The organism is Rhodococcus sp. DK176 (assembly GCF_038447315.2).
GTDB lineage: Bacteria > Actinomycetota > Actinomycetes > Mycobacteriales > Mycobacteriaceae > Rhodococcus_F > Rhodococcus_F jostii_A.
Genome location: NZ_CP118321.2, coordinates 3,663,538 through 4,573,652, shown reverse-complemented (window position 1 = coordinate 4,573,652; position 910,115 = coordinate 3,663,538). Strand labels below are relative to the sequence as shown.

Genomic DNA, 910,115 nt, shown 5'->3' with positions numbered 1-910,115 from the left:
CCGGGCTCGATGGTCGTGCCGGATCAGTTGGTCGACCGCACCAGCGGCCGCACGCAGACCTACTTCGACGGAGGCGGCGTGCACGTCCAGTTCGCCGACCCGTACTGCTCGGACCTGCGCAAGGCCGCCGCCCGACCGGGCACCGTGGAGGGCGGGGTGCTGGTGGTGGTCGAGGGACCGCGCTTCTCGACCAGGGCGGAGAGTCTGTGGTTCGCCCGGCAGGGCTGGACTCTCGTCAACATGACGGGCCACCCCGAGGCGGTCCTCGCTCGGGAACTCGAGATGTGCTACGCCACCATCGCTTTGGTCACCGACCTCGATGCGGGAATCGAGGCCGGCGACGGGGTACGCGCAGTGGACGTGTTCGCCGAGTTCCAGCGCAATCTCGGGTCCTTGAAGACGCTGGTGCGGTCCGCGATCGCCGCCGCCCCCGAGGGACCCTGTGAAGCCTGTCGCGTCCACGAGGGTGTGACACTGCCGATCGAGTTGCCATGATGGGAACACGTGTACTGCTCACGGGTGCAGCCGGATTCATCGGCGGCCACGTCCACGCCGCGCTGATCGAAGCCGGTCACGACGTCGTGGCCGTGGATGCCCTGCTCCCGTCCGCGCACGGTGCCGACCCCGAACCGCCGGACGGTGTGCGACGAGCCGACGTCCGCGACCGTCCCGCTCTGATCGAACTGTTGAGGGGGGTGGACGTCGTGTGTCATCAGGCCGCCGTCGTCGGCGCCGGTGTGGATGTGCGTGATGCGCCGGCCTACGCCAGCCACAACGATCTCGGTACGGCGACGCTGCTCGCCGCGATGCACGAGTCGGGTTGCGAGACGCTGATACTCGCGTCGTCGATGGTCGTCTACGGAGAAGGCCGGTACCGCAACGGGCGGGGCGAGTTCGTGGAACCGGCCGCCCGCCGGGCCGAGGACCTGGCGGCGGGGTTCTTCGACGAGACGGATCCCGACACGGGAGAGCCCCTCGAGTGGGCACTCGTGGAGGAACACTCGCCGCTGCGTCCGCGGAGTCTCTACGCCGCAGGCAAGGTCGCCCAGGAGAACTACGCGCTCGCCTGGGCACTGGCCACCGGTGGTTCCGTGACGGCTCTGCGCTATCACAACGTGTACGGCGATCGCATGCCGCGTAACACCCCGTATTCCGGGGTGGCCGCGATGTTCCGTTCCGCCCTCGAGAACGGCGATCCTCCGCACGTGTTCGAGGACGGCAGGCAGACGCGGGATTTCGTGCACGTCCACGATGTCGCGGCGGCGAACGTGGCCGCGGTCGAGGCGGCGCTGCCCGGATTCGCGGCGTTCAATGTGTGCTCGGGGCACCCGATCACGATCGGCGAGGTGGCCGCGACCCTTGCGCGTTCGCACGGCGGGCCCGAACCCGTCGTGACCGGCGAGTACCGCCCCGGCGACGTGCGGCACATCGTCGCCGACCCCTGGCTGGCCCGGGAGCGGCTGGGATTCCGGGCGCAGATCAGGCCCGCCGACGGGATCGCGGCGTTCGCGCACGCACCCCTGAGGGACGCGGTGCCGGCGGGACCTCCCCGTGTCTGAGCGCGTGCCGATCTCTGCGCGGGACGTCACCGTCGTGATCCCGTGCATGAACGAGGCCGGTTCCCTGCCCGGAGTGCTGGCCGCGGTGCCACCCGGCTACCGGACGGTGGTGGTGGACAACAATTCCACCGACGGCACCGCCGCGGTGGCGGGGGCGCACGGTGCGTCGGTGGTGTGGGAGCACGTCCCGGGATACGGTTCGGCCGTGCACGCCGGGGTGCTGGCGGCGCAGACTCCGGTGGTCTGTGTGCTGGACGGCGACGGCTCGATGGATCCGGGTGAACTGCCGCGACTCGTCGCTGCGCTGAACTCGGGCGCCGACCTCGCCGTGGGGCGGCGGCGGGCCGATCGGCGTGGAACGTGGCCGTTGCACAGCAGGATCGGCAACGCCGTTGTCGCCGCACGACTCCGGGGCCGGTACGGGCTGCCGATCCACGATCTCGGGGCGATGCGAGCCGTACGCAGACAGGACCTCCTCGACTTGGGTGTCGACGACCGCAGGTCGGGCTATCCGCTGCAGCTTCTCGTGCTCGCCGGCCGCGCCCACTGGCGGGTCATGGAGCGCGACATCACGTATCGGCCGCGCACCGCCGGCGCGTCGAAGGTGTCGGGTTCGCTGAAAGGCACCGTCGTCGCCGTCCACGACTTCTGGAAGGTGATCGGGTGAGCCTCGACGTCGCAGTACTCGTGGTCGCGAAGGCGCCGGTGCCCGGGTTCGCGAAGACCCGGCTCGCGCGGGACGTCGGCGACGCCCGGGCCGCCGACCTCGCTGCCGCCTCGCTGCTGGACACCCTGGACGCCGTCACCGGTGCCCGCGTCGCGCAGCGGGTGGTGGCGATGACCGGTGACCTCGGCCGGGCGGTCCGGGGCACCGACATCGCCTCGGCGCTGGACTGTTTCACGGTGCTTCCGCAGCGGGGTGAGAATTTCGCGGAGCGATTGGTGAACGCCCACGCCGACACGTTCGACACGTTCGGCCTGCCGATACTCCAGATCGGGATGGACACACCGCAGGTGACGGCGGGCCTGCTCGCGGAATCGGCGGACCTGCTCACCGAGCGGAAGGGCCGATGCGTCCTCGGACTCGCGGAGGACGGCGGGTGGTGGATCCTCGGAGTGCCCGACGCCGTGGCGACGGAGGCGATCGGATCGGTTCCCACGTCGGGTCCGGACACCGGACGCCTCACCCGGGAGGCCCTCCTCGCGGCGGGCGCCGAGGTGCTGTCGCTGCCGACGCTCCGCGACGTCGACTACGCGACCGACGTCGCACCGGTCGCCGCCCTCTGCCCGGAGTCCAGCCGCTTCCGCCGTGAGTACTTGTCACCCACCCGCGGTTGACGAGTACTCACGGGGCGTTGATGCGGGCGAGCGCGAGGTAGAGCGGTTCGGTGGGGTCGAGTTCGATCCCGTTGCGACGGAGGAACGCGTCGAGCACGCCCCACACGAGGGGCGCCACCTGGCCGACGAAGTACTCGGTGTCCGGTTTCGCGGAACCCTTCGACGACTCGAGCCAGAGGTCGGTGGTCGAGACCATGATCCCGACTGCGGCGCGGGCGGTGAACCGGACGTCGGAGACTTCGGCGGACACGGACTCGAAGATCGTCGACGCGACGCCGGCCAGCCGGTCGGTGAGGTCGCGCTCGACGTCGAGGGACAGGGCGGATCCCGCGCCGTCCTGTTTCAGCTCCCCGTCCGCCAGGAAGCGGAAGACGTTCGGGTGCTCGGCGACCACCTCTGCGTAGCCGGTGATGGCATGGTTCAGCGCCTCGTGCGGTGTGGTGAGCAGGAAGTTGAACTTGGGCGCCACCAGCTTGTAGACGTCGTGGGTGGTGCGGTCGGCGATCGCCTTGTAGAGGTCGGCCTTGTCTGCGAAGTGCCGGTACAGCCGGGGCTTCGTGGCCCCCGCTTCCTTGGCGATGTCGTTCATGCTCGGGCGTGGGCCGTGCGTGTCGATCACCCGGTAGGCGGCGTCGATGAACTCTTCACGGGCGCGTGCCCGCCGGTCCCACGACCGCGGGGTGTCTGTTTCTGCCACTTCGCCTGGACTCCGAATACTCGTTGGACCGCGTGCCGATACCCAGGGTACGGGACCGTGTTCCGACAACGGCAGTAGTGGTTGACACCGAAGTTCGCCGGTGTGACACTCGACTCGCACAAAACGTAACCGCGGGTAACGCTCATCGTGTCTCGCGGTACCAGCGGCCACGCGGCCGAACGGCGACCCTCGCCCGAAGCCGACTTCGAGGAGATCACTGATGGCACTGCGGAACGGAAAGAAGGTCGACGCGATCGACGTCGACCCCGGTGACGTGACCCTGCAGGCACGCAACGTGAAGTTCGACTGGTCCCGGACCCCGCTGCACTGGATTCCCGGCGAACCGATCGCCTCCCACACGCTCAGCGCGATCAACCTGATCCTCCCCGAGGGGGAGCGGTGGTTCTGCGCCACGTTCACCGAGGCGCTCCCCCTGATCAACGACGACCGGCTCCGCGCCGACGTCCGCGGGTTCATCGGGCAGGAAGCGATGCACGCCGAGACCCACAACGTGGTGCTGTACGAGTTCCTGGACGCACACGACGTGGATCCGCGGCCGTTCGTGCTGCAGTCGGAATTCCTCATGCGGAAGGTGCTGGGCCGCAGGGAGATGGGCAGCGCCCGCGCGCAGCGTCAGCAACTCGTCGAACGGCTCGCGTTCATCGGTGCGATCGAGCACATGACGGCATTCCTGGGTGACTGGATCCTGAACGCGCGCCTCGAGGACTTCGACGCCGACCCGAGCATGACCGACCTGTACCGCTGGCACGGCGCGGAGGAGGTCGAGCATCGCAACGTCGCTCACGACGTCGCCATGCACTTCGGGGTGGGGTACTTCCGCCGCAACCTCGCGATGCTGGTGTCGTATCTCGCGTTTCTCGTGGTGATGACGCGCGGGCTGAAGTTCATCGTGCACGCCGACCCGACCATGCGCGACCGCGGCTACTTCTCGCTGTGGATCGGGCTGTTCGCGGCGATGCGCCGCGGTTCCCTGCCCGGGCTGTCGAGCCTGTTCCGGGGCGCGCTCCGATACCTGAACCCCCGGTACTCGCCGCAGGCCGAGGGTGACACGGCGCAGGCGATCGCCTACCTGGCCAAGTCGCCTGCCGCGAGGGCGGCGGCGTAGTGACTCCGACGTATCCGGCACCGACCTCCGTACCGGGTGATCTGTGGGGGAAGCGGCAACGCGACCCGCTGCTGCGTGCCGTCGCCGGTGTCACCACCGCGTACATGCGGTCGTTACGCTTCCTCTACCGCACCGACCTCACCCCACCGGTTAGCGACGGTAGCCGGCGAATGCTGGTGTGTGAGCGCAGAGTGGTGGCGCACGACGAGAACGTCGTGAGCCTCACGCTGGCCGCGCCCAACGGCGGCGAACTCGACCGGTGGCGGCCGGGCGCGCATCTCGACCTCGAGCTGCCGTCCGGGCGGCGCCGTCAGTACTCCCTGTGCGGCGACCCCGCAGACAGTCGCGCGTACACCATTGCGGTGCGGCGCCTTCCCGACGGCGGCGGAGGCTCACTCGAGGTCCACGACACCCTGCACCCCGGAGCCTCGGTGAAGGTCCGCGGCCCGGACAACGCGTTCCCCCTGGCATTGCCCGGACACGGATCGACTGCCGACGGCCTGCATTTCGTCGCCGGCGGAATCGGGATCACCCCCATCCTCCCGATGGTGCGCCTTGCCCATCGCCTCGACCTCGACTGGTCGATGGCCTACACCGGCCGTAACCGCGAGTCGCTACCCTTCCTGGACCAGCTCGCGGTATTCGGCGACCGGGTGTCGGTGCGCACCGACGACGACGGCGGAATCCCCACCGCAGCAGAGCTGCTCGGCGCGGTGACCGATACGTCCGCGGTGTACTGCTGCGGACCGATCCCGATGATCGAGGCGATCGACGACGCCCTACCGCCTGGTGCCGAATTCCACTACGAGCGGTTCTCGCCCCCACCGATCGTCGACGGCCGGCCGTTCGAGGCCGAACTCGCCCCCACCGGTGAGGTGGTCGTCGTTCCCGCCGACCGGACTGCGCTCGACGCGATCTCCGACGTGCGTCCCGGGCTCGCCTTCTCCTGTCGGCAGGGGTTCTGCGGCACCTGTGCCGTCCGCGTGGAGCACGAGGGCCGGACCTCCGGCCAGATGCTGCTCTGCGTCGAACGAACCCAGGGCGAGCGCGTCGTCCTGGACATCTGACAGCACCTCCGAGGAGACGGTTCCTTCATGACAGCACTCGACAACAGGCACTTCGGGTTCGGCGACATCCCCGACCAGTGGGGCAGGACTGTCCTCGTCACCGGCGCGAACAACGGACTCGGGCTCCACGCCGCGACGGCGCTCGCCGGTGCGGGCGCGACGGTCCTGCTCGCGTGCCGCAATCCGCAGACCGGCGCCGCCGCGCTCACCCGGATACGCAAGGCGGGCAGCGACGCCGAGCACCACCTGATTCCACTGGACCTCACCGACCTGGCCTCGGTCCGTGACGCAGCGCAGCACGCCTGCGGGGTCGCACCGCGAATCGACGTGCTGATCAACAACGCGGGACTGATGGCCGTTCCCTTCGGCCGCACGGCGGACGGTTTCGAACTGCAGATCGGCACGAACCATTTCGGCCATTTCGCGCTCACCGGACAGCTCCTCCCGGCACTCCTCGGCGCTCCCGCACCGCGTGTCGTGACGCTCGCGAGCATCGCGCACCGCCGCGGCCGGATCGTGCTCGACGACCTGAACTTCGATCGCCGCAAGTACACCCGGATGGGCGCGTACAACCAGTCGAAGCTCGCCAACCTTCTGTTCAGTGGCGAATTGGCCAGGCGCAGTGCAGCCGCGGGTCTTCCACTTCTCTCGGTGGCGACGCACCCCGGCATCGCCGCCACCACTCTCTTCGACTCGATGGTCCCGCCGATCCCGGGGGCTCTCGCCGTGACCCACCTCGGATTGCGGATGGTCGGCAACGACGAGAAGGACGGCGCGCTCGGACAGCTGTACGCGGCGACGATGCCCGACGTCCGCACGGACGACTACCTGGGCCCGAACGGACTGTTCGGGGTTCGGGGACCGGTGGCGCGCTCGCCGCGCACCGGTGGGGCGCGGAACACGAAACTCGCGGCGGCCCTGTGGGAGAAGTCCGTCGAGCTGACCGGGGTGGAGTACACCCAGCTCGTTCGCGCGTAGCAGGGCCCCTCTGCTCCCGCGCGTACCATCGGAGTGGATGTCGGAGAGAATGACACGCCATCCGTCCACCGTGGCCGACTGGAGCAACGATCGCCGCAAGGCGCGTCTGCACGCGACACGGCTCGGTCACCAATGGCAGAAATTCGGTCGCACCCGGCGCTTCCTCGCCGCGGTCGCGCTCGGGACCGTCCCCCTGCTCCTGGCCGGCGGACAGTACTGGGTTCACGACGTGCAACCCGAACGCGAGCGCCTCGCGCTGACCCAGCCACAGATCCACGAGGTGTACGACGCGCAGTCGCCCGCCGACCACGACACCGCCGTCGTCGACCTGGTCGGACTGGGCAACAAGGATGCCACCGACACCGCCCGCACCCTGTCCTCGTACGACCGGATCGGGCGCGTATGGGCGGTCCAATACGACAACGGCGGTATCGACACCAGGGTGATCAGCGAACTGATCGCCACCCACGCGGCCGACGAGGGCATCGACAACATCGTCCTGTCCGGGCACAGCATGGGCGGCGTCGTCGCGCTGGAGGTCGCGCAGCACATCTACGAGGACACGGACGCCAACCTCATCGGGGTGGTGCTCGACTGCACCCCGGTGGACCTGCACGCCGTCCGGGCCGGGAGCCGTGACAGCGGCGAGGACATGCTGCGGTGGATCGGCTGGCTGCCCGGCGCGCGGGAGAGCCGGACGATGCGCCTGCTCGTGGAGACCGCGGCCCGGCAGAGCAGGTTCCTCGACACGAAGTCGGACTGGTATCCGCATGTCGACGTCGACGAGTTCCGCGACGTCGTCGACGAGGTCCTCACCGAGAAGGTCCTGTCGGAGGACGTGGCGAGCAACGGGCTGATCGAATCGCAGTTCAAGACCATCGTCGCGTCCGGTGCGATCGACAACCTGAAGTCGCTGGCGGTGGAGACGGAGGACAAGCCGCGGCCCGGGATCGTCTTCGTGCGTCCCCGAGCGGGGTGGAAGGACGCGGTGGTCGACGTCGATTACACGCAGAAGATCCTCGTCGAGCAGTCCGGCGGGACCGACGGCACGCTGCTGGTGGCGAAGCTCGACGGGACCGGTCACGCGAATCCGAACCAGCAACCGGTCGCGTACAACGAGGCGATCGTCGGTCGCATCCTGCCCTTCCTCCAGCCCATTCTCGACGAGGTGTCGGTCACCAGCGACGTAGCGGGCGGCCGGCGGTGACGGCCCGGCCGGGCCACGCCGTCGTGCGGGACTCCCACGCCCGTGCCAGCAGGATCGCCAGGCCCACGTACGCCCACCCCGCCAGCACGTCCACGACGTAATGCTCACCGCCGTAGACCAACACGAACGCCATGGCGAGCGGGTAGACGACCAGCAGCGTCCGCAACCACACGTTCTTCGCGAACGGCCAGAGAGCGACGGCCACGAGCAGGGCGAACGCCGCGTGCAGGGACGGCAGCGCGGCGACCGGGTTGCTCTGCGCCTCCAGCCACCGAGTACTGACATCCGTGGGGACCACACCGAAACCGAAACCGGCGACGCGGCCCACGCTGCCGGAGATCACGTCCCCCTCGGCGGCCAGCCACGGCGGGACGGACGGCAGCAGGATGTAGGTGACCAGACCGAGATACGACAGCAACAGCACCCGCCGCATGTACCCCGACCACAGGTCGCGCGAGTACACGTAGAAGACGGCGGCGACCACCCACGGAACGATGAAGTGGCTGGTGTAGACGATTCCCGTGAGCAGAGTCCACCACGGCAGCTCGCCCGTCGGGGGTAGGAGGGTGTCCTGCAACCAGACCGTGGGGATCGCGCCGCCGAAGAGCCAGCTCTCCACGGTCACCAGTTCCTCAGCCCGCACCGGCATCCCGAGTTCGTGGGCGACGCCCCGGCTGAGGTCGTACACCACGAGAGCGGCGATGAGTGGCAACCAGTCCCGCACCACGCGCACATGGTCCTGCCACGGCCGATCGATCGTGAAGGCGACGAGGCCGGCGACGATCCACGTCGCCTGGTAGATGCGGTCGGTGGGGAGCCCCAGCGTGTAGATCGTGACGGTCAGCGCGAGCAGGTACGCACACCACACCGCCCACCGGAAGTGCTGCCGCCGCCCGTGAGTACTTATTAACCGCCCGCCGTTAATAAGTACTCACGGGCGCAGCATCCCCATGCCTGCCTGCCCCGGCGGCGAAGCGTGCGGCACCCTCCACCGTTCCGTTGGCCAGAGAGATTGAGCCGTGCCGGAATTCGTTCAGCATGGCCTGATCCTCGGTTAGTCCCGCCTGCTCGAGCAGCGACAACCGATCCTGCCGCAGGCACACCTGGGGCAGGCCGGCGATCTCGGCGGCCAGCCGGCGGGCCGCGGTGAGGGCCTCCCCCGCCGCGACCTTCCGGTTGATCAGCCCGATACTCAGGGCTTCGTCGGCGTCGACGGGCCGCCCTGTGAGGACGAGATCCATCGCGCGACTTTCCCCGATGAGCCGCGGCAGGCGGACGGTTCCGCCGTCGATGAGTGGCACGCCCCAGCGTCGGCAGAACACTCCGAGGACGGCGTCCGCACCGGCTACCCGCAGATCGGCCCACAGCGCCAGTTCGAGCCCGCCTGCCACCGCGTGCCCGTCGATCGCGGCGATCACCGGTTTGGACAACCGCATCCGGGAGATGCCCATGGGTGCGTCACCGTCGGGCGCCACCCGGTTCCCGGTCCCCGAACTGATCGCCTTGAGATCTGCTCCGGCGCAAAATGTTCCGCCCTCGCCGTGGAGTACCGCGACCGACGCGTCCTCGTCCGCGTCGAATGCACGGAAGGCGTCGGCGAGCGCCTCGGCGGTGGGCCGGTCGACGGCATTGCGGACTTCGGGCCGGTTCAGGCTGATCGTCGTGACCGGGCCGTCCTTGCGAACGAGTACCACGTCGGAAGTCATCGAGTGCGCCTTTCCTCGCTGGTGTAGCCGACGCTAGCACCCTTGACGGAAGAACGGAACGGGTGTTCACTCCTTGAATATGGCCTACCGGCGCACACCCGCCGTCCAGGAACGCCTGGACGCTCTCCGCACCACCCTCATCGATTCCGCGATCGGGCTGATCGCCCGCCACGGGTACGCGGGGTGCTCGATCTCCGCGGTCGCGGCCGAGGCGGGCGTCGGCACCGGCACCGTCTACCGGCACTTCGCGAACAAGGGCGAACTGTTCGCGGAAGTCTTCCGCATCGTCTGCAGCCGCGAGGTGAGCGCCGCCGTCGAATCCGGCAACGCCGCCCGCGGCGCCGAAGGTCGGTGCGTCGCCGCGGTATCCGCCTCCGTCGGCACGTTCGCCGAACGCGCGCTGCGCGCACCCACCCTGGCGTACGCGCTGCTCGTCGAACCCGTCGACCCGCAGGTCGACACCGAGCGCCTCCTGTTCCGCGAGTCCTTCCGCGACGCCCTCGCGGTCGCGATCGCCGCCGCCGTCGAGGCCGGGGAGATCCCGGAACAGGACGCGTCGGTGACCGCTGCCTGCATCGTCGGCGCCATCGGCGAAGCGCTGATTCTGCCACTCGCCCGCGGTGCCGCCGACGGCGCGATCATCCCCGCCCTGCTCACCTTCACCCTTCGATCCCTCGGGAGCCCGACATGAGTGCCACACACGAGGTCGTCAACCAGGTGCCGCCACTGGTCAACTTCGACGCGGCCGATTACCCACCGATCCTCGAAGCGCTACAACGCGAGGGCGCCCACGACGTGCTCGAGGAACTGCACGACGTCGGACGCCTCGCCGGAAGCGAGGACGCGCAGCGCTGGGGTGATCTCGCCGAGGCGCACCCTCCCGTCCTGCGCACCCACGATCGTTACGGCAACCGCATCGACGAGGTCGAGTACGACCCCGCATATCACCAGCTGATGACCACCGCCGTCGAGATGGGCCTGCACGGCGCACCCTGGGCCGACCCGCACCCGCGCGCCCACCTGGTCCGGGCCGCGAAGATGGCCGTGTGGGGGCAGGTCGACGCCGGACACGGCTGCCCGATCTCCATGACGTATGCCGTCGTCCCCGCCCTGCGCCACAACCGTAAGCTGGCGCAACAGTACGAACCGCCCCTCACCGCCCGGGTCTACGATCCGGCGCTGCACCCTCCGCTGACCAAGGCCGGACTGATCGCCGGGATGTCGATGACGGAGAAGCAGGGCGGCTCCGACGTCCGCGCAGGCACCACCCGCGCGGTGCCGCAGTTCGACGGCAGCTACCTCCTGACCGGCCACAAGTGGTTCACGTCGGCGCCGATGTCCGACGTGTTCCTCGTGCTGGCGCAGGCCCCCGGCGGACTGTCGTGTTTCTTCCTCCCCCGGGTGCTGCCGGACGGCACCCGCAACCGGATGCACCTGCAGCGCCTCAAGGACAAGCTCGGCAACCATTCCAACGCCAGCAGCGAGGTCGAGTACGACGAGGCGGTGGCCTGGCTGGTCGGCGAGGAAGGCCGCGGCGTTCCGACGATCATCGAGATGGTCAACATGACCCGGCTCGACTGCACCATCGGCACCGCCACCGGCATGCGTGTCGGCACCGCGCAGGCCGCGCACCACGCCGTGCACCGCAGCGCATTCGGCGCCCACCTGGTGGATCAGCCGCTGATGCGGAACGTGCTCGCCGACCTCGCCGTCGAGTCGGAGGCGGCCACGACCGTCGCCCTGTGGCTGGCCGCGCTCACCGACCGGGCGACCGCCGGCGACGAGCACGCGAACACCCTGCGTCGCATCTCGCTGGCGGTCAGCAAGTACTTCGTCTGCAAGCGCGGCCCGATCCACGCCGCCGAGGCCCTGGAATGCCTGGGCGGCAACGGGTACGTGGAGGAATCGCGGATGCCGCGGCTGTACCGGGAGGCTCCCCTACTGTCGGTGTGGGAAGGATCCGGCAACGTCGCCGCCCTCGACACTCTGCGTGCGATGGCGAAACAGCCGGAGACGCTTCAGGTCTTCTTCGACGAACTCGATTCCACCGCGGGAGCCGACGCGCGACTCGACGCCGCCGTCGCGGATCTGAAGGCGAGTTTCGGCGATCGCGACACGCTCGAGCACCGGGCCAGGCGGGTCGTCGGCGACATGGCGCTCGCCCTCCAGGGGTCGCTGCTGATCCGCCACGGACACCCGGCGGTGGCCGACGCGTTCTGCGTCAGCCGGCTGTCCGGCGACTGGGGCACCGTGTTCGGGACGCTGCCGACCGGCGTCGACACCGCCGCCATCATCGACCGCGCCACTCCCAAGGTGGGGTCGTGACCGGCCGCGACGACCACGCCGGCACCCGTCCGGCGGCCTGGCGCGACGGCTGGGACGAGGGCGGCGACTCACTGTTCGCGGGCCGTGAACCGGACCGGGCGGACGACGCCGTGGAGTATCGAACCCTCACCTACGAGGTGACCGGGCGCATCGCCCGGATCACGTTCAACCGTCCCGACCACGGCAACGCGATCACCGCCGACACTCCTGTCGAACTCGCCGCCACCGTGGAACGCGCCGACCTCGATCCCCGCGTCCACGTGATCCTGCTGTCGGGGCGCGGGAAGGGATTCTGCGGCGGATACGACCTGGGCATCTTCGCCGAGAACGGCGGCCACGCCGACGAGGGACCGGACCGCACGACGGGCACTGTGCTCGATCCGATCGTTCAGGCGCGCAACCACGATCCGTTCGGCAACTGGGATCCGATGGCCGACTACGCGATGATGAGCCGGTTCAACCGCGGCTTCGCGAGCCTGCTCCACGCGAACAAGCCGACGGTCGCGAAGATCCACGGATTCTGCGTGGCCGGCGGCACCGACATCGCGCTGTACTGCGACCAGATCGTCGCCGCGGACGACACGAAGATCGGCTATCCGCCGACCCGTGTGTGGGGTGTTCCGGCGGCGGGAATGTGGGCGCACCGCCTCGGCGACCAGCGGGCGAAACGACTCCTCCTCACCGGCGACTGCATCACGGGGCGGCAGGCGGCCGAGTGGGGTCTCGCGGTCGAGTCGGCGCCCGTGGAGGAACTCGACCGTCGCACCGAGGACCTCGTCGAGCGGATCGCGAGGATGCCCGTCAATCAGCTGATGATGGTGAAACTCGCACTGAACAGCGCACTGCTGGCGCAGGGCGTCGCCAACTCGACGATGGTGAGCACCGTCTTCGACGGCATGTCCCGGCACACCCGCGAGGGGTACGCGTTCCAATTACGCTCGGCCACCGCCGGATTCCGTGAGGCCGTCCGCGAACGCGACGAGCCGTTCGGCGATCACAAGTCGCAGCAGTCGCAGCCTGGATCCTGATCGACCGCGCGACCACCGACCGGCGCGGGGCAGCAGGTGTCGCCCTTCCACGCGTCGACGCCTTCCCTGACGGCGATGACCGCGATCACCAGGGCGGCGATCGGATCGGCCCACGACCAGCCGAGGGTGCTGTTGAGCAGCAACCCGACGAGCAGCACCGCGGACAGGTAGGTGCACAGCAGTGTCTGCTTGGAATCGGCGACCGCCGACAGGGAGCCGAGTTCACGACCGGCCCGGCGCTGCGCCCAGGACAGGACCGGCATCACGGCCAGACTGGCTGCGGCCAGCGCGATTCCGACCGTCGAGTGCTGCGCTTCGCCGACTCCGAGCAGTGACCGCACCGCGTCGACGCTCACGTACGCGGCGAGCCCGAAGAACGAGAACGCGATGACTCGGAGCGCGACCTTCTCCCGCGACTCGGGATCGCGTCCCGCGAACTGCCAGGCGACCCCGGCCGCCGACGACACCTCGATCACCGAATCCAGGCCGAACCCGATCAATGCCGTCGACGACACCCGCGCACCCTCGGTGAGTGCCACGATCGCTTCGATCACGTTGTAGGAGATCGTCGCGGCGACGAAGAACCTGATCCGGCGGGACAGGACCTGCCTGCGTTCGCCGGACGGTCTGGTGGGCATGCCGAGTTCGGACGCCATCAGCAGCAGCCTTCGGTCTCCGCGTCCGGGCAGCAGGACGGATCGACCGCGAGGACCAGGCCGAGCAGGTCGTCGAGGGCACGTGCGATGCGTGGGTCGGCGAGTTCGTACCGGCTCCGCCGACCCTCCGGCACCGCGACGACCAGACCGCAGCCACGCAGGCACGACAGATGATTCGACAGGATCTGCCGGGACACCCCGAACTTCTCGGCCAACTCCGACGGATACCCGGGCCCGGACCGCAAGCTCAGCAGAATCTGCGTGCGGGTGGTGTCCGACAGCGCGTATCCGAAACGCGCGAGGGCGTCCCGGTGGACCAGTGTCTCCATGATTCTGACAGTACATCGATTTCTGTATTCAGGAAATCGTGAATCGATGGTCGAGACTCAGGGCTCGGCCTGCTCCGCCGCGGCGGCCGCGCGGGCCATGAGGAGGTTCCGTTCACGGCGCGTCGGTGCGGTCGCCGCGGCGTCCTCGAGCGTCCGGGCCGCCTCGCCGTAGCGGCCGAGGCGTTCGAGGACTTCGCCCCGCACGGCGCCGTAGAGGTGCAGGCGCGCCAGCCGAGGGTCGCCCCGCACAGCGTCGAGCGCAGCGAGCGCGGCCTCGGGCCCGTCCGAATGCAGCAACGCCACCGCACGATTGAGTTCCACCACCGGTGACGGCGCCACCTGCGCCAGCGCGTCGTACAGCGCGACGATCGCCTCCCAGTCGGTGTCCTCGAAACGTGGCGCCCTGGCATGACACCCGGCGATCGCGGCCTGCAACGAATAGGGGCCGAGCGGGCGGCCGAGCCCGACAGCCCGTTCCAGCGCGGCAGTGCCGTGCGTCAGAAGGGTTCGGTCCCAACGAGACCGGTCCTGATCCTGCAGCAGGACCGGCTCACCGTCGGCGCCCACCCGGGCGGCGAACCGTGAAGCCTGCAACTCGGTGAGCGCCACCAGTCCGTGCACCTCCGGTTCCCGGGGCAGCAGGCCGGCGAGGACGCGGGCGAGCCGCATCGCCTCCGACGCGAGGTCACGCCGAATCCAGTCCTCACCCGACGTGGCGGAGTACCCCTCGTTGAACACCAGATAGACCACCTCGAGCACCGCCGCCAACCGTGCCGGAAGTTCCTCGCGTGCAGGCACTTCGAACGGCACCTTCGCCTCCGACAGCGTCCGCTTGGCCCTGCTGATCCGCTGCCCCATCGTCGCCGAGGGGACGAGGAACGCCCGCGCGATCTCGTCGGTGCGCAGGCCCCCGACCAGACGAAGGGTCAACGCCACCCGCGACTCCCGGGGAAGCACGGGATGACACGCCACGAAGACCAGAGCCAGCAGGTCGTCCTCCACGCCGTCGACGGCGTCCGGCGCGGGCATGGCGCTCGGTTGCGCGGACGGGTCGACGGCGATCTCCGTGTACTTCGACTGCCGCGACCGGTCACGGCGAATGCGGTCGATCGCCTTGTGCTTGGCCGTGGCCGTAAGCCACGCACCCGGTTTGTGGGGAACGCCCTGCTCCGGCCACTGTTCGAGCGCGAGCACGAACGCATCCTGAGCGATCTCCTCGGCGATCCCGACGTCATGGACGAGGCGGGTGAGCGACGCGATGAGGCGCGGTGACTCCATGCGCCACACGGCCTCGACCGTCCGCTGGACGTCCACCGGACTCAGCCGTTCGGGTGCTGCTCACGGATCCGCTCCGCCAGTGCGGCTTCCTTCTCCCGCAGTTCCGGCGTGAACTCGTCCCCGAAATCCTCGGCCTCGAAGATCGGCCGCAGTTCGAGCACCTGACGCAATCCGCTGTCCGGATCGACGGGGCACTTCTTCGCCCACTCGACGGCCTCCTCGAGCGAGCTGACCTCCCACAGCCAGAACCCGGCGATGATCTCCTTCGATTCGGTGAACGGACCGTCGACCACCGACGTCGTCCCGCCCTCGAACACCAGTCGCGCCCCCGCACTGGTCGGCTTGAGACCCTGACCGTCGAGCATGATGCCCGCGTTCACCAGTTCCTCGTTGTACGCACCCATCGCCGCCAGCATTTCCTCGGTCGGGGCGATCTTGTCTTCGTCGGCACCTGCACCCTCGATCATCACCATGACTCGCATGATTTCCTCCTCGATTGTGGTCGGTCCCGGCCTTCGTGCCGTGGACTCACACAGTACGTCGAACGGGCTACCTCCAATTTCGACATTCGCGCCCCGTGAGTACTTATTAACCGCGGGACGTTAATAAGTACTCACGGGTGGGGACTGCAACACGATGCAACGCTTGCCGCCCGCCCCACTCCGGAGTGTGCTGTATGTCACATACCAAGCGAAGGAGAGGTACATGACACAGACGGTCCAGCCGGCTGCGGTGCAGACATCCCTGACACCTCAGGAACGAGTCGACCTGTGGTTGGCGAGCTTCGAATCCGCTCTCGCCGCGCGCGACGTCGACCGCGCCGCGGGCATGTTCGCAGTCGACAGCTTCTGGCGCGACCTGGTGGCGTTCACCTGGAACCTCAAGACGGTCGAGGGACGCGACGCCGTCGCCGCGATGCTGCACGCACGCCTGGACGACACCGACCCCGTCAACTTCCGCACCACCGAGACACCGGACGAGGCCGACGGCGTCACCTCGGCATGGATCGAGTTCGAGACCGCGACGGGCCGGGGCAAGGGACACCTGCGCCTGAAGGGCGACGAGGCGTGGACCTTCCTCACCACCATGCAGGAGTTGAAGGGGCACGAGGAACGCCGCGGACGGAACCGCGTCAAGGGTGCCGTCCACGGCTCCGGCGGCGACACCCTGAGCTGGGCGGAGAAGCGGGAGATCGAGGAGCGGGAACTCGGCTACACCCGCCAGCCGTACGTTCTCGTGATCGGCGGCGGCCAGGGCGGCATCGCGCTCGGTGCGCGGCTGCGCCAACTCGGGGTCCCGGCCATCGTCGTCGACAAGAACGAACGCCCCGGCGACCAGTGGCGCAACCGGTACAAGTCGCTGTGCCTGCACGACCCGGTCTGGTACGACCACCTGCCCTACATGCCGTTCCCGGACAACTGGCCGGTCTTCGCGCCGAAGGACAAGATCGGCGACTGGCTGGAGATGTACACCAAGGTGATGGAGATTCCGTACTGGTCGTCCACCACCTGCACGTCCGCGACGTTCGACGACGAGACCAAGGAGTGGACCGTCGTCCTCGACCGCGACGGCGAGGACGTGGTGCTCCACCCGAAGCAACTGGTGCTCGCCACCGGCATGTCGGGCAAGCCGAACGTTCCGTCGTTCCCGGGCCAGGACGTCTTCCGGGGCGAGCAGCATCATTCGAGCCGGCACCCCGGTCCGGACGCCTACGTGGGCAAGCGAGTCGTCGTCGTCGGTGCCAACAACTCGGCTCACGACATCTGCAAGGCGCTGTTCGAGAACGGCGCCGACGTGACGATGCTGCAACGGTCGTCCACCCACATCGTGAAGTCGGACTCGCTGATGGACCTCGGCCTCGGCGACCTCTACTCGGAGCGCGCGGTCGCGGCGGGCATGACGACGGAGAAGGCCGACCTGACGTTCGCGTCGTTGCCGTACAAGATCATGCACGAGTTCCAGATCCCGATCTATCAGAAGATCGCCGAACGGGACAGGGACTTCTACGACCGACTGGAAAAGGCCGGATTCAAGCTCGATTTCGGTGACGACGGCTCCGGTCTGTTCATGAAGTACCTGCGCCGCGGATCCGGCTACTACATCGACGTCGGCGCGTCCGAACTCGTCGCCGACGGCAGCATCCACCTCGTGTCCGGGCAGGTCGACCACCTCACCGAGGACGCCGTGGTTCTCACCGACGGGACGGAATTGCCGGCCGACCTCGTCGTCTACGCCACCGGCTACGGGTCCATGAACGGGTGGGCCGCCGACCTCATGGGTCAGGAAGTGGCCGACAAGGTCGGAAAGTGCTGGGGCCTCGGCTCCGACACCACCAAGGACCCCGGACCGTGGGAGGGCGAGCAGCGCAACATGTGGAAGCCGACGCAGCAGGAAGCGCTGTGGTTCCACGGCGGCAACCTGCACCAGTCGCGGCACTACTCGCTGTACCTCGCTCTGCAGCTCAAGGCCCGGCACGAGGAGATCCCGACACCGGTGTACGGGCTGCAGGAGGTGCATCACCTCAGCTGATCGGCCCTGATACGCAGCGGCGCCCTCACTCGACGAGTGAGGGCGCTGTTGAAACGTGATACCGCTTACCTCGCTTCGAGGACCCCGGTCATCTGTGTGACGGTTTTGGCCGCGAGCACCTCGAATGCGAGGCGGGCGACGGGGTCGGCGAATCGCGCCAGGCCGGTGAATTCGAGACGGGCGCGGTAGGTGATCGACGTCGAGGCGTCGTCCACCTTCTCGAACGCCAGATCGTCCGACGTGGCTGCGGTGCCGTTGCGACCCTCGAAGACGACGTGATCGGGGTCGTCGCGGGTCATGCGGTAGGTGAGTTCGGTGGTGCGGCCGAAGAACGACGACACGTTGTGCCATTCCGTGCCCACCGCCACCGGACCGAGGGTGGTCTGCTCGCACGTGTCGGTCCCGGGATCCCAGGCCTCGGTGTTCGCGAAGTCGCGCAGGTACGCGACGACTTTCTCGAGCGGTGCGGCGACGGTGAACGTTCTACTGACCTCGGCCACTCGGGCCTCTTATGCGCAGTCGCGGCAAATCAGCTGCCCGCCCTCTTCGGACGCGAGACGCGACCGATGATGGACCAGGAAGCAACTGCTGCAAGTGAATTCGTCGGCCCTCTTCGGAACGACGCGGACCGTGAGTTCCTCACCGGACAGGTCGGCGCCGGGCAGTTCGAAGGACTCCGCCGTGTCGGTCTCCTCGACGTCGACGACGGACGACTGTGAGTCGTTCCTCCGTGTCTTCAATTCTTCGAGCGAGTCCGCGGCGAGTTCGTCGTCGACGGTAACCCGTGGTGCGTCGTAGTCGGTTGCCATGACTTCCTCCCTTTGGCTCATGTTCCCCGTGTCGTGAAATTCCACACTTGCGGGGCACGGTTGCTAGACAACGCACCGATCCCGCGTTTTGTTCCCGGGCGGCCACAGCTCACCCGTGGTTGCGGGATGCCCGTTCCGGGTACCACTCAATCAGCCGATCGGAAGGTGGTCAGTGGATGACGAGTGCCCACGACGAGCTCGGCAATCCCGTGCCGGACCCGGAGCCGGTGCCGCCGGATCCGAGCCCTCCGCCCGTCCCGCCGACGCCGACGCCGCCTCACCCGTTTCCGCCCGAGCCGGGGCCGGAACCTGCACCTCCCGAGCCCGGGCCGCAACCGGGGCCGCCGGATCCGGGACCTCCGCAGCCCCCGATTCCCGAGCCGACTCCCCCGTTTCCGCCGCAGATGCACGGCCGGGACCCCTCCCCGTAGGTTAGCCTCACCTACAGGGAGGCATGTGGGTGCGAACGCTCGACCGTCGCAAGTTCCTGACCGTGAGCGCCGGGGTCGGCCTGGCCGGCGTAGCCGCAGCATGTTCCTCGGGAACCGCAGCAGACACCGAAGGCGGCACCCGGGCGGTGACGCACAAGAAGGGAACGACCGAAGTCCCGGACAACCCCCGGCGCATCGTCACGGTCGGCTACTCCGACCAGGACACGCTCCTCGCGTTCGGACGTCAGCCGGTCGGCGTCACCGACTGGTACGGCGACTACCCAGACGCCACGTGGCCCTGGGCCCAGGACGCGCTGAGCCGGACGCACCCCGAGGTCTTCAACCGCGGACAGTTCACCGGCGAGGCCAATTTCGCGTACGAGGCCATCGCGAAACTCGATCCCGACCTGATCCTCGCGCTGTACATCGACGTCGACGACGACGCGTATCGACGACTCTCGGCGATCGCGCCCACCGTGACGACATCGCCGGACTACCCCGATTTCGGCATGCCGTGGCAGGACGCAGTCCGGATCGTCGGCACCACCCTCGGTGAGGACGGGAAGGCGAACCACCTCGTCGCCGGTGTGGACGACTTGGTGGCGCAGCAGCGCGCCGCCCACCCCGAATTCGAGGGCAAGTCGGTCGCGGTCGCCGAACTGGGCGACGCAAGCACGTTCTACGTCCGCTCCCCGAACGACCCGCGTTCACGGCTGATGACGTCGCTCGGGTTCGTCGTCCCGGAGCGGATCGCGCAACTCGCAGGCGATCAGGATGCGTTCACCATCCGCAAGGAGCAGTTCGACACCTTCGACGTCGACGTCCTCGTCTGGAACGTGGGCAGCAGTCCCGGCGCCGAAGCGCAGATCACCGCCGACCCCGTCTATCAGTCGCTACCGGTGGCGAAGGCGGGACGGGCCGTGTTCGTCGACGACCCCACCGTCTCCGGCGCGCTCACCTGGGGCACCGTCCTCAGCCTCCCGTACGCCGTCGAGGCACTCGTACCGAAACTGGCCGAGGCCGCCGCCAAATCGGCTTGACGCCTCGCTCACCCGGACTGGTCTTCGAGCCGGGTGAGCGCCACCAGCGTTCGGACCCCGTGAATCATCGCGCGCTCGTCGAGGTTGAAACCCGGCTGGTGAAGCTCCTGCCGGGTGCCGGTCCCGTCCCACACCCCGAGTCTGGCCATCGCGCCCGGAACCTTCTCCAGATACCACGCGAAATCCTCGCCGCCGCTGGACTGATGAGCCTCGGCCAGGTGGTCGAAGCCGACGACCGATTCGATCGCCTCCCGTAGGTCGGCGGTGCAGTCGGGATCGTTGACGACGGGCGGGACGCCCCGCAGGTAGGAGAGTTCGTACCGCACGTTGTACGGTGCGAGCAGGTGGCAGATCGCGTCCGTAACCAGCGGTTCGAGCGACGCCCACGTCTCGCGGGACGCGCTGCGCAGGGTGCCCACCAGTTCACCCGACTCGGGCACGGAGTTCGCGACCTGCCCGGCGGCCACCTTCCCCCAGGTGAGGACGGTCGCGGTGCGGGCGTCGATCCGGCGGTCGAGTACGGACGCCAGTCCGGTCACCAGGACAGCGGTCGCGTGGATCAGATCGCCGGTCAGGTGAGGTCGGGCGGTGTGGCCGCCCGCCGACCACAACCGCACCGTGACGGAGTCGTTGGACGACGTGATCGGCCCCGTCCGGGTGGACAGTTTGCCGACCTCGAGGTGCGGGTCGCAGTGCAGTGCAAAGATTTTCGACACCCCGTCGAGTGCGCCCGCGGCGATCGTGTCGACCGCGCCGCCGGGGGTGGTCTCCTCCGCCGGCTGGAAGACGAGACGGACGCGGGTCGGCGGCGGGTATTTCGTCAGGACGGATGCCGCGCCCATCAGCATCGTCGTGTGGGCGTCGTGACCGCACGCGTGTGACACTCCGGGCACCCTCGACTCGAACGGGAGACCGGTTGTCTCGGCGACCGGCAGCGCGTCGAGGTCGGCCCGCAGCGCGATGCACTCGCCCGTCTCCGGACCGACGTCGCACCACAGGCCGGTTCCGCCGGGCATCAGGACGGGTTCGAGCCCGAGACCGACGAGATGATCGCGCACCACTCCGGTGGTCCGGCGTTCCTCGAACGACAGTTCCGGATGCGCGTGCAGGTCGCGGCGCCACTCGACGAGCTTCTTCTCGTCGAGCTCCGTCGACTCCGTCCAGGTCATGTCGGCGGTGTTGCCGCGGTCCCAGAACCTCGCGCTCCAATATCTCCGGGTCCGGCCCGCCCCGGTCGACTTCGGGCCGGGTTCGCGCGGCGGCGGCACTTCCACGTCGGGGAGATGCTCGGTGCGGCCCGCCGTCTCCGCCAGCAGCAGATCCACCACGTCGGTGAGCCGGCCTCGGCGACCGAGCGCCTGACGTTGCCGGGCGGCGGAACTCCCGTGGGCGGTCGCCTCGGCGGACAACTCCACCACGCGGTCCCAGTCACCGGTCTCCTCGAGCTGGGGGCGCAGCGAATTCACGAAGTCGCCGACGAGTTCCGACGCAGGACGTGCCTGCGGAACCGTCACGTCGACAAGTTCCTCCTCCAACCCCGACCGGGCCGCCCGCCACAGCGCCGCTCTCGTCAGGGTCGGGAGTACCTCGACGCCCTTCCTCCCGGCGCGCAATCCCTCCACCTCGCGTTCCACGAGCGCACGGAACAGGGCGGCGACGAGCAGGACCGTGTCCAGTCGCGGGCAGCTGTCGCACACCCGCAACTCCAGGGTCGGAAGCTTCACCGACGGCCGGACGTCGAAATACGCCATGCCGGGATCGCTGATCACCCCGCTGGCGACCAGGTCGTCGATCAGGGCGCCGTATTCGGCTGCCGAGGAGACGGGTGCGGCCGGACCCGTGCTGGGCCAGCGCAGCCACAGTAGTGTGCGCGCGCTGGCATAGCCGGTGTCCGCGCCATCGGACCGGAACGGGGAACTCGCGCTGAGCGCGAGGAGGACGGGCATGTGCGGAGCAACGCGGTGCGCGACCTGCACGGCCTCGTCACGATCGGGCAGGTCGACGTGAACCTGCGTGCCGCAGATCAACTGCTCGCGGGCGAGCACCTGATAGTCGGCGAGCATGCGCCCGTAGCGCTGCGTTCCCGTCACGTGCATCTCGGCGGGCAACGCCAGCGGCACCGAGCCCGCGGCCGCCACGCCGATGCCGAGATCTTCGGCCGCGTCGACGAGCAGCCTGCGGTGTCGCTCCAGATCGCTCCGCAGGCCGTCGAGGTCGGCATACACACCACTGTTGACCTCGACGACGCACTGCTGGAGTTCGTCGACGTACACGTCGTCGGGAAGTCGTGCCAGCAACTCCGGCGCGCGGGTGGTCAGGCGCCGGGTCTTCAGATCGATGAGGTGGAATTCCTCCTCGACGCCCACTTTCCGTGGGTCGCTGGCGAGCACGATGTGCCTCTATTTCTATTCTATTTCTCCGTGGCACCCTCGGTGTCGTCGAAGAACGCCCAGGTGCCGTCCTCGTCGACTTCCATCCGCCATCCGAGTTCGGAATTGTCCGCGCGAACGTCGACGAACCACGTGTGCGCGTCACCGGCGCTCGGAATCTCCTTCGTTTCGACGACACTGCCCTGGGGATCGATCACTCGGTATTTCGCCATGGTCGTCGGGTTCCCCGCCCACCCGGGTCTGAATCATCGGACGGAATATCCCGTCCACCCACGCAGTTACACCGCCTAATTGATGATTCAACTATCTAGAGCGAGGGTGTGCGATGGAACTCGGGTTGACGACGTTCGCGGAGGTCGGTTCCGGCGGGTCCGGGGTGGTGTCGCCGCGGCAGCGTCTGAAGGATCTGCTCGAAGAGGTCGTCCTGGCCGAGCAGGTCGGTCTCGACGTGTACGGCGTCGGTGAGCACCACCGCGCGGACTTCGCCGCGTCGGCACCCGCGGTCGTGCTGTCGGCCGCTGCCGCCCGGACGTCCCGCATCGCATTGACCAGTGCGGTCACCGTCCTGAGCTCCGACGACCCGGTACGGGTGTTCGAGGAATTCGCCACCCTCGACCTGATCTCCGACGGGCGCGCCGAGGTGATGGCCGGTCGCGGCTCGTTCACCGAATCGTTCCCGCTCTTCGGTTACGACCTGGCCGACTACGACGAGTTGTTCGTCGAGAAACTCGGCCTGCTACTCGCCCTCCGCGACTCGGAGACCGTGAACTGGTCGGGACGGCACCGGGCGGCGCTGACGGACCAGTCCGTCTACCCACGGCCCGAACGTCCCCTTCCCATCTGGGTCGGGGTGGGTGGCAATCCCGAGTCGGTGGCTCGCACCGGACTGCTCGGCCTGCCGATGGCGCTCGCGATCATCGGCGGACAACCCGCCCGATTCGCACCGCTGGCCGACCTGCACCGCCGTGCGGTGTCGGAGGGTGGGCACGAACCGCAGCCCATCGCCGTCCACGCGCACGGTTACGTCGCGGACACCGAGGACCGGGCGGTATCGGAGTTCTACCCGTCGTACGCCGCGGCCATGACCGGCCTCGGACGCGAACGCGGGTGGGCACCGATGAACCCGCAGGCATTCGACGGTCTGCGCGGACCCGGCGGTTCGCTCGTGCTCGGCAACCCCGAACAGGTGGCCGAGAAGATCGTCGGCATGCGCGACACCCTGGGCATCGAACGGTTCATGCTGCACCCCAGCGTCGGGCCGCTGCCCCACGACAAGGTGATGCGCGCGATCGAACTGCTCGGCACCAAGGTGGCCCCGCTCGTCGAACAGGCGTAATTCCTGCGGTGGCGGTGCGTTAACCCGTACCGTCACCCATCACCGCGCCCTCCCGTCGTGGGTCCGCGCCGCCGACCCACCCCGAGTCCTGACGCTGCAGCGCACTGAGCCCACTGGACTGCGGTGCGACCGACACCTGGTGACCCATCGCCCGCAACTGCACGATCAACGGGTCGTCGGCGCCGTCGTTGACCGCGTTGATGTTCGGATGCTCCCCGCCGACGCCGGTGACCGGGGTGTTGGCGGCCCCGAAGTCGACCGCCGACACCGCCTGCTGCGGGTTCAGACCCCAATCCAGCATTCCCACGAGCGTTTTCACGACGAACTGGATGATCACCGAACCGCCCGGCGACCCCGTCACGTACTGGACGTCCCCCAGCGACCCGTCGCTGCTGCGGTCGAAGACGAGCGTCGGCGCCATCGAACTGCGGGGCCGCTTGCCCGGTTCGACGCGGTTGGCGAGCGGCGTCCCGTCCGGCCCGACGGGCTGGGCCGAGAAGTCGGTGAGCTGATTGTTGAGAACGAAGCCGTCCGTCATGTGGAACGAGCCGAAAGCCGATTCCACCGTCGTCGTCATCGACGCGACGTTGCCGTACTGGTCGGCGATCGAGATGTGGCTGGTGCCGTGTTCCTTGTCCTGCGGCTGCACACCGAGCGGGACCGGACCGAAGTTTCCGGGTTGCGCGGTGCCCATGCTCTTGCCGGGGTCGATGAGGTCGGCCCGCTGCTTCAGGTAGTCCTCGTTCAGCAGCGTGTCGAGGGAATTGCCCGGCAGCGGAACGAAATCGGAGTCCGCGACGTACTTGTCCCGGTCGGCGTACGCCAGTCGTTCCGCCTCGGAGATGAGATGCACGGCCTCCGCCGTCGGCTTCCCGCCGTTGTCGTCGAGGTTCGTGGGCCCGTACTCCGACAGGTCGAAGTTCTCCAGGATGCCGAGCGTCGCCGCGACCGCCGTCCCGCCGGACGACGGGTTGGGCATGCCGCAGATCTCGTGGTCCCGATACGGCGTGCACAGCGCCGTGCGCTTCTTCGCCTGGTAGTTCGCGAGGTCGTCGAGCGTCATCTGTCCGGGGGTGCGCCCGCCCGACGCCGTCGCCGTCGCATCGACGATGCCCTGGGCGATGGCCCCGGTGTAGAAGGCGTCGGCACCGCCCGCCGCGATCGCACCGAGCGTCTTGGCCATGGCCGGGTTCGTCAGCTTCGTGCCCGCCGGCTTGGGGCTGCCGTCCGGGTTGAGGAAATACGCCTTCGACGGCTCGTCGAGCGCCAGATCGGGTGCGGACTCGGCGATCTGCCCGGCCATCCGCGGGCTGATCTCGAGTCCCTGGTCCGCGAGCGAGATGGCCGGGTCAAACAGTTCCCGCCACTCGTCCCGGCCGTGTTCGCGGTGCGCCAGCTCGAGCATCCGCACCACCCCGGGAACGCCGATGGACCGCCCGCTCGCCCGGGCGTCGGGCTTGGGCTCGGTGCGGTCGGTGTCGCTGATCCAGCGCAGGTAATTCTCCGTCGCCGCCATCGGCGCGACCTCGCGGCCGTCGTACGCCTCGACGCTCTGCTGCCCGGCGTCGTAGTAGAGCAGGAACGCCCCGCCCCCGATTCCGGAGGACTGCGGTTCGACGAGCCCGAGAACGGTCTGGGCCACGATCAGCGCGTCGGCGGCCGTGCCCCCGTCCCGCAACACCTCGCAGGCGGCCTGCGTCGACACGGGATTGGCGGTGGAGACCGCGTACGACGCCGTGTTCACCGGCACCATCCCGGAGCGGTACACCGTGGCGATCTCGGGGTTGGTCGCGAGGTTCTGGGTGGTCGGCGCCGGGCCCGGGGGCGGCGGCGCCTTGGCGATCGGGGTGCCGTTGGGAACGTCCGCACACGTGGCCGCCGGATCGCTCTGCGGTTCCTCGTCCGACGCGCACGCGGCCAGCATGCCGACGCAGAGAGCCGCGGCCAACGAGGCCCGAATTGCCGTTCCGATTCCCGTCACAGGACCCATCACCGAACCCTAACAGCGGGGATCCGGTGCCGACCGGCTAAAGACGAGGTCCGAAGTGCCGGGTGAGAATTCGGTAGCCGAGCTCGTGGAGGTGGTGGTGCTCGGGCCACCGGTCGCGGGTCCACGCCGGGTCGGTGTGGGCGGCGGTGATCGCGGCGGTGGTGGAACTGTGCAGATCGAACTCGAGATCCCGGCAGAGTTCCGCGACGGCGGCCGGTTCCCGCGCATCGCCGAGCCGCCCGATCGTCCCGGCCACCTGGACGTCCGCGTCGCGCAGGATCCGCCGGTACGAACCCGGAAGCACGGTCCACAGCACGAGGAGCGCCACCGCCACGCCGAGAACGGTCTCGAGAAGCCGGTCCCGGGTGACCGCGACGAGGTCCACGTGCGTTCCGAGACCGCCGAGAACCAACGCGAGTGGGGTGATGAACACCATCGCCAGGCCGTAATTGCGGACGAGGAAGGCTTCCGTCCCCGCCATCAGGAGCGCCACGACGAGTACCAGCGCGGCCGGCGACAGGTCGAGCGTCGCCAGCGCTGCGAACAGGGCGAGTCCGAGCACCGTTCCGAAGAACCGGTGCAGCCCGCGGTACGTCCCCAGCACCCGGTCCGGGCCCTGGTGCAGGATCATCGCCGCGGTGATCACCGCCCAGTCGGGGCGGGCGACACCGAGACCCAGCGCCAGGAGACCGGCAGCGGGGCACGCGACCAGCAGTCGCGCGACGATCGTCCAGGACCGGCCCCGGAGATGGGCCGCCCGCGCGAGCCGGTAGCGGATCGACGGCCTGGGCAGCGGGACCTGCGGCCGCAGGTCGTCTTCGTCGGAGGCGTGGTTCGCGTCGTGGCCGTCGACCACGGCGGCGCACCGCAGGTGAGCCGCACGCAACGTGCGGGTGAGCGGATGATCGCGGCCGACGAGGGCGGCGTCGTGGAGGCACTGCCAGGCGGCGTGCAGCGACCGCACCGCGTCCCGGCGGGCATTCGGTGCGGGCGAGTCGGCGAGTGCGGCGTCGACCGCGGCGACCGCGGTCGCGACCGCGGCCCGCTCGGGGGTGCGTGGACGCGCGAGCAGCCCCGACATCGACACGAGCAACGCCGACGCCGCACCGGCCGCCGCCCAGGACGTCACCTCCGAAACGGAGACACCGAGGGCGGGCAGCGCGGACGAGATCTCCACCGTGAGCAGTGGAAGGAAGGCACCGGGCGCCCCGAGCCGCAACCCGTCGACGACGAAGGCGCAGACGGCAACCACGACGGTCATCGAGAGGACGAGCGCCATCCCCCACAGCGGGGAACCGCCCGCCGCGGTCGCGCCGTGAACGAGCGCGCCGACCGCGGCGCCGACACCGGCGAGGAGCACCATCACGGCGGCGGCGATCGAGACCACCCGCCACCGCACCCGGTACGCCCTGCCCTCGCCGTAGACGACGGCGAAGGCTCCCACAGTCGCCGTCGCGGCAACCGCAGAGTGTCCGAGCGCTACCCCCGCCAGCGCGGGCAGACACGCCGCCACGCCGGCGCGGACCACTCCCGGCCAGCGCCGACCCTGCCCCGGCACCCCCAGAAGCAACGAGCGTGCCGGGGCCGGCGCAGGGATCGGCACACCGTGATCCCGCGATCCGGTTCCCTGATCCTGCGCTCCTGGCGACACGACCACACAGACTACGAGCGGTCGAGTCGCCCGAAACAGTCGATGAGGTGCATCTCACGTGGGGCCGCGGTACCGATCAGCCGTGCGGGTGACGGAGCGGGCGCCCGTACTCCGCGGCGAGCAGGCCGAGAGCGACGGCACCGGCGAGCAACCCGAAGTCGCGCAGTGCGACGTCGTAGTACCCGGACAGCGTGACCAGGTTCACGATGATTCCGGCCAGCCAGGCCGCGACGACCCAGGCGCCGATCCGCGGCGCGACGGCGACGAGGATTCCTGCGACCACTTCGATCACGCCGACGGCGTACATGCCCTGCTGCGCGGTTCCCGGCAGGATGCCGTCGATCCACGGCGCCAGGTAGGTCGGCCAGTCGGTGAGCCAGTTCGTGAACTTGTCCAGGCCGAACAGGATGGGCGCCACGGTGAAGACTGTGCGCAGCACGAGGAAGGCCTGATAGCCGGGGTCGGCCAGGGTGTGCGAACCGTGGCTGACCTCGTGGGGTGTGTTGGTAGCCATGACGACTCCTTCTAAAAACTATATATCTTGACTATAGAATTCTCGACGCAATTAAGTCAACGACTCCCGGTTTTACAATGGGTCCATGGACGACACTCCACGCTCGGACGTCTCGGCCGTCTCCTCCCTCGACGAGCCGGTGCGCAGGCGGGTGTACGACCACGTGCGCGCGCAGGCGACGCCGGTCAGCCGCGACGACGTCGCCGAGGCGCTGGGACTCGCCCGCTCGACGTCCGCGTTCCATCTCGAGAAGCTGGCCGACGAGGGGCTGCTGGCGGTCGAGTTCGCTCGGCGTGGGGGGCGCTCGGGTCCGGGCGCGGGGCGGCCCGCCAAGCTCTACCGACGGTCCGACCGTGAGTTCTCGGTACACCTGCCCGAGCGTGCGTACGCGCTCGCCGGCGAGTTGTTCGCCCAGGCTGTCGAGGACGCGGACGCCACCGGCGCATCACCGCGGGCGGCCCTCTCCGCGCGTGCCCACGACTTCGGGCGCGGCCTCGGCGCCGACACGGGCTGCACGGACGACGACCTGCTCGCGGCGCTCGCGACGTGCGGTTACGAGCCGCGCCGTAGCGACGGCACCCTCGTCCTGGTCAACTGCCCGTTCCACGCGCTCGCCCGGCAGCACACGGACATGGTGTGCGGAATGAACCTCGCGCTGCTGTCCGGACTGCTCGACGGCGCGGGATGCGAGGATCGCCGCGCCACACTGGCACCCGCCGACGGGTACTGCTGCGTGCGGATCGAAAGTGAGCAGCCACCCGCACGTGAGTGACAAAGCGTGCCCCGGGACGCTTCGGCACTCACCTGGGGTTGGCGCCGACGACGACGGTGGCGTCCATCTCGTCCGACGTCTCGACTCGGGTGATCAACCCGGCGTCCGCGAACGCCTCCGCGGTGAGCGGGGCCTGACCCGCACTGGTCTCGATCAGGAGATGACCGCCCGGTGTGAGCCAGTCCCGCGCCCCGAGGGTCATTCGCCGCTGGATGTCGAGCCCGTCCGCGCCGCCGTCGAGCGAGACCCGCGGCTCGTGGAACCGGGCCTCCGGCGGCATCAACCGGATCGCGTCGGTGGGCACGTACGGGGCGTTGGCCACCAGGACGTCGATGCCTCCCCTCAGCGCGGTGGGCAACGGCTCGTACAGGTCGCCCTCGAATACCCGGCCGGGGTCCGGGACGTTGCGTCGCGCGCAGCGGACGGCGGCGGGGTCGATGTCCACCGCATACAACTCGATGCCGTCGCCCGTCTCGGCGAGCGCCGCACCTACCGCGCCCGAACCACAGCACAGGTCGGCCACGACAGCATGCGGGCCCGCGAGGGCGGCGGCCTGCTCGACGAGGAACGCGGTACGACGACGTGGCACGAACACCCGCGGATCGACCGCGATCCTGAGCCCGCAGAACTCGGCCCAGCCGAGGACGTGTTCGAGGGGGACGCCTGCGACGCGGCGGTCCAGCATCGACGCGAGTTCGTCGGACGTGCGGGCCGCGGAGACGATCAAACGGGCCTCGTCCTCGGCGAACACACAGCCGGCGGCGCGAAGCCTCGTGACGAGAACGAATTCGAGGGACGGTGAGAGAGACACTGACATGGGAGAGCCTTCCGGAATGCCGATGGGCGCTCTCCCGGCCACCTTACGTCGGTACGACCGCGCGGTCGCGGAGTGAGAGCACCCGAACTGAACGAACGGACACAGGTCTCACCTCCTCGATACGGATCCTGCTCGGAGTCGCCACATTACCTCCATCCGCGGTCGCCGGGCATCCGAACAACCGGAAGTGGTGTGGACCGGAGCAGCGGCGGGTATCCCATGTGACCTGCCCGAATTGACCAGGCAGATCGATCGAAGGTGATGCTCGGACCGCTGCCTCCGCATGGTGGTGGCGGATACAATCGAGGTCTCCGCGCAACCAATGGCGGATCTCGGATAGGACCGCGATATGGCCGATCAGGCGAAGCTCCTCGACTATCTGAAGCGAGTCACCGCGGAGCTCTACCAAGCGCGGGAAAAGCTGCGCGAGGTCGAGGGTGTGAGCCGCGAACCGATCGCCGTCATCGGGATGGGCTGCCGGTTCCCCGGCGGGGTGCGATCGCCGCGGGATCTGTGGCGCCTGGTGGAGTCCGGCACCGACACCGTCGCGGGGTTCCCCGAGGACCGGGGCTGGGGCCTGGCGGACCTCTACGATCCGACGGCCGAGCAGGCCGGCAAGACATACACGGTGCAGGGCAGCTTCCTCGACGACCCGGCGGGGTTCGACCCCGAGGTCTTCGGCATCTCGCCGCGCGAGGCGCTGGCGATGGACCCGCAGCAGCGACTCCTGCTGGAGACGAGCTGGGAGACGTTCGAGCACGCCGGCATCGATCCGCGGTCGGTGCACGGCCGCCAGGTGGGCGTGTTCACCGGGCTGTCCGGCATCGACTACGCGGCGCGGGCGGGCGGCATGCCGCCCGAAGACCTCGAGGGGTACTTCATCACCGGCAACGCCATGAGCGTCGCGTCCGGCCGTGTGGCCTACAGCTTCGGCCTGAACGGTCCCGCGATCACGGTGGACACCGCGTGTTCGTCGTCGCTGGTCTCGATCCACCTCGCCATGCAGGCGCTGCGCAGCGGCGAGTGCGAGCTGGCGCTGGCGGGCGGGGCGACCGTCATGGCGACCCCCGCGGTGTTCGTGGAGTTCAGCCGCCAACGCGGGCTGGCCCGGGACGGCCGGTGCAAGGCATTCTCCGCCGCCGCGGACGGCACGGCGTGGGGCGAGGGCGCGGGGATGGTCGCGTTGGAACGCCTGTCCGACGCAGAGCGCAAGGGTCGCCGGATACTGGCCGTCATCCGCGGCAGCGCCGTGAACCAGGACGGCGCCAGCAACGGTCTGACCGCCCCTAACCGGCAGGCTCAGGAGCGGGTGATCGCGCAGGCGCTGGCCAATGCGGGACTCGGCCCGGGCGACGTCGACGTGGTCGAGGCGCACGGCACCGGCACGAAACTGGGCGATCCGATCGAGGCGTCCGCTCTGCTGGCCGGTTACGGCCGCGACCGCCCCGCCGACCGGCCGCTGTGGCTCGGCTCGGTGAAGTCGAACCTCGGGCACACCCAGGCGGCCGCCGGCGTCGCCGGGGTGATCAAGATGATCATGGCGATGCGGCACGGCGTCCTGCCCCAGACTCTGCACGTCGACCGGCCGACCCCGCACGTCGACTGGTCCGCCGGTTCGGTGTCGTTGCTCACCGAGAACCGGGAGTGGCCGGCATCCGATCGGCCCCGGCGGGCGGCGGTCTCGTCGTTCGGCATCAGCGGCACCAACGCCCACGTCGTCCTGGAGGAGTCCCCACCGGTCGAGCCGCCGGCGTCTGAATCAGACTCTCCCCCGGACGAAGTCGTGGCCTGGTTCGTGTCGGCCCACACCGAGCCGGCGCTGCGCGCCCAGGCCGAGCGGTTGCGCGACTACGTCACCGAGCACCCCGGCCTGACGCCCGCCGCCGTGGCAGGCGCACTGCTGGGGTCGCGTGCCACGTTCGACCACCGCGCCGCCGTGATCGGCGCGCGGCCTCAGGGCCTGCTGAACGGCCTCGACGCACTCAGCCGAGGCGCGCCCAGCGCCGACGTCGTCACCGGCGTGGCGTTGGAAGCCGGCGACCGGCCGGTGTTCGTCTTCCCCGGCCAGGGTTCGCAGTGGGTGGGCATGGCCACCGAACTCCTGGACACGTCGCCGGTGTTCGCCGACACCGTGCGGGAGTGCGCCGACGCGCTGGCCCCGTACACCAACTTCTCGCTGCTGGACGTGCTGCGCGACCGCGATCCCGCGGCGCTGGACCGGGTCGACGTGGTGCAACCGGCGCTGTTCGCGATGATGGTCGGTCTCGCGGAACTGTGGCGTTCCCACGGCGTCGAACCGGCGGCCGTCGTCGGACATTCGCAGGGCGAGATCGCGGCCGCCTATGTCGCGGGCGCGCTGAGCCTTTCGGACGCAGCGCTCGTCGTGGCCGCGCGCAGCAGGGTGATCGGCGCGTCGGCCCGGCGGGGCGGCGGGATGGCCTCGGTGGCATTGCCGGCGGACACCGTGCGGGAGAAGATTCAGCCCTGGGCCGGCGCCGTCGAGGTCGCGGCGATGAACGGGCCGTCCGCGACGGTGATCTCGGGCCCCGTCGACGCCCTCGACGCCCTGATCGGGCAGTTGCAGGGCGACGGCGTCCAGGCCAGGCGGATTGCCGTGGAATACGCGTCGCACTGCGCGGACGTCTCCGTCCTGCGGGAACCCATTCTCGACGTCCTCGCGTCGATCACTCCCCGCCGGTCGCGAATTCCGTTCTACTCGTCGGTGACCGGTGGTGTGCTGGACGGCACCGCACTCGACGCGGACTACTGGTACCGCAATCTGCGACGGACGGTCCGCTTCGAGCAGGCGACGAGATCGCTGGCCGCGGACGGGTACCGACTGTTCGTCGAGTCGTGCAGCCACCCCGTCCTGACCGTGCCGTTGCAGGAAACCCTCGACGCTGCGGGCGTCGCAGGCCGAGCCGTCGGCACCATCCGGCGCGACCGTGCGGGCCTGCGCCAGTTCACCGCCGCACTCGCCGAGGCGCAGGTGTACGGACTGCACGTCGAGTGGGACCGGGTGAGCTGGGCTCGGCACGACGATCGGCAGCAGTGGGTGGACCTCCCCACGTACGCCTTCCAGCACCGCCGCTACTGGCTGGAAAGTCCGGTGCCGCAGGGCGATTTCGCGTCGACGGGCATGGAAGCGGGTGGGCATCCGATGCTCGCCGCGTCGGTGGAGCTCGGGGACGGCCGGGGCGCGGTGTTCACGGGTCTGCTGTCGCCACAACGCCTTCCGTGGCTGAGCGATCACGGCGTCAGCGGCACGGTCATTCTGCCGGGCACAGCTTTCGTGGAACTCGCCCTGCACGCGGGGAACCGCATGGGGTGCGGCCGGCTCGAAGAACTCGCCATCGAAGCACCCCTGGTGATTCCCGCCGAGGGTGAGGCGGCACTGCAGGTGAGCGTGCTGGCCGACGGCGAATCGGGCCGATCCACGGTGTCGGTGCACTCCCGGCCTGCCGATGCCGCGCAGGACACCCCGTGGACCCGGCACGCCACCGGCACGCTCACGGCGGCCGTGGACACCGCCGACTCCCCCGAACAGCAATGGCCGCCCGCCGATTCGACGCCGATCGACGTCCGAGGTCTGTACGACGTACTCGACGAGGCCGGCTACGAGTACGGCCCGGCCTTCCGTGGTCTCCGCGCGGCGTGGCGGCGCGGCGACGACCTGTACGGCGAGGTGCGGCTGAGCGGAGAGGACCCGGCTGCGGCGGTCGCGGGATACGGAATCCATCCGGCGGTGCTCGACGCGGCGCTGCACGTGATTGCGCTCGGGGCCGCCCACACCGGTGTCCGGCTGCCGTTCGCCTGGGACAAGGTGCAGCTGCACGCCGTGGGCGCCACCGCCCTGCGCGTGCACGTCACCACTATCGGACCCGAGCGCTACCGGGTCTCCGCGTACGACGCGGCAGGCGGACCGGTGCTGACCGCCGATTCGCTGGCACTGCGGCCGCTCGGGGAAGCGGGCGTGCCCGCCGCCGGGGTCCGAGACAGCCTCTACCGCGTGGAATGGATGCCGGTGGGTGCGTCCAGCACGGCTCCAGCAGAGCTGATGCCGCTCGAGGAGGCGCTTGCCGGCGGTGATCCGGAAGGTCGCGTGCTGTGGCTCGACCGCGAACCGGGCGACGAACCGGACACGCCGGCCCGCGCGCACGCCGCCGCGGAGGCGACGTTGCGGGCGGTCCAGTCCTGGCTTCGCGAGGATCGCCTGGCCGAGACCCGGTTGCTGGTCACGACGAGGCTCGCGGTGGCGGTCCGCGACGACGATCCGGTCGACGACGTGTCTGCCGCCCCATCGTGGGGACTGATCGGCGCGGTGCAGAACGAGCACCCGGACCGCATCACGCTGGTGGACCTGGACGTACACGCCGGTGACCCTTCGCTGATCGCCATGGCTCTGGCCTGCAACGAGCCTCAGCTGGCCATCCGGGACGGTGTACTGCTGGCGCCCATGCTCGCCGCGGTGACGCCCGCCGCATCGGCACCCGAACCGGGACCGGCACGCTTCGGTCCGGACGGCACGGTCCTGATCACCGGCGGCACGGGAACCATCGGCAGACTGATCGCCCGCCACCTCGTCGCGCGGCACGGGGTGCGCCGTCTGGTGCTGACAGGCCGGCACGCACTCGATGCCGAGAGCGCGGCCGAACTGCGTGCCGAGTTCGCCGAGTCGGAGGCGGAGGTCAGCGCTGTCGCCTGCGACGTGGCCGACCGCGCCGCGGTCGCCGCTCTCCTTGCCGGCATTCCCGACCTGTCCGGCGTGATCCACGCCGCCGGGGTGCTCGAGGACGCCACCGCCGCCACCCTGACCGAGGACCAGTTGCACGCCGTCCTTCGTCCCAAGGTGGACGGCGCCTGGCATCTGCACGAACTCACCCGGGACCGCGACGTATCGGCGTTCGTGCTGTTCTCCTCGGCGGCGGGGGTGCTCGGCGGCGCAGGCCAGGCGAACTATGCGGCGGCGAACGTCTTCCTCGACGCACTCGCGCAGCACCGCCGTGCCCGCGGGCTGCCCGCGACGTCGATGGCCTGGGGACTGTGGGACCGGCCCAGCGGCATGACGTCCCATCTGAATGCGGCCGACCTCGATCGGTTGCAGCGCAGCGGCATCGACACCATCAGCCCGGAGTCGGGTCTGGCCCTGTTCGACGCTGCTCTCGCCGTGAACCGTCCGTTGATCGTGCCGATACGGCTCTCGACGAGGGCCTCTCGATCCGAGGGCGAGTCGCTGCCGCCGATCCTGCGCCGGGTGCTCGGCGTCCGTCGTCGCCGTGCCGCGGCGGCCGATTCCCCGACCGGCCTGGCCGAGGAGTTGCGGGCGCTGGATCCCGGGGAGCGGCACAACCGGGTGCTCGACATCGTCACCACCCACGTGGCGGCTGTGCTGGGTCACGAAGGCAAGGAGGCGATCGACCCGGAACGTGCCTTCAAACAACTCGGTTTCGACTCGCTGACCGCCGTGCAACTGCGCAATCAGCTGGCGACCGCCACCGGCGTGCGACTGGCCGCGACGGTGGTGTTCGACCACCCCACCGCGGACGCGCTGACCCAGGAGCTGGTGGCGCGCCTGCTCGGGGACGATGCGGCTCCGCAGCCGGCCGGGCCGACACGTGCCCGCAGGGACGACGACCCGATCGTGATTGTGGGAATGGCCTGCCGTTACCCGGGCAAGGTGTACTGCCCGGAGGACCTGTGGCGGCTCGTCCACGACGGCCGCAACGCCGTGGGCGCGTACCCCCACAACCGGGGCTGGAATCTCGACGAGGTGTACGACCCCGACCCGAACCGGGCCGGCACCACGTACATGAAGGAGGGCGGGTTCCTCTACGACGCAGACGAATTCGATGCCGCCTTCTTCGGGATCAGCCCGCGCGAGGCGATCGCGATGGACCCGCAGCACCGGCTGCTCCTCGAGAGCGCCTGGGAAGCCTTGGAACAGGCCGGAATCCGGCCGACCGCGCCCGGCCTCACCGACACCGGCGTGTACGTCGGGCTGATGGGCGGCGACTACGGCTTCCACCTGATGACTCAGCGCAACGTCGACGCCGAGGGCTATCTGATGACCGGGACGAGCAACAGTGTGGCGTCCGGCCGAATCTCCTACTCCCTCGGCTTCACCGGTCCCGCGGTCACCGTGGACACGGCCTGCTCGTCGTCGCTGGTGGCCATGCATCTGGCGGCGCGGGCTCTCCGCGACGGGGAATGCGCGCTGGCGCTGGCCGGCGGGGCGACGGTGATGGCCACACCCGGTGTGCTGATCGAGTTCAGCCGCCAGCGAGGCCTCGCCTCGGACGGACGCTGCAAGCCGTTCTCCGACCGGGCCGACGGCACCGGGCTCAGCGAGGGCGCGGGAATGGTGGTGCTGGAGCGGCTCAGCGACGCCCGGCGCAACGGCCACCGGGTGCTGGCGATCATCCGCGGATCGGCGGTCAACCAGGACGGGGCCTCCAACGGACTGACCGCCCCGAACGGGCCGTCCCAGGAACGGGTCATCCGCCAGGCGCTGGCCGACGCCTCGCTCGGCCCCACAGACATCGACGCCGTGGAGGCGCACGGCACCGGCACCACGCTCGGCGACCCGATCGAGGCGCAGGCACTGCTGGCGGCGTACGGGCAGGGCCGGGACGGCCGGCCGCTGTGGCTCGGTTCCGTCAAGTCGAACATCGGCCACTCCCAGGCGGCGGCGGGCGTCGCAGGCGTGATCAAGATGGTGATGGCGATGCGGCACGGGATCCTGCCCCCGAGCCTGCACGGCGACGTCCCCACCCGGCACGTCGACTGGACCGCGGGCGAGGTCTCACTGCTCGCCGAATCGGTTGCCTGGCCGGAGACCGGACGGCCCCGGCGGGCGGCCGTCTCGTCGTTCGGTATCAGCGGCACCAACTCGCACATGATCCTCGAACAACCGCCGGAGGACGCGGCACCGGAGGTCTCTCCGTCGACGTCGCCGCTGGTCTGGGTGATCTCCGGAAAGACCGGGGACGCGCTGCGGGCGCAGGCCACCCGGCTGGCGGAGTTCCTCGACACGAACGAGTCCGAACTCCCGGATCCGGCCGACCTCGCCTACTCGCTGGCCACCACCCGATCCGGTTTCACCCACCGCGCCGCGGTGATCGGAGAAACATTCGCCGACCTGCGCGACGGCCTCGCCCGCATCGTCACGGGGCGCCCCGGCGGCAACGTCGTCACCGGGACGAGCGCCCGCGGCAAGACGGCCTTCATGTTCACCGGCCAGGGTGCGCAACGCATCGGGATGGGCCGCGGCCTCTACGAGGCCTACCCGGTGTTCGCACGGGCACTGGACGAGGTCTGCTCCGCACTCGACGAACACGTGGAAACCCCGGTACGGCAGGTCATCTGGGACGAGTCCGACGGTGGCGGCGCGACGCTCGACAGCACCGAGTACACCCAGCCGGCACTGTTCGCCGTCGAGGTCGCGCTCTATCGGCTGCTGCGGGACTGGGGCATCACCCCCGACTACCTGATCGGCCATTCGATCGGCGAGATCACCGCGGCCCACGTCGCGGGGGTGTTCAGCCTGCCCGATGCCGCCGCCCTGGTGGGTGACCGTGGACGGTTGATGCAGTCGACCAAACCCGGGCTGATGATCGCCGTACGGGCACGCGAGGAGGACATCCTGCCGCGGATCGACGGCCGCGTCGATCTCGCGGCCGTCAACGGCGCCGAATCCGTCGTCCTCGCCGGCAGCGAACGCGACGTGCACGCCGTCGCGTCCGAACTGTCCGCCGCCGGACTGAAGACCACGAGCCTGCGGGTCGAGCGGGCCTTCCATTCGACCCTGATGGACCCCATCCTCGACCAGTTCGCCGCCGTGGTGGCGAGGCTGACGGCGCAGCCGCCGAAGATTCCGGTCGTCTCCAATGTCACCGGACGCGTCGCCACCGCCGACGAACTCATGTCCCCGGAGTACTGGACCCGGCACATCCGGCACGCGGTGCGTTTCCACGACGGCGTCTGCTCCCTCGACGAACTCGGCGTCACCCGCCTCGTCGAAGTCGGCCCGGGCGCGGCGCTGGCGGCACTGGCCGCCGAGGTCGTCCCGAACACGATCGCCACGCTGCCCGGGCGCGGAGACGAAACACACGGGATCATCGAGGCGGTCGCCGCCGCCTACGTGCAGGGCGCAACGATCGACTGGGATCGGGTACTGCCCGGTCGCCGCCGCGTGGCCTTGCCCACCTATGCATTCCAGCGCCGTTCCTACTGGCCGACGGCGGCCACCCGCCACACCGGCGATCCGACCGAGCTGGGTCTGACCCCGGCCGACCATCCGCTGCTCGGTGCCGCGGTGACCCTCGACGACGACGCGACCCTGTTCACCGGACAGCTGTCGCTGCACCGGGATCCATGGCTCGTGCCACCGACGATCGACGACGGCGACCAGCCGGCGGCCGGCGCAGCGAAGACGCTGCTGCCGGCGGTGCCGGTCGAACTCGCCCTGCACGCGGCCCACCACGTCGGTCTCGACCACATCGACGAACTGACGCTGGACCATCCGCTCGTCCTCCCGCCGTCGGGACTGGCCTCGATTCGAGTACTGGTGTCGCCGCCCGGCACCGACGGCGCTCGCACCGTCACGATCTCGTCGAAGTCGGGTGACCTCGACGGCCCGGACAGCTGGGTTCGGAACGCTTCGGCGACGATCGACGACGTCGTCGGCCCCGTCGCCGCCGTGCCGCAGCAGGACCCGGGCGACACCGAGACCGAGGTGCGTCTCGACGACGGCACCGACACGACTGGATTCGGCATTCATCCGGAACTGCTGCAGGCGGCGATCGAGCCCCTCCTCGGGTGGGACGGCTGGCCGGTGACCTGGTCGGGGATCCGTCTGCACACCGTCGGCGCGGAGGCGATGACCGCCCGGTTCACCCCCGGCCCGGACGGGCGGTACCGCGTTGCCGCCGTCGACCCCGCGGGTGAGCCGGTGCTGACCGTCGATGCGCTGCGGGTGGCGCAGAGGGCGGTCGACGGGCAGGACGCAGGCCGGTCGCCGTCCCTGCGACTGCACCGGGCGGCCTGGATCCCGGTGGAGGTGGCCTCGTCCGAACGGCCCCTCGGACCGGCGGTCGTCCTCGACGCCGAGGGGTTCGGCGACCCGGGTGTCGGTTCGACGTTCCCGGGTTACCCCGACCTCGAGACGTTGCGGACCGCGATGCAGTCCCGGCCGGACGACGACGATCTGCGTCCGTGGACGGTGCTGGTCGGCTGTGCAACCGAGGGCGACCACGGTCCGGACGCGGCCCACGACCTGTGCGCTCGGGTACTGCGGCTGCTCCAGGAGTGGCTCGACGACGAGGCCGTCGCCGACAGCCCGCTCGTGATCGTGACGCGCAACGCCATGGTCACCGACGACGGGGAGGACCACGACACCCGTCCCGACCTCGCGGCCGCGGCCGTGTGGGGTCTCGTCGGCTCCGCACAGAACGAGAACCCGGACCGGTTCGTGCTGATCGACCTCGACGACGAATCCGACGCCGAGACCGCGGTCACGTCGGCGCTGGCGAGCGGGGAACCGCAATTGGCGGTCCGGAACGGCACCTTGCGCGCACCGCGGTTGCGGCGCATGCCCGCCGTCGACGAACCGACACCGTTCGATCCGGACGGCACCGTCCTCGTCACCGGCGGCACCGGCACGGTGGGATCTCTCGTAGCCCGGCACCTCGTGACCGAGCACGGAGCACGGCACGTGCTGCTGACCAGCCGGCGCGGACCCGACGCCGAGGGCAGCGACCGGCTGCGCAGCGAACTGAGCGGTCTGGGCGCCGAGGTGAGCATCGTTGCCTGCGATACGTCGGACGCGTCGGCGGTCGCCGCGCTGCTGGCCGGGGTACCGCCCGAACACCCACTCACGGCGGTGATCCACGCAGCCGGCGTGATCGACGACGGCACCCTCGCGTCACTCACCCCCGAGCGGCTCGACGCGGTCCTACGCCCGAAGGTCGACGCGGCCTGGAACCTGCACCTGCTGACCGCGAACAGCGACGTGCGGGCGTTCGTTATGTTCTCGTCGCTCGCCGGCATCCTCGGGGCCCCCGGGCAGGCGAACTACGCGGCCGCGAACATGTTCCTCGACGCCCTCGCCCATCACCGCCACGCCCTCGGGCTGCCCGGGCTCTCGATCGCGTGGGGCATGTGGGCGACACCGAGCGCCATGACCGACAACCTCGGCGCGATCGACCTCGCCCGCGCCCGCCTCAGCGGAATGATTCCCATGCCCGCGGCCGACGGCCTGGCCCTCCTCGACAGCGCGCTGGCCGCCGGTGCACCCACGGTCGCGGCCGCACGGTTCGACCACTCCGGTTCGGCCGCACCGTACGTTCCCGCCCCGCTGCGTGGCCTGATCCGGGAATCGCGCCCGCACGCCGCGGGGTCGGACGCGGTCGTGACCGGAGCGAGCGGGTCCGGGCCGTCGGATTGGGCGCAGCGCCTCGCCGACCGGTCGATCCCCGAACAGCGGCACCTGATGCTCGATCTGGTGCGCGGCGGGGCGGCCACGGTGCTCGGCTACGACGCGTCGGACTCGGTGGACCCCGACCAGGCGTTCAAGGAACTCGGCTTCGATTCGCTGGCGGCCGTTGCGCTCCGCAATCATCTCGGCGCCGCCACGGGTCTGCGGTTGCCGCCGACCATGGTGTTCGACCACCCGAGTCCGCGTGCCGTCGCCGAGTTCCTGCGCTCCGAACTCGTCCCGGACCCGATGTCCGTCGCTCTGGCCGACGTCGACCGGCTTCGTGCGACCATCGCCGAACTCGGCGAGGACAGCGAGGCGCGGTCCGCCATCGCACAGCGTCTCGGAAGCCTGTTGGCCGAGGTCGGCACGTCCGACGATGCGCATGCGGCCGCGGTCGACAAGATTCACGCCGCGACGAGTGAGGAGATCCTCGATCTCATCGATCGCGGACTCTGACCCGAAACAGTGCGGGTGATCGCCGCCGGGAACACCGGCCCCGCAGGCGATACGATCGTCGCCGTCACAGGCCTCGAAAGGAATCACACGCCCCATGCGCCGCACCCTTGCTCTGACCGCCCTCACCGTCTGCTCCGCGGCAATCCTCACCGCCTGCGGTGGCGACAGCGACACCGCCGCCTCCGAGACGACGTCCGCCTCGGCTTCCGTGGCGGCGAGGACGACCGCCGCCACCGCCCCTGGCAGCCGCGTGTTCTCGGTCGCCGACGACCCGCAGACGGCCGCCGACTACCTGGCCTACCTGCGCGCGAACAATCAGACCGTCACCGACGACGACCTGGCGGTCCATCAGGCCGGGGAGATCTGCACCGCCCTCGACGCGGGCAAGCCCCTCGATCAGGTGCGTGAGGAGTGGACGCCGATGCTCACCAACGACGGCGTCTACCCGTACATCATCGGTGCGATCACGCGGTACTGCCCCGATCACGAGAACGTCCTCAACTAGTAGTAGGCGCTTCGCGCCCGTGCGCGGTTAACGAGTCTCTGCACTCGTCAACCGCGCACGGGCGGCGGAGCCGCTGCCTGGGGAATACCTGGACGCAGCCGGTGTTACACACCATGAAGTAGTTGAACAATCAATTACCTGAGTACGAGGAGACACCCCATGCCTGCCGTGACGGTCGACAACATCCTTGCCCTGCCGCGTATCGACGCACCCGCTCCCGGCGCCGTCGACCGCCCGGTCCGCTCGCTCACCACCGCACCCGTCGGATACGAGGGCGAAGGCTTCCCGGTGCGCCGCGCGTTCGCGGGCATCGACCTGCCCGCCCTCGACCCGTTCATCCACATGGACCAGATGGGTGAGGTCGACTACGCACCCGGTGAACCCAAGGGCACACCGTGGCATCCGCACCGCGGCTTCGAGACCGTCACCTACATGATCGACGGCATCATGGAGCACCAGGATTCCAACGGCGGCGGCGGGACCATCGGCGGCGGCGACACCCAGTGGATGACCGCGGGTGGCGGCATCCTGCACATCGAGACCCCGCCCGAGCACCTGGTGATGAGCGGTGGCCTGTTCCACGGCGTCCAGTTGTGGGTGAACCTGCCGCGCGACAACAAGATGGCCGCACCCCGATACCAGGACATCACCGGCCAGAAGGTGGCCCTGCTGTCCTCGCCGGACGGCGGCGCGCTCGTTCGCGTGATCGCCGGTGACGTGGACGGACACCACGGTCCCGGTTCCACGTACACGCCGATCAGTCTCGTCCACGCGACGATCGCACCGGGTGCGAGCCTGACGCTGCCGTGGAACCCCGAGTTCAACGCGCTCGCCTACGTCCTCGCGGGTGAGGGGCTCGTCGGTTCGGAGCGTCGTCCGATCCACATGGGGCAGACGGCTGTCTACGGACGCGGTGACACGCTGACGATCGCCGCGGCCGACACCCAGGATTCGCGGACCAAGGCGTTCGAGGTGTTCCTCCTCGGCGGCAAGCCGATCCGCGAGCCGGTCGCGATGGCCGGACCGTTCGTCATGAACACCAAGGCCGAGGTGCTGCAGGCGTTCGAGGACTTCCAGGCCGGCCGCCTGGGTTCCGTTCCCGCGGCGCACGAAACGCTCGACTGACCCCACGTGAGTGGCAAAGCGTGCCCGGGCACACAATGCCACTCACGTGCGGAAGACAGTGCGCGACAGACGGTCCGGCGTCCCACTCAGGGGCGCCGGATCTTCGCGTCGATGCGGTGGATACGCAGGTCGTCCTGCGGGATCCGGAACGTCTCGACCACCCGGACCGTCACGAGGGTGCGGCCGAACAGTCCGGCGTCGAGGAGGTAGTCGACGGTGACGTCGTCGCCGTCGACCGTCCACACACAGTCGCGGATCGCCCGGATCACCCGGTACTGAGGGCCGCCGGACAGGCTTCGGCGCAGGTGATTTCCGGAGAACGCCGTCTTCAGCCCCACCTCGTAGCGCACGGCGCGCGGCTCGATCGGCACCGAGTTGCCGTCGTGGCTGAGCAACGCGTCCAGGTAGGCCCGGGCGACATCGACCTGTGTGTTCATGTCAGTAGTCGAACATTTCGGCCGCAGCGAGCACCAGCGTTTCCGCGTCGTCGCAGCTAGGCGCGGACGCCGCCACGGACGCCGTCAGTCGATTCGTGCGTTTGTCCCGTTCGCTCACCGGACTCGACGGCAGGTTCGTGTCGAACACCGCACCCGGGTAGAAGTAGTAGTGGCATTCGCGTGTGTCCCGGAAGTACGTGAACGTCTTGCCGTCGAGTTCGACCGCTTCGGGGCCGCCGGTCTGCGACGGTTCGGGCGACAGGGCCAGTTGCACGGACGCCGCGTCGCCGCCGCGGAGAGTGAGGAGACACTCGTAGGGACGGCTGCCCGGGGTGAACGTCTCGACGCCCCGTCCGGACATCTTCTCGACCACCCGGCACGGATCCTGCTGCGCGAGAGGGATTTCCGAGCGCAACGGCACCGGGGTGCGCAGCCTGCCGGTGATCGATCCGAGCACGGTACGGGCCTCCGCGCAGTCGTCGCCGGCGGCGGAGTCACCCGTTCCGCCCGCCCCGTCGAGGTACGAGACGTGCCCCCATCGCCCCGGAGCGGTGGCGTCGTCCGCCGGCACTCCCGCAACCGGGGGCAGCGAGAAGTAGAGGGTGCACGTGCCCGGGAGTGCTCCGACCGCGGGACGCACCTCGATTCCCGCCGTCGCCTCGCCCGCACCGGTTTCTTCCGTGGGTTCGCGTTCGCCCACCGTCACCTCGACCCAGACGGGGTTGGCGGGCGTGCCGCGGGGAGGCACCAACTCGGCGTGGCACGTCGACAGATCGCCGACGGGACCGAACGCGGTGACTTGCCCGAGCGAGGCGACCAGATTTTCGTCGAGCAGTGAGCACGGGGCGATGTCGCGGGCCGCGGCGGCGGCGGCCAACTCGACGCGGCTGTGGTCGCTGACCGGCAGGCCGTAGATCGGCTCGCCGACCCCCGCCACGCTCGGCGCCCCCTCGACTACCCCGGCACACGACGCGAGCAGTACCGCAAAAAGTGCGGCCACCAGCGGTGATACCACCGTCGTGCTGCGGCCCACCGCTGTCTCCTCACTCGGACTTCGAACCCCGGCACGCGAACGATGGTGCCCGGAGTACAGTGCTGAGTATGCAGCGCGCACTCCTCCTTGGTTGCCGCGACGGGGTCTGATCCAGACTGGCTTCCCGTCGCGGGGTTTCTCGTGCGCCGGTCGACACAGCCGTTGGACTCAGAAAGTCCACATCGAATCTGGAGATCAATCCCATGTCCCCCGCTGACGCCTTTACCTCCGGAACGCGCACTATCACGCCGCCTTCCAAGCCTGCTCCCTCCGATCAGCCGGAGTGGAACACGCAGAAGAATTCGTCGATGCCGACGTTCCGCTACCGCTCCTTCTCCGAGGAAGTGGAGCCGGTGTCGCTGCCGGACCGCTCGTGGCCCGACAAGGTCATCGACCGCGCGCCGCAGTGGTGCGCTGTCGACCTCCGTGACGGCAACCAGGCGCTGATCGACCCGATGAGCCCCGCCCGCAAGCGCCGCATGTTCGAACTGCTGGTGCGGATGGGCTACAAGGAGATCGAGGTCGGCTTCCCGTCGGCGAGCCAGACGGACTTCGACTTCGTCCGCGAGATCATCGAAGACGGCGCGATTCCGGACGACGTCACCATCCAGGTACTCACGCAGTCCCGGCCGGAACTGATCAAGCGCACGTTCGAGGCCTGTGAGGGCGCGAACAAGGTGATCGTCCACTTCTACAACTCGACGTCCATCCTGCAGCGCCGGGTGGTGTTCAAGGCCGAGCGTGACGTGATCAAGAAGATCGCGACCGACGCGGCGACCCTGGCCCTCGAAGAGGCGAAGCAGTACCCCGACACGCAGTGGCGCTGGGAGTACTCCCCCGAGTCGTACACCGGCACGGAACTCGAGTACGCCAAGGAGGTGTGCGACGCCGTCACCGAGGTGCTGCAGCCGACGCCGGAGAACCCGGTGATCCTGAACCTGCCCGCCACCGTCGAGATGGCGACGCCCAACGTGTACGCCGACTCCATCGAGTGGATGCACCGCAACCTGGCCCGCCGCGACTCGGTGATCCTGTCGCTGCACCCCCACAACGACCGCGGCACCGGCGTGGCCGCCGCCGAGCTGGGCTACCAGGCCGGCGCCGACCGCATCGAGGGCTGCCTCTTCGGCAACGGTGAGCGCACCGGCAACGTCTGCCTGGTCACGCTCGGACTCAACATGTTCACCAGGGGCGTCGACCCGCAGATCGACTTCTCGAACATCGACGAGATCCGCCGCACCGTCGAGTACTGCAACCAGCTGCCCGTCCACGAGCGTCACCCGTACGGCGGCGACCTCGTGTACACCGCGTTCTCCGGCAGCCACCAGGACGCGATCAACAAGGGTCTCGACGCCATGAAGTTCGACGCCGACTCACAGGACGCGGACGTCGACGACATCCTGTGGGCGGTTCCCTACCTGCCGATCGACCCCAAGGACGTGGGCCGCACGTACGAGGCCGTGATCCGCGTCAACTCGCAGTCCGGCAAGGGCGGCGTCGCGTACATCATGAAGGCCGATCACGGGCTGGTGCTGCCGCGTCGCCTGCAGATCGAGTTCTCGCAGGCCGTCCAGCGGATCACCGACGGTGAGGGCGGCGAGGTGTCGCCCAAGGAGATGTGGGACGTCTTCCACGAGGAGTACCTGGCTCCGATCACGCCGCTCGAGCGGATGAAGCAGAAGGTCACGGCGTCCGAGGAGGACGGCGGCACCGACTCCATCACCGCGACCGTGAAGGTCGACGGCAAGGAGCACGAGATCTCGGGTTCGGGCAACGGCCCGCTCGCCGCGTTCGTCGACGCGCTCGCCACGATCGACTTCGACGTGCGGGTTCTCGACTACTCCGAGCACGCCATGTCGGCCGGTGACGACGCCCAGGCGGCCGCGTACGTCGAGTGCGCGGTGACCGCTCCCGACGGACGGAACACCGTGGTCTGGGGTGTCGGCATCGCGACGTCGATCACCACCGCGTCGTTGCGCGCCGTCGTGTCGGCGGTCAACCGCGCGCACTGACCGCTTCCCGACCCTCGCTGCCGCAGGCGCGCACCACGCGCACCTGCGGCAGCGTCGTTTCCGGCCCCGGAAAGCGACTCCCTCCGGCCGTCGGGTGACTACCCTGGTAACGGAGTCCACACCGGACCCGAACCGCCTCGGACCCTTCGGGGGGCGTCGTGAATCTGGCATTTCAACAGCATCGTCCGGTCCGTCCGTTTCCGGCCCGGCATCGCCCCAAGGGCAGCTTCTTCTACAAGATGATCACGACGACGGATCCCAAGGACCTGGGGATTCTGTACTTGATCACGTCGTTCGTCTTCTTCATGGCCGGCGGTCTGATGGCCCTGCTGATCCGCGGCGAGCTCGCCGTTCCGGGTATGCAGTTCTTGTCGAACGAGCAGTTCAACCAGCTGTTCACGATGCACGGCACGATCATGCTGCTGCTGTACGCGACGCCGATCGTGTTCGGGTTCGCCAACTACATCCTGCCGCTGCAGATCGGTGCCCCCGACGTCGCGTTTCCGCGACTCAACGCGTTCAGCTACTGGGCGTTCCTGTTCGGCGGCACCATCGCGATCGCGGGTTTCGTCACCCCCGGCGGTGCCGCGGACTTCGGCTGGACGGCGTACTCGCCGCTGACGAGCGCGCTGCATGCGCCGGGTGTCGGCGCCGATCTGTGGATCATGGGGCTTGCGTTGTCCGGTCTCGGCACCATCCTCGGCGGGGTCAACATGATCACCACCGTCATCTGCCTGCGAGCCCCGGGCATGATCATGTTCCGGATGCCGATCTTCACGTGGAACATCTTCATCACCAGCATCCTGATCCTGGTGGCGTTCCCGATCCTCACCGCAGCGCTGATGGGGCTGTTCGTCGACCGCCACCTGGGCGGCAATCTGTACGACCCGGCCACCGGCGGCGTGCTGCTGTGGCAGCACCTGTTCTGGTTCTTCGGCCATCCGGAGGTGTACATCGTCGCGCTACCGTTCTTCGGCATCGTGTCGGAGATCTTCCCGGTCTTCAGCCGCAAGCCGCTCTTCGGGTACAGCGGGCTCGTCTACGCGACGATCGCCATCGCGGCCCTGTCGATCGCCGTGTGGGCGCACCACATGTACGCGACGGGCGCGGTGCTGTTGCCGTTCTTCTCGTTCATGACGTTCCTCATCGCGGTGCCCACCGGGGTGAAGATCTTCAACTGGATCGGCACCATGTGGAAAGGGCAGCTGACGTTCGAGACCCCCATGCTGTTCTCGCTCGGCTTCCTCATCACGTTCATCTTCGGCGGTCTCACCGGCGTCATCCTCGCGAGCCCGCCGCTGGACTTCCACGTCACCGACAGCTACTTCGTGATCGCCCACTTCCACTACGTGCTGTTCGGGACGATCGTGTTCGCCACGTACGCCGGCATCTACTTCTGGTTCCCGAAGATGACCGGACGCATGCTCGACGAGCGTCTCGGCAAATGGCATTTCTGGACCACGTTCACCGGTTTCCACGGCACGTTCCTCGTCCAGCACTGGCTCGGCGCCGAGGGGATGCCGCGCCGCTACGCCGACTACCTGCCCTCGGACGGCTTCACCGTCCTCAACTCGGTCTCCACGGTGTTCGCGTTCGTCCTGGGCGCGTCGACCGTGCCGTTCGTCTGGAACGTCTTCAAGAGCTACCGGTACGGCGAGGTGGTCACTGTGGACGATCCGTGGGGGTTCGGCAACTCCCTGGAGTGGGCGACGACGTGCCCGCCGCCGCGGCACAACTTCACCGAACTGCCGCGCATCCGCTCCGAGCGTCCCGCGTTCGAACTGCACTATCCGCACATGGTCGACCGGATGCACCGCGAGGCACATGTCGGCGTGCGGGGCGCGGTGGCGCACGCGACCGAACCCGCAGGCGCCGACCCGAAGGTGAACCGCCAGTAACTTCCGCGTGAAAGTTCCCTTCCCCGAGGGCTTCTCGAGGAACCGGACGAAAACGACTCTGTGACAACGGGTTGCAGATACCTCTCCGGAGGACGCCCAGTTCGGCGAAATTCCGGCCTCATTACTCCGCCGTAGGGTCGACACGCAAGTCATTGAACGCTTGACAAGCAGATCGGGGCCTCGCAGAAGTTACGCGCGGGTACATATTTTCGACGTTATGCTCGCATTCCCCGAGCATCGGTCCCGCAATGGCGCAGGTCCGACGATCGCGTTCGGGGCGCCCCTGGAGGTAGTCAAGTGGGTTGTGCAGGGGTGCACGTGTCCGCGAAGGCGGCACCCAGTCCTCGGCGGACATGGCCTTGGCCATCGAAACACTCTGCGGATCAATGAGTTTTACGGAAACGGAGCGATAACAGATGTTCAAGCGAATAGCGATAGTCAACCGCGGCGAGGCGGCAGTCCGCCTGATTCGTGCGGTGCGCGAACTGAACGCCGAGCACAACTACGGCATCCGCACGATCGCACTGCACACCGAGGCGGAACGCCGCGCGATGTTCGTTCGGCAGGCCGACGAGGGTGTGTGCTTGCGCACAGTCAAGACCGGCACCGCCTACCTCGATCACGCCGAACTGGCCCGCGCGCTGCGCGAGAGCAAGGCCGACGCCGTGTGGGTCGGCTGGGGCTTCGTCGCCGAGGATCCCGCGTTCGTCGAGGTCTGCGAGCAGCTCGGCATCACGTTCATCGGCCCGCCCGCCGAATCGATGCGCCTGCTGGGCGACAAGGTGGAGGCCAAGCTCCTCGCCGAGAAGGTGGAGGTCCCGGTCGCGCCGTGGAGCGGCGGCCCCGTCGCCACCCGCGCCGACGCCCGCCGTCACGCCCAGGCCATCGGCTACCCGCTCATCATCAAGGCCCGCTCCGGTGGCGGTGGCCGCGGTATCCGCAAGGTGTGGTCGGAGGACGAACTCGAACTCGCGCTCGAGCGCACCCAGGGTGAGGCCCAGCGGTCCTTCGGCGACCCCGTCGTGTTCATCGAACGACTGGTTACCGACGCACGCCACGTCGAGGTACAGGTGATTGCCGACAACTTCGGCAACGTCTGGGCTCCCGGTGTGCGCGACTGCTCCATCCAGCGCAAGAACCAGAAGGTCATCGAGGAGTCCAGCTCGCCGCTCCTCACCACCGAGCAGGCGAACCATCTGCGCACCGTCTCCGCCGAGCTCGTGCGCGCCGCCGGCTACCGCGGCGCCGGCACGGTCGAGTACCTGTACCAGCCCGAGCAGAAGACGTTCACGTTCCTCGAGGTCAACACCCGCCTGCAGGTCGAGCACCCCATCACCGAGGCCACCACGGGCATCGACCTGGTGAAGCTGCAGATCCTCGTCGCCAGCGGTGAGCCGCTGGTCGGCGACTGCCCGCCCGAGTTCGGTCACGCCGTCGAGGCCCGCCTCAACGCGGAGGACGCCGCCAACGGCTTCGCTCCCGCGCCCGGCGCCGTGCAGCTGCTCAAGTTCCCGCTCGGCAGCGGTCTCCGCGTCGACACCGGCATCGCCCAGGGCGACGTCATCCCGCCCGACTACGACTCGATGGTCGCCAAGGTCATCGCCTGGGGTCGCGACCGCTCCGAGGCGCTGGCGCGTCTGCGCACCGCGCTCCGCGAGACCACGGTCGTGCTGCAGGGCGGCACCACCACCAAGTCGTTCCTGCTGGACCTGCTGGACCGCGAAGAAGTCATCTCCGCGTCCGCGGACACCGGCTGGCTGGACCGCACCGACGCAGGCACCTCCAACGTCCCGTCCCGGACCGCGGACGTCGCCCTGATCGCCGCCGCCATCGACGTCTACGACGCCGAGGAGAAGCTCGAGCGTGAGGCGTTCCTGTCGTCCGCTCGCGGTGGACGCCCCCGCGCCGGCCACGCCATCGGCCGCAAGGTGGAGCTCAGCTACCAGGGCCAGGCCTACGGACTCACCGTCACGCAGGTCGGCGCCCACAGCTACCGCGTCGACGGGGACGCCCCCGAGACCGAGGTCGAGGTCGACCGCCTCAGCGAGTTCGAGAGCCGCCTGGTGATCGGCGACCGCCGCCACCACGTCGTCTCGGTCGCAGGCCGCGCCCAGTACCTCGTCGAGGTCGACGGCATCAGCCACCAGATCAGCCAGGACGAGGCCGGCGTCGTCCGCGCACCGGCTCCCGCAGTCGTGGTCGCGGTGCCCGTGTCCGTCGGCGACGAGGTCGAGGTCGGCGCCACGCTGGTCGTCCTCGAGAGCATGAAGATGGAGACCGCGGTCCGCGCCCCCGTCGCAGGCCGGGTGCGGGAAGTTCTCGCCATGGTCAACTCCCAGGTCGACGCCGGAACGGCACTGCTGCGCGTCGAGGAGAGCTCCGAGGAGTCCACCGCTCCGAAGTCGCCGCGCGTCGAGTTCGATCTCGGTGCTCCCGCTTCGCACGGGAACACCCGGGCCGACGCCCTCGAGCAGATCGACGCACTCGCCGCACTGCTCACCGGTTACGACGTCAGCGCGAAGCGGGCCGGTGTGCTCCTCGCCGAGTACGAGAAGCTGCGCGCCGAGATCGCCGGCGACCCGGATCTCGTGCAGGCGGAGCTCGCCCTGCTGAACACGTTCGCGGACATCTGCGAGATCGGACGTAACCGTCCGACCGCCGACGAGGAGGACGGTGACGAGCGCGTCCACAGCCCGCGCGAGCACTTCCACACCTACCTCCACACCCTCGACGTCGAGCTCGAAGGCCTGCCCGAGTCGTTCACGACCCGGCTGTCGCGGGCGCTGCGTCACTACGACGTCACCGACCTCGAGCGCACCGCCGAGCTGGAGGAGGCGGTCTACCGCCTGTTTCTCGCGCAGCAACGCATGGACAACCAGGTTCCCGTCATCGCCGCCCTGCTCGATCGGTGGCTGAACGAAAAGAACGCTCCCGGCCGCGCACCCAGCGGACTCGGTGAGGTCCTGGACCGGCTGATCATCGCAACCCAGGTCCGTTACCCGGTGATCGGCAACGTCGCCCGCAACGTGCGGTTCCGGTTCTTCGACGAGCCGCAGATCCGCAAGGCCCGCGAGCAGGTCTACGACGGTGTCCGCGGCAGCCTCGAATACCTCGCCGAGCGTCCCGACGCCGCCGACTACCAGGAACGTCTCGAGGCCCTGGTCGCCACCCCGCAGTCGCTGACCGAACTCCTCGGGCAGCGGATCGCACGCAAGAGCACCACCGTCGGGCCGCTGCTCGAGGTCGTCACCCGTCGCTACTACGACATCCGCACGCTCGAGGACGTCACGTCCTTCGACCGCAACGGACGGCGTTTCGTCACCGGCAACTTCGATCTGCTCGGCGAGCGCCTCAACCTGGTGTCGGCCGTCGCCGAGTACGCCGAACTGCCCGGTGCGCTCGACGAGATCGGTGCCGTCGCCTCGGAGAACCCCGAGAACCTCGTCCTCGACCTCTACCTGTCGTGGACCGCACCGCCCGCCGACCCGAACACGATGTCCGAGGACCTGCGGAAGGCGCTGGCGGCGCTGCCGCTGGCCGCGACCTGCCGCCGGGTCACGGTGTCCGTCTTCGGCGGAACCGACGTGGACGTCCGCAAGTTCACGTACCGCCCGGACGCAGGTGTCCTCGCGGAAGAGAAGCTGATCCGGGACATGCACCCGCTCACCGGCCAGCGACTCGACCTGTGGCGCCTGAAGAACTTCGACGGCACCCGCCTCCCCGCGGTCGCCGACACGTTCCTGTTCAACCTGGTCTCGCGCGACAACCCCACCGACGAACGCCTCATCGCGCTCGCCGAGATCCGCGACATCACGCCGGTCCGCAACGAGGACGGCCAGGTCATCGGTGTTCCCGCCGCGGAACGCGTCCTGCAGTCGTGCCTCGACGGCATCCGCCGGGCGCAGGCCACGCGCGGCAGCAAGCGCAAGCTCGACGCCAACCGCGTCGTGCTGTACGTGTGGCCGAAGATCGATGTTCCGGTCGAGGACCTCGAGGCGTTCGCCCGGGTCGCGGCACCGCTCACCGCGGGCGCCGGACTCGAGGAGATCACCGTGATCGCCCGGCTCCAGGGCGAGCCCGGCACGGAGTCGCGGGAGAAGGCTCTGCGCTTCTCCTACCGCACCGGTGCAGGCGTGGTCGTCAAGGTCACCGAACCGCCGACCGAGCCGCTGCAGCCGCTCGACGCGTACACGCAGAAGGTCCGCAGCTCACGTGCCCGCGGCACCGTCTACCCGTACGAGCTGATCCCGCTGCTCACCGGCCGCGACGGCAGCTTCGTCGAGCACGACCTGGACGAGTCGGGCCAGTTGGTTCCCGTCGAGCGTCCGTACGGTCAGAACAAGGCCGGCCTCGTCGTCGGTCTGGTCACCGCCCGCACCGACCGGCATCCCGAGGGAATGACCCGTGTCGCGCTCTTCGGTGACCCGACGAAGGCCCTCGGCACCGTCGCGGAAGCCGAATGCGCCCGCCTCGTCGCCGGTGTGGACCTGGCCGAGAAGCTGGGTGTCCCGGTCGAGTGGTTCGCGCTGTCGTCCGGCGCGACGATCTCCATGGACAGCGGCACCGAGAACATGGACTGGGTGTCCCGCGGCCTGCGTCGCCTCATCACGTTCACGCAGAACGGTGGCGAGGTCAACGTGATCGTGGCCGGCATCAACGTCGGTGCGCAGCCGTACTGGAACGCCGAAGCCACGATGCTGATGCACACCAAGGGCATCCTCGTCATGACGCCGGACAGCGCCATGGTGCTCACCGGTAAGAACTCGCTCGACTACTCGGGTGGCGTCTCGGCCGAGGACAACTTCGGCATCGGTGGTTACGACCGCGTGATGGGCCCGAACGGTGAGGCGCAGTACTGGGCGCCGAACCTGCCCGCCGCGTGCGAGATCCTGTTCGCGCACTACGACCACGCGTACGTCGTTGCCGGAGAACGCTTCCCGCGCCGGGCGCAGACCAGCGACCCGATCGGGCGCGACGTGCGGTCCTTCCCGCACATCCACCCGTCCAGCGACTTCACCACGGTCGGCGACATCTTCTCCGCGGAGACGAACCCGGAACGCAAGAAGCCGTTCGACATTCGCACGGTGATGCGTTCGCTCGTCGACCAGGACCACGCGGTGCTGGAGCGGTGGGCCGACATGGCGGACGCCGACACGTCCGTCGTGTTCGACGCGCACCTCGGCGGTTACCCGGTGAGCGTCATCGGCATCGAGTCGCGGGCCATCGCCCGTAAGGGATGGTCGCCGGCCAACGGTCCCGACCAGTGGACTGCGGGAACACTGTTCCCGCAGTCGTCGAAGAAGACGGCCCGGGCGATCAATGCCGCCAGCGGCAGCCGTCCGCTCGTGGTGCTGGCCAACCTGTCCGGCTTCGACGGTTCCCCGGACTCGCTGCGGCACATCCAGCTCGAGTACGGCGCCGAGATCGGCCGCGCCATCGTCAACTTCGACGGCCCGATCGTGTTCTGCGTCGTCTCCCGCTACCACGGTGGCGCGTTCGTGGTGTTCTCCGGAGCACTGAACGACAACATGGAGGTGCTGGCGGTCGAGGGTTCGTTCGCGTCGGTCCTCGGTGGCGCCCCCGCCGCGGCCGTGGTGTTCACCCGCGAGGTCAACTCGCGCGTGGCCGCCGACCCGTCGATCCGGGAGCTCGAGGCCAACCTGGCGGGCGCCCAGAACGACGCCCAGCAGGCTCACCTGCGGGTGGAGCTGGCGGCCCAGCAGGCTGCGGTGCGCAACGAGAAGCTCGGTGAGGTCGCGGCCGAGTTCGAGGCCGTGCACAACATCCAGCGGGCACAGCGAGTCGGCTCCGTCGACGCCGTCATCCCGGCCGTCGAGCTGCGTCCGTACATCATCGGCGCGGTCGAGCGCGGCATGCGCCGGGCTGTCGAAGCAGGCAAGTAGTCCCCACCCGAACGGCCGCGGCACCTACCGGTGTCGCGGCCGTTCGGCGTTTCCGCCACCGCGGGTGGGGAGTCTGCACCGGCCGCATTTCACCTGTTTCGGATGACGCGGGTGCCCCGGCCCGGTGCGATAGTCAGCGCAGAGTGAATTCGACTGTGAATGGAGCGCTGCAATGGACTCTTTCTGGGACTTTCTCTGGGTGATCATCGTCACCTTCGGCTTCGTGGCCTACCTGATCCTGTTGTTCTCCATCATCACCGACCTGTTCCGCGACCATAAGACGTCGGGCTTGGCGAAGGCCATCTGGATCATCTTCCTGTTCTTCGTCCCCCTGTTGACCGCGCTGGTGTACCTCATCGTCAAGAGCGACGGCATGGCCCAGCGGTCGATGGCGGCCGCGCAGGAGGTGAAGCAGGCCCAGGACAGCTACATCCGTTCCGTGGCAGGCAAGTCCTCGGCCGAGCAGATCGCGGACGCGAAGGCCCTACTCGATGCAGGCACCATCACTCAGCAGGAGTACGAGACGCTGAAGGCGAAGGCGCTGAGCAGCTGAGTTCCCGATCCACAGGAAGGCCCGCCCACCCGGCGGGCCTTCGTCCGTTTCCGGCCCGATCAGTCCGCGATCCGCGCCGCGACGTCCCGGAACGCCTGCAGCACCGTCGCCACCGCGGGAACGTCGTCGGCGGCCGGCCGCCTGGCCAGCTCGTAGATGCGGGCCGCCCGCACCCCCGCGAGCGGCAACTGGACCACCGAGCGGTTCGTCACCGCATGGCGGGCCAGCAGGGCAACGCCGTGACCACCGGCGACGAGTTCCTCGATGACACGGAAGTCGTTGATGCGCATCACCACATGCGGCTGCACACCGGTCGCGGCGGCCACCGACATCAGCACGTCGTCGACGGGGAACCCACCGCGCACACTGATCCACCGCTCGTCCGCCAACTGGTCCGGGCGGACCGCATCCTGGCCGGCGAGCGGATGGCCCGGCGGCAGGATGAGGTCGATGGGTTCGCGCATCAGCCGTTCCGCCGTCACCCGCGGCGAGGACGTGTCCGGGGCCCGCTCGTCGCGATGGGTGAGGACCACGTCGTAATCGGCGAGCAGGGTGGGCACCGCGGCGGCGGGCAGGTCCTCGTCGCGCGCCTGCAGATCCACCCCACTGCCCGCGAGCGCGTCCAGCAGTCCGGGCAGCAGCAGCGCGGCACCGGACGGGAACAGCGCCACCCGCACCCGCCCGCGCGGCGAACCGCGGTAGGCGCTCATCTCCGCTGTCGCACGGTCCAGGGCGGCCACGACGTCGTCGGCGCGGACGACGAGTGCCTGACCGGCATCCGTGAGCCGCAGCCGGCGTCCGGCGGGTTCGAGCAGGGTCACCCCGGCCTCCCGCGAGAGGATCTTGAGCTGCTGCGACACCGCCGACGGCGTCATCGACAACGCCTGCGCGGTCGCCGCCACCGTCCCACGGTCCGCCAGTTCGCGCAGCACGCGCAACCGGGTCGCATCCATGTAGCAAAACTACATCGATGATGCACTTTAATGCGCTTGTCCTGATCATTTCCGGACCTCACGATGGAATGCATGACCTCCCGCGACCGGCTGCTCGGACTCACCGTCGTCGTCCTGTGGGGGCTCAACTTCCTCGCCATTCGCGCGGGCCTCGATCACTTCCCGCCGTTCTTCTTCGCCGCGCTGCGATTCTTCGTCATCGCGATCCCGGTGATCCTGTTCGTTCCCCGGCCCCAGGTCCCGCTGAAGTGGCTGCTGGTGTACGGCCTCGGGTTCGGCGTCGGCCAGTTCGCCTTCCTGTTCTGGGCCATGCACGTCGGCATGCCCACCGGGCTGGCGTCGCTGGTCCTGCAGTCGTCCGCACCGTTCACCGTGGTCCTCGGCGCGGTCCTGCTGCGGGAGCGCCTGCGGCCGGCACAGGTGTGCGGACTGCTGGTGGCGATGGCCGGAATGGCCCTCATCGGCTGGGACCGCGCCCAGCACGCCGCGCTGCTGCCGGTGGCCCTGACGCTGCTCGCGGGACTGTCGTGGTCGGTGGGCAACATCGGCAACCGCAAGGCCGCGTCGGACCAGCCGATGCGTCTGATGCTGTGGATGTGCGTCATTCCGCCCCTGCCGATGCTGGCGCTGTCGTTCGGCGTGGAGGGCCCGTCCGCGGGCTGGAACTCCCTGACGTCGTCGCTGGAGGGCACCGGCCCGCTCGCGCTCGCGGGCCTCGCCTACATCGTGATTCTCGGCACGGTCGCGGGCTCGGGTCTGTGGACAGCGCTGCTCAGCCGCTACCCCGCCGGGATGGTCGCACCGTTCTCCCTGCTGGTTCCGATCGTCGGGATCGGGGCATCCTGGCTGGTGCTGCACGAGGAGCCGAGCATGCTGTCGCTGATGGGCGGGGTCGTCGTCATCGCCGGTGCCGCCGCCACCCAGGTGAGTGGCAGAGTGCGTCCGAGCACACTTTCGCACTCACCTGCTCCCGCGCGAGTCGGCGTCTGACCGGACCCTGTGCAAAACTCGCGGAGTGAGTACTGGAACTGGGATCACGACGCGGGGCAAGCTCGCCCTGCGCGCAGCGGCAGCGGCCTCGTGGGCGTCACAGAAGGCGGGCCGGGGCAAGGGCTCGATGATCGGCGGACTGATCGCCCTGAAGATCGACCCGACACTGATGGAGCAGCTCGGCGCAGGCCGGCGCACCGCGGTGATCACCGGCACCAACGGCAAGTCCACCACCACCCGGATGACCGCGGCGGCGCTCTCCACCCTCGGTGAGGTCGCGACGCAGGCAGACGGCGCCAACATGGACGCCGGCATCGTCGCGGCGCTCAGCACCCGCGTCCACGCGCCCCTCGCCGCCCTCGAGGTCGACGAACTCCACGTCCCGCACGTCTCCGACGCCGTCAACCCCGAAGCCCTGGTGCTGCTCAACCTCAGCCGCGACCAGCTCGACCGGGTCGGCGAGATCAACATGATCGAACGCAAACTCCGCGCCTGCGTCGCCGCACACCCGGAGGCCGTCGTGATCGCCAACTGCGACGACGTCCTCGTCACCTCGGTGGCCTACGACGCGAAGAACGTCGTCTGGGTCGCCGCAGGCGGCGGATGGGCCAGCGACGCCGCCAGCTGTCCGCGCACCGGCGAACCCATCGTCTGGGAGGGCTCCCACTGGCGCAGCACCGGTTCCGACTTCGCACGCCCGACCCCCGACTGGTGGCTGGACGACGAAAACCTGTACGGGCCCGACGGTTTGAAGATCCCGATGACCCTCGCCCTCCCCGGGCGCGCCAACCGCGGCAACGCCGCGCAGGCCGTCGCCGCGGCGGTCGCGATGGGCGCGAAGGCGGAGGACGCCGTCGCCGCGGCAGCCACCGTCCAGGAGGTCGCGGGCCGCTACAGCACCGTCGAGGTCGGGTCGCACTCCGTGCACATGCTGCTCGCCAAGAACCCCGCCGGCTGGCAGGAGGCGCTGTCGATGATCGACCCCACCGTCGACGGACTCGTGATCGCCGTCAACGGGCAGGTTCCCGACGGCGAGGACCTGTCCTGGCTGTGGGACGTGCGGTTCGAGCACTTCGAGGGCGTCAAGGTGGTGGCCGCCGGCGAACGCGGCACCGACCTCGCCGTCCGCCTCACGTACGCCGGCGTCGAGCACACGCTCGACCCGAACCCGTTGCGGGCCATCGCGTCCTGCCCACCCGGACGCGTCGAGGTGCTCGCCAACTACACCGCCTTCCGCGACCTGAACACCGCCATCGCGAAGGAGGCGCGCAATGCCTGACTCGACCGTACGCATCGGCCTGGTGCTCCCCGACGTGATGGGCACCTACGGCGACGGCGGCAACGCCCTGATCCTCCGGCAGCGACTGCGCATGCGCGGATACGAGGCGGAGATCGTCGAGATCACGCTGAACGACCCGGTCCCGGAGTCCCTCGACGTGTACACGCTCGGCGGGGCCGAGGACTCGGCGCAGCGCCTCGCCACCCGGCACCTCGCCAAGTACCCCGGACTGCAGAAGGCCGCCGAACGCGGCGCCCCCGTCCTGGCGATCTGCGCCGCGATCCAGGTGCTCGGCAACTGGTACGAGACGTCGAGCGGCGAACGCGTCGACGGTGTCTCGATGCTCGACGTCACCACGTCCCCGCAGGCGACCCGTTCCATCGGTGAAGTGATCACGACACCACGGATGGATGGGTTGACGCAGCCGCTCACGGGGTTCGAAAACCACCGCGGCGGTACCACACTCGGCGCCGACGCCCGCGGTCTCGCCCGGGTCACGCACGGCGTCGGCAACGGCGTCGGGGACGGACTCGAAGGCGTCGTCCAGGGTTCCGTGATCGGCACGTACATGCACGGACCCGCGCTCGCCCGCAACCCCGAACTCGCCGACCTGCTCCTGAAGCGGGCGCTGGGCGTCGACGAACTCGCGCCGCTCGATCTGCCGGAGGTCGCGCAGCTGCGCCGGGAGCGCCTGCGCGTCTAGGCACGTGAGTGGCACAGCGTCGTCACCCGTAGACCAGCCGTGGACGGTCGGCCAGCTCCGCCGCGTTGTCGCGCCGACGGTCACGGAAGCGGGACTGTTGCGCGCTGTGATACTGCTGCCCGTCGAGCCGGACGATCAGCGGCACACCCGTGGGGCTGTAATCGACGTCCCCGTACAGAATCGGGCCGTCCACGACGTGCGGCATCTGACGTTTCCCGCCCGGCAGCCCGCACTGACGCCGTGCGCCCGGAGCTGTGCCGCGGTGACGACGCCGTCCTGGGCGTCGAGAAGGGCCTGCCATGAGTCGTGTTCCATGCCCGGAACGGTGTCGGCCCGCCCCGACAGGAACCGCCCCTTCCCACCATTTTTTCCACAGCCTGTGGATAACCCCTGTGAGTGCCGATGCGCATCCGGGTACACATCGGCACTCACGCGCCGAGCGCAACCAGAGGGTTGCAGAAAGACGAAAAGAGTGCAACCATGTAGTTGCACATCAACCGTCGTCGAAAAAGGTGAACCACCATGGACGCATCGAGCAGCATCACCCGGACCGTCGTCGTGAACGCCCCGAGATCGGCGGTGTGGGCGGCGATCACGGATCCCGACAAGATCAGCCAGTGGTTCGGGCAGCGCACGTCGCTCGACCTCAGCGTGGGCGGCAAGGCCGCCTTCACCTGGGACGAGCACGGCACCGCCCGCGCCGTCGTCACGGAGGTCGACGAACCGAACACCTTCGGCTTCCGCTGGGCCGCCGACATGGACGCCGATCCGGTGATCGGCAACTCCACCCTGGTGCGGTTCACGCTGTCCGAGCACGCGTCCGGCACCGAACTGACCGTCGTCGAGACCGGATTCGACACCCTCGACCGTGACGTGGCCGACCAGAAGCGGGCCCGCGAGGGCAACGTCCAGGGCTGGCACGCCGAACTCGACGAACTGGTCGCGTACCTGCACGGCGTGAAGGCATGACGGTGGGCACGTACGCCGAACTGGCCTCGGTGTTCGCGGCGCTGTCCGACGAGACCCGCTGGGAGATCCTCACCGAACTCGGGCGGGCCGACCAGTCGGCGTCGTCGCTCGCCACCCGGCTTCCGGTGTCGCGGCAGGCCATCGCGAAGCATCTGAATGCGCTGCAGGCCTGCGGACTGGTGGAGTCGGTGAAGGTGGGCCGCGAGATCCGCTACCGCGCGCTGGGCGCGGAACTCAACAAGACGGCGCGGACGCTGGAACGGATCGGCGCCGAGTGGGACCGCCGGCTGGCCGCCATCAAGCAGATCGCGGAATCGATGGAGGAGTAAAGACCCCAGACAGGGGTTCGGCCGGGAATGCTTCTGCATTCTCGGCCGGATCTCTGCTTCTCGAGTTTTCTCTGCTCACAGGTACATTTCCTCGATCCGCATCACTGACGATACACGCGAGTGATCTACGTCACAAGAGGCTCGATCGGACTTTTCTTCATCCGATCGTGCCCCGGCAGGGCCAGGGAAACTGCAAACACCAGCACCGCCAGCACCGCGCATACCCCGTAGGCGATCGAGAATCCGGCGGCCGAGGCGACACCGCCCACCATGCTCGCCGCCAGGACCGTCGCCACCACCGCGCTGCACATGGTGGTCCCCATCGTCCGCAGCAGCACGTTGACGCCGTTGGCCGCGGCCATCTGCGTGGACGGCACGGCCCGCACGATCAGCATCGGCAGCGTGCTGTACACCAGCGCGGTGCCGACGGCCGCGACCCCGAGCGCGGCGATCACCATCCACAACTCCTTGTGTGGCACCGTGTGCAGCGCGTAGCCGAGGACGAGACAGATCGCGCCCGACAGGATCGTCACCTTCGACCCGTAGCGTTCGGACACCCGGGCCCCGACCTGCGCGAAGACGATCATCGACAGACTCGTCGGCAGCTGACACACCGCGGCCTGGAGAATCGTCAGGCCGTAGCCGGAGTCCCCGCGGGGCGCCTGAAGCAGCTGGGTGGTGATGAGGGCGTTTCCGTAGAACGCGAACCCGACGAGCAGCGCCGTGACATGCGGCAGCAGCACCGACCGTCGCGCCGACACCCGCAGGTCCACGAGCGGGTTCCGGTTGCGCAGCTGCTGATGCCCCCACAGCGCGAACAGGAACACCGCGGACGCGAACATGCCCAGCACCGCGGGACTGCCCCAGCCCCACGAGCTGCCTTGGGTGATCGGGACGAGCAGGCAGACGAGGGCCGCGGTGAGACCGACGGCGCCGACGCCGTCGAACCGCCCACCCGACCGCACCTCGGACTCGCGGATGAACAGCACCGCGGCCGTGGTGACGGCGAGTCCGATTCCCGCGATGACCCAGAAGAGGACGTGCCAGTTGGAGTATTCGGCGACGGAGGCCGCGAACGGCAATCCGAGCGCGGTGCCGATCCCGAGGGTCGAGCTCATCATGGCGATGGCGCCGTTGACCTTCTCCCGCGGCAATTCGTCGCGGAGGATCGAGATTCCGACCGGGATGACGGCGGCGCCTGCCCCCTGCAGTCCCCGCGCGAAGATCAGGAACGCGATGTCGGACGTCACGGCGCAGATCAACGCTCCGAGCGTCATGAAGACGAAGGCGACGAGAAGCATCCGCTTCTTGCCGAACATGTCGGCGAGCCTGCCGAAGATGGGGGTGACGACCGCGCCGACCAGGAGGGTGGTGGTGATCAGCCAGGACACGGACGTCTGACTCGCGCCGGTGAACGTCGGCATGCTGGGCAGGAGGGGCACCATGACCGTCTGCAAGACGGCCTGGAACACGCCCGCGAACGCGAGAATCGGGAAGAGGTAACGCGATCCGCCGGCAGAGTCCGGCGGTGCGACCGGCTGATCCGCAAGCGCCGACAGTGGGCGCGGCAACGAGATCGTCAAGCGTCACCCCTTGCACAGCTGGTAAATGGTTGTTCACCACATTAGGTGAACAACCATTTACCCCGCAAGCCGGACAATCCGCCCTCAGCCGTCGAGCAACTCCTGCACCAGCGGGGCGTAGTGCGCCACCACCTCTTCCGGGGTGCCCGTCGCGTGCTCCTGCATCATCTTGCGACGCATGACGGCGAGACCCGTCAGCATCGACATCACCAGTTCGGCGCGCAACCGGGCATCCCGCCCGGGCAGTCGTTCGGCCAGCGCGTCGATCATCTGCGCCGAATAGTTGGCGCGAAGCTTGCGACTGCTCTCCTCGCTCGGCCCGCTCATGAACAGGATGTTCAGCGATAGCGGCTTATACGGCTCGAGTGGCCGCGCGAACATCGACACCATCCGCTCACCGAGACCGTCCAGCGGACCGCTGAACACGATCTCCGCGGCGGCACGGAAATCGACGAGCGCGTCGAACAGCTGCTCCTTCGACCCGAAGTACTTGATGATCAGCGGCGCGCTGACCCCGGCGTCCTCGGCGATGTCCTTGAGCGTGATCTCCCGGTACGGACGCGTCGCGAACGCCCGGCCCGCAGCGTCGACGATCAGCGACCGCGACTGCTCGGCCGTCCGCTTCACCGGCGCGGCAGTGCCCGGATCCGACGTCACAGCGTGCGTCTCCCCGACAACGCCCTGCCCAGCGTGAGCTCGTCGGCGAACTCGAGGTCGCCGCCCATCGGCAGACCCGACGCGAGCCGGCTGACCGTCAGCCCGGGGAAGTCCCGCAGCATCCGCACCAGATACGTCGCGGTGGCCTCCCCCTCGGTGTTGGGGTCGGTCGCGATGATCACCTCGGAGACGTCGACGCCGTCCTCCTGATTGCCGATGCGCGCGAGCAACTCCCGGATACGGAGCTGATCGGGGCCCACCCCGGACAGCGGATCCAGCGCACCGCCCAGAACGTGATAGCGGCCCTTGAACTCGCGGGTGCGCTCGACGGCCTGGACGTCCTTCGGCTCCTCGACCACACAGATCACCGTGCGGTCACGGCGCGGGTCGGCGCAGATGCGGCAGTGCTCCTTGTCGGAGACCGTGCCGCACACCACGCAGAACTGGACGCCGTCGCGCACCCGCTGCAGCGCATTCTTGAGCCGGTCGATCTCCGGCGGCTCGACGCTGAGCAGGTGGAACGCGATGCGCTGTGCGCTCTTCGGCCCGACGCCGGGCAGCTTGCCGAGCTCGTCGATCAGATCCTGAACCGGACCTTCGTACACGCCGCGCCTCTAGAAACCGGGGAGACCGGGCAGGCCTCCCCCACCGAATCCGCCCGCGAGCGGACCGAGCTTCTGCGCCGCGATCTCCTGCGCCTTGTTCGACGCGTCCTCGATCGCACCGATCACGAGGTCCTGCAGAGTTTCCACGTCGTCGGGATCGACGACCTTCGGATCGATCTTCAGACCGACCACTTCACCTGTCCCCTTGACCGTCGCGGTCACGAGTCCGCCACCGGCCTGCCCGGTGACCTCGGCCTCGGCCATCTCCTGCTGGGCGGCCATCAGCTGCTGCTGCATCTGCTGTGCCTGCGCGAGGAGCGCCGACATGTCGGGTTGTCCACCTGGTTGCACTGACGTGGTCCTTTCTGCTGTTTCCCCTGCCAGAGTAGACCGTGACCGTCAGTGCGGTCCGGCACCGACGCCGTCGTGGGACTCACGCCGACGGCGCCGGAGCGAACCGGCGTCGCGTCAGGCGAGTTCGCGCTCGAGGTTCGCCAGCACCTGCCCCTGAATCTTCTTCAGACCCAGCGGCGCGAACGTCTTCTCGAAGAAGCCCCCGATGCCGCCCGCGCCCTTCCACTCGGTGGTCGTGGTGACCGTGGAACCGCTGCCGCTCGGGGCGACGACCCAGGTGGTGACGAGCGACGAGTTCGCGTCCGTCTCCGTGATCGTGTTGCCCGCCACGGTGACCGTGGCCTTGATGTCGCGGGACCGCTTCTCGGTGGCCTTCAACGTCCACTGCGCGACGGTGCCGCCGCCCTGCCCACCCTCGAGGACGCGGTAGTCCAGGTACTGCTCCGAGAGGATGCGCGGACGCACCGTCTCGTAGTCCGTCAAAGCCGCGAGCGCCTTCTCCGGTGTGGCTGCGACGGTGATCGAACTGCTCGCGCTGACCTGGCCCACTGTTCTGACTCCTCTTGTACGATTTGTACGAAACTGCTTCCTCCTCTCATCCTGCCTTCCGTCGGCGAGTCCGGGCGATGACGTGGCAATCTATTGTGAGGTAGCTCACTTCGACGTGGTCACGACCCGCACGTTGATGAGACATTTGTGTGAATCTTCGCTCGACCGCGCCGATATGCGTGGCCTGAACCCGCGGAGAGGGATAGCGTCAAGGTGTGGCTGCCTCTTCGGTTGAACTACTGAAAAGCATGCGGGAGGGTGGACGCCCCTTCCGTGCGCATCGCACTCTGCCCGTCACCGGGATCGACGCTCACCGCGCCGGCGTCGAACGGCTTCTCGCGTCCTACCGCGCGATTCCCACGGACGCCACCGTGCGACTCGCGAAGAAGACGTCCAACCTGTTCCGGGCACGGGCCCAGACCAGCGCGCCCGGCCTCGACGTCTCCGGTCTCGGCGGAGTCATCTCGGTGGACGAGCAGGCCCGCACCGCGGATGTCGCCGGAATGTGCACATACGAAGACCTGGTGGACGCCACCCTGCCGTACGGGCTGGCGCCGCTGGTGGTTCCACAACTCAAGACCATCACACTCGGCGGCGCGGTCACCGGCCTCGGCATCGAGTCGACGTCGTTCCGCAGCGGGCTCCCCCACGAATCGGTCCTCGAGATCGACGTCCTGACCGGCAACGGCGACATCGTCACCGCGACACCGGAAGGCGAGAACTCCGACCTGTTCTGGGGATTCCCCAACTCCTACGGAACCCTCGGCTACTCCACACGGCTGCGCATCCAACTCGAGCCCGTCAAAAGGTATGTGGCACTGCGGCATCTGCGTTTCGATTCCCTGGACGAACTGCAGTCGACGATGGATCGCATCGTCACCGAGCGCATCCACGACGGCATCCCCGTCGACTACCTGGACGGCGTCGTGTTCACCGCATCCGAGAGTTACCTGACGCTGGGCCATCAGACCGACGAGGGCGGCCCCGTCAGCGACTACACCGGGCAGAACATCTTCTACCGGTCCATTCAGCACAGTTCCGTGAACCACCCCAAAACGGACAAACTCACCATCCGAGACTACCTGTGGCGCTGGGACACCGACTGGTTCTGGTGCTCGCGCGCCTTCGGCGCCCAGAACCCCACCATCCGCCGGCTGTGGCCGAAGAGCCTCCTCCGCAGCAGCTTCTACTGGAAGCTCATCGCCCTCGACCACAAGTACGACATCGGCGACCGACTCGAGAAGCGCAAGGGCAACCCGCCGCGCGAACGCGTCGTGCAGGACGTCGAAGTGCCCATCGACCGCACCGCGGACTTCGTCCGATGGTTCCTCGACGAGATCCCGATCGAACCGCTGTGGCTGTGCCCGTTGCGGTTGCGGGAACCCGCCCCCGCCGGCGCGTCCTCGCAACGCCCCTGGCCCCTGTACCCCCTCGAACCGAAACGCACATACGTGAACATCGGATTCTGGTCGTCGGTGCCCATCGTTCCGGGCCGACCCGAGGGGGCGGCGAATCGGCTGATCGAAGACAAGGTCAGCGACTTCGACGGACACAAGTCCCTCTACTCCGATTCGTACTATTCACGGGAAGACTTCGAACGCCTCTACTACGGCGGCGATCGATACACGGAACTGAAAAAACGCTACGACCCGAAATCACGATTACTGGACCTTTTCTCCAAGGCGGTGCAACGTCGATGACAACTCTGAAAGCTTCACGCTCCCAAGATCACAAGCTGACCATCGCAGAGATACTCGAAACTCTGTCCGACGGTATGCTCCCCCTGCGGTTCTCCGCCTACGACGGCAGCGCCGCCGGCCCGGAGGACGCCCCCTACGGTCTCCACCTCAAGACGACCCGGGGCACCACCTACCTGGCGACCGCCCCCGGCGACCTCGGCATGGCCCGGGCCTACGTGTCCGGCGACCTCGAGGCCCGTGGCGTCCACCCCGGTGACCCCTACGAGATCCTCCGTGTCATGGGCGACGAGCTGCACTTCCGTCGCCCGTCCGCGCTCACGCTCGCCGCGATCACGCGCTCGCTCGGCTGGGATCTGCTGCGCCCCATCGCCCCTCCCCCGCAGGAGCATCTCCCGCGGTGGCGTCGAGTCGCGGAAGGGTTGCGGCACTCCAAGTCCCGCGACGCCGAGGTCATCCACCACCACTACGACGTCTCGAACACCTTCTACGAGTACGTCCTCGGCCCGTCCATGACCTACACGTGTGCGTGCTATGAGAACACCGAGCAGACCCTCGAAGAAGCACAGGAGAACAAGTACCGCCTCGTCTTCGAGAAGCTCGGTCTCCAGCCCGGCGACCGACTGCTCGACATCGGTTGCGGCTGGGGATCGATGGTCCGGTACGCCGCCCGCCGCGGCGTCAAGGTGATCGGCGCCACCCTGTCCCGCGAACAGGCCGAATGGGCGCAGAAGGCCATCGCCGAAGAAGGACTGTCCGACCTCGCCGAGGTCCGGTTCTCCGACTACCGCGACGTCCCCGAGACCGGATTCGACGCCATCTCCTCGATCGGCCTGACCGAGCACATCGGTGTCGGCAACTACCCCGCCTACTTCGGACTGCTGCAGAGCAAACTCCGCGAGGGCGGCCGGCTGCTGAACCACTGCATCACCCGACCCGACAACCAGAGTCAGGCGCGCGCAGGCGGATTCATCGACCGGTACGTCTTCCCCGACGGCGAACTCACCGGCTCCGGACGCATCATCACCGAGATCCAGAACGTCGGACTCGAGGTGCGGCACGAGGAGAACCTGCGCGAACACTACGCACTCACCCTCGCCGGATGGTGCCAGAACCTCGTCGACAACTGGGACGCCTGCGTCGCCGAAGTCGGCGAAGGCACCGCACGCGTCTGGGGCCTCTACATGGCCGGGTCGCGGCTGGGCTTCGAACGCAACGTCGTTCAGCTGCACCAGGTCCTCGCCGTCAAGCTCGGCCCCAAGGGCGAGGCGCACGTCCCGCTGCGTCCGTGGTGGAAGTAATAGGCGGCTCCGCCGCCCGTGAGTGGTTAAGGAGTCTCTGCACTCCTTGACCACTCACAGGCCCGGCAGGGGTTGTCGCCGGGCCTCACCCACCCCTCCCGCACCAGCACGGTCTCCACTTCGCGGGCCACCACACACGGGTTCTTCGTCACCTCGTCGAATCCGTAGACCAGTCGAGGCCGCCCCTGCAGTTCCGCGGCATTGTCGCGTCGGCGGTCCCGGAACGCGACCTCCGCCATGGCGTGCGCGCGGCGTCCGTCGAGTCGCACGATGAGCGGCACACCGTGGTCGGAGTAGTCGCAGTCCTCGAAGAGGGTGCGCCCGTCCACGACCACGGGTGACTGCCGCCGCGCCCGCGGAAGCCCGTGCGCGTCCTCGACGTCGGTGGCGTAGCGGTACTCGAGCACCGACTGGACGCCGTCGGCGAGCAGTCGCACCGCATCCTCTAGCACCTTGCCGTACCGACGCGGTCGTCGCTCCTCCATGCGTCGCCGGATGTCCCGCAGCGGGATCCGCGCATTGGTCACGAGGGCGATGAGCCGGGTGTACGCGTCCCGGGCCGTGGGCTCGGCGACAGCTACATCCAGAGCCGTATCCGCCCTTGCCGTCCGGGGTTGGTCCGTGTCGACGGCAATGTAATCATGGGCCCTCGACCGGTGCACGACAACTCCCGGATGCACGACAGTTCCTTCCCGGTGGCACAAACTGACCGAAGCGAGGCCCGCACCGACAACGGTCGGAGGCTGGGTGATGGCCGATCGTCCATAAGGAACGGTGATGTGCACGGGGTGTGCGGGATCGACGCGAATCATCTGCCATTCCTCAGCGGCCGTGTGGTGGCTGAGGACTGCGCCCTAGCCCCCGAAAAGCAGCGCGGCTTCCAGCGACATCTCGCGTGTGATCGGTCCGTTGCTCACCGAATAGACACCGTGGAGCACTGCTTGCCACCGACCGGATTCGACGCGGTGCCGAACCCTGCTGCGGGGAAACCCGAGGGCGTGGAGTTGCGTGTGGCTGATCAGGCCGAACTGCGCGTCGGCGACGTCTTTCAGGGCGGCGAATTGCGTAGAGGTCATACCGGGCACGATCACCGAGACCCCCGACGGGTCTCGGTGTCGCACCTGGGAAAATGAATTGCCCTGTGGATAACCCACAGGTTGGGGATAACTCAGCCCGTGCGTGGTTAACGAGTCCAGAGACTCCTTAACCACGCACGGGCGGCGGAGCCGCCTACTTCAGCGAGGCCGGCGGGGTGAAGCGCTCACCGTACTTGGCGGCGAGTTCTTCAGCGCGCTTGACGAAGCCGGCCTGGCCGCCTTCGTAGCCCTGGATGTACTGCGACACACCGCCGGTCCAGGCGGGGAAGCCGATACCCATGATGGAGCCGATGTTGGCGTCGGCGGTGGTGAGGAGCACGCCTTCGTCGAAGCATTTCTGCGTTTCGATGGCCTCGATGAACAGCATGCGCTCGATGAGGTCCTGGAACGGGACCTCGAGTTCCTTGGAACCGAAGTTCTCCCGCAGCCCGGGCCACAGGCCGGTGCGCTTGCCGTCGGCGTAGTCATAGAAACCGGCGCCGCCGAGTTTGCCCTTGCGGTCGAACTTGTCGACCATCGTGTTGATGACGTCGCCTGCCGGATCGGCGGGCAGTTCCTTGCCTTCGGCCTTCGCAGCTTCCGCGGTTTCCTTGCGGATCTTCTGCATCAGCGTGAGGTTCAGTTCGTCGGACAGCTGCAGCGGTGCCGCCGGGTAGCCGGCCTGCATGCCTGCCTGCTCGATGGTGGCGGGCTCGATGCCCTCCGCCAGCATGGCGATGGCCTCGTTGATGAAGGTGCCGATGACGCGGGAGGTGAAGAAGCCGCGCGAGTCGTTGACGACGATCGGTGTCTTGCGGATGGCCTGCACGTAGTCGAAGACGCGCGCGAGGGCTTCGTCGGACGTCTTCTCGCCGCGGATGATCTCGACGAGCGGCATCTTGTCGACGGGCGAGAAGAAGTGGATTCCGATGAAGTCCTCTTGACGCTTCACACCCGTCGCCAGCCCGGTGATCGGCAGGGTCGACGTGTTCGAGCCGAGCAGGGCCGTCGGCTCGACGATGTCCTCGATCTCCTGGAACACCTTGTGCTTCAGGTCCTGCGACTCGAACACGGCCTCGATGACGAAGTCGACACCGGCGAAGTCGGCGGGGTCGGCGGTCGGCGTGATGCGGTCGAGCAGCGTCTTCGACTTCTCCTCGGTGGTCTTGCCACGCGAGAGGGCCTTGGCCTCGATGCCCTCGGAGTACGCCTTGCCCTTGTTGGCTGCCTCGATGGTGACGTCCTTGAGGACGACGTCGAAGCCGGCCTTCGCGGACACGTAGGCGATGCCCGCGCCCATCATTCCGGCACCGAGCACACCGACCTTGGTGATCGGGGTCTTCTCGATGCCCTCGGGGCGGGAGGCCCCGGAGTTGATGGCCTGCAGGTCGAAGAAGAACGCCTGGATCATGTTCTTCGCGACCTGGCCGGTGACCAGCGACGTGAAGTAGCGGGCCTCGATGAGGAGCGCGTTGTCGATATCGACCTGCGAACCTTCGACGGCGGCGGCCATGATGGCCCGCGGTGCCGGCATGGGAGCACCCTTGAGCTGCTTGCGCAGGTTCGCGGGGAACGCGGGCAGGTTGGCTGCGAATGCCGGGGTGGACGGGGTGCCGCCGGGGATCCGGTAGCCCTTCTTGTCCCACGGCTGGACGCCGCCCTCGGGGTTGGCCTTGATCCACGCCTTCGCGGCGGGTACCAGCTCCTCGACCGAGGACACGACCTCGTCGATCAGTCCGACCTCCTTGGCCTGCACCGGTCCACGCTGCTGACCCTGGAGCAGCACCTGCATGAGCGCGTTCTGCAGGCCGAGCATGCGGACGGTGCGCACGACGCCGCCGCCACCGGGCAGCAGGCCGAGAGTGACCTCGGGCAGGCCGATCTTGACGCCCTTCACGTCCGCGGCGACGCGGTGATGCGTGGCCAGGGCGATCTCGAGTCCGCCACCGAGCGCGGCACCGTTGATGGCGGCGACGACGGGCTTGCCGAGCGTCTCGAGGCGGCGCAGGTCCGACTTGATCGCGACGCTGTGGCTGTAGATCTCGTCGGCGTTCTCCGGTCCGACCTTGATCATGTTCTTCAGGTCGCCGCCGGCGAAGAACGTCTTCTTGCCGGACGTGATGACGACACCGGTGATGGAGTCCTTCTCGTCGACGAGGCGGTCGACGGTCGCCTTCATCGAGGAGATGTAGGCGTCGTTCATGGTGTTCGCGCCCTGGTTGGGATCGTCGATGGTGAGCACGACGATGCCGTCGGCGTCCTGCTCCCAGTTGATGATGTTCTGCTCGCTCACTGCTTCAAGTCTCCTGATGGTCCGGGCGGTCAGACGCGCTCGATGATGGTGGCGACGCCCATACCGCCGCCGATGCACAGGGTGATGAGGGCGTACCGGGCGTTACGGCGCTCGAGCTCGTCGATCATGGTGCCGGTGATCATGGCGCCGGTCGCTCCGAGCGGGTGTCCCATCGCGATGGCACCGCCGTTGACGTTGAGCTTCTCGTCCGGGATGTTCAGGTCCTTCTGGAACTTGAGCACCACGGAGGCGAACGCCTCGTTGATCTCGAACAGGTCGATGTCGTCGACGGTCAGACCGGCGGCGGCGAGAACCTTCTTCGAGGCCGGGGTCGGGCCGGTGAGCATGATCGTGGAGTCGGCACCGCTGGTGGCCGTCGCGACGACGCGGGCGCGCGGGGTCAGGCTCATGTCCTTGCCCGCCTGCTCGGATCCGACGAGGACCAGTGCGGCGCCGTCGACGATGCCGGAGCTGTTGCCGCCGTGATGGACGTGGTTGATCTTCTCGACCCAGTGGTACTTCTGCAGCGACACGGCGTCGAAGCCGCCCATCTCACCGACGCCGGCGAACGACGGGTTGAGGCCCGCGAGGTTCTCGAGCGTGGTGCCGGGACGCATGTGCTCGTCCTGATCGAGGACGGTGAGACCGTTGATGTCCTTGACCGGGACGACGGACTTGGCGAAGTAGCCGCCGGTCCACGCCTTCGCGGCGAGGTCCTGCGAGCGGACGGCGTACGCGTCGACGTCCTCGCGGGAGAAGCCCTCGATCGTGGCGATCAGGTCGGCGCCCACACCCTGGGGAACGAAGTAGTTGTCGTAGTTGGTGGCCGGGTCGAGCGCCCACGGTCCACCATCGGAGCCCATCGGCACGCGGGACATCGACTCGACGCCGCCGGCGATGACCAGTTCGTCCCAGCCGGAGCGCACCTTCTGCGCGGCGGTGTTGACGGCCTCGAGGCCGGACGCGCAGAACCGGTTCAGCTGGACGCCGCCGACGGTGTCGGGCAGTCCGGCGTCGTTGACCGCGACGCGGGCGATGTCCATGCCCTGGTCGCCGACGGGGGTGACGACGCCGAGGATCAGGTCCGAGATGCGATCCTCGTCGAGGTCGGGGAAGCGGGCGCGGAGCTCGTCGATCAGGCCGGTGACCAGCGAGATCGGCTTGACCGAGTGCAGCGAACCGGTCTTCTTTCCGCGGCCGCGCGGGGTGCGGATGGCTTCATAAATGAATGCCTCTGTGGTCACTGTGGAGTGTTCCTTCCTTATCTGCGTCGACGCCGACCGTGCACACGGCGCTCTGCACGGGGCATACCCCGGCACGTCCACCTTAGAACGTGTTGCAAAACGGAAGGAAGGACCGAAGCGATCCTGGATCGTGACCCAGGCGATCACGATCGGCCTGTCTGCGCCCTGCCCGGCCCGCCTTTTCGTACTGTAATGACGCGGCGCTCGACCCGACACCGAGCGGAGGAGAACACGCTGTGACCACCCGACTGTCCCGCCGGCAACTGTTCGGCGCCGAGGTCGTGGGTGCGGTGACCGTCCGCTGGCCGCCGGGGGTGGGTCACGCGCGCTGTCCGGCACGCGCATCGGGTTGCCGCGGGGTGTCGCCGACGACCTGCCCGGCCCGATAGAGACCTTGTTCGCCAGCTTCCTCGACCTCGTCCGCGCACTGGGCGGCGACATCGTCGACGTGACCGAGCCCGACGTCCCGAAGGCGGTTGCTGAGCGGCGACTATGCCGAGTTCGGCTCGTATCACCGGCAGTGCGCGGACCGACTCCCGGCGTACGGCCCGGAGTCGGCGCTCGCCGCCACCGCGGCGATGGCGAGCCTTGCCCTGCCCGTCGCGGACTACTTCGCTCTCGAACGCGCACGGCTGCCCTTCCAGCACGACTTACAACCGGATGTTCGCCGAGCACCGGCTGGATGCCGCGAGGTCAGGCGTCGAGGCCGAGACCCGCGTCCCGTGCCCGGACGATCGCGGCGGGACGGTCGGGCACACCGAGTTTGGCCAGCACGTTGGACACGTGGTTGCGCACGGTCTTCGGGCTCAGCACGAGTCGGCGCGAGATGCTCGCGTTGTCGTAGCCGCGGGCGACGAGGTCGAGGACCTCACGCTCCCGGTCGGTCAGCTCGGGAAACACCGTGGGGCCCACCCTGCGCGAGGCGGCCATGAAGCTCATCGCGCGGGCCGCGACCGCGGCGCCGAGGATCACCTCACCGTTGGCGACCGCCCGGACCGCCCGTTCCACCTCCCCCGGGTCGGCCCCCTTCACCAGGTAGCCGCGAGCCCCGGCACGCACCGACGCGACCAGCGATTCATCGTCCTCGTGCATGGTCACCACGAGCACCCGCAGTGCGGGGTGCCGCTCGACGAGCCGCCGGGTGGCGTCCACCCCCGAACCGTCCCCGAGTTCGAGGTCCATCAGCACAACGTCGACGTCACCGTCGACGACGTCGAGCGCCTCCGCGACGGAGCTGGCCTGGGCGGCCACCTCCATGCCGTCCAGGGTCGACAGCAACGCAACCATGCCCAGCCGGAACACCGGGTGGTCGTCGACGACGGCGACCCGGATGGACGAGGTGGTGGAATTCGCAGCGGCGCTCATGATGCGGTCAACGGTAGCCGGGCCGTGACCACCGTGCCTGTCGGACGGCCGGATTCGATGTGGAGCGTGCCGCCGAGTTCGTGGGCCCGCTCGCGCATCGACCGGGTCCCGACGCCGCCGCCCCCGGCCGGATCGAACCCGCACCCGTCGTCGTGGATGACGACGGTGAGCATCTCCCGCGCGAACGTGGCGTCGACCCGGCAGCCGTCGGCGCCACTGTGCCTGCGCGCATTGGTGACGGCCTCGACGACGATCCCGTACACCGCGGCGCTGATCTCCGCGCCCAGCCTCGGCGGCGGATCGGCCTGCACCCTCAGGTGGAATCCGCTGCGCGACTGGTTGGCCGCCAGTTCGTGCAGGGCCGGGATCAAGCCGAGCTCGTCGAGCACCGGCGGGAACATGCTGCGGGACAGCTGCCGGACGCCCTCCACCTGATGGTCGAGTTGCTCCTGCAGTGCGTCGATGAGTTCCGCGGCAGCGACCGGATCCGACCCGAGCAGGTTCCGGGCGCCCCGCAGGCCGAGTCGGATACCCGCCAGCGACGGACCCAGTCCGTCGTGCAGTTCGCGGCGAATCATCTGCCGCTCCTCCAGTCGCACGGACGCCAGCCGGCGTCGCGCCTCCTGCAGGTTCTCCGCCGACTGCAGCACGACGAGACCGGCCGTCACCACCGCCGACAGTTCGGTGAGCGACCGGCGGGTGCGCGCCCCCAGCGACTCCCCCGGCGGCGCCGTCACGACCATCGTCCCCAGCACCGCACCGCGGTGGACCAACTCCACCGACTCGGCGTGCCCCGTCGCCGAACCCCACACCGCGGCAACCCCGCTGGTGCGCCGCACGGATACGGATTCGAGCCGCAACGCGACGCCCACCCCGGCCGCGAGACCCTCCAGGAGTTGTTCCGGGGTCTCGGCACTGCCGAACTGCCGGCCCAGGGTCCGGACGGCCCGCGCCGGATCCGCGCCCTCGCCGTAGACGAGGCGGTGCACCCGCCGCTGCAGCCACAACCGGACCGGCTGCACCGCGACGGCGACGACACCCGCCGCAACCACCTGCGCCCCCACCGAATCGCCTTCGGGCAGCAGCGCCGCCACGGCCGTGGCCACCACCACGTAGAGCACCAGCAGCAGGACGGTGAGGGTGCCGGCCACCGTCGCGCGGCTGACGGCGAGGTTCAGCCCCCACATGCGCTGACGCAGGATGCACACCAGGATCGCGACCGGATAGAACGCCTGAACAGCCAAGTGCACCAACGGGTTGAGCACCCACAGTCCCGGCAGCGACGCGGGCAGCGCCAACGGAACGTATGCGGCCGTCATCAGCGCCGTGCCGAGGCACATCCATCCGAGCCCGACACGCTCGTCGGGTGGGCCGTGCCGCCACCGCCACCCGCAGTCCGCCGCCGCCGCGGAGCCGACGACGAGAACGGGCGCGATCACCCACACTGCGGGGATCTCCGTGAACGTACGGGACCAGAAGTACCAGGACGTCGCCGCGATGCCCGCGAGGACGCCGAGTTTCGCGCCGACGCCGAGCGGGTGGTCGCGGATCAGCCACGGCACGATGAGGAACAGGCTGAGCGTCCCCGGAATCCACGCGGTGTTCTGCAGCGGCGACAGCACGTCGACCCACGGCAAACCGGGACGCACGAGCGCGAGTTGCGAATAGCTGTAGCTCAGCGCGGCGACACCCACGCCGATCGCGGTGAGCCCCATGATGATCGGCACCGGGTGCACCCGCCGCGTGAGGACGATCCCCGCCACGGTCCCGTAGACCGCCGCCCCGACGACGTCCACCAGGAAGAACAGTTGGTTCGAATCGATGCCCGGATCGGCCCGGACGAACGCCACCACGGACAGGACGACCAGAATCCACGCGGACACCGCCATGACAGCAGCGGGTACGGGCGCACCGCCCGTACCTGCCGACCCCTCGGTCATTCGAGTGTCCTTCTGCTTCACCATGATGCGAACGAGTATCGCCTCTACTCGCGCACGGTGTCGGCGAAAGCGAATCCGATCGCGCTCACCAGCACCCACAGCGGTCCGGTGAACCCGGCGAGGTACTGCAGCGGCGAGACGCCGATGACGGCCGTCACCAGGCCCAGGACCAGGCTGACCCAGCCGATCCACCGCGGGCCCGCCTGTCTGCGCAGCAGCGCGACGGCCACCGCCAGCGCACTGACCCCGGCGCCCGCCCACAGCCACGGGATGGTGCCCATCCAGTGGCCACCGACCACCGCGAACTCCGGCACCAACTGGTCCGTGTCACCGAGACCGAACACCAACTCGGTGGTCAGGCCGGTTCCCAGCAGGCACGCCGCCGACGTCAGGACCAGACCGAACGCCGCGACCGACGGCAGGATGCTCTCGGCGGGCAACGCTGCCCGCAGCCGCTGGGACAGCCCGGCGGCGAAGACGAGGATCAGCAGCGCCGTGGTCATGATCGACACGTGCATGACGAGGATCCCGGTGCGCTGTTCGGCGAGGCCGTTCATGATGGCGACCGCGTCGCCGGCCGACGCCTCCGCGTAGACGGCGTCGATCGACATGCTCGCCTGGATGCCCACGATTCCGGCCACGCCGGCGAGGACCCCGACGTAGGCCCACCATCGGCTGCCACTTCGCGGTCGTGCGGTCGCCGGGACCTCGTTCTGCACGCCGTCTGAAACGTTCACTGTGCTCATGGGACGAGAATCGGCCACCCGGCGTCCCGGGCACCAGGGGCGGTTGTCCCGATGTGGCGGGACCGCCTTGACGGCCCCGTCGGGTCAGCCCTCGAGCTTCTTGGCCCCGAGCATGTCCTTGAGCAGTTCGAACGCCACGTCTTCCGGGTCGCGGCGCGTCGTGGGATCGACGGGTTCCGCCGCCTCCGCGAACATCTCTTCCTCGTCCTCGGGTGTGGAGACGGGTGGCGTGGTCGCCGAAGCCTCGTAGTCGATCGGCCCGGGATCATCCGGATAGTCGGGTGCCTCCGGCGGCGGGATGTCGTCGTCCGGTTCGGACGACGGACGTGCCTGTCCCGCAGCCGGACCCGCCGAATCGGAGCGCTGCGTGTCGGACTGCTGCTGCGGCGGGCGCTGTGCGGTCCGCTCCTGGCTGGGCCGGGAGAACCGCGGTGCGCCTGCCGGTTTCGTCGGCGCTGCGGCGGCCTTCGCGACCGGCGGCGGCGGCGCCGTCGGAGCGCCGGCCTGGTACTCCACTTCCCAGGTGCCGCCGAACATCTCGGCGAGCACCTCGGTGATCACCTGGGCGTTGTGCGGGGACGCGATGCGAGCGCCCAGGTTGGGAACGGGGTGCGCCAGGATCAGGCGGTAGCCCTGAACGTCGTGCACCGTCGCGGCCGACAACATGGCAGGCAGGATCTTGTTCCGCTGACTCACCTTTTCGCGCAGCGAATTCCAGGCTTCCCGCAGCGCGGCAGCATCCGGGCCGGCGGATGCGGCGGGCTCCGCCTCCACCTCGGGGGCGATCGGCGGCTCCGGCTCGGGTTCGGGAGTCGGCTCCGGTGCAGGGGTCGGCTCGGGCACAGGAGTCGGTTCCGGCACAGGGGTCTGCTCGGGTTCCGGCACAGGAGCGGGCGCCGGTGCGGGAGTCGGCGCGGGCTCGGGCGCGGGAACAGGGGCGGGCTCGGGCTCGGGCGCGGGCGTCGGTTCGGGAACCGGCGTCGGTTCGGGCTGCGGCTCCGGTTCGGGAACGGGCGTCGGCGCGGGCTCCGGAACCGGCCGCGGCATCGGTTCGGGTTCCGGCTCGGGCGGCGGGGGCACGGTGGCCGCCGCGGCCTGGCGCATCGACGGTCGCTGGAACTTCGGTTCCGGCTCCGGCTCGGCGGGTTGTTGCGGCGCACGCGCAGGAGCCGCCGCGGGCCGCTCGGCCGCGTCGACGGCCGGCGCCGACCCGGCGGGCGGAAGTCCGCGTTCGACCCGTTCGAGTCGCTGCAGCACGGCGGACTCCGCATCGGACGCCGCGGGCAGCAGCATCCGGGCGCACATCACTTCGAGCAGGAGGCGGGGGGCGGTGGCGCCGCGCATCTCACCGAGACCTGCGTGCATCACCTCGGCGTAGCGGGTGAGCGTGGCGGGACCGATCCGCTGGACCTGGGCGCGCATGTGCTCGAGCACGTCGCCGGGCGCGTCGACCAAGCCACGTTCGGCGGCGTCGGGCACCGCCTGCATCAGGATGAGGTCGCGCAGACGCTCGAGCAGGTCGACGGCGAACCGGCGCGGATCGTGTCCGGCGTCCATCACGCGGTCGACCGTTCCGAACAGCGCTGCACCGTCGCCGGTGGCGAGCGCGTCCACGGCGTCGTCGATCAGCGCGACGTCGGTGACGCCGAGCAGCGCGAGAGCGCGCGGATAGGTGACACCCTCGTCGCCCGCGCCGGCGAGCAGCTGATCGAGGATGCTCAGCGAGTCACGCGGCGAACCGCCACCCGCACGGATGACCAGCGGATACACCGGGTCCGCGACCGGCACACTCTCCTGCTGGCAGATCTTCTCCAGCAACCCGCGCATCGTCGCCGGTGCGAGCAACCGGAACGGGTAGTGATGGGTGCGCGAACGGATGGTCGGCAGCACCTTCTCGGGTTCGGTGGTGGCGAAGATGAAGATGAGGTGCTCCGGCGGCTCCTCGACGATCTTGAGGAGCGCGTTGAAACCGGCCGTGGTGACCATGTGGGCCTCGTCCACGATGAACACCCGGTACCGGGACTCGGCGGGCGCGTAGAACGCGCGGTCGCGCAGCTCACGGGTGTCGTCGACACCACCGTGGCTGGCCGCGTCGAGTTCGGTGACGTCGAGGTTGCCCGAACCGCCGGGGCCGAGCGCCACGCACGAGGGGCACTGGCCGCACGGCGTCGAGGTGGGACCCTCGACGCAGTTCAGGGATCGGGCCAGGATGCGGGCAGACGACGTCTTGCCACAGCCGCGGGGACCGGAGAACAGATACGCGTGGTTGATCCGTCCGGCGTCGAGAGCGGTGCTCAGTGGTTCGGTGACGTGCTCCTGCCCCACCACCTCAGAGAAGGATGCGGGTCGGTACTTCCGGTACAGGGCCACGCGGAAAGACTACCGGCGGTCCCCGACAGTCCGGGCCGGGTGGTCGAAGCGCCCGCTCGGCACTCGCTCGGGGCGCTACTCACAGGCGCAAGTCCGAACCTGACCGCATTGCGTAACACGTTCGCAACGCAGCGGCAGCACAGTCGAAACCGCTCGCGGTCATCGTGACTTTCCGCGCCGGGTTTCGTCCCGGGGTGTGAGGAGAATGTCGTGCCTGCAATCGACGCCGGAGCAACCGCCTGGCTTCTGATCAGTACCGCGCTGGTCCTTCTGATGACGCCGGGGCTCGCCCTGTTCTACGGCGGAATGGTCCGTTCCACCGGCGTACTGAACATGATCATGATGAGCTTCGTGTCGATCGCGCTGGTCACGGTCGCGTGGCTGGTGGCCGGGTACTCCCTCATCTTCGGTGACGACATCGGCGGCGGACTGATCGGCGGGCTGGAGCACCTGGGGATGGTGGGCATCGACCCCACCACCGTCCACGGGCAGGTGCCCGAGATCCTGTTCGCCACGTTCCAGCTGACGTTCGCGATCATCACCGCCGCACTGATCAGCGGTGCGATCGCCGATCGGGCCAAGTTCTCGGCCTGGATGATCTTCGTGCCCGTCTGGGCCCTCGTCGTCTACGCACCCGTCGCGCACTGGGTGTGGAACCCGCAGGGCTGGATCGCGCAGTTCGGTGCCCTCGACTACGCGGGCGGACTGGTCGTCGAGATCGTGTCCGGAGCGTCGGGCCTGGCGTTGGCGCTGGTCCTGGGCCCGCGTCTCGGTTTCCGGTCCGAGTCGATGCGTCCCCACAACCTTCCGCTGGTGTTGCTGGGCGTCGGCCTGCTGTGGTTCGGCTGGTTCGGTTTCAACGCCGGCTCCGCGCTCGCCGCCGACGGCACCGCCGCCGCGATCTTCCTGAACACCCTCGTCGCCGGGTGCACCGGTCTGCTCGGCTGGCTGCTCGTCGAACAGAAGCGGGACGGTCACCCCACCACGTTCGGTGCGGCGTCCGGCGTCGTCGCCGGCCTGGTCGCGATCACCCCGTCCTGCGGCACCGTGAGCATGGTCGGGGCACTCGTCGTCGGCGCCGTCGCCGGTGTGGTCTGCTCGTTCGCCGTCGGCTGGAAGTTCCGTCTCGGGTACGACGACTCGCTCGATGTCGTGGGAGTCCACCTGATGGGCGGCATCGTCGGCACCCTTCTGATCGGACTGCTGGCCACCGAGGTCATGACCGGCGGACCGGAAGGCCTCTTCTACGGGGGCGGGTTCGCGCAACTCGGTAAGCAGGTGCTCGCCGTGGTGGTCGTCGCCCTGTACGCGTTCGGCGTGACGTATGCGCTGGGCAAACTGATCGACCGGATCTTCGGGTTCCGGGTGAGCGCGGAGGACGAGTCGTCCGGCATCGACCTCGCGTTGCACGCCGAATCGGCGTACGAACACGGTGTGCTCGGGCACGGTCCGGGCGGCGGTGGTCAGGGCAACAGTGTCTTCCCGTGGATGCACGAGGCCGAACGCCGGCGGCACCTGGACGCCGAACGGAAGCAGAACCCCTCCGATTCCGAGTAGGGCTACTTCTTCTTCGCCGCCGCAGCCTTCTTCGCCTCGGCCTTCGCGGCCTTCTTGAACTCGCGGACCTCGTGGAGACTCGTGTCGTCCACGACGTCCGCGATCGAACGCCGTGAGCCCTCGGTGCCGTAGTCCCCTGCGGCCTCCCGCCAGCCCTTCGGCTCCACACCGATCTGCTTGCCGAGCAGCGCCAGGAAGATGCGGGCTTTCTGATCGCCGTACCCCGGCAGCGCCTTCAGCCGCTTCAGGACCTCTTTGCCGTCGGGGTCGCCGCTCGTCCACAACGCCTCGACGCTGCCGTCGTAGTTCTCGACGAGGAACGCGCACAGCGACTGGATGCGGGTGGCCATCGATCCGGGAAACCGGTGGACCGCCGGGGTCTGCGAGCAGACGGCCGCGAACTCCTCCGGATCCATCTCCGCGATGCGATGCACCTCGAGGCCGCCGAGCCGGTCGTCCAGCTTCTTCGGACCCGCGAACGCCGTCTCCATCGGCACCTGCTGATCGAGCAACATCCCGATGAGCAACGCCAGCGGATCACTCGCCAGGAGTGCGTCGGCGTCCGGATCCCCTACCAGATTCAGCGTGCGTGCCATGGTCCGATCCTGCCATCCCACGATCGGGCGGGTGCGCCCTTCACCTCGACGCGCGGTTTATTCACAGAGTTATCCACATCACTGCATTACCGGTCGGTACGCTCCAGCATCGCGGCCACGCCGGCGATCAGACCGTCGCGCCAGTGCAGGACGTCGTGGCCCCCGCAGAACTCGCGGTACCGCACGTCGTTGCCGGCGCCGGCCAACAGGTCGCGCACCTCGCGGTTGGGTTCGACGAGCATCCATTCGAGGGTCCCGACCTCCACACTGAACCGACTGGTCGACGGGGCCGCGGCGCGGACGCGGTCCTGGAAAGGGACTCCCGGTCCCGAGCCGGGCCACCAGAACGATCCGGACAGGCTGACGGCGCAGCCGAACACGTGCGGGGCCGTCAGCGCGAGGTGGCACGCCGCCAGTCCGCCCAGGCTGCAGCCGGCCACGATCGTCGACGCGGGGTCGTCGGTGGCACCCCATTCCCGCCGCAGCCAGGGAAGCAGTTCGCCGGCGAGACCGGCGGCGAACGCGGGACTGCAGCCGAGCTCCTGGGATCGCAGTTCGGGTCCGACACTGTCGACCATCACGACGAGCGGAACCCGGTGCCCGGCACGTCCGAGTGCGTCGACGGCGCCCGCGATCGGCAGGTCGACCGCCCACGTCCGGCCGTCCAGCAACACCACGACCGGACGATTCCGAGCAGCGAGTCCGGGCGGTTCGCAGACCCACACCGACCGTCGCGTACCCGACAGCGTGAACGTCGTCTCGTGAAGCGCGCCGCGGCCCGGCCGGTCCGTCCACCAGAGCTGCGCGGGCGCTGCCGGCATCACCGCCTCGGAGCTGTCGCCGGTCTGCACCACCCGCGTCGGCAGTGGGTTGAACGGGTCGGGTTGCGCGTCGGCGAGCACGCTCCGCCACCACTGCCAGCCCGGGGTGTCGCCGGGAACTGTCAGTGGTTCCGTCCGGGGAATGAAACGGTAAGCGCCCCGCCACTTCTCGGGGACCTCGATCGAGAGCGACCACAGGTCGGTGCCGGGTAGCCGCGACAGCGCGGCCTGTTCCAGGCGGGAGCGGTCGGTGATTCCGTTGGCGTCGAGGTAGACGTGCCGCGTGCGTGACGTGCGCTCGTCGCCGTCCGGATCCCGCCAGCAGAACGTGGCGATCACACAGCCGGGGTCGCCCCCATCCCGCTCGATGAGGGGACTGCCCACGGCGGTGAGACGGCCCCAGAACGCGGGGACGCCGTCACGCGTCAGGTCGTCGATCGACCGTGCGCGCACGACGCGACGCTCGGGTCCCGGCACTCGTTGCAGCATCCAACTCCCCATTCGAATGTAGGTAACGCTAACCTAAATCAGCTTCCTTACCCGTGCGAAAGAGAGTCCTACCGTGAAACTTCGTCGCTCACTGGCAGCCGTCGCTGTCCTCGCCGTCGGGATCGGCGCTGCCGCGTGCTCGTCCGATCCCGATTCCGACGCCGCGACCACCGGCACCACCGCCGCGTCCGACCAGAACTGGCCGCGCACCGTCACCGACGAGACCGGCAGCGTCACGATCGAACAGAAGCCCGAGCGGATCGTGTCCACCAGCGTCACCCTCACCGGCTCACTACTCGCCCTCGACGCCCCCCTGATCGGTACCGGCGCGCAGAGAGCCAGCGACGTCACCGACGAGAACGGTCTGTTCACGCAGTGGGCGGACATCGCCGCCGAGCGCGGCGTCGAGACGCTGTACCAGGGCGAACCCAACGTCGAGAAGATCACCGCCGCCGATCCGGACCTCATCTTCGTGTCCGCCACCGGCGGCGACTCGGCGCTCGATCAGGTGGACACGTTGAAGCAGATCGCGCCCGTCGTGGTGCTGCGATACGACGACAAGTCGTGGCAGGCCCTCAGCGGACAGATCGCCGCGGCCATCGGGGCCGAGGAGCAGGCCGACGCCGTCGTCGCGAAGTTCGACCAGCAACTCGACGACGCCAAGTCGGCGCTGGGCGACAGGGTCGCTGCGGCGAACCCGGTGAATGTGCTCGCATACAACTCGCCGGAGGAGTCGCGGATCTTCACCGCCGACTCGGCGCAGGGCATCCTGCTGGAACGCCTCGGATTCTCGCTTGCCGAGCTGCCGTCCGACCTCACCGCCGCCGACAAGGGCATCATGGCCGGCCGCAAGGACGTCGTGCCTGCCGGGCAGGAGAACCTGCCGCGTGCGGTGCCCGGCAACACCACGTTCATCGTGATCGGTGAAGCAGCGGACGCCGACAGGTTCCTCGCCGATCCGACGCTGCGGGAGACGCCGTCCGTGGAGAAGAAGCAGGTGATCGGGCTCGGGAAGGACAGCTTCCGCCTCGACTACTACAGCGCGTCCAACCTGATCGACCGGGTCACGAACACAGTGCGATAACGCTCACCCCGTGTCGGCGCGGCCCATACCGGGTACCTCTACGTGAAAGGGACTCCGGTCCGTTCGCACAACCCGAAGGACACCCGATGGCCCAGAACGAAACGAACCGAGCCAACGGGATGAGCCGCGCCGTCGACAGGGCAACCGACAGCAACACTTTCGAACGGGTCGCGCGCGCCGGCCACGTGATGAGCGGTTTCGTCCACCTGCTGATCGCGTACATCATCGTCCAGCTGGCGTTCGGCACCGGCGGCAACGCCGATCAGTCCGGGGCCCTCGGCGCCCTGGCCGCCAAACCCGGTGGCCGGTTCGTGCTGTGGGTGGCGATGGTCGCGTTCATCGCGATGGCGCTGTGGCGGCTCGCCGAGACCGTTCTCGGACCCCATGCCACCGAGAATTCCGGGGGCGACGGCGAAAAGACGTCCCTGCTGGACCGCGCGAAGGCGTTCGGCCTGGCCGTCGTCTACTTCGCGTTCGCCTTCTCGGCTTACCAGTTCGCGAGCGGCGGCGGGAAATCGAGCGGTCAGCAGAACGCCGGAATGAGTGCACGCCTCATGGAGTCCGGGGGAGGCAAGATCCTTCTCGTGGTGGTGGGTCTCGGCGCAATCGCGATCGGCGGCTACCACATCTACAAGGGGGCGTCGAAGAACTTCCTGGACGACCTGAAGGGCACCCCGTCGAAGCTCGTCGAGCCCCTCGGAGTGGTCGGCTACGTAGCCAAGGGCCTCGTCATCGCGGGCGCGGGCGTGCTGGTGATCGTGGCGGTCTTCAACGCCGACCCGTCCAAGGCCACGGGCCTCGACGGCGCGGTCAAGACCCTGGGTTCGGCGCCGTTCGGGCAGTTCCTCCTCGTCCTCGCCGGACTGGGCATCGCCGCGTACGGGCTGTACAGCTTCGTGATGGCGCGCTACGCCAGGATGTAGAGACACGTCCGGCCGCTCACCCGCCAAGGGTGAGCGGCCGGACGTCGTCTACTAGGACTTCGGCAGGTCCAGGCGTGATTCGGTGGCCGCGAGCAGCACGCACGTCGCGACACCGTTCATCGACTTGTCCAGATCCTCCATCGAGGGGAAGCTCGGCGCGAGCCGGATGTTCTTGTCCTCGGGGTCGACACCGTACGGGAACGCCGATCCGGCGGCGGTGAGCGCGATCCCCGCGTCCTTCGCCAGAGCGATGACGCGCTTCGCGGTGCCCTCGACGACGTCCAGGCTGATGAAATATCCGCCCTTCGGCTCCGTCCACGACGCCACCTTCGACGCCCCGAGACGATCCTCGAGAATCTTCAGGACGAGCGCGAACTTCGGCGCCAGGATCTCGCGGTGCTTCTCCATGTGGGCGCGCACGCCCTCGGCGTCACCGAAGAACCGCAGGTGCCGCAGCTGGTTCAGCTTGTCGGGACCGATGCTCTTCTTACCGAGGTACTTCTGGTACCAGGCCAGGTTCGCGGTCGAGGAACCGAAGAAGCTGACGCCGGCACCGGCGAACGTGATCTTCGACGTCGACGCGAACACGAGCGGCCGGTTCGGGTTACCCGCCTCTGCGGCCATCCCGAGGATGTCCAGCGACGGCGCCGTCTCGCCGACGAGCGGGTGGACGGCATAGGCGTTGTCCCAGAACAGCCGGAAGTCGGGGGCGGCGGTCGGCATCGACGCCAACGTCCGCGTGACCTCTTCCGAGTACACCGCGCCCGTGGGATTGGAGTAGTTGGGGACGGCCCACAGACCCTTGATCTGCGGATCGTTCGCCACCAGCTCGGAGATGACGCCCACGTCGGGGCCGTCCGGGCGCATCGGCACCGGGATCATCTCGATGCCGTAGGTCTCGGTGATCCCGAAGTGGCGGTCGTAACCGGGTGCCGGGCACAGGAACTTGACCTTCTCCTCCTGCGACCACGGGCGCGGGGAGTCGGGGGTGCCGTGCAGCAGGGCGAACACGACGTTGTCGTGCATGATCTCGAGGCTGGCGTTGTTGCCGGCGAGCAGGTTCTCGACGGGGATGCCGAGCAGTTCACCGAAGATGGCGCGCAGCTCCGGCAGACCGGTCAGCCCACCGTAGTTGCGGGTGTCGGTGCCGTTGCCGTCGCGGAAGTCGCCGTCACCGGGCAGTGTCAGCAGCGCCGCCGACAGATCCAGCTGCTCGGGCGAGGGCTTGCCGCGAGTGAGGTCGAGCGTGAGCTTCTCCGTCTTCAGCTGCGCGTAACTCGCAGTCTGGCGCTCGTGCTCCGAAAGTAGTTCCTCATGGCTCATCAACCCGATCTGGGTCTGGTTGGTCATCAGGAGCGGCCTCTCACCGACGTCGTGGGTCGGGTATGCGAAAGATAGGGGACCCCGCGCACCCGGCAGAGCCCGTTGACCCTTGCTGCCTTCCGGCCCTGGGGGAGTTCACAGGATGCGCGCCGCGCGGGATCCACCACAGAGTGTAGACGGCCCCGAGACGTGGTCGGGATCCACCCCGGCCCGGGCCCGACGCCGCACCTCTGACCACGGCCAGTGCTACCGTCGCCCCCGCATTCGGCCACCTTCGGCAAAGGATCGGGATGAAACTCAGAAGGACAGCACACGCGGTGACACTCGCCGCCGTCGTGGCAGCACTGTCGGCGTGCGGCGGAGGCAGCGACGACGCAGCCACGTCGGACGCGGTGAGCTGGGACGCGGCCGAGCCGTGCACGCTCGCCGACGATGCGACGCTCGCACCGCTTCTCACGGCAGGCGCCGGCGAGGGCACCGCCACCGACAGTCCCGAACGTCGCGCCTGCACGTGGGGCAAGCCCGAGGCACTGAACACCGTGACGATCACCACTACGAGCGCGCCGGAACCGGTCGACCCGCTGCGCACGATCGACGTCGGCGGACTCGAGGGGCGCGCACTCGCCGAGAGCAAGTACCAGTGCATCCTCGAGGTCACCACCGATGCGGGCACCCTGTCGATCGAGACGAAATTCGGTCTCGACGCCACCGCGAACCCGGACACGTCCTGCGACCGGTCCGTCCCCCTCGCCGAGCACGCCCTCACCCAGCTGAAGTGGGCCTAGAACGGGCGGCTACCTGGCCGTTTAACGGTGAGCCGCCGTCGTTGGGTATGCTCCTCCACGGAGGATTCGCCTAGTGGCCTATGGCGCTCGCCTGGAACGCGGGTTGGGTTAACGCCCTCAGGGGTTCAAATCCCCTATCCTCCGCCACAGGAACCCCTGTGAACTGCTGAGAAGCGGTTCGCAGGGGTTCCTTTTTCGGTCCTCAGAGCGACCACCGACCGGCTGCCGGAGCCGAAAGTCCTGGCCACAACGGGCGCAACCCGTTATCTTCCTGTTATCGTCGGCGGTGCAGCGTTCGCTGTGCTGTGTGTCGATTCGAGATAAAAGGACATTCGTATGGCGATTCGTCGCACCCGCGCACTGATCGTGGGTTTGGTCGCAGTGTTGGCATCGGGCCTCGTGTCCGTATTGGCCGGAACCGGCGTCGCCCACGCCGACTCGGCCCTGATCTCGGTGTATTCACCGTCGATGGACAAGGACATTCCCGTCAAGGTGCTCAAGGCCGCGGGCGGCGGCCCCGCGCCGACCCTGTACCTGCTCGACGGTCTGCGGGCACCGGACGACAACAACGGCTGGCTGATCGAGACCGACGTGGAGAGTTTCTTCGCCGGCAAGCACGTCAACGTGGTCATCCCGTTCGGCGGTGGCGGAACCTTCTACTCCGACTGGCAGCGCGACGACCCGAAGCTCGGCCGCGTCAAGTGGGAGACGTTCCTGACCAATGAGCTGCCCCCGGTGATGGCTTCCCAGTTCGGCAGCGACGGGGTGAACAACGCGGTCGCGGGTCTGTCGATGAGCGGCACCTCCGCGTTGAACCTCGCCACTCACCGCCCCGACTTCTACAAGGCGGTCGCGTCGTACAGCGGTTACCCGACGGCCAGCTCGCCCGGCTTCGCGCAGGGCATCCAGGTGTCCGTCGCCCAGATGGGTGGCAACGCGCTGAACATGTGGGGCTTCTGGCCGTCGGGTGCGTGGCTTCGCAACGACCCGCTGCTCAACGTCGGCGCGCTGCGCGGCAAGTCCGTCTACATCTCGTCGGGCGCAGGCTCGACGGCCAGCGATCCGACCGTCGACCCGGACAGCGCCTCGTTCGACCCGGTGAAGTTCTCGCAGACGGTCCCCCTCGAGACCGCCTCCGGTCTGAGCAGCAAGGTGTTCGTGCCCGCGGCGCAGCGCGCCGGCGCCAACCTGCAGACCCACATCACCGACGACGGCCTCCACACGTGGAACTACTGGCAGGACCGCTTGCACGAGTCCTGGGCCAACACGCTGGCGCCCGCCCTCGGAACCTCCTGAGCCAGGCGTCGTGAGCGCCTGACCTACGCCACAGTGGCCCCCGATTTCCGGATCGGGGGCCACTGTCGTCGGCTGCGGTGTTTGATGTGGAGTGTGCCGATCGACGACAGCAGGCAGATGCTCGCGCTGGCGGTGGTGCTGTCCACGCTGGCCGGTTACGTCGACGCGCTGGGATTCATCACGCTCGGCGGGTTCTTCGTCGCGTTCATGAGCGGCAACCTCACCCGGTTCAGTGTCGGGTTCGCGGACGCCGCGTGGGCGCACGCGGCGACGGCTGCCGCGGTGATCGGCATGTTCGTTCTCGGCTGCGCCCTGGGCGCAGTGGTCGTGCACCTGTCCGATCGTCGGCGCCTGCCCGTCCGGACGACGGTGCTCGCGGTCGTGTCGGGACTGCTGATCGTCGGCGCGGTGGCCGCGACTGTCGGGGCGAGCACGGTGGCCGTCGGCGCGATGCTGCTCGCGATGGGCGCCGAGAACTCCTTCTTCCAGCGCGACGGCGAGGTCACCATCGGTCTCACCTACATGACGGGCGCGCTCGTGAAGATGGGACATCGGCTGGCCGGGGCCCTGTTCGGCGGACCGCGGTGGGCGTGGCTACGGCACTTCGCGTTGTGGGCCGGTCTGGTGGTGGGAGCGGTGACGGGCGCCCTCGCGCACCACTGGATCGGGCTGGACGCCCTGTGGTTCGCTGCCGTCCTGTCGGCAGCGCTGACCGTCACCGTCCACTTGAGGATCGACCGCGCTACTCGCCGCCCGCAGTTGTCGTGACCGGGTTGCCTGCGGAGTCGAGGGTCCACCACACGCTGCCGACCGCCTGTCCGAATGCGTCACCGGGTTCGTTGTCGTCCTTGTAGCGGTACACGGGGCGGCCGTTGACGGTGAGCTGGTGGGTGCCGTCCGGCGCCGGGATGGTGTCGATGACGACTTCCTGCAGCCCCTGGACCGTCGGGTTCTCGGTGACGGAGGTGACCGGCGGCCACGATTGCAGGCAGGTGTCGCGGCACGAACTGGCGCCGGAACCGACCTCGTCGTTGTCGTACACGTAGACTGTCATGCCGCCGTCGTCGACCATCACCTCGCCGAGCGTCGTCGGTCCCATCTTCAGGACTGGTGTTCCGGGCGCGGCGGGCGGGGACGTCGGCGTCGGCGACACCGGGGCGTTGCCACCCGTGTCGCCGGAATCGGTGCTGTCGTAGGCGCAACTCGAGAAGGTCAGGCTGACGGCGGCGATCGCTGCCAGCGCCCATGTTCGTCTCATGGAGTCCTCGTTCTCTGTGACGGCGAAGTGGCGGGCCTCCGGGGAACCTCTGCGGACCCGTGCATACAGTTCACCTCGAGTTGCGTGCCGGTGCGGGCACTTCGGGCGATGTGACCGGCCCGCACGTGTCGGTCTGCGTGATTAGGCTCCTGTGCATGGGCTGGTACACGCCGACCTCACCGTCGCCCGACCTCACCGACACCCTGGTGTGCGGGTGGTCCGCGCGCACGCAGGGCGAGCATCTGCTGGTGCCGGACGCGTGCATGGACATCCTGTGGATCCGGGGGGTGGGAATCCGCGTGTGCGGTCCCGAGACCACGGCGTGGTCGTTCACGCTGCCGCCGGGCACCGAATCCGTCGGCGTCCGTTTCCGTCCCGGCGCCGCCTCGCATCTGCTGCGGACGTCGGCGGCCGAGGTCCGCAACATCCGGGTCGGTCTCGGGGACGTGGTCGGGTCCACGTGGGAACGGACACTGACCGACCGGCTCGACAATGCGCCCGGTTACGCGGAACGAATCGCCCTGTTCGAGAACGCCGTGCGCGCGTGGCGAAACCGTGGACCGGACGCCGACCCGCTGATCGGCACCGTCCGGCAGGCGCTGTCCCGGCACTCGTGGAACGTGGGCGCGCTCGCCGACGCCGCCTCCGTCACGGAGCGGCAACTGCAGCGGCGATGCAACGACGCGTTCGGATACGGGCCCGCCACCCTCCGCGGCATCCTGCGGCTGCAGCGGTTCATGGCGCTGGCGCAGTCGGGGACGCGGGCCGGGCTCGCCGACCTCGCCGCCACCGCCGGCTACAGCGACCAGGCGCACCTGTCGCGGGAATGCCGGCGGATCTCCTCGCTCACCCCGTCCGACCTCCTCGCCAGCGAGGCCCCCGACTGGCACGGGACGGAATCCGTCGTCGATGTCGGAAATGTTCAAGCCATCGGGCCCCGGACGGGAGAAGAATCGGCCGCATGACCTCGACAACCGAAACCCCCGCAGCCCATTACCGCGACCTTGCCGCGAAGTTCACGAAGCGCGTCGAATCCGTGCCCACGGAACGCTGGGACGACGCGTCCCCGTGTGACGGCTGGACGGCCCGCGACGTCGTGCGGCACGTGATCGACACGCAGCGCTACATCGTCACCGTCGTCGATCTGGAACTGCCGGTGCCGCCGTCCGTCGACGAAGACCCGGTAGCCGCCTGGGCGGCCACGCGCGACGGCATGCAGGAGATCCTGGACGATCCGGCCCGGGTGAGCCGCGAGTACGACGGGCACTTCGGCCGCACCGACCTCGGCAAGACCATCGACAGCTTCTACTGCTTCGACCTGGTGATCCACGGCTGGGACCTCGCCCGGGCCACCGGCCTCGACGAGACCATCCCGGCCGACGACCTGACCTGGGTGGGTGGCGTCGCGGAGCAACTGGGCGACAACATCCGCACGGCCGGGGTGTGCGGCCCCGCCGTGGACGTCCCCGCGGGCGCCGACGAGCAGACCAGGGTCCTGGCCTTCCTCGGCCGCAAGGCCTGACCCGAGCGCCTGCCCGGTCGCGCTTGTAACCTCGGGTCATGAGCGTGCCGGGCAGGGTTGCCGCGCTGACGGCGGTGTCACTGGCCGCTGCGCTGCTCGGCGGTGACGTGGTCGCGGTGGCCGATCCCGAACCCCGGGGCGCGTCCGGTCTGCCTGCGCGTGGCCTCGTCACCTCGGCGCCGATCGCGTCCGCGGTCATGTTCGCCGGGACCACCGGCGACGCCGCTCCCTCACAGCGGGTTCCGGGTGAGGAGTCGGACGGGCAGTCGGCCACCAGCCACCGCTTCGGCGAGTACCCGTACATGCGGTACGAGGTCCGGTTCGGTCCGGAGCCCGCAGGAACGGACGTGACCTGGCACGGACGTTCGGTGAATCTCGACGACCTCGCGATGCACGTGTGGGACGAGGAGGAGCAGAGCTGGGGTGAGCCGGTCGCGACGGCGCAGCCGTCCGAACCGGGCGGTCCGGTCACCCTGACCACCCGGATCGAGGGCGAGGACACCGCGCAGATCCTCGTCATCGACGGTCCGCGACGGGACCGGAGTTTCCGCGAGGCCAACGCGACAGCCGATCAGCAGTTCGCCGACCCGAACGCGTACGACTTCGCGCTGCAGCACATCTCCGACACCCAGTACGTGTCGCGGGACCGGCCGGAGGTGTACTTCGACATGACCCGCTGGACCGCCGAGAACGCCGCCGAACGCAAGATCGCCTATTCCATGCACACGGGCGACCTCGTCCAGAGTTGGATACGTCCGGGTGCACCCGAGTCCCGCGCCCGGCCCGAGTTCGAGGTGGCCGACAAGGCGATGGCGACGCTCGAAGAGGCAGGCATTCCCTACGGCGTCCTGCCCGGCAACCACGACAACCTGTGGAACGTCGGCGGACGGCTCATTCCCGGCGAACACGAGAAGAACCACGCCCTCTACAACGAGTTCTTCGGGCCGTGGCGGTACCGCGACCGGCCCTACTGGGGCGAATCCGTCACGGACACGGACAATTCGGCGCACTACGACCTGCTCGACATCGCCGGCGCGAAATTCCTGATGCTCTACATCGGCTACAACCCGCCCGAGCACGTACTGCAGTGGGCCGAGGACGTGCTCGCCGACCACCCGGACCGCAACGTGATGATCGGCAGCCACTACTACCTGGACGAGGACGGCTCGCTGCGGATGAGTGGGTTCGGCGACATCGGTAGCAGTGCGGGACAGCAGATCTGGAACCGGCTCGTCGTTCCGTTCGACACGGTGTTTCTGGTCCTCGCGGGACACGTCGACGGGCAGACGACGGTCACCGACCGGAAGGTGGGCGACACGGATCGGAAGGTTGTGGAGTTGCTCGCCGACTACCAGTACTTCACGGTGGACAGCCGCCGCGAGACCGGGTTCCAGCGACTCCTGCAGTTCGATCTCGACGGCGGAACGCTCGCCGTCACGACGCACTCCCCCACGCTGGACAGCTTCCGGGTGGAGGACTTCGATCCGCAGCGTCGCTACCAGCCCGGTGACGGGGACTTCGTCACCGGTGTGGAGTTGCGGGCCGATTTGCCGCGCGCCGTCATGCCCGCGCCCTGAGGTGTAGGTCGATCAGCTGCGCGACGAAACTGTCCACGTCGAAGTCGCCGACGATCACCTCGATGCTGCGGGTGGCGCGGAGGGTCGCCACCCCGTGCAGCTGGGTCCACAGGTTCAACGCGACCACGTGCGGGTCCGCGGAGCCGGTGTCCGCGACGAATGCGACGACCGTCTCGAACAGGGGTTTCGAGTGTTGCCGCAGGTCCTCTCCCGACCCTTCGAGCAGGTCGTGCCGGAACATCAACTCGAACAGGGTGCGGTGGGTGTCGGCGAAGGAGAGGTACTGCCGTGCCGTCCGCCGCACTCGTGCGAGGGGGTCCGACTCGGACGCGGTCGCCGACCGGAGCTCGTCGGACAGCTCGGCGAATCCTGATGCGGCGATCGCGGCGAGCAACGCTTTGTGAGTGGGAAAGTACCGCCGCGGCGCGCCGTGTGAGACACCCGCGTGCCGGGCGACGGCGCGTAGCCCGACGGCGTCGATGCCACCCTGGTCCAGCAATTCGCGGCCACTGTCGATCAGCCGCACGCGCAGGGATTGCACTTCTCCACTCATGTAGACAGTGTCTATCATGGCGTGAGTAGACAATGTCTACTCACGCTTCGGCGCCCAAGTGAGGAGTTCACCGTGTGGTACTGGATCTTCAAATACCTGCTGATCGGACCGGTGCTACGCATCTTCGGGCGCCCCACGATCGACGGTGCACACCACATCCCGGCGTCGGGTCCGGTGATTCTGGCGAGCAATCACCTCACCGTCGTCGACTCGTTCTTCCTCGTCCTGATGGTGCGCAGGCGCATCACGTTCGTGGCGAAGAGCGAGTACTTCACCGAAGGCGGCGCGAAGGGCCGAGCGAAACGCTGGTTCTTCACAGCGGCCGGCCAGGTGCCGATCGACCGGTCCGGGGCCTCCGCGGCGGAATCCGCGCTGAACACCGCGCGGAAGATCCTGGACGACGGCAAGGTCTGGGGAATCTACCCCGAGGGCACCCGGTCGCCCGACGGCCGACTCCACAAGGGCAAGACCGGAATCGCCCGGGTCGCGCTCGCGACGGACGCCCCGGTCGTGCCTGTTGCCATGCACGGCACCCGGCAGGTCAACCCCGTCGGATCGCGGATGTGGCGGTTCGGCAAGGTGACGGTGACCGTCGGCGAACCGCTCGATTTCACCCGATTCGCCGAGCTACGCGACAACCGGCACATCGTCCGGGCCGCGACGGACGAGCTGATGCACGCCCTCATGACACTGTCGGGCCAGGAGTACGTGGACGACTACGCGCTCAGGCGTCCGGCGTAGCGACGGCGCGCGTCACGAGATCGGCGACGAGCCGCTCCGTGTCGACCCCCTCGAGCACGCCGGGTAGCGTCAGGTGCTCGACGATGAGCGCATTCATCGCGAGGTAGAGCATCAGCACGGTGCTGCGATCACCGGGCAGTCCCGAGTCGAGGTGAAAACCGATGTCGCGCTTCAGATTCTCGGAGATCGTGCGCGTCAGCGTGGTCCGCAACTCGGGACGCCGGACCGCTTCGAGACGCAATTCCTGCAACGCGAGATAGCCCGTGCGGTCACGGGTGATCCTGCCGAACAGCCCCTGCATGTACTCGATCGCGAGCTCGAGATTCTGCGGCTTGCGCCCGCTTTCTTCGACGACCGAGGGGTCGGGACCCAGCCGCTCGTGAATCCGCTTGCCGACCTGGTCGAACAGGTCGTCGCGGCTGGGGAAGTAGTTGGACGCGGTCCCCTTGGGGACGTTCGCCTCGACGTCGACGGCGCGGAAGGTGAGGCCGCGCGCACCCTCGCGCGCAAGCACTTCGATCGCGGCGTTCACGAGAGCCGCACGTCGTTCCGGATTCTGCGCCATCGACACTCCTCGGCAAAGGACTTGCAACCACTGCAGCCATAGTACTACAAATGGAGTGGTTACCGATCACGGGAGGACTCACATGCGAAAGCTCGTCTACTACGCCGCCGCCACCATCGACGGATTCATCGCCGGCGCCGACGGCTCGGACCCCACCGGCACCATCTTCGAGATCGACGGCGATCACATGCCCGTGATGATCGCCGAGTACCCCGAGACGGTCCCCACCCACATGCGGGCACCGCTGGGAATCGATGCCCCCAACAAACATTTCGACACACTGCTCATGGGCCGCGCCAGTTACCAGCCCGGCCTCGACCTCGGCGTGACCAGCCCGTACGCGCACCTGCGGCAGTATGTCTTCTCGACCACGATCACCGAGTCGCCCGACCCGGACGTCGAGATCGTCTCGGGCGATCCGATCGAGAAGGTGCGCGAACTCAAGCGGGAGGACGGCAAGGACATCTGGCTGTGCGGCGGCGGCAAGCTCGCCGCCGCAGTGCAGCCCGAGATCGACGAGCTCCGGATCAAGCTCAATCCCGTGGCGATCGGCACCGGCATTCCGCTGTTCGACGGCGAATTCGGCCCTCAGCGGTTCCGGCTGGCCGCGAGCCGCGCCTTCGAGAGCGGGATGATTTTCCTGACGTACGTCCGCCGATAACCGAAGTCACACCCGCCACTCGCGGCAACACGGGCACCTGACGCATGTATTGATTCAATACGTCAGTAATGTTCGAGGCATGCGCGAACGCCGATACTCGTCCACCAGCCCCGAACGCCTGGCCGCGGCCCTGTTCGACGTCGCGGCCGAGTCGGGTCTCGAGGGCGCCAGCGTGCGCGAGGTCGCCAAGAGGGCGGGTGTGTCCATCGGAGCCGTGCAGCACCACTTCTCCACGAAGGACGAGATGTTCGCGTTCGCCCTGCGGACCCTCGTCGACAAACTCCTCGCCCGACTGTCGGAGGTCGAGCGCGGCGGGGATCCCGCCCGGGCCCTGTTCGCCGCGATGTCCCAGTTGCTGCCACTCGACGAGGCGCGGTCGCGGGAGGCGCACGTCATGGCGGCATTCGCCGTCCGGGCCGCGACCTCCCCCTCGCTCGCCGAGATCCGGCGCAAGACCCTGTTCACCATCCGCACCGGACTGTCCGCCGTGCTCATCGGGATCGGCACCCCCGAGGCGGAAACCCGTGCGGCGCTTCTCCTCGCCACCGTCGACGGCCTCGCGCTCGATGCGATCGGCAGTCCGGCGCTGTACCCGCCCGAGTACCTCGAGCACGCCCTCGACATTCAGATCGGCATGATTCTGCAGGGCGCCGACGTCGTGCCGTCGTCGTCGATCGAACTGGCCAGCTGACCCCTCGGCCGATGTCACATCCGTCTCGTCAGAGTGAACCGCTGTCACATCGGGCGGGGGGCGCGGGACGGTTCGCGCCCAGCCCGTCCGGCGACCTGCACCTCGGCAACCTGCGGACTGCCGTGCTGGCGTGGCTGTTCGCCCGGTCCACCGGCCGGCGGTTCCTCCTGCGCGTCGAAGACCTCGACCGCGTCCGCGAGGGCGCCCGGGACCGGCAGCTGGCCGACCTCGCCGACCTCGGCCTCGACTGGGACGGCGACGTCGTGTCGCAGTCGCAGCGACTGTCGCGGTACGACGCTGCCATCGCCGAACTCCACGCCGCCGGCCTCACGTACGAGTGCTTCTGCACGAGAAGAGAAATCCTGAAAGCCGCGTCGGCGCCGCACGCGCCGCAGGGCGCGTACCCGGGGACCTGCCGCAACCTGACACCGGACGAATGCGCAGACCGGCTCGCCGGCGGACGACCACCCGCGCTGCGACTGCGCGCCGGCGTCACGTCGTTCACCATCGACGACGTCCTGCACGGCAGCTATTCCGGCATGGTGGACGATCTCGTGCTGCGTCGCGGCGACGGGACACCCGCCTACAACCTCGCGGTGGTCGTCGACGACGCCGCCCAGGGAATCGATCAGGTGGTGCGCGGCGACGACCTGCTCTCGTCCGCGCCCCGCCAGGCCTACCTCGCGGGGCTGCTCGGGTTGACCGCCCCCACCTACGCGCACGTCGCCCTCGCGCTCAACGAGGACGGCAAACGGCTCGCGAAGCGCGACGGCGCCGTCACCCTCGCCGACCAGAAAGCGTTGGGACGCACCGCGAGCGACGTCCTCGGAGTACTGGCGACGTCACTCGGGCTCGCGGAACCGGACGAGGTCGTGGATCTCGGGATACTCCTCGACCGGTTCGACCCGGCCCGCCTGCACCGCGAACCGTGGGTGGTCAGGCTCCCGACGCCGCCGCAATCACCATGATCAGGAAGAACAGGATCCAGCCGATGACGTAGGCGCCGCCGATGGCGATTCCGGCGATCGCGAGTCCGCGGCCCTCCTGCCCGGACTGCTTGATCTGGCCCAGCGCAATGATGCCGAGGATGATGCCGACGATGGAGCCGAGGCCGTAGAAGCATCCGCCGACGATCGACGTGATCAGCGACGCGATCGCGAGACCGTTCGTCCCCAGCGGCCGCTGGTAGGGCGCGCCGTACGGGTTCGGTGCGCCGTACTGCGGGGCGGGACCGCCGTATTGGCCCGGAGCCCCGTACTGGTTGGGGGCGCTGTACTGATTCGGGGCGGCGTACGGGTTGGGCGTCCCGTACTGCTGGTTCGGAGCCCCGTACTGGTCGCCGCCGTACTGATTCTGATTCGGCGCGGCATACGGATTCGGAGAAGTCCCGTACGCGCCCGGCTGCTGATAGTCGGGGTACTTCTCGGTGGGCGCCGAATAGGTGGGATAACCGGATTCGTCGACCCCGTATCCGTCGCGCGGCAAGCCGGGAACCTCACCGTAAGTGGGTGGTGTTTGCCCGTTGTACGGATTCGAATCGTCCGATCCCCCAGAATTAGTCACGATAACCAGCGTAAAGCATCAAAACCGCAGGAGAAGAAGCAGACCAAAGGGAGGCGAGTAAAGGATTGTCCACGTAGTGTTTATTCGCACTGTCACGCGCGAGCATTCAACTCTTGCTGAGGGGATCACATGACGACTGGTGGATACGACCCTAACGACAAACCTGAAGGTGGTGACCAGGGCGGATACCCCCCGCAGGGCAATCCTCCACCGCCGCCCGGTGGTTATCCGCCGCCCCCGGGGAATTACCCTCCGCCGCCGCAGGGACCGCCGCCCGGCGGATATCCGCCACCGCCCCCCGGCGGTAACTACCCGCCCCCGCCCGGCGGAAACTATCCACCGCCGTCCGGCGGAAATTATCCACCGCCCCCCGGTAATTACCCGCCGCCGCAGGGCAATTACCCGCCGCCGCCCCAGGGACCGCCGCCCGGCGGATATCCGCCGCCCCCGCCGATGTCGGATTACGGCACGCCCGGGCAGACGCCGGGGCAGTTCTCCGTGGGCGACGCGATCGGCTACGGCTGGAACAAATTCAAGGACAACGCGCTCATCTGGATCGGCATCCTGCTGATCGCCGCCATCATCCAGGTGGTGCTGAACCTCGTCTTCGGCGGCTTCAGCACGTCGTCCGACATGAGCGCGGCGTTCTCGGTGTGGCGCATCATCGGCACGATCGTCACGACCATCGTCGGCTACCTGATCAATGCGGCTCTCGTGCGGGGCGCGCTGCACGAGGTGGACGGGAACAAGCCGGCGTTCGGTTCGTTCTTCCAGTTCACCAACGTCGCGGCGATCATCATCGCCAGCGTGATCATCGGTGTGGCCGCCACCATCGGTTTCGTCCTGCTCATCATCCCGGGCCTCATCGTCATCTTCCTGACCTGGTGGACGCTGCAGTTCGTCATCGATCAGAACGAGGACGCGATCACCGGCATCAAGTCGAGCTTCCGCGTGATCTCGCAGAACGTCGGCCCGGTGCTGCTGCTGGCCCTCGCTCTCGTCGGCATCAACATCGTCGGTGCACTCCTCTGCGGCGTCGGACTTCTCGTCTCGATCCCGATCACGATCATCGCGTCGACCTACGCGTACCGCGTGCTCACCGGCCGTTACGTCGCGGCCTGACCGCTCGCTCCCACGGGTGAGTGTGCTTCCTGTCCTTCGCGGACGGAAAGTACGCTCACCCGTTTTGCTACTCCCGTCACTCGAGTCACTCCCACCCCGTGCGTAAGGTGCTCAGGCGTCATCCGAGACATTCAGGACTCGAGATTCGAGGGGGAACACATGACTACCGGTGGATTCGATCCAGACCAGGGACAACAGCCGTTCGGCGGGCAGCAGTACGGGCAACCGCACTACAACGGGGCGGGGCAGCAGCAGTTCGGACAGCAGTTCGGCGCACCGCCGCAGTTCGATTCGGCGCAGCAGTTCGGCACCCAGCCGTTCGCGCAGCCGGACTTCGGGTTCGACGCGTCCCGTCCCGGTGAACTTCTTCCCCGCCTCGGCGCACGCGTGATCGACGGCCTGATCGTCGGCATCCCGATGGCCGTGGTCGGCACCGTCCTCGCGCTGGTGCTGGGCAACTTCCTGGGCAGCGTCCTCGGCGCGATCCTCACCGCGGCCGCCGCCGTCGGCTACTTCGTCTTCCTCGAGACGACGAGGGGGCAGACCCTGGGCAAGCAGATCCTGGGTCTGCGCGTCGAGGGCCCGAACGGCGGGTTCCCCACCCAGCAGCAGTCGCTGACCAGGAACGGCTTCTACGTTCTGTCCGCGCTCGGCGGGTTCCCGCTCCTCGGGTTCCTGTTCGGTGTGCTCGGCGTCGTCGCCGCGATCATCATCGGGGTGACGATCAACGGCAGCCCCACCAAGCAGGGCAAGCACGACGAACTGGCCGGCGGCACGCGCGTCGTCCAGGGCTAGCCCGAACCCGTCCTACCGTGCGGGTGAACGTACCTTTCGTCGCGTCAGATCGGACAAAAGGTACGTTCACCCGTTCCTGATTCGCGCACGTCCACCTGCAGGTGCTTGGATTGCGGCGTGACAGCCTCAGATCAGCAGACCAAGCCAGACGACCACGCGACGTTCGCGCACGTCAGCCGGGGGTACTACCCCACGTTCGTTGCCCTCTTCACCGCGACGCTGCTGATCTCGAATATCTGCGCGACGAAGGGCGTCGCATTCTTCGCCGATTCGTCGCTGACCATCGGGCCGCTGCAGATCCTGCCCGTCATCACCGACGGCGGCTTCTTCCTGTTCCCGCTCGCCTACATTCTCGGCGACGTCCTCAGCGAGGTGTACGGGTTCAAGTCGACGCGTCGCGCGATCTACCTGGGCTTCGGCGCCCTGATCCTGGCCGCGTTCTGCTTCTGGCTCCTCATCGAGCTGCCGTCCGCCGACTTCTACGAGAACCAGGAGGCGCTGCGGTCCGTCGTCGGCGTCTACCCGCGACTGCTGCTCGCCGGGCTGGCCGGTTACCTCGTCGGGCAGATGCTGAACTCGGTGACGCTGGTCCTGATCAAGGAGCGCACCAAGGAGAAGCACCTGTGGGCGCGGCTCATCGGGTCCACCATCGTCGGTGAGTTCGCCGACACCCTGATCTTCTGCTCCATCGCCGCAGGCGCGATCGGCATCAGCACGTGGAGCGATTTCGTCAACTACGTCATCGTCGGATTCCTGTGGAAGACCCTCGTCGAGGTACTGGTCATGCCGATCACGTACCGGGTCATCGCCTACGTGAAGAAACGCGAACCCACCTACCAGCTCTGACCCCCACGTGAGTGGGAAAGTGTGCCCGAGGGCGCTTTCCCACTCATGTGCGGTAGAAGCGGCCCAGGGTTTCGGCCTTGAACTCGTCGAAGTAGCCGCCTTCGATGCTGGCGCGGATCTGATCTACCAGCCGGACGGTGAAGCGTTCGTTGTGGATGGTGCACAGCGTGGACGCCAGCATTTCCTTCGCCTTGAACAAATGGTGAATGTAGGCGCTGGTGTAATTCGCGCAGGTGTAGCAATCGCAGTTCTCGTCGATGGGCGTGAAGTCACGACGGAAGCGGCTGGTGTTGATGTTGAACCGGCCGTCCGGGTGGTAGATCGCGGCGTTGCGCGCGACCCGCGACGGATTCACGCAGTCGAACGTGTCGGCGCCGTTCTCGATGGCCACGAAGAAGTCGTCCGGCTCGCTGATGCCGAGCATGTGCCGCGGCTTGTGCTCGGGAAGCTCCTCGTTGCACCACCGGACGATGGTGCCGAGGTTCTGCTTCTCGAGCGCCCCGCCGATGCCGTACCCGTCGAAACCGCGGCCGCTCTCCCCCGTGATCGACTCCAGCCCCCTGCAGGCCTGCCTGCGCAAGTCCTCGTACTGCGCGCCCTGCACGACCCCGAACAGCGCCTGGTACGGGCGATGGGCGCGCTCGGCGGTGAGCTTCTCGTGCTCGACGATGCAGCGCACCGCCCACGCCTGCGTCCGCTCCACCGACTGCTCCTGGTACCCGCGGGTGTTCAGCAGCGTGGTGAGCTCGTCGAACGCGAACATGATGTCGGCGCCGAGCTGGTGCTGGATCTGCATCGACACCTCGGGCGTGAACCGGTGCCGCGACCCGTCCAGGTGCGATTTGAACGTCACACCGTCGTCGTCGACGGTCGCGAGGCGTTCCTTGCCCTTCGCGATGACGTCGTCGGAGCGCACCCCAACGGCTTCCATCGCGAGGACCTTCTTGAACCCGACGCCCAGCGACATGACCTGGAATCCGCCGCTGTCGGTGAACGTCGGGCCGTCCCAGTTCATGAACTTGCCCAGACCGCCGGCCTCGTCGACGATGTCCGGCCCGGGCTGCAGGTACAGGTGGTAGGCGTTGGCGAGCAGCGACTGCGCGCCCAGCTCCTTCATGCTCTCAGGCAGCACCGCCTTGACGGTGGCCTTGGTGCCGACGGCGACGAACGACGGCGTCGCGATGTCGCCGTGCGGGGTGTGAATGGTTCCGGTACGACCCAGCTGCCCGTCGAGTCGGGTACCGACGGTGAAGAACGGATCGGGCGGGGTCGGGACTACGGCATTCACGGGTGTATCCAATCACGGGCGACATTTCCGGCGACACATCACTACTTCGTTCGAAAGTGGGTACAGAGAGTGTGACGATCCCACCCCTTCGACCGGAGGAACCGCCATGAGCGACGAGCAGGCCGGCCATCGGATCGACAGGCGAACGTTTCTCTCGGGTGCAGCGGTCGCCGGCGGGGTGACCGTGATGTCGGGCCTCTTCGACCGTCGGGCGGACGCGTCGGAGAAGCCGCTACACCGTCAGCCCAGCAATTACGTACAGCCCAACATCGTGTTCATCGTCGTCGACGAGATGCGGTTTCCCCAGGTCTTTCCCGCGGGGATCACTACTCCGGACCAGTTTCTGCAGCGGTTCATGCCCAACCTCTACACGCTGTGGGCGCCCGGGGTGAAGTTCACGCAGCACTACACGGCCGGGGTGGCGTGCAGCCCCGGCCGTGCGTGTTTCGTCACCGGGCTGTATCCGCTGCAGAACTGGATGTTGCAGACGCGGACCGGTAATCGGGCCTCCCCCGTCCCGTCGCCCGCGATGGGACGGGACTTTCCGACGTACGGCAAGCTGCTGCGGCAGGCGGGCTACGTCACGCCGTACGTCGGTAAGTGGCATCTGTCGCCGTCCCCTGACGAGGACTCGGGGCTCGCGCCCGGCTACCTCGAGGAGTACGGGTTCGACGGACTGACCATGCCCGACATCATCGGAATGAACGGTGAGGGATTCGAATTCGACGGGCACATCGCCGACCAGGCCGCGGCGTGGTTGTCGACGCGAAAACCCGGGGACGGCCCGTTCTGCCTCACGGCTAGCTTCGTCAATCCCCATGACCAGCAGTTCTTCTGGGCCGGAACGGAAGCGGAACGGTATCAGTCGCTGTACGCGAACAACGTTCCCCCACTCAGCCCCGCCCGGGCCTGGTCGGTGACCACCGGCGAGAGCGACCCTCCGCGGCTGGGTTATCCCTCGGTGCCGCCCAACTGGGAACCCGAGAAGGCACTGCAGTCGAAACCGAGCACCCAGGTGTTCGCTCGGGAGTTCCAGGCCCTGGTGTGGGGCGGCGTCACCGACGACATCCAGAATCTGTCGAACTACTACCTCCAGCCCTACGGTCAGGGCACCGATCCCGACCGGCACATCGCGTTCGCGCCGTACACCTACTGGGAGCGGGCCCTCGACAGTTACACCAACGTGCTGTCGATGGTCGACCACCACATCGGCACGGTGATCAACTCACTGCCGGAGGATGTCGCGGCGAACACCGTCTTCGTCATGACGTCCGATCACGGCGAATACGCCGGCGCGCACGGCTTCGTCGCAGGCAAACTGTCCACCGCCTACGACGAGGCGTTCCACATCCCGCTGATCGTCGCCGACCCGACCGGACGATTCACCGGCGACACCGACACCCCGCGCGGCCAACTCACGTCGAGCGTCGACGTTGCGCCGCTGCTCGCGACGCTCGGGCACGGCAACCGGAACTGGATGTCCGGGGACCTGTTCGCCACGTACGCCGAACGCGCCGACCTCATGCCGCTGCTGCGGAGCAACACCGCGGCCGGTCGCGACCACGTCGTCCTCGCCACCAACGAACACGCACCGCAGGGGGTCAACTGGAACAACTCCCCCGCCCACATCTACGTGCTCCGCACCCCCGAGGCGAAGGTCGCGGTGTATTCGAAGTGGTTGGGGCCCACCGCCTACGTCGACCCGGCGTCGTTCCAGTACGAGTTCTACGACTACGCCACCGAACGCGGTCGGGCGGAACTCGACAACACCTTCGATCACGACCCGCGCGGTCCGGCCATGGCCGCCCAGCTGATGACCCAGTACCTGCCGACTCAGCTCGCCGCGCCGCTACCCCCGGCGTTCGCTCAGCAGGGTGCCGACGCGATGGCCCGGTACCTCGCCTACATCCAGCTGATCAACCGGTACACACCCGGCGAGATCGACCGGGAGGGCATCGACAAGCTGACCGCGTTCGGGGAGGTGTTCTGACGGACATGACCGGGAAAGTCGTTGCCGCCGTATTGGTTCTGCTGCTGTGGTCCGGTGGCACCTCCCTCGCGTCCGCGGCGCCCCCACCGACCGCGCAGTGCGCGTGGCAGTTCATGTCCGACTCGACCGTACTCAACGTCGCCTTCCCCGACGCCAACGCGACATACTGGGTCCTGCCCTACACGTTGGCCCCGGGTGACACCATCGAACTGAGCGGCACCTACCCGGCCGCCCGCTACTTCTCGCTCAACACGTACGGGACGAACTTCGACACCGTCGACACATTGCGCGACAACCAGATCGGACCCGATCCCGGCAGCGGAAACCCGTTCGCCGACGCTACCGCCGGCGCCCTGCCCGCCACGCAGAAGCGCTGGCACGCGACCGTCGTGACCGGTCCGGCCGACCACTCCCGCAACCAGATTCAGGCCCTGCCCGCCGGGGCCGACACGCAGTGGGTACCCGTCGGCTTCCTCATCATCCGGGTGTACGTCCCCGACGACCCGGCATCGCCGACCGGTAGTGTTCCGCTTCCCGGCGTGACGCTGACGTTCGGGGGCCGAACGTCGCCGGTGCCGACCTGCGGAGCCGAATTCGATCCCTCCGCCTACGACGACGGCCCACTCGGACAGGTCGCGGAGGCCGCATTCGACCAGATCATCGCCGGCGCCGCGTCCGGTGCGTTCCCCGGCAACGTGCCCGAGGCGACGTTCGTGAACCCCGCGAGCACGTCGGGCCTGTTCCCCAACGGCGACAACAAATATGTCGGGGCAGGCCTGACGTACCAGCCCGGACGCATCGTCGTCGTACAGGGCCGGGCACCGACATTCCCCGACACCCGTGCCGGCCAGCCCGTCACGGCACCCGGCCGCCAGGTGCGGTACTGGTCGATGTGCCAGAACGATCAGGCGACGCCGTACCCCGTCGTCGCATGCGCCGCCGACTTCCAGACACGCACCGACGGCGACGGCGACTACACGTACGTCGTCGCCGCACCGCAGGACGTCCCCGCCCGCGCCGCGTCCGACCCGGCCGTCACCGTCATCCCCTGGGGCTCCACCGACGTCGCGAAAAAGGTCCTGTTCCTGCGGTACATGCTGCCGTCCGACGCCTTCTACCCACAGTCGGTGCAGGCCTCGCAGAACAATCACACCGACCCGGCCGCCACGATGGGTCCGTACTACCCACGCGCCGCCTACTGCGACACCGCCACCTTCGAAGCCGGGGGAAGCACTGCGTGCCTGTGAGTACTTCTCAACCGCCCGTGGTTGAGAAGTACTCACGGGTGGTCAGACTTCGGCGCCGACGAACTGGCTGTTGTAGAGGCGGTAGTACGCGCCGCGGGTGAGGAGCAGGTCGTCGTGGCTGCCCTGCTCGACGATGCGACCGTCCTCCATGACGACGATGAGGTCGGCGTCGCGGATGGTCGACAAGCGGTGTGCGATCACGAAACTCGTGCGATCGCTGCGCAGGACCGCCGTGGCGTGCTGCACGAGCAACTCGGTGCGGGTGTCGACGGAACTGGTTGCCTCGTCGAGGATCAGGATCGACGGCTGCGAAATGAACGCGCGGGCGATGGTGATCAGCTGCTTCTCACCGGCGCTGATGTTGCTGCCCTCTTCGTCGATGACGGTGTCGTAGCCGTCGGGCAGCGAGTGGACGAACCGGTCGACGTAGCTGATTCGTGCGGCCGCCTGGATCTCGTCCTCGGTGGCGTCGGGACGTCCGTACGCGATGTTGTCGCGGATGGTGCCGCCGAACAACCAGGCGTCCTGCAGCACCATGCCGATGCGGGACCGCAGGTCGTCGCGCGACATCTCGGCGATGTCGACGCCGTCGAGGAGGATCTTGCCGCCGTCGAGTTCGTAGAACCGCAGGATCAGGTTGACGAGTGTGGTCTTGCCGGCGCCGGTGGGTCCGACGATGGCGACCATCTGACCGGGTTCCGCCACCAGCGACAGGTTCTCGATCAGCGGCTTCTCCGGCGAGTAGCTGAACGACACGTCCGAGAACTCCACCCGGCCGAACGTATGGACGCGACCCGCATCACGGGGCTCGGCCGGCGTGGGCGCTTCGGCGAGGTCGGGTTCCTCCTCGTCCTCGTCGAGGATGGCGAACACCCGCTCGGCGGACGCCACACCCGACTGCATGAGGTTGACCATGGCCCCGATCTGGGTGAGGGGCTGGGTGAACTGGCGCGAGTACTGGATGAACGCCTGCACGTCGCCGAGGCTCATCGTGCCGGACGCCACCCGCATGCCACCGAGCACGGCGATGGCCACGAAGTTGAGATTTCCGAGGAACATGATCGCCGGCATGATCAGGCCCGAGATGAACTGGGCCCGGTAACTGGCCTGGTAGAGCGCCTCGTTCTGCTCCTCGAACCGGGCCTCCACCTCGCGGCTGCGGCCGAACACGGTGACCAGTTCGTGGCCCGTGTACGCCTCCTCCACGTGAGAGTTGAGCGCTCCCGTCGACTTCCACTGCGACACGAAGTGGGTCTTGGACCGTTTCGCGATCTGCGCGGTCACCAGGATCGACAGCGGCACCGTCAGCACCGCGATCAAGGCGAGCAGCGGCGAGATGACGATCATCATCACGAGGATGCCGATCACCGTCATCGCCGACACGATCAGCTGACTCATCGTCTGCTGCAACGACTGCGAGACGTTGTCGATGTCGTTGGTGACCCGGCTCAGCAGGTCGCCGCGGGAGTGGGAGTCGAAGTAGCGCAGCGGAAGTCGATGGATCTTCCGTTCGACCTCGGCGCGCAGATTCTTCACTACACCCTGCACGATGATGTTCAGCAGGAAACCCGACAGCCACATGAACACCGCCGACCCCAGGTACAGGGCCAGCACGATCGCCAGCACCCGGCCGAGCGCACTGAAGTCGATTCCGACACCGGGCACGACGGCCATGCCGGACACCATGTCGGCGAACGTGTTCTGACCGTCGGCCCGCAACGCGGCTACGGCCTGCTCCTTCGACATCCCGGCGGGCAACTGCGCGCCGATGATGCCGTCGAAGATCAGGTTCGTGCCCTGACCGAGCATCCGCGGCGCGATCGAGGTGAGCACCACCGACACGGCAGCGACCAGGATAACGATGCCGACGGCGATCCGGTGGGGACCCAGCCGCCTCAGCAGCCGCTTGGTGGACGGCCACAGGTCGTTCGGCTTGGACCCCGGGGCACCCGGAGCGACCGGTCCTGGAATACGCGGGCCGGCGGGCCTTTCGGCAGTGGTGGTGGTTGCGCGATCGCTCATAGTGCTTCCTGGACCGATCGTTGGGATTCGACGATCTCGACGTAACACGGACACGTCTCGAGCAGTTGGTCGTGCGTGCCGATTCCGACCACGGCGCCGTCTTCGAGGACCACGATCTGCTCGGCCTCCACGATCGTCGAGACACGTTGGGCGACGACGATGACGCACGCATCCGAGGTCTCGGGTTTGAGCGCCGCACGCAGCCGGGCGTCGGTGGTGAGGTCGAGGGCGGAGAAGGAGTCGTCGAACAGGTAGATCGACGGACGACGGACCAGTGCCCGCGCGATCGCGAGTCGCTGTCGCTGACCACCGGAGACGGTCGTGCCGCCCTGCGCGATCGGGGTGTCGAGACCCGCGGGCATCGCGCGGACGAAATCCGCGGCCTGCGCGATCTCCAGAGCCCGCCACAGTTCGTCGTCGGTGGCATCGGGTTTGCCGTACCGGAGGTTGGTGGCGACGGTGCCCGAGAACAGGTACGGCCGCTGCGGAACGAGTCCGATGCCGGACCGCAGGACGTCCAGGTCGATGCGGCGCACATCCGTGTCGGACACGGTGACCGAACCCGACGTGGCGTCGATGAGGCGCGGGATCAGCGACAGCAGCGTCGTCTTACCGGAACCGGTGCCGCCGATGATCGCGGTGGTCTTGCCCGGTTCGGCGCGGAAGCTGATGTCGCGCAACACCGGTGCGTCGGCACCGGGGAACTTGAACTGGGCGTCGCGCAGTTCCACCACACCGGGGTTCTCCAGCACGGTGACGGCGTCGACCGGCGGGACCACGGTGGAATCCGTGTCGAGCACCTCGCCGATGCGTTCGGCGCAGACGGTGGCGCGGGGCGCCATCATCGCGATGAACGACGCCATCATCACCGACATCAGGATCTGCATGATGTAGCTGAGCATCGCGGTCAGCGAGCCGACCTGCATGGTGCCGCTGTTGATCTCGTGGCCGCCGAACCAGATGACGGCGACACTGGTGATGTTCGCGATGACCATCACGAGGGGGAACATCACCGCCGTCAGCCTGCCGACCCGCAGGGCGGTCTGGGTGAGTTGCTCGTTCGCGTCGCCGAACCGCGCCACCTCGGAGCGCTCACGGACGAACGCCCGCACCACGCGGATACCGGTGATCTGCTCACGCAGCACCCGGTTGACCCCGTCGATTCGGGTCTGCATCTCCCGGAACGCGGGCACCATCCGCGAAATCACGAACCCCATGGACAGCGCGAGCACCGGCACGGTGACCGCCAGGATCCAGGCGAGCCCGGCGTCCTCGCGGATCGACATCACGACACCACCGACGCACATGATCGGCGCCATCACCAGGATCGTGCAGCTCATCACGACGAGCATCTGCACCTGCTGCACGTCGTTGGTGTTGCGGGTGATCAGGGACGGCGCGCCGAAGCGCCCGAATTCGCGGGATGAGAAGCTCCCGACCTGATGCATCACGGCGCGGCGCACGTCGCGCCCGAAACCCATTGCGGCGCGGGCGCCGAAGAACACCGAACCGATCGAGCAGACGATCTGCACGACGGTGACGAGCAGCATCGTGACGCCCGTGGACAGGATGTACCCGGTGTCGCCCTTGGTGACGCCGTTGTCGATGAGATCGGCGTTCAGGCTGGGCAGGTACAGGGCTGCCGCGGTCGCGACGAGCTGGAACAGGACGACCGCCGTGAGCTCCCGCTTGTACGGGCGGAGGTACGTGGTGAGCAGGGCATTCAACATGGGCAGCGATCCTGGCGGGTCATCATTATGTCCGAAGGTTACCAACAGAAACGACCGCAGGCCCGCGGATTTTCGGGGCCTGCGGCCCCGTGAGTGGTTGACGAGTCCAGAGACTCCTCAACCACTCACGGGCGCGAAGCGCCTACTAGCGATTCGTCCGCGTCGTGCAGGACCTTCTTCAGTTTCTCGCCCTCGATGTCGACGTTGGGCAGGATCTTGTCCAGCCACTTCGGCAGCCACCACGCCTTGTCGCCGAGCAGTGCCATCACGGACGGGATGATCACCATGCGCACGACGAAGGCGTCGAAGAACACGGCCGCCGCCAGGGCGAAACCGATCGACTTGATGAACGAGTTCGGCTCGGCGATGAAGGCCGCGAACACGGAGATCATGATGACCGCGGCGGCGCTGACCACCCGGGCACCGTGGTTGAAACCGACGGTGACGGCCTGCTTCGCGGTTGCGCCGTGGACGTATTCCTCCCGCATCCGGGTCACCAGGAACACCTGGTAGTCCATCGCGAGACCGAACACGACGCCGATCAGGAAGATCGGCATGAAGCTGACGATCGGCTGCGGGTTGGAGATGATGCCGCCCCAGCCCTCCTGGAACACCGCGACGGTGGCACCGAACGTGGCCGCGACGCTGAGCAGGAAGCCGAGGGTGGCCGTCAGCGGCACGAGCACCGAGCGGAACACCAGCAGCAGCAGGAGGAAGGCGAGGCCCACGACCACCGCGAGGTACGGGATCAGCGCGTCCTGCAGCGTCTCGGACACGTCGCCTTCGAGCGCGGTCTGCCCGGTGACGCCGTAGTTGACGCCGATCGAGTCGTGCAGGTCCGCCACCGCACCGCGGAGGTTGTTCACCAGATCCATCGTCGCCGGATCGCTGGGGGCGCTGCTCGGCGTCACCAGGATCTGCGCGGTGTCACCGGCCTTGTTCACGCCGACGACCTGCGCGTTGGACACGTCGTTCTGCGCGGTGATGGTCTTCACGACCTCACCGAACGCCTCCGACGGCGTGCCGGTGGTGACGTCCTTGGCGTCGACGACGACGAGCAGCGGACCGTTCTTGCCGGGTCCGAAGCCTTCGCTCACGAGGTCGTAGGCCTGCCGGGAGCTGGTGGCGGGGTCGCCGGTGCCCTCACTGGGCAGGGCCAGGCTCAGGCCGGTCGCGGGGATGGCGAGCGCCCCGAGCACCACGACTCCGGCGATCAGCGGAATCGCGGGCCTGCGGACCACGGCGCTGATGTACCGCAGGGCGAGGCTCGGCTTGCCCTCGTCGTCCTCGAGGTCACGACTGCTGAGGAACGGGATCTTGCCTGCGAACGCCTTCTTCCCGAACAGTCCGAGGATCGCGGGCAGGAGCGTCAACGCGATCGAGACGGCGATGAACACCGTGAACGCGGCGGCCGCACCCATGTCGGAGAGGAACGGGATGCCGACGACGCGCAGCGCGATCAGGGCGATGATCACCGTGAGACCGGCGAACACCACGGCGGAACCGGCGGTGCCGACGGCACGTCCGGCCGCTTCCGAGCGGTCGTCGGTGAGCGAAAGCTCGTGTCGGAAACGGGACACGATGAACAGCGAGTAGTCGATGGCGACGGCCAGGCCGATCATGATGGCCAGCGTGGGTGTCATCGAGCTGAGGTCGGTGAATCCGGTGGCGACGGTGATTCCGAGGCTGCCGATCATGATGCCGATGATCGCGGTGATCAACGGCAGACCCGCGGCGACCAGCGAACCGAACGTGAGCGCGAGCACGACAGCGGCCACGCCGATACCGACGAGTTCGGTGGCGCCGCCGGGCGGCTCGGCTTCGTTGGCGGCGGAACCACTGATCTCGACGGTCAGTCCGGCGTTGCGGCCGGCGTCGGCCGCGGCCGAGATCTGGTCGCGCAGAGCCTGGTCGACGTCGCCCATGCCGCCCTTGAACGGCACCTCGACGTAGCCGACGGTCTTGTCGGCGTTGAGCGGAGACAGCGCCTGCGCGTTCGCGAGGGCGGCGTCCTCACTGATTCCTTTGTCGGCCGCGGTGGACTTCGCCATCTCGACGAGCTGCTCGTTCGCGGTGACGGGGTTGACCAGTGCCTTCGCGGCGTCGGCGCCCGAGGCGGTGGCGGGATCGACCTTGGCGGCGTCCTGGACCTGTTCGATGCCGCGCACCTTGGCGAGCACCGCGTCCATCGCCTGCTGACTCTGCTCGCTCTCGAGGGTCTGCCCCTCGGGAGCGGCGAACACGTAACGCGCGCTGACGGCGTTCATCGGGTCACTGCCCGCGGCCTCGGGGAAGCGTTCGGCCATCAGGTCCTGCGCCTGCTGCGCGGGGGTGCCCGGGATGGAGAACGAGTCCTTCGTGGGCCCGGACAGCGTTGCCGCGCCGACGCCCATGAGGACCAGGATCACCAACCAGACGCTGAGGACCGCGCCTTTTCGCCGGTAGGCGAATCTGCCGATCCGATAGAGATAGGTGGCCACGAGAGGCTCCTTCTGAGTCGGTGGAACGAAGAGTGATTCGGGGCAGCCGGCTACGGCTGCGGGATTCCCTGACGGAGTTGACGCATGGCGTCGCGGACGAGTTCTTCGGGTCCGCTCGCACCGGACTTACCACTCATCCACAGGTCGAGCGACGCCTTGCACGCCGACCCGACCGCCAGGTGCAGCAGGTTGGGGTAGAGGTCGGTGTCGATGTTCGTGCCCGTGCGTTCGGCGATCACCTCACCGACCAGACGGGTGACGCGCAGGTGCACTTCGAGTTTCTTCGCGAGCAGCGCGGGGCTGGTCTCGACGAGTTCCATCATCACCGCGGTCTCTTCGAGCGGTTTCGCCGGATCGGTGACGATCTGGACCACCACGTGCTCGAGGGAATCCCAGATCGGCTCGTCCTCGGGGCGGGCGCGGAGCAGGTCCACCCAGTCGTGGACGGACTGCTCGAAGTGCGCGAGTACCGCCTCCTCCTTGCTGGAGAAGTAGTTGTGGAACGTCCGAGTCGAGACCCCCGCCTCGGACGCTATGGCGTCGGCAGTGACGCATTCGATGCCCAGCGCGCGGGCCAGGCGTGCGGCGGCGCCGCTGAGGGCTGCGCGCGTGGCGGCCTTCTTGCGGTCCCGCAGTCCGATTTCCGAAATCACTACACCGACGGTACAGAACTTGCAGGGCTCTGCAAATTTGCGCGAGAGTGCAACTTTTATGTTCTTGCCCACAGTCCGCGCAGCACTGTGTCGGGAGTCACCGCGGCGTTACGGTGGATTCATGTCCGATCCGACGGCGCCGCTGTCGTTCCGGGCGGACGAGATCGACCGCGCCGCCCTGGACCAACTCGCCGCCGTCCTCGACCTGCAGGCCGCGCGCCCGGGAATCCGGCGACTGCGCGAGTGGTCGCTTGCCGCCCTGCACGTGCAGCCGGGCGAGAGCGCACTCGACCTCGGATCGGGCACAGGGTCGGAGACGCGGGCCCTCGCCGCCGCGGTCACCGCGTCGGGTCGCGCGATCGGGCTCGATCCCAATCCCGGTATGGCCCTCCTCGCCCGGGAGCGGGCCGAGGAGGAGGGCTCGACGGCGCAGTTCGTAATCGGCGACGCCTACTCGCTGCCGTTCCCCGACGACCGCCTCGACGTCGTGCGGAGTGAGCGGGTTTTCCAGCACCTGAGCGAACCGGATCGCGCGGCGGCGGAGGTGGCCCGAGTTCTGCGACCGGGCGGGCGCGGCGTCATCGTCGACAGCGACTGGGGAACCGCGATCATGCACCCCGGCGATCCCGTGGTCCTGCAGAAGATCATGGACGTGATGCTGTCGCACACCGCGAACCCGCACTCCGGACGATTGCTCCCGGGGCAGCTCACCTCCGCCGGGCTCGTCGTCGAGGACATCGGCACGGAGGCGTTGATCCAGGATCCGGGCGACGTGACCGGCCCACTCGTCCAGATGATGACCGCGGCGGCGATCGCCGAGGGGGCAATCACCGACGCGCAGAGCGCCGCACTGCTGGACCAGTTGAACGCCGCCGCCCGCAGCGGCGACTTCCACATGTCGGTGACGATGTTCGCCTACCTCGTTCGCAAGCCCTGACGAAACCCTTCCGACATTCGGAAACCGAGTGTGGTGGATCACCTCCGGTGCCGCACAGTGGTGGAGACGACGCTGACGCACCACCGAGTCTGTCGTCACGAATAACGCAGCAGCCCAGCATATTCCGGAGGCCCCATGTCCACGATCGCCCGCAACCAGTGGTACGTCGCAGCCTACGGCCGTGAGGTCGGACGCGAACTGTTCTCCCGCACCATCTGCGAGGAGCCGATCCTGTTCTGGCGGACCGAGGCCGGCGAGGCCGTCGCGATGAGCGACCGGTGCGTGCACCGCCGCTACCCGCTGTCCGAAGCGCCGAGCCGGCTCGACGGCGACAAGGTGGTCTGCGGCTATCACGGTTTCACCTACGGCAGCGACGGCGGTTGCGTGTTCGTGCCCGGCCAGGCACGCGTCCCCCGCACCGCGCGGCTGCGCTCGTACCAGGTGGTCGAGCAGGACTCGTTCGTGTGGGTCTGGATCGCCGACCCGCAGAACCCCCAGCAGGGCGACCCGACGCGCATCCCCCGCGCGCCGTGGATGGATTCCCCCGACTACACCGTGGTCAGCGGCATGGAACCGATCGACTGCAACTACGGCCTGCTCGTCGACAACCTGATGGACCTGTCGCACGAGACGTACCTGCACGGCGGCTACATCGGCACCCCCGAGGTGGCGGAAACCCCGATCACCACGGAGATCGACGAGGACCGGAACGTCATCTACGTGTCCCGGCACATGGACGACGCCGAGTGCCCGCCGTTCTACTCCAAGTCCACGGGCATCGAGGGACGCATCACCCGCTGGCAGGACATCGAGTACACGCCGCCGTGCCTGTACCTGCTGCACAGCCGCATCGCCCCGATCGGCGCGCCCCTGCCCGGCGACGACGGCTCCGACCCGCACGCGTTCCACAGCGAGATCGTCTACGCGATCACCCCGTCGACGGAGAATTCCACCCTCGACTTCTGGGCCGTGGCCCGCGACTTCGCACTCGGCGACGACGCCGTCACGACGTTCCTCGCCGAGAACAACCGGACCGTCGTGATGCAGGACGTCGTGGCGCTGAACATTCTGCAGAAGGCGCTCGACACGGAGAAGGACGGCTACCAGGAGCTGTCGATCAACATCGACGCCGGCGGCCTCGGCGCTCGGCGGATCCTGAAGAAGCTGGTCGACGCGCCGCAGGCCGTCACCGCGGCGGTGGGCTGAGCCGTGGAACCGACGAGGATGCTCCGCGGGGCCAACGTGATGCGCATCGTCTGGCTTCCGGGGTCGGACCTGCTCGAGGGCGAGTGCCACTGCGGCGCGCGCCACGTGGCGGAAGAACCCGCCGCCCTCTGGGAGTGGTTGCTCGCCCACCCCGAGGGACACCACCCCGCCGATCCGCCGGCGCCTGCCACGCCGCTGCCCGCGGCGCCGGAATCCGCTCCCGTTCCCGTCTGACCCGGAGAGACCGCCATGCCTATCCCACCCGAACCCGTGCTCGAGCTGGAGCTGACCTCCAAGACCACCGGCGCCGACGGCGTCGTCGTCCTGGAGTTCCGCGACCCGTCCGGCGCCGCCCTGCCCGCGTGGACGCCGGGTGCGCACATCGATCTGGTGCTGACGCCGGAGCTCACCCGCCAGTACTCGCTGTGCGGCGACCCGGCCGACATCGGGACCTGGCGCGTCGCCGTGCTGCGGGAGGCGATGGGCCGCGGCGGCTCGCAGTTCGTGCACGACAAGCTGAGCGAGGGCGACCACGTCACGGTCCGGGGACCGCGCAACCATTTCGAGCTCGAGCCGTCACCGCGGTACGTGTTCGTCGCGGGCGGCATCGGGATCACGCCGATCCTCACCATGGCGCACGCCGCGGAGAACGCCGGCGCCGACTGGACCCTCGTCTACGGCGGACGCAGCCGCAGTTCGATGGCGTTCGCCGACGCACTCGCCGAGCGGTTCGGCGACCGGGTGGTGGTCCACCCCGAGGACGAGCACGGCCTCATCGACCTACCGGGGCTGCTCGGCGACGTCCGGGAGAACACCCTCGTCTACTGCTGCGGGCCCGCCCCGCTGCTCGACGCCGTCACCGGTCACTGCGACAGCTGGCCGTCCGGCACGCTGCACATCGAGCGCTTCGCGGCGAAGGATCTCGAGGAACCGGTTCGGGCCGAGGGGTTCGAGGTGGAGCTGAGGCTGAGCGGCAAGACCGTGACGGTGGCACCCGAGCAGTCGATCCTGCAGGCCGTCACCGCCGCCGGCGTCCAGGTCCTGTCGTCCTGCGAGGAGGGGACCTGCGGAACCTGCGAGACGGCCGTGCTCGGCGGTACTGTCGATCACCGGGATTCCCTGCTCACAGCGGACGAGCAGGCTGCCAACGACACCATGATGATCTGCGTCTCGCGTGCGAGCTGTCCACGTCTGACGCTGGAACTGTGAGACGGAGAACGAGCAATGGCGATCACCGGATCGGTGACCATTCGCTCCTTGCGGCTCCTCGAGCTCTTCACCCCGTCCACGCCGCGGCTGACCCTCAGCGATCTGTCGCGGAAGTCCGGGTACCCGCTGAGCACCGTGCACCGGCTGACCAGCGACCTCATCGAATGGGGCGCCCTCGAACGTGACAGCAGCGGCCGCTTCACGGTCGGGCTCAAGCTGTGGGAGATCGCCTCGCTCGCCCCGCGCGGCACGATGCTGCGCGAACTGGCGATGCCGGTGATGGAGGACCTGTCGCAGATCACGCGGGAGAACGTCCAGCTCGGCATCGCCGAGGGCACCGAGGTCGTGTTCGTCGAACGCATCGCCGGACAGAAGGCCGTGCCCGTCCAGACCCGCGTCGGCGGCAGGTTCCCGCTGACGGCGTCCGGCATCGGCCTCGCCCTGCTCGCGTACATGCCCGCCGACGTGCAGGAGCAGGTGCTGAGCAGGCCGATCGAGAAGTTCACCGACCGGACCGTCACCGACCCCGTCGTTCTGCGGCGGACACTCGCCGAGATCCGCCGATCCGAGGTCGCGATCAGTGATCGTCAGGTGACCATGGACGCGGTCTCCGTCGCGGCCCCGATCTTCGAGCGTCCCGGAGCGGCGGTCGCGGCTGTGTCGCTGGTGGTGTCGGCGGAGAACGCGTCACTGAACGCGCTGGTCCCGCTGGTGCGTGCGGCCGGCCGGACGATCAGCCGCGCGCTGCGCCCTCGTCAGCCGTCGTAGCCGGCCGGGTGCGACGCTCCCAGGCCCCCGGGTCGGACGTCAGGGTGGTGAGGAAACCCGGCAGCTGCCCGTTCGCCACGTCCGCGAGGCTCACGTTTTCGAGCACGGCGCGCAGGTTCACCCGCACCGCGATCCACACATCCTGCAGTTTGGCGGCCGGCCCGCAGTAGTCGACGTCCTCGGGGCGCTCCCCCCGCACCGACGCCAGCGGACCCTCGACGGTCCGGATGACGTCGGCGATCGTGATGTCCTCGGCGGGCCGGGCCAGCCAGTAGCCGCCGTCGGGTCCGCGTCTGCTGTTGACCAGTCCCCCGCGCCGGAGGTCGGCGAGGACGGCCTCGAGGAACTTGTGCGGAATGGTCTGCGACTGTGCCAGGAACTCGGCCTTGGACGGGGACGGCCCGGCAGCGGCGAGTTCGATCAGCGTCCGCACGGCGTAGTCCACCTTTGCGGTGATGTGCACACCGAATTCCTACCATCCAAGTATGAAAACGGGCAACTCACGCTTCGCCGCGCGAACCCAGGACGTCCAGGTAGTGCGGGTTGTACATGACGCCGAGGATGTTGCCGAACGGGTCCACGACGGAGGCGGTGACGAATCCCGACTCTCGTTCGGTGCGCGGCTCGTGCTCTTTCGCCCCCATCGACAGCAGCTTCTCGACGGCGGCGGTCACGTCGTCGACGTGCCAGAACACCACCACGCCGGACGGGCCGTCCGCGGCTCCGTGCGGGGCGTATCGACGGTCGATGATGCCGAGCTCGTGCTGGTAATCCCCGATCCGGTACTCGATGTACGCCGGGTTGTCGGAGTCGGGGCGTTCGAAGTACGGGGTGATACCGAGCAGGGCGCAGTACCACTCGCGGGCCGCCGGGATGTCGTCGGCGAAGAGGCTGACGGTGGTGAGTCCTCGCAACATGATGAGTCCTTTCGCCTGATCCGGTTCGTGCTGACGAAATTCATTCTTCGCGGCAAAGTGCGCATCTCATGATCACTTTTATTTCCCTGTTCGGATCGGGGCGGATAGTGATGCGTGTCACTCCGAGGTACATTGAACTGGACGATCGTCTTGTGTGGAGGAAGCAGCATGTGGGAGACCGTGACGTCGGCGTGGAATGCGGCGCTGCTGACGCCCCTGCACGAGCCGGTGACGCTGGCCATCCCGGCGTTCGTGCTGTTCCTCGCCATCGAATGGTTCGCGGCCCGGCACCTCGAGGACGCGACGTTCGACCCCGACGGACGGTCCCGCCCGGTGCGCGGCGGTTACGAGCGCCGCGACGCGCGGGCGAGCGTGTCGATGGGCGCCGTGTCAATCCTGACGACCACGTTCTGGAAGCTACTGGCCCTGATCGGGTACTCCGCCATCTGGGTGTACGTCGCGCCGTGGCACCTACCAGCGGACGCCTGGTACACGTGGGTGATTCTCATCCTCGGCGTCGACGCGCTGTTCTACGCGTATCACCGGATGGCGCACCGCATCCGCCTGATCTGGGCCACCCACCAGGCACACCATTCGAGTGAGTACTTCAACTTCTCCACCGCGCTCCGCCAGAAGTGGAACAACAGCGCCGAAATCCTGATGTGGATTCCGTTGCCGCTGATCGGCATTCCGCCGTGGATGGTGTTCATCGGATTCTCCGTGAACCTCGTCTACCAGTTCTTCGTCCACACCGAGCGCATCGACACGCTGCCCCGGCCCGTCGAGTTCGTGTTCAACACTCCCTCACACCACCGCGTTCACCACGGCTGCGACCCCGAATACCTCGACCGCAACTACGCAGGCATCCTCATCGTGTGGGACCGGATGTTCGGCACGTTCCAACCCGAAACCCACCGCCCCACCTACGGACTCACCACACCGGTGGGCACCTACAGCATCTGGAAGCTGCAGACCCGCGAATACGGTGCCATCGTCCGCGACTGGCGCCGGGCGTCGTCGTGGCGCGACAAGCTGGGCTACGTGTTCGGGCCGCCCGGCTGGGCGCCGTCAGGAACGCGCGAAGCTGACCAGGAAGTCGACCGTGCCGTTGCCGTCCACGGTCACGAAGCCCAGTGACGGCGGCGTCACACCGAAGTCCGTCCAGGTGACCGGGATGCTGCCCGAGGCGATGAGGTCGTCGCCGGAACGCAGCACGTCGATGTCGACCGTCACCGGACGCGACTGCCCCTTGAGCGTCAGCGTGCCCTGGGCTGAGACCGTTCCCACGGAGCCGTCCGCAGGCAGCCCGGACAGATCGACCGGGGAATCGACGGTGAACGTGGCGGTCGGGAACGTCCCGGTGTCCATGACGTTGCCGCGGAACTGGTTGTCGCGGCGGGACTGATCGGTCGCGATGGTCGCCACCTGCACGGTCACCTCGCCCGCGGTGAGTTTCTCATCCTCGACGGTCGCGTTGCCGGTCACGTCGGCGGTCGACCCGACCACCGTGACGCTCGCGCCGTTGAGGATCTCGTGGACGGTGTACCCCGCCGCAGTCTGGTTGGAGCCCTGACCCGGTGTGACGGTCCACTGCCCGTCGACCGATCCGGTGGCCGCCTCCGCACCCTCGGTCGACACCGAGGCCGCCGGTGCGTCGTCCTCTGCGATGAATTGGCCGTAGAACCACGGTCCCACCAGCACCGCGATCACGACGATGACAACTGCGCCGACCAACCACCACAGCTTTTTCATGAGATCAGGCTAGTTGCAGCTTCAATGGATGTCACTCGGTACGACCTGCGAGAGTGCTGTGAACCGGCGGTCACGGGACGATGGAATCGATGTAGCCGCCGTCGACCCGCACCGCGGCACCGGTGGTCGCCGACGCCTGCGCCGAACTGAGGTAGACGACCATGTTCGCGATCTCCTCCGGCTCGATGAGGCGCTGCAGCAACGACTGCGGCCGGTACTTCTTCATGAACTCGCGCTGCGCCTCGTCCCACGGCAGGTCCGTGTCGACCAGGCTGTAGACGAAATCCTCCACACCGCCCGTGTGGGTTGGGCCGGCCAGAACCGAATTGACCGTGACACCCGTCCCCGCCGCCTCTTTCGCGAATCCCCGCGAGACCGCCAGCAGCGCCGTCTTCGACATCCCGTAATGGATCATCTCGGCGGGAATGACGATCGCGGAGTCACTGGCGATGTCGAGGACCCGGCCCCAGGACCGTTCGACCATGCCGGGCAGGACCAGGCGGGTCAGCCGGATCGCGGACAGCACGTTCACCTCGAAGTAGCGCCGCCACTCGTCGTCGTCGATCTCCAGGGCCGGCTGGGAGCCGAAGATCCCGAGGTTGTTGACCAGGATGTCGACGCTCGGAACGATCTCCAGGACCCGCCGCGCGCCCTCGTCCGTCGTGACGTCGGCGGCAGCCGGAACGAATTCGCCGTCCGGGACCTCGGCCCGCAGTCGTTCGATCGCCTCGCCCACGGATCTCTCGGTGCGGCCGTTGATCGCCACCCGCGCGCCGGAGCGGGCGAGGCCCGCTGCGATCGCGGCGCCGATGCCCTGCGTCGATCCGGTGACCAGCGCCGTTCTGCCCGTCGAGTCGATGCGCATGTCGGTGCCCCTTCCCTCCAGGACACGCTAACGAACATTCCCGGCCCGGATACACAAAAACTCCCCACCTGCGTGTGCAGGTGGGGAGCTTTGGCGGTGGCGGAGGGATTTGAACCCTCGGACGGGGGTTACCCGTCACACGCTTTCGAGGCGTGCTCCTTAGGCCGCTCGGACACGCCACCGCCGGTGACTTTACCGGATGTGACGCCCGAGCCCGAAATCGCCAGGTGAAGCCGTTTAAGTCAGCTTGTCCTTGAGGTTCTTGGCGGTGTCCTTGACCTTCTCGCCGGCATCCTTCACCGCCGAGGACGCCTGGTCGGCCTTGCCCTCGTCGCGCAGGTCCTGATCGCCAGTGGCTTTGCCGGTGGCTTCCTTCGCCTGGCCCTTGAGGTCTTCCGCCTTGTTCGAAGCTTTGTCTGCGATTCCCACGAGATACCTCCGTGAATCCGATTTCGAACCCGGGGACGGGTCCGGCGGCGCCTCGTCGGCGCCTGTCTCCAGAGAAGCACGGGTCATGCGGACCCGGCCACATTGTGTCGAGTACCCCACGAAAGAGTTTGAAACCGGTCAGCGCCGCTCACGAAAGAAGTCTTCGAGGATGCCGGCGCATTCGTCCTCGAGAACACCGCCCCTGACCTGCGGTCGGTGGGTGAGACGGCGGTCGCGGACCACATCCCACAGTGAGCCGACGGCACCGGTCTTCGGCTCCCACGCCCCGAACACCACCCGGGAGATCCGGGCCAGCACGAGCGCACCCGCGCACATCGTGCACGGCTCCAGCGTCACCGCGAGCGTCGCCCCCTCGAGGCGCCACCCGTCGCCGTATACCCGCGCGGCGGCCCGCAACGCGATGATCTCGGCGTGCGCCGTCGGATCCGACATCGCCTCCCGCGAGTTCACGGCCCGCGACACCTCCACACCGTCGGCGTCGAACACCACCGCACCCACGGGCACGTCGGCGTCGGTGGCGGCGCGGGCCGCTTCGATCGCCGCGCGGATCATCCGCTCGTCGTCCTGAAGAGTCACGGCGCGTGAAACTACCGGGGAAGCTTGTCGAGAACCCCGGCCAGCTCCGTGGTGAACCCGAGCCGCTGCGCGATCATCCCGAGCTGCTCGTCGGGATACAGGTCCGTCTCGGACGTGATGACAGCCAGAACGGGTTCGGGCAGACCGAGGTCGGCGAGCAGCGACAGGTCACCCTCCTCCCACGGCTCGATGTCGTCGAGTTCGTCCGGGTCGATGTCCGGGACCTCGATGTTGAGCGCCTCGAGGACGTCGGCGGCGATGTCGTAGTCGATGGCCGCGGTGGCGTCGGACAGCAGCAGACGCGTTCCCGACGGCGCAGGCCGGAGCACGACGAAGAATTCGTCGTCCACGTCCAGCAGACCGAAGAACGCGCCCGCGCTACGGAGGGCCCGAAGCTCCTCCTCCGCGACGCTGAGACTGGTCAGAGCAGCCGAAGTGAGGGCCTTGACCTTCCACCGGCCGTCCTCGTGTACTACCGCGACACCGAAGCCCTCCAGATCCTCTGCCCGATCCGAGGAGGCGCTGTTGTTTTCCGCGCGCTGTGCACCCATGAGCGCAACGGTAGCCCGCGGGGTGCCGGTAAATGAAGTCCGCACTCGAATGTGCCAACCTGTTCGGGTGTCTGATACCCCTTCCGCACCTCCGGTGTGCGTGCTCGGCCTGGGCTTGATCGGCGGTTCACTGCTGCGTGCGGCGGTCCGGGCGGGCCGCGAAGCGTGGGGTCACAACCGATCCGCGCCGTCCGTCGACGCCGCCCGGGCGGACGGTTTCGACGCCGACACCGATCTGGTCGCGGTACTCCAGCGCGCGTCGGCCGAGTCGGCGCTGATCGTGATCGCGGTCCCCGTGCCCGCGGTCGCCGCCACCCTCACCGCGATCGCCCTGTACGCATCGAACTGCTCGATCACCGACGTCGTCAGCGTCAAGGCGGAGGTCGCGGCGGCGGCAGCCCGCCAGGGACTCGCCGACCGCTACGTGGGCGGGCACCCCATGGCCGGAACGTCGGCGTCCGGGTGGAGCGTCGGCAGCGCCGACCTGTTCCGGGAGGCCGTGTGGGTGGTCGGCACCGACGACGGCGTCGACCCCGCCATCTGGACACAGGTCGCGCAACTCGCGTTGGACTGCGGTTCCGTCGTCGTGCCCGCCGAGTCCGCCGAACACGACCGGGCGGTCGCGCGCATCTCGCACCTGCCGCACCTGCTGGCCGAGACCCTCGCGATCACCGGTGCCCGCGGCGGACCGCTGGCCCTGGGCCTGGCGGCCGGCTCGTTCCGCGACGGCACCCGCGTGGCGGGCAGCGCGCCCGGACTCGTCCGGGCCATGTGCGAAGGCAACCGGGACGCCCTGCTGATCGCCCTGGACGAAGCATTGGTACTGCTGCAGGACGCGCGGACCGAACTGGCGGAACAGTCGTCGACGGCGACGCTCGTCGAGGCCGGCCACACCGCACGCCTGACGTACGACAACCAGGAGACGTGGGAGATCACCGGCATCGTTCCCGGCCGCGAAGGCTGGATCGACGACATGCGTGATGCGGGTCGGCGGGGAGGGCGGCTCCGCCGCCTGTGAGTGCTCGACGAGTCCAGAGACTCGTCAACCACGCACGGGCGGCTGCGCCGCCTATATCCGTTCGGCCAGGCCCGGGTAGTCGATGATGAACCCGTCGCGGTCGACGGTCACCGAGGAACTCGACACCGGCGACAGCACGTGGATGCCGTCCGGACCGCTGCTGTAGGTGAGGATCGCGCCCTCGACCCGCAAGTCCAGGAGGTTCACGTAGACGACGGGGACCTCGACGTCCTCGGATCCGAGGTGCAGTCCGTACCGCCGGATGGGCAGGGCGTTGAAGAACGGGCTGAGCACCATGTCGACGTCGAGGGCGCCGTCGAACGTGGACCGCTGGTGGTTGGCGCCGTGCTCCACCATCCACGTGCCCTCTTCGTCCCGGCTGATCGACATCTGCCGTTCACCGGCCGCGACGGACGTCCGCAGCGACAGCCTGCGGGTGATTCCGCTTTCGTCGGTGACGAGGTCGTAGGACGCGCTGAACGCCGGATGCTCGGGGCACTCGCCGCCGATGATCCGGCCTGCTGCCTTGATGCGGTCGCCGTTGAGCTGGACGCGCACCGATTCCATTCGGGGTGCGTTGTCCGCCCGCCACGTCAGTACTGCGGGCCAGGTCGAGGCACCGGAGGCTTGGATGCTCACCTGTCTACGGTAAGCGACGACGGCTCCCGGGGTGGCAACGGGCCGAGTTTCGTTGTAGCAGAGTTGTCGAGAGCCAGTGCCCGGGCTCGTTCCGTGACCGCGATGCGCGACGAGAAGACAACGAGCGCGCCGAGTCCGACCGCCACGTTCAGCAGTGCCCCGAACTCCTGGGCGACGAAGTCGAACACCTCGGTGAGCAGCACCGTGACCAGGGCCGCGGCCCGCAGGAACTGCAACGGCCACAGCTTCCCGCTCCGCAGTCGCACGATCGCCGACCAGCACAGGACGAACGCGATCGCCGACCCGGTGAGCTGGCCGACCGTCGTGATGTCCGTTCCTTCGTCGCCGCGGAGGTCGTCGTCGAGTGTGATCACGGCACTGAGCAGTCCCAGGGTGGAGAACAGGGTGAGGAGCACGGCCGCGGTCCAGAGCATGCCGGGCCCCTTGGCGAACGCGGGGGTCGCGCGCCGGGCCAGCTCCCGCGCGGTGGGCACGGTCCGGCCGTTCCGGTCCGGGCAGTGGGCGAGCAGATCCCGGACCGAGGTCAGCGTCGCCTCGTCCGCGCCCGCGGCGGTCGCCCGGCGCAGCTGCGCCAGCGCCTGCTCCCGGCGTGCGCGGTCCAGACCACGGTCCAGGCCGGCGAGCGCGATGGCGGCGGCGTTGGCGACGTCCTCCGTCGGGGTCGGCGGCCGGACGTCGTGCAGCGACCGGTTGACCAGCAGCAACACGACGATCACCACATACATGATCGCGACGGACGGCCGGTAGAAGTAGTCGTTGGATTTGGTGACGAACTTGCCGATCTCGTCGAGGAACAACCCGAACCCGATGCCGCCGATCACGACGCCCAGGACGCGCGGTTTCATCCCGAGGAACGAGAACACCGTCACCAGCGCCACGACCATGCCGAGTCCGCCCCACAGGACGTGCGCGATGTGCAGCGACGAGCCCCCGACCTGTGGATAACCGGTGAGGTGAAGGTAGGCGCGGGTGAGCAGGATCGTGACGATCCCGATGATGACGAACGCTTCGACGAGGCCGCTGCCCTGGGCGTCGCGCAGGAGGTGCGGCCGGTTCCGGAAACCCGAGATCATGGCGCCTCCCTGTGCTCCCACCTACAGGAAGTCTATGTGGCTTCGCCACCCGTGAGTACTTGTTAACCCCCCGCGGTTAATAAGTACTCACGGGTCGTTGGTCAAAGCAGGCACAGATCTCGAGTAACGTTCTCGGGTGACTGGTTCGTGAGGAAGGGTGCCGTGACGTCAACCGGGAGCATGGTGGGCCTGTTCGCCGGTATCGGCGGGCTCGAGTTGGGTCTGAGAGAGCACGGCTGGAACACCGAACTGCTCTGTGAGATCGACCCGGGCGCCCAGGCGGTTCTGCGTACCCGATTCACGGACGTCCCTGTGCATTCCGATGTCACCAAGCTGCGTTCTCTCCCCCGGGACATCGAACTCGTCGCCGCCGGTTTCCCGTGCCAGGACCTCTCGCAGGCGGGCCGGACGGCCGGTATCACGGGTTCGCGTTCCGGCCTCGTCGACGAGGTGTTCCGGTTGGTGAAGCGGAAGAAGGGTCCGCGCTGGCTCCTGATCGAGAACGTGCCGTTCATGCTGCAGCTGGGTCGCGGGGCGGCTATGAGGCACATCACGGACGCTCTCGAGGACCTCGGCTACACGTGGGCGTACCGGGTGGTCGATGCGCGCGCGTTCGGGCTCCCTCAGCGCCGTCAGCGGGTCCTGATGCTCGCCTCGCGCACCGAGGACCCCCGGGCGGTGCTGTTCGGTGAGGACGCCGGGGAACGCCCCGTCGACGACCATGCCGACTTCCCGTGCGGTTTCTACTGGACCGAGGGCACCCGTGGCCTCGGGTGGGCGGTCAACGCGGTTCCGACGCTGAAGGGTGGTTCGTCCGTCGGTATCGCGAGCCCGCCCGCCGTGCGACTGCCGTCGGGCGAGATCGTGACGCCCGGGCTCGTGGACGCCGAACGCCTGCAGGGCTTCGACCCGGACTGGACGGCGCCCGCCGCGCTGGTCCCCGGATTGCGGAACAGTCATCGGTGGAAGCTCGTCGGTAACGCGGTGAGTGTGCGGATGGCGTCGTGGGTCGGTCGGCGTCTGCTCGAGCCTGCGGACTACGAGCGGGGTATCGAGACGCCGCTGAAGCCTGGCGACGCGTGGCCGGTGGCAGCGTGGGGCAGCAATCGTCAGGCGTTCCGGGTGCACACCTCGACGTGGCCGGTGCAGGAACCGTACGAGGATCTCAGCGGATTCCTCGAGGACACCCGGCTGCTGTCGGCCCGCGCGACCGCCGGTTTCCTGAAGCGGGCGCGGATGGGCAATCTGCGTTTCGTTCCGGGGTTCATCGACGACGTCGAGAGCCACCTCGACCGTATGGGCGGCTTCCCCGAGGCCGCCGCGTAGCGGACGGAGCCGCGATGCCCGCCACCGATCCCGCGACCAGCGCCCGGATGCGGGCGCAGCGGCGTCGCGACACCGCACCCGAACTCGCACTCCGCAGGGAACTGCACCGGCGCGGGGTCCGGTACTACGTGGACCGGGCGCCGATGAAGGGTGTCCGGCGGCGCGCCGACCTGGTGTTTCCGCGGCGGAAGGTGGCCGTGTATGTGGACGGGTGCTTCTGGCACAGCTGCCCGCAGCACGCCACGTTCCCGAAGAACAACGCGCAGTGGTGGGCCGAGAAACTCGCCGGGAACGTCACCCGCGATCGTGACACCGACACGAGGCTGACCGACGCCGGGTGGACGGTGGTGCGGGTCTGGGAGCACGAGAATCCGGTGGTCGCGGCGAACAGGGTCCAGGAAGCTCTCGGCGACGCGTGACCCCCGCTTCGCCGGCGGCGGCGGTCGAGGTGTTGAATTTTCCACCCCTAGGGGTATGGTCGCCCGCCGCCGATCGGTGCAGGATGGTGTCACAGCAACCATTCGAACCACCTTCGGAGGCGCATGATGATCCGCCGTATCGTCGCGGCGGCCTCCATTGCGTTTGCAGCAGCGGCCGTCCCACTCGTCGGTCCGGCGACCTTTGCCGTGGCTGCCCCAGGCGACACCTACATCAGCAACCCCCCAGCCAACCCGACGGACCAGAGTTTCTGCGACGACCAGGCCGCCCTCGCCAACAACCTTGCATCGAAGGGCGACTACGCGCGTGCCGACGGGGTCGTGTCGGCGGCGAACATGAGCGGTTGCCGCATCTACACATTCCCCAGCCCGTAGCCGGTTGCCGGCCTGCACCGTCGCCTGGCCGGAGCGGTCCGAGAGGCGGGCGGCTTCTCGTCGTCGGACATCACCCTTCCGATCCGGAGACGTCCGTCGGGCGGCCCAATGTTCCCGACATGCTGTTCACACCGGAACAGGTCGCTGCCGTACTGGACGCCGAGGAGTGGGACATCCTGGTGTCGGCGGCACCCTCGCGTGAGGCGCGCGACCCCGAGGGGCAATCCGTCACCGTTCACGACACCGTTCTGCACGCGGTTCGCCGGGCCTGACGACGGTCTACTGTGTGGGCACGATCTGTTCCGAGTGCCGAGACGAGGACACCGTGGCCGACTTGTTCGTGAAAGCCCTTCAGCTGCATCAGTTCGTCTACGAACGCAGCGGCGGATGGGTGGGGCATCGGTTGCTGTTCGGGATGCCGACCCTATTGTTGCACAGTGTCGGCCGCAAGTCCGGGAAGCCGCGGACGTCCGCGTTGACGTACGGCCGTGACGGCGCACGCTATCTGGTCGTCGCGTCGAAGGGTGGTGCGCCTACGTCGCCCGCGTGGATGCACAACGTGCTGGCCGCGCCGACCTGCGAGATCCAAGTGGGCCGCGACCGCATCACCGTGGTGGCGCGGAAGGTTGTGCCGGGCGACCCGGAGTACGACCGGATGTGGGCGACGATGAATGCGATCAACCACGGCCGGTACAGCGAGTATCAGAAGAAGACGGACCGGCCGATTCCCGTCATCGCGCTCACCCCGAACCGCTGACTCGGCCGGTACGACGTCAGCGGAACTCGTCGACGTGCGCCGACGCCCACTGCGCGAACGTGGTCGCGGGGCGTCCGGTGAGTTGCTCGACGAGCCGGTTCGCCTGCTGGGGAGCGTCGACCAGGCTCGCCATCCCTTCCAGGTACCAGCGGGCGTACTCCCCCATCGCCGGCGTCAGGACGTCGACGGCCTCGTCCAGCGACACCTGCCGGTACTCGATGTTCCGGCCGAGGGCGGCGCCGAGTTCTCGGACGAGCTCGGCGCGGGTGATCGTCTCGGGACCGGTGAGTTCGTACGACGCGCCGACGTGCCCGGACTCGAGGAGGGCGACGGCCGCGACCTCGGCGATGTCGTCCATCGCGATCGGCGCGTTCGCCGCCGTTGGGTACGGCTCACGCACGGTATCTCCCGCGGTGATCTGCGGTGCCAGGATTCCCGCGTTCTCCATGAACTCGCCGGGCCACAGGTGCGTCCACTCGATGCCGGACGCCTCGACGGCCCGTGCGACGTCACCCCAATGGCCGTCGTGGGGACCGGACAGGTCGACGACGTGCCGGACCCCGGCCTGCTTCGCCAGGGCGAGCGCGTCCGGGGCGGTGTCGGGAGTCGGTGCGAGGTAGAAAGAATCGACGCCCTCGAACGCCGCGGGCAGGCTGCCGAGCCTGCGGAGGTATCCCTCGACGACGGTGACCGAGTCCGGAAGTTGCGCTTTGTCAGGATGATTCGTGAGGGCCCGGACGTCCGTCGCACCCCGCGCGAGCAGGTGGTCGACGAGCATTCTGCCGATGTTCCCGGTTGCCCCCGTCACGAGAATCGTCATGCCCTGCACGCTACCGCCGCGGGAGGGCATGCGAGTGGCAAAGTGTGCTCGCGCACGCTTTGCCACTCACATGGGGTCAGCTCGTCGGCGGGGCGGACGTCGAGGACGTCGCCGGGGTCTCCGAGGGCGTCGGCGTGGCCGGGGTCGACGCGTCCGGATTCTGCACTCCGGCGCTGAGCTTGTAGATGTGTTCCGGCGAGATGATCTCCGTGACGGCCCCCGCCAGCGCGGTGCTCGGTTCGCTGCCCTGGTAGGGGACGTCGGTGTTGATCATGATCGCGAGGGTGGTCTCCTGCTCGGGTAAGTAGACGCAGACCGTCTGATACCCGGGGAGGCTGCCGTTGTGCCCGATCCAGCCGGCGACGTCGAAGATGCCCAACCCGTAGCCGACGTCCGATGCCAGACCCGGTGCGTTGACCGTCTCGAGCCGTTGCGCCTGTGTGGCCGGCTGCAGCAGTGTGCCGGTGGCCAGCGCGGGCGCCCAGATGTGCAGGTCGTCGAGGGTCGAGATCATCGCGCCCGCCGCCCATCCCCAGGACGGATTCCAGTCGGTGGCCACGGCTTCCTTGTCGTCCAAGGTCTGCTCGGTGTAGCCCTGCGCGTGCGGTTCGGGGAACGCGTTGGTGGTCGGGAAGCTCGTGTCCGCCATCTTCAGTGGCTGGACGATCTTCTGCGTCACGTAGTCCGGGAGCGGCAGTCCGCTGACCTTCTCGATGACAAGTCCCAGCAGGGTCGTGTTCGTGTTGGAGTACTCGAATCCCTGCCCCGGCGGGAACGTCGCGGGCTGCGCGAACGCGTAACCCAGCAGTTGTTGCGGGGTGAACGCGGCCTGCGGGTCGCTGAGCAACGCCTTCTGGAAGTCCTCGTTGGCGGAGTAGTTCGCCAGCCCGCTCTGCATCCGGGCAAGTTCGCGCAGCGTGATCTGATCACCCAACGGCACACCCTCCACGTACTTCGAGATGGGGTCGTCGAGCGCAACCTTGTCTTCGTCGACCAGCTGCAACAGTCCCGTGACCGTGAACGTCTTTGTCACACTGCCGATTCGGTGGAAGAAATCGGTCTCCATCGGCGCGCCCGTCGTCTTGTCGGCGACGCCGAACGCCTTCACGTAATTGCCGTCGGGCCCCCACACCCCCACGATCGCGCCGGGAATCGCCGCCATCGACATCGTCTTCTCGATCGCCTCGTCGAGTCGGTCCGCGACACCGGGGTCGATCTGCGCGTCGGCCCCGGCGTTCGGTGATTCCGCCTGCGTCGTCGTGGAGGTAGCGGAGGTGCCCGTGGAGGAGGAGTCGTCGGAGCACGCCGCGGGCACTACCAGCAGCAGTGCCGCTGCGGCCGCCGCGAGGCCTCGTCGCCGATTCGTCCTGGTCACGACCTGAGCTGTCATCGTGCGTCCCGTCGTCGAGGTGCCCCTCCCGGGAACTTACTCCGCGACCGCCGGGCGAATGTACCTTTCGGCGCTTCTGAGGCGACCGGCGATACATTCGCCCTACTGCGCTCTGTCGGTCGCGTATTCGGCCAGCAGTCGCTTCTCCTCGTCGCGATGCGGGTAGAAGAAGAACACCACCACGGCCCCGGCGCACACCACCAGGATCGCGGCGAGGTACGCGCGATCGTCGCCGTCGAGGAAGGCGTTGCGGGCGGCGGCGATGATCTGCTCGGCGTACTGCGGGTAGCGTTCCGCGAGCACTTCGGCGCTGGAATACGACTTCGTGAGCGCCGCTTGGGTTTCCGGGGTGATCTGGCTGGCGTCCGGCGACGAGGCGATGGTCGCCGACAGCGACTTCGCGTAACCGGCGGTGAGCACGGCGCCGAGGATCGACTGCATGATCGCGCCCCCGAGGTCGCGTTGCAGGTCGGACGTGCCGGACGCCATGCCCGCCCGCGACACCGGCACCGAACCGGTGAGCGACCGCGACGCGGGGGTCCCGGCGAACCCGACCCCGATGCCCACGAACGCGTACGCGAGCGCCACCCACCAGAAGGTTGCGTCTTCGTCCCACCACACCAGCGCGACAACCAGTCCGAGGACGACGAACAGGTAGCCGAGCAGCAGTGTGAACCGGGCGCCGTGTGATTCGACGAGTTTCGCGGAGCGGGGTGCGACGACGACCATCGCGACGGCGGCCGGGATGATCGCGGAACCGGCGGCGAGCGTGGAGTATCCGAGCACGTTCTGGAGGAACTGCTGCCCGATGAACATCGCACCCATCAACGCGCCGAACACGATCACCCCGCCGACGGCGGCCACCCAGAACGTCGGGCGGGCGGCGACGTGCAGATCGAACAGCGGGTGCGCCGCCCGTCGTTGCTGCAGGAAGAACGCGGCTCCCGCGGCGAGCGCGATCAACCCGAGACCGATGGCGAGCGCCCCGGAGCCGTCCACCGGCGCGAAATTGATCGCGAGGATGAGGGCGGCGATGAAGACGACGGAGATGATGCCGCCGAGATTGTCGACGGGATCGGTCGTCTCGTTGACGTGGGCGGGCACCCACAGGATGGCGGCGACGAGGGCGAGAGCGGCGAGCGGAAGGGTCACGAGGAACACCGAGCCCCAATGGAAATGCTCGAGCAGCGCGCCCGACACGATCGGCCCGAGCGAGGAGATCGCACCACCGAGGGCCGACCAGAGTGCGATCGCCTTGGTCCGGGGCGGTCCCGACCACAGTGCGGTGATGATCGCGAGCGTGGTGGGGAACGCGAGGCCGGCGGATACACCGCCGAGAACACGTGCGAGGAACAGTATTTCGAAGTTCCCGGCAAATCCCGCGATCGCCGACGCCGGCAGCGACAGCGCCATGCCGAGCACCAGCATCTGTTTACGCCCGTAGCGGTCGCCGAGTGCCCCCAGATAGAGGACCGACGCGGCGAGCCCGAGTGAGTACGCCACGGCGACGAGGTTCAGCTGCGTCTGACTCGCGTCGAAGGCCCGGCCGATGTCGGGGAGCGCGACGTTCGCGACCGACAGGTTCAGGTTGGCGACGGCGGCGACGAGGATCAGGGTCGCGAGGATCAGCGTCGCTCGGGCCGGCGCCTGCGTCGTTTCGGTTCGAGTCACTGCCTGCTCCCGGGGTTCTGGTCTCCTCGTGGACCCGCCGTATCGGCCGCCGGTTCGGGGCTCGACGCGAGCAGCGACGCGGCGAGCGGGAAGAGGAGGACGGTGATCGCGCCGGCCGCGACGAGCACGGAGGCGTTGGCGGACGTCATGTCACCGGAGTCGACGGCCACTCCGGTGACGGCCACGATCAGCGGCAGGCCGGTTCCCGCGTACAGCGCCAGCTGGGTGCGTTCGCGGGCGGTGAAGGGTGGATCCGTGCCGTTCGCACCCCGGTCGAACCTCCCGGCGACGTAGACCGGGCCTGCCCGGACCAGCAGGATCAGCAGGACGAACGCGATGAGGACGCCGGGTTCGGACGCCACCGCGGCGACGTCGATGGCCATGCCGGACGTCACGAAGAAGATCGGGATCAGGAACCCGAACGCCAGGCCGTCGAGCTTCTTTTCGAGCGTTTCGTCGCCTTCGGGTGTGGCCCGCCGCAGGATGAATCCCGCCGCGAAGGCACCGAGGATCGTGTCGAGCCCGAACGACGCCGCGAGCACGGTGAGCGCGACGAGGAGCAGCATGGTCAGCCGGACCGTCGTCTGCGACGTCGTCTCCGATCCCGACCGGATGATCGCGGTGATCCGGGAACCCTCCCGCCGCACGCGGGCGGGGATGAACGCGACCAGCACCGCCGCGGCCGTGAACAGTCCGAGGACCACGATGGACGCCACCGACCCTCGGGAGCCGAGCAGAACCGCCATGGCGACGACGGGTCCGAGTTCGCCGAACGCGCCGTGATTGAGGATCGTCCGGCCCAGCCGGGTGTCGAGGGCGCCCGCGTCACGAAGGATCGGGAGCAGCGTGCCGAGCGCTGTCGACGTCATGGCAATGGCCACCGCGGTTCCGGCGTCGACCACGTGGACGATGCTCAGCAGTGACACCACAGCGAACGCCAGGGCCAGCGAGACCAGCCACGTCAGCAGGGCCCGCCTGCCGCCGCGACCGGTGATCTCGGCCGTGTCGATCTCGTACCCGGCCAGCAGGAAGAGCAGACCCAGACCCAGGTCGCGCAGCAACTCGATCTCGCTGCCCTCGACCGCAATGTCGAAGACGTGAGGGCCGATGACGATCCCGGCGACGAGCAGAAGGACGACCTCGGGCACCAGCTTCCGGGGAAACATCCCGGCGAGCAGCGGTGCGATCACGGCGCATGCCACGATCCAGAACAGCGAGGCTCCCACGGAAGGCATGCATCACCCCGTCTCTCGAACCACCGGACAGCACTGCGTTCGAGCCTCACAGAGCAGGGGCGACGAGACATCATCCGTGAGGGATGAACGCCGGAAGCGTCAGTAGAACTCGACGGTGTCGACGCGGTTGATCAGTTCCTCGCCGTCGAGGAACCGGGTGGCGTTGCGCGCGAACAGTTCCGCGATGAGGCGATCCTCCGCGGGGTTCAACGCCGCGGTGTGCGGGCTGACCAGCACGTTCGGGTGAGCCCACAGCGGACTGTCCGATGCCAGGGGCTCGGACGCGAACACGTCCAGCGCGGCGAACCCGACCCGCCCGTCCTCGATCGCGGCGGTCATGGCGACCTCGTCGACGACGGTGCCCCGGCCCACGCTCACCACCGTGACTCCGGGCTTGACGGCGCCGAATACCTTTGCGCTGACGAGGCCTTCGGTGGCGCTGGTTCCGGGAAGCGTCACGACGATGCCGTCCGCGTCCCCGACCACGTCGGCCAGCCGGTCGGGGTGGACGATCTCGTCGACGCCCTCGACCGCGGTGTCGCGCCTGCTCGTTCCCACGACGGTGGCGCCGAGGGCCTTCAGCTTCAGCGCCGTCGCACGGCCGATGCTGCCCAGTCCGACGATGACGATGCGCTGCCCGGACACGGTTCCCATGGCCCAGCGGCCGCTCCACACCTTGTCACGCTGCTGGGCGAGGAGCCGCGGGAGGGTCTTGGCGCCGGCCAGCAGGCCGAAGACGGCGAACTCGGCCAACGGTTCCGCGTGCACACCGGCGGAGGTGCTGAATGCGATGCGGTCGAGTTGTTCGTCGGTGAGCCCGGCCGCCTTCACCTGGGCCCCGCCGCCGGCGGGCATCGTGTGCACCCAGCGGAGGTCGGGGTTGACGCCTGCCGTCCTCGTCAGTGCCGCGGGATTCTCGTCGGGCACGCCGTACAGGGCGTGCGCCGAATCGACCAGGTCGTCGAAGGCCTGCTGCTGCTCCGCGGTCCGGGAGTACGACGGATCGCCGGAGTGATCACCCGGGAATCGGGAGGGCGGCAGCAGGTCCTGCTCACGGATGAAGTCGATGCGCGGTTCCGCCCGGGTGACGAGACTGATGAGCTCTTCGCTGACGGGGGTCGCGGCGACGACGCGGAGTCGCCCGTCGAGTGGCTTCGGGTCGTGTGCGCTCACTGCAGATTCCTCCGGTACGGGCCGTTGCTGACCATGTGTTCAGATCAAAAACTCTGCACTAATCATGTGATTCAGTCAACACTTTCAGTTATGTATGACAAATAGCCGTCCGCGCGGTATCGTCCTCGACACGCCAGTGACCTGGGTCACTACACCGACCTGTTTGTGACCGCGCTCGACGTGGTCCCGTCCCACAACGGAGCAGAAGATGTCCCCAGAATCGAAGATTCAAGTAGGCGCAGACTCGAAGATGCCGGAAGGCAGCAGCCATTCCACCCCACCGGTGCGCGCCTCCGACGACCCGGAGTACGCCGCAAACCTCAAACGCGCGACGCTTGCCAGTTCCATCGGCAGCGCGCTCGAGTACTACGACTTCGCCCTCTACGGCCTGGCGTCGGCACTGATCTTCGGCCAGCTTTTCTTCCCCGCCATGGGTGCGTCGGCCGCCTTGATGGCCAGTTTCGGCACGTACGCCGTCGGCTTCCTCGCCCGGCCCGTCGGCGGCCTGTTCTTCGGCGCCCTCGGGGACCGCCTCGGACGCAAGGCCGTCCTGATGATCACGATCGCGATCATGGGCGGCGCGAGCACGCTCATCGGCGTTCTGCCGACCGGCGCGCAGGTGGGCATCTGGGCCCCGATCCTGCTGGTCGCGCTGCGACTGCTGCAGGGCTTCGGCGCGGGCGCCGAACAGGCCGGTGCCACAACGCTGATGGCGGAGTACTCGCCCACCGAGCGCCGCGGATTCTTCTCCGCACTCCCGTTCGTCGGGATCATGGTGGGCACCCTGATGGCGTCCGGGGTCTTCGCGATCCTCGGCCAGATCGATCGCGAACTCCTCCTCGCCTGGGTGTGGCGGGTGCCGTTCCTCGCGTCGGTCTTCCTCATCGCGGTCGCCGTGTTCATCCGGCTCCGCATGCAGGAGAGCCCCACGTTCATCAAGCTGGAGAAGCAGGATCAGATCAGTGAGAGCCCGTTCCGGGAACTGATCGGCAGCTCGATGCCCAGCGTGCTCCGCGGCATCGGCCTGCGGATGGCCGAGAACGGCGGCTCGTACATCTTCCAGACCCTCGGCATCAGCTACGTGACGACGGTGGTGGGTGTCAGCAAGTCGATCGGACCGCTCGCCATCGCCTGCGGCGCCGCCATCGGCATGCTCGTCATCCCGTTCTCGGGCGCGCTGTCGGACCGCTTCGGCCGGATGCGGGTGTACCGGTTCGGTGCGGCGCTGCAGCTCGTCCTCGCGGTCCCGTCGTGGTGGCTGCTCTCACTCGGCAACCCGTACCTCGTGGTGGCGACGCTCGCGGTCAGCTACGGGATCGGCGTCAACGTGATGCTCGGCGCGCAGTGCGCGGCCCTGCCCGAACTGTTCGGAAATCGCCACCGCTACATCGGCGTCGCCGTCGCCCGGGAGACGAGCGCCATCCTCGCAGGCGGCATCGCCCCCTTCGTCGGCGCACTGCTGCTGTCGCTGCTGAACAACTCGTGGGTGCCGCTCGCGATCTACGTTCTGATCCTCAGTGTCATCACGTTCGCCACCACGTTCGTGACACCCGAAACCCGTGGCCGCGGCCTCGGGCTGGCCTGGGATGCGATGGCCGACCCGGTCCACGGACCGGATGTCGCGGCCGCCGAGTCGAAGGCGCGGGTCGACGCATGAGACTGGCCCGCATCGCCACCGAATCGGGACCGCGGCCGGTGTGCCTGCGCGACGGTCGCTGGCACGAGGTGGCGGATCCGTACGCGGACACACCGACCTTCACCGGACCCGCACACGACCTCGACGGCGCACGGCTGCTCGCGCCCGCCGAACCGCGAGTCCTGCTCGGGATGGCCCACAACGGCGCACCCGGAGATCGCGACCTGCCGTTGCAGGCGTTCATGAAGTCGACGCGCACGGTGATCGGCCCCGAGGATCCGATCGTCGTCGACGAGGGGCTGGGGCAGGTCAACGTGGAGGGCGAACTGGCCGTCGTCATCCGCCGCACGTGCCGCAGGCTTCGCCCGGAGGACGTCCCGTCCGCGATCCTCGGGTACACGATCGGCAACGACGTCACCGCCGTCGAGCAGATAGCGCTGGACGACAAGCTCACCCAGGCGAAGCACGGCGACGGTTTCACCCCGCTGGGACCGTGGATCGAGACGGATCTCGGCTCCGGGGACGTTCCGATCACCGTGCGCGTCAACGGCGTGACCGTGGCGGAGGCGTCCACGCGGCAGCTCGCGTGGAACGTGTCCGAGCAACTGGTCCATCTCACCCGGTATCTGACCCTCGGGCCGGGAGACGTCGTGCTCACGGGTTGCCCGTTCACGCTCGCCCCGGTCGAACCAGGTGACCGTGCCGAGATCACGCTCGACGGTATCGGCACGCTGGCCAACCCGGTGCGTGCGCTGTGAATCTCTTCGATCTGTCCGGGCGCATCGCCCTGGTCACCGGTTCGAGCCGGGGAATCGGCTACGCACTCGCGCGCGGCCTGGCCGAGGCGGGCGCCACGATCGTCCTCAACGGGGTTTCGGGTGAGCGCCTCGCGCAGGCACGTGAGCGCCTCCGCGAGGAGTTCGGCGAGACCCGCGTCCACGCGTACGCGTTCGACGTCACGGATCCCGATCAGGTGACCGACGCCGTCGAACGGATCGAATCGGAGGTCGGGCCGATCGAGATTCTGGTGAACAACGCTGCGCTGCAACACCGTCAGCCGCTGCTCGACGTCACTCTCGACGACTGGAACAGGGTGCTCACCACCGACCTCACCAGCGCCTTCCTCGTCGGGCGCGCGGTCGCACGGTGCCAGATCGCCCGCGGGAGCGGGAAGATCATAAACGTCTGCTCGGTGCAGAGCGACCTGGCCCGGCCCACCATCGCGCCGTACACCGCGGCGAAGGGCGGACTGCGGAATCTGACCCGCGCGATGACGGCCGAATGGGCGGCGTCCGGGTTGCAGATCAACGGCCTCGCGCCCGGTTACATTCACACCGAGATGACGCAGGCCCTCGTCGACGACCCCGAGTTCGACTCGTGGCTCCGCGGCCGCGCGCCGGCAGGCCGGTGGGGCACCCCGGACGATCTCGTCGGTCCCGCGGTGTGGCTGGCGTCGGACGGTTCCCGGTACGTCAACGGTCAGGTGATCTTCATCGACGGCGGGATGACATCGGTGGTGTGAGGATTCACCGGCCGACAGCGGCCGGCACTTCCCCGAAAGTGCGGCGGGTGTGCAGGACGAGTTCGCGGAGCGCCGGACCCGCGAGACTCTTCCAGACCAGCGCGAGCACGGCCGGGATGTCGACGTCGTCCAGTGTGACCGCCGTCAACCGCCCCCGGTAATCCGTCGCCATCGACTCGCTGAGGATCGCGACCCCCAGTCCGCGGATCGCGAGGTCGGCGACGGCGTCGGGTGCACTCGCCTGCAACGCGATGTCGGGGCGGAGGCCGGCGGCCGCACACGCCTGGTCGAAAACCGTTCGGATCCCCGTTCCGGTCGGCATACATACGATCGCATGGTCGCCGACTTCGGCCAGGGTGACGCGGGAACGCCCGGCCAGCGGATGCCCGGCCGGCACGGCCGCGACCAGCCCCTCGCTGATGATCGGGAAGGCATCCAACCCGTCCGGCGGGGCGGTCGCGGTGCCCACGAGGGCGAGATCGATCGCACCGGCGCGAACCCGTTCGACGAGGCGGTCGGAGCTGTCCTCGGTCAGCGTGATCTCGATCCCGGGGTGCGCGACGTGGAACGCGGACAGCGCGTCGAACAGCGGCTTCACCGTGCAGGCGGTGACCATCCCCACGACGAGCCGGCCCCGGATCAGCTGGTTCACGTCGTCCACGGCCTGCCGCATCGCGTCGGCCGAGGCGAGGGCCGCGCGGGCGTGCACGAGCGCCGCTTCTCCCGCGGCCGTGAGCGTCGCCGTCCGGCTCGACCGGTCGATCAGCGTGGCGCCGAGGTCGTGCTCGAGCTGCCGGATCTGCGCGCTGATCCCCGACTGGCTGATGTGGACGCGTTCCGCGGCACGGGTGAAGTTCGCTTCCTCGGCGACCGCGACGAAGTACTCCAGCTGCCTCAGTTCCATAAGCAGAAATTCTAGTATTCAGCAGAACTATCTGTTGGACTTCCGGTTGAGGCGACACCACTCTGGTATGTGACAGCCGTTCACCCACGAAAGGATTCCCGTGTCCGACTACGAGAAGGCCCTGAACCCCGAAGATCTCACCCGACTGTTCGTCGAGCGCAGCAACGCCGGCGACGCGGCCGGAGTGGCCGCCCTGTACGAGGAGAATGCCGTCATGGCGTATCCCCCCGGCAGCCGGACCGTCGGCCGGGCAGCCATCCAGAAGTTGTGGGAGTCGGTGCTCGCGAACGCGCCGCACTTCGAACCGGAGGCGCCACTCCCCACGCTGATCAGTGACGACCTCGCCCTCACGTCCACGCCACCCAAGGACGGATCCGGCGCGCGGGCGCAGGTCGTCCGCAGGCAACCGGACGGAAGCTGGCTCCGACTGCTCGACCAGCCGGAGTTCGCCCCGCCCACCCGCTGAGGTCGCGGCTGCACCGACCCCTACACGGCATGAACTTCGTTGTCCACCATTGCATCTGCATTCGGATCGGTGGGACTATAGGGGTCATGCGCAGACCGCGTTGGCCGGCAGTAGCACCACCCACCACCGGAGGACACCGGGTGCACGGCCCCCTGCTCCTCACGGCCGAAGACCATCTCACGCTCGAGCTGTTCGAGGTGGTGGCGTTTCCGGACGGCCTCCACCTCCGGATGGCCCTGACCGCGACGGGCAGGCCCGCGGAGCTGGCGCAGTACGAGACCCGCCCGCTGTCCGACCCCGACGATCCCTCGACGCGGTGGTCCTATCTGTCGGTGCGGGCGCGCGTCGACGACGTCGAAGGCGAGGCCGATCCGTACCATCCGGCGGCGGCGGCGAAGCCGTGCCGGAGCGGGCCGCCCGAGTACCGCACCGAACCGCACTACTGGCTGGACGCGATACCCACGTCGGGATTCATCGCGGTCACCGCAGGCTGGCCACGGATCGGCCTCGGTTCGACTACCACCACGATCGGTCTCGAATCGAGCACGCGAACGTCGTGACCGATCCCGGGCGGTGTCAGGTGCAGCAGTTGGGGTCGAGGACCACCCGCAGCGCGTCGAGGGCGTCCGCCCGCGCACTGTAGAAGACGTTCATGCCGCGGCGGACGGACTGGACCATTCCCGCCTTCTTCAGCTGGCCGAGATGGTGACTGACGGTCGATTCGGACAGGCCCACGCCGGTCGCGAGATCGCACGTGCACACCTCGCCGTCGCTCGCGGTCAGCAGAATCGACATCAGCTTGATGCGGACCGGGTCGGCCAGCGCCTTCAGGCGCAGCGCGAGGTGCAGGGCGGCCTCGTCGGTCATCGGGGCGGCCGAGACGGGCGCACAGCAGATCGGCGCGGAGACATCTACGACCGGCAACGTCTTGGGCATGGCTCCATCCTCCCAGCTTCTTGACATATGTCAAAAAGGTGGGATTCTATGAGTGCAAGCAATTCGACATATGTCACACAGGTGGAGGTTGTCATGTCCCGCGCCCAACTCGCCCTCAATGTCGACAATCTGGAGGAAGCAGTCACGTTCTACTCGAAACTGTTCGATACACAACCGGCGAAACTGAAGCCTGGTTACGCGAACTTCGCCATCGCGCAGCCACCCCTCAAGCTGGTGCTGATCGAGAACCCCGGCGAGGGCGGCACCGTCAACCACCTCGGCGTCGAGGTCGAATCGAGCGCCCGGGTGCACGAGGAGATCGCACGGCTGACCGGGGAAGGCCTGTTCACCGACGAGGAGATCGGCACCACCTGTTGCTTCGCGACCCAGGACAAGGTGTGGGTCACCGGCCCCGCCGGCGAGAAGTGGGAGGTCTACACCGTGCTCGCCGACTCCGACACGTTCGGGTCGAGCCCTCGGCACCTCGACCCCGATGCCGAGGGAGCCACCTGCTGCGGCACCGCCGCGGACGGGGCGAAGGCCTCCGCGGGAACGTCCTGCTGCTAGGCGGCCACGGGCCGGATCGCGACAAAGAGAAACCCCGCCACCTGCATTACTGCAGTTGACGGGGTTTCTTTGTGCGCCCGAAGGGATTCGAACCCCTAACCTCTTGATCCGTAGTCAAGTGCTCTATCCGTTGAGCTACGGGCGCATGTTCTTCAGTTGTCTAGCTTGCACCGGCCGACTAGGCCCGGTGTGGCGGAGGCGAGAGGATTTGAACCTCCGGTCCCTCGTAAAAGGGACAACTCATTAGCAGTGAGTCCCATTCGGCCGCTCTGGCACGCCTCCCTGGGGTGGTTCCGATCCCTTCGGACCGCCGGTGCGAAAGATTACACACCTTTCCACCACAAAGGCAAAACGGCTGGTCAGAGCGTAAGGATGGCCGCTTTATCGCAGGTGGCTGTCGAACCAGTCGAAGATCCGCCGCTGTGCGTCGACGATGGCCTGGGCACCCGGGTCGTCGTCCCTGCCGTCGGGCACCTGAGGCGGTTCGTCGGCCCGGTGCGCGAGCCCGGCGTAACTCACCACGAGCCCCGCGACGTCGGATTTGGCGGTGGCGTCGCGCAGCAGCTCGACCTGATCGGGCGGCGTGGACGGATCGTCCTCCCCGTACAGACCGAGCCACGGGGCCTTCAGGTCGGGGGCGGCGTGCACCAGCGCGGGCGCGTCCTCCGACAGCGGCTCGACGATCCCGCGGGCGGCAACACTCACGGCTGCGCCGACCGGACGCGTCGTGGCAACGAGCAGGGCGGCGGTCCCGGCGTCGTCGAAACCCAGCACGCCCACGCAGTCGGCGTAGATCCCTCGCGCGAGCAGCCAGTCGAACGTGGCGTCGAAGTCGGCGAACAGGGCGTCGCCGAACACCTCGACATCGCTGGGTGCCGGGTCCCGGTGGAAGAGGTGCGGCGCGACCGTCACCCACCCCTCCATCGCGAGCGAGTGCATCAGATCGAGGAGAGGTTCGCTGAAGATACGCGACTCGTGCAGGACCACGATCCCGCCCCGCGCCGGACCGTCCGGTTCCACCGCGGTGAGCGGAACACGCAGCTGAGGGCTTTCCGGCGCGCCTCCGGACGTCCGCAGGGCTGCACTGTCCCTGAAGAATCCCGACATGTCCCTACCTTGGCACGAAGGGGGCGTCGGCGCAGTGGATCGGGAGGCGCATAATCGCCTGGTGACTCCGCGAACCAGGGCAGACCTCGAGACGATTCCGGCCTACATCCCCGGCAAGAACTTTCCGGGGGCGATCAAGCTGGCGAGCAACGAGACCACACTGGGCCCGTTGCCGAGTGTGCGCGACGCGATCGCGGACGCCGCCGCCAACGCCAACCGGTACCCGGACAACGGTCACGTCGCCCTGATCGCGGCGCTCGCCGACCACCTCGGGGTGGCCACCGAGAACATCGCCGCGGGTTGCGGTTCGGTGAGCCTGTGCCAGGAGTTGGTGCAGGCCACCTGCAACGACGGCGACGAGGTCATCTTCGCGTGGCGGTCGTTCGAGGCGTACCCCGTGGTCACGCAGGTGGCCGGGGCGACGCCCGTCAAGGTTCCGCTCACCGCCGACCACGGTCACGACCTCGACGCGATGCTGGCCGCGATCACCGACCGCACCCGGCTGATCTTCGTCTGCAACCCGAACAACCCCACCGGCACCGCGCTGACGAAGGCCGAACTCGAGCGGTTCCTCGACGCCGTCCCCGCCGACGTCCTGGTGGCCCTCGACGAGGCCTACTTCGAGTACAACCGGTCCGACGCCGACGGCATCGAACTGTTCCGCGGACGCCCCAACGTGGTGGTGCTGCGCACGTTCTCCAAGGCCTACGGCCTCGCCGGCATCCGCGTCGGGTACGCGGTCGCCGATCCCGCGGTCGTCACCGCGCTGACCAAGGTGCACATCGCGTTCGCGGTCAACGCCGTCGCGCAGGCCGCCGCCATCGCGTCGCTGGCCGCGTCCGGCGAACTGCTGGCACGCACGGACGGCGTCGTCGCCGAGCGGAAGCGGGTACGCGACGCTCTGCTCGCCGCCGGGTACGAGGTGCCCGAATCGGCCGCCAACTTCGTCTACCTCCCCTTGGGCGCCCACTCCGGGGCGTTCGCCGCCGCCAGCGCCGAGGCCGGTGTGCTGCTGCGCCCGTACGGCGACGACGGGGTACGGATCACGATCGGCGATCCCGCGGAGAACGACGCGTTCCTCGCCTTCGCGACGAGCACCGAGGCACGCTCGCTCGCGAACGTCGCGGTCCGGGCGTAACGCTCGAGACGTAAACGTTACCCACGGGTATAACGCCCGTGACTCCTTGTTGGCAGACTCAGTGAGGTTTTGCCGAAGGGAGCCCCCACATGCGTCGCCGCGCCGCGCTCCGCACTGCCGTGCCGGCTGCCGGACTGGCGATGGCTCTGGCGATCTCGGTGACGGCGGGGCTGTCCGTGGCGCAGGCGCAGGACACCGCGGTCTCCGTCCGGCTCCTCGCCTTCAACGACCTCCACGGCAGCCTCGAACCGCCGCCCGGCGTCCGCAGTCAGGTGAAGCACGCCGACGGCTCACTGGTCCCGGCCGGCGGTGCCGCCTACCTTGCCGCGTACGTCGATCAGCTGCGCGGCCAGGCCACGCATTCACTGCTGTATTCCGTGGGTGACAGCTGGGGGTCGTCGGCACTCGAATCCGCGATGTTCCACGACGAACCGACCGTGCAGCTGCTCAACAGGATGGGCGTCGACGCGTCCGCGATCGGCAATCACGAACTCGACGAGGGATACACGGAGTTCCGGCGGATGCAGACCGGCGGCTGCCATCCCACCGACGGCTGCCGCTTCGGAAACACGTTCGAGGGCGCGAACTTTCCGCTCCTCGCAGCGAACATGGAGTTCGACGACGGCGCGCCCGCGACCCTGCCGTTCACCGTCGACTACGTCGAGGGAATCCCGGTCGGGGTCATCGCGACCATGCCCGCCGACACCGCGACGATGGTGACCCCGGAGGGGGTGGGAGGGCTGCGCTTCACGGACGAACTCGCGGCCGTCGACCGGACGGCGGATCTCCTCGACTTCTTCGGCGTGCGGGCGATCGTGCTGCTGATGCACAAGGGAGCCGAACCCGTCGCCGACAACGGTCCCAATTCGTGCGAGGTGACATCCGGCCCCGCTCGCGACCTCGCGCTGCGGGCGTCCCCGAAGGTCGACGTCATCTTCACCGCCGACAGCCACCAGCAGTACAACTGCTCGTTTCCCGACCCGATGGGGAACCCGCGCGTCATGATGCAGGGCGCGTCGCACGGGCGCATCGTCTCGGTGGTCGACGTGTCGATCGACCGCACTACCCGCGACGTCCTGCGTGACCGCGCGTCGGCGTTCAATCAGGTGGTCACCCACGACATCCCGTCGGACCCCGACATCCAGGCGCTCGCGGACGGCGCCGCCGCCCAGGCCTCCGAGATCGGTGCGGCGCGCGTGGCGTCGTTGTCGGGCGACCTCACCCGCGACGACACCGGCAGCGGCGAGTCCACCCTCGGTAACGTCGTCGCCGACGCCCAGCTGGCTGCGGGGTCCGGGCACGGCGCCCAGGTGGCACTCACCAACCCGGGTGGACTCCGCGAGGATCTGCTGCGCGGCCCGGACGGCGCCGTCACCTACGGGCAGACCTACGCCGCCCAACCCTTCGGCAATACCCTCGAGGTCCTGGCGGTCACCGGCGCGACCCTGAAAACTGCCCTGGAGCAGCAGTTCCAGCCGCGCGGAGACGGCACGATCACGGAGCGGATCCTCGCCCCGTCGAATTCGCTGACGTACACCATGAACCGCTCGGCGACTGTCGGCGAACGCATCTCGGACATCCGGGTGAACGGCGACGCCGTCGTTCCCGAGGGCACCTACCGGGTGGCCGTCAACAAGTTCCTCGCCGACGGCGGCGACGGTTTCGACGCCTTCCGCACCCGCGCCGAGGCCGTGCACGCAGGTTGCGACCTCGACGCCTTCACGGCATATCTGGGAACGAAGTCACCGGTCGCGCCGCCGAACACCGACCGGATCACCGTGGTCGGCTAGAGACGCCGGTCAGACGCCGAGCGCGCCCTTCAGGACGGGCCACGACGTGCGGAGTTCGTCCTGCCAGTACGGCCACGAATGCGTGCCGAAGTTGCGGTAGATGAACGTCGCCGGGATCGAGAGCTGGGTCAGGCGCTGCTGGAACGTCTGCGTGCAGACGTTCGCCGCCGCCTCGAGTGGTCCGCCCACCGCGATCGTGGACGCAATGTCGCCGCTGATCTCGTACGGTCCGGGAAGCCCGTTGCCCGTCGAGATGTAGATCTGCTTGCCGCGCAGGGCTTCGGCGTTCACCGAGGGGTCGTGTGCGGTCCAGGCCGGATCGGTGTCGGGACCCCACATGTTGGCCGGGTTCCCGCCTTTGAACGCCACCGTGCCCCGCACCGAGTCCCGCGAGCTGGGCTGGGTGTTGTCGAGGCATCCGCTGTAGGCGGCGAGCCCGCGGTAGAGCTGCGGGTGCCGGGTGACGAGGTTGGCGGCGCCCATCGCGCCCATCGACACACCCGCGACGGCATTGACGCCGTTGCCGCTGAAATTCTTGTCGATGATCGGCGGGAGTTCGTTGGCCAGGAACGTTTCCCACTTGTTGACACCGAGCGTGGGGTCTGGCTGCTGCCAGTCGGTGTAGTAGCTGGCGGTGCCACCGACCGGGAGCACCACGTTGACCTTCTTGTCGGCGAAGAACTGGACCACATCCGTCTTCTGCGTCCAGGTGCTTTCCCGGAAGTCCGACTCGGCGCCCGCGCTGACCCCGTCGAGCAGGTACAGCGACGGCCTCGACCCGCCACCGGCGGGGTGCAGCACCTGCACCTGCACGACGCGGCCCATGGCGGGGGAATTGATGAAGACGGCACTACGGGTGTCGGTGAGCGGCACGATCTTGTCGACGCTCGCGACGCCGCTTCCCGGAGGCGCGACCGGAGCAGGCGCCGGATCGGCCACAGCAGTGAACGCCGGCCCCATGAGGGTCAGTGACACTGCCAGACCGACGGCAGCCAATGCTTCGCGACGCATAAAGAAATCCCTCTTCCCCGGACTGTGTGGACCCCGATTGCACAGTACAAAATGCGTCCGGTCAACAAGAGCTTAGAGGTTTTGTGACAGCTGTGTGCTCCGGCGTGATCGGGTTGTAGTCATCACGGTCCGCCGCCGGTCGTCCCGGCTCATCCGCCTCGGCAGACGCACCCGTTTCACGCAGCCGCACCCCTTCCGGGCCTGATACGAGTGCGGCTACGCAGAAGGGGTGTGTGTGGATGCCTTGCCGTTACTTGGACAGGGCGGACTTCAGCTGGTCGAGACCGTCGCCACTGAGTTCGTCGAGCGCGGCACGGCGACCCGTCATCGCCAGCACGAGCGCCAACATCGGGCCGGAGACCTCGGGCCCCGATCCGGTGGACCAGTCGGTGTCGGTCGCCCGCAGCGTCAGCCCCGCGACCCGGGACTTCGACCCGATCAGCAGGTTCGAGTCCTTGTAGAAGTCGGCGACGCGGACGACCGCGTCCATCGGGTACTCGTGTGCGATGCCGAGCGGTCGGCGGATGTCCTCGGCGTGGACGATGATCTCGCCCAGCATGGCGTCGATCGGGCCGGGCGGATGCGTGGAGTCACCCATGTGCGCCCGGAACTCGTCGAGTGACTCCGCCGGTGTTCCTTCCTCTTCGTGTGCGATGTCCTTCTCGAACATGGTGTTGATCCGGAATCCCGACCCGACGAGTTTTCCGACGAACTTCGGCGGCGTCATCTTCTCCGTCGCCGTGATGTGCGCGAACACGTCCCGCACGGTCCACCGCTCGCAGAGCGACGGCGTCGACCACTGTGTGTCGGTCAGCGGTTCGAGGTCGTCCACCAGTGCGCGGCGTTCGTCGTGAATCGTGGGCCAGGGGCTTGACGTTGTCATTTCTCACTCCCTCGTCGCCATGAATTCTCCCACCTCACGACCGCTGCGGCGAGATCCATTGCACAACGCGTTAGTCACGACTAACGTATTGGTCGTGCTCGATCAGTTGGAAGTCGCAGCTGAGCCCACCCGGAGACGCCTCGTGCAACTGCTGACATCAGGTGAACAGACCGTCAACAATCTCGCCGCACACTTCCCCGCGAGCCGGTCGGCGATATCGCAACATCTCCGGGTGCTCACCGAGGCCGGGCTGGTCACTCCGCGCAAGGACGGACGCTTCAGGTACTACCGGCTCGACCCACAGGGACTCGCGCAACTGCGCGCGTTGTTCGATTCCTTCTGGATCGACGAACTCGACCGCCTCGTCGCGGACGCCACCGAGGAAGCAGCTTCCAAAGGAGACAGCTGATGCCATTCGACAAGACCGTCGTCGTCCCGCTCGACCCGGACGCCACGTTCGACCTCGTCACCCGACCGGAACGCCTGCGGCGCTGGCAGACCGTCGCGGCCCGCGTCGACCTGCAGGCCGGTGGCGAGTACCGGTGGACCGTCGTTCCCGGACATTCGGCCGCGGGCACGTTCCGCGAGGTCGTGCCCGGCAAGCGGGTGGTGTACACATGGGGCTGGGAAGGTGACGACGAACTCCCACCGGGATCGTCCACCGTGACGGTGACGCTCACCCCCACGGCCGGTGGAACCGAGGTGCGACTCGTGCACGACGGACTCACCGACGAACAGGCCGTCCGCCACGCGGAGGGCTGGAACCATTACCTCGACCGTCTCGTCGCCGCCGCGCAGAAGAGCGACGCCGGACCCGACGAGTGGGCGGCCGTGCCCGATCCACTCGACGAACTGTCCAGTGCCGAGGCGACACTGGCCGTCGTGCAACGTGTCCTGCGCGACGTCACGGCCGCCGACATGTCCAAGCAGACGGCATGCGCCGAGTTCACCGTCTCGCAGCTCGCCGACCACCTCGTCGGTTCGATCACGGCCCTCGGCGGCGCGGCGGGCGCGACGTTCGAGGACGACCCCGGCAAACCCGTCGAGGCCAGAATCGCCGACCTCGCCCAACCCGCGCTGGAGGCGTGGCGCAGTCGCGGCCTGGACGGCACGGTGACGATCGGGACGAACCACCCTCCCGCCACCGTCGCCGCGGGCATCCTCTCGATCGAATTCCTGGTCCACGCCTGGGATTTCGCAGTCGCGATCGGAGGCGAGGTGGCCGTATCCGAGCCTCTCGCCGAATACGTGCTGTCGCTGACACACAAGATCATCACGCCCGAAGGCAGGAAGGTCGTCGGGTTCGACGACCCCGTACCCGCCCCGCACACCAGCGACGCGGTCACCCGGCTCATCGCCTACACCGGTCGCCGCCCCGTCCCGGCGGCCTAGACACCTCACACGGAAAGGTCCAGTCATGCCCATCAAGTCGGAATACGCCCAGGGAACACCGGACTGGGTAGACCTCCAAACCAGCGATCAGGACGCCGCCAAGAAGTTCTATGCGGAACTACTCGGCTGGGAATACGACGACCGGCCGATGCCCGAAGGCCCCGTCTACTCGATGGCCACCGTGCGCGGCGAGAACGTCGCCGCCATCGCGCCACTACAACCCGATGCAGCAGCGGCCGGGGCGCCGGCGAACTGGAACACCTACATCGCCGTCGACGACGTCGACGAGACGGTCGCGAAGGTCCCCGGCGCGGGCGGCCAAGTTCTGATGCCCGCGTTCGACGTGGGGGAAGCGGGCCGCATGTCCTTCGTCACCGACCCCACCGGGGCGGCCGTCGGATTGTGGCAGGCGAACAAGCACATCGGCGCCACCCTCGTCGGCGACCCGGGCGCCTGCCTGTGGAACGAACTGAACACCGACGACGTCGACACGGCGCTCGCGTTCTACAACAGCGTCTTCGGGATCACGTCGTCGAAGATGCCGATGGGACCGGAGTACACCTACACGCTGTTGGAGGTGGGCGACGACCAGGTCGGTGGATGCGGTGAGCCGATGAAGCCCGGCACCCCGAACCACTGGCGGGTGTACTTCGCCGTCGAGGACGTCGACGCCAGCGCCGCGAAGGCCGTCGAACTCGGCGGCACGATCGTCGAAGAAGCAATGGACATCCCCACCGTCGGTCGCATGGCCGCGGTCACCGACCCGCAGGGCGCGATCTTCAGCATCATGACGCCCGAGGAACGTCAGGATCAGTAGACCGTGAAGATGCCCAGACCCTCCGAGGAGGACAAACAGTTCTTCCGGTCGCTGATCCCCGACACCCCCGGCGTCGAGGTGAAGCCGATGTTCGGCAACCTGGGCGCGTTCGTCAACGGCAACATGTTCGCCGGACTCCTCGGACCGAAAGTCGGGGTGCGATTCCTGACCGAGCAGGCGAGGGACGAGCTGGCGTCGTCCGACGGCGTCGGCCCGTTCGGTCCGGGAGAAAAGCCGCTGCGCGAGTACCTGGCCCTGCCGGACCGGTGGCGCGACACCCCGGACCGCGCCACACCGTGGGTGGAACGCGCGATCGCCGAGATCGGCGCACTGCCGCCGAAGCGGCCGAAACCCCGGACGAGGTAGAGAGAGGACAACAGCCCTGACCTGGAAGAAACCAGATCAGGGCTGCCGGTCGTTGGCGGAAGCGGAGGGATTTGAACCCCCGGTCGCTTTCACGACGCTCGCTTTCAAGGCGAGTGCATTCGGCCGCTCTGCCACGCTTCCGTGGGCGATCTTATCGGTAGAGAGGCGTCGGCGGGCAACCGGTCAGCGGTCGCCGATGGCCTTGTCGACGCGTTCGAACACCTCGGCGAGAACCTTCAACTGAGACTTGGTGAGCAGATCGACGAGGTTGCTCCGCACCCCGGCCACATGGGTGGGGGCCGCTTCGGCCAGCCGGGCGCGACCTTCGTCGGTGATGACGGCGAGCACCCCGCGGCCATCTTCGAGGCACGTGTCGCGGGTGACCATGCCCTGCGCTTCCATCCGCCGGATCTGGTGGGTGAGGCGGCTGCGGGAGGACAGGACGCCGTCCGCGAGGTCGCTCATGCGCAGCGAACCGTCCGGCGACTCGGACAGCATCACCAGAATGCGGTAATCCGCGAGGGACAGATCGTGTTTCTCCTGCAGATCCCGGTTGAGGACGTCCATCAGCCGCTGGTTGCCGTCCATGTACCCGCGCCAGGCGCGCATCTCGGCCGGGGTCAACCAGTTGGTCGCGGCTTCGGCGTCGGAGGTTTCTGCTGTCACAGGTTCACAGTCTAGTAGTGCGACATTACTTTCCAGTAGCGTGCGGTCCCCGGGAATGCCGAGGGACCGCTGTAATCGCTCACATCCACCGGGCGCCGACGCATTTCGCTAGCGTCGTCCCCATGTATGCGATCACGATCGATCAACCGGGCGGCCCCGAAGTCATGAAGTGGGCGGAGCAGCCGGACCCGGAACTCCCACCCGGTCACGTTCTCCTCGACGTAGCCGCGACGGCCGTCAACCGCGCCGACCTGTTGCAGCGTCAGGGGTTCTATCCCCCGCCGCCTGGAGCCAGCGACGTCCTCGGGCTCGAATGTTCCGGCACGATCGCCGAACTCGGCGAGGGAGTGTCGGGGTGGTCCGTCGGCGACCAGGTGTGCGCGCTGCTCGCCGGCGGCGGATATGCGGAGAAGGTGGCCGTCCCCGCGTCGCAGCTTCTCCCGCTGCCCGAGGGGGTGGACCTGCTCGTCGCCGCGTCACTGCCGGAGGTCGCGTGCACGGTGTGGTCGAACGTCGTGATGGGCGCCGGACTGTCCCGCGGTGACGTGCTGCTGGTGCACGGCGGTGGCGGCGGCATCGGCACCCACGCCATCCAGGTGGGCGTTGCGCTGGGGGCCCGCGTGGCCGTCACCGCCGGCTCCGAGGAGAAGCTGGCGCGCTGCCGCGAACTCGGCGCCGACATCCTCGTCAACTACCGCGAAGCCGATTTCGTCGAGGAGATCCGCAAGGCGACCGACGGTCACGGCGCCGATGTGATCCTCGACAATATGGGTGGCTCATACCTCGACCGCAACGTCGACGTGCTCGCCGCCGACGGCCGGCTCGTCGTCATCGGCATGCAGGGCGGCCGCAAGGGTGAACTGGACCTCGGCAAGTTGCTGTCCAAGCGCGGCCACGTGACGGCGGCCGGACTGCGGGGGCGGGCCGAGTCGGGACACGAGGGCAAGGCCGACATCGTCGCCGACGTCCGCAAGCGGCTGTGGCCGCTGATCGCGGAGGGCGCGGTCCATCCCATCGTCGCGGCGGAACTGCCCATCACCGAGGCTCCGCGCGGGCACGAACTGCTGGACTCGGCGGACACCGTCGGCAAGGTGATCCTGACGATCCCGCGGAACTGACGGTCTGCCTGCTGCCGTCGTCGCCCGATGTGACATTCGTCCGTTCCAACGGAACGAATGTCACATTGGGCGCGGCGGGGCAGCGGGCGCGCAGCGGGCAAAGCCGGCGGCCGGCTCAGCCCAGGGTGGCGAGCTCGTTCACGAGCTGGTCGATCTCGTGACGGGTGGTGTACGGCGCGAGACCGATGGTGACGGCGCCGCCTTCGTCGTTGACGCCGAGCGCGTCGAGCAGCCGGGAGCCGCCGTGGACGCCGCTGACGGTGGCGATGCGCTTGTCGGCGAGGTGCGACGCGACCTTGTCGGCCGAGACTCCGGCGACGGTGAAGCTGAGCGTCGGAACCCGGCTGGGCGAGCGCCCGATGACCATGACCTGCGGCAGCCGCTTCAGCGAGGACATGAGGTGGTCGAACAGGGTGTCCTGGTAATTCTGCAGCGAGCTGATGGACGTCTCGAGTTTCTGACGCCGGGAACCGGTGGCCGATTCGTCGAGGTTCGCGAGGAAGTCGATCGACGTGGTGAGGCCGGCGAGGAGCGCGAACTGGTGCACCCCGACCTCGAGACGTTCGACACCCCGCGCATACGGGTTGAGCGACACGGCGGGGATGCGGTCGAGGAGGGTGGGGTCGCGGAAGACGAGTGCCCCGACCTGCGGCCCGCCCCAGGAGGTGGCGCCGACGGCGACGACGTCCGCTCCGAGTTCGTTGATGTCGACGTGCGCGTAGGGGGCCGCGCCGATCGCGTCGACGACCATCAGTCCCCCGACTTCGTGGACGCGGTCCGAGGCGACGCGGACGTCGGGCGCCGATCCGACGATCGGGGATGCGGCGGTGAGTGCGACGAGGCGCGTCGTGGTGGTGATGAGGTCCTGGAACTGCCAGCTGGGAAGTTCGCACGTCTCGATCTCGACCTCCGCCCACCGCACCTGGGCGCCGTAGCGGCTGGCGACTCTGAGCCAGGGCGCGACGTTCGCTTCCTCGTCGAGGCGGGAGAGCACCAGCCCGGTGCCGAGGCCGAGTCGCGTGCTCAGCGACTCCGCCAGCCAGGCGAGGAGAACGGATCGGTCGGGTCCGAGCACGACCCCGGCGGGATCGCCTCCGACCAGGTCGGCGACGGCTGCTCGGGCCGCATCGAGTACCGCCGCACTGCGCCGACTGGACACATGTCGCCCGGTCGACGAAGAGGCAGACGCCCGGAAGGCCGTGGAGACAGTGCGCGACACCGCGTCGGGAATCTGCATGCCGGCCTGCGGATCGAGATGGATCCAACCGTCGCCGAGTGAGGGGATGAGTCCCCGAACGCGGGCAACGTCGTAAGCCATGCCCGACACTCTAAGACCCCAAGTCAATACGGTCGAAGCCAGCCATCGATTGTTGTGGAGTGCAACAAAGGTGGAATGGGCCCAAATCGGACGCACCTTCGCACTGCCGACCGGGAACAGCCAAGATGGAGGCATGACGAACTCGGAGAATGAACACGTCGTTGTGATCGGCCCCGACGGTCAGCCCATGGCCATCCCCGTCGCCGAGGCCGAGACCAAGCCCGAGGGCTCCGGATCCGCCGCGGACGCGAACGCCAACGGCACGGAGTCGGTGGCCGACATGGTGGAGCAGCCGGCCAAGGTCATGCGCATCGGCACGATGATCAAGCAGCTCCTCGAGGAAGTGCGCGCCGCACCGCTCGACGACGCCAGCCGCAACCGGCTGAAGGAGATCCACAAGTCGTCGATCCACGAGCTCGAGCAGGGCCTCGCCCCCGAACTGCGCGACGAGCTCGAACGCCTCACCCTGCCCTTCACCGACGACACCGTCCCCACCGACGCCGAACTCCGCATCGCGCAGGCGCAGCTGGTCGGGTGGCTCGAAGGACTGTTCCACGGCATCCAGACGGCCCTGTTCGCCCAGCAGATGGCGGCCCGCTCCCAGCTCGAACAGATGCGTCAGGGAGCACTGCCTCCGGGCATCAGCATGGGCAACCCGCACGGGGCGCACAATCCCGATCCGGGGTCGCAGTCGAGCGGTACCGGCCAGTACCTGTAGCAACGGGCGAAACAGCATGGAACTCGACTCCCGGTAGGCTCGGTGCCCGTGTCAGCATCCGCTATCGAAACCGAGGCCGCAGGCGGCCCGCTCCCGGCGTCCGACTCGCAGACCTTCCGTCGCGCGTTCAAGGACCTCAGGGACGGCTTCGCTCAGCGCGAGCTGTGGCTGAGCCTCGGCTGGCAGGACATCAAGCAGCGCTACCGCCGGTCGGTGATCGGCCCGTTCTGGATCACGATCGCGACCGGCGTGCAGGCCGCGGCGATGGGCATCCTGTACTCCGCCCTGCTCGACATCCCGCTGGACGAGTTCCTGCCGTACGTCACCGTGGGTCTGATCGTCTGGAACCTGATCAGCGCGAGCATCCTCGAGGGATCCGAGGTGTTCATCGCCAACGAGGGGCTGATCAAACAGCTGCCGTCGGCGCTGAGCGTCCACGTCTACCGGCTGGTGTGGCGGCAGCTGCTGCTGTTCGCCCACAACCTGGTGATCTACGTGATCATGCTGTTCGCGTTCGGCGTGTGGCGGCACCTGACCTGGATGTCGCTGGCCGCGATTCCGGCGATCGCGCTGATCGTCGTCAACGCGGCGTGGGTGTCGATCATGTTCGGCATCTTCTCCACCCGGTACCGGGACATCGCGCCGATCCTCGGCAGCATGACGCTGCTGCTGTTCGTGCTGACACCGATCATGTGGACGACGCAGAGCCTCGAGGCGCAGGGTGGACAGGCCGCCGAGCGCGTCAAGCTCGCCGAGCTGAACCCGCTGTTCCACTACCTCGACATCGTGCGCGCGCCCATGATCGGTCAGGATCAGCAGGCGTACCACTGGTACATCGTGCTGGCCATCACCGTCGTCGGGTGGGCCGCCGCCATCCTCGCGCTTCGCAAGTACCGGGCCCGTGTGCCCTACTGGGTTTAGGGGTCTGAAGTAATGACAGAGCATGTGAGTATCGAGACGCGGGACGCCTGCGTCGACTTCCCGATCTTCGACGCCAAGTCCCGGTCTCTGAAGAAGGCGTTCCTCGGCAAGGCCGGCGGGTCGATCGGGCGCAACAACTCGGACGTCGTCGTGGTCGAGGCCCTGCGCGACATCAATCTGTCGCTGAAGGAAGGCGACCGGATCGGCCTGGTCGGCCACAACGGCGCCGGCAAGTCGACGCTGCTGCGGCTGCTGTCCGGCATCTACGAACCCACCCGCGGCAGCGCGAGCATCCGCGGCCGTGTGGCCCCGGTCTTCGACCTCGGTGTGGGCATGGACCCCGAGATCTCCGGCTACGAGAACATCATCATCCGCGGATTGTTCCTCGGGCAGACCCGCAAGCAGATGCTCGCGAAGATGGACGAGATCGCCGAGTTCACCGAGCTGGGCGAGTACCTGTCGATGCCGTTGCGCACGTACTCCACCGGTATGCGCGTGCGCGTCGCGATGGGTGTGGTCACCAGCATCGACCCGGAGATCCTGCTGCTCGACGAGGGCATCGGCGCCGTCGACGCGGAGTTCATGAAGAAGGCGCGCGTGCGTCTGCAGGCGCTGGTGGAGCGGTCCGGCATCCTGGTGTTCGCCAGCCATTCCAACGAATTCCTCGCCCAGCTCTGCGACACGGCCATGTGGATCGACCACGGTCGGATCCGGCAGCAGGGCGGCATCGAGGACGTCGTCCGCGCGTACGAGGGTGACGACGCCGCCGACCACGTCCGCCACGTCATCTACGAGTTGGACCGGGAGAAGTCCGGGGTCACCGCTTCGGCCGAACGGGACGCCTGTAGCGACAGATCGAACGAGCGTCCCGTTCGTACGGCCGCGGAAGCCGAGGCGGAGTCCGCGTGAGCGCTCCTGCCGAGCGGATCGTCGGTGTCGTCGTCACCCACAAGCGCCGCGAACTGCTGGCGGAATCGCTGAAGGTCCTCGGCTCGCAGACGCGTCCGCTGGACCATCTGGTGGTCGTCGACAACGCCGCCGAGGACGACGTGCGTGAGCTCGTCGAATCGTCCGGGATCCCCGTCAGCTACCTCGGTTCGCAGCACAATCTGGGCGGGGCGGGCGGCTTCGCGCTGGGCATCCTGTACGCCCTCTCGCTCGGCGCCGACTGGGTGTGGCTCGCCGACGACGACGGACGGCCCGAAGGACCGAAGGTCCTGGAGACGCTGCTCGACTGCGCGCAGCGGCACGGGCTGGCCGAGGTCTCCCCCGTGGTCTGCGACATCGACGACCCCGACCGACTCGCGTTCCCCCTGCGCCGCGGGGTGGAGTGGCGACGGCTCCGTTCCGAACTGTTCGCCGACGGCGACGACTCCGCCGACCTGCTGCCGGGTATCGCGTCGCTGTTCAACGGCGCCCTGTTCCGCGCGTCGGCGATCGACACGGTCGGCGTTCCCGACCTGCGTCTGTTCGTCCGCGGCGACGAGGTGGAGGTGCATCGCCGGCTGGTGCGGTCGGGGCTGCCGTTCGGCACCTGCCTGCAGACGGCGTACGTGCACCCGAACGGCGCGGAGGAGTTCAAGCCGATCCTCGGCGGCCGGATGCACACGCAGTATCCGGACAACGAGACGAAGCGGTTCTTCACGTACCGCAACCGCGGTTATCTGCTGTCCCAGCCGGGCATGCGGAAGCTGCTGCCGCAGGAATGGGTGCGGTTCGGGTGGTACTTCCTCGTCACGCGGCGTGATCCGCAGGGTCTGAGGGAGTGGATGCGGCTGCGGAAGCTGGGCCGCCAGGAACGGTTCGAGCGCCCGTAATTCGGTTGCGCCCGGGTTCCGCCGGGTGGGAGCATCGTGGGGTTCCGGTCGAAAGATCTCGCTGTGTTTCGATCTCGATGTGCTGCGAAGGAGTGAGTGTCCGATGACTGTCTCGTCGGTCGACGTCGTGTGCGTCCACTCCCCCTTCCCCCTCGCCTGACCGAACCCGCGCAGTGGTCCGGTCGGCGGTCATCGACCCGAGGATCACACCCACCATGTTCGACCCTGGACAACTCCTGCCCTACGGCTGGAACGACACACTTTCCGACACCTTCGACAACTACCCGGCCGACGGTCGGGAGCCCGGTCGGGTGATCCGCGTGGACCGCGGTCGCTGCGACGTCGCGACGCCCGCGGGCATCGTCCGCGCGCTCGCAGGCGAGCACACGCTCTGCACCGGCGACTGGGTGACACTCCACCGTCACGGCGACGACATCGCCGTCGCCGACCTGCTCCCCCGGCGCAGCGCGATCGTCCGATCGTCCTCGTCCGGCCGGTCGGAGGGCCAGCTCCTCGCGGCCAACGTCGACACGGTGGTGATCGCCGCCGCACTCGACACCGCCCTCGATCTCGGACGCATCGAACGCCTGCTGGCCTTGGCGTGGGAGAGCGGCGCCCAGCCGGTGGTCGCGCTGACCAAATCCGATACCGTGCAGGATGTTTCCCCCGCGACCGCGGAGGTGGCGGCGGTGGCACCGGGTGCGACGGTCCTCGCGGTGAGCGCCGACACCGGCGACGGCATCGACGTCCTCACCGCCGTCATCGACGGGACGGTCGCGCTCATCGGACCGTCCGGCGCGGGCAAGTCGACGCTCGCGAACGCGTTGCTCGGCGAGGACGTGCTCGCCACCGGTCGTGTCCGCGAGGGCGACCACAAGGGACGTCACACGACGGCGCACCGTGAACTCCTGCCGCTGCCTTCCGGGGGTGCCCTGATCGACACGCCGGGACTGCGGGGTGTCGGCATGTGGGACACGTCCGACGGCATCGACAAGACGTTTCCCGAGATCGAGGAGCTCGCGGCGCGGTGCCGGTTCGCGGACTGCTCCCACACGGCCGAACCCGGTTGCGCGGTGCAGGGCGCGGTGGAGCACGGCGAACTGCCCGAACGCAGGCTTGCCAGCTACCGCAAGCTGATTCGCGAGAACGGGTGGATCGCGTCACGCACCGACGCGAGGCTCCGAGCCGAACGCGAACGCGAGTGGAAGAGCATCGCCCGCTGGCAACGTCAGATTTACCGCAGTCGCGGTCACTGACACGGGCGTCCGACCGCATCCCGGTTCGAGCGGTGAGCCGGGATGCGGACTGGCAACATGGGTATATGTTCGATCTTCGGAGAAAGGCCCGTCTCAAGCTTCAACGTGCCATGTCCGAGGTGGTGGCCGAGTCGGATCGACGGTCCCGTGAGCTCACCGAGAACCAGCACGACCAGACCCTGGCAGAGCTGAGCGCGACCAATCAGGAACTCGCCCGGGTGCTGTCCGAGCTGTCCGATGCCCGCATGGAGATCTCCGACGTCCAGCAGCGGCTCGGCGAACTGGAGCAGCAGGCCCGCCGCGACATCACGCAGGCACTGGACGTGCGGGCCACGAACGAGGCGGCGGCGTTCGTGCTCGAACACATGCCGAAGGCGCCCGTGTTCTGGAATCCGCAGGACACGCTGCGCTACGGACTGTCGCAGGTGGAGGTCGAGGGGCTGGCCCTCGAGTTCGGGGTGGCGTCGGGCACCACGCTCCGGATCATCGTCGAACAGTTGAAGGACGCCGAGCACGAGGTATTCGGGTTCGACGTGTTCTCCGGTCTGCCGCAGACGTGGCGCACCGGATTCCCGGCCGGGGAGTTCGCGCAGGAGAATCTGCCGCAGGTGCGGGGCGCCCAGTTGGTGCCCGGACTGTTCGAGGACACCCTGTCGGGGTTCCTGGAGAAGCATCCGGGACCGGTGTCGTTCGTGCATCTCGACGCCGACCTGTACTCGTCCACGAAGTCGGTGCTCGACCGGATCGAACGCCGGCTGGTCGCGGGCACGGTGATCGTGTTCGACGAGTTCTTCAACTTCCCGGGCTGGCAGGAGCACGAGTACCGGGCGTGGGCGGAGTTCGTCGACCGCACCGGCGTCGGCTTCGAGTACCTGAGCTACACCGCGAACCACGAGCAGGTGGTCGTGCGGATCACCGCACCAGCTTCACCGCCTGCGTGACGTTGAACGTCGCGCGTTCGTCGATCCGCAGTCCGGACCGCGCGAGCGCCGCGAACGCCTCGGTGTCCTCGAAGTGGTACGGCGGCAGCGTCCACACCTCGTTGGACGTGTGCCGGATGACGCGCTCGGCGTCGCGTTCGTAGTCGGTGAAGAACCAGACCACGGAGCACGACTCGAGCTGGCCCGCGAGGTCCGGGACGGCGAGTTCGTCGTCCCACAGCGACCCCCGGCTCGCGGCCGTGGTCCCGAGCCCGATGTCGCGGGTGCCGTCGAATGCCGCCGGCCGCACGTTCTTCACGAGCCGCAGCGACGTGGGGTTCCAGGCCGGCTTGTCGAACAGCACGCAGTCGCCGGGGCGGAGGTGTTCCCCGGCGAAACTGTTGACGGTGCTGAAGTCCATGCCGCTGGGTTTCGCCCACTGCTCGCGCTGGTCGAGGTAGCTCGGCGATGCGGCCACCACGAACACCGCGAGCACCGCGGCGGACTCCCACCACTTCCGGGCCAGGGCGGCCAGGCAGAGTCCGCCGACGAGGGCCACCGCCGGCGTGGTGAACGTGAAGTACCGCGGCAGATACACCGGGCTGCGCAGGAGCGAATACGCGAGCAACGCCGCCATCGGCACGGCGATCCACGGCAGCGCGACGTACAGCACCGGGGGCACACGGCGACCGCGCACCAGCGCCACCACCCCGGCCACCACCAGGACGGCGAACAGCATCGCGAACCACGGTGCGCCGACGAACCACTGGTACTCGGCGACGGCCCGCGGCAGGTGCCCGTCGAGCGGCGGGATCCACGCCACCTGGACGGATTCCCGGCGCACCAGCGCCACGAACGGCGCCGCGACCACTGCCCCCGCCGCCGTGGCGGACGCCCATCCGAGCCAGGACCGCCGGACCTCGCGCAGCAGAAGGATCGTCAGCAGGTGCGCGGGAACGAGGGTGATCAGGTAGACGAACAACACGATCGACACCGCCAGGCCGGCGGCGTACAGCGCCCACAGCCACCGCCGCCGGAGCCTCAGTGCCGCAAGGAGAATCACGGTCAGCCAGACCGCGGCGGCAGCTGTGGCCGCGTAGCCGCGAGCCTCCCCGGCCGCCCACGTGACGCTGGGCAGGATCACGAACAGGATCCCGGACAGCACCGCCACCCGCCTGGTCGAGATCAGCGCACCGAGCACCACCACCCCTGCGCCCGCCGCGCCCGCGGCCAGGGCGCTCGGGAACCGGGCCGAGAACTCCGAGGCACCGAACATCGCGAACCAGTAGTGCATCCCGACGTAATACAACCCGTGCACGGCATCGATGTGGCCGAGCAGATTCGACAGGTCGGGCCGGGACCGCTGACTCGAGTACAGCGTCGCGACCTCGTCGTACCAGAACGACGGACGCCAACTCCACGCCGCGCCGAGCACCACACCGACAGCGAAGACGAGGAACGAATCCCGGAGCAGCCCACGCACATCGCGGGCCTGCAACGGTGCGGCCGACGTCACTTACCGTAGAGGCGAGCCCAGTTCTCCCGGCTGGTGAGCTGCGGCAACGCATCCCGGTACTGGCGCTGCGTCGACGCCGCATCCTCGCGGAACCGCTTCATCAGCTTCGCGGTCCGGGCCGTGAGCTCACGGGCCGTCTCCTTGTCGCGGCGGCGCACCCGCACCCCGGACTGGGAGGCGTCGGTGATGACGGCGGTGTCGAACAGCGACACGTGCCACCAGTGCGCCTCGGCCACAGGAATACTCGCGACACCGTGCTGGGTGCGGCCGAGCCACTGGTACGCGGCCCGCTTGGCGAGGACGAGGTCGATCCTGCTCTTGTCCGGCTCGAAACCGGCGTAACGGGTGACGAGGTCGGAGTTGCGGACACCGGGAATGTTCGACGCGGGGTGCTTGACGGTTTCGGGGAACCGCTTGCGCTCCTCACGGATCGACGCCAGCACGGCCTGACCGCCGTCCTCGAGGACCTTCGGGCCCTCGAGGAAGTCCTCGATACCGCGAATCATGGTGTACGCCAACCCGTACTGCATCGACACGAGGTACTGGGTGATCTCCCGCGTCATCCTCTTGCTCAGCGACTTGGCGTCGAAGTCACTGTGCAGCGCGGCCGCGATCAGCGAGTTGCGGATGCTGAAGTACTTGGCCCAGTCGTCGCGGTCCTTCCAGTGGAAGTCCGCGTGCCACACACCGGCATTGGGCAGGGTGACGGTGACGAATCCGGCGGCGCGGGCACGGATGCCGTACTCGATGTCGTCCCACTGGAAGAACATCGGCAGCGGAAGCCCGATCTGCGCGACCACCTCGGCCGGGATCAGGCACGACCACCACGCGTTGTAGCCGGCGTCGACGCGCTTGTGCTGCTTCTTCTTGAGCAGATTGATGTCGTGCCGCGACCCGGCCGCCCAACGTCCCGCCTTCAGCTTCGACAGGTCCGCTTCCTCCGCGCTGACGTGCAGGTGCTCCGGGTTCATCAGGTACAGCATCTGCGCGCCGACGAGCGTCGGCTCGGTGGTGACGTTGGCGAACGCATTCATCCGCAGGATCGACTCCGGCTCGCACAGGATGTCGTCGTCCATCAGGATCAGGTTGGCGTGCTCGTTGATCCCCGACACCTCGTACATGCCGCGGGTGAATCCGCCGGCCCCGCCGAGGTTCGGCTGCCGCAGGTACACGAGCTTGTCGCCCAGGATCTCGGCGACCTCGGTGAACTTCTCCCGGTCCGACACGTGGTCGCTGCCCTGGTCGACCACGTACACGGCGTCGATGCCGGATGCCATCGTCGAGTCGTTCGCGATGGCGGCGACGGTCTCGGCGCAGTCGTCGGCGCGGTTGAACGTGCAGATCGCGATCGCGGCGGGCCGGATCACCGACGGCGCGGCGACGGTCCACTCCAGTTCGCTCACGGCGAGGGGGCCGTCGACGGCGGTGAACTCCACCCACAGGGAACCGCCGTCGAGGTAGGCGTCGAGCTTCGCGGACAGCGTCGCCGTGCCCGAGCCGTCGATCTCCGTCGTCGCGAGGATGCGCGAGTTGCCGCCCGAATCGGAGCCGCGCAGCGCCACCACGGCCCGACCGCCGGCCTCGTGGTGGAACCCGACGGTCACGTCGGTGACCGTGGTCCAGCGCTGGTAGTAGCTGGCAGCGAACCGGCCGAAGTACGTGTCGGTGTCGACCGTCGCACCCTTCTCGAGGTGTACGACGTAACGCTCGCGGTGGGCGCGGCCCTTGACGATCCTGGCGTACAGGTCGTCCTTGACCCGGGTGGTCGGTCCCGTGAAGAGACCTCGCGCCACCACGAGGCGGTCGGGTGCGCGATGCTCGGTGAGAGCACTCCGTACCGCGGCCGTGCTCCCGTCCACAGGTGCTACCGACGCAGACTCGTTCATAGTGCTCCTACTGTTCCCCGCGAGAGGTGGGCTGGACCGCGCCACGGCGACGGCACGATCCTCTTCTCGGTTCGCAGGGTATCAACCTCGCGACGTGCTCCCCGACCATGCGAGGCGCCCTCCGTCCCGGTGACGGGCCCGCAGCCGGAACAGCCCCACCCCCATCGCGAGCACATCGCCCCTGGATATGCGGGTGTCGTGGCTGTCGTGATCGGCGCTCAGACGCACCGGGACCTCGACCGGCACGATGCCCGCCCGCTCCGCGAGGTAGACGAGTTCGGTGGTGAACAGGAACCCGGGCTCGACGAGGTCGGGAACCAGTCTTCGCATCAGGTCGCCGTCCATCAGGACGGTGCCCTGGGGGTCGCCGGTGCGCATCCCGAGAACCACGCGGCGCAGCGCCGCGAAACCCCACGTCAGGGTTCCCCGGAGCGCGCCGCGTTGCACCTGCGAGTCGGGGTGGGCCTTGGAACCGATCACGACTTCGGGCAGCCGGCCGTCGTGGCCGGCGAGCGTCTCGGCGCCGTCGAGGTCGTCGAACCCGAACGGCAGGTCGTCGGCGGTCAGCAGCACGTGCGCGCCGCGACTCGCCTCCGCTCCCGTCCGCAACGCGTTGCCCATGCCCTTCTCGCTCCGCAGCACGGTGAGCGACACGGGTCCGGGCGTCCACTCGGCGGCAAGGCGGCCGCAGATGTCCGCGGTGTCGTCGGTGGATCCGTTCTCCACCACGATGATCTCGACGTCGTGACCGGCCAGGCGTTCGGCCAGCCGGTGGACGGTCTGCTCGATGACGGCGGCGGAATTGTAGGCGGGGACGACGACCGACAGCGCCTTCGGCGCACGTGCGCCTTTCTGGTCGTGGGAACAACCGAAAAGGCGCACGGGCGCAGCCTAACTCGTAGGCTCGGAGTCCGTGGCACCCTCCGCGTCCGTGTCCTCGACGTTCACCCGATCGATACACCGCGTGCCCGAGTGGATGGTGGCATCGGCGGTCGCGGTGGCTGCCGCGGCAATCGCGACGATTCCCCGGATCGTGTACGACCGCTTCTACTACGGCGGCGACATGCTGGAATCGTTCGTGCCGTCCTGGCACCGGATCGGCACCGAACTCCTCGCCGGGCGGTGGCTCACCGTCAATCCCGACGCCTGGATCGGCGGGAACTATGCGGGCGAGGCCGCGTACGGCCTCTACAACCCGGTCAACCTGGCCAACTACATCCTGGCCGCGACATTCGAGAACCTGTCCGTCGCGGCGTTCGTGATCATGGCCGAGTTCCTCGCGCTGTTCGCCCTCGCCGCGTATCTGCTGTGCCGCGAATACGGCGCCCGCCGCGGTCCGGCGATCCTCGCCGGACTGACCATTCCGTTCAGCGGTTTCACCCTGTTCTACGAGGCGGCGGGCTGGCCGTCCGGGATGATGGCCGTCGCGTGGGTGACGCTGTTCTGGTGGTCGGCGCTGCGCCTCTCCCGCGGTCGCACGAACCCGCTGGTCACCTTCGTGATCGGCGTACTGACGGTGAGCATGGGCAACCCGTACGCCGCGCTGGGCGCCGTCGTCGTTCTCCTCGGCATCGGGATCGGCCTGCTCGCGCAGCGGCAGTTCTTCCGGTTGTTCGTTCTGGTGATCACCGGCGCATGCGCGGGCACCGCCGCGCTGGTGACCTACCTGCCGCTGTTCCTCAGCGTCGACGTCACCACCCGCGCGGGCAGCACCGGCATCTTCAACGACACGTTCCTGCAGCCGCAGATCGGCGGCCTCGCGGGAATGAGCAGCCCGTCGTATCTGCCCGTCATCATGACGTTCGGCGGGCCGGTCGAGGTGATCCCGTCGCTGTACCTCTCGTGGTTCGTGCTGCCACTGCTGCCGTGGCTGCCGTGGGGCCGGATCCGCACGCTGTTCGCGTCCACGGAGTTCCGTCGCGCGCACGGGCGACCACTGATCAGCCTGCTCGTGATCGCGGTCGTCTACTTCCTCTTCACGTTCGGACCGTCGAACGTCGGAATGTTCCGGTGGCCGATCCGGCTCGTCGAATACCTGTACCTGTGCGGGGTGATCGGCCTGGCGCTCGCGTTGTCGCTGGGCATCGCGCACGACCGGGTGCGTCACCGGGCGACGGCGTCGGCGGTGCTGATCGCGCTGGGCTTCTACCTGGCGTTCTCGTCCTCACCCGCCCTGACGCTGCGGCACACGCTGTTCGCGCTGCTCGTCGCGGCGCTGTGCGTGCTCGCGTACACCGCCTGGCGCACTCGGGGCCCGAATGCTCTCGTCGCCGCCCTCGTCCTGGGAACCGTGGTGGTGACCGCAGCGCAGGTCTGGTCCCTCACCCGCGACGTCGAACGCGACAGCCGCGTCGATCCGTCGAGCACGTCGGTGCTGTCCGCGCAGACGGACCGCTACCAGGGCACCGTGCTGCAACTCGCCGACCTGGACGACACGTCCCACGAGGACGTCAGCGCCGGCCGGATCCTGTTCGGCAACGAGATCATGGCGTCGTCCGCCGAGGGCAGCATCAACGCCTACACCGGCATCGGGTTCACCGAGTTCCAGGAAGCCCTGTGCATGGACTACCGCGGCGCCGTCTGCCCCGGGGTGTACGGGGCGCTGTGGCAGCCGGTGAACGCGGACATCCCGATCCCGCTGATCGACTACCTCCGGGTGTCGACGCTCGTCGTGGAGCACGGGCTCGTGCCCGAGGTCGCGACGGCACCGCCCCCACCCGGCTGGCACGTCACCGAGCGCAGCGACTCCCGGACGGTGTTGCAGCGTGACCGGCCGCTGCCCCTGCCCGGACGCGTGTCGTTCGCGTCCGACGGCGTCCGGGTGCTCTCGTCCGAGATGAGCGCGGCGACGGAGACCGTGCGGGTGGCAGGCAGCGGCGGCACCGTCTGGTTCGCGCGCCTCGCGTGGCCCGGCTACTCGGCCGCCGTCGACGGCGAGCCGGTGGAGACGACCGCGGGGTGGCACGGTCTGCTCGCGGTGCCGATTCCGCCGGGTGACCACGAACTGGTCGTGACGTTCCGCCCGCCTCGGCAGAACCTGTCCGTGGCGGCGTTCGGCGCCGCGACGGTCGTGGTGCTGATCCTGTCCGTCGTCGATCCGGTGGTGCGCAGGCGGAAGCTCAGCGCGGCGACCACTCGGACGACGTGAACGCCGACGCCTCGGTGGAACCGGACCCCGCGACCGCGGCGGACGACAACGCGTCGGCGATCAGCTGGTGGCCGATCTGGTTCGGGTGGTCGCCGTCGTCGGCCAGCAGCCCGGTGGGGTCGCCGTCGCCCCACGTGCCCTTGAACGTGCTGAACAGGTCGACGTACGTGGCGCCCTCCGCGCCCGCGACCTCCGAGATGACGTCGTTGGCGCGCAGCGTCAGCGCGGCGCTGTCCCGGAGGAACTGCGGCCCGTACAACTCGCGGGCCACGTCACCGTCCGGGAAGACGTCCCAGTACCCGGTGACCAGCACTGCGGTCGGCTGACCGGCCCGCAGTTCGGCGATGCGGTCGAGCACGGACGTCAGCGTGGTCTGCAGCTGCGGCAGGACGGGTTCGAAGCAGCCGAGCCCGTCGTCGCCACCGCAGTCGCCGTCCAGGTAGTCGTCGAGTTCGGCGTAGAAGTCGTTGGCGCCGATCGTGACGGTGACGAGGTCGGCGTCGCGGACGGCGTCGGCGTCGTATTCGCCGGGTTCGAGTGAGTCGAGCAGGTCGGCGCTCGTCCAGCCCCCGACACCCAGATCGGCCACCTGCACGGGCACCGCGTCGTCGCCGGACAGCTGATCACCGAACAGTTCCACGAACGGCGTGCAGCCGGGGCATCCGTCACCGGCCGGGATGGAATCCCCCAGGCCCACGAGGGTCGCGGTCGGCGGCGGCGATTGTGTCTGCGGCTGCGCCACGGGCGGTGCCACAGTCGTGGAACAGGCTGCGAGGAGCGGAATCACGACCGCTACGGGAACACCGAGAATCCAGCGTCGCACGGGGCCTCCCCATCACGTCCTGCGCCTCGGAGGGAGCGCTCGTCACCGGTCCGGACGAATTCTACCGACGGTCCCGCTCGGCTGCCGATCCCCGCGGGACGGTGCGGACGTGCGCCCGCTCGCCCTGGGGGCCGAACAGGCTGAGGATCTCCGCCGGTTGCGGTCCGGGGTTGCCGAACCAGTGCGGGACGTGGGTGTCGAACTCCGCGACCTCCCCCGGCGTGAGGATCACGTCGTGTTCGCCGAGCAGCAGTCGCAGCCGGCCGGACAGGACGTACAGCCATTCGTAGCCCTCGTGGACCTGCAGGTTCGGTATGCCGTTCGGGTCACCCGGCGGGATCACGTGCTTGAACGCCTGGATCCCGCCGGGCCTGCGGGTCAGCGGGATGATCGTCGAGCCGTTCCGCTCGAGGGGCCGCAGATGGACGCGGGGGTCGCCGGTGGCGGGTGCGTCGACGAGTTCGTCCAGGGGCAGCTGATGGGCGCGGGCCAGCAGGAGCATCAGCTCGAGGGTGGGTTTGCGCTGGCCGGACTCGAGCCGCGACAGGGTGCTCACCGAGATCCCGGTGGACTCGGAGAGCTGGGCGAGGGTCGCGCCGCGCTGCTGGCGGAGGGCTTTGAGCCGCGGTCCCACGGCGTCGAGGACGCCGTCCAGGTCGGGTACGTCGTCGTTCACACACATCATGTTGCCACGGCAGCAAACTTGCTTGCCAGTTTTGCGGGCTCACCGGACAGTGGACGTCACGAGGTCGACGAACGAAGGAGAACGCGATGGAAGACAGTTACGACGTAGTGGTCGTCGGCGGGGGCGCGGCCGGACTCGGCGGGGCACTGGCCCTGTCGCGGGCACGGCGATCGGTGCTCGTGATCGACGCAGGCGCCCCGCGCAACGCACCGGCCGGGCACATTCACAACTACCTCGGCCGAGAGGGCACCCCTCCCGGCGAACTACTGGCCATCGGACGCGAGGAGGTCGCCGGGTACGGCGGCGAGATCGTGACCGGCACCGTCACGTCGGCCGACAGGGTGGGGGACGGCCAGTTCCGGGTGACGCTCGCCGACGGCGCGACCGTGCGTGCGCGGAGACTGCTCGTGACCACCGGCCTCGTCGACGTGCTCCCCGACATCCCCGGCGTGGCCGAGCGCTGGGGACGCGACGTCCTGCACTGCCCGTACTGCCACGGCTGGGAGGTCCGGGACCAGCCGGTCGGCGTCCTGGCCGGCAGTCCGCCGGTGGTGCACCAGGCGCTGATGTGGCGGCAGTGGACCGACAACGTGACGTTGTTCCTGAACGACGCGAACGAACCCACCGGCGAGGAGTACGAGCAACTCGCGGCACGCGGTATCGCCGTGATCGATGGCGGTGTGGCCGGACTCGAGGTGCAGGACGACCGGCTGACCGGGGTCCGGCTACGCACAGGTCAGGTCTTCTCCCTCACCGCCGTGGTGGTCCCGCCGCTGTTCCGGGCCCGCGCCGACTTCCTCACCAGCCTGGGCCTGGACACCACCGAGATGGAGATGGCCGGACACGTGATCGGCACCGCCGTCGCCGCCGACGCGACCGGCGCCACCGCGGTCCCGGGCGTGTGGGTGGCCGGCAACGTCGCAGACCCGAAAGCGCAGGTGATCGTCGCCGCCGGAGCCGGCCTGAGCGCCGCGGCCGCACTCAACGCCGACCTCATCGCGGAAGACACCCGCCTGGCAGTCGCCGGAGCGCTCAGCCGGTAGCCGACACCGTCGCCTCGTGGACCACGCGATGCGCGGGCAGGATCGAGTCGCGTTCCGCGTCGGCGTCCCCCTCGCCGCCGATCAGCCCGACGTAGTGCGCGAGCTGGGCGGCGAGGGGTTCGTCGCTGTAGCGGAGGGTGGGGATCTCGATCACCGTCTGCTGCTTGTAGCCGTCGCGGTCGGCGGGCAGGTCGTCGTCGATGTGCCGGTAGATGGTGATGTCGCGGCGCAGGAGGTCGATCTCGATCAGGCGGTCCGGCTCCAGCAGCGACAACTGCCGGACCTTCCGCTGACTCACCCGGCTGGCCGAGATGGTGGCCACCGCACCGGATTCGAAACGCAGCACCGCCTCCGCGCAGTCCTCGGCCTCGTTGCGTCGCGAACTGTCGTGGAAGTACCCGAACTCGGCCTTCACGCCGACGGGCGGCGATCCGACGAAACCGATCGCGAGGTCGACGTCGTGGATCAGCAGGTCGGTCGCGACGCCGGTGGGGATGCGGGAGACGAACGGCGAGTGCCGGATTCCGTTGACCTGCCACACGTCACCGGCGAATTCGCGGGCCGTCCGGACCGCCGGGTTGTAGCGCTCGAGCAGGCCGCACATCAGCGGAACACCGGTCGCGGCCGCACGCTTCACCAGATCGGTGCTCTCCTCGTACGTTGCGGCGAGCGGCTTTTCGACCAGCACCGGCTTGCCGAGGTCGAGGATGCGGCCCGCCAACTCGTAGTGGGCGGGTGTCGCCGCCGCGACGACGGCGGCATCGATGCCGTCCAGTTCGTCGAAATCCGCAGCCCATGCGGTGTCGAACCGTGCGGCGACGTCCCGCCCGTGTTCCTCACGCGGCTCCACCAGCAGGGCGAGGTCACACAGCGGGGATTGCGCGAGAACGCGGGCGTGCAGCGAACCCATCTTGCCTGATCCGACGAGCGCGATCCGCGGTCGCGTGGACGTCATCACGCCTCCATCGCCTCACGCGCCGCGGCGACGATCCGGTCGACGTCGTCGGTGGAGAGTGCGGCGTGGACGGGGATGCTGAGGCACCGGCGGGCCACGGACGTCGCGACCGGCGTCGGTGAGGCGATCACCCGGGGATGCTCGCGGTAGCAGTCGTAGTCGTAAACGGTTCTCGGGTAGTAGACGCCGCTGCCGACGTCCCGTTCGCTCAGACGCTGCGCGAGGGTGTCGCGGTCGATCGGCGCATCGGGTGCGAGGATCACGGTGAACTGGTGCCACACGTGCCCGCGGCCCGCGAGTTCCGAAGGCAGAACGAGACCTTCGACGTCCTTCAGACCGGTCCGCAGCGCCTCCGCGTTGCGGCGGCGCGACTCCACCTGTTGCAGATAGGAACCCAGCTGCGGCAACCCGAGACTGGCCTGCAGATCCGTCATCCGGAAGTTCTGGCCCGCCATCTCGTATTCGTAGCGCCGTCGCATGCCCTGATTCCGCAGCACCCGCAACCGGTCGGCCACCGCGTCGTCGTCCGTCGTGACCATGCCGCCCTCGGCGGTGGTGAGATTCTTGGTCGCGTAGAACGAGAAGCAACCGAGCCCGAAGCTGCCCGCACCCTTGCCGTCGAACGTGGCACCGTGCGCCTGGGCGGCGTCCTCGACGACGGCGAGCCCCTCGGTCTCGGCCAGCGGCATCAACGCACCCATGTCCGCGGTCTGCCCGTACAGATGCACCGGCATCAGCACCCGGGTGCGCTCGTTCACGCACTCCGCAACGACGTCGGGGTCGAGCGCGAAATCGGCCTCTCCGATGTCCGCGAACCGGGCCGTCGCGCCGGAATCGAGAATCGCGTTGAGCGTGGCCACGAACGTGAAGGGGGTGGTGAGCACCTCGTCGCCCGGTTGAAGATCCAGCACCCGCAGCGCCGCGATCAGCGCGGTGGTGCCGCTGTTGACGGCCACGGCGTGCCGGGTACCGACGAGTTCGGCGAACCCCTCCTCGAACCTCGCGACCTTCGGTCCCTGCGCGACCATCCCGGATCGCAGGGTGTCGAGAACCTCGCGCTCGACGTCCTCTCCGAAAGAGATACTCGAGATCGCGATCACGGTTCCTCCGATAGATTGACGTGCGTTCACACCGTCTTCACAGATTGCACCCACTTGAAGGTTCCCACGGTCTGCACGGCTCCTGGAAGGAATCGCCAACTTTCATGACCATCGGTGAAAACTGCGAGATCCATCCGACCGTCGTGATAGGCGACGGCGTCACCGTCGGGGACCGGGTGAGCATCGGACCGTATGCCGTCCTCACCGGCCCTCTCGACATCGGCGACGACTGCTGGATCGGCGCCCACGCGACTCTCGGGGCGCCGCCGGAGTGGATCGGGAAGACGCATCCCCGCACGTGGACGGAGGTCAGCCCGCACCAGGGTGTCGTGATCGGCGCGGGCACCGTGATCCGGGAGATGAGCGCCGTCCAGCAGGGCGCCGAGCGGCCGACGACCATCGGGCGCGGCGGATTCGTCATGAACCACACGTCCGTCGAGCACGACGTCCGGATCGGCGAAGACTGCGTCCTCTCGCCGTCCAGCACCCTCGGCGGTCACGTGACCCTCGGCGACGGCGTCAATCTCGGCATGAGCGCGGTGGTGCATCAGCGGCGGGTGATCGGTGCGCGCGCGATGGTGGGAATGGGATCGGTCGTCGCCAAGGACATTCCGCCGTTCGCCACGGTGTTCGGCAATCCCGCGGCCCTGCGCGGCACCAACCGGGTGGGCATGAGCCGCGCCGGGATCGCCGACCGGGACATCGCGGCCGTGGCGGCGCTGTACGCCTCGGGGCGGCTCGACGCCGACGCGGAACTCCCGCAGTCGCTCGCCGGCGCCTTCGCCTGGTGGCGGGAGCTTGCGGTGAAACCGCTCGATTCCTGATCCGGCGCCCTCCGATTGCTATCGTCGGAAACGAACGCTGCACCGTCGCAGCGCACTGCCGGTGAGGGGGTGGTTCTCGTGGACGCCGATCCCGAGATCGTCCCGGAACGCGGCGGTCGCGCCGTCCTGATGACCGCGCTGCGGATCCTCGTCACCCTCGCGATCGTCGTCGCCGTCGTGTTCGCCGTGAAATCGCAGTGGGCCGAAGTCAGGGACACGATCACCCAGCTGGACTGGTGGGCGCTCGCCGTTTCCGCGGTGTTCGTCTTCCTCGGCATGGGCGCGGCGGTGCGCGCGTGGCAGCACGCGCTCGGCGCCCTCGCACACCCGATCCCCGCCTTCGACGCCGCCCGCTGCTACCTGGTCGGTCAGCTCGGTAAGTACCTGCCGGGCAGCGTGTGGGCGTTCGTCCTCCAGACCGAGCTGGTGCGCCGGGCCGGGGTGTCGCGGGCCAACGGATTCGTCGCCGTCCTCGTCACCGTCGGGCTGAGCATCACGTCGGCGCTGGTCGTCGGGCTGCTGGCGCTGCCCGCCCTGTTCCACATCAGCACCGTCGCGGCGGTCGCGGTGATCGTTCTCGTCCCGATCGCCCTCATCTGCTGCTATCCTCCGGTCCTCACCCGGCTGGTGAACCTGGCCCTGCGGATCCTGCGGCGCGCCCCGCTGCAGCGGCAGCTGACCATGCACAAGATCGCGCGGGCCCTCGGCTGGTGCGCCGTCAGCTGGGTCCTCTACGGCGTGCACCTCTGGTTCCTCGCGTCGAGTTCGGTGGGATTCGCGGCGGGCACCCTCATACAGTGCATCGGCGCGATCGCCCTCGGCATGTGCGCCGGCGTGCTGGTAGTGGTCGCGCCGTCCGGCATCGGGGTCCGCGAGGCCGTCGTCGTCGCGGCGCTGTCTCCGTTCATGGACAGCGGGGTCGCGCTCGGGCTGGCCCTCGCGTCACGCCTGGTGTTCACGCTGTGCGAGGTGCTCGCCGGGTTCGTCGCCGCGATCGCCGGTTCCCGTTCGCTGCGCAACGCCCTCGTCCACGAGGATTCCCGGGTGCCGCAGCCGTCCTGAGGAGACCGCGATGACGGACGCCTGGGAGATCGATCCCGCGTACGAGCTCTACATCGGCCGCTGGAGCAGGCTGGTCGCGTCGCAGTTCCTGCGGTGGCTGGCCGCGGGCCCGGGCGAGATGTGGTGCGACGTGGGTTGCGGGACCGGCGCCCTCGCCCACACCGTTCTCCGCACGGCGGATCCGGCCCGGGTGGTCGGCGTCGAACCGTCGCAGCCCTTCGCGGCGGCGGCTCGGGCCGGCACGGACGATCCCCGGTTCGAGGTCCGGTCGGGCACCGCCGAATCCATCCCCGCCGACAACGGCGTGTTCGACCGGGTGGTGTCCGGGCTCGTTCTCAATTTCGTTTGCCGCCCGATCGAGGGGCTCGCCGAGATGCACCGGGTCACGCGTGCCGGCGGGACGGTCGCCGGGTACGTGTGGGACTACGCCGAGGGAATGCAGATGATTCGCGCGTTCTGGGACGCCGCACGCGAACTCGACGAGGCGGCCGCGAACCTCGACGAGGGCGTCCGCTTCCCGCTCTGCCGGCCGCAGCCGCTCCGCGATGCGCTGTCCGCCGCGGGGCTGGCCGGGGTGGAGGTGCACCCACTCGACGTTCCCACCGTGTTCGCCGACTTCGACGACTTCTGGCGGCCGTTTCTGGGCGGGCAAGGGCCCGCGCCCGGATACTGCACGTCCCTGCCCGCCGTGCGGCGAGACGCGCTTCGCGACCTGCTCGATACCCGCTCGAGGCGCGACGACGCAGGCCGCATCGCACTGACCGCGAGAGCGTGGGCGTTCCGCGGAACCGTCAGCCGATGACGGATTCCGTGGCCGCGTACGCCTTCTCCGCGGATTCCTTCTGCGCCCGCCACCACGACTCGTTGTCGCGATACCACCGCACGGTGGCCTCGAGGCCGCTGCGGAAATCCTTGTACTGCGGCGTCCAGCCCAGTTCGGTGCGCAGCCGCGTCGAATCGATCGCGTAACGCAGGTCGTGGCCCGGGCGGTCGGTGACGAAGTCGAGGTCGTCGGCGTCGCGGCCGAACAGCTCGAGCAGCGTTCCGACGACGGTCCGGTTGTCGACCTCGCCGTCCGCACCGATCAGATACGTCTGACCGAGACTCCCCTTCTCCAGGATCGTCCAGACGGCCGCGTTGTGGTCGTCGACGTGGATCCAGTCGCGCACGTTCTTCCCGCTGCCGTACAGGCGGGGGCGCACCCCGTCGATCAGGTTGGTGATCTGGCGCGGAATGAACTTCTCGACGTGCTGGTACGGGCCGTAGTTGTTGGAACAGTTCGACAGGGTGGCCCGCACCCCGAACGACCTCGCCCAGGCCCGCACCAACAGGTCGCTGGACGCCTTGGTGGCCGAGTACGGGCTCGACGGGTTGTACGGAGTCGACTCGGTGAAGCGCTCGGGGTCGTCCAGTTCGAGGTCGCCGTACACCTCGTCGGTGGAGATGTGGTGATACCGGACGTCGTGGGCGCGGACGGCCTGCAACAGCGAGAACGTGCCGATCACGTTCGTCTGCACGAACGGCGTCGGATCGGCCAGCGAATTGTCGTTGTGCGATTCGGCGGCGAAGTGGACCACCGCGTCCGAGTCCCCGACCAGACGGTCTACCAGCGCGAAATCCGCCACATCGCCGTGCACGAACTCGATGCGATCGGACACCGGGTCGAGCGACCGCCGGTTGCCTGCGTACGTCAGCGCGTCGAGCACCGTCACCTGCACGTCCGGGCGCTCGGCGACCGTCTGGTGCACGAAATTCGCACCGATGAACCCGGCGCCGCCTGTCACGAGAAGCCTCATGTGCACCCACCCTAGTGGCGTACCCGAGTTTCTATCCGACGCGAACACTGGAACACTGCGCACATGCGCGGAATCATCCTGGCAGGGGGCACCGGGTCCCGATTGCACCCGATCACTCTCGGAGTGAGCAAGCAACTTGTCCCGGTTTACGACAAGCCGATGATCTACTACCCGCTCTCCACCCTGATGCTGGCCAACATCCGGGACATCCTCGTCATCACCACCCCGCACGACGCCGAGCAGTTCCGCCGGCTCCTCGGTGACGGCTCCCAGTTCGGGGTGAACCTCACGTACAAGGTGCAGGAGGAACCGAACGGCCTGGCGCAGGCGTTCGTGCTCGGCGCCGATCACATCGGCAACGAGTCCGTGTCCCTCGTCCTCGGCGACAACATCTTCTACGGCCCCGGTCTCGGTTCCCGGCTGAACCGCTTCGAGAACATCGACGGCGGCGCCGTGTTCGCCTACTGGGTGTCCGATCCCAGTTCCTACGGTGTGGTCGAATTCGACGACACGGGCCGGGCGATGTCGATCGAGGAGAAGCCCGCCACCCCGAAGTCGAACTTCTCGATCCCCGGGCTGTATTTCTACGACAACGACGTCGTGTCGATCGCGCGCGACCTGAGGCCGTCGGACCGCGGCGAGTACGAGATCACCGACGTCAACCAGGCGTACCTGCAGGCCGGACGGCTACAGGTCGAGGTGCTTCCCCGCGGAACCGCGTGGCTCGACACCGGCACCGTCGATTCGCTGCTCGAGGCGGCGAACTTCGTGCGCACGCTCGAACACCGGCAGGGCCTGAAGATCGGCGTCCCGGAAGAGGTCGCGTGGCGCCACGGGTTCATCACCGACGCCGAATTGTGCGCCCGCGCCGAAACTCTCGGCAAGTCGGGATACGGTGACTATCTCCTCGAACTTCTCGAACGCGGCAAGGACTGGTGACGTGGAGTATCGGGAACTGAAGGTTCCGGGCGCCTGGGAGATCACCCCGCGGCAGTTCGGCGACGACCGCGGCGTGTTCCTCGAATGGTTCAAGGGCTCGGAGTTCGAGGCCGCCGTCGGGCACAGCCTCGAACTCGCGCAGGCCAACTGCTCGGTGTCCGCCGCCGGGGTCCTGCGCGGCATCCATTTCACCGACAACCCGCCCGGACAGGCGAAATACGTCACCTGCGTCAAGGGTGCGTTCCTCGACGTCATCGTCGATCTGCGGGTCGGGTCGCCGATGTTCGGGCAGTGGGATTCGGTGCTCATCGATGACGCCGACCGCCGCGCGGTCTACCTTCCGGCCGGTGTCGGCCACGCGATCCTGTCCCTCGAGGACGCGTCGACCGTGATGTACCTGTGCTCGATCGAGTACACCCCGGCCCTCGACCACGACCTCCATCCACTCGATCCCGAACTGGGAATCGACTGGCCGACGGTGGGCCGGGACGGCAGCCCGCTGACGTTCCAGCTGTCCGAGAAGGATTCGGCCGCACCGTCTCTGCAGCAGGCCCTGGACGCCGGAGTGCTGCCCACCTTCCCCACGTGAGTGTTTTTGCGTGCCCGAGCACTCGATGGCACTGACGTGGGGTGGCAGGATGCGGACATGACAACTGACACCGGCGAGCGGTTGGAGGTCCGGCGTGCTGTCGCCGCGGACCCGGCGACGATCTTCGGCCTTCTCTGCGATCCCGCGGGACACGTGGCGATCGACAGTTCCGGGATGCTGATGTCCGCGGAAGGGGACCGCGTCACGGCGGCGGGCGACACGTTCGTCGTGCACATGGACCGCGACGCGTTGAACGACTTCGACCTCGGTCTCTACGACGTGACGGTGACGATCGAGACGTTCGTGCCCGACCGGGAGATCTCCTGGAAGGTTCTCGGGCAGATCCGGCCGCAGATCGGGCACGTGTACGGGTACCGGCTCGAGCCGATCGACGAGGGAACGATGGTGACGTCGTTCTACGACTGGTCGTCCATCGACCCGGTCTGGCGCGAGTCCGGGATCTTTCCGGTGATTTCTGAGAACGCCCTGCGCGCGACCCTGGGCATCCTCGCGCGCACGGTCGCCCCCGGACGTCCGCGACCCCAAATCGATCCACAGAATTGAAACGTGTTCTAGTATCGAGTGCGTGAACTTCGTCGTCGTCGACCACCCCCGGCCGGGCATCGCCCTGGTAACGCTCAACCGTCCGGAACGCATGAATGCGATGGCGTTCGACGTGATGATCCCGTTCCGCGACGCGCTGGAGGAGATCAGCAACGACAACGCGGTGCGCGCGGTGGTGATCACCGGCGCGGGCCGCGGCTTCTGCTCCGGCGCCGACCAGAGGTCGGCGGGCACGCTCCCCCACGTCGACGGCCTCACCCCGCCGACCGTCGCCCTGCGGGCCATGGAGATGCTCGACAACGTGGTGCTCTCGCTCCGCCGGATGCACCAGCCGGTGATCAGCGGGGTCAACGGCGCCGCCATCGGGGGCGGCCTGTGCCTGGCGCTCGCCTCCGACATCCGGATCGCGGCGGACGACGCCTACTTCCGGGCGGCGGGCATCAACAACGGCCTGACCGCGAGCGAGCTGGGCCTGAGCTACCTGCTGCCGCGGGCGATCGGTTCGTCCCGGGCGTTCGAGATCATGCTGTCCGGTCGCGACGTGCACGCCGACGAGGCCGAGCGGATCGGACTCGTGTCGCGGTGCGTGCCCGGCGAGGACCTCCTGGACGAATGCTTCGACCTCGCCGAGCGCATGTCGCGGTTCTCCCGGCCGGGCCTGGAACTGACGAAGCGCACACTGTGGTCCGGGCTCGACGCCGCCTCACTCGAAGCCCACATCCACCAGGAGGGACTCGGGCAGCTGCTGGTGCGGCTGCTGACCGACAACTTCGAGGAGGCCACCGCCGCGCGGAAGGACAAACGCGAACCCCGGTTCCGGGACCGGCGTTAGGGCAGAGACAGGCGTCAGGCCCGGGACAGCGCAGCGGCCGACGGCGCGAACTCGCGCAGGGTGATCGAATCCGACACGACCGCACGCAGTTCGGCGAGTCCCCCGGACAGCACACCGGCCGCCCGAGCCTGCACCAGGACGTTGCCGAGGGCGGAACCCTCGACGGGTCCGGCGACGACGGGCAGCCCGGTGGCGTCCGCCGTCAGCTGGCACAGCAGGGCGTTCTGGGATCCGCCGCCGACGATGTGCACCACGTCGATCGGCGTGCCGGTGAGCTCGACGAGCGACTGCACCGACCGCCGGTACGCGTCCGCGAGACTGTCGAGCACACATCGGATCACCTCGGCCGGATTTTCCGGCACGCGCTGACCCGTCCGCGCGCATTCGGCGGCGATGCGGGCGGGCATGTCTCCCGGCGGCAGGAACACCGGCAGGTCCGGGTCGACGACGGAGCCGAGGTCGGTGAGCGCTGCGGCGTCCTCCAGCAGTTCCTGCAGTGACATTGCGAGCCCGTCCGCCTGCCACTGCCGCATCGACTCCTGCACCAGCCACATGCCCATCACGTTCCGCAGCAACCGGGTGGTGCCGTCGACGCCGGCCTCGTTGGTGAACCCCGCCGCCCGCACGTCCTCGGTGCGCACCGGGCCGGGCAGTTCCCTTCCCACCAGCGACCACGTCCCCGACGCGATGTACGCGAACCGCGTGCTCGCCGCGGGTACCGCGACGACGGCCGACGCCGTGTCGTGGCTGCCGACCGCCACCACCATCGGGGGACGGTCCGTCGCGCCGATGTCTTCGGCGACATCGGGCCGGACGGGTCCGATCGCCGAACCGGGCTCCGCCAACGGCGGTAGCACGCGGTCGTCGAGACCGAGCCGGGTAACCAGCGCACGATCCCAGTCGCGGCTCACCGGATCGAGCAGACCGGTAGTGGACGCATTGGTCACCTCGCCGACGCGCACCCCGCTGAGCCAGTACGCCAGAAGGTCGGGGATCATCAGCAACTGCTCCGCCACGTCGAGCCGCTGCGCGCCGCTCTCGAGCTCGGCCAGCAGCTGGTACAGCGTGTTGAACGGCAGTTGCGCGATACCGTTGCGCTCGAACAACTCCCGATCCGGTATCGACAATCGCACCCCGGCCGCGACGCCCCACGTCCGCTGATCGCGGTAGTGGTACGGCATCCCGAGGAGCGAGCCGTCGCCGCCGAGGAGCCCGTAATCCACCGCCCACGTGTCGATACCGATCGACACGAGAACATCACCGCGGGCCTCGGCCTCCGTCGCCGCGGCCCGCAGTCCGTCCAGCACACCCCGGTACAGGCCGGCCAGATCCCAGTGCAGCGATCCGTCCAGCCGCACCGGGCGGTTCGGGAAGCGCGCGACCTCGTCGAGGGTGATCACGCCGTCGGCGACGCGGCCCAGCATCACCCGCCCGCTGGACGCGCCCAGGTCGATCGCGGCGAACGCATCCATCAGCGCAGGAACGCCGCAGCGACACCGGCATCCACGGGGATGTGCAGTCCGGTCGTGTGCGTGAGGTCGCCGCCGGTGAGCGCGAACACCGCGTTGGCGACGTGCTCGGGCAGCACCTCCCGCTTGAGCAGGGTGCGCTGCGCGTAGTACTCGCCCAGCTTCTCCTCCTCGACGCCGTACACGGCGGCCCGCTCGGCGCCCCAGCCGCCGGCGAAGATGCCCGAACCCCGCACCACACCGTCCGGGTTGATGCCGTTGACGCGGATGCCGTACTCGCCCAGCTCCGCCGCGAGCAGACGCACCTGGTGGGCCTGGTCGGCCTTCGTCGCCGAGTACGCGATGTTGTTGGGCCCGGCGAACACCGAGTTCTTCGACGAGATGTAGACGATGTCGCCGCCCATCGCCTGGGCGGTCATCACCCGCGCCGCCTCCCGCGACACCAGGAACGAGCCCTTCGCCATCACGTCGTGCTGCAGGTCCCAATCCTTCTCGGTGGTCTCGAGCAGCGGCTTGGAGATCGACAGTCCGGCATTGTTGACGACGAGGTCGACGCCGCCGAACGCCAGCACCGTGGCCTCGAACGCCGCGGCGACCTGATCGGCGCTGGTCACGTCCGCTGCGACGCCGACGGCGACGTCGCTGCCGCCGATCTCGGCGGCGGCCTCGGCCGCCTTCGCCTGGCCCAGGTCGGCGATGACGACGCACGCACCCTCCGCGGCGAGGCGCTGCGCGATCGCCTTGCCGATCCCCGACGCCGAACCGGTGACCAGGGCGATGCGGGTGGCGAGCGGTGCCGGCTTCGGCATGCGCGCCAGCTTCGCCTCCTCGAGGGCCCAGTACTCGATGCGGAACTTCTCCCGCTCGTCGATCGGCTGGTAGGTGGAGATGGCCTCGGCACCGCGCATCACGTTGATCGCATTGACGTAGAACTCGCCCGCCACCCGCGCGGTCTGCTTGTTCGCGCCGAACGAGAACATCCCGACACCGGGGACCAGAACGATGGCGGGGTCGGCGCCGCGCATCGCCGGGCTGCCCGGCTCCGCGTACTCGGCGTAGTACCGGGCGTAGTCCTCGCGGTAGGCGGTGTGCAGCTCACGCAGTCGCGCGGTGACGTCCTCGAGCGACGCGGTCGGCGGCAGGTCGAGGACCATCGGCCGGACCTTGGTGCGGAGAAAGTGATCCGGGCACGACGTGCCCAGCGCGGCGAGACGCGGATGCTCCTGCGCCGCCAGGAAGTTCAGCACCTCGTCGCTGTCGGTGAAGTGCCCCACCTGCGGGCGATCGGTGGACGCCAGTCCACGCAGCAGCGGGAACAGTGCGGCGGCGCGGCGGCGGCGCTCCTCGGCGGGCAGAGCAGCGTAGCCCGCGATCGCGGGACCGAACGGCTCCTCGCGGCCGTTGTCGGCGATGAACTGCTCGGCGGTGCGGATGATCTCGAGCGAACGCTGCTCGCATTCCTCGCTCGTCGACCCCCACGCGGTGATGCCGTGACCGCCCAGGATGCAGCCGATCGCCTGCGGGTTCGCCTCCGCGATGGCCGAGATGTCGAGGCCCAACTGGAAACCGGGGCGGCGCCACGGCACCCACACCACCCGGTCGCCGAAGCACTTGCGGGTCAGCTCCTCACCGTCCGCGGCAGTCGCGAACGCGATGCCGGAATCGGGATGCAGATGGTCGACGTGCGGCGCGTTCACCAGACCGTGCATCGCGGTGTCGATCGACGGCGCGGCGCCGCCCTTGCCGTGCAGGCAGTAGTCGAAGGCGGCGACCATGTCGTCCTCGGCGTCGAGGCCCGGGTAGACGTCGGTCAGGGCGCGGACCCGGTCGAGGCGCAGCGCGGCGAGACCGGCGGGCTTCAGCGTGCCGAGGTCACCCCCGGAACCCTTCACCCAGACGAGTTCCACCTCGGCGCCGGTCACGGGGTCGACGTCGGTTCCCTTGGCGGAGGTGTTGCCGCCGGCGTAGTTGGTGTTCCGAGCGTCGGCGCCCAGTCTGTTGGACCGTGCGATCAGTTCGGCGATCGTGCTCGTGGCGTTCACTTCGTGTTTCTCCCTCGAGATTCTTGACTTCAGACCCGGATGAATTCGATGCCGAGCAACTCTGCTGCGGCCTTGATCGCGCCGGCGCGGTGCCCGACGCACAACGCCCAGTGGTGACCGGTCCCGGTGGCACTCCACTCGTCCGTCCACTCCCCCGGATCCCGGCCGAAGTCGACCCGGGACGTGGTGTTGCCGATCGCCAGCAACGGGCCGGGAACCACTTCGCCCTCGGACGCGATGAAGGTGTACGAACCGTCGCGGTTCTGTCCGACCGCGAAGGTCGTGACGGGCCCGTGGGTCACGTCGAACTCGACGCTGACGCCGTACCCCCGCTTGCCGTGATAGACACCGAGACCGCGGAGCAGCGGTTCGGCGGACGAGATCTGCAGATGCGCAGGTCCGTCGTGACCCATTTCGACGACCCCGTCGCGGAAGTTCAGTGCCTGCAGTTCCGTGAACGATCCACCGGCGCCCATCCGGTCCGAGACCAGCATCGCGACCGCGGTGCGAATGTCGTACTCCCCGGCCAGCGGAATACCGCGGGCGGTGAGCAGGGACGCTCCGAGAATCATTCCGGCGCCGAGCTGTTCGTGCAGTTCACCGCCGAGCCCGCGGTGGTAGTACGCCATGGCGTCGAGCGCGAAGTCTGCGACGAGGCGGTCGAGACCGACGGAGACCCTGGCTCCCCAGGCGAGATCGTCCGCGTTCACCGAACTGTCGAGCGCGAAAATCTCTTTCGCGAGCGCGACGCGGTCTGCCGTCTCACGATCGGTGACCGCATCGACCCGCACCCGGAGGTCGTCGAATTCGAGCACCTCCACATGCGCGCCGAACTGCGACGACAACAGAGTCATGTCGGTCGAGATGTCGAGCATCCCCGGGTACAGGTGACCCATGAGTCCGAGCCTGCCGTGCCGCAGGGCGGCCCGTGCCGAGGCGGCACTCACCCAGGCGTCGATACGCCGCCAGGCGTTCTCGTCGTGCAGATACCCCGACACCGACCGGAAGTCGATGCCACTGCGCCGGAACACGTTCGCGACCTCCGGCAGCGGGCACTGTCCGCAGTAGGCCAGCCACGTCCCCGTGTCGGTGTTCGCGTGATCCATCGCCTCGGTCGGCTGCAGATCGATCAGCAGCACCGGAACGTTGGTCCGCTGCGCGATCGGCAGCACCATCGACGACGTCAGGTAGGTGGTCAGGAAGATCACCACCAGGTCGCAGTCGGCCTGCCGCAGCGTCTCGGCCGCGACGGCGGCCTCCTGCGGGTCCGAGACGAACCCGGCATCGACGACCTGACAGTCCTGCTCCTCGAATCGGCCCGTCACGTAACGGGCGGACTCCTGCAGGACCCCCAGGAGTCCGGGGAACTGCGGCCAGTAGGCGCCGAGCCCACCTGACACCAGCCCCAGCCGGGTCTTCCGGGGACGCACGCGGTCGAGGCGGGCGGGCACGGCGTCCGCCGTCGTCGCGGTCATCACGCGCCCCAGCTCGCCTGGTTTCCGCCGACCCGCTCGCGCTCGATCCGCTCCAGGTATCCGGAGCGCGCGAATGCGCCGATCGGGTCGGCTTCCCTGCCCTGCGATTCGCGCAGTTCCGCCAGCAGCGGCCGGACGTCGGTGTTGTACCCGTCCATCAATACCGCGTGGGCGCCGAGCACGTCACCCGACTGCTGGGCCGCCTCGAGTGCGTCGCCGTCGACGAGCAGTGCCTTGGCCGTGGCTTCCTGGACGTTCATGATCGACCGGATCTGGCCGGGAATCTTCGGCTCGATGTTGTGGCACTGGTCGAGCATGAAGTTCACCCCGGAATCCGGGAGGTGCGCTCCCGCCCGGACGATCTCGTGCATGATCCGGAACAGCTGGAACGGGTCCGCGGATCCGACGATCAGGTCGTCGTCGGCGTAGAAGCGGGAGTTGAAATCGAAGGCGCCGAGCCGTCCCTGCCGGATCAGCTGGGCGACGATGAATTCGATGTTCGTGCCCGGCGCGTGATGACCGGTGTCCAGGACCACCTGCGCCTTCTCGCCCAGCGCCAGGCAGTGCAGCAGCGACGTTCCCCAGTCGGGAATGTCGGTGGTGTAGAAGTACGGCTCGAAGAACTTGTACTCGATCAGCAGGCGGTGATCGTCGTCGAGTTCGGCGTAGATCTTCTGCAGCGAATCGGCGAGCCGATCCTGCCGGGCGCGGATCGAATCCTGGCCGGCGTAGTTGGTGCCGTCGGGCAGCCACAGCTTCAGATCCTTCGAGCCCGTCGCCCGCATGACGTCGATGCACTCGACGTGGTGGGCGACGGCCTTCGCGCGGATCTTCGGGTCGGCGTTGGTCAGCGACCCCAGCTTGTAGTCGTCGTCCTGGAAGACGTTGGAGTTGATCGCCCCCAGCGACACCCCCTGATCGGCGGCGAACGCGGCGAGCTTGCCGAAGTCGTCGACACGGTCCCACGGGATGTGCAGCGACACCCGCGGCGCCGCCCCGGTCACCCGGTGCACCTGTGCGGCGTCCTCGATCTTCTCGTACGGATCGCGCGGGACGCCGGCGGTGGCGAACACCTTGAATCGGGTGCCGGAATTCCCGTATGCCCAACTGGGCACTTCGATTCCGAAGTCGGCGAGGGCGGAGATGTCGCCGGCCGCGCGCCGAGTGTCAGTTGCCGTCATGGTGAATCATCCTTCGGTGGAGATCGTGTGGTCGAGAGGGGTGTGGAGCTGGGCGGCGTCCAGGTCGAAGATCTCGGTGAGGAGCGTGAATCCCTCGTCGGGGGCCACACCCTCGAGTTCGAAGAACGGCGCCATGTCGTGTTGCCAACGCCGATTGACGTCGGTGCGCGCCATGGCCGCCTGTGCCTGTTCGAGATCGGCCGCCTCGACGTAGCCGACGATCAGCCCGTCCGGCCGGATGTGCAGCGAATAGTTGTGCCACCCGCTGGCTTTCAGGGCTTCGAGCATCTCCGGCCAGACCTGGGCGTGCCGGCGAACGTACTCGTCGATCCGGTCCGGCCGGAGTTGCAGGGTGAAGCAGTACTTGTTCATCGGACGGTTCAGAAGTTGTACTGGTCGATGCTGTTCGCGTCGAACACGGTGGGCGGGCCGAGGACGACCTCGCCGCCGGCGCCGATCGTGTACTCGCCGAGCTTGCCTGCCGTGAACTTCTGCCCCTCGGCGCCGGTGATCTGACCGGATGCCAGCGCGGCACCGGCGTAGGCGGAGAGGTAGCCGATGTTGGTCGGGTCCCAGAGGGCGAATTCCTTGACGGTGCCGTTCTTCACGTACTCCCGCATCTGGTTCGGGGTGCCGAGGCCGGTGAGCACGATGTTGCCCTTGTAGCTCGACGACGAGATGTAGCGCGCCGCCGCGGCGATGCCGACCGTCGTGGGCGACACGATCGCCTTCAGGTCGGGGTACGTCTGCAGGAGGCCCTGCGTTTCCTGGAACGACTTCTGGTCGTCGTCGTTGCCGTACACCGTGGCCACCAGCTCGATGTTCTGGTACTCGGGCTTGCTCGCGAGCTCGGCCTTCAGCACCTCGATCCAGGCGTTCTGATTGGTGGCGTTGGGGGTGGCGGACAGCACCGCGATCTTGCCGGTGCCGCCGATCTGCTCGCTCGTCATCTTCGCGAGCGTCTCCCCGACCCCCTGGGTGGTGGCCTGGTTGATGAACAGGTCGCGGCAGTCCTCGGCCGCGTCCGAATCGAACGTCACGACCTTGATGCCGGCGTCGCGGGCCTGGTTCAGCGACGGGCACACGGCGTTCGGGTCGTTGGCCGCGATGTTGATCACGTTCTGGCCCTGCTGGATCAGCGTGTTGATGTAGGACACCTGCGAGGACGCGCTCGCATCGTTGGGGCCGACGAGCTTGTACTCGCCGCCGAACTCCTCCACTGCGGTCTTGCCGCCCCCGACCTCGATGTCGGAGTACGGGTTGTTGAGCTGCTTGGGGAGGAACGCGACCTGCAGGCCGTCCTGGATCGGCGCGTCGGGGTTCGCGGTACCGGTGGCGCGGTCGCCACCTCCCGAGTTCGACGCCGAATCCTGGGTGGTGCCGCCGCAGGCCGTCAGTCCGATCGAGACTGCGACGATCCCCGCCAGGGGAACGAAGGTCCGGCGGAATCGGGTCATGGTGGATCCTTTCCTCGTGTTCGCGTCACTGCGAACGCTGAAGTGAGAAAGAGCTGTGGAGCAGGAGAATTCAGGAGGCGTTCTGCAGCTTTCGACGCTGCGCGGACGTCCGCACGGTCTTCAGCAGATTCGGAAGCAGTACCGCCACGATCAGGAGAACGCCGGTGACGATGGTGAGCGCCTCGTTCGAGATGTCCTCGAGCCGCAGCGCATTCTGCAGCGTGGCGAGCAGCACCACCGCGGCGAGCACGCCGACCAACCGGCCCTTGCCGCCGAAGATCGACACACCGCCGAGGAGCACCGCGGCGACCACGGCCAGTTCGAGACCGGATCCGTTGTCGGCGCGGGCGCTCGAGTACCGCAGACTCCACAGCACTCCGGCGAGGGCGGCGACCGCCCCGCACACCACGTAGAGCCAGAACTTCAGCCTCGCCCCGTCGATACCGGCGAAGCGTGCCGCCGTGTCGCTGGCGCCGGTCGCGTAGATGTCGCGGCCGAGCGGCGTGGCCTGGAGGATCACCGCGAACACCAAGGCCACCACGACCAGCGGAATCGCGAGATTGGGGATGGACGTGCCCCCGACAGTTCCCGTCACCCACGACGTGTACGCGCGGGGGAAGTTGGACACCGCCTGGTCACCGAGGAGGACGAACGCGAGCCCACGGAAGAGGGCCAGGGTGCCGATCGTGACGGCCAGGGACGGCAACCCCAGCTTGGCGACCAGGAACCCGTTGAGGGCACCGAGGACGCAGCCGAGCAGGATGCACATCGGGATGATCATCTCGATGGCGAAGCCGTTGTTCCACATCCAGCCCATCGCGGCGCCGCTCAGCCCCAGGACGCTCGCCACCGACAGGTCGATTTCCCCGGTGATGATGATGAACGTCATCGGCAGTGCGATCAGGAAGATCGGCGCGAGATCGAGGACGAGGAACGCGAAGTTGCGGCTGCTCCCGAAGTCGGGGTTGGTGACCGAGGCGACCACCAGTACGACGACCGTGATGGCGATGATCGCCGAGTCCCAGCCGGCGAGCACCTCGCGGGCCCGGCCGACCGTCGACGTCCGACCTGCGGTGTCCGGCTGTGCGGTCGTCGCCGGCTCGATGGTGTCAGTCGACATGGGCGCTCCTCTTCCGAAGTTGCTGTGCGGCACGCACCGCGAGCAGCCGATCGGCCGCGATGGCGATGAGAATCAGCGCACCGACGATGGCCTGCTGCCAGAACTGGTTGATCTGGAGAACGGGCAGCGAACTGTTGATGGTGGTCAGGAGCAGCGCGCCGAGCGCGGCGCCCCAGACGGTGCCGACGCCACCGACCACGGCCACACCGCCCACGACGGCGGCCGCGATCACGTTGAGTTCGTATCCGGATCCGGCGGCGGCGTCGACGGTGCCGAAACGCGCCGCGAACATGACCCCGGCGATTCCGGCCATGGCCCCGGAGAACACGAAGGCGAGCAGGATGCGCTTGCCGACGGCGATGCCCGCGAGTTCGGCGGCATGGCCGTTCGACCCGATGGCGTAGAGGTCGCGGCCGCTGCGGTACCGACGGAGATACACCCCGGCGAGGACCACCGCCACCACCGCGACGACGACGAGCACCGGGACACCGAAAAGCGTTGCGGTACCGAGTGTCAGGAAGTTCGACGGCATCTCGTCGGCGGTGATCTGCTCGCCGCCCGCCCACAGGTAGGCGATGCCCCGGAAGATGTACATGGTGCCGAGCGTGACGACCAGGGCGGGAACTCCGCCGAACCGCACGAGCAGCGCGTTGGCGAGTCCGCAGATCGCACCGACCGCGATGCCCGCGAGAATCCCCACCACGATCGGTGCGCCGTCGGCGCCCTTCATGACACTGCCCGCGGCGAACGCCGACAGGCCGAGAACCGAGCCGACCGAGAGGTCGATGTTCTTGGTGATCATGACGACGGTCTGCCCGACCACCAGAACCCCGACGATCGATGCCGCCAGCAGGATGTCGCGAATACTTTGGGAGGACAGGAAATTGCTGTTCTGCATCGTGGTGACCACGATCAGAACGATCAGCGCGGCGAGGATGCCGAGCGACCGGACCTGCAGCACCTTCTCGATCGGGGACGGCCCCTCGTCCGACTTCACCGAGGGCTTCGCGGCACCTGCAGGTGCGACGCGGGTGGGTGCGCTCATGCGGCAGCCTCCGAACCCGTTGCAGCGAACATGATCTTCTCCTCGTCGGCCTCGGACCTGCTCAGTTCCGACACGATTCGTCCTTCCCTCATCACAAGGACGCGATCGGCCATTCCGAGCACCTCCGGCAGTTCGGAGGAGATCATCACGACGGCGACGCCTTCACTGGCGAGCGTCGAGATGATCCGGTGCACTTCGGCTTTGGTGCCGACGTCGATTCCGCGGGTGGGTTCGTCCACGATCAGGACGCTCGGCGCGGTGGCCATCCACTTGGCGAGCACGACCTTCTGCTGATTGCCACCCGACAGCACCCCGACGGGGTCGGTGATGCGCGCGTACTTGGTCTGCAGTTTCTTCGTCCACTCGTATGCCGACCGACGCTCCCGTCCCCCGAAGAGGAAGCCGAACCGCGCGAGAGCGGACGACCGCGTCAATGTGGCGTTGCGCTCGATCGACATGTCCAGGATCAGACCCTGCTGGCGACGGTCCTCCGGGACGAGCGCCATCCCGGCACGCATCGCGGCCTTCGGGCTGCCCTTGCGCAGGCTCTTGCCGCGCACCCGGACGTCTCCGCTGTCGCGGGGGTCCACACCGAACGCCGATTGCATGACCTCGGACCGGCCGGCCCCGACCAGCCCGGACAGCGCCACGATCTCGCCGGCCCGGACCTGGAAACTGATGTCGGAGAAGACCCCTGCACGCGACAGGTTCTCGATCTCGAGGACGACGGCGCCCGGTTCCACGTCGATCTTCGGGAACAGCGCGCCGAGGTCGCGGCCGACCATGCTGCGGACGAGGTCGTCGACCGTCAGCCCCGCCAGCTCCGAGGTCGAGATGTGCCGTCCGTCGCGCATCACGGTGGCCCGCTGGCACAACGCGAAGATCTCCTCGAAGCGGTGCGAGATGAACATGACCGCCGAGCCGGACGCGCAGAGGGACCGGGCGACCTTGAACAGCCGCTCCACCTCGTTGCCGGACAGCGCCGCGGTCGGCTCGTCCATGACGATGACGGTGGCGTCGGTGGAGAGCGCCTTCGCGATCTCGACGAGCTGCTGGTCGGCGATCGACAGTCCGCTGGCCAGCCGGTCCGGGTCCATCGGGACACCGAGACGGTCGAACAGCGCGCGGGCGGCGGTGTTCATCGCGCCGCGGTCGATCATTCCGAGCCGGGCCCGCGGCTGGGTGCCGATGAAGATGTTCTCCGCGATGGTGAGGTCGGGGAACAGCGTCGGCTCCTGGTAGATGACCGCGATGCCCCGGGCCTTGGCGTCCGAGGGTGACCCGAGCGACACTTCCTCGCCGCCGACGAGGAGCGATCCGGTGTCGGGGCCGTGCACGCCGGCGAGCATCTTCACGATGGTCGACTTGCCTGCACCGTTCTCTCCGACGAGGGCGTGTGCCTCGCCGCCGTAGAGCGGAAACGACACACCCTGAACAGCAGCGACGTTGCCGAAGGACTTGGTGACGTCCCGCACTTCCAGCAACGGCACCACAGGGGGGACGCTCATTCAGCACCTCCGATTGAAACGGTTCATTTCTCGTTCATGAAGCTAGAAGTGATAGGCGCCACAAGTCAAGAGGTTCGGCAAACCCGGTCACCACCGTGATCTTATCGTTATAAAAGCACGCCATGCCCATTACTGACCGCCCTGCATCGTCTCGCCTGGCAGCCGGCCTTGATTCCGCAACCACGGACGGCGATACTGGGACTGAAGCGATTCAAGAGCGCCGGATTGTTCTCGGGCACCGGCCGACGCGACAATGTGCGCAGTCGAACGAGCCGGCTGAAGGGGGAACCGAATGGCAGCGTCCATGCGCGAGGTCGCCGCACTCGCGGGCGTCTCGATGGGAACGATCAGCAACGTGCTCAATCACCCCGAACTGGTCTCCGAGGCGACCCGCCAGCGTGTGCATGCGGCCATCACACAGCTCGGCTTCGTCCGCAACGACGCCGCCCGCCAACTCCGCGCCGGCCAGTCGCGGATGCTCGCCGTCGTCGTCCTCGACGCGCGCAACCCCTTCTTCGTCGACGTCGCGTCGGGCGCCGAGGAAGTCGCCGAGGCGAACGAGCTGCTGATGGTCATGGTCAGCACCGGTGAATCGGAAGAACGCGAGAACCGGCAGCTCGGCCAGCTCATGGAACAGCGCGTCCACGGAATCCTGCTCTGCCCGACCGGCGAGAGCACCCCGATGCTCGCCAACCTCGACCGTCAGGGCACACCGGTGGTCCTGCTCGACCGCGGGTCCCGCACACCCGGCCGATCCTCCGTCGCCGTCGACGACGTCCACGGCGGCCGGATCGCCGCCCGCCACCTCATGGAGCAGGGGCATCGGAACCTCGTGTTCGTCGGCGGGCCCGACACCATCAGGCAGGTCCGCGACCGCCGGGACGGGGCGCTCAGCGCCGTCGCGGAATCGGCGAGCACCCGCATGCGCACCGTCGCCACCCGGTCCCTCAGCATCGAGGCCGGCGCCCAGGCGGCCCGCGAGATCCTCGCGATGGCGGGTGACGAGCGGCCCACGGCGGCGTTCTGCGCCAACGACCTGCTCGCGCTCGGAGTGCTCCAGGAGTTCATCCAGCACGGCAAGCGCGTGCCCGAAGACCTCGCAATCGTCGGGTACGACGACATCGACTACGCCGCCGGTGCGGCCGTGCCGCTGACCTCCGTCGCCCAGCCGCGGAACGAACTGGGACGGGCGGCGGCCGAACTCCTGCTCGACCAGGTCAACAACCCCGACACCCACCGGCACCAGCAGCTCTCGTTCACCCCGACGCTCGTCGTCCGCGAGTCCACGGCCGCCTGCCCCGTGCGGGGTTGACGAGCGCCGAGACTCGTCAACCACGCACAGGGCCGGAGGCCTTCGGAGTATCTTTCGGACATGTCGAAGCCACCTCTGACACCGAAAGCCGCCGAGATGTTCGCTCGGCCCAATTACGCCACCATCGCCTGCGTCCGACCCGACGGCCAGCCCGTGTCCGTGGCCACCTGGTACCTGTTCGAGGACGGCAGGGTGCTGGTCAACATGGACGCCGAGCGTCGACGCCTGGACTACCTGCGCGGCGACCCCCGCGTCAGCCTCACCGCGATGGACCCCGACGACTGGATCACCCACGTCAGCGTCCAGGGCCGCGTGGCCGAGTTCGTGGTCGACGAAGAACTCGCCGACATCGACCGCCTCGCCACGCATTACACCGGCAAGCCGTACCCCGTCCGCGACCGCAAACGGGTCAGCGCCTGGATCGAGATCGACACCTGGCACGGCTGGGGATCCCTGAAACAGTCCTGAACCCGACCCCGCGACGACGACAACCGGGCATGACGACGCCCCGCGCCGCAACGGTCCTCGCCGTGGCCACGGCGGTGATCGGCAGCCTGCTGCTGAGCGCACCACCGGTCCGCGAGCCGGGACCGCCCGCGGCGACGGTCGCCCAGCCCGCCGCGCCTCCTCCGCCGCCGCCCGTGGCCCTGGCCCCGGAGGAGGTCGAGGCCAGGGTGATCCCGGCGATCGTCACCCTCGTCGCGGATTCGGGCCTCGTCGAAACCGCGGGAACGGGGATCGTGCTCACCCCCGACGGCGTCGTCCTCACCAACCACCACGTGATCGACGGCGCCCTCGACATCAGCGCGGTGAGCCTGGGCGACGGTGCGGCGTACGTCGCGGACGTCCTCGGCTACGACAGTTCGCGCGACGTCGCGGTACTCCGGCTCCGGGGCGCGGGCGACCTCCCGGTGGCGACCCTCGCGAAGGACACCACCATCGGCATCGGCGACCCGGTTACCGCCGTGGGTAACGCGGAGGGAGGCGGAGTTCCGGTGGCGGCCCGCGGGTTCGTGACCGACGTCGAGCAGACGATCACCGCCCGCAGTTCCACCGACGGTTCCCGGAACCGGTTGAACGGGCTGATCCAGATCGACGCGGCCGTACGTCCCGGCGACTCCGGCGGCCCCCTCGTCGACGCCACCGCCGCCGTCATCGGCGTCAACACCGCGGGCAACGCCGACTCCGACCCCACGAAACCCGCTCCCGCTCAGCCGAGATCGTATGCGGTGCCCATCGACACCGCGATGACGATCGTCGATCAGGTCCGCGCCGGAACCACGTCCGCCACCGTGCACATCGGCGACACCCCCCTCCTCGGGATCAGTGTCACCGACGACGATCGGGGCGCCGAAGTGCTCTGGGTCAGCATCGGCACCCCCGCCGACGAAGCGGGCATCGAGATCGGAGATGTCATCACCGATTTCGACGGAACACCCGTCCGGTCCTCGGATGATCTCAGCGAACGCATGATCGGGCGGCACCCCGGCGACGAGGTCGCGGTGCGCTGGTTCGACGAGACCGGACAACAGCGATCGACGACGATCGTGCTCGAGAAAGGCCCGCCGCGGTAGTCAGGCGGTCTTGTCCCGGGCGACGCCGTCCTCCGGTCGCACACGTGTCGCGACGAAACGCGCGATACGCTGAAGCACCGCACGGCTTTCCGGCAGACCGGGCCACAACGCCGGGAACGCGTGCACCTGGCCGTCCCAGATCTGCAGCGTCGTCGGAACACCCGCCGCGCTCAGCCGAGACGCCATCAGCTCCGAATCCGACCGCAGCACCTCACCTTCCGCAGCGACCAGCAGCGCAGGCGGCAGACCCTCGAGAGTCCCGTTCACGGGCGACAGCGCAGGGTCGAGCACGCCGTCCACCTCGCCGCCGAGCTTGCCGATGGTGACGAGCGCCTCCACGGGCGCGAACACGTCGCGGGCGGCATTGGCGTGCACCAGCTTGTCGGCGCAGTCCAGGTCCAGCAGCGGCGACAGTCCGACCAGGCCGGCGGGCAGATCGACGCCCTCCTCGCGGGCCTTCAGCGCAGTCGCGAAGACGAGGAACCCGCCGGCCGAATCGCCGGCGAACACCGTCCCGCCCGCGCGGGCTCCGTTCTCCAGCAACCACTTGTACGCCGTCAGGCAGTCGTCGACCGAACCGCTGATGTTCGTGTCGGGCAGTTGCCGGTAGCCGACGTGCATCACCGGCAGCCGGGTCAGCTTCGCGATCGTCGCGACCACCGGCCGATGCGTGTTCAGCCCGCAACACAGAAACCCGCCGCCGTGCAGGTAGAGGACCACACCGTCGCCCAGATCGGGAGACACCCCCGGCGCGCGCACGATCTCCGCGTCGAATCCGGGCAGTCGCACCTTCTGGCGGCGAATACCGGACGCGGGACGGATCCCCGCCGCCAAATCCAGCAACGCGGCCCTGCGAATCGCCGATTCGTTGATCGGGGCCATCCGCACCACAGGCCGGAGAAACCACCTGCACGCCTGGTAGAGAACCTGGGATTCGATACTCGGCCCCGCGAGCCTCGCCCCCGAACGGTACTGGACGATCGGTGTCCCGCTCCGCTGCTGCGCGGACGGCTTGCGGTCGTTCGGCACAGATTTCATGCCTTCTCCCCTGGTCGCCGGTACCCGTCGCCGTTGACGGATACGTAACTTCAACCTTGGAGTACCCGCCGCGGTCGTGTGTCACTCATGGTGGCTTCGGCCCCAAGTCGTTATCCCCTCTGCCCGAATCGTTATCGCAGGCGCGGCAAGCGGGCCGTCGGGGGTCGGCTCAGCCGAAATCGAGCTCGTCGAGCTCGTCCACCACGGTGACCTTGCGCTTTCGTCCGCCCATCATCCTGCCGATGCCGCGGCGCCCGCCGGTGTCCGCGTTGGCCGAGGGCAGGATCCGCTGCGGCGCCACCCGGGGTCGTGCCACGTGCACGGGAGGAAGCGTCGCGGCCGGGGGTTCCACGGTGTCGGGAGTCGCTACGGGTGCCCGGGGCGGGAGGGGAGGCCGGGGCGGGAGTGGCGCCGGCACCGCGGCCACGGGCGGCGGCGGCAGGACCGGTTCGAAGACCCGCTCGCGGCGAGGCACGTCCGTGTCCCCCAGATCGAGGTCGTCGAGATCGACCACCCACCGCACCCGGTTCTCGAGGCCACGGTCCTGCAGCTCGGCCCAGATCTCGTCGTGCCACGTCGAGGGTTCGCCGCTGCCGAACGCCCGGGAGTTCGCAGTGACCCACACCACGTCCTCGGACGGGCGGCGATCGGCGATGTCCAGGACCGTCAGCCAGTTCACCGTGGCGGTGTAGCCGTGCCGTTTCTTGTCCACATAGGGCCGACGACGCTGCAACTCGCGACGGGCGATCTCGAGGTGTGAGGCGTGTGCCGGCTCGATCACGTCGCAGCCCATCGCCTCCAACTGCCTGGCGAGCGAGTCGACGTACCCGTCGGCCTTGGCCCGGGCGGCGTCGACGAAGACGGACAGGTCCTCCCGGAGCCCGAGCCGGTCGTACATCCGCGCCTGGACGGTCAGGGCGTCGATCATCGCGACGGACTCCCGCTGGTACCGGTGCGCGACCTCGACGAGGACGAGGCGGGGAACGAGTACCCGGCTGCCCTGGTCGAGGGCGTCCCGGACGAACGTCTCGAAGCGCGCGTCTCGTGTGACGGCCGAGGTGTCGAGAACAATCAGCATTGATCGATTCTCACCGAACACGCCTGCCGCGCCAGAGAAGTTGCTGAGTCGTTACCGAAACCCCCGGATCGGGGTCATCGCAGCACCCGCCAGGGCATTGCCGTGCGGTTGCCCGGCAGGCCCTAGTGGATCTTGAAGATCACCGCGCGCTGCACGACGAAATTGATGACCGTCGCCGTGCCCTGGGCGATGACGAACGCGAGCGGCAGACGCCACCATTCGTCGGGGAAAGCGTGATACATCACCCAGTTGAGGCCCACCTGCACGGCGAACGTGACCGCGTAGAGGATGACGACGGCCACGAAGCGGGCACGGCTCGGTTCGGCCTTGAACGTCCACCGGCGGTTGATCAGGTACGCGGTGGTGGTGCCCGCGATGAAGCTGATCGACTTCGCCACGTTCACGGGGAGCCCGACAACTTCGAACAGCAGGACGTACAGGCCGAAGTCGACGATCGCCGACAATCCGCCGGTCAGGACGAAACGGATGATCTGCGTCTTCAGGTCCAGTGCGTCGTCCGCGATGTTCTCGGTGACGGGGATCTCGACGGGGAGCGGAACGTGCGGTTCGTGCTCGTGACTCGGCTGGGTTTCTGACACGACGACGAGGCTAGCGCCCCGTGAGTACTTGTCGACCGCGTGCGGTGGATAAGTACGCACGGGCCCGCGGGGCCGGCCTCCGGGTACCCTCTACCTCGATGTCCACGACAGCAGAAGAGACGCCCACCCAGGCGCTCCCCACACAGACCCGCACCCTCACCGGCTGGGGACGCACCGCGCCCACTACCGCGCAGGTGCTGTCCACTCCCGACGTGGAAGTGATCGCGCGAGCGGTCGCCCAGGTCGCGGAGCAGAACGAGTCGAAGCCCGCTCACCTGCAGCGTGGGGTGATCGCCCGTGGCCTCGGCCGCTCCTACGGCGACCCGGCGCAGAATGCCGGTGGCCTGGTCATCGACATGAATGCGCTGAACCGGATCCACCGCATCGACCGCGACACCCACCTGGTGGAGGTCGACGCCGGCGTCAACCTGGACCAGCTGATGAAGGCGGCCCTGCCGTTCGGGCTGTGGGTTCCGGTGCTGCCGGGCACCCGGCAGGTCACCATCGGCGGCGCCATCGGCTCCGACATCCACGGCAAGAACCATCACAGCGCCGGCAGCTTCGGTAACCACGTGGTGTCGTTGGACCTGCTCACCGCCGACGGCAAGGTACGCACGCTGACGCCGAAGGGCGGCCGCAACGACCCCAAGGGCGCACTGTTCTGGGCGACGATCGGCGGCATGGGCCTGACGGGCATCATCCTCAAGGCGACCATCAAGATGACGCCCACCGAGACGGCGTACTTCATCGCCGACGGTGACGTGACCCAGACGCTCGACGAGACCATCGCGCTGCACAGCGACGGCAGCGAATCCAACTACGAGTACTCGAGCGCCTGGTTCGACGCCATCGCGGCGCCGCCGAAGCTGGGTCGCGCGGCGATCTCCCGCGGTTCGCTCGCGAAGCTCGACCAGTTGCCGGCCAAGCTGCAGAAGAACCCTCTTGCGTTCGACGCTCCGCAGCTGCTGACATTCCCGGACGTCTTCCCGAACGGCCTGGCCAACAAGTTCAACTTCTCGATGATCGGCGAGCTGTGGTTCCGGAAGTCCGGCACCTACCGCGACAAGGTTCAAAACTTGACGCAGTTCTACCACCCGCTCGACATGTTCGGTGAGTGGAACCGCGCCTACGGATCCAACGGGTTCCTGCAGTACCAGTTCGTGGTGCCGACCACCGCGGTCGAGGAGTTCAAGGCCATCATCCGCGACATCCAGAAGTCGGGGCACTACTCGTTCCTCAACGTGTTCAAGCTGTTCGGCGAGGGCAACCATGCCCCGCTGAGCTTCCCGATCCCGGGCTGGAACATCTGCGTCGACTTCCGCATCAAGCCCGGCCTGAACGAGTTCGTCACCGAACTCGACAAGCGGGTCCTGAAGTTCGGCGGCCGCCTCTACACGGCCAAGGACTCGCGGACCACCGCCGAGACCTTCCACGCCATGTACCCGCGGATCGACGAGTGGATCGCCACCCGCCGCAAGTACGACCCCACCAATGTCTTCGCCTCCGATATGTCCAGAAGGTTGGAACTCTAGTGATCAACGCTGTCGGGAACCCCCAGACTCTGCTGCTGCTCGGTGGCACCTCCGAGATCGGTCTCGCGATCTGCGAGGAGTACCTGAAGAAGGCGCCGATGCGGGTGATCCTCGCCGCACTGCCGGGCGATCCCGGTCGCGATGCCGCCGTCGCCCAGCTGAAGGCGGCCGGCGCCAACGCCGTCGACGTCATCGACTTCGACGCCGTCGACACCGAGAGCCACCCGAAGGTCATCGACGAGGCGTGGGCCAAAAGCGACGTCGACGTCGCCATCGTCGCGTTCGGCCTGCTCGGCGACGCCGAGGAACTGTGGCAGAACCAGCGCAAGGCCGTCCAGATCGCCGAGGTCAACTACACGGCCGCGGTGTCGGTGGGCGTGCTCGTGGGCGAGAAGATGAAGGCGCAGGGCTTCGGGCAGATCATCGCCATGTCGTCCGCTGCCGGTGAGCGCGTGCGCCGCTCCAACTTCGTATACGGATCCACCAAGGCCGGACTCGACGGCTTCTACCTCGGACTCGGTGAGGCACTGCGCGAGTTCGGTCCGCGCGTCCTCGTCATCCGTCCCGGCCAGGTCCGCACCCGCATGTCCGCGGACGTGAAGGAAGCCCCGCTCACCGTGAACAAGGAAGACGTGGCCAAGCTCGCCGTCACGTCGGCGGAGAAGGGCAAGGATCTCGTGTGGGCGCCGGGCGCCTTCCGCTACGTGATGATGATCCTGCGGCACATCCCGCGACCGATCTTCAAGAAGCTGCCCATCTAAGCTTCGCCCTCGTGACGGAAGCAGACGTAGCACCGGCCCGACGGTCCCTGTCGACAGCTGTCGAAATGCTGCTGGGGGCCGTCGTGGCCGCAGTGGTGGCGGCGGTCGGACTGTTCGCGTTCGCGCGGGTGCAGTGGCCGGCGTTCAACTCGTCCAACGTGACCCAGGCCGTCACCACCGTCGGCCAGGTCGTAGCCATCGCAGGTATCGCGGTGTCGGTGCTGCTCGTGCGACTGCACCGGGCCCCGCGCTTCGCCCGGCTGCTGTCGTGGGCGAGCCTGTCCGGGTTCGTGACCGTCACCCTCGGTCTGCCGCTCGCGGCCACCAAGCTCTACCTGCACGGCGTCTCCGTCGACCAGGAGTTCCGCACCGAGTACCTCACGCGGCTGACCGACTCGGCGGCGTTGCGCGACATGACGTACGCCGACCTGCCGCCGTACTACCCGGCCGGCTGGTTCTGGGTGGGCGGGCGCGTCGCCAACCTCCTCGGTACGGACGGCTGGGAAGCCTTCAAGCCGTACGCCATCGGATCGCTCGCCGTCGCAGCCGTCGTGGCACTGGTGTTGTGGAGCAACCTGATCCGCCACGACCTGGCCATCGTCGTGTCCCTCGCGACCACGGCACTCGTCCTGGCCTACGGATCACCCGAACCGTACGGCGCCGTCATCACCCTGCTGATCGGCCCCGCACTCGTCCTCGCCTGGGGCGGTCTGAACCGCGTCGACGGGCGCGGCGGCTGGGGCGCCGTGATCGGCACCGGACTGTTCCTCGGCCTCGCCGCCACGTTCTACACGCTGTACCTCGGACTCGCCGCCTTCGCGATCACCCTGCTCGCACTGCTCGCCGCGACCCTGCGGATACGCGCCCGGAAGTCGTGGCGGGCGGCGATCGATCCGCTGGTCCGGCTGATCGTGATCGCCGCAGTGTCCGGCCTTCTCGCACTGACCGTCTGGCTGCCGTATCTGCTGAAGGTCGTGGGCGGTTCGCCCGCGGCGTCGGGAACAGCGCTGCATTATCTGCCCGAGGCAGGCGCGCATCTGCCGCTGCCGATGATCCACTTCTCCCTCACCGGGGCACTGTGCCTGCTCGGCACCATCTGGCTCGTCGCCCGCGCGTCGACGTCGCGGCGCGCGCAGGCACTCGGCGTCGGGGTGGTGGCCATCTACCTGTGGTCGCTGCTGTCGATGGCGGTCACCGTGCTCGGCAGCACCCTCCTCTCGTTCCGGCTCGAGCCTGTGCTGATCGTCCTGCTCGGCGCGGCGGGTGTCTTCGGATTCGTCGAATTCGCAGGCTGGCTCGTGCTCGCGACCAGTGACAACCCGCGGGTCAAGGGGGCGGTCCTGGTGATCGGTGTGCTGGGCGCGCTGTCGTTCGTCCAGAACATCCCCAAGTTCCTCGACTCCGATATCGCCGTCGCCTACACCGACACCGACGGCAACGGTGAACGCGCCGACCAGCGCCCACCCGGCGCCGCCGCCCACTACGCGGCAGTCGACCAGCTGATCCAGGCGCGGGTCCCCCGCGACCGCGACGACACGGTGGTCCTCACCGCCGACACCAGTTTCCTCAGCTTCTACCCCTACCTCGGGTTCCAGGCGCTGACGTCGCACTACTCGAATCCCCTGGCGGACTTCGCCGGACGCGCCCGGACCATCGCGGACTGGAGCGAACTCGAGACGCCCGACCAGTTGGTGGCCGCACTCGACGCGGCGCCGTGGCGCGCCCCCGACGCGTTCGTGTTCCGGCAGGGCCCCGACGGGTACACCCTGCGGCTCGCCGAGGACGTGTATCCCAACGATCCCAACGTGCGCCGCTACACCGTCACGTTCCCGAAAGAACTGTTCGACGACCCCCGATTCACGGTGTCGGAGACCGGGCCGTTCGTGGTCGTCACAAGAAACTGATCGGTCTGTTCACGTTTATCTCGCCTACCTCGCGGGAACCCCGCAGCCAATCAGGGAGGCGGGTATTTTCCGCGCCCCGAGGGGAATTGTCGGGTCGTCGCGAGGAGCGGTCATGCCGGATGCAGTGGACCCTCGACGTGCCGGTAGCGGTGCCGAAGACTACCTCCTCGGCACCGCCGGCGGTGAGGTGGTGGTGCATGCCGGACTCGCCGTGACGATCGGAGCGATCGTCGGCGCCTACGTCGGGCACTGGATGCTTTTCGTGATCGCCTTGCTCGGTGCCGCCGCGTGGATCACAGGCGACGTCGTCGTCCATGTCAGTCGACAAAGGTCGCCGGACGTCAGTCCGGCGACCCCTGTCAGGCACCCTGTCGGGCGGGCTGCCTAGTTGAGCTTCTGCGGCACACCGTAAGTCATCACGGTGTCACCGTTCTCCGTCACGGCCATCGCGTACGGACGGATGGTGACCGGCCCGATAGCACCGGAGATGGAGCCATGAACTCCCTGCATCCTGACCACAGCGGCCGATCCGTCGAACTCCTGACCCTCGAGGATCGGAACGGTGGTGATTCCACCGGGCTCCAGGTCGATGTCGAGTTCCTGCGACGGAATGATGTCACCGGCGAGTTCCGCGTTGGTACCCGCGTTCAGGTCCAGCGTGAAGTCCGGAACGAGTCCCAGGTTGATTCCGTTGCTCGACCCGATCGCGAACCCGAGTCCGGGCGTGTTCAGAACGATCGTCGCGCCTGCCAGTGCGACCGGATAACCGATCTGATAACCGACCGTGAGCTGAGTCCCCTTGAACTCCTCCGCGTTCGGCCCGGTGATGGCGACCCCGGCGTAGCCGTTGTGGAAGAACTCCACGCTGGTGGGTACGCCGTCCAGCGGCGGTACGACCTGATACACCGTGTCGCCCTGCACGACTTCGATGCGATTTCCTCTTGCGTCGATCACGGAGCTGGAATTGTCCACGCCGGCCGACGCAGTGCCATTGCCCATGACCATGGCCAGCGCGGCGATGCCTGCGACTGCCACCGAGCGTGTGAATCGTTTGTACCCAAATCGAGATGTGCTGATGTCCGTCATGCCGACCCCATTCAGAGTGCACTGCAACCGATACGAAAAAGCATGCTGAGCGTAACCAGTGGGGCAGGAGAATATCCCTGTATTGATCAGAAGTTCACAAATCAACTTGATGTGATACACGCAACAATCACGCGATCGCAACCCAGGAAGCTCTCAGCGACCTCCGGTACCCTCGGTCGATTGACATCGACCCGAGAACCGGAGGCGCAGCTGCGTGACTGAGATACTCACCCAGGTCGAGACCACTCGCCAGGCATCGAGCACCAGCACCACTGCTCGCCCTCTCCGCTCCCGTCTCCGGCCGCACCCGGCCGATGTCGCGGCGGTCGTCTTCTACGTCGGCCTCGCGGCATTCGTGTTGGCCCGCCAGTGGAAACACCTCGGGACCGGCTATCTGGTGCGCAGCGGCCAGGACCAGACGATGTGGGAGTGGTTCTTCGCGGTCGCCGCCCGCTCACTGGTCCATCTGGACAATCCGCTCTCCAGCGACCTGCAGAACTACCCGCTGGGCGTCAATCTCATGGGCAACACGGCCATGTTCGGCATCAGCATCCCGCTGGCGCCGGTCACGTTGTTGTTCGGACCGAACGTCACCTTCACTCTCGCGCTCACACTTGGCCTGTCGGGCACGGCGATTGCCTGGTATTCGGTGTTTTCGCGGCATGTCGTGTCGTCGCGGCTCGCGGCCGCTGTCGGCGGCGGTCTGTGCGGTTTCGCCCCCGCCCTGATCTCGCACACCAACGGGCACCCCAACTTCGTCGCCCTGTTCCTGCTGCCCTTCATCGCGCTGGCCGTGATCAGGCTGGGTAGCGGTGTGCGCCCGGTGCGCGACGGCATCGTCCTCGGCTTGCTGATCGCCTATCAGATCTTCCTCGGCGAAGAACCGCTGCTGATCTACGCGCTGGCGTTCGCGGTTTTCGGTGCCGCCTTCGCGGCGTCACGTCCGCGTGCGGCATTCGCGGCGGCCACGCGCAGCATCAAGGGGTTCGCGATTGCCGGCGGCGTCGCGCTGGCCATCGCCGCCGTTCCCCTGTGGTGGCAGTTCTTCGGGCCCGACAGCTACCGGGCGATCGAACACGGCCCCGTCGGCAACGACACCGAAGCGTTCACCAGCTTTCCGACGTCCTCACTGGCAGGCGAGCCCGGGTCCGCCGAGTTCAGCATGAACGCCACCGAGGAGAACGCGTATTTCGGCTGGCCCCTGCTGATCCTCCTCGGCCTCTCGGCCCTGTGGCTGTGGCGCATGCCCCTGGCTCGCGCCGCGGCCGCGACCGTCGCAGTGATGGGCGTCCTGTCGCTCGGGACTTCGCTGACTATCGGCGGCTGGGACACCGGAATTCCCCTGCCGTGGAAGCTGATCTCACACCTGCCGCTCCTCGAATCCGTCCTCGAATCGCGCTTCGCGATGGGCTGCCTGCCCGCCGCCGCCCTGCTGCTCGCGCTGGGCACCGACCGCGCCCTGGCGTCCGCCCGCGAGGGCCAGCGGACCACCACCCTGCTGTGGGCCGGCTGGCTCGCGGTGGCGCTGCTTCCGCTGGCGCCCACGCCGCTCGCCGTCGTGCAGCGTGACACCGCACCGAGTTTCTTCGCCGACGGCACGTGGCGGGAGTACGTCACCGACGGCTCCGTCGTCACGGTGCCGCTTCCCTCCCCGGAGAACGCGCGGATGCTGCGCTGGCAGACCGAGCAGGATCTCGCATTTCCCATCGCCGGTGGGTATTTCGTCGGCCCGGCCGGCAGCGAGGACCAGGGCAAGTACGGGCCCGACGACCGCCCCACCGCACTACTGCTCGCGTCCGCACAGTCGTCCGGCCAGGTGCCTGCCATCGACGAGGCGGCGAAAGCCCAGGCACTGACGGACCTGAAGTTCTGGAACGCCGACGTCCTGGTCCTGCCGCACACCCAGAACGATCGCGTTCTGCGCGAGACGGTCCAGCAGCTCGTCGGGGCGCCCGCGAAGCCGGTCGACGGCGTGTGGGTGTGGGACGTGCGAGCACTGACGTAGGAAAGTCCTACCGCGTCAACACTTCCGGTCCGTCCTCACCGATGGCGACGGTGTGCTCGCTGTGCGCGGCACGGGCGCCCGTCGCCGTGCGGAGCGTCCAGCCGTCGGCCTCGTGCCGGTAGTCGTCGGTGCCGTCGCCGATGAGCATGGGTTCGATCGCGATCACCATCCCGGGACGCAACAGCATTCCCTTCCCGACGCGACCCTCATTGGGCACGTGCGGATCTTCGTGCATCTGCCTGCCGATGCCGTGCCCGCCGTGGTCGGCGAGCATCCCGTACCCCGCGCCGCGCGCGAACAGTCCGATGGCGGCACCGATGTCTCCCAACCGGTTTCCCGGCCGGGCGGCCGCAATGCCGTGCGCGAGAGCGGCTTCGGTGGCCTCGACGAGTGCGATGTCGGCGGGGTCGGCCGTTCCCACGACGAAACTCACGGCGGCGTCCCCGCACCAGCCGGCGAGCCTGGCGCCGCAGTCGATGCTGACGAGGTCACCGTCGCGGAGTCGGTATTCGCCGGGAATGCCGTGCACCACCGCGTCGTTGACGCTCGCGCAGATGACCCCGGGAAACGGGCTGGGCGCCCAGTTCGGGTGATAGTTCAGGAACACGGGCTCCGCCCCCGCGTCGCGGATCACCGCGGCGGCCACCGCATCGAGCCCCTGAAGCGTCACCCCGATCGCGGCCGCCTCGCGCACGGCGGCCAGGGCGTCGGCCACCACCCGGCCCGCCGCGCGCATCGCCTGCACCTCGGCCGCCGACTTCAACTCGACCACGGCTCACCCTCCACGTCGGGATCCAATTTCTATACCGGTATTACTATATGGCACATGGTGCGTGTGCCGTTGACAGCAGAGGAACTCGAACGCGGGCAGAGGCTGGGTGAGCTGCTCCGATCCGCGCGGGGAGACATGAGCATGGTCACGGTCGCATTCGACGCGGGCATCTCCGTCGAAACCCTGCGCAAGATCGAGACCGGGCGCATCGCCACACCTGCGTTCTTCACGATCGCCGCGGTCGCCCGGGTTCTCGACCTCTCCCTCGACGACGTCGCCGCGGTCGTGACCTTCGGTCCCGTGAGTACTTCTTAACCGCCGGGCGTTGACAAGTACTCACGGGTGGCGGAGCCGCAATCGCCTAACATCGTTCTGTGCCGTCCCAACCCCCGCCGCCTGACCTTCGGACCATCCGCACTTCCCGGCTCATCGCGATCGTCACCGGCCTGATCGGGTTCGTGCTCGCGCTGGCCACCCCGTTCCTCCCGGTGAAGCAGGATGCCGCGTCGATCGACTGGCCGCAGGACGGCACCCTGAACAGCGTCGAGGCGCCACTGGTCTCGTACACACCGCTGGACATGCAGGTGACCGTGCCGTGCTCGGTGTTCACGCAACTCGGACCCGACGGCGGCACCGTCGTCTCCACCCTCCCGAATCGCGCGCCCGACTTCGAGAAGAACGGCCTCGTGGTGAAGGGCGGTGCCGGCGGCACTGTCGACGTCACGATTCGCGGCATCTCCCTGATCTCGGCGGACGCCGCGGATCTCCAGGGCTGCACCGCCCTGTCGGTCACGTCCGACCACCAGCGGACGTCGGCGGAGATCACGGGCACCGCCGAACCGCTCGCCGGTTCCGTCGAGGGCGACCAGCGCCCGCAGATGGTCGGCCTGTTCACCGACCTGCAGGGTGCGGCGCCGGCAGGGTTGAACGTGCACGTCCACCCGGACTCCCGATTCTCGTCCAGCCCCACCCTGCTCAAACTGCTGGCGATGATCGTGTGCGTCCTCGCGACGCTGACGTCGCTGTACGCATTGCACCGTGTGGACGGCATCGACGGTCGCCGCGCGCGCCGCTTCCTGCCCGCGCACTGGTGGAAGTTCACCGGTGTCGACGCCGTCGTGATCGGGACGCTGCTGCTGTGGCACGTCGTCGGCGCCAACACCTCCGACGACGGCTACCTCCTCGGCATGGCGCGGGTGTCGGAGCATTCCGGCTACATGGCCAACTACTTCCGCTGGTTCGGTGTCCCCGAGGCGCCGTTCGGATGGTCGTACGAACTCCTCGCGGCGCTGGCGAAGGTGAGCACCGCGAGCATGTGGATGCGACTGCCGACGCTCCTCGCCGCCCTGCTCTGCTGGATGGTGATCAGCCGGGAGGTCATCCCCCGCCTCGGTGTGGCCGTGCGGCGCAACAGAACTGCCCTCTGGACCGGCGGACTGGTTTTCCTGGCCTTCTGGTTGCCGTACGACAACGGGCTGCGTCCCGAACCGGTCATCGCTCTCGGCGCCCTCCTCACGTGGTGTTCGATCGAGCGCGCCATCGCCACCGGACGACTGCTCCCCGGTGCCGTCGCCGTGCTCATCGCCGCGTTCTCGCTCGCGGCCGGGCCGTCGGGCCTGATCTGCATCGCCGCCCTGATCGCCGGTGCGCGGCCGATCCTGCAGATCGTCATCGCGCGGGGCCACCGGGTGGGATTCGCGTCCCAGATCCTGCCGATCCTCGCCGCGGGAACCGTCGTGATGGTGGCCGTCTTCGCAGATCAGACATTGGCGACGGTGCTCGAGTCGACGCGCGTCCGCACCGCCCTCGGCCCCAACGTGGCCTGGTTCGACGAGCGGCTGCGCTGGGATTCGCTCATGGGGATCTCGCCGGACGGCTCGCTGGCCCGCCGATTCGGCGTGTTCGTGATGCTGCTGTGCGTCGTGGTCTGCGTGATGCTGATCCTCCGCAAGGGGAAGGTGCCCGGCACCGCGATCGGACCGTCCCGCCGCATCCTCGGCATCGTGTTCGCGTCCCTGCTGCTGATGATGTTCACGCCCACCAAATGGACGCACCACTTCGGTGTGTACGCGGGTCTCGCCGGCTCCGTCGCGGTGCTCGCCGCGGTCGGGGTGGGGGCCGCGAGCATTCGCTCCAAACGGAACCGCACTCTGTTCGCCGCGGGTGTCCTGTTCATCCTCGCGGTCGCGTTCACCAGCTCCAACGGTTGGTGGTACGTATCCAGCTACGGCGTTCCGTGGTGGGACAAGCCGCCGATGATCGCGGGCAAGGGCTTCTCCACGCTGTTCCTGGGCCTCACGGTCCTCACGCTGCTCCTCGCTGCCTGGTACCACGTCCGCGAACCGTACGAGAACGGCAAGAAGCCCAACGGTAAACGTGCCCGGATGCTGGCGCCGTCGCCGCTGACCGTCGCGGCCGGTGCCGTCGTCCTGTTCGAGGTGCTGTCGCTGCTGAAGGGGGCTGTCGCGCAGTACCCCGGTTACTCCATCGCGAAGGCCAACATCGAGTCGGTGACCGGCAACTCGTGCGCGCTCGCCGACGAAGTCCTCGTCGAGACCGACCCCACCGCCGCCCTCCTCCAGCCGCTCACCCCGGTCACCGACCCGAACGGCGCAGGCGCGTTCGGCACGACGTCCGCGGAGGGCTTCACCCCCAACGGCATCGCCGACGACCTCACCGCCGACTCCGAGAAGATCGCCACCGGCGGCGCCAACACCGTCGACACCGAGACCGACGAGACGACGACGGGCACCAGCTCCGGCACCGGTGGCGGCACCGAGGCCACCGCCGGCGTCAACGGCAGCACCGTGACGCTGCCGTTCGGCCTCGACCCCGCCCGGACCCCGGTCCTCGGCAGCTACCAGCCGGGCGGGGAGCAGAAACCGGCCTCCCTCACCACCGGCTGGTACGGGCTGCCCGACCGCAGCGACGACGCCCCGATCCTCACCATCTCGGCCGCCGGACGCATCCGGTCGGTCGACGCGGACGGCGTCGTCACCCCCGGTCAGAGTCTGAAGGTCGAGTACGGGGTCACCGGCCCCGACGGTTCAGTCACCGCGCTCGGCACCGTCGAGCCGATCGACATCGGACCGTCCCCGTCGTGGCGCAACCTGCGCGTGCCGCTCGACCAGCTGCCCGCCGAGGCGAACACGGTCCGACTTGTCGCGGACGACCCGGACACCGACCCCGGCCAGTGGCTGGCGGTCACACCGCCCCGCGTGCCGACGATGCAGACCCTGCAGACCGTCGTCGGCTCCAGCGACCCCGTGCTCCTCGACTGGGCCGTCGGGCTCGCTTTCCCCTGCCAGCGGCCCTTCGACCACCGCTACGGCGTCGCCGAGGTCCCGCAGTGGCGTGTCCTCCCCGACCGCATCGGCGCCGAGTCCACCAATGCCTGGCAGGACAAGTTCGGCGGCGGCCCGCTGGGCTGGACCGACCAGCTGTTGTCGGCGAGCACGCTGGCCACCTACCTGTCGAACGACTGGGACCGCGACTGGGGCTCGCTCGAGCGGTACACACCGCTCGACGAGTCGGCGACGCCCGCACAGGTCGAATCCGAACAGGTGACCAGGTCGGGCACCTGGTCGGCCGGACCGGTGCGTTACTACTAGAAGTGTCCCTACCCTCTGGTAGGCGGCAATATGCCTACTCAGGTTCCTGACATACCATCGACAACCGTGCCCGACGCTCTGACAACTTCCGTCTCCGACGCCGAACCCACTTCGCCGCCTGCTCGCCAGGACCGGCGGAGTGAGTACCGGACCGCTCGTCTGATCGCCATCGTCACCGGACTCATCGGGTTCGTGCTGGCAGTGGCCACTCCGTTCATGCCGGTGCAGCAGACCACCGCAGCGGTGAACTGGCCGGAGAACGGCGTCGTCGGCGACCTCGAGGCACCGCTGATGTCGCAGGTCCCGGTCGATCTGTCGGCCGCGATCCCGTGTTCCGCCGTGGCCGGGCTCCCCCCGCAGGGCGGAATCCTGCTGGCCACCGCCCCCGCACAGGGCGAGGGTGCGGCATTGAATGCGATGTTCGTGCGGGTATCGGACAAGTCCGTCGACGTGCTCGACCGCAACGTCACCATCGCGACGGCGCCGCGCGAACAGGTGCAGTCGGGCGCCTGCACCGAGATCCGTATCACGTCGAACATCGACGCGACGTCCGCCGAGTTCGTGGGTCTGACCACTCCGACCGGTGACCCGATTGCCGGTTCCCTCACCGGTGACCTCCGCCCGCAGGTGGTGGGCGTGTTCAGCGACCTCCGCGACGGGGCGGCGCCGGCAGGCCTGTCGTTCACGATGAACGTCGACTCCCGGTTCTCGTCGAGCCCCACGCTGATCAAGCTCGTCGCCATGATCGTGGCCCTCCTCGCCACGGCCGTCGCCCTGGTCGCCCTCGGCCGCCTCGACGGCACGGACGGGCGCGGGCACCGCAACTTCCTTCCGTCGCACTGGTGGAAGTTCACCGGACTCGACACGATCGTCGTGGGCACGCTGGTGCTGTGGCACTTCATCGGCGCCAACACGTCCGACGACGGCTACCTCCTCACCATGGCCCGAGTCTCCGACCACGCCGGTTACATGGCCAACTACTTCCGCTGGTTCGGTGTCCCCGAGGCGCCGTTCGGCTGGTACTACGACGTCCTGGCCGCGATGGCGAAGATCTCGACGGCCAGCCCGTTCATGCGACTGCCCGCCCTCGTCGCCGGCATCCTGTGCTGGATGGTGATCAGCCGGGAGGTCGCTCCGCGCCTCGGCCGGTCAGTCCGGCGCAACAAGGTCGCGCTGTGGACCGGCGGACTCGTCTTCCTCGCGTTCTGGCTGCCCTACAACAACGGCCTGCGGCCCGAGCCCATCGTGGCGCTCGGCGCCCTGCTCACGTGGTGCTCCATCGAGCGTTCCATCGCGACCGGACGCCTCCTCCCCGCGGCTGTCGCCGTCCTGATCGGCGCGTTCACGCTCGCGGCCGCCCCGACGGGACTGATGTGTGTGGCCGCCCTGCTCGCCGGCGCCCGTCCGCTCGTCCGGATCGTCGTCAAGCGCCACCGCCAGGTGGGGACGCTGCCGCTGCTGGCTCCGATCGCGGCCGCGGGCACGATCGTCCTGGTGGTCGTGTTCGCCGACCAGACCGTCGCCGCGGTGATGGAGGCCACCCGGGTCCGCACCCTGATCGGCCCGAACCTCGAGTGGTACAAGGACTTCCTGCGCTACTACTACCTCTTCGTCCCGACCGTCGACGGTTCCGTGGCTCGCCGCTTCGCGTTCCTGACGATGATCCTGTGCCTGCTGACGACGCTGTTCATCCTGCTGCGCCGCAAGCGGATCCCCGGCGCCGCCACCGGACCGTCGTGGCGTCTGCTCGGTGTCGTGTTCGGCACGATCTTCTTCATGATGTTCAACCCCACCAAGTGGACCCACCACTTCGGGGCGTACGCGGGCATCGCCGGCTCCCTGGCCGCACTCACCGCCGTCGCCGTGTCGGCGTCCGCGCTGCGGTCGCGCCGCAACCGCACGATCTTCCTCGCCGGCTTGCTCCTCATGCTGGCCCTGACGTTCGCGGGAATCAACGGCTACTGGTACGTCTCGAGCTACGGCGTGCCGTGGTTCGACAAGACCGTCTCCATCGGCGGCCGCCAGTCCAACACGTTCTTCCTCGTCCTGTTCGGGCTGGCCGTCGCACTGGCCGCCTGGCAGTACCTGCGTGAGGGATTCGCCGCGCCACCTGCCCGCGCCAACACCGAGAAGGGCAGACGGATCAGGAAATTCGCGGCCGCCCCGCTCACCGTCATCGCCGGCATCATGGTGCTGTTCGAAGTCCTCTCACTCCTCAAGGGCGCCGTCTCCCAGTACCCGGCGTACTCGCTGGCACGGTCGAACTTCGACTCCCTCACCGGGCAGACGTGCGGACTCGCCGAGGACGTGCTCGTCGAAGGCGACACCAACGGCGGAAACCTCACGCCCATCAACGATCCCGCGCAGCCGCTGGCGAACCCCGCCGACCCGCTCGGCGGAGCCGATCCCGTCGGCTTCTCCCCCAACGGGGTGCCGTCCGACCTGACCGCCGACTACGTCGAGGTCAAGCAGGGCATGGGCAACACCGACAACCAGAGCGTCGGGCCCAGCTTCGAGACCGGATCGAGCGCTGGAACCAGCGGCGGCACCGGCAACGTCGGCGTCAACGGCAGCACCGCCAAGCTGCCGTTCGGACTCGACCCCGGCACCACACCCGTCATGGGCAGCTACCAGGAAGGCGTGCAGGAACCGGCGACGCTGTCGTCCAGCTGGTACGCACTCCCCGAACGCAGCGACGATGCCCCGCTGATCGTCATGTCCGCCGCAGGACGCATCTGGTCGGTCGACTCGACCGGCGCCCTCACCTATGGTCAGTCACTGCTCCTCGAATACGGCAAGCGTCGGCCCGACGGCACCGTGCAGGCCCAGGGCACCTACCTGCCCAAGGACATCGGACCCGCACCGTCGTGGCGCAACCTGCGCGTCCCGATCAGCGAACTGTCCCCCGACGCCGACTCCGTGCGGATCGTCGCGAACGATCCCAACCTCACCGGCGACCAGTGGCTGGCCTTCACCCCGCCGCGGGTTCCCAAGCTCGAGACCCTCAACTCGACGATCGGCAGCTCACAGCCGGTTCTGCTGGACTGGGCCGTCGGACTGCAGTTCCCGTGCCAGCGTCCGTTCGACCACCAGTACGGTGTCGCGGAGATGCCGAACTACCGCATCCTCCCCGACCGCCCGCTGGCCGTCAGCTCCACCGACACCTGGCAGTCCCCGGAAAACGGTGGCCCCCTCGGCTTCACCGAACTGCTCGCCAGCGCCACGGCCATCCCCACCTACATGCGGGACGACTGGGGCCGCGACTGGGGCTCCCTCGAGCGCTTCGACCGGTACTACCCGGACGCCACCGCGGCCACGGTCGACACCGAGACCGCCACCCGATCCGGACTGTGGAAGCCGGGCACCCTGCGGGTGTACAGCAGCCCGTAAGCCTGCCCGCTTGCGCCTGCTCTCTTGTGCCTGCCCTGCTTGCGTCGCCCGATGTCACACGCGTTCCGTCTGACTGAACGAACGTCACATCGGGCGCCGCGCCGGGCGGTCCGACACGGCGAAACAGCTCCGCCACCCGCGGAGTTGTCCACAGCCTTCCGTCCATCCACAGGGTAATTTCCGACGTGGGCTTTCCGGCGACGGTCCGATTCGCCCGCGGCATGCTCTGACCCATGCGACGAGGAACCTGGGCCGAAGATCTCTCTGCGATAGCCGCCGTCAGCCGCGACGGTGTGGTCCGCGCGGCCACCCTGGAACGGCTGGGTGTCGCGAAGGGCACCATCTCCTCACGCTGCGCCGACGGCGGTCCCTGGCAGCGGATCCTTCCCGGCGTGGTCCTGCTGCACAACGGGCCGCCGACGACGCTGCAGCGCAATCTGGCGGCGCTCGAATACGGCGGTCCGGACGCGCTGCTGTCGGGTCACGCCGCGCTCGCCGCGCTCGGCTACACCTCGTCGGCGGCCCGGAACGACGTGCTGCTGCTCATCCCGTCCACCCGGCACCGTCGGGACTGGGCGTACGTGAAGGTCGAGCGGACGTGGCGCATGCCCGCACCGGTCCACCGGGGGCTCCTGCGCCTCGCTCCCCCGGCGCGCAGCCTCCTGGACGCCGGACGCCGCACGCTTCAGGCCGACAGCTGCCGGGCACTCCTCGCCGGCGGCATCCAGCGCGGCGACGTGACCGTCGACGAACTCGTTCGTGAACTCGCGCACGGCAGCGACCGCGGAAGCCGCCTCCCCCGCGCGGTCCTGCGTGAACTGAGCGCCGACGCGCATTCCGTCGCCGAGGTGCACGCGCAGAAGGTGTATGCGACAAGCGGTCTTCCGCCGATGCGGCACAACGTGGACGTCCTGTCCGCTGCCGGGCTGTGGATCGGCCGTCCCGACGGCTGGCTGGACGATGTCGCCGTCGCCTGGGAGATCGACTCGCTGAAGTACCACTTCTCGCCAGAACTCCACGAGGCGACGATGAGGCGGCGGGCGCGCATGCAGCGCGAGGGCATCATCGTCGTGACGCACCTGCCGAAGCAGATCCAGGCCGACCCGGCGACGGTGCTCGCGGATCTCCGCACGGCACACACGCTGGCGGCGTCGCGCCCCCGGCCACCGGTGTTCGTCCACACCGAACCGAAGCTGCGGTCGGCATGAGTCACCTACAGAGGCATCAGATCGTGCTTGCGCGGGTTGCGCTGCACCTTCTTGTCGCGCAGCATCGTCAGCGCCTTGCGGATCTCGAGCCGGGTGGTGGCGGGCTCGATGACGGCGTCGATGTAGCCACGCTCCGCCGCGATGTACGGCGTCGCGATGTTCTCGTTGTAGAAGTTGATCAGCTGCCTGCGGACGGCGGGAGCGTTCTCACCCGCGGCCTCGATCTGCCTGCGCCCGATGAGGTCGACAGCACCCTCCGCGCCCATCACCGCGATGCGGGCGGTCGGCCACGCGAAGTTGATGTCGGCGCCCAGCTGCTTCGAGCCCATGACGGCGTACGCGCCGCCGTACGCCTTGCGGATCACGACGGTCACCTTTGGGACCGTCGCCGTCACGAACGCGAAGATGAACCGGCCGCCACGCTTGATGACACCGATCCGCTCCTGTTCGAGGCCGGGGAGGAACCCGGGCGTGTCGACCGCGAATACCAGCGGGATGTCGAAGGCGTCGCAGATGCGGATGAAATGCGCGGCCTTGTCCGAGGCCTGGGCGTCCAGCGCGCCGGCCGCGACCAGCGGCTGGTTGGCGATCACGCCGACCGTGCGCCCGTCCACGCGGGCGAAGCCGGTGATGATGTTCAGCGCCACCTGCCCACCGATCTCGTGGAACTCACCGTCGTCGAAGATCCGCAGCAGGATGTCGTGCATGTCGTAGCCGGCGTTGTCGGCGTCCGGGATGAACGTGTCGAGGTCGCGGTCGGAGTCCGTGATGTCCGGTTCGAGACCCGGGTTGACCACCGGCGGCTTCTCCATGCAACTCGACGGCAGGAAGCTGAGGTATTTGCGCACCCACTCGAACGCAGCCTTTTCGTCGGCCGCCACATGGTGCAGGTTGCCGTACTGGGCCTGGTTCCGGGCGCCGCCGAGTTCTTCGAGGCTGACGTCCTCACCGGTGATCTTCCGGACCACGTCGGGTCCGGTGACGAACATGTACGACTCCTCGGTGGCCACCAAGACGTCGGTGTTGATCGGCGCGTACACCGCACCGCCCGCGCACTTGCCGAGGATCATCGAGATCTGCGGGCACATACCCGACAGCGGTTCCTGCCGACGGCCGAGCTCCGCGTACCAGGCCAGCGACGTCACCGCGTCCTGCACACGCGCTCCACCGGAGTCGTTGATGCCGACGCAGGGGCAGCCGATCTTGGCGGCGAACTCCATGATCGCGGCGACCTTGCGGCCGAACATCTCGCCGACGGAACCACCGAACACGGTCTGATCGTGCGAGAACACCGCGACCGGGCGTCCCTCGACGGTCCCGTGGCCGGTGACGACGCCGTCGCTGTACAGGGCACCCGGGTCACCGGGCTGGCGCATCAGGCCGCCGACCTCGATGAAACTTCCCGGGTCGAGCAGCATGTCGATGCGTTCGCGCGCACTCGGAATGCCCTTCTTCGCGCGCTTGGCGATAGCCTGTTCGCCCGCGGGTTCCTTTGCCGTTTCGAGCTTTTCGCGCAGTTCGGCAAGCTTCTCTGCGGTCGTGGTTGTCACTGATGCGCTCCGGTTCCGGCGGCCTGGATCGCCGCCAGCTTCTTGGTGAGGTCGGCACCGACCTTCGCGATGTACGGCTCGTCGACGATCTGGATGTGATCGCCGCCCACGTGGATGATCTCCAGGTTCTTCACCGCGTCGCCCCAGCCGCCGTCCGGCTTCCTGGTCTTGAACGCGGGCTCCAGGTTCATCACGTCGTCGTGGTAGCGGTCGGCCATGTACAGGACGACGTCGCCGTCGTACTGCTCGAGCTCGGCGGTCTGGATGGCCCGGTTGTCGAGCCACGACGTGCGTTGGTGCTCGATGATTCCACCCGGAATCTTCGTGCCACTCAGTTTGAGCAGTTCCGTCAGGATCTTGATCTGCTCTTCGTCGCTCTCCGCCGCAGCGAGCTTGTCGTATGGCAGCGGGTAGTCCACGTTGTACGTCTTCTTCGCGAACGCGGCGTACCGCTGCCAGCGCTTACGGATCTCGTCCGGGGTGTCCTCGACCTTCTCACCGGCCATCACCGTGTCGATCAGGCCGACGATGCGAACGTCCGCGCCCGACTCGCGCAGCAGCTTCGCCACCGCGTACGCCAGCACACCGCCCAGCGACCAGCCGTACAGCACGTACGGTCCGTCACCCTGGATCTCGCGGATCAGCGGCAGGTACTCCGCCGCCCGGACCTCGATCGGACCCTCGGTGCGTTCGAACCCGTACATCGGCGTGCCCTCGGGCAGACGCTTCAGCAGCGGCTCGTACGCGACGGTCGAACCACCGGCCGGGTGGAACACGAACACGGGGACGGCGTCGGATCCTTCCGGGCGAGGCCGCAGCGCGCGGACCAGCCCGTCGATCTTGCCGGAATCCTCGAGGAATCCACGCACCACGTTGGCGAGTTCCTCGATGGTGGTGGAGTCGAGGACGTCGTCGAACGTGATCTCACCGTTCGCGCGTTCCGACAACCGCGCCGCCAGCTTCTCAGCCGTCTCGTCGTTCAGGATCGGCAGCGTGTTGAAGATGCCCTTGGCGGACTCGCCGGTGACGACGGCCCACGTGGCGAACGTCAGGCGCTCGGCGGCGTCGCGCGGCGGAACGTCGGAACCGGTCGCGTCGGCGAACGCTTCCTGGCTGTCCACGGCGGCTGCCTCGGGAGCCGCGGCCGTCTCCGGCACCGGGGTCGCCGCGAGGATCGCCTCGGCCTCGGCCTCCACGGACGTGTCCTCGGCGTCGAGCGGGGACGCAGCGACTTCGGAGTCACGAGCGGCCTCTGCGTCACGGTCGGCCTCCGCGGCCCCCGCGGCCTCTGCCGCCTCCTCCGCTTCCTTCTCGGCCTTCTGCTTGTCGGCCAGCGCCTGCACCTCTTCGCGGTTCTCGACCGCGTAGCGCAGGTACTTGCCGACCTCCATCAGATTCGCGTCCCGGACCGCCTGCAGCTGCAACTGCGGGATGTCGAACTCGTACTCGACACGGTTCTTGATGCGGACGGCCATCAGCGAGTCGAGGCCCAGCTCGATGAGCGGGATCTCGGCGGGCAGGTCTTCTGGGGCGTAGCCCATGGACTCGGCGACGATCAGCGCCAGACGATCCTCGAGGGTCTGCGAACCGTTCGGGTCCCACTTCTCACCGATGTCCTCGACGACCTCGGGCAGCTCCTCCACCGGGGAGGTCGACTGCACCGGCGGCGCGACGACGGGTTCGGGAAGCGCCGCACCGGACGTGACGGCGGCATCGAACAGCAGCGTGAAACTCGGGCCGCTCTTCGCGTGCACCTGCAGCGACGCGCCACCCGGATGCGGGTTGAGCGTGGTGGTGAGCGTGCCCTCCGCCGGAGCGTGGGCGTGCAGAACGGACGCGGCGAGCGTCACGTCCGACAGCACCTGCGACGCGGCGGCGGTGACCAGTGCGGGCAGGTCGGTGACCGCGCCTGCCTGGACCTCCCACACGTGGCGGCCGTCGGGCAGCGACACGTGCGCACCGGGGACGCGGGTGTTGCCGCTGGAATCGATGCGGGTCTCCACCCAGTACGGCTTGCGGATCCACGCGGTCCGCGGAACGGACGCGAAGTCGCCCTCGGGGAGCAGCGACGACAGGTCGACGGCGTGCCCGTGCACGTACAGCTGCGCGAGCGCTGCGAGAACACCGAGCGGCTCGTCCTCCTTGCGCTTGAGCGTCTGGATGAGCTGCATGTCGTGCAGACCGGCGTCGAACACGGTGGCGGCGACGGACATCAGGGCTACAGGGTTGGGCGCCAGCTCCACGAACGTGGTGTGCCCGCTGCCCACGGCGAGGCGGACGGCGTTGGTGAAGTACACGCTGTGGCGCAGACCCTTGGTCCAGTACTCCTCGCGGTGGATCGGCTCGTGGCCGGCGCGGTAGTACGTGTCCTGGTCGACCGACGAGTACACGCCCAGCTTCAACTTGGTCGGCTCGATGCCCGCCAGTTCCGCGGCCAGCTCGCCCAGCAGCGGATCGACCTGGGAGGTGTGGCTGGCGCCCTTCGTCTTGAGGACGCGGGCCATCTTCTCCTCGCCCTCGGCGCGCGCGACGATGGCGTTGACCTCGGGCTCGGGGCCACCGATCACGGTGTGCGTCGGCGCCGCGTACACGCAGACCTCGAGGTGCGGGAAGTCGGTGAGAACGGTCTCGATCTCGGACGCGCTGTACTCGACGAGCGCCATCAGACGGATGTCGTCGCCCTCGAGCGTGGCCTCGGCCTCTCCCATGAGGCGGGACCGGGCGCAGATCACCCGCACCGCGTCCTCGAGCGGCAGACCACCCGAGATGTACGCGGCGGCAGCCTCACCCATCGAGTGTCCGACCACGGCCTCGGGCTGGGCGCCGTGGTGACGCAGCAGGGCCGCCAGACCGATCTGGATGGTGAAGATGCCGACCTGGGAGGTCTCGACGTCGTAGTCGATCGCGTCGTCGAGGAACTTCTCCTTCATGGAGTAGCCGGCCTCGTCCTCGATCAGCGCGTCGACCTCGTCGATGGCGGCCGCGAAGACCGGGTTCTCCAGGTAGAGCTGCTTGGCCATCTTGCGGTGCTGCGAACCGAAGCCCGACAGGACCCAGACGGCACCCTTCGACGACGGCGAATCCGCCGAGAACACACCCTGCCCAGGCTTTCCGGCGGCGATGGCGCGGAGCCCGGTAACGGCCTCGGAGCGGGTCTTCGCCAGGACGACGGCACGCGAGCGGCCGTGGTTGCGGCGGGCGAGAGAGCGCGCGACGTCGGCGAGCGGAGTGGTGCTGCCCTCTTCGGTCTCCAGCCAGTCGGCCAGATCGGCGGCGGCACGGCGACGACGCGACGGCAGCGCACCCGACACGGCGAGAACGACCGTCTGCTCGACGGCCTCGGCCACCGATTCCTCGGCGGGAACAGCGGGCTCGGTGATCTCGGCCGCGTCATCCGCGGCAGGTCCGGTGTACTCGCGCACGACGACGTGCGCGTTGGTGCCACCGAACCCGAAGCCGGACACACCGGCGACGGCCGTGCCCGTGTAGCGCGGCCACGCCGCACCCTCGGGAATGACCTGCAGGTGCGCCTTGTCGAACGCGATGTACGGGTTGGGTCCGGCGAAGTTCAGCGTCGGCGGCAGGGTGTCTTCCTGCATCGACAGCACGACCTTGATCAGGCCCGCGGCGCCCGCGGCGGCTTCGAGGTGACCGAAGTTGGTCTTGGCCGAGCCGAGCAACGCGGGCTTGTCGTCGGCGCGTCCACGCCCGACGACGCGTCCGAGCGCGTCGGCCTCGATGGGGTCGCCGAGGATGGTGCCGGTGCCGTGCGCCTCGATGTAGTCGACGCCGGCGGGGTTGATGCCCGCGTCCCGGTAGGCGTGGCGCAGGACGTCGGCCTGCGCATCCGGGTTCGGGGCCGCGAGACCGTTGGAGCGGCCGTCCTGGTTGACGGCGCTGCCGGCGATGACGGCGAGGATCTCGTCCCCGTCACGCTCGGCGTCCTCGAGACGCTTGAGGACCACGAGACCGCCGCCCTCGGCGCGGATCATGCCGTCGGCGTCGGAGGAGAACGCCTTGATGCGGCCGTTGGGGGCCATCACACCCAGCTGGTCGAAGCCCAGCGTGGCGGGGGGCGCCACGAGCATGTTGACGCCGCCGGCGAGCGCGAGATCCGACTCACCGGACCGCAGCGAGCGGACCGCCTGGTGCACCGCGACGAGCGACGACGAGCACGCCGTGTCGAGGGCGATCGACGGCCCGCGGAAGTCGTAGAAGTACGAAACCCGGTTGGCGACGATGGACGTCGACGTACCGGTCAGCGCATACGGGTGCGCGTGGACGGGGTCGCTGACCGCGAGCAACTGGTAGTCGTTGGCCGAGCTGCCGATGAACACACCGACCTGCTCACCCTTGAGGTCGCTGGCCGGGATGCGAGCGTGCTCGAGTGCCTCCCACGTCAGTTCCATCGCGAGGCGTTGCTGCGGGTCGACGTTCGCGACCTCCAGCGGAGACATCGCGAAGAACTCCGCATCGAAGGTCTTCACGTCGTCGAGGTAGCCGCCCTGCGTGTTGGCCTTCTCGACGGCCGCCTTGATCTGCGGGTCGGAGGTGAACTCCTCCCAGCGACCCTCGGGCAGGTCGGAGATGCCGTCGCGGCCCTCCGCGAGCATCTGCCACATCTCGGCAGGAGTCTTACCCGCACCGGGGAAACGGGAAGCCAGGCCCACGATCGCGATGTCGTGCGCATCCGACGTCGGCGCCGACGCGTAGTACGCGGCGTCGGCCGAGTCGTCGAGCTGCTCGGGTTCGCCCTCGATGATGCGGGTGGCCAGCGACGCGATGGTGGGGTGCTGGTAGGCGACGGTCGCGGTGAGCGTGACGCCGACCAGTTCCTCGATCTCGCCACTGAGCGCGACTGCGTCGCGAGACGACAGACCGAACTCTTCCATCGGGCGGTCGTCGGTGATCTGACCGACCGGTTGCCCTGTTGCGTCGGCAATCCAGTTACGCAGCCACTCGCGTAGCTGCGCGACCGTCATGTCACCTGTGCTGCCGGTGACATTCCCCGTCGCTTCGCTCGCCCCGACCCGGTCATCATCTTTTTCAGCCATCAACTCACCAAGCTACCCGTCAGGAAGTGGACTATTCGGAAACGCTATCGGGGAAGGCCGTCTGCGTGTATCCGCCGCGCAGGGTGCCTTCGATGTAGCTCGCCTTGCACGCGCGGCGGGCGATCTTGCCGCTCGACGTACGAGGAATCGAGCCCGCGGGCACCAGCAGGATGTCGCGCGCGGTGACCCCGTGCCTGCTCGACAACGCCGCCCGCACCGTGTCGGCGATCGGCTGGGGGTCGGCCTTGCCCGCACCCGGTGCACGCTCGGCGACGATCACGAGCTGCTCGGAGGAGTCGCCCGCGTCGTAGTTCAGACCCGAATGTGTGTTCTCGAACACGACGGCGGGCAGCTGGTTGGCCGGGACCGCGAACGCGGCGACGAAGCCGGGGCGGAGCGCGGTGCTCGCCTCCTGCGCCGAGTACTCGAGGTCCTGCGGGTAGTGGTTGCGGCCGTCGACGATCACGAGGTCCTTGACGCGGCCCGTGATGAACAGCTCGCCGTCGATGTAGACGCCGTAGTCGCCGGTCCGCATCCAGTTGGCGTCCTCGGGCGTACCCTCCGCGTGGCTGCCCTCCGCGAGCCGGTTGGTCAGCTTGTTGTGGAAGGTCTCGGCGGTCTCGTCGGTGCGACCCCAGTAGCCGATGCCGATGTTCTCGCCGTGCAGCCAGATCTCTCCGACCCGGTCGTCGGGCTGCTCGATCCGCGACTCCGGATCGACGATGGCGGCCCACTGGCTGCGCGCGACGTAGCCGCAGGACACCTGCGGGATGGCGTTCTCGGCGTCCTGGTCCACCTTCACGACACGACCGGCGTTGAGCTCGTCGCGGTCGACGTAGATGACGCGGGCCTCGTCCGAGTGCCGGGTGGACGACACGAACAGGGTGGCCTCGGCCATGCCGTACGAGGGCTTGATCGCCGTCTTCGGCAGGCCGTACGGCGCGAACGCCTCGTTGAACTTGCGCATCGACGACGTGGTGACCGGCTCGCTGCCGTTGATGAGACCGATCACGTTGCTCAGATCGAGGCTCTCACCGTTCTTCGGCAGACCGCGGGCGGCCGCGTGCTCGAACGCGAAGTTGGGTGCGGCCGCGAACGTGCCCGCACCGTCGGAGACCGCTGCCAGTTCCTTGATCCACCGGTACGGCCGCTGCACGAACGCGCGCGGGCTCATGATGGTGATGTACTTGCCGCCCAGGGCGGGCAGGATGACGGTCAGCAGACCCATGTCGTGGAACAGCGGCAGCCACGTGACGCCGCGCGAGTTCTCGTTGAGCTCGATGGAGTCGACCATCTGCAGCGCGTTGGTGCCGACGGCGCGGTGCGTGATCTCCACACCGGCGGGCACACGGGTGGAACCGGACGTGTACTGCAGGTACGCGATGTCGTCGAGATCGATCTCGGGGCGCACCCAGGACTCGCCGACGCTGTCGGGGATGGCGTCGACGGCGATGATGCGGGGGCGCTGGGCGGCGGGGAGGGACCGGAAGAACTGTCGAACACCCGCGGCGGAGGAGGTGGCCGTGAGGATGGCGGCAGGCGTGCAGTCACCGAGGACGGCGTGCAGACGGTCGGTGTGGCCGGGTTCGTCGGGGTCGAACAGCGGCACCGAAATCGTTCCGGCGTGGATGGCGGCGAAGAAGGAGATGACGTAGTCGAGACCCTGCGGCGCCAGGACTGCGACACGGTCGCCGGGCTTGGTGACCTGCTGGAGGCGAGCCGCGACGGCGCGCAGGCGGTGGCCGAACTGTTCCCAGGTCAGCTCCTGTGCTTCGCCGTCTCTGTCCCGCGAATAGTCGATGTAGCGGTATGCCAGCTCGTCCGAGTTCTCCCGGGTGTGCCGCTGGACGTAGTCGACCAGCGTGCTTCCCGAGTCGAGCCTGATATGGCCCTTCTCGTCGATAAAATCATCGAACTTCGCGTTCATTCCATCTCCTCCGAAGCGATCACACAGGCATGCCACCGGCATGACTGCGCCCCAGACTTCCTTCGCCGAATCGGATCTTGTACAACTCGTGGGGAACGACGTAACACGCCACTCACCCGAATAAGTTCATCGATTCCAAACCATCGATATGTTACAGATTGGCATCGCCGCCCTCGGTACGCTGCGTCTACTCGCCCTTCAGTTGCGAGATGATCGGCGCGAACGCATCCATCTGTGTGGGGAACACACCGACGTAAGACATTGTCGTCTTTTCTCGCACCATACGTATCTGATCGGCGATCTCCTCGAAGCTTCCGATCGCGAGATACGGCGAGCTCAGGATGTCTTCGACGGACAGTTTGGTGTCGACCTCGATGTTCGGCGGGAAGCCCTGATCGAGTGCGGCGAGCGCCATCTCGGCGGTCTGCTCACGGTCGTCGGTGATGACGATGGTGGTGATCGTCCAGTTCAGTTCGATGTCGTCGAACCGGTCACCGGCAGCCTCCCGGATCCGGTCGACGCGCTCCATCGTCTTCTCGAGCGTGACACCCGAGAGCAGGAGCTTGCCTTCCTTGCTGGTCGGCGTCGCCACGGAGATGATGTCGGCGTACTTGGCCGCGAGCGCCAGCATCTTGGGGCCGCCGCCGCCGACGGCGATCGGGGGACGCGGGCCCTGCCGCGGTCGCGGGCTGCCGGTCAGGCCCTTGATCTGGTAGTACTTGCCGTCGAAGGTGCACTCCTGGCCGCGCAGCAGCACGTCGAGGATCTGCAGGGTTTCCTCGAGCTTGGCGATCCGGACGCCCGGGCGCTCGTAGTCGATGCCGCCCTTGTCGAACTCTTCCTTCATCCAGCCGGCGCCGATGCCGAGTTCGAGGCGGCCACCCGACAGGACGTCGATGGTGGCGGCGTCCTTGGCGAGGATCGCCGGGTGCCGGAAGCCGTTGGCCAGGACGGCGGTGCCGAGCCGGATCTTGTCCGTGGCGATCGCGAGTGCACCGAGAGCGGCGATCGGTCCCACCTGGTTCCCCAGGTGGTCGGGGATCATGAAGCTGTCGAACCCGAGTTCCTCGGCCTTCTGCGCGAGCTTGACGAACCGACGCGCGCCGCCCTCGTCCGCGTTGCCCTCTCCGCCTGCTGCGAATCGGAACTTACGCAACGAGCTGGCGTCGGAACTCATGAATAGCTTCTCCTGTGGTGAAACGCCCGCGTTTCAGGACGTGAACATCGGTGGGGTCGGGCACCGGTGATGCCGCAACAGTGCAGCACTCTACCGGTGCCGAGAAACGCACACTACCGGCCAGTACGCGTCTCGCCTATCTGTTTGGGACGTTTCACGGCTCACCGACCACGGTGAACCCATCCGCCACAAAATCAACTGTGTGCCGGGGCCGGGGCGGCCTCGATCTTCTCGGCAGCCCATCCGGCGATCCACTGCGTGGCCGTCGTGCCGGAGTCGTCGACGACGTACGAGTTGTACAGCGCGTGGACGGGGTTGTTGTTGTACTCGAGCAGACGCAGACCGCTTCCGATCCAGTTGCTCGGTTTCAACGCCTGCGCCGGGGCGTCGCAGATTCCGTCCGACGGGGCGCAGATCTCGACCGCCCGGTCGGTGAGATCACCGAAACCGCCGGGGCGGGGACCGGTCATCGTGATTCCCGGGATCTGCAGACCGGCCAGCGACAGTTCGGCTCCGACACCGGCGACCGGCTGCCCGATATTCGTGGCGGCGGCCGGGTCGCGGCGACCGTCGGCGATGAGCCCGACACCCAGTACGAGATCCGACGGAACAGGACCGTCACCTGCGCCGATACTCGACGCAACGTCGCCGGCGATGACCGCGCCCTGCGAGAAGCCGGTGAGCAGGAAGCTGGTCAGCGGGCACTCGGCGTGACGACGGATCAGGATGTCGTTGGTGGCGGCCGTGCCCGCGCCGCGGCTGTTGTTGTACGACTGCTGCCCGTCCGGCGGGAAGGCGACCGGGTTGGAGAACTGTGCGACGTACGGAACCGTGTACACGTCGGCGCGCGACGGCTCGAACTGCTCCTGCAGCGGCCGCGACACGTTGAGCATCAGCGACGCCGGGTTGGCCGTCGGGTTGTACGGGTCGTCGGCGGCGCTGGACTCCCACGTGCCCGGGACGACCACCACCTGGACGTCGGGACAGCTGGCCGGCTGGGCGTTGGGACGCTCGGGACCGGGCGGGGTCGGGATCGGCTTGGGCAGCCGCCCTGCGAGGAGATACCAGAGCGCGATCACTGCGACGAGAATCACCAGCAGGATCACGATCAGCACCATCAGCTTGCGCAGGAGGCTGCTCTTCTTCTTCCGCGTTCCGGTCAACGACATCGGCGTCTACTTGCAGTAGGTCGCGTGGGCGACATCCATGTAGGTCTGGGCGTTGGCCGTCGCCTGCTCCTGGGTCAGTTCCTGACCCGCAGCCGACGCCTCGGTGCCGACCATCGCTGTGACGAACACCATCGCTTCGGCGTCGCTCTTGCCTTCGGCCTTGGCCTGGCAGATGAAGTCGGCGGTGCTCACGGCCATGGTGCCGTCAGCGGCCGGCTCGATGCCCTTGCTCTTCAGCGCGTCGAGGAACTTCTGGCCTTCGGCGCTGACCGGGACCTCGGCGGGGCCGGGAAAATCACCCGGAACTTCCTCGGGCTGCTGCGGCGGCGCGGTCGCCGCCTCACCCGGGCTCGTCACCGGCGCGGAGGCCGAAGCCGAGGCGCTCGCGCTGGGCGCGGCGGACGCCGAACTCTCGGCGGAACTGGACGCCGCAGCCGACGTCGCGGCACTGGTGGACGGGTTCGACGTCGCCGTGGAATCGTCGCTGCCGCACCCGACCAACAATCCGCTTGCTGCGACGGCGAGCGCGCCTACGGCGATCGCCCGTCGGAAGGTGGTGCTGATACGTGAGTGCTGCGGCATCTATTTCCGTCCTTGCTTTCCAAGTCGTTGTCTCTCGACAGGGTACAGACGCAGATCGGGCGGAAGCCTGGTCCGCCGGACCCGGCCCCGCCCGCTGCGCGTGAGATTTCTAGTGCGGTCCGGCCATCAGTGAATCTCGGCCTTGTTGTCGATCACTGTGACGTAACCGGTCTGGAAGTTCTGCTGAACTCCGCCGGGGATGGCGAATTTGTCGCTGATCGGGAAGCCGAGTCGACCGCCCTCGTAGCCGGCGCTCTTCCAGGCGTCGAAGATCGGTCCGTTCTCCACGGCCCACGCACCCGACAGCGGGCTCCAGTAGATGTTGCCGCCCTCGAACTGGTTGAACCGGCCGCCGTCCTTGACCGCGATCTCGCTGGTCTTCGGGAATCCGAGCCACCCGCCCTCGTAACCGAGTTCGGCGTACTTGCCCATGATCATTCCCTGCACGCGGTGGGTGCCGTTCGCCGGACTGAAGTACATGGCGCCGATCTCGAAGCCCTGCACCGCGCCGTCCTTGCCGGGCGTGGGAACTTCCTCGGCCACCGGGTATCCGAGCGGTCCGCCTTCCCAGCCCTGACGTGCCCACTCGTCGCGGATCGCGCCGCGAACGGCGTGTGCCCCGGTCTGCGGCGACCAGTACACGGACCCGTGCTCGAAGTGGTTGAAGCGACCGCGACCGTCGGGGGTGGCCAGTTCGGGCGTCGTCGGGTAGCCGAGCGGCCCACCCGGACCACCGGTCGCCTGGTAGACGCCGCCGATGGCGCCGGCCACCGGCTGCGCGCCGGTGTCGGACTTGGCGAAGATCCGGCCGTTGCGGAAGTCCTGGACCGTGCCGCCAGCGAGGCTGTACTCGGGGGTGAGGCAGTCGCCGATCCACGGGTTCGCGCCGGCCACCCCGGCGATGGAACCGCCTGTGGCGCATACCGGCTTGTCGGGTTCGACGTCGACGGCGCTGGCGAGCTGCGGCCACAGCTGGTGGAGCTCGAACTGCCAGTACGGCCACGAGTGCGTGCCGGACGGCCGGTAGTTGACCTGGGCCGGGATGCCCAGCTTGTTCAGCTTGGTCGCGAAGGTCTGGGACGTGAGCCGCGACAGGATCTCGAGGCCCATCCCCGCGTAATTGGTGCTGACGCCGGGGATTCCGGACGGCTGGTCGTACGGGCCCGTGGTTCCGCTACCGCTGGAGATGTACAGGCTGACGCCCTTGAGCTTGTCGGCCAGCAGGTAGGGGTCGTGTTCCTCCCACGCCGCGCTGGTCGGGGGACCCCACATCGCGTCCGCGTCGAATCCACCCGCGTCGCTCATCGCGTACGCAACGGCCTGCGGCATGCCGAGCGCGGTGGTGGTGAGCATGCCCGACAGCGACGCGGCGAATTTGAAGAATCCCTGGTTGCGGGCCGCGAGGAACATCGCGGACGTGCCGCCCATCGAGAGTCCGATGACGCCGCGGGTCTGCGTGGTGCGCCAGTCGCTTTCGAGGATCGGGGGCAGTTCCTTCGTGAGGAACGTCTCCCACTGGTAGTTCTGACCGTTGTCCTGGGCCACCCAGTCGGAGTAGAAGCTGGACTGGCCGCCGACCGGGAGGACGACGTTGATGTTCTTGTCGGCGAAGAACGATTCGGCGTCGGTCTCGAGCGTCCAGCCGTTCTCGTTGTCCTGCGCGCGGAGACCGTCGAGCATGTAGACAGACGGGAACTTCTCGGTGGGCTTCGAGTTCCAGTCCCGTGCAAGCAGCATCTGCACCTGGATGGGCACACCCATCGACGGGGAGTTGATCCAGATCGCCACGCGACGGTCGGTGAGCCAGTCGACGTGATGGATCGTCGCGCCGCCCGGGGCCTGCGTGGCCACCGGAGCCTGCGCGGCGACGGGCGCAGCCGAGACGGTGGCGGTCTGGGCGAACCCGACCGCCACCGGCACCACGAGCACAGCGGCAAGCGAGGCCAGCGTCCGCCTTCGAACATTTCCGGCCGACGAACGCTGACGTTCTGCCTTGAACAGGCCTACTCGCATGACGTTCACTCTCTCTCTGCGCGTCGAGGCCAACACGGAGCACGGCCTCGCGTTCCGGTTCTTTCTACACGCAAACGACAGACGAGTGGGAGTGCCGCGCTGTTACAGCTGGTGCAATTGTTACTTCCGAGCTACCCGATCGTGTTGCCGAGGTCGCCGGCCAGATCGTGGATCTGCTGCTGCCAGTAACGCCACGTGTGGATGCCGCGGGGCGGGAAGCTGTAGGTGACGTTCTTCGCGCCGAGGGTCGCCATCTTGACCTGGAAGGCACGGGTGTTCGCCAGCGACAGTGCCTCGAGGCTCGCACCGGTGCTGGCGTTGAAGACGTCCATGAATCCGGTCGGTGCGGCTCCGCCGGGGGCGGGGATGCCGTTGGCCGCCGACACCCACAGGCGGGTGTTGTTGTCGCGAAGCTTGTTCGCGAACACGAACGGGTCGTTGCGCAGCCACGCCGGGTTCCACGGCGGGCCCCACATCGCGTCGACGTTGTAGCGGCCGGCGTCGAGCATCGCGATGCGGATCGCCTCACGCATGCCGGGAGCCGAGATGTTCAGGTAACCGGACAGCGAGCCCGCGTAGTTGAACTGCTCGGGGTGGTAGGCGGCGAGGGTCAGGGCGGCGCTGCCACCCATCGACAGGCCGATGACGCCGTTACGGGTGGACTGGAACCCGAGGCGGTTCGCCAATGCGTCGCGCAGTTCCTGAGTGAGGAACGTCTCCCACTTGTACGGCGTCTTCTGGCCGTTGAGGTTCGAGTTCGAAATCCAGTCGGAGTAGAAGCTGGACTGCCCGCCGACCGGCTGGACGACGTTGATGTTCTGCGAGGCGAGGAACGGGCCCGCGTCGGTGTTGACCTCCCAGCCGCTCAGGTCGTCCTGCGCGCGCAGACCGTCGAGCAGGTAGACGACCCGGTTGGTGTTGCCGTCGGCGGCACGCCAGATGCGGCTCTTGATCGGTCCCATGGCGGAGTCGACCCAGAAGTCCTGTGCGGCGGGGTCGAAGGCTGCGGATGCCGTTGCGCCGCCGCCCACCATGGTCACGCCCAGTGGCAGTGCGACCGCCAGAGCAATTGCGGCGGCGGTACGCCTGGCCCATCCGCTTGTTCTCGTCGAACCCCCAACTCGCATGAACTCGTCTTCCCTCCGCTTGATCCGTCTCGCGCCGCGGCCGCGGCAACCTCTCGATAACTCTCGTGAAAATCTCACGTACAGACGCCACCCGCGCAGCGCTCGCTGCGCGGGTGGCGTCTCGACGGGATCACCTTACTGACAAAACGTTCCGTTGTGCACTCCCGGGGAAGGGAATCCTGGGTTTTCCCTCACGTACCCGGCCGGGGCGCGGGCACCCCGGAGCGCACGAGTGCCGCCCCGCCGGATCGGCGGGGCGGCATTCGTCACGGGAGTGGTGTCAGATCACCAGGCGCCCAGTGTGTCCAGAATCTGGCCGCGGGCCTTCCACAGCTCGGCACCCCAGTACGGCCACGAGTGCGTGCCGTTGGCGGGGAAGTCGAAGGTGGCCGGGACACCGAGGGTGGCCAGACGCACCTGGAAGGCGCGGGTGTTGGCCAGGGCGAGAGCCTCGAGGCCCATGCCGTTCGCGGTGTTGTAGTAGTCGATCGGAGCGCGCGGGTGGTCGAACTCGCCGGGCAGACCGCTGGCAGCCGAGATGAACATCGACAGACCGTTCAGGCGCGGGGCGAACACGAACGGGTCGTTACGCAGCCACGCCGGGTTCCACGGCGGGCCCCACATCGCGTCGACGTTGTAGCGGCCGGCGTCGATCATCGCGACGCGGATCGCCTCACGCATGCCGGGAGCCGAGATGTTCAGGTAACCGGACAGCGAACCGGCGAACTTGAACTGGTCGCGGTGGTACGCGGCGAGGGTCAGGGCGGCACTGCCACCCATCGACAGGCCGAGGACGGCGTTGTTGGTGCGCGAGACGCCGTAGTTGGCGAGGAAGTCGGGCAGTTCCTTGGTCAGGAACGTCTCCCACTTGTACGTGACGGGCTGACCGTTGAAGTTGCTCGCCGAGTACCAGTCGGAGTAGAAGCTGGACTCGCCGCCGACGGGCATGACCAGGGTCACGTTGTCATTGCGGTACTGGTCGAACGCGTTGGTCTCGAAGCTCCACGCGTTGCGGTCGTTGCGGGCGCGCAGTCCGTCGAGCAGGTACAGCGCGGCGCTACCGCCGCGAGCTGCCCACTGGACCTGGACCTTGATCGGTCCCATGGAAGAGGGAACCCACAGTTCCTCGTAGCCACCGGCCGGCGCGGTCTTGGCGGGACCCGCGTGCGTCGGTGCTGCTGCGGCGGCGGCTCCACCAGCGATTCCTGCGCCCACAGGCAGTACCAGTGCGACGGCACCGATGGCCATCGCACGCTGCTTGAGGCGCTGAGACAACCTCGGTCTGGCAAAACGCATGAATACTGCTCACTCTCTTCGTCTGCGGACTCCGCCACTGGGCGGCTCCGGCGGATTCCGTCGGGGAACAGGCGACCTGCCGGCCCGGGCGTTGAAACCGGGTCGGCAGCGGACCTCTTCCAAGTCACACTGCGCTTGGTGGACTGTATGTCACACGAACTTCCCTGACAAACGCTCACGGAGCGTTTTTCAGGGAACTTCCAGACCACCGTCACCGATGACTCATCATCGACGTACATCGTCGCCGACAGTTCCAGCGTTACACAAACGAGATCTGATGTTCCGACATCGAGATCTGCCCGGGACGCCCCGGTGACACACGCACCGCCCGGTTCGCCCTATTTGGCCGGTTCCGGGAACGGTGGCTCGAGATTGCACCGCTGAATTTCATATGCGGGCACTCGCTCGAATCGATAACTCGCGAAATGCAGCGCATCCTTGAAATTCTGCTTGAATCGCGGCCACGTCAGTTCGGACCGGTACGACGTCAGCAGGTCCTGTGTCTCGGGGCACGTGAGCGCGACCCGCGCCTCGGTCACCCATTCCTCGTCGAGGAATCCGGGCATCCACGGGTGCTTGTCGATCATTCCCGTGTCCACCACGACCCAGTCGGGGTAGAGGGCCTTGTCGTGCCCGATACGGCCGTCGTCCAACCGCTCGGTGTGCGCCGCAAGCGGGTAGGCGAGACCCATCTGGTCAAGCACCCGCACGTCGAGGCCGACGTTCATGCTCGTCATGCCGAGGTTCAGGAAGTACACGGTGTGGCCTGCGCCGCCGTCCGGGATCGGAAGGGGCGGAGGAACGACGAACCAGTACGTGTAATCGGCGGACGGGATGAGCAGGCCGCCGTCGGGGGTGTCCGAGATGGTCTGGACCATGGCGCGCATCCGCGGGTAGTCCAGATAATCGTCCGCGCGAATCGGGTGCGCATGACCGGTGTTGAGAACGTAGAAGGCGCGTTCGTCGACAATTCCGGACCGTCCGATAACGACACCCTCCGGCATTCCCGTCGTGTTCGACGCGAAAAATGCCCACACGACGGTGCCGACCCACAGAGAAGCCATTGCGAGGAAAATCGACGATTCCCTATTACGCCCCCACGCGGCCCGGTCCGGAATTCGCACCGGAATTACGGCGACGGGAACGATGAAACAGAACAGAACGGGGAGAAGAACGCGGCCGTGCATGAAGTCGCCGCCGACGCGCAACGAGTACAGACCGAGGATCAGCCCGCTCGCGAGAATGAAGACGACGACGGCATTCTGCGTCCGCAGCCATCCGCGCTGACGCGTCAGCCGATTCCCCTCGGTGTGACGAACACCATCTCCGATGAACTTGTCCCGGCCCCGCCAGGCGATCACGGCGCCGGCGAAAAGGAAGACCAGCGGCAGCCACAGGAGGTACGGGCCGAGCAGATTCCAGAGGTAGGCGAAACCCTGCGACCACTTGGCGCCGCCGGCGTCCTTCGACACCGCGGTGTTGGGGTACGGGAGGGCGTAGTAGCCCATGCGCCAGATCTGGTAGCCCACCGGAACGATGCCGGCTACGAACACCATCGCCACACGCACCCCCCAGGTGAGACCGGGCGCGAGGAAGATCATGGCCAGCGACAGCACACCCAGGATCGCCAGTTCGGGACGCACGAGGGGCCCCATGCCCGCGACGAACGAGAGCACGAGCACCGAAGTGGTGGACGGGGTGGTCGCCTGACTCCATCGGACCAGCAGCAGCCAGAGCAGCGCGATCCAGAAGATGACGAGGCAGCTTTCGAGACCCGACGTCGCGAAGTCGCGGGCCGGGGGCACCGCGATGTAGACGAGCACACCGGCGGGCATCAGGAACAGCGTGCCGCCGCCGGCGAAGGACCCACCGCGGTACAGGCGCGCGGTGCCGAACATGGCGAGCACGATCGCCGCCGTGGACAGGATCAGCGCGATCGTCAGGACGACGTATTCGAGCCGGGCCTGGGAGAGCCAGCTGAACGCGTAGACGATGTACGTCCACGCAGTGCTGGTGTTGGCCTCGACACGCTCGCCCGAGTTGAAGACGGGACCGTTGCCTGCGAGGAGGTTACGGACCGTGCGCAGCACGATCAGGCCGTCGTCGGCAATCCATCGCCGTTCCCAGGCACCCCAGAACATCAGGAGAGCCGAGACAGCCACACCCCCGAGGAAGACCACCCTCGAGAGGATGGCCTTCCGGTGGCGTTCGGTGGTCCGCTCCGCGGCGGCGTCCGAGTCCTCGGCGCCTCCTACCAAGTCAGACGAGGTAGACAGCGACACCCACCACTCCGATCCAGGCAATCGCGAGGAGTTGGAGCACGCGGTCGCCCAGCGCAATCTCCTCGGGCTCCCCCGCCTCGCCACCGTCGACGTCCACGGCGTAACGCAGGATCGCGATGGTGAACGGCACCATGGAGATGGCGTACCAGTTGGTGGCCTTCAGGTCGTCCTGCTGGAACGCCCACAGTCCGTAGCAGAGCACGACCGCGGTGGCGCTGAGCGTCCAGACGAAACGCAGGTACGTCGTGGTGTAGTTCTCGAGGGACTTGCGGATCTTCGCGCCGGTGCGCTCGGCGAGCTGCAGTTCGGCGTACCGCTTACCGGCCGCCATGAACAGCGAACCGAATGCCATGACCAGCAGGAACCATTGCGACAGTGCGATCTCGGCGGCGACACCGCCTGCGATGGCGCGCAGCAGGAACCCGGACGAGACGATGCAGATGTCGAGGACGGCCTGGTGTTTGAGACCGAAGCAGTACGCGAGCTGGATGCCGATGTAGACGGCCATCACCACCGCCAGCTGCCAATTGGCGAGGAACGACAGGGCGATCGACGCACCGAGCAGCACGACCGCCATGCCGTAGGCCAGGTTGACGGGCAGCACACCGGCCGCGATGGGGCGGAATCGCTTGGTGGGGTGCGCGCGGTCGGCCTCGACATCCATCGCGTCGTTGACGAGGTAGATGCCGGACGCTGCCATGCAGAACACCACGAAGGCGAGTGCGACGGGAAGCAGGACGTCGGATTCCGTCGCCGTGCCCGCGGCGACGGGAGCTGCGAGGACCAGGACGTTCTTGACCCACTGACGCGGGCGAACGGCCTTGACGATGCCTGCCGCCAGGGATGTCGGGGGTCCGGTGACGACGGCCGGTTCCTCGCTCATTTCTCTCCAAACTTCTGCTCGGCCTTCAGCACCGCGACCGCAGAGGCGGCCCCCAGGGCAGATCCGGCGAGCACATCGGTCGGGTAGTGCACTCCCAGAACGAGCCGGGAGAGCAGCATCGGCGGTACCAACAACGCAGGCAAGGGTAGCCCGGTGAGGCGGCCGAGCAGCACGGCAGCTGCTGTCGTGGACGTCGCGTGCGACGACGGGAAGCTCAATTTGCTGGGCGTCGACACGTTGACCTGGATCGACGGGTCGTTCGGCCGGGGGCGGCGGACGATGCGTTTGATCACGATCGACGCGGCGTGGGCGCCGACGGCACCCACCGCGACTCCCGCCCATTGCCGGCGACGAGGCTTGTCGAGTGCCGCGCCGATGCCGGCGACGGCCACCCACCCGAGGGCGTGCTCACCGAAATGGGACATACCCCGTGCCGTCGAGACGACGCCGGGACGGCTCGCGATCGTCGACTGGACGGCCTGCAGGATCTGGACCTCACTTGATGCCGAAGACACGTTCCCACCTCTCCTTGCTGGTCAGGGCAGGAACGGCGTCCTGGTACTCGCGCTTGAGTTCGGGGAACCGCTGGGCCAGTTCGCGGCGCAGCCGGATCGCTTCCTTCAGCAGCGCGAGCGCCAGCTTGGGGTTGCGCTTGCGGTAGACCACTCCCCGCCCGTCCGCGGTGGTGACGGTGACGCCGTCCACCTGGGACAGCAGGAACCACCGCGCGTCGATGGTGGGCACGTTGAGCTGGGGACGCTCGTGGTGCTGCTCGTGCGCGGGCTTGACGTTGTGGATCAGGCCCTTGCCGAGGCGCACGATCTTCGCGAGCGGGTTCGTGGGCAGGCCGACCGCACCGACTTCCTCACCCGAGGGCAGCGGCAGGCTCGTCGACGACGGCAGGACCACCGCGTCCGGGTACTCCTTGCGCATCGCGTGGACGTTGCCGAGCGCGGTGGGGAGCAGTTCGAAGATGTGCTCGGGGCCCTGCAGGAAGTCGGCGATGGCCTGGTTCTGGATCGCGACGGTCGAGTATTCGAGGCACAGCAGGTGCTTGATCGTGGCCTTGACCGTGTTGATCACGAGGCCGCGGCCGTTGCCCGGCATGTGCAGGGACGCGACGACGAGCCGGTTCCGCAGGTGGAAGTACGCCTGCCAGTCGATGGCGTCGTCCTTGTCGCTCCACGCCATGTGCCAGATCGCCGCGCCGGGCATGGTGACGGTCGGGTAACCGGCATCGCGGGCACGCAGGCCGTATTCGGCGTCGTCCCATTTGATGAACAGCGGCAGTGGCTGACCGAGTTCCTCGGCGGCCTGCCGCGGGATCATGCACATCCACCAGCCGTTGTAGTCGACGTCGATCCGGCGGTGCAGCAGACGCGAGTTCTCGCGGTCGCTGAGCGGGTAGCGGGAGAAGTCGTGGTCGTACTCGACGTTCGGGGCGGCCGTCCACATGAAGATGGACCGGTCGACGACCTCGCCCATCGAGTGCAGGTGACTGCGCTCCTGGAGGTTCAGCATCTGCCCGCCGACGAGCATCGGCGTCTTCGCGAACCGCGACATCGCCAGCGCGCGCAGGATCGAGTCGGGCTCGATCTCGATGTCGTCGTCCATGAACAGGATGTGCTGGCAGTCGGTGGTCTTCAGCGCCTCGTACATGATCCGGCTGTAGCCGCCGGACCCGCCGAGATTCGCCTGGTCGTGGATGGCCAGCCGGTCGCCGAGCGCTTCGGCGGCCTCTGTGAAGCCGGGTTCGTCCTTGACCTTGCGGGTGCCCTGGTCCGGGATGATGACGGCCTTGACGACGTCCATGACGAGTTCGTCGGACGCCAGCGCCGTCAGCGCCTTGACGCAGTCGGTGGGCCGGTTGAACGTGGGGATGCCGACGGCGACGGTGGCCTCACCGGGGGCGTCGACCGGTGCGTACCAGCCGGCGCTCTCCAGGACGACCTCGGTGTCGGTCGTGATGTCGAACCAGATCCAGCCGCCGTCCTCGAACGGGGCGAGTTCGATCTCGAACTCCAGCGCGGCGTCACCGTCCTGGAACTCGCGGCCCTCGACGTGGATCCGCGACGAGTCGGCCTTCGAGCGGTACACGTCGATGCGGCAGTGCCCCGACAGCTCGAGACGCAGCACCACCGAGTTCAGGGTGCTCCACCGCCGCCAGTAGCTGGCCGGGAACGCGTTGAAGTAGGTGCAGAACGACGCCTCCGCCTCGGCGCCGACCGACAGCGAGGTGCGCGACAGCGAATGCGCGCGGCGGCTGTTGGTCTTCGCCTCCTCCAGGTAGAGGGTGCGGACGTCGAGCGGCTCACCGGCGCGCGGCAGGATCACCCGCTGCAGCAGCGACTTGCCGAGTAACGGGGCGTCCTCGGTGACCTTCTCGGATTCGAGCAGATGTCGGGCGCTCATTCGGCATCCCCCACGAGGGCCGCACCGGATTCGAAGTGCGGACGCAGGGAGTTGTCGAACATCGACAGCGCGCTGGCGATCGCCATGTGCATGTCCAGGTACTGGTAGGTGCCGAGGCGGCCACCGAACAGAACCTTGTTCGACGCCATCTCCTCCTTCGCGCGGTCGCGGTAGGCGGCGAGCATCGCGCGGTCGTCTGGGGTGTTGATCGGGTAGTACGGCTCGTCCTTGCTCTCCGCGAACCGCGAGAACTCCCGCATGATGACCGTCTTGTCCTTCGGGTAGTCCCGCTCCGGGTGGAAGTGGCGGAACTCGTGGATCCGGGTGAAGGGCACGTCGGCGTCGTTGTAGTTCATGACCGGGGTTCCCTGGAAGTCACCGGTCTCCAGCACCTCGGTCTCGAAGTCGAGGGTGCGCCAGCCCAGCTCGCCCTCGGAGTAGTCGAAGTAGCGGTCGAGGGGGCCGGTGTAGACGACGGGGGCGTCGGGGCTCTCGGCGCGCAGGTCGTCGCGGACGTCGAACCAGTCGGTCTCGAGCCGGACCTCGATCTTCGGGTCCTTCGCCATGTTCTCGAGCCACGCGGTGTAGCCGTCGACGGGCAGGCCCTCGTACGTGTCGTTGAAGTAGCGGTTGTCGAACGTGTACCGCACCGGCAGGCGGGTGATGTTGCCCGCGGGCAGGTTCTTGGGGTCCGTCTGCCACTGTTTGGCGGTGTAGTCGCGCACGAACGCCTCGTACAGCGGCCGCCCGATCAGGGAGATCGCCTTCTCCTCCAGGTTGGACGCAGATGCGGAGTCGATCTCGCTGGACTGCTCGGCGATCAGCTTCCGCGCCTCGTCCGGGGTGAAGTAGCGCCCGAAGAACTGCGACACCAGGCCCAGCCCCATCGGGAACTGGTACGCCTGCCCCTTGTGCAGCGCGAACACCCGGTGCTGGTAGTTCGTGAATTCGGTGAACTGGGTGACGTAGTCCCACACCCTCTTGTTCGAGGTGTGGAACAGGTGCGCACCGTACTTGTGGATCTCGATGCCGGTCTCGGGCTCGGCCTCCGAATAGGCGTTTCCGCCCAGGTGATGACGACGGTCGAGCACCAGCACACGCTTACCCAGCTGTGTTGCTGCACGCTCGGCGACGGTCAGTCCGAAAAATCCGGAGCCGACGACGATGAGGTCGTACCGGCCAGGGGCGGTTGTCTCTGGGGTTGCAGCGGTCACGATGAACCAGGGTAAGCGACTCCGCCGCCCGTGCGCGGCCAAGGGGGGCAAGCACCCCCTCGGCACGCACGAGGAGTTCTCCCTGTATTCACCGGTTCTGCAGACCTCGTTGTTCCCGCCGACGCGGCGATCGCGCTTGATGAGCGGGTGCGCATCGTCCAGCTGGCGAACTTCTACGGACCGCGGTCCGGTGGGCTCCGCACCGCCCTCCACAACTGGGGTCAGGGCTACGTCGAACGCGGACACGAGGTGATCCTCGTCGTCCCAGGTCAGCGCGACTGCGAGGAGCTGCTGCCGAGCGGGGTCCTGCGGATCACCCGGTCGGCTCCCACCATCCCCGCGACCGGGGGTTATCGCGTGGTCAATCCGCGGCGGGTGGCCGACGTGGTCAGCGGTCTGCGACCCGACGTCCTGGAGGTGTCCGACCGGCTCACACTGCGCGGTTTCGGGGGCTGGGCCCGCGCCCGCGGGGTGCGCAGTGTGGTCGTCTCACACGAACGCCTCGACCGGCTGCTCGGCCAAGTCGCTCCGCGCCGCGTGGCCCGCGGCTGGGCCGATGTCGCGAACCGCCGGATGGCCCGCAACTACGACGCCGTCGTCTGCACGACGGACTTCGCGAGCGAGGAGTTCACCCGCATCGGGGCCCCCAACCTGCACCGGGTCCCGCTCGGTGTGGACCTGACGATGTTCCACCCCGGCAAACACGACCAGGTGATGCGCGACTCGTTCGCCGACCCGGCGCAGCGTTTCCTTCTGCACTGCGGCCGGCTGTCGGTGGAGAAGCAGGTGGAACGGAGCGTCGACGCCGTCCGGCTGTTGCGGCGGCAGGGTCACGACGCCCGGCTGGTCATCGCCGGGGACGGTCCGCGGCGCGAGGCGCTGCAGTACCGGGCCCGGGGGCTCCCCGTGCACTTCACCGGGTTCATCAGCGACAAGGGCCGCCTGGCGTCGCTGTTCGCGTCGGCGGACGTGTCGCTGGCGCCCGGACCGCACGAGACGTTCTGCCTGTCGGCGCTCGAGTCGCTGGCGGCGGGGACCCCGGTGGTCGCGTCACAGTCGTCGGCGCTCGCCGAGATCATCACACCCGGCTGCGGCGCCCTGGCCCGGGACCGCGGTCCCGCGTTCGCCGAAGCGGTCAGCGGCATTCTCGCGATCCCCTCGCGTACGCGCCGGGCGTCGGCCCGCAGGCGGGCCGAGGACTTCGGCTGGGGCGAGTCCGTCGACGGGATGCTCGCGGTGCTCGAGGGAACCGGTCCTCGCTGCCCGGCCTAACTGCCGCCCGTCGGTAACCACTCGCGCAGCACGCTGGCGTCGATCACCTGTGCACCCAGCTTCTTGGTCCAGATGATGGTTCCGTTGGTGTACATCCGGAACTTCCCCGCCTCCGACGGCAGCATCAACTCGGGACCGATCGGCGCTCCCAGCGTGCTGTTGACGCCGCCGAGTTCCTTGTACTTCTCGGCGATCGGCGAACCCTCGGTGGTGCCGACGGTGTCCTCGTCCTCACCCGCGGACGCGAGGGTGGACTCGGGTTCGGGAGCGGCGGGCGGCGCGGGGACGCCGAGCCCCTCACCGACCGTGAACCAGTCGGACTTGAGCTTCAGCTTCGACCGCGCCTCGGCGCCCGTCGCCTCGGCGGTGCCCGACGATCCGACCACCTTCACACCGGTGACGCGCCCGCCGTCGACCCCGAAGTTGTTGCGGGTGACCACCTCGAACGATTCGAGGTCTCCGACGTTGAATGCGGACGCGATGTCGCCCGCGGTGAGGGTCACCGTCCAGTCGTGGTTCGGTGACACGGTGTCGCCCTGGTCCTCGACGGCCGGGAACTCGCCGCCCGCGGTGTATCCGCCTGTGGACGACGAGAATTCGGCGGCGACGGGCTTGTTGTCCTTCGTCAGGATCATGCCCTTGGTGGAACGGACGGCGTCGGTGGTCCGCGGGTCTTCCTTCGCGGAACCCCCGTACACCTGGCAGCTCTGGGTGTCGCAGGTCTTCGCCCACTCTTCCCGGTTCTCGGCGGCGGCGTAGGAGCGGGCCGCGACGGCCTGCGCCCGAAGCGCTTCGGCCCCACCGGTGTCGGCCCAGCCGGCCTTCGCCTCGGCGGGCACGACACCGAGGAGGTAGTCGTCCATGTCGAGGACGTTGACGGTGCGCACGGCGGCACCGTCGAGCGCGACCCCGAGGGCGCCGCGGTAGGGGGTGTCACCGGCGCACAGCTTGAGGTGCTCGTTGGCGGGACGGTCCGGGGCGAGGTCGACCGGGTCCACCCACGGGTGGTCGGTGGCGTCCTGCCACAGGACCTCGCCGGCACATCCGCGGGTGACCACGACGTTGGCGCCGCCGTCGGCGGTCGGCGTGAGGTGGACGGCCTCCCCCGGTCCGACGGGTTTGCCGGCGACGACGGCGCCGGCGTCCGAGTAGACGTCGAGCGGCTGATCGTCACGTGCCTGCAGCCGGACGCTGATCTGTGCGTCGGCGAGGGTCCCGAGCGTGGTGCCGCCGTAGTAGTGGCCGAGGATGCGCTCGGCCGCCCACCCCTGATCCTTCGCGTATCCGTAGGCGCCCCACTGGCCCATCCCGCGGCCGTGGCCGTTGCCGTGCCCGGAGAGCGTGAACGGCGTGTCGGAGGCGACGGTTTCCCGGACGTCCTGGCCGGAGGAGCGCAGTTGCACGACGACGCCGGTGACGGCGCCGATGACGAGGACGGGTGCGATGCCGAGCGCCGACGCGCGCAGAAGCTTGGCCCTGAATCCGCGCGGGGTGGGAGGGCCCGCGATGTACCGCCTCCTGCGGGTCCAGGCAGGTCTACCTGCACGAACCCCGAATTCGGTCTTCGCCATCACTGCACTCCTCATCGCTGAACAACGAGCGCCGAGACGGGGCGTGCACCTCGTCTCAGCGGGTCCGAGAAATTCGGGATAAAGTCTCAATGTAAGGTTGAGCGTTATGGACCTGTGTGACTAGTGTGGCAAGAGTGGTTGGAGTTAGCAACAACAGTCTCTTCAGTCACACGAGCATCACGAGTTGCAGACACGCGAGGTCGCTCGCAGGAAACTACAACTGAGGAGAGTCCCCCTTGCCGCACCGTCGACCGAAGCCCTCGATTGTCCTCGGGGCTGTCGCCGCTCTGGCTGTCGCAAGTCCCGTTGCGGTCTACGGCATCAGTAGCGCACCCTCCGACGTCAAATCCACGAACGAAACCTCCAACTCCGCAGTGTCCACCGAGATCGCGCAGGTCGTGCTGTCGCAGATCCCGGACATCGTGATTCCGCTGAAGGAACTGACCGGGCTGAACCTGCCCGACGTCAACATCGGCGATCTGCGGAACCTGAAGATCCCGCCGTACCTCCACATCCCCAGCAATGTGCAGCTCCCCGGCGGAATCCAGATCCCGAACCTGCAGATCCCGCTGAAACTCCCCGCCCCGGGCGACGTCTCCGACCCCGCGATCCTGCCCCCGGCCGATCAGCAGCCCGGCGCGATCGTCAAGGAACTGTCCCGCGACACCCCGTTCAGCATGGTGGCCCTCACCTCCGAGACCCTCGCGTCCGCGGAGTCGAAGGTCCGCGCGCTGCAGGCCGACGGAACGTGGGGACAGTGGGTGTCCCCCGACATGATCGACACGCGGCGCACGGACAAGACGGCGTCGGACGGCAAGGTCGCCACCGAACCCGTCTACGTCGGGCTGACGAAGGCGATCCAGATCCTGACGCCCACCTCGACGCCCGCTGCGGCCGGTGCACCCGCTGCAGTTCCCGCTCCCGCACCGGCACCCGAAGCCCCCGCTCCCGCACCGGCACCCGCCGCCGGAGGTGCCGCACCGCTCGGTTACACCCCCGCCGCCGTCAACACGCCGTTGCGGCAGCAGCCGGCACGCGCCGGCGCCGACGACGTCACGGCCGTCCTCATCGAACCGGGCAGCGGCCCCGGCGACGCAACGCTCGGCGACATCGCGAGCCCGCTCGACAGCGGCGGCCCCAAGGTCATCAGCCGCCAGCAGTGGGGTGCCGACGAGTCCATCCGGTGCCAGGACCCCGACTACGACGACTTCATCGGCGGTGCCACCGTGCACCACACCGCGGGAGCCAACGACTACTCGAAGGCCGAATCGGCCGAGATCGTCCGCGCGATCTACGCCTACCACGCGCAGACGCTGGGCTGGTGCGACATCGGATACAACGCACTGGTCGACAAGTACGGCCAGATCTTCGAGGGTCGCGCAGGCGGTCTCGACCGTCCGGTCCAGGGCGCGCACGCCGGCGGGTTCAACGAGAACACCACCGGAGTCGCGATGATGGGCGACTTCTCGTCCGAGGATCCACCGCAGGCTACCCTCGACGCCGTCGGCAAGTTCCTGGGCTGGAAGCTCGGCAAGGCCGGACTCGACCCACTCGGTGAGACGACGATGTACTCCGAGGGCACCGAATTCACTCCCTACGCGGAGGGTGAGGCTGTCGATCTTCCAGTGATCTTCGCGCACCGCGACGTCGGCAACACGTCCTGCCCGGGAGACGCGGCGTACTCACACATGGACGAGATCCGGCAGATCGCGGCGGCCAGCCTCGGCGGCGGCAACGCCTCGTTGGCCTCGGACGCACCCGCGGGTGAGGCTCCGGCGCCGTCCGGCGGACCCGGCACGGACGCCAGCGCCAGTCTCGGCGCCGGAATCCCCGCCCTGGTCAACGAGCTGCTGCGGCTCACCGACCCGTCGCCGGTCGCCCAGAAGTGGGTGGCGGAAGGCGGCGACACCGGCCGGCTCGGCCAGGCCCTCACCGGACTGCTGCAGGCCAAGGCCGGTAACTCGGGCGCACAGTTCGCCAACGGCGCCATCTTCACCTCACCCAACGGCGGTGTGTGGGCGGTCCTCGGCCAGATCTTCAAGACGTGGCAGAACCTCGGAGCGGACAACGGCGAACTGGGCCTGCCGACCAGTGACGAGTACCCGATCCCGGGCGGTCTGCGCACCGACTTCGAGAACGGTTCGCTGATCTTCAACGAGATCACCGGCATCGTCACCAAGGTGTTGAAGACCTACAACGACACATACGCGGAGGCCTACAAGAACGGTGCCCGGGTCGATGCCGCGGCCCCCGTCGCACCGCCCGCGGACCCGGCGCAGGTTCCGCCGGCCCCGGTAGAGCCGGCTCCGGCACCCGAACCGGCTCCCGCACCCGCTCCCGTCGAGCCGGCACCGGTTCCGGCCGGCTGATCGGGTTTCACCCTCTCGGGCGCTGGTGGTCTCAGGACCACCAGCGCTCGAGCACTTTCGCGACGCCGTCGTCCCAGTTGGTGGCCGTCACCTCGTCGGCGGCGGCCTTGGCGTCGGGGTGCGCGTTCTCGACGGCGACACCCCGGCCCGCGAGGTTCAGCATCGGAATGTCGTTGGGCATGTCACCGAAGGCCACGATCCGCGACGCCGTCACGCCGAGCCGTTCCGCCACCAGCGCGAGACCCGACGCCTTCGTGATTCCCGACGCCGACAGTTCGATCAGCCCGTTGTCGGTGGAGAACGTGACATCCGCCCGGCGACCGATGTGCGGCGCCAGCGCGTCGACCATCGCCTGACTGGACATTTCCGGCACCCGGATCAGCAACTTCACCGCGGGAGCCGCGACGACCTCGTTCTCGGACATCTCGGTGTTGTCGGGGTTGAGCCAGGCGTGCTGGTAACCGGGGGAGCTCACGAACTGCGGTGTCGCGGCGTCGTGGGCGCTGACCCCGACACGCTCGGCCGCGAGCCCGGCGCCGGGCAGCACGCGGAGCGCGATCTCCGACAGCCACGTGAGGGTGTCGACGTCGAGGGTCGCGGCGCTGAGCACGCGGTCGCTGTCGCTGTCGTAGATGACGGCGCCGTTCGCGCAGACGGCGAGCGGCGCGTAGCCGAGGCCCTCGACGACGGGATGGATCCAGCGCGGGGGCCGGCCGGTGGCCAGCACGAAGGGGGTTCCCGACGCGACCACCGACGCGACGGCGTCGCGGGTGCGGGCACTGATGCGCTCGTCTTCCCCGATCAGGGTGCCGTCGACATCGGACGCTACAAGGCTCGGTCGGTCTGGGCTCACCCAGCCATTCTGCCTGCCGAGTCTGCGGCGCCACCGGGCGGCCGTTACCGGGCCCGCCGTTCCTCGGCTTCGCGGCGGTCCATCTCGGTGGCCTCCTCGATGGTCGGCGCGCTGCCGCCGAGTCGCCGGGGCACCCAGTACGCGCCCGCCGGATGGTCGAAGCCGTCCTGCACCCGGCGCAGGATCGCGTCCATCTCCGTGTGCAGGGTCGCGGTGAGGGCCTCCGCCGGTTCCCGCGGCTCGATCGGCCTGCCGACCTCGACGGTGACCGGGAACCGATGCCGCCCAAGTTGTCTCGGTCTGCCCTTCGTCGCTATCCGCTGGGCTCCCCACACGATGACGGGCACGAGCGGCACCCGGGCGTCGATCGCCATGCGCGCCGCACCGGACTTCAGTTCCTTGATCTCGAAGCTCCGGCTGATGGTCGCCTCCGGGTATACACCCACCAGTTCGCCCTCGCGCAGCCGCTCCACCGCAGCGAGGTACGCGCCCGCGCCTGCGGTCCGGTCGACCGGGATGACCCCGCACCCACGCATCAGGAACGCCATCACCCTGTTGTTCGCGAGTTCGGCCTTGGCCATGAGCCGCAGTTTGCGGTCCACCGCACCGACCGCCAGTGCCAGTTGGACGAAATCCAGGTAGCCGGTGTGATTGACCGCGAGCACCGCACCACCCTCGGTGGGGATGTTGTCCAGGCCGACTCGCGTCATCCTCAACCCCTGGAACAGGGACAACGCCTTGGCCGTCGCCTCGACAGCCGCGTAGACAGGCTCCACCGCCACCTTCTCTAGCTGCCGGTCTCCCGGGCCCGACGGGACTGCGCCTTCGCCTCGGCGTCGGCGGCGTCCATCTTGTTCGCTTCGTCGAGCGTCGGAGCACTGCCCCCGAGGCGCGCGGGCACCCAGTACTCGCCCGCCGGGTGGTCGTAGCCCTGCTGGAGGTCGGCGAGCATCGTCGTCATCGTGGCGTGCAGCTTCGCGGTCAGCTCGGATGCGGGTTCGAACGGCTGGATCGGCTCGCCGACGGCGATCGAGATGGGAGTGTTCGTGCGGCCCAGCCGCTTCGGGAACCCCTTGGTCCACACCCGCTGCGCACCCCAGATGACCACCGGGATGATCGGCACATTCGCCTCGATCGCCATGCGCGCGGCACCCGATTTGAATTCCTTGATCTCGAAGCTCCGGCTGATGGTGGCCTCCGGGTACACGCCCACCAGTTCGCCGCGGCGCAGGAAGTCGACGGCCGCCTTGTACGAATCCGCGCCGGCGGCCCGGTCGACCGGAATGTGCTTGAGCGCGCGCATGATCGGGCCCGAGATCTTGTTGTCGAACACTTCCTTCTTCGCCATGAAGCGGACGTACCGCTTCACCCTGCGGGCCGGAAGTCCGGCGTAGGTGAAGTCCATGTAGCCGGTGTGATTGATCGCGATCACCGCCCCACCCGTCGACGGAATGTGCTGATCGCCCTCGACCGTGAACTTCAGCCCCTCGAGGGCGAATACGGTGCGGGCGATGCCGATGACGGTTCGGTAGACGGGTTCCACAATCGGCTAGCGTAGCCGGGTATCCGCGATCTGGCCCGCCGTCGGGGACGGACATTCGGTGGGGAGTCGAGAGAAAGGGCGCGCTGGAGATGGCTGGCAGGGGCAGGAGGGCGCTCATCGCGCCGGTCGTCGCGGTGATCCTCGGCGCGGGGGTGGCGTGCGATTCGCAGTCCGGCATCCCGACGGAGGAGCCTCCGGCCGACACCGTTTCCGCGCCGACGTCCGCGGCCGAGCCCACGACCACCGTGCCGCCCGCCCCGGTGCCTCAGGTGATCGTCGGCGAGGTGCCCGGCAACCCCGCAGCGGTCGACGCCGTCCGCGCCTGGGCCACCGACCTGGTCACCCGGCCCGGCACCGTCCCCGCGAAGTGCTGGACGCTGCCGCCCGCCCAGGCCGCCGGCCAGTACGCCGACACGTCCGCGATCCTCGGGGCGCTCGCCGGGCCCGGCGTCGACGGACAGTTCGCGGTCTCGTGGACCGGCGGCGGCACCACGGTGTCCGTCAAACGCAGCGAGATCGCCTCCGGCTACGCCTGCCCGCACGTCCACCCCGCCGGGACCGTCGACTTCTACACCCCCGCCGACGCCGAGTACGCCGTCACCCGTTTCCTGTTGCGGGAGTCGGGCGTGCCGGTGAACAGGGCGGACACCGAAGCCGCCTACCCGCTGATCTGCCCCGGATTCAGCCCCTGGGACCCGTCCGGCACCGGCACCGGCGGCAGGCCGCCGCTCCAGCTCGACCCCGACGTCCTGGCCGGGACCACGGCGTTCGCCGCCGACGCGATGACCGCCACCCCGGTCCGCGGCGACTACCTGGAAGTGTCCGTTCCGGTCACCGACGTGTCCGGTGTGACGAACACCAGGCAGGTCACGCTGTCCATCGGCCCCGACGGCTACTGCCTGGGCGAAGTGACCTGACCGCACGTGAGTGGCATGGTGTGCTGGAGCGCGCATTGCCACTCACCTGGGGGGAACGCCTACTCTGGAACAGTCGCTCAGCTCCCAGGAGGCATACCAGTGCAGGTCACCAGCGTCGGACACGCCGGATTCCATATCCAGACCGAGGCAGGCTCGATCCTGTGCGACCCCTGGGTGAACCCCGCGTACTTCGGGTCCTGGTTCCCGTTCCCGGACAACACCCAGCTCGACTGGGACGCCCTGGGCAACTGCGACTACCTGTACGTGTCGCACCTGCACAAGGACCACTTCGATCCGGAGAACCTGAGCAAGCACGTCAACAAGGACGCGACGGTGCTGCTCCCCGACTACCCGGTGCCGGACCTCAGGCGTGAACTCGAGGCGCTGGGCTTCCACAAGTTCTTCGAGACCGAGGATTCGGTCAAACACAAGGTCACCGGCCCCAAGGGTGACCTCGACATCATGATCATCGCGCTGCGCGCCCCCGCGGACGGTCCGATCGGCGACTCGGGTCTCGTGGTGTCCGACGGCGAGACCACGTGTTTCAACATGAACGACGCACGCCCCGTCGACATGGACGTCCTGCACGACGAGTTCGGCAAGATCGACATCCACCTGCTGCAGTACTCGGGCGCCATCTGGTACCCGATGGTGTACGACATCCCTACCAAGACGAAGGCCAACTTCGGCAAGCAGAAGCGTCAGCGCGGCATGGACCGCTGCCGCAGCTACATCGAGCAGGTCGCGGCTACGTGGGTGGTGCCGTCCGCCGGACCGCCGGTGTTCCTCGACGACGCACTGCGCTACCTGAACGACGACCGGGGCGACGAGGGCAACATCTTCCCCGACCAGATCACGTTCCTCGAGCAGATGCGGATCCACGGCAACGACGGCGGCGTCCTGATGATCCCGGGGTCGACCGCGGACCTGAAGGGCGGCGAGCTGACGCTCACGCACCCGATCCCGGACGCCGAGGTCGACAAGATCTTCTCCGACAAGGCCGCGTACATCGAGGACATGGCGAAGCGCATGGCGCCGGTCCTCGCTGCCGAGAAGGCCACGTGGGCCCCCGCCGAGGGTGAGCCGCTCCTCGAGGCGCTCAAGGCGAAGTTCGAGCCGATCATGAAGCAGTCCGACCTGATCTGCGACGGCATCGGCTACCCCGTCGGCCTGGTGATGGGCGACGAGACCGTCGTCCTCGACTTCCCGCAGCGCACCGTCCGCCCGCGCGGCGAGAAGGACGGCAAGTACCGGTACGGCTTCCGCATCGCCCCCGAACTGGTGCGAACGGTGCTGCGCGACGACGAGCCCGACTGGGTGAACACCATCTTCCTGTCCACCCGCTTCGAGGCGTGGCGCGTCGGCGGATACAACGAATTCCTCTACACGTTCTTCAAGTGCCTCACCGACGAGCGCATCGCCTACGCCGACGGCTGGTTCGCCGAAGCCCACGACGACTCCGCGTCGATCGAACTCGGCGGGTACGAGATCCAGCGCCGCTGCCCGCACCTGAAGGCCGACCTGTCGAAGTTCGGCGTCGTCGACGGCACCAACCTCACCTGCAACCTGCACGGCTGGCAGTGGGACCTCGAATCGGGGCGCTGCAAGACGTCCAAGGGCCACGAACTGCGGTCCACGAAGCTCTGACCCCGGCGGGCGAACGTACCCTTCGGCGCACCTGAGGCGTCGAACGGTACGTTCACCCGGCAGAGGGGGCGTCGGCTCGGACGGGCGGCAGCCACCGACGCACCAGGACCGCCGACAGCAGCACCGGAACGGCGAGTGCCGCGACGAGCGTCGTGACCGACAGCCACAGTGATCCGACGGCGATGCCCGCGTAGATCAGCACCGCGGCCACCTCACCGAGCAATCCGGCCACCGATGTGACGGTGGCGCGTGCGGGACCGGTGATCGCATCCTGCACGCGCGCTTCCGACACGATCATCGCGTTGCCGAGGATGCCGTAGCCGACGCCGAGTGCGAGGAATCCGGGGACACCGCTGAGCAGCGCTCCCCCGCCGAGCAGGATCGCGGCGAGGGCGACGGCCCGCCCCATCGTGAGGGCACGCATCGTCGCCGTGCGTCCGGCGAGGGCTGTGCCGACGACCTGACCGCTCACCGTGATCGCGACGAGCAGCGGAACGGACGCCGTCGATGTTCCGCCGTCGCGCGCGAGCAGCCCGAAGTATTCGTCGAACGCCAGGAACGCGATCAGCACCGCCGACAGCAGCACTCCGCGCCGGACCACCGCCTCGCGGGTCACCTCGCCGAGGCCGGCCCGAAGCATCGTGGCGTACCGGGCCGCGAGTCCCCGTCGTTCGTCCGCGGCTTCGAGAGTCTCGTCCGCCTCCTCGACCTTGGGTGCCGCGGGCAGCAGCAGGGCGAAGCTTCCGTGGACCACGGTCGCGCCGACGCTGACCCACCCGACCAGCGGATATCCGCCGATGATGTAGAGCGGCGCCGCCGTCAGCGTCGCGAGAAGGTTGCACACCATGGCGCTGGAGTTGGCGTAGCCGAGCAACTTCGCGAAGTCACCGGCAGCGCCGCGCGCCACGAGTTCGTCGTATAGCAGCGCCTCGAACGTGCCCGACTGGATGGCGCCGCTGATGCCCCACAACATGAATCCGGCGGCGAATCCCGCGTACGACGGCTCGAGGATCCACACGGTGAATCCGGCCGTGTACAGCACGGACGCGAACACGAGGAGGCCACGTCGAGACACGGTGTCGGCCCACGCGCCGGACGGCACCTCCGCGACGAAGGACACAACCGACCAGATGACGAACAGGGACGAGATCTGACCGACACTCAGTCCGTGGTCGGCGAAGAATAGGTCGTACAGACCGTAGAGCGGGATGAGGTCGCGCGTGGACACGTAGCCGACCACGCGGACGGCGAGAGAACGCTGCGAACTGGGTCAAGGCTGGGCGGCGGGATATCTCACGCGCCCAGTTTCGCACTCCGCGCCGGGGGTGTCACCCCGTTTTCGACCTATCCGACGGTCGGCGGCTGATCGACGAGCTGGGCCATGTAGAGCTGGTCGCCCATCTTGTCCATCAATTCGATCTGAGTCTCCAGGTAGTCGATGTGATCCTCTTCTTCCTTGAGGATCGTCTCGAGCAGTTTCGCCGACGTGGCATCGCCCTTGTCGCGGCACATCTGGATTCCCGGACGCAGTCGCTCGACGACCTCGACTTCGATGGCGAGGTCGGAATGGAACTGCTCGCGCAGGTCCTGCCCGATTCGCAGCGGCAGCAGCTTCTGATAATTCGGAAGCGCCTCGAGGAAAAGGATCCGGTCGGTGAGGATCTCGGCGTGGTTCATCTCCTCGATGGACTCGGCCCGAGTCTTGTCGGCCAGTTTGGTGAAGCCCCAGTTGGCTTGCATCTTGGAGTGCAGGAAGTACTGGTTGATCGCAGTCAGCTCACTGGTCAACTGCTCGTTGAGAAGAGCAATTACTTCGTCGTCGCCGCGCATGACTTCTCCGTTCGCCCTGGTTGAGGCGAACGTACCACCGGCAGTAACCGCGATGTCGAAGATCGCGGGATTCAGTTGTGCTGCGGTAGCGTCACGCGGCCACGCTGTTCGCGGCCGACCGCTCCAGAATCTCCTTCAACCGATCGACGCACGTCCCACATCCCCATCCGGCGCCGCAACGCTCACCGATGGCATCGGCACTGTCAGCTCCGGCGGCGCAGTGCTCGTGCACTTCGTCTTCCGTCACTGCCTTGCAGATGCACACGAACATGTGGAGCTCCTTACCGACTCGATTAGGTAAGGGTTACATCATTTCGGAATTCGCGCAAGGGTAGCCTTCCCAAAATCCTGGGCCTGCTTTTATGGCTTCAGGACATCCGTCCCCACGAACGGCACGAGCGCCTCGGGCACCCGGACGGTGCCGTCGGACTGCTGGTGGTTCTCCAGGATGGCGACGATCCACCGGGTGGTGGCGAGGGTGCCGTTGAGGGTCGCGGCCGTCTGCGGCTTCCCGTTCTCGTCGCGGTACCGGACACCGAGGCGACGCGCCTGGAACGTCGTGCAGTTGGACGTCGAGGTGAGCTCGCGGTACGCCTGCTGCGTGGGCACCCAGGCCTCGCAGTCGAATTTGCGGGCCGCCGACGACCCCAGGTCGCCGCCGGCCACGTCGATCACCCGGTAGGGCACGTCGATGGCGGCGAGCATCTCGCGCTCCCACGCGAGCAGTCGCTGGTGCTCGGCGTCGGCGTCCTCGGGCTTGCAGTACGTGAACATCTCCACCTTGTCGAACTGGTGGACCCGGATGATGCCGCGGGTGTCCTTGCCGTAGCTGCCGGCCTCGCGGCGGAAGCACGTCGACCAGCCTGCGTACCGCTTGGGGCCGTCGGCGAGGTCGAGGATCTCGCCCGAGTGGTACCCGGCGAGCGGGACCTCGGACGTGCCGACGAGGTACAGGTCGTCGTCGGCGAGGTGGTAGACCTCGTCCGCGTGGGCGCCGAGGAACCCGGTCCCCGCCATGATCTCCGGCCGTACCAGCACCGGTGGGATCATCATCTGGAAGCCGTTGGCCATCGCCTTCTGCGCGGCCAGCTGCAACATTCCCAGCTGCAACATCGCGCCGAAGCCGGTGAGGAAGTAGAAGCGGGCGCCGGAAACCTTCGCGCCGCGCTCCATGTCGATCAGCCCCAGCGACTCACCCAGCTCGAGGTGGTCCTTGGGTTCGAAGTCGAACGCGGGAATGTCGCCGACCGTCTCGAGGGTGACGAAGTCGTCCTCGCCGCCCGCGGGTGCGCCCTCCTGGACGACGTTGGAGATCGCCCGGTGCGCGGCGTCGAGCGCGGCCTGCGCCTCGTGCTGCTCGGCCTCGGCCTGCTTGACCTTGGCCGCGAGTTCCTTGGAGCCCTCGAGCAGCGCCGGACGTTCCTCCGGGGATGCCTGCCCGACCTTCTTGCCGAACGCCTTCTGCTCGGCACGCAGGTTGTCGCCGGCGAGAACGGCGGCGCGCCGGGACGCGTCGGCCTCGAGCAATGCGTCGACCAGGGCGGGATCTTCGCCACGGGTGCGCTGCGACTCGCGGACGGCGTCGGGGTTCTCGCGGAGGAACTTCAGGTCAATCACGGCTTCAAACCCTACCGGGCGCCGCTGAGCGGCTCACTCCGGTTTCGGTTCGAGCAGGCTCAGAAGGTCCTCGCGGCCGAACATGCGGGCGGCGTCGACGGCGGTCGGGTGGCCGGCCGTGGCGTCGGCGCCACCGGCGACGAGGGTCCGCACAACGGCGTCCTCACCCTTGAACAGCGCCCCTGCCAGCGGAGATTGCCCCTTGTCGTTGAGGCGGTCGACGTCGGCGCCGCGGTCGATCAGGACCTGAACGGTCTCGGCGTGACCGTGGTAGGCGGCCAGCATCACCAGGGTGTCGCCGTTCTGATTGGCCAGGTTCACCGGGACGCCCGCGTCGAGGTACGTGGCCAAGGACACGGCGTCACCGGATCGTGCCGTGTCGAACACGCGCCCGGCGAGCTCTTGCAGTTCAGGATCCACCGGCTCGGCGGACTGCTGAGGATCGTCACTCATGGTCGTCGAAGTTACGCCAGGTTCGAGCCGATTGCGGGAGTTGTTCTGCTTCCACGATCGGAACAGGCATTATGGAAATCGATGTCCTCAGATCAGTCGAACGGCGCCGAACCCCAGCCGAAGAATGCCGGGCAACCGGAGAAGGCGCCCCGCAGCATGTCCGCGACCACGACGCGTCGCGCGCTCGCGGCCGTCGCGGCAGGTGCCGTGGTGGCGGCGATCGCGACGTTCGCGATCGCCGGCGGTTTCAACCGCAGCGAGAACCTCCCCGCGCACTCGACCGGTGCCGGACCGCAGGCGACGGGTTCGGTGGAGGGCGACGCGTTCGCTTCGGCGGCGGCAGGCGACTGCCTCGACTGGACGCCGTCGAACGATCCGCAGGAAGACCGGAAGGACGTCGCGAAGGTCGACTGCTCGGAGGAACACCGGTTCGAGGTGGCGGCGCCGCTGGATCTCAGCGTGTATCCGGGTGCCGAGTTCGGTCCGGGTTCGCGTTACCCGGGTGCGCTGCGGTTCGCCGCGCTGCGCGACGAACACTGTGTGCCCGCCGTCGATACCTACCTCGGCGCGAAGTTCGATCCGTACGGCAAGTTCAGCGTGGGTCTCATGTTCCCCAGCGAGTCCGGTTGGGCGGCGGGCGAGCGCACACTGCGGTGCGGCCTCCAATTCTCCAGCACCGCAGGGACGTTGCTGCCGTTCGCCGGCAAGGTGGCCGAGCAGGACCAATCCAACATCTGGGATCCGGGCACCTGCATCGGCATCAACCAGAACGTGCCCACCGATCCCGTCGACTGCGCGCAACCGCACGCCTTCGAGGTGATCTCCGTCGTCGACCTGGCCACCCAGTTCCCCTCGTCGATGCCGACCGTCGAAGACCAGGACAAGTACCTCGAGGGTGTGTGCACGCAGGCCGCCAACGAGTACCTCGGTTCCGCCGACGCGTTGCGGAACAAGACGCTCACGCTGTTCTGGGACAACCTGGAACTCGACAGCTGGCTCGCGGGCAGCAGGCGGGTGAACTGCTCGGTGGGCAAGGAGACCGACGCCGGCGGTTTCTCGACCATCACCGGTTCGGCGAAGGGCGAGATCCTCATCAACGGCGCGGCGCCCGTGCCGCCGCCGCCGGTTCCGGAGGGCAGGTCGATGCCGACGCCGCTTCCCGGCGCAGCTCCGGTCCCCGGGAACTGATGTGGCGGTGAGCATGACGCCCGACCGATTCGAGGAATTGGTGGGCGACGCACTCGATCTGATCCCACCCCAGCTCGCGGCCGCGATCGACAATGTCGTCGTCCTCGTCGACGACCGCAACGACGAGGACCCCTATCTTCTGGGCCTCTACCACGGGATCGCGCTGACGGAACGGGACAGCCATTACGGCGGATCGCTGCCCGATACGATTACCGTCTATCGCGACGCCCTCCTCGAAATCTGCAGTTCGGAGGAGGAAGTCGTCCACGAGGTGGCCGTCACCGTGATACACGAGGTTGCGCACTACTTCGGGATAGAAGAAGATCGCTTGCACGAGCTCGGCTGGGGATGAACGGTTTTCCCGAGAAGAAATTCTCGGGATCGGGGGGAACCGAAGAGCGCGTTGCAGCGTCCAAGTGTGTAGGGACAGCTGCACATGCAGTTCGTTTGCCGGGGGGGCAACTGCCTTCCGCCTGCCTAGGTCAAGAAGGAGTTCGACGCCATGCCAGCTCTGCACGTCGCACCTGAAGCTCTTGTCGCCGCCGCCGTGGAACTCGACGCTCTCGCCGCGCGTCTCGAGACCGCGGTCGCTCTCAACTCCGCGGCCATCCGCGTGCTCCCCTCCGGGAGCGAAGAGGTGTCTCTGCACGCGGCCGGTTACTTCGACACCGTGGCCAACACGTTCACTCCCGCTGTCGCCCAGGGCATTCTCGAGATGCGCGAGACCGCGAACACGCTCCGCACCCAGGCCGCGCTGTATGTCGCCGAGGACCTCGCGCTCGGCGCGTCCCTCGCTGCGGGCATGTGACGGCCGGCGCCTCGAGACCACTAGGAGATCAAGCATGACCATGGGACTGACAGGTGTCATCTGGTTGCCCCGAGGGGCGACCGTCAACTCGACCACCCTCGCCGCAGGCGCGGGCCCGGTGCCGCTGAGCGTGGCGAGCGCGGCGTGGACTGCGCTGTCCACGAGCTTCGTCGACGCCAACCTCACACTGGTCCGCGTGATGGCCGAACTCGCGGCCGGCTGGCAGGGTGTCTCGGCGGCCGCGGCGCTCGCGAAGATCACGCCGTTCACGGTGTGGACCGCCGAATGCGCCGAGCTCGCCGCGGACACCGCAGCGAAGGCGGGGCTCGAAGCGGGCGCCTACACCACTGCCGCGCTCATCATGCCCAGCATCCCCGAGATCGTCGCCGTGAAGACCGCGAAGGCCACCGCGTATTCGACGGGTGGGGCGCTCAACGGCACCGCCGCGGCCGCGGAAGCCGCGGACCGCGCGATGGACATTCGCGCCGGTCTCGTGATGGAGGGTTACGAGGCCGCGTCGAACATCCTGGCGCTCGAGCGCACGTACAGGCAGCCCCCTCGGATCGTCACGAAGGCCGATTCGAAGGAGGTCGGGACGTTCGACGAAATCCCGTCCGACGGTGAATTCGATCCGACCCGTGCCGCGGCTGCCGCCCTGATGGCCGCCGGCCAGAACCCGGCCGTCACCACGGCCGCGTCGCAGGTCGGCAGCATCGCGGGCACCACGGTCTCCACCGCCACGTCGGCGGCGAGCAACATCGGTGGCGCGGCGCTGTCCGCGGTCACCGGTGGCGGCGTCACGCCGCTGGTGGGCGGCGCGCCGATGATGTCCGGTGGCGCGTACGGTGGCGGCTCCGCCTCGACCAGCGCTGCGGCAGCCCGTACCTCGGTCGGTGCGATCGGCGCCGGCGCCGCAGGCGGGGCGACCCTGCCCGAAGGCTGGGGCAAGACGGACGGCGGCCAGGGCGCGCGGCCCGGCGCACCGGCAACGGCACCCGGCGGGGTGATCGGAGACGTTCGCGCCGAAGTGAACCCGGCTGCGGCGGCGCGCGGCACCACCGGTAGCGGACCGATGACGGTCGGGCGCGGCGCGGCCGGGGCGGGTTCACAGGACGAGGACGAGCGGGAGACCCCCGACTACCTGAAGAACTTCGAGCACTTCTCCGACGGGCGCACCGTCATTCCGTCGGTCATCGGCGCGAACCCCGACCACCGGGAGTCCGGACGGTGATCGATCTGGGCACCCAGCCGGGCGTACCGACCCTCCCGGCGGTGACCCTGAGCCTCGACGAAATGGATTATCTCGTCGACACGCTCGCACTCGACGTGCTGCCGGTGGTGCTCGACGCCATCCCGCGGTACGACACGTACGACGCCAGGGACGCAGCGTTCCGCGGCGCCGTCGACACCCTCGCCGCCCGGGATCTGCTCCCGGGCGGTGGGGTTCACCCCGAACTTGCCGACCGCCTCCGGGTTCTCGCCCGACCGCTGTGGGAGATCGCCCTGCGCTGGTACGTCGACGGCAGCATCTCGAGGTTGTGCATCTCCCGGGGCGATACCCTCTCGGTGCTGGCCCTGCGCGCCGGTGACACGTACGTCGTCCAGGATGCGGGCGCCGACATCTTCGCCCCCGTCATCGGAGCACTGGGGGCCGCGGACCCGATGAACGTCGGCGTCGTCAACGCACCCACGGTCCAGCTCGGCGAAGTCTTCGATCAGGGCGGGGACGGCAAGTCGCTCGCCGCCGCCCTCACCGCACTCGGGGTGACGGCGGCCGACGCGACCGTCCTCGGCAACGGGATGGCAGCCTGCACCACCTACGCCGAGATCGTCGGAATCGTCTACGGCGACGGACGATACGATCCCGTGGGTGGGCCCGTCACGGTCTTCGACACGTCGGCGGGACGCATCGTCGGCACGTCCAGTGTTTCCGCGCACGGGGTGGCGTGGTCGTCGCTCAGCCCCGGCACCCCGCAGCGCCTGCGGCAGGCGCTGGAGTCGCTGACCGACCGGCTCCGCCGACCTACACCGGTTGCCGCTTCCACCATGCGCCGGTCTCGCGGCGCTCCTTCCTGGTGGTGAACTCGTACCGGTACATGCGCGCACGCACGTGTTTCGGCGGCTCCTCCGGGAACGGGTTGTACTGCAACAGCTTCAGAGTGTCGCGATCGTTCCGCAGCAGCCGCTCGACGAAACCCCGGAACCACGGTTCGGCGTAGCCGGGCGAGATCGCCGTGAACCAGAACAACCAGTCGAGCCGAAGGTGATACGGCGCGAACTGGCGCGGCCGCCGGCGAACGTCTCCCGGTTTCCCCTTGAACTCGTACTCCTTCCACTCGGAACGCACACTCGCATGTGCGTCCGACGTGCCCTCCACGATCACCTCGTAACGCACCCGGGTGATGCTGCCGAACGCGCCGTACGTGTTGACGAAATGCCACTTGTTGAACGACGCATTCATGCGCTGCCCGTGGGAGATCAAGTTGCGAATCGGCCAGTAGCTCAACACGACGACGAGCGCCGTCACCGCGATCACCGCCGCGACGAAGGGCATCGGCGCCGAGTCGCCGGCGGCCGGGACGTCGACAGGCAGCACCTTCTCGTACACGCTGTCCGGGATGACGGACAGTCCCAGCACGATGGTCGTCCAGTTCAGCCACGAGAAGTTACCGCTCGCCACCAGCCACAGCTGGGTGACGATCATGATCGTCGCGGCCACGGCAGCGACCGGTTGCGGTGCGAACAGCCCGAACGGCACCACCAACTGGGCGAAGTGGTTGCCGAGCACCTCCACCTTGTGCAGCGGTTTCGGCAGCCGGTGGAAGTACCAGCTGAACGGCCCGGGCATCGGCTGGGTTTCGTGGTGGTAGTACAGGCAAGTGAGGTCCTTCCAGCATCGGTCGCCGCGCATCTTGATCAGCCCGGCGCCGAATTCGAGGCGGAACAGCAACCACCTCAGCACGAGCAGCACGAGAATCGGCGGACCGACCGAGGCATTGCCCAGGAAGATCGCGAGGAAACCCGCCTCGAGCAGCAACGACTCCCAGCCGAAGCTGTACCAGATCTGGGAGACGTTGACGATCGAGAGGTACAGCACCCACAGGGCGAACCACACGAACATGCACGCCGCGAGCGGAATGACCTGTGTCAGACCGAGCAGCGCGGCGAGGGACAGTCCGGCGCCGGTCCAGCAGACCGCCTCGAAGAATCGGTCCGAGTAGTGGAAATGGAAGATGCTCGGTGAACGTCCGAACGTGACGGCGCGGAGAAAGTTCGGGATCGGCAGCATCCCGTTGCTGCCGACGAGCGGCCTGAACTGGTTTCTCGCAGCCACGAACGCGACGAGATAGATCGCGGCTAGCCCCTCGGTGACGAGCAGCCGACCGAGCGAATAGTCATCGCCAACGAACCAATCCACCGCCGTCACTCCTCGAGGACGGTTTCCTCCATCGTCGCGCAACCCCAGGGTGCACGCAACGACGTCACCCCATCGGGTCGTCGGCGCCGGGGATCACCCGGTGCTCGAACGGTGGCTCGACGGTTCCCCAGCGCACGCACTCCCAGCCGCCACCCGCGAGTGGTGTCAGCTCGACCGACTGTGTGTTGGCCAGATGATTGTTGGCGGCGAACAGCCCGGGCACCCCGGCGAGTTGCGCTGCCACGAGCCGGATGGCGGCGCCGTGGCTGACCAGCACGACGTCTCCCGATTCCGCCGGGTCGTCGAGGTATTGCTCACGCAGGGAGTCCACGACCGGGACATACCGTTCGAGGATGTCGTGGGCGGATTCCCCGCCGGGGACGCGGGCGTCCAGTTCGCCGGTGTGCCACAGGTGGAACGTCTTCATGAACAGCTTGTGCGACTCCTCGTCGCTGCGGTCCTCGAGTTCACCGGCCTGGGCCTCGTGCAGGCCCTCCCGTACCTGAACGGCGATGCCCGACGCGAGTTCGACGAAGCGCGCCGTCTGCCGGGCGCGCAGTGCCTGCGAGGACACGAGGGCGACCGTCGTCGCCTTCGCGGCGAGCTCGGTGCCCAGCCGTTCGGCCTGGGAGAGCCCTTCGGGTGTCAGCCGGGCACCGGGCAGCCGGGTGTCGAGCCTGCGCTCGACGTTGGCCTCGGTCTGCCCGTGCCGGACCAGGATCAGCTTGCCGCTCACGATTCCCTCTCTCCCTGACGGATTCGTTCGATCCAGTCCGCTGCGTCTCCGTCGGACGGCGGCGGCGGGCCGCTGGGGTTCGCCGCGGGCCAGGACCCGAGGAACCGCACGTGCGACTTGCGGTGCAGCGCACGGAACGCCTCGGCGACGAGCGGGTCGTCGATGTGCCCGATGCAGTCGACGAAGAAGCGGTACAAGCCGGGGGTGGTGCGCACCGGGCGCGATTCGATCCGGATGAGATCGATTCCGCGGGTAGCGAACTCGGAGAGCACACCGACGAGGGAGCCGGGGGTGTTGTGGGGTTCGAGCACGGCCGAGGTGCGGTCGCCGCCGGTGCGTGCGGGCACCTGGGTCGGCGCGGTGACGAGAACGAACCGGGTGCGGGCGCTCTTCTCGTCCGCCACCCCGTCGGCGAGGCTGCGCAGCCCGAGCCTTTCGCCCGCGAGGGCGGTGGACACGGCGGCGTCGGCGAGGCCGTTCGCGACGTCCTCGGCGGCGCCCGCGTTGGAGGACGCCGTCTGCAGTTCGGCGCCGGGGCAGTTCTCCTCCAGCCAGATTCGCACCTGACCGGCCGCCACCGGGTACGCCCGCACGGTGCGCACCTGATCGAGCCGCTCGATGCCGGCCCTGCCGAGGATCGTGAACGCCACGTCGAGCTCGGTCTCGGCCACGATCTGCAGGCGGTCGCCCAGCGCGAGCGAGTCGAGGGTGGGCACCACGGCCCCCTCGACGGAGCTCTCGATGGGAACGACGGCACCGTCGACGACGCCGTCGCGCACCTTGGCCAGGCTGGCGGGCGGACTGGTCGCGGCGACCCGCTCGACCGGGCCGTCGAAGGCACCCGCGGCCTCGAGCTGGGCGAGCGCCATCTCCGTGAAGGTTCCCGAGGGTCCGAAATACGCGATCTTTGGCACGCCTACGAGATTACGCACCGAGCGTTGACGGACCGGCGCATTGACGGTGAATGTTTACCGCAGACCCGCGTCCGCCAGCTCACGGGCGACGAGCGCCGGATCGTGTACCTCGACCCCCAGCAGGACCTCGCGGACGGCCTCCGCGGCCTCGGGGATCAGCGAGGTGAGCCTCGTCGGATCCGGTGCCGCGAGCGCCGCCCGCACGTCGTCGCCGCGCAGGGACGCGACCGTCCCGGACAGAAGCGCGAGCACCTCGGCCGTGTCCCGGGCCCTGGCCACGTATCCGACGTCCGCGTGCGCGAGGACGGCCAGGAAGTCGGCGACCTCGCCGATGGCGTGCCCGCTCGCGAGGCCCGGGATGCGGCCGGCGTCCGCGAGTTGCTGCGCCGTCTCGGCGAGACCGGGGTCGTCGCTGCCGTCTGCGGTGACGAACACCGCGAGCGGAGACGGCAGCCGGAGCGCGACCGCGTCGCCGAGTTGGTCCGCGGGGCAGTCGAGGTGGAACCGGACCGCCTCGTAGGAGGCCTGCTCGCTGGTGCGGAGAGCGGCGGGGTCGACGTCGAGACCCACGATGATGCGGCCGGCGTCGGTCCCGGCGGCGTCGAGCAGCGCGGACGCCGGAACGACCCGCGGTCCGAGTGCGCCGCCTGCGGCCGGGCCGGTGTCCTGGGATCCGCTGAGAAGTTCGGTGAGCAACGACTGCGGTTCGCGGGAGCGCGGGACACCGAGGGAGAGAGGTATAGCCACCTCCCCACCGTAATGCCCACCTCGTGGACCGGATTCGTCTCGGGGTCTTGCCATCGCCGACTCGCCCACATTAGGTTAGGGTTACCTCAGTATCGCGGAACCCTGAAGGAGGCTCCATGCCCGTCACGACCACCGGTCCGTCCACCGCCGAGCGTGTGCGTAGCTCGTGCGCACGGACCCAGGACGCGGTACTCGCCGTCGAAGGCAGCGCACCGACCGTCACGTCGGTACACCACCTGCGGTCCAGCGGCGACGTCGTGGTCGCCGTGCCCACCGAATCGGCGGCCGCCACGCTGTCCTGGCTCGCCGGTGGCGGCGGGATCCCCGCCGTGCTCGAGCTGACCGACAACTCACCGCTCGCGCTGCGTGAGCCCGTGCGGTCGCTCGTCTGGCTGCGCGGCAACCTCCACGCGCTCTGCGAGGCACACACCCGGACGCTGGCCGACGAGGTGGCGTCCGAATACCCGCACCCCGGACTTCTCGACGTCGGGCACGATGCGACGCTGCTGCAACTCCGCCTCGAGTCGGCGGTGGTCGCCGATTCCAGTGGCGCCGAACCCGTCGCCCTCGACGACCTGCTCGCCGCCCGGCCCGACCCGTTCTGGGAAATGGAAACCGCCTGGCTCCAGCACCTCGACGAGGACCACCGTGACCTCATCGACATACTGTCCCGTAAATTGCCGCCCCACATGCGACGCGGACGTGTCCGCCCGCTGGGCATCGACCGGTACGGACTGCGACTGCGCGTCGAGAACGATCACGGCGACCGCGACATCTGGATGCCGTTCTCCGCGCCGGTCGACGACGCCGTCGCGCTGAGCAGGGCGATCCGGCTGCTGGTGGGGTGCCCGTTCGTGAACGGACTCCGCGCGCGCGGCTGATCGGCATTCCGGTTCGGCGCGCGCTAGCGTGTGCCGCGTGATCTCGCGTGCAACGCTCGCCTCCTGGATACGGCCCGCATCACCCGAACCGGCCGCTCCGCCGGCCACCGGGAGTGAGCGGCGTGCCCTGTGGATCGAGATTACGATCGTGCTGCTCGTCACGTTCGGGACGAGCGGACTGTCGGGACTGCTGTCGCTGTCCGAATCGCTGCTGACCCCGGGCAACCTCGCCGATCAGGCCGTCGCCCTCAACGTCGCCCGCGCGGAGAACCAGATCATCGACGTCGCCCGGCAATTGCTCGGCGTCGTAAAACTTCTCGCCTGGGGCGCGCTGGGCCTGTATCTCCTGTGGCGCAGCGGCCTCGGGCCGCGCGCCGTCGGGCTCGGCCGACCCCGGTGGCGTCCCGACGCGACGCAGGGTGTCGGGCTCGCTGCCCTGATCGGTCTGCCCGGGCTCGGCTTCTACCTGCTGGCCCGCGCGATCGGCGCCAACCTCACCGTCGTGCCCAGCACGATCGGGGATCACTGGTGGCGGCTGCCGGCCCTGATCCTGTGGGCGATCGCGAACTCCGGCGCGGAGGAAGTGCTCGTCGTCGCATATCTGGTCACCCGGCTGCGGCAACTCGGGTGGAGCGAGAATTCGTCGCTGCTCGCGTCGGCGGTGCTCCGCGGGACGTACCACCTCTACCAGGGTTTCGGCGGCGGGCTGGGCAACGTGGCCATGGGTCTGGTGTTCGGCCGGTACTGGCAGAAGACTGGACGGTTGTGGCCTCTCGTGATCGCCCACGCCACCATCGATTCGGTCGCGTTCGTCGGCTACGCCGCCCTGCGCGGGCACGTCGGCTGGATTCCGTAATCCGGCGGGACCAGTAAAGTCGTGCGGGTGACCGGCGACGCCCCCTACCCTCCGCTGCCGCCCCGTCCGCCCCGGCGGACGCAGGGCGGGCCGCAGGTGCCGCCGCCCCCGAACCGCCGAATGCCGCCGCCTGACCAGCGGGTTCCTCCGCAGACGCGGCGGGTGCCACCGCAGGGTCCCCCGCAACAGGGACCTCCTGCGCCCCGCCCGCGACACCCCGCTCCCCGGCAGGGTCCCCCGGCGCCGCCGCCGGAGGGCACCCAGGTGATCCGCCGCGACGGTCGGGGCGCCCCGCCGCCGCCCCAGCAGGCGTGGTCGCAGGCCCCCGAACCGCAGTTGTCCCGGTCGGCGCCGCCGCAGGGTCCGCGCGGCTACGCGCCCACCCAGACGCCGCAGCCGTACCGCGACGCGCCGCCACCGCCGCCTCGGGTGCCCGACCGGCGTCCCCCTCGCACGCCACCACCACCCCCTCCGCTCGCACCGCCGCGGACCCCGGAGCCCCCGGCGCAGCGACGTCCCAAGCGCAAGCGGAACTGGGGCCGGCGTATCGGCATCCTGTTCCTGGTGCTGGTCCTGGCGCTCGCGGGCATGACGTACTACCTGGACAGTTCGCTGAACCGTATCGACGCGCTGGCCGACTACCCCGGCCGGATCGACGACACCCCCGGCACGAACTGGCTGCTCGTCGGTTCGGACAGCCGCACCGGGCTGACCCCCGAGCAGGAACAGGAGTTGTCGACCGGCGGCAACAGCGGCCCCGACCGCACCGACACCATCATCGTGGTGCACGTCCCCAGCGGCGGCGGCCCGGCGACGATGGTGAGCATCCCGCGCGACTCGTACGTGTCGATCCCCGGCTACGGCGAGGACAAGATCAACGCGTCGTTCGCGTTCGGTGGTCCGCAACTGCTGACCCAGACGGTCGAGGAGGCGTCCGGTCTGCACATCGACCACTACGCCGAGATCGGGTTCGGTGGTTTCGCCGGCATCGTCGACGCGATCGGCGGCGTCGACATGTGCCTGGACACCGCCATCGACGATCCGCTCGCGGGGATCAACCTCGCGCCCGGCTGCCAGGAACTGTCGGGGGCGCAGGCCCTCGGCTTCGTCCGCAGCCGCGCGACGGCGCTCGCCGACATCGACCGGATGAACCATCAGCGGATGTTCATGGCGGCGTTGATGTCGAAGGCCACCAGTCCCGCGACGTGGCTCAACCCGTTCCGCGTCTGGCCGCTCGTCACCGACAGCGCCGCATCGCTGCGTGTCGACGAGAGCGACCACATCTGGCACCTCGCCGCACTCGCCTGGGCGGTACGCGGCGACATGGTCACCACCACCGTCCCCGTGGGCGGTTTCGAGGACGTCGACGGTGCCGGGAACGTGCTGCTCTGGGATCACGAGCGGGCGTCCCAGTTCTTCGACGCGCTGGCGAACGATCGTCAGGTCCCGGCCGAACTGGTCACCACCGGACCGTGACCGACGCCCGTAAACTGACACCCATGTCTCAGTCGGCGCCGAAAGCACCCAGCGAGTTCCATGCCCTCCTGCAGCAGCAGATCCGCAACGAGTTCACCGCATCCCAGCAGTACATCGCGGTGGCCGTCTATTTCGACTCGCACGATCTCCCGCAACTGGCTCGCCGGTTCTATTCGCAGGCCGCCGAGGAGCGCGGCCACGCGCTGATGATGATCCAGTACCTGATCGACAACAATCTCCGCGTGACCGTCCCCGGCATCGACGACGTGGTCACCGATTTCGATTCGGTGCGCGGCCCCGTCGCTCTGGCGGTGGAACGGGAACGCGCCGTCACGGAACAGATCACCAAGCTCGCCCGCACGGCCCGCGACACGGGCGACTACCTCGGCGAGCGGTTCATCCAGTGGTTCCTCGAAGAACAGGTCGAGGAGGTCGCCAGCATGCACACGCTCCTCACCATCGTCGAGCGTGCCGGCGACAACCTGTTCGACATCGAGGATTTCATCGCCCGCGAGATGAGCGGGAACTCACCGATCCGTCCGGGCGCGCCGAAGAGGGCGGGCGGCGGCGTCTGACCCTTCCGGGTCAGCAGCGGGTGGGCGCCGGTTCGCCGCGGAACCGCGCGGCGACGTATTCGTACGCGTCCGGAAAGCCCACCACTGCCGTCGTCATGTGCTCGGAGATCTCGTACGGGACGAACGTCAGTCTGGCGCCTGCAGCGCAATAGCGGTGCGCGGTCTCGGCAACCGAATCGAACGGTGTCAGCCCGTCGAGCGTGCCGTGCCACAGGTAGAGAGGCGCGGTCGGGACACCCTCGAAATACCGCAGACTGTTGTCGCGCAACACCTGATGCGCACCCGAACTCGCCATGAGACTGGTCGACGCCGCCAGCTGTCCGGCGCTGCGGAAGGCGCCGTGAAACAGGAGGAACCGGCGGCATTCGTTCGACATCCACTCGCGCAGCCACAGCCCGGTCTCGTTGAGCTGCGACGAAATCGGTAGCTGGTCCGGGTATTCGCGTTCCAAGCCGATCGCGGCGGCGAACGCGAGCCCGAAGCCCGGGTGCGGATTGAAGCCCAGGCCCTGGGCCATCTGTTCGAGGTCCGCGGGAATCCCACCCGCCACCACCGCGTCGAGTTTCAGCTCCGGCGCATAACTCGGGGCCAGCGCGGCGGCCCAGGCACTGGCCATTCCCCCACCCGAATATCCGGCGAGCGCCACCGGGCTGTGCGACAACCCCAGTTCGGCCACCCGCTGCACCGCCCGGACGCTGTCGAGGGTGATCATGCCGCCGAGTTTCGCGGCACCGTACGCGCCGGTCGGGCCGAGATGGTCGGGCACCGAGACCGCCCAGCCGCGTTGCAGACCCAGATACAGGCCTGGCGACTCCTGCAGTTCCAGATTGAACAACGACCGCGACGGGGCGCACTTGGTTCCGAGCGAATTCACGATCGCCTGATACGACACGAGCGGAGGATTCGCGACACCGCGGGGAAGCAGCACCGTCGTGACGGCCAGGATCGGATGCCCCGTCGAGTTCGTCGACCGGAACGCGATCTGCCACCCGTCCGAGTTCGCGTACATCCAGGTGTCGATCCGCCGCGTCCGGACGACGTCGCCGGGACGAAGGACCCCGAGGTCGGGCGGAGCGAGATAGAAGGGGTCGGGATCCGGCCACGGATACAACGGTTCGGCCTGCGCCGGGGCGGGAATGGTCGCCCCCAGGAAAAGGGCACCGAGGATCAACGCGAGCCACGTACCGAATCGTCTCAACATGTGCCTGCCCCTCCGCACCGTCGGAACGCTGTGAATTTTATACACGGGCGGGCGCCCGCCGACGTGGTTTGCCCCGTTCCCGTCGAGCCTCCGCCGCCAGCTCAGGTTAGGAAAATGACATCAGAATGGTCCCGAAATTAGGTTGACTTTAGTTTGGGAACGCTTCCCAAAATTAGGTTGAACTTGGATGACACCCGCTCTGACCAGCGATATTATCCATTTCATGACTTCCGCTGACGCGCACAAGACGAAATTCCACGCTCTGCTCCACGACCAGATTCGCAACGAATTCAACGCGTCACATCAGTACATCGCGACTGCCATCTATTTCGACAATGCGGACCTGCCGCAGTTGGCCAAGCACTTCTACAAGCAGGCCGTCGAAGAGCGCAACCACGCCATGATGATCGTCCAGTACTTCCTCGACCGCGACATCTCCGTGGAACTGTCGGGTGTCGACGCGGCGAAGGGCCAGTTCGAGAACACACGCGAGCCGATCGCCCTCGCCCTGACGCAGGAGCAGACGGTCACCGAGCAGATCGTGCAGCTGGCGAGCACCGCCCGCGAGGAGGGCGACTACCTCGGCGAGCAGTTCATGCAGTGGTTCCTCAAGGAGCAGGTCGAGGAGGTCGCGAGCATGACGACGCTGCTGACCATCGCCGACCGCGCGGGCAGCAACCTGTTCGATCTCGAGGAGTTCGTCGCGCGCGAGATGAGCGGCCCCGCAGACACGTCCGGGGCACCGCACGCGGCCGGTGGTTCCATCTAGGCGGCTCCGCCGCCCGTGAGGGGTTGACGAGTCTCTGCACTCCTCAACCACTCACGGGCCCGTAGGGCCTATCGCAACGTGACCTGGCGGCCGCGCAGTCCGTCGCGGGCGCGACGCTCCTCGGTGGTCAGCGGCGCGTCGACGGCGAGCGCTTCGGCCAGTCGCTGACCGAGTTCGACGGTGGCGGCCGCCCACTCGTTCGCATGCTTTTCGCGGTCCAGGTCGAACACCGGGACCAGCAGGCCGTGTGTCCGGAACGACCCCGCGTAGCGCGAACCCTCACCGAGGTGCAGGCCGCCGGTCGCGTGCACGCGCGCCAGAGCCAGCATCAGATCGTCTTCGTTCTCCGGGCGCACCCAGCGGATGTGCGCCTTCTCTCCCGCATCGACCCACCACGCCGCGACGACACCTTCGGCCTCGACGCGCGCGGACGGCATGATCGCCGCATTCGCGTGCTGCACGGTGGTCGCGACCTCGGGGGCCGGCTCCACGCCTTCGGGAATCCACCAGTTGAAATCCTGGTGCACGGTGATGTCGAGCGGTGCGTCCGCGTCGATCACGTCGGCCAGTGCCGGGGTGTCGGATCCGGGGTTGGCGGAGGTCAGCGATTCGCCGGCCGCGGCGTCACGGACCCAGGCGACGGAGGCGGCCAGATCGGCGCCGAGATCCGCGGAATGCGCCTGGACCTGCACACCGACGAACCCGGTTGCACTGTCGCCCTCGTCGCGGACCAGCGCCGCGACGGCACCGGGCAGCACGGTCGCGAGGGTCACCGGACGGGACGAATCCTTGACGGGCAGCGGGGCGGTCGCCGACGGGACGAACTCGCGCAGCGCCACCAGATCGCATTCGGCGGCGAGGCCTTCGAACGGCCGGGTCACGGCCGCTGCGGCGCTCTCCCGTTCCGCCTGCCGCTGCGCGAGCTTCTCGGCGCGGGCACTACCGGGCTTCGGACCACTGTTTCTCTTGCTCTTCTTTGCCACGACGCCAAAACCTACACGCCGACGCCGGTCCGGTCAGGACGCCAGCCACTTCTTGGTGCGGCCGGGGTGGTTGGTGGCCACCCAGCTGACCCCGAGTTCGCGGCACAGTTCGACGTCGCTGCGGTTGTCGACGGTCCAGCAGTAGGTGGCTCGTCCTGCGGCGGCGGCCTTGTCGACCATGTCCGGGTGTTCGTGCAGCGTCTTCACCGACGGACCGACCGCGGTGGCGCCGACGGTGGTCGCGGCTCCCCCGCCGAGGTACCGGGCGGATTCGCCGAGCAGGACGGTCGGGAGCATCGGCGCCGACCGGCGGATCCGCCACACCGCTCCGGCGGAGAACGACATCACCACGGCGCGGGAGTGGTCGGCGGACGGCGGTGCGGCGATGCCGAAGCGTTGCAGTTCGGCGAGCACCTTGCTCTCGACGAGGCCGCCGAAACGCACGGGGTGCTTGGTTTCGATGAAGAGTTTCACCGGGCGCGCCGACCAGTCCAGGGTGAGCGCGATCAGCGCACTCAGCTCGAGGAGTTCGGCGGGCTCCTCTTCGGTGCCGTAATTGAACTCCGCGAGCTCCTCGAGGGTCATCTCGCTGACGACGCCGGTTCCGGTGGACGTCCGGTCGACGGTGCGGTCGTGGACGCACACGAGGTGGCCGTCGCGGGTGAGCCGCACGTCGCATTCGAGTCCGTCCGCGCCCTCTTCCAGCGCCAGCTCGTACGCCGCGAGGGTGTGTTCCGGCATGGCCGCCGAGGCGCCGCGGTGCGCCACGACCAGGGGTCCGCGCCGGTCGGGGCTCACGATGCGACGGCTTCCCGGTCGCCGGCCTCGGACGTCTTCTCCGCGGACTTCTCCGCGTCCGTCTGCGGCGGCGGGTCGGTGGCGATCACCCAGCGGGTGACGGGTTCCTTCGCCCCCTTCAGCGTCCGGCCCTCGAGTCGTCGGAGCACCATCAGTGCGAGTACGGCCGTCGCGGAGGCGACCAGCGCCGTGAAGGCGGCCAGCAGGACACCGTCCGCCATGGCCTGCAGTCCGGGCCTGGACCGCCAGAACCAGTTGAAGACGACGAGCACCGCCCCGAAAATCCACAGGCTCCACCAGGCTCGGACCAGTAGGACGGCGCGGGGGTCGCGGCGAATCACCTCGAGCAGGTATACCCCCGGCATCACCAGGTTCAGGCCCGGCACCGCGCAACCGACGATCACCTCGGTAGGGGTGCGCGGGTCGGACGTCTTGGCTCGGGCGAACGTGCGGCGACGCATCCGCAGCAACCAGCACACACCGCCGATGCCCGACAGCAGCGCGAGGAGCATCCCGCCGGCCTGGCCGAGGAACACCGCGATGTCGGACACGGCGAGCAGGGTGGGGTCGATCAGCCGCGTGCGGTTGCGGAGGAGGACGGCGTACCGGCCCAGTTCGGCGATCACGGCGAACGCGTACAGACCGGCGGTCAGGGTGAGGAAGAAGGCCGCCTTGCCGGCGAGCAGTTCCGGCCAGTCGCGCCGCGTAGCGGCGGTCTCGACGTGATCGTGGAGTCCCCAGCGGGGGATCTCGGTGTAGTGCGGGGTGGGGCTCGGCGCCGGCGGCTCGGCCGCGAGGCCACTCCGCCGCAGCGGGGATCGCGCGATCCAGCGGAATCCCCGGCTCGCGGGTGGCTGGTGCTGGTCGGTGCGGACGGGGGCGAGCAGCACGCCGTGGCAACGGGGGCACCACTGCGCCGGGGAGCCGAGGACCGGCCACCGAGCCGCGCACCGCGCGCACACCTGAACGACGACGCTCATCCCCTCCGCACCCACTTCACATTGCCGATTCTGTCACGACCCGCGAATGCGGGCAGCCCACGACCGAATCGTCCTTTTTGGGGAGAATGTGTGAGCTGCACCACGGAAAATGCGGAGTTATCCACAGTTTCCACAGGTTCATACACAGTTATGGACAGTGTGAGTAGTGCTCATACACAGGTCAGAGCGCATGGGAATCCGTGATTGTTGACAGCTTCTGATGAACGGTCCACAACGGTGGATGAATTTGACATCGCAGCTCGGTGAACAAATCGGTCTCGGTGACCGACGGCTCGGCCCGGAATTACCCCTCCAGTTCGGATCGCCCGCGAAGCGACCCGAGAACTCCGGACCGGCCGTCGTCTCCCCCACCTGTGCCGGGGCGAAAATGCCCCGACACTTGATCTGACGCAGCCCGGCGCGGTTTGGTTCCACCTGATCTGTAATCTCGGAAAACGATGACGGACGACGTCGGATCGCGGTGGCACCTCGGGCCCGCCCGTGTCCTCCAGGTGGCCGCCGCCCTCGTCGTGGTGCAACTTCTCGTGCGGACGTGGGTGGCCGCGAACAGCGACTTCTACTGGGACGATCTGATCCTCGCCGGGCGCGGCGGAAGCCTCCCCCTGCTCTCCGCCGACCTCCTGCTCTACGACCACGACGGTCACCTCATGCCCGGCGCTTTCCTGGTGGCGGGTATCGCGACGCGGTTGGCGCCGTACGAGTGGATCCTGCCGATGCTGACGATGATCGCGCTGCAGGCGGTGGCGTCGTATGCGGTCTTCCGGCTGCTTCGCACGATTCTCGGTCTGCGTCCGGTCCTGCTGGTTCCGCTGGCGATCTATCTGTTCTCTCCGCTGACCGTGCCGGCTTTCGCCTGGTGGGCGGCGGCGCTCAACGCACTGCCGCTGCAGATCGCGCTGGCGTGGGTGGCGCGCGACGCCCTCGAGTTGTGCCGCACCGGGCGGCGGCGGTACGCGGTGTCGGGCACGCTCGTGCTGATCGCGTCGCTGCTGTTCTTCGAGAAGTCGGTCGTGGTCCCGTTCGTCGCGTTCGCGACCGTGGCGCTGCTCGCATACGTCGGCGAGCGGGAGCGGCCGGTGCGGTCGACGCTGCGGCGAGGTGCGGCCCTCTGGGTCCCGTCGGCGGCGGTGCTGGCGGTCTGGGCGGCGTTCTATGTCTCCACCGTCGCGTCGCAGTGGGAATGGGCGGGCGCGTCGCGCGCGTTCGAACTGTTCCACCACGGCACGTCGCTCGGGTTGCTGCCCACGTTCGTGGGTGGGCCGTGGACGTGGGACCGGTGGATTCCGAGTCCCCCGTGGGCCTCCCCGTCGACGGCGCTGGAGGTGGTCGGCTGGGTGGTCCTCGTCGCGGCGGTCGTCGCGACGGTCCGGCTGAAGCGCCGCATCGGCTGGGTGTGGATCCTCACGGCCGCGTACTTTCTGCTGTCGGTGACGGCGATGGTCGTCACCCGCTGGGGCGCGGACACCACCTACGAACTCGCGCAGACGCTGCGCTACTTCACGGACACCGCCGTGATCCTCGCGATCGGCGTCGCGGTGATCGCCCGTGCACCCCGCCGACGCGCCGACCCCGTCCGGGTGCGGCCGCTGGTGGCCGTCACCGCCGTGGTCGCGTTCGTCGCGAGCAGCCTGTGGTCGACATACACGTTCACCCGCAGCTGGGAGGAGAACCCGACCACGGCCTACCTCGCGACCGCGCGTGCGTCGCTCGCCGAACGGGACGACGCGCCGATCCTCCAGCAGCCCGCGTCCATCTGGGTGCTGTTGCCGGTGGCGTACCCGAACAATCTGGTGAGCCGGGTGTTCGCTCCGCTGCGGGACCGCCCCGCGTTCTCCGACAGCACCCCCGACCTCCGGATGATCGACGACGCGGGTTCGGTGGTCGACGCCCAGGTCACGTGGGTGCGCGCGATCGAGCCCGGACCCGTCCCCGACTGCGGGAACCTGGTGGATCAGCGCAGTTTCGTGTCCCTCCCCCTCGACGGACCGCTGACCGGCTGGGAGTGGACTGCGCAGCTCAACTACATGGCCACCGCGGACGGTGAGATCGCCGTCGCGATGGAGGTCGGCAGCCCGGTGCGGGTGCCGGTGCAGCGCGGCCCGAATTCGGTGTTCGTGCGGCTCACCGGCGGCGGGCAGAGCGTGCGGGTGAGCACCCTGACCCCGGACCTGTCGCTGTGCATCGGCGCAGGCCCGGTCGGGGTCGTCGTGCCGAAGTAGTTACCGCCCGTACCGCGACCACGCGACGCGGGCACTGGCCGCACCGACGATCGCGGCAGCCACCTCGTCCCAGCTCGCGGCGGGCAGCCCGAGCTTCGCGAACAACGAGCGGCGCGGCCCGGTCATCTCGAGGGTCGCGTCGGGGAACCGCTTCTCCACCACCTCGCGCAGCGTGCCGATCCCGTCGACGATGCCGAGCTCGACGGCGCGGCGCCCCAGCCAGACGTCGCCGTTGAACAACTCGGCCCCGTCCGCCTTCAGCTTGTCCCCCCGGCGGCCCACCACCCAGTCGCGGAACTCGTCGTGGATACCTTCCTGGATCTGTTCGAGCCACTGCACGTCCTCGGACTTCTCCGCGAAGAACGGGTCGAGGCGGGCCTTCGCCTCGCCGGCCGAGTGCAGCCGCCGCTCGATGCCCAGGCGGTCGATCAGTTCGGAGAACCCGAAGCCCGCCGAGATGACACCGACGGAGCCGACCACCGACGTGGCGGTCGCGTAGATCTCGTCGGCCGCGCAGGCCAGCCAGTAGCCGCCGGACGCGACGACGTCTTCGCAGAACGCGAGTACGGGCAGTTCGTGTTCGGTGGCGAGCTGACGGATGCGGGCGGCGATGTATTCGCTCTGCGTCGGCGACCCGCCGGGACTGTTGATCAGCAGCGCCACCGCTTTCGCACCGTGCGTGGTGAACGCGCGGCGCAGCGGTTCCTCGACCGATTCCGCACTCAGCACGCGCCCGAAACCCGCTCCGCCGGACGCGATCATCCCCTGCAGCCGGACCACCGGCACCACGCCGGCGCCGGAGCCCCCGAACGCGTCGGGCAGCTTGTCGGCCAGCGGTTTCGGCAGGTTCAGTGGGATCTTGGCCATGAAATCAGCGTACCGATCACGGATCGGGCAGAGTGGTTCACATGGAGTTGCGAATCTTTACCGAACCCCAGCAGGGTGCCACCTACGACGATCTTCTGGCGGTGGCGCAGGCCGCCGAACGTTTCGGATACGGCGCGTTCTTCCGGTCCGATCACTACCTGGCCATGAACACCGAGGGCCTTCCCGGACCGACTGATGCGTGGATCACGCTGGCGGGTCTCGCCCGTGAGACGTCCACGATCCGCCTCGGCACCCTCGTCACGTCCGCGACGTTCCGGCATCCCGGACCGCTCGCGATCTCGGTGGCGCAGGTCGATCAGATGAGCGGCGGCCGCGTCGACCTCGGCATCGGCGCCGGCTGGTACGAGGAGGAACACCAGGCGTACGGCATCCCCTTCCCGCCGCTGAAGGAGCGGTTCGAGCGGCTCGAGGAAACCCTCGCCGTCATCACGGGGCTGTGGCGCACTCCGCTCGGTGAGACCTTTTCCTACGACGGGACGCACCTGACCGTCAAGGATTCGCCCGCACTCCCGAAGCCGCGGCAGCCGCAGGGTCCGCCCATCCTGATCGGCGGCACCGGCAAGAAGAAGACGCCAGCGCTGGCCGCGAAGTACGCGGACGAGTTCAACGTCCCGTTCCAGTCCGTCGACGAGACGCGGGACGTGTTCGAACGGGTCCGGCTCGCGTGCAAGTCGATCGATCGCGACCCCACCAGGTTGGTGTACTCCAACGCGCTCGTCCTGTGCTGCGGGCGCACCGAGGAGGAGATCGCGACACGCGCCATGAACATCGGACGCGAAGTGAGCGAGCTGCGCGAGAACGGACTCGCCGGGTCGCCCGCCGAGCTCGTCGACAAGATCGGCCGCTACGCCGAGGCCGGGTCGCAGCGGATCTACCTGCAGACCCTCGATCTCAGCGACCTCGACCACCTGGAACTGGTCGCCAGTGAGGTCGTTCCGCAACTGGGCTAGGCGAGCTCGAGTTCGGCGGCCACGACGACGGGCAGATTCAGGGGCAGCGCGGCCACCCCGATCGCCGTCCGGGCGTGGTCGCCGACGGCCGGGCCGAATACGTCGAGCACCACCTCGGAGAACCCGTTGAGCACCGCGGTCGTCTGGTCGTAGCCCGGCTCGGCGTTGACGAACCCCGTGACGGTGAGCCACGCACCGATGAGGTCGAGATCGCCCACCGCGCGGCGAACCCCCGCCAGCACCGCGAGGGCGGTGAGCCGGGCGGAGTGTGTGGCATCGGCGGCCGACACGTCGGCGGGAACGGACCCGAACGGTCCGGCGGGTGTGCCGTCCTCGGCGAGCGGCCCGTGACCGGACACCAGCACTCTGCGGCCGTGCACGCGTACCCAGCTGAACGGCAACTCCACCCCCGGCGGCAGCTGGACGGCGTGGGGCAGCACCAGCCCCAGATCACGTAGTCGGGACTCCGCGCCCATCACTCCTCCGCTCGACGGCCCGGGTCATTCGGCGTGCTCAGCAACATTCCGTTCCCTTTCCGGCGGTGGAATGCTCGAAGTACGACCGGAACGGCCGTGTCACTCGAATGCGCCGGAGGTTGTCATGGGTTCTGCGGAAGAAGCGGTAGTGCGTCGATTCTACGAGGAGATGAACAACGATCGGAAGAACGAGATAGCGGAGGAGCTGTTCAGCAGCGACCACGAGATGCACGATCCCCAGGTCCCGGGTGGGCCGGGTCCCGCGGGAATGGCTGCGGCGATCTCGGTCTATCAGAACGGGGTGGACGGGCACTGGACCATCGAGGAGATGTTCTCGGCCGGCGACCGCGTCGTCGTGCGCTGGACGGGCACGGGAACGCACGTCGGTGAGGTGAACGGGATTCCGCCGACCGGAAACAAGATCCGAGTGGATGCGATCTCGATCCATCGGCTGGCCGACGGCAAGATCGCCGAGACCTGGCAGGTGTGGGACACACTCGGATTCCTTCAGCAGCTCGGCGCGATCCCTGCGAGCTGATCCCGGCACACCCCCGGGAGGGTGCGATGAAATACGTGATTACCTGGACGCTGCGTGACGGTGGGTCCGCCGCCGAGAACGAGGCAGCTGCGCGGCGGAGCCTGGAAGTGTTCGCGAGATGGACGCCGGCGGAAGGGGCGACCTTCCATCATTTCCTCGGTCGTCTGGACGGAACCGGGGGATTCGCTTTCGTCGAGGCGGATGACCCGAACGACATCTTGGACGGTCCGACGAAATTCGGACCTTTCTTCGAGTTCCACGTCTACCCGGTCGCCGACATCGCCGTCACCACGCAGGCTGCGCAGCAGGCAGTCGAGTTCAGGGGCTCGATCAGCTGAGCGAGCTCAGTGCCGGGTGGTCGAATCCAGGAATTGGCGGAGGTCGCGGTCCCACTGCGCGTCGCGGGCGCGGTTCAGGGAGGCGCGGCAGACGAGGAAGCCGGACAGCGCGATCATCATCACCGCGAACCAGGTGAACAGGCCGGCGATCACGCCGGCGACTCGTGCCGCGGACGGCGACATCGGTTCGGTGGTGAGGTTGCCGTCGGCGTTGACCCAGATGTCTTCCTTCGTTCCCGAAGGCGTGGCGGGGTCGACGGTGATGTCGGCGTGGCGGGTTTCGTTGCCCCACGTCCACTCGGCGGGGGCGGTGTCGACGCCCGACGGTGCGACGTCGGAGGTGACGGACACGCCGGTGGAGTCGGCGAGCGTGGTGGCCGAGACGGTGCGGTAGTCCGCGACCTGCTTCTCCGCCAGCGTCAGCTGACTGTCGATGGTCCGGGCACCCACGAGGATGGCCAGAGGGAGCATCGCGAACGCGAGCACCACGACCGCGAGGGTGAGCATGTTCTCGATCCGGTCCGAGCGTCGGAGTAGCGGGTTGTGCCGCTGACGGGCCGACCGCTTACGCAGCCCCCGTGCTTGAGAGTTGTTCCACATTCCGGATCCGGTCCTCTCGCCGACAATTCCCTACCATCCAGGGTCGTACGCAAGGCAAACAAGATCAAGTTAATCCGGTGTGTCTTTGGGCACTGTGCCGTAATACACTCATCTGCTCCCCGCCATCTCACGATGCTCCTTGGGGCTCATTCCGCGCACGCGTTTGAACGCCGCACTCAGCGCAAATCCGCTCCCGTACCCCACCCGCTGGGCCACCGACGCGACCGTGGCGTCGGGTTCGCGGAGCAGATCCGCTGCCAGGGACAGCCGCCAGCCGGCGAGGAACGTCATGGGAGGTTCTCCTACGAGGTCCGTGAACCGTCGTGCGAGGGCTGCCCGCGACATGCCGGTTTCCGCGGCGAGCGACTCCACGGTCCACCGGCGTGAAGGGTTGTTCTGCAGGATGCGCATCGCCTTGCCGACCACGGGGTCGCTCTGCGCCCGCACCCACGACGGCGCCTCGGCCGCCGGCCGCGCGAACCAGGCGCGCAGCACCGCGATCAGCAGCAGGTCGAGCAGGCGGTCGAGCACCGCTTCCTGTCCGGGTTCGTCCCGCACCACTTCGTCGTGCATGAGGGTGACCAGCCGCGAGTCCCAGTCGGCGCGGCGCTGCACGACGAGTTCGGGGAGCGCGGTCAGCAGTCGCATGCTGATCTCGCCCGGGGTCTGGTACGTCCCGGTCAGCATGACCGTGCGGCCGTCCGCACTGTTTCCCCAGGTACGCACGCCGAGGTCCATCGCCTCGGCGAGTGGTTCCCCGCGGAGGGTCGTGCAACTCTGGTCGGGGTTGATGATCACGTGCGGCGGGGTGTCCGGATGGTCGGCGACGACGTAGCGCTCGGGTCCGCGAACTATCGCGACGTCACCCTCGGTGAGCTGCACCGGGTCGCCGGTGTGCGGAAGGATCCACGCCTCGCCCCGACCCATCGCGACGAGGCTGAGCGGCGCGTGGTCGTCGATCTGCAGCGACCACGGCGGTTCCATGATCGAGCGGAGCACGAACGCGCCTGCGGCGCGGGGACCACTGATGAGACCGGCGAGAGGATCCACACATCCAGCGTAGACGCTCGCGTATGGATCAGCGCGTTTCAGCCATGGAAAGTCTCAGCGCCGGCGTCTTGACTGAAAGACATGACAACGACACCGCACACACTCGTCCTCACCGGCACCGGCAAGATCGGCAGCCGCGTCCTCGCCCGGCTCGCCGCCGCGGAAGTACCCGCGCGGGGCGGTTCCCGCTCCGGCCGTCCCCCGTTCGACTGGGAGAACAGGGACACGTGGCGTCCTGCGCTGGAAGGAATCACCTCGGTGTACATCGCCTACTACCCGGATCTCGCGGTGCCGGGAGCGGCGGAGGTCGTCGAGGAATTCGCGGGCCTGGCCGTCGCGAACGGCGCCCGGCGACTCGTCCTGCTCTCCGGTCGCGGCGAAACCGAGGCCGAGCGCAGCGAACTCGCGATCCGCAAGGCGGGAGCCGAGTGGACGATCCTCCGGTCCAGTTGGTTCAGCCAGAATTTCAGCGAGAGCTTCATGCTCGACTCACTGCTCGCGGGCGAGCTCGCACTGCCCGTCGACGGGCACGTGCTCGAACCCTTCGTCGACGCCGACGATCTCGCCGAGATCGCCGTCGCCGGACTGACCGGGGACGGTCACGCCGGCGAACTGTACGAACTGACCGGGCCACGATTGTTGTCGTTCGGTGACGCCGTCGCCGAGATCTCGGAGGCAACGGGTCGCGAAATCCGGTACACACCAGTCACTTCCGAAGAGTATTCGACGGAACTCGCCGGGCACGGGGTACCGTCCGACGCGATCGGCCTGCTCACCTACCTGTTCGACGAAGTGCTGGACGGGCGCAACGCATCACTCACCGACGGGGTGGAACGCGCACTGGGGCGCGCGCCCCGCGACTTCACCGACTACGTCCGTGCCGCGGCAGCGGCCGGTGCCTGGAGGGTCTGACCGATGGAGCGTTATCTGACGATCGTCACGGCGGTGGGCGCCGGCGTGGTGGGCGGCGTGATGTTCGCGTTCTCCACGTTCATCATGACCGGGCTCGGTCGCCTGGAACCGGCCCAGGGCATCGCGGCGATGCAGGCGATCAACCGCGAGGCGCCGAACTTCTGGTTCATGACGGCGTTGTTCGGCACCGCACTGACGTCGATCGTGCTCGCGGTCGTCAGTGTGGTGCGGCACGACGGTTCGGCCGTCTACGCGGTGATCGCGTGCGCGCTGTATCTCGTGGGGATCGTCTTGACCATCGTCTACCACGTGCCGCACAACAACGCGCTGGACGCGATCGACCCCACCGCGGCCGACTCGGCGGCGTACTGGCGCGACTACGTGTCGGGATGGACTGGGTGGAACCACGTGCGCACCGTCAGCGCCGTCGCGGCGTCTGCGGTGCTCACGTGGTCCGCGACCCGCGGTTGAGACGGGGGACTACGAGGGCGGCAGGATGTCGGTTTGCGCCGGGACCTCGTCCTGCTTCAGCAGACCGACCGGGCAGCTGACGCCGGTGGCGTGCACGGGGCAGTAACCACCGGGGTTCTTCGCGAGGTACTGCTGGTGGTAGTCCTCGGCGTAGTAGAACTGCGTGAGCGGGGCGATTTCCGTGGTGATCGCCCCGTATCCGGCTTCGGCGAGCCTCTTCTCGAAGGCCTCACCGGTGGCCTCGGCGATCTCCACCTGCTGTTCGTCGATCGTGTAGATGGCCGAACGGTATTGCGTTCCCTGGTCGTTGCCCTGCCGCATGCCCTGCGTGGGGTCGTGGTTCTCCCAGAACTCCTTGAGGATCTCGGCGTACGAGATCACCTTGGGATCGAAGACCACGAGCACCACCTCGGTGTGCCCGGTGCGACCGGAGCACGTTTCCTCGTAGGTGGGATTGGGCGTGTAGCCGCCGGCGTATCCCACCGCGGTGGTGTAGACGCCGTCGAGTTGCCAGAACTCCTTCTCGGCGCCCCAGAAACAGCCCATGCCCACCACCGCGGTCTGCATGCCCTCGGGGAACGGGGGTTGCAGGGGGTGACCGTTGACGAAGTGCGTCGCCGGAACGGGAATCGGCTGACTACGTCCGGGGAGGGCATCCTCGGCGGTGACCATCACGGACTTAGCGGCTGCTCGACCCAGAAGCTCGTCGTACCAAGACATGATTCGATGCTACGCGCGGTGCCGGGGTGACCTCCCGCGCGAGCGCCGACTGCGCGCGCATCCGCTCGACGCGAGCCGTGACCCACCCCGTCGCGGGGATCTCCACCCACCGGTACAGCGCCTCCGACACCAGTGCCGTCACCACGAGGAATGCGATCACCGCCCCGGTCTCGCCGAACGAGCCGACCGTGTGCTCGTACACGCGGTAGAGGATCAGGGTGTGGACGAGGTAGATCGCGTAGCTGCGCGTCGCGGTCCACCGCACGACGGCCCAGTGCGCCGCGGGGCCGTCGTATCGGCCCACCAGCACGACGCACGCGGTGACGACGGCGAATGTCCAGAGGTAGTGGTCGCCTGCCCAGTACACGCGGAAGTCGGTGGCGAGGCGGATGACCTCGACCTGGGCCAGCCCGGCGACGACGATCCACCGGCAGTCCGCAAGTCGCGCCCAGCCGAGGTAGATGATCTGCCCGAGGAACACGGCCGGGAGCGTCGCGGCGATCTTGGACAGCATGGGGACCGTGTACGGCTGCGGCGCGTACAGGTTGTAGAGCAGGATCAACGCGCAGACCGCGGCCCCGGCCATCGGCATCGCGATGGGCAGGGTGCGCAGCACGGGGCGCGCGGCCACGCAGGCGAGGTAGAAGCAGATCTGCACGGCGAGGGTCCAGGTGACGCCGAGAACCGCCACCTCGGGTTTGAGGAAGAAGCCGCCGAGCACGAAACTCAGCGCCGCGTCGACATTCGACACCCCGTCCTGGCCGCTGAACATGCCGTTGATGCCGACGCGGACGAGCACGATCGCGGCGAGAACGGCCACCCAGAATGCGGGCAGGATTCGCCCGAGCCGGTTGAACAGAAATTGCCCGGGCTCGTGACGAATGGCCGAACGGGTGATCAACACCCCGGTCAGCATCATGAAGACGGCGACCCCGAGAAAGGACAGATGCTGGTTGAGACCGCCCCGCTCGATGAAGATTTGATAGACGACGTCGATGAACCACCATCCGGTTCCGAGGTCGTCGATCAGATAGAACGAGATGTGCGAGTAGATCACGGCCAGAACTGCGAAGAAGCGGAGCAGATTCGCGCCCGTGAGCTCCACACGCGGCGCGGCCGCATGCGAATCTGCAACAGGTATCAGCGAAGGCATCGCGTCAGCTTAAGGTTCCGTTCACCGGTCGGACGAATTCTCACGACATCCAGTGTCACCTCGTCAGCATTTTTTCGGGTGCCCGAACTTTCCTGTGAGGGAATCGCTCGGTGACCCCAACTGTTGCGCAGGGTGTACCAATGAGATTGGGTATATACCCGAGAACGATTCGCCAAAGGCGGGTGTCAGACGCGTGCCCACGTGTCGTCGGCACCCGGAAACACAAGGGCTCACACGCCCATAGATGAAGGGACCCTCGTGTCTGTTTACACGCTGCCGGAACTCCCGTACGACTACGCAGCTCTCGAGCCGCACATCTCCGGCAAGATCATGGAACTGCATCACGACAAGCATCACGCCGCGTACGTGACCGGTGCCAACACGGCCCTCGACAAGCTGGCCGAGCTCCGCGAGTCGGACACCCTGCCCGCCGTGGTCAACCTGCACGAGAAGAACCTCGCCTTCCACTTGGGCGGCCACACCAACCACTCCGTCTTCTGGAACAACCTCTCGCCCGACGGTGGCGACAAGCCGACCGGTGAGCTCGCTGCCGCGATCGACGACCAGTTCGGCGGCTTCGACGCGTTCCGCAACCACTTCTCGGCCAACGCCAACGCCATCCAGGGCTCCGGCTGGTCCATCCTGGCCTGGGACTCCATCGGCCAGCGCCTGCTCATCGTCCAGCTGTACGACCAGCAGGGCAACATCCCGATCGGCCTCACGCCGCTGCTGCTCCTCGACATGTGGGAGCACGCCTTCTACCTCGACTACCAGAACGTCAAGGGCGACTACGTCAAGGCCTTCTGGAACATCGTGAACTGGGCGGACGTCGCCGCTCGTTTCGAGAAGGCACGCACGCAGACCGCGGGCCTGATCGTCTAGTTTCTTCTTCGCAGCCATGGGCGCACGGACCACTCTCGGGTGTGTCCGTGCGCCCGTGCTCGTTTCGGGTCCGGAATTCCTTCCGAGCAGGCCGAGCGTCCAATAGGCTTCGGAAGTGACCGAGTTCAGCAACCCCGCCCGGGACGACACCGTCGTCCACGCATTCCGCGACGACGCGCTCGGCGACCTCGACGCCACCGGCCTCGCGGCACGGATCGCCTCCGGAGAGGTGTCGATCCGCGAGGTGACGGAGGCGGCGATCGCGCGCGCCGAATCCGTCGGACCCGCCCTGAACGCCCTGGCATTCGCCGACTTCGACCGTGCACTGACGGAGGCGGACCGCCCGCACGAGGGCGCCTTCGCGGGGGTGCCGACCGTCGTCAAGGACAACGTCGACGTCTCCGGCCTGCCCACGCAGCACGGCAGCGTCGCCTTCGCCGCGCAACCCGCCCCGGTCGACAGCGACTTCGTCACGCAGTACCTGTCCACAGGTGTGCTCTCGCTGGGGAAGAGCCGGCTCCCCGAGTTCGGGTTCAGCGCGTCCACCGAGTTCATGGACGCCGAGGCCGTGCACAATCCGTGGAATCCCGCGTTTTCGCCGGGAGCGTCCTCGGGTGGTTCGGCCGCGCTCGTCGCTTCGGGTGTCGTGCCGATCGCGCACGCCAACGACGGTGGCGGATCCATCCGCATTCCCGCGGCCGCGTGTGGGCTCGTCGGCCTGAAACCGTCCCGCGGGCGGACGGTCCCCGACGCCATGGACAAGACGTTGCCGATCCGGATCATCGCGCAGGGCGCCGTCACCCGCTCGGTGCGGGACACCGCACAGTGGATGGCGGCCGCCGAACGCTACTACCGCAATCCGGCGCTGCCACCCATCCGATTGGTCGAGGGGCCGAGCAGCACCCGGCTGACGGTCGGGGTGGTGGTCGACTCGGTCACCGCCTCCCGCACGGACGACGAGACCCGCAAGTCGGTCCACGCGACCGCCGATCTGCTGGCCGACCTCGGGCACCACGTCGAGGAGTGCCCGATGCCGGTGAACTCCTCGTTCGTCGAGGACTTCTGCATCTACTGGGGATTCCTGTCGTTCGTCATCTCCAGCAACGGCAAGCGGATGCTCGGACCGGACTTCGACCGCGACGCCACCGACAACCTGACGCGCGGACTCGCCGCGATGTACCGCAGGAAGATCGCGAAGACTCCGCGGGTGCTCTACCGGTTGCGGCGCACGTACCGTGAGTACGCGCAGATCTTTCAGAAGTACGACGTGATCCTGTCGCCCACCCTGGCTCACACGACGCCGGAGCTCGGATACCTCTCGCCGACACAGAGTTTCGAGGAGCTCTTCGACAAGCTGATCGCCTATACGGCGTTCACGCCGCTCAACAACGCTTCGGGCGGACCGGCCATCTCGCTGCCGCTGCACGAGACGTCCCGCGGCCTGCCGCTGGCGTCGCATTTCTCCGCCGACCACGGCGACGAGCGGACGCTGCTCGAGTTGGCGTTCGAGCTCGAGCAGGCCACACCGTGGCGTCGTATCCAGGACGCCCGCTGACGGTCAGGCCCTGCGCCGCAGGCCCATCCACACGACGGCACCCGCCAGCAGCACGGTGGTGATCCCGAAGCCGACGGCGAGGTGCTCGGCGGTGAGGAGCGGTGACGGCGCGGACAGTGTGCGGGTCACCGCGACCGGTTCGGCGAGCACCGTCGCCAACTGGTTCTGCTGAGCCGCCGTACGCACCGGCATCGCCGCGACACCGTTGTTGAGGTCGGTGGACAGCTGCCCCGACAACGTCTTCAGTTTCGCGAACCCGTCGACGATCTGCGAGGTGGCGCCTTCGAGCATCTCCGGTGCCTGATCGGCGATCGGAACGATGCCGTCGTTCAGTTGCCGTGCCCCGCTGCTCAGCTGATTGCTGGCGTCGGTGAGCTGACCCATCGCGACGCGCACGAGTTCGCCCAAGTCCGTGTCGGGGCCGACTCCTCCGCCCACCAGTCCGGGCACCGAACCCAGCTGTGCGGAGAAGAGTTCGAGGTCGGCACTGACCTGTCGGAGCGACGGGACCACGTCCGATGCAACGGGTGTGGCGTCGAGAACGCGGATCGCCTCGTCGATTCTGGTGCGCATCCGGGTGGCGCTGTCGTTCGCTTCGCCCAGCGTCAGGCCCAGCGCGCTCAACCGGTCCGCGAGGTCGTCGGCCGTTCCCGACGTCTGGTCGACCACACCGGCCACCTGGTCGGCGACGCCCAGCAGTTGCACCGAGCCGGAACGTGCCTTCTCGAGATACGGGAGGAGAGTGTCGGCGCCCTCCGTGAGCTGTTGCGCCGCATCGTCCGCCGCGGCCGTGCCGGCGGCGAGGAACCCGGCCGTCATGCCCGCCTGCTGGAACCGCGTCCGCGACGAGGACATGTCCGCCAGCAGATCCGTGATGCCGTCCGCGCCGATCTGGGAGGACACCACTCCGGAGAGTTCCTCTGACGCACCGGTGTCGGAACCCGCGACGTCGAGGTCGAGGGTCGCCTGCCGCGGCTTCGCGCCCCACACCGAGGACACCGCCTCGCTGAAGTCCTCGGGCACGGTCACCGTGGCGAACCAGTCGCCGCCCGCCGCTGCGTCCGCGTCGACCACCTGCCAGTCGAAGGCCTCGTTCGCCTCGAGCTTCTCGATGAGGGTGTCGCTCGCACGCACCGGTTTTCCGTCCACGGTCGCGCCGGCGTCGGTGTTGACGATGGCCACGGTCCGGCTGTCTGCCGCGCTGTCACCGAGGAACACGTACCCGAGTCCCCCCGCGGACGCCAGGACCAGGCCTGCCATCGTGGCCGCGGCGACGCGCCGCGAAGTGAGGACCTTTCGCGTCGACTCGGTTCGGGCGTGATTCGCGGAATTCCGTGCGCGCTCAGAGGTCATTCCGGTGAGGATAGGTGGCTTTCGTAGCGGCAGATTGTGGCGATTCTGAGGATTCTCTGAGATGCTCGCCCGCGTGAAGATCCTTTAGCACTCGCCTGCTCTTGTGTGCCAGGCACTGTCGGGCGCATTCTTCAAGTACCCAACGAGGTGTGCAGAACGAATCATGTTCGAAGCGTGTCATCACACCGAGGAGGCAGAGATGAACAGGGACGGCTACATCGGCATCTCGCCCTTCCAGGCCGCGGGTACTTTGCGGGGATTCGTCATTTCCGGGCGCTGGCCCGACACCACCAAGGAATGGGCCCAGTTGCTCGCGCTCGCCGTGCGGGTGGCGTGCGTTCCGGGGCTGCTCCACACCACGACCGTCTTCGGTGCGCACGAGGACCTGCCGGAGGAGCCCGAACCCGAGACCGTCGGCCTCGTGGTGGCCGAGGGCACAGTTCTCGGGGAGTTCGCGCTCGCTCCCGGCCGCTTCGCGGATCATCAGCCGCCGGCGCTGATGATGCTGCACCCGCCGTCCGAGACGACCCCGTCGCTCCCGGAGTGCGCGGGCGCCGCGTCGGGCTGCGTCCTGCTCCCCGGACTCCCCCACCTGGGGCTGGAACACCGGGCGGCGTGGGTGGAGGCAGAGGCGGACGGAACGGTGACGTCCATGGTCAGCCGGGTCGGCATCGACCCGATCAGCGATCCCGACACGGCCGTTTTGGCCATGCTGCTCGCCTCGTGAGGGTACCCGAAGTTTCAGCGGTCGGTGCCCCAAACTTATTGCCGCCTTTGCCTTTTCAAATAAGTCACGCTAACGTTACGGACATCGAAGGGGAGTAGCCCCCAATCGCCTGTGTCGACATACTGGCTCGTTGCTTCACCGCACCGGACCCGGCCTGGCGAACCGTCGCCGGATCACCCGGCGCCGGTGGGCGAGACCTTCGGCCGGACAGACGTACCCGCGTCTGCCAGGCCGGAGGAATCCACCCGTCATCCTCCGACCGACACAGGAGGAGGATGCCCGTGCTGACCGCAGCACTACTGAGCTTCGGCGTGATCTTCGTCGCCGAACTGGGAGACAAATCCCAGCTGATGGCGATGACGTTCGCCCTGCGCTACCGCTGGTGGGTCGTGATAGCCGGCATCACCGTCGCGACCACCGTGGTCCACCTGGTGTCCGTCGCCGTCGGCCACTACCTCGGTGTCGCGCTCCCGACCGCGGCGATCAGCATCGTCGGCGGTGCGGCCTTCCTGATCTTCGGTGCGTGGACGCTGCGCGGCGACGACCTCAGCGAGGACGAGCAGCTCAAGGCCGGACGGGCCACCCGCTCCGCATTCCTGGCAGTCACGTCCGCCTTCTTCCTCGCCGAACTCGGCGACAAGACCATGCTCGCCACCATCACGCTCGCCACCGACCACGACACGATCGGCGTGTGGATCGGCTCGACCGTCGGCATGGTCGCGGCCGACGCCCTCGCCATCGTCGTCGGCGCCGTGCTGGGTAAGCATCTGCCCGAGAGTGTCATCCGCATCGGTGCGGCCGTTCTGTTCTTCGCGTTCGGCATCTGGTTACTGCTCGAGGGCCTGCTCCCCGGCAACGTGGCCGGCCCGATCGCCGGCGCCGCCGTCGTCGTTCTGGCGCTGGCCGGTGCGGCCGGTCGCGCAGTGTGGTCGCGGCGCCGCCGCGGTGCCGCGGCAGAGCCCGAACAGATGCAGCACCAGGACTGAACCCGGTCGACAAAGACGCGCCCTCGGGCAATACTCGGAAGTCTTGGAGTACCTCGCAGTTCTCACGGACGAGAGGGCGTGTGTGAACCATCCCGTAGCGAGCGGCAAGCCTGCGATTCTCACCGTCGACGACGATCCCGGGGTCTCGCGCGCGGTCGCCCGCGATCTGCGGCGCCGATACGGCGAGAAGTACCGGATCATCCGCGCCGAATCCGGCGAGTCCGCACTCGACGCGATGAAGCAGATGAAGCTGCGCGGGGATCCCGTCGCGGCGATCCTCGCGGACTACCGGATGCCGTCGATGAGCGGGATCGAGTTCCTCGAGAAGGCCATGGACCTGTATCCGGTCGCGCGGCGCGTGCTGCTCACGGCCTACGCCGACACGGACGCGGCCATCGAGGCGATCAACGTCATCGACCTCGACCACTACCTCCTCAAACCGTGGGACCCGCCCGAGGAGAAGCTGTACCCGGTGGTCGACGCGCTGCTCGAGGCGTGGGCGTCGTCGGATCACCACCCCGCCGAGGAGACGAAGGTCGTGGGACATCGCTGGGCGCCGCGGTCTTCGGAAGTGCGCGAGTTCCTGGCCCGCAACCAACTGTCGTACCGCTGGTACATGTCGGACGAGCCGGAAGGCGGTCGGCTGCTCACCGCCGCAGGCGAGGACGGCCGGCGCCTGCCCGTGGTGATCTGCTCCGACGGCGAATGCCTGGTGGAGCCGTCGGACACCGAACTGGGCCGGCATCTCGGTCTCCGGACCGACCCGTCGGAGAACTTCTACGACCTCGTCGTCGTCGGCGGCGGACCGGCCGGTCTGGGCGCCGCCGTCTACGGCGCCTCGGAGGGTCTGCGCACCGCCCTGATCGAACGGACCGCGACCGGCGGCCAGGCGGGTCAGAGCTCACGCATCGAGAACTACCTCGGTTTCCCCGACGGGGTGTCCGGCGCGCAGCTCGCCGAACGGGCCCGCAGGCAGGCCACCCGATTCGGGGCCGAACTGATCACCACCCGCGACGTCGTGGCGCTCGAGGTCAACGGATCGGCGCGGACCGTCCGGTTCGCGGACGGCGACACCATCGACGCACACACGGTGATCCTGGCGACCGGCGTCTCCTACCGGCGTCATCCCGCGCCCGGAGTCGACGACCTCACCGGTCGCGGCGTCTACTACGGCTCCGCCGTCACCGAGGCCGCCCGCTGCACCGACCAGGACGTCTACATCGTCGGCGGGGCCAACTCCGCCGGACAGGCGGCGGTCTACCTGTCGCGGGGCGCCCGGTCCGTCACCATCGTCGTCCGGGCGCAGTCGCTCGAGGATTCGATGTCGTACTACCTCGTCCAGCAGATCGAACGGAACCCGCGCATCCGCGTCCGGCCCTGCACCGAGGTGATCGGCGTCGAGGGCGAGGGTCACCTCGAGAAGGTCCGGCTGCGCAACAACGCCACCGGCGACGAGGAGACCGTCGACGCCGGGTTCCTGTTCCTGTTCATCGGCGCCATCCCGCGGACCGAGTGGCTCGAGGGTGTCGTCGCGCGGGACGAGAACGGGTTCGTCGTGTCCGGACCCGACCTCGTCGTCGACGGGAAACCGCCGAGCGGCTGGCCCCTCGACCGTCTCCCCCATCACCTCGAGACGAGCGTCCCGGGGATCTTCGCGGCGGGTGACGTGCGCTCCGAATCGGCGAAGCGGGTGGCGTCGGCGGTCGGGGAAGGCGCCATGGCCGTGATGCTCGTCCACCGCTACATCGGCCAACCGTGACCAGGGGCAGACCATGAGCCAACTCCCGTGCAATCCCCCCGAGCTGAGGACGTTGTTCCTCTTCGAGAAGCTCACCGACCACCAGCTCGAGCAGCTGTGCGAGAAAGGGCACGTCGAACTGATCGAACCCGGCCCCGTGTTCGCGGAAGGTGAGGTTGCGACGTGCTTCTACGTGCTGATCGAAGGCGAGCTCGTGCTGAGCAAGCTGTCGGGCGGCGAGGAGATCGAGTTCAGCCGGACGTCCCAGCGCGGCGTGTACTCCGGGGCCTGGCAGTCGTATCTCGGTGACCGAGCACCCCAGACGTACACCGCGTCGATGCGCGTCACCGCCCCGTCGAGGTTCTTCGTCCTCGACGCCGACCGCTTCGGGCAGCTGATGCGCGAATGGTTCCCGATGGCCGTACACCTGCTGGAGGGGCTGTTCTTCGGCAGCCAGAACGCGAAGCAGGTCGTCGATCAGCGGGAACGCCTCCTCGCGCTGGGGTCGCTGTCGGCGGGGCTCACCCACGAGCTCAACAACCCGGCGGCCGCCGCGGTCCGGGCGACGGCGTCGCTGCGCGACCGGGTGTCGCACATGCGGCAGAAACTGAGCGTGATCGCCTCGGGCGTGTACGACCGGCAGGCGCTGGCCACGTTGATCCGGTTGCAGGAGGAGACAGCCGAACTGGTCGCGAAGGCGCCGACGCTGACCCCGCTCGAAGCGTCCGACCGCGAGGACGAACTCGGCGACTGGTTCGACGACCACGGCGTCTCCGGTGGCTGGGACCTGGCGCCCACGTTCGTGCAGGCGGGTCTCGACGTGCCGTGGCTCGAGCGGATCGTCGCCAGCGTCGACGACGAATCGATGGTCGAGAGCGCGATCCGCTGGCTCAACTACACCATCGAGACCGAACTGCTGATGAACGAGATCGCCGACTCGACCGCCCGGGTGTCCACCCTGGTGAACGCCGCGAAGCAGTACTCGCAGATGGACCGCGCCCCCTACCAGCGCGTCGATCTGCGGGAACTGCTCGACAGCTCGCTGGTGATGCTCGGCCGCAAGATCGGCGACTCCGTCACGGTGGTGAAAGAGTACGACCCGACGCTGCCGCAGATCCCGGCGTACGCCGCGGAACTCAACCAGGTGTGGACGAACCTCATCGACAACGCCGTCGCCGCCATGGACGGCCACGGCACCCTCACCGTCCGCACCCGCCGCGACGGCGACATGGCCCTCATCGAGATCGGCGACACCGGACCGGGTGTGCCCGAAGAGATCCGGTCGCGCATCTTCGAACCGTTCTTCACGACGAAACCCGTGGGTGAGGGAACCGGACTCGGCCTCGACATCTCGTGGCGGATCGTCGTGAAGAAGCATCGCGGCGACCTGCGTGTGGAGTCCGAACCGGGCGACACCCGGTTCCAGGTCCGCATCCCGATCGAACCCGAAGTCGCAGCAGCAGAAGGAGCCTCAGATGGGTGAGCTGGAGGGAATCGACCCGAGCGTGCCGCCGAGCGGAGAGGGGTGCGCCGAGTGCGACCGCGACGGCGGGTGGTGGGTGCACCTGCGCCGGTGCGCGCAGTGCGGCCACATCGGTTGCTGCGACACCTCCCCGGAGCAGCACGCCACCAAGCACGCCGCCGACACCGGGCACCCCGTCGTGCGGAGCTTCGAACCGGGCGAGAACTGGTTCTGGAACTACGCCACCGAGATTGCCTTCGAAGGACCCGACCTTGCCCCGCCGCAACATCATCCGATCGACCAGACCGTTCCCGGTCCCGGTCCACGGGTTCCAGCGGACTGGCAGGCGCACATTCACTGACGCGAGTGCGCAGAACTGCAGTCCCACACTCGATATTTCCCTGCAGAATTGCGCACTGAACGTGGTCAGAGTTGCTCGAGGCGGTGTGCCGTCGCCGCGTCCTGCTCGTCGTACCGGGCCAGCGCCGCTTCGAACGTCGCCTTCAGGTCCAGCGCGTAACGCTCGTGCGCCGCGAACGTCCCGACCGCCGAGTTCTCGACGGCGACGCCCGGGCCGCCGATCGCCGTCGCCCGGAACCGGGCCGCCAGGTCCGCCGCCGACCGCAGATGGGTTTCGCCGAGACCGAAGCTCTCGGGCGCGAGTTCGCGGTGCGCTCGCTCTCGCAGGTCCTGCATGTCGGCCGCCAACACCTCGCACGCGGCGATGCACCGCACCAACGCGTCGCGATCCACTTCGAGCCGGTCCTCGGTCATCCGTCCCCCTACGGTCCTGCGCGTCCCCTGATCCGCGCGAGAAGACAAACTACCCGCTCCCGTCGCCCGTGACGTTTCCCTCGCCTCTGCCGTCACACCGAGCGGGCGTTATGGTGCAGGTCACCAGGGTCGGCCAACGGAGGTCGCCGGGAAAGTAAGGATGCGAACTGTGGAAATTCAGGGAACCGCCGCACTGGTCACCGGAGCGGCCTCCGGCCTCGGCGCCGCCACCGCCAAGCGTCTCGCCGACGCCGGAGCCACCGTGTTCGGACTCGACCTGCAGCAGTCCATCGAGCGCGCCGGCGACAAGGTCCCCGACGGCGTGACCCTCCTCGCCACCGACGTCACCAGCGGCGACGAGGTCCAGGCCGCGATCGAGAAGATCGTCGAATCGGGTCTGCCGCTGCGCATCGTCGTCAACTGTGCCGGCGTCGGCTGGGCCGGGCGCATCCTGTCGAAGAAGGGCCCGCACGACCTCGAACTGTTCCGCACCGTCATCACGGTCAACCTGCTCGGCACGTTCAACGTCATGCGCCTCGCCGCCGACGCCATCGCCAAGACCGACACCGTCGACGAGTCCGGGCAGCGCGGCGTCATCATCAACACCGCATCCGTCGCCGCGTTCGAAGGCCAGATCGGGCAGATCGCCTACTCCGCGTCCAAGGGTGGCGTGCACGGCATGACCGTCCCCGCCGCCCGCGACCTCGCGCAGTTCGGCATCCGGGTCAACACCATCGCCCCCGGCATCATCGACACCCCGATGCTCGCTGGTGTCACCGACGAATACCGCAAGGGCCTCGAGGCCGGCGTCCCGTTCCCCTCGCGCCTCGGTCAGCCCGCCGAATACGCACAGCTCGCCCAGATGATCGTCGAACACGACTACCTCAACGGTGAGACCATTCGAATGGACGGCGCTCTGCGCATGGCGCCGCGGTAGGCGGCTCCGCCACCCGTGCGTGGTTAACGAGTCTCTGGACTCTTCAACCGCGCACGGGGCGCGAAGCGCCCTTCGCTGGGAGGTGGGCATGGGGTTCTACTCGGACCGGATCGTTCCGCGGCTCGTCGACATCAGTTGCGGGATGAAGTTCACGGAGCCGACGCGACGACGCGTCTGCGCCGGTCTGCACGGGCGTGTGGTGGAGATCGGATTCGGGTCGGGTCTCAACGTCCCGTTCTACCCGGCCGCCGTCGATTCGGTGAGCGCCGTCGAACCGGCCGACCTCGGCTGGAAGCTGGCGGGCAAGCGTCTGGCGGCGTCGACGACACCGGTCGAGCGGTCCGGCCTGGACGGCCAGTCACTCTCCTTCCCGGACAACAGTTTCGACACGGCGCTGTCGACGTGGACGATGTGCACCATCCCGGACGTCGATTCCGCACTCCGGGAGGTCCGGCGCGTCCTCAAACCGGGCGGCACACTGCATTTCGTCGAGCACGGCCTTGCCCCGGACGCCAACGTGCAGCGGTGGCAGCGCCGGCTCGAACCGCTCCAGAAGACCGTCGCCGGTGGATGCCACCTCACCCGCGACATTCCCACCCTGGTGACGAACGCCGGATTCGACGTCCGGGACCTCGACCGGTTCTACGAGACATCCGCGCCGAAGATCGTCGGCGCCTATTCCCTCGGAGTTGCGGCTTCGCCACCCGTGCGCGGTTGAGGAGTCCAGGGACTCGTCGACCGCTCACAGGCGGCGGCGCCGCCTGTCGTCGATGTAGAACAGCACGAGGGCTCCGCACAGGAGGGCGGCGGGGATCCAGGCGGCGGATCCACCGAAGTAGCGGGTGGCGAACGCTCCGACGACGGCCCCACCGGCGAAGCTGGTGACGATGGCGGCGTACACCCGGGTGTGCTGACGCGATTCGGGGACCTTCTCGATGAATCCGGCGTACGCCGACTCGGTGAAGCGCATGAGGTTGCCGGTGGTGGCGACGGCGATGTACGACAGCGACCCGATGGTGCGGAACAGGCCGAACTGCATGGCGGCGACGAACGCGATGGGAACGGTGACCAGCGCGTTGGGGACGTTGGGGGGAACGAACGCGACCGCGACGAGGACGACGATCTGCGCGACCATGGCGATCCGGATCGGGTGGTCGAAGACGCTGTGGGCGAGTTCGCTCTTGAGCAGGTGCGCGAACGCGACACCGACGATGAACGCGAGGATCGGCCACAGGTGTGCCCGGGCAGCGTGGAAGTGCCGCTCCGACAGGTCGATGGCCATGAGGATGACGTTGCCGGTCTGGGCGTTCGCGAAGACGCCGCCGCGGCTGATGTAGGTGTAGGCGTCGAGGAAGCCGCCTGCGGCAGTGAGGAGCAGAGCGAACCGCAGCGTCGTGGATGTCTTCGGCACCTCCACCTGACCACCCCTACCGAATCGGGCCTGCCTTGCAGCCTAGAGGTCGGACGCGAGCGGGATCTCCTTCTCGGCCCGATCCGACATCCATTCGCGCAGCACTTTCGTGGCGATGACGTCATCCTCGTTGTATTGCAGCAGTCGTTCGCGCTGGGTGAGGTCGGGTTCGCCGTCGTAGCCGACGGCTTCGCGGTACCAGCTCATCGACGCTTCGCCGCTGGCGTCGGCGTCGCGCCACCGGAATCCGGCGACGGGGGCGATCTTCTTGAGACCCTTACCGCCCGGGCAGATGAACTGGTCGCTGACGGCCTGGTAGATGTCGACCCATTGTGGGCTGTCGATGAATTCGCGGATGTCGGCTTCGGTAGGGATTCCGGGTGCCCCGGCGAACCGGCGGGCGGAGTCCAGCAACCACTTGTCCTCCGCGGACCGCGAATAGCAGTACGCGGCGAAGGTTCTGCCGCTCAGCGCCGCCGCTTCCCGCTCGGCCATCAGCCACGTCCAGAATTCCGCGAACGACCGTGCCTCGTCCTGCGTCGGCACCGGATCCCAGCTGACGAACGGCCGGTACGCCGACACCCCGTCCACATTGAGCAGCGTGCCCCACAGGTAGGCGCCGTGTTCCTGGTAGCTCTCCATGTCGACGTCCACCTCGACGTCCGCGCGGGTCACCCGGATCTCCGGGAACCGTCGCACCAGCGGTGCTCCCGCGAGCCACGCCTTCGCGGTGACGACGGCGTCCTCGAACGCGCCGTGCGGCCAGTCCTCGAGCGGTTCGCGGTCCCACGCCGCGAGGTCGTCGATGGTGTGGCAGCCCGCGTCGCGCAGCATGTCGGCGCGGGAACCGGTGGCCACCAGGCTCACGTCGTGTGTCTGGGTCAGCTGCTCCTCGCATCCGGGCCACCACGGGCAGGAACGGCATTCGCCGATCCTCGACGGCACGGTCGCCGATTCCCCGCGGGCGACGGCGAGCCGGTCGGCGAAGCGTTCGTCGTAGTCGTCGAGGATTGTGGTGAGGTCGTGCACGAAGATGACGTCGGAGCCGTAGCCGATCGCGCCGGCCACCAGGGCCGGACTCGCGAACCCGTGCCGCTCGAGCATCCGGTACACCTGCGCGACGCGCATCTGGTCGCGGACCTGGCTGCGCGGCTTCCGCGTCGCGTCCTCCCGCGGTCGCCACTCGAACATGTCCGACGTCAGCGCGCCGCGGCCGGGATCGGTGACCTTGTGATTGACGACGATCACGGGGATGTACCCACCGTGGTCCTCGTCACGGATGAGGATCTCGCAGCGCGCCCGCCTGCCGGCGTCCCGGTCGAGTGGGAGCACCGCTCCCCAGATGCGGTCCGCGCCTGCCTCGCACGCGGCCAGGGTGTCCTCGGCCCGCAGGCGCAGGCTCTGCTCGGTGTCGATCTGCACCCACCGTTCCGGTGCGTGGCCGGTGAGGATCCGGCGGACGTCTTCACGCTTGGCGGCGGCGGAATCCTGACGCTGGCGGACGCCCGGGTCCTCGGGCGCGGCCGCGAGTTGTTCGGGGAACGCCGCATCGAGGTGCACCCGGTGGCGGCACCGCGTCAGTGCGCTGGCATCGATCACCGTCCCCGACGCCTTTCCGGGAGAGGCGTCGGGTTCTGATTGCTGACCGATATGGGAACACACGATGACGAAGATTATGTGCTCCCCTAGGCTGATCCCGAAGCACCGGATGCAGTTGGTAGCGTGGGCTGCGCTGAAACACCAGGAAAAGGGGTCTTTTCGATGGGGTTGTTCAAGAAACGTAAGTCCCGAGCCACCCGCAAGGCGGAAGCCAAGGCACTCAGGCACAAGGCCGGAGTGGAGGCGAAGCTGAGCGCGAGGAACGAACGGAAACGCGACAAGCAGTCCGCCAAGGCCGGCCGCAAGCTCGAGGCTGCCGAGCTGAAGTCGCTGAAGAAGGTCGAGAAGGCTCAGATCGCTGCGTTGAAGGCCGAGGAGAAGGCCGCGGCCCAGAAGGGTTTCACGGTCGCCGCCGTCCGCAAGTACCTCGGTGTCGCACGCCTGCTGACGCCGGTGCTGCTGCCGATCGCCTACCGGGCCGCCACGGTCGTGCGCGGGCAGATCGATGCCCGCCGCGCCGACCGGATGGGCGTCGACATCGACCAGCTCGCCAACTTCACCGGGCACGGCGCCAAGCTCAGCGCCCGCATCGCCGGTGCCGAAAGCTCCACCACGGAGATCCTCGGGCAGAAGCCGGACGACGCGGAGACGCAGAAGTTCGCCGCCGCCATCCGTGACCGCCTCGGTGATCTCAGCACCGCCGTCCGCGCGGCCGAGCAGATGCCGCAGGCCCGCCGCAAGGCCGCTCATCACGCCATCTCGTCCGAACTCGACGGAGTCGAAGCCGATCTCCTCGCCCGCCTCGGCGTGCGCTGAACGACCCGACCCACCGCAATGTCCCCTGCCCGCCCCGCCGCGACTGCCACCCTTCGGGGTTCGGCGGTCGGCGCGCTCGTGGCCGCTCTCGCGGTCGCCGCGCACGGCGTCGGTGGGGGCGGCCTACCCGAATCCGCCGCGCTGACCCTGCTGCTCGTCACGTGCAGCGGTGTCGGTGCGGTCACCGCGCAACTGCCCGCCCGCTTCCACGGACCGCTCGCGCTCGCGGGTGTCCTCGGTGTCGGCCAGGTGGCCGGGCACTTCGCGCTCACGCTCACCTCGCACGTGCACTCGGTGGTCCCGGCCGTGCCGATGCTCGCCGCGCACGCGGCCGCCACCGCGATCTGCGCGCTGCTGATCGCGAACGCCGAGCGTCTGTACGGCCCCCTCGTCCACGTGTGGCGGGTGGTGCTCCGCGGTGCACCGCAGCCCGTCTCGGCCGCGACCACGGCACACGTCCCCGCGCGTCCCGCGAACCCCGTGGTCGCCCTGCTGCGCGCGAGCATTTCGCGTCGCGGTCCCCCGGTCCCGGTCTGACTCTCACCTCCTCTCCGTTCAGACCCTCAAAGGACCTTCGATGAATTCCCTCGTTTCCCGTGCCCTTTTCACGGCCGGTGCCACCGGTGGCGCCATGCTGCTCGCGGCCGGTGTCGCCGCCGCCCACGTGACCGTCGTCGCCCCCGGCGCCGAGCAGGGCGGCTACTCCGTCCTGACGTTCCGCGTTCCCACCGAATCCGAGACGGCGTCCACCACCAAGCTGACCGTCACGCTCCCCGACCTGAAGTCGGCCCGCACCACACCGCTGCCGGGGTGGACGTCCGTCGTCGAAAAGGACCCGACGTCCAAGCTCGCGAAGTCCGTGACGTGGACCGCCGACCCCGGTGTCGGTGTCGCGCCCGGCCAGTTCCAGCAGTTCGAACTGTCCGCCGGACCGCTGCCGGACCAGGACGAGGTGTCGTTCCCGGCCGCCCAGACATACAGCGACGGCGAGGTCGTCAACTGGGATCAGGCGGTCGGCGCCGACGGGGCGGAGCCCGACAAGCCGGCACCCACGCTCACGCTGGCCGCGGCGAGCGGTGAAGACCACAGCCACGACGCAGGCGGCGCCACGACGTCCGAGGAGACCGAGACGACGGCGTCCGGCACCGACGACACCGCCCGCTGGCTGGGCGGCATCGGCCTGGTCCTCGGCGCGCTCGGTGCGGCCCTCGGTCTCGGTGCCATGGTCCGGAGCCGTCGCTCATGAGAAGACGCACCACCTTCACGTCGGTGAAGGTGATCGCGGTCGGGCTGCTGACCATGCTCGCGAGCATGCTCGGGGCCGGCACCGCGGTCGCCCATTCCGTCGTGATCAGTTCGACCCCCGAGAACGGCGCGCAGATCGCGGCCGGCCCGGAACGGGTGAGCGTCACGTTCAACGAGGCGCTGCAGGAGTCGTTCGCGTCCCTCACCGTGGTGGGCCCCGACGGCAACCTGTGGACCAAGGGTGACCCGGCCGTCGAGGGCCCCACGGTCAGTGCCGAACTCGGCGAGCTGGGGCCGGCCGGTGTGTACACCGTCGCGTTCCGCGTCACGTCCGCCGACGGGCATCCGGTGAGCGGAACCCGCACGTTCACCCTCACCGAGGAGGGGTCGGGCACCCCCGGCGCCGCAGCGGACAGCTCGGGTGAAACCGGCAGCAGAGGAGTTCCGTTGTGGCCGTTCATCGTTGCCGGTGTGGTCGTGTTCGGCGGCGGGCTGTGGTTCGCGCTCCGCAAGCCTCGCGGCGAGAACTGAGCCCGGTGGGTACGGCGCGACAGTCCTGGCTGCTGTTCGCCGTACCCACATCGCTCGTCGGGGTCGCGTGCGGTTGGGCGTTGGCGCAACCGGAAGTCCCCTCACCGTCGAGCGCCGTCCGGGCGCTGTGCCTGGTGCTCGGTTCGGCGATGCTCGGACTCGCCGCGCTGGGCTGGTGGAGTCGCGCGGACAACCGTCCCCTCGTGCGGGACGAACGGCTGTGGCGGTTGTCGACCGCCGTCGCAGGCGCGTGGATGCTCGCCGAGGCGGTGCTGCTGTCGATGACGGCGGCCGAGGCCGACGCCCTGGGATTGTCCGAGCTGTCGGTCGGACGGTTCGGCGCGTATGTGACCGAGATCAGCGCGGGACGCGTCGACCTCGCCGTTCTCATGTGCACGGCGGCGGCCACCGCGTGGTCGGCGGTCGCGTTCCGCCGCAGCGACGCCCGGCTCCCCGTCCCGGTGCTGGTGCTCGCGGCGCTCGCCCTGGTGGCCCGCCCGATCACCGGCCACATGTCGCAGCAGGTTCTCGGCTCGGTCCTCGACGTCGTCCATGCCCTGGCCGCCGCCGTGTGGTTCGGGCTCCTCGCCGCCCTCGGTCTGATGCTCCGGTCGCGCGGGGACTGGTCGTCGTGGCTGCCGCGGTATTCCGTCGTCGCGTGGCGGTGCGTGTGGTTGCTGACCGCGACCGGGATCATCGACGCCGCGGTCCGGCTGGGCGGGGTGACGCCGCTGTTCGACACCGGCTACGGCCGCATCGTCCTCGCCAAGGCGGTGGCGTTGGCGGCGCTCCTCGGGCTCGGCTGGTGGTGGCGGCGAACGTGGGTCGGGCAGGCGGCCGCGCACCGGATCAGCGCCGAAGGGTCCCTGCGGCGGGCGATCGTGGAGGTGGTGGTGATGGCCGTTCCATTCGGTCTCGCCGCCGCCCTTGCCACCACCGCCTGACCCGTGAGTACTTGTTAACGTCCGGGGGGCTGTTGCGGAATTGAGTGAGGGCGGTCCGGGTGCGGGTGTCTCGTGCCGCGGTGGGTGCCGGTGCGGGGGTGGCCCCCGCCGGGTCAGGGGGTGGCCGGGAGCGGGGTGCCTCCGGTCAGGTGGGTGAGGATCTTGCCGAGGTTGTGCACGGTGGCGTGGAACGCCCATTCGCTGCGGGCGCGGTCGAGGCCGCGGCTGGTGAAGCGCCGGAATCCGAGGTTGTGTTTGGCGTGCCCGAACACGGTTTCGGCGATGGGTGAGCGTTTGCGGTAGGTGGCGATACCGGCCTCGGTGCGCAGCCGGTGGGTCATGGCCTGGATCGGATCCGCTTGCGGCGGTGGCGGTCCGGTGACCGGATCAGCGGTGGCGGCGGCCTCGAGGTGACGGGATTTGCCGGTGGCGATCAACCGGTCCGGGCCCGGCGCGGTGAGGTTCTCGCGGGAGCAGTAGCCGGCGTCGAAGAGCATCACCCCGATCAGCTCCTCCGGGCTCGTGCCGGTCGGTTCCTTCCCACGTCGGGTGGCGTCGATCAGGTGCGCGGCCGCCCCGGCCTTGTCGACCATCTCGGGGAAATAGTCGTAGTCCGCCGGGCCGGTCCCGACCCCGGTGGCCAGGATCAACCCGTCCTCGCTGGTGAAGGCCTGGCAGTTGTAGCCCTGCACCCAGCCGCCGCCGCGCAGCGGCTGCAACCGCGAGTCGGGGTCGGTGGTGTTGCGGCGCCGCTGCCCGGCGGCGGCGGCGCGCTCACCCTGTTTGCGGAGGGCGGTGTCGAGTTCGGTGCGCCGGCGCCGGACCAGGTGGTGCTCGTCGACCGGCTTCGGTGCGAACCGGGTGCCCCCGCCCCCGGCCGCGGTGCCACCCTGGAACCGCTCGATCACCGCCTGCTGGGCGGCGACCGCCTCGGCCAGACGCCGCTCGGCGGCGGCGACCTCGGCCCCGACCGGCACCCGGCCCATCACCGTCTGGCCCGCGTCGAGCCGGGCCAGATAGTCCTGTGCTTTCCCCTCCCGCTCGCACTGTTCGGCGTCCTTCTCCGCGTCGAGCTGGGCCAATGCCTCGGCGATCCGGGCCGAGCGGGTGCTGGGATCGGCCAACTCCGCCGGCACCTGTCCCGGGCCCGAATCGTCCTCGCCGTAGAGGTCGTCCTCGGCGTCATCGGTGGCGGCGTGCGCGGCCACCGCGGCGGCGGCGATCCGCGCGGCCTCGGCCTCGGCTGCCCGGCGCAGCCCGTCCTCGGTGCGGTTGGCGTCCTTCGATGCGTTCGAGGCGATCTTCACCCCGTCCAACGCGATCGTCTCGAGTCGGCCCAGACCCAACCGTGCGGCCAGGATCAGGACCTGCGTGAACAGGGCCTCGCAGGCGGTGTGGTTGTCCTTGCGGAACCGTGAGATCGTCACGTGATCGGGGGTGTCGCCGGCGCAGATCACCCGGTAGGACACCACCTCCGAGCAGGCCCGCTCGATCTGCCGCGACGACCGCACCCCCCGCGACCACGCCCAGATCAGCAGGGTCACCAGCATGTCCGGGTCGTACCCGGCGCGCCCGGCACCCCCGGTGCGGCGAGAGTCGTGAAAGGCGCTGGTGTCGAGATGGGTGTCGACGATCTCGATCACCGTCCACACCGGATGCGTGGGCGGCACCCACTCCCGCATGTCCGGCGGCAACAAAAACTGCTGATCACGATTCACCGGTCGATACCCCTTGGCCACCAACACATTATCCAAGAAACATCAGGTCGGGGCGCCGCGGCACGCGGACACCCCGACCCGGAAATTTGAAACAGCCCCCCGGCGGTTGATAAGTACTCACGGGCGCGTCAGCGCAAGAGGATCTTTCCGCGGCTTCCACCCTTCTCGCCGGCGCGCTGCGCGTCGGCAGCTTCGGTCAGCGGGAACGTGCGCGCGGGCGGGAGGGCCAGTTTCCCGTCCGCGGCGAGGGCGCCCAGCCGGCGCAGTGTCTCCGCGTTCCGGTCGCCGGCGTTGCCGGACGAAAACGTGATTCCCAGTCCGAACGCGGCACCGTCCGACAGCGTCACGATCCGGTCGGTGCCCCCGCGCAGGTCCATCGCCGCCTCGAGCCCGCCGAAGCCGACGTCGAGGACGGCGTCGACACCGTTCGGGGCCAGTTCGCGGACCCGGTCCGCCAGCCCCTCGCCGTACGTCGTGGGGGTCACGCCGAGCTCCCGCAGCGCGTCGTGGTGTTTCTCGCTCGCGGTGCCGATGACGGTGACACCCGAGTCCAGCGCCAGTTGCGCCGCAAGGGTTCCCACCGCCCCCGACGCGCCGTTCACCAGCAACGTCTCACCGGACTTCAGCTTCAGGAGCCGCAGTCCACGAGTGGCGGCCTCGCCTGCGACGGGGATGGTGGCGGCGTCCGTCCAGCTCAACCCGTGCGGCTTCGGCACGACGATCGAGGCGAGCGCGTATTCGGCGTAGCCGCCGGTGTCGGACCAGCCGAACACCTCGTCACCGACCACCACGCCGGTCGCGTCCGGACCGATCGCGTCGACCACGCCGGCGACTTCGCTGCCCGGGATCTTCGGGAACTGCACCGACATCACCTCGGCCATCGATCCCGACCGCAGCTTCCAGTCGATGGGGTTCACGCCGGCGGCCCGGATGACGAGGCGCACCTGGTTGCCGGTGGGTTCGGGCACGGGCACGTCGTGGGTCTCGAGCACTTCAGGACCGCCGTAGGACGAGCAGGAGACTGCCTTCATGGTCTGCTTCGGGTTGGAATTCGTCATGCCAACAATCTCGTCCTCGGCGGTCCGTCGCGCCAGCGATTCGGCTGGTTGATCACAGGGCTGCGGCGGCCTTCTTCAGATCGGCGACGAGGGCGTCGAACGCGTCGTCCCGATCGTCCGACGGTCCGCGGAGCACGGCGGACGGGTGGATCGTCGCGAAGACGTCCGGATCCACGTCGACGTCGACTTCGCCGTCGAGGTGCAGCAGCTCCCCGCGGTGTTCGGTGAGGCGGAACGACGGGCCGAGCAACGCCTGCGCGGCGGTGGCCCCGAGGCAGACGAGGACGTCGGGTTGGACCGCCGCCAGTTCGGCGATCAGCCACGGCCGGCACGCGACGATCTCGGTGCGGTTCGGCTTCTTGTGGATTCGACGCGTGCCGCGTTCGGCGGGGACGAACTTGAAGTGTTTGACCGCGTTGGTGACGTACGTGAGGTCCCGGTCGATGCCCGCCGCGTCGAGCGCCTTGTTCAGGAGTTTTCCCGCCGGACCGACGAACGGTTCACCGGCGCGGTCTTCCTGATCGCCGGGTTGTTCGCCGACGAGCATCATGCGCGCGGATCGCCTGCCCGCGCCGAAGACGGTCTGCTCGGCGTCGCGGTACAGATCGCAGCCGTGGCACCCGTCCGCCGCGTGGGACAGCGCCTCGAGGTCGACGGTGTCCGGCACGAACGGTGCGGCCGAGGGTTTCGTGGCTCGGGACATGGGCGTCGAGTACCCGTCGGGCGGAGCTTCATTCGCGCAACCCTGTCAATTAGTTTAGCGCTAAGATATAATCACCGCAGAAGCCCACCCAGAAAGCGAGCCTCCATGTCCCTCACCGAAGTCACCGCCCACCACCCCTACAGCCCGGCCGTGGTCGCGGGCGGACTCGCGTTCGTCTCCGGCGCACTCTCCGTCGATGCCGAGGGCACCGCCGTCCCGGGCCGCACCGAGGCACTCGACGCCGCCGTCGACCGGATGGTCGATCGCCTCGCCACCGTCGGCGGGCAGCTGAAGGACGTCGTGAAGCTCACCTACTACGTCACCGACCTGTCGCTGCGCGAGGAGGCGAACCGCCAATTCGAGCGCATCTTCGACGAGCCGCGTCCCGCGCGCACCTTCCTGGAGGTCAGCAGCCTCCCCTACGGCGCCATCGCCGAGATCGACGCCGTCGCGGCGGTCGAGGGACGCTGACAGCGCTCCCGTCCGGCAGCGCCGCGAGTCCCCGTTCCGAGGAATCGACGGGGACCCGCGGCGCGTCGCCGTCACCTATGCTTCGTTCGATATCTTGGTACTAAACAGATGAAACCCTCGAGGATCCAGGAGGTGCGCCCGGTGACGCAACGCCCCGTTCCAGATCGCGATGCCGTCGACGACATCGTCGACCAGTGGGCCCACCAGTGGCCCGACCTGGATGTGAGTCCGCTGAAAGTGCTGGGCCGCCTACACCGTTCGTATCTGCGCTACCAGACGTCCCTCGCCGCCGTGTTCGAGGAGCACGGCATCAACATGGCGTCGTTCGACGTTCTGGCCGCCCTCCGACGCTCGGGTCCGCCGTACCGGATGACATCCGGACAGCTGGCGGAATCCGCCCTCGTCACCACGGGCGGAGTCACGCTGCGCGTCGACCGCCTGGAGAAGGCGGGACTGGTGCAGCGCGAGCGTGACGCCGAGGACCGCCGCATCGTGCACGCGCAACTTACCGACGAGGGCCTGCGGGTGATCGAGAAGGTCGCGGAGGCCCACTTCGCCAACGAGTCGCAGATCCTCAGCGGGATGTCGAAGGACGATCAGGCGGCGCTGGCCGAATTGCTCCGCAAGCTCGAGCACTCGATCGTCGAGAACCAGGCCCCCACCGCCTGAGCGGTGGACTCAGCTGGCCGCGCGGGCGGTCAGGTCGGCAACCTCACCGAATCCGATGAACCGTTCGGACGCCGCCGTCATCTCCACGATGAAGCGTCGCTGCTCGTCCTGCGACGCACCGATCAGGCGCGCCGCACCCGTCCACTGCGCCTCGGACAGTTTGCGGGCGAGCTGGGCGGGTTCGGCGCACGGCGTCGCTATCCCGGCCTCGTTGAGCCGTTCGATGAACCGGATGTACCGGCCGAGGATCCGGTTGTGGGCCGCCTCGAGCTGTTCCCCGATCACCGGGTCGACGGCGGCGCGATCCTCGATCATCGTGAACAGGCGGCCACTGCTGTAGACGGTCTCGATGAACGCCGCGGTGGCCGCCCGCAGGACGCTGCGCGGGTCCGCGTCCGGCGGGACCGGGATGCGCTGAGCCTCGACGAACATGTCGAACACCGCGGCGGCGACGGCACGGAACGCGTCGTCCCGGGACGCGAACCGGGCGGAGAATTCGGCCTGCGACACTCCGGCGGCAGCGGCGATGACCGCCTCGGTGGTGCGCTCGTATCCCAGCTCGGCGAAGCACCGTCCCGCCGCCTCGACCAACGCGAGCCGACCTCGATCGTCACCGTTCGTAAGCACCGCTCGCGCCTCCTCGTACCCCGGCCGGCGCCCGACGTGTCGGCCGTCACACATTCTTAGTTGACATTTCATTCACGTCAACCCGGGCGACCCTACGCCTCCTGGAGTGCCTTCGCCTGGGCTTCGGCCTGCGCCCGGTAGAGCCGGCGGAGCCGGATGACGCCGAGGTCGTGCTGGTACAGGTTCTCCGCCTGGTCCGCGTCGAATGCCATCGCCTCGAGCATGGTGCGGTCCTGCTCGAGCACCGCCCAGTGCCGCTCCTCCAGCTTGGTGCGGTACAGGAACCGCCAGACGTCGCGTTCCCAGCCCTCGACGCGGCGGTACCGCCAGAAGAACACCGCGGTGGTCTCGGCGTCGATCGGCGTTCCCATGCCGACGATGCCGAACGAGCCACCCGGGCCCGCGGTCGGCGGGTACGGGATCTCGAGGTCCACCCAGTCGATCCCGGTCCGGCAGAATTCGACCCAGTCGAAGTTCACACCCCGCTGATCGGTTTTCTCGAAGAAGAACCCGCGATCGGTTTCGCGGATCCGGAACTTCGCGGACGTCTCGCCGCCGAACATCGAATGCGATTCGCGGTGCAGGAACGCTCCGTGCATCGGGTCGAGGAGGTTCTCCAGCGTGAACCGCCACGGCGCCTTCCACTCCGCGTAGCAGAGGAAGTGCGAGATGCCGTCGTCGGTGAGGCGCTCGGGCAGTTCCAGGGGCGCGGGCTCGGCGTCGGGGTCGGTGCCGAACCAGGCGAGCACGGCGCCGGCCACTTCCCGCACGGGGAGGCTGGTCACCAGCCGTTTGCCCTCGAGGTTGCAGCCGGGCATTCCGGGGACGGAGACGACGGTGCCGCCGCCGTCGACCTGCACGCCGTGGTACTGGCAGGCGACGCGATCACCGAGGTGCTGACCCTGCGACAGCGGGGCGCCGCGGTGCGGGCAGCGGTCGGCGAGCATGCGGAGGGTGCCGTCGGACTGACGGAACAGCAGCCAGTCCTCGCCGAGGCGCCGCACCTTCTTCATGTCGCCGCGCGCGACGAAGTCGGACGGGCACACCGCGTGCCACTGGTCGCGCATCCCGGTCGCGAAGATCTCGTCGCCGGTCAGTGCCGCCTTGTGCAGTCGGTTCACCATGTCAGGCCCCCATCCGTCGGATCTCGTCGGTGAAAGTGTCGGTCGTCCAGGCGTCGCCGCCGGGACTGTGGATGCCGAGGGCGTTCAAACCCTTCACCAGGCCTTCGAGGTGGTGCACACCGGTGCCGAAGACCTCTTCGATCGCACCGGCCAGCTTCCGCTCGTACGGGGTGGGTGCCGTGCCGGACTGGCGTGGTTGCAGATACAGGCTCATGGTTCTTCCCTTCTAGAGATCCAGCACGAGCTCGTCGGAGCGGGCGCGGGAAACGCAGATCATGATGGTGGTGCCGGACTCCTGCTCGGAGCTGGAGAGCAGGGAGTCGCGGTGGTCGGGGGTGCCGGCGAGCACGCGGGTTTCGCACGTCCCGCAGATGCCTTCGCGGCAGGAGTTGGGGACGTCGACGCCGGATTCCTCGAGGGTGTCGAGGATGGTCCGGTCGGGGGCGACGGTGGCCGAGATGCCGGATCGTTCGCAGATCACGCGGACGGGACGGTCGCCGGCGAGGGTGTCGGCGGGGATCTCCTTCGCCTTGAACCGCTCGAGCCGGATCGCGCCGTCCGGCCAGGAATCCGTGTACCCCTCGACTGCGCCGAGCAGACCCTCGGGGCCGCAGGCATAGACGAGCGTCTCCACTCGGGCGGTGCCGAGGATGCCGGCGAGGTCGAGGACGCCGTCGGTCTCCTCGGTGACGACGTGCACGCGGTCGCCGTACGCGGACAGTTCGTCGAGGAACGCCATCGACGCGCGGGCACGGCCGCCGTAGTGCAGTTCCCATTCGGCGCCCATGCGTTCGGCTTCACCGATCATCGCGAGGATCGGCGTGATGCCGATGCCGCCGGCGACGAACACGTAGCGCGGCGAGGGCAGGAGTTCGAAGTTGTTGCGGGGCGCGCTCACCGACAGGCTGTCGCCGGGCCGCAGCGTCTCGTGGACGTGCCGGGAGCCACCTCGGCCGGTCACCTCGTGGAGGATCGCGACGCGGTACCCGGTCTTGTCGTCGGGGTCTCCACAGAGGGAGTACTGACGGATGGTCCCGCGGTTCAGGTGCAGGTCCAGGTGGGCGCCCGGCGTCCACCGGTCGACCGCGCCGCCGTCCTGTCGTTCGAGGCGAAGCGACACCACGCCCGAGGACTCGACCCGCATCTGACGCACCATCATGGAGACGGTGTCTGCGTCTGTTGTCATCGCTCACTCCCAGGCTCAACCGAAGGCATAGTTCCTTAGTGCTCAATAATTTAGCACTAAGATGTATCGTGCGCCACAGTTGAGGGGAAATTCGTCGAGTACAGGCCGAGCTACTCCGCTTCGCGGTACCGCACTGTCTCGGCCGCGAGCCGCTCCTCGTACGCCTGTGCGAGGTCGTGCAGACTCTGCACGCAGTCACCGGTGAACACCGGCGCGTGCATCGGCGCCAGCAGCAGGGGTTCCAGGTCGGCGAGTCCCCGGATCGTGGGCCCGAGGGCCGGCGTCAGGCACGTCGCGTTCCCCATGTCCTCGGCCGCAATCGCCGGGCCGACGATCTCCTCCTCCGTGGCGGGCGGGTGATGACCGAACGCGGTGAACAGGTCGCCGCAGAACAGTGTCTGCGTGGTCTCCTCGAAAACCAGCCCGGCATCCCACCCGTGCGGAACATGCGGAGTGTCGAGGTGACGGACCCGTCTGGTGCCAGTCTCCATCACGTCGCCGTACTGCAGGGGACGCGGCCTCCGATCGGCGAGGTCGTTGACCTGCACGAAGCAACCCATCGCCCCGTGCGCGACCTCGGCATTCGGCGCGGCCGCCAGCCACGAGTTCATCGCGCCGCACTCGTCGGCCTCCACGTGCCCGAACGTGATCCACCGCAGCCTGTCGAGAGGAATCAGCCGCCCGACCGCCTCGGACACGGACGGGAAGAGCGCACGCTGACCGGTGTGGAACAGCAACGGTTCCTCACCGTCGACGAGAAACTGGTTCATGATCAGGTTGGGCTCGTCCAGATACGTGGACAACCGGTAGATGTCGGGAGCGATCTCGGTAATCGTGGTGTCCATCCCTGGCTCCGATCACGTCACGGTGTCGTGACATCCAGCCTTCTCGGGACAGCGGCGGCGCGCAAGATCCTGCGAGCCAGCGATGGCACTACCGTCGTTGCCCGACGCCGATCCGGACGAGATCGTGCCCGACTGTCACGGTGCCGGCGAACGTGGACTTCACGCCTCGTTCCCACTGGTCGTCGGTGACCTGCCGGGGGTCGCCCGGCCCGATGTGGGAGAGCACCACCTGGCGGACATCCGCGTCCGTGGCGACGCGCCCGACGTCCTGCGCGGTGGTGTGCGCCTGAATCATGTGCTCGACCAGTGCGGGACCCGAAGTCTGCGCGTAGAAGTCGACGTCGATCACCTCGTGGACGAGGATGTCGGATCCTCGGGCGAGTCGAACCACGTTCGGCGACTTCGCGGTGTCGCCTGAGAACGTGACCGCACCGTCCTCCGTGTCGAACCGGTACGCCAGCGAGGGATAGACCGGGCCGTGCGGAACCAGCGTCGCGGAACGTGTAGGACGGTGTCCCGCCGGGCAGCCAGAAGACGTTGACCAGGTCGGCGATGTGATCGCTGTGCATGTGCGTGACGAAGACGCCACCGAGCGAATCCGCGGCGATACCAGCCTGGATCAGCTTTCGGCTCGACCAGGGACCCGCGTCGATCAGGTACGGTCTGTCGCCGACGACGAGCACACTGGACGTGCCGCTCCGCCCCGGCACGGCGATGGGACCGGCTGCCGTGCCGAGCAGAATCAGCGTCGTCGCGTAACCGTCGACGTCACCGGACAACTCGTAGGCATCCGGTGGCGTCGCGCCACTCGGCTGCGCGTCCGAGGTGTGGGACGCGCAGCTCGTCGCGGCGACGGCAGTGGCGGCGGACCCCAGCAGGGCCAGCGCCCGCCGCCTCGACAGAGCTTGTCCGCCGACGGCTTCCATTCATGCGTCCGTTCGGGCGGCGGCCAACTCCAGTGGCACGTGCCAGGCGTCGTATTCGTAGACCCAGTCGCCGTTGCCTGCGACCTTCAGCCATTCGTTGGACCGGGAGCCCCGCTGGATGCGCGAGGTCCGCTGCAGTCGCGTGTCCTGGTAGGTCTGCAGCGCGACTGCGGGGTCGTCGAACAGGCTGAGGCAGCGGGACAGCACGACGGCGTCTTCGATGGCCATGCCGGCGCCCTGCGCCATGAACGGCATCATCGGATGGGCCGCGTCGCCGAGGAGCACGGAGCGTCCGTCGGTCCACGATGCCAGCGGGTCGCGCACGTAGAGAGCGGATTTCAGGACGTCGTCGCAGGCGTCGAGGAGGGCTCGTGCATCGGGGTGGAAGTCGCGGTACAGCTCGCGTAGTTCAGTGACGGATCCCGCCGTGGTCCAAGATTCCTCGGTCCACGCCTCCTGCGCGCAGGTGGCGAAGACGAAGATGTCCTTGCCCTGGTTGAGGGGGAACGTCACGATCTGCGTGGACGGATCCGGCCCCCACCACTTGGTGAAGCAGTCGAGGTTCGGCAGGTTGCCGACGCGTTCGGTGGGGACGACGGCGCGGAACGCCACGACCCCCGTGAACGTCGGCTGTTCCCGCCCGAGCAGCGAGGTTCGGACCGCGGAGTGGATCCCGTCGGCACCGACGATCACGTCTGCGGAAACCGTACTGCCGTCGGTGAACTCGATGCGGCCTTCGGCGACGCCGCTGACCCGGCGACCCATTTCGACGACACCCGACGGCAGCCGGTTCTCGAGCGCGGTCATCAGGTCGCCCCGGTGCATGGTCAACTGCGGTGCGCCGTACTGCTGTTCCGCGCTGTCGCCCATCGGCAGCCGGGACGTTTCGGCTCCCGTGTCCCACGTGCGGCTGATCCGGAACTGGGGCCGGGCGGCTGATTCGCGGATCGCCGGCCCGCTGCCGAGTCCGTCGAGAGCCCGGACCGCGTTGGGGGTGAGGTTGATGTCGGCGCCGACGCGCGCGAACTGCCGCGTCTGTTCGTAGACCGTGACGTCGAGACCGAACTTGCGGAGGGCGATCGCCGTCGCCAGTCCACCGATGCCGCCGCCGCAGACGGCGACCGTGGTCACTGTGCACCCTTTCCGGGCACCGTGACGGGAGGCGTGAACGGTGCCGGCATGTCGCCGTAGGCGGCGAGATCGACCTCGACGATCACCGGCGCCTGCCGCGACACGGCGTCGGCGAGCACGTCGTGGGCCTCGCCTGCGGCACCGATCCGCAGGTAGGGCACACCGATGGACTGCGCCAGCAACGGGAAGTCGGGGGTGACGAGATCGACGGCGTAGGTGTCGTCGCCGCCGCCCTTCTGCATGTTGCGCAGCACGCCGTAGCCGCCGTCATTGAACACGAGCAGCACCAGCCACGGCTTCTCCTGCGCCATGGTCAGGATCTCGCCGAAGTGGACGGCCAGGCCGCCGTCGCCGACGAGCGCCAGGGTTGGCCGGGTCTCGTCGGCCAGTGCGGAACCGATGGCCATGCCCAGGCCCTGCCCGATGCCGCCGCCGCGGGGGAAGACGTTGGACTTGGGGTCGAACATCGGCAGCAGCCGGTTGCCCCAGGAACTCGACGCGATGGTGACGTCGCGGGCGATCACCGAATCCTGCGGGAACGCGGCACGCACGGCGTCGCACAGCACCGCGTGATCGCCGAGTCCGGCGCGTTGCTTGCTGCGGACGAGTTCGCGGGTGGTGCGGGCACGTTCGGTCCAGGCGGCGTCGACGGGCGCGAGGCCCGACAGCTGCCGGAGGAACGTGGCGATGTCGGCGGTGACCCCGGCCTGCGCCGGGTAGACGCGTCCGATCGCGGCCGCGTCGATATCGACCTGCATGTGCACGGCGGGAACGGGCATGGAGTAGTCGCCGGTCTCGTTGGACCGGAAGTGGGTACCCAGCGACAGCAGCAGGTCGGCATCCTGGAGGAGTTCGCGCCCCACGGGGGTGTTGCCGTAGTTGCCGATGCACAGCGGGTGGTCCTCGGGCACGGCGCCGCGCCCGGAGTTGCTGGTGAGCAACGGGACTCCCCACCGCTCCACCAGTTCGGTCAGCTCGGCACCGGCCGTGGCGACACCGCCGCCCGCCCAGATCACCGGGCGTTCCGCCGACTGCAGCAGGGCGAAGGCCACGGCCAACTCGTCGACGTCCGGTTTGCGCGGCGACTCCGACACCGGTTCGAGCACGTCGATGACGTGTTCCGCGTACTGGAGGTCGATGGGCCATTCGATACTCGACGGGCCGCCGGGCGCGGCGAGCGCGGCAGCGACGCCTTCCCGCAACACCTTTCCGGCGCTGTCGGTGTCGAGAATGGTGGCGGCGTGCTTCGACGTCGCCGTCAGCATCCCCAGCTGATCCTTGGTCTCGTGGATGAAGCCGCGACCCGAGCCGAGGTACCGGCTCTCGACGTTGCCCGTCACGTGCAGCACCGACGTTCCGGCACTGAGCGATTCGATCAGTGACCCGGCCGCGTTGCCGGCACCGGTGCCGGTGCTCGTGAGAGCGCAGCCGAGTCCGCCGGTGGCCCTGGCGTACCCGTCGGCGGCGCTGACCGCGGTGGCCTCGTGCCGGACCGGAACGAACCGCAGGTGCTTGCTGACCGCCTGCACCAGGGGCTGGTTGTGGACGCTCACGATGCCGAAGACGGTGTCGACACCGGCCTCGCGCAGCACCTGGACGAGCAGGTCACCCCCATTACCCACCTGCTTGTCGTTTCCTGCAGACATGGTGTTCCTCTCAGACATAGCGCGCGACGCCTCCGCAGACGTCGAGGCTGGTGCCCGTCACGTAGGACGAGCGTGGGGACAGCAGGGTCACGATCATGGCGGCCACCTCGTCGGCGCGGCCGAACCGGCCGAGGCCGATACCGCGGTCCTGGGCGATCTCCGCCTCCCATTCGGCGAATGTGGCGTCGGTGCCCGACTCTTCGTAGCGGCGCCGCCACTGGCCGGTGTCGACCAGTCCGAGCGACACCGAGTTGACGCGGATGCCGTCAGCGGCGAGTTCGAGCGACAGCGACTTACTGAGGTTCAGCAGCCCGGCCCGGGCGGCGCTGGTGGTCACCAGCCGCGGCTCGGGCTGACGTGCGAGCACCGCCGAGATGTTGACGATGGACGCGGCGTCGGACTTGCGCAGCACCGGCAGGGCGGCCTCGACGGTGTTGAGGACGCTGGAGAACTTGAGGTCGAGTTCGTCACGCCAGTCGTCGAGGGTCGCCTCGCCGCGCGGGACCATGCGGGACTTGCCTGCGTTGTTGACCAGACCGTCGAGGCCGCCGAATCGGGCGACTCCGGCGTCGACCAGCGCGGCGACCGCGGCCGGGTCCCGGACGTCGCAGGACGCGGTGAGGACGCGGTCGCTGCCGGGCAGCGGCGCGATCACGGAGTCGAGCCGGTCGCGGTCGCGCGCGCAGGTGACGACGTTGGCACCCTCTTCGAGCAGCATCGCGACGGTGGCGAGCCCGACTCCCGAGCTTCCGCCGGTCACCAGGTGGGTGCGGTCTTTCAGTTGCAGGTCCACGACGTGGTCCCCTTCTCTAGTGCAGGACGAATCCGCCGTTGACGACGAGTTGCTGGCCGGTGATGTACGACGCCTCGGGTCCCATCAGGAACGCGACGGCGCCGACGAGATCCGACGGCTGCTGCGGCCGCTCGAGCGCACGACCCAGGCGGTACAGCTCGTGCCGGTGCTCCGGAACCTTCTGCGCCGATTCGCTTTCGGTCAGACCGGGCGAGACGGTGTTGACGGTGATACCGTGCGGGCCGAGGTCGCGGGACATGGCGCGGGTCAGCGCGGCCACCCCACCCTTGGACGCGATGTAGTGCGCGAGACGCGGCGAACCGTACAGGGCGGCGTCCGAGCCGATGGTGACGATTCGTCCGCCTCCGTTCCCGATGATGGAGGGAACGATCGCCCTGCTCACGAGGAACGTGCCGCGCAGGTTGACGCCCAGCACCCGGTCCCACTCGTCGATATCGAGTTCGTGAATCGGTTTGCCGCCCACGCCGTCCGCGAGGGCCGCGTTGTTGACGAGGCCGTACAGCGGGCCACCGGAGGTGACGGTCGCCGCCATCGCGTCGACGGACTCCGCGTCGCGGAGATCGACCCGGACGAACTGTGCCTTGACGCCGTCGGCGCGCAGGCTTGCCGCCGCGTCCTCGCCCCAGTCCTCGCGGATGTCGGCGAGCCACAGGGTGGCGCCGTCCTCGCCGAGCCGGCGGGCCAGGGCGAGACCGAGACCCCGCCCCGCCCCGGTGACGAGAATGCTGCGGCCGTCGAGATTCACGGTCAGTCCCGCGTCACGCCGTGCATGGCCGACGTCTCGGGGTACGTCGGGATCTGCGGCTTCTGCGCGCCGATGATGACGCAGAACAGAGCGTCCTTGTCGCCGTTGTTCTTCAGGCTGCGCGGAACACCGGCCGGGACGACGATCATGTCGCGGTAGCCGAGGGTGCGCTTCTCCACCTGGCCGTCGCGGTGAACACCGACCTCCACCTCGCCCTCGAGGACGAAGAAGGCTTCCTCGGCGTCATGGTGGGTGTGCTCCGGGCCCTCGGCACCGGGGGGAAGCAGCATGTTGGAGAACGTGAATCCGCGCGATCCGATCGTGCGGTTGTCGCTCTCGTGGTTACCCGTCGCGCCGGAGCCGACGTAGCGGATCTGCGCGCGCTTGAACTGGTCGCCGGCCTTGGCCTGGAAACCCAGGGTGTCCCAGTCCTCGTGGCGGGAGCCACGGGTGAGGATCAGCGAGTCGGTGAATTCCTTCAGATCGGCGGTGCCGTATTCGAGTGTCATGTCGTGCTCCTTCTCTAGAGGTGGTTGCGTAGGCGTTCGGTGATGTGGATGAAGGATTCGACCCAGGCGTTGAAGGCCTCCGGCCGCTCCTGGTTCGCGAGGTGTCCGGCACCCCGGATGGTGACGAACACGGCGCCCGGAATTCCGCCTGCGAGAACCTGACTCGCGGGAACCCCGGTCACCCTGTCCTCGTCTCCGCCGAGGACGAGCGTGGGGATGTCGATCTTCGGCAGATCGGCCGTGTGATCGGTGGCCGCCATCGACTCGGCGGCGTACCCGTAGCCGGGCAGCCGGATCGACGACGCCATGATCGCCGTGGCCTTCGCGGTCACGTCGTCGGCGGCGGTCCCGGACAACAGCCGCGGGGCCCGTTCGGCGGCAAAAGCTTCCGCACCTTCCTGCTCGAGCGTCGCGGCCCGGGCGCGCATCCGGCCGGCGGAGTCGCCGTCCGCTCCCGAGCCGACGGTGGAACTGCCGAGCAGCAGACTCCGCACGAGCGCGGGGTGCCGCATCGCCAGCCGGGTGGCGATCACGCCGCCCCACGACATTCCCAGGACGTGCGCTCCCGCGTCGCCGCACCGGTCGCGGATCACGTCGGCGGCGGCGTCGGCGTAGTCGTCGAGGTCGAACGGACGGCCGGGGTCCTCGCTGCGGCCGTATCCGGGAGCGTCCCAGGCCAGCAGTCGCAGCGACGACGACAGTTCGTCGAACTGCGGCGCGAAACTGTCTGCGCCGCCCCCGATCCCGTGCAGCATGAGCAGCGCGGGGCCGGAACCGGATTCGACGACGTGCGTCACGACGCCCGCCCGAGGTCGAACCGCTCGAACGCACCGGGGTCGGGGATGCCGGCCATGTGGTCGCGGACCTGCTTGGACGGCGGGCCCGCGGTGCCCCACAGGTCGGAGAGTTCCGGAACCCGGCGCCAGACCTTGCACAGCCACCGGTCCTCGTCGACCTGTGCGATGCCGGACGTGTACTCGCACACCAGCCCTGCCGGGTCGGCGAAGTAGGAGAAGGTGTTGTCGCCGGGGCCATGCTTGCCCGGACCCCACAGCGGCACGGTGCCGTGGTGACGCAGCCGGCCGATGCCGCGCATGAAGTGGTCGACGGTGGGCATCTCGTAGGCGACGTGGTTCACCGACGTCCACTCGGCCTGGTTGAACGCGATGCTGTGATGGTCGGTGTTGCAGCGCAGGAACGCCATCTGGTGCTCGGACCAGTCGGAGACCCGCATGCCCAGGACGTCGCAGTAGAACGTCACCGCGGCGTCGATGTCGACGGTGTTGAGGACGACGTGCGTGACGCCCACCGGGACGGCGTCCTCGCGACCGAGCTTCGGGACGGCGAGCGCGTCGGCGAGCAGTTCGACGACGCGACCCTCGGGGTCGACCAGGCTCACGCCGTAGCCGCCGCCGAGATCGTCGACCGGCCCCGGGCCGCTGACGACCGGAACGCCGCGGAGTTCGAGTCGCCGGGCGGCCTCGTCGACCTCGGCCGGCGTGGCGACGGCGAACGTGATGCGGCCGAGGCCGTTCCGCTCGGCCTGGGTGAGTTGCAGCGCGTGGTGGTGCTCACCGGTCCCCCGCAGCCAGGCACCGTCCGTGCCCTGCTCGACCACGCGCAGTCCCCACACCTCCGAGTAGAAGTCGGTGGATTCGATGCTGGCCTGTGTGCGCAGTTCGACGGAGCGCAGGCACCGCAGCCGGGCTATGGGTTGGTTCATCGCATGCCTCCAGTTGCTTAGGTCTCAATATCTTAGCGCTAAAGTAATAGGTCGTACAGAGCTGGCGAGAATTTCTTTCCGGACGCCCTACTACTCCAGCTTCCCCGTGGGCCGATGTGACAGCGGTTCAGTCAGACGGAACCCGTGACATTCGGCGACGCCACGAGCGGGTCGCTCATTCTGCCCATGGATTGGGTTCCTCGTCGAGGCCCCAGTAGATGCTCTTCTGCCGCGAGTAGGCGGCGATACCGCTGCGCCCCTTCTCCACCCCGAGTCCGCTCTCCTTGACGCCGCCGAACGGCGTCGAGATGCTGAACTGCTTGTAGGTGTTGATCCACACGGTGCCGGCCTGGAGCCGGCGGGCGAGTTTCCAGGCGCGACGGTAGTCGCCCGTCCAGATTCCGGACGCCAGTCCGAACACCGAATCATTTGCCTGGGCAACCAGATCCGCGTCGCCGTCGAACGGCAGGACCACCAGGACGGGTCCGAAGATCTCCTCCTGGCACGTGCGTGAACTGTTGGCGAGCCCGTCGATGATCGTCGGCAGGTAGTACGCGCCGTCGCGCAGTCGCTCGTCGTCGGGGATCGCCCCGCCGCACAGCACTCGTCCGCCCTCTTCGCGGGCGAGGTCGACGTACGCGGCCACGCTGTCGCGGTGCTTGCGGTGGACCATCGGCCCGACCTGAGTGCCGGGGTCGCGGCCGGGCCCGAGTCGCAGTCGCTGCGTCTTGGCCACCAGTTTCTGGAGGAATTCGTCGTAGATGCGGCGGTCGACGAACAGCCGGGATCCGGCGATGCAGCTCTGCCCGGTGGACGAGAAGATCCCGTACATCACGCCGTTGACGGCGGCGTCGAGGTCGGCGTCGTCCAGCACGATCGTCGGCGACTTGCCGCCGAGTTCCAACGATACGGGCATCAGCTTGTCGGCTGCCGCGTGCGCGATGGACCGTCCGGTGTTGGTGCCGCCGGTGAACGTCACCTTCCCGACACCGGGGTGGGTGACGATCGCGTCGCCGACCACCGAGCCCTTGCCCGGCAGCACCGACAGCAGTCCGGCAGGCAGTTGTGTTTGGTCGATGAGCCGCGCCAGTTCCAGCGACACCAGCGGCGTCCATTCGGCGGGCTTGAGGACGACGGCGTTGCCTGCCGCCAGGGCCGGCGCGATCTTCTGCGCGTCGCTGGCCACCGGCGAGTTCCACGGTGCGATGGCGCCGACCACGCCGATGGGCTCGAGAACGCTCATCGTGAGGAAGTTGCCTCGCGGGGTGGTGAGGTCGTCGTCCGCGGTTTCGAGGACGGCGGCGAAGTACCGGAACGTGCCCGCCGCGCTGCCGACGAGTGCCGTGGTCTCGGCGACCGTCTTGCCGGTGTTGTAGCTCTGCAGCAGCGCGAGCCGGGACGTGTTCGCCTCGATCGCGTCGGCGATGCGGTGCAGGTACTTCGCCCGCTGGTGCGGGAGCAGCGCGCGCCACGCCGGGTCGTCGGCGGCGGCGCGGCCCTTCCGGACCGCCTCGTCGGCGTCGTCGGCGGTGGCCTGGTGGATCACCTGCAGGGTTTCGCCGGTCGACGGGTCCGTGACCGCGAAGGCGGGGCCGTTCGCCTGCCGCCACTGCCCGGCGACGAGGATCCGGTCGGCGACCGGGACGAACTGCAGGGTGTGTGGTGCGGTGTCGAGAACGGTCACTGGGAGATCTCCTCGAGAGTCTTTTCGCGGGTTTCGACGGCGAAGAAGCCGACCACGAGGGCACCGATCATTGCGACCGCGGCGAACATTCCGAAGACGACGGTGAGTGTGCCGCCCCCGTCGAGGATGGCGCCGACGGCGAGGGGACCGACGATGATGCCGAGGCGTCCGCTCGCTCCGCCGATCGCGCAGCCGATGGCTCGCATCCGGGTCGGGTACAGCTCCGCCGTGTAGACGTAGAGCGCCATGTTGACCGCGAAGACGAACAGCGCGGATCCGGCCGACCAGAACAGGACCTTCGTCGCGGTGTCGGCGCCGGAGGCGGCGAGCAGGAAGAGCAGCGACGAGCACAGGACCATCGACGCGGTGATGCAGATGCGGCGACCGAGGTTGTCGATGAGGAACGCGACGAGGATGCAGCCGATCAGGCCGGCGACGCTGGTGACGATGCTGTAGTGCAGGGCGGTGTCGACGCTGACGTCGAATGCGGATCGGTACAGCGTCGGCAGCCAGGACGCGATGCCGTAGTTGACGAAGTAGGCGCAGCCCCAGATGGCCGCGAGCATGAGAGTGCGACGCAGGTAGATACCCCGGAAGGCCTCCGCGAAGGTTCCGCGGCGGGGATCGACGGTGACGGCGGGCAGCGGCTGCGGAGCCGGAAGCGTCTTGCCGTACTTTCCGGTGATCTCGTTCTCGATGCGGGTCATGGCATCGTGCGCGTCTTCGTAGCGGCCACGGGACGCGAGCCAGCGCGGCGACTCGGGCAGCTTCCACAGCAGCGGCAGGAGCACGACGGGCAGCGCACCGAGCGCGAACAGGATCTTGTAGCCGTAGTTCGGGACCACCCACGCCGACACGATTGCCGACATCACGAGCCCGATCGGGAAGATCACCTCGTAGAGCAGCACGAATCGTCCACGCTTGTGGGCCTTGGTGATCTCGCCGATGTAGCTCGCTGCCACCGGGACCTCGGCGCCGAGGCCGATACCCTGCACGAATCGGAAGACGAGGAAGAGCATCAGGCTGTCGGTGAACGCCATGCCGAGGCTCATCACTGCATAGAGCGCGAGCGAGAAAATGATGACGCTGAGCCGGCCGACGCGGTCGGCGAACCAGCCGCCGGCGAGGGCGCCGACGAGCATGCCGATGCCGCCGATGGCGATCACCCAGGCGATGTCGCCGGGGGTCAGACCCCACTTGGGGATGAGGACGGGGAGAGAGTACGCGATCATCAACTGGTCGAAGCCGTCGAAGAACGTGACGGCGCCGACGATGACGCGGGCCTTGATATGCCACCTGCTCATCGGCAGGCGTTCGAGTCGGGCGCTGATCATCTCAGCTGTGGCAGCCATGGCGGGCGATACCGTCGTCATGAGCATCCTCAGGGTCGGGTCGAGGCATTTACTTAAGCCCTCAAAGGCTTACCACTAAGATGTAATCTCACGCACATGAGAAACGTCAACCCTTGACTTTGGAAGAAACATGTTGTTCACACCTGTGCGTACTTATTAACCTTCCGCGGTTAACAAGTGCTCACGGGTGAGGGAGCCGTCGACTACGCGGTGGACTGCATCCATTCTGCACAGATGCGTGTGGTTGTGTGTCACCAGCAGCGTTGCGACCTCGCGCTCTCGCACGACACCGAGGATCAGATCCATGATCGCGGCGCCGCGTTCCTGGTCGAGCGCGCTGGTCGGCTCGTCGACGACCAGCAGCGACGGATCGTTCATCAGCGCCCGGGCCAGGTTCACCCGCTGCCGCTGCCCACCGGACAACTGCGCAGGCCTCTTCCCGGCGTGGTCTGCGAGGCCGACGGCGTCGAGCAGATCGCGAGCCTTCGCGCGCCCTGCCCGCCGCGGCACGAACAACCTCTGCCCGAGATGCGCCATCACCTCCAGTTGTTCGAGGGCCGTCAACGACGACACCAAGTTGGACTGCTGGAACACGATGCCGATCCGGTCGCGGCGCAGTGTGGACGCCGCGCGGCGGCTCAGCGCGGTGAGTTCGGTGGCGCCCAGCCGGACGGAGCCCGAGTCGGGCCGGATCAGCGTCGACGCCACCGCGAGGAGCGTCGACTTTCCGGAACCGGACGGACCGGTGATCGCGGCGATCTCACCCTGGCCGACGGTCAGCGATACCGAGTCGAGGGCGGTGACGCGTCCCGCGCCGTCGGGGTAGGTGAGGGTGACGTCGTCGAGGGTGAGGGCGGGTGTGGTCATCGTGTGTTCCCGAGGGCGGTGAGGGGGTCGGTGGTGAACAGGAAGCGGAGCGCGAACGCGGCGCCGACGAGGCCAAGCCCGACGAGGGCGGTGGCGGGCAGGGCAGTGGTGGAGATGTCGAGCACGAACGGCACCGCGTCGCCGATCATCGACCCGGCCACCGCCGCGATCCCGAGACCGACACCCACGCCGGCGAGCAGGACGACGAGCGCCTGCCCGAGCGCGTCCCGCACGAGCGACCCGGTGGACGCGCCGAGCGCCTTCAACGTCGCGACATCGGGGGTCCGCTGCAGGGTCCAGACCGTGAAGAACGCGCCGATCACCAGCGCGGAGATCGCGAACAGCATCACCGTCATCAACGTCAGTGATCCGTTCTCGGAGGCATAGGAGCCGATGGCGGAGAAGGAGTCGGCCACACTTCGGGAGGTCGTCCCCGCGACGGCGTTCGTGGCGTCGTCCCCGCCCGACACCGCGAGCACCGTCGCTGCACCCCCTCGCGGGTTCGCGTGCTGCCAGTCGGCGAGCGTCATCCACACGGCCGGGCTGTGGCCGTACCAGTCGTCGCCGCGGACTGCGGTCACCGCGAAGGTGATGTCGCCGACGGTGAGACGGTCGCCGGCGCCGACGCCGAGGGATCGCGCCGCGCCGGCCCCGAGGATCACGGTCCCCGGCGCGGACGGTGCACGGTCGCCCACACCGCCGTCCGCGCCGACCAGTGCCACCCCCTTCGCCGCTCCTCCTACCGCCGACGCCGAGCCTCGTCCGACGCCGATCGGCTGCACCGAGTCGGCGCTCCGCCGCCAGACGGCCACCTGCTCGGACGTCAGCGCGGACTCGTCGAACGACGGACCGTCGGCGGAGGCGGCGAAGACCACCGACTCCGCGTCGATGCGTTCCACGACGGACACATTCTGATGACGCAGTCCGGCCGTGAGACCGCTGAGAAACGTGACGAGTAGCGCAATCAGCACCACGACGACGGATATCAGCGCGAAGCGACCACGCGCGGCACGCAGGTCTCTCGATGCGACGAACACAGATGGTCCTCTCCAGATCACGACCGGCGCCGCAGTCGATGCGGGCCGGGGCGGCGCTCACGGCCTCCGAACTCACCGTGCCCCGGGCACGACACGGTTCCATCGCACGTGGGGTGGAATTCTCGGTGGTCGAAGGTCGGGTGCGCGTTCCGACTTTCGATGGATGCCGGGTTCGCTCGCGTCGATAAGCTGGGCGGGGTGCACCGCTCCCCTCTCACACCCGTGTTCGCGGGACTCCAACTGGGACTGCATGCGCTGATCGCGGCGCTCACTGCAGTCGTGATCTTGCGCGCCGTCCTTCCGGACGCACCGCAGGCACCGGCGATCGTGGTGCTGTCGGTGGCGTTCCTCGCGGTGTACGCGGTGGGAGCGACGCGTCGGCTGCGCGGGACGTGGTGGCTCGCAGCGCTGACGGCACTGTGGGTGGCGCTGATGGTCCTCGCCCCCGACGCCGCCTATCTCGCGTTCGGGCTGTTCTTCCTGTACCTGCATCTGCTGCCGCGACGCTGGGGAGTCCTTGCGGTCGCAGCCGCGACCGTCGTGGCGGTCGTGGGTACCGGAATGCACCGCGGCTGGAGCGTCGCGGGTGTCGTCGGTCCGGTGATCGGTGCGTGCGTCGCGGTGGCGATCGGCCTCGGCTACCGGGCGTTGTACAGGGAGGCCGTCGAACGCGATCGCCTCATCGACGAATTGACGCGAACCCGAGCCGAACTCGCCGAGCAGGAACGTGCCGCCGGCTCCCTGGCCGAACGTGAGCGGCTCGCACGCGAGATCCACGACACCGTCGCGCAGGATCTGTCGAGCATTCAGATGCTGCTCCACGCCGCCGAGCGCGCGGCCCCCGACCACCCCGCCCGGGACCGTATCCGATTGGCGCGGGAGACGGCCGCCGACAGCCTCGCCGAAACCCGGCAGCTCATCGGTGATCTCACACCCGCCGTCCTCGACGGGCAGTCACTCGCGGACGCGCTCGCGCGGATCTGCACGCAGGCGAGGAGCGACACGTTCGACACCATTGCCGTGGTCGAGGGGGAGCCGGTGCGGTTGCCGATGCCCGTCGAGGCGGCGTTGGTGCGGATTGCACAGGGTGCGGTGTCGAACGTGGTCCGGCACGCGCATTCATCCCGGATGGCGGTCACTCTCACCTACGACGAGGACGCGGTCCGGTTGGACGTCGTCGACGACGGCATCGGCTTCGATGCCGAACTCCTCGACCGTGAACCGTCGAAAGCGTTCGGGCTGAATTCGATTCGCCGTCGCGTCGAGCTGCTCGACGGGTCGATGTCGGTCGAGTCGGAACCAGGACTGACCGCGGTCGCGGTGTCCTTCCCGCTCGAGGTCGGCGCATGATCCGACTACTGCTCGCCGACGACCACGCGATCGTTCGCGCGGGCCTGCGCGCCCTCCTCGAGCACGAGGACGACATCGAGGTGGTCGGCGAGGCTGCCACCGCCGACACCGCCGTGGCGTTGTGTGCGACGACTCCGGTCGACCTCGTGCTCATGGACCTCCGGTTCGGCGCCGGCACCTCGGGCGTGGACGCCACCCGGAACCTGCGGTCCCTGCCGAACCCACCGCACGTGCTGGTCGTCACCAACTACGACACGGACGCCGACATCCTCGACGCGGTCGCGGCCGGCGCCGCCGGGTATCTCCTGAAGGACACTCCCCCGCCCGAACTCCTCGCCGCCGTTCGCGCGGCGTCGGCCGGCGACAGCGTCCTCTCCCCGGCCGTGGCATCGAAACTGATGACGCGTGTACGCCGACCTGCCACCAGCCTCAGCCCACGGGAGATCCAGGTTCTGACGTTGGTGGTTGCCGGGCGATCCAATCGGGAGATCGGTAAGGAACTCTTTCTCTCCGAGACGACCGTGAAGTCCCACCTCGTCCACATCTTCGGCAAACTCGGCGTCAAGTCCCGGACCTCCGCAATCGCCAGGGCCCGCGAGTTGGGCACCATCCCCAGGTGAGTGGCAATGTGTGCGGACGCCCACTTTGCCACTCACATGCGTTTACGCTGGGAAAATGGACCCACCGGCAGTCCGCTACGTGCAGCGGGACGGACATGCGCTGGCATACCAGGTGGTGGGCGCGGGTGAACGCGACGTGGTGTGGCTGTTCGAGATCAACATGCACCTCGACCTCATGTGGACGGACCCGCAGATCCACTACCTGATGGAACGGGGCAGCACGTTTGCCCGCACGGTGTACTTCCAGCAGCGGGGGCTGGGGCTGTCCGACCCGGTCGAACATCTGCCGACACTCGAGCAGCAGGCCGACGACATCGTCGCGATCATGGACGAGGTCGGGATGCGGCAGGCCGTGCTGGTCGGGGTGGCCAGCGGGAGCGGTGCCGTCGCACTCGTCGCCGCCCGCTCACCGGAACGGGTCACCGGCGTCGTCCTGATCCAGCCGTTCGCAGAACGCCTCCTGGGCGGTGACCACGATCCCTCCGGCTGGAGCGACGCCGAACGCGACAACTTCGTCGACGGGTGGCGAGCGGCCGCCCGGAACTGGGGGTCGGGCGGCACGGTACCCCTGTGGGATCCCCGGGAGGACTCGGCGTTCAACCGTCGGCTGATGGCGATGCTCGAACGCAGTTCCGCGACACCTGCGGTCGCACAGGCCCACCTCGAGTGGATCTTCCGGCTCGACTACTCCGACACGTTGCCGTCCATCCAATGCCCGGCGCGGGCGATACTGGTCCCCGGTAGTCCGGTGCCGGTGGCCGCCGCGCAGTACGTCGCGGACCGCATCCCGGGCGGCAGCTTCCACCTGTTGCCGCCGTCGCCTCCCGGCGCGTCGCTCGGGGAGGCCTGGAAGCCGATCATCGACCACGTCGAGCAGTTGGCCACCGGTGGGCACCCGGCATCCGACGCCGGCCGATACCTGGCCTCCGTACTGTTCACGGACGTCGTCGGGTCCACCGAGGTGCTCGCGCGGATCGGCGACGCCGCCTACCGCGACCTCCGGGCCGCGCACGAGTGGCAGGTCCGCGACGAGGTCGAGAAGGCAGGTGGTCGCCTCCTCAACGTCGCCGGCGACGGCACCTTCAGCATCTTCGACGGTCCCGCGTCCGCGGTCCGGTGCGCGCGGGCGGTCGTCGACGGCGCCGCCGAACTCGGACTCGAGGTGCGGGCCGGCATCCACACGGGGCAGGTCGAGCGCAACGGTCCCGACGTCAGCGGGATGACCGTCCACATCGGCGCGCGCATCGGAGCGACGGCCCGCGCCGGGGAAGTGCTGGTGTCACGTACCGTGCGCGATCTCGTGGTGGGGTCGGGACTGCGGTTCGCCGACGCCGGGGAACACGACCTCAAGGGCGTGCCCGACCGCTGGCCCCTCTACTCCCTCACCGACGCGGACCACGCGCCCCGGACCGTTCCGCGACTCGCGCCGAAGCTGGGGATGATCGACCAGGCCATCCTGCGCACCGCGAAGCGGGCGCCGCAGGCACTGCGCGCGCTCGTCGGCGCCGCCAACGCGAGGCAGCGCCGACTGTCCCGCTGATCTCCCGCGCGGTGCGAAGTGTCTTCTTTAGAGGACTACACCCGCTGTGCGTACGGCCATACCGTTTCACTCACTGTTGCCCCCGTCACACAGGAGTGATCATGAGCAAGTTGAAGTTCGGAACGTTTCTGGCGCCGATCCACACCCCGGGACAGAATCCGACGCTGCTGCTGCAGCGCGACCTGGAGCTGGTTCAGTTGCTCGACAGGCTGGGCTACGACGAGGCCTGGTTCGGGGAGCACCATTCGGCGGGCTCCGAGATCTACGCCTCCCCGGAGATCATGATCGCCGCAGCCGGCGAACGGACCAGTCGAATCAAGTTGGGCACGGGCGTGACGTCGGTGTCGTATCACAATCCCCTGTGGGCGGCCGAGCGCATGGTGATGCTCGACCATCTGACCCACGGACGCATCATGTTCGGCCTCGGTCCCGGATCTCTGCCGACCGATGCAGCGATGCTCGGTCTGTCGCAGATCGACACCCGTGAACTACTCGCGGAGAACGCCGACATCATCATGCGTCTGCTGCGAGGCGAGACCGTGAGCGCCAAGACGCGGACGCATGAGCTCGTCGACGCTCGAATTCAGATGGCACCGTATTCCTCGCCCCTGTTCGACGTGGTCGTGGCCGCGATCGCGTCGCCGACCGGGGCGCGGCTGGCGGGTCACCACGGAATCGGTCTGCTCTCGATCGCCGCGACGCTGACTGCGGACGGATTCAGTGCCCTGCAACACCATTGGGGAATGCTGGAGGAATTCGCGACGCTGGCCGGCCGAAGCGAGGATGTCGATCGCTCGAAGTGGCGACTGGTGGGCCCCTTCCACATCGCCGAAACCCGCGAACAGGCCTACCGTGACGTCGAGCACGGCATCGAGCACTGGTTCAAGTACTTGCAGCACGTTGCCGCGTTCCCTCAGATGGCGGTCGAGGGCGAGAACAAACGCGAGATGATCGACTTCATCAACAACTCCGGGATCGGCGTCATCGGTACCGCCGAAGAGGCCCGCGCGCAGGTTCAGCGTCTGATCGATCAGTCCGGCGGTTTCGGCACTCTCCTTCTGCAGGGGCATGATTGGGCCAATCCGCAGGCCACGGCGCGCTCGTACGAGCTGTTCGCTCAGGACGTCATGCCGTTCTTCCAGGGCCAGGCGCAGCCGCTGCTCGACGCGGACGAGAGGGCCCGCCGCGTACGGGAGGGGCAGGCGGACGAGCACCGGAAGGCCGTCGAACACATGACGAAGAAGTACGAGGCCGAGTTGGGCCGGGTGTAGACCGATGGCGGAGATCAACATTCACCAGCAGTTTCCCGTCGGCGCCGACACGGTGTGGGCCCGGGTCGGTGACCCCGGCGCCATCGCCGGATGGATTCCGTCGGTGGCGGCCTCCCGGATGGAGCAGGAGATCCGTCATATCGTCTTCGCGGACGGTCAGCCGGCCCGTGAGCGGATCGCCGAGCACAGCGACAGCGAACGCCGATACACCTACGAGTACATCGACGGCCCGCTTCCGTTGGAGCAGTACCGGTCCACCATCTCCGTGCTCGGCGTGTCGTCCGAGGAGTGCACGGTGGATTGGTCCGCGAACTTCTCCGCTGGCTCGGAGGCTGCCGAATCGGAACTGGCGACGGCGATCGAGTCGATCTATCGCGCTGCGCTCGACGAGTTGTCGATCATCGTCTCGAATCCCTCCATCCACGGATAGACCTCGGTCAGAGTCCGCCCCCTGTTCGGCGGGCTCTGACCATCAGCACCGAAGAAGGTACCGATGCGAACCCCCACCGAACCGCACATCACCGCCACCACCCCCGAAGACATCGCGGACGCCTACCGCACCGTCCTCGGGAAGTTCTGCACCGGCGTCGTCGCCGTCACCGCCCTCGACGACACCGGCAACCCTGTCGGACTGACCGTCGGTTCCTTCAGCTCCGTCTCCCTCGACCCCGCCCTCGTCGCCTTCTTCGTCGGCCGGGGCTCCACCACCTTCCCCAAGGTCGCCGCCTCCGGCCGGTTCTGCGCCAACATCCTCGCCGCCGACCAACACGAACTCGGCCGCGCCTTCGCCCGTAGTGGCACCGACAAGTTCCACGGAATCGACTGGACCCCCGCCACCACCGGATCACCCCGCCTCGCCGGCGCCCACGCCTGGGTCGACTGCCACATCGACCTCGTCCAAGCTGTCGGCGACCACGACCTCGTCGTCGGCCGCGTCGTCGAACTCGGCGCCACCGACACCCCCGACCCGTTGCTGTTCTACACCTCCACCTTCCACCAGCTCACCCCCGCGAGCCCCGCGTGAACACGGTGGAACCTATTCGGTCCGTCGCCCGCTGCGCCGACGCCGTCATCCCCACCGACCACGGCGCATTCACGGCCGTCGCCTACCGATCCGACACGGGAATCGAACACCTTGCCATGGTGTTCGGTCAGCCGGCCGGCACCACTGCACTCACCCGCGTCCACAGCGAATGTCTCACCGGTGACGTCCTCGGCTCACGGCGCTGCGACTGCGGCCCCCAACGTTCCGCCGCACTGGAACGCATCGCCGACGCCGGCTGCGGCGTCCTGCTGTACCTTCGCGGGCACGAAGGCCGCGGCATCGGACTGGCCGCGAAAATCGCCGCCTACCAACTGCAGGACCAACTGGGCCTCGACACCGTCAACGCCAACCTGCAACTCGGCTTGCCCGTCGATGCCCGCGACTACACCGACGCCGCAGCAATCCTCCGCGACCTCCGCATCGACTGCATCAACCTGCTCAGCAACAACCCTGCCAAGGCCGCCGGCCTCGCTGCGGCCGGTATCACCGTCGCCCACACCACGCCTCTCGAGACCGCACCGAAGACGACAACTCCCACTACCTTTCGACCAAGCGGGATCGGCTGGGCCACCGCCTCACCCACGCACTGCTCACTGCCCATCATTGATCAGCGTCAGGAGACCCCATGGAACGCTCCCCCTCGAGTCACGTGTTCGAGAAGATCTCGATTCTGCATTCGACCCCGCGCTGGGCGGGGACCTTCGACGACCTCACCGAGATCCTCGGACCGGCCGGCTTCAGCGACGGGCGGGCGTGGGCGAAGTTTTCGACCGACACCACGACGCTGTGCTTGTCCGACGAGACAGATGTCCCGCCTTGGTGCCTTCTGGGGAAGACACACGACGTCGACGCGGTCGCGGCACTCGCGCGAGAGGCGGGGTGGGATGCGGGTGAGCCGACCGTCGGCGACCACGAGTGCCGTGTGGTCCTTCGTTCTCCCCACGGACTGACGGTCATCGCCTACGCGCCGCTCACACCGTAGGTCGCTGTTCTCGCCGAAGCACGCACGCAGCCAACGAGGCTCGGTTCCGGATACCGGTGGTTTCGAAGATCCGGCTCACATACTTCTTGATGGTGAACTCGGACAGCGAGAGCACCCCGGCGATCTCGCTGTTGCTCAAACCGTCGCTCACCAGCTCGGCCACCTGCATCTGGCGTGGAGTCAGACTGCCCAGCGGATCGACGGTGCCGTCGTCCCCCACCGCCGCCAGCCGTATCGACCTGCTCTGGGCGCGGAGTTGGCGAGCGAGAACCCGTACCGCCAGAGTCTCGCTCGCATCCCAGCTCCGTTCACGATCGAACATGCCCACCAGAGCCTCGCCGTCGGCGAGCCGGAGGTGCAGCGCCGACGCCGTTCCCATCCCGTGCGGGTGCAGGTAGTCCTCGACGTACGAGCGTTGCGGCGCGGGCAGCGTGTGCAGGTGGTCCAGGGAAATGAACCCGGTATCGGTCAGCGAGCGGCGTGCCTCGGGAAGCGCGAAGATGTCCTTGTCCCGCCACCGGGCGTGATACTCGTGCAGCAGCGGAGAGGCGGCGCCCGTCAGCAACGGCTCCGGGTCGGCGAAGATGTCGGCGTACGTCGGCCCGAAGAAGAACGTGACATCGCGGACGCGGAACACCGTCGCAATGGATTCCACGACGGTCCGTTTGTAGTCGTCGGCGTCGTCGATCTCGCTGCACAGCTCGAGAACCTCGAGGATCCCGTGCAGCTGCGATCGCGACAGCACGTCCTTACAGGACTCGGTACTCATGTTCGCCCTCCGATCACAGGTGAGTGGCAAAGCGTGCGCCAGCACACTTTGCCACTCACGTCGCCTCACACCGCCACGGTGGACTGGCGGGCCGCCTGCTGGATGCCGGGCTTCGAGTACTTGCGGACGATCGTGACGAGGCAGAGCAACCCGACCGCTCCGGCGCCGGCGAGGAACGCGCCGACGCGCCAGGCGTTGGACGCGTCGCCGTTGATGAGCAGCACCATGACCATCGGTGAGAAGCCGCCGATGATGGCGGAGATCTGGTAACCGAGGGAGGCACCGGAGAATCGGATCTCGGGCGGGAACAGTTCCGCGAACAGCGTTCCCTGCTTCCGGTCTGGAACGACATGACGATCACGGCGCCGAAGACGGCGAGCGCGAACGGCCACAGCGTGCCCTGGCTCGAGTGTCCGATCATGAGCCACATGGGGATTCCCCACAGCAGCATTCCGGCGGTGCCGATTCCGAAGATCAGCTTCCGGCCGTAGATGTCGGAGAGGTATCCGGCCAGCGGGACCAGCGGAATCATCAGAACGCAGGCGGCGAGGATGAAGCCGAGCACAGTTGAGCGTTCGATCCCGAGGTACGTGGTGGCGAACTGCACGGACCCTGTGATCATCGTGTAGAAGAAGATGACGCCGATGGCGTTCGCGCCGGCCGCGGTGAGCACGGTGCCGGGATTGTTGCGCAGCACCTGCAGGATCGGCGACTTCCGCGCGACCGGAGCTTCGGCGAGCTTCTTCGACAGTTCCTGGAACTCGGGTGTCTCCTCCAGGTAGCGGTGGATGACGAAGGCGACCGGAAGCATCACGAGGCTGATCCAGAACGGGATGCGCCACGCCCACGCGAGGAACGACTCGGAGTCGAATACCGCTGTGATGACCAGGAAGACGACGTTTCCGAGCACGACGCCGATGGGCACGCCGAGCTGCGCGAAGCTGCCGTAGAACCCGCGACGTCCGGCGGGGGCGTTCTCGGTGGCGAGGAGGACGGCACCGCCCCATTGCGCTCCGACGGCGAGGCCCTGGCAGATCCGCAGGGTCACGAGGATCGTCGGTGCGAGCCACACGAGCTGGGTGTTGGGCACGAGGCCGATCAGCGAGGTCGCGACGGCCATCATGACGATGGCCGCGACGAGTACCGGTTTGCGCCCCACCTTGTCGCCGAAGTGCCCGGCGAGGACGCCGCCGATCGGCCGGGCGATGAAGCCGACCGCCACCGTGGCGAACGAGTTGAGGGCGGCGACGACCTGGCTGTCGGTCGCGAAGAACGTGGCGTTGAAGACGAGCGCGGCGGCGGTCGCGTAGATGAAGAAGTCGTACCACTCGAGTGAGGTCGAGATGGCGGCCGCGAACGAGGCGCGCGCGGCCCGGGGCTTGCCCGCGCGTTGTGTGTTCGAATCGGTGGGCATGGTGGTCTCCTGCTCAGTCTTGGGCAATGGAACCGAATGTGTCTCGGAGAACGCGTTTGAGGATCTTGCCGCTCGGGTTCTTCGGGAGGGAGTCGGCGACGATCACGTACTTGGGCACCTTGTATCCGGCGAGTCGTCCGCGGCAATGCTCCACGACGTCTTTCTCGTCGAGTTCGACGCCGGCGGCGGGGACCACGACCGCGGCGACCGCTTCGATCCACCGTGGGTGCGGCACCGCGAACACGGCGGCCTCACCGACGCCGTCGAGTTCGTAGAGTGTTTCCTCGACCTCCCGGGTCGGGACGTTCTCCCCGCCGGTCTTGATCATGTCCTTCTTGCGGTCGACCACCCACAGGTAGCCGTCCTCGTCGAGGTAGCCGAGGTCGCCGGAGTGGAACCACCCGCCCACGAATGCTTCCGCGGTCTTCTCGGGTTGTCCCAGATAGCCGACGGTGGCGTGCGGGCTGCGGTGCACGATCTCGCCGACCTCGCCCGCCGGAAGCGGCAGGTCCCGGTCGTCGACGATGCGTGTCTCCACGTTGAGAGCGGGTTTGCCTGCCGAACCACCGCGCGTCTCTTGATCTTCCGGCCCGAGAGCCGTCGCGAGTGACGCCATTTCCGTCTGCCCGTAGAAGTTCCACAACCGGATACCCGGCAACCGGCGGTTCATTTCGCGCAGGATCTCCACCGGCAGCGGCGACGCGCCGTAGTAGCCCTTGCGCAGCGAACGCAGGTCGGTGGTCGCGAACTCGGGTGACTGCAGCAGCGAGATCCACACCGTCGGCGGGCAGAACAGGTTGGTCACCTGCTCGGCCTCGATGGTGCGGAGCAACACCTGCGGGTCGGGCCCGTCGACGATGATGCTCGTCGCGCCGAGATAGATGTCGGTGCTGAGGAAGTTGTCGAGCTGAGCGCAGTGGTACAGCGGCAGCGCGTGCACCTCCACGTCGTCGCTGCTCATGCCGCCGGTGACGATGCAGCTGATGTACTGCCACATCAGCGACCGGCTGGTGAGCATCGCGCCCTTGGGCCGTGATTCGGTGCCCGACGTGTACATGATGCGGACCACGTCGTCGTCTGCCACGAACACCTCGGGCGGCGAACCGAATTCACCCTCCGCCCAGTCCCTCAACGAACGCCAGCCACCCGGTGTGGCCGTATCGCCGAGCGGGATGGTCGCCCGCACCCGGACGCTTCCCTTCGATTCCGCGAGCGCCTTCTCGGCAACGGGCACCAGGGCGTCCTCGACGACGAACGCGTCGGCTGCGCAGTCGTCGAGGATGTATGCGATCTCCCCGCCGGTCAGCATGAAGTTGACCGGCACGAGAACCACACCGAGCCGGGCGGTTGCGAAGTTCAGCACCGCGTACTGCCAGCAGTTGTGCGACAACAACGCGAGCCGGTCGCCGCGCGTCAACCCCTCGGAGTGCAGGGCCGCCGCGACCCTGTCGATCAGCGTGTCGAATTCGGCGAACGTGAGCCGGACGTCGCGGTGCACCACGGCGAGCTTGTCCGGGAAACGCGCCGCGGACCGCCGCGGAATGTCGCCGATGCTCTGCTGCCGGGCGCGCGTGGTGTCCTCGTTCACCCGCGGACTTCCTTCAGGACCGGGGTGGTGGCGAACTCGGCCCGGGCGAGGGAGCGGCGGTGCACCTGGTCGGGGCCGTCGGCGATCTGCAGGAACCGTGCCTGCGCGTACAGCACCGGCAGGATCGTGTCCTGCGACAGGCCGGCGCCGCCGAAGATCTGCATCGCGTCGTCGACGATCCGCTTGACCGTGAGCGGGACCATCACCTTTGCGGCGGCGATGTCGTGACGGGCCGCCTTCGTGCCCTCGACGTCCATCCGCCAGGCGGCCCGCAGCACCAGCAGCCGGGCGGCGTCGAGGTGGATCCGCGCGTCCGCGACGGTCGCCTGCACCACACCCTCGTCGGCGAGGGGCCTGCCGAACGCCACCCGGGTGCGGGCGCGTTCGGTCATCAGCGCAATCGCCCGCTCGGCCATGCCGATCAACCGCATGCAGTGATGGATGCGCCCCGGACCGAGGCGCGCCTGCGCGACGGCGAAGCCCTTGCCGCGCGGTCCGAGCAGGTTCGCCTTGGGGACGCGGACCTCGTCGAAGACGATCTCGCCGTGCCCGCCTTCGTGGCGGTCGGTGAAGCCGAGCACCGTCGTGGACCGGACGATGGTCAGACCGGGGGTGTCCATGGGAACGAGGACGATGCTGTGCCGGCTGCCGACAGGGGCACCTGGGTCGGTGACGCCCATGACCATCGCCACCCGGCAGTCGTCGCGCAGGGCCGCGGTGGACCACCACTTGCGGCCGGTCAGCACCCAGTCGTCGCCGTCCTCGGCGATCTCGAGGCGGACGTTGTTGGCGTCCGAGCTCGCGACGTCGGGTTCGGTCATCGAGAAGCACGACCGGAACTCGCCCGCGAGCAGGGGTTCGAGCCATTCCCGCTTCTGTTCGTCGGTGCCGTACAGGTGCAGCAGTTCCATGTTGCCGGTGTCCGGCGGGTTGCAGTTGAACGCCTCGGGTGCGATCAACGGGCTCCAGCCGGTGAGTTCCGCTAGCGGCGCGTATTCGAGGTTCGTCAGACCGGCACCCTCGCGCGCAGGCAGGAAGAGATTCCACAGGCCTTCGCGCTTCGCGGCCGCCTTCAGGTCGGCCACGATCGGCGGCGCACCCCAGTGGTCCGGCTTCGATGCCAGTTGCTCTTCGGCGATCGTCTCGGCAGGCAGTACCCGCTCCTGCATGAACTTCGTCAGCTTCGCTTGCAGTTCCAGCACTTTCGGGCTGTAGTCGAAATCCACTTCCGTGGCTCCAATCTCTTCGGTGGTGCCGCGGTCAGCGGCGGAGTTCGGACACGGGCGACACGGCGGCGAGGTCGAGTGCACGCTGCAACAGCGGGCCGACCATGTCGCCGACGTCGTCGAAACCCCCACCGACGGTGTCGCCCTGCGCGTGCCGGGCGTTGATGCCCTCGAGGATGACGGCGATCTTGAAGTCGGCGAACACCGTGTACCAATCGATGTCGGGGATCTCGATGCCGCGCCGCGTGGCGTAACGGTCGAGAAGTTCGGTACGGGTGGGGAATCCGTCGAGTCGGGCGAGCCCATTGGTCACCGGGTTGTCGACGGCGCCGGGCTGGTCCCAGAAGCTCAGCATGATCCCGACGTCGGCGAGCGTGTCGCCGAGCGTGGCCATTTCCCAGTCCAGAACGGCGACGATCTTCCCGGCGTCGTCGCGGGACGCGAGCACGTTGTCGAGTTTGACGTCGCCGTGGACGATGCCCGGGAAGTGCGAGGTGGGCAGCGCCCGGCGCAGCTTGTCGAGCAGCACGGACACCTCGGGCCGATCGGTGGTGCGCGAGGCCTCCCACTGCCGGGACCAACGGTCGAGCTGACGGTCGAGGTATCCGCCGGGGCGGCCGAACGAGCCGAGCCCGACCGCGTCGGGGTCGACGCCGTGCAGCGCGGCGAGGGTGTCGGCGAGATCGAGCCCGAGCCGGCGGCGGTCGTCCGGGGTGAGCGCCGACGCCTGCTCGACCGTTCCGACGGGCGTTCCGTCCACCAGTTCCATGAGGTAGAACGCGGCTCCGAGCACGTTCTTGTCCTCGCACAGCAGCACCGCGTCGGGCACCGGGACGGCTGTTCCGGCCAGTCCCCTGATCACGGTGAACTCACGCTTCATGTCGTGCGCGCTGGGCAGGACGTGCCCGTACGGGGGCCGCCGCAGAACCCATGTCCGGTCGGCGTCGGCGACGCGGTAGGTGGGGTTCGATCGGCCACCGCTGATGAGCGAGACGGCGAGGTCTCCGCGCACACCGCCGTCGAGTGCGCTGTCGAGGTAGTGGGCGAGAGCGGTGAGGTCGACGCCTGCCGAATCCTCCCGGTCCTCGTGGGTGTCCGCTTCGGCGTGGGACGTCGTCATCCGCTGCGTCCTTTCGAGTACTTCAATCTTCAGCCAAACGCTCGTTCGGCAGGTTCTCATCATCAACCGAGTGAACGTCGGAAGTCAATATCTCCGTATGCTGCGACTAAATACCCGGAACTGCCGAGAACGGCCCGCCACCCGAACACCTTGCCAATCGATCGTTCGCTTGGCATGATCCACGAGAAGTGATGCACGTCTCATCCGCCTCCGAAAGGTCAGGACACCAATGACGGACCAGTTGACCGGGTCTGCTGCCGCCACCGAATGGCGGACCGAAGACCGCATCCGAGCGCGCCGCGCCGCGATCGCGGGCGGCGTGGGCACCCTGATCGAGTACTACGACTTCAGCCTGTACGGCTACCTCGCGATCGTGATGGCCCCGCTCTTCTTCCCCAGCAGCGACCCGGCCACCGCGCTGCTGTCCGCACTCGCCGTGTTCGGCACCGCGTACCTCATGCGTCCGCTCGGGGGCATCGTTTTCGGGCACATCGGCGACCGGCTCGGGCGGAAGAAGGCCCTCCTCGCGACGCTCGTCTGCATGGGCCTCGGCAGCATGGCGATGGGATTCCTGCCCACCCACGCGCAAGCGGGGATCTGGGCCACCGTGCTGCTCGTCGTCGTGCGGATGGTCCAGGGATTTTCGGCAGGCGGCGAGGTCGGCGGCTCGGCCACGTTCATCTCCGAATCCGCGCCGCGGCATCTCAAGGCCACCTACGGGGCGTTCACCCCGCTCGGATCCACGATGGGATTCGCGATGGCCGCAGCGGTCGCGGGCACGGTGTCGGCGTTGACCACCGACGCGCAACTCGAGAGCTGGGGATGGCGGGTCCCGTTCCTGCTCGCGTTGCCGCTGACGCTGCTCTGCCTGTGGGCCCGCACCCGGGTCGAGGAAACCCACGGTGAGGACACCGATTCCGGGCCGGTCCAGGCGCCCGTCGTCGCCGTCTTCCGGCGGCAGCCGCTCGCCCTCCTGCAGTCGGTCGGAATCAGTCTGGCGTGCAACGGAACCGCGTACATCGGCCTCACCTACATGAGCATCCATCTCATGAAGAGCCTCGGCTACGAACGCACCCCGGTCTACTGGATCGCGACCGCGGTCATCGGTGTCGTCGCGCTCGCGATGCCGCTCGGGGGCATGCTCGCCGACCGCATCGGGCGGTTGCGGTTCACCGTGATCAGCCTCGCCGGATTCGCGATCATCACCTACCCCGCCATGGCCGTCATGCACCACAGCCTGTGGATCGCCGCGATCGCGTACCTGCTGATCATGGTCAACACCGTCGGAACCCAGGTCGGTTCGTACACGCTGATGCCGCTGCTGTTCGACAAGGACGTCCGCTTCACCGGTGTCGCCATGGGCTGGAACCTCGGCGTCGTCATCGCCGGTGGCACCGCCCCGTTCGTCGCCGTCTGGCTGGTGGAGAAGACCGGAAACGTCCTCTCCCCTGCCGTTTTCGTGATCGTCGCTGCGGTGATCGGACTGATCTCGGTAGCCGGTGTGGCCCGCCGGTCCAAGGTCGCGCAGGAGCAACTCGGCTGACGGCCGGACAGTGTCCCCCCTCGAGATCCCTCACGAATCGGAGTAACCATGTATCCCGGCGCTCACGCTGCCACCACCCCCGACAAGCCGGCCGTGATCATGGCGGGCACCGGGCAGACGGTCACCTTCGCCGACCTCGAGTCCCGCTCGATCCGGATCGCCCGCCACCTGCACGCCCTCGGTCTGCGCCGCGGAGATCACGTCGCGGTGCTGGCCACGAACACTCCCGCGATCTTCGACATCTATTGGGCGGCAATGCGTTCCGGTCTCTATCTCACGATGGCGAACTGGCACCTCACGCCACCCGAGATCGCCTACATCGTCGAGGATTGCGGTGCCAAGGCGTTGATCGTCGACGCCGCACTCGACGCGGTTGCGCATGACCTCACCGCCCTCACCCCGGCCACCGAGCACCGGCTCGCGTTCGGGGGAACCATTCCCGGCTACAACTCGCTCGACCGGGCCGCCGCCGCGGAGTCGGACGTCCCGCTCCCCGACCAGCCCCGCGGGGCGGACATGCTGTATTCGTCCGGCACCACCGGCCGCCCGAAGGGCATCAAACCGGAACTGCCCGTACGTCAGATCCACGAACCCGGCGACACGATGACCGGTATGAACGCGACGGTGTGGGGAGTCACGCCGGACACCGTCTACCTCTCACCCGCCCCGCTGTATCACGCGGCACCTCTCCGCACCTGCGCGTCGGTGCAGGCCCTCGGCGGCACCGTCGTCGTGATGGACCGCTTCGACGCCGAGAAGGCGCTCGCGTACATCGAGCAGTACCGCGTCACCTACAGCCAGTGGGTGCCCACGATGTTCGTCCGCATGCTGAAGTTGCCCGCCGAGACCCGGGAGAAGTACGACGTCTCCAGCCTGCGCGTCGCCGTTCACGCCGCGGCCCCGTGCCCGGTGGAGGTGAAGCGGCAGATGATCGAGTGGTGGGGTCCGATCCTGTCGGAGTACTACTCGTCCACCGAACTCAACGGCATGACCCTCGTGAATTCGGACGAATGGCTCCGCAAGCCCGGAACCGTCGGCCGCGCCGCGCTCGGCGTCGCCCACATCTGCGGCGACGACGGTGCCGACCTCGCACCGGGCGAGATCGGCACCCTCTACTTCGAGCGGGACACCCTGCCGTTCGAATATCACAATGCCCCCGCGAAGACCCGCGACGCCCAGCACCCACAGCACCCGACGTGGACCACCACCGGCGACGTCGGCTACCTCGACGAGGACGGGTATCTGTTCCTCACCGACCGGAAGTCGTTCATGATCATCTCCGGCGGCGTCAACATCTATCCGCAGGAGATCGAGAACACCCTCACCGAACACCCCGCCGTCCTCGACGTCGCGGTGATCGGGATCCCCGACGAGGAGATGGGGGAATCGGTGCTGGCCGTGGTCCAGACCGTTCCGGGTGTGATCGGGGACGACGCGCTGGCCGATGAACTCCTCGACCACGTGCGGGGACGGCTCGCCCGGTTCAAGGTGCCGCGGAACGTCGTGTTCAGCGACGACCTCCCCCGAACCCCCACCGGGAAACTCGTCAAGGGCACGCTACGAGATCGGTACGCCGCCGGGGTTCACGCCTGAACCGTCAGCCGTCGGCGGCCGGTTCGTGCCGGCGCCGGCGGTCGAGGAGGACCGCGATCGTGAGGACGATCAGTCCGGCGACGCCGAGGAGGGCGCCGACGGCGGCCGGGGCGGTGTAGCCGTATCCGGCCGCGATCACGACGCCTCCGATCCACGCGCCACCCGCGTTGGCGAGGTTGAACGCGCCGTGGATCAGCGTCGACGCCAGGGTCTTCGCGTCACCCGCCGCGTCCATCAGCCGCGACTGGACGGCCGGGAAGATCGCCGTCACCGCCATCCCGATGAAGAACAGCACGATCAGCGCCGTCACCGGGTTGTGTGCGGCGACGATGAACAGGGCCAGGACGCAGATCAGGGCGATCATGCACCCGAACAGCCCGGGGACCACCGCGTTGTCGGCGATGCGGCCACCCACGACGTTACCGAGGATCATCCCCGAACCGAACAGCATCAACGCCACCGGAACCATCGCGTGCGGCAACCCGGACACGTCGGTGAGCGTCGAACTGATGTACGTGTACACCGCGAACGAGCCGCCGAACCCGACCGTCGCGAAGATCAGCGTCATCCACACCTGCACCCGGCTCAGTGCCCCGAGTTCGGCCACCGGGTTGCTCACGTGCACCCCGGCCAGCGGCGGGACCAGACGTGCCAGCGCCACCAGCGTCACGATTCCGATGATCACCACGAGCACGAACGCGGACCGCCAGCCCAGGATCTGGCCGAAGAACGCCGTCGCAGGCACCCCGACCACATTCGCGACCGACAGACCCATCATCACGGTCGCGACCGCTTTGGCACGCTTGCCCGGTTCCGCTAGGTGCGCGGCGACCAACGCTGCGACCCCGAAGTACGCACCGTGGGGCAGCCCGGCGAGGAACCGGGCGGCCAGCAGCGACTCGTACCCGGGGGCGAGGGCGGTAGCGAGATTGCCGACGACGAACGTGGCCATCAACGCGATGAGTAGCGTGCGCCGCTCGACGCGCGCGGCCAGCGCCGCGATCGTGGGCGCCCCGACGACGACGCCGAGCGCGTACGCGGAGACGAAGTGCCCGGCCACCGGCTCCGACACCCCGGTCCCCGCGGCCATCGCGGGCAGCAGGCCCATGGACGCGAATTCCGTTGTGCCGATACCGAACCCGCCGAGGGCAAGCGCCAGCATCGCGCCCCGCCGACTCGGTGACGGAATCCGCGGACGCAGAGACGGACGAGCGGTGACCGCAGGTTCGGTGAGGTGAACTGCAGGCGGCGTCATGGCAGCAAGACTCCCGTCGGGCTGATCGTAGGATCGGCGAGCACGTCCAATGGACTCGCCTGAGGATGAACCGGGCCGAGATAGTGGCACACCGGCTCGTACCAGTATGGGCGAGGCTGCAACCGAATTGACAATTCACGCGGGGGTGATTCCACTCACCGGCGCGGTGTGTGGGTGCGTCGCCGTGACCTGGGGCGACGCACCGGAGCAGAGCGACCTACGTCACGTGATGTGTTCGAGGATGACCGTGTGCACGTGGTGGGCCTTGTCCATGCCACGGAAGTCGGCCTCGTACGTGGTGTCGGCGACGTTGACGGCGATGCTGCTGGAGGAGAAGAACTGGCCGGCCCACGACTTGTTGCTAAGGAACGAGACCGAGCGGATGTTCTTGTACGGGATGGACGTGATCGCGGTGCGCTTGCCGACGAAGCTCTTGTCCTGGATGACGACGCGGAGGTTCGTGATCCCGAGGAAGCCGGTACCCGCGCCGATGCAGTCGTACACGGCGATGATCGTCTCGCCGGGAAGGATGCCCTGCTGGACCTGTTTCAGTTGCTCCGACTTGTCGAAGATCGGATCGGTCATCGTTCCTCCTTCGACGGCGGCCCAGGCCTGTCCATCTTCGCAGAAACTTCGTCGAACGTGACGTGGATGCCCTCGTGCGGTACCGCGCGTTGCGCCTTCGCCTGGTCGGTGAACGTCCGTTTGTCGCCCTCCACGAGGTCGGCCTTGTCCGTGAAGGGCCCGAGCAGCGCCCGGGGGTGCAGCCGGTCGACGCGGACGACGTTGATCTCCACACACACCACGATCGCCGCGGCGGCGAGGAAGAGGAACGCCAGCAACCCCAGCACGACGGCGAACACCCCGTTCGTCACGGACGCCGTGCTGACCACCTTGCTCACGTAGTACGCCCCGAACGATTGGAGCACCTGCCACACCACGGCTGCTGCGACGGCGCCGGGCGCGACGTCGGCGACGGACAGCGGCCGGGCAGTGGCGAGCCGAAAGGCAAGGATGAAGATCGCCGAGTTGATCGTGATCGCGGCGAGCATGAGAAGCACGGTGAACGATCCGGACAGGTGCGTCGCGGCGCCGACCGCTGCCACCGCGGCCGTGCCGAGGACGGCGAGACCGATCGTGCCGAGTAGCAGCAGACCCCGCAGCCGGCCGCGAATGGGATCGGGCCGCATGTTGCGGGGTACCGACCACGCCGTGTTCATCGCGTTCTGGCTGGCCAGTGCCACCCCGAGGCCGCCGTAGAGGGCGCCGACGAGTCCGATCACCAGGCCGGTCACCCCGCCGCCGATCCGGTGCGGGTCCGCCAGGTCGGCGCCGATGACCGGGAACTGGCTCAGCGCCGAGTCGATGATGTCCTGCTGCAATTCCGGATGCCCCGACAGCACGAACCCGAGCACCGTCGAGAGCAGAAGCAGGAGGGGAAACAGTGAGATGAACCCGTAGTAGGCGATCAACGCCGCGAGGTACACACCCTGGTCGTCGAGGAATTTGTACGTGACGGCGATCGGGAAGCCCATCGCCGGGTACTTCTGCTGGAGAGCGTCGAGCCGTCTGGCGAACTTCATCTCACGCTCCGTTTCCGCGACACCCGCTACCCCGATTCTGCCCGGGCTGCGGCCACGGCGATCAGACGGTCGGTTTCACCATCGCCAGGGCGAGGTCGGCGTAGCGCTCGGCGAGTTCCTCGGGCTTCAGCGGACCGTCGGCGTGCCACCACGTGCACACCGATTGACCCATGTTGATGATGCCGCGGACGGCGTCCCGCGGGAATTCGGTCGCGAAGTCGCCCTCCTCGACACCACGCTCGACGACGTCGCGGAAGAGGTGCTCCTGTTCGTCGCGGAGGGCGACGACGAGCCGGCGGCCGGCGTCGTCGAGGCTGCGTATCTCGGTGGCGCCGACCATTGCGTCCAGTTGCCGGGTGGTGTGGAACATGACCCACGCCCGCATCAGCGCCTGCAACTGGTCGGCGGGGGCGCCACCCGAGCGCAGCAGGGCACCGCGGGTCATCGCGATGGCGTCGTGGAGTGCGCGCACCATGATGTCCTGCAGGATCTCCTGCTTCGACGCGAAGTGGTGGTAGATCGAGGCGACGGTGATGTCGGCGCCGCGGGCGATGTCGCGCATGGACGTGCCGTGATAGCCGCGTTCGTTCATGTTGGCCACCGCGGAGTCGAGGATCACCTGCCGCCCGGTACCCGTTGCCACGGCGGCCACCTTTGCAGCGCACATCCCTCGGTCTCCGTCCCCGATCCGATCGTCACACGACCACTCCAGGGTAGTGGGTCCCGTCACAGAACCCGCTCTAGCGATCGTTCGGTAACAATGTCATGCTGGGGCGGTGGATCACATCGGACTCGCCGTCGCGGACGGCATCGCGACGATCACCCTGAACCGGCCCGACCAGCTCAACGCGTTCACCACCACCATGGAGAACGAGCTGATTGCCGCCTACGACCAACTCGACGCGGACGATTCCGTCCGGGCGATCGTGCTCACCGGAGCCGGACGAGCGTTCTGTGCGGGCGCAGACCTGTCCGCCGGGGCCGCCACGTTCGATCACTGGCAGGACGAGGACGAGGGAGCCGACTCCCGCCGCGACGGTGGCGGTCGCGTGGTGCTCCGGATGTTCGAATCCCGCAAGCCGATCATCGCCGCGATCAACGGACCGGCAGTGGGAGTGGGCATCACGATGACCCTCGCCGCCGACTTCCGCCTCGCCGCCGACGACGCCCGCATCGGATTCGTCTTCAACCGGCGCGGCATCGTCCCCGAATCCTGCTCGACCTGGTTCCTGCCCCGCCTCGTCCCCCTGCAGACGGCGCTCGACTGGGTGTACTCCGGCCGGGTGTTCCCCGCCACGGAAGCGTTCGACGCCGGCCTCGTGTACAAGCTCTTTCCCCGCGAGTCCCTGCTCGACGAGGCGTACGCGCTGGCCCGGAGCCTGACCGAGCACTCCGCCCCGGTGTCGGTGGCGCTGTCGCGCCAGATGATGTGGCGGGCGCTCGGCGCCGAGCACCCGATGATCGCGCACCGCGTCGAGACACGCGGGATCAACATCCGCGGCATCGGACCGGACGCGCGCGAAGGCATCTCCGCGTTCCTCGAGAAACGACCGGCCGTGTTCCCCGACAGCGTGCGCGACGACCTGCCGGACGTGTTCGGCGAAGACCTCCCGACCCCGGCGTTCCGCGGATGACCGCCGAACTACCGGCCCGCCCCCGCGTCGTCGACCGCTGGCACCACGTCGTCGACCATCGCGACCTCACCGCCCTCGACGCCCTGATCGCGGACGACGCCGTGTTCTCCTCCCCCGCCGTGTTCACTCCGCAGGAAGGGAAGGCGAAGGTCCTCGCGTACCTCCGCGCCGCCCTGACCGTCTTCGACGGCACCGGTTTCCACTACGTCGAGGAGTGGTACGGCGACCGTTCGGCGGTCCTGGAATTCGCCACCGAACTCGACGGCATCCACGTCAACGGCATCGACCTCGTCCACTGGAACGACCGCGACCAGATCACGTCGTTCAAGGTGATGGTCCGCCCCGTGAAAGGCCTGCAGGCGCTCATCCCGCTGATGGCCGCCCAGCTCTCCCAGTCGTAAACCACTGCATCAAGGAGAAATTCATGAGCCTGCCCCCCATCCTGCAAGACCGGCTTCGCCTGCCCGTGGTCGCGTCGCCGATGTTCATCGTCTCGGGTCCCGACCTGGTGATCGCCCAGTCGATTTCGGGCATCGTCGGATCGTTCCCGTCGCTCAACGCCCGCCCGCAGCCGGTGTTGCGTGAATGGCTCACCCGCATCACCGAAGAGCTCGCCAAGCACGACGCCAACAACCCGGAGACACCGTCCGCGCCGTACGCGGTCAACCTGATCGTCCACAAGAGCAACGACCGCCTCGACGAGGACCTCGCGACCATCGTCGAGTTCGAGGTCCCGATCGTCATCACGTCCCTCGGCGCCCGCGCCGACGTCAACGAGGCCATCCACAGCTACGGCGGCATCGTCCTCCACGACGTCATCAACAACAAGTTTGCGAAGAAGGCCGTGGAGAAGGGCGCCGACGGCCTCATCGCCGTCGCGGCCGGCGCCGGCGGACACGCGGGCACCCTGTCGCCGTTCGCGTTGATCCAGGAGATCCGCGAATGGTTCGACGGGCCGCTCCTGCTGTCGGGCTCCATCGCTCACGGCCGCTCGGTCCTCGCCGCGCAGGCCGCAGGCGCCGACCTCGCCTACGTCGGCTCCGCGTTCATCGCGACCGAGGAGGCGAATGCGGACCAGGGCTACAAGCAGATGATCGTCGACTCCACCGCGTCCGACATCGTCTACTCCAACCTGTTCACCGGGGTGCACGGCAACTACCTGCGCGGCAGCATCGAGGCCGCCGGACTCGACCCGTACAACCTCGCCGTGTCGGACCCGTCCGCCATGGACTTCGGTGTCGGCGAGGAGGCGGACAACGCCGCGAAGTCGGAAGCCAAGCCCTGGCGCGACATCTGGGGCGCCGGACAGGGCATCGGCGCCGTCGACGCCGTCGTCCCGGCCGCGGAGATCGTCGAACGCCTCACACGCGAGTACGCCGACGCGAAAGCCCGCCTGCTCTAGGCGCTTCGCGCCCGTGCGCGGTTAAGGAGTCCAGGGACTCGTCAACCACGCACGGGCGGCGGAGCCGCCTACCGTGCCGCGATATCGCGGCCGATGATTTCCTTCATGATCTCGGTGGTGCCGCCGTAGATCGTCTGGATCCGGCTGTCGACGTACGCGCGGCCGATGGGGTACTCCATCATGTAGCCGTAGCCGCCGTGCAACTGGACGCAGCGGTCGACGACACGCTTCTGCAGTTCACTGGCCCACCACTTGCCCTTCGACGCGTCGACGGCGGTGAGTTCGTCTGCGTTCAAGGCGAGTACGCACCGGTCGATGTGCGATTCGGTCACCTCGATCTCGGTGAGCATCTCCGCCAGCGCGAACCGGGTGTTCTGCAGATCGCCGATCGGCTTGCCGAACGCCTTGCGCTCGAACACGTAGTCCCTCGTCCACTGGTAGGCGGCCTTCGCGGCGGCGATCGCGTTGACCGCGATCGAAATACGTTCGAGTGGCAGGTTTTCCATGAGGTGGACGAAGCCGCGACCCTCGGTGCCGAGCAGATTGCTCGCGGGCACCCGCACGTCCTCGAACACGAGCTCGGCCGTGTCCTGACCGGCCAGTCCGACCTTGTGCAGCTTGCGGCCACGGCTGAAACCGGGCATACCCCGCTCCACGACGAGCAGGGAGAAGCCCTTGGAACCGGCGCCCGGGTCGGTGCGCGCGACGACGATGACGAGGTCGGAGTGAATACCGTTGGTGATGAACGTCTTCTGACCGTTGATCACCCACTCGTCGCCGTCCCGCACCGCGGTGGTCTTCACGCCCTGCAGGTCGCTGCCCGCACCGGGCTCGGTCATCGCGATGGCGCCGATCAGCTCGCCCGCGGCCATGCCGGGCAGCCACCGCTGCTTCTGCTCCTCGGTGCCGAGGTTCACGATGTACGGGATGGCGATGTCGTCCTGGAGGGACAGTCCCGAACCGAACGACGTCGTCGCGGTGCGGGCGATCTCCTCGGCGACGACGTACCGGAACCGGTAATCGGTGACGCCCGAGCCACCGAACTCCTCGGGCACCCCGAGTCCGACGATCCCGGACTTGCCTGCCGCCAGCCACGCCGAGCGGTCGATGAGCCGCTCGGATTCCCACCGTTCGTAGTTCGGCTCGATCTCGCGGGCGAGGAATTCGCGCACGGTGTCCCGGTACGCTTCGTGATCCTTGTCGAAAAGGGTGCGCTGCATGGTCTCTCCTTGTCGCCGGGACGAGTTCGGCTCGGTGGACCCGGCGCGATGTCAGTGGGCGGGTAGATACCCGACGGTGTGTAGGGCGATGTCGACGTAGCGGCCTGCGACCTGCTCGGGGGTCAGTGCCCCGCCCGGCTGGTACCAGCGCGGAATGGACTGGCACATCCCGAGAAGGGCGCGCACGGTCTCGGGGACGTCCCCGCTGTGGAACACGTCGCGGGCGACGCAATCGGCGACGAGGTCGACCAACATCAGTTCGAGCCGCTTGCGGGACGCGGCGTAGCGGCTGCGGCTGTCGGCCGAGACGTGCCGCAACTCGGTGTCGAGGGAGACGTGCCGCACCCGGTACGTCATGTACAGGACGATCGCCTCGACGACGTTGGAGAATTGCGCCACCACGTCGTCACCGGCCTCGCGGGCGGCTGCCTCGGCGCGGTCGTTCAGTTCGCGCATTTGCAGTTCGAACAGGGCTACGAGAACGGCTTCCTTGCTCTCGTGGTGGTAGTAGAGGGCGGGGACGGTCACCCCGACACGACGGGCGATCTGCCGCACCGTCGTGCCGTGGTAACCGTTCTCGTTGAACAGATCCAATGCCTGCTCGAGGATGGGCGTCAGCGGCAGGGCCTCGAACGTCCGCCAGTCGGCGTACAGCGGCTCCGTCATGGTCGGCCCGTCCTCGCGCAGAGTCACAGGTCGCCGATCAGCGCGGTGCCATGCGGATGGCGCCGTCGAGACGGATGGTCTCGCCGTTGAGCATCGGGTTGCTGACGATGTGCGCGGCGAGCGCGCCGTACTCGGACGGGTCGCCGAGACGCGAGGGGTGCGGAACCTGACCGCCGAGCGACTGCTGCGCGGCCTCCGGCAGGGAGCCGAGCAGCGGCGTCTTGAACAGGCCGGGCGCGATCGTGTTGACGCGGATCAGCAGCGACGCGAGGTCGCGGGCGATCGGCAGGGTCATGCCGACGACGCCGCCCTTGGATGCGGAGTACGCGGCCTGACCGATCTGGCCCTCGTATGCGGCGACGGAGGCGGTGTTGATGATGACGCCGCGCTCGCCGTCGATCGGCTCGTTCTTCGAGATGCGCTCGGCGGCAAGGCGGATCACGTTGAACGTGCCGATCAGGTTGACGGTGACGATCTTGGTGAAGTCGGCCAGGGGGAACGCGCCGTTCTTGCTCACGGTCTTGATGGCGTTGCCGATGCCGGCGCAGTTCACGGCGACACGCAGCGGTCCGAGCGACTCCGCGACATCGAGTGCGGCGGACACGTCGGCCTCGCTGGTGACGTCGCCGGCAGCGAAGCGCACGCGGTCGCCGAGTTCCTTGGCGACGGTCTCACCGTTGGACGAGGGCAGGTCGATGATGACGACGCTGGCGCCGTCGGCGAGCAGGGCCTTGGTGGTGGCCAGGCCGAGGCCCGAGGCACCGCCGGTGACGAGTGCGACGCTGTCGTTGACGATCATGTCTATACCTTTCGGAAGCAGGGTTTTTCGGGGAGGTGGGTCAGATGCGTTCGATGATGGTGGCGTTGGCCATGCCCGCGCCCTCGCACATGGTCTGCAGGCCGTAGCGTCCGCCGGTGGCCTCGAGGTTGTTGACGAGGGTGCTGAGCAGGCGGGTGCCCGACGAGCCGAGGGCGTGTCCGAGCGCGATGGCGCCGCCCCACGGGTTGAGCTTGGCCGGGTCGGCCCCGAACTCGTGCGCCCACGCCAGCGGCACCGGCGCGAACGCCTCGTTGACCTCGTAGGCGTCGATGTCGTCGATGCTCAACCCCGACTTCGCGAGGATCTTCTTGGTCGCCGGGATCGGCGCGGTGAGCATGAAGACCGGATCGTCACCGGCAACGGCGAACGAGTGGAACCGGGCCCGCGGGGTCAGCCCCAGCTTCGACGCCATCTCTTCGCTCATGATCAGCGCCGCGGACGCGCCGTCGGTCAGCGGCGACGAGTTGCCCGGGGTGATGTGCCACTGCGCCTCGGGGAACCGGGCCGCGTACTTCTCGGAGTAGAACGACGACTTCAGCCCGGACAGTCCCTCGGCGGTGGTGGAGGCGCGCACGGTCTCGTCGGCGGTATGCGTCACCGTCTCACCGGCGGCGTTGGTCACCGAGATCGGGACGATCTCCTTGTCGAACAGGCCCTTCGACAGGGCGTCGGCGGCACGCTGATGCGACTGCGCGGAGAATGCGTCGAGGGTGTCGCGGTCGAACTTCCACTTGGCGGCGATCAGTTCGGCGGAGATGCCCTGGTTGACGAGTCCCTCGGGGTAGCGGGCGGCGATACCCGGGCCGGACGCGTCCTGACCGATGGTCGTCGTGCCCATCGGAACGCGGGACATCGACTCCACACCGCAGGCGATCACGATGTCGTAGGCGCCGGCGATCACGCCCTGCGCGGCGAAGTGCGCCGCCTGCTGGCTCGAGCCGCACTGGCGGTCGACGGTGGTGGCCGGAACCGAATCCGGGAATCCCGCCGACAGCACCGCGGTCCGGGAGATGTTGAGGGCCTGCTCGCCTGCCTGCCCGACGCAGCCGCCGATGACGTCGTCGACCTGTGCGGGGTCGATGCCGTTGCGTTCGACGATGGTGCGCAGCACGTGCGCGAGCAGTTCCACCGGGTGGGTGCCCGACAGCGCACCGCCGGGTTTGCCCTTACCGGAGGCGAGGCGGACGACGTCCACGATGACAGCGTTGGTCATGATGTTCCCTTTCGAGGAGGAGAAAGTGTGCGGCTGCGCCGCCTGTGAGTACTTATTAACCGCGGGGCGTTAACAACTACTCACGGGTCAGCGGCCCTGCCAGACCGGCTGGCGCTTCTCGGCGAACGCCGTCGGGCCTTCCTTGGCGTCGGCGCTGGTGAAGATGGTGGCGATGGCGGCGTTGTTCGCCTCCCACGCCCGGTCGCCCCAGTCGGGTTCGGTTGCGGTGCGGTGGATCATGGCCTTCGATTCGCGCACCGACAGCGGTGCGTTCGCGGCGATCTGCTCGGCGAGTTCGAGCGCGACGTCGAGGGCGGTGCCTGCCGGGGCGACACGGTTGACCAGGCCCAGTTCCTTGCCCTGCGCCGCGGTGATCGGTTCGCCGGTGAGTGCGATCTCCAGCGCGACCTTCTTCGGGATCTGCTGCTGCAGGCGGATCACGCCGCCGGCGGCGGCGAACAGTCCACGCTTGACCTCGGGAAGCCCGAGCTTCGCCTCCTCATCGACGACCGCGAGGTCACTGGCGAGGACCAGTTCGGTGCCGCCGCCGAGGGCGAAGCCGTTGACCGCCGCGATGGTCGGCTTGCTGATCCAGTGTTGCGCGTATCCGGCGAAGCCCCATTCGGGGTGCCCCTCCGCAGCGATGTTCCCGCCCGTGGAGAGGGCCTTGAGGTCGGCGCCGGCGCAGAACGCGCGGCCGGCCCCGGTCACGACGACCACCCGCACCTCGGGGTCGTTCTCGGCCTGGTCGAGCAGACTGCCCACTGCGGTCGACAACGCGCCGTTCACCGCATTGAGCGCCTTGGGGCGGTTCAGCGTGATGATGCCGATGCCTCCGCGCCGCTCCCACAGAGCGGCTGCCTCCGTCGTCTCCGTCTGTTCTGGCACGTCTCGTCCTCCGCCTCGGCATGATTACTGATCGCTCGTTAAAGTTAGTACCACGGCGTCATCGGCAGGGTCAATGGTCGAATTTATCTAGCGCCCGTTCAGTTGCGTCTGGTATGGATAGTCAGGGACCGACGGAGGAGATCACCACGTGTATGCCCAGCAATTGACCACCGCTTCCGGCCCTGCCGGAGTCCAGCTCGTCGAGATCGACGAACCCGACGGAACCGGCCGCGTCGTCGTGGATCTGCACGCCGCCGGAGTGTCGTTTCCCGACCTTCTGCAGACCACGGGCAGCTACCAGCTCGTCCGGGAACTGCCGTTCGTGCTCGGTGTCGAGGGCGCGGGCGTGGTCCGCAGCGCACCCACGGACAGCGGTATCCGTGCCGGGCAGCGGGTGGCCGTCCTCGCGTCGGACGGAGCATGGCAGCAGACCGTCGCGGTGGAGCCGGACTCGGTGTTTCCCCTGCCCGATTCGGTGTCGCTCGAGGCCGGGGCGGGCTTCCTGATGAACTACCTCACCGTGCACTTCGCTCTCGACGAGCGCGCCCGCTACCGCGCCGGAGAGACCGTGCTGGTGCACGGCGCCGCAGGCGGTGTCGGGGTCGCGGCCCTGCAGGTCGCGGCCGCGCTGGGGCTCGAGACGATCGCCGTGGTCAGCACCGAGGAGAAGGCCGGCATCGCGAAGGCCAACCGCGCCGATCACGTCGTTCTCCTGGACGGCTGGAAGGACCGGGTCCGCGACCTCACCGGAGGCCGCGGAGTCGACATCATTCTCGACCCGGTCGGCGGCGACCGTTTCACCGACAGCCTGCGCAGCCTCGCGCCCAACGGGCGACTGGTTGTCCTCGGCTTCACCGGCGGCGAGATTCCCACCGTCAAGGTCAATCGGCTTCTGCTGCGTAACATCTCCGTTCTCGGGGCCGGCTGGGGCGAGTACGTGCGCACCAACCCCGGCTACACGGGCAGGCAGTGGGCGACCCTGGGCCCGCTCCTCGAATCCGGTGCGCTGCAGATCGCCGAGCCCACCACCTACTCGTTCGAACACGCCGGCGACGCACTGCGGACGCTCGAAACCCGTTCCGCCACCGGCAAGATCGCCCTCTCCGTCCGCCCTTCCTGACAAGGATCCCCATGAGCTCCGACATTCCCGGCGTGGACACGACCGTCGACGACGGCGTCCTCCGCATCACCCTCGACCGTCCTTCCCGCATGAACGCCGTGACCACCGAAACCCTCGATGCCGTCGCCGACGCATTCGACAAGTACGCGGGCGACGCGGAGGTGCGGGCAGCTGTCCTCACCGGCGCCGGTCGTGCGTTCTGCACGGGTGCGGACCTGGGGGGCGAGAACGTCTCCGGCCCGCCGTCGTCCTCGACGATCGACGCCGCGAACCGCACGGCGGCCACGATTCGCGCGTTCCCCCGGCCGGTGATCGGTGCGGTCAACGGTCCCGCCGCCGGCGTCGGGGTGTCCCTCGCCCTGGCCTGCGACCTCACGATCGCCACCGCGTCGAGTTATTTCCTGCTCGCGTTCACGAAGGTCGGCCTGATGCCGGACGGTGGTGCCACCGCACTCGTCGCCGCGTCGGTCGGTCGCGCCCGCGCATTGAAGATGGCGCTGCTGGCCGAACGACTGCCCGCTGCTGAGGCTCTCGCGGCCGGGTTGATCGCCGACGTGGTCCCCGACGACGAGTTCGCCCTGACCGTCGACGCCCTCGCGCGACGTCTCGCCGACGGACCGTCGGAGGCGTTCCACTTCACCAAGGACGCGGTCAACGACGCCACCCTCACCGAACTCGACAACGCGTTCGCCCGCGAGCGCACGGGTCAGCTCGACCTCCTCGCCGCCCCCGATTACCAGGAAGGTGTCGCGGCGTTCCTGGAGAAGCGACCCGCAGTGTTCGGCCGCGGCTGACGGCATCACGATGACAGCGACGTCGAACGCTCAGCCCTTCGCCTCCCGGCGCAGGCACTGGGCCAATCATGTTGCCCGGCATGCGTTCGCGAAACCTGATGCGGTGGCGCTCCGGTTCCGGGGTACCTCGACCACCTGGCGTGAGCTCGAGGACCGCAGTGCGCGGACGGCGGCGGTCCTCGCCGCCCACGGTGTCGGCCGCGGCGACCGCGTCGTGCTGCTGCTGACCAACCGCCCCGAGTTCCTCGAGGTGATGCTGGCCGCGACTCGCCTGGGTGCGATCGCGGTTCCGGTGAACTTCCGGCTCAGTCCCGGCGAGGTGCGGTTCATCGTCGCCGACAGCGACGCCACCGTCGTGGTCGTGGAGGATTCACTCACCGGTCTCGCCGCGGAGGTCGACGAGAGCGTGCCGGTTCTCGTGGTCGGCAACGCCCCCGACGACGTCTCGCTCGAGACGCAGTTGCGCGCAGCCGATCCCGACGTCCCGATCGCGGACGTGGCGGAAGACTCCCCCGCCGCCATCATGTACACGTCCGGCACCACCGGTCGTCCGAAGGGCGCGGTGCTGTCGCACCTCAATCTGCAGGCACAGGCGCTGACCTTGATCCGCGGATGGCGACTGTTCGACACCGAGTCCGAGGTCAACCTGGTCTCGTCCCCGCTGTTCCACATCGCCGCCCTCGGCAGCGTGGGGCCGTTCCTGCTGATCGGCGCCACGATCGTGATCCACCCGACCGGTGCGTTCGATGCGGCCGAGCTACTCGACGCGCTCGAGCGCGAGCGGGTGACCAGTGTGTTCATGGTGCCCACCCAGTGGCAGGCCATCCTCGACGACGCCGGCCCCGACGGCCGGGATCTCGCCCTGCGGGTGCTGGGCTGGGGAGCCGCGCCGGCCACTCCGACACTCCTCGACCGCCTGTACGCCGCCTTCCCGGACGCCGCGATCGTCGCCTTCTTCGGGCAGACCGAGATGTCTCCGGTGACGTGCATGCTCGACGGCAAGGACGCCGTGCGCAAGATCGGGTCGGTCGGGAAACCGATCGACACCGTGGCGATGCGCGTGGTCGACGAGGCGATGAACGACGTGGCGCAGGGCGAGATCGGTGAGATCGTCTACCGCGGCCCGGGACTCATGGAGGGGTACTGGCGGAACCCCGCGGCGACCGCGGACGCGTTCGACGGCGGCTGGTTCCACTCCGGCGACCTCGTGCGGGTGGACTCGGACGGGTTCGTGTACGTGGTGGACCGCAAGAAGGACATGATCATCTCGGGTGGGGAGAACATCTACTGCGCCGAGGTCGAGAATGCCCTGGCCGCCCACCCGGACATCGTGGATGTCGCCGTGATCGGGCGGGCCGACGAGCGCTGGGGTGAGGTTCCCGTCGCGGTCGTCGTCCCGCGGGCCGGGGCGGCGCTCGAGGTCGACGCCCTCGCGGACTGGCTCGACGGCCGGGTCGCCCGCTACAAGCGGCCCAAATTCGTCGAGGTCCTCCCCCAACTGCCCCGCAACGCCAGCGGGAAGGTCATCAAAGGCGTTCTGCGCGAACAGTTCGGCACGGTCAGCGGCTAGCCGCGGGACGGAGGTGGCGGACGAGGAAGTCGGTCTCGTCCGCGACCACCCGCTCGAAGAGTTCGCCGAAGTAGGGGTCGAAATGACCGCCCGGGTACACGTGCACCTCGGCGCCCGGGGTCTTGGCCGCGGCCTTCTGCGCGCTGCGGGTGAACGTGACGACGTCGTGGTCGGCGATGGCGAAGAAGACGGGGCAGGCGATCTTCGCGACCGTTTTCGTCGGCCGGTACAGCGCCGCCTGCAACGCCACCCGCCCCGGTGTCTCGTTGCGCCATGTCGAACCGGGCGGATCCATCCCGTGATATCCCGCCTCCGCGTCGGGTGTGGTCATGGCCGCGAACGAACCCGGTGGCCCGACGACGGGAAACATGTACGGCGGCCGGTGCCGCAGCTGGGCAAACCGGTCCCGCAGGTAGGCGACCGCCATGCGGCCGAGGCCGGCCACGCCCAGTCGCGGAAGATTCGTCAGACCGTCGACGTACGGAACCTGCGACACGACCGCGGCCACCCGCCGGTCCCGCGCCGCCGCCGTCAGGACGAGCCCGCCGGACAGTGACGTACCCCAGAGCGCGACCCGGCTGGGGTCGATGTCCGGGCGGCTGCGCACGAACGCGACGGCGCTGTCCCAGTCGTCGAGTTGGCTGTCGATGTCGAGCAGTTGGCGGGGTTCGCCCTCACTGGCACCGAAATAGCGGTAGTCGAACACCAGCGCCGTGACTCCCGCGGCCGCGAACCGTTCCGCGAACGCGTCGAGCCTCTGTTCGCGCACCCCGCTCCAACCGTGCGCGAGCACGACACAGGGTGCTGCCGTAGGGGTTTCGGATTGGCGCCGGTACAGCCAGGCCGCGCAGCGCTGTCCCCGCGAGGAGAACCACACGTCCTCACGGCGGACGTCAGGGCACGACCGACCAGCTTCGACGGGTGTCGGCCGAGGATTCATGGGAGGCGCCTCCGAGAGGTGTGGACAGCGTCCAGTCTCGGGCCCTGCGCGCGGCGGCGACAGCCACCCTAGGGTGAAGAATCGGCACCCTAGGGTGGAAAATCAGCTCTCGAGGGCGACTTTCATGCGCTCGAGGGTCTGCCGCATCCCGTCCTGCATCAGCTGGTCGCGGTTGCTGCCCAGCACCTTCGACTTCTGCACCAGCCGTACCCACCATACGGGCGTCGCGTAGATCTCCCGGGTCTCGGTGACGAGTGTGCCTGCGCCGGAGGGTTCGAGGTGATACGTCCAGCGCGCCTTCGGCTCGTCCGCTTCGAACGAGAACTTCTGGCCCGGAACGCTATCCACGACGGTGCAGTGCGTCTTCCACCGCACCGGCCCGTGCCGGTTGGCGCCGACGAACCGCGCACCCACGGTCACCGGGGTGCCGGACGTCCAGCGCGCCCCGGTGTTCTCGGGGCTGAACCGGCCCATGCCCTCCACGTCGGTCACCACGTCCCACACCTTGCCGGGCGGGACGTCGATCAGGATGCTCGCGCTGTCCACGTCTAGCGGCCCGGAATCCACTGCAGCGCCTTCACGAAAGGCGGCATGATCTTGGCCCACACCTTCGGCGACAGTCCGCGCGGACCACCGAGGTTGAGGATGCGGGTGGTGGCGATGGTCTGCGGTTCGGTGTACTTGATGAGCCCGTCGTCGCCGTGGCGGCGACCGACACCGGACACTCCCATGCCGCCCATCGGCGCACCGGTGCTGCCCCATGCCGGGGCGTAACCCTCGTCGACGTTGACGGTTCCGGCGTGGATCCGTGCGGCGATGGCCTCGCCCTCCGCCTTGGTTCCCGCCCACACGCTGGCGTTCAGGCCGTACTCGGTGTCGTTGGCGCGTTCGATCGCCTCGTCCACGTCGGTGACGGGGTAGATGGAGACCAGCGGCCCGAACGTCTCGTCGCGGTAGCACTCGGCGTCCTCGGGAACACCGGTCAGGACGGTCGGCTCGTAGAACAGGGGGCCGAGGTCGGGGCGCGCCTTACCACCGGCGACCACGGTGGCGCCCTTGACGACGGCGTCGTCGACGTGGCTGGACACGGCCTTGACCTGTGCCTCGGACACGAGGCTGCCCATTTCGATGCCGAAGTCGTAGCCGGCGCCGAGCTTCATGTTGCGGACGCGTTCCCCGAACAACCGGGTGAACTCGGGTGCGATGGACTCCTCGACGTAGATCCGCTCGATCGAGATGCACAGCTGCCCGGAGTTGGAGTAGCAGGCGCGGACGGCGGCGTCCGCGACCTCACGGAGGTTCGCGCCTGCGGTGACGATCATCGGGTTCTTGCCGCCGAGTTCGGCGGAGAAGCCGATGAGACGGCGACCGGCCTGCTCGGCGAGGAGCTGACCCGTGGCCGAGGACCCGGTGAACATCAGGTACTCGGTGTTCTCGACGAGGGCGGTGCCGACCACCGAGCCCGGTCCGGGGACGACGGCGAACAGGTCGCGCGGCAGCCCGGCCTGGTACAGCAGGTCGACGCAGGCCAGCGCGCAGTACGGGGTCTGGCTGTCGGGCTTGAGGACGACGGCGTTGCCGGCGAGGAGCGCGGCGACGGCGTCGGACACCGCGAGGGTCATGGGGTAGTTCCACGGTGAGATGACGCCGACGACGCCCTTCGGCTGGTACCGCACGACCGTCTTGGTGAGACCGGGCAGCATGCCGGAGATGCGGCGGGGACGCAGCAGCTTGGGGGCGACGCGCGCGTAGTGGCGGGCGGTCATCGAGATGTCGAGGACCTCCTCCTGCGCGGCGGCGCGGGACTTGCCCGTCTCGGCCTGAGCCATGTCCATCAGGGCGTCGCGGTTCTCGAGGACCAGGTCGCGGTACCGGTGGAAGATCGCGGCTCGCTCGGTGACGGGACGCTTGGCCCATTCCTTCTGCGCCACCCGGGCGCGTGCGATCGCGTCCTTGGCGTCCTGAGCGGTACCGACCGGGACGGTGGCCAGTTCCTTACCCGTGAACGCCTCGACGACGGACCGCGTCGGGCGATCCGCCGCATCCGGGATGGCGATGAGGTCGGCGAGCCGCGCGAACGTGGCGGCGGATGGAACAGGCATTTCGGACCCCTACTGGTTAGTAGTTTTTGCGGTTACACATAACTTACCTGCTTGGTGTGCCAAGTCACAGGGGCGGGTGGCTAGTGCCGGTCTTCGAGCCCGACGGCCTCCCGCAACTTCTCCTCTGCCTTCCTCAGCTCGGGGTTGTCCTGGGCGGAGGAATCGAGCAGGGCGGCGAGCGCCTCGGCGATGACGTTCAGTTTCTCCTGCAGAGCCTCCGTGGCGCGGCGGCTGGCATTCTCGAGCAGGACCACGAGGAGCAACGTGAAGACGGCGCCGACGGTGTGGATGGCGATCTGCCACTCGTGAAGGTCCTTCCAGAGCGGAATGCTGACGACCCACAGCGCGACCACTCCGGCGCAGATCCCGAAGAACGGCGCCTGGCTGACCCGGAGTTCGATCTGCTCGACGAACCTGTCGAACGCCGAACGCTGATCGGTGGGCTGCTGACGTGCAGCCTTCGCGTTGCGCACCATCTTCGGAGTCTAGGCGCAGCCACCACTCCCGATATGCCCGTTTCAGCTGATATGCCCGTTTCAGGGCATGGCGACGTTCAGGGCGAGACCGCCGACGGGGTAGTACACCCGGTCCCGCGCGGCCGCACGTATCCCTGTCTTGGGCTTGCGTAGCGCCTCGTTGGTCACCTTCGACGGAATACCCGTGGTGAACAACATGAACTCGTGATTCATACGCTGGGAAGTCGACCGCGCCGACGGCGCCATCGACATCCTTTGGGACCTTTTCGAGGCCGAATTGGCATACGCCGAATCCCGGACCGAGGCCAACCGAGAACGGCTGATCACCGCATTCGATGCGGCCGCCACAGGTCAGACACGCATGCTGACGATGGGCGCGTACTGGGTCAGGCCAGAAACCTATACCGCCTTCGGTGGCGTCAACGTAAATCTTTTCGCGAACAGATACGGCGACGTTGCCGCGCAGCTCAACCTCGAGGGCAAGATCTCCGGTGAGGACTTCCTGGCCAACACCGAGACCGTCAGCGCCTGGCTCTCGTCCCGGGATTCTCCGTTCGACATGCCGCCGGAGCTTTCGCTGAGCGCGTGGCATTTCCATGCGATCAGCGACGCGCCACAGGCACCCGCCGACGACATCACAGCCGCCGCGGACGTCGAGTCAGCGGACGACGGTCCCGAGGCGAGACTGCGGGAAGTCGCATCGGAGTACGTCGTCGCCGACATCGTTGCCTATGGCTCTTTCCTCGACATTCAACTCCTGGAATCGAATGATCGAGGCCGTGAAGTCGAAGAAGAACATCATCTGGCAAGGGCCACCCGGAACCGGCAAGACGTGGCTCGCCCGACGCCTCGGCTGGGTGCTGTGCAACGAGCGTCATTCCGACCGGATGACCCTCCTGCAGTTTCACCCGTCGATGTCCTACGAAGACTTCGTCCGTGGGTTCCGGCCCGGCTCCGACGGCAAACTCACCCTGATCGACGGCCCTCTGCTCACCGCCGCCCAGAACGCCCGCCAAGACTTCCGAACACGACTACGTCGTGGTCATCGAGGAGATCAACCGCGGCAACCCCGCACAGATCTTCGGCGAGATGCTCACCCTGCTCGAACACGACAAGCGCGACCCCGAGAACGCGCTGAACCTCGCCTACCCGCGGGACGGGGAAGGACCGTTTCATCGGCCCTCGAACCTGCACCTCATCGGCACGATGAACGTCGCGGACCGGTCCCTGGCCCCGGTCGACATGGCGCTACGGCGGAGATTTGCCTTCTTCGATCTGGGGCCGGAGTACAACGATGCCTGGCGCGAGTTCGTCATCGAACGCGGCTACGACGAATCGGTCGTTGACCGCATCGCGGTACGGATGACCAGGCTGAACGAGGTGATCGAGGCCGACCCGAACCTCGGCAAGGACTACTGCATCGGCCATTCGTACTTCACTCCGGGATCCGTCGCCGCGACGGGCGAGTACTTCTCGGAGCGCTGGGGCGTTCGGGTAATCCAACTGGTTCGACAAGCCGCAGGTGGTTAAGGATCGCGGTGAATCTCGATCACGCGCAATGGGATATGCCGGCGGCGACTGTCACCGGGGCGGTGGAGTATCTGGTTCCCGCGGACCCTCTGTATGACATGCTGTGTACGCATCTCCACCACTTGGCCCGGACGGCCGCAGCGGCTCCGCTGCTTCTCGACCATCTCGAGTGCGCGACGGTCCGGCTCGCTCGCGTACTCGTCGCGAGCGCCGCCGACGACGAAGCACGACATCGGGAGTCACTCGAGCACAGTCTGCCGGCGCGACTTCGCCTCTACATCGAGTCGAACCTCACAGATCCCTGCTGTCGCCAGCCGGCGCCTCGACTGTGGTCTCCGAACGCATTTCACGCGTCGATTCCGCGACGCGTCGGCATGTCTTCACGCGATTGGCGGTGGCTGCCGGAATCGACCGACCGATTGACCGTCTGCCGGCGGTGCGCGGGGGTGAAAGGACGTGTGCGGCACGGGTGTTCGTGACCCGGGAATGCCGAAAGCCCCCCAACAAGGTTGGGGGGCTTTCGGTAACGGATGTTCGGCGGTGTCCTACTCTCCCACACCCTGTCGGGTGCAGTACCATCGGCGCTGGAGGGCTTAGCTTCCGGGTTCGGAATGGGACCGGGCGTTTCCCCTCCGCTATGGCCGCCGTAACTCTATGAAACTGTCACACGGAACATCAGCGAAGACACACATCACCATTGGTGGTGGGGGTGTGCTTCTTTCTTCTGTTCTGAAACGTGTGTGTTGTTTCAGATACTGCACAGTGGACGCGTAGCTTCTTTGTGGTAAGTCCTCGGCCTATTAGTACCAGTCACCTGCATCCGTTACCGGACTTCCAGTTCTGGCCTATCAACCCGGTGGTCTGCCGGGGGCCTTACCCCCTCGAGGGGGTGAGAAACCTCATCTTGGAACAGGCTTCCCGCTTAGATGCTTTCAGCGGTTATCCCTTCCGAACGTAGCTAACCAGCGGTGCTCCTGGTGGAACAACTGGCACACCAGAGGTTCGTCCGTCCCGGTCCTCTCGTACTAGGGACAGCCTTCCTCAAGTTTCTAACGCGCGCGGCGGATAGAGACCGAACTGTCTCACGACGTTCTAAACCCAGCTCGCGTGCCGCTTTAATGGGCGAACAGCCCAACCCTTGGGACCTACTCCAGCCCCAGGATGCGACGAGCCGACATCGAGGTGCCAAACCATCCCGTCGATATGGACTCTTGGGGAAGATCAGCCTGTTATCCCCGGGGTACCTTTTATCCGTTGAGCGACACCGCTTCCACTTGCCGGTGCCGGATCACTAGTCCCGACTTTCGTCCCTGCTCGACCTGTCAGTCTCACAGTCAAGCTCCCTTGTGCACTTGCACTCGACACCTGATTGCCAACCAGGCTGAGGGAACCTTTGGGCGCCTCCGTTACATTTTGGGAGGCAACCGCCCCAGTTAAACTACCCACCAGGCACTGTCCCTGAACCAGATCATGGTCCGAGGTTAGAGGTCCAATACGATCAGAGTGGTATTTCAACAACGACTCCACACTCACTGGCGTGAGCGCTTCACAGTCTCCCACCTATCCTACACAAACCGAACCGAACACCAATACCAAGCTGTAGTGAAGGTCCCGGGGTCTTTTCGTCCTGCCGCGCGTAACGAGCATCTTTACTCGTAATGCAATTTCGCCGAGTCTATGGTTGAGACAGCTGAGAAGTCGTTACGCCATTCGTGCAGGTCGGAACTTACCCGACAAGGAATTTCGCTACCTTAGGATGGTTATAGTTACCACCGCCGTTTACTGGGGCTTAAATTCTCAGCTTCGCCACCGAAGTGGCTAACCGGTCCTCTTAACCTTCCAGCACCGGGCAGGCGTCAGTCCGTATACATCGTCTTACGACTTCGCACGGACCTGTGTTTTTAGTAAACAGTCGCTTCTCACTGGTCTCTGCGGCCCCACCCAGCTCACACTGCAAGAGTGATCACCGGACGAGGCCCCCCTTCTCCCGAAGTTACGGGGGCATTTTGCCGAGTTCCTTAACCATAGTTATCTCGATCGCCTTAGTATTCTCTACCTGACCACCTGTGTCGGTTTGGGGTACGGGCCGTGTGAAAGCTCGCTAGAGGCTTTTCTCGGCAGCATAGGATCACTGAATTCGCCTCATTCGGCTATGCGTCACCTCTCAGGCTTGATGAACGGCGGATTTGCCTACCATTCGCCCTACAGGCTTACACCAGTATTACCACTGACTGGCTCAGCTACCTTCCTGCGTCACCCCATCGCTTGGCTACTACCAGATCAGGTCCCATGCATCCACATCCAGGGCCCCCGAAGGGGCGTAAGGACGCTTCAGGATGGTTAGTATCACTGATTCACCAGGGGCGCGTTCACACGGGTACGGGAATATCAACCCGTTGTCCATCGGCTACGCCTGTCGGCCTCGTCTTAGGTCCCGACTCACCCTGGGCGGATTAACCTGGCCCAGGAACCCTTGGTCATTCGGCGGACGAGTTTCTCACTCGTCTTTCGCTACTCATGCCTGCATTCTCACTCGTGTGGCCTCCACGGCTGGGTCACCCCGCCGCTTCCATGGCCACACGACGCTCCCCTACCCATCCACACCACTGCCCAAGACTCCGCAGAATCAAGGGGGTGCATTGTGTGAATGCCGCAGCTTCGGTGGTGTACTTGAGCCCCGCTACATTGTCGGCGCAGGATCACTTGACCAGTGAGCTATTACGCACTCTTTCAAGGGTGGCTGCTTCTAAGCCAACCTCCTGGTTGTCTTCGCGACCCCACATCCTTTTCCACTTAGTACACGCTTAGGGACCTTAGCTGGCGATCTGGGCTGTTTCCCTCTCGACTACGAACCTTATCGCCCGCAGTCTCACTGCCGCGCTCTCACTCACCGGCATTCGGAGTTTGGCTGATTTCGGTAAGCTTGTGGGCCCCCTAGACCATCCAGTAGCTCTACCTCCGGTGAGAAACACGCGACGCTGCACCTAAATGCATTTCGGGGAGAACCAGCTATCACGGAGTTTGATTGGCCTTTCACCCCTACCCACAGCTCATCCCCTCAGTTTTCAACCTAAGTGGGTTCGGTCCTCCACGACGTCTTACCGTCGCTTCAACCTGGCCATGGGTAGATCACTCCGCTTCGGGTCTAGAACATGCCACTACGGACGCCCTATTCGGACTCGCTTTCGCTACGGCTACCCCACACGGGTTAACCTCGCGACATGCCACTAACTCGCAGGCTCATTCTTCAAAAGGCACGCCATCACCCCCCACACCGAAGTGTGCAAAGGCTTTGACGGATTGTAAGCGCACGGTTTCAGGTACTATTTCACTCCCCTCCCGGGGTACTTTTCACCTTTCCCTCACGGTACTAGTCCGCTATCGGTCACCAGGGAGTATTCAGGCTTATCGGGTGGTCCCGACAGATTCACACCAGATTTCACGGGCCCGGTGCTACTTGGGTTTCCATCACGACAGTCATCATGTTTTCGTGTACGGGACTCTCACCCTCTACGACAGGCCGTTCCAGACCACTTCCACTAACACAATGATTTCTTACTGTCGGCCAACACGGCAGCATTGACAAGATGAACCCCACAACCCCACGAATGCAACACCTGCCGGCTATCACACATCCATGGTTTAGCCTCTTCCGCTTTCGCTCGCCACTACTCACGGAATCACTATTGTTTTCTCTTCCTGTGGGTACTGAGATGTTTCACTTCCCCACGTTCCCTCCACACACCCTATATATTCAGGTGCGGGTAACACGACATCACTCGTGCTGGGTTTCCCCATTCGGACATCCTCGGATCTCAGCTCGGTTGACAGCTCCCCGAGGCTTATCGCAGCCTCCTACGTCCTTCATCGGCTCCTGGTGCCAAGGCATCCACCGTACGCTCTTCATTACTTACAACAAAGATGCTCGCGTCCACTGTGCAGTTCTCAAACAACACACAACCAACCATGTCCTCGTCGCCACCGAACACCAGAAAAACCCGGCCGGTATGACCACCATGATCACTTGTAAGTTCTTGCCTAGAAAAAACACTCGCGTGTTCCCTCAGGACCCAACAGTGCATCGATATAACTCTTCTCCCACCGGCACTCGGGCCGGCAGTAGTGAAAAGAATGTTTGTCAGTGTTCCACCCATGAGCGTCCGCAGCCCTACTGATGAGGACTAAACGGTCTCTGCCAAGCCGCTGTACACCTGTGTGACAACAACATTGGAGATGTGCTCCTTAGAAAGGAGGTGATCCAGCCGCACCTTCCGGTACGGCTACCTTGTTACGACTTCGTCCCAATCGCCGATCCCACCTTCGACGGCTCCCTCCCACAAGGGGTTAGGCCACCGGCTTCGGGTGTTACCGACTTTCATGACGTGACGGGCGGTGTGTACAAGGCCCGGGAACGTATTCACCGCAGCGTTGCTGATCTGCGATTACTAGCGACTCCGACTTCACGGGGTCGAGTTGCAGACCCCGATCCGAACTGAGACCAGCTTTAAGGGATTCGCTCCACCTCACGGTCTCGCAGCCCTCTGTACTGGCCATTGTAGCATGTGTGAAGCCCTGGACATAAGGGGCATGATGACTTGACGTCGTCCCCACCTTCCTCCGAGTTGACCCCGGCAGTCTCTTACGAGTCCCCACCATTACGTGCTGGCAACATAAGACAAGGGTTGCGCTCGTTGCGGGACTTAACCCAACATCTCACGACACGAGCTGACGACAGCCATGCACCACCTGTATACCGACCACAAGGGGGGCCGTATCTCTACGGCTTTCCGGTATATGTCAAACCCAGGTAAGGTTCTTCGCGTTGCATCGAATTAATCCACATGCTCCGCCGCTTGTGCGGGCCCCCGTCAATTCCTTTGAGTTTTAGCCTTGCGGCCGTACTCCCCAGGCGGGGCGCTTAATGCGTTAGCTACGGCACAGATCCCGTGGAAGGAACCCACACCTAGCGCCCACCGTTTACGGCGTGGACTACCAGGGTATCTAATCCTGTTTGCTACCCACGCTTTCGTTCCTCAGCGTCAGTTACTGCCCAGAGACCCGCCTTCGCCACCGGTGTTCCTCCTGATATCTGCGCATTTCACCGCTACACCAGGAATTCCAGTCTCCCCTGCAGTACTCAAGTCTGCCCGTATCGCCTGCAGGCTCACAGTTGAGCTGTGAGTTTTCACAAACGACGCGACAAACCGCCTACGAACTCTTTACGCCCAGTAATTCCGGACAACGCTTGCACCCTACGTATTACCGCGGCTGCTGGCACGTAGTTAGCCGGTGCTTCTTCTGCAGGTACCGTCACTTTCGCTTCGTCCCTGCTGAAAGAGGTTTACAACCCGAAGGCCGTCATCCCTCACGCGGCGTCGCTGCATCAGGCTTTCGCCCATTGTGCAATATTCCCCACTGCTGCCTCCCGTAGGAGTCTGGGCCGTGTCTCAGTCCCAGTGTGGCCGGTCACCCTCTCAGGTCGGCTACCCGTCGTCGCCTTGGTAGGCCATTACCCCACCAACAAGCTGATAGGCCGCGGGCCCATCCTGCACCAGTAAACCTTTCCACCCTCAGCCATGCAGCCGAAGGTCATATCCGGTATTAGACCCAGTTTCCCAGGCTTATCCCGAAGTGCAGGGCAGATCACCCACGTGTTACTCACCCGTTCGCCGCTCGTGTACCCCGAAGGGCCTTACCGCTCGACTTGCATGTGTTAAGCACGCCGCCAGCGTTCGTCCTGAGCCAGGATCAAACTCTCCGTTGAAGACTCTAGAAATCACAGGCGAACCTGGAAATCAGTCATAGACATCGAGTCAAATCACTAGCGATCAAAAACTCAAAACTAGCATTTTCAAACACTGACCCCCCACCGACGGAAGAAGGAGAAGAGCCAGCAAATACCCACACCACACCTCACAACCAAACCCCAAGGACCGGTTGATCATCCGTGATGCGGAGTACCAAAAACATTTGGCACTGACATTCATCGACACACTGTTGAGTTCTCAAAGAACACGCACACACCATCACCTCTGGCACACTCGCCAGCCGCTCCGGGGCAACTTTTCCAGCTTATCTCATCGGACTGACCGGCGCAAACCGGCACCCGCTGAAGACATTCCGGGGTTGAAGCACAACCATACACGATGGTGAACTTCGGATTGGTCAGGCACTTCGTACAACCTCGTTGCATTCACCTTGCGGTGAATGTCGGTGTCCGTGTCGCTCTGACTTGGAATAAGTTACGCGAACCGTCCTCCGTTTTCCAAATCGCCTGGTCGCAGCGATTCCGTCCGCCGATCCTTCAGGATCTACCACTCGCGGTGACACCGACTCCTTCTATATAGGAACTCCTATATAGAAGGAGTCGCAAGACTGCGGCGGTCCTCAGCGACAGGTGCGCAGGACCGTCCGCCCCGTGTCCAGCCTGCGGATGTTGTCGGTGATGTCGCCGACCCGGCCGACGAACGTGTGGTCGGTGACGCCGGACGAGTGCGGGGTCATCAGGACGTTCGGCAGGTCGCGGAACGGCAGCGCGCTCGGGGCGCCGTGACCGCCGGCGTCGGGGTAGGAGTACCAGACGTCGATCGCCGCGGCCGCGATCCGGTGCGACGCCAGCGCGTCGTACAGCGGTTGTTCCTGGACGAGGGGGCCGCGCCCGACGTTGATCAGGATGCCGTCGGGGCCGAGCGCGTCGAGTTCCGCGCCGCCGATCATGTCGCGAGTGTGATCGTTCAGGGGTGCGGACACCACCACGACGTCGGACTCCGTCAGAAGCCGGAGCAGCGACGTGTTGCCCCCTGCCCAGGCGAGGCCTTCCGCGTCGGCGTCGAGATTTCCCCGCCCGGTCACGGCGCAGCCCTCGGACCCGAGCGCGCGCAGCACGTTCCACGACCGCCGGCCGATGTGACCGAAGCCGACGAATCCGACCCGCGCGCCCCGCATCGACCGGCACTGCGCGATCGCGTCGTCGTACACCGAGGTGGCCCACACGTCGCCACGGAGGGCGCGATCGTGCCGGAGGAATCCGCGGCGCAGCATCAGTGCCGCCGACACGATGTACTCGGCGATCGAGTCCTCGTGGTGGAAGGTATTGGCCACCAGGGTGGCCGCGGGGAGCGCGGCGAACGCCACGTTGTCGGTGCCCGCGCCGGCGACGTGCAGCAGGCGCAGCTTCGGCGCCGCGGCCGCCATCGCGGCGGTGAACCGGCCGCCCACATAGACGTCGGCGTCGGCGAGGTCCGCGACGATCGCCGACTCCTCGAATGTCCGATGCCACGACACCGTCGCACCGGACGGCAGCCCCGACTCGAACAGTTCGCGATGCGGCAGCAGGTTCCGGTCGCCGACGACGACCTTCATCAGGCGCGCACCAACGCCGGGCGCTTGCTGTCGAACGTCCAGCCGGGCACCAGGAACTGCATGCCGATCGAGTCGTCGCGCGCGCCGAGCCCCTTCTGCCGGTACAGCTCGTGGGCGGCCTCGACGCGGTCCATGTCGAGTTCGACACCGAGGCCGGGGGTCGACGGCACGGTGAGGTAACCGTCTTCGATCTCGAACGGGTCCTTGGTGATCCGCTGACCGTCCTGCCAGATCCAGTGGGTGTCGATGGCGGTGATGTCGCCCGGAGCCGCCGCCGCGACATGGGTGAACATCGCGAGCGACACGTCGAAGTGGTTGTTGGAATGCGAACCCCACGTGAGGCCCCACGCGTCGCAGAGCTGGGCGACGCGGACGGATCCGTTCATCGTCCAGAAGTGCGGGTCGGCGAGCGGGATGTCGACGGCGCCGGAGCGGATGGTGTGCCCCATCTCGCGCCAGTCGGTGGCGATCATGTTGGTGGCCGTCGGCAGTCCGGTGGCACGCTTGAATTCGCTCATCACCTCGCGACCGGAGAAGCTGCCCTCGGGGCCGACCGGGTCCTCGGCGTACGCGAGCACGTCCTTCAGCCCGCGGCAGGTCTCGATGGCCTCCGACAGCAGCCACCCGCCGTTGGGGTCGAGGGTGATCCGGGCGTCGGGGAACCGCTCGGCCAGCGCCGTGACGGCCGCCGCCTCCTCGCGGGGTGCCAGGACGCCGCCCTTGAGCTTGAAGTCGGCGAAGCCGTATCGCGCCTGGGCCGCCTCGGCGAGTCGCACGACCGCGTCCGGTGTCAGCGCCTCCTCGTGCCGCAGTCGCAGCCAGTCGTCGGACTCCGCCGCACCCGACTGGTACTCGAGGTCGGTCTTGTTCCGGTCGCCGACGAAGAAGAGGTAGCCGAGCGCCTGCACCTTCTCGCGCTGCTGACCCTCGCCGAGCAGGGCCGCGACGGGAACGCCGAGGTGCTGCCCGAGCACGTCGAGGAGTGCCGACTCGACGGCGGTGACGGCGTGGATCGCGACACGGAGGTCGAACGTCTGGTTGCCGCGGCCCGCGGCGTCCCGGTCGGCGAACGTGCGTCGCAGATCGGCGAGAACGCCGTTGTACTCGCCGATGCTGCGGCCTGTCACGATGGCGCGGGCGTCCTCGAGGGTACGGCGGATCGGTTCACCGCCGGGCACCTCGCCGACACCGGTGTTGCCGTCGGAATCGGTGAGGATCACCAGATTCCGGGTGAAGTACGGGGCATGCGCGCCGGACAGGTTCAGGAGCATACTGTCGTGTCCCGCGATCGGGACCACTCGCATGTCGGTGACGACCGGGGTGGTGCTCGTTGTACTCATCTCCGAAAACCTTCCTCCACAGCGCAGCGCCGCCCGTGAGGCGCCTCACAACCAAAACTCTAAGTGGCCCTATCGATACATGTCCAAGACTTGTTGAGCATCGAACGATGCAGACACTGCATCACAGAAGTTGCTGTCCGATCAGCATCAACGCACCCACGCAGGACACCGTGATCGACGCCCGGCGCAGGCGTGCAGCGTCCAGGTGGCGATTCACGAACCGCGACGCCACGTAGCCGAGCACCGTCGCCGGGGTCAGCAGCAGGAACATCACCGCCGACTCGCGGTGCACCGACCCCGTCGCGGCGAGAACGGCCACCGACAGCGTGGAGCCCACCAGGAAGAACGCGCTCATGTTGCCGCGCAGCTGCGCCCCCTTCGACCCCTGCATCACCAGGGCCATCGGCGGTCCGCCGATGGAGGTGGCCGTGCCGAGCAGCCCCGACGCGGCGCCGGCGACGGCGAGGTTCCGGCGCCGCGGCGGCGGTGCCCAGCCCAGCGTCGCGAAGACGACCCCGGCCAGCACCACGGCGGCGAGCAGCAGCGACAGCCCCCGTTCCGGCAGCACCACCAGCAGCAACGCGCCCGCGATCGTGCCCGGCACCCGGCCGGCCAGCGCCCACCCGGTGCCCGACAGATCGAGGGCGTCGCGTTCCCGCCACACCACCATCACCGTGACGACCGTCGCCGTCATGATCAGCGTCCCGGGCAGCAGGCCCGGGTCGACGAGCGCGACGACGGGTGCCGCGAGCATGCCCATCCCGAATCCGATCGAGGCCTGCATGCACGAGGCGAGGAAGACGGCGAACGCGATGATCGCGAACTCTGCCCCGCTCACCCGACCGCGACGGGGACGCCGAGTTCGACCGGACGCCGGGGATGGTGGCATTCGGCGACGTGGCCGCTCTCGCGCTCGTCGACCGCTGCAGGTGGCGCGGTGCTCGCACAGATGTCGGTCGCGTGGGCGCAGCGGGTCCGGAACCGGCAGCCCGACGGCGGGTTCAGCGGCGACGGCACTTCACCGTCGAGGATGATCCGCTTGCCGCGGGAAGCGGCGTCCAGCTTCGGTGCCGCCGACATCAGGGCCTCGGTGTACGGGTGGGCGGGACGGTCGAAGACTGCGTCCGTCGCACCGGTCTCCACGATCCGCCCGAGGTACATCACGGCGACGCGGTCGGCGACGTGCCGGACCACCGACAGGTCGTGCGAGATGAACACGTACGAGATGCCGAGCTGCTTCTGCAGGTCGTTCAGCAGGTTGAGCACCTGGGCCTGCACCGACAGGTCGAGCGCCGACACCGGTTCGTCGCAGATGACGACGCTCGGGTTCAACGCCAGGGCGCGGGCGATCCCGAGTCGCTGCCGCTGACCGCCGGAGAACTCCTGCGGGTACCGGTGCTCGTCGCTCGGCCGCAGACCCACCAGGTACAGCAGTTCCCGCACCCGCGCCGCCCGGTCGCGGCTCGTCTTGTACATCGACTTGTGGGTGCGCCACGGCTCGGCGATGATGTCGGCCGCCGACATCCGGGAGTTCAGCGACGCGTACGGGTCCTGGAACACCATCTGCACCCGGCGGCGCAGCGCGAGCAGGTCCTTGCCCTTCAGCGAGAACGGGTCGACGCCGTCCCACGTCACCGAACCGGAGTCGGGGCGCTCGAGCATCATCAGCGTGCGGGCGAGAGTGGACTTGCCACAGCCCGATTCGCCGACGAGCCCGAGCGTTTCGCCGCGGGCGAGGTCGAGGTCGATGCCGTCGAGCGCGCGCAACTGATCCTTGCCCGCCGCGTTGGCAGGCACCTTGAACGTCTTGGTGAGGCCCCGCACCTTCAGAATCGACCTAGACATGTGAGATCTCCTCGGGGAAGTGGCACGCCGAGCGGCGACCGTGGTGCGGACGAAGTCCGTCCGAAGCTGCCGAGCCGGCGACGTAGGCGAGCGGCGGGCGGGTGGTGCGGCACACGTCGCGGGCCAGCGGGCAGCGCGCCTGGTAGACGCAGCCGGACGGAATGGAGTGCAGGTCGGGCGGGGTGCCGCCGATGGATTTCAGGTCTTCGCCGCGGACCGCGTGCACGGGAACCGAATCGAGCAGGCCCTTGGTGTACGGGTGCTGCGGCGACGAGAAGACCTCGGCGACCGGGCCCGTCTCGACGACGTTGCCCGCGTACATGATCGCGACGCGGTCGGCCTCCTCCGCGACGAGCGCGAGATCGTGGGTGATGAGGATGACGGCCATGTCGTGCTCGGTGCGCAGATCTCGCAGCAGCGACATGATCTGTGCTTGCACCGTGACGTCGAGTGCCGTCGTCGGCTCGTCGGCGAGCAGGACCGTCGGGCTCAGTGCGACGGCCATCGCGATCAGCAGGCGCTGCCGCATGCCGCCGGAGAACTGGTGCGGGTAGGAGTCGACGCGCGATTCGGGCTCGGGAATCCCGACCCTCTCCATCAGCGAGATCGCCTCCCGTCGCGCCTCTTTCGAGGACAGCCCGCGATGGATGCGGAACGGTTCGGCCAACTGCTTGCCGACCGTGTACACCGGGTTGAGCGCGGTCAGCGCGTCCTGGAACACGATGGCGAGTTCGGTGGCGGCGAGGGTGCGGCGGATCCTGGCCTTCGCCGTCACGAGGTCGACGTCGCCGAGACGGACCGAGCCGTCGGTGATGTCGGCGATCGGTTCGAGCAGGCCGACGAGCGCCTGCGCGGTCATCGACTTGCCGCAACCCGACTCACCGAGCAACGCGAGGGTCTCGCCGCGCCGCGCGGTGAACGACACGTGGTCGACGGCCCGGACCGTGCCCGAGGGGGTGCGCAGGTCGACGGTCAGATCCGCGACCTCGAGGGCGACGCGGTCGGTGTCTGCGACGTCGGGCGATTCGACAGCCGGTGCGGGTGCACTCATGAGACGACCTTTCGGGTGGGGAACAGCCGGGAGCGGCGCGACCGCGGGACGGTCAGACGCCAGCGCTGGGCGGGGTCGGTGGCGATCCGGGCCCACGCCGCGAGCACGGTCGCCGACACGGTGGTGACCACGATGGCGAGGCCGGGGAAGAACGACAGCCACCACGCCGTCTGGAGGTACGTCCGGCCCTGGGACACCATCAGGCCCCAGCTGATGTCCGGCGGCTGGATGCCGATGCCCAGGAAGCTCAGCGACGACTCGGCGAGCATCACGTAGCAGAAGTCGAGGGTGGCGACGGTGAGCAGCGTCGGCAGCAGGATGGGGAACACGTGCCTGCGGATGACGGCCCCGCTGCGGGCGCCGAACGTGCGGGCGGCGTCCACGAACAACCGGCTCTGCAGTTCCGCCGACTCCGCGCGGGCGGTGCGGAGGTAGATCGGGATGCGGGTGATGGCCAGTACCAGGACGATGTTCGCGGCGCTGGGCGAGAACACGTAGAGGACGACGACGGCCATCAGCAGCGATGGGAAGCTCATGATGACGTCGGCGACGCGCATCGCCGTCGTCTCCCGCCAGCCGCGGTGGTAGCCCGCCCACATGCCGACGAGGGACCCGATGATGCAGGACAGCGCGACCGCGGGCAGCGCCACCAGGAGGGTGGTGCGGCACGCGACGATCAGCCGGGCGAGCATGCTGCGTCCGAGCGGGTCGGTGCCGAGGATGTTCATCCACCCGTTCGCCACGTGGAACGGCGCGAGGTTGGACTGGTCGAGGTTCTGATCCGTCGCAGCGTCGCCGACGAGCCACGGGCCGAAGACGGCGACGAGGAACACGAACACCAGGATCGCCGCCGCGACCGTGGCCATCCGGTCCCGCAGGAGCAGTCGCCACAACGGCGCCTTGCTCCGGGACGGTTTCGGTGCCGGAACGGTTTCTTCGACGGGGACCGCGACGGCGGGCGTCTCGTCGGGGCCCGGGTAGAGGTCGCCGGCTCCGTCCAGGCGGGGTGCGTTGTCTATGGACATGTCGGCGGCCTCCTAGACCTTGGACTTCTCACGGACACGCGCGTCGAGAAGTGCGTAGCCCGCGTCGATCAGGATGTTGAGCACGAAGATGCTGACCGCGGTCAGCAGCACCGCCGCCTGCAGGACCGCGAAATCGCGCTGCAGGATCGCGTCGATCATCAGCTTGCCGATGCCGGGCCAGCCGAAGATCGCCTCGACGACGACGGCGCCGTTGACCAGTCCGACGGTGAGGTCGCCGGCCACCGTCAGCGCCGGAGCCGCGGCGTTGCGGAGCGCGTGATGGGTGACGACGCGCAGATCGCCGGCGCCCTTGCTCCGGGCCAGTCGTACGTATGGTGCGGACAGCGCCGACACCATCGCACCGCGGACCACCTGGGTGAGCACGCCGAGCGGCCGGATCAGCAGGGTGGCGATCGGCAGGATCCACGACAGCGCGCTTCCGGTACCCGACGTGGGCAGCACCCCCAGCACCACCGCGAAGATCCACACTCCGGTGATGGCGAACCAGAAGTCGGGGATGCTGGCCGCGGTCATCGACAGCAGGCTCGAGATCCGGTCGGCGAGCGAATTCGGCCGGTACGCCGCCCAGCAACCGATCACGATGGCGCCGATGATCGCCAGCAGCATCGTGAAGAACGCCAGCTGCAGCGTGGCCGGGAACGCCCGCAACGCCATGGTCGCGGCGGATTCACCGGTGCGCAGCGACTCGCCGAAGTCGAGGTGGACGACCCCGGACAGGTAGTCGACCATCTGGCTCGGGACCGGCTTGTCGAGGCCGTTCTCGGCCGCGAACTCGGCGCGCTGATCCGGTGTCGCGGAGACCGGCAGGTAGAGGTTGGTCGGGTCGCCGGTGAGGCGGGCGAGCAGGAACACACCGAAGAGGACGACGAGGAGGGGTACGAGGCTGGTGTAGACGCGTCGGCGCAGGAAGGCGAACATGACTCACCGCCTTCGGATCGGGTTCGGTTGGGACATCTCAGTTCCTCCGGGGGGCTGGGAAGAGGGGTTAGCCGTTCGCGGATGTGTCCGCGTGGGTCATCTCGCTCAGACGCATCTCGTCGCCGGTCGCGGAGTTGGGCGCGTACTGCACGGTCGGGGACTTGGCGAGCACCGCGTTCATGTGGGCGATGTACGCGAACTGCCGGATCTCCTTCGGTTCGTTGGCCAGTACCGAGGCGAACGCGTCCTGACGGGCGTCGCCGACGAGTTGCTCGGCGGCGTCGATCTGCGCGTCGTATCCGGGCGAACCGAAGTAGCTCTGATATCCGTCGCTGCGCATGTACTGGTCGACGGTGAACTGCGCGTCACCCGCCTGGTTGCCGTGCTGGATCATCAGCAGAATCGGTCCGGTGCCCTGCGGGAACGGCCGGATCTGGTACTGCATCTGCCCGGCCGTGTCCATCATCTCGATCTTCACGTTCAGGCCGGCCTTGCTCAGCGAGTTCTGGATGACCTCGATGGTCTCGTTGATCTTCGGGAACTGGCCCGTGCGCCCGATCAGGCGGATCTGGTTGTCGACGGGAACGCCGTCGGACTTGGCCTCCGCCACCAGTTGCGCGGCCCGATCGGAGTCGTAGGGGGTCGGCTGCAGGTCGGGGTCGAACCCGACGATGCTGCTGCCGACGAGTTGCCCGGCCGGCTCGCCGAGACCCTGGAACAGTGCCTTGACGATCCCCGCCCGGTTGACGGAGAGGTCGATGGCCTCGCGGACGCGGTAATCGTCGAGCGGCGGTTCGGTGGCCATCATGCGCAGCGCCGTCGTCTCGTTGTTGGGGTAGGCGACACCGAGGTCGCCCGCGCCGTCCTCCGGACCGAGGTACGTGGCGAGTTCGGCCTCGTCGTTGGTGACCATCGCGGCCCGGACGCTGCCCTCGGTCCGCCACTGGTAGATCGCCCGCGTGTACTCGGGTGCCGGGCCCCAGTACGTGTCGTTGCGGACCAGCGCGAGTCGCTGCCCGTGATCCCAGTAGTCGATCTCGTAGGGGCCGGTGCCGATGGGATCGCGCACCTTGTCCTGCGCGTCGGTGGTGGAGGGCACCATCTCCACGAACGAGATCCGCAGCGGAAGGATCGGGTCGGCGACGGGAGTCTGCACCGTCACGGTCGACGAGTCGATGGCGTTCACCTCGAGTTCGTCGTCGCCGAAGACGTACCCGTCGACGTCGCAGCCGATGGTGGAGTTGACGGTGCGATCGATCGAGAAGGCGGCGTCCTCGGCATCGAAGACGCTGCCGTCGCTGAACGTGACGCCCGGACGGATCCGGAACGTCCAGACGGTGTCCGACGTCTGCTCCCACGAGTCGGCGAGCTTCGGTTCGAGATCGCCGGTATCGGCGTTGCGTTCCACCAGCGGCTCGGTGATGTTGGAGCGGACGACGACTCCGGTAGAGGTCAGTGACGCGTCGCAGGGTTCGAGCGTGGGCGGCTCCTGCGGGAGCACGATCCGCAACGTGTCGGGGCTGGCGGCGTCGCTGTGGCTCGAATTGGCCACCGAGCAACCTGTGACCAGAGCCGGCACCGTCAGTGCGGCGGTGGCCACGACGACGGCGCGGTAACGGGTTCCCTGCTGCAGCGAACGTGCAGGGCTCATGGTGTCCTCCGTAGGGATGTGTCGCGTACTCGACGCGAGTGAAGAGGGCCCGCCTGTGACGGTAGACACACGCTATGAGCGGCCCGGAGGAGCGTCAACAGGGGGAAACGGCCCGAAACAGCTCGTGAGGGCCGTCACACGCACAATTGATGGAGACTGCGATCACGCCGGCAGGCCCCTGACCGGCACATACAGGGAGTTTCGGCATCTGCGCACGTCAACGCGCCGCCGACCAATGCCGTTTGAGTATCGATCCATGTTATTTACGTGTTGGACAGGTATTCCGGGCGCCGCTTAACGTACGGGTAACCGGTGACGCGGAGAGTCGCGTCACCACTCGTCAGGAGGCACGATGGTGACCACTGAGTCGTCCGTGAAAGAAGCTGCTGTACAGACTGTTTCGGGAGGACGCGTCCTGAAGGTCGGGCCGCTGAAGCCGTCCCTCACCGCGACGCTCTCCGAGAAGTACGACGCACTCGACCTCCCGCTGGGCGAAGACCGCACCGGCTTTCTCGCCGAGCACGGCGAGTCCGTCACCGCGGTCGTGACGTCCGGTCGCACCGGAGTCGACGCCGCACTGATGACGGACCTACCGAACCTCGGTGCCATCGTGCACTTCGGAGTCGGTTACGACACAACCGATGTCGTGCTCGCCGAGGAACTCGGAATCGGCGTGAGCAACACCCCCGACGTCCTCACCGACTGCGTGGCCGACACCGCGGTCGGACTGCTGATCGACACGCTCCGCGGGTTCTCCGCCGCCGACCGCTTCGTGCGCGACGGCCGCTGGCCCGCAGAGGGCAACTTCCCCCTCACCCGGAAGGTGAGCGGCACGCGGGTCGGCATCGTCGGGCTGGGACGCATCGGCTCCGCCATCGCCACCCGCCTCACCGGCTTCGGCTGCACGATCTCGTACCACAATCGGCGCGAGGTTCCCGGCTCCCCGTTCTCGTACGTCGGCTCGGCCGCCGCACTCGCCGCCGGGGTGGATGTGCTGATCGTCGCCGCAGCAGGCGGCAAGGGCACCGAAAAGCTCGTGGACCGAACGGTTCTCGAAGCCCTCGGGCCCGACGGCTACCTGATCAACGTGGCGCGCGGAAGCGTCGTCGACGAGGACGCGCTCGTCGAACTGCTCACCGGACGCAAGCTCGCCGGTGCCGGACTGGACGTATTCGCCCGCGAACCGCACGTGCCCGAAGCGCTGCTCGCCCTCGACACCGTCGTCCTCCTCCCCCACGTCGCGAGCGGCACGACCGAGACCCGGGCCGCGATGGAGGCTCTCACGCTGCAGAACCTCGACGAATACCTCGCCCAGGGCACCCTGACCACTCCCGTACTCGAGCCGAGGTCACGATGAGCGTCATTCTCAGCTACGTTCCGACAGTCGAAGGTCGCGGTGCCCTGGCCTTCGGATTCGCCGAAGCCCGCATGCGCGCAACCGATCTCGTCGTGATCGCGGACGGCGACAGCGCCTCGAATCCCGGGTTCGGGGCCGAACTGCACTCCGCGAGGGAGGAAGCGGACGCCGCCGGCGTCGACTACCGCATCGCACGGAACGAACCCGACCGCTCCCACGCCGACAACCTCATCGACGCGTCCTACGACTCCGCCGCCGAGCTCCTCGTCCTCGGCATGCGACGACGCTCCCCCGTCGGCAAACTCCTCATGGGCAGCGTCGCCCAGCGTGTGCTCCTCGAGGCGCAGTGCCCGGTCGTCGGAGTCAAGCCGCCCGTCGCAGCAGAGGTCTGAGCGGCACGGACGTCCTGCCCTAACCCCGGCGGATCGCACAGTGACGGGTTGTATTCTTCCGGACACGGGCCAGGAGAGGACTTGCCGACGCGCCGATCACCGTTCACCCGCTCGTCCGTCGGGCGGTCGTCACGACCGGCCCACCACCCTCGCCACCGGCCTGGGCAACGCGTTCGATGTGGCGGTGTCCGGCGGGACGCACTACGTCACCGAGTTCGATTCGGGCACCGTGGTCGCCCTGCCCGCCGCCGGCGGCACCGTCCTAGCCACCGGACTCGACCAGCCGTTTTCTGTCGCGGCCGCCGCGGCATGCACGGGTTCTCTGTGCATTCCGTTCGGCTGTTAGGGCCGTGACGCCCTCGGCCCCATCCGCAAACCTGACGGCGCCGAATACCTGCCGTGGGACAGCCATGATCGATGGGCCTCAGCGCGCCGACGGCGCGGAACTGGGCGGTCGCCTCCTGACGTTGGTCGGCGACCGCGACTTCCACGCGCTCGCACCCGAGATCTCCCAGCTCGCGTGCGACCACAGCAGCGACCGGTCGGCGTTCACGGCGGTCGTGGCGTGGATCGTCACGACCATCGCCGACCTCATCGCGGATCCGGCCTCGAGCGTCACCGACGCCGTCGACAGCTTCATCAGCGTCGTACCCGTCGTGCACGACACCGCAGAGTTGAACGAGGAATTGCCCGCGCCCGCCGAGTGGCTGTTCACCGCCGTCGTGAGACACCTGCAGAGCAGGCACCGGGCAGGATCCGATCCCCCGCCGCCCGTGCCTGCCGACACCGCACTCATTCGCATGCAGGCCCTCGTCGAAGCCTTGCTCTGGCTCGACGCCCTGCTCGAATGCGACCACAGCCTGTAGGCGAGCGCAATTCCCCGACTCGGGGACGGTGCCCTCACAGTGACGGCCGTCACGAGTCGGAATAGCCCGACCCGTAGGCCCGTTTCCCCCAGTGGATCCCGATCCTGCGCGGCGGCACCGAGAACGGAGCTGCCGAACACGCCTACGGAAAGACCGATATCTGTGAATCTCTTCTCCCCCTTGACACTCGGCGAACTCGAACTGCCCAATCGGGTCGTGATGGCACCCCTGACCCGCGTCCGCTCCGGGCGTGACGGTGTGCCCGGACCGCTGGTGGTCGAGCACTACCGTCAGCGGGCCTCTCTCGGTCTGATCGTCAGTGAGGGCACCTACCCCAGCCACGCCGGCCAGGGCTTCCCCGGCCAGCCCGGGCTGGTGACACCCCAGCAGGTTGCGGGCTGGAAGAACGTCGCCGACGCCGTGCATGGAGCCGGTGGACGGATCGTCGCCCAGGTCATGCACGCCGGCCGCGTCACGCACGAGGGAACCACCGGCGGTCACGAGGTGGTCGGCCCGAGCGCCGTCGCCATCGACGGTGAGACCCGCACATACGAGGGGAAGGAGCCGTACCCGGTGCCCCGCGCGCTGCGTACCGAGGAACTCCCCGCCGTCATCGAGGAGTTCGTCCAGGCGTCGCGGAACGCGGTGGCAGCCGGGATGGACGGGGTCGAAATCCACGCCGCCAACGGCTACCTGCTGCACGAATTCCTCTCCCCGGCGTCCAACCTGCGTGAGGACGCGTACGGCGGCTCCCCCACGAACCGGGCACGCTTCGTCGTCGAGGTGGTCGAGGCCGTGGCCGACGCCATCGGCGCAGGCCGGGTGGGTATCCGCATCTCACCCGAACACAACATCCAGGACGCCCTGGAACTGGACGCCGACGACGTTCGGGCCACCTACGGCGCGCTGGTCGACGCCATTGCTCCGTTGAAGCCCGCCTACCTGAGCATTCTGCACAAGGACCCGTCCGGGCCCCTTGCGCAGGACCTGCGGACGCGCTTCGGCGGTCCGGTGCTGATCAACAGTGGTTTCGGAGCAGTCACCACCCGCGACGAGGCGCTGGCCATCCTCGACGACGGCCACGCCGATGCCGTCGTCGTCGGGCGTCCCGCGATCGCCAACCCGGATCTCGTGCGGCGCTGGCAGGAAGACCTGCCGCTCAACACCCCGGACCCCGAGACCTTCTACTCGGAAGGCGCGAAGGGCTACACCGACTACCCGGTGTTGCAGCACTGAGCCGACCCGCAGGACGACACGTTGTGGCCCATGACCCCAGGTCATGGGCCACAACGCTGTCCGGCGGACGCCCCCGTGTCGCGTATCCGGTTCCGGCACCGTACGGTTAGTCGTAGTTGAGTACACAGCTACCGCAGTTCACGGACCGCCCGACGCGTCCGTGCTCTGATCGGGCGTACCAACTGTGCACGCTGTGCCAGGACGCCCACCTCGAAGGTGGCCGACAGTGAGAGCACCACACCGCACGACGCTCTCGCAGCCGAAGCTCCCGACGAACAGCTTTACTTCTATCTTCTCGTGACTTGTCGGAGGAACTGCATTTTCGGACCACTGAACTCCGGGCCTGCTCTGCCGCGGCGACGCTCACAGAAGTTGAAAGGTGATCGTTCATGCCACTTACCGTGGAGCACACCACCCGTTACGCCGATGCCCTCATGACGCTGGCCCTGGCCGCGCACCGCCCAGCCACCGTCGTCAACACCGGCACCGGCTATGCCGTCCGGGTCGATTTCGAGCGCGGCATTCACCTGCTCGCCACCAACGCACCGGGGGATCTCAGTTCCGATCCGGACGCGCAGAACCCGTGGGTGGTGACTTTCTTCCAGAAGCAGCCCGCCGCCGAAGACACCCAGCTCGTGACGGTGACCGGGGAATGGCTCGTCGACGCATTCGATCAGGCTCTCGCCATGATGCCGATTTCGGGGATCGCCGACGACCCGAAGGCGCAGCCCGCCGAGCTGCGCCTCGTCGGCACCGACGTTCACGATCTCGCTCGGTAACACCGCCTGACGGGGCCGCGTCCATCCGTCACCGCCCGGCAGCAGACCGTCTACCCCCTCCGGGTAGGCGGTCTGCGAGTCTCCCCAGCCGCTCGACCGCGGGCAGCGCCTGCGCGATCTTCTCCGCGTCGCGGGCGATGATCTCGGCGCTCCGGTCGATGCCCTTTGCGCTCACGGCGAGCCCCTCCGCTGTCTCCGCGATCTGCTTGGCGGCGTCCAGCAGTTCGGACAGGTCGTCGAGCGCGGGCCCCAGACGGTCGATCAGCACCCCGATCTGGCGTACTCGGAGCATCACCGTCCTGAAGCCGCGTTCCCACTCGCGGATCTCGCTCGAGACGTTCTGCAGGATCTTGATGGGAGGCTCCTTTTCGGTGCTCGGCGGCCGGGCCTGGCGACGCGAATCCAACCTATCTGTTACTCCTAGTTTCCCATACCCTGCCTAGCCATTCAGATCGTGTCCGGTGGCCGCGCGCGCGTAGGAGTGGAGGCTGGCGATCACCTCGGCGCGGCTGCGACGGCCGGCCAGCACCTCCATCTGATAGCCGTCCTCCATGGCCACGAAATTCGCTGCGAGCAGGCGCGGCGGGTCGGTGAGCGTGAAGTGACCCTGAGTCTGCCCGATGACGAGAATGCCGTAGTAGACGGCGATTTGGCGCTCGGTCAGCGAACTGTCCAGGGCCGCCGCCTTGGCGTCGCGCAGCGATCGTGGCCAGCACTCGAACAGCAGTCGGACCAGTTCGTCGTCCGGTCCGCTCGCGACCCCGTGGTCGATGCAGGCCCGGAGGCGGTCGCGCGCGTCGGGGAACTGGTCGGCGACGCGCTCGCGCTCCTGGCTGAACCGTTCGATGGCCCGCTGATACGTCTCGTAGATCAACGCGTCCAGGTCGCCGTAGTAGAGCACCGCCGCAGGGGTGACCCCGGCCTGCTCCGCGATGTCACGAAGACGCACCCCCTCCAGTCCGCGCGCGAGCACCGCCCGCTGGACGGCCTCACCGAGTTCGGCCCGGCGGGCCCCCTGATCCTTCTTCCGCGCCACTGCCCTCGCTCCGCTCTTCCCCGGTTTCTATATGGAGATTTAGACAATACCTTCCCAGCTATTGACACGTAGATCACACTGTTCTTAAATTTCTGTTTAAAGAATCCGCCCCGATCTCAGGAGTCACCGTGTCGACCAATCCCACCGACGCCGAGACGAGTCTCGACCCACCACCAGCACCCACCGGAAAGGGACTGCGGGGCGGCTCCGTGGGTCTGCTCGCCGCAGTCGCGCTCGGCCTGTCCTCGGTCGCGCCGGCGTACAGCATCGCGGTCACGCTCGGTTTCGTGACGATGGTCGTCGGCAACCTCGCCCCCGCCGCCCTCCTCCTCGGTTTCGTTCCGATCCTTCTGACGGCGTTCGCTTTTCGCGAGCTGAACCGGGAGATGCCGGACTGCGGCACCACGTTCGTCTGGACCACCCGCGCGTTCGGTCCGCACACGGGATGGCTCTCCGGCGGCTGGGTGGTGCAGATCGCGACCCTCATCGCGATGACGGCACTCGCCCGCGTCGGAGCCGGATACCTCCTGACCCTGCTCGGCCTGGATTCGCTGGCGTCCGACAACGTCGCGGTGATCGTCACCGCGGTCCTGATCGTCGCCGCGGTCACCACCATCGCCTACCGCGGGCTGCAACTGGCCGCGTCCGTGCAGTACGTGCTGCTGGGGCTGCAACTGGTCGCCCTGTTCGGCTTCGGAGCGGCCGCGTTCGCCCGCACCGGCGCCTCCACACCGAGCCTGTCCTGGCTGAACCCGTTCGCATTCGGCGGCTTCGGCCCCTTCGCGGAGGCGGTACTGCTGTGCCTGTTCATCTACTGGGGATGGGACGCGCTGATCACCGTCAACGAGGAAACCCGTGACAGCGACCGCATCCCGGGTCAGGCCGCGGTGATCTCCACCCTCGTCCTGCTGGGCACGTATCTGTTCACCGGATTCGCCGCGATCAGCTTCGCCGGCATCGGCACCGACGGGCTGGGCCTGGGCAATCCCGACAACGCGGGCGACGTGCTCGCCACGCTCGGGCCGCCGGTACTCGGCGCGGGACTGTCGAAGGTGGTCGAACTCGCCATCTGTGTGTCGGCGATCTCGGCGCTGCTCACCTGTGTCATCGGCAGCTCACGCGCCACCCTCTCCATGGGCACCCACGGCGCGCTGCCCCGCGCCTTCACCCGAATCCACCCCACCTCCCGCACGCCCGCGTTCGGCACCGTGTTCTTCGGTACGACCGCCGCGGTGCTGCTCACCGCCCTCACGCTCGTCTCCGGCAACTTCCTCGGCGACGCGATCCTCTCGATCGGCCTCCTCATCGCGTTCTACTACGGTGTCACCGGTCTCGCCTGCGTCTGGTACTTCCGCCACCGTCTGACCGACTCGCCGCGCGACCTGTTCCTCCGGGGCATCCTGCCCGCACTCGGGGGCACGATCATGCTCGCCGCCTTCGCGCGCAGCGCCCACGACATGCTCGACCCGGACTACGGGGCGACCTCGTTCCACGGCATCGGCGGGGTGTTCCTGCTCGGTGTCGGTTCGATCGCCGTCGGCGCCGTGGCGATGGTGCTCGTCCGCACCCGCTTCCGCCGCTTCTTCCGAGACGGCCGCACCGCCGTCACCGAATTGACCGTCACAGAGGACTGAACCCATGCGCACACTGACCATCGCCGCCATCCAGACCGCCCCCGTCCCGTTCGACGTGGAGACCACCTGGCAGCGGTTCGCCGACCAGGTCCGCGCCGTCCGGGACACCTTCCCGCACGTCGAACTCGTCGTGGTCCCCGAACTCGTGCTGGCCGCGGAGGCGCCCCTACTGCAGGCCCGCGCCGACTGGATGGACAAGGTGGCGCTCCCACTCGCCGGCCCCCACATCGACCGGATCTGCGCACTCGCCGAGGAGACCGGCCTGTGGCTGGTGCCGGGAAGCCTCTACGAGCGCGGCGACGACGACAAGATCTACAACACCGCCATCGCCGTATCACCTCTCGGCGAGGTGGTGGCCCGCTACCGCAAGGTCTTCCCCTGGCAGCCGTACGAGCAGACCGCACCCGGCAGCGAGTTCGTCGTCTTCGATATTCCCGGCATCGGCCGCATCGGCCTGGCCATCTGCTACGACGGCTCCTTCCCGGAAACCGCGCGCCAACTGGCCTGGCTCGGCGCGGAAGTGATCATCCAACCGACCCTCACCACCACCCGCGACCGCGAGATGGAACTCGTCTGCTCCCGCGCCAACGCGTGGACCAACCAGGTCTACGTCGTCAACGTGAACGGCGCCGACCCGGCCGGAGTCGGCGAAAGCGTCGTCGTCGACCCCGAGGGCATCATCCGCCAGCAGGCAGGGTCGGGAGAAGAAGTCCTCGTCGACACCCTCGACCTCGACGCGGTGACCCGGGTCCGCACCTACGGCACGTTCGGCCTCAACCGCCCCTGGGACCAGATCGCCCGGTACGGCGAAGGGATTCGACTCCCGATGTACGAAGGCGCGGGCATCCAGACACCGCCGTGGCACGACGATGCCACGCAAATTCCCGCGTCCACGCCCAGCTGACTCGGTCTCCCGGGAGGGGGGGTCGCGAGAGCCCGCCCTTTCCGGGACAGGTCCTGGATAATTGCGAGGGTGAGGCCCCTCGCTGCTTCGTCCGTCGACACGGTCCTGCAGGACTATCAGCCGCGCATCCTGCGCCGCTACCTGTGGATCACGACTGCGCTGCACCTCGCGGGGTTCGTCCTCCCGCCCATGGTCGGGTTGTCGATCCGGCCGGAGACCGTCGCCGCTCGCACGGCGGGCATTCTCCTCGGAGTGTTCGCACTCGTCGTGCTGCACCGGGGCGGGCGCAGGCCGAGCCGACGCGCCTACCAGGTCTGCACGGCGGCGGCACTGCTCGCCACACCGATCGTCATGTCCGGTCTCGTTCTCGCCGTCGCCCAACTGCTCTGCGCGATCGCGGCGATGTTCCTGGCGATGTATTTCGTCGTGTTCTACCCGAAACGGCAGTCGAGGCTCCTCGTCGGGGGCCTCACCGGGTTGATGGTGGTCGGAGTCGTCGTCGCGCCCACCGCCTTCACGCTGGTGCCGGTCGAGGTGGACACGGTGACCGTGAAGGCCGCCGTTCTCGTCGTGGCCATCACCTGCGTACTCGGCGCGGCCGAAATGTTCGGATCCCTCACCCGGACCCTGATCGAATCGGCCAGCACCGACGGACTGACAGCCCTGCTCAACCGCGCCGGGTTCGAGCTCGCGTTCCGGCATGCGCTCGAAAGCGCGGGCACGGGACAGGTCTCCGTGACGTTGGTCCTCATCGACGTCGACCAGTTCAAGTCGACCAACGACCACTACGGCCACGCCGCGGGCGACGCGGTTCTCGTCGACCTCGCCAACTACCTCGCCGCGCACATGCCCCGCGGCGCCCTTCTCGCCCGGGTCGGCGGCGACGAGTTCGTCACCTGCGTGGTTGGCGAGCATCACGCCGAGCTGCCCGGCGTGACGGCGCAACTCGCCCGGCAGAGCCCTACCCCGTTCAGCTTCGGCGCCGCGTCGTGCACCGGAGAGGCCGACCCACTCACCGCGCTCTATCGACACGCCGACCGCGAGCTGTACTCGGCGAAGCAGCGACAGCGCCCACCCGAACCGCCCGCCGACGAGCCGTCGCTGCGGACGGGGTGAAACACGGGCAGGCGCCGCACCCGGGTCATTCGGCGATTCGGGCGGGCACCGGACGACGGTCCGCCGGCTTCACGTGGGTGACCATCCACACCGCTGCGACGACGAGCGCGCAGCCGGCGAACTGCCCGATGCTGGGTCGCTCGTGCACGATCACGATGGAGAACAGCATCGCCAGCACCGGCTGGAGCAGTAGCAACGTGGCGCCCACCTCGGCGGCGAGCCGCGGCAGGGCGAATCCGATGAGGACCCAGCCGAGTACCTGGCTGCTGAGCGACAGCGCCGCCAGCCATCCCAGCGCGGGCCATCCCGGCGTCAGGTCCACCGTTCCCCACAGTGATCCCACTGCGGTCCCGACGACGCCCGCGGCGATCGTCGACACGAACACCTGCGACGACGCCCGGTGTGCGGATCCGGCGCGGCCGATGACGAAGATGTAGATCCCGTAGGCCACGCCCGCCGCCAGCGACAGCAGAGTTCCGAGGAACAGCTGATCGCCGTCGCCGCTGCCGCCGAGGATTCCGCCGGCGAGCGCCACGCCGGCGAACAGGAAGGGGACCGCCACGACGAAACGGACCGGCACTCGTGCACGGAAGAAAACCCACGCGAGCAGTGGCACGACGACGACTTGCACGTTGACGACGACGGTGGAGATTCCGGCGCCGATCAGGTGGATCGATCGCGCCCACAGCGCGAAGTCGACGCCGAGCATCATCCCGCCGAGCACCTGGGCCGCGATCACCCGACGCGGAATCCCGCCGTACCGCCGAAACTCCTGCAGCGCAAGGAGACCGAGGATGGGCAGCGCCAGCACACACCGGAAGAACGTCGACGTGGCCGGCTCCACCCCGGACAGCTTGATGAGACTGCCGGTCAGCGAAGTCGCCACCGCACCCGCCAGCACCAGCAGTCGCGGATCCACGGACGCGACGCTGAACGAGGGGCTGACGAGGGCGCGGGGACGCAAACGGAGGGCGGTAGTCACACCGAGAATTCTCCGAGGCTCCAACCATTACAACAAGTGAATAGTCGTGTCATGAAAGCAGTAGCATTACTACTATGTTGAGTGTCGACCGCCTCCGCGCGCTGTGCGCTGTCGCCGAACACGGATCGATCGGCGCCGCAGCCCGCGCCCTGCACGTGACGCCGTCCGGGGTGTCGCAGCAACTCGGAAAGTTCGAACGGGAGGTCGGCGCCGCACTCCTGGTGCCCGCAGGCCGCGGCGTCCAGCTCACCGATGCGGGCCGGCTCCTGGCCCGTCGCGGACAGGAAGTGATATCGCTTCTGGCGCAGGCCGAATCCGAAGTCGTCTCCCTCGACCGCGATGTGGTGGGAGAACTGCGAATCGGGTCCTTCTCCTCCGCAGGCAGAGTCGTCGTGCCGACTGCCGTGGCGACGCTGCGCAGGCGCCACCCGCAGCTCGCGGTCAGCTTCTTCGCCGGCGAGACCGAGGACCTCATACCCGCGATCGTGCGCCGTGAAGTCGACCTTGCCGTCGTCGACAGCTGGGTCACGATGCCGCTGCACCTGCCCGAGGACGCAGTCCACACCCTGGTGCACCGCGACTCCGCCGACGTCGCACTGTCCCGGGACCATCCGCTGGCCTCTCGCGACCACGTCGACCTCGACGAGATCGCGGACATGCCGTGGACGACGTGGAAGAAGGGCGCGGTGTACCACACCTGGCTGGTGCAGACGTTGCGCAACCGCGGCGTCGAACCGGATATCAGGTACGAAGTGCCCGAATTCGCGGCTCAACTCGAATTCGTCGCGCACGGTCTCGCCGCCGCACTCGTGCCGCGCCTGGCCCGCGTCTGGGTGCCGGACAACGTGGCGATCGTCCCGGTGCGTCCCACACTCGAGCGCGAGATCTACGCGCTCCGCCGCGCCGACAACGACCGCCCCACGGTCCGGGCCGGGATCGAGGCACTGACCGAAGCCTTCACCGGCATCGGCGTTTGACAGCTCCCCCGTCGCCCGACCTGTCCCGGCGGGTCTGACGCGGCCACGCCGACCGCGCGCGAACACCTGCCAGAAGGCCCTACACGTGCAGCCGTTTCGGTTGCACAATGGTGGTGGGCAACCACCCGGAGGTGCGCGATGAGCGAAACGTGTGCAGCGCCGATACGCCTGTGGCGTCTGGGTCCATGGAGCCGCAACCCTCTCATGCGGGGGTGCGACCGGCTCCGATCCGCGATGGTCCTCATCGGGGTGTTCTTCGTGCTCATGATGATCCCACTGGCCGCGGCCTACGGAACCGAGACGTACTCGCGGCTCGACCAGCAGACGCGAGCCGAACTCGCCACCCAGCACCCGACACCCGCCACGCTCGTCGACGATTCCCGCACCGGGAGCGCAGGAGAACCCCTGCCCGCCTCACCCCAGTATCAAGCCCACGCACGGGTGCAGTGGTCGGCGAACGGGCAGACGCACACCGCCGACGTTCCGACCGAATCGGCCGCGAAGGCCGGCCAGACCGTCACCGTCTGGCTCGACCAGAATGGCGATCTCGTCCCGGCGCCGGAGACCGGTTCGCAGAACGCCGCCACGGCGGTGAGCGTCGCGTGCGGGATCTGGGTGACCGCGACCGGTGGGTACTGCCTCCTGTTCCTCGTCGTCCACTGGGTCGCGTCCCGCCGCCAGCAGGCTCAGCTGACGCGCGAATGGAACGAACTCGACCGTCCACCCGGGTGGCACGTCAGCTGACCGACGACGGAACCGAGCCGCGACGGCTACCGGCCGGGCGCCCCGTTCGGCGGCTGTCCGCCACCCCCACCGGGACCGCTCGGCGCGGACTGCGCGTTCGCCGACTTCTCGGCGACACCGATCGTGATCGAGATCGTCATACCGGTGGCGGGTTCGCCCGACACGGTGGCCAACTCGGCATCCCAGCCGTCCCCGAAGACGTTGTCCGAGTCCAGGGAGACCTTCGACAGGTTGCCGACACTGTTCGCGTAACCGCTGTCGTAGGCGAAGACCGTGGTGCACGCGTCCTGCGGCACAGCGATCTGCGACGTCAACCGGGCGTCCTCGCCCGCCACCGCAGATTCCAGTGAGTCGAACACCTCGAAGTGAATGTGCGGCCACCGTCCCGAGTAGCAGGCCGGGAAGATCGACGTGAACGACACCGTGCCCGCGGAGTCCGCCAACTGAACGCCGCGCAGGTAGTTCTGCTCGGTGATGCCCTGACCATAGAGCGAGTACTCGCCGTCCCGGTCGCAGTGCCACAGGTAGACGGCCATTCCCGCGCCGGCCGCGCAGTCCTTCGTCAGGTCCTGCAGGTTCAGTTCGATGGTCGTCGCGACACCCTCCGCCGTCCCGGTGTACGCGCCGAAGCTACTGCGAATGTCCTGCCGCACGATCCCCGACTCGACCAGCACGTTCGGGCCGTTGGACCCGTCGCCGGGATACGGTCCGGCCGTTTCCTGCGGCGCCGCCGCCACGCACGTGCCGTCGCTCACCGTCTCCCCCGTGGTCGCGGCCGCCCCTGTCGAGGACGACGTCGCCGTCGATCCCGCGGTCGAGCACGCGGCGAGCGCGGTCGCACCCGCCGCGCCGAACACGAACAGTGCGCGGCGACGCGACAACATCGATTTCAGGTCGTGGCTGAGGCCGCGATCGTGCTCGTGCACTTCGTCGGCGTGGTGACGCGGGCTGTTCGTCATGAGGACCTCTCCATTGGGCTGTTCGGGTTACATCCCATACAAGCGGTCGCCGGTGCGGGCACCCTCGAGCTTCGCTGTGGAGTCGCTGTGAACGCCTGTCGCCCAGCAGCGGTCCCGTGGGGCGTCTCGCGAGACGCGCCGGTCAGAGAGATTCGGCGCCGGCCGTGCCGGAGAGTGATTCGTTCTCGAGGTCGCGCACGAGGGGGATGCCGAGGGCAGCGAGTAGCATCCGGCAGTCTTCGGCATCGATCGAGTGGTGGGCGACGGTCCGCTGCGCCTTACGGACGGACTCTTCGTCGAGCTCGCGTTCGCTTTCGAATATAGAAGCATCCCGGTCGGACATGGCTCCCACCTTTCCTCGGCATCACCTGAATAACCCGGAGTGAGTCCACCGAAACCGACACGGCACAACGCGATCGGGTGTCGTCCGAAGCGGATTCAGCTCCGCCGGAGGTGAGGTGCGAGGCCTGTCGAACCGGCCTGCGGGAGGATCAGCGACTGTAGGTCGCGAACAGCCTGCGGATGCTCTCGTCCCAGTACTGCTGGCGGCGGCGTTCGACCGCGCGTGAGCACATCGCCCACACCGCACCCAGGATCAGCGCGCTCGCGGCGAGGGTGACGAGCACTGCCGCGACCGCGGCGCTGACGACGTCGGAGGTCGTGATCCGCGGGCCGGCCCAGCTTCCGTCGTCGCCGACGGCGATGGTCTTCGAGGTGCCCGCCGGGGTCCCCGAGGGGACCTCGATGCTGTCGGTGCGGGACTCGGAGCCCCAGGCCCACGTCGCCTTCACCATCGGGGTGGTCCGGACCGAGCCGCGGGGCGACAGGGTGATCGGGGCGTCGGCGCTGGTGACGGCCTCGACGAGGGTTGTGGTGGCGCGTTGTTGCGCGGCCCGCGCACTCTCCTGGTGGTACTCCCAGGTGCCGATCACGGCGGCGAGCACGATCGCGAGACCCCCGAGGGTGACGATGACGGATTTCAGGGTGGCCGCGAAGCGATCGACGGGTCGCGCGAACGGGTTGGACGGTCGACCCGACACCGAGTACACCACGGTTGCCTTCGAGCGCCCCAACACAATCCACCTCATTGTTTCGTCCACGTTAAATATCAGCTTCACCAGTGTCGCCACTGATCAGGCAACAGGGAAACCGAAATGGACAAACTTGACGAGTCTCACACTCCGCGGGCCGGAGTCGGCCCCGCTCAGCGCTGTGCGGGGCCGAGCGGCGTTCAGGGTTCGAGGTGCGGATCGGACTGTTCGCTGGATACCGTCCGGCTGCTCAGGTGCCCGCCGCCCCACTTCGAGTCGGTCCCGGCGTGGAGTGCGAGCAGGTCGTGCCCGAAGTCGTTGTCGAAGTCCCGCAGCACGGTGTGCAGGTGGTTCCCACCGCCGACGGAGTTGACCGCTTCGATGAGGTACCGGTCGGTGTGGACGCGGAAGTAGTGCGGTGCGCCGCGCTTCTGCGCACCGGCCCACGCGAAGAACACCCGGTCGATGCCCCCCTCTCGCAGCGCCTGCCGGTGGCGGTCGCCGGCTTCCTCGGGCAGTCGCTCGAGATAGCAGTCCACGATCCCCAGCAGCGTGTGCTGCTGGTCACCGGACAGCTTCGCGCCGCTGATCCCGGACGGCCGGTCGCGGACGAACTTCAGGGCGACCCGGTCGGCGTCGGTGATGGTGTACCCGGGCATGCCGAGGTCGTAATGGTCGGGGTATTCGTAGGCCCCGATCCGCGGCACCTGCCGGGTCACGAAGTCGGCGGGGGCGACATCGTGGATGACGGCGAGGCCGCGCTGCTCGTCGTCCAGGGAGGCCAGCAGGTCGAAGGCCAGGCCCTCGTCGTCGGCAAGGGGCTTGAGCACCCCGTCGTACTCGGTGGGCTGGGCGCCCAGCGCGACCGGGGTGGCGGAGATCCACCGCTCGTCGACGATGGTCAGGTTGAGGCAGACGTGGTGACCGAGGAAACGCAGCGTCCAGGTGTCCTCGAATCCCGGCCTGCCGAAGAACGTCAGGAAGTACGAATCCGAGGTGCGCCACGTCTGCAGTGCCGGTCCGAGGAAGTCCTGCTCGTAGTCCCGGAGCACGTGCTCGAGTTGCGGAATCGAGAGCACCTTCGTGAAGGTGCGCAGCGGCACCGCCATCCGGATCAGATCCCACACCAGCACCTTCTGGTGACGGTCCAACTGGTGGAGCGGGATGCCGGTGCGGTCCGGTTTGGGGATGATGTCCCAGTTCAGCCGCCGCGGGTCGTCGAAATCGTCGATGATCGCGGTCGCCCGTTGCCGGGGGTCGAACGTATCGATCAAACCCATGGCGGTCACGAGCAGCTTGGTCGCCGTCTGGGGCGCCTCATGGAGAGCAGACACGTGAATCTTCCTTCTCGAGTGTGGAGGTGGAGCGTCCGGCGAGGGGAGGTGTTCTCACCATCCTGCCGCGAGGTCGATCGCCTTCTCGGCGCCCGCGAGGTCGCCGCCCCGCCACGCCACGTGCTGGTCGGGTCGGACGAGGACGAAGGGGGCGCCGAGGAGACTGCCCAGAGATCCACCGGTGCCGGACAGCCGCAGCACCGTCAGAGGGACGCCGAGTTCCGCGGCCTTCGCCGTCAGCGCGTCGAGTTCGGCGGTGCGCCGCGAGGATCCCACGTCGTCCAGCACGACGAGGGTGTACTCCGGGCCGAGCGCGTCGTAGAGCGAACGGCCGTCGCCCAACCACGCGTGCGGCAGTAGCGCTCCGGGGCACGAGGTGGGCACGTACTCGACGGGATCTTCCGCCGGCGGCGTCGAACCGTCGGGCACGATGACGGGTGAGTCGGTGTAGGCGTAGCCGAGAACGAGTCCGAGCGAGTGGAATTCGCTCTTCTTCACGGCGAGCGCCTCTGCAGTGCGGCGGCGCGCCTCGTCTGCCGCGGGGCCGTACTGACCGATCTCGACAGTGGAGAAGTGGTGCGCCAGAGCCTTTTCCTGCGCTCCGGCTTCGGCGATGGTGCGGGCGGCGACGGGCCGGCGTTCGGCTTCGTAACTGTCGAGCAGTTGCGGCCCGGCCCAGCCGCGCAGCGTCGCCGCGAGCTTCCACGCGATGTTGACGGCGTCACCGATGCACGTGTTGTACCCGTGCCCGCCCCACGGCGGATTGAGATGCGCGGCGTCGCCGACGAGGAACACCCGACCCTTGCGGTAGCTGTCGGACAGCAACATTCGTGCCACCCACGGGTCGGTGGCGATGATCTCGACCGGGACCGGCTCTCCGATGAGGCTGTGCACGAGCGCGGTGGCGTCGACCTCCTCGTCCCGGACGTCGACGCCCTGCACGATCGCCCACCAGGTGTCCGATAGGTCGAGCCGGCCCACTATGCCCGCCGCCCCGGGTGCCATCACCCAGTGGTGGACGGCCCCGTCGAACGGCACCCGCTCGGCGAGGCCCGGCGCACGGAACAGGATGCTGAGGTTGGGGCGCTCGCCCGACGTGCCCTCGAACCGGGCGCCGATGGACTCGCGCACGATGCTCGCGCCGCCGTCGCACCCGAGGACGTAGTCCGCCACGACCGTTCGGGTCTGCCCCGGACCCTCCACCGTGGCACGGACGGTGCCGTCGGCGAGTTCCTCGAGCGACGTGACCCGCGCCCCGAGTTGCAGGGTGGCGAATTCGCTGCGCTGCAACACCTCCCGAAGCACGGTTTCCACGACAGGTTGTGGTGCCTGCTGGCCGCGTTCGGGCGCCAGCGTCGGGGTGGCGACGTCGAGCTGGAAGCCGTTCTCGAACCGGGTGATCTCGTGGCCCAGCAGAGTCGAGCAGAACACGATGTCCTGCGCCCACTCGACGGGAAGAGGCGACGCGGCACGCACCTCGTCGGCCAGTCCCCACCGCCGCAGGTGCGTCATGGTGCGGGCGTTGGTGGTCTTGGCGCGCGGGCGTTCGGAGTCGACGTCGACCCTCGGTTCGACGACCAGGCTTGCCACCCCGTGGTGGGCCAGCTCGAGCGCGGCCGCGAGCCCGGACGGCCCGCCGCCGACGATCAGTACCGGTATCCGGTCGACACCGGACGCGACGTCGGTCATGCGCCCTTCCTTCCGCTGGCATCGACGATCGGGGTCCGCAGGACGCCGAGCTTGTCGATCTCCACCTCGACGATATCGCCGGGCCCGAGCAGCCATGGTGGGTTCCGCACGTAGCCGACGCCCTCCGGGGTGCCGGTGGCGATGATGTCGCCGGGGTGCAGGGTGAACGTCTCGCTGACGAGGGCGATGATCTCGCCGACCGAGAAGATCAGGTCCCGGGTGTTGCCGTCCTGCACGACCGTTCCGTTGACTCGGGTCTGCACCCGCAGACCGTCGGACAGATCCCCGACCTCACCGGCGGGAACCAGCGGTCCGAGGGGGCCGGACCGGTCGCCGTTCTTGCCGAGTGTCCATTGCGCGGTCAGCTTCTGCGCCTTGCGGGCGGTGAGGTCGTTGAAGCAGGCGTAGCCGAGCACCCCGGCCTGGCCGGTGGCCGCGTCGACGCTTTCGAGCCGGGTGCCGATGAACGCGGCCACCTCACCCTCCCAGTCGAGGCCCGCCTCGTTGGCCGGCACCGGCGTCGGGGCTCCGTCGACGCTCAGCGACGGGGTCCACCGCCCGAACAACGTGGGGTAGGGCGGCGGGGTGAAGCCGCCCTCGGCGGCGTGGGCCTTGTAGTTGAGGCCGACGCAGATGACGCGGGCGGAGTCGGGCACCGGCGGCACCACGCTCACGAGCGTGACGTCGATCTCCGGCGATTCGAGGTGTTCCGCTCGTGCCACCCAGCCGACGGCGTCGCGCCAGAACTCCTCGAGCGAGGCGAGCGGTCGAACGAAGCCGTCGCGGAGGACACCCACGGTCACGGCGTCCTGATCCTTCTTGCGGTAGCCGACAATCTTCATCTATTTCATCCTTTTCGTCCGCCACCGTTCGGTGACGAGTTCTAGCGGGAAACTTCGGTGCTGCGCGCGGTGGTTGCTTCGAAATGGTTGTTCGCGGCGGCGGGGGTGGCGCGGGGGCGTCGTGGGAGGGTCGCCATCACGACGCCGCCGATCAGCGCGGGCACGGCGAACGCCAGTGAGCTGACGATGACGGCACCGCCACCGGCGACGAAGAACGCGCCGTACGTGGGGCCCGCGATCGCGCCTGCCCGTCCGATTCCGAGCGCCCACCCGAGCCCGGTTGCCCTGAACCGGGCCGGGTAGAACGTCGCGATGTGATCGTTGAGCATGTTCTGGGTGCCGAGGCCGCCGAATCCGGCCAGCGCCACCAGCAGCATCAGGACGGCGGTCGGCGGGTGCGTGCCCAGCAGCGCGAGAGAGACTGCGGCCGTGGAGAACCCGGTCAGGACCAGCGGCTTGGACCCGAACCGTTCGGCCAGCACGGAGGCGAGCAGCGTCCCGACGATGGCGCCGGCGCTGTAGACGAGCAGGAACGTCACCGCCGAACCGATCGGGTAACCGGCATTGCGCATGATCTGCGGCAGCCAGGTGGTCACCCCGAACATGGTGAGCATGCTGCAGATCGCGACGAACCAGATGCCGACCGTGGCCCGCCCCATCCCGTCACCGAAGAGTTTGGCGACCGGCGACTTCGACGCCCGGTCCTCGGAGGATCGTTCGGCGACGAACGCCCGCGACTCCGGCAGAAACGCGAACGCCAACGGCAGCAACGTGATCAGCGGAACCGCACCGAGTGCGTAGACCGGACGGAAACCGAACTCCTCGAGCAGCACCAGGGACGCCGTCGATGCGAAAACGCCGCCGAACGCCGGTCCGGTGAGCACCATGCCGAGAATCCGGGACCGGTAGGCCGGGGACGCGAACTCCGCCGCCATCGCGATGGCGGTGGGCATCAACCCGCCGATCCCCAGGCCGGCCACCAACCGGGTGGCGGCGAAGATCTCGAAGGTCGGGGCGATCGCGGTGACCAGGGTTGCCGTCGAGAAGAGCGTCAGGCACGCGAGGAACAGGCGGCGACGGCCCAGGATGTCGGTGAGCGTCCCGGCCGTCAGCGAGCCGATGAGGACTCCGACCAGGGCGGCGCTGCCCACGGTGCCTGCTGCCCCCGCCGTAATGAACCACGGGGCGTGCCCGATCAGGGCGGGCAGGGTGGCGCCGTAGACGAACAGGTCGTATCCGTCGCTGAGAAGGGCAGCCCAGCAGAGGACGGGCACGAGCACTCTGCCGCGGCCGCCGGGCGAGGACGTGGAGAAATTCATGCGGAACACTCCTGGTCAGTGGGGGGAGGATCAACTCCTCCGATAAACGGTTATAACCGTTATGTGTGATGGTAGCCACAGGCCACTGCCCCCTGTCAAGCACGGGAATCGAGAAAGACTGCGAGAAGTGATCGCTCAGTGAGCGTGCGCCTGAGCGGCCGCGCGGGCCCGGGCCGCGTCGCCGGACTCGATGGCATCGACCAGCGCACGGTGCACGTCGATCCGTCGCGCGAAGTACTCGCTGTTGCTGGCGCTTCGTTCGCGGCTCGCGCGCGTCGCGTGCTGCTCCACGTAGGTTTCCAGGCTCAGATAGGTTTCGCGCAACACCTGGTTGGGGCCGATCGCCACGATCCGGCGGTGCAGATCCCACACGGCACGGATGAACGCCTCGGGGTCGCCGGCCGAATCCGCGAGGACGGTCATCACCTGCCGCAGGTCGGCGACGTCGGCATCGGTCCGGTTCCGGGCGGCCAGCTCCGTCACGAGGGGTTCCAGTTCTTCCCGGACGGCGATGGCGTCGGCGACTCCCGCCGCGTCGCCCTCGACGGTCAGCAGGGTGCGGCCGAGCCGGACCACCGAGGACGGTTCGGCGACGAACAGGCCACCGCCGGGCCCGGGCCGGACGGTGATGACCCCCCGATCCTGCAGGAGCCGGACGGCCTCGATGACCGTTCCGCGGGCCATCCCCGACTCCGCCTGGAGTTCCTTACGGGTGCCCACCCGATCACCGGGCGCGAGTTCACCCGCGGCGATCCGGTCCTGGATGTGGGCGACCAGGGACTCTGCCCGGGTGACGGTGCTCTGGATCGCCATGGCACGAGTGTAGAGCTCAGCCCCTCCGGCGGTGTGCGCAGCGGGCGGGGCTCACCGTCCGTCGCCGCGCGCCGGCGGCGGCCCGACGACCTCGAGGTCCAGCTCCGCACGCGCCCGCGCGAACCCTTCGGCCGGGAACTGCATGTCGCCGCCCTCGGTGTGGACGTGCGCGTCCGTCGGGACGTTCATGTACTCGAAGAACTTCTCGAACACGCCCGTGGTCAGCAGGCCGAGCATCTGCGTGTCGTGGCTGTCGAACGCGAAACTGTGGATCGTTCCGGCAGGCGCATGGAGGAAATCACCCTTGGTCAGCATGATCTCCCGGCCGTTGGCGTGCAGGAGAATTCGACCCTCGATGCAGAAGAAGTTCTCGGTGTGCTCGCGGTGGAAGTGGCGGGGAATGTACGCACTCTTGCCGCCCATGGTGTGCATCGCGAAATACGTTCCGCCGGTGTTCCGCGGCCGTGCGAGGTAGGTGTTCAGCTGGTCGAGACTCGCCCAGCGGTCGCCTTCGCCCGCCTGCAGCACGTAGGGGGACTCCGCGGCGGGCAAGGACGTGCCGGTCACCGCAGGCAGGTCCGTCTTCTCGAGATCGTGGACCCGGACACCGAACCGGTCCGCGAGTTCGGATTGCCGCGCGTCCGACATCGGCGCAGCCTCGGCGTCGAAGACGTGTGATGGGGTGGCCTGCCCGGTGGCTTGCGACCACCGGTGCCCGTCGCCGACGGTGAGCCAGCTCAGGAACCGCGTCCGGTGCGCGAGCATGCGGTAGGCGTACGGCGTCCCGGCCGGGACGGTGACCGAGTCACCGGGCACGAGCAGGTGCGATTCGCCCGGCAACCAGATCTGCAGCCGTCCGTCGGTGACGTACAGGAAGCGGTGCTCGCGATCGTGGGCGAGAAACGGCGTCTCGGTTCCCTTGCCGCCGTACACATATGCGGCACCGAATTGCCCGCCGGTGTCTTCCGGCCGGGCGACGACGGTGATCAGTTGCCCGCCGAGTTCGTGGCGCTCGCCTTCACCGGCGGCCATGGCGTAGGGCACGCAGCGGCCGGGGAGGGCATCGAGTTGCGGAGCGGCAGCGCGGATCTCGTCGAGGACGGGAATGTCGAAAGTAGTCATGGTGTGCCGGTACCTGGTTTCAGTGTGTGCGAGAAGAAGGCTTCGACCGCGGCGAACGAGGCGGAGGGGTACCTCTCGGTCAGCGCGCGACCGACGTCGCTCACCGCGCGAGTCGAGGCGGGCGCCTGCGGATCTCGTTCGAGACGGCCTTGGTCGAGGGTCTGGTCGGGGCCGAGTTCGAGGACGTGGCCCGGGTTGAAGAACCCGTGCCCGAATCCCTCGATCAGGTAGAGAACGGCGTCGTTGCCGCGAGCGACGAGCGCGTCGTACAACGCGACGCTCTGCGTGAACGGCACCAGGTTGTCGCCGAGCCCGTGCATGACCAGAAACGGCGGTGCCCCGGGCGCCACCTGCAGTGCGGGGCTCGCGGATCTCGCGGCGTCCAGCCGGTCGCGGATCGCGCCGCCGAGCAACGAAGCCTCCGGGGAATGATCCTCCCCCGGTGTCCGTTCCGCGGAGAGGTCGACGAGGCCGGGTAGGTCGGCGGGCCCGTAACCGTCGACGACGGCCTGGACCGAGCTGTCGACGGTCGCGGGTTCTTCACCGGGCAATCGTGTTGTGCCCGAGTGCACTCCGGTCAATGCCGCGAGGTGCCCACCGGCGGACGAGCCCCACACACCGATCCGGTCGGGGTCGATGCCGTGGTCGGCGGCGTTGGCACGGAGCCAGCGCACCGCCCGCCGGACGTCGAAGAGCTGGCCGGGGTGGCAGGTTCCGGGCGCGAGCCGGTAGTCGATGCTGACCATGACATAGCCGTGCTGTGCGAAGTGTTGCACCAGATCTGGGCATGCAGTGCGGTCTTGAAGCCGCCAACCACCTCCGTGAATCCACACTATCGCAGGCAAGGGATGCTCTGCTTCGGCGGGACGGACGAGATCGAGTAGCAGATCGGGGGCGTACTCGACGGTGGATCGGCGGACGACGGTCGAAGCCGTGTCCAAGGGACTGAACTCCTTCGATGCAGGACCCGGGCCTGGGTCGCCGCTCGCGCGGTTGTAAGGCCCTTCCTTAGATCACTGTCTGTCGGGCACAGTAACAGCTTCGGCAACCGGAACGGAAGACCCGGATTCTCCCTCTGCCGCGCCGGTGAGCGCGGCGGTCAACCGGGCGGCATGTCCGCGGACACCCTCGACGATGTCGACGGCCCCGTCGCTGAGCACCCACTGCAACTGAAGGCCGTCGCTCACCGCAATGCATTCGCGCGCGAGCGCCGGGTAATCCAGCGAAGCCGGCAGCCCGTCTCGGTGCACCCCCTGACGCAGGCGATCCGCGAGGGCCTCGACGGCGCCGTCGTAGCGCTGCGCGAAGACGGTGTGAGCGGGACTGCTCGGATCGGCCGCCTCCGCGCTCACCAGCACGAACAGTTCGATGAGACCCGGCTGTCCGACGAGTCGCCGGGCCGCGTCGACCATCGCATCCAGAGTCGCCAGACCCGACGCCTCGGCCGGGAGGGTGTCCCACCACTCCGCCGACGTGTCGAGGCGGTACTGCGCAACGGCCAGAAGCAGGTGCTTCTTCGTCGGAAAGTGGTGCAGCAGACCGCTGTCGCTGATCCCCGCGTCGGCGGCAATGCTGGTCATGGTGGTCGCGTGGTACCCGTCCGCCGAGAATCGCCCCGCGGCGGCCTCCACGATTCGCGTGCGCCGCTCGATGCCCACCGAGTAGCTGCCACGCGCCCGTTTTCCCATGTCGCCACGATACGACAGCACAATTCTCGAATTGAAAACCGGATGAACCCGGTTTTCGTGTACGGTGCTGTGCATCACATTGCGACGTCCGCTGCGCACCACCTCGCCGCGCGGATCTTCACTTCACGGAAGGCGGAACGCCGATGGCTACCGTTCGCTCCACACACCCGTCCCCGGCACACCTCGGCCACCCCTCCGCGGTCACCGCGCCAAGTCCCCGCTACGTCGTCCCAGCCATGGTCGTCGGCGCATTCGGGGTGTACTTCGGCAGCCTGACCCCGACCATCATCACGCTGTCGATCCGCATCTTCGGCGTGGACGCCGAAGGCAAGACGCTCGGGCTGTCGACGGTCGTGGTGATCGGCGCCCTCGTCGCGCTCGCCTCGATACCGCTGTTCGGCTCCCTGTCCGATCGCACGACCAGCCGGCTCGGCCGACGCACCCCGTGGCTGATCGGCGGTGCTCTCGTCGCGTTGGCCGGTCTCACCGTGATCGCGCTGGCAACGAACGTCGCTGCGATCGCCGCGGGCTGGGCACTCGCCCAATTGGGTTACTCCGCGGCGCTGGCCGGGTTCGTCGCGCTCATCCCCGACTTCGTCCCCGACCATCTGCGCGCCCGGCTGTCGGGCATGATCGGCTTCGTCACGGCGTTCGCCGTCCTCGCCGGCGTCACTCTCGGGAGTCGCCTTGCCGACCACCCGGTGCCGATGATGATCATCCCCGGTATCGCCGCCGTCGTGTGCCTGGCGGTTGTCGCCGTGGTCATCCGAGGTGCCGACTCGGGTGTGGACCCGGCCACGCTGCAGCCCTACAGCTTTCGCGAGTTCGCGTCGAGCTATTGGATCAACCCGATCCGGCACGCGGACTTCGCGCTCAACTGGATCAGCCGGTTTCTGTTCGGGCTCGCGATGGTCGGGCTCACCACCTACGCGACCTACTTCCTGGTCGACGCGGCCGGGCTGAGCATCACGGACGCGGCCGCCGAATACGCCCACGCCACAGCCGTCACCACGCCCATCTCGATCGTGTCGTTCCTGCTCGCCGGATTCCTCTCCGACAAGCTGGGCCGGCGCAAGGCCTTCGTCGCCGTCGCGTCGTTCCTCACCGGCGGTGCGCTCGTGTACCTGGCCGTGAACCCGCACGTCAGCGGGTTCCTGCTGGCGTTCGTCGCCTTCACGATCGGTCAGGCCTGCTACCTCACGGTCGACATCGCGATCGCCGCCGCGGTCGTGCCCGACGTCCGGCAGACGGCCAAGGCGATGAGCGTGTACCAGGTGGCGGCCACACTCCCCTACGCAATCGTCCCGCTCATCGGGGCCGTGCTCCTCCCGCTCACCGGCAACAACTATGCGCTTCTGTTCTGCATCCTGGCCGCCTGCGCCGCCGTCGCCGGGGCAGCCGTTCTCTTCGTGCGGTCGATCCGATGACGACACCGACACACCTGCGTCTCGAACACCTGCGGCCCGGCGAACCCTGCGGCACGACCCACCCACGACTGTCCTGGCGGCTGCCCACCGGAAGCACAGGTCAACAGGCCTACCAGGTCCGGGTCGCGGGCGCCTTCGACCGCACGTCGAGCACCCTGTTCACCACCGAGATCATCGAAGGTCGCAACCACGTCCTCGTACGACCCTGGACGGCAACGCATCCGGCGCCGACCTCAGGCGAGGTACGCACCTGGCAGGTGCGGTGCTGGACGGATCTCGGACCGAGCGACTGGTCCGAGCCCGCGACGTGGGTCACCGGCCTCCTGCACGGCGGCGACCTCACGGCCGACTGGATCGAACCGTACGAGCCGGACGTTCCCCCGCTCGGTCACCGTCCCGCATACCGGTTACGCGCGTCCTGGCGACCGCGGGCGGAGATCGCCCACGCCTCGCTGTTCGCGACCGCTCACGGCATCTACGAGTTCTTCGTCAACGATGTCCGGGTCGGTGATCACGAGCTGACCCCCGGCTTCACCTCCTACCGGGCACACCTGCAGGTGCAGCACTTCGACGTCACCGACCTACTGCACCCGGAACACAACGACCTGGGAATCCTGCTGAGCGACGGGTGGTTCCGTGGACGGCACGGGTTCGAACGCCACGGCGACGGTTTCGGTGATCGGGTTGCCGCGCTCGCGGAACTGCACGTCCGGTATGCGGACGGAACGTCGGAACGCTTCGGCACCGGCGACGGCTGGACCAGCACACCGAGCGAGATCGACGCCGCCGACCTGATGGACGGCCAGCGGGTGGATCTGCGGCGGGTGCCCGCCGGGGAGGTACGCCACCCCGCGGTGGTCGCTCGTGGTGGACTCTACGACGATCGTTCCCGGTTGACGACCGGCGTGGCGCCCCCGGTGCGCCGGATCGAAACCCTGGCGGCGGTGGCCGTCACCGAGCCTCGACCGGGAACGTACGTCGTGGATTTCGGGCAGAACGTCAACGGATGGGTGACCGCGGCCGACCTCGGCCCGGCCGGGACGCACGCGACCCTCACCCACGGTGAGTCCCTGGCCGCCGACGGGAGCGTCGACACGGATCACCTGCGCGCCTTCGAGTTCGCCACCGGCACCGGTTTGCCGGCCGGTCAGGTCGACCACGTCGTGTCGTCCGGGCGCGCCGGCGAGGCATTCGAGCCGCGCCACACCACGCACGGATTCCGCTACGTCCAGTTCGACGGTCTCGCGACCAAACCGGGACCCGGCTCGGTCACCGCCGCCGTCGTGCACACCGACCTGGAACAGGTGGGGAGTTTCGGATGCGACAACGATCGTCTCGGGAAACTCCACGCCGCCGCGGTGTGGAGTTTCCGCGGCAACGCCTGTGACGTCCCCACCGATTGTCCCCAGCGCGAGCGGTCGGGCTTCACCGGCGACTGGCAGGTGTACGTCGAAACAGCCGCCTTCACACACGATGTCGCTGGTTTCAGCGACAAGTGGCTGCGCGATCTCGCCGCCGACCAGTGGCCGGACGGCACGGTTCCCAACATCGTGCCCAACCCGGCAGGCAATCAGCCGTCGGGGAACCATTTCGCCGACATCGCCAACGGCTCAGCCGGATGGGGCGACGCCGCCGTCATCGTCCCCTGGCAGCTGTGGCGACTGTACGGTGACGTCGAAGTCCTGGAACGCCAGTATGATTCCATGGCGCGGTGGGTCGAGCGGGCCGCCGGCGCGGCCCGGGACCGCCGCCATCCCGACCGCGCGCGGGCGCGGCCCATACCGGACGCTCACGAAGAATATTTGTGGGACACCGGTTTTCATTGGGGTGAATGGCTCGAACCCGACAAGATTCCCGCCCCCGATCCCGCCCGCGATCACAGTGTGGTCGCCACCGCGTACCTCGCGCGGTCGGCCGAACTGCTCGCGCAGATCGCCGGAGTACTCGGCCGCGACTGGGACGAGTGCCGTTATGCCGCGATCGCCGCGGGAGCCGTTCGCGCCTGGCAACGCGAATTCATCACTCCCGAAGGCACACTGACCCACCCGACCCAGGCGAACTATGTACGCGCCCTGGAGTTCGACCTCGTGCCGGCCGAAGGTCGCCGGCGGTTCGCCGACGAACTCGCACAGTTGCTCGTCGACAACGACTATCACCTCGGTACCGGTTTCCTGGCCACCGGCATGCTGCTGCCCGCGCTCGCACGCAACGGGCACCTCGACACCGCCTACCGGGTATTGCTGTCCACCGGCAATCCGTCCTGGATGGAGATGATCGACCGCGGCGCCACCACCATCTGGGAGCGATGGGACGGAGTCGACGAGAACGGCGGCGCCACCGCCTCACTGAATCACTACGCCAAGGGCGCGGTCATCTCGTTTCTCCACCAGTTCGTCGCCGGCCTACGCCCGGCCGAGACCACCGGCCCCCACACCGTCGGCTATCGCCGATTCGTCGTCGATCCGCGACCCGGCGGGGACATCAATACTGCCCACGCCGAGCACTGCAGCCCCTACGGCAATATCGCGGTGCGCTGGACGATCGCCGACGACGTGTTCACCCTGAGCCTGACCGTGCCGTCGGGCAGCGAATGCGAACTCCGACTGGGCGACACCACGGAACTCCTCCGGTCCGGGACCTACACCCGCACCTGCCCTGCGGCTCGCGTCACCCAGCGATCGTCGCGTGCATCTCCCACACGATGATCTCGGCGCCGGTGTCGGTGGTCACCTGTTGGCCGCCGCCACCGCTGAGCCGGACGGCGTCACCCTCGGCGAGGATGCCGACGCCTTCCATCGACGCTTCGCCGCGCGCGACGAACACGTGGAGGAACGGGGCGTCGGGCAGGGTGATCGGCGCTTGCCCGGGCTGCAGACGTGCGACGTGCATCGCGGCGTACTTGTTCTTGATCCGGATCGCCGAGTGGTCCGCGTAGTGCGGCATGCCCGATGCGACGGGCACCAGTCCCCCGGCGAGCAACTCGTGGTCGATCTCGAGTTGCTCGTAACCGGGTGTGATGCCGGCTTCGTCGGGCACGACCCACATCTGGATGAAGTGGACCGGATCGGTGTGCTCGTCGGCGTGCTCACCGCTGACGCCGTCCAGTCGCCAGGAGTCGTTCTTCTCCGAGTGCAGGATTCCGGTTCCGGCGCTCATGCGCTGGGCCAGTCCGGGGTAGATGACGCCGGAGTGTCCCATCGAATCCTGGTGCACCAGTGAACCCTGGAGCACCCAGGTGACGATCTCCATGTCCTGGTGGGGGTGGGTGTCGAAGCCCTGACCCGGGATGACGATGTCGTCGTTGTTGACCATCAGCACCCCGTGATGGGTGTTGGCCGGGTCGTAGTGGTTGCTGAACGAGAACGAATGCTTGGAATCCAGCCAGCCGGCGTCGGTCTTGAACCGGTCGTCGGCTCGGCGGACGTCGAAGCGGGGCGGGGTGATGGCGGCAGTCATGAGCGAATCCTTTCCAGGTTTCTCAGAGCCAGGTTTCTCAGAGTCGGGCTTCTCACAGAACGTGTGAGCCGTACATTTCGCCGAGCGGGTCGGCGATGAGTTCGAGACGGGCACCGTCGGGGTCGCGGAAGTACATCGACACCTCACTGTGTTCGACGAGTTCGACGCCGGCGTCGATCAATTTCGTGCGCAGGTGCTCCCACCGGTCGGGTTCGACGCTGATCGCGATGTGGTGGAGTCCGCCGAGCACCTCCTGGTACGGGCCGACGTCCAGTCCGGGGAAGTCGAAGAACGCCAGCAGGTTGCCGTTGCCGATGTCGAAGAAGAAGTGCGACGAACCGGCGTAGTCCCGGTTCTCGATCAGCTCGGTGAGCGGAAACTCGAGCAGGTCTTGATAGAACCGGACGGTGCGCTCGACGTCACTGCTGATCAGCGCGGTGTGATGGAGTCCGCGGGCCGAGGACGCGGGCCTCGCCGCCACCGGCTTCAGATGCTCGGCGCGGATCCGGTCGCGTTGCTCCGCGAACCTCTGCGAACGCTCCTGCTCGTCTGTGGTGCCCATTGCCCTGCCCCTCTCCGCGGAGCGCAGTGATTGCGCTTTCAACTAAATTCAGATTACAGCAAGTCGTTGCGCTGTCAACTACTTGGGCTATGCTGGTGCCGTGGAACCGACCCGATGGCTCAGCGCCGACGAACAGAACACCTGGCGCGCCTACCTGGACGCCACCCGCCTACTCATGCAGGCGCTCGATCGGCAGCTCACCCGCGACGCCGGCATCTCGTTCACGGACTTCGAACTGCTCGTCGTGCTGTCGGAGGCGCCGCAGCGGCAATTGCGGATGCGCGAACTCGCCGACGCGGTCACCACCACCCGCAGCGGTGTGACCAGGGCGATCAGCCGGCTGGTCGACACCGGCTGGGTGCGCCGCGTCGAATGCGAGGACGACAAGCGGGGAACATTGGCCGAGCTGACCGACGCCGGGGCCGAGAAGCTCGCCGCCGCCAGCCCCGGACATGTCGCGGAGGTGCGCCGCAACATGTTCGACCTGCTCAGCCCCCGCGACGTCGGCATCCTCGGTCACGACTTCAGCGAAATGCGCACCCACCTGCTGGAAAACCCCTGAGCCCGGAAAGGTCGGCCATGAGCAGCACGGCACCCGAGAACGAGTACGTCCACATCGACAAGCAGAGTCCGGCCGTCTATCAGGCGCAGATCGCCGTCGCCAAGGCCGTCCGTCATGCGACCACCGAGGTCGGGATGGACCGGCGATTCGTCGAGTTGATCAACGTGCGTGTCTCCCAGATCAACCGCTGCGCGTACTGCCTGGACGTTCACGTGGCCGCAGTACTCGCGGCCGGCGAGACCCAGCAGCGACTCGCGGTTCTGCCCGCCTGGCGGGAGACGACCCTGTTCTCCGACCGGGAGGTCGCGGCGCTGACCCTGGCCGAATCGATCACGACCCTCCCGGACGCGCATACCCAGGAGGCCGATTACGCGTTCGCGCGGCAGTTCCTCTCCGACCCGGAGATCTCCACGGTGAGCTGGATCGCCGTCACCATGAACGCCTTCAACCGAATCTCCATCGTCAGCCGCCATCCGGTCCGGCCGAAGCAGTAATACCGCCGTTCACCAGCGTTTCGCAGAATTTAGTTGACTTCGCAACGACATCGGCCTAACGTAGTAGTTGCAGATTCAATTACCTCGATTTCGAGTGACCGTTCCACAGCCCAAGGAGTTCACATGACCACCGCCACCGCCACCCTGCCCGACCTCACCGCCGGAACCTGGGCCATCGACACCGTCCACTCCACCGTCGGCTTCTCCGTCCGCCACCTGATGGTCAGCAAGGTCCGCGGCACCTTCAACGACTTCACCGGCGCGATCACCGTCGCCGAGGACGGCACCGCCGCCGTCACCGCCGAAATCCAGGTCGCGTCCATCGACACCAAGAACACCGACCGCGACGCCCACATCAAGTCCGCCGACTTCTTCGACGCCGAGCAGTACCCCACCGCCACCTTCACCTCCACCGCCGTCCGCGCCAAGGGCGACGACTACGTGGTCGAGGGCGAATTCACCCTCCACGGCGTCACCCGCCCCGTCGAGCTCGCCCTCGAGTTCAACGGCGTCAACCCCGGCATGGGCAACGGACCGGTCGCCGGCTTCGAAGCCACCACCGTCCTCAACCGCAAGGACTTCGGCATCACCATCGACATGCCCCTCGAAGGCGGCGGAGCCGTCGTCGGCGACAAGATCACCATCACCCTCGAGATCGAGGCCGGCCTGCAGGCCTGACCCCACCCGCACCACACGCCCCGTCATCCACCCGGATGACGGGGTGTTTCGTTGTTAATGCGACGCAACACTTTCGCTCGACGTGATCCAGGTCATTGTGATCTTGGGCGGGCTCGAGTGACCCTGGCCCCTTCGATGTAGGCGACTGCGAAACGAAGGTGACCACATGGGTAGCGACTCCGAACTCTCGTTCGCGCTCGACCTCACGCTGGACGAGGCGCGGCGGCGCACCGCTGTTCTCGAGGCGATCGGCGAGGATTGGGACCCCGTCGCCGTACTCGCGGAGGAGGAGCGGGCGTACGACATGCTGTACTCCGGTCTCGACCCCGAGCAGCAGCGCATCTACGACGAGCTGGTCCAGGCGGGTGTGCTCCCGGATCGGACGGTGGGCCGTGTTACCGATTGATCCGACCGCGGACTTCTCCCGGCGCGCCTGGTTGCCCTGCCCCGGCTGCGATCACGGCTCGGACTGCCACGACTGCGGGTCCGGCCGCAATTGCGACCGGCATTGGCAGTACCTGCTGAGCAATCAGGGAACCAACGTCCATCTGCAGTGCCCCGACTGCACCCACCTGTGGAGTATCGACACCCGCCACGGGCGACCGCAGCGGCGGCGGAAGGCGGCGTAGGCGCCGGCCCGCGGCTCGGTCATCCCCGGCTCCGCGGCCTGTCGGCGAGCAGTTGGGTGAGCCGGTGCGCCTGGCGGAGGAGGAGTTCTCCCAGTTCGCGGCGGCGCTCCTCGCGGAACCGGCTCTCCACCCCCGTGATGCTCAGCGCCCAGGCCGGTGATCCCTGGGCGTCGAAGACGGCGGCGCCCATCCCCCAGCTGCCCTCCACGAGCAGTCCGGGGTTGACGGCGTACCCGTTCAGGCGTGTCTCCGCGATGCGCTCGGCGATCTCGTCCCGCCGGTGCTGCGTTCCCCACTCGCCGGTGACGTCGGCGCGCGACAGGTAGTCGTCGATGTCGCGGTCCGGCAGGTGGGACAAGATGACCAGACCCGCCGACGCCACCCCGAGCGGTAGGCGGATGCCGACGTACAGCACGTGGGAGCGCAGCGGGAAGCTGCCCTCCTCGCTCGCGATGCAGACCGTTTCGTCGCCGCGGCGGGCGGACAGGAAGACACTCTCGCCGGTCTCGCGTGCGAGATCGCGCAGGATGTCGCGGGAGCGGTCCGTGATGTCGTACCGGCTGGCCGCGAGCGAGCCGAGCAGATACAGCTCGGGTCCCAGTGACCATTTCCCCGACTTCTGGTCGCGGTCCACCAGCCCCTCCTCGGCCAGCGAGACGAGGAGGCGATGCACGGTGGGGCGGGCGAGACCCGTCTCCCGCGCCAGGGCGGACGTCGAGGCTCCCGACGATTCGAGGGCGGCGATGGCCCGGAAGAGGGCTCCCACCCGCCGAATGACCTGCGGCCGCTGCGCGTCGTCCATGACCCCAGCATACGTTCACTGAGTGAACGCTCTTCGGCGCGACGTCCAAACCGCGAGCACTGTCCCCGAACCACTTGAAATGCATGCAGCTACCCCTTTTAGTGGAGCAGAGCTCATCGCACGAAGACGTTCACCAGGTGGACGATGTGATGCGGAAGACGGTATCGCCGGTACGGCGGCCAGGAGAAAGGATGCACATGGGATCGAGAGTGTTCGACACCCCGGAAGAAGCAGTCGCGGACGTGTCCGACGGCGCATCGATCGCCGTGGGCGGGTTCGGCCTGTGCGGAATCCCCGACTCGCTGATCCGCGCGCTCGCCGACTCCGGTGTCGGGAATCTCGAGGTCTTCTCCAACAATTGCGGTGTGGACGACCACGGACTCGGAATTCTGCTGGGCGCCCGCCAGATTCGGCGTGTCACCGCGTCGTACGTCGGCGAGAACAAGGAATTCGCCCGTCAGTACCTCTCCGGTGAACTCGAGGTGGAGCTGACCCCGCAGGGCACGCTGGCCGAACGCCTCCGCGCGGGTGGTGCGGGCATCCCCGCGTTCTTCACCCCCGCCGGTGTGGGAAGTCCCGTCGCCGACGGCGGACTGCCGTGGCGGTACGCCGCCGACGGTTCCGTCGCCCTCGCGTCGCCCCCGAAGGAAACACGCGTGTTCGGCGACAAACGCTACGTTCTCGAACTCGGCATCACCGCCGACTTCGCCCTGGTCCACGCACTGCGCGGCGACACCGCCGGCAACCTGGTATTCGACAAGTCGGCCCTGAACTTCAACCCCCTCGCGGCGATGGCCGGGAAGGTGACCATCGCGCAGGTCGAGGAACTCGTCCCCGCAGGCACCATCGATCCCGCCCAGGTGCATCTGCCGGGAGTCTTCGTTCAACGCATCGTCGAGACCGGCCCCCAGAACAAGCGGATCGAGAAGCGGACAGTCAGCAGCACGGAAGGAGCCACTCGATGACCGGCACCAACGGATGGACACGTGAGCAGATGGCCGCTCGCGCGGCCGCGGAGATGGTCGACGGCGAATACGTCAACCTCGGCATCGGACTGCCGACGCTCATTCCCGGATACCTCGGCACCGACGTCACCGTGACCCTGCATTCGGAGAACGGGATCCTCGGGACCGGCCCCTATCCCACCGACGAGAACGTCGACCCCGACCTGATCAACGCCGGCAAGGAAACGGTCACCGTCAACGCCGGTGCCGCATTCTTCGACTCCGCGCTGTCGTTCGGCATGATCCGCGGCGGCCACATCGACACCGCCGTCCTCGGCGGCATGCAGGTCTCCCGCACCGGCGACCTCGCCAACTGGATGGTCCCCGGAAAGATGGTCAAGGGCATGGGCGGCGCGATGGACCTCGTGCACGGCGCGAGCCGCGTCATCGTTCTGATGGAACACACCGACCGGGACGGCAATCCCAAGATCATCGACGCCTGCACCCTGCCGCTGACCGGCCAGGGCGTCGTCAACCGCATCATCACCAATCTCGCCGTCATCGACGTGGTCGGCGACGGCACCCTCGCTCTCCGTGAGGTCGCTCCCGGCGTCACCGTCGACGAGGTCGTCGCCGCCACCGGAACCCCCCTCGAGATCCGCGAATCCGCACTCGTCTGAGCAACATTCGTCACGACACCAAGGACAATCCCATGACTTCTCCCGCCAGGTCCGTCATCGTCGCCGGAGCCCGGACCCCCGTCGGCCGGCTGACGGGTTCGCTCGCGTCACTCTCCGGATCCGATCTCGGTGGCATCGCCATCAAGGGCGCCCTCGACAAGGCCGGGGTGGCACCCGAACTGGTGGAGTACGTGATCATGGGGCAGGTCCTCACCGCCGGCGCCGGTCAGATCCCGGCCCGGCAGGCCGCGGTCAACGCGGGCATCCCGATGTCGGTGCCCGCCTTGACCGTCAACAAGGTGTGCCTGTCGGGTCTCGACGCCATCGCGCTCGCCGACCAGCTGATCCGCGCCGGCGAATTCGACGTCGTCGTCGCCGGGGGGCAGGAGTCGATGTCCCAGGCGCCGCACCTTCTCCCGAACTCGCGGGGCGGTTTCAAGTACGGCGACACCACCCTCGTCGACCACCTCGCCTACGACGGCCTGTACGACATCTTCACCGAGCAGGCGATGGGTGCGCTCACCGAGGACCGGAACGCGAACACCGACAAGATCGGTCGCGAAGAGCAGGACGCCTTCGCCGCCGCCTCGCATCAGCGCGCCGCGGCCGCGTGGAAGAACGGACTCTTCGACGACGAGGTCGTACCCGTCACCATCCCGCAGCGCCGGGGCGAGCCACTCGTGGTCACCCAGGACGAGGGCGTCCGCGCCGACACCACCGCCGAGTCGCTGTCGAAGCTGCGGCCCGCGTTCAGCAAGAACGGCACCGTCACCGCGGGTTCCGCGTCGCAGATCTCCGACGGCGCGGCCGCCGTCGTGGTGATGAGCAAGGCCAAGGCCGAGGAGCTGGGGCTCGAATGGCTCGCCGAGATCGGCGCCCACGGCGTCGTCGCCGGACCGGATTCGACACTCCAGCAGCAGCCCGCCAATGCCATCGACAAGGCGTGCACCCGTGAGGGACTCGACCCCTCGGCGCTCGATCTCGTCGAGATCAACGAGGCCTTCGCCGCCGTCGGCATCGAGTCGACCCGGCAACTCGGAGTCGACCCGTCGAAGGTCAACGTGAACGGCGGCGCCATCGCCATCGGGCACCCGCTCGGCATGTCGGGGGCACGGGTCGTGCTGCACCTCGCGCTCGAGCTGAAACGACGCGGCGGTGGAACCGGCGCCGCCGCTCTGTGCGGCGGCGGCGGACAGGGCGACGCCCTGATTCTCCACGTCCCGGGCGAGTGATCACCACTCTCGCACAGTAGGTTTCGCGTCACCGGGTCATGATCGGCCCGATGCGAGCGCGGCGACGGCCGGCGCGAACATGGTGGACTTGATCGCGCCGAGCGTGCCGGCGTCCTTCCCCGCGAGCGGCGCGATCAGGTCGACAGCGGCGCCGAGGACCGCCCCTTCGGGGGCGGTCCCGTCGACCAGCCCACTCGTCTGAGCGTCGGGGCCGCCGTAGCGGCGGCCGGTGGTCATGGCGGTGATCGCGGTCTGTGGTGTCAGCTTGGCCTGGATCAGCGCGGCCATTCCCGGGGTGAACGGAATGTGGATGTCGACCTCGGGGAAGCAGTAGTACCCGCGGTCGGACCGCATCACCCGGTAGTCGTGGGCGATTCCGAGCATGGCACCGGCGCCGAACGCGTGCCCGTTGACCGCGGCCACCGTCGGCAGCGGGAGCGTCAGAATCCGGCTGAACAGGGCCTGTACCCGCCCGACGTACCAGTCCCCACGGTCACCGTTGGCCATCAGCCAGTCCAGGTCGAGGCCGTTGGAGTAGAACTTCCCGGTGGCCGTGGTGACCAGGGCCTGCGCGCCGTGTTCGTGGGCGTCGTCGAGGAGCCGGTCGACGGTGTCGAGCCACTCGGGGGAGAAACGATTCTCGTCGTCGCCGAGGTCGAGGACGGCGATCGTGTCCCGGTAGGTCAGGGTGGCGGTCATCGGGAACCTTTCGTGTTGCTGTCGTGACGTTTCCCCGGGGGCGGGGGGTCGAGTGTGAGGACGGCGCGGACCGCCGTCTCCAGGCGCAGGCGCATGGCGTCGTCCGGTTTTCGCCGGGCGTGTAGCAGCAGACCGGTGGGGAGCCCGACGACGCACGCTTCGATCACTTCGACCGCGCGACCGTCCTTGCGCCCCCACAACGCGCGGGCCAATCGGACGAACAGTTCGACGAGGACGGAGTCGAGGCGCGACAACTCGGCGGCGACGCCCTCGGGGATCTCGGATCCGAGCAGTTCGTCGCGGCGGACGGTGAGAAGGAGCCGCGACGACCGCGGGAACCGCTCGGCGAAGACGGCCGGGGTGTCGGCGGCCGCGACGACGGCGTCCACGGGACCGCGCCCCAGAGCCGCCTCGACCGATTCCTGTTGCAGGTCGAGAAATCGGTGCGCCGCCCGCAACCAGGCGCGCCCGACCAGCCCTCCCCGCGAGCCGAATGCGTGGTAGATGGCCCCGTTCGACATCTCCGTGGCCGCGGCGACCGCACGCAGGGTCACCGCGCTCGGCCCGCCCTCCACGGCCAGCCGCTCGGCGGCATCGAGCGCGTCGTCGAGGTCGTGGACTCGTGGCCTGGGCATATCGCGAACAATAACAGATCATGCGTTCTATTACTCGCGGGTAGGGGGCCGCCGATCGCGCTGCGGGAACCGCCCGATGATTGGCTTGCCGTTGTGCCCCGAGTCACAATGGGTTAGCTTTGTTCGGACATAAACACATTACGTGTTCTGTACATGGAATACGTCGAGGAGATGTTCATGGCCAGCGATCTCACCCGAACTACCGCCCCGTCCCAGCATGCCGACGCCCCCGGGCGGCACTCGCACAGACTCGGCATCATCGCCGTGGTCGCCACCTTCGGCGGCCTGCTCTTCGGATACGACACCGGAGTCATCAACGGCGCACTCGAACCGCTCGAGGAAGACCTACACCTCACCTCGTTCACCGAAGGCCTCGTGGTGAGCATCCTGATCTTCGGTGCCGCGATCGGCGCCCTGGTCGGCGGACGGATGTCCGACCGGTTCGGACGCCGGCACAACATCCTGGTGCTCGCGATCATCTTCATGATCGGGACGATCGGCTGCGTGCTGTCCCCGACGTGGGAGGTGCTCGCACTGTTCCGCTTCATACTCGGCCTCGCCGTCGGCGGCGCATCCGCGACGGTGCCCGTCTACCTCTCCGAGATCTCCCCCACCGAACGGCGCGGCAGCGTGGTCTCCCGCAACGAAGTCATGATCGTCGTCGGACAGTTCGCCGCATTCGTGATCAACGCCGTCATCTTCAACATCTGGGGTGAGCACGAGAACGTTTGGCGTTTCATGCTTCTGGTCGCCGTCATTCCGGCCATCTTCCTGTTCGCCGGAATGCTGCGGATGCCGGAGAGCCCGCGCTGGCTGATGTCGCAGGATCGGCACGACGAAGCGCTCGCCGTGCTTCTCCAGGTTCGGTCCCCGGAGCGGGCACGTGCCGAACTGGAGGAAGTCCGGGCGCTCGCCGAGGAAGAGAAGCTCTCACAGACCGGCGGGGCCGCCGACCTGTCGGTGAAGTGGATTCGCCGCCTCATCTTCATCGGCGTCGGCCTCGGAGTGTTCCAGCAGGCCACCGGCATCAACTCGGTGATGTACTACGGCACCCAGCTGCTCGGCGACGCCGGATTCTCCTCGAACGCCGCCATCGTCGCGAACACCCTCAACGGCCTGTTCAGTGTGCTCGGCGTCCTCACCGGCGTCGCCCTGATCAACCGGATCGACCGTCGGAAGATGCTCATCGGCGGCTTCACCCTCACCACCACGTTCCACGTGCTCGTCGGCCTGTCCGCGTTCCTGCTGCCCGACGGCACCCTCAAGGCCTACCTGATCCTGACGTTCGTGGTGCTGTTCGTCTTCTCGATGCAGGCCACGATCGGTCCCCTGGTGTGGCTGATGCTGTCGGAGATCTTCCCGCTGAAGATCCGCAGCTTCGCCATCGGCGTCTGCATCTTCGCGCTGTGGATCGCCAACGCCGTTGTCGCGCTGCTCTTCCCGCCCGTCGTGACCGCACTGGGAATCGGTGCGACGTTCTTCATCTTCGCCGGCCTCGGCGTGCTGGCACTCGTCTTCATCAAAACCCAGGTTCCGGAAACCCGCGGCCGCTCGCTCGAGGAACTCGAAGACCAGTTCCGGCACGACTACTCGTGACCGTCGCCGCACCACGTCCCCCTGAAAGGTTGAACCCATGACATTGCTCGTAGCCGTGACCGACTCCTCCGAAGGATCACACGCCCTCCTCGCCGGCAAGAAGGAAGCCGCGATGCTGGGTACCGAGCTCCTGGTGGTGAACCTCTCCCTCACCGAACCCGAAGACGTGCACACGCTCGCGGACGACGGCGTGACCGTCCTCGACCGGATCGGCCGTGGAGACCGCGATCCCGCGACCGCCGTGCTCGACCTGCTCGACGAACGACCCGACATCGAACGCCTCGTGATCGGCGTCAAACGCCGCAGCGCGGTCGGCAAGGCGCTTCTCGGCAGCGTGAGCCAGCGCCTCATCCTGCAATCCCCGATCCCGGTCCTCGCGGTCAAAACCCCTCAGTAGGAGCCGAGTTGAGCAAGCAAGGGAGCCTGCGACTGGTCGCGGGCATGGTCGGCGGCGGGCAGGGCGCCGACATCGGCAAGACCCACCGCTACGCGATGCGTCTCGACGACCGGTACGACCTGCACGCGGGGGTCTTCGGGCGGGACGGCGCATCGTCGGCGCGGATCGCCGAGAGCCTCGGTGTGCCGGCCGAGCGCATCTATCGCGACTACCGGGAGATGGCGGAACGGGAATCCGCCCGCGAGGACGGCGTCGACGTGGTCGCCGTGACCACGCCGAACGACAGCCACTTCGACATCGCGCGCACGTTCCTGGAGGCGGGCATCTCGGTGGTGTGCGAGAAGCCCCTCACGCCCGACTCGGCGTCGGCTGCGGAACTGGTCGCGATCGCCGAGTCCTCCGGTGCAATTCTCGCCGTCCCGCACTGCTATTCGGCGTACGCGATGGTCAGGCACGCGGCCCGGATGGTGCGCGACGGCGACCTCGGCCGGATCCGATTCGCCGCGGTCGAGCACGCGTCCGGGTGGGCCGCGGTACCCGTCGAACTCGGCGAGCACCGGCAGGCACGATGGCGTACCGACCCGGGCATCGCGGGATTCCCCAGCGTCGTCGGCGATCTCGGCACCCACGCCTTCCACCTCCTGCGGTACGTCACCGGACTCGAAGCCACCCGGGTGTCGGCCGAACTGGACACCCTCGTCCCCGGGCGGCGGGTGTTCGACAACGCCACCGTCCGCCTCACCCTCTCCAACGGGGCACCCGCGACACTGTGGGCGAGCATGGCCGCCACCGGCAACGAGCACGGCCTGCGGATCCGGGTGTTCGGCGACACCGCGAGCATCGAGTGGCGGCACGAGGACCCTCACCACCTGACGGTGCGCGACCTCGACGGCGGCACGACGACCCTCGCGCAGGGCATGCGCACGCTGTCCGAGGACGCCGGCAGGCTCACCCGTCCCGGCCTGGGACATCCCGAAGGCTTCCTCGAGGCGTTCGCGAACTTCTACCGCGATCTCGCGGACGAACTCCGCGCCCGCCGCGACGACACCCCCACCACCCTCCGCGATCTGTCCTTCCCCACCGGACGCGACGGGCTGATAGGCGTCCAGTTCGTCGAGGCGACGGCCGCCTCCCACGCCGCCGACTCCGCCTGGGTCGTTCCCGCTTTCGCACACGACAAGGTCGGTATCTGACATGCAACGATTCGCCCTCATCGGCGCCGGATTCATCGGCGGAGTGCACGGCGACAACCTCGCCGCGCACCCCGATGTCGACCTGGCCCTCGTCTTCGACATCGACCTCGCTCGCGCGACCGACCTCGCCAAGCGGCACGGCAGCCGTGCGACCACCGATCTCGCGGAAGTCTTCGACCCCACGGCAATCGACGCCGTTTTCATCGCGTCGTCCAGCAACACGCACGCCGAGCACCTTCGCGCCGCGGCGACGGCGGGGATCCCGGCCCTGTGCGAGAAGCCGATCGATCTCGATCTCGCGCACGCCGTCGACATCGTGCGCTTCGCCGAGACCCGCTCGTTGCGGGCGATGGTCGATTTCAACCGCCGCTTCGACCGCGACTACGCCGAACTGCAGCGGGTGGTCGCGTCCGGCGAGATCGGTTCGGTCGAGCTGATCCAGATGACCAGCCGCGGTCCGGCGATGCCGCCGCTCGAGTACATCGCGGTCTCGGGCGGGCAGATGCGTGACCAGACCGTCCACTTCTTCGACCTGGCCCGGTGGATCTCCGGGCTCGACCCCGAGTCCGTCTTCGCGACCGGTTCCACGCTCGCCGAACCCCGCCTCGCCGAGTACGGCGACGTCGACACGTCGGCGGTCACCCTGCGTCTGCCCGGCGGCGCGCTCGTCCAGATCGACTGCACCCGGAGGATCGGCTACGGCTACGACGAACGCATCGAGGTGCTCGGTTCGACGGGCATGGTAGAGGCGCGACGGCAGCGCGCCGGATCCGTCTCCCGGTACAGCGCGGGCCGCGTGGTCGACGACGGCTTGCACGCGGGATGGTTCGAACGGATCAGAGGCAGCTACCGCACCGCGCTCGACCACTTCGTCGACGCACTGGAGAACGGTGCCGCGATCGGCCCGACCCTGACGGAGGGGTTGAAGGCGCAGGCGATCGCCGAGGCCGCGACCCGCTCACTCACCAGCGGCCGGATGGAACCGATCGAGTACCCGGCCTGAAACCGATCACACGGGGTCACCGAGCACGACGACGTCGGCGCGGGCACGGCCGGGCGCGACCAACGCGGTATTGCGTTCGTCGCTGCGCCGCACCCACTCTCGCGCATCGCCGGGCGACTTGCCGAACCGGATGTGCCGCTCGACGAGCCGGGCGACGCGCTCCTCGTCGTCCGGGGCGAGGAACCATGCCTCGTCGAGCAGGTCGCGCACCCTCGCCCACGGCTGCTCGTCGAGGAGCAGGTAGTTTCCCTCGGTGATCACCAGCGGCACGTCCGGCGGGACGGCGATCGACCCGGCGTAGGACTCCTCGACGTCGCGGTGGAACTCCGGGGCGTACACCGTCTCGCCGTCGGGTTCACGTATCCGGCGCAGCAGCGCCACGTAGCCGGCGGCGTCGAACGTGTCGGGTGCGCCCTTGCGCCCGGCCCGGCCGAGGCGGACCAGTTCCGCACCCGCCAGGTGGAATCCGTCCATCGGCACCACCACCGCGGACGGTCCCAGCGCCGCGAGCACCGCCGCGGCGACGGTGCTCTTACCCGAGCCGGGCGGTCCGGCGATACCGAGAATGCGGCGCGTGCCCGAGTCGGCGAGCACGCGGGCGCGCGCGATCAGTCCCGGCAGTCCACCTTCATACCGCACCGGACCGCCCGGTCGTGCCCACTGCGTGCTCGTCGTCCATAAGCAGACCGTAGCTCAGCCGTCGTGGACCTCGATGCCCTCCGCCTGTCGCCCGTCGCCCAATGTCACCGCCGAGCAATCAGATTGAACTGTTGTGACATGGGGCGAGCGGCACTGACCTCACGTCCACGCCAGCCGTCACGTTCGTCGTCCTCTGCCGTCAGCCGGACACCGGCCACGAATTCCTTGACCCCGCCGAAGGACGCCGGGGTTCGGGTCTGCAGGCGCAGCGATCTGACGACGGCCTCCCTCGGGTAGCAGCGGCCCCAACGGCCGGCGGATGTCCTCACCGTGGACGACCTGGAGCGTGAGTGGTTCGACTCCATCCTGTCGCCGCGCACTCTCGTCGACGTGGTCCGGCAGCACCATCCTGGCGTCGACGGTCCGTACTCGTGGTGGTCGTGACTGGGGCAGTCGTTCGTGAACGACACCGGGTGGCGCATCGACTACTACCTCGCGACGCCGCGCCTGGCACAGGCTGCGGTCGCCGGCCGGCACCGACCGGGAGTCTGCGGCCGACCGGCGGATGAGTGATCACGCTCCGGTCGTCGTTGACTACGACCTCTGATCGGGGAGATTCCCGGGTTCGGGAATTTGGCTAACCGCCCCATCGCGGGTGGTGCGCGTGCAGTCATCCATTCATGCGCTGGTGGTCATGGTGTGGTGGCCGCGTTCTTCCTAGTGTTTCAGATCACAGACGCTCAGCGAGGTGCACGTTCGCTTCCCGCGGAGCCGTGGGAAGAAAGGACGGACACCGTGGCGACACTGCAGACGGTCCAGAAGATCGGGCCGGTGCTGGACCTGTTCACCGCAGCGCAACCGGAATGGGGGGTCTCCGAGGTCGCCGCTGCCATCGACGTCCCCCGATCGAGTGCGCACGCCTTGCTGTCGAGTCTCGTCGAGACCGGACTGCTCCAGTGCCGCACGCGTGGTCGCTACCGGATCGGGTGGCGGGTGATCGAACTCGGCGAAACCCTGCGGGGCACCGTCGACGTGCGGTCCTGCGCCGCGCCGGTCATCGAGAACCTCGTCGAGCGGTACGGCGAAACCAGTCACCTCGCGGTGATGGAACGGTGGCACGTGCTGTACGTCGACAAGGTGGTCGGTACGCACAACATCACCGTGCAGGGTGCACGCGTCGGCGCCCGTCTCGAAGCACACTGCACAGCGGTGGGCAAGGTCCTCCTGGCGAGCCTCGAGGAGAACGAACTGCACCGGTACCTGGCCGGTCGCCAGTTGCGCAGGCACACGCCGTCGACGATCACGAATGCCGGGGCGCTGCTCGACGCGTTGTCGGTGGCGCGGTCTGCCGGCCACGCCTACGACCTCGGTGAAGCCGTCTCGGAGGTCCACTGCGTCGCCGCGCCGGTGCGTGACGACATGGGTTCCGTGGTGGCCGCGGTGAGCATGAGCATCCCGGTCAGCCGTTTCGTGCCCCGCCGCGTCGAGTTCACCCGTGCCGTCATGGCGGCAGCCCGCGACGTCTCGCACGCGGTCGCGAACACGAACCACGCCACACCCACCACGACCAGGGACGTTCCCGAATCGGGCCGGCCTGCGCTGGCCTCCTGACGTCCCGTCACCCGAAGTCCGAACCGAATGACACAGAGCAGAGGTGCCATGGATACCGTCGCACGTAAGGCCGCCGACCGGTTGCTGGAGGTGTACCGGACGGGCGAACCGATCGACCCGCTGACCCCGGAGCATCCCGACGCGTCGATCGAACTCGCTTATCGCATTCAGCAAGTGCAGGTCGAGGAGTGGACGCTCGGCGGCGACGTCGTGAAGGGGCACAAGGTGGGCCTCGCGTCGCGGGCCATTCAGCGGCAGATGGGGGTGAACCAACCCGACTTCGGACATCTGACCGCGAGCATGTTCCATCTCGAGCACCAGCCCATACCGGCGGGGCGGTTCCTCCAGCCGCGGATCGAGCCCGAGATCGCGTTCGTGCTGGGCCGGCCTCTGTCCGGACCGGGTGTCACCGTCGCCGAGGCGGTCCGGGCGGTCGACTTCGTCCTTCCCGCACTGGAGATCGTCGACTCGCGGATCCGGGACTGGAAGATCGGCATCTTCGACACCATCGCCGACAATGCGTCGTCGGGCGGCGTCATCCTGGGCAGCCGACCGGTCGCGCTCGACGCGGCGGACCTGCAACTGGCGGGGTGCACCCTCCACATCGGCGGTGAACTCGTCGCGACCGGCGCGGGCGGTGCCGTTCTCGGCTCGCCGCTCAACGCGCTCGTCTGGCTGGCGAACACTGTCGGCCCGATGGGCGTGACACTCGAACCGGGCCATGTCGTGCTTCCCGGCTCGATGACCAAGGCATTTCCGGTGAATCCGGGCGATTCGATCGTCGCGCAGATCAGCGGGCTCGGCAGTGTGACAGCCGTCCTCGGCACCAAGGAGGAACAGTGATGGGTACCGACGCATGGAGCGCAGCACTCGTGGCGGAGCGACTTTTACAGGCGGAAGAAAGTGCCACGGCCCAGACGTCCATCAAAGCTGAGTGGGAGAGCCTCGACCTCGCAACGGCCTACGCCGCGCAGGACATCGCCCTCGGCATCCGGGTGGCGCGCGGTGAGAAGGTCACCGGCGTGAAACTGGGGGTCACCTCGAAGGCCAAGCAGCGTCAGGTCGGTGTCGACGCACCGTCGACCGCGTGGCTGACCGACCGGATGATCCTCCCGATCGGGGAGACCGTGCCCCGCGACCGCCTGATCCAGGCGCGGGCCGAACCGGAGATCGCGTTCGTCATGGGACGCCGACTCGAAGGTCCGGGCATCAGCGCAGCGACCGCCTTGGCCGCCGTGGATCACGTCGTGGGCGCGATCGAGATCATCGACAGCCGGTTCTCGGGCTACAAGTTCTCGATGATGGACGCGGTGGCCGACAACAACTCGTCCGGACGCTACGTCACCGGGCCGATCAGCCGGCGGCCCGAAGATCTCGACCTTGCGCTCGAGGCGTGCCTGCTCGAGGTCGACGGCGAAATCGTCGATTCGGCGACCGGTGCTGCGGTACACGGACATCCGGCCGAAGCGCTGGCGTTCGCCGCCAACACGCTCGCCGAACGGGGCCACGCCATCGAGGCCGGCTGGGTGGTGCTCACGGGAGGGATGACCGACGCGGTGCCGGTGGAGCCGGGCGCGCGGATTGCGGCGCACTTCACGAATCTGGGCACGATCACCGTGGCGGGAGGTCGCTGATGCCGATCATCGAGGTCACCATCGCCGAGGGCCGCAGCCCCGAGGAACTGCGCCTGCTGATCCACGAGCTCACCCACGCCGCTCACCGGGCGGTGGGGACGCCCGTCGCGAACGTCCGTGTGATCCTGCGCGAGACACCGAAGACGCACTTCGCGGCCGGCGACGTCACGCTCGCCGAGCGGGAGGAAGCGGCGAACATCCGGATATCCGGAACGGCCGCCGACGTCGGCACCTGAGGAGTCGGGCATTGCGATTCGACGTCGAGGCGAAAACCGGACCCGGGTTACACAGGGAAGGCACGCATGCCGTCCGTCTCAGGAGATCCGATGCCCCCCAACAGTCCCGTCACCCTCGTCGCGGAGGCAGCGCCCGCCTCGCCCGCCGTCGCGCGCATGTCCGACGAGTTGTATCATGACCTGTTGTCCCCGAACGAGGTTCGCGACCTTCGTCTGCGGGTGCGCGACTTCGCCACCCGGGCGATCGAGCCCGTCGCGCATCGCATCGCCGGCGGCGACGAGCGGCTCGACGGCTTCCCACGTGACGCGTTCGAATCGATGGCGGCGGAGGGACTGTTCCGGATCCCGTTCCCGCCCGACGTCGGCGGCGACGGTCTGTCGCATCGCGCCACCGCGACCGCAGTCGCGGTGGAGGAATTGGCGTATTACTCCAACAGCGTCGCGGCCATCTACGACGTGCACTGCATCCTGGCGGGCACCGCGCTCGACCAGGGCACCGACGAGCAGCGACGCCGCTGGCTGCGGCCCCTCGTCGAGGGGGAGATCGTGGGAGCCTTCGCGACCAGCGAACCGGGTGCGTCCAGCGACCTGTCCCCCGACGCCGTGTCCACCGAAGCGACCCCGGACGGTGACGGCTGGATCCTCCGCGGCCGGAAACGGTGGATCACCAACTCCGTCGTCGCTTGTGTGGTGGTGGTGCTCGCACGCACCGGTGACGACCTCACGACCTTCATCGTGCCCACCCACGCGTCGGGCGTCACGATCGGAACCCCCGACCGAAAACTGGGGAACCGCGGGCAGATCACCGCCGATGTCAATCTCGACGACGTCCGCCTCGGGCCGGATTCGGTGCTCGGACGGGTCGGGGGTGGACTGCGCCTCGCGCTGCAGACCCTCACCTACGGGCGCATCGGGATCGGTGCCGCGGGCGTCGGAATGGCGCAGGCCGCATTCGATCGGACTGTCGCCCATCTGAAGTCGCGGCACGCCTTCGGGGGTTCGCTCGCCTCGAAACAGCACTGGCAGTTCGTGATGGCTGACTACGCCGCGGATCTGGAGTCCGCCCGCAGCCTGTATCTCAAAGCGGCACTGCGGCTCGACGCCGGCGAGCGATTCCCCGAACCCGAGGCGGTGATGGCGAAACTGCGGGGCACGGACCTGGCCTCGCGGATCGCCCGAGATGCCGTGCAGGCCTTCGGCGGACTCGGCTTCGTCCGGTCGCTCGGCGCCGACGACACCGAGGGTCCGGTGGAGGCCATCTACCGCGACAGCAAGATCGGCGAGATCTACGAGGGAGCCAACGAGATCCAACGGTGGGTGCTGGCGCGTCAGATCTTCGGGCGCGACCACACCGGCTAGAGCGAAGAAAACCTAACGGTCCGTACGTGAACCGCCTTTCCCGCTGTTCTGTTCACGGAAATGCGCGGGGCTGACGCCGAACCGCTTGCGGAATGCGCGGCTGAAGTGTGAGACGTCGCGGTAACCGACACGGTCGCTGATCTCGGCGACGGTCGAGTCGGTGTCGAGGAGCTGCCCTCGGGCGCGGTCGAGGCGCAATTGGTACAGCCATGTGCGTGGGGTGGTGCCGGTCAAGCTGAACAGTTTGTGGATGTAGCGCAGGGACATTCCGAGTTCGACACCGATCTCGGCCGTCGAGTGGTCGGGGTCGTGCAGGTACCGCGTCATCGTCTGCTGCACCGTCCGGAGGTCGTCGTGGTGGACCCGTTTCGTCGCGGTCAGGGGGCGCGCCTGCTCGGTGAGGACAGAGGTGAGCAGCTCGACCGCGGACGCGGCCACGGATGCCGAAGACCCCACCGACAACCGGGCGTCGGTCGTTGCCATGTCGACGAGAAAACGGGAGACGAGGCCGCCCATCCCGGTCTGCCCGGAGATCCCCAGCCCGGCGACGCCCTCCATGGCCTCGGCGGAAAGCCGGGAGATCAATAGTTGGCGGGGTGCACGCAGGACGACCTGCTCGAATTCCGTCCGGCCGTCCACGACGAAGGGTGCGGCCGAGTCCAGGATCCCGAATGCTCCCTGCTCGAGGGTCGCACTCCGCGAATGCTGCTGGAGGGTGGCCGTCCCCCGAGTGATCAGACACAGCAGGTAGTCGTCGTTGGGGTCGGACCGGATCATCTCGGGCGTGCGCACGACCGTGTGCGGGTCTGCGTGCACCACACTCACGGTCAGGTCCCCGAAGGGCCGCACCGTCAATTCCGCGGCGAACCGGGCGTGTCTGTCGGGCCAGTCGACGTCCATCTCGCAGTAGGTGGAGTCGAGGGTGTCCGCCCAGCGCACGCGCCCTTCGGTCGACTCCAGCTCGCGCGTACTCAGCACCATCGACGCGGCGCTGTCGGTGCAGGCGGAGTCATCCTTCTGTGCACTGTCGGTCATGTTCGATCGCACCTCCGCATCATAGTGTTCCAGATCACAGGCACTCCCCGCGCGGACGATCCCCGAAAGGCTCCGGGCCGCGCTCACTTCGAATCTTGCGAACGACTTCAGAGGAGACAGCGCCATGACCACCAGCACCACGTGGATCGAATCGATCACCATGGAGGAACTCGACCGCGATCCGAACCCGATCTACGACCGGCTCCGGCGCGAGGCCCCGGTTGCGTTCGTACCCGCGGTAGGGATGCACGTCGTGGCGTCGCGCGACCTCTGTCTGCAGATCGCGCAGGATTCCGAGACCTGGTCCACGGTGATCGCGCCCTCGGGTGGACGAACCTTCGGGAAAGGTACCGTACTCGCCGCCAACGGTGAACAGCACGAGAAAATTCGTGAATGGATCGATCCCCAATTGCGGCCCAGTGCAGTGGACTCCTATGTAGAAGCGCTGGTCCGGCCGCAGGCGCGCAGCCTCCTGGAAGGGATCGAGGATCTGGGTGCCGCAGACATCCAGGAGGCCTACTTCGCGCCGATCAGTGTGCGTTCGGTTGGGGACCTGATGGGTCTCACCGAAATCCCTTCGGAGACATTGGTGCGCTGGTTCGAGACGCTGGCGCAGTCGTACGGGAACGCGGAAGTCGACGAGAACGGAAACTTCGCCAATCCCGGGCCGTTCGAGGCCGGTGACCGGGTGAAGGCCGAGATCGTCGCCGCTGTCGGCCCGATGCTCGACCACTGGACCGAACATCCCGACCACACCCTGATCTCGCACTGGCTGCACGACGGGATGCCCGACGGCCAGGTCCGCGACCGGTCCGAGATCTACCCGAACATCTACGTGTTCCTGCTCGGCGCCCTTCAGGAGCCCGGGCACGTCATGACGACCACCCTGGCAGGGCTATTCCAGCACCCCGACCAGCTCGAACGCGTCATCGACGACCCCACACTCATTCCGCGCGCCGTCAACGAGGGCGCGCGCTGGGTGGCCCCGATCTGGAGTGCCGCGGTGAAGGTCGCGGGCCGCGATGTCACCATCGGCGGCATCGACCTGCCGACGGGAACACCGGTCATGCTGGCATACGGTTCGGCCAATCGAGACGAGTCCGTCTGGGAGAACGCGGAGGCCTACGAGATCGACCGGCCCATCATGCCGCATCTGGCGTTCGGAGCGGGAAACCATGCTTGCGCCGGAACGTATCTCGGTACCGCGATCGTGCGGATCGCACTCGAGGCACTGTTCGAGACGATCCCGAACATCGAGCCCGATCCCGACCGCGCCCCGCAGTTCTGGGGATGGACGTTCCGCGGACCGCAGGGCCTGCACGTCACCTGGGAGGTCTGACCGATGGACCGTATGGTGACGGTGTCGGGGCAGGACGGGGCGTTCCCGGTCGCACCCGGCACGTCGGTCCTGGAAGCCGCCTTGCGGGCGAATCGCTGGCTTCCGCACGCCTGTTCACAGGGGACCTGTGGCACGTGCAAGATCCGGGTTCTCTGCGGGGAGGTCGACCACGGCGCCGCCGACGAGACCATCCTCTCCGCCGACGAACGCTCGTCGGGACTCGCGCTGGCCTGCCAGTCGAAACCGCACGGAGACCTGACCATCGCCCCCGTGAACGACGCCGACCCCGGCCGGCCGATGCACCCCCTCCGCGACTACACAGGCACAGTACGGGAACTGTCCGACATCGCTCGGCAGACCCGCAGGCTCGTCGTCGAACTCGACGAACCGATGGAGTTCGACGCCGGTCAGTACGCCGAACTGATCGTGCCGGGCTCCGGTGTCGCGCGCCAGTATTCGATGGCGAACCCGCCGTCCGAGCAACGGCTGCTCGAGTTCCACGTCCGGAATACGGCGGGCGGCCTCGCCACCGAGGGCTGGATCTTCGACTCACTCGCGGTGGGTGACCGCATCGATATGCGTGGACCGCTCGGCCAGTTCGGTGTCGTCGAACCCCGGGAGGAGCCGGCCATCCTGATCGGCGGAGGCACCGGGCTCGCACCGCTCAAATCGATTGTCCGGCATGCACTGGACCACGATCTGCTACCGGCGATTCACCTCTACCACGGTGGTCGCCGGGAAGCCGACCTCTACGACGTCGAGTGCTTCCGCGCGATGGAGGCGACCGATTCCCGATTCCACTATCATCCGGTCCTCAGTGAGGAGAACTGGGACGGGGCAACGGGAATGGTCACCGACGCCGTGCTGGGTGACTTCGCCAGTTGCCGTGGCCACAGCGCATACCTGTGCGGACCGCCCGCGATGGTCGTCGCCGCCGTCAAGGCCTTGAAACGCCGCCGCATGTCGCCGCGGTTGATCTTCAAGGAGGAGTTCACCGTGAACGCTCCGCGGCCGGCGGCCGAGGCCGTGTGATCCCACTGTCCCCCAACCCGACCTACGACGCCGAGAACAGGAATCTCATGTACCGAGTGAGCATCATTTACAACCCGCCGACCGACCCGGCGGAATTCGACGAGTACTACGCCACAAAACACCTGCCGCTGGTCCGGCAGGTGCCCGGGGTCGTCCGATTCGCCGCCGGCAAGTGTGAGACCCTCGACGGCACTACTCCCGCGGCGTACGCGCTCGCCGAGTTGTTCTTCGACTCCAAGGATGCCGCCGCGCAGGCTCTGTCGTCACCGGCTGGGCAGACGGCCGCCGGAGATCTCGCGAACTTCGCCACCGGTGGTGTCACGATGCTCTTCAGCAACGAGGACACCGTTCTTCCCTGACCGTACTTGTTGGCGCAGCACATCACGAAACTCTGCGCGCGTGCTCCTTCCGGTACAGGCCGGGGCTCGAGCCGAAGGTGCTGCGGAACAACCGACTGAAATGGGACACGTCGCGGAAGCCGGCGCACTCGCTGACGTCGGCAACGGACAGATCCGTGGTGAGCAGGTACTTTCGCGCAGCCTCGAGGCGGGCCTGGTACAGCCAGGCCCGCGTCGTGGTGCCTTCCGCATTGAACAACTTGTGCACGGTGCGCAGCGACATACCCGCTGCCGCGGCGATGTCCGACAGCGTGATGTCGGCGTCGTGGAGATTCTGTTCGATCACCCGCTGAACTCGCCTGAGGTCCTCCGTGCGGTGCAGGTCTGCAGCGCTGGTCGCCAACAGGCCCTCGGTCAGGGCCGTGGCAAGCATGTCGACGGCGGAGGATGCGAAGGACACGGCAGCACCTTGCGACATCGGCGCGTCCATGTCCGCGATATCGACGAACAACCGACCGACCAGTCCGCCAGCCCCGGTGTCGCCGTGAATCGAGCGCGCCGTGCCGTGTTCGACGATTCGTCCCGGAAGGCGCGACGTGAGCACCTCGCGGGGGGATCGAACCACGACCTGTCGGAACGGGGCGGGTGAGTGGAACACGAACGGTGCGGCGCAGTCGAGGAGCGCGAAGGAACCCGGCTCCACCACCGTGGCCCGGCCGGACTGCCGGACCTCCACGCTTCCGTCCGTGACGAGGCAGACCAAATACCCCTCCCCCGAATCGGACTGGATCATCGCCGGCGATCGGACGACGGTGTGCGCGTCGGCCCGGATCGTGCTGACATGCAGATCACCGAACGGCCGCCCGCCCCACTCCGCGTCGAAGTGACGCCGAGGCTCCGGCCACGCCACGTCCGTCTCGCAGTAGAGCCGCTCCAGCGTGCTCGCCCACTGCATACGGCCCTCCCCGGTATCGAGCTCCCGTGTTCGCAGAGAGACGATCGCGGGCACGTCGGTGCGCGCGGAGTCATTCGATTGTTCGCGCTCAGCCATGTTCCACCACACCTCCGCCTAATAGTGTTCCAGATCACAGGAACTTGGCGTTCGGGTCAATATACCCCACCCCGTCGAGTACGACACCGACAGCGGTGACCGAGGCGCGCCGACGTCCTCGCCTTCCGAAACAGGTTCCTGCCCAACGAGACCAGGAGTGACTCCATGACCACATCAGCATTCGTCGACGATCGCGTCGGAGTTCCGAACGACGTCCGGCCCATGACGGGCGACGAGTACCTCAAGTCGCTGCGCGACGGCCGCGAGGTCTACTTCCGCGGGGAGCGCGTCGACGACGTCACCACCCATCCGGCTTTCCGTAACTCGGCGCGGTCGGTGGCGCGGATGTATGACGCACTGCACCAGCCGGAGGCGAAGGGCGTGCTGGCGGTGCCCACCGATACCGGAAACGGCGGCTTCACGCACCCCTTCTTCAAGACCGCTCGTAGTGCGGACGACCTGGTGCTCTCCCGTGACGCGATCGTGGCCTGGCAGCGTGAGGTGTACGGCTGGCTGGGCCGGTCGCCCGACTACAAGGCCTCGTTCCTCGGCACGCTGGGAGCCAACGCCGACTTCTACGGCCCGTACCGCGACAACGCCCTGCGCTGGTACAAGCACGCGCAGGAGCGGATGCTCTACCTCAACCACGCCATCGTCAATCCGCCGATCGACCGCGACAAGCCGGCCGACGAAACCGCCGACGTGTGCGTGCACGTCGTCGAGGAGACCGATGCGGGTCTGATCGTGTCCGGCGCGAAGGTCGTCGCGACGGGATCGGCGATCACTAACGCGAATTTCATCGCCCACTACGGACTGCCGCTGCGCAAGAAGGAATACGGCCTGATCTTCACGGTGCCGATGGATTCGCCAGGACTGAAGTTGTTCTGCCGCACCTCCTACGAGATGAACGCTGCGGTGATGGGCACGCCGTTCGACTATCCGTTGTCGAGCAGGTTCGACGAGAACGACGCGATCATGGTGTTCGACCGGGTGCTGGTGCCGTGGGAGAACGTCTTCGCCTACGACACCGACACCGCGAACGGCTTCGTCATGAAGTCGGGATTTCTCTCCCGCTTCATGTTCCACGGATGCGCTCGGCTCGCGGTGAAGCTCGACTTCATCGCCGGCTGTGTGATGAAGGGTGTGGAAATGACCGGCTCCGCGGGATTCCGCGGTGTGCAGATGCAGATCGGGGAGATCCTCAACTGGCGCGACATGTTCTGGGGGCTGTCCGACGCGATGGCCAAGTCACCCGAACAGTGGGTGAACGGCGCCGTCCAACCGAACCTGAACTACGGTCTCGCCTATCGCACCTTCATGGGTGTGGGGTACCCGCGGGTCAAGGAGATCATCCAGCAGGTGCTGGGCAGCGGGCTGATCTACCTGAACTCCCATGCGAGCGACTGGGCGAACCCGGCCATGCGTCCCTACCTCGACCAGTATGTCCGCGGATCGAACGGCGTCGCCGCGATCGACCGCGTCCAGTTGCTCAAGTTGCTGTGGGACGCCGTCGGCACCGAGTTCGGTGGGCGGCACGAACTCTACGAGCGCAATTACGGCGGCGATCACGAGGCCGTCCGCTTCCAGACGTTGTTCGCCTACCAGGCGACCGGACAGGATCTGGCGCTCAAGGGATTCGCCGAACAGTGCATGTCCGAGTACGACGTGGACGGCTGGACCCGGCCCGACCTGATCGGCAACGACGATCTGAGGATCGTCCGGGGCTGAGTGGAACCGACGACGAGGAGCGCAGCCATGACCGAGACAGTGGGCGAACTCGATCCCGAGGTGACGCCGCTACACCTGCGGAAGGCGCTGGGACGGTTCGCCAGCGGTGTCACCATCGTGACCACCGCCGAATGTGAGGACGAGGACTCGGTGCACGGGATGACCGCCAATGCGTTCACCTCGGTGTCGCTGGACCCACCGCTGGTGCTCGTGTCCATCTCCACACGCGCGAAGATGGACACGAAGATCAGAGAGACCGGGACGTACGGCGTTTCGATTCTCGCCGGAGACCAGGAACCTGTGTCGTTGCACTTCGCGGGCGCGGCACACGAACCGGATCGGGTTCGGTTCGTGTGGCGCAGGGGCGTGCCGCTCCTCGAAGGCGCTCTGGTGCATCTCGCGTGCACCGTGGTCGCCTCGCACCCCGCGGGCGACCACACGCTGCACGTGGGCCGGGTCGAGCAACTCTGGTACGACGACGGGCACCCGCTCGTCTTCTACACCGGCAGTTTCCGGTCGCTGGAACTCCTCGGGCGCGACGAGCCCTGGGGGTTCTGAACCGAGTGCCGACGGCTGGGCGGCCGCGACGAATGTCGCGGCCGCCCATACGTATGTGTGGTGCACTCAGGGCACGGCCTGGGCACGAGCCGCGATCTCACCGGCACGGGTCGTGGCGGCCGCGGTCCCCGCGATCGTCCAGTTCGCCGGGTCGACTTCGATGATCTGTCCGCGCACGAGCGCACGCTGCGCACCGAGGATGTCGACGATCAGATCGGTGAACCGCGCCGCAAGTTCCTGACGTTGCGAGGCGGGGCGTCCGGCGAGCACGATCGCCGTGAAATAGGGCGCCGCGGGCGCGCCGTCTGTAACGGTGGTTCCCGCGACGGCGACATCGTCGGGCCGGTATCGCACGATGAACGCCCTTACGCGGTCCATCGGTGAGTCGAGAACCTCGGAGTAGCACCGACTCGCGGCGGTGAGCAGTTCTCGGTGCTGCTCGGCGGTGTAGGCACCGTCAACGAGGTGGAAATGGGCGACAGGCATAGGTGACAATCCTTTTCGGGAGTCGGTCAGTGGATTCCGTGGCGGGTTCCGGCATCGACGTTGATCACCGAGCCGTGCAGCACCGCGGCCTCCGGAGCGAGCAGGGTCTCGACGATCCAGCCGATCTCCTGGAGCGTCGGCAGCCGACCGAGGCTGGTCTTGGCGCGGTAGCGGTTCCAGATCTTCTCCGGATCCTGCCCGGTTTCGGCGGATTCGGTTTCGACGAAGGCACGCAGCCTCGGAGTGTCCACCGGTCCGGGAGCGATCGTGTGGGTGGTGACACCCTTCGGCCCGTAGAGGGCACTGAGTTGGCGCATGAGGTTGAAGACCGCCGCGTTCGCCGTGCCGGGCGCCGCATCGAGCGGACCCGGTTCGAGACCGAGGGAGCCGGCGATGGTGACGAAGCGGGAGCCGTCGACGAGATGGTCGCGGACGGCGTGCAGGAGGCGGACGAGCCCGCCCACCTTGATGTTCGTCGCCACGGCCAGATCGCCTGGTGGAATCGTGTCGACGGAACCCCGCACCGGGAGGCCGGCGGCGAACAGCGCCATCCGAACGGGCGAGTCGATACACGCAGAGATCGTGTCGATTGCAGTGTCGTCGGCGATGTCGGCCACGCACGGCGTGATCAGGTCGTCGGAGATCGCGAGCTTCTCGAGTTCGTCGCCTCTGCGGGCCACGGCCAGCACTCGCAGCCCGCGGCGGGCCAGTCGCAGGGTGATTTCGGTGCCCATCGCACCGGTCGCACCGACGACGACACAGAGGTCGGGTGTAGTCACAGTACAGTTCTCCTCGGTTCGGGAAGACGATGGCCGGGACGGTGGGTACCGCCCCGGCCACTGGTGGACGAGTTCGATCAGCTCCGCAGGCGGATGGTGACCGCTCGGGGCTCGGTGAAGAATTCGCGGGAGTACTGGCCGCCCTCGCGTCCGAGGCCGCTGCTGCCTTCGCCACCGAACGGCAGTCGGAGGTCGCGCTCGAAGAAGGTGTTGATCCACACCGTGCCGGCCTTCCACCGTGCGGCCATGCGGTGCGCACGGTTGAGGTTGTCGGTGAACAGAATCCCTGCCAACCCGTACGGCGAGTCGTTCGCGATGCGCAGCGCCTCGTCCTCGGTGTCGAACCCGAGGACGGTCTCGACGGGCCCGAAGATCTCCTCACGCGCGGTGCGCGAGTCGTTGGTGAGCCCGGTGATCACCGTGGGCGGGTAGTAGAAGCCTTTCGCCCGCGCATCGTCGGTGAGCCGCGACCCACCGGTCACGACCTTGCCGCCCTCCTCCTGGGCCAGTTCGACGTAGCCGTGCACCTTCTCGAGGTGTCTTTGCTCGATCAGCGGGCCGAGGAAATTCGACGGGTCTTTCGGGTCGCCGACGGTGAGTTTCTTCGCCTCCTCGGTGAACCGGTCGAGGAACTCGCCCATGATCGAGTTCTGCACCAGCAGGCGCGACCCGGACAGGCACACCTGCCCGTTGCCGCCGAAGATCGCCCGGATCGACATCGGAACAGCGACGTCGAGGTCGGCGTCGTCGAAGACGATGTTCGCGGACTTGCCGCCCATCTCCGCCGAGACCGGGGTGTGGTTCACCGCGGCGGCCTGGAGGATCCGCACGCCGGTGGCGCTCGAACCGGTGAACGTGATCCGGTCGACCCTCGGGTCCGCGGTGAGCGGACCGGCGACGGCCTCGCCCCCGAATCCGTGGACCACGTTGAGCACGCCTTCGGGAAGGCCGGCCTCGAGGGCGAGTTGCGCGAACCGGTGCGCGGTGAGCGGCGTCTGCGGTGCGGGTTTGAGAACGGTGGTGTTGCCGAAGGCCAATGCGGGGGCGATCTTCCACGTCGCGAGCATCAGCGGCGCGTTCCACGGGCTGATCGCCGACACCACCCCGGCGGGTGGGTACAAAACGTAGGAGAGCAGGTCGCCGTCCGGGTAGGCCTCGTTGGCGGCCATCGACACATAGTCGGCGAAGAACCGCAGATTGTGTGCCACCCGCGGGATCTCGGCGTGCAGGGACTGGTTGATGCTCTTGCCGCCGTCACGGGTCTCGATCAGCGCGAGTTCCTCACGGTGTTCGTCGACCTTGTCGGCTACTGCGTGCAGGATCTTCGCACGCTCCTTCGGCGACATCCGCGGCCACGGACCGTCATCGAATGCGGTGCGGGCCGCGGTGATCGCGGCCTCGCCGTCGTCGGCGGTTCCGCGGGGGACCGTCGCGAGCAGTGAACCGTCGTGCGGATCACGGGTTTCGAAGGTCGCCCCGTCCGAGGCGGCCGCCCAGTCGCCACCGATGAGGTGACGAACCTCGGTCACCCCGGGTACGGATTCCGTCGTGGTCATGGTGCTCCTTGCCTGTCAGACCCCGGCCGGGGCCGGGGTCTCGTAGGTGCGGCCTGCGAGTTCGGAGGCGACGTCGATGATCATGTCTTCCTGACCACCGATGACACCGCGACGACCGAGTTCCATGAGGATGTCGCGGGCGGGCACCCCGAACTTCTTCGCGGCCCGCTTGGTGGGGTGGAAGAACGTGGAGTACACACCGGCGTAGCCGAGGACCAGTGCGGTCTCGTCGACGATCTGCGGTTCCTTCATCAGCGGCGCGACGATGTGTTCGGCGGTGTCGATGAGCGGGAAAAGGTCGACCCCGGTGTCCCAGCCGGCGCGTTCGAACGCGGCGGCGAGGACCTCGGTCTGCGCGTTGCCGGCGCTGGCGCCGAGACCGCGCAGGGACCCGTCGATGAACGTGGCCCCGTTCTCCGCGGCTGTCAGCGCGTTGGCGATCCCGACACCGAGGTTGTTGTGGGCGTGGAACCCGATGTCGGCGGTGATGGCCTGCCTCAGGGCGGCGACCCGTTCACCGGCGTGCCGGGGAACCATGGCGCCGGCGGAGTCGACGACGTAGACGACGTCGGCACCGTACGAGTCGAGTTTGGCGGCCTGCTCGGCGAGGGGTTGGGGGTCGAGCTTGTGGCTCATCATCAGGAACGTCATCACCGTCAGGCCCTGCTCCTTGGCCCACTCGACCGGCTGCTGCCCGCAGTCGGCCTCGGTGCAGTGCACCGCGACGCGGACCGTTTTGATGCCGGCGTCGATGGCCTGCTGCAGTTCGGCGAGGGTCGCGATGCCGGGCACGTAGAGGGCGGCGATGTCGGCGTTCTCGACGGCGTCGACCGCGGCGCGCACGTAGTCGGGGTCGGTGGCGGCGGCGAACCCGTACTGGATCGAGGAGGCGCCGAGTCCGATGCCGTGCGCGACCTCGATGGTCGGCACGCCGGCCTTGTCGAGGCCGCGCGCGATGTCGGCGACGTTCTGCGGGGTGAACTGGTGCGACACGGACGACATGCCGTCCCGCAGGGTGGTGTCGACGATCGTGATCTTCTTACTCACTGTGCTGCTCCCTGGACGAGGTTCTGCTGGGCCATGACGTCGGCCACCTGGACGGCGGCGGCGGTGATGATGTCGAGGTTGCCGGCGTAGGTGGGCAGGAAGTCGCCGGCGCCGACGACCTCGAGCATCACGGTGACCAGGTCGCCGTCGACGTCGACCAGGCGCAGCGAGTAACCGGGGACGTACCGCTGGACCTTGGCGACCATGTCGACCACGGCGCGTTCGATGGCGGCCGGGTCGGGGTTGCGGACCTTGGCGTAGACGGTGTCGCGCATGTTCATCGGCGGTTCGGCCGGGTTGATCACCGAGATCGCCTTGGCGCGGTCGGCGCCGGCGACCTGGGCGAGGGCGCGGCCGGTCTTCTCGCTGAATTCGCTGAGGTTCTGCCGGGTGCCGGGGCCGGCACTGTGGGAGGCGATGGCGGCGACGATCTCGCCGTAGGAGGCGTCGGCGACCTCGTTGATGGCGTAGAGGATCGGAATGGTGGCCTGGCCGGCGCAGCTGACCATGTTCACGTTGGGGGCGCTCAGGTGCGTGTCGAGGTTGACCGCGGGGACGACGTACGGGCCGACCGAGGCCGGGGTGAGATCGATCGCGGTGATCCCGGCCTCGGCGTAGCGCGGCGCCGCGGCGGCGTGGATCTTCGCCGAGGTCGCTTCGAAGACGAAGTCCGGCAGTTCCGGCTGAGCGAGCAGCCAGTCGAGTCCGCCGGCGGAGGCTTCGAGGCCCTCCTGGCGGGCCCGGGCCAATCCCTCGCTGTCGGGGTCGATGCCCACCATGCACACGGGTTCGACGTGCTCGGACCGCAGCAGCTTGTACATCAGATCCGTACCGATGTTCCCGGATCCGACGATCGCGGCTTTCAATCGACTCATCTTCTAGGCCTTCCCTGGGCAGGCGGGGTGATGCGGTCGACGCTAGGAAGAATTCGCAGGTCCGGGACCGGCGATTCGGCTGTGCCGGACAGCGAGCGCCATCACGCGACCACTGTTCGGCTATCACGAAAAGCGCTGACCGCCCCGGACCCTGTCCGCCACGCTCGTGACATCGACCACAACCGGTGCAGCAGGCCCGGACGTCGGAAACCAGGAGAAGCCATGAGTGACGCTCGTTTCGACATCGCGCACCTCGCCCGTGCCGAACTGTTCAGCCCCAAGCCGCAGGAGACGCTGGACTTCTTCACGAAGTTCCTCGGGATGTACGTGACCCACAGGGAAGGGCAGTCGGTGTACCTGCGCGGATACGAGGACCCGTATCCGTGGAGCCTGAAGATCACCGAAGCACCCGAGGCCGGGATGGGCCACGCCGCGATGCGGACGAGTTCTCCCGAAGCGCTCGAGCGACGGGCCAAGTCACTGACAGACGGCAACGTCGACGGCACGTGGAGCGAAGACCAGTTCGGGTACGGCAAGACCTTCGAGTACCAGTCACCCGACGGGCACAATCTGCAGCTGTTGTGGGAAGCCGAGAAGTACGTCGCTCCCCCGGAACTGCGGAGCAAGATCCTCACCCGGCCGTCCAAGAAGCCGCTGCAGGGTATCCCCGTCAAGCGCATCGACCACCTCAACCTGATGTCGTCCGACGTGACCGCGGTGAAGGACTCCTTCGAACGGCACCTCGGATTCCGGACCACCGAGCGGGTCGTCGACGGCAACGTCGAGATCGGGGCGTGGATGAGCTCGAACCTGCTCGGTCACGAGGTCGCCTGCATGCGCGACATGACCGGCGGGCACGGCAAGCTGCACCACCTCGCGTTCTTCTACGGCACCGGGCAGCACAACATCGACGCCGTGGAGATGTTCCGCGACTACGACATTCAGATCGAAGCCGGCCCCGACAAGCACGGCATCACGCAGAGCCAGTTCCTGTACGTCTTCGAACCGGGCGGCAACCGCATCGAGCTGTTCGGCGAGGCCGGCTACCTGCACTTGGACCCGGACGCCGAGACCAAGACCTGGCAGATGTCCGACATCGACACCGGACTGGCCGTCGGAGGCGCCAAGCTGCCGTGGGAGTCGTATTTCACCTATGGCACCCCGAGCCCGCTGTCCCTGGACCAGCACATCGAAAAGTACGCCCACTTCGGGCCCGGTGCCCCCGATCCCGACGCCCTCGCGGCGGAACTCTCCGTCCCCGACGAGTTGGAGCACTCCCGCGCTGTCGCCGACGCGTCGCTCTGACGCACCCTCGGTGAGCGCCAGGGTGGTCGCGGCCTCGTGCCGTGACCACCCTGGCGTCGCGTCGTCTTCGCGATCGAAGACCCACCGGTGTCAGTTCACCCTGCAGCCCTCGGCGATCGGGGTGTCGTTCAACCGGTCGACGATGTAGGACACGGCACCGTTGGTGTCGTAGCCGTCGATGAGTTCGGGGCCGAAGTGGTTGGGGATGGTGGTGCCCGGTGCGGTGGGCGGAAGGTCGTTGGTGCGGGGCGTCGATGAAGGTCCCGGTGACCGCTGTCGGGGAACCGTCCTGCAGCCGCGACGTGTACATCACCCGCTGCCCGGCCAGGTGCCGTCCGTTCCGGGCACCGAGGCGAACAACGGCATCGGTTCGGTGCGGATGATCGACCCCGGAGCCGACGCGAATTCGGCCGGCGGAGTGTAGAAGTCGTCGCCGGGGGCGGCGTGTGCAGGATGAGCGCCGGCAGTGAGCGCGACCACGGCGGCTATGCAGCTGACGACGGTGAGGACGGCGACCCGGACAGCGTGCGGTGTGTGCGAGCGGCGAAGGCGAGAAGGGGTGGTGTGCATGGTCAGATCACCGTGCCGACGTCTCGGGCGACCAGGTGGTCCAGGGCGCGTTCGGCGACCGCGGCGATGGTCATCGACGGGTTGCATGCCGCGGTGTTGCCGGGCATCAGGGCACCGTCGAGCACATACAGTCCGCGCTGGCCGAGCACCCGGCCCTCGAGATCGCAGACCGAGCCAATCGATGCCCCGCCGAGCGGATGCCAGGTTGAGGGGAAGAGCGAATTAGTGTCCGTGAGTATGGATCCCGGCCCGGCGATCTTCCGCACCATCGGGTCGATGCGGCCGTTCTGGATGACGGTGTCGCCTTCCCGCGGCCAGCGCAGTACCGCGTCGTCGGTGGCCGAGTCGTACACGAAACTCCCACGGCCTTCACTGACGCCGTAACCGACGAGCATGGTGCTGCGTGCGTCGAGGGACAGTGGTGGCATCGACGCCTGGATGACCGTGACGGCGGTGGCGGGGTCGTCCCAGTTCAAACTGCCGTAGACGACCGGGCCGCCCTGCGGAGCGCCGAATTCTTCTTCGAGGCTCGTCCAGACATAGATTCGGTCGGCGTTGGTTCCCCAACCGGTTCCGAGTTCGTCCGGCAGATCCGGGATGCGGCCCGTCGACGCGGCACGCACCAGCAGCTTTGTGGTGCCCACGCTTCCGGCGGCCATCACGAGGGCATTCGTGGTGAGGATCTTGTTCTCGAGTACGTTGCCGGACGTATCGATCCGGTCGACGTATACCGTCCAGCGGCCGTCGGCGGCTCGCTCGACATCGGTGACCTGGTGCAGGGTTTCCACCGTCACCCGGCCGGTGTCTTCGGCGGCAGCAATGTAGGTGACGTCGACCGAGTGCTTGCCGCCGTTGTTGACACCGAGGGCGCCGTCGCCGTTGGTGTACGAGGGTTTCATCCGGCCGCGGAGTTCGTCGAGCGCGAAGTTCCAGTCGATCGGCATCGGGATCTTCGACACCGGGAGCCCGGCGCGCTGCACGTTCTGCGCGAACACCCTCGCGGCCTGGTAATTCGGGCTGTCGATCAACTCGTCGGGGGCGACAGCGAGCCGCAACATCCGCGCGACCCGCGGGTAGTGAACCCGGTCCATGGTGGCCCAGTCGAGCGCTTCGGGCAGGTGCGTGTTGAAGACGGCCTCGGCCGGTTGCAACGTCATCCCTTGGTAGACGAGGGAACCACCGCCGACGCCGGCGGCACACAGTGCGGTCATGTTGTCGCCGGGCACCGCCTCGAGCAGACCGGTGTACGGCTCCAGCGCCACCGGCTCACCGAACAGTTGCGGACTGGACCGGTACCAGAGGATGCGCTTGTCCGGAGCGGTCGCACGGGGAAAGGTGTCCGCGTCCGGCCCTGTGGGCCAGCGTATTCCACGCTCGAGCACCAGAACAGGCACGCCGGCCTCCGCGAGCCGGAGCGCCGCGACGCCGCCGCCGAACCCCGACCCGACGACGATGACTCGGTGATCTTCGCGGGTGAGCGGCACGGTAGTCCGGCGGCCTCCGGTCCCGGCCTGCGCGATGCGCGGACTCGCCAACGCGACCCCCGCGGCAGCGGCCCCGGCCAGAAAGGAGCGGCGATTGAGTGCAGACACAGATTTCCCCCAGATCACAGACGGACTCGGCGAGATGTCGAAAGATCAGCGTGGAGCATTTCTCTTAGGCGAGCTCAAACTAGACACTCTGAGCGGGATGTGTCAAGAAGTAACTGTGACTGCAGTTACGAGCTGGACGGCATCGCCGGCGCCAGCCAGCGGGTGAGAAACCGGCGAAGGTCGTCGTCGGTGTGAACGGCGTCGTCGTCGAAGAGGACGACCGACAGCGCCAGCCGAAGTGCGATCTCCACGATGTCGTCCAGGCTCGACTCCACGCCGGGATCGCGCTCGACGAGGGGCGCGAGCAGTTCGCGCGCTACGGGTTTCGCGCGGGACATCATGCCCGTGTCGAAGACAGGGTTTCCCCGTTCCGCCTGGAGCAGGGTAGCCAACACCGGATGCGCGCGCACGGCGGCCCGGCCCGCGACGATGAGTTCGACGACGTACCCGCACGTGGTGTCGGTGGCGTTCGATCGCGAGTGGATCCCGCCCAGCACCTCGACGGCGAGACCGGCGATCGCCTGCGACACCAGCTCTTCGCGCGACCCGAAGTTGGAGTACACGGTCTGTCGCGTGACGCCCGCACCCTGCGCCGCCGCCGCGATGGTGACCCCCTCGAAGCCGTCACTCGCGATCAAGTCGAGCGTGGCGTCCAAGATCTTCCTCCGCGACCGCATGCGACCATTATCGATCACGATCCCGTGGACCCGCACCGTCGCTATTCGTGCTGCGGATAGACCCTTTTCAGTTCGGTCTCGTCGGCTCGCCCGCAGCCGAATTGGCCGATGACTTGCCAGAGCCGTTCCGTGAATCGAGTTTGGCACATCCCGAAGTTGACGAGGGTCTCCTCCTCCGGGGGGCCGCCGAATGGTGCCCAGGCCCGGGCGAAGTCGAGGATGTCGTCGATCTCTTTGCCCGGTCTCGGCTGCCGGGCGCGGTGTCGTTCGGCTTCTCGTCGTCGATCGCGCCACCGACGGTAACGCCGGACGTCCACCTCGAACTGATCCGATTTCTGCGCAGGCACGGCTAGGTGGCCTTGCGGGGCTGGATCGGACTGTTGCTCACTTCGTCGGGCGGAACCGACAGTTCGGCGTCCACGTCGGTGGTGCCCAGCTGGGCAAAGAGATCGGGATCGCGTCGCGCGAGCCGCGCACCGAGCACCAGCCCGATCGCCAGGCTTACCGGTGTGACGGCGACGAGGACGGTGTTCACGGCGGGTCCCGCGGCCGTGAGCAAGTCCATCTTGGCCACGATCAACCACGTCGCATAGCTCAACATGGCGAGGGCTGCTGCCGGCGCTACCCGCACCCTCCACACCGAATGCCCGCGGCGATCCCGCCAGAAGAATGCGAGTACGGCTGCGGCTGCCATGGCCTGGAGTACGACGATGCCGACGACGCCGGGCGAATTCACCCAGAGCAGGAGCTGAAGGTAGGGGTCGGCGCCGGCGAGCGCGAATCCGACGATCACGACCATCGCAAGCAGACTTTGCACGGCGCTCGCCACGTACGGCGACTTGTAGACCGGGTGCAGTCTGCCGAGGACCCGGGGCAGTACGTGCTCGCGCGACAGCGCGAAGGCGTAGCGGGTGATCGCGTTGTGGAAAGCGAGCAGGCTGGCGAGGATGCTCGTGATGATCAGCAGTTCCATGAGCGTGCTCGCCCAGCCGCCGACGTAGTTCTCGATGGCGTCGAAGTACATGGCGGCGGGATCGGAGGCTGCGAGCGCGAGCGCCTGATCCGGGCCGAAGGCCTGGATGATGATCCACACCATGAAGGCGTAGAAGAGGCCGAGGAATGCGACCGCCAGGTAGGTCGCCCGGGGGATCGTCCGGGAGGGATCTTTCGCTTCCTCCCGATACAGGGCGGTCGCTTCGAACCCGATGAACGCGGCGAACGCCAGGGTCAGCACCCCACCCAGGCCGGGGCTGAAGACGTGGGCGGGAGCGAACGACTCGGCGCCGAGCCCCTCGGCGCCGCCCCGGAGAAGGACGGCGGCCGCGAGCAGGACGAGGATCCCCGTCTCAGCGGAGAGCAGCAGGATCAGGAACCGTGCGCCGACATGGACCGACCGCGACCCCAGGAACCAGACGAGCCCGACGCCGATAAGCGACCACAGTCCCCACGGAAGATTCAGTCCGACCAGATCCGCCATGGTGGACTGGGTGAAATACCCGAGGGCGCCGAAGATCCCGATCTCGAGGGCGTTGTAGGAGACGAGGGCGAGGACCGCGGCCGCGAGGCCCCAGCGGGGGCCGAGTCCGATCGAGATGTACGAGTAGAACGCTCCCGCGTTGTGGATGTACTTGCTCATCGCGGTGAAGCCGATCGCGAACACGCCCAGCGCGAGTCCGGCCAGGATGTACCCGCCGGGCGCCCCGATTCCCGCGACGTTCAGGGCCAGGGGAGCCACCCCCGCCATCACCAGCAACGGCGCGGCGGCCGCCACGACGAAGAACACGATGCCGGAGGTGCCGAGGGCGCCGCCTTCCAGCTGCGTGCCGGAGGCGGGTCCGGGTGCGGATTTCTTCATGAGGGACTTCTCCAGTCAGGGCAAGGGCGCGGCGGCGGGGAAACCGGGGGCGCGGATACGCGACGAGGTTCTAATCGAATGTGTTTCGATTAGACTAGAGCGTTGTGACCGGCGCCACAAGGGCATAATCGAATGAATTTCGATTGGAGAGGTGGGTGCACCGATGGGCAGACCTCGCGTCGCACGCCTGGACCGCGAACGCATCGCGGAGGCGGCGCTCGAACTGGTCGATCGTGACGGCGACTTCAGAATGCCGGACCTCGCCCGGCACCTGAACGTGCAGGTGTCGTCGATCTATCACCATGCCAAAGGCCGCGCGGCCGTCGTCGAACTGGTTCGCCACCGCGTCGTCCGGGAAATCGACGGATCGGCCTTCGAGCGCCTGCCCTGGGATGAGGCCTTCTCCGAATGGGCCCGGTCGTATCGGGCAGCGTTCAGCAGGCACCCCACCGCCATCCGCCTCCTGGCCACCGAGACGGTGCGCGATCCCGGCTCGCTCTCGGTGTACCACTCGGCGGCGGCCGGACTGCGCGGCGCCGGCTTCCCGGACGACCACATCATGGCCGTCATCACCGCCGCGGAGAATTTTCTCCTCGGGGCCGCCCTGGACGCGGCCGCGCCGGAGGTCATGATCGAAGCGGATTCGACGACGACCGACGACGCCCTGACGCGGGCGCTTGCCGCCGCACCCCGCGGCCCGGAGAGGGCCGAGCAGGCGTTCGAACTCGGCCTGGCGGCCCTGCTGGCGGGCTTTCACCACCTCCTGCAGGAATGCGGCGCGGTGCAGCGGTAGCGCCGAACCTCAGTGAACCTGCGTGCCGCCCAACCAGGTTCGGGTCACGGCAAGCTCACTGAGCGCCTGCGTGGACGACAGGTCGTAGGGGTCGACCGGCAGCTGAATCATGTCGGCCCGCATTCCCGGCCGGAGGCAGCCCCACAGGTTCTCCTCGAATCCCTGATAGGCGACGCCGGCCGAGTATGCGGCGAGGGCCCGTTCGAGGCCGACGCGTTCGCGCGGCAACCATCCTTCGGTCGGTACGCCGGACGGGGTCTGGCGGTGAATCGCGGTGGCAATTCCCTTGATCGGCTCGTAGGCGGTGATGGGCCAGTCACTGCCGAAGGCCACCCGTGCACCTCGCTCGGTGAGGGTTCCGATGCGATACTGCTGCGCGCTTCGTTCGGCCCCGATCCGCGGAATCGTCAATTCCGTCATCAGGGCGTCGAGCTGGGCCCACAGCGGCTGGAAGTTGGCGACCGCCCCGAGGGACGTGAACCGGTCGAGGTCGTCACCGTCGACCAACTGCAGATGCGCGATCGTGGCGCGCCGATCACGCGGACCGTTGCTGCGGTCGACGTGCTCGATCGCATCGAGCGCCATGCGTACCCCGGCGTCGCCGATGGCATGGATGTGGATCTGGAACCCGAGCCGGTCCACTTCGGCCGCAGCCCGAGACAGTTCGTCCGTCGTCCAGTTGCTGATGCCGTGGGAGTGCGGACAGTCCGTGTAGGGCGCGAGAAGCGCTGCCGTACCGGCCTCGATCACCCCGTCGGCGAAGAACTTGACCGTTCCCGCCCTGATCGCGTCGCCGCCCCGTTCCTCGACCTTCCGCCGCGCCAGGACGAACGCCTCCAAGTCGGCCTCCCAGGTCTCCGGGGTGGCACGAAACGCGAGGTTGGCACGGGTCGACAGCCTCCCGCCGTCCGCGGCGGTCAACCAGACCTCGACGTCGTCGAGTTCGGTCCACGCGTCCTGCACCCACGTGATGCCCGCGGCGGCCAGCATCTTCGACACCGTCGCCAGCGCATCGACCCGATCGTCGAGGGTCACCTCCGGCACCAGCGCGAGAACCGGATTGATCGCTCCCCATTCACGCAGGGTGCCGAGCAGCTCACCGTCGGCGGTCCGCACGATCTCTCCGCCTGCCGGATCCGGGGTGTCCCGGGTCAGTCCGGCACACCGCAGCGCCGCACTGTTGACCCACGCGGTGTGATGGTCCATCGTGCGCAGGACCACCGGCCGGTCCGGCACCACACTGTCGAGCCACCGGGCCTCGAAGCGCCCGCCCTCGGCGAGCGTCGGAGAAACCCCGTCGCCGAATACGCAACCGGCTCCGGGATTCTCGTCCGCCCACCGGCGCACCTCGCGCAGGACCTCGTCGACGCTGCCGCAGTCGCGGATCGAGGCGCCGCGCAGACCGAGCCCGCCCATCAGCGGGTGGACGTGCCCGTCGCCGAACGACGGCAACAACGCGCCCCCACGCAGGTCGATCAACTTGGTGCGGCTCGACTGCATGGCACGAGCCCGCTCCCCCAGCGCGACCACGCGCCCGCCGGCCACGGCGAGCGCGTCGGTGACAGGACTGTCGGGATGACCGGTGCGCACCGTGCCTCCGACGACGAGCAGTTCGGCGTCCACGGCACCTCCTTCAAATAATCGAATATGATTCGATTAAGCTAGGCCGCGCCCGGGCCTGCGTCAAGAGTTGCCCGGTCGCGGGGCGGAAACCCGGAGTTCAGCTGCCCCTCTTGCGAATCGTAGACCGGTCGTATACAACTGGTGCACAGCCTCTTCGTGATCGGCTTCACAGTCGGATGAAGGCAAGAAAAAGCGGGCTCGGCAGCTGTTGGAGCAGCCACCGAGCCCAGGCAGCACCATCTGCGCGACCGTTCGAGTCGCCTACTTGGAGGTAGGCGCAAGGACGTGCAGTTCGTCACGTAGCGACGATTCGACCTAGGAGTCGACTATGGCAACCGCCAACAACAAATCTATCAATCGCAGACCCCACACCAGTCTGCCCGTCATTGCAGGTTCGAGCCTCGCCGGTACCGCAGTCGAGTGGTACGACTTCTTCCTGTACGGAACAGCGGCGGCGCTGGTGTTCAACAAGCTGTTCTTCCCCACCGAAGATCCCCTGGTGGGCACCATGCTCGCGTTCGCCACCTACGCCGTCGGCTTCGTGGCGCGCCCCCTCGGCGCCGCGGTACTCGGGCACTACGGGGACGTCAAAGGCAGGCGGGCCACCCTGATCGCCAGCCTGATGCTGATGGGCGTGTCGACCTTCCTCATCGCCTTCCTGCCCACGTACGCGTCCATCGGCGTCGCCGCACCGTTGATCCTCGTGCTTCTGCGGCTGGTGCAGGGCTTCGCCCTCGGTGGCGAATGGGGTGGCGCAGTCCTGCTGGTCTCTGAACACGGCGATTCGAAGAGGCGGGCGTTCTGGTCCGCCTGGCCCAATCTCGGTCCGCCGCTGGGCAACCTGCTGGCGGCCGGGGTGCTGGCTGTCCTCGGCTCCACGCTGTCGGAAGACGCGTTCCTGTCCTGGGGATGGCGGATCGCCTTCGGGCTGTCTGCACTGCTGGTGATCATCGGTCTGGTGCTGCGGCTGTACGTCGCGGAGACCCCGCTTTTCGAGCAGTCCCGGGACACCGCGACCGCCGAGAAGAAGGGCATGCCGCTCGCCGCGGCCGTCCGGGGACACTGGCGCCAGATCCTCCTCGCGGCCTTCACCCGCTTCGGCGAGAACGCCGGCTTCTACATCTTCTCGCTGTTCGTCATCACCTACATCACCCAGATCCTCGAACTCGAGCGCAGCACCGGATTGAACGCCGTCATGATCGGCATGGTCGTCGCCCTGGTGACGATCCCGATGTTCGCCGTGCTCGCCGACCGGATCGGCCGGCGACCGATCTACATCGGCGCGTCCGCGGCCACCATCGTGTGGGCGTTCGTGTTCTTCGCTCTGCTGGACACGAAGAATCCGGCGGCGATCACCCTCGCGGTGGCGGTGGGACTGCTGATCTTCGCGGCCTACAGCGCCGTGATCGGCGCGTTCTTCTCCGAACTGTTTCCCACCGAGGTCCGGTACTCCGGGGTGTCGCTGGCCTACAACCTCGCGTCCGTCCTTGCCGGCTCGCTGGCCCCGATCATCGCGATCGCGCTCTACACCCGGTTCGGCACCGGATACGCCATCGGTGCCTATCTCGTAGCTATGGGAGTCATCTCCCTGATCGCCTCACTTCTCGCGCGGGAAACGCAGTCCGTGGATCTCGCGGCCGTGGGCGACGAGGCGATCTCCCGGACACTGGAAACGCCGGCGTCCGTCCACCACTGACTCTCCTCGAAGGGGCAAGCCATGACGACATCGAAGACCTCCGGGGCAACGGCACCGGAGCTGGCCTACGAGTGGCTGAAGAACACCATCATCACCCTGCCCCGCGACGAGGAGATGTTTCTGTCCGAGGCGCAGGTCGCCGCGTCCTCCGGAATTTCCCGAACCCCGGTGCGCGAGGCGCTGTTACGCCTCGAGGCCGAAGGCTTCATCCGGCGCGTGCCCCACAAGGGCGCCTTCATTCCGGCGTTGTCCGACAGCGACGTCGAAGCCATCATGCAGGCCCGCCGGGTGGTCGAGGAATGGTCGGTCACCGAAGTGGCGCCCCAGCCGGGCCTGGTACCGGATCGGCTCCGGATTCTCCTGGACCTCCAGGAGAACGACACCGACCCGGTCGACTTCATCGCGCACGACCTCGAATTCCACACGGCCATCATCCGTGCGGCCGGCAACCCACTGATGAACAACTTCTACAGCTCACTGCGGGACCGTCAGATGCGGATGGGTATCCGCATCGTCATGGCCGATGAAACCCGCAAGAAGCAGGTTCTCGTCGAGCACCGCGCCATCGCCGACGCGATCGCGGCAGGTGATCCGCAGGCCGCGGTACAGGCGGTGCGGGAACACCTCGACACCACCCTGCGGTCAATGAAACGGCCGAACATCTAACGGCACGAAGGAAACCCATGAAGATAGCCCTGGCTCAACTGGCGAGCCCCGATTCCGAGACCCCCGCGCATCGACTCGAGCGCGTACGCAACCTCCTGACCGGGCTCGCCGAGCGCGTCGACCTGATCGTTCTGCCCGAGCTGTGGCGCGTCGGATACAACCACTTCGACGACTACTCGACAGCTGCGGAAACCCTCGGCGGCGGTACCGTTCAGGTTCTGGCAGCCGTCGCCGTCGAACGGCAGTGCTACATCCACGCCGGCAGCATCGTCGAACAGGGTGAAGAGGGCAGACTGCGCAACACGGCGGTCCTGATCGGCCCGGACGGACAGATCCACCACCACTACAGCAAAGTTCACGTGTTCGGATACGACTCCCTCGAAGCGCAGCTCCTGCAGCCGGGGACGCAGATCCACACCACCGACACGCCCTTCGGCCCGATCGCCGCCACAACCTGCTACGACCTGCGGTTCCCCGGATTGTGGACCGAATTGGTCGCCGCCGGAGCGCAACTCGTCATCGTGCCCGCCGCGTGGCCGAAGGCCCGCAAGGAGCACTGGCGGCTGCTGACCTCGGCCCGCGCCGTCGACAACCAGGTCTTCGTGATCGCGTGCAACGCCACCGGCACCCACAACTCCGTCGAACTCGGCGGGCACAGCCGGATCGTCGACCCGTGGGGGACGGTGATCGCCGAGGCGGATTCGTCCGAGGGCATCACCATCGCCGAGATCGACCCCGCCGTGGTCGACCGCACCCGCGCCGAGTTCCCCGTCCTGAGGGACCGGCTCGACGACTACAGCTTCCTCAACCGCAGAAGGGTCCTTTCATGACCGGCGCCACCACGGAGGTGCTCACCTTCGAAACCCTCGATTCCTCCGAGATCCTGCAATTCGGCGACGGCCGAACCCTGGTCGCCGGGTACACCGGCCGCGACGAAGCAGCGGTGCAACATCACATCGACGAGCTCGCCGCCATCGGAGTCGCACCGCCGGCACAGGTGCCGATGTTCTACCCCGTCGAGATCGCGACGATCACGACCGCGTCGCAGGCCCCCGTCACCGGCGCGCACACCTCCGGCGAGGTCGAGCCGGTGATCCTGCGGCACCGCGGGCGGTACTACCTCGGTGTCGGCTCCGATCACACCGACCGCCAACTCGAGACCGTCGACATCGGTGACTCGAAGCGGGCGTGCCCGAAGCCGGTAGGCCCGGCCGTCGTCGAGATCGCGGACTGGTCGTCGTTCGACTGGGACGCGTGCCGGGCCCGCTCGTGGGTCGACGGGGTCCTGTATCAGGACGGAACCCTGGCCAATCTCCTTACACCGCAAAACCTTCTGCAGATCTTCGCCGACCGGATCGGCGACACCGGCGAGGACCTGCTCTGCTTCGCAGGCACCCTGCCGCTGCTCGACGGCAAGTTCACCCCCGGTCACCGGTGGGACCTCGAACTCACCCTGCCCGACGGCCGAACCCTGACCCACTCCTACACCACCGAAGGACACTGACATGCGCACCGGAGCCGACTACCTGGCCTCCCTGAACGACGGGCGCGTAGTGCTCGTCGACGGGGAGAAGATCGACGACGTCACCACCCATCCGGCTTTCGCGCCAGTGACCCGGACGATTGCCGAGATGTTCGATCTGGCCGCGGACGAGGCCAACGGCATGCAGTACGTCGCACCCGAAACCGGGAACGCGGCCAATCGGGTGTTCTCGATTCCCCGGTCGCGGGAGGAGCTCGCGCAGCGGCGGGAGGCGATCGAGCGGTGGGCGAAGCACACGCACGGCTGGATCGGCCGTAGCCCCGACCATGTGGGGACGTTCCTCGCCGCGTTCGCGGCGCATCCCGAGGTGTTCGCAGCCGAGGGTGGGCACGACTTCGGGGCGAACGTGTCCGAGTTGTACCGGCGGTTGCTCGACGAGAACCTCTACGTCTCGTACGCGATCATCCCGCCACAGGTCTCACGCGCGACGACGGCGTCGGGCTGGGAGGGTGAGTACCTGCAGGCCGGCGTGGTCGAGGAAACCACCGAGGGTCTGGTCATCCGTGGTTCGCAGATGCTCGCCACCGGCGGGGCGATCGCGGACGAAATCTTCGTCTCGTGCATCAAGCCGCTCGGCCCGGACGACAAGGACTTCGCCGTCGGGTTCGTGGTCCCGACCAACGCCCCCGGTCTCAAGCAGTACGTCCGCCGCCCGTACATCCCGGCCGCGACGAGCTCGTTCGACTACCCCCTGACCTGCCGCTACGACGAGCCCGACTCGCTCCTCGTCTTCGACGACGTCCTCGTGCCGTGGGATCGAGTATTCGTCGACCGCGACACCACCGGCGTCCGCCGGCAGTTCTTCGAGACCGGGGCCCACGTTCTCGGCAACTGGCAGGCTCAGATCCGCTTCGCGACGAAGCTGGAATTCATTGCCGGCGTGGCGCGCCGGGTCACCCAGGTCAACGGGGTGGACAAGATCCCCAGCGTTCAGGAGAAGCTCGGCGAACTCGCCGCACTCGTCAGCGGAGTCCGTTCCGCGGTGCTGGCCGCCGAGTACACCGCCGAGCCGGATTCGGCCGGGATGTGGCTGCCGGGCAGGCAGGCGCTGTACGGGTCGATGGGCCTGCAGTCGGAGATCTACCCGCGGGTGATCGCGATCCTGCGCGACCTCGTCGGCGGCGGTGTGCTGCAACTCCCGTCGAGCGTCAAGGATCTCACCAGTCCGCTGACGTCCCGGGACATCGAGCACTACGTCCAGTCCCCCGGTGTGCCGTCCGAGGAGCGCGTCAAGCTCTTCAAGCTGGCCTGGGACATCATCGGATCCGAATTCGCCGGACGACACCAGCAGTACGAGATGTTCTACGCCGGTGCCCCTTTCGTGGTAAAGGGCGCATACACGTACCGCAACTACGACTACGACAGCGCCGTCGCGGCAGTGCAGCAGTTCACCGACGGCTACAAAGCGGAAAGCGAGTAAACCCTCATGGCCAAGCCCGAATTCGAATTCTTCCCGGTCACCGACGTCGAGTGGACGGTATGTCCGGGTGACGATCCGAAGATCACCGAACGCATCCTCGCCAAGGACCCGGAAGGCAACGTCGCCACCCGGATCCTGCGCTACGAACCCGGCGCCGACTCGACACCGATGGGCGTGCAGAAACACGACTTCTGGGAGGAGGTCTACATCCTCGAGGGGTCGTTCACCGACCTGACCCTCGGCGAGACGTTCACCGCGGGAATGTACGCCTGCCGGCCGCCCGGCATGCCGCACGGCCCCTGGAGCACGGACGAGGGCGTCGTCACCTTCGAAGTCCGGTACCACAGTAAGTAGGCCCACGATGACCCTTCCGGCATTCCACGCCCCCACCCCGACGGACATGCGACGAAGCATGGGCCGGTTCACCACCGGCGTCGCCGTCGTCAGCGCCGACGACGGCGACGGCAGCCCCAGTGCCATGACGATCAGCTCCCTGACCTCGATCAGCCTGGACCCGGCGATCCTGCTCGTCTCGCTCACCCACGGCTCCCGCACCACCGAGGCCGTGGAAGCCGCGGGCTCGTTCGCTGTGTCCGTCCTCGGCTCACGCCAGGAAGCTCTCGCCCGCCGCTTCGCCACACGGGGCGGCGCCCGATTCGACGACCTGCCCTGCGATCGCAGCCGCTCGGGTCTGCCGCTGATCAAAGATGCTCTGGCCCAGCTCGAATGCAGGGTCCACAGCGCCCACGACATCGGCGACCACCGCGTCTTCTACGGCGAGGTCACCGACATGCGCTGTCGGGAGGGCACCGGCCTGGTGTTCTACTCGGGGCGGTTCGGCGACTTCCACGACTTCGGTCACGACGAGGTTCCCTGGTTGTTCTGATCCGGCCGAACGTGCTCACCGGCGCATCACCGACCGGTGCGCCGGCGAGCACGTGCATTTCGCCGTCCTCGGCATGACTACCGGGTGGAGCCCCGCACGACGAGGCGTCCGTGGAGGTGTCCCGGGGGGACCGGCCGGTCAGAGTTGTCGAGGCGGTTGACCAGCAGTGTGACGGCTACGCGGGCAAGGTGTTCGGGCTTCAGATCCACCGAGGTGATGGGGGGAACGGCGGATCGGGTGTGCTCCGAGTCGGAGCCGCCGACGATCTGCACGTCGCCGGGGACGTCGAATCCTCGTTCCCGGACCCGCGCGAGCACCCCCGCCGCGTGCCGGCCGGTGAGGCAGTACACCGCGTCGGGTGGATCGCTCCGGTCGAACAGTTCGTCCGCGGCGTCGCGTCCGCCGGCCTCACCCGTGGTCTCGGGCCGGATGGCGACCTGAGCGTCCTGACCGCGTGTCGCTGCCCACGCTCGGTAGGCGGCCTCGGCGCCCAGGTTCCACGAATTGGGATCGGTTCCGGCAACGAGAGCCACTCGCGTCGCCCCCGCGTCCTCGAGGTGCTGCAGCACTCGGTCGGTCATGAGTTCGGTGTCGGTGTCGAGCCAGGCGTCGTACGCGGCCCTCGCCGGATCCTTGCCGACGGACAGGAACGGCACACCCTCCCCGAGGAGCATCTCGATGAGGGGGTCGTTCGTGACGGGTTCCGTGATCAGGAACCCGTCACAGGCGAGGGCGGCGGCCGGCGACTCGTCGCGCGTCGGATCGGACACCAGCATGAGCCCGTATCCGAAATCCATCGCGGCCAGGGCCGCCGAACCCGCGAACCGCAGGAAGTAGTCGACGCCCTCGGGGAGAGACGAATCCAGTGTCTCGAGTGGCCGGAGCACGAGGGCGAGCACGCCGAGACGGTTGCTGCGCAGGCTCCTCGCCACCACGTCCGGTCGGTAGCCGAGGGATTTTGCGACCGAGCGGACACGCTCGCGCGTCGCGGTGGCGACGACGCCCTTGCCGCTGAACGTGTGCGACACCGTCGTGGTCGACACCCCCGCGTGCCGTGCCACGTCGGCGATGGTGGGCCGCGATCGCTTCTCCGTCACGCACTCAGGCTACCAACAGCCCGACCTGCACCAAATCGATTTGTTAATTCGCTTTCGCGACTCTTGTCCAAATCGATTTGGTTCCGTACGGTGACCGAGGTCACGCCAGATCGGCGATTGCGCCCACCAGCCGCACATCCGTGCTCATCTATCCGGAGGACCCCATGGCATCGACAAAAGCAGATCCGCGCGCGGTGACGCCCGGCGAAACACCGTCGGCCGATCGCGCCGGGCGGGTGGAGACACACGGCATCGACTTCATCCCCGACAGCGAACGGCACGGCCGCGCCCGGGACCTGTTCGCGGTGTGGGCGGCGCCCAACGTGAGCTACCTGGCCCTGGTCGTCGGCGGCGCACTGATCCTGATGGGCCTGTCCTTCTGGCAGGCGCTGGCGGTGATCGTGGCCGGCAACCTGTTCTCGATCCTCACCGGAATCGTCGCCGCCAGCGGACCCGCGTCGGGCACGCCCAGCGAGGTGATCACGCGGGCGATCTTCGGCATCCGCGGCAACCGGGTGAACATTCTCGTGACCAGCTGGTTCATCAGCGTCTGCTACCTGGCGCTGAACTGGGCGGCCGCGTCGTACACGGCCTTCCGGCTCGTCGAACGGTTCGGGATCGACGCGACCACCCCCGTCAAGGTCGTCGTCATCCTGGCGATCGCCGCCGTCACGCTGGCCATCGGCGTGTACGGGCACGCCACGATCGTGCGGCTCTACCAGCCGCTGGCCCTGGTGCTGACGTCGATCTTCGTGGTGATGGCCGGATACGTCCTCGGCAACGCCGACTGGGGCTACCAGCCGACGGAGGCACTCCACGGAATCGGACTGTGGGCGACGGTGGCCGCGGGTGTGTCGATCGTGGCGTCGGCCCCGCTGTCCTACACCAACAGCGCGGACTTCGCCCGCTTCGCCGGTGTCGGTCACCGCCTGGACGGCGCTCGGCGCGTTCGTCCCCAGCGTGTTGTTCACCGCGCTCGGCGCACTCGCCGGCACCGGACTCGACATGGCCGACCCGCAGATCGCACTCGAGGCCATCCTCCCCTCCTGGTTCACGCCGATCTTCCTGCTCGCCGTCATCGTCGGCACCATCGCCAACAACGCGATGACCGCATACAGTTCCGGGCTCGCGCTGCAATCGGTCGGGCTGCGCCTGCGACGCTCGCGCAGCGTCCTCCTCGACGGCTCGATGGGCGTCGCCATGACGCTGTACGCCCTGCTCGTCTCCAACTTCCTCGACACCGTCAGCAACATGATGCAGCTCGTCGTGACCGTGATGGGTCCCGTGATGGCCGTCTACGTCGCCGACGTCCTGTGGCGCCGCAACCGCTACGACGGCCTCGGGCTCGGCGACGAAACCAGCAGCAGCCCCTACTGGTACAGCGGTGGGTTGACGTCCTCTCGGCCGTGAACGACCGAGAATCCCCTCGAGACTCGCGTCCCGAGGTTCCTGTTTCACCGACAGTCGCCACCCCGCACGTTATGTGCGAGGTGGTCTCACACCGTCTCCGCAGGCTGCCACCGTCAGTCCGACGGCCAAAATGTTCCTTGCCGCGTTCACGTCGCGGTCGTGGACGACGCCGCATCGGCACGTCCACTCCCGCACGTTCAGCGGCATCGCCGAGGCGACCTCCCCACACACCGAGCAGGTCTTCGACGACGGACAGAACCGATCGATCACCACCACCCGCCGCCCACTCGAGCATCGACCGGAACTCGGACCACCCCGCATCCGAGATCACCCGAGACAACGACCGATTCTTGACCATGTTCCGCACACTCAGATCCTCGATGGCGATCACTTGGTTTTCGCGCACCAGTCGAGTGGAGAGCTTGTGCAGATAATCGCGACGCCGATCGGCGATCCGACCATGAATCTTCGCGACCTTCAGTCGGGCCTTGGCCCGGTTCCGGGATCCCTTCTGCTTCCTGGCGAGTGCTCGTTGCGCCTTCGCCAACCGCTCACGATCCGTGCGCTCGTGGCGCGGGTTGGTGATCTTCTCCCCCGTCGAGAGCGTGTAGAGGCTCGTGATCCCGGCATCGAGCCCGACCACCCGATCGACCGGCTCGAGTTCGGTGATCGTGTCCTCGACGAGGATCGAAACATGGTACTGGCCACGAGCATTGCGCGACACCGTCACCTGCGACGGCGTAGCCCCCTCCGGCAGCGGCCTCGACCACCGAATATCCAGGGGTTCGGACTGCTTGGCCAACCGGAGCTGCCCATCCCTGAAAATGAAGCAGTTCGAGTAGTAGGTCGCCGAATCCTTCGACCGCCCCTTCCTCTTGAACTGCGGGTAGCCGGTCTGCTTGCGCCAGAACCTCTCGAACGCGCCCTGCAACTGCCGCAGCGATTCCTGCAACGGCCCCTTCGACGGCTCCGCCAACCACTCCGCCTCGGCATCCCGCTTCCATCCGGTGAGCATCTTCGAGGTATCCGCATAGGTCACCCGCCGCCGCTCCTGCGACCAGGCACGCGACCGCTCCGCCAACGCCCGGTTGTAGACATCCCGGGTGCACCCGAACGTCCGAGCAAGCTGTTCCGCCTGCACCGCAGACGGATAGAAGCGAAACTTGAACGCCCGCTTCACCACCCTCCCCGCCATAACCCAGACACTAGCCACACAGTCCGACAAAACCAGATCGGCTCACCCGGACCTGAAGGACAGGGTTTGCGCCGAAAGACTCACGGATCAATTGCTCCACAGCTTTATTCACACAATCTGGATAACGAGGACGATCATGACCGAATCCACCACTGCCCGCCCTCACGTCTGCGTCGACGACACCCGGCCGCACGAACGCGGCATCGCCCGCGGCACGCAGCTGCGCACCGACCTGCCTGCGTCCGTGGAACTGTATCTGCGCCTGTTCGACACGGTCGGCGTCACCGAGTCCCGCACCCGCGACAGCGCGCACCGCCTCGCGGATGTCCTGGCGGCGTGGAGCCCCCGGTACCTCGAGGAGATCGAGGGCATCGCGGCCGGCGCCGGGCTCGAGCCCTGGCACGTGATGGCGCTCAACGGCCGGACGGAGATCCTGTCGCAGGCAACCGCGGCCCGTCCCGGCGAGTGCTCCACCATCGCCTACGCACCCGCGGATCGTCCGTCGGCGCCGTTCGGCGTCCAGACCTGGGACTGGCACGAGGAATTGGACCCGTACTGGCACACCCATCAGGTGCGCGGAACCCGCCACAGTTACGTGGGGCTGACCGAGCACGGCATCCTCGGCAAGATCGGCATGAACAGCGCGGGTCTCGGAATCTTCTTCAACATCCTCGGCCACCGCGACGACGCACCGGCCGGGGTGCCCGTGCACGTCCTGTCGGCGGCGGTCCTCGGTGAAGCCGGAACCGTCGACGAAGCCCTCGAACTGCTGCGCTCGGCACCGATCGCCACCTCGGGCGCATTGACCCTGCTCGACCCGGACACCGTCGCTTGTGCCGAGGTCAGCCCCGTCGGCGTCGCGACGCTCCGCCCGAGCGGCGGATTCCTGACGCACACCAACCACTTCCTCGACCCGGCCAACGCCGCCCGCGAGAAGACCGGTCTGTACGAGCCGGACTCGCAGGACCGCTACGGTCTGATCGCCTCACGGCAGCAGCGGTACGCCGAGCCGGCCGTCGCCGATCACCTCGTCGAGTACCTGTATTCCGATCCGGGGCAGCCCCAGCTGTGCTGCGTCCCCGCCCCGGACGCCGTCTTCGGTCAGCGCTGGGCCACCCTCGCGACAGTGCTGCTCGAACCCGGGCACCGCCGCGCCCGCATCCTCGCCGGCACACCGATCGACGCCCGCCGACGGGCATGGACCACACTCGACGCCACCGAGCCCGCGTGTGTCGTCGGCGGGTGACGCGGCGGCCTGTCCCGGGTACGTGACCGGCAAAGCGTGTGCCCGCACTCTTTCCCACTCACCTGGGTCAGGACACCAGATTCGCTGAGGCCCAGTCCATGTGCGCCTGAATCGCTTTGGCCGCTTCGTCGGCGTCGCCGGTTTCGATGGCGTCGACGATGGCGCTGTGGCGGCCGACGTCCATGTTGCCGACGGCGCGGTCGAGGCCGGCGAACATGATCGACATCCGGATCGATCCTTCGAGGGAGATCCACGAGTGCAGGAGTGTGTCGTTACCGGTCAGGGAGCACATGGTGCGGTGAAAGTTCAGGTCGGCCTCGATGCGGGCTTCGAGGACGGCGGTGTCCATGACGTCGAGGGCGGCGCGCAGTTCCGCGATGACGGTGGTGCGGTCGGCCAGGCCGGCGAGTTCCCGGACGGCCAGCGCCTCGAGTGCGGCGCGGACGGCGAAGATGTCGCGGATCTCCTTGGAATCGAGGTGCCGGACGTACAGCCGGCCCCGCGCGCCGGCGGAGATCAACCCCTCCTGCTGGAGTTGCCGCATCGCCTCGCGGAGCGTGCCGCGGCTGATCTGCAGCATCTCGGACAGTTCGGTCTCCACGAGCGGGCTGCTCGGCGCCAGCTCCCCGCTGGTGATCGCGACCCGCAGGGCGGCGACGGCTTGCTGACGGAGGCTGGTCTTCTCCAGCCCGAGCAGTGCGGCGGGTTGTCCGGCCATGGGTGCCTCCGTGGGGTCAGCGATCAACAGTCGACAGCGGTCTGTTGACAGCAATCTGTTGACAGCCATCGTACGGCCCGCGCCGCCCGGGCTGCGGCGTGGGCCGTACGCGCTGGTCATGCCAGTTCGCCCAGAACCTTGGCGACGATCCGGTCCGTGCTCAGGCCGTACCGCTCGTGCAGGGTGGGCAGGGCACCGGCGTCGAGGAACTGGTCGGGGAGAGCGATCGGCACGATCCGCTTGCCGAGCCCGGCCGTGACGACGGCGGCGGCCACTGTCTCGAAGAGACCGCCGATCACGGTGTGGTTCTCCAGGGTGACCACCAGTCGGTCGGTGTTCACCTCCGCGAGGACGGTCTCGGCGTCGAACGGTTTGATCGTCGGCGTGTGGACGACCGCGACGTCGACGTTGTGCGCGGCGAGTCGGTCGGCGGCCTGCAGCGCGCGCATCGTCATCAGGCCACTGGTGACGAACACGACGTCGTTGCCGCCACGGAGCACCTTGGCCTTGCCCAGTTCGAACGTGTAGTCGTACTCGTCGAGCACGGTCGCGACCTTCCCCCGCAGCAGCCGCAGGTAGGTGGGACCGTCGGAGGCGGCGAGCTGCGGGACGGCCTGTTCGATGTCGATCGAGTCGCACGGGTCGACGATGGTGAGGTTGGGGATGCCCCGGAAGATGGCCATGTCCTCGGTGGCCTGATGGCTGGGCCCGTAGCCGGTGGTCAGTCCGGGGAGCCCACCGATGATGTTGACGTTGAGGTTCGGTTCGGCGATGTCGAGGCACAGGAAGTCGTAGGCGCGGCGCGCAGCGAACACCGAATACGTGGACGCGAACGGCACCAGGCCGGTCTCGGCCATCCCGGCGGCGGCTCCGAGCAGCAGCTGTTCGGCCATCCCCATCTGGAAGAACCGGTCGGGGAACTCCTGCGCGAAGATGTGCATGTCGGTGTACTTGGCGAGGTCGGCGGACAGGCCGACGATCTTGTCGTTCTCCCGGGCGGCCTTCACCAGGGCGTGTCCGAACGGTGCGGACGTCGTCTTCTGCCCCTCGTCGACGAACGACGCGATCATGGCCGACGTCTTGAGCTTGGGCTTGCTGGCGGTGGTCATGTCAGGCGTCCTTGTGGTCGAAGCCGGCGGTGAGCTGGTCGCGGCAGATCTGCCACTCGTGTTCGTCGATGCGCATGAAGTGCGCCTTCTCCCGGGTCTCGAGCAGGGGCACGCCCTTCCCGACGCGGGTGTCGCAGAGGATGATCGACGGCTTGCCGTCGGATTCGGCGGCGGCGTGGTCGAACGCGCGCACCAGTGCGGTGACGTCGTTGCCGTCGACGCGTTCGACGTGCCACCCGCAGGCCGCCCACTTGTCGTGCACGGGTTCGGTGCTCAGCACCGTCGAGGTCGCACCGTCGGCTTGGAGGGCGTTGATGTCGACCATCGCGGTGAGATTGCCGAGCCGGTGGTGATGGGCGCCCATGGCCGCCTCCCACGTCGAACCCTCGTCGAGTTCGCCGTCGGAGAGGAAGTTGAAGACACGGGCGGTGGAATGCTGGTGACGCAGCCCGAGTGCCATCCCGACCGCGATGGTGAGACCGTGGCCGAGGGAGCCGCCGGAAATTTCCATGCCAGGGGTGTACGTGGACATCGCCGACATCGGGAGCCGGGAGTCGTCGGAGCCGTAGGTTTCCAGTTCGCTGCGGGGGATGATTCCGGCCTCGGCGAGCGCGGCGTAGTGGCCGATGGCGTAGTGGCCGGTGGACAGAAGGAACCGGTCTCGGCCCTCCCATGCGGGATCGTCTGCGCGGTAACGTAGTTGGTCGGCGTAGACGGTGGCGAAGATGTCGGCGGCTCCGAGCGCCTGCCCGACGTATCCCTGGCCCTGTTCCTCACCCATGTCGAGGACGTTGTGCCGCATGCGGTAGGCGAACTGTTCGACGTTCGCGATGCGCGACGCGTCACTGGTCGTGTCTTCGGCCGCGGTGGTGGCGGTTGTGGTGGTCACAGGAGTTCCTTTTCCTTGCGGATCGTGGGCGTGGTGCCGGTGGACGTCGGCGCGTCGACGCTTTTGGAATCGGCGCGCGCCGCAGCCTCGGCGGCGAGGCGCCGTTCGGTGGGTCCCCAGGTCTCCCTGGTGATCAACGCCGCCCACAGTCCGATCAGGGCGTACGTGCTGAACAGCAGCGCCGGACCCCACCAGCCGAAGGAGACGAACAGCAATGTGGTGACGAAGGGCGTGAAGCCGGAGACCATCGCCGAGATCTGATAGGCGAGGGACGCTCCCGAGGCGCGGCGTGAGGCGTCGAAGAGTTCGGGGAACCACGCACCCTGCGCTCCCGCCATCGAATTCTGGCAGACCGCGTAGGCGATCACGATGGTGGCGATGACCAGGATGAACAGGCCGGTGTTGACCAGAAGGAACATCGGGATTCCGAACAGTGCCGCGAAGGCGCAGGACGCGATGTAGAGGGGGCGTCGTCCGATACGGTCGGTGAGTCGGGCCCAGGCGACGGTGGCGAAGATGCCGATTGCGGACGCGATGCAGAGGGCGACAAGGGTTTCGGACTTCCCGGCGAGACCCTGGTTGTGCAGGTAGGAGATCATGTAGGTGATCGACACCGCGTAACCGGCCGTCTCGGCGACTCGAAGACCGATGCCGCGCAGAATGTTTCGCCAGTCGTATTTGATGGATTCGAGTACCGGGGACTTGACGATGTCGCCCTCGTTCTTGACGTCCTCGAAGACCGGGGACTCGGGCACCTTCGACCTGATGACCAGGCCGACCATCACCAGGACGATGCTGGCGAGGAACGGCACCCGCCAGGCCCAGTCGCCGCCGAGGTGCACGCTGAACAGGAACACCAGATTCGCCAGCAGCAGTCCGACGGGGAAGCCGGCCTGCACGATGCCGGTGAACTTGCCCTTGGACTTCCAGGGGGCGTGCTCGTAGCTCATCAGGATCGCACCACCCCACTCGGCGCCGAACGCGAGGCCCTGGACGACGCGGACGAGGACCAGCAGCACCGGCGCGATGAGCCCCACCTGCGAATAGGTGGGCAGCAGGCCGATCGCGAAGGTCGCGAGACCCATCGCGATCAACGACGCCACCAGCACGGGCTTGCGACCCAGCTTGTCTCCGAGATGTCCGCCGAGCACCCCGCCGAGCGGGCGCGCCGCAAAGCCGACACCCAGCGTCGCGAACGCGGCGAGTGTTCCGGTGACCGGGTCGGCGCCCGGGAAGAAGGCGGTACCGAAGTACAGCGCGGCGGCCGTGCCGAAGCCGATGAAGTCGTACGTCTCGATGACGGCACCCACCGAGGAGCCGATTGCTACGCGCTTCGCGTCCTTGGTGCCATGGACAGGACCTCGCATCCTGAGTGTTTCGGTACTCATGGGGACTCCTCTTCGAGCTGCCGGTTTCTACGATTGCCGCCGATTTGTTGACTGTCAACAGTGCGGTTCCAATAGTGTGATCCGAGCCACGTCAATATGTCAACCGTTACCCGCCGACGGTTGACTGTTAACAGTCGATCGGCTTACTGTGGTGGCAGTCACCTACCGCGCCGTCGACCTCCCTGTTCTCCACCGCATCGGACGGGACGCGCGATTCCAGCAACACGAGGAGCGATCATGTCGTCCATTCAGCGCACCGCCGTCATCACCGGCGCCACCTCCGAGCGCGGGATCGGTCTCGCCACCGCCCGCCGCTACGCCGAAGAGGGCTGGGCGATCGTCGTTCTCGACCTCGACGGGGAGAAGTCCGCGAAGGTCGCCGCCGAGATCGGCAACGAGTTCGGGGTACCGGCCTTCGGTCACGACATCGACGTCGCCGACGAGAACTCGGTCCAGCGGGCGCACGACGGTGTCGCCGCCGAAGTCGCCGGCGGCAACCTCCCCGCTGTGGGTGCGCTCGCGAACATCGCCGGCATCACCTCGCCGGTGCCGTTCCTCGAGACCACGCTGGAACTGTGGAACAAGGTGATGGCGGTCAACGCCACCGGCACTTACCTCGTCACCCGCGCGTTCCTGCCGGCCATGATCGACAACGGCTGGGGGCGTGTGGTGAACATGTCGTCCGTTTCCGCCCAGCGGGGTGGCGGCGTCTTCGGCAAGGTGCCCTACTCGTCCGCCAAAGCCGCGGTTCTCGGTTTCACCAAGTCACTCGCACGGGAACTCGGTGACAGCGGAGTCACCGTCAACGCCGTCACCCCCGGTGCGGTCGACACCAGCATCCGCGTGGGCAGCACCGCCGAACAGGAAGCCGCACTCTGCCGCGACATCCCCCTCGGCCGGGTCGCGACCACCACCGAGGTCGCCGCCGTCATCACCTTCCTGTCCTCGCAGGACGCCGCGTACCTCACCGGCACCACCGTCGACATCAACGGCGGCAGCCACCTGCACTGAGTCGGTGCAGCCACCGCGGTGGACGGTACCCACCGTCCACCGCCCGAATCCCCGGGACACCCGATGATCGACCACACGACAATTCACGACCTACCCACCACCGCAGACGAACGCTGGGGATGGCGGTACCGCGCCCACTGCCGCACCACCGAGCCCGCCGCCTTCTTCGCTCCGGACGGCGAACGACGCGGCGCCCGGATCCGGCGTGAACGACGCGCCAAACAGATCTGCAACGGGTGCGTCGTCGCCCGGCAATGCCGAGCACACGCAACCGAACACCGCGAAACCCACGGAATATGGGGCGGCACCACCGAAACCGACCGGCGCCGAGCCGGCCGGGCGCGATAGGTTCGAAAAAGATTTCGGCGAGTGTGTCGATCCATGTCACTCCCCGTTCGACCTGAGGATGAGAAGGTCCAAGAGGGACCCCGACATCCAAGGAGACGGAACCATGAAGTACATGCTGATCATGCGCGCCACCGACGAGACCTTCGCGGCGTCCCAGGACGTTGATTTCACCGAGATCATGGAAGCGATGGGCAAGTTCAACGACGAGATGATCCGCGCCGGCGTGCTGCTCGCGGCCGAGGGTCTGGACCCCGACCCCGAATCGGGTGTGGTGGTCGACTACTCCTCGGAAACACCTGTCGTGACCGACGGCCCCTACGGCGAGACGAAGGAGTTGTTCGGCGGCTTCTGGATGCTCAATGTCGCGTCGAAGGAGGAGGCTGTCGAATGGGCCAAGCGTGCCCCGATGGCTGGTCCCGGTTCCAAAGCAGAGATCCGCCGGGTCGCGACGATCGACGAGTTCCCGCAGGACAACGTGTGGATCCAGAAGGAGCGGGCGTGGCGCGAAGCGACCGGTCAGCTCTGAGCGGATCGACGGGTGACGGCCACACCAACCGTGAGGCCGTCGCCGCCGTCTGGCGGATCGAGTCGGCACGGATCGTCGGTGCGCTCGCGCGGTACACCGGCGATTTCGCGCTGGCCGAGGACCTCGCCCAGGAGGCGCTGGCCGAGGCACTCGTGAGCTGGCCACGCGACGGTATCCCCCACAACCCCGCGGGATGGTTGCTCACCGTCGGCCGGCGCCGCGCGATCGACGCGTTCCGTCGGCGCTCCGCCCTCGACGAGAGGTACGCCGTCCTCGCTCACGACCTGAGCGAGGGCGGCGCCGTCTCGGGCAGCGGGCCCGCCGATCCGGCCCGGGGCACCGGGGACGTGCTGTGGGATCCGGACCAGATCGACGACGACATGCTGGCGTTGATGTTCATCTCCTGCCACCCCGTGCTGTCGCGGGAGGCGAGGGTCGCGCTCACCCTGCGGGTGGTCGGCGGTCTGACGAGCGACGAGATCGCGAAGGTGTTCCTCGTGCCGACCGCGACCGTGCAGGCCCGGATCACCCGGGCGAAGAAGACCCTCGGGGCGGCCCGGGTGCCGTTCGAAGTGCCGCCCGCCGCTGAGCGGACCGGGCGACTCGGCTCGGTGCTCAGCGTGATCTACCTGATCTTCACCGAAGGGTCCTCGGCCAGCTCCGGTGACGATCTGATCCGCCTCGACCTCGCGAGCGAGGCGCAGCGCCTCGCTCGGGTGCTGGCTCGGCTGGTGCCCGACGAGCCGGAGGTGCACGGTCTGCTGGCGCTGCTCGAACTGACCGCGGCGCGGTTCCCGGCGCGCACCGGGGCGGACGGCGAGCCGGTGCTGCTCGAGGACCAGGACCGCCGCCGCTGGGACCGCACCGCGATCCGCCGGGGACGCGCCGCCCTCGCCCGCGCGGAGCAGGTCGGCCGCGGGCTGGGCGCCTACGGCCTGCAGGCGGCGATCGCCGAATGTCATGCCGTCGCGCCGTCCGTCGACGCGACGAACTGGGAGCGGATCGTCCTCATCTACGAGGCACTCGGTCGGCTCGCGCCGTCACCGGTGATCGACCTCAACCGGGCGGTGGCGGTCTCCATGGCCCAGGGACCGGCCGCGGCGCTGCCGATCGTGGACGAGCTGGTGGCCGCCCAGGCGCTGTCGAATTCGCACCTGCTGCCGAGCGTTCGCGGCGAACTGCTCACCCGCCTGGGACGCACCGACGAGGCGCGCACCGAATTCGAGGCGGCCGTGCGGTTGTGCGGCAACGAGCGCGAGCGGACGGTGCTGGGGCGTAAGCTCGCCGACCTGCGCTGACCCCGACCGGTGAGCATCAGAGTGGGTCCAGGCGAGCCTTCAGCAGGCAGAACTCATTGCCTTCGGGGTCGGCCAGGACATGCCACTGCTCCTGCCCTGTCTGGCCGATGTCGGCCGGGCGCGCACCGAGCTTCAGTAGGCGTTCGAGCTCGGCGTCCTGATCGCGGTCGGTGGCGTTGACGTCGATGTGCAGCCGGGATTTCCCCTTCTCCGGCTCATCCCTGCGGCTGAGGATGATCGTCGGCTGCGGACCGCCGAACCCTTCGCGCGGCCCGATCTCCACCGACCCGTCGTCCTCGTGATCGAGCACGACGAAGTCCAGGACCTCGCACCAGAACCGCGAAAGCAGCTCAGGGTCGCGGCAACCGAGCACGAGCTCACTGATACGACATGCCATGACGAAACCTGCTCTCAGCCCGGGAACTGCCGGGAGCCCACACACGAACCTCATGGGCTCCCAGCGGTGAAGACAATCCCGCGATCGTACCGGGCAGGGCCACCGGCCATCCAGTGGAAAACCGGCTTCGAGACCGACCTAGACGGGTGAGCCCAGAGTGGCGTGACGGTACGCCGCCGTCTCGAAGTCCAGGTAGCCGCCGAACGACACGGGATCGGCGAACGGCAGGACCTGGGTGGCCCAGTACCCGGCGATTCCGTTGCGACGATCGATCCAGTAGTACGAGTTGGCGAGCCCGGCCCACCCGAGCGACCCCCGGGGCCGGCCGGTGGGTGCGTCCTCTTCGTTCACCATGAACGTGTACGCCCACGACTTACGCTGTCCGGGAAAGAATTCGGCGTCGTTGGTGAGGGCGGGTATCACGGCAGGCAGCATCCCGACCTCTTGTCCCTCGAGGCCGTTGCACACGGCGGCCTGCACGGTGTCGGCCCGCAGCACTCGGCCACCGGGGGCGTCTCCGTCGTTCAGCCACATCCGCAGGAACTTCAGGTAGTCGCCCACCGTGGAGTAGAGGCCGTGCCCGCCCATGTCGATCTCGGGAGCCTGCGGCAGCACCAGATCCAAGGGAGTGAGCCGGCCGTCCTCCTCCCGCTGGTGAATGGTCGCGCGCCGGGCCGCCATCGATCCGGTCAGGGTGAAAGCTGTGTCGTGCATGCCGAGGGGCGCGAACACCCGCTCGGCCATCACCTCGCCGAGCCGCTTGCCGCGGATCGCCTCGACCACCTGGCCGGCCCAGTCGATGTTCGTCCCGTACTGCCACTTCTCGCCCGGATCGAAGAGCAACGGCGTGGTCAGCGACGCCCGGGTCGCGGTGATCACGCCGGGCTGGTCGTGCTCCACCCCCAACCGGTTGTAGGTCTCGTCGAAGAAGTCGTATCCGAATCCGGCGGTGTGCAACAACAGCATCCGCGTGGTGATGTCCCGCTTCGGTGCCCTCAGCACCGGATCGCCGTGGGCGTCGAATCCCTCGATGACCTGAATGTCACCGAGTTCCGTAACGTATTCGCGGGCGGGCGCGTCGAGGTCGAGCAGACCCTCTTCGACGCACTGCAGCACGGTGGTCCCGGTGATCGCCTTGGTGGTGGAGAAGATCGCGAACACGGTGTCGGCGGTCATCGGCTCGCCGTCGGCCAGGGACCGCACCCCGGCGGCGCCCTCGAACACCGTGCGGTCGCGATCGGTCACCATCGCCACCACTCCGGGCACCCTCGGCGCACCTTCCTCGGTCACGCTGTCGAGAACCTTGCCGAGCGCGGCGTTGAGATCGGACATTCCACTCTCCTGTCGTGTCTGTGGTCACTGATGGAACGTGACGCTATGACCGGGCGGAGGGTGGCGACGTCTCAGTTCGGCACCGCACGTCTCGGTTCGGCAGAATCCGCGTGGCGGGCGTCACAGTTGCACTGCGGCCCAATGCCGGCCACCGAACGCGAAAGCCCCCGGCGGCCGTGGCAACCGGGGGCACATCTCGACGAGCGCCTCGATCAGGTGCCGACGTAGGCCGCGAGGTGCTCGCCGGTGAGGGTGGAGCGGGCGGACACCAGATCCTCCGGCCTGCCCTCGAACACGATCCGGCCGCCGTCGTGGCCGGCGCCCGGGCCGAGGTCGATGATCCAGTCGGCGTGCGCCATGACCGCCTGGTGATGCTCGATGACGATGACCGACTTACCGGAGTCGACGAGCCGGTCGAGCAGTCCGAGCAACTGTTCGACGTCGGCGAGGTGCAGACCGGTGGTCGGTTCGTCGAGGACGTAGGTGTCGCCCTTGTCGGCCATGGCGGTGGCCAGCTTGAGCCGCTGCCGTTCGCCGCCGGACAGCGTGGTGAGCGGCTGCCCGAGGCTGAGGTAGCCGAGCCCGACGTCGGCGAGCCTCTGCAGAATCTTGTGCGCCGCCGGGATCCGCGCCTCACCGGAACCGAAGAACTCCTCGGCCTCGGCCACCGACATCGCGAGGACCTCGCTGATGTCGCGCCCGGCGAGGTGATACTCGAGCACCTCGGCCTGGAACCGCTTCCCCTCGCACTCCTCGCAGGGGGATTCGACGGTGGCCATCACACCCAGGTCGGTGTAGATGACACCGGCGCCGTTGCACGTGGGGCACGCGCCCTCGGAATTGGAACTGAAGAGCGCCGGCTTCACGCCGTTGGCCTTCGCGAACGCCTTGCGGATCGGCTCGAGCAGCCCGGTGTAGGTCGCCGGGTTGCTTCGCCGGGAACCCTTGATCGCGCCCTGGTCGATCGACACCACGCCGTCCCGCCCGGACACCGAACCGTGGATCAGCGAACTCTTGCCCGACCCCGCCACACCGGTCACGACCACCAGCATGCCGAGTGGAATGTCGACGTCGACGCCGCACAGGTTGTGGCTGTCTGCGCCACGCACCTCGAGCGCCCCCGACGGTGTGCGCACCGACTGTTTCAGCGACGCCCGGTCGTCCAGGTGCCGCCCGGTGAGCGTGTCACTGGACCGCAGCCCCTCGACGGTGCCCTCGAACACCACCTGGCCACCCTCGGTGCCGGCGCGCGGTCCGAGGTCGACGACGTGGTCGGCGATCGCGATCGCCTCCGGCTTGTGCTCCACGACCAGCACCGTGTTGCCCTTGTCGCGCAACTGCAGCAGCAGGCCGTTCATCCTCTGGATGTCGTGCGGGTGCAGGCCGATGGTCGGCTCGTCGAAGACGTACGTGACGTCGGTGAGCGACGAACCGAGGTGCCGGATCATCTTCGTGCGCTGCGCCTCTCCACCGGACAGGGTGCCCGACGGCCGGTCGAGGGAGAGGTACCCCAACCCGATCTCCGTGAACGAGTCGAGCAGATGCTGCAGCCCGGTGAGCAGCGGGGCCACCGACGGTTCCTTCAGGCCGCGGACCCAGTCGGCGAGGTCGCTGATCTGCATCGAGCAGACGTCGGCGATGTTCTTGCCCTTGATCTTCGACGATCGCGCCCCCTCGCTGAGTCGGGTGCCGTCGCAGTCGGGGCAGGTGGCGAACGTGATCGCCCGCTCCACGAACGCGCGGATGTGCGGCTGCATGGCGTCGACGTCCTTGGCCAGGAACGACTTCTGGATCTTCGGGATCAGACCCTCATAGGTCACGTTGACGCCCTCGACCTTGATCTTGGTCGGCTCCTTGTAGAGCAGGTCCTGCAACTGCTTCTTGGTGAACTTCGCGATCGGCTTGTCCGGATCGAAGTAGCCGCAGCCCCGGAAGATGCGGCCGTACCAGCCCTCCATGCTGTAGCCGGGGATCGTCAGCGCGCCCTCGTTGAGCGACTTGCTGTCGTCGTAGAGCGCCGTCAGGTCGAAGTCGGTGACCGCCCCCCGGCCCTCGCATCGCGGACACATGCCGCCGGTGATGCTGAAGCTCCGCCGCTCCTTCGTCTGCTGGCCACCGCGCTCGATGGTGACCGCGCCCGCACCGGAGATCGACGCGACGTTGAAGGAGAACGCCTGGGGTGAGCCGATGTGCGGCTTCCCGAGCCGGCTGAACAGGATGCGCAGCATCGCGTTGGCGTCGGTGGCGGTGCCGACGGTGGAGCGGGGGTTCGAGCCCATCCGCTCCTGGTCGACGATGATCGCCGTCGTCAGCCCGTCGAGTACGTCGACGTCGGGTCGCGCCAGTGACGGCATGAAGCCCTGCACGAAGGCGCTGTAGGTCTCGTTGATCATCCGCTGCGACTCCGCGGCGATCGTGGCGAACACCAGCGAACTCTTGCCCGAGCCGGAGACACCGGTGAACACCGTCAGCCGGCGCTTCGGGAGCTCGACACTGATGTCCTTGAGGTTGTTCTCGCGCGCGCCGTGCACGCGGATGAGATCGTGACTGTCGGCAAGGTGCAGATCTGGCGACTCCGAGTTTTCCCGTCGCTTCGCTCGGCCCGTCGTGCCCGCCTTCGTGGCCATGCTCATCGTGTCTCCCTCTGTTGGGCGGAGCCGCCTTCGCGGTCTCCGTCGGCGTCGATCAGCGCAGTTCCTGGATACGAACCATGTTGCCCGCGGGATCGCGGAAGGCGCAGTCACGGACTCCGTACGGCTGCTCGGTCGGCTCCTGAACGACCTCCGCGGATTCGCTGGCCTGCAGCTTCTCGAAGACGCCGTCGAGGTTCCTGGTGGCCAGGTTGATGGCTGCGTACGTGCCCTTGGCCATCATCTCGGCGATGGTGCGACGCTCGTCGTCGGTGATTCCGGGGTCGGCGGCCGGCGGATGCAGAACGATGGACGTGCCGGGCTGGTCGGCCGGGCCCACCGTGATCCAGCGCAGCCCGTTGTATCCGACGTCGTTGCGGACCTCGAAGCCGAGAGTGTCGCGATAGAAAGCCAACGCGGCGTCCGGGTCGTCCTGCGGGAGGTAGGTCTGGTGAATTGTGATGTCCATGGGATCACGATAATTACGAATCAGCGACCTGCGCTTCTCGATTCCTGATCGGTCTGGTGACCTGTTTCGCCACGCACGACGGAATGCCCGCCGTCGCGTCCGCCTCCTGGCGCCGGTAGGTGCTGGGCGGGACCCCGGTCAGCTCGGCGAAACGCGTGCTGAAGGTGCCCAGCGACGAGCAGCCGACCGCGAAACACACCTCGGTGACGCTGAGGTCACCACGACGCAGCAATGCCATCGCCCGCTCGATGCGCCGCGTCATCAGGTACGAGTACGGAGACTCGCCGTACGCGAGCCGGAACTGACGGCTGAGGTGCCCTGCCGACATGTTCACGCCGCGGGCGAGCGACTCGACGTCCAGCGGCTGCGCGTGCTCCCGATCGATCCGGTCACGGACGCGGCGCAGCAGCGCGAGATCGCGTAGGCGCTGGTTCTCAGCGGTACTGCTCGTCACACACGAGATCGTGCCACGTCGCACCGGAGTTGCCTAGCGCCACTCGCCCGCGCGCACGCTCCTCACGCCGGGTCGGGTGTTGCGCCTCGGCAGTGGTCGACGAGCGAGACCTGTTCGTCCGGGGCCGGCAGCCGGTCCCGCTCGGCACCGTCGAGGTGGCGAGCTTCCACTGAACCCAGCTGCTCCCAGTAATTCTCCGACCGCGCCAGCGGAGTCCGCCGAAAGTCCATGCGTCGCCCTCCCTGGATTGCCAGGTCCAATCGTTGCCTGGGGCACCCGGGCCGCCGCGACCGTCACCGCATCGCCGCGGCCCGCCACCCCTCCGCACCGAGTCTTCCCCGCACCGCGAAGCCAAGACAGGGCCGTTCGGCCCTACCACCACGAGATCGGGCAGCGTCATCGACGGCTGCCCCTGAGATCAGTAATGTTGGATGGCGTCCGGCCGTCTCACGCGGCCACGCTTCCGGAGCGCCTCGATCACCGAGGAGGAGCGGATGACCGAGATCGATACCTCGCACGAGCAGTGCCTCGTCGACTCTCTACGGGCACGCGACGAGTCGGCGTTCGCCGAACTCGTCGACCAGCACACGCCGATGATGCTGCGCGTGGCGCGGGGATACGTGGCCAGCGCCGAGGTCGCGGAAGACGTCGTCCAGGAAACCTGGATCGCCGTGCTCCAGGGCATCGACGGATTCGAAGGCCGCTCCACCCTCCGTACCTGGCTGTTCCGGATACTCGTCAACATCGCCAAGAAACGGGGAGTGCGGGACCGGCACGATGTCGACGCCGCGCTGGCCGCCTACGCGGGCAGCGCCGCCGTGGATCCGGCCCGGTTCCTGCCCGCATCCTCCCCGGAGGATCCACACCACTGGGCGACTCCGCCGACCAGCTGGCCGGTGACCCCCGAGGGGTCGGTCCTCGGTGCGGAGGTGCTCGACGTCGCCGGCCGCGAACTCGAGCACCTACCCGACCGCCAGCGGATCGTGGTCGTTCTGCGTGACGTCCTCGGCTACGACGCCGAAGAAGTGTCCGCGATGCTCTCGATCACCCCGGCGAACCAGCGGGTGCTGCTGCACCGGGGTCGCGCGCATGTGCGCCAGGCCCTCGAGGATTATCTTGGAACGGGAGCGTGAGACATGGAAGACATGGACTGCCAGGACCTCGTCGAACTCGTCACGGCCTACCTCGAGAACGACATGGATCCCGATGCCCGGGTCCGATTCGAAACCCATCTGGGCGAATGCCAGGGATGCGCCACCTATCTCGAACAGATCGAGCAGACGGTGCACACCCTCGGCGCGCTCCCCCCGGACGAGCTCGATCCGGCGTTGCGGGACCGCCTGCTCGCCGCGTTCCGCGAGTGGCGTTAGCGGCGCGAAACTCGCCGCAAAATAATGTCCGGCAGGGTGTAACGTTTCGCGCCCTCGCAGACACCGTTCGAGTAGCCGTGAACGTTGGGTTCGCGGCACTCGGACAGGAATTCAGACCATGAACGCCACACATTCGCACCAGGACGATCGACGCACCCACCGCGGCTCGCTGCGGAAGCGGATCGTGACCGTGGTGGTGGCTGCAGCCGCATTCGGCGTCCTTCCCGTCGGCGTCGCGGGCGCGGTCGCCCCGGCCGCGCAACACCCGGTCGCCGCAGTGGCCGCCCCTGACACCGGCCGCGACATCCCCGGCGGCAACGACGATCGGACCCGCGATCGGCAGCGCGACCAGCGGCAGGAACGCCGGGCCGAGAACATGCCCACCGATCAGGTTCCGATCATCTGGAACGTCCCAATCAACTGAGTGTGCATACCCACTGAGGGGCAGTGCCTTTCGCCGCACCCTCGGTTCGGCACCTCCGCCGGGTCGGTAATCGGCGGAGGCTGCTGCCGCCCTTCGTTCACCGCTGTGTGTTATTCAAGGCTCATGACTGCGTCGTCGATCGATCCGCCCGTAGGAGCCACCCTCTCGGCCATCCGAGCCGTCGCACCCAAGCTGGCTCCGAGCGAACGTCGGGTGGCGGACGTGTGCGTGGAGCGTCCGCAGGATGTTGCGTGGTGGTCGGCGGCCGATGTCGCGGAACACGCAGAGACATCCACTGCCACCGTCATCCGTGCGTGCCAGAACCTTGGTTTCAAGGGGTTCCAGCACTTACGGATGTTGCTGCTACGGGATCTGGGGTCGGCCGATACCGGAACGGGGGGAATACCCGCCGCCGAAGAGAACGGCACCGGACTGGCGCGGGCCGTGTTCGCCGAACTGGCGACGGATCTCGCCGGCGCCCTGGCACCGCTCGACGAAGACTCGTTCGAGCGGGCGGTGACGGCGCTCGCGGAGGCGGAGCGGGTGCTCGTTGTCGGCAACGGAGCGTCGGGACCGTCGGCGGCTGCCGTGGCCGTGCGGTTCATTCTCAACGGCCGCCACGCCGAGGCGCCGACCGACGCCGTGATCCAGCAACTGACTGCCGGGCGCCTGACCTCCCGGGACGTGTGCCTCGCGGTGAGCGACAGCGGGTTGAACTCGGTCACCCTGCGTCCGGTCGAGGCCGCGCGGGCAGCGGGGGCCACGGTCATCGGCGTCACCAGCTACGCCCGTTCGACTCTCGTGGAGAAATCCGACATCGGACTGGTCATCGGCGGCGGTACGGGACCGTGGGGTGGACTCGGCGCATCGGCCACGGTGGTGCAGCTCGCGTTCCTCATCAGCCTGCAGATCGCTGTCTGCCGGGCGCGGGGCGACTCGGCCGAGGCTGCGGCAGAGACGTTCAAACAGATTGTGCCGCTGATCCATCCGTGATGGCATCGGGTGCTACAGCCGTTGCGCGAAGCATCACCGCTGATTGGATCGCCATTCGCCCGCCATTAACCTGACCCTGGCTAACTACCGATGTAACGAAATTCCCCGTCTCGCCGAGATTGGGTAACGTCATTTCATCGGGAGAGGCCAATGGGCAGGATTCGGATCGAGAATCTGAGTCGAAAGTTCGCAGATTTCACCGCGGTCGACAGTATCGACCTCGACATCCGGGACGGCGATTTCCTGGTCCTCCTCGGGCCCAGCGGGTGCGGAAAGACCACGCTGCTGAGGATGCTCGCGGGGCTGCTCGAGCCGACCAGCGGACGGATCCTGCTCGACGACGACGACATCACCGCGGCGCCCTCCCGGCGCCGGGACGTCGCGATGGTTTTCCAGAGCTACGCGCTCTACCCGCACCTCAGCGTCGCGAAGAACCTCGCGTTTCCGTTGCGCGTGAAAAAGATGCGCAAGTCGGAGGTAGCGGAGCGCGTCGAGGCCGTCGCTCGGCAACTCGACATCGCGCACCTGCTCGGCCGAAAGCCGAAGGAACTGTCCGGAGGCCAGCGGCAGCGCGTTGCAGTCGGGCGCGCGATCGTGCGTGATCCGAAGGCGTTCCTGATGGACGAGCCGCTGTCCAACCTCGATGCGAAGCTCAGGACCGCGACGAGGCGTGAGCTCACCGAACTCCATCGTCGCCTCCGTGCCACGTTCGTGTACGTCACCCACGATCAGGTCGAGGCGATGACGATGGCGACGCGGATCGCCCTGCTGAACAACGGCGCACTCGAACAGGTCGGAACACCCGAGGACGTCTACGACCGGCCGGCGTCCGTGTTCGTCGCAGGTTTCCTCGGCAGTCCCGCGATGAACCTGCTCGACGCACGCGTCCGCACCGTCGACGGCACTGTTGTCGCGTCCGCCGAGGGCGTGACCGCACCGTTGTGGCGTGGACAGACCGACGGCCGCGACGTCGTCCTGGGCATTCGGCCGGAGCATCTCCGCGTCGCCGACCCTGTGGATCATCCGGGGGTGCGGCTGTCGGTCGACGTCACGTCCGTCGAGAATCTCGGCAGCGAGCAGGTCGCGTACTGCGAGGTCGGGGGTGCCACGGTCTGCGTGCGCGCACCGCGACCGATTGCATTGCGCCCCCATCGAACCGCCGCCCTGACTGCGGATCCCGCCCACGTGCACCTCTTCGACCGCGCGACCGGACGCCGCCTGGAATGGGTGGACGTTCCCGAACTCACCGACTTCGACTCCGCGGCCCCCACGGCTGTGGACCACTCTCCCGAAACACTTTCCGCAACAGGAGCAGCGTGATGCGCAGATCGACATTCTCTGTCGTCGTAGTGGCGGCCGTGGCCGCCGCTCTGACCGGCTGTGCCACCGGTGGAGCCGCGCCGGGCACCTCTAGAACCGGCGCACCGGTCCCGGATCTTTCCCCCGACCAGCAGGTCGACATCGTCTTCGAGTCGTACAACCTCCAGCAGGCCGGGCTCTGGTCGGACACGATCAACGGCCTCGTCGCCGACTTCGAGGCGCAGCACCCGAACATCCACGTGAAGGCCCAGCCGCCGCAGGGCAGCGGCACGGCCGGCGCCGGAACCGCGAGTAGCGTGCAGACGCAGATGCTCGCTGGCTCGCCCCCCGATGTGGCCCAATTAACCTTCGACACTCTCGATTTCGCCGTCAACGAACTCGGCGCACAGTCGCTCGACGGACTGTTCGGGGCCGAGGCCGTCGACGCGACGTTCGGTGGAGAGCATCCGTTCCACCCGCGGGCCGCCACCCTCGGCGACTGGGACGGCGAAACGTACGGCATCCCCTACGTGTTCTCCACACCCACCCTCTTCTACAACGCGACCGCGCTCACGAAGGCCGGGCTGCCCGCCGACGCCGACCTGTCGACGTGGCCGAAGGTGGCGGCTGCCGCCAAGGCCGTGACCGCGGCGACGGGCAAGCCGGCGCTGTCCGTGTCGTGCTCGGTGAAGGGTGGCAACTGGTGCATGCAGGCGCTGTTCCGCTCGGCAGGCGGCGATGTGCTCTCGCCCGACCGCAAGACCATCGAATTCGGCGAGCCCGGTGCGGTGTCGGCGGTGACCGCGTTGCGGCAGATGTACGACGACGGCGTCCTCGCCAACCTCGACTCGACCACCCAGTACGAGAGTTTCGCGAAGGGCGACGTGGCGATTCAGCTGCAGACGTCGGCTCTGCAGGGGATGTTCATGAAGTCGGCGGCGACCGATGGCTGGGACCTGCGCGCCGCACCGATGCCCGCCTTCGAGGGTCACGCCGCGGTGCCCACCAATTCGGGGTCGGCTCTGTTCACGTTCTCCCAGGATCCGGCGAAGCAGCGCGCGTCGTGGGAGTTCATCAAGTTCATGACGAGCGACCACGCGTACACCCAGATCTCCAGCAAGATCGGCTACCTTCCGCTGCGTCCGTCCCTCACCCAGGATCCGGCATCGCTGAAGGAATGGGCCGACAACAACCCCCTCCTGGCTCCGAATCTCGGCCAGCTCGACAAGCTCGAGGCCTGGGAGTCGTATCCCGGCAACAGCTATGTGCAGGCCGACGACATCCTCGGCCAGGCCGTGGAAGACGCGGTCTACTACGGCAAGGACCCGGCCGCCACCATGCAGGCGGCGCAGCAGCGCGTGCAGGAACTCATTCAGTAACCACTTCCGACAGAACGAGACACCGACACCATGACCAGTACTCTGCCTGCGTCGACGAATCATCGACGCCTGAATCTGACCGGCACCTATAACTTCCGCGACCTGGGCGGGTTCCCTACTGATACGGGGACCACCAAGTGGAACAAACTGTTCCGGTCGGACGCGCTTCACCAGCTCGACCAGCCGGCCCGCGACAACCTCCGCGAGCGGAGACTCGCTCTCGTCATCGACCTTCGCGAACAGCAGGAGCTCGACGACAGTCCGAGCGCACTCGACGGCGTCGGACACCGGGTGGAACACCTGCCGGTGTACGAGGGCGAGATCGACCTCGACGGTGCGAACTTCGACCTCGCGGTCGTCTACCGCGACATGGTCGAGAATTACGGACATCGTTTGACCCGCGCCGTCCGCGCCATCGCCGCCTCGGGCGATGACCCGACCGTCGTGCACTGCACCGCGGGAAAGGATCGCACCGGGCTGGTCGTCGCTCTCACCCTCGCGGCGGTGGGTGTCGATCAACGCGACATCGTCGCCGACTATGCGATGTCCGAGGTTCTGCTGGCCGGCGACTGGGCGCTCGGTATGGCCGAGAAGATGCGCGGCCGCGGCCTTCCCGGCGACGTGGACGTCGATCACCTGGTCGGCGCCAGCCCGGCCGTGCTGATGCGCGCCACCCTGGACTCGATCACACAGTCCCACGGCGGGGTTCGCGAATACCTCCTCGGCCACGGCATGACCGCGGCCGAGCTCGACGATCTGCGTACCGCACTCGTCGCCTGACATCCACTTCCACAGGAGAGACCTCATGTCCCAGTACGGGGAACCCGACCATTACATCCTCCATGTGAGCGACACCCACTTCGTCACCGACGGCGCCCTGCTCCACGACTGCGTCGACAGCGACGCCAACCTCTCCCGGCTGTTCGAGCGGCTCGAGAAGACCGGGCAGCGCCCCGAGGCCATCGTGTTCACCGGCGACCTCGCCGACAGGGGCGAACCCGAGGCGTACGTGCGCCTGCGCCGTATCGTCGAGCCCGCCGCGCAGCGCCTCGGCGCGAAGGTGATCTGGGTGATGGGCAACCACGACGCCCGGCCCGCCTTCCGGAGCGGCCTGCTCGACACCGAACCCACCCAGGACTCGATCGACGCGGTCGTCGATGTCAACGGATTGCGGATCATCGTGCTGGACAGCACGGTTCCGGGTTTCCACCACGGCCTGATCAGCGACGAACAGCTCACCTGGCTGACGGACGTCCTGGCCGAGCCGGCACCGCACGGCACCCTGCTCGCCCTGCACCATCCGCCGGTACCGGGCCTGCTCGACGCCATCGAATCGGTGGAGTTGAAGGAACAGCACCGGCTCGAGACGGTGCTCGCGGGCACCGACGTCCGCGGCATCCTCGCCGGACACCTGCACTACTCCACGACGTGCACGTTCGCGGGCATCCCGGTGTCGGTGGCATCGGCCACCTGCTACACCCAGGATCTGCTCGTCGACGAGGGCAGCATCCGCGGCCAGGACGGCGCGCAGGGTTTCAACATGGTGCACCTCTACCGGGACCGTGTCCTGCACACGGTCGTCCCCCTCGACGTGTCCCCCACCGTGTATGAGATGACTGCGGACGATATTCGGCAGTCGATCGAGCAGCTCACGGCGCCCGGCGTCTGATGTTCGTCGAAGTTCCAGCCGCAGCCTCCGCCGTCCGCGCCGACACAGCGGCGGTTCCGTCGCGGGCCGACCGGGTACAGAGCGGTCTCGCGCCCTACCTGTATCTCCTGCCAGCCGTCGTCCTGCTGATCGTGTGGATCTACAAGCCGCTCGGGGAGACCATCGGCCTGTCGTTCTACAAGTGGAACATGGTGCCCACCAGCCCGAAGGTTCCGGTGGGAATGGACAACTACGTTCGCGTACTGTCGTTGCCCGAGCTCCATCAGGCACTGCGCAACACGATTGTGTACGTCCTCGCGTTCATGGTGTTCTCGTTGCTGCTGCCGATGGTCGTCGCGCTGCTGTCGAACCGGGTCGCCGGGCGGTGGAAGACGCTCTACCAGGCCCTGATCTTCGTCCCGTTCCTCATCACCCCGGTGGCCGGCAGCGCGATCTGGCGGTGGCTGTTCAATCCCGAGGGCGGCACGATACCCCGGGTCGCCGCAACCCTGGGGTTCGAGCTGGGCAACGTCTTTCGAGAACCCGGCCTCGCGATGCTCGGTGTCGTGCTGATCGTCGGGTGGCAGATGCTCGGCTTCGGTGTCCTCGTCATCTCCGCCGGACTGGCCGGCATCAATCCCGACTACGCGTCGGCCGCGGCCCTCGACGGCGCGTCGCAAGCGACCATCACCCGCAAGATCACCTTGCCGCTGCTGTCCCCGACGCTCGTGTTCCTCGGCCTCATGACGATTCTACTGGGGGCGCAGTGGGCGTACCCGATCATCGACATCGTCACCCAGGGCGGCCCCAGCGGCGCCTCCACCAACATCTACTACCTGCTCTACCAGTTCGGGTTCCAGAATTTCGACGCAGGACTGTCCGCCGCCGCGGGAACCCTGTTCTTCCTCGGCTTCGGGCTCATCGCGATCGTGTTCGTCCGCCTGTCGGACCGGCTGAGCTTCTACGACAACTAGGACACCCCATGGCATTTGCACTCGTCGATGCGCCGGCCCGATCGACCGCCGCCGCCGCGACCCGCGATCCCGGCGACGCCCCGGGCACCACCCGTTCCCGAAGCCGCGTGGCGACCGGGCACGTGGCCCTCGCTGCCGTCACCGTGTTCAGTATCTTCCCGGTGTACTGGATGTTCGCCACCGCGTTCCGCCGTCCCGAGGACTCCCTGTCCGTCAGCCCCGTGCCGTCTCCGTTCAGTCTGGACAACTTCCGCTACGTGTGGGAGACCATTCCGATGGCGTCGATGCTCGTCAACACGTTCGTCATGGCGATGGCAATGTCCGTCAGCCAGCTTCTGATCGCGATCCTGGCCGCCTACGCGTTCGCGCGGTGGACCTTCTTCGGGAAGCAGGTGCTGTTTCTGCTGTTCGTGGGATCGTGGCTGGTGCCGTTCCAGGTCACCATGATTCCGAACTACCTTCTCATCTCACAGATGGGCCTGCTGAATACCGTTGCCGGAATCGTGATCCCGAATCTGTGTTCGGCGTTCGGTGTTCTGCTGATGCGCCAGCACATGGAGGCGTTTCCGCGAGAGTTGCTCGATGCCTCCCAGATCGATGGCCAGAACTCGTGGGCAACCCTGTGGAAGGTGGTGCTGCCCAACATGAGACCGGCGCTCGCGGCACTGGGCATCATGCTGTTCATCTCGGCATGGAACGAGTACCTGTGGCCTTCACTGATCATGCGTCAGTCGAATGCGGTCGTCCAGATCGGAATTCGCGGCTTCCTCGGCGCGGAAGGCAACAACTGGGGTGCTGTGATGGCTGCGTCCGGCCTCGCCTGCCTCCCCATCTTCCTGATCTACCTGTTCCTCCAGCGCTACGTGCGCGACGCATTCGTCCGGTCTGGCCTCAAATAGCGTTCGGCCGAACACAACCCGAAGGAGCTCCGATGAAGATCGTCCAGATCAGTGACACGCACCTGTCCGCCCGCGGCGGGCGCACACAGCAGAACTTCGAACGCGTCGTCGACTACGTGAACCATCAGGTCCGTCCCGATCTGATCGTGCACTCCGGCGACATTGTGATCATCCACCCCGATGAAGCGGACGACCGTGCGCACGCCCACGAACTGATGCAGCGGTTCGCCGCCCCGGTGCTCGTCGTGCCCGGCAACCACGACGTCGGTGAGCCGGGCTCTGCGCCGTGGAAGGGAATCGGCGTGACCGATGAGCGGGTCGCCGCTTTCGAGGAGGTGTGGGGTCCCGATCACTGGCGCCACGACGTCGACGACTGGACGGTGCTCGGACTGAACAGCGAGCTCTTCGGTTCAGGTCTCGACCGGGAAACCGCGCAGTGGGCCTGGATCGAAGACGTGGCCGCGGACGTCCCCGACTCGCAGCGGGTGATCGTATTCCTGCACAAGCCGATCTGGAGCGCGCTGGACGAGCCGGTCGGGCACGCCGTCGACATCGGGGAATCTCGTACCCGGTTGCTCACAGCGCTCGGGAAGATGTCACTCGCTGCCGTCGGCAGTGGGCACCTGCACTGCTATCGGCAGACCGTCCGCGACGGGGTGCGCGAGGTCTGGGCGCCGTCAACCGGGTTCGTGGCCGGCGAGGGTGAATCCCTGCCCGGGCCGCTCCACCAACTCGGCATCGTCGAGTACGACTGCACCGGAGGGGCCGTGCGCGCGAGCTACCGATCCGTGCCGGACCTCGAAGACGTCACGATTGCCGCCGTGCCCGAGGTAACCGCGGCCATCGATGCACTGGGACACAGCACAGTCGGCTGACGTCGAGTCGAGGTGTTACCGGCCGACGTCGGAAGACGCCTGCCCCACTTCCTCTGCGTTCACTGCCCCGTCCCGGGCCGGGCCGGGGCGGGGTCGTTGTGAACAGTCGACAGTCCGGTGACGAATCCCCGGGCATCCAACAGGCGCCCCAGGTGTACTGCCGGCCGGATGACGACGGCGCGGTCGGCGATGCGGGCTCCAGCGAGGACCTTCTCGAGCAAGGCTTCGAATCGGTTGACGTCGGCAAGGTCACGAGTCCATAGGGTCATGACGAGGTTGTAGCGGCTCGCGGTGGTGACCGCGAGCCGGACCTCCGCGAGCCGCGACAGCGTCGACCGAAGCCGATCGATGGAGGACGCAGGCACCTGCACGAAGTACCAGGCGTTGATCGGCCACCCCGTATAACTACGGGCGACATCCGTCCGTAGGACAAGGTCACCCGAGTGACGGAGTGTCGCAATGGCATCGACGACTCGTTGGTTACTCACGCCCGCCTTCGCGGCGATGTCACCGGTAGGGGTGCGTCCGTCGCGGTACAACTCACGGAAGACGGCCGCCTGGAGGTCGGCAGGGACCTGCCGTGCTGCGCGGGGCCGGGGCGCTTTGGCCCGGGGAACCCGCTGCGCCTCCGACTCGGAGAGGGCGTTCAACCTCCAGTCGCTGCCCTCCACCAGAACCTCGGTGACCAGGTGCGTGCGAGCGTGTGTGGTCAGACGCTGGTCACCCAGCCGATCGATCACGAATGCCGACAGCGCCTCGAGGTCGGCTGCCGCGACCACGGCGACGAGATCGCGGCCACCGGACGTGTGATCAATGGTGCGCACAATCTCTTCGTCGGCGAGAAGACTCGCAGTCTCGGCGGCTTTGCCCTGCGCACATTCGATCTCGACGATGGCCACTGCAGGGAAGTGCCGACGTTGCCCGGTAATCCACGCAAGCCCCTCATCGGTAATCCTGGCCCATCGCCGGGCGAGCCCGACCGGATCGGTGCCGAGAGCCCGGCCCAGCTCGGTCCACGATGCTCGCGGCTCGAGTTGCAGAGCGTGAATCAGCCGTAGATCGGAGTCTCTGCGCAGAGAATCCGGATTCGAGATGGCCACTTTGCATCGTTTCCTGACATTTAACTTATCGGATTTCAATCGAATTGAGGATACGGCCACCACACAGATTTCGCTGGAGGAACATATGAGCACTACACCGCACACCGGCGCGAGGCGGGCCACCGGAACCTCCGCGGCCGTCGGCTTCCTGATTGTCATGGAGGTCGGAAGCGGGCTGTTGCAGGGGTGGTACCCACCGCTTCTCACAAGCATCGGACAGGAACACGGGACCTCGGCAGCAGCGCTGAACTGGGTGAATGCGATCTTCCTCCTCGCCTCGGTGGCCTGCGTGCCGATCATCGCCAAGCTCGGTGACATGTACGGCCATCGCAGAATGCTCGTGGCATCCGCCGCGGCAGTGGCCGTGGGATCCTTCGTCGTCGCTTTCGCCCCGTCGTTCGCCGTCCTTCTCGTCGGCCGTGCCCTGCAGGCGCCGTTGATCGCGTTCTTGCCGTTGGAATTCGCCATCGTCCGGCACCGGGATCCAGGCAGGGCGGGGCGCAACATCGGCCGTCTGATCGGGGCACTCACCGGCGGCGTCATCGTCGGCGGATTCCTCGCGGGCTGGTTCATGACCGGAATCGACAACCTGACCCTCGTGCTGTTGGTTCCCGGGATCATGATGGCGATCTGCGTCCCGGTCGCACACTTCCTCGTCCAGGAGACGACCGTCCGCAAGGAGGGGCGCATCGACTGGGCAGGGGCGGCGCTCCTGTCGTCCGGCCTGCTCATGGTGATGGGGGGCGTCTCCAACGGCAACGCGATCGGGTGGGCAAGCCCTCTGATCGTCGCTCTCGTCGCCGTAGGTGCGGTCGCGCTGGCGGCTTTCGTGGTGGTCGAGAATCGAGTGACCAACCCCCTCATCGACTTCCGCGTCCTGAAGCGGGGCCGGCTCGTGCTCCCGATGCTCATCGCCGCCCTGCTCGGAGCTCAGTCGTTCGGTTCCCAGGCGCCCATCTCGTTGTTCTCGCGAGCCGATCCGAATGCGTACGGGTACGGCCTCGGTGTGACGGCCACGGTCGCGGGTCTCCTCTTGTCGATCACTGCCACCGGAGCATTCATCGCCTCGACGATCAGCGACCGGATTGCGCGCACGCTGACACCTCGCTTCGCCGTCGTATTCGGCGCACTCGTCAGCGCCGCCGGGTACGTGGCGATGCTTGTCGCGCACGCAAGTGTGGTCACCTTCTCGATCTGGCTGTTCCTGGTGGGCTTCGGCGCCGGACTACTCGCGGGTGTGGTGCCGGCGATCATCGTCAATCGCGCTCCCGAGGATTCGGTCGGTATCGCCTCCGGCCTCTACAACAGCTCCCGAACCGGAGCGGGATCGGTCGCCGGGGCAATGTTCGCCCTCCTCATGTCATCGCTGGTCACCTCGGTGACCGTGGGCGAGAAGACGAGCTCGATTTCCTCGTTCACCTCCTACGCGACGGTCTGGGCGATCTGCGCCGCCCTCTGCATCGCCATCGCCGTCCTGGCCCCGTTCCTCAATTCTCGGCGCCCGCGGATCCCTTCCGAGGTCCCCTCACCGACCGTCGGCGAGAACGCGCCCGCAGTCGCCTGATCACGTCATTCAATCGAAAGGAATGAGTTTTGCCCGATAACACAATTACCAGTCACGCGACGAGCATTTCCGAACTGAACGAGGCATTCGGAAACGGATCGCTCACGCCGCTCGATGCACTGGAATCGACCCTCGCGCGGATCGCAGCGAAGGACGACACCCACCGCGCGATCTACGTGATCGACGCCGACGAAGCTCGTGAGTCCGCAGGGCGTAGCACCGAGAGGTGGCGCAGCGGCACCCCACTCGGCCCGCTGGACGGCATCCCGGTGACCATCAAGGAGAACACCGCGAAAGTCGGTCTGCCGCAGTCGTATGGGACCGCCGCACGCGAACCCGTGATCGCAAGAGAGAACTCGCCCGTCGTCGACAGACTGCAGGAGGCGGGCGCCCTGGTGGTCGCCAGCACCAGCATGCCCGATTTCAGCGGGCTCGGGTCCGGGGTGTCGTCCCGTCACGGCACCGCACGCAACGCCTGGAATCCCGCCTGGAACACCGGCGGCTCGTCCTCCGGTGCGGCCGTCGCCGCCGCACTCGGGTACGCGCCGGTCAACATCGGAACCGACATCGGCGGGTCGATCCGCATACCCTCAGCCATGAATGCCGCGTTCGGGTTCAAGCCGTCCTACGGGCGGGTGCCGATCAACGACACCTACCTCGGCCGCTGCGCCGGCCCGATCACCCGCACCGTCCGCGACGCCGCCCACACGATGGCATACCTGTCCCGCCCCGACGCACGCGACCACAGCTCGCTCCCGGACGAATCGATCCGGTGGACCGACCTCGACATCGACATCCGGGGGCTGCGCATAGGCGTCAATTTCGCTCCGGTGGACGGTACGACCGCCGATCCCGAGATCGTTGCGGCGGTCCGGCGGGCGGTCGCGGTGTTCGAAGCCGCCGGCGCCCAGGTGGACGTCGTCGAGCCCTACCTGTCCCGGGACTACCTGACCACTGGGTTCATGCCCTTCTTCACCGCGCATCTGTGGGCGCAGATGCACGACAAGAACATCGTCGACGATCTCGCCAAGGCGAATCAGGAGATGGTGGCGGCGGTGTCGAGCGTCGGCTCGCTCTCCTCTCTCGAGCTCATGCGGGCCTACGACTCGATCGGGCCGCTCGTTCAGGAGACCGTGGACATGCTGGGCCGTTACGACGTCGTCCTGTCCCCCACCTCCGGCATCCTCGCCGGGCCGGCCGAGAGTCCGATGATCAGCGAGTTCGCCGGATCGGCCAACTTCACGTCCGCGTTCAACGCCGCAGGCACCCCCGCGGCCTCGATCAACTGCGGCTTCTCCCAGGACGGAAGGCCGATCGGCCTGCAGATCGCCGCGGATCGGCAGCGCGACCTGACCGTTCTCCAGGTCGCCGCGTGGTACGAGGCCCACCGCGGCCTGGAGGCGACTCCCGACTGGAGCGCTCTCGACTGACCAACCATCACCATCTCATTCGAAGGATAGGAACACATGAGCACCACGCACGAGCTTGCCCGACTGATCGACGACCTCGCACCCAGGTTCACCGCACTCAGTGATGCGATCTGGGATAATCCCGAACTACGTTGGGAAGAAACCGCATCCGCGGAACAACATATCGAGCTGGCACGTACGGAGGGGTTCCGCATCACCCGCGCGATCGGTGGTGTGCCGACCGCGTTCAGCGCGGAGGCCGGTTCGGGTGAACCCGTGATCGCCATTCTGGGTGAATATGACGCACTCGCCGGCCTGAGCCAGGAATCCGGTAACCCCGAACGCACCCCCGACCCGTCGAACACCTCGGGTAACGGCCAGGGTTGCGGCCACCACCTCCTCGGCGCCGGTTCGCTGCTCGCCGCCACCGCCGTCAAACGCCACCTCGAAGAAAACGGGCTACCGGGAACCGTCCGCTACTACGGGTGCCCCGCCGAGGAAGCCGCGGCGGGCAAGACCTTCATGGTCAAGGCCGGGGCGTTCGACGACGTCGACGCATCGATCTGCTGGCATCCCGGCGACAGCACCCTCGTGCAACGCGACCACAGCCTCGCGTATATGCAGTCCTATGTTCGCTTCACCGGTGTCGCCTCCCACGCCGGAGCCTCGCCCGAACTCGGCCGCAGCGCACTCGACGCACTCGAACTGATGAACGTGGGCGTCAATTTCCTCCGCGAGCACATGCACTCCGACTGCCGCATCCACTACGCCATCCTCGACGGGGGCGGGCGCTCGGCGAACGTTGTCCAGCCCTATGCCGAGGCCTACTACGTCGTGCGGGCGCCGAACGTCCGGGAGATGCGCGCACTGTTCGCGCGCGTTCGCAAGATCGCCGGAGGCGCCGCGCAGATGACCGAGACCACGGTGGAGATCGAGATCGACGGCGGCTCCTCGAACCTCCTGGGAAACACCGTGCTGGAAGTGTCGATGCAGGACACGCTCCTCGAGCTCGGACCGGTGCCGTTCGACGAGGAAGACCTGGCAACCGCACGAAAGTTTGGCACGGACAAGCCTATCGACATGTTCGGCACCACAATCGAAGAGGGCGACAGCCCCCTCCACGACGGCGTGATCACCTTCGACGCCGGCGCGCCCCGGCGCGTGCTCACCGGCTCGACCGATGTCGGCGACGTCAGCTGGGTCACTCCCACCGTGCAATGCACCACTGCCTGTGTCACTCGCGGCACCCCCGCGCATTCATGGCAGCTGGTCGCCCAAGGAAAGCTCCCCGCCGCACACAAGGGCATGATCCACGCGGCCAAGGTCATGGCCGGATCGGCGATGAACCTCCTCACAGATTCAGCCCTGCTGAAGCTCGCGACGGAGGAGTTCCTGGAACGCACCACCAAACAGCCGTACGACTCGCCGATCGACGACGGAGTGATCGCACCACCGCTGCGGTAGACAGCGAGACGGGCACTCACACGAGTGCCCGTCTCAGGCGCGCGCTGGGGCGAATCCCGAACAGGTTGTCCTCAGCGATGCCCAACCGATCAGGAATTGAGAAGCGCCGACCACCGGGCCGCACTAACGTCATTGCCGAGAGCCGTAGAGCCGGCGGCTCAGTCGTGGGTGTCGCGAGGCGAAGTGACCGATGGGAGAGAGCTCATGACGAACAACCAAGGCAAGCGTAAAGCCGGAACCCCCGGCGCGTTCTCGCGGTGGATGCAGCGAAAGATGAACGCCCGCATGAACCGCAAGATCCGACGCGGCCACGGCCAGTTCATGGGTATGGACGTGCTGATCCTGAACACCGTGGGTCGTCGCAGCGGACAGCCGCGGCAATCGCCGGTGGCGTGGTTCGACGACGGTGACGATGCCCGGCTGGTGGTCGCGTCGGGTGGCGGCAGTCAGAACCCGGACTGGCACGCCAATCTGATGGCGCACCCCGACAAGGCGTCGATCGAATTGCCCGGCCACGCCGCCACCCCGGTGATCCCGCACCAGCTCGACGGCGCCGAGCGTGAGCAGGCATGGCAGCGCATCGCCGCCGCCCAGCCCCGCATCGCGAAGTACCAGAGCAAATCCGACCGGGAATACCCCGTCATCCGGCTCACCGCGCGGTAGCTACATTCCGATTCGCCTCGGCGCCCAGGGCTCTTCGCACGGTGGCACGGAACCATTCGGTGCCGGGGTCCGGTAACACCCTCTTGTAGGTGGGGACCAGAATACTGGCGCATTTTCCGGATTTGCACTCGGGGGAGATCGACTACACCGGGGACGACACCTCATCACCCCTGTTCACAGCCCTGTCAGGCACGCGGCGATGCTGCAAAACCGACCGCGCACCCGTTAATCTCGAAGCGACACCGGCGAAGGACGTCGACCCGCACGGGTTCGGGCGCCGTGGGAACCGGGATGTCAACGAGGAGCGCGACCATGCCGATGGCACCGTTCGGCCCCATCACCGCGATCTACACACCGGCGCACGCCTGGATGTACGAGACCATCGTGGCACCGGCCGTCTACCGCTCACGCCACGTCATCGACGAGTACTTTCTGCCCCATCTCCCACCGAACGCCCGCATTCTGGACGTCGGATCGGGCGGGGCGCTGTTCACGAACTACATCGCCGACCAGCGCCCCGACGTGCATATTCTCGGCCTCGATCTGTCGGAAGCCCAGATCAAGCGCGCCACCAAACGCATGCGCAACTACGGCGACCGGGTCCGGTTCGACGTCGGCGACGCCACGCGGCTCGATTTCGCCGACCAGACCTTCGACGGCGTGATCAGCTACGGCTCCATCAAGCACTGGTCGTCGCGTGAGGCCGGGCTCGCCGAGTGCGCGCGCGTCCTCAAACCGGGTGGCCCGCTGCTGATCACCGATGCGGACCGCAGCACGAGTTTCGAGGACGCCGAAAAGTTCGTCGAGAACTACAAGGCGCCGCGCGTTCTCCGCAGCATCAATCTCGCGATCTTCCACACCTGGATCGCCGGCCGCTCCATCAGTCTCGACGAGGCGCGTGACCTCGCGAGCCGACTCGATCTCGTCGACGAGCACGTTTCCCGCATCAGCGAGATGCCGCTGGTCATGATTTCCGGGCGCCGGCCTGCGTGAACCTCACCGTCCGTCACGTGTCCGGGCCGGCAGTGCGGCGACGCCGCTGATGAACGCGGAGAGCAGCAGTTCCGGTTCGCCCACCGCGTGAAGTGTGGGGTGGGCGGTGAAAAGTTCTTCGAGCATGACGCGCAGCTCCAGCCGTGCGAGGTTGACGCCCAGGCAGTGGTGGATGTCTTTCGCGCCGAACCCGAGATGCTTGCCGGCGTTCGCCCGGGTGATGTCGAACCGGCCCGGACCGTCGAAGACGCGTTCGTCGTGGTTCGCGGACAGATACCACATGACGACCTTGTCCCCCGCCGCGATGTGGGCGCCGCCGAGCTCGGTGTCGACGGTCGCGGTGCGCCGCATGTAGGGCACCGGGGAGGCGAAGCGGATCACCTCGTCGATCGTGTTGTCGATGTGGCCGGCGAAATCGGCGAGCAGCAGTTCTTTCTGGTCGGGGTGCTCGCTGAGCAGAAGCAGCGCCCAGGCCAACGCTTGCCGGGTGCTCTCGAAACCCGCCGTGATCAGAAGGATGACGAACGAACCGAACTCGGTCGGTGCGAGGGCCTCGCCGTCGACCATCGTCGACACCAGCCGGGACGTCAGATCCTCGCCGGGATCCGCCTTGCGTCTCTCGCCCAGCTCGAGGGCGTATCCATAAATCTGGCCCAGGCCGGCCGCGCCGCCGGGTGCGGTGACGAACTCCTGATCACCGCCTCCGGCAACGACATCGGCCGCCGCGGCCAGGATCATCGGCCGGTCGCTCTCCGGGATCCCGATCAACTCGCAGATCACCTGCACCGGCAATCGGGTCGCGACGTCGGGGACGAAGTCGAACTCGGCATCTCGGGGCAGGTCCGCGGCGATCTGCGCAGCGGTGCCACGCACCCGCTCGGCGATGCCCCGCACCGAGGCCGCGGTGAACGCCGATTGCACGATGCCCCGCAGACGCCGGTGCCGGGGATCGTCCATGGCGATCATCGACATGGCGAACTCGAGGATCTCGGCCGGGACGTCGTCGATGGTGAAGCCCTTGGCCGAGGAGAAGACCTCCGGGTTCCGGCTCACCGCCACCACGTCGTCGTATCCGACGACCGACCAGAAGCCCGGACCGGCAGTTTCCGCATGGAACTCGATCGGCGATCGCTGACGAAGCTCCGAGAACATCGCGCGACGGCCCGCGAAGCTGCGGTCCCAGAACGCGCGTGATGCGGGCGAGATGATTTTTTCGGACGCAGAACCCGTCACCGGTCCCCCTCGGTCGGTTGTATCGACAGTGCGACCCTACTGGGGAAGCCGTGGTTACGCTGATGAGGCATCACCGCAGGTCAACAGCTATGATCATAGGATCACCCGGCAGTGCGCCGGAGATGAAACCGGGGAGGATCGACCTGTGGCGTCGAGGGTTCGGCTCGGCAACGTGCGAGAGGTGCGCGATCATCCGTTGGGGATGACCGAGACCGGGTTTCGGGCCGACTTGACCCAGCACGAAGCGTTCGCCAGAGGTCGTGGCCCGTTCCCCGGTGATGCCGACAGCGTCCGCTCCGAGCGTGAACTGTTCGTCACCGCCCCGGACGACGAGGTGCTCGCGGTCGCGACGATCACCGGGGTCCGCGAGCACGACGGCGAACTCGTCGTCGACGGAGACCTGGTTGTCGATCACGAACGGGTGGGGACGCGACTGCTGATACGGACCCCGGCCGAGAACGTCTTCTCCTGCGCGGACGAGGAATCGGCGTGGGCGGGCTCGATCGAGCGGGCGCGGTGGGTCTACGTGCGGGCACTGGTCGAGGTCGCATCGGTCAAGACGGCGTCCTACGACCGCCGGCTCGCGGGCGCAGACCCCGCCGCCGACCCCGAGGTGACTCTGGCGACTGCCAACGAGACGATGCAGGTGGTGCCTCGGTACGTGATGATCCACCGCAGCGGAAAGCTGCGTCTCGGTGGGCCGTACGCCGACACCGCGGATTGGGACAGCCACGTCGAACCCTGGACGGACTACGGATACGTCGATTGCCTGCGCCTCGACGACGTCCTGGGCACCAGCGGCGACCTCGACATCGACGTGCTTCGCCCGCTCACGTCGCGGGCCGCCGCCGCGGAACTCCTCGAGTCCTTGGGCTGGGACAAGGTCATCCGTCGATTCGTCGACGACCGCACACCCCCGCAGTAGCACCGAGCCGGTGGTGATTGCCGCGGGCGCTTGGCCTGTTCGGCCGCGACCCGGGTCTGATCGGTGGCATTGTTAATACGGGCTGTTATCTCATCGTGGGTGCGGCACGGCCGCACAGGTGCTACTCGGCTGGGCTTTCGTCCAGCCGCCGAAGTTCATTGCAGAAGGCATGATCCGTTACCACTCGACGGGAGTTCATCGCATGGCCACGCATACCCATCTCGGACACATCTTCCACATCGCCGGCACACCGAAAGTGACCGAAGCCGCGGCCGCCCTGGTATCGATTCCCGACGGCGCCCTGGTGCTGGACGATGGCGGGCGAATCGTGTTCTGCGGTGACAGAGCCGAGATCCCGTCGGATTACGAGTCCGGCACCGTGCACGACCACAGGCCCGGCTTTCTGCTGCCGGGGTTCGTCGACACCCACATCCACTTCCCGCAGACCTACGCCGGCGACTCCTACGGCGGCGGCCAGCTGCTGGAATGGCTGACCCTGTGCATGTTCCCGTCGGAGACGAAGTTCGCCGACCCGGAGTTCGCGCAACAGGCGGCCGTCGAGTTCACCAACCGGCGGATCTCGGCGGGCACCACGGCCGCCATGGTGTTCGGGTCGGCGTTCCCACATGCGCAGGACGCGTTGTTCACCGAGACGCAGAAGGCAGGTCTGCGCATCGTCAGCGGCCGCGGAATTCAGACCGTCGGCGGCGAAACCGCTCAGCCGCTGATGACCTCCGAAGAGGACGCGATCCGGCTCACCCGCGAGGAGATCGAGAAATGGCACGGCGCCGACACCGGCGATGTCGACACCGCGTTGCTGCACGTGGCGATCATCCCGCGGTTCTCGCTGTCGGTGACCCCCGAGACCCTGAAAAATCTCGGGGACCTCTACGAAGAGGTCCGGGACCGCGGTGTGTACGTGCACTCACACCTCAACGAGAACAATCGCCCCGGCACCGGCGAGGTCGACTCGACCAAAGAGACCTATCAGGTGAATTCATACCTGGACACCTACGACGGGAAGTTCCTACCCGGTTCGGAAGTGGGCGGGAAGAGCCTGCTGGGCCGACGCACCATCCTCGCCCACTGCGTGCACTGTCAGGATGTCGAGCTCGAGCGGATGGCCGAGACCGGTACGTCCGTCTCACACTGCCCGATCTCGCAGCTGTTCCTGGGATCCGGAACGATGCCGTGGAAGCGCACCGTCGCGTCGGGCGTCAACATCTCGGTGGGAACCGATTTCGGCGGCGGCGACGAATGGCTGATTCCCCGGGTGCTCGGCGACGCGTTCAAGGTGCACATCAGCGAGGCCGGTGACGACGGGGTGTCGATGCATCCGGCCGAGATGCTGTTCGTCGGTACCCTCGGCGGTGCCCGGGCTTTGGACATGGAGAACCGGTTCGGCAACTTCGACGTCGGGAAGGAAGCCGACTTCGTTGTTGTCGACCCGTCCGGCACGCCGGCGCTCGACGGGCTGCTGCGCAACGCCGTTCGCGCCGCCGATCCCGACCTGGCCCGCGATCAGACCCTGTTCGCGCTGCTGATGGGGATACGCGACACGTCCATCTCCGAGGTCTACGTCGCAGGCCGACGAGCCAAGGCGTCCTAGACGGGTGGTTCCTCGTGACCGCCGGACGACATCACGGTCGACCGGCGGTCACCGCTCTAGGGGTTCACCGACGAATGGTGGTTGGCGATCAGCCACTTTCCGTCTTCGTACCGATAGACCCATGTCACCCTGGCCGCCACATCCTGGCCGTTGGCGTTGATGACCCAGCGGCCCACGTTGTAGGCGAGGTTGCAATCCGAATACTTGAAACTTTCTTCCATGCGGGCAGTGGGATCGGCCTTGATCAGGTTGACGAAATACTCCGTTATCTCCTCGGGAGTGTCGGCGATAGGCACCGACAGGGTCGGCAGCAGCACCGCATCCGGCCGGTACAACGCGGCGACCCTGCTCGCGTCACCGCTTTCCAGTGCGTCATTCCAACTCGTGAAGAGCGCATCCAGTTCACTGTCTGTCGCGCGCACGCAATTGTCTTCGGAGTCAGAGGAACTGCCCGAGGAACAGGCGGCCGCCGAAATTGCCAACGCGAGAATCGCAAAGCCCAAGCCGAACGGTTTGGTATTCATACCAACCTCCGCGGAGAAAGGCGCCTACGGGAATTGACCCGCCAACCGATAAAGCGTAACTCCGGGACCTGACTCTGCGGATCGGATCAGCGCACGTCGACCCACGCACGAGATGCGACCGAGGCCGTGATGGCGTCGAGAGTTTTGGCCGCGGCCACAGCGTCGGCGATCGTTGCGCCCCGGGGCTTTCCGTCGACGATCGAGGCGATGAAGTTGTTCCCCTCGATGACCTTGAGGTCGTCGTAGCTCATCGAGGACGCGGAACCCGGCTGGAAGCGGGCATACGCTCCGGCGTCGGGGCCCACCCACACCGTGGTGATCGACTGGTCCTGGTACTCGCTCCCGAGGCTCGTTCCGAGTTCGTTCATCCGGCGGAAGTCCCAATACACCGCACCCTTCGTGCCGTGGATTTCGAACCCGTAGTTGTTCTGCTCGCCGACGGCCACGCGACTCGCGTCCAGCGTTACCCGTCCGCCGGACGACAGGCGAACCAGGGCGCTGACGAAGTCGTCGTTCTCCACCGGCCCCAACTTGCCACCCGTCGCGCGCGCGTGCCCGCTGGTGGCACCCGACGGGATGGCGCGCTGCGGGATGAAGATCGCGGTGTCGGCCACGACTGCGTCGATGTCGCCGAGCAGGTACCGGACCAGATCGACACCGTGCGAAGCAAGGTCGCCCAGAACGCCCGACCCACCACGCGCGTTCTCGTAGCGCCAGCTCAGCGCGCCGTCCGGATGCGCGGCGTAGTCGCTGAGGAAGCGGAACCGCGAGTGCGTGATGGTGCCCAATTCGCCCGCCGCGATGAGGTCGTGCGCCATCGCAACGGCCGGTGCGTTTCGGTAGTTGAATCCGACGGTCGACTGGACGCCTGCCTTCTCGACAGCGGCGGCGACTGCCTTCGCGTCCTCGGACGACAGCCCGACCGGCTTCTCGATCCAGATGTGCTTGCCCGCCTCCGCCATCGCGACGCCGATCTCGCGGTGCAGGAAGTTGGGTGCGGTGATGCTGACCGCGTCGATGTTCTCGTCGGCGGCGATGTCGCGCCAGTCGGTCAGGGCTGCGCCGAACCCGAACTGGGCGGCAGCTTCCTCGGCGCGGCCGGGTACCTCGTCGGCGACGGCCCCCAGGCGGATGGACGGCGCTTCCGGGAAGTGGTGGCGCTGACGCAGATACGCGTTCGTGTGCACTCGGCCCATCCAGCCGAATCCGGCGACGGCTACTGCGATTTCGGTGGGATTGACGTTGGTCAAGGTCGACTCCGGGACTGATCGGTGCGGGGCGTGTCTCTACGACAGTGCTGCGCGCCACGAGCGAAGTCAATCGTTTGTGCTGACAAAGTGGCTCTCGAGGTGATTTTGATGGCTTTTCCGGGCCTCACGCCGCCATCGCGCGGAGGGGACCGCTGATCGCCGGACCAGCGGCGTTCCCCTTCCGCGCAACAGGTGTCAACCCGGCGCGCCTCCATCAGCGACTACGCGCCCGCGCGTCGCGCCAATGCCGGTACGCCGGCGTCGACCCGAACCACCCACTGATCCAGCGACTCGAACATCTCGTCCCCCGATGCTCCACCGGGTACAGAGAGTTCATGCAACGCTTGACCTTCCGAAGGAACCAGCGAAACCTGAGGCGGAACGTCCTCACCCGATGCCACGCCCGATGCCACGTCCGCAGTCCGCAGGACGGCCGCGAGAATGCCGCCCTGTTCGTCCGTCAGGACCTGCATCCGAGAAAGCCGTGGTGTTTCCTGTGTCGTCATGCGAGCACGCCTCCTTCCAGATGGAACCACACGCCCGAAGTGGAACTGTTGTGAATGCCGAGCACGTAGTACTGCTTGCTGGGGCCGCCGAATACCGGCGCGTTGGCGGTGCCCTGCCACTGCGTCATCAGGATCTTCGTGCCACCACCGCCCTGGCTGGCGTCGAGTCTCGCAGTCGCCAACTGCGGGCCCTTCCAGATGTCTCCAAACGAGAAGGAGAATTGATTCGCCTGTCCAGCGGCGAGAAAAAGCCTCTGAGGGGTTGTCGACCAAGCCATTTCGGTGTCCTTTCGTCGAATCACGAATGCGATACAGGACCGACCGTACGAGGACCCTCGCCAGTTGAACCGAGTAGTGGACTACTCGAATCTGTTGGCCGAGGGCCTGACCGGTCAACGCATCGGTCGAGCGAACACGGAAACGAGCAACGGTCAGGGGTTCAGTTTCCGTTGCCGGTTCGCTGCCCGCCGGATCTGAAGGATCCGGACACCACCGACGAGCGCCATGACCACCGCACCTGCGATGGCGGCGAACAGCAGAGTGACACCGAGCGGGACCGTGAACTCCCAGACGAACAGTTCCAGGACGACGCTGTCGAGGTTCTGCAGGATGAACACGAGAAGCAGGATCAGAACGAGAATGCCGATGACCAGACCAGTCCACGTCGCCCCGGTACGGGTGTGCTTGATCCCCTTACCCCTCGCCACATCCGACGGTATCCCGGAACCCGCGTCATGGGCGTGCGGGTCGGAAGTAGGCACCCCACCGCCCGGCGTCTGTCCTGCCGGCAGGTGCGGTCCGGCGTTCGGTGTTTCGTCCGTTGGGGGCAACATGGGACCCGATTACCCAGGCCGTCACCCCACCAACCGGGTCAGGGCTGTTCCTCCGGCACGTCGGGATGTCGATCATCGTGGCGTGATCAACAGGGGCACGAACCGGTCGATCAACTCCTGGATGGGATCCTGCGCCACCGGCGGTGGTGGTGACGCCGGATCCTCCGCGAAGGCACCGAGAACGTCACCGGTGTGCTGGTCGGCAGTGCCGTACGTGTTGGCCGCTACCGAGAAATCGGGCCCGAACGACGCGGACGCGACAACACTGGGCCCGAGGTCCGACCACCCCCACTTGGTTCCGGTCACCGACGGCAGCCGCCCGGTACCCCAGTTCTGATGGGTTCCGTCGGCCGCGACGGGGGCCGCGGTGGCCATCCACTCCAGAATGCGGCTGGCCGGATCGGTGGTCTTCTTCGCCTCGAGGAACGTCACGGTGTCCGCGGTGCTGGTAACCGCATCGCCCCAGAATCCGGAGCCGCGCGTACTGGTCAGCCGATACTCGGCGGCGATCGCATCGATCGACTGCGGGTACTTGGCGTACGCCTGCGAGGCGGCGGAGTCGTCGCTGTCGCGGATCATCCGCTGTCCGAGCGCGAGGTCCTCGGGAGAGCCGTCGCCGTGCCGGAGCATGTAGTCGGCTACATACAGCTTCACGATCGACAAACCCGGCCGGGCCTCCCCCTGATTCGCCGTCCCGACGCGGGTTCCGCTCGGGGTGTGCATGAACGACAGCGCCGTCCGCCCCGGCACGTCGTCGATCCTGTCGGGCGTCGGGGCCGAGTGGGCCGTCACTCCGGACGCGGACGCGACGAGGCCCGCGACCAACAGCGACAGCGCGGCGCGGCACACCCACCTCTTCATACCGTGCGAGTACCCGGTTCCACCCGGCTCAGCCGCCCCGATCACCGGATATCCGGTTCCTGCGGTGTCTGTCTCCCGAGTCGGTGCGCCGGTCGGCACCGTCGGTGCACACTGAACTCAGCCACGCGGCCCGGATCGGTGCTCTTACCGGAACCGCGGAGGCGGTGCAGGAGGACCGGATGTTCCACCGCGGCGAGCACGCCGTCACCGAAGCCCCCACGCTCGACGAGGACCTCCTCGTCGAGCCCGTGGCCCGCCGCCGCCCGTGGGTCGAATTCTTCGCATCCACGCCCGGACGGCTGACCGTGCTGGGGATCGCGCTCATCGCCGCGGTCATCGCCGCGGGCGCGATCACCTCGGCGGCGGTCGGCGCGCGGCAACAGCGGGTCGAGACACTGCGCACCCACACCGAGCCCCTGGCAAACGCAGCCCAGGCCCTCTACAGCTCGCTGTCGATCGCCGACGCCGCCGCGACCACGTCCTTCGTCTCCGGTGGCGGTGGTGCCGAGTCGACGACCGGCGCGGAGCAGTTCACCCAGGCGATCGGAGACGCCTCGAACGCGCTGGTCACGGCGACCAATGGGGTGTCGTCGCAGGACGCCGGATCGCTGGCGCTGTTGTCGGACGTCGTGCGCAACCTCGCCGAGTACTTCAATCTCGTCGCCACGGCTCAGGCCAACGACCGGGCCGGGAACCCGGTCGGGGTGGCGTATCTGGCCGATGGGTCCGCGCTCATGCAGGACACCATCCTCCCGTTGGCGGAGCGACTCTACGTCCGCCAGGCCGAGGCGGTCGCCGACACCCAGACGCACACGGCCCAGCTGCCCGCGGCCGCCTTCACGGTGACCGCGGCCGCACTTTTCGCCCTCGCCCTCGCCCAGCTGTACCTCATCCGGAAGAGCAAGCGCCGATTCAACCCCGGCCTCGCTGTCGCCACCCTGCTCCTGGCCGGACTCCTGCTGTGGCTGATCGCCGGGAGCCTGGTGTCGACGTCGGCAAGCGAACACGCGAGAACCGAAGGTACGCAACCCATCAACGCAGTTGCGCGCGCTCGCATCCTGGCGCAGCAGGCCCGCGCCGACGAAACGCTCGCCATCCTGCAACGCGGGTCCGACACCCAGTCGGAAATCGACTACGCGCGGCACTCCCAGGCGCTGTCCGACGAGCTCACCCGACAGCTGGAGAGCTCGCACGGTCGCGCCGCCGAGCAACAACTCCGCGAGGCCGTGACGGCCCGCGACGGCTGGCTGGCCGCGCACCGGGATATCGAGATCGCCCTCGAGCGCGGTGACTACCCGACGGCCGCGGCGATCGCCGCCGGATCCGGCTCGGGCACGTCGTCGGCGCAGTTCGCCGCCCTGGACGAGTCCCTCCGGAACGCGATCGACCGACTGCGCGACGACGAGGCCAACGCCGTGACGGACGTCTACCGATCGATGTCGTCGCTGGCAGTCGGTAGCATGATTATCGGCGTGTCCTGCGGATTCGCCGTCGGCGGGGGTATCTGGCCGCGACTGAACGAGTACCACTGATGACACAGGTGAGGCTATCGAGACCGGCGGCGAGACCGTGTGCCCGGCGCCTCGCCGGCCTACTCGCCGTCGCGGTCGCCGTCCTCGCCGGCTGCGCCGCACCCGACCCTCTCACCCCGACCATCGCGGCCACGTACACCGCACGACCGATGACGGACGGCGCCCAGATCATCCCGCCCACGAACAGTCCGCCGCCGGAACCGCCGCTCCCCGAGTCGTGCGGGGCGCTCGCGAGCCTGCGTCCCGGCCCGCAGCCCCCGCCCGGGCAGATGCCGCCCGGTGGGTCCCTCGCCGCGATCGCCGCACGCGGCCGGTTGATCGTGGGCGTCGACCAGAACACCAACCTGTTCAGCTTCCGAGACCCGACCACGGGCACCCTGCAGGGGTTCGACGTCGACCTGGCGAAGGAGGTCGCCCGGGACATCTTCGGCGATCCGACCAGGGTCGAGTTCCGGCTGCTCACCTCCGCCGGCCGGTTCTCCGCACTCGAGAACAACGAGGTCGACGTCGTCGTCCATGCCACCTCGATCACGTGTGAACGCGCACGACGCGTCGGCTTCTCCACCGAGTACTTCCGCGCCTTTCAACGCATTCTGGTCCCGCAGGGTTCCGACATCACCGGCCCGGCGGACCTGGCAGGAAAACGGGTCTGCACCTTCGTCGACACCACGTCGCTCGCCACCGTCCAACGGGTCGCGCCGGACGCCACGATCCTCGCGGTCCCCGACTGGGACGACTGCCTCGTCACCATGCAGAAAAAGCAGGCCGACGCGGTCAGCACCTCCGACTCGCTCCTCGCCGGGCTCGCCTCCCAGGACCGGAATTTTCGGATCGTGGGGCCACAGCTGGAGGCGGAGCACTGGGGAATCGGTGTCAACAAGGGCAGGGACGACCTGGTGCGGTTCGTCAACGGCACCCTCGAACGCATACGCGCCGACGGAACCTGGATGCGCCTGTACGACCGGTGGCTCGCCGCCCCCCTCGGGCCGATCGCAGGCCCACCCCCGGCGACCTATCGAGATTGAGGGGCAGCGAGAAGACATCGGACGGTGTTCGAAAGTTGTTGCGACACTGAGCATGCCGACAACCGATGGCAGTACTGCCGCTTCCGTCCGGCGAGTCGAGGACACAGTTTCGGCCGAGACGCTGTGAACACGTTCAGCGATGCGGCGCTCGATCGACGGGGCATGCGCTGGGGCTATGACCCGGAGACTGTCAATGCGTACCGCACTGCCTGCCTGACTGTTTCGGTCTTGATGGAGGTGTCTTCTTCTCTGGTGCACAGGCATACGGGCGATGGTGGCACGTCGTGCACGGGGACGAAGGTGACCTGCGGATGGCGGTGAGTGTTCGGCACGAGAGCGCTTGTGATTGCTATGGCTTCTCCGGACGCGACAACTTCCAGCAGTTCGCCGATTGTGCGTACGGAGGGGCCATAGGCCACTTGTTTCCCGCTCGGACGCGGATCGCATGCCCACCACCGAACCCATTCTTGGTCTGCGTCCAGGTCGGTGACGTGTGGATCGTCGTCGAGTTCGCTGACGGACACTGACTGGCGGTGTGCGAGGCGGTGCGTCGCCGGGAGTGCGACAACCCGGCTTTCCCTGTAGAGCTCGTCGAAGCGCAGTCCGCGGTCGTCTGCCATGGGCGGGCGCACGACCGCGGCGTCGACGGCACCACGCCGCACCGCTGATGCCTGCTCGGACCAGGCGAGCTCGACGAGATCGATCGACCACTGGCGGTGCTGTCGGCGGAGATGCTCGAACAACGCCTGGGTGTGTATACCGATCGCGGCGGTCATGAATCCGATGCGGAGGTGAGTCTCCTCCTGCCGGACTGCGTCGAGTGCTCGTTCGGCCGCCGCGACGGCCGCGCGTGCCTCGAGCAGGAATCGTTCTCCCGCGAGAGTCGGTTTGAGTGGATGGGCGGAGCGATCGACAAGTTCGACACCGAGTTTGCGTTCGAGACTGCGGATCTGCTGTGTCAATGCCGGGGGGCTGATGAAGAGCTTGTCGGCTGCGCGACCGAAGTGTCCTTCGTCGATGACGCTGATGAGATAGGACACCTGCCGCAGGTTGAGATCCACCGCGCTCACACGATCTCCTCGGACAGTCAATTGCGTCTTCGCGCGAGCTGAACAGCACCGCTCTGCTGCGACGTTAAGTAAAAGGTTAACACCCGCCGCCGGGAATGTAATGGACGTCACATGACGCGCTGGGTCACATTGGTTGGGCCATCACTATCGCCGGTACAGCCGCCGGCCAGATGGGACTCGTCAGGCGTGTCATGGCGAGGCGAGTCAGAATCACCTCTTCAAAGATTGAAGGTACAAGCAATGCGTACTACAGCTGCCGGTCCATTGTTCTGGATGACCGATCCCGGTAGGACCCCCAAGGGTTCGCGCAAGGAGTTCATCGACCCGAACAAGATCCCGTGGACGGATTGGCTCATGCCGGGGACTCGCTTCCGGCTGCTCTACGCGAATCTGGCGACCGGGAGTTTCACGGTCATTCTGCAGGTGGATCCAGGTGTGCAAGCGACTCCGCACTGGCACATGGGCAATGTGCAGGCATACATCCTCGACGGCGGATTCCATTACCACGAAGACGATCCCGGTGTCGCCGGCACCTACACCTGTGAAGTTGCAGGTGCGGTTCACGAGCCGATCGCGCCGAACGGTACGACGATGCTGGCGTTCGTCGAGGGACCGATCGCCGGATACCTGCCCGACGGGAACCTCGGCGTGGTGGCCGATGCCCGCCTGCATTACTACATGGCCCGCGACAACGACGCGATCGCACACGCACAGATTGTCGACTACGCCACCGATCCGTCGGTGAACATGCATGACAGAGCCGACAGCTGATGGGCCGCCTCGCGGGAAAGGTCGCGTTCATCACCGGCGGTGCCCGCGGGCAGGGACGGGCGCATGCGGTGCGTTTCGCCGAGGAAGGCGCCGACATCGTGGTCGTCGATCATTGCGCGGACATCGATTCCGTTCCCTACGCCTTGGCGACCACCGATGATCTGGATGAGACCGTGCGTCTCGTGAAAGACCGCGGAGTGTCTGTCCTGAGTGTTCAGGCGGATGTTCGCGACCTCGCCTCACTCGAGCATGCGCACCGACTGGCGATCGACGAGTTCGGCAAGATCGACGTGCTCGTCGCCAATGCCGGTGTCGGAAGTTTCGGTCCCGCTCTGGAGATCAGCGAGCAGCAATGGCAGGACGTCATCGACATCGACCTGACCGGCGTCTGGAAGACCGTGCGCGCGGTGGCCCCGGTGATGGTGGAGCGAGGCGAGGGCGGTTCGGTGATCTTGACGAGTTCGGTTGCCGGTCTCGTCGCCTTCCTCAATTTGGCCCACTACACCGCGGCCAAACACGGGGTGGTCGGGCTCATGCGCGCTCTGGCGGCCGAACTTGCCCCCCACCGCATCCGCGTCAATTCGATTCACCCCACGACCGTGGACACCCCCATGGTCGACAACGCCGAGACACGTGAGCTGTTCCTCCCGGGAGTGGAGAGTCCGAACCGCGAGGTAGCGGCGGAGCTGATGAAGAACCTGAATGCGTTGCCCGTGCCGTGGATCGAGGACGTCGATGTCAGCAACGCGGCGCTATGGCTCGCCTCCGAGGAAGCCCGCTACGTCACCGGTGTCGCCCTACCGATCGACGCCGGCGCGACCGCACCATTCAAGATGCCCCACCAGTAGGCGGGCACTGTTGTCGCACTGCGTCCTGTACTTCAGTGAGGACGCTTTCACCGCCACGGGGAGGCGGACGGGTCGGTGAGCGCGCTCTCCCAGCCAGAGGCCGAGCCTTCCGAGCCGGCCCGAAGTATTCCTCGCAAGCCGTAACGCCGGCTACATCATCGGCCGCCGTCCTCGTCGTCTCCGGCGGGATATGCAATCGCCAACTCCCCGATCTCGGCAACCAACTCTGAGGAGAACCACAATGAGCACTGCACATGAAACACGCACCGCCGCAGCGCATACCCCGTACGAAAAGGAATTCGTCCACATGATGGACGATGTCGATGCACTGATCGACTCCCTCACCAACCCCCTGCACCGTAAAATCCTGATCAACTATCGCCGGCACGCACTTCTCGAAGTTTCCGGACGCTACGAAGAACTTCTCGCCCCGACCATGACGGTCGCCGAACCGCACTACCGGATCTTCGAAGGTGGGCAAGGTGTGATCCTCGACGGCATGGACGCGGTTCGCAACTTCTACAAGTCCCTGGCCGACATGGACATGCTCGTAATGTGGACCGGAAAGCAGAAGATGGCGGTAAACGATTGGGGCTTCGCCGGCGAAGCTGAATTCAATCAGTTCGTTCCGGGATCATCGCTGGGCGACAACGTTTTTCAATTTTCCGACAAGGACATTGCACCAGAGTCGCAATACGACGCCGACTCCTACTACCTCGTCCGCCGCACCCTCGCCTTCGTGTGGCCCTACAACGAGAAGGGGAAGATGATCGGCGAAAATGTCTACGAGGACGTCCACTCAAAGGCAGTCACGAAAGTACGCGACGAGAATGTCATCACGGCCCCACGCGCCGCGGAGCTACTTGCCCCGCTCATCGAGAAGTATGGTGTGCCGGAATGATCGCTGAGCCTGTCTGAGGTAGGCGCCGGAGCAAGCGGCGGGACTTGTCAGCGGGTGCTACGTGCGGTGCCTGGACCTCGATCCGTGGCATGACGCCCTGGCTGCAGCTCGACGCCACTCGAGCTCGTACCGAGGAAGTCCGGAATCTCGCGTGGTCTTACATCACGCGGTCTTACCCTGATCACGAGAGGCGAAGGGCGGATGAATAATGCTGCTGCAGAACCGCACCACGATCGTCCACGGGGGCAGTGGCGCCGTCGGCTCCGCGGTCGCGCGGGCGTACGCGCGGGAAGACGCCGAGGTGCACCTCACCTGACGCACGCGAGCCACGCTCGAGGATGTCGCCCACCGCATCAGGGACGAGGGCGGGATTGCGCACGTCGCTGTACTCGATGCGGTGGACCGGGACGCGGTTGAACGACATGCCGCGGCGGTGGGGGACCAGAGCGGAGGCATCGACGTCTGCTGCCACGGCGCCCGAGTTACGCCGAGGTCGCGAACGCGGCCGTCTTCGCCGCGTCCGACTGGGCCCCGACGATGACCGCGACCGAGATCAACCTCACCGGGGGCGCTGTCGTCGACTGACCCGGGGCCGCAGGCTGGACGAACGCCCACAGGCACTCGTCTCGCGGAGACCGGCAATGGTCGTACGATCGTGGAGCCGCGACGATGCGTTCTCGTCTCGCGATCGGTCACCAACGGCGAAGCACCGCAGCACGGAGGAGAGCCCGATGTCGAGCCTGAGGGCGTACCTCATCTCGACGCGACCGACGAGGATGTCTCGATCGGCGGCGCCGGCCTGGCCGTGGCAGCGATCGAGCTCGGCCGCGTCGACGAGCTGCGCGTGTTCCGCAATCCGATCGTCGTCGGTGGCGGCACGCCGTTCCTACCGCCGGTCACCGAAAACCTCCAGCGTGGTGTGCACATCCGAAAGGGGACGTCGCCGATGACCGTCCGTACTGTGAACACTGAGGCAGGGCGACTCTCCGGTGACCACACCGACGGGGTCGCCCGATTCCTGGGAATCCCCTACGCGGCAGCTCCAGCGGGCGAACGCCGATTCGCACCCCCTGGCCCTGCCGAGCGATGGGCAGGGACCAGGAACGCCCCCGGTTACGGCGCTACCGCACCGCAGCCGTCATTGCACCCCGCTCACGCGAATCTCGCGCCGCTGATCGGGCCCGGATGGGTCACTGGAGACGGCGACTACCTCAATCTCAACGTCTGGACACCCGACCCCGGCACGAGTGGGCTTCCGGTGATGGTCTACGTCCACGGCGGCGGGTTCATGATCGGCTCGGGCGCCGCCCCCGCCTTCGACGGCACCTCGTTCGCGCGCGACGGCGTCGTCCTGGTCACCGTCAATTACCGACTCGGGGCGGAGGGCTTCCTCGCTCTGTCCGGTGAGGTCGCGAACACGAACATCGGATTGCGTGATCAGATCGCAGCACTGCGCTGGGTTCGCGACAACATCGCCGGGTTCGGCGGGAACCCGGACAACGTCACCGTCTTCGGCGAATCGGCCGGCGGCACCTCCGTCGCGTTCCTGCTGCACTCCCCGCTGGCCGCCGGACTGTTCCGGCGCGCGATCGTCCAGAGCGGACACGACGAGATGGCCCGCCGGCTCGAGCTCACCGAAGAACTCACGAAGGCACTCGCCGCCCGGCTCGGAACCTCCCCGACCACAGAAGCATTCCGAGCATTCTCTGCCTCCGACCTGCTGCACGCACAGGCAGCTCTGCTCAGAAACGAACCCCACCCAGACCTGCGCGACGGCAACGGTGTCGACCCGGGCCACCGTCGTGCGCTGTTCCTCCCCACCACGGGTGACGACGTCCTCCCCGACCCGGTCGGGGTCCCGAGCACACATTCGCGCGGGGTCGACCTGTTGATCGGCACAACACTCGAGGAGGCCAATCTCGGTTTCGGTGCCGACCAGTTCGCCGCCTTCGACGCGCTTGACGCCGTAGCCGAGCTGGCCGCCACCTACCCCGATGCCGAAGCGCTCCTCGAACGACACGGTCTCCACGACCCGGCCGTCACCCCCGCGCACGCACTCACAGCCGCCTACACGGACCTGATGTTCCGATCACCGAGCCGACGCGCCGCCCGCCGCCACCCAGGCCCCACCTACGTCTACGAATTCGCATGGCGATCACCACTGCACGGCGCCGCACACGGCCTCGACGTCCCCTTCGTCTTCGACACCACACAGGCATGCCGCGGGCTCATCGGCGACGACGCACCCGGCGCCCTCACCCAGGCGATGCACCAAGCCTGGCTCGACTTCGCAACCCACGGAGATCCCGGCTGGCCCACCTACGACGACGCCAGAAAAGCGATGAGATTCGATGCGAGCGCCCACCTCTGCGAGGACACCGCTCCCGAGGGCACCGGCGCCGAATACCTGTCCTGATCCAGGCCGGCTGGAGCACGGCAACGGCGGTATCGGCGTCCGGCGCGGATCCGGACGCCGATACCGTTCACGTCAGTCCGAAACCGTGTCGGCGGCCCGGCCGAGGTGGCGGGCGAAGAACCGAACCGAGCTGTCGCTCTCGTATTCGGGCACCGGGTAGTGCCTGCCCGAGTAGGCGTGCAACGTCTTCTCCTTCGATGCGAAGGCGTCGAACAACGCGACCCCGGAGGTGCGGTCGAATTCCTCGTCGTCCCAGAGAATCCGGTACTCGACCGGGACGGTGATCTTTCTCGCCGCCTCGATCAGAGCATCGCGCACGAAGACCCCACCGAAACTCACGGCAGCGATCCGAGATTCGACCGCCGTCAACATCATCCCGGTCACGACACCCAACGTCATGCCGCCGTAGCCGATCGGCGTTTCGACGCCGATCTCGGGCAGCGCCTGAAGGTCGTCCAGTGCCGCCTGCCATTCCGGCACCGCACGCTCCGCCAGCGACATGTTGTAGTCGATCACGATCGGGGCGATCGGTTCACGCGCCGCCCGGGCCCGATGGATCGCCTCTGCCCACCGCTGATCCTGAAGGTTTCGCGGCCGGTCGCCATGTCCGGGCGCGTCGATGGCGGCGACGGTGTACCCATAGGTGGTCACGCAGTGGAGTGCACCGGCTACCAGCCCCGGCGCCTTCTTGTGCATGCCGCCGGAGTGCCCCGACAGCAGCAGCGGTGCGCGGACGGTTCCGGATGTGGGCGACCAGAGCACGCCGGTGATCTCATCCAGTGTGAATGTACGTTCGATGACACCATTCGACGATGTCTCGGAGGTGAAATGCATGGTGTTGCCTTTCGGGATTGCCTTGTTGTCGAGGCGCTCCCGGCGACACCTATGTCAATCGCCGAACCGTGAACACGAGTGGGAGCACCCACATGGTTACTGCGTTCATGGGTCTCACCTCCTCGCGTGATGTCACGGTCTGGCGCACGCTATCAACCTGAGCCGAATCCCGTCCAACCTATTTCCAGCACGCGAGGGCCGATCGCTGATTGGCCGCGCCCGGAATTCCTTCAGGTCGAATGGAGGGTGGGTCGGTAGATGAGCTCTTGGATGTGACCGTCCAGCGTCCGGTTCTCGAGCAGTTCCAGGTCGAAGTCGGCCCCACCCTGGAAGATCGGGTCATCACCGGTCTGACCGGTGATCACAGGGAAGATCGTCACCTGCAGGCGGTCGACGAGGCCGGCGGCCATCAGCGCCCGATTCATCGCCAAGCTGCCGTGCGAGCGCAACGGCACCTCGGACTCCTCCTTGAGCCGGGCGACGACGTCGACAGCGTCACCGCTCACGACGGTCGCGTCCGGCCAGTCGAGAGGTCCTTCCAGCGTCGTCGACACCACCGTCGCCGGCAGGCTCCTCATCCTGGTGACCCAGGGGTCACGCACTTCGGACTCCTCGGTGCTCGAGGCCAGCATCTGTGCGAACGCCCGATAGGTGTTGGCCCCGAAAATCATCCGCTGCTCCGTGCTGTACAAGCCAAGGCGGTGGTCGAGCAACTCGGGGCCTTGCTTACCCCAGTAGCCGCCCCAGTCGCCGCCGCTGATGCCGCCGAAGCCGTCGAGACTGGAAAAGACGTCGAAGGTGTAGGTCGCGGTCATGTCGTTCTCCTCGAATGCGGTTGTGGTCGGTGTAGGTACAGACTGGGAACCACTGCGAAACTCATCGCCGTCGTACTGGACGACGTGTGGTCGCAACACGAGTGTCGCGTCCTCCGTTCCGGCTCGCCGCCTCGCGCGTGGAGAGCGAGGCGGCGAGATCGGTTGCGCGGTGAACCGGCAGGCTCAACCCTTGATGAGGTCGTCGATCTGGCCGATCGCCTGCGAGGCACCCTCGACCACACCCATGTCGAGCACCTGCTGGAGGCCTTCGGCGGTTGCGTAGGTGCTGACGTAGGTGGCGATGGTGCTGCCGTCCTTCTCCTCGAAGGAGTACTCGTTGGTGGACACCGGCATCGATTCGATCGGGGTGAAATCCGCATCGGCGAATCCGTCGGTGAAGGTGAAGCCGGTCGGCTCATCGACGGAGACGATGTTCCAGTAGCCCGCATGCTTGTCGCCCTCGGGGCCGGTCATGTAGTAGTTGACCCGCCCGCCGGGGGTGAACTCGTGGTCGACCACCGTCGCCGGGTACGTCGGCGGACCCCAGATCTTCTCGAGCTGGCGAGGATCGGCATAGATCTGCCAGATCCGCGCTCGGGGCGCGGCGAACTCGGCGGTGATGGTCAGGGTCAGTGCGTCGATGTCGTGGCTGACATTGGTGACAGGCATCGTTCATTCCTTCCGTTGGGGTTGCGTTGCGATCAGTTCGTCGATGCGCGCGATACGTCCCCGCCAGACCTGTTCCAGCTCCGCGAGCATGGACGACACCGCGCGTACTGCTTCCACATCGCCCGTGGCGAGTTGTTCACGGCCGCTGCGTCTTTTGACGAGTAGGCCGGACTTCTGGAGAACGGCGACGTGCTTCTGTACCGCAGCGAAACTCATGTCGTACTTCGCTGCCAGTGCCGAGACGGAATGCTCGCCGGCCAGCACGCGACGCATGATGTCGCGCCTCGTTCGGTCGGACAGCGCGTGGAACAGGGCATCGGCCCGGTCCTCATCTGTTTCTGACACACCCAGAACATACAACCGATTGGTTGTATGTGCAAGGCCCCTTCGACTCTCAGGTTGAAGATGTTGCATACGGTGCGCCGGCGAGAGCGATCTAGCTCGGGGAGAACCCGCCGACATCGATCGAGATCCACAGCGGTGCGAACATCGCGATGGGCACCGGCGACAATTCCGGGACATTCATGACGTCCCTCAACGTATCCACCCCCCAGGTAATCGCATACCAGCCCAGTGCGACTCCCAGGACAAATCCAGCGAACTGGCCCAGCAGAGCGGCCACCAGCTCATACCTGGGCTCCTCACCCGCGGCCGCCGTTCCGGCGTCGTCAGGCTTCGGCTCGGATCGCATCGTCCCATTGTCCTCCGCAGGATTCACCCGTGCTGGTTGCCGACGGTTTCGCACACAAGTTTCGACACGCGACTTATCTCAGTGGGGCGCGGCCAGGCACGGGCGCACCTCATCTTTCGCGACGGGCAAGTGCGTCCATTTCCGGTCTCCTTCGTCTGATCTGGTACCCATCCCCACGGATCAAGGAGCCACCATGACCAACCCCAACGAGTTCGAGACCTCGGCGACGGACCGGACGGACGCAAACCCACGGACTGCGGCGCCGACGTGTTGCAGCACCGAACGGCAGGCCACCTGCTGCGACCTCAGTGAGAAGTCGACATGCTGCGGTCCGGCGGCGACGGCCGGCCGCGAGGGATGCGGCTGCCAGTAGCCCTCAGGTGACAACGGTGCGGTGCGAGCGAAGATGGCTCGCGCCGCACCGCAGTCTTGTCAGCGTGACCTCGCCCGGTCGCCCCGCCGCCGTCACCAGAGATGATTCGCCGGTCTACTCGTCGTCCGATGGCGTGGCTCCGCAGGCGCAGGATCCGCTGCGGGGCTGGTAGTCGTGGACGTGGCCGCTACGGTCCTGGCTGATCTGACAGCAGGTGTGCAATTGAGCCTGGAGGGCGGCGCGGCCTCGCTGGACCCGGGATTTCATCCCGGACACCGAGATTCCCGCCTCGTTGGCGGCGGCGGCGTTGGTTCGGTTGTCGAGGTCGACCATCCTCACCGCCGCGGCCTGCTCGGCGGGCAGCCCGGAGAGCATCGGCACCAGGCAGGAGGCGAGTTCCTTCTCCGCCGTCTCGTCGGCGTCAGGTTCGCCGTCGGGTGGGTTGTCGGGGACGGTGTCGACAGCCAGCTCGCGGCGGTGGGGCGCGGACCGGTAGTAGTCGGTGATCGCGTTGCGGGTGATGGCATACATCCAGCCGAGGAGGCGGTCCTGCTCCCGCAGGTTGTCGAGGCTCTTGGCCATCCGCAGGAACACGATCGACAGAATGTCGTCGGCGTCCTCGGGACGCGAGACCCGGCGGGCGATGAAGGCCCGCAAGTCGCTCGAGAAGCGGCGCCAGAGCTGGTCGAGATCAGCTGGTGCCTGCTGGGGTGTCATCGCGGTGGTGGCCGTGTCCTCGTTCATGATCTGTGGTTCCTTTCCGTCTCCAGCATCCCCGCCTGGCGTCGCGGTCGCGACCCCCTGAGGGCGTCCTCTCTCAGGTACGGACGACGGTGACCGCGGTCGGACGCACCTGCGTCCGAATCCGAAGTTCCTCGTCTGTATGGGTGTCGATATCGATTCCGGATTCTCCGGTTCGACGTACCAGTAGAAGCACGGTGAGGAGGTGAGAGCAATGCTGACTACACATCTGTTGTCGGGTCTGACCAGCGAAGAGGTCGATCTGATCGTGGCGGAGGAGCTGCATCTGCTCGACGCCGCCGCATGAGCGCCGTCGACGCCCGCACCGGGCGCACCCGCTGACCACAGCGCTCTCCTAGCCCCTCCCCCTGCACCGGGTAGGGGCCATCAGAGTGCCCGGCTCCGGACCAGGAGGGCACACACCAAACCGCCCTGCCCCTCCCGTTGTGGGATGGGCAGGGCGGGTTCGTTGGTCAGCGGGTGCGTGCCGACCGAATCATGCGGGTGAGGACGGGAACGGCGGTCACCACCGCCCACAAACCGATCGCCGCGACCAGGGCGGTAAGAGTGTCGCCGGCGGTGGCGGTGCCGAGCACGTGGCCGCGCAGGGCATCGGTGGCGTGCGCGACCGGATTCACTGTCGCCATCGCCTGCATCCAGCCGGGCATGGTCTCGATCGGCGCGAACGCACTCGAGACGAACATCAGCGGCATCATCACCATCATCCCGGCGAACTGGACCACGTCCGGCCTGCGGAGCCGATCCCCGATCAGCCCGAACAGGGCGCTCATCGCCCCGGCCAACACCACCAGCACCAGGACCGCGGCGACGGCATCCCCTGCGGTGCCGTGGAACTCGAAACCCAAAGCGACGGCGGCGATCCCGAGCAACGCAGCCCGGGCGAGGGTGAAGACGGCCTCGTTGATGGTGCGAGCCACCCCCGGCAGCGCCGCCCGCATCGGCAGGGCAGCGAAGCGGTCGTGCAGGCCGTTGGTGTGATCGATCGCGGCGGACACTCCGGCGTTGGTGCCGGCCATCACCGTGGAGACGGCGAGCATCGCCGGGGTGAGGAAGACGATGTAGCTGACCCCGGCAGGGAAACCCGGTCCGGCGGCGACGCTGCGGAACACCTGACTGAACAGCACCAGCATCGCCATCGGCATGGTCAGCGAGAACATCAACAGCTGCGGAACGCGGGCACTGGTGCGCAGGTTCCGGACGGTGAGTGCGGCGAGCTGGTCGAAGGCCGAGGGCCGCCCGATCGCAGTGGTGGTGGTCATTTGTGGGCTCCTGTGTGGGCGAGGTGGGTGAAGACGTCGTCGAGGCTCGGTGAGGTCACGTCCAGGTCGGTGACCTCGATGCCGCCGCGGTGCAGGTCGGCGACCAGGGCGGTCGCGGCGGGGGCGTCGTCGACGGTGACCGACACCCGCAGGCGGTCGCCGTCGACCCGCGGATCGGTGTCCGGGACGAAGGGCAGCGCGGCGAGCTGACCGGCGGGGATGGTGGCGCTGAGGACCTTGCCGCCGACAATCCGTTTGAGCTCGGCGGGGGTGCCGCGGGCGGCGACCCTGCCCCGGCGCAGGACCACGATGTGGTCGGCAAGCCGGTCGGCCTCCTCGAGGTACTGGGTGGTGAGCACGACCGTAGTGCCCGCGTCGGTGAGCTCGTCGACGACGTCCCACAATCCGGCGCGGGCGAGGGGATCGAGACCGGTGGTCGGCTCGTCGAGGAACAGTACCGACGGCGAGCCGACGAGGCTGGCGGCCAGATCGACCCGCCGGCGCGAGCCCCCGGAGAGTTCCCCCACCCGCCGGGACGCGTATTCCTGCAACCCGAGCCGGTCGATCAGCGCGTCGGCCCGTTCGCGGGCGGTGCGGCGCAGCCCGGTCAGTCGGCCGATCAGCTCCAGATTCTCTCGGGCGGTGAGGAATTCGTCGAGACCGGCGTATTGGCCGGTCACACCGATCCGGCGACGCACCTCGGTGGCGTGGACGACCACGTCGAGGCCCTCGATCTGCACGCGGCCGATGGTGGGCCGCACCAAGGTGGTGAGGGTGCGGATCAAGGTGGTCTTGCCGGCACCGTTGTGGCCGAGCACACCGAGCGTGGTCCCGGCGGCAGCCTCCAGATCGACACCGTCGAGAGCCCACGTGTTGTTGTAGGCGACGTGCAGATCCTCGACCACGACGGTCGGCGCGTTCATCGCACACCCCCGAACCGGTAAGGGGCGGGGCGGGCAGTCGGGTGGATGGTCATCGGAGGTTCCTCTCGGAAGGTGTGCACCCACCCGGTGGTGAGTGGGAGTCCGCTTCCTCAGACGAACGAACCTCGAGTTGGACGCACCCGAAGCAGAATCAGGCAGGTCAGGAGATGGTGGCGCCATCGGCGGCGGGTTCGGGTTCGTCGAAGACCCCGGCGCCGCCGCATACCCCCGTCTCCGGCAACGTGAGTTCGACGCGGGCGGCGGCGGCGTGGTCGCCGGCAAGGGCGGCGGCGATGCTGCGGACCTGCTCGTACCCGGTCATCGCCAGGAACGTCGGCGCCCGCCCGTAGCTCTTCATCCCGACCAGGAACACATTCGGCTCCGGATGCGACAGTTCGGCTATCCCGTGCGGGTAGACGGTGCCGCAGGAGTGCACGTTCGGGTCGATCAACGGCGCCAACTCCACCGGCGCCTGCAGCACCGGGTCCAGGCCGAGGCGGATCTCCGACAGCCAGGACAGATCGGGCCGGAATCCGGTGAGCACCACCACCCGATCGACGTCCTCGATGCGGGCGCCGGTGTCGGAGATCAACGCCACCCGGCCGACGTCGCCGTTGGGTTCGATGGTGGCGGTGCGGAACCCGGGAACCACCGTCAGCAGCCCGTCGTCGAGCGCCGCCTTGGCACGCAGGCCCAGGGCGCCGCGGGCGGGCAGCTGGTCGTCCTCGCCGCCGCCGAAGGTGGACCCGACATCTCCGCGGCGTAGCACCCAACTGATCCGGGTGCCCGGCGTCTGCTTCTCCAGGCCCGCCAGCGCCACGATGGCGGTCAGCGCCGAGTGCCCGCTGCCGGCGATCACGATGTGCTTACCCGCGTACCGGGCGCGCACCTCGGGATCGTCGACATGCGGAACCCGGTATTCGAGAACGTCGGCGGCGGCGCGCTCGCCGAGCGCGGGCAGGCCTTCCCCGCCGAGGGGATTGGGGGTGGCCCAGGTGCCGGAGGCATCGATCAGGGCCTGCGCGGTGATCCGATCCTCGGTGCCGTCGGCGCGGCGGATGTGTACCGAGAGGGGTTCGGTGTCGCGGCCGGCGTCGACGACACGGTCCCGGCCGCGCCGGGCCACCCCGACCACCTCGGTGGACAGCTGCACGATGTCGCCGAGTGCGGTCGCGAGGGGTTGCAGGTAGTTCTCGGTCCAGTCCTGGCCGGACGGGTACGCGTCGTCGTCCGGCGCCGCCCAGCCGGTGGCGTCGAGCAGGCGGCGGGCCGACGGGTCGATTAGCTCACCCCAACGGGAGAACAACCGCACGTGATTCCACTGCGTGATCGCGGCACCGGCTACCGGACCGCGTTCGAGGACCAGCGGGGTCAGGCCACGCTCGCGCAACTGGGCCGCGGCAGCGAGGCCGATCGGTCCGGCCCCCACGACAACAACAGGCAAGGCGATCATTTCGGAGTCCTTTCATCGATGTTCATCGATCCTTTCCAGAGAGTATCGATGCGCGTCGATGAAGGCAACCATCGATGGATATCGATATAGTGAGGGCATGGCTTCCCCCGACATTCCGGTCGCCCGCCCCGCGGACAAGGTGGATGCGTTGGCGCCGCAGGATGCGGCCACCTACGCCGGGTGGTTCGCGTGCCTGGCCGACCCGACCCGGGTGCGGCTGCTGCACCACGTCGCCTCCCACCAGACCGGGATCAACGTGGGCGAGCTGGCCGAGGCTCTGGGTATCGGCCAGCCCACCGTCTCGCACCACGTGCGCAAGCTTGCCGATGTCGGGTTCGTCTCGGTCCGCAAGAGCGGCACCAGCACCGTCGTCATGGTCAATCCGGCCTGCTGCACCGGACTGCCGCACGCCGCCGACGCAGTGATGGGTGTACTGACGCCGCGTCCCTGCTGCCCGGACGACCTGCCCGACGACGTCTCCGTGCGCACCATGACCGATCAGGACTGGGATGACGTGCGCCGGATCTACGGCGAAGGCATCGCCACCCGCAACGCCACCTTCACCACCGAGGTCCCCACCCAGGCGACGCTCGATGGACTGTGGCTGCCCGGGCATCGGTGGGTCGCCGAGATCGACGACGTCGTGGTCGGCTGGGCCGCCCTGTCCCCGGTGTCCGGGCGAGCCTGCTACGCCGGGGTGGCCGAGAACTCGATCTACGTCGCCGACGGGATGCGCGGGCGCGGCGTCGGCAAGGCCTTGCTGCGCTCCCAGGTCATCGCCGCCGACGAGGCCGGACTGTGGACCTTGCAGACCTCGATCTTCCCCGAGAACCGGGCCAGTATCGCCCTGCACCACTCCGCCGGATTCCGCACCCTCGGTGTGCGCGAACGCATCGCCCGACTCGACGACATATGGCGCGACACCGTATTTCTCGAGCGCCGCTCCCCCGTCGTCGGATAATCCTCCGAATCGACTGGGGCACGAGATGTCCGAGCAGCAACCTGTCGATCGTGCCACGATCGCCGCGGACCTCGAACGCGCCCGGAGCGTGCTGCACGAATTACTCGACGGTGCGAGCGCCCCGGATCTCGCGAGGCGTTCGTCCGGAACCCGATGGACCAACGAGCAATTGCTGTTCCACATGGTCTTCGGCTACATGGTCGTTCGCCGGCTGCTCCTGCTGATCCGGATGTTCTCCCGGCTGCCGAAGGGGGCGAGCCGACGGTTCGCGCACGTGCTCGACGCCGCCACCCCAGTCTTCGACGAGGTCAACTTTCGGGGCTCGGCCCTGGCGGCGCGCGTCTACAACCGACGCCGGATGGGCCGCCACTTCGACCGCGTCATCGCTTCGCTGCAAGGCTCCCTCGCCCGGCAGACCGATGCAGACCTACAGCGCAGCATGTCCTTTCCGGTGCGTTGGGATCCGTTCTTCACCGAGACGATGACCGTCGAGCAGGTCTTTCGTTACCCGGGAAAGCACTTCGACTTCCACCGACAACAGCTCACTCTCGACTGAACGGGGTAGCTGCCGACACGTAGGAATTCAATTCCTACCGACGTGACGAAATCATGGTGGACAGTTGTTCAATATCAGAATGTGAGAAAGAGCGTCATTAATCGAAACGTTCTGCAGACCCGCGTGCGATAGGCAAAGTAAGCGGAGATCGACGATCCCGTGTTTCACATAAACAACAGGGAAGAGAATTTCTCGGACTCGGCTGACGATCGAGTGATCCAGGACAGGGATTCTCGGCTCCCACCGGCAGCCGAGAATCCACACCCTGAACAGGGGTAATATGCCTCCGGCAGTGGCGTCGGACCATTTGACAGACCGGTGGCGCGAACTCGGGAGAGAAACTAACAATCCCGCTGCAGGAGTCGGGGATTATCGAATGAGGTGAGTATTATGAAAAACACATTCGCTGTGCGATCGGCAGTCGTGGCCGCCGTCATCGCTCCCACCCTGGTTTTCGCGGGCGGCACTCCCGCCACGGCGGCACCAACACTGAGCGCGGGCGGAACCGGCCAGGTAGAGGTCAGGGTTCCGACCGGTGAAAGCTGGACGTGCTTCGCATTCGACTCGAACTTCACGTTCAAGACGGGTGCCTTCGCGGCTGGTGCCGGCACGCTCGACGGATTCGCGACGGGATCGAATGTGACCGCGTTCTGCTTCGGCAACATGGCCCCGTTCTTCTTCTCGGGCAGCGTGAAAGTCACCTAGACCGGGACCTTTTCGCCGCGTCGAACGTGCCCTCGGCAGTATGTTCGAGACATGAAGGCCATACTCGCCCTTCTGTCTCTGCTGCTCGCCGTCGTGTTGGGCTGCTCCGGCGATGACAGCACACCGTCGGCGGGCAATGACCGTCCGTCATCGCCGTCGAGGACATCACGCCGGAGTCGATAGCGGCCACCGTCGCCAGCCTCCAGGACAGTGGGCACCCCGACGTCGCGCTGGTCGGCGGAAGCGCGGGCGCCGACGCAATCCTGCAACTGGCCTCGCAACAGCCCGACCTACCCGACCAGCTGGTGCTGCTCTCCCCCAACCGGGTGGTCGACGGCCTCGGCAGTGAGCCCAAGTTGTTCATCGCCAGCGAGGACGAGCCCGTCGCCGGCGTGTCGGAGCAACTCGCCGACGGATCACCGGGCGCCGACAACAAAGTGATCCTTCTGCCGGGCTCCGCACACGGGCAGAACATCTTCAACAGCGAGAACGCTGATGCGGCATTGGACGCGATCCTCCAGCGGCTGGCCAACTGAGGATCGAATTGCCGTGCAACTCGCCGGAGCAGCCGCGCCGAGTCCGCGAACACGTCACAATGAGGGGCGTGAACCTTCCCGACATTCGCCCCGCAATCGTTCACACAGGGGTTCGGATACTGCTCGGACGCAGCAAACTCCGCACGGCCGAGGACACGCGGCGCGACGTCCACGCGACGACGCTGCGGCCGGCCTCGTTCAACCCGCCACCATCTCCACTCCTGCGCGGGGTGCGGCTCTCCGCCGACCGCACCGGCGGGTTTCCCGTCTTCACCGTCGAACCGGACAACGGGCGATACGGGAAGACTGTGGTCGACTTCCACGGCGGTGCCTATGTCCGCGAAATAATGTCCGTCCACTGGCTGTTCGCGCGCACCATCACCGCGGCGGCATCGGTCCGGCTTCTGCTTCCGATCTACCCCCTCGCCCCGCACCGGACGGCCGCCCGCACCGTCGCCGATGCGGCCGACCTCGTCGAATCGGCAATCTCCACCCGAGGCGCCGACAACGTGGCGGTGATCGGCGATTCCGCCGGTGGCGGGCTCGCGCTCGCCGCAGCGCAGGAACTCAAACGTAGGGGCGCACCACAGCCGTCGCGGCTGATCCTTGTCGCCCCGTGGCTGGACGCCACCATGAGCGACCCCACCCAAGCCACCATCGAGAAGCGCGACATCCTCCTTGCGCGCGGAGGACTGGAAGAAGCCGGCCGACTCTACGCGGGCGACCTCGAGGTCACCGACTGGCGCGTCAGCCCCCTCTTCGGCGACCTCACCGGCCTCGCGCCCATGAGCGTGTACACCGGCACCCACGACATTCTCGTCACCGACTCCCGCGCGCTCACTCAGCGAGCACGCGAGGCAGGCACGACAGTCGACTACATCGAGGAGATCGGGATGCAGCACGACTACGCACTCTTCCCCCTGATCCGCCAGGCACGTGCCGCCCGCGACGACATCGTCCGCACACTGCGAGCGTGACGTTCAAAAGATAGAACACGTGTCAGATCTTCCGCCCGCGACACCTCCAGCTGTAGCATTCGGGGATGAGTCGAGTAGGTAGCTACAGTGACGATGACGTGGCAGGTTGGCTGTCGATCTCACCCGAGCTTGGTGGTGCGCTCGGCGCTTTCACGGACGCCGTGTACAACCGGAACCGGTTACCGTTACGGGTTCGGGAGATCGCCCGGATGGCTGTCGCGGAGGCCAATGAGTGCGCCGTGTGCCTCGGCACCCGCGACAGGAGTGGCGCCGATGCGGGGATCGACGAGCACTTCTACGATCACGTTCTCGAGTGGGAGTCGTGGCCCGGGTACAGCGCCGAGGAGCGGACGGCGGCGGAGTTCGCCCACCGGTTCGCCACCGATCACACGGCGCTCCGCGACGACGAGGACTTCTGGGCGCGGTGTCACGAGCATTTCACCGACGAGATCCTGACCGACCTGGCGTTGTCGTGCGCGTTGTGGCTGGGGACGGGCCGGGTGCTGCGGGTGCTCGACATCGGTCAGACGTGCAAGCTCACGCTCTGAGCACTCCGGTTCTCATTCCCACTCCCGCTGCGGCAGGACGTCCTCCATGAACCTGCGCAGCGCGGGGTTCCGGTTGTCCGAACGCCAGGCGGCGTTCATCTGGACGGGCCGGTCGCGGACGGCGGAGACGGGACGGAACACGACCCCCTCCGGGTGCATCGTCTGCGCGGATTCGGGGACGAGGGCCATGCCGAGCCCGGACCGGACGAGCACGAGCATCGTGTGCACCTGCGTGACGTACTGCACGTAGCGGGGAGAGGCGCCGACGATCGTGAACGTGCTGATGAGCAGTTCGTGGAAGTACCGCGCATCGACGGGCGAATACATGACGACGGGCTGATCGTCGAAGTCCTCCACAGCCAGCTGCTCGGCGTCGGCGAGGGGGTGACCGGCGGGCAGCGCGGCGACGAGCCGTTCGTGGTGGATGGGGCGCGTGTCGATGCCGGGGCGGGTGAGGATCGGGCGGATCAGACCGAGGTCCAGTTCACCGCTGATCAACGATTCGATCTGCACGGAGGTGACCATTTCCCGCAGAACGACTTTCACGTCCGGGAGTCTGTCCCGCGCGGCCTCGAGCAACCTCGGCAGCACCGCGTGCGCGGACGCGCCGGTGAATCCGACGACGACGGTGCCGAGGTCACCGGCCGGGACGCGCCGCACCGTCAGCGCGGCACTCTCCGACAGGCTCAGGATGCGCCGAGCGTCGGGCAGGAACGCCGCACCGGCGGCGGTGAGGGTGACGGATCGGCTGGTGCGGTCGATCAACTGCACGCCGAGTTCGCTTTCGAGTTGCTGGATCTGACGGCTCAGCGGCGGCTGCGTCATGTGCAGGCGCTCGGCGGCGCGACCGAAATGCAGTTCCTCCGCGACGGCGATGAAACACGACAGCCGCGCGAGGGAGAACATTCGATCCACTCCTTTGCCTCGGGGTGGACTCAATGTATCCCACCCCGAAGGCGCCGACCGAGACCGCGGTCGGCGCCTTCGGTGAGACAGTTACCAGCGAGGGCAGGTGTTCTCGAACGTCGGATCCACCGACTTCATGTATCCGGTGTCGTCGCGGTCGCGCACCCCGCAGTCGAGGTACTGCTGGTGCAGGGCGGCGAGGGCGTCCTCGTCGATCTCCACACCGAGACCCGGCGTCGTCGGCACGGGGACCGCGCCGTCGACGAACTTCAGCACACCGGGTTTGACGACGTCCTCGGTCTTCCACGGCCAGTGCGTGTCGCACGCGTACGTGAGGTTCGGTGTGGCGCCGGCGAGGTGCACCATCGCGGCCAGGCTGATGCCGAGGTGCGAGTTGGAGTGCATCGACAGGCCCAGACCGAAGTTGTCGCAGATACCGGCGAGCAACCGCGACCGCTGCAGGCCACCCCAGTAGTGGTGATCCGACAGCACGACCTGGACCGAATCCTTCAGCACCGCAGGCTTCAGCTGATCGAACGCGACGACGCACATGTTCGTGGCCAGCGGCATCTTCGCCTCCCGCGCAACCTCGGCCATGCCGTCGAGGCCCGGCGTCGGGTCCTCGAGGTATTCGACGATGCCGTCGAGTTCCGACGCGACCCTGATCGACGTGTCGACGGTCCACGCGGCGTTGGGGTCGAGGCGCAGCGGCAGGTCGGGGAATGCGGCACGCAGCGCCTTGATGCCGGCGATCTCCTCGTCCGGCGAGAACACGCCGCCCTTGACCTTGATGGCCTCGAAGCCGTACTCGCCGATCATCTTCTGTGCCTGACGGACCAGACCGTCGGGGTCGATCGCCTCGCCCCATTCGTCGGGCTCGGCGCCGGGGTGCCCGGCCCACTTGTAGAACAGGTAGGCGCTGAACGGGACGGCGTCGCGCACCTTGCCGCCGAGCAGATCGGACACCGGCCGTCCGAGCGTCTTGCCCTGCACGTCGAGGCACGCCACCTCGAACGGGGAGAACACGCGGTCGGTGGTGCTGGCCGTGGTGATCATGCCCGCGACGCCGTCACCGCCCGTGACGGTCAGGGTGGCGATCTTCTCGTCGATCGCCGCGCGGATCGCGTTGAGCGCGAACACGTCCAGCCCGACGATCGCGTCGGCGGCCGCCTCGAGCCGGATGAGGTGGGCTGTGTCGGCGTACGTTTCACCGAGGCCGACGAGCCCGCCGTCCGTGTCGAGTTGAATGATCGCACGCAGCGCGTAGGGCTGGTGCACGCCGACGGTGTTGAGGAGCGGCGGGTCGACGAACGCGACGGGCGTGATCCGTGCGCCGGTGATCCGGATGGGTGCGGCAGTCATCAGACCGCCGCCTGCACGGCCAGCGCGTCGGCGAGAACGGCGCGACCGGCTGCGGTGATCTGCGCGAGTTCGAGCAGGTGGGCCTCGCTCGTCGGGACGAGCGGCGGCCGCACGGACCCGGCGTCGATACCTTCCATCGCGACCCCCGACTTGATCAGCGACACCGCGTATCCGGGCACCTGATCACGCAGACGCACCAGGGGATGGAAGAAGTCGCGGAGCAACGCGTCGGTGAGTTCCTCGTTGCCGGATTCGAGCGCCTCGTAGAACCCGAGAGCGAGTTCGGGCGCGAACGCGAACGTCGCGGACGAGTACAGCGTGACGCCGATCGCGCGGTACGCCTGCTGGGTGACCTCGGCGGTGGGCATGCCGTTGAAGAACAGGAACGGCTTGCCGGACGGGGCGAGCGCGTCCTTCACCGCACGGACGATGCGGCCCACCTTGTCGAGATCACCGGTGCCGTCCTTGAACCCGACCACGGTCGGGAACTGCGCGACCTCCACGGCGGCCGCCTCGTCGAACCGGGCGTTGCCGCGGTTGTAGACGACGAGCGGGAGATCGGTGGTGTCGGCGACCGCGCGGGTGTACTCCACCAGTCCGGCCTGCGGCATCGTCACCAGGTACGGCGGGAGCAGCAGGATGCCGTCGGCGCCATTGGCCTTCGCGCTGGCGGCGAACTCCTTGGCCTGCTGCAAGGAGCCGCCGGCGCCGGCGAACACGGGGACGCGTCCGGCGACGACCTCGGTGGCCTTGGCGACGATCTTGCCGAACTCCTCCAGCCCGAGGGCGTGGAATTCGCCGGTGCCGCAGGCGATGAAGACGCCTCCGGGGCCGGCGTCGACACCCTTGGCGACGTGCTCGGCGAGCCGGTCGTAGTCGACGTCGCCGGATGCGGTGAACGGGGTGACGGGAAAGAACAAGACGCCGTCGAGCATGGGGAACTCCTTCACGAAGGGAAAATCAGGCTTGGGTGAGTCGGCCGTCGATGCGACGCCACAACTGGTCGGGGTTGCCGTCGGCGATGGCGGCGGGGAGCAGCGAGCTCGGAACATCCTGGTAGGCAACGGGACGCAGGAACCGTTCGATCGCCAGCGAGCCGACGGACGTGGTGCGCGAGTCGGAGGTCGCGGGGTGCGGGCCACCGTGCACCATCGCGTGGCCGACCTCGACCCCGGTGGGCCAGCCGTTGAACAGGATCCGGCCGGCCTTGAGCTCGAGGACGGGCAGCAGCCGTCCGGCCTCGTCGAGATCGGCGTCGTCGACGTGGACGGTCGCGGTCAGCTGTCCTTCCAACTGCGCCGCCACGGCACGCACCTGCTCGGCGTCGCGGCACTTGACGATCAGACTGGACGAGCCGAACACCTCCTGCTGCAACACCTCCGATCCCAGGAACGTGTCGGCGTCGCTGCTGAACAGGGCAGCCCGGCACGAATTGGGGGCGTCGGACTCGACGCCGCGGGCCTCCACGGTGGCCGCGCCCTCGAGGGCGGCAACCCCGTCGGCGTAGGAGCCGGCGATGACCGGGGTGAGCATCGGCGTCGGCACCGCCTCGGTGACCGCGGCATTCGCGGCCGCGACGAACTCGGCGAGGCCGGGACCGTCGACGGCGATGACGAGTCCGGGGTTGGTGCAGAACTGGCCGGATCCGAGCGTCAGGGACCCGACGAACGCGCGGCCGAGGTCGGCGCCGCGGGTGGCGAGTGCGTTCTCGAGCACGAACACCGGGTTGATCGAACTCATCTCGGCGTACACCGGGATGGGTTCCGGACGTCCGGCGGCAGCGGCGACCAGAGCGGTTCCACCGGAACGGGATCCGGTGAATCCGACGGCCTTGATGCGCGGGTCGGTGACCAGTGCGGTGCCGAGCCCGCGGCCCGAGCCGAACAGCAGGGAGAACGTGCCCGCGGGCATGCCGGTGCTCGTGACGGCGTCGGCGATGGCGCGGCCGACGAGTTCGGAGGTGCCGGGGTGCGCGTCGTGGGCCTTCACGACGACGGGGCAGCCCGCAGCCAGCGCGGACGCGGTGTCGCCGCCGGCAACGGAGAAGGCGAGGGGGAAGTTGCTCGCACCGAACACCGCGATGGGTCCGAGCGGCACCTTCCGCTGCCGGATGTCGGCACGGGGCAGGGGCGTCCGGTCGGGCATCGCGGGATCGATGCGGGCACCGTTCCAGCCGCCGTCACGCAGCACGCCGGCGAACAGCCGCAGCTGTCCGGACGTGCGGCCCACCTCACCGGTGATGCGGCCCTGGGGAAGACCGGATTCGGCGCACGCCCGTGCGATGAGCGTCTCGCCGAGGGCCTCGATGTTGTCGGCGATCGCCTCGAGGAACTGGGCGCGCTTCTCGCTGCTCGTGGCGCGGAACGGCGCGAACGCCTCGGCGGCGGCGGCGCAGGCGGCGTCGACGTCTCGTTCGTCACCGTGCGCGAAGCCCGGTTCCAGCCGGCCGTCGGTGGTGGGGTCGATGCCGTGGATCGTCGTGCCGGAACCCTGGACGGGCTTCCCTGCGATGATCATCTGTCCGGTCACGTCGGTCCGGTTCACCGTTGCTGTCATGATTGGGTCCTCGAGTTCTCGTCTGCGTTTCGTACGTGCCGGTGAGAGGTCACTTGGCTGCCACGGTGGGCTCGTCGGAGCCCACCTCTGCCAGGCCCGCGACTTCGTCGATGTCTTTCTTGTCGCGCCGGAAGTACGTCACCGCCGCGGCGGCGGCCAGGGCGAAGAGCGACAACACGACGAGGCCCATCGTCACCGTGCCGGTCTGCTCCTTGATCACTCCGAAGCCGAACGGGGCCACGAAGCCGCCCAGGTTGCCGAGCGAGTTGATGATCGCGATCGCCGGTGCCAGCACCATCGGGTGGAGGGTGCGCTGCGGAATGGACCAGAACAGCGGGCTCGCGCTCTTGAATCCCATCGTCGCGATGCACAGCAGCGGAAGCGCCAGCCAGGGCGTGACGAACGCGGCGGCCATCGTGCCGACACCGCCGATGAGCAGCGCGGCGACGAGGTAGGGCTTGTGCCGTCCGGTGCGGTCGGCGGAGCGGTTGGAGAAGTACATCGCGAAGATCGCGCAGATCCACGGCAGCGAGGAGAGCAACCCGACGGTGACGTCGTTGGTGCCCGGGATGCGGCGGATGATCGACGGGAGCCAGAACGTGTTGGCGTAGATCGCCATGGTGATCGCGAAGAAGATGCCGCAGCACACCAGGATCCGCGGCTGCAGGAGCAGCTTCCAGCGCGAGCCCGACTCGCCACGCTTCGCGGACGCCTCGCTGCGCAGCACGTCCTCCTCGGCGATGACGGCCTGCAGGTCGGCCTTTTCCGGGGCGGTGAGCCACTTCGCGTCGTCGATCTTCGAGTCGAGCAGGCGGTAGGCGATGCATCCGACGACGACGGACAGCAGGCCTTCCAGCCCGAACATCCACTGCCAGCCGTGATGCCCACCGAGTCCGTCGAGGGACAGCAGCGGTCCGGACAGCGGCCCCGAGATGGCGGCCGCGATGGAGGACCCGGCGATGAACAGTGCCGTGGCGCGGCTGCGGTGGTTGTTCGGCAGCCAGCGGGTGAAGTAGAAGATGATGGCCGGGAAGAAGCCGGCCTCGGCGACACCGAGGAGGAACCGCAGGACGTAGAACATCTCCGGGCCGTTGACGAACACCATCGCCGCGGACACCAGGCCCCACGAGATCATGATGCGGGTGAGCCACACCTTGGCGCCGAACTTCTCCATGAGCACGTTCGACGGCAGTTCGAAGATCGCATAGGCGATGAAGAAGACACCTGCACCGAAGCCGTACGCCGCGGCGCCGATTCCCACGTCCGCCTCGAGATGCGTCTGCGCGTAACCGATGTTGGATCTGTTGAGCTGGTTGCAGATGAGCATGACGATGAACAGCGGGACGACGCGACGGAAGATCTTGGAGACCGCGCTGTCGACTGCCGGGGAAACGGCGAGGGGGAGGGTCATCGGTGACTCCTCTCTGTGTGCTGGCGCTGGCGGTGCGGGGAACGTTGGAGGACTCCGATCACGCCCGGCTACCAGGCGTGACCTGAGTCATAGGAGTCACGCTAGAGGCATGGTCGATACATGTCCAAGTCAAAGATTCTCGTTATCGATGCCGAAGTTGAATCGACGGGATTCCTGCTAGTTTTCCTGTCGTGAGCGCCGACGCAGTCACCTTCGAATTCGTCCGCACGACGCGCGAATTCTTCCCTCAACTGCAACGATGGCTCCGCGAACCGCACGTCGCGCGGTTCTGGAACCACGACACCGCGGACGCCGACATCGAGCGCGATTTCGGCGGCAGCATCGACGGCACCGAGCCGTGCGAGGACTTCCTCGTCCTGCGCGGCGGCCTGCCGTTCGGATTCATCCAGCGGTACCGGATCGCCGACTACCCCGAGGACCTCGCGCTCCTCGCAGCCCTCGTCGAGATCCCACCGGGAAGCATCTCCATCGACTACTACGTCGGCGACCCGCAACACACCGGCCGGGGGCTGGGAACCGCGATGATCAGCGCGTTCGTCGCCAAGTGCCGCGCCGACCTACCCGACGCCACCGCGATCGTCGTCCCCGTCGTCGTCCCCAACCGGGCGTCGTGGCGCGCGCTCGAGAAGGCCGGCTTCCGCCGCGTCGGCGAGGGCTACCTCCCACCGGACAACCCCATCGACGACGGCGCCCACTACATCAGCAGGCTCAATCTGGACGGGTGCCGGCCGGTTCAGCCGGTGTCGCCCGACCGCTGAGTTCGCCAGCGGCTCGGGCTGCATCCGAACCGCCCACTGAACCAGCGGGAGAAGTTGCTCGGCGCCGAGAACGCCAGCATGTCCGCGATCTCGGTGAGACTCAGGCGGGGATTCGCGACCATCCGTTCGGCGAGTTCGACGCGGGTCGCGTCCAGGACGGTCGAGAACGTCTCGCCGCTCTCGGCGAGGCGGCGATGCACCGTCCGCCGGTCCACACCCAGGCTGCGAGCCACCTGCTCGACGGAACAGCGGCCCGTCGGCAGCAGTAGTTCGATCAGCTCGCGGACCCGGCTCACGATGGTCACGTCGTCCGACGGCTCCCAGGACTCGAGGAGTTGCTGGGTGTAGGGACGGAGCAGTGGATCGGACATCTTGTTCGGCGCAGCCAGGTCGCCGGCCTCGATGACGATGCCCGCGAACTCGTGGTCGAAGTTCACCACCGGCCCGAACAGGCGTCGGTGGGTCGCCGTGTCCGGCGGAGCCGGATGGGGGAAGCAGACGGCGAGCGGTTTCCAGCCGCCCCCGAGGAAGCCGCGCAGCAGCCGGTGCAGCACCCCGACGGCCAGTTCCACCGACTGCCGAATCTCGGTCGTCTCGCCCACGTCCAATTCGACGCGCAAGGTCACCAGACCGCCGCGCTCCGACATCCGTGTCCGCAGCGCCTCGTTGTAGGTGTGCTCGTACCTGGTCAGGACGCGCAGGGCACTGCGGACGTCGGGCTCCTCGCGCACGACGAGGCTGAGAGGGCCGAGGTTGGAGAACTGCCTGCGCTCGGCGAGGCGCAGCCCGAAGTCGTCGTACCCGGATGCGCTTACCGACGCCTCGAGCAACCACGCGATCGCCGCGGCCGGGATCCAGCGGTCCTGGAGGCCGAGCCCGGAGGGGTCCAGACCGGCGGAGCGCAGCAGCGGTGCCGGCTCGAGTCCGAGCGACCGGCACAGCTCTACGTACCCGTTCAGTGACGCGTACCGCGCAAGGGGTTTCATACCGCCTCCAGCATGTCCCGAAATGATACGCCGCCTGTCTCGCAGGGATAAGCATGCGCCTCATCGCGACCCTACTGTTAGGTGCATCACAGAACGAGGCCGAAGCGGCGGCCTTCACATCGACGAGGAGAAGTACAGTGGCACAGGCTGTTCGGTTCTACGAGCACGGCGCACCCGAGGTCATGCGGTGGGAGAACGTCGAGGTCGGGGAGCCCGGCCCCCACGGGGTCCGGATCCGGCACGAGGCCGTCGGACTGAACTTCGCCGACACCTACTTCCGCACCGGCCTGTATCCGGCCGAGTTGCCCGCGGGCATGGGCGTCGAGGCGGCCGGTGTCGTCGAGGAAGTCGGCTCCGGCGTGACCCACGTGCAGGTCGGTGACCGCGTCACCTACACGGGCAGCCCCCTCGGCGCCTACAGCACCGAACGCGTGATGCCGGCCGCACCGCTGATCCCGCTGCCGGAAGCGATCCGCTTCGACACCGCGGCCGCGATGACGATGCGCGGTCTGACCACCGCCTACCTGCTGCGCCGCATCCACCCGCTGAAGGCGGGCGACACCGTGCTCCTGCACGCGGCGGCCGGCGGCGTCGGCCTGATCTTCACGCAGTGGGCAAAGTTGCTGGGCATCAACGTGATCGGCACCGTGTCCACCGACGAGAAGGCCGCGATCGCCCGCGCCCACGGGTGTGAGCACGTGATCGTCTACACCCGGGAGAACGTCGCCGAGCGGGTTCGGGAGATCACGAACGGTGCCGGCGTCCCCGTCGTGTACGACAGCATCGGCGAGTCCACCTTCCAGACCTCGCTCGACTGCCTCGCCCGGCGCGGTCTGCTGGTGTGCTTCGGAACGGCCTCCGGACCGATTCCTCCGATCAACGCGATGCAGCTGGCCGTCAAGGGGTCGCTGTTCGTCACCCGCCCCGCGCTCGCCGACTACATCGCCGACCCGGCCGAACGCGCCGAACTCGCCGGTGAACTGTTCGACCACGTCGAGGCGGGACGAATCCGGATCGAGATCAACCAGAGCTACGGGCTCGAGGACGCGGTCCAGGCACACCGGGATCTCGAGTCCGGACGCAGCATCGGCTCCTCCGTGTTCCGCCTCTGACGGCGCGACACCTCTCACCACGACGGAGACACCACCATGAACGACACTGCGCAACTGACGCATTCACCCGAACGGCACACGATCCTCTCCCCGTCCGGTTCCTTCCGGCTGGCACCGATGACGTGTTCCCTCGGCGCCGAACTGTTCGACGTGAACCTCGGCGACGCCTCCCGCGACGACGCCCTGTTCGCCGAACTCCGGGAATTGCTGCTCGAATACAAGGTCCTGTTCCTGCGCGACCAGGACATCTCCCGCGCCGAGCACGTGGCGCTCGCCGAACGGTTCGGTCCGCTCGAGGATCACCCCGTCGCGGGCAGCGACCCGGATCATCCCGGGCTCGTGCAGATCTACAAGGACCTCGACAGCCCGGCCGAGCACTACGAGAACGCTTTTCACTGCGACGCCACCTGGCGGGAGAACCCGCCCATGGGTTGTGTGCTCCGCTGTGTGGAGACGCCCCCGGTCGGCGGCGACACCATCTGGGTGAACATGGCCGAGGCCTACGCGAAACTCCCCGACGCGGTGAAGAAGCAGATCGACGGACTCCGTGCCCGGCACAGCATCGAGGCGTCGTTCGGCGCGGCCCAGCCGACGGAGCAGCGGCACGCATTGCACCAGCGGTTCCCGGACGCCGAGCACCCCGTGGTGCGCACGCATCCCGAGACCGGTGAAAAGATCCTGTTCGTCAACGCTTTCGCGACCCACTTCGTCAACTACCACACCCCCGAGAACATCCGGTGCGGCATCGACTACGCACCCGGTAGCAGCAACCTGCTGAACTACTTGATCAGCCAGGCCGCGATCCCCGAGTACCAGGTGCGGTGGCGGTGGACCCCGAACAGTGTGGCGATCTGGGACAACCGGTCCACCCAGCACTACGCGGTCCAGGACTACTGGCCGGCCGTCCGCAAGATGGAACGCGCCGGAATCGTCGGCGACCGGCCCTTCTGAATTCTCACAGCCCCTATTCATCAGATCCGATTTCGAACGGAGAACACCCATGCACTTCCACGACGACGCCCTCTTCCCCGAGACCCAGGAGAAGCTGGTCATCACGTGTGCCCCGTACGGTCCCGAGTGGGAGCCGGACGACTTCCGCGAAGACCTGCCGCTGACGATGGACGAGCACGTCCAGAAGGCAGTGGACTGCTACGAGGCCGGCGCCACCGTCCTGCACATCCACGTCCGTGAGCTCGACGGCAAGGGCTCCAAGCGGCTCTCGAAGTTCAACGAGTTGCTCGCCGGACTGCGCCAGGCGGTGCCGGACATGATCCTGCAGGTCGGCGGATCGATCTCCTTCGCACCCGAAGGCGAAGGCGCGGATGCGAAGTGGCTCTCGGACGACACGCGGCACATGCTGGCCGACCTCGATCCCGCACCCGACCAGGTGACGATCGCGATCAACACCTCTCAGATGAACATCATGGAACTCATGACCGCCGACGACATCGCCGGCACCTCGATGGAGCGGCCCGAGCTCGCCGAGGCGTACCGGGAGATGACGGTACCGGCAGGCCCGGCGTGGGTCGAGGAGCATCTGCGTCGCCTGCAGGCGGCAGGAATTCAGCCGCACTTCCAGCTCTCGAGCATCCCCCAGCTCGAGACCGTCGAGCGGCTCATCCGGCGCGGGATCTACACCGGTCCGCTCAACCTGACCTGGGTCGGCATCGGCGGCGGCTTCGACGGCCCCAACCCGTACAACATCATGAACTTCATCCAGCGAGTCCCGGACGGTGCCTGCCTGACCCTCGAGACCCTGATGCGCAGCGTGCTGCCGGTCAACGCGATGGCGATCGCGATGGGCCTGCACCCCCGTTGCGGTAACGAAGACACCATCTGGGGACGCAAGGGCGAGAAGATGACCTCCGTCCAGCAGGTCGAGCAGTTGGTCCGCGTCGCGGGTGAACTGGGCCGCGAGGTGGCCACCGGCAAGGAGGCCCGCGACATCTACCGGATCGGTCAGACCTACGCCGATGCCGACGAGACCCTCGCCAAGCTCGGCTACGCGCCCAACCGCCGTCCGGGACAGGTCGGCTTCACCCACCACGCCTGATTTTCGGCGCCGGGGGATTTGCATCACGCCGGGGAGAGAGCCGGACAGACCGCCGCTCACACGAGCACGGCCGGCTCTCTCCCCCACCCCTTTATCACTCCTGACGGCCATAGGAGGCCTCATGGGACTGCCCGCCACCACCGCCCTGAACACCACCACCCCGAATACCACCACCGGGAGCACCGCCCCGGCCTCCCGGTCGCGGTTCTACCCCTGGATCGTCTTCGCACTCACCTTCGGCCTGCTGCTGTCGGACTACATGTCCCGGCAGGTCCTCAGTGCCGTCTTCCCGCTCCTCAAAACCGAATGGACACTGACCGATTCACAGCTGGCGTCGCTCAGCAGCGTCGTCGCGCTGATGGTCGGACTGCTCACCCTTCCGCTGTCGCTGCTCGCCGACCGGTGGGGTCGTGTGAAGAGCCTCGTCCTGATGGCCGTGCTCTGGAGCATCGCCACACTGCTCTGCGCCGTGGCGAGCAGCTACGAGCAGATGCTCGGGGCCCGCTTCCTGGTCGGCGTGGGTGAAGCCGCCTACGGCAGCGTCGGCATCGCGGTGGTTCTCAGCGTGTTCGCCCCGCGAGTGCACTCCACGCTCAGCGGCGCCTTCATGGGCGGCGGATCGTTCGGGTCCGTGATCGGCGTCGCCCTCGGCGGCGTGATCGCCGTAAACCTCGGCTGGCGCTGGTCGTTCGCCGCGATGGCCGTCTTCGGGCTCATGCTCGTCGCCCTGTTCCGGGCTCTGGTCTCCGAACGCAAACTTGCTCAGCATGCGGCCGACGACGACCCTGCCGACGCACCCGGCCCCGCCGGATTCCGGGCGCCGATCTCGAGCCTGTTCACCACCCCCGCCGTCGTGTTCGCCTACATCGGTGGTGGTCTCCAGATGTTTACTGCCGGTGTGCTTCTGGCGTGGCTGCCGAGTTTCTTCAACCGATCCTACGGTCTCGCTCTCGACAAGGCCGGTGCGATGGCCTCGATCTTCGTCCTCCTCGTCGGCAGCGGCATGGTGGTGTGCGGCATCATCACCGACCGCGTGAGCCGCAACGACCCGGCGCGGAAATGGACCACCGCGGTGGTCTTCGGAGTGATCTCCCTCGTCTTCCTCGGCGCCGGGTTCCAGTTGCCGACCGGCACGCCCCAATTGGTCCTGATCGGCATCGGTGCGTTCTTCTCCGCCGGCTCGTCCGGCCCCATCGCCGCGATGGTCGCGAACCTCACCCACTCGTCGGTGCGCGCCTCAGCCTTCGGCACCCTCACCCTGGCCAACAACCTCCTCGGACTGGCGCTGGGACCCTTCGTCGTCGGGGTGCTGGCCGACCGCTTCGGCCTGGTCACAGCCCTGCAGATCGCTCCCCTGATCTACATCGTCGCGATCGTGGCCCTGATCCTCGGCAAGCGCGCCTACCCGGCCGGACGCCGCAAGCTCGCCGCCCTCACCGCCGCACCCGCCTGATCCACCTCCGAAGAATTGGAGCCGACCGTGACCACCTCCACCTCCACCTCACCGACCGTGGTGATCGTGCCCGGACTGCGGGACCACGTCGCCGACCACTGGCAGACCTTGCTCGCCGAGAGACTCGACACCGCGCGGACGGTGCCGCCGCTCGAACGGGACAAGCTCAGCCTCGCGGCCCGGGTCGCCGCCCTCGACACCGTCCTCGCCGACATCGACGGCCCGGTCGTGCTGGTCGCTCACAGTGCGGGAGTCGCGATTACCGTCCACTGGGCGCAGCAGTCCTCCCGCCCGATCCAGGGCGCCCTGCTCGCCACCCCACCGGACCTCGAGGAACCACTGCCCGCGGGGTATCCCACCCCCGAGGAACTCGAGCAGGGTGGTTGGGATCCCGTCCCCCGCCGCCGGCTGCCGTTCCCCAGCGTCGTCGCCGCCAGCACGAACGATCCGCTGGCCCGATTCCGTCGGGTCGCCGGAATGGCCGAGGCCTGGGGGAGCCGGCTCGTCGACCTCGGTGCGGTCGGACACCTCAACCCTGCCGCCGGTTACGGGTACTGGCCGTACGCCGAGGAACTGCTCCGGGAACTGATCGAGAGCACGGTCGTTCCCGGGCTCGCGAACGCAGGTGGCCGATGACGCGCAAGGTCTTCGGTTCGGCAGCCGAAGCGGTCGCAGACATCACCTCCGGTGCGTCGCTGGCGGTCGGCGGGTTCGGGTTGTGCGGAATCCCGGACGAGCTGATCGCCGCGATCGCCGCCGGTGACGCCACCGATCTGGAGGTGTTTTCCAACAACTGCGGCGTCGACGGCCACGGACTCGGTATCCTGCTCGCCCACAGTCGGATTCGCCGCGTCACCGCGTCGTATGTCGGGGAGAACAAGGAATTTGCGCGCCAATACCTGACGGGTGAGCTCGAGGTCGAACTGACGCCGCAGGGCACTCTGGCCGAGAAGCTGCGTGCCGGCGGTGCGGGGATCCCCGCGTTCTTCACCCCCGCCGGGGTCGGAACGCCCGTGTCCGACGGCGGGCTGCCGTGGCGGTACGCCGCCGACGGATCGGTGGCCGTCGCGTCTCCGCCGAAAGAGATCCGCGAGTTCGCCGGCCGCCAGTATGTGCTCGAGGAGTCGATCACCGCCGACTTCGCACTCGTCCACGCCCGCATCGGCGACGCCGAAGGCAACCTCGTCTTCGCCAAGGCCGCAGGCAACTTCAACCCGCTCGCCGCGATGGCCGGCCGTGTCTGCATCGCGCAGGTCGAGCAACTCGTCGAGCCCGGTGTCCTCGACCCGGCGCGGGTGCACCTGCCGGGGATCTTCGTCGACCGGATCGTCCACACCGGAACTCAGGACAAGCAGATCGAGAAACGCACCGTCGCCGCGAGGAAGGACTGACATGACGACCATCGTCGAGACGATCGGCTGGACCCGCGAGGACATGGCAGCCCGTGCCGCCCGAGAACTGTCGCCGGGCGAGTACGTCAACCTCGGTATCGGGCTGCCCACGCTGATCCCCAACTTCCTGCCGCCGGGGGTCGACGTGACGCTGCACAGCGAGAACGGCATCCTCGGGACCGGCCCGTATCCGGACGAGGACGCGGTCGACGCGGATCTGATCAACGCAGGCAAGGAAACGGTCACCGTCAACGCGGGCGCATCGTTCTTCGATTCGGCGCTCAGCTTCGGGATGATCCGCGGCGCCCACATCGACACCGCCGTCCTCGGCGGAATGCAGGTCTCCGCGGCAGGCGACCTCGCGAACTGGATGGTTCCGGGAAAGATGGTCAAGGGCATGGGCGGTGCGATGGACCTCGTGCACGGCGCCCGCACAGTCATCGTGGTCATGGAGCACTGCGACAAGTTCGGTGCCCCGAAGATCGTCGAACGCTGCACCCTGCCTCTCACCGGACGCGGTGTCGTGCACCGGATCATCACCAACCTGGCCGTCGTCGACGTCACCGACTCCGGTCTCGTGTTGCGCGAGTGCGCGCCCGGGGTCACCGAAGACCTGGTCCGCTCCGCGACCGCAGCGGCGCTGTCGTAGCGCTCTCCCACCCTCCCACCACGAGAAAGTCTCCCGTGCTCAACCTTTCCGTCCTTCTCGAAGACTCCGCCCGCCGATTCCCCGACCGCGACGCCCTGATTCTCGGCGCCACACGGATGACGTACGCCGACCTCGACGCCCGGTCGAACCAGGTCGCGAACCTGCTGATGTCGTGCGGCATCGAACCCGGCGACAAGGTCGCGCTCTCCTGCCCCAACCTCCCCCAGTTCCCCGTCGTCTACTACGGCATCCTCAAGGCCGGCGCCGTGGTCGTACCGCTCAACGTGTTGCTCAAGGACCGCGAGATCGCCTACCACCTTGCCGATTCCGACGCCAAGGCGTACTTGTGCTACGACGGCACCCCCGACCTGCCGATGGGCGAGTACGGGCGGTCCGCGTTCACACAGAGTCCCCACTGCCGCACCATGTTCCGCATCACCGCCGACCCCGACGCTCCCGCCACGATCGACGGCATCGGAACGCTCGCGGACGCCGTCGCGGATCGCGACACCGAGGTCGAGACCGTGGTCCGCGAACCCGGGGACACCGCTGTCATCCTCTACACGAGCGGGACCACCGGAAAACCCAAGGGCGCCGAGCTCACCCACGCCAACATGGTGCTCAACGCGCTGACCGCCAACCGGCTCTTCGACAGCACTCCAGCCACCCACGACCGGTACCTGGTGACCCTCCCGCTGTTCCACTCGTTCGGCCAGACCGTCACCCTCAATGCCGGAATCTCGGTCGGGGCGACCCTCGTGCTGCTGCCCCGGTTCGAGGCCGCCGCCGCACTCGACCTCATCGAACGGGAGAACATCACCGTATTCGCCGGGGTGCCCACCATGTACTGGGGTCTGCTCGGCGCCCTCGACGAACACCCCGCCGACATCGACCGCATCGCCGGCAACATGCGACTCGCGATCTCCGGCGGCGCCGCGCTGCCGGTGGAGATCCTCACCCGGTTCGCCGACCGCTTCGGTGTCCAGATCCTCGAGGGATACGGACTGTCCGAGACGTCACCGCTCGCGACGTTCAGCGACCCCGGCGGCGATCCACGGCCCGGCTCGATCGGTGTCCCGGTGTGGGGAATCGAGGCCCGGCTCGTCGACAGGAACTGGAACACCGTCACCAGAGCCGGTGACATCGGCGAGATCGCGTTGCGCGGCCACAACATCATGAAGGGCTACTACAACCGCCCGGACGCCACGGCAGAAGTGCTGCGGGACGGCTGGTTCCGGACCGGCGACCTCGCCCGTGTCGACGACGACGGCTTCTACTACATCGTCGACCGGGCCAAGGACCTGATCGTGCGCGGCGGATTCAATGTGTACCCCCGTGAGATCGAAGAGGTCCTCCTCGGCCACGACGCCATCTCTCTCGCCGCCGTCGTCGGCGTCCCCGACGACAGCCACGGCGAGGAGATCAAGGCGTACGTCATCCTCGAGCCGGGCGCACAGGTCACCGCGGACGAGGTGATCGCCTGGGCCAAGCAGCAGATGGCGAGCTACAAGTACCCCCGCACCGTCGAATTCGTCACCACCCTTCCGATGACCGCCACCGGCAAGATCCTCAAACGCGAACTCGGCCGCGCCCCGGCCGCACTCTGATACCGAAAGCACAAGCGTGAGCGACACTCCCCTCCCCACCATCCCCGACGAGCTCACCGCTCCCCTCGACCTCCTCCTCACCAGCGGAACCCGCGGCGTCGCCGCCCGCATGCTGCCCGACAGCTCGTGGGGCCGCCTCGGGGTCAGCCTCGCCGGCCGTCCGGGGACCCTCGCCCGGCGCGGCGGCGCCCTCGCCCGCGAACTCGGCGCAATTGCCGCCGGCACCTCGGACCGATCTCCCGCGAAGGCCGACAAGCGCTTCGGCGACGCCGCGTGGCAGCAGAACCCGGCCCTGCGCCGGGCGATGCAGGCGTATCTCGCGACATCGCACACCGCCGCCGCCCTGCTCGACGACGCCGAACTCGACTGGCGTGACCACGAGCGGATGCGGTTCGTTCTCGACAACCTCGTCGAAGGTCTGTCCCCCACCAACAATCCACTTCTCAGCCCGCTGGGCTGGAAGGCAATGGTGGATACCGGTGGTCTCAGTGCGGCACGTGGCGTCCGGGCGTTCGTGCGCGACATACTGTCGAGCCCTCGCGTGCCTGCCATGGTCGAACCCGACGCGTTCGCCGTCGGGGAGGACGTGGCTGCAACGAAGGGTGCCGTGGTCCTGCAGACCCGTACCTTCGAACTGATCCACTACACGCCGCAGACGGAAAAGGTCCACGCCACACCGCTGTTGATCGTCCCACCCGTCATCAACAAGTACTACATACTCGACATCGCACCGGGCCGCAGTCTCGTCGAGTACCTCCTGCAGCAGGGTCAGCAGGTCTTCGCGATCTCCTGGCGCAACCCGCACGCCCGCCACCGGGACTGGGGTGCCGACACGTACGGTGCCGCGATCGTGGAGGCGCTCGACGCGGTGCAGTGCATCGCCGGGACCGACAGCGCCCACCTCCTGGGCACCTGCTCGGGCGGGATTCTCGCGGCGATGGTCGCCGCGCATCTCACCCAGGTCGGCGAGGGCGACCGCGTCGCCGGCCTCACCCTGGCCGTCACCGTCCTCGACCAGACCCAGGCCGGTACCGCGGCGGCCGTCATGAGCGAGCGCGCCGCCGCAGCCGCCATCCGCGCCTCGGCCGCCAAGGGATATCTCGACGGCCGCACCCTCGCCGAGATGTTCGCCTGGCTGCGTCCGACCGACCTGATCTGGCGGTACTGGGTGAACAACTACGTGCAGGGCCGGGCTCCCGCAGCCTTCGACGTGCTGTTCTGGAACTCGGACACCACCCGCATGGCGGCGGCACTGCACCGCGATCTCGTCCTGCTCGGACTGCGCAACGCGCTGACGGCGCCGGGCGCTGCGACCATGCTCGGCACACCCGTCGACCTGGCCACCGTGACCGCCGACGCATACGTCGTCGGCGGCTCCGCCGACCACCTCTGCCCGTGGCAGTCCACCTACCGGAGCGCTCGCCTGCTCGGCAGCAAGGACTCCCGGTTCGTGCTGTCGTCGAACGGTCACATCGCCTCACTCGTGAACCCGCCGGGCAATCCGCGAGCGTCCTTCCGATTCGGGCAGCCCGCCCCGGAGACCCCGGACGAGTGGCTGACCGCGGCGGAGACCGCACCGGACTCGTGGTGGCCCGACTACGCCCGCTGGCTCGCCGAGCGCAGCGGACCCGGCATCGACGCCCCCGGCGGCCTCGGCGCCCGGCAGTTCCCCCCGCTCGGTCCCGCCCCGGGCACCTACGTCCACCACAGCTGACCCGCTCGACACCACAGAGGTAATCCATGCCCATGCATCTCACAAAACCCACCGATCTCCTCGATCTCGTCGGACAGACCATCGGAACCACCGGCACGCTGAAAATCGCGCAGGATCAGGTGAATCTGTTCGCCGACGCGACCGGGGACCACCAGTGGATCCACACCGATCCCGAACGCGCGGCCAGCGGCCCCTTCGGCAGCACGATCGCGCACGGCTACCTCACGCTGTCGCTGGCGCCGAGCGTCCTCGCCGAGGTTCTCACCGTCGACGGCGTCCACGCCGCCCTCAATTACGGCCTGAACAAGGTGCGGTTCCCCGCTCCCGTGCCCGTCGGTTCCGCGCTCCGCGTCACCGTGTCCGTCATCTCGGCCGGGCAGAAACCGGCCGGCATCGAGGCCGTCTTCCGCTTGACCTACGAGATCGACGGCGGAACGCGTCCGGTGTGCGTCGCCGACGTCGTGGTGCTCTACACGTGAGCGTGACCGAATTGTTCGGCAGGAGCGACCGGTTCGAGGACAGGGTCGTTCCGGTCGGGGGTCGGCGGATCCGGGTGCGGATCCGCCGCGGGACCGGTGTGCCCCTGGTTCTGTGCAACGGCATCGGAGCGGGCCTGGAAGTGCTGGACCCGCTGGTCGCCGCGATGGATCCGGCGGCGCCGATCATCCGCTTCGACGTTCCCGGCACCGGGGGTTCGCCGGCATCACCGGTCCCGTACGCCATTCCCGCGCTCGCGTGCGGCCTGAGCCGCCTCCTCGACGAGATCGGGGTCGGTGCCGTCGACGTCCTCGGATTGTCCTGGGGCGGAGCGCTGGCCCAGCAGTTCGCCCTGCAGAACCCGCGGCGCTGCCGCCGACTCGTCCTCGTCGCCACCGGAACCGGTGCCGTGATGATTCCCGGCCACCCGCGTGTGCTCGCGAAGATGCTGACTCCGAGACGGTTCACCGACACCGGCTACGCCGCGGCCATCGCCGGCGACCTGTACGGCGGCACGGCCCGCGACGGCGGCGAGGGCGTTGCGCGCATCTTTCGGAAGCAGACGCACACGGGCTCGCGCATCGGTTATCTCCATCAACTCCTCGCGGGGGCGGTGTGGACGAGCCTGCCGGTACTACCACTCATCCGGCAGCCCACGCTGATCGTCGCGGGCACCGACGACCCGATCATTCCCGTCGCCAACGCCCACGTCATGAACGCGCTCCTGCCGCACGCGACCCTGCACCTCCACCCCGGCGGGCACCTCGACATCGTCACCAATGCAGCCGATCTCGCCCCTGCTGTCACGACCTTTCTCGCGGCTCCGTAGCCGTCGGCCCACACAACAGGTCAGCCGTCCTCCCCGATCGCCGCAAGCGTCGTCCGCAGACGCTCGGTATCCGCCGGGGTCCAGCCCTCGGGCGACAGGATTGCGCTCCACGCGTCGGCGATGTCGACGACGTACGTGTGTCCGTGCCCGTCGGGAACGCCCGTCGACACCGCCATGTCGGCCGCCACCTGAAGGAACGTCACGAACGGGAACCACTGGGTGCTGTCGAGAACGTCGTATCCACGGTCCTCCTTCAGCCAATCCGGCTCGCTCAGCAGCAATTCCGGCGACCACCAGACGATCGGGTCCGACGGGTGCTGCAGATAAACCATCCGTGGCCGTCCCCACGGGGCGTCGGGGCGCGGCAGGTCCTCCGGCGCCCGCGCACCGAATCGAATGGTCTCGCCCTGCTCGTAGATCGGAAGCCATTCGGGCGAGCCCGGATCGCGGTTCGTGGTGACGTCGGTCCAGATCTCGTTCGCGTTCGGCGGTCCCGTGAACAACACACCGTCGGTGCGCGCCTCGACGTCGTCGACACTGCCGAATGCACTTTCGCCCCCGAACGAGCCGAGGCTCTCCCCCATCACGACGAGCTTCGGGCGGGACCCCGGCGGCAACACCTTCCATTTGTCGTACACCGCGTCGAACAAGGCCTCCCCGGCCTGGTGGGCCCGCTCCTTGTCCACCAGGAAGGACAGCCAACTCGGCAGATAGGAGTACTGCAACCCGACCATCGCAGTGTCGCCGTTGTACATGTACTCCAGCGAGGAGGCGAGGCTCTCGTTGATCCACCCGGTACCGGTGGTCGTGGCCACACCGACGACCGCACGATCGAACCCGCCTGCGCGTTCGAGTTCGTCCGCTGCCAGTTGGGCGTTCTCGCGGATCGAATCGCCGCCGCTGGCGAGCCCGGCGTACGTCCGGATCGGCTCCACCGCGGGCCGCCCGCCATTGAACGTGGACAATTCGTCGACGGTCGGACCACGCGACATGAAGGAACGGCCCTGCCGACCCAGCGAATCCCACGTGACGAGCGAGTCCGGCCCGCCCGAACGCAGCGACGACGTCGGCGGCTCGTCACCGGCCTTGGTCTCCTGGTTGACGGCGGCGAACGAATTGTTCAACCCCGACATGATCACCCGCACCGCCGCGCCGTTGACGAGTGCGAAGAGCAGCGCGACCACCAGTACACCGATGACCGTCGCCGAGATCCGCCGCGGCACCACCCGGCTGATCTTGCGTTCGACCCACCACACCGCCCGCAGCAGCACGCGGGCCAGCGCCACCAACCCGACGTAGATCAGCACCGCCACGATCACCATGACGAGATAGCCGAACCACGGGAACGGTGCGGCACTCATGATCGCCCGCAACTGCGACTGCCAATCCCAGAACCACACCAGCATCGCCGCGGTTCCGACGATCCCGATCACCGACGCCACCCGGCGCACCACTGTCTTCACCCGGGCAGGCGCCTCCCGGTGCACGAGGTAGCGGATCAACTTGGAACCGAGGAATCCGATGGCGTAGCCGATCGCCGCCGAAACGCCGGTGACCAATCCCTGGAAGAAGGGACCACGCGGCAGCAGTGTCGGCGTCAACGACAGCCACACGAACAGCACCGCGACCACCAGCCCCCCGAAGGCATAGCGGTCCGGAAGCCAGCGGCGATACCCGGGTGGCCGGACGGGACCGGCTTCGCGCTCGGGTGCACCGTCGATCACTTCGTTCGGCACCTACCAAGCGTAGCCGTCACAGAGTCGCGTTCGACGGCAATCCGCAATCACACCGCGTCCCGTGAACATCGAAGCCCACGTGGGATGTTCGCATTTCGGCCGAGTCCGCTCACCCCGGCGTCATCGGCGACCTGTGAGACCGGTGTCCGCACGCGACCCCGGGATCCTGAATCGTTCGTCAGGTCCGGGTGAGGACCCGTGGCCCGATCTGGTGGGCGAGCTCGAGCGCGAGTTCGAGCGCCAGCCGGCGTTCGCCGGGAGGGTGACCGAGGAGTTCGGTTGCACGCGCGACGCGTTGCAGGACGGTGTTGCGGTGGGTGTGCAGGCGGACGGCGGCGCGGGGTGCGTTGTCCGCTTCGTCGAGAAACACCCGCAAGGTCTCACGGAGCCGAGCTGCACTGGGTGTGTCCGCGGCGAGCGGGCCCAGCGTCGTTGCGACGAAATCGGCCGCGCGGTCTGGGTTCTGCGCTGCCAGCGCCGTGACTTCGAGGTCGCGGTAGAGCGCTAGGCGCGCGCCGCTCGGATGCCCGCTGAGCAGCCGCTGGATGGTCAGCGCCGCATCATGTGAGCGGCGGAACCCGGTGATGCCGGGCTGGGTGGGGCCGACCGCGACGCGGACATTGGGTTGCGCTCGGGTGAGCGCGTCGCGCAGTGTGTCGAGCGCGGGGTCGGAGTCGGTGCCGAACCATGCCCACAGCGTCGAGGTCCCGGCGGGGAGGGTCAGCGGAGGGCGCGCACCGGCGGCGCGGGCGAGGCTGGTGGCGGCGGACTCCAGCGCGCCCTGCACCTCGCCGGGCGGTTGGGCCCACAACACGAGTGCGGTATGGCGCCGGGCCAGCTCGTACCCCAAGCGTTCGCCGGCTCGGCGACTGTCGATCGGGGCACCGTCGAGGATCAGACGAATGGTCTCGGCACGGCGTGCGAGCGCACCACCGAGCACCTCCTCGCGCTCGCGCTGCGCGTCGGCAATGACACGGCCGATCACGTGGTCGACGTACTCGAACAGGTGCTGCGAAAACGCCTCCAACAACTCGACGAGCTGCGGGCCCGGTGGGACGATCCGTGCGGCATGCGCGATGAAGCTCTGCCACACCAGGTTCTGCCCTCGGCGGTAGGCGTGGAAGATCACGTCGAGGTCGCTGCCGCGGCGAACGACGGTGCGGACTACATCCAGCGCCTCCGGTGGGACGTCGATCGGTGCGGCGCGGCCGTCGCGGCGTGCGAGTGTAGTGAGTAGGCGCGCGACGTTCGCGCGGTTGCTTGCCGACATCTCCGCCGCGATTGCTGCATCGGCGCCCAGCGCTGGGGCCAGCTTGACCTCCTCGGCGTCCATGTCTTCGACGAACTGATCGAGTTCGGCGAGCATCGACTCGGCGACATCACCCATGAGACCCACGATCACAGTCGGGGTCGTTCCGCTGGTCATGAAACGAGTGTGCTACCGCACATAGTCGGGGGCAAGGATTAGGCGAGCGGACATGTTGCTGGGTGCGGGTGCAGACCTACTGTGAAACACATCACAACCTCGCACGACAGCGACCAGGAGACCCCAGTGACGATCACGACCATCCCCGAGGTGGAGACCATGGACTTCGATGTGTTGATCATCGGCGCCGGCATCTCCGGAATCGGTGCGGCCTACCACCTGAAGACCCGCCGGCCCGACACGACGTTCGCGATCCTGGAGGGTAAGGACGCGATCGGCGGGACGTGGACCCAGTTCCGCTACCCGGGGATCCGCTCGGACTCCGACATGCCGACCTTCGGCTTCGGATTCAAGCCGTGGACGCACAAGAAGGCGATCGCCGACGCGCACATCATCCTGGACTACCTGCAGGAGACCGTCACCGAGAACCACATCGACGAGCACATCCGATTCGGATACCGGGTGTCGTCGGCGGAGTTCTCCTCGTCGGCGGGGCACTGGACCGTGACCGCGCAACGTTCCGGCAGCGACGAGACCGTGCAGATCACCGCGCGATTCCTGTTCTCCGGCACCGGCTACTACAACCACGAGGCCGGCTTCACGCCCGAGTTCGACGGCATCGAGGACTTCACCGGCCAAGTGGTTCATCCCCAGCACTGGCCCGAAGAGCTCGACTACTCCGGCAAGAAGGTGGTTGTCATCGGCAGCGGCGCGACCGCGGCAACGCTGATCCCCGCGATGGCCGGCACCGCCGCGCACATCACGATGTTGCAGCGCTCGCCGAGCTACGTGCTCTCGCTGCCGGCCGAGGACGCGATCGCGAACACGCTCAACAAGCTGATCGGCCCGAAGCGTGCCTACCCGATCATCCGGCGCAAGAACATCATGATGCACCGCGGGATCTTCAAGGCCTGCCGCCGCTCCCCGAAGCTCATGCGCAAGCTGTTGATCGCCAACGTCCGCCGCCAACTGCCCAAGAACTTCGACGTCGACACCCACTTCACCCCCCGCTACAACCCCTGGGATCAGCGCCTGTGCATGGTGCCCAACGGCGACCTGTTCAAGGCGATCTCGACAGGCCACGCCTCGGTGGTGACGGACCGGATCGAGCGTTTCACCGAAACCGGGATCCGGCTCGAGTCCGGCCAGGAACTCGAGGCCGACATCGTCGTCACCGCCACCGGTCTGAACATGCTCGCGTTCGGTGCGATCCAGCTCAGAGTCGACGGAGAGCCGGTGAATCCGCCCGACACGACCGTCTACAAGTCGATGATGCTCAGCGGCCTACCGAACTTCGTGTTCGCACTCGGCTACACGAACATCTCCTGGACGCTCAAGGTCGACCTCATCAGCGAGCACTTCTGCCGACTGCTCGACCACATGGACGAGCGCGGCTACACCACGGTCGAACCGGTCCTCACCGATCCGGGCATGGAACGGGTCCCGTTGCTCGACCTCACCTCCGGATACGTCCAGCGTGCGGTCGCCGCGTTCCCCCGTGCAGGCACCAGCGGCCCGTGGACGGCCGCGATGGCCTACGAGAAGGACGTCGAGCGGCTGCGTGAGGGGCCGATCGAGGACGCCGACCTGCGATTCACCGCCAACCAGCCGGCTCTGCTGGCCTCGTGATCGGAGCGAGCACGATGAAGAACGAGATCACCTTCACCAGCCACGGCGTCACCTGTGCGGCCTGGCACGTTCCGGCCACCACCGACGCGGCGGACCGGGAACCCGGCCGGCCGTGCGTGGTCATGGCACACGGCTTCGGCGGCACCCGGGACACCGGCCTGCTGAGCTACGCCGAGGCATTCGCTGAGGCAGGCATCGATGCGTTCGTCTTCGACTACCGCGGCTTCGGTGACTCGGACGGCAGTCCACGCCAGGATGTTTCGTTCCGGCGTCAGCGACAGGACTACCGTGCCGCGATCGATGCGGCCCGCCGCCTGCCGGGCGTCGACCCGGACCGGATCGCACTGTGGGGGACGTCGTACTCCGGTGGTCACGTCATCGCGGTCGCGGCGGAGGATCGGCGCATCTCGGCGGTCGTTTCCATGACACCGGCCACCGACGGGTCGGCCGCCCTGGTGCAAATCGCCCGCTATGCCGGACCCGGCCAGCTGGTTCGCGCCACCGGACACGGGCTGCGGGACGTCGCCCGTGCGCTGACCAAGCGCGCACCGCACCACGTTCCGGTGGTCGGGCAGCCCGGGTCGGCGGCGATCATCAGCACGCCCGGCGCCGAGGAGGCCTACACCTCCATGGCCGGCGCCACCTGGCGCAACGAAGTGTGTGCACGCACAGCACTGGAGGTCGGGTTGAACCGGCCCACTACGTTCGCCCGTCGTCTCACCTGCCCGATCCTGGTGCAAGTCGGCTCACGCGACCGCATCGCGCCGCCTGACGCCGCGCGCCGGACCGCCGCGAAGGCCGGTCCGCTCGCGCAACTACGCGAGTACCCCGTCGATCACTTCGACGTCTACCAGGGGCCGTGGCAGCAGCAGGCACTGGCCGACCAGCTCGCCTTTCTCCACCAAGTCCTCGACCCCGTCCGCAGCACGCCGTCACTGACGATGTGAGACGGCACCCATCGCACATCAGAAATGTGCATCACCGAACACGAACGGAGAAGTTATGTCCGACCTGAATCGGGTCACCGTATTGGGCGCAGGTGTCCTCGGCGGGCAGATTGCATGGCACAGCGCGTTCAAGGGAAAGGACGTTGTCGTCTACGACCTACACCAGAAGGCCATCGACAATTGCCGTGCTGCGCACGAAATGTACGCCGACATCTACCGCGTGGACGTCGCCGCCACCGACGAGGACATCGCGAAGACCCGGAAACGGTTGACCTATAGCACCGACATTTCCGAGGCCGTTCAGCATGCAGACTTGGTCATCGAAGCGGTATCGGAGAGGCCCGACGTGAAGACCAGCGTCTACGAGACCATGGCACCGCACCTCCCCGAACACACGATGATCGCGACGAACTCGTCGACATTGTTGCCGCAGGACTTTGCGGCAGCGACCGGACGTCCGGAAAAATACTGCGCGCTGCACTTCGCCAATCTCATCTGGAAACTGAATGCCGTCGAGATCATGGCGCACCCGGAAACCGCGCGAGATACGTTGATCGCGGCCACCGAGTTCGGCATCGAAATCGGCATGGTCCCCGTCCCGATACAGAAGCAGCAGAATGGGTACGCCATCAATACCTGGCTCGTTCCCCTGCTGAATGCCGCACAGACTCTCGTGACAAACGATGTCGCAACAGCCGAGGACGTCGACCGAACGTACATGATCGTCAATCGTGGCTGCTCCATGGGCCCATTGGGGTTGATGGACGTCATCGGCATGACCACCGTGTTCAATGTGCTCGACCACTGGGGACATGTGAACAACGACGAGCAGATGCTCCGGAATGCCCACTACATCGAGAAGAACTTCCTCGATCAGGGTCTGCTGGGATTGCAGACAGCACACGGATACTACAACTATCCCGATCCTGCCTACGGTGCCGACGACTTCCTTTCTCCCCCAGACATTTCCGCAGCCTCCGACATCGCGGAGAGGGCGTTACTGCTCGCACCCGTCGGCCAATAGGCCACCGGCGCGATGTGGCAGCACTATGCCCGTAATCCTCATGCGCACGCACCCACTACGCGGGTAGTCACCCGTTTCGGGGGATGTGACCGGCGCTGCGGGTGTCGAGGCTGGAAGCCGGACACAATGCGAGGCGCTACGGCATGCCCAACCGGATCGAGGTGTCGTCAATCGATATCCGCGATCGGTTGGAGCCATGCCGCACGAAGGCCAACTGCCGGCCGAGCCGGTCGACCCTACCGGCCGGGTGGCCGACCTAGCCCGAGCTTTCACTGACCCACCGAATCCACATCACATGGAGGAAACCATGGCCCTCGATACATTCGCTCTCCTGGCGGCGACCTACGACTCGCAGGACGCCGCGATCGCCGACTACGACGCCGTGCACGATCTCTACGTCGAGACGGGCCTCGTCGATACCTACGATGCCGCCGTCATCACCAGAACGGACAAAGGCAAGGTCAAGATCGTCAAGAAGCATGAGCAGCCGACCCGGCAGGGCGCCTGGGGCGGACTCGGCATCGGCCTGGTCGGGGGTGCGCTCGTTGCCCTGTTCCCCGCCGTCGGGCTCGGGGCCGGGCTGTTGTTGGGCGGCGCCGGCGGAGCCGGTCTCGGGGCCCTCGGCGGGCACGTCGCCGCCGGGATGAGCCGCTCCGACCTGAAGGAAGTGGGCGAGCTGCTCGACGACGGTGACAGCGGACTGATCGTCGTTGCGGCGACGGACCTCGAGGCGCGCGTCGAGAAGGCACTCGAACGCGCATCCAAGGTGACCAAGAAGCAACTCGAGGCGGACACCGAGCAGGTCAGCAAGGAGATCGACGAGGCCTCCAAATCCTGAGAACGGCACCGACATGACGGTCCGACGCCTCGCGCCTCCGGTCGCACGACGTCGAGGGCGAGCCCGATTCTTCTAGACGGGGTCCGTGGGCTCTCGGCGCTTTGTCAGTGTCGGACGCGCAATCGCTCCGCGCAGCTGTGCACGCCGACTCGTGCGTGTCGGCGCCGGTGAGTGGTCGGGCATCAGGTCGCCTCCCTGGGACACTCGCGGAAGACTTCCCTCCCGCGTTACTGCACCCGCTCGATTTCGCTCGGTCGCCAAGTCTTGTCGAAGAAGGATCGCAGCGGGCTGTACAACCGAAGGATGCGTCGAACATCAACGACCGCCCCTTGGAAGGCGTTGAGGAAGACGTTCACTCCGTGCCGGAAGTCCATATGGTCGTACGCCTTCTCCACGGTGTCCCTGGCCAGTGCACCGTCGGTGAACTCCACAGTGCCGAGGCGGTTTCCATCCGGTCCGGCGCGGAGAACAGTTCCAGGGTTTCTCGGTCGACAGTCATCTGAGAGGTTCCTTCCAGTCTTGACGCCGGCGACACGCGACCACGGTTGCGCGCACCGCGCGCCAATCTGGGTTCGTCGGTGCGGACTTCGATTGTTCGGTGCCCGGCGGTCAGGTCGAGGGTGTCGCTTCCTGGGCGGGTTGTTCCTCGCCGCGGGGGTTGTTGCGGAACCAGGTGGCGTAGCGGTTGGCCAGCGGGGCGGCGCTGAGCCCGTGAGCGAGGACCGAGAGGCCGATCGTGATGATCGCGGTGGTCAGGAGCAGTTCCTCGTGGGGTAGTTCGCCGGGCTCTTCGAGGATGAGAATCGCGAAGACGATGGTGGCGAGCCCGCGGGGGCCGAACCAGCCGATGAAGCCGACGGTAGGGGCGCGAGCGTGCATCCCGATCATCGACAACGCCACCGGGATCATGCGGACGACGGTCAGGCTCACCACCGCGTAGCCGAGCACCGCCCAGGACAGGTGGCCGAGGGCGGGGCCGAGCAGGATGGCGCCGAAGACGATGAAGGTCACGGCATTGAACAGGTCCCCGGACTCGTCGAGGAGGCCCGCACCGTCACTGCCGGCCGCCTTGCGGCGGCGGATCGTCCCGTAGGTCAGTCCACCGACGAACGCGGCGATGAAGCCCGACCCGCCCAGCGGCACGGCGACGGTGTAGGCGAGGACAGCAGCGGCGACGGGAACGATCTGCGCCCACAACGGGTCGATCGTTCCGCGCCGTTGGGCGGTGATCAGGATCGCGGCCGCGATCACCCCGGCGGCGAGGCCGGCCACGATGCCGTACCCGATCTGTTCGGCGACCAACCGGACGGCGGCGCCGTGCCCGATCGCCCCCGACTCGGCCTGGGCAATCGCCAGCACGATCAGAAACAGTGGCACGCAGATTCCGTCGTTGAGACCGCTTTCGACGTTCAAGCCCTGCCGCACCCGGGACGGGAGAAGCGGGAGCGTGACCACGGCCTGCCCGAGCGCGGCATCGGTGGGGGCGAGGATCACCGCGAGGAGCAGCGCCTCGGGCCAGGCGAAGTCACCGAGCATCACCACCGCGGCGCCGAAACCCACCGCGATCGTCAACGGCAGCCCGATGCCGAGCAGACGTGCCGGCAAGGAGATCTCGGCGCGCAGCGCGGGCAGGTCCACGTGGGAGGCATCGGAGAACAGCACCAGCGCCAGCGTCACCTCGGCGAGGAGCTTGACGATCTCGGCAGTGGACTCGATGTCGATCAGCCCCACCGATATGCCCCCGAGTAGGAGGCCACTGCCGGTGAAGACGATCGGGGCGGTGATCGGTGTGCCCTCGATGCGGCCGGAGATCGCGGCGAAGACGAGCAACACTCCGGCGATTGCGGGCAATGCCCACGTCACGATGTCACCGCCTCACCGCACCCGGTCGACCTCGCTGGGTCTCCAGGTCTTGTCGAAGAACGATTGCAGCGGGCTGAAGAAGCGCAGGATGACAAACCAGCCCTTGCCCGGATCGCTCTGGATCCAGTTGCCGTCAGCAACCCCGTCCGGCTTTTCGGGGGCGAAGTGGATTGTGGTCGACCCGTCGGCATCGGCCTCCGCGGCCGGGGTGGGGTAGCTCTGGCTGCCGGAGCGGGGGAAGCGTTGCGGTCCACGGCGTGCTCCGGACGGCCGGAGGGTGCGGCGTCGAGGACTTCGAGGGCCGCCCGGGTGTCGGCGTGCGCGAGGTGGGCGCAGGATGCGGCGATGACCAATTCATCCGCCGCCCACTGAGGCGGGGGGTGAACCAGGGCTGTTTCCGCGGTGCGCAGGATCTCGAGGGCGCCGCGCCAATCACCGTCGGCGGTGGCGAGCCGGGAGCAGATGACGGCGGCCGTTGCCGTCGTCATGGGGGCGGGCCGGGGTCCGGCGGGCTCGATTGCCAGGTCGAGATGGGTGTGGGCGGCCGCCCGGTCGTCGTGTTCGGCCGCGACTCCGGCCAGGACGAGGTGACTGAGCCCGACCAGGTCGTCCGGTGGCACCGCGGAGCGCTCGGCGACGGCGAGCGCTCGGCGCGAGTGTGCCAGGGCTTGTCTCAGACGTCCCTGCAGCAGCTCGACCAGGGCGAGGGAGCCCAGCGAATCCCGCAGCGGCTGTTGGGTTCCGGGTCGCTCGCTCGCGGTGACCGCGTCGGTGAGTATCTGTTCGGCGCGGTCGAGATGGCCGGCGCCGAGTTCGGCCGAGCCGAGCCCACCCAGCACCATCGCGGGGATCTCGGGGTGTTGCCCGCGCAGGGGCTGCGGCACCGTGTGGAGCAGCCGGTCGGCGGTGGTCGCCGCCTGCCGGGTGGCGGCCAGATCGCCGGCGGCCCGTCCCGCGAGCACCCCGACCATCGAACGGACCAGCTGGGGTTCCGGGGCAACGGGCCCGGCGCGCAGGAACTCGTCGGCCCGGGTCAGCGCGGCCGTGCAACCGGTCAGGTCACCATCGGCGAGTCGGAGAGCGGCGTCCACCAGCGCCGGGGCCGCGCCGGGCAGGTCCGCCGGCATGGCGGCGAACGCCTGAGCGAGTCGTGCGGTGTCGAGTCCGGTGAGGAGCCGGCCGACGGCAAGGTTGTCGACCAGCTGCCCGGCCGCGAACTGCCAGTCATCGGCGGCGGCGGCCTGTGCGACGGCATCGGTGACGCGCCCGGTGTCGGCGAACCAGCGCGCCGCTTGGGCTCGCAGCCGGGGTTCGAGGCCGGGGTATCGCTGCGAGAGGTGCGCGCGGAGCACCTCGGCGAACAGCGGATGCAGCCGGTACCAGGCCGATCCCTCGACGCGTTCGAGGAAGGCGTGGGCGCGGGCGAGGCGGGCCAGGGTCCAGTCGGCGTCGCGGCGGCCGGTGAGAAGGTCCGCCAGTTCGGGATGGATCCGGTCGGTGATGCAGGCACACAGCAGCAGCTCCTGCGCCGCGGGCGGCTGTGCGGCGAGCACCTCCGAGAGGAGGTAGTCGGCGATCGTGGTGCGGTCGGCGGCGAATGCGCCGATGAACGCCTCCGGGTCGGTGCTGCGCTGCATCGCCAACGCGGACAGTCGCAGCCCGGCAGCCCAGCCGGCGGTGCGTTCGGCCAGCAGTGCAACACCCGCCCGCGAGATCTCCAGCCCGTGCGAGTGCAGCAGCAGTTCGCCTTCCGCAGGGGTGAACATCAGGTCGGCGTTGCGGATCTCGGTGATATCGCCGTGCGCCCGGTAGCGGTGCAGCGGCAGCAGAGGCTCGGTCCGGGTAGTGAGCACGAGCCGCAGCACGCCGGCGGCGTGCGTGACGACGAAGTGCAGGCTGGCGGCGATCTCGGGTGCGGACGCCGCGTCGAACTGGTCGAGTACCAGGATCGCCGGCTGCCGGGAGGCGGCCAACGCGTCGGCGAGCCGCACCAGCAGTGGGTGGTCGACCTCCTCTGCCCGCTCCGGCCGCCCGACCCCGACCGGCAGTACCCCGCCCCGGTGCAACGCCTCGAGCACATAGGCCCAGAACAGTCCCGGGGCGTCGCCGGGTTCCACGGTCAGCCATACCGGGGGTGGGAGTGCCGTGTGCTCCCGGGCCCACTGGGCGGCGAGCACCGTCTTGCCGGCGCCGGCCGGTCCGGCGACGAGGGTCACCGGACCGCGCGTTCCGGCGGTCAGCCGGTCGAGCAGCCCCGGCCGGCGGACGAGGATCTTGGGGGCCGCCGGGACCGCGAACCGGGCCGCGAGCAGCGGGTCGATTGACCCGGGACCCGCGCGATCGGGAACCGCGGGATCGGGTACTGCGGGATCGGGCACTGCAGGGTTCTGCATGGGGGCACCGGCGTCCGTCCGAAGCGATTCTGCGTGATCCGCTCGACCCCTCCATTGAACTCCGATGCTTCCCAGGTCGTCACCCGTTTCGGGGGATGCGACCAGCGGCCGGGCTGCGAAAGCTGGGAACCAGACCACATGTGAGGGTGCCCGACCTCGTGACCTGGTGGCCCTCCTCGCGGCGGAACCCCCAGCTCGGCCCGAGCCCACCGCACGCGATCCCAACCAGAGGGAAGGAGGCGCAAGAGATGCACTCCGACGAATCCGCCCCGCACCCGGCGGTGCCCCCAGCGCCGTGGACGATTCCCCGCGGCCTCATCGCGCTACCGGCGACAACCTACATCGGCGCGCCAACACCGAGTGGGCGAGACCGTTCACGCATGACCAAGACCACGGATCACCTGATCGCCGAGATCGACAGTGAATCGATCGTCACACGCGACACTCTTCGACGAGAGAAGTAGCGATGCGCCCAGCATCTGCGTCACCGGCGACCGTGCCGAATTGGGCAATGCCCCGCGGAGTCATCGTCCTGGTCGGCGGGGCGAGCCTGGTCGTCGCCCTCGGGGCGTTGAAGGCGTTCGCCGACATCGTCGGACCGGTGTTTCTCGCGCTGATACTCACCGTTGCGGTGCAACCGATCCCCAACGCGTTGCGGCGCAGGGGTTGGCCGGGGTGGCTCGTGATGATCGTGGCGATCCTGGCCGTGTGGGGGATTCTGCTGTTCCTCGTCCTGGCCCCGGTGTTCTCGATTGCTCAACTGTCCACCCTGCTCCCGGAATACTCCGACAAGTTCGACGAAATGGTCGGCAACGTGCAGTCCGGGCTGCAATCGCACGGTATCGGCTCGGACCAGGTGCAGCAGATGATCGCGGGCATCGACATGTCCAAGGTGACCGACCTGGTCGGCGATATTCTCGCGGGCACGCTCGCGGTGTTCTCGAACCTGCTGTTCGTGTTCGCCCTGCTGTTGTTCATGTCCGCCGACGCCGCCACCTACACGTGGCGGCTGAACACACTGAATCGGCTGCGCCCCGACCTCGCTTCGGCGTTCACCAACTTCGCCGCCGGCACGCTCATCTACCTTTTCGTCGCGACCTTCTTCGGTCTGATCGTCGCGGTGCTCGACGCGGGCGCACTGTGGCTGATGGGCATCCCGCTGCCGATCCTGTGGGGGCTGCTCTCGTTCATCACCAACTACATTCCGAACATAGGCTTCATCATCGGCCTCATCCCACCGGCGCTGCTGGCCCTGCTCGACGGTGGCCCGGTGCTGATGCTGTGGGTGATCGTCGTATACAGCGCGCTCAACGTGCTCATCCAGTCGGTGATTCAACCCAAGTTCGTCGGCGACGCGGTCGGCCTGACGGTGACGTTCACGTTCCTCTCGCTCGTGTTATGGTCGTGGGTGCTCGGACCTCTCGGGGCGATCCTGGCGATCCCGTTGACACCGTTCGCCAAGGCAATGCTGGTGGACATCGATCCGTCGACGCGATGGGTGCAGGTCATGCTCGCCAGCACGGTGACACCCGATGACGGCACACCGGAAGAAGACGAACCGGACGACACCGTCGCCGCGAAGCCAGGGACTACGCCATGACAACACCAGACGCTCCCCCCGCACCGCGACCCACCGACCATCCGACCCGGGCCGCTCGCACCGAGCACGGCGAAACGGTTCGGCACCGAATCCCGTTCGGCGCCATCGCCGAACACGATCGAACCCGTGATCGTGACCCCGTCGGCCTGCTCGAGTCCCAGGCGACCACCCGGGTCCCCGACCTCGTCCCCATCCGGTACGGGCGGATGGCCGAGTCACCGTTCGCGTTCTATCGCGGCGCCGCCCTGGTGATGGCTGACGACCTCGCGCACGCCCCGACCACCGGTCTGCACACCCAGCTGTGCGGGGACGCCCACCTGAGCAACTTCGGGCTCTTCGCCACACCGGAACGCGACCTCGCCTTCGATGTCAACGACTTCGACGAAACCTATCCCGGCCCCTTCGAATGGGACGTCAAACGACTCGTCGCGAGCCTCGCCGTCGCCGGCCGCGGCAACGGGTTCCGTGGCAAAGAACGAAAGCGGATCGCCCGCGCCTGCGCGGCCGAATACCGCGAAACGATGACCCGCCAGGCCGAGTGCGGCGAGCTCGCGGTCTGGTACTCCCACATCGACGCCGCCGCCGAGTTGGACGAGCTCCGCGACGCCCTGGACTCCTCGGCACGCAAACGCGTGAAGAAGACGATCCGCAAATCCTGGGGCCGCGACAGCATGCAGGCGCTGTCCAAACTGACCACCCTCGTGGACGGCACCCCGCGGATCGTGAGCACACCGCCGCTGGTCGTTCCCATCGAGGAGATCTTCACCGACACCGAAGCCGAACAGATCAACCGGGAGCTGATCCAGCGACTGCGCGAATACCGCGACACCCTGCAACCCGCCCGACGTGTCCTGTTCGATCGATTCGAATACGTCCAGACGGCACGGAAAGTCGTCGGCGTGGGCAGCGTCGGCACCCGGGCCTGGATCATCCTGCTCCGCGGCACCGGCGGTGACCCCCTGTTCCTACAGGCCAAGGAGGCACAGCCGTCGGTCCTCGCGGAATACCTCGACGGCCCCACGGTCACCAACCAGGGCGAACGCGTCGTCACCGGGCAACGCCTCATCCAGGCCGCCAGCGACATCCTCCTCGGCTGGCAACAGGGACCCGACCCGGACGGGACGGTCCGGGACTACTACGTCCGCCAGCTGCGCGACGGCAAGGGCTCGGCCGTAATCGAGACCATGTCCGCCCACCTGATGACCCTCTACGGCCGGCTGTGCGCCCGCGTGCTCGCGTATGCGCACGCCCGCGCCGGCGACCGGTTCGCCATCGCCGGGTACCTGGGCTCGGACGACGACTTCGATAAAGCGCTGGCCTCCTTCGCCGAGGCCTACGCCGACCAGAACGCCCGCGACCACGCCGCGCTGCGCCAGGCCATCGACGACGGCCGGATCACCGCACACCCGGGGACCGGGCGATGAGCGACAACCGATCCGGCTCCCCCGACACCGCGACCCGATCCCGGCGCTGGTGGGCGCGGGCGGCGTTCGCACTGGCGATCCTCGCAGTGGCGGTGCCGCTGGTGTCCGCCGGCCTGCTCAGCTCCCTCGGGGTCCTCGTCGTCGGAGTCGGTGGCGTCGTCGTCATGGTCGCCGCACTGTACTGGTTCCTCGCCACTCGCGGTGTCCTGCGCTGGATTTCGCTGACCATCGCGATACTGTCACCGATCGTCGTGCTGGTCTTGTTCATTCGCGCCCACCTGCTCGCCGAGGTCGTCGCCGCCGCCATTCTCGCGATCCTCGCCGTGCTCTGCGCCCGCGCCGCCCTGAGCGGACGAACCACGGACACCGCCGTGCGCGAGGTGCCCGCCCCACCGGCGCGGCATCCGGTGCTGATCATGAACCCGCACTCCGGTGGTGGCAAGGTCGCGAAATTCGACCTCCAGCGCAAGGCCGAGGAACTCGGCGCCGAGGTGGTCCTGCTCGAAGGCCCGGGCACCGTCGACGTCACCGAACTGGCCCGGCGGGCGGTCGCCCGCGGCGCCGACCTGCTCGGTGTGGCCGGCGGCGACGGGACCCAAGCCCTCGTCGCCGGGGTCGCAGCCGAGAACGATCTGCCGTTCCTGGTGATCAGCGCCGGGACCCGCAACCACTTCGCGATGGACCTCGGACTCGACCGTGCCGATCCCAGCCGGTGTCTCGACGCCCTGCGCGACGGGGTCGAGCTCGCCGTCGACCTCGGCCGGATCAACGGCCGTCCGTTCGTCAACAACGCCTCCTTCGGGGTCTACGCCGAGGTGGTCCGCAGTCCCGCCTACCGCAACGACAAGACCGGGACTGTGCTCGAGATGCTCCCGGACCTGCTCACCGGGCACGCCGCCGCCCCACTCGTCACCCGGATCGGCGACGTCACCGTGCGGAACCCGCAAGCGGTGCTGGTGAGCAACAACCCCTACGGCAGCAGCGATCTCGCCGGCCTGAACCGACGCGACCGGCTCGACCGCGGCGTCCTCGGCGCCGTGACCGTGTCGGTGGCCAACACCCGTCAAGCGGTCGGCCTCCTCGGCCGGGTCAACGCCCACGGCCTGACCCAACACACAACGGGCGAGGTGGTCGTCGACGCCCACACACGCCAGACCCCCGTCGGCGTCGACGGAGAATCGCTGCTCCTCGACACCCCGGTGCGCTGCACGATCGAGCCCGGCGCCCTGCGCGTGCGGGTCCCCCGCGATCGCCCCGGCGTGCGTCCCGCAAAAGCGGCAGTCGACTGGGTCCGGCTCCGCGAACTGGCATGGCACCGTCAGAGCGCACCACCACCAGATGCGCACACCGTCGCCGCGAAGAATGCCGACGACCCGGCTCCCGACAGCTGAGGCCAGGCCGAGACCGAGCCCACGTCAACATTACGGAGCCGAGCAAACCTGTTGCGGGACAGAGATACGCCCCGGCAGAGTAGAGGTCCGGGTGCGAGTTCGATTTCGCCCCCAGTGACAGCATGGCGTGCCGCCGCCTCCATCAGATCCCGAGGCCGACACCTCAAATCCTGACAACTCTGAAACGCAAAAGGATTCACGGTCCGACTACATAAGTCGTTCGGATCCGTCCTGCAGCCGGAGATCGATATCGTCCTACGTCAGCCGAGAGCCACCGGCCACCGGGTGCGCAGCACCCATCGAACGCGGCCATGGACAGAAGTCGCCGAACTCGAAATCCTTTCTACGCCAGTGTCTTCGTTTTGATCGCCTGAAACTCCGCGTCGGAGATCGCGCCGGAATCGAGCAGCGCCTTGGCTTCCGTGATCTGCTGAGCCGGGGACTTCCCGGCGACGTCGCGGATGTAGGAGTCCTGGGCCTGCTTGACCTGATGAGCGGCGGCCATCGACCGCTTCGCCATGCCGTCGCCGCGGGCGATCACGTACACCAGTGCAGACAGGAAGGGAATGACGAACAATAAGATGATCCAGATCGCCTTGACCCACCCCGACGTCTCGCGGTCCCGGAACAGGTCAGTGATGATCGAGAACAACACGGACAAGTAGGCCGCGAAGGCGAAACAGACGAAGATGAACCAGAAGAACTCCCAGAAACCTTCCATTTTCGACGCTCCGTCCACTCGGTGTTCCGGTCAGCAGGCCAGGATTCCGGCCTCCTCGAATCTCAATTGGTGGTGTCGAGCGTGTCGAGCGCCGCCAGAATGCCCTGGACGGGGATTCGGCCGGAGGCCACCAGTTGCGCGCCCTCCCGCCGGAGGGCGGAGGCGAACGGTGCGGCCCAGCAGTTCTCGTAGACGAGGATCGCTCCGGAGCACCCGGGGGCCAGGACGGCAGCCGCATCCTCGAGGTCTGTTCGGTCGATCAGACCCGTTGCCGCCTCGGCGAACAGCGTCACGTCCACACCGCCGTCGAGCCCGAGGTCCTCGATGGCGACACCGGCGAGCGATCCGTCGGCTTCCTTGCGGACGAAGATCAGGTCGAGCACGCGGATGATGTTTCGTTCTACCAGGTCGATCAGAAGGGGCAACGCCGATCCGTCCGGTCTCCGGTCGGCGGGGAACTCCACGACGAGATAGTCGATGGGCCCGAGTTCGTCGAAATCGGTGTCGTTCACTGCGAGACCTCTCTTCCGAAGACAGCAGCGACAGCCACACACAGCTTCTTCATCAGTATTCACCCTTGGGGGGCGCGGCGACTAGAGAACAAGGTCACCAGTCGCTTCGGCCGCTGCGCGGTCCGACAGTTCACGCCGTGCCGCCTTCTCGACGAGGAGGGGTACGAAATCACGGATCCTGCACTCCGCGAGGCGCTTGTGGACAGTACGCACGATGTGCTCGACGTCCACGGGTGAGGCGGCCGGATACCGAGTGGTCAGGCGTTCGATGACCCGCTCGATCTGAAGCAGTTCGTCATCGCCGGTCATCGACTCATCGTCGTCCCGCCGCGGAACCACCGTCAAGACACGAAACGGCCTCTCGAACAACTCGGTTCGGTGTCAGACCGTGAAAAACCCTGAGTCTGGGATGAATCAAATATCCGGAGTATGCCCGGAAATACAGTTTCCCGACTACCACCAGGTGAAACGGCGGACAATGGAGATACCGGGCCGCCCGGCTCGCGGTAAGGAAAGGGACGGTCATGTCCGAGACAACGTCGGTCAAGCAGGGCGTCGCGGCAGGCACTTCGATCGGGGCGGCCATCATCATGGTGACCGTCGGCATCATCCACCTCTTCCAAGGAATCGCCGCGGTTGCCGAGAACGAAGTATTCGTGGCGGGGCTGAACTACATCTACAAGTTCGACCTGACCACTTGGGGCTGGATCCACATCGTGCTGGGTGTGCTCGTCGCAGGCGTCGGCCTCGCGCTGTTCACCGGCGCGGGATGGGCGCGGGTGTCCGCGATCGTGATCGCGGCCGTCTCCATACTCGCCAACTTCCTGTGGCTTCCGTACTACCCGTGGTGGTCGGTGCTCATCATCGCCCTCGACGTCGTGGTGATCTGGGCCGTGTCGACCTGGAATCCGGATCGGGTCTGAGCAGGCGGCCGGGGTAGAAGCCGTGGGAAAGAAGTCGAAGCACGAGAAATCCGGCCTCGACCTGCCCCGGCCGGACGGTGCCGAGCCCGCCGCACCGATGAAGAACAAGGAGTACCGCCGCCTACTCCGTCCGCTCCACGGCGAACTCGTCGCATTGCAGGAATGGGTGAAATCGTCGGATGCGCGGATCTGCATCGTCTTCGAGGGCCGCGACACCGCCGGGAAAGGGGGCGTGATCAAGGCGATCACCGAGCGGGTCAGTCCGCGCGTGTTCCGTGTCGTCGCCTTGCCGGCCCCGACCGATCGCGAGAAGTCGCAGATGTACGTGCAGCGGTACCTGCCCCATCTCCCGGCCGGCGGAGAGGTCGTCATCTTCGACCGTAGTTGGTACAACCGGGCGGGCGTCGAACGGGTGATGGGATTCTGCACCGAGGAGGAAGCGCAGCAGTTCCTCCAACTCGTCCCGACGGTCGAACGCGCGATCGTCGACTCGGGCGTCATCCTGCTGAAGTACTGGCTGGAGGTGAGCGAGGAACAACAGACGCTGCGACTGCAGAGCAGGATCGACGACCCGCGGAAGGTCTGGAAGCTGTCGGACCTGGACCTGAAGTCGTACACCCATTGGTACGACTACTCACGGGCGCGGGACGAGATGTTCCACTTCACCGACACCGGCTGGGCGCCCTGGTACGTCGCGGTCAACGACGACAAGAAACGCGGTCGGCTCAACATCATCAGCCACCTGCTGAGCCAGATCCCCTACGAACCCCTCGAACGCCCCGACATCACCTTGCCGGAGCGGCGGGGCCCGCACGGCTACGAGGCGCCGAGGCAACCACTGCACTGGATTCCCACCCCCTACTGAGAATCCGAGCGGAAAGGACGAGCGGTCATGGTCTCGACGGAACCCGCGCAAGCGCAGACGGCCTGGCATGCCCAGGACGCCGACGCCGTCGTGTCCGCACTGGCCTCCAATCGGCAGGCGGGGCTGACGGCCGGCGAAGTAGACGAACGTCGCCGACGGCACGGTCCGAACGAGATCGCCTCCGAGCCGGCGCCGTCGACGTGGTCGATCGCGTTGCTGCAGTTGAAGGACCCCATGAACCTGATGCTGGTCGCGGTGGCCGTGGTCAGCATCGTCATCGGCGAAATCCCGACGGCGATCGTGGTCGCGGTTCTCGTCGGGCTCAACATCGTGCTGGGCACACGGCAGGAAGTGAAGGCGCGCGCCAGCGTCGACGCGCTGGCGAAGATGCAGACACCGCAGGCGCGGGTGGTCCGCGACGGCACACTGATCCAGCTCGACGCCACCGAACTCGTGCCGGGCGACGTCGTGCAGCTCGAGGCGGGTGACATCGTCCCCGCGGACGGCCGCCTGCTCGCGACGGCCACCTTGGAGACCCAGGAGGCGGCGCTGACGGGTGAGAGTGCACCCGTCGCGAAGGACCCCCAGACGCTCGGCAACCTCGACATTTCTCTCGGCGACCGCAGCAACATGGTCTTCCAGAACACCTCCGTCACCCGCGGCACCGCCACCATGGTGGTCACCGAAACGGGGATGCACACCCAGATGGGCCAGATCGCGTCGATGCTGTCTGCGGTCGCACCGAGCAAGTCCCCGCTGCAGCGCGAACTGGACTCGCTCACCAAAGTGCTCGGCATCATCGCGTGGACGGCGGTGGCAATCATCGTCATCATCGGGGTGATTCGCGGACAGGACGTGACGACGCTTCTGCTGCTCGGCATTTCCATGGGGGTCTCCGCGATCCCGACCGGTCTGCCGACGTTCGTCCAGGCGATGCTGGCCTACGGCGCGCGGCAGCTGGCCGACGCCAAGGCCATCGTGAAAAACCTTACGGACGTCGAGACCCTCGGCGCCACCAGCGTGATCAACTCGGACAAGACCGGCACGCTGACGATGAACCAGATGACCGTGCGGTCGCTGTACTTCCACTGCCGGTGGTACACCGTCGATGGTGAGGGTTACGCCAAGTCGGGGAAGATCACCCACGTCGCGGGCGAGGCCGTCCCGGATTTCACGCTGCTCGCGTACGGATTGTGCCTCGACAGCGACGCCACGGTCTCCGGCACCGGAGAGGTCGTCGGCGACCCGACGGAAGCCGCGCTGGTGGTGCTCGCGGCGAAGATCGGTGTCGACGCCCCACTGACCCGGCGAACATATCCGCGCGTCGCCGCCGTGCCGTTCGACTCTGCGTACAAGTTCATGGCGACGTTCCACCATCTCCAGGTCGATGGCAGAACCCAATTCGTGGAACTGGTCAAGGGCGGCCCCGACGTGGTCCTGGCGCGGTGCGCGACCGCCTTCCGGCCGGGCAGGCAGGAGGTGCCGCTCGACGAGGTCCGGGAGGAACTGACGGCAGCGAATCGGACCATGTCCGAGAAGGGGCTTCGCGTGCTTGCCTTCGCGGTCCGCCGCCTCGACGGGCAGGAGGAGGCCGCGGTGGCCGACCCCATGTCGTTCGTCGAGGACCTCATATTCGTCGGCATGGTCGGCATCATCGACCCGCTTCGGCCGGAGGCGATCGAATCGGTGCGCACCGCCCACGAGGCCGGCATCGACGTCCGCATGATCACCGGCGACCACGCGATCACGGCATCCGCGATCGGCGCCGAACTCGGGCTCGGACCGGGCGCGATCGGTGGTGCGGAACTCCAGGCCATGACCGATGACGACCTGTCGGCCGCGCTCCCGAACCTGCACGTGTTCGGCCGCGTCACCCCCCAGGACAAACTGCGCCTTGCCGACATCATGCAGAAGAACGGTGCGGTCGTGGCGATGACCGGGGACGCCGTCAACGACGCGGCCGCGCTGAAGAAGGCCGACATCGGCGTCGCCATGGGCTCGGGCAGCGAAGTCACCAAACAGGCGGGCAAGATGGTGCTCACCGACGACAATTTCGGCACCCTGATCACCGCGATCCGCTTGGGCCGCAACATCTACGAAAAGATTGTGTCGTACATCCGCTACCAGATGTCGAAACTGTTCTCGCTGGTGCTGCTGTTTCTCGTCGCGAGCATTTTCGACATCAACGACGGGGTCGCGCTCACCCCGCTGATGGTGCTGTTCCAGCACTTCTTCATCACGCTGTTCCCGGTCGCCGTCATCATGCTCGACCCTCCGCCACCGGATCTGATGAACAAGCCGCCCCGCGACCCGCAGATGCCGATAGCCAACCGGAGGGCGTTCGTGCAGTGGCTGGCATACGGCGTCCTGCAGTTCGCCGTCACGCTCGCCGCGATGCTCCTCGCGCCGGGCGAGATGAGCACGACCGAGGCGAACGTTCCCATGACGACGGCGTTCGTGGTGCTGTCGTTCGGTTCCATCCTCGCCGGGCTCGTCATGCGGCGCGACCCGGAGTCCGGGCTCACCCCACCGATCCTCGGCGCACTGAAGATCCTGTCCATCCCGATCATCGTGACGGTGTTCGCGGTCGAGGCGGGGTTCCTCCAAGACCTCCTCATGACCACATCGCTGACCGGCGGCCAGTGGCTCGCCTGCCTCGGGTGGTCACTGATCATCCCGATCGTCGTCGAAGCGGAGAAGGCGTTCCGGCGCCGGCGCCACCTCCGCTCGGCGCCGCCCGCACCGATGACCGCCGCCGCCGCGGTCGACCCGCAACGCGCGCGCTGAGGCCCGGACCATGTCCTGGACAGGTAGCCTCGCGCAGTTACCCGGCATCGCGACTGCCCGGGCGTACCGCCGCGAATGGCTGCGCCCCGACATCACCGCCGGACTCGTCCTCACCGCCCTGCTCATTCCCGCCGGGATGGGGTACGCCGAGGCCGCCGGGTTGCCCGCCTACGCCGGCCTCTACGCCACGATCATCCCGCTCCTCGCCTATGCCCTGGTGGGACCGTCGAAAATCCTCGTGCTCGGCCCGGACTCGTCGCTGGCACCGCTCATCGCCGCGGCGGTTCTGCCTCTCGCCGTGGCCGGCGACCCGGAGAGTGCGCTCGCCCTCGCCGGAGTCCTCGGCGTCCTCGTCGGCCTCATTCTCCTCGTCGGCGGATTCCTGCATCTCGGCTTCGTGACCGAACTTCTGTCGAAGCCCATCCGGCTCGGCTACCTCAATGCGATCGCGCTCATCGTCGTCGTCGGCCAACTGCCCAAGCTGCTCGGGTTCTCCGTCGACGCATCCGGCCTCATCGGAGAGATCGGGGAAATCGGACAGTCCGTCATACAGGGCAACATCGACCCCGTCGCCGCCGCCATGGGGATCGGTTCCCTCGCCGTCATCGTCGGGTTCCGCATCTGGTTGCCCCGCATCCCCGGCGTACTCGTGGCCGTGGTCGGCGCGATAATCCTGTCCGCCGCACTCGGACTCACCGACGACATCGGGATGGTCGGCGCCCTGCCCGCCGGCCTGCCGCTGCCGTCGTTCGGCGGTGTCGACTGGGGAGACGTGGGGAACCTCGTCGGCCCCGCGGCCGGCATCGCGCTGATCGCGTTCGCCGACACAGGGGTGCTGTCCCGCACGTTCGCCGCCCGGCACGGCGAAGACGTGAACGGCAGCACGGAGATGAAGGCGGTCGGCGTGGCCAACATCGCCGGCGGGCTGTTCGGCGGGTTCCCCGTCTCCGCCAGCGGGTCGCGGACCCCGGTGGCCGAACAGAGCGGCGCCCGCACCCAACTGGCATGCGTCGTCGGAGCACTCGCCGTGCTGGTCTTCGTCCTCGTCGCCCCCGGGGTCACCACCTATCTCCCCGACGCGACACTCGGGGCCGTGGTGATCGTCGCCGCCACCGCGCTGGTCGATGTCGGTGGAATGGTCCGGATGTGGCGCATGAGCACCGTGGAGTTCGGGCTCGCCGTTGCGGCATTCCTCGGGGTGGCCCTGGTGGGCGTGCTGCAGGGAATCCTCGTCGCGATCGGGTTGTCCTTCGTCGCGGTGGTCGCGCAGGCGTGGCAGCCGTACCGCACGGAACTCGTCCGGACGCCCGACCGCCCCGGCTTCCACGACGTCCAACGCCACCCCGGCGGCCTCCGCATCCCCGGACTGGTGCTGGTGCGCTTCGACGCTCCCCTCTTCTTCGCCAACGGCGAGATCTTCGACGAATACGTGCGCTCGGTGGTGGCGGCCGCGCCGACCCCGGTCGAGTGGGTGGTCGTGGCCTCCGAGCCGATCACCGGTCTCGACACCACCGCCGTCGACGAACTCGTCGACCTCGACACGTATCTCGAAGGGAAAGAGATCCGGTTGGTGTTCGCGGAGATGAAGGGTCCGATCAAGGACCGGCTCATCCGGTTCGGGGTGGGCGACAGGTTCGATTCGTCGCACTTCTATCCGACCATCGAGTCCGCTGTCACCGCATTCCACAGTCGAGCCGACCACACCGGAGATCCTTCCGGCGGCTGAACCCTCAACCGCGGGGCGCCGCCCCGGTCGCAGTGTGAGTGCCGTACGCCGCCCGCCACAGTCGCACCCAGTCGAACGCAGGCGCAGCCGGACGCACCCCTGGCCTCGTCCTGGGCACCCGCACCCGCAGGGCGTCCGGTTCGATGGTGCACCGCACCGGAGTGCGGAGCAGGAGGGATTCGCCGTCGACTCCCACCGGGATTTCCGGGGTGTCGGCGTCCACGACCACCTCGATCGCCGTTTCCTGCGTCAAGCCGTGAACGTTGGTGCGGCGCAGCAGACCGACCGCCTGCCGGGTGTTCGCCACCGACACGGTGACCGCGCCGAGGACGCCGCGATCGAGACGGTCCCGGCGGCTCAGACCGGCCAGATCACTGTTGCCGTAGGGATTGTTGCTCACCAGGACCGCCTGCGGCCCCTCCACGGCCGTGTCACCGATCCGCGCGACCAATCGTGGCCCGGCGTGCCCGGTGAGCAGATCGGGGAGCAGCGTCAGCACCGTTCCGGCCTTGTCGTCGCGGTAGGCGGGACTGCGCACGATTTCGGCGTAGACCCCGAACGACGCGTTGTTGACGAAGGGTCGGCCGTTGATGGTGCCGAGGTCGACACGCAGCTCGACACCGTCCCGGAGTGCGTCCAGCGATCGGGACGGATCGGTGCGGTCGAGTCCGAGATCCATCGCGAAATGGTTGCGGGTTCCGGCACTGATCACGAGGAACGGCAGGTGGTGCTCGGCCGCGACCGCCGCGACGAGCGCCTGAGTCCCGTCTCCGCCCGCCACCCCCAGCAGATCGGCCCCTTGCGCGACCGCCCGCCGGGCCAGTGCGGTGACGTCGATGGTGGTCGGCCCTTCGAGCAGCTCGACGTCGGCGCCGAGCTCTTCGGCTCTGCGCTTCAGGTCGAATTTCGCGACCTTCCCGCCGCCCGAATGCGGATTCATGATCAGGAACGGGTGCTCCGGTGGCGGGGCAGGGTATTCCGGCATGGTCGTCTCCGCCCGTCTTCCACGCAGGGCGACGCGGGCGCAGACGACGGCCAGCAGCGCCAGCGCGTACGCGAGCAGCACCACCCACAGCAGCTGCGCGCGGACGAACAGTGTCAGCACGATGATCGGCGCGACGATCGCCACTCCCAGGGAGATCCACCGGAGCACTCCGCGCCGGGTGAGGAACCAGTACAACGCCGCCACCGTGACCACGACGCCACCGGTCCCCACGATGAGCAACGCCACGGTGCCCAGCACCCCGGCGAACAGCACGGGCACCGCCGCCGCACCGACGGCGAACACGAACGCCACACGCGCCCACCAACGTCGACCACGGTTGCTGGTATCGGCGGTGCCTGATCTGTTCACGTGACTGCCCCTCACCAGCGGCGTGTACTTTCCTCGCGACGGTGCGACTTCCCGTCGTATGTCCATCTTCCGCCGTACGCGGAGGCGATCGCAGCACATTGCACGCCTCGGACTGCGGCAGCGGTCCGTCCGGTCGGGCGCGTCGACGTCCGGGACTCAGCCGCGAGCGGTCAAGCGCCAGTTCCCGATAGGTCGCCCGCCCGCGGTTTCGTCGAAAGGTCGCGCCATCCGGCGAGCACCCTGTGCACGGCCTCGGCGCCGTGCAACGGGTCGGGCGGTGCGGGCAGGTCGGCGGGATAGATGAGAAAGGGGGTGCTCTGCGGTCCGCCCATACCGCCGTGCGAGCCGACCTGCTCCTCGAACGCCGCGACCTCGTCGGTCTCGGGCCAGTACGCGCCACCGACCATGATGTCGGCGACGTTGTCGAAGGTGTCGGTGCGTCGCACCTTCGCCAGCGCGTCGGGGCCCATCGCCGCGAGCGGGTTCTCACCGGTGACCTCGCCGGTTGTCACGTCGACCTGGCCGTGGGGCCCGAGCACCACGGACCCACCCGGGGCGGCAACGAGCAGGAAGCCGACCCCGGGATGCTCGCGCAGCCCGGTGAGCAGCCCGGGATGGGCAGCCTCGATGGCGTCGGCATCGGCGCGTCCGGGCAGGTGCGGGAAGTAGATCAGACCGAGATTGCCCGAGCCGAGCACGATCGGCTCACCCGTGGAGGCTTGCGCCTCCTCGCCGGCCGTCGGCGAGTGCACGCTGGCCGCCGCGTAGCCGCGCCCCTCCGCCCCGGGCTGTCGGGAGGCTTCGGATGCGCGCTCGTACCAGTGGCGCTGCACCGCGGCCGGTTCGCGCTGTGCGGCAAGCCGGATGACCAACTGCCCCAAAGTTTCCCCGTAGCGTTGCAGGAAGGTCGCGCCCTGACTCTGCCCGTGGTCGGACAGCACGACGACGCGGTAGGGCCGATCGGCCTGCGCCACCACGGCGAGCAGCATCTCGATGACGTCGTCGAGTTTGGTCAGCACCGCGAGGGTCTCGGGACGGGAGATGCCGGAATGGTGCGACACCTCGTCGTAGCCGATCAGGTCGACGTAGACGACGCTGCGCCCCTTGATCAGATCGCCGACCACCGCGGCGGCGGCGACATCGGTGGCGAGCACGGTCGCGAACGCCCGCACGAACGGATAGACCCCGCCCCGCGGCACCCGCGGCTGGATGTCCTTTCGCTTCTGCCGCAGTGACTGGCGTAGTTCCCGTTGCAGTTCCGCGACCATCCGGATGGACGTGCGCAGCGCGCTCGCCGGGTCCGCGAAATAGTCGCTGTAACCGGCACCGCCGCCGAGGCGGGCACCGCGCATGCGGCTGACGACGAGCACGTTGTCGTGCGCGCCGCCGGTGAACAGATTGCCGCGGCTCGCACCGTCGTGCGCCAGCAGGCCGGGGATGCCGGTTCGCTCGAGTTCGCGCTGCTCGTTGTCGGCCGGGTTGCTGAACACCGAAATGTGCTCGGTCGTCTTGTCGTACCAGCGAAACGCCGGCACGTTGTGGTTGGAACCGTGCAGCACGCCCAGCTGGGTCGCACCCGTCTGACTGCTCCAGTCGGTGTGCCACGGCACCAGCCGGTGGGTCTCGCGCACCAACTTCGCCAGACCGGGCGTCACGCCGTCGGCGATCGCACGACGCAGCACGTCGTACCCGAGGCCGTCGATCTGGATACACAACAGTCCCGGTGACGCGTCCACGAGCGCGGCGTTGCGACGCAACCGGAACCGCTGTCGGCGCACCTGCATCAGTCGGTACGCGGTATCGGAGCGGGACGCGATTGCTCCCGAAACCACGGACGTGAACAGCGAGAGCAGCGCCGCGAGAACGAATGCGTCGCTCAACTGGTCCACCGACGCGACCGGCACCAGGTACAGCGTCAACAGCATCATCACGCCGCCGGCGAGGAACACCCCGACGAACAGCAGCACCGGGCCGATCCACGACATGAACCGCATGATCACCGGCCACAGCGCGGCGTTGAGCAGGCCGAACACCAACGCGAGCACCAGCGCGGCCGGGAGCGTCGGGATCGGAGTGAAGCTCGACCGGTCCAGGGTGATGCCGCCGAGGATGCGGTCGAGCACGATGAGCGCGAGCGCCGACGACCCCCAGAGCACGAAGAACTCGACGAGCACCCGCACCACGCCGCCCACCGTGCGCATCGCACCGCCTTTCGTCATCTGGAATCGTAAGGGTGTGAGCGCAACGCCGGGTCCAGTTGCCGCCGCACCCGGTGTGCGCTGGCTCGGACATTCCAGCGCGCTGATCGTGGACCGCGGGACGGTCGTCCTCACCGATCCGGTGCTGACCGACCACGTCGCGCACCTACGCCGCCGCCGAGGGCCCGCACCGATCGGGCCGCACGTGCGCAACCCGGACGCCGTCCTGCTCTCGCACCTGCACGCGGACCATGCGCACCTGCCGTCGCTGCGGCTGCTCGATCCCGACGTCCCGATCGTGGCCCCGTGGCGGGCGGTCGACGGCCTCCCCGCGCTGCGACAGTTCGCCGACCGCCTGGTGCTGCTGAGGCCGGGCGACGAGACAAGGATCGGCAACCTCACCGTGCGCGCCGTGCCCGCCCTACACGACGGCAGGCGCTGGCCGCGCGGCCCGCAGATCGCGCCCGCGGTCGGGTACGTCGTCGAGGGTGACCGGCGGACCTACTTTGCCGGCGACACCGACCTGTACCCCGACCTCGCCGACCACGTCGGCCCTGTCGACCTCGCGCTGCTACCCGTCGGCGGCTGGGGTCCGACCCTCGGCAAGGGTCACCTCGACCCGACTCGCGCCGCGGTCGTCGCACGCCTGGTGGAGGCGGGCCTGGCGGTGCCGATCCACTACGGCACACTGTGGCCGATCGGCCTCGACGCCGTGCGACCCCGGTTGTTCTTCGGCCCGGGCGGGGAGTTCGTCCACCACGCCGAGCGGGCGGGTGTCGTTGCGGTGGAGTTGCACCCGGGTAGCGAACTCGGGGTGTGAATCCGGTTGCTCCGAAACCGTGTCGATCGACGCGTGGGTGTGCTCCGAGGCGCAAAGACGGCCAAAGCGCTCTGGTCGGCTCCTCGATCGGCGGAAACTGGAGGTGGCAATTTCAAGTCGCACCATCGCCGAGAAGGTGGTGATCCGGGCGGTGTCGATGGACGAGGACGGCGTGCGAAGTCTCTCCCGACATGCGCGGGCGCGTGTGCTGGTTCCGGCGATCCTGCGCCCGGTGTGCGCCACGGCAGTGCTGGTGAGCGCATACTTCCTGCTGCCCTTCACCACGGTCGACAACCTGCGCACCGTGTCCCTGGTGGTCGGGGGTCTCGCTGTGGTCTGCGCGGTGTATGTCTGGCAGATCCGCAGGGTGCTGCGTGCCGAGTACCCGGTCGCGCAGGCGGTCGAGGCGTTGGCCGTCACCGTGGGGGTCTACCTCGTCGCCTACGCGACGACGTACTTTCTGCTCTCGCAATCGGGGCCGGACAACTTCAGCGAAGTATTGACCCGCCTCGACGCCCTCTATTTCACCCTGACGGTATTCACCACAGTCGGATTCGGTGACATCGTGGCCTCCACGGAGACCGCGAGGGCGGTGGTGTCGGCACAACTCATCGGCAACCTGATCCTGATCTCGTTGGGCATCCGGGTGCTGACCGCGTCGGTTCGCTGGCGGCGAAAGCCCGGGATCGCCCGTGACTCGGCGGCGCCCTGACAACCGGTACTCGACGGGTTCGCGACCTAGAGCCGCTCCTCATAGCCCGGCTTCCATGTCGCGACAGCCCAGATCACGAACACGTCCAGCACGATCATGACCACCGACCACCACGGGTAGTGGGGCAGCCACAGAAAATTGGCGAGGAGCGAGAGAGCACAGATCACCATGGCGCCGACACGGGCCCACGTCGCCCCGGTGAACAACATGACACCGACGGCCGCAACGATCACACCGAGCACCAGGTGAATCCAACCCCACGCGGTCGTGTCGAACTGGTAGATGTACTCGGGGCCCGCCACGACGAGGTCGTCCTGCATGAGTGCCGAGATTCCCGACAGCACATGGAGAATTCCGATAGTGAGCAAAACTATCGCCGCCACCATGGACGTCGCGGCCGCGACCCCCTGCTTGACCAACGACTCGTCGGACATGGCGATCCCCTTCCCGGACAAACCTTGGCCTGCAAATATTTTCCGTCGCCGCGTCGAGCAAGGTCAATACGCGCCCGTCCGGTCATCTTCCTGACAAGGGGTGATCCGGCGGAGGATACTTACTTTCGCCAGTTCATTTCGTACGTTGACGAAAGAGGAATGGTCATGTCCGATGAATCGCTGGTCAAGCAAGGTGTGGCAAAGGGAACGTCGATGGGCGGGGCGGTTCTTCTCGTCACCGTCGGCGTGCTCGAATTCCTGCAGGGGATCTCCGCGGTAGCCAAGGACGACGTGATCGTCGTCGGCATCGAGTACACCTACCAATTCGACGTCACTACCTGGGGTTGGATCCATCTCGTGCTCGGCGTGATCGTCGCGGCCGTCGGCGCGGCACTGTTCACCGGGGCTACCTGGGCGCGTGTCGGCGCGATGGTGCTGTGCGCCCTGTCGATCTTCGTCAACTTCCTGTGGCTGCCCTACTACCCCCTGTGGGCGATCACGATCATCGCACTGAACGCCGTCGTGATCTGGGCGGTCGCCACCTGGAACCCCGAAGTGATCTGATCCGCAATGGAAGACGGCACGAGCACCGGCTCACTCGACAAGGACGAACGCGCCGAACTCCTCCGGTTGCGCGACGAGGTGGCGACGCTGCGCGGACAGGCCGCGGGCGCCGCCGCGGGTGTTCCGGCAGAACCGGTCTCCCGCCCACCCCGGAACGGATTGCGCTGGACGGCGGTGGCGATCCTTCTGGTGCTGGTCGCCGTTCTCGCGCTCGCGTCGGTCACCGCGCGCTTCACGAGAAGTCAGATCCTCGACACCGACCGCTACGTGAGCACGGTGGCCCCCCTGGGTTCGAATCCGGCCCTCCAGGCAGACATCACGAACCAGATCACCGACGAGATCTTCGCCCGAGTCGATGTCGAAGGGCTCACCAAGGAAGCACTGACGGCACTGACCGACGTCTCGAATCTCGCTGCGAACGCGCCCCGGCTGGACGCGGCCGTCGTCGGCCTCGCACCGGTCATCACCAGCCAGGCAAAGAATTTCGTCCACGACACCGTCAGCTCACTCGTGCAGTCCCAGCAGTTCGAGGACCTGTGGATCCAGGCGAACCGTTCGGCGCACAACGCACTCGTGGCGGTGATGACGGGCAACTACGGCCTCAGCTCGGTGGAGGTCGACCAGAGCGGCACCGTCAGCATCTCCCTCGGCACCGTCATCGACAGGGTCAAGGCCGCGCTGACCGAGCGTGGTTTCGCGTTCGCCGACAAGATCCCCTCCGTGGACAAACAATTCGTGCTGTTCCAATCACCCGAACTGGTGAAGGCGCAGCGAGCCGTCAACGCCCTCGACAAGGCCTCGGCGATCCTGCCGTGGCTGGGCATCGCGTGCGCCGCCGCCGCGGTCGCCGTCGCCCCCAGAGGCCGTCGGCTGCGCGCCCTCTCCCTCGCCGGCCTGGCGATCGCACTGGGAATGCTCGTCCTCGCAATCGGGATACTCATCGGACGCGCGATCTACCTCGACAGTGTCCCACCGGACATCCTGTCGCCCGACGCGGCGACGGCGGTCATCGACACCGTCCTGGTGCCGTTGCGGACGAGCCTGCGCGCGGTCGCGGTCCTCGGTCTGGTGATCGCGATCGGAGCCTTCCTCACCGGCGGCTCGTCGTCCGCGACCGCCGTGCGTCGCGGCTATGGTCAGGCACTGGACTTCGTCCGCAAATCCGGCGCGGGCCGACCGCCGAACGAAGTGGAACGGTGGGCCAACCAGCTTCGAGTTCCACTGCGCTGCACCATCATCGGTATAGCGGCTCTGCTTCTGGTGTTCTGGCGCTACCCCACCGGACTGGTCGTGCTGTGGATCGTCTTCATCGCGCTACTCGCGCTCGCGGCCCTCGAACTGCTCATCCGCCCGGCCCGCACAGCCACCGAACAGGACTCGGGATCTACGCCGATGCCTTCGTCGTGAGCGCCCGGCCCCGAAACGTTCTGCGATACGCCGACGGGGGGACGCCGAGCACGGCGCCCATGTGCTGACGCAGGGACACCGCAGTCCCGAAACCGACCTCGCGGGCGATGACGTCGACGGACAGGTCGGTGGTCTCGAGGAGTTGTCGCGCGCGGTCGACCCGGTGGGTGATCAGCCAGCGGTTCGGGGTGGTGCCGACCTCTTCACCGAACCGCCGCGTGAACGTGCGGACGCTCATGTTCGCGTGCGCAGCCAGCCGGCTCAGCGTCAGCGACTCACCCAGCCGATCCAGCGCCCAGTCCCGGGTGGTCGCGGTGGACTCCGCCGTGGTCTCCGGAATCGGCCGCTCGATGTACTGCGCCTGCCCGCCGTCGCGCCACGGTGGGACGACGCAGCGGCGCGCCACCTGATTGGCGACGTCGGCGCCGTGGTCGCGGCGCACGATGTGGAGGCAGAGGTCGAGTCCGGCCGCGACACCTGCCGAGGTGAGGATGTGCCCCTCGTCCACGAACAGCACGTCGGGATCGACCCGGACCCGCGGATAGGTGCGTTGGAAGTGTTCGGCGTTCCGCCAGTGCGTGGTCGCGCGCAATCCGTCGAGCAGCCCGGCCGCGGCGAGGATGTAGGAGCCGGTGCAGATGGAGACGTAGCGCGTGCCGGGCCGGACGAAGGCGAGAGCCGCCTCGAGGTTCGGGGGCAGATGCCCGTCGTCGTAGGCCGGGCCGAGTTCGTAGGACGCCGGGATCACCACCGTGTCGGCCTCGGCCAGCAATTCGGGCCCGTGATCGACGGACACCGAGAAATCGGCGTCCGAACGCACGGGCCGTCCGTCGGCCGTGCAGGTCTGCACCTCGTACAGCGGATTCCCGTCGGCGTCCTGCGCCCGTCCGAAAACTCGCGACGGAATGCCGAGTTCGAACGGGATCACACCGTCCAGGGCGAGCACAACCACACGATGACGTTCGACCATGGCCAGATTCTTTCACATGTTGTCATTCCGGCAACTGTTCCGGCGAGACGACGTCCCGCAGACTTACCGTCGTGACGTCCGAAATCGCGCCCCCGGCACCTCCTGCCCGAACCGCCCCGCCGCGCCTCCACTACGCCTGGCTGGTCGCCGCCGTCGCGTTCCTCGCCCTCGTGGGGGCCGCCAGCTTCCGGGCGGCGCCCTCCATCCTGATTGACCCACTCCACGAGGACTTCGGCTGGTCGCGGGCGAGCATCTCCTCCGCGGTGTCGATCAACCTGGTGCTGTACGGGCTGACCTCGCCGTTCGCGGCGGCGCTCATGGAACGCTTCGGCATGCGGCGGGTGGTCACCGCGGCGCTGGTCCTGGTGTCCGCCGGCAGCGGACTGACCGTCTTCATGACCGCCACCTGGCAACTCGTACTGCTGTGGGGCGTACTCGTCGGGCTGGGCACCGGCTCGATGGCGCTCGCCTTCGTGGCCACCGTCGTCGACCGCTGGTTCGTCGCCCGCCGCGGCCTCGTCACCGGCATCCTCACCGCGGGCAGCGCCGCCGGACAGCTGGTGTTCCTGCCGGTCCTCGCGATGGTCGCCGAGCACTACAACTGGCAGGTCGTGGCGCTGACGGTGTCGTTCGCGGCCCTCGCCGTCGTACCGCTGGTGCTCGTGTTCCTGCGCAACCGGCCGTCCGACGTCGGGACGGTGCCGTACGGCGCCGGACCCGACTACGTCGCGGAACCACCCGCCCCGACCGGTCGCGGCGGTGCCGCGGGCCGGGCCGTGACCGTGCTGGTGTCGGCGGCGCGGACCCGGGTGTTCTGGCTGCTGGCCGGCACGTTCGCCATCTGTGGGGCGAGCACCAACGGACTCGTCGGAACCCACTTCGTCCCGGCCGCGCACGACCACGGCATGCCGGTGACGGCGGCGGCGAGCCTGCTCGCGGTGATCGGGATCTTCGACGTGATCGGCACCATCGCGTCGGGGTGGTTCACCGACCGATTCGATTCACGCAAGCTCCTCGGCATCTACTACCTGCTGCGCGGGATCTCGCTGATGCTGCTGCCGATCCTGTTCGCGAACACCGTGCACCCGCCGATGATCGCGTTCGTCATCTTCTACGGACTCGACTGGGTGGCGACAGTACCCCCGACGGTTGCACTGTGCCGCAAGCACTTCGGTGGGGACGCACCCATCGTGTTCGGCTGGGTGCTGGCGTCGCACCAGATCGGCGCCGGCATCGTGGCGTTCCTCGCGGGACTGGTGCGCGACCAGTTCGGCGGCTACGACTCCGCGTTCTACGTCGCGGGCGGACTGTGCGCGATTGCCGCCGTCATGTCTCTGGCCATCGTCGCGAAACCCCGCAAGATGGCGTCCGAGATGAGTTGACCTGCGCCGAAACCACTCCCCCGGGCGGCCCCGGTTCCTAAGATCGATACATGGCAGCTCAGCGTGCGTCGGACGAGGTCATTGACCGCTCCAAGATCGAGAATCGGGCTCCGTCGGTAGCCGCATTGTTCGTGGATCGGGTGGCCCACTCACCCAACCGCGAAGCGTTCCGATACGTCGACGCGGCGGACCCGAAGCAGTGGTCCAGCGTCACCTGGTCCGAGGCGGGCGACCGTGTACGCAACCTCGCGGCCGGTCTCATCGTCCTCGGTGTGCAGGCCGAGCAGCGGGTGGCACTCGCATCCGCCACCCGCTACGAGTGGGTGCTGGCAGACCTCGCCGTCATGTGCGCGGGCGCCGCCACCACCACGGTCTATCCCACCACCACGGCCGGCGACGTCGCCTACATCGTCGCCAACTCCGGCAGCCGCGTCGTCTTCGCCGAGGACGACGCGCAGCTGGCCAAGCTGCGCGAGAACCGCGGCGAACTCGGCGACGTCGAGAAGGTCGTTCTGATCGACGGCGACCCCGGAGACGACGACTGGGTGATCACGTTCGACCAGCTAAACGACCTCGGCGAAGAATTGCTCGCCGAGACACCCGACGCCGTGCACGACCGGATCGAGGCGATCGCCCCCGACGACCTCGCCACCCTCATCTACACGTCCGGCACCACCGGCAGACCCAAAGGTGTGCGGCTGTCGCACTCGGCGTGGACGTACGAGGCGGCCGCGATCGACGCCACCGGCATCCTCGACGCCGACGACCTGCAATACCTCTGGCTCCCCCTGTCCCATGTGTTCGGGAAGGTCCTGCTCACCCTGCCGCTGCAGATCGGTTTCGCGACGGCGGTCGACGGTCGCGTCGACAAGATCGTGGAGAATCTCGCGGTCGTCAAACCCACGTTCATGGGCGCGGCCCCCCGCATCTTCGAGAAGGCGTACGCGCGGATCGTCTCCACCGTGCGCGAGGAGGGCGGGCTGAAGGAGAAGATCTTCGACTGGGCCGTCGGCGTCGGGCTGCGGGTGTCGAAGGCCAAGCAGGCGGGCAAGAGTCCGTCGCTGCTCGACTCGGTTCAACACGCCGTCGCGGATCGGCTGGTGTACAGCACGATTCGCGAACGGTTCGGCGGCCGCCTGAAGTTCTTCATCTCCGGTTCCGCGGCGCTCAATCGTGATGTCGCGCAATGGTTCGACGCCGTCGGCATCGTCGTCCTCGAAGGGTACGGACTGTCCGAGACCAGTGCCGCGTCGTTCGTCAACCGCCCCTCGGCGTACCGGTTCGGCACCGTCGGCTGGCCCATCCCGGGCACCGAGACCCGGATCGGCGAGGACGGCGAAATCCTCATCAAGGGTCCCGGCGTGATGAGCGGATACCACGAGAACCCCGAAGCCACAGCCGAAGCGCTCACCGACGACGGCTGGTTCCACACCGGCGACATCGGCGAACTGGACGACAACGGCTACCTGCGGATTACCGACCGCAAGAAGGACATGTTCAAGACGTCCAACGGCAAATACGTTGCACCGTCCGCCGTGGCAGCCACGTTCAAGGGCATCTGCCCGTACGTCGGTGAACTCATCGTCGACGGCGAAGGGAAGTCGTACTGCGTCGCCCTGATCTCCCTCGACGCCGAATCGATCGGCGAGTGGGCAAAGAATCACGACCTGGGTGGCAAGTCTCTCGCCGAGATCGCGAACGCCCAGGAAACCCGCAACCTGATCGGCGGATACGTCGAGGAACTCAACGCTGGCTTGAACCGGTGGGAGCAGATCAAGAAGTTCCGCATCCTCGACCGGGAACTCACCGTCGAGAACGGCGAGATCACACCGAGCATGAAGCTCAAGCGCAAGGTCGTGATGACCAATTTCTCCGACGAACTCCACGATCTCTACAACTGAGTTGACCCTCACGCGACGTCAGGCTGCACGGTAGAGGACGTGAGCGAGAAACACACGGTCGGCGTGGTCGCCAGGCTGGTCGGAGTGAGTGTGCGCACCCTGCACCACTACGACGAGATCGGTCTGGTGACACCGTCCGACCGCACACCCGGTCGATACCGCAGCTATTCGGACGCCGACGTGGAACGTCTGCACCGCGTGCTGACGTACCGCGAACTGGGTTTCCCCCTCGAGGAGATCGCAGCCCTCCTCGACGACCCGGACGTCGATGCCCTCGCGCATCTACGGCGACAGCACGCGTTGCTGAGCGAACGGATCGATCGCTTACACGAGATGGCTGCAGCCGTGGAGAAGATGATGGAGGCGAGAAGCATGGGCATTCAGCTCACCCCCGAAGAGCAGAACGAAATCTTCGGCGACAACTGGCCGGGCGAGGAGTACGCCGCCGAGGCCGAAGAGCGCTGGGGCGACACCGACGCGTGGAAGCAGTCCCAGCAGCGGTCCGCGAAGATGAGCAAAGAGGACTGGAAGCGAATCAAGGCCGAGGGAGACGCATTCGAGGCGTCGCTCGCGCAGGCGATGGCCGACGGCGTCGAACCCGGTTCCGATCGGGCCAACGCACTCGCCGAGGAACACCGCGCCGGCATCGAACGGTTCTACGACTGCGATTACGCAATGCAGGTGAACCTCGCCGAGATGTATCTCGCCGACGACCGCTTTCGCCGGCACTACGACGACGTCGCCCCCGGTCTCGCGCAGTACGTCCGGGACGTCATCGTCGCGAATGCCGAGCAGCGGTAACGGGAACAGCGCGGACTCGATGACGCACCGTCGTCGAGTTCGCTCCGTTTTTCAGCACTATCCTGGGACCCATGTCCGATGCGCAGCGTCCCAGCCCCCGTCAGTACGTCGGGTATCTGTTCGGTCGCACGCTGCCGGATTCGATGCAGGACTGGGTCCGCAACGACCTCGTCGGGCCGGGAGCCTCGGTGCGGTACGTCCTCCGCTTCATGCTTCCCGTCGCCGCGGTGCTGGCGTTGTTCCTCCTCATCCCCGGTCCCATCTGGATCCCGCTGGCGATGATGGCCCTCCTGCTGCTCCCCCTGCTCTACTTTGCGGTCGCGCTGATGAACATCTACCGTCGCCACCGTCTGCTCAGCCACGGCCTCGATCCGGACCTCGTGGGCGAGAAGGCGCAGCGCCGCGCCGACCGCACGCGCGAGGACTACGAGCGCCGCCACGGCCGCACCGAGGACCAGTAGCGGCAGCATGATGCATCACACTCTCGCCTCGACAGTGACGCAGCGCACGTGAACGATCGATAAGTAATGCGTTAAAGTGGCGGCGTCCGAGTGGGTAATCCCACGAACCGCGTACCCCACAGGGTGCAGCGCAGGTTCCGACAGCCTCGACGGGAAGAGCAGTCATAGATGACAGTCACAGATTCGGCGGTCACGCCCGATATTCACACGACGGCGGGAAAGCTCGCCGACCTGCGTAATCGTCAGGCCGAGGCGCAGCACCCGAGCGGTGAAGCCGCGGTCGAAAAGGTCCACGCCAAGGGCAAGCTCACCGCCCGCGAACGCATCACCGCCCTGCTCGACGAGGGCAGCTTCGTCGAACTCGACGCCCTCGCCCGGCACCGCTCGGTGAACTTCGGCCTCGCCGACAACCGCCCCGTCGGCGATGGCGTCGTCACCGGCTACGGCACCGTCGACGGCCGCGACGTGTGCGTGTTCTCCCAGGACGCCACCGTCTTCGGCGGCTCCCTCGGCGAAATCTACGGCGAAAAAATCGTCAAGGTCATGGACCTCGCCCTCAAGACCGGGCGCCCCCTGATCGGCATCAACGAAGGCGCCGGCGCCCGCATCCAGGAAGGCGTCGTCTCCCTCGGCCTCTACGGCGAAATCTTCCACCGCAACGTCCAGGCCTCCGGGGTCATCCCGCAGATCTCCCTGATCATGGGCCCCGCCGCCGGCGGCCACGTCTACTCCCCCGCCCTGACCGACTTCGTCGTCATGGTCGACCAGACCTCCCAGATGTTCGTCACCGGCCCCGACGTCATCAAAACCGTCACCGGCGAAGACGTCACCATGGAAGATCTGGGCGGCGCGCACACCCACATGGTCAAGTCCGGCGTCGCCCACTACGTCGCCTCCGGCGAACAAGACGCCCTCGACTACGTCAAGGACCTGCTGTCCTACCTGCCGTCCAACAATCAGGCCGCGGCCCCCCGGATGCTGCCCACCGACCCGATCACCGGCTCCATCGACGACTCGCTGACCGCCGAGGACCTCGAACTCGACACCCTCATCCCGGACTCGGCGAACCAGCCCTACGACATGCACGAGGTCATCCGCCGCATCCTCGACGACGACGAATTCCTCGAGGTCCAGGCCGAACGCGCCGGCAACATCGTCGTCGGCTTCGGCCGCGTCGACGGCCGTAGCGTCGGGATCGTCGCCAACCAGCCCACCGTCTTCGCCGGCTGCCTCGACATCGACGCCTCCGAAAAAGCCGCCCGCTTCGTGCGCACCTGCGACGCGTTCAACGTCCCCATCATCACCCTCGTCGACGTCCCCGGCTTCCTGCCCGGCACCGACCAGGAATACAACGGCATCATCCGCCGCGGCGCGAAACTGCTCTACGCCTACGGCGAGGCCACCGTCGGGAAGATCACCGTCATCACCCGCAAGGCCTACGGCGGCGCCTACGACGTGATGGGCTCCAAGCACATGGGCGCCGACGTCAACCTCGCCTGGCCCACCGCCCAGATCGCCGTCATGGGCGCCTCCGGCGCCGTCGGCTTCGTCTACCGCAAACGCCTCCTCGAGGCCGCCAAGAACGGCGACGACGTCGACGCCCTGCGCCTGCAACTGCAACAGGAATACGAGGACACCCTCGTCAACCCGTACGTCGCCGCCGAACGCGGCTACGTCGACGCCGTCATCCCCCCGTCCCACACCCGCGGACAGATCGTGGCCGCCCTGCGCCTCCTCGAACGCAAGATGGTCACCCTCCCGCCCAAGAAGCATGGGAACATCCCCCTATGAGCGGCGGCGAATCGTTTGGCACCTTGACCGCAGAATTGGCGGTTGACGAGGTGCTCGACGAGATCGCGCTGGACGCCGACATCGCTGAAGAGCCGCCGGCGGCGCCGGCCGTGACGTTCACGGGCAACCCGAGCGACACCGACATCGCCGCGGTGCTCGCAGTGTTCGCTGCGATCGCCTCGTCCGGTTCCGCGGCGGAAGCGCCCGCGTCCGATAACGATTCGTGGGGCACTCCCGCCCTCATTCTGCGTCGGCAAGTAGCCGCCGCTGCCGTCCTGGTCAACGCAGGCTACTGAAACTGTAGAAAAGGGAAGACATTTCGATGAGTAGTGCACGTATTTCCAAGGTGCTCGTCGCGAACCGCGGTGAGATTGCAGTGCGGGTGATCCGGGCCGCCGCCGATGCCGGCCTGGCCAGCGTCGCCGTCTACGCCGAACCCGACGCCGACGCCCCGTTCGTGCGCCTGGCCGACGAAGCATTCGCCCTCGGCGGGCAGACCTCCGCCGAGTCCTACCTGGTGTTCGACAAAATCTTGGACGCCGCCGCCAAGTCCGGCGCCGACGCCATCCACCCCGGCTACGGTTTCCTCTCCGAGAACGCCGACTTCGCGCAGGCCGTGATCGACGCCGGCCTGATCTGGATCGGCCCCTCCCCGCAATCGATCCGCGACCTCGGCGACAAGGTCACCGCCCGGCACATCGCCGAAAAAGCCAAGGCCCCGATGGCCGCCGGCACCAAGGACCCCGTCAAGAACGCCGACGAGGTCGTCGCCTTCGCCCAGGAATACGGGGTCCCCGTCGCCATCAAGGCCGCGTTCGGCGGCGGCGGCCGCGGCATGAAGGTCGCCCACACCATCGAGGAAATCCCCGAACTGTTCGACTCCGCCACCCGCGAGGCCGTCGCCGCGTTCGGCCGCGGCGAATGCTTCGTCGAACAGTATCTGGACAAGGCCCGCCACGTCGAAGCCCAGGTCATCGCCGACCAGCACGGCAACGTCATCGTCGCCGGCACCCGCGACTGCTCCCTGCAACGCCGCTTCCAGAAACTCGTCGAGGAGGCCCCCGCCCCGTTCCTCACCGACGACCAACGCCACCGCATCCACACCTCCGCCAAGGCCATCTGCAAAGAGGCCGGCTACTACGGCGCCGGCACCGTCGAATACCTCGTCCAGGGCGACACCGTCTCCTTCCTCGAGGTCAACACCCGCCTGCAGGTCGAACACCCCGTCACCGAGGAAACCGCCGGCATCGACCTGGTCCTGCAACAGTTCAAGATCGCCAACGGCGAACGCCTCGACCTCACCGAGGACCCCACCCCCCGCGGCCACGCCTTCGAATTCCGCATCAACGGCGAGGACGCCGGCCGCGGCTTCCTGCCCGCCCCCGGCCCGGTCACCAAGTTCGTGCCCCCCACCGGCCCCGGCGTCCGGATGGACTCCGGCGTCGAAACCGGCTCGGTGATCGGCGGCCAGTTCGACTCCATGCTCGCCAAACTCATCGTCACCGGCGCCACCCGCGACGAGGCCCTGGCCCGCGCCCGCCGCGCCCTCGCCGAATTCCAGGTCGAAGGACTGGCCACCGTCATCCCGTTCCACCGGGCCGTCGTCTCCGACCCCGCCTTCATCGGCGACGGCACCTCATTCGACGTCTACACCAAGTGGATCGAAACCGAATGGGACAACCAGATCGAACCGTTCACCGGCACCCAGCCGATCGACGAGGACGAAACCCTGCCCCGGCAGAACGTCGTCGTCGAGGTCGGCGGCCGCCGCGTCGAGGTGTCCCTGCCCGGCCAGTTCACCCTCGGCACCGGCGGCGGTGCCGCACCCGGGGCGGTCCGCAAGAAGCCCAAGGCCCGCACCCGCGGCGGCGCCCACGGCGGCGCCGCCTCCGGTGACGCCGTCACCGCCCCGATGCAGGGCACCGTCGTCAAGGTCGCCGTCGAAGAAGGCCAACAAGTCGCCGAGGGCGACCTCATCGCCGTCCTCGAGGCCATGAAGATGGAAAACCCCGTCAACGCCCACAAGGCCGGCACCGTCACCGGCCTCGCCGTCGAACCCGGCGCCGCCATCACCCAGGGCACCGTCCTCGCCGAACTGAAATAGCTTGTGAGTACTTGTCAACCGCCCGCGGTTGGCAAGTACTCACGGGTGGCGGCCGTGCATGGCGGCCGTCACCCGCACCGCGGCGTCGCGGACCATTTCACCGATCTCCGCCGTGCGCACACCCGACATCGGCCGGGACGCGTCGGCGACGCACAGCACGACCGCGGGTTCACTGTCACGGTTGAATGCCGCCGCATTGATCGACAGCGGTTGGTAGCTGCCCTCCGGGTCGATGTCACCGACCACCGCATCCGCCGACAACAATTTGCGCGCCTCCCGCAACGCGACGGTCGAGCGGTGCCCGCCCACACCGCGACCGCGGAGTTCCGACACGGCATCCGCGAGCGAATGCTGTTGCTGCTCCATGCATTCCATCGCGTATCCGCGCTCCCGGACGAGCGCGAGGGCCGGCTCGTATGTTGCCCGCAGCACGTCCACGTCGACTCCGAGATTCTGCCCGCCGAGGGCATACCATTCCTCGCGCCGTTCCGGCGGATACCAGGCCGCGATCCCCGAACCGATGGGCGGCGCGAGCAGCACCTTGTCGCCGAGCCGCAGACCCAGGGTTCCGCGGCGTCCCCCGACCGGCTGCACCACCTCCGCGACCACCACGTCGCTGCCCGATTGTACGAACGCGATGGACGCCATGTCGGACGCGTCGGCCAGTTCGTGCATCACCGACCGCGCGAGGTCGACCACGTCCGTGGCCGTCTCGGCGGCGCGCCCGACCGGGATCAGCGCCGGCCCGAGACGGTAGGTCTTGCGGGTGGGGTGCCGGATGAGCCAACCGGCCTCGGTCAGGGCCACGACCATCGGATAGCAGGTGGCCTTCGCGACGCCGAGGTGCCGGGCGATGTCGGCGAGGCTGCGGGGCGTCTCCGGCTCGTCTGCCAGGAGTTCCGTGAGCATCACGATACGTTCGGTCTGCGGTGAATTTCGTGCCATGTGTTTGCATAATGCCACTCTGGCGGCGCACTGTGACGAGGGATACAGTCGAGCTGTCTGAACGATCGCTAAATTGCCTGGCCATCCGTCACAGCCGCTGCAGGAAGTGAAACTCATGAAACGCTTCGATCTACGTCGCCGGACCGACCGACTCGATCCCGAGACGCAGCACGAAGAGATGTACCGGATTCTCGCCACTCAGGAATTTCCCTGGGACATCAACCAAGCCCTCAGCTTCGCGCTGTTCCGGACGTACGCCGTGCCCACCATCGGCCGGTTGCTGTTCGAGACCGGCGAGTTCACCGAACGCGTGCAGAAGCGCTACGACGACACCGGACTGATCCTCGACGCCGTTCTCGAACACGGCTTCACCAGCGATCCCGGTCGCGTCGCCATCCGCCGGATGAACCAGATGCACGGCTCCTACGACATCTCCAACGACGACATGCGGTACGTGCTGTCGACGTTCGTGGTGACCCCGGTGCGCTGGATCGACGACTTCGGCTGGCGGAAACTCACCCGCAACGAGATCGTCGGGTCCACCAACTATTACCGTGCGCTCGGCAAGTACATGGGCATCAAGCAGATTCCCGAGACCTTCGAGGCGTTCGAGAAATTCCTCGACGACTACGAGCGTGACCACTTTCTCTTCGACCGGGGTGGCCGCGCCGTCGCCGACTCGACGCTCGAACTCCTCTGCACGTTCCCGCCGAACAACCTCGCGCCCGCCGCCCTGATCAAGCGCTTCTCCTGGGCACTCATGGACGATCCGCTTCTCGACGCGTTCGCCTACCGCAGACCGTCCCGCCTCGCGCGGACTTTGTCGCGGGGTGCGTTGAAGGCCCGCGCCCGCCTCGTCCGGTTCTACCCCGTGCGCACCGAGCCCAAGTTCGCCCGCGACCTTCCTAACATTCGCAGCTACCCGACCGGGTACGAAGTGGAGAAACTGGGCACCTTCCCCAGAACCTGCCCCGTGCAGCACACCAACGGTACGGTCGCGCGGGAAAACACCGCATCCTGAACCGCTTTGGAAGCGTGATCGACGGAAAGCCGTGTGTTCGAACTATTTTCGGACACACGGTGAATGGGGGCGGATACCACCGGGTTCTGCCGTAACGTGGCTGCGCGTAGAGACCGTCGACAGGAAGGGATTTTGTGCGCTTCTCGCGAGGGACCCTGACCATTGCCGCACTGGCAGGAGCGGCCTCACTCGCTCTGGCCCCCATGGCAACCGCCGCCACCACCTATCAGATCAACGTCGTCCCACCGATCGGAACCGTCTACGCCAACAACCTGGTGACGCTCGGTGCGCTCGTCACCCCCACCCCGACGGGGACGGACGGCACCACCCCGGTCGAGCTGGAACTCACCGACCCCTCCGGCGACGTGACCGCGCGGTCGATCCCCCTCACCCTGGGCGCCGGGACGGCCGCGATCCGGACCCACGAGGCCGGCCGCTACACCGCCGTCTTCACGTTCGCGCCACCGAACGGCGAGCCGACCGAGACGACGACGGAATTCGATGCCGTCGCGTCACCGGGGCTGGGCCTGGGGAGCTGACAACCGAAACTGCCGAGACGCATCGCCGGTCAGACGCCGGCGGTGCGCCTCTTCTTCGGCTTGACGGGAGCTTCGATGGACCCCACGGTCTTCATCGCGATCTCGACGTACTTGCGGGCCACCGCGTCCGGGGTCAGCTTGCCCTCGGCGTGATACCAGCGCGGAATCGACTGGCACATACCGAGGAGCGCCCGCGTCGTCTCCGCCGCATCCGACACGTCGAAGAGCTCCCGCTTCTTGCCTTCCTTGACTATCTCGAGGACCAGTTCCTCCACACCCTTGCGGACCGTGCGGTAACGCTGCCGGTTCTCCGGGCTCAGGTAGCGCACCTCGCTCTCGAGCGCCGCAAGACGGGATCGCATGGTCATCCGCAGCACGATCGCCTCGATGACGTTGGCGAGTCGCTGCACCGGATCGTCGCCGCCATCGGCGCTCGCGGCGTGGGCACGCTCGAGGACGTCGCTGGTGGAGAGCTCCAGGAGCGCCAGGAGAACGGCCTCCTTGTTCTCGTGGTGGTAATAGAGAGCGGGTACCGTGACACCGACTCGGCGGGCGATGTCGCGCACCGAGGTGCCGTGGAAACCGTGCTCGTAGAACGCGTCGAGGGAGGCGCTGAGGATCGGCGTCAACTTCGTGGGTTCGAGGCGGCGCCAGTCCGCTGCGTTGCCGACCTCGGTGGGCGTCGCACCCTTGGATGAGCTGACCATCGAAGACCTATCTACCGCTCGCTATGCCAGGACGGGTCAAGTGTAGCTGTTCAGATAGTCGGCGAAGGTCTGCGGCGGCCGTCCGGTGAGCGTCTCGACATCCCCCGTCACGACCGCCAACTCACCGGCCGCGATCGCTGCGTACGAGGTCACCCACCCTGCGACCTCGAAATCCGGCGCCCCGAAGTGGGCGCGGGACGCGTACGCCTCGTCCAGCGTCTCGTCCTCGAACCGCACCGAACGTCCGGTCACCCTCGTGATCGTCTCGGCGGCCTCGGTGAGGGTGAACGCCTCCGGCCCGGTCAGCCGGTAGGTGACGCCGTCGTGGTCGCCGTTGCCGGTGGTGAGGACCGCCGTCACCGCATCGGCGACGTCGTCGGGCGCGACCGCGCTCACCCGGCCGTCCCCGGCGGGACCCCGGATGACGCCCTGATCGTCGGCCATCAGCGGGATCATCGACTGGTACCAGCTGTCCTGCAGGAACGTGTACTTCAGCCCGGACTCCCGGATGTGCTGCTCCGTGAAGTAGTGGTCGCGCCCGAACGTGAACGTGCACTCGGGCGCCGCGCCCAGAAACGACAGGTAGACGATCCGCTCCACCCCGGCGGCACGGGCGGCGTCCACGGCGGTGCGGTGCTCCTCGCGGCGGGTGGCGCTCTCGTGTCCCGAGACCAGGAACAGCAACCGGACGCCGTCCAGCGCGGCGGTCATCGCCGGACCGTCGGCATACGTGGCCACCGCGAACGCGGAGTCGTAATGCTCGGCCAGCGGCTCGAGCCGCTGCGCGTTCCGCCCGATCAGCCGGACCCCGGCGCCGCCGCCGAGCCGCTCGAGCACCTTGCCGCCGATCGACCCCGTGGCTCCTGTCACTGCAATGGTCATGCCCCGCATTCTCCCAGCGCCGGCCCTCTATCCTGACGCGTATGACTGAACCCGTGGCAACCGCTGACCTGGCAGACGAGATCGGACCCGACATCCGGAGCTGCGACACGCAGTTCATCCAGTTCGGCGGCCGTGAAGTGTTCTCCGGCCCCATCACGACCATCAAGTGCTTCCAGGACAACCTGCTGGTCAAGCAGACCCTCGGCGAACCCGGCAACGGCGGCGTCCTGGTGGTCGACGGTGACGCCAGCATCCACACCGCCCTGGTCGGCGACATCATCGCCGGACGCGGCGTCGACAACGGCTGGGCCGGTGTGATCGTCAACGGCGCGGTCCGCGACTCGGCGATCCTGAAGACCCTCGACATCGGTGTCAAGGCACTGGGCACCAACCCCCGCAAGAGCACCCAGACCGGCTCCGGCGAGAAGAACGTCCCGATCGAGATCGGCGGCGTCACGTTCAATCCCGGCGAGACCGTCTACAGCGATCAGGACGGCGTCGTCGTCCGCTGACCCGACGAGAACCGCGCGAACCCCGAGGAGGCGTCGATGTCCGACGAAATCCGTTCCAAGGTAGCCGGGCTGATGCCCGCGGCCCGTGACGAACTCGCCGAACTGGTGGCGATGCGGTCGGTGGCCGATCCGCGGCAGTTCCCACCGGAGGAATGCGTTCGCGCCGCCGAATGGGTCCGGGACGCCTTCCTCGGGGCCGGAATCGGACAAGTCGAACTGCTCGAGACATCCGACGGGTCACACGCCGTCGTCGGACATCAGCCCGCGCCCGCCGGGGCCCCGACGGTACTGCTGTACTGCCACTACGACGTTCAACCGCCCGGCGACGAGAAACTCTGGCACACCGACCCCTTCACCCTCACCGAGCGAGACGGCCGCTGGTACGGGCGCGGCGCTGCCGACTGCAAGGGCAACATCGTGATGCACCTGCTGGCGCTGCGCGCACTCGGCACCCCGTTCCCCGTCGGCATCAGAATCGTCGCCGAAGGATCCGAGGAGATGGGCACCGGCGGGCTCGAGAACCTCGTCGAGGCCAGGCCCGAACTCTTCGACGCCGACATGATCCTCGTCGTCGACACCGGAAACGCCGCGGTCGGCAGCCCGACCGTCACCACGACGCTGCGCGGCATCGCGAACGTCGTGGTCCACGTCGAGACCCTGGCCGGGGAGGTGCATTCGGGCATGTTCGGCGGGCCCGCCCCCGACGCGCTGGCCGCCCTCGTCCAGATGCTCGCCACCCTGCGTGACGCGGACGGCAACACCGTCGTCGACGGGCTCGAGTCGGACCAGAAGTGGACGGGCGTCGACTACCCCGAGGCGCAGTTCCGCACCGACGCCGGCGTGCTCGACGGTGTGCGTCTCGCCGGTTCGAGTTCCGTCGCCGACGCCGTGTGGGCACGGCCGGCGCTGACGATCCTCGGCATCGACTGCCCGCCGGTGGTCGGCTCTGCCGCCGCCATCCCGCCGCGCGCATCGGCGCGCCTCAACCTGCGGGTGCCACCCGGAATGGACCCGCGGAACGCGCAGGACGCGCTCGCCGCGCACCTCGAGAACGCCGCCCCGTGGGATGCGCGGGTGACGGTGGAACGCGAAGCGGTGGGCTCCCCGTTCCGCGCCACCACCGACGGTCCCGGCTACGCGGCCCTCGGTGCGGCGATGGAGGAGGCGTTCGGGAAGGAACTCGGAACCGCCGGGCAGGGCGGCTCCATCCCACTGTGCAACGTCTTCTCCGCCGTCCTCCCGACAGCGGAGATCGCCCTGATCGGGGTGGAGGAACCGCGCTGCCTCATCCACGCCCCCAACGAAAGTGTGGATCCCGGCGAAATCGAGAACCTCGCCGTCGCCGAAGCGCTGTTCCTGCAGAGATTCGCGACCGCCGGCCGTCAGGACTGAGAACTCACCCGAGCCGTCATCCCACCGATCTCCACGACGTCCCCGTCCCGTAACTGCCGCCCCCGCCGCACCTCGACCTCTCCGTTCACCGACACGAGTCCGTCGGCGATCACTTCCTTCGCCTCGGCACCCGACTCGATGAGGTTGGCGAGCTTGAGGAATTGGCCGAGACGGATGGATTCGTCGCGGATCGGGACGGCGTCGTGGATGTCGGACATGCCTCTATCTTCCCTCTCGACCCAAATCGCGGCCCGACGGCTCACACTGAACACTGGAACACCTGTCTCCCGTGATCGGTACGTATCTCTCGCCGGGAAGGAAACGCTCGATGTCAGCTAGCACCGAGACACACCACGCGTCCGAGGCGGCCGTCCCCACCGCACCACGGCCCCGACCCGGCCTCGGCACGAAGAACGGGCGCCTGCACCAGGTTCCCCACATCGCGGGACTGATCCTGGGCGTCTTCTCGGTGCTCGTGTTCCTGTGGAGCATTTCGCCGGTGCTGCGCTACTACGTGCACGTGCCGCGGGAGTACGTCGACACCTACTACTTCGACGCCCCCGACACCAGCCTGTCGTGGGCTCTGGTGGTCGCGCTGCTCGCGGCGGCGCTGGCGAGTCGCAAGCGGATCGCCTGGTGGCTGCTCACGATCTACCTGGTTCTGTTCCTGATCACCAACGTGATCGTGAGCATCACGGACAAGAACGTGAATGCGATGGCCGCCGCCGTGGTCCAGGTGGTGCTGATCGGCATCCTCATCGCGGCCCGCCCGGAGTTCTACACCCGAGTCCGGCGCGGCGCCGGCTGGAAAGCCCTCGGCGTACTCATCGTCGGGCTCGCCATCGGCACGCTCCTCGGTTGGGGCCTCGTCGAACTGTTCCCCGGCACCCTGCCGCAGAATGAACGTTTCCTGTGGGCGCTGAATCGCGTGACCGCGCTCGCCGCCGCCGACAACGAACAATTCACCGGGCGCCCACACGGATTCGTCAACACCCTCCTCGGCCTGTTCGGTGCGATCGCACTTCTCGCCGCCGTCATCACCCTGTTCCGTGCCCAACGCTCCCACAACGCGCTCACCGGCAACGACGAATCGGCGTTGCGCGGGCTCCTGCTGCAGTACGGCGCGGACGACTCCCTCGGCTACTTCGCCACCCGCCGCGACAAGGCCGTCGTGTTCGCACCCAGCGGGAAGGCGGCCATCACCTACCGCGTCGAGCTCGGCGTGTGCCTGGCGAGCGGCGACCCGATCGGCGACCCGGAGGCGTGGCCCCACGCGATCGAGGAGTGGCAGGCACTCGCGTCCCAATACGGCTGGGCCACCGCCGTGATGGGCGCCAGCGAAACCGGCGCCACCGCGTACAACAAGGCCGGTCTCACCGTGCTCCAGCTGGGCGACGAAGCCATCCTCCGCACCCGCGAATTCAACCTCAGCGGGCGCGACATGCGGCAGGTCCGCCAGGCCGTCACCCGTGTCCGGCGTCAGGGCGTCACCGTCCGGATCCGCAGACACCGGGACGTCCCGGCGGAGGAGATGGCCGAGACCATCCGACTCGCGGACGCGTGGCGCGACACCGAGACCGAGCGCGGTTTCTCCATGGCCCTCGGCCGGCTCGGTGACCGCCTCGACGGCGACTGCCTGCTGGTGGAGGCGGTCGCCGAGGACGGCGAGATCGACGGCATCCTGTCGTTGGTGCCGTGGGGGCCGACCGGTGTCTCCCTCGACCTGATGCGACGCAAGCCGACGTCCCCCAACGGGGTGGTGGAGCTGATGGTGTCCGAACTGGCCACCACCTCGGATCAATTCGGCATCACCAAGGTGTCACTGAACTTCGCGGTGTTCCGCTCCGTCTTCGAGGAAGGCTCCCGCATCGGCGCCGGACCCATCCTGCGGATCTGGCGTTCGATCCTCGTCTTCTTCTCCCGCTGGTGGCAGCTCGAGGCGCTGTACCGGTCGAACGTGAAGTACCAGCCGGAATGGGTGCCGCGGTTCCTCTGCTTCGAGGACAACCGGGAACTGCTGCGCGTCGGATTCGCGTCGGCCGTCGCGGAAGGATTCGTGACCCTGCCCCGCTTCGGCCGCTCCGGAACCCGGGACGCCCTCGAGCACACCGGCACCCACGCCGCGGTCCCCGCCGCACTCGTCGCCGCCGAAGGACTGCACTCCGACGGCAGCGCACCCGGCGAAGGCCTCGCACCGACGGCGACCGGCCCGAAGCGTCCCGAGCAGGTCCGCGTCCGGCTCGACAAACTGGCCGGCCTCGCCGAACAGGGCATCGATCCCTATCCCGTCGCGTATCCGCCCAGCCACACGGTGACCGAGGCCGTGGAGTCGCCGGAGGGAACGACGGTCCGCATCGCGGGCCGCCTGCTCCGGATCCGCGACTACGGCGGCGTCGTGTTCGCGGTGGTCCGGGACTGGTCCGGCGACATCCAGATCCTCGTCGACGAGGCCCGGGTGGGTACCGACCGCATCCGGGCGTTCGCCGCCGAGTTCGACCTCGGTGACCTCGTCGAGGTCGCCGGCGTCATCGGATACAGCCGCCGCGGCGCGCTGTCGCTGCTCGCGAACGAATGGCGCATGACCGGCAAGTGCCTGCACCCCCTGCCGGACAAGTGGAAGGGCCTGTCCGATCCGGAGACCCGCGTCCGGCAGCGGTACGTCGACCTGGCCATCAACTCCGATGCCCGCCGACTGCTCGAGGCCCGCAGCGCCGTCGTGAAGTCGCTGCGCGATTCGCTCGGCGGGCGCGGCTTCCTCGAGGTGGAGACACCGATCCTGCAGCAGGTGCACGGCGGCGCCAACGCGGCCCCGTTCCTCACCCACATCAACGCCTACAACCTGGACCTGTACCTGCGGATCGCGCCGGAGCTGTACCTCAAGCGGCTGTGCGTCGCCGGCATGGAGAAGGTGTTCGAGATCGGCCGCGTCTTCCGCAACGAGGGCGTCGATTTCAAACACAATCCCGAGTTCACGATCCTCGAGGCGTACGAGGCGCACAGCGACTACGAGAAGATGATGGTGCTGTGCCGGGAGCTCATCCAGACCGCGGCGATCGCGGCGTACGGACGCGAGATCATCATGCGGCCCGGCCCCGACGGCGCGCTGGTGGAGGTCGACATCTCCGGCGAATGGCCCGTCAAGACGATGCACCAGGCGGTCGCCGAGAAGCTCGGCGTCGACGTCTCACCGGAAACGCCGCTAACGGAACTGCAACGGCTCTGCGACGAGCACGAGATCCCGTACCAGTCCACCTGGGACGCCGGCGCCGTCGCGCAGGAAATGTACGAGCACCTGGTGGAGGACTACACCGAGTTCCCCACCTTCTACACCAACTTCCCGACGTCGATGTCACCGCTCACCCGGCCGCACCCCACGATTCCCGGGGTCGCCGCGAAGTGGGACCTCGTCGCGTGGGGCGTCGAACTCGGCACCGCGTACAGCGAACTCACCGACCCGGTGGATCAGCGGAACCGGCTCACCGAGCAGTCGATGCTCGCGGCCGGCGGCGACGAGGAGGCGATGGAACTCGACGAGGACTTCCTGCAGGCCCTCGAGCACGCCATGCCCCCGACCGGCGGGCTCGGCATGGGCGTCGACCGGGTGGTCATGCTCATCACCGGCGGCAGCATCCGTGAAACCCTCGCGTTCCCCCTGGCCAAGCCGAGGCAATGACCTCCCGTGGCCGGGTGGCCGTCGCGGCACTGCTGATCCTCGGCGCCATCGGCTACGCGTCGTGGCTACTCGAATTCGTCCTCGGCACCGGCATCGATCCGCTGCGGGGGTACGCGAGCGAACTCGCCGCCGCGGACCAGCCGTACGGAATCTGGTTCCGGACCGGCGACCTGCTGACCGGATGCATCGTCGCCGTGGCCGGGGTGCTCGGACTGTCGCGGTACTCGCAGGGCTGGGTGACGGCAGTCGGGTGGCTCGCGCTGATCGTGTTCGCGGTCGCGACCATCACGGATTCGCGCCTGCCGATGAGTTGCGCGGCGACCAACGACCCCGTCTGCGCCGCGCGCGAGGCCGCCGGACACCTGCCGCTCACCCATGATCTGCACGCCGTGACCAGCGCGTCCGCCTCGACGGGTGGCGTGGTGTCGTCCCTCGCGTTCCTGTTGGCCGCGTTCCGCTACGGCTGGCCGGCCTGGTTGAAAATTACCGGCGTGGCCGTGGCCACGGTGTTCGTCGGGGGCACGATATGGACGCTGACGGCCGCGGGACTGCGCGGCGACCAGGACGCCTGGCTCGGGCTCGGCCAGCGCGTCCAGCTGCTCGCCTTCTGCGGATGGCTGATCTTCGTGGCGCTCAGCGTGATTCACGTCACCCCGGAAAGGGATGGTTCCACGTGAAACGTCCTGGGGAAATGGTCGCGGGAGTGCACGTGGTGGTCGACGGCGAGGGCCCACCCGTCGTCCTCTACGGCGGCCTGGGCGGGAACTGGTTCGACTGGGACGAGGTGACCGAGTTGCTGTCCGGGAGCTGCCTCGTGGTGCGGATCGATCGTCCAGGGTACGGCTTCAGTCCCCCGTCCGCCGAGCGGCCGTCCGCCCGCGGCGAGGCCGGAAGAATCGCCGACGTCCTCGACGCGCTGTCCGTGACCACCCCCGCGGTGCTCGTCGGCCACTCGCTCGGCGGCATCTACGTCGAGGCCTTCGCCCGGCTGTACCCCGACCGAACCGGCGGCGTGATCCTGCTGGACGCCACCGTCACGGCCCATCCGCACCGCGTGGTCCCGACCCGATGGCGCGTCACGATCGGCAGGCGGGTGGCCCGAACGGCCACCAGGGTGGGTCTGCAACGCCTCCTCGGGCCCACGGTCCGCCGGATCCTGAACCACTCGACACCCCCCGACGGAATCGCGCCGGGCACCCGTCGATGGGTCGAGCGGATCTACCGCGAGCCGGCGTATCTCGAATCCTCGATCGTCGAGAACGCGTCGTACCCGGCGCTGGCGCAGGAGCTGGCCGCGCTGCGCGAGACCACGACGATGACGGCGCCCGTCGTCGTGGCCGCCGCCCACACCGGACGTCCGACACCGTGGGGGTCGGCGTGGATCCGCATGCAGAGACAGTTCGCTGACTTCCTCGGTGCCGCGTTCCGCGTCGTGCGTCCCGCGCACCACCACGCCATGATCGATCAGCCCGGCCAGATCGCGGCACTGGTACGGGAGCTGGCAAGCTGATCGACGTGCAACTGCTACTGATCCGCCACGCGCTGCCCGAGCTCGTCACCGCGTCCGACGGGCGCGCGGACCCCGCACTGACCGAGGAAGGTCACGCCCAGGCCAAGCGGCTGCCTGCCGCGCTGGCCCCGTACCGCATCGCCCGGATCGTGAGCAGCCCGCAGCGACGGGCACTCGAGACGGCGGCACCGGTCGCCGAGGCCCTCAACCTGCCCGTCACCGAGTACGTCGGCCTCGCGGAATACGACTACGACCTCGACCACTACATCCCGTTCCACGAGGCGGAGGCGCGGGCGCCCGAGGCCTTCGCCCGGATTCGGGCCGGCGAGTTCCCGAAGTCCGTCGACGCCGACGCATTCCGGACACGGGTCTTCGAGTCCCTCGGCCGCATCGTCGACGAGTCCGGCCACGAGGACACCGTCGCCGTATTCGCCCACGGCGGCGTCATCAACGTGTTCCTGCAGGACCTGCTCGGGCTCGACCGGCCCCTCGTGTTCCCGATCGAGTACGTCTCCATGACCCGGGTGCTCGTCTCCCGCAGCGGTGAGCGGCGAGTGGCGTCGGTCAACGAGACCGGTCACGTCAGGGACATGCTGCGCCGATGAGCGGTCGCTAGAGGCCCGGGATCCGGGGCAGCGGGGGGAGCGGAGGCGGCGGCGGGAGGGTCGGCAGCTGAATCTGCGGCAGACCCGGAATGAGGGGACGCGGGGCGGGGGCAGGCGCGGGAGCGGGCTCCGGCACGCTCGCCTCCTCCTGGACCGGGCCCGGAACCGACACCGCGGCCGACGGCGGTGGCGTCGACACCGGTGCCGGTGCGGGCGACGGAGAGACGTCCACGTCACTCGGCTGAGTGGCGACCGGACGTGCGTCACCGCCGGAGCTCTGCAGGTGGCTGCCACCGACGCCGAGACCGAGACCGATCACGGCGACGACGGCCAGCGCACCGCCCACCAGCGCGCCCCCACGGATCACCGGTCTTGCGAATCTCTCGGCACCGATGCGATCCGAAGTATCCGAGCGTTCCTGCGCCAGCAGCGCAGCGCCCTCCGCGGCCACCAGTTCCGGCTGCGCCGGCACGATCACCGGGAGCGCGAGCCACGATTCCATCAGAGACGCGACCAGCGGAATATGCGCGCCGCCCCCGATCAGAACCACCGCGTCCGCAGCACGCCCGGACGATTCGATCACCTCGCGGGCCAGACGCGCCGACGCCTCGACGTGGCGCACGATCAGCGAGTCGAGAATGTCCTGCGAGAGCAGGAGCAGACCGCCGTCGCCGGGCACACACACCGCGGTGTTGGTGGACAGCTCTTCCTTGGCGCGGCGGCAACGGGCGTCGAGCGCCGACTCCGCGGCCTCGTCGGCCGGTGGCGCGATGCGCTTCTCGCCCAGCTGATGGTCGCGGATCAACCGGTCGACGAGATCACCGCTGATCTCGTCGGTGCGCGCCGTCCCGAGCACCGCGCCGGTGAATCGGTCGACGACGTTGACGGTGAGGCCGGAGCTGCCGAGGTCGTAGAACACGAGCGTCGCATGGTCGCCGAGCTGCCCCGACTGCTCGAGCATCCGGAGCGCGGCCGTCACTTCCGGTACCAGCCGGCAGTCGATTGCGGCCTGCACGGCAGCGGCCTGCGTCTCGTCCCGGTACGCGACACCGAAGACCTGCACGTCGTCGACGGGCCGCTCGGCCATCACCGTTCCGATGGCATCGGCAACCACGTGTTCCGGGTGCTCGCGGGCGGCGTCCACCGGAAACGACCGGAAGACGGCCCTCTCGTCGTCCGGATACGCCACGCGTACCGCGCTGGCACCCACCGATACACCGAGAACTGAGACCATGGAAAGACTATAACGGTTTGATCACGGAACGCGTGTCGGAGCCTCGCTGCCGCCGGCTTTGTTATACGGGCTCAGAGCCCGGGGATCCGGGGAAACTCCGGCATGGGGAGCGGTGCCGGCGGCGGAATGGTCGGCAGCTGAATCTGCGGCAGACCCGGAATGAGCGGAGCAGGTTCCGGTGCGGTCGGCGGAGCCGACGTGTCGGACGGCACGACACTCTGACCCTCGGGGGCGGCCGGTGCCTGAGTCGAACTCTGCGCCTGCGGCTGGTACGTGGTGCGCACCTCGGTCTGCGGCGGGATCACCGGCTGCTCGTCGACCACCGATGGGGCGGCCTCCGAATGTGGGGCCACATCCGTGGTCGTCGTGGGCTGCGGCGGTATCACTTGCCTCGCTTCCGGTGCCTGCGTGTTCGACTGCGTGGCGGCGGGCTGTGGGTCCTGCTCCGAACCCTGCAGGAGGTCGGTGCCGACGCCGAGTCCGAGACCCACCACGGCGACCACGGCCACCACACTGCCGGCGAGGACGAGGCCACGACGCTTCCGGACCGGCGCGTACTCCTCGACCTGTGTCTCGGGCTCGGGCTCCAGCTCCAGCTCGGACTCGAGCTCCAACTCCGGCTCGGGCTCCGGCTCGAACCGGTGCTCCGGCGCCGCCGCCCCGACGAACTCGTCGGACGTCGGGCGCGCCAGCAGGGCAGCACCCTCGGCCGCCACCAGCTCGGGCTGCGCGGGGACGATCACCGGAAGGTCGAGCCAGGACTCCATCACGGATGTGACCAACGGAATGTGCGCGCCGCCGCCGATCAGCACCGCAGCGTCGGGAAGGCGACCCGAGCGGCGAATGACCTCGCGGGTCAGGCGCGCCGACGTCTCGACCGGGCCCACGATGAGCGAATCGAAACTGTCCTGCGACAGGAGAAGAAGCCCGCCCTCGCCCGGCATGCACACGGCGCCGTTCGTGGACAGCTGCTCCTTCGCATCCCGGCACCGCGCGGCCAGCGCGAGCGCGGCCGCCGCGTCGGCAGGGTGCGCGAAGCGGTGCAGTTCGAGTTGGTTGTCACAGATCAGCCGGTCGACGAGGTCGCCGCTGATCTGGTCCGAACGCGCACTGCTCAGCACCAAGCCGGTGTCTCGGTCGACCACGGTGACGGTGAGACCCGAACTGCCGAGGTCATAGAACACGAGCGTCGAGTGGTCGCCGAGTTCTCCGGACATCTCCAGCATCTGGAGCGCGGCCGTCACTTCGGGGACCAATTGGAAGTTGCCGATCTGCAGCCTCGACATCGCAGCCTGCACGGCACCGGCCTGCGCCTCGTCCTGGTATGCGACACCGATGGCCTGCACCTCGTCGGCTTCGTCGCGCTCGGCGAGGACCGTCCCGATGGACTCGGCAGCCAGTTCCTCCGGCCGTTCGAGTGTTGCGGTCACCGAGCGCGATTGGAAGATCGGCGTTTCGAGAGTCACGGCGTCGTGGCACGCGAAGCGCACCGCGCTGGCGCCTACCGATACACCGAGAACTGAAGTCATGACGCCGACTATAACGGTTCGGTCACGGGTCTCGCGCATGAAGCAGACCGGACGGCACGTCAGGCGCTTTTTTTGCCGTACCCCCGTGACGCACATCGGGTTCCCGTTCGCGCCATCGACGTCGAAAGCTGCGGAAACGCAGGCCCGCGTGGCGGTATCCGCAACACGCCGCGACTTGTCACGGTCGTGTACGGATGCAGCGCCGGCGTAAAAACACACGACCGCCCGGTCGCGGTGATCCGGCCGCGGTCAGTCGGTTCCGGCGGCAACGTCGACGTGGGCGCCGAACCACTGCAGCGTGCGAGCCCAACCGTCCCGGGCGGCCGCCTCGTTGAACACGGCAGGACGGTCGTCGCAGTGGAAGCCGTGTTCGGCCTCGGCGTAGCGGACGATCTCGGTGTCCACCGGGGCGTGCGCGACCGCGTCACGCAACTCCTCGACTTCCTCGGTCGGAATCCCCTTGTCGCGGTCGCCGAACAGGCCGAGCCACGGCGTTCGGAGCTGCCCGGCGACGTCGAGTTGCGACGGATATCCGAATCGTCCCTTCGCGACGCCACCGCCGTAGAAACTCACCGCCGCCCCGAGTTCGAGGCGCGCCGCCGTGTGGAACGCGACCGTTCCGCCCATGCAGAATCCGACGATCGCGGTGTTCCGCGGGTCGATCGAGGCCGCCGACAGAGCCGCGACGGCCCCGTCGACGTCCTCGTCGATGTGCGCAGCGGTGAGCTCACCGATCAACGACATCGCCGACGTCATGTCGTCGTACTCCAGCACCGGATCGCCGCTCCGGTGGAACAGGTGCGGCGCGACCGCGTGGTATCCGGCGTCGGCGAAACGACGGCAGACGTCGACGATGTGCCCGGTGACGCCGAACGCCTCCTGGATCACGACTACACCGCCGCGGACGGGACCTTCGGGGGTGATGCTGGTGAGTGGTGTGGTCACGAATTACGACTCTAGGAAACCGGCTTCAGCGGGTGGATCGCCGGTGCCCCGGCGAGGTGCTCACCGAACGTCCCGAGCGCGGCCTGGAAGTGCGGCGACTTCATGTGCGCGTCGACCGCCTCCTGACCGGTCCACACCTCGACGGTGACGAAGGTTCCCGCGACCGCGGCTGATTCGAACACCTCGTACGAGATGCAGCCCTCTTCCTTGCGGCTCTCCGCGGCCAGCGCGGACAGTCCGCCGCGGACGGTGTCCTCGGAACCGGGCTTGGCAGGAATGGTCGCTACGACATGCAGATCGGACATCGACTCCCTTTCGTGAACGCCACCTCGTGTGGCCCGTCTCACGTAAGCACAGTTGGGTCGGCTAGGAAACCCGAAGTCGCGTCAAATAATCGGCGACCTTCGGTTCGTCCCAGCCGTGCGCTTCACGGAGACCGTCCGCGATGGTCGCGAGATAGGCGGGCGCCGGCGCGTTCCGGGCGACGACGTCACCGCGGGCCCGGGTGGTGAACGTGCACATGGGGACACCGTTGCGGGAGCCGAGAGTGACGAGACGGTCGTAGCAGGCGGGTTCCTGCGCGTGGATGTCCTCGAACTGTTCCTGTGTCACCAGGAATGCGCGGGCCGCGACGGAGCCGGGCGCGTCGGGGTCGTAGAACGCGCGGCCGCCGCCCCAGATCCGCGACTCTCCCGCGAAGAACACCGAGCCGGGTATCACCACCGGTATCGACTCGCGCGGGGCGCTCCCGTCGCGGGCACCCGCGTGCACGAGATTGCCCCCGGCCGGGCAACCACCACGCAGGTAGCAGGTCAGACGCGTCGTCGCCATGTTCGATCCATAGCTGACGTACCAGATCAGCACACAAACGACCGTACTCGGACAAGATGGTCACATGAATCTTCTCGGCGAAGTCAGGGGCTGGCGCAGCGGTTCGCGGAAGCATCACCGCCTGCGGGACCTCGACGGCACCCTCGTCGTGATCACCGGCGGTGGCAGCGGGATCGGCCGCGAGACGGCGCTGGCGTTCGCGTCCGAGGGTGCCGTCGTGGTGGTCGCCGACCGCGATCTCGAATCCGCGCAGCAGACCTCCGATCTCATCAACTCCGCCCAGATAAAGGGCGGTGGTGCGGTGGCCATCTTCGGTGGCGGCTCCCACGCCTATCAGGTGGACGTCGCGGTGGAGGACGAGGTGCAGCGCTTCGCGGAGCAGGTGCAGGCCGAGCACGGCACCCCCGACATCGTGGTCAACAACGCCGGGATCGGATACTCGGGCACGTTCACGAAGACCCCGCAGAAGGATTTCGAGCGGGTGATGGACGTGAATTTCTGGGGTGTCGTCTACGGCTCTCGCGCGTTCTCCCAGCAGATGATCGACCGCGGAACCGGTGGGCACATCGTCAACCTGTCGTCCGCCGCGGCCTTCACGCCGCAGAAGCGGCTCACCGCGTACGCGACGAGCGAGGCCGCGGTGTTCATGCTGTCGGACTGTCTCCGTGCGGAATTGGTGAACCATGGCATCGGCGTCAGCGCGATCTGTCCCGGACTTGTCCACACCAACATCGTCAAGGCCACCGACTTCGCCGGAGCCACACCGGAGGACCAGGCGAAGATGCGGGACCGGGCCGACAAGCTCTACCGCAGACGCGGTTTCACCCCTGACCGGGTGGCGACGCAGATCGTGAGGGCCGTCAAGCACAACAAGGCCGTCGTCCCCGTCACGCCCGAGGCCAAGTTCGGGCGGGCGCTGAGCCGCCTGGCCCCGGGCAGCATGCGGCTCGGCGCCCGCTTCGACCTCGGCTGATCCGAACCGTCAGGGGGTGGGGGCCTGCACCCGGCCGGTGTAGGCGTCCATGCTGTGGTACACACCGAGCCGGTCGGCCAGACGGTCCCAGGCACGTACGGGCAGGACGGCTTTCGCCACCCGCGACAGATACAGCGACCGCGGCAGCATCAGCAGCGGCTTCCCCTGTTTCATCGCCCGCCAGGACCGGGCCGTGACGTCCTCCGGGCTGAGGATCGGGGCGAACAGGGGATTCTTCACACCGTCGAACATGCCGGTGGAGATGTAGCTCGGGCACACGGTGGTGACCTTGACATGCCCGTGACCGGCCTGGACCAGTTCGAGTCGCAGCGAATCGCTCCAGCCCAGGACAGCCCACTTCGACGCCGCATAGACGGCCATCCTCGGTGTCGCCACGGTCCCCGCGGCCGAGGCGATGTTCACGATGCGGCAGTCCCGGCCGCGGTCCTCGATCATGGCGCGCAGGAACTCGTTGGTCACGTACATCGGCGCGAGTGTGTTGACGTCCATCACGAATTTCGTGTCCGACTCGTGGTCGTGATCCCAGAAGTACTTGCCGCGCACCACACCGGCGTTGTTGACGAGCACGTCGGGACGACCGAACGCACCCCGCACCTCGGCGGCCGCCGCGCGGACGGAATCGAGGTCGGCGACGTCGACGACGTGTGCGCTGACGGTGCACCCCGATTCGCGCACTTCCTGCGCCGTGGATTCGAGCGCGTCGGCGTCGATGTCCCACAACACCACCGTGCCCGCGTGGTCGGCGGCGGCGAGGCGGGCGAAGAGACGTCCCATCCCCATTGCCGCCCCGGTGATCAGGACCGTCTTGCCCGCTGCCGAGAATGCCACGTCATGCTCTCCTTCGATCGATACAGGCCGGGTCGGCGGGCTCGTGGTAGAGGGTTTCGATCCGGTGCTTCAACGTCACCTGTGCGCGTCGCAGCGCCTGCCACACCACCGGTGCGGCCACACCGCCGAGCAGTTGTCCGGCCGGTCTGCCGGGACGGTGGTAGCGGAAGTCGACGGTGAGCGCCGTTTCGTCCGGGCTGAGCGCGTCGAATGTCCAGACCGATCCGTGCACGCCGTGATCGGCCTCGACGACGAGCCGGCGGCCCGGATCCGACGCGACCACCCGGGCGCGGGACGGCAGCGAGATCGCACCGGCTACGGTGTCCGGATCACCGAGGTACTCGAACGCCATCGCGGGCGGAACGACGATGACCGTGGTGCTGCGTAAGCCGATCGGCGAACGCCCGGGGCTGCGGGGGCCGGACAGGCAGAGCTGAATGGACAAGACGGATATCCCAACGTGTCGACGTCCGAGGCGAAGAGTGTGTGGTACATCTATGTACCGCATACTGTCGACGGTATACGGAAACGCAGCGACAGGGAAGACTACGATTCGATTCGATGACAAAACCCCAGCAAGACGCCGGTGACGGGCGCGCTGCCCGGTGGCGCGGCCAACGCGAGAAGCGGCGCTCGGAGTTCGTCGAACGAGCACTCGTCGCCATCGACGAAGAAGGCCCCGACGTGTCGGTCGCAACGATGGCCGTGTACGCCGAGGTCGCGCGAACCCGCATCTACCGGCACTTCGACGACAGCACCGACCTCAAGAACGCCGTCGCCCGGCGGGTCGCGGCGATGATGCTCCTCGAATACGCGCCCGTGATCACCGTCGACGGCGCACCGCGCGCCATCCTCACCCGCGCCGCCCGCACCCACCTCGACTGGGTCACCGAACACGCCAACCTGTACCGCTACCTGACGTCGTTCTCCCCCGCGGCCGGAGAGGTGCGGCGGGCCATCAGCACCGCGGTCTCCGACATGCTCCACCCCTACCTGGACGCCCTCGGCGCCGCCGCCACCGCGACACCACTGGCCAATGCGCTGATCGGGATGGTCGAGTCGGTGTCCGCCGAGTGGATCGACCGCCCGGGCAGCACCGACGTCGGCGCGTTGACCGAACAGCTGGCCGCGTGGGCGTGGGCGCTAGTCGACACCACGATGCGCAGCCGCGGCGCGGTCCTCGACCCGGACAGTCCCCTACCGGCCCCCGACGACCTCCGCACGTGAGTGGGAAAGCGTGCCGGACACTTTCGCACTCACGTGCGGGACCAGCGGGTCAGGTACTCGCGCTCGGTGGCGGTGATGCGGCGTAGCCGCTGGGCATCGACATCCGCGACGGCCATCTGAGTGGTGGCGGTGACGGCAGGCGGGTCGGTGATCGGAGTACGCGCACCCCGCACCTCGTAACCGATGGTGAAGTCGACCGCCCGGTGTTTCGCGATCCACATCGTGATCCGCAGGGGACTGTCGGAGTGCCGCAACTGTCCCCGGTACTTCACGTGGATGTCGGCGATGAATGCGCTCGTGATGAGCGACGAGTTCTCACTGCCCTCGCTGAGCAGCCAGTCGATCCGGGCCTCCTCGAGCAACGTCACCATCCGCGCATGGTTGATGTGCTGGAAGGCGTCCATGTCGGACCACCGGACGGTCACGAAGGCGTCGTAGCCGACGACGGCGGCAGAGGTGTCAGTCACGTCGGACATCATCCCCTGCCGCCGTCGGCCGAACTCACGCGATGTCGCGCAACCAGTTCCTCAGCCACGCCGTGGCGGGCGTGCCCGATCCGTCGACGGCGTAGCGGGTGTAGTCCTGGTGAGCCTGCGACTTGTAGAACTGCTCCAACTCGTCGATGCGCCTCTCGTTGGACTGCTCGTCCAGCTGAGCCATCAGGGCCGGCACACCGCCGACAGCGAGGATGTCGTTCCAGATCGCGAGCGCTTCCTGCTGGTAGCGGCCGAACAGCGTCGGCGTCGGATCCGACGTCTGCGCGAGGAATCCGGCGAGCCTGGTCACGAAGTCTTCCTTCGGCGTGGAGCAGTACAGGTCGCCGTACGCGCAGAAGGTCCGGGTGTTCTGGCTGACCCAGCCGAACCCGCCGATGCGGGGACCACCGGCGCCGCTGCCGGCGACGGGAGGTCCGACGAGGGCGTCGGTCGGCGACCGCCGCGGATCGGAGACGAGTCCGACGGCCGCGATCTTGTCGGCGGGGACGACACCGAGGCCGGTGCCGATCTCCGCAGCGAGATCACCTGCGGCGTCGGCGCCCTGGCTGTAACCGATGATCGACAGCTTGGTGTCGGGGCACTGCTGCGACATCGACGACAGCATGCCCTTGGCATTGCTGACCGCCTGCGCCTTCGAGCGCCCGTACACCTCGGACTCCCACGGGAAGGCCGTGGCGGCGTACGTGACGTAGTCGGTGCGGATCGACGACGGCAGACCGTTCGTCACCGCGGACAACAGACCCGGCGTCGGCCTGACATTGTCCTTGGTGGACGTTTCCCACGTCCCAGGAATCGCGACCACGTACAGACTCGGGCAGGGGTCCGCGTTCGCTACTGCGCTCGTGCCCACCACACCCGATACCACCGGGATGGCTGCCGCAGCAGCCACTGCGGTCAGAAATGCAATAACCCGTTTCATTGCCATGGCCTCAACCTGTTCTCCCCTTCGCCGTCCTGCAGACGGGATGCTGCCAGGGCGACGTGACCTAAAGATGCACGATCGGTAAATGAACGTTACCGACCGAACGTGACCCCCGCACGATAAACCGACACCCCGGTAGGAAAACCTACCGGGGTGCGGATTGTACGAGCAGTTACAGCTACCGCTGCGGGGCGGTGGTGGTCTCGATCGGAGACGGCAGCGCCGACTCGCCCTCGAGGTACGCATCGACCGCGGCGGCCGCGGAGCGACCCTCGGCGATGGCCCACACGATCAGCGACTGACCACGTCCCATGTCGCCGGCCACGAAGACGCCGTCGACGTTGGTGGCCCACTTCGCGGAGCGGGCGACGTTGCCGCGCTCGTTGAGGTCGACGCCGAGATCGGTGAGCAGGCCCGGCTTCTCGGGTCCGACGAAGCCCATCGCCAGCAGCACGAGGTCGGCCTCGAGCTCGAAGTCCGAACCCTCCACCTTCTCGAAGCGACCCGACTTCATCTCGACCTCGTGGGCCTTCAGCGCGGTCACCTTGCCGTCGACACCGACGAACCGTTCCGTGTTCACGGAGAAGAGGCGTTCGCCGCCCTCCTCGTGCGCGGACGCGACCCGATACATCAGCGGGTACGTCGGCCACGGGGTGTGCTCGGCGCGGGTCTCGGGCGGTCTCGGCATGATCTCGAACTGGTGAACGCTCTCGGCACCCTGACGGTGCGAGGTGCCTAGGCAGTCCGCGCCGGTGTCGCCGCCGCCGATGATGACGACCTTCTTGCCTTCCGCGGTGATGGTGGGCTTCTCCAGGTCGCCGAGCTGCACGCGGTTGGCGATCGGCAGGAACTCCATCGCCTGGTGGATGCCGTCCAGCTCGCGGCCGGGGATCGGCAGGTCGCGGGCCTCGGTGGCACCGCCGGCCAGGACCACGGCGTCGAACTGCTCGCGCAGTGCGTCCGCGGTGATGTCGACGCCCACGTTGACACCCGTCTTGAAGACGGTGCCCTCGGAGTTCATCTGGTCGAGACGGCGGTCGATGTGCCGCTTCTCCATCTTGAACTCGGGGATGCCGTACCGCAGGAGCCCGCCGATGCGGTCGGCCCGCTCGAACACGGTGACCATGTGCCCGGCGCGCGTCAGCTGCTGCGCTGCAGCGAGACCCGCGGGACCGGAACCGACGACGGCGACCTTCTTGCCCGTCGACCGCGTCGGGTGCACCGGCTTGACCCAGCCCTCGTCGAAGGCGCGGTCGATGAGCTCGACCTCGACCTGCTTGATGGTGACGGGGTCCTGGTTGATGCCCAGGACGCACGACGCCTCACAGGGTGCGGGGCACAGCCGCCCGGTGAACTCCGGGAAGTTGTTGGTCGCGTGCAGACGCTCGATGCCGTCGTGCCACCGGTCCCGGTACACCAGGTCGTTCCACTCGGGAATCAGGTTCCCCAGCGGACAGCCGTTGTGGCAGAACGGGATACCGCAGTCCATGCACCGGCTGGCCTGAGTCTTCAGGGTGTCCGGCGAGAACTCCTCGTAGACCTCGTTCCAGTCGAGCAGGCGCAACGGCACCGGCCGGCGAACCGGAAGTTCGCGTGACGTGTGCTTCAGGAAGCCGCTTGGATCACCCACGAGCTGCCTCCATCACTGCCTCGTCCACGTTCTTTCCATCCTTCTTCGCGGCCTCGATGGCCAAGAGCACCTTCTTGTAATCGCGGGGCATCACCTTCGCGAAATGGTTGACCTGCTGCGACCAGTCGGACAGGATGCGCGCGGCAACCTCCGAGCCCGTCTCGTCGCGGTGACGCTCGATGGCGGACTTCAGCCAGGTGAAGTCGTCACCCGTCAGGTCCTCGAGATCCACCAGTTCCGTGTTGAGGTTGTCCTCGAACACCTTGTCCGGGTTGTAGACGTACGCGACACCACCGGACATGCCGGCGCCGAAGTTACGTCCCGTCGCACCGAGGATGACGACCTTTCCGCCGGTCATGTACTCGCAACCGTGGTCGCCGACTCCCTCCACCACCGCGGTGGCGCCGGAGTTGCGGACCGCGAATCGCTCGCCGACGACACCGCGGAGCAGAGCCTCACCGCTCGTGGCACCGAACAGGATCACGTTGCCGCCGATGATGTTGTCCTCGGCGACGAAGCCGGGGGCGGTCTCCAGCGGCGGACGCACCACGAGGCGTCCACCGGACAGGCCCTTGCCGACGAAGTCGTTGGCATCGCCGTGCAGGCGCAGAGTCATGCCCTTGGGGACGAACGCGCCGAAGCTGTTACCGGCCGAACCGGTGAACGTGATGTCGATCGTGTTGTCCGGCAGGCCCTCGCCGCCGTACGCCTTCGTCACCTCATGGCCGAGCATGGTGCCGACCGTGCGGTTGACGTTGGTGATCGGCGACTCGAACGTGACCTTCTGGCCCTTGTCGAGAGCGTTGCGGCTCTGGACGATCAGCTGCTGGTCGAGTGCCTTGTCGAGGCCGTGGTCCTGGGTGCCTGTGCAGTACAGGTCCTGGTCCATGAACGCCGACTCGGTCTCGTGCAGGATCGGCGACAGGTCGAGGTTGCCGGCCTTGCTGCCCTTCCAGTGCTCGAGCGCCTTCGTGGTGTCGAGGACGTCGACCTGTCCGACGGCCTCGTCGAGGGTGCGGAAGCCGAGCTCGGCGAGGAGCTCTCGCACCTCTTCGGCGATGAAGAGGAAGAAGTTCTCCACGAACTCCGGCTTGCCGCTGAACCGCTTGCGCAGAACCGGGTTCTGCGTGGCGACACCCACGGGGCAGGTGTCGAGGTGACAGACCCGCATCATGATGCAGCCCGACACCACCAGCGGAGCGGTCGCGAAACCGAACTCCTCGCCGCCGAGCAGCGCGGCGACCATGACGTCGCGGCCCGTCTTGAGCTGGCCGTCGACCTGCACGACGATGCGGTCGCGCAGACCGTTGAGCAGCAGCGTCTGCTGGGTCTCGGCGAGGCCGAGCTCCCACGGGGCGCCCGCGTGCTTCATCGACGTCAGCGGGGTGGCACCGGTGCCACCGTCGTGACCGGAGATCAGCACGACGTCCGCGTGTGCCTTCGACACACCGGCGGCGACGGTGCCGACACCGACCTCGGACACCAGCTTCACGTGGATCCGCGCCTGCGGGTTGGCGTTCTTCAGGTCGTGGATCAGCTGCGCGAGATCCTCGATCGAGTAGATGTCGTGGTGCGGCGGCGGCGAGATCAGCCCGACGCCGGGCGTGGAGTGCCGGACCTCGGCCACCCACGGGTACACCTTGTGCGCCGGCAGCTGGCCGCCCTCACCGGGCTTCGCTCCCTGCGCCATCTTGATCTGGATGTCGGTGCAGTTGGTCAGGTAGTGCGACGTGACACCGAAGCGTCCCGACGCGACCTGCTTGATCGCGGACCGCCGCCAGTCGCCGTTCTCGTCCGGGGTGAAGCGGGCCGGGCTCTCGCCGCCCTCACCGGAGTTGGACCGGCCGCCGAGGCGGTTCATGGCGATGGCGAGGGTCTCGTGCGCCTCGGCGGAGATGGAGCCGTAGCTCATCGCACCCGTCGAGAAGCGCTTGACGATCTCGGTGGCGGGCTCGACCTCGTCCAGCGGGACGGGCTCGCGCACGCCCTTCTTGAACTCGAAGAGGCCGCGCAACGCTGCGAGGCGCTCGGACTGGTCGTCGACCAGCTTCGTGTACTCCTTGAACACCTCGTACTGCCCGGTGCGCGTGGAGTGCTGCAGCTTGAACACCGTGTCCGGGTTGAACAGGTGGTACTCGCCCTCGCGACGCCACTGGTACTCGCCGCCCACCTCGAGCTCGCGGTGCGCGCGCTCCTCGGGACGGTCCAGGTACGCGTTGGAGTGGCGCACCGCGACATCGGCGGCGATCTGGTCGAGACCGATGCCGCCGAGGCTGGACTGCAAGCCGGTGAAGTACTCGTCGACCAGTTCCTGCGACAGGCCGATGACCTGGAACAGCTGAGCGCCGGTGTAGGACGCCAGGGTGGAGATGCCCATCTTGGACATCACCTTGAGCACACCCTTGCCCGCGGCCTTGATGTAGTTCTGGATGGCCTTGTCGAGGCTGACGCCCTGCAGTTCGTTGTTCTGCACCGCCTCGTCGACGGTCTCGAACGCCATGTACGGGTTGACCGCTGCCGCACCGAAGCCGATGAGGAGCGCCATGTGGTGCACCTCGCGGGCGTCGCCGGCCTCGACGATGAGGCCGACCTTGGTGCGGGTCTTCTCACGCACCAGGTGGTGGTGCACGGCCGACGTCAGCAGCAGCGACGGGATGGGCGCGTACGTCTCGTTCGACTCACGGTCGGACAGGACGACGAGGCGCGCACCGCCGGCAATGGCCTCCGACACCTGGTAGCGGACGTCGTCGAGGGCCTTGCGCAGGCCCGCGCCGCCCTCCGCGACCGGGTACAGACCGCGGACGATGACGCTGCGGAAGTTCGGGAATTCGCCGTCGTCGTTGACGTGAATGAGCTTCGACAGGTCGTCGTTGTGCAGGATCGGCTGCGGCAGGAAGATCTGCCGGCAGGACTCCGCGGTGGGGTGCAGCAGGTCGTGCTCGGGACCGATGGTGCCGCCGAGGCTGGTGACGACCTCCTCGCGGATGGCGTCGAGCGGCGGGTTCGTGACCTGCGCGAACAGCTGCGAGAAGTAGTCGAACAGCATCCGCGACCGCGAGGACAGCACGGCGATCGGGGTGTCGGTACCCATGGAGCCGAGCGCCTCGGCGCCGGAGAGCGCCATCGGCTTGACGAGGAGGTTGACCTCTTCGTTGGTGTACCCGAACATCAGCTGACGCAGCACGACGCGTTCGTGCGACATGTAGGTGTACGGGCGGTCCGGCAGGTCGTCCATGTGGGTCAGACCCTGGTCGAGCCACTCCTGGTAGGGGTGCTCGGCGGCCAGTTCCGACTTGATCTCGTCGTCGCTGATGATGCGGCCCTCGGCCGTGTCGACGAGGAACATGCGGCCGGGCTGCAGCCGGATCTTCTTCACGACGGTGGCGGGGTCGATCGGCAGGACGCCGACCTCGGAGGCCATGACGACGAGGCCGTCGTCGGTCACCCAGAGGCGCGAGGGACGCAGGCCGTTGCGGTCCAGGACGGCACCGATGACGGTGCCGTCGGTGAAGCACACCGACGCCGGTCCGTCCCACGGCTCCATGAGCGACGAGTGGTACTGGTAGAACGCCCGCCGTGCGGGGTCCATGCTCTCGTGCCGTTCCCAGGCTTCCGGGATCATCATCAGCACGGCGTGCGGCAGGCTGCGGCCACCGAGGTGCAGCATCTCGAGCACCTCGTCGAACCGCGCGGTGTCGCTGGCGCCGTTCGTGCAGACCGGGAAGATCTTCTCCAGCTGGCTGCGCCGATCCTTGCCGGGCCCAACCTCTCCTGACCCGCCGAAGATGTCGCTGTCGATGAGCGCCTCACGGGCACGCATCCAGTTCTCGTTGCCGGTGACGGTGTTGATCTCACCGTTGTGGGCCACGCGCCGGAACGGGTGGGCCAGCGGCCACGACGGGAACGTGTTGGTGGAGAAGCGCGAGTGCACGAGGCCGAGGGCCGACTCGAGCCGCTCGTCCTGCAGGTCCAGGTAGAAACCCTTGAGCTGCGGGGTGGTCAGCATGCCCTTGTAGACGAACGTCTGGCTCGACAGGCTGGGGAAGTACACGGTCTCGCGACCGGGGCCGTCCTTGCCGGCGCCTTCGCTGCCCAGCTCGTGCTCGGTGCGCTTACGGACCACGTAGGCGCGACGCTCTAGGTCGAGTCCGGTGAGGGCGTCGTTCTCGCTGCCGATGAAGATCTGCCGGAACGTCGGCATGGCGTCGCGGGCCAGTGCGCCGAGCGACGAGTCGTCGGTGGCGACCTCACGCCAGCCGAGGACCTTCAGGCCCTCGCTCTCGACGATCTTCTCGACGGCGTCGGCTGCGCGCTGCGCGTCGGCCTTGCTCTGCGGCAGGAACGCGATGCCGGTGGCGTACGTGCCTTCCGCGGGCAGCGGAAAGTCGACCACGGCGCGGAAGAACTTGTCCGGGACCTGGAGGAGGATGCCGGCGCCGTCACCCGTGTTGGGTTCGGAGCCCGCGGCACCACGGTGCTCGAGGTTCACCAGCGCGGTGATCGCCTTCTCGACGATGTCCCTGCTGCGGCGGCCCTTCATGTCCACGACGAACGCGACACCACAGGAATCGTGCTCGTTCGACGGGTGATACAGCCCCTGGGGGCCTGGAAGTTGCTTCATACCTAGCCTTCGTATGCCAAAAGATGCACCGACGACCAGCAGCGCTGATGGCCATCAACTTGCAAAGCAGGTGCCGTCACGACGTGATCGGCACCACCGATCGGCTATCGCCCTTTTGCAGCACGCTGGGTGTGGTCCTCGCACCGGGCGACGTGGCTTTTCGGTCGGGTCGGACTTTCGTGGGTCCAACGTGTAACGAAAACGATAATTCAGAACCCCCGACGAAACACAACTTAGGTTGGCCTATTCACCCTCTGAACTGGGCATTGTCGAGGGCGGACCTCGTCCGACTGCACTGAGTACATGTTAAGTGAGCGCGCCGAGCACCGCTGTAATTCCCGCAGTCGGATCGAAATCGAGATCCGGGACGGTGAGTTGATGAAGGATTACACCGTCCAGGTAGTCGGTGATCACCACTGCGTCGGAAGCCGGGTTCCTCGATCCCACGAGTTCCAGCATGTCCGCGCCCCATTCTACGAGCACTCGGCGCGCCGACCCGATCTTCGCGTCCAAGCCCGGTGTCACGGACGCCTCGACGAAGAGCGCGTAGCGGGCACTCGTGCGCACGCGGTCCGGACCAGTGGAGAAACTCACGAAGGCAACCAGCGCCTCGACCAGTGCGTCTCTGCTGTCGGGCCGGAGGTGCGCGAACTTCTGCCAGTCCTCCCGGTCACGTTCGACGAGCCGTGTGACGATCCCCTCGAGCAGCGCGCCCCGGCTACGGAAGTAGTTGGACGTCGACCCCTGCGGCATTCCGACCAGCTCGTCGACACCCCGATGGGTGAGAGCCCGGACGCCTTTCGTGCCGAGCAGCTCGATGGCGGCGTCGAGCACCTGCTCCCGTTTGTCTGCCATACCCCGACACTACAACGGTAGTAAATTCACTACACCCGTAGTAGTCTGGTGGTCGTGACGCACTCCGCAGCAGTCCTCGGCGGCGGCATCGGCGGACTCGCCGTCGCCCGCTACCTGTCCCGCGCCGGCTGGCACGTCGATGTCTACGAGCGTGCCGACACCCTGCCCACGTCGGGCACCGCACTCGGCATGTGGCCGCAGGCCCTCGACGCGCTGGACGCGATCGGCGCAGGTGATCGGGTTCGCACGCTGGGATCACCCCAGCACCGCGGTTCGCTCCTGCGCCCCGACGGATCCGTGATCGGCACCATCGACAACCGCAACCGCACCGCCTACCTGCTGTCTCGGCCCGCTCTGCTGGCCACACTGGCCGAGGCCCTGCCCGACGGCATGATCTCGTTCGGCACACCGGCACCCGCCCTCGACGCGCTGACGGACCACGACGTCGTGATCGGTGCGGACGGTCTGCGCAGCCCGACCCGCCGACAACTGTTCGGCGAGAAGTTCGAGCCACGGTACGTAGGCGCGACCGCCTGGCGCGGGTGGGTGCCCGGCCATCGCGACACCGTCAGCGAAACCTGGGACACGGACGCACTTTTCGGCATCACCCCGCGCGACGGCGATCTCGTCAACTGGTTCGCGTGCGTCCGCACCGACGCAGGCCACCCCGGCGGCCTCGACTACCTCCGGTCACGGTTCGGGAACTGGCACGCAGACGTCCGGGCAGTACTGGATGCCGCCACTCCCGACGCGATGCTCCACCACGACCTGTACGAGTCGCCCGCGCTGCCGTCGTACGTGGCGGGCAACGCGGCCCTGCTCGGCGACGCGGCCCACGCGATGGCGCCGAACCTCGGCCGGGGCGCCTGCGAGGCCCTCGTCGACGCGGTCGCGCTCGGCCGATTCCTCACCGCCGACACCGACATTCACACCGCGCTGCGCCGGTACGACCGTACGCGGCGGCCCGCGACGCGGCGGCTGGTGCGTGGATCGCGCGCCATGTCCTCCGTCGCGATGACCGGCCGTCTCCGTCCGCTGCGCGATCTGTCGGTGAAGCTGGCCGCGGGCCTGGCCTGACCGGAATGCGGGGGCGCGGGAACGCTTGCCCGTCTGGTACTTTGCCGCCGTAGGGGGACGAGAAAGAACCGGGGGCGGTCATGGGGGCGGTGGACGACGGCTGCGGCAGTGTGCCGGCAGCACGGACGTATCTCATCGGGGAAACAACACATCCACCTGGTCGGTGGAGGCATTCTGCTGTGTTCGCTTCCCTCTTTCGGTGCCTCTGAACTGCACCACTCTTGCGTTTGCTTCGTCAGCACCAGTCCGTTCGATCACCATGTCCATTCGACTTCGGGAGTGAAAGACTTGAGAATCCGCATGCACGCTCTGGCAGCCGCTGTTTCGGTGTCCGCCGCAGCACTGCTCGGCGCCGCGACGGCACACGCCGCTCCGACCACCCCGCCGTCCACGTCGCAGCCGGGCGTCACCGACCCCTCGGCCACGCCCACCACGTCGCAGCCCGACGTGACGGTCCCGACGACACCGCCCACCACGTCGCAGCCGGGCGTCACCGACCCGGCCGCTCCGGCCGCGGCACCGCCCGCTCCCCCGCAGGCTCCGCTGGCGGTGCCGGGTGTCGAGACGGTCGTGCCTGCTGCTCCCGACCTGGCAGCGCCCGCCGCCGAGGGAGCCGTCGACGAGGCACCGGCCGCCCGGCCGGCGACCGTGTGGATCGACCCCGACGACATGCCGAAGGCACACCAGGCACCCGTCGCCCCCATACTTCCGGTGCCGAAGCCGGTCGTCGAGGTGAACGCCGCCGTCGACACACTGGTCGGCGCGGTGCCCGTGGCCGTCAACGGACGCCAGTACGGCAACCCCGAGGGCTACGTCGGCACCATCGGCTGGCGCGTCGGCAACGCCACCGGCACCGCGGGCATCGCCGTCGACCCGTCCTCGCCGACGGCGGCCACCGTCTCCGCGTTCTCGGCCGATTCCCACGCCGAGCACCCCACCAATTGGTCTGCGCCCGTCGACGTCACACCCGTCGCCGCCGCGATCACGGATGCGGCCCACCGGTACCCGGCGTTCGGGGAGCTGGTTCGGACGATCGCGTCCCTGCCCGCACCGCAACTGCCGCAGCTGCAGTCGACCGACAGCGGTCCGGCCACCACCACGATCGGCGGTGTGAACGTGCGCAGCCAGGCGACGCTGCACGTGTGATCCGAATCCCTCGCGCGGAGCCCGCCCGGGGTCGGCTCCGCGCGAGGGAATGAGGTGTGGAGGATTCAACTGTGACAGAACCGCCGAACAGGGCACCCCTCGACCGCTTCTCGCACTGGTTCCCGCCGTTCGCGTCGGCCCCGGCACCGAGGCCGACGGCTCCCGCCGCGGAACCCGAGCAGCAACCCCCGGCTCCGACGTGGCTGACCGCGGGCGACGAGCCTGATCCCGCACCACCTGTTCGCGGTAATCAGAGGCTCGTGGTCGCGGGCGCCGCCGCGGCGCTCGCCGTCCTCGCCGGTGTGGCCGCCGTGTTCGCCTCGACGTCCGATGATGCGAGCGGAACTCCCGTCGCCGCTACAGATTCCGGCTGGTGCGTCGAATCCCGCGACGGCTCGACGGCTGTCGGCAACGGTCCCGGCGGGACGTCCGGCGGCGTCGCCGCGATCCTGGCCTTCGACCACGCGTACTACGTCGCACGCAGTGGCACGAAAGCCCGCGAGGTGGTCGCCCCCGACGCGCCGCTGGGGTCCGCCGAGTCCATCCAGGGCGGCATCGAGTCGGTGCCCGCGGGCACCGAGCACTGCCTCGCCATCACCGAAACCGAACCCGGCCGCTACGCGGTGACGCTGTCGGAACTGCGTCCGGACGGGTCGACGAAGAAGTACGAGCAGGTCGTGACCACCGCCGACCGCGACGGTCGCACGTACATCACATCCATTGGAGACGCGAAGTGACCGACCAACTGCTGCACGCACTTCCGGTGTCCACCCTCGTCCTCGGGGCGTGCGGCGGAGCCGGCGCAACCACGACGACGCTGGGGCTCGCCAACACCGCGGCAGCTCGCGGCGGCGCGGTCGTGGCCGTCGACGCGACACCCGCGGGCGGCGACGTCGCCGAACGCGGCGCCGATGCCGTGCTCTCCGTGAGCGGCCTCGAGCAACTGGTGGCGGCCGGCCCCGTCGCGGACGACGTGTTCGACGGGTACTGCTCCCGCACGAGTGCCGGGACCCGCATCCTGAGCCGCATCGGGAATCGGACCGCGTCGGACGGTGAATTCCACACTCTCACAGAGTCGCTGCGCGCTCGCGGAGTGAGTGCCGTCCACGACCTCGGCCATCGGTTGCGTGCCGCGTACCTCGCGCCGCTCCTGGCTACTCCGTCGCCCATCGTCCTCGTCGTGCCGTGCCGGGCGGACGCGTTCAACCGCCTCCGCTCCGGGTTGCAGTCGATCGGTAACACGCTCGGTGAACCCGGGCTCGCCCGCACCGTCGTCACCGTGTCGAATCAGGACGCCACCGGCTGGCAGGTGGACGTCGACCTCCTCCGCGAGTACCTGGGCGGACAGGTGTGGGGCGTCGAGACCATCCCCTACGACGAACATCTGGGCATGGGGATCGTCATCGATCACAGCCGGCTGGGACCGGACACCCGGGCGGCGTACGACCGGGGTGTCCGCGGCGGCGTCGGCCGTGGTCGAAGGTCGTCCGGAACGGGTCTGAAATCGCGACCACTTACCTACATCCGCCCACGATTCAGTCAGCTGCACCCGCAATTGCAGCGCGTTTGACCAATCGGTGTGCAAACGCGAAGGCCCGCGCCCCCTCACGCCTCCAGCAGCCCCTTCAACCTCTGTAGGTCGGCGGTGACGGCTGCTGCGTCCTGCGCGAATTCTTCGGCGGTGACGCCGTCGCGTCGCCGGATGGTGAAGACGACTTCGCTGTGGTCGCCGTCGGGGATGACGCGCACGGGGTTGTAGACGGTGTCGCCGCCCGGGAGGGTGACGTCGTGGTCGAGGACGCCGTAGTCGTTGGCGGGTGCGAAGGTCACGGCGACCTGTCCCATCGGGGAGTCCGCGAGCCAGCGGTCGCCGTCCCGGGTGATGTTGGTGCTCAGGCCGGCCGCCCAGGCGGGGAGGTTGGCGGGGTCGCTCGCGTAGGCGTACACGTCGGCGGCGGTCCGAGCGATGAACACACTGACATGGGTTGATTCGGTGGTCATGACTCCCAGCATCCCCGCTCCACCGCACGGGTGATTGAAGAAATCGGACTCCGGTGCTCGATGTCCGAAACCTTCAATGCGGGTCCGCCTGAGGTCGTTAGCGTTCTCGGTATGACCGCAACATTCAGTGCCATCGAACTGGTCGTCCACGACCTGCCCACGTCGCTCGCGTTCTACCGGCGGCTCGGACTCGACATTCCCGCCGACGCCGATCAGGCGCCGCACGTCGAATTCGAGTTTCCCGGTGGGATCCGCCTGCTGTGGGACACGGTCGAGACCATCCGCTCGTTCACACCCGACTGGACCGAACCCGCCGGCGGGCATCGCATCGCACTCGCCTTCGACTGCGGAACCGCCGCCGACGTCGACACGCTGTTCGACGAGTTCACGGGCGACGGCTACAACGGTCGGAAGAAGCCGTGGGACGCACCGTGGGGACAGCGTTACGCCACCGTCGACGATCCCGACGGCAACCCCGTCGACCTATTTGCCGCGCTCACACCGTGACCAGCTGACCGAACGTGCGGCCGGTCAACTCGTGTGCCTCACGGATCAGGTGGGCCTGATCGGCGAACCCCGCCATGCCGGCCGCCTGAGCTGCGGGGATGGAAGCACCCGCCAGCCCCAGTGCCGATTGCAACCGAAGGATCCGGGCCAGCATCTTCGGCCCGTAACCGAACTGCCGTCGGCACAGGCGGTGCAGTTGGCGCTCGCCGACACCGATCCGGTCCGCCACCTCGCTGACAGATGCCTGCTGCTCCAGAAGTCGCACGATCGCGGGGATCCGGCCGTCCGGCGGCGGCCCGAGGATCCGGCGCGACCTCGCGAAGTCCTCGAGCACCCGGCCGGGGTCGGCGGCGTCCGCGATCCTGCCGAGAAAATCAGTGGTGGCGCGGTCCGTCAGCACCTCGGCGAGCGGCACCCGAAGGTTGGCCAGCTCCTCTGCCGGCGTCGCCAGAAGATCCGGGAGAGATCCTGGGGAACAGCGTAATCCGACGTAGCGGTCGCCCTCGCGGCTGCGGTTCAGATACGGCCGGGAGTCGGGGCCGGCCACGACGACGTCACCGTCCATCCAGATGAGGTCCATGCAACCGTCGGGCAGGATGGCCGCCTCACCCCCGGCTGCGGTCTTCTGCCACACCACAGCGCCGGGGAACACCGACCGCCGCTCCGCGTACATGACCCCATGCTAGGCAGGCATCAGGTCTCCGGCTCGACGGCGTGCAGATCCGGCTCCCAGTCGTAGACGACTGCGGTCCGCAACAGGATGTCCTGCAGTGACCGCCGCCGGCCGTCGACTGCCGCCCAGAACAATCCGAACCCGAACATCACGCACAGCACCGCCCGGAGAAGGGCCCGCAGCCAGCCGATCAGTTCACCGTTGCGGCTGACCACCCGCAGCCCCATCGTCACGGCACCGACGGTGCGGCCGCTCACGGCCCAGCACGCCGTCAGGTACAGCACCGACACGCCGATGAACAAGGTCACGGAGAGCACGGCATTGGCATCGGGGAACGAGAATTCCTGCGGCGAGAACAGCAACCGGAGGAACAACACTCCGACATAGATGCCGCCCATCACGGCCAGGACGACCGCCAGGTCGATGCCCGCTGCCAGACCGCGGGTCACGATCCCGGCCGCGCGATGCGCCGGCGTGCTCATGCATCGTCCGGTTCGTGCCCGCGCCCGAACAACTTGCCCACGAACCCGGCGACGGCGTCGTCGGCCTGCATGCCCTGGGTCCGCACCCCGCGGACCGCCTCGTTGGACATCGAGTCGGTCGACTCCCGGATGATGCGCGGCAGATCCACGCCCTCGATCACGGTGTCGGCGAGCACCACCAGATCGACCCGCCCGATGACGGAGTCCACGTCGACGCGGTCGACGATCGCATCCACGTCGATCCGCGCGGCGACGGCGTCGATGTCCACGCGATCGAGAATCTGCGGGATGTCCACCCGGGCGGCGATGGCATCCACGTCGACGCGGTCGATGATGCGCTGGATGTCGATGCCTTCGGCGACCACGTCCAGGTCGACGTGATCACGCACGATCGTGGTGAGGTCCACCTCCTGAAGAGCGACCTGCACGACTCTCCGCAGCACTGCGTGCAGCACCCGATCCGCGAGTTCGTCGGCGCTGCGGAGCGTCTGGGTGCCGCGTTCCTCGAGGGTGACCAGCAGCGGGTCCACTCCCGGCAGGAGTCGCGCCGTGTCGACGCCGAATCCGATCACACGCTGCAACGCACCGCCGGTGGTCGCGGCGAAGCCGGCCGCGAGGCGCAGCGGATCAGGGGCTCTCCTGCCGTCCATACTCGATATCCAAGCCGGTCGGCGCCCGCGACGCACGGGTTCCAGATTTATAGATCAGGCGTGGGGCGCGCCGGGGCCGTGCACGATTCGCGGGGCGGGCTGTCCGGACGCCGGACGGGGCGCCCAGTCGGCGAGTTCGGTGAGCAACTCGGCGACCCGATCCGAGCAGTGCGCGGGATCCGGTGCCGGTCCCAACCCGAGTCCCTCGACCACCAGCACGTTCCCCTGCGAGAGTCCGTGGACCCCGAGCGACCACCCGAAGTGGCGGTTCCAGGCCAGCACGGCCTTCCGGCCGCGGTAGTAGGGGATCTCGCAGGAAAGGGTCACGACCGCGTCGAAAGCGGGAGTGCACCACCAGTCGACCGACAGGGCACCCACCGTCGTCGCGACGGAACCGACGTACTCACCGACATTCGCCGAGCTGGTGGCCCGGACCTGGCTGATGCTCATACACAACCCACTCTCGACGTTCGCAGAAACCCAGCGGAAGAAGCCGGACGGCAGGTTCACACTCGAGTCATTCGTCACGGACCGCCGAGAGGACTGGTTCAGGTCCGGAAAGAGCCGGTGGTTCGCGACGAGGCTTCTACTCCATCGTCGGGCTGCGACGGGGCGCCCGGTAGCCACCCTGGGGTGGGGATACACCACCCCACACTCCTTGTGGGAAAACACGAAGGCCACGAACTCGTGGAGTTCGTGGCCTCGATGTCGCGATTCCGAAGAATCGCTTGTGGTGGGCGAAGGGGGACTTGAACCCCCACGTCCCGAAGGACACTGGCACCTGAAGCCAGCGCGTCTGCCATTCCGCCACTCGCCCGAGCGACCCGGAAACATTAACACGAGGTTGCCAGAAATTACGATTCGTACAGGTCAGGGCCCGAAAAGGCTACAAAAACACCCGTCCAGACAAAGACCGATATCATGCAATGGCGTAGACCCGTGTCGTGGCCCGAGGCAATGACAGTACCGTGGGATACGCGCACGGCGGTGGCGCGACACGGACATGTCTCGTCACAGCCACCACGCACCGAGGACAGAAGACCCGACAGCCAGGCACCGTGAGGAGGTTCCGATGGGGATAGTTCAACGTTTCGAGCGGAAGCTCCAGGGAGCCGTGGGTGACGCGTTCGCCCGGGTCTTCGGCGGCGGCGTGGTGCCGCAGGAGGTGGAGGCCGCGCTTCAGCAGGAAGCCTCCGACCGAATCCAGCAGTTGGACGGCGGGCACCTGCTCGCGCCGAACAGCTATGTCATCGCCATCAACAACTCGGATCACGAAGAACTTGCCGCCGACAGAGACTTGACGGTCAAGGCCTTCGCCCGACACCTCGAAGACTTCATTCGCGACCAGGGCTGGCAGACGTATGGTCCCATTCATGTCGCGTTCGAACCGTCGCCTTCACTGCACACCGGGCAGTTCCGCACCCGGGGTTCGGTGGATCCGGATGCCGGCCGCCCAGGTGCGGCCACGCCGGGGCGACCCGAACCGCCACGCGGTCCCGCACCGCGACCACAGGCACCGTTTGTACCCGTCACGTCGAATCCAGGAGCTGGCCCCATGACGCAGAACTCAGGCTACGACCCCAGCCGCGAACCAGCGGGCAACCGCAATCCCGACCCGCAGTACGCGCGCAACGGTCATGCCCATGCAGGTCAGGACCAGCGGTACCCGCAGGGCTACCAGAACGGTTACGACCGCGGCGGCTACCAGCAGGGCGGCTACGACCAGCAGCAGTACCCCGACGACCAGCGCGGCGGGTACCCCCAGGATGCCGCGTACGGCCAGGCGTACGACCAGGGTGCGCAGGCTCCCGGCTACGAGCAGCCCGCGGACGCCGGCTACGACTACCAGCAGGGTGGCTACCAGCAGGGTTACGACCCGCAGGCGTACGACCAGCAGGGGGCTCCCGCCCGCTACCCGGACGGTTCCTACGCCGAGGCCGGGTACCAGCAGCCGCAGGGCTACGACCAGGGTTACGACCGCGGCGGCTACCAGCAGGGTGGCTACGACCAGCAGGCGTACGACCAGCAGGGCTACGCCGACTACGACCAGGGCGGCTACGGGCAGCAGGCCTACGCGCCCGACGGCCACACGTTCACGGCCACGCTGCAGCTCGAGGACGGCAGCGGACGCCACTTCCAGCTTCGTGAGGGCAACAACATCATCGGCCGCGGCCAGGAGGCACAGTTCCGCCTGCCCGACACCGGTGTGTCGCGCCGCCACATCGACATTCGCTGGGACGGCCAGGTCGCGATGCTGTCCGACCTCGGCTCCACCAACGGCACCACCGTCAACGGTGCCCCCGTGCAGGACTGGCAGCTGGCCGACGGAGACATCATTCGGGCGGGTCATTCGGAGATTCTGGTCCGAATCCTCTGAGGCACCACCGAGTTAGGACTCCGAGTAGGTTCCGCCGATACCCGACCCCGAACTGCCTCACCGAGACCCAACCGAGACGGCTTCGATACTCGACCGACATCGCGTCGGAGCCCGTGTCGGACGTAACACGGTGGGGACTCCGTATCGTTGTGGGCTGTCCGTATCCTGATCCCAGGGTGCGGGTTGCCCATATGATGCTGCGAGAAAAAGACGCTGGAACCTCGAACGTTCCCGCCACAGAAGGAGGTGGACTGCCGTGCAAGGTTTGATTCTGCAACTCACACGAGCAGGTTTCCTGCTTCTGCTGTGGCTTTTCGTGTGGACCGTTCTGCGGGCGTTGCGCGGCGACATCTACGCGGGATCCGGCGTCCGTGTGCCGCCCCGATATTCGCGCAGCGGCAACGTCCTGCCGTCGCTGGGTAAGACCAAGACGGCCAAGTATCTGGTGGTGACGCAGGGCGGCCTCGCCGGCACCCGCATCACCCTCGGCACCCAGCCCGTCCTCATCGGCCGGGCCGACGACTCCACCCTCGTCCTCACCGACGACTACGCCTCCACCCGCCACGCTCGGCTCTCCCCGCGAGGCGCCGACTGGTACGTCGAAGACCTCGGCTCGACCAACGGCACGTACCTGGATCGCGCCAAGGTCACCACATCTGTCCGCGTGCCGCTCGGTACCCCTGTACGGGTCGGCAAAACGGTAATCGAGTTGCGCCCGTGACCCTCGTCCTCCGCTATGCCGCCCGCAGTGACCGTGGCCTCGTCCGTTCCAACAACGAAGATTCCGTCTACGCCGGTGCCCGCCTGCTGGCGCTCGCGGACGGCATGGGCGGTCACGCGGCCGGTGAGGTCGCGTCGCAGTTGATGATCGCGGCCCTCGCGCATCTCGACGACGACGAGCCCGGCGAAGACCTTCTCGGCAAGCTCGAGGCCGCCACCCGGGAGGGCAACGACTCCATCGCCGACCACGTCGAGGAGGACCCCGAACTCGACGGCATGGGCACCACGCTCACCGCAATCCTGTTCTCCGGCAACAAGCTCGGGCTGGTCCACATCGGCGACTCCCGCGCCTACCTGCTCCGCGACGACTCCCTCGCGCAGATCACCCGGGACGACACGTTCGTGCAGTCCCTCGTCGACGAGGGACGGATCACCGCCGAGCAGGCGCACACCCACCCGCAGCGGTCGCTGATCATGCGCGCCCTCACCGGCAACGAGATCGAGCCGACGCTGACGGTCCGCGAGGCGCGCGCAGGCGACCGTTACCTGCTGTGCTCCGACGGACTGTCGGACGTGGTCAGCGACGAGACCATCGAGAACACGATGCGTGAGGGCTCGCAGGACGAGTGCGCCGACAGGCTCATCGAACTCGCCCTGCGCAGCGGCGGCCCGGACAACGTGACGGTCGTCGTCGCCGACGTCATCGACCTCGACTACGGGCAGAGCCACCCCATCGTCGCCGGTGCGGCCTCCGCCGACGACGAAGAGGACACACCGCCGCCCAACACGGCCGCGGGTCGCGCCGCCGCGATGCGTCCGCCGCGGGCCACCCCGAAGCGGGTCGTCCCGCAGGTCGAGGAACCGCCGACGAAGAAGAAGCGTCACCGCATGTGGTGGGCTGCGCTCGCGCTCGGTCTGATCGTCGTGGTCGCCGTCGCTGCCTTCGTGGGGCGGGCTCTGGTCCGCAACAACTACTACGTCGGCGCCGACGGCGAACGCGTCACCGTGCTGCGCGGAGTTCCCGGCTCGGTGCTGGGTTACTCGCTGCAGGAAGCGAATCTCGTCGGCTGTGTGAGCGATGCCGGCGACCTGACGTTGATGTCGCCGACCGAATCACCCAACGGGTGCACCATCCTCGAGGTCGACGACCTCCAGCCGTCCGCCCGCGAGCAGGTGCGTGCCGGGCTGCCCTCGGGCAAGCTCGACGACGTCCGCAACCAGATGACGCGGCTCGCCCAGAACGATCTGCTCCCGGTCTGCGAGTCGGAGTCGTCCACCACCACGACCACTCCGGCACCGACTCCGGCTCCCGTCCCGGAGACCACGCCGCCGCCCGCGCCTGTTCCCCCGGCGGAGGTACCGCCCGCTCCGGCGCCTGCCACACCCCCGACTCCGACCGCCACCCCGGCGCCGACCGTGACCCAGGTTCCCGGTCAGAACTGCAGGACGGCTAGCTGATGTCGGTCGCAAGTGCATCACCGGGGGCGCAGTTTCCCAGTCCCCCCGGCGGGTTCGCGCCAGCCCCCGTCCAGTCGACGCGCCGGGGCACCGAGCTGATCCTGATCGGTTTCGCGATCCTGATCACGACGATCTCGCTGGTGCTGGTCGAGGCCAGCCAGGAACAGAGCATCACCTGGGACCTCGCCAAGTACGCCGCCGCCTACTCGGCGCTGTTTCTGATCGCGCATCTCGCGGTGCGCCGGTTCGCGCCGTACGCCGACCCCCTGATCCTGCCGATCGTCGCGCTGCTCAACGGCCTCGGACTGGTGCTGATCCACCGACTCGACCTCGCCGACGCACAGTCCGCCGCCTACTTCGGGTTGCCCGTCCCGTCGCCGGACGCCAACCAGCAGGTGCTGTGGACGACGCTGGCCATCGCCGGTTTCGTTGCCGTGCTGGTGCTGCTCAAGGACTACCGCCTCCTGGCCCGCTACAGCTACACGCTGGGCCTGGCCGGACTGGTGTTCCTCGCCATCCCGGCGATCCTGCCGTCCAGCTTCTCCGAGGTGAACGGCGCGAAGATCTGGATCCGCCTCCCCGGCTTCAGCATTCAGCCCGGTGAGTTCGCGAAGATCCTCCTGATCATCTTCTTCGCGTCGGTGCTGGTCGCGAAGCGCGACCTGTTCACCACCGCAGGCAAGCACGTGTTCGGCATCGACCTCCCCCGCGCCCGCGACCTCGGCCCCATCCTCGTCGCGTGGATGGTGTCGGTGGGTGTGCTGGTCCTGGAGAAGGACCTCGGCACGTCGCTGCTGCTGTTCAGCACCGTGCTGGTGATGCTCTACATCGCCACCGAGCGCGTCGGGTGGCTGCTGATCGGCGTCGGGCTTCTCGGAATCGGCTTCTTCTTCGCCTACCAGCTGTTCGGCCACGTCCGGGTCCGCGTCAGCACCTGGCTCGATCCGCTGGCCGACTACAACAACACCGGTTACCAGATCTCGCAGTCGCTGTTCGGGCTCGCGACCGGAGGCGTGGCCGGAACGGGACTCGGCAGCGGACGACCCGCCCAGGTGCCGTTCGCGAAGACCGACTTCATCGTCGCCACGATCGGTGAGGAGCTCGGTCTGATCGGGCTCGCAGCCGTCCTGATGCTGTTCCTGATCCTCGTCATCCGCGGTCTGCGCACCGCGCTGGCCGTCCGCGACAGCTTCGGCAAGCTCCTCGCGGCCGGTCTGTCGTTCACGATCGCCGTGCAGGTGTTCGTGGTGGTCGGCGGCGTCACCAAGCTGATCCCCCTCACCGGTCTGACGACGCCGTTCATGTCCTACGGTGGGTCGTCGCTGCTCGCCAACTATCTCCTCCTCGCGATCCTGATCAAGATCTCCGACGCCGCCCGTGAGCCGGCCGTCCCGAAGAAGAAGGGCCCCGCACCCATCGCCGACGCCCCGACCGAGATGGTGCCGCGCTCATGAACACACCTCTGCGTCGCGTCGCGATCGCCGTCATGGTGATGGTGGTCGCCCTCCTCGCCAACGCCACCTACGTCCAGGTCATCAAGGCGGACAACCTGCGGGCCGATCCGCGGAACTCGCGCGTGCTGCTCGACGAGTACTCGCGTCAGCGCGGCCAGATCTCGGCGGCCGGCCAGGTGCTCGCGGCGTCCGTCCCGACCGACGACCGCTACAAGTACCTGCGCACCTACCCGCCGAACCCGGCGGCACCGTCCAGCCCGCTGGCCAACGCACCGGTCACCGGTTTCTACTCGATGCAGTACGGCAGCACCGGTCTGGAGCGGTCCGAGGACCCGGTCCTCAACGGTTCCGACAACCGGCTGTTCGGACGCCGCTTCTTCGACCTGGTGTCCGGGCGCGACCCGCGCGGCGGCAACGTGGTGACCACCATCAACCCGGTCATGCAGCAGGTGGCGTACGACCAGCTGACGGCGAAGGGTTACACCGGTTCGGTCGTCGCGATCGAACCGAGCACCGGACGCATCCTCACGATGGTCAGCACCCCGAGCTACGACCCCAACTCGCTCGCCAGCCACGACGGCACCGAGACCACCCAGGCGTGGGAGGCCCTGAACGCCGACCCGGAGAAGCCGCTGATCAACCGCGCGGTGTCGCAGACGTACCCGCCCGGCTCCACGTTCAAGGTGGTGGTGACCGCCGCCGCGCTCGCCGCCGGAACCACCCCCGACACCCAGCTGACCGCGGCCCCGCAGATCACCCTTCCCGGCACGTCGACGACGCTCGAGAACTACAACGGCTCCACGTGTGGCGGCGCCCCCACCGCGTCGCTGCGTGAGGCGTTCGCGCGGTCCTGCAACACGGCGTTCGTCGAACTCGGTGTGAAGACCGGCACCGACGCCGTCAGCGACCAGTCCAGCGCGCTCGGCATCGGTGGGCAGATGCCCGGCGTCCCGTTCCCCGTCGCGGACAGCACGATCGGGTCGATCCCCGACGACGCCGCACTCGGCCAGAGCAGTATCGGCCAGCGTGACGTCGCGCTCACTCCGCTGCAGAACGCGATGATCGCGGCTACCGTCGCCAACGGTGGCGTGCGGATGCAACCGCAACTGGTGTCCGAACTGCAGGGGCCGGACCTGTCCAACCTCGCGACCACCAACCCGGTGTCCGAAGGCCAGGCGATGTCGTCCCAGGTGGCGGCCACCCTGACCGACCTGATGATCGGTTCCGAGAACAACACCAGCGGCGAAGGCAAGATCCCGGGCGTCCAGATCGCGTCCAAGACGGGCACCGCCGAGCACGGGACCGACCCTCGGAACACCCCGCCCCACGCCTGGTACATCGGATTCGCACCCGCCCAGAACCCGACCGTGGCCATCGCGGTCATCGTCGAGGACGGCGGAGATCGTGCACTGGCCGCAACCGGCGGCTCGGTGGCTGCACCTATCGGCCGTGCCGTCATCGCAGCCGGACTACAAGGGGGCTGATTGTGGCACTGAACAACGGCGCGCTGATCGCCAATCGATACCGCCTGATCCGGCTCATCGCCACGGGCGGAATGGGACAGGTCTGGGAAGCGACGGACAACCGGCTCAACCGTCGTGTCGCGGTGAAAGTACTGAAGTCCGAGTTCTCATCCGACCCGGAGTTCGTCGAACGTTTCCGTTTCGAGGCGCGTACCACCGCGCAGCTGAACCATTCCGGTATCGCCGGAATCTACGACTACGGCGAGGTCCGCGACGCCACCGGCGATTCCACCGCCTACCTGGTGATGGAACTCGTCAACGGTGAGCCGCTCAACGCCGTCCTCTCCCGGGTGGGCCGTCTCGCGGTGCCGCACGCCCTGGACATGCTCGAGCAGACCGGCCGGGCGCTGCAGGTGGCGCACGACGCCGGCGTGGTGCACCGCGACGTGAAGCCCGGCAACATCCTGATCACCCCCACCGGCCAGGTGAAGATCACCGACTTCGGCATCGCGAAGGCCGTGGAGAACTCGCCGATCACGCGGACCGGCATGGTGATGGGCACCGCGCAGTACATCGCCCCCGAGCAGGCGCTCGGACAGGACGCGACCGCGGCGAGCGACGTGTACTCCCTCGGCATCGTCGGCTACGAGGCGCTGTCCGGACGTCGCCCGTTCGTCGGCGACGGCGCCATCACCGTCGCGATGAAGCACGTGCAGGAGGCGCCGGCACCGCTGCCGAGCGACCTGCCGCCCAACATCCGCGAACTCATCGACATCACGATCGCGAAGGATCCGAGCACCCGTTACGCCAGTGGCGGAGAGTTCGCCGACGCGGTCGCGGCGGTCCGGGCGGGCAGGCGTCCCCCGCCGCCCGGCGTGTCGGGTACCGGGGCGGCGCGGGTGCTGCCCCCGCCGATGACCGGTGCAACCCAGATGATGCCGCCCTCGCAGACCGCATACGCGGGACCGGTCACCGGGCAGGTGCCGCCGGACGACTCGAACGGTGGCGGCAAGAAGGGCGGACTGACCAGCGGCCAGAAGGCCGTGGCCTGGGGTGCGGGCGGTCTGCTCCTGCTGGCGGCGATCATCGGGCTCGCGCTCGTCCTGTTCGACGGTGGTGACACGAAGGAACCGACGTCGCCGGCGATTACGTCGTCGCTGCGGACGATCACGACGACACCGCGGCCGACGACCACCACGACGACCGAGGAACAGACGTACACCACCGAGCCGACGTACACGACGACCACCACCCAGCCGTTCACGACGACCACCACCCAGCCGCCGACCACGACGACGACAGAGCCGACGACGACTACCACCACGACCACCACCGCACCCACGACGACGACCACGACGACCACGTCGGAGGAGTCAACTACTCCGACCCCACAAGGACTGCCATGACGACACCGCGCAACCTCTCCTCACGCTACGAGCTGGGTGAGATTCTCGGCTTCGGTGGCATGTCCGAGGTCCACCTCGCCCGCGACGTCCGACTCAGCCGTGACGTCGCGATCAAGGTCCTGCGCGCCGACCTGGCCCGCGACCCCACGTTCTACCTCCGGTTCCGCCGCGAGGCGCAGAACGCGGCGGCGCTGAACCATCCGGCGATCGTGGCCGTCTACGACACCGGCGAGGCGGAAACCGAAGCGGGACCGCTGCCGTACATCGTGATGGAGTACGTCGACGGCGACACGTTGCGGGACATCGTGCGCAGCGAGGGCCCGATGGCACCGCGCCGCGCGATGGAAGTCATCTCGGACGTGTGCGCGGCGCTCGACTTCAGCCACCGCAACGGCATCGTGCACCGCGACGTGAAACCCGCCAACGTGATGATCAACCGTGCGGGTGCGGTGAAGGTGATGGACTTCGGCATCGCGCGAGCGATCTCCGACGCGTCCAGCCCCATGACGCAGACGGCCGCCGTCATCGGCACCGCCCAGTACCTGTCGCCCGAGCAGGCCCGCGGCGAGCAGGTCGACGCCCGCTCCGACGTGTACTCCCTCGGGTGCGTGCTGTTCGAGATCCTCACCGGCGAACCCCCGTTCAAGGGTGACTCCCCGGTCGCGGTCGCGTACCAGCACGTGCGGGAGGACCCGCAGACACCGTCCGCGGTCAACCCGGACATTCCGCGTGAGCTCGACTCGGTGATCCTCAAGGCGATGAGCAAGAACCCCGCCAACCGCTACCAGACCGCCGCGGACATGCGAAGCGACCTGGTCCGGGTGCTCGGCGGGCAGCGCCCCAGCGCGCCTATGGTCATGAGCGACGAGGACCGCACCACGATCCTCGGTGCCGTCGACACCGGCGCGGGGAACTACCGGCGCCAGCAGTCGCCGACCCCGGCCACCGCGTCGAAGACGGACGGCGGCGAGCCCGACAAGAAGAAGAACCCGATGCGGGTGGCGCTGATGGCGCTGGGCGCCCTCATCGTCGTCGGCGTCGTCGGCGCGTTCCTGTGGTCCGTGGGACCGGGTTCGAAGGCCGATCAGGTGACCATGCCGGACGTCACGAACCAGGCCGCGGACGACGCCGAGACAACACTGCAGAACCTCGGTTTCCGCGTCGCCCGGCAACAGAAACCGGACGCCGTCGTGGCGACCGGCAATGTCATCACCACCCGGCCCGTCGGCGGCGTACAGGTGGACGAGGGCAGCACCATCACCCTCGAGGTGTCGTCGGGCCCCGAACAGGTGAAGGTCCCGCGGCTCGCCGGCCTCACCCAGCAGGAAGCCCAGCAGGAGCTGAACGCGGTGGGACTGCGGCTCGACACCGCTGTCGCACGCGCACCGTCCGACGTATCCGACGTCGACAAGGTGATCGACCAGAACCCGTCCTCCGGGGCGAGCATCTCCCTCGACTCCGAAGTCGCCGTCACGCTGGGCACCGGGCCGGAGCAGATCCGCATCCCCGACGTGACCGGTCAGAAGGTCGAGGTCGCGCAGGCGAACATCGAGGGCGCCGGTTTCAAGGCGCAGATCCAGAACATCGACTCCGGTGCGCCGAAGGGCCAGGTCGTCTCCACCGATCCCGTCGGCGGCTCCACCGCAGCCAAGGGTGACACCATCCAGATCCGGGTGTCGAACGGCAACAACATCGAGATGCCGGACCTGACGGGCAAGACCGTGTCGCAGGCGCTCGCCGAACTGCGCAGCGCCGGCTGGAGCGGGTCGTCGAGCTCGCTGAATCAGACGCAGACGTCCACCCTGGACCCGGAGATGGTCGGCAAGATCATCAGCCAGGAACAGCCGCCGGGATCGGAGATCACCAAGAACGGTGTCGTCTCCGTCGGTGTCGGCGCGCTGGGCATCCCGCGGTAGGCGGCTCCGCCACCCGTGCGTGGTTGAGGAGTCTCTGGACTCGTCAACCACTCACGGGCGCTACGCGCCCAATGCTTGCGCGACCTCGGTCTCGAGGGTGGCGACGAGGGATTCCTTCGGGGCTTCGCCGCAGACGGTGAGCCAGTTGGCGAGCATGCGGTGCCCGCCCTCGGTGAGCACGGACTCCGGGTGGAACTGGACGCCGTGGATCGGCAGTTCCCGGTGCCGCATCGCCATCACGATGCCGCTGTCGGTGTGGGCGGTGACCTCGAGTTCGTCCGGGATGGTGTCTTCCAGGACGGTCAGTGAGTGGTAGCGGGTGGCGGTGAACGGGTCGGGCAGACCCGTGAGAACGCCCCCGCCGGTGTGGTGGACGACGCTGGTCTTGCCGTGCAGGAGTTCGGGTGCCCGGTCGACGGTGGCGCCGAACGCGGCCCCGATCGCCTGGTGTCCGAGGCACACCCCGAGGAGCGGCGTCCTGGCGGCGGCACACGCCGTGACCAGGTCCATCGTCGCGCCTGCCCGCTGCGGTGTGCCCGGGCCCGGGCTCAGCAGAATGCCGTCGAACTCGGCCGCCGCCGCCGCGACGGCGTCGGGCCCGGTGAGGTTCGGATCGTCGTTGCGCCAGACCACGGCCCGCGTTCCCAGCTGTCCGAGGTACTGGACCAGGTTGAACACGAAGCTGTCGTAGTTGTCGACGACGAGAATCCTCATGGAAGCAGGGTATTCTGCCCGCCTCGCACCCTGCACGGCCGGGGACGGTTCGGGCTCAGTGCCCCGCGTAACCGGGCACGGACAATTGGCCGGACGCCGCCTCCGAGTAGCCGAGGCCGAACCGCGTCGCGTACTGCTTGAATACCCGGATTCCGGGTTCGTTGGCGAGCGCCGCCTCCAGTCGCGCGGGGTCCCCGATCGCCGACATCACATAGGGCGGGCTGTATGTGCGACCGTGCAGCAGCAGGGTGTTGCCGATACAGCGCGGCGCCGACGTGTTCACGATCCGCTGGTCCTGCATGCTGATCGCCTCGGCACCGCCCACCCACAGTGCGTTCAGCACACTCTGGACGTCCTGCTGGTGGACGACGAGATCGTCCGGCGACGCGTCGACGGGGTACTTGCCGTCCGCGTCGCGGGGTGCGTCGGTGAGTGTGACGGTGACGCCGGGACCGGTCATCGGTGTGAGTCCGGCATCCGTGGCGAGCGCCTTGCTGTCGGCGAGCGCCTGCGCGACACCGCTGTCGGACGCGGCGGCGTCCTGCTGCAGCGATTCGACCTGCGCCGCCAGCCGGTCGCGGGTCTCGGCCACCTGGTCGGTCTCGGACTGGGCGTTGCGCACGAGGTCGGACAGTCGGGTGGAATCGCCGGCGCGGATCTCGTTGCCGTGCGACACCTGACGGGTGGTTGCCACCAGCAGACCGGCCACGAGACACACCACCAGCACCGCGATCCGCCAGAAGATCGACCTGGTCACCGGTGTTTCCGTCCCCTCGTCCTCGCCGCGCGAATCACGGCTACGTTAGCGTGTACACACGCAGGTATTTCCGAATCTACCTGCCCACATTCCTGTTGAGCCGCACGAACGAGGACGTCATGCCGAAGTCGAAGGTCCGAAAGAAGACCGATTACACGATCAACCCTGCGAGCCGCACCCCGGTGAAGGTGAAGGCCGGCCCCTCGAGCACCCTGTACGTCTCGGTGATGCTCGGGTTCATGCTGGTGGGCCTGGTGTGGCTGCTCGTCTACTACCTGGCCGCCGACCAGCTCGAGTGGATGAACAACCTCGGTGCCTACAACTTCCTCATCGGATTCGGCTTCATGGTGGTCGGTCTGATCATGACGATGCGCTGGCGTTGACCATCACAATTACACCGATGTCATTCATCCCCAATGTGGACAACCCCTGTGGATAGCCGCAGGTCGAGTGCTGATGTCTGCTGACGAGGCACCGCTGGAGTGGTCGACGCCCCTCGCCGCGGTGATCGCTCTCGCCGCGGGCGGAGTCGCGTTGGGGGTCGCGGGACTTTCGGTGTCGACCGAGCCGGCGGGCCGTGTCCTCGTGTGCGTCGCCGCCCTCGGGCTGCTGCTGACCGCCGCGTCCGCGCTCCGGCAACGCCCGCGCCTCGCCGTCGACAAGGAAGGCGGCGGGATCGTGGTGAACCGGCTGAGCGGCCGCCACGCGTATGCCCGGTCGGAGATCGAACGCGCGCGGCTCGTCCGCTATCCCCGGCTGGGCCGCCGGGTGCCGATGCTCGAGATCGACGTCCGCACCGAGGACGGCACCGAACGACTCATGATCTTCGGCCGGTGGGATCTCGGCACCAATCCGGAGGACGTGTTCGATGCGCTCGCGGTGCACCGTCTGGTGGGCCGGGGTCAGTAGCCGAAGCTCGCGCGCAGCTGCAGGGTGCGGATCGCGATGACGGCGAGCGGCACCAGCATCACGACGCCGAGGCAGACCCAGCCGACGGTGACGGCCTTCTCCCGGTTGTTCCCGACGCCCAGCAGTTGGGGCCCGTAGAGGATTCCCGCGGTGGCTGCGGCTCCGGCGACCAGGCCGCCGAGATGCCCCCACAGTGAGATGCCGGGGATCGTGATGCTGATGATCACGTTGATGGCGATCACCGAGATGACCGGTGCGGGGCTGCGTCGCAGACGCAGGAGGATGACGGCCTGGGCGCCCATCAGCCCGAAGACGGCACCCGACGCACCCGCGGTGACCGCGCCGAGTTGGAACAGCATCACCGCGGCGGAACCGCCGAGCAGCGACGCGAAGTACACGCAGGCGTAGCGGGCACGCCCGAGGACCAGTTCGGTGTCGCGGCCGATCACCCACAGCGCGAACATGTTGACGGCCAGGTGGATGATGCCGAAGTGGAGGAATCCGCTGCCCAGCACGCGGACGATCTGCCCGTCCACGACAGCGGGTGGGAACAGCGCCCAGTCCGCAAAGAGCTTCGACCCGGCCTGGTTCTGCATGATGCTGCGGGACTGCGCCGCGGTGATCAGGAAGATGCCGACGTTCGCGGCCATCAGGATGTACGTCACCAGCGGTGTCGGACGCTGTGTGGTCACGGCACCGGCGACGTTACGGACCGGGCGGACGTCCCGCCGTCCGGCGGCGACGCAATCGACACACTGGTAGCCGACGGCCGCTTCGCGCAGGCATTCGGGGCACGCGGGACGACCGCACCGATTGCACGACAGCGCAGTGGGGCGATCGGGGTGGCGGACGCACCGCGGCTGGGGCGGAGTGCCCTCGTTCGCGGCACCGCCCCAGCCGGGGTTGGTCATGTGCTGCCGTTCCCTACGCGATGGTGACGCTGTTGATCACGACCGGCTCGAGCGGACGGTCCGCGCGATCGGTGGCGGTGGTCGAGATGGCGTCGACGACCTTCTTCGATTCCTCGTCGACGACCTCACCGAAGATGGTGTGGCGACGGTTGAGGTGCGGCGTCGGGCCGGTGGTGATGAAGAACTGCGAACCGTTGGTTCCCGGGCCGGCGTTCGCCATGGCCAGGATGTACGCGCGGTCGAACTGCAGTTCCGGGTGGAACTCGTCGCCGAACTTGTAGCCCGGGCCGCCGGCGCCGGTGCCCGTGGGGTCACCGCCCTGGATCATGAATCCGTCGATGACGCGGTGGAAGATGGCGCCGTCATAGAACGGTCCGGAGTCGGTGCCACCGGCGTTGGCGGTGCTGTAGTCCTTCGAACCGTCGGCGAGGCCGACGAAGTTCTCGACGGTCTTGGGCGCGTGGTTGCCGAACAGCGCGATCTTGATGTCGCCGCGGTTGGTGTGCAGCGTTGCGGTTGCGGTCTGATGAGGTGAAGTCACACCACCATGTTGCCATTGTGGGGTGCCGTGTGGTTCCGCCGCGGTGACTCGAGTACTTCGGATCGGTTCGTGCTCCCGGTTCTTGTGACAAAGTGGGGACATGACACGAGCGACGAAGTCCCTCACGAATCTGCTTCCGACCGAACGCGCCGAGACCCTGCAGGAGCAGGTGTCCGAACGAGTCGAGACCGCTCTGGCCCACGTCGAGGATTCGGCTTCCCGCGTCAAAGAATCCGAGGCTGTCGATCAGGCGCGGCGCTACGCACGCTCGGCGGCAATCGCGACGGCCCGCGGTGCCGGCCAGCTCGGTGTGTTCCTCGGCCGTCAGGGGGCCTCACTGGCCAAGAAGGGCTACGAACGCGCCCGGACCGTGCCGGTGAAGAAGGTCGCCCAGGATGTCGTTCGTCCCCTGACCTCGGCCGTAGCACCGGTCGAGGAGAAGAAGTCGCGGAAGGGCCGTCGCATCGCGATCGTCGTCCTGCTCGGCGCCGCCGTCGCCGGGGGCGCGGTGTTCGTCAGGAGCCGTCGCCGCGAGCAGCCGCGCGTCGCATCCGCTCCCCCGAACCTGCGCGACCTCGACAGTGCGGACACGCAGCAGCCCACACCGCCCACGGCGACGAAGCCTCTCACGCCAACCGATCCGTCACTCCCCGGCCAGTAGCGCGCGCTCGCTCAGTGCCGTCCTCGATCACCGGGATTCGCTGGAACGACCCGGGGTCGCGGTTCTCGGTGATCCGGGTCCACTGTTCGGTGAAGTTGGGCGTCCCCACCCACAGCGCGCCGTCGACGCGGGCCAGCATGTCCTGGCCGCCGGCGAACGCGACCTGTCCCCCGTACGAACCGAGGCTCTCGCCGAACACCACCAGTTTCGGCTGCGACTCCTGCGGCAACGCAGCCCATTCGGCGTAGACGGCCTCGAGCAGCGCCCTGCCTGCCACCATCGGTGTCTCCCGGTCGGCGATGAACGCGAGTGGGCTCGGGAGGAACGAGTACTGCATCGACGCGATGGCGGTGTCGCCGTCGCTCAGGTACTCGAGCGAGGACGCGACGTCCTGGTTGACCCAGCCGCGACCGGTCGTCGTGGCGACGGCCAGAACAGCGCGGTCGTAGGCGCCGGTGCGTTTCAGTTCGGCCACCACGTGATGCGCGACCTCCTCGACGGTGCCCGCGGAGTGGCCCGCGTACGCGCGGATCGGCGTGAGCGGCGACGAACGTGCGCCCCTCCTTGCCCAGTGAATCCCACGGTTCCGCCGGGTCCGGTGAGCCCGACCGTTCCGGCGCGGTGGGCTGGGTGACGCCTGAGGCCGTGTCGTGGTCGGCGACGGCGAGGCTGCCGTTGGCGAGGGCGAGCAGGGCCGCGTGGAGGGCGCCGTTGACGACGAAGAACAGGACGGCGACGAGCACGACGACACTCGCGATTTTCGCGATCGGTGCGGGGACGTAGCGCAATCCGACGGCGGTGAGTGGCCGCGCGACAGTGCGGAGTCCTCTGCCCGCGGCCAGCAGCAGTGCCGCGACGGCGAACGAGATCACGAGGATCAGCAGGTAATAGGTGCGGTTCGCGCGATCGGCACCGACCAGATCGCGGACGATCTGCTGCCACCACGACCCCAGCACCAGGAAGGTCGGAACGAGGATGACGGCGGCGCCGAGCAGGGTCCACCACCCGATCCGACGGGGTGGAGCGACCGCGCGTACCGCACGGACGTGTCCCACAATCGGGAGGGGACGGACGGTGCGGTCTCCGGCATCTGCGAATCCTGGGTAAACAACCCTCCTGGTGTCCTGTCTTCGTTTCACGGCTTGTACCAGGGGTATCCCGCAGGCAGATGCGCACCAGCGCGAGGATCCGTTCCGAGGAGCAGACATGACCGCCAGACGTATCGTCCACCGCATCGCCGTCGTCACGTTTCCGATCGCCGCCGCCACGGCTCTGCTGACGGCCGGCCCCGCCGGCGCCGATCCGCCCCACCCGTTCGGCGGACCGGCCCTGACCATCGGATGTCCGAACCAGGGCAGCCTGATGTCGTTGACGGCGCTCACCGGACAGTCCGGGCCGGAGGCGTCACCGCCCCTCGCCGACGGCGACATCCGTTTCGAGTCCCGCCCCGCCGCGCCGCCGATACCGGCGGCCGCGCAGGTCACCGTTGCCTGGGTCAACACCGACAGCGGCCGTTCGGGGATCGTGAACCTCGGCGGCGTCTACCCCTTCCTGTCGGCGACGGTGAACACCGGCGTCGGGAACGTGGTGGCGACGGCGTTCGGATCGATCAACTTCGGCAGCAGCCCGATCTGCCAGGCGAACCCCGCCATCGGCACGTTTATCGCGTGAGTTCGGCCGTGTTGCAGCCGAACCGGCGCCGATAGTCGGCGGGCGCGACGCCGACCACTCGGTTGAAGTGATGGCGCAGAAGTGCGCCGGACCCGAATCCGCTGCGTCTCGAGATCGCCTCGAGACCGAGGTCGGTGCCCTCGAGCAGCTGCTGCGCGTACAGGACTCGCTGCGTCGTCAGCCACTTCACGGGGGTGGTGCCCGTCTCGGCCGCGAACTTGCGGGCGAACGTGCGCGTCGACATGGACGAGCGGGCCGCGAGCTCGTCGATCGTGTGCGGCAACTCGAGGTTTTCGCTCATCCACGCCATCGTCTCGCTCAGGCTGTCCGACGTGCACGCGACCACCGGCTGCTCGATGAACTGGCGCTGTCCCCCGTCGCGCTGCGGCGGCACGACCATCCTGCGGGCGATCGTGTTGGCGACGGTGGAACCGAGTTCCCGACGCACCACGTGCAGGCAGGCGTCGATGCCGGCCGCGGTACCCGCACTGGTGACGAGGTTGCCCTCGTCGACGAACAGGACGTCGGGGTCGACGGTCGCGGTCGGGAACCGGGTGGCCAGTTCCTCGACGTACTCCCAGTGCGTGGTGCACTTGCGCCCGTCCAGTAGTCCGGCCTCACCGAGCAGGAAGACACCCGAGCACAGACTGAGGACGATGGCCCCGGCATCCGCGGCGCCGCGCACCGCGTCGAGCGCCTTCACCGGGAAGTCGGACTGCGCCCCCGGCGGCGGGACCACGACGAGATCGGCGTCGCGCAGGGAGTCCAGTCCGTGGTCGGCGGACAGCGTCAGTCCCGGCGTGATCGACGCGAGCGGTTCGCCCGGACGGATCCCGCAGATCCGGAAGTCGAACGGCGGAACCCCGTGTTCGGTGCGGTCGATTCCGAACACTTCACAGACCACCCCGAACTCGAACATCGAGACACGGTCGAGGAGGAGCGTGGCGACCTTGGAGATCATGCCCCCAGTCTAAATGGCAACATCTTGCCGGACCATGTCGAAACGGCCAATCATTCGCGGACCGGCCCGCAGATCGACACGAGCGCACGCGCCAGCGTGGCCTGATGCAATGGGTCGAGACGCTGTTCGGCAGCCACCGCGACCGCGGCATCGACGAGAGCGGGCACACAGCCGGGACCGGCGAGCACGGCCTCCTGTTCGCGCAGCTGCAGCAGAATGTCCGTGTTCTGGCGGTCGATCACGGGACGAACCTGCGTCAGGTCGGGCCGGACGGTCGGCGCCGCGCCGGGTGCGACGCTCCACCAGCCGAAGAGGGCGCGCTGCACCTCCTTGTTGGCCTCGATCTGGTCCCGGAAGATCTGCTGCACCCGCCCCGCGCTCAGGCCCTCGTCGGCCGCCTGCGCGGCGACCGCACCCAGGACCTGTGCCTCGCGCGCGGGATCGTCGATCGGTGACGGCGTGCCCCACTTGGCCGCCGCCACCGTGTCGGCCGTCGCGAGGCGCAGCGAGACCGCCAGGGCGATCGGTTCCAGTGGCCGGGTGTGCGCGCTCGCTGGCGCGGTACCGCCTGCCGTCGACATCGCGAGCATCACCGCGGCGACCGCAGTGCGGCGGGCGAGTGCGGGCCGGACCGTGGTCATGGTGCGAGTGTAGGGCCGGTCAGTCGTCCAGCCCGGCGACTCCGCGTTTCCAGTACCCGGTGAACAGCGAATCCATCCGGTCCCGGCTCCACGCGCGCAACGGCTTGATGTCATTCGCCTCGCCTGCCGCGAACAGGAAGGGGCGGCGATCGGGCAGCGCGAGCGACTGCACCGTCGACGCCAGGGCGGACTCGCTGCCGTCGCGAACGAGCCACGTCACGTCCACGTGCTCGCGCTCGGCCAGCGGATATCCGTGCTCGACGTCGTCGTCGGTCTCGATCACCACGTGCGCCGAGGCGTCGGCCGGGGACTCGTCGAGCCACCGCGCGACCGCCGGCAGCGCGGTGGAATCGACCGCGAAGACGTAGTGGTCGAAGTTGTGGGCGAATGCCTTGGCGCCGGGCGGTCCGGCGATGGTCACCTCGTCGCCGATCGCGACCGTCGTCGCCCAGGAGGACGCGAGCCCGCCGTCGTGCAGCACGAAGTCCAGGTCCAGTTCGCGGGCGTCGGCGTCGTAGCGGCGGACGGTGTATTTCCGCGTGGTCGGGAGCGGTCGCGGCCAGTCGAGCATCATCGCGTCGTTCACGACGGGCACGCGGCGGGTGCCGTCGGGATCGGGGAACACGATCTTCACGTGATCGTCGGCCTGATAGGTGTGGAATCCGTCGAGTCCGGGGCCCCCGATCGTCAGGCGCACCATGCGGGGGGTGACGTACTCGCGTGTACGGACCGTGACCGTGCGGACTCCGATCGGGTAGCCGATGCGTGCGGTTCCCTTACCGGTCCGGTGGTGGGATACGACGCGGCTGTGCGGGTCGAGGCGTTCACGGGCTCCGGGGTCGAGTGCGGTCATAAAGTAAGGGTAACCTCACACACTCTGGTCCGCACAGCAGTGTGCCCCGGACTCTTCCGAGTCCGGGGCACACCGTTCTGTATTCGTACCTGTGGAGCCTAGGAGATTCGAACTCCTGACATCTGCCTTGCAAAGGCAGCGCTCTACCAACTGAGCTAAGGCCCCGTTACCTCGTGCCACACCTCGTTGCCGCGGAGCAACTTGGACAGTCCGATCGCCACCAGCACTCCGGCTCCCACAAACAGGAGGACCTTCATGCGAATGACCTTTCACCGGCACCAGGAGTGGGCCTAGGAGGACTTGAACCTCCGACCTCTTCGTTATCAGCGAAGCGCTCTAACCGCCTGAGCTATAGGCCCCTGAAGTCTGGAAACTCATCTCGCGCAGTTCCCTGAACCGAGTCGGAAGATTACCCCACCGGACCGGCAACTACCAAAACCGGTCCGGCGAGACGCTCTTTTCCCAGCTCAGCCCCCGTCGTTTTCCGCGTTCAGTCCCGGTCGGCGAGCGTCACTTCGACGCCCCCGACGAGGTCCGAACACAGGTTGTAGATGAACGCGCCGATCGTCGCCAGCGCGGTGAACAACACCATGTTCGCGAGACCGATGACGGCGGCGTATCCGAAGACCTGCCCGGCCGTCACGAGCCCGTCAGAGCTCGACTCCGCGACGATATCGGTGAACGCGTTGTTCAGCCGGTCCCACACGCCCATCCCGTCCAGGACGACGTACAGCAGACCGACGGCCACCATCCACACGAAGAACAGCGACACCGAGATGACGGACGAGATCTTCAGCGTCGACCAGGGATCGATCTTGCGGACCTGCACCGTCGCCCGGAGCGCCTCACCCTCCTCGACCCGCTGCGGCGCCACGGCGATCTTCGGCTGCTGACCCGTGGCCGCCGTCCCGGGCAGGGGGTGCTTGGCCTCGGACAGGTCCGGCATGTCCTTGGGGAGCACGTCCCGGTTGATGTGCCGGGTGGGTCCGTCGATTGCGGATGCCTTCGCCTTCGCGGCTTCCCGCTGCGTCACGGCACCGGCCGCGGCTGCGCCGGACACCGCACCGACCGCTGCCGTGGCCGCCGTCGAGGACGGTGTGCGATCGGAACCCTGCTTGGGCGCGGGCTGGCCCTTCGCCGGCGCCGACGGGTTCTGTGCGGGCGCCTTCTGGGTGGGCACGGCCTGGGTGGGAGCACCCGCGTTCTGCGCTCCCTGGGGTCGCTGACCCTGTGCCTGCGTCTTCTGCGTCGGAGCGGTCTGCGGCTTCTGAACGTCCTGGCCACCGGGAGCCTTCGCTGCCGCGGCACCCGCTGCAGCCGCTGTGCCCGCGCCATTGGACGCGTTCGGCTGACCCTCCGGACGCGGAGCCTGCTTGGCACCGGCCCCGCCCTGCACGGGCCGCTTCAGGTTGGTCTGCGGCTCCCGCTGCATTCCCCGCTGCCACGGCGGAGCCTGGTTCCCCCGAATGGACTGCGCACCCTCGGTGGGAGCGCCACCCGCGGGAGCCCGGTTGCCGGGCGCCTGCTGCGGCGGACCCTGATGCCCGGGAGCCTGCTGATTCGGAGCGTGACCCTGCTGCGGCGGCACGGACCGCCCCTGCGGGGTCTGCGTGCGCGGACCCTGATGCTGGGGCGTCGACGGAGACCGGGCCGGATCGGCCGGAGCCTGCCGATCCGGTCTCGCGTCGGGAGCACCGCCCGGCCGGGCAGCCGGCCCCGCCTGAGCGGGACCACGACCGGCGGACGCCTGCGGCCCCTGCGGCGCGGAACCCTGCTGCGGGTTCGGTCGCGCCGACCCGTTCTCGGGAGTGCGGGAGGCCTGCTGCTCGGTTTTCGCCTGATTGGCGGAACCCGGGTTCTGCCGGTCACTGCCTGGCTGGTTGGGAGTGCTCACTAGGACTCCTTAGCTCCTTTGCCGCTGCTCTCGGCGTTGTCGTCGGGTTCGTCGGGTTCGTCGGCATTGCGCGCGATCGCGAGCAGGGTGTCGCCTTCCCCGAGGTTCATCAACCGAACGCCCTTGGTCTGCCGACCGGCCTTGCGGACCTGCTTGGCGGCGGTGCGGATGACGCCACCGCCCGACGTGATCGCGTAGAGCTCGTCGTCGTCGTTCACGATGAGCGCTCCGACCAGGGTGCCACGTTTCTTGTCGTATTGAATCGTGAGTACACCCTTTCCGCCGCGACCCTGGACCGGGTAATCCTCCATACCGGTGCGCTTCGAGTAGCCACCCGACGTCGCCACCAGCAGATAGGTGCCTTCGCGCACGACGTTCAGCGACAGCAGTTCGTCGTCGCCGTTGAATCGCATGCCCTGGACACCGGACGTGGCGCGGCCCATCGGACGCAGCGCCTCGTCGGTTGCGGAGAAGCGGATCGACTGCCCCTGCGCGGAGACGAGCAGCAGGTCGTCGTCGGAGGAGCAGAGCACCGCGCCGACCAGTTCGTCCTCGCCGCGCAGGTTGATGGCGACGATGCCGCCGCTGCGGTTCGAGTCGAAGTCGGTGAGCTTGGACTTCTTCACCAGACCGTTGCGGGTGGCGAGAACCAGGTAGGGGGCGTCCTCGTAGGTCTTGATCTTAATGACGCTCTGGATGCGCTCGTCGGGCTGGAACGCGAGCAGGTTGGCCACGTGCTGTCCGCGGGCCGTGCGGCTCGCCTCCGGCAGCTCGTACGCCTTGGCCCGGTAGACGCGGCCCTTCGTGGTGAAGAACAGCAGCCAGTCGTGCGTGGAGCTGACGAAGAAGTGCGAGACGATGTCGTCCTGCTTCAGTCCGGCGCCCTGCACGCCCTTGCCGCCGCGCTTCTGCGAGCGGTACAGGTCGGTTTTGGTGCGCTTGGCGTAGCCGGTCTCGGTGATCGTGACGACGACGTCCTCGCGGGCGATCAGATCCTCGTCGGCCACGTCACCGTCGGCGGCGATGATGCGGGTGCGGCGGTCGTCGCCGTGCTTGTCGACGATCTCCTTCAGCTCGTCGCGGACGATCCGGCGCTGACGCTCGGGCTTCTCGAGGATGTCCTTGAGGTCGGCGATCTCCCGCTCGATCTCGGCGAGTTCGTCGATGATCTTCTGACGCTCGAGGGCGGCGAGACGACGCAGCTGCATCGCGAGGATCGCGTCGGCCTGGATCTCGTCGACGGTGAGGAGTTCGATCAGGCCGGCCCGTGCGATGTCGACGGTCTGCGACGCCCGGATCAGCGCGATGACCTCGTCGAGGGCGTCGAGCGCCTTCACCAGTCCGCGCAGGATGTGAGCGCGTTCCTCGGCCTTGCGGAGCAGGTACTCGGTGCGCCTGCGGATGACCTCGACCTGGTGGGCGACGTACAGCCGGATCATCTGGTCGAGGCGCAGGGTGCGCGGCACGCCGTCGACGATGGACAGCATGTTGCAGCCGAAGCTGGTCTGCAGCTGGGTGTGCTTGTACAGGTTGTTGAGCACGACCTTCGCGACCGCGTCACGCTTGACGGTGACGACGATGCGCATACCCGCGCGGTCCGAGGACTCGTCGTGGATGTCGGAGATGCCGGCGATCTTCGCGTCGCGCACCTGCTCGGCGATCGACGTGATCAGGTTGTCCGGGTTCACCTGGTACGGCAGCTCGGTGATGACGATCGTGGTGCGCCCCTTGGCGTCCTCCTCGATCTCCACCACACCGCGCATGCGGACCGAACCGCGTCCGGTGGTGTAGGCGTCGTGGATGCCCTGGCCGCCCACGATCAGGCCGTGCGTCGGGAAGTCGGGTCCCTTGACGCGTTCCATGACCGCGGTGAGGGTGGACTCCTCGTCGGCTTCCCAGTTCTCGAGCGCCCAGTAGATGGCCTCGGCGACCTCCCGCAGATTGTGCGGCGGGATGTTGGTGGCCATACCGACGGCGATGCCGCCGGAACCATTGATCAACAGGTTGGGGATACGGCTGGGGAGAACTGACGGTTCCTGTGTACGACCGTCGTAGTTCGGGGTGAAATCAACCGTCTCGTGGTCGATCTCACGCAGCATTTCCATGGCCAGCGGGGTGAGCCGGCACTCGGTGTATCGCATCGCGGCGGCGCCGTCGTTGCCGCGGGAACCGAAGTTGCCCTGGCCGTCGACGAGCGGGTACCGCAGCGACCACGGCTGGGCCATGCGCACGAGCGTGTCGTAGATCGAGGCGTCACCGTGGGGGTGGTAGTTACCCATCGTCTCGGCGACCGGTCGCGCAGACTTCACATAACCGCGATCGGGCCGGTAACCGTTGTCGTACATCGCGTACAGAACGCGGCGGTGCACCGGCTTGAGGCCGTCGCGCACGTCGGGCAGCGCCCGGCCCACGATCACGCTCATCGCGTAATCGATGTAGCTGCTCTGCATCTCCTGCTGAATGTCGACGGGCTCGATGCGGTCGTGCCCCGGTCCCTCCGGCGGCAACGTTGTGTCAGTCATGAGCTCCTTCTTCTACTCGGCTTGACGTCTCCTCGCGGACTCGCGGTCCTGCACGACGTCGCGCAACCACCCGAGTCTATAGGTGCAGGTCAGCTGTGAGGGTGAAGGACTCGGGTGCGCTCATGAATCGGTGCCGCAGGAGTCGTCCGTTCTACTGGAGTTCGAGCTCCCTGCCCTGGGTTTCGGCGGCGAGGGATTCGGCGGCGAGCATGTCGGCCTCGAGTTCGAGCTCGGCGGCGACGCGGTCGGGCGCCATCAACAGGGCGGTGATCGGGATCGTGACGACGAGCATGCCCAGCACGAAGACGGGGAACAGGATCGAGAACACTTCGAGACCGTCCGGGCGCGCCACGGACGGGTCGACGGTGACGCTCAGCCCGAACACGCCGGTGTAGTGCATGGCCACCAGTCCGGCCGCCACGATCACCGACGCCACGAGTCGCAGCGTGCGGGACTCGAGGGCCGAGATCGACCACATGATTCCGGCGCCGACGACCAGGCCGATCACGGCGGACGCCGCCGTCAGCACGATGTCGGAGTCCACCGAACCCTGGATCTCGAGGGAGGCGACGATCGCGAGGTCCATTCCGGTGAAGCCGACGCCGAGGAGCACCGCACCGCCTGCCAGGCGGCCGATCTCCACCGATGCGCTCGGCAGCCGGTGTTTCGTGGGCGGCGGGCTGATGATCAGCAACGCCACCGCGGCGGCCGCGACGGGCACCACGAACGAGACCGCGATCCACAGGACGTCGTAGCGCACCACACTGCCGTAGACCTCGAAACCGACCATCGCGATGTAGTGCGGCAGCCAGGCGCCGATGCCGCCGAGGGACAGCGCACCCCACGCCAGCCAGAGGTACCGCTGCCTCGGGTTCGGCGCGGTCACCGCCTTGCGGGCGCTGGCGATACCGACGAAGACGCCGATGAACGCCGTGACCGCGGCGAGGGCGACGATCCACGTGCCCATGGAGAAGTGCTGCAAGTCGTCCGACATGTTTCGAATCCTCAGTACGCGGCCGTGTGGAGCTTGGTCAGTGCGTATTCGGTGATCGCGACCAGTGCGCGTTTCGCCGATTCCCGGTCACGCGCGTCGATCGGGATGATCGGCACGTCCTCGGAGATCGCGAGGGCCGCACGGATGTCCTCGAGGGGGTAGCGCGGGGCGTCGTCGAATTCGTTGATCGCGACGAGGAACGGCAGCTGCCGGGCCTCGAAGAAGTCGACGGCCGCGAAACTCTCGTCCAGCCGGCGGGTGTCGATCAGGACGATCGCACCGATGGCACCGCGGATCAGGTCGTCCCACATGAACCAGAACCGGTGCTGACCGGGGGTACCGAACAGATACAGCACGAGGTCGTCGGCCAGGCTGATGCGACCGAAGTCCATGGCAACGGTGGTCGTGCCCTTCTGCGGTGTCGCAGCCAGGTTGTCGACGCCGTCGCTGGCGTTGGTCACGAGCGCCTCGGTGCGCAGCGGGACGATCTCGGAGACAGCCCCGACCAGTGTGGTCTTGCCGACGCCGAACCCGCCGGCGATCACGATCTTGGTCGAGGTCACCCGATTGCGGGGATCAGATTTCGCGAAGTCCACTGAGGACCCTTTCGATGAGTTCACGACGTTCGGAGTCGGTCGAGTCTTCCTTCAGGGTGGCCAGGATCTGGAGATGACCGGCCTCGACCAGGTCGGAGACCAGGACGCGTGCCACTCCGAGGGGGACGCCCACCCGGGCGGCGATCTCGGCGACCGAAGGCGACTGCTGACACAACGCGACGATCGCCGCGTTGACGTCGTCGAGTTCCCACTGCCGGTCCACCGACTGAGGCAGTGCCTGAATCAACGCTTCGAGCGCGAGCTCGACCGCAGGCCGGGTCCGGCCCGACGTCAGCGAGTACGGGCGCACGATGTTCGGGCCCGGCTGCTCCGAGTGGTGGTCGTTCATGAGCATGGGCTGGTCAGAGACCCTGCGGGGTGCGGGCCGTGGCCTGCACCGATGCCCCGACGCGGTCGACCAGGATCGCCATCTCATAGCCGACCTGCCCGATGTCGCACTCGGCGTCCGTGAGGGTCGCGAGGTGCGAGCCGTCGCCGACGCTCATGAGCAGCAGGTACCCGTGCTGCATCTCGACCACCGACTGCAGCACTCCGCCGCCTTCGAACAACCGGGACACACCGGCCGACAGGCTGGCCAGCCCCGAGGTGACCGCGGCCAGCTGCTCGGCCCGGTCGATGGGGAGATGGGCGCTGGCTGCCATCAGGAGACCGTCCGCGGACACGAGCACGGCGTGGGAGACACCGGGCACGTCACTGGCGAAGTTCGACACCAACCAGTCGAGCGGTCGCGTGACGTCGGATCCATGAGCGGTGTTCATCGGTCTCCTTCAATGCTGTTACGTTCCGCGAGCCTCGTGGCCCTGCCGTTTCGGACGCCCTGCTGGTGACGACTGAGATTGGCGCGAATTGTCTCAGGGTCACGCACCCGGCGCAGTGTCCCCGTATTGTGCGCGCCTTCGACCGTGCCGGGAACCAGCCGGTCGCCGGGACGCCGCTTCGGCAGTCCGATCTCCGGGTCGACCTCGACGGGAGTCTCGCTGATCCGTTCCGCGGCCGACCATCCGGCGTCGCCGGCGGAATGCCAGACGCCGGGTGCGCCTTCGGCGCCGGTCGGATCGGTCAGCCAGTCGGACACCATGTCGGAGAAGATCGGGGTGCCGCCGCCGGGGCGAGGTGTGGCCTCGGCTGGTGGCGGATCGATCCGCGACTGGAAGAACGACGCGGTCTTCGCCGAGTTGGTGCGGTAGCGGTGTCGCACCGGTGCCTGGTCGTCGCCGTTCGACGACGGGGGCGCCGGCTGCTCCGCGGTCCGCGCCTCGATGCGGTTCTCGCTGCGGGGTGCGTGCTGCGGCTGCGATTGTGCCGGTGCCGTCTCCGAGGTCGCCGCCTGCGGCCGCCGCACGGGCAGCTTCGGCATCGCCCCGGATCCGCGGACGTTGACGGTGTCCTGGGACTGCGCGGCCGGCGCCCCGGCCGACGATCCCGCGCCGGCCGCGATGCCACTGGCACCGGGCTGACGTCGGGGCAGGCTCGTGCCCGACGCCGTCGTCACCGCGCCCGCAGGTGCCGGGCTCGGCGCGGGCGGAGGCGTGGACGGGGTGCGGGTCGGCAGTCCGGTGCGGGTTGCCGGCTGCTGTCCGTTTTCCTTGCGCTGTGCAGGGGCCGCGGGTGCCGGAATGGCGGTCCGGACCGGTGCCGCGGGGATCTTCCGCTGCGGTCCCGTGTCCTGCCGGGCAGCCTGCGACACGATCAGCGCATTCGGGATGTGAATGCTCACGGTCACACCCGGGTTGCGGGCGGTGTCGAACGTCGACCGCAGGCGCACGGTCAGGCCGTGACGCTTCGCGAGCCGGCTCACGACGAACAGACCCATGTGGCGGGCGGTTTCGGGACCGACCTCACCACCCGATGCCAGCCGCTCGTTGACGGCGCGCATGTCGTCGGCCGGGATACCGATACCGCGGTCCGCGATCTCGAGCAGCACCCCGCCGTCGACGGCGCGAGCGAAGCTGAACGTCACCACCGTGTCGGGCGGCGAGGCGCGCAGCGAGTTGTCGACGAGTTCGGCGAGCAGGTGCACGACGTCCGTGACGACGGTGCCGCTGAGCGCGCCCTCGGGGGTCGCACCCATCTGCACACGCTGGTAGTCCTCGACCTCGGAGATCGCGGCACGCAGCACGTCGCCGAGCGGGATCGGTGCCGCCTGCGAGCGACGCACGCGGGTGCCGGCCAGAATCAGCAGGTTCTCACCGTTCCGGCGCATACGCGCGGCCAGGTGGTCGAGCCGGAACAGGCTCTCGAGTCGCTTCGGATCCTTCTCCTCGAACTCGAGATTCTCGATCAGGCCGAGCTGCTGGTCGACGAGCGACTTGCTTCGGCGCGCGAGCGTTTCGAACATGTCGTTGATCTGCAGGCGCAGTTGTGCCTGCTCACCGGCGAGCTTGAGTGCCTGCCCGTGGATGTCGTCCACGGCGCGGGCGAGCTGGCCGATCTCCTCGGAGGAGTGCACGGCCACCGGCTCGAACGACAGTGCCCGCGGATCGTCACTGGCCTTGATCTGCTCGATCGCCTCCGGAAGGTCGCGGCGGGCGGCCTTCAGCGCGCCGTACCGCAGGCGGCGGATCGGACCGATCAGCGACCGCGACACGAGGAGCGCGAGGACGAGCGCGGCGAGCAGGGTTCCGAGGACGATCGCCGTGTCACGCAGCGCGGCGGACCGGGTCTCGGCCGCACGGACCTGCACGGTGGACGCGATGTCCTTCGCCGCTTCGCTGGTCAGCTCCTGGTAGACGTCACGGCTCGCGATGAGCGAGGAGCGCAGCTGCAGGATGGGCAGCATCCCGCCACGCGCCGCGTCCGCGAGGCCCTGGTCGATGAGGGCGTTGCGGTCGTTGATGTTGTTTCGCAGCGTCTCGAGACGGGCATCCCCCTTGGGGTAGTACCGGTCGAGGACGTCGAGGAGGCTCGATTCGGCGCCTGCGGCCGCGATGACGGCCGACGTGGGGATGTCGCCCGTGCGGGCCTTCTCCCGTCCGTCGGGAGCGGCGTAGACGTCCTTCACGATCACGAGGCCCATGGCCTGGTCGAACAGACGACGCTGCGCCTGCCACGCGTTGGTCAGCTGGTAGCCCTTGTCGACGACTTCGCTGTCTTCGATGGGACGAACGATGTCGTCCACTTCGCGGATGAAGTCCGCGGCGAACGCGCGCTGGCGTTCCGCGAGCAGGTCGGTGGCGACGCCCGGGGAATCCATCAGATTCAGGAGGGCGCGGCCGTCCGAGACGGTCTGGTTGATGGAACTCGCGACGGCGGGATCCAGTTCCGGGTTCCGGGCCTGTTCGGACACGTCGTTCATCAGGGCTTCCGCGTCCTCGCGGTCCTGCTTGGTGAGGGTGCCCGAGGCGTAACCACTGGTCACCGTACCCATCGAGGCCTCGAGGGCCACGATGTCCGGAACGACGACGATCTGGTCGGCCGCCTCGGTGAAGTGGACGGCGTTACTCAGCTCGCCCTGCACACGGAGCCCGCCGAGCACCATGGCGACGGTGACGGGAACTGCGAGAACCGCGGTGACCTTCCACCGCAGGCCCCAGCCCTCGATATCCCAGAACTTTGCCCGGGGCGGCGAATCGTCGCTCATCCCACGCTTCCTTTCCAACCACTCATAGCTTGTCGCTCTGTGCTCGTGACCGCGCCTGCGGCGGGACAGTCGTACCGGCCCGGACGACACGCGTCGACAGAGGAAAGTGATCGATCAGTTGCGCTGTGCGCAGCGCTGCCCGACGCACCGATTTCCGAATGTAACGAGTTCATCACATCCCCATGGGGAACGTTCTTACCACAGAAATTCCCCGATCCTTACTTCTAAGTAACATGCGCCCCACCGATCCCAGACGTTGCCGTCGCGGGGTGGATCAGCGGACCAGGCTACACAGAATCGCGGTTCACAGTCGAGGACGGATTTCTGCGTGACCCGGTCCCGCAACCGGCCCAGACGGGTGCAGCCACCGGGGTCTTCCGACCGCCGGTGGCTGCATGACATCCGTAATCTCTTGTGCCGGATACCTAGACGTCGAGGAAGCGGACGTCCTTGGCGTTACGGGTGATGAAGCTTCGCCGGGCCTCGACGTCCTCACCCATGAGAACGCTGAACAGCTCGTCGGCTGCGGCTGCGTCGTCGAGCGTCACCAGACGCAGGACGCGCACCGTCGGATCCATCGTGGTCTCCCACAGTTCCTTGGCGTTCATCTCGCCGAGACCTTTGTAACGCTGGATGCCGTCGTCCTTGTTGATCTTCTTGCCGGACTCGAGGCCGGCCTTGACCAGGACGTCGCGCTCGCGGTCCGAGTATGCGAACTCCGGCTCGCTGCGCTGCCACTTCAGCTTGTACAGCGGGGGCTGTGCCAGGTAGACGTGGCCGTGCTCGACGAGCGGCCGCATGAAGCGGAACAGCAGCGTGAGCAGCAGCGTTGCGATGTGCTGGCCGTCGACGTCGGCGTCGGCCATCAGCACGATCTTGTGGTATCGCAGCTTCGCGATGTCGAATTCGTCGTGGATGCCCGTGCCGAACGCGGTGATGATCGACTGGACTTCCGTGTTCTTCAGCACACGGTCGATGCGTGCCTTCTCGACGTTGATGATCTTTCCGCGCAGCGGCAGGATCGCCTGGTACATCGAGTCGCGGCCGGACTTGGCCGAGCCGCCTGCGGAGTCGCCCTCCACGATGTAGATCTCGGACTTGCTCGGATCGTTGGACCGGCAGTCGGCGAGCTTGCCCGGCAGGCCGCCGAGGTCGGTGGCGCTCTTGCGGCGCACCAGTTCGCGGGCCTTGCGGGCGGCGACGCGGGCCTGTGCCGACGACACCGCCTTGTTCACGATGGTCTTCGCGTCGGCCGGGTTCGCTTCGAACCAGTGCGACAGGTGCTCGTTGCTCGCCTTCTGGACGAACGACCGGACCTCGGTGTTACCGAGCTTCGTCTTCGTCTGACCCTCGAACTGCGGTTCACCAACCTTCACGGAGATGATCGCCGCGAGACCCTCACGGATGTCGTCACCGGTGAGCTTGGGGTCTTTCTCCTTGAGGAGCTTCTTGTCGAGCGCGTACTTGTTGACCGTCGCCGTCAGAGCGGAACGGAAGCCCTCTTCGTGGGTGCCGCCCTCGTGCGTGTTGATGGTGTTCGCGAACGTGTGGACCGACTCCGAGTAGCCGGAGTTCCACTGCATCGCGATCTCGAGTTCGTGGCCGGTGCCCTTCGCGGTGAAACCGACGACGGAGTTGTGGATCGGCTGCTTCGTGCGGTTGATGTGCCGCACGTAGTCCTCGAGGCCGCCCGGGTAGTGGTAGACGCGGGTCTTCACCTTGTGCACTGCGGGCGCTTCCGCCTCGGCGGACTCGTCCTCGGCGGTCTTCGGCGCGTCGGCGACCTGACTGACGACCTCTTCCGTGACCTCGGCGTCGCTGACGCGCTCGTCGGTGAGGGTGATGGTCAGGCCCTTGTTGAGGAAGGCCATCTCCTGGAGGCGGCGCGCGACCGTCTCGAAGCTGTAGACCGTGGTCTCGAAGATGTTCGGGTCGGCCCAGAACGTGACCGTGGTGCCCGTCTCCTTGGTGGCCTCGCCCTTGACGAGTTCACCCGGCTTCGAGTCGGTGTAGGTCTGGTGCCACTGGAAGCCGTCGCGTTTGATGTCGACGTCGAGCCGGGTGGACAGCGCGTTGACGACGGAGATACCGACACCGTGCAGACCGCCGGACACGGCGTAGGAGTCGGAGTCGAACTTGCCGCCGGCGTGGAGCTGGGTGAGGACGACCTCGACGGTGGGGACACCGGAGGCGTGCATCCCGACGGGGATGCCTCGACCGTCGTCGACGACCCGGACGCCACCGTCTTCGAGCAGGGTGATCTCGACCTTGGTGGCGTGGCCGGCCATGGCCTCGTCGACGGAGTTGTCGACGACTTCCCAGATCAAGTGGTGAAGACCGCGTTCACCGGTGGAACCGATGTACATACCCGGTCGCTTACGAACAGCTTCGAGTCCCTCGAGGACGGTAATCGAAGAAGCGCCGTAGTCCTTGCTTGAGGTGCTTTTGTCTGACTTCTGGGCAGCCACGGGTGGGTAGCTCTCCTTCTCCGTCCAATGCCCGACGCAGGCGCCCACCGCCCTGGTCGGGCACGCGGGAGACGAGAATCGGGAATCTTGCCGCTAGTTACCTCGGCCATCTTACTGGTACGTCAGCGCCAGGAGCGGGCTATGACACCCCTGAGCGCCCCGTAGACGAATTTTCAGGGCGTCTCGGGAGTGAAAACCTAGGCCGAAGCGCTCTCGGACGGGCCGTCGGGGAGATCCGCCCACCGCCGGTCCTCGACGTCCAGCACGAACTCCGCGGCGAGTTGCGCGATGTCCTCGGCGTGCGAGATCGGCGACCAGTGCCCGGCCTCGACCTCTCGACGCCGCAGGTCGTGCGCCCATTTCTCGGTGTCCTCGTAGCCGACGGGCCGTACCGCCTTGTCGTTCTTGTTCAGGATCAGCTGGACGGGGACGTCGGTGTACCGCTCGCGCGGCCGCAGCAGACTCGTCCGGATGTTGGCGCGGTACAGCTTGAGACCGTTCACCATGTCGTCCGCCAGCGTCGGCGCCGGACGCACCAGCGCGGGGTCGAGGCGGTCGAAGAACTTCAGGAACGCCGGCCAGTTCCGGGAGAACCACAGCCGCAACGGCAGCGTGACCAGGCCCGGAATCTGAAACAGGACGGTGTAGCCGGACGCGACGGCCTGCGCGAGCGGCCCGCCGAAGCTGCGGTCGGAGATGCGGCGGCGCATCCACTTGCCGAGGTGATCGAGGTTGGGCCCGGAGACCGAGGTGAACGACGCGATCCGCTCGCGGGCTCCCGGTTCGCAGACCGCCTCCCACCCCTCCACCGATCCCCAGTCGTGGGCCAGCACGTGCACCGGCCGGCCCGGGCTCACGGCGTCGATCACCGCGAACAGGTCGCCGGCCAGGGCGGGCAGTCGGTAGTCCTCGACCCGGGTGGGCACGGTGCTCCGGCCTGCGCCGCGGCTGTCGTAGCTGACCACCCGGAACCACTCCGTCAGGAACGGCACCACCCGGTTCCACAGGTCGTGGGTGTCGGGCCAGCCGTGCACCAGCACGATCGTCTCGCCGTCGGGGTTGCCCTCCTCGAACACGGCGAGTTCGACGGAACCGTTGGTGATCCGCCGGGCGGTACGGGATGTGGATGGAGTCATGGTGGGTCCTCTGGTCGTGCGGGTTCGGGTATGGGATCGACGGTGGGAACTACAGATCGAGGACGAGACGGCCGCTGTCGGCGCGGGACACGCAGATCAGCATCTCGTTCTCCTGCTCGGCGTCGGTGAGCCGCGTCTCACGGTGATCCGGGGTGCCGGACAGCACCTTCACCCGGCAGGTGCCGCAGAATCCATGCTGGCACGAGTACCCCACTCCGGGCAACGTCTTCTTGATCACCGTCAGTGCGGATTCGTCGGCGGGGACGGTGAGCACCTCACCGGTGCTGACGAGCTGCACTTCGAATTCGGTGCCGTCGAGCACCGGAGGAGCCCCGAAGCGTTCGAAATGCAATGCGGTGGCGGGGCTTCCGGGGAACGCGCGGCGTACCGACTCCAGCATCGGCGTCGGTCCGCAGCAGTAGACGGCGCCGCCCGGCGCGGCACGCTCCAGCAACTCCCCGGCGGTCGGCAGTCCGAACTCGTCGTCGGGTCGGATGAAAACCCTTGACTGATCGAATGTTTCGATCTCGTCGAGGAACGGCATCGACTCCCGCGACCGGCCGGAGTACACGAACTGCCAGTCCATTCCGAGGTCGCGTGCCGCCCGGACCATCGCCAGGATCGGCGTGATACCGATTCCGCCGGCGACGAAGAGTGCACTCCCCTCGCCGACGAAGGGAAACCCGTTGCGGGGCCCGCGCACCGTCACCGGTGTGCCCGGTTCGAGCGCGTGCATCTCGAGGGATCCCCCACCGCCCTCGGAGATCCGGCGGACGGCGACACTGTAGCCCGTGCGGTCGGACGGGTCCCCGCACAGCGAGTACTGACGTCGCAGACCGGACGGCAGGTGGAAGTCGAGGTGCGAACCCGGCTGCCACGCAGGGAGTTCCGCACCGTCCTCGGCCTCGAACCGCAACTGCACGACGTTCTCGTCCCGTGCGACGACGTCGCGTTGGGAGACAACCAGTTTCATCGCCACGTCCGGGTTGTGACCGGCGACGCCCGGGTTGTATTCGTACGCGGTGAGAACGCGGAGATACTTGGCGGCCACGGCCTCGGTGATCCGCATGGCGCGGTCGGGGCGCGGTCGCCCCTTGATGTCCGGGGGAGCGTCGTAGCGGGGCAGGCCCTGCCCGGTGAGCACCTCCCGCACCTGCGACAGCTTCATCGTTCGGCCGCCTGAGCTGCGGGCGAGGAGGCCAGGTACTTCACGGCCTGCGCGGTCGAACCCTCGTTGCTCGGGTGGTACGAACGCGTGAAGTACGTCGACATCCGCTTGCCGAGTTCCCGGGCCGTCGGGAGGGTGCCGCGCTTGCCTGCCGCGAAGAAATCTGTCAGATGCGGCTTACGCCGGTGCGCCGACCACTGGGCGAGCTCGGGATCGTTGCGCATGAGGAACCGGGTGCCGCGCACCCACAGCCACACGATGACCGGGGTGACGATCACCTGGGTGCGGATCCGCCGGGACTCACGCTTGTCGAAGTACCGCATGACGTCGTATGCCACGGAGCGGTGCTCCACCTCCTCGGCGCCGTGCCAGCGCAGCAGGTCGAGCATCGTCGGATGCATGCCGGAGCGATCGAGTCCCTCGGCATTGAGTACCCAGTCGCCGAGGAACGCGGTGATGTGCTCGATGGCGGCGATGACCGCCAGCCGCTCGATCAGGTAGTTCTTCTCCCGCAGACCGGTGAGCGGTCGCGGTCCGAGGATCTTGGAGAACGTCCATTCCATCTGCTCGGTGAACGGCGTCGGGTCGAGACCCTTCTCCTTCAGGTGCACCAGCACGCCGGTGTGGGCGTTGGCGTGCATCGCCTCCTGGCCGATGAACCCGATGACGTCGTCGCGGAGCTGCTCGTCCTCGATCTGCGGCAGCGCCTCTTTGAACGTCTCGACGAACCACTCCTCGCCCGCGGGCAGGAGCAGATGCAGGACGTTGAGGGCGTGCGTGCTGAACGGGTCGCCCGGGATCCAGTGCATGGGGAGGTTCGACCAGTCGAACTCCACGTTCCTGGCCTGCAACAGGATGTGGTCCGGTTCGGGGATCGCGTTCCGGGGTGCAGTCGGGGCGGACATCTCAATACTCCTTCGTGCCGGCGGCTGCGCCACGACGGAGGCCTGTGGCACAGTTCACTCGAAAACCTGGAGTAACTGTAACACCGGGTAATAGACAAAACCAGGAACCGAACGTCCGCTCCGGCCTATCCGTAGGTGTCCCGGGGGCCGCGCCCCCGGATGTGCCGTTCTCCTTTTCGCCAGCTCGGAGCGGTCGGACCGGTGATCCGCAACGACTTCACGACGCCGTCGCCGACGGCCGCGGCGATCTTCGCGAGAATCTGCGACTGCATCATCCGAAGCTGCGTCGCCCAGGCCGTCGACTCCGCGGAGACGCTCAGGATCCCGTCCCGCAGCCCCGTCGGTTCGGCGTGCGCGGCGATGTCCTCACCGACCACCTGCACCCACCGACCGAGGACCGTCCCCTCGGACACCTTGGGCGACCAGCCGCGCTGTTTCGCGATCGCGTTGGTCAGTGCACCGAACGGCTGCGGATCGCGGTCGTCCGGCCCCGGACCCGACCATCCGCGTCGACGCCGGGCGCGCAGGGCCCGGACACCGGTTCCGGATCGGCGGCCCTGCCCGACGGATTTTCCGCTCGCCTTCGCCGCGGCACGCGCCTCCTCGAGGGCACGGCGGGCGAGGTCGATTCCCTTCACTTCCGGTTCGGGGGCCGCCGCTGCCGGTGCGGTGGGTTCGAGATCATCCGTCACTGCGGTCCTCCGGCTCTTCCACGATGTGCGATATCCGTCCTCGATCGGTGTCGCGGGCCTCCACACCGAATCGGACGGCGTCGAGTTCCTCCGGAACATCTTCCGGCACGGCAGCCGTGATCAGCACCTGTTCCGCGTCCAACGCGACCTTGGCGAGTGCGCGCCGTCGGCGACGGTCGAGTTCGGCGAACACGTCGTCGAGCATGAGGACGGGATCGCTGCCGTCCGAGCGCAGCAGGGCGAATCCCGCGAGCCGCAACGACAGCGCGAATGACCACGACTCACCGTGACTTGCGAATCCCTTCGCCGGGGTGTCGCCGAGGTGCAGTTCGAGATCGTCACGATGCGGTCCGACGAGACACACCCCGCGCTCGATTTCCTTGGAGCGCATCACGGAAAGCTCCTGAAGGAATCGCTCCTCGAGGAACGCGATGTCGCCCGCCTCGGGCACTCGAGCCGGTTCGGTGAACTCCGGTGGCAGCGAGGAGCCCAGACTCGAGCGGTAGCGGATGCTCGCGGGCCTCGACTCCGGCGCCAGCGATTGGTACGACTCGGCCAGGTGGGGCGCGAGATCATGGACGAGGTGGAGCCGCCCGGCGAGCAGCTGTGCGCCGTGTGCGGCGAGATGTCCGTCCCAGACCTCCAGCGTGGCAAGGGCGCTCGCGCCGTCCTCACTCGGCCGGCCGCTGCCGCGAGACACCCGTCGCAGCGCGCCGCCCGCGGTCTTGAGCAGCGCCGACCGCTGCCGCAGCACCCGGTCGTAATCGGCGCGCACCGCCGCCATCCGTGGGATACGGGACGTGAGGAGTTCGTCGAGATAGCGCCGCCGATCCCCCGGATCACCGCGGACCAGCGACAGATCCTCCGGCGCGAACAGCACCGTCTGCAGAATCCCGAGAATCTCCCGCGGCCGCCGGGTGGGTGACTGGTTGATCCGCGCCCTGTTGGACTTGCCCTCGTTCAACTCGAGATCGACGGTCAGTTCCCGGCCGGCGTTGACGACGGTGGCCCCGGCGAACGCCTGACCGGTCCCCGTCCTGATCAACGGGGCGTCCGAGCTGACCCGATGAGACGAGAGGGTCGACAGGTAGCCGAGCGCCTCGAGCACGTTCGTCTTGCCGTGCCCGTTGGGTCCGACGAAGACGGTGCAGCCCGGACGCAGGGTGAGACCGAGAGCGTCCCAGGAACGGAAGTCTCTGAGCGAGAGTGCGCGAACGAACACCTACGTTCCAGAACCGGCTTCTGCCTCGCCTGCCGCCTTCTTCACGGCGTGACCACCGAACTGGTTGCGCAGCGCCGAGACGGCCTTCATCGCGGGGGAATCGTCCTGCCGGGAGGCGAACCGCGCGAACAACGCGGCCGAGATGACCGGTGCGGGCACGGCATGATCGATCGCCTCGAGCACCGTCCAACGACCCTCACCGGAATCGTCTGTGTAACCGGAGATCTCGGCGAAATCGGGATCCTCACCCAATGCCTTGACGAGCAGCTCCAGCAGCCACGACCGGACCACCGTGCCCTTGGTCCACGCGCGCAGCACACCGTGGACGTCCGTGACGAGGTCTTCCGCCTCGAGCAGCTCGTAGCCCTCGGCGTACGCCTGCATCAGTCCGTATTCGATGCCGTTGTGGATCATCTTCGCGTAGTGGCCTGCACCGACCGGGCCGGCGTGGACGAAGCCGTCCGCACGCTCCCCCTCGGGGCGCAGAGCGTCGAAGATCGGCAGCGCCCGCTCGACGTCCGCGTCCGATCCGCCGACCATCATGCCGTAGCCGTCCTCGAGTCCCCAGACCCCGCCGGACACACCGCAGTCGAGGTAGCCGATGCCGCGGGAACCCAGCAGCTCACCGTGGAGTTTGTCGTCGGTGTATCTCGAGTTGCCGCCGTCGATCACCAGGTCGCCGGCCTCGAGCACCGACGACAGCTCGGTCACCGTGTCCTGGGTGATCTTTCCTGCCGGAACCATCACCCACACGACTCGGGGAGACTCGAGTCGCCGCGCGAGTTCCGCGAGCGACGCCACATCCGTGACCTCGGGGCGGGGGTCGTAACCGACCACCTCGTGCCCGTGCGCGCGCAACCGCTCGCGCATGTTGAATCCCATCTTTCCGAGCCCGACCAACCCGATCTGCATCGTGATCTCCGTCCACTCGTGAGATTTCGTTCGGCAGTGCTGGTTTCGCTTTCGCGAAACGGTCAGCCCGGGAGACGCACCGGCATCAGCAGGTACGTGTACGCGCTCTCCGGCGCCGCGAAGTTGCCGGAATCGTCGGGCTCGATCTCGTCCTCGGTGGCCGGACGCAGCACGGCGGGGCGGCTCGGGGTCGTGAAGCCGAACAGCACCTGCTCGCTGTGCAGCGAGGACAGTCCGTCGATCAGGTAGCCGGGGTTGAAGGCGATCGTCAGCGGCTCACCCTGGAAGACCGCGTTCAAGCCTTCCTCGGCGCGGCCCGCATCGTCGCCACCCGCGGAGAGGAGAAGTCCCTCGGTGGAGAACTGCAGGCGGACCTGCGCACCGCGCTCGGCGACGAGGGCAACACGCTTGATCGCCTCGACGAGCGGAGCGATTTCGACGGTGGCCAGTGCCGTGTGCTCGGACGGCAGCAGCTGCCGGAATTTCGGGAACTCGGCGTCCAGCAACCGGGTGGTGGTGCGGCGGCCGTCGTTGACGATGCCGAGGAGGCCGTCGTTGCCGACTGCGGAACCCGAACCGAGCGCAAGCTCGACCGGCGACGTGGCATCTCCCGCAAGCGTTTTCGCCGATTCGGATAGCGTCTTCGCGGGGATGAGGACGGCCGCGGTGGTGTCGGGGTTCGCCGGCGACCACTCGAGTTCACGGACCGCGAGACGGAACCGGTCGGTGGCGGCGAGCACGATCGCGTTGCGCTCGATCTCGACGCGGATGCCGGTGAGCATCGGCAGGGTGTCGTCCTTGCCCGCCGCGACAGCCACCTGACTGATCGCTTCGGAGAAGACGTCGGCGGGAATCGAGCCGGTCTGCTGCGGCAACTGCGGAAGCTGGGGATAGTCCTCGACCGGCATGGTGGGCAGGGAGAACTTGGCGCTTCCGCACGTGATCAGCACGCGGGTGCCTTCGAGAGTCACGTCGACCGGCTTGTTGGGAAGCGATTTCGTGATGTCGGCGAGAAGCTTGCCGGAGACGAGGACCTGACCGGCGCTGCCAACCTCGGCTGCGACCCTGACCTGGGCCGATACCTCGTAGTCGAATCCGGAAACCGTCAACCCTTGCTCGGTCGCGTCCAAGAGAACACCGCCGAGAACGGGGACAGGAGGCCGCGACGGCAGACTGCGAGCGACCCATGCCACTGAATCAGCGAATTCTTCCCGGGAGACACGAAACTTCAGGCTTCCAAGCTCCATCGCCGGGTTGTTCCTCTCGGTAGGCACGGTTGTTCGCCACGGTCGGGCCGTGACCACAGCACTGCAGTCTTTCACAGAGCGGCGATGCATAACCGTATGCCCTCGAGGACGAAGTTGAAAGCGGAACCGTCGCGTCCTCGAGTCGACGACCGAGGCCTGTGAACCGACGCTGTCCCCAACCCTGTTTTCAAAGAGGTTTTTATAAGAATTAATGAGAAGTACTATTAGGTCCTGTGGAATCTGTGGACGAAGGCGTGTAGCCGCTGGTCCGTCCGCGTCGTCGTATGGGGAATTCTCGAGGACAAACTCGAGGACCAATCCGGCACCCATGTGGACTACTCGAGGTTGTTCAAAGTTCTGCACGTTCTGTCCACAGAGATTCCACCTCATCCCCACACTTATCCACAGGTGTGCATGCTTTATCCCAGGTCCCGGCGTCGGCGTGTTGCACCGGCGTGTCGTATCGGCGGGGGTTCGCACGAGCCTCGAGTAGACCCTCGAGCGGTACCTCGAGGACCCGCTCGAGCCAACCCTCGAGGACCGGCTCGAGGAGCCCCTCGAGTTGCCGCGGCCCTGCAGTTCCCCCGAAACGACCTGTGCCCCCGGTAGGCGAGCTACCAGGGGCACAGGAGTGGCGGGACGGCGACTACCTCTTGGAACGCTGTTTGATCCGGGCGGTCAGCTCCTGGACCTGGTCGTAGACCTTCCGCCGCTCCGTCATCTCCTTGCGAATCTTCTTGTCCGCGTACATCACGGTGGTGTGGTCGCGGCCGAAGGTCTGCCCGATCTTCGGCAGGGACAGATCGGTGAGTTCGCGGCACAGGTACATGGAGATCTGGCGGGCGGACGCCAGCGGACGGGCCTTACCGGGGCCACAGAGGTCGTCGATGGACATGTTGAAGTACTCCGCGGTGACCGCCATGATCGTCGCCGCATTGATCTCGAGACTCGACGAATCCGGCATCAGGTCGCGCAGCACCACCTCGGCGAGCGTGAGGTCCAGGGGTTGCCTGTTCAGGGATGCGAACGCCGTCACACGAATGAGGGCACCCTCGAGTTCCCGGATGTTGCGTTCGATCCGGGAGGCGATCAACTCGAGGACGTCGTCGGGCACCTCGAGGCGGTCCATTCGGGCCTTCTTGCTGAGGATCGCGATGCGGGTCTCGAGTTCGGGTGGCTGAACGTCGGTGATCAGGCCCCATTCGAACCTGGTACGCAGTCGTTCCTCGAGTGTCGCCAGCTGCTTCGGCGGCCGGTCGGACGAGACGACGATCTGCTTGTTTGCGTTGTGCAGGGTGTTGAAGGTGTGGAAGAACTCCTCCTGGATACCTTCCTTGCCCTCGATGAACTGGATGTCGTCGACCAGCAGCACGTCGGTCTCGCGGTAGCGGCGCTTGAACGCCACCTTGCGGTCGTCGCGGAGGCTGTTGATGAAGTCGTTGGTGAACTCCTCGGTGGAGACGTACTTCACCCGCATCCCCGGGAACAGCCGCTGGGCGTAGTGGCCGGCGGCGTGCAGGAGATGCGTCTTGCCGAGGCCGGACGCTCCCCACACGAACAACGGGTTGTACGCGCGTGCCGGCGCCTCGGCGATGGCGACCGCCGCGGCGTGGGCGAACCGGTTGGACGAGCCGATCACGAACGTGTCGAACGTGTACTTCGCGTTGAGGCTGTTCCCCCCGGTCGCCGACGGTGCCGGGCCGGACGGGGGCTTCGTGAAGTACGACGGCCAGGATTCGTGGACGCTGGCGAGGGCCTCGCGGTCGTCGTCGACTTCCTCGAAGTCCGTCGTGTCGGAGTAGGGCTGATCCTCTCCGGAACCGAACCGGCGCCTGCGGAACGACCCGGAACTGGTGACGGAGGGCTCGAGGTGGCGAGGCGTGTGGAGAGGTTCCGGCTCGGGCCGGTGGTCCCGGCTCGGCGGATCGGATTCGGGTTCGTCGTCGACCGGGGCCGCGATACGCACACCGAGGCCTTCGACCTGCTCACCGAGATGCCGGCCGAGGGCGTGGAGGATCGGTTCACGGAGATCCCGCTCGATCGCCTCCTGCGCGAAGGGCGACGGAACGGACAGGAGCGCGAAGCCCTGTGCGAGCGTCAGCGGTTTGACGAGCGCCAACCACGCCTTCTGTCCCCTCGTCAACGGCGGCAGATCGCCGCCGGGCGAATCGGAAGTGAGGTCTGCGACGACGTCGATCCAGATCCGTGCGAGCGCATTCGGATCGTCGTTCACGTGGTTCCTCCCCAGTGTGTTCGCGGATTCGGCGCCAGCGGTGCCGAGTCGAGTGTCGGTGCCGTCGTCGAGGTGGAATCGGTAGCTTCCCCGACCTGAGGATGGACCCCGTACGGACCTACGAATATGCCATCTGAACTGTGTTTCCACACAATTATCCACAGATGTGGACAAAGTGCAGACGCCTCCTGTCGAGACGCCGTTGTATGGCGAGGAGTCCAGATCCAGCGCGCTGACCTGCGCTTATGCATGCGAAGCCTGGATGAGCGGGTTCACGGACCCGGGAAGTGAAGGGTGTCAACAACCCTCGTGGCGATCCGAAGCGGCACACCATCTGTGCCCTGTGGATGAATTGTGGTGAATATGCAGATGAGAACGGTGAAGTCGAGAGCTGGGCACTCGATCAGGGTTCATCGGCGAGACCATGCATAGACGCTAGCAACAGTGTCGGCAACCTCACAGCGGTTTGGCACATTGGAAGTTGGGGTGCAAGCATTTGTCGATCCTCGGCGTGTCGGTCAACCGATTCGCGGGGGAATCGCAGGTGAGCGAGTTTGACCTGACCGTGAGTGGTAAGTACTCTCGAACAGTCACCCTGTGGTGAGGTGGCGGTTTCGTGCTGGCTCGAGTCCAGTTTCGGAGTCGTTCCATCCCCACCCTGTGGATGAACACCTGAGTTTTCGCCAATGTTAGATCCATGACGCCGGGAGGCGTCGATGAACTTCGAGGAGTGTTGACCGTGGCCAAGGGCAAGCGGACGTTCCAGCCGAACAACCGACGCCGCGCGCGCGTTCACGGCTTCCGTCTTCGTATGCGGACCCGTGCGGGTCGTGCAATCGTTTCGGCGCGTCGCCGTAAGGGCCGCGAATCTCTCACCGCCTGATCCCGACACTGGGTTCGGGAGCTCGGGGTGTTGCCTGAGCCGCACCGATTGCGTCGTCATTCAGATTTTTCGATGACTGTGCGACGTGGTCGTCGGATGGGAAGACGCGACCTGGTTGTGCACGCATTCGACCGTGCGCAGGCAGATGAGCTGGTGAGTAGCGGCGGTCCGCGATTCGGACTGGTTGTGAGTAAGGCTGTCGGGCCGGCGGTGATTCGACATCGAGTCGCACGCCGGCTTCGTCATATCTGCATCGACCTCGTGGACGTGGTTCCACGGGGCACCGATGTGGTGATTCGGGCTCTTCCGGGAGCTGCGACTGCAAGTAGCCGGGACCTGGAGAAGCAACTCCGTGCAGGTCTCCTTCGATTGGACCTTCTTGCGCCCGTGAGTACCTCCGCATGAAAAGCGCACTCCACGAGTCGCGCGCCGATACGGCCGAGGCCACCTCCTCGGCCTCTTCCGCGTGGAAGTCGGTCCGTGCGTTGCCGGCGCGCACTCTCATTTTCTTCATCGAGCTCTACCGGACGTATGTGTCGCCCCTGAGGATGCCGACCTGCCGGTTCATGCCGACCTGTAGCGAGTACGCGGTGGAATCCCTGCGTACCCACGGGGTGATCAAAGGCCTTTTTTTGACGGTGGTTCGGTTGGCGAAGTGTGCCCCCTGGCACCCTGGTGGGTGGGACCCGGTCCCTGCCCGTCGCGACCGTCATGCGGGTGGCCGTCGTTGCTGTCCGGCGAACGTGGACGAACAGAGGAGTACATAGAGCCGTGCTCGACTTCATTTACTATCCGGTGTCCGGGATCCTGTGGGTCTGGCACAAGGTTTTCGGTGCTATTCCCTTCCTGGGCCCGGACAGCGGTATCACCTGGGCGCTCTCCGTCGTGTTCCTCGTGTTCACGCTGCGTGCCGTGCTGTACAAGCCGTTCGTCAAGCAGGTTCGTACGACGCGCCAGATGCAGGAACTTCAGCCGCAGATCAAGGCCCTGCAGAAGAAGTACTCCGGCGACCGCCAGCGTCAGGCCGTCGAGATGCAGAAGCTCCAGAAGGAGCACGGGTTCAACCCCATCATGGGCTGCCTCCCGGTTCTCGCGCAGGCGCCGGTCTTCATTGGCCTGTTTCACGTGCTGCGCTCCTTCAACCGCACCGGCACCGGTATCGGGCAGCTCGGCATGTCGGTCGAGGCGAACGCGAACACTCCGAACTACTTCTTCAGCGTGGAGGACGTGCAGTCCTTCCTGAGTGCCCGACTGTTCGGCGCTCCCATCTCGGCCTGGATCACCATGCCGAAGGCGCAGCTCGACGCGTTCGCTGCGTACGGCCCGATCCCCACCGTGCTGAACATCGCGGTCGTCGCGGTTCCGCTGATGATCATCGCCAGCATCGCGACTCACTTCAACTCACGTGCCTCCGTTGCGCGGCAGAGCCCCGAGGCCGCCGCCAACCCGCAGTCCGCGATCATGAACAAGCTCGCGCTGTGGATCTTCCCGCTCGGTGTGCTCGTCGGTGGTCCGTTCCTCCCCATCGCGATCCTCCTGTACTGGGTGAGTAACAACATCTGGACGTACGGGCAGCAGCACATCGTCTTCCGTCGCATCGACCAAGAAGAGGAAGAGAAGAAGCAGGCTGCCATCGCACGCCGGGCGGACAACGCTCCGAAGCCTGGTGCACGTCCCGATCTCACCAAGAAAAAGAAGAAGTCCGCGACCGCAACGGACGGTTCTTCCTCGGCGGACGAACCGGAGATCGTCGAGGGCGTCGTCGAAGACAGCGCCTCCGATCAGGTGAGTGGTGACGGTTCGGCTGCCGGAACGTCGAAGCCGAAGCCCGGTGCCCGCCCCCAGTCCAACCGCGGAAAGTCCCCCAAGCGCAAGCGGCGCTGATTCAGAAAAGAGAACAAGCATGGCTAGTGAGCCTGACATCGCAGTGGACGGAGATGAGACAGACGTGACTGCAACGACGCAGAACCCGGACACCGAGGTGGATTCCGATTCTGACGACTACCTGATCGAGGAAGGGGAAATCGCCGGCGACTACCTGGAGCAGCTGCTCGACGTACTCGACTTCGACGGCGATATCGACCTGGACGTCGAGGGTGACCGTGCTGTTGTCAGCATCGACGGTGGAGACGATCTCACCAAGTTGGTCGGGCGCAAGGGTGAGGTGTTGGACGCACTCCAGGAACTGACTCGCCTCGCCGTGCAGCAGGCGACGGGCGAACGTAGTCGCCTGATGCTCGACATCGCCGGATGGCGTGCCGGCCGTCGCGCCGAACTGACCGAGCTGGGTTCCTCGGCTGCCCGCCGCGTACTCGAGAGCGGTGAACGCGAGGAGCTCGCTCCGATGACACCGTTCGAGCGCAAGATCGTTCACGACGCAGTCGCGAAGGTCGATGGGGTTTCGAGCGAGAGCGAAGGCGCCGAGCCTTCACGTCGCGTGGTCGTCATCAAGGACTGATCCACACAAGCATCACCAAGGCGGGGCTCCCGGATTCATCTCCGGGAGCCCCGCCTTCTCGCTATCCGTAGTTGCGATCCGTCACTTTGGCTTCGTTTCGTTTCACGTGAAACACGAACCCCTCCCCTCCCCCACCGAAAGGTCGGGTGTCCGCGGCGAGATTTCGTGCGCCACCGTCGCGTGACTGCGCTGTCTCAGGACTTCGTGGACAGTGCGGGCGGGTCACTGCGCCACCGGTCCGCCGACTTCGCCCCGATCGTGCCGCGACAGGGGTGGGTCAGTTCAGCCTCCGTCGTCAGTCGAGCGGCTGCACGCACATGCCAGCGAGGCGTCGGCGAGGCGGTGTGAATTGTCCATCGCCACGATTACGGCTGCGTTCTGTCCGGCGGGCAGCATGCCGATGTCGTCGACGACCACAAGCTCGCAGGAGCAGAAGTTCGCCAGCGTCCGGGCGGCGGGTCCGACTGCCTTCAGCACCCGCAGCTGAGTCTCGATCGCGGCGTGCGCGCGAGCGTGTCGACGAGATGACTCTTCCCTGCCTCGGACTTCCCGGAGGCGGCCGACTTTCCCGGCGATGCGCCCCATCGAGCAGCGGCGGGAAGCGGAAATTGCTGACGATGTCCCCCGCAAAGTAGGTGGGGTCGCCGGCATCGTCTGGAACTCTTCAACAACCCTCGGCGGCCCAGGCCGAGCGGACTCGAGCCAGGATGTATGGAGACGGGTCAAGATTGGGATGCCGTGCCTCGCTCAGTTTTCAGGGGCCGCCCTCACGTGAATCCGTCGGGGCCCTTGTGACGAAGCGATCGGGTAACCCTCCTGCCGCGACTACTGCTGGGATCGTGGAGAGGGTGCTGGATCCATCGAAGCTCTGTTCCGCTCGTCAGGCGATGGTGAGCGGAACGATCCGCAAGCGTCCGCGAAGTCCTGAGACATACCACTCACGTGTCAGTGGTTCGGTGCGATGAGTTTCAACGCTTCTCGAAGTCCACATGATTGAAGCGACCGAAGCGGTGCCGTCGACTTGATGGAGTGAATGATGAGCGAGGACGAACGACAGATCCGGAATCTGATCGACCGTTGGGTGGAGGCTGTGCATAGCGGCGTCATGGCCGGGGTTCTCGCGGACCACTCCGACGACATCGTGATGTTCGACGTGCCGCCGCCATACGAGGGCGCTCGCGGAATTGATGCGTATCGCGAGACATGGCCGCCGTTCTTCGAATGGCAGTCGCAGGGTGCCAGGTTCGAGATGGTGTCATTGGACGTGACTGCCGGCGAGGATGTTGCGTTCGCCCATGCGCTCCTCCGCTGTGGAATGGAAGCGGAGCTCGCCGGCAATCCGGAAAACCGGCTCCGCCTCAACAGTGGGGTTGCGGAAGGTAGATGGTCGTTGGCTCGTCGCTCACGAGCACCACTCGTTCCCGGACACCACGGTCTGACCTATCGCGTATGTGGAGGCCGCAGGCCGCTCATTTCGGACGTTTTTGAATGAATTTAGGTTGTAGTTTCACCCACCCAACCACACCCGGGAGTTTCGTCACTGTGATGATTGAGAACTCGGGCTTCATCGGAGTGAAGTTGTCGAGAGGTAGCGTCGAGTAGGCGTCGATGGCTGCGCCTCGTTAGGAGGTCGGCCATTCGCTGGACCGCTGGCTCCGCCGACTTGGGACGTCGGCCGGGTGACGTGCGGGCGTGTCGGTTCTGTTCCACGTGAAACACAGGACAGTTGTTCCACGTGAAACTGCCCGCGCCGAATGCGATCAGACGGACCACCGTCCCGGGCGCGCACCGGCGCAGAACAAACTCGGGCCGGGACTACGACGGGCCCCAGATCACCCTTTGCGATCCGTCGCCTGTTCCACGTGAAACATCCGCGCGTCGATCGCCCCGCTGTTGATCCGCAGAACCAGATGACGCGATGTGCGCGAGACGCATCCGAGGTCGTTCACCGGCGAGGCGACGCGGGACCGCCGAGTCGGCGGGTTGCCTCACCGACAGTGCACGAACTCAACCCCTCCCCTCCCCCACCGGAAGGGGTGCGGCTCGACACTGTTCCGGCGTTGCGCGTTCGAGTTAAGGGACATACTCGCAACGGAGGGCGGATAATAAAGAAACTGTGTTTGTTGATTTCGCGTTATTCGCGGGAGGATGTTTCACGTGGAACCGAATGGTGGAGAGCCGGCCGAATGGGACGAACAAGCGGCGGCACGCCAGGTGTTCGGTGAACGATTCGATATTGCGGAGCGCTACTACAAGTCGTTGGCGTCCGACGGGGTCGAGCGGGGATTGATCGGACCACGGGAGGTTCCGCGACTCTGGGAACGCCACCTCCTCAACTGTGCCGTCGTCGGTGAACTGATCGCCGAGGGTGAGTCCGTCGTTGATGTCGGAAGCGGTGCCGGGTTGCCCGGTATCCCGCTCGCGATCGCCCGACCTGATCTCCGGATCACATTGGTGGAGCCGCTGCTGCGACGGTCGGTGTACCTCGCCGAGTTCGTCGAGTCGAACGGTCTGGACGTGCTGGTGGTCCGTGGCCGGGCCGAGGAGTCGGGTGTGGTGAAGGAAGCCGGTGGCGCAGACGTCGTGACGTCCCGTGCTGTGGCACCGTTGGAGAAGTTGGCCAAGTGGTCGCTGCCGCTTATCCACGAGCATGGGAGAATGCTCGCATTGAAAGGTTCGAGCGCCGCCGAAGAGATTTCCCGTGATCGCGCTTCCCTGACTCGGTTGGGTGCTGGCAAGCTGGATATCGTGGAATGCGGAGTGGGCCTGCTTCCTGTCCCCACCGTTGTCGTTCGGGCAGAACGTGTACCGAAACGCCGTCAGCGTCGATGACGATGTGCACGGTGACTAGGGAGTGAATATGTCGAGTAACGAGCGATTCCCAATCGAAGGAGTAGTCAATGTCGGGTGGGCCTGAATCCGCCGTTTCACGTGAAACAGCTTCACGTGAAGCCGACCATCAATCCGGCCAGGCGACGAGCTCCGGGAACGGAGACGACGGATTCACGGCCCCCTACAACGGAATCTCCGTCGAGGAGACTCCGATCGGTGCCGCCGCGCACCGCGCAAGTCAGGTGCTGCACCCCCACTCGGTGAGTCTGCCGAAGCCGCCCGAACGGCGGATCCTCACGATCGCCAACCAGAAGGGCGGCGTCGGCAAGACGACCAGCGCGGTCAACCTCGCCTCCGCCCTCGCGGTCCAGGGACTTACCGTTCTGGTCATCGACCTCGACCCGCAGGGCAACGCCAGCACGGCGTTGGGAGTCGCCCACCACTCCGGTGTGCCGTCCAGCTATGAGCTTCTCCTCGGTGAGGTAACGGCAGCGGAGGCGATCCAGAAGAGCCCGCACAACGACCGGCTGTTCTGCATTCCGGCCACGATCGACCTCGCCGGTGCCGAGATCGAATTGGTCTCCATGGTCGCCCGCGAGGGTCGGCTCAAGGGCGCGCTCTCGGAGAAGGCGCTCGGCGAGGTGGACGCCGACTTCATTCTGATCGACTGCCCGCCCTCGCTCGGACTGCTCACGGTGAACGCCATGGTCGCGGCCAAGGAAGTCCTGATTCCGATCCAGTGCGAGTACTACGCCCTCGAGGGTGTGGGACAGCTGCTGCGGAACATCGAACTGGTGCAGGCACATCTCAACCCGGACCTCCACGTGTCGACGGTCCTTCTCACGATGTACGACGGGCGCACCAAGTTGGCCGACCAAGTGGCCGAAGAGGTCCGCACCCACTTCGGTGACGCCGTCCTCCGCGCCGTCATTCCCCGCAGCGTGAAGGTGTCCGAAGCTCCCGGGTACGGCATGACCGTGCTCGACTACGACCCCGGCTCGCGGGGCGCCATGAGTTACCTCGACGCGGGACGTGAACTCGCAGCACGCACCGCACACATCACGAAGCAGGAGCAGCGATGAGTCAGACGCGTAAGGGTGGACTTGGCCGTGGACTGGCTGCGCTCATTCCTACGGGACCGACGACGACGGGACCGGGGCTGGGCAACGCCGCCGCGGACGTCGTGATCGGCGCGGACCGGCGCACCGTACTGACCGCTCCCGCGACGAACGCGTCGGACTCTGCGACCGACGAGAAGACCGCTCCCGCGTCCACGGGAAACAATGGAAGCAGCAACGGCGCCGACGGCGAATCCGGAAACGGTGCTCAACCCCTCCCCTCCCCCACCGGGGCGGTGTACCGGGAGATCGCTCCAGACCTGATCGAGCGGAACCCCAAGCAGCCGCGTCAGGTGTTCGACGACGACGCACTCGCCGAGCTCGTCCACTCGATCCGCGAGTTCGGACTGATGCAGCCGATCGTGGTGCGTCCGCTCGACGACGGCAAGTTCCAGCTCGTCATGGGCGAGCGTCGGTGGCGTGCCAGCCAGGAAGCCGAGCTGGAGACGATCCCGGCGATCGTCCGCGAGACCGGCGACGACGCCATGCTTCGCGACGCGCTCCTGGAGAACATCCACCGCGTGCAGCTGAACCCGCTCGAAGAGGCTGCGGCGTATCAGCAGTTGCTCGAAGAGTTCGAGGTGACCCACGAGGAACTGGCGGCGAAGATCGGCCGCTCGCGTCCCGTCGTCACGAACATGATCCGACTGTTGAAATTGCCGATTCCCGTGCAACGACGCGTCGCGGCGGGTGTGCTGTCCGCCGGTCACGCTCGCGCCCTGTTGTCGCTCGAGGCCGGAGCCGACGCGCAAGAGGTGATGGCGGCACGCATCGTCGCGGAGGGCATGTCCGTTCGCGCGACAGAGGAGGCGGTGACGCTCGCCAACCGCAGCGACGACCAGGCGGCGCAGCCCGCCCAGCGCCGCAAGCCGATCCAGATGCCGGGCCTGCAGGACGTCGCCGAGCGGCTGTCGGATTCGTTCGACACGAGGGTCACGGTCAGCCTCGGCAAGCGCAAGGGCAAGATTGTGGTCGAGTTCGGTTCGGTGGACGATCTTCAGAGGATCGTTGGGATGATGGAGGCACAGAAGGCCGATTCATGAGCGCCTGAGAGAGGTAGCAGTACCCGCGGGTGATCCGTCACTGTGACAGTGGCCGCTGACGGACCGACTCCAGCAGAACTATCGGGGGCGAAAAACGTTGAATACCAGAGGATGTCGAATGATCTGCGGTAGTGACATATGGAGGCTGAGCTAGCCAGTGTCGACTCACGTCACATCGCTCACTCTCGACGGCTTGGACAAGCTCTCCGCCCACGCTCGTCGCTGTGTCTTCTGGGAAATGGATCCCGCGGCCATCCACAGTTCGCGCGGATTCTGCGACCAGGAGTTCGAGAAGGAAGCCTGGCTCTCCATGGTCATGCTCGAATGGGGATCGTGCGGTCAGGTTGCCGTCATGGATGGCAAGCCGGTCGGCAGCGCCCTCTACGCTCCCCCACGGACGGTGCCGCGCGCGCAGCTTCTCCCGACCGCTCCGGTCGGTGCCGACGCTGTCCTCCTCACCAGCCTTCGGCTCGAGCCGGCCGGGGAAGAACAGAATCTCGGAACCACCTTGATCCAAGCCGTGGTGGCCGATCTCGTGCGCCGCGGTGTTCGCGCGCTCGAGGCGTTCGGTATCCGCAACACCGACGGAACCGGGCCGATCGACACACACGGGATGGCGTCAGCCACAGCGGCGCGCGAGTGCTCCCCCGAGGAGTGCATGATCCCGGCCGATTTCCTCGAGGACAACGGCTTCGAAATCGTCGCGCCCCATCATCGGTTCCCGCGCCTACGGCTCGAGCTGAACCGGGATCACGGGTGGAAGGAAGACGTCGAGGCTGCCCTGGAGCGTCTGATCCACACCGCGACGGTGAGCATGGTCGACATCGGGGAGCGCACACCCGTCGGTGCGCACTGAGCGTTCGGGAACGAGACGTCAGGAACGTTCGGAGGAAGACAGCTCTTCGGCGAGCAACTCGGCGAACGTGAACGTTCCGGTCGGCTGATCGTCCTGACCGAGCAGGTACAGACGCTTCACGGAGATGAGGATCGCTTCGGCGATGGCGTCGCGGGCCCGGGGGTTGGAGAGCACCGCGGCGTCGAGGTCGTTGGTGAGGTAACCGAGGTCGATCTGCACGGTCGGCATGTTCGTCAGACGCAGCAGGTCCCAGGTGCGGCCGTGGGTCCGGCAATCCTGCAGGGGCGTGCGCGCCACGATCTCCCGCTGAATGAACCCGGTGAGGACCTGACCGATCATCGACGTCGAACCGTGCGAGTTGCCGAAGTGGAAGCTCGCGACACCGTTGGCGGACGGGCTCGTGTTGCCATCGCAGCGCAACGAGATCATCAGATCGGCATCGAAGGCGTTCGACGTGGACGCGCGTTCGATGTCCGTCGGATTGGCGTGGTGCGGGCGGGACAGGAACGTCTCCATGCCCGTCGCGGCCATGCGGCCCTCGAGGCGGCTGGCGAGATCCCACAGGATGTCGGACTCCGAGATCGTGCCGTACGCGGACCGGACGATGGTGCCGTAGGTGTCGCCGCCGAGGCCCGGGTCGATGACGATCCGCTTGCCGCTCAGCTGGGGTCCGGAGCTGCGAACCATTTCTTCTTCGCTCATCGCGTGCGGTGACCCACCGGTGACGCGGGTGCCGAGCAACTCGAGCGACCGCAGGGTGGCCGGACCGCAGATGCCGTCGGCGGCGATCCCGATCTCCCGCTGGAACGAGGACAGCGAATCGTGGGTCTGCGGGCCGAAGAAGCCGTCGACGCGACCGACATAGAAGCCGAGATCCTGCAGGCGGGTCTGCAGGGTGGCGACGTCATCGCCGTAGAGCGGTGCGGACAGCTGGTAGATCAGCGTGCGCGCGCCCAGGCGGTACGACGCCTCTTTCATGGACCGGTAGGTGGCAGGACCCACGATTCCGTCGACGAGAAGCCCACGCTGCTGCTGGAAGGCCCGTACGGCGCTGTCCAGGTGGTGATCGAACACGGCGTCGGGGGCGATCCAGTGCGAACCGTTGGTGCCCTCGCGACGGGTGTCGGCGACGCCGTTGTGCAGGAAACCGAGACCGGCCAGAGTGCCCCGAATCTCAGCGACGGCCGGACCATGGTCGCCGTGACGGAGTCGGTGCATGTTTCAGGGCCTCTCAGTCCGAATCAACGAGTACATACGAGTCTCGGTACAAACAAAACGATCGATGTGTTCCGGTCGGTCTAGCTGATGCGACTGGAGCACATCGATCGATTGTCTCAGAGATTCCCACAAAATCGGGAATCGCGCCGGGTGTTCGGGTGTCGATCAGAGAACGTCGGCGAGCTCTTTCAGCAGCGCAGCCTTGCCCTTGGTGCCGACAATCGTGTTGATCGGCTTGCCGTCCTTGAACAGGATCAGCGTGGGAATCGACATGACCTGGAAATCGCGCGCAGCGCCCGGGTTGGCGTCGATGTCGAGCTTCGCGATGGTCAGCTTCTCGCTGTGTTCACCGGCGATCTCCTCGAGGACGGGGGCGATCATCTTGCACGGGCCGCACCAGGTGGCCCAGAAGTCGACGAGGACAGGCTTGTCACTGGAAATGACGTCCTGCTGGAACGAATCATCGGTGATGGTGACGGTATTCGACACGGGGATTTCCCTTACTCGAGGTGGGTGTGTGTGGTGAGGTCAGGCGTCGACCGGTAAGCCCGCGGCGGCGACGGTGTTGGCGGTGATGTCGCCGCGCTCTGCCAGCCAGCGCTCGGCATCCATCGCCGCGGAGCAACCGGTGCCGGCGGCGGTGATCGCCTGCTGGTAGATGTGATCGACCAGGTCGCCGGCGGCGAAGACTCCGTCCACGGAGGTGGCGGTGGTCGGCGTCTTGACGAGCACATATCCGGCGTCGTCGAGGTCGACCTGTCCCTTGACGAGTTCGCTGCGCGGGTCGTGACCGATGGCGACGAACATGCCGGTGACGTCCAGCGTGGAGGTCTCACCGGTGACGGTGTCGCGGATCACGAGGCCGGTGACGCTGTTCTCGCCCAGCACCTCGACGGGCGCCGCGTTGGTGACGAACCGGATCTTCGCGTTCGCCTTGGCGCGCTCGAGCATGATGCGGGACGCACGGAACTCCTCGCGGCGGTGCACCACGGTGACGCTGCGCGCGAAGCGGGTGAGGAAGGTGGCCTCCTCCATGGCGGAGTCGCCGCCGCCGACGACGACGATGTCCTGATCCTTGAAGAAGAATCCGTCACACGTGGCGCAGGCGCTGACGCCGCGGCCAAGCAACTTCTCTTCACCCGGAATCCCCAGGTAACGGGCTGCGGCGCCCATTGCCAGCACCACCGCATGCGCCTGGTAGGTCTCGCCGTTGACGACGACCTTCTTGATCGGGCCGGTGAGGTCGAGTTCCTCGACGTCCTCGGTGCGGATGTCGGTGCCGAACCGCTTGGCCTGCTCGCGCATCTGGTCCATCAGGTCGGGTCCCATGATTCCCTCACGGAATCCGGGGAAGTTCTCGACCTCGGTGGTGGTCATGAGGGCGCCACCGAACTGGGTCCCCTCGAACTGCAACGGTTCGAGTTCCGCGCGCGCCGCGTAGACGGCAGCGGTGTATCCGGCAGGTCCCGAACCAACGATGATGAGTTCATGAACCGTCGATGGAGTGGTCATGCGGGCCTTCCAGTAGTGAGGGGGTGCTCAGTCGTATGGATCAACACAAGACTAAAGGGTGTTGTTCCCTGACTGCAGGTGATACCGGTCGCTCCCCTCGCGGGCGCCCTGATCAGCGCAGAGTCTCCCGGATGACGCAGCGGGTGCCCGTGTAGATGGTGGGCATGCATTTGTTGCAATGGATGCAGAGTCCCTCGGCCACGTGCCGGTCGCGGAACTTGTTGACGAGGTCCGGGTCGCGGAGCAGGGCGCGCGCCATCGCGACGAACTCGAACCCGTCGCCGAGTGCGTTCTCGATCGTGTCGAGTCTGTTGATGCCGCCGAGGAGGATGAGCGGCATCGACAGGGCTTCGCGGAACTGCCGTGCCATCGGGAGGAAGAACGCTTCCTCGAAGGGGTACGTCGGAAAGATGCGCGGCCCGTAGACCTTCAGGCCCCAGCCCACCAGCTTGGGCTGTGAGGCAACGAATTCCGCCATCGGAACCTCGCCGCGGAAGAAGTACATCCCGTTGAGCAACGAGCTGCCCCCGGTGAGCTGCAGCGCGTCGAGATGCCCGTCGGCTTCGAGGAGCTGCGCGATACGGAGACTGTCGTCGAGCCACAGCCCTTTCGGAACACCGTCTGTCATGTTGAATTTGGCCGTGACGGCCACCGAGTCGCCGACGGCGTGGCGCACTCTCTCGACCACCCGCCTGGGGAACGCCGCCCGCCGCTCCAGGCTGCCCCCGTACTCGTCGGTCCGCTTGTTGAGGTTGGGGCTCATGAACGAGCTGAGGAGGTAGTTGTGCCCCAGGTGGACCTCGATCGCGTCGAATCCTGCCTCGACGGCGTTGCGGGCCGTGTCCTCGAAGTCCCGAGTGACCTGGTCGAGTTCTACTCGGGTGGCCCCCTTCACCAGACCCATCGCGGGCGGGCTGAGGCGGGTGGACGGCGCGAGGGTCTTGGTGCGGTTGGACAGTGTGTTCGCGACCAGACCGGCATGACCGATCTGCGCCGCGACCAACCCGCCTTCGGCGTGAACGGCGTCGGTGAGCCGGCGCAGGTCGGGGACGCGGGCGCGGTCGAGCACGAGGGTGTTCGCGTGGACGCGTCCGCCGGGTGAGACGGCGCAGTACGCGACGGTCGTCAGTGCGGCGCCGCCGCGAGCGACCTCGGCGTGGAAGTCGACGAGCTGGTCGGTGATCCGGCCGCGCGGCATGACGCCCTCGAACGTGGCGGCCTTCACGATGCGGTTGCGCAGCGTCAGGGGACCCAGGCGGGCCGGCTCCCAGATGCCGGGGTGCGGTGGTGGAACGGTCATGGTGGTCCGCCTTCGAGGGTGGTGGTGGAAGGGCGTTCAGGTGAAGGTCGCGGCCAGCGCCGCGCGGGCGGGCCGCCAGGTGAGCTCCAGCTCGTCGCGGGTGCGCGAGTCGTCGGTCGGGGTCGCCGAGGTGAGCAACCAGGCGGCCTCGTAACTGAGCCCCGCGCTGAGAGGTGTGAACCTGCCGATCACGTCGGCGATCCGCCCGAGCGTGCGAAAGGTGCTGCCCGACAGCGGGATGCGCCGGAGTCGACGGCCCGACGAGTGTTCGAGGACGTCGATGAGCTGGTTGAACTCGACGAGTTCGCCGCCGCAGACGTATCGCCGGGGACCGCGGCCGGGGTGCATCGCGGCGGCGTGGACCGCGGCCACGTCGCGCACGTCGATCATCTGCATGCCGCCGTCGAATCGGGGTGCCACCCCGCCGCTGACGATCGCGCCCCAGCCCTGTTCGGTGACGCCCTTCGTGGATCCGAGCCCGGGACCCACGACGCTCGTCGGGTACGTGATGACCACGGGGGCGCCCGCGTCCTGGAGCGCGCGGGCGATGCGATCGGCGGCCGCTTTGGTGCGGCCGTACGCGCTGCGGCCCGACGCCGTCGGACTGTCCGGGCCGATGACGGCGTCGGGTGACGGAAACAGGGCACTGAAACTCGCGACATGGATGATCGGGTCGAGTCCGAGGAACGCCGCCCGGGTGAGGATCGCGGCGGTGGCCTGCGTGTTGATCTCCCACATCAGCTGCTCGCGTCGATCGTCGGTGCCCACTACCCCGGCGGCGTGGAGCAGTGCGTCGCAGCCGTCGAGGAGGCGTGCGACCACTTGGGCGTCGCGGATGTCGCCGACCACCTGCTCGATCCGCGCGGCGTCGTCCCCGGCTGCCGCGAGCACGGCGTCGGGAGATTCGGCGGGCAGCACCAGCAGCCGAACCGAGTGGCCGGCGGCGAGGAACGCCAGCGTGGTGTGGGCGCCGACGTATCCGGTGCCACCGGTGACCGCGATCTTCATGTGACCGTCCTGTTCGAATTACGGTGCCACTGGTCTCGTAATAGGTACGATATAGCGCGGAAGGCACTTCTGTCCCACAATTCGAACCAATGAATGCAACTGGAAGCGGCCGCCCCCGCGACCCGCGGATCGACACCGACGTCCTCGCGGTCACCCGGGCGATGCTCGTGGAATCGGGCTGGGAACAACTGAGCATGCGGGCCATCGCGACGCGGTCCGGGGTGAGCAGGGCCTCCATCACCCGACGGTGGCCGTCGAAGGCGCACCTGGTTCTCGACGCCATCCTCGGTGCAACACCCGACCTGACACCGTTCGAGGGCACCGACCGCGAAGGCTGGATCCGCTGGGTGGTGACCGGCAGCGCCGAACTGTTCTCACGACCGGAGGTGCGAGCGGCCACGCCGGGTCTGCTGGCCGCGATCCGGGACCACGACGATCTCCGCACCGCGCTGTGGCGGGGATTCAGCGGGCCGAGTACTCAGCTGTTCGAGAGCGAGGAGGACCCGGCCGGGTCGAGCACCGCGACGGCCGTGCTGGTGCTCGCCGCCGGCGCCGCGCTGTTCACCAGCCTGATCGCCGTCGAGGACGACACCCCGGAACTGCGTGGGAAGATCCTCGAGCTACTCCTGCCGGTCGCCCGTTCGGGGCGGGAACGATCTTGAGGATCAACCGATCTCGGTGACGGCGATCGTCGCCGGATCTCCCGCGCCGCACTCGCGGCCGACCACCAGGGCCGTGATCTGCGGCGGACGCGGCGCGGCCACCAGCAGCAGTACCCCGGGAACACCGTCGAGGCGAACCTCGCCGGAACCGAGCAGGGGGCGGGACGTTTCGATACCGTTGGCGCGCAGACATTCCGACAGTTGTGCGGGATCCTCGAGTGGTCCGAGCTGCCGCGAACCGATCACGGTGAGGAGGCGTCCGGAGTCGAGATCGGTGCCCAGATCGAGAACGGCTGGTGCCGGCGAGATTTCGGAACTGGGCAGAGCGACGATCGGCGTCTCGGGTTCCTGCCTGTCCGGCGTGACGACCGCGACGGCCACCACGACCGCTGCCGCCGCCGCGAACGTCCCCGCGGCCGCGGCAGCCCACTTCCGCCGCCGGGCGAGTGGGACCACGGTGGTTGCCTCGGCAGGTGTGTCCCGCTCCGCGGCGAGAGCACGATTGATGCGGTCGGCGACGTCGGCGGGAATCGGGGTCGAGACGGAATGATCGCGACCGAGCGCACCCAGCTGATCGGTGACCCGGTCGAGGGCGTCGATCACCGCCATCGCCTGCGGGTCGTTCCGGACGAGCGGCCACAGGCGATCGCTGACCGACTCCGGCAGCACCCCGGCATGAAGGTCGGCCAACAGGTCCTCGGAGTACGGCGGTGCAGGCAGTTTGGCATCGGACGGGTCGGGTTCACGGTCGGCCATGGCACCTCCTCACCGAGTCGTTGTGGTCCGGGACGTCAGGACAGTTACCCGCTCCTACTACGTTTTGACGCCCCGGAGTCATGATCGGTTCCCCTCCACCCGAAAATATTCGAGAGAGGCGGCCAGCTTCTTCCGGCCGCGGGCGCAGCGGCTCTTCACGGTGCCTTCCGGAACCCCGAGGAGAATGGCGGCCTCGCTGGTCGAACGGCCCTCGAGGTCGACGGCCACGATCGCGGTCCGCTGATCCGCTGGCAGCTGCGCCAGTGCGCGCTCGACCACCAGGCTGAGCTCCACCTCGGACACATAGTCGCGGGCGTCGCGCGGCTCGTCGTCCTCGTCCGCGGACAGGGATACCGCCGGACGAGCCTTGTTGCGGCGGATCCGGTCGAGGCAGGCGTTGACCACGATCGTGTGCAGCCAGCTGCGGACCGCGGCATCCCGGCGGAACGAGCCTGCGTTGCGATGCGCGGACAGCAGCGCCTCCTGCAGGGCGTCCGCCGCATCCTCGGTGGTGTAGCTGGTGCGTTTGGCGACGTGCCACAGATGGTCGTAGTGCCGCGCGAGCAGTGTCTCGAAGGCGTGCCGATCGCCGGCGACGTGCGCAGCCAACAGGTCGACGTCCGAGGGCTCACCCTCGGAATCCCCCCGGAAGATTCGCACCGGCGGATGTTAGCTCAATTCGCCGGTCCGCGAGCACCGGGTGCCGACTAGGTCGCGGCGTTGAAACCGACGTCGGCGATGGACGATTGGTTCTTGCCACCGGAATTGCTCAGGCCGGTGATCCACACCAGGACGTTCTTGGTGGGTCCCTCCGACTTCACCGGGATGTCGGTGACGCCGTTGCCGAGGACCTTCGAACCGAGCACCTGCGTCTGGTCGAGGGTCGGGTTCTCCGACGGCGCGCTGCGGATCTCGACGTTGGTGCCCGGAGTCGGCGAGTTGATCCACACGCTCGACAGGGTCGCCGGCTCGTCCAGCGTGACCATCAGGCCCACACCGTTCTTCAGCGCGGGGAAGGGCTGGAAGTACGAGTCGGTGCTCCACACGGTGGACGTGTTGCCGTCGACGGCCAGCCGGGCGTTCGCGGCCGAGTCGGGTGTGCCCTGCGGCGAGAACACCGTTGCCCCCGAGGGCGTGACCGGTGCCACGTTCGCCGCCGGGGCGGGCGCGGGTGCGGGCGACTCGGGGTTGGGCGGTGCCTCGGCCGACGTGGTGAGCCCGAAGTCCTGTTCGGTGAGCGGCGCGTCGGAACTGCTGCCCGTGAGGAACGTCGCGAGCCAGAAGCCCAGGAGCGCCAGCACGATGATCGTGACGACCGCGAGGCCCACGAGCGCCGCGATCATCCGGTTGGACTTCTTCTTCTCCGCCTCCAACGCTTCCGGGTCGGCGAGAGCGTGACCGGTCGTGCTGGGGCCCCGCTGCCCGAGCCGCAGGGCGGGGATGAATTCGGTCTTGTCGTTGACGACGGACGCCTGATCGAGAATGTGCTGCACGGTGGCCGCCGTGCGGATTCCCCCGTTCGGCTCGAGCGAGCGCAACGCCACCGCGGAGATCTCGAACGGGACCTCCGGCCGGATCACCCGCGGTCCGATGGGCTGTCCGCTGGAGTCGCGGTCGGCCAGTCGCATACCGCCGACGCTGCCCGGACGGTGCGACCCCGACGGGTCACCCGAGGGCGCGGACGGGTCACCCAGCGGCCAGCGGGCGGTGATGAGGGCGTAGAGCATGGCGCCCAGTCCGCGCACGTCGGTACTCGAGTCGGAGTCGGCGAGCGTGGCCGGGAACGCCAGCACGGCATCGCCGTTGATGCTGATACGGACGCGGTCGGGGTGGTCGATGGACAGTGCCCCGCCGGCCCGGTGCGCGGTCTCGGCGGCCGCGGCGAGTGCGCGGATGGCACTGGCGGCGCCGATCGGAGACGGCTTCGTGTCGGCCATCTCCCGCAGCGAGCGGCCCGGGGTCCACTCGGCGACGACGATGCCGCCGGAGCTACCGCGGACCACGTCGAGCACGCGGGCGAGACCGGGCGAGTTGATCCGGCCCAGGCGCAGGGTGCGCGACAGAATGGCTTGCGGGCCTTCGGGACCGGCGGAGGTGGAGCGCTGTTCGGCGTCCACGAACGTCAGGGCCACCTCGCGGTCGAGCTTGACGTCGAGTGCCTGCCAGAACTGCAGTCCGCGCGAACCACCGTGCGGAGTCAGCAGGCGGTACCGACCGCCCGCGACGGACGCGCCGGGAATGAGCTTGGGGCCACGGGGAGTACGACGCGGGCCTGCGCCGGGCTCACGTCCGGGTGCCGGTGTGATCGGGATCACTCCGGTGTCGTAACTGAGATCCCGTGCGGGGGCAGCGCCCATGTGACGTGTGTCTCCGCGCGATTCGCCGGAGTCGTCGGCGGGAGTCGTCGGCGCAGCCTTCGTCTGCGCATCCGCAGGACCGCCGGTCTCCTTGCTCTGCCCCGTTTTCGGAGTGTCTGTGGCGCCCGCGGACGTGTCCGCGTCCTTCTTCTGCGGTGCGTCGGCGCCGGCCTGCTTGCCGGACTTCGCGGAGTCGGTGGAGGCCGACTCGGACGAGATCCGGGTGGTCGGGGCGTCGACGCCGTTGGGGGCGGCGGCCGAATCGCGTTCGGACGCTTGCACCGTAGAACCTCCGGCTCTCTTGCTGCCGGCCACGTCGTCGTCGCTCACCCTCACTCCTTCATTCTCGAATGCCCAACTCCGACCAGTACCGGGCGGCGATCCGACCCGCTCGTGTCCAGGGTACGGGAGTCCACCGGGTCGTTCGATACCACGCGGCTGTCCCCCGAAGTGGTGCGGTGTGGCGCGGACCACGGGAATCAGTTCGGTTTCGGCGTCTGCGAGCGGGTCGGCCTCCGGTTCCGGTGCGGCGCCGCGACCGCGCAGCGCGCGAACTTTGCGGGCGACGGCGACGGTGATGGACACGATTTCGGGAATCTTCGCGAACCAGAGGATCACGAAGGTGACGACGAGCATCAGGACACCGCTGATCATGACCCGGACCATCGAGCCCGGACCGCCGAACAGACTGGTGAGACGGTCGAGCCCGAGGAGGCGGTCGGCGCCGAGCATGACGAGCGCACCCGCCATCGACGCGAGCACCACCACCCACACCGTCTTGCCGACGTTCGCCATCTGCAGGTTGCCGAGACTGCGGTGCAGCAGCCAGCCCCCGACGAGCGCGCCGGTGATGTAGCCCAGGCCGTTCGCGGCGCCGAGGAGGATGACCACCTGGTCGTCGCTGGAGGCGATGAGGGGGGTGAGAGCGGACAAAGCGATCTTCACCGCGGTGATGCCGAGGACGATCCACGTGGGGGTCCAGGCCTGTTCGCGGGCGTAGAACACGCGGAGCTGGATCAGTACCAGGGAATAGGGAATGAGCGTGAAGGCCGACCAGCTGACGGCCTGACCGAGGCGTTCGGCGTCACCGGACCCGAAGTTGCCGTACCCGTACAGTGCCTGGCCGATCTCGGGGCCGGCGAACGTGAGGAACGTGATGATCGGGATGAGGGAGATCATCGTGAGCCGGGTGGCGACGGACAGGTCGTCGACCACGGCGGGGGTGTCGTCGGCGGCGGCGTTGCGGCTGAGCCGCGGCATGATCGCCGTCAGCACCGTCACGCCGAGCACGCCGTACGGCAGCTGCAGCAGCAGCCACGCGTTGTTGTAGATCGCGGGACCCGATGCGTCCGCGTGGGACGAGATGCGGGTGGCGACGATCATTCCTGCCTGGCTGATCAGCACGTACAGGATGATCGCGACGGCCATGCCGCCGAACTGCTTGAGCCGGTCGTCGAGGCCCCACAGCGGTTTCAGCGAGATGCCCTCGCGCCGGATCGCAGGCACCAGGCTCAGCGCCTGCACCACCACACCCAGCGTGACGCCCACACCGAGGACCAGCAGTTTCGGGTCGCTCATCCGCACCGGATCGAGGGTGATCTCCCCCGGTGTCGCGTAGTAGATCACCAGGACGGTGAGCATCACGACGTTGTTGAGCACCGGAGCCCAGGCACCGGGTTTGAACACCTGCCGTGTGTTGAGAATGGCCGTGAGCAGCGCCGACAGTCCGTAGAACAGGATCGCGGGCAGGAGGAGATAGGACAGAGCTGTGGTGAGGGACGTATTCACCTTGCCGTCGGCCGACAGGAAGACGTGGGTGGTGAGTACGGGTGCCGCGGCGGTCGCCAGCAACGCCGCCGTGCCGAGCAGCACACACGTGGCGGTGAACAGGCGTCGGACGAACGCCGCACCCTGATCCGGGTCCTCGCGTTCGGCGCGCACCAGGACGGGCACCACGATCGCGGTGAGCACCGCTCCCAGCACGAGCTCGGAGATCATGTTCGGGATCTGGCTGGCGACGGTGAACGAGCTGGCCACCGACCCACCGAGCAGCGTCAGGACGAGGAGCTGTTTGGCGAATCCGGTGATGCGGCTGACGAGCGTCGCCACCGCGATCGAGCCGGTGGACGCCAGCAGTCGCGAGTTGCTCTGCTTCTGCGGCGCGGTCGAGGGCCCGGAATCCCGGACCGGAGGCGGCGAGGGGTCGACGCGGATGGCCGCGAACTGCACCGTCGGCGCCTCGTCCGGCCGGATTTCCCGAGCCCAGTGGTCCCGCTCCCACGGCGCGACCCGGGGATGGGAGCGATCGGGAAGCCTCTGGCCCCTACTGGGCAAGTTCCCGGTCATGAACGTTCGTACCCTTCGTCAGCTGGATCCGGCTGGCCGCGGAATCGATGCCACAGCCGGCGGCCGGCGAGGAACAGCAGCAGAGCACCCGCGCATGCTGTCAGTATCGCCAATGCCTGCCCGTACGCGTTGGACCGTACCGTCACGCTGGTCGGCTCTCCCAGTTGCTGTCCATCGGCGGTGGTCAGAGAGAATTTGACGACGAGCTTGCGGGAGTCGTTGGCCTCGGTGGGAACGGTGAGGGTGCGACTGCCGCGCGGGGGCAGTGTGGTGGGGCCGATGTCGGTGATGGTCATCCCCGACGGCGCATCCACCTGGAGGCGGACGGTGATCCCGACCGGCAGGTCGTTCCTGGCCACCAGCAGCAGTGGGCTCTGTTCCGAGGCCAGCGTGTAGACGCCGCCCGGCGACACGACGGTGACGGCCCCGAACAGGTCGTCCATGGTTTCGGCCACCTCGTCGGCGCGCACGTCGGACGCCTCTTCCGCGGACCGTCGTTCGTCGTCGCGGCGATGCGCGAGGCTCATCGAGCGCAGGAGGTCCTCCCGCAGCGGTGCGGTGAAGCGTTCCGGGGTGAGCGGGGCCTGCGGGTCGTCGACCAGCGCGGCGTTCAGTGCCTCGATGCGGGGTGTCTGCGTGGCGGCGGCGTCGCGGATGTGGGCGGGGACGCCGTCCTCGGCGGCCTGATCCGGGTACTCCAGGGTCGCGATCTCGGGTGATCCGGGCTGCCGTCCCAGGATCGCGGGCAGTGGCCGGGGCGTCGCCAGCCCCGAGCGCATCAGCGAGGACACCGTGGACAGCAGTGTCTTCGCGTCCTCGGCGCCTGCCGTCCACAGCTGCGGTGGCACCACCATCAGCGATCGCGGGGTGCCGGCGGCCCGTGCGGCCTCGGGTTCGAGGGCAGACCAGGACACCGCGCCGAGCGCGTCCTGCAGCCGGGCGGTCTGGGAATCGTCCGAGAGGTCGTACCGCGCGCGCTCCGGGGTGTACGAGGGGGTCTGCGGTGTCGCCCCCATGGCCGCGAGCGCCGTGCCGACCGCGGGATCGAACAGCAGCGCGTCGACGCTTCCGGTGGCGGCGGGCGTCTCGGTGGCCGCCGGGGTCGTCTCCCCGTTCGCGGGAACGGGCGCGGGGGGCGGTGTCGCCTCGATGACGTGGGCGCTGTCGCGGGGTGTCGTCGTGTCGATGGAATTCGCGGCCACGAGCGTGGTGGTCGCCTCGTCTCCGCGGAGCATCTGGGCCGTCGCGTCGTCGAGCACCCCGGCGTCGCTCCACACGAAATTGCGCAGCGACGTGACACCCAGAACGTTGTCGACGATGTCCGCGGGGGCTTCGACGGCGGTCGCGGTGAGGTCCGGGTTCGCGACCTCGGTGATCGCGGACAGGTCGGCCTGCGCGAACGGCACCGACGTGGTGCACATGGACGCGGCCAGCGACCGGGCGCGGTCGAGCCACGCCGACGCGGCATCCTTACCGGCGCCCTCGTGCGCGGAACCGGTGGGATCGGACGGGTCGTCCACCACCAGATATCCACGCGCCATGTTCTCGACGGTGATCAGCAGGTCCGGGTCGACGGCCAGGCACAGACTGTCCCGGAGCGTGTGATCGCGGTCGACGCTCTCCCGGGTGGCGAACTCCGCCGCGGCCAGCAGTTCGTCGAGGCGGCCGCCGTCCGCGAGCGAGGTCGCGAGGTCGTCGTCGACGAGACGGACCGGTTCGGTGACGGAGCCGGGCACCCCCGCCGCGAGCCGGGGCCGGTCGGCGAGCGGCCACATCATGGTGACGGCGACGGGACTGGAGATGTCCGGGGGCACGGCCGGAGTGCCGGGGACCCCGAACACGGGGAGCAGGAAACGGGCGTCGTCGAGACGCGCCGCACCGCCGTACTCGGGGGTGCCGTTCACGTTCACCATCAGCGGATACACGCCGGGTTCGGTGATGTCGAGGGAGATGTCGGTGTCGGACCGCAGTGGCAGCGACAACGTGAACTGCTTGCTCTGCCCCTCGTCGAGGCGGCCCGCGACCGTGTCGAACATGCCGACCGTGTCGTACCGCGACTGATCGAGGGTGAGGGACGTACGGAGGCCCTCGCTGCTCGCGACGGCGGGAGCGCGCTGCAACCGCACGCCGACGTCGCGGACCGTGCGGTCACCGATGTTCTTCACCGAGCCCGTGACGGTGACGAACGGGTCGCTGGTGGTGGTGACCGTGGACGGCGTGACGTCGTCGATGTGCAGTTCGAGAAACTCGGGGTCCTCGTCGACCGTCTGGGTCCCGGCGCTCTCGGGCGGCACCGGGTCCTGGGCCGCAGCCACCACGGTGCTGGTGGGAGCCAGAACGACCGCGAGTGCGGTCAACGTCACGGCACCGACCCGACGCAAAGCCATCCTCATCCGGCGTCTGGCCCCTTCTGGAGCTTCAGGTCGGGAGCGGTCGGGGTGGTAGTCATCTTGGAGATCAAGTCACCGGCGATTTCTGCGAGTTTCCGTTCGTCTGCGTAGGCCAGGCGTGATCCCAGCTCGGCGAGCGGCACCCACGCTACCTCGGTGACTTCCACGTCTTCGTCCGACAGTTCCCCACCGAGGCATCTCAGCAGATAGTGGTGGACGGTCTTGTGGACCCGTCGGCCCTCGGTGACGAACCAGTAGTCGATGCTGCCGAGCGACGCGAGGACGGTGCCCTGGATGCCGGTCTCTTCCTCGACCTCACGCATCGCGGTTTGTTCGGCGGTCTCGCCCTGCTCGATGTGTCCCTTGGGCAGCGACCACAGCAACCGCCCGCGTCGGTCGGTGCGTCCGATCAGCGCGGCGCACAGATTCTCCCGCGGTCCGCCGAGACCGTTGACGACGAGCCCGCCCGCCGAAGTTTCGCGAACCGTCCTCATGTGGGGTTTCGCGGGTTTGCCGACGGCGCCGCGCCGCCGCGAGTTGCGGCGACTCCTGTTCGCACGTTCGGCAGCAGACACCCCATCGATAGTAGTTGGCTTTGCCGTCTCCACCGGAACGCCGCACCCGAACCGAGACGCTTCGTGACACACCTGTGGTGAACCGAACGGCGAGGTGACAGCGTGTATGCGTATCTCGCTATTTGCGCACCTCGGTAAGCTTCCTGGACGTGACTGCCCCTTCTCTCGACGACGAGCGCCGTACGCGACTGCTTGCCGGCGCCGCGGTGACGCTGCGCGAGCTGTCCGAAGTCCTGACGCCGCTCGGTGAGAGGTTCGCCGCCGCCGGTCACGAGTTGTACCTGGTGGGGGGCAGTGTCCGGGACGCGATCCTGGGCCGCCTCGGCACCGACCTCGACTTCACCACCGACGCCCACCCGGAGCGGGTGCAGAAACTGCTGTCAGGCTGGGCCGACAACCAGTGGGACACGGGCATCGAGTTCGGGACGATCAGCGCCGCCAAGGCGGGTCAGCAGATCGAGATCACGACGTATCGCGCCGACGCCTACGACCGGGTGTCGCGCAATCCGGTCGTCCAGTTCGGGACGAAGCTCGAGGACGATCTGGTGCGGCGCGATTTCACGGTCAACGCGATGGCCGTGCGGATCGGTGCGGACGGATCGCAGGACTTCGTCGACCCTCTGGGCGGCATGAACGCGCTGCTGGCCGGGGTGCTGGACACGCCGTCGGCGCCGGAGAACTCCTTCAACGACGATCCGTTGCGCATGTTGCGGGCCGCCCGGTTCGTGTCCCAGCTGGGGTTCACGCTGCACGAGCGTGTGCATCAGGCCATCGTCGACATGGCGCCTCAGATCGAGCGGATCACGGCCGAACGCGTGCGGGCCGAACTCGACAAGCTGATCCTCGGCGAGTTCCCCATCGACGGCATGAACGTGATGTGCGAGACGGGTCTCGCCGATTTCGTGCTGCCCGAGGTGCCGCAGATGAAGCTCGAGATCGACGAGCACCACCAGCACAAGGACGTGTACTGGCATTCGCTGACCGTGCTGAAGCAGGCCGTCGACCTCGAGGACGGCGACCCCGACCTGGTGTTGCGGTGGGCGGCGCTGCTGCACGACATCGGTAAACCGGACACGAAGCGCAACGAGCCGGGCGGTGGTGTGAGCTTCCACCACCACGAGGTGGTCGGCGCGAAGATGGTCCGCAAGCGGATGCGGGCGCTGAAGTATTCGAAGCAGATGGTCGACGACGTCTCGCAGCTGGTGTTCCTCCACCTGCGGTTCCACGGTTACGGCAAGGGTCAGTGGACGGATTCCGCCGTGCGCCGGTACGTGACCGATGCCGGCCCGCTGCTGCCGCGGCTGCACAAGCTGGTCCGCGCCGATTGCACCACCCGTAACAAGCGGCGGGCGGCCGCCCTGCAGGCGACATACGACGACATCGAGGAGCGGATCGCCCGGCTCGCCGAGCAGGAAGATCTCGCGCGGGTGCGCCCTGACCTCGACGGCAACGCGATCATGGAGTTGCTCGGCATTCCGGCGGGCCCCGACGTCGGTAAGGCGTGGAAGTATTTGAAGGAGCTCCGGCTCGATCGTGGCCCCCTCAGCCGCGACGAGGCCGAGGCCGAACTGCTGTCGTGGTGGGCCACGCAGCAGGGCTGACCGAGCGTCGATCCGTTCGGGTCGACGTCTCATCTCCTTATTCCGCTTTCGGGCGGCCGTTCACCTGAGGTGACGACGGTCACACGGCCTGGTTGACATCACCACCGGGCCCGGGTCCGGGTGCGAGAGACGTCACCGAACGCTCACGGGGGTTAATCCCGACGAAACACGGTTCACGGCAGCATTGATACAGGTCGTGAGCCGGGTGGACAGGCTGCGACCGTGCAGGTGAGGAGCTAAGTCGATGCAGCAGCAGAAAGCCGGGACTTCCACCGTGAAGACCGCCTGCTCGTACTGCGGTGTCGGCTGCGGCATGGTGCTCGAGGTCGGGATCGATCCCGAGACCAGTGCGCGCCGTGTACTCAAGGCGTCCGGCGACAAGGACCATCCCACCAACTTCGGGCGGCTGTGCACCAAGGGGGCGACGAGCGCCGAGATGCTGGTGGCCGGTGGCCGGATGGAAACCGGGTACGTCCGCGATGAGCGCGGGGAGGCACCCACCTCGATCGACGTCGGCGCCGCCATCAGCGAGACCGCGCGCCGGCTGAAGGCACAACTCGACGAGCACGGACCGGACGCCCTGTCCTTCTACGTCTCCGGTCAGATGTCCATCGAGGCGCAGTACCTGATCACCAAGCTCGCGAAGGGCTTCGTGGGCACCAACCAGATCGAATCCAACTCGAGGCTGTGCATGGCCAGTGCGGGCACCGGCTACAAGCAGTCGTTGGGTGCGGACGGCCCGCCCGGGTCGTACCAGGACTTCGACAAGGCCGACGTGTTCTTCGTGATCGGCGCCAACATGGCGGATTGTCACCCCATCCTGTTCCTGCGGATGATGGACCGCGTCAAGGCCGGCGCCAAGCTGATCGTGGTCGACCCGCGCCGCAACGCGACGGCCGACAAGTCGAACCTGTTCATGCAGATCGCGCCGGGCACCGACCTCGCGCTGCTCAACGGCCTGCTGCACCTGCTCGTGAAGAACGGGCACACCGACCCCGAGTTCATCGCCGAGTTCACCGAGGGCTGGGAGGTGATGCCGGAGTTCCTCGAGGAGTACACCCCCGAGAAGGTCGCGGAGATCACCGGCATCCCCGAATCCGACATCCGTCGGGCCGCCCAGTGGATCGGTGAGGCCGAGAACTGGATGAGCTGCTGGACGATGGGGCTGAACCAGAGCACGCACGGCACGTGGAACACCAACGCGATCTGCAACCTGCACTTGGCCACCGGTGCGATCTGCCGTCCGGGCAGCGGCCCGTTCTCCCTCACCGGTCAGCCCAATGCGATGGGTGGCCGCGAGATGGGGTACATGGGCCCCGGCCTGCCGGGGCAACGGTCGGTGCTCGCCGCCGACGACCGGGCGTTCATAGAGGATCTGTGGGAGCTGCCGGAGGGCAGTATCCGCACGGAGGTCGGCACCGGAACCGTCGACATGTTCGAGCGGATGGTGGCGGGTGAGATCAAGGCCTGCTGGATCATCTGCACCAATCCCGTTGCCACCGTTGCGAACCGGCGGACGGTGATCGAGGGCCTCGAGGCCGCCGAGCTCGTGATCACGCAGGACGTCTTCCTCGACACCGAGACCAACGGTTACGCCGACATCCTGCTGCCCGGGGCGCTGTGGGCGGAGTCGGATTCGGTGATGATCAACTCCGAGCGCAACCTCACCCTGTTGCAGCAGGCCGTCGATCCGGCGGGTCAGGCACTGCCCGACTGGCAGATCATCGCCCGTGTCGCCTGCGAGATGGGATACGCGGACGCGTTCACCTACGACTCCTCGGAGGACGTGTTCGAGGAGATCAAGCGCACCTGGAATCCCAGGACCGGCTACGACCTTCGCGGCATCACCTACGACCGTCTGCGGGAGACACCGGTGCAGTGGCCGAGCCCGCCCGGCAACCGCACCGACCGCAACCCCCTCCGCTACGTCAACGACGGCGTGAGCCAGAACCTGCTGTCGGCTCCCGACGGTTCACTCCCCCGGCTGGCGTTCGCCACCGCGACCGGCAAGGCCGCTTTCTTCCCGCGCCCGCACATGCTGCCCGCCGAGATGCCCGACGACGACTACCCCTTCGTCCTTAACACCGGTCGCCTGCAGCACCAGTGGCACACGATGACGAAGACGGGCAAGGTGGCCAAGCTCAACAAGCTGAACTCCGGCCCGTTCGTCGAGATCAATCCCGCTGATGCGCAGAAGCTTTCGATCGCCGACGGCGACAAGGTGGAGGTCGCGTCGCGGCGCGGTCGCGCCGTCCTTCCCGCCGTCGTCAGCGACCGCGTCCTGGCCGGCGGGTGTTTCGCCCCGTTCCACTGGAACGACTCCTTCGGCGAGTACCTCAGCATCAACGCCGTCACCAATGACGCCGTCGATCCCACGTCCTTCCAGCCGGAGTTCAAGGCGTGCGCCGTCTCCCTGACCCGGGTGGCCCCGGTGTCGGCGCCGGAGGTCCCGGAGACCGGTGGGGCGCTCACCCTCGCGCAGGGTTCGCCCGCCGCGGAGATGAGCCGCATCCTGGGCCTGGACGACTCCGCCTCCCCCACTTTCGACGAACACGAACGCATGTACCTCGCCGGGCTGCTGTCGGGGCTGCAGTCCACCGCGATCCAGGGCGTTCCGGTTCTTCCGCGAAGCGCACCGATCTCGGGGTCCAAGCGAGTGTGGCTGGACGGTCTCATGGCGGGGCTGTTCTCCCGTTCCGACGTTCCGCAGAGTGTCGTGGTGCCGGACGCGAACGCTGAATCGGTACAGCACCCCGTGGTGGTGGTGTGGGCGTCGCAGACCGGCAACGCCGAGGAGTTCGCCGCCGAATGTGCCGAACAACTCGAAGCGGCCGGGCACGGCACCCGTCTGACGAGCATGGACGACTACGACGTCGCAGGCCTCGCCGACGTCCGCGACCTCCTGATCATCACCAGCACGTTCGGGGACGGCGACGCCCCCGACAACGGCAGCAGCTTCTGGTCCGCGCTCAGCAGCGACGAGGCCCCGAAGTTGTCGCAGACCCGGTACGCCGTGCTGGCTTTCGGTGATTCCAACTACGACGACTTCTGCGGGCACGGCAAGCGGATCGACGCCCGGCTGGAGCAGCTGGAGGCGAAGCGTCTCACCGAGCGGGTCGACTGCGAACCCGACTACGAGGAGCAGGCACGTCAGTGGCTGACCCAGGTCCAGAAGCTGGTCCGGGAGCGTGCGGCGGCCGACGGTGCGACCGTGGTGGCGTCCACACCCGCACCTGCCCGGCCCGCAGCGAAGAAGGCGGCGACGTTCACCCGGAAGACGCCGTTGATCACGCGGTTGACGAAGAACATTCCGCTCAGCGCGGCCGGATCGTCGAAGGACGTGCGGCAGTTCGGTTTCGAAGTGAGCGATCCGGAGTTCACCTATGAGGCGGGCGACGCTCTCGGTGTCTGGCCGACCAACAGCGACGCCGTCGTCGACGAGTGGCTGAAGGTCACCCGATCGATCCCGGACACGCCCGTGAAGTTGCCGGACCTGCCGGAGATGACGCTGCGCGAGGCGCTGCGCACGAAGCTCGAGATCACGAAGGTGACCCCCGAGCTGCTGCGGTTCGTGCAGAGCCGCACCCAGGACACCGAGCTGGCGCGGCTGCTGCGCCCGCAGAACAAGATCGCGCTCCAGCAGTGGCTGTGGGGGCGGCAGTCGATGGATGTGCTGGCGGAGTACGGGGTCGACGCCGACGCGGACGAGTGGCTGAGCGTCCTCAAGCGCCTGCAGCCGCGGTTGTACTCGATCTCGTCGAGCCCCAAGGTCGATCCGGGTGAGGTGCAGCTGACCGTCTCCGCGGTGCGCTACAACCACGAGGGCAAGAACCGCGCCGGGGTCTGCTCGACGTTCCTCGCCGATCACTGCGACGAGGCCGACGTGCCGATCTTCGTGCAGAAGTCGGCGCACTTCCGTCCCCCGCAGGCCGCCGATGCACCGATGATCATGGTCGGTCCCGGTACCGGCATCGCTCCGTTCCGCGGATTCCTGCACGAACGCCGGGAATTGGGTCACACGGGCAAGAACTGGATGTTCTTCGGTGAGCAGCACGAGGCTACCGACTTCTACTACCGCGAGGAGATGGAAGCTATGCACCGCGACGGATTTCTCACCCACCTCGATGCGGCCTTCTCCCGGGACCAGCGGCAGAAGATCTATGTGCAGGACCGCATTCGCGAGCACGGCGCCAAGCTGTGGGGCTGGATGCAGGAGGGTGCCTCGCTGTACGTCTGCGGCGACGCCAGCCGCATGGCGAAGGACGTCGACGAGACCGTCCGTGAAGTCGTTCGCACCCATGGGCGCATGGACGAAGAGGACACCGAGCTGTACATGAAGCAGCTCGCGACCGACAAGCGCTACGTGCGCGACGTGTACTGATCCGCATCTGCGGAAAGACGCACTTGATCGGTCCGTATTTGCCGACATAGGATGTCGGTATGACGCATGCGCGGACAATTCTCGGATGACGGGTATCCGGATACGACAGGCAGCAGAACTGCTCGGCGTCAGCGACGACACGGTCCGGCGGTGGATCGACAACGGCAGCCTCGCGGCGGAGAAGGACGAGTCGGGCCGCAAGGTCGTCGACGGCCCGGCGCTCGCCGAGTTCGCGCGCGCCAATGCGTCGAAGTCCCCCGATCTGCTCGGATCGGAGTCCTCGGCGCGTAACCGATTCACCGGAATCGTGACCGCGGTGGTGATGGACAAGGTGATGGCCCAGGTCGAGATGCAGTGCGGGCCTTTTCGCGTCGTCTCCCTGATGAGCAGCGAAGCCGTCCGCGATCTCGGGCTCGAGCCCGGCAAGGTCGCGGTCGCCGTCGTCAAGTCGACCACGGTGATCGTCGAAACACCTGGAGGAATTTCATGAGAATGTCCTGGCGCCGGGCCACGACGGGGGCTGCCGCGGCCGCGCTCGGTCTCGGTCTTCTCACCGGTTGCGGTTCGAACGACGACAGCGGAGCCTCGGGTTCGGCCGAGCCGGCGTCCGCGTCCGCGCCGGTTGGCGACATCACGGTGTTCGCCGCCGCGTCGCTGAAGGGCACGTTCACGGAACTCGGCCAGATGTACGAGACCGCGAACCCCGGATCGCACGTGGAGTTCAGCTTCGCGGGATCCTCCGACCTCGCCGCTCAACTCGACCAGGGCGCCTCGGCCGACGTGTTCGCGTCCGCCGACACCGACAACATGACGAAGGTGGTCGACGCCGGGCTCGTCGAGGGCAGTCCCGTCGATTTCGCCACCAACACCCTGACCATCGTGACGGCACCCGGAAACCCCAAGGGGATCACGTCTTTCGCGGATCTGAACCGTGAGGGGACGCTGGTGGTCACGTGTGCCCCGCAGGTTCCGTGCGGTTCCGCGACGCAGAAGGTCGAGACCGCGTCGGGTGTCGACCTCAGCCCGGTCAGCGAGGAGTCGTCGGTCACCGACGTGCTGAACAAGGTGACGGCCGGCCAGGCCGACGCCGGACTGGTGTACGTCACCGACGCGGCGAGCGCGGGCGACAAGGTGACGGCCGTGGCGTTCCCCGAGGCCGCGCAGGCTGTGAACACCTATCGCATTGCGACGCTGTCCGCTTCGAAGACACCGGACGCAGCGCAGGGCTTCGTCGACCTCGTCACGGGACCCGACGGTCAGGCAGTGCTGGCGAGGGCAGGGTTCGCCCAGCCGTGATCCGGGCGGCGCGCGTCAGAGTCCCGTCCGGGCTTCCGGGCTGGATCTTCGTTCCGGCGGCACTGGGCGGACTGTTCGTCGTCCTGCCACTGTTCGCGATGCTGGCGAGCGTCGACTGGTCGCGGTTCTTCCAACTGGTCACGTCCGAATCCTCGCTCGCAGCGCTGGAACTGAGCCTGCGGACCGCCGCCCTGAGCACCGTGCTGTGCGTCCTGCTGGGTGTCCCGATGGCGGCCGTGCTGTCGCGCAGCAGTTTTCGCGGACTGCACGTGCTGCGGTCGCTGGTGCTCCTGCCGCTGGTGCTTCCACCGGTGGTCGGGGGCATCGCCCTGCTGTACACGTTCGGCCGGAAGGGCCTGATCGGGCAGCACCTCGAGGTCGCGGGGATCCACATCGCGTTCACCACCACCGCCGTGGTGCTCGCGCAGACGTTCGTCGCGCTGCCGTTCCTGGTGGTGAGCCTCGAGGGCTCGCTCCGGACCGCGGGCAGCCGGTACGAGCACGCCGCCGCGACGCTCGGTGCGAGCCCGACCACCGTCTTCCGGCGGGTGACGCTGCCGCTGGTGCTGCCCGGGCTGGTGTCCGGGGCGGTGTTGTCGTTCGCGCGGGCGCTCGGCGAGTTCGGGGCAACACTGACGTTCGCGGGCAGTCTGCAGGGCGTCACGCGAACCCTGCCGCTCGAGATCTACCTGCAGCGTGAGACCGATGCCGATGCGGCCGTGGCGTTGTCGCTGGTGCTGGTCGTGGTCGCGGTGCTCATCGTGGTGGGTTCGCGGGGCTGGGCGTCGAGGGCTGCAGTATGACCGGCCTGAGCGCCACGGCGCGGGTGGATGCGCGTGGCGTCGACGTGGGGTTCGACCTCGGCGAGGGCGAGGTGCTGGCTGTGCTCGGGCCGAACGGTGCCGGCAAGTCGACGGCACTGTCCGTGGTCGCAGGCCTGGTGCGCCCCGACTTCGGACGGGTCGAACTGAACGGTCGCGTGCTCACCGACACCACCCGCGGCGTCGCCGTGCCCCCGCACCGGCGCGGAATTGCGCTGCTCGCGCAGCAGGCGCTGTTGTTCCCGCATCTGACGGTGGCCGCCAACGTGGCATTCGCCCCGCGCAGTGCCGGCCGGGGACGGCGGGAGGCGCGGGCGATCGCCGAGAAATGGCTGGACGCAGTGGATGCGACGCAGTTCGCCGACCGCCGTCCGCACGAGCTGTCCGGGGGGCAGGCGCAGCGGGTCGCGGTGGCGCGGGCCCTCGCGGCCGAGCCTCAGGCCCTCCTGCTCGACGAACCCATGGCAGCACTCGACGTGGCCGCGGCGCCCGCCCTGCGCGTCCTGCTCCGACGGGTGCTGCGGGAAGGCAACCGGACCGCGGTCGTGGTCACCCACGACATCCTCGACGCGCTGGCGCTGGCCGACCGGGTGATCGTCGTCGAGGGCGGTGAGGTGGTCGAATTCGGTTCGGTACGAGACGTGCTGACCCGCCCCCGCAGTGCGTTCGCCGCGCGAATCGCCGGGCTCAATCTCGTTCCCGTGTTCGGGGCGCAGGACGGCTTCGAGACCGAGACCGGTGTTCGGCTGCACGGCCTGCCCGACGCCGATTTCGTGCCGGGTGCGCCTGCGGTCGCGGTGTTCGCTCCCCATTCGGTGGCCGTCCACCGGCGCTCCCCGGAAGGCAGTCCGCGCAACGTCTTCCGGGTGTCCATCTCGGAGATCGAGGTGCGAGGGCCGACGGTCCGGGTGCGCGCCGCCGAAGCCGGAGGCCGGTTCGAGCTCAGCGCCGACGTGACGGCGGCGTCCGTCGCGGAACTCGATCTGGTTCCGGGGTTGGACGTGTTCTTCGTCGTCAAGGCCACCGAGGTCGCCCTCCATGCCGTGCGTACTTGTTAACCGCGGGCGGTTAACAAGTACTCACGGGTGCAGGGACGCGTGCATCAGGTAGACGTTGTAGCTGTCCCACTCCGAGATCGTGAAATACAGATCCTTGTCCGTCGACCACGGATGCATGAAGCCGCCGTATGCCATCGGGTAGTCGGCCGTGTCGACGAGCGTCGCGCCGTCCGACCACACACCCTGCGGGCTCGACGACTGCCGCAGGATGATCGAGCCGCCGACGGGCTCGAGGTAGCTCATCAGCCAGGTGCCCGCGGTCGCGTCGTAGCGGACAGACAGTTCGCTGGCCACTCCACCGACGATGGGGGTGGCGAGGTGCTGGGACACCGGGGTCCACGTGCCGTCCGACCAGTACTGGTACGACGTGGTGTTGAGGACCTGATCGACCGGCACCCGGGCCAGGCCGATGGTGCCGATCCGCCCGTTGGGGGTGCCGAACATGTACACGTAGTCGCCCTGCGGCACCATCGCGGACACCTGGAATCGGGCGCCGAAGATGTTGTCCCACTTGGCATGCTGGTCCTTGGTCCAGGTCTGCCCGTTGTCGTCGGAGTACGCGATGCCGCCGTAGTTCGTGTACCACATGCCGGGGACCATGCTCCAGCGCTTCACCGACATGTAGCTGAGGTACTGACGGTCACCGATCGCGAACCCCGACGTGGGGATGGTGGTGGTCTCGAAGTTGTTGATGTGCCTGCTGTCGATGATCTCGGCGGCATGGCACCGGCTGTCCTGGACCATGCTGTCGATGGTCATGCCGTCGGACAGGTCGGTGTCGGTGCTGTGGCCGAGAACGTTGCTCCGCCAGTCCTCGCCGAACGCGCCGGGTGGAGCCCAGTCCTTGCCGAACGTGTCCCCGAACGCGACCGCGACCTCACCGGGTTTCGTCTCCCAGGTGATGCCGAGGTCGGTGCCGTCGACCTGCCAGCGTTTGTCCGTGCGGTTCTCCGAACCACGGCCCGTCAGCTGCGACACCAATTGGACGTCGCCGACCTCCGGCTTCGCCACGGGTGCGGTGAGGGAACCACGTTCGGCGGGGTTGATCTCGACGGGAGGCGCCGGCTGCGGCTCGGGTCCGGGGCCGCCGGGAACGGGGATGGGAATGGTCTCGGGACGCGGATCGATCGAGATCTTCGGGATCGGCAGCGCACTCGAGCCGGACGAACCCGACGACCCCGCGGAACCGGAAGAGCCTGCAGAGCCGGAGGACCCGGGCTCGGTCTCCGGTTCGTCGACCGGATCGGTGAGGTCGGGGCACGGGTCCGCGCACGGGTCGGCGGGAAGGTCCTGGGCGACACGCGTCTGGTCGGCGGTCGGTCCGGGGACCGGCACCGGCACGAAGTCGGGGTACGGGATCGGGATGCTCACGGTCGGGGGAATGGGCGGAAGCAGTGGACCGCCGCCCGGACTCGGCGGTTCCTTGGCCGGGTTGAACCCGGTCTCGCCGCACGCGTTCACCGGCAGCCACGGAGTGGTCTCGGCCGCGGCGGGGGCGGCGGTGAAGCCGATCGTCGCGGCCACCACGGCGGCGACGCACAGCGGCACTCCGGCCACAGACCATGACTTCTCGACCACGGGACCCCTCCAGATCGGTGGTCGGAGTACTAGTGGACCGACCTGCACGTTCGCGTTGAAGATAACACCCGGCGACGGCATCCTCAGCGCACGAGCCCGGCCCGTCCGGTCACAGTGCGGTCTCACTGTCACACAGGAGAATGTCATCGTGCACAGGTGAAACCGGTACTACCGGGACCATTGACGTCGGTGCCGAAGCCGGGCACAGTGGGTTGGGATTTCAAACTAACCGAGTGTTCGACGAGGAGAACGCATCATGACCGATCTGACCCGGGAGGCGGCGAGCGCCTTCGTCGCCGCTGCCGGCCTGGAACTCGACGAGGTGTCGGGGACGAAGGTCGTCGGCCACATCGACCTGTCCGCCGACCACCACACACCGTGGGGAGTCGTGCACGGCGGCGTCTACACGACGGCGGTCGAATCGGCCGCGAGTATCGGTGCGAGCACTGCCGTCGCCGACCGTGGTGAGTTCGCGGTGGGTGTGCACAACGGCACCGACTTCCTGCGGGCCCGCACCGAGGGGCGGGTCGATGTGGTCGCGGTGCCCATCCAGCAGGGCCGGGTGCAGCAGTTGTGGTCGGTGGTGATCACCGCGACCGACACCGGCAAGGAGGTGGCCCGCGGTCAGGTGCGGCTACAGAACGTGCCGATGCCGGGGTCGAAATAGGGCGGTTCTCAGGCGGGTTCGCGTCGGGAGTTGAACAGGACGCCGAGCAGTCCGAGTCCGTAGACCGCGCCACCCGCCAACACCAGCCCGAGTGACCGGCCGTCGGGGGCGATCACCAGGGAGGCCGCGGCGATCGACGCGATGAAGGCCACGTTGAACACCGTGTCCTGCAGGGCGAACACCTGTCCGCGGCGGTCGTCCTCGATCTCGATCTGCATCGCCGCGTCACCGGTGAGTTTGATGGACTGCCCGGCGAATCCAAGGAGGAGCGCACCGCACAGCAGCGAAGCCTGCGTGAGCGTCGCGACGAGCGTGCACTGCACGACGAGGGCGAGGATCAGGCCGCCGACGATGGTGCGCGACCGTCCGACGCGCGGAATCAGGAACGGTGTCGAGATCGCCGCCAGCAGCATGCCCGCGGCGGTGGCGCCGACGGCGACGCCGAACCCGGCCAGACCGCCCGGCAGGGCGCTGACGGTGGCGGTGTCCCGGAGTACCAGGACCATGATCAACGTGTTGACACCGAAAACGATCCGGTGCGTGCCTATTCCGATCATCGCCGTTGTGACGCCCGGTGACTGCCACACGGCGACCGCCCCGTTGCGCAGTCCGGCGGCGACGGCGCGGACCGCCCCGTATTCGGGTTTCTCGTCGGCGTGCGGGCCGAGCAGCCGATGGTGGAAGCGCGACGCCGCGAATGCGGCCACCGCGGAACCGCAGGCGGCTGTCGCGACGGCGATTCCCGAGCCGCGATCGCCGGCGCCCACGAGGGAGATGATGGCGACGGACGTCGCTGCTCCGAGTGCGGCGACGACGGAGCCGGCGGTGGCGAGCACCGAATTGGTGGCCACGAGCCAGGACCGGTGCACCACTCGCGGCAGCGCCGCCGAGACTCCCGCGAGAACGAAACGGCTCACTCCGATGGCGGCGAGCGCCAGGAGGAGGAGCGCGGACTCACCGGTCCCCGTCTCCAGCAACACGGCGGTCAGCAGAATCAGCAGTCCGCGCAGAACATTCGCCCACAGCAGCACGGCGCGGCGATCCCAGCGGTCGAGGAGCGCGCCCGCGTACGGTCCGATCACCGAGTACGGGAGCAGTAGTACCGCGAAACCGGCGGCGATCGTGACGGGATCCGTTGCGCGCTCCGGGTTGAACAGAATCGCGCCGCCGAGTGCCGTCTGGAACATGCCGTCGCCCAGCTGACTGGCGAATCGCACCGTCGCGAGGCGGGCCAGCCCGGGCGACCGCCGGAGGGTGTACGCCGTTCTGCGCCACGCCTCGCGCCGGTCGCCGAGCTGTTTCGCCATTCACAGGACCCTATCCGGCGGCCGCGACCGACCTGTCCTGCCACCACTGGACGGTCTCCTCGGCGGCGCGGTCCAGCGGGGTCGGGGCCAGTCCGAGCCGGGCCTCGCTCTCGGACGAGTCCATCACGAACGGCTCCTCGAACTGGTACAGCATCTCGGCCAGCTCGCGGCTCCCCTGGTGCACGAGCCCGCCGCCGCGGATCACCCAGCCGGGCAGGGTGCTCACCTTCGGGGCGGGAACCCCGGCGGCCTTCGCGTAGGCCTCGACCATCTGCCGTTGGGTGACGGCCGGGACGGTCGGTGCGTGCAGCACCGAGTTCCACAGCGCGGGGTCGTGGGCGGCGGCGATCATCGCGGCCGCCAAGTCGGGAACGTACGTGAACGAGTGGGGCAGGTCGGCGGAACCGAGGACGCGCATCGTCTTGCCCGCGAGGACGACGGGCACCATGCGCTCTCCGGCGTGCGCGTTCAGCACCTGCGGTCCGAAGAAGTCGGACGCGACGACGCTCACGGTGAGGGTCGAGGACTCGGCGCGGGCTTTCAGAAGCCGGGTCCGGATGCCGCGTTTGCCGGAGTCGGCCGACCGCGGCGTGTGCTCGGTCATCGGCTGGTGCGACGTGTCGTAGGAGTAGAGGCTTTCGGGGAACACGACGACGGCGCCGACGCGGCCTGCGGCCTCGAGCACGGTCTGCTCGGCGGCGGGGAGTTCGCGCTCCCATGCGTCGGCGTTGTAGGCGGCGTGGATGCAGTGGTAGACGGCGACGGCTCCGTCGAACGCCTCACCCAACGCGTCGGCGTCGGAGACGTCGACCTTCCGCCGCTCGATCAGGGGATGGTCCGGGCCGCTGCCCGACCGTGTGAGGACCCGCACCTGGCGCCCCTGTTCGGCGAGCTGCAGGGCGACGGTCCAGCCGACGGGTCCTGCTCCGGTGACGATCTCGATGTTCGACATGTCCGCTCCTGCTGTGTGAGTCGATTTCGGCGATTCGAGAGCACTGCTCTCTGTCTCATTCGAGAATGCTCCCCCTCGACCTCATTGTCAAGAGCACTGCTCTCGTTTGTTGACACCGCTCTCTGAAATTGCCACGCTGGACCCCATGCCAGGAACACCACGGGAGCGCGCCCGCGAGCAGACGTTGCAGGACATCACGAGGATCGGACGCGAACAGCTGGCCGCGGTCGGTGCCGCGGCCCTGTCGCTGCGGGCCGTCGCGCGGGACCTCGGCGTCGTGTCCTCCGCCGTCTACCGGTACGTCAAGAGCCGCGACGAACTGCTGACGCTGCTCGTTGTCGACGGATACAACGAACTCGGCGACGCCGCGGAGGCAGCCGTCGCGTCCGCCGCCGAACCGCGGGAACAGTTCCTGGCACTCGGCCGGGCGGTGCGCGAATGGGCGCTCCACGAGCCCGCCCGCTACGGATTGCTGTTCGGCAGCCCGGTTCCCGGCTACCACGCGCCCGGCGAGCAGACCACGACGCCGGGCACGCGGGTGATCTACGCCCTCGTCGGGATCTTCGACAACGCGTTCCGGGCGGGCAAGCTCGAGGCGGCCGCCGCCGCGCCCATCGACGACGAGCTCGCGGCAGACCTCGACCGCATCCGCTCCGAACTCGGACTCACCACCCCCGACCATCTGCTCGCCCGCGGCGTGCTGGTCTGGTCGGCTCTGTTCGGGGCGGTGAACTTCGAGGTGTTCGGGCAGTACGGCGCCGACACGTTCACCACACCGGGGGCACTGTACGAGCACCACCTCGCGGTTCTGGCCGAGACGGCGGGGCTGTCCGGGGCGTAAAGCGGCGAACCGGACGCAGGTCGCGTCCTCCGTCACATCGCGTCCGCCGCGGTGGGATGATGTTCAGGTGGCGCACGCAGAAGAACCCGAAGATCGAACGGCGTCGACGGAACCGGTGGTCCGGCCCGGCAGCCTGTTGGTCTCGTCCACAGATCTCGTCGAACCCGCATTCCGTCGCACCGTGATCTATGTGATCGAGCACAACGACGCCGGCAGCCTCGGCGTGGTCATCAACCGTCCCAGCGAAACCGCGGTGCACGACGTGCTGCCACAGTGGGCGCCGCTCGCCGCGCGCCCGTCCGCGCTGTACGTCGGCGGCCCCGTCAAACGGGACGCCGCACTGTGCCTGGCGACGCTGCGCACCGGTGCGCAGGCCGACGGTGTCGCGGGTCTGCGCCGGGTCCACGGCCGTGTGGTGATGGTGGATCTCGACTCCGACCCCGAGGTCATCGCCCCGCTGGTGGAGGGTGTCCGGATCTTCGCCGGCTACTCCGGCTGGACGTACGGCCAGCTCGACTCCGAACTCCAGCGCGACGACTGGATCGTGATCTCCGCGCTCGCGTCGGACGTGGTCGCTCCCGCCCGGGTCGACGTGTGGGCGCAGGTGCTGCGCAGGCAGCCGCTCCCCCTCGCCCTGCTCGCCACTCACCCGATCGACGTCGAGCGCAACTAGCCGACACACCCCGCGCACGTCCCCGGACTGTCGGGGACGGGTGGTATCAACAGAGGTGGGGAACGAGAAGTGAGGAGGACAGCACACGTGATCGACACCTGTCACGGAACATTGATCGTGCACGCGCTCTACGGAGCAGAGTGCACGGACGAGTCGTGCGTCGAGTTGTCCGCGGACCGGCACGCACTGATCATCGACTGCGACGAATTCGGCGACTGCGTGTGCTCGGCGGAGTTCGCCGAGCAGCTGCGTCACGCATCCTGAGAATCCACCTCGAGCGTCACCCCGACCTCCGACAGGCGTCGGCGCAGTTTCGGAAGATGGCTGCCCGGCCAGTACAGCTGCGCACAGTCGCGGCATCGACTGAACTCGTGTTCATTACCCGCGACGCCCGGTGGCGCCTCGGCGAGCGCTTCGGCACGGGGAACGGGCGCGAGAAGGCCGTTGCAGCGCGCGCACCGCGTGAACGGTGAGATCCGCGACCGAAGGTCGAAGCGGTCCAGCACTTCCCGCAACTGCCGGCGTGGGTCGGTTTCGTGCAGGAACGCGCCGTGGGTGAGCGCCGACCTCTTGAGTAGGCCCGTGTCCCGGGTCAGGACGATGCGATGCTCGGACAGGGAGATGTTCACCAGTTCCGGGTCGGCGAAGTCGTTGCGGTAGCGGGTGTCGAATCCCAGCAGGCGGAGGTAGCGGGCGAGTCGGCCGAGATGCACGTCGAGCACGAACGTCGGGTCCCGCAGCGGTCGGGGACGCAGTTTCGTGACTCCGGTCAGCTCGAGTCGCTCGAACATCGGGTACACCGCGACCCGTTCGCCGCCGCGCAGCAGGTGCGCGAAATCGACCGACACCTCGTCGACGAGGATCAGATCCACCTCGGTGTGCGGGACGCCCAGCGCCTCGATCCGGTCCTTCACCGACGGGGTGCCATCGAATTCGTGCTCGAACGTGCGCTTGCGCCGCAGCGGCGGCAGAAAGTCGTTCAGCTCCTCGTAGAAGCGGAACTCGCAGTGACGAAGTGGCTCGGGCATCGGCATTTCACATCCCTCATGCCACAGTACTGGCCGACTCCTCGCGGCTGCGCCTCGAATACTTCTGCGCGAGCGCGGCGCAGACGATGAGCTGGATCTGGTGGAAGATCATCAGCGGCAGCACTATCAGCCCCACCGGATGTCCCGCGAACAGGACCGAGGCCATCGGCAGACCAGTCGCGAGGCTCTTCTTCGATCCGCAGAAGACGATGACGATCCGGTCGGGGACGGAGAATCCCAACTTCCGACCGGCCACTGCCGTGACGGCGAGTACGACAGCGAGGATGACGAAGCACACCAGCACGACACCAATCACCTGCCACACCGTCACCGTGTGCCAGATTCCCTCGGTCATGCTCGCGCTGAACGCGGAGAAGACCACGAGGAAGATCGAGCCGCGATCCACGATCCGGGTGGGTTCGGAGTACTTCTGCAACCAGTCGATGACGAACGGCCGGATCAGCTGGCCGACGAAGAACGGCAGGAGAAGCTGTAGCACGATGTCGAGGGTCGACGAGAAGTCGACGTGGGCGTCACCGGTGGTGTTCATCAGCAGGATCACCAGCGCCGGTGTCACGAACACACCGATGAGATTGGAGAACGACGCGCTCACGATCGCCCCGGCCACGTTGCCCTTGGCGATGGACGTGAACGCGATCGACGACTGCACCGTCGACGGAACCAGGCACAGGTACAGGATGCCCGTGTACAGGTCCTCGCTGAGCACCCCCGGCACGAGGATGCGCAGCGCGAGCCCGATCAGCGGGAAGAGCACGAACGTCGCGGCGAACACGACGGAATGCAGCCGCCAGTGTTTCAGCCCCTTCAGCGCCTCCTGCGGCGACAGCCGCGTGCCGTACAGCAGGAACAGGACGCCGATCGCGATCCGGGTGGCCCAGTCGAGCACCGTCTGACCGGTCCCCGACACGGGGAAGACGGTCCCCAGGATCGCCACGGCGACGATGCCGAGGACGAACCCGTCGAGGTGGAACCGGCTGAGAAATTTCACTGCGTCAAGGGTAGAACGGCGTGGTCACGACCCTTCGTGCGGACGCTCAGCACCGCGAGGACGCCGCACAGGACGGCGCCGATGATCGCGAGTTCGATGATGGCGACGTGCATGCCCTGGACGGTGATGGCGATGCCCGCGCAGATGGACGGCACGGCGAGACCGACGTAGCCGACGGTGAAGAACGCGGCGAGCGTCCCGCCCTGGGCGTCGGGGGCGTGCTCCGCGGCGGCGGCACCCACCGCGCGCATCGCTCCGGCGAACGAGAGTCCGTGCCCCACACCGACGATGACGGTCACGACGCACAGCAGGACGAGGGACGGCACGAAGTCGACGACGAGCAACCCGATCATGCCTGCGCCGACGGCGCCGATGCCCAGGGTTCGGCAGAGCACGGTTCCGAGCCGGTTGGCCACGAGTTGTGCGGTCACCGAGCAGATCATGACCAGTGCGGCGGCACCGCCGGCGACCACGAGGTTGCTCACGCCGAGCAGGCCGATGATCCACGTCGGGACCACCGACTGGAACAGGCCGACGGCACCCCACGCCAGTGCGACTCCGAGGGAGGACAGCCAGAACACCTGACGGATGGGTGCGGGGACGTGCGGGACCTGGAACAGCTGGGTGGGGCGGGACTGCCCGCCGGTGGGTGCGGGGAGCAGCAGCACCATGATCAGTGCAGGCAGCAGTGTCAGCGCGAACAGCACGTACGGCAGGACGAGGGCGTGCGGAAGGTACTGCGCGACGGCCCCGCCGAACAGCGGGCCCAGCGACGCACCGAGTGCGGTGGTGAGGGTGGCGGCGAGACCCGCGCGGCGGAGGTTCCGGGCCGGTTCGTGCTCGATGAGGGCGGCGGATCCGGCGGCCGAACACGCACCGACGGCGATGCCCTGGGCGATTCGGCCGAAGAACAGCCAGATGGTCGAGTCGGCGAACGCGAGGACCAGTGCGCCCAGCAGGCTGAAGGAGATGGCGGCCAGCAACACGAAACGGCGTCCGAGTGCGTCGGACAGCGGGCCGAAGAACAGCAACGAGGGAAGCAGTCCGGCGACGTAGACGGCGAAGATCAGCGTCTGGACCAGAGGGGTGAATCCGAACTCGTGGCGGTAGAGCGAGTACAGCGCCGTGGGGATGTTGGCGCCGAGGAGCAGCACGACGAGGAGGTAGTTCAGGCCGTGGAAGTGGCGGCTGGTGGTGCGGACGGTGGAGGTGGGGACGGTGTCGGCGTGAGCGGTTGACGTGGACGTGTGGGGTCGCCTCCTCGGGCTGTCCGAATACATGGGACGTCCTACGTAGTTTAGGCGGGCCGGTCGGGAGTCGCGAGCCGGCGAGGTGTGAGGATGAGTACATGGCAGTGGTTCGGCGCGAATCCGCGTATCAGCAGTCCCTGGACTGGATGCGTGGCCAGATCGCCCAGGGCGACTGGACGGTGGGCGAGCGCATCCCGACGGAACCCGAGTTGATGACGCTGCTCGGGGTCGGGCGCAACACCGTGCGCGAGGCCATCAAGACCCTGACGTCGACGGGCATCCTCGAGATCCGGCGCGGGTCCGGGACGTTCGTGCGGGCCCGCACCGACATCGGCGGGCTGCTCGGGCGACAGGTCGCGGTCGCCGAGATGCTGAACGTCTTCGAGGTCCGGCGGGCCCTCGAGACGGAGGCCGTCCGGCTGGCGTGCGGTCGCCGCACCGACGAAGACCTGCGGTCCCTGTCCGCGCTACTGGAAGAGCGGCAGCGAACGACGGATCAGCCGTCCCGGTTCGCGGACGCCGACCTCGCATTTCACCTCGGGGTCGTGGAGGCCGCGCACAATCCGGTGCTGTCCGACCTGTTCGCGGGGATCCTCGAACCCACCCGCGCCACCTACGACTTCACCGAGGGCGTCCACCCCCCGTCGCTGACCACCGACGACCATCGCGCCGTCATCGACGCGATCGCCGCCCGCGACGCGGACGCCGCGGTCCGGGCCGCCCTCGGCTACCTCGACCGCGTGCTCGACGCGGTGCACCAGGCCTCCCGCCCGTGAGTGGTTAGCGAGTCCCTGCACTCCCGGGCCACTCACGGGTGGCGGAGCCGCCTGTCGGCGAACGTGTTGAGCGCCCCGGCCATGTCCTCGGCCCGTGCACTGGTGACTGTCAGCCGGTCGCCGCACGCCGTCGTGACGATCACGGCGGGACCGCTCCTCGTCACGACGCCGTAGTTCCGCCGGCCCTTCACCTTGAGTCCCCAGCCTCCGAAGTCGTCGAACGGCTTGATCACGTCGACGCGGGCGCCCTCGATCTCGTCGACGCCGTACTGCAATGCGGTCATGCCCATGTTCACCACCCGGATGCCGGACGGATCGACGATCACCCGGAAGCGGAGCAGGCTCACCACCAGCAGCCCGACCGGAACGAACACCGCGAGCGGCCACCACCCGTCGACGAGCAGACAGACGGCGACAGCGGGCGCGACACCGAGCAGCAGGAGCAGCACCAGCGAGCCGACGGTGCCGAAACCGACCGTGTCCGCGACCGTCGCCGGGTCGTCGGCGCGCGGCAACCGGGGGTCGGGGGGACTTGTGGCGGACACCCGGGGCCGGTAGTCGCGCAGCAGGGCGGCGCCGAGCAGGCCGACGACCGCGCCGATCACGACGCCGAGGCCGAGCGACCACAACGGCAGTTGGGTATGAGCGGCGTCGGTGATGTCGAGTTGGACGTAGAGCAGCACCACCTGCACCGTCAGGATCAGGCCGACCACGGACAGTCCGACGACGAGCATCGTGCGGCGCATCATCAGCATCGCCTGGGCCAGTGCGGCGATCGCGGCACATCCGCCACCGAACAGGACCGTCACCAGGGCAAAGGTCCAGGCGCTCGACATCGGGGTGGCGAAGCCGTCGGGCGAGGTGGTGGTCCAGTGGGTTGCGATCTCCGCGGGCAGCCGCGGTTCCCAGATCTTCGTGAGGACGACCCCGAACAGGGCGGCGAGGACCGGCAGCAGGAGACCGAAAACTGCGCCTGCGGGGTCGACGACGCGCGAGGACTTCACCGGACGGGCCGTCTGCAGCCGGTCAGGACGGCTGGCAGGCGCCCTTCAGCGCGCACGCACCGCAGGAACTGCCGCACCCGCCGGTGTCGGCAGCGGGCACCGCCGCGGCGGCACGGGCACCGAGTGATCCGCCCGTCGCCGCGGTGAGAGCGGCAGCCACGACGCTGACGAGGACGGCACCGATTCCGAAGACTCCGCCGATCAGGATTCCAGCGATTCCGCCGATCACGAGGAGCCCGGCCGCGGCGAGCAGGGTGGGCCCTGCGACCTTGTTGGCCAGCGCAAACGTCTGATCGTCGCGCATCGTCTCGGGGGTGCGGACACCCGCCCACCGGTTGCGCGGGAGGCGCTCGGCGAGGCCTGCAACGGCGACACCGGAGACAGCGACGGCGAGCACGAACAGCACGACGGAGGCAATCAACACGAGACCAGGATACGGCGGACCCGGACGCGCAGGTGAGCCCGGGTGGGGTGAGGCTCTACCCTGGTTGACGGTATCCCCCTAATTCAGAATGTCAGCCAAGTAGATAGCGACCACAGTGACCGAGCACGTGCAGCCCGCCAACCCGTCCGACGCGACCCCGCAGCACCGCTACACCGCGGAGCTCGCCGGCCAGATCGAGCAGCGCTGGCAGGACCGGTGGAGCGAGGAGGGCACGTTCAACGCGCCCAACCCGGTCGGTCCCCTCGCCGGCGACGTTCCCGCGGACAAGTTGTTCGTGCAGGACATGTTTCCGTACCCGTCGGGCACGGGTCTGCACGTGGGCCACCCGCTCGGCTACATCGCCACCGACGTGTTCGCCCGCTATCACCGCATGCAGGGCCACAACGTGCTGCACACCCTCGGCTACGACGCGTTCGGTCTGCCTGCCGAGCAGTACGCGGTGCAGACGGGCACGCACCCGCGGACCACCACCGAGGCCAACATCGTCAACATGAAGCGGCAGCTGCGCCGCCTCGGGCTCGGCCACGACGAACGCCGCACATTCGCGACCACCGACACCGACTTCTATCACTGGACGCAGTGGATCTTCCTGCAGATCCACGACGCGTGGTTCGACAAGGAGGCGGGCAAGGCCCGGCGGATCTCGGAGCTCGAGGCCGAGTTCGTGTCGGGTGCGCGCTCGCTGGAGGACGGACGGGAATGGGCGTCGCTGTCCGTGTCCGAGAAGGAGGCCGTCCTCGACTCCTATCGCCTCGTCTACCACTCCGATTCGATGGTCAACTGGTGCCCCGGTCTGGGCACGGTACTGGCGAACGAAGAGGTGACCGCCGACGGTCGCAGCGACCGCGGCAACTTCCCCGTGTTCCGTAAGCACCTGCAGCAGTGGATGATGCGCATCACCGCGTACTCGGACCGTCTGGTGGACGACCTGGAGTACCTGGACTGGCCCGAGAAGGTCAAGACCATGCAGCGCAACTGGATCGGGCGCTCGCACGGTGCGCAGGTGAAGTTCCAGGCGGACGGTCATGAGATCGAGGTGTTCACGACGCGTCCGGACACGCTGTTCGGCGCGACGTACGTGACGCTGGCGCCGGAGCACGAACTGGTGGACGACATCGTTGCGGCCCAGTGGCCCCAGGGTGTGGATTCGCGCTGGACCGGTGGTGCCGCAACTCCCGCCGAAGCGGTTGCGGCGTACCGGAAGTCGATCGCGGCCAAGTCGGATCTCGAGCGTCAGGAATACAAGGAGAAGACGGGCGTCTTCCTCGGCACCTACGCGGTGAACCCCGTCAACGGGCACAAGTTGCCGGTGTTCATCGCCGACTACGTCCTCACCGGCTACGGCACGGGCGCCATCATGGCGGTCCCGGGTCACGACCACCGCGACTACGAGTTCGCGACCGAATTCGGTCTCGACATCGTCGAGGTCATCTCCGGCGGCGACCTCACCAAGGACGCGTACACCGGCGACGGCACTATCGTGAACTCCGATTTCCTGAACGGCATGAGTGTCGCCGATGCCAAGAAGGCGATCACCGAGCGTCTGGAAGCGGACGGCACCGGCAAGGGCACCATCCAGTACAAGCTGCGCGACTGGCTGTTCGCACGCCAGCGGTACTGGGGCGAGCCGTTCCCGATCGTGTACGACGCCGAGGGCAACGCGCACGCCCTGCCGGAATCGTCTCTGCCCGTCGAACTCCCGGAGGTCGAGGACTACGCACCCGTGTCGTTCGATCCCGACGACGCGTCCTCGGAGCCCTCTCCCCCGCTGGCGAAGGCCGTCGACTGGGTCAACGTCGAACTCGACCTCGGCGACGGGCTGCAGACGTACCGCCGCGACACCAACGTGATGCCGCAGTGGGCCGGCAGCTCCTGGTACCAGCTGCGGTACATCGACCCCACCAACCCGGACGTGTTCTGCGACAAGGAGAACGAGCGGTACTGGACGGGTCCGCGCCCGGAGATCCACGGACCCAACGATCCCGGCGGCGTCGACCTGTACGTCGGCGGCGTCGAGCATGCGGTGCTGCACCTGCTGTACTCGCGGTTCTGGCACAAGGTGCTGTTCGACCTCGGCTACGTCAGCTCGAGCGAGCCGTACCGCCGCCTGTACAACCAGGGCTACATCCAGGCGTACGCGTACACCGATGCGCGCGGCGTGTACGTGCCCGCCGACGAGGTGGAGGAGAAGGACGGCAAGTTCTTCCACCAGGGCGTCGAGGTCAACCGCGAGTACGGGAAGATGGGCAAGAGCCTCAAGAACTCCGTGTCGCCGGACGAGATCTGCGAGGAGTACGGCGCCGACACGCTCCGCGTGTACGAGATGTCGATGGGCCCGCTGGACACGTCCCGCCCGTGGGCGACCAAGGACGTCGTCGGTGCGCAGCGCTTCCTGCAGCGCGCGTGGCGGGTGGTGGTCGACGAGGAGTCCGGTGCACTGCGCGTCACCGACGACGCCCCGGCGGAGGACACGCTGCGCGCGCTGAACAAGGCGATCGCCGGTGTGAGCGAGGACTACACGGCCCTGCGCGACAACACGGCGGCGGCCAAGCTGATCGAGTACACCAACCACCTCACCAAGGCGTACCCCGGCGGTGCCCCCCGCTCGGTGGTGGAGCCGCTGGTGCTGATGCTGGCACCGCTGGCCCCGCACCTCGCGGAGGAGCTGTGGTCGCGGCTCGGGCACGAGAAGTCCCTGGCCCACGGCCCCTTCCCGGTGGCCGAGGAGAAGTGGCTGGTGGAAGACACCGTCGAGTACCCGATCCAGGTCAACGGCAAGGTCCGGAGCCGCGTGACCGTCGCGGCAGACGCCCCGCGCGAGGAGATCGAGAAGATCGCGCTGGCCGACGACAAGATCGTGGCACTCCTCGACGGCCAGGATCCCCGCAAGGTGATCGTCGTTCCCGGCAAGATGGTCAACATAGTGCGCTGACGCGCCCGTGAGTACTTGTTAACGTCGGGCGGTTAATTAGTACTCACGGCAGGATCGTCGTATGACCGTTCTCAAAGCCGTGATGGCTCCCCGCGACGAGACGGTGGTCGACGGGTTCAGTGAAGTCGACGTCTACGACCTGCCGACCGCGTGCACCGCGGACGTCACCGGTATCTACCTCAGGTGGGACGTCGATCAGGAATTCCTCGTCGAGCAGCGGGACTTCCTGAACTCTTTCGTGGTCCGCGGCGGCCGGGTCGTCGTCAACGGGCACGTGCAGCGCGTCTTCCTGGACGGACTGACCCGGTGGCGCAAGCTCGAGTACCGCGGCCCTGCGGACCTGGCGCTGACGCGTGTGACGGAGCACCCGGTGTGGGCCGGGACCGATCCGAAGGCGTTTCTCTACAACACGGGGCGCCGCGGACCGGTGGCGTTCGCCGAACTCGAACGCATCGGCGTCGCGGGGTTCTACGGCCGCGGCTGCTATCTGGACCTGCCAGACGGCGCGCGGGTGGTGCACACGATCGGTCGCACCCGCGCCCCGATCGACTACGAGTACCCGCTCGGCGCCGGCCGGGTGCTGGTACACGGCGGCAACGACCTGCTCCAGTTCTCGAGTGCCGATCGCGGCACCGCCGACCTGCGGCCGCAGATCGTCCGATGGCTGGAGGTGAGATGACCCGCGCCGCGACCGTCGCCTTCCTGCACGGTGGCAGCCACGCCCAGCTGGCCACTCTCGCCGACCCCGCCCTGGAGCCGTACCGGATCCGCCCGGTGCACGTGCGCACCGGCGACCTCGGCGACCTCTGCGACGTGGACGTCCTGGTGGTCGTCGACCGCCTGCGCCCGGACCTGCTGACACGGTGGACCGCGGCGATCATCGACTGTCTCGGTCGCGGTGCCACGGTGGTCGTCTTCGGCGAGAACCACTGCGGGGACTGGCTTCCCGGTGTCCGCGAGGACAGCCGCCCGACCGTGTTCTGGTGGTGGCGCACCGGCGAGGATCACCGACTGCGTCTGCGTTCCCCCGACCACCCGGCGTGGGACTACTTCTCCGAACGCTCCGTGATCTGGCACTACCACGGCGTCCTGGAGCCGCCGAGCGGCGCGGTGAGCCTGGTCGACCTCCACACCGAGCACGGTGAGCGCGACGGTTCGATCCTGTTCGTCGACGAGACCACTACCGCGGGGCGGCTGCTCGTCACCACGATGGACCCCGTGTACCACCACGGATCCGGGTTCATGCCCGGCGCAACGCAACTGCTGTATTCGGTTCTGCGCTGGGCGTGCGCGCCCGTGAGTACTTGTTAACCACCGGCGGTTAACAAGTACTCACGGGTGGTTTGACACATGGGTGCAACTCGTCATCGAGGCAACCGACCTTCTCGGTCTGCAGCCGGGAGACGCGACCACGGCGCGCTGGGTTCTCGACTGCACGGCGACCCCGACGCTGACGGGTCTCGACCTCACCGGACCGTACGTGCAGGGCCGGCCGGGGCGGTTCGTCTACCTGTCGTGGGGGACGCTCGATGCCGACGGCCGATTCGACATGTTCCGCCGGGCGAAGTTGATGTGGACGCGGTGGATCCGGCGATTGCGGACGCGGCGTCGGCTGCCGGTCGCATCACGGCGCGACTCGGGCTCACCGACGCCCGGGGAAATCCGCTGTGCGCTGCGGTGCGTCCGCCGTTGGTCGAGTGGTCGGCGTAGCCGATCGCCGTACCCCCTGCGCGTAGGGTGAGGGTATCGGCGGCACTTCGTACGCGAACGCCCGAGATCGCGTCGCCGCCGACAGAGATATCGGTCGCATTGCGGCCGAGGCGGGAGCGTCGTCATGACGCTACAACAGGATCGCAATTTTCCCGGTCGTCTTCACGGCGCCCATACTCGTGGCGGCCCGGCGCAGTCGCCGCGGCTTCGGTTGAAGCCGGAAGCGCCCGGTGCCGGCACGGTGGACGGCGCCTGGTGGCCCCGGTCCCGTGACCTGACCGTGGAGATTGCGGATCTGGTTGCGCTGGTGGCGGTTCGGGTGGGTGTGGTCGATCGGGTCGTGTACGACATCAAGGCCTGGCTTCCTGCGCCGCGCCGGGTCACGGTCGCGGGGCGGTCGGTGCATCTCGACGGCTACGAGTACCAGCCGCTCAACACCCTGTACGTGAGCGGTCTGAAGCGGACGAGGTTGACGCTCCTGGTGGTGCCCCCCGAGGCCGATGCCCGCTATGCCGACTCGACGATGCACACGGCGGCCAACCCCAACAGTGCCCTGACCGCCGACGAACTGCTGATGTCGGGCATCAGGGACGGCTTCGACCGCACCACGAGCGCGAAGGGACGTGAACGATGACGCACGACGACAACATCACGCACTCCGGTCGTGGGCTGGGACTTTCTCGGCCGGCCGACGGTGGGCAGCCTTTCGACGCACCCACCCGGACCCCGAGACTGCTTCTGCGCGCTCGCGGCGAGGTGTCGGAGGGCGTCGACGGGGCGTGGTGGCCCCGAACCACCAATCTGACCACCGAACTGCACGACCTGATCAGCGCGTTGACGGATCGAGTGGGAACGACCGAACGCGTCGCGTTCGACTGGAACTCGCTGAGCATCTCGCAACGCGGCATCGACCGGCGGGACGGCATCGAGGTGTCCGGCCCGGATCCGGATCAGCCGCCCGACATCATGTACGTCTTCGGTACCGACGGACGTCGCCTCGACATCTTGATCGTCGGGCCCAATACCGACGCCGACAACGCTTTCGAGGCGATGCAGCGGGCTGTGGGTCTCGCTCCGGACCAGTAGTCGCTATCGGCTCTCGGCGTCGTGGAGGGCCGGCGGCCGATCGACGTGACGGGGACGCTTCTCCCGCATCCACGGCAGTGCTGCGGACGCGATCAGGACGACGGCCATCCCCGCCCACTGCACCGGCGACAGTTGCTCGCCCAGCAGAATCTGGGCGGCCAGCACCCCGACCACCGGTTCGAGCAGTCCGAGGAGGCTGACCGAGGCCGAACCGAGCGCGCGTACCGCGATGAAGGAGCAGCCGATCCCGATCGGCATCAGCAGGAGCCCCTGGAACAGGATGGACCCCCACCCGCTGGGTGCGAACGTCCAGGACTGTCCGTCGACGACGGCGATAATGCCGGTGGCGATTCCGGCGCCGAGTGACGCCAGTCCCCCGGCGGCGACGGGGCTGACCTGGTGTACCCATCGTTCCCCGACCACCAGATACAGGGCGTACCCGGCAGCGCTGAGGAGGGCGAGTACCGCCCCGTTCACGGCGACGGCGGAGCTGCCCGCGCCTGCGACGAGCGCGATGCCGCCGGACATCGCGAGGGCCAGCACCAGCTGACCGCGGTGGATCCTGTTCCGGGTGAGCACCCAGACCAGCGCCATCACGAACAGCGGGTAGATGTGGACGATCACGACCGCGATCTGGGCGCCGGTCACGCGCACTGCCGCAAAGAAACACAGCAGCTGGATGCCGAACAGCGGGCCGCAGATGAAGCACAGCCCGACAGCGGATTTCCAGGTCACGCCCGTCAGTCGTCCGGTCGACCAGGCCAGGAGTAGCAGGAGTGCGGCACCGACGAGGCTGCGGAGGCAGACGAGGACGGCCGGCGACACTCCACCGGCGTAGCCGATCGCGGCGAACGTCGGCGTGAGTCCGTAGGCGACCGCGGAGGCCGCACCACATCCCCAGGCGAGGGCACTGCGGCCGCGGGTGGTGCTATCGCCCATGGACTCGAACGCGCCGAGCGGTCCGCGGTGGTCGGGTCACCATGTCCGCGGCGCGACGAGTTCGTCGTGAACGAACTGCACGAGAACCTCTTTCATGGCGGCGACGGTCATGTTCGGTGCGCCGGTGAGCACCTGGATGGCGGTCCCGTCGGTGAGCGCGGTCAGCCGCTGCGCGATGGTCTCCGGGTCGACGTCGGTGCGGAAGATCTCCTGGCGTTGTCCGCGACGGACGATCTTGACGACGGTTTCGTGCCAGCGCGCGTAGTAGGTGTTGTGGAACGGGCGGAGTTCGGGTCGCAGCGTGGCCTCGGCCCAGAACTGCAGCCAGATGGACCACTCGTCGCGCAGTGGCCCGACGCGGGGCAACTGCATGTCGATCAGGCGGAGCAGCCGCTCGTGGGCGTTGTCGATCGCCTTGAGTTCGCGGCTCTGCCGGTCGAACGCGTTGTCGATGGCGTGGCGGAGGGCAGCCGTCAGGACGTCGCTCTTGCCGGGGAAGTAGTAGTGCACCGCCCCGGTGCTGGTGCCGACGACCTGTGCGATGTCGGAGATGCGGACCGAGTGGTATCCGCGCTCGGCAATCAGCTGAGCCGCGGCATCGAGTATCGCCGTTCGACGCGCGTCCTCGGTGACTTGAGCGGTCACTGTCCCTCCTTCGATTAGTCATCTGACTGATCCATCAAATCATACGCCTCAAACTGACGCATCAGTCAGACAGCGCATCCCCTGCGTGAAAGTGGTCGACTCCGGGGACTCCCCTGCATAACAGCAGCTCAAACCATCTCAATGAGCAGAAGAACCATTCGGCCGGCGAGTCAGTTTCCGGAAAACCCTTGACATCTGTGGGCTGCATCACGGTATAACTGATGCATCAGTCAGACCCCCGGGTCGGAACGACAAGCGACGAGAGGCGAACGCTCGATGGAATGTGAGAACCCAGGTGGAGGCGCCGGGCAGGTGCTGCGCCCCGACGTCCATCGCGGGCGGGTGGCACTGATCACCGGTGGAGGCACCGGGATCGGACGCGCGATCGCGCTGGACATGGCGAGGTGTGGAGCCGACGTCGTCATCAGCGGCCGCCGGTCCGAGCCCCTCGAAAAAACCGCCGCCGAGATCGAGGCGCTGGGCGCCCGGGTGCTCGCAGTGCCCGCCGACATTCGCGAGGAAGAGCAGGTGACCGACCTGGTCGACCGCGCTCTCGACACATTCGGCCGGATCGACATCCTCGTCAACAACGCCGGCGGCCAGTTCGCGGCGCCGGCCGAGGACATCACCAGCAAGGGATGGCGCGCCGTTCACCGCCTCGCCGTCGACGCCACCTGGGCGGTCACCCGGGAGGTCGCCGTTCGCGCGATGATTCCGCAGCGGTCGGGATGCATCTTCTTCATGGCGTTCTCCCCGCGTCGCGGAATCGCATCGATGGTCCATGCCACCTCGGCCCGCGCCGCGCTCGAGAACCTCGCGTCCGGACTGTCGCTGGAGTGGAGCAGGTACGGAATCCGGTCGATCTGCATCGCCCCGGGCACCATCGCGACGGAGGGCATGGAGGGCAACTACACCGAAGAGGCCCGCGCGCAGTGGACGTCCGCGGTTCCGCTCGGACGCCTGGGTACGGCCGAGGACGTCTCCGGAGTGGTCACATTCCTCGCGTCGCCCGCAGGCAGTTACGTCACCGGCACCACGCTGGTGATCGACGGCGGCGCCGACGCCTGGGGTACGGGTCACCCCGCTCCGAAGGTCGAGGAGACGCGATGAGCACGATCACCGACCGTGACCTCACGGCACTGTTCGACCCCCGGTCGGTCGCCGTCCTCGGTGCCAGCAACGACGAGACGAAGTACGGCAACTGGATCAGCGTTCAGGCGCTCCGCATGAAGGGCAACCGGTCGGTCCACCTCGTCAACCGGCGCGGTGAGCGCATCCTGGGACACCCTTCGCTCCGCAGCCTGTCGGAACTCGACGAACGAGTCGATCTCGTTGTCATCACCGTTCCGGCACAGGGTTTCGAGGAGGCCGTGGACGACGCCCTCGCGGCGGGCGCCACCGCCATCGTCGGCGTCACCGCCGGTTTCGCCGAACTCGGTGCTGCCGGAAAGGCTGTGCAGGATCGGGTCGTGGAGCGGGTGCGGGCGGCCGGAGCCGTCCTTCTCGGGCCGAACTGCCTGGGTGTGCTGGATTCGAGCACCGCGCTGACGCTGGCCTCGAACGCGCTTCCCGCCGGACGGGTCGCGCTGCTCTCCCAGAGCGGCAACATGGCACTCGAACTCAGCCAGTTCCTCGAGGCCCGCGGGCACGGGTTCTCCCGGTTCGCCTCGCTCGGGAACCAGGCAGACCTCGGCGCCGCCGACCTCATCCGCTCCTGCGTGGAGCACGACGACACCGATCTCATCGCCGTGTACTGCGAGGACTTCGGTGACGGGCGGGCGTTCGTCGATGCCGCCGCGCAGGCATCCCGAGCCGGGAAGCCGGTTCTGCTGCTGACGGTGGGTGGCAGCGCGGCCTCCATCCGCGGGGCGCAGTCGCACACGGGATCGCTGACGTCCGACAGCGCGGTCATCGACGCGGCCTGCCGGGCTGCCGGGGTGTACCGGGTGTCGAGTCCACGGCAGCTCGCGGACGTGGCGGCCACACTCCTCGGGTACGGACCTGCGGAGGTACGCAGGGTCGGCGTCATCGCGGACGGCGGCGGGCACGCGGGTGTCGCGTCCGACGTCGTCGAGGCAGCCGGACTCGCGGTGCCGGAGTTCACCGCCGACATCAGCAGCGCACTGCGCACTCTGTTGCCGCCGTCCGCCGGGGTGACGAACCCGGTCGACCTCGCCGGAGCCGGGGAACAGGACATCACCTCGTTCGTCTCGGTCCTCGACACCATCCTGCAGAGTCCGGCCGTCGATTCCGTCCTGCTCACCGGATACTTCGGCGGCTACGGAAGTTACGGCGAGAACCTCGCGCGAGCGGAGGTCGACACCGCCCGTGCGATGGCCGAGACGGCGCGCACCCACGGCAAGCCGGTCGTCGTGCACACGATGCATCCCGACAGCGCCGCGGCCCGGGTCCTCGCCGACAGCGGAGTTCCGGTCTTCCGGGCGGTGGAGGATGCCGCGGGTGCGCTCGGGATCATCGCCGAAACCGCTGCGCCGCAGCATCATGCGAGCCTGTCGAGCGAGCCGGCCGAGCCGGTCACCAGCGACGCGTACTGGGACGCCCGCGAACTCTTCCGCACTGCGGGCGTCGAGTTCCCGGACGCGCAACTGGTGCGGACCTGCGCCGAGGCGGTGGCAGCGGCCGACACCGTGGGGTACCCCGTGGTCCTGAAGGCGATGGGGTTGCTGCACAAGTCCGACTCCGGCGGGGTGGCGCTCGGATTGGGAACCGCGCAGCAACTCACCGACGCGTTCACGCGGATGGACGACTCGCTCGGTGCGCCCGCCTACTGCGTGGAGGGGATGGCGGACCTCAGTGAGGGAGTCGAACTCATCGTGGGAGTCCAGACCGACCCGCGGTTCGGTCCCGTGGCGATGGTGGGTCTCGGCGGTATCTTCACCGAGGTCCTCGCGGACGTCGCCTTCGCGCTGGCGCCGGTCGATGCGGAGACCGCCCGCGGCCTGCTCGACAACCTGCGGGCGTCCGCTCTGCTCCGAGGGGTTCGCGGCAGGCCCCCGATCAACGTCGACGCGGCCGCGGATGCCATCGCCGCCGTCACGACCGTGGCCACCGCACACCCCGAGATCGCGGAACTCGAGATCAACCCACTGTTCGTCACTCCGAAGCACGCCCTCGGACTCGACGCACGCATCGTCCTCAGCTCATCGAACACCAACTGACACAAGGAAGTTCTTTCACCATGGAATTCGCATACAGCCCCCGCCTCGCCGACCTCAAGGAGCGCGCACGCGCCCTGACCGACACGATCATGCAGTTCGAGGACGAGTGCGAAAGAAACAACGGAATTTCCGACGAATCCCACGCCACCATCAAGGCGGCCGTCCTCGCATCGGGACTGCAGGCGATCAACACCCCCGTCGAATACGGCGGTGCCGGACTGACGGTGCTCGAGCAGGCCGTCGTGCAGGACGAACTCGGTAAGCTCACCAACGCGCTGTGGGACACGGTGTGGCGGCCCGCGAACCCGCTGACCCATGCGACCCCCGAACAGCGGGAGCGCTACCTGATTCCCGGTGCCCGCGGTGACCGCCGCGACGCCGTCGCGATCTCCGAGGCCAACGCGGGCTCGGACTTCTCCGCGGCGAGTACCACCGCGACCCCCGACGGCAACGGCGGGTACATCATCAACGGCGAGAAGTGGTTCGTCACGGTCGGTGACGTCGCCGATTACCTCATCGTGCTGGCCAACGTCGAACCCGAGCACGCCGCAACGATTTTCCTGATCGACGTCGACACCCCGGGTGTGAAGATCAAGCACATCCCCCGCTACACGCACACCTTCGTCTACGAGCACCCCGAGTTCACGTTCGAGAATGTGCGCGTCGGAGAGGACGCCGTGCTCGGTGGCATCGGGCAGGGTCACGACCTCACCCGCGACTGGTTCACGGAGGAGCGGCTGATGATCGGCGCACGCACGATCGGTGCCGCCGAGCGGGCGCTGACCCTGGCCGTCGACTGGGCGCGGGAGCGGGTGCAGGGCGGCGAGCCGCTGATCAATCGTCAGCTGATCCAGGGCATGATCGCCGACTCCGTCGTGGACATCACCACCAACCGGGCACTCACCCACCAGGTGGCGTGGGAATTCGACCAGGCCGACCCCCACGACGCCGATCTGCGAAAGACGCTGCACGCCAAGGCCGCGACCGTGAAATTGGCCGCCTCGGAGGCGTCGAACCGGGTGGCCGACCGGGCCGTCCAGATCTTCGGTGGGCGCGGCTACATCCGCGACTACCCCGTCGAGCGGCTGTGGCGCGAACTGCGCGTCGACCGCATCTGGGAGGGCACGTCGGAGATCCAGCGCCTGGTCATCGCGAACGAGGCCAACAAGCGGGGTCTCGACAACCTGCTGTCGTTCCGCTACGAGGCCGGGGAGAAGTAGCACGATGTCGACCGAGAACCCCGGGACCGTCGATGTGCGCCGCGACGGCGACGTCGCCGTCGTCACCCTGAGGCGCGAACGGAAGCGGAACGCGCTGTCCACGCACATGGAAGCCGAACTGCTCGGCGCACTGGGGTCACCCGAGGTGAAATCCAGCCGTGCGGTGGTTCTCACCGGGGGCGACTCGGTGTTCTCGGCCGGCGCGGACGTCACCGAACTGCGGGAGATGACGCCGGAGGCGATCGCCGAGTACTACCGGACCTCCGGGTCGGTGTACGAGGCGCTCGCGGCTCTCCCGCAACCCACCGTGTCCGCGATCACCGGCTACTGCCTCGGCGGCGGGCTCGAACTGGCTCTCGCCACCGACATCCGCGTCGCCGATCCGGCCGCGGTCTTCGGATTCCCGGAGATCGGAATCGGAATCCTCCCCAGTTCCGGTGGGGTCACCCGCATCACCCGCGTCGTCGGGGCGGGCCGTGCCCGCGACCTCGTCCTGCGCGGACGGCGCTTCGATCACACCGAGGCCGAACGCTGGGGCGTCGTCAGTGAGATCGCCCCTCCCGCGGAGCACGTGAAGCAGGCGCTGAGCATCGCGCACGAACTCGCGGCGTATTCGCCGCTGGCGCTGAGCATCACCAAGCAGGTGCTGGACGTCAGCGCCGACTCCCCGCACCATGCCTCGCTGCTGCTCGAGCAGCTCGCCTACTCGGCGCTGAACAAGACAACCTCTTAGCGGTACCGGCCGAGTGCGGCCGACTCGACCGCCACCCCCAGGGTGACGGCACCAATCTACGTAGTGGAGACGACATGAGTTCCTTCGACGTGATGGACAGACCCGCCAAACGCGGGTTTCACACCAAGCTCCTGATCGCGTGCTGTGGCGGACCATTCCTGGACGGGTACGTCATGAGCATCATCGGCGTGGCCCTGCTCGGGGTGACCGAGCAACTTCACCCGACGACAGCCGAGGCAGGGTTGATCGGTGCCGCCTCGCTGATCGGTATCTTCTTCGGCGCCACAGTGTTCGGCTTCCTCACCGACCGGATCGGCCGGGAGAAGATGTACGCCCTCGACCTGGTGGTACTGGTCGTCGCGTGCGCATTGTCGGTGTTCGTCCAATTGCCGTGGCAGCTTATCGTTCTGCGCTTCGTCATCGGTGCGGCCATCGGTGCCGACTACCCTATCGCCACCTCGCTGCTCACCGAGTTCACTCCCACCAAGAAGCGCGGCGCCATGGTCGGGATGTCGGCCGTCGCGTGGTCGGCGGGCGCGGTTGCCGCGTACGTGGTCGGTGCGCTCGTCGTCGGCATCTCCGGTGGCAACGACCATTGGCGCCTGCTCCTCGCGTCCAGTGCGGTGCTGGGTCTGATCGTGATCCTGGTGCGCCGCGGAATCCCGGAGTCGCCGCGCTGGCTCCTGAAGAACGGCCGGGTGGCCGACGCCGAGGCCGTGGTCGAGAAGATCTACGGGGAGAAACTCGACCTGAGCAAGGTCACCGTCGAGGACACGGCGGACAAGCCGAAGGCCGACATCCGGATCTACTTCCGCGGCCAGTACCTGGCCCGGCTGATCATGTGCAGCGCTTTGTATCTGGCGGTCGTCACCCCGCTCTACGCGTTGCTGACATTCCTGCCCACGATCCTGTCAGGCTTCTCGATCTCCGGTGACGGTTCCGCGGGGCTCATCGTCGAAACCGTCATCATCGGGCTCATCGTCGCCGGATCCATCCCCGCACTGTTCCTGGTCGAGAAGTGGGGCCGGCGTCCGATCGCCGTGGTCCCGTTGGCCCTGATGGTGATTCCGCTGGCAGGGCTGTGGTTGTGGGCGGACGGTCCCCTCTGGTTCATCGTCGCCGCCTTCTGCGCGTACGCGTTCATCTCCGGCGGTCCGAGCATCCTGGTGTGGATCTACCCCAACGAACTCTTCCCCACCGAGTTCCGGGCGACCGCGGTGGGAATCGCCACCGCGGTGAGCCGGTTCGGCGCCGCGACGGGCACGTACCTGCTGCCGCTGAGCATCTCGGCGCTGGGAACCGGCACCACGATGCTCTTCGGTGCGGTGCTGACGGCGGTCGCGTTCGTGATCTGCTTCTTCATGTCGCCGGAGACGAAGGGGAAGTCGCTTGAAGAGGTGTCCTCCGTAACCGCTGCCCCGGTAATGGGGACGAGCGCTCCCCGGGTGGAGAAGTTGGAGGAGGCGTCCGCGCCGCGAACCTGAGGATCGTTACCTCCCGCCCCTGCCGGCTTCCGATGTCGGCAGGGGCGGGCCCGGTGCGAACATGTCCCGCTGCCTGGGAGAAGGGGCTCCCGACCGGGCCGGTGCTGCGTTACTCTCACCACTAGAACACGTTCTATTCGACTGAGGAGTTCGCATCATGGCACCGTCCGCAGAAGACATCCGCAAGACCGTCGAGAGGTACATCGAGGCGGTGGCCACCGGGACCACCGACGACGTCGTCGCGCTGTACGCCGAGGGCGCCACCGTCGAGGATCCGGTGGGTACCGAGCCGCGGACCACGGTGGAATCGCTGCGGGAGTTCTACGGGGTGATCGAACCGCTGAAGCAGACCGGCGAGCTCCTGACGCTGAAGATCGCCGGAAACTCGGCCGCGTTTCACTTCTCCCTCGTCACCGACCTGGGTGAGCAGAAGCTCGAGATCGCGCCGATCGACGTCATGACGTTCGACGACGACGGCAAGATCACCTCCATGCGCGCCTTCTGGTCGCAGGAAGACATGATCACGAGCTGACCGACGGCCGGGCCCGGCAACCACACCGCAATTCGGCCCGGCTGATCAGCGACTGTGCTTACCATGGCGTGGTGGCCACCGACGTCGCCGGGCAGGCCGCACGGCGTGCCCGACGCAGAGCAGTCGTTCGAGCCGGTACGCGCCCCGGGCGCGCACCGCGTAGCTGGCTGGCGGTCGCCGGGGCCCTGACCGCCACGGTGCTCGTGGCGTGCTCCTCGGGTTCCGGGGGCCACCCCGATCCGATCGACCTGGACCGCGCCACCGACAGCGGGCAGCTTCCGTGGACGGAAGTGCTGCTTCCACCGCAGACGCCGACGACGGTCCCGTTCGGTCCGCCCGGCACCGACCTGCCGAGCGAATCCCGCGCGGCCGGGATCCGGGTGATCGGCGACCGTGCCGGTCTCTACGGCGGAAGCCCCGACCGGGTGCTCTGCGACCGGCAGCGTCTCGTCGACGACCTCGAGCAGGATCCGGCGAGGCTACAAGCCTGGTCGAGCGTGTTCCAGGTCGACGACGTGCGGAATTACGTCCGCACCCTGACACCGGTGCTGCTCCGTGCGGACACCCGCGTCACCAATCACGGCTTCGACGACGGGCATGCGAGCGCATTCCAGTCCGTTCTCGAGGCGGGGACCATCGTGTTGATCGACGACCACGGCGTTCCCCGCGTCCGATGTGTGCGCGGAAGCCCACTGCTGTCCCCGGTGGTGAACGAGAACGCGGACGTGCAGGGCGATCCGTGGCCGGGTTTCCAACAGGACAGGTTGTACGTCGTGCAGCCCTCCAACCTGGCGATGACCGAAGTGACCGTGGTGGATCTGATGACCGGTGGACTGTCGCCGGTGCCGATCGGTTCCGGCCCGCAGCAGCCGGTGGAGCGCCCGAATCCGGTGGCGCCCGTGGAAGCCCAGGCGCCGGTGGTGGATTCGCCGCCCGCGGTGGTGCAGCAGGCGGCTCCCCGTCCCGCGCCGGCTCCCTCCCCGGAACCTCCGCCTCCGCCCCCGCCGCCGGCACCCGCTCCGCCTCCACCGCCGCCGCCGCCCGCGCCCGAGCCGCAGGTGAACTACCCGCCTCCCGCCGCGCCGGCGCCCGTACCGCCACAGCAGATTCAGGTGCAGATTCCGGGTCTGCCACCCATCGTCATCCCCATTCCCAACTGAGGGTCGGCCGCGGAGACTCGGCTACAGGGTGACGAGCGCGGCGTTGATCACGATCGCCTGGGTGAAGAGGGTCCAGTCGTTGATGATGTGCGCGCCCGTCGAGACCCACAGGTTCTTGGTCCGGATGTAGGCGAGGGTGAGCACCAGTCGGGCCCCGCCGATCACGATGAAGGCCTGCGCGAAGTTCCAGTCGTAGGTTTGCAGGTGGGCGGCGCCGAACCACACCGCACTGAGCAGCCAGGCCAGGATGATCGCGGTCTTGCGGGACAGTTTTGCCTTGGCGAACAGGAAATACATCAGCGCGAGAAACGGGACCATGGTGAAGACTTCTTCGCCGACCAACTGGATCCCGGTTCCCACGTAGAACGCGGCCGTGTCGAGCGCACCGCCCTCGCCTGCACCGTCGATGGCCTCGTTGGACGCCACCCCGAACAGGGCCCGCACGATCAACGCCAGCACGGACGTGACAACGAGGTTGAGCACGGCGAAGCCGATCATCGTGAGGACGTCCCGGCCGTGCACCTTCCGGAACAACGCTGTCCAGTGCTCGCGCGTCACCATCGCCAGCACGACGAGCGGGATGACGACGAACAGGATGCGCGGAAGCAGCGCAACGACGTTGTCGGGATACGGGATGAGGACCAGGGCCGCGAAGCCGACTGCGACCGAGGCCCATGCCAGGACCCACTGCCGCACCGACAGCGTGGTGGGCGTCCCGTTGTAGAAGGGGAAGTCGGCGTCGTCGCGGCGCTCGATCAGGGGACCGAAGCGGTCGTGGGACGACGCCGGTTCGTGGACGGGAACGGCTCTCGGGCCGGAACCACTACTCATTGATCGGCCCCTCTGCAGGTGGATGGACTCAGGCGGCAATTTTCCCAGCAACCCACGACCCCGACCACCCGACGCGCCCGCCGGGCCGCACAACGGACAGTTAACGGAAGGAAACTTATCTATACCTGTGGCAAACTCCTTGCACTTGTATTGACATGTTGTCCCGGGTGGGTCCACAGTGAGTCGCATGACAACTCAACGACGCTACGACGTGGTGGTCGTCGGTGCCGGAATCGTCGGCCTCGCGCACGCGTATCACGCGCGCAATCGAGGCCTGTCCGTGGCGGTGATCGACCACGCCGACCGAGTTGCGGGCGCGTCCGTCCAGAACTTCGGCCACGCCTGCATCACCGCCCAGTCGGGCGTCGCCCGCGACTACGCCCGAGCGGGCCGGGAGCACTGGCTCGACCTGGCACGCAAGGCCGGGTTCTGGTCCGCCGAATCCGGAACATACTGCGTGGCACGACATGACGACGAGCTGGCCGTCATCACCGAGTTCGCCGAAGTACGCGAACCGGCCGAAGTGGAACTGCTGTCCCGAGACCGGATCCTCGGCGCGTTACCCATCGTCGGCGACCGCGTCGTCGGGGGCATGTACATGGCCGACGACCTCCAGGTGAACCCGCGGGAAGCGGCCCCCGCCATTGCGCGGTGGCTCGGAGCGTCGGGCGTCGACTTCTTCTGGCGGACCGCCGCAACCGGATTCGACACCGGAGTCGTTCATACCTCGCGGGGCGATCTGCACGCGGCGACGGTGTTCGTCACCGTCAACTACGACATCGACCGCCTGTTCCCGGAGCCGGCCGAGCGCGGCGGGCTCCTGCGGTGCCGGCTCCACATGATGCGCGCGAGGATTCCGTTGTCCGCGCCGTTGTCCGCGCCGTTGTTCACGGGCTGGTCGCTCGTGCGGTACAGCGGTTTCGAGAATCTTCCTGCGACGGCGGCGGTCGCGGCAAGGCTGCGTGACGAGTACCCGGACTACGTCGATCTCGACCTCCACCAGATGTACACACCGCAGCCCGACGGGTCGATCCTGCTGGGCGACACCCACATCCGTGAGATCTCGGCGGAGCCGTTCCAGTCGGAGAAGGGGTTCGAGGTGCTGATCCGTGAGGCCGCCGCCCTCTTCGGCGTCTCGGACGTCACCGTCACCGAACGCTGGCAGGGCGTGTACAGCTCGGCACCCGATTCCGAGTTCCTGATCGAGGAGCCGATCGATGGCGTGCACATCGTCACCGTGACCACCGGAATCGGCATGACCACCAGCATGGGTCTGGCGAAGGACCGCATCGACCACGTCTTCGGCAGCGACATCCTGCCCGTAATGGCATAGCAGCACAATCACATTCACCGAACACCGAGAGGAACCAGGCAATGGGAACACATCACCGGGACATCAGCCTCGTCGTCTTCGACATGGCAGGCACCACCGTGGAGGACAGCGGGCTGGTACAGCAGTCCTTCCTCGCCGCGGACGAGCATGCCGGACTGTCGAAGACCGACGAGGACCGCCGGCAGATGCTCGACTACGTCTCCGACACCATGGGCCAGTCCAAGATCGTCGTCTTCCGCCATCTCAGCGGCGGTAACGAGGAGCAGGCGCAGGCCGCGAACAAGGAATTCGAACGCTGCTACTCGCAACTCGTCGACGACGGTCGGTGCAGCGCGATCCCCGGCGCCGAGGAACTCTTCGGCTCCCTGCGGGAGCAGGGCATCAAGACGGCGCTCACCACCGGGTTCGCGCACGAGACGCAGATGTCGATCATCCGCGCGCTCGGCTGGCAGGACGTCGCCGACGTCGTGTTGTGCCCCGGAGACGGTGTCCGCGGCCGCCCCTTCCCGGACCTGGCGCTGACCGCGTTGATGCGCACCGGCGCCCCGTCCGTGCAGTCCATGGTGGTGCTCGGCGACACCACGTCGGACGTCACCACCGGCCTCCGCGCCGGAGCACTCGCCTCCGTGGGCGTGCTCACCGGCGCCCACGACGCCACCCAGCTGTCCGAGGCCGGGGCCACCCACGTTCTCGACAGCGTCGCAGATCTGCCCGGTCTGCTCGCCGAACTGCGCAACACCTGATTTTCCGATCAGGCTCCGTTGCCGTCGTCCGACGGAAGACGGGGGTCGATGGTGCGGGCGTTCACGATGCTGAAGGCGACGAGGTCGGGGCGGTACCGATCGTCCGCGTACTCGAACGTGTCGCCGTTCTGATCCCGCGACGTCCGACGTTCCCGAAGCAACGGGCTGCCGGGGTCGATGCGGAGATTCTCGGCGTCGACCCCAGTTGCGGCGACGGCGTCGAGCACGTGCTCCATGGATTCGAAGCGGACGCCGCGGGAGGTGAGGTAATCGGTGATCGATCCGGTGTCGATGTCGAAGTCGAACAGCAGGGAGCCGACGCGGTCGGTGAACGTGCTCCGCTCGATCATCGTCGGTTCGCCGTCCAGCAGCCGGACGCGGAGCACCTCGACGACGAAGTCGTCCGGAGCCGATCCCAATGCGCTGGCGGCAGGTTCGGACACCCGGCGACGTGAGATCTCGAGCGTGCGGCTCCCCGCGACGCGGCCGGTTCGACGCGCCCACTGCGAGAAAGGGGTGAACGTGTCCAGGGTTTGCGTGATGTCGTGACTGCGCACCACGGCCGGTTTGCCTTGGGACAGCTGGATGAGCCCCTCGTTCTTCAACGTCGCCAGGGCCTGGCGCACGGGACCGCGCGAGACCTCGAACTCCGCGCACAGCATGCTTTCGCTGGGCAGCGACTCACCCACCGCGTATTGCCGCTGCATGATGCGCTGCCGGAGCTGGAGTGCGACGAACTCATGGCGGGAGCGTGCCTCCACCATTGCGCATCACTCCACTTCCCCGCCGGTCGACGGTCGCCACTGCGAGTCAGGTGCATTCTAATGGCGTCGTCGTTACGCTACAGTGCTGAAACACGTTCCAGCCGGTGGAGGGATGCGGAGCATGGCGTCGTCGACGGAGCGGGTGGTCACGGTCGACGGATTCCGTTGGCAGATTTCCGAACTCGGTGACGGTCCGCCCGTAGTCCTGTGCCACGGATTCCCGGGGCTCGGCTACAGCTATCGCCATCAGATGCGGGCTCTCGCGGCTTCCGGGTACCGGGCGATCGCCCCGGACATGCCCGGCTACGGCGGCACCGACGTGCCCCGCGACATCGACGATTACACGAACGAGCGGGTGTCGGACGCGCTGATCGGCCTGCTCGACACGCTCGGTCACGAGCGTGCCGTGTTCGTCGGCCACGACTTCGGCGCGCCGGTCACCTGGACCGTCGCACTGCGTCACCGCACACGCGTGTCCGGGCTGGTGCTACTGGCGGTCCCCTACGCGCCCGACCGGTTCCCGCTGCGACCGTCGGAGCTGTATGCGTCGATGGCGCGCAAGCACTTCCTGCACATCCACTACTTCCAGGAACCCGGTGTCGCCGACCGCGAACTCGACGCCGATCCCCGCGGATTCCTGCAGCGGCTGTTCTATGCGTTGTCGGGCGCCTACCGCTATCTGGACATCTGGCAGCACCCCTCGGAGGGCAACGGCTACCTGGACGTGCTGCCCGAAGCCCCACCCCTGCCGTGGTCGTGGCTGACGGAGGACGAGTTCGACCACTATGTGGAGGTCTTCACCCGGACGGGATTCACCGGCGGACTGAACTGGTACCGGGCGTACGACGCCAACTGGGAACGCTCCGGGAATCTCGCCGGAGCCGAAATCGAGGTGCCGACGCTGTTCGTGGCCGGTGCGCACGATCCCGTCCTCACGATGAGTGGTGCGCAGGCCCTCGACCGGATGCGCGACACCGTCCCCGACTTGCGCGGACTCCATCTCGTCGAGGGCGCCGGGCACTTCGTCCAGCAGGAAAGACCGGACGAGGTGAACGAGCTGCTGCTCACGTTCGTCGCGGGCGGTACAGGCGGCGACGACGGCGACTCGGCTCGGGCAGGTGACCGGTGATCTCGAGGTGCGCGGTGAACACCCACTCCCCGGACCGCTTGCGCGCCAGAGCCTTCGATGCGGCATCGATCGTCCCCGTTCCGTCACTGGAAACCCGAGGATTGTGTCGTGGGTGGGCTGTGGGTGGCATCGCCTAGCATCGTCAGCATGACGTCGCCGAGTGCCGCACTGTCGTATGCCGAACTGCTCGACACGGTTGCCGAATCGCACCGGACGGTGGAGGCGACGCTGGAGGGATTGACCGACGACCAGGCGCGGGAGCCGTCGTTGCTGCCGGGGTGGAGCCGGGGGCACGTCGTCACGCACCTCGCGAGGAATGCGGACGCGCTCAACCGGTTCGCGGTCGGGGTGATCACCGGCGAGGCCGCGCCCGAAATGTACCCGGGCGGCCCGGCCGCGCGGGCCGCGGCGATCGAGGAGGGGGCCGGGCGTCCGGCCGAACTACTGGCGGCCGATTTCCGCTTCGCGGGACGGCGGGTGCTCGAGTCGCTGCGGCGGATCACCGAAGATCTGTACGAGACGCCGGTGAACTGGCGTCAGCGGGTGCCTGCGCGGCAGGTGCCGGTGCTGCGGTGGCGTGAGCTCGAGATCCACCACGTCGACCTGGGGCTCGACTACTCGGCGGCCGACTGGCCGGCGGCCTTCGTGGAGCACACGCTGGAAGCGGAGCTGCCCGAGCTGGCGGCCAGGCATCCGGACGTCGCGGTGCCGGAACTTCCGCGCACCGACCTGCTGGCGTGGGTTATCGGGCGCCCCACGCGGGAGGGCTTGCCGCCCGTGCCCGCGTGGCCGTTCTGAGCGTCAGGCGTACTCGACGTTCTCGAACGTGTCGGCCTCGTCGAGCGCGTCCCAGATGATCGCGTAGCGCTTGTGGGTCATCTCGTCGGCATCGACGAGCAGGGCGTCGAACAAGGACTTCGGGTTGTCCTGCCACGTCTGAACGAGGCCCGCGACCGCCTGCGGAGTGAACAGACCGGACCGCGCTGCCGCCTCGATCCACTCGTCGAAGTCGCCGCCGTGAATCCGCTCGACTGCTTCGCGATCGACCTCGCCGTCGCCGAGATCGAGGGTGAACATCGTCGCGAAGACGTCGCCGTCGACGGCGACGACGGTGTCGCTGTACATACGCTGGTCGGTGTTCATCGTGGGGATACCTCCTGGGAGTCAGCTCGTTGAATCTGACTCACGTTTGCGACCTCTGCTGATGAGAAGAACTGTAGGGCGACTGATTGTGAGCAGCTTAAAGCCTTTCTGTGAGATCAATCTGTGATCTATCTCACGCAGGTTTCTTCGTTGTCAGCGGACCCTCAGCACGATTTCTGTGGGGTGCGCATCACTCGGTGTCTCCACCGCGTTGCGCACGGCTTTTGCGACGGTCGACGGCTTCAGATACTTCTCCGGCAGGTACTCGTCGCCCTCGCCGGCCACGATGGCGCGCTGCATATCGGTGTCGATCCGACCGGGGTGAATTGACGTTACGCGCAGTAACGGCTCCTCGAGACGCAGCGCGTCACCGAACGCCCGCAGGGCGAATTTGCTCGCCGCATACGACGCCCATCCGGCGTTCGCGCGGAGCCCGGCACCCGAGTTGATCAGGACGACGTGCCCACCCGCGGCGCGGAGAGCGGGCAGCAGCAGCCGTGTCAGTTCGGCCACCGCGACGACGTTCGCCTCGAGCGTGTGCCGCCACTGTTCGACGGCCGACTCCGCGACGGTCGCGAGATCGGCGACGCCGGCGTTGTGGACGAGCACGTCGAGTCGCTCGATCGGGGCGCACGCCGCCGCCAGCGCGTCGTAGTCCGTCAGCTCGACCGGCCAGGGCGTCGCCTCCGGCAGTTCGTCGAGGATGTCGGTCAGCGACCCGGCCGACCGGGCGCCGAGCAGGAGGTCGTGGGTCGGGGCGAGTTCGCGGGCGATGGCGGCTCCGAGGCCACGGCTCGCGCCGGTGATCAGGGCTGTGGGCATGCTGTCGAGGCTAACGCCCGTGAGTACTTGTCAACGTCGGGCGGTTGACAAGTACTCACAGCGCGGACCAGTGGTGCCACGTCAGGTCGCGGATCGCGATCACCGGCCCGTCGGGGCGGCGGTCGACGTACTGCGGGTACTTCGCGGCGAGGACGTCGATCGCGGCGCCGCCCGCCGGGGAGTCGGGGGTGAGCACCTCGGCCCGGCCGTCGACCCGCACCCACCACAGGTGGTCCCAGTTCTCGTCGTAGTGGTCCACGAGCAGGGTGACCGCGGGGTTGGCCGCGATGTTCGTGAGACGTCGTAAGGCCTTGGTGCGCTTCGGTTTGTGGTCGACGCAGGAGTAGATCGTGTCGGAGTCGAGTGCGAAGACGAGCGGGACGAGGTGCGGCACCCCGTCGGCCCCGACCGTGGCGAGCCGCGCGATGCGGGCGGCCGCGAATCGCGCGACGGCGTCCATCACGGTTCCATCAGGTAGTCGCCGCTCACCGGTTCTGGGAGGGCGGGAATGCCCAACGGGCGCTTGAAGTACGCCCAGGGGAACCACAATGTCCCGACCTTCTGCCAGCCGTCGGACTCGAGCTTCTGGCGGCTCGCCAGCGCCGACACGCGGGTGTGTTCCCACTGCTCCTCGGACTTGCGGACGGTGTGGAACAGGGTGCCGAACCCGACGGAGTGCCAGCCGTACGAACCGGCGTGGTTGAGGATGCGCATCTCGTTGAACGCGGTGAGCGGGGTGAGCCGGCGGGTCCGGCCGTCCGGGTCCGTGTCGGGGGCGTCGCCGATCCGTTTGCCGAAGCGTTGTTGCGCCGCCTGCCGCGACATGCCGAGTGCGGCGCCGACCGTGTCCCAGCTGTGGCCGGCGGAGCGTGCGGCGGCGATCGCGGAGACCAGCAGTTCGTCGACCGACTCCCGTGCCTGCGAGGTGAGCCGGACGAGGGCCAGGTAGGCGGCGGGGTCGTGGTCCAGCCTCGGGTCGATCTCGGGGTCCGCCTTGGCGATCGCGTCCGACAGCAGTTGGGTGAGCGCGGCGTCCGGCATGTGTCAAGTATTCGTTGACAAGAGTCATCTTGTCAATCAAATGTTGACTGAGGGCGTGTCTCCCAATTCCCGGTTCGGCGCTCCTGACGCCCAATCGCCGGCCTGCTGCGTTGTCGTCGGCGCCGATACGACAGCGGTATCGGCTTCTCCTCCGCCTTGCCGGACGACGATTGTTTCGCCAGGTGCATCCGAGCCAGGTGCATCCGAGAGGAATTGGGAGACACGCCTAACTCGTGACGAGGGTGATGCCGAGGGTGAGCATCAATGCGGAGATCCCGGCGTCGAGCACGCGCCACGCGCCGGGGCGGGCGAACACCCGGTGCAGGAACTGGGCGCCGTAGCCGAGCGCGAGGAACCAGACGACGCTCGAGGTGGCGGCACCGAGACCGAACAGCCACCGGCCCGAATCGCCCTGGTTGTTGGCCACCGAGCCGAGCATCAGCACCGTGTCGAGGTACACGTGCGGGTTGAGCCACGTGAGTGCGAGGCAGGTGAGGATCGACGTCGCGAGGGTCGCCGATCCTATTTCCTGCGTCGCATCGAGCGTTCCGGGGCGGAGGGCGCGGCGAGCGGCGAGCACCGCGTAGGAGACGAGGAATGCCGCGCCCGCCCAGCGGATCACGGTGATGGCGGCCGGAGCGTGCGCGAGTACGGCGCCGATCCCGCTGATCCCGACGGCAATGAGCACGGCGTCCGACACCGCGCACAGCACGACCACCGGCAGGACGTGCCTGCGTGCGATCCCCTGTCGCAGGACGAACGCGTTCTGCGCGCCGATCGCGACGATCAGCGACAGGCCGGTACCGAAGCCGGCGGCCGCCGTGAGCAAGGCAGGGGTGAGGTGCATGAGGACCACGCTACGAAGCCCGCGACCATCAATCCAGCTAATTATCCTTCATTGCCATTAGCATTGCTTCATATGGATCTGGACCTCGCTTCTCTCCGCACGTTCGCGGCCGTGATCGACGAAGGCACCTTCGACGCCGCGGCCCGGGTCCTGCACATCACGCCGTCCGCGGTGAGCCAGCGGATCAAGGCACTCGAGCAGCAGGTCGGACGCGTGCTGGTGCAGCGGGCCAAGCCGGTCCGGGCCACCGAGTCCGGGCACGTCGTGCTCACGCTCGCCCGCCAGATGGCCCACCTCGAGCGCGAGGCCATGTCGTCCCTCAATCCCGAGGAGGCGACGACGAGCACGCTGTCGCTGGTCGTCAACGCGGATTCGCTGTCCACGTGGATGATTCCGGCCCTCGCCCGCCTGGCGCCGGAGCATCGGGCGCTGTTCGATCTGCATCGGGAAGACGAATTCCACTCGACCACCCTGCTGAAGGAGGGCACGGTGATGGCCGCGGTGACGTCCGTCCCGGAGGCGGTGCAGGGCTGCACCGTCGAGAAGCTGGGGTCGATGCGGTACCGCGCGCTCTGCAGCCGCGACTACGCCGACCGCTGGCTCCCCGACGGCCCGACGGCGGACGCCCTCGCGGTGGCGCCGATGCTCGACTTCGACCGCAAGGACGAACTGCAGGCCCGGTTCCTGCGCGGATTCACGCGGCGCAGGCTCCAGCCGCCGCGGCACTTCGTTCCCGGCTCTTCGGCGTTCTCCGACGCCGTCCGCCACGGACTGGGCTGGGGACTGCTGCCGGAATTACACACCGGCGACGACCACGGGCTCGTCGAACTCGACCCGTCCCGCCCGGTCGACGTCCCGCTGTACTGGCAGCGATGGAAGCTGGATTCGCCGATCCTCGCGGCGCTCACCACCGCAGTCCGGGACGGGGCGCGCGAAGCGTTGCGGTGACGTCGGGGCGGGCGCAACACTGGAGGCATGGACGCCGACAGCCCGATGGACCCGGTGCAGGCCCTGCGAGAGACAGCGTTCTGGCTCGAACGGTCGCGTGCGGAGACGCACCGGGTGAAGGCGTACCGGCGTGCCGCCGACGTGGTGGCCGAACTGTCCGAGGAGCAGCGGGACGTCCGCCGGCGCACCGACAGCTGGAAGGATCTGCCGGGCATCGGACCCAAGACGGCGACCGTGATCCGGGAGTCGCTCGACGGGGTGCCCGTCTATCTCGCGGAACTACGGGAGAACGCGGAGCCGATCGGCGGCGGCGCGCTGCGGGAGGCACTGAAAGGCGACCTGCACACTCACTCCGACTGGTCGGACGGTGGCAGCCCCATCGACGAAATGATGCGCAGTGCAGCTGCGCTGGGTCACGAATACTGCGCTCTGACAGACCATTCCCCACGCCTGACGGTCGCGAACGGGCTGTCGGCGGAGCGGCTGCGTTCTCAGCTGGAGGTGATCGCCGAGCTGAACGAGGAACTGGCACCGTTCCGCATCCTCACCGGCATCGAGGTCGACATCCTCGACGACGGTTCACTCGACCAGGATCCGGATCTGCTCGACGAACTCGACATCGTCGTCGCCAGTGTGCACTCCAAGTTGCGGGCGGAGCGCGGGGCGATGACCCGCCGCATGGTCCGGGCGGTGGAGAATCCGCTGGTGGACGTGCTGGGACACTGCACCGGCCGCCTCGTCGAAGGCGGGCGCGGGACCAGGCCGGAGTCGACGTTCGACGCGGAGCAGGTGTTCACCGCGTGCCGCGACAACGGCACCGCCGTCGAGATCAACAGCCGTCCCGAACGCCGCGACCCCCCGAGCCGTCTCATCGATCTGGCCATGGACCTGGGGTGCCTGTTCTCGATCGACACCGACGCGCATGCACCCGGGCAACTTGCCTGGCAGGGGTATGGATGCGAGCGGGCGATGCGGTGCGGTGTCGAGGCCGACCGCGTCGTGAACACGTGGTCCGCCGACGACCTGCTGGAATGGGCCAAGTAGCGCCCGTGCGTGGCTGACGAGTGCAGGGGCTCGTCAACCGCGCACGGGCCGAAGGCCCGGCTTCACGGATGCCCGATTACACCGCGACCGGCGACGACGCCTGCGCCCAGAACCGTTTCGGGATCCGTCCGGCATTCCGGGCGAGGTGCCCGGCCGTGACCGCTGCGGCCATCGCCGCGGCCATCAGCGGAGGGTCTGACGCCCTCGTCACCGCGGAGGCGAGCAGCACGGCGTCGCAGCCGAGTTCCATCGCCAGAGCTGCGTCGCTGGCGGTGCCGATCCCGGCGTCGAGAATGACCGGGACGCCGGTGCGCGCGACGATCATCTCGATGTTGCGGGGGTTCGAGATACCGAGCCCGGTGCCGATCGGCGACCCGAGCGGCATCACGGCGGCGCACCCGGCATCGACCAGGCGCTGCGCGAGCACGGGGTCGTCGTTGGTGTACGGCAGCACGACGAATCCGTCGTCCACGAGTTGTTCTGCTGCCGAGACGAGTTCGATCCCGTCGGGCAGGAGCGTGCGCTCGTCGGCGATCACTTCGAGCTTGACCCAGTTGGTGCCCAGGGCCTCGCGAGCCAGGCGCGCAGTCAGCACCGCCTCCGCGGCGCCCCGGCAGCCGGCTGTGTTCGGCAACAACGCGATGCCCAGTCGATCCAGCAGTTCGAGCAGCCCGGTTCTCCCCGCGGCGTCCACCCGGCGCAGTGCCACCGTCGTCAGTTCGGTGCCCGAGGCGACGAGTGCCTCTTCCAGTACCGAGAGGTTGGCCGCACCGCCCGTGCCCATGACGAGGCGGGACGAGAAGTCCCGGCCCGCGATCGTGAGTGCGTCGGTGTGGATGCGCATGGGTACCTCCGGTCGAGATTTCGGCGAGCACTTGAACCCTACGATCGAATCGTCTCCGACGTCAGAACCACTTGTGCGCTACGTCATAGGTCCAGATTGGACCCCTGTCTCGCCGTCTATCTGGATCTTCTGGACCCGTACCAGACGGCCCAGAGTTGTCGGTGCGAGGAGCCGAACACCACGTCGTCACGATCGGAGTAGAGATGAACACCATGGTCGCGCGCAGAAACCGCACCGCGAGGTCGAGGGAGGAGGAGCGCCTGGCAACGGAACTGGAGGACGCCCGGCGCCGCATCATCGAACTCATGGGCCAGCTGGCCGAAACGGTCCGCAGCCGTGATGCTTTGAGCGACCGCGTGCAGGTGATGGCGTGGAATGCCCGGTGGGGCCGCGAGCACACCGGATTCGGGGTGCGGTGACCCGAGTCCGGGAGTCACAGCCACGTGGTCGGGCGGATCAGGTTGGCGAGATCCACCAGGGTGTACCGATGCCTGCGCTCGGGGGCCTTGCGGGCGAGGGCCCGGAGCGCCGACTCCGCCCCGGTGCGCAGACCGCGTTCTGTGAACGGCACGCTGAGGATCCGCGTGGTCTCGGGAATGCCGCCGGCGTGCAGCCAGTCGACGGCCACGCCGAGGACGAGCACCCGGGTCTGGAGTGCGCGACGCTCGTCGTGGGCGAGTAGTTCGACCCGCCGGGCGGCCTCCTGCAGATCCCGTTCGCTCACCTCGGCGAGGGGCCGATCGTGGACGAGCATCAGCACACTCGTCAACCGGGCCTCGGCATAGTGCCGGGATGTCGGTGGCACCTCGTCGAGGGCCTCCACCGCGGCCGCCCGGTCGTCGCGGTGCTCCAGTTGCCGCGACAATCCGAACGCCGCACTCACCGCGCCGTGATCCGTGCGCCACACTGTGCAGTAATACTTTTCGGCGGTCCGGCGCCACCGCCCGATGTCCTCACCGGAGCGGTATTCGCACCACATCTCGGCCGTCGCCGCGAGGGCGAGCTTCGGGGCCTCCTCGCCCGGTAGCGCGGTCAGGACGGAATCGAACCGGGTGAATGCCGCCTCGAAGTCGCCGCCCACCAGCGCACACAGTCCCGTGTGCCAGTCGACGCGCCACGTGTCCTCACGTTGATGGTCGAGGGATTCGAGAATGGTGGCGGCATCACGGGGCTGCCCGAGGTCGAGGTGCGCGCGTACCTCGGCGAGCGGGATCTCGATGCTCGTGGACGCCACACCGTCGTCCGCCGCCTCCTTCGCCCTGTGCAGTGAATCGAGAAGCTCCCTCGGTCGGCTGTGGACGACGGAGAGCAACGGGGCGGCCGGATCGTCCGGGTCCACCAACGGAATCGGCAGCGCTCGAACGATACTCATCGCGCTGATCCGCTCGTCCCGGCGGTGCCCGTCGACGTAGACGTCGGTGCGGCTGATCGTGAGGTCGGTCCCGAACGTCGTGCGCTGCGGGCTGAACCGGTGGGACAGCCCCGGCTGCGGGTGGCCGGTCTGCTGGGCCCGCACCTCGCGCAGGACACCCTCGAGCTGGGTCGACATCTCCTCGGCCGACGCGAACCGCCGGGCCGGATCGGGATGGATGGCCCGGAGCAGCAGCCGGTGGTAGAACTCGTACTCCGCCAGCAGCGGCGCCTCCTCGGGCGTTGGCAGGCCGTCGACGTAACAGCCGCCGGCGGTGGGCATGTCGAGGGTCACCACGGCGAGCGTCCGCCCGACGGTGTAGATGTCGGAGGCGACGGTGGGACCGGTGGTGGCGATCTCGGGGGCTTGGTAACCCTGTGTGCCGTAGATGTATCCGTGATCCCCGATCCTGGCGACCGCGCCCATGTCGATGAGCTTGAGCTGGTCGTAGTCGTCGCCGATCATGATGTTCTCGGGCTTGAGGTCGTTGTACACCAACCCCATCGAGTGCAGGTATCCGAGCGCGGGCGTGACCTCGAGGAGGTAGCGGATGGCGTGCTCCACCGGCAGCATCGGCTTCGGGTCGTCGGGTCCGGCGTCCTCCTTCAGTTCGGTGAGCAGGTCGCGCAGGGTTCTGCCCCGGACGTACTCCATGACGATGTAGCCGATGGGATTGCCGTCCATCCCAGGGTGTTCGACGAAGTTGTAGATCTTCACGATGCTCGGATGCGTCACCTCGGCGAGGAACCGGCGCTCGGCGAGAGCTACCTCCTGGGCCTCGGGGTCGCCCGAGTGCAGCAGGCCCTTGAGGACAACCCAGCGGTCGCTGACGTTGTGGTCGAGCGCGAGGTAGATCCAGCCGACACCGCCGTGGGCGAGGCACCCCAGGACCTCGTACTGGCCCGCGACCAGTTCACCCGCCTCGAGTTGCGGGGCGAACGAGAAGACGGTGCCGCAGTGGGTGCACACCCCCTCCGTGTCGCCCGGCCGCGCGGCAGTGGAACGTCCGACGGGGCGCTTGCATCGGTCGCAGTAACGTTTGTGCTCCGCCAGAACGGGATTGGTCAGGAGCATCGACAGGTCGGAGGTGTGGGCGGCGTCCGGCACCGTGCGTGCGGAGGGGACGTCGTCATCGTCGTCGTCCGCGAACGGATCGAACCGCACACCCCTGGTGGATTGCGGGTCGTCCATCGGTGTTCGTCTGGTTTCGTCGCTCACTCGGTGTCACCTCAGTCCCGGTACGTGGGGGCGGGTGGTCCGGCGGAAGGGCCGAGAACCGTCAGCCAGTTGTCGTAGAGCCTCGTCCAGGTTCCGTCCGCACGCATCCGATCCAGCGTGCCGTTCACGAAGCGCACGAGATCGTCGTGGTTCTTGTTGACCCCGATGCCGTACGGCTCCGATTCGAGCGGCGGGCCGACGATCTCCAGGTTCGGGTCCTGGGCGGCGAGCCCGGCGAGGATGGAGTCGTCGGTGCTCGCGGCGTCGGCCTGCCGCTGCTGGAGGACCACGAGGCAGTCGTCCCAGTCGGGTACCGCCACGATCGTGGCTTCGGGTTGCACTCGGCGAACGGTGTCCAGCGAGGTGGTGTCGCCGGCGGTGCAGACGCGCTTGCCCGCCAGATCCGCCGGGCCGGAAATACCGGAGCCCTTCGGCACCAGCAGACGTTGATAGGCCTGGAAGTACACGGTGGAGAAGGCGACACGCTCGGACCGTTCACACGTGATCGACGTGCTCTTCACCACGAGATCCACGTCCTCGTTCTGGAGGGCGTCGAAGCGGTCGCCGGACGTGAGGAGGCGGAATTCGACCCGGGAGGGGTCACCGAACAGGTCCCGCGCCATCTCGCCCGCGACGTCGACGTCGAATCCCATCAGCATGCCGGTGGTCGGATCCCGGAAACTGAAGAGGTTGGTGTTCTGATCGATTCCGACGATCAGCCGGCCGCGGGCGGTGATCTCGGCCAGCGAGCTTCCCGGCGCCCGGACGTCCGGGGTGGCGGCGGGGCGGAGACTCGCGAGCGCACCGCAGGAGTCGGGTGCGGGTGGCTCCTCGGGCACGTCGCCGGTGGGCAGAAGGATCTCGGCCCCACTCGTCAGCGGCACCTCCGAGTAGTCGCCGCTGACGGTGGGCGTGAGGGGTTGCGGGGTGGCGCATCCGGCTGCGAGGACGGCGACCACGGCGGCGGAGAGGAGGAGGGCGCGCGGGCGCGTCAGCCGTCTCGGTCGAATCACCCGCGTCATCAGTGGTACTCGTTCAGTCTGGGCCAGATCCCCCCACCGACGGCGAACCCGCAGAGGACGCCGATCACCATGCTACCCACCGCGAGCAGCGACAACGAGCGATATGCGTCGGCCATCCCGTCGAGTTCCTCGCTGCGGAATCGGTCGATGCCGTCCTGCAACGACTCGTCGAGCGCCGCGAAGGTGGCGGGGGACGCCGAGTCCGCGGGGCCGATCGCGATGGCCTTCGCCCCCGGGTAGTCCCCCACGTCGAGCTTCTCCTGCAGCATGGTGTGCGCGCGCCGCCAGTCGCCGAGCGCGGTGACGGCGGCGTCGATCGGCGGTGTCGTCGCCGGCCCGTGATCGCCGTCCTGCAGCGCCCCGAGGATGTCGGCGAGTTCGGCCGACCGCCGGGCGTAGTCGACCTCGGACTGTTCGTCGGAGCCGCGCTGCAGCAGCGCGAGGGTCTCGTCCGCCCGGGCCTGCTGGGCGAGGATCCGCGCCTGGGTGATCGTGCCGAGTGGTTGCGCCCCTTGGGTTCTCGCTCGGTCCGTGGCCGCGGTGGAGACCAGGGTGGCGGCGGCCAGCCAGATCAGGAGGGTGGCGGCGAGGAGGGAGGCGAGGACGAGGCCGGGATTGACGCGGCGTTTGCTCTTGCGCGCCAGGTACACCTGCGCGAGGACGAGCGCGACGAGCAGGGCGACGGCGACGGCGGATGCGGCTCTCGGGAGCCGCGCGGTGAGGACCTGGGTGTCGGCGACGGCTCTCGACTGCTCCGAGTAGAGGCTCTCGGCTGCGGGCAGGATCGTGTCCTGCATCATCGTGGAGGCGTCGCTGAGATAGGCGACGCCGACCGGGTTGCCCGACCGATTGTTGGCGCGGGCCGTGGCGATCAGGCTGGTGTAGTCGGCGAGATCCCGCGATATCTCGGACAGCAGCGCGAGGGCCGCGGCGTCTGTCGAGTCGACGCCGTTAGACGCGGTGACCAGCGCGTTCGACGCGTCCCCGATCGCCTGGTTGTACCGATTGCGGACGTCGATCGGCTCGACACCGCCCGAGATGAAGGACGTGGCGGCCGCGGCGTCGGCGATGGACAGCGAACTGTAGAGCCGTTCGGCCGCGTAGGTGAGGGGTTCGGTGTGTGTCCGCAGGGTCTCGATGCGCTGTTGCCGGGCACCGATCGTCGCCGACGTGATCGCCCCGGTCGCCAGCGCGGCGGTCACGAGGGCGATCCCCAGCACGGACAGTCGTCCCGGGGTCGAGACGAGGAATTCCCGCCACGGCCGGCTCCGGGATTCGGGCTCGACGAGCAGGGACTCGTCCAGCGAGTGTTCTTCGGTGACGGCGTCGTCTCCGCGGTGGAACACGGTGCCCTCCTCCGCCGAGGTCTTCTGCAAGTGTGCCCCGATTTTCGGCGGGTCGTGCCGGAAAAGCCGATGTGGCATCGGACGCACAGAGAAGGACAGGGACCGCTGATGCGGTCCCTGTCCTTCGGTACGGCGGGTGCGTCAGGGCTGCTCGCGGGTGACGACTCCGACGAGTTGTTCCGCGTCGGATCCGTCGCCGGGCGAGGCCGCGGGCGGTGTGACGGTGTCGAGGCGTTCGGCGCTGGTCCGGCTGCGGCGGCGGAACTCGTACCCGATCAGGATGAAGGCGAGAGTCACCACACTCAGCCAGAACTGCGAACGGGTGGTGGGGAGCACGGCCATGGCGGCGATCACGGCTCCCATCAGGACGATGGTCGCGTAGCTGAGCCAGGGGAACAGCCACATCTTCAGGCTGAGGGCCTCGGGATCTCGCGCTTCCAGCTTCTTGCGGAGCGCGACCTGGGAGATCGCGATCATGAGGTAGACGAAGAGCGCCACGGCGCCGTACGAGTTGACCAGGAACGAGAACACGAGATCCGGGGAGACGAACGCCGCGATCACCGACGCGTAGCCGATCACCGTTCCGGCGAGGATCGCGCGCCGGGGCACGCCGCCGCCGGACAGTCGGGTGAACATGTGCGGGGCGTCGCCGTTGCGGGTGAGCGCGAAGAGCATCCGCGAGGAGGTGTACAGCGCGGAGTTCAGGCAGGACAGCACCGCGGTGAGGATGACGACGTTCATGATCGTGGCGACACCGGGAATGTGCAGGGCGGAGAGGGCTGCCGCGTAGGGGCTGACGCCGACGGCCTCCGTGCTCCACGGCACCACCGCGACGACCACGAAGATGGAACCGACGTAGAAGGTGATGATCCGGACCACGATGGAACGCATCGCCCGGGCGACCGCTTTCTTGGGTTCCGCGGACTCGGCGGCCGCGATTGTCACGATCTCGGCCCCGGTGAAGAAGGCCACGCAGGGGACGACCGCGGCGAGCACCGCGCCCCAGCCGAGCGGGGCGAATCCGCCGTGGCTGACGAGATTCGCCACTCCGGGAGTCGCGTCCGGCCACAGTCCGGTGATCCACAGTGCGCCCAAACCGAGGAAGAGGACGATCGCGATCACCTTGATCGACGAGAACCAGTACTCGAATTCGCCGAACGAACGCGCTGACACGAGATTGGTGCAGGTCAGGATGACGAGAAGCCCGAGGCTGAGGATCCACAGCGGCGCGGACGGGAGATAGAGCTGGAGTATTCGGCCGCCGGCGATGGCTTCGACGGCGACGACGATGACGAAGAAGTACCAGTACATCCAGCCGACGGAGAAGCCGGCGCGATTGCCGAGCGCTTCCCTGGCGTACACGTAGAACGATCCGACCACCGGCCGGGCCACCGCCATCTCCGCCAGCATCCGCATGATCAGGAGTGTGATGACCCCCGCGATGAGAAACGACACGATCGCCGCCGGGCCTGCGCTCTCGATGACGACGCCGCTGCCGACGAACAATCCGGCACCGATCACGCCGCCCAGGGCGATGAGGTTCATGTGCCGCTTCTTCAGGCCCTTTCCGAGGCCGGAGTCCTGGGATTGGACCGGGGGTGGTGTTGAAGTCACGTTTTCCTCCACTGTGCGCTGACCGGAATCGTCAGGTCGCCATCGCGATCCGGGGCCGGATCGTCGGGCGGTTGGAACGGAGAACAGTGCCGGCGGAGATACGGGAGACGATCCACCGCGAACTGAACTGTTGATGTGATGCACAACACTGTATGGAGGGTCCGGTGGGCAGCACAGTGCCAGTTCGACGGCACGTCTGAGGACCAGTTCGTTACCACTGGTCACAGGGTAAGGGCGTGTACACGGTCTCGTGGGTGAGCGCCGGCGCCGGGGGATCCAGATCGGGCGCGACAGCGCACCGCCGGGCCAACCGAACACGCTCCTCCCGGTGATGACCGCCGTCTTCCCAGTTCACGGGGTTTCTCGGTCGGCGGTTCCGCGGTCGAACTGGACCCATCGCTTGCGAGGCAACTGGCTCTGGGCGAGTTCTGGCACCAGTCGTAGTGTGAGGTGAACACTGGAATAAGTGATGTGGATCACACATACGATTGGGTCGCTGAACCGGTGGGTGCCCGCATCGACGTACGACCGACGAGGTCGTGTCGGGCGAGGGTCCCGGCAGCGCCTTCTGGAGGAAATGTGGACAGTACCGTTCCCGGACACACCGACAGTTCAGGTCTCGGCAAGGGCCTGAAACGCAGGCACATGAACCTCATCGCCCTGGGCGGGGTGATCGGCGCCGGTCTCTTCGTGGGCAGCGGTGTCGTCATCGGCGGGGCCGGCCCCGGCGCGATCATCTCCTTCCTCATCGCAGGCATCATCACGTTGCTGATCATGCGGATGCTGGCGGAGATGGCGGTGGCCCGGCCGGTGGTCGGATCGTTCTACGTCTACGCCCGCCAGGCCCTGGGGCGCCGCGCCGGGTTCGCGACGGGGTGGATGTACTGGTACTTCTTCGTCATTGTCGTCGCCGTCGAGGCGATCGCCGGTGGCCGGATCCTGCAGCTCTGGCTGCCGATGATCCCGCTGTGGCTCCTGAGCCTGGGGCTGATGCTCCTGCTGACGGCCACCAACATGGTGTCCGCCCGCTCCTACGGCGAGTTCGAGTACTGGTTCTCGTCGATCAAGGTCGTGGCGATCGTTCTGTTTCTCGGGATGGGGGCCCTGTGGATCACCGGGCTGTGGCCCGATTCGACGCCCGGGCTCGGCAACCTCGTGAACCACGGCGGCTTCACCCCGCTCGGCTGGGGCGCGGTGCTCGCGGCGGTCGTCCCCTGCGTGGCCTTCTACACGGGAGCCGAGATCGTGACGATCGCGGCCGCCGAGTCGGAGGAGCCGAAGCGTGCTGTCGCCCACGCCATGCGGTCGATCGTGGTGCGGATCGTGACGTTCTACGTCGGTTCGATTCTCGTGGTCGTCACGATCCAGCCGTGGAACACCGAGAGTGTGGGTGTGAGCCCGTACGCCGCGGTGCTCGAGGTCCTGGGAATTCCCGGTGTCGCGACGATCATGAACTTCATCGTCCTCACGGCGGTCCTCTCCTGCCTGAACTCGGCGCTGTACACCACGTCCCGAATGTTGTTCGCGCTCACCCGCAACGGCGACGCCCCGAAGTTCTTCACGACACTGTCCCGCAACGGTGTGCCCCGTCGTGCGATCCTGCTCGGCACCACCGTCGGATACGTCTCCGTCGCCTGCACGTACGTGTGGGGCGACGTCGTCTTCGGCTTCCTCGTCAACTCGTACGGCGCCGTCGCGCTCTTCGTGTACCTCCTGATCGCCATCTCCCAGGTAGTGCTCCGGCGTCGACTCGAGCGCGAAGACCCAGCCGCACTGCAACTACGGATGTGGTTGTTCCCGTGGCTGAGCTACGCCACCATCGCCCTGATGGCCACCGTCATCCTCGCGATGGCGTTCCTGCCGACCACCCGCTCCCAGTTCCTCATGAGCGGTCTGACGTTGATCGTCATCCTGATCAGCTACGAGGTGCGGAAGTTGCTCGGCAAGGGCGGTCGCGACGACGAATCGCTGTCCGGTGCTCCCCCGATCGGTTCCGCGGACGAGTCGGTTGCGGAGGCGGAGAAGCGCATCGAGTCCGTGGAGACGCTCGGCGGCTCGGACATCGAACTGCTTGCCGCGGCACAACAGGAGCCGCACACCCATCGTCATCAGAGGAGACAGTCGTGAACAATTCCGCCGTCGGTACGGCACGCGTCAAGCGTGGCATGGCCGAGATGTTGAAGGGCGGGGTCATCATGGACGTCGTCACCCCCGATCAGGCGAAGATCGCCGAGGATGCCGGTGCGGTCGCGGTGATGGCGCTCGAGCGGGTGCCCGCGGACATCCGGGCGCAGGGTGGGGTGTCCCGGATGAGTGATCCGGACATGATCGACGGCATCATCTCCGCGGTGTCGATCCCGGTGATGGCCAAGGCCCGGATCGGGCACTTCGTGGAGGCGCAGATCCTGCAGTCCCTCGGGGTCGATTACGTCGACGAGTCGGAGGTGCTGACCCCGGCCGACTACGCGAACCACATCGACAAGTGGCAGTTCACCGTCCCGTTCGTGTGTGGTGCCACCAATCTGGGTGAGGCGCTGCGGCGGATCACCGAGGGTGCGGCGATGATCCGGTCCAAGGGGGAGGCCGGTACCGGTGACGTGTCGAACGCGACCACGCACATGCGGACGATCGGTGGGGAGATCCGCCGGTTGACCTCGCTCAGCGAGGACGAGCTGTATGTGGCGGCGAAGGAGTTGCAGGCGCCGTACGATCTGGTCGTCGAGGTCGCCAAGGCCGGGAAGTTGCCGGTCACGATGTTCACTGCCGGTGGCATCGCCACCCCGGCGGATGCGGCGATGATGATGCAGCTCGGTGCGGAGGGTGTGTTCGTCGGGTCGGGGATCTTCAAGTCGGGTAACCCGGCGGAGCGGGCCGCGGCGATCGTGAAGGCGACCACGTTCTTCGACGACCCGGATGTGCTGGCGAAGGTTTCCCGTGGGCTGGGTGAGGCGATGGTCGGGATCAACGTCGACGACATCCCCGTCCCGCACCGGCTCGCCGAACGCGGCTGGTGACGTTCTGATCCCTGCTCCTCCGAAAACACTGTGGGCCGGTTCCGCTGTCGTGCAGCAGAACCGGCCCACAGTTGTCTTTCAGCCCAGCAGTTCGGGGATCTTCGCGGCGCTCTCCAGGATGTGCGTGTGGGGCTCCGGACGCAGCGCCGCCGCGTCGTGTGCGCCGGTCAGGACACCCACCACGTACCGCGCCCCGGCGTTCGTCCCTGCTCGGAGATCGTTCGGGGTGTCACCACCCACCAGCACCGCGTCGACGCTCTGCACTCCGGCGAGCTCCATGGCGCGGAAGACGAGATACGGCGACGGCCTGCTCATCCGCACCTGATCGCTCGTGATCACACCGTCGATGTCCCGCCCGATCTCCCACCCGACCTGCTCCAGTAGCGGTTCCGCGATCTCGCGGGAATAGCCGGTCTGGAGAACGATCTTGATGCCGCGCTGCCGCAACGCACCGAAGGCATCGTGAACCCCGGGCAGTGCGGTGGGCGGTGTCTTCCGGTACGCGTCCAGAAGCATTGCGGTGAAATCGGATTCGACGGCGTCCAGGACATTCTTCTCAGCCGGCACCCCGGTCTCCCGTAGCAGTCCCTCGATGGCCTGCCGCTTGCCCGTGCCCTTCCACCGGTCGAACCGAGCGTCCGGAATCGGCTCGCCGAGGTGCTTCTCGACGGTGTCGCGCAACGCGACGTACACGGCGCCGCCTTCGTCGACGCTCGTTCCGGCAATGTCCAAGGTGACCAGGGAAACCCCGTGTGCGGTCATGGGTGTGACTCCTTCACTGTTGCGTCACTGGCAGGTGATGGCTGTCAGTGGCCGATCATCGACAGCACGTCGGCAATGACGTCGCTGTTGGTACCGTGCGACAGATCGAGTGTCCGGCAGCGGTCGTAGTACGGGCTCAGATCCAGCCCGACTCCCAGTCCGTACACCTCGACGGCCCGCTCGTCCTCGTGTCGCTCGACCACGACCTGCAGGTGGTGGTCTAGATAGAACTCGTCGTTGGCCAGGGCGGTGGCGCCGTCCAGTGGGCTTCCGTCCGAGATCACGAACAGGAGCCTGCGGCCCTGAGGGTCCCGCATCCGGGAGCACGCCCAGTCGACGGCCTCACCGTCGACGCCCTCTTTGAACAGGTCGTTCTTCAGCAGCCCGGCGATCGCGGGACGGGCTCGGCGCCAGGAAGTCTCGGCGTCCTTGAACACCAGCTGCCGGACCTCGTTGAGCCGTCCCGGGTCGTACGGACGGCCCGACCGGAGCCAGTCTCGGCGGGCTCGGCCCCCGTTCCATGCAGCGGTCGTGAAACCGAGGATCTCGCACCGGGCGTCGGCCAGTTCGAGGGCCCGGGCGAACACGTCGACCAGCACCGCGACCGGTTCGCCGAACTCCTTCATCGAACCGGAGCAGTCGATGAGGAAGGTCACCGTCGTGTCGGTGTGCGGCTCGGTGCGTTCGGCCCGGAAGAGTCTGCGCTCGGTGGGCGAGGTGACCAGCTGGGCGAGCCGCCGACCGTCGAGGTACCCCTCTTCCCGGCCGCCTTCCCATCCGTCGCGGACCGGTTCCGAGAGCAGCGCCTTCAGCTGCCGTCCGAGTTTCCGGACGTTGAGATGCTGCGTGTCGATGACGAGGTCGAGTCGCCGGCGGTAGTCCTGGAGCAACTCGGGGCGGACGAGGGACGCGATCTGCCGGGTCTCGTCGTAGGCGCGGGTGAACACGCGGTATCCGTCTCCGCCCTCCCCCAGCGCGCGACTGCGTCCCGACACCGCGGTCGCGACGGTCTCGTCGTCGTCGGGGTCGAAGTCGAACAGGAGGGAGAACGCCGCCCGGCCGTCGCTCCGGTCGTCGGACGAGCCGTCCGTGTCGGCGGGTGACTCCAGGTGACGGCCGATCAGCTCGGCGACGTCCTGTGCGTGGACGCCGAAGTCGTCTTGCGAGAAACGGGTTCGACGCAGCCACGGGAGGTGGTCGCCGAGAACGGCGGCGAGAGCGAACCGCGTCGATTCGATCAGGTCCTCGGTGGCCTCGGGAATCGGCTCGGCGGTGATCCGGGCCCGGCACATCTGCGTCACCGTGAACAGCAGCATCCCGTGCACGGTCTCGGTCAGACCGGACGTCACGTAGTCCTGCGACCACTGCGCGAAGCGGTGGGAGAGGTTGGCGCGCACGCCGCTCCACGCGTCGGCGGCCAGCGACTCGACGCGGAACTGTTCCAGGATCTCGAAGATCAGCCGGCCCGCCGTGTCGTCCGGGCATAGGCTGCGATGCAGGACGGGGTCGGTGTGGAGGAGGCGTGACGCCATGCCGTCCGCCGCACCGCGGAAGGATGCGAAGTCGGCGCCGTCGAACGACGGGTGCAGGTGTGGGGCGGGCATCGGCACGCGCCGATGTCCGCGATGGAGTTCCGGTCCGCGAAAGTGCAACCCACCCTGACCCGCGAGGGCGCGGATCGCGCCGGCACAGAGTTCGTGCACCTCCTGCTGACGGCGGACCGACGCGGGACGCACAGGCAGTTCTGTCATGACTGCCCGCTCAGGCCGTGCTCGTTGCGAGCATCGCAGACCGCTCCAGTTCCGAGTCGAAGCATCGCTGGAAGTACTCGGCGACGACGGGCCGCTCGGCCTCGTCGCATTTGTTGACGAACGACAACCGGAATGCCAGCGCCGGGTCGTGGAAGATCTCGATGTTCTCGGCCCAGGTGATCACCGTGCGCGGCGACATCAGCGTCGACAGGTCGCCCACCCGAAAACCGCTCCGGGTCAGGTTGGCCACGGCGACCATCGACCGGATGAGCTCCCGGCTCAGCGACGGCACCCGCGCGGACACGATCTCGATTTCCTGTTCCGCGGGGAGGTGATCGAGCGTCGCGACGATGTTCCAGCGATCGATCTGCGCGTGATTGAGCCGCTGCACACCGTGATACAACCCGTTGAGATTGCCGAGGCCGACGGTGTTGGCGGTGGCGAACAACCGGAAGGCCGGATGTGGAGTCAGGACCCTGTTCTGATCGAGCAGGGTGAGTTTCCCGTCGCGTTCGAGGAGACGCTGGATGACGAACATGACGTCGGGGCGGCCGGCGTCGTATTCGTCGAGTATGAGGGCGACGGGTCGCTGCAGTGCCCAGGGCAGGATGCCTTCCTGGAATTCGGTGACCTGCTTGCCGTCTCGCAGCACCACCGCGTCCCGGCCTATCAGGTCCAGCCGGCTGAGATGTCCGTCGAGGTTGACCCGCACACACGGCCAGTTGAGCCGCGCCGCGACCTGTTCGATGTGCGTGGACTTGCCGGTGCCGTGCAGGCCTTGCACCATCACTCGTCGGTTGCGGCTGAACCCGGCGAGCAGGGCCGTGGTCACCGCGTGATCGAACCGGTATGCGGGGTCGACGTCGGGGACGTGGTCGGCGGGTTCGCGGAAGGCGCGTACCGTCAGGTCGGTGTCGAGTCCGAACAGCTCGCGTGCGGACACCACGTGGCTGGTTGTCGCAGTGGTCATTTCGGGCATGCGCCCTCCTTCAGTTCAGGTCTGACGAACCGTCGTCCATGACCTCGTTCTCGATCTCGCCGATGGCGTCGGCTGCCCGCCGGAGTGCGGGCAGAAGCTTGAGCGCCTTGTCTGGGGTGAGTCGCATGACCGGGGCCTGGACCGCGATGCAGAGATTGGAATTGCCTGTGGCACAGGGGACGAGCACCGCGGCGCACACGAGGCCGGGGAGGAACTCTTCGTCGTCGATGGCGTAGCCGTCGCGGCGGACCTGTTTGAGTTCGGTCTCGATCAGCTCGATGTCGGTGACCGTCTTGTTGGTGTACCTCTCGAGCGGCATCCGCCCGAGAAGTCGCCGGCGCTGGGCGGGGCTGAGCTGCGACAGGATCATCTTGCCGCTGGCCGAGCAGTGCGCGGGCACCCGCGAACCAGCATGGAGTGTAAACCGAAGGGGCTCGGAGGTTTCCACGCGGTCGAGATACACCACTTCGCTGCCCGACAGGGTGGTCACGTTGCAGCTCTCCCCGAGTTCCGCGACGAGGTTCCGGAGGATGGCGTGCCGCGCGCCGTGGTGGGTGTCGTTGAGCAGCAAATTCTCGGCGAAACGTCGCAGGCGCACGCCGGTGCCGTAATGCCTGCCGTTGTTCTGCCGGGTGAGGAGTCCGGCGCCCTCGAGCTGCTGGAGCATGCGGTGCAGGGTCGGTTTGGCCATGCCCGTCTCCTCGACGAGCCCCTGCAACGTGAACAGCTGGTCCTTGGATGCGATCATCTCGAGCAGTGCGAACAGGCGGAGCGTCGGTGTGTCTCCGGGTAGCTCCGTTGCCGGGTGTCCGTTCGACTCGTCGATCCGGTGAATCTCACCCACGGTTCCTCCTTGGCCGAAACGGCGACGCATTCGCATCGTGTATCGAAAAATCATACATCTCGTTCCAGTTTTAGGAACATTCATTGACGAAGTGTGTGACGTGGCCTACTGTCACTGCAGATCACAAAATCACGAACGAAACGTTCCGATTTTTGACATTCTCTGCCGGTTCCGGCGCGCCCTTGAAGGAGGATCACACATGAGCAAGAAGAAGAACGGTGCCGATCGCACCGCTGTCTCCGGTGTACAGAAGATGACGCCGTCGGAGGCGTTCGTCGAGACGATGGTCGCCAACGGCGTCACCGACATGTTCGGCATCATGGGATCCGCCTTCATGGATGCGATGGACATCTTCGCTCCCGCCGGCATTCGACTCGTCCCGGTCGTGCACGAGCAGGGCGCGGGACACATGGCCGACGGATATGCCCGGGTCAGCGGGCGGCACGGCATGGTGATCGGGCAGAACGGTCCGGGTATCAGCAACTGTGTCACCGCGATCGCCGCCGCGTTCTGGGCGCACAGCCCCGTCGTCATCGTCACTCCCGAGGCCGGCACCATGGGAACGGGCCTGGGCGGCTTCCAGGAAGCCAACCAGCTGCCGATGTTCCAGGAATTCACGAAGTACCAGGGGCACGTCAACAACCCGAAGCGCATGGCCGAGTTCACGGGCCGCTGCTTCGACCGCGCGATGTCCGAGATGGGCCCGACGCAGCTCAACATTCCGCGCGACTACTTCTACGGTGAGATCGAGACGGAGATCCCGCAGCCCACCCGCCTCGACCGCGGTCCCGGTGGCGAGACGAGCCTGAACGAGGCGGCTGAACTGCTGGCGCAGGCCGAGTTCCCGGTGATCGTTTCCGGCGGCGGCGTGGTGATGGCCGACGGTGTCGAGGAGTGCAAGGCACTCGCCGAGCGTCTCGGCGCCCCCGTCGTCAACAGCTACCTGCACAACGACTCGTTCCCCGCCAGCCACCCGCTGTGGACCGGACCGCTCGGCTACCAGGGTTCCAAGGCCGCGATGAAGCTGATCAGCCAGGCGGACGTGGTGCTCGCCCTCGGCACCCGCCTCGGCCCCTTCGGGACTCTCCCGCAGCACGGCATGGACTACTGGCCGAAGAATGCCAAGATCATCCAGATCGACGCCGACCACAAGATGCTCGGTCTGGTCAAGAAGATCTCCGTCGGGATCTGCGGTGACGCGAAGGCCGCTGCCGTCGCCCTCACCGAGCGGCTCGAGGGCAAGTCCCTCGTCTGCGACGCCAACCGTGCGGCACGCGGCGAGAAGATCGACGCCGAGAAGGCCGCGTGGGAGAAGGAACTCGACGAATGGACGCACGAGCGCGATGCGTTCAGCCTCGACATGATCGCCGAACAGGAAGGTGAGGACGGCAACTGGCTGCACCCGCGTCAGGTGCTGCGGGAGCTGGAGAATGCGATGCCGGACGACGTGATGGTGTCCACGGACATCGGCAACATCAACTCCGTCGCCAACAGTTACCTCCGGTTCGAGAAGCCGCGCAGCTTCCTCGCCCCGATGAGCTTCGGTAACTGCGGTTACGCGCTGCCGACCATCATCGGCGCGAAGGCGGCGGCACCGGAACGGCCCGCCATCGCCTACGCAGGCGACGGCGCCTGGGGAATGAGCCTGGGCGAGATCATGACGGCTGTCCGGCACGACATCCCGGTCACCGCCGTCGTCTTCCACAACCGGCAGTGGGGTGCGGAGAAGAAGAACCAGGTCGACTTCTACAACCGCCGCTTCGTCGCCGGTGAGCTCGAGAGCGAGTCTTTCGCCGGAATCGCACAGGCGATGGGCGCCGAGGGCATCGTGGTGGACAAGCTCGAAGAGGTCGGTCCCGCACTGCAGCGCGCGGTCGCCGCACAGATGAACGAGGGCAAGACGACGGTCATCGAGATCATGTGCACCCGCGAACTCGGCGACCCCTTCCGCCGCGACGCGCTGTCGAAGCCGGTTCGCCTGCTCGACAAGTACAAGGACTACGTGTAGTCCGCTCCCTGCGAGCGCGTGGCCCCCGGCGCTCACGCCCGGGGGTCACGCCCCGTGCGTTCCTGGTACCGACGATTCGACGCCGTCTGGACCTGTCGCTTCGCCGCCGCGACCCCCACACTTCTGACGGAGACAACGGCGAACGGAAGCGGTGCAACAGGGTATGGCGGCAACGGTGTGGGATCTGTCGTTGCCTTCCCTCCTCTTCGCGCTCGGCGTCGTGGTGGCCGGCGGAGTCGTCCGCGGTTTCGGTGGGTTCGGTGGCGCGATGGTGTGGGTTGCGGGACTCGTCGTCCTGCTCCCGCCGACGTCGGTGATCCCCACCGTGTTCGTCCTCGAGGTCGTCGCGAGCGCCGCGATGCTGCCCCAGGTGTGGCAGCAGGTGCACTGGAAGTCGTTGCGCTGGTTGTTCGCCGGCACCCTGATCGGAATGCCGCTGGGGATGTGGGCGCTCACGCAACTGTCCGGCGACCTGGTGCGCGTACTGCTGGGTGTCGCGATCATCGGCTCCGCCGTCGCCATGGCCGCCGTCCCCGACCGGCAGTCGCTGCCCGGCCCCGGGTTGACCACGGTGACGGGGGTGGCGTCCGGTCTCCTCAACGGCGGCTTCGCGCTCGGTGGCCCGCCCGCCGTCCTGATGTACTTCTCCGCGTCCTCCCACGTGGCGGCCGGGCGCGCCTCGCTCGTCGTGTTCTTCCTCGTCATCGACGCGTTCGGCGCCGCGGGGTCGGCCGCCGGTGGTCTCCTCACCGTGCCCGTCCTCGCACAGATCGCCCTGTTCACGCCGCTCTGCATGTTCGGAGCCGCCGCGGGGAAATGGCTGTACGACCGCACCACCGCCCAGCAGGTCCGTCAGCGCGTGCTGTGGCTACTCGGCTTCCTCGGCGCCGCCGTCCTCGTGCAGGTGGCGTTGCGCTGATCGCGTATCCCGGGAGCCCGAATCACCCGAATCACGCTGGAACAGACTCAGACTCGACACCGAGCGCTGCAGGCCGTCGAGGGTCCGGGGATCCCAGCCGGTCAGCTGTTGCCAGCGGTCGAGCCGGTAGGTGATCGAGTTCGCATGCAGGTGGATGTCCCGCCCGGCCGCGCTGATGGAGAATTCGTTGCGGGCGAATGCCAATACCGCCTCGACGAGGTGCGGATGGTCCGCGGCGACGGCGACACCCGGCTCCAGCAGCGTGGCGAGCTCGTTGCGATGGTCGGCCAGGGTGGCGGCCACCCATTCGTCGGCGAAACGGACCACCCCGCCGGTAGGCGAGGCCAGATGCAGGACTCTCCGCGCGTCCGTGATGCTCATCGCCGCGCCGGCCAGGCCGGGGCGGCCCAATCCGACTCCGACCGTTGTCCCCGGGTGACCGAGCCGGACCTCGCGGATGATGTCGTCGACCGGTGTGCGCTGGCTCAGGGCGATGATGACGGTGCCGTGCCCGCTGCATTGGGTGGTGCCCGGGATCGTGTCCAGGGTGCGTTGCAGCCGTTCGAGCGCCGCCTCCGACCACTCCTCCGCGGCGACGCACACCGCTTGGAACTCGTGCTGCGGTGTGAAACCCAGCGCCTCTGCCAGCTCGCGCACATCACGGTGGTCGCCGTCGACCGAACTCGCGAGGGCCTCGAAGAACCGGTATCGCACCCCCGCGCGGATGGCCTGTTCGCTTCGGGTCGCGTCGGTGTGCCCGACGGCGACCGCGCTGGTGGCGGTGTGGACGAGATCCCACATCATGCCGCCCGCACGCAGCAGGTCGGTTGTCGGCTCGGCGGCCGTGGCCACCATCGTGTTCCACAATTCGCGGGACGCGATGTGGTACGTCTCGATGACGTCGGACAGTGGCAACCCCTGCATGGCCCGGCGCCGGCCGAGCTGACGCGAACGCTCGAGGACGTCGTCGGCGAGCGGTTCGCTCTCCGCGAGGGCGCGCAACGTCGCCGCGAGCTGGCGACTGATGTATCCGCGCTGCTCGTCGATCGGAACGGCAGCGTACGACTGCAACTCGGCGCGGATCTGACCCACCGCCCGGTCGGTTACCGAGTCGATCTCCTCCGAGACCTGTCGGCACAACCGCTGGATCGTGTCTTCTCCCACGGACTCGGGCACCCTCTCTCTCGCTTTCCGCACTCCCGTGAAATTCACGAACCGCCTCGGCGTTTTCCGGGATTCGCCCATGGCCCGAAGGGAGTGATTCAGACCACACTAGTGCCAGAGTGCACGTCGACCGGCACCGGACCCAACCCGCGACGCCGGTGGACGCAGTCGGAATAGGAGACAAAACAATCATGTCCAACGAGGCAAAAAGCGCCTTACTCGCGATAGGTGTCCCGTTCGCCGGGGTCCTGGGGGGCATCGTCGCCCTGTCCGGATCCACGGCCACGGTCTTCGGAGTCCCCATCCTGTTCGCGTGGTTGTTCCTGTGGATGCCGCTCACCTCGCTCTGCCTCCATCTTGCCTGGAAGCTTTTCGACCGCAAGGACTTCGAAGCTGCCGAGCGCGCCGAATCGGCCGCTGAGAGCGCTCGGATCGGAGACCGGTCATGACCGCGGCCTTCTTCACCCTCGTGCTCGTCCTCGCCCTCGGGGCAGGCGTGCTGTCGCGGCGCGGCAGCAAGAAGGAGATCTCCGACTACCTGGTGGGTGGCCGGTCGTTCGGTCCGCTGCTGGTCTTCATCCTGGGAGCGGGTGAGGCGTACAGCATCGGCACCCTGATCGGGTTCCCCGGCGGCGTGTACGCCCACGGGGCGAGCTACGGCGTCTGGTTCATCGGGTACATCCTGCTGGCCTACCCGATCGGATACTTCTTCGCCCCCTACCTCTGGCGCGCGGGCAAGAGATACGGCGCCATGACGCTGCCCGATGTGGCCGGGCGCCACTTCCGGTCGCGTGGGCTGGAATTGACGATCGCCATCGCTTCGGTCGTATTCCTCATCCCGTGGGGTCAGCTTCAGCTCGCCGGGCTGCAGATCGCGCTGACCGGTCTGGGTATCTCCATCGACCCCACCGTCGCGGTATTCGCAGGCGCAGCCCTCGCGCTGCTGTTCCTCATGTTGTCCGGGGTGCGCGCCCCCGCATTCGTGTCGTACGTCAAGGACACAGCCCTGTTGCTCGGCGCCGTCCTGATCGGACTGGCGGCAGTGATCGAGACCGGTGGCACCGAGAAACTGTTCGCCGCGGCGGCCGCTAGTGCCGGCGGCTCGGCCTCACACTCCACGGTCACCGGGTCGTCACTGACCTTCGTACTGACGACGATCGTGTTCCAATCGGTCGGGTTCTTCATCTTCCCAATCATCGTGCAGGCCGTGCTCGCGGCGAAGTCCGAGGCGACGATCAAGCGGGTCGCCAAGTTCAATCCCCTGTACATGCTCATGTACCCGTTCCTCGTCGCCGCCGCCTTCGGGGCGATCACGCTGCTGCCGACGAAGCTCGAGGGCACGGAATCCGACCAGGTGCTCTTGCAGTTGTCGCGACAACTGTTGCCCGACTGGCTGACCGGCGTCGTCGCAGGCGGCGCGGCCCTCTGTGCGATCGTGGTGCTGTGCGGGGCGGCCCTCGGAATCGGCGCGATCGTGTCGCGCAACATCATTCCCGGGATCCCGGAGTCCCGCCAACGGGTCTGGGTGCGTAGCGTCGTCGTGGCGTACCTCGGTATCTCGCTCCTGCTCACCCTCGCGACACCTCAGCTCCTGCTGACCCTGGTCAACACGGCGTACTACGGCGTCACCCAGGCCGCGGTGGTCTTCGCGACGATGGTCTTCGGATGGAAGCTGCGGCCGGCCGCCCTCGCCATGGGCGTGGTGCTCGGCGACGTCGTGGTGCTGTGGCTGTATCTCGACAAGCACGGTCCCGTGTCCTTGTGGCTCGCCGAGCACGGAGTCAACCTCGGCGCGGCCGCCCTGGTCCTCAACATCCTCTTCGTGGTGTCGACGCGGGTGTTCTGGCCACCCACCGATCCCGTCCGTGGCCTTCGCGCCGACGGCCGAACGTCCGGCACCGCCGCGGGATCCGTGGCCGCACGCAGCGAAGTGGGTGCCTGATGTCCCGGACACTGCTCACCGCCGATTCGATTCACACGCAGGACCCGTCGTCGCCGAGCGTCGAAGCGCTGGTCATCGACGGAGCCGACGTGGTCGCCACCGGCACCAGGAAGGACATGGCCGACTACGCAGGCAGCGGGGCCCGCCGCCTCGACCTGCCCGGCGCCACGGTGATCCCGGGACTGATCGAATCGCACATCCACCCCACCTACGCCGGCCTCACCGACGGCTGGGCGGACTGCCGGACACCACCGTGCCGGTCGATCGCCGACATCCAGCAGGCGTTGCGTGCCGCGGCCACCGGCAGCGGATGGATCAGGGGGTGGGGTTACGACGACACCCAGATCGCCGAGGGACGGCATCCGACGAGGACGGATCTCGACGCCGTCAGCACCGACCGGCCGGTCATCGTGCTGCACATCTGCGGGCACTTCGCCGTCGCCAACACCGCCGCACTCGCGGCCGCAGGCATCGACGAATCCACGGTGCCGGTGGACGACCCGCTGTTCCCCCGCGGGGCCGACGGCCGTCTGACCGGGATGGCGTGGGAAATCGATGCGGTGGCGAGGCTCACCGCGGCGGTTCCCGCGCTGACCGAGCAGGAGGTCAACGGCGCCCTGCTTCGCAGCCTGCTGTCGGCGCGGTCGCGGGGCATCACCACCATCCACGATCTCGGGGTGGGTCTCTCGGCGGGCGAGCAGGAGCTGACCGCCTACCGCTCGCTGGACGCCTCGGGTGAGCTACCGGTGCACGTCGTCGGGTTCCTGCGCGGTGACATGGCGCTCGAGGCCCTCGACGACCGGGGAGTCACGTTCGAACACGCACCCGCGGCCGGAGCACGCTTCCGGCTGGCCGGCGCGAAGTTCTGGGCCGACGGGTCGATCCAGGGGCTGTCCGCCGCACTCCGCACGCCGTACGCGTGCGACCCCAACCATCACGGCGACCTGCTCTACCCGCAGGCGCAACTCGACGAGATGATCCTGCGGGTGCATCGCGCGGGCGGTCAGGTCGCCGTGCACGCCAACGGCGACGCGGCGGTCGGCGCCGCGATCACCTCGCTGAGGAGGGCGCAAGCCACCGACGGCCGGGTGGGACGGCACCGCATCGAGCACTGCCAGGTGAGCGCACCGAGCGACCTGGCCGCGATCCGGGAAGCCGAACTCGGGGTGAGTTTCTTCGTCAACCACGTCTTCTACTGGGGCGATCGTCACCGCGACCGGTTTCTCGGTGCCGAGCGCGCCGCCGAGATGGATCCCCTCGCCTGCGCCGACGAACTGGGGCTGCGATTCGGACTGCATTCGGACTGCCCGATCACCCCGATGGACCCGCTCGCGACCATCAGGACCGCGGTCACCAGGATGACGAGGGGCGGCACCGTGCTCGGCGGGAACCAGCGGATCGGAGTGGATCGCGCGATCCGGGCCATGACCATCGACAGCGCGTACCTGGTGCACGACGAGACCCGTGTCGGAACCTTGACGGCGGGGCGTCGTGCAGACCTGGTGGCGCTGGGCGGCAGTCTCGGGGATCTCGCGGACGGCACCACCGAAATACCCCGTCCCACAATGGTCATGATCGACGGAGAAGCGGCGGATATGCGGTAGTCCGAACGTAAGTGCCTCAGCTGAAACGGAACCCGTCCCCGCCGATCAGGCGAGGGCGGGTTCCGGCTACCGGCGGAAACTCCGGGTGAGCTCCCGGAGGCACTGAACGGCGGCTGGGCGGCGAAATGAAGTACGACGGGTGCCCCGGCGTGGCTGCGGTCGGCGACGGTCACGGGCCGGTGTTGTGGACCCGCAACCGATTCGATGGCGGCGCCGTATCTGGAGCCGGGCGGTCCAGCCCCTCAGCAGGTAACCCGCCCCAGCGGCCGCCGACAACTGCTGAGCATGCTCGCCCCCTCCCGAACGAGTCCGGTGAGGATCGCGGTGCCCTCGGTGGAGGATCTGGCTGACCGTCGTCGGTTTCGCGTCAACCCACCCGGTTGCGGCCCAGAATCCAGGTGTTGACGGTGCCGTCCCGTCGGTAGTCGAGCCGGTCGAGAACCGTGGTGGCGATGACGAGGCCGCGGCCGCGTTCGGCGAGCTCGTCTGGGAGTTCGATGGCTGTGAGGTCGACCGACACGGGATCGCCGTCGTCCTCGAACCGGGCTTCGATCCGGTCCGGCAGGGCACGGACTTCGAGTGTCATGGTCACACTGTCACCGGAAGTGTGCTCGATGATGTTCGCGGCGATTTCAGCGACAGCGGACTCGAACTCGATGCGCCGGGACACGTCCAGCGGGTCGTGCGCCCACAGGTCCGCGAGGAGTTCGTGGACCTCGTCCAGGCTTTCCGGGCGGGCGGTGGTGCGAAGCCGCCGGGAGAAGGAGCCGAGTTCAGCGGCCATCGAATGCGGCATCGACCGAATCGTGTGTTCGAAGTACACGATTGAGGTTGGTCAGCGCGAGTACGGTCTCGACTTGCTCGGTGGGCTGGGCGATGCGGAGGTCGCCACCGGCCTGTCGGGCGGCCTTGAGGCCGGCGATGAGTGCCCCGAGCCCCGAGGAGTCGATGAAGTCGGTGGCGCTGAGATCGACTACCACGCGGGTCGTTCCGCCGTCGACGACGTCGCGCAACAGCTCTCGCAGGCGCGGCGCTGCGACCATGTTCAGCCTGCCGGCCGGACGTACCACCGCCACACCCTCGTCCGTGGTACGGCTCTCGAACTCGATCATGCAGTTTCCTCCTGTCGGAATCCGCGATATCGGACCGCGGGGATGACGACACTCAAGATGACCAGGTCGAACGCGACCCAGAACAGGTTCACACCGACACCGAGGACGGAGATGTTCCCGAGCGCGAGATGAATCACGCCGATCACCGACGCGAGGACGAGTGCTGCCATCGCGATCAGCTGGTATCGCACCAAATACCACGGGGTCGCACCGTGTTCCTGCCGGGTCTTGGGCGTTACCGCGAAGCCCAGCGGCCGCGCTGCGTACACGTTGAGGACAGCGGTCCAGCACGCCTTGATCCAGACCGGGAAGAGGGCGAGGCTGTACTGCTGGCCACGCCAGGTGGGTGTGCCGCGGCTGACCACGAAGAACACCAGTTGGTTGAGGACGAGGAACGGGACGAGACGGCCGAAGAACTCCCAGCTGTATGCCTGCACGGGCATGACGCCGAAGACGAGATATATCACGGGTGCGGCGATGTAGACGACGGCGGCGAAGCCGGAGAGATAACTCCACATCGTCGCCCAGTACATCAGCCGCTGCGCGAGGGTGAGACCACGCTGCAGCAGCGGGTTCTCCCGGAACATCACCTGGATGGTGCCCTGCGCCCACCGCAGTCGCTGAGTCAGCATCGTGCCGGCGTCTTCCGGTGCCAGACCGTGGGCAAGGTTCTCGTGGTGGTAGGCGGTGCGCCAACCGAGTTCGTGCAGTTTCATGCACGTCGCCATGTCCTCGGTGACCGAGATGGTGGCCATCGGCAACACCGGCTGCGCCTCGTCGTCGCGGCCGACGTCAACCGCTCGGATCAGGGTGCGGACGGACTCGATCGCGCCGAGCGGCGACCATTCGCGTTCGGCCAGCCGTGCCAACGCGGCGTCGTCGAGTACCGCGACGGGAGTGTCGGTATCGTGCAGATCCGATTCCAGTGCGGCAATGGCCGCCAGGTCCTCGCGCATCGACCCGACGTCGGCGTCGACGATCCGGCGCGCGGCGGCGTCGACCCGCTGCTGGAACTCATAAGTAACGTCGGCGAGTGGTCGGTTGCCGCGGAGGGCTTCCCGTGCCGAGTGGACGGCCTCGGTGACATCATCGAGGGCGTCGGCGATCTCTTCCTGGTCCCCGTTCAGCTCGGCCCGAGCTTTCGTGACCACCTTCGCGGCGGTACGCAGTGCCCGATGTACGTCGCGTTCGACGGCTTCGACATATCCGGCGATGCCGAGCTGCATCAGGGCGTCGCGGCGCAGAACGGCGTTGGACCCGCAGAAGAAGGCGGCGTTCCAGCCGTCTTTGCCCTGTTGGATGGGACCGTAGAAGAGGGGGGCCTGGCTGCCGAGAGGATCGCTCGCGGTCACGTTCACGAAGTACTGCGGTGTCTGGACGATGGCCATCTTCTCGTCCCTGAAGTATCCGAGAGTGCGGTCGAGGATTGCCGGATCGGGTACCTGGTCGGCGTCGAGGACGAGAATGTACTCGCCCTCGGTGAGCAGGAGTGCGTTGTTCAGGTTGCCGGCCTTGGCGTGCCGGGGTTTGTTCGTCCAGGACGCCGCGCGGGTCATGTAGCGCACGCCGAGTTCGTCGGCGGCGTGGGCCAGTTCGGGGCGGTCACCGTCGTCGAGAATCCATGTGGTGTGTGGGTACCGGATCCGGTGTGCCGCGGCTGCGGTCGCGAGCACGAGGTCCTCGGGTTCGTTGTACGTGGTGATGAAGACATCGACGGTGAGGTCGGGCGGCGGCGGTGATGGCGTGGGCCGCTTCCGTAGGCGCCACATCGTCAGTCCGAACAGCAACGAGTCGATCAGACTGTAGGTTTCGGCGATCACCAGCGGCACGGCGATCCACCACGCCGGCCAGTTCACCGAGAACAGCCATCGCCACACGATGTAGTTGAGACCGAGCAGGGCGGTGAGGACGATGAGTATCCGGAGCCCGGCAAGTCGGATGGGCGACACAGGTGTCCTCCTCAGCAGTCGCGCCGTCGAAGCGCGACGACAGTGATGTCGTCGAGGGGTGCGGTGGCAGCGGCGAGGGTATGGACGGCTGCCAGCAGCTGCTTCGGTGACGGGTGCGCAGCGGCGAACGCGGGCACCGACTTCCATTCGCAGTCGGCGTCGTCGAGGTGGTCGAGCAGGCCGTCGGAGCAGATCATGAGCATGTCGCCGGGGTGCAGTGTGGTGTGTTGCGCCGTCCAGGAGTGGTTTTCGATCACTCCCAGCGGGAGTCCGGAGCTGCGAAGCGGTTCCACGGTGCCGTCGCGGCGGACGATCATCGCGAGACCGTGTCCGCCGTCGACATAGTCGAGAGCGCCGGATTCGACGTCGAGTGCAGCGTGGAACAGGGTCACGAACGTGCCGGTACGGTCGAAGTCGTCGGCGAGTTGTGCCGCCACAGCAGCCAGTGTGCGTCCGAGGTCGGGGCGATCATCGCCGTATCCGGCCAAGGCATGGGTGACGCCCCGCAACGCGGACCGGACCGAAGCCGTCAGGATCGCCGCGCCCAGGCCCTTGCCCATGACGTCGGCGAGGCTGAACATCGAGTACGGGCCGATCCGGTAATAGTCGTAGAAGTCGCCGCCGACCGCGAAGGCCTGCACGCACGACGATTCCAGGTCGTATCCCGGTAGGTCGATCTCCTGTCGAGGGAGAAGTTCACGCTGAATCCTGGCGGCTCGCTCGAGTTCGTCGGAGTGCTCGAGTTCGCGCTGCGCCCATTCGGCGAGTTCGACGAAAGCGGCCAATTGTGCCGAGTCGAGTCTGCGGGGCTCGGTGTCGTAGATGCAGAACGTCCCGACCGGGTGGCCGCCGGGCCCGTACAGCGGGTAGCCGGCATAGAACCGCACCCCGCCGTCCGCGGCAACCCCGGGCAGATCCGCGAACACCGTATCGCGACGCGCGTCCTCGAGTATCACCATCGGATCCTCCGGATGGTGATACGCCCGGGCGATCGTCGTCTCGCACACGGTCTGCGATCGCGGAATGTTCTGCATGTCGAGGCCCTGCGTCGACTTGATCCACTGCCGATCCCGATCGAGCAGCGACACCGCCGACATCGGAACTCCGAAGAGGTGACGCGCCATTCGGGTGATCTGGTCGAAACGCGCCTCTGGTGCCGTATCCAGGATCGCCAGCTGTTCGAGTGAACGAAGCCGCGCGATCTCGGTGTCCGCGGCAATGATCGGAATGTCCATGTCAGCGGTGTTTCCTCCCCAATGCGTCCGCCAGAGCGGCAGTCGATTCCGGCGTGCTCGTCAGCCGCCAGTCGGCTTCCTTGTCGTGATCGAACCATATGAAACCGGACACGTCGTCCTGCGCTGTGAGGAAGTCGACTAGCGTACCGATCCAGTCGGCCTTCGACCCACCGGCTTCGGCGCTGCCTACCTCGGTGACCAGGATCGGTTTACGCGGCGCCAGGTTCCGTAGTTCGTCCAGGCTCGGACCGAAAAGTTCGGCCGCTTCCACCCAGGTACTCCACGGCTGGGTCGTGCCCCAGTTGTATCCGTCTACGCCGAGAACGTCGACGTAATCGTTGCCGGGATACAGGTCAGCCATCGGACTGCTGCCTGTGAATACGACGTTCGGCGCCCACACCCACTTCACGTTGTCGGCGCCCTTCGATGCGAACAGGTCGTGGATGTGACGCCAGGCAGCAACATAGCTGCTCGGCTGCGTTCCCTGGGCCACACTCCACGGGTACCAGGTTCCGTTCGGCTCGTGGGCGAAACGGAGGTAGACCAGTGCGTCCCAGGTGATCAGTTCGTCCGCCCACCGGTACAGGTAGTTGTCGTGGACACCGGCGGCAATCGACGACAACGAGAATTCACTCGACCCGTACCGCCCCTCGTCGAGCCACCGCCAGGGTTCCCAGGTGATCACCGGCACGGCGCCGAGGTCCCGCACGGCCCGCAGGCCGGCGATCGGGGGCGGCGAGGTGAAATCGGAATACGACAAGACCACCGTCGGTGGTTCACCGACAATCTTCGCGACGCCTTCGAATTCCTCGACGGCCGTGGGGCCGCCCGGTGTGCTGACGCCGAACCGCAGGCAGGCGTGTACATCCAACGGGGTCATCGGCCCGCGGCACCCGGACTCACCACCCCCACAGGCGGACACCACGATCGTCACCACCACCGCAGCCAAGCACAACCGAACCACATGACGCCCCATTCCCATCACTCAACACGCACGTGCTGCCACACCATTACCCCGGTACAAAGCGGAACAGTCCCACTGACAGATCCGCAGTACCCGATGAAATCCTCGAGTCCCTCCCTCGACTCCGCGGATATCCCCCTCGTCGACACCACCCATTACAGGTGGTGTCGGCCCGACCACCGTGGGAACGTGTCACCCCAGAGCTACCAGCGCACGCAACTGTTCTCCGTGAGGCGCGCCAGGAACGGGCGCACCTCGTCGTTTGCGACGGGCCAGTATGTCAATTCTTCATCTCCTCCGTCTGATGTGGTACCCATCCCCAACGGATCAAGAAGTCACCATGACCAACCCCCCACGAGTTCGCCAACCCGACGACGGATCGGACGGACGCAACCTCACAGGTTGCGGCGTCCACGTGTGGCAGCCCCGAAAGACAAGCCACCTGCTGCGACCACGGTGAGAAGTCGACGTGCTGCGGCCCAGAGGCGACGGCCGGCGGCGGATGCGGCGCCAGTAGCCCTCAGAAGGCAACCGGTCTACTCGTCCTCCGATGGCGTCGCTCCGCAGGCGCACGATCCGCTGCGGGGCTGGAAGTCGTGCAATTGGGCCCGGAGGGCGGCGCGGGCTCGTTGGACACGGGATTTCTTGCCGGCCAACGAGATTCCCGACTCGCCGGACCTCGGGATCCTGTCCGTCAGCGGAAGATCGTCCACACCGCGGCGGCGGCGAGCGCCACCACGACCACGCACATCACGACCGTGAGGAAGTGTTCGTTGTCCGCGAGGAGTTGCTGCATGAGACTATGTGTGCGGTTTCGGCGCCGGTCGGAGCGAATCGACGAGCATCGACAACCCGGCGCTGATCAATGAGTGCCGGGGCCCCAACGGGTGAGGAGGCTAGTGCGCCTTGGCCGTTCCCTTCCTGCGTGCGGTTGTGTCAGGTCGTGCTTCCTGTGCGGATTCGTCGCCGGACTCCCCCGCCGAATCACTGGGCGTCGTGATCCGACGTTTGCGCAGTCTGTGCGGCTTCGCCTGTTGTTCTTCTTCGACCGCGGGAGACGAACGTCCGTCCACGTCTTTTCCGTGGTCCAGCGCCTCGTCGACGGTGGAATCTTCAGGGTCCCGCGGGTGGGCGTGCCCGCGACGGCCGATCGTCTTCACCCCGGCGACCAGGTGCCCGCCGCCTGCCACGACGTGCGCACCGCCCGACCGGAGGCGGTCGCGGAACGAATCGACGTGCTCGCTGCCGGCATCGGCCGTGGCGGCGGCCGTGTCGAGTAGCTCGTCCCGAAGCGAATCGCCGAGGTCCGCGATCTCCGGAGACGAGGCGAGGAACTCAGATCCCTGTGCGAGCAGATCCTCAGGCCCCTTGGGGGACCGTCCGCCCGCTCCAGCGATCTTCACGGCCATCTTCAACTGGTGTGTGCGCCCCAGTAGATATCCGGCGCCGACCGCTGCGGCAACCTCAACTTTGGCTTTGGTCTTCCTTATTTTCATCATCGAACCCACCTGCTGTGTGTCGTCGCCACGCACTGCGTCGGGCGTCGGGAGCATGCGGAACTACGGCGCGTCGATGCGCGCGAGGCGTATACCGTGACTACCCCGTGTGCCCGGTTCCCAATCGCCCGTCGAGGGCGCTGCGGTGCGCTGCCCGAGCGTGAGGCGGACTTGTCCCGCTGACTACGCGAAGCTCATGCCGGCCGGATCCCGACCAGACGGCGCACCGCCGCGAGTCCCGCGGGCGTTCCTGGCCAGTGGTTGTCGACTGCCGCCGGTCCCGCGCGGCAGGCCACCGACCGCAGTGCGAGCGCGACGATCACTGGATCGTCGGCACGATATTCCGGCCCATGCCTGACAGGGCGCGGCGCCGCACTCGTGACCACCACACCGACCAACCGACGCGGCACCCTCCGGAAATGCTTGGACCACCGATGCCTCGGATTATCTCCAGCAAAAGTATAGATTCACTCTTGTAATCGATAGAGATCAGGCGTGAATCGGACTGGGAAACTTCGGAGGGTTCGATGTCCGCGGATAGTCGGCCCCTCGACGCGATCCCGTCGAGGGCTGTACGGCATCTCGCTGGCCGCGGCGCTGTCCGGGTTCGGGATCCAGGCGCTGCGGTCAGCGGTGCCATCGCGTCGGTCCGATCCACAGGCCGGTTGCGGGTGGTCGTTGCGAGGGGGTGTCGATCACGAGGCCACGGATCCGGATCGGGGTGGTAGATGGGGTCGGGACCCGCGGGGGCCTCCGATACCGCCCCGGGGGTTCGGCCGCTGCCGGTTGCACATCCACCCGGCACGTGGCTGACTTGCCATGGGCCACGCGGAATTCGGGGTTGCGTAGCAGGGCGTAGGCGGTCAGGACCTGCTGAAGGCGCTCGTCCGCCGACGTGTCGGCCGGCCGGCCGGGTACACGGGTGTCGGGGTGGTGTTCGCGCAACAGTCGCCGGTAGGCGCTGGTGATCTCGGCCGGGGACGCCGCGGGGGACAGCCCCAGTACCAGATATGGATCCTGCTCGGTGGCCATCACCGCTTCCCTTTCGTGCGGTGCGGACGAGGAGGTGGTATCGGGCTCGGGGTGCCGGAACCACCAGGGTGGGACGGGCCCGACCCGCACGAAGGGCCCGCCCCGGCTTGTGACGATGTGGGTGGGCACTGCCCGCCCGAGACGGCCGACAGATTTCCGGATGCCAGTCAATGGCGGTGCGCCTCGATCCGACCATGACGATCATCGGATTCGTGGTCTGCGCAGTTCTCATCGGGTGGTCGGCGGCCGGGCGGGTTGCCCGGGTTCGCCGCGCCGCGTGGGAAGGAGATGACAGGTGAAGGAAGGCGGCAACGGCGAAGCCTGACACGTGCTCTCGTGTGGTTGATCACCCCTTTCGCGACTGTTCATCGGTGAGAGCGCATCGTTGCGGTCGGTCTTTCTCCGGCCTCGGTGGTGAGCGCTGCGTGGCCCGGATCTCGGGGACCGGTGGGATCGACACCGTCCACGACACCGAAGCGAGAGGGGATGGCCGCGGCGGAGCGGCCGGTGCGGTGGCCACCTGGTGGAGTAGGACCACGGCCTGCGGCGTGAGCGCGTCGGCGAGGAGTCGGTCCGAATCGGCCACGAGCAGTGCATATTCGAGTTCGTGCCACGGCCACACCACCTCGCGTTCGGTACGCTCCCCAATCTCGGTGGCGTCCGCCTCTGCAACCATGTTCGCCAATGTCATCTTCTGCTCACCCCCTCCCGAACCTTGTCGCCGCGGTCAGGCGCTGACGGCCTTCCTCTCGGAATGCCCACTGCTGATCTCGATCTTGCGGGGCTTGGCCTTCTCCGCGACCGGGATCGTCAACCGCAGCACCCCGGCGTCGTAGTTCGCCTCGATCCTGTCCGCATCGAGATTCTCACCCAGGAACAACTGCCGGCTGAACACCCCGCGCGGCCGCTCGGCCGCAACCATCTCTCGGTTCTCGTCCAGCGCGGGCCGTTCGGCGCGCACCGTCAGCGTGTTCTTGTCGACGTCCAGATCCAGCGAGTCGGCATTCACACCGGGTAGGTCGAACTCCACCACGAACCGGTCCTCTTCGCGCCAGGCGTCCATCGGCATCACCGCCGGACGAGCCGCGGTACCGAGGATCTGTTGCGTCAGACGGTCGAGATCACGGAACGGATCCGTCCGCATCAACATCGTGTCCACCTCCTGAAACCATCTCATTCCATCAGGTAAACTCCAGCAGATGCTGTAGATTTGGTATAGCATCTTCAGTAGGCAATGACAAGGGCCTGCGCGAGAAAATTCCCGATCGGAGCGACATGGCCGCAGAATCCGGGCGTGATGCCGACTTGCCCTCGGTACGTGGCGTTTACAGCATCTCGGTGGCCGCCGAGCTGTCCGGGTTCGGGATCGCAGCGCTGCGCCTGTACGAGGAGTACGGGCTGATCACTCCCCTCCGTACCGGCGGGGGCACCCGCCGGTACAGCGACCACGACCTGGCCCGGCTCGAACGCGTCGCCGAACTCATCGATTCCGGAGTCAACCTCGTCGGCATCGGCCGCGTCCTCGACCTCGAACACCGCACCGGCGAACTCGAACGCGACAACCGGCGCCTGGCCGCAGACAACGCCCAGCTCCGCGCCGAACAAACCCCCGCCACCGAGACCGACCCAGACGCCACCCACCTCGGAGCCGACCCAGACCAGCCGGCGAGCCCGGCATCGGAGACCACCCGAACCGATCACCCACGACGTCAGGCCGGGCAGCGTCCGCGCCGGCGGGAGAGCTCCCCCCAGGCACGGGCCACCGGCGAACGCGGACATCACTGACACCGTCGGACCAGGTCCGGACAGTTCTGTCTCGACGATCGCGGCACTGCGGACGTCGCTCTCGCACTGGCTCGAGCGCCCCGGCGATCTGCGCCACCGTCTGCCGACAGCTTCGGAAACCGAACCCCATCCACGATCAGTGCCGAGAGCGGGACTGCTCGTCGGTCTGCATAGCCGGCACGGCAGCGAACGCGGTGATCAGCAAACCCAGCAGAAGCAGCACATTCATCTTGTCCCCTGTTGTGTCAGCGCGGACCTATCTGGTGGACCGGTCGGCGGTCGTCGGCGTACATGGCTTCGATCCTCGCTTTGATCTCCGCGGTGCTCATGCCGCCGCTGCGCCGCACCGGCGGCCGCGAGGTGGGCAACTCTGCGGCTACCGCGATGCGCTAGAAATTAGGACGTGAACTCAGAGCAGGTGTTCGATGGGGATCCGCAGCGGGTGGGCAGCTTCCGCTTCCTCCTGGACGGGCAGCGGTGGGAATGGTCCGATGCCGTCGCCCGGATGCACGGCTACCAGCCCGGTGAGGTCACACCGACCACGAAACTGTTGCTCTCCCACAAGCACCCCGAGGACCACCCGCACGTGGCGCGGGTCCTGGACCGGATGATCAGCGCCGCCGAACCGTTCAGCAGCAGACACCGCATCCTCGACACCGCCGGCGAGATCCACCAGGTCGTCGTCGTCGGGGACCGCCTGTGCGACGACACCGGTGCGGTGATCGGGACGACCGGGTTCTACATCGACCTCACCGACTCCTACCGCGACGAGGTGAACGAGTCGGTCGACGAGGCGGTCGCCGAGCTCGAGCAATCGCGGGCGGTGATCGAGCAGGCAAAGGGTGCGTTGATGCTGGTCTATGGCATTCCCGCCGACCGGGCGTTCGATGTCCTCGTCTGGCGGTCGCAGGAGACCAACACCCGGCTACGTATCCTCGCGGAACGGATCGTCGCCGGGTTCAGTCAGTGTGAGACCGGAGCGGGTCTGCGCACCCAGTTCGATCGCCTGCTCCTCACCGCCCACGAAGGAGCCCGACGCCCGGTGTAGACGGCCGTCGCGGCGGGGTGGTCGGCCTGACCGATGATTTTTCGCGCCGTGCTGGTCTGTACACCGAATACCGACTCGCGGGAGGCTGACACCATGCGGAAACTGACCTTCGCCATGAACGTGAGCCTGGACGGTTATATCGCCGCGCCCGGCGACGACCTCGGCTGGAGTGTGCCGAGCGACGAGCTGTTCCAGTGGTGGTCCGACCGGGTGGGGGCGACAGGTACGGCGCTGTACGGGCGCAAACTGTGGGAGACGATGAGCTCCCACTGGCCGACCGCCGACCAGCAGCCGGGTGCCACACCGGCGGAGATCGAGTTCGCTCGCCGCTGGCGGGACATGCCGAAGGTGGTGTTCTCCTCGACGACCAGCACGGTCGACTGGAACACCCGCCTGGTCACGGGCGACGCGGTCACCGAGATCACCCGGCTCAAGGCCGAGGACGGCGGCCCCATGGACATCGGCGGCGCCACACTCGCCGCAGTGGCCATGCGGGAAGGGCTGATCGACGAGTACGCGATCGTCACCCATCCGGTCCTGGTAGGTGGCGGCACCCCGTTCTTTGCGGCCCTGGACAACTGGGTGAACCTGACCCTGGTGGAGACCGGGACGTTCCCTGACGGCGTGGTCCTGACCAGGTACGAGACCAGGCGCTGAGTACCCAACCTCGGATCGGCCCGGGCCGCCCAAGGATCTCGTGGCGCTGTGTTTCGAGGCGATCGTGATACCCGTCCCGGGTCACAGACCGTGCATGTAGGGGATCGGGATCGGGATCGGTTAATTGTCGCCGGGAAGCTGGCGGATGTAGTCCTCAGGCGAATCCCCGGGTGGAATCCGGTGAGCCTTGTGGTCAGGGTCGTCGTCGAGGGTGATCGTCAGCGACGTGGTGTACGCGCCGGGCTAGGCCCTTTGGGGGCGGCGATACGGTTCCTCGCCGACATACCATGCGTCGGTAGCGACGAAGTCGAAGCCGTCCTGGACCCCCTTCCCGGGCGATCATTCATTCCGCCTCGTTCGTTCGACTCTGGGTCTCCTCGATGCGCTGGCGCTGCCGGACCCCGTACGCCGCCTCCTTGACGGCGGCGTCGTCCTCGAGACCTGACCCGAGCGCCCCACCGATGGTGGCGATGGACGCCAGCAGCCAGGTGAGCGTGAGGTAGTCGGAGAAGTTCACCCCGTGCCCGAGAATGCGGGACAGCAGTTCCGGGGGAAGAGTGAGACACGCGGTGAACAGGAGCAGGCAGAACAGGGCCACGTGGAGGACGATCACACCGATGACCAGGGTGGCGACGGTCGCGGTGTTGTACAGCGCCGATCGATTGCGCTCTTCCGGCGACTTCGGCCGCTCCCACAGTTCGTGATCGAGGATCAGCCAGAGAATAATCGCCACGATCGACAGGATCGTCGCCGCACTCATACGCCATGGGCCCATCGTGTCGGCGAACAACCAGATCGTGTTGGTGGCCAGTGCGATCGCACCCGTGGCGAACGCGCCGACGAGCACCTTCGACAGTCCGGTGACCAGCCGCCACGGCCGGTTCGCCCGCACCATCCCCGACAGCAGTCGCAGTCGCCGCAGTCCCGAGGGCGCGAAGTACCGGATGCCGTTCTCGATCTGCACACACGGGAACCGTCGTGCCGCGCCGGGGGGCATGAGTTCCGGTTCCCCGAGGATGTGGGCGATCGCGAGTTCGGTGACGGTGCGGATGCGGCGCTCGATGTGGACGCCGCCCACCGCGGCGACGGAGATGAGCGCGAAGAGGTGGTCGGCGCTGACGTCGGCCACCACCGGCAGGGTGTCTTCGCGGCGTGGTAGGTCGGTGAGGTACACGACGATGTCCTCGCCTTCGGAGGATGGATCGACCGCGTCGATCACGTCTGCGAAATCCGCTTGCTCGTCTGAGAGGTACGGCTTGCTGCGCACGCATGTAGTCCACCGGCGCTCGAGGCGGTCACGGCTTCGCATGCGTTGCGGCAGGTGCTCCGCGACGCGTTCGGCGAGAGCCGCAGGTTTGCCCGGATCCGCGATGAACAGCACTGAGGCCTGCTCACCCGCGGCACCGGATTGCCCTCCCTGGAGGTGTTCGTTCGCCTTCACCGTCTTCGCGTACCCGCCCGGTCTGCCCCCAAACTCCCAGGCAGTGGGTGCGAGTCGATCACGGCGCCGCCGCGCTGTCCGTGTCCGGTTGACAGGTCCACCGGGTCCGCCGAGGCATCGTCGACAAGAGCGGGAATCGGTGGGGTCTTTATGCTGGCCGGTGTGCCGGGGCTGATCGACCGATCCGGCGCGGATGGTCCCTCAAAGCAGGTCATCGATCCTTCACCGACACCCGTCGAACCGGTCACCTAACCGGCATCGCACGCCGTCGTCGCCAGTGGTACGTGGTCATGACCACCCCCGACGGCTGCGCCGAGGAGGCCGCCGACTGGTGCGACCGACCACCACAGCAGTACCCAGGGTGGGGACGGTGGCCCGGCCGAAAATCTGGCAATCGCCGGTATCGGGCCCGGCGGCCCGAATGTCGGCGGTCCGACCCACCTCCACGCCACGACGCGAGCATTCCCAGGACGGCGCCATAGAGCGCCAACGCCGGAACCAACTCGAGCTATCGCCAGACGGCTACGTGCAGTCACTCGGTAGTTCACCAGACCGAGGCTCCCGCCTGCACCCCGTTCGCCGATCCGCTTACGGCGTCCCGGCCCCTGAATCCACATGGAAGGATATTCGGTCATCGGATCCTTGCCGAGTGCATGCTGGCGGCCTCGCGTCGCGGCGCGTATTTCGGGACGGTTCCGACTCGGCGGACACGCCGGTCGGTGCGGACGTCGAGTTGGAGGGTGACCCCGGTGACGGACCGCTGTGGGGCGGCCAGGAATCGAGAACTGTCGGCGTCATGATCGCCGGGCCCTCTCACGGAAGCGCTCGGGCAGTGAGCAGGATCACGATTCGACGCGCATTCGGGCGTGATTCGGTGGGCGACCTCGCGGAGCCTGCGAGCGGCGGGTCCGCCGCGACGAACGGTCGAGGACGGCGGGCAGTGGCGAACACCGGGGTGATCCGGTGAACATCACGATCTGTCGGGGTGGTCGCGTCACGTGGCCCACTCCTACACTGGCCGCCGTGAGCCTCCAGATCAGTGATTCCGCGTCCCCGGTGCAGTCGAGCCGGATTCGTCACTCGGCCTTCCAGCAGAAGGTGACGTCGGCGGAGGAAGCGGTGAAGGCCATCGGTCCGGGTGACACCGTCGCTGTCAGCGGTTTCGCCAGTGCCGGGACACCCAAGGCGGTCATCCCGGCCTTGGCTGACCGGATTCACGCCGCCCGGGCGGCTGGCGCGAATTTCACCATCGACCTGCTGACCGGGGCGTCCGTGTCGACGGAGACCGAGAGGATGCTCGCCGAGATCGACGGAATCGCCCTGCGGATGCCCTACCAGGCGGAATCCACGGCACGGCAGAAGATCAACCAGGGGCGCATGGATTACGTCGACATCCACCTCTCGCACGTGGCCCAGCAGGTGTGGGAGGGCTACTACGGTGTGGTGAACGTCGCGGTCGTCGAGGTTTCCGGCATCACCGAGACCGGTGAGCTGATCCCCTCCGCGTCGGTCGGAAACAACAAGACCTGGCTCGACGTCGCGGAAAAAGTCATTCTCGAGGTCAACTCGTGGGTCCCGGACGCCATGGATGGTATCCATGACATCTACTACGGCACAGCTCTGCCCCCGCACCGCCGACCGATCGAACTCACCGGCGTGGAGGACCGCATCGGGCAACCGCATTACCGGGTGGACCCGGCCAAGGTTGTTGCGGTGGTGGAGACGAACGCCCCCGACAGTGCGAGCGCGCTTACCGCTCCGGATGCGGTCAGTGAGGCGATCGCGGCCCACGTGCTGGACTTCTTCGACCACGAGGTGAGGCGTGGCCGACTCCCGGAGAACACCCTGCTGCCACTGCAGGCGGGCGTCGGAAACGTGGCCAATGCCGTCCTCGGGGGACTCGATCGCGGCCCGTATCGGGGTTTGACCTGCTATTCCGAGGTTATCCAGGACGGGATGCTGCACTTGATCAAGCACGGCACCGTCCGGTTCGCGTCGGCTACCGCGCTGGCACTCTCGGAGGCCGGGATCGAGGAGTTGACCTCCAACATCGACTTCTACCGGCAGCACATCCGGCTCCGTCCGCAGGAAATCAGCAACCACCCCGAGGTGGTCCGCCGATTGGGAATCATCGCGATGAACGGGATGCTGGAGGCCGACATCTACGGGAACGTCAATTCGACCCACGTGATGGGCACCAAGATCATGAACGGCATCGGCGGATCCGGGGACTTCGCGCGCAACGGGTACCTGTCGATGTTCCTCAGCCCGTCCACGGCGAAGAACGGAGCGATCTCGTCGATCGTCCCGATGACCCCGCACGTCGACCACACCGAGCACGACACCCAGGTATTGGTCACCGAGCAGGGCCTTGCGGACGTGCGGGGGTTGTCGCCGCGTCGTCGGGCACGGGTCATCATCGAGCGCTGCGCGCATCCGGAATTCCGGCCGCTGCTCACCGACTACGTCGAGCGGGCGACGGCCACTGCGGGAGCCGGCCAGACGCCGCACCTGCTTGGGGAGGCGTTCTCGTTCCACCAGCGGTACCTGGAGTCCGGCTCGATGCGACTCTAGACGGTCACCTTCCCGCCCTCCCGTCGGGCGGTGGACCCTGCGGGGACTCGTCCGGGAAGGCCAGCCGACGCGATCTGAGACCTGGTGGGCCCGATGGCCAATGGTTCGAATAGCGTACTGGCGCAGGGCAGGTGGGCGCCCGTTGACCCGGGGTCGACGGGGGTTGGCGACAGGTCGAGGCCGACAGCCGTTGGTACGAGTTCGGCTCAACCGATCACCACGTGGCCCGGTACGCGGAGCTGACCAGCCGTAGCGGCAGTTCGTCCCAACGCCGCAACTACTTTGGGCGGACGACAACCATACGGGGGCGAAGTCGTCGGCGGGATCTCGACGGCCGCAGCGACGTCGTAAATCAGCGCGGCGGCGTATCGACCAAACCTGCGACGTCGATGGCGTACGGTTTCGTCGTGGTCACGTTCGGCCATGTGCCCATCAGGGCAAGTCAATCGCCCACTCACTGCAACGCCCTGAAGTTTAACTAGACGGTGCCTACGTCAGCGGAGTCGTTCTCACCGTAGGGCTCCCCCTATGCCGGTGCCTATCTGCGGCCGCCGCCACAGTTCCCATGCGAGTCGCAGGACTCCGATCGCGGTAAGAACGGTCAGCGACAAGACGGCGGGGACGGAAATCGCTACCGGAAAAACTAGGAGGGCCGCGGCGGCGGTGAGGAGCCGATCGACGGTGAGCTGATGGTGGTCACGCCAACGGTAGGCCACCTCGGCGGCGTAGAACAGTGCCACCCCACCGGTGAGGGCGAGGGCGGCCAGCGGCGCCAGCGGCTCGTCGATGTGTTCCACCGAAACCCGAGCCCCGAGGGCGAAGAAGACAATCCCCGCGACGAGCGGCAGGTGCAGGTAGCTGTAGGCGTCGCGCGCCAACCGTGCCCGATCGACACCGAGTGTTCGCTGCATACGTTTTTCGGCGCCGGCGGTGAGGCCGAAGTAGGTCCACCACAGGGTGGCCGAGATCAGCACCCCGAGAACCACAGCGCCGAGGACACCGGGACGGCGCAGGTTTTCGGTTGCCCCCGCCCCCAGCTCGATGATCGTCTCGCCCAGCGCGATGATGATGACCGAACCGTGGCGCTCGATGAAATACGAAGGTACGACTCGAAGTCCGCTGATTCCCGCTATCAGGGGACTGCCGAAGTCGACCGCCGCCGCCGCGACCCACAGCAACTCACGGTAGGGGGAGGCCACAAAAGCAGCGGCAACGATCAAGGCCGGCCCGACGAGCAGGCCCGGCGCCAGTCGGCGGATCGCCGACGCCAATCCATCCTCGTCGTGGGATGACGAGGCGAGGAACATACCGACGTTGATGACGCGGACGGCGAGCAATGCGAGCCCGAAAACGAGGGCCCCGGTGGTGAATGCGGTCGGCAGTGCAATCGCCGCGATGAGCATCGCCGCCATCGCGACGATGATCAAAGTCGTGTGCATCACACGCGCCGTTTCGAATGTGTTGGTCAGCCAGGCGTAGCACACCCACGCCCACCACAGGGCGAGCAGAGCGAGCACACCCCGGCCGAAACCCTGCCAGGAGATGTCACTGAGCATCAGGTGTGTGACCTGCGACATCGCATACACGAAGGTGAGGTCGAAGAACAACTCCAGGTTGCCCACCGACCGCCCATTCGACTCCTGCGATCCGTCGGTGTCGGGCTCGCGGCCGGCAGATCCCCCGGCGGCGTTGCCGTCGTAGACCGTCATCGTCGACCAGTGGTCATGATCATCGCCCGTTGCTGTTCACCAGTAATGTTGTTCTCCGATATCACTTTCTCGGGGGTGATCCGCACCAGCAGCATCCCCTCGCCCGCATTGAGCCGGCCGTACTCCTCAGCCCGCTCCGCCCGGACGTCGGTCGCTCGCTGTGTCACCGCAGCTGCTGCCGACCCGGTTGTACAGGTCCCCGTGGCCAGGGGCGTGCGCCTCCATTCCGACCGCTTCGACGCTCACATCCGCGACGTCGCCCTGTCGACGCAGTTCCCTGACGACGCAGTTCACTGCTCACAGCGCCGCCGCGGCCGCCTCGGCGACGGTCTTGTCCTGCTCCCCGGTGCCGCAGCTGACGCCGACCGCCCCGACGACCTGGCCGTTGTGCCGCAGCGGCACACCGCCGGTGAAGATCATGATGCGCCCACCGTTGGACACGTGTATCCCGTAGAACTGCCCACCCGGACCCGCGTTGGCCGCGAGGTCCTCGGTCGAGATGTCCAGCGCCCGCGCGGTGAACGCCTTGCTGATCGAGATGTCGATGCTGGCGATCCAGGCACCGTCCATCCGCACGTGAGCCACGAGGTTGCCGCCGGCATCGACCACCGCAATGTTCGACGGCGACTCGATCTCGTCAGCTTTGGCCTGCCCGGCGGCGATCACCCGCTGCGCATCGTCGAGGGACACCGAGGTCTGGTTCACTGTCATGACGCACCCGCCCGGGGCTTCGCGAACTGCTCGACGATGGCCTGACAGAACGCGGGGAGGTCGTCGGGCGAGCGGCTAGAGATCAGGTTCCCGTCGATCGCGACCTCTTCGTCGACGACGTCGGCCCCGGCGTTGCGCAGGTCGGTCCGCAGACTCGGGTATGAGGTGAGCGTTCTGCCTTTGGCCACACCGGCCTCGACGAGGGTCCAGGGACCGTGGCAGATTACCCCGACCGGCCTTCCCGAGCCGACGAAGTCGCGCACGAACGACACCGCCGCCTCCTCGATTCGCAGCTTGTCCGGGTTCACCGTGCCGCCCGGCAGCAGCAAGGCATCGTAGTCGTCGACCGCAACATCGGACACGGCCCGATCTACGGTGAACGTGCCGGCCGCGTCGAGGTCGTTGTTGCGTGCCTGGATTTCGCCTGACTTCGGCGACAGCAGCTCCGTGTGCCCACCGGCTTGGTGCACCGCGTCGCGGGGTCGCTCGAGTTCGACTCTTTCGACCCCGTCGGCAGCAAGTATCGCGATCCGCTTGCCCTGCAGTGTCATTGCCATCATTGTGCTCCTCTCGGTCCGGGCCGCCTCACGGATGCAGTACGACCTTGGTCCATCCGTCGTCGCGGGCATCGAAATGCTGGTAACCGGATTCGGCCTCGGCCAGTGGCAGTTCGTGGGAGACGATCCAGGACGGCTTGGCACGGCCCTGGTGGATCAGGTCGCGCAGCTGCCGGTTGTAGTGCTTGACGTTGGCCTGCCCGGTTCCGACCTTCTGCCCCTTGAACCAGAATTTGCCCATGTCGAAGGCGATCTTGCCGTGGCGTTCGAGTTCGTCGGGGCCGTTGCGGTCCTGGGGCAGGAAGATCCCGACCACCCCGATGTGGCCGGTGAAGCGCACCGAGTCGACGAGCCGGTTCATCGTCATCGCGGCGTCCTCGTGACCCTGCGGGTCGTGCGCCTGATAGCCGACGCACTCACAACCCTTGTCGGCACCCTGCCCGCGGGTCTGTTCCAGGACCTGCTCGACCGGGTCGCCCTTCGAATCGTCGATCGGAATGACGCCGATCTGCTCGGCGAGCTTGAGCCGGTCCGGATGCCGGTCGACGATCATCACCTTGCTCGCGCCCTGGATCATCGCCGAGTACGCCGCCATCAACCCGACCGGCCCGGCCCCGTACACCACCATCGAATCGCCGGGCTGCATGTCCGCGAGGCGGGTGCAGTGCCAGCCGGTGGGAAAGATGTCGGAGAGCATCACGTAGTCGGTTTCCTTGTCCTGGGCATCCTCGGGCAACCGCAGACAATTGAAGTCGCCGAACGGCACCCGCAGATATTCCGCCTGCCCGCCCCAGAACGGGCCCATCCCGGCGAACCCGTATGCGGCGCCGGCCATCTTCGGATCCGGGTGCACCGTCAGGCAGAACGCGGTCAACCCTTCCTCGCAGTTGCGGCAGAAACCGCAGCCGATGTTGAACGGCAGGCACACCCGATCCCCGGGTGAGACCTTGACCACCGCGTTGCCGACCTCGGCGACGATCCCCAGGTTTTCGTGACCGAGGACCATCCCGGGCTCGAGGTCGGTGCGGCCCTCGTACATGTGCAGATCCGACCCGCAAATATTGGTGCTGGTGATCTTTACCAGCACATCGGTCGGCTGCTCAATCCTGGCATCGGGCATATCCTTCACATGAACCTCACGTGGCCCGTCGTACACAAGCGCTTTCATCTCGACTCCCTGATGCTGCGTTTCCCGGTGGATCCCGGCCCGGCGGCCACAGGCGATGACATGTGAGCGACCGAATGAATCGTGCCGCTGGGGCAGACGCGACAGCGCACGGAACTGAAAACAACACCAAAACGTTGGCACACCACCATGTTTCGCGTCACAGCCGATAACAGCGGGCGCATTCCAGGCGTCGCATTCCATCCACCATGGAGTCTCCTCTTTCGGCTCCACGATTACTAGGGGTGAGATCGGTTTCCTTGATTGGTGGGCTCGGGGGCTCCTTCCCTTCACCGGTCGATGGTGTGATGCTGGACCATGTCCACCACCTCGAACAGGAGACCCGACATGGCCACCAAGGCGCTGCTGGTCCGACTCGAAGCCAAACCCGGCAAGGAAAGCGCGGTCGAGGAATTCCTCCGATCGGCGCTGCCACTCGTCGAACAGGAGCCCGGCACGAAGCCCTGGTTGGCGGTACGGTTCGGCCCCTCGACGTTCGGCATCATCGACGCATTCCCCGACGAGGCCGCCCGCGACACACATCTCAATGGGCCGGTCGGCAAGGCCCTCGGCGAACGCGCCGACGAACTCTTCGCTGCGCCGCCCGAAATCAGCTACCTCGACGTGCTCGCCGACAAGCTCTGAGCCGCCGAGTCCGCCGAACCTGTCGAATCGTGGTACACAACGACGAGACGAGCGCAGCCTGACACCTCACCGGCCCCCCACCACACTCCACGGAACTCGGGACATCCTCCGCGCCCACCGCTACGGCACGTGCTGGGCGCCGAACCGTTGCCGCTCGCCACCGGACAGGCGAATCCCGTGCTCACCGATCTGCGCGTGCAAAGCCGCGGTTTCGGTGTCGATCCGGTCGCGCAGGTTGACGGTGTCCAGGGCCGCCCAGCACTGCTCGTCCGTCACCTCCGGGGCGGCGAGGGTGAGGTTCTCCCGGACGGTGCCCGAGATCGCGGGCGCGTTCTGTTCCACGTAGCCGCGTGCGACGGTGAAGCTCACCGAGTCGAGGACGGGATGGTCGGGGCGGTACCCGAACCGGGCGTCGCGGAATTGGACCATCCACTACTCGATCGGGGATTTCCCCGTCGCATCTTCAGCGGCTGAGCGTTCGACGATCCGCTCCACCGGATCCAGAGGGGAGTTTGCCGACAGACTCATGGTTGGTGCTCACGGCCACCGCAGCCGCAGATGCACGCAGCGTGATCGGGAGCACGCTTGACGAGTTCGATGCTCCAGTAGCCGAGGTCGGATTCATCGTCGCGCCAATCGTGATGGGGATGCCGTCTGTTGCGAACCAATAGACACTGTCGCTGTTTCCTGGCAGCACGTTGAAAGAGTTCAAGATCGACAACACGTTCATAGCTGCCAGAACTGTCACAACTGTCCGAGCCACGACGAGACGGGGGAGCACGGCAGGAATCAAGCAGAGCAGGATCGGAACGGCGAGGACGAGTAGCAGCGTGTTGCCGTAATCCGACAGCGTTGAGGAAATGCACTCGTCCCAACTGGCGATGAGTTCAGTCCGAAATTCGCCGAGCTGACATTCGGTGGTCCACAGCATCGGACCGAGCGCCCAATCCGCCGACACCGCCGCTGAAAGTGAAGCGAGAGCGACCCACCCGAGACGTATCAGCACCGGCATCCCCCAATCATGCCGGACTGAGTGTCGCGTGCCGCCTGTCCGCCGGCATCGCGTTCGCGGATCCGCTTGCGGCACAGGGGCCAGCAGTCCTCAGCGGTGCGCTTCTTCGACCCAGGAAGGATGTCTTCCACTGGTGTCGCACACCCAGGTTCGGGAGTCGGCGCTGTCGAGGTTGACGGTATCGGTGAGCCAGTAGGTGTCGTCGGGCGCCCATCCCGCGATGACACTCGCGGTGTCGGCGTCGACGGTGATCGCGGTGCCCGCCGCGGCGAGGTATCCCGCCACGGTGAAATGTACGCCCTCGTACCGTTCGGAGAGCCGCGGCCAGTCCGGAATGACCCATCGTCCTGAACGTCCGGTGGTGCGGTACCAATCGTGTCGTTTCTGCGCGGTGACCTCGACGGAGAACTGTCTGCACAGTTCTGCCCACGCCTGCGCACCGTCGACCTCGTACACGCGAGCGCTGGCGGGAACGTTCATTCGTCGCGTGACGGCGCGCTCCCATCCCATGCTGTCCTCGACGAACCACAAGCCGGCCGGGGTCCCGTCGAACAGCGGCCGGGACGAACACCGTGTAGGTGGAGTCGACCACCACCAGCCGGACCAGTTCGCCGACGGATCCGCCGGACGATCGCGTTCTGCTCGCACTTCCTCCGCGGCAGTCCGATCACGGTAGTCACGCAACAGTTCTGCGGTAGTGGAGTCAACGGGATCCGTACCGTCCTCACTCCAGCCCACCGACCACTGATCGGTCGCAGCGGGCGTCGTCCACCACTGCGTATGCGGGGATCGTGCGATGTGCTCGGCGACCCGTCGAAGCTCACGGCGCACCGGCTCGGCGGCGACGAGGATATCTTCGCCGTCCGGGTCCTGCCAGTAGCGCGCCGCGTCCACCGCGTCGGCGAGGGCCGAACGGAGTGCAACCGCCGTCACCTCGGGCAGCGGAACCTGGGACAGGCGGTGCGCCACATCGTCTGCAGTGAGGACGGTCCGCCGAGCCTCTTCAGCGCCGGGCCCGAACAGCACGCGTGCACCTTCCCGACCGGACTCGAGGTGATACGACGCCAGAAATACGGCGTGATCGAACAAGTCACTGCGGAACTCGGAGTGCAGAGTTCGTTCGGCGTCTCTCGCGTAGGCGAGGAGCATCCGACGCCCACGTGGGCCGGCCAACAATGCTTCTGCGGTAGTCATGTGCTGACCACCCTAGAGTCCCCGAGCCGACGCGCCTCCGAATACGTTCTCACCGCGGGCCGTGGGCCACTGCGGCTGCGAGGAAGCCGGCCGAACAGGCCGCCGTCTGGGCGGCAGTGTGCGTGCAGCCGACTGGCACCGACCACCCCGCCACGAAACCGGACTGGCCTGCCACCGGGCCATCCCCGCGATCGGGGCAAGGACGTCCTGCAGGTGCGGCCGGGGCGCGGGTGTTGTCGGGTCTACCTGCCAAAGCGGAAACTCGCCTGGCACGCCTGGCCGAGGAGCGCGATGCCTTCTTCGATGGAACGCAGCGGGATCGCGCCGTAGCCGATGCGGAAGTGGTTGCGGGGCGGGACCGGTTGTGTGAAGAAGATGTCGCCCCGTTCGATGAGCACACCGCGGGCCTCCGCCTCGCGCACGAGCACCCGGCAGTCGAGGTTCTCCGGGCCGGTCATCCACAAGCTGACGCCACCGGGCGGATACGGCTCCTGTGGCCACGGGAGGTACTTGTCGACGGCCGCGCACAGCCGCTCCCATTTGTGTTTCATCTGGGTGCGGTGGTGGCGCAGCGCGCGGTGGTACTCCCCGCTGTCGATGAGCATGGCCAGGGCCCGTTGCTGGTGACCCGGTGGATGTCGGAGCACGTACCGCCGGGCCTTCCGCAGTTCGCGCACCAGGTCCGCGGGCCCGACGAGGTAGCCCAGACGCAGGCCCGGGGCCAGGAACTTCGAGAACGTGCCGAGATACACGGCGTCGCCACTGGAATCGAGCGCCTTCAGCGCCGGGCTGGGACTGCCGTGATAGCGGAACTCGCTGTCGTAGTCGTCCTCCACGATCACGGTGCCGGACTCCGCGGCGAGCTGCAGCAGACGCTGACGACGGTCGATGCCGAGCGTCGCGTTGGTCGGATGGTGATGGCTCGGCGTCAGATACATCAGGTCCGTGCCGCGGAGAGTCTCCGGCGGGCGCAGGCCGCGATCGTCGACGTCGATGCCGTACACCTGGGCGCCGGTGCGCAGGAAGATGTGTCGCGCATCGAGATAGCCGGGGTTTTCGATGGCAACCCGATCCTCGGGTCCGAGCAGCACCCGGCCGACGAGGTCCAGCCCCTGCTGGGAACCGACCGTCACCAGAACTTCGTCCGCACTCGCCTCGATGCCGCGCGAGGGCAGCAGATGCTGGCGGATCATGTCGATCAGCATCGGGTCGTCCGCACCGACACTGTCCTGGAGGCTCGCGTAGGCGTGGGGTTGGTACAGCGCGTCGCGGAGACACCGCACCCATGCGCGGGCGGGGAAACTGCGGATGTCGATCTGCCCGGCCAGGAACGGGTACGGGTAGCTGTGCCAGTCGACGTTCTTCTCGATGTGCGGGACGTCGGCGTCGGGGTAACGCCGGATACGGGACGACCAGTCGATGCGCGGAATGGTCGCGCGGGCGTCCGATGCCAGCGTCTCGATCATGTCGGGATTGACGAACATGCCCGAGCGCTGGTGGCTTTGAACGAGTCCCTCGGCGATCAGTTCCTGATACGCCAGGTTGATCGTGTTCCGTGAGATCGCCAGATCGACCGCGAGTTCCCGCGAACTCGGAAGGCGGTGGCGTGGATCGAACAGTCCGTTGGCGATGCCGTGTTCGATCGCCCGTCGAACCTGGCGGTAGAGCGGTTCGGCGGAGTTGCGGTCGACCTCGATCAGTGTTCTCGGCACGCATCGCCTCCTGTGGATCCAAGAGTGGCCAGATGTAGGCCGACCCGGCACGCCGAGAAGTTCTCGAACGAGCACTTCTCAGTATGCCGGGCCGGCGGCGAAATCAAACCAGGTTGAGCGCGTCGTCGACGCTGACCGACTCGATCCCCAGTGCGGCGCCGACGGCATCGTTCGTCAGGCGCCCGGCGACGGTGCTGACACCGGCGCGGAGTGCGGCATTCTCCCTGGCAGCGCGGGCGAGGCCCTTCTCGGCGATCTGCAGGGTGTACGGCAAGGTCACGTTGGTGAGTGCGTACGTCGACGTGTGAGGCACCGCTCCCGGCATGTTCGCCACGCAGTAGAACACCGAGTCGTGAACCTTGAACGTGGGCTCCGCGTGGGTGGTGGGACGCGAATCCTCGAAGCAACCACCCTGGTCGATCGCGATGTCGACGAGGACGCTGCCCGGCTTCATCCGCGAGACCAGCGAGTTCGAGATGATCTTCGGTGCCTTGGCGCCCGGGACGAGCACGGCACCGATGACGAGGTCGGCCTGCATGACCTCCTGCTCGATCGAGTAGGCGTTCGCGGCGAGGGTGCGGATCCGGCCCTGGTACATCCGGTCGGCGGCGCGCAGCTTGTCGACGTTCTTGTCGAACAGGACCACATCGGCCCAGGTGCCTGCGGCGACGGCGACGGCGTTCATGCCCGAGACGCCGGCACCGATCACGACGACGCGAGCCGGGGACACACCGGATACACCGCCGATCAGTACGCCGCGGCCACCCTCCGGGCGCATGAGTGCTTGCGCACCGACGAGCGGTGCGAGCCTGCCGGCGACCTCGCTCATCGGGAACAGCAGCGGCAGTGAACCGTCGGGAAGCTGAACGGTCTCGTATGCAACGGAATTGGTGCCTGCGGCGAGCAGTGCCCGGGTGCACTCCTCACCCGCAGCGAGGTGCAGGTACGTGAACAACGTGAGGTCCGAACGCATCCGGTGGTATTCCTCCGCGATGGGCTCCTTGACCTTGAGCAGCAGTTCCGCGCTCTGCCACACCGCATCGGCGGAGTCGAGGATCTTCGCGCCGGCGGCACCATAGGCGTCGTCGCCGATCGACGAGCCCTCCCCCGCACCGCGTTCCACGAACACGTCGTGCCCGTGGGCGACCATTTCGTGGACGCCGGCGGGAGTGGCCGCCACCCGGTACTCGTGGTTCTTGACTTCCTTGGGGATACCGATCCTCATCTGAGACCTCCGTTAGCTGGGGCTGTTCGCCGCTCCGACCACACGTCGTGGTGCCCGAGCGATACCGAAGTCTGGATCACTCTGGCATGGGACCAGAAGGACCAGTTGAGCGCCGTCTACGGGGACCAGACTGGACCCATCGAATACCGCTCTTCTGGCCCTGACCTGCAGTCTGCGCCGTCGGTATGTTGTGGATCACAGCCATTCGACAACAAAGGAGATGGTCGTGGACGTCACCGAATTGCGAGCACGGGCCCGCCGGCACCTCGGACCTCATTTCACCCGTAAGGACACCTGGGAAAGCGACTTTCCGGTGTTCGTTCGTGGCGAGGGAAGCTATCTGATCGACACCGAGGGGGACCGTTTCCTCGACGGTCTGGCAGGCCTGTTCTGCGTGAACATCGGTCACGGCCGCGACGACATCGCCAAGGCGGCGAGCGAGCAGATCGGGACGCTCGCCTACGCCTCCAACTGGGGCAGCGCCCACATCCCCGCGATCGAGGCGTCCGCGCTCATCGCCGACCTGGCACCCGGCGACCTCGGGACGACCTTCTTCGTCAACTCGGGATCCGAGGCCGTGGAGACGGCCGTGAAGTTCGCCCGGCAGTACCACCGCAGCCAGGGCAACCCTCAGCGAACCAAGATCATCAGCCGCGAGATGGCGTACCACGGAACCACTCTCGGCGCGCTCTCGGTAACTCAGCTGCCCAAGATCAAAGACCCGTTCGGCCCGCTGCTGCCCGGGGTTCGTTCCGTGCCCAACACCCTCGGTTACCTCGGCGACTGCGGCCCGGCGAACGAGCTCGACTGCATCGCCGCGATCGAAGCCGTCATCGAGGAAGAGGGTGCCGACACCATCGCCGCCGTGTTCGCCGAGCCGGTTCAGAACGGGCGCGGCGCCCTGGTTCCGCCGGACGGATACTGGTCTGCGCTGCGCGCGCTGTGCGACAAGCACGGGATCCTGCTGGTCTCCGACGAGGTGATCTGCTCGTTCGGCCGCCTCGGGCACTGGTTCGGGCACGGGCTCACCGGTGTGGTGCCCGACATGATCACGTTCGCGAAGGGCTCCACGTCCGGATACGCCCCGCTCGGCGGCCTGATCGTGCGTGAGCAGCTGGTTCGCGAGCTCTACGATTCGCCCAAGGGCGGCGTGTTCACCCACGGCGCGACGTGGGGCGGGCACCCGGTGTCGACGGCGGTGGCGGTCGCGAACATCACCGCGATGCGCGACGAGAACGTGCTGGGCAACGTCACCGCGCGCGGCCCGAAGTTGAAGTCGGCACTCGACTCGCTGATGAGCGCGCACCGCTGCGTCAAGGACGTGCGCGGCACCGGATTCTTCTACGCGATCGAATTGATGGCCGACAGCGACAGCGGCCGCGAGTTCACCGAGCAGGAATCGCTGACGGTGTTGCGCAAGGTACTGCCGGAGGCGTTCGCCCGCACCAAGGTGATTCTCCGCGGCGACGACCGGGGTGCCACGATGCTGATGATCTCGCCGCCCCTCGTCGCCGACGACGAGGTGCTCTCGGAACTGCTCCACGGCATCGACAGCATGCTCACCGACATCGAAAAGGCAATCCAGCCGTAGGAACGGTACCTTCCCCGAGTTCCAGCGGGTGGCGGTCGTCGAGATCGACGACCGCCACCCTTCTTCGTAGTGATGGGAGAGCGAGGCCATGGCCCCGGGCGTCACCGCTGTACCACCCACCGACGCTGCACGACTGAATGATTCGTCGCTGATCGACCACTGGATCGCCACCCTGCGCGGGGAGAACCGCATCGTCGGTCTGGCGGACGGAGAAGACGAGCGCGCGATACGTGCGGCCCACCATCTGCACCACAAATGTGTCGTCTCCCCGCGGCTGTTCGGGCGGCGGGACGTCATCCGGCGCATCGCCGAGGCCGCGGGTATCCCACTGGCCGAGGAACTCGTCGTCGACCTCGCCGAGGCGGCCGCCGACCCCGCGATCCGTGACGCCGTCGAATCGGGATTCGCCAGGTACCCCGACCGGATCGAGTCGGCGCTGTCCGACCCGGTGTGCCTCGCCGCAGCGGCACTGCGCGCCGGAGTGGTCGACGCCTGCGTCGCGGGTGCGAGCAGGCCGACGTCCGACGTGCTGCGGGCCGGACTGCGCATCGTCGGTCTCGCGCCGGGTTCGAGCATCCTGTCGAGCTCGTTCCTGATGTTGCTGTCGGACGGCAGGCAGTTGACGTTCTCCGACTGCGCCGTCGTACCCGACCCCACGGTCGAGGAACTGGTCGAGATCGCGCTGGCCGCCAGCGCCACCCACTTCCAGCTCACCGAGCAGACGCCGATCGCGGCGATGCTGTCGTTCAGCACCCAGGGCAGCGCCAGCCACCCGCGAGTGGAGAAGGTCCGCGAGGCCGCGGAACTGGTGCGCGTCCGGGACCCGCAGTTGCACGTGGACGGTGACCTGCAATTCGATGCCGCGCTGGTCGCCGAGATCGGCGCGTCCAAGGCGCCCGGTTCACGGGTCGCCGGCCGGGCGAACGTGTTGGTCTTCCCCAATCTCGATGCCGGCAACATCGGGTACAAGATTGCTCAGCGGCTCGGTGGTGCAATAGCCTTGGGTCCCATCCTGCAAGGCTTGGCCGCACCGTGGAACGACCTGTCCCGCGGGTGCACCGGCAGCGACATCGAACTGATGGCTCTGGTGAGCGCAGTCCAATCCTTGGCCACCTGAATATCAGACCTGCACGGGAACGTGCCACCGGATCGGGAAGGAAGCCGCGATGACGATGCTCCTCATCGGTGCCCTGTGTATCGGCATCGCGTCGGTCATCGGCGGCGCCACCGGGTTCGGGACGGCACTGATCGCGACGCCGGTGATGCTGATGGTCGGATTCGCCGTTCCCGAAGTGGTATTCGTCAATCTGGTGGCGGGCCTGATCACGCGGATCGGCGCCGCGTATCAGTTGCGAGAACACATCACGTGGGGACGGGTGGCGCTGCTCGGCGGTGGCAGCCTGCCCGGCGCCTGGCTGGGCGCGGTCACGCTCGGTTCGCTGCCGGAGCAGTATCTGAAGCCGGCAGCGGGAGTCGTGGTGATGTTGTGCGGGCTTGCGATGGCGCTCCCCAACCGGGCGGAAGCCACACGTGCGCCCTCCACGACCGCGCACGTCCTCACCGGTTCCGTGGGTGGGTACCTCGGAACGACGACGTCGCTCAACGGACCGCCACCGGTCCTGTTGCTGATGCGCGCGCGGTTGCCACCGATGGCCTTCATTGCCGATCTCGCAGGCTATTTCATCGTCGCGAACGTGATGGCGCTCGCGGTACTGTGGTTCCACGACGAAATCACGGAATCGATGTTCTGGCCGCGACTCCCGGTCTTCGTCGGGGCCGCGCTGATCGGCAACGTCATCGGGCTGGCGATCGCCCGCCGACTTCCGCCGGGGGTGTTCCGTTCCGCGGTCATCGCACTGGTGATCGCCGCCGGTGCGGCGACCTGCATTCTCGGGTGACAGCTGCTCACGGTTCGGCACCGACCCGGCGGACCAGACGCACCAGTTCGCCTGCGGGACCGTCGAGCTGACGCGCGCCCCGCCACACGGCGCGCAGCACCCTGTCGAGTTCGAGACCGTCGACGTCGATCACCTTCAGCTCTCCGGCGCCGACCTGCTCCGCCACCGCCAGGGTGCTCATCACCGCGGGACCGACCCCGGCCAGCACGCTGGTGCGAATCGCGGCGGCGCTGCCCAGCTCGAGAAGCGGTGCCGCCCGGTCGTATTCCTGCAATGCCACGTCGAGGGTGGTCCGCGTTCCGGATCCCGGCTCGCGGGCCAGGAGCGGTGTCAGCGCCAACTCGGCGACGGACAGCGCCTTCCGTCGCCGTGCCCACGGATGGGTGGGGTGAACGACGACGACCAGCCGGTCACGCGCGACCGTGAGACTCTTCAACGGTCGGGGTACCGTCGGCGATTCGACGAACCCGACGTCGCAGATCCTGCTGTCGATCCGCTCGAACACCTGAGTCGAGTTGTGTACCTGCAGGTGAATGGTTACGTCGGAGTGCAAACGGCGAAACTGCCCCAGCCACCCCGGCATCAGGTGTTCCGCGACTGTCATGCTCGCGCCCACCGTCAACTCGGCGGCGCGTTCCGCGCGCAATCCCTCGGCGACGTCGAGCAGCCGGCGCGTGTCGGAGAGCACCCGGCGCGCCCAGTGCGCGATCACGGTTCCCTGCGGTGTCAGTATCGAGCCCGTCGGGCTGCGCTGCAGCAGTGTCATGCCGAACTGGCGCTCGAGTTGCTTGATGGCGCGACTCGCATTCGGCTGCGCCATTCCGGCGAGTCTGGCGGCAGCGCTGAGGCTTCCGTGGTCGTCGACGCCCACGAGCAACTCGAGAACGGGGAACTCGGGCCATCTGCGGGACATGCATCGAGTATATGACCCCGGCGCAAGACATATCACATTGATATATGTGTATGTCGAGATGACGGCTACCGGAGACGGCCGCGGTGACGGACCGTGGATCCATGAGTAGTCAACTGAGCGAATCGAAGTCCGAGGAACGGCGCGTCGAGAGCCCGGCAACGCTGCCGCGACTGCAGACCGCCACGGCCGCTCTCCTGCCGGGTCTGGTGCTGTGCGCCGTCGCCACCGCCGTCGCCATGGGTGTCGGCCGGTTCCTTCCGACGGTGAGCCCGCTGCTCATCGCCATCGTGCTCGGTGCCGTTCTGTCGAACGTCGTGCATCTGCCCGAACGCCTGCGCCCAGGACTGCAGTTCTCTGCCAAGAAGCTGTTGCGGGTGGGCATCGCCCTCCTCGGACTCCAGTTGATGCTGAGCGACATCCTCGGACTGGGCTGGGGCGTCATTGTCGTGGTCGTCTCGATCGTCTGTCTCGGCATCGTGGGAACGATGTTCGTGGGCAAGCTGCTCGGCCTCAGCTGGACCCAGCGCCTGCTCATCGCCTGCGGATTCTCGATCTGCGGTGCGGCCGCCGTCGCGGCGGTGGACGGTGTCGTCGACGCCGACGAGGAAGAGGTGATCACCGCGGTCGCGCTCGTCGTCATCTTCGGCACGCTCATGATCCCCGCGATCCCGCTGCTGTCGCGGGCGCTGGGACTCTCCGACACCGACGCCGGCCTGTGGGCGGGCGGCTCCATCCACGAGGTCGCGCAGGTCGTCGCCGCGGGCGGCGCGATCGGCGGTGCCGCCCTCGGCGTCGCCGCGGTCGTCAAACTCGCGCGAGTCCTCATGCTCGCCCCGGTCATGGCCGTCCTCAGCGTGCGCCAGCGCAAGCTCGCCGGCACCGACGCCGACGTGAAGCGGCCCCCGCTCGTCCCGCTCTTCGTCCTCGCGTTCCTCGTCTGCGTCGGCCTGCGATCGTCCGGCCTGCTGCCCGAGGGCCTGCTCGCCGACGCCAAGATCGTGCAGACCGGTCTCCTCACCGCCGCGATGTTCGCCCTCGGTGCCGGCGTCCAGATCGCCACGATCAAGAAGGTCGGCGCACGACCCTTCGTGCTCGCAGGCATCTCCACCGTCTGGGTGGCATCGATCGCCCTGGTCGGCGTACTGCTCGCGGGGTGATGCCGACCCACCCCTGTCGCCCCCCGATCGCCCCCCTCCGCGACGAACGGGACGCTCGTTGCGTCAGATCGAACGAGCGTCCCGTTGGTTCGGTCGGGGCGCGGAGTCCAGGGGCCAATTTTTGATCAAGGCTTTCATTATTTTGTGATCCGGGTTACTGTGTCCACCATCAATCAAACCTTTGATTAGTTAGGTGGATCGCATGAGCCCCACGAGCTTCGCTTCGTCGGCCGACCTCGGTGAGAAGGAACAGACCCTCGAGGTCCTCGCCGACGGCGTGTACGCCCTCACCGCCGAGGGGGATCCCAACATCGGCGCCATCGAGGGCGAGGACTTCGTCGTCTGCTTCGAGGCGCTCGCCACCCCGGTGGCCGCCCAGGACTGGCTGCGCAAGCTACGCGAGCACACCGACAAGCCGGTCCGGTACCTGGTGCTCTCGCACTACCACGCCGTCCGCGTTCTCGGTGCGGCCGCGTTCGACGCCGAGACCATCGTCTCGCACGAGACCACCCGCGCGCTCATCGAGGAGCGTGGAAAAGAAGACTGGGCAAGCGAATTCGGACGCATGCCGCGCCTGGCCAAAGCGGCCGACTCGGTGCCCGGACTGACGTGGCCCACCCTGACGTTCGCCGACAAGCTCACCATCGACCTCGGGGGCGGACGCGGCGACCTGGTTCTCCAGCACTTCGGCCGCGGACACACCGAGGGCGACATCACCGCGTGGCTGCCGAAGCAGAAGATCCTCTTCGCCGGCGACCTCGTGGAGGCTCAGGCCGCGCTCTACACCGGTGACGCCTTCCACCGCGACTGGTCCACCGGCACCCTCGACCGGATCAAGGAGCTCGGCGCTGAGGTCCTGATCGGCGGACGCGGCGCCGTCTCCCACGGTCGGGAGGCCGTCGACGCCGCGATCGAGCAGACCCGCCACTTCATCGAGGTCATGCTGGCCGAGGTCGGTGCCGTCCAGCAGCGCGGTGGCACCCTCAAGGAGGCGTTCGAAGCCACCCACGCCGCACTGAACGAGCAGTACGGGCACTGGCCGATCTTCGAACACTGCCTCCCCTTCGACGTCTCCCGCGTGTGGGACGAACTGTCGGGCATCGAGCGGCCCGTCATCTGGACCGCCGAGCGTGACCGCGAGGTCTGGGACCAGTTGCAGGGCTGACGTCCGTCACCGTTTCACAGGGCTGACGTCCGTCACCGTTTCACAGGGTTGACGTCCGTCACCGTTTCACACTGACAAGGCGAGGATCATGGGAAGACGACACACCCGCGGCGGCACGGTCACCGTCGTGGGCAACGGCCCGGTGGGGCAGACGACGGCGTTGCTGTTGGCGCGCTGGGGAATACCGGTGACGTTGCTCGACGCACGGGCCGAGCGTGACCCGATCGGATCGAAGGCCATCTGCCAGCAGCGGGACGTCCTCGAGGTGTGGGACGCGATCGGCGTCGGCAGGCGGCTGGCCGACGAGGGCGTGACGTGGGGGTGCGCCCGCACCTTCCACCGCGACCACGAACTGTTCGCGCAGACGTTCGTCGACCGCGGCGTCTCGTCGTTCCCGCCGTTCGTCAACATCTCCCAGGCGCGGACCGAGGAACTGCTCGACGAGCGGATCGCGGCCACGCCGTCGATCGACGTCCGGTGGGGATACGAGGCCACGTCGGTGGATCAGGACGACACCGGCGTGACCGTCACCTGCCGCACCGGCTCCGGGGAGAAGACCGTCACGTCGGACTACGCGGTGGTGGCCGTGGGGTCGCGGGGCAGCGCGATCCGGCGGCAGCTGGGTGTCACGTTCGACGGTCGTTCGTTCGACGACAAGTTCCTGATCTGCGACATCGCCGCCGACATTCCGGGCTGGGCCGACGAGCGCCGCTTCTACTTCGACCCGGAGTGGAACCCGGGCAGGCAGGTGCTCATCCACCCGTGCCCGGACTCGACGTTCCGCATCGACTGGCAGGTGCCCGGCGAGTACGACCTCGAGACCGAGGAGGAGTCGGGTGCGCTGGACGCGCGGATCCGGAAGATCATCGGCGACACCGACTACCGGATCGTGTGGAAATCGGTGTACCGCTTTCACTCCCGGGTCGCGAACCGGATGCGCGTCGACCGGGTGCTGCTGGCCGGGGACGCCGCGCACATCGTGTCGCCGTTCGGGGCGCGAGGCCTGAATTCCGGTGTCGCCGACGCCGAGAACGCCGCGTGGAAGCTCGCGTTCGTCCTGCGGGGCTGGGCCGACGAGTCGCTGCTCGAGACGTATCACACCGAGCGGCACGCGGCGGCCGTCGAGAACATCGCGGTCACCACGGCGACGATGGATTTCCTCGTCCCGCAGTCCGAACACCAGCACCGGCACCGGCGCGACGTGCTCACCGCGGCGCTCACCGACCCGCAGGCCCGGGCACACGTCGACAGCGGCCGCCTCGCCGAGCCGTTCTGGTACATCGAATCCCCCTTGACCACAATCGATCCGGAACGGCCGTTCGCGGGGCGCCCCGAGCGAGGCCGCACCCCGGCCGCCGCGCCGGGAATCCTCCTGCCCGATACCCCGGTGACGTTGCGCGGCGGTGACGGCAGCCGGCTCCGCGCCATCGCCCGGCACGGCATCCTGCTTCTCGCGGGTGAGGGTGTGGACGTCGACGTGATCCGCAGCGCGGCCCTCGCAGCGGTGCACACGCCGATCCGCCTCGTCCGGCTGTCGGAGATCGACACCACCGGCGTCCTCACCGCCACGTTGGACGCGAAGCCCGGCGAGGTCTGGGTCATCCGCCCCGACGCCTACATCGCGGCGGTCACCGACACAGTCGGCGGGCTGGTGTCCGCGCTCCACCGAATCACCGAACCCGTCGTCACCGTGATCACTTCCGCGCCAGCCGTTCCGGATCCAGATCGAGTCGGCGCAGCAGCTGCGCGTTGAGGGCGACGACGATGGTGGAGACGGACATCAGGATCGCCGCGACCGCGGGTGAGATCGCGACCCCGGCGAACGCGAGGACCCCGGCGGCCAGGGGGACGGCGATGACGTTGTATCCGGTGGCCCACACCAGGTTCTGCCACATCTTGCGGTAGCTGGCCTGCGACAGGTCGATGATCGAGAGCACGGCGCGGGGGTCGTCGGCGGCGAGGACGACACCCGCCGATTCGATGGCGACGTCGGTGCCGGCGCCGATCGCGACGCCGACGTCGGCGCGGGCGAGTGCGGGCGCGTCGTTGACGCCGTCGCCGACCATCGCGACGCGGTGACCGCGTGCCTGGAGTGCGGCGACCTCGGCGTCCTTGTTCTCCGGCAGCACGTCGGCGAACGCTTCGTCGATCCCGAGGTCGGCGGCGACGGCGTCGGCCACCTGACGGGCGTCTCCGGTGATCATCGCGACCTTCACGCCGCGCGCGTGCAGGGCGTCGATCGCCTGCCTCGACTCCTCGCGGACGGCGTCCTCGAGCGCCAGCGCCCCGAGCACCCGCCCGTCGCGGACCACGTGCAGGACCGAGGCGCCGCGTTCGACCCACCGTGTCGTCTGCGCGGCAACGTCGTCGGGAACAGTGACGTTCAGTTCGGTGAGCATCGCCGGACCCCCGACCTCGACGGGTGTGCCGTCGACGTTCGCGCGCACCCCCCGTCCGGGCAGTGACCGGAAGTCGGACGCGGTTCGCCGCTCGTCCCCGGGCACATTCGCGCCGGCCTCGGCGACGATGGCCCGGGCGACCGGGTGCTCGCTGTCGGCCTCCACGGCGCCGGCAAGCGCGAGCAGTTCGGCCTCGGTGACACCCGCGGTGGTGACGACGCCGGTGACGACGTGTCTGCCCTGGGTGAGGGTGCCGGTCTTGTCGAACAGGACGACGTCGACGTTGCGCATGCGTTCGAGCGCCAGCCGGTCCTTCACCAGGACACCGGCCTTCGCGGCGCGTTCGGTGGAGATGGCGATCACGAGCGGTATCGCCAGGCCGAGTGCGTGCGGGCAGGCGATCACCAGAACGGTGACGGTCCGCACCACGGCCTCGTCCACGTTGCCGAGCAGCGACCACACCACGAACGTGAGAAGCCCTGCAATCGAGGCGAAGTAGAACAGGAATGCCGCGGCGCGGTCGGCGAGGGCCTGCGCCCGGGACGAGGACGACTGCGCGTCGGCGACCAGTCGCTGGATCCCGGCGAGGGCGGTGTCCTCCCCCACCGCGCCCACCTGGATCCGCAGCGCGCTGTCGGTGGCGACCGTGCCGGCCACCACGGTGTCGCCGACCGACCGTGGGACAGGGTTGGATTCGCCGGTGATCATCGATTCGTCGACCTCCGCGCGGCCGTCCTCGACGGTGCCGTCGGCCGGGATGCGGCCACCGGCCCGCACCAGCACGAGGTCGCCGGTGGCGAGTTCGGAGACGGGCACCTCGGTGATGCCGTCGTCGGTGACCCTGTCGGCGGTGTCCGGCAGCAGGGCGGCGAGCGCGTCGAGGGCACCGGACGCCGACCCCAGCGCCCGCATCTCCAGCCAGTGTCCGAGGAGCATGATGACGATGAGAAGCGCCAGCTCCCACCAGAAGTCGAGGTTGAACCCGCCGATCTGCAGGGTCGTCACCCACGACGCGAGGAACGCAACCGTGATCGCCATGCCGATCAGCAGCATCATGCCGGGCCGCCGCGATTTCAGCTCACCCCACGCGCCGGTGAGGAACGGCGCGCCGCCGTAGAAGAAGATGGCGGTGCCGACCACCGGCGGAATCCACGACGCACCGGGGAAGTCGGGGACGGTGTAGCCGAGGAGGTCGGCGAACATGTGGCTGAACACCACCACCGGCACCGACAGCGCGAGACTGATCCAGAATTTCTGCCGGAACACCTCACCGTGCGCACCGTGACCGGCATGCCGATCCGCGTGCTCACCGTGCCCGGCGTGCCCGGTGTCCCGGACCTGTTCCACTTCCTGCTGCTGATGATCGTGAGACATGCCTGCTCCCTCGGAAGCTGCTCTCGTGGTCAGGTTTTCAGGAACGCACCAGTCGTGCGATGGCGTCGGTGGCTTCCTTGATCTTCGCGTCGGCCTCGGTGCCGCCCGCGACGGCGGCGTCGACGACGCAGTGGCTGATGTGGTCTTCGAGCAGACCCAGCGCCACGGCCTGCAGCGCCTTGGTCATCGCGGAGACCTGGGTGAGGATGTCGATGCAGTACTTCTCGTCCTCGACCATCCGCTGCAGACCCCGCGCCTGGCCCTCGATGCGGCGCAGGCGCTTCAGGTAGTCGTCCTTGGCGCTGATGTACCCGTGGCCGGTGGTGTGCTCGTCAGCGTGGTCGGTGGTGGTCGGTTGCTCGGTCATGAGTGTTCCCCTCGGGTGGGAGTGGTCAGGGGCTGGAAGCGGCGCAGTCGCAGGCTGTTGCTCACGACGAACACCGATGAGAATGCCATGGCGGCACCCGCCAACATGGGGTTGAGCAGGCCCGCCGCGGCCAGCGGCAACGCCGCGACGTTGTAGGCGAAGGCCCAGAACAGGTTGCCCTTGATCGTGCTCAACGTCCTGCGCGACAACCGGATCGCGTCGGCCGCGGCCCGGAGGTCGCCGCGTACCAGCGTGAGGTCGCTGGCCTCGATGGCCACGTCCGTCCCGGTTCCCATGGCGAGACCGAGGTCGGCCTGTGCGAGGGCGGCGGCGTCATTGACCCCGTCGCCGACCATCGCGACCACCTTGCCGTCGGCCTGCAGACGCTTGATCACGTCGACCTTGTCCTGGGGCAGTACCTCCGCGACGACTTCGCCGATGCCGACCTGGGCGGCGATGGCCCGGGCCGCGGAAGTGTTGTCGCCGGTGAGCATGATCGGGGTGAGGCCCAGTTCGCGGAACTGCGCCACCGCCTCGCGTGACGTCGGCTTCACGGTGTCGGCGACCACGAGCACGCCGCGCGCCTTTCCGTCCCAGCCGATCCCGACGGCGGTCTTGCCCTCCGATTCCGCCGCGTCGACGACGCGCTGGAGTTCCGTGGTGAGCTGCAGCGACCAGTCGCGGAGCAGTTTCGCGCGGCCGATGACCACCGCGTGTCCGTCGATCATGCCCTGGACGCCGAGCCCGGCGATGTTGGTGAACTGTTCGACTGCGGGGAGCGTCGTCAGCCGCTCCTTCGCGCCGCGGGTGATCGCCCGCGCGATGGGGTGCTCGGACGCGTCCTCGAGCGCGCCGGCGTACCGGAGCACCTGCTCCTCGTCCTGACCGTCCGCGGCGACCACGTCGTGCAGCGACATCGTGCCGGTGGTGACGGTTCCGGTCTTGTCGACCACCACGGTGTCGACCCGCCGTGTCGATTCCAGAACTTCCGGTCCCTTGATCAGGATGCCCAGCTGGGCCCCGCGTCCCGTGCCCACCATGAGGGCGGTCGGGGTGGCGAGTCCGAGCGCACACGGGCACGCGATGATCAGGACGGCGACCGCTGCGGTGAACGCGGCGGCGATCGAACCGCCGGTGCCGATCCAGAAACCGAGGGTCGCGACCGACAACGCGATCACGATCGGGACGAAGATGCCGGAGATTCGGTCGGCCAGGCGTTGCACCTCGGCCTTGCCGGTCTGCGCGTCCTCGACCATCCACGCCATCTGCGCGAGCTGCGTGTCGGCTCCGATCCGGCTGGCGCGAACCACGATTCGGCCGCCGACGTTGACCGTCGCACCCGCCACCTGGGAGTCCGGCGACACCTCGACCGGCACGGATTCACCGGTCAGCATCGACGCGTCCACCGCCGACGAACCTTCGACGACGACGCCGTCGGTGGCGATCTTCTCGCCGGGACGGACCACGAAGAGGTCGCCGACGTCGAGCTGGTCGATGCCGATCAGCTGTTCGGTGCCATCACGCAGCACCGACACTTCCTTGGCCCCCAGTTCGAGCAGCGCCCGCAGCGCCGCTCCCGCCCGCCGTTTGGCGCGGGCCTCGAAGAAGCGGCCGGCGAGGATGAACGTGGTGACGCCGGCCGCGGCCTCCAGATAGATGTTGCCGGTGCCGTCGACCCGCGCGATCGTGAGCTCGAACGGGTGCGTCATCCCCGGCATGCCGGCGGTGCCCCAGAACAGTGCGTACAGCGACCAGCCGAACGCGGCCAGTGTGCCCATCGACACCAGGGTGTCCATGGTCGCGGTGCCGTGCCGCAGGTTCGTCCAGGCGGCCTTGTGGAACGGCCACGCACCCCAGACCACGACCGGGGCCGCGAGGGTGAGCGAGAGCCACTGCCAGTTCGTGAACTGCAGCGCCGGGATCATCGCCATCGCGATGACGGGCACCGTCAGCACCGCCGACGCGAGCAGCCGCTGCCGCAGTTCCGCCGCCGGGTCCTCTTCCTCCGGGGCCGGGGGCTTCACCTCGGGCAGTCGCGCCGTGTACCCGGCCTGCTCGACCGTGGCGACCAGGTCTTCGGGCGAGACGTCGGCGGCGTCGTAATGGACGCGGGCCTTCTCCGTCGCGTAGTTGACGGTCGCGGTGACGCCGTCCAGTTTGTTCAGCTTGCGCTCGATGCGGTTGGCGCACGACGCACAGGTCATCCCGCCGATGGCCAGTTCGATCTGGGAATCGGGCGGTGCAGCAATGTCGGTCCCGCGGGTCATCACTTCTCCTCCGGTCCGGCGGAGGCGGTGAACTCCGCGGTGTGGACGGCGCCGGCGTGCTGGAAGTCCAGGAACAGCCGGTAGTCGCCCGCGCTGGGTGCGGTGACGGCGAAGTCGATCCCCGGGCCCGCCGCGGTGACGCCGTCGCCTGGATGTCCGTCCGGGTGCACGTGCAGGTATCCGAGGTCGGTGGTGCGCAGCGCCACCAGGTGACCGTATGCGCCGAGGTAGGGCTGCAGATCGGTGACCGGCTGCCCGTCGCGGCTCACCGAGAGGGTCACGTTCGACGTCTCTCCCGGTCGCAGCGCGCCGTCGAGCGTGACGGTGTACCCGTCCACGGTGGCGGTCGCTGCGGGAGTCGGCAGTTCCTGCGGGTCGTAGGTGCCCGCGACGCGCAGGTCCGTGCCCAGGGTGACGCCTTCGCCGCCCGCCGTGGTGAAGTCCGCGAACACGCGATAGTCGCCGCCGCGGGTGAGGTCGAGGGGGACGCTCCACGTTCCGGCAGCGTCGAGCGTCGGGTGCACGTGCTGGAATCCGGCGAGGTCCCGGCGGACGACGATCAGGTGCAGCAGTTTCTCGTGCTCGACGGTGTAGTCCGTCACGGGTACCCCCGAGGGGTTCGTGATCCGGAACTGCACCGGGACCGCGGCACCGGCGGTGACCTGGTCGGATGCGAGTTCGAGGGTGTAGCCGTCCGCAGTGGGCGTCAGTCCTCCCGGGGTCGGGTCGGCGGCGGCATCGTGGCCTCCCGCTCCGTGCCCGTCGTCCTCGGCCGTGTGCGCGGCGGGCTCGGCCACGTCCGGGCCGGCAACCGACCCGAGTGCGAGCGCGGCGCCGAAGATCACGACGAGGCCGACGGTGAATCCGGCGAACTTGCCGGTTGCGTTCATGATGGGTCTCCTGTGGTGGAGTCGCCGGCTCAGCCGGTCGCGTTGGAGTCGCCGGCTTCGCCGGCCGCGTCGGAGGTGCCGGCCCAGCCGGCCGCGTCGGAGTTGCCGGCTCAGCCGGCGACGGAATATCCGGCTTCTTCGACAGCGCCCGCGACAGCACTCGGATCGAGGTCGGTGGTGCTGTCGATGACGACCTTGCCGGTGGTCAGATCGACGTTGACGTTGGTGACGCCGGGAAGTGCGCTGATCTCCTCGGTGACCGAGGACACGCAGTGGTTGCAGGTCATGCCGCTGACGGTGACGCTCGAGGTGCTCACGAGTCTGCCTCTCTTCGGGGTGTCGATGTCGTCTCTGAGAACTACCATACCCCCCTACCGTATTCTCGCAAGGGTGATGGCGGCCACCCGGTACCGTGTTCCTCGCCCACGCGGGCCCCGAAAGGTGATTGAGTGAGATACCGCATCTCACCCCACTGGGAAGCGGAGCCCGGCAATGTCGATGGACAAGTTGCGCACCCAAATGCTGCGCCGCAAACCCCTCACCGAGGTCGAGGACGACACTCCGCCCGACGAGCGTCTGACCAAATCGCTCGGCCTGTGGCAACTCACCGCGATCGGCGTCGGCGGCATCATCGGCGCAGGCGTCTTCTCACTCGCCGGCTCGGTCGCGCATTCCGTCACCGGCCCGGCCGTGCTGATCTCGTTCCCGATCGCCGGCATCACGGGCGTTTCTCGCCGACCACCCCGGCGGAACGGTCGTCGCCCTCGCTGAAGGATTGCAGACCAGCTACTGGCGGATCGGCGACCCCGACATCCGGTGGGTGTCGATCGACCTGCCCGAGGTGGCCGCGCTGCGCAGGCAACTGCTGCCGGACGAGCCGCACGTCACCACACTCGCCGTGTCCGCTGGACCGCTCGTGGATGGACCACGTCGACACCGGTCGGGCCGTGTTCGTCTCGGCGGAGGGCCTGCTGATGCATCTGCCCGCCGACGAGTCGCTGTCCCTGATCGGGGACTGCGCCCGGCGTTTCCCCGGCGGCCGGATGATGTTCGACTCGGTACCGAAATGGTTCAGCCGCAGGACGCAGAAGGGAATGCGGATTCACGGCGACTACACCGTCCCGCCGATGCCGTTCCACCTCTCCGCCGGCGACGCGGCGGACCTGCCCGGACAGGTGCCGGACCTCGCGTTCACCCGCGAGGTGACACTGCCCCTCGGCCGCGGCCTGTGGGGGTCGACCCTGCTGCGCAGGCTGTCGGAACTGCGGCCACTGCGCAACTCGCGTCCGACCTTGACCCTGTGCGGATTCGCGGGCTGAACCCGTCCGACGAGCGATGTGGGCCGACCCGCAGCAGAATGGTGCAATGGCGGACCGCGGATTCACCCCCACACAGCTCGCGGCACGTGCCGCGTACCTGCTTCGCGGCAACGACCTCGGCACGATGACGAGTGCCGCGCCGCGCCTGTACCCGCACATGTGGAGTTGGGACGCGGCGTTCGTCGCGGTCGGATTGGCGCCCCTGAGCGTGGAGCGGGCCGTCGTCGAACTCGACACCCTGCTGTCGGCGCAGTGGAAGAACGGGATGATCCCGCACATCGTGTTCGCGAACGGCGTCGACGGATACTTCCCCGGCCCCGGGCGCTGGGAGTGCGGGACCCTCGCGGCGCACGCGCCGAGCGGCACACAGACGTCGGGGATCACCCAGCCGCCCGTGCACGCCATCGCGGTGCAGCGCATCCTCGACCACTCGCGCAGGCACGGCCGCAGCACCCGCGCCGTCGCCGAGGAGTTCCTCGACCGGCGCTGGCCCGACCTCGTGCGCTGGCACCGCTGGCTGGCCAACGCCCGCGACCTCGACGGCAACGGCCGGATCGCGCTGTACCACGGCTGGGAGTCCGGCATGGACAACTCGCCGCGCTGGGACCACTCGTACGCCAACGTCGTGGCCGGGGAGATACCCACGTATCTGCGCGAGGATCTGTCCCACGTCGCCGACACCGGACAGCGTCCGTCCAACGGTGAATACGACCGCTACCTGTGGCTGCTCGAGGAGATGAAGACCGTCCGCTACGACGACGAGGAACTGGCCACCGCCATGAGCTTCGCGGTGGAGGACGTGTTCGTCAGTGCCGTGTTCTCGATGGCGTGCGAGGTGCTCGCGACCATCGGCGAGGAACACTCGATGCCGAACTCCGACGTCCGGGAACTGCACGGGTGGGCGGCCCGGTTCCGGCAGGGTGTCCTCACCACCACCGACCAACGGTCCGGGGCGGCACGCGATTTCGATCTGCGTAGCGGCCGGTGGATTTCCACCGAAACCCTCGCGATGTTCTCGCCCCTGCTGTGCGGCGGCCTGAGCCGTGACGCCGAACGCGCCCTTCTCCGCACGTTCGAGGGGCCGAAATTCTGCGGCCACCCCGACCTCCGGTACGCCGTGCCGCCGTCGACGTCGCCGGTGTCGGGCGATTTCCGTCCGCGCGAGTACTGGCGTGGTCCGGTGTGGCCGGTGATGACGTGGCTGTTCTCCTGGGCGTTCGCCCGGCGCGGGTGGGCCGAGCGCGCCCACCTGCTGCGGTCCGAGGGGCTGCGGCAGGCGAGCGACGGCAGCTTCGCCGAATACTACGAACCGTTCACCGGCCAGCCCCTCGGCAGCATGCAGCAGTCGTGGACGGCCGCTGCGGTTCTGGACTGGTTGGGCTGAGGCCCCCGTGAGTACTTATTAACCGCGGGGGGGCTGTTGCGGAATTGAGTGAGGGCGGTCCGGGTGCGGGTGTCTCGTGCCGCGGTGGGTGCCGGTGCGGGGGTGGCCCCCGCCGGGTCAGGGGGTGGCCGGGAGCGGGGTGCCTCCGGTCAGGTGGGTGAGGATCTTGCCGAGGTTGTGCACGGTGGCGTGGAACGCCCATTCGCTGCGGGCGCGGTCGAGGCCGCGGCTGGTGAAGCGGCGGAATCCGAGGTTGTGTTTGGCGTGCCCGAACACGGTTTCGGCGATGGGTGAGCGTTTGCGGTAGGTGGCGATACCGGCCTCGGTGCGCAGCCGGTGGGTCATGGCCTGGATCGGATCCGCTTGCGGCGGTGGCGGTCCGGTGACCGGATCAGCGGTGGCGGCGGCCTCGAGGTGACGGGATTTGCCGGTGGCGATCAACCGGTCCGGGCCCGGCGCGGTGAGGTTCTCGCGGGAGCAGTAGCCGGCGTCGAAGAGCATCACCCCGATCAGCTCCTCCGGGCTCGTGCCGGTCGGTTCCTTCCCACGTCGGGTGGCGTCGATCAGGTGCGCGGCCGCCCCGGCCTTGTCGACCATCTCGGGGAAATAGTCGTAGTCCGCCGGGCCGGTCCCGACCCCGGTGGCCAGGATCAACCCGTCCTCGCTGGTGAAGGCCTGGCAGTTGTAGCCCTGCACCCAGCCGCCGCCGCGCAGCGGCTGCAACCGCGAGTCGGGGTCGGTGGTGTTGCGGCGCCGCTGCCCGGCGGCGGCGGCGCGCTCACCCTGTTTGCGGAGGGCGGTGTCGAGTTCGGTGCGCCGGCGCCGGACCAGGTGGTGCTCGTCGACCGGCTTCGGTGCGAACCGGGTGCCCCCGCCCCCGGCCGCGGTGCCACCCTGGAACCGCTCGATCACCGCCTGCTGGGCGGCGACCGCCTCGGCCAGACGCCGCTCGGCGGCGGCGACCTCGGCCCCGACCGGCACCCGGCCCATCACCGTCTGGCCCGCGTCGAGCCGGGCCAGATAGTCCTGTGCTTTCCCCTCCCGCTCGCACTGTTCGGCGTCCTTCTCCGCGTCGAGCTGGGCCAATGCCTCGGCGATCCGGGCCGAGCGGGTGCTGGGATCGGCCAACTCCGCCGGCACCTGTCCCGGGCCCGAATCGTCCTCGCCGTAGAGGTCGTCCTCGGCGTCATCGGTGGCGGCGTGCGCGGCCACCGCGGCGGCGGCGATCCGCGCGGCCTCGGCCTCGGCTGCCCGGCGCAGCCCGTCCTCGGTGCGGTTGGCGTCCTTCGATGCGTTCGAGGCGATCTTCACCCCGTCCAACGCGATCGTCTCGAGTCGGCCCAGACCCAACCGTGCGGCCAGGATCAGGACCTGCGTGAACAGGGCCTCGCAGGCGGTGTGGTTGTCCTTGCGGAACCGTGAGATCGTCACGTGATCGGGGGTGTCGCCGGCACAGATCACCCGGTAGGACACCACCTCCGAGCAGGCCCGCTCGATCTGCCGCGACGACCGCACCCCCCGCGACCACGCCCAGATCAGCAGGGTCACCAGCATGTCCGGGTCGTACCCGGCGCGCCCGGCACCCCCGGTGCGGCGAGAGTCATGAAAGGCACTGGTGTCGAGATGGGTGTCGACGATCTCGATCACCGTCCACACCGGATGCGTGGGCGGCACCCACTCCCGCATGTCCGGCGGCAACAAAAACTGCTGATCACGATTCACCGGTCGATACCCCTTGGCCACCAACACATTATCCAAGAAACATCAGGTCGGGGCGCCGCGGCACGCGGACACCCCGACCCGGAAATTTGAAACAGCCCCCGGGACGTTAATAAGTACTCACGGGCGCTAGTCGCACAAGCGGATCGGGCCGAGTTCGGCGTACCGGTCGCCGGGGCCGGGGTTGTCGGCCGGGGCGGCACCGCCCAGGTGGTGCATCACGCCCCAGACGGCGTTGAGCGCGGTCTGCACGGCGCCCTCCGCCCAGCCCGCTGTCCAGGAGATGTCGTCACCGGCCAGGAAGATGCCGCGGTGTCGCGGGTGGAGTTCGTCCTGGACGAAATGGCTGAACAGCCGTTCCTGGTACCGGTAGTGGCCGGGGAGGTTCGCCTTGAACGCACCCATGAAGTCGCGTTCGGTCTCCCAGGACAGCGTGACCGGGGTCGAGATGATGTGACTGCGGAAGTCGACTCCCGGGTAGATCTCCTCGAGCGACTTGATCATGAGGTTCATCCGCTCCGTCGCATCGAGCGGCAGAAGCTTGAGTGAATCGTCGGACCACGTGTAGGACAGGCAGATCAGGCCGGGCTTGTCGTCGCCGTGGTCGAGGAGGTAGGTGCCGCGGCTCATCCGGTCCGTCAGGGTCATGCTGACGAGATCGCGGCCGGTGACCGGATCCTTGTCCTTCCAGAACGGACGATCCACGAGGGCGAACACCTTCGTCGACCCCATGTAGTGGGTGCGTTCGATGGCGGTCCAGTGGTCGATCGGGAACAGGTCGTCGTCGCAGTGAATGTTGTTGAGCAGCATCCAGCTCTGCGCCGTGAAGACGGCGGCGGGGTAGGTGCGGATCTCCCCGGACGAGTCGGTGACCGTCACCTGGTGCGGTGCGGTCCTGCGGACCTCGGTGACGCGGGGCCGGGTGGCTCCGCCGTTGAGTGCACGCACCGACGTGCCGTCCGGCCAGTGCGCCATCCCCGTAGGGGTGTCGGTCCACAGGCGCAGGGGCAGTTGCTGCGACCCGCCGACGATGCCGCGGTGGTGGTCGTCGGCGGCGGTGATGACGACGCGCAGGATCTCGAGGATGGAGTTGGGGAAGTCGGTGTCCCAGCCGCCCGTTCCGAAACCGACCTGCCCGAACACTTCCCGATGCCGGAACGACGCGAAGTGCTTCGACGAGGCGAGGAAGCCGTAGAACGTCTGATCGTCGAGCCGGACCACCAGGTCGTTCCAGATGCGCTTGAGTTCGGCGGTGTCGCGGTCGCGGATCGCTTGCTGGAGCGGAATCAGCTCGGCGTGGTCCTCGAGCGTGCGCTGCCACGCATCCGAGACCTCCCGGAACACGGGCGGCAGGTCGTCGAGGTGCTGCGCGTAGTAGCTTTCGCCCTTGAGGTCGATGACCGTGCTGGGGGTGCTGTCGGCGAGCGGGTTCGGGAATGCCTCGGTCCGCAGTCCCATGGCGTCGAGGTAGTGGAACAGGGTGGTCGACGACGGTGGGAACCGCATCGCGCCCATCTCGGCGACCACGTCCGGGTGCCCGTCGAACGGATGCGACCGCATCCGGCCACCGATTTGGTCGGCTTCGTAGACAATCGGTTTCAGCCCGAGTTTCATCAGCTCGTACGCAGTGACCATCCCCGACAGTCCGCCGCCGATGACTGCCACCTCGGTGCCGTGGCGATCGGTGGGCACCGCGCCGAGACCTGAGCGGTGCGTGACGTAGTCGTCGTAGGCGAACGGGAAGTCGGGGCCGAACATGGTGAGCGGCCGGGGATCGGTGTCCGCGGCGGTGCTGTCCGGAGTGACGGGGATCGTCATGAAGTCTTCTCCTGCAGGAAGGGGTAGAGGTCGACGCGTCGGTCGTCGAGATGGGTGTTCTCGCGGCGGGATCGGTGGAGGACGTCGAGTTCGAGGTCGACGATCGCCAGCTCTTCGTGGCGGCCGGCGCGGGCGAGTTCGGTGCCGTCGGGCGCGATCGCGCAACTGGATCCGCAGTAGTCGAGGTCGGCTTCGGTGCCGCACCGGTTGACGTACGTGACGAACAGCTGACTCTCGTAGGCCCGGGTGGGGACGACGCTCTCCGCGATGAATTCGTACGGGCTCATCAGGCCGGTGGGGACGACGAGCCACTGGGTTCCCCGGTCGGCATGTGCGCGAACGGCTTCCGGGAACTCGACGTCGTAGCAGATCAGGATTCCGCACCGGATTCCGGCGTGGTCGAACTGGACCACCAGTTCGTCGCCGGCGGCGAAGTGCGAGCGGTCGAGCTCACCGAACAGGTGGGTCTTGCGGTAGTTGGCGAGCGGCGTCCCGGACGGGTCGAACACCTGCACGCTGTTGTAGACGACGCCCCCGTCCGCCTCGGGGTATCCGTAGACGACGGCGATCCCGGACTCGCGCGCGATCTCCGCGATCCGCGTCGCGATCGGTCCGTCGGCGGGTTCGGCCCGCTCCGCGATCAGAGATCCGATGCTGTAGCCGGTGGCCGCCATCTCCGGGCAGACCAGGATGGACGCCCCGGATGCCGCCGCCGTCTGCGCGGCCGACTCGATGGCGGAGAGGTTCGCCGCCACGTCGAAGGACAGTTCGGGACCTTGGAACAGCGCTGCTCTCATGGTGCCGTCACCTCTTCCGGGCTGTTGCGGAGTTCGGACTTGCGGACGCCGTACGCGAAGTAGATCGCGAGCCCGACTGCCATCCACAGCGCGAACGCCACCCACGTCGAGACGCCGAGGCCGAACAGCAGCAGCGCGCAGAACACGACGCCGAGAACCGGCATCAGTGGGAACAGCGGCGTCCGGAAGCTGCGGTGCAGGTCGGGATGGCGCCGGCGCAGGATGATCACGGCGATGTTGACGAGCATGAACGCGAACAGCGAGCCGATACTCGTCGCGTCGGCCAGTTCGCCCAGCGGCACGAAGCCGGCGAGCGCGGACACGACACCGCCGACGACGACGATGTTGACGACGGGCACCCGGGTGCGCGGGTTGACGCGGGAGAAGACCCGCGGAACGAGACCGTCGAGCGACATCGCGTACAGGATCCGGGTCTGCCCGTACATCACGGCGAGGACGACGCTGGCGATGGCGATCACCGCGCCCGCCGACAGGAGGATGGCGGGCCAGGTGCTGGTGGTCGCGGCATTCAGGATGGTCGCGAGTGCGGCGCCCTCGCCCGCGATGTCCTGCCAGGGCATCGCGCCGACGGCGGCGATCGCGACCAGGCAGTAGAGGATCGTGACGATCAGGAGCGAGAGGATGATGGCGCGGGGAAGGTCGCGTTTCGCGTTCTTCGCCTCGTCGCCTGCGGTCGACGCGGCGTCGAACCCGATGTAGGCGAAGAACACCTGGGAGGCCGCGGCCGTCACGCCTGCCGCGCCGAGAGGGATGAACGGTGCGAAGTTTCCGGCGCGGAACGCGGTGAACGCGACCGCGCAGAAGAACACGAGCACGAGGATCTTGAGGGCGACCATGACCGTGTTCACCAGGGCGCTCTCGGAAGCTCCCCGGGTCAGCAGTGCCACCGCGACGAGCACGATGACGATGGCGGGCACGTTCACGATGCCGCCCGCGCCCGGTGATTCGCTGATCGCGGTGGGTAGTGCGATGCCGAACATGCCGTGGAGTAGTTCGTTGATGTACTCGCCCCAGCCGACGGCGACGGCTGCGACCGAGACGCCGTATTCGAGCATCAGGCACCAGCCGCAGATCCACGCGAAGAGTTCGCCCATCGTCGCGTAGGTGTACGAGTAGGAGCTACCGGAGACAGGGATGCTGCCTGCGAGTTCCGCGTAGGAGAGGGCGGAGAAGAGGGCGGTGAATGCCGCGAGCACGAAGGCGAGGACGACGGCGGGGCCGGCTTTGGGTGTCGCCTCGCCGAGGATGACGAAGATGCCCGTTCCCAGCGACGCACCGATGCTCAGTGCGGTGAGGTGCACCAGGCCCATCGACCGCTTGAGGCCGTGACCGGGTTCCTGGTCGTTGCGCGCCACGATCGCGTCGACCGATTTGCGGGCGCGCAGTGCGCCGGCCAGTCCCGGCGGGCGCGGAGAAATCTTGGTGATGTCCAACGTTGAGCTCCTGAGCGGTGGAGTGATGTGGACAACAATGAACGGGCAAGCCGTGACTGTCAACACATGTTTCCTAAACCGCTTGACGGTTTCCTAGCGGGAGGTGGGCCGGACGTCGTCCGGTAGTGCGGGGGTCAGAATCCACAGGACCGTCGCGGTGTCGTCGCCGAGCGCGCGGAAGCTGTGCGGCAACTGGGGCGAGAAGGTGAACGCGTCCCCGGTCGCGAGCGACACGTCCTCCCCGGCCCCTGGACCGTTGAAGGAAATGCAGATCCGGCCGGAGACGACGTAGACGAAGGCGACGTCGACCGGAAGCTCGTACGTTTCCGAGCCGCTCCCGCCGCCGGGCTCGATTCGGCTCAGGAGCGACTGGATGCGGCGCTCGCCGAACGGGGTCAGCAGGAACTCGGCCATGCGCTCCCCGCCGAAACTGATCGGCGGGTAGTTGTCGGCTCGTACCACCTCACCTGCGGCGGAGCTCTCGAACAGCGACCCGACGGGAATGTTCAGTGCGGCGCAGATCCGCACCAGCGTGGCGACGGATGCGCTCGCGTGGTCCCGCTCGATCTTCGACAGGTAGCCCTTGGTGATGCCGCAGCTGGCGGCCAGGTCGTCGAGGGTGAGGCGCTGGGCCTGCCGGGCGGCCTTGAGCCGGGGGCCGATTCTGGGCGCGTCGACGCCCGACGCACCTTCGGTTGCGAGCTCGTTCGCCATGCATCGATCCTTCGTTGTGTCTCGTATAGGAAACAGGTGTTGACAAGAATGCATTCCAAGGAAACGATACGACGACGCCACGTCTCCGGCACACACCGAAGGATTCCGATGAGTACAGACGACATCCAGGGCCCCATCGACGCGACCCGCATCCAAGGCCCCGTCGACGCCACCCGCACGCCGCGCTACGCCGAACCCAGCACATTCGCCCGCCTCCCCCGGCTCGACGAGGTGTCTCGCGCCGACGTCACCGTGATGGGCGTCCCGTTCGACTCCGGCGTGAGCTACCGTCCCGGCGCACGCTTCGGCCCCGGCCACATCCGCGCCGCATCGAAGCTGCTGCGTCCGTACAACCCCGCACTCGACGTGCACCCCTTCGCGGCGCAGCAGGTCGCCGACTTCGGCGACATCGGCGTCAACCCGTTCGACATCCAGGAAGCCCTGGCCACCGTCGACGGCGCCGTCACCGACCTGCGCAAGGACGGTTCCACCGTGCTGACGCTCGGCGGCGACCACACCATCGCCCTGCCGATCCTGCGGTCCCTCGCCCGCGACCACGGCCCCATCGCCGTGCTGCACTTCGACGCGCACCTCGACACTTGGGACACCTACTTCGGTGCCCCCTACACGCACGGCACCCCGTTCCGGCGGGCCAGCGAGGAGGGGCTGATCGACCTCGAGCGTTCGCAGCACATCGGTATCCGCGGCCCGCTGTACAGCAAGAAGGACCTCGAGGACGACGCCGTTCTCGGCTTCCAGGTCATCCGCTCCGACGACTACGAGGTGGACGGTGTCGCGAGCATCGTCGAACGGATGCGTCGACGGCTCGACGGCGGACCGGTCTACGTGTCCGTGGACATCGACGTCCTCGATCCCGCGCACGCGCCGGGCACCGGAACACCCGAGGCCGGCGGCATGACGTCCCGCGAGTTGCTGAACACGCTGCGGGGACTGGTCGGCCTGAACGTGGTCGGCGCCGACATCGTGGAGGTGGCGCCCGCATACGACCACGCCGAGATCACCGGCATCGCGGCAGCGCATGTCGCGTACGAGTTGCTGTCGGTGCTCGCGATCAACGCGTCGTCGGCCCCGGGACGCGCTGCGCGCGGCGAGACGCTCCGGCAGGCGGCGTACGTGACGAAGTGACGTCCGTTGCCACGTGCGGGCAGCGGGAAGACGTTACCCTCGGGCGCATGGCTATCGGGGTGAAGGTCCGAAGGTTCTCCAAGATCGCACCACTACTGCTCGCCGGTGCGCTCGCGGCCGCAGTGCCGGGGCATGCTGCCGCCGAACCTGTCAGAGGTCCGGACGTGGCCTCGTGGCAACATCCGGGTGGGTCGCCGATCGACTGGTTCGCCGTCCGCAACGCCGGCCACGACTTCGCGATGGTCAAGGCCACCGAGAGTCTCAACTACGTCAATCCGTTCTTCGTCCAGGACTGCCTCGCCATGCGGGTGGCCGGCGTCTCGCGGGGCGCGTACCACTACGCCGACCCCACCCAGTCGCCGGAAGCGCAGGCCGCGTTCTACTCGACGGTGGTGCTGGGCATCAACGGTCCGGGTGACATGCCTCCGGTCCTCGACATCGAGCATTCCGGTGGGCTGCCGCCCGCGGCGTTGATCGACTGGACGCACCGCTACCTCAACACGGTCCAATCGCTCACCGGGCGTCAGCCGATCATCTACACGTACCCGAACTTCTGGCGGACGGCGATGGCGAACACCAACGAGTTCGCCGGCTACCCGCTGTGGATCGCCGATTACAACGGTCAGAACGCCCCCGGCCCCCTCCCCGGCGGCTGGAGCAACTGGACGTTCTGGCAGTACACCAGCACCGGTCGCATCGCCGGCGTCAACGGCGACGTCGACCTCAACGTCTACAGCGGGGCGCAGGGCGACTTCGCGCGGTACTCCAACAGCGCATCCCCCTTCGGCAGCTGACGCCGTCGGGCGCGATCAATCCCGGCACGCCGGATTTCCGGGGAACGCCGGAACGCCGACTCGGCAGCCGACGTCGGTGACGGCGGTCAACCGCTCGACCGGCTCCCGGATCTCGAGCGCAGGCACGAGGCCGTCGGTCAGGAGTGCATTCTTGGTCGACGGCGCCGTGGCGCGATCGTCCAGGGTTCCGCGCACCCGCGCGAAGTTGACGAGTTCGTCGTACACCATCGACAGGGCCGCCTCGGTGGTCCGGTCTTCCGGGTGCAGCCCGGCGAAGTCCACGCCCGTCTCGTATTCGTGGCGGACGGCGTGTGGACCCTGGTCGCAGGTGGGCTGGTTCAGATCGATCCGGAAGTCCGGCCCGGCCGGACCCGGCGGCGTGATCGTGCCGGCGTCGGTGCAGACGTGGTGCGAGATGCGGTCACCGAGTGCGTGAATGTAGATGCCGGTCCGCGCATTCCAGGAATTCTCGCCGATCCAGGAGTCGAATTGTGACGACAGGACCGTGTCGGAGATGACCTGCTGCCCCGTCATGTTGGTGAACGGTATGGCGGCCGGAGTCTCCAGGCTGTACGTGCCGTTGATCTGCACGGGATCGGCATCGCCGTAACACGTTGCACCCGTAGCATAGTCGCCGTTCTCCGAGGGGTTCGTGAAACCTCCCGTGCACAACGGAGCGCCACTTCCCGGCCCGGCCAGGGCCCAAGTCCGCAGGTGCGTGAGCATGACCTCGTGCCGGGGATCGTCGACATCCGGCTGCAGGCCGTTGGGCAGGGGATCCGCCGGTCCGCGCAGCGTGGGCAGGAAGTGGAAGAGGAACCCGCCGGTGGCGAAGTGGGTGCGTACCAGTCCGCTGATGTCCTTGGTGGTCAATGCGTCGGCGTCCGGGACGAGCCGGCCGAAGATGTCGCGTGGGGCGAACGTGCCGAGGTCGGTCGCCTCGTCGTACGCCGCGATCCAGTAGGCGTCCCGCTCGGAGAAGCCGACGGTGCGGGCGATGATGTACGTCGAGTGCGAATGCACGAGACTCCGTCCGCCGAGCGGACGGCGCAACGTGAAGCCGTAGCGGAGGAACGCCTCGGCGCCACAGATCGGCGAGTTCGGATCGTCGAGTAGGCATTCGGGTGGCAGCGGAGCGCAGTTGTGCGGTGGGGCACCGTCCTCGGTGTAGCAAATATCCTCGGCGAATCCGTACACCGGTGGTGGTGACACGACGAATGCCGCGGCGGTAAGCGTCAGCGCCACGATGGTTCCACCGACTCTTCGAGTGAATCTTCTCATCGAGGTGCACCTTTCGGTGTGGCCGAGTAGATCAACATTAACACCGGGGACCAGGCAGGATGCTCGGTTCTCGCGAGCCCTGAAATCAGTACGAGAATCCGAGTCTTCACCTGGTGAGGATCCCGGCGACCAGGTTGATCGTCGTCGCGAGGATGACTGCACCGAAAACGTAGGACAACAGGCAGTGCCGGAGCGCCACCGCCCGGATCTCCGGGCTCGAGACGTCGGTATCGGATACCTGGTAGGTCATCCCGAGGTTGTAACTGAAGTAGAAGAAGTCGCGAAACGCGGGCGGGGCGCTGGAATTGAAATCGATACCACCCATTGATTTTTCAGGACCCGATCCCTCGTAGTACAGAAAGGCGTATCGGGCCGCATACATCAGGTGCAGCGAAGCCCACGCCAGGAAGACCCCGATCAGGGCCACGGCGGCGTGCGCGGTTCCCGCCGAGGATCCGCCGGCCACCTGCAGTGCGACGATTGCTCCGAGACCTCCCGAAGCCGCTGTCACCACGACCAATTCGTCGACTATCGGACGAAAATCCTCGCGTCCCACGTTGCGGCGAGTCGCCGCCGCATCCATCGGCCACAACACCGCCCAACCGGAGACGACGAACACGGCGGCAGCAGCGGCGATGCCGACGAGAGCCCCCAACGCGGCTGTGATCACCAGGCCGCCGATGAAGCCCGCCGCGACACCGACCACCACCGCGGCGGCCACTCTCGGGATGGCGGAGGTCGGGAGAGGTACGTGCAATGCCTATGCCTCTTGCAGGAGGCGTCGAGGCCGGTGCGGCATCACCCGAGACGGGATCGGGTGAGCCGTCACCATCGGCGCTCCCTACGCCGGGTGGCGACGGTCAGGTCGTCGCACGATTGCGGAGTCATCTGCGACCTCCTGAGTGTTGACACAGAGCGTCCGCGAGGGCGGACGACAGGCCAGGGCGTACCAGCGGCGTGTGCCGAGAAGTCTATCCCGCCAAGTGCCGTCACCGGATGGCGTTACCGTGATCGGTGAGCTCGATTGTGGGCGAACGCATTCGATCCACGACGGGCCGACGATGCCTTGGGGCTTGCCCGAATCGGACCAGGAACTGGAGAGGAGTACCAACCCCTTTCCACTTTCAATTTATAGCGCACCCCAGGGCTTGCGGCAAGGCCCGGGTCGTGCCGCAGAATTACCGGCCGAAGCCAGAACCTGCAGAAATAGGAGTCGCGAGTGCGTGTGTTGTTGTCGACGTATGGGTCGCGTGGGGACGTCGAACCGTTGGTGGGTCTCGTGGTGCAGTTGCAGGCACTCGGCGCGGAGGTGCGGGTGTGCGCGCCGCCGGACGAGGACTTCGCGCAGCGGCTGGCCGGGGTCGGTGTGTCGATGGTGCCTGTCGGCCGGTCGGCGCGCGCGCTGACGACGGCCGCGCCGTCGGCGGCGGACCTGCCCCGGCGCGCGGCCGAGTTGATCGCCGGCCAGTTCGACGCGGTCACCGCGGCGGCCGAGGGATGCGACGCGTTGGTGGCGACCGGCGCGATGCCGGCCGCTGCCGGTGCACTGTCGATGGCCGAGAAGCTGGGCATCCGCTCCGTGTCCGTGACGTTCCAGCAGCTGACCCTGCCGTCGCCGCATCGCCCGCCGCTCGCGTATCCGGGCCGGGCATTCCCGCCGGACGTGACGGACAACCGGGTGCTGTGGGACCTGGACGCTCAGAGCATCGATGCGCTGTTCGGGGAGGCGCTGGACACCAACAGGGCGTCGATCGGCCTGCCCCCGGTGGGCAACGTTCGCGACTACGTCATCGGCGACCGGCCGTGGCTGGCGACCGACCCGACCCTGGATCCGTGGCAGGAGACACCGGACCTCGACGTCGTACAGACCGGCGCGTGGATCCTGGCCGACCACCGTCCACTCCCTGCCGAGTTGATGACGTTCCTGAACGCAGGCACACCACCGGTGTACGTGGGCTTCGGCAGCATGCCTTTGCACGCGGCGACGGACGCCGCCTCGGTGGCCATCGAGGCGGTCCGCGCGCAGGGCCGCCGCGTACTCGTCGGGCGCGGCTGGGCCGACCTGGCCCTGATCGACGACGTGGACGACTGTTTCGCCGTCGGCGAGGTCAACCAGCAGGCACTGTTCCGGCGCGTGGCCGCTGTCGTGCATCACGGCGGCGCCGGGACGACGACGACGGCCACCCGGGCCGGCGCGCCTCAGGTGGTGGTGCCGCAGATGGCGGACCAGCCCTACTGGGCCGGTCGGGTAGCCGACTTGGGCATCGGCGCGGCGCACGACGGTCCGGTTCCGGCCGTCGAGACCCTGTCGGCCGCGCTCACGGCGGCCTTGACCCCCGAGACCGGAGCACGCGCGGCCGCCGTGGCGGGCACGATCCGCACCGACGGTGCAGCGGTCGCCGCGACGTTGCTGCTCGACACGATCGTCCGAACCTCGGATCGGAGTTGCTGACATGACCAACTTGACTACCAGCGCATTCGACCTTCCCGACCACCTCGCGCCCAAGGCCGACCCGACGCTGATCGCCGACGACGAGCAACACTTCGCGGCTATCGCGGAAAGCCTCGAGCAGTCGATCGCCGACCTCGACCACCGCATCGACACCGAGCGCAAGGCACCTCGCCGGCTGGGTCAGGAGGCGATGGAGCGGGACATGATGGTCCACCGGCTGAACGCCGAGCTGCGTGCCCTGCGCCGCTACGGGTTGGACCTGTGCCTCGGGCACTTCGTCAGCGCAGACAACCCCGAGACTGTGTACGTGGGACGACTCGGCCTCATGGACCGTGCGGGCAATCAGCTGCTCGTCGACTGGCGCTCCCCCGTGGCCGAGCCGTTCTTCGGTGCGACCCACGGCAATCCGATGGGTCTGGAACGCCGCCGCCGGTACCGCTGGACCCGCGGCCGGGTCAGCGACTACTGGGACGAGGTGTTCACCCCGGACGGGTTCGCAGGGAACGCCGCGCTCGACGACCAGTCCGCGTTCATCGCCAGCCTGGGCAGCAACCGGTCGGCCCGGATGCGGGACGTGCTCGGCACCATCCAATCCGACCAGGATGCCATCATCCGCGCGGGATCCCGTGGCGCCCTCGTCGTCGACGGCGGGCCGGGTACGGGCAAGACCGTCGTCGCGTTGCACCGCGCCGCGTATCTGCTCTACTCCGACGCCCGACTCCGTCACGGCGTGCTGTTCGTCGGTCCGCACGAGCCCTACCTGGCCTACGTCGCCGATGTCCTGCCCAGCCTCGGAGAGGAGGGCGTGCAGCTCTGCACACTGCGGGACCTCGTCGCCGAGGGTGCCACCGCGACAGTCGAAACCGACCCGGATGTGGCCCGCCTGAAGTCGTCCGCGGATCTGGTGAAGGCCATCGACGCGGCCGTCGCGTTCTACGAGGAGCCACCCACCGAGGGTATGACGGTCGCGACCGAGTGGTCCGACATCTGGCTGAGCGCCGACGACTGGGCCGAGGCGTTCGAAGCGCCGGAACCCGGTACTCCGCACAACGAGGCGCGCGAGCAGATCTGGGAGCTGCTGCTCACGATCCTGATCGACAAGTACGACGGTGACGTTCCGGCCGTCCAGCTCCGGAAGTCGTTGCAGCAGAACGACGAATTACGCACGATCCTCGACAACGGGTGGACCCTGATCGAGGCGGCCGACCTCGTCGCCGACCTGTGGTCGGTGCCCGCGTACCTGCGCAAGTGCGCGCCCTGGCTCAACCCCGACGACGTTCGGAAGCTGCAACGCCCGGACGCCCAGCGCTGGACGGTGTCCGACCTGCCGCTCCTCGACGCCGCACGGCAGCGGCTCGGCGACCCGGAGGAACCACGACGCCGACGTCGCCACCAGGCCGCCGTCGCCGCCGAACGCGAGCAGAGGTCCAAAGTCATCGACGACCTGATCGCGTCCGATGCCTACGACGACGGTGAAAGTTTGATGACACAACTGCGACAGAAGGACCTGCAGGAGATGCTGGTCGACGAAGCCGCGCTGTCCAGCGCCGACCCCGACCTGCTCGACCGCACGTTCGCACACGTCGTCGTGGACGAAGCGCAGGAATTGACCGACGCCGAGTGGCAGATGTTGTTGCTGCGCTGCCCGTCCCGGAGCTTCACCATCGTCGGCGACCGCGCCCAGGCCCGGCACGGATTCACGGAGTCGTGGCAGGAACGGCTCGAGAGGGTCGGGCTCGACCGGATCGAACTGGCCTCTCTGACCGTCAACTACCGGACACCGAAAGAGGTCATGGCCGAAGCCGAGCCGGTCATCCGCGCCGTGCTCCCGGACGCCAACGTGCCGACCTCCATCCGCAGCAACGACATCCCCGTCATGCACGGATCCGTTTCCGATCTGGGTTCGATCCTCGACACCTGGCTCGAAACGAACTCCGACGGAATCGCCTGCGTCATCGGCGATTCGACGTTCCGGGCAACGCCCCGCGTCCATTCGCTGACCTCGGAGCTGTCGAAGGGGCTCGAGTTCGACCTGGTCGTCCTCGTCGACCCGGACACCTTCGGCACGGGGATCGAAGGAGCCGTCGACCGCTACGTCGCCATGACCAGGGCGACCCAGCGACTCGTCATCCTCACGAGTACCTGACGTCGGCCGAAGCTCTCGAAGTGCCGCGATCATGGCCCGCTGAAGGAGTCCAAGGCGGCCACCAGTGCGGAGCTGAATCCGCCTCCACCGTGGCCGGCATCGTCAACCACGACGAGTCGACTTTCCGGCCAGGCCCGCGAGAGCTTCCAGGCCGTGTCCAACGGTCCAGAAACATCGAAGCGGCCGTGGACCAGCACTGCCGGGATACCTGCCAGACAGCTCATTCCGTCCAGTATCTGGTTCGGGACGAGGAAGCACTCGTGACTCCAGTAATGCGTCACCAACCTGGCGAAAATCATCCGGAACGTTGCGTCCTCGTATCGGGGGCTCGGTGTCCATCCCGGCATCAACGACACGTGGGTGTCCTCCCACGCACACCACCTCGTCGCCGCCTCCTCGCGCACCGCCGCGTCCGGGTCGGCGAGGAGGCCCGCATAGGCGGCCGCCAGAGCCCCGTCCCGTTCGCCGGCTGGTACGGGAGCGATGAACTCCTCCCACTCCCTGGGGAAGATCCGACCCATGTCGCGGGTGATCCATTCGATCTCGGTTCGGGATCCGGACGTGATCGCTCCGAGCGCCATCGCGAGGACACGCTCGGGATGGCGCTGGGCGTAGACCAAACCCAGGGTCACACCCCAGGACACCCCGGCCACGACCCAACGCCTGATCCCCAGACGCTTACGCAGGCGTTCGATGTCCTCCATCAAATGTGTTGTCGTGTTGGTCGATAGGTCGGTGTCGGGGCCGGCGGCTAGCGGGCGGCTGCGCCCGCATCCGCGTTGGTCGAACAGCACCGCGCGAAAAGCATTCGGGTCGAAGAAGCGTCGTGCGCCGGGAGTGCATCCAGATCCCGGGCCTCCGTGCAGATACAGCACCGGCGTCCCCGTGGGATTTCCGGTGGTCTCCCAATACAGGGAATGGCCGTCGGAAACTTCGAGAAACCCGGCTTCGTACGGTTCCACCGCAGGATGGAGAGCGCTACTCACGAACTCAGCTTCGCATCCTGCACGAGGAGACGAACCGCGAATCAGTCGTTCCCGGTCTCGGTGGTAGCCACCGCCGGGAGCCGCCTGCGACGATTGCATGTGCCCTTCGAGAGGAGTCGAACGATGACAGCATCCGATCCACAGGTCACCACCCGCGAGGAATGGCTCATCGCGCGCCGCGAGTTACTCGCACAGGAGAAGGAGCTGACCCGCCACCGCGACCGGGTCAACGCCGCCAGGCGCGCGCTGCCGATGGTCGAGATCACCGAGAACTACGTTTTCGACGGCCCCGACGGCAGGACCGGATTGGCCGACCTGTTCGACGGCCGCAGCCAACTCCTGATCTACCACTTCATGTTCGAACCCGACGCCGACGAGGGATGCCCCTCCTGCTCGTTCACGATGGACAACGTCGGCGACCTCCGGCACCTGTACGCCCGGGACACCTCGTTCGCGGCTGTGTCGCGTGCACCGCTGCCCAAACTCGAGCAGTACCGCCGGCGCATGGGCTGGATGTTTCCGTGGTATTCCTCGCACGGCAGCGACTTCAACTACGACTACCACGTCACCCTCGACGCGTCGGTCGCCCCGGTCGAATACAACTACAAGGACGAGGCCGAGCTCGTGCGGTTGGACCCCGCATGGGAAGGCTGGTGCGGCGAAGAGCACGGCGTCAGTGCTTTTCTCCGCCAGGGTGAGCGCATCTTCCACACCTACTCCGGTTATGCGCGCTCCACCGAGATCCTCCTCGGCACCTATCACTGGCTCGACCTCACTGCCCGCGGCCGTCAGGAGGACTGGGAACCAGAACCCCGCCGCGGCGACGACCCCTTCATGAGTTGGCTGCGCCGCCACGACGAATACGAACCAGGCGAGATTTCCGGAAAGAAGATCCCCGACTGACCGCCGGCGTTACATCAGTTCGAGTCCCGTTGCGTGCAATTCGAGATAGTCCCGCACCAACAGGTGAGAACACGGCGTGGACACCGCGGTCCAGGGCGTGTGTTGGGGTAATTGCAGTGTCAGCGATTCGGGTACGGCTTCGCGACACCTGATGACCGCCCGGAGTCGCGGCGTCAGGGAGTTCCACCACGCATCCAGTACATACCTGCACTGGGAGAGGTACTCGGAGAGTGGCCCTTGGAGAACCGCCATCTGCGGTACCGAATCAGCTCCACCACTGATCCCCGCGACGGACGCGTCCCCGCATACGGCCATCACCTGCCCGATGAACTGCGGCGGCATGATGCCTTCGGGGTTTCGCAGCAGAGCGAGGCGCGCGCCGGCGGACAGGGCTTCATAAGCCACTTCGGGGTCGATTGCCTCGTCACCCATGCCACGAACGTACCCGGCTGTGGGCGTCTCCTATCGGGAACAGCAATATGTAATCGGCCTGAGCGCCGGCGCGGCCACGTCGGCGTCGTCGGATCACGTTCGCCTTCGGCGCGGCTCGGGTTCGCGTTCGGCTTCCGAACCGCCGAGCAGCTCCCCGGGCGTCTCCCCCACGGCCTCGAGCGCGCCCTTGGTCTTGGACTTCGTGCTGCCGCTGCCCTTCACCTCGGACACGAGGTCGGTCAGGCCCTTCGGTTCGCTGCCGATCTCCAATCGGTTCACCGCCTCGGCGAAGCGCAGGTAGGTATCCACACTGGCGACAACGACGCGGGCGTCGATGGTGAGCAGTTCGATACCGACCAGCGAGACCCGCACGTAGGCGTCGGTGACGAGGCCCTTGTCCAAGATGGTGTCGATGACATCGGCGAGGCTGCTGGAACTCGGGCCGCCACCTGCTGTGGTCATCGCTGTGCTCCTCGCCTTCGACTACCGGAGGTTTTCGCCGGGGTGCTCCGCTTGCGGGGCGGTCGCCGCGCCGGTCGTTCCGCGGCCTCCTCTGCCGTCTCGTCGTCCGGCGGCGGTGCCCTCTTCGGTCGTTTCCTGCGTCCCAGCGCGCCCACCATGCCCACCGTGTCGTCAACGAGCTTGTGCATTCTGCCCACGGTGTCGTCGGCGGCTTCGTCCACCGTGTCCACGGTGTCGTCGGTGACGTCTCCGGCCATGTCCGCGGTGTCCTCGACCACGTCTTCGGCGGTCTCCAGGACCGCATCGCTGCCGGAGAGCAGCCGATTGTCGAGTGCGTCGACTCGGGCGGTGGCGGCGGTCATGGCCGCCACCTTCACGGCGTCGAGGAGTTGGCCACGCACCGATTCACTGAGCTCGGCGAACTCGGGCGAGGTTTGCAGCAGTTTCGAGGCCCGGTCCACCATCTCCTGGGGTCCGCCGGCGAGGCGGCCGGCACCCGCCGCCGCGAGCAGCAGTCCCAGTTTCTTCCGGTGCCCTCGGCCCAGCCAATAGCCCACGACCACCGCTGCCGCGATTTGCAATCGGGTCATCATCGTCGACTCCCTTCACCCGCATCGGCCGTCATTGGTCGACGCGAGCGCCCGGAGCCGGCCGCCCGGCATACCCCGGATCGGCAGTCCGGTGCGAACCAACCCCGAACCCGACTACCGGCAACGGATGGCCGTCAATCGGTCAAAGGCCGCAATGCGCTGGGAAAATTCGATCACGGCCACGGACCGCCACCGAGTAGGGGTCGACTACGAATGCTGTCATGCTCCAGTAACTTTGGATGACCGTGTGTCGTCCACCGTCACTGCCGTCCCGATTCCCGATCGGCGGCGCCGGCTTCGTCCGCGGTCCTGCATGTTCACGATCGCGGCCGCGGTGGACGCGATCGTCCGGTCGCCGTCGTGGGTCAGCCCGTCGAGTACCCGCCGGGCCGCGGTGCCGGGAATCTCGGCAAGGGCCTGCGTGATCCGCAACCGCGTCGGCGCGTCGTCGGCATTGTCGAGCCTGTCCTGCAGGGCCTGGACGATGTCGTCGGCCGAGGGTGAGACCGTCGTCAGCAGGCCCAGCACTTCGGCGGCCTCGACATCGCGTCGCCCCTCGACGACCATCTCGATCAGGGCGGGTATCGCGTCGACGTTTCCGCGAGAGCCGAGAGCGAGGGCGGCGTACCCGCGGACCGTGGCGTCCGAATCATCGAGGGCTCGTGTCAGATGAACCGCCGCCTCCGCGGTGTGGATTGCCGCTATCGCGGTAGTGGCGCGACGCCGGACATCGACCTCCTTCGCGTCGAGACCGTCGGCCAGATCCGCGAGTCCCGGGTCGGCGGCCCGCGCCAGCGACCACTGCAGCGCTCCGGCCACATTGGGGTCGTCCTCCGACAGGATGGCCTCGACCAGCGCGTCGACGGGCAGCGACGCGGTCCCGTCGTGAGACAGGATCGCTTGTTGACGGCGGGCCGCGGACTCCGATTCGAGCGCACGCACCAGACTGACGATGCGCAGGACGTCGTCCCACTCCGCAGGTGTGGCGGCGTCGACGCGTTCGAGCTTGCCGAGCAGTTCCTGCTCCGCAGCGATCCGCCGGCGCGTGTGCCGGATGAGGTCTCCCACCAGATCGGCCGGTGCGAAATCGGGCTCGTCCAATGCCCGCTTGGCCTCGTTCAACGACAACCCCAAGGTCCTCAGGCTCTCGACGTGGAAGAGCCGTCGGATGTCGTCGGCGGAGTACTCGCGGTAGCCGCCGGACGTGCGGCCTGTGGGCTTCACCAGTCCCAGCCTGTCGTAGTGGCGCAACATCCGCGTGCTGACACCACAACGCCGGGAGACCTCACCGATCAACATTCCATCGCCTCCTGCTACGCGTTCGGACCGGTGACCGCGACGCGTTTCGCCGTCTCGACCGAGAGGGTGAACCCGCTGTCGGGGTCGTGACAGAGCCGCTTCGTCGCCTCCGCATGCGCTCGAATACGCGGATCGGGACTCGTCCCGGCTGCATCGAGGACCGGGAGGGCAGCGTCCCCGAGTCCCACCAGAGCACGGCTCAGACTGAGCTGCACGTGCTGGTCGCCCCGTCCGAGTTCGGTCGTCAGATCGGCCGCGAGCGCAGCCTCGTCGCCGGGCGGCACGAGTGCCACGGCGGCCCGCCACGCGCTGCGCGCGACCTCGTCGTGCTCGTCGTGCAGCAGTGCCGACACGGCGGGCCAGGCGAGCCGGTCCCCGATCTTGGACAGGGTGTGCAGCGACTGACTGCGGGCCTGCGCGGTGTCCGACCCGAGCTCTCGGACCAGTCTCGGCACCGTGAGCTCGGTCGGGAAGCGGCACAATGCCCAGGTCAGCATGTCACGGACAAAGAAGTCCGGCTCGACGGCGCACCGATCGACGAGAGTGTCCGTGAGATGCGGATCGGGGCGTGTGCCTGCCGAGAGCGCCGCACGCAGCCGACCCGACGGGTCGGCTGCGGCGAGAGCGTCGACGAGGTGGGCATTCGGCCCACCGTGGTTGGTTGTGTTCACGACAACCACCGCCTTCGCCGACCATTCGAGTCCTTGTCACTGTGTCAGGGTCAAGGGCTCGTTGTCAGGTGGCTGTCGTCTGCCGGTCAGTTCGTCATGCTGGCGAACATGCCGGGCTCGTACGAACCCGCCGGGTTGCGCACGATCACGTTGATCCGGTTGGCGGCGTTGATCAGGGCGACCAGCGAGACCAGCGCGGCGATCTGGTCGTCGTCGTAGTGCTTGCGCACCTGGGCCCAGGTCTCGTCGGTCACGCCGTGGTGGGCGTCGGCGAGCCGGGTGCCTTCCTCGCTGAGCGCCAGCGCGGCCCGCTCGGCCTCGGTGAACACGGTGGCCTCGCGCCAGGCCGCGACGAGGTTGAGCCGGACCGGGGTCTCGCCGGCAGCTGTGGCGTCCTTGGTGTGCATGTCGGTGCAGAAGCCGCAGCCGTTGATCTGACTGGCCCGGATCTTGACCAGTTCCTGAGTGGCCTTCGGCAGTGGCGATTGGTCGATCACCAGGGACGCGTTGGCGAACCTCTTGCCGAACTTCAGGGCGATCTCGTTGTCGAACAGGTTGAATCGGGCGTCCATGACTTCGTCCTCACTCGTGGTGTCGTGTACTGCTCGGAACGAACATGAGATGCCGGCGACCCGATTCTTGTGACAAATCGTTCACGCCGCTGCCTCGCGGTCACGTAATTTGGCAGCGGGCAACACGGCTGGGTGTCACAAAACGGCGGGGCCCGGTGTCTGGTGTGTGACACAGTCGAGAGTGAAGAGGAGCCACCCATGGCCGGCACGTCGCAGACCACGCCCGCAGATCGCGGCGGGAGCCAGGACGATCGTTCGGACCCCGCTACGGAGGCGTTCGTCGCCCACCGCAACCTGCTGTTCACCGTCGCTTACGAGATGCTCGGATCGGCCGCCGACGCGGAAGACATTCTCCAGGAGACCTGGCTGCGGTGGGCGGGCGTCGATCTCGACACGGTGCGCAATCAGCGTGCGTACCTGGTCCGGATCACCACCCGCCAGGCGCTCGTTCGGCTGCGCACACTCAGCCGTCGCAAGGAGTCCTACGTCGGCCCCTGGTTGCCCGAGCCGCTGCTGACCGCGCCCGATGTGGCCGAGGACGTCGAGTTGGCCGACAGCGTCTCGATGGCGATGCTGCTGGTGCTGGAGACGCTCGCGCCGACCGAGCGGGCCGTGTTCGTACTGCGTGAGGTGTTCGCTCTGGAGTACGGCGAGATCGCGGACGCCGTCGGCAAGAGCCCGGACGCCGTCCGTCAGATCGCGCACCGGGCGCGGGCGCATGTCGCGGCGCGCAGGCCACGCGGCGTCGTATCCCCGGCCGAGTCCCGAGACGCACTCGAGGCGTTCCAACGGGCGCTCGAAACGGGCGATCTGCAGAGCCTGCTCGACCTGCTCGCACCGGATGTCGTCCTGTTGGGTGACGGTGGCGGAGTCAAGCAGGCTGTGCTGCGGCCCATCGTGGGGGCCGACAAGGTCGGTCGCCTGCTGGCGGCCGGCCTGCCCCGGATCGACGGCACGGTGTCGGTCGAGCCGGTGCAGATGAACGGCTCCCCCGCGCTGATCGTCCGGCTCGACGGGGAGATCGACGACGTCGTGGCGGTGCGGATGGACGACGGCAAGATCACCGGGCTCTACATCGTGCGCAACCCGGAGAAGCTGTCGCGCGTCGAGCGGGAAACCGCGGTGAGCCGCTGAGGGAGCAAGCCGCCCTACCTCGTCGCCGCTTGGTGGCGGTCGCGCCACGCTCGCTCCCATTGCCGGGTCAGGGCGGGGTAGACGATGAGGTACCGGAAAGGCGCGATGGCGGTCATGTAGAGCCGCCCGAACCATCCGTTGGGCTTGACGAGAACGGTCATCTGCAGCTCGTAGTCGCCGTTCGCTCCTCTCGCCCAGCCGAGATGCATCACGGTGTGCACGGTCTTGTTCGCCAGCTCGCGGGCGGACTCCGTGTAGAGCTCGTACACCGCGGTGAGGGGCATGCCTGCGTCGTCCGGGCCGCGCGGAGCGGCGCGGAGATCGCTGGGCAGGCGGTCGCGGAGCGAGGCAACCCGCTCACCGACACCAGTTGAGCGATTGTCCCAGCCGAAGAGTGCCCCGAGTTTCCATCGAACGGCGAACAGGAACCTCACCAGTCGGGGCTGCTTCGCGGGTCCGCCCGCGGCTCGCATCGCTGCGAGCATTGTGGGGAAGTCGTCGGGCCCGGCTCCGGGAGTGCGGAACGACCACACGTCTTCGACGTCGAAGTCTCTCGTGAATTCGTGGATGCGCCAGGGCTGCTCGATGTAGGTGGCCTCTGCTATTCGTGGCACTGTCGACCCCGATCTATACGGCACCGTATATTTCATCTATACGGTACCGTACAAATTGAACGCGATCAATGGAGGTGGCCCGATTCCCGCCGTCGCCCGCACGACACGAGCCCGCTGGATAGAGGCGGGCCTCGACGCCCTCGCAAGAGGAGGCCCCGACGCCGTCCGCGTCGAGACACTCGCCGCCGAACTCGGCGTGACGAAGGGCGGGTTCTACGGCTACTTCGACGGCCGTCCCGCATTGCTCACCGAGATGCTCGACGAATGGGAACGCCGCTGCACCAAAACCGTTATCGCCCAAGCCGATGCTGAAGGCGGCACCCCCGCCGACAGAATCCGGCGCGTGGGGCAACTGACCTACTCGGAGGACTTTCAACGGATCGATCTCGCGATCCGGGCCTGGGCCCACCACGACCGGTCCGTCGCGACGCGCCTGCACGCCATCGACAACGAGCGGATGGACTTCCTGCGAAAGATGTTCGGCACCTTCGTCACCGACCCCGACGAGATCGAGGCACGCAGCACCCTCATGTTCGGACTTGCGATCGGCCGTCACTTCATCGTCGCGGACCACCCCGGGTACACCAAACGTGAAGCCATCCAACTCGCCGGAGAATTCCTCCTGCGCCCGTCCGATACGAACAGTTCTGCCGGGTAAGGGTTTCCGACTGCCGAATCAGTCGAGGTGAGCCGACAACAGCCACGCCGGCAACTTGGACCGGCCCTTCTCGTCGTGCTCCCAGTTCGCGGCCTGCTCCGGGCCGAGCAGCGCGTGGATGAAGGCCGGACGAATGTCGTCGATGGTCCAGAACTCGGCGACGGCCTCGCGCAGCTCGTCGTCGGTCACCGGGTTCGGTCCCTCGCCCTCGGGGAAGGCGCCCTTCGCGAACACCAAGATGTAGTACGACGCGCCGGGCGCGGCCGCCCGAGCGACCGCGCGCAGGTAGTCGCGCCGTCTGTCGACGGGAAGGGAATGGAACAGGGTGCTGTCGACGATCGTGGAGAACCGGCCGTCGAAACCCGTGAACGAACTGATGTCCGCCACCTGATACGTCGCCGTCGTCAGTCCACGATCGGCGGCGGCGGCCTGAGCCACCGCGATGGCCGTCGGCGACAGGTCCAGACCCACCACCGTGTACCCCTGCTCCGCCAGCTGGAGGGACGTCTCGGCATGTCCGCAGCCCGCGTCCAGCACGTCGCTGCGGAACTTGCCCTCCGCGATCAGCCCGGCGATCTCGGGCTGCGGCTCACCGATGTTCCACGGCACCGGCCCCGTAAATACCTCCGCGTCACCTCGGTAGATGTCGTCCCACGGCGCAACCTGGTTGTCCTCGGTCATGACATCGACGGTACGCCCGCACTACCGTGCCGATGTGGATCTTTTCTCACGCTCGTGGTCGGCGCTGCGCACCGCGGTCGCCGACCTGCCGGACGACGACTTCGCACAGCAGTCCGGCTGTAGCGGCTGGCTCGTGCGGGATCTGGTGTGCCACCTGATCATCGACGCGCAGGACGTCCTGATCACCCTCGTCACCCCCTCCGACATGGAACCGACTCGCGACGCCGTGACCTACTGGGACCTCGCCGACACGCCGCCGACCGGAGACGACCCGCTCGACGCGCTGATCGTCCGGCTGGCCGCCGCGTACCAGGAGCCACGGCTGCTGAAGTTCCACTTCGACGACGTCGGCTCCGCTGCCGGCCGCGCGGCCGAACTCGCCGACCCGGACCTGCGGGTCAGCACCCGCGACGAGGTCCTTACCGCAGGCGAGTACCTCTCCGCGTACGTCTCGGAATCGACGCTGCACCACCTCGACCTGATCGCTTACCTCCCAGGCGTGGCGGAACCGCCCGCAGAGGGCCTCGCCCGGTCCCGCGACTTGCTGGAGAAGATCGCCGGGGCCGCATTCCCCGCGTCGTTCTCCGACAGGGACACACTGCTGGTCGGCACCGGACGACGGGGCCCGACCGACACGGAGAAGGCCGAACTCGGCGAGCTGGCGATGAAACTTCCGCTCATCCTCGAATGACTCGGATTACGTCTACCTCAGTGATGAGTCAGCTGGATCACGCCGTCGGGCGATATCCTGAGAACCTGTCATCGAGAGGCCGAACGTGCAGTTTTCATCGAACGTATCGCAGACCGGATGAATCGATCTGGACGAATTCCGATATCAGCCGAATCTGCGTCGACCATGCGGTAAGCCTTTAGTCCGAAAGCCGCACTGCCTTCCACGCGAGTGGTCATGCACCAGTGAGGAAGCTGAGATCAAACGCGCTCGAGGTACGGGCGAGGTTCGTGTGCGAAGGAATCAGGCCCTGGCGGCGGGGTCCTCCTCGGACCCCAGGTTCCGCACCAGCCACCGATCGTCGACGAGATGCATCAGGATCGGAAACACCGGCCGAGGAACGTTCGGCTCCCACACACCGCTCTCGAGCGTCGACATCTCGTGCACATAGAGCACCTCCACACCGGGGCCGACGATCCTTGTTCCGGTACCGATCCCCCACGTCGCCGGGTCCGGCAGCATCGCCCGGAACGACCGCACATGCACGCGCTCGAAATGCACCCACAGCGGATGCTCCGGCACCGGACCCGCGAGGGCCGCCGCGACCGCCTCACCCTCCCAACCGTCAACGGTCATCTGATAGTGGTTGTCCCGCACCCACCGCCATGCGAGTACCGACCGGAAGTCGGGATCCACGTTCGGCCACACCGATAACAGATCCCCGTCGACGCACACCGACGTCAAGAACGCCCACGCCGCACCCACCAGCTTCGTATGCCCGAGGAACCGCACCAATTCCGTCGGATCCATCGCACGTAGCTCGAGGTAGGCCTCCCGCATCTCGGGCAGCAAGGCGCTGACCTGTTCGTCGGTCAATTCCGGAAGGGAGGACGCCGCCGGCACCGCACCAAGGTCGGGAGCCTCGCCTCGGGCGACGAGCAAGGCGCGGACGGTGTCGACGAACCGTGGGGTCAGCCGCTCGAGCGACTCGAGCAGTTCCCCCACCGTGCGCGGCGGGAGCATGTTCCGGGCGACCAGGGCATGCATGCACTCGAGCACCGCGTCCGGGTCCAGATCGAGCAGATCACAGAGGAATTCGTCGGGGTGGATCGCCTCGACGTCGAACGGGACGAGGGCCGCCGGCGGGAAATCCTGCACGGTTGCGGTCACGATCACACCCGTACCGGATCGCACCGCCGCAGCCAGGACGTGCCGGTCCTTCGGATCGTTGGTCATCGCGGGGATCAGCTCACGGTATCCGCGTGATTCCTCCTCTGCGAGGGGAAATGCTCTGCGCATCTGCTGCACTCGCCGCGCCGCCTGCTGCGGCGACTTACCGAACCTCTCCCCGGACAGGGTGCGCTCGACCTCGTCGAGCAGATCCGGCGTCCACACCGGCCGGAACAACTCGGCATCGGCCAGCGTCAGCAGCAGGTTGTTCAGGGTCTGGGGAAGCATGACGCACGTGTCGAGAACCACCCGAAAGGTCGTCATGGTCGCCCCGCCCTATATCAACGAGTCGACACGAAGCCGTCAGCGGCATCGCCCGGGTCCGGGGGTTCCTCGTGCGCCATCTCCTCGAACACCTGGCCCCGACGCGCCCGCTCACCCTGCTGGAATGCGAGCACGTCCGCCAACTCCACCCGCCGATGCCGGCCGGGCGAGGTGTATGGGATCTTCCCCGCTTCCAACAATCGCACCAACGTCGGCCGCGTAATCCCCAACAGGTCCGCAGCCTCCTGCGTCGTCAACATCGTGCGATGCGGTTCCACCGTCACCGCCTGACCCCGATCCAAAGCAGCAACCGCGTCGACGAGCAAACCCCGGACACTGTCCGGCAACGGCACCGACCCGCCCGGGGACGAGATCGACACCTCCTCGGAACCAGCAAGAACGGCCTTCAGCGCTGCGAGAAGATCCCGATCGTCGGTGGCCGGCGGCAATACCGTGTGGTTCGTCCCAGCGCCCATACCTCACCATAAAACGAAAAAAACGAACACACAATGCGGCTGGGCGCGGCAGCGGAACGGATGACGGACTCAGGCTCGGTCGATGGTGACGACGGCCGCTGGGGTCCTGGGTTCACGCCGCCCGGATCGCGAACGAAATACGTTGCTCAACATGCAAAAAGTGTCACCTTCCCATCCCATCCCGTAGGTCAAAGCGCATCGCGGGAAGTCATCGACCGCGATGATCGTTCCATGCCGATCTCGGAATGGAACCAGGACAGTTTGGTGTGGCGCTTCGTTATGACCGACGACGGTCCGGACTTCTACGAGACTCCGGGCTTTGAGCCGCCGGCTGCGTGGCTGCTCGCGATCGCAGCCGTTGCCCGCGATCTGTGGTGCCTGCGATACGGACGCGACGTGCAGGTAGAACGTCTGGTGTGGGAACTCGCGATCACTGACCAGTACGCCGTCACCATCGGCTGGCGAGGGCCGGGGGTCGGTGGGTTCAACCTCTGCCAAGGCGTTTCGATGGAAGCCCCCTACCCGCAGGCCACGGTCTGGGTCGCCGACACCGCGCAAGGCGAGCTGACCGGCTACGAGTTCATCCAATGGCCATCGCGAGGACGGCACATCCTCAACCCCCGCCTCCGCCAGGAAGAACCGGCGTGGGTCGACCCGCACACAGGCACCGCGGTCGCCGCCATCGGCGAACTGTGCGAGCAGCGCACCGCCTGGGACGCCCTTGACCGGCACCCGGGGGAATGACCGCCCGGGTCCGTTGTCGACCTGGAGGAGGCCACCGAAGCCCTCGCTCAGATCCCTTGGCTCTGAGCAACTCCTCGGCGGTAACCAGATATTGGTACCCGTAACCGAATGCCGCGCGCCGCCGTCAGGTCACTTCGTCTCCAGATTGATGGTTGTGGCGGAGTCGGCCAAGTGGCGAGTAATTCACGCTGGCTACTCGCCTTCGGATTCTTGGGTGCCGGGCCTCGGCTGTTCATTCTGTTTCGGCGCTGCCGGCACCCATTCCCGCAGTTGTCGAGACGATCCGTACCGATGAATCTGTGCGGCTCGGGGCCGGAGGCGAGATCGGACGTCCCGGTCGGGGCTACTTCGACGACAGCCACAGCCTGAATGCTTCGGCCGTCGCAGCCTGCAAAGTCGTCCCGCGGGTGGCTACTTCGATCTTCACCTGCCGCAGCAACTCCGGGTCCACGCGCGCGGAGAACTGCGGGAGTTTCGCCGCACCGACGGAGACCGGAGCGGCCTCGGCTGTAGTACTCGGGAAGAGCGGATCCGAATCACAATCCGGCGCCGCGATCTGCAGCACGGTGTCGGATGCTCCCGCGGAGTGCTCGTTGCCCATCTTCATCTCCTTGACGTACCGATGAGGTAGCTGTTCGACGAGATCGGCGGCCTCGGTGCCGCACCCTCGCGTGTTCAGTCCGGGAGGGCTGACTTTGCAGGCACATGTTGAGTGTTACGCGAAGTATCGGAAAAATTCTGTCGCCCACATTTACGACCAGAGCGGACGGAACTTGAAGCTGACACATTGAAAGATAGCACGCGTGATCGCAATGTAACTTGTTACCGGAAAAATAAACCAATACGAGATTTGTGACATCGGCCCGAGAAAAGGGACGCTCACCGTTTCTGTAATTGTTTTGACGCCGGGTACCGTACCGCCGGTATGAAATGGCATGCAATGTAGCTTGGTAACAATATTTCAATCTAACTTATCGAACGTCCAACCCATATAAATTAGCGAACCTTGCTGTACGTCCAACCAGCATAAAGAAGCGAACCTTGCTGTACGTCCAACCGAAAGCGAAACGCGCACTGCCAGGTCCGATCCGGGTTCTCCTGCTCAGGCGCGCGCTTCTAGTTCTTGTGAAGAACAGTACTTTTCTCCGTAACTGCGGCGGTCACACCTCTTCGGGCGACAGTTCCAAATCGACGAATTCCCGCGAAGGCGTGGATTCGCTATTCGGTCGTAAATTAATTAATAACCGACACACCGCGCCGGTCGTTGACACATACCGGGTGGTTTGCGAATGATTCCTGCCATCAACCGCTCCACGGTGAGGGGAAATTCGTGACATCGGTGCACACTTCGATCCAGGCGCGTTCTCGGCGTCGCTGGTTTGTGGCGGGGGCGGCCATGGCGACCGCCACGGCTGTGATCGTCTTCGGTGGAGTCGCGTCAGCGGCTCATCCTCCGGTCGGACTGGGGACAGCCAACTCCTTCGCGATATTGGCGGGCCAAACGGTCACCAACACCGGCCCGTCGATCATCTCCGGGGACCTGGGTGTCAGTCCGGGCAGCGCGGTCACCGGCTTTCCGCCGGGAACGGTGATCAACGGCACGCAACACGTTGCCGATGCCGTTGCGCTGCAGGCTCAATCCGATCTGACGACGGCATACAACGATGCGGCCGGCCGGCCGGCCACCGCGGCGGCGCCCCCCGATCTCGGTGGCCTGACTCTGGTCGATGGCACCTACAACACGGCCGGCCCGATGGGACTGACCGGCACCGTCACCCTCGATGCGCAGGGTGATCCCAACTCGGTGTTTATTTTTCAGGCCGGGTCCACGTTGATCACCGCGTCGGGCAGCACGGTCGCTCTCATCAACGGGGCCTCCCCATGCAACGTGTTCTGGCAGGTGGGTAGCTCAGCGACCCTGGGGACCAACACCACCTTCGTCGGAACCATCATGGCGTTGACCTCGATCTCGGTGCAGACCGGCACCACCGTGAACGGACGCGTCTTGGCACGCAACGGCGCAGTCACTCTGGACACCAACACCATCACCCGGCCCAACTGCGTCACGCCGCCGCCGACGTCCACGACGACACCGCCGCCGACCACGACAACCACGGCACCGCCGACCACCACTACTACGACCGTCACCAACGGTCCCATCATTCCGATTCCCATTCCGATTCCCATCCCCATTCCGATCCCCCCCGGCGGAGGCATCCCCGGTGTCCCCGGCATCCCCGGTGTCCCCGGCATCCCCGGTGTCCCCGGAATTCCCGGCCCTCCCGCTCCTCCGGGCCCGCCGGCACCCCCCGGCCCTCCGGCTCCCCCCGCTCCTCCGGCTCCTCCGGCTCCCCCCGCTCCCCCCGGCGGTCCTGGTGGACCTGGTGAGCAGGGCGGACCCGACGAACAAGGTGGCCCGGGTGAGCAAGGTGGCCCGGGTGAGCAAGGCGGACCCGGCGAACAAGGCGGATCCGGCGGCGGAGGCAAGGGCGGCCCCGGTGGCAACGGATACATCATCCCCAAGGGGCATCCGGAAACGGGGGCTGGCGGCACCACTCCCCACTCAGATGACAACGTTCTCCGCTCCCTCGCAGGTCTGGCCCTGGCCGGATCGGGCATAGCGGCAGGCCAGGGGGCCCGACTGCGCAGGAGGCAGCGATGAGCGACCCGAGCCCCGAATACCCCGAGCCCGTCCCGGGCCCCGAGTGGCCAGGGCTCGAGGGGGCGATGGGCAGGGTGAAACGCTGGTGGGTGGTGGCAGCGGTCCTGATACTCATCGCGACGGCTGTCCTCGCCCTGCGCAGCTATCAGGAGTCGGGAGATCCCCAGCTCGGACAGCCATCCGTGACCGACACCGTGCCGGCGCCCTCCGACGGGGCGTCCGGCCCGGCACCGGTCGCGTTGCGGATCCCTGCACTGGGGGTGGACGAAACACTCATCACTCTTGGTCTCAATCCCGACGAAACAGTCGAGGTGCCCGCCGATTTCGACAAGCCGGGGTGGTACAAGTTCGGGCCGGCTCCGGGCCAGCTGGGTTCGGCAGTGATCCTGGGGCACGTCGATTCCTATGAGGGTCCGGCGGTGTTCTACCGATTGAAAGACCTCGAGGCGGGAGATTCGATCGAGGTGAGCTTGGCCGACGGCACCATCGCTCATTTCGCGGTCACCAGGGTGGAGACGTATCCGAAGACGGAGTTCCCGGCCGAGGAGGTGTACGGCTCTCACGGTGATGAAACGCTGCAACTGGTCACCTGTGGGGGAGAGTACGACGCGGACGCCCGTAGCTACCTGTCCAACATCGTGGCCTACACATCTCTGGTTGATACAGACAGCGGGGAAGCTCCGGCCGCTGCCGGCCAGAAATGATCTGGCAACCGGGAAGTTCACGGGAGGTGAGTATTCGGCCCACCGTGGTCGGTTGTGGAGGCATGCTGTGGACTCGACGAGACTGTGGGGTACGACCCCGCGCAGGTTCTCGGCACGTCGAGATGTAGTCGATCAATCTTGTCGCCGCAGCCCGGGCGGCCGGCGGCCGGGTGCCCCAGGACCGACCGTGGCATGCGCCTCCCGAGTAGTCTGTCTGGGCATGGCACGGGATGAGCGTGGTGTGACAGCCCAGAGTGAGGACTTCGCTGCCTGGTACAACGAGGTGGTCTTCAAGGCGGGCCTGGTGGATCGAGGTCCGGCCAAGGGCACCATGGTGATCCGGCCGTACGGGTACCGGCTGTGGGAGCTGTTGCAGTCGGAGCTGGATCGTCGCATCAAGGACACCGGTCACGAGAACGCATACTTCCCGTTGCTGATTCCGGAGAGTTACCTGGGCCGGGAGGCCGAACACGTCGAAGGGTTCTCCCCGGAACTGGCGGTGGTCACCCATGTCGGCGGGAAGGTTCTCGAGGAGCCGTTGGTGGTGCGGCCGACGTCTGAGACGATCATCGGCGAGATGATGGCCAAGTGGATCAGCTCGCACCGCGACCTGCCACTGCTGTTGAATCAATGGGCGAATGTGGTGCGGTGGGAGCTACGGCCGCGAATGTTTCTGCGCACCACAGAGTTTCTGTGGCAGGAGGGTCACACCGCGCACGTCGACGAGGCGTCCGCCCGCCGCGAGACGATGCTGGCGCTGGACATCTACCACGAGGTGGCGCGTGAGTTGGCCGCGATCCCGGTCGTCCCGGGTGAGAAGACACCCGGCGAACGGTTCGCGGGTGCGGTGGCGACCTACACGATCGAGGGCATGATGCGGGACGGTCGTGCGCTGCAGTCCGGCACCTCGCATTACATGGGCACCAAGTTCGCGTCGGCGTTCGACATACGGTTCACCAGCGAGACTGGACGAGAGGAGTTGTGTCACACCACGTCCTGGGGGATGAGCACCCGGATGATCGGTGGCATCGTCATGACGCACGGCGACGACAAGGGCCTGGTGTTCCCGCCGCGGTTGGCGCCCCACCAGGTGGTGATCGTGCCGATCACCCGCGGCGGCAACGTCGCGGTCGAGGGCGCGGCCGACGAGTTGGCTCACCGCCTGCGGTCGGTGGGGGTACGGACCCATGTCGATGCCCGCCCCCACCTCACCCCGGGTTTCAAATACAACGAATGGGAGATGCGCGGCGTCCCGGTCCGGCTCGAGCTCGGCCCGCGAGATCTGGAGGACGGCACCGTGATGATGGTGAAACGACTCGGCGACGACGGTAAGCAGGCCGTGCCGATCGACTCCCTGCCCGAGGCCATGCCCGGGGTCCTGGACGACTTTCAGGCCTTCCTGCTCGCTCGCGCCACCGCGTTCCGTGACGGCCACGCCCGAACCGTCGACAACTGGACGGATTTCGCGGACGCGGTGTCGACCGGGTGGGCACTGGCCCTGCACTGCGGGATTGCCGCGTGCGAGGAGGAGATCAAGTCCCTCACCGCTGCCACCCCGCGATGTGTTCCCCTCGGCGGCGAACCGGAGACAGGTGTGTGCGTGCGATGCGGCGCGGCGTCGGCGTATGGCAAGCGGGTGATCTTCGGGCGCGCCTACTGACGGGACGCACGTACAGGGGTGGCTACCACCACCCCTCGGGGGACTATTCGAATGCCGGGCACTCGTCGGACGCTGGGGATCTCGAAAACCGACCACTCGGAGAGAGAAGTCCCTCGATCGAAAGGAATCCGTCGCATGCCCCGCATCCTCGGCACCACCGTCCCCGACGTCCACGAACACGATCCGCCGGGCGTGGCGTTGCCCGCCGTCGAATCCGTCCGGAAGGCGGTCCGTCACCACTGGGCCTTCGCCCGGATCGGCCTGTATCTGCTGCTCGCCTCCCTGCCGCTGCTCGCGATCTCGGCGCAGGTGTTCGGCGTCGTGCCGATGAATGCCACCGGTGCGCTGGTGATCATTCCGCTCGCCGCCACCCTCGCCGTGTTGTGCGTGTTCGCTCCGCACCCGATCGACCGCATCGTCGGCCACGGCCTCGGCTGGGGCATGTTCGCGTGTCTGGCCTACGACGTCTTCCGCCTCGACACCGTGTATCTGCTCGGGCTGTGGGGCGACTTCATTCCGAAAATGGGGACGTGGCTGCACTCGGGAACCGACACCCGGACCGGCGCGATCGTCGGCTACCTGTGGCGGTATCTCGGTGACGGCGGCGGCATCGGAATCGCCTTCTTCCTCGTCGCCCTCGCACTCGGCCTCCAGCATCGGTCGCGCCGCGTCGTCATCCTCGCGTTCGTCACCTTCGCGGTGTTCCCGGTGTGGGCCGGGCTCATCGGAACGGTCGCCCTGTCGCCACACGGACAGCACGACATGTTCCCGCTCACGCCGACGACGATCACGTTGTCGCTGATCGGGCACCTGATCTTCGGGCTCGTGCTCGGTCTCGGCTTCCTGCGTGCGCGGGGCCGCCTCGGCCAGCACTGGCCGTGGCCGCCGCTGCTCCCGGTGCGGTCGCGGGCCGGTGCGCCGCAGCCGCGCAGTGAGGCGCTGGTGCCCGCATGCGGCGAGTGCGGCGCGACCGAACGGTAGGACCCTCCGTAGGTGAGTGGCGAAGCGTGCCCGGGCACGCTTCGCCACTCACGTGTGGGTGAGGTGCCGGTCCTTCACCTTCCGGCCCACTGCCACGGACAGCAGCATCAGCAGTGCCGCCCCCACGAAGCAGGCGGCGTAACCGACGTGCGGGGCGAGTAGTGAGATGACGAACGGGACGGTGAAGCCGACGTAAATCAGGCAGTAGAACACCGCCACGGTCTGTGCGAGTTCGTCTGCCGGTGCCAGTCTTTCGACGGACGCCAGACCGGATCCGAGCAGGATGCCGTAGCAGGATCCGAGGAGGAAGGCCGCGACGACGATCGCGGCGACGGCCGGCGCACCGTCCGTGTACGCGACCACGGTCGCGGCGCCGAAGCCCAGCACCCCGAGGGTGATGCCGACCCGGATCCCGGCGGCGGCGTCGTCCTGCTGCGACCACCGTTTGGCCCACGGCTGGATCATCGCCCCGGTGATCAGGGTCAGCGCCGCGACGAGCCCGGTGAAGGCCACCGACGTGGACCGCAGCGACTCGGAGACGAGCGGCGGAAGGGTCGCGAACGACACGGTCGCCACACCGAACACCCACGGCGCCCAGGGCGCGATGCCCCACCGGAACTGGGGTGTCGCCAGCGCCGACAGGGGTGTGGCGGTGAGGTCGGTCGCCCGGGCCCGCACGTCGGGCACCGCCCACACCAACGCCACGGCCCCGAGCATCAACGCGATGTGCACCAGGTACGGGAGCAGTTCGGGGGCGGGGAGCCACTGCGCGATCACGCCGGCGAACAGGGCTCCGCAGCCGAATCCCGCGGACAACGACACGGCGGCGCGGCGTGCACCCGCCCCGGCGGGCGCGGTGGAGCTGAGTTCCTTCATCCAGGCGGTTCCGGCGCCGAACGCCATGCCGGAGGCGAGTCCGGCCAGCACCCGGCCCAGGTAGAGCAGGTCGGGGACGGCGGCGCCCGCGATGAGGACGAGGGAGGAGACGATGCCGACGGGGATCATCGGGCGGATCACCGCGCGCCGGCCGTACCGGTCGGACACGCGCCCGAAGTACAGCAGGGCGGGTACCAGCCCGACGACGTACGACGCGAGCATCGCGGTGAACGAGCCGTTGCCGAGACCGAGATGTTCGCGGTAGACGAGCTGCATCGGGGCGAACTGGTTGGCACCCCAGCTGACCGCGAACAGCGCGGCGGCGAGGCGGACCCAGGGCGAAAGCATCACCTGATCCTCCCAGAGCCCGTGGCGCGGCGAAGTATCAACTCTTCACAGCTCGGGCGACGGTTTCCTGTGCACACTGGCCGTGTGCCTCGGGTTCGGCGATGTCTAGCGTCGACCCCTGAGCACGAGCCGAGGAGGACATGTGTGGGGTAACGACGGCAGCTGGGTCGGCTCGGACGCGCAGACGATCGCCCGCGCGGTGACGAACCGGGAGGTGTCCGCGAGCGAGGTGCTCGACGACCACCTGGCGCACATCAAGGCCCGGAACCCGGAGCTGAACGCCGTCGTCACCGTCGCGGAGGATCAGGCGATCCAGGCCGCCGACGACGTCGACACCCGGATCGGCCGAGGGGAGGACGTCGGTCCGCTGGCCGGGGTCCCGTTCACCGTGAAGGACCTGATCGCGACCGCAGGTGTCCGGACGACGGCGGGCTCTCGCGCGCTCGAGCACAACGTGCCGCGTGTCGACGCGCCCGCTGTGGCCGCGATGAGGGCGGCCGGCGCGATTCTCGTCGGGAAGACGAACACCCCGGAGTTCGGGGCCAGCGGCCTGACACACAACGACCTGTTCGGGTACACCGTGAACCCGCTGCGGCCCGACGGCGTCGCCCGCTCCCCCGGCGGTTCGAGTGGCGGCGAGGCGGCGGCGATCGCGTCCGGGATGAGTGTCGTCGGTCTCGGCACCGACTTCGGCGGCTCGGTCCGCTGGCCAGCCCACTGCACGGGACTGCGGTCCGTGCGCCCCACGATCGGACGGGTGGACCCCGACGGACAGTATCCCGGCGTCCCGTCCGGCGATCACTTGTTGACCAATCCGGCGACCATGCACGGCACACTGCAGACGATCGGCCCGATGGCGCGGACCCTGGACGACGCGGCGCTCGTGCTTCGGGTGCTCTCGTCCCGGCAGTACCGCTGGACGGACCCGGCTTCGGTGGACCTCCCGGGTCTCGACATCACGTGGGCGCCCGGTGACGGGACCGTCCCGGTCGACACGGAGATTGTCGCGGCCGTCGCCGGTGCCGCCGGACGGCTCTGCGCCCGACCGTACCGGGGAGCGGCGCTGTCGGAGGGGAACGATCTGTTCGGGACGTTGCGTTCGGTCGAAACCCACACCGACATCGAAGAACTCGGTACCGACTTCGGAACGAACATCGCCACGATGCTCGCCGACGCGCGGGACGTGGACCGGCGCCTGGTCGAGCGACTGTGGGCGCAGCGAGCGGAACTCGTCCACCGATTGCTCGGCGAGATGGGCGACGTGCTCGTCCTTCCCGTCGCCTCCATCCCGGCGCCGCCTCTGGGCGAGGAACTGTTCGACGTCGGTGGGCACTCGCTCACGTGGTCTCAGGCCCTGGCGAGTTGCCGCGCGATCAGTGTGACGGGTCTGCCGTCCATCGTCGTTCCGGTGGGAAGCACCCGGTCCGGGTTGCCGATCGGCGTGCAGGTCGTCGCGCGCCCGTGGTGCGAGCACGTGGCGTTGGCCGTGGCCGCCCGGTTGTGAGGCGACCACGGCCGACGCGGGTGTCAGATCACCCGGTCTCGCCGCAGGCCCGCGATGTCTTCGTCGCTCAGCCCGAATTCACCGAGCACCTCGGCCGTGTCCTGTCCCAGCACCATCGGCGGCGCATTCCGGATGGGCAGGGTCTCGTCGTCCACCCAGAACGGACCACGGACCAGCGGCACTTCACCGCCGTCAGGTGTGGCCACCGGCTGCACCATTCTCAGCGCCTGCACCTGAGGGTCGGCGAAGGCCTGATCGATCGTGTGGACGGGACCGCACGGGATACCCGCCGCGCGAATCGCCGTCACCCATTCGGCGGCCGGCCGCACGGACAGCAGTTCGAGGAGTTCCTTGGTGAGCCGATCGCGGTGCGCGAGTCGTGACTGGCCGGTGCGGTATTCGGGCCGGTCGGCGAGGTCGGGATCCCCGAGAACCTGGCACAGCGACTCCCAGTGCCGATCCGAGCCGGTCGCGATGATGATGGGAAAATCGGCCGTGTCGAACGTGCCGTACGGCGTGATCGTCGGGTGCGTGTTGCCGTTCGGCTCCGCGACGCGACCGGTGCTCAGGTAGTTCTGCGCCTGGAACGACATGATCGACAGGGCCGATTCGAGCAGCGACGTCTGCACGTGATGACCGGCGCCGTCACTGCCCCGCGACACGAGCGCCGCCGTGATGCCCAGTGCCGCATAGATACCGGACACGGTATCGATGATCGGGACGCCGACGCGCATCGGCGTGTGGTCGCCCGCGCCGGTCACCGACATCAGACCCGACATGCCCTGCGCCACCTGATCGAGTCCCGGCGAGAACTGCTCGGGTCCGGTCGGGCCGAAACCGCTGACACTCATGACGATCACGCCGGGATTGTCTTCGGCGAGCGACTCCTGATCGAGCCCCATGTCCGCGAGGACGCCGGGACGGAAGTTCTCGACGATGACGTCCACGTTGACGGCCATGCGGCGCAGCAGTTTCCGGCCCTGCTCGCTGCGCATGTCGAGCGCGACGGACCGTTTGCCGCGGTTGACAGAGGCGAAGTACAGGCTGTCGCTGCCGTCGAACGGCGGCCACTGCCGGGAACTGTCGCCACCGGAACGGGTCTCGACCTTGATGATGTCGGCGCCGAAATCGGACAGCAGTGCCGTGCACAGCGGACCGGCGAGGGCCCGCGTGAGGTCGAGGACCCGGATTCCGCTGAGCAACTGATTCATGGTGGATCCTCGGTTCTCTGTGAAGGAAGGGGACCGTCCGAGAATTGCGGAGCCGCCGATCGATAGCGATGGCGAGAATGCACAAGCGGCCGCTGGGGTTTTCGGCGCATTGTGTGCCGCGTCGGCCGGTCGCCTCCGGTTAGCGTGAGGGTCCCGACGAATCACCCGAGGAGTACGAGACGATGCGCGACATCCTGACGGGCCTGGAAGCGTGGTTCGACCGCGGCGAGAACTTCGCCCTCGCCACGGTGGTGCGCACCTGGAAGTCGTCTCCGCGGGCACCGGGCGCGGCGATGGCCGTGTCGCAATCCGGTGAGGTGCTCGGAAGTGTGTCCGGTGGGTGCGTCGAGAGCGCGCTGTACGAGACGGCGCGGGACGTGCTGGCCGACGGACGGAGCCGGACCGAGGTGTTCTGCGTGGCGGACGACGACGCGATCGGTGTCGGTCTGACGTGCGGCGGCACCATCGAGGTGTTCGTTCAGCGCATCGGGCACAACGACTTCCCCGACTTCGCGGATGTGGCGCGACGGATCCGCGGCGGTGAGTCGATCGCCGTCGTGACGGAGACGGGCGACGGATCACGGACCCGGCGCTGCGTGATCACCGGGGACGGTCCCGCGGGCGAGCTCGACCTGCCCGAGACCGACGTCGCGAATGTCCGCCGTCGTCTCGACGCCGGTGAGTCGCTGGTGTATCAGCTGCAGTCCGAGACGGTGTGCATGGTCGAGATCTTCGCGCCCCCACCGCGGATGTACATCTTCGGGGCCATCGACTTCGCGGCGGCCATGTGCACGCTCGGCGCGTTCGCCGGCTACCACGTCACGGTGATCGACGCCCGCGCCGTGTTCGCGACGCGCGCCCGGTTCCCGGACGCCGACGACGTCGTCGTGATGTGGCCGCACCGGTTCCTCGAGACCGCGCCGGTCGACCACCGGACGGTCCTCGCGGTGCTCACCCACGACGAAAAATTCGACATCCCACTGCTGGAGCTGGCCCTGCGATCGGATGCCGCGTACATCGGCGCGATGGGCAGCCGGGCCACGCACGAGCGCCGGGTCGCGCGGCTGTGGGAACAGGGGACGACCACGGCGGAGCTGGCGCGGCTGCATTCCCCGATCGGCCTCGACCTGGGTGCCCGCACTCCCGAAGAGACCGCGGTGTCGATCCTCGCCGAGATGATGAAGACGACCCGGGGCACCACCGGGCTCGAGCTCCAGCAGCTGAGCGGTCCGATTCACCGTGACGCACCGGCCGGGACCGGCCGTCCGCTCGAGTGCACCGTGTGACCATCGTTTGACGGGTATTCGGGTCGAGACTTAAGGTCACACTTTCGCGCCGTCCGGGGCGAGTGTCGTATCAGGTGAGCAGGGTGTTGCAGTGACGACGAGGGATGTCGGTAGTTCCGCTCCCGGGTTCCGCGCAGCCGCCGACATCGGCGACAGGCCTGGTCGGGACGTTGCGCCGCAATCGTTCGCCGACGTGCTGGTGTCCGATCTCCTCGTCTCCCCGACCCTGGTCGCCGGCGCGACCGGCACCTCGCGTGAGGTGTCGAACGTGGCCGTGATGGCGGTGCCGGACATCGGACCGTGGCTCCGGACCGGACAGTTGCTGATCACCACGTCCGCGGTTCTCGGCCGACTGGTCGAGCCGATCGACGCGTTTCTCGCCCGGCTCGACAGGCGAGGCGTCTGCGGGCTCGCCGTCCGACTCGACGACCCCGGCGCCACGCTGCCGGCCGAGATGTCCGACGCGGCCGACGAACTCGGGCTTCCCGTCGTCGTGGTCGCGGACCTGTACTCGCAGACACACCCGCTGGCGGGTGCGCTCGCGGAGTTGTCGGCCCGGCAGGTCGACGCCGTGTTCGAGGCGGACCGGCTGCGGAGAGTGCTCGTCGACGTCGTGATGGCCGGTGGAGGGTTCGCCGAACTCGCCGTCGCCGTCCACGGCGAACTGGGCGGGGCCGTGCTGATCACGACACCCGACGGACGTCAGTTGTGCCGGGCCGGGGACGAGTCCGAGCTGAACCGGCTGGCGTCGAGTGCGGCGCTCGACTCCACCGGGCGGGTCCGCACCGATTCGACGGAGGGCGGGCTCGGCCTGCACCGGCTGGGCGACGAGTTCATCGCCGTCTCAGCGATTTCGGCCAACGGCATCGATCACGGGCGGCTGGTGCACTTCAGCACCGGGCACCCGCTGCGCAGCGAAGACCTGTATCTCGTCGAGCAGGCGGCGGCGGTGTGCGCCCTGGTGGTCGCCCGTGAACTGGTCGTGTCCTCGGTGGAGGAGAAGCATCGCGCGAACTTCGTGCGGGACCTGCTGCTCGGCCGCGGCGGCGAACACGAGCACGTCGTCGCGCATGCCAAGACGTTCGGCTGGGACCTGGACCGTCCCGTGGTCGTCGTGGTGATCGAACCCGATCCGGTCGGTGAGGACGAGCCGTCGATGCCTACCCGGATGCCGCTCGTCGAGCGTCAGGCGCGGGCATTCACGAGTGCCGTCGCGGGCCGTGACACCGGTGCCGCGGTCACTGCGCTGGCGACGGAGACGGTGATCCTGATGGGGGTCGGCACCGACACGATGAACCTCGTCCACGAACTCGTCGCGTACGTGCGCGGCGACGGCGGCGGTGGGCGCAGGCCCTTCGGGGTGGGCGTGTCCCGGCCGACGGACTCGGTGGACGGCATCCCGGCCCTCTACGGCCAGGCCCGGACCGCGCTGAAGGTGGGACGGCAGATCACCGGCGCCTGGGCCGTGACACATTTCGACGATCTCGGTGTCTACCGGTTGCTGAGCCTCGTCGAGGACGACCGGGAACTGGAGTCGTTCGCCTCCGAGACCCTCCGCGAACTGACGGCCGACACACCCGAGGCGCAGGACATGCGGCGCACCCTCGAGGTGTTGCTCGCCACCAACATCAACATCGCCGAAACCGCACGTCAACTCCACTTTCACTACAACACCCTGCGGTACCGGGTGGTGAAGCTGGAGAAGATGCTCGGGTCGTTCACCGATCACCCCGAATTACGACTCGACCTGTCGCTCGCCCTCAAGATCATGGCGATGCGCGGCATCAATTCCTAAAGTTGCCAATTTCGCCGGGCACGCACTGGCAGATTCTTCTCACGCCGGGTGGCTGACGCTGTAATAACGTTTCCCTCCTATCGAGGTGCAACTGTGACATGCGGCACATCATCGAAGCTGGCCGTCGGCACTCCTGCACCGTCACCTGTCTGAAAGGTCCCCCTATGCCTATCTGGACACTGCACGGAGATGGCAAGACCATCGCGCCCGGGGAGGTCGTCGCCCCGAGCGAACGGCTCAGCTGGGGTCGCACGATCGGGCTCGGCGGGCAGCACGTGGTCTCGATGTTCGGGGCCACGTTCGTCTTCCCGATCATCATGGGACTCAATCCTCAACTGGCCGTAATGTTGTCGGGTTTCTGCACCCTCTTCTTCCTGTTGGTCGTCAAGGGCCGGATTCCCAGCTACCTGGGGACGTCGGCCGCGTTCGTCGGCGGCATCGCCGCCATCCGCGCCCAGGGCGGCACCTCCGCGCAGGTGACCGGGGCGATCCTGGTATCGGGTCTCGTGCTCGCCGGGATCGGCGTGCTGATCCACTTTCTCGGCGGCGGGGTGGTGTTCAAGATCCTGCCGCCCGTGGTCACCGGCGCCGTCGTCATGCTGATCGGGTTCAACCTGGCCCCGGTCGTGGCCGGAACGTACTGGCCGCAGGACCAGTGGGTCGCGCTGACGGTGATGGTCGTGCTGGTGGTGGCGAGCGTCGCGCTCAGCGGATTCCTCGGACGGGTCGCGATCTTCCTGACGCTGCTCTTCGGATACGTGCTGTCGTGGGTGCTCGACCTGACGACCGGCATGATCACGTCGTACGACCCGGTCGCAGGCGGAGTCACCGAGCACTTCCGCGTCAACTGGGACGGCGTCTCCTCCGCGTCGTGGATCGGACTTCCGCCGTTCTCCGACGAGGCGAACGGCATCGTGGGCATCCACGCGCCGTCGTTCAGCCTCACGTTCATCGTCCTCGTGTTGCCCGGTGTGATCGCCCTGATCGCGGAGAACGCCGGACACGTCAAGGCCGTCGCCGAGATCACCAAGACCGACCTCGACCCGATGATGGGACGCGCCCTGATCGGCGACGGCCTTGCCACGACCATCGCGACCAGCGTCGGCGGATCCCCCACGACGACGTACGCCGAGAACATCGGCGTCATGGCCGCGACGAAGGTGTACTCGACGGCCGCGTACGCCGCGGCAGGCGTCATCGCGATGCTGCTGGGCTTCTCCCCCAAGTTCGGTGCCGTCATCTCCGCGACCCCCGGTGGTGTGCTCGGCGGAATCACGGTGGTGCTCTACGGGATCATCGGCCTGCTCGGCGCGAAGATCTGGAAGGAGAACGGCGTCGACTTCGGCAACCCGCTCAACCTGATGCCCATCGCCGCCGGCCTGATCATCGCGATCGGTGACACCGAGCTGACCTTCACGGACAGTTTCTCCCTCAGCGGCATCGCGCTCGGCACGATCGTGGTGATCGGCATGTACCACCTGTGCCGGGTCATCGCACCGAAGGACGCCGACGACGCGGGGGCCGGCGGTCACGCCCCGAAGCCCACCGCGGACGACGGAACGGCCCCGGATCGGGTCGGTCAGCTCACGTGATCTGCCATCGGGGGGACGTGAGTTTTGTCACTAGTTCACGAAACGTCGAGCGTACGATACGGGCAGGATCTGAGGAATGAAACCGTCGCCACTGACTTATCACCGACCTCGGTCGATCGACGAGGCCTGTCAGATCCTCGCGGACGTGGCTCACGAGGGAAAGGTGCTCGCGGGCGGGCAGTCGCTGATCCCGTTGCTCTCCATGCGGCTGGCCGCGCCGGCGCACCTCGTCGACATCGGATCGATCCCCCGGTTGGACGCGGTGTCGTCGTCACGCGAGCTCGGTGTCACGTTCGACGCACTGACCACCCATTCGGTGCTCGAAGCCGACCGCGGCGCCGCCCAGGTGCAGCCGCTGATCGGCCGCGGGCTGCGTCTCGTCGCGCACCCGACCATCCGTAACCGCGGCACGACGGTCGGCTCGATCGTCCACGCCGACCCGTCCGCCGAGATGCCGGCCGTGCTCGCGCTGCTCGGCGGCTCGGTCACCGTGCGTTCCGTGCGCGGGGTCCGGGAGATCCGCTCGACCGACCTGTTCGCCGGGCCGCTCGAGACGACGCTCGAGGCGGACGAGATCGCCACGAGTGTCACCGTCCCGGCCGCCGAGCCCGGTGTCGGGACGGCGATCGACGAGATCGCCCGAAGGCACGGCGACTACGCACTCGTCGGGGTCGCGGCGCAGGTGCGGGTCGAAGGCGGTGCGGTCGCGGAGGCTCGGATGACGTACGTGTCGGCCGGCGAGCTCGGTGAGGTCGTCGACTACACGGACGTGCTGCGGGGTGCGTCCGCGACGGACGACCGGGACCCGTTGTGGCGGAATCTGTCCGAGTTCGCGCGGGAGCGAATCGACACCGAGCCCGACATCCACGCCACCGCGCGGTACCGGTCGCAGCTGGTGGCGGCGCTGACCGCCCGGGTCGGCTTCGCGGCCGCGCAGGATGCAGTGCTCGACGGTGCCGCCGTGCACGCGTCGGCGGGAGGAAGGTGACCATGGCAAAGGCAACGCACAGCATCGACGAACAACTCGCCGGACTGCAGGAGGAGACGGGTGAACAGCACGTCGCGGTGACGTTCACGCTCAACGCGGTGACGCAGACGGTGGTGCTGCCGTCGCGCACCCTCGCGTCCGACGCGATCCGGCACCATCTGCGCCAGACGGGGACACACGTCGGCTGCGAGCACGGGGTCTGCGGCGCATGCACCGTGCTGCTCGACGGCAAACCTGTGCGGTCGTGCCTGGTGCTCGCGGCGAGCCTCGAGGGCCGGGAGGTCACCACCGTCGAGGGTCTCGTCGAACCCGACGGCACCCTGCATCCGGTGCAGCAGGCGTTCATCGACTGCCACGGCCTGCAGTGCGGATTCTGCACTCCCGGCTTCGTGACCACCATCGCAGCGTTCCTCGAGGAGAACGACTCGCCCACCCGCGAGGAGGCCACCGACGCGATCGCGGGCAACCTCTGCCGGTGCACCGGATATCAGAACATCAGGGCGGCCGTGCTGCGCGCCGCGGAGATCAAGCGCGAGCGTTCGGGCGAGTTCCCGCTCGGCGAGGACGACGAGTCGTCACGGGCCTCACTCGATCCGAAGGTCCGCGGCACGACCAACCCGGTCGGTGGAAGGGCAGGGCGAGCATGAGCGTCACGAAACCCCGCACCGAGCCCGCGCCCACCACGGGTGCCGACGCGCCCGCCGCGTCGGAGAAGTTGTTCGGCAAGCCGATTCCCCGCACGGAGGACGCCCGGCTCCTGTCCGGCAACGGCCGCTACCTCGACGATCTGGGTCACAACGCGCTCATCGCCGCGTTCGTCCGGTCACCGCACGCGCATGCCCGCATCACGGGGATCGACATCGATGCCGCGCTCGACCTGCCCGGTGTGCACGCGATCTACACGTACGACGACCTCGTGGACGACTCCCCGGAGATGGCGGAGAATCTCCCCCTCCTGATCCCGCATCCGGCGATCACCGCCCCGCGCAACGGGTATCCGCTCGCCAAGGACGAGGTGAATCATGTCGGCGAGGCGATCGCGATGGTGGTCGCCGACAACCGGTACGTCGCCGAGGACGCGTGCGCCAAGATCGACGTCACGTACGAGATGCTCCCACCGGTCGTGGGTATCGACGTGGCGCGGCAGGCGGACAACGCGGTGCACGCGGACGTCCCCGACAACGTCGCGGCGCACCTGCAGCACGGATTCGGCGACGTGGACGCGGAACTGGCGAATGCGCCGCACCGGCTGACGCTGAACCTCGAGATCGAGCGGTCGGCGTCGATGCCGATGGAGGGCAAGGGCGTCTACGCGCGCTGGGACACCGACGAGCAGGCGCTCACGTTCTGGACGTCCACGCAGACATCGACGTCGGCTCGCGCCGCGATCGCGGCACGACTGAAGATGGCGCACAACAAGGTCCACTGCATCGCGCCCGATGTCGGTGGCGGATTCGGCGTCAAGATCGTCCACCCGTGGCCGGAGGAGGTCATGGTCACCTGGGCCGCGCGGCGGCTCGGGACGGCGGGCATCTCGAGCGAGGTCAAATGGGTCGAGGACCGGCGCGAGCATTTCGTGTCGAGCGCGCACGAGCGCGGCCAGATCCAGGAGGTGACGGTCGGATTCGACGACGACGGCACACTCCTCGCGTTCGACTTCACGTTCTGGCACGACAACGGCGCCTACCTGCCGTACGGCATCATCGTCATGCTGAACACGTCGACGCAGGTGCTCGGGCCGTACAAGCCGAAATCGTTCCGGGTGGACGCGTACTCGCTCTACACGAACACCGTCATCGTCACGCCCTACCGCGGCGCCGGCCGACCGCAGGCCGTGTTCGCGATGGAACGGGCGATGGACGCGATCGCGAAATACCTCGGCAAGGACGTCATCGAGGTTCGCGAACACAACTTCATCCGGCCCGAGGAAATGCCGTACGACTTCCACCTCACCTTCCAGGACGGCCGCCCGCTGATCTACGACACCGGCGACTACCAGGCCGGGATCGACAAGCTCAAGAAGCTCATCGACTGGGACGGGTTCGCCGAGTACAAGAAACAGGCGAAGGCCGAAGGCCGGGCCGTGGGCATCGGGATCGGCGCCTACGTGGAAGGCACCGGACCGGGCCCGTACGAGGGCGCCCACGTCCTCGTCGAGACGTCCGGGAAGGTCAAGGCCGCAACGGGTCTGACCACCCAGGGGCAGGGCCACCAGACGGCGTTCGCGCAGATCGTCGCGGACGACCTCGGCGTGCCGGTCACGGACGTGGAGATCGTCACCGGCGACACCCGTCGATTCGGTTATGCCGTCGGCACGTTCGCGTCCCGCGGCGCCGTGATGTCCGGTTCGGCGTTCCACGTGGCCGCGCAGATGGTGGCGGAGAAGGCCCGCACGATCGCCGGTGAGGCGCTGAACCTCGACCCCGCCGAACTGGAACTTCGCGGTGGGCACGTGTGCAAGATCGGCACGCTGCCCGGCGCCGAGGGCACGTCCATCTCGCTGGGTGTGGTCGCCGTGCTGTCGAATCCGCTGCGCTACGCGTTCGACGACGCGTCGCGGCAGGCCACCGGATTCGCGAAAGCCGATACGGACATGACGATTCCGCCGGTCCGGGAGGGTGAACAACCCGGGCTCGAGGCCACCGGCTACTACTCGCCCCCGACGTCGACGTTCGCGTCCGGTGTGCACGCGGCGATCGTCGAAACCGATCCGGTGACGGCGGAGATCCACGTGCGGCGGTACGCCGTGATCCACGACTGCGGCAACGTCATCAACCCGCGGATCGTCGAGGGCCAGGTCATGGGCGCCGTCGCGCAGGGTGTCGGCGGCGCGCTGTACGAGAAGATCGTCTACGACGAGCACGGCCAGATGCTCAACGCGTCGTACATGGATTTCCTGATGCCGTTCGTCACCGAGATGCCCGACTCGCTCGAGATGGACCACACCGTCACCCCGTCCGGTCTCAATCCCCTCGGGATGAAGGGCGCAGGCGAGGCGGGCGTGATCCCGACGTCCGCCGTCATCGCGGCAGCGATCGAGGACGCCGAAGGCATCCCGATCACCTCCATGCCGATATCCCCTTCAGAGTTGTTCGAGCTTCGCCTCGCACACGCGTCGTCACAGAGCAAGGAGAACGAATGAGAATCGCCGGCACCGCCCTACTGACGGCCCCACCGGAGGCCGTGTACGACAACCTGCAGGACGGACGGGTCCTCGCGGCGACCATCCCCGGGGTGCAGTCCCTCGAGCAACTCAGCGACAACCATTACAAGTTGTCCATCACCGCGGGTGTCGCGTCCATCAAGGGCACCTATGACGGCGAAGTGATTCTGTCGCAGCAGAATCGGCCCGAGTCGTTCGTGATGACGGCGTCGGGTGCGGGCGCTCCCGGCACCGTCAAGGCCGACGTGACGGTGCGGCTCGAGGAACGCGACGGCGGCACCCTGCTCAGTTACGACGCGGACGCCGTCGTCGGAGGCATGGTCGGCGGCGTCGGGCAGCGGATGATCACCGGCGTCGCGAAGAAGATGGCCGGGGTGTTCTTCAAGGGCATCGACGGCGTGATCGCCAACGGCATCCCGGCGGCCGAGGTCGCCGCGGCGGCCGGCGAGGCACCGGCGGTCGCCGGTGTCGCGGAGGCGGCCCCGGCTCCCGCGGCAGCCGCCGCGCGGGTGCGGGCGCCCGAGGGTGCTTCCACGACAACCGTTCTCGCGTCGGCCGCACTCGGCGCCGGCATCGCCCTCGCCGGTGTTCTCGTCGGCGGCATCCTCGTGCGGGGCACCTGCTCGAAGTAGCGTCGCGAACACCTCGTCACACAGCACCCCGAACCGTCCGGTTCGGGGTGCTGTCGTCTGTCCGGGCCATCCGGGCACGGGCAGCACCGAACGAGGACCGATGAGTTCGGCGATATGTGACAAAGAAACCGGGCGGCGGAAGCGGTGCAATTGCCTTACAGAGACGAGCCCAGGAGGAATCGTGGAATCCAGAAAGATTCGGGTCGGTATCGACACCGGCGGAACATTCACCGACGTCGTGGCTGTGGACGAGGAGTCCGGAGCCGTCGTCACCACCAAGACGCCCTCGACGCCTGCCGACCCGGCGCAGGGATTCCTCACCGGTATCGAGAAGGTGCTCGCCAAGCTCGGCGAGACCGGCGACGCGATCGGCGCCGTCAGCCACGGCACCACCGTCGCCACCAACAAGCTCCTCGAAGGCAAGGTCGAGAACCTCGGATTCATCACCACCGAGGGTTACGAGCACGTCCTCGAGATCGCCCGCCAGTCCGTCCCCGACGGCTACGGCAACTCCTACTTCTGGGTCAAGCCCGACCGCATCGTCCCCGCCGACCGCGTCCGCACCATCGGCGGCCGGCTCGCGTTCGACGGCAGCGAGATCCGCCCCCTCGTCGAGGACGACGTCCGCGAGGCCGCCCGGTTCTTCGCCCAGCGCGGCATCCGCACCATCGGCGTGTGCCTCATGCACTCCTACGCCGACCCCAGCCACGAGAACCGCGTCCGGGATCTTCTGCTCGAGGAATACCCCGAGGCCACGGTAAGCATCTCCAGCCAGGTGCTGCGCGAGTACCGCGAATACGAGCGGTCCATCACCACGCTGGTCGATGCGGCCGTGAAGCCGAACATCCGCAACTACGTGAACAACATCGCCAACCGGCTGCGCGAGTTCTCCTCCGACGAGGGCGAAGCACGCGACATCCCGTTCTACGTGATGAAGTCGAACGGCGGCGTGCTCTCCGCCAAGGAGGTCGTGCACCAGCCGATCACGACGGTGCTGTCCGGCCCGGCGGCCGGCGCGCTCGGCGCGGCGCTCATCGCGAGTGTCGCGGGTGTCGAACAGGTCCTCACGTGCGACGGCGGCGGAACGTCGACCGACGTCACCGTCGTGGTCCGCGGTGAGCCCGCGCTCACCACCGAGGGTCGGGTGGGGGCGTACCCGTCGAAGATCCCGATGATCGACGTCGTCACCGTCGGCGCCGGCGGCGGCTCCATCGCCTGGCAGACCCCCGAGGGCACGCTCCGCGTCGGACCGCAGTCGGCGGGTGCCGACCCCGGACCGCTCTGCTACGGCAAGGGCGGCAGCGAGCCGACGATCACCGACGCCCACGTGCTGCTCGGCCGCATCCCACCCCACCTGCTCGGCGGCGAGATCCCCCTCGACACCGAACTGGCCCGCAAGGGCGTCGAGCAGCTCGCCCACCAGCTGAAGCTCGACTTCGAGGCGTGCGCCACCGGCATCCTCGAGGTGTCCGCATGGAACCAGGCCAACGCGCTGCGGCAGATCACGGTCAAGCGCGGTCTCGACGTCCGCGACTTCACCCTGGTCACGTTCGGCGGCTCCGGTTCGCTGCTCGCCTGCCGGCTGGTCGACATCCTCGGTCTCAAGGACGTCCTCGTCCCGCTGAACCCGGGCAACGTGTCCGCATTCGGGCTGCTCACGGTCGACGTCCGCAACGACTACGTGCAGACCCACGTCTGCAGACACGACCGGCTGAAGATCGAGGAACTGCAATCGGGGCTGGACGCGCTCGCCGCGGAGGCGGAGCGCGCACTCGCCGACGAGGGCTTCGGCGAGGCCGAGCGCAAGTATGCGCGCTCGGCAGACCTCCGCTACCTCGGCCAGGCCTTCGAGGTGCGGGTGCCCGTCGGTGAGGGTCCCGTCACGCAGGAGTTGATGGACGACGCCGCGGACCGGTTCCACCAGGCACACAAGGAGCTGTACGGCTACGACTTCCGCGGCGACCCGCACCAGCACGTCGAGTGGGTCAACCTGCGCGTCAGCGGCATCGGCCCGATCAAGCGCCCGACCCTCAACGAGATCGCGGCAGGGACCGGAGCGGAGTCCGCCGTGACCGGCACCCGTCCGGCGTACTTCGACGAGTGGGTCACCACCCAGGTCTACGACCGGGCCCGGCTCGGTGCCGGCGACGTCCTCGAGGGTCCGGCGGTGATCGAGGAATTCAGCTCGACCATCCCCGTGCACCCCGGTTTCCGGGCGCGGATCGACACCTTCGGAAACATCCGCATCACCAAGATCGCCGACTCGAACGGAGCGAACCGATGACCGTCACCACCGAACCCGTTGCAGTGCAGGCGGTCAAGCCCTACCGGCTGACCCCGGTCGACGGCACGACCCCCGACCCGGTGCTGGTGGAGATCGTCGCCGGCTACCTCGCCAGCGTCGAGATGGAGGTCGAGACGTCGATCTCGCGGACCTCCCGCTCCCCCATGATCCGCGACGCCCACGACTTCCGCGCCGGCATCCACGACCGAAACCTCCGGAAGCTCACGGGCCGTTCGTATTCGGCGCTGGTGCACCCGGTGGCCCGGGACTTCCCGCTCGACACGATGAAGCCCGGCGACGTCTACTTCCACAACGACGTCTACCTGTCCGAAGGCGGCATCGGCCACCTCCCCGACCTCTGCGTCACCGTCCCGGTGTTCGCCACCAGGCCGGGCGAGGAGGAACCGTCCGTCGTCGCGTTCGTGCAGGCGTTCGGCCACCACGACGACATCGGTGGCTGCTGCCCGGGATCGATGCCGTCGGGCGCGACCACGGTGTACGAGGAGGGCCTGATGGTCCCGCCGATCAAGCTGTGGGATCAGGGTGTGCCCAACGAGGCCGCACTGCGCATCATGACCCGCAACTCGCGGATGCCCGATGCGCTGGCCGCCGACCTCGACGCCGAGTGCTCGGCCTGCCTCATGGGCGCTCGCCGTCTCACCGAGCTGTTCGAGCGGTACGGCTGCGACACCGTCGAGGCGTGCTTCGACGCGATGATGGACGCGACCACCGAGACGTACCGGCGGGAGATCCTCAGCAAGATCCCGAAGGGCGAGTACACGTGGGAGGACTACGCCGAACACGACGGCGTCGACGAGCCCATGCTGCACCGGCAGCGGATCACGCTCACCAAGACCGGCCCGGAGGACGAGGGCGGCGAACGCCTCATCCTCGACTTCAACGGCACGGGCCCGCAGGCCAAGGGTCCCATCAACCACTGCGGTGACTACGCCGACGGCAACTTTCTCATCAAATGGCTCGCGCCGATCCTGCGCAACCTCGCCGACAGTCCCGAGCGGATGGCGGAACTCGACGTCAACGAGGGTGTCGTGCCGTTGATCGAGATGAAGTTCCCGGAGAAGGGCACGCTGATCACCCCGATCTTCCCGGCGCCCACCAATGCCCGGACGTTCGTGATCCTGCGACTGCTCGGCGTGCTCGCCGGCGTCGTCGCGAAAGCCGTCGACGGGAACATGCCCGCCGACCAGGAGACCATCCGCTACACGGGGGTGTACGGCGAGGACTTCGACGGGCACTCCTACCTGATGCGGGAGGTGCTCGGCGGCGGGTCCGGCGGCAGGCACTACGCGGACGGGGAAGACACCATCCACGTCGTTCCCGACTCGCGGAACCTGCCGACCGAATTCACCGAGAGCCGGTTCCCGTTCATCGTCGAGAAGCTCGGCCTGGCGAAGGACTCCGGCGGCGCCGGACGCTACCGCGGCGGCCTCGGCTACGAGAAGCACATCCGGATGCTCAAGGACGCGAACTTCATGTCCATCGCCGACCGGTCGATCCTCTCCTGCTGGGGAGTCAAGGGCGGCAAGGCCGGACGCCCCTTCTCGGTGGTCCTCGACCCCGGCGGACCGAACGAGCGCGAGTTCGACGCGCTGACCGACGCCGAACCGATCAAGGCCGGCGAAGTGGTGCGCATCCGCACCACCGGTGGCGGCGGCTGGGGCGACCCGCTCGACCGTCCGATCGAGGAAGTCGTCCGGGACGTGCTGTGGGGCAAGGTGTCCGCGGAGGGTGCACGCGTCGACTACGGTGTGGTGCTGGCGTCGTCGACCGGGGAACCGGTCGCGGACATCGACGCCACCGAGGCCCTGCGTGAGCAGCTGCGCGCGGACCGCGGCCTCGACGAGCCCTTCTTCGACCGCGGTCCCGGCTACGAACGTCTGTCCGGCGGAGCGAAGTTCGCCGAGTTCGACTTCATCGACCGGTGATCCGATGACCGAGTCACTCTCCCGCGGCGCCGAGATCGCCGTCATCGGCGCCGCGGGGAAGACCGGAGCCGCCGTCGTGGCGGCGCTCGAGGGACTCGACGACGTACGCCGGGTGGTGCACACCGCCCGGCGTGCCGGTGATTTCGCCGTCGACCTCGAAACGGGTGCGGGACTGGACAAGGCGCTGTCGGGTTGCCGGGGCGTGTACTTCATCGCCCCCAACGTGCACCCCGACGAGCCGGCGCTGCTGCGGAACACGATGCGCGCCGCAGCGTCGGTGGGCGTCGATCACCTCGTCTACCACTCCGTGGCCTGGCCGTACACCCCGCTCATGCCCCACCACGTCGACAAGGCGCGGTGCGAGGACGAACTCCGGACGTTCGGCGGGCTCCGGTGGACCGTCCTGCAGCCGTGCGCCTACGCCGAGAATTTCGGGGCGGTGCTGGCGGGCACGGCGACGACCGTCGAACTGCCCTACAGCCCCGACGCGGCGTTCTCGTTCGTCGCACTCGCGGACGTCGCCGAGGTGGGCGCGCGAGTGCTGGTGGAGGGCCCGGACATCCACCACGGCGCCACCTACGAACTCGGCGGCCCGGAGGCCCTCAGCGTGCGGGACCTGTGCGACCGGGCGAGTGGCCCGGTGTCGGTGAAGCAGGTGTCCGTCGACGAGTGGATGTCGCGGCACGGGCGGGACCTGACGGACGACGGTCGCGCCCGGTTGTCCGCGATGTTCGAGTTCTACGACCGGTACGGGTTCCTCGCGGGCGGCGCGATGTTCGAGTCGCTGCTCGGGCGTCCGCCCACCCCCGCCAGGTGAGTGGCAAAGCGTGCCGGGGCACACTTTGCCACTCACCTGGGGTCAGACGCCGATCCGGCCGCCCGACTTCCACACCGCCACGACGGCGGGACGCGGCTGCGCGTCGCCGCCGTCGGGCCAGTGCGACGCCGGGTTGTCGGCGCTGGCGTCGTCCAGTTCACCCGGGTGCTGCACGCACACCGTGACCCGCTGCTCGCCGACGATCGGACCGCACGTCTCGGCGCCCTTGGGCACGGTGAGGAACTGCTTGGTCTCCCCGCGGTTGGGGCCCTCGAGGACGACGCTGAACAGGCCGTCGTTGGACTTCAGTGCGTTGCCGTCGGTGGAGATCCACAGGTTGCCGTGCGGATCGAACGCGAGGTTGTCGGGGCAGGAGATCGGGCTGACGCTCGCCTTGTCGAAGCCGCCGAAGTAGGTGTCGGCCTCCGTCGGGTCACCGCACACGAGCAGCAGGTTCCACGTGAACGCGGTGCCGGCGTGGTCGTCGGTGAGTTCGAGGACCTGGCCGTTCTTGTTGTTGTTCCGCGGGTTGGCCTCGTCGGCGGCCGCCGCGCCGTCGACGCCGCGCTTGGTGTTGTTGGTCAGCGCCACGTACACCTTGCCGGTCGTCGGGCTGGGTTCGAAGTCCTCGGGACGGTCCATCTTGGTGGCACCCACCTTGTCGCCGGCCTGACGGGTGAACACCGCCACCTCCTCGGCGCTCATGCCGTCGACGAGCGACTCGCCCCGGCCGTCCTCGCCGGTGCGCAGCAGCGGGATCCACTCGCCGGTGCCGTCGAACGTGCCGCTCGCCGGCAGCGTGCCCGACCCGTCGATTTCGTCCGCCGAGTTGCCGCTGAACTTCGCGACGTACAGGGTGCCCGCGTCCAGCAGCGTCATGTTGTGGCGCAATGCGGCCTGGCTCCTGCCGTCCATCACCTTGCGGCTGGAGACGAACTTGTACATGTAGTCGAATCGTTCGTCGTCACCGCTGTACGCCACGACGGTGCCGTCGTCGGTGACGTGGATGGTGGCGGCCTCGTGCTTGAACCGGCCCAGTGCCGTGTGCTTGACGGGTGCGGACGTCGCGTCCCACGGATCGACCTCGACGACGTAGCCGAAGCGGTTCACCTCGTTCGGCTCCTGGGCGAGGTCGAAACGCTTGTCGAACCGTTCCCACTTACGTTCGGACGCAGCACCTTCCACGCCGTACCGCTTCAGCCGTGCGGCGACGGCGGGGTCGGTGACCAGTTCGGCGTTCGCGAAGTACTGGTTGAAGTTCTCCTCCCCCGACAGCACCGTGCCCCACGGGGTGACGCCACCCGAACAGTTGTTCAGCGTGCCGAGCACCTTCGTGCCCGTCGGGTCCGCGGACGTCTTCAGGAAGTCGCTGCCCGCGGCAGGGCCGGTGACGACGAATTCCGTCGTCGCCGTGATGCGCCGGTTGTACGGTCCGAACTCGGGAGTGAGCGCGCCGGAGGCGGATTCGCCCTTCACCTGCACCACGGACAGCCCGTGGGCGGCGAGCGCGGTCTGGAACTGCTCCGGCGACGGGTTCTCGGCGTCGTAGCCCGTGAACATGAACGGCTCGGTGGTGTACTCGTGGTTGACCACCAGCAGGAAGGCGTTCGGCTGCCCCTCGACCGGCAGGAGTCCGGCGAAGTCGTTGTTGAACCCGAACTGCTGCGCCTGCGCCTGGGCGGTCTGGTTGTCGAAGTCGAACGCGGGAGCCCCGGGCAGCACCGGGTCGCCCCAGCGGATCACCACGGCCTGCTCGTACCCGTCGGGGACGACGAGGGCGTCCTCGGTGTTGGGGGCGACGGCGTCGAAGTTCGTTCCGGCTGGTGCGGAACCGTCCGAACCGTCCGAACCGGAGACGCTTCCGTTGCCGGAGTCGTCCGAGCAGGCCACCAGCGCACTGCCCGCGCCGACGGCGAGGACGGCCATCCCGGTCCCGCGCAGCATCCCGCGCCGCGACAGGGCGGTACGGGCGATGTCACGGAAGTATTCGCCGTGCGAGGTGTTGGGCACGTCGTGGGAGCACGCGTTTCCGCACTTGTACTGACAGGTGACGGATGCGCGCGAAGACACGCCGTCGTGATTGACGAACAGTGCGAGGGGTTTCAAACTCACCGTGGCTCCCGATTCGAATGTGGACAACTCCGGCACCGTAGAAGTCGTAAGCGAGACGAAGGGAACGTGCGTGTGAACGTGCGGACAACGAGGTGACCCTAAGTTCTGGCAGAAATTGCTTCTAGCCAGCAGCCCGGCAGCCGTGCACCATTGAAAGATGGACCCCGTCGAAGCGCTGCGGGAAATTGCGTTCTGGCTCGAGCGCTCGCGTGACGAGGCACCGAGGATCGCCGCATTCCGGCGGGCGGCCGACGTGCTGACGTACGCGGACGAGGACGAACTGGTCGACCTGGAGGAGCGCGGCTGGGTGTCGCCACCCGACATCGGATCCGAGGCCGCCGCGATCATCCGTGAGTGCGCCGAGTCGGTGCCGCTGTATCTGATGTACCTGCGCAATGCGGCCGAGCCGATCGGCCTCGGCGGGACCGAACTGCTCGACGCCCTCCGCGGCGACCTGCACACCCATTCCGACTGGTCGGACGGCCGGTGCCCGATCCGGGAGATGATGCGCCGCGCGGCCGCCCTTGGCCACGAGTACTGCGCGATCACCGATCACTCGCCGCGGCTGACGGTCGCGAACGGGATGTCGTCGGAGCAACTGCTCTCCCAGCTGAGCGTCGTCGCCGAACTGAACGCGGAACTCGCGCCGTTCCGCGTGCTCACCGGCATCGAGGTCGACATCCTCGACGACGGCTCCCTCGACCAGGACGACGACCTGCTCGCCGACCTGGACATCGTGGTGGCCAGCGTGCACTCGCACCTGGACACCGACCGTGCGACGACGACCAAGCGGATGCTGCAGGCCGTGAAGTCCCCGCACGTCGACGTGCTCGGGCACTGCACCGGCCGGCTCGTCGAGGGTGCGCGGGGACCGCGGCCCGAATCGAAGTTCGACGCGGAACGGGTGTTCGAGGCGTGCCGGGAGTACGGCACCGCGGTCGAGATCAACTCCCGCCCCGAGCGCCGCGACCCGCCGGGACGCCTGATCGACCTCGCACTGAACAGCGGGTGCAAGTTCTCCATCGACACCGACGCGCACACCACCGGTCAGCTCGCCTGGCAGGGCTACGCCTGCGAGCGCGCCGCCGAACGCGGAGTCGAGCCGTCGGACGTGATCAACACCCTGCCCGTGGCTGAGTTGCTGGAGTGGGCGGGAACACCGATCCGGCAATGATCCGCGTCGGCATCGTTGCGCTCGTAGTCGTCGCTCTGCTGGTCGCGGGGGTGTGGGTATTGCAGCGGCGTCTGATCTACTACCCCGACAACTCGCCGGTGCCGCCTGCCGACCGACTGATCGCCGGGGCCGAGGACATCACGTTGACCACGTCGGACGGCCTCGAACTGGGTGCCTGGTACGTCCCACCCGCGAGCGGGGACCCGCGCATGACCGTCCTCGTGGCCGCCGGGAACGCCGGCAACAGGGCCGACCGCGCGCTACTGGCGTCGGACCTCGCCGCCGCCGGTTTCGCCACACTGCTCTTCGACTACCGCGGGTACGGCGGCAACCCCGGCCACCCCGGCGAGGACGGGCTGGCACTCGACGTCCGAGCGGCCCACCGGTACCTCGTCGACGAACGTCGCGTGCCGCCGGAGCGGCTGCTCTACTTCGGGGAAAGCCTCGGCACCGGCGTCGTCACCGAACTCGCCACCGGGCATCCGCCTGCGGGCCTGTTGCTTCGGTCGCCGTTCGTCGACCTCGCGTCCGTCGGCGCCCGGCACTACCCGTTCCTGCCGGTCCGGCTGCTGCTGCGCGACCGTTTCCCCGTCGCGGAGTACGTCGCACGCATCGATGTGCCGACCACCGTGGTCTACGGCACCGCCGACAGCGTCGTCCCCCCGGACCAGAGCGCACGCGTGGCGGATGCGGCGCGCGGTCCCGTCGAAACCGTCGTGCTGCAAGGGGCGGGGCACAACGACGACGTGATGTTCGGTGGCGCGGAGATCGTCCGCGCCATCGCCGATCTGGCCGCGAGGGCGCTCCGCGCCCCGTGAGTGGTTGACGAGTCTCTGGACTCGTAAGCCACGCACAGGCGCGTCAGCGCACTATGACGACGTCCAGCGTCCGGGGACCGTGGACGCCCTCGACGCGGTTGAGTTCGATGTCGCTGGTGGCGCTGGGGCCGCTGATGAACGTCAGCGGCTTGGTCGCGTCGAGGGTCTGGAAGGCCTGCGGCACGGTGTCGACGATCTGATCGGTGCGCACGATGCAGATGTGGTGATCCGGGACCAGGGTCAGTGCCCGCCGCCCCTGCCCGGTGCCGCCGTCGAGCACGATCGTCCCGGTGGCGGCGATCCCGAGGGTGCAACCGGTGACGACCACGTCGAGCGCGTCGAGTTCGAGCGTCGACAGTTCGGCGGGTGCCCCGTCGACGACGACGTCACGTCGCGGCCGCCACGACAGCGGCAGGTCCGGCGGGACGACGGCGCGCGCGCCCTCCGCGATCAGCCCGGTGACGACCTCGGCGACCGTGCTCTCGTCGGCGCGATGGACCTGCGCGCGGTAGTCGTCGACGGTGTGGGCGAAGAACTCGACGTCCCCGGGGCCCGACGCAGGCAGGCGGTGGTAGTCGCGGGGAACGGGTTCGGGGGCGGGTGCGTCGGCGAGCGCCGACCGGATCCGGGACAGGATCTCTTCGCGTGCGGTCATCGTGTCGTGTCCTCGTGAGTGCGGGCCCACCATTGGCGGAAGGTTTCCTTCGGCGGGGAGGGGAGGTCGCGGCTCGCGGTCCACTTGGACCCCGGGTACGGCAGCGACGTGATGCGTCCCTTCTTGCCGCCCAGTACCCGGCCGACCTTGGACGCCGTCTCGGCGGCGGCGAAGCGCTTCTCCGACCCCATCACGAAGCCCGCGGCCTTCATCGCGAGGTCCTGGCCGCCGGGAAGCCCGTGCCGCTCGGAGTCGACCTGCTCCGCGCGCAGGTGCACGAGAATGCTGGGGATGTCGATGCGTACCGGGCAGGCGTCGAAGCAGGCGCCGCACAGCGTCGAGGCGAACGGCAGCGACGCGTTCGGGTCGTCGTGGCCGGTGGTCCCGGTGAGTTGCGGGCTGAGGATCGCGCCGATCGGGCCCGGATACACCGACCCGTACGCGTGTCCGCCTGCCCGCTCGTAGACGGGGCACACGTTCAGGCAGGCGCTGCAGCGGATGCAGTGGAGTGCCGACCGCCCGACCTCGTCGGCCAGCACGTTGGTGCGACCGTTGTCGAGGAGGACGACGTGGAAGTTCTGCGGGCCGTCGCCGGGATGCACCCCGGTCCACATGGAGGTGTACGGGTTCATCCGCTCGGCGGTGGACGACCGCGGCAGCAGTTGCATGAACACCTCGAGGTCGGTGAACGTCGGGACCAGTTTCTCGATGCCCATGAGGGTGATGAGGGTGTCGGGGAGGGTGAGGCACATCCGCCCGTTGCCCTCCGACTCCACCACCGCGAGGGTCCCGGTTTCCGCGACCCCGAAGTTCGCGCCGCTGACTGCCACCTTCGCGGAGAGGAACTTCCGCCGAAGGTGTGCCCGCGCGGCCATCGCCAGCGCCCGGGGGTCGTCGGTGATGTCCTTGTCGATGCCCGGCATCGATTTCAGGAAGATCTCACGGATCTCGGCGCGGTTGCGGTGGATGGCGGGAACGAGGATGTGGCTCGGCTTGTCTTCGCCGAGTTGGACGATGAGTTCGGCGAGGTCGGTTTCGATCGCCGCGATCCCGTTCGCCTCGAGGTGCTCGTTGAGGCCCGTCTCCTGGGTGGCCATCGACTTGACCTTCACGACCTCGTCGGAGCCGGTGGCCTGCACGAGGTCGGTGATGATCCGGTTCGCCTCCTCCGAGTCGCGTGCCCAGTGGACGGTGCCGCCGCGGGCGGTGACGTTCTCCTCGAACTGAACGAGCAATTCGGGGAGCCGCGCCATCACGTCCGCCTTGAGGGCGCTGCCCGCCTGCCGCAGTTCCTCCCAGTCCTCGACCTCGGCGACCGCGGCGATGCGCTTGTTGCGAATGGTGGTGGTGGCCGCGCCGAGATTGGCGCGCAGTTGGGTGTCGGCGAGTGATTTCCGCGCCGCGTCGGGGAAAGATTCTGTGCCCCGGATGTTTCCGGTGCCCGCATGGAAGGTGGGCGAGCCGAGGAACGTGGTCATGCGTTGCTCCCGATCTTCTCGGTGCTCGCCAGGATCTCGGCGAGGTGGACGGTGCGGACCCCGCTGCGCAGCCGGGACAGTCCGCCGCCGATGTGCATCAGGCAGGACGAGTCGCCGGCGCTGCACACCTCGGCGCCCGTGCTCAGGACGTTGCCCATCTTGTCGGCGAGCATCGCGGTCGACGTCTCGGAGTTCTTCAGCGCGAACGTTCCGCCGAAGCCGCAACAGGATTCGGCCGCGGGGAGTTCGATCAGCGTCATCCCCCGCACCGCGCGAAGCAGTTGCAGCGGTTTGTCGGCGACGCGCAGCATCCGCAGCGAGTGGCATGTCGGGTGGTACGTCACCCGGTGCGGGTAATAGGCGCCGACGTCGGTGACGCCGAGGACGTCGACGAGCAGTTCCGACAGTTCGTACGTCCGGGACGCGACCTCCTCGGCGCGCGTCGCGAGTGATTCGTCCCCGTACCGGCGGGCGACCATCGCGTGCTGGTGCCGGACGGATCCGACGCAGGAACCGGACGGCGCGACCGCGACGTCCCAGGACGGTCCCCTCTCGAACGCTTCCACGTGGTGACGGACGAGTGGGAGCGCTTCGGCCTGGTAGCCGGTGTTGACGTGCATCTGCCCGCAGCACGTCTGCTTCGGTGGGAACACGACCTCGTGGCCGAGCCGCTCGAGCAGGCGGACCGTCGAGGTGGCGGATTCGGGGAACAGGGCATCCGCCAGGCACGTGGCGAACAGGGCGATTCTCATCGGGTACTCCAACCGGGCTGGGCTGTGGTCTGACCACAGTAGCGCACTGTGGTCAGACCACACCAGGTAAACTTTCGTCGTGCGCACACACGAGGTCGTCCTGCACCGCATCGAGCAGGATCTGGCGGCAGGCAAACTCACCGTCGGCGGTCGTCTGCCCGCCGAACGCGCACTCGCCGAGGAACTGGGGGTCGGACGGTCGTCCGTCCGCGAGGCCATGCGCGTGCTCGAGGCCATGGGCATCGTCCGCACGGCCGTCGGGTCCGGACCGGACGCGGGCGCGATCGTGGCCGCCGACCCGGCCGCGTCCATCGGCGCAGCCATCCGACTGCACATGGCGACGCGCACGCTACCCATCCACGACGTCGTCCAGACACGCACACTGCTCGAGTCGTGGGCGGTGCAGGAAGCCGCCGGACAGGCCCCCGACCTCGACTTCTCGGCCATCGACACACTGCTCGACGCGATGGACGACGAGGACCTCTCACCCGAGGCGTTCCACCGGCTCGACGCCGACCTGCACGTCGCGATGGCCGGACTCGCGGGCAACGTCCTCGTCGAGGCGATGATGGTCTCGCTCCGCGACTCGATTCACGGCTACGTCATGCAGGCCGTTCCGCTCCTCGACGACTGGCCTGCCGTCGCGACCCACCTCCGCTGCGAGCACCGCGGCATCGTCGCCGCCCTCCGCGACGGGCACGGCGCCGAGGCCGCCGGCCTGGTGCGGGAGCACATCGAGGGCTTCTACGGGCGCTTCGCGCCCGTGCGTGGTCGAGGAGTCTCTGGACTCGTCAACCGCTCACGGGGCGGTACGCCCCCAGGATCTGCGCCTCGGCGTCTTCGAGGTAGGTCTTGAGTAGCTGACCTGCGGCTTCGGTGTTGCCGGCCGCCAGGGCGTCGTAGATCTCGTGATTGCGGGTGAGGTACGGGCCGTGGAATCGGTGGGCGTCGTCCATGACGTGGAAGACGAGTCGCGCCTCGTTCCACACGCTGCGCATCAGTTCGTCGATGCGATTGCTGTTGTTGAGGCTGGCGAGGGCGCTGTGGAAGTGGATGTCGGCGGTGCCGACTCCGGTCCAGTCTTCGACGGCGTACCGTTCGTCGGCCAGGTCGAGGGCCTCGGCGACGCGCGACAGGTCGCCGGTGGCGGGATCGAATCCGTTGACACCGGCGCATTCGACGACGCGCCGGCAGATGTACAGCTCGGTGATGTCCTCGGCGGTGGGCACGCGGACGAAGACGCCGCGGTTGAGTTCGTGCGCGACGAGCCGGTCTTCGATGAGGATCTGGAAGGCCTCGCGCACGGTGTTGCGGGAGACGTCGAGGGCGGCGCAGATGTCGGGTTCGGACAGTCGCGCGCCTGGTCGGAACGTTCCGTCGATGATCGCGTCCCGCAGAATGCCGGCGACCCGGGTGGTCCTGCTGGTGCGTTCGAGCAGGCCGCGGTGAGCGGCCAGGCGGGAATGCGCATCGCCGCGAAGGGCATTCGAGCTGGTCAAGTCCACTCCTCAGGTTTCGATCTCGACCGCAATCATAGTTGTGAGCTCGGTTCCGCGATGTCTTCCATGTTAAACGATCCTCTCAGGGTATTGCAGGATCGTTGAACGATTTGTACCGTGATGGGAGTTACACCGTTTCTTCCGGCAGTTACATCCCTTCTTCAGGCGAGGTGCCATGACCACAGATACACAGACCGAGGTCGCGCAGGCGCGCCCCTTCGACTGGTTCCGCACCCTCGGGCCGAAGGGAAAGAGAGCCTTCATCGGGGCGTTCGGCGGGTACGGACTGGATTCCTACGACTTCCAGGTCCTCCCGCTCGGCCTCGCGGCCATCGCCGCCTACTTCGGCCTCACCACCGGTCAGGCAGGCCTGCTGACGACGGTGACGCTGGTGGTGTCCGCGCTAGGCGGTGCCCTCGCCGGCATCCTCGTCGACAAGATCGGCCGGGTCCGCACCCTGCAGGTCACCGTCGCGACGTACACGATCTTCACGGTGCTGTGCGGCTTCGCGCAGAACTTCGAGACGCTGCTCGTCTTCCGCGCCTTCCAGGGCCTCGGCTTCGGCGGCGAGTGGGCGGCGGGTGCGATTCTCGTGGCCGAGTACGCCCGGGCCGAGTACCGGGGCCGGGCGGTCGCCTTCGTGCAGAGTGCGTGGGCAGTCGGCTGGGCGCTGGCGGTGATCGTCTACACCGTCGTCTTCCAGCTGTTCGACCCCGACGTCGCGTGGCGCGTGCTGTTCTTCACCGGTGTGCTGCCCGCCTTCCTCATCATCTGGGTTCGCCGGAATCTGAAGGACCCCGAGGTCGTCACGGAGCGCCGCGAGTCCGCGGGCAAGCAGACGGGCTCGTTCGCCGCCATCTTCCGCGGCGGACTGTTCCGCACTACCGTGCTCGCGTCGCTGCTCGCCACCGGTGTGCAGGGCGGCTACTACACGCTGGCGTCCTGGCTGCCCACATTCCTGAAGACCTCGCGCGGACTCGACGTCGTCGGCACCGGCGGGTACCTCGCCGTCCTGATCTCGGGTGCGTTCCTCGGTTACGTCAGCGGCGGCATCCTCACCGACAAGCTGGGCCGCAAGCGGACCATGCAGCTGTTCGCGTTCCTGTCGGCGATCTTCATGGTCGGCTACACCCAGGTGCCCGAGGGTGCGAACACGTTGATCCTGATCCTGGGCTTCCCCCTCGGCTTCTGCACGTCGGCGATCTTCAGCGGATTCGGATCGTTCCTGTCCGAGCTGTACCCGACGCAGTCCCGCGGCACGGGTCAGGGCTTCACCTACAACTTCGGCCGCGCGGTCGGTGCCGTGTTCCCCGCGGTCGTCGGTTTCCTGGCGGCCACCCAGCTGGGTATCGGCGGCGCAATGATCTTCGGTGCGCTCGGGTACGCCATCGCCGTCTTCGCCCTGTTCTTCCTCCCCGAGACCCGCGGGATCCAACTTGACTGACTCACCGGCCGACCTCCGCTCCGCGTTCCGTTCGGGACGTGTCACCCCGACCGCCGGTCTGGCGCCCGGATTCGCGCAGACGAACCTCATCGCCGTTCCGCAGGACTGGGCCTACGACGTTCTGCTGTTCACGCAGCGCAACCCCAAGCCGTGCCCTGTCCTCGACGTCGGCGACGTCGGCTCCCGCGAGACGGTGCTTGCCCCCGGCGCCGACATCACCACCGACCTGCCGCTGTACCGCGTGTGGAAGGACGGTGAACTGGCCGACGAGACCGCGGACGTGTCGGGGCTGTGGCGGGACGACCTCGTGGCGTTCCACATCGGATGCAGCTTCACGTTCGAGCACCCGGTGGCCGCCGCCGGGGTCCCGCTGCGGCACGTCGAGCAGGGCAGCAACGTCCCGATGTTCGTGACCAACCGTGAATGCAGGCCCGCGGGCCGGATGAGCGGACCGATGGTGGTGTCGATGCGGCCCGTTCCCGAACATCAGGTTTCGCTCGCGGCGGCGATCTCGGCGCGGATGCCCGCCGTCCACGGTGGACCCGTGCACATCGGCGATCCCGCGGAACTCGGCATCGCCGACGTCGCGGCCCCCGACTTCGGCGATCCGGTGAACTTCGAGCCCGGCGACGTGCCGGTGTTCTGGGCCTGCGGGGTCACCCCGCAGGCGGCGGTGATGGCGTCCCGGTTGCCGTTCGCGATCACCCATGCGCCCGGAAACATGCTGATCACCGACATCCCGGACAGCGAGTACGTGCTGGAGGTTCCCGATGCGCGTTGATCTGAACTGCGACCTCGGTGAGGGCTTCGGGCAGTGGACCCTGGCGGACGACGAGGCCCTCCTCGACATCGTCACCAGCGCGAACATCGCGTGCGGGTTTCACGCGGGGGATCCGATGATCATCCGCCGGGCCTGCGAGGGCGCGGCCGAGCGAAACGTCGCGATCGGTGCGCACGTGGGTTTCCGGGATCTGGCCGGATTCGGCCGCCGGGAACTCGCGGTGTCGCCGGCGGATCTGTGCGACGAGACGCTGTACCAGATCGGCGCGCTCGCCGTGTTCGCGCGTGCGGCCGGATCTCGCGTGTCGTACGTCAAACCGCATGGTGCGCTCTACAATTCCGCCGCACTCGACTACGAGCGGGCGGAGGCGATCGCGTCGGCCATCGGCCGGTTCGCCGAACCGCTCGCGCTGATGGGCCCACCCGGCTCGCAGTTGCAGCGTGCGGCGGAAACCCACGGCATCGAGTTCGTCGCCGAGGGTTTCGCCGACCGCCGCTACACCGCCGCGGGCACGTTGACCCCGCGCTCGGTGACCGGCGCCGTCATCGACGATCCCGACGTCGCCGCCGCCCAGGCCGTGCGCATGGTGTCGAGCGGAACGGTGGAGTCGATGGACGGCGACGACGTCGCGGTGCCGGTGCGCAGCCTCTGCGTCCACGGTGATTCGCCGGGGTCCGTGCGCACGGCCCGCCAGGTCCGGCGCGCCCTGGAGAGTGCCGACGTCACGCTCGGGTCCTTCGCATGACCACCCCGAGCGCCGGCACCCGGATCCTTCCGGCGGGCAACCGGGCCCTCCTCGTCGAACTGGAGTCGGAACCCTTCGTGGTGTCGCTGACCGAACGCCTCCGCCGCACCCCGGTTCCCGGTGTGGAGGACGTGCTCCCCGCGGCGCGGACGGTACTCGTGACCACGACTCCGCGCACCGACCTCGACGAGGTGCGCCGCGCGCTGCGGACGATGACCGTCGACCTCGAGGTGCACGAGGACAGCCGCGCAACCGATTCCGAGCCGGTCACCATCCCGGTCCGCTACGACGGCGCCGATCTCGCCGACGTCGCCGACCATCTGCGGTTGAGCCGCGAGGACGTGATCGCGGCGCACACCGCGGCCACCTGGCGCTGTGTCTTCATCGGATTCGCACCGGGTTTCGCCTACCTGAGTTGCGGCGACGACCGGCTCACCGTGCCACGGCGGGCGCAGTCCCGGACCGTGGTGCCCGCCGGGTCCGTGGCCCTCGCCGGTGGCTACGGCGCGGTGTATCCCCGGACCTCACCCGGCGGATGGCAGATCATCGGAACCACGGACTCTCCGATGTGGAACCTCGACGCGAACCCTCCGGCGCTGCTGCAGCCGGGGCAGCGCGTCCGATTCGTCGACGAGGAAACACTGTGAGTGAACTCGAAGTACTCGAAACGGGTCCGCTCAGCCTGATCCAGGACCTCGGCCGCCCCGGCTACCTGAGTTCGGGTGTGGGCGTGTCCGGCGCCGCCGACCGCGGATCCGCGAAGCTGGCCAATCGGCTGGTCGGGAACGACGAGAACAGCGCGTGCATCGAGGTGTTGATGGGCGGCCTCGCCCTCCGCACACGGGACGTGACCATCGTCGCCGTCACCGGTGCACCCGCGACGGCGCTGCTCGACGGAATCCCGATGGGCCACGCGAGCGTCGTCGTGATGCAACCGGGGCAGACGCTGCGCCTGCAGTACGCGCAGGTCGGCCTGCGCAGCTACGTCGGCATCCGAGGTGGCGTCGCGGTGCCGGACGTGCTCGGCTCCCGCAGCACCGACACCCTCTCCGGAATCGGCCCGGAAGCGTTGAAACCCAACGACGTTCTACTCGTCGGCACCGCGGCGACGAGCTTCCCGAACGTCGACGTCGCACCCGTCCCACCGATGGAGGCGGGAACGCTGTCGGTGCGGGTCGTCGGCGGCCCCCGCGACGACTGGTTCACCAACCCCGAAGCATTGACCACGGGGGTGTGGGCCGTCTCCCCGGACACCGACCGCATCGGGGCGCGCCTGAACCGGCACGGTGACGCGCCGGCACTGGTGCGGACGTCCGAGGCCGAACTCCCGACCGAAGGTGTCGCGCTCGGCTCCATCCAGGTTCCGCCGAGCGGGCAGCCCGTCGTCTTCCTCGCGGACCATCCCATCTCGGGCGGTTATCCCGTCATCGGCGTCGTCGCGGACGAGGACATCGACCGGATCGCCCAGGCTCGACCAGGTCAACTGATTCGCTTCACCACTGCGTGATCGGCTTCGCTCCGATCCCACTACAGGAGATCACCCCATCGTCATGAACAGCATCGGCACGGAACTCGACACACCCTGGTCCCACGAGTTGTGGCGTAGCACGCTGCTCACGGAGCCGCATCGCCTCGACACCGCGGTCGCGCGTCACTACGCGTCCGCGCTGCCGATCAGCTACGCCACCGAAACCGATCCAGCACAGGCGATCCGCGATGTCGCGGAGGTGGAGCGCCTCGGCGTCGACAGTGTGGCGCTGACGTTCACCACCGCCGAGGCGTCCGCACCGTACGAGAACCTCAAGATCTACGCGGTCGGGAAACCCGCACCGCTCAACGAGGTTCTGCCGATCCTGTCCAGCCTCGGCGTCAACGCGCTCGACGAACGTCCGGCCGCGCTGACCCGCCCGGACGGGCACCGTGCCTGGATCTACGACCTCACCGTCGATCTGGTCGCCGTGACGGACGGCCACGGAGTGACCCGGGACAGCCGGATCGCGGACGCGTTCCGGGCGGCGTGGACGGGTGAGACCGAGGTCGACGGGTTCAACGCGCTCGTCCTGCATGCCGGGCTGGGCTGGCGTCAGGTGACCGTCCTCCGCGCGTACTCCGCCTACCTGCGTCAGGCCGGGCTCCCGTACAGCCGCAGCAACGTCGAACGAGTCCTGCTGAGCAACAGTGCAATCACGCAACTTCTCGTCGAGTTCCACGCCCTTCGGCTCGACCCGGGTATCGAACGCGACGCCGCCGCGGAGGACGCGCTCGAGGGCCGCATCGTCGATGAGATCGACGCCGTCGCCGGGATCGACGCCGACCGGATCCTGCGGGCACTGCTGTCCCTGATCCGCGCGACCACCCGGACCACCTACTACGCCGATGACCGTCGGCCCGCGCGCGCTCTCGCGTTCAAGTTCGACTCTGCGGCGATCGACGAATTGCCGCTGCCCCGGCCGAAATACGAGGCCTACGTGTACTCGCCCCGGGTGGAGGGCGTGCACCTGCGATTCGACGACGTCGCCCGCGGCGGCATCCGGTGGTCGGATCGCCGCGACGACTTCCGCACCGAGATCCTCGGACTCGTCAAGGCGCAGGCGGTCAAGAACGCCGTCATCGTCCCCGCGGGAGCGAAGGGCGGCTTCGTCGTCAAGAACCCGCCCGCGCCGACCGGTGACGCCGCCGCCGACCGGGAGGCGACGGCGTCGGCGGGCATCTCCTGCTACCGCGAATTCATCTCGAGCCTCCTCGACATGACGGACAACCTCGACATCACGACCCGGCAGGTGATCGCGCCGGAGGGCATCGTCCGCCGCGACGGCGACGACACCTATCTCGTGGTCGCCGCGGACAAAGGGACAGCGGCGTTCTCGGACGTCGCCAACGCGATCGCGCTCGAGCGCGGATACTGGCTCGGCGACGGATTCGCGTCCGGCGGATCCGTCGGCTACGACCACAAGGCGATGGGCATCACCGCCCGCGGCGCGTGGGAAAGCGTCATGCAGCACTTTCGCGAGATGGGCGTCGACACCCGCACCGACGACTTCACCGTCGTCGGCATCGGCGACATGAGCGGCGACGTCTTCGGAAACGGGATGCTGCTCAGCCCGCACATCCGTCTGCTCGCCGCATTCGACCATCGGCACGTCTTCATCGACCCCGATCCCGACCCGCAGCGGTCGTGGGACGAGCGGGCACGCCTCTTCGCGCTCGGCAGGTCGAGCTGGAAGGACTACGACAAGGCGGTCCTCGGTGACGGCGCCATGATCGTCGACCGGTCCGCGAAGTCGGTTCGGCTGACACCGCAGGCCCGGCGCGTTCTCGGGATCGACGACGATCGGGTCCTCACCACCGTCGAACTCGTGCGGGCCGTCCTCGGTGCGCCCGCCGACCTGCTGTGGAACGGCGGGGTCGGCACCTACGTGAAGGCGACGACGGAGAGTCACGCGGACGTCGGCGACAAGTCGAACGACGCGGTCCGGCTCGACGCGCCCGAACTGCGGGTCCGGGTGGTCGGCGAAGGCGGCAACCTCGGGCTGACCCAGCTCGGGCGAATCGAGTACGCGCGCAACGGCGGTCGCGTCAACACCGACGCGCTCGACAACTCGGCCGGCGTCGACTGCTCGGACCACGAGGTCAACATCAAGATCGCCCTGGCGGGCGCGACCGCCGACAACACCCTCACCGCGCAGGACCGGCGAGAGTTGCTGTCCGACATGACCGACGACGTCAGCAGGCTCGTCCTCGCCGACAACCGCAGCCAGAACGAGATGATGAGCCTGAACCGGGCGCAGGCCGGCACCCTCGTCAGCTTCCACTCCCGCATGGTCGACGACCTGGAACGGCGCGGACACGTGGACCGCGCGATCGACGTGCTCCCGACGTCCGCGCAGTTCGGCGCGCTCGAACGTGAGCAAAAGGGGTTGACGAGCCCGGAGTTGGCGCAGCTCACCGCGCAGGTCAAGCGATTCATCAAGAGCGAGGTGTCGGGCACGACCCTCCCCGACAACGGGGTCTACGCCGGCCGGCTCCACAACTACTTCCCGCCGCGCCTCGGCCGCGAGTTCGCGCACACGGTCGCCGCGCATCCGCTGCGCCGGGAGATCGTCACGACGTCGGTCGTCAACGACATGGTCGACCGCGCGGGGATGACGTACGCCTTCCGCCTGCGCGAGGAGACGGGCGCCGACTCCGCGGAGGCGGTGAACGCCTTCACCGCGGTCGCCGAGATCTTCGACCTCGGAGAGACTTTCGAGCGGATCCGGGCGTCGGCCGACACCACACCGACGGTCGGCACGAACGCACTGACGGTGCAGACCCAGCGACTGATCGACCGCGCGTCGCGGTGGCTGACCACGCACCGGCCGCAACCGCTGCCGCTCGAGGCGACGATCGCCCGCTACCGTCCGGTCGTCCGCGACCTCGGGCCACGCGTGCGGGAATGGTTGCGGGGCGACGAGATCACCGCGGTGGGGCGGCGCACCGAGGCCCTCACATCGCGTGGGGCGGAGACCGGGCTGGCCGCGGACGTGGCGGACCTCCTGCACACGTACTGCCTCCTCGACATCGTGGACATCGCGGAGATCTCACAGCACAGTCCCGAGGACGTCGCCGAACTGTACTTCGCGCTGTCGGCGCACCTGCACATCAACACCGCGCTGACCGCCGTCACGGCGCTCCCCCGGCTGGACCGCTGGCACGCCCTCGCCCGCCTGGCCCTGCGCGACGACCTCTACAGCTCGCTGCGCGCCATCACCCTCGACGCGCTGTCCGTGAGCGAACCCGGCGAGGACGCGGCCGACAAGGTCGACCAGTGGGAACAGCACAACGCCGCCCGGCTCGCCCGCGCGCGGGCACTGCTGACGGAGATCGAGTCGGAGGTCGCCACCGAACCCACGCTGGCGCTGATCTCCGTCGCGGCCAGGCGGATCCGGGCGATGACGCGGTAGGCGCTTCGCGCCCGTGCGTGGTTAAGGAGTCTCAGGACTCGTCAACCACGCACAGGCCGCGGAGCGGCCTAGAGTACCTGGGACAGGAACTGCTGCAGCCGTTCGGTTTCGGGATTGTCGAACAGCTGGTCCGGCTTCCCGGTCTCGACGACGGCGCCGTGATCCATGAACAGCACCGTGTCGGAGACCTCGCGGGCGAACCCCATCTCGTGGGTGACGACGACCATCGTCATGCCGCCCTTGGCGAGGTCGGCCATCAGCGCGAGGACGCCCTTCACCAGCTCGGGGTCGAGCGCCGAGGTGGCCTCGTCGAAGAACATCACCTCGGGCTTCATCGCGAGGGCGCGGGCGATCGCGACGCGCTGCTGCTGCCCGCCCGACAGGTTGCCGGGCCGGGAGTCGGCCTTGTTGGCGAGCCCGACGAGTTCGAGCTGTTCGAGCGCCAGCGACCGTGCCTCGTCCTTGGACATCCCCTTGAGCTTGCGGGGGCCGAGGGCGATGTTGTCGACGACGGTCTTGTGCGGGAACAGGTTGAAGTGCTGGAACACCATGCCGATGCGCTGCCGCAGCTTGTCCGGGTTGTCCTTCAGCACCGACTTGCCGTCGAGGAGGACGTCGCCCTGATCGGGTTCGTGCAGCCGGTTGAGGACCCGCAGCAGGGTGGACTTTCCGGAGCCGGACGGTCCGATCACGGTGACGGTGTCGCCGGCGTCGACATGGAGGTCGACGCCGCGGAGCACCTTGTTGGTGCCGAATGCGAGATGCAGGTCGGTGCCAGTGAGAGAGACGGCCATCGCCTTATCCCCTTTCCACGACGATGGACTGTTCCACCGGGTCGAGCGTGCCGGACGTGTCGGCGCGGCCGGTGCGCAGACGGTTGTCGATGTAGTTGACGAGGTGGGTCAGCGGAATCGTCATCGCCAGGTAGAACAGGCCGGCGGCGACGAGCGGCGACAGGTTGCCGGTCTGGGCGTTGAGGTCGCGGCCGACGGCGAACAGTTCCCGCTGGCTGACGAGCAGGCCGAGGAAGTAGATCAGCGACGAGTCCTTGATGAGGGAGATGAACTGGTTCATCAGCGCGGGCAGCACCCGTCGCACACCCTGCGGGACGACGACGAGCGTCATCGACTTCCGGTAGCTGAACCCGAGCGCCCGGGACGCTTCGAGCTGTCCGGGTTCGACGCTCTGGATGCCGGACCGGAAGATCTCACCGATGTATGCGGACGCGAGCAGTGACAGCGCGGCGGCACCGAGCCAGTACGGGTTGTTGCCGGTGAGTCCCTTGACGATGGGTCCGGCGCCGAGGCCGACGATGAGGATGATGACGACGGCGGGCAGTCCGCGGAACACGTCCGTGTAGATGCGGGCGGGCCAGCGGAGCCAGCGGGTGCGGGAGATCCCTGCCATCGCGAGCAGCATGCCGAGGACGGTGCCGACGATGCCCGACGCCAGCGCGAGGATCAACGTGTTCGGCAGACCGGTCTTGAGCAGATCGGGGAACGCCCGGGTGTAGAGGTCCCAGTTGAAGAACGTGTCCTTCAGCTGCTGGAGTGTCGACTTGGGCTCCGCGACGGGGGTTTCGGTCGTGTTCTGTGCGTTCTGGGCGGCGAGCGCGGCGAAGTCGGGCAGGTCGGGCACCGGTGCCGACTTGCTGCCGGGCTTCCAGCCCTCGGGCAGTTCGCGGGGCACCCAGTCGGAGTACAGCTGCGCCCAGGTGCCGTCGGCGATGACGGCGTCGAGCCCGGAGTTGAGGGCGTCGATGAGCGGCTGGTTCTCCTTGTTGACGGCCCAGCCCACGAAGTTGTTGACGCTGAAGGTGTTCTCGACGATCGACGTGGGATCGCCCGGCGCGATGGCACCCTCGGCCTGCTGCGACGGCGCCACCCAGGCGTCGATCTGCCCGGACTTCAGGTTCGCGTAGGCGGTGGCGTAGTCGGGGAACTTCACCGGGTTCAGCTTCAGCGTGTTCACGACGTAGTCGTCCTGGACGGTGCCTTGGACGACGCCGATCCGAGTGGTCTCGGTCAGGTCGTCGAAGCCCTGGATCGGACCGCCGTTGGGAACGACGAGGGAGAAGTAGCCGAAGTCGTAGCCGTTGGTGAAGCCGACGGTGTTGCGGCGCTCGTCCGTCGTCGTGATGGAGGAGGATCCGACGTCGAAGCGGCGCCCGGCCACCTGGGCGAGCAGTCCGGCGAACTCGGTGCCGACGAAGTCGACGCGCAGGCCCAGCTTGTCGGCAACGGCCTTCAGCAGTTCGTTGTCGTAACCGGTGAACTGGTTCTCCGAGTTCACGCAGATGCTCGGCGGCGCGTCGGACAGCGTGCCGACGGTGAGCACGCCGGGGGTGATGAGGTTCAGCTTCGACGCGTCGATCTGGTCGACCGGGGTGGTCGACGGCGTCGTGTAGCGGTCCTCGGCCGCGGCGCCTGCGGCGGCGAGGTTGGTCGGGGCGGCGGTGGCCGCGCCCACGCCGGGTGGCGAACACAGATCCTGCGGTGCCGCCCCGGACGTTTCCCCGTCACTCGAACACGACGACAGGGTCAGCGCCAGCAGGGCGGTGAGCAGTAGCGCCACCACCACACGGATCTTCGCTCCGACGGAAGAAAACATGGTGAGCAGCGTAACCCTGGCAGTCGGTATTTCCGGGGTCGGAGGACGTCGGGGGCGACGCCCGTCACTCTCCTTGTTTGTCATACAAACAAAGTCGAGTTATTGTTTGTCATACAAACAAGTAGGAGCAGTCATGGTGCCGCAGACGGGCCGAGCAGCGCGAGCCACCCGGGAGTCCGGTCGTCAGACCCGCGACGCCCTGTTCACCGCCGCCACCGAACTGTTTCTCGAGCACGGCGAGGGCGTCCCGATCACGCAGATCTGCGCCGCCGCCGGGGCGCACCCCAACCAGGTCACCTATTACTACGGTTCCAAGGAACGACTCTTCGTCGAGGTCGCGTGTGCTGCCGTGCTGCGCGCCGGCAAGCGGGCCGAGGACGACGCGGCCACCGCGGAGACCGTCGGCGACTACACGGAGAAACTCGTCGGCTCCCTGCTCGGACCCGGCGCCCCCAGCGTCGAACTCTTCACGTCGGCGATGCTGATGACGGGACGTCGCAGCGAACTGCGCGATCTCATCACCGACACCCTCCGCACTCTGCACTCGTCGGGCGAGGTCGCGCTGATCCGCACCCTGATGCGAACCGGGTGGCAACTGCGCGCCGGCATCGACGTCGAATCGAAGGCGTTCTGGTCGGCGATCTTCGGACTGGTGATCCAGAAGACCGCCACCGGTGAGAGCTTCGGCTACTCGCTCGAGGAGGCCGTCGCCGTCATCTTCGCGAACCTGCAGATCCCCGAGACCGTCCGCAACACCTCCATCGACTGAACTTCTCTTCTCCAAGGAGCGCGATGAACATCGTTCGCGTATTCGACAGCAACGTCCGGAAGACGCCCGACAAGGCGTTTCTCCATTTCCAGGGCCGCGACCATACGTATGGTTCCGTGCAGGACGGTAGCCGCCGGGCCGCCGCCCTGCTGCGGACACTAGGGGTCGAGCACGGTGACCGCGTCGCTCTCATGTGCTTCAACACCCCCGGATTCGTCTACGCGATGCTCGGCGCCTGGCGCATCGGCGCGGTGGTGGTGCCGGTCAACCACAAGATGCAGGCACCCGAGGTCGACTACATCCTGCGGCACGCGCGGGTGAAGGTGTGCGTCTTCGACGGCGAACTCGCACCCGTGATCGAGCGGCTCGAGACGCCGGTGCAGCTGCTGTCCACCGACACCGCCGTGGCGGGCCACACCTTCTTCGACGACGCGATCGCGGACCTGGACGGCATCGACGGCATCGACCTCGACGAGAACGACCCCGCGGAAATCCTCTACACGTCCGGCACCACCGGCGCGCCCAAGGGCTGCGTGCACAGCCACCGCAACGTCGTGCTCGTGGCGACTACGGCGGCCCTCGGTCTGTCGATCACCCGCGAAGAGCGACTACTGATGGCCGTCCCGATCTGGCACGCGTCGCCGCTCAACAACTGGCTGATGGCGACGCTCTACATGGGCGGCACCGTCGTGCTCGTCCGCGAGTACCACCCCGTCCACTTCCTGGAAGCGGTACAGCAGCAACGCATCACGCTGTGCTTCGGTCCGCCGGTCATCTACACCACGGCACAGAATGCGGTGCCGGACTTCGCCGACCACGACCTGTCCAGCGTCCGGGCCTGGCTCTACGGCGGCGGCCCGATCGGCGCCGACGTGGCGCGCCGACTCGTCGAGTCGTACCGGACCACCCGCTTCTACCAGGTGTACGGGATGACGGAGACGGGTCCCGTCGGGGCCGTCCTCTACCCGGAGGAACAGCTCGCGAAGGCCGGTTCGATCGGCCGGGCGGCGCTCGCCGGCGTCGACATGCGCCTGGCCGGCCCCGACGGCGCCGACGTGCCCGCCGGGGAGATCGGCGAGATCTGGCTACGCACCGAGACCGTGATGCAGGGCTACCTCGACGATCCCGCCGCCACCGCAGCCGTGTTCGCCGACGGCGGCTGGTACCGCACAGGCGATCTCGCACGCAAGGACGACGACGGCTACCTCTTCATCGTCGACCGGGCGAAAGACATGATCATCACCGGCGGCGAGAACGTCTATTCCAAGGAAGTCGAGGACGCCATCTCCGGCCATCCCGACGTCGTGGACGTCGCGGTGGTGGGCCGGCCGCACCCCGAGTGGGGTGAGACCGTCGTCGCGCACGTCGTGTGGCGCGAACCGGACGTCGTGGGTGCCGACGACATCCGCGACTACCTGTCGGACAAGCTGGCGCGCTACAAGATTCCCCGCGACTACGTGTTCGCCACCGTGCTGCCCCGCACCCCCACCGGCAAGATCCAGAAGCACCTGATCCGCTCCGCGAGCTGACTCACGAAAGACACTGCCATGACTACTTTTTCCGAAACGAACGTCACCCATCCCGCACCCCACCGGACGCACACCGTGCTCAACCAGTCGGTGCCCCGCACCGACGTCAACGAGTTCACCCTCGACACGGTGCTGTCCGAGGGGGTTCGCCGCCACGACGCCGGCTGGGCCACCGGCGAACTCACCGGCATCGGCGCACTCGTCGGCAGTGCCACGTTCCAGCACGACGCCGAACTCGCCAACACGATCATCCCCGAACTGAAGACGTTCGACCGCTGGGGCAACCGGATCGACGAGGTCGAATACCACCCCGCGTATCACCGGATCATCTCCGCGGCCGTCGCGCACGGGGCGCACACGTCGGCCTGGGCCGACCCCAAGCCCGGCGCGAACGTCGCGCGCGCAGCGGCATTCATGATGTTCGCGCAGATCGAACCCGGACACTCCTGCCCGATCTCGATGACCAACGCCGCCATCCCCTCCCTCGACCTGCAACCCGACGTCGCCGCGATCTGGAAGCCGCGCGCACTGTCCCGCAGCTACACCCCCGAACTCGACGCACCCGGCAAGGCGTCCGCGATCTTCGGCATGTCCATGACGGAGAAGCAGGGCGGCTCCGACGTCCGGGCCAACACCACCGTCGCGAAACCCGCCGGACGCGGCGGCCCCGGCGCCGACTACCTGCTGACCGGGCACAAGTGGTTCTGCTCGGCCCCGATGTCCGACGCGTTCCTCGTCCTCGCGCAGGCGGAAGGTGCAGGTGGCGAGGGGCTCTCGTGCTTCCTGCTGCCCCGCATCCTCCCGGACGGCACCCGCAACGTCTTTCGCATCCAGCGGCTGAAGAACAAGCTGGGCAACAAGTCCAACGCGTCGTCCGAGATCGAACTCGACGGCACCGTCGGCGTCATGGTCGGCGAACCGGGGCGCGGCGTCCGCACCATCATCGAGATGGTCGCGCGCACCCGCCTCGACTGCGTGCTCGGCAGCACCGCGGGCATGCGGCAGTCCGTCGCGGAGGCGGTGTGGCACGCCCGGCACCGCTCGGCGTTCGGGAAGGTCCTGGCCGATCAGCCGGCGATGACGTCGGTGCTGGCCGACCTGGCGCTGGAGTCGGAGGCGGCCACCGTCACCGCGCTGCGCCTCGCCCGCGCCCACGACGAGGACGCGAGCGAGCAGGAACGCAGCTTCCGCCGGCTCGCGACCGCGGTCGCGAAGTACTGGATCTGCAAGCGCGGCCCGCACCACGCGTACGAGGCACTGGAATGCCTGGGCGGCAACGGGTACACCGAGGACTTCCCGCTCGCCCGCCGCTATCGGGAGCAGCCCGTCATGGCCGTGTGGGAGGGGTCGGGCAACGTCATCGCCCTCGACGTCCTGCGCGCGATGACCCGTGAACCCGACAGCGTCGCCGCATTCGATGCCGAGGTGAACCTGGCTCGCGGCAGCAACGCGGTGCTGGACGAGCACCTCGACCGGGTTCGTCGTCAGCTCGGCGAACTCGCCACCGAGGACCCGGCCCGCGCACAGTTGCGCGCCCGCACCGTCGTCGAATCGATGGCCCTCGCACTTCAGGCGTCGCTGCTGACCCGCTTCTCACCCGCCGCCGTCGCCGACACCTTCATCGATGCCCGCCTGGGCCCGGACCGTACCCACGAATACGGCACCCTCTCCACGTCCGCCGACCTCGGGTCCATCCTCGGTCGGGCATAGGCGGCTCCGCCGCCCGTGCGTGCTTGACGAGTCTCTGGACTCCTCAACCGCGCACGGGCGCGAAGCGCCCTCGAACTCGGACGGTGGCCCAGGTGAGTTGTTCACGCAGCAGCAGGGCCGCCCAGGAGATGGTCTGCACGGGTTGGACCAGTTGGACCTGGCTGACCTGTGCCATCGGCCCGATCGCGAGCCCGCGGTACCAGGCGAAGAATCCGAGGAACGTGCTCTCACCACGCCCAGGTAGGCGAACGCCGCCCACTCGATCGGTGACCCGGTTGGCGGCTGCCGGATCGCCGAAATGACTGTCAGGGCGATCATCAGCGGCGCGGCGACCATCAGAGCCCAGGACACCGTCTGCCATGCGCCGAGTTCGCGTATCCGACCTACCGCGGCGGACGCTCTTTGCCGCGGACAACAGCCGTGACCGCGGTCGCCGCCGGCAGCAGCGCGATGACGACAGCACCGTGACTGGCGGGCGCAGTCGTCAGGGCGAACGACGTGCGGAGCGGGAAGCCGACGACGATTCCACCCGCCACCACAGCGAGACGGATCCATTGCGCTCGCGGCTCCGCCGCCCGTGCGTGGTTAAGGAGTCCTGAGACTCGTCAACCACGCACAGGCGCGAAGCGCCTACTTCAGCACCGTCGGACCGAGGAATTCGCACACCTGCAGGGCGAGAGCGAGATCCAGCTTGCTGTGTGTGCCGGTGGCGGGGTCGCCGAGGGCTTTGGTGATGCGGTATTTGACGGTGTTGCGGTGGAGGTTCATCTGCTGGGCGGTGTGGAGGTGGCTTTCGCCGGTCGCGAAGTAGGTGCTGAGCGTGGTGCGCAGTGTCGCGGCCTGGTCGGTGTTCTCCGCGAGTGGGCCGAGGACCTCCCATACCCAGGCCCGGGTGGAGTCCAGGTTCTCGGCGAGGAGCGAGACGACGGCGACGCCGCGGTCGCCGAAGCCGACGATCGGCCGGGCCGGGGTGTGGGGCACGGTGGCGACGGAGTAGGCGGCGTGCGCTTGTTCGTGCGACCGCCGGAATCCCGCGATCCCGGACGCGGGCAGGCCGATCGCAGTCCGGATGCCCGGGTTCGCGGGCATGGCCGCGGCGAGTTCGGTGGTGTCGAGGATGGGCTTCCGGCGGCCGAAAGGCAGCCAGGCCCACAGTGTTCGGCGGTCGATGGCGGTGACGATGGGCGCGGAGTCGGTGGCGAGGTGGTGAGCGAGGTCCCGGACGTAGTGGTCGAGTGCGTTGAGGCTCGCCTCGGTGTCGGAACCGGTGGACCACAGGATCATCGCGACGTGCGTCTGCTCGAGCCGGTAGTGGGTCTCGGCCTCGAACGCGGAGCCGTCGTTGCCCGTTCCGGTGAGGAGGGTGTGGATGGTCGACGAGTGGACGTTGCCGCGGGCACCCAGCCACCGCCGGCGTTCCTGCTCGTAGGCGTCGAACACGTAGAGGGTGATCCAGTCGATGTAGCTGTACACGACCTCCGAAATATGTTTGAGCACAGCGAGGGTCAGCGGTCCGGACAGTTGGAGGGCGCTGACTTCGTCGTAGCAGATCTTGATGAGGTCGTCCTGGCCCATGTGATACGCGCGGACCAGCGAGTTCGACGACACGTCGCGTTGCGCCAGTCGCAGCGCATACTCCACGGCGGCGGTGGTGGGCTGCAAGTGGTCGACGGGAATGTCGTTGGCGAGGACGTGCACGATCGTCGAGACGTTGCCGTTCACGCTCGCCTCGAGCAGTTCGACGAGTTGCGGGTCTTCGTCGAGTTGGTCGATCTCGTGTGCGAGCAGCGCGCTCATCGTGCGGGTGATCTCCGCCTGCCGCGCATCGAGTTTCCGGGCGACGCCGGCGACGATGTCGAGGACCTCGGCCTCCGCCATCGCGGGCACCCGCGCCATGCGGCGCCTGGCGCCGGCGCCGCGGTCGCCGGGGGCGGGACTGCTCACAGCACGTCCCCTCCTCCCTTTCGCAGATAGCGCAGAGCCGATTGCGCCGCGTTGTACCCGCACATCCCGTGTGCCCCGGCGCCGGGCGGTGTGGAGGCCGAACACAGGTACGTGCCGGGGATCCCGGTGCTGTACGGGTCGAGGGCGATGCGCGGGCGCAGCACCACCTGCGTTTCGGTGTTGGCGCCGCCGATGATGTCGCCGCCGACGTAATTGGGATTCGACGCGGCCAGACGCGCCGGTCCGCTGCTGACCGTGGCGACGATGCGCTGCCGGAAGCCGGGCGCGAATCGCTCGATCTGTGCGGTGATCGCCTCCGTCGCGTCGCCCGTGTAGCCGTGTGGGACATGGGCGTACGCGTACAGCGGATGCAGATCGCCGTTCGACCGACCGGGATCGGCGAGGTACTGCTGACCGAGGAGCACGAACGGCCGCTCCGGCATCCGCCCCGCCGCGACGTCACGCTCAGCGGCCGCGATCTCGGCGAAACTGCCACCCAGGTGGACGGTTCCGGCGCGTCCGCATTCGGGATCGGCCCACGGCACCCCGCCCTGGATGGCGAAGTCGACCTTGAACGCGGCGGGCGCGTGCTTGAATCGCCGGTACGCACGGGCCACCCGGTCGGGCAGGCGGGCGCCCAGGATGCCGAGCGCGGCGGACGGCGCGACGTCCAGCAGGACGACGTCGGCGGGCGGGAGTTCGTTCCACTCGCGGACGTGGACACCGGTGGTGATCTTGCCGCCCCGGTCGGTCAGCAGGGCAGCGAGTGCACCGGTGATCGACTGCGATCCGCCCTCGGCGACCGGCCACCCGTAGCGGTGCCCGGCGGCGATGATCATCATCCCGACCGCGGACGTCGCGGGCCGGTCGAGGCGGTAGTAGGCGTGGGCGGCGGCGCCGCCGAACAGTGCTCGCGCCTTGTCGGTGCGCCACCAGCGGGCCGTCACCGCGGCCGGGAGCAGGGCCCGGGGCCCGAAGTTCGCGAGCCGCAGCGGGTGCCGGGGCACGTTCGCGATCGGACGCATGAGGTCGGCGGCGAGGTCGTCGAAGCCGTCGGCGAGTCCGCCGAACATGCGCTGCCAGCGCGCGCCGTCGTCGCCGAGTCCGGCGGCGGTGGCCGCGACCGACCGGTGCAGCAATCCCGCCTCACCGGAGTCGAGGGGGTGGGCGCAGTCGATCTCCGGCCACTTCCACGTCAAGCCGTACCGGCCGAGGTCGAGGGTCTGCAGATACGGCGACCCGGCGCCCATCGGGTGGAACGCGGAGCACTCGTCGTGCAGCAGTCCGGGGACGGTGAGTTCGCCGGAGCGGGTGCCGCCGCCGATGGTGGCGGCGGCCTCGAGGACCTGGACGTCGACGCCGTGCCGGGCGAGGTGGACCGCGGCAGCGAGCCCGTTGGGCCCGCTGCCGACCACGACTGCGGTGGTCACGGCCGCACCACCAGATCTGTCTTCTGCATCTTCGCCTCCCGCGTCCGCACGTTCGAGCCGTCTCCGTCCAGTGTCCACTGCACGTCGAACGGAATGGGACCGTTCGGCAGCCACGGCTGTTCGTTGATCGCGTCGGACACCTTGTACGTTCCCCGCTCGATGACACCGAGCGCGGCGTCGATCACCTTGTACTGCTGAGTGCCCTTGTGGATGGGCTGCGATTCGATCCAGGCGACGACGAACTCGCCGGGCGCGAAGTTGCAGCGCCGCTGGAGTGCGGCGATCAGGAACTCGTTGTGCAGGTGACCGTCACCGAAGTTGAACGCCACCAGCGAGTTGCAGCTGAACTCGGCCTCGCGCAGCGAGTAGGTGTCGATGTCGTCGCCGAGGTGGCGCATCATCAGCGAGAACAACGCTCGCCCCTGGCTGTGCATCGACCGCCAGCCGAGCAGCTGGTGCATCACGACGTCCGCGACCTCGGGCGGGTAGGTGGCCAGCAGCTGGGTGCGCGTGTTCTTGCTGGGACGGACGATGTGCTCGTCGAGCTTCTCCTCGGCGCCCGGCGCGAAGGCCCAGGTGGCGGACGCCCAGTTGCCTGCGTACTGACGCATCGACGGCAGGAACGAGACGAGGTCGGGGCGCAGGTTGCCGAGGATCGGGAAGAACACCAGGGCGGCTACGATCACCGCGGTCAGCCACACCGAGGACATGTCGGCGACGCCGTATCCGTCCCAGGCGGGGAATCCGAGGAACAGGAAAATCGACGCGTAGGCGAACAGCAGGTTCCACTCGAGCGGTACCGCCAGCGGGAACGTGGACAGGATGAACAGGTGGAACGCGACCATCAGCACGACCGCGAGCAGCGTCAGCGTGCGGTTGGTGGAGAACAGCAGCACCAGCGGGGTCACCACCTCCACGACCGTCCCGAGCACGTGGGCCACGCCACCGGCGACGATCGACGGCCGCAGGTCCTCGGGGAAGTTGCGGTAGTGGGCGCGCTTGATCTTCTTGAACGGCATCCACGGGGTGTTGCTCAGCATCGGCGGCACCACCATCGAGAAGTGGTGTCCGAGCTTGGAGACGCCCGCCCCGACCCACACCGAGACGATCAGCAGCTTCAGCGCGACGATCATGTCTACGAACGGAAGGACACCGAAGAACACGATCGCGGGCAGGTACTGCTCGCTGCGGGCCGCGATGAAGATGACCTTGTCGCGCAGACCGATCAGCACCAGCAGCGCGATCAGCGGAAACAGCACCGCGGGGCGGACGAGTCCGGAGTTGTCGGTGATGGCCGCGTCGATCGACGACGTATGTACCCCCGGAAGTATCAGCGCAACAACGATGTTGACCAGCACGGCCGCGTAGATCAGGACGTCGCCGACGGTGCGGGTGTCGCCCGACGTGAGCGGCACCTTCCCCGGCCACGGTGGGAGCCGGATGGTCCCGGGGCGCAACCAGTACAGTATGCCGCCGGTCATCGGCTTGAAGTGGCCGGCGAGCGGACCCCACGAACCGGCGAGACCCACCGCTTCGAGCAGCACCGTCCACAGGATCAGCTTCTGGTAGATGATCGGCTCGTTCCACCAGCCACCGACGTCGAGGACGTTCAGGCCGGACGTGAACGTCGCCAACGTCAAACCGACGCCGAGGTAGAGGACGAGCAGTTTCAGAATGTAGATGGTGTGCACCATCTTCGGGGTTCCGAAACCGTAGTCGACCCAATGGGTCGACATGGCGCGCAGGCGGTCGCGGAACGGGAGGTCGAGGAAGGTGGCGGGGTCGACTTCGGGGAAGTTCCCGGTCTTGAATCCCATGGGAGGCTCCTGAGGGTAGGGGGCATCGCCTCGGGTGCGTCCCGAGGTGTGGGGTGTTACTGGATCAGCGGACGGCGGCAGGCCGATGGCGACTCCGCAGTCCCGGTTTGTCGATCTTGCCGACGGGGTTGCGGGGCAGCGCGTCGACGATGTGAATAGCCACCGGCAGTTTGACTTTCGTGAGCCGGCTTCCGAGGTGTTCGGCCAGGAGGACGTCGGTGACGGCGGTCTCCGGGTAGGTGACGACGTATGCCACCGGCACCTCGCCGTACACGTCGTGCGGGGCTCCGATGACGGCCGCCTCGAGGACGTCGTCGTGAGTGGCGAGAGCGTTCTCGATCTCCTTGGGGTAGATGTTCTCCCCGCCGCGGATGATCATGTCCTTGATGCGATCGACGAGGGTGAGGTAGCCGTCCTCGTCGAGTCGGCCGACGTCGCCGGTGTGCAACCAGCCGTCGACGACGGTGCGTTCCGTTTCGTCGGGGCGGCCGAGGTAGCCGCGCATCACGTTCGCGCCCCGAATCACCACCTCACCGACTGCCCCCGCCGGCACCGGTGCCCCGGACTCGTCGACGATCGCGATGGTCTGCCCCGGCAGTGCGGGGCCGACGGTGCCCAGCTTGCGAAGGCCGTCCGGCGGGTTGCACGCGGACGCGCAGGTGCCCTCCGTCAGCCCGTAGCCCTCGACGATGACGAGTCCGAAACGCTGCTCGGCGTGCTCGAGGAGTTCCTTGGAGATCGGGGCGGCCCCGCAGACCGCGAAGCGCAGCGAGGAGGTGTCGCCGACGGTGTCCTGGGAGACCAGGAGGGCATAGATGGTAGGGACGGCGGAGAAGTACGTCGGCCGCAGGCGGGCGACGTCGTCGAAGAACCGGGCCGGTGAGAAGCGTCCGGTGACGCTCAGCTGACCGCCGGCGAGCATCGGGGTCAGGAAGCTGACGCAGATCGCGTTGACGTGGAACAGCGGGAGGATCAGGAGGCAGTGGTCGTCGGCGGTAAGCGAGAAATGCTGCACCATCGAGGAACTCATGACCTGCAGGTTGTCGTGGGTGAGCATCACGCCCTTGGGCCGTCCGGTCGACCCGGACGTGTAGATGAGCAACGCGAGGTCGTCTCCGCCGGCGGTGGTGCCGGGTGCCCAGGCGGGGTCGGGGATGGTCGCCATGTCGTCGACGGCGATCACGGGACGTCCACCGGTCGGTGCGCCGGGTCCCTCGTTGACGACGAGAACCGCTGTGGCGTCGTCGATTTGGTACTCCGCCTCGCTGACGGTGAACGTGGGATTGACCGGGGTCGCGGCCGCACCGATCCGCCAGGAGGCCATCAGGGCGATGAGCAGTTCCGTGCGGTTCGGCAGCATGATCGCGACGACGTCGCCACGGCCGACACCGTTCTCGGACAACTGTGCCGCGAAGGCGTCCACCCGCTCCGCGAACTGTGCGTAGGTCAGTTCAAGTCGGTCGTCGCGCAGGCAGGGCGCATCTCCGCGCTGTGCGGCGAGGTCCCAAGCGAAATAGCCGATGTGCGACACGATTTCGTCCGCCCTTTCGTTGTGGTGTGATCCACAACACTATCGACGGGGTTTCGTACAAGAAACGGCCTCAGGGGCTCGAGTTCGATCGGTTCGTTGTCGGTTGAGCACAACGGCTGGTGTCCGGGGGTTGACACCGCACCGCAGACGTGGTCAATATATGCAAACGCTTAGAAAATAAGCATGTGCTTAGAACTGAGGGGCTGCAGGTCCGCACCGACTGCCGTCCACCACGTCAATCGGTAGGAGTTACCCATGCCCGAGGCCGTCATCGTCTCCATCGCCCGTTCCCCGATCGGTCGCGCCATGAAGGGATCGCTCAAGGGCATGCGCCCGGACGATCTCGCCGCGCAGATGGTCCAGGCGGCACTCGACAAGGTGCCCGCGCTCGACCCCACCGACATCAACGACCTCATCCTGGGCTGCGGTCTGCCCGGCGGCGAGCAGGGGTTCAACATGGGCCGCAACGTCGCGGTCCAGCTCGGCTACGACTTCATCCCCGGCACCACCATCACCCGGTACTGTTCGTCTTCGCTGCAGACCACCCGCATGGCACTGCACGCGATCAAGGCCGGTGAGGGCGACGTGTTCATCTCCGCCGGCGTCGAGACGGTGTCCCGGTTCACCGCGGGCAACTCCGACTCGCTGCCCGACACCCAGAACCCGCTGTACGCCGACGCGCAGACCCGCACCGAGAAGCTGGCCCAGGGCGGGCAGACCTGGGTCGACCCCCGGCAGGAGGGGCTGGTCCCGGACACCTACATCGCGATGGGCCAGACCGCGGAGAACGTCGCGCAGATCACCGGCATCACCCGCGAGGAGCAGGACCGGTGGGCGGTGCGCTCGCAGAACCGGGCGGAGGAGGCCATCGGCGCCGGTTTCTTCGAGCGGGAGATCACCCCGGTGACCCTGCCCGACGGCACCGTCGTGACGAAGGACGACGGTCCCCGCGCCGGCACCACCTATGAGGCCGTCAGCCAGCTCAAGCCCGTGTTCCGCCCGGACGGCACCGTGACCGCCGGTAACGCGTGCCCGCTCAACGACGGTGCCGCCGCCCTGGTGATCATGTCCGACACCAAGGCCAAGGAGCTGGGGTTGACCCCGCTGGCCCGGATCGTGTCCACCGGGGTGTCCGGTCTCTCGCCGGAGATCATGGGTCTCGGCCCCATCGAGGCGTCCAAGCGTGCCCTCGCCATCGCGGGGCTGGGTATCTCCGACATCGACCTCGTCGAGATCAACGAGGCGTTCGCGGTGCAGGTGATCGGGTCGGCGCGGGAGCTCGGGATCGACGAGGACAAGCTGAATGTGTCCGGCGGTGCGATCGCCCTCGGTCACCCGTTCGGCATGACCGGTGCCCGCATCACCGCCACGCTGCTCAACAACCTGACCACCCACGACAAGCAGTTCGGCCTCGAAACCATGTGCGTCGGAGGCGGACAGGGCATGGCGATGGTGCTCGAGCGGCTGTAGGCGGCTCCGCCGCCCGTGCGTGGTTGACGAGTGCAGAGACTCGTTAACCGCTCACGGGCGCGAAGCGTCTAGTGTCCTGAGTCATAAATAAGCCATCGGTTGTTAAGATTGGTCATGGCAACTCGCGGTCCGCGACCGACGGACATTGTGCTGACCGAGACCGAACGCGCAGAACTCGAGGGGTGGTCGCGGCGACGCAAGACCGCTGCAGGTTTGGCGGTACGGTCGCGAATCATTCTCGCTGCTGCCGGTGGTGGATCGAATACCGAAGTGGCGCAGAGGCTGGGGTTGAACCGAGGAACGGTGCGGCGGTGGCGCGACAGGTTCGTCGAGGACCGATGCGACGGGTTGCTCGACGAACCACGCCCCGGCCGTCCCCGGACAATCGACGACGACAAGATCAAGGATCTGATTACCTCGACCCTCGAAACGACACCGAAGAATGCCACACACTGGTCCACACGATCGATGGCCGAGCATCTCGATATCTCGCAATCGACGGTCTCGAGGGTGTGGCGCGCGTTCGGTTTGGCCCCGCACAAACAGGACTCATGGAAACTGTCGAAGGATCCACTGTTCACGGAGAAAGTCCGTGACGTCGTCGGCCTGTACATGAACCCGCCCGAGCGGGCTCTGGTGCTCTGCGTCGACGAAAAAACTCAGATCCAAGCACTGGACCGGACCCAACCGATATTCCCGATGCTTCCCACCACCCCGCAACGCGCCAGTCACGACTACGTCCGCAATGGCACCTCGAGCCTGTACGCCGCTCTCGACATCGCCTCGGGGAAGGTGATCGGATCACTCCATTCACGCCACCGCGCACAAGAATTCATCGCATTTCTCCGCAAGATCGACGCAGAGGTTCCCGACGATCTCGATGTCCACCTCGTGATGGACAATGCATCGACGCACAAGACTCCCGCGGTCAAACGATGGCTTCTCGCGCACCCGCGCTTCGTCATCCACTTCACACCGACCAGCTCATCGTGGATGAACCTCGTCGAACGCTGGTTCGCCGAACTGACCACCAAGAAGCTCCAACGCTCCACGCATACTTCGGTCCAACAGCTCAACAAAGACATCCGAGCATGGATCGAGACCTGGAACGACAACCCCAGACCTTACGTCTGGGTCAAGACCGCCGACCAGATCCTCGACTCCATCGCACACTACTGCGCCAGAATTAAAGACTCAGGACACTAGGCCAGGCCCGACAGCGGCGGCGGGGTGTTCTCGTCGCGCCAGGCGATGGCCTCCTTCAGCGTGCCGAGGTCGTAGTCGGGACCGCCCACACCGACGGTGAAGAGGGTGACGCCGGCGTCGACGTGGGCTGCCGCGTCGTCGACCCCCGGCCACGACGTGGAGTGCTGGATGCTGTCGGGGCTGCGTCCGGCATCCCGTGCGTATCCGGCGAGGATCCCCGACTTACGTTTGTACGTGTCCATGTCGCTGAAGCTGTGCCAGATGTCGCCGTATTGCCCGACCAGCGGCAGCGTCTTCTTCTCGCCGCCACCGCCGATGAGGATCGGAATGTGCCGGGTGGGTGCGGGTTCCAGCTTGCCGAACCGGGCGGTGATCCGTGGAAGGTACTCGGCGAGCAGGTTCAGCCGCGACCCCGCGGTACCGAATTCGTAGCCGTACTCGTCGTAGTCGCGCTCGAACCAGCCCGAGCCGATGCCCAGGATCAGCCGTCCGCCGCTGATGCGGTCGACGGTGCGGGCCATGTCGGCGAGCAGATCCGGGTTCCGATAGCCGGCACACGTGACGAGCGCGCCGATCTCCACCCGCTCCGTCTGCTCGGCGAACGCCCCGAGCATCGTCCAGCACTCGAAGTGGGCGCCGGCCGGGTCGCCGTACAGCGGATAGAAGTGGTCCCAGTTGAAGACGATGTCGACGCCTGCGTCCTCGGCGCGCAGTACCGCGTCGCGGATCAGCCCGTAGTCGGGCGCGTGCTGCGGCTGAAGTTGGACACCGATGCGAACTGGACGAGTCATTCGTGGCTCCTCGGAGTAGACGTTGGGCCTTCTCGATCCATAGTGCTCGCGCGACGGTCGGGCGCACAACGAACCCGCCGAGCGGACGATCTGAGCGGGCGAATGTACCGTCCGGCGCCCCAGATGCGCCAAGCGGTACATTCACCCGGTTGTCGGCGCACCTTCCGCCCATCGTCTTCGAAACGGACGAGGACGCATCACCACCCGACCACACGGCGGACTGGAAGACTGGGTGTGTGAAGGTCACGCAGAGGCCTGACCCGCCCACCGGCATCCGGCGGGCGTTCTTCCGCGCGCCGATCTACCTCTACCGCGTCCACCTCGGCTTTCTCCTCGGCGGCAGATTCCTGCTCCTCGAACACGTCGGGCGCAAGACCGGCGCCCGGCGGCAGGTCGTGCTCGAGGTGGTCAACCACGACGCCGTCGGCGACAGGTACGTGCTGGCCGCCGGGTTCGGTCCCAAGTCGGATTGGTACCGGAACCTGCGGGCGCAGCCGAATGCGAGGATTCAGGTGGGCCGCCGGCGACTGTCCGTGACAGCCGAATTCCTCGATCCCGAGACCGGTGCGGACTTCATGGCGCACTACGCGTCGGAGCATCCGAAACTCGGAATGCGGATCGCCCGGGGCATGGGCTTCGACGTCGACGGCAGCGCGGCCGACTTCCGGGCGGCCGGCCGTGAGATCCGCTTCGTCCGGTTGCATCCCCGCGCCTGAGGCACATCAGCTCAGCCGCACCCCGCCCGCGAGGAGCATGGTGCGCAGGACGAATGCCGCCTCGAGACCGATGATCTCCCCGACCAGGGTGAGGTAGCGGTCCACGTACTCCGGTCCGTGCGGGGCGACCGTCGGGTACTCGGGGTCGGACGGATCCAGGTGATGGGCCACCTCGTGGAGCACCACCAGTTCGCGGAGCGCCCAGGCGTTGCCGTTCCGATGCTCGGGGACCGCGATTGTCGCGCAATCGCTTTCGTAGTGGGCGGCCTTGTTACCCGACCGCGCGCGGACGTGAACCGGCGTGGCCGCCCGCGTCCACGTGGACCGCACCCAGTTCAGGGCGAGCACCCGGTCGACGTAGTCCTGCACCGAGTCGATCGACGCAAACTTGCGTTCCACCGGCAGCGTCACCTGCGACCCCATCACGTCGACGACGCGCAGCCCGCGCTCGTCGGCGCGGTCGAACATGGTGCGCACGAGGGCTTCCGCGTCGTACACGGCGGTCCGCTGGGTGTCGCGGGGTCGCTTCACGACGGGATCTGCTTGCGGGCGGTCGACAGTTCGGGTGAGTTGCTCAGGCGTGCAGTCCGGGCGGCGCGGTCGCCGGCCCGGCGGGCGCTCGACGAATGTCCGGCGGACGCCCGGCCTCCGCGCCACGTGCCGCGGGCCTGCGAGTTCTCCGAATAGTAGTCCTTCAGCTCGAGCTGCTTGTCGCGCAGGACCAGCGCCGTCTCCGCCGACGACTCCGGCACGGACACCGCCTGCTCCTCGGTCTCCTTCTTGGCGTCGGCGAGGCGCTGCCCGATCCGCGCGGCGTAGGCGAGCTGGAAGTTCAACCGGGCGGTGACACCGGCGACGGGGCGTCGCACCCGTGTCGCGACGCGGCGGCGTCCGCGCCTCTCGACCTGCGTCCGCACCGTCGTCTCGCCGCGGTACTCCCCCGACTTGATGTAGGCGTCGGATGCCCGGACCATCTGGATCAGCAGGCTCGCGTACAGGGCCTCGCAGACGTCGATGTCGCCGGCGAACCCGTACGCGTAGATGACGGCCGACGTCTGGGCGATGTCGCACTGGACGTCGTTGGCGGCGGCGATCACCAGGAAGAGTTGCGCGTACGTCCGCAGACCCTTCTTGCCCGGTTCGCCGATCGTGATCAGGCGCTGCGTGGGAGTGGCCCGCTTCTCCCTGTCTGCCGCGTGTGCGCGCGCGACCGCGAGGTCGATCGAGGAGGCGGTGGCGAGCCGCTGGGCGGCGGCCATGAAGGCCTCGCCCTCGTGCGGGTTGTCGGTGGATTCCGCCTGCCGGAGGAGCCCACCGATGCGGGTCAGCATCTTGTCGGAACTCACCAAGGCAGGCTAGCCCCCGTGCGCGGTTAACGAGTCGTGACACTCCTCAACCGCGCACGGGCGGCGAAGCCGCCTACAGTCGCTCGAGGTCGTCGAGGATCAGGTTTGCGCCGGTGAGGCCGATGCCGGTGATCCACACCCGGTAGTCGGTCTGGCGGACGCCGTCGCGTCGTGACGGCCCCATCTGCCCGATGAGGACGGGGTCGATCCCCAGTTCCCCGGGTGCGGACGTGTTCGCGACGAACGCGATTTCGGAGTCGATCTGGGCGACGTTCTCGAGCGAGATCTCGGACATGTCGTTCTTCGCGTCCCACGGTTGCCCGGTGATGGTGTAGCCGGCCGCGGTCAGCACGGAACCGGAGAACGTGCCGGGTCCGTGGAGGCGCAGACCGTCGTCCATCACGCGGATGACGTGCGCGGTGCGGCCCCGGTTGGTTTCGCTCAACGCGGCGGCGCGGGCGTGGAAGGCCGACAGCTTCTGCTCGGCTGCTTCCGTCTCACCCATGGCCTCGGCGAACAGCCGCAGCGTCCCCTGCCAGTCGACCGCGGGCGACACCGAGAAGACGGTGGGCGCGATCGCCGACAGCGCGTCGTACAGGTCGCCGTGCCGCTGCTTGCTGCTGAGGATGAGGTCGGGCTGCAGCGCGGCGATCGCCTCGAGGTTCGGTTCGGCGATCGACGAGACGACGGTTGTGCTGTCCAGTCCGCCGCCCAGGTAGGCGGGCAGCGCGTCGGCGGAACCGGCCTGAGCAGCGCCGACCGGTGTCTTCCCGAGCGTGACGACGGTGTCGATGGGCAGGTTGTCGAGGGCGACGATGCGACTGGGCCTGTTGCTCACCGTCGTCGTGCCCATGGCGTGGGTGACGGTGCGCTGGGCGCCGCTGTCGCTGCCGGTTGCGGCGTCGGGTCGCGCGCATGCCGCGGTGAGTGCGGCCAGTGCGGCTGCTCCCAGTCCGGCCCCGAATTCGCGTCGCGTGAGGGCGTCGACGATCTCCTGCCATTGGGCGTCGGTGACATTCGGGGAGCACGTGGCTGAACGCATCCTGGACCTCGACCTCGAAGAGGGTAGAAGATAGGCGAACCTAACCTTATACAGTCTGTTGCGTGAGCGTGCAGACGACGACGTCGCCCGAGGGGTGGACGCCACCGGCCTGCGCGGCGCTCTCCCGGTCACTCCAGGAGCCGTTGTGCGGCACTGCGCCCCGGGTGCACGGCTGGCTGCTGATCGAGCAACCCGGACCGTGGGGCCGCGACCGGCTCCGGCAGAGCCGCCTCGACCCGGTCCTCGGCGACGCGCTCGCCACCCTGTGCGCCGACGCGGGGGTGCGTCCGGTGCTGATCCGCACCCGAGAGCGCCGCGACGTCGCCGCGGGACGTCACGTCTACCTCGTGCGTCCCGGACGAGCCGACGGCTGGGCGGAGCGACTGCTGGTGCGCGAGGACCGGGAGCTGCTGGACCTCGACCTCGCCATCGACCTGCCACCCGGAGTCGGGGAACGTCTCGACCCCACCGAATCGCTGTTCCTCGTCTGCACCCACGGCAAGAAGGACGCCTGCTGCGCGTCGTTCGGACGCCCCGTCGTCACCGGTCTCGGCCACCGCGACGGACGGGTCTGGGAGTCGACGCACGTCGGCGGCGACCGGTTCGCCGCGACCGTGGTGTGCCTGCCGTCGGGCATCTACTACGGCCGGGTCACCGCGGAGTCCGCGGAACACATTGTCGCCGAACACGATCGCGGACGGGTGGTGCTCGAGCATTACCGCGGCCGGTGCACCGACGACCTGGTGCTGCAATTCGCCGAGCACACCGTGCGGGCCGAGCGGTCGCTGCTCGGACTCGACGACGTGATCCCGCTGTCGGCGGTCCCACGCGCGGACGGCGACACCGACGTCCTGGTCCGGCACCCGGACGGCACCGACCGGGTCCGGGTGCGCACGACCCGCGACGAACCCCGCCTGACCGCCTGTAGCGCGGGTGTCGTGGACAGCCCGGACCGGTTCGAGGCGGCTCCGCCACCCGTGCGCGCTTGACGAGTCCAGAGACTCCTCAACCGCGCACGGGCGCGAAGCGCCTCTTGCGGCAGGAGGTCTCGTTGCGGTTGCGCCGGCGACTCGTGGTGTTCACGCGGAATTCACTGCGCCGATTCATCGGCACATTCATCCCCAGCTGTGGAGAAACCTGTACATGAATGCCACCAACATGTTTCGGACCGAGCGTAATTCGGCCGAATCGTCATCGGGGCTTCGCGACGAGGCCTGACGGCGGTTGTGCGAACCGATCATCCACCGACCCAGCGGTGAGTGAGAAAGTGCGTCAACAGGTACATTCTCACGCACCTGTGCGCGGCGCCGGGTAGAAGGGACTTCGACGTTCATGGCCACAGTGACCTATGACGGTGCCACCTGCCTGTTCCCCGGCTCGGACAAACCGGCCGTCGATACGCTCGACCTGAAGATCGAGGACGGTGAGTTCCTGGTCCTCGTCGGCCCGTCCGGCTGCGGCAAGTCGACGTCGCTGCGGATGCTGGCCGGGCTCGAGGACGTCCACAGCGGCCGGATCCTCATCGGTGACCGCGACGTCACCACCCAGGAACCCAAGGAACGCGACATCGCGATGGTGTTCCAGAACTATGCGCTGTACCCGCACATGTCGGTGGCCGAGAACATGGGTTTCGCGCTCAAGCTCGCCGGCGCCGCGAAGGACGACATCCGCACGCGGGTCGAGGAGACGGCGAAACTCCTCGACCTCGAGCCGTACCTGGACCGCAAGCCGAAGGCACTGTCCGGCGGTCAGCGGCAGCGCGTCGCGATGGGACGCGCCATCGTCCGGCAGCCGCAGGTGTTCCTGATGGACGAGCCGTTGTCCAACCTCGACGCCAAGCTCCGCGTGCAGACACGCACGCAGATCGCGCAGCTGCAGCGTCGGCTCGAGACGACCATGGTGTACGTGACGCACGACCAGGTCGAGGCCATGACGATGGGCGACCGGGTGGCGGTGCTGAAGGACGGGGTGCTGCAGCAGTGTGCGTCGCCCCGCGACCTCTACAACCGGCCCGCCAACGTGTTCGTCGCCGGCTTCATGGGGTCGCCGTCGATGAACCTCTTCACACTGCCGATCACCCCCGACGGGGTCGTGCTCGGCGACGCGACCATCCCGCTGCCCCGGCAGCTGCGCTCGGACAGCGACGAACGTCAGGTGGTCGTCGGGATCCGCCCCGAACACATGGAACTGTCGACCACCGGCATTCCGATGGAGGTCGCGGTGGTGGAGGAACTCGGATCCGACGCCTACATCTACGGCCGCAGCACCGTCAACGGGGAGACGCAGCAGTTGGTGGCCCGTGCCGATTGGCGGAACCCGCCCCGCAAGGGTGACCTGGTGAAACTGCACGTCGATCCGTCCCAGGTGCACCTGTTCTCGGCGTCCGAGGGCTACCGGCTGAGCTGATCCGGCGGTGGCCGGAGCGGTTCCTGACCGATTCAGGTCGGGGGTAATGCCGGACTTCTGCGGTGTTCCATGCCACAGTATGTTCCGACACCGCGCCGGTGCCGCGAGTTCAGTCGTGCCGGTAACGGGTTCATCCACATCTACCTACGGGGAGACTCCATGGTTCAGATTTCGAGAGCGGTCCGGCGCGCCGCGGTGTTTGCCACCGCTGCCTCGCTGGTCACGCTCACCGCTTGCTCGGGCGACAGCGGCAGCGACTCCACGTCGGAGAACCTCGACGGTCGCGGACCCATCACGTACGTCGAGGGCAAGGACACCACCGAGACCGGTGTCGTCCGCCAGATCATCGACGCGTGGAACGCCGAGCACCCGGACGAGCAGGTGACGTTCAAGGAGCAGTCGAACGACGCCGATCAGGCGCACGACGACCTGGTCCAGCACCTGCAGGCCAAGCAGTCCGACTACGACGTCGTCGCACTCGACGTCCCCTGGACCGCGGAGTTCGCGGCCAAGGGCTGGCTGCAGCCGCTGACCGGCGAGTTCGCGGTGGACAACACCGGAATCCTCCCCGCCACGGTCGACAGCGCCACCTACAACGGCACCCAGTACGCGGCGCCGAAGAACACCAACGGCGGCCTGCTGTACTACCGCAGCGACCTGCTGCCCGCGGCACCGAAGACGTGGGCCGAGCTGGCCGCCGCGTGTGAGGTCGCGAAGACCAACAACATCGACTGCTACGCCGGTCAGTTCGCACCGTACGAGGGCCTGACGGTGAACACCGCCGAGGTCATCAACGCGTACGGCGGCTCGTTCGTCGGCGAGGACGGCAAGACGCCGACCGTCGACAGCCCCGAGGCCCGCGCCGGCCTGCAGGTGCTGGTCGACAACTTCAAGAACGGTGACATCCCGGCCCAGGACACCACGTTCAAGGAGCCCGAGAGCCAGAAGGCGTTCGAGGACGGCAAGGCGCTGTTCCTGCGCAACTGGCCGTACGTGTACGGCACCGCCGACAAGGATTCGTCCGCGGTCAAGGGCAAGTTCGCGGTCGCCCCGCTGCCCGGCAAGGACGGCATCGGTGCCTCGACCCTCGGTGGCTACAACGCGGCCATCAGCGCGTACTCCGAGAACAAGGCGACGGCCCGCGACTTCCTCACCTTCCTGCAGGGTGAGCAGGCGCAGCGGATCATCGCGCTGGGCTCGTTGCCCCCGGTCCGCGCCGCACTGTACGACGACCCGGAGATCATCGCGGCCTACCCGTTCATGCCGACGCTGAAGGTGTCGATCGAGAACGCCGTCCCCCGTCCGGTCACCCCGTACTACCCCGCTGTGTCGAAGGCAGTGCAGGACAACGCCTACGCTGCCATCAAGGGTGAGAAGTCGGTGGATCAGGCGATCACGGACATGCAGTCCGGCATCCAGTCCGCAGGCTCGTAGAGCACAGGAGTGAACATGGCCGTTCCGACTGGGACCACCAGTGGAGCGCCGGCCCGTCCCGCGGCCGGGGATAACGACCCCGGCCGCGGTTCGCGTGAGAAGAACGAGAACAGGCGACGCTTTGGGCTGAGCAGTCGCCGCGCGTGGCTGTTCGTCGTCCCGACGCTGGCCGTGCTGGCCGTCGTCATCGGCTACCCGGTGATCCGGGCAGTGGTGATGTCGTTCCAGAAGGACGCGGGACTCGATCCGTCGACCGGCATGTTCGTCGAGGGCGGCTGGGCCGGGTTCACCAACTACACACACTGGATTCTGCAGCAGTGCACCTCCCCGAGCGGGGTGGCCGTGGCGTGCCCGCCCGGCACGCTCGGCTCGCAGTTCTGGTCGGCCGTCGGGAACACCGCGTTCTTCACCGTCGTCACGGTGGGCCTCGAGGTCGCGATCGGTCTGTGGATGGCGATCATCATGGGCAAGACGTTCAAGGGCCGCGCCCTGCTGCGTGCGGCGGTCCTGATCCCGTGGGCCATCCCGACCGCGGTCACCGCCAAGCTCTGGTACTTCATCTTCGCTTACGACGGCATCGCCAACCGCCTCCTCGGCACCGAGATCCTGTGGACGTCGGACGCGTGGCCCGCGCGATTCGCGGTGATCATCTCGGATGTCTGGAAGACCACACCCTTCATGGCCCTGCTGATCCTCGCCGGCCTGCAGATGATCCCGCAGGACGTGTACGAGGCGGCGCGGGTCGACGGCGCCTCCGCGTGGCAGCGGTTCCGGCAGATCACGCTCCCGCTGGTGAAGCCGGCGCTGATGGTCGCGATCCTGTTCCGCACGATGGACGCCCTGCGCATGTACGACCTCCCTGCCATCCTGACCGGCGGCAACCCGGCCACCACGACGGTGTCGATCCTCGTGGTCGACCAGGTGCGGCAAGGGTTCAACAGCGCGTCCGCACTCTCCACCATCACGTTCCTCCTGATCTTCGCGGTGGCGTTCGTCCTCGTGAAGTTCCTCGGCGCCAACGCCGTCGAGACTCAGGAAGCCCAGCGAAAGGGGCCGAAGTCGTGACCCATCGCGCCCCGGAGCTCGAACTCCCGAGCAGGCCCGTCCGCCGCAACCGTTCGAAGCGGTTCGCTTTCAAGAACTCCCGCATCTACATCGGTGTCGCGATCATCCTCGTCTGGGGGCTCGCCCCGTTCTACTGGATGATGGTGACGGCGTTCCGCGACCCCGACTACACGTTCGACACCACACCCTGGCCCACGCACGTCACGCTCGAGAACTTCCAGAACGCCCTGTCGACGAGCAGCGGCAACAACTTCACCCGGGCCGTCGTCAACAGCATGATCATCGGCGGAATCACCACCGTTGTCGCCCTCGCCGTCGGCATCTTCACCGCCTACGCGCTGGCCCGCATCGAGTTCCGGTTCAAATACGTGGTGGTCGGCATCGTGCTCGGCGCGTCGATGTTCCCCGTCGTCGCCCTCGTCACCCCGCTGTTCCAGCTGTTCACGAACATCGGCTGGATCGGCACCTACCAGGCGATGATCATCCCGAACATCTCGTTCGTCCTGCCGCTCACCATCTACACGCTGACGTCGTTCTTCAAGGAACTCCCCTGGGAGCTCGAGGAGGCGGCCCGGATCGACGGCGCCAGCCGCGGTCAGGCGTTCCGGCTGGTGATGTTGCCGCTCGCGGCGCCCGCCCTGTTCACCACCGCCATCCTCGCGTTCATCGCGACCGTCAACGAGTACCTGCTCGCCAGCCAGCTCTCCAGCGACGCCACCGAACCGGTCACGGTCGCGATCGCCCGGTTCTCCGGCAACGACCCGCACGTCGTGCCATACGCGGCGATCATGGCGGCGGGCACGATCGTCACCATTCCGCTGGTGATCATGGTGCTGCTGTTCCAGCGTCGCATCGTGTCGGGCCTGACGGCCGGCGGCGTGAAGAGTTAACGGTCGAGCGGAGCGAGGGGAAAGGTGTCGGTCATGCATCCGGTGGCGAAGCGGCAGCGGCTCGAGGTTCTGACCGGCATCCTCGGGTTCTTCACGGTGATGGCGTTCATCGCCGCGGTCGTCGAGGTCGTCCGCGGCGACCCCGGCGTCACCCCCGCGCTGGTGTTGCTCGGCTGCCTGGTGCTGTCGGGGCTGGCGATCGTAGCCCGGAATCGGGTGCGCTGAAACAGTACGGTCGGTATGGATATTTGCTGAGCGTTAGCGCGGCGCGCGTCACACTCGAGGCCCTTCACATAACATACGTACCGGTGGGTGCGATGATCCTCCGTGACCGGATAACTGACCGGGAGGGTGGAAGTGAGTTCTGGCAACGACGCGACGGGCAACCATGCCTCCGAACCGGGGGGTACACCGCCCGTAGACGACGGTTCGGCTGACACGACCACTCCATCACCGGACGGGACGAAGAAGCGCAACCGGTGGCGCACGGTCCGCCGGGTGAGCCTGGTCGTGATCGCATTGCTGCTGGTCATCCCGCTCGTCGTCTTCCTGGTCAGTTACGTCCGCGCCGAGGTCCCGCGCCCGTCGGACATGAAGACCAACCAGGTGGCCACCGTCTTCGCCGCCGACGGCACCACCGAGCTGACCAAGGTGATCCCGCCCGAGGGCAACCGCACCGAGATCGCGCTCGACGCCATTCCCCAGCACGTCCGCGACGCCGTCCTGTCGGCGGAGGACCGCAACTTCTACTCCAACCCCGGCTTCTCCGTCACCGGCTTCATGCGTGCCGCCCGCGACAACGTCCTCGGCAAGGACAGCGCGGGCGGCGGGTCGACGATCACACAGCAGTACGTCAAGAACGTGCTGGTCGGCGCGGACCGGAACGTGTACCGCAAGATGCGGGAACTCGTGATCTCCACCAAGATGGCCCGCGAGTGGTCCAAGGACGAGATCCTCGCCGCCTATCTGAACACCATCTACTTCGGCCGCGGCGCGTACGGCATCGAGGCGGCGTCGCGCGCCTACTTCGACAAGCCGGTCGGCGACCTGTCGGTGGCCGAGGGCGCGGTGCTCGCCTCCGTGATCCAGAGCCCGTCCTACCTCGACCCCGAGGCCAACCTCGACCAGCTGCAGGCCCGGTGGAACTACGTCCTCGACGGCATGGTCGCGATGGGCGTGCTCGGTCAGCAGGACCGCAGTGCAGCGGAATTCCCGATCACCGCGCCGTCCAACCGCCCCACCGACGCCAACTCCGCGCCGGGCCCCGACGGCCTGATCCGCAACCAGGTGCTGCGCGAGCTGTCGGATGCGGGGATCTCCGAGCAGACCCTCAACACCGAGGGTCTGCAGATCACCACCACGATCGACCCGCGGGCGCAGCAGTCCGCGATCGAGGCCGTCCACGACAACCTCGAAGGGGAGGATCCGGGGTTGCGGACCGCGGTCGTGTCGATCGATCCCCGCACCGGCGGTGTGCGCGCGTACTACGGCGGCGAGGACGGCGCCGGCTTCGACTACGCCCAGGCGCCGTTGCAGACGGGGTCGTCGTTCAAGGTGTTCGGCCTGGCCGCCGCGCTGGAGCAGGGCATCCCCCTCTCCGCCCGCTTCAGCAGTGCTCCGCTGACGGTCGGCAGCGTGCAGATCGGCAACGTCGAGGGTGAGTCCTGCGGCACGTGCACCATCGCCGAGGCGACGAAGCGGTCGCTGAACACGAGCTTCTACCGGTTGATGATGTCGCTGGACAACGGTCCGCAGGCCATCGCCGACGCCGCCCACAAGGCGGGGATCCCGGAGTTCATCCCCGGGGTGCAGGGCAAGACGCTCAGCGAGAACGGCGGCGAACCCGAGGGCGGCATCGTTCTCGGCCAGTACCTGTCGCGGCCGATCGACATGGCGTCCGCGTACGCGACGCTCGCGGCGTCGGGCATCTACCACCAGCCGTACTTCGTGCAGCGGGTCGTGACCGCCGACGGCGTCGTGCTCCTGGACCGTGCGCCGAGCCCGGGTGAGCGTCGGCTCGATGCCGCGGTGGCCGACAACATCAGCCAGGCACTGATGCCGATCGCCTCCTACTCGCGGGGCCACGCCCTGGCGGGGGGACGCCCGTCCGCGGCGAAGACCGGCACGGCTCAGCTCGGGGACACCGGCGAGAACAAGGACGCCTGGATGGTCGGTTACACGCCGTCGCTGGCGACGGCGGTGTGGATCGGCAAGGCCGACGCCACCGCCATCAACAACAGCTGGGGCGGACTGGTCTACGGTTCGGGTCTGCCGTCCGACATCTGGAAAGACACGATGGACGGCGCCCTCGAAGATACCGATTGGGAAGACTTCCCGTGGCCCGACCCGATCGGCGGCCAAGCCGGGGTGCCTACGTGGTCCGGCCAAACCAGCGGCGACGGAACGGGAACCGGCACCAGCGGGGTAGTCCCGCCGCCCGGTGCCCCCACCCCCGCACCCGTCGAGGTTCCGCCCCCGGCGGCCGTCCCGGTCCCGCCCGTCCCGCCGGTGCCCGCACCCGTCCCGGCGCCGACCCAGATCGAAATCCTCCCGGGCGTCATCATCCCGCTGCCCGGTTAGCCGAGGTTCTGAATCCCGCCGCGTGGCGGAGTCCTGTTCGGCAGCACCACAACCCGCAGCGCGGCGCGGAGGCTTTCCTTCGTCTTGGCCCAGGCCCTCGCCTCGTCCTCGCACATGTCGGCCTCTTCGGGCTCCTCGTCGCGGGCGAGTTCCGCGTTGTGGCGCCACTCGATCTCCTGCTCGGTGCAGAGCCGGAGGAATTCGAGGATGGTGTCGCGGTCGCGTCCGCAGATCTCGGCCACGTCGTCCGGGTCGAGCCCGCTCTCGGAGTCGAGGTGGATCAGGGTCACGAGCGCGGCGGGGAAATCGTCCTCGCACTCGTGCTCGGCGTACGAGGACGTGGCGCCGGGTGTGGAATTGAGTTTGCCACCGAGCTTTTCGGCGAACGCGTCGTCGACGGTGTCCACGAAACGCTCGAACATCCGGAACACCGACACCAGATGATCCGCGACGAACGGTGACCCGTCGACGCGCATGACGGCGACCACGTTGTCGACGATGAGCAGGAACTTGATGTCGGGCCACTGGCGATTGAGGTCGGCGAGCGCCTCCGCGCTGCGTGTGCGATCGCTGATCGCGTGGACCACGCGGGCGAACACTTCGACGCGAGCGTCCTCCTCGATCACCCGCACATACGTCGGGAGGTCGCCGACCCACACGAGGATGTCGCCGTCCGCGTCCTTGCCCGGTGCCTGCTCGAGCATCGATTCGACCGCGGCATCGACACGGTCGCGCAAACCGGCGCCGTCGCGTAGCTGGGCCGGGACGTCAGCAGAGCCGAACTCCGGGGTCTCGCCTCGGCCACCGGTGATCGCCTTCAGGAACGAGGGATGCAGAAGGTCCCAGATCTCCCGGAACACGGTGACCGTCATCGACGCCAGCAGGTGGGCGTCCTCCCGGTCGGCGTCGAGGTAGTACGACGCGGAACCGTTGCCCTCGTCGACGTGCTCGCACAGGTCGGGGCGGTTCCAGCCGAGCTCGATCAGCCGATCGTGCTCCTCGGCGGTGAGTGCCCGCGCCGGGTGCAGGAAGCGGTTGGACGGCACCTCGCACCGCACCTTGTCGCCGGCCCATGCGAAGAACCGCACGCACGCGGCGGTCTCGACGAGGCCGTCGTCGACGCTGTCGTACTGCGACTGCAGCACCAGTTCGTCGTCGTCCTCCATAGCGTGCACGTACCCGGTCAGACGGTCCTGGAGCTCGGTCCAGGCGTCGTCGATCTCTCGATCGAAAGTGTTGTCGGACATCACGCCTCCCTCGATGAATCCTGGGTGTCACCGTAGAGGGAGGGTCTGACAAGAAATCGAACACAAAGGCGAATGCACCTTTCATCGCCGTGAAGACGACGAAAGGTGCATTCGCCCGGGAGCTGCTGCGCGGATTACTCCGCGTCGATGATGAACGCCTCGAGCTCGGTGCGAGCCTTGTCGTCCGCCATCTGGACCGGCGGGGACTTCATCAGGTACGCGGACGCCGGGTAGACGGGTCCACCGATGCCGCGGTCCTTGGCGATCTTGGCTGCGCGGACGGCGTCGATGATGATGCCGGCCGAGTTCGGGGAGTCCCAGACCTCGAGCTTGTACTCCAGGTTCAGTGGAACGTCACCGAAGGCGCGACCCTCGAGGCGGACGTACGCCCACTTGCGGTCGTCGAGCCAGCCGACGTGATCCGACGGGCCGATGTGTACGTTGCCCGGACCGAGGTCGCGGGTCAGGTTCGACGTCACGGCCTGCGTCTTGGAGATCTTCTTCGACTCCAGGCGGTCACGCTCGAGCATGTTCTTGAAGTCCATGTTGCCGCCGACGTTCAGCTGCATCGTGCGGTCGAGCTGCACGCCGCGGTCTTCGAAGAGCTTCGCCATCACGCGGTGGGTGATGGTGGCGCCGACCTGCGACTTGATGTCGTCACCGACGATCGGGACGCCGGCGTCCTTGAACTTCGCAGCCCACTCGGGGTCGGAAGCGATGAACACGGGCAGAGCGTTGACGAACGCGACATTCGCGTCGATGGCGCACTGGGCGTAGAACTTGTCGGCGTCCTCGGAACCCACGGGCAGGTACGAGACCAGCACGTCGACCTTGGCGTCCTTCAGAGCCTTGACGACGTCGACGGGCTCGGCCTCGGAGATCTCGATGGTCTCGGCGTAGTACTTGCCGATGCCGTCGAGGGTGGGGCCGCGCAACACCGGAACGTCGGCCGGCGGGACGTCGGCGATCTTGATGGTGTTGTTCTCGCTGGCGAAGATGGCCTCGGACAGGTCGAATCCGACCTTCTTGGCGTCGACGTCGAACGCGGCGACGAACTGGACGTCGCGCACGTGGTACTTGCCGAACTTGACGTGCATGAGGCCGGGAACGGTCGCCGTCTCGTCGGCGTCCTTGTAGTACTGCACGCCCTGAACCAAGGACGAGGCACAGTTCCCCACGCCCACAATGGCCACGCGCACCGCGGTGCTGTTCTCACCCATGGTCGGGTTCTCCTTTTTTCTTAGGTGTTGCTGTCGATTGCTCGGCGGCGATCAGCTCGTTGAGCCAGCGCACTTCACGCTCACTGGATTCGAGACCGAGCTGGTGGAGCTGCTTGGTGTAGCGATCCAGCGTGCCGCTCGCTTTTCCGATCGCGTCTCGAAGCGCCTCACGACGCTCCTCGACCTGGCGTCGTCTGCCTTCGAGAATCCGCATCCGCGCCTCTGCGGGAGTGCGGCTGAAGAAGGCGAGATGAACGCCGAATCCGTCATCGGTGTAGTTCTGCGGACCCGTGTCGGCGACCAGTTCCTTGAACCGCTCCTTGCCGATCGGCGTGAGCTGGTAGACGCGGCGGGCGCGACGCTTGACGGTCCCCGGAGGGCCTGCGTCCTCGGCGATCAAACCGTCTGCCTGCATGCGTCGGAGCGTCGGGTAGAGGGACCCGTACGAAAAGGCGCGAAATGCACCCAGCAGTCCCGTCAACCGTTTGCGCAGCTCGTATCCGTGCATGGGTGACTCGTGGAGCAGCCCGAGAATTGCCAATTCGAGCACGTCCACCCCCTGAGTCGCCCGACCTAACCGTGTGATGCGATTCAAAACTATATCGCACCGATATATAGGAGGATACGCGCGCTCGATACATGAGACAAGCCGTCACAGGTTTTCAACACAGGTCCGGGTGGCCGGCCGCGTCGCCGAATGTCACACCGGTGCCGTCTGACTGAACGGATGTCACATCGGGCGCCGGGGACGCCTGGTGGCCGGCGGCCGGTGGCACCCGCCGGCACGACCCCGAACGCTCAGCCCTCGTAGGGATAGATGTCGAACGGTTCGCCGTCGAATCCGACGACCATGTGTCCGGTGTGGCCGGCGGCGTTCTTCACGTGGATGGAGATGGTCGGCGGTCCGTCGTCGGACCCGGGTTCGTACCGGAAGGACACGATCTCCACCGCGCCGTCGGGGACGCGCAGGGTTTCAGGTGCCCCGGCGAGCAGTCGTGCGATCGCGACCTGGTCGACGGTGCCGAGGTCGAAGGACTTCTCGTCGTCGGATCGGGTGGACGAGCTGCCCCAGTCGTCGAATTCGCCGTCGTAGAGGTAGGAGTCGGATTGCCGCGCGTTGCCGACGGCCGGCCGGTCGAAGACGGCGTGGGCCGGGTAGAGGCCGAGTTCGTCGGCGACGGTGTCGCCGTATTCGGCGCGGTATTCGTCGAGGAAGAAGTGCAGGCCGGCGCCGGTGGTCAGGTTCGGCACCGACTTCGACGGGCCGAGGTCGCTGTTCGCGACGGCCCCGGCGATGCCGCCGACGGCGGCCGCAGCGACGACGAGGACCGCGGCGTACACCCACCGCCGCGACGATCTGCGGCGTCGCGGGGACACGACGGGGCTGGCCGCGAGGCGGCTGGGGATCTGCAGGTCGCCGACGAGGCGGTCGAGTTCGTCGAACGTCTTCGCCCGCATTGCCGTGGAGGTGCGGGACGCGTGCTCCTCCGCGGACAGTTGCCCGTCGGCGAGCGCCGCGTCGAGCATCCCGCAGGCGTCGGCGCGGTCGGAGTCGCGTGCGCGGATACCGGCGAGTGTGGTCCTGGGCATCTGCGTCCTATCGGCCGAAGGGGTAGACGCTCAGTGGTTCACCGGACGGGGCGAGTTCCATGTGTCCGCTCTCGCTGAATTCGTTGGTCACGTAGATCGACACGGTGGGGCCGTCGCCGTCGGCCTCGAACGAGATGTGGCTGACTTCTCCGTCGGGGACGTTGAGGCTCACCGGGGCACCCACGACCGTTCCGCCGATCTTGTCGAGGTTCAGCGTCGACAGGTCGAACACGGGTGTGTCGACCTTCCGGGTGGTCGGGGTTCCCGACGGCGTGAAGCCGCCGCGGTAGTCGTAGCTCACCACCCGGTTCGGTTCGAGGGGCAGCGCGCGTTCGAGGCCGGCGTGGCCGCCCTCGTAGAGGGTGAGGTCGTCGACGATCAGGTCGCCGAACCTGGCGAGGTACCGGTCGAGGAACACCTTCATGCCCTCGGGGGTGACGGGATTCGGCGTCGGGACGACCAGCGGTTGGACGGAGTCGAAATCGACCTGCTGCGCGACGGGGGTCACGGTGGCCTGCGCGTCGTCGCTGTCGACGAGCGTGAAGGCGCCGACGGCCGCCACCACTGCGGCGACGGCGACGGCCGCCGGGAACCAGTGCTTGGCGGTGTCGCGTGGGGGCCGTGCGTCCGGTGGTGCGTCGGCGGGTCGCTGCAGGTCACTGACCAGGACCTCGAGGTCGGCGAGGGTGCGCGCCTCGGCGGCGAGTTCGGACATCGCGCGGTGTTCTGCCTCGTTGATCTGGCCGTCGCCGAACGCGGCGTCGAGCAATGCGGACGTGTTGGCTCGATCGACGTCGCGTGCCCGCGTGTTCGGTGGGTATCGGCTGGCCACGGGTGGATCTTAGAGCTAGTTCGCGGGATTCACCTGCCATACGTCTCCGCCGAGCGTCGCCCGCAGGTAGCCCCCGCCGGTCTGTTGCTTGTCGTAGACGTACACGTTGATCGTCGGTCCCTTGCCGCCGTCGGCGAGGAGAACGTGCCCGATGGTGCCGTCCGGGGCTCCGACCAGCCGGGGTGCGTCGGCGATGAGCGCGACGAGTGCCGGCACGTTTACCTGCGCGAGGTCGACCTCGCCGGTTCCGGGGAGGCGCTGCGTGCGGATCCCCGACGTCTTGAACCCGCCGCGGAAGTCGTACCGATCGACCTTGTCGGGCGCGTCCGGGGCGGTCCGCGACAGGATCGCGTACTCGTCGTACAAGCCCAGTTCGTGGACGGTGAGGTCGCCGAACTTCTGCCGGTACTGCTCGAAGAGGGCGTAGATCCCGTCCTGGGTGAGGGGCTGCGCCTGGCCCACGATGATCGGTTCGACCGCGGGCACCTCGACTTCCGGCTGGGCCAGTGGCTTGTCGACCTGCACCGGGACCGGTGGGGTGACGGGGTCCGGGCCGTCCTGCTCGGTGAGCGCGAGACCGACCGCGCCGACCGCGATCACCGCACCGCACGCGACCGCGATCCGCAGCGCCCGGCGGGGTGAACCCGCTGTCCGGACAGGTGCCTGTGCGGTGATCGACGACGGCAGTTGCAGGTCACTGATCAGCAGGTTCAGCTCGGCGAGGGTCTTCGCCGACATGGCCTGGGCGGTGCGGTCGTGGTACTCGTCGGCGCCGAGCTGCCCGTCGGCGTACGCGGCGTCGAGCTGGCTGCATGCGTTGACCCGATCGAGGTCACGTGCGCGAGTCTGCGAGGACGGTCCTGAGGCCACACCGGCATCGTAGTGCGGCAACCGTGTTTGACCAGTGTCACTCGACCGACCCCTTCTCTCCGGACGCGACGCACGTACTCTGGTCTCCGTGCGGATACAGCGGCAGGTGGTGGACTATGCGCTTCAGCGCCGGTCACTCCTGGCCGAGGTCTACTCGGGCAGGACGGGTGTCACAGAGGTGTGTGACGCCAGCCCCTACCTGCTTCGTGCCGCAAAGTTCCACGGCAAGGGCAGTGATGTGGTGTGCCCGATCTGCCGTAAGGAGCAGTTGACTCTGGTCTCCTGGGTCTTCGGTGACAAGTTGGGCCCGGTGTCGGGTTCGGCTCGTACGGCCGAGGAGTTGGTGCGTCTCGCGTCCACTCAGGAGGAGTTCTCGGTTCACGTGGTCGAGGTGTGCCGGACTTGCAGCTGGAACCATTTGGTCCAGTCCTATGTTCTCGGTACCGTGCCCGAACCGAAACGGCCCAGGCGTTCGTCGCCACGGCCGCGGCCTCCGAGCCGTCGTACCGCGAGCGAGTAGACACGCCCGAACACGGACGCGGGCAGAAGAGTGCCCACAGACGTAACGCAGGACTGAAGCCGGTCCACAACCACTGGAGATTTGTACGTGAGTTCCCCCCGCAGCAACGCCCCGGGTGATCGACCGAACGGACCGAGACGACCGAGTGGCCCCCCGCCACAGGGACGCCCCGGAGGTCCACCACCCCGCGGCGGACAGCCTGCGGGTGGGCCCCCACCGGGCCGATCGGGCGGCTCGCCGCCGCGTCGGATGCCGCCTCCGCCCCCGCAGGGTGGTGGCCGTCCCCCCGGCCCGCCGCCTCGTCGTCCCGGTCCGCCGCCGCAGGGTGGTGGGCGTCCGCCGGGTCCCCCGCCGCGTCGTCCGGGCCCGCCGCCCGGCCGTCCTGCAGGTGCGCCCCCGGTGGCGCGTAACCAGTCGGGTCCCGGTGGGCGCCCGCCGGGACCTCCGCCGTCGAACGGTCGCAAGACCGGCGGCGGCCGCGGTGGCGAACCGCCGAAGGGTGGAAAGAAGACGGCTGTGAAGAAGTCGCGGTGGAAGATCGTGCGCCGGACGGCGTACGCGTGCGTCGCGATGGGGCTGATCATCCCGATCCTGCTGTTCATGGCGGCATACGTCGTTCAGGACGTCCCGCGGCCCGGCGACCTCAAGACCAACCAGGTGGCCACGATCTACGCGTCCGACGGAACGTCGGTGCTGAGCAAGGTCGTGCCGCCGGAGGGCAACCGCACCGAGGTGACGCTCGACCAGATCCCGAAGCACACCCGTGACGCGGTGCTCGCTGCCGAGGACCGGGACTTCTACTCGAACCCCGGCTTCTCGATCGGTGGGTTCGCGCGTGCCGCCCGCGACAACGTCCTGGGCAAGGACAGCGCCGGCGGTGGCTCGACCATCACGCAGCAGTACGTGAAGAAGACGATGGTCGGTTCCGAGCGTTCGCTGACGCGAAAGATGAAGGAACTCGTCATCTCGTCGAAGATGGCCCGCGAGTGGTCCAAGGACGACATCCTCGCCGCGTACCTGAACACCATCTACTTCGGGCGTGGTGCGTACGGCATCGCGGCCGCGTCGAAGGCGTACTTCAACAAGCCCGTCGACCAGTTGACGGTCGAGGAGAGCGCGGTGCTGGCGTCGTCGATCCAGCTGCCGTCGCTGCTCGATCCGGAGACCAACCCGGAGGGTGCTCAGGCGCGCTGGAACTACGTGCTCGACGGCATGGTGTCGGCGGGAACGCTGGAGCAGTCGGCCCGGTCGGTGATGCAGTATCCGCCGTACGTGCCGATCGCGCAGGTCGATAACGGCAACCAGGACTCCGGACCGGAGGGCCTGATCAAGAATCAGGTTCTGCGTGAGCTGGGTGAGGCGGGGATCAGCGAGCAGCTGCTCAACACCGAGGGCCTCGAGATCACCACGACGATCGACCCGGTCGCCCAGGCGGCGGCGGTGGATTCGGCGCGCTCCAACATGGAGGGTGAGCCGGAGAACCTGCGTACCGGTGTCGTGTCGGTCGACCCGAAGACCGGCGCGGTGCGCGCGTACTACGGCGGCGAGGACGGCGGGGGGTACGACTTCGCGAACGCCGGACTGCAGACCGGTTCGTCGTTCAAGGTGTTCGGTCTCGCCGCGGCCCTGGATCAGGGCATCCCGCTGTCACAGATGTACGACAGCTCGGAGCTCACGGTCAACGGCATCACCATCAGCAACGTCGAAGGCGAGGGCTGCGGCACCTGCACCATCGCCGAGGCGTTGAAGCGTTCGCTGAACACCAGCTTTTACCGTCAGGAGCTCGAACTCGACGGTGGACCGCAGGCGATCGCCGACATGGCCCACAAGGCGGGTATCCCGAAGGAGATCCCCGGTGTCGGGCCTTCGCTGACCGAGCCCGACGGCAGCGGTCCGAACAACGGCATCGTGCTCGGCCAGTACCAGTCGAGGGTCCTCGACATGGCGTCGTCGTACGCCACGTTGGCCGCCTCGGGTACGTACCACCCGCCGCACTTCGTGCAGAAGGTCGTCAGCGCCGACGGAACGGTCCTGCTCGACCGTGGCGGTGACACCGGTGAGGACCGCATCGACAAGGACGTCGCCGACAACGTGACGTCGGCGATGGAACCCATCGCCGGGTACTCGCGCGGCCACAACCTGGCGGGCGGACGCCCGTCGGCGGCCAAGACGGGTACCGCGCAGCTCGGTGACACCGGCAAGAACAAGGACGCCTGGATGGTCGGATACACCCCGTCGCTGTCCACGGCGGTGTGGGTGGGCACCACGGACGGTCAGGCGCTGGAGAACAGCAGCGGCGCCATGATCTACGGTTCCGGTCTGCCGTCCGACATCTGGAAGGACACGATGGACGGCGCCCTCGAGGGCACCGACGTCGAGAAGTTCCCGAAGCCGGGTGCGATCGGTGGCCAGTCGGGTATCCCGGCCTATTCGGCACCGGCACCGACCAAGACATCGGCGCCGCCGACGAGCACGTTCCAGCTGCCGACGGAGCTCGTGCCGCCGGTGGTCGTGACGCCGTCGCCGGTCGAGATCCTGCCCGGGATCACCATCCCGATTCCGGGTCTGGCACCGAGGCCCACCACCGCGGCCCCGGCGGTTCCGGCGGAACCGGAGACGACGACGCCGCCGAACGCCGGTAATGGCAACGCCCAGCAGCAGGTTCCGGCCCGTTAACGGCGACCGGTAGCCTCGCGGAGTGGCCGACAACCCTGACGCGCACGCCTTCAGCGACGCGGGTGAGACGGGATTCGTCTCGCCCGCGCCGCTGGCGAAGGATCGGCGTTCCGCGGATTGGCGGGACCTTCCCGGGCGCACCGATCCGCTGACCGCCGACCTCTCCGGGGTGATCGGTGGTCCGGTCGGACGGCATGCGGTCGTCGGGCGCAGCCGGTTCTTCACGCCGATGCGCGCCATTCTGTTGCTGGCGATCGTGTTTCTCGCGCTCGGCTGGTTCGCGAAGGCGCCGTGCATCCAGCAGGCGCCGGTCGGCGAGAACGGCGCGCTCGGGCTCGATTGGAGTGGCAGCCGGCAGTACGTCGCCATGTGCTACTCGGACACGGTCCCGCTGTATGGCGCGGAACGGTTGAACGAGGGCGCCTTCCCCTACAAGAAGTGGTGGGAGGAAGACGCTGGCAACGGCCAGACCCAGCGCCGCTACATGGAGTACCCGGTGATCTCCGGGCTCTACCAGTACGGCGCGATGACGATCGCGAAGTCGTGGGACGCGGTGCACTGGCTGCCCGGTGCGCTGCAGGTCGCGATCTATTTCAACGTCGTCGCGCTCGGTCTGGCGCTGGCGTGGCTGGTCACCGTCTGGGCGAGTGCGCTTCTGGCCGGACGCCGCATCTGGGACGCCGCGCTGATCGCCGTGTCCCCGCTGGTGATCGTGCACGCGTTCACGAATTTCGATCCCCTCGCAACGGCTTTCGCGGCGGGTGGGCTGCTGGCGTGGTCGCGGAAACGGCCGGTGCTCGCCGGGATCCTGCTCGGCCTCGGTGGTGCCGCCAAGCTGTATCCGCTGCTCCTCCTCGGGCCTCTGCTGGTGCTGTGCCTGCGCACGGGCAAGGTCCGTGAGTGGTCGGTGACGGCGCTGACCGGTATCGGCGCTTGGCTGACGGTCAATCTGCCGATCGCCCTGCTGTTCCCACGCGGCTGGGCCGAATTCTTCCGGCTCAACTCCGAACGCGGCGCCGACCCGGACTCCGTCTACAACGTCATCTCGTCGTTCACGGGCTGGACCGGGTTCGACGGGATCCTGTCGGCCGGTCAGGCGCCCACCGTCCTCAACGCGGTGTCGTTCCTGCTGTTCGCCCTCGTGTGCGTCGGGATCGGGTACATCGCGCTGACGGCGCCGCGACGGCCGCGACTGACCCAACTGTGTTTCCTGCTGGTCGCGGGTTTCCTGCTCACCAACAAGGTGTGGAGCCCGCAGTATTCGCTGTGGCTCGTCCCGCTGGCCGTGCTCGCCTTCCCGCACCGGCGGATCCTGCTGGCCTGGATGACGATCGACGCGCTGGTGTGGGTGCCGCGGATGTTCTACTACCTCGGCGTGGCCGACAAGGGACTCCCCGAGCAGTGGTTCACCGCCGCGGTGGTGGTCCGCGACATTGCGGTCGTGGTCATCTGCGCGCTGATCATCCGCCAGATCTACCGGCCCGGCGAGGACCTCGTGCGGTACGGCTTCATCGACGATCCTGCGGGCGGCGTGCTCGACCAGGCGCCCGATGCGCAGCCGCAGTGGCTACCCGCCTGGCTGCGGCCACGGCCGCCGGTAGAAACGGCTCCCGCTCACAGCGTTTAGGGCTTCGACAGCACCAGCGCCGCCCCGACCGCGAACACCGCGATCGACAGGCCGAGGGCGATCGCGCGGATCGACCACTGTCGGGCGTCGGCGGCGGCGCGCACCGAAAGGTCGTATTCGCCGCGCTCCCACAGTCGGTGGACGGTGAGCGAGCGCAGCAGTGCGACGATGCCGAACGGCACGAACGCGATGATCGCAACAATGGCGAGCGGCAGACTGCTGGCGGGCGGCGGTGCCAGCGGCCCGCTGTGGTCCGCCGAGGTGTCCTGCTGCTGCGACGTCATGCGTTGCCTCCCCGTGGTGGAGCCCACGACCGTGGGCGACGAGGTGGAGTATAGACCGTCGAGATTCCCGACTGTGCAGTGCCTTTCGCGCGGCCGGCGGTTACGGTCCGGCTATCGGCCGGTCTCCACGACGGGGGGATGCGCCCGGGCTGCGACCCACGCCGCCACCTGCGTGCGGGAGCTGACGGCCAGCTTGTCGAAGATGTGCTCGACGTGTCCGTCGACGGTGCGCCGCGAGATCACCAACGCCTCGGCTATCTGCCGATTGCTGAGGCCCTGGGCGAGCAGGTCGGCGATCTCCTGTTCCCGTTTGGTGAGCGGCGACGCCTCGGCGCGCGGCGCCCTGCGCTCGGTGGGGGTGCCCAGTGCGAGGTCGACGGCTTCCTCGATGGTGAGCCGGACCGCAGGCGTTGCGAGCTGGGCGAACTCGTCGGGCCCGACCATGCGGGCGGCGTCGCGCTCCGACGACAGCGAGTCGTCGGTGATATGGGGGCCGAAGGCGGCGACGGACGTGCCCAGCCGATGCCACACACCCTTCGCGGCGCCGCACAGCCTGGCCGCCGCGTTCGCGTCACCGCTCGACGTGGCCACCCACGACAGCACCTCGATCGACAGAGCCGTGCAGATCTTGTCCTTGAAGTCGCGCTGGATCCGCAGCGCCTGCTGGGCAGCGTCGACGGCATCGTCGCCCCGGCCCAGGTGGAAGTACGCGACGCTCGAAACCCACAGGGCGTAGGCCTTGTTCCACTTCTCGCCGTGCACGTCCGCCACCGCGATCACGTCCCGGCACGTCTCGAGGGCGTCGTCGAGCCGGCCGTCGTAGGTCTGCGCCATGCCCATCTCGAACGACGCGGTCAGCACCGAGGCCGTGTCGCCGACGGCGCGGTGGACGGCGATGGCATCACGGAACAGCCCGATGGCTTCGTCGGGGCGGCCGGAGAACACGGCGTGGATCCCCGCCCAGTGGTCGGCGTGCGCGCGAAGTCGTTCGTCACCGAGCGCGGTCGCGATCGCCGTGCACTCGTCGAGGTGTTCGCGCGCGGCGTCGCGGTCACCCTGGATCAGCGCGGTCCACGCGGTCACCCACAGCACGTCGCCCCGTTCCCGGGTGGGGTCGGTGAGCCGTAGCAGTATCCGCTCGAGCCGGGTCCTCCCGTCGGACAGGTTGCCGCCCGCGATCCAGTGGTACCGCAGCGAGACGGCCAGTTCCGCGGCCGCCGCCCGCTGCGAGTCGTCGTGCAGGGCCCAGTCCAGGGCGGCCACGAGGTTGGGGTGGTCGATCCGCAGTCCCGCGAGGATCTCCGATTGTCCTGGCCCGCACCAGTCGAGCGACGACCGGCGGGCGCGCTCCGAATAATGCTCGAGATGTCGCCGGTACAGCTCGTCGCGCTCCCCGCTCAGTTCGAGGAGCTCGTGCCCGTACTCCCGCACCGTCATCAGCTGCGAGTAGCGGAGACGTTCGGTCGAACGGTCCACGGTGACAAGGCATTTTCCGACCAGGCGGTCGAGGACGTCGATGACCGGCGAGTCCGACAGCGCACCGAACCCGCTGACGGCTTCCGCGGCTTCGAGATCGAAGCTTCCGGGGAACACGGCGAGCCGCGACCACAGCAGCCGCTCGGTGTCCGAGCACAGTTCGTAACTCCAGTCGATGAGGGCGCGCAGCGTCTGCTGGCGAGGCATCGCCGCCCGGTCACCGCCGGTGAGGAGTGCGAAACGCTGGTCGAGGCGTTCGACGAGCTGCGACGCGGACAGCGACCGCAGCCGGGCGGCGGCGAGTTCGATGGCGAGCGGGATCCCGTCGAGCTGATTGCACAACTGTGCGACGGCGGGGGCGTTCGCGTCGGTGAGGCGGAAGTCGGCGACGACGCCCTGCGCGCGCTCCACGAGCAACGACACCGATTCGAACGTGGCGATGTCCGCGGCGCGGCAGTCCTCGATGTCACCCGGAGTGCTCAGCGGTGGAAGGAGGTACGTGAATTCGCCGGCGATCCCGAGCGGTTCGCGACTCGTGGTGAGGATCCGGACCTCCGGCGCGGAGGCGAGGACGGTGCTGACGAATTCGCTTGCCGCGGACAGTAGGTGCTCGCAGTTGTCGAGGACGATCAGCATATGCCGGGACTGCAGTTGGTCGATCACCTTGTCCATCACCGCACGGCTCGACTGGTCGGTGACGCCGAGCGCGGCCGCGGCCGCGGAGGGCAGTGCGTCGGGATCGCGGACGGGCGCGAGGTCGATCCACCGGACGGAATCGCGGAAGGCGCGGGCGGAGCGGACCGCGAGTTCCTCGGCCAGCCGCGTCTTGCCCACGCCGCCGGCACCGAGCAGCGACACGAGCCGGGATTGCTGCAGTCGTGCGCGGGCTTCCTCGATCTCGCGGCGTCGGCCGACGAAGCTGGTCATCGACCTCGTGAGTTCTCTCGAGCGAGTCAGTGGATTTCTCCCGTGTCCGGTTAGCCAGGTGTGGAACGAAACCTACCCCCACCGAATGTGACGGACAACACAGGTAACCGAGGGGGTGTTTTACCCGGTGTGGGGGTGATGTGACGTGGGCCATTGTCGTTGGCATACCCCGGTTGCCCGCTCGACTCCAGCCGGAACCCATCGTCCCGAGGAGCCCAACGCATGTCAAAGACCATTTCTGCCGACGTCGACGTCGTCGTCGTGGGTGCCGGATTCGCCGGCCTCTACGCCCTGCGCAAGCTGCGCGACACGATGAAGCTGTCGACACGGGTGTTCGAAGCCGGCTCGGACGTCGGCGGCACCTGGTTCTGGAATCGCTATCCGGGTGCCCGCTGCGACATCGAGAGCGTCCACTATTCGTACTCGTTCGACGAGGATCTGCAGCAGGAATGGCAGTGGAGTGAGCGGTTCGCCGGACAGCCGGAGATCCTCCGCTACCTCGAACACGTCGCCGACCGCTTCGACCTGCGCAAAGACATCACGTTCGACACCCGCGTGGTCGGCGTGCACTGGGACGACGAGAACTCGGTGTGGACGGTCCGCACCGACGACGGCGCCGTCGTGCGCAGCCGGTACTTCATCTCGGGGGCAGGCAACCTGTCGGTGCCGAAGACGCCGGAGTTCGGCGGTATCGACAACTTTCGCGGCGAGGTGCTGCTCACCGGCAACTGGCCACGTGAGGGCGCCGACTTCACCGGCAAGAGGGTGGCCGTGATCGGGACCGGGGCCAGCGGCATCCAGGCCATCCCGTTCATCGCCGAGGACGCCGCCGAACTGGTGGTCTTCCAGCGCACCCCCAACTTCGCGACCCCTCTCGGCAACGGTCCGATGGACCCGAACGAATTGGCGGACATCAAGAGCAACTATGCGGACGTGCGGACCGCGGCCCGCAACCACTTCCTCGGCGTCCCGTTCAATCAGGTGCAGCCGTCCGCGCTCGCCGTCGACGCCGAGGAGCGCCGCCGCACGTTCGACGAGCGCTGGAACGCCGGCGGGTTCCGGTTGTTCATCGACTCCTACCAGGACATCCTGTTCGACAAGAAGGCCAACGACACGATCGCCGACTACATCCGCGACCGGATCCACGAGCGGGTGCAGGACCCGGCGAAGGCCGCGACGCTGGCGCCGACGGGCTACGCGTACGGCACCAAGCGTCCCCCGCTCGAGACCAACTACTACGAGGCGTTCAACCGCGACTCGGTGAGTGTCGTCGACGTGAAGTCCACGCCGATCGACGAGATCACGCCGACTGGAGTCCGGGTCGGTGACCGCGTCTACGAGGTCGACACCATCGTCCTCGCAACCGGATTCGACGCGATGACCGGTCCGTTGATGGCCATGGACATCCGCGGTCGGGGCGGTTTGCCGTTGGCCGAGAAGTGGGAGCACGGACCCAGGACCTACCTCGGCATCATGGTCAACGAGTTCCCCAACCTGTTCCTCATCACGGGACCGCAGTCGCCGTCGGTGCTCTACAACATGCCACTCGCCATCGAGGACCACGTCGACTTCGCGACCGACGCGATCGACTACCTGGACCGACGCGACCTCGACGTCATCGAGCCCACCGCGCAGGCCGAAAGCGATTGGGGTGCCTTGACCAACGAGATCGCCGACCAGACCCTGCTGCCGGAGACGAACTCGTGGTACATGGGCGCGAACATTCCCGGCAAGCCTCGTGCCTGCATGGTCTACCTCGGCGGCGCCCCCACCTACCGGGCGACGTGCGACGAGGTAGTGGCAGGCGGCTACTCCGGTTTCGCGCTCACCCGGGCGGAGGCCCGCGCGGCCTCCACCGTGTCCTGACCCCTACCCCCCACCAAAGGAGACCGAAATGGCACTCGACGCACACGCAGCAGAATTGATCGCCGGACTACAGGCGCAGGGGCTGAAAGCTTTCGAGCACAGCACCGTGGAGGAGGCGCGGGCGGTGGTGGCGACGTTCGCCGGACTGCAGGCGCCGCCCGAACCCGTCGCCCGGGTGGAGGACGCGCACTACGAGAGCGGCGGAGCGCAGATCGCGCTGCGGGTCTACGTGCCGGAGGGCCGGGCACCGCACCCGGTGGTCCTGTACTTCCACGGCGGCGGGTTCGTCGCCGGCGACATCGACGTCGTCGACGAACCGGCGCGGGCGGTCGCGAACGGCGCGGGCGCAATCGTCGTCGCCGCGACGTACCGCCGCGCCCCGGAACACCGGTTCCCGGCCGCCGCCGACGACGCTGCCGCCGCCCTGCAGTGGGTGGCCGACAACGTCGCAAGTTACGGCGGTGACCCCGGCAACGTCGTCGTCATGGGTGACAGCGCCGGCGGCAACCTGGCCGCCGTCACCGCGCTGCGGGCCCGGGACGAGGGCGGACCGCGCCTGCGGGGGCAGGTGCTGATCTACCCGGTGATCGATCCGAACGCGGACCTCCCGTCCCGGCAGGAGTTCGCCGAGGGGTACGTGATCGGCGCCGGGGACCTCGACTGGTTCTGGAGCAACTACCTGTCCTCGCCGGAGGATGCGAAACACCCGTACGCCGTACCGAGTCGCGCCGCCGGTTTCGAGGGGTTGCCGCCGGCCCTCGTGCTCACCACCGAGAACGAGGTGGCCCGCGACGAGGCGGAGGCGTACGCCGAGTCGTTGCGGCAGGCCGGCGTCGATACCGAGGCGATCCGCTTCGACGGGCTGATTCACGGATCGTTCTGGATGTCCGGGGTGGTGCCGCGCAGCGCCGAAATGCGCTCGGCGGTCGTCGAGTTCGTGAAGAGGGTGACGGCCACCGCTCCCGTCGTGTGACGTGACCCGACCGTGTCAGCCCTCGACTCGAGCCTCGAGTCGGGGGCAGATGCGCGGCCACTCCTCGTCGATCATCGAGAACAGTGCGGTGTTGCGCCACGTCCCGTCGCGGCGACGTCGGTGCTTGCGGAGGATTCCCTCGAACTCGGCCCCCAGCTTCGCGATGGCGCCGCGGGAGTGGGCGTTGCGTTCGTCGGTGTGCCATTCGACGCGGACCGCGCCGAGGTCTTCGAACGCCCGCCTCAGCAACAGCAGTTTCGCCTCCGGATTGATGAGCGTGCCCTGCGCGGAACGGGACAACCAGGTGTGCCCGATCGCGAGGCTGCGATTCTTCGGGTCGATCAGATACAGCGACGTCGAGCCGACGATCCTCTCGGTGGTGACGTCGATCTGCGCGTACGCGAGGCGGGTCGGATCCTCGTCGGCGGTGCGGACGAACGCCACCGCGTCGCCGCGGTCGGCGATCGCGGCGGACGTCCAGTGGAAGATGCGGGGGTCGTCGACGGCGTCCACCAGGCCGTCGACATGGTTGTCGCCCAGCGGTTCGAGTCGTACGTGCCGTCCGGTCAGTGTGGGGTGCGCGAACCAGGATTCGCTCATCGCACCGGCTCGGGAGATTTCAGCACCGGCCGTCGGCCGGACTCGGGACCGGTGCGCCCGCGGACGGGCTGATGCCGTTGGGCGGCACGCAGGAACACGAAGAACAGCACCACCAGCAGTCCCGCGCGGCCCCAGACCCCGAACTTCACGAGAACCTCGAACGTCGACGCGTCGGTCTGAGCGGCGAGGGCGCCGAAGTACTTGAAGACGCCGATCCCCATCGACAGGTCGGCCACCAGATACGCCGCGACGAGCCCCCACGGGACGCGCAGCAAGACGAAGAACGGGATCAGCCACAACGTGTACTGCGGCGAATGCACCTTGTGCAGCAGCAGGAATCCGCAGAGCATGGCGGCGCTGACGGCGATCCACGGGTAGGCGCCGTCGCGTTGGAACCGCAGCCAGCCGAGACGCAGGGCGATCGCGAACGCCGCGCACACGAGGAGCGGCGACAGCAGGCTCACCGTCTGGTCGTACGCGGGGAGCGGGACGTCGTCGGCGACCGGCCCGAACAGCGGTCGCAGGCCCCAGTACCAGATGGAGTTGGTGGTGAGGTCGGCCTGACGGTTCTCCTGGAACGTGAACGACGCCCGCCATCCGCTGTAGGAGATGAGGGCGAACGGCAGGTTCACCGCCACGACGGTGGAGATCGCAGCCACCGCGACCATCACCGCGCCGCGCACGTCGTAGCGCCGCCCGGCGGTGCCGTTCCGGGTGAGGACGTAGGCGATCAGCGGCAGCACGAACGCACCCGGATACACCTTCAGGCAGAAGCCGACGGCGAGGAGCACCGCCGCGAGGACGGCTCGGGCACGGAGGGGGATCCGTTCGAGTGTCATGACGAAGATCGCGGCCACCGACGTCGCGACCACCGGCAGTTCCCAGTTGTGGAAGGCGTACAGCACCAGCGGCGGCGTGGCCGACCACAACAGTGCCCACCAGCCGGCTAGACGTCCGAGCATCCACGCCGTGAGCAGGCCGAACGGGGCGAGGATCAGCGCCGAGTGCAGCAGGAAGTCGGCGTCGGTGTGTGAACCGATGCCGCCGAGCCACATCAGCACACCGCTCAGCACCGGGTACTCCACGGTGCCGCCGGTGAGGATGCCGTCGGCGTTGATCCCCCCGGTGACGTACGGGAAGACGTGCAGGTTGACGTCGCGTCCGAGCCACAGGAACTGGATGTCGGAGTAGCAGACCTGCGTGTCCTTGATGCGGTCGAAGATCAGGGATCGCCCGACGCCGTCGAACGGAGCCCCGGCGCACCGCGCCTTCTGCAGGTAGCCGGCGAGCATGGAGAGGCCCGCCAACCCGACGACGAGCGCCGTGATCGGCGACCGCTGCCGAGCTCCGATATGCATGAATCCACATTAGGGTGCGTGGGCCTCCGCGTGCGAAGCGGAACGCCGCGGGTGCGGAGGTCAGTCGCTCGCCCGGCGCAGGGCGTCGGGTTTGTGGACGGCGTCCCGCCCGCTCTTGTCGCTGACGACGCGGTACTGCGGGTCGTCCTCGGACGCCCGCACCGTGCGGCCCGCCGCCTCGGTGTCCTCGGTGATCTCCTCCTCGACCGTCCCCGACGTGGTGGTGCCGTGGGTCTTCCACTCGACCTCGTCGCCCTGTCGGAATTTCTTCTCTTCTGCCATCGCGTCGGCGTACCCCGCGGTTCCCGGTGTCACACCGGCTTGCCTGATTTCGCTGGTCAGGGGCTCGTCGTGTAACCTGCAAAGGTTGCTGACGCAACGACCCTCCTGCCACGGACAGTCCGTGGCCGTTTTCACTAGTCCATAGGAGGTGATGAGGTCTTATGCGTCATTACGAATTGATGGTCATCCTTGACCCCAGCCTGGACGAGCGCACTGTTGCTCCTTCGCTGGATACGTTCCTCAATGTTGTTCGCCAGGACGGCGGCAAGATCGACAAGGTCGATGTCTGGGGTAAGCGTCGTCTCGCCTACGAGATCCTGAAGCACAGCGAAGGCATCTACGCGGTGATCGACATCAGCGCTACTCCCGCCACCGTCGCAGAGCTCGACCGTCAGCTCGGTCTGAACGAGTCGGTGCTGCGTACGAAGGTTCTGCGCCACAACAAGTGATTTCTGTCGGTCACCAGCCCTAGGCTCGTGCCCAACCGAACTCCACATTCTGCAGGAGGAACCATATGGCAGGCGACACCGTCATCACCGTCATCGGAAACTTGACGGCTGATCCGGAGCTTCGATTCACCCCCGCGGGAGCCGCGGTCGCGAACTTCACTGTCGCGTCCACGCCCCGCACCTTCGATCGTCAGACCAATGAATGGAAAGACGGCGAAGCACTGTTTCTGCGTTGCAACATCTGGCGCGAGGCAGCCGAGAACGTCGCGGAGAGCTTGACCCGTGGCTCGCGAGTGATCGTGAGTGGCCGGCTCAAGCAGCGTTCGTACGAAACTCGTGAAGGTGAAAAGCGCACTGTCGTCGAGCTCGAGGTCGACGAGATCGGCCCCTCGCTGAGGTACGCCACGGCCAAGGTCAACAAGGCCAACCGTGGTGGCGGCAGCGGCGGTGGCTTCGGTTCCTCCGGCGGATCGGGCGGCGGACGTCCGCAATCCAACACCGGCGGAGATGATCCGTGGGGCAGCGCGCCGCAGGCGTCCGGCTCCTTCGGAGGCTCTGGTGGCGGGAGCGACGAACCCCCGTTCTGATCCGTACCTGATCGGAACATCCAGAAAAGAGCAAACTAATGCCGAAGCCGCCCTTGCGCGACAAGGTAATGAAGAAGAAGATCTGCATCTTCTGCAAAGAGAAGAACACGCAGATCAACTACAAGGACACGACGCTTCTGCGTAAGTACGTCAGCGACCGCGGCAAGATCCGCGCGCGCCGTGTCACCGGCAACTGCGTCCAGCACCAGCGCGACGTTGCCATTGCCGTCAAGAACTCACGTGAGGTGGCGTTGCTGCCTTACGCCACCGTGGCTCGCTAAGGAAAGGGAGGAAAGACATGAAGCTCATCCTCACCGCTGACGTGGACAACCTCGGTGCGCCTGGCGACACCGTCGAGGTCAAGGACGGCTACGGCCGCAACTACCTGCTGCCCCGCGGCCTGGCCATCGTCGCCACCCGTGGCGCCGAGAAGCAGGTCGAGGGCATCCGTCGTGCGCAGGAAGCCCGCGCCGTGCGCGGACTCGACCACGCCAAGGAGCTCAAGGACGCCATCGAGGGCCTCGAGAACATCTCGCTGTCGGTCAAGACCGCCGGTGACTCGGGCAAGCTCTTCGGTTCGGTTACCGCCGCCGATGTCGCCGGTGCCATCAAGGCCGCCGGTGGACCCGTCGTCGACAAGCGCAACCTGGAGCTGCCGAAGGCTCACATCAAGGCGACCGGCAAGCACGCCATCGTCGTGAACCTGCACCCCGACGTGGTTGCGAAGTTCCACCTGAACGTCGTCGGCGCCTAGTCGACTCGTTTACTCACAGGCCCCCCGGACGCCTCGGCGTGTGGGGGGTCTGTGCTTGTCGATTCCGGCTCACAGCCGCCCTCTCGAGGCCGGTTTCACCGGTGTGAAGCACGCAGGGGAGCGGCTTCCAGCTGTGTCTGGAAGTTAGCCGCCCCGCCGGCGATCTGTGAGGTGAATCATATTGCCACGCAGGGGGCGACCAACTCAACACGCCCGAGTCGTCAACGTGAAAGACACGCCGAACGGGTTTTCATCCACAGTGGTGAGAAACCAAAAAACGGCTCTGATCTGGGTTTTTGGGATTGTGATATGCACTTATCCTCAGGTTATCCCCATGGGGTTAACAAAGATGCCCAGCGGTTTACACAATTTATCCCCAACTGTGTACACAGGCTGGTTTGAACACCGGGTAGCTAATCCCTAACGTCGTCCCGGCGTGTCTCGCGATCACGACGCCGGCTGCCGCGAAGAGCCTGCGAAGGTTGTCGGTAGGGGCGAGTACAAAGAGTTCGGGGCACCAACGCCGGGAAGCATTTTCCGGGGTGGCGCAACAGTGATGGGGAAGGTCGGTCGAGTGGCTGTAGTAGACGATCGGGGCCGTTCCGAATACCCGGGTCCGCCTGACGCGGAGCCCGGCGAAGAGTTCGGCCGGCAGCCACCTCAGGACATGGCGGCGGAGCAGTCCGTGCTCGGCGGCATGCTCCTCAGCAAGGACGCCATCGCGGACGTGCTCGAGGTGCTCCGTCCCGGCGACTTCTACCGTCCCGCGCACCAGTCGGTGTACGACGTGATCCTGGACCTCTACAGCCGCGGTGAGCCCGCCGACCCGGTCACGGTGTCCGCGGAGCTGGATCGTCGTGGCGAGCTCCGTCGCATCGGTGGAGCGCCTTATCTGGTGACGCTCACCCAGACCGTGCCCACCGCCGCCAACGCCGGCTACTACGCCGAGATCGTGGCGGAGAAGGCCATCCTGCGCCGCCTCGTCGACGCCGGCACCCGCATCGTCCAGTACGGCTACACCGGCGCCGACGGTCAGGACGTCGCCGAGGTCGTCGACCGCGCGCAGGCCGAGATCTTCGAGGTCACCGAACGCCGCACCACCGAGGACTTCGTCCCCCTCGAGGAGCTCCTGCAGCCCACGATGGACGAGATCGACTCCATCGCCAGCCGCGGCGGCATCTCCCTCGGTGTGCCCACCGGCTTCGTCGAACTCGACGAGATCACCAACGGCCTCCACCCCGGCCAGATGATCATCGTCGCGGCCCGACCCGGTGTGGGTAAGTCCACACTCGGAATGGATTTTTTGCGCTCCTGCTCCGTGAAGCACGGCATGGCCAGCGTCATGTTCTCGCTCGAGATGAGCAAGACCGAGATCGTCATGCGTCTGCTGTCGGCGGAGGCGAAGATCAAGCTCGGCGACATGCGCTCCGGCAAGATGACCGACGACGACTGGACGAAGCTCGCTCGACGTATGAGTGAGATCAGTGAAGCGCCGCTGTTCATCGACGACTCCCCCAACCTCACGATGATGGAGATCCGCGCAAAAGCCCGGCGGCTCAAGCAGAAACACGACATCAAGCTGATCGTGATCGACTACCTGCAGCTGATGAGCTCAGGTAAGAAGGTCGAGTCACGTCAGCAGGAAGTCTCCGAGTTCTCCCGTAGCCTCAAGCTTTTGGCGAAGGAACTCGAGGTTCCCGTGGTCGCGATCTGCCAGCTGAACCGTGGTCCCGAGCAGCGACAGGACAAGCGCCCCCAGGTCGCCGACCTTCGTGAGTCGGGATCGCTCGAGCAGGACGCCGACATGGTGATCCTGCTCTACCGCCCCGACGCCACCGAACGCGACGACCCCCGCGGCGGTGAGGCCGACCTCATCCTCGGCAAGCACCGTAACGGCCCGACCGCGACAATCACGGTGGCGCACCAGCTTCACCTGTCCAAGTTCGTCGACATGGCGCGGGGCTAGTACCGCCGCCGCCGCCGACGGCAGCAGCAGCTTGCCTGCTTGCTGCCGCCGCCCCTCCCACCTCCTACCCTCGGCCTGTTGTCTGACGGTTACCGCTCGGGCAACTCGTCGGTCGTCAGACCTGCGAGATGGCCGGATTCTCGTCCCGCCGGACGTTTCGGCGACCGGCTTGTCGGCCCGACGAAACGCTTCCATATGATGAGTGCGTCGGGCGCGCCGGTGTCCGCGAGTCGCGAAACCGGGTCCGGTGATCCAGGTCACCGCTGGTGGAACGGTGTGCGCTCGCCGGCAACCCACCTAAGGACACGCCACATGAGCCGGGAAGGCAGACAAGCGCAGTGAGCACAGTGGAACTGGCCCAGTGGAACTCCGAGGAAGCTCTCGCGGAGGCGATGATCCCGATCATCGGCGGCCTGCACCGCAGACGCTCGGTGACCATTCTGCTTCACAGTCGCTCCCTGGTGAACAAGTCGGTCATCAGTATCCTGCGGACCCATCGTTTCGCCCGGCAGATCAGCGGCGATGAACTGTCGGTCGAGGAGACGTTCCCCTTCCTCGAAGCGCTGACTCACCTCAATCTTCGGCCCTCGAAGATCGACCTCGGACTGCTGGTGATGGCCTATCGCGCCAACGGTGACGGAGCATCGGTCCCAGAGTTCGTTGCACGGAGCCTCGCCGACCTGGTCGGCGGCGCCCAGACGAGTCCCGCGCAGCCGCAGGACGTGATCCTGTACGGATTCGGGCGAATCGGTCGCCTCGTCGCTCGACTGCTTATCGAGAAGGCCGGCTCGGGCAATGGGCTGAACCTGCGTGCCGTGGTGGTCCGCAAGGGTGGCAGCGACGATCTGACCAAGCGCGCATCGTTGCTGCGCCGTGACTCCGTCCACGGGCAGTTCAACGGCACGATCAAGGTCGACACCGACAACAACACGCTGATCGCCAACGGCAACGTCATCAAGTTCATCTACAGCAACGACCCGGAGAGCCTCGACTACACCGAGCATGGCATCGACAACGCCATCCTGATCGACAACACCGGAATCTGGCGCGACCGCGACGGACTGTCGAAGCACCTCCGCCCCGGAGTCGCGAAGGTGGTGCTCACCGCGCCCGGCAAGGGAAACGTCCCGAACATCGTGCACGGCGTCAATCACCGCGACCTCGACCCGAACGAGCAGATCGTGTCGTGCGCGTCCTGCACCACCAATGCCATCGTCCCGCCGCTGAAGACCATGGACGACGAATTCGGTGTGTCTCGAGGCCACGTCGAGACCGTGCACTCGTTCACCAACGACCAGAACCTCTTGGACAACTATCACAAGGCCGACCGTCGTGGTCGTTCGGCGCCGTTCAACCTCGTGCTCACCGAGACCGGCGCCGCGTCGGCGGTCGCCAAGGCGCTCCCCGAGCTGAAGGCCAAGATCACTGGCAACTCGATCCGCGTTCCCACTCCGGACGTATCCGTCGCCATCCTCCACCTTCAGCTGGGTCGTGAGACCACCAGGGAGGAGGTGCTCGAGCATCTCAGCCAGGAGTCGCTCACCGGAGCGCTGAGCCGGAACCTCGACTACACCGCTGCAACCGATGCCGTGTCCAGTGACTTCATCGGTTCGCGCGCCGCGTGCATCGTCGACGCGAACGCGACGATCGTCGACGGCGACACCGCCATCCTCTACGTCTGGTATGACAACGAGTTCGGATACTCGTGCCAGGTGGTGCGCACTGTCCAGTACCTGTCCGGTGTGGAGTACCCCATCTACCCCGCGGTCGACGCCGCCGATGCGATGTCCGTGGGCTGACCGGCGCCACCGTAGGTTCACGACGCCCGGGCCGAGCAGTGGCTGCTCTCCCGGGCGTCGTCGCGTATTCGGTGGGCCTCGCCGCTGAAAGCTCATCGTTCGTAACCGGGTGGAGGCGGCAGTGAGCGGAGTCGCAGAAAGGGGACATCTTCCCGCGGAAACTCCGAGACAAGTGTCGTGGAAGATCTCGAAATTCCCAGGTCGAGCGGACAAGTGAGTCCGGAACCTACACCGATCCAATCGGCTGCTGCCGCGACCTCGATGCCGGGGCAAGCGTCGGACAGGACGGTTCGTGGCGGCAATCTGATAATGGGGACTGGACGAATCTGTTTGGCATGCGCTACAGCCGTTTTCGCTTACGAATTAGACACCGGCCTGAGACCATGAGTTCCTGGCGCGGTAGGCCGGGTTCGCGGTGGACCTACGCGTGGTGATGGGCGAGACCCGGGTGAGCCGCTGAGGCAAGCACACTCAGCCGTCGGCTGTGATGTCGCGCGCATCCTCGTCCTCCTCGGAGCCCCGATTCCGATGGCTCGAAACCATTGACTCGAAAGTGTGTTCGAACTAGAATTCACGGATGGGGCTCGGGGGAGATGTCCAGGGGGCGTTGTCGGAAGAGATTTTGGCGACCGCGGTCGGTGATGCGTGGCGTCTGGCCGAAGCGGAACTGCTCGAATCGGTCATTCGTATCTCGGAGGAGATTCAAAGACTCGAAGCCCTGCGCGTCAAGCTCGTCGGTGCCGTCGACCACCGCTGCAAGGTTGATGTGCTGGGGTTTCCGAACGCCAAGATGTGGCTGGCCTCCAAGACATTGCTCGAGGTAGGTGCGGCAGGGCGAATCGTGCTGTTGGGCCGAGGCTTGCGTCTCCAACCGGAAATCGCGGACGAGTACTTCGACACCAACATTTCGGCAGAGCACGCAGCGCTGATCATGAAGTTCTGCGAACGGCCACCCAAGGGGATGCCGCTCGAGGCGTTGGATGACTGCCGAAATGCGTTGCTGTTCGCCGCAACCGGCCCTACAGCCAACACGGACGCAGTGCGCGCCGTTATCGCCAGACTGGAACGCACCTTCGAATCCGACGACCCGCCGCCCAGTGAAGACACCGAACTCAACGAATTCCACGCGTCCAAGACACTCAACGGCCGCGTCGCCGTCAAAGGCGACCTGGATGCCGTGACCGGCGAAATGCTGCTCTCGGCTCTCTCCGGACTGTCCAAGCCGCGACCGGCGCAGGACGGCACCAAAGACAGCCGCACGCCCGGACAGCGACGAGCCGACGGGTTCACCGAACTCCTTCGCCGCTACCTCGACTCCGGGATCGCCGGCGAAGAAGGCGGCGAACGGCCACACGTCTCACTTCACGTGAACGTCAAGGATCTCGCCGACCACACTGACTGCAGCGCGCGACAACAGCGCGATGCCTCCGCCACTGACGAGTCGCTTTTCGCCGTCGACGGAGTCGCCTGGACCGAGTGGATGGGGCCACTGAGCCTCAGGGTAGCCCGGCTCCTCAGCTGCGATTCGATCTACACGCCGATCGTGCTCGACGAGAACGGGGCGCCACTCGACCTCGGTATTTCCACTCGAACAGTGACCAAGAGGCAGCGAAAAGCGTTGGTGGCGAGGGATCGAGGATGCGCGTTCCCCGGGTGTGGTGCGCCGCCATCATGGTGCGAGGGTCACCACATCGTTCACTGGTCCGTCGGGGGACCCTCCGACATGGGAAACCTGGTCCTGCTCTGCGGATTCCACCACCGACTCCTCCACCACAGTGAGTGGGAAGTAGAGATGGGAACCGATCGGCACCCCACGTTCATCCCACCGCGGCAGGTCGACTGGGAACGGAAGCCGATACCGGCACACAACCAGGCACGGCCCCGAGCATCCTGACCGCCCCGCAAAGCGCACACTGCCGACTCTGCAACAGGCCGATTCCTGTTGCCGAGCCGGCATGCCGTCGTGGCGGGGTCCTCCAGCCATACGCGAGTACTGGATCGGTGGCGGCTGCAACAGCCAACTCCGGCGCGATCGGACCGCAGATAACTGCCATGCGGCCCGCGGTGTGCCCGCCCCGACACGCGGGGAAGGCACGGAACTGTCGGCGCATACCCATTAAGGTCCGGAAGACACGGCAATCGGGCACCCCGCGGCGCTCGCCGGAAGGAACGCGAATGTACGAGGTCAAGGCACCCACCTCGCGAATGTGAGGAAACGATGGCGTGTGAGATCTATCCGGAGGTGTTCGTCGTCAAGGGTCGCGACGTGCTCTCGACATATGCGGGACCAGCCAATGGTCACTGTCCCTGCGGCCCCCTGTCTCTGGACGTCGATGCCGTCTTCGGGATCGACGAAACCCAGCTGACGCGCGCTGTCCATTGGGCTACTTCGATCTATCGGCCGCTGACGACGAGACCACTCGGATACTCACGACTCCCGGGTTCGGTTTCCCGCTCGCGGCGTGTGGACTCTGGCAGCAAAAGCAGGCGGATACCCACTTCTGACGACATGTCTGCCCTCCGCAAATAAAACAAACCAATCGGCCCGTTTTCTGGTAACGTCTCGGCCGTCATGGTGGTCACATGGCAACGCGGACGCCTCGGGCACACGAGTCGGTTCACGCGAGGGGTGGGGTGCAGGTGTAGCCCGAGCTGCTGGTTGGGCGGCACCTGCACCCAGCGTCGCCGGACTCGACGCGCGCCGGCCATCAAGTCGAGTCGAGCGCTCGGTCGGCCCCGGTGTCCCTTGCTCGCGGTGTCGAAGGCCGCCTACCCGAGTGACGCACGTCACAGCTATCCCGGGTTCTGCCGGTGTAACGCTCCCGGCCCTCCCCGACACCGTTCGAATAGCCGCAGACGCTGGGCCCGCGGCACTCGGATGAGGAACACCTACCGCCATGAGCACCACACAGCTCCACTCGATCACCCACTCCGCCACCAGCACCTCCTCCTGGAAGCGACTGGCTGCCGTCGCCGCCGCGACCGCGGCACTCGGCCTCGTCCCGGTCGGTGCCGCCAACGCCACCATCGCACCGCCGAACGCCGCGCAGCCGGTTGCCGCCGCAGTCACCCACGACAGCCCGCTCGACCGCGACAACGACATGCAGGAGCAACGCCAGCACGACCGTCAGCGTGACCAGCGGCAGGACCGCCGCGCCGAAACCATCGTGCTCGACCAGATCCTGGTCGGCTGGAACAGCAGCAACCAGATGTAGAGCGGCGACTTGCCTGGGCCGTCCACGCAACCCGAACCCTCACGCCAGCCGCCGAACAAGGACAGCTACCAATGACACAGCACCGCATCACCAGTCCCTTCGGCGCGGCCTCGACCGCCGCCGAGGTCCTCGAAGGAATAGACCTGCGCGGCAAGCGCAGCATCGTCACGGGCGCCTCGTCCGGCATCGGCCTCGAGACCGCTCGCGCGCTCGCGACTGCCGGCGCGGACGTCACCATCGCCGTCCGAAACCCGGACGCCGGCCGCGGCGTCGCCGACGACATCAACACCGCCCTCGGTCAGGAACGTGTCGCAGTCCGGACGCTCGATCTCGCCGATCTCAGCTCAGTTCACCGCTTCGCCGAACAATGGGGCAGCACTGCACTCGACGTGCTGATCAACAACGCCGGAATCATGGCCACCCCGCTCGGCCGAACGAGGTCCGGATGGGAATCGCAGTTCGCGACCAACCACCTCGGTCACTTCGCGCTGGCGAACGCCCTTCACGACGCGCTCGCACACGCCAACGGTGCGCGAATCGTGTCCCTGAGTTCCCGCGGACACCTGAGCTCCGACATCGTCTTCGACGACATCAACTTCGACAACCGCGAGTACGACCCGTGGCTTGCATACGGGCAATCCAAAACCGCGAATGTGTTGTTCGCAGTCGAGGCGACCCGCCGCCGGGCACACGACGGAATCACGGCAAACGCGCTGCATCCCGGCGGGATCTGGACCAACTTGACCCGACATCTGCCCGAGAACGTGTACAACAGCCTGCGCGCGGACCCCACCGCCGAGTACAAGTCACCACAGCAGGGAGCGGCGACATCCGTGTTCGTCGCCACGTCACCCCTCCTCCGCGGCATCGGGGGACGCTACTTCGAAGACAGCAATCACGCCGTCCGTTACGTGGGCGGACCCGAGCGAGTCGGAGTCGCCGACTACGCCCTCAACCCTGAATCGGCGCAACGACTCTGGACGCTGTCCCTCGCAGCAGTCGACGGGTAGACCGCCCTCGAGGAGGTTCCGCACACCCACCCACCTGTTCGACAAATCCCGAGTATCCGCGTCGTCATGACGACCACCGACTCCAACCTGTGGGGCGGAAACTCAGGCCACACCTACACCTACACCCTCACCCGCCGGCCCGGCGGGACGACCGACGTCGACGCCGCCGTGGTCCGTGACGGCAAGAACATTCGAGGAAACGCGCAACGCCACTCCGAAGACGGCGGACAACACCTAGGCGCACACTGGGCGCCGGCGAGAACCGCAGCCGGCGTTCGAGTTACACCCCAACGATGTCAGATTCCCGCACGAGCGCGAAGCGCGGTCAACAACCCGCGGCGCTTACCCGTAACCGGATCGACCTGCGGGCGCGGGTCGATGAACTTGCGTTCCGACGCCGTCTCAGGGGCGTCGTCGGCGGTGGCGGTGAGGAATTTGTTCGGCAGCGCCAGCTTGGCGATGGTCCGCCACGATTCGAAGTACTGCTCCGGCAGCGAACCCGTGGTGTAGGGCAGATCGTATTTCTGGGCCAGCGCCTGCACCCGTACGGAGATCTCCCGCAGGCGGTTGCTCGGCAGGTCCGGGAACAGGTGATGCTCGATCTGGTAGCACAGGTTGCCGCTCATGAACTCCATGACCGGGCCGGCCTCGAAGTTCGCGCTACCCAGCATCTGCCGCAGGTACCACTGTCCTCGTGTCTCGTTCTCGAGGTCCTTCGTTGTGAATTTCTCGGCGCCGTCCGGGAAATGACCGCAGAAGATCACGGCGTTCGTCCATACGTTGCGGATCACGTTCGCCGTCAGATTGGCTGTGAATGTCGTCAGGAAGGCCGGACCGGTGAGCGCCGGGTAGACGACGTAGTCCTTACGCACCTGGCGGCCGACCTTCTCGAGCACCTCGCGGCACCTACGCTCGAACTCCTCACGATCGACACCGCCCATTGCCACCTTGCCGAGTTCGAGGTGCTGGAGGGCAACGCCGTACTCGAAGAACAACTGCAGCAACAGGTTGTAGACCGGGTTGCCGACGCTCAACGGCGTCCACTGCTGGTCGCGAGTCACACGCAGCATGCCGTAGCCCACGTCGTCATCCATCCCCAGCACATTCGTGTACTTGTGGTGAACGTAGTTGTGGGTCTGCTGCCAATGCTCCGACAGGCCGGCGATGTCCCACTCCCAGAACGACGAGTGGATCTCCGGATCGTTCATCCAATCCCACTGCCCGTGTAGCACGTTGTGACCGAGTTCCATGTTCTCGATGATCTTGGCGGTGCCGAGCATCGCGGTCCCCGCAAGCCACGCCGGCGGAAACAGACTCGCGAACAATATTGCGCGTCCACCGATTTCGAGCGACCGCTGCAAACGGATCGCGTTCTTGATGTACCGGGCATCACTCTCCCCGCGTGAAGCTTCGATGTCTCGCCGGATCGCGTCGAACTCGATCCCGAGCGCTTCTACATCGGCCTCGGTCAGGTGGGTGTACATCTTGACATCCGAAATCGCCATAACGTCACGCTACGGCAAGTTACGGAAGCGTAGGTTACGTGCAGATGAGATGTGAGTTAGTTCGGACCTCCTCGCCGGCGCGGTTTGGGCTCGGCAGTTGAGGGCAAGCTGTCCAGGTGGGCGTTCGGACGATGATTCGGCTGACCGCTCGTGCCACACAACGATCAGGAGATGTCATGCAGAAAGTGTTGATCTTCGCAGCGGGGGCGGCCGCGGGTTTCGTCCTGGGCACTCGGTCCGGCCGACAGACCTACGAGAAGATGAGGCATCAGTCCCTCGAACTTTGGCACAACCCCACCGTGCAGGAGAAGGTGAGCGAGGCGACCGAGACTGTGAAGGACAAGGCGCCACAGGTGCAGCACAAGGTCGGCGAACTGGCGAAGAAGGCTACCCACCGCGGCACCGACACGAGCGCAACGAGCGCCCCTACCAACGGAGTGTCACTGGAGGAAGCTGCGGGCCGCACCCCGACGCCGCCGGCGACCGTTACTTCGCCGACGGACGGCAAGCACGCCCAGGGCCCGAACTGACGGGGTCGGGCCTGCAGCCTGGCGCACCATCGTCTTCGATTGTCAGGGTGACGGGGGCGCCTCCGATGTCGGGTTCAGCCTTGTGACGTTGGGTATTCGGCCATCAGGTGCTGTGATGTTCCGGATCATCAGAGGGCTCAGGCCGCACCGGTTCAGAATCGAGAGCCGGTGCGGCCGCACCGCCGTCGAAACGACAGAAATGCCGTCGGCACCCGCAGTAGCTCACTTCTTGTCTTCGGCTTTGCCGACGCCTCCCTGATGCGCGGGTCCGACTCCGGAGTCGCTGCCCTCGGTCTCGGCGGCCTGTGCGGCGGGTGTCTCCTCGGCTGGTGAGGCCACGGCGCCGCGTGGGGTCTCCCCGGGTTTCGGTGACTGCATTCCGCTGGAGTCCACATGGTCGTCGTGCTCCGGGCGCCCTTCCTTAGTGCTGGTCGTCCGGCCGTCGTACGGCGGTGTGGCCGGCTCCGCATCGCCGGGAGGCAGCGAGCCGCCGGCGGGCGCAGGGTTCGTGCCCGGCTCCCCGGAGGAGGTGACCTCCTCCTGGTCCAGAGAACCCGCCTTACGGTCCGTCTGGCCCGCGCCGGCCTGGTCCGGGCCCGCGTCTCGCGAGCCCTTGGGGCCACGCTCCGACTGCGGTTCCTCATGCAACTGCTTGCCTGATTCGGTACTCATGTTCACTCCTTGCCGGCGCAGCGGAACGCCGGATTCTCACTTTCTTCGTGGTTGACATCTGTTGTAGCTATGCCCTGGGATGCGAACGCGAAACCGCATCTTTCGATTGGGGACAAGTTGTGGCGCTGCGCCAACGCTGATTCGTTTTGCGAACGTTTGGGCACTCCGAGAAGAACGGCCCGTACAGCCACGATGCGGCGCCGATCCCACGGATTTTCAGCGAGGAGCTACGCCGTGCCCAAAAAGAACCCGCCCATCCCCGGAACTCCCGGTTCCGGTACCCCGACGCTCGCCGAGCCCACGGAACCCACCGAGCCGTTGCCCCCGAAGCCGGATCAGCGGGCTCCCGCGCTGGGGAGCGCGACCGGGCAACCCGTCGAAGGCCCGGACACTGCCCGTGGCCAGCAAGGTGAGCACCTCACCACGTCGCAGGGCGCGCGGCTGTACGACACCGACCACTCGCTCAAGGCGGGAACCCGGGGACCGACCCTGCTCCAGGACCACCATCTCCGTGAGAAGATCACGCACTTCGATCACGAGCGGATCCCGGAGCGGGTGGTACACGCGCGCGGCGCGGCTGCCCACGGCGTCTTCCGCGGATACGGTTCCGCCGACCCGATCAGCAAGGCGGCGTTCCTCGGCAAGGACGTCGAGACGCCGGTCTTCGTCCGGTTCTCCACCGTCCTCGGCTCCCGAGGATCGGCCGACGCCGTCCGCGACACCCGAGGGTTCGCGACCAAGTTCTACACCGGCGAAGGCACTTTCGATTTGGTGGGAAACAACATTCCGGTCTTCTTCATTCAGGACGGCATCAAGTTTCCCGACGTCGTCCATGCTGCCAAGCCGCATCCGGATCGCGAGATTCCGCAGGCGCAGAGCGCGCACGACACCTTCTGGGACTTCGTGTCCCTGCACACGGAAGCTACCGCGCACACGTTGTGGAACATGTCCGATCGCGGTATCCCGCGGTCGTATCGGATGATGGAAGGCTTCGGCGTCAACACCTTTCGGATGGTGAACGCGGCGGGCGAGAGTTCGCTCGTGAAGTTCCACTGGAAGCCGAAACTCGGTGTGCACTCGCTGGTGTGGGAAGAAGCTCAGATCGTCAACGGCATGGACCCCGACTATCACCGCCGCGACCTCGCCGACGCGATCGAGTCCGGCGCGTACCCGGAATGGGAGCTGAGCATCCAGGCGTTCCCGGACACCCCGGACCAGACGTTCGAGGGCATCGACCTGCTCGACCCGACCAAGATGGTGCCCGAGGAACTGGCCCCCGTGCAGCCGATCGGGCTGATGACGCTCGACGCGAATCCGACGAACTTCTTCGCCGAGACCGAGCAGGTGGCGTTCCACCCCGGGCACCTCGTACCAGGGATCGACGTCACCGACGACCCGCTACTGCAGGCGCGGTTGTTCTCCTACCTCGACACCCAGATCAGCCGGCTCGGCGGGCCCAACTTCGGGCAGATACCGATCAATCGGCCCCAGGCCGACGTCAACGACATGCTGCGCGACGGTATGCACCAGACGGGAGTCCATCCGGGTGTCGCGCCGTATCGGCCGAATTCGCTCGACGCAGGTTGCCCGTTCCTGGCCGGAGCGGACACGGCGTTCGTCGAGGTGCCGGTGCCGATGCCGGAGTCGACGAAACTGCGCGCCGCCCCCGCGAGTTTCGACGACCACTTCTCGCAGGCAAGACTGTTCTACGCCAGCCTCAGCCCGGTCGAGCAGGCGCACGTCGCGGAGGCCTATACGTTCGAGCTGGGCAAGTGCTATGAGCAGGTGATCAAGGAGCGCGCCCTCGAGGTCGTCGCGAACATCGATCCCGAACTGTGTGAACAGGTGGCCGCGGGTCTCGGACTCCCGGCGCCCGCGCCGACCGTCGCCTACGACGCGGCTCCGACGCCCAGTCCCGCGCTGTCACAGGTCGGTGCCGAGTGGCCGCTGGACGGCCGGATCATCGGCATCGTCGCCGACGACGAGTCGGATCTGTCCGAGGTGGCCGACGCGGTCGAGATGATCGGCAAGAACGGTATGGTGCCGCTCGTCATCGGACCGCACGGTGGCAAATTGGGGTCGGGCAAGGGCGCCGTCCCGGTGTCCCGGACGTTCCTCACGATGCGATCGGTGGAGTTCGACGCCATCCTCGTTGCGGCGCCGGCGTCGGACCCGCGGGTGCAGGTGTTGCTGACCGAAGCGTTCCGGCACTGCAAGGCGATCGGGGGATGGGCCGCCGGTCGCGGCCTCCTCGAAGCGGCCGGAATTTCGGCCGAGGCCCCGGGCATCGTGATCGCCGACGACGCTTCCGCACTGTTCGACGGCCTCACTGCGCTGATGAAGTCCCACCGCGTCTGGGAGCGCCAGGTATGACGTGACCGTGTGAAGTGAATTGTCTGGACGAGGGTCTCGACGCCGCCGATGGTGTCGAGGCCCTCGTCGCCCGACTCTCGTTCGAGACGAAAGCAATTGCGGTGATGCGGGTTACTCTCGCTCGCCCTAGGGTACTTCGATAGTCAGGTCATCGTCGTGTCCGGACGCGACGACGGCTAGGCTCCCCGGTTGAGTCCACAGCCGACGGGGCTGCCAACGAGTGTGGGAGACAACGAGTCACGGCACAACGCACGAGGCGGAGAGATCGCAGACCGGCGGGTTCTACGGGGACGGGTCGCCGCGTCCGTGGCGACTTCCCCGATACGCGCCGACCCGCACCCCGGCGAGCCAGGCGGGGCGCAGCGCCAACCCCGGTGGACAGTGGAGTACCGGGTCGAAGGTGGGTTGGTCGTCGTCCGGCAGTTCCTGCACCCGTGTCAGTTCGACATGCCCACCGGCAACGGCCGGCCCGGTCGCCGAGACGAGGTCCAGACGGAACCTCAGCGGCGCGTCGGTGAGGGCCTGCCTCAACGCGTCCAGTGAGGTCGTCGCCGGATGCGGTCCCACCGGGGCGGCCAGGACCCATCGGGTGTCCGTTCCGTTCGACGAATAGGGCATCAGACTGCTGTACCGGGCACTGCTCCACGCCCGTGCAGGGAGCGGGAGAATCCGAGTCACCACCGAGGTGCCCGAGCTGGCCAGCAGAAGATCCCACTCGGTATCAGGCGGGTCGAGCGGGATCTTCAACGCGAGCCCGAGCACGTCCGGTACTCCTGTCGGAGTTCCCACTCCCCCGGACAGTCTCGCCACCACGTCGATCGGTGTTCCGGTCTTCAGCGTCCACCAGGGGGAGTCGAGTTCGACGTGCCCGGTACCTACCAGGCCACGCGGATGGAAGACCCGGACGCCGCCCCGCAACGCGGCGGCCACCTGAAACGGCCCCCGGACGAACACGGTCCTCGCTGCACCCACAGCGCGTCCGGTCGGATTCACCGTGCCGCCCCTGACACGCTCGCCGCTATTTGATCACCGCGTCGACCGTCTTCTTCAGGGCCGACGGCCGGGCGGGAGACCTCGGTGCCTTGTCTCTGAGCTCCAGCATCCGCGCACCCATCTCCCGAAGTTGTTTACGTCCCAGCGCTTCTCGCACCTTGGGGAACCATTCCTGCTCTTCTTCTTCGATGTGGTGTTCGACGTTCTCGATCAGGACGGTGGTCTTCGCGTCGAACCGCTCGTCGTCGGGCTTCATGGCGGCCAGCTCGACGACCAGCACGTCCGCGACGTGATGCTCTTCGTAGGATTCGAGGATGTCGTCCTCGAGGTCGGGGGCGAGATCGCGCACCTCCGGGTACATGCCCTCGTTCTCGATGTAGGTGTGCACCGTGAGGGCTTCGATGATGTCGTCGACGATGCGACCTTTCTCCACGCGGGCGTTCGGCCCGGCACCGCGGAAGTCACGGAACAGTTTCCGGATCTCCTTGTGGTCGTTCTTCAGGAGCACGATCGCATCAGTGGACATGAGTACCTCACAGTTGGCCGGGACGTGCACGTCGTCCATCGCAACTGATCGCGGGCACGGTGACGTCGTACTTACGCTGTACCCAACCGCGCCGTTCGCTAACACGGCCCGCTGTTCCCGTCACTGTTTCACGGTGGGGTGCAGGGGTACCACTCGGGAACAGATATTCGAGTCCCTACCCTCCGAGAAAGGCACTCCCATGACTCGACCGGCCGCGTCATCAATGACGCGTTCACCACTCCAACTTGCCGCCCTGATCGTCGGTGCGGTCTTTCTCCTGGTAGGAGTCCTCGGCTTCATTCCGGGTGTCACCACCGACTACGACATGCTCACCTTCGCCGGCCACCACTCCGAAGCCAAGCTGCTCGGCGTGTTCGAGGTGTCGATCCTGCACAACATCGTGCACCTGTTGTTCGGTGTTGCCGGTATCGCGCTGTCCCGTCGAGCGGACACGGCGAAGCTGTTCCTCGTCGGCGGCGGAGTCATCTACCTCGTCCTGTGGATCTATGGCCTGCTCATCGACCAGAACAGTGCTGTGAACTTCGTGCCCGTCAACAGCGCCGACAACTGGCTGCATTTCGTACTCGGTGTCGCCATGGTTGCGCTCGGGTTCGTGCTCTCCCGTAACACCGCCACGACCGCGCCACGAGCCGGGAGGCTGTGAGCAACGGACCGTCCTCCGGGTGACCAGACGGCCGTCCTGGGTGGACCGACGGGGGGCGTCGATTCGGTGATTATCCTTCTCGGTGAAGGGTATTCGGCTTCCATGTGCAGCGAGCGCGGACTGAGGGTCTTCCCGCATCGAGCTCGCTCGACGAGGGAGGGGCAATCGGTGATGATTTGCGCGGATGACGGGGTGTGGGAAGCGCGCTGCGATCGGTGCGATCACGGATTCCGCACCGGTACCGGAGATCGGACTGCGGCGGCCGGAGCGGCACAGATCAACGGCTGGGCTTTCACTGAACTCACCTTGTGCCCGGGCTGTGCCACCACCGCATACCACCACGCGCACCGCTGACACGGCGACAGCGGAACGGGTGCCACGGCGTTACGCGCACCGATGCTGCTTCACCCCGATCACCGCGAAAAGACGTGCCGTTCCCTTCAGCGAAACAGCGCCGCACTCCCCGCCAATGGAAAGAACCTGCATTTCCGGTTCGGCCCAGGAGACGGGGTGCTTATGGTGGTGTGGGTGGCTACCTGCAGTCATCCTTTTCGATCGAACCGAGGAGCGGTTATGAGCGATTCCAGCGCCGGGGACCTCAGTCGCACCATGGCCGATCTGGCTCGCAGTCTCTCCGCACCGCGCACCCTTGACGAACGCCTGCGCGCTGTCACCGCCGCAGTGGTCGAGCTGATGCCGCACGAAACGTGCGCGGGCATTCTGCTCATCTCCGGTGGCAAGAAATTCGAGACCGTTGCGCCGACATCCGAGCTGCTCCGAAAGCTCGACCACGCTCAGCAGCAACTCGGGCAAGGACCGTGCGTGGCGGCGGCGCTCAACAACCTCGTGGTGCGAAGCGAGGACTTTCGCTCGGAACCGCGGTGGCCGCAGTTCGCTGCGGCCGCCGTCGATGTGGGGATTCTCAGTTCGATGTCCTTTCAGCTGTATACCTCGGAAGGAAAGATGGGAGCTCTCAACCTGTTTGCGTTCACTCCGAGCGCGTTCGGTCCTGACGAGGAAGTAGCGGGCGAGGTGCTCGCAGCCCATGCCGCGTTGGCGCTGACCGCCGCGCGGACCGAAGAGCAGCTGCGATCAGCGGTAGCCTCACGTGACGTCATCGGGCAGGCGAAGGGAATGCTGATGGAGCGATTCGACATCGACGCGATCCGTGCGTTCGAGCTGCTCAGCAGACTCTCCCAGGAGACTAATACCCGGTTGAGTGTTATCGCGCAGCGGATTACCGAACGTAGTTGAGAACCGGCCACGATTGCGCACTGCTCGGCTTCGAATGTCAGGTCCGTTATTGTGCGGTGGTGCCGCCGGTCGTTGTAAGGAAGACGACGAAGGTTGATGATCGACATATGGACGAGAGACGACGCCCGGACCCGGACACCGCGCTGGGTTACCTCGAGCGGTTACCCGCTCTCGTGTTGCTCGAGCGGTTGCCGGTGCCCGTCCTCGCGGTGCAACACGACGGTGTCGTCGTGTACTCGAACCGGGCGTTCGAGCGGATGCTCGATTATCCACCGAACGAGGTCGGTAACCACTTGATCGGTGATCTGATGCAGACGGCGTCCCCGGGCCCGTCGGCCGTGGCCGAGCTACGGGAGAGCGCCGGGAAACTCGTCGCGTTGACGCATCGAGACGGCTCGACCGTTCGCGCATTCGTCAGCGAGTCGGTGCTCGAGCGTCACGACGACCCCGTCACGCTCGTCTGCTTCCACGACGTCACCGAATTGCTGTGGGATGGTGCTCCCGCAAAGGATTTCGGTTGACGTTCCACACCGGTCACTCGGTCATCCCAACGGTCCGGGACTCGGAGCCCGTCTCAGCCGAGAGCAGTTCCTGATCCAGTGGTCGAATAGCGACGGTGGTGTCGCGTCGGTGCAGTGTTCGGCGCTGAATCCGGTTTCCGCGGATCGACCCGGGGGTACTTGCGATGTATGGGTGCACGAGCGAGAACGGACGGCCGGACGCCGGTCACATCGCGCCGTCGCGGCGCGGTCGGCACGGGCAAGAACACGGGCGCCGGCAGCCTGGCTACGGCCGCCGAAACCAAGCCGAAGGCCCGAGCATCCACGGCGGCGAAAAGGTTCGCGGCGACCGCCACAACCGAGGCGGGGCGGCTGCCGCGCAGGCGTCCGGCCGCCGCGACCTCGACCAGAGCCACCTCGCGGCGCAGCAGCCCACGGAGGGCGGAGCCGACGCCACGACCGAAGCGAACGGACACCGCCGCCGCGTCGGCCTCGGGCACACCCCGTCGGCGGCGCGCCGACGGCGAGGAGTCCTCCGGGCGTGCGCCGGCGCGGGCCACCACCGCGAAGCCGGCGGCCCGCACACATCCCCGAGGTGAGGGGCCGCGCACGTCCGCGCACCCGCGGTCCACCGCACCGACTCGCACAAGCCGACCGGACTCGTCAGCGAAGGACACCGACCGCGGCGGGTCCGCCGACACCACCCCGGGCCTGGTGTCGCGGTCGGTCGAGGCCGCCATCGAATGGCTCAAAACCCACCTTCACCGGCTGCTGGAGGCGGCGCGAGACCGCGGCGCCATGCTGACGGACAAAATCCAACAAAAGATCCAGGAGTGGATCAAAACCCTCGTCGACGAGGTCGCGCACGGCGGGGTGGGCATGCAAGCCGGACTCGAGGGCGTTCGGGCCGCCCTGACGGGCAAGAATCCGGTGTGGGCGGCGATCAAAGGGCTGGCCTCCGGATTGAGCACCAAAGCCAAGATCGCCCTGCTCCTCCTCCTGACCCTCGGACTCCTCCTCGGGCCGGTACTGCTCGTGGTCCTGCTGCTGGCCCTGCTTGTCATGGCGATCGTCGCGGCGGTGCGGGCCGCCGCAGGCTGACCTGATCGACGGGCGGGCAGTACCGATTTCGTGAGCAGGCGGCACACGACGACCGCACAGTGCTCAATGCCTGCACGGCAACATATCCGAGAGGCAGTGCCGTGCGAGTCAGTCTCAGGTTCGGCCGATCGCTACGCGCATGACAGGGAAACAGGGTGTCTTCGTCGCCGACCGGCATGGTGATTGAGTATTCCCGGGTTGGGGTAGTCAAAAAACGCGCACCCCTACCGCGCACGGTCTTGCGGCACATCTCCGAAACGGTCCTGCGGCACATCTCCGAGGTTGGCGAGAGGTGCTAAGTGACCACTCGGCAAAAAAGGGGTTCCACGATGAACAACAAGACTCAGATGGCGGCCGCGATCGGTGCGGGCTATCTGCTGGGGCGCACCCGCCGGATGAAGCTGGCACTGATGCTCGCCGGGGCCGGGACGGCCGGGCGCTTCCCCGGCGGGCCGCGGGAGCTGCTCACCCTCGGCACCAAGATGCTCTCGAATTCCCCGGAGGTCGCCAAACTCGGCGACACGGTCCGGAGTGAACTAGTCAGCGCGGCGAAGGCGGCAGCGGTCACCGCTGCCAGCCAGCGCATCGACTCGCTGAGCAACCGGCTGCAATCGGGCGGCCAGGAGATCACGGGCACCGTCGGCGATGCCACGGACAACGTCACCGATGTCACCAAGGTGAGCAGATTCGGTCGCAAGAAGCGCACTCGCTCGCGGGACGACGAGCAGCCCGGTACCGACGAACAGCCGGAGGACAACTCCGCCGCCGAGGAAGACGAGGCAGCGGCCGAGGACGAGGCAGGGGCCGAGGACGAGGCAGGGGCCGAGGAGCCGGACGAAGACGAGGCCGACGAGGAACCGGCCCCACGTAAGCGGCCCACGCCGCGCCGCCGGGCCTCGAACTCCGGCAGCACCCGGCCCACCGCGAGCAGGTCGCGGACCGCGAAGTCAACCGCGAAGTCAGACGAAGACGACGAAGAGGCTCCGGCCCGCAAACGCAGGACACGGGCCAAGGCCACCACGGACTCCGCGCCCGTCCGACGGGCACGGAGGTGATGGCGATGACGAGCGCCGCGAAGAAACTACAAGAGGCCGCACCGGGAGACGGCAACGGCGCGTCGAGCGTGCTGCAGGAAGCAATGCAGAGACTGGTCGGCACGGTCGCCGAGAAGGCACTGTCCTCGGTCTCGGACAAGGTGGCGAACACCTCCGGGCGGCTCACCGAGTACGCCGAGAACGGCGGCGAAGGAGGGCTGCTCGCCGCCCTCACCGGTTCCGAGAAAACGGATGACGTTGAGTCGGATGACGATGAGTCACCGGACGAGTCCGACACCGGTGGCGGCTGGTGGGAGGGCGCCAAGCAGACGGTCAAGGACAAGGCGTCCGACCTCAAGGACGCGGTCACCGGCGGTGGTGGTGGCGGTAGCGGAAAAGGCAAGAAGCTGAAGTTGACCAACATCGTCGAAACGATCGATGTCGGGGTCCCGGTTCAGCTGGCCTACAACCAATGGACCCAATTCGCCGACTTTCCGTCGTTCATGAAGAAGGTCGAACGGGTCGAGCAGGAATCGGACGAAAAGCTCGAGTGGAAGGCGCAGATCTTCCTGTCGCACCGAACCTGGGAAGCGACGATCCTCGAGCAGGTTCCCGACGAGCGGATCGTGTGGCGCTCGAAGGGCGCCAAGGGGTTCATCGACGGTGCGGTGACGTTCCACGAGGTGACCCCGGATCTCACCCGCATCGTTCTGATTCTCGAGTATCACCCGAAGGGGTTGTTCGAGAAGACGGGAAACCTCTGGCGTGCGCAGGGACGCCGAGCACGGCTGGAATTGAAACACTTTGCACGCCACGTCATGACGCAGTCGATCCTCCATCCCGACGACGTCGAGGGCTGGCGCGGAGAGATCCGGGACGGTCAGGTGGTCGAGCCCGAAGAGGACGAGGCGGAAACGGAAGACGAACAGGCCGAAAGCCAGCCGGACGAGGGCGAAGAGGACGAGGGCGAGGAGCCCGAGGCAGAGGACGAGTACGAGGAGCCCGAGGCAGAGGACGAGTACGAGGAGCCGGAGGAAACAGACGAGGCCGAGGACGAGGAGCCCGAGGCAGAGGAAGACGAGGCTGACGAGGACGAGGGTGAGGAAGCGGTCGACGAGGAGGCCGAGGAGGACGAGGCGCCCGCGCCGGCACGCCGCGGCCGTCCGCGCAAGACCGCGGCCGCGAGTGAACCGCCGAAACGCCGTGGCCGCCCACGCAAGACCGCGGCGTCGGGTGAAGACACTGCACCGGCACGCCGTGGCCGTCCACGCAAGACCGCGGCCACCAAGTCCGCCGCCTCGAGGCGAGGAGCTCGCCGATGACCACCGGTGGGCCCAGCTCGAGCAGCCTCGCCGACGTCATCGACACCATCCTGGACAAGGGTCTGGTCATCGACGCGTACGTGCGGGTCTCGCTGGTCGGGATCGAACTGTTGACGATCGACGCCCGCATCGTCGTGGCCAGTGTCGACACGTATCTGCGGTTCGCGGAGGCGGTGAATCGGCTCGAGATCGGCAGCGAACCCAAGGGCCTGTCCGACCTGGTGGGCGGCGCCACTGAGGGCGGTGCCAAGTCGAAGACCAAGGGCGCGCTCGAGGCTGCCGGCGACAAACTCGGTGACCTCCTCGGCGGCGGAGAAGAGGAGCCCGAGCGCGAGCGGGTGTCACGTAAATCCAGCAGAGGGGACAAGTGATGTCCACGTCGAAGCAGGCCGATGCGTCGGATCAGGCTGCCGATGCGTCCGAAGAGCCGCGTACCACCGGCGTCTACGTCTACGGCATCGTGCCCGCGGATGTGGAGACCGAGGACGACGCGGTCGGCGTCGACGACTCGCGGGTGAGCACCATCAAACACGGCGACATCGCGGCGCTGGTCAGTGAAATTTCGGTGGACCGGCCGATCGGTAAACCCGCGGACCTCCAGGCCCACGCCCACCTGCTGGACGGTGTTGCGCGGGTGGCACCGGTACTGCCGCTGCGGTTCGGGGCGGTCCTGACCGACACCGACGCGGTGAAGGACGAACTGCTCACCGCGCACGCCGACGAGTTCGCCGCCGCCATGGAGGAACTCGAGGGTAAGGCCCAATACGTGGTGAAGGGCCGCTACGTCGAACACGCCATCCTGTGGGAGGTGATCGGCGAGAACGAGCGGGCCAGCGCCCTGCGCGACACGATCCGGGACCAGCCGGAGGCCGCCACCCGCGACGCCCGGATGGCCCTCGGCGAGATCGTGGCCAACGCCATCGTCGCGAAGCGGGAGGAAGATACGGCCACGGTGGTCGAGGCCCTCGACTCGCTGGCCGACTCGGTCAACGTCCGCGAACCCACCCACGAGGAGGATGCCGCCCAGGTGGCGGTCCTGGTCGAGGTTGCCCGGCAGGACGAGCTCGAGCAGGCGGTGGGAGCGTTGGCGGAGCAGTGGGACGGCCGGGTCGAGATGCGGCTGCTCGGACCGCTCGCCGCCTACGACTTCGTGCTGTCCCCGACGCCGGAGGGCTGAGGCGATGGGCAGGTGTCGTTGATCGTCACGCCGACACCTCGCGCGGGCGCGGGTGCGTGGCGTGACCTCGCCACCGGATGACCAGACGGGCGCGGCCACCACTCGGGAGAAGGAGTGAGCAGGTCATGGCGCAGGAGCAGCCACCGCCCCTGCCGGCGGAGGACATCGCCGAGGTCGCGGTGCGGGACATCACGCAGATGACGGGTAAGAAGTCGCTCGGTGCGACGTCGGTGATGCCGACCGACGACGGGTGGACCGTGGAAGTGGAAGTGGTCGAGGATCGGCGCATCCCGTCCTCGACCGACCTGCTCGCCCTGTACGAAGTGGTGTTGGATATGGATGGAGAGTTGTTGGCCTACCACAGAACCCGGCGCTACGGCCGCGGCGCCTGCGACAGCACGGGCGGGCAGTCATGACCTTGTCCAGTGGCGACTCCGGGCGTCTCCCGCAGAGCCCCGCCGGTGGCATGGGCGGCGGGCACCAGTCGACGAATCTCGGGGAAATCCTCGAGCGGGTACTCGACAAGGGCCTGGTGATCGCCGGGGACATTCAGGTCAACCTCGTCGACATCGAACTGCTGACGATCAAGGTGCGGTTGGTCATCGCCTCGCTGGAGACGGCGAAGGAGGTCGGGATCAACTGGTGGGAGAACGATCCCTGGCTGACCGGCAAGAGCAGCGACCTCGAACTCGAGAATCGAAAGCTGAAGGAGCGGATAGCCGCACTCGAGTCCGACCGGTCGATACATCTCGAGGTGGAGTCGGGTACGCCGATGGAGGTGGCGGGCAGGCGGCGAGGCGATAACGGTGACGAGTAACGATGATCACCGCGTCCGCACGCTCGACAGCATCTGGATCAGTGCTTGATCTTCGGCCCGGTCTGTGGTTCCGCGTGAAGACCGCTCGCACCCGGAACTGCCCACGACACGGTTACCGTTGATGATGTCGCCGCGCCTGCCCGGCGCGGTGGCCCGGTACCCCGCCGGATCGAACCCCCCAGCGGGGTACTGGAACCGCCGGGATCGAGGGTTGCGTTGCGCATCGCAACCAATTGGTGCGGCTACGGTCGCGCGTCGTGCCGGGGATGCCCATGTGTTCGACGAGATTCCTTCATTTCGGATTCGAACACGTGCCGGCGTCCGTCGCACAGTTCGCTGCGCACGATCGCCTCACATTCACGAAAAGCGGACCAGTAGTGGTCGTCGAAATCCTCGACGATCTGGAACGTCCACCGACCGTTGAGGACGTTGCGGCCGATCAGCTCCTTCTCCACCTGTTCCGCCATATCGTCGCGACCGGACTCACGCAACTTCTGGACGGCCTCATCGAGCATCAGATCGGCATGACCGATCAATTGGTGAAAGTCGTACAGACGTCCACGCGCACGTTCTACGGTCTCGAGGGCTTCGGAGAGCTTGCCGGCAGCGGCAACCTCTTCGTCACGCGCTCGGGTGGGCCTCGAGTGGTCGGGGGGATTCGGTATCTGCTGATCCGGCATGGACTGCGTGTACCCCGTTCGCGCCGAGCCGAACGACGGGGTGACAGCATCGAACCCAAGCAATCGAACCCAAGGCCACACAGGATCCGACGCCTGCCGTCGACCATCACCGTCCGGTACCGCCGCATCCTCGCTCGATTGTCAGTGGGCGTCGCGGAAAGCGTGCTCGATGTTCGCAGGTATGCGGCCGTGCGAGGAGATCTCGAGTCCCTGCTGAACGGCCCACTCCCGAATTTCCTTGGCTGTGCTTGCGTCCCGGGTCCGTCTGACGCGGGGAGGGCGCCTCGGCTGTTCCTCCTGTTGCGGCGGTTCGGTGCCGTCTTCGTCGGTAACGCCCGTCTCCTCGGCCTGCTCCTCTCCTGCACTCTCTTCCGGCTCGGCGGGGTGGCTGTCGCGGGTCTCGCTCGACCTCCGCTTGGTGTCGGCCACCTGGCCCACGCCGCCCACCGGGTTCTCGCCGCTCGACTGGAGCCGGCTGCTCAGCGAATCGATACGCGAGCTGACCGCGGTGACCGCCGCGGCTTTCGCGGAGCTCATCAGGTCTCCCCGAATGGTCTCGATCAGTTTGGCGACTTCCGGGGAACTCGCGAGCTTCGCGGTCCTCCGCCCCAGGAGAAATCCCGCGCCGACGGCTACCACCAATTGACCTCTGGTCTTCATCTCCCTCACCCACAGTTGCCGAGTGTCACCCACGCACCTCGGCGTCGGCGGGCGGCGAGACACGACTTGGGTCCGCGCCCGGCGGGGTGCGTAAGCCGTGCGTACCCCGGACAGCGGCGATTAATCATCAGCGCAGGGGCTTGCAGGAAGCGGTAGTGCGGAGATCACGAACAGCACTCACCCGGTTCCAGCCGTCTCGTGACCGTGCTCTCGGGCGTGGTGACGCCGTCGGGTACACCGGTGTGGACTATTTCTGTGCACGCCGGTATGGGTGCTCGGCATACTGTGGCAGTGGGATCGAGGCGAGGGTTGAGCACGGCGGGCAGTGGGCGTGGCTGTGGACAGAGATGAGCTCCTCGGCGCGAATGCACCGCCACAGGGCGGAAGTTTCCGGTTCTACCTCGACGGCGAGCGCTGGGAATGGTCCGACTCCGTTGCCCGGATGCACGGCTACCAACCGGGTGAGGTCATCCCCACCAACGAAATTCTGCTCTCCCACAAGCATCCAGACGATCAATCACAGGTTGCTGCACTTTTCGACAAGATGATCCATGCCGGCGAACCGTTCAGCAGCAAGCACCGCATCATCGATACCGACCGCCGCATCCACCACGTCATCGTGGTCGGCGATCGAATGCTCGACGAGAACGGCCAGGTCATCGGCACATCCGGGTACTACATCGACGTCACCGAAACATTGGAGACCGACCTCAGGGAATTCAACGAGGCGCTCACCGAGGCCGTCGCCGGACTCGAGAAATCGCGGGCGGTGATCGAGCAGGCGAAGGGTGCTCTCATGCTCGTCTACGGCATCTCCTCCGAGCGTGCCTTCGGCATCCTCACCTGGCGCTCACAGGAGACGAACATCAAACTTCACACCCTGGCCGAGCGCTTCGTCGGGGCCCTCGCCGCCGAGGCGACCCTCCCTGCGTCGTTTCGCGCCCGGTTCGACCACCTGCTCCTGACCGCACACGAATACCCCGACGAACAGGCGGACCACCCGGCCTGACCGGCAGACCTGAACCTGGACCGAGACCCGCAGGAACTGCTTTCCGCACAGGAAACTCTCCCTATGCGGTGGTGACGTCGGGTGGATCGGGGAGGTCGACATCGAGGACGAAGTCGAGCCAGATGACCGCGTCGGCCAGGGTTTCCGCGCGCATGGTGAGGTCGAATTGTTGCTCGTCGGCAAGCGACCGCTCCACCTCGGCGTGATCCTCGGCGAGAAAGGCCGACACCGTCCGCAGCACCCAGCGTGCCGATGCCGGCAGGGCGTCGACGTCGACGTACCCGCCGTCCGCGAAGCGCAGGTCGAGAACGAACCTCTCCCCTGGGCCCGCGGCGCCCAGGCGCGCGATGACCACGCCGACGATGGCATCGACAACCCACGCAATCACATCGCCGTATTCCGGCCGCTCTCCGACGGGGTGCGGTTCGGTGCATACTCGGGATACCTCGAACGAGAACCCGGCGGCGTCGCGATCACCGACCAGCTGCACCAGCCGACCGCCGAGAGTCGCGGCCGACGAGCTGATGGGGCGGCGTGCGTTCGATCCCATATTCGAGAGTGCCCGGCCCCGGGCGTCGTTACACGCGGAAGGATCGCCGGGGCCCGATCATGTGCCGGTTGCGGAGGTGGTGGTCTGGAAGAGGGTCTCGAGGCCGCCAATGGTGACATCGAGGCCCTCGTCGAGAAGTTGCGCACCGTCGTAGTCGGCGAGTTCGGAAGCGAGAGAGCGTAACCGGGGGAATTTGCTGCGCGGCAGGCGGTGCAGTCCGAGCCGGAGAACATCCTCCGACTCTTCTGGGTCCTCGATCAGTTCCTGGAGTTCGTCGAGAATGTGCCCTTGCAGGAATCCGAAGAACAGCCGGTAGGAGCGCAACGCAATCGGTGGGGAGAAGCCGGCCCGGATGAGCAGTTCGAGGAAGTCCTCGAGCGGACGCAGCGTGCCCAGGGGTCGTAAGCCCAGTGGTGTCGCGAGGGGGCGGGTCACCAGTAGTGGAACGACATTGGGGTGCGCGAGTGCGAGGTCACGGTAGCGGTGGGCAAGTAACCGCAATTCCTGCGTCCAGTCCTGCGCGTCCGGGTCGATGACGAGTTCCCGGAGTACCAGTTCGACGACACCGTCGAGAAGTGCGGCCTTGTTCTCCGCGTAGCGGTACACACTCATCGCGTCCCGGTCGAGTGCCTGCGCCAACCGGCGCATCGAGAGGGCATCGACGCTCTCGCGGTCGACGATCTCGAGGGCGGTGGCCAGCACCTGCTCGGTGGTCAAGCGGGTCAGACGAGTTCGCATCCGGGGACGGTCCTTCGGGGTATTCGACTCGTCCGAGTCCGTGCGCGCACTCATCACTGCCTCCTCATGCAAGACCGACCATAAGAGACGCGTCCACGCCGGATCGCGTCTTATGCAGCCCTTATCTACACCGTACACTTGCACTGTAGTTACTAATGGGTATACTTGCGTTGTATGGGTTCGCTCCAGCAGAGGGTCGCGCTCACCAACGTCCACCTCATTCGAGGAGACGTACATGGTGACCCGAATCTGCAATACCGGGCACCCCGTTGAAGGAGTCATCCATGACCTCCCCTAATCCTGTCACCCACAGCAACACCGGCGCCGTAGCTTCCGGTCCGCGCGTTCAGCTCGATCAGCGCCGCAGCACCGAGACGAAGGCCGCGTTCAAGACCACCGAGTTCTTCGTCTACATCGCCGCAGTCATCGGTGTCCTCATCGCCTCGTATCTGGTGCAGACGACCGACGCACACGAGGACTATTTCCGGGCGGACCGCGCCTGGTTCTACATCGTCATTCTGACGATCGCCTACATCGTCAGCCGGGGCATTGCCAAGTCGGGTAGCCGCGAGCACTACACGGACACCGATCGGCACACGGGCGTCTAGTCCTTCTCGTAGCGCGGGGGTTCCGGCGCCACATCTGCCGGACCTCCGCGCCGCGTCGTTGGTCGATCGACTCCGCGGCACCCTTCGTCCGAGGAGCGTCCGCGCCCCAGACAGTTGGATCAAGATCTTGTCAGATTTGTTCTCCCCCTTGTTCGTTGACGGTGCAACTCCGTCGCCTATCGATACAGCTCCCGTCCACGCCGGGCACCCCTCCCTGGTGGAACTCCCCGGCGTCCGGCGTGTTCTCGACCTCGCGGCGATCACCATGCTGTCGGTTGCCGTGGCCGCCACGACGTCGTTCACAGTTGCGACCCTCGGTCTGCTCTCCGTGATCGGCGCCCGGGCTGCGTTGCGCCGCAGCTTGACTGCTCGATAAGAAAGGTTCATCCCATGTGGATTCTCGTCAGCCGTCTGCTACGCCGATGGAAGATGATCGTTCTCGCTCTTCCCCTCGTGGCCGCCGTACTGTCCCGACTCGGTAATCACCTCGAACGCCGCGCCGGCAAACCGACCACCGCATCGCGCGGCCTGCTCGGAATCTCGCGGTTCGCCCGTCGCCGGGCCGGCGCCGATGACGCCGCCACGCGTCCGGCCGGCGCACACCGCGCACCCGACTCACTCGACCTCAGGAGTAATGCATGACCGACAACACCGCCACAGTGATCAACCAGCTGCGAATCGTACTGGACCTGACGCACAACGAAATTCAGGTCGCTGAGACCCGGATCGCGCAAGCTCGAACAGAAGCGGTCCGCCGGGAGCTGTCGCAGAATGCCGGCAATGCGCGTGAGCGCGCCGGCGCAGTGGAGGAAGCGATCCGGGACCTCGGTGGACTTCCCGACGTCGTGGGCCCGTTCCTCGGTCGCGCGACTGCGATGGTGAAGGCGATGGCCGAGCAAGCGCAGCCGTTCGACGAGGCCCTGCTCGGTGATCTGATCCTCGAGCACCAGCTCCTCGACCGGGCGCGTTATCTCCGGGCACTGGCGACCGCGTCGCAGCACACCGGCGTCATTGCACTGGCCGGACGATTGATCACCGCCCACACCGCCACAGTCGAATGGTTGACGACGGTGCTGGCGGAGGACGCCCTCGGGGGCCCGGCGGCATTGCGACGCACCCCGATGCAGGCCGCGACCGGGACCGCGATCCGGTTGATCAACGTCCCGGCGACGTGGTCGGCGCGCGGAATCGATCGCGCCATCGACACCGTCCGGGCCACCCCGGACCGGATCGGTGCGCTTCTGAGCCGCGGTGCCCACGCCGGTGACGTGGCCACGAAGACGCTCGTCGCCAGTCGCGACGCGGCACTCGAGTCGGCCGAAGAGGTGACCCGCCGAGAAGGCGCATCCGGTGTCGCGGATGCCATCCGCAATGCCCGAACCGTCAATGGTTCTCTCGAGGACGAAGAGCTCCCGATCTCCGAATACACCGAACTCAATGTCTCCGGTGCGGTGGCCGCGGTGAAGGAACTCACCGTACCTGGCGAAATTCGCATCATCATCGCCCACGAAGAGGCGAACAAGAACCGCCACGGGGTGGTATCGGCAGCGCAGACCCGCCTCGCCGCCATCGCGCAGGAAGTCGTCGGCATCAACTGATCGGACCACCCCACCCGCGGGTGGCGGTACCGTCGCCCGCCCGAATACCAGGAGAACATTCTCATGAATGAGCAGAACACGTCCGGACAAGCGCGCAAGGGTCTCCTCGACTCGGTCAAGGGCAAGGTGAAGGAAGTGGCCGGGGCAGTGACCGGCAACGACTCGCTGGCCACCGAAGGACAGTTGCAACAGGCGCAGGCGCAGCAACGTAGAGAGGCGAACAGCGCCGAGGCCGTGGCCCGCGCGGAAACCTCGCAGGCCGCAGAGGAACTCGGTGAGGTGCGTCGCGAGAGTGCCGAGGAACGCGCTGCGATCGGTGCGGAGACGGCGGCCGCCGAAGAAGCTGCCCGGAACCGGCAGCACGCCGAGCACCAGGCAGCGGAGCAGAACCAGCACCGCCAGGTCGCGCAGGAGCAGTCCCGCGCGGCGGCTGACGCCCGCGACGAAGCGGCCCGCGCGGAAACCGCCGCACGAGCGAAGACGGCAGCTGCCGCCGAAGAAGCCGTCGACGCCACCGACGAACACCGGCGGGCGGTGCGTGAGGCGAACGCCGCCCGCGACGAGGCGGAACGAGTTCGGCGCGCCGCCGAGGGCCTCACCGGCGACGCCGGCCTGTCCTGATCCACTCCCCACGAATCATCGGAGATTTTCATGAACATCCTCACCGTCCCCATCACGATCTTGCGGTTGCAGTACACGATCCTGCGGATCCCTCTGCAACTCGTCGAAGACCAGCTGATGTCCCGGCTGGCCACCGAATCACCGGCCCGGCTGATGTACGAACGCACCCTGGGGGTGCTCGACGGCGCCGTCGGCAGTGCACTCGGCGACCGTGACACCGAGCGGCGCGGTGAGGCGCTCACCGAGCGCAGCGACGCGCTGGCGCGGGCGGCGGAACTCGACCAGGAGGCGGCGCGTACCGAGGCCGAGGCCGACACGGCACTGGAAACCAAGCGCAAGCAGGTCCACCGGGAGCAGGTGGCGGCGCGGGAGGCGAAGCAGCGCGGCGTCGAGCAGGCCCGCCGGCGTGAGGACGAGCGCAAGCAGGCCGCCATACGGGACGCCGAGCAACGCAAGCAGGTCGCGAAGAAGAACGCCGATCAACTTGCCGCCCAACGCACCCGGGCCGCAGAGGCCGAGCACCGCGCCGAGCAGACCAAACTCCGGGAAGCGGAGAAAGCGGCGGCAGCGCCGGCCAAGGCCCAGCTGAAGGATGCCGCGGACAAGCAGGGCGAGGCGGCGGACAAACGCGCTCGCGCCGACCGCGTGGAGAAGCTGGCCGAAGCGGAAAAGGCCAAGCGCCGCAACGAGACGGCAGCCAACGGGCAACGCTGACCCGCCGGTGCAGGCGCGCAGGCTTGCTTTCGGTCACGGTTGAGTACCTCGGTACACGTGTCGTCACCGCGTCCGGGCGCGGTGACGGCCAGGCCCGAGCTTGGATTCGCGCACCGCGTGAGGAACGCACCGATCGGGTAACCGCTCCCTGTGGAAGTTATCGGAATCGTCATTCTGGTCGGCGTGATCGCCTATGTCCTGTACAGGAAACGCGGGAGGAAACGACCCGCAGCGCACGGTTGATTCCACTCCACCACGGATGGGCGCCGCGCGCAGCCGATCACTCCGCACCCTGCCGATAGACCTGCCACCCCGAACCTGGAGCCTTCATGAACATCCTCACCGCACTACCCGTGGCCATACTGCGTGTGCAGTACACAATCGTGCGCTACCCCCTTCACCTGATCGACGACCAGCTAGTCGCACACCTGGCGCCCGCGGCACCGGCCCGGCGGCTGTATCGGGGCAGCCTCAGCCTTCTCGATTGTGCCGTCGGCACCGTTCTGGGTAACCCGGACCGTGCCCATGGTGCCGCTGACACCGCACCCAGCAGCACCCTGATCTCCGGCAGTGCATCAGACAGGGAGGACGATGCCGGCGCATCGAATATCGCTGCCGCTGATGTCGAGACCGCCCCTCGGTCCGCGACCGTCGAGAACGCCGAGCTGAACGAGAAGGCGGCACAACAACTCGACACCGACCTGCTCGCCGAGCACCTCGAAGACATTGAGGCGCCGCGCCAGCTCGAGCACTCCGCGGCCACCGACACTGCCGACCCCGCGACCGCCGACGTCATAACCCAGCTCGCGGACGTCACGAGCACCGAACCCGACACGACACTGACCGGAGAGCTGGCCGACCGCGTCGCCGAACTGGCCCGCGCAGAGACGCCGCCACCGGGCACCGGAACAGCCCCGACCGGCGAGCGTCACTGACCAGCAGTTGCGCCGACGACGCCCGCGACGATCACCGCACTGAGCGTCCGGACGCCCCACCGCCCGCAGTCACGGCGCCGTCGGACATCCGTGCGTCAGCTCGTCGACGAAGGTATCGTGGCCGAGTCCACGCCCGCGAAATAGCGGTGCGCGGGTGGAAAGCGCGCAGCGAGAACTCGACATTGCGGAACACCGTGCGGCGCGCCAGCCCCATCAGTACCGCCATGCCGGTCACGGCCATCCACATCGGTAACGGGTAGAGAGCGAGACGCTCCCCCAGGCCGAAATGCAGCGCCTGACCCAGCATGAGGCCGGCGCCGACCAGGCCCACGAGTGCGCACAGCGCGGACCACAGGGCGACCAGCCGCTTCTCGTGCCACATATGCCAGGCGATGAGCACGAGCACCACGTGGCGCGCCACGAAGCCCGGCAACACGGCCGACCAGTGGATGATCGTTCCATCGTTCGCCGGAAACAGACCGGTGGCAGCGGTGCTCACCGCGATGATCACGGCAAGCGAGAGTATCCACTTCTTCTCCCGGCCACTTCTGATGTGCCGATGAAGAAACAGTGCACCGAGGAGTGTGAGCACGCCGAGCGCGACGAACGCCGAATTCATGACGTCGTGCAGCGGTGAGCACGATCCGACTTCGCAGGTCGTCACGCCCAGGGAGCTGATCGAGTCCTGCGCGAAGCTGTAAGGCGTGCTCCACGCCGCCGCGGTGAACACCTCCGCCAACAAGTAGGCGAACGAAAGTACCCAGGCCGTGCCAGCTGCCGCGTGGCGAAGATTGTGGGTTCTCGGTGATGTTCCGGCGCGGTGTGGATTGGTGATAGTGGATTCTCTCTGTCGAACGAGATGTGTCGAGCGAGGCCGGAAAGAGCCGGCCCGGTGGATCTGCGTAAGTCTACGGCCCGAACCTGAGAACGCTGTCCGAAATGTCTGCCTGTGGTCTCAGGATTGCCGTGAATTCAGGGTCCAAGGCAGAGGGAAGCCGCCGACACCTTCCCCGGTGTCAGCGACTCCTCATCCTTCCGGGAACGCTACGCAATGTAGGTCTTACCCGGTCAGAGATGACAGTGACGCCATATCGCCTCTCGGCAAGTGGTCGCTCGCAGCGACTCTTCTGGTGTGGTACCCGGGGTATGAGCGCCACCGTCATTCTCCTCAACAGCGGACTTACCGGTGGTATTCCGAGCGCGCGCAACGAGACGGCGGCCAACGGGCGACGCTGACCCGATTCAGTCGATGTGATCGCTCCGGCAGCGCCGCAGTTGGCCGGACAGGTACCGCTTGGCGCGGCGATGCCCACCCACGTTGTCGAGTTCGGCGTCCAACGTGTTCAGGAGTGTCGCGAGCAGGCTTGCCTGCGGGGCCCAACCGTGTTGGTTCCGGCACTGCGCGAGCCAGTCGACCGGACCGGTGTGGCCGCGGTCCGCGTTGCACCGCGGACACGCGGCGGCCTCGTTGGCTGCGATGCTGGGCCCGCCCTTGAGTCGTGGCACGAGGTGTTCGGTGGTCGGCGGAATCAACGGTCCGAAACGACGACCGCACCACAGGCATCGTCCGCCCTGTCTGTCGACGGCGAGGGCGAGTCGGGCGGTGCGGTCCACCCGTCGATCGTGACCGATCCGCTCGCCGATGGCCAGTGCTCCGCCGGTCCGCGGGCCGAATCCACCGTCGCTACATTTCCTCCGTCTTGCGTGTCGTGAACGGCAGAACGAGGCGGGAATGGTGCGCGGCGTCCCGGTAGACCTTGTGGGTGACGGGGCGGCCCACCGGCAGGTGGAAGGCATCCGGCGGCAGCAGGGCGTTGTGCGCATCCGCCAGCGGTTCGTTGTTCGAAAGCTCCACCGTCAGAAAGTGTCCCCCCGGGTCACGTTCGCCGGCACACGGCCACTTCTGAAGCCCGTCCCGGCATTGCGAGAACACACCGCGGAGATCATCGAGCCCCGGCCGCCTACCTGGGACCCATCCGGATGGCTCCGTCGAGGCGGATGGTTTCGCCGTTGAGCATGGCGTTGTCGATGATGTGCGCGGCGAGGGCGGCGTATTCGGTGGCCTTGCCGAGCCGGGAGGGGTGCGGCACCTGCTGTCCGAGGGACTTCTGCGCTTCCTCGGGAAGTCCGGCCATCATGGGCGTTTCGAAGATTCCGGGTGCGATGGTGACGACGCGGATGAGGTGGCGGGCCAGTTCGCGGGCGATCGGCAGCGTCATGGCGGCGACGCCGCCCTTGGACGCCGCGTAGGCGGGCTGACCGATCTGGCCGTCGAATGCGGCGACGGAGGCGGTGTCGATGATGACGCCGCGTTCCCCGTCGACGGGTTCGGTCTGGGCGATCTTCTCGGCGGCGAGGCGCAGGACGTTGAAGGTGCCGACGAGGTTGATGCGGACGACGCGTTCGAAGTCCGCGAGGGGAAGGGCGCCGGCCTTGCCGAGAACCTTGCCGGGCGTAGCAATTCCGGCGCAGTTGACCACCACGCGGAGGTCGCCGAGCGACGCGGCGAAGTCGATCGCGGACGTGACGTCACCGGCGGAGGTGACGTCGGCGGCCGTGAAGTAGGCGCCCTTCCCGATCTCC

The 910,115-nt window shown here is 67.7% G+C and carries 851 protein-coding genes, 8 tRNA genes, 3 rRNA genes, 1 other RNA gene and 14 pseudogenes (2 of these 877 only partly in view); 441 read left to right on the top strand and 436 right to left on the bottom strand.

Going from position 1 to position 910,115, the window contains the following annotated elements; translation table 11 throughout:
* The 4 genes in view from PSR88_RS21650 to PSR88_RS21635 are tightly spaced (each overlapping or abutting the next) and all read left to right on the top strand, a layout consistent with a single transcriptional unit that may run on beyond the window.
* A protein-coding gene (locus PSR88_RS21650) for an S-methyl-5'-thioadenosine phosphorylase (protein WP_342338427.1) crosses the window boundary here: on the top strand, positions 1-495 show its 3' portion. 312 nt of this gene lie to the left of the window's left edge; 495 of the gene's 807 nt are visible here — the last part of the coding sequence; its start codon lies beyond the left edge, outside the window; the stop codon is at positions 493-495.
* Positions 492-1,559: an NAD-dependent epimerase/dehydratase family protein gene (locus PSR88_RS21645; protein WP_011596714.1), complete on the top strand. Its 1,068-nt coding sequence runs from the start codon at positions 492-494 to the stop codon at positions 1,557-1,559. Before PSR88_RS21650 ends, PSR88_RS21645 begins: the two co-directional genes overlap by 4 nt.
* Entirely contained in the window at positions 1,552-2,226 is a 675-nt protein-coding gene (locus PSR88_RS21640) for a glycosyltransferase family 2 protein (RefSeq protein WP_011596713.1), read from the top strand. Before PSR88_RS21645 ends, PSR88_RS21640 begins: the two co-directional genes overlap by 8 nt.
* Complete coding sequence (locus tag PSR88_RS21635; RefSeq protein WP_011596712.1) at positions 2,223-2,897, top strand: DUF2064 domain-containing protein; 675 nt, start codon at positions 2,223-2,225, stop codon at positions 2,895-2,897. Before PSR88_RS21640 ends, PSR88_RS21635 begins: the two co-directional genes overlap by 4 nt.
* Before the next feature lie 7 nt (positions 2,898-2,904).
* On the opposite strand, the gene PSR88_RS21630 is transcribed toward PSR88_RS21635, so the two are convergent.
* A complete protein-coding gene (locus PSR88_RS21630; protein ID WP_050787344.1) occupies positions 2,905-3,594 on the bottom strand; it encodes a TetR/AcrR family transcriptional regulator in 690 nt (229 codons plus the stop codon).
* Positions 3,595-3,814: 220 nt separating this feature from the next.
* Here PSR88_RS21630 and PSR88_RS21625 point away from each other — a divergent pair, with 220 nt between their 5' ends.
* The 4 genes from PSR88_RS21625 to PSR88_RS21610 are packed head-to-tail and all read left to right on the top strand — an operon-like array spanning position 3,815 to position 7,972.
* The gene (locus tag PSR88_RS21625) at positions 3,815-4,720 is read left to right on the top strand and encodes a metal-dependent hydrolase (RefSeq protein WP_342338426.1); all 906 of its coding nucleotides are present in this window, start codon (positions 3,815-3,817) and stop codon (positions 4,718-4,720) included.
* Positions 4,720-5,787: a PDR/VanB family oxidoreductase gene (locus PSR88_RS21620; RefSeq protein ID WP_342338424.1), complete on the top strand. Its 1,068-nt coding sequence runs from the start codon at positions 4,720-4,722 to the stop codon at positions 5,785-5,787. Before PSR88_RS21625 ends, PSR88_RS21620 begins: the two co-directional genes overlap by 1 nt.
* A 27-nt stretch (positions 5,788-5,814) precedes the next feature.
* Positions 5,815-6,765, top strand: coding sequence for an oxidoreductase (locus tag PSR88_RS21615; protein WP_342338422.1), 951 nt, complete (start codon positions 5,815-5,817; stop codon positions 6,763-6,765).
* Between the two features lie 49 nt (positions 6,766-6,814).
* The gene (locus PSR88_RS21610) at positions 6,815-7,972 is read left to right on the top strand and encodes an alpha/beta fold hydrolase (RefSeq protein ID WP_050787343.1); all 1,158 of its coding nucleotides are present in this window, start codon (positions 6,815-6,817) and stop codon (positions 7,970-7,972) included.
* Here the strand turns inward: PSR88_RS21610 and PSR88_RS21605 are convergent.
* Both PSR88_RS21605 and PSR88_RS21600 read right to left on the bottom strand, forming a co-directional pair.
* A complete protein-coding gene (locus PSR88_RS21605) occupies positions 7,941-8,840 on the bottom strand; it encodes a phosphatase PAP2 family protein (RefSeq protein ID WP_342338421.1) in 900 nt (299 codons plus the stop codon). The genes PSR88_RS21610 and PSR88_RS21605 overlap by 32 nt on opposite strands.
* A gap of 52 nt (positions 8,841-8,892) precedes the next feature.
* Entirely contained in the window at positions 8,893-9,678 is a 786-nt protein-coding gene (locus tag PSR88_RS21600) for a crotonase/enoyl-CoA hydratase family protein (RefSeq protein ID WP_342338420.1), read from the bottom strand.
* Between the two features lie 79 nt (positions 9,679-9,757).
* On the opposite strand from PSR88_RS21600, the gene PSR88_RS21595 reads away from it, so the two are divergent.
* The 3 genes from PSR88_RS21595 to PSR88_RS21585 are packed head-to-tail and all read left to right on the top strand — an operon-like array spanning position 9,758 to position 13,031.
* Positions 9,758-10,369, top strand: coding sequence for a TetR/AcrR family transcriptional regulator (locus PSR88_RS21595; RefSeq protein ID WP_009477303.1), 612 nt, complete (start codon positions 9,758-9,760; stop codon positions 10,367-10,369).
* The gene (locus PSR88_RS21590) at positions 10,366-12,003 is read left to right on the top strand and encodes an acyl-CoA dehydrogenase family protein (RefSeq protein WP_342338418.1); all 1,638 of its coding nucleotides are present in this window, start codon (positions 10,366-10,368) and stop codon (positions 12,001-12,003) included. The genes PSR88_RS21595 and PSR88_RS21590 overlap by 4 nt, the downstream gene beginning before the upstream one ends.
* On the top strand, positions 12,000-13,031 hold the full coding sequence (locus PSR88_RS21585; RefSeq protein ID WP_342338417.1) for a crotonase/enoyl-CoA hydratase family protein: 1,032 nt from the start codon (positions 12,000-12,002) through the stop codon (positions 13,029-13,031). The genes PSR88_RS21590 and PSR88_RS21585 overlap by 4 nt, the downstream gene beginning before the upstream one ends.
* Here PSR88_RS21585 and PSR88_RS21580 read toward each other — a convergent pair.
* The 4 genes from PSR88_RS21580 to PSR88_RS21565 are packed head-to-tail and all read right to left on the bottom strand — an operon-like array spanning position 12,998 to position 15,776.
* Entirely contained in the window at positions 12,998-13,687 is a 690-nt protein-coding gene (locus PSR88_RS21580) for a cation transporter (protein WP_342338416.1), read from the bottom strand. The two genes, PSR88_RS21585 and PSR88_RS21580, sit on opposite strands and share 34 nt — an antisense overlap.
* Positions 13,687-14,016 carry an ArsR/SmtB family transcription factor gene (locus tag PSR88_RS21575; protein WP_041811793.1) on the bottom strand — a complete coding sequence of 110 codons (330 nt, stop codon included), beginning with the start codon at positions 14,014-14,016 and terminating at the stop codon, positions 13,687-13,689. Before PSR88_RS21575 ends, PSR88_RS21580 begins: the two co-directional genes overlap by 1 nt.
* Before the next feature lie 57 nt (positions 14,017-14,073).
* Entirely contained in the window at positions 14,074-15,330 is a 1,257-nt protein-coding gene (locus tag PSR88_RS21570; RefSeq protein ID WP_342338415.1) for an RNA polymerase sigma factor, read from the bottom strand.
* Between the two features lie 5 nt (positions 15,331-15,335).
* Positions 15,336-15,776, bottom strand: a complete 441-nt coding sequence (locus PSR88_RS21565) for a YciI family protein (protein ID WP_011596700.1) — start codon at positions 15,774-15,776, stop codon at positions 15,336-15,338.
* A 223-nt stretch (positions 15,777-15,999) separates the two neighbouring features.
* On the opposite strand from PSR88_RS21565, the gene PSR88_RS21560 reads away from it, so the two are divergent.
* Positions 16,000-17,823, top strand: a complete 1,824-nt coding sequence (locus PSR88_RS21560; protein WP_011596698.1) for an NAD(P)/FAD-dependent oxidoreductase — start codon at positions 16,000-16,002, stop codon at positions 17,821-17,823.
* Between the two features lie 65 nt (positions 17,824-17,888).
* Here PSR88_RS21560 and PSR88_RS21555 read toward each other — a convergent pair whose 3' ends face one another.
* Positions 17,889-18,323, bottom strand: coding sequence for an SRPBCC family protein (locus PSR88_RS21555; RefSeq protein WP_011596697.1), 435 nt, complete (start codon positions 18,321-18,323; stop codon positions 17,889-17,891).
* Between the two features lie 9 nt (positions 18,324-18,332).
* Positions 18,333-18,632 carry a DUF4193 domain-containing protein gene (locus PSR88_RS21550; protein ID WP_005248611.1) on the bottom strand — a complete coding sequence of 100 codons (300 nt, stop codon included), beginning with the start codon at positions 18,630-18,632 and terminating at the stop codon, positions 18,333-18,335.
* 454 nt (positions 18,633-19,086) lie between these two features.
* On the opposite strand from PSR88_RS21550, the gene PSR88_RS21545 reads away from it, so the two are divergent.
* Positions 19,087-20,103: an iron-siderophore ABC transporter substrate-binding protein gene (locus PSR88_RS21545; protein ID WP_342338414.1), complete on the top strand. Its 1,017-nt coding sequence runs from the start codon at positions 19,087-19,089 to the stop codon at positions 20,101-20,103.
* An 8-nt stretch (positions 20,104-20,111) separates the two neighbouring features.
* Here the strand turns inward: PSR88_RS21545 and PSR88_RS21540 are convergent, their stop codons facing one another.
* Complete coding sequence (locus PSR88_RS21540) at positions 20,112-22,493, bottom strand: glutamate--cysteine ligase (RefSeq protein ID WP_342338413.1); 2,382 nt, start codon at positions 22,491-22,493, stop codon at positions 20,112-20,114.
* Positions 22,494-22,513: 20 nt separating this feature from the next.
* On the bottom strand, positions 22,514-22,705 hold the full coding sequence (locus PSR88_RS21535) for a hypothetical protein (RefSeq protein ID WP_342338412.1): 192 nt from the start codon (positions 22,703-22,705) through the stop codon (positions 22,514-22,516).
* A gap of 113 nt (positions 22,706-22,818) precedes the next feature.
* On the opposite strand from PSR88_RS21535, the gene PSR88_RS21530 reads away from it, so the two are divergent.
* Entirely contained in the window at positions 22,819-23,829 is a 1,011-nt protein-coding gene (locus PSR88_RS21530; protein WP_009477290.1) for an LLM class flavin-dependent oxidoreductase, read from the top strand.
* Positions 23,830-23,848: 19 nt separating this feature from the next.
* On the opposite strand, the gene ggt is transcribed toward PSR88_RS21530, so the two are convergent.
* The 3 genes from ggt to PSR88_RS21515 all read right to left on the bottom strand — a co-directional run bounded on the left by ggt (position 23,849) and on the right by PSR88_RS21515 (position 27,984).
* Positions 23,849-25,819, bottom strand: coding sequence for a gamma-glutamyltransferase (gene ggt, locus PSR88_RS21525; protein WP_342338411.1), 1,971 nt, complete (start codon positions 25,817-25,819; stop codon positions 23,849-23,851).
* 37 nt (positions 25,820-25,856) lie between these two features.
* Positions 25,857-27,422, bottom strand: coding sequence for an FUSC family protein (locus tag PSR88_RS21520; RefSeq protein ID WP_011596693.1), 1,566 nt, complete (start codon positions 27,420-27,422; stop codon positions 25,857-25,859).
* Between the two features lie 124 nt (positions 27,423-27,546).
* On the bottom strand, positions 27,547-27,984 hold the full coding sequence (locus PSR88_RS21515) for a DoxX family membrane protein (RefSeq protein WP_009477286.1): 438 nt from the start codon (positions 27,982-27,984) through the stop codon (positions 27,547-27,549).
* A gap of 85 nt (positions 27,985-28,069) precedes the next feature.
* On the opposite strand from PSR88_RS21515, the gene PSR88_RS21510 reads away from it, so the two are divergent.
* The gene (locus tag PSR88_RS21510; protein ID WP_342338409.1) at positions 28,070-28,756 is read left to right on the top strand and encodes a helix-turn-helix transcriptional regulator; all 687 of its coding nucleotides are present in this window, start codon (positions 28,070-28,072) and stop codon (positions 28,754-28,756) included.
* 28 nt (positions 28,757-28,784) lie between these two features.
* Here PSR88_RS21510 and PSR88_RS21505 read toward each other — a convergent pair whose 3' ends face one another.
* A complete protein-coding gene (locus tag PSR88_RS21505) occupies positions 28,785-29,573 on the bottom strand; it encodes a putative protein N(5)-glutamine methyltransferase (protein WP_342338408.1) in 789 nt (262 codons plus the stop codon).
* Positions 29,574-29,922: 349 nt separating this feature from the next.
* Here PSR88_RS21505 and PSR88_RS21500 point away from each other — a divergent pair, with 349 nt between their 5' ends.
* The 3 genes from PSR88_RS21500 (at position 29,923) to PSR88_RS21490 (ending at position 42,136) form a co-directional block, all read left to right on the top strand.
* The gene (locus PSR88_RS21500; protein ID WP_342338407.1) at positions 29,923-40,506 is read left to right on the top strand and encodes an SDR family NAD(P)-dependent oxidoreductase; all 10,584 of its coding nucleotides are present in this window, start codon (positions 29,923-29,925) and stop codon (positions 40,504-40,506) included.
* A gap of 94 nt (positions 40,507-40,600) precedes the next feature.
* On the top strand, positions 40,601-41,011 hold the full coding sequence (locus PSR88_RS21495; protein WP_005248623.1) for a DUF732 domain-containing protein: 411 nt from the start codon (positions 40,601-40,603) through the stop codon (positions 41,009-41,011).
* Positions 41,012-41,170: 159 nt separating this feature from the next.
* Positions 41,171-42,136 (top strand): pirin family protein, encoded by a 966-nt coding sequence (locus PSR88_RS21490; protein WP_011596688.1) that lies wholly within the window; start codon positions 41,171-41,173, stop codon positions 42,134-42,136.
* Positions 42,137-42,222: 86 nt separating this feature from the next.
* On the opposite strand, the gene PSR88_RS21485 is transcribed toward PSR88_RS21490, so the two are convergent.
* Both PSR88_RS21485 and PSR88_RS21480 read right to left on the bottom strand, forming a co-directional pair.
* Positions 42,223-42,573, bottom strand: coding sequence for a hypothetical protein (locus PSR88_RS21485; RefSeq protein WP_009477281.1), 351 nt, complete (start codon positions 42,571-42,573; stop codon positions 42,223-42,225).
* A 1-nt stretch (position 42,574) separates the two neighbouring features.
* Positions 42,575-43,606, bottom strand: coding sequence for a hypothetical protein (locus PSR88_RS21480; RefSeq protein WP_342338406.1), 1,032 nt, complete (start codon positions 43,604-43,606; stop codon positions 42,575-42,577).
* 203 nt (positions 43,607-43,809) lie between these two features.
* On the opposite strand from PSR88_RS21480, the gene leuA reads away from it, so the two are divergent.
* The 4 genes from leuA (at position 43,810) to PSR88_RS21460 (ending at position 53,972) form a co-directional block, all read left to right on the top strand.
* Positions 43,810-45,618: a 2-isopropylmalate synthase gene (leuA, locus tag PSR88_RS21475; protein ID WP_009477279.1), complete on the top strand. Its 1,809-nt coding sequence runs from the start codon at positions 43,810-43,812 to the stop codon at positions 45,616-45,618.
* 158 nt (positions 45,619-45,776) lie between these two features.
* Entirely contained in the window at positions 45,777-47,516 is a 1,740-nt protein-coding gene (gene ctaD, locus PSR88_RS21470; protein WP_016884492.1) for a cytochrome c oxidase subunit I, read from the top strand.
* Positions 47,517-47,932: 416 nt separating this feature from the next.
* Positions 47,933-53,419 carry a biotin carboxylase N-terminal domain-containing protein gene (locus PSR88_RS21465; protein ID WP_016884491.1) on the top strand — a complete coding sequence of 1,829 codons (5,487 nt, stop codon included), beginning with the start codon at positions 47,933-47,935 and terminating at the stop codon, positions 53,417-53,419.
* 172 nt (positions 53,420-53,591) lie between these two features.
* Positions 53,592-53,972, top strand: coding sequence for an SHOCT domain-containing protein (locus tag PSR88_RS21460; protein WP_016884490.1), 381 nt, complete (start codon positions 53,592-53,594; stop codon positions 53,970-53,972).
* A gap of 59 nt (positions 53,973-54,031) precedes the next feature.
* Here the strand turns inward: PSR88_RS21460 and PSR88_RS21455 are convergent, their stop codons facing one another.
* Entirely contained in the window at positions 54,032-54,925 is an 894-nt protein-coding gene (locus PSR88_RS21455; protein ID WP_016884489.1) for a LysR family transcriptional regulator, read from the bottom strand.
* Positions 54,926-54,997: 72 nt separating this feature from the next.
* Here PSR88_RS21455 and PSR88_RS21450 point away from each other — a divergent pair, with 72 nt between their 5' ends.
* The 3 genes from PSR88_RS21450 to PSR88_RS21440 are packed head-to-tail and all read left to right on the top strand — an operon-like array spanning position 54,998 to position 57,897.
* Positions 54,998-55,915 carry an EamA family transporter gene (locus tag PSR88_RS21450; RefSeq protein WP_016884488.1) on the top strand — a complete coding sequence of 306 codons (918 nt, stop codon included), beginning with the start codon at positions 54,998-55,000 and terminating at the stop codon, positions 55,913-55,915.
* 25 nt (positions 55,916-55,940) lie between these two features.
* A complete protein-coding gene (locus PSR88_RS21445; protein ID WP_005253380.1) occupies positions 55,941-57,194 on the top strand; it encodes a Mur ligase family protein in 1,254 nt (417 codons plus the stop codon).
* A complete protein-coding gene (locus PSR88_RS21440) occupies positions 57,187-57,897 on the top strand; it encodes a type 1 glutamine amidotransferase (RefSeq protein ID WP_016884487.1) in 711 nt (236 codons plus the stop codon). The genes PSR88_RS21445 and PSR88_RS21440 overlap by 8 nt, the downstream gene beginning before the upstream one ends.
* 25 nt (positions 57,898-57,922) lie before the next feature.
* Here the strand turns inward: PSR88_RS21440 and PSR88_RS21435 are convergent.
* Positions 57,923-58,135, bottom strand: a pseudogene (locus PSR88_RS21435) (hypothetical protein); the annotation flags it as partial.
* A 284-nt stretch (positions 58,136-58,419) separates the two neighbouring features.
* Between PSR88_RS21435 and PSR88_RS21430 the strand changes: the two are divergent.
* Positions 58,420-58,866, top strand: a complete 447-nt coding sequence (locus PSR88_RS21430) for an SRPBCC family protein (RefSeq protein ID WP_011596681.1) — start codon at positions 58,420-58,422, stop codon at positions 58,864-58,866.
* Positions 58,863-59,195: an ArsR/SmtB family transcription factor gene (locus PSR88_RS21425; protein WP_005248640.1), complete on the top strand. Its 333-nt coding sequence runs from the start codon at positions 58,863-58,865 to the stop codon at positions 59,193-59,195. The genes PSR88_RS21430 and PSR88_RS21425 overlap by 4 nt, the downstream gene beginning before the upstream one ends.
* 125 nt (positions 59,196-59,320) lie before the next feature.
* Here PSR88_RS21425 and PSR88_RS21420 read toward each other — a convergent pair whose 3' ends face one another.
* From PSR88_RS21420 to PSR88_RS21400, 5 genes are all read right to left on the bottom strand, one after another.
* Positions 59,321-60,778 carry an MFS transporter gene (locus PSR88_RS21420; protein WP_016884485.1) on the bottom strand — a complete coding sequence of 486 codons (1,458 nt, stop codon included), beginning with the start codon at positions 60,776-60,778 and terminating at the stop codon, positions 59,321-59,323.
* Between the two features lie 84 nt (positions 60,779-60,862).
* Positions 60,863-61,435 (bottom strand): TetR family transcriptional regulator, encoded by a 573-nt coding sequence (locus tag PSR88_RS21415; RefSeq protein WP_011596679.1) that lies wholly within the window; start codon positions 61,433-61,435, stop codon positions 60,863-60,865.
* The gene (gene recR / locus PSR88_RS21410) at positions 61,432-62,040 is read right to left on the bottom strand and encodes a recombination mediator RecR (RefSeq protein WP_005248644.1); all 609 of its coding nucleotides are present in this window, start codon (positions 62,038-62,040) and stop codon (positions 61,432-61,434) included. The genes PSR88_RS21415 and recR overlap by 4 nt, the downstream gene beginning before the upstream one ends.
* A gap of 9 nt (positions 62,041-62,049) precedes the next feature.
* On the bottom strand, positions 62,050-62,391 hold the full coding sequence (locus tag PSR88_RS21405; protein WP_009477269.1) for a YbaB/EbfC family nucleoid-associated protein: 342 nt from the start codon (positions 62,389-62,391) through the stop codon (positions 62,050-62,052).
* A 117-nt stretch (positions 62,392-62,508) separates the two neighbouring features.
* Positions 62,509-62,943, bottom strand: a complete 435-nt coding sequence (locus PSR88_RS21400) for an SRPBCC family protein (protein WP_005248646.1) — start codon at positions 62,941-62,943, stop codon at positions 62,509-62,511.
* Between the two features lie 248 nt (positions 62,944-63,191).
* Here PSR88_RS21400 and PSR88_RS21395 point away from each other — a divergent pair, with 248 nt between their 5' ends.
* Positions 63,192-64,643 (top strand): FAD-binding oxidoreductase, encoded by a 1,452-nt coding sequence (locus tag PSR88_RS21395; RefSeq protein WP_016884484.1) that lies wholly within the window; start codon positions 63,192-63,194, stop codon positions 64,641-64,643.
* The gene (locus tag PSR88_RS21390; RefSeq protein ID WP_009477267.1) at positions 64,640-65,941 is read left to right on the top strand and encodes a class I SAM-dependent methyltransferase; all 1,302 of its coding nucleotides are present in this window, start codon (positions 64,640-64,642) and stop codon (positions 65,939-65,941) included. The genes PSR88_RS21395 and PSR88_RS21390 overlap by 4 nt, the downstream gene beginning before the upstream one ends.
* Before the next feature lie 26 nt (positions 65,942-65,967).
* On the opposite strand, the pseudogene PSR88_RS21385 reads toward PSR88_RS21390, so the two are convergent.
* The 3 genes and pseudogenes from PSR88_RS21385 to PSR88_RS21375 all read right to left on the bottom strand — a co-directional run bounded on the left by PSR88_RS21385 (position 65,968) and on the right by PSR88_RS21375 (position 70,554).
* A pseudogene (locus PSR88_RS21385) lies at positions 65,968-67,017 on the bottom strand (hypothetical protein).
* Between the two features lie 154 nt (positions 67,018-67,171).
* On the bottom strand, positions 67,172-69,310 hold the full coding sequence (locus tag PSR88_RS21380; RefSeq protein ID WP_011596676.1) for a 3-hydroxyacyl-CoA dehydrogenase NAD-binding domain-containing protein: 2,139 nt from the start codon (positions 69,308-69,310) through the stop codon (positions 67,172-67,174).
* Between the two features lie 29 nt (positions 69,311-69,339).
* Positions 69,340-70,554 carry an acetyl-CoA C-acetyltransferase gene (locus tag PSR88_RS21375; protein WP_005253367.1) on the bottom strand — a complete coding sequence of 405 codons (1,215 nt, stop codon included), beginning with the start codon at positions 70,552-70,554 and terminating at the stop codon, positions 69,340-69,342.
* 236 nt (positions 70,555-70,790) lie between these two features.
* Here PSR88_RS21375 and PSR88_RS21370 point away from each other — a divergent pair, with 236 nt between their 5' ends.
* Complete coding sequence (locus PSR88_RS21370) at positions 70,791-70,943, top strand: hypothetical protein (protein WP_192815104.1); 153 nt, start codon at positions 70,791-70,793, stop codon at positions 70,941-70,943.
* Between the two features lie 304 nt (positions 70,944-71,247).
* On the opposite strand, the gene PSR88_RS21365 is transcribed toward PSR88_RS21370, so the two are convergent.
* From PSR88_RS21365 to PSR88_RS21350, 4 genes are all read right to left on the bottom strand, one after another.
* Complete coding sequence (locus PSR88_RS21365; protein WP_009477263.1) at positions 71,248-71,919, bottom strand: response regulator; 672 nt, start codon at positions 71,917-71,919, stop codon at positions 71,248-71,250.
* Entirely contained in the window at positions 71,916-73,859 is a 1,944-nt protein-coding gene (locus PSR88_RS21360) for a sensor histidine kinase (protein WP_016884483.1), read from the bottom strand. The genes PSR88_RS21365 and PSR88_RS21360 overlap by 4 nt, the downstream gene beginning before the upstream one ends.
* A gap of 44 nt (positions 73,860-73,903) precedes the next feature.
* Positions 73,904-74,605 carry a hypothetical protein gene (locus tag PSR88_RS21355; RefSeq protein ID WP_192815103.1) on the bottom strand — a complete coding sequence of 234 codons (702 nt, stop codon included), beginning with the start codon at positions 74,603-74,605 and terminating at the stop codon, positions 73,904-73,906.
* 84 nt (positions 74,606-74,689) lie between these two features.
* Positions 74,690-76,975, bottom strand: a complete 2,286-nt coding sequence (locus PSR88_RS21350) for a DNA polymerase III subunit gamma and tau (RefSeq protein WP_016884481.1) — start codon at positions 76,973-76,975, stop codon at positions 74,690-74,692.
* A 210-nt stretch (positions 76,976-77,185) separates the two neighbouring features.
* On the opposite strand from PSR88_RS21350, the gene PSR88_RS21345 reads away from it, so the two are divergent.
* Entirely contained in the window at positions 77,186-78,532 is a 1,347-nt protein-coding gene (locus PSR88_RS21345; protein ID WP_009477258.1) for an ammonium transporter, read from the top strand.
* A gap of 2 nt (positions 78,533-78,534) precedes the next feature.
* Here the strand turns inward: PSR88_RS21345 and PSR88_RS21340 are convergent, their stop codons facing one another.
* Both PSR88_RS21340 and fes read right to left on the bottom strand, forming a co-directional pair.
* Positions 78,535-79,128 carry an HhH-GPD-type base excision DNA repair protein gene (locus PSR88_RS21340; protein WP_011596670.1) on the bottom strand — a complete coding sequence of 198 codons (594 nt, stop codon included), beginning with the start codon at positions 79,126-79,128 and terminating at the stop codon, positions 78,535-78,537.
* Between the two features lie 86 nt (positions 79,129-79,214).
* Positions 79,215-80,438, bottom strand: coding sequence for an enterochelin esterase (gene fes, locus PSR88_RS21335; RefSeq protein ID WP_016884480.1), 1,224 nt, complete (start codon positions 80,436-80,438; stop codon positions 79,215-79,217).
* Positions 80,439-80,511: 73 nt separating this feature from the next.
* Here fes and fepB point away from each other — a divergent pair, with 73 nt between their 5' ends.
* Positions 80,512-81,522, top strand: coding sequence for a Fe2+-enterobactin ABC transporter substrate-binding protein (fepB, locus tag PSR88_RS21330; protein ID WP_011596668.1), 1,011 nt, complete (start codon positions 80,512-80,514; stop codon positions 81,520-81,522).
* A gap of 86 nt (positions 81,523-81,608) precedes the next feature.
* Positions 81,609-82,445: a DUF1206 domain-containing protein gene (locus PSR88_RS21325; RefSeq protein WP_011596667.1), complete on the top strand. Its 837-nt coding sequence runs from the start codon at positions 81,609-81,611 to the stop codon at positions 82,443-82,445.
* Positions 82,446-82,496: 51 nt separating this feature from the next.
* Here the strand turns inward: PSR88_RS21325 and PSR88_RS21320 are convergent, their stop codons facing one another.
* Together PSR88_RS21320 and ffs are read right to left on the bottom strand one after the other, a co-directional pair.
* Entirely contained in the window at positions 82,497-83,795 is a 1,299-nt protein-coding gene (locus tag PSR88_RS21320; RefSeq protein ID WP_011596666.1) for an aminotransferase class I/II-fold pyridoxal phosphate-dependent enzyme, read from the bottom strand.
* Between the two features lie 43 nt (positions 83,796-83,838).
* Positions 83,839-83,933: signal recognition particle sRNA small type (gene ffs / locus PSR88_RS21315), an RNA gene on the bottom strand.
* A gap of 125 nt (positions 83,934-84,058) precedes the next feature.
* On the opposite strand from ffs, the gene PSR88_RS21310 reads away from it, so the two are divergent.
* The 4 genes from PSR88_RS21310 (at position 84,059) to PSR88_RS21295 (ending at position 86,617) form a co-directional block, all read left to right on the top strand.
* Positions 84,059-84,553: a DUF3558 family protein gene (locus PSR88_RS21310; protein ID WP_011596665.1), complete on the top strand. Its 495-nt coding sequence runs from the start codon at positions 84,059-84,061 to the stop codon at positions 84,551-84,553.
* Positions 84,554-84,612: 59 nt separating this feature from the next.
* Positions 84,613-84,700, top strand: a tRNA-Ser gene (locus PSR88_RS21305).
* Between the two features lie 189 nt (positions 84,701-84,889).
* Positions 84,890-85,849, top strand: coding sequence for an alpha/beta hydrolase (locus PSR88_RS21300; RefSeq protein ID WP_009477251.1), 960 nt, complete (start codon positions 84,890-84,892; stop codon positions 85,847-85,849).
* An 84-nt stretch (positions 85,850-85,933) separates the two neighbouring features.
* A complete protein-coding gene (locus PSR88_RS21295) occupies positions 85,934-86,617 on the top strand; it encodes a YoaK family protein (protein ID WP_011596664.1) in 684 nt (227 codons plus the stop codon).
* Here PSR88_RS21295 and PSR88_RS21290 read toward each other — a convergent pair.
* Positions 86,592-87,107: a hypothetical protein gene (locus tag PSR88_RS21290; RefSeq protein WP_005248698.1), complete on the bottom strand. Its 516-nt coding sequence runs from the start codon at positions 87,105-87,107 to the stop codon at positions 86,592-86,594. The genes PSR88_RS21295 and PSR88_RS21290 overlap by 26 nt on opposite strands.
* A gap of 155 nt (positions 87,108-87,262) precedes the next feature.
* On the opposite strand from PSR88_RS21290, the gene PSR88_RS21285 reads away from it, so the two are divergent.
* Genes PSR88_RS21285 through PSR88_RS21275 form a run of 3 tightly spaced genes read left to right on the top strand, consistent with a single transcriptional unit; the run spans position 87,263 to position 90,206 of the window.
* The gene (locus PSR88_RS21285) at positions 87,263-88,072 is read left to right on the top strand and encodes a helix-turn-helix domain-containing protein (RefSeq protein WP_029539704.1); all 810 of its coding nucleotides are present in this window, start codon (positions 87,263-87,265) and stop codon (positions 88,070-88,072) included.
* On the top strand, positions 88,069-88,629 hold the full coding sequence (locus PSR88_RS21280) for a TIGR03086 family metal-binding protein (RefSeq protein ID WP_016884478.1): 561 nt from the start codon (positions 88,069-88,071) through the stop codon (positions 88,627-88,629). The genes PSR88_RS21285 and PSR88_RS21280 overlap by 4 nt, the downstream gene beginning before the upstream one ends.
* Positions 88,630-88,667: 38 nt before the next feature.
* Positions 88,668-90,206, top strand: coding sequence for a metallophosphoesterase (locus tag PSR88_RS21275; protein WP_016884477.1), 1,539 nt, complete (start codon positions 88,668-88,670; stop codon positions 90,204-90,206).
* Here the strand turns inward: PSR88_RS21275 and PSR88_RS21270 are convergent.
* Positions 90,190-90,777 (bottom strand): TetR/AcrR family transcriptional regulator, encoded by a 588-nt coding sequence (locus PSR88_RS21270; RefSeq protein WP_016884476.1) that lies wholly within the window; start codon positions 90,775-90,777, stop codon positions 90,190-90,192. The genes PSR88_RS21275 and PSR88_RS21270 overlap by 17 nt on opposite strands.
* A 54-nt stretch (positions 90,778-90,831) precedes the next feature.
* Here PSR88_RS21270 and PSR88_RS21265 point away from each other — a divergent pair, with 54 nt between their 5' ends.
* A complete protein-coding gene (locus PSR88_RS21265) occupies positions 90,832-91,500 on the top strand; it encodes a lysophospholipid acyltransferase family protein (RefSeq protein ID WP_011596659.1) in 669 nt (222 codons plus the stop codon).
* On the opposite strand, the gene PSR88_RS21260 is transcribed toward PSR88_RS21265, so the two are convergent.
* Positions 91,484-92,065: a TetR/AcrR family transcriptional regulator gene (locus PSR88_RS21260; protein WP_011596658.1), complete on the bottom strand. Its 582-nt coding sequence runs from the start codon at positions 92,063-92,065 to the stop codon at positions 91,484-91,486. The two genes, PSR88_RS21265 and PSR88_RS21260, sit on opposite strands and share 17 nt — an antisense overlap.
* 82 nt (positions 92,066-92,147) lie before the next feature.
* Between PSR88_RS21260 and PSR88_RS21255 the strand changes: the two genes are divergently transcribed.
* From PSR88_RS21255 to gluQRS, 3 genes are all read left to right on the top strand, one after another.
* Complete coding sequence (locus PSR88_RS21255) at positions 92,148-92,726, top strand: dihydrofolate reductase family protein (protein ID WP_005248710.1); 579 nt, start codon at positions 92,148-92,150, stop codon at positions 92,724-92,726.
* 79 nt (positions 92,727-92,805) lie between these two features.
* Positions 92,806-93,417, top strand: coding sequence for a TetR/AcrR family transcriptional regulator (locus PSR88_RS21250; protein WP_011596657.1), 612 nt, complete (start codon positions 92,806-92,808; stop codon positions 93,415-93,417).
* Positions 93,418-93,428: 11 nt separating this feature from the next.
* Positions 93,429-94,385 (top strand): tRNA glutamyl-Q(34) synthetase GluQRS, encoded by a 957-nt coding sequence (gene gluQRS / locus PSR88_RS21245; protein ID WP_016884475.1) that lies wholly within the window; start codon positions 93,429-93,431, stop codon positions 94,383-94,385.
* Here the strand turns inward: gluQRS and PSR88_RS21240 are convergent.
* Positions 94,354-94,902, bottom strand: coding sequence for a DUF4190 domain-containing protein (locus tag PSR88_RS21240; RefSeq protein ID WP_011596655.1), 549 nt, complete (start codon positions 94,900-94,902; stop codon positions 94,354-94,356). The two genes, gluQRS and PSR88_RS21240, sit on opposite strands and share 32 nt — an antisense overlap.
* A 531-nt stretch (positions 94,903-95,433) precedes the next feature.
* On the opposite strand from PSR88_RS21240, the gene PSR88_RS21235 reads away from it, so the two are divergent.
* The 3 genes from PSR88_RS21235 (at position 95,434) to PSR88_RS21225 (ending at position 97,743) form a co-directional block, all read left to right on the top strand.
* Positions 95,434-96,102, top strand: a complete 669-nt coding sequence (locus PSR88_RS21235; protein ID WP_016884474.1) for a hypothetical protein — start codon at positions 95,434-95,436, stop codon at positions 96,100-96,102.
* 159 nt (positions 96,103-96,261) lie between these two features.
* Positions 96,262-96,897, top strand: coding sequence for an RDD family protein (locus tag PSR88_RS21230; RefSeq protein WP_011596653.1), 636 nt, complete (start codon positions 96,262-96,264; stop codon positions 96,895-96,897).
* A gap of 117 nt (positions 96,898-97,014) precedes the next feature.
* On the top strand, positions 97,015-97,743 hold the full coding sequence (locus PSR88_RS21225; RefSeq protein WP_005248717.1) for a queuosine precursor transporter: 729 nt from the start codon (positions 97,015-97,017) through the stop codon (positions 97,741-97,743).
* A gap of 43 nt (positions 97,744-97,786) precedes the next feature.
* Here the strand turns inward: PSR88_RS21225 and tgt are convergent, their stop codons facing one another.
* A complete protein-coding gene (tgt, locus tag PSR88_RS21220; RefSeq protein WP_016884473.1) occupies positions 97,787-99,031 on the bottom strand; it encodes a tRNA guanosine(34) transglycosylase Tgt in 1,245 nt (414 codons plus the stop codon).
* 106 nt (positions 99,032-99,137) lie between these two features.
* On the opposite strand from tgt, the gene PSR88_RS21215 reads away from it, so the two are divergent.
* Both PSR88_RS21215 and PSR88_RS21210 read left to right on the top strand, forming a co-directional pair.
* Complete coding sequence (locus tag PSR88_RS21215) at positions 99,138-101,021, top strand: sulfatase-like hydrolase/transferase (protein WP_016884472.1); 1,884 nt, start codon at positions 99,138-99,140, stop codon at positions 101,019-101,021.
* Between the two features lie 5 nt (positions 101,022-101,026).
* Positions 101,027-102,268, top strand: a complete 1,242-nt coding sequence (locus tag PSR88_RS21210; protein WP_016884471.1) for a hypothetical protein — start codon at positions 101,027-101,029, stop codon at positions 102,266-102,268.
* A 42-nt stretch (positions 102,269-102,310) separates the two neighbouring features.
* On the opposite strand, the gene PSR88_RS21205 is transcribed toward PSR88_RS21210, so the two are convergent.
* The 4 genes from PSR88_RS21205 to PSR88_RS21190 form a co-directional block, all read right to left on the bottom strand.
* Positions 102,311-104,290, bottom strand: coding sequence for an ABC transporter ATP-binding protein (locus PSR88_RS21205; protein WP_016884470.1), 1,980 nt, complete (start codon positions 104,288-104,290; stop codon positions 102,311-102,313).
* Positions 104,287-106,020: an ABC transporter ATP-binding protein gene (locus PSR88_RS21200; protein ID WP_011596648.1), complete on the bottom strand. Its 1,734-nt coding sequence runs from the start codon at positions 106,018-106,020 to the stop codon at positions 104,287-104,289. Before PSR88_RS21200 ends, PSR88_RS21205 begins: the two co-directional genes overlap by 4 nt.
* Positions 106,021-106,145: 125 nt before the next feature.
* Positions 106,146-108,500 carry an MMPL family transporter gene (locus tag PSR88_RS21195; RefSeq protein WP_016884469.1) on the bottom strand — a complete coding sequence of 785 codons (2,355 nt, stop codon included), beginning with the start codon at positions 108,498-108,500 and terminating at the stop codon, positions 106,146-106,148.
* Between the two features lie 50 nt (positions 108,501-108,550).
* Positions 108,551-109,153 carry a TetR/AcrR family transcriptional regulator gene (locus PSR88_RS21190; protein ID WP_005253325.1) on the bottom strand — a complete coding sequence of 201 codons (603 nt, stop codon included), beginning with the start codon at positions 109,151-109,153 and terminating at the stop codon, positions 108,551-108,553.
* 121 nt (positions 109,154-109,274) lie between these two features.
* Here PSR88_RS21190 and PSR88_RS21185 point away from each other — a divergent pair, with 121 nt between their 5' ends.
* The 5 genes from PSR88_RS21185 to PSR88_RS21165 all read left to right on the top strand — a co-directional run bounded on the left by PSR88_RS21185 (position 109,275) and on the right by PSR88_RS21165 (position 113,273).
* Positions 109,275-110,090 carry a class I SAM-dependent methyltransferase gene (locus PSR88_RS21185; protein ID WP_009477231.1) on the top strand — a complete coding sequence of 272 codons (816 nt, stop codon included), beginning with the start codon at positions 109,275-109,277 and terminating at the stop codon, positions 110,088-110,090.
* Between the two features lie 135 nt (positions 110,091-110,225).
* Positions 110,226-111,296, top strand: a complete 1,071-nt coding sequence (locus tag PSR88_RS21180) for an aromatic ring-hydroxylating dioxygenase subunit alpha (protein ID WP_016884467.1) — start codon at positions 110,226-110,228, stop codon at positions 111,294-111,296.
* An 18-nt stretch (positions 111,297-111,314) separates the two neighbouring features.
* A complete protein-coding gene (locus PSR88_RS21175) occupies positions 111,315-111,530 on the top strand; it encodes a hypothetical protein (RefSeq protein WP_009477229.1) in 216 nt (71 codons plus the stop codon).
* Between the two features lie 15 nt (positions 111,531-111,545).
* Positions 111,546-112,505: a PDR/VanB family oxidoreductase gene (locus PSR88_RS21170; protein WP_016884466.1), complete on the top strand. Its 960-nt coding sequence runs from the start codon at positions 111,546-111,548 to the stop codon at positions 112,503-112,505.
* A 15-nt stretch (positions 112,506-112,520) separates the two neighbouring features.
* On the top strand, positions 112,521-113,273 hold the full coding sequence (locus PSR88_RS21165; protein WP_011596642.1) for an IclR family transcriptional regulator: 753 nt from the start codon (positions 112,521-112,523) through the stop codon (positions 113,271-113,273).
* Here PSR88_RS21165 and PSR88_RS21160 read toward each other — a convergent pair.
* Together PSR88_RS21160 and PSR88_RS21155 are read right to left on the bottom strand one after the other, a co-directional pair.
* Positions 113,239-113,736, bottom strand: a complete 498-nt coding sequence (locus PSR88_RS21160; protein ID WP_009477226.1) for an RrF2 family transcriptional regulator — start codon at positions 113,734-113,736, stop codon at positions 113,239-113,241. The two genes, PSR88_RS21165 and PSR88_RS21160, sit on opposite strands and share 35 nt — an antisense overlap.
* Positions 113,737-113,773: 37 nt before the next feature.
* Positions 113,774-114,190 carry a VOC family protein gene (locus PSR88_RS21155; RefSeq protein WP_016884465.1) on the bottom strand — a complete coding sequence of 139 codons (417 nt, stop codon included), beginning with the start codon at positions 114,188-114,190 and terminating at the stop codon, positions 113,774-113,776.
* A 168-nt stretch (positions 114,191-114,358) separates the two neighbouring features.
* Here PSR88_RS21155 and PSR88_RS21150 point away from each other — a divergent pair, with 168 nt between their 5' ends.
* Positions 114,359-115,327, top strand: coding sequence for a sterol desaturase family protein (locus PSR88_RS21150; protein ID WP_016884464.1), 969 nt, complete (start codon positions 114,359-114,361; stop codon positions 115,325-115,327).
* Here PSR88_RS21150 and PSR88_RS21145 read toward each other — a convergent pair.
* From PSR88_RS21145 to PSR88_RS21120, 6 genes are all read right to left on the bottom strand, one after another.
* Positions 115,259-115,942: a YceI family protein gene (locus PSR88_RS21145; RefSeq protein ID WP_011596639.1), complete on the bottom strand. Its 684-nt coding sequence runs from the start codon at positions 115,940-115,942 to the stop codon at positions 115,259-115,261. The genes PSR88_RS21150 and PSR88_RS21145 overlap by 69 nt on opposite strands.
* Before the next feature lie 70 nt (positions 115,943-116,012).
* Positions 116,013-116,807 (bottom strand): SDR family NAD(P)-dependent oxidoreductase, encoded by a 795-nt coding sequence (locus PSR88_RS21140; protein ID WP_011596638.1) that lies wholly within the window; start codon positions 116,805-116,807, stop codon positions 116,013-116,015.
* Positions 116,808-116,898: 91 nt separating this feature from the next.
* Positions 116,899-116,989, bottom strand: a tRNA-Ser gene (locus PSR88_RS21135).
* Positions 116,990-117,044: 55 nt separating this feature from the next.
* Positions 117,045-117,236 carry a CsbD family protein gene (locus PSR88_RS21130; RefSeq protein WP_016884463.1) on the bottom strand — a complete coding sequence of 64 codons (192 nt, stop codon included), beginning with the start codon at positions 117,234-117,236 and terminating at the stop codon, positions 117,045-117,047.
* Positions 117,237-117,374: 138 nt separating this feature from the next.
* Positions 117,375-117,833, bottom strand: coding sequence for a nucleoside deaminase (locus PSR88_RS21125; RefSeq protein ID WP_005561213.1), 459 nt, complete (start codon positions 117,831-117,833; stop codon positions 117,375-117,377).
* A gap of 11 nt (positions 117,834-117,844) precedes the next feature.
* Positions 117,845-118,384: a tRNA adenosine deaminase-associated protein gene (locus tag PSR88_RS21120; RefSeq protein WP_005248749.1), complete on the bottom strand. Its 540-nt coding sequence runs from the start codon at positions 118,382-118,384 to the stop codon at positions 117,845-117,847.
* A 49-nt stretch (positions 118,385-118,433) separates the two neighbouring features.
* On the opposite strand from PSR88_RS21120, the gene PSR88_RS21115 reads away from it, so the two are divergent.
* Positions 118,434-119,402, top strand: a complete 969-nt coding sequence (locus PSR88_RS21115; protein WP_011596634.1) for a prephenate dehydrogenase — start codon at positions 118,434-118,436, stop codon at positions 119,400-119,402.
* Positions 119,403-119,453: 51 nt separating this feature from the next.
* Here PSR88_RS21115 and PSR88_RS21110 read toward each other — a convergent pair whose 3' ends face one another.
* Both PSR88_RS21110 and PSR88_RS21105 read right to left on the bottom strand, forming a co-directional pair.
* Positions 119,454-120,041 carry a putative glycolipid-binding domain-containing protein gene (locus PSR88_RS21110; protein ID WP_011596633.1) on the bottom strand — a complete coding sequence of 196 codons (588 nt, stop codon included), beginning with the start codon at positions 120,039-120,041 and terminating at the stop codon, positions 119,454-119,456.
* Positions 120,038-121,135 (bottom strand): hypothetical protein, encoded by a 1,098-nt coding sequence (locus PSR88_RS21105; RefSeq protein ID WP_016884462.1) that lies wholly within the window; start codon positions 121,133-121,135, stop codon positions 120,038-120,040. Before PSR88_RS21105 ends, PSR88_RS21110 begins: the two co-directional genes overlap by 4 nt.
* A gap of 180 nt (positions 121,136-121,315) precedes the next feature.
* Here PSR88_RS21105 and PSR88_RS21100 point away from each other — a divergent pair, with 180 nt between their 5' ends.
* The 5 genes from PSR88_RS21100 to PSR88_RS21080 all read left to right on the top strand — a co-directional run bounded on the left by PSR88_RS21100 (position 121,316) and on the right by PSR88_RS21080 (position 124,030).
* The gene (locus PSR88_RS21100) at positions 121,316-122,461 is read left to right on the top strand and encodes a DNA cytosine methyltransferase (RefSeq protein WP_037197889.1); all 1,146 of its coding nucleotides are present in this window, start codon (positions 121,316-121,318) and stop codon (positions 122,459-122,461) included.
* Between the two features lie 14 nt (positions 122,462-122,475).
* The gene (locus PSR88_RS21095) at positions 122,476-122,880 is read left to right on the top strand and encodes a very short patch repair endonuclease (protein WP_009477217.1); all 405 of its coding nucleotides are present in this window, start codon (positions 122,476-122,478) and stop codon (positions 122,878-122,880) included.
* A 123-nt stretch (positions 122,881-123,003) separates the two neighbouring features.
* The gene (locus PSR88_RS21090) at positions 123,004-123,273 is read left to right on the top strand and encodes a hypothetical protein (RefSeq protein ID WP_009477216.1); all 270 of its coding nucleotides are present in this window, start codon (positions 123,004-123,006) and stop codon (positions 123,271-123,273) included.
* 119 nt (positions 123,274-123,392) lie between these two features.
* Positions 123,393-123,545: a hypothetical protein gene (locus PSR88_RS21085; protein WP_011596630.1), complete on the top strand. Its 153-nt coding sequence runs from the start codon at positions 123,393-123,395 to the stop codon at positions 123,543-123,545.
* A gap of 53 nt (positions 123,546-123,598) precedes the next feature.
* On the top strand, positions 123,599-124,030 hold the full coding sequence (locus PSR88_RS21080) for a nitroreductase family deazaflavin-dependent oxidoreductase (protein WP_011596629.1): 432 nt from the start codon (positions 123,599-123,601) through the stop codon (positions 124,028-124,030).
* 16 nt (positions 124,031-124,046) lie between these two features.
* Here PSR88_RS21080 and PSR88_RS21075 read toward each other — a convergent pair whose 3' ends face one another.
* The 5 genes from PSR88_RS21075 to PSR88_RS21055 form a co-directional block, all read right to left on the bottom strand.
* The gene (locus PSR88_RS21075; protein ID WP_016884459.1) at positions 124,047-124,850 is read right to left on the bottom strand and encodes an NAD(P)H-binding protein; all 804 of its coding nucleotides are present in this window, start codon (positions 124,848-124,850) and stop codon (positions 124,047-124,049) included.
* 76 nt (positions 124,851-124,926) lie between these two features.
* Positions 124,927-126,240 (bottom strand): serine hydrolase domain-containing protein, encoded by a 1,314-nt coding sequence (locus PSR88_RS21070; RefSeq protein ID WP_009477212.1) that lies wholly within the window; start codon positions 126,238-126,240, stop codon positions 124,927-124,929.
* Positions 126,241-126,342: 102 nt separating this feature from the next.
* A complete protein-coding gene (locus tag PSR88_RS21065; protein ID WP_011596627.1) occupies positions 126,343-127,911 on the bottom strand; it encodes an MFS transporter in 1,569 nt (522 codons plus the stop codon).
* Positions 127,908-129,146 (bottom strand): cation:proton antiporter, encoded by a 1,239-nt coding sequence (locus PSR88_RS21060; RefSeq protein ID WP_011596626.1) that lies wholly within the window; start codon positions 129,144-129,146, stop codon positions 127,908-127,910. The genes PSR88_RS21065 and PSR88_RS21060 overlap by 4 nt, the downstream gene beginning before the upstream one ends.
* Positions 129,147-129,245: 99 nt before the next feature.
* On the bottom strand, positions 129,246-130,319 hold the full coding sequence (locus PSR88_RS21055) for a D-2-hydroxyacid dehydrogenase (protein ID WP_016884458.1): 1,074 nt from the start codon (positions 130,317-130,319) through the stop codon (positions 129,246-129,248).
* Between the two features lie 208 nt (positions 130,320-130,527).
* Between PSR88_RS21055 and PSR88_RS21050 the strand changes: the two genes are divergently transcribed.
* The 3 genes from PSR88_RS21050 to PSR88_RS21040 are packed head-to-tail and all read left to right on the top strand — an operon-like array spanning position 130,528 to position 133,477.
* Complete coding sequence (locus PSR88_RS21050) at positions 130,528-131,976, top strand: MFS transporter (RefSeq protein ID WP_016884457.1); 1,449 nt, start codon at positions 130,528-130,530, stop codon at positions 131,974-131,976.
* Positions 131,973-132,713 (top strand): fumarylacetoacetate hydrolase family protein, encoded by a 741-nt coding sequence (locus tag PSR88_RS21045; RefSeq protein WP_009477207.1) that lies wholly within the window; start codon positions 131,973-131,975, stop codon positions 132,711-132,713. The genes PSR88_RS21050 and PSR88_RS21045 overlap by 4 nt, the downstream gene beginning before the upstream one ends.
* Positions 132,710-133,477: an SDR family oxidoreductase gene (locus tag PSR88_RS21040; protein ID WP_016884456.1), complete on the top strand. Its 768-nt coding sequence runs from the start codon at positions 132,710-132,712 to the stop codon at positions 133,475-133,477. Before PSR88_RS21045 ends, PSR88_RS21040 begins: the two co-directional genes overlap by 4 nt.
* A 4-nt stretch (positions 133,478-133,481) precedes the next feature.
* On the opposite strand, the gene PSR88_RS21035 is transcribed toward PSR88_RS21040, so the two are convergent.
* Positions 133,482-134,381 (bottom strand): LysR family transcriptional regulator, encoded by a 900-nt coding sequence (locus PSR88_RS21035; protein ID WP_016884455.1) that lies wholly within the window; start codon positions 134,379-134,381, stop codon positions 133,482-133,484.
* Positions 134,382-134,481: 100 nt separating this feature from the next.
* On the opposite strand from PSR88_RS21035, the gene PSR88_RS21030 reads away from it, so the two are divergent.
* Both PSR88_RS21030 and PSR88_RS21025 read left to right on the top strand, forming a co-directional pair.
* The gene (locus PSR88_RS21030) at positions 134,482-134,847 is read left to right on the top strand and encodes a YybH family protein (protein ID WP_009477204.1); all 366 of its coding nucleotides are present in this window, start codon (positions 134,482-134,484) and stop codon (positions 134,845-134,847) included.
* Between the two features lie 86 nt (positions 134,848-134,933).
* Entirely contained in the window at positions 134,934-135,407 is a 474-nt protein-coding gene (locus PSR88_RS21025; protein WP_011596620.1) for a hypothetical protein, read from the top strand.
* Between the two features lie 16 nt (positions 135,408-135,423).
* On the opposite strand, the gene PSR88_RS21020 is transcribed toward PSR88_RS21025, so the two are convergent.
* A complete protein-coding gene (locus tag PSR88_RS21020) occupies positions 135,424-135,783 on the bottom strand; it encodes an Rv2640c family ArsR-like transcriptional regulator (RefSeq protein ID WP_016884454.1) in 360 nt (119 codons plus the stop codon).
* Between the two features lie 93 nt (positions 135,784-135,876).
* Between PSR88_RS21020 and PSR88_RS21015 the strand changes: the two genes are divergently transcribed.
* Positions 135,877-136,350, top strand: coding sequence for an ArsI/CadI family heavy metal resistance metalloenzyme (locus PSR88_RS21015; RefSeq protein ID WP_029539700.1), 474 nt, complete (start codon positions 135,877-135,879; stop codon positions 136,348-136,350).
* A gap of 72 nt (positions 136,351-136,422) precedes the next feature.
* On the opposite strand, the gene PSR88_RS21010 is transcribed toward PSR88_RS21015, so the two are convergent.
* The 3 genes from PSR88_RS21010 to PSR88_RS21000 form a co-directional block, all read right to left on the bottom strand.
* Positions 136,423-136,495, bottom strand: a tRNA-Arg gene (locus tag PSR88_RS21010).
* A gap of 45 nt (positions 136,496-136,540) precedes the next feature.
* Positions 136,541-136,632 (bottom strand) — tRNA-Ser (locus tag PSR88_RS21005).
* 99 nt (positions 136,633-136,731) lie between these two features.
* Complete coding sequence (locus tag PSR88_RS21000) at positions 136,732-137,457, bottom strand: dienelactone hydrolase family protein (RefSeq protein WP_011596617.1); 726 nt, start codon at positions 137,455-137,457, stop codon at positions 136,732-136,734.
* A 61-nt stretch (positions 137,458-137,518) separates the two neighbouring features.
* On the opposite strand from PSR88_RS21000, the gene hisC reads away from it, so the two are divergent.
* Both hisC and PSR88_RS20990 read left to right on the top strand, forming a co-directional pair.
* Positions 137,519-138,595, top strand: coding sequence for a histidinol-phosphate transaminase (gene hisC, locus PSR88_RS20995; RefSeq protein WP_029539699.1), 1,077 nt, complete (start codon positions 137,519-137,521; stop codon positions 138,593-138,595).
* Between the two features lie 89 nt (positions 138,596-138,684).
* Positions 138,685-140,385 carry a bifunctional metallophosphatase/5'-nucleotidase gene (locus tag PSR88_RS20990; RefSeq protein WP_011596615.1) on the top strand — a complete coding sequence of 567 codons (1,701 nt, stop codon included), beginning with the start codon at positions 138,685-138,687 and terminating at the stop codon, positions 140,383-140,385.
* A gap of 9 nt (positions 140,386-140,394) precedes the next feature.
* Here the strand turns inward: PSR88_RS20990 and PSR88_RS20985 are convergent, their stop codons facing one another.
* Together PSR88_RS20985 and PSR88_RS20980 are read right to left on the bottom strand one after the other, a co-directional pair.
* Complete coding sequence (locus PSR88_RS20985) at positions 140,395-141,396, bottom strand: alpha/beta hydrolase (RefSeq protein WP_011596614.1); 1,002 nt, start codon at positions 141,394-141,396, stop codon at positions 140,395-140,397.
* A gap of 250 nt (positions 141,397-141,646) precedes the next feature.
* Complete coding sequence (locus PSR88_RS20980; protein WP_011596613.1) at positions 141,647-142,279, bottom strand: maleylpyruvate isomerase family mycothiol-dependent enzyme; 633 nt, start codon at positions 142,277-142,279, stop codon at positions 141,647-141,649.
* A 94-nt stretch (positions 142,280-142,373) separates the two neighbouring features.
* On the opposite strand from PSR88_RS20980, the gene PSR88_RS20975 reads away from it, so the two are divergent.
* Genes PSR88_RS20975 through PSR88_RS20960 form a run of 4 tightly spaced genes read left to right on the top strand, consistent with a single transcriptional unit; the run spans position 142,374 to position 144,854 of the window.
* On the top strand, positions 142,374-142,688 hold the full coding sequence (locus PSR88_RS20975; protein WP_237724202.1) for an ArsR/SmtB family transcription factor: 315 nt from the start codon (positions 142,374-142,376) through the stop codon (positions 142,686-142,688).
* On the top strand, positions 142,688-143,671 hold the full coding sequence (locus PSR88_RS20970) for a TIGR03086 family metal-binding protein (RefSeq protein ID WP_011596611.1): 984 nt from the start codon (positions 142,688-142,690) through the stop codon (positions 143,669-143,671). The genes PSR88_RS20975 and PSR88_RS20970 overlap by 1 nt, the downstream gene beginning before the upstream one ends.
* A 25-nt stretch (positions 143,672-143,696) precedes the next feature.
* Complete coding sequence (locus PSR88_RS20965) at positions 143,697-144,488, top strand: VOC family protein (protein ID WP_016884452.1); 792 nt, start codon at positions 143,697-143,699, stop codon at positions 144,486-144,488.
* Between the two features lie 3 nt (positions 144,489-144,491).
* A complete protein-coding gene (locus PSR88_RS20960; RefSeq protein WP_011596609.1) occupies positions 144,492-144,854 on the top strand; it encodes a TfoX/Sxy family protein in 363 nt (120 codons plus the stop codon).
* 53 nt (positions 144,855-144,907) lie between these two features.
* Here PSR88_RS20960 and PSR88_RS20955 read toward each other — a convergent pair.
* Positions 144,908-144,995, bottom strand: a tRNA-Ser gene (locus PSR88_RS20955).
* Between the two features lie 42 nt (positions 144,996-145,037).
* Positions 145,038-145,520 carry a MarR family winged helix-turn-helix transcriptional regulator gene (locus PSR88_RS20950; protein ID WP_009477191.1) on the bottom strand — a complete coding sequence of 161 codons (483 nt, stop codon included), beginning with the start codon at positions 145,518-145,520 and terminating at the stop codon, positions 145,038-145,040.
* 122 nt (positions 145,521-145,642) lie between these two features.
* Here PSR88_RS20950 and PSR88_RS20945 point away from each other — a divergent pair, with 122 nt between their 5' ends.
* Positions 145,643-146,638 (top strand): NAD(P)H-quinone oxidoreductase, encoded by a 996-nt coding sequence (locus PSR88_RS20945; protein WP_009477190.1) that lies wholly within the window; start codon positions 145,643-145,645, stop codon positions 146,636-146,638.
* A 115-nt stretch (positions 146,639-146,753) separates the two neighbouring features.
* On the opposite strand, the gene PSR88_RS20940 is transcribed toward PSR88_RS20945, so the two are convergent.
* Complete coding sequence (locus PSR88_RS20940; RefSeq protein WP_029539698.1) at positions 146,754-147,956, bottom strand: cysteine desulfurase-like protein; 1,203 nt, start codon at positions 147,954-147,956, stop codon at positions 146,754-146,756.
* A gap of 133 nt (positions 147,957-148,089) precedes the next feature.
* Between PSR88_RS20940 and PSR88_RS20935 the strand changes: the two genes are divergently transcribed.
* The 6 genes from PSR88_RS20935 to PSR88_RS20910 all read left to right on the top strand — a co-directional run bounded on the left by PSR88_RS20935 (position 148,090) and on the right by PSR88_RS20910 (position 153,609).
* Positions 148,090-148,674: a bacterial proteasome activator family protein gene (locus tag PSR88_RS20935; protein WP_029539697.1), complete on the top strand. Its 585-nt coding sequence runs from the start codon at positions 148,090-148,092 to the stop codon at positions 148,672-148,674.
* Between the two features lie 48 nt (positions 148,675-148,722).
* On the top strand, positions 148,723-149,595 hold the full coding sequence (locus tag PSR88_RS20930; RefSeq protein WP_012691162.1) for an ABC transporter permease: 873 nt from the start codon (positions 148,723-148,725) through the stop codon (positions 149,593-149,595).
* Between the two features lie 12 nt (positions 149,596-149,607).
* Positions 149,608-150,504 carry an ABC transporter ATP-binding protein gene (locus tag PSR88_RS20925; protein ID WP_016884450.1) on the top strand — a complete coding sequence of 299 codons (897 nt, stop codon included), beginning with the start codon at positions 149,608-149,610 and terminating at the stop codon, positions 150,502-150,504.
* Complete coding sequence (locus PSR88_RS20920; RefSeq protein WP_009477186.1) at positions 150,501-151,412, top strand: glycosyltransferase; 912 nt, start codon at positions 150,501-150,503, stop codon at positions 151,410-151,412. Before PSR88_RS20925 ends, PSR88_RS20920 begins: the two co-directional genes overlap by 4 nt.
* 173 nt (positions 151,413-151,585) lie before the next feature.
* Positions 151,586-152,668 (top strand): ribosome small subunit-dependent GTPase A, encoded by a 1,083-nt coding sequence (rsgA, locus tag PSR88_RS20915; protein ID WP_016884449.1) that lies wholly within the window; start codon positions 151,586-151,588, stop codon positions 152,666-152,668.
* Between the two features lie 65 nt (positions 152,669-152,733).
* Complete coding sequence (locus PSR88_RS20910) at positions 152,734-153,609, top strand: class I SAM-dependent methyltransferase (protein ID WP_029539696.1); 876 nt, start codon at positions 152,734-152,736, stop codon at positions 153,607-153,609.
* On the opposite strand, the gene PSR88_RS20905 is transcribed toward PSR88_RS20910, so the two are convergent.
* From PSR88_RS20905 to PSR88_RS20895, 3 genes are all read right to left on the bottom strand, one after another.
* Complete coding sequence (locus tag PSR88_RS20905; RefSeq protein ID WP_016884448.1) at positions 153,581-155,104, bottom strand: glycosyltransferase family 39 protein; 1,524 nt, start codon at positions 155,102-155,104, stop codon at positions 153,581-153,583. The two genes, PSR88_RS20910 and PSR88_RS20905, sit on opposite strands and share 29 nt — an antisense overlap.
* Positions 155,101-156,990 (bottom strand): glycosyltransferase, encoded by a 1,890-nt coding sequence (locus PSR88_RS20900; RefSeq protein WP_016884447.1) that lies wholly within the window; start codon positions 156,988-156,990, stop codon positions 155,101-155,103. Before PSR88_RS20900 ends, PSR88_RS20905 begins: the two co-directional genes overlap by 4 nt.
* An 81-nt stretch (positions 156,991-157,071) precedes the next feature.
* On the bottom strand, positions 157,072-157,872 hold the full coding sequence (locus PSR88_RS20895) for a glycosyltransferase (RefSeq protein ID WP_011596601.1): 801 nt from the start codon (positions 157,870-157,872) through the stop codon (positions 157,072-157,074).
* A gap of 94 nt (positions 157,873-157,966) precedes the next feature.
* On the opposite strand from PSR88_RS20895, the gene PSR88_RS20890 reads away from it, so the two are divergent.
* Positions 157,967-160,138, top strand: coding sequence for a membrane protein (locus PSR88_RS20890; RefSeq protein ID WP_037197896.1), 2,172 nt, complete (start codon positions 157,967-157,969; stop codon positions 160,136-160,138).
* Here the strand turns inward: PSR88_RS20890 and PSR88_RS20885 are convergent.
* Positions 160,110-160,961 (bottom strand): SGNH/GDSL hydrolase family protein, encoded by an 852-nt coding sequence (locus tag PSR88_RS20885; protein WP_011596599.1) that lies wholly within the window; start codon positions 160,959-160,961, stop codon positions 160,110-160,112. The genes PSR88_RS20890 and PSR88_RS20885 overlap by 29 nt on opposite strands.
* Positions 160,962-161,022: 61 nt before the next feature.
* Positions 161,023-161,646: a helix-turn-helix domain-containing protein gene (locus tag PSR88_RS20880; protein ID WP_011596598.1), complete on the bottom strand. Its 624-nt coding sequence runs from the start codon at positions 161,644-161,646 to the stop codon at positions 161,023-161,025.
* A gap of 86 nt (positions 161,647-161,732) precedes the next feature.
* Here PSR88_RS20880 and PSR88_RS20875 point away from each other — a divergent pair, with 86 nt between their 5' ends.
* On the top strand, positions 161,733-162,689 hold the full coding sequence (locus PSR88_RS20875) for an NAD(P)/FAD-dependent oxidoreductase (RefSeq protein ID WP_016884445.1): 957 nt from the start codon (positions 161,733-161,735) through the stop codon (positions 162,687-162,689).
* Here PSR88_RS20875 and PSR88_RS20870 read toward each other — a convergent pair.
* Entirely contained in the window at positions 162,679-163,644 is a 966-nt protein-coding gene (locus tag PSR88_RS20870; RefSeq protein WP_011596596.1) for a Gfo/Idh/MocA family protein, read from the bottom strand. The genes PSR88_RS20875 and PSR88_RS20870 overlap by 11 nt on opposite strands.
* Positions 163,644-164,744 (bottom strand): DegT/DnrJ/EryC1/StrS family aminotransferase, encoded by a 1,101-nt coding sequence (locus PSR88_RS20865; RefSeq protein ID WP_016884444.1) that lies wholly within the window; start codon positions 164,742-164,744, stop codon positions 163,644-163,646. Before PSR88_RS20865 ends, PSR88_RS20870 begins: the two co-directional genes overlap by 1 nt.
* A gap of 104 nt (positions 164,745-164,848) precedes the next feature.
* Here PSR88_RS20865 and PSR88_RS20860 point away from each other — a divergent pair, with 104 nt between their 5' ends.
* The 3 genes from PSR88_RS20860 to PSR88_RS20850 all read left to right on the top strand — a co-directional run bounded on the left by PSR88_RS20860 (position 164,849) and on the right by PSR88_RS20850 (position 167,432).
* Complete coding sequence (locus PSR88_RS20860) at positions 164,849-165,568, top strand: DapH/DapD/GlmU-related protein (RefSeq protein WP_016884443.1); 720 nt, start codon at positions 164,849-164,851, stop codon at positions 165,566-165,568.
* Between the two features lie 69 nt (positions 165,569-165,637).
* Positions 165,638-166,630: a YbhN family protein gene (locus PSR88_RS20855; protein ID WP_011596593.1), complete on the top strand. Its 993-nt coding sequence runs from the start codon at positions 165,638-165,640 to the stop codon at positions 166,628-166,630.
* A 10-nt stretch (positions 166,631-166,640) separates the two neighbouring features.
* Positions 166,641-167,432, top strand: a complete 792-nt coding sequence (locus PSR88_RS20850; protein ID WP_011596592.1) for a class I SAM-dependent methyltransferase — start codon at positions 166,641-166,643, stop codon at positions 167,430-167,432.
* On the opposite strand, the gene rfbB is transcribed toward PSR88_RS20850, so the two are convergent.
* Positions 167,422-168,426 (bottom strand): dTDP-glucose 4,6-dehydratase, encoded by a 1,005-nt coding sequence (gene rfbB, locus PSR88_RS20845; protein ID WP_011596591.1) that lies wholly within the window; start codon positions 168,424-168,426, stop codon positions 167,422-167,424. The genes PSR88_RS20850 and rfbB overlap by 11 nt on opposite strands.
* A gap of 63 nt (positions 168,427-168,489) precedes the next feature.
* On the opposite strand from rfbB, the gene rfbA reads away from it, so the two are divergent.
* Genes rfbA through PSR88_RS20825 form a run of 4 tightly spaced genes read left to right on the top strand, consistent with a single transcriptional unit; the run spans position 168,490 to position 171,350 of the window.
* On the top strand, positions 168,490-169,365 hold the full coding sequence (gene rfbA / locus PSR88_RS20840; protein WP_009477169.1) for a glucose-1-phosphate thymidylyltransferase RfbA: 876 nt from the start codon (positions 168,490-168,492) through the stop codon (positions 169,363-169,365).
* Position 169,366: 1 nt separating this feature from the next.
* On the top strand, positions 169,367-169,954 hold the full coding sequence (locus PSR88_RS20835; RefSeq protein WP_016884442.1) for a dTDP-4-dehydrorhamnose 3,5-epimerase family protein: 588 nt from the start codon (positions 169,367-169,369) through the stop codon (positions 169,952-169,954).
* 57 nt (positions 169,955-170,011) lie between these two features.
* Complete coding sequence (locus tag PSR88_RS20830; protein WP_011596589.1) at positions 170,012-170,518, top strand: polyketide cyclase; 507 nt, start codon at positions 170,012-170,014, stop codon at positions 170,516-170,518.
* Between the two features lie 22 nt (positions 170,519-170,540).
* The gene (locus tag PSR88_RS20825; RefSeq protein ID WP_016884441.1) at positions 170,541-171,350 is read left to right on the top strand and encodes an enoyl-CoA hydratase; all 810 of its coding nucleotides are present in this window, start codon (positions 170,541-170,543) and stop codon (positions 171,348-171,350) included.
* A 14-nt stretch (positions 171,351-171,364) separates the two neighbouring features.
* Here the strand turns inward: PSR88_RS20825 and PSR88_RS20820 are convergent, their stop codons facing one another.
* The 9 genes from PSR88_RS20820 to PSR88_RS20780 all read right to left on the bottom strand — a co-directional run bounded on the left by PSR88_RS20820 (position 171,365) and on the right by PSR88_RS20780 (position 182,647).
* Positions 171,365-172,822, bottom strand: a complete 1,458-nt coding sequence (locus tag PSR88_RS20820) for a rhamnulokinase (RefSeq protein ID WP_016884440.1) — start codon at positions 172,820-172,822, stop codon at positions 171,365-171,367.
* Positions 172,822-174,861 carry a bifunctional rhamnulose-1-phosphate aldolase/short-chain dehydrogenase gene (locus tag PSR88_RS20815; protein WP_016884439.1) on the bottom strand — a complete coding sequence of 680 codons (2,040 nt, stop codon included), beginning with the start codon at positions 174,859-174,861 and terminating at the stop codon, positions 172,822-172,824. The genes PSR88_RS20820 and PSR88_RS20815 overlap by 1 nt, the downstream gene beginning before the upstream one ends.
* Positions 174,862-174,890: 29 nt before the next feature.
* A complete protein-coding gene (locus tag PSR88_RS20810; RefSeq protein ID WP_016884438.1) occupies positions 174,891-176,336 on the bottom strand; it encodes an L-fucose/L-arabinose isomerase family protein in 1,446 nt (481 codons plus the stop codon).
* Positions 176,336-177,517 (bottom strand): L-rhamnose isomerase, encoded by a 1,182-nt coding sequence (gene rhaI / locus PSR88_RS20805; protein ID WP_009477162.1) that lies wholly within the window; start codon positions 177,515-177,517, stop codon positions 176,336-176,338. Before rhaI ends, PSR88_RS20810 begins: the two co-directional genes overlap by 1 nt.
* Before the next feature lie 6 nt (positions 177,518-177,523).
* Positions 177,524-177,889, bottom strand: a complete 366-nt coding sequence (locus PSR88_RS20800) for an L-rhamnose mutarotase (protein ID WP_016884437.1) — start codon at positions 177,887-177,889, stop codon at positions 177,524-177,526.
* Positions 177,890-177,897: 8 nt separating this feature from the next.
* The gene (gene rhaS, locus PSR88_RS20795; RefSeq protein ID WP_011596584.1) at positions 177,898-178,974 is read right to left on the bottom strand and encodes a rhamnose ABC transporter substrate-binding protein; all 1,077 of its coding nucleotides are present in this window, start codon (positions 178,972-178,974) and stop codon (positions 177,898-177,900) included.
* A gap of 70 nt (positions 178,975-179,044) precedes the next feature.
* Entirely contained in the window at positions 179,045-180,094 is a 1,050-nt protein-coding gene (locus tag PSR88_RS20790) for an ABC transporter permease (RefSeq protein ID WP_016884436.1), read from the bottom strand.
* Positions 180,084-181,139: an ABC transporter permease gene (locus tag PSR88_RS20785; RefSeq protein WP_011596582.1), complete on the bottom strand. Its 1,056-nt coding sequence runs from the start codon at positions 181,137-181,139 to the stop codon at positions 180,084-180,086. The genes PSR88_RS20790 and PSR88_RS20785 overlap by 11 nt, the downstream gene beginning before the upstream one ends.
* On the bottom strand, positions 181,136-182,647 hold the full coding sequence (locus PSR88_RS20780) for a sugar ABC transporter ATP-binding protein (protein WP_029539694.1): 1,512 nt from the start codon (positions 182,645-182,647) through the stop codon (positions 181,136-181,138). Before PSR88_RS20780 ends, PSR88_RS20785 begins: the two co-directional genes overlap by 4 nt.
* A gap of 292 nt (positions 182,648-182,939) precedes the next feature.
* On the opposite strand from PSR88_RS20780, the gene PSR88_RS20775 reads away from it, so the two are divergent.
* The 3 genes from PSR88_RS20775 to PSR88_RS20765 are packed head-to-tail and all read left to right on the top strand — an operon-like array spanning position 182,940 to position 185,533.
* Positions 182,940-183,959 carry a LacI family DNA-binding transcriptional regulator gene (locus PSR88_RS20775; protein ID WP_011596580.1) on the top strand — a complete coding sequence of 340 codons (1,020 nt, stop codon included), beginning with the start codon at positions 182,940-182,942 and terminating at the stop codon, positions 183,957-183,959.
* A 60-nt stretch (positions 183,960-184,019) separates the two neighbouring features.
* On the top strand, positions 184,020-184,427 hold the full coding sequence (locus PSR88_RS20770) for a TIGR03618 family F420-dependent PPOX class oxidoreductase (RefSeq protein WP_009477157.1): 408 nt from the start codon (positions 184,020-184,022) through the stop codon (positions 184,425-184,427).
* 29 nt (positions 184,428-184,456) lie between these two features.
* Positions 184,457-185,533, top strand: a complete 1,077-nt coding sequence (locus PSR88_RS20765) for a S1C family serine protease (protein WP_016884434.1) — start codon at positions 184,457-184,459, stop codon at positions 185,531-185,533.
* Here PSR88_RS20765 and PSR88_RS20760 read toward each other — a convergent pair whose 3' ends face one another.
* From PSR88_RS20760 to PSR88_RS20750, 3 genes are all read right to left on the bottom strand, one after another.
* Positions 185,534-186,571 (bottom strand): alpha/beta hydrolase, encoded by a 1,038-nt coding sequence (locus PSR88_RS20760; protein WP_011596577.1) that lies wholly within the window; start codon positions 186,569-186,571, stop codon positions 185,534-185,536.
* 169 nt (positions 186,572-186,740) lie between these two features.
* Complete coding sequence (locus tag PSR88_RS20755; protein ID WP_016884433.1) at positions 186,741-187,649, bottom strand: PIN domain-containing protein; 909 nt, start codon at positions 187,647-187,649, stop codon at positions 186,741-186,743.
* A gap of 122 nt (positions 187,650-187,771) precedes the next feature.
* The gene (locus PSR88_RS20750) at positions 187,772-188,248 is read right to left on the bottom strand and encodes a GtrA family protein (protein ID WP_009477153.1); all 477 of its coding nucleotides are present in this window, start codon (positions 188,246-188,248) and stop codon (positions 187,772-187,774) included.
* Between the two features lie 98 nt (positions 188,249-188,346).
* Between PSR88_RS20750 and PSR88_RS20745 the strand changes: the two genes are divergently transcribed.
* From PSR88_RS20745 to PSR88_RS20730, 4 genes are all read left to right on the top strand, one after another.
* The gene (locus tag PSR88_RS20745; RefSeq protein ID WP_016884432.1) at positions 188,347-189,780 is read left to right on the top strand and encodes an FAD-binding oxidoreductase; all 1,434 of its coding nucleotides are present in this window, start codon (positions 188,347-188,349) and stop codon (positions 189,778-189,780) included.
* On the top strand, positions 189,780-190,541 hold the full coding sequence (locus PSR88_RS20740) for a decaprenylphospho-beta-D-erythro-pentofuranosid-2-ulose 2-reductase (protein ID WP_005248822.1): 762 nt from the start codon (positions 189,780-189,782) through the stop codon (positions 190,539-190,541). Before PSR88_RS20745 ends, PSR88_RS20740 begins: the two co-directional genes overlap by 1 nt.
* An 11-nt stretch (positions 190,542-190,552) precedes the next feature.
* Positions 190,553-192,445, top strand: coding sequence for a galactan 5-O-arabinofuranosyltransferase (locus tag PSR88_RS20735; protein ID WP_016884431.1), 1,893 nt, complete (start codon positions 190,553-190,555; stop codon positions 192,443-192,445).
* Positions 192,446-192,557: 112 nt separating this feature from the next.
* Positions 192,558-192,833 (top strand): hypothetical protein, encoded by a 276-nt coding sequence (locus tag PSR88_RS20730; protein WP_016884430.1) that lies wholly within the window; start codon positions 192,558-192,560, stop codon positions 192,831-192,833.
* On the opposite strand, the gene PSR88_RS20725 is transcribed toward PSR88_RS20730, so the two are convergent.
* Positions 192,830-193,531: an MspA family porin gene (locus PSR88_RS20725; protein WP_011596572.1), complete on the bottom strand. Its 702-nt coding sequence runs from the start codon at positions 193,529-193,531 to the stop codon at positions 192,830-192,832. The two genes, PSR88_RS20730 and PSR88_RS20725, sit on opposite strands and share 4 nt — an antisense overlap.
* 214 nt (positions 193,532-193,745) lie before the next feature.
* Here PSR88_RS20725 and PSR88_RS20720 point away from each other — a divergent pair, with 214 nt between their 5' ends.
* Positions 193,746-195,536, top strand: a complete 1,791-nt coding sequence (locus PSR88_RS20720) for a glycosyl transferase (protein ID WP_016884428.1) — start codon at positions 193,746-193,748, stop codon at positions 195,534-195,536.
* Positions 195,537-195,543: 7 nt separating this feature from the next.
* Here PSR88_RS20720 and map read toward each other — a convergent pair whose 3' ends face one another.
* Complete coding sequence (map, locus tag PSR88_RS20715; protein ID WP_011596570.1) at positions 195,544-196,308, bottom strand: type I methionyl aminopeptidase; 765 nt, start codon at positions 196,306-196,308, stop codon at positions 195,544-195,546.
* A 54-nt stretch (positions 196,309-196,362) separates the two neighbouring features.
* On the opposite strand from map, the gene PSR88_RS20710 reads away from it, so the two are divergent.
* The 4 genes from PSR88_RS20710 to PSR88_RS20695 all read left to right on the top strand — a co-directional run bounded on the left by PSR88_RS20710 (position 196,363) and on the right by PSR88_RS20695 (position 204,517).
* Positions 196,363-196,623: a helix-turn-helix domain-containing protein gene (locus tag PSR88_RS20710; RefSeq protein ID WP_011596569.1), complete on the top strand. Its 261-nt coding sequence runs from the start codon at positions 196,363-196,365 to the stop codon at positions 196,621-196,623.
* 59 nt (positions 196,624-196,682) lie between these two features.
* Complete coding sequence (locus PSR88_RS20705; protein ID WP_016884427.1) at positions 196,683-199,919, top strand: arabinosyltransferase domain-containing protein; 3,237 nt, start codon at positions 196,683-196,685, stop codon at positions 199,917-199,919.
* 66 nt (positions 199,920-199,985) lie between these two features.
* Positions 199,986-203,309 (top strand): arabinosyltransferase domain-containing protein, encoded by a 3,324-nt coding sequence (locus PSR88_RS20700; protein WP_016884426.1) that lies wholly within the window; start codon positions 199,986-199,988, stop codon positions 203,307-203,309.
* 233 nt (positions 203,310-203,542) lie between these two features.
* Positions 203,543-204,517: a hypothetical protein gene (locus PSR88_RS20695; protein WP_016884425.1), complete on the top strand. Its 975-nt coding sequence runs from the start codon at positions 203,543-203,545 to the stop codon at positions 204,515-204,517.
* A gap of 5 nt (positions 204,518-204,522) precedes the next feature.
* Here PSR88_RS20695 and PSR88_RS20690 read toward each other — a convergent pair whose 3' ends face one another.
* From PSR88_RS20690 to glf, 14 genes are all read right to left on the bottom strand, one after another.
* Positions 204,523-206,067, bottom strand: a complete 1,545-nt coding sequence (locus tag PSR88_RS20690; RefSeq protein WP_011596564.1) for an acyl-CoA carboxylase subunit beta — start codon at positions 206,065-206,067, stop codon at positions 204,523-204,525.
* Positions 206,064-211,121 (bottom strand): polyketide synthase Pks13, encoded by a 5,058-nt coding sequence (gene pks13 / locus PSR88_RS20685; protein WP_016884424.1) that lies wholly within the window; start codon positions 211,119-211,121, stop codon positions 206,064-206,066. Before pks13 ends, PSR88_RS20690 begins: the two co-directional genes overlap by 4 nt.
* Positions 211,122-211,152: 31 nt before the next feature.
* A complete protein-coding gene (gene fadD32 / locus PSR88_RS20680; protein WP_029539691.1) occupies positions 211,153-213,048 on the bottom strand; it encodes a long-chain-fatty-acid--AMP ligase FadD32 in 1,896 nt (631 codons plus the stop codon).
* A gap of 187 nt (positions 213,049-213,235) precedes the next feature.
* On the bottom strand, positions 213,236-214,225 hold the full coding sequence (locus tag PSR88_RS20675) for an LLM class F420-dependent oxidoreductase (protein ID WP_016884422.1): 990 nt from the start codon (positions 214,223-214,225) through the stop codon (positions 213,236-213,238).
* 194 nt (positions 214,226-214,419) lie between these two features.
* The gene (locus tag PSR88_RS20670; protein WP_016884421.1) at positions 214,420-215,394 is read right to left on the bottom strand and encodes a cutinase family protein; all 975 of its coding nucleotides are present in this window, start codon (positions 215,392-215,394) and stop codon (positions 214,420-214,422) included.
* A 6-nt stretch (positions 215,395-215,400) separates the two neighbouring features.
* Positions 215,401-215,976 carry a DUF732 domain-containing protein gene (locus tag PSR88_RS20665; RefSeq protein ID WP_005260437.1) on the bottom strand — a complete coding sequence of 192 codons (576 nt, stop codon included), beginning with the start codon at positions 215,974-215,976 and terminating at the stop codon, positions 215,401-215,403.
* A gap of 126 nt (positions 215,977-216,102) precedes the next feature.
* On the bottom strand, positions 216,103-217,989 hold the full coding sequence (locus PSR88_RS20660) for an alpha/beta hydrolase-fold protein (protein ID WP_037197877.1): 1,887 nt from the start codon (positions 217,987-217,989) through the stop codon (positions 216,103-216,105).
* A 131-nt stretch (positions 217,990-218,120) separates the two neighbouring features.
* Entirely contained in the window at positions 218,121-219,116 is a 996-nt protein-coding gene (locus PSR88_RS20655; protein WP_009477137.1) for an alpha/beta hydrolase, read from the bottom strand.
* 285 nt (positions 219,117-219,401) lie between these two features.
* Positions 219,402-220,412 carry an alpha/beta hydrolase gene (locus tag PSR88_RS20650; RefSeq protein ID WP_016884419.1) on the bottom strand — a complete coding sequence of 337 codons (1,011 nt, stop codon included), beginning with the start codon at positions 220,410-220,412 and terminating at the stop codon, positions 219,402-219,404.
* Between the two features lie 338 nt (positions 220,413-220,750).
* Complete coding sequence (zomB, locus tag PSR88_RS20645; protein WP_016884418.1) at positions 220,751-222,670, bottom strand: flagellar motor control protein ZomB; 1,920 nt, start codon at positions 222,668-222,670, stop codon at positions 220,751-220,753.
* 1 nt (position 222,671) lies between these two features.
* Positions 222,672-223,577 carry a decaprenyl-phosphate phosphoribosyltransferase gene (locus PSR88_RS20640; RefSeq protein ID WP_009477134.1) on the bottom strand — a complete coding sequence of 302 codons (906 nt, stop codon included), beginning with the start codon at positions 223,575-223,577 and terminating at the stop codon, positions 222,672-222,674.
* Positions 223,574-224,092 (bottom strand): phosphatase PAP2 family protein, encoded by a 519-nt coding sequence (locus PSR88_RS20635; RefSeq protein ID WP_009477133.1) that lies wholly within the window; start codon positions 224,090-224,092, stop codon positions 223,574-223,576. Before PSR88_RS20635 ends, PSR88_RS20640 begins: the two co-directional genes overlap by 4 nt.
* A complete protein-coding gene (locus PSR88_RS20630) occupies positions 224,073-225,989 on the bottom strand; it encodes a glycosyltransferase (RefSeq protein ID WP_011596559.1) in 1,917 nt (638 codons plus the stop codon). The genes PSR88_RS20635 and PSR88_RS20630 overlap by 20 nt, the downstream gene beginning before the upstream one ends.
* The gene (gene glf / locus PSR88_RS20625; protein WP_005248845.1) at positions 225,986-227,203 is read right to left on the bottom strand and encodes a UDP-galactopyranose mutase; all 1,218 of its coding nucleotides are present in this window, start codon (positions 227,201-227,203) and stop codon (positions 225,986-225,988) included. Before glf ends, PSR88_RS20630 begins: the two co-directional genes overlap by 4 nt.
* Before the next feature lie 147 nt (positions 227,204-227,350).
* Here glf and PSR88_RS20620 point away from each other — a divergent pair, with 147 nt between their 5' ends.
* The gene (locus tag PSR88_RS20620) at positions 227,351-228,475 is read left to right on the top strand and encodes a glycosyltransferase (RefSeq protein WP_016884417.1); all 1,125 of its coding nucleotides are present in this window, start codon (positions 227,351-227,353) and stop codon (positions 228,473-228,475) included.
* Here PSR88_RS20620 and PSR88_RS20615 read toward each other — a convergent pair.
* On the bottom strand, positions 228,472-230,046 hold the full coding sequence (locus PSR88_RS20615) for a SpoIID/LytB domain-containing protein (protein WP_011596557.1): 1,575 nt from the start codon (positions 230,044-230,046) through the stop codon (positions 228,472-228,474). The genes PSR88_RS20620 and PSR88_RS20615 overlap by 4 nt on opposite strands.
* A 236-nt stretch (positions 230,047-230,282) precedes the next feature.
* Between PSR88_RS20615 and PSR88_RS20610 the strand changes: the two genes are divergently transcribed.
* Complete coding sequence (locus tag PSR88_RS20610; protein ID WP_016884416.1) at positions 230,283-232,415, top strand: N-acetylmuramoyl-L-alanine amidase; 2,133 nt, start codon at positions 230,283-230,285, stop codon at positions 232,413-232,415.
* A gap of 31 nt (positions 232,416-232,446) precedes the next feature.
* Here PSR88_RS20610 and PSR88_RS20605 read toward each other — a convergent pair whose 3' ends face one another.
* From PSR88_RS20605 to PSR88_RS20595, 3 genes are read right to left on the bottom strand one after another with little or no spacing between them, the layout of a single operon-like run.
* Positions 232,447-233,268: a Cof-type HAD-IIB family hydrolase gene (locus tag PSR88_RS20605; protein WP_005260447.1), complete on the bottom strand. Its 822-nt coding sequence runs from the start codon at positions 233,266-233,268 to the stop codon at positions 232,447-232,449.
* 44 nt (positions 233,269-233,312) lie between these two features.
* Positions 233,313-234,044, bottom strand: coding sequence for a lysophospholipid acyltransferase family protein (locus PSR88_RS20600; RefSeq protein WP_016884415.1), 732 nt, complete (start codon positions 234,042-234,044; stop codon positions 233,313-233,315).
* An 11-nt stretch (positions 234,045-234,055) separates the two neighbouring features.
* Positions 234,056-234,811 (bottom strand): lysophospholipid acyltransferase family protein, encoded by a 756-nt coding sequence (locus PSR88_RS20595; RefSeq protein WP_009477124.1) that lies wholly within the window; start codon positions 234,809-234,811, stop codon positions 234,056-234,058.
* Positions 234,812-234,900: 89 nt separating this feature from the next.
* Between PSR88_RS20595 and PSR88_RS20590 the strand changes: the two genes are divergently transcribed.
* A complete protein-coding gene (locus PSR88_RS20590; protein ID WP_016884414.1) occupies positions 234,901-235,728 on the top strand; it encodes a hypothetical protein in 828 nt (275 codons plus the stop codon).
* 99 nt (positions 235,729-235,827) lie between these two features.
* Entirely contained in the window at positions 235,828-237,375 is a 1,548-nt protein-coding gene (locus PSR88_RS20585) for a Rieske 2Fe-2S domain-containing protein (protein ID WP_009477122.1), read from the top strand.
* Between the two features lie 52 nt (positions 237,376-237,427).
* Here the strand turns inward: PSR88_RS20585 and PSR88_RS20580 are convergent, their stop codons facing one another.
* From PSR88_RS20580 to PSR88_RS20560, 5 genes are all read right to left on the bottom strand, one after another.
* Positions 237,428-238,615, bottom strand: a complete 1,188-nt coding sequence (locus PSR88_RS20580) for an MFS transporter (RefSeq protein ID WP_016884413.1) — start codon at positions 238,613-238,615, stop codon at positions 237,428-237,430.
* Between the two features lie 104 nt (positions 238,616-238,719).
* Complete coding sequence (gene bfr / locus PSR88_RS20575; RefSeq protein ID WP_009477120.1) at positions 238,720-239,205, bottom strand: bacterioferritin; 486 nt, start codon at positions 239,203-239,205, stop codon at positions 238,720-238,722.
* Between the two features lie 91 nt (positions 239,206-239,296).
* On the bottom strand, positions 239,297-239,476 hold the full coding sequence (locus PSR88_RS20570) for a bacterioferritin-associated ferredoxin (protein ID WP_009477119.1): 180 nt from the start codon (positions 239,474-239,476) through the stop codon (positions 239,297-239,299).
* Positions 239,477-239,565: 89 nt separating this feature from the next.
* Positions 239,566-240,822: a serine--tRNA ligase gene (gene serS, locus PSR88_RS20565; protein ID WP_009477118.1), complete on the bottom strand. Its 1,257-nt coding sequence runs from the start codon at positions 240,820-240,822 to the stop codon at positions 239,566-239,568.
* Between the two features lie 33 nt (positions 240,823-240,855).
* Positions 240,856-241,275, bottom strand: coding sequence for an ankyrin repeat domain-containing protein (locus PSR88_RS20560; RefSeq protein ID WP_009477117.1), 420 nt, complete (start codon positions 241,273-241,275; stop codon positions 240,856-240,858).
* Positions 241,276-241,356: 81 nt separating this feature from the next.
* On the opposite strand from PSR88_RS20560, the gene PSR88_RS20555 reads away from it, so the two are divergent.
* From PSR88_RS20555 to PSR88_RS20535, 5 genes are all read left to right on the top strand, one after another.
* A complete protein-coding gene (locus PSR88_RS20555) occupies positions 241,357-242,463 on the top strand; it encodes a septum formation family protein (RefSeq protein ID WP_009477116.1) in 1,107 nt (368 codons plus the stop codon).
* 1 nt (position 242,464) lies between these two features.
* A complete protein-coding gene (locus PSR88_RS20550) occupies positions 242,465-242,815 on the top strand; it encodes a metallopeptidase family protein (protein ID WP_009477115.1) in 351 nt (116 codons plus the stop codon).
* 150 nt (positions 242,816-242,965) lie between these two features.
* Entirely contained in the window at positions 242,966-243,271 is a 306-nt protein-coding gene (locus tag PSR88_RS20545) for a PE family protein (RefSeq protein ID WP_005260458.1), read from the top strand.
* Between the two features lie 34 nt (positions 243,272-243,305).
* Positions 243,306-244,502, top strand: coding sequence for a PPE family protein (locus PSR88_RS20540; RefSeq protein WP_016884412.1), 1,197 nt, complete (start codon positions 243,306-243,308; stop codon positions 244,500-244,502).
* A complete protein-coding gene (locus tag PSR88_RS20535) occupies positions 244,499-245,353 on the top strand; it encodes an ESX secretion-associated protein EspG (RefSeq protein ID WP_016884411.1) in 855 nt (284 codons plus the stop codon). Before PSR88_RS20540 ends, PSR88_RS20535 begins: the two co-directional genes overlap by 4 nt.
* On the opposite strand, the gene PSR88_RS20530 is transcribed toward PSR88_RS20535, so the two are convergent.
* From PSR88_RS20530 to PSR88_RS20515, 4 genes are read right to left on the bottom strand one after another with little or no spacing between them, the layout of a single operon-like run.
* Positions 245,295-246,698, bottom strand: a complete 1,404-nt coding sequence (locus tag PSR88_RS20530; RefSeq protein WP_016884410.1) for a lipase maturation factor family protein — start codon at positions 246,696-246,698, stop codon at positions 245,295-245,297. The two genes, PSR88_RS20535 and PSR88_RS20530, sit on opposite strands and share 59 nt — an antisense overlap.
* A 55-nt stretch (positions 246,699-246,753) precedes the next feature.
* The gene (locus tag PSR88_RS20525; RefSeq protein ID WP_016884409.1) at positions 246,754-247,425 is read right to left on the bottom strand and encodes a histidine phosphatase family protein; all 672 of its coding nucleotides are present in this window, start codon (positions 247,423-247,425) and stop codon (positions 246,754-246,756) included.
* Positions 247,422-248,339, bottom strand: coding sequence for a prephenate dehydratase (pheA, locus tag PSR88_RS20520; protein WP_009477109.1), 918 nt, complete (start codon positions 248,337-248,339; stop codon positions 247,422-247,424). The genes PSR88_RS20525 and pheA overlap by 4 nt, the downstream gene beginning before the upstream one ends.
* A 54-nt stretch (positions 248,340-248,393) precedes the next feature.
* On the bottom strand, positions 248,394-249,086 hold the full coding sequence (locus PSR88_RS20515; protein ID WP_011596545.1) for a hypothetical protein: 693 nt from the start codon (positions 249,084-249,086) through the stop codon (positions 248,394-248,396).
* Between the two features lie 116 nt (positions 249,087-249,202).
* On the opposite strand from PSR88_RS20515, the gene PSR88_RS20510 reads away from it, so the two are divergent.
* The 4 genes from PSR88_RS20510 (at position 249,203) to PSR88_RS20495 (ending at position 252,874) form a co-directional block, all read left to right on the top strand.
* A complete protein-coding gene (locus PSR88_RS20510) occupies positions 249,203-249,967 on the top strand; it encodes a DUF2470 domain-containing protein (protein ID WP_016884407.1) in 765 nt (254 codons plus the stop codon).
* A gap of 37 nt (positions 249,968-250,004) precedes the next feature.
* Positions 250,005-250,823, top strand: coding sequence for a CPBP family intramembrane glutamic endopeptidase (locus tag PSR88_RS20505; protein ID WP_029539689.1), 819 nt, complete (start codon positions 250,005-250,007; stop codon positions 250,821-250,823).
* Positions 250,824-251,087: 264 nt separating this feature from the next.
* A complete protein-coding gene (locus PSR88_RS20500) occupies positions 251,088-252,299 on the top strand; it encodes an LCP family protein (protein WP_342338383.1) in 1,212 nt (403 codons plus the stop codon).
* Positions 252,300-252,322: 23 nt separating this feature from the next.
* Positions 252,323-252,874 carry a ferritin gene (locus tag PSR88_RS20495; RefSeq protein ID WP_029539687.1) on the top strand — a complete coding sequence of 184 codons (552 nt, stop codon included), beginning with the start codon at positions 252,323-252,325 and terminating at the stop codon, positions 252,872-252,874.
* 10 nt (positions 252,875-252,884) lie between these two features.
* Here PSR88_RS20495 and PSR88_RS20490 read toward each other — a convergent pair whose 3' ends face one another.
* Positions 252,885-254,075: a lipase family protein gene (locus tag PSR88_RS20490; RefSeq protein WP_009477103.1), complete on the bottom strand. Its 1,191-nt coding sequence runs from the start codon at positions 254,073-254,075 to the stop codon at positions 252,885-252,887.
* 223 nt (positions 254,076-254,298) lie between these two features.
* On the opposite strand from PSR88_RS20490, the gene PSR88_RS20485 reads away from it, so the two are divergent.
* The gene (locus PSR88_RS20485) at positions 254,299-254,844 is read left to right on the top strand and encodes a ferritin (RefSeq protein ID WP_029539686.1); all 546 of its coding nucleotides are present in this window, start codon (positions 254,299-254,301) and stop codon (positions 254,842-254,844) included.
* A 68-nt stretch (positions 254,845-254,912) separates the two neighbouring features.
* Here the strand turns inward: PSR88_RS20485 and PSR88_RS20480 are convergent, their stop codons facing one another.
* Genes PSR88_RS20480 through PSR88_RS20470 form a run of 3 tightly spaced genes read right to left on the bottom strand, consistent with a single transcriptional unit; the run spans position 254,913 to position 257,605 of the window.
* Entirely contained in the window at positions 254,913-255,827 is a 915-nt protein-coding gene (locus tag PSR88_RS20480; RefSeq protein ID WP_011596540.1) for a DUF5926 family protein, read from the bottom strand.
* Between the two features lie 33 nt (positions 255,828-255,860).
* Positions 255,861-256,625, bottom strand: a complete 765-nt coding sequence (locus PSR88_RS20475) for a glycerophosphodiester phosphodiesterase (RefSeq protein ID WP_009477100.1) — start codon at positions 256,623-256,625, stop codon at positions 255,861-255,863.
* Positions 256,622-257,605: a DUF4328 domain-containing protein gene (locus PSR88_RS20470; protein ID WP_016884405.1), complete on the bottom strand. Its 984-nt coding sequence runs from the start codon at positions 257,603-257,605 to the stop codon at positions 256,622-256,624. Before PSR88_RS20470 ends, PSR88_RS20475 begins: the two co-directional genes overlap by 4 nt.
* 458 nt (positions 257,606-258,063) lie before the next feature.
* On the opposite strand from PSR88_RS20470, the gene PSR88_RS20465 reads away from it, so the two are divergent.
* Entirely contained in the window at positions 258,064-259,845 is a 1,782-nt protein-coding gene (locus PSR88_RS20465) for a hypothetical protein (protein WP_016884404.1), read from the top strand.
* On the opposite strand, the gene PSR88_RS20460 is transcribed toward PSR88_RS20465, so the two are convergent.
* Positions 259,846-260,712 (bottom strand): S49 family peptidase, encoded by an 867-nt coding sequence (locus tag PSR88_RS20460; RefSeq protein WP_009477096.1) that lies wholly within the window; start codon positions 260,710-260,712, stop codon positions 259,846-259,848. It abuts the gene before it with no gap.
* Positions 260,713-260,753: 41 nt separating this feature from the next.
* Between PSR88_RS20460 and PSR88_RS20455 the strand changes: the two genes are divergently transcribed.
* On the top strand, positions 260,754-261,683 hold the full coding sequence (locus tag PSR88_RS20455; protein ID WP_011596535.1) for an LLM class F420-dependent oxidoreductase: 930 nt from the start codon (positions 260,754-260,756) through the stop codon (positions 261,681-261,683).
* On the opposite strand, the gene PSR88_RS20450 is transcribed toward PSR88_RS20455, so the two are convergent.
* Entirely contained in the window at positions 261,680-262,159 is a 480-nt protein-coding gene (locus PSR88_RS20450) for a RidA family protein (protein ID WP_016884403.1), read from the bottom strand. The two genes, PSR88_RS20455 and PSR88_RS20450, sit on opposite strands and share 4 nt — an antisense overlap.
* A gap of 124 nt (positions 262,160-262,283) precedes the next feature.
* Here PSR88_RS20450 and PSR88_RS20445 point away from each other — a divergent pair, with 124 nt between their 5' ends.
* On the top strand, positions 262,284-262,697 hold the full coding sequence (locus PSR88_RS20445; protein WP_020476862.1) for an ester cyclase: 414 nt from the start codon (positions 262,284-262,286) through the stop codon (positions 262,695-262,697).
* Positions 262,698-262,723: 26 nt separating this feature from the next.
* The gene (locus PSR88_RS20440; protein ID WP_005562556.1) at positions 262,724-263,035 is read left to right on the top strand and encodes a DUF3303 domain-containing protein; all 312 of its coding nucleotides are present in this window, start codon (positions 262,724-262,726) and stop codon (positions 263,033-263,035) included.
* A gap of 6 nt (positions 263,036-263,041) precedes the next feature.
* On the opposite strand, the gene PSR88_RS20435 is transcribed toward PSR88_RS20440, so the two are convergent.
* Both PSR88_RS20435 and PSR88_RS20430 read right to left on the bottom strand, forming a co-directional pair.
* A complete protein-coding gene (locus PSR88_RS20435; protein ID WP_016884401.1) occupies positions 263,042-263,635 on the bottom strand; it encodes a hypothetical protein in 594 nt (197 codons plus the stop codon).
* 108 nt (positions 263,636-263,743) lie between these two features.
* Positions 263,744-264,685, bottom strand: a complete 942-nt coding sequence (locus PSR88_RS20430) for an AraC family transcriptional regulator (RefSeq protein WP_016884400.1) — start codon at positions 264,683-264,685, stop codon at positions 263,744-263,746.
* A gap of 81 nt (positions 264,686-264,766) precedes the next feature.
* Here PSR88_RS20430 and PSR88_RS20425 point away from each other — a divergent pair, with 81 nt between their 5' ends.
* Positions 264,767-265,597: an NmrA family transcriptional regulator gene (locus PSR88_RS20425; RefSeq protein WP_016884399.1), complete on the top strand. Its 831-nt coding sequence runs from the start codon at positions 264,767-264,769 to the stop codon at positions 265,595-265,597.
* Between the two features lie 3 nt (positions 265,598-265,600).
* Positions 265,601-266,068 carry a DUF1772 domain-containing protein gene (locus PSR88_RS20420; protein WP_011596530.1) on the top strand — a complete coding sequence of 156 codons (468 nt, stop codon included), beginning with the start codon at positions 265,601-265,603 and terminating at the stop codon, positions 266,066-266,068.
* A 9-nt stretch (positions 266,069-266,077) separates the two neighbouring features.
* On the opposite strand, the gene msrA is transcribed toward PSR88_RS20420, so the two are convergent.
* Positions 266,078-266,788: a peptide-methionine (S)-S-oxide reductase MsrA gene (gene msrA, locus PSR88_RS20415; protein ID WP_037197864.1), complete on the bottom strand. Its 711-nt coding sequence runs from the start codon at positions 266,786-266,788 to the stop codon at positions 266,078-266,080.
* The gene (locus PSR88_RS20410) at positions 266,748-267,941 is read right to left on the bottom strand and encodes an acyltransferase family protein (RefSeq protein ID WP_016884397.1); all 1,194 of its coding nucleotides are present in this window, start codon (positions 267,939-267,941) and stop codon (positions 266,748-266,750) included. Before PSR88_RS20410 ends, msrA begins: the two co-directional genes overlap by 41 nt.
* 258 nt (positions 267,942-268,199) lie before the next feature.
* Here PSR88_RS20410 and PSR88_RS20405 point away from each other — a divergent pair, with 258 nt between their 5' ends.
* A complete protein-coding gene (locus PSR88_RS20405; RefSeq protein WP_005248891.1) occupies positions 268,200-268,823 on the top strand; it encodes a superoxide dismutase in 624 nt (207 codons plus the stop codon).
* A gap of 115 nt (positions 268,824-268,938) precedes the next feature.
* Entirely contained in the window at positions 268,939-270,378 is a 1,440-nt protein-coding gene (locus PSR88_RS20400) for an amidase (RefSeq protein ID WP_009477083.1), read from the top strand.
* 3 nt (positions 270,379-270,381) lie between these two features.
* On the opposite strand, the gene PSR88_RS20395 is transcribed toward PSR88_RS20400, so the two are convergent.
* Complete coding sequence (locus tag PSR88_RS20395; RefSeq protein ID WP_011596528.1) at positions 270,382-271,731, bottom strand: membrane protein; 1,350 nt, start codon at positions 271,729-271,731, stop codon at positions 270,382-270,384.
* Positions 271,732-271,930: 199 nt separating this feature from the next.
* Here PSR88_RS20395 and PSR88_RS20390 point away from each other — a divergent pair, with 199 nt between their 5' ends.
* The 5 genes from PSR88_RS20390 to PSR88_RS20370 all read left to right on the top strand — a co-directional run bounded on the left by PSR88_RS20390 (position 271,931) and on the right by PSR88_RS20370 (position 277,005).
* Positions 271,931-272,458: a hypothetical protein gene (locus tag PSR88_RS20390; RefSeq protein ID WP_005248897.1), complete on the top strand. Its 528-nt coding sequence runs from the start codon at positions 271,931-271,933 to the stop codon at positions 272,456-272,458.
* A gap of 275 nt (positions 272,459-272,733) precedes the next feature.
* Positions 272,734-273,444: a TMEM165/GDT1 family protein gene (locus PSR88_RS20385; protein ID WP_016884395.1), complete on the top strand. Its 711-nt coding sequence runs from the start codon at positions 272,734-272,736 to the stop codon at positions 273,442-273,444.
* An 82-nt stretch (positions 273,445-273,526) separates the two neighbouring features.
* Positions 273,527-275,203, top strand: coding sequence for an FAD-dependent oxidoreductase (locus tag PSR88_RS20380; RefSeq protein WP_009477080.1), 1,677 nt, complete (start codon positions 273,527-273,529; stop codon positions 275,201-275,203).
* Positions 275,204-275,216: 13 nt separating this feature from the next.
* Positions 275,217-276,665, top strand: a complete 1,449-nt coding sequence (locus tag PSR88_RS20375; RefSeq protein WP_011596526.1) for an ATP-binding protein — start codon at positions 275,217-275,219, stop codon at positions 276,663-276,665.
* Positions 276,658-277,005: a UBP-type zinc finger domain-containing protein gene (locus tag PSR88_RS20370; protein ID WP_011596525.1), complete on the top strand. Its 348-nt coding sequence runs from the start codon at positions 276,658-276,660 to the stop codon at positions 277,003-277,005. Before PSR88_RS20375 ends, PSR88_RS20370 begins: the two co-directional genes overlap by 8 nt.
* A 65-nt stretch (positions 277,006-277,070) precedes the next feature.
* Here PSR88_RS20370 and PSR88_RS20365 read toward each other — a convergent pair whose 3' ends face one another.
* A complete protein-coding gene (locus PSR88_RS20365; RefSeq protein ID WP_011596524.1) occupies positions 277,071-277,418 on the bottom strand; it encodes a hypothetical protein in 348 nt (115 codons plus the stop codon).
* A gap of 169 nt (positions 277,419-277,587) precedes the next feature.
* Here PSR88_RS20365 and PSR88_RS20360 point away from each other — a divergent pair, with 169 nt between their 5' ends.
* Positions 277,588-278,355, top strand: a complete 768-nt coding sequence (locus PSR88_RS20360) for an SDR family NAD(P)-dependent oxidoreductase (RefSeq protein WP_011596523.1) — start codon at positions 277,588-277,590, stop codon at positions 278,353-278,355.
* Between the two features lie 88 nt (positions 278,356-278,443).
* Entirely contained in the window at positions 278,444-279,073 is a 630-nt protein-coding gene (locus PSR88_RS20355; protein ID WP_011596522.1) for a class I SAM-dependent methyltransferase, read from the top strand.
* Between the two features lie 24 nt (positions 279,074-279,097).
* On the opposite strand, the gene PSR88_RS20350 is transcribed toward PSR88_RS20355, so the two are convergent.
* Complete coding sequence (locus PSR88_RS20350; protein WP_009760490.1) at positions 279,098-279,772, bottom strand: YoaK family protein; 675 nt, start codon at positions 279,770-279,772, stop codon at positions 279,098-279,100.
* A 36-nt stretch (positions 279,773-279,808) separates the two neighbouring features.
* On the bottom strand, positions 279,809-281,365 hold the full coding sequence (locus PSR88_RS20345; protein WP_342338379.1) for a TM0106 family RecB-like putative nuclease: 1,557 nt from the start codon (positions 281,363-281,365) through the stop codon (positions 279,809-279,811).
* Positions 281,366-281,527: 162 nt separating this feature from the next.
* Between PSR88_RS20345 and PSR88_RS20340 the strand changes: the two genes are divergently transcribed.
* From PSR88_RS20340 to PSR88_RS20320, 5 genes are read left to right on the top strand one after another with little or no spacing between them, the layout of a single operon-like run.
* A complete protein-coding gene (locus PSR88_RS20340; protein ID WP_011596520.1) occupies positions 281,528-282,181 on the top strand; it encodes a DUF6474 family protein in 654 nt (217 codons plus the stop codon).
* A gap of 18 nt (positions 282,182-282,199) precedes the next feature.
* Positions 282,200-282,718 carry a hypothetical protein gene (locus PSR88_RS20335; RefSeq protein WP_342338378.1) on the top strand — a complete coding sequence of 173 codons (519 nt, stop codon included), beginning with the start codon at positions 282,200-282,202 and terminating at the stop codon, positions 282,716-282,718.
* Between the two features lie 40 nt (positions 282,719-282,758).
* The gene (locus PSR88_RS20330) at positions 282,759-283,427 is read left to right on the top strand and encodes a YcnI family protein (protein ID WP_011596518.1); all 669 of its coding nucleotides are present in this window, start codon (positions 282,759-282,761) and stop codon (positions 283,425-283,427) included.
* Entirely contained in the window at positions 283,424-283,957 is a 534-nt protein-coding gene (locus tag PSR88_RS20325; protein WP_342338377.1) for a copper resistance CopC family protein, read from the top strand. Before PSR88_RS20330 ends, PSR88_RS20325 begins: the two co-directional genes overlap by 4 nt.
* A gap of 5 nt (positions 283,958-283,962) precedes the next feature.
* Positions 283,963-284,901 carry a CopD family protein gene (locus tag PSR88_RS20320; protein ID WP_342338376.1) on the top strand — a complete coding sequence of 313 codons (939 nt, stop codon included), beginning with the start codon at positions 283,963-283,965 and terminating at the stop codon, positions 284,899-284,901.
* Positions 284,902-285,014: 113 nt separating this feature from the next.
* Here the strand turns inward: PSR88_RS20320 and PSR88_RS20315 are convergent, their stop codons facing one another.
* The 3 genes from PSR88_RS20315 to PSR88_RS20305 all read right to left on the bottom strand — a co-directional run bounded on the left by PSR88_RS20315 (position 285,015) and on the right by PSR88_RS20305 (position 288,380).
* Positions 285,015-286,619 (bottom strand): transposase, encoded by a 1,605-nt coding sequence (locus PSR88_RS20315; protein WP_342338179.1) that lies wholly within the window; start codon positions 286,617-286,619, stop codon positions 285,015-285,017.
* 128 nt (positions 286,620-286,747) lie between these two features.
* Entirely contained in the window at positions 286,748-287,677 is a 930-nt protein-coding gene (locus tag PSR88_RS20310) for an NADP-dependent oxidoreductase (RefSeq protein ID WP_016884393.1), read from the bottom strand.
* A gap of 52 nt (positions 287,678-287,729) precedes the next feature.
* Positions 287,730-288,380, bottom strand: coding sequence for a UdgX family uracil-DNA binding protein (locus PSR88_RS20305; RefSeq protein ID WP_016884392.1), 651 nt, complete (start codon positions 288,378-288,380; stop codon positions 287,730-287,732).
* Between the two features lie 105 nt (positions 288,381-288,485).
* Here PSR88_RS20305 and PSR88_RS20300 point away from each other — a divergent pair, with 105 nt between their 5' ends.
* Both PSR88_RS20300 and PSR88_RS20295 read left to right on the top strand, forming a co-directional pair.
* On the top strand, positions 288,486-288,851 hold the full coding sequence (locus tag PSR88_RS20300) for a RidA family protein (protein ID WP_009477076.1): 366 nt from the start codon (positions 288,486-288,488) through the stop codon (positions 288,849-288,851).
* 108 nt (positions 288,852-288,959) lie between these two features.
* Positions 288,960-289,520, top strand: coding sequence for a MarR family winged helix-turn-helix transcriptional regulator (locus PSR88_RS20295; RefSeq protein WP_016884391.1), 561 nt, complete (start codon positions 288,960-288,962; stop codon positions 289,518-289,520).
* Between the two features lie 9 nt (positions 289,521-289,529).
* Here the strand turns inward: PSR88_RS20295 and PSR88_RS20290 are convergent, their stop codons facing one another.
* The 17 genes from PSR88_RS20290 to PSR88_RS20210 form a co-directional block, all read right to left on the bottom strand.
* Positions 289,530-290,219 (bottom strand): TetR/AcrR family transcriptional regulator, encoded by a 690-nt coding sequence (locus PSR88_RS20290; protein ID WP_011596511.1) that lies wholly within the window; start codon positions 290,217-290,219, stop codon positions 289,530-289,532.
* 20 nt (positions 290,220-290,239) lie between these two features.
* Complete coding sequence (locus PSR88_RS20285; RefSeq protein WP_029539683.1) at positions 290,240-291,271, bottom strand: aromatic ring-hydroxylating oxygenase subunit alpha; 1,032 nt, start codon at positions 291,269-291,271, stop codon at positions 290,240-290,242.
* A gap of 1 nt (position 291,272) precedes the next feature.
* Positions 291,273-291,485 (bottom strand): recombinase-like helix-turn-helix domain-containing protein, encoded by a 213-nt coding sequence (locus PSR88_RS20280; RefSeq protein WP_005248918.1) that lies wholly within the window; start codon positions 291,483-291,485, stop codon positions 291,273-291,275.
* 12 nt (positions 291,486-291,497) lie between these two features.
* The gene (locus PSR88_RS20275) at positions 291,498-292,457 is read right to left on the bottom strand and encodes a PDR/VanB family oxidoreductase (protein WP_011596509.1); all 960 of its coding nucleotides are present in this window, start codon (positions 292,455-292,457) and stop codon (positions 291,498-291,500) included.
* Between the two features lie 110 nt (positions 292,458-292,567).
* On the bottom strand, positions 292,568-293,302 hold the full coding sequence (locus tag PSR88_RS20270; protein ID WP_016884390.1) for an MBL fold metallo-hydrolase: 735 nt from the start codon (positions 293,300-293,302) through the stop codon (positions 292,568-292,570).
* A gap of 17 nt (positions 293,303-293,319) precedes the next feature.
* Positions 293,320-294,228 (bottom strand): MBL fold metallo-hydrolase, encoded by a 909-nt coding sequence (locus PSR88_RS20265; protein WP_083853139.1) that lies wholly within the window; start codon positions 294,226-294,228, stop codon positions 293,320-293,322.
* The gene (locus PSR88_RS20260) at positions 294,229-295,359 is read right to left on the bottom strand and encodes an FAD-dependent monooxygenase (protein ID WP_016884388.1); all 1,131 of its coding nucleotides are present in this window, start codon (positions 295,357-295,359) and stop codon (positions 294,229-294,231) included.
* Complete coding sequence (locus PSR88_RS20255; RefSeq protein WP_016884387.1) at positions 295,356-297,023, bottom strand: thiamine pyrophosphate-binding protein; 1,668 nt, start codon at positions 297,021-297,023, stop codon at positions 295,356-295,358. The genes PSR88_RS20260 and PSR88_RS20255 overlap by 4 nt, the downstream gene beginning before the upstream one ends.
* On the bottom strand, positions 297,016-297,798 hold the full coding sequence (locus PSR88_RS20250) for an SDR family oxidoreductase (RefSeq protein WP_009477067.1): 783 nt from the start codon (positions 297,796-297,798) through the stop codon (positions 297,016-297,018). Before PSR88_RS20250 ends, PSR88_RS20255 begins: the two co-directional genes overlap by 8 nt.
* A gap of 16 nt (positions 297,799-297,814) precedes the next feature.
* Positions 297,815-298,564: a 3-oxoacyl-ACP reductase family protein gene (locus PSR88_RS20245; protein ID WP_009477066.1), complete on the bottom strand. Its 750-nt coding sequence runs from the start codon at positions 298,562-298,564 to the stop codon at positions 297,815-297,817.
* Positions 298,565-298,566: 2 nt separating this feature from the next.
* On the bottom strand, positions 298,567-299,073 hold the full coding sequence (locus tag PSR88_RS20240) for a cupin domain-containing protein (protein ID WP_009477065.1): 507 nt from the start codon (positions 299,071-299,073) through the stop codon (positions 298,567-298,569).
* Positions 299,074-299,087: 14 nt separating this feature from the next.
* Positions 299,088-299,870, bottom strand: coding sequence for an alpha/beta fold hydrolase (locus tag PSR88_RS20235; RefSeq protein ID WP_016884386.1), 783 nt, complete (start codon positions 299,868-299,870; stop codon positions 299,088-299,090).
* Positions 299,867-300,796 (bottom strand): VOC family protein, encoded by a 930-nt coding sequence (locus PSR88_RS20230; protein WP_009477063.1) that lies wholly within the window; start codon positions 300,794-300,796, stop codon positions 299,867-299,869. Before PSR88_RS20230 ends, PSR88_RS20235 begins: the two co-directional genes overlap by 4 nt.
* A gap of 175 nt (positions 300,797-300,971) precedes the next feature.
* Positions 300,972-302,480, bottom strand: coding sequence for an aldehyde dehydrogenase (locus tag PSR88_RS20225; RefSeq protein WP_016884385.1), 1,509 nt, complete (start codon positions 302,478-302,480; stop codon positions 300,972-300,974).
* Positions 302,477-303,859 carry an MFS transporter gene (locus tag PSR88_RS20220; protein WP_020476861.1) on the bottom strand — a complete coding sequence of 461 codons (1,383 nt, stop codon included), beginning with the start codon at positions 303,857-303,859 and terminating at the stop codon, positions 302,477-302,479. The genes PSR88_RS20225 and PSR88_RS20220 overlap by 4 nt, the downstream gene beginning before the upstream one ends.
* A gap of 129 nt (positions 303,860-303,988) precedes the next feature.
* Positions 303,989-304,699, bottom strand: a complete 711-nt coding sequence (locus tag PSR88_RS20215; protein WP_016884383.1) for an ABC transporter ATP-binding protein — start codon at positions 304,697-304,699, stop codon at positions 303,989-303,991.
* Positions 304,696-305,736: an ABC transporter permease gene (locus PSR88_RS20210; RefSeq protein WP_029539680.1), complete on the bottom strand. Its 1,041-nt coding sequence runs from the start codon at positions 305,734-305,736 to the stop codon at positions 304,696-304,698. Before PSR88_RS20210 ends, PSR88_RS20215 begins: the two co-directional genes overlap by 4 nt.
* A 159-nt stretch (positions 305,737-305,895) precedes the next feature.
* On the opposite strand from PSR88_RS20210, the gene PSR88_RS20205 reads away from it, so the two are divergent.
* The 8 genes and pseudogenes from PSR88_RS20205 (at position 305,896) to PSR88_RS20170 (ending at position 312,544) form a co-directional block, all read left to right on the top strand.
* Entirely contained in the window at positions 305,896-307,086 is a 1,191-nt protein-coding gene (locus PSR88_RS20205) for a sensor histidine kinase (RefSeq protein ID WP_037197845.1), read from the top strand.
* Positions 307,083-307,706, top strand: coding sequence for a response regulator (locus PSR88_RS20200; protein ID WP_016884381.1), 624 nt, complete (start codon positions 307,083-307,085; stop codon positions 307,704-307,706). Before PSR88_RS20205 ends, PSR88_RS20200 begins: the two co-directional genes overlap by 4 nt.
* A gap of 55 nt (positions 307,707-307,761) precedes the next feature.
* Positions 307,762-309,246, top strand: coding sequence for an adenylate/guanylate cyclase domain-containing protein (locus PSR88_RS20195; protein WP_050787332.1), 1,485 nt, complete (start codon positions 307,762-307,764; stop codon positions 309,244-309,246).
* 101 nt (positions 309,247-309,347) lie between these two features.
* Positions 309,348-310,517 (top strand): LLM class flavin-dependent oxidoreductase, encoded by a 1,170-nt coding sequence (locus PSR88_RS20190; RefSeq protein WP_342338373.1) that lies wholly within the window; start codon positions 309,348-309,350, stop codon positions 310,515-310,517.
* A 4-nt stretch (positions 310,518-310,521) separates the two neighbouring features.
* A complete protein-coding gene (locus PSR88_RS20185; RefSeq protein WP_009477053.1) occupies positions 310,522-310,947 on the top strand; it encodes an SRPBCC family protein in 426 nt (141 codons plus the stop codon).
* 63 nt (positions 310,948-311,010) lie between these two features.
* Positions 311,011-311,541 (top strand): flavin reductase family protein, encoded by a 531-nt coding sequence (locus tag PSR88_RS20180; protein WP_342338372.1) that lies wholly within the window; start codon positions 311,011-311,013, stop codon positions 311,539-311,541.
* Positions 311,538-312,026 (top strand): annotated as a pseudogene (locus PSR88_RS20175) (GTP cyclohydrolase II); the annotation flags it as partial. The gene PSR88_RS20180 and the pseudogene PSR88_RS20175, both read left to right, overlap by 4 nt.
* Positions 312,027-312,187: 161 nt before the next feature.
* Complete coding sequence (locus PSR88_RS20170; protein WP_342338371.1) at positions 312,188-312,544, top strand: hypothetical protein; 357 nt, start codon at positions 312,188-312,190, stop codon at positions 312,542-312,544.
* Here the strand turns inward: PSR88_RS20170 and PSR88_RS20165 are convergent.
* The 5 genes and pseudogenes from PSR88_RS20165 to PSR88_RS20145 form a co-directional block, all read right to left on the bottom strand.
* On the bottom strand, positions 312,534-313,313 hold the full coding sequence (locus PSR88_RS20165) for a helix-turn-helix transcriptional regulator (RefSeq protein WP_342338370.1): 780 nt from the start codon (positions 313,311-313,313) through the stop codon (positions 312,534-312,536). The two genes, PSR88_RS20170 and PSR88_RS20165, sit on opposite strands and share 11 nt — an antisense overlap.
* Positions 313,314-313,378: 65 nt before the next feature.
* Positions 313,379-314,727: pseudogene (locus PSR88_RS20160) on the bottom strand (MFS transporter).
* Between the two features lie 13 nt (positions 314,728-314,740).
* Positions 314,741-316,315, bottom strand: a complete 1,575-nt coding sequence (locus PSR88_RS20155; protein WP_016884379.1) for an acyl-CoA synthetase — start codon at positions 316,313-316,315, stop codon at positions 314,741-314,743.
* On the bottom strand, positions 316,312-317,541 hold the full coding sequence (locus PSR88_RS20150; RefSeq protein ID WP_009477046.1) for an acyl-CoA dehydrogenase family protein: 1,230 nt from the start codon (positions 317,539-317,541) through the stop codon (positions 316,312-316,314). The genes PSR88_RS20155 and PSR88_RS20150 overlap by 4 nt, the downstream gene beginning before the upstream one ends.
* A gap of 34 nt (positions 317,542-317,575) precedes the next feature.
* Positions 317,576-318,661, bottom strand: coding sequence for a phosphotransferase family protein (locus tag PSR88_RS20145; protein ID WP_011596494.1), 1,086 nt, complete (start codon positions 318,659-318,661; stop codon positions 317,576-317,578).
* 229 nt (positions 318,662-318,890) lie between these two features.
* Here PSR88_RS20145 and PSR88_RS20140 point away from each other — a divergent pair, with 229 nt between their 5' ends.
* Both PSR88_RS20140 and PSR88_RS20135 read left to right on the top strand, forming a co-directional pair.
* A complete protein-coding gene (locus PSR88_RS20140; RefSeq protein ID WP_016884378.1) occupies positions 318,891-320,204 on the top strand; it encodes an MFS transporter in 1,314 nt (437 codons plus the stop codon).
* 48 nt (positions 320,205-320,252) lie between these two features.
* Complete coding sequence (locus tag PSR88_RS20135) at positions 320,253-321,797, top strand: acyl-CoA synthetase (RefSeq protein ID WP_016884377.1); 1,545 nt, start codon at positions 320,253-320,255, stop codon at positions 321,795-321,797.
* A 4-nt stretch (positions 321,798-321,801) separates the two neighbouring features.
* Here the strand turns inward: PSR88_RS20135 and PSR88_RS20130 are convergent, their stop codons facing one another.
* From PSR88_RS20130 to PSR88_RS20115, 4 genes are all read right to left on the bottom strand, one after another.
* The gene (locus PSR88_RS20130) at positions 321,802-323,052 is read right to left on the bottom strand and encodes an MFS transporter (protein ID WP_011596491.1); all 1,251 of its coding nucleotides are present in this window, start codon (positions 323,050-323,052) and stop codon (positions 321,802-321,804) included.
* Between the two features lie 222 nt (positions 323,053-323,274).
* Positions 323,275-323,637, bottom strand: coding sequence for a PH domain-containing protein (locus PSR88_RS20125; RefSeq protein ID WP_009477040.1), 363 nt, complete (start codon positions 323,635-323,637; stop codon positions 323,275-323,277).
* Positions 323,634-324,635: a YihY/virulence factor BrkB family protein gene (locus PSR88_RS20120; RefSeq protein ID WP_016884376.1), complete on the bottom strand. Its 1,002-nt coding sequence runs from the start codon at positions 324,633-324,635 to the stop codon at positions 323,634-323,636. Before PSR88_RS20120 ends, PSR88_RS20125 begins: the two co-directional genes overlap by 4 nt.
* Before the next feature lie 61 nt (positions 324,636-324,696).
* Positions 324,697-325,302: a TetR/AcrR family transcriptional regulator gene (locus PSR88_RS20115; protein ID WP_011596490.1), complete on the bottom strand. Its 606-nt coding sequence runs from the start codon at positions 325,300-325,302 to the stop codon at positions 324,697-324,699.
* A gap of 109 nt (positions 325,303-325,411) precedes the next feature.
* On the opposite strand from PSR88_RS20115, the gene PSR88_RS20110 reads away from it, so the two are divergent.
* Genes PSR88_RS20110 through PSR88_RS20100 form a run of 3 tightly spaced genes read left to right on the top strand, consistent with a single transcriptional unit; the run spans position 325,412 to position 327,671 of the window.
* Positions 325,412-326,269, top strand: coding sequence for a crotonase/enoyl-CoA hydratase family protein (locus tag PSR88_RS20110; RefSeq protein WP_016884375.1), 858 nt, complete (start codon positions 325,412-325,414; stop codon positions 326,267-326,269).
* On the top strand, positions 326,266-326,670 hold the full coding sequence (locus PSR88_RS20105; RefSeq protein ID WP_016884374.1) for a nuclear transport factor 2 family protein: 405 nt from the start codon (positions 326,266-326,268) through the stop codon (positions 326,668-326,670). The genes PSR88_RS20110 and PSR88_RS20105 overlap by 4 nt, the downstream gene beginning before the upstream one ends.
* Before the next feature lie 23 nt (positions 326,671-326,693).
* Positions 326,694-327,671 (top strand): NAD(P)H-dependent flavin oxidoreductase, encoded by a 978-nt coding sequence (locus tag PSR88_RS20100; RefSeq protein ID WP_016884373.1) that lies wholly within the window; start codon positions 326,694-326,696, stop codon positions 327,669-327,671.
* Between the two features lie 68 nt (positions 327,672-327,739).
* Here the strand turns inward: PSR88_RS20100 and PSR88_RS20095 are convergent, their stop codons facing one another.
* From PSR88_RS20095 to PSR88_RS20075, 5 genes are all read right to left on the bottom strand, one after another.
* Entirely contained in the window at positions 327,740-328,891 is a 1,152-nt protein-coding gene (locus tag PSR88_RS20095; RefSeq protein WP_016884372.1) for an acyl-CoA dehydrogenase family protein, read from the bottom strand.
* 51 nt (positions 328,892-328,942) lie between these two features.
* On the bottom strand, positions 328,943-329,557 hold the full coding sequence (locus PSR88_RS20090; RefSeq protein WP_016884371.1) for a TetR/AcrR family transcriptional regulator: 615 nt from the start codon (positions 329,555-329,557) through the stop codon (positions 328,943-328,945).
* A 37-nt stretch (positions 329,558-329,594) separates the two neighbouring features.
* Positions 329,595-330,356 (bottom strand): 3-hydroxyacyl-CoA dehydrogenase, encoded by a 762-nt coding sequence (locus PSR88_RS20085; RefSeq protein ID WP_005264856.1) that lies wholly within the window; start codon positions 330,354-330,356, stop codon positions 329,595-329,597.
* A gap of 40 nt (positions 330,357-330,396) precedes the next feature.
* Entirely contained in the window at positions 330,397-331,590 is a 1,194-nt protein-coding gene (locus PSR88_RS20080; RefSeq protein ID WP_016884370.1) for a thiolase family protein, read from the bottom strand.
* Between the two features lie 87 nt (positions 331,591-331,677).
* Positions 331,678-332,478: a crotonase/enoyl-CoA hydratase family protein gene (locus tag PSR88_RS20075; RefSeq protein ID WP_016884369.1), complete on the bottom strand. Its 801-nt coding sequence runs from the start codon at positions 332,476-332,478 to the stop codon at positions 331,678-331,680.
* A gap of 148 nt (positions 332,479-332,626) precedes the next feature.
* Here PSR88_RS20075 and PSR88_RS20070 point away from each other — a divergent pair, with 148 nt between their 5' ends.
* The 3 genes from PSR88_RS20070 to PSR88_RS20060 are packed head-to-tail and all read left to right on the top strand — an operon-like array spanning position 332,627 to position 335,962.
* The gene (locus tag PSR88_RS20070) at positions 332,627-333,598 is read left to right on the top strand and encodes an NADPH:quinone oxidoreductase family protein (RefSeq protein WP_016884368.1); all 972 of its coding nucleotides are present in this window, start codon (positions 332,627-332,629) and stop codon (positions 333,596-333,598) included.
* 11 nt (positions 333,599-333,609) lie between these two features.
* Positions 333,610-334,392, top strand: coding sequence for an enoyl-CoA hydratase (locus PSR88_RS20065; protein ID WP_016884367.1), 783 nt, complete (start codon positions 333,610-333,612; stop codon positions 334,390-334,392).
* Positions 334,393-334,402: 10 nt separating this feature from the next.
* Positions 334,403-335,962, top strand: coding sequence for a long-chain-fatty-acid--CoA ligase (locus PSR88_RS20060; RefSeq protein WP_029539678.1), 1,560 nt, complete (start codon positions 334,403-334,405; stop codon positions 335,960-335,962).
* On the opposite strand, the gene PSR88_RS20055 is transcribed toward PSR88_RS20060, so the two are convergent.
* The 5 genes from PSR88_RS20055 to PSR88_RS20035 all read right to left on the bottom strand — a co-directional run bounded on the left by PSR88_RS20055 (position 335,952) and on the right by PSR88_RS20035 (position 339,693).
* Positions 335,952-336,902 (bottom strand): alpha/beta hydrolase, encoded by a 951-nt coding sequence (locus PSR88_RS20055; RefSeq protein WP_016884365.1) that lies wholly within the window; start codon positions 336,900-336,902, stop codon positions 335,952-335,954. The genes PSR88_RS20060 and PSR88_RS20055 overlap by 11 nt on opposite strands.
* 102 nt (positions 336,903-337,004) lie before the next feature.
* Positions 337,005-337,448: an SRPBCC family protein gene (locus PSR88_RS20050; protein WP_009477026.1), complete on the bottom strand. Its 444-nt coding sequence runs from the start codon at positions 337,446-337,448 to the stop codon at positions 337,005-337,007.
* Positions 337,449-337,450: 2 nt separating this feature from the next.
* Entirely contained in the window at positions 337,451-339,004 is a 1,554-nt protein-coding gene (locus tag PSR88_RS20045) for a succinic semialdehyde dehydrogenase (RefSeq protein WP_011596478.1), read from the bottom strand.
* An 80-nt stretch (positions 339,005-339,084) separates the two neighbouring features.
* Entirely contained in the window at positions 339,085-339,480 is a 396-nt protein-coding gene (locus PSR88_RS20040; protein WP_007298231.1) for a low affinity iron permease family protein, read from the bottom strand.
* Positions 339,481-339,540: 60 nt separating this feature from the next.
* Positions 339,541-339,693 carry a hypothetical protein gene (locus PSR88_RS20035; protein WP_016884363.1) on the bottom strand — a complete coding sequence of 51 codons (153 nt, stop codon included), beginning with the start codon at positions 339,691-339,693 and terminating at the stop codon, positions 339,541-339,543.
* Between the two features lie 383 nt (positions 339,694-340,076).
* Between PSR88_RS20035 and PSR88_RS20030 the strand changes: the two are divergent.
* Positions 340,077-340,430, top strand: a pseudogene (locus PSR88_RS20030) (AAA family ATPase); the annotation flags it as partial.
* 88 nt (positions 340,431-340,518) lie between these two features.
* A complete protein-coding gene (locus PSR88_RS20025; protein ID WP_029539677.1) occupies positions 340,519-341,010 on the top strand; it encodes an AAA family ATPase in 492 nt (163 codons plus the stop codon).
* A gap of 532 nt (positions 341,011-341,542) precedes the next feature.
* Here PSR88_RS20025 and rrf read toward each other — a convergent pair.
* The 11 genes from rrf to PSR88_RS19970 all read right to left on the bottom strand — a co-directional run bounded on the left by rrf (position 341,543) and on the right by PSR88_RS19970 (position 356,223).
* Positions 341,543-341,659, bottom strand: a 5S ribosomal RNA gene (rrf, locus tag PSR88_RS20020).
* Positions 341,660-341,790: 131 nt separating this feature from the next.
* Positions 341,791-344,926: ribosomal RNA gene (locus PSR88_RS20015) — 23S ribosomal RNA — on the bottom strand.
* A 330-nt stretch (positions 344,927-345,256) separates the two neighbouring features.
* Positions 345,257-346,774: ribosomal RNA gene (locus tag PSR88_RS20010) — 16S ribosomal RNA — on the bottom strand.
* The 16S, 23S and 5S rRNA genes sit together here, the layout of an rRNA operon.
* A gap of 623 nt (positions 346,775-347,397) precedes the next feature.
* Positions 347,398-348,372 carry a 2-hydroxyacid dehydrogenase gene (locus PSR88_RS20005; protein ID WP_016884542.1) on the bottom strand — a complete coding sequence of 325 codons (975 nt, stop codon included), beginning with the start codon at positions 348,370-348,372 and terminating at the stop codon, positions 347,398-347,400.
* A complete protein-coding gene (gene gudD / locus PSR88_RS20000; protein WP_016884543.1) occupies positions 348,372-349,712 on the bottom strand; it encodes a glucarate dehydratase in 1,341 nt (446 codons plus the stop codon). Before gudD ends, PSR88_RS20005 begins: the two co-directional genes overlap by 1 nt.
* 121 nt (positions 349,713-349,833) lie before the next feature.
* Entirely contained in the window at positions 349,834-350,550 is a 717-nt protein-coding gene (locus PSR88_RS19995) for a sulfite exporter TauE/SafE family protein (protein WP_011596471.1), read from the bottom strand.
* The gene (locus PSR88_RS19990) at positions 350,547-351,557 is read right to left on the bottom strand and encodes an ABC transporter ATP-binding protein (protein ID WP_016884544.1); all 1,011 of its coding nucleotides are present in this window, start codon (positions 351,555-351,557) and stop codon (positions 350,547-350,549) included. Before PSR88_RS19990 ends, PSR88_RS19995 begins: the two co-directional genes overlap by 4 nt.
* Positions 351,550-352,608 (bottom strand): ABC transporter ATP-binding protein, encoded by a 1,059-nt coding sequence (locus PSR88_RS19985; RefSeq protein WP_016884545.1) that lies wholly within the window; start codon positions 352,606-352,608, stop codon positions 351,550-351,552. Before PSR88_RS19985 ends, PSR88_RS19990 begins: the two co-directional genes overlap by 8 nt.
* Positions 352,605-353,633 (bottom strand): ABC transporter permease, encoded by a 1,029-nt coding sequence (locus tag PSR88_RS19980; RefSeq protein WP_016884546.1) that lies wholly within the window; start codon positions 353,631-353,633, stop codon positions 352,605-352,607. The genes PSR88_RS19985 and PSR88_RS19980 overlap by 4 nt, the downstream gene beginning before the upstream one ends.
* A 12-nt stretch (positions 353,634-353,645) precedes the next feature.
* Positions 353,646-354,572: an ABC transporter permease gene (locus PSR88_RS19975; RefSeq protein WP_016884547.1), complete on the bottom strand. Its 927-nt coding sequence runs from the start codon at positions 354,570-354,572 to the stop codon at positions 353,646-353,648.
* 67 nt (positions 354,573-354,639) lie between these two features.
* A complete protein-coding gene (locus PSR88_RS19970; RefSeq protein ID WP_016884548.1) occupies positions 354,640-356,223 on the bottom strand; it encodes an ABC transporter substrate-binding protein in 1,584 nt (527 codons plus the stop codon).
* Positions 356,224-356,575: 352 nt separating this feature from the next.
* Between PSR88_RS19970 and PSR88_RS19965 the strand changes: the two genes are divergently transcribed.
* From PSR88_RS19965 to PSR88_RS19940, 6 genes are all read left to right on the top strand, one after another.
* Positions 356,576-357,580 carry a 2-hydroxyacid dehydrogenase gene (locus PSR88_RS19965; RefSeq protein ID WP_009477016.1) on the top strand — a complete coding sequence of 335 codons (1,005 nt, stop codon included), beginning with the start codon at positions 356,576-356,578 and terminating at the stop codon, positions 357,578-357,580.
* A complete protein-coding gene (locus tag PSR88_RS19960) occupies positions 357,577-357,972 on the top strand; it encodes a universal stress protein (RefSeq protein ID WP_011596465.1) in 396 nt (131 codons plus the stop codon). The genes PSR88_RS19965 and PSR88_RS19960 overlap by 4 nt, the downstream gene beginning before the upstream one ends.
* Before the next feature lie 40 nt (positions 357,973-358,012).
* Complete coding sequence (locus PSR88_RS19955; RefSeq protein WP_011596464.1) at positions 358,013-358,318, top strand: hypothetical protein; 306 nt, start codon at positions 358,013-358,015, stop codon at positions 358,316-358,318.
* A 64-nt stretch (positions 358,319-358,382) separates the two neighbouring features.
* Entirely contained in the window at positions 358,383-358,838 is a 456-nt protein-coding gene (locus PSR88_RS19950; RefSeq protein ID WP_011596463.1) for a hypothetical protein, read from the top strand.
* A 162-nt stretch (positions 358,839-359,000) separates the two neighbouring features.
* On the top strand, positions 359,001-360,074 hold the full coding sequence (locus PSR88_RS19945; RefSeq protein ID WP_016884550.1) for an alkene reductase: 1,074 nt from the start codon (positions 359,001-359,003) through the stop codon (positions 360,072-360,074).
* Positions 360,075-360,463: 389 nt separating this feature from the next.
* Entirely contained in the window at positions 360,464-360,853 is a 390-nt protein-coding gene (locus PSR88_RS19940) for a hypothetical protein (protein WP_009477012.1), read from the top strand.
* 28 nt (positions 360,854-360,881) lie between these two features.
* Here PSR88_RS19940 and PSR88_RS19935 read toward each other — a convergent pair whose 3' ends face one another.
* Both PSR88_RS19935 and PSR88_RS19930 read right to left on the bottom strand, forming a co-directional pair.
* Positions 360,882-361,259: a hypothetical protein gene (locus tag PSR88_RS19935; protein ID WP_016884551.1), complete on the bottom strand. Its 378-nt coding sequence runs from the start codon at positions 361,257-361,259 to the stop codon at positions 360,882-360,884.
* A 33-nt stretch (positions 361,260-361,292) separates the two neighbouring features.
* Complete coding sequence (locus tag PSR88_RS19930) at positions 361,293-361,889, bottom strand: TetR/AcrR family transcriptional regulator (protein ID WP_011596460.1); 597 nt, start codon at positions 361,887-361,889, stop codon at positions 361,293-361,295.
* A gap of 128 nt (positions 361,890-362,017) precedes the next feature.
* Between PSR88_RS19930 and PSR88_RS19925 the strand changes: the two genes are divergently transcribed.
* The 3 genes from PSR88_RS19925 to PSR88_RS19915 all read left to right on the top strand — a co-directional run bounded on the left by PSR88_RS19925 (position 362,018) and on the right by PSR88_RS19915 (position 365,543).
* A complete protein-coding gene (locus PSR88_RS19925; protein ID WP_011596459.1) occupies positions 362,018-363,523 on the top strand; it encodes an APC family permease in 1,506 nt (501 codons plus the stop codon).
* Positions 363,524-363,527: 4 nt separating this feature from the next.
* Positions 363,528-364,427: a carbon-nitrogen hydrolase family protein gene (locus tag PSR88_RS19920; RefSeq protein WP_016884552.1), complete on the top strand. Its 900-nt coding sequence runs from the start codon at positions 363,528-363,530 to the stop codon at positions 364,425-364,427.
* Between the two features lie 69 nt (positions 364,428-364,496).
* Entirely contained in the window at positions 364,497-365,543 is a 1,047-nt protein-coding gene (locus PSR88_RS19915) for a sensor domain-containing diguanylate cyclase (RefSeq protein WP_016884553.1), read from the top strand.
* 25 nt (positions 365,544-365,568) lie between these two features.
* On the opposite strand, the gene PSR88_RS19910 is transcribed toward PSR88_RS19915, so the two are convergent.
* A complete protein-coding gene (locus tag PSR88_RS19910; RefSeq protein WP_016884554.1) occupies positions 365,569-366,525 on the bottom strand; it encodes a DMT family transporter in 957 nt (318 codons plus the stop codon).
* A 74-nt stretch (positions 366,526-366,599) separates the two neighbouring features.
* Here PSR88_RS19910 and PSR88_RS19905 point away from each other — a divergent pair, with 74 nt between their 5' ends.
* Together PSR88_RS19905 and PSR88_RS19900 are read left to right on the top strand one after the other, a co-directional pair.
* Positions 366,600-367,502 (top strand): LysR family transcriptional regulator, encoded by a 903-nt coding sequence (locus PSR88_RS19905; RefSeq protein WP_016884555.1) that lies wholly within the window; start codon positions 366,600-366,602, stop codon positions 367,500-367,502.
* A 138-nt stretch (positions 367,503-367,640) separates the two neighbouring features.
* The gene (locus PSR88_RS19900) at positions 367,641-368,246 is read left to right on the top strand and encodes a hypothetical protein (RefSeq protein ID WP_011596454.1); all 606 of its coding nucleotides are present in this window, start codon (positions 367,641-367,643) and stop codon (positions 368,244-368,246) included.
* 26 nt (positions 368,247-368,272) lie between these two features.
* Here the strand turns inward: PSR88_RS19900 and PSR88_RS19895 are convergent, their stop codons facing one another.
* The 11 genes from PSR88_RS19895 to PSR88_RS19845 all read right to left on the bottom strand — a co-directional run bounded on the left by PSR88_RS19895 (position 368,273) and on the right by PSR88_RS19845 (position 379,043).
* Complete coding sequence (locus tag PSR88_RS19895; protein ID WP_016884556.1) at positions 368,273-369,205, bottom strand: 3,4-dioxygenase subunit beta; 933 nt, start codon at positions 369,203-369,205, stop codon at positions 368,273-368,275.
* Positions 369,206-369,347: 142 nt separating this feature from the next.
* The gene (locus tag PSR88_RS19890; protein WP_009476989.1) at positions 369,348-369,548 is read right to left on the bottom strand and encodes a hypothetical protein; all 201 of its coding nucleotides are present in this window, start codon (positions 369,546-369,548) and stop codon (positions 369,348-369,350) included.
* 148 nt (positions 369,549-369,696) lie between these two features.
* On the bottom strand, positions 369,697-370,281 hold the full coding sequence (locus PSR88_RS19885; RefSeq protein ID WP_016884557.1) for a hypothetical protein: 585 nt from the start codon (positions 370,279-370,281) through the stop codon (positions 369,697-369,699).
* A 155-nt stretch (positions 370,282-370,436) separates the two neighbouring features.
* On the bottom strand, positions 370,437-371,570 hold the full coding sequence (locus tag PSR88_RS19880) for a DUF3500 domain-containing protein (RefSeq protein WP_009476987.1): 1,134 nt from the start codon (positions 371,568-371,570) through the stop codon (positions 370,437-370,439).
* A gap of 54 nt (positions 371,571-371,624) precedes the next feature.
* Complete coding sequence (locus PSR88_RS19875; RefSeq protein ID WP_016884558.1) at positions 371,625-373,259, bottom strand: FAD-dependent oxidoreductase; 1,635 nt, start codon at positions 373,257-373,259, stop codon at positions 371,625-371,627.
* Positions 373,256-374,101: a fumarylacetoacetate hydrolase family protein gene (locus PSR88_RS19870; protein ID WP_016884559.1), complete on the bottom strand. Its 846-nt coding sequence runs from the start codon at positions 374,099-374,101 to the stop codon at positions 373,256-373,258. Before PSR88_RS19870 ends, PSR88_RS19875 begins: the two co-directional genes overlap by 4 nt.
* 41 nt (positions 374,102-374,142) lie before the next feature.
* On the bottom strand, positions 374,143-375,420 hold the full coding sequence (locus PSR88_RS19865; RefSeq protein ID WP_020476865.1) for an MFS transporter: 1,278 nt from the start codon (positions 375,418-375,420) through the stop codon (positions 374,143-374,145).
* Positions 375,421-375,555: 135 nt separating this feature from the next.
* Complete coding sequence (locus PSR88_RS19860; protein ID WP_016884561.1) at positions 375,556-376,233, bottom strand: FadR/GntR family transcriptional regulator; 678 nt, start codon at positions 376,231-376,233, stop codon at positions 375,556-375,558.
* A 51-nt stretch (positions 376,234-376,284) separates the two neighbouring features.
* Positions 376,285-377,355, bottom strand: a complete 1,071-nt coding sequence (locus PSR88_RS19855; protein WP_016884562.1) for a quercetin 2,3-dioxygenase — start codon at positions 377,353-377,355, stop codon at positions 376,285-376,287.
* Positions 377,352-378,296, bottom strand: a complete 945-nt coding sequence (locus tag PSR88_RS19850) for an alpha/beta hydrolase (RefSeq protein ID WP_016884563.1) — start codon at positions 378,294-378,296, stop codon at positions 377,352-377,354. Before PSR88_RS19850 ends, PSR88_RS19855 begins: the two co-directional genes overlap by 4 nt.
* Before the next feature lie 72 nt (positions 378,297-378,368).
* Entirely contained in the window at positions 378,369-379,043 is a 675-nt protein-coding gene (locus PSR88_RS19845) for a TetR/AcrR family transcriptional regulator (protein ID WP_037197988.1), read from the bottom strand.
* A 143-nt stretch (positions 379,044-379,186) separates the two neighbouring features.
* Between PSR88_RS19845 and PSR88_RS19840 the strand changes: the two genes are divergently transcribed.
* Both PSR88_RS19840 and PSR88_RS19835 read left to right on the top strand, forming a co-directional pair.
* The gene (locus tag PSR88_RS19840) at positions 379,187-380,470 is read left to right on the top strand and encodes an MFS transporter (RefSeq protein WP_029539716.1); all 1,284 of its coding nucleotides are present in this window, start codon (positions 379,187-379,189) and stop codon (positions 380,468-380,470) included.
* A complete protein-coding gene (locus PSR88_RS19835) occupies positions 380,467-383,175 on the top strand; it encodes an alpha-L-rhamnosidase (RefSeq protein WP_016884566.1) in 2,709 nt (902 codons plus the stop codon). The genes PSR88_RS19840 and PSR88_RS19835 overlap by 4 nt, the downstream gene beginning before the upstream one ends.
* On the opposite strand, the gene PSR88_RS19830 is transcribed toward PSR88_RS19835, so the two are convergent.
* Positions 383,138-383,926, bottom strand: coding sequence for a pirin family protein (locus tag PSR88_RS19830; RefSeq protein ID WP_016884567.1), 789 nt, complete (start codon positions 383,924-383,926; stop codon positions 383,138-383,140). The genes PSR88_RS19835 and PSR88_RS19830 overlap by 38 nt on opposite strands.
* A 52-nt stretch (positions 383,927-383,978) precedes the next feature.
* Complete coding sequence (locus PSR88_RS19825; protein WP_016884568.1) at positions 383,979-384,488, bottom strand: VOC family protein; 510 nt, start codon at positions 384,486-384,488, stop codon at positions 383,979-383,981.
* A 100-nt stretch (positions 384,489-384,588) separates the two neighbouring features.
* On the opposite strand from PSR88_RS19825, the gene PSR88_RS19820 reads away from it, so the two are divergent.
* The 4 genes from PSR88_RS19820 (at position 384,589) to PSR88_RS19805 (ending at position 386,628) form a co-directional block, all read left to right on the top strand.
* Positions 384,589-385,050 carry a MarR family winged helix-turn-helix transcriptional regulator gene (locus tag PSR88_RS19820; RefSeq protein WP_029539717.1) on the top strand — a complete coding sequence of 154 codons (462 nt, stop codon included), beginning with the start codon at positions 384,589-384,591 and terminating at the stop codon, positions 385,048-385,050.
* 17 nt (positions 385,051-385,067) lie between these two features.
* Positions 385,068-385,544: a carboxymuconolactone decarboxylase family protein gene (locus PSR88_RS19815; protein ID WP_011596438.1), complete on the top strand. Its 477-nt coding sequence runs from the start codon at positions 385,068-385,070 to the stop codon at positions 385,542-385,544.
* Positions 385,545-385,667: 123 nt separating this feature from the next.
* Positions 385,668-386,222: a YceI family protein gene (locus tag PSR88_RS19810; protein WP_016884570.1), complete on the top strand. Its 555-nt coding sequence runs from the start codon at positions 385,668-385,670 to the stop codon at positions 386,220-386,222.
* A 166-nt stretch (positions 386,223-386,388) separates the two neighbouring features.
* On the top strand, positions 386,389-386,628 hold the full coding sequence (locus tag PSR88_RS19805; protein WP_005237803.1) for a DUF6400 family protein: 240 nt from the start codon (positions 386,389-386,391) through the stop codon (positions 386,626-386,628).
* A gap of 242 nt (positions 386,629-386,870) precedes the next feature.
* On the opposite strand, the gene PSR88_RS19800 is transcribed toward PSR88_RS19805, so the two are convergent.
* Entirely contained in the window at positions 386,871-387,653 is a 783-nt protein-coding gene (locus PSR88_RS19800; protein WP_016884571.1) for an IclR family transcriptional regulator, read from the bottom strand.
* A gap of 197 nt (positions 387,654-387,850) precedes the next feature.
* Here PSR88_RS19800 and PSR88_RS19795 point away from each other — a divergent pair, with 197 nt between their 5' ends.
* Genes PSR88_RS19795 through PSR88_RS19785 form a run of 3 tightly spaced genes read left to right on the top strand, consistent with a single transcriptional unit; the run spans position 387,851 to position 390,509 of the window.
* Positions 387,851-388,618 carry a CoA transferase subunit A gene (locus PSR88_RS19795; RefSeq protein WP_016884572.1) on the top strand — a complete coding sequence of 256 codons (768 nt, stop codon included), beginning with the start codon at positions 387,851-387,853 and terminating at the stop codon, positions 388,616-388,618.
* Positions 388,615-389,277, top strand: coding sequence for a 3-oxoacid CoA-transferase subunit B (locus PSR88_RS19790; RefSeq protein ID WP_005260718.1), 663 nt, complete (start codon positions 388,615-388,617; stop codon positions 389,275-389,277). Before PSR88_RS19795 ends, PSR88_RS19790 begins: the two co-directional genes overlap by 4 nt.
* Positions 389,278-389,309: 32 nt before the next feature.
* On the top strand, positions 389,310-390,509 hold the full coding sequence (locus PSR88_RS19785) for an acetyl-CoA C-acetyltransferase (protein WP_016884573.1): 1,200 nt from the start codon (positions 389,310-389,312) through the stop codon (positions 390,507-390,509).
* Between the two features lie 36 nt (positions 390,510-390,545).
* Here PSR88_RS19785 and PSR88_RS19780 read toward each other — a convergent pair whose 3' ends face one another.
* Both PSR88_RS19780 and PSR88_RS19775 read right to left on the bottom strand, forming a co-directional pair.
* Positions 390,546-391,208: an enoyl-CoA hydratase-related protein gene (locus PSR88_RS19780; protein WP_011596432.1), complete on the bottom strand. Its 663-nt coding sequence runs from the start codon at positions 391,206-391,208 to the stop codon at positions 390,546-390,548.
* Positions 391,205-391,843, bottom strand: a complete 639-nt coding sequence (locus PSR88_RS19775; RefSeq protein ID WP_011596431.1) for a TetR/AcrR family transcriptional regulator — start codon at positions 391,841-391,843, stop codon at positions 391,205-391,207. The genes PSR88_RS19780 and PSR88_RS19775 overlap by 4 nt, the downstream gene beginning before the upstream one ends.
* A 177-nt stretch (positions 391,844-392,020) precedes the next feature.
* Here PSR88_RS19775 and PSR88_RS19770 point away from each other — a divergent pair, with 177 nt between their 5' ends.
* The 4 genes from PSR88_RS19770 to PSR88_RS19755 are packed head-to-tail and all read left to right on the top strand — an operon-like array spanning position 392,021 to position 396,032.
* Positions 392,021-393,439, top strand: coding sequence for a sugar porter family MFS transporter (locus PSR88_RS19770; protein ID WP_011596430.1), 1,419 nt, complete (start codon positions 392,021-392,023; stop codon positions 393,437-393,439).
* A gap of 37 nt (positions 393,440-393,476) precedes the next feature.
* Positions 393,477-393,836: a universal stress protein gene (locus PSR88_RS19765; RefSeq protein WP_011596429.1), complete on the top strand. Its 360-nt coding sequence runs from the start codon at positions 393,477-393,479 to the stop codon at positions 393,834-393,836.
* A gap of 8 nt (positions 393,837-393,844) precedes the next feature.
* Positions 393,845-395,029, top strand: coding sequence for a Gfo/Idh/MocA family protein (locus PSR88_RS19760; protein WP_016884575.1), 1,185 nt, complete (start codon positions 393,845-393,847; stop codon positions 395,027-395,029).
* A gap of 1 nt (position 395,030) precedes the next feature.
* The gene (locus PSR88_RS19755) at positions 395,031-396,032 is read left to right on the top strand and encodes a Gfo/Idh/MocA family oxidoreductase (protein ID WP_016884576.1); all 1,002 of its coding nucleotides are present in this window, start codon (positions 395,031-395,033) and stop codon (positions 396,030-396,032) included.
* 6 nt (positions 396,033-396,038) lie between these two features.
* On the opposite strand, the gene PSR88_RS19750 is transcribed toward PSR88_RS19755, so the two are convergent.
* Together PSR88_RS19750 and PSR88_RS19745 are read right to left on the bottom strand one after the other, a co-directional pair.
* Positions 396,039-396,671, bottom strand: coding sequence for a nucleoside/nucleotide kinase family protein (locus tag PSR88_RS19750; protein ID WP_016884577.1), 633 nt, complete (start codon positions 396,669-396,671; stop codon positions 396,039-396,041).
* Positions 396,672-396,775: 104 nt separating this feature from the next.
* Positions 396,776-397,000: a hypothetical protein gene (locus PSR88_RS19745; protein WP_029539718.1), complete on the bottom strand. Its 225-nt coding sequence runs from the start codon at positions 396,998-397,000 to the stop codon at positions 396,776-396,778.
* Between the two features lie 13 nt (positions 397,001-397,013).
* Here PSR88_RS19745 and PSR88_RS19740 point away from each other — a divergent pair.
* The 6 genes and pseudogenes from PSR88_RS19740 to PSR88_RS19715 all read left to right on the top strand — a co-directional run.
* A pseudogene (locus PSR88_RS19740) lies at positions 397,014-397,278 on the top strand (exodeoxyribonuclease III); the annotation flags it as partial.
* A 188-nt stretch (positions 397,279-397,466) separates the two neighbouring features.
* Positions 397,467-398,282: an IclR family transcriptional regulator gene (locus PSR88_RS19735; RefSeq protein WP_011596423.1), complete on the top strand. Its 816-nt coding sequence runs from the start codon at positions 397,467-397,469 to the stop codon at positions 398,280-398,282.
* 48 nt (positions 398,283-398,330) lie between these two features.
* Positions 398,331-399,125 carry a 2-keto-4-pentenoate hydratase gene (locus PSR88_RS19730; RefSeq protein ID WP_016884579.1) on the top strand — a complete coding sequence of 265 codons (795 nt, stop codon included), beginning with the start codon at positions 398,331-398,333 and terminating at the stop codon, positions 399,123-399,125.
* Positions 399,125-399,916: a 2-keto-4-pentenoate hydratase gene (locus tag PSR88_RS19725; protein ID WP_009476962.1), complete on the top strand. Its 792-nt coding sequence runs from the start codon at positions 399,125-399,127 to the stop codon at positions 399,914-399,916. Before PSR88_RS19730 ends, PSR88_RS19725 begins: the two co-directional genes overlap by 1 nt.
* Entirely contained in the window at positions 399,916-400,152 is a 237-nt protein-coding gene (locus tag PSR88_RS19720; protein WP_016884580.1) for a tautomerase family protein, read from the top strand. The genes PSR88_RS19725 and PSR88_RS19720 overlap by 1 nt, the downstream gene beginning before the upstream one ends.
* A 90-nt stretch (positions 400,153-400,242) precedes the next feature.
* On the top strand, positions 400,243-401,511 hold the full coding sequence (locus tag PSR88_RS19715; RefSeq protein ID WP_016884581.1) for an acyl-CoA dehydrogenase family protein: 1,269 nt from the start codon (positions 400,243-400,245) through the stop codon (positions 401,509-401,511).
* Between the two features lie 12 nt (positions 401,512-401,523).
* Here PSR88_RS19715 and PSR88_RS19710 read toward each other — a convergent pair whose 3' ends face one another.
* On the bottom strand, positions 401,524-402,546 hold the full coding sequence (locus PSR88_RS19710) for an AraC family transcriptional regulator (protein ID WP_011596420.1): 1,023 nt from the start codon (positions 402,544-402,546) through the stop codon (positions 401,524-401,526).
* Positions 402,547-402,670: 124 nt separating this feature from the next.
* Between PSR88_RS19710 and PSR88_RS19705 the strand changes: the two genes are divergently transcribed.
* From PSR88_RS19705 to PSR88_RS19695, 3 genes are read left to right on the top strand one after another with little or no spacing between them, the layout of a single operon-like run.
* On the top strand, positions 402,671-403,885 hold the full coding sequence (locus PSR88_RS19705) for a cytochrome P450 (RefSeq protein ID WP_011596419.1): 1,215 nt from the start codon (positions 402,671-402,673) through the stop codon (positions 403,883-403,885).
* 3 nt (positions 403,886-403,888) lie between these two features.
* Complete coding sequence (locus tag PSR88_RS19700; protein WP_011596418.1) at positions 403,889-404,917, top strand: NADH:ubiquinone reductase (Na(+)-transporting) subunit F; 1,029 nt, start codon at positions 403,889-403,891, stop codon at positions 404,915-404,917.
* Positions 404,914-405,276: an EthD family reductase gene (locus tag PSR88_RS19695; protein ID WP_011596417.1), complete on the top strand. Its 363-nt coding sequence runs from the start codon at positions 404,914-404,916 to the stop codon at positions 405,274-405,276. Before PSR88_RS19700 ends, PSR88_RS19695 begins: the two co-directional genes overlap by 4 nt.
* A gap of 22 nt (positions 405,277-405,298) precedes the next feature.
* Here PSR88_RS19695 and PSR88_RS19690 read toward each other — a convergent pair whose 3' ends face one another.
* The gene (locus tag PSR88_RS19690; protein WP_011596416.1) at positions 405,299-406,306 is read right to left on the bottom strand and encodes an AraC family transcriptional regulator; all 1,008 of its coding nucleotides are present in this window, start codon (positions 406,304-406,306) and stop codon (positions 405,299-405,301) included.
* 165 nt (positions 406,307-406,471) lie between these two features.
* On the opposite strand from PSR88_RS19690, the gene PSR88_RS19685 reads away from it, so the two are divergent.
* Together PSR88_RS19685 and nphA are read left to right on the top strand one after the other, a co-directional pair.
* Positions 406,472-408,034: a 4-hydroxyphenylacetate 3-hydroxylase family protein gene (locus PSR88_RS19685; protein WP_016884584.1), complete on the top strand. Its 1,563-nt coding sequence runs from the start codon at positions 406,472-406,474 to the stop codon at positions 408,032-408,034.
* Between the two features lie 27 nt (positions 408,035-408,061).
* Positions 408,062-408,592, top strand: coding sequence for an NADH-dependent flavin reductase (nphA, locus tag PSR88_RS19680; protein WP_005572670.1), 531 nt, complete (start codon positions 408,062-408,064; stop codon positions 408,590-408,592).
* Between the two features lie 66 nt (positions 408,593-408,658).
* Here nphA and PSR88_RS19675 read toward each other — a convergent pair whose 3' ends face one another.
* The 5 genes from PSR88_RS19675 to PSR88_RS19655 all read right to left on the bottom strand — a co-directional run bounded on the left by PSR88_RS19675 (position 408,659) and on the right by PSR88_RS19655 (position 413,335).
* A complete protein-coding gene (locus tag PSR88_RS19675; protein WP_016884585.1) occupies positions 408,659-409,078 on the bottom strand; it encodes a tautomerase family protein in 420 nt (139 codons plus the stop codon).
* 26 nt (positions 409,079-409,104) lie between these two features.
* On the bottom strand, positions 409,105-409,857 hold the full coding sequence (locus PSR88_RS19670) for an SDR family NAD(P)-dependent oxidoreductase (protein ID WP_007296210.1): 753 nt from the start codon (positions 409,855-409,857) through the stop codon (positions 409,105-409,107).
* A gap of 77 nt (positions 409,858-409,934) precedes the next feature.
* Positions 409,935-411,413 carry an aldehyde dehydrogenase gene (locus tag PSR88_RS19665; RefSeq protein ID WP_016884586.1) on the bottom strand — a complete coding sequence of 493 codons (1,479 nt, stop codon included), beginning with the start codon at positions 411,411-411,413 and terminating at the stop codon, positions 409,935-409,937.
* A gap of 15 nt (positions 411,414-411,428) precedes the next feature.
* On the bottom strand, positions 411,429-412,460 hold the full coding sequence (dmpG, locus tag PSR88_RS19660; RefSeq protein ID WP_016884587.1) for a 4-hydroxy-2-oxovalerate aldolase: 1,032 nt from the start codon (positions 412,458-412,460) through the stop codon (positions 411,429-411,431).
* Positions 412,457-413,335, bottom strand: coding sequence for an acetaldehyde dehydrogenase (acetylating) (locus PSR88_RS19655; protein WP_016884588.1), 879 nt, complete (start codon positions 413,333-413,335; stop codon positions 412,457-412,459). The genes dmpG and PSR88_RS19655 overlap by 4 nt, the downstream gene beginning before the upstream one ends.
* 222 nt (positions 413,336-413,557) lie before the next feature.
* Between PSR88_RS19655 and PSR88_RS19650 the strand changes: the two genes are divergently transcribed.
* The gene (locus PSR88_RS19650; protein WP_009476949.1) at positions 413,558-414,640 is read left to right on the top strand and encodes a VOC family protein; all 1,083 of its coding nucleotides are present in this window, start codon (positions 413,558-413,560) and stop codon (positions 414,638-414,640) included.
* Between the two features lie 309 nt (positions 414,641-414,949).
* Here PSR88_RS19650 and PSR88_RS19645 read toward each other — a convergent pair whose 3' ends face one another.
* The 3 genes from PSR88_RS19645 to PSR88_RS19635 form a co-directional block, all read right to left on the bottom strand.
* Complete coding sequence (locus tag PSR88_RS19645) at positions 414,950-415,210, bottom strand: hypothetical protein (RefSeq protein ID WP_037197961.1); 261 nt, start codon at positions 415,208-415,210, stop codon at positions 414,950-414,952.
* A gap of 2 nt (positions 415,211-415,212) precedes the next feature.
* Positions 415,213-416,802 carry a GMC oxidoreductase gene (locus PSR88_RS19640; protein WP_011596408.1) on the bottom strand — a complete coding sequence of 530 codons (1,590 nt, stop codon included), beginning with the start codon at positions 416,800-416,802 and terminating at the stop codon, positions 415,213-415,215.
* 125 nt (positions 416,803-416,927) lie between these two features.
* Positions 416,928-417,479, bottom strand: a complete 552-nt coding sequence (locus tag PSR88_RS19635; RefSeq protein WP_039950637.1) for a TetR/AcrR family transcriptional regulator — start codon at positions 417,477-417,479, stop codon at positions 416,928-416,930.
* A gap of 47 nt (positions 417,480-417,526) precedes the next feature.
* Here PSR88_RS19635 and PSR88_RS19630 point away from each other — a divergent pair, with 47 nt between their 5' ends.
* Entirely contained in the window at positions 417,527-417,832 is a 306-nt protein-coding gene (locus PSR88_RS19630) for a hypothetical protein (protein WP_192815106.1), read from the top strand.
* On the opposite strand, the gene PSR88_RS19625 is transcribed toward PSR88_RS19630, so the two are convergent.
* A complete protein-coding gene (locus PSR88_RS19625; RefSeq protein WP_016884592.1) occupies positions 417,829-419,334 on the bottom strand; it encodes an APC family permease in 1,506 nt (501 codons plus the stop codon). The two genes, PSR88_RS19630 and PSR88_RS19625, sit on opposite strands and share 4 nt — an antisense overlap.
* Positions 419,335-419,497: 163 nt before the next feature.
* On the opposite strand from PSR88_RS19625, the gene PSR88_RS19620 reads away from it, so the two are divergent.
* On the top strand, positions 419,498-420,127 hold the full coding sequence (locus tag PSR88_RS19620; protein WP_007296219.1) for a TetR/AcrR family transcriptional regulator: 630 nt from the start codon (positions 419,498-419,500) through the stop codon (positions 420,125-420,127).
* Between the two features lie 9 nt (positions 420,128-420,136).
* Here the strand turns inward: PSR88_RS19620 and PSR88_RS19615 are convergent, their stop codons facing one another.
* Complete coding sequence (locus PSR88_RS19615; RefSeq protein WP_016884594.1) at positions 420,137-421,750, bottom strand: amidohydrolase; 1,614 nt, start codon at positions 421,748-421,750, stop codon at positions 420,137-420,139.
* 328 nt (positions 421,751-422,078) lie between these two features.
* On the opposite strand from PSR88_RS19615, the gene PSR88_RS19610 reads away from it, so the two are divergent.
* From PSR88_RS19610 to PSR88_RS19580, 7 genes are read left to right on the top strand one after another with little or no spacing between them, the layout of a single operon-like run.
* On the top strand, positions 422,079-423,446 hold the full coding sequence (locus PSR88_RS19610) for an MFS transporter (RefSeq protein WP_016884595.1): 1,368 nt from the start codon (positions 422,079-422,081) through the stop codon (positions 423,444-423,446).
* Positions 423,447-423,467: 21 nt separating this feature from the next.
* A complete protein-coding gene (locus PSR88_RS19605; protein ID WP_011596402.1) occupies positions 423,468-424,112 on the top strand; it encodes a GntR family transcriptional regulator in 645 nt (214 codons plus the stop codon).
* A 17-nt stretch (positions 424,113-424,129) separates the two neighbouring features.
* The gene (locus tag PSR88_RS19600) at positions 424,130-424,942 is read left to right on the top strand and encodes a carbon-nitrogen family hydrolase (protein ID WP_007296223.1); all 813 of its coding nucleotides are present in this window, start codon (positions 424,130-424,132) and stop codon (positions 424,940-424,942) included.
* Positions 424,939-425,616, top strand: coding sequence for a DUF2848 domain-containing protein (locus PSR88_RS19595; protein ID WP_016884596.1), 678 nt, complete (start codon positions 424,939-424,941; stop codon positions 425,614-425,616). Before PSR88_RS19600 ends, PSR88_RS19595 begins: the two co-directional genes overlap by 4 nt.
* 1 nt (position 425,617) lies before the next feature.
* Positions 425,618-427,075, top strand: coding sequence for a pyrrole-2-carboxylate monooxygenase subunit (locus PSR88_RS19590; protein WP_011596400.1), 1,458 nt, complete (start codon positions 425,618-425,620; stop codon positions 427,073-427,075).
* A 6-nt stretch (positions 427,076-427,081) separates the two neighbouring features.
* Positions 427,082-427,429, top strand: coding sequence for a cupin domain-containing protein (locus PSR88_RS19585; RefSeq protein ID WP_016884597.1), 348 nt, complete (start codon positions 427,082-427,084; stop codon positions 427,427-427,429).
* 7 nt (positions 427,430-427,436) lie between these two features.
* A complete protein-coding gene (locus PSR88_RS19580) occupies positions 427,437-427,961 on the top strand; it encodes a flavin reductase family protein (RefSeq protein WP_011596398.1) in 525 nt (174 codons plus the stop codon).
* A gap of 77 nt (positions 427,962-428,038) precedes the next feature.
* Here the strand turns inward: PSR88_RS19580 and PSR88_RS19575 are convergent, their stop codons facing one another.
* Complete coding sequence (locus PSR88_RS19575) at positions 428,039-429,058, bottom strand: LacI family DNA-binding transcriptional regulator (protein ID WP_011596397.1); 1,020 nt, start codon at positions 429,056-429,058, stop codon at positions 428,039-428,041.
* 164 nt (positions 429,059-429,222) lie between these two features.
* Between PSR88_RS19575 and PSR88_RS19570 the strand changes: the two are divergent.
* Positions 429,223-430,468 (top strand): annotated as a pseudogene (locus tag PSR88_RS19570) (purine-cytosine permease family protein).
* A gap of 69 nt (positions 430,469-430,537) precedes the next feature.
* On the opposite strand, the pseudogene PSR88_RS19565 reads toward PSR88_RS19570, so the two are convergent.
* Positions 430,538-431,663, bottom strand: a pseudogene (locus PSR88_RS19565) (RNA-guided endonuclease InsQ/TnpB family protein).
* Between the two features lie 136 nt (positions 431,664-431,799).
* On the opposite strand from PSR88_RS19565, the gene PSR88_RS19560 reads away from it, so the two are divergent.
* Positions 431,800-432,909, top strand: a complete 1,110-nt coding sequence (locus tag PSR88_RS19560) for a C45 family autoproteolytic acyltransferase/hydolase (protein WP_016884603.1) — start codon at positions 431,800-431,802, stop codon at positions 432,907-432,909.
* Positions 432,910-432,976: 67 nt separating this feature from the next.
* Here PSR88_RS19560 and PSR88_RS19555 read toward each other — a convergent pair whose 3' ends face one another.
* From PSR88_RS19555 to PSR88_RS19540, 4 genes are all read right to left on the bottom strand, one after another.
* Positions 432,977-433,627 (bottom strand): GntR family transcriptional regulator, encoded by a 651-nt coding sequence (locus tag PSR88_RS19555; RefSeq protein WP_016884604.1) that lies wholly within the window; start codon positions 433,625-433,627, stop codon positions 432,977-432,979.
* A 116-nt stretch (positions 433,628-433,743) separates the two neighbouring features.
* Positions 433,744-434,736, bottom strand: coding sequence for a transketolase family protein (locus PSR88_RS19550; protein ID WP_007296231.1), 993 nt, complete (start codon positions 434,734-434,736; stop codon positions 433,744-433,746).
* Between the two features lies 1 nt (position 434,737).
* Positions 434,738-435,625, bottom strand: coding sequence for a transketolase (locus PSR88_RS19545; protein ID WP_007296232.1), 888 nt, complete (start codon positions 435,623-435,625; stop codon positions 434,738-434,740).
* Positions 435,622-437,013, bottom strand: a complete 1,392-nt coding sequence (locus PSR88_RS19540) for an MFS transporter (RefSeq protein ID WP_007296233.1) — start codon at positions 437,011-437,013, stop codon at positions 435,622-435,624. Before PSR88_RS19540 ends, PSR88_RS19545 begins: the two co-directional genes overlap by 4 nt.
* A 237-nt stretch (positions 437,014-437,250) precedes the next feature.
* Here PSR88_RS19540 and PSR88_RS19535 point away from each other — a divergent pair, with 237 nt between their 5' ends.
* The 4 genes from PSR88_RS19535 to PSR88_RS19520 all read left to right on the top strand — a co-directional run bounded on the left by PSR88_RS19535 (position 437,251) and on the right by PSR88_RS19520 (position 440,196).
* Positions 437,251-438,024, top strand: coding sequence for an SDR family NAD(P)-dependent oxidoreductase (locus PSR88_RS19535; RefSeq protein ID WP_009476932.1), 774 nt, complete (start codon positions 437,251-437,253; stop codon positions 438,022-438,024).
* An 18-nt stretch (positions 438,025-438,042) separates the two neighbouring features.
* Positions 438,043-438,372, top strand: a complete 330-nt coding sequence (locus PSR88_RS19530; protein ID WP_016884605.1) for a WhiB family transcriptional regulator — start codon at positions 438,043-438,045, stop codon at positions 438,370-438,372.
* Positions 438,373-438,475: 103 nt separating this feature from the next.
* Positions 438,476-438,898, top strand: a complete 423-nt coding sequence (locus PSR88_RS19525) for a YciI family protein (RefSeq protein ID WP_007296236.1) — start codon at positions 438,476-438,478, stop codon at positions 438,896-438,898.
* The gene (locus tag PSR88_RS19520; protein WP_007296237.1) at positions 438,871-440,196 is read left to right on the top strand and encodes an RNA polymerase sigma factor; all 1,326 of its coding nucleotides are present in this window, start codon (positions 438,871-438,873) and stop codon (positions 440,194-440,196) included. The genes PSR88_RS19525 and PSR88_RS19520 overlap by 28 nt, the downstream gene beginning before the upstream one ends.
* A 16-nt stretch (positions 440,197-440,212) precedes the next feature.
* Here PSR88_RS19520 and PSR88_RS19515 read toward each other — a convergent pair whose 3' ends face one another.
* The 6 genes from PSR88_RS19515 to PSR88_RS19490 form a co-directional block, all read right to left on the bottom strand.
* The gene (locus PSR88_RS19515) at positions 440,213-440,593 is read right to left on the bottom strand and encodes a VOC family protein (protein WP_029539722.1); all 381 of its coding nucleotides are present in this window, start codon (positions 440,591-440,593) and stop codon (positions 440,213-440,215) included.
* 138 nt (positions 440,594-440,731) lie between these two features.
* Positions 440,732-441,925, bottom strand: a complete 1,194-nt coding sequence (locus PSR88_RS19510; RefSeq protein ID WP_011596389.1) for a serine hydrolase domain-containing protein — start codon at positions 441,923-441,925, stop codon at positions 440,732-440,734.
* A 212-nt stretch (positions 441,926-442,137) separates the two neighbouring features.
* Entirely contained in the window at positions 442,138-444,558 is a 2,421-nt protein-coding gene (locus PSR88_RS19505; RefSeq protein ID WP_016884608.1) for an ATP-binding cassette domain-containing protein, read from the bottom strand.
* A gap of 52 nt (positions 444,559-444,610) precedes the next feature.
* A complete protein-coding gene (locus PSR88_RS19500; RefSeq protein WP_011596387.1) occupies positions 444,611-445,024 on the bottom strand; it encodes a VOC family protein in 414 nt (137 codons plus the stop codon).
* A gap of 13 nt (positions 445,025-445,037) precedes the next feature.
* Positions 445,038-445,478 carry a helix-turn-helix transcriptional regulator gene (locus tag PSR88_RS19495; protein ID WP_009476924.1) on the bottom strand — a complete coding sequence of 147 codons (441 nt, stop codon included), beginning with the start codon at positions 445,476-445,478 and terminating at the stop codon, positions 445,038-445,040.
* Between the two features lie 62 nt (positions 445,479-445,540).
* Positions 445,541-445,708: a hypothetical protein gene (locus PSR88_RS19490; protein WP_009476923.1), complete on the bottom strand. Its 168-nt coding sequence runs from the start codon at positions 445,706-445,708 to the stop codon at positions 445,541-445,543.
* Positions 445,709-445,909: 201 nt separating this feature from the next.
* On the opposite strand from PSR88_RS19490, the gene PSR88_RS19485 reads away from it, so the two are divergent.
* The 11 genes from PSR88_RS19485 to PSR88_RS19435 all read left to right on the top strand — a co-directional run bounded on the left by PSR88_RS19485 (position 445,910) and on the right by PSR88_RS19435 (position 455,339).
* Positions 445,910-446,611 carry an RNA polymerase sigma factor gene (locus PSR88_RS19485; RefSeq protein WP_009476922.1) on the top strand — a complete coding sequence of 234 codons (702 nt, stop codon included), beginning with the start codon at positions 445,910-445,912 and terminating at the stop codon, positions 446,609-446,611.
* Between the two features lie 12 nt (positions 446,612-446,623).
* The gene (locus tag PSR88_RS19480) at positions 446,624-446,848 is read left to right on the top strand and encodes an anti-sigma factor family protein (RefSeq protein WP_009476921.1); all 225 of its coding nucleotides are present in this window, start codon (positions 446,624-446,626) and stop codon (positions 446,846-446,848) included.
* 118 nt (positions 446,849-446,966) lie between these two features.
* Positions 446,967-447,272: a hypothetical protein gene (locus PSR88_RS19475; RefSeq protein ID WP_016884609.1), complete on the top strand. Its 306-nt coding sequence runs from the start codon at positions 446,967-446,969 to the stop codon at positions 447,270-447,272.
* Between the two features lie 123 nt (positions 447,273-447,395).
* Positions 447,396-448,265 (top strand): MurR/RpiR family transcriptional regulator, encoded by an 870-nt coding sequence (locus PSR88_RS19470; protein WP_016884610.1) that lies wholly within the window; start codon positions 447,396-447,398, stop codon positions 448,263-448,265.
* 150 nt (positions 448,266-448,415) lie between these two features.
* Entirely contained in the window at positions 448,416-449,585 is a 1,170-nt protein-coding gene (locus tag PSR88_RS19465) for an ABC transporter ATP-binding protein (RefSeq protein ID WP_009476918.1), read from the top strand.
* Positions 449,585-450,943: an ABC transporter substrate-binding protein gene (locus PSR88_RS19460; RefSeq protein WP_037197976.1), complete on the top strand. Its 1,359-nt coding sequence runs from the start codon at positions 449,585-449,587 to the stop codon at positions 450,941-450,943. The genes PSR88_RS19465 and PSR88_RS19460 overlap by 1 nt, the downstream gene beginning before the upstream one ends.
* A gap of 30 nt (positions 450,944-450,973) precedes the next feature.
* Positions 450,974-451,723 (top strand): tyrosine-protein phosphatase, encoded by a 750-nt coding sequence (locus PSR88_RS19455; RefSeq protein ID WP_016884612.1) that lies wholly within the window; start codon positions 450,974-450,976, stop codon positions 451,721-451,723.
* A gap of 25 nt (positions 451,724-451,748) precedes the next feature.
* Positions 451,749-452,612 carry a phosphodiesterase gene (locus PSR88_RS19450; protein ID WP_016884613.1) on the top strand — a complete coding sequence of 288 codons (864 nt, stop codon included), beginning with the start codon at positions 451,749-451,751 and terminating at the stop codon, positions 452,610-452,612.
* Positions 452,612-453,565 carry a carbohydrate ABC transporter permease gene (locus PSR88_RS19445; RefSeq protein ID WP_016884614.1) on the top strand — a complete coding sequence of 318 codons (954 nt, stop codon included), beginning with the start codon at positions 452,612-452,614 and terminating at the stop codon, positions 453,563-453,565. Before PSR88_RS19450 ends, PSR88_RS19445 begins: the two co-directional genes overlap by 1 nt.
* 8 nt (positions 453,566-453,573) lie before the next feature.
* On the top strand, positions 453,574-454,464 hold the full coding sequence (locus PSR88_RS19440; protein WP_016884615.1) for a carbohydrate ABC transporter permease: 891 nt from the start codon (positions 453,574-453,576) through the stop codon (positions 454,462-454,464).
* 32 nt (positions 454,465-454,496) lie between these two features.
* Positions 454,497-455,339 (top strand): metallophosphoesterase family protein, encoded by an 843-nt coding sequence (locus tag PSR88_RS19435; RefSeq protein ID WP_016884616.1) that lies wholly within the window; start codon positions 454,497-454,499, stop codon positions 455,337-455,339.
* 59 nt (positions 455,340-455,398) lie between these two features.
* Here PSR88_RS19435 and PSR88_RS19430 read toward each other — a convergent pair whose 3' ends face one another.
* The gene (locus tag PSR88_RS19430; protein WP_083853140.1) at positions 455,399-456,439 is read right to left on the bottom strand and encodes an Lrp/AsnC family transcriptional regulator; all 1,041 of its coding nucleotides are present in this window, start codon (positions 456,437-456,439) and stop codon (positions 455,399-455,401) included.
* Between the two features lie 85 nt (positions 456,440-456,524).
* On the opposite strand from PSR88_RS19430, the gene PSR88_RS19425 reads away from it, so the two are divergent.
* The 5 genes from PSR88_RS19425 (at position 456,525) to PSR88_RS19405 (ending at position 462,532) form a co-directional block, all read left to right on the top strand.
* The gene (locus PSR88_RS19425; protein ID WP_016884618.1) at positions 456,525-458,003 is read left to right on the top strand and encodes an MFS transporter; all 1,479 of its coding nucleotides are present in this window, start codon (positions 456,525-456,527) and stop codon (positions 458,001-458,003) included.
* A gap of 29 nt (positions 458,004-458,032) precedes the next feature.
* On the top strand, positions 458,033-459,433 hold the full coding sequence (locus PSR88_RS19420) for an amidase (RefSeq protein ID WP_016884619.1): 1,401 nt from the start codon (positions 458,033-458,035) through the stop codon (positions 459,431-459,433).
* A gap of 36 nt (positions 459,434-459,469) precedes the next feature.
* Complete coding sequence (locus PSR88_RS19415) at positions 459,470-460,876, top strand: M20 family metallopeptidase (protein ID WP_016884620.1); 1,407 nt, start codon at positions 459,470-459,472, stop codon at positions 460,874-460,876.
* A gap of 204 nt (positions 460,877-461,080) precedes the next feature.
* A complete protein-coding gene (locus PSR88_RS19410) occupies positions 461,081-461,539 on the top strand; it encodes a nitroreductase family deazaflavin-dependent oxidoreductase (RefSeq protein WP_016884621.1) in 459 nt (152 codons plus the stop codon).
* A 312-nt stretch (positions 461,540-461,851) separates the two neighbouring features.
* Complete coding sequence (locus tag PSR88_RS19405; RefSeq protein WP_029539725.1) at positions 461,852-462,532, top strand: class I SAM-dependent methyltransferase; 681 nt, start codon at positions 461,852-461,854, stop codon at positions 462,530-462,532.
* Between the two features lie 3 nt (positions 462,533-462,535).
* Here PSR88_RS19405 and PSR88_RS19400 read toward each other — a convergent pair whose 3' ends face one another.
* Positions 462,536-463,765, bottom strand: coding sequence for a cytochrome P450 (locus PSR88_RS19400; RefSeq protein ID WP_016884623.1), 1,230 nt, complete (start codon positions 463,763-463,765; stop codon positions 462,536-462,538).
* A 145-nt stretch (positions 463,766-463,910) separates the two neighbouring features.
* On the opposite strand from PSR88_RS19400, the gene PSR88_RS19395 reads away from it, so the two are divergent.
* Entirely contained in the window at positions 463,911-464,690 is a 780-nt protein-coding gene (locus PSR88_RS19395; RefSeq protein ID WP_016884624.1) for a hypothetical protein, read from the top strand.
* 202 nt (positions 464,691-464,892) lie between these two features.
* Entirely contained in the window at positions 464,893-466,299 is a 1,407-nt protein-coding gene (locus PSR88_RS19390) for a guanine deaminase (RefSeq protein ID WP_011596379.1), read from the top strand.
* Positions 466,300-466,355: 56 nt separating this feature from the next.
* Here PSR88_RS19390 and PSR88_RS19385 read toward each other — a convergent pair whose 3' ends face one another.
* From PSR88_RS19385 to PSR88_RS19360, 6 genes are all read right to left on the bottom strand, one after another.
* Complete coding sequence (locus PSR88_RS19385; RefSeq protein ID WP_016884625.1) at positions 466,356-466,823, bottom strand: DUF4440 domain-containing protein; 468 nt, start codon at positions 466,821-466,823, stop codon at positions 466,356-466,358.
* 86 nt (positions 466,824-466,909) lie between these two features.
* Positions 466,910-468,073 (bottom strand): Gfo/Idh/MocA family protein, encoded by a 1,164-nt coding sequence (locus PSR88_RS19380; RefSeq protein WP_016884626.1) that lies wholly within the window; start codon positions 468,071-468,073, stop codon positions 466,910-466,912.
* A 221-nt stretch (positions 468,074-468,294) separates the two neighbouring features.
* Positions 468,295-468,579, bottom strand: coding sequence for a hypothetical protein (locus PSR88_RS19375; protein WP_029539726.1), 285 nt, complete (start codon positions 468,577-468,579; stop codon positions 468,295-468,297).
* Entirely contained in the window at positions 468,576-468,857 is a 282-nt protein-coding gene (locus PSR88_RS19370; RefSeq protein ID WP_037197980.1) for a hypothetical protein, read from the bottom strand. Before PSR88_RS19370 ends, PSR88_RS19375 begins: the two co-directional genes overlap by 4 nt.
* A gap of 153 nt (positions 468,858-469,010) precedes the next feature.
* A complete protein-coding gene (locus tag PSR88_RS19365) occupies positions 469,011-469,412 on the bottom strand; it encodes a lipopolysaccharide assembly LapA domain-containing protein (protein ID WP_016884629.1) in 402 nt (133 codons plus the stop codon).
* A 72-nt stretch (positions 469,413-469,484) separates the two neighbouring features.
* Complete coding sequence (locus tag PSR88_RS19360; RefSeq protein ID WP_016884630.1) at positions 469,485-470,273, bottom strand: hypothetical protein; 789 nt, start codon at positions 470,271-470,273, stop codon at positions 469,485-469,487.
* 83 nt (positions 470,274-470,356) lie between these two features.
* Between PSR88_RS19360 and PSR88_RS19355 the strand changes: the two genes are divergently transcribed.
* Positions 470,357-471,805 (top strand): hypothetical protein, encoded by a 1,449-nt coding sequence (locus tag PSR88_RS19355; protein WP_016884631.1) that lies wholly within the window; start codon positions 470,357-470,359, stop codon positions 471,803-471,805.
* Complete coding sequence (locus PSR88_RS19350) at positions 471,805-472,830, top strand: glutamate ABC transporter substrate-binding protein (protein WP_016884632.1); 1,026 nt, start codon at positions 471,805-471,807, stop codon at positions 472,828-472,830. The genes PSR88_RS19355 and PSR88_RS19350 overlap by 1 nt, the downstream gene beginning before the upstream one ends.
* A gap of 173 nt (positions 472,831-473,003) precedes the next feature.
* Here PSR88_RS19350 and PSR88_RS19345 read toward each other — a convergent pair whose 3' ends face one another.
* Positions 473,004-473,900 (bottom strand): LysR family transcriptional regulator, encoded by an 897-nt coding sequence (locus PSR88_RS19345; protein ID WP_011596372.1) that lies wholly within the window; start codon positions 473,898-473,900, stop codon positions 473,004-473,006.
* 240 nt (positions 473,901-474,140) lie between these two features.
* On the opposite strand from PSR88_RS19345, the gene PSR88_RS19340 reads away from it, so the two are divergent.
* The 4 genes from PSR88_RS19340 to PSR88_RS19325 all read left to right on the top strand — a co-directional run bounded on the left by PSR88_RS19340 (position 474,141) and on the right by PSR88_RS19325 (position 478,836).
* On the top strand, positions 474,141-474,671 hold the full coding sequence (locus PSR88_RS19340) for a 2,4'-dihydroxyacetophenone dioxygenase family protein (protein WP_029539727.1): 531 nt from the start codon (positions 474,141-474,143) through the stop codon (positions 474,669-474,671).
* Positions 474,671-475,519: a mycofactocin-coupled SDR family oxidoreductase gene (locus PSR88_RS19335; protein ID WP_016884634.1), complete on the top strand. Its 849-nt coding sequence runs from the start codon at positions 474,671-474,673 to the stop codon at positions 475,517-475,519. Before PSR88_RS19340 ends, PSR88_RS19335 begins: the two co-directional genes overlap by 1 nt.
* Positions 475,520-475,760: 241 nt before the next feature.
* Complete coding sequence (locus tag PSR88_RS19330) at positions 475,761-476,420, top strand: hypothetical protein (RefSeq protein WP_011596369.1); 660 nt, start codon at positions 475,761-475,763, stop codon at positions 476,418-476,420.
* A 655-nt stretch (positions 476,421-477,075) separates the two neighbouring features.
* A complete protein-coding gene (locus PSR88_RS19325; RefSeq protein WP_016884637.1) occupies positions 477,076-478,836 on the top strand; it encodes a carboxylesterase family protein in 1,761 nt (586 codons plus the stop codon).
* Between the two features lie 72 nt (positions 478,837-478,908).
* Here PSR88_RS19325 and PSR88_RS19320 read toward each other — a convergent pair whose 3' ends face one another.
* The 5 genes from PSR88_RS19320 to PSR88_RS19300 all read right to left on the bottom strand — a co-directional run bounded on the left by PSR88_RS19320 (position 478,909) and on the right by PSR88_RS19300 (position 481,845).
* Positions 478,909-479,670: an alpha/beta hydrolase gene (locus tag PSR88_RS19320; protein ID WP_016884638.1), complete on the bottom strand. Its 762-nt coding sequence runs from the start codon at positions 479,668-479,670 to the stop codon at positions 478,909-478,911.
* 230 nt (positions 479,671-479,900) lie between these two features.
* Complete coding sequence (locus tag PSR88_RS19315; protein WP_009476880.1) at positions 479,901-480,485, bottom strand: dihydrofolate reductase family protein; 585 nt, start codon at positions 480,483-480,485, stop codon at positions 479,901-479,903.
* A 183-nt stretch (positions 480,486-480,668) separates the two neighbouring features.
* Positions 480,669-481,154 carry an SRPBCC domain-containing protein gene (locus tag PSR88_RS19310; RefSeq protein WP_009476879.1) on the bottom strand — a complete coding sequence of 162 codons (486 nt, stop codon included), beginning with the start codon at positions 481,152-481,154 and terminating at the stop codon, positions 480,669-480,671.
* 3 nt (positions 481,155-481,157) lie between these two features.
* The gene (locus PSR88_RS19305; protein WP_011596363.1) at positions 481,158-481,499 is read right to left on the bottom strand and encodes an ArsR/SmtB family transcription factor; all 342 of its coding nucleotides are present in this window, start codon (positions 481,497-481,499) and stop codon (positions 481,158-481,160) included.
* Between the two features lie 91 nt (positions 481,500-481,590).
* Complete coding sequence (locus PSR88_RS19300; protein ID WP_037197999.1) at positions 481,591-481,845, bottom strand: hypothetical protein; 255 nt, start codon at positions 481,843-481,845, stop codon at positions 481,591-481,593.
* 193 nt (positions 481,846-482,038) lie between these two features.
* On the opposite strand from PSR88_RS19300, the gene PSR88_RS19295 reads away from it, so the two are divergent.
* Positions 482,039-482,218, top strand: coding sequence for a hypothetical protein (locus PSR88_RS19295; protein ID WP_157180207.1), 180 nt, complete (start codon positions 482,039-482,041; stop codon positions 482,216-482,218).
* A 114-nt stretch (positions 482,219-482,332) separates the two neighbouring features.
* Here PSR88_RS19295 and PSR88_RS19290 read toward each other — a convergent pair whose 3' ends face one another.
* The 4 genes from PSR88_RS19290 to PSR88_RS19275 all read right to left on the bottom strand — a co-directional run bounded on the left by PSR88_RS19290 (position 482,333) and on the right by PSR88_RS19275 (position 486,615).
* Positions 482,333-482,962 (bottom strand): sigma-70 family RNA polymerase sigma factor, encoded by a 630-nt coding sequence (locus PSR88_RS19290; protein ID WP_016884642.1) that lies wholly within the window; start codon positions 482,960-482,962, stop codon positions 482,333-482,335.
* Positions 482,963-483,432: 470 nt separating this feature from the next.
* Positions 483,433-484,239, bottom strand: a complete 807-nt coding sequence (locus PSR88_RS19285; protein WP_009476873.1) for an ABC transporter permease — start codon at positions 484,237-484,239, stop codon at positions 483,433-483,435.
* Complete coding sequence (locus tag PSR88_RS19280; RefSeq protein ID WP_016884645.1) at positions 484,236-485,162, bottom strand: ATP-binding cassette domain-containing protein; 927 nt, start codon at positions 485,160-485,162, stop codon at positions 484,236-484,238. Before PSR88_RS19280 ends, PSR88_RS19285 begins: the two co-directional genes overlap by 4 nt.
* Before the next feature lie 160 nt (positions 485,163-485,322).
* On the bottom strand, positions 485,323-486,615 hold the full coding sequence (locus PSR88_RS19275) for an NAD(P)-binding domain-containing protein (RefSeq protein WP_011596359.1): 1,293 nt from the start codon (positions 486,613-486,615) through the stop codon (positions 485,323-485,325).
* A gap of 97 nt (positions 486,616-486,712) precedes the next feature.
* Between PSR88_RS19275 and PSR88_RS19270 the strand changes: the two genes are divergently transcribed.
* The 6 genes from PSR88_RS19270 (at position 486,713) to PSR88_RS19245 (ending at position 490,898) form a co-directional block, all read left to right on the top strand.
* Entirely contained in the window at positions 486,713-487,576 is an 864-nt protein-coding gene (locus PSR88_RS19270) for a helix-turn-helix domain-containing GNAT family N-acetyltransferase (RefSeq protein WP_016884646.1), read from the top strand.
* Positions 487,577-487,601: 25 nt separating this feature from the next.
* The gene (locus PSR88_RS19265) at positions 487,602-488,132 is read left to right on the top strand and encodes a DinB family protein (RefSeq protein WP_016884647.1); all 531 of its coding nucleotides are present in this window, start codon (positions 487,602-487,604) and stop codon (positions 488,130-488,132) included.
* Between the two features lie 390 nt (positions 488,133-488,522).
* A complete protein-coding gene (locus tag PSR88_RS19260) occupies positions 488,523-488,837 on the top strand; it encodes a hypothetical protein (protein WP_011596356.1) in 315 nt (104 codons plus the stop codon).
* Positions 488,838-489,142: 305 nt separating this feature from the next.
* Positions 489,143-489,373 carry a hypothetical protein gene (locus PSR88_RS19255; RefSeq protein ID WP_011596354.1) on the top strand — a complete coding sequence of 77 codons (231 nt, stop codon included), beginning with the start codon at positions 489,143-489,145 and terminating at the stop codon, positions 489,371-489,373.
* A gap of 68 nt (positions 489,374-489,441) precedes the next feature.
* A complete protein-coding gene (locus tag PSR88_RS19250) occupies positions 489,442-490,350 on the top strand; it encodes an alpha/beta hydrolase fold domain-containing protein (protein WP_016884648.1) in 909 nt (302 codons plus the stop codon).
* Between the two features lie 65 nt (positions 490,351-490,415).
* A complete protein-coding gene (locus PSR88_RS19245) occupies positions 490,416-490,898 on the top strand; it encodes a carboxymuconolactone decarboxylase family protein (protein WP_029539728.1) in 483 nt (160 codons plus the stop codon).
* 12 nt (positions 490,899-490,910) lie between these two features.
* On the opposite strand, the gene PSR88_RS19240 is transcribed toward PSR88_RS19245, so the two are convergent.
* The 5 genes from PSR88_RS19240 to PSR88_RS19220 form a co-directional block, all read right to left on the bottom strand.
* Positions 490,911-491,804: a LysR substrate-binding domain-containing protein gene (locus tag PSR88_RS19240; RefSeq protein ID WP_005237937.1), complete on the bottom strand. Its 894-nt coding sequence runs from the start codon at positions 491,802-491,804 to the stop codon at positions 490,911-490,913.
* A gap of 90 nt (positions 491,805-491,894) precedes the next feature.
* The gene (locus PSR88_RS19235) at positions 491,895-493,166 is read right to left on the bottom strand and encodes a glucarate dehydratase family protein (RefSeq protein WP_011596352.1); all 1,272 of its coding nucleotides are present in this window, start codon (positions 493,164-493,166) and stop codon (positions 491,895-491,897) included.
* Positions 493,166-494,101, bottom strand: coding sequence for a 5-dehydro-4-deoxyglucarate dehydratase (locus PSR88_RS19230; RefSeq protein ID WP_016884649.1), 936 nt, complete (start codon positions 494,099-494,101; stop codon positions 493,166-493,168). Before PSR88_RS19230 ends, PSR88_RS19235 begins: the two co-directional genes overlap by 1 nt.
* Before the next feature lie 25 nt (positions 494,102-494,126).
* Entirely contained in the window at positions 494,127-495,722 is a 1,596-nt protein-coding gene (locus PSR88_RS19225; RefSeq protein WP_016884650.1) for an aldehyde dehydrogenase (NADP(+)), read from the bottom strand.
* Positions 495,723-495,771: 49 nt separating this feature from the next.
* On the bottom strand, positions 495,772-497,133 hold the full coding sequence (locus PSR88_RS19220; protein ID WP_016884651.1) for an MFS transporter: 1,362 nt from the start codon (positions 497,131-497,133) through the stop codon (positions 495,772-495,774).
* Between the two features lie 191 nt (positions 497,134-497,324).
* Between PSR88_RS19220 and PSR88_RS19215 the strand changes: the two genes are divergently transcribed.
* The gene (locus PSR88_RS19215; RefSeq protein WP_016884652.1) at positions 497,325-497,912 is read left to right on the top strand and encodes a GNAT family N-acetyltransferase; all 588 of its coding nucleotides are present in this window, start codon (positions 497,325-497,327) and stop codon (positions 497,910-497,912) included.
* Here PSR88_RS19215 and PSR88_RS19210 read toward each other — a convergent pair.
* The gene (locus tag PSR88_RS19210; protein ID WP_011596348.1) at positions 497,888-498,898 is read right to left on the bottom strand and encodes an AraC family transcriptional regulator; all 1,011 of its coding nucleotides are present in this window, start codon (positions 498,896-498,898) and stop codon (positions 497,888-497,890) included. The two genes, PSR88_RS19215 and PSR88_RS19210, sit on opposite strands and share 25 nt — an antisense overlap.
* A 137-nt stretch (positions 498,899-499,035) precedes the next feature.
* Here PSR88_RS19210 and PSR88_RS19205 point away from each other — a divergent pair, with 137 nt between their 5' ends.
* The 11 genes from PSR88_RS19205 to PSR88_RS19155 all read left to right on the top strand — a co-directional run bounded on the left by PSR88_RS19205 (position 499,036) and on the right by PSR88_RS19155 (position 510,183).
* On the top strand, positions 499,036-500,010 hold the full coding sequence (locus PSR88_RS19205) for a quinone oxidoreductase family protein (protein WP_009476858.1): 975 nt from the start codon (positions 499,036-499,038) through the stop codon (positions 500,008-500,010).
* Positions 500,011-500,046: 36 nt separating this feature from the next.
* A complete protein-coding gene (locus tag PSR88_RS19200) occupies positions 500,047-500,961 on the top strand; it encodes a TauD/TfdA family dioxygenase (protein WP_016884653.1) in 915 nt (304 codons plus the stop codon).
* Positions 500,962-501,010: 49 nt separating this feature from the next.
* Positions 501,011-502,063, top strand: a complete 1,053-nt coding sequence (locus PSR88_RS19195; RefSeq protein WP_009476856.1) for a 3-keto-5-aminohexanoate cleavage protein — start codon at positions 501,011-501,013, stop codon at positions 502,061-502,063.
* 121 nt (positions 502,064-502,184) lie between these two features.
* Positions 502,185-503,516, top strand: a complete 1,332-nt coding sequence (locus tag PSR88_RS19190) for an MFS transporter (RefSeq protein WP_009476855.1) — start codon at positions 502,185-502,187, stop codon at positions 503,514-503,516.
* Positions 503,517-503,543: 27 nt separating this feature from the next.
* Positions 503,544-504,152 (top strand): RBBP9/YdeN family alpha/beta hydrolase, encoded by a 609-nt coding sequence (locus PSR88_RS19185; RefSeq protein WP_016884654.1) that lies wholly within the window; start codon positions 503,544-503,546, stop codon positions 504,150-504,152.
* Positions 504,149-504,907 carry a CoA transferase subunit A gene (locus PSR88_RS19180; protein ID WP_016884655.1) on the top strand — a complete coding sequence of 253 codons (759 nt, stop codon included), beginning with the start codon at positions 504,149-504,151 and terminating at the stop codon, positions 504,905-504,907. The genes PSR88_RS19185 and PSR88_RS19180 overlap by 4 nt, the downstream gene beginning before the upstream one ends.
* A 1-nt stretch (position 504,908) precedes the next feature.
* Positions 504,909-505,556, top strand: a complete 648-nt coding sequence (locus PSR88_RS19175; protein WP_016884656.1) for a CoA transferase subunit B — start codon at positions 504,909-504,911, stop codon at positions 505,554-505,556.
* Positions 505,557-505,591: 35 nt separating this feature from the next.
* Positions 505,592-507,163 (top strand): long-chain-fatty-acid--CoA ligase, encoded by a 1,572-nt coding sequence (locus PSR88_RS19170; RefSeq protein WP_016884657.1) that lies wholly within the window; start codon positions 505,592-505,594, stop codon positions 507,161-507,163.
* Between the two features lie 16 nt (positions 507,164-507,179).
* A complete protein-coding gene (locus PSR88_RS19165) occupies positions 507,180-508,877 on the top strand; it encodes a PHA/PHB synthase family protein (RefSeq protein ID WP_016884658.1) in 1,698 nt (565 codons plus the stop codon).
* A gap of 26 nt (positions 508,878-508,903) precedes the next feature.
* Positions 508,904-509,356: a MaoC family dehydratase gene (locus PSR88_RS19160; protein WP_029539729.1), complete on the top strand. Its 453-nt coding sequence runs from the start codon at positions 508,904-508,906 to the stop codon at positions 509,354-509,356.
* Positions 509,353-510,183, top strand: a complete 831-nt coding sequence (locus tag PSR88_RS19155) for an alpha/beta fold hydrolase (protein ID WP_016884660.1) — start codon at positions 509,353-509,355, stop codon at positions 510,181-510,183. Before PSR88_RS19160 ends, PSR88_RS19155 begins: the two co-directional genes overlap by 4 nt.
* 20 nt (positions 510,184-510,203) lie before the next feature.
* Here the strand turns inward: PSR88_RS19155 and PSR88_RS19150 are convergent, their stop codons facing one another.
* Both PSR88_RS19150 and PSR88_RS19145 read right to left on the bottom strand, forming a co-directional pair.
* Entirely contained in the window at positions 510,204-511,919 is a 1,716-nt protein-coding gene (locus tag PSR88_RS19150; protein WP_016884661.1) for an alpha/beta hydrolase, read from the bottom strand.
* Between the two features lie 178 nt (positions 511,920-512,097).
* Positions 512,098-513,345, bottom strand: a complete 1,248-nt coding sequence (locus PSR88_RS19145) for a PucR family transcriptional regulator (RefSeq protein ID WP_192815107.1) — start codon at positions 513,343-513,345, stop codon at positions 512,098-512,100.
* A gap of 159 nt (positions 513,346-513,504) precedes the next feature.
* On the opposite strand from PSR88_RS19145, the gene PSR88_RS19140 reads away from it, so the two are divergent.
* From PSR88_RS19140 to PSR88_RS19125, 4 genes are all read left to right on the top strand, one after another.
* Entirely contained in the window at positions 513,505-514,974 is a 1,470-nt protein-coding gene (locus tag PSR88_RS19140) for a flavin-containing monooxygenase (RefSeq protein ID WP_192815108.1), read from the top strand.
* A gap of 14 nt (positions 514,975-514,988) precedes the next feature.
* Positions 514,989-515,921: an alpha/beta hydrolase gene (locus PSR88_RS19135; protein ID WP_011596334.1), complete on the top strand. Its 933-nt coding sequence runs from the start codon at positions 514,989-514,991 to the stop codon at positions 515,919-515,921.
* Positions 515,922-515,976: 55 nt separating this feature from the next.
* Complete coding sequence (locus PSR88_RS19130; RefSeq protein WP_016884665.1) at positions 515,977-516,945, top strand: 3-hydroxyacyl-CoA dehydrogenase; 969 nt, start codon at positions 515,977-515,979, stop codon at positions 516,943-516,945.
* A 307-nt stretch (positions 516,946-517,252) separates the two neighbouring features.
* Positions 517,253-517,783, top strand: coding sequence for a DUF1269 domain-containing protein (locus PSR88_RS19125; RefSeq protein ID WP_029539731.1), 531 nt, complete (start codon positions 517,253-517,255; stop codon positions 517,781-517,783).
* Between the two features lie 227 nt (positions 517,784-518,010).
* On the opposite strand, the gene PSR88_RS19120 is transcribed toward PSR88_RS19125, so the two are convergent.
* The 4 genes and pseudogenes from PSR88_RS19120 to PSR88_RS19105 all read right to left on the bottom strand — a co-directional run.
* Entirely contained in the window at positions 518,011-518,214 is a 204-nt protein-coding gene (locus PSR88_RS19120; RefSeq protein WP_016884667.1) for a hypothetical protein, read from the bottom strand.
* A 178-nt stretch (positions 518,215-518,392) separates the two neighbouring features.
* Entirely contained in the window at positions 518,393-519,646 is a 1,254-nt protein-coding gene (locus tag PSR88_RS19115) for a cation:proton antiporter (RefSeq protein ID WP_016884668.1), read from the bottom strand.
* Between the two features lie 12 nt (positions 519,647-519,658).
* Positions 519,659-519,817 carry a DUF1214 domain-containing protein gene (locus PSR88_RS19110; protein ID WP_237724206.1) on the bottom strand — a complete coding sequence of 53 codons (159 nt, stop codon included), beginning with the start codon at positions 519,815-519,817 and terminating at the stop codon, positions 519,659-519,661.
* Between the two features lie 113 nt (positions 519,818-519,930).
* Positions 519,931-520,488, bottom strand: a pseudogene (locus tag PSR88_RS19105) (transcriptional regulator); the annotation flags it as partial.
* Between the two features lie 1,799 nt (positions 520,489-522,287).
* On the opposite strand from PSR88_RS19105, the gene PSR88_RS19100 reads away from it, so the two are divergent.
* The 4 genes from PSR88_RS19100 to PSR88_RS19085 are packed head-to-tail and all read left to right on the top strand — an operon-like array spanning position 522,288 to position 526,454.
* Complete coding sequence (locus PSR88_RS19100; RefSeq protein ID WP_148228405.1) at positions 522,288-522,503, top strand: hypothetical protein; 216 nt, start codon at positions 522,288-522,290, stop codon at positions 522,501-522,503.
* Between the two features lie 47 nt (positions 522,504-522,550).
* Positions 522,551-523,639, top strand: a complete 1,089-nt coding sequence (locus PSR88_RS19095; protein ID WP_016884670.1) for an AI-2E family transporter — start codon at positions 522,551-522,553, stop codon at positions 523,637-523,639.
* Positions 523,636-525,063, top strand: a complete 1,428-nt coding sequence (locus PSR88_RS19090; protein ID WP_011596327.1) for a DUF2252 domain-containing protein — start codon at positions 523,636-523,638, stop codon at positions 525,061-525,063. The genes PSR88_RS19095 and PSR88_RS19090 overlap by 4 nt, the downstream gene beginning before the upstream one ends.
* On the top strand, positions 525,060-526,454 hold the full coding sequence (locus PSR88_RS19085; RefSeq protein WP_011596326.1) for a diacylglycerol/lipid kinase family protein: 1,395 nt from the start codon (positions 525,060-525,062) through the stop codon (positions 526,452-526,454). The genes PSR88_RS19090 and PSR88_RS19085 overlap by 4 nt, the downstream gene beginning before the upstream one ends.
* 343 nt (positions 526,455-526,797) lie before the next feature.
* Here PSR88_RS19085 and PSR88_RS19080 read toward each other — a convergent pair whose 3' ends face one another.
* From PSR88_RS19080 to PSR88_RS19070, 3 genes are all read right to left on the bottom strand, one after another.
* On the bottom strand, positions 526,798-527,175 hold the full coding sequence (locus PSR88_RS19080) for an SHOCT domain-containing protein (protein WP_011596325.1): 378 nt from the start codon (positions 527,173-527,175) through the stop codon (positions 526,798-526,800).
* A 62-nt stretch (positions 527,176-527,237) separates the two neighbouring features.
* Entirely contained in the window at positions 527,238-527,687 is a 450-nt protein-coding gene (locus PSR88_RS19075; protein WP_011596324.1) for a DUF6325 family protein, read from the bottom strand.
* 81 nt (positions 527,688-527,768) lie between these two features.
* Entirely contained in the window at positions 527,769-527,996 is a 228-nt protein-coding gene (locus PSR88_RS19070; protein ID WP_009476828.1) for a three-helix bundle dimerization domain-containing protein, read from the bottom strand.
* Positions 527,997-528,211: 215 nt separating this feature from the next.
* Between PSR88_RS19070 and PSR88_RS19065 the strand changes: the two genes are divergently transcribed.
* From PSR88_RS19065 to PSR88_RS19050, 4 genes are read left to right on the top strand one after another with little or no spacing between them, the layout of a single operon-like run.
* A complete protein-coding gene (locus PSR88_RS19065) occupies positions 528,212-528,610 on the top strand; it encodes a hypothetical protein (protein WP_009476827.1) in 399 nt (132 codons plus the stop codon).
* 22 nt (positions 528,611-528,632) lie between these two features.
* Positions 528,633-529,475 (top strand): polyphosphate kinase 2, encoded by an 843-nt coding sequence (gene ppk2 / locus PSR88_RS19060; RefSeq protein ID WP_011596323.1) that lies wholly within the window; start codon positions 528,633-528,635, stop codon positions 529,473-529,475.
* Positions 529,476-529,502: 27 nt separating this feature from the next.
* A complete protein-coding gene (locus tag PSR88_RS19055; RefSeq protein ID WP_016884672.1) occupies positions 529,503-532,262 on the top strand; it encodes a cation-translocating P-type ATPase in 2,760 nt (919 codons plus the stop codon).
* Between the two features lie 10 nt (positions 532,263-532,272).
* The gene (locus tag PSR88_RS19050) at positions 532,273-533,988 is read left to right on the top strand and encodes a SulP family inorganic anion transporter (protein ID WP_011596321.1); all 1,716 of its coding nucleotides are present in this window, start codon (positions 532,273-532,275) and stop codon (positions 533,986-533,988) included.
* 4 nt (positions 533,989-533,992) lie between these two features.
* Here PSR88_RS19050 and PSR88_RS19045 read toward each other — a convergent pair whose 3' ends face one another.
* Positions 533,993-535,285: a diacylglycerol/lipid kinase family protein gene (locus PSR88_RS19045; protein ID WP_009476823.1), complete on the bottom strand. Its 1,293-nt coding sequence runs from the start codon at positions 535,283-535,285 to the stop codon at positions 533,993-533,995.
* A 227-nt stretch (positions 535,286-535,512) separates the two neighbouring features.
* A complete protein-coding gene (locus tag PSR88_RS19040) occupies positions 535,513-537,543 on the bottom strand; it encodes a phage holin family protein (protein WP_029539732.1) in 2,031 nt (676 codons plus the stop codon).
* A gap of 34 nt (positions 537,544-537,577) precedes the next feature.
* Between PSR88_RS19040 and PSR88_RS19035 the strand changes: the two genes are divergently transcribed.
* Positions 537,578-538,360, top strand: coding sequence for an MBL fold metallo-hydrolase (locus tag PSR88_RS19035; RefSeq protein ID WP_051004195.1), 783 nt, complete (start codon positions 537,578-537,580; stop codon positions 538,358-538,360).
* Between the two features lie 103 nt (positions 538,361-538,463).
* The gene (locus PSR88_RS19030) at positions 538,464-539,072 is read left to right on the top strand and encodes a potassium channel family protein (RefSeq protein WP_016884676.1); all 609 of its coding nucleotides are present in this window, start codon (positions 538,464-538,466) and stop codon (positions 539,070-539,072) included.
* 26 nt (positions 539,073-539,098) lie between these two features.
* Here PSR88_RS19030 and PSR88_RS19025 read toward each other — a convergent pair whose 3' ends face one another.
* Positions 539,099-539,506 (bottom strand): hypothetical protein, encoded by a 408-nt coding sequence (locus PSR88_RS19025; RefSeq protein ID WP_011596316.1) that lies wholly within the window; start codon positions 539,504-539,506, stop codon positions 539,099-539,101.
* Between the two features lie 165 nt (positions 539,507-539,671).
* On the opposite strand from PSR88_RS19025, the gene PSR88_RS19020 reads away from it, so the two are divergent.
* Positions 539,672-540,070 (top strand): hypothetical protein, encoded by a 399-nt coding sequence (locus tag PSR88_RS19020; RefSeq protein ID WP_009476818.1) that lies wholly within the window; start codon positions 539,672-539,674, stop codon positions 540,068-540,070.
* 6 nt (positions 540,071-540,076) lie between these two features.
* Positions 540,077-541,477: a hypothetical protein gene (locus PSR88_RS19015; protein WP_009476817.1), complete on the top strand. Its 1,401-nt coding sequence runs from the start codon at positions 540,077-540,079 to the stop codon at positions 541,475-541,477.
* On the opposite strand, the gene PSR88_RS19010 is transcribed toward PSR88_RS19015, so the two are convergent.
* On the bottom strand, positions 541,455-542,447 hold the full coding sequence (locus PSR88_RS19010; protein ID WP_016884679.1) for a GlxA family transcriptional regulator: 993 nt from the start codon (positions 542,445-542,447) through the stop codon (positions 541,455-541,457). The genes PSR88_RS19015 and PSR88_RS19010 overlap by 23 nt on opposite strands.
* Positions 542,448-542,518: 71 nt before the next feature.
* Between PSR88_RS19010 and PSR88_RS19005 the strand changes: the two genes are divergently transcribed.
* From PSR88_RS19005 to PSR88_RS18975, 7 genes are all read left to right on the top strand, one after another.
* Positions 542,519-543,829, top strand: coding sequence for an MFS transporter (locus PSR88_RS19005; RefSeq protein WP_016884680.1), 1,311 nt, complete (start codon positions 542,519-542,521; stop codon positions 543,827-543,829).
* A gap of 50 nt (positions 543,830-543,879) precedes the next feature.
* Positions 543,880-545,730, top strand: a complete 1,851-nt coding sequence (locus tag PSR88_RS19000; RefSeq protein WP_016884681.1) for an AMP-dependent synthetase/ligase — start codon at positions 543,880-543,882, stop codon at positions 545,728-545,730.
* Positions 545,731-545,769: 39 nt separating this feature from the next.
* Positions 545,770-546,531, top strand: a complete 762-nt coding sequence (locus PSR88_RS18995) for a MerR family transcriptional regulator (RefSeq protein ID WP_016884682.1) — start codon at positions 545,770-545,772, stop codon at positions 546,529-546,531.
* A gap of 71 nt (positions 546,532-546,602) precedes the next feature.
* On the top strand, positions 546,603-546,992 hold the full coding sequence (locus PSR88_RS18990) for a DUF5313 family protein (RefSeq protein WP_009476812.1): 390 nt from the start codon (positions 546,603-546,605) through the stop codon (positions 546,990-546,992).
* Between the two features lie 168 nt (positions 546,993-547,160).
* Complete coding sequence (locus tag PSR88_RS18985; protein ID WP_342338343.1) at positions 547,161-548,783, top strand: acyl-CoA carboxylase subunit beta; 1,623 nt, start codon at positions 547,161-547,163, stop codon at positions 548,781-548,783.
* Positions 548,784-548,806: 23 nt separating this feature from the next.
* Positions 548,807-549,079, top strand: a complete 273-nt coding sequence (locus tag PSR88_RS18980; RefSeq protein WP_237726922.1) for an acyl-CoA carboxylase epsilon subunit — start codon at positions 548,807-548,809, stop codon at positions 549,077-549,079.
* 26 nt (positions 549,080-549,105) lie between these two features.
* Positions 549,106-550,887, top strand: coding sequence for an acetyl/propionyl/methylcrotonyl-CoA carboxylase subunit alpha (locus tag PSR88_RS18975; protein WP_342338342.1), 1,782 nt, complete (start codon positions 549,106-549,108; stop codon positions 550,885-550,887).
* A 39-nt stretch (positions 550,888-550,926) separates the two neighbouring features.
* On the opposite strand, the gene PSR88_RS18970 is transcribed toward PSR88_RS18975, so the two are convergent.
* Positions 550,927-551,832 carry an IclR family transcriptional regulator gene (locus PSR88_RS18970; RefSeq protein ID WP_029539735.1) on the bottom strand — a complete coding sequence of 302 codons (906 nt, stop codon included), beginning with the start codon at positions 551,830-551,832 and terminating at the stop codon, positions 550,927-550,929.
* A gap of 115 nt (positions 551,833-551,947) precedes the next feature.
* On the opposite strand from PSR88_RS18970, the gene PSR88_RS18965 reads away from it, so the two are divergent.
* Both PSR88_RS18965 and PSR88_RS18960 read left to right on the top strand, forming a co-directional pair.
* Positions 551,948-552,853, top strand: coding sequence for an oxygenase MpaB family protein (locus PSR88_RS18965; protein ID WP_009476808.1), 906 nt, complete (start codon positions 551,948-551,950; stop codon positions 552,851-552,853).
* Between the two features lie 134 nt (positions 552,854-552,987).
* Complete coding sequence (locus PSR88_RS18960; RefSeq protein ID WP_016884685.1) at positions 552,988-553,392, top strand: hypothetical protein; 405 nt, start codon at positions 552,988-552,990, stop codon at positions 553,390-553,392.
* 29 nt (positions 553,393-553,421) lie between these two features.
* Here PSR88_RS18960 and PSR88_RS18955 read toward each other — a convergent pair whose 3' ends face one another.
* Entirely contained in the window at positions 553,422-554,099 is a 678-nt protein-coding gene (locus PSR88_RS18955; RefSeq protein ID WP_009476806.1) for a TetR/AcrR family transcriptional regulator, read from the bottom strand.
* Between the two features lie 36 nt (positions 554,100-554,135).
* Positions 554,136-554,981, bottom strand: a complete 846-nt coding sequence (locus PSR88_RS18950; RefSeq protein ID WP_011596307.1) for an SDR family oxidoreductase — start codon at positions 554,979-554,981, stop codon at positions 554,136-554,138.
* A gap of 41 nt (positions 554,982-555,022) precedes the next feature.
* Between PSR88_RS18950 and rraA the strand changes: the two genes are divergently transcribed.
* Both rraA and PSR88_RS18940 read left to right on the top strand, forming a co-directional pair.
* Positions 555,023-555,493 carry a ribonuclease E activity regulator RraA gene (rraA, locus tag PSR88_RS18945; protein ID WP_005563989.1) on the top strand — a complete coding sequence of 157 codons (471 nt, stop codon included), beginning with the start codon at positions 555,023-555,025 and terminating at the stop codon, positions 555,491-555,493.
* A gap of 36 nt (positions 555,494-555,529) precedes the next feature.
* The gene (locus PSR88_RS18940) at positions 555,530-556,885 is read left to right on the top strand and encodes a dipeptidase (RefSeq protein WP_011596306.1); all 1,356 of its coding nucleotides are present in this window, start codon (positions 555,530-555,532) and stop codon (positions 556,883-556,885) included.
* On the opposite strand, the gene PSR88_RS18935 is transcribed toward PSR88_RS18940, so the two are convergent.
* A complete protein-coding gene (locus PSR88_RS18935; RefSeq protein WP_005263380.1) occupies positions 556,876-557,103 on the bottom strand; it encodes an RNA-binding S4 domain-containing protein in 228 nt (75 codons plus the stop codon). The two genes, PSR88_RS18940 and PSR88_RS18935, sit on opposite strands and share 10 nt — an antisense overlap.
* Before the next feature lie 110 nt (positions 557,104-557,213).
* Between PSR88_RS18935 and lysX the strand changes: the two genes are divergently transcribed.
* From lysX to PSR88_RS18915, 4 genes are read left to right on the top strand one after another with little or no spacing between them, the layout of a single operon-like run.
* Complete coding sequence (gene lysX, locus PSR88_RS18930) at positions 557,214-560,558, top strand: bifunctional lysylphosphatidylglycerol synthetase/lysine--tRNA ligase LysX (RefSeq protein WP_011596305.1); 3,345 nt, start codon at positions 557,214-557,216, stop codon at positions 560,556-560,558.
* On the top strand, positions 560,555-561,235 hold the full coding sequence (locus PSR88_RS18925) for a DUF998 domain-containing protein (protein ID WP_016884686.1): 681 nt from the start codon (positions 560,555-560,557) through the stop codon (positions 561,233-561,235). The genes lysX and PSR88_RS18925 overlap by 4 nt, the downstream gene beginning before the upstream one ends.
* A 14-nt stretch (positions 561,236-561,249) precedes the next feature.
* Positions 561,250-562,068, top strand: coding sequence for an alpha/beta fold hydrolase (locus PSR88_RS18920; RefSeq protein ID WP_016884687.1), 819 nt, complete (start codon positions 561,250-561,252; stop codon positions 562,066-562,068).
* Between the two features lie 5 nt (positions 562,069-562,073).
* Positions 562,074-562,673: a histidine phosphatase family protein gene (locus tag PSR88_RS18915; RefSeq protein WP_016884688.1), complete on the top strand. Its 600-nt coding sequence runs from the start codon at positions 562,074-562,076 to the stop codon at positions 562,671-562,673.
* Between the two features lie 7 nt (positions 562,674-562,680).
* Here the strand turns inward: PSR88_RS18915 and PSR88_RS18910 are convergent, their stop codons facing one another.
* From PSR88_RS18910 to PSR88_RS18890, 5 genes are all read right to left on the bottom strand, one after another.
* Positions 562,681-563,907 (bottom strand): Hsp70 family protein, encoded by a 1,227-nt coding sequence (locus PSR88_RS18910; protein ID WP_016884689.1) that lies wholly within the window; start codon positions 563,905-563,907, stop codon positions 562,681-562,683.
* Between the two features lie 71 nt (positions 563,908-563,978).
* The gene (locus tag PSR88_RS18905) at positions 563,979-565,436 is read right to left on the bottom strand and encodes an Hsp70 family protein (RefSeq protein WP_016884690.1); all 1,458 of its coding nucleotides are present in this window, start codon (positions 565,434-565,436) and stop codon (positions 563,979-563,981) included.
* A gap of 249 nt (positions 565,437-565,685) precedes the next feature.
* Positions 565,686-566,381, bottom strand: coding sequence for a dienelactone hydrolase family protein (locus PSR88_RS18900; protein WP_009476797.1), 696 nt, complete (start codon positions 566,379-566,381; stop codon positions 565,686-565,688).
* 11 nt (positions 566,382-566,392) lie between these two features.
* Complete coding sequence (locus tag PSR88_RS18895; protein WP_009476796.1) at positions 566,393-566,686, bottom strand: putative quinol monooxygenase; 294 nt, start codon at positions 566,684-566,686, stop codon at positions 566,393-566,395.
* A 61-nt stretch (positions 566,687-566,747) separates the two neighbouring features.
* The gene (locus tag PSR88_RS18890; protein WP_009476795.1) at positions 566,748-567,245 is read right to left on the bottom strand and encodes a hypothetical protein; all 498 of its coding nucleotides are present in this window, start codon (positions 567,243-567,245) and stop codon (positions 566,748-566,750) included.
* A 31-nt stretch (positions 567,246-567,276) separates the two neighbouring features.
* Here PSR88_RS18890 and PSR88_RS18885 point away from each other — a divergent pair, with 31 nt between their 5' ends.
* The gene (locus PSR88_RS18885) at positions 567,277-568,185 is read left to right on the top strand and encodes an SDR family NAD(P)-dependent oxidoreductase (RefSeq protein WP_016884691.1); all 909 of its coding nucleotides are present in this window, start codon (positions 567,277-567,279) and stop codon (positions 568,183-568,185) included.
* Positions 568,186-568,194: 9 nt separating this feature from the next.
* Here the strand turns inward: PSR88_RS18885 and PSR88_RS18880 are convergent, their stop codons facing one another.
* Entirely contained in the window at positions 568,195-569,034 is an 840-nt protein-coding gene (locus tag PSR88_RS18880; RefSeq protein ID WP_016884692.1) for an SDR family oxidoreductase, read from the bottom strand.
* Between the two features lies 1 nt (position 569,035).
* Positions 569,036-569,479 carry a hypothetical protein gene (locus tag PSR88_RS18875; RefSeq protein ID WP_016884693.1) on the bottom strand — a complete coding sequence of 148 codons (444 nt, stop codon included), beginning with the start codon at positions 569,477-569,479 and terminating at the stop codon, positions 569,036-569,038.
* Positions 569,480-569,595: 116 nt separating this feature from the next.
* Here PSR88_RS18875 and PSR88_RS18870 point away from each other — a divergent pair, with 116 nt between their 5' ends.
* Entirely contained in the window at positions 569,596-570,261 is a 666-nt protein-coding gene (locus PSR88_RS18870; protein ID WP_016884694.1) for a TetR/AcrR family transcriptional regulator, read from the top strand.
* Between the two features lie 29 nt (positions 570,262-570,290).
* Here the strand turns inward: PSR88_RS18870 and PSR88_RS18865 are convergent, their stop codons facing one another.
* The 5 genes from PSR88_RS18865 to PSR88_RS18845 form a co-directional block, all read right to left on the bottom strand.
* Positions 570,291-570,740: an acyl-CoA thioesterase gene (locus PSR88_RS18865; protein ID WP_016884695.1), complete on the bottom strand. Its 450-nt coding sequence runs from the start codon at positions 570,738-570,740 to the stop codon at positions 570,291-570,293.
* A 22-nt stretch (positions 570,741-570,762) separates the two neighbouring features.
* Positions 570,763-571,677, bottom strand: coding sequence for a cutinase family protein (locus tag PSR88_RS18860; RefSeq protein ID WP_009476789.1), 915 nt, complete (start codon positions 571,675-571,677; stop codon positions 570,763-570,765).
* 181 nt (positions 571,678-571,858) lie between these two features.
* Entirely contained in the window at positions 571,859-573,310 is a 1,452-nt protein-coding gene (locus PSR88_RS18855) for a glutamate synthase subunit beta (RefSeq protein WP_009476788.1), read from the bottom strand.
* Entirely contained in the window at positions 573,303-577,931 is a 4,629-nt protein-coding gene (gltB, locus tag PSR88_RS18850) for a glutamate synthase large subunit (RefSeq protein WP_009476787.1), read from the bottom strand. Before gltB ends, PSR88_RS18855 begins: the two co-directional genes overlap by 8 nt.
* A 306-nt stretch (positions 577,932-578,237) precedes the next feature.
* A complete protein-coding gene (locus PSR88_RS18845) occupies positions 578,238-578,786 on the bottom strand; it encodes a TetR/AcrR family transcriptional regulator (protein ID WP_011596291.1) in 549 nt (182 codons plus the stop codon).
* Between the two features lie 54 nt (positions 578,787-578,840).
* Between PSR88_RS18845 and PSR88_RS18840 the strand changes: the two genes are divergently transcribed.
* The 4 genes from PSR88_RS18840 (at position 578,841) to PSR88_RS18825 (ending at position 582,579) form a co-directional block, all read left to right on the top strand.
* Complete coding sequence (locus PSR88_RS18840) at positions 578,841-579,863, top strand: FAD-dependent oxidoreductase (protein WP_237724208.1); 1,023 nt, start codon at positions 578,841-578,843, stop codon at positions 579,861-579,863.
* Between the two features lie 300 nt (positions 579,864-580,163).
* Positions 580,164-581,009, top strand: coding sequence for a hypothetical protein (locus PSR88_RS18835; protein ID WP_029539737.1), 846 nt, complete (start codon positions 580,164-580,166; stop codon positions 581,007-581,009).
* A gap of 71 nt (positions 581,010-581,080) precedes the next feature.
* Positions 581,081-581,746 (top strand): hypothetical protein, encoded by a 666-nt coding sequence (locus tag PSR88_RS18830; RefSeq protein ID WP_237724209.1) that lies wholly within the window; start codon positions 581,081-581,083, stop codon positions 581,744-581,746.
* Entirely contained in the window at positions 581,743-582,579 is an 837-nt protein-coding gene (locus tag PSR88_RS18825) for a hypothetical protein (protein ID WP_237724210.1), read from the top strand. Before PSR88_RS18830 ends, PSR88_RS18825 begins: the two co-directional genes overlap by 4 nt.
* A 35-nt stretch (positions 582,580-582,614) precedes the next feature.
* On the opposite strand, the gene PSR88_RS18820 is transcribed toward PSR88_RS18825, so the two are convergent.
* Positions 582,615-583,010 carry an SRPBCC family protein gene (locus tag PSR88_RS18820; RefSeq protein ID WP_029539738.1) on the bottom strand — a complete coding sequence of 132 codons (396 nt, stop codon included), beginning with the start codon at positions 583,008-583,010 and terminating at the stop codon, positions 582,615-582,617.
* A gap of 111 nt (positions 583,011-583,121) precedes the next feature.
* Between PSR88_RS18820 and PSR88_RS18815 the strand changes: the two genes are divergently transcribed.
* Complete coding sequence (locus PSR88_RS18815; protein WP_029539739.1) at positions 583,122-583,517, top strand: VOC family protein; 396 nt, start codon at positions 583,122-583,124, stop codon at positions 583,515-583,517.
* Here PSR88_RS18815 and PSR88_RS18810 read toward each other — a convergent pair.
* The 5 genes from PSR88_RS18810 to PSR88_RS18790 form a co-directional block, all read right to left on the bottom strand.
* Positions 583,507-584,190 carry an AraC family transcriptional regulator gene (locus PSR88_RS18810; RefSeq protein ID WP_011596285.1) on the bottom strand — a complete coding sequence of 228 codons (684 nt, stop codon included), beginning with the start codon at positions 584,188-584,190 and terminating at the stop codon, positions 583,507-583,509. The two genes, PSR88_RS18815 and PSR88_RS18810, sit on opposite strands and share 11 nt — an antisense overlap.
* Before the next feature lie 20 nt (positions 584,191-584,210).
* Positions 584,211-584,672 (bottom strand): RDD family protein, encoded by a 462-nt coding sequence (locus tag PSR88_RS18805; protein WP_009476778.1) that lies wholly within the window; start codon positions 584,670-584,672, stop codon positions 584,211-584,213.
* On the bottom strand, positions 584,669-585,322 hold the full coding sequence (locus tag PSR88_RS18800; RefSeq protein WP_009476777.1) for a hypothetical protein: 654 nt from the start codon (positions 585,320-585,322) through the stop codon (positions 584,669-584,671). The genes PSR88_RS18805 and PSR88_RS18800 overlap by 4 nt, the downstream gene beginning before the upstream one ends.
* Positions 585,323-585,376: 54 nt before the next feature.
* On the bottom strand, positions 585,377-585,772 hold the full coding sequence (locus PSR88_RS18795) for a DUF6292 family protein (RefSeq protein ID WP_016884699.1): 396 nt from the start codon (positions 585,770-585,772) through the stop codon (positions 585,377-585,379).
* 281 nt (positions 585,773-586,053) lie between these two features.
* Positions 586,054-586,139, bottom strand: a tRNA-Leu gene (locus tag PSR88_RS18790).
* Between the two features lie 255 nt (positions 586,140-586,394).
* On the opposite strand from PSR88_RS18790, the gene PSR88_RS18785 reads away from it, so the two are divergent.
* The 7 genes from PSR88_RS18785 to pknB all read left to right on the top strand — a co-directional run bounded on the left by PSR88_RS18785 (position 586,395) and on the right by pknB (position 596,116).
* A complete protein-coding gene (locus PSR88_RS18785) occupies positions 586,395-587,699 on the top strand; it encodes a DUF3662 and FHA domain-containing protein (protein WP_011596283.1) in 1,305 nt (434 codons plus the stop codon).
* A gap of 256 nt (positions 587,700-587,955) precedes the next feature.
* Entirely contained in the window at positions 587,956-588,420 is a 465-nt protein-coding gene (locus tag PSR88_RS18780) for an FHA domain-containing protein FhaB (RefSeq protein WP_005249074.1), read from the top strand.
* Entirely contained in the window at positions 588,417-589,877 is a 1,461-nt protein-coding gene (locus PSR88_RS18775; protein WP_016884700.1) for a PP2C family protein-serine/threonine phosphatase, read from the top strand. Before PSR88_RS18780 ends, PSR88_RS18775 begins: the two co-directional genes overlap by 4 nt.
* On the top strand, positions 589,877-591,331 hold the full coding sequence (locus PSR88_RS18770) for an FtsW/RodA/SpoVE family cell cycle protein (RefSeq protein ID WP_009476773.1): 1,455 nt from the start codon (positions 589,877-589,879) through the stop codon (positions 591,329-591,331). The genes PSR88_RS18775 and PSR88_RS18770 overlap by 1 nt, the downstream gene beginning before the upstream one ends.
* Positions 591,328-592,815, top strand: coding sequence for a penicillin-binding transpeptidase domain-containing protein (locus PSR88_RS18765; RefSeq protein ID WP_011596280.1), 1,488 nt, complete (start codon positions 591,328-591,330; stop codon positions 592,813-592,815). Before PSR88_RS18770 ends, PSR88_RS18765 begins: the two co-directional genes overlap by 4 nt.
* Positions 592,816-592,817: 2 nt before the next feature.
* Entirely contained in the window at positions 592,818-594,200 is a 1,383-nt protein-coding gene (locus tag PSR88_RS18760; RefSeq protein ID WP_016884701.1) for a protein kinase domain-containing protein, read from the top strand.
* Positions 594,197-596,116 carry a Stk1 family PASTA domain-containing Ser/Thr kinase gene (pknB, locus tag PSR88_RS18755; protein WP_011596278.1) on the top strand — a complete coding sequence of 640 codons (1,920 nt, stop codon included), beginning with the start codon at positions 594,197-594,199 and terminating at the stop codon, positions 596,114-596,116. Before PSR88_RS18760 ends, pknB begins: the two co-directional genes overlap by 4 nt.
* Before the next feature lie 60 nt (positions 596,117-596,176).
* Here pknB and PSR88_RS18750 read toward each other — a convergent pair whose 3' ends face one another.
* Both PSR88_RS18750 and PSR88_RS18745 read right to left on the bottom strand, forming a co-directional pair.
* Positions 596,177-596,830 (bottom strand): aminodeoxychorismate/anthranilate synthase component II, encoded by a 654-nt coding sequence (locus PSR88_RS18750; protein ID WP_011596277.1) that lies wholly within the window; start codon positions 596,828-596,830, stop codon positions 596,177-596,179.
* Between the two features lie 55 nt (positions 596,831-596,885).
* Positions 596,886-597,587 (bottom strand): DUF881 domain-containing protein, encoded by a 702-nt coding sequence (locus PSR88_RS18745; RefSeq protein ID WP_009476770.1) that lies wholly within the window; start codon positions 597,585-597,587, stop codon positions 596,886-596,888.
* A 119-nt stretch (positions 597,588-597,706) separates the two neighbouring features.
* Between PSR88_RS18745 and crgA the strand changes: the two genes are divergently transcribed.
* The gene (crgA, locus tag PSR88_RS18740; protein ID WP_005249082.1) at positions 597,707-597,970 is read left to right on the top strand and encodes a cell division protein CrgA; all 264 of its coding nucleotides are present in this window, start codon (positions 597,707-597,709) and stop codon (positions 597,968-597,970) included.
* A 67-nt stretch (positions 597,971-598,037) separates the two neighbouring features.
* A complete protein-coding gene (locus PSR88_RS18735; RefSeq protein WP_016884704.1) occupies positions 598,038-598,496 on the top strand; it encodes a PH domain-containing protein in 459 nt (152 codons plus the stop codon).
* Here PSR88_RS18735 and PSR88_RS18730 read toward each other — a convergent pair.
* Together PSR88_RS18730 and PSR88_RS18725 are read right to left on the bottom strand one after the other, a co-directional pair.
* The gene (locus PSR88_RS18730; protein WP_009476768.1) at positions 598,490-599,407 is read right to left on the bottom strand and encodes a rhomboid family intramembrane serine protease; all 918 of its coding nucleotides are present in this window, start codon (positions 599,405-599,407) and stop codon (positions 598,490-598,492) included. The two genes, PSR88_RS18735 and PSR88_RS18730, sit on opposite strands and share 7 nt — an antisense overlap.
* Before the next feature lie 13 nt (positions 599,408-599,420).
* Positions 599,421-599,948: a peptidylprolyl isomerase gene (locus tag PSR88_RS18725; protein WP_029539740.1), complete on the bottom strand. Its 528-nt coding sequence runs from the start codon at positions 599,946-599,948 to the stop codon at positions 599,421-599,423.
* A 100-nt stretch (positions 599,949-600,048) separates the two neighbouring features.
* Between PSR88_RS18725 and PSR88_RS18720 the strand changes: the two genes are divergently transcribed.
* The gene (locus tag PSR88_RS18720; protein WP_011596273.1) at positions 600,049-600,609 is read left to right on the top strand and encodes a hypothetical protein; all 561 of its coding nucleotides are present in this window, start codon (positions 600,049-600,051) and stop codon (positions 600,607-600,609) included.
* A 16-nt stretch (positions 600,610-600,625) separates the two neighbouring features.
* On the opposite strand, the pseudogene PSR88_RS18715 reads toward PSR88_RS18720, so the two are convergent.
* Positions 600,626-601,625: pseudogene (locus PSR88_RS18715) on the bottom strand (alpha/beta-hydrolase family protein); the annotation flags it as partial.
* A 190-nt stretch (positions 601,626-601,815) separates the two neighbouring features.
* Here PSR88_RS18715 and PSR88_RS18710 point away from each other — a divergent pair.
* The gene (locus PSR88_RS18710; RefSeq protein ID WP_009476763.1) at positions 601,816-602,280 is read left to right on the top strand and encodes a hypothetical protein; all 465 of its coding nucleotides are present in this window, start codon (positions 601,816-601,818) and stop codon (positions 602,278-602,280) included.
* Here the strand turns inward: PSR88_RS18710 and PSR88_RS18705 are convergent.
* The 21 genes from PSR88_RS18705 to dnaA form a co-directional block, all read right to left on the bottom strand.
* Positions 602,270-603,241 carry a helix-turn-helix domain-containing protein gene (locus PSR88_RS18705; RefSeq protein WP_016884705.1) on the bottom strand — a complete coding sequence of 324 codons (972 nt, stop codon included), beginning with the start codon at positions 603,239-603,241 and terminating at the stop codon, positions 602,270-602,272. The two genes, PSR88_RS18710 and PSR88_RS18705, sit on opposite strands and share 11 nt — an antisense overlap.
* A 50-nt stretch (positions 603,242-603,291) precedes the next feature.
* A complete protein-coding gene (locus PSR88_RS18700) occupies positions 603,292-603,882 on the bottom strand; it encodes a chorismate mutase (protein ID WP_009476761.1) in 591 nt (196 codons plus the stop codon).
* Between the two features lie 19 nt (positions 603,883-603,901).
* Complete coding sequence (locus PSR88_RS18695; protein ID WP_016884706.1) at positions 603,902-604,735, bottom strand: siderophore-interacting protein; 834 nt, start codon at positions 604,733-604,735, stop codon at positions 603,902-603,904.
* Between the two features lie 92 nt (positions 604,736-604,827).
* Positions 604,828-604,900, bottom strand: a tRNA-Ala gene (locus PSR88_RS18690).
* A 120-nt stretch (positions 604,901-605,020) separates the two neighbouring features.
* Positions 605,021-605,094, bottom strand: a tRNA-Ile gene (locus PSR88_RS18685).
* A 131-nt stretch (positions 605,095-605,225) separates the two neighbouring features.
* Entirely contained in the window at positions 605,226-606,629 is a 1,404-nt protein-coding gene (locus tag PSR88_RS18680) for a DUF3566 domain-containing protein (RefSeq protein ID WP_011596268.1), read from the bottom strand.
* Complete coding sequence (gyrA, locus tag PSR88_RS18675; protein ID WP_016884707.1) at positions 606,629-609,151, bottom strand: DNA gyrase subunit A; 2,523 nt, start codon at positions 609,149-609,151, stop codon at positions 606,629-606,631. Before gyrA ends, PSR88_RS18680 begins: the two co-directional genes overlap by 1 nt.
* A 151-nt stretch (positions 609,152-609,302) precedes the next feature.
* A complete protein-coding gene (locus tag PSR88_RS18670; RefSeq protein WP_016884708.1) occupies positions 609,303-610,145 on the bottom strand; it encodes an MHYT domain-containing protein in 843 nt (280 codons plus the stop codon).
* A gap of 11 nt (positions 610,146-610,156) precedes the next feature.
* Positions 610,157-610,708 (bottom strand): GTP-binding protein, encoded by a 552-nt coding sequence (locus PSR88_RS18665; protein ID WP_029539742.1) that lies wholly within the window; start codon positions 610,706-610,708, stop codon positions 610,157-610,159.
* Between the two features lie 13 nt (positions 610,709-610,721).
* Positions 610,722-611,096, bottom strand: coding sequence for a DUF742 domain-containing protein (locus PSR88_RS18660; RefSeq protein WP_016884710.1), 375 nt, complete (start codon positions 611,094-611,096; stop codon positions 610,722-610,724).
* 7 nt (positions 611,097-611,103) lie between these two features.
* A complete protein-coding gene (locus PSR88_RS18655) occupies positions 611,104-611,520 on the bottom strand; it encodes a roadblock/LC7 domain-containing protein (RefSeq protein WP_005249096.1) in 417 nt (138 codons plus the stop codon).
* Positions 611,517-614,342 carry a sensor histidine kinase gene (locus tag PSR88_RS18650; protein ID WP_011596265.1) on the bottom strand — a complete coding sequence of 942 codons (2,826 nt, stop codon included), beginning with the start codon at positions 614,340-614,342 and terminating at the stop codon, positions 611,517-611,519. Before PSR88_RS18650 ends, PSR88_RS18655 begins: the two co-directional genes overlap by 4 nt.
* 425 nt (positions 614,343-614,767) lie before the next feature.
* Positions 614,768-616,810, bottom strand: a complete 2,043-nt coding sequence (gene gyrB / locus PSR88_RS18645) for a DNA topoisomerase (ATP-hydrolyzing) subunit B (protein WP_009476752.1) — start codon at positions 616,808-616,810, stop codon at positions 614,768-614,770.
* A gap of 197 nt (positions 616,811-617,007) precedes the next feature.
* Complete coding sequence (locus PSR88_RS18640; RefSeq protein WP_011596263.1) at positions 617,008-617,946, bottom strand: alpha/beta fold hydrolase; 939 nt, start codon at positions 617,944-617,946, stop codon at positions 617,008-617,010.
* A gap of 49 nt (positions 617,947-617,995) precedes the next feature.
* Positions 617,996-619,114, bottom strand: a complete 1,119-nt coding sequence (locus PSR88_RS18635; protein ID WP_016884711.1) for a PDR/VanB family oxidoreductase — start codon at positions 619,112-619,114, stop codon at positions 617,996-617,998.
* Positions 619,111-620,019, bottom strand: coding sequence for a metal-dependent hydrolase (locus tag PSR88_RS18630; protein WP_016884712.1), 909 nt, complete (start codon positions 620,017-620,019; stop codon positions 619,111-619,113). The genes PSR88_RS18635 and PSR88_RS18630 overlap by 4 nt, the downstream gene beginning before the upstream one ends.
* 125 nt (positions 620,020-620,144) lie before the next feature.
* Positions 620,145-620,711, bottom strand: coding sequence for a DUF721 family protein (locus tag PSR88_RS18625; protein ID WP_009476748.1), 567 nt, complete (start codon positions 620,709-620,711; stop codon positions 620,145-620,147).
* Complete coding sequence (gene recF / locus PSR88_RS18620) at positions 620,701-621,933, bottom strand: DNA replication/repair protein RecF (protein ID WP_009476747.1); 1,233 nt, start codon at positions 621,931-621,933, stop codon at positions 620,701-620,703. Before recF ends, PSR88_RS18625 begins: the two co-directional genes overlap by 11 nt.
* Complete coding sequence (gene gnd / locus PSR88_RS18615; protein ID WP_016884713.1) at positions 621,934-622,845, bottom strand: phosphogluconate dehydrogenase (NAD(+)-dependent, decarboxylating); 912 nt, start codon at positions 622,843-622,845, stop codon at positions 621,934-621,936.
* Positions 622,846-622,907: 62 nt separating this feature from the next.
* Entirely contained in the window at positions 622,908-624,092 is a 1,185-nt protein-coding gene (dnaN, locus tag PSR88_RS18610) for a DNA polymerase III subunit beta (protein WP_005249107.1), read from the bottom strand.
* A gap of 646 nt (positions 624,093-624,738) precedes the next feature.
* A complete protein-coding gene (dnaA, locus tag PSR88_RS18605; protein ID WP_011596259.1) occupies positions 624,739-626,325 on the bottom strand; it encodes a chromosomal replication initiator protein DnaA in 1,587 nt (528 codons plus the stop codon).
* A 739-nt stretch (positions 626,326-627,064) separates the two neighbouring features.
* Between dnaA and rpmH the strand changes: the two genes are divergently transcribed.
* From rpmH to PSR88_RS18580, 5 genes are read left to right on the top strand one after another with little or no spacing between them, the layout of a single operon-like run.
* Complete coding sequence (gene rpmH, locus PSR88_RS18600; RefSeq protein WP_005263481.1) at positions 627,065-627,208, top strand: 50S ribosomal protein L34; 144 nt, start codon at positions 627,065-627,067, stop codon at positions 627,206-627,208.
* Positions 627,209-627,235: 27 nt separating this feature from the next.
* The gene (gene rnpA / locus PSR88_RS18595; protein ID WP_011596258.1) at positions 627,236-627,613 is read left to right on the top strand and encodes a ribonuclease P protein component; all 378 of its coding nucleotides are present in this window, start codon (positions 627,236-627,238) and stop codon (positions 627,611-627,613) included.
* Positions 627,610-627,975: a membrane protein insertion efficiency factor YidD gene (gene yidD / locus PSR88_RS18590; protein ID WP_011596257.1), complete on the top strand. Its 366-nt coding sequence runs from the start codon at positions 627,610-627,612 to the stop codon at positions 627,973-627,975. Before rnpA ends, yidD begins: the two co-directional genes overlap by 4 nt.
* A gap of 4 nt (positions 627,976-627,979) precedes the next feature.
* A complete protein-coding gene (gene yidC, locus PSR88_RS18585; protein ID WP_016884715.1) occupies positions 627,980-629,092 on the top strand; it encodes a membrane protein insertase YidC in 1,113 nt (370 codons plus the stop codon).
* Positions 629,093-629,111: 19 nt separating this feature from the next.
* Positions 629,112-629,666: a protein jag gene (locus PSR88_RS18580; RefSeq protein WP_005249113.1), complete on the top strand. Its 555-nt coding sequence runs from the start codon at positions 629,112-629,114 to the stop codon at positions 629,664-629,666.
* Positions 629,667-629,948: 282 nt separating this feature from the next.
* Here PSR88_RS18580 and PSR88_RS18575 read toward each other — a convergent pair whose 3' ends face one another.
* Complete coding sequence (locus PSR88_RS18575) at positions 629,949-630,143, bottom strand: hypothetical protein (RefSeq protein WP_016884716.1); 195 nt, start codon at positions 630,141-630,143, stop codon at positions 629,949-629,951.
* A gap of 556 nt (positions 630,144-630,699) precedes the next feature.
* On the opposite strand from PSR88_RS18575, the pseudogene PSR88_RS18570 reads away from it, so the two are divergent.
* The 5 genes and pseudogenes from PSR88_RS18570 to PSR88_RS18550 all read left to right on the top strand — a co-directional run bounded on the left by PSR88_RS18570 (position 630,700) and on the right by PSR88_RS18550 (position 635,515).
* Positions 630,700-631,105, top strand: a pseudogene (locus PSR88_RS18570) (nuclear transport factor 2 family protein).
* A gap of 709 nt (positions 631,106-631,814) precedes the next feature.
* Complete coding sequence (gene rsmG, locus PSR88_RS18565; protein ID WP_029539744.1) at positions 631,815-632,498, top strand: 16S rRNA (guanine(527)-N(7))-methyltransferase RsmG; 684 nt, start codon at positions 631,815-631,817, stop codon at positions 632,496-632,498.
* 68 nt (positions 632,499-632,566) lie between these two features.
* A complete protein-coding gene (locus PSR88_RS18560) occupies positions 632,567-633,580 on the top strand; it encodes a ParA family protein (protein WP_011596250.1) in 1,014 nt (337 codons plus the stop codon).
* Positions 633,577-634,659 carry a ParB/RepB/Spo0J family partition protein gene (locus tag PSR88_RS18555; RefSeq protein ID WP_011596249.1) on the top strand — a complete coding sequence of 361 codons (1,083 nt, stop codon included), beginning with the start codon at positions 633,577-633,579 and terminating at the stop codon, positions 634,657-634,659. Before PSR88_RS18560 ends, PSR88_RS18555 begins: the two co-directional genes overlap by 4 nt.
* A gap of 157 nt (positions 634,660-634,816) precedes the next feature.
* Positions 634,817-635,515, top strand: a complete 699-nt coding sequence (locus PSR88_RS18550; RefSeq protein ID WP_005560833.1) for a hypothetical protein — start codon at positions 634,817-634,819, stop codon at positions 635,513-635,515.
* An 18-nt stretch (positions 635,516-635,533) separates the two neighbouring features.
* On the opposite strand, the gene PSR88_RS18545 is transcribed toward PSR88_RS18550, so the two are convergent.
* The 5 genes from PSR88_RS18545 to PSR88_RS18525 form a co-directional block, all read right to left on the bottom strand.
* Positions 635,534-636,733 (bottom strand): N-acetylmuramoyl-L-alanine amidase, encoded by a 1,200-nt coding sequence (locus PSR88_RS18545; protein ID WP_009476734.1) that lies wholly within the window; start codon positions 636,731-636,733, stop codon positions 635,534-635,536.
* Between the two features lie 165 nt (positions 636,734-636,898).
* Entirely contained in the window at positions 636,899-637,222 is a 324-nt protein-coding gene (trxA, locus tag PSR88_RS18540; protein ID WP_009476733.1) for a thioredoxin, read from the bottom strand.
* A gap of 39 nt (positions 637,223-637,261) precedes the next feature.
* Complete coding sequence (trxB, locus tag PSR88_RS18535; RefSeq protein ID WP_009476732.1) at positions 637,262-638,245, bottom strand: thioredoxin-disulfide reductase; 984 nt, start codon at positions 638,243-638,245, stop codon at positions 637,262-637,264.
* A gap of 112 nt (positions 638,246-638,357) precedes the next feature.
* A complete protein-coding gene (nox, locus tag PSR88_RS18530) occupies positions 638,358-639,545 on the bottom strand; it encodes a 4,4'-dithiodibutanoate disulfide reductase (protein ID WP_009476731.1) in 1,188 nt (395 codons plus the stop codon).
* Positions 639,546-639,581: 36 nt separating this feature from the next.
* On the bottom strand, positions 639,582-640,553 hold the full coding sequence (locus tag PSR88_RS18525) for an NAD-dependent epimerase/dehydratase family protein (protein ID WP_016884719.1): 972 nt from the start codon (positions 640,551-640,553) through the stop codon (positions 639,582-639,584).
* 89 nt (positions 640,554-640,642) lie between these two features.
* Between PSR88_RS18525 and PSR88_RS18520 the strand changes: the two genes are divergently transcribed.
* Positions 640,643-641,215, top strand: coding sequence for a TetR/AcrR family transcriptional regulator (locus PSR88_RS18520; protein ID WP_009476729.1), 573 nt, complete (start codon positions 640,643-640,645; stop codon positions 641,213-641,215).
* A 3-nt stretch (positions 641,216-641,218) separates the two neighbouring features.
* Here the strand turns inward: PSR88_RS18520 and PSR88_RS18515 are convergent, their stop codons facing one another.
* The 5 genes from PSR88_RS18515 to PSR88_RS18495 form a co-directional block, all read right to left on the bottom strand.
* Positions 641,219-641,971 carry a hypothetical protein gene (locus PSR88_RS18515; protein ID WP_016884720.1) on the bottom strand — a complete coding sequence of 251 codons (753 nt, stop codon included), beginning with the start codon at positions 641,969-641,971 and terminating at the stop codon, positions 641,219-641,221.
* A 78-nt stretch (positions 641,972-642,049) separates the two neighbouring features.
* Positions 642,050-642,631: an RNA polymerase sigma factor SigM gene (gene sigM / locus PSR88_RS18510; protein ID WP_011596245.1), complete on the bottom strand. Its 582-nt coding sequence runs from the start codon at positions 642,629-642,631 to the stop codon at positions 642,050-642,052.
* 47 nt (positions 642,632-642,678) lie between these two features.
* Positions 642,679-646,557, bottom strand: a complete 3,879-nt coding sequence (murJ, locus tag PSR88_RS18505; protein ID WP_016884721.1) for a murein biosynthesis integral membrane protein MurJ — start codon at positions 646,555-646,557, stop codon at positions 642,679-642,681.
* A 113-nt stretch (positions 646,558-646,670) separates the two neighbouring features.
* Entirely contained in the window at positions 646,671-649,061 is a 2,391-nt protein-coding gene (locus PSR88_RS18500; RefSeq protein ID WP_016884722.1) for a DUF6049 family protein, read from the bottom strand.
* Positions 649,062-649,063: 2 nt separating this feature from the next.
* A complete protein-coding gene (locus tag PSR88_RS18495) occupies positions 649,064-649,639 on the bottom strand; it encodes an NUDIX hydrolase (protein WP_005572816.1) in 576 nt (191 codons plus the stop codon).
* Positions 649,640-649,788: 149 nt separating this feature from the next.
* Between PSR88_RS18495 and PSR88_RS18490 the strand changes: the two genes are divergently transcribed.
* The 6 genes from PSR88_RS18490 to PSR88_RS18465 all read left to right on the top strand — a co-directional run bounded on the left by PSR88_RS18490 (position 649,789) and on the right by PSR88_RS18465 (position 658,796).
* Entirely contained in the window at positions 649,789-651,240 is a 1,452-nt protein-coding gene (locus PSR88_RS18490; protein WP_011596241.1) for a CCA tRNA nucleotidyltransferase, read from the top strand.
* 244 nt (positions 651,241-651,484) lie between these two features.
* Positions 651,485-655,621, top strand: coding sequence for a bifunctional nitrate reductase/sulfite reductase flavoprotein subunit alpha (locus PSR88_RS18485; protein WP_016884723.1), 4,137 nt, complete (start codon positions 651,485-651,487; stop codon positions 655,619-655,621).
* 85 nt (positions 655,622-655,706) lie between these two features.
* The gene (locus tag PSR88_RS18480) at positions 655,707-656,111 is read left to right on the top strand and encodes a molybdopterin-binding protein (protein WP_009476721.1); all 405 of its coding nucleotides are present in this window, start codon (positions 655,707-655,709) and stop codon (positions 656,109-656,111) included.
* Complete coding sequence (gene modA, locus PSR88_RS18475; RefSeq protein ID WP_016884724.1) at positions 656,108-656,917, top strand: molybdate ABC transporter substrate-binding protein; 810 nt, start codon at positions 656,108-656,110, stop codon at positions 656,915-656,917. Before PSR88_RS18480 ends, modA begins: the two co-directional genes overlap by 4 nt.
* Positions 656,914-657,720 carry an ABC transporter permease gene (locus tag PSR88_RS18470; protein WP_016884725.1) on the top strand — a complete coding sequence of 269 codons (807 nt, stop codon included), beginning with the start codon at positions 656,914-656,916 and terminating at the stop codon, positions 657,718-657,720. The genes modA and PSR88_RS18470 overlap by 4 nt, the downstream gene beginning before the upstream one ends.
* A complete protein-coding gene (locus PSR88_RS18465; RefSeq protein WP_016884726.1) occupies positions 657,717-658,796 on the top strand; it encodes a sulfate/molybdate ABC transporter ATP-binding protein in 1,080 nt (359 codons plus the stop codon). The genes PSR88_RS18470 and PSR88_RS18465 overlap by 4 nt, the downstream gene beginning before the upstream one ends.
* 21 nt (positions 658,797-658,817) lie before the next feature.
* Here PSR88_RS18465 and PSR88_RS18460 read toward each other — a convergent pair whose 3' ends face one another.
* Positions 658,818-660,353, bottom strand: coding sequence for a DUF4185 domain-containing protein (locus tag PSR88_RS18460; RefSeq protein ID WP_016884727.1), 1,536 nt, complete (start codon positions 660,351-660,353; stop codon positions 658,818-658,820).
* A 277-nt stretch (positions 660,354-660,630) separates the two neighbouring features.
* Between PSR88_RS18460 and PSR88_RS18455 the strand changes: the two genes are divergently transcribed.
* Entirely contained in the window at positions 660,631-661,041 is a 411-nt protein-coding gene (locus tag PSR88_RS18455; RefSeq protein ID WP_009476716.1) for a PaaI family thioesterase, read from the top strand.
* An 8-nt stretch (positions 661,042-661,049) separates the two neighbouring features.
* Here the strand turns inward: PSR88_RS18455 and PSR88_RS18450 are convergent, their stop codons facing one another.
* Together PSR88_RS18450 and PSR88_RS18445 are read right to left on the bottom strand one after the other, a co-directional pair.
* On the bottom strand, positions 661,050-662,348 hold the full coding sequence (locus PSR88_RS18450; protein WP_009476715.1) for an MFS transporter: 1,299 nt from the start codon (positions 662,346-662,348) through the stop codon (positions 661,050-661,052).
* A 10-nt stretch (positions 662,349-662,358) separates the two neighbouring features.
* Positions 662,359-663,300, bottom strand: coding sequence for an NAD-dependent epimerase/dehydratase family protein (locus tag PSR88_RS18445; protein WP_009476714.1), 942 nt, complete (start codon positions 663,298-663,300; stop codon positions 662,359-662,361).
* Between the two features lie 145 nt (positions 663,301-663,445).
* Between PSR88_RS18445 and PSR88_RS18440 the strand changes: the two genes are divergently transcribed.
* The 3 genes from PSR88_RS18440 to PSR88_RS18430 all read left to right on the top strand — a co-directional run bounded on the left by PSR88_RS18440 (position 663,446) and on the right by PSR88_RS18430 (position 665,078).
* On the top strand, positions 663,446-664,141 hold the full coding sequence (locus tag PSR88_RS18440; protein ID WP_009476713.1) for a TetR/AcrR family transcriptional regulator: 696 nt from the start codon (positions 663,446-663,448) through the stop codon (positions 664,139-664,141).
* Between the two features lie 67 nt (positions 664,142-664,208).
* Positions 664,209-664,814: a YqgE/AlgH family protein gene (locus PSR88_RS18435; RefSeq protein WP_009476712.1), complete on the top strand. Its 606-nt coding sequence runs from the start codon at positions 664,209-664,211 to the stop codon at positions 664,812-664,814.
* An 87-nt stretch (positions 664,815-664,901) separates the two neighbouring features.
* Complete coding sequence (locus tag PSR88_RS18430) at positions 664,902-665,078, top strand: hypothetical protein (protein ID WP_009476711.1); 177 nt, start codon at positions 664,902-664,904, stop codon at positions 665,076-665,078.
* Here PSR88_RS18430 and PSR88_RS18425 read toward each other — a convergent pair.
* From PSR88_RS18425 to PSR88_RS18415, 3 genes are read right to left on the bottom strand one after another with little or no spacing between them, the layout of a single operon-like run.
* Complete coding sequence (locus PSR88_RS18425) at positions 665,066-665,848, bottom strand: Mut7-C RNAse domain-containing protein (RefSeq protein ID WP_016884728.1); 783 nt, start codon at positions 665,846-665,848, stop codon at positions 665,066-665,068. The genes PSR88_RS18430 and PSR88_RS18425 overlap by 13 nt on opposite strands.
* A gap of 10 nt (positions 665,849-665,858) precedes the next feature.
* A complete protein-coding gene (locus PSR88_RS18420) occupies positions 665,859-666,851 on the bottom strand; it encodes a bile acid:sodium symporter family protein (protein ID WP_016884729.1) in 993 nt (330 codons plus the stop codon).
* Positions 666,848-668,131: an MFS transporter gene (locus PSR88_RS18415; RefSeq protein ID WP_016884730.1), complete on the bottom strand. Its 1,284-nt coding sequence runs from the start codon at positions 668,129-668,131 to the stop codon at positions 666,848-666,850. Before PSR88_RS18415 ends, PSR88_RS18420 begins: the two co-directional genes overlap by 4 nt.
* Before the next feature lie 68 nt (positions 668,132-668,199).
* On the opposite strand from PSR88_RS18415, the gene PSR88_RS18410 reads away from it, so the two are divergent.
* On the top strand, positions 668,200-668,877 hold the full coding sequence (locus PSR88_RS18410) for a FadR/GntR family transcriptional regulator (protein ID WP_011596230.1): 678 nt from the start codon (positions 668,200-668,202) through the stop codon (positions 668,875-668,877).
* A gap of 32 nt (positions 668,878-668,909) precedes the next feature.
* On the opposite strand, the gene PSR88_RS18405 is transcribed toward PSR88_RS18410, so the two are convergent.
* Positions 668,910-669,881: a DUF1648 domain-containing protein gene (locus tag PSR88_RS18405; RefSeq protein WP_011596229.1), complete on the bottom strand. Its 972-nt coding sequence runs from the start codon at positions 669,879-669,881 to the stop codon at positions 668,910-668,912.
* Between the two features lie 22 nt (positions 669,882-669,903).
* Positions 669,904-670,305 carry an SdpI family protein gene (locus PSR88_RS18400; RefSeq protein ID WP_016884731.1) on the bottom strand — a complete coding sequence of 134 codons (402 nt, stop codon included), beginning with the start codon at positions 670,303-670,305 and terminating at the stop codon, positions 669,904-669,906.
* Between the two features lie 115 nt (positions 670,306-670,420).
* Here PSR88_RS18400 and leuS point away from each other — a divergent pair, with 115 nt between their 5' ends.
* From leuS to PSR88_RS18370, 6 genes and pseudogenes are all read left to right on the top strand, one after another.
* Positions 670,421-673,258, top strand: a complete 2,838-nt coding sequence (gene leuS / locus PSR88_RS18395) for a leucine--tRNA ligase (protein WP_016884732.1) — start codon at positions 670,421-670,423, stop codon at positions 673,256-673,258.
* 61 nt (positions 673,259-673,319) lie between these two features.
* Complete coding sequence (locus PSR88_RS18390) at positions 673,320-673,937, top strand: hypothetical protein (protein WP_009476704.1); 618 nt, start codon at positions 673,320-673,322, stop codon at positions 673,935-673,937.
* Entirely contained in the window at positions 673,934-674,569 is a 636-nt protein-coding gene (locus tag PSR88_RS18385) for a hypothetical protein (RefSeq protein WP_016884733.1), read from the top strand. Before PSR88_RS18390 ends, PSR88_RS18385 begins: the two co-directional genes overlap by 4 nt.
* A 43-nt stretch (positions 674,570-674,612) precedes the next feature.
* Positions 674,613-674,968: pseudogene (locus PSR88_RS18380) on the top strand (DUF5990 family protein).
* A 124-nt stretch (positions 674,969-675,092) separates the two neighbouring features.
* A complete protein-coding gene (locus tag PSR88_RS18375) occupies positions 675,093-675,602 on the top strand; it encodes a DUF5994 family protein (protein ID WP_011596225.1) in 510 nt (169 codons plus the stop codon).
* Positions 675,599-676,054 carry a DUF5994 family protein gene (locus PSR88_RS18370; protein WP_009476700.1) on the top strand — a complete coding sequence of 152 codons (456 nt, stop codon included), beginning with the start codon at positions 675,599-675,601 and terminating at the stop codon, positions 676,052-676,054. Before PSR88_RS18375 ends, PSR88_RS18370 begins: the two co-directional genes overlap by 4 nt.
* Positions 676,055-676,057: 3 nt before the next feature.
* On the opposite strand, the gene PSR88_RS18365 is transcribed toward PSR88_RS18370, so the two are convergent.
* Together PSR88_RS18365 and PSR88_RS18360 are read right to left on the bottom strand one after the other, a co-directional pair.
* Positions 676,058-676,993 (bottom strand): DMT family transporter, encoded by a 936-nt coding sequence (locus tag PSR88_RS18365; RefSeq protein WP_016884734.1) that lies wholly within the window; start codon positions 676,991-676,993, stop codon positions 676,058-676,060.
* Between the two features lie 36 nt (positions 676,994-677,029).
* Complete coding sequence (locus tag PSR88_RS18360) at positions 677,030-677,638, bottom strand: TetR/AcrR family transcriptional regulator (RefSeq protein ID WP_009476698.1); 609 nt, start codon at positions 677,636-677,638, stop codon at positions 677,030-677,032.
* Positions 677,639-677,914: 276 nt separating this feature from the next.
* Here PSR88_RS18360 and PSR88_RS18355 point away from each other — a divergent pair, with 276 nt between their 5' ends.
* From PSR88_RS18355 to PSR88_RS18325, 7 genes are all read left to right on the top strand, one after another.
* Entirely contained in the window at positions 677,915-678,748 is an 834-nt protein-coding gene (locus PSR88_RS18355; RefSeq protein ID WP_011596223.1) for an SDR family NAD(P)-dependent oxidoreductase, read from the top strand.
* Positions 678,745-680,817, top strand: coding sequence for an acetate--CoA ligase family protein (locus PSR88_RS18350; protein ID WP_009476696.1), 2,073 nt, complete (start codon positions 678,745-678,747; stop codon positions 680,815-680,817). The genes PSR88_RS18355 and PSR88_RS18350 overlap by 4 nt, the downstream gene beginning before the upstream one ends.
* A gap of 20 nt (positions 680,818-680,837) precedes the next feature.
* Positions 680,838-682,037: an acyl-CoA dehydrogenase family protein gene (locus tag PSR88_RS18345; protein ID WP_009476695.1), complete on the top strand. Its 1,200-nt coding sequence runs from the start codon at positions 680,838-680,840 to the stop codon at positions 682,035-682,037.
* 4 nt (positions 682,038-682,041) lie between these two features.
* Complete coding sequence (locus tag PSR88_RS18340; protein ID WP_011596222.1) at positions 682,042-682,770, top strand: enoyl-CoA hydratase/isomerase family protein; 729 nt, start codon at positions 682,042-682,044, stop codon at positions 682,768-682,770.
* 74 nt (positions 682,771-682,844) lie between these two features.
* On the top strand, positions 682,845-684,254 hold the full coding sequence (locus PSR88_RS18335) for an MFS transporter (RefSeq protein WP_011596221.1): 1,410 nt from the start codon (positions 682,845-682,847) through the stop codon (positions 684,252-684,254).
* Between the two features lie 157 nt (positions 684,255-684,411).
* Positions 684,412-684,786: a nuclear transport factor 2 family protein gene (locus tag PSR88_RS18330; protein WP_005249169.1), complete on the top strand. Its 375-nt coding sequence runs from the start codon at positions 684,412-684,414 to the stop codon at positions 684,784-684,786.
* Between the two features lie 68 nt (positions 684,787-684,854).
* Positions 684,855-685,946, top strand: a complete 1,092-nt coding sequence (locus PSR88_RS18325; RefSeq protein ID WP_029539745.1) for a DUF6777 domain-containing protein — start codon at positions 684,855-684,857, stop codon at positions 685,944-685,946.
* 21 nt (positions 685,947-685,967) lie between these two features.
* On the opposite strand, the gene PSR88_RS18320 is transcribed toward PSR88_RS18325, so the two are convergent.
* Positions 685,968-686,777, bottom strand: coding sequence for a CPBP family intramembrane glutamic endopeptidase (locus PSR88_RS18320; RefSeq protein WP_016884735.1), 810 nt, complete (start codon positions 686,775-686,777; stop codon positions 685,968-685,970).
* Between the two features lie 187 nt (positions 686,778-686,964).
* Between PSR88_RS18320 and PSR88_RS18315 the strand changes: the two genes are divergently transcribed.
* Positions 686,965-688,110: a TIGR03364 family FAD-dependent oxidoreductase gene (locus PSR88_RS18315; RefSeq protein WP_011596218.1), complete on the top strand. Its 1,146-nt coding sequence runs from the start codon at positions 686,965-686,967 to the stop codon at positions 688,108-688,110.
* A 41-nt stretch (positions 688,111-688,151) separates the two neighbouring features.
* Positions 688,152-688,853, top strand: a complete 702-nt coding sequence (locus tag PSR88_RS18310) for a phosphonatase-like hydrolase (RefSeq protein ID WP_009476689.1) — start codon at positions 688,152-688,154, stop codon at positions 688,851-688,853.
* Between the two features lie 8 nt (positions 688,854-688,861).
* Here PSR88_RS18310 and PSR88_RS18305 read toward each other — a convergent pair whose 3' ends face one another.
* Entirely contained in the window at positions 688,862-689,617 is a 756-nt protein-coding gene (locus PSR88_RS18305) for a GntR family transcriptional regulator (protein ID WP_011596217.1), read from the bottom strand.
* Positions 689,618-689,738: 121 nt separating this feature from the next.
* Between PSR88_RS18305 and PSR88_RS18300 the strand changes: the two genes are divergently transcribed.
* Complete coding sequence (locus PSR88_RS18300) at positions 689,739-690,746, top strand: alpha/beta fold hydrolase (protein ID WP_016884736.1); 1,008 nt, start codon at positions 689,739-689,741, stop codon at positions 690,744-690,746.
* Positions 690,747-690,893: 147 nt separating this feature from the next.
* Entirely contained in the window at positions 690,894-691,544 is a 651-nt protein-coding gene (locus PSR88_RS18295) for a maleylpyruvate isomerase family mycothiol-dependent enzyme (protein ID WP_029539746.1), read from the top strand.
* A 3-nt stretch (positions 691,545-691,547) separates the two neighbouring features.
* On the opposite strand, the gene PSR88_RS18290 is transcribed toward PSR88_RS18295, so the two are convergent.
* The 5 genes from PSR88_RS18290 to PSR88_RS18270 form a co-directional block, all read right to left on the bottom strand.
* Positions 691,548-691,889 carry a hypothetical protein gene (locus PSR88_RS18290; RefSeq protein WP_011596214.1) on the bottom strand — a complete coding sequence of 114 codons (342 nt, stop codon included), beginning with the start codon at positions 691,887-691,889 and terminating at the stop codon, positions 691,548-691,550.
* Between the two features lie 153 nt (positions 691,890-692,042).
* On the bottom strand, positions 692,043-692,711 hold the full coding sequence (locus PSR88_RS18285) for an SDR family oxidoreductase (RefSeq protein ID WP_016884737.1): 669 nt from the start codon (positions 692,709-692,711) through the stop codon (positions 692,043-692,045).
* 55 nt (positions 692,712-692,766) lie between these two features.
* The gene (locus PSR88_RS18280; protein WP_011596212.1) at positions 692,767-693,171 is read right to left on the bottom strand and encodes a TIGR03668 family PPOX class F420-dependent oxidoreductase; all 405 of its coding nucleotides are present in this window, start codon (positions 693,169-693,171) and stop codon (positions 692,767-692,769) included.
* Positions 693,171-693,752, bottom strand: coding sequence for a hypothetical protein (locus PSR88_RS18275; RefSeq protein WP_011596211.1), 582 nt, complete (start codon positions 693,750-693,752; stop codon positions 693,171-693,173). Before PSR88_RS18275 ends, PSR88_RS18280 begins: the two co-directional genes overlap by 1 nt.
* Before the next feature lie 226 nt (positions 693,753-693,978).
* Positions 693,979-694,599, bottom strand: coding sequence for a LysE/ArgO family amino acid transporter (locus tag PSR88_RS18270; protein WP_011596210.1), 621 nt, complete (start codon positions 694,597-694,599; stop codon positions 693,979-693,981).
* Positions 694,600-694,671: 72 nt separating this feature from the next.
* Between PSR88_RS18270 and PSR88_RS18265 the strand changes: the two genes are divergently transcribed.
* Complete coding sequence (locus PSR88_RS18265; RefSeq protein WP_016884739.1) at positions 694,672-695,547, top strand: LysR family transcriptional regulator ArgP; 876 nt, start codon at positions 694,672-694,674, stop codon at positions 695,545-695,547.
* Positions 695,548-695,592: 45 nt separating this feature from the next.
* Positions 695,593-696,591: a PHP domain-containing protein gene (locus PSR88_RS18260; RefSeq protein WP_029539747.1), complete on the top strand. Its 999-nt coding sequence runs from the start codon at positions 695,593-695,595 to the stop codon at positions 696,589-696,591.
* A 76-nt stretch (positions 696,592-696,667) separates the two neighbouring features.
* Here the strand turns inward: PSR88_RS18260 and PSR88_RS18255 are convergent, their stop codons facing one another.
* Positions 696,668-697,435 carry a thiazole synthase gene (locus PSR88_RS18255; RefSeq protein WP_016884740.1) on the bottom strand — a complete coding sequence of 256 codons (768 nt, stop codon included), beginning with the start codon at positions 697,433-697,435 and terminating at the stop codon, positions 696,668-696,670.
* A gap of 203 nt (positions 697,436-697,638) precedes the next feature.
* Between PSR88_RS18255 and PSR88_RS18250 the strand changes: the two genes are divergently transcribed.
* Positions 697,639-697,854, top strand: a complete 216-nt coding sequence (locus PSR88_RS18250; protein ID WP_016884741.1) for a hypothetical protein — start codon at positions 697,639-697,641, stop codon at positions 697,852-697,854.
* A gap of 14 nt (positions 697,855-697,868) precedes the next feature.
* Here the strand turns inward: PSR88_RS18250 and PSR88_RS18245 are convergent, their stop codons facing one another.
* From PSR88_RS18245 to PSR88_RS18230, 4 genes are all read right to left on the bottom strand, one after another.
* Positions 697,869-700,037 (bottom strand): serine/threonine-protein kinase, encoded by a 2,169-nt coding sequence (locus PSR88_RS18245; protein ID WP_016884742.1) that lies wholly within the window; start codon positions 700,035-700,037, stop codon positions 697,869-697,871.
* A gap of 38 nt (positions 700,038-700,075) precedes the next feature.
* Positions 700,076-701,086 carry a glutamate ABC transporter substrate-binding protein gene (locus tag PSR88_RS18240; protein ID WP_016884743.1) on the bottom strand — a complete coding sequence of 337 codons (1,011 nt, stop codon included), beginning with the start codon at positions 701,084-701,086 and terminating at the stop codon, positions 700,076-700,078.
* Positions 701,086-702,432, bottom strand: a complete 1,347-nt coding sequence (locus PSR88_RS18235) for a hypothetical protein (RefSeq protein WP_029539749.1) — start codon at positions 702,430-702,432, stop codon at positions 701,086-701,088. The genes PSR88_RS18240 and PSR88_RS18235 overlap by 1 nt, the downstream gene beginning before the upstream one ends.
* A gap of 141 nt (positions 702,433-702,573) precedes the next feature.
* Positions 702,574-703,977, bottom strand: a complete 1,404-nt coding sequence (locus tag PSR88_RS18230) for an amino acid permease (RefSeq protein WP_237724213.1) — start codon at positions 703,975-703,977, stop codon at positions 702,574-702,576.
* Positions 703,978-704,625: 648 nt separating this feature from the next.
* Between PSR88_RS18230 and PSR88_RS18225 the strand changes: the two genes are divergently transcribed.
* Together PSR88_RS18225 and pdxS are read left to right on the top strand one after the other, a co-directional pair.
* Positions 704,626-706,173: an amino acid permease gene (locus PSR88_RS18225; protein ID WP_016884746.1), complete on the top strand. Its 1,548-nt coding sequence runs from the start codon at positions 704,626-704,628 to the stop codon at positions 706,171-706,173.
* Positions 706,170-707,060: a pyridoxal 5'-phosphate synthase lyase subunit PdxS gene (pdxS, locus tag PSR88_RS18220; RefSeq protein ID WP_011596201.1), complete on the top strand. Its 891-nt coding sequence runs from the start codon at positions 706,170-706,172 to the stop codon at positions 707,058-707,060. Before PSR88_RS18225 ends, pdxS begins: the two co-directional genes overlap by 4 nt.
* A gap of 78 nt (positions 707,061-707,138) precedes the next feature.
* Here pdxS and PSR88_RS18215 read toward each other — a convergent pair whose 3' ends face one another.
* The 4 genes from PSR88_RS18215 to PSR88_RS18200 are packed head-to-tail and all read right to left on the bottom strand — an operon-like array spanning position 707,139 to position 711,396.
* Positions 707,139-707,822: a phosphonatase-like hydrolase gene (locus PSR88_RS18215; protein WP_016884748.1), complete on the bottom strand. Its 684-nt coding sequence runs from the start codon at positions 707,820-707,822 to the stop codon at positions 707,139-707,141.
* Positions 707,823-707,866: 44 nt separating this feature from the next.
* Positions 707,867-709,573: a cobaltochelatase CobT-related protein gene (locus PSR88_RS18210; protein WP_016884749.1), complete on the bottom strand. Its 1,707-nt coding sequence runs from the start codon at positions 709,571-709,573 to the stop codon at positions 707,867-707,869.
* A 10-nt stretch (positions 709,574-709,583) separates the two neighbouring features.
* Positions 709,584-710,552, bottom strand: a complete 969-nt coding sequence (locus tag PSR88_RS18205; RefSeq protein WP_016884750.1) for an AAA family ATPase — start codon at positions 710,550-710,552, stop codon at positions 709,584-709,586.
* Between the two features lie 10 nt (positions 710,553-710,562).
* Positions 710,563-711,396, bottom strand: coding sequence for an IclR family transcriptional regulator (locus tag PSR88_RS18200; RefSeq protein WP_011596197.1), 834 nt, complete (start codon positions 711,394-711,396; stop codon positions 710,563-710,565).
* Between the two features lie 199 nt (positions 711,397-711,595).
* On the opposite strand from PSR88_RS18200, the gene xsc reads away from it, so the two are divergent.
* Together xsc and PSR88_RS18190 are read left to right on the top strand one after the other, a co-directional pair.
* Positions 711,596-713,404, top strand: coding sequence for a sulfoacetaldehyde acetyltransferase (gene xsc, locus PSR88_RS18195; RefSeq protein ID WP_011596196.1), 1,809 nt, complete (start codon positions 711,596-711,598; stop codon positions 713,402-713,404).
* 163 nt (positions 713,405-713,567) lie between these two features.
* Entirely contained in the window at positions 713,568-714,323 is a 756-nt protein-coding gene (locus PSR88_RS18190; protein WP_016884752.1) for a sulfite exporter TauE/SafE family protein, read from the top strand.
* On the opposite strand, the gene PSR88_RS18185 is transcribed toward PSR88_RS18190, so the two are convergent.
* On the bottom strand, positions 714,273-715,499 hold the full coding sequence (locus PSR88_RS18185) for a PucR family transcriptional regulator (protein WP_016884753.1): 1,227 nt from the start codon (positions 715,497-715,499) through the stop codon (positions 714,273-714,275). The two genes, PSR88_RS18190 and PSR88_RS18185, sit on opposite strands and share 51 nt — an antisense overlap.
* Positions 715,500-715,678: 179 nt before the next feature.
* Between PSR88_RS18185 and PSR88_RS18180 the strand changes: the two genes are divergently transcribed.
* From PSR88_RS18180 to PSR88_RS18170, 3 genes are read left to right on the top strand one after another with little or no spacing between them, the layout of a single operon-like run.
* A complete protein-coding gene (locus tag PSR88_RS18180; RefSeq protein ID WP_009476654.1) occupies positions 715,679-715,936 on the top strand; it encodes a DUF3311 domain-containing protein in 258 nt (85 codons plus the stop codon).
* On the top strand, positions 715,933-717,429 hold the full coding sequence (locus PSR88_RS18175) for a sodium:solute symporter (protein ID WP_011596193.1): 1,497 nt from the start codon (positions 715,933-715,935) through the stop codon (positions 717,427-717,429). Before PSR88_RS18180 ends, PSR88_RS18175 begins: the two co-directional genes overlap by 4 nt.
* Entirely contained in the window at positions 717,429-719,033 is a 1,605-nt protein-coding gene (locus PSR88_RS18170; RefSeq protein ID WP_009476652.1) for an amidohydrolase, read from the top strand. The genes PSR88_RS18175 and PSR88_RS18170 overlap by 1 nt, the downstream gene beginning before the upstream one ends.
* Positions 719,034-719,400: 367 nt before the next feature.
* Here the strand turns inward: PSR88_RS18170 and PSR88_RS18165 are convergent, their stop codons facing one another.
* From PSR88_RS18165 to PSR88_RS18125, 9 genes are all read right to left on the bottom strand, one after another.
* Entirely contained in the window at positions 719,401-719,817 is a 417-nt protein-coding gene (locus PSR88_RS18165; RefSeq protein ID WP_016884754.1) for an ATP-binding protein, read from the bottom strand.
* Complete coding sequence (locus PSR88_RS18160; protein WP_007298666.1) at positions 719,807-720,145, bottom strand: STAS domain-containing protein; 339 nt, start codon at positions 720,143-720,145, stop codon at positions 719,807-719,809. The genes PSR88_RS18165 and PSR88_RS18160 overlap by 11 nt, the downstream gene beginning before the upstream one ends.
* Positions 720,142-722,094, bottom strand: coding sequence for a glycosyltransferase (locus PSR88_RS18155; RefSeq protein WP_016884755.1), 1,953 nt, complete (start codon positions 722,092-722,094; stop codon positions 720,142-720,144). Before PSR88_RS18155 ends, PSR88_RS18160 begins: the two co-directional genes overlap by 4 nt.
* 11 nt (positions 722,095-722,105) lie before the next feature.
* A complete protein-coding gene (locus PSR88_RS18150; RefSeq protein ID WP_016884756.1) occupies positions 722,106-723,329 on the bottom strand; it encodes a PP2C family protein-serine/threonine phosphatase in 1,224 nt (407 codons plus the stop codon).
* A 1-nt stretch (position 723,330) separates the two neighbouring features.
* Positions 723,331-724,209 (bottom strand): glycoside hydrolase family 26 protein, encoded by an 879-nt coding sequence (locus PSR88_RS18145; protein WP_016884757.1) that lies wholly within the window; start codon positions 724,207-724,209, stop codon positions 723,331-723,333.
* 980 nt (positions 724,210-725,189) lie between these two features.
* Entirely contained in the window at positions 725,190-725,792 is a 603-nt protein-coding gene (locus PSR88_RS18140) for a hypothetical protein (protein WP_029539751.1), read from the bottom strand.
* A gap of 624 nt (positions 725,793-726,416) precedes the next feature.
* Complete coding sequence (locus tag PSR88_RS18135) at positions 726,417-726,821, bottom strand: J domain-containing protein (protein WP_016884761.1); 405 nt, start codon at positions 726,819-726,821, stop codon at positions 726,417-726,419.
* Positions 726,822-727,167: 346 nt separating this feature from the next.
* Complete coding sequence (locus PSR88_RS18130) at positions 727,168-727,512, bottom strand: hypothetical protein (RefSeq protein ID WP_011596184.1); 345 nt, start codon at positions 727,510-727,512, stop codon at positions 727,168-727,170.
* A 36-nt stretch (positions 727,513-727,548) separates the two neighbouring features.
* On the bottom strand, positions 727,549-727,971 hold the full coding sequence (locus PSR88_RS18125; protein ID WP_011596183.1) for an Hsp20/alpha crystallin family protein: 423 nt from the start codon (positions 727,969-727,971) through the stop codon (positions 727,549-727,551).
* Positions 727,972-728,096: 125 nt separating this feature from the next.
* Here PSR88_RS18125 and PSR88_RS18120 point away from each other — a divergent pair, with 125 nt between their 5' ends.
* From PSR88_RS18120 to PSR88_RS18110, 3 genes are all read left to right on the top strand, one after another.
* Positions 728,097-728,606 carry a MerR family transcriptional regulator gene (locus tag PSR88_RS18120; protein ID WP_011596182.1) on the top strand — a complete coding sequence of 170 codons (510 nt, stop codon included), beginning with the start codon at positions 728,097-728,099 and terminating at the stop codon, positions 728,604-728,606.
* 403 nt (positions 728,607-729,009) lie between these two features.
* Entirely contained in the window at positions 729,010-729,654 is a 645-nt protein-coding gene (locus tag PSR88_RS18115; RefSeq protein WP_020476869.1) for a PAS and ANTAR domain-containing protein, read from the top strand.
* A gap of 93 nt (positions 729,655-729,747) precedes the next feature.
* Positions 729,748-730,311, top strand: coding sequence for a dihydrofolate reductase family protein (locus tag PSR88_RS18110; protein WP_016884767.1), 564 nt, complete (start codon positions 729,748-729,750; stop codon positions 730,309-730,311).
* Positions 730,312-730,654: 343 nt separating this feature from the next.
* Here the strand turns inward: PSR88_RS18110 and PSR88_RS18105 are convergent, their stop codons facing one another.
* Entirely contained in the window at positions 730,655-731,752 is a 1,098-nt protein-coding gene (locus PSR88_RS18105) for a membrane protein (RefSeq protein WP_016884768.1), read from the bottom strand.
* A 1,023-nt stretch (positions 731,753-732,775) separates the two neighbouring features.
* On the opposite strand from PSR88_RS18105, the gene PSR88_RS18100 reads away from it, so the two are divergent.
* Positions 732,776-734,326 carry an acetyl-CoA hydrolase/transferase family protein gene (locus PSR88_RS18100; protein WP_083849798.1) on the top strand — a complete coding sequence of 517 codons (1,551 nt, stop codon included), beginning with the start codon at positions 732,776-732,778 and terminating at the stop codon, positions 734,324-734,326.
* A gap of 509 nt (positions 734,327-734,835) precedes the next feature.
* On the opposite strand, the gene PSR88_RS18095 is transcribed toward PSR88_RS18100, so the two are convergent.
* The 5 genes from PSR88_RS18095 to PSR88_RS18075 all read right to left on the bottom strand — a co-directional run bounded on the left by PSR88_RS18095 (position 734,836) and on the right by PSR88_RS18075 (position 738,423).
* The gene (locus PSR88_RS18095) at positions 734,836-736,035 is read right to left on the bottom strand and encodes a low temperature requirement protein A (protein ID WP_016884772.1); all 1,200 of its coding nucleotides are present in this window, start codon (positions 736,033-736,035) and stop codon (positions 734,836-734,838) included.
* Complete coding sequence (locus tag PSR88_RS18090; RefSeq protein ID WP_016884773.1) at positions 736,032-736,202, bottom strand: hypothetical protein; 171 nt, start codon at positions 736,200-736,202, stop codon at positions 736,032-736,034. The genes PSR88_RS18095 and PSR88_RS18090 overlap by 4 nt, the downstream gene beginning before the upstream one ends.
* A 130-nt stretch (positions 736,203-736,332) precedes the next feature.
* Entirely contained in the window at positions 736,333-736,746 is a 414-nt protein-coding gene (locus PSR88_RS18085; protein WP_016884774.1) for a GlcG/HbpS family heme-binding protein, read from the bottom strand.
* Complete coding sequence (locus tag PSR88_RS18080) at positions 736,743-737,303, bottom strand: type 1 glutamine amidotransferase domain-containing protein (RefSeq protein WP_029539753.1); 561 nt, start codon at positions 737,301-737,303, stop codon at positions 736,743-736,745. The genes PSR88_RS18085 and PSR88_RS18080 overlap by 4 nt, the downstream gene beginning before the upstream one ends.
* Before the next feature lie 28 nt (positions 737,304-737,331).
* Positions 737,332-738,423 carry a glutathione-independent formaldehyde dehydrogenase gene (locus tag PSR88_RS18075; RefSeq protein ID WP_237726894.1) on the bottom strand — a complete coding sequence of 364 codons (1,092 nt, stop codon included), beginning with the start codon at positions 738,421-738,423 and terminating at the stop codon, positions 737,332-737,334.
* Positions 738,424-738,816: 393 nt separating this feature from the next.
* Between PSR88_RS18075 and PSR88_RS18070 the strand changes: the two genes are divergently transcribed.
* Entirely contained in the window at positions 738,817-739,113 is a 297-nt protein-coding gene (locus PSR88_RS18070) for a putative quinol monooxygenase (RefSeq protein WP_009480791.1), read from the top strand.
* Positions 739,114-739,233: 120 nt separating this feature from the next.
* On the opposite strand, the gene PSR88_RS18065 is transcribed toward PSR88_RS18070, so the two are convergent.
* From PSR88_RS18065 to ald, 5 genes are all read right to left on the bottom strand, one after another.
* The gene (locus PSR88_RS18065; RefSeq protein ID WP_016884779.1) at positions 739,234-739,542 is read right to left on the bottom strand and encodes an ABC transporter ATP-binding protein/permease; all 309 of its coding nucleotides are present in this window, start codon (positions 739,540-739,542) and stop codon (positions 739,234-739,236) included.
* Positions 739,543-739,576: 34 nt separating this feature from the next.
* Positions 739,577-740,125 carry a hypothetical protein gene (locus tag PSR88_RS18060; protein WP_016884780.1) on the bottom strand — a complete coding sequence of 183 codons (549 nt, stop codon included), beginning with the start codon at positions 740,123-740,125 and terminating at the stop codon, positions 739,577-739,579.
* 90 nt (positions 740,126-740,215) lie between these two features.
* Positions 740,216-741,274 (bottom strand): hypothetical protein, encoded by a 1,059-nt coding sequence (locus PSR88_RS18055; protein WP_016884781.1) that lies wholly within the window; start codon positions 741,272-741,274, stop codon positions 740,216-740,218.
* Positions 741,275-741,561: 287 nt separating this feature from the next.
* The gene (locus PSR88_RS18050) at positions 741,562-743,031 is read right to left on the bottom strand and encodes a PLP-dependent aminotransferase family protein (protein ID WP_016884782.1); all 1,470 of its coding nucleotides are present in this window, start codon (positions 743,029-743,031) and stop codon (positions 741,562-741,564) included.
* Between the two features lie 103 nt (positions 743,032-743,134).
* The gene (ald, locus tag PSR88_RS18045) at positions 743,135-744,256 is read right to left on the bottom strand and encodes an alanine dehydrogenase (RefSeq protein ID WP_009476621.1); all 1,122 of its coding nucleotides are present in this window, start codon (positions 744,254-744,256) and stop codon (positions 743,135-743,137) included.
* 220 nt (positions 744,257-744,476) lie between these two features.
* Between ald and PSR88_RS18040 the strand changes: the two genes are divergently transcribed.
* From PSR88_RS18040 to PSR88_RS18030, 3 genes are all read left to right on the top strand, one after another.
* Positions 744,477-745,847 carry an aspartate aminotransferase family protein gene (locus tag PSR88_RS18040; protein WP_016884783.1) on the top strand — a complete coding sequence of 457 codons (1,371 nt, stop codon included), beginning with the start codon at positions 744,477-744,479 and terminating at the stop codon, positions 745,845-745,847.
* An 88-nt stretch (positions 745,848-745,935) separates the two neighbouring features.
* Positions 745,936-746,964 (top strand): phosphotransacetylase, encoded by a 1,029-nt coding sequence (locus tag PSR88_RS18035; RefSeq protein WP_016884784.1) that lies wholly within the window; start codon positions 745,936-745,938, stop codon positions 746,962-746,964.
* Between the two features lie 49 nt (positions 746,965-747,013).
* Positions 747,014-747,745 (top strand): sulfite exporter TauE/SafE family protein, encoded by a 732-nt coding sequence (locus PSR88_RS18030; protein WP_016884785.1) that lies wholly within the window; start codon positions 747,014-747,016, stop codon positions 747,743-747,745.
* 7 nt (positions 747,746-747,752) lie between these two features.
* Here PSR88_RS18030 and PSR88_RS18025 read toward each other — a convergent pair whose 3' ends face one another.
* Positions 747,753-748,658 carry a LysR family transcriptional regulator gene (locus PSR88_RS18025; RefSeq protein WP_011596165.1) on the bottom strand — a complete coding sequence of 302 codons (906 nt, stop codon included), beginning with the start codon at positions 748,656-748,658 and terminating at the stop codon, positions 747,753-747,755.
* Positions 748,659-748,759: 101 nt separating this feature from the next.
* Here PSR88_RS18025 and PSR88_RS18020 point away from each other — a divergent pair, with 101 nt between their 5' ends.
* The 3 genes from PSR88_RS18020 (at position 748,760) to PSR88_RS18010 (ending at position 752,733) form a co-directional block, all read left to right on the top strand.
* Positions 748,760-749,815, top strand: a complete 1,056-nt coding sequence (locus tag PSR88_RS18020; protein WP_029539756.1) for a YeiH family protein — start codon at positions 748,760-748,762, stop codon at positions 749,813-749,815.
* Positions 749,816-750,017: 202 nt separating this feature from the next.
* Positions 750,018-750,980: an MBL fold metallo-hydrolase gene (locus tag PSR88_RS18015; RefSeq protein WP_011596163.1), complete on the top strand. Its 963-nt coding sequence runs from the start codon at positions 750,018-750,020 to the stop codon at positions 750,978-750,980.
* Between the two features lie 88 nt (positions 750,981-751,068).
* Positions 751,069-752,733: an FAD-dependent monooxygenase gene (locus PSR88_RS18010; RefSeq protein WP_016884787.1), complete on the top strand. Its 1,665-nt coding sequence runs from the start codon at positions 751,069-751,071 to the stop codon at positions 752,731-752,733.
* Here PSR88_RS18010 and PSR88_RS18005 read toward each other — a convergent pair.
* From PSR88_RS18005 to PSR88_RS17985, 5 genes are all read right to left on the bottom strand, one after another.
* Complete coding sequence (locus PSR88_RS18005) at positions 752,675-754,753, bottom strand: heavy metal translocating P-type ATPase (protein ID WP_016884788.1); 2,079 nt, start codon at positions 754,751-754,753, stop codon at positions 752,675-752,677. The two genes, PSR88_RS18010 and PSR88_RS18005, sit on opposite strands and share 59 nt — an antisense overlap.
* 37 nt (positions 754,754-754,790) lie before the next feature.
* Complete coding sequence (locus PSR88_RS18000) at positions 754,791-755,120, bottom strand: metal-sensitive transcriptional regulator (protein ID WP_011596160.1); 330 nt, start codon at positions 755,118-755,120, stop codon at positions 754,791-754,793.
* On the bottom strand, positions 755,117-757,387 hold the full coding sequence (locus PSR88_RS17995) for a heavy metal translocating P-type ATPase (RefSeq protein ID WP_016884789.1): 2,271 nt from the start codon (positions 757,385-757,387) through the stop codon (positions 755,117-755,119). The genes PSR88_RS18000 and PSR88_RS17995 overlap by 4 nt, the downstream gene beginning before the upstream one ends.
* Positions 757,387-758,277, bottom strand: a complete 891-nt coding sequence (locus tag PSR88_RS17990; RefSeq protein WP_016884790.1) for a hypothetical protein — start codon at positions 758,275-758,277, stop codon at positions 757,387-757,389. Before PSR88_RS17990 ends, PSR88_RS17995 begins: the two co-directional genes overlap by 1 nt.
* Positions 758,278-758,387: 110 nt before the next feature.
* On the bottom strand, positions 758,388-758,594 hold the full coding sequence (locus PSR88_RS17985) for a heavy-metal-associated domain-containing protein (protein ID WP_020476871.1): 207 nt from the start codon (positions 758,592-758,594) through the stop codon (positions 758,388-758,390).
* 175 nt (positions 758,595-758,769) lie between these two features.
* Between PSR88_RS17985 and PSR88_RS17980 the strand changes: the two genes are divergently transcribed.
* From PSR88_RS17980 to ggh, 3 genes are all read left to right on the top strand, one after another.
* A complete protein-coding gene (locus PSR88_RS17980; RefSeq protein ID WP_016884792.1) occupies positions 758,770-759,048 on the top strand; it encodes a hypothetical protein in 279 nt (92 codons plus the stop codon).
* Between the two features lie 149 nt (positions 759,049-759,197).
* Positions 759,198-759,596, top strand: coding sequence for a hypothetical protein (locus PSR88_RS17975; protein ID WP_016884793.1), 399 nt, complete (start codon positions 759,198-759,200; stop codon positions 759,594-759,596).
* A gap of 46 nt (positions 759,597-759,642) precedes the next feature.
* Positions 759,643-760,980 (top strand): glucosylglycerate hydrolase, encoded by a 1,338-nt coding sequence (gene ggh / locus PSR88_RS17970; RefSeq protein WP_029539757.1) that lies wholly within the window; start codon positions 759,643-759,645, stop codon positions 760,978-760,980.
* A 117-nt stretch (positions 760,981-761,097) separates the two neighbouring features.
* Here ggh and PSR88_RS17965 read toward each other — a convergent pair whose 3' ends face one another.
* The 5 genes from PSR88_RS17965 to PSR88_RS17945 all read right to left on the bottom strand — a co-directional run bounded on the left by PSR88_RS17965 (position 761,098) and on the right by PSR88_RS17945 (position 767,482).
* Positions 761,098-762,702, bottom strand: a complete 1,605-nt coding sequence (locus PSR88_RS17965) for a transposase (RefSeq protein WP_342338179.1) — start codon at positions 762,700-762,702, stop codon at positions 761,098-761,100.
* 126 nt (positions 762,703-762,828) lie between these two features.
* On the bottom strand, positions 762,829-764,517 hold the full coding sequence (locus tag PSR88_RS17960) for a flavin monoamine oxidase family protein (RefSeq protein WP_011596153.1): 1,689 nt from the start codon (positions 764,515-764,517) through the stop codon (positions 762,829-762,831).
* Positions 764,514-765,314: a carbon-nitrogen hydrolase family protein gene (locus tag PSR88_RS17955; RefSeq protein ID WP_016884794.1), complete on the bottom strand. Its 801-nt coding sequence runs from the start codon at positions 765,312-765,314 to the stop codon at positions 764,514-764,516. Before PSR88_RS17955 ends, PSR88_RS17960 begins: the two co-directional genes overlap by 4 nt.
* Complete coding sequence (locus PSR88_RS17950) at positions 765,311-766,768, bottom strand: amino acid permease (protein WP_016884795.1); 1,458 nt, start codon at positions 766,766-766,768, stop codon at positions 765,311-765,313. Before PSR88_RS17950 ends, PSR88_RS17955 begins: the two co-directional genes overlap by 4 nt.
* Before the next feature lie 93 nt (positions 766,769-766,861).
* Positions 766,862-767,482 (bottom strand): helix-turn-helix domain-containing protein, encoded by a 621-nt coding sequence (locus tag PSR88_RS17945; RefSeq protein WP_011596150.1) that lies wholly within the window; start codon positions 767,480-767,482, stop codon positions 766,862-766,864.
* A gap of 108 nt (positions 767,483-767,590) precedes the next feature.
* Here PSR88_RS17945 and speB point away from each other — a divergent pair, with 108 nt between their 5' ends.
* Both speB and PSR88_RS17935 read left to right on the top strand, forming a co-directional pair.
* The gene (gene speB / locus PSR88_RS17940) at positions 767,591-768,628 is read left to right on the top strand and encodes an agmatinase (protein WP_011596149.1); all 1,038 of its coding nucleotides are present in this window, start codon (positions 767,591-767,593) and stop codon (positions 768,626-768,628) included.
* A 47-nt stretch (positions 768,629-768,675) separates the two neighbouring features.
* The gene (locus PSR88_RS17935; protein ID WP_016884796.1) at positions 768,676-769,422 is read left to right on the top strand and encodes a glycoside hydrolase family 25 protein; all 747 of its coding nucleotides are present in this window, start codon (positions 768,676-768,678) and stop codon (positions 769,420-769,422) included.
* Between the two features lie 15 nt (positions 769,423-769,437).
* Here the strand turns inward: PSR88_RS17935 and PSR88_RS17930 are convergent, their stop codons facing one another.
* Both PSR88_RS17930 and PSR88_RS17925 read right to left on the bottom strand, forming a co-directional pair.
* A complete protein-coding gene (locus PSR88_RS17930) occupies positions 769,438-770,703 on the bottom strand; it encodes a hypothetical protein (RefSeq protein WP_016884797.1) in 1,266 nt (421 codons plus the stop codon).
* Positions 770,704-770,809: 106 nt separating this feature from the next.
* Complete coding sequence (locus tag PSR88_RS17925; RefSeq protein ID WP_016884798.1) at positions 770,810-771,424, bottom strand: DUF1345 domain-containing protein; 615 nt, start codon at positions 771,422-771,424, stop codon at positions 770,810-770,812.
* A 498-nt stretch (positions 771,425-771,922) separates the two neighbouring features.
* On the opposite strand from PSR88_RS17925, the gene PSR88_RS17920 reads away from it, so the two are divergent.
* Together PSR88_RS17920 and helR are read left to right on the top strand one after the other, a co-directional pair.
* Positions 771,923-773,155 carry a glycosyltransferase gene (locus tag PSR88_RS17920; RefSeq protein WP_016884799.1) on the top strand — a complete coding sequence of 411 codons (1,233 nt, stop codon included), beginning with the start codon at positions 771,923-771,925 and terminating at the stop codon, positions 773,153-773,155.
* A 1-nt stretch (position 773,156) separates the two neighbouring features.
* The gene (gene helR / locus PSR88_RS17915; protein WP_016884800.1) at positions 773,157-775,301 is read left to right on the top strand and encodes an RNA polymerase recycling motor ATPase HelR; all 2,145 of its coding nucleotides are present in this window, start codon (positions 773,157-773,159) and stop codon (positions 775,299-775,301) included.
* Between the two features lie 29 nt (positions 775,302-775,330).
* Here the strand turns inward: helR and pip are convergent, their stop codons facing one another.
* Positions 775,331-776,287 (bottom strand): prolyl aminopeptidase, encoded by a 957-nt coding sequence (gene pip, locus PSR88_RS17910; protein ID WP_016884802.1) that lies wholly within the window; start codon positions 776,285-776,287, stop codon positions 775,331-775,333.
* Positions 776,288-776,410: 123 nt separating this feature from the next.
* Between pip and PSR88_RS17905 the strand changes: the two genes are divergently transcribed.
* A complete protein-coding gene (locus PSR88_RS17905) occupies positions 776,411-777,190 on the top strand; it encodes a DUF899 domain-containing protein (RefSeq protein WP_011596141.1) in 780 nt (259 codons plus the stop codon).
* A 9-nt stretch (positions 777,191-777,199) separates the two neighbouring features.
* Here PSR88_RS17905 and PSR88_RS17900 read toward each other — a convergent pair whose 3' ends face one another.
* From PSR88_RS17900 to PSR88_RS17875, 6 genes are all read right to left on the bottom strand, one after another.
* Positions 777,200-777,622, bottom strand: a complete 423-nt coding sequence (locus tag PSR88_RS17900; protein ID WP_016884804.1) for a hypothetical protein — start codon at positions 777,620-777,622, stop codon at positions 777,200-777,202.
* Between the two features lie 93 nt (positions 777,623-777,715).
* Complete coding sequence (gene gvpJ, locus PSR88_RS17895) at positions 777,716-778,084, bottom strand: gas vesicle protein GvpJ (RefSeq protein ID WP_016884807.1); 369 nt, start codon at positions 778,082-778,084, stop codon at positions 777,716-777,718.
* Entirely contained in the window at positions 778,081-778,674 is a 594-nt protein-coding gene (locus PSR88_RS17890; protein WP_037198073.1) for a hypothetical protein, read from the bottom strand. The genes gvpJ (PSR88_RS17895) and PSR88_RS17890 overlap by 4 nt, the downstream gene beginning before the upstream one ends.
* Before the next feature lie 219 nt (positions 778,675-778,893).
* The gene (locus tag PSR88_RS17885) at positions 778,894-779,973 is read right to left on the bottom strand and encodes a MerR family transcriptional regulator (protein WP_016884809.1); all 1,080 of its coding nucleotides are present in this window, start codon (positions 779,971-779,973) and stop codon (positions 778,894-778,896) included.
* 14 nt (positions 779,974-779,987) lie between these two features.
* Positions 779,988-780,653: a HEAT repeat domain-containing protein gene (locus tag PSR88_RS17880; RefSeq protein WP_016884810.1), complete on the bottom strand. Its 666-nt coding sequence runs from the start codon at positions 780,651-780,653 to the stop codon at positions 779,988-779,990.
* 77 nt (positions 780,654-780,730) lie between these two features.
* Positions 780,731-781,216 carry a carboxymuconolactone decarboxylase family protein gene (locus PSR88_RS17875; RefSeq protein WP_009476518.1) on the bottom strand — a complete coding sequence of 162 codons (486 nt, stop codon included), beginning with the start codon at positions 781,214-781,216 and terminating at the stop codon, positions 780,731-780,733.
* A 198-nt stretch (positions 781,217-781,414) separates the two neighbouring features.
* On the opposite strand from PSR88_RS17875, the gene PSR88_RS17870 reads away from it, so the two are divergent.
* Positions 781,415-782,350 carry an RNA polymerase sigma-70 factor gene (locus PSR88_RS17870; RefSeq protein WP_009476517.1) on the top strand — a complete coding sequence of 312 codons (936 nt, stop codon included), beginning with the start codon at positions 781,415-781,417 and terminating at the stop codon, positions 782,348-782,350.
* Between the two features lie 14 nt (positions 782,351-782,364).
* On the opposite strand, the gene PSR88_RS17865 is transcribed toward PSR88_RS17870, so the two are convergent.
* Positions 782,365-782,964: a DUF2867 domain-containing protein gene (locus PSR88_RS17865; protein ID WP_011596134.1), complete on the bottom strand. Its 600-nt coding sequence runs from the start codon at positions 782,962-782,964 to the stop codon at positions 782,365-782,367.
* On the opposite strand from PSR88_RS17865, the gene PSR88_RS17860 reads away from it, so the two are divergent.
* Positions 782,942-783,622, top strand: coding sequence for a TetR/AcrR family transcriptional regulator (locus tag PSR88_RS17860; protein WP_011596133.1), 681 nt, complete (start codon positions 782,942-782,944; stop codon positions 783,620-783,622). The two genes, PSR88_RS17865 and PSR88_RS17860, sit on opposite strands and share 23 nt — an antisense overlap.
* A gap of 18 nt (positions 783,623-783,640) precedes the next feature.
* Here the strand turns inward: PSR88_RS17860 and PSR88_RS17855 are convergent, their stop codons facing one another.
* Positions 783,641-784,303, bottom strand: a complete 663-nt coding sequence (locus PSR88_RS17855) for a class I SAM-dependent methyltransferase (RefSeq protein ID WP_011596132.1) — start codon at positions 784,301-784,303, stop codon at positions 783,641-783,643.
* 34 nt (positions 784,304-784,337) lie between these two features.
* On the opposite strand from PSR88_RS17855, the gene PSR88_RS17850 reads away from it, so the two are divergent.
* A complete protein-coding gene (locus PSR88_RS17850) occupies positions 784,338-784,994 on the top strand; it encodes a maleylpyruvate isomerase N-terminal domain-containing protein (RefSeq protein ID WP_016884811.1) in 657 nt (218 codons plus the stop codon).
* Between the two features lie 282 nt (positions 784,995-785,276).
* Here the strand turns inward: PSR88_RS17850 and PSR88_RS17845 are convergent, their stop codons facing one another.
* On the bottom strand, positions 785,277-786,467 hold the full coding sequence (locus PSR88_RS17845) for a PIN domain-containing protein (RefSeq protein ID WP_016884812.1): 1,191 nt from the start codon (positions 786,465-786,467) through the stop codon (positions 785,277-785,279).
* 17 nt (positions 786,468-786,484) lie between these two features.
* Positions 786,485-786,943 (bottom strand): helix-turn-helix domain-containing protein, encoded by a 459-nt coding sequence (locus PSR88_RS17840; protein WP_011596129.1) that lies wholly within the window; start codon positions 786,941-786,943, stop codon positions 786,485-786,487.
* 231 nt (positions 786,944-787,174) lie between these two features.
* Between PSR88_RS17840 and PSR88_RS17835 the strand changes: the two genes are divergently transcribed.
* Positions 787,175-787,687, top strand: a complete 513-nt coding sequence (locus tag PSR88_RS17835) for a hypothetical protein (RefSeq protein WP_016884813.1) — start codon at positions 787,175-787,177, stop codon at positions 787,685-787,687.
* Between the two features lie 343 nt (positions 787,688-788,030).
* Here PSR88_RS17835 and PSR88_RS17830 read toward each other — a convergent pair whose 3' ends face one another.
* On the bottom strand, positions 788,031-788,294 hold the full coding sequence (locus PSR88_RS17830; protein WP_016884814.1) for a hypothetical protein: 264 nt from the start codon (positions 788,292-788,294) through the stop codon (positions 788,031-788,033).
* 789 nt (positions 788,295-789,083) lie between these two features.
* On the opposite strand from PSR88_RS17830, the gene PSR88_RS17825 reads away from it, so the two are divergent.
* The 4 genes from PSR88_RS17825 to PSR88_RS17810 all read left to right on the top strand — a co-directional run bounded on the left by PSR88_RS17825 (position 789,084) and on the right by PSR88_RS17810 (position 793,694).
* Positions 789,084-790,349, top strand: coding sequence for an ice-binding family protein (locus tag PSR88_RS17825; protein ID WP_083853144.1), 1,266 nt, complete (start codon positions 789,084-789,086; stop codon positions 790,347-790,349).
* Positions 790,346-791,053: a class F sortase gene (locus PSR88_RS17820; RefSeq protein ID WP_011596124.1), complete on the top strand. Its 708-nt coding sequence runs from the start codon at positions 790,346-790,348 to the stop codon at positions 791,051-791,053. Before PSR88_RS17825 ends, PSR88_RS17820 begins: the two co-directional genes overlap by 4 nt.
* A gap of 220 nt (positions 791,054-791,273) precedes the next feature.
* Positions 791,274-792,713: a proline--tRNA ligase gene (gene proS / locus PSR88_RS17815; RefSeq protein WP_020476873.1), complete on the top strand. Its 1,440-nt coding sequence runs from the start codon at positions 791,274-791,276 to the stop codon at positions 792,711-792,713.
* 135 nt (positions 792,714-792,848) lie between these two features.
* Complete coding sequence (locus PSR88_RS17810; RefSeq protein WP_009476499.1) at positions 792,849-793,694, top strand: hypothetical protein; 846 nt, start codon at positions 792,849-792,851, stop codon at positions 793,692-793,694.
* 48 nt (positions 793,695-793,742) lie between these two features.
* On the opposite strand, the gene PSR88_RS17805 is transcribed toward PSR88_RS17810, so the two are convergent.
* Positions 793,743-794,918, bottom strand: coding sequence for an MFS transporter (locus PSR88_RS17805; RefSeq protein ID WP_016884820.1), 1,176 nt, complete (start codon positions 794,916-794,918; stop codon positions 793,743-793,745).
* A gap of 142 nt (positions 794,919-795,060) precedes the next feature.
* On the opposite strand from PSR88_RS17805, the gene PSR88_RS17800 reads away from it, so the two are divergent.
* Positions 795,061-796,422: an amidase gene (locus tag PSR88_RS17800; RefSeq protein ID WP_016884821.1), complete on the top strand. Its 1,362-nt coding sequence runs from the start codon at positions 795,061-795,063 to the stop codon at positions 796,420-796,422.
* Positions 796,423-796,445: 23 nt separating this feature from the next.
* Here PSR88_RS17800 and PSR88_RS17795 read toward each other — a convergent pair whose 3' ends face one another.
* Complete coding sequence (locus tag PSR88_RS17795; protein WP_016884822.1) at positions 796,446-797,633, bottom strand: CaiB/BaiF CoA transferase family protein; 1,188 nt, start codon at positions 797,631-797,633, stop codon at positions 796,446-796,448.
* A 182-nt stretch (positions 797,634-797,815) separates the two neighbouring features.
* Here PSR88_RS17795 and PSR88_RS17790 point away from each other — a divergent pair, with 182 nt between their 5' ends.
* From PSR88_RS17790 to PSR88_RS17745, 10 genes are all read left to right on the top strand, one after another.
* Positions 797,816-798,919 carry an XdhC family protein gene (locus PSR88_RS17790; protein ID WP_016884823.1) on the top strand — a complete coding sequence of 368 codons (1,104 nt, stop codon included), beginning with the start codon at positions 797,816-797,818 and terminating at the stop codon, positions 798,917-798,919.
* Positions 798,920-799,010: 91 nt separating this feature from the next.
* A complete protein-coding gene (locus PSR88_RS17785; RefSeq protein WP_029539761.1) occupies positions 799,011-800,714 on the top strand; it encodes a PucR family transcriptional regulator in 1,704 nt (567 codons plus the stop codon).
* A gap of 164 nt (positions 800,715-800,878) precedes the next feature.
* Complete coding sequence (locus PSR88_RS17780; RefSeq protein ID WP_029539762.1) at positions 800,879-802,306, top strand: uracil-xanthine permease family protein; 1,428 nt, start codon at positions 800,879-800,881, stop codon at positions 802,304-802,306.
* A gap of 76 nt (positions 802,307-802,382) precedes the next feature.
* Positions 802,383-803,294 carry an FAD binding domain-containing protein gene (locus PSR88_RS17775; RefSeq protein WP_016884825.1) on the top strand — a complete coding sequence of 304 codons (912 nt, stop codon included), beginning with the start codon at positions 802,383-802,385 and terminating at the stop codon, positions 803,292-803,294.
* 2 nt (positions 803,295-803,296) lie between these two features.
* Positions 803,297-803,941, top strand: coding sequence for a (2Fe-2S)-binding protein (locus PSR88_RS17770; RefSeq protein ID WP_009476490.1), 645 nt, complete (start codon positions 803,297-803,299; stop codon positions 803,939-803,941).
* A complete protein-coding gene (cutA, locus tag PSR88_RS17765) occupies positions 803,938-806,436 on the top strand; it encodes an aerobic carbon-monoxide dehydrogenase large subunit (RefSeq protein WP_011596113.1) in 2,499 nt (832 codons plus the stop codon). The genes PSR88_RS17770 and cutA overlap by 4 nt, the downstream gene beginning before the upstream one ends.
* Positions 806,433-807,089 carry an SRPBCC family protein gene (locus PSR88_RS17760; RefSeq protein WP_016884826.1) on the top strand — a complete coding sequence of 219 codons (657 nt, stop codon included), beginning with the start codon at positions 806,433-806,435 and terminating at the stop codon, positions 807,087-807,089. Before cutA ends, PSR88_RS17760 begins: the two co-directional genes overlap by 4 nt.
* 181 nt (positions 807,090-807,270) lie before the next feature.
* Complete coding sequence (locus tag PSR88_RS17755; protein ID WP_029539763.1) at positions 807,271-809,373, top strand: hydantoinase/oxoprolinase family protein; 2,103 nt, start codon at positions 807,271-807,273, stop codon at positions 809,371-809,373.
* Positions 809,370-811,319 (top strand): hydantoinase B/oxoprolinase family protein, encoded by a 1,950-nt coding sequence (locus PSR88_RS17750; protein ID WP_009476486.1) that lies wholly within the window; start codon positions 809,370-809,372, stop codon positions 811,317-811,319. The genes PSR88_RS17755 and PSR88_RS17750 overlap by 4 nt, the downstream gene beginning before the upstream one ends.
* Before the next feature lie 4 nt (positions 811,320-811,323).
* Positions 811,324-812,136, top strand: coding sequence for an NmrA family NAD(P)-binding protein (locus PSR88_RS17745; RefSeq protein WP_016884828.1), 813 nt, complete (start codon positions 811,324-811,326; stop codon positions 812,134-812,136).
* A gap of 42 nt (positions 812,137-812,178) precedes the next feature.
* On the opposite strand, the gene PSR88_RS17740 is transcribed toward PSR88_RS17745, so the two are convergent.
* Positions 812,179-814,248, bottom strand: a complete 2,070-nt coding sequence (locus PSR88_RS17740; RefSeq protein ID WP_029539764.1) for a PhoX family protein — start codon at positions 814,246-814,248, stop codon at positions 812,179-812,181.
* A 157-nt stretch (positions 814,249-814,405) separates the two neighbouring features.
* Here PSR88_RS17740 and PSR88_RS17735 point away from each other — a divergent pair, with 157 nt between their 5' ends.
* Both PSR88_RS17735 and PSR88_RS17730 read left to right on the top strand, forming a co-directional pair.
* Entirely contained in the window at positions 814,406-815,422 is a 1,017-nt protein-coding gene (locus tag PSR88_RS17735) for a PHP domain-containing protein (protein WP_016884830.1), read from the top strand.
* Positions 815,419-816,240, top strand: coding sequence for an alpha/beta hydrolase (locus tag PSR88_RS17730; protein ID WP_016884831.1), 822 nt, complete (start codon positions 815,419-815,421; stop codon positions 816,238-816,240). The genes PSR88_RS17735 and PSR88_RS17730 overlap by 4 nt, the downstream gene beginning before the upstream one ends.
* Positions 816,241-816,283: 43 nt before the next feature.
* Here PSR88_RS17730 and PSR88_RS17725 read toward each other — a convergent pair whose 3' ends face one another.
* Genes PSR88_RS17725 through PSR88_RS17715 form a run of 3 tightly spaced genes read right to left on the bottom strand, consistent with a single transcriptional unit; the run spans position 816,284 to position 819,125 of the window.
* Complete coding sequence (locus PSR88_RS17725) at positions 816,284-816,895, bottom strand: lactate utilization protein C (RefSeq protein ID WP_011596106.1); 612 nt, start codon at positions 816,893-816,895, stop codon at positions 816,284-816,286.
* The gene (locus tag PSR88_RS17720) at positions 816,892-818,373 is read right to left on the bottom strand and encodes a LutB/LldF family L-lactate oxidation iron-sulfur protein (RefSeq protein ID WP_016884832.1); all 1,482 of its coding nucleotides are present in this window, start codon (positions 818,371-818,373) and stop codon (positions 816,892-816,894) included. Before PSR88_RS17720 ends, PSR88_RS17725 begins: the two co-directional genes overlap by 4 nt.
* Positions 818,370-819,125 carry a (Fe-S)-binding protein gene (locus PSR88_RS17715; RefSeq protein WP_029539765.1) on the bottom strand — a complete coding sequence of 252 codons (756 nt, stop codon included), beginning with the start codon at positions 819,123-819,125 and terminating at the stop codon, positions 818,370-818,372. The genes PSR88_RS17720 and PSR88_RS17715 overlap by 4 nt, the downstream gene beginning before the upstream one ends.
* A 79-nt stretch (positions 819,126-819,204) precedes the next feature.
* Here PSR88_RS17715 and PSR88_RS17710 point away from each other — a divergent pair, with 79 nt between their 5' ends.
* Positions 819,205-819,981: a FadR/GntR family transcriptional regulator gene (locus PSR88_RS17710; RefSeq protein WP_037198062.1), complete on the top strand. Its 777-nt coding sequence runs from the start codon at positions 819,205-819,207 to the stop codon at positions 819,979-819,981.
* Here the strand turns inward: PSR88_RS17710 and PSR88_RS17705 are convergent.
* Positions 819,917-820,630, bottom strand: coding sequence for a GntR family transcriptional regulator (locus PSR88_RS17705; RefSeq protein ID WP_016884833.1), 714 nt, complete (start codon positions 820,628-820,630; stop codon positions 819,917-819,919). The two genes, PSR88_RS17710 and PSR88_RS17705, sit on opposite strands and share 65 nt — an antisense overlap.
* Before the next feature lie 169 nt (positions 820,631-820,799).
* Here PSR88_RS17705 and PSR88_RS17700 point away from each other — a divergent pair, with 169 nt between their 5' ends.
* From PSR88_RS17700 to PSR88_RS17675, 6 genes are read left to right on the top strand one after another with little or no spacing between them, the layout of a single operon-like run.
* A complete protein-coding gene (locus PSR88_RS17700) occupies positions 820,800-822,068 on the top strand; it encodes an MFS transporter (protein WP_009476476.1) in 1,269 nt (422 codons plus the stop codon).
* Entirely contained in the window at positions 822,061-822,849 is a 789-nt protein-coding gene (locus tag PSR88_RS17695) for a putative hydro-lyase (RefSeq protein WP_016884835.1), read from the top strand. The genes PSR88_RS17700 and PSR88_RS17695 overlap by 8 nt, the downstream gene beginning before the upstream one ends.
* Positions 822,839-823,594: a LamB/YcsF family protein gene (locus PSR88_RS17690; protein WP_016884836.1), complete on the top strand. Its 756-nt coding sequence runs from the start codon at positions 822,839-822,841 to the stop codon at positions 823,592-823,594. Before PSR88_RS17695 ends, PSR88_RS17690 begins: the two co-directional genes overlap by 11 nt.
* On the top strand, positions 823,591-824,241 hold the full coding sequence (locus PSR88_RS17685; protein WP_009476473.1) for a 5-oxoprolinase subunit B family protein: 651 nt from the start codon (positions 823,591-823,593) through the stop codon (positions 824,239-824,241). The genes PSR88_RS17690 and PSR88_RS17685 overlap by 4 nt, the downstream gene beginning before the upstream one ends.
* Positions 824,238-825,101, top strand: a complete 864-nt coding sequence (locus PSR88_RS17680) for a biotin-dependent carboxyltransferase family protein (RefSeq protein ID WP_009476472.1) — start codon at positions 824,238-824,240, stop codon at positions 825,099-825,101. The genes PSR88_RS17685 and PSR88_RS17680 overlap by 4 nt, the downstream gene beginning before the upstream one ends.
* A gap of 43 nt (positions 825,102-825,144) precedes the next feature.
* Entirely contained in the window at positions 825,145-828,537 is a 3,393-nt protein-coding gene (locus PSR88_RS17675) for an NAD-glutamate dehydrogenase domain-containing protein (protein ID WP_016884837.1), read from the top strand.
* 68 nt (positions 828,538-828,605) lie between these two features.
* On the opposite strand, the gene PSR88_RS17670 is transcribed toward PSR88_RS17675, so the two are convergent.
* Together PSR88_RS17670 and PSR88_RS17665 are read right to left on the bottom strand one after the other, a co-directional pair.
* On the bottom strand, positions 828,606-829,331 hold the full coding sequence (locus PSR88_RS17670) for an amino acid ABC transporter ATP-binding protein (RefSeq protein ID WP_011596098.1): 726 nt from the start codon (positions 829,329-829,331) through the stop codon (positions 828,606-828,608).
* A 4-nt stretch (positions 829,332-829,335) separates the two neighbouring features.
* Positions 829,336-831,147, bottom strand: a complete 1,812-nt coding sequence (locus PSR88_RS17665) for an ABC transporter substrate-binding protein/permease (protein ID WP_011596097.1) — start codon at positions 831,145-831,147, stop codon at positions 829,336-829,338.
* A gap of 133 nt (positions 831,148-831,280) precedes the next feature.
* Between PSR88_RS17665 and PSR88_RS17660 the strand changes: the two genes are divergently transcribed.
* The 3 genes from PSR88_RS17660 to PSR88_RS17650 are packed head-to-tail and all read left to right on the top strand — an operon-like array spanning position 831,281 to position 835,155.
* Complete coding sequence (locus tag PSR88_RS17660) at positions 831,281-831,916, top strand: TetR/AcrR family transcriptional regulator C-terminal domain-containing protein (protein ID WP_011596096.1); 636 nt, start codon at positions 831,281-831,283, stop codon at positions 831,914-831,916.
* 23 nt (positions 831,917-831,939) lie between these two features.
* On the top strand, positions 831,940-833,445 hold the full coding sequence (locus tag PSR88_RS17655) for a class I adenylate-forming enzyme family protein (RefSeq protein WP_016884838.1): 1,506 nt from the start codon (positions 831,940-831,942) through the stop codon (positions 833,443-833,445).
* An 18-nt stretch (positions 833,446-833,463) separates the two neighbouring features.
* Positions 833,464-835,155, top strand: coding sequence for an acyl-CoA dehydrogenase family protein (locus PSR88_RS17650; RefSeq protein WP_020476874.1), 1,692 nt, complete (start codon positions 833,464-833,466; stop codon positions 835,153-835,155).
* Between the two features lie 43 nt (positions 835,156-835,198).
* Here the strand turns inward: PSR88_RS17650 and PSR88_RS17645 are convergent.
* From PSR88_RS17645 to PSR88_RS17625, 5 genes and pseudogenes are all read right to left on the bottom strand, one after another.
* A pseudogene (locus PSR88_RS17645) lies at positions 835,199-835,733 on the bottom strand (DMT family transporter); the annotation flags it as partial.
* Between the two features lie 52 nt (positions 835,734-835,785).
* Complete coding sequence (locus tag PSR88_RS17640; protein ID WP_016884841.1) at positions 835,786-837,099, bottom strand: PucR family transcriptional regulator; 1,314 nt, start codon at positions 837,097-837,099, stop codon at positions 835,786-835,788.
* Positions 837,096-838,529: a phytoene desaturase family protein gene (locus PSR88_RS17635; protein WP_016884842.1), complete on the bottom strand. Its 1,434-nt coding sequence runs from the start codon at positions 838,527-838,529 to the stop codon at positions 837,096-837,098. The genes PSR88_RS17640 and PSR88_RS17635 overlap by 4 nt, the downstream gene beginning before the upstream one ends.
* Positions 838,526-840,346, bottom strand: coding sequence for a DUF3556 domain-containing protein (locus tag PSR88_RS17630; RefSeq protein ID WP_016884843.1), 1,821 nt, complete (start codon positions 840,344-840,346; stop codon positions 838,526-838,528). The genes PSR88_RS17635 and PSR88_RS17630 overlap by 4 nt, the downstream gene beginning before the upstream one ends.
* A 64-nt stretch (positions 840,347-840,410) precedes the next feature.
* Entirely contained in the window at positions 840,411-841,877 is a 1,467-nt protein-coding gene (locus PSR88_RS17625; protein ID WP_016884844.1) for a class I adenylate-forming enzyme family protein, read from the bottom strand.
* Between the two features lie 255 nt (positions 841,878-842,132).
* On the opposite strand from PSR88_RS17625, the gene PSR88_RS17620 reads away from it, so the two are divergent.
* Both PSR88_RS17620 and PSR88_RS17615 read left to right on the top strand, forming a co-directional pair.
* Positions 842,133-843,347, top strand: a complete 1,215-nt coding sequence (locus PSR88_RS17620; RefSeq protein WP_011596088.1) for an acetyl-CoA C-acetyltransferase — start codon at positions 842,133-842,135, stop codon at positions 843,345-843,347.
* 114 nt (positions 843,348-843,461) lie between these two features.
* Positions 843,462-844,553: an IS630 family transposase gene (locus tag PSR88_RS17615; protein ID WP_342338315.1), complete on the top strand. Its 1,092-nt coding sequence runs from the start codon at positions 843,462-843,464 to the stop codon at positions 844,551-844,553.
* Here PSR88_RS17615 and PSR88_RS17610 read toward each other — a convergent pair.
* A complete protein-coding gene (locus PSR88_RS17610; protein WP_016884845.1) occupies positions 844,550-845,344 on the bottom strand; it encodes an LLM class F420-dependent oxidoreductase in 795 nt (264 codons plus the stop codon). The two genes, PSR88_RS17615 and PSR88_RS17610, sit on opposite strands and share 4 nt — an antisense overlap.
* Positions 845,345-845,580: 236 nt before the next feature.
* On the opposite strand from PSR88_RS17610, the gene PSR88_RS17605 reads away from it, so the two are divergent.
* Entirely contained in the window at positions 845,581-846,060 is a 480-nt protein-coding gene (locus tag PSR88_RS17605) for a nitroreductase family deazaflavin-dependent oxidoreductase (protein WP_016884846.1), read from the top strand.
* Between the two features lie 6 nt (positions 846,061-846,066).
* On the opposite strand, the gene PSR88_RS17600 is transcribed toward PSR88_RS17605, so the two are convergent.
* The 3 genes from PSR88_RS17600 to PSR88_RS17590 all read right to left on the bottom strand — a co-directional run bounded on the left by PSR88_RS17600 (position 846,067) and on the right by PSR88_RS17590 (position 848,448).
* Positions 846,067-846,591, bottom strand: a complete 525-nt coding sequence (locus PSR88_RS17600; RefSeq protein ID WP_016884847.1) for a TIGR04338 family metallohydrolase — start codon at positions 846,589-846,591, stop codon at positions 846,067-846,069.
* Positions 846,588-847,406, bottom strand: coding sequence for a DUF2786 domain-containing protein (locus PSR88_RS17595; RefSeq protein ID WP_016884848.1), 819 nt, complete (start codon positions 847,404-847,406; stop codon positions 846,588-846,590). Before PSR88_RS17595 ends, PSR88_RS17600 begins: the two co-directional genes overlap by 4 nt.
* A gap of 73 nt (positions 847,407-847,479) precedes the next feature.
* Positions 847,480-848,448 (bottom strand): ABC transporter substrate-binding protein, encoded by a 969-nt coding sequence (locus tag PSR88_RS17590; RefSeq protein WP_016884849.1) that lies wholly within the window; start codon positions 848,446-848,448, stop codon positions 847,480-847,482.
* 62 nt (positions 848,449-848,510) lie between these two features.
* On the opposite strand from PSR88_RS17590, the gene PSR88_RS17585 reads away from it, so the two are divergent.
* From PSR88_RS17585 to PSR88_RS17555, 7 genes are all read left to right on the top strand, one after another.
* Complete coding sequence (locus tag PSR88_RS17585) at positions 848,511-849,437, top strand: sucrase ferredoxin (RefSeq protein ID WP_016884850.1); 927 nt, start codon at positions 848,511-848,513, stop codon at positions 849,435-849,437.
* Between the two features lie 343 nt (positions 849,438-849,780).
* Positions 849,781-850,854 (top strand): ABC transporter ATP-binding protein, encoded by a 1,074-nt coding sequence (locus PSR88_RS17580; RefSeq protein ID WP_016884851.1) that lies wholly within the window; start codon positions 849,781-849,783, stop codon positions 850,852-850,854.
* A gap of 159 nt (positions 850,855-851,013) precedes the next feature.
* Positions 851,014-852,288 (top strand): ABC transporter substrate-binding protein, encoded by a 1,275-nt coding sequence (locus tag PSR88_RS17575; protein WP_037198066.1) that lies wholly within the window; start codon positions 851,014-851,016, stop codon positions 852,286-852,288.
* Between the two features lie 15 nt (positions 852,289-852,303).
* Positions 852,304-853,353, top strand: coding sequence for a carbohydrate ABC transporter permease (locus PSR88_RS17570; RefSeq protein ID WP_011596082.1), 1,050 nt, complete (start codon positions 852,304-852,306; stop codon positions 853,351-853,353).
* A complete protein-coding gene (locus PSR88_RS17565) occupies positions 853,350-854,243 on the top strand; it encodes a carbohydrate ABC transporter permease (RefSeq protein WP_011596081.1) in 894 nt (297 codons plus the stop codon). The genes PSR88_RS17570 and PSR88_RS17565 overlap by 4 nt, the downstream gene beginning before the upstream one ends.
* Positions 854,244-854,276: 33 nt before the next feature.
* Positions 854,277-854,468, top strand: coding sequence for a hypothetical protein (locus PSR88_RS17560; RefSeq protein WP_029539768.1), 192 nt, complete (start codon positions 854,277-854,279; stop codon positions 854,466-854,468).
* A gap of 132 nt (positions 854,469-854,600) precedes the next feature.
* On the top strand, positions 854,601-856,823 hold the full coding sequence (locus PSR88_RS17555; RefSeq protein WP_011596080.1) for a transglycosylase domain-containing protein: 2,223 nt from the start codon (positions 854,601-854,603) through the stop codon (positions 856,821-856,823).
* Here the strand turns inward: PSR88_RS17555 and PSR88_RS17550 are convergent.
* The 6 genes from PSR88_RS17550 to PSR88_RS17525 form a co-directional block, all read right to left on the bottom strand.
* Positions 856,820-858,070, bottom strand: coding sequence for a T3SS (YopN, CesT) and YbjN peptide-binding chaperone 1 (locus PSR88_RS17550; RefSeq protein WP_016884854.1), 1,251 nt, complete (start codon positions 858,068-858,070; stop codon positions 856,820-856,822). The genes PSR88_RS17555 and PSR88_RS17550 overlap by 4 nt on opposite strands.
* Positions 858,071-858,204: 134 nt before the next feature.
* Positions 858,205-859,290: an inositol-3-phosphate synthase gene (locus PSR88_RS17545; RefSeq protein WP_011596078.1), complete on the bottom strand. Its 1,086-nt coding sequence runs from the start codon at positions 859,288-859,290 to the stop codon at positions 858,205-858,207.
* On the bottom strand, positions 859,283-859,840 hold the full coding sequence (locus PSR88_RS17540) for a PadR family transcriptional regulator (RefSeq protein ID WP_005264441.1): 558 nt from the start codon (positions 859,838-859,840) through the stop codon (positions 859,283-859,285). Before PSR88_RS17540 ends, PSR88_RS17545 begins: the two co-directional genes overlap by 8 nt.
* 248 nt (positions 859,841-860,088) lie before the next feature.
* The gene (locus tag PSR88_RS17535; protein WP_016884855.1) at positions 860,089-860,880 is read right to left on the bottom strand and encodes a DUF1707 domain-containing protein; all 792 of its coding nucleotides are present in this window, start codon (positions 860,878-860,880) and stop codon (positions 860,089-860,091) included.
* Positions 860,881-860,887: 7 nt separating this feature from the next.
* On the bottom strand, positions 860,888-861,712 hold the full coding sequence (locus tag PSR88_RS17530; RefSeq protein WP_016884856.1) for a DUF1707 domain-containing protein: 825 nt from the start codon (positions 861,710-861,712) through the stop codon (positions 860,888-860,890).
* 15 nt (positions 861,713-861,727) lie between these two features.
* Entirely contained in the window at positions 861,728-862,582 is an 855-nt protein-coding gene (locus PSR88_RS17525; RefSeq protein WP_016884857.1) for a DUF1707 domain-containing protein, read from the bottom strand.
* 88 nt (positions 862,583-862,670) lie between these two features.
* On the opposite strand from PSR88_RS17525, the gene PSR88_RS17520 reads away from it, so the two are divergent.
* From PSR88_RS17520 to PSR88_RS17510, 3 genes are all read left to right on the top strand, one after another.
* Complete coding sequence (locus PSR88_RS17520) at positions 862,671-863,102, top strand: DUF5318 domain-containing protein (RefSeq protein ID WP_029539769.1); 432 nt, start codon at positions 862,671-862,673, stop codon at positions 863,100-863,102.
* Positions 863,103-863,501: 399 nt separating this feature from the next.
* Positions 863,502-865,778 (top strand): transglycosylase domain-containing protein, encoded by a 2,277-nt coding sequence (locus tag PSR88_RS17515; RefSeq protein WP_083853145.1) that lies wholly within the window; start codon positions 863,502-863,504, stop codon positions 865,776-865,778.
* 22 nt (positions 865,779-865,800) lie between these two features.
* Positions 865,801-867,405: a glycosyltransferase family 87 protein gene (locus tag PSR88_RS17510; RefSeq protein WP_009476442.1), complete on the top strand. Its 1,605-nt coding sequence runs from the start codon at positions 865,801-865,803 to the stop codon at positions 867,403-867,405.
* Here the strand turns inward: PSR88_RS17510 and PSR88_RS17505 are convergent.
* Both PSR88_RS17505 and PSR88_RS17500 read right to left on the bottom strand, forming a co-directional pair.
* Positions 867,402-867,689 carry a CD225/dispanin family protein gene (locus PSR88_RS17505; RefSeq protein ID WP_009476441.1) on the bottom strand — a complete coding sequence of 96 codons (288 nt, stop codon included), beginning with the start codon at positions 867,687-867,689 and terminating at the stop codon, positions 867,402-867,404. The two genes, PSR88_RS17510 and PSR88_RS17505, sit on opposite strands and share 4 nt — an antisense overlap.
* 111 nt (positions 867,690-867,800) lie before the next feature.
* A complete protein-coding gene (locus tag PSR88_RS17500; protein ID WP_011596070.1) occupies positions 867,801-870,092 on the bottom strand; it encodes an ATP-binding protein in 2,292 nt (763 codons plus the stop codon).
* A gap of 222 nt (positions 870,093-870,314) precedes the next feature.
* Between PSR88_RS17500 and PSR88_RS17495 the strand changes: the two genes are divergently transcribed.
* Together PSR88_RS17495 and PSR88_RS17490 are read left to right on the top strand one after the other, a co-directional pair.
* Positions 870,315-871,958, top strand: coding sequence for a flavin-containing monooxygenase (locus PSR88_RS17495; RefSeq protein WP_009476439.1), 1,644 nt, complete (start codon positions 870,315-870,317; stop codon positions 871,956-871,958).
* 28 nt (positions 871,959-871,986) lie between these two features.
* Positions 871,987-872,931 carry an alpha/beta hydrolase gene (locus PSR88_RS17490; protein WP_011596068.1) on the top strand — a complete coding sequence of 315 codons (945 nt, stop codon included), beginning with the start codon at positions 871,987-871,989 and terminating at the stop codon, positions 872,929-872,931.
* Between the two features lie 15 nt (positions 872,932-872,946).
* Here PSR88_RS17490 and PSR88_RS17485 read toward each other — a convergent pair whose 3' ends face one another.
* The 3 genes from PSR88_RS17485 to PSR88_RS17475 are packed head-to-tail and all read right to left on the bottom strand — an operon-like array spanning position 872,947 to position 875,171.
* Entirely contained in the window at positions 872,947-873,531 is a 585-nt protein-coding gene (locus tag PSR88_RS17485; RefSeq protein WP_009476437.1) for a GNAT family N-acetyltransferase, read from the bottom strand.
* Complete coding sequence (locus PSR88_RS17480; RefSeq protein ID WP_016884859.1) at positions 873,528-874,889, bottom strand: glycosyltransferase 87 family protein; 1,362 nt, start codon at positions 874,887-874,889, stop codon at positions 873,528-873,530. Before PSR88_RS17480 ends, PSR88_RS17485 begins: the two co-directional genes overlap by 4 nt.
* Before the next feature lie 60 nt (positions 874,890-874,949).
* A complete protein-coding gene (locus PSR88_RS17475) occupies positions 874,950-875,171 on the bottom strand; it encodes a DUF2945 domain-containing protein (protein WP_029539770.1) in 222 nt (73 codons plus the stop codon).
* A 161-nt stretch (positions 875,172-875,332) separates the two neighbouring features.
* On the opposite strand from PSR88_RS17475, the gene rpsF reads away from it, so the two are divergent.
* From rpsF to PSR88_RS17430, 9 genes are all read left to right on the top strand, one after another.
* Positions 875,333-875,620 (top strand): 30S ribosomal protein S6, encoded by a 288-nt coding sequence (gene rpsF, locus PSR88_RS17470; protein WP_005249677.1) that lies wholly within the window; start codon positions 875,333-875,335, stop codon positions 875,618-875,620.
* 65 nt (positions 875,621-875,685) lie between these two features.
* Entirely contained in the window at positions 875,686-876,207 is a 522-nt protein-coding gene (locus tag PSR88_RS17465) for a single-stranded DNA-binding protein (protein WP_005249678.1), read from the top strand.
* A 38-nt stretch (positions 876,208-876,245) separates the two neighbouring features.
* Entirely contained in the window at positions 876,246-876,488 is a 243-nt protein-coding gene (rpsR, locus tag PSR88_RS17460; RefSeq protein ID WP_005249686.1) for a 30S ribosomal protein S18, read from the top strand.
* A 17-nt stretch (positions 876,489-876,505) separates the two neighbouring features.
* Positions 876,506-876,961 (top strand): 50S ribosomal protein L9, encoded by a 456-nt coding sequence (gene rplI / locus PSR88_RS17455; RefSeq protein ID WP_009476433.1) that lies wholly within the window; start codon positions 876,506-876,508, stop codon positions 876,959-876,961.
* Positions 876,962-877,535: 574 nt separating this feature from the next.
* Positions 877,536-878,927 (top strand): replicative DNA helicase, encoded by a 1,392-nt coding sequence (gene dnaB / locus PSR88_RS17450; RefSeq protein WP_029539771.1) that lies wholly within the window; start codon positions 877,536-877,538, stop codon positions 878,925-878,927.
* A gap of 338 nt (positions 878,928-879,265) precedes the next feature.
* Positions 879,266-880,726: a glyceraldehyde-3-phosphate dehydrogenase gene (locus PSR88_RS17445; protein ID WP_016884861.1), complete on the top strand. Its 1,461-nt coding sequence runs from the start codon at positions 879,266-879,268 to the stop codon at positions 880,724-880,726.
* 577 nt (positions 880,727-881,303) lie between these two features.
* Complete coding sequence (locus PSR88_RS17440; protein WP_016884862.1) at positions 881,304-882,620, top strand: HNH endonuclease signature motif containing protein; 1,317 nt, start codon at positions 881,304-881,306, stop codon at positions 882,618-882,620.
* 1,003 nt (positions 882,621-883,623) lie between these two features.
* Positions 883,624-883,941: a hypothetical protein gene (locus PSR88_RS17435; RefSeq protein ID WP_011596061.1), complete on the top strand. Its 318-nt coding sequence runs from the start codon at positions 883,624-883,626 to the stop codon at positions 883,939-883,941.
* 71 nt (positions 883,942-884,012) lie between these two features.
* Entirely contained in the window at positions 884,013-884,951 is a 939-nt protein-coding gene (locus tag PSR88_RS17430; RefSeq protein WP_016884864.1) for an SDR family NAD(P)-dependent oxidoreductase, read from the top strand.
* Positions 884,952-885,247: 296 nt separating this feature from the next.
* On the opposite strand, the gene PSR88_RS17425 is transcribed toward PSR88_RS17430, so the two are convergent.
* Positions 885,248-886,456, bottom strand: a complete 1,209-nt coding sequence (locus PSR88_RS17425; protein ID WP_016884865.1) for a fatty acid desaturase family protein — start codon at positions 886,454-886,456, stop codon at positions 885,248-885,250.
* A 176-nt stretch (positions 886,457-886,632) separates the two neighbouring features.
* Between PSR88_RS17425 and PSR88_RS17420 the strand changes: the two genes are divergently transcribed.
* Complete coding sequence (locus PSR88_RS17420; RefSeq protein WP_009476423.1) at positions 886,633-886,986, top strand: YtxH domain-containing protein; 354 nt, start codon at positions 886,633-886,635, stop codon at positions 886,984-886,986.
* Positions 886,987-887,208: 222 nt separating this feature from the next.
* On the opposite strand, the gene PSR88_RS17415 is transcribed toward PSR88_RS17420, so the two are convergent.
* A complete protein-coding gene (locus tag PSR88_RS17415; RefSeq protein ID WP_011596057.1) occupies positions 887,209-887,658 on the bottom strand; it encodes a hypothetical protein in 450 nt (149 codons plus the stop codon).
* A gap of 192 nt (positions 887,659-887,850) precedes the next feature.
* Between PSR88_RS17415 and PSR88_RS17410 the strand changes: the two genes are divergently transcribed.
* Positions 887,851-890,031 carry a catalase gene (locus PSR88_RS17410; protein WP_016884867.1) on the top strand — a complete coding sequence of 727 codons (2,181 nt, stop codon included), beginning with the start codon at positions 887,851-887,853 and terminating at the stop codon, positions 890,029-890,031.
* Positions 890,032-890,313: 282 nt separating this feature from the next.
* Here the strand turns inward: PSR88_RS17410 and PSR88_RS17405 are convergent, their stop codons facing one another.
* Positions 890,314-890,985 carry a hypothetical protein gene (locus PSR88_RS17405; protein WP_016884868.1) on the bottom strand — a complete coding sequence of 224 codons (672 nt, stop codon included), beginning with the start codon at positions 890,983-890,985 and terminating at the stop codon, positions 890,314-890,316.
* Positions 890,986-891,049: 64 nt separating this feature from the next.
* Positions 891,050-891,550, bottom strand: a complete 501-nt coding sequence (locus PSR88_RS17400) for a hemerythrin domain-containing protein (protein ID WP_029539774.1) — start codon at positions 891,548-891,550, stop codon at positions 891,050-891,052.
* A gap of 223 nt (positions 891,551-891,773) precedes the next feature.
* Between PSR88_RS17400 and PSR88_RS17395 the strand changes: the two genes are divergently transcribed.
* The 10 genes from PSR88_RS17395 to gvpJ (PSR88_RS17350) all read left to right on the top strand — a co-directional run bounded on the left by PSR88_RS17395 (position 891,774) and on the right by gvpJ (PSR88_RS17350) (position 899,419).
* Positions 891,774-892,214 (top strand): DUF4383 domain-containing protein, encoded by a 441-nt coding sequence (locus PSR88_RS17395; protein ID WP_016884870.1) that lies wholly within the window; start codon positions 891,774-891,776, stop codon positions 892,212-892,214.
* A 573-nt stretch (positions 892,215-892,787) separates the two neighbouring features.
* Positions 892,788-893,468 carry a GAF and ANTAR domain-containing protein gene (locus PSR88_RS17390; protein WP_029539776.1) on the top strand — a complete coding sequence of 227 codons (681 nt, stop codon included), beginning with the start codon at positions 892,788-892,790 and terminating at the stop codon, positions 893,466-893,468.
* A gap of 107 nt (positions 893,469-893,575) precedes the next feature.
* Positions 893,576-893,989 (top strand): PAS domain-containing protein, encoded by a 414-nt coding sequence (locus tag PSR88_RS17385; protein ID WP_011596051.1) that lies wholly within the window; start codon positions 893,576-893,578, stop codon positions 893,987-893,989.
* A gap of 168 nt (positions 893,990-894,157) precedes the next feature.
* The gene (locus PSR88_RS17380) at positions 894,158-895,069 is read left to right on the top strand and encodes a hypothetical protein (protein WP_237724215.1); all 912 of its coding nucleotides are present in this window, start codon (positions 894,158-894,160) and stop codon (positions 895,067-895,069) included.
* Positions 895,070-895,398: 329 nt separating this feature from the next.
* Complete coding sequence (locus PSR88_RS17375; protein WP_342338305.1) at positions 895,399-896,124, top strand: hypothetical protein; 726 nt, start codon at positions 895,399-895,401, stop codon at positions 896,122-896,124.
* Positions 896,125-896,129: 5 nt separating this feature from the next.
* The gene (locus PSR88_RS17370; RefSeq protein WP_342338304.1) at positions 896,130-897,425 is read left to right on the top strand and encodes an SRPBCC family protein; all 1,296 of its coding nucleotides are present in this window, start codon (positions 896,130-896,132) and stop codon (positions 897,423-897,425) included.
* Entirely contained in the window at positions 897,422-897,796 is a 375-nt protein-coding gene (gene gvpJ / locus PSR88_RS17365; protein ID WP_011593952.1) for a gas vesicle protein GvpJ, read from the top strand. Before PSR88_RS17370 ends, gvpJ (PSR88_RS17365) begins: the two co-directional genes overlap by 4 nt.
* Positions 897,796-898,602 carry a GvpL/GvpF family gas vesicle protein gene (locus PSR88_RS17360; RefSeq protein WP_009480808.1) on the top strand — a complete coding sequence of 269 codons (807 nt, stop codon included), beginning with the start codon at positions 897,796-897,798 and terminating at the stop codon, positions 898,600-898,602. Before gvpJ (PSR88_RS17365) ends, PSR88_RS17360 begins: the two co-directional genes overlap by 1 nt.
* Positions 898,603-898,727: 125 nt before the next feature.
* Complete coding sequence (locus PSR88_RS17355) at positions 898,728-899,018, top strand: gas vesicle protein (RefSeq protein ID WP_016881863.1); 291 nt, start codon at positions 898,728-898,730, stop codon at positions 899,016-899,018.
* Positions 899,015-899,419, top strand: coding sequence for a gas vesicle protein GvpJ (gene gvpJ / locus PSR88_RS17350; protein WP_011596046.1), 405 nt, complete (start codon positions 899,015-899,017; stop codon positions 899,417-899,419). Before PSR88_RS17355 ends, gvpJ (PSR88_RS17350) begins: the two co-directional genes overlap by 4 nt.
* Positions 899,420-899,661: 242 nt before the next feature.
* On the opposite strand, the gene PSR88_RS17345 is transcribed toward gvpJ (PSR88_RS17350), so the two are convergent.
* Positions 899,662-900,099: a hypothetical protein gene (locus tag PSR88_RS17345; protein ID WP_016881864.1), complete on the bottom strand. Its 438-nt coding sequence runs from the start codon at positions 900,097-900,099 to the stop codon at positions 899,662-899,664.
* 141 nt (positions 900,100-900,240) lie between these two features.
* On the bottom strand, positions 900,241-900,759 hold the full coding sequence (locus PSR88_RS17340) for a histone-like nucleoid-structuring protein Lsr2 (RefSeq protein ID WP_011596044.1): 519 nt from the start codon (positions 900,757-900,759) through the stop codon (positions 900,241-900,243).
* Positions 900,760-901,084: 325 nt separating this feature from the next.
* Here PSR88_RS17340 and PSR88_RS17335 point away from each other — a divergent pair, with 325 nt between their 5' ends.
* Positions 901,085-901,768 (top strand): PAS and ANTAR domain-containing protein, encoded by a 684-nt coding sequence (locus PSR88_RS17335; protein WP_011596043.1) that lies wholly within the window; start codon positions 901,085-901,087, stop codon positions 901,766-901,768.
* 61 nt (positions 901,769-901,829) lie between these two features.
* Here the strand turns inward: PSR88_RS17335 and PSR88_RS17330 are convergent, their stop codons facing one another.
* Together PSR88_RS17330 and PSR88_RS17325 are read right to left on the bottom strand one after the other, a co-directional pair.
* Positions 901,830-902,318, bottom strand: a complete 489-nt coding sequence (locus tag PSR88_RS17330; RefSeq protein ID WP_011596042.1) for a hypothetical protein — start codon at positions 902,316-902,318, stop codon at positions 901,830-901,832.
* A gap of 57 nt (positions 902,319-902,375) precedes the next feature.
* On the bottom strand, positions 902,376-903,110 hold the full coding sequence (locus PSR88_RS17325) for a TetR/AcrR family transcriptional regulator C-terminal domain-containing protein (RefSeq protein WP_016881865.1): 735 nt from the start codon (positions 903,108-903,110) through the stop codon (positions 902,376-902,378).
* Positions 903,111-903,340: 230 nt separating this feature from the next.
* Here PSR88_RS17325 and PSR88_RS17320 point away from each other — a divergent pair, with 230 nt between their 5' ends.
* From PSR88_RS17320 to PSR88_RS17290, 7 genes are all read left to right on the top strand, one after another.
* The gene (locus PSR88_RS17320; RefSeq protein ID WP_011596040.1) at positions 903,341-903,664 is read left to right on the top strand and encodes a hypothetical protein; all 324 of its coding nucleotides are present in this window, start codon (positions 903,341-903,343) and stop codon (positions 903,662-903,664) included.
* Between the two features lie 217 nt (positions 903,665-903,881).
* A complete protein-coding gene (locus PSR88_RS17315) occupies positions 903,882-904,040 on the top strand; it encodes a hypothetical protein (RefSeq protein WP_009476405.1) in 159 nt (52 codons plus the stop codon).
* Between the two features lie 14 nt (positions 904,041-904,054).
* Complete coding sequence (locus tag PSR88_RS17310; protein WP_009476404.1) at positions 904,055-904,306, top strand: hypothetical protein; 252 nt, start codon at positions 904,055-904,057, stop codon at positions 904,304-904,306.
* Entirely contained in the window at positions 904,303-905,262 is a 960-nt protein-coding gene (locus tag PSR88_RS17305) for a hypothetical protein (protein ID WP_011596039.1), read from the top strand. Before PSR88_RS17310 ends, PSR88_RS17305 begins: the two co-directional genes overlap by 4 nt.
* Positions 905,263-905,325: 63 nt before the next feature.
* Positions 905,326-905,883 (top strand): CsbD family protein, encoded by a 558-nt coding sequence (locus tag PSR88_RS17300; RefSeq protein WP_011596038.1) that lies wholly within the window; start codon positions 905,326-905,328, stop codon positions 905,881-905,883.
* 30 nt (positions 905,884-905,913) lie between these two features.
* The gene (locus PSR88_RS17295) at positions 905,914-906,597 is read left to right on the top strand and encodes an IF2 family translation initiation factor (protein WP_016881866.1); all 684 of its coding nucleotides are present in this window, start codon (positions 905,914-905,916) and stop codon (positions 906,595-906,597) included.
* Between the two features lie 329 nt (positions 906,598-906,926).
* Positions 906,927-907,532, top strand: coding sequence for a hypothetical protein (locus PSR88_RS17290; protein ID WP_011596036.1), 606 nt, complete (start codon positions 906,927-906,929; stop codon positions 907,530-907,532).
* Between the two features lie 31 nt (positions 907,533-907,563).
* Here the strand turns inward: PSR88_RS17290 and PSR88_RS17285 are convergent, their stop codons facing one another.
* The 4 genes and pseudogenes from PSR88_RS17285 to PSR88_RS17270 all read right to left on the bottom strand — a co-directional run.
* A complete protein-coding gene (locus PSR88_RS17285) occupies positions 907,564-908,262 on the bottom strand; it encodes a DUF998 domain-containing protein (RefSeq protein WP_011596035.1) in 699 nt (232 codons plus the stop codon).
* 512 nt (positions 908,263-908,774) lie between these two features.
* Positions 908,775-909,146, bottom strand: a complete 372-nt coding sequence (locus PSR88_RS17280) for an HNH endonuclease (protein ID WP_016881868.1) — start codon at positions 909,144-909,146, stop codon at positions 908,775-908,777.
* Positions 909,147-909,216: 70 nt separating this feature from the next.
* A pseudogene (locus PSR88_RS17275) lies at positions 909,217-909,402 on the bottom strand (X-Pro dipeptidyl-peptidase domain-containing protein); the annotation flags it as partial.
* Between the two features lie 91 nt (positions 909,403-909,493).
* Positions 909,494-910,115: the 3' portion of an SDR family NAD(P)-dependent oxidoreductase gene (locus tag PSR88_RS17270; protein ID WP_005257808.1), read on the bottom strand. 140 nt of this gene lie beyond the right edge of the window; 622 of the gene's 762 nt are visible here — the last part of the coding sequence; its start codon lies beyond the right edge, outside the window; its stop codon occupies positions 909,494-909,496.

What these genes read in the sequence shown, in the direction of transcription:
- PSR88_RS19645 (WP_037197961.1), bottom strand. Translation starts at nt 415,210, where the DNA reads ATGCACACCACCCCTTCTCGCCTTCGCCGCTCGCACACACCGCACGCT.
- PSR88_RS19210 (WP_011596348.1), bottom strand. Translation starts at nt 498,898, where the DNA reads ATGAAACCCCTTGCGCGGTACGCGTCACTGAACGGGTACGTAGAGCTG.
- PSR88_RS20200 (WP_016884381.1), top strand. Translation starts at nt 307,083, where the DNA reads ATGATCCGACTACTGCTCGCCGACGACCACGCGATCGTTCGCGCGGGC.
- PSR88_RS18015 (WP_011596163.1), top strand. Translation starts at nt 750,018, where the DNA reads ATGAGCCCCACGAGCTTCGCTTCGTCGGCCGACCTCGGTGAGAAGGAA.
- PSR88_RS21545 (WP_342338414.1), top strand. Translation starts at nt 19,087, where the DNA reads ATGTGGGTGCGAACGCTCGACCGTCGCAAGTTCCTGACCGTGAGCGCC.
- PSR88_RS17735 (WP_016884830.1), top strand. Translation starts at nt 814,406, where the DNA reads ATGGACCCCGTCGAAGCGCTGCGGGAAATTGCGTTCTGGCTCGAGCGC.
- PSR88_RS20630 (WP_011596559.1), bottom strand. Translation starts at nt 225,989, where the DNA reads ATGAGCGCCCGACATCTGCTCGAATCCGAGAAGGTCACCGAGGACGCC.
- pks13 (WP_016884424.1), bottom strand. Translation starts at nt 211,121, where the DNA reads ATGGCTGAAAAAGATGATGACCGGGTCGGGGCGAGCGAAGCGACGGGG.
- PSR88_RS21075 (WP_016884459.1), bottom strand. Translation starts at nt 124,850, where the DNA reads ATGACGATTCTCGTGACGGGGGCAACCGGGAACATCGGCAGAATGCTC.
- PSR88_RS20725 (WP_011596572.1), bottom strand. Translation starts at nt 193,531, where the DNA reads ATGACGGACATCAGCACATCTCGATTTGGGTACAAACGATTCACACGC.
- PSR88_RS19715 (WP_016884581.1), top strand. Translation starts at nt 400,243, where the DNA reads ATGCCCCCCAACAGTCCCGTCACCCTCGTCGCGGAGGCAGCGCCCGCC.
- PSR88_RS19480 (WP_009476921.1), top strand. Translation starts at nt 446,624, where the DNA reads ATGGACTGCCAGGACCTCGTCGAACTCGTCACGGCCTACCTCGAGAAC.
- PSR88_RS20215 (WP_016884383.1), bottom strand. Translation starts at nt 304,699, where the DNA reads ATGACCACACCCGCCCTCACCCTCGACGACGTCACCCTCACCTACCCC.
- PSR88_RS18805 (WP_009476778.1), bottom strand. Translation starts at nt 584,672, where the DNA reads ATGAGCACGCCGGCGCATCGCGCGGCCGGGATCGTGACCCGCGGTCTG.
- PSR88_RS20125 (WP_009477040.1), bottom strand. Translation starts at nt 323,637, where the DNA reads ATGACCGATCCGATCTTCGACAAGTCGGAGCAACTGAAACAGGTCCAG.
- PSR88_RS21025 (WP_011596620.1), top strand. Translation starts at nt 134,934, where the DNA reads ATGCGCAGACCGCGTTGGCCGGCAGTAGCACCACCCACCACCGGAGGA.
- PSR88_RS19795 (WP_016884572.1), top strand. Translation starts at nt 387,851, where the DNA reads ATGGGATCGAGAGTGTTCGACACCCCGGAAGAAGCAGTCGCGGACGTG.
- PSR88_RS18990 (WP_009476812.1), top strand. Translation starts at nt 546,603, where the DNA reads ATGTCCGATGCGCAGCGTCCCAGCCCCCGTCAGTACGTCGGGTATCTG.
- yidD (WP_011596257.1), top strand. Translation starts at nt 627,610, where the DNA reads ATGAAAAGCGCACTCCACGAGTCGCGCGCCGATACGGCCGAGGCCACC.
- PSR88_RS20850 (WP_011596592.1), top strand. Translation starts at nt 166,641, where the DNA reads ATGACGGACGCCTGGGAGATCGATCCCGCGTACGAGCTCTACATCGGC.
- PSR88_RS17400 (WP_029539774.1), bottom strand. Translation starts at nt 891,550, where the DNA reads ATGTCCACTGATGCGATCGTGCTCCTGAAGAACGACCACAAGGAGATC.
- PSR88_RS19980 (WP_016884546.1), bottom strand. Translation starts at nt 353,633, where the DNA reads ATGTCCATAGACAACGCACCCCGCCTGGACGGAGCCGGCGACCTCTAC.
- PSR88_RS19445 (WP_016884614.1), top strand. Translation starts at nt 452,612, where the DNA reads ATGTTCGTCGAAGTTCCAGCCGCAGCCTCCGCCGTCCGCGCCGACACA.
- PSR88_RS19450 (WP_016884613.1), top strand. Translation starts at nt 451,749, where the DNA reads ATGTCCCAGTACGGGGAACCCGACCATTACATCCTCCATGTGAGCGAC.
- PSR88_RS19895 (WP_016884556.1), bottom strand. Translation starts at nt 369,205, where the DNA reads ATGACGAACAGCCCGCGTCACCACGCCGACGAAGTGCACGAGCACGAT.
- PSR88_RS18160 (WP_007298666.1), bottom strand. Translation starts at nt 720,145, where the DNA reads ATGATCGAGTTCGAGAGCCGTACCACGGACGAGGGTGTGGCGGTGGTA.
- PSR88_RS17380 (WP_237724215.1), top strand. Translation starts at nt 894,158, where the DNA reads ATGGGTGCACGAGCGAGAACGGACGGCCGGACGCCGGTCACATCGCGC.
- PSR88_RS20890 (WP_037197896.1), top strand. Translation starts at nt 157,967, where the DNA reads ATGGTGGCATCGGCGGTCGCGGTGGCTGCCGCGGCAATCGCGACGATT.
- PSR88_RS18520 (WP_009476729.1), top strand. Translation starts at nt 640,643, where the DNA reads ATGAATGCAACTGGAAGCGGCCGCCCCCGCGACCCGCGGATCGACACC.
- PSR88_RS19985 (WP_016884545.1), bottom strand. Translation starts at nt 352,608, where the DNA reads ATGAGTGCACCCGCACCGGCTGTCGAATCGCCCGACGTCGCAGACACC.
- PSR88_RS18920 (WP_016884687.1), top strand. Translation starts at nt 561,250, where the DNA reads ATGGTCGCGGGAGTGCACGTGGTGGTCGACGGCGAGGGCCCACCCGTC.
- modA (WP_016884724.1), top strand. Translation starts at nt 656,108, where the DNA reads ATGAGAATGTCCTGGCGCCGGGCCACGACGGGGGCTGCCGCGGCCGCG.
- PSR88_RS21000 (WP_011596617.1), bottom strand. Translation starts at nt 137,457, where the DNA reads ATGTCGGGATTCTTCAGGGACAGTGCAGCCCTGCGGACGTCCGGAGGC.
- PSR88_RS18205 (WP_016884750.1), bottom strand. Translation starts at nt 710,552, where the DNA reads ATGCCCGAAATGACCACTGCGACAACCAGCCACGTGGTGTCCGCACGC.
- PSR88_RS19300 (WP_037197999.1), bottom strand. Translation starts at nt 481,845, where the DNA reads ATGCGATCCGAGCCGAAGCCTGACGACGCCGGAACGGCGGCCGCGGGT.
- PSR88_RS20080 (WP_016884370.1), bottom strand. Translation starts at nt 331,590, where the DNA reads ATGACCAACGCTGTCATCGTGGACGTCGTCCGCCTCGCCTCCGGTAAG.
- PSR88_RS18465 (WP_016884726.1), top strand. Translation starts at nt 657,717, where the DNA reads ATGACCGGCCTGAGCGCCACGGCGCGGGTGGATGCGCGTGGCGTCGAC.
- PSR88_RS18295 (WP_029539746.1), top strand. Translation starts at nt 690,894, where the DNA reads ATGACGTCGCCGAGTGCCGCACTGTCGTATGCCGAACTGCTCGACACG.
- PSR88_RS18355 (WP_011596223.1), top strand. Translation starts at nt 677,915, where the DNA reads ATGGAATGTGAGAACCCAGGTGGAGGCGCCGGGCAGGTGCTGCGCCCC.
- PSR88_RS17840 (WP_011596129.1), bottom strand. Translation starts at nt 786,943, where the DNA reads ATGGGCGCTGGGACGAACCACACGGTATTGCCGCCGGCCACCGACGAT.
- PSR88_RS19585 (WP_016884597.1), top strand. Translation starts at nt 427,082, where the DNA reads ATGGCCAAGCCCGAATTCGAATTCTTCCCGGTCACCGACGTCGAGTGG.
- PSR88_RS18985 (WP_342338343.1), top strand. Translation starts at nt 547,161, where the DNA reads ATGACAGTCACAGATTCGGCGGTCACGCCCGATATTCACACGACGGCG.
- PSR88_RS17610 (WP_016884845.1), bottom strand. Translation starts at nt 845,344, where the DNA reads ATGACTCGTCCAGTTCGCATCGGTGTCCAACTTCAGCCGCAGCACGCG.
- PSR88_RS21260 (WP_011596658.1), bottom strand. Translation starts at nt 92,065, where the DNA reads ATGGCGCAGAATCCGGAACGACGTGCGGCTCTCGTGAACGCCGCGATC.
- PSR88_RS18975 (WP_342338342.1), top strand. Translation starts at nt 549,106, where the DNA reads ATGAGTAGTGCACGTATTTCCAAGGTGCTCGTCGCGAACCGCGGTGAG.
- PSR88_RS19100 (WP_148228405.1), top strand. Translation starts at nt 522,288, where the DNA reads ATGCACTCCGACGAATCCGCCCCGCACCCGGCGGTGCCCCCAGCGCCG.
- PSR88_RS18320 (WP_016884735.1), bottom strand. Translation starts at nt 686,777, where the DNA reads ATGAGTAGTGGTTCCGGCCCGAGAGCCGTTCCCGTCCACGAACCGGCG.
- PSR88_RS19010 (WP_016884679.1), bottom strand. Translation starts at nt 542,447, where the DNA reads ATGGTCGAACGTCATCGTGTGGTTGTGCTCGCCCTGGACGGTGTGATC.
- PSR88_RS17760 (WP_016884826.1), top strand. Translation starts at nt 806,433, where the DNA reads ATGAGAATCGCCGGCACCGCCCTACTGACGGCCCCACCGGAGGCCGTG.
- PSR88_RS18080 (WP_029539753.1), bottom strand. Translation starts at nt 737,303, where the DNA reads ATGGCAATGACACTGCAGGGCAAGCGGATCGCGATACTTGCTGCCGAC.
- PSR88_RS18660 (WP_016884710.1), bottom strand. Translation starts at nt 611,096, where the DNA reads ATGCTCATGAACGACCACCACTCGGAGCAGCCGGGCCCGAACATCGTG.
- rhaS (WP_011596584.1), bottom strand. Translation starts at nt 178,974, where the DNA reads ATGACCCGATTCCGCCGGACCTTCGTTCCCCTGGCGGGGATCGTCGCA.
- PSR88_RS18700 (WP_009476761.1), bottom strand. Translation starts at nt 603,882, where the DNA reads ATGACCACGGTCCGGCCCGCACTCGCCCGCCGCACTGCGGTCGCCGCG.
- PSR88_RS18035 (WP_016884784.1), top strand. Translation starts at nt 745,936, where the DNA reads ATGGCCCCGGGCGTCACCGCTGTACCACCCACCGACGCTGCACGACTG.
- PSR88_RS19070 (WP_009476828.1), bottom strand. Translation starts at nt 527,996, where the DNA reads ATGACCGGCGATGACGAACTGCTTCAGATCGAGCGGGTCATCGAACGC.
- PSR88_RS18710 (WP_009476763.1), top strand. Translation starts at nt 601,816, where the DNA reads ATGACCGCCAGACGTATCGTCCACCGCATCGCCGTCGTCACGTTTCCG.
- PSR88_RS17345 (WP_016881864.1), bottom strand. Translation starts at nt 900,099, where the DNA reads ATGCCGGATCAGCAGATACCGAATCCCCCCGACCACTCGAGGCCCACC.
- PSR88_RS21580 (WP_342338416.1), bottom strand. Translation starts at nt 13,687, where the DNA reads ATGGCGTCCGAACTCGGCATGCCCACCAGACCGTCCGGCGAACGCAGG.
- PSR88_RS17435 (WP_011596061.1), top strand. Translation starts at nt 883,624, where the DNA reads ATGAGCACCACACAGCTCCACTCGATCACCCACTCCGCCACCAGCACC.
- PSR88_RS20810 (WP_016884438.1), bottom strand. Translation starts at nt 176,336, where the DNA reads ATGACCGCGACGACGGCGGACGCCGTGCCCGCCCGCCTCGACCGCGTG.
- PSR88_RS18150 (WP_016884756.1), bottom strand. Translation starts at nt 723,329, where the DNA reads ATGGACATTCCGATCATTGCCGCGGACACCGAGATCGCGCGGCTTCGT.
- PSR88_RS18110 (WP_016884767.1), top strand. Translation starts at nt 729,748, where the DNA reads ATGCGGAAACTGACCTTCGCCATGAACGTGAGCCTGGACGGTTATATC.
- PSR88_RS18275 (WP_011596211.1), bottom strand. Translation starts at nt 693,752, where the DNA reads ATGCCGGACGCCGCGCTCACCCAACTGCTGTCGGACGCGATCGCCAAG.
- PSR88_RS18425 (WP_016884728.1), bottom strand. Translation starts at nt 665,848, where the DNA reads ATGCCGATGCCCGAGCCACTTCGTCACTGCGAGTTCCGCTTCTACGAG.
- PSR88_RS18310 (WP_009476689.1), top strand. Translation starts at nt 688,152, where the DNA reads ATGGGAACACATCACCGGGACATCAGCCTCGTCGTCTTCGACATGGCA.
- PSR88_RS17485 (WP_009476437.1), bottom strand. Translation starts at nt 873,531, where the DNA reads ATGAGCGAATCCTGGTTCGCGCACCCCACACTGACCGGACGGCACGTA.
- PSR88_RS20640 (WP_009477134.1), bottom strand. Translation starts at nt 223,577, where the DNA reads ATGAGCGAGGAACCGGCCGTCGTCACCGGACCCCCGACATCCCTGGCG.
- PSR88_RS18265 (WP_016884739.1), top strand. Translation starts at nt 694,672, where the DNA reads ATGGATCTGGACCTCGCTTCTCTCCGCACGTTCGCGGCCGTGATCGAC.
- PSR88_RS21150 (WP_016884464.1), top strand. Translation starts at nt 114,359, where the DNA reads ATGTGGGAGACCGTGACGTCGGCGTGGAATGCGGCGCTGCTGACGCCC.
- PSR88_RS17885 (WP_016884809.1), bottom strand. Translation starts at nt 779,973, where the DNA reads ATGTTGATCGGTGAGGTCTCCCGGCGTTGTGGTGTCAGCACGCGGATG.
- PSR88_RS17385 (WP_011596051.1), top strand. Translation starts at nt 893,576, where the DNA reads ATGGACGAGAGACGACGCCCGGACCCGGACACCGCGCTGGGTTACCTC.
- PSR88_RS18245 (WP_016884742.1), bottom strand. Translation starts at nt 700,037, where the DNA reads ATGGACGACCCGCAATCCACCAGGGGTGTGCGGTTCGATCCGTTCGCG.
- PSR88_RS20710 (WP_011596569.1), top strand. Translation starts at nt 196,363, where the DNA reads ATGGTGCGTGTGCCGTTGACAGCAGAGGAACTCGAACGCGGGCAGAGG.
- PSR88_RS19090 (WP_011596327.1), top strand. Translation starts at nt 523,636, where the DNA reads ATGACAACACCAGACGCTCCCCCCGCACCGCGACCCACCGACCATCCG.
- PSR88_RS19235 (WP_011596352.1), bottom strand. Translation starts at nt 493,166, where the DNA reads ATGACTGCCGCACCCATCCGGATCACCGGCGCACGGATCACGCCCGTC.
- PSR88_RS21115 (WP_011596634.1), top strand. Translation starts at nt 118,434, where the DNA reads ATGTGCCAACCTGTTCGGGTGTCTGATACCCCTTCCGCACCTCCGGTG.
- PSR88_RS20465 (WP_016884404.1), top strand. Translation starts at nt 258,064, where the DNA reads ATGACGGACGACGTCGGATCGCGGTGGCACCTCGGGCCCGCCCGTGTC.
- PSR88_RS17890 (WP_037198073.1), bottom strand. Translation starts at nt 778,674, where the DNA reads ATGACCCGATTGCAAATCGCGGCAGCGGTGGTCGTGGGCTATTGGCTG.
- PSR88_RS18445 (WP_009476714.1), bottom strand. Translation starts at nt 663,300, where the DNA reads ATGTCGAACATCGAGATCGTCACCGGAGCAGGACCCGTCGGCTGGACC.
- PSR88_RS18545 (WP_009476734.1), bottom strand. Translation starts at nt 636,733, where the DNA reads ATGCACCGACTCCGTCACGGCGACCATGGTCCGGCCGTCGCTGAGATT.
- PSR88_RS17960 (WP_011596153.1), bottom strand. Translation starts at nt 764,517, where the DNA reads ATGACGATCCCCGTCACTCCGGACAGCACCGCCGCGGACACCGATCCC.
- PSR88_RS21085 (WP_011596630.1), top strand. Translation starts at nt 123,393, where the DNA reads ATGCTGTTCACACCGGAACAGGTCGCTGCCGTACTGGACGCCGAGGAG.
- PSR88_RS18120 (WP_011596182.1), top strand. Translation starts at nt 728,097, where the DNA reads ATGGCCGCAGAATCCGGGCGTGATGCCGACTTGCCCTCGGTACGTGGC.
- PSR88_RS21175 (WP_009477229.1), top strand. Translation starts at nt 111,315, where the DNA reads ATGCTCCGCGGGGCCAACGTGATGCGCATCGTCTGGCTTCCGGGGTCG.
- PSR88_RS18040 (WP_016884783.1), top strand. Translation starts at nt 744,477, where the DNA reads ATGGTCGTGGACGTCACCGAATTGCGAGCACGGGCCCGCCGGCACCTC.
- PSR88_RS18705 (WP_016884705.1), bottom strand. Translation starts at nt 603,241, where the DNA reads ATGATCTCCAAGGTCGCCACGCTCCTCCTCGACCGTGTCTCGATGTTC.
- PSR88_RS17810 (WP_009476499.1), top strand. Translation starts at nt 792,849, where the DNA reads ATGCCCCGCATCCTCGGCACCACCGTCCCCGACGTCCACGAACACGAT.
- PSR88_RS17795 (WP_016884822.1), bottom strand. Translation starts at nt 797,633, where the DNA reads ATGAATCAGTTGCTCAGCGGAATCCGGGTCCTCGACCTCACGCGGGCC.
- PSR88_RS20130 (WP_011596491.1), bottom strand. Translation starts at nt 323,052, where the DNA reads ATGACGCCGCCTGCAGTTCACCTCACCGAACCTGCGGTCACCGCTCGT.
- speB (WP_011596149.1), top strand. Translation starts at nt 767,591, where the DNA reads ATGAGTACAGACGACATCCAGGGCCCCATCGACGCGACCCGCATCCAA.
- PSR88_RS19580 (WP_011596398.1), top strand. Translation starts at nt 427,437, where the DNA reads ATGACCCTTCCGGCATTCCACGCCCCCACCCCGACGGACATGCGACGA.
- PSR88_RS21465 (WP_016884491.1), top strand. Translation starts at nt 47,933, where the DNA reads ATGTTCAAGCGAATAGCGATAGTCAACCGCGGCGAGGCGGCAGTCCGC.
- PSR88_RS21270 (WP_016884476.1), bottom strand. Translation starts at nt 90,777, where the DNA reads ATGATAGACACTGTCTACATGAGTGGAGAAGTGCAATCCCTGCGCGTG.
- PSR88_RS18630 (WP_016884712.1), bottom strand. Translation starts at nt 620,019, where the DNA reads ATGTCCGCCCCGACTGCACCCCGGAACGCGATCCCCGAACCGGACCAC.
- PSR88_RS20870 (WP_011596596.1), bottom strand. Translation starts at nt 163,644, where the DNA reads ATGACGTCCACGCGACCGCGGATCGCGCTCGTCGGATCAGGCAAGATG.
- PSR88_RS19260 (WP_011596356.1), top strand. Translation starts at nt 488,523, where the DNA reads ATGAAAAACACATTCGCTGTGCGATCGGCAGTCGTGGCCGCCGTCATC.
- PSR88_RS17980 (WP_016884792.1), top strand. Translation starts at nt 758,770, where the DNA reads ATGTCGATGGACAAGTTGCGCACCCAAATGCTGCGCCGCAAACCCCTC.
- PSR88_RS17305 (WP_011596039.1), top strand. Translation starts at nt 904,303, where the DNA reads ATGACCGACAACACCGCCACAGTGATCAACCAGCTGCGAATCGTACTG.
- PSR88_RS19455 (WP_016884612.1), top strand. Translation starts at nt 450,974, where the DNA reads ATGACCAGTACTCTGCCTGCGTCGACGAATCATCGACGCCTGAATCTG.
- PSR88_RS20545 (WP_005260458.1), top strand. Translation starts at nt 242,966, where the DNA reads ATGCCAGCTCTGCACGTCGCACCTGAAGCTCTTGTCGCCGCCGCCGTG.
- PSR88_RS20655 (WP_009477137.1), bottom strand. Translation starts at nt 219,116, where the DNA reads ATGCGAGTTGGGGGTTCGACGAGAACAAGCGGATGGGCCAGGCGTACC.
- PSR88_RS18000 (WP_011596160.1), bottom strand. Translation starts at nt 755,120, where the DNA reads ATGACCGAGCAACCGACCACCACCGACCACGCTGACGAGCACACCACC.
- PSR88_RS20330 (WP_011596518.1), top strand. Translation starts at nt 282,759, where the DNA reads ATGAATTCCCTCGTTTCCCGTGCCCTTTTCACGGCCGGTGCCACCGGT.
- PSR88_RS21495 (WP_005248623.1), top strand. Translation starts at nt 40,601, where the DNA reads ATGCGCCGCACCCTTGCTCTGACCGCCCTCACCGTCTGCTCCGCGGCA.
- PSR88_RS20280 (WP_005248918.1), bottom strand. Translation starts at nt 291,485, where the DNA reads ATGAGCCTGTATCTGCAACCACGCCAGTCCGGCACGGCACCCACCCCG.
- PSR88_RS20275 (WP_011596509.1), bottom strand. Translation starts at nt 292,457, where the DNA reads ATGACAACAGACGCAGACACCGTCTCCATGATGGTGCGTCAGATGCGG.
- PSR88_RS19435 (WP_016884616.1), top strand. Translation starts at nt 454,497, where the DNA reads ATGAAGATCGTCCAGATCAGTGACACGCACCTGTCCGCCCGCGGCGGG.
- PSR88_RS18230 (WP_237724213.1), bottom strand. Translation starts at nt 703,977, where the DNA reads ATGAACCTCATCGCCCTGGGCGGCGTGATCGGTGCCGGATTGTTCGTC.
- PSR88_RS21625 (WP_342338426.1), top strand. Translation starts at nt 3,815, where the DNA reads ATGGCACTGCGGAACGGAAAGAAGGTCGACGCGATCGACGTCGACCCC.
- PSR88_RS20495 (WP_029539687.1), top strand. Translation starts at nt 252,323, where the DNA reads ATGTCTCAGTCGGCGCCGAAAGCACCCAGCGAGTTCCATGCCCTCCTG.
- PSR88_RS19970 (WP_016884548.1), bottom strand. Translation starts at nt 356,223, where the DNA reads ATGAGCCCTGCACGTTCGCTGCAGCAGGGAACCCGTTACCGCGCCGTC.
- PSR88_RS19625 (WP_016884592.1), bottom strand. Translation starts at nt 419,334, where the DNA reads ATGAAGAAATCCGCACCCGGACCCGCCTCCGGCACGCAGCTGGAAGGC.
- PSR88_RS19415 (WP_016884620.1), top strand. Translation starts at nt 459,470, where the DNA reads ATGAGCACCACGCACGAGCTTGCCCGACTGATCGACGACCTCGCACCC.
- PSR88_RS21300 (WP_009477251.1), top strand. Translation starts at nt 84,890, where the DNA reads ATGGCGATTCGTCGCACCCGCGCACTGATCGTGGGTTTGGTCGCAGTG.
- PSR88_RS18650 (WP_011596265.1), bottom strand. Translation starts at nt 614,342, where the DNA reads ATGAGCGACGATTCGCCGCCCCGGGCAAAGTTCTGGGATATCGAGGGC.
- PSR88_RS19490 (WP_009476923.1), bottom strand. Translation starts at nt 445,708, where the DNA reads ATGGACTTTCGGCGGACTCCGCTGGCGCGGTCGGAGAATTACTGGGAG.
- PSR88_RS17685 (WP_009476473.1), top strand. Translation starts at nt 823,591, where the DNA reads ATGACCACCCCGAGCGCCGGCACCCGGATCCTTCCGGCGGGCAACCGG.
- PSR88_RS18370 (WP_009476700.1), top strand. Translation starts at nt 675,599, where the DNA reads ATGACGCACGACGACAACATCACGCACTCCGGTCGTGGGCTGGGACTT.
- PSR88_RS19525 (WP_007296236.1), top strand. Translation starts at nt 438,476, where the DNA reads ATGAAGTACATGCTGATCATGCGCGCCACCGACGAGACCTTCGCGGCG.
- PSR88_RS17310 (WP_009476404.1), top strand. Translation starts at nt 904,055, where the DNA reads ATGTGGATTCTCGTCAGCCGTCTGCTACGCCGATGGAAGATGATCGTT.
- PSR88_RS21100 (WP_037197889.1), top strand. Translation starts at nt 121,316, where the DNA reads ATGGTGGGCCTGTTCGCCGGTATCGGCGGGCTCGAGTTGGGTCTGAGA.
- PSR88_RS19195 (WP_009476856.1), top strand. Translation starts at nt 501,011, where the DNA reads ATGCACTTCCACGACGACGCCCTCTTCCCCGAGACCCAGGAGAAGCTG.
- PSR88_RS20980 (WP_011596613.1), bottom strand. Translation starts at nt 142,279, where the DNA reads ATGACAACGTCAAGCCCCTGGCCCACGATTCACGACGAACGCCGCGCA.
- PSR88_RS18055 (WP_016884781.1), bottom strand. Translation starts at nt 741,274, where the DNA reads ATGCTCCTCGCCTACGCGAGAGACGCCGAACGAACTCTGCACTCCGAG.
- PSR88_RS19500 (WP_011596387.1), bottom strand. Translation starts at nt 445,024, where the DNA reads ATGGACATCACAATTCACCAGACCTACCTCCCGCAGGACGACCCGGAC.
- PSR88_RS18025 (WP_011596165.1), bottom strand. Translation starts at nt 748,658, where the DNA reads ATGTCCCGCAGATGGCCCGAGTTCCCCGTTCTCGAGTTGCTCGTGGGC.
- PSR88_RS18555 (WP_011596249.1), top strand. Translation starts at nt 633,577, where the DNA reads ATGAGTCAGACGCGTAAGGGTGGACTTGGCCGTGGACTGGCTGCGCTC.
- PSR88_RS18255 (WP_016884740.1), bottom strand. Translation starts at nt 697,435, where the DNA reads ATGCGCATCCACACCGACGCACTCACGATCGCGGGCCGGGACTTCTCG.
- PSR88_RS21155 (WP_016884465.1), bottom strand. Translation starts at nt 114,190, where the DNA reads ATGTTGCGAGGACTCACCACCGTCAGCCTCTTCGCCGACGACATCCCG.
- PSR88_RS21090 (WP_009477216.1), top strand. Translation starts at nt 123,004, where the DNA reads ATGATGATCCGCCGTATCGTCGCGGCGGCCTCCATTGCGTTTGCAGCA.
- PSR88_RS21610 (WP_050787343.1), top strand. Translation starts at nt 6,815, where the DNA reads ATGACACGCCATCCGTCCACCGTGGCCGACTGGAGCAACGATCGCCGC.
- PSR88_RS20095 (WP_016884372.1), bottom strand. Translation starts at nt 328,891, where the DNA reads ATGCAGCGCACCCTTTTCGACAAGGATCACGAAGCGTACCGGGACACC.
- PSR88_RS18965 (WP_009476808.1), top strand. Translation starts at nt 551,948, where the DNA reads ATGAAACGCTTCGATCTACGTCGCCGGACCGACCGACTCGATCCCGAG.
- PSR88_RS17615 (WP_342338315.1), top strand. Translation starts at nt 843,462, where the DNA reads ATGGCAACTCGCGGTCCGCGACCGACGGACATTGTGCTGACCGAGACC.
- PSR88_RS20085 (WP_005264856.1), bottom strand. Translation starts at nt 330,356, where the DNA reads ATGATCGTCAACGACAGCGTCGCACTCGTCACCGGCGGTGCCTCGGGC.
- PSR88_RS21390 (WP_009477267.1), top strand. Translation starts at nt 64,640, where the DNA reads ATGACAACTCTGAAAGCTTCACGCTCCCAAGATCACAAGCTGACCATC.
- PSR88_RS21310 (WP_011596665.1), top strand. Translation starts at nt 84,059, where the DNA reads ATGAAACTCAGAAGGACAGCACACGCGGTGACACTCGCCGCCGTCGTG.
- PSR88_RS19675 (WP_016884585.1), bottom strand. Translation starts at nt 409,078, where the DNA reads ATGCCTGTCGCCCATTTCCACCTCGTTGACGGTGCCTACACCGCCGAG.
- PSR88_RS17805 (WP_016884820.1), bottom strand. Translation starts at nt 794,918, where the DNA reads ATGCTTTCGCCCTGGGTCCGCCTCGCCGCCGCGCTGTTCGCGGTCAGC.
- PSR88_RS19620 (WP_007296219.1), top strand. Translation starts at nt 419,498, where the DNA reads ATGGGCAGACCTCGCGTCGCACGCCTGGACCGCGAACGCATCGCGGAG.
- PSR88_RS21095 (WP_009477217.1), top strand. Translation starts at nt 122,476, where the DNA reads ATGCCCGCCACCGATCCCGCGACCAGCGCCCGGATGCGGGCGCAGCGG.
- PSR88_RS20135 (WP_016884377.1), top strand. Translation starts at nt 320,253, where the DNA reads ATGTATCCCGGCGCTCACGCTGCCACCACCCCCGACAAGCCGGCCGTG.
- rfbA (WP_009477169.1), top strand. Translation starts at nt 168,490, where the DNA reads ATGCGCGGAATCATCCTGGCAGGGGGCACCGGGTCCCGATTGCACCCG.
- PSR88_RS20340 (WP_011596520.1), top strand. Translation starts at nt 281,528, where the DNA reads ATGGGGTTGTTCAAGAAACGTAAGTCCCGAGCCACCCGCAAGGCGGAA.
- PSR88_RS21460 (WP_016884490.1), top strand. Translation starts at nt 53,592, where the DNA reads ATGGACTCTTTCTGGGACTTTCTCTGGGTGATCATCGTCACCTTCGGC.
- PSR88_RS17855 (WP_011596132.1), bottom strand. Translation starts at nt 784,303, where the DNA reads ATGACCGAGGACAACCAGGTTGCGCCGTGGGACGACATCTACCGAGGT.
- PSR88_RS18640 (WP_011596263.1), bottom strand. Translation starts at nt 617,946, where the DNA reads ATGACTCCATCCACATCCCGTACCGCCCGGCGGATCACCAACGGTTCC.
- PSR88_RS18480 (WP_009476721.1), top strand. Translation starts at nt 655,707, where the DNA reads ATGACGGGTATCCGGATACGACAGGCAGCAGAACTGCTCGGCGTCAGC.
- PSR88_RS20055 (WP_016884365.1), bottom strand. Translation starts at nt 336,902, where the DNA reads ATGAATCCTCGGCCGACACCCGTCGAAGCTGGTCGGTCGTGCCCTGAC.
- PSR88_RS17375 (WP_342338305.1), top strand. Translation starts at nt 895,399, where the DNA reads ATGAACAACAAGACTCAGATGGCGGCCGCGATCGGTGCGGGCTATCTG.
- PSR88_RS18810 (WP_011596285.1), bottom strand. Translation starts at nt 584,190, where the DNA reads ATGTACGCGGAGCGGCGGTCGGTGTTCCCCGGCGCTGTGGTGTGGCAG.
- PSR88_RS18865 (WP_016884695.1), bottom strand. Translation starts at nt 570,740, where the DNA reads ATGATGTCCGACGTGACTGACACCTCTGCCGCCGTCGTCGGCTACGAC.
- PSR88_RS17655 (WP_016884838.1), top strand. Translation starts at nt 831,940, where the DNA reads ATGAACATCGTTCGCGTATTCGACAGCAACGTCCGGAAGACGCCCGAC.
- PSR88_RS19685 (WP_016884584.1), top strand. Translation starts at nt 406,472, where the DNA reads ATGACCACATCAGCATTCGTCGACGATCGCGTCGGAGTTCCGAACGAC.
- PSR88_RS19900 (WP_011596454.1), top strand. Translation starts at nt 367,641, where the DNA reads ATGAGCGAAACGTGTGCAGCGCCGATACGCCTGTGGCGTCTGGGTCCA.
- PSR88_RS19130 (WP_016884665.1), top strand. Translation starts at nt 515,977, where the DNA reads ATGTCCGACCTGAATCGGGTCACCGTATTGGGCGCAGGTGTCCTCGGC.
- PSR88_RS20985 (WP_011596614.1), bottom strand. Translation starts at nt 141,396, where the DNA reads ATGCGTCGCGAAGCATTGGCTGCCGTCGGTCTGGCAGTGTCACTGACC.
- PSR88_RS21565 (WP_011596700.1), bottom strand. Translation starts at nt 15,776, where the DNA reads ATGCGAGTCATGGTGATGATCGAGGGTGCAGGTGCCGACGAAGACAAG.
- PSR88_RS20165 (WP_342338370.1), bottom strand. Translation starts at nt 313,313, where the DNA reads ATGAGTACCGAGTCCTGTAAGGACGTGCTGTCGCGATCGCAGCTGCAC.
- PSR88_RS18365 (WP_016884734.1), bottom strand. Translation starts at nt 676,993, where the DNA reads ATGGGCGATAGCACCACCCGCGGCCGCAGTGCCCTCGCCTGGGGATGT.
- PSR88_RS19890 (WP_009476989.1), bottom strand. Translation starts at nt 369,548, where the DNA reads ATGTCCGACCGGGATGCTTCTATATTCGAAAGCGAACGCGAGCTCGAC.
- PSR88_RS19405 (WP_029539725.1), top strand. Translation starts at nt 461,852, where the DNA reads ATGCCGATGGCACCGTTCGGCCCCATCACCGCGATCTACACACCGGCG.
- PSR88_RS21340 (WP_011596670.1), bottom strand. Translation starts at nt 79,128, where the DNA reads ATGGCACGCACGCTGAATCTGGTAGGGGATCCGGACGCCGACGCACTC.
- PSR88_RS20695 (WP_016884425.1), top strand. Translation starts at nt 203,543, where the DNA reads ATGCGACGAGGAACCTGGGCCGAAGATCTCTCTGCGATAGCCGCCGTC.
- PSR88_RS20145 (WP_011596494.1), bottom strand. Translation starts at nt 318,661, where the DNA reads ATGACGACGTCCCACGCCGAAGCGGACACCCACGAGGACCGGGAGGAT.
- PSR88_RS19460 (WP_037197976.1), top strand. Translation starts at nt 449,585, where the DNA reads ATGCGCAGATCGACATTCTCTGTCGTCGTAGTGGCGGCCGTGGCCGCC.
- PSR88_RS20370 (WP_011596525.1), top strand. Translation starts at nt 276,658, where the DNA reads ATGGGTGAGCTGGAGGGAATCGACCCGAGCGTGCCGCCGAGCGGAGAG.
- PSR88_RS20900 (WP_016884447.1), bottom strand. Translation starts at nt 156,990, where the DNA reads ATGAACGAGTCTGCGTCGGTAGCACCTGTGGACGGGAGCACGGCCGCG.
- PSR88_RS18375 (WP_011596225.1), top strand. Translation starts at nt 675,093, where the DNA reads ATGACGCTACAACAGGATCGCAATTTTCCCGGTCGTCTTCACGGCGCC.
- PSR88_RS20860 (WP_016884443.1), top strand. Translation starts at nt 164,849, where the DNA reads ATGACCATCGGTGAAAACTGCGAGATCCATCCGACCGTCGTGATAGGC.
- PSR88_RS19810 (WP_016884570.1), top strand. Translation starts at nt 385,668, where the DNA reads ATGACCACCGCCACCGCCACCCTGCCCGACCTCACCGCCGGAACCTGG.
- PSR88_RS18580 (WP_005249113.1), top strand. Translation starts at nt 629,112, where the DNA reads ATGGCTAGTGAGCCTGACATCGCAGTGGACGGAGATGAGACAGACGTG.
- PSR88_RS19135 (WP_011596334.1), top strand. Translation starts at nt 514,989, where the DNA reads ATGAAGAACGAGATCACCTTCACCAGCCACGGCGTCACCTGTGCGGCC.
- PSR88_RS17430 (WP_016884864.1), top strand. Translation starts at nt 884,013, where the DNA reads ATGACACAGCACCGCATCACCAGTCCCTTCGGCGCGGCCTCGACCGCC.
- nphA (WP_005572670.1), top strand. Translation starts at nt 408,062, where the DNA reads ATGACCGAGACAGTGGGCGAACTCGATCCCGAGGTGACGCCGCTACAC.
- PSR88_RS21210 (WP_016884471.1), top strand. Translation starts at nt 101,027, where the DNA reads ATGACCGGGAAAGTCGTTGCCGCCGTATTGGTTCTGCTGCTGTGGTCC.
- PSR88_RS19650 (WP_009476949.1), top strand. Translation starts at nt 413,558, where the DNA reads ATGAGTGACGCTCGTTTCGACATCGCGCACCTCGCCCGTGCCGAACTG.
- PSR88_RS19710 (WP_011596420.1), bottom strand. Translation starts at nt 402,546, where the DNA reads ATGACCGACAGTGCACAGAAGGATGACTCCGCCTGCACCGACAGCGCC.
- gvpJ (WP_011596046.1), top strand. Translation starts at nt 899,015, where the DNA reads ATGACCTTGTCCAGTGGCGACTCCGGGCGTCTCCCGCAGAGCCCCGCC.
- PSR88_RS18005 (WP_016884788.1), bottom strand. Translation starts at nt 754,753, where the DNA reads ATGTCTCACGATCATCAGCAGCAGGAAGTGGAACAGGTCCGGGACACC.
- PSR88_RS17690 (WP_016884836.1), top strand. Translation starts at nt 822,839, where the DNA reads ATGCGCGTTGATCTGAACTGCGACCTCGGTGAGGGCTTCGGGCAGTGG.
- PSR88_RS19020 (WP_009476818.1), top strand. Translation starts at nt 539,672, where the DNA reads ATGTCCGATGAATCGCTGGTCAAGCAAGGTGTGGCAAAGGGAACGTCG.
- PSR88_RS20910 (WP_029539696.1), top strand. Translation starts at nt 152,734, where the DNA reads ATGTTCGATCTTCGGAGAAAGGCCCGTCTCAAGCTTCAACGTGCCATG.
- PSR88_RS17290 (WP_011596036.1), top strand. Translation starts at nt 906,927, where the DNA reads ATGAACATCCTCACCGCACTACCCGTGGCCATACTGCGTGTGCAGTAC.
- PSR88_RS20785 (WP_011596582.1), bottom strand. Translation starts at nt 181,139, where the DNA reads ATGAGCGCACCCACCCGCGTCGCACCTGCAGGTGCCGCGAAGCCCTCG.
- PSR88_RS17325 (WP_016881865.1), bottom strand. Translation starts at nt 903,110, where the DNA reads ATGAGTGCGCGCACGGACTCGGACGAGTCGAATACCCCGAAGGACCGT.
- PSR88_RS20450 (WP_016884403.1), bottom strand. Translation starts at nt 262,159, where the DNA reads ATGGGCGCGGAGTCCCGACTACGTGATCTGGGGCTGGTGCTGCCCCAC.
- PSR88_RS20355 (WP_011596522.1), top strand. Translation starts at nt 278,444, where the DNA reads ATGGGGTTCTACTCGGACCGGATCGTTCCGCGGCTCGTCGACATCAGT.
- PSR88_RS17770 (WP_009476490.1), top strand. Translation starts at nt 803,297, where the DNA reads ATGGCAAAGGCAACGCACAGCATCGACGAACAACTCGCCGGACTGCAG.
- PSR88_RS17630 (WP_016884843.1), bottom strand. Translation starts at nt 840,346, where the DNA reads ATGGGATTCAAGACCGGGAACTTCCCCGAAGTCGACCCCGCCACCTTC.
- PSR88_RS19635 (WP_039950637.1), bottom strand. Translation starts at nt 417,479, where the DNA reads ATGCGGTCGCGGAGGAAGATCTTGGACGCCACGCTCGACTTGATCGCG.
- PSR88_RS18905 (WP_016884690.1), bottom strand. Translation starts at nt 565,436, where the DNA reads ATGACTTCAGTTCTCGGTGTATCGGTAGGCGCCAGCGCGGTGCGCTTC.
- PSR88_RS21050 (WP_016884457.1), top strand. Translation starts at nt 130,528, where the DNA reads ATGTCCCCAGAATCGAAGATTCAAGTAGGCGCAGACTCGAAGATGCCG.
- PSR88_RS18695 (WP_016884706.1), bottom strand. Translation starts at nt 604,735, where the DNA reads ATGACCGCACTCGACCCCGGAGCCCGTGAACGCCTCGACCCGCACAGC.
- PSR88_RS20005 (WP_016884542.1), bottom strand. Translation starts at nt 348,372, where the DNA reads ATGAAGGTCGTCGTCGGCGACCGGAACCTGCTGCCGCATCGCGAACTG.
- PSR88_RS18335 (WP_011596221.1), top strand. Translation starts at nt 682,845, where the DNA reads ATGAGTTCCTTCGACGTGATGGACAGACCCGCCAAACGCGGGTTTCAC.
- PSR88_RS21290 (WP_005248698.1), bottom strand. Translation starts at nt 87,107, where the DNA reads ATGAGACGAACATGGGCGCTGGCAGCGATCGCCGCCGTCAGCCTGACC.
- PSR88_RS17935 (WP_016884796.1), top strand. Translation starts at nt 768,676, where the DNA reads ATGGCTATCGGGGTGAAGGTCCGAAGGTTCTCCAAGATCGCACCACTA.
- PSR88_RS19700 (WP_011596418.1), top strand. Translation starts at nt 403,889, where the DNA reads ATGGACCGTATGGTGACGGTGTCGGGGCAGGACGGGGCGTTCCCGGTC.
- PSR88_RS18060 (WP_016884780.1), bottom strand. Translation starts at nt 740,125, where the DNA reads ATGCCGGTGCTGATACGTCTCGGGTGGGTCGCTCTCGCTTCACTTTCA.
- PSR88_RS17665 (WP_011596097.1), bottom strand. Translation starts at nt 831,147, where the DNA reads ATGTTTTCTTCCGTCGGAGCGAAGATCCGTGTGGTGGTGGCGCTACTG.
- PSR88_RS21170 (WP_016884466.1), top strand. Translation starts at nt 111,546, where the DNA reads ATGCCTATCCCACCCGAACCCGTGCTCGAGCTGGAGCTGACCTCCAAG.
- PSR88_RS19610 (WP_016884595.1), top strand. Translation starts at nt 422,079, where the DNA reads ATGGCAACCGCCAACAACAAATCTATCAATCGCAGACCCCACACCAGT.
- PSR88_RS17475 (WP_029539770.1), bottom strand. Translation starts at nt 875,171, where the DNA reads ATGGCAGAAGAGAAGAAATTCCGACAGGGCGACGAGGTCGAGTGGAAG.
- gnd (WP_016884713.1), bottom strand. Translation starts at nt 622,845, where the DNA reads ATGCAGATCGGGTTGGTCGGGCTCGGAAAGATGGGATTCAACATGCGC.
- PSR88_RS20170 (WP_342338371.1), top strand. Translation starts at nt 312,188, where the DNA reads ATGGAACGCTCCCCCTCGAGTCACGTGTTCGAGAAGATCTCGATTCTG.
- PSR88_RS21325 (WP_011596667.1), top strand. Translation starts at nt 81,609, where the DNA reads ATGGCCCAGAACGAAACGAACCGAGCCAACGGGATGAGCCGCGCCGTC.
- PSR88_RS18950 (WP_011596307.1), bottom strand. Translation starts at nt 554,981, where the DNA reads ATGACCATTGCAGTGACAGGAGCCACGGGGTCGATCGGCGGCAAGGTG.
- PSR88_RS20470 (WP_016884405.1), bottom strand. Translation starts at nt 257,605, where the DNA reads ATGAGCGTCGTCGTTCAGGTGTGCGCGCGGTGCGCGGCTCGGTGGCCG.
- PSR88_RS21450 (WP_016884488.1), top strand. Translation starts at nt 54,998, where the DNA reads ATGACCTCCCGCGACCGGCTGCTCGGACTCACCGTCGTCGTCCTGTGG.
- PSR88_RS18330 (WP_005249169.1), top strand. Translation starts at nt 684,412, where the DNA reads ATGGCACCGTCCGCAGAAGACATCCGCAAGACCGTCGAGAGGTACATC.
- PSR88_RS20570 (WP_009477119.1), bottom strand. Translation starts at nt 239,476, where the DNA reads ATGTTCGTGTGCATCTGCAAGGCAGTGACGGAAGACGAAGTGCACGAG.
- dnaN (WP_005249107.1), bottom strand. Translation starts at nt 624,092, where the DNA reads ATGGAGCTTGGAAGCCTGAAGTTTCGTGTCTCCCGGGAAGAATTCGCT.
- PSR88_RS19775 (WP_011596431.1), bottom strand. Translation starts at nt 391,843, where the DNA reads ATGCCCAGGCCACGAGTCCACGACCTCGACGACGCGCTCGATGCCGCC.
- PSR88_RS19475 (WP_016884609.1), top strand. Translation starts at nt 446,967, where the DNA reads ATGAACGCCACACATTCGCACCAGGACGATCGACGCACCCACCGCGGC.
- PSR88_RS20205 (WP_037197845.1), top strand. Translation starts at nt 305,896, where the DNA reads ATGGATGCCGGGTTCGCTCGCGTCGATAAGCTGGGCGGGGTGCACCGC.
- PSR88_RS21355 (WP_192815103.1), bottom strand. Translation starts at nt 74,605, where the DNA reads ATGAGCACAGTGAACGTTTCAGACGGCGTGCAGAACGAGGTCCCGGCG.
- PSR88_RS18935 (WP_005263380.1), bottom strand. Translation starts at nt 557,103, where the DNA reads ATGTCCGACATCCACGACGCCGTCCCGATCCGCGACGAATCCATCCGT.
- PSR88_RS20390 (WP_005248897.1), top strand. Translation starts at nt 271,931, where the DNA reads ATGAACAGGGACGGCTACATCGGCATCTCGCCCTTCCAGGCCGCGGGT.
- PSR88_RS19690 (WP_011596416.1), bottom strand. Translation starts at nt 406,306, where the DNA reads ATGGCTGAGCGCGAACAATCGAATGACTCCGCGCGCACCGACGTGCCC.
- PSR88_RS20965 (WP_016884452.1), top strand. Translation starts at nt 143,697, where the DNA reads ATGCCCATCAAGTCGGAATACGCCCAGGGAACACCGGACTGGGTAGAC.
- PSR88_RS21295 (WP_011596664.1), top strand. Translation starts at nt 85,934, where the DNA reads ATGTGGAGTGTGCCGATCGACGACAGCAGGCAGATGCTCGCGCTGGCG.
- PSR88_RS17500 (WP_011596070.1), bottom strand. Translation starts at nt 870,092, where the DNA reads ATGACCAGCTTCGTCGGCCGACGCCGCGAGATCGAGGAAGCCCGCGCA.
- PSR88_RS17945 (WP_011596150.1), bottom strand. Translation starts at nt 767,482, where the DNA reads ATGGCGAACGAGCTCGCAACCGAAGGTGCGTCGGGCGTCGACGCGCCC.
- PSR88_RS21575 (WP_041811793.1), bottom strand. Translation starts at nt 14,016, where the DNA reads ATGGAGACACTGGTCCACCGGGACGCCCTCGCGCGTTTCGGATACGCG.
- PSR88_RS17295 (WP_016881866.1), top strand. Translation starts at nt 905,914, where the DNA reads ATGAACATCCTCACCGTCCCCATCACGATCTTGCGGTTGCAGTACACG.
- PSR88_RS18140 (WP_029539751.1), bottom strand. Translation starts at nt 725,792, where the DNA reads ATGATGAAAATAAGGAAGACCAAAGCCAAAGTTGAGGTTGCCGCAGCG.
- PSR88_RS19560 (WP_016884603.1), top strand. Translation starts at nt 431,800, where the DNA reads ATGACCGAATCCACCACTGCCCGCCCTCACGTCTGCGTCGACGACACC.
- PSR88_RS21440 (WP_016884487.1), top strand. Translation starts at nt 57,187, where the DNA reads ATGCCTGACTCGACCGTACGCATCGGCCTGGTGCTCCCCGACGTGATG.
- PSR88_RS19840 (WP_029539716.1), top strand. Translation starts at nt 379,187, where the DNA reads ATGGCTACCGTTCGCTCCACACACCCGTCCCCGGCACACCTCGGCCAC.
- PSR88_RS20940 (WP_029539698.1), bottom strand. Translation starts at nt 147,956, where the DNA reads ATGGCTTACGACGTTGCCCGCGTTCGGGGACTCATCCCCTCACTCGGC.
- PSR88_RS18940 (WP_011596306.1), top strand. Translation starts at nt 555,530, where the DNA reads ATGTCCGACGAAATCCGTTCCAAGGTAGCCGGGCTGATGCCCGCGGCC.
- PSR88_RS20760 (WP_011596577.1), bottom strand. Translation starts at nt 186,571, where the DNA reads ATGAAATCTGTGCCGAACGACCGCAAGCCGTCCGCGCAGCAGCGGAGC.
- PSR88_RS19225 (WP_016884650.1), bottom strand. Translation starts at nt 495,722, where the DNA reads ATGACAGCAACGGTGAACCGGACCGACGTGACCGGACAGATGATCATC.
- PSR88_RS20045 (WP_011596478.1), bottom strand. Translation starts at nt 339,004, where the DNA reads ATGCCTGTTCCATCCGCCGCCACGTTCGCGCGGCTCGCCGACCTCATC.
- PSR88_RS20100 (WP_016884373.1), top strand. Translation starts at nt 326,694, where the DNA reads ATGAGCCTGCCCCCCATCCTGCAAGACCGGCTTCGCCTGCCCGTGGTC.
- PSR88_RS19125 (WP_029539731.1), top strand. Translation starts at nt 517,253, where the DNA reads ATGGCCCTCGATACATTCGCTCTCCTGGCGGCGACCTACGACTCGCAG.
- PSR88_RS19510 (WP_011596389.1), bottom strand. Translation starts at nt 441,925, where the DNA reads ATGTCCGATCTCAACGCCGCGCTCGGCAAGGTTCTCGACAGCGTGACC.
- PSR88_RS20270 (WP_016884390.1), bottom strand. Translation starts at nt 293,302, where the DNA reads ATGGACACCACGATTACCGAGATCGCTCCCGACATCTACCGGTTGTCC.
- PSR88_RS21505 (WP_342338408.1), bottom strand. Translation starts at nt 29,573, where the DNA reads ATGTCAGTGTCTCTCTCACCGTCCCTCGAATTCGTTCTCGTCACGAGG.
- PSR88_RS20190 (WP_342338373.1), top strand. Translation starts at nt 309,348, where the DNA reads ATGAGCAAGTTGAAGTTCGGAACGTTTCTGGCGCCGATCCACACCCCG.
- PSR88_RS21105 (WP_016884462.1), bottom strand. Translation starts at nt 121,135, where the DNA reads ATGATCTCGGGTTTCCGGAACCGGCCGCACCTCCTGCGCGACGCCCAG.
- PSR88_RS19515 (WP_029539722.1), bottom strand. Translation starts at nt 440,593, where the DNA reads ATGGCATGTCGTATCAGTGAGCTCGTGCTCGGTTGCCGCGACCCTGAG.
- PSR88_RS17480 (WP_016884859.1), bottom strand. Translation starts at nt 874,889, where the DNA reads ATGCATATCGGAGCTCGGCAGCGGTCGCCGATCACGGCGCTCGTCGTC.
- PSR88_RS19860 (WP_016884561.1), bottom strand. Translation starts at nt 376,233, where the DNA reads ATGGCGATCCAGAGCACCGTCACCCGGGCAGAGTCCCTGGTCGCCCAC.
- PSR88_RS18970 (WP_029539735.1), bottom strand. Translation starts at nt 551,832, where the DNA reads ATGGCACGAAATTCACCGCAGACCGAACGTATCGTGATGCTCACGGAA.
- PSR88_RS20395 (WP_011596528.1), bottom strand. Translation starts at nt 271,731, where the DNA reads ATGACCTCTGAGCGCGCACGGAATTCCGCGAATCACGCCCGAACCGAG.
- PSR88_RS19720 (WP_016884580.1), top strand. Translation starts at nt 399,916, where the DNA reads ATGCCGATCATCGAGGTCACCATCGCCGAGGGCCGCAGCCCCGAGGAA.
- PSR88_RS20240 (WP_009477065.1), bottom strand. Translation starts at nt 299,073, where the DNA reads ATGACACTCGAATACGGCACCGCCGATCTGAAGGAATTCACCGACTCG.
- PSR88_RS21015 (WP_029539700.1), top strand. Translation starts at nt 135,877, where the DNA reads ATGTCCCGCGCCCAACTCGCCCTCAATGTCGACAATCTGGAGGAAGCA.
- PSR88_RS18285 (WP_016884737.1), bottom strand. Translation starts at nt 692,711, where the DNA reads ATGCCCACAGCCCTGATCACCGGCGCGAGCCGTGGCCTCGGAGCCGCC.
- PSR88_RS17905 (WP_011596141.1), top strand. Translation starts at nt 776,411, where the DNA reads ATGACAGCATCCGATCCACAGGTCACCACCCGCGAGGAATGGCTCATC.
- PSR88_RS19605 (WP_011596402.1), top strand. Translation starts at nt 423,468, where the DNA reads ATGACGACATCGAAGACCTCCGGGGCAACGGCACCGGAGCTGGCCTAC.
- PSR88_RS18095 (WP_016884772.1), bottom strand. Translation starts at nt 736,035, where the DNA reads ATGACGGTCTACGACGGCAACGCCGCCGGGGGATCTGCCGGCCGCGAG.
- PSR88_RS21215 (WP_016884472.1), top strand. Translation starts at nt 99,138, where the DNA reads ATGAGCGACGAGCAGGCCGGCCATCGGATCGACAGGCGAACGTTTCTC.
- PSR88_RS21485 (WP_009477281.1), bottom strand. Translation starts at nt 42,573, where the DNA reads ATGAACACACAGGTCGATGTCGCCCGGGCCTACCTGGACGCGTTGCTC.
- ggh (WP_029539757.1), top strand. Translation starts at nt 759,643, where the DNA reads ATGGCGGACCGCGGATTCACCCCCACACAGCTCGCGGCACGTGCCGCG.
- gvpJ (WP_016884807.1), bottom strand. Translation starts at nt 778,084, where the DNA reads ATGACCACAGCAGGTGGCGGCCCGAGTTCCAGCAGCCTCGCCGATGTC.
- PSR88_RS18305 (WP_011596217.1), bottom strand. Translation starts at nt 689,617, where the DNA reads ATGGTGGAGGCACGCTCCCGCCATGAGTTCGTCGCACTCCAGCTCCGG.
- PSR88_RS18270 (WP_011596210.1), bottom strand. Translation starts at nt 694,599, where the DNA reads ATGCACCTCACCCCTGCCTTGCTCACGGCGGCCGCCGGCTTCGGTACC.
- PSR88_RS19320 (WP_016884638.1), bottom strand. Translation starts at nt 479,670, where the DNA reads ATGCATTTCACCTCCGAGACATCGTCGAATGGTGTCATCGAACGTACA.
- PSR88_RS20040 (WP_007298231.1), bottom strand. Translation starts at nt 339,480, where the DNA reads ATGGTGCGCAACGCGAAGGCTGCACGTCAGCAGCCCACCGATCAGCGT.
- PSR88_RS21645 (WP_011596714.1), top strand. Translation starts at nt 492, where the DNA reads ATGATGGGAACACGTGTACTGCTCACGGGTGCAGCCGGATTCATCGGC.
- PSR88_RS19965 (WP_009477016.1), top strand. Translation starts at nt 356,576, where the DNA reads ATGGTGACCACTGAGTCGTCCGTGAAAGAAGCTGCTGTACAGACTGTT.
- crgA (WP_005249082.1), top strand. Translation starts at nt 597,707, where the DNA reads ATGCCGAAGTCGAAGGTCCGAAAGAAGACCGATTACACGATCAACCCT.
- PSR88_RS19535 (WP_009476932.1), top strand. Translation starts at nt 437,251, where the DNA reads ATGTCGTCCATTCAGCGCACCGCCGTCATCACCGGCGCCACCTCCGAG.
- PSR88_RS17360 (WP_009480808.1), top strand. Translation starts at nt 897,796, where the DNA reads ATGTCCACGTCGAAGCAGGCCGATGCGTCGGATCAGGCTGCCGATGCG.
- PSR88_RS18455 (WP_009476716.1), top strand. Translation starts at nt 660,631, where the DNA reads ATGACCGATCTGACCCGGGAGGCGGCGAGCGCCTTCGTCGCCGCTGCC.
- leuA (WP_009477279.1), top strand. Translation starts at nt 43,810, where the DNA reads ATGTCCCCCGCTGACGCCTTTACCTCCGGAACGCGCACTATCACGCCG.
- PSR88_RS18860 (WP_009476789.1), bottom strand. Translation starts at nt 571,677, where the DNA reads ATGAAACGGGTTATTGCATTTCTGACCGCAGTGGCTGCTGCGGCAGCC.
- PSR88_RS19015 (WP_009476817.1), top strand. Translation starts at nt 540,077, where the DNA reads ATGGAAGACGGCACGAGCACCGGCTCACTCGACAAGGACGAACGCGCC.
- PSR88_RS19805 (WP_005237803.1), top strand. Translation starts at nt 386,389, where the DNA reads ATGGGTAGCGACTCCGAACTCTCGTTCGCGCTCGACCTCACGCTGGAC.
- PSR88_RS20065 (WP_016884367.1), top strand. Translation starts at nt 333,610, where the DNA reads ATGAGCTCCGACATTCCCGGCGTGGACACGACCGTCGACGACGGCGTC.
- PSR88_RS19230 (WP_016884649.1), bottom strand. Translation starts at nt 494,101, where the DNA reads ATGCTCGACGGCGTCTTGTTCTTTCCCGTCACCCCGTTCACCGCATCC.
- PSR88_RS19540 (WP_007296233.1), bottom strand. Translation starts at nt 437,013, where the DNA reads ATGAGTACCGAAACACTCAGGATGCGAGGTCCTGTCCATGGCACCAAG.
- PSR88_RS17775 (WP_016884825.1), top strand. Translation starts at nt 802,383, where the DNA reads ATGAAACCGTCGCCACTGACTTATCACCGACCTCGGTCGATCGACGAG.
- PSR88_RS17900 (WP_016884804.1), bottom strand. Translation starts at nt 777,622, where the DNA reads ATGGGTGACGAGGCAATCGACCCCGAAGTGGCTTATGAAGCCCTGTCC.
- PSR88_RS20670 (WP_016884421.1), bottom strand. Translation starts at nt 215,394, where the DNA reads ATGTCGTTGACCGGAACGCGGAAGAAGAAGAGCAGCCTCCTGCGCAAG.
- PSR88_RS17535 (WP_016884855.1), bottom strand. Translation starts at nt 860,880, where the DNA reads ATGCCCAGGACCACACTCGCCGGTATCCGCGCACGCGACTCCGACCGC.
- PSR88_RS18785 (WP_011596283.1), top strand. Translation starts at nt 586,395, where the DNA reads ATGGGGATAGTTCAACGTTTCGAGCGGAAGCTCCAGGGAGCCGTGGGT.
- PSR88_RS19085 (WP_011596326.1), top strand. Translation starts at nt 525,060, where the DNA reads ATGAGCGACAACCGATCCGGCTCCCCCGACACCGCGACCCGATCCCGG.
- PSR88_RS19555 (WP_016884604.1), bottom strand. Translation starts at nt 433,627, where the DNA reads ATGGCCGGACAACCCGCCGCACTGCTCGGGCTGGAGAAGACCAGCCTC.
- PSR88_RS21395 (WP_016884484.1), top strand. Translation starts at nt 63,192, where the DNA reads ATGCGGGAGGGTGGACGCCCCTTCCGTGCGCATCGCACTCTGCCCGTC.
- PSR88_RS21500 (WP_342338407.1), top strand. Translation starts at nt 29,923, where the DNA reads ATGGCCGATCAGGCGAAGCTCCTCGACTATCTGAAGCGAGTCACCGCG.
- PSR88_RS18415 (WP_016884730.1), bottom strand. Translation starts at nt 668,131, where the DNA reads ATGTATTCGGACAGCCCGAGGAGGCGACCCCACACGTCCACGTCAACC.
- PSR88_RS19365 (WP_016884629.1), bottom strand. Translation starts at nt 469,412, where the DNA reads ATGTTGCCCCCAACGGACGAAACACCGAACGCCGGACCGCACCTGCCG.
- PSR88_RS17995 (WP_016884789.1), bottom strand. Translation starts at nt 757,387, where the DNA reads ATGACCCGCGGGACCGACATTGCTGCACCGCCCGATTCCCAGATCGAA.
- PSR88_RS17490 (WP_011596068.1), top strand. Translation starts at nt 871,987, where the DNA reads ATGGCACTCGACGCACACGCAGCAGAATTGATCGCCGGACTACAGGCG.
- PSR88_RS21600 (WP_342338420.1), bottom strand. Translation starts at nt 9,678, where the DNA reads ATGACTTCCGACGTGGTACTCGTTCGCAAGGACGGCCCGGTCACGACG.
- PSR88_RS20140 (WP_016884378.1), top strand. Translation starts at nt 318,891, where the DNA reads ATGACGGACCAGTTGACCGGGTCTGCTGCCGCCACCGAATGGCGGACC.
- PSR88_RS18955 (WP_009476806.1), bottom strand. Translation starts at nt 554,099, where the DNA reads ATGGTCAGCTCATCCAAGGGTGCGACGCCCACCGAGGTCGGCAACGCA.
- PSR88_RS19590 (WP_011596400.1), top strand. Translation starts at nt 425,618, where the DNA reads ATGCGCACCGGAGCCGACTACCTGGCCTCCCTGAACGACGGGCGCGTA.
- PSR88_RS20090 (WP_016884371.1), bottom strand. Translation starts at nt 329,557, where the DNA reads ATGACGGAGCCGCTGTACGCCGACTGGCGGACGTTCGAGGCCCTGCCG.
- PSR88_RS21250 (WP_011596657.1), top strand. Translation starts at nt 92,806, where the DNA reads ATGCGCGAACGCCGATACTCGTCCACCAGCCCCGAACGCCTGGCCGCG.
- PSR88_RS21490 (WP_011596688.1), top strand. Translation starts at nt 41,171, where the DNA reads ATGCCTGCCGTGACGGTCGACAACATCCTTGCCCTGCCGCGTATCGAC.
- PSR88_RS20875 (WP_016884445.1), top strand. Translation starts at nt 161,733, where the DNA reads ATGGAAGACAGTTACGACGTAGTGGTCGTCGGCGGGGGCGCGGCCGGA.
- PSR88_RS17720 (WP_016884832.1), bottom strand. Translation starts at nt 818,373, where the DNA reads ATGACCACGTTCCTCGGCTCGCCCACCTTCCATGCGGGCACCGGAAAC.
- PSR88_RS18765 (WP_011596280.1), top strand. Translation starts at nt 591,328, where the DNA reads ATGAACACACCTCTGCGTCGCGTCGCGATCGCCGTCATGGTGATGGTG.
- PSR88_RS19920 (WP_016884552.1), top strand. Translation starts at nt 363,528, where the DNA reads ATGCGCACACTGACCATCGCCGCCATCCAGACCGCCCCCGTCCCGTTC.
- PSR88_RS18215 (WP_016884748.1), bottom strand. Translation starts at nt 707,822, where the DNA reads ATGACCGCACACGGGGTTTCCCTGGTCACCTTGGACATTGCCGGAACG.
- PSR88_RS19220 (WP_016884651.1), bottom strand. Translation starts at nt 497,133, where the DNA reads ATGACCCTCCCCCTCGCCGTTTCCCCGGCAGTCGACAGCGCGGTCTCC.
- PSR88_RS17820 (WP_011596124.1), top strand. Translation starts at nt 790,346, where the DNA reads ATGAGCGACCCGAGCCCCGAATACCCCGAGCCCGTCCCGGGCCCCGAG.
- PSR88_RS21510 (WP_342338409.1), top strand. Translation starts at nt 28,070, where the DNA reads ATGGACGACACTCCACGCTCGGACGTCTCGGCCGTCTCCTCCCTCGAC.
- PSR88_RS19940 (WP_009477012.1), top strand. Translation starts at nt 360,464, where the DNA reads ATGCCACTTACCGTGGAGCACACCACCCGTTACGCCGATGCCCTCATG.
- rsmG (WP_029539744.1), top strand. Translation starts at nt 631,815, where the DNA reads ATGTTTCACGTGGAACCGAATGGTGGAGAGCCGGCCGAATGGGACGAA.
- gluQRS (WP_016884475.1), top strand. Translation starts at nt 93,429, where the DNA reads ATGTCACATCCGTCTCGTCAGAGTGAACCGCTGTCACATCGGGCGGGG.
- PSR88_RS20490 (WP_009477103.1), bottom strand. Translation starts at nt 254,075, where the DNA reads ATGTTGAGACGATTCGGTACGTGGCTCGCGTTGATCCTCGGTGCCCTT.
- PSR88_RS19780 (WP_011596432.1), bottom strand. Translation starts at nt 391,208, where the DNA reads ATGACCGCCACCCTGACCTACCGGGACACGATCGCCGTCCTCGACCTC.
- PSR88_RS20335 (WP_342338378.1), top strand. Translation starts at nt 282,200, where the DNA reads ATGTCCCCTGCCCGCCCCGCCGCGACTGCCACCCTTCGGGGTTCGGCG.
- PSR88_RS19730 (WP_016884579.1), top strand. Translation starts at nt 398,331, where the DNA reads ATGGATACCGTCGCACGTAAGGCCGCCGACCGGTTGCTGGAGGTGTAC.
- PSR88_RS18450 (WP_009476715.1), bottom strand. Translation starts at nt 662,348, where the DNA reads ATGGCGAAACAGCTCGGCGACCGGCGCGAGGCGTGGCGCAGAACGGCG.
- PSR88_RS19385 (WP_016884625.1), bottom strand. Translation starts at nt 466,823, where the DNA reads ATGAATACCAAACCGTTCGGCTTGGGCTTTGCGATTCTCGCGTTGGCA.
- PSR88_RS17320 (WP_011596040.1), top strand. Translation starts at nt 903,341, where the DNA reads ATGACCTCCCCTAATCCTGTCACCCACAGCAACACCGGCGCCGTAGCT.
- PSR88_RS19790 (WP_005260718.1), top strand. Translation starts at nt 388,615, where the DNA reads ATGACCGGCACCAACGGATGGACACGTGAGCAGATGGCCGCTCGCGCG.
- PSR88_RS17580 (WP_016884851.1), top strand. Translation starts at nt 849,781, where the DNA reads ATGGCCACAGTGACCTATGACGGTGCCACCTGCCTGTTCCCCGGCTCG.
- PSR88_RS21060 (WP_011596626.1), bottom strand. Translation starts at nt 129,146, where the DNA reads ATGCCTTCCGTGGGAGCCTCGCTGTTCTGGATCGTGGCATGCGCCGTG.
- PSR88_RS17505 (WP_009476441.1), bottom strand. Translation starts at nt 867,689, where the DNA reads ATGACGTCGCAGCAGCAGGACACCTCGGCGGACCACAGCGGGCCGCTG.
- PSR88_RS18125 (WP_011596183.1), bottom strand. Translation starts at nt 727,971, where the DNA reads ATGTTGATGCGGACGGATCCGTTCCGTGATCTCGACCGTCTGACGCAA.
- PSR88_RS19390 (WP_011596379.1), top strand. Translation starts at nt 464,893, where the DNA reads ATGGCCACGCATACCCATCTCGGACACATCTTCCACATCGCCGGCACA.
- PSR88_RS20115 (WP_011596490.1), bottom strand. Translation starts at nt 325,302, where the DNA reads ATGTGCGCTGCAAAGGTGGCCGCCGTGGCAACGGGTACCGGGCGGCAG.
- PSR88_RS19050 (WP_011596321.1), top strand. Translation starts at nt 532,273, where the DNA reads ATGTCCTGGACAGGTAGCCTCGCGCAGTTACCCGGCATCGCGACTGCC.
- PSR88_RS19265 (WP_016884647.1), top strand. Translation starts at nt 487,602, where the DNA reads ATGTCCGAGCAGCAACCTGTCGATCGTGCCACGATCGCCGCGGACCTC.
- PSR88_RS19095 (WP_016884670.1), top strand. Translation starts at nt 522,551, where the DNA reads ATGCCCCGCGGAGTCATCGTCCTGGTCGGCGGGGCGAGCCTGGTCGTC.
- PSR88_RS19270 (WP_016884646.1), top strand. Translation starts at nt 486,713, where the DNA reads ATGGCTTCCCCCGACATTCCGGTCGCCCGCCCCGCGGACAAGGTGGAT.
- rpsR (WP_005249686.1), top strand. Translation starts at nt 876,246, where the DNA reads ATGCCGAAGCCGCCCTTGCGCGACAAGGTAATGAAGAAGAAGATCTGC.
- PSR88_RS21615 (WP_342338422.1), top strand. Translation starts at nt 5,815, where the DNA reads ATGACAGCACTCGACAACAGGCACTTCGGGTTCGGCGACATCCCCGAC.
- PSR88_RS20375 (WP_011596526.1), top strand. Translation starts at nt 275,217, where the DNA reads ATGAGCCAACTCCCGTGCAATCCCCCCGAGCTGAGGACGTTGTTCCTC.
- PSR88_RS19180 (WP_016884655.1), top strand. Translation starts at nt 504,149, where the DNA reads ATGACGCGCAAGGTCTTCGGTTCGGCAGCCGAAGCGGTCGCAGACATC.
- PSR88_RS18485 (WP_016884723.1), top strand. Translation starts at nt 651,485, where the DNA reads ATGCAGCAGCAGAAAGCCGGGACTTCCACCGTGAAGACCGCCTGCTCG.
- PSR88_RS19310 (WP_009476879.1), bottom strand. Translation starts at nt 481,154, where the DNA reads ATGCCTGTCACCAATGTCAGCCACGACATCGACGCACTGACCCTGACC.
- PSR88_RS21180 (WP_016884467.1), top strand. Translation starts at nt 110,226, where the DNA reads ATGTCCACGATCGCCCGCAACCAGTGGTACGTCGCAGCCTACGGCCGT.
- PSR88_RS19065 (WP_009476827.1), top strand. Translation starts at nt 528,212, where the DNA reads ATGTCCGAGACAACGTCGGTCAAGCAGGGCGTCGCGGCAGGCACTTCG.
- PSR88_RS20440 (WP_005562556.1), top strand. Translation starts at nt 262,724, where the DNA reads ATGAAATACGTGATTACCTGGACGCTGCGTGACGGTGGGTCCGCCGCC.
- PSR88_RS19800 (WP_016884571.1), bottom strand. Translation starts at nt 387,653, where the DNA reads ATGGACGACGCGCAGCGGCCGCAGGTCATTCGGCGGGTGGGAGCCCTC.
- PSR88_RS17975 (WP_016884793.1), top strand. Translation starts at nt 759,198, where the DNA reads ATGGACCACGTCGACACCGGTCGGGCCGTGTTCGTCTCGGCGGAGGGC.
- PSR88_RS21230 (WP_011596653.1), top strand. Translation starts at nt 96,262, where the DNA reads ATGACTACCGGTGGATTCGATCCAGACCAGGGACAACAGCCGTTCGGC.
- PSR88_RS20105 (WP_016884374.1), top strand. Translation starts at nt 326,266, where the DNA reads ATGACCGCCGAACTACCGGCCCGCCCCCGCGTCGTCGACCGCTGGCAC.
- PSR88_RS21320 (WP_011596666.1), bottom strand. Translation starts at nt 83,795, where the DNA reads ATGACCAACCAGACCCAGATCGGGTTGATGAGCCATGAGGAACTACTT.
- PSR88_RS18340 (WP_011596222.1), top strand. Translation starts at nt 682,042, where the DNA reads ATGTCGACCGAGAACCCCGGGACCGTCGATGTGCGCCGCGACGGCGAC.
- PSR88_RS20460 (WP_009477096.1), bottom strand. Translation starts at nt 260,712, where the DNA reads ATGGCCAAGATCCCACTGAACCTGCCGAAACCGCTGGCCGACAAGCTG.
- PSR88_RS18750 (WP_011596277.1), bottom strand. Translation starts at nt 596,830, where the DNA reads ATGAGGATTCTCGTCGTCGACAACTACGACAGCTTCGTGTTCAACCTG.
- PSR88_RS17700 (WP_009476476.1), top strand. Translation starts at nt 820,800, where the DNA reads ATGACCACAGATACACAGACCGAGGTCGCGCAGGCGCGCCCCTTCGAC.
- PSR88_RS18820 (WP_029539738.1), bottom strand. Translation starts at nt 583,010, where the DNA reads ATGACCACCGAATCAACCCATGTCAGTGTGTTCATCGCTCGGACCGCC.
- PSR88_RS21560 (WP_011596698.1), top strand. Translation starts at nt 16,000, where the DNA reads ATGACACAGACGGTCCAGCCGGCTGCGGTGCAGACATCCCTGACACCT.
- PSR88_RS19285 (WP_009476873.1), bottom strand. Translation starts at nt 484,239, where the DNA reads ATGACCACCACCACTGCGATCGGGCGGCCCTCGGCCTTCGACCAGCTC.
- PSR88_RS17670 (WP_011596098.1), bottom strand. Translation starts at nt 829,331, where the DNA reads ATGGCCGTCTCTCTCACTGGCACCGACCTGCATCTCGCATTCGGCACC.
- PSR88_RS20255 (WP_016884387.1), bottom strand. Translation starts at nt 297,023, where the DNA reads ATGTCTGAGAGGAACACCATGTCTGCAGGAAACGACAAGCAGGTGGGT.
- PSR88_RS18730 (WP_009476768.1), bottom strand. Translation starts at nt 599,407, where the DNA reads ATGACCAACCCCGGCTGGGGCGGTGCCGCGAACGAGGGCACTCCGCCC.
- PSR88_RS19140 (WP_192815108.1), top strand. Translation starts at nt 513,505, where the DNA reads ATGGACTTCGATGTGTTGATCATCGGCGCCGGCATCTCCGGAATCGGT.
- PSR88_RS21515 (WP_009477286.1), bottom strand. Translation starts at nt 27,984, where the DNA reads ATGGCTACCAACACACCCCACGAGGTCAGCCACGGTTCGCACACCCTG.
- PSR88_RS17370 (WP_342338304.1), top strand. Translation starts at nt 896,130, where the DNA reads ATGACGAGCGCCGCGAAGAAACTACAAGAGGCCGCACCGGGAGACGGC.
- PSR88_RS17715 (WP_029539765.1), bottom strand. Translation starts at nt 819,125, where the DNA reads ATGAGAATCGCCCTGTTCGCCACGTGCCTGGCGGATGCCCTGTTCCCC.
- PSR88_RS20830 (WP_011596589.1), top strand. Translation starts at nt 170,012, where the DNA reads ATGACAACTGACACCGGCGAGCGGTTGGAGGTCCGGCGTGCTGTCGCC.
- PSR88_RS19200 (WP_016884653.1), top strand. Translation starts at nt 500,047, where the DNA reads ATGAACGACACTGCGCAACTGACGCATTCACCCGAACGGCACACGATC.
- PSR88_RS18390 (WP_009476704.1), top strand. Translation starts at nt 673,320, where the DNA reads ATGACCGTTCTCAAAGCCGTGATGGCTCCCCGCGACGAGACGGTGGTC.
- PSR88_RS18210 (WP_016884749.1), bottom strand. Translation starts at nt 709,573, where the DNA reads ATGACAGAACTGCCTGTGCGTCCCGCGTCGGTCCGCCGTCAGCAGGAG.
- PSR88_RS20060 (WP_029539678.1), top strand. Translation starts at nt 334,403, where the DNA reads ATGACAGCGACGTCGAACGCTCAGCCCTTCGCCTCCCGGCGCAGGCAC.
- PSR88_RS18925 (WP_016884686.1), top strand. Translation starts at nt 560,555, where the DNA reads ATGACCTCCCGTGGCCGGGTGGCCGTCGCGGCACTGCTGATCCTCGGC.
- PSR88_RS19725 (WP_009476962.1), top strand. Translation starts at nt 399,125, where the DNA reads ATGGGTACCGACGCATGGAGCGCAGCACTCGTGGCGGAGCGACTTTTA.
- rfbB (WP_011596591.1), bottom strand. Translation starts at nt 168,426, where the DNA reads ATGAGGCTTCTCGTGACAGGCGGCGCCGGGTTCATCGGTGCGAATTTC.
- PSR88_RS18560 (WP_011596250.1), top strand. Translation starts at nt 632,567, where the DNA reads ATGTCGGGTGGGCCTGAATCCGCCGTTTCACGTGAAACAGCTTCACGT.
- PSR88_RS18525 (WP_016884719.1), bottom strand. Translation starts at nt 640,553, where the DNA reads ATGAAGATCGCGGTCACCGGTGGCACCGGATACGTCGGCGCCCACACC.
- PSR88_RS21200 (WP_011596648.1), bottom strand. Translation starts at nt 106,020, where the DNA reads ATGTTGAATGCCCTGCTCACCACGTACCTCCGCCCGTACAAGCGGGAG.
- PSR88_RS20180 (WP_342338372.1), top strand. Translation starts at nt 311,011, where the DNA reads ATGCGAACCCCCACCGAACCGCACATCACCGCCACCACCCCCGAAGAC.
- PSR88_RS18030 (WP_016884785.1), top strand. Translation starts at nt 747,014, where the DNA reads ATGACGATGCTCCTCATCGGTGCCCTGTGTATCGGCATCGCGTCGGTC.
- PSR88_RS19295 (WP_157180207.1), top strand. Translation starts at nt 482,039, where the DNA reads ATGACCAACCCCAACGAGTTCGAGACCTCGGCGACGGACCGGACGGAC.
- PSR88_RS21360 (WP_016884483.1), bottom strand. Translation starts at nt 73,859, where the DNA reads ATGACCGAGGGGTCGGCAGGTACGGGCGGTGCGCCCGTACCCGCTGCT.
- PSR88_RS20120 (WP_016884376.1), bottom strand. Translation starts at nt 324,635, where the DNA reads ATGAAGTTCGCCAGACGGCTCGACGCTCTCCAGCAGAAGTACCCGGCG.
- PSR88_RS18065 (WP_016884779.1), bottom strand. Translation starts at nt 739,542, where the DNA reads ATGGTCCAATTCCGCGACGCCCGGTTCGGGTACCGCCCCGACCATCCC.
- PSR88_RS21595 (WP_009477303.1), top strand. Translation starts at nt 9,758, where the DNA reads ATGGCCTACCGGCGCACACCCGCCGTCCAGGAACGCCTGGACGCTCTC.
- gvpJ (WP_011593952.1), top strand. Translation starts at nt 897,422, where the DNA reads ATGACCACCGGTGGGCCCAGCTCGAGCAGCCTCGCCGACGTCATCGAC.
- PSR88_RS17825 (WP_083853144.1), top strand. Translation starts at nt 789,084, where the DNA reads ATGGCGACCGCCACGGCTGTGATCGTCTTCGGTGGAGTCGCGTCAGCG.
- PSR88_RS17835 (WP_016884813.1), top strand. Translation starts at nt 787,175, where the DNA reads ATGCCGATCTCGGAATGGAACCAGGACAGTTTGGTGTGGCGCTTCGTT.
- PSR88_RS17415 (WP_011596057.1), bottom strand. Translation starts at nt 887,658, where the DNA reads ATGAGTACCGAATCAGGCAAGCAGTTGCATGAGGAACCGCAGTCGGAG.
- PSR88_RS21530 (WP_009477290.1), top strand. Translation starts at nt 22,819, where the DNA reads ATGGAACTCGGGTTGACGACGTTCGCGGAGGTCGGTTCCGGCGGGTCC.
- PSR88_RS20195 (WP_050787332.1), top strand. Translation starts at nt 307,762, where the DNA reads ATGGACCCACCGGCAGTCCGCTACGTGCAGCGGGACGGACATGCGCTG.
- PSR88_RS18190 (WP_016884752.1), top strand. Translation starts at nt 713,568, where the DNA reads ATGGCGGCAACGGTGTGGGATCTGTCGTTGCCTTCCCTCCTCTTCGCG.
- PSR88_RS18260 (WP_029539747.1), top strand. Translation starts at nt 695,593, where the DNA reads ATGGACCCGGTGCAGGCCCTGCGAGAGACAGCGTTCTGGCTCGAACGG.
- PSR88_RS20305 (WP_016884392.1), bottom strand. Translation starts at nt 288,380, where the DNA reads ATGTCCCGAGCCACGAAACCCTCGGCCGCACCGTTCGTGCCGGACACC.
- PSR88_RS21140 (WP_011596638.1), bottom strand. Translation starts at nt 116,807, where the DNA reads ATGCGCATCGACTCGACGGGCAGAACGGCGCTGGTCACCGGATCGACG.
- PSR88_RS19960 (WP_011596465.1), top strand. Translation starts at nt 357,577, where the DNA reads ATGAGCGTCATTCTCAGCTACGTTCCGACAGTCGAAGGTCGCGGTGCC.
- PSR88_RS20945 (WP_009477190.1), top strand. Translation starts at nt 145,643, where the DNA reads ATGTATGCGATCACGATCGATCAACCGGGCGGCCCCGAAGTCATGAAG.
- PSR88_RS20290 (WP_011596511.1), bottom strand. Translation starts at nt 290,219, where the DNA reads ATGAAATGTCAACTAAGAATGTGTGACGGCCGACACGTCGGGCGCCGG.
- PSR88_RS21205 (WP_016884470.1), bottom strand. Translation starts at nt 104,290, where the DNA reads ATGAGCGATCGCGCAACCACCACCACTGCCGAAAGGCCCGCCGGCCCG.
- PSR88_RS18815 (WP_029539739.1), top strand. Translation starts at nt 583,122, where the DNA reads ATGACCGCAACATTCAGTGCCATCGAACTGGTCGTCCACGACCTGCCC.
- PSR88_RS20780 (WP_029539694.1), bottom strand. Translation starts at nt 182,647, where the DNA reads ATGAGCGTCCCCCCTGTGGTGCCGTTGCTGGAAGTGCGGGACGTCACC.
- PSR88_RS20880 (WP_011596598.1), bottom strand. Translation starts at nt 161,646, where the DNA reads ATGATGTGTGTGAACGACGACGTACCCGACCTGGACGGCGTCCTCGAC.
- PSR88_RS19465 (WP_009476918.1), top strand. Translation starts at nt 448,416, where the DNA reads ATGGGCAGGATTCGGATCGAGAATCTGAGTCGAAAGTTCGCAGATTTC.
- PSR88_RS20420 (WP_011596530.1), top strand. Translation starts at nt 265,601, where the DNA reads ATGGAGCGTTATCTGACGATCGTCACGGCGGTGGGCGCCGGCGTGGTG.
- PSR88_RS20660 (WP_037197877.1), bottom strand. Translation starts at nt 217,989, where the DNA reads ATGCGAGTAGGCCTGTTCAAGGCAGAACGTCAGCGTTCGTCGGCCGGA.
- PSR88_RS20560 (WP_009477117.1), bottom strand. Translation starts at nt 241,275, where the DNA reads ATGAGTGACGATCCTCAGCAGTCCGCCGAGCCGGTGGATCCTGAACTG.
- PSR88_RS20510 (WP_016884407.1), top strand. Translation starts at nt 249,203, where the DNA reads ATGCCCGTCACGACCACCGGTCCGTCCACCGCCGAGCGTGTGCGTAGC.
- PSR88_RS18240 (WP_016884743.1), bottom strand. Translation starts at nt 701,086, where the DNA reads ATGACGCGGGTGATTCGACCGAGACGGCTGACGCGCCCGCGCGCCCTC.
- PSR88_RS20730 (WP_016884430.1), top strand. Translation starts at nt 192,558, where the DNA reads ATGCCGGATGCAGTGGACCCTCGACGTGCCGGTAGCGGTGCCGAAGAC.
- PSR88_RS17410 (WP_016884867.1), top strand. Translation starts at nt 887,851, where the DNA reads ATGCGGCGCCGATCCCACGGATTTTCAGCGAGGAGCTACGCCGTGCCC.
- PSR88_RS19425 (WP_016884618.1), top strand. Translation starts at nt 456,525, where the DNA reads ATGAGCACTACACCGCACACCGGCGCGAGGCGGGCCACCGGAACCTCC.
- PSR88_RS20665 (WP_005260437.1), bottom strand. Translation starts at nt 215,976, where the DNA reads ATGCCGCAGCACTCACGTATCAGCACCACCTTCCGACGGGCGATCGCC.
- PSR88_RS18010 (WP_016884787.1), top strand. Translation starts at nt 751,069, where the DNA reads ATGGGAAGACGACACACCCGCGGCGGCACGGTCACCGTCGTGGGCAAC.
- PSR88_RS19470 (WP_016884610.1), top strand. Translation starts at nt 447,396, where the DNA reads ATGACTGCGTCGTCGATCGATCCGCCCGTAGGAGCCACCCTCTCGGCC.
- PSR88_RS19245 (WP_029539728.1), top strand. Translation starts at nt 490,416, where the DNA reads ATGAGTCGAGTAGGTAGCTACAGTGACGATGACGTGGCAGGTTGGCTG.
- PSR88_RS17730 (WP_016884831.1), top strand. Translation starts at nt 815,419, where the DNA reads ATGATCCGCGTCGGCATCGTTGCGCTCGTAGTCGTCGCTCTGCTGGTC.
- PSR88_RS18170 (WP_009476652.1), top strand. Translation starts at nt 717,429, where the DNA reads ATGTCCCGGACACTGCTCACCGCCGATTCGATTCACACGCAGGACCCG.
- PSR88_RS17550 (WP_016884854.1), bottom strand. Translation starts at nt 858,070, where the DNA reads ATGTCCGACAACACTTTCGATCGAGAGATCGACGACGCCTGGACCGAG.
- PSR88_RS17675 (WP_016884837.1), top strand. Translation starts at nt 825,145, where the DNA reads ATGAACAGCATCGGCACGGAACTCGACACACCCTGGTCCCACGAGTTG.
- PSR88_RS21285 (WP_029539704.1), top strand. Translation starts at nt 87,263, where the DNA reads ATGGGCTGGTACACGCCGACCTCACCGTCGCCCGACCTCACCGACACC.
- PSR88_RS20220 (WP_020476861.1), bottom strand. Translation starts at nt 303,859, where the DNA reads ATGCTCATGACGACGGTATCGCCCGCCATGGCTGCCACAGCTGAGATG.
- PSR88_RS19330 (WP_011596369.1), top strand. Translation starts at nt 475,761, where the DNA reads ATGAGCACTGCACATGAAACACGCACCGCCGCAGCGCATACCCCGTAC.
- PSR88_RS19705 (WP_011596419.1), top strand. Translation starts at nt 402,671, where the DNA reads ATGACCACCAGCACCACGTGGATCGAATCGATCACCATGGAGGAACTC.
- PSR88_RS20790 (WP_016884436.1), bottom strand. Translation starts at nt 180,094, where the DNA reads ATGTCGACTGACACCATCGAGCCGGCGACGACCGCACAGCCGGACACC.
- PSR88_RS18345 (WP_009476695.1), top strand. Translation starts at nt 680,838, where the DNA reads ATGGAATTCGCATACAGCCCCCGCCTCGCCGACCTCAAGGAGCGCGCA.
- PSR88_RS20925 (WP_016884450.1), top strand. Translation starts at nt 149,608, where the DNA reads ATGACAGAGCATGTGAGTATCGAGACGCGGGACGCCTGCGTCGACTTC.
- PSR88_RS21535 (WP_342338412.1), bottom strand. Translation starts at nt 22,705, where the DNA reads ATGGCGAAATACCGAGTGATCGATCCCCAGGGCAGTGTCGTCGAAACG.
- PSR88_RS20555 (WP_009477116.1), top strand. Translation starts at nt 241,357, where the DNA reads ATGTCCTCAGATCAGTCGAACGGCGCCGAACCCCAGCCGAAGAATGCC.
- PSR88_RS19025 (WP_011596316.1), bottom strand. Translation starts at nt 539,506, where the DNA reads ATGTCCGACGAGTCGTTGGTCAAGCAGGGGGTCGCGGCCGCGACGTCC.
- PSR88_RS18175 (WP_011596193.1), top strand. Translation starts at nt 715,933, where the DNA reads ATGACCGCGGCCTTCTTCACCCTCGTGCTCGTCCTCGCCCTCGGGGCA.
- rhaI (WP_009477162.1), bottom strand. Translation starts at nt 177,517, where the DNA reads ATGACGGCAACTGACACTCGGCGCGCGGCCGGCGACATCTCCGCCCTC.
- PSR88_RS19815 (WP_011596438.1), top strand. Translation starts at nt 385,068, where the DNA reads ATGAGCAGCACGGCACCCGAGAACGAGTACGTCCACATCGACAAGCAG.
- PSR88_RS19370 (WP_037197980.1), bottom strand. Translation starts at nt 468,857, where the DNA reads ATGGCTTGGTCGACAACCCCTCAGAGGCTTTTTCTCGCCGCTGGACAG.
- PSR88_RS18655 (WP_005249096.1), bottom strand. Translation starts at nt 611,520, where the DNA reads ATGAACACCGCTCATGGATCCGACGTCACGCGACCGCTCGACTGGTTG.
- PSR88_RS19990 (WP_016884544.1), bottom strand. Translation starts at nt 351,557, where the DNA reads ATGTCTAGGTCGATTCTGAAGGTGCGGGGCCTCACCAAGACGTTCAAG.
- PSR88_RS19080 (WP_011596325.1), bottom strand. Translation starts at nt 527,175, where the DNA reads ATGGAAGGTTTCTGGGAGTTCTTCTGGTTCATCTTCGTCTGTTTCGCC.
- PSR88_RS19870 (WP_016884559.1), bottom strand. Translation starts at nt 374,101, where the DNA reads ATGAAGATTGTCGGCTACCGCAAGAAGGATCAGGACGCCGTGACCGTG.
- PSR88_RS19595 (WP_016884596.1), top strand. Translation starts at nt 424,939, where the DNA reads ATGACCGGCGCCACCACGGAGGTGCTCACCTTCGAAACCCTCGATTCC.
- ald (WP_009476621.1), bottom strand. Translation starts at nt 744,256, where the DNA reads ATGAGGATCGGTATCCCCAAGGAAGTCAAGAACCACGAGTACCGGGTG.
- rplI (WP_009476433.1), top strand. Translation starts at nt 876,506, where the DNA reads ATGAAGCTCATCCTCACCGCTGACGTGGACAACCTCGGTGCGCCTGGC.
- msrA (WP_037197864.1), bottom strand. Translation starts at nt 266,788, where the DNA reads ATGTCTTGGTACGACGAGCTTCTGGGTCGAGCAGCCGCTAAGTCCGTG.
- PSR88_RS19770 (WP_011596430.1), top strand. Translation starts at nt 392,021, where the DNA reads ATGGCCAGCGATCTCACCCGAACTACCGCCCCGTCCCAGCATGCCGAC.
- gudD (WP_016884543.1), bottom strand. Translation starts at nt 349,712, where the DNA reads ATGAGTACAACGAGCACCACCCCGGTCGTCACCGACATGCGAGTGGTC.
- PSR88_RS17875 (WP_009476518.1), bottom strand. Translation starts at nt 781,216, where the DNA reads ATGGACGCCCGATTCAACCTGTTCGACAACGAGATCGCCCTGAAGTTC.
- PSR88_RS19835 (WP_016884566.1), top strand. Translation starts at nt 380,467, where the DNA reads ATGACGACACCGACACACCTGCGTCTCGAACACCTGCGGCCCGGCGAA.
- PSR88_RS19755 (WP_016884576.1), top strand. Translation starts at nt 395,031, where the DNA reads ATGCAACGATTCGCCCTCATCGGCGCCGGATTCATCGGCGGAGTGCAC.
- PSR88_RS17300 (WP_011596038.1), top strand. Translation starts at nt 905,326, where the DNA reads ATGAATGAGCAGAACACGTCCGGACAAGCGCGCAAGGGTCTCCTCGAC.
- PSR88_RS17830 (WP_016884814.1), bottom strand. Translation starts at nt 788,294, where the DNA reads ATGAAGATGGGCAACGAGCACTCCGCGGGAGCATCCGACACCGTGCTG.
- PSR88_RS19290 (WP_016884642.1), bottom strand. Translation starts at nt 482,962, where the DNA reads ATGAACGAGGACACGGCCACCACCGCGATGACACCCCAGCAGGCACCA.
- PSR88_RS20990 (WP_011596615.1), top strand. Translation starts at nt 138,685, where the DNA reads ATGCGTCGCCGCGCCGCGCTCCGCACTGCCGTGCCGGCTGCCGGACTG.
- PSR88_RS19335 (WP_016884634.1), top strand. Translation starts at nt 474,671, where the DNA reads ATGGGCCGCCTCGCGGGAAAGGTCGCGTTCATCACCGGCGGTGCCCGC.
- PSR88_RS19505 (WP_016884608.1), bottom strand. Translation starts at nt 444,558, where the DNA reads ATGAGCATGGCCACGAAGGCGGGCACGACGGGCCGAGCGAAGCGACGG.
- PSR88_RS18290 (WP_011596214.1), bottom strand. Translation starts at nt 691,889, where the DNA reads ATGAACACCGACCAGCGTATGTACAGCGACACCGTCGTCGCCGTCGAC.
- PSR88_RS21455 (WP_016884489.1), bottom strand. Translation starts at nt 54,925, where the DNA reads ATGGATGCGACCCGGTTGCGCGTGCTGCGCGAACTGGCGGACCGTGGG.
- gyrA (WP_016884707.1), bottom strand. Translation starts at nt 609,151, where the DNA reads ATGACTGACACAACGTTGCCGCCGGAGGGACCGGGGCACGACCGCATC.
- PSR88_RS17425 (WP_016884865.1), bottom strand. Translation starts at nt 886,456, where the DNA reads ATGGCGATTTCGGATGTCAAGATGTACACCCACCTGACCGAGGCCGAT.
- PSR88_RS20435 (WP_016884401.1), bottom strand. Translation starts at nt 263,635, where the DNA reads ATGTGGAACAACTCTCAAGCACGGGGGCTGCGTAAGCGGTCGGCCCGT.
- PSR88_RS21280 (WP_016884478.1), top strand. Translation starts at nt 88,069, where the DNA reads ATGACCTCGACAACCGAAACCCCCGCAGCCCATTACCGCGACCTTGCC.
- PSR88_RS17955 (WP_016884794.1), bottom strand. Translation starts at nt 765,314, where the DNA reads ATGAGAGCAGCGCTGTTCCAAGGTCCCGAACTGTCCTTCGACGTGGCG.
- PSR88_RS21235 (WP_016884474.1), top strand. Translation starts at nt 95,434, where the DNA reads ATGTCGGATTACGGCACGCCCGGGCAGACGCCGGGGCAGTTCTCCGTG.
- PSR88_RS20230 (WP_009477063.1), bottom strand. Translation starts at nt 300,796, where the DNA reads ATGAACCAACCCATAGCCCGGCTGCGGTGCCTGCGCTCCGTCGAACTG.
- PSR88_RS19360 (WP_016884630.1), bottom strand. Translation starts at nt 470,273, where the DNA reads ATGAAGAGGTGGGTGTGCCGCGCCGCGCTGTCGCTGTTGGTCGCGGGC.
- PSR88_RS20365 (WP_011596524.1), bottom strand. Translation starts at nt 277,418, where the DNA reads ATGACCGAGGACCGGCTCGAAGTGGATCGCGACGCGTTGGTGCGGTGC.
- PSR88_RS17930 (WP_016884797.1), bottom strand. Translation starts at nt 770,703, where the DNA reads ATGAGAAGATTCACTCGAAGAGTCGGTGGAACCATCGTGGCGCTGACG.
- PSR88_RS18770 (WP_009476773.1), top strand. Translation starts at nt 589,877, where the DNA reads ATGTCGGTCGCAAGTGCATCACCGGGGGCGCAGTTTCCCAGTCCCCCC.
- PSR88_RS21020 (WP_016884454.1), bottom strand. Translation starts at nt 135,783, where the DNA reads ATGCCCAAGACGTTGCCGGTCGTAGATGTCTCCGCGCCGATCTGCTGT.
- PSR88_RS19600 (WP_007296223.1), top strand. Translation starts at nt 424,130, where the DNA reads ATGAAGATAGCCCTGGCTCAACTGGCGAGCCCCGATTCCGAGACCCCC.
- PSR88_RS17590 (WP_016884849.1), bottom strand. Translation starts at nt 848,448, where the DNA reads ATGCGTTCAGCCACGTGCTCCCCGAATGTCACCGACGCCCAATGGCAG.
- PSR88_RS18085 (WP_016884774.1), bottom strand. Translation starts at nt 736,746, where the DNA reads ATGACAGTGAACCAGACCTCGGTGTCCCTCGACGATGCGCAGCGGGTG.
- PSR88_RS18500 (WP_016884722.1), bottom strand. Translation starts at nt 649,061, where the DNA reads ATGGCTTTGCGTCGGGTCGGTGCCGTGACGTTGACCGCACTCGCGGTC.
- PSR88_RS19160 (WP_029539729.1), top strand. Translation starts at nt 508,904, where the DNA reads ATGCCCATGCATCTCACAAAACCCACCGATCTCCTCGATCTCGTCGGA.
- PSR88_RS18315 (WP_011596218.1), top strand. Translation starts at nt 686,965, where the DNA reads ATGACAACTCAACGACGCTACGACGTGGTGGTCGTCGGTGCCGGAATC.
- PSR88_RS17420 (WP_009476423.1), top strand. Translation starts at nt 886,633, where the DNA reads ATGCAGAAAGTGTTGATCTTCGCAGCGGGGGCGGCCGCGGGTTTCGTC.
- PSR88_RS21165 (WP_011596642.1), top strand. Translation starts at nt 112,521, where the DNA reads ATGGCGATCACCGGATCGGTGACCATTCGCTCCTTGCGGCTCCTCGAG.
- PSR88_RS19145 (WP_192815107.1), bottom strand. Translation starts at nt 513,345, where the DNA reads ATGACCAGCGGAACGACCCCGACTGTGATCGTGGGTCTCATGGGTGAT.
- PSR88_RS17465 (WP_005249678.1), top strand. Translation starts at nt 875,686, where the DNA reads ATGGCAGGCGACACCGTCATCACCGTCATCGGAAACTTGACGGCTGAT.
- PSR88_RS20410 (WP_016884397.1), bottom strand. Translation starts at nt 267,941, where the DNA reads ATGCCTTCGCTGATACCTGTTGCAGATTCGCATGCGGCCGCGCCGCGT.
- lysX (WP_011596305.1), top strand. Translation starts at nt 557,214, where the DNA reads ATGTCAGCTAGCACCGAGACACACCACGCGTCCGAGGCGGCCGTCCCC.
- PSR88_RS19765 (WP_011596429.1), top strand. Translation starts at nt 393,477, where the DNA reads ATGACATTGCTCGTAGCCGTGACCGACTCCTCCGAAGGATCACACGCC.
- PSR88_RS19340 (WP_029539727.1), top strand. Translation starts at nt 474,141, where the DNA reads ATGCGTACTACAGCTGCCGGTCCATTGTTCTGGATGACCGATCCCGGT.
- PSR88_RS20800 (WP_016884437.1), bottom strand. Translation starts at nt 177,889, where the DNA reads ATGAACAAGTACTGCTTCACCCTGCAACTCCGGCCGGACCGGATCGAC.
- rpsF (WP_005249677.1), top strand. Translation starts at nt 875,333, where the DNA reads ATGCGTCATTACGAATTGATGGTCATCCTTGACCCCAGCCTGGACGAG.
- PSR88_RS18670 (WP_016884708.1), bottom strand. Translation starts at nt 610,145, where the DNA reads ATGTCGGACGACTTGCAGCACTTCTCCATGGGCACGTGGATCGTCGCC.
- PSR88_RS19830 (WP_016884567.1), bottom strand. Translation starts at nt 383,926, where the DNA reads ATGACTGCCGCCATCACCCCGCCCCGCTTCGACGTCCGCCGAGCCGAC.
- PSR88_RS19665 (WP_016884586.1), bottom strand. Translation starts at nt 411,413, where the DNA reads ATGACCACGACGGAATCCGTACCCGGGGTGACCGAGGTTCGTCACCTC.
- pknB (WP_011596278.1), top strand. Translation starts at nt 594,197, where the DNA reads ATGACGACACCGCGCAACCTCTCCTCACGCTACGAGCTGGGTGAGATT.
- PSR88_RS18800 (WP_009476777.1), bottom strand. Translation starts at nt 585,322, where the DNA reads ATGGACGGCAGGAGAGCCCCTGATCCGCTGCGCCTCGCGGCCGGCTTC.
- PSR88_RS20445 (WP_020476862.1), top strand. Translation starts at nt 262,284, where the DNA reads ATGGGTTCTGCGGAAGAAGCGGTAGTGCGTCGATTCTACGAGGAGATG.
- PSR88_RS18835 (WP_029539737.1), top strand. Translation starts at nt 580,164, where the DNA reads ATGCACGCTCTGGCAGCCGCTGTTTCGGTGTCCGCCGCAGCACTGCTC.
- PSR88_RS20455 (WP_011596535.1), top strand. Translation starts at nt 260,754, where the DNA reads ATGGAGTTGCGAATCTTTACCGAACCCCAGCAGGGTGCCACCTACGAC.
- PSR88_RS17620 (WP_011596088.1), top strand. Translation starts at nt 842,133, where the DNA reads ATGCCCGAGGCCGTCATCGTCTCCATCGCCCGTTCCCCGATCGGTCGC.
- PSR88_RS17650 (WP_020476874.1), top strand. Translation starts at nt 833,464, where the DNA reads ATGACTACTTTTTCCGAAACGAACGTCACCCATCCCGCACCCCACCGG.
- PSR88_RS18385 (WP_016884733.1), top strand. Translation starts at nt 673,934, where the DNA reads ATGACCCGCGCCGCGACCGTCGCCTTCCTGCACGGTGGCAGCCACGCC.
- PSR88_RS21145 (WP_011596639.1), bottom strand. Translation starts at nt 115,942, where the DNA reads ATGAAAAAGCTGTGGTGGTTGGTCGGCGCAGTTGTCATCGTCGTGATC.
- PSR88_RS18410 (WP_011596230.1), top strand. Translation starts at nt 668,200, where the DNA reads ATGGCAGTGGTTCGGCGCGAATCCGCGTATCAGCAGTCCCTGGACTGG.
- ggt (WP_342338411.1), bottom strand. Translation starts at nt 25,819, where the DNA reads ATGGGTCCTGTGACGGGAATCGGAACGGCAATTCGGGCCTCGTTGGCC.
- PSR88_RS20935 (WP_029539697.1), top strand. Translation starts at nt 148,090, where the DNA reads ATGACGAACTCGGAGAATGAACACGTCGTTGTGATCGGCCCCGACGGT.
- PSR88_RS20755 (WP_016884433.1), bottom strand. Translation starts at nt 187,649, where the DNA reads ATGCTGATTGTTCTCGACACCTCGGCCGTCACACGAGACGCGCGCTTC.
- PSR88_RS20185 (WP_009477053.1), top strand. Translation starts at nt 310,522, where the DNA reads ATGGCGGAGATCAACATTCACCAGCAGTTTCCCGTCGGCGCCGACACG.
- PSR88_RS18440 (WP_009476713.1), top strand. Translation starts at nt 663,446, where the DNA reads ATGCCAGGAACACCACGGGAGCGCGCCCGCGAGCAGACGTTGCAGGAC.
- PSR88_RS20300 (WP_009477076.1), top strand. Translation starts at nt 288,486, where the DNA reads ATGTCCCTCACCGAAGTCACCGCCCACCACCCCTACAGCCCGGCCGTG.
- PSR88_RS19410 (WP_016884621.1), top strand. Translation starts at nt 461,081, where the DNA reads ATGACGAACAACCAAGGCAAGCGTAAAGCCGGAACCCCCGGCGCGTTC.
- PSR88_RS21070 (WP_009477212.1), bottom strand. Translation starts at nt 126,240, where the DNA reads ATGACAGCTCAGGTCGTGACCAGGACGAATCGGCGACGAGGCCTCGCG.
- PSR88_RS19550 (WP_007296231.1), bottom strand. Translation starts at nt 434,736, where the DNA reads ATGACCACCGCCAGCAAGCCCAAGCTCAAGACGTCGGCCATGATCGCG.
- PSR88_RS18070 (WP_009480791.1), top strand. Translation starts at nt 738,817, where the DNA reads ATGGCCACCAAGGCGCTGCTGGTCCGACTCGAAGCCAAACCCGGCAAG.
- PSR88_RS17870 (WP_009476517.1), top strand. Translation starts at nt 781,415, where the DNA reads ATGGCCGGCACGTCGCAGACCACGCCCGCAGATCGCGGCGGGAGCCAG.
- PSR88_RS20775 (WP_011596580.1), top strand. Translation starts at nt 182,940, where the DNA reads ATGGCAGCGTCCATGCGCGAGGTCGCCGCACTCGCGGGCGTCTCGATG.
- PSR88_RS18350 (WP_009476696.1), top strand. Translation starts at nt 678,745, where the DNA reads ATGAGCACGATCACCGACCGTGACCTCACGGCACTGTTCGACCCCCGG.
- helR (WP_016884800.1), top strand. Translation starts at nt 773,157, where the DNA reads ATGACCAACTTGACTACCAGCGCATTCGACCTTCCCGACCACCTCGCG.
- PSR88_RS21365 (WP_009477263.1), bottom strand. Translation starts at nt 71,919, where the DNA reads ATGAGCGCCGCTGCGAATTCCACCACCTCGTCCATCCGGGTCGCCGTC.
- PSR88_RS17750 (WP_009476486.1), top strand. Translation starts at nt 809,370, where the DNA reads ATGACCGTCACCACCGAACCCGTTGCAGTGCAGGCGGTCAAGCCCTAC.
- PSR88_RS20770 (WP_009477157.1), top strand. Translation starts at nt 184,020, where the DNA reads ATGTCGAAGCCACCTCTGACACCGAAAGCCGCCGAGATGTTCGCTCGG.
- PSR88_RS20425 (WP_016884399.1), top strand. Translation starts at nt 264,767, where the DNA reads ATGACAACGACACCGCACACACTCGTCCTCACCGGCACCGGCAAGATC.
- PSR88_RS17495 (WP_009476439.1), top strand. Translation starts at nt 870,315, where the DNA reads ATGTCAAAGACCATTTCTGCCGACGTCGACGTCGTCGTCGTGGGTGCC.
- PSR88_RS19350 (WP_016884632.1), top strand. Translation starts at nt 471,805, where the DNA reads ATGACACAGGTGAGGCTATCGAGACCGGCGGCGAGACCGTGTGCCCGG.
- PSR88_RS17355 (WP_016881863.1), top strand. Translation starts at nt 898,728, where the DNA reads ATGGCGCAGGAGCAGCCACCGCCCCTGCCGGCGGAGGACATCGCCGAG.
- PSR88_RS20385 (WP_016884395.1), top strand. Translation starts at nt 272,734, where the DNA reads ATGCCCGTGCTGACCGCAGCACTACTGAGCTTCGGCGTGATCTTCGTC.
- PSR88_RS18895 (WP_009476796.1), bottom strand. Translation starts at nt 566,686, where the DNA reads ATGTCCGATCTGCATGTCGTAGCGACCATTCCTGCCAAGCCCGGTTCC.
- PSR88_RS17845 (WP_016884812.1), bottom strand. Translation starts at nt 786,467, where the DNA reads ATGACGACCTTTCGGGTGGTTCTCGACACGTGCGTCATGCTTCCCCAG.
- PSR88_RS19655 (WP_016884588.1), bottom strand. Translation starts at nt 413,335, where the DNA reads ATGAGTCGATTGAAAGCCGCGATCGTCGGATCCGGGAACATCGGTACG.
- gltB (WP_009476787.1), bottom strand. Translation starts at nt 577,931, where the DNA reads ATGAAGCAACTTCCAGGCCCCCAGGGGCTGTATCACCCGTCGAACGAG.
- PSR88_RS20765 (WP_016884434.1), top strand. Translation starts at nt 184,457, where the DNA reads ATGACGACGCCCCGCGCCGCAACGGTCCTCGCCGTGGCCACGGCGGTG.
- PSR88_RS17440 (WP_016884862.1), top strand. Translation starts at nt 881,304, where the DNA reads ATGGGGCTCGGGGGAGATGTCCAGGGGGCGTTGTCGGAAGAGATTTTG.
- PSR88_RS20745 (WP_016884432.1), top strand. Translation starts at nt 188,347, where the DNA reads ATGTCCACGACAGCAGAAGAGACGCCCACCCAGGCGCTCCCCACACAG.
- nox (WP_009476731.1), bottom strand. Translation starts at nt 639,545, where the DNA reads ATGACCGTTCCACCACCGCACCCCGGCATCTGGGAGCCGGCCCGCCTG.
- cutA (WP_011596113.1), top strand. Translation starts at nt 803,938, where the DNA reads ATGAGCGTCACGAAACCCCGCACCGAGCCCGCGCCCACCACGGGTGCC.
- PSR88_RS20310 (WP_016884393.1), bottom strand. Translation starts at nt 287,677, where the DNA reads ATGACGAATTCCAACCCGAAGCAGACCATGAAGGCAGTCTCCTGCTCG.
- PSR88_RS21430 (WP_011596681.1), top strand. Translation starts at nt 58,420, where the DNA reads ATGGACGCATCGAGCAGCATCACCCGGACCGTCGTCGTGAACGCCCCG.
- PSR88_RS19280 (WP_016884645.1), bottom strand. Translation starts at nt 485,162, where the DNA reads ATGAACGCGCCGACCGTCGTGGTCGAGGATCTGCACGTCGCCTACAAC.
- PSR88_RS17575 (WP_037198066.1), top strand. Translation starts at nt 851,014, where the DNA reads ATGGTTCAGATTTCGAGAGCGGTCCGGCGCGCCGCGGTGTTTGCCACC.
- PSR88_RS19055 (WP_016884672.1), top strand. Translation starts at nt 529,503, where the DNA reads ATGGTCTCGACGGAACCCGCGCAAGCGCAGACGGCCTGGCATGCCCAG.
- PSR88_RS21120 (WP_005248749.1), bottom strand. Translation starts at nt 118,384, where the DNA reads ATGGGTGCACAGCGCGCGGAAAACAACAGCGCCTCCTCGGATCGGGCA.
- PSR88_RS18180 (WP_009476654.1), top strand. Translation starts at nt 715,679, where the DNA reads ATGTCCAACGAGGCAAAAAGCGCCTTACTCGCGATAGGTGTCCCGTTC.
- trxB (WP_009476732.1), bottom strand. Translation starts at nt 638,245, where the DNA reads ATGACCACTCCATCGACGGTTCATGAACTCATCATCGTTGGTTCGGGA.
- PSR88_RS19000 (WP_016884681.1), top strand. Translation starts at nt 543,880, where the DNA reads ATGGCAGCTCAGCGTGCGTCGGACGAGGTCATTGACCGCTCCAAGATC.
- PSR88_RS18300 (WP_016884736.1), top strand. Translation starts at nt 689,739, where the DNA reads ATGGCGTCGTCGACGGAGCGGGTGGTCACGGTCGACGGATTCCGTTGG.
- PSR88_RS20615 (WP_011596557.1), bottom strand. Translation starts at nt 230,046, where the DNA reads ATGGCGAAGACCGAATTCGGGGTTCGTGCAGGTAGACCTGCCTGGACC.
- PSR88_RS21590 (WP_342338418.1), top strand. Translation starts at nt 10,366, where the DNA reads ATGAGTGCCACACACGAGGTCGTCAACCAGGTGCCGCCACTGGTCAAC.
- PSR88_RS18795 (WP_016884699.1), bottom strand. Translation starts at nt 585,772, where the DNA reads ATGAGCATCAGCCAGGTCCGGGCCACCAGCTCGGCGAATGTCGGTGAG.
- PSR88_RS17745 (WP_016884828.1), top strand. Translation starts at nt 811,324, where the DNA reads ATGACCGAGTCACTCTCCCGCGGCGCCGAGATCGCCGTCATCGGCGCC.
- PSR88_RS20675 (WP_016884422.1), bottom strand. Translation starts at nt 214,225, where the DNA reads ATGAGTTCCGACGCCAGCTCGTTGCGTAAGTTCCGATTCGCAGCAGGC.
- rraA (WP_005563989.1), top strand. Translation starts at nt 555,023, where the DNA reads ATGACTGAACCCGTGGCAACCGCTGACCTGGCAGACGAGATCGGACCC.
- PSR88_RS19825 (WP_016884568.1), bottom strand. Translation starts at nt 384,488, where the DNA reads ATGGGCACCACAGACGAGCAGGAGCGTTCGCAGAGGTTCGCGGAGCAA.
- PSR88_RS19785 (WP_016884573.1), top strand. Translation starts at nt 389,310, where the DNA reads ATGACTTCTCCCGCCAGGTCCGTCATCGTCGCCGGAGCCCGGACCCCC.
- xsc (WP_011596196.1), top strand. Translation starts at nt 711,596, where the DNA reads ATGAGCAAGAAGAAGAACGGTGCCGATCGCACCGCTGTCTCCGGTGTA.
- PSR88_RS19855 (WP_016884562.1), bottom strand. Translation starts at nt 377,355, where the DNA reads ATGACTACTTTCGACATTCCCGTCCTCGACGAGATCCGCGCTGCCGCT.
- PSR88_RS20650 (WP_016884419.1), bottom strand. Translation starts at nt 220,412, where the DNA reads ATGCGTTTTGCCAGACCGAGGTTGTCTCAGCGCCTCAAGCAGCGTGCG.
- PSR88_RS20265 (WP_083853139.1), bottom strand. Translation starts at nt 294,228, where the DNA reads ATGGAAGCCGTCGGCGGACAAGCTCTGTCGAGGCGGCGGGCGCTGGCC.
- PSR88_RS19275 (WP_011596359.1), bottom strand. Translation starts at nt 486,615, where the DNA reads ATGATCGCCTTGCCTGTTGTTGTCGTGGGGGCCGGACCGATCGGCCTC.
- PSR88_RS21550 (WP_005248611.1), bottom strand. Translation starts at nt 18,632, where the DNA reads ATGGCAACCGACTACGACGCACCACGGGTTACCGTCGACGACGAACTC.
- PSR88_RS20540 (WP_016884412.1), top strand. Translation starts at nt 243,306, where the DNA reads ATGACCATGGGACTGACAGGTGTCATCTGGTTGCCCCGAGGGGCGACC.
- PSR88_RS20590 (WP_016884414.1), top strand. Translation starts at nt 234,901, where the DNA reads ATGGCTGGCAGGGGCAGGAGGGCGCTCATCGCGCCGGTCGTCGCGGTG.
- bfr (WP_009477120.1), bottom strand. Translation starts at nt 239,205, where the DNA reads ATGCGCGGCGACGACGAAGTAATTGCTCTTCTCAACGAGCAGTTGACC.
- PSR88_RS18165 (WP_016884754.1), bottom strand. Translation starts at nt 719,817, where the DNA reads ATGGCCGCTGAACTCGGCTCCTTCTCCCGGCGGCTTCGCACCACCGCC.
- PSR88_RS18280 (WP_011596212.1), bottom strand. Translation starts at nt 693,171, where the DNA reads ATGGACGCCGTCGCGCGATTCGCGGCCGCCCGCATCGCGCGGCTCGCC.
- PSR88_RS20485 (WP_029539686.1), top strand. Translation starts at nt 254,299, where the DNA reads ATGACTTCCGCTGACGCGCACAAGACGAAATTCCACGCTCTGCTCCAC.
- PSR88_RS19190 (WP_009476855.1), top strand. Translation starts at nt 502,185, where the DNA reads ATGGGACTGCCCGCCACCACCGCCCTGAACACCACCACCCCGAATACC.
- PSR88_RS18845 (WP_011596291.1), bottom strand. Translation starts at nt 578,786, where the DNA reads ATGGCAGACAAACGGGAGCAGGTGCTCGACGCCGCCATCGAGCTGCTC.
- PSR88_RS19440 (WP_016884615.1), top strand. Translation starts at nt 453,574, where the DNA reads ATGGCATTTGCACTCGTCGATGCGCCGGCCCGATCGACCGCCGCCGCC.
- PSR88_RS20035 (WP_016884363.1), bottom strand. Translation starts at nt 339,693, where the DNA reads ATGAATCACGAGTTCATGTTGTTCACCACGGGTATTCCGTCGAAGGTG.
- PSR88_RS18635 (WP_016884711.1), bottom strand. Translation starts at nt 619,114, where the DNA reads ATGAAGCTGTCGCAGGTGCGGGAGGTGCTCACCGGGCAGGGCCTGCCC.
- PSR88_RS20970 (WP_011596611.1), top strand. Translation starts at nt 142,688, where the DNA reads ATGCCATTCGACAAGACCGTCGTCGTCCCGCTCGACCCGGACGCCACG.
- PSR88_RS19315 (WP_009476880.1), bottom strand. Translation starts at nt 480,485, where the DNA reads ATGACCGCGACCTACACCTTCGACGTCTTTTCCAGTCTCGACGGCTTC.
- fadD32 (WP_029539691.1), bottom strand. Translation starts at nt 213,048, where the DNA reads ATGAACGCGAAGTTCGATGATTTTATCGACGAGAAGGGCCATATCAGG.
- PSR88_RS17545 (WP_011596078.1), bottom strand. Translation starts at nt 859,290, where the DNA reads ATGGGTGAGAACAGCACCGCGGTGCGCGTGGCCATTGTGGGCGTGGGG.
- PSR88_RS19950 (WP_011596463.1), top strand. Translation starts at nt 358,383, where the DNA reads ATGATCGATGGGCCTCAGCGCGCCGACGGCGCGGAACTGGGCGGTCGC.
- PSR88_RS18250 (WP_016884741.1), top strand. Translation starts at nt 697,639, where the DNA reads ATGAACACCATGGTCGCGCGCAGAAACCGCACCGCGAGGTCGAGGGAG.
- PSR88_RS20285 (WP_029539683.1), bottom strand. Translation starts at nt 291,271, where the DNA reads ATGGTGAACCGACTGCACAAGGCGGCACTGACCGGCGACGAGATCTTC.
- PSR88_RS20295 (WP_016884391.1), top strand. Translation starts at nt 288,960, where the DNA reads ATGAAACCCTCGAGGATCCAGGAGGTGCGCCCGGTGACGCAACGCCCC.
- PSR88_RS21275 (WP_016884477.1), top strand. Translation starts at nt 88,668, where the DNA reads ATGAGCGTGCCGGGCAGGGTTGCCGCGCTGACGGCGGTGTCACTGGCC.
- PSR88_RS18910 (WP_016884689.1), bottom strand. Translation starts at nt 563,907, where the DNA reads ATGGTCTCAGTTCTCGGTGTATCGGTGGGTGCCAGCGCGGTACGCGTG.
- PSR88_RS19845 (WP_037197988.1), bottom strand. Translation starts at nt 379,043, where the DNA reads ATGGGAAAACGGGCGCGTGGCAGCTACTCGGTGGGCATCGAGCGGCGC.
- PSR88_RS19240 (WP_005237937.1), bottom strand. Translation starts at nt 491,804, where the DNA reads ATGTTCTCCCTCGCGCGGCTGTCGTGTTTCATCGCCGTCGCGGAGGAA.
- PSR88_RS19485 (WP_009476922.1), top strand. Translation starts at nt 445,910, where the DNA reads ATGGCGTCCGGCCGTCTCACGCGGCCACGCTTCCGGAGCGCCTCGATC.
- PSR88_RS19905 (WP_016884555.1), top strand. Translation starts at nt 366,600, where the DNA reads ATGTTGAGTGTCGACCGCCTCCGCGCGCTGTGCGCTGTCGCCGAACAC.
- PSR88_RS17660 (WP_011596096.1), top strand. Translation starts at nt 831,281, where the DNA reads ATGGTGCCGCAGACGGGCCGAGCAGCGCGAGCCACCCGGGAGTCCGGT.
- PSR88_RS21045 (WP_009477207.1), top strand. Translation starts at nt 131,973, where the DNA reads ATGAGACTGGCCCGCATCGCCACCGAATCGGGACCGCGGCCGGTGTGC.
- fes (WP_016884480.1), bottom strand. Translation starts at nt 80,438, where the DNA reads ATGCTGCAACGAGTGCCGGGACCCGAGCGTCGCGTCGTGCGCGCACGG.
- PSR88_RS21255 (WP_005248710.1), top strand. Translation starts at nt 92,148, where the DNA reads ATGCGAAAGCTCGTCTACTACGCCGCCGCCACCATCGACGGATTCATC.
- PSR88_RS19975 (WP_016884547.1), bottom strand. Translation starts at nt 354,572, where the DNA reads ATGTTCGCCTTCCTGCGCCGACGCGTCTACACCAGCCTCGTACCCCTC.
- PSR88_RS19375 (WP_029539726.1), bottom strand. Translation starts at nt 468,579, where the DNA reads ATGACGACACAGGAAACACCACGGCTTTCTCGGATGCAGGTCCTGACG.
- PSR88_RS17340 (WP_011596044.1), bottom strand. Translation starts at nt 900,759, where the DNA reads ATGAAGACCAGAGGTCAATTGGTGGTAGCCGTCGGCGCGGGATTTCTC.
- PSR88_RS19865 (WP_020476865.1), bottom strand. Translation starts at nt 375,420, where the DNA reads ATGAATTTCTCCACGTCCTCGCCCGGCGGCCGCGGCAGAGTGCTCGTG.
- PSR88_RS18130 (WP_011596184.1), bottom strand. Translation starts at nt 727,512, where the DNA reads ATGACATTGGCGAACATGGTTGCAGAGGCGGACGCCACCGAGATTGGG.
- PSR88_RS19875 (WP_016884558.1), bottom strand. Translation starts at nt 373,259, where the DNA reads ATGACCGACGTCGCGTCCGGTGTCGACCGGATACCGGTACTGATCGTC.
- PSR88_RS18515 (WP_016884720.1), bottom strand. Translation starts at nt 641,971, where the DNA reads ATGGCCGACCGTGAACCCGACCCGTCCGATGCCAAACTGCCTGCACCG.
- PSR88_RS17390 (WP_029539776.1), top strand. Translation starts at nt 892,788, where the DNA reads ATGAGCGATTCCAGCGCCGGGGACCTCAGTCGCACCATGGCCGATCTG.
- PSR88_RS17560 (WP_029539768.1), top strand. Translation starts at nt 854,277, where the DNA reads ATGCATCCGGTGGCGAAGCGGCAGCGGCTCGAGGTTCTGACCGGCATC.
- PSR88_RS17570 (WP_011596082.1), top strand. Translation starts at nt 852,304, where the DNA reads ATGGCCGTTCCGACTGGGACCACCAGTGGAGCGCCGGCCCGTCCCGCG.
- proS (WP_020476873.1), top strand. Translation starts at nt 791,274, where the DNA reads ATGGCACGGGATGAGCGTGGTGTGACAGCCCAGAGTGAGGACTTCGCT.
- PSR88_RS17780 (WP_029539762.1), top strand. Translation starts at nt 800,879, where the DNA reads ATGCCTATCTGGACACTGCACGGAGATGGCAAGACCATCGCGCCCGGG.
- PSR88_RS19040 (WP_029539732.1), bottom strand. Translation starts at nt 537,543, where the DNA reads ATGCGCACGGTGGGCGGCGTGGTGCGGGTGCTCGTCGAGTTCTTCGTG.
- PSR88_RS17990 (WP_016884790.1), bottom strand. Translation starts at nt 758,277, where the DNA reads ATGAACGCAACCGGCAAGTTCGCCGGATTCACCGTCGGCCTCGTCGTG.
- PSR88_RS17725 (WP_011596106.1), bottom strand. Translation starts at nt 816,895, where the DNA reads ATGACCGCACGCGAAGAGATCCTGTCCCGGATCCGGTCGGCGCTCGCC.
- PSR88_RS21425 (WP_005248640.1), top strand. Translation starts at nt 58,863, where the DNA reads ATGACGGTGGGCACGTACGCCGAACTGGCCTCGGTGTTCGCGGCGCTG.
- PSR88_RS17330 (WP_011596042.1), bottom strand. Translation starts at nt 902,318, where the DNA reads ATGGGATCGAACGCACGCCGCCCCATCAGCTCGTCGGCCGCGACTCTC.
- PSR88_RS18720 (WP_011596273.1), top strand. Translation starts at nt 600,049, where the DNA reads ATGACACGAGCGACGAAGTCCCTCACGAATCTGCTTCCGACCGAACGC.
- PSR88_RS18145 (WP_016884757.1), bottom strand. Translation starts at nt 724,209, where the DNA reads ATGACCCCGTTGGATGTACACGCCTGCCTGCGGTTCGGCGTCAGCACA.
- PSR88_RS20820 (WP_016884440.1), bottom strand. Translation starts at nt 172,822, where the DNA reads ATGGATGCGTTCGCCGCGATCGACCTGGGCGCGTCCAGCGGGCGGGTG.
- PSR88_RS21035 (WP_016884455.1), bottom strand. Translation starts at nt 134,381, where the DNA reads ATGGAACTGAGGCAGCTGGAGTACTTCGTCGCGGTCGCCGAGGAAGCG.
- PSR88_RS19175 (WP_016884656.1), top strand. Translation starts at nt 504,909, where the DNA reads ATGACGACCATCGTCGAGACGATCGGCTGGACCCGCGAGGACATGGCA.
- PSR88_RS18075 (WP_237726894.1), bottom strand. Translation starts at nt 738,423, where the DNA reads ATGCCCGATGCCAGGATTGAGCAGCCGACCGATGTGCTGGTAAAGATC.
- PSR88_RS18135 (WP_016884761.1), bottom strand. Translation starts at nt 726,821, where the DNA reads ATGGCCACCGAGCAGGATCCATATCTGGTACTGGGGCTGTCCCCCGCG.
- PSR88_RS17395 (WP_016884870.1), top strand. Translation starts at nt 891,774, where the DNA reads ATGACGCGTTCACCACTCCAACTTGCCGCCCTGATCGTCGGTGCGGTC.
- PSR88_RS17790 (WP_016884823.1), top strand. Translation starts at nt 797,816, where the DNA reads ATGCGCGACATCCTGACGGGCCTGGAAGCGTGGTTCGACCGCGGCGAG.
- PSR88_RS18870 (WP_016884694.1), top strand. Translation starts at nt 569,596, where the DNA reads ATGACAAAACCCCAGCAAGACGCCGGTGACGGGCGCGCTGCCCGGTGG.
- PSR88_RS18885 (WP_016884691.1), top strand. Translation starts at nt 567,277, where the DNA reads ATGAATCTTCTCGGCGAAGTCAGGGGCTGGCGCAGCGGTTCGCGGAAG.
- PSR88_RS18020 (WP_029539756.1), top strand. Translation starts at nt 748,760, where the DNA reads ATGAGTAGTCAACTGAGCGAATCGAAGTCCGAGGAACGGCGCGTCGAG.
- PSR88_RS20325 (WP_342338377.1), top strand. Translation starts at nt 283,424, where the DNA reads ATGAGAAGACGCACCACCTTCACGTCGGTGAAGGTGATCGCGGTCGGG.
- PSR88_RS21185 (WP_009477231.1), top strand. Translation starts at nt 109,275, where the DNA reads ATGTCCGATCCGACGGCGCCGCTGTCGTTCCGGGCGGACGAGATCGAC.